The organism is Pseudomonas marginalis (assembly GCF_900105325.1).
Classification (GTDB): domain Bacteria; phylum Pseudomonadota; class Gammaproteobacteria; order Pseudomonadales; family Pseudomonadaceae; genus Aquipseudomonas; species Aquipseudomonas marginalis.
The window spans coordinates 3,464,057-4,364,157 of the sequence record NZ_FNSU01000003.1 but is presented as its reverse complement, the minus strand read 5'-3'; the positions used below and the strand labels follow the sequence as shown (position 1 = coordinate 4,364,157).

Here is a 900,101-nt window from a genome sequence, read left to right as displayed (position 1 = left end):
GCTGTTGCTGGGGCAGGAACGACAGGCCACCTCGGCGTGGAACATCCACGGTCACTTTGCCCGCCAACGGTTTTTGCAGGCCGGCGATGACTTTGAGCAGGCTGCTTTTGCCGCAGCCGTTGGGGCCGATCACGCCGGTGAGGCTGCCTTTTTCCAGGGTGAAATCCACGGCGGGTGTCAGCGGTTGGCCAGGGGCGCCCCAGCGCAAAGCAGTGCAGGTGATCATGCAGGGTTTCTCGTCCAGCGGCTTTCAGCCACGGCATCGTGCGCGTGCAGGCTTTCGGCGTGGATCACTTTGAGGTGGAAGGCTTTGACCGCATCCGAGCGTTTCAAGGCGAGGTTAAGGCGGCGGGCGGCGTCTTCGCAGAACATCAGGTTCTGCCCGTTGGCCAAGGCAAAGGCTTGTTCGTCCGCGCGTTTTACGGCGGTTTGTACGGCGGTGCCGAGGGCGGCTTCGGCAGCGTTGATCAGCTCCGTCAGCGCCAGATGCTCCCCTTGCAGGTGCACGTGCAACTGCGCGCTGCTGCGCTGGCTGTGGGGCGTGGCGACGATACCGTTAGCGCTGCCGAGCCAGGTCAGCACGTCTTCATGCTGCAACGGCGTGTTGCCGAAGTCTTGGAGAAATTGCTGCTGAATCAACTGCCTGGCGAGGGCAGCGGAACAGGGGCAGGTTGAAGAATAGGTAACGTCAATTTTTAGTTCCACGTGGAACATCTGGTTTTCCAGGCGCGCTTCGATGCTCACCGGGTAGCCCTTCCAGCCGGCCAATGGGCTGACCAGCGCCGGGCGTTTCAGCAGTAAATTCGTGTGCAGACGCAGGTAGGCGTTCTTAGATAAATCTTCATGACTGTCGAGAAACCGCTGCAGTACATTGCGCAGAAGTGCAGGCGTAACGGGCAGCTGTTCGAGCATCTCCAGTGTCAGGTACAGGCGTGACATATGAATGCCACGAGCGGTGCCATCGTCCAGGCTGACGCCGGCATCGGCGCTGGCGCTCAGGCGTTGGCCGTCAATGAGGATCGGCAGGGCGATGCCGCACATGCCCACCCAGTCGAGTGGTAAGGCTTGGCGTGAAGCCTGCGCGGCAATATCCGGCAGAGTCAGCGCATTCATAAGCAGGTCCATCGTTGGAAATAATTCGACATGTTATAGTATAACAATAGAGTCGACGATGAATTTTCTGCCCCGGCCTTTTTTCACTCATGTGGAGTACGGACACTCCTCCATTTGCGGTATTTGTCATGCACAGACGTCAGCTCCTCAACCTGCTCCTGGCCAGCCCTTTGTTTGCTTTGCCGTTCGCCGCCCACGCGACCCAGATCCGCAATGCACGCCTATGGCGTTCGGACGACAAGCTGCGCCTGGTGTTCGACCTTAGCGGCCCAGTGCAATACAAGACCTTCTCCCTGACTGCTCCGGAACGCCTGATCATCGACCTGAGCGGCGCGGGTCTCAGTGGTGACTTTTCTCAACTTGAGCTGAAGAACAGCGGGATCACCTCGATTCGCTCGGGGCATTTCGGCAAGGCGGATACGCGCATCGTGCTCGACCTGGCCGCGCCGATGCAGCTCAACAGCTTTGTATTGCCGCCTCAGGACGGGCAGGGCCATCGCCTGGTGCTGGACCTGACCAGCGCCACCCGTGCACCGCGTCAAATCGCGGCTGAGGCGGTGCCCTTGGTGGCCGCGGTGAACAAGGCGCACCCCAAGCGCGACATTATCGTGGTGGTCGACCCCGGCCACGGCGGCAAAGACCCCGGCGCTGTCGGGTCCAAGGGCCAGCGCGAAAAAGACGTGGTGTTGTCTATCGCCCAACTGCTGGCCAAGCGTTTGAAGCGCGAAAAGGGTTTTGACGTGAAACTGGTGCGTAACGACGACTTCTTTGTGCCGCTGCGCAAGCGCGTGGACATCGCCCGTCAGCACAAGGCCGATATGTTCATCTCGGTGCATGCCGATGCCGCGCCACGGCTCACTGCCTCGGGCGCCTCGGTGTATGCGCTGTCGGAGGGCGGCGCGACCTCGGCCACGGCGCGCTTTATGGCCCAGCGTGAAAACGGCGCGGATTTGCTGGGCGCCACCACGTTGCTCAATCTCAAGGATAAGGACCCGATGCTGGCCGGGGTGATTCTTGATATGTCGATGAACGCCACCATCGCCTCCAGCCTGCAACTGGGCAGCTCGGTGCTGGGGAGCCTGCAAAGCATCACCAGCCTGCATCAGAAGCGTGTGGAACAGGCGGGGTTCGCGGTGCTCAAGTCACCGGATGTGCCGTCGATCCTGGTGGAGACCGGGTTTATCTCCAATGCCCAGGACGCCCAGCGCCTGGTGACGGCGCGCCATCAACAGGCGGTTGCGGATGGCTTGTTCGAAGGCCTGAAAAATTACTTCCAGAAGAACCCGCCGATGAACAGCTACATGGCCTGGGTTCAGGAACAGAAGAATGCCCAGGCCTAACAGCCGGTAATTCGGCTGCACGTGAATTTGGCAGTGGCGCCCCCGGAGCTGGAAAACCGGTTGATCGTGGTCCAGCCCACGCGCCGCGTGTAGCCAACCCATGCTTCTCCATCCGACGCCAAACCGGTAAAGAACGTCAGTTGCCCGTAGCGGCTGTTGGTTTGTGCCCAATAACGTTTCCCGATCACCTCGAAACCACGCAAATACGTGGTGGTGCCCACCGTCGCCACGCTGTAGGCATTGCCCAGGGGGTCCACACAGGCCAACAGGTTGGCGCTGCGCGTGCACTTGGCCAGCAAGCTTGGCGCTTCGGCACAGGCAGGCCCCGCGACTGCCAGTAACAGGGCGCACACCAGGTATTTCATAGGGTGTCTCGGGACTGGGAAGTGTTCAAGCATTGCGCCCTTCGTCGTAACGAGCAAGGGGGATTGGCTTATCTGCATTGTTATACTATAACATAAAAACACAGCCTGGCCCGTGAACCGATCCCCATGACCGAACAAGACCTGCTGGCCCAACCGCCCGCCGACTACATGAATGAAGCCCAGCAGGGCTTTTTCCGCGAACTGTTGCTGACTCAGCGCCATGAACTGCAAGCGCGCATCGAGGGCGAATTCCTGGTGCTGCGCGAGCAGGAGCCCAACAGCGACCCGGCCGATGTGGGCAGCGCCGAAGAACAGCGCCAGTGGCAACTGCGCCTGCTGGAGCGGGAAAAGAAGCTCCTCGACAAAATCGACGACGCCCTCGAACTGCTGGCCCGCGGCGAATACGGCTGGTGCCGCGAAACGGGCGAGCCCATCGGCCTGCAACGCCTGCTGCTGCGCCCCACCGCCACCCTGTGTATCGAAGCCAAAGAACGTGAAGAGCTGCGCGAACGCCATAAACGGGCGATTTGACCGGCCAACCCTGATGAGGATTACCTGATGCCCAATCGTCTCCCCGTTACCGTGTTGTCCGGCTTTCTCGGCGCCGGTAAAAGCACGCTGCTCAACTACGTCCTGCGCAACCGCGAAAACCTGCGCGTGGCGGTGATCGTCAACGACATGAGCGAAATCAACATCGACGGCAGCGAGGTGCAGCGTGACGTCACCCTCAACCGTTCCGAAGAAAAACTGGTGGAGATGAGCAACGGCTGTATCTGCTGCACCTTGCGTGAAGACTTGCTCGAAGAAGTCGGAAAACTCGCCAAGGAAGGTCGCTTCGATTACCTGCTGATCGAATCCACCGGGATCTCCGAGCCGTTGCCGGTGGCTGAAACCTTCACCTTCCGTGATGAAAACGAGCAAAGCCTGGCCGATATCGCGCGCCTGGACACCATGGTCACCGTGGTCGACGGCATGAACTTCCTGCTCGACTACCAGGCTGCCGAAAGCCTCGCCTCACGGGGCGAAACCCTGGGAGAGGAGGACGAACGCTCGATCACCGACCTGTTGATCGAGCAGATCGAATTCGCCGACGTGATCCTGATCAGCAAGATCGACCTGATCAGCAGCCATGAGCGCGAGGAACTGATGGCGATCCTTGAACGTCTCAACGCCCAGGCGGAAATCATCCCGATGGTCATGGGCGAAGTGCCGCTGCACAAGATCCTCAACACCGGCCGCTTCGACTTCGAACGCGCCGCGCAGGCGCCGGGCTGGTTGCAGGAGTTGCGGGGTGAACACGTGCCGGAAACCGAAGAGTACGGCATCGCTTCCACGGCCTATCGCGCACGTCGCCCCTTCCACCCGCAACGCTTCTTCGACTTTATCGACCGGCCTTGGGTCAACGGCAAATTGCTGCGTTCCAAGGGCTTTTTCTGGCTGGCCAGCAAGCATCAGGATGCGGGCAGTTGGTCCCAGGCCGGTGGCTTGATGCGCCATGGGTTTGCCGGACGCTGGTGGCGCTTTGTGCCGAAAAGCCAATGGCCCCAGGACGAAGAAAGCGTCGCCGCCATCATGGGCAACTGGCAGCTCAGTACTGGCGACTGCCGTCAGGAACTGGTGTTTATCGGACAAAACATCGACTTCGCGCGGATGCGTGCCGAGTTGGACGCGTGCTTGCTCACCGATGAAGAACTGGCCCTGGGTGTCGAAGGTTGGCGCCTGCTGGCTGATCCGTTTGGTCCCTGGTATGAAGAGGCCGCCTGATGCTGGAACCGCTTATCCCTTTGCGCCAGGTGGTTCGCCAGACCCGTGGTGAAACCCCGCTGGCGCTGTCCGATATTCTCGAAGACGGCGTGAACCTGGCGCTGTGGCAGCGCCAATTGCCGTTGCATATCGCCGAGTTCGGCGCCTTGCTGGTTGCGCTCAATGAGCCGTTGGCCGAGTCCTTGGTGATCGAACTCAACAACGAAGACGCCGAGCCGAACCTGTGCGGTCTGGCGTCCAGCTGCCGCGATCTTGAAGGCTACGAAGGTTTTATCGCCGATGTGTCGTGGCTGGTCAGCGCCTTTGCGTGCCTGCTCGGCGCCAAGCGCATCGGTGTGCGCCTGCGGCTGCTGGATAAAGCCATGTGCCCGCGTTTCCACGTTGACCATGTGCCGGTACGGCTGATCACCACCTATGCCGGCATCGGTAGCCAGTGGTTGCGCGAAGGGGTGATGGACCGACGCAAGCTCAGCCAACCGGACGCCGAACCGCGCCAGCGCATCGAACAGATCCAGTGCGGTGAAGTGGCCCTGCTCAAAGGCACCAAATGGCACGGCAACGAAAACCACGGCCTCATCCATCGCTCCCCGGCGTTGAAAGCGAATGAGCGCCGATTGATTCTGACGCTGGATTGGCTCGCGTAACCGCGTAGGATCAAACCCTCTACACGGTCCGAACGATGGCACCCATGCTGCAGAACATTCCCACCCACGTGATTGCCGGGCCCTTGGGCGCCGGCAAGACCAGCCTGATCAAGCACCTGCTTGCCCAACGTCCGGCCAACGAGCGCTGGGCGGTGTTGATCAACGAGTTCGGCCAGATCGGCCTGGACGCTGCATTGCTGACCCTGGATGACGATGGCATTGCCCTGGGTGAAGTCGCCGGTGGCTGCCTTTGTTGTGTGAATGGCGCACCGTTCCAGGTAGGCCTGGGCCGGTTGCTGCGTAAGGCCAAGCCGGATCGGTTGTTTATCGAACCCTCGGGCCTGGGGCATCCTGCGCAGTTGCTCAAGCAGTTGCGCGAAGCGCCGTGGCAGCAGGTGCTGGCGGTTCAGCCCTGTGTGTTGGTACTGGATGCCCAGGCGCTGGCAGCGGGCAAACCCTTGCCGCCAGCGCAGCAGGAAGCGTTGGCCAGTTCCGGGCTGTTGGTGTTGAACAAGGATGAGGGGTTGGATGCTGCGCAACGCGAGGCCGTCGAACGACAGCTACCCGATCGGAACATTTATTGGACGCAGCAGGCGTACGTGCCACTCGGCAAACTGCCAGGCTTGAATGCGCAGGCTGAAGCGGCTGTGGATAACTTCGTGGTGCCCAAGGGGCTGGCTCAATTGCCGGCTATCTGGAGTGATCCGAGCGTGCCGATTTGCCTGAGCCAGGCCCAGGAGGGCGGTTGGAGTATCGGTTGGCGCTGGCACCCGAGCCAGCAATTCGATTCCGAGCGTCTGCATCTGTGGCTGACATCCCTTGAGTGGCGCCGCGCCAAACTGGTTATCCACAGCGGTGATGGGTGGATCTCGGCCAACGCTGTGGATAACAGCCGGTTCGCCTGGCAACCCAGCGAATGGCGTCGCGACTCACGTATCGAACTGATCTTCAGCGCACCACAGGACGTGGCCGCGTTGCAGATCGCACTGGCCGCCTGCCGTTACTGACGGTTCTTGGTGGCGTGGTCCTGGCGCCATTGGCTCAGCTCGATCACATTGGCGCTGGGCAGTGCTTCCTTGACCTCGAACGGGTAGGGCGCCAGTTCGATCTGCGCACTGTGGGCGCCGAATTGCGTGATGGTCCCGCTGTGACGGGTCTCGCCCGTGACGGTGAACTCGAAATTGTAGATACGCGCCAGACGCCGCCGACCGTTGGCATCCTTCACAAAACCGATGCGCTTCAACGCCACGGCGCCGTCGAGCAATTCGATATCGAGCTTGGCGCAATGCTGCTTGACCCGCGCCAACGCCCGCTCTCGCAGGCCGTGGTTGTGCCATACCCAGGCGGCGCCGGTCGCCAGCAGCATCAACACGAAGATGTTTCCCAGGGTCAGCATGCGAAAAACTCCAACAAAGTGAGAGCAGCTTAACTGTGTCGTCGGTCTGTCGTACAGGCTGCGTTTAGTCGCATACTGCGCGGCCAGAATTTCAATGGCTTTACGGAAATCTCCTGCATGAAACGCACACCTCATCTGCTTGCGATCCAGTCTCATGTGGTCTTTGGCCACGCCGGAAACAGCGCCGCCGTGTTCCCCATGCAGAGGGTCGGGGTGAACGTCTGGCCGCTGAACACGGTGCAGTTCTCCAACCATACCCAGTATGGTCAGTGGGCGGGCGAAGTGCTGGCGCCGCAGCAGATTCCTGCGCTGGTGGAAGGCATTGCCGCCATCGGCGAGCTGGGCAACTGCGATGCGATTCTGTCTGGCTACCTGGGCAGTGCGGATCAGGGCCGCGCGATTCTTACCGGTGTGGCGCGCATCAAGGCCATCAACCCCAAGGCCCTGTACCTGTGCGACCCGGTGATGGGCCATCCGGAAAAGGGCTGCATCGTGCCGCAGGACGTCAGCGATTTCCTGCTGGATGAAGCGGCGGCCATGGCCGACTTCCTGTGCCCCAACCAACTGGAACTGGACAGCTTTGCCGGGCGCAAGCCGCAATCGCTGTTCGACTGCCTGGGCATGGCCAAGGCATTGCTGGCCCGTGGCCCGAAGGCGGTGCTGGTCAAGCACCTGGATTACCCGGGCAAGTTGCCGGATGGTTTCGAGATGCTGCTGGTAACTGCCGAGGGCAGCTGGCACCTGCGTCGGCCGCTGCTGGCGTTCCCGCGCCAGCCGGTGGGCGTGGGCGACCTGACGTCGGGGCTGTTCCTGGCGCGGGTGTTGCTGGGCGACAGCCTGTTGGCGGCTTTTGAGTTCACGGCCGCGGCGGTGCACGAAGTGCTGCTGGAAACCCAGGCCTGCGCCAGTTACGAGCTGGAACTGGTCCGCGCCCAGGACCGCATCGCCCATCCTCGCGTACGTTTCGAGGCGACGCCGATCAGCCTGTAAGTACACAGAACCCAATGTGAGAGGGGGGCAAACCTCCCACATTTTTTGGTTGGACTTACAGCGCGTCAGCCTTGATTTCCTGGTAGCGCTTCTCAAGCTCCTGGCGGATCTGCCGGCGCTGCTGGGCCTGCACGAACCGGCGCTTGTCTTCACTGTTATGGGGTTGCAGCGGTGGCACGGCAGCGGGTTTACGCTGGTCGTCCACGGCCACCATGGTGAAGAAGCAGCTGTTGGTATGACGCACCGAGCGCTCGCGGATGTTCTCGGTCACCACCTTGATGCCCACTTCCATCGACGTATTGCCGGTGTAGTTGACCGACGCAAGGAATGTCACCAGCTCGCCGACATGGATCGGTTCGCGAAAAATCACCTGATCCACCGACAGCGTCACCACATAGCGACCGGCATAACGGCTCGCGCAGGCGTAGGCCACTTCATCGAGGTACTTGAGCAAGGTGCCGCCGTGGACATTGCCTGAGAAGTTGGCCATGTCAGGGGTCATCAATACCGTCATCGACAGCTGGGCGTTTCCGGGTTCCATAGCACACTCACGGGTTGTAGGCATTGGTTGGGTGGCACCTCTGCGGGTGCTGGGATCTTTGCAGCGCCATCCCTTACGGGACGCCGGTGGGCGGCTTGCCGTCACGCGTTCACCGATCTGTTTCCATATATTGCACCGGCTTTCCGGCGGAAGTCGCGGTGTTAACCTTCAAAAGCCCATCTCAGGGCATTTCTTACGATAAAGGCAGACTTTTCCTTCCGCATTTTGCGATTTTTCAAAGGCGCGTGCGGAAGTGGGAAAAGCGCCAGTACCCTCAAGGAGCCCCTCGCCATGCACGCCATCAGCTTTATCCAGGACTTGGCTGTGATCATGCTGGTGGCAGGGGTGGTCACCGTCCTGTTTCACCGCCTCAAGCAACCCGTGGTGCTGGGGTACATCGTCGCCGGCTTCATCATTGGCCCGCACACCCCGCCGTTCGGACTGATCCACGACGAAGACACCATCAAGACCCTCGCCGAACTGGGGGTGATCTTCCTGATGTTCTGCCTGGGCCTGGAGTTCAGCCTGCGCAAGCTGTTCAAGGTGGGGGCCACGGCGTTTATCGCGGCCTTCCTGGAAATCATCCTGATGATCTGGATCGGCTACGAGATTGGCCGCTGGTTCGACTGGAACACCATGGACTCGCTGTTCCTCGGCGCGATCCTGGCGATTTCCTCCACCACCATCATCGTGAAGGCACTCAATGACCTGAAGATGAAAAACCAGCGCTTCGCCCAACTTATTTTTGGCGTGCTGATTGTGGAAGACATCCTTGGCATCGGCATCATCGCCTTGCTCTCGAGCATCGCCGTCAGCGGTACGGTGAGCTCCGGCGAGGTGTTCTCCACGGTCGGCAAGCTCTCGCTGTTCATGATCGTCGCGTTGGTCATCGGTATTTTGCTGGTGCCGCGCCTGTTGGCCTACGTGGCCAAATTCGAAAGCAACGAAATGCTGCTGATCACCGTACTGGGCCTGTGTTTCGGTTTCTGCCTGCTGGTGGTCAAGCTGGAGTACAGCATGGTGCTGGGGGCGTTTCTGATCGGCGCGATCATGGCCGAATCCCGGCAATTGGTTAAGATCGAGCGCCTGATCGAGCCGGTTCGCGACATGTTCAGCGCGATCTTCTTCGTGGCGATCGGCTTGATGATCGACCCGCAGATCCTCCTGCAATACGCCTGGCCGATCGCGGTGATCACCGTGGCCGTGGTGCTGGGCAAGATGCTGTCCTGCGGCCTGGGTGCCTTTATCGCCGGCAATGATGGTCGTACCTCACTGCGGGTAGGCATGGGGCTGTCACAAATTGGCGAGTTTTCCTTCATTATCGCCGCGCTGGGCATGACCTTGCAGGTGACCAGCGACTTCCTGTATCCGGTGGCGGTGGCCGTTTCGGCGATCACTACGCTGCTCACGCCGTACCTGATTCGCGGCGCCGACCCTTTGTCATTGAAGATCGCCGCCGTGATGCCCAAGCGTATGAGCCGGGTGTTTGGCATGTACGGCGAATGGTTACGCAGTATTCAGCCGCAAGGCGAGGGCGCCATGCTGGCGTCGATGATCCGCAAGATCATCCTGCAGGTGGGCGTGAACCTGGCGCTGGTGATCGCGATTTTCTTCGCCGGAAGCTTTTTCGCGGTGCGCATTGGTGGGTACCTGGAAGGTTGGATCAGTGATCCAAGCTGGCAGAAGGCGTTGATCTGGGGTGGGGCATTGCTGTTGTCGCTGCCGTTCCTGATTGCGGCGTACCGCAAGCTCAAGGCGCTGTCGATGTTGCTGGCGGAGATGAGCGTGAAGCCGGAAATGGCCGGGCGACATACCCAGCGTGTGCGACGGGTGATTGCGGAGCTGATCCCGATTTTGTCGCTGCTGGTGATCTTTGTGCTATTGGCAGCCTTGTCGGCCAGTATTCTGCCGACCAACAAGTTGCTGGTACTGATTGCCGTGGTCACGGCGGCGGTGGCGGCCGTGCTCTGGCGATGGTTCATCCGTGTGCATACGCGGATGCAGGTCGCCTTGCTGGAGACGCTGGATAACCATAAGGATACGCCGGAACACTAGTGGGGGCCGCTATGCGGCCCGGCGCGGGACAAGCCCGCTCACCACCGCAAGCCCGTTCGCCACGGGGGTCAGGTCTCAGCTTTCCAGCCAGACGTCCCGCGCCCAGTGCCACACCGATTCCCAGGTCTCTTCGGTGACGAGTTCTTCTTCGCCGGACCACAGCACCACGGTGCCGTCTTCTTCGACGCAGTAGTAATCGTCACCGTCCTGGCAGATCGGGATCATGCTGCGGTCAACACCGGCATCCCAGGCGTTGGCAGCCACGTCCGGCAGGTAGGTGTGGGATTGCGGGTCGGTGACGGTCACCGGCTCCAGGCTGCCGTACACCACATCGCTGACGGTCAGCAGGAATTCACGAAAGACAAACGGGATGTCGATGAACAGCTGTTCCTCGATTTCCACCAATTGATCTTCGTCAGGCAACTCCAGAGGAACCGGAACCGGTTCATTGGCTTCACGCAATTGTTCGATGATTTCTTCCACGGCCGGGATCCTCTTGCTGATGGCGCGGTTTATAGGGGCGTTTTATACAGTAGCTCGCCATAAGTGCAACCGTGAAATAGAAAACCCCGGACAGGTCCGGGGTTTTGTTACGGCTTGCTCAAGCGCGTGGGTATCAGCCGTTCTGGCGGATACCGGCGACCAGCCATGGCTGGTTGTCGCCTTGGGCACGTTCCATGTTCCAGCTTTCGCTGAACACTTCACCCTGGTCGAAACGCGAAGTCTTCGACACGCCACTGAAGGTCAACGTTGCGATGGTCTTGTCGGCGCGATCATCCACACCTTCCAGTTGCACGTGCAGGTCGTCGATATAGGTCGACTGGAAGCCGTCGCCCAGGTCGGCGCGTTCGCGCTTGAGGAACTCCAGCAGTTGCGGGGTCACGAACTCGGAGATCTTGTCCATTTCGTTGGCGTCCCAGTGCTGCTGCAGGGACTGGAAGTGGCTGCGGGCCGCTTCGACGAAACGCTCTTCGTTGAACCACGCCGGTGCGTTGATCACCGGGCGGGCTGCGGCAGGCGCTGCCGAACCACCGAAGATCGAACCCATGGCTGGCTTCTGCTCGAACACTTCACGCTGCATCGGCGCGCCGGCCGGAGCCATTTGCTCCTGCTGCTTGCGGCGACGGGCGGCGATGAAACGGAAGACCAGGAAGGCGATGACCGCCATGATCAGGATGTCGAAGATCTGCATGCCCTGGAAGCCGCCGCCCATGAACATGGAAGCGAGCAGGCCACCGGCCGCGATACCGGCCAGAGGGCCCAACCAGCGCGAAGCACCGCCGGCCTTGGCAGCGGCGCCGGCAGCACCGGCTGCGCCTGCGGTAGCGGCAGCACCGCCGGCACCGGCGGATGGAGCCATTTGGCTGGTCTGGTGAGTCGGCGCCGCGCCCGAGCTTTTGCCGCCACCGAAGCGTTTGGCGTTGGCGTCGAGGCTCATCGTCAGGCCGATGCACAACGCCATGGCGATGCTAAGAAAACGTTTCATAAAGGGAATTCCCATTTGTGGATTGCACGCGCGCCATGTTGCACAGGTGTAGTGACAGTGGCTAGCGACATAATGTTTCGGGCTTTTGCGTAAGACCGAATCAGAATGGTCTGTAGGACGTATTACAGATATTGGCCCGCGCTCGTTAAAAACAAGGGCGGGCCAATAACCTTCATGTTGGCAAATGTTTCAGACCGCTTCGAGCTTCGCGTAGCCCATCATCAGCCATTTGCTGCCTTCGGCGAAGTTCACCTGCACCCGTGCCTGGGCTCCGGCGCCTTCGAAGTTGAGGATCACGCCTTCGCCGAAGATCGCATGCCTGACCTGCTGGCCCAGGCTGAATGGGGTTTCCGGAATCTCGGAACCGGCGAACATGTTGCTGGAGTTCTGCTGCTGGCCCCCGCCGAACGGGCGGCTGACGCTGTTGGACAGGCGCACTTCCTGGATCAGTCCCTTCGGCACTTCACGTACGAAGCGCGATACCTTGTTGTAGGTCTCGCTGCCGTACAGGCGTCGGGTCTCGGCGTAGGTCATCACCAGGTTCTGCATTGCGCGGGTGATGCCCACATAGGCCAGGCGGCGTTCCTCTTCAAGACGGCCGGGCTCTTCCAGGCTCATCTTGTGGGGGAACAGGCCTTCTTCCATGCCCACCAGGAACACATACGGAAACTCCAGGCCCTTGGCGCTGTGCAAGGTCATCAACTGGATGCTGTCTTCATGCTCATCGGCCTGAGTATCGCCGGCCTCCAGGGACGCATGGCCGAGGAAGGCGGCGAGCGGAGTCAGCTCTTCGTCTTCCTCGGTGTTTTCGAACGCGCGGGCGGCGCTGACCAGTTCCTCGAGGTTTTCTACCCGGGCCTGGCCTTTCTCGCCTTTTTCCGCTTCGTGATAGGCAATCAGCCCGGATTGCTCGATCACCGTCTGGGTCATCAGGTGCAGGGGCATTTCCGAACACTTGGCCGCGAGGTTCTCGATCAACTCGACAAACACCCCCAGCGCCCCGGCAGCACGGCCGGTCAGGCCTTTATTGGCGATGAGCAGGCGCATGGACTCCCACATCGACACATCGGCATGGCGCGCGTGGTCGCGAATCGCCTCGACGGTTTTCTCGCCGATGCCACGGGCCGGGATATTGATCACCCGCTCCAGTGCCGCGTCGTTGCCACGGCCTTCGAGCAAACGCAGGTATGCCATGGCGTTCTTGATTTCCGCACGCTCGAAGAAGCGCTGGCCGCCATAAATGCGGTACGGGATGCGCTCGCGCAGCAAGGCTTCTTCCAGCACCCGCGATTGGGCGTTGGAACGGTACAGAATCGCAATATCGCTACGGGCAAGGCCGGTTTTCAGCGCGCTTTCGATGGTTTCCACCACGTAGCGCGCTTCATCGTGCTCGTTGAACGCGGCATACAGGTTGATCGCCTCGCCTTCGCCGCCGTCGGTCCACAGCTCTTTGCCCAGGCGCCCGGTGTTGTTGGCGATCAAGGCGTTGGCGGCCTTGAGGATGCCGGCGGTGGAGCGGTAGTTCTGCTCCAGGCGGATGGTGACCGCGTCCGGGAAGTCCTCGGAATACTGGTAGATGTTCTCGATTTTCGCGCCACGCCAGCCGTAGATCGACTGGTCGTCGTCGCCCACCACCATCAGGCTGTCGCCGCCCTTGGCCAGCAGACGCAACCAGGCGTACTGCACGGCGTTGGTGTCCTGGAACTCGTCCACCAGAATGTGACGGAAGCGTTTCTGGTAATGGGCCAGCAAACCCGGATTGTCGCGCCACAGGTCGAGGGCGCGCAGCAGCAGCTCGGAGAAGTCGATAACGCCAGCGCGGGCGCAGGCCGCCTCGTAGGCTTCATAAATGCTGCGCATGGTGGCCAGGAACAAATCGCCGCTGGCCTGGATGTGCTGCGGGCGCAGGCCTTCGTCTTTCTGGCCGTTGATAAACCACTGGGCCTGGCGCGCCGGCCAGCGCTGCTCGTCGAGGCCCAGCTCACGGATCACGCGCTTGACCAGGCGTTGCTGGTCATCGCTGTCGAGGATCTGGAAGGTCTGGGCCAGGCCCGCTTCCTGCCAGTGTGCCCGCAACAGGCGGTGCGCCAGGCCGTGGAAGGTGCCCACCCACATACCGGCCGGGCTGATGCCCATCAACTGCTCGATGCGGTGGCGCATCTCGGCAGCGGCCTTGTTGGTGAAAGTCACCGACAGGATCGAATGCGGGGAAGCGTTCTCGACCTGGATCAACCAGGCGATACGGTGCACCAGCACTCGGGTTTTACCGGAGCCAGCACCGGCCAGGACTAACTGACGGCCAACGGGGGCCGCTACGGCCTGGCGTTGGGCATCGTTGAGGGAGTTCAGCAAAAGAGAGAGATCATCGCGCATCGGCGCATTCTATGGGCCTAAGGGGGCTCGGGCAAATCCCAATGCCGGGTGGTCGACGCAAAACGTCTCGCGTGGTCCCGGCCGGGCAAACATTCTGGCAGGGCTGATGACCGGTAAGTCATGGGCCACAGCCCGCGCCGTGCCTCGCTCAAGGGGTCTGGCCCCAAGGTTTGCGGCTGTTCACAGGGTGACTTTTATGATCTGGAGCAGTTTGGCCCAAGCGCTTGCTTGTGTATGCTCCGTCGACGTTTCGGGCTCACCATTATAAGAACACTGCCTATGACTCTCAGCACCGACCTGCTCGGCCCCTCGGCGGCGCCCGCGCAGGTTATCCGCAAACATTACGCTACCGAGATGGCGGTCGAGCGCACACGCCTGCTCTATCAGGGCTCGTTGCTGCCCACCTTATTAATGCTGGTCAACGGCCTGGTCTGCGCCTGGCTGCTGTGGAACCCCAGGCAATACCTGCTCGACAGCGTCTGGCTGGTGTGGCTGCTGGCCCTGGTGGCGATGCGTGTGATCCAGGTGGCGGCCTTTGATTCGGCCATGCCCAGCCGTCAGGCCCAACCCATCTGGCGGCGCATGTTCATGCTGGGTTCGGCGGTCAGCGGACTGACCCTGGCCACCGCAGCCATCGCCCTGGTGCCGGTGGACAGCTTCATGCAGCAGGCCTGGGTGTTCGGCCTGATCGGTGCGGCGACGCTGTCAGCCAGCGTCGCCTATGCAGTGAGCTTTCCGGCGTTCCTGTCCTTTGCCTTGCCGTGCCTGGTGCCGGCGATTGTCTATCTGTTCTGGAATGGCGCCCCGCAGCAACAGGGCTGGGGTGTGCTCGGCCTGATCCTGCTGGCGTCCCTGAGCGTGGTGGCGTGGCAGGTCAACCGCCTGATCCAGCGCGGGCTGCTGCGGCGTTTCCAGAACCAGGCATTGATCGAGCATCTGCAGCAGGCGCAGCAGCGCAGCGAGCAGCTGAATCAGGATCTGGTGCGCGAAGTCGAGCAGCGGCGTCAGGTTGAGCAGGAACTACGTGAGGCGCAGATCGGCCTGCAGGACCGCGTGGCACAACGCAGCCAGGAACTGGACGCCGCCAGCCTGGCCCTGAATAAAAGCGAGGCGCGCCTGGCCATGGCCCTGCAAGCCAGTGAGCTGGGCCTGTGGGACTGGAACCTGCAAACCGATGAGGTTCATCACACCCAGCTCAAAGAGCTGTTCGGCCTCGAGCCCGAGTACGTCACGGCCATGCTCGGCCACCTCAAGCCGCGCCTGCACCCCGACGACCTGCCGCTGCTCAAGCGGGCGCTGGTGGAGCACCTTAAAGGGCGCACTGAGGATTACCAGGTGGAATACCGCGTGCGCCATGGCGATGGTCACTGGGTATGGATCGAAGACCGTGGTCGCGCCGTAGAGCGCGCGCCGAGCGGGCGAGTGATTCGAATGCTCGGCACACGCCGCGACGTCAGCGCCGGCAAAGCCCTGGAGGAGCAACAGCGACTGGCCTCGACCGTGTTCGAGGCGGCCAGCGAAGGCATTGTGATCCTTGATCCGGACTACAAATTAATCGCCGTCAATCAGGCTTTCAGCCGTGTCACTGGCTTTGAGATCGATGACATGCTCGGTCGCAACGTCGTCGAGCTGCCCAGCAGTCGTGATGCGCGGCGCCACTTCCCGGTGATCCGCCAAGCGCTGCTCACGCATGGGACCTGGCAGGGCGAATTGGTAGAAACGCGTAAGAATGGCGAACTGTACCCGCAATGGCTGCAACTGAACGTGGTGCGCGATGTTCGCGGAAAAGTCAGTCATATCGTGGGCTTCTTCGCCGATCTATCGGCGCGGCGCGAATCCGAGGAGCGCATGCGCTACCTCACCCACTACGATGAGTTGACCGGCCTGGCCAACCGCTCGCTGTTCCGCGAACGGCTGCGCGAGGCCCATCAGCGTGTACGCCAGGGCGGGCGCAGCCTGGCGTTGCTGCATATCAACCTCGACCGCTTCAAGTTGCTCAATGACAGCCTGGGCCATGAAGTGGCCGACCAGTTGCTGCAAAAAATGGCCCGTCGGTTGATCAATGCCTTGCCCGAGGCTGACACCATCGCGCGTTTGTCCGGCGATGAGTTCGCCGTGCTGTTCGACGCCTACGGCAACCTGTCGAGCCTGGCGCGGGTGGCCACACGGCTGCTGGCCAAACTGCGGGTGCCGGTGACGGTGGAAGGGCATGAGTTGGTGGTGAGTGCGTCGATGGGTATCAGCCTGTTGCCGGATAACGCGCGGGAAATTTCCGCGCTGGTCAGTCAATCGAACATGGCCATGCAGCACGCCAAGCACTTGGGCGGCAATAACTTCCAGTTCTACACCGACAGCCTGCAAGCCAGCACCCTGGAGCGTTTGCAGCTGGAAAACCATCTGCGCAAAGCCATCGATGAGCGCCAGCTCACGGTGTTCTACCAGCCGAAACTGTGCCTGGCCACCGGCAAGCTGAACGCTGCCGAAGCGTTGATCCGCTGGGAACATCCGCAATGGGGCATGGTGCCGCCAGGCGACTTTATCGGCCTGGCCGAAGAAACGGGCCTGATCGTACCGCTGGGCGAATTCGTGCTGCGCGAGGCCTGCTGGCAAGCCTGTGAGTGGCAGCGCCAGGGGCTGGCACCGATCCGCGTGTCGGTGAACCTCTCGGTGCACCAGTTGCGCCAGGGCAAGCTGGTCAGCCTGGTGCGCCAGGTACTGGAAGAAACCGGCCTTGACCCGCAATACCTCGAACTGGAACTGACCGAGAGCCAGTTGCTCGACAGTGTTGAACACATCATCGCGACCTTCCAGCAACTGCGCGACCTGGGCGTGAAGCTGGCCATCGACGACTTTGGCACCGGCTATTCATCCCTCAGTTACCTCAAGCGTATCCCTGTGGATTACGTAAAGATCGACCAGACCTTTATCCGCGGCCTCGGTCAGGGGCGGGAAGACGCCGCCATTACCCGAGCGATCATTGCGATGGCGCACGGACTGGCGCTCAAAGTGGTGGCCGAAGGCGTGGAAGATCAGCAGCAGCTGGATTTCCTGCGTACAGAACGATGCGATGAGGTGCAGGGCTACCTGATCAGTCGGCCGATGGAGGCCGAAGGGCTGGCAGATTTGTTACGCAACAATGCAGATTTTCCCTGAAGACAGTCCGCACGCCCCTATGGCTACAAGGCAGCTGCCCGCTGATTCAAAGGGCATCAGGGCGATTTAGTGATGCATCGGGCGGGCAAAACGGCAATTCTTGTAGTATAACTACAAGCTTGCTACATCCCTGGCCCTGCCAATAACAAGAGTCCTGCCCTTTGAACCTGTTGCAACATATCGCCCAGTCGCGCCACCTGTTACGCAAATCGGAACTCAAGGTTGCCGATCACGTGCTGCTTGACCCTGCGGCCGTGATGCACAGTTCCATGGCCGACCTTGCCCACAGCGTGGGCATCAGCGAGCCGACTATCGTGCGCTTCTGCCGCGCCATCGGTTGCTCCGGGTTCCAGGACTTGAAGCTCAAGCTGGCCCAGAGCCTGGCCGCCGGCGCGAGCTTCGGCCAGTTTGCGATTCACGAAGACGATTCCGTCGCCGACTACAGCCTGAAAATCTTCGACACCACCTTGCACACGCTCATGGAGGTGCGCGAGAAGCTTGACCCGGTAGAGCTGCAAAAGGCCGTGACCGCCATGTCCCAGGCCCAGCGTGTGGAGTTCTATGGTTTCGGCGCGTCCGGTGCGGTGGCGGCAGACGCCCAGCACAAATTTTTCCGCCTGCTGCTGACCGCAGCGGCCTACAGCGACCCGCACATGCAGGCGATGTCGGCGGTGACCTTGAAACCGACCGACGTGGCGATCTGCATTTCCCAGTCGGGCCGCTCCAAAGACCTGCTGATCACCGCCAACCTGGTGCGTGAAAGCGGTGCGACATTGATTACCTTGTGCCCGAGCCAGACGCCGTTGGCGGAGCTGTCCACGGTCAACCTGGCGATCGATGTGCACGAAGACACCGAGATCTACACCCCGCTGACGTCGCGTATCGCTCACCTGGTGGTGATCGACGTGCTGGCGATGGGCGTTGCCATGGCGCGGGGCCCGAGCCTGGTCAACCACCTCAAGAGCGTCAAGCGCAGCTTGCGCAGCCTGCGGTTGTCGCCCAAGTCCGTCAAAGCCCTCGACGACTGATCCAGGGCCATACACGCTCAAAATGTGGGAGGGGGCTTGCTCCCGATAGCAGTGGGTCAGTCAAAGAGAAATCGGCTGATGTACCGTAATCGGGAGCAAGCCCCCTCCCACATTTGGATTGTTTATCTATTCGGAAGATTCATCGTCCTGTAACCCCCGCGCCGTTAAACCGTCATCGCTACAACCCATCCTGTACTCCCCGTACTCGCATTGGGAGACTCCAAATGGCCCGGCCCTACGAAGACAGCAACAGCTCCGTCAAGACCCGTCGTCAACAGGAAGACCAGCGCCGCATGGCGTTCCGTCGCGCAATCGAAGACCGCTGCGACCAGCGCCAGCTGCAGCAGAGCATCAGTGACTACCCGGAACTCCACTGGCAGGCACCCGCGGCTGCCCAGCGAAACGTTCAGCCAACGCGCTGATCTGCACCCGTTCGCTGCGGATAAAGCCCAGGAACGCATGGGCCACCGGTGACAGGCGCTTGGCCTTGGCCTGCACCAGGCACCAGCTGCGGTACAGCGGCAGTTCTTCCACCGGCAGCTCCTTGAGCCCGCCGGTGGCCAGTTCCATATTGACCGCATGGCGCGTCAGCAAGGCCACGCCCAGGCCGGCGCATACGCATTCACGTTGCGCCTCGGCCGAGGCCACTTCCACCGTCTGGGTGAAGTGCACGCGTTTCTCCTTGAAATACTCCTCGCAGGCCAGTCGCGTGCCGGAGCCCGGTTCGCGCAGCAACAGCGTGTAGGGTTCCAGGTCCTGCAAACGCAACGGCCCTTGCAGGCTCAAGGGGTGATCAGGTGGCGCCACGGCCACGATCGGATTGTTGAGGAACGGCAGGAATTCCAGGCCCATGTCCTGGGGCACCATGGACATGATCACCAGGTCGTCGCGGTTGTCGGAGAGGCGGCGGATCACCTGGGCGCGGTTGACCACGGTCAGGTGCAGTTGCACCTCGGGATGCTGGCGTTTGAACGCGGCAAACAGGTGCGGCACGAAGTACTTGGCGCTGGATTCAATCGCGAGCTTTAGCTGGCCCTGCAACGAACCCTGCATGTCCGACAGCTGCATATCGAGGTTTTCCAGGCGCCCGAAAATATCCCGGCTGGCCCGTTGCAGGGCTTCGGCAGCCTCGGTCATGTAGAGCTTCTTGCCGACATAATCGAACAGCGGCTGGCCGACCAGCTCTTCGAGCTGGCGAATTTGCAGGCTCACGGCCGGTTGGGTGAGAGACATTTCCTCGGCCGCGCGGCTGTAAGAGCGCAAGTCGCACACTTCATTGAAGATCTGCAATTGACGCAATGTCATACGCATCAGCGACTTACGCATTATTTAAATCCTCTCGTCCCAGGTCGACCGGCCAACTATAAGTCTTTACTTATGAGCGACCCAATAATTATTGATTTTTGTTAATCCCTCCACGGGCTTAGTGTGTGGCTGCGACTGGCTTGAAACATTTAGTCACGCGCCGACCCGGCTCCAGCGGGTCGAAGAACGCAGCAATCGGCTCAAGGGAATTTCCAAGTGATAAAAAAGATCCTGATCGCCAACCGTGGTGAAATTGCCGTACGAATCGTGCGTGCCTGCGCCGAGATGGGCATTCGCTCGGTCGCGGTTTACTCGGACGCCGACCGCCATGCGTTGCACGTCAAGCGTGCCGACGAAGCCCACAGCATTGGTGCCGAGCCGCTGGCCGGCTACCTGAACCCGCGCAAGCTGGTGAACCTGGCGGTGGAAACCGGTTGCGATGCGCTGCACCCCGGCTACGGCTTCCTGTCGGAAAACGCCGAGTTGGCAGACATCTGCGCCGAACGGGGAATCAAATTCATCGGCCCTTCGGCTGAAGTGATTCGCCGCATGGGCGACAAGACCGAAGCCCGCCGCAGCATGATCAAGGCCGGTGTGCCGGTCACGCCCGGCACCGAAGGCAACGTCGCCGACATCACCGAGGCCCTCACCGAAGGCGACCGCATTGGTTACCCGGTGATGCTCAAGGCCACCTCCGGTGGTGGCGGTCGCGGTATCCGCCGTTGCAACAGCCGTGAAGAACTCGAACAAGCCTTCCCCCGCGTGATCTCCGAAGCTACCAAGGCGTTCGGTTCGGCGGAAGTGTTCCTGGAAAAATGCATCGTCAATCCCAAGCACATCGAGGCGCAGATCCTCGGTGACAGCTTCGGCAACGTGGTGCATCTGTTCGAGCGCGACTGTTCGATCCAGCGCCGTAACCAGAAGCTCATCGAAATCGCCCCGAGCCCGCAGCTCACCCCGGAACAGCGCGCCTACATCGGCGACCTGTCGGTGCGCGCGGCCAAGGCCGTGGGCTACGAGAACGCCGGCACCGTGGAGTTCCTGCTCGCCGAGGGCGAGGTGTACTTCATGGAGATGAACACCCGGGTGCAGGTGGAGCACACCATCACCGAAGAAATCACCGGGATCGACATTGTCCGCGAGCAGATCCGAATCGCCTCGGGCCTGCCGTTGTCGGTCAAACAGGAAGACATCCAGCACCGTGGCTTTGCGTTGCAGTTCCGCATCAACGCCGAAGACCCGAAGAACAACTTCCTCCCAAGCTTCGGCAAGATCACCCGTTACTACGCGCCCGGCGGCCCCGGCGTGCGTACCGACACGGCGATCTACACCGGCTACACCATCCCGCCGTTCTACGACTCCATGTGCCTGAAGCTGGTGGTCTGGGCGTTGACCTGGGAAGAAGCCATGGACCGCGGCCTGCGTGCCCTGGACGACATGCGCCTGCAAGGCGTGAAGACCACGGCCGCCTACTACCAGGAAATCCTGCGTAACCCGGAATTCCGCAGCGGCCAGTTCAACACCAGTTTTGTGGAAAGCCACCCTGAGCTGACCAACTACTCGATCAAGCGCAAACCCGAAGAGCTGGCCCTGGCCATCGCCGCCGCCATCGCCGCCCACGCAGGCCTGTGAGGAACATTCCAATGACTAAAAAAATCTTCGTAACCGACACCATCCTGCGCGACGCCCACCAATCGTTGCTGGCGACCCGCATGCGCACCGACGACATGCTGCCGATCTGCGACAAGCTCGATAAAGTCGGCTACTGGTCCCTGGAAGTCTGGGGCGGCGCGACCTTCGACGCCTGCGTACGCTTCCTCAAGGAAGACCCGTGGGAGCGCCTGCGCAAACTGCGTGCCGCGTTGCCTAACACGCGCCTGCAAATGCTCCTGCGCGGCCAGAACCTGCTGGGCTACCGCCATTACAGCGACGACGTGGTCAAGGCCTTCGTGGCCAAGGCTGCCGTCAACGGTATCGACGTATTCCGCATCTTCGACGCCATGAACGACGTGCGTAACCTGCGTGTGGCCATCGAAGCGGTCAAAGCCGCCGGCAAGCATGCCCAGGGCACCATCGCCTACACCACCAGCCCGGTGCACACCGTCGAGGCCTTCGTGGCCCAGGCCAAGCAGCTGGAATCCATGGGGTGCGACTCGATCGCGATCAAGGACATGGCCGGCCTGCTGACGCCGTACGCCACCGGTGAACTGGTCAAGGCGCTGAAAGCCGAGCAGAGCCTGCCGATCTTTATCCACTCCCACGACACCGCCGGTTTGGCCGCGATGTGCCAACTCAAGGCGATCGAAAACGGTGCCGATCATATCGACACCGCGATCTCCAGCTTCGCCTGGGGCACCAGCCACCCGGGCACCGAGTCTATGGTCGCCGCCCTTAAAGGCAGCGAATTCGATACCGGTCTCGACCTGGAGCTGCTGCAAGAGATCGGCCTGTACTTCTATGCCGTGCGCAAGAAGTACCACCAGTTCGAAAGCGAATTCACCGCCGTCGACACCCGTGTGCAAGTCAACCAGGTGCCGGGCGGGATGATTTCCAACCTGGCCAACCAGTTGAAAGAGCAGGGCGCTCTGAACCGCATGAGCGAAGTGCTGGCTGAAATTCCACGCGTGCGTGAAGACCTCGGCTTCCCGCCGCTGGTGACCCCGACTTCGCAGATCGTCGGCACCCAGGCGTTCTTCAACGTGCTGGCCGGTGAGCGCTACAAGACCATCACCAACGAAGTGAAGCTGTACCTGCAAGGCGGCTACGGCAAGGCGCCGGGCACGGTGAACGAGAAGTTGCGTCGCCAGGCCATCGGCAGCGAAGAAGTGATCGACGTGCGCCCGGCCGACCTGCTCAAGCCGGAGATGACCAAGCTGCGCGGCGAAATCGGCGCACTGGCCAAGTCCGAAGAAGACGTGCTGACCTACGCCATGTTCCCGGACATCGGGCGCAAGTTCCTCGAAGAACGCGACGCCGGCACCCTGACGCCTGAGGTGCTGCTGCCTATCCCTGAAGCCGGCGGCGTGGCCCGTGCCGGTGGTGAAGGCGTGCCGACCGAGTTCGTCATCGACGTGCACGGCGAAAGCTACCGTGTGGACATCACCGGTGTCGGTGTGAAAGCCGAAGGCAAGCGCCATTTCTACCTGTCCATCGATGGCATGCCGGAAGAAGTGGTGTTCGAACCGCTCAACGAATTCGTCGGCGGTGGCGGCAGCAAGCGCAAGCAGGCCAGCGAGCCGGGGCATGTCAGCACGGCGATGCCAGGCAATATCGTCGATGTGCTGGTCAAGGAAGGCGATGTGGTCAAGGCCGGCCAGGCCGTGCTGATCACCGAAGCGATGAAGATGGAAACCGAAGTGCAGGCTGCGATTGCCGGCAAGGTGTCCGCCGTTCACGTGGCCAAGGGCGACCGGGTGAACCCTGGCGAAATCCTGATTGAAATCGAAGGCTGATCCAGCCTTCGACACTACCGTTTAATCCTCGGGGGGGCAGGTGCCCCCCTTTTTTTTGGTTCATCACGGATTACCGGGAAAGACGCTCTTGATCTTCATGAAGAAGAATTCGCTATCCCGGTAACCGTACGCCATCCGTTTGATGACCTTTATTCGATTGTTTATTCCTTCCAACTGACCGGTGTGCATCGGCCAGCGAACCCGACTGACGATGCCCCGCCAATAACCCTTTAGCCGTTTGGCAAACTGGATCAGAGCCGGTATTTCGCTTTCATATGCATGGCGCAGCCATTGCTTCCAGGCCGATCTCCAGGTCCAGGCAGTGCTCGGTGTCCAGAGCGTTTTGAGTTCAGCCTTCATCAAATAAACTGTCATCAGCGATTGGTTGGCCTCCAATAAATCCTGCAAATGGACCTGTTGTTCCGGCGTTTTCAGGTTCTGTGGGTTACGCAGCAACAGCCATCGTGCCTGCTTGATGACCTTGCGAGCCGGCTTGTTATGACGCAGCCGATTAGCTTCGTCGACGCGGACCCGATCAATCACCTCTCGGCCATATTTGGCCACCACATGGAAAAGGTCGTAGACCACTCGCGCTTTCGGGCAATGCTGGCGAACCTCCAGATCAAAAGCAGTATTCATGTCCATCGCCACCGCTTCGATTCGAGCGCAGCCCTCCGGCCCCAGTTCCTCGAAGAACGGCCTGACTGCCGCTCGGCTACGGCCTTCACCGATCCACAGCACTCGTCGTGTATCGGCATCCAGCACAACGCTGGCGTAACGATGACCTTTGAATAACGCGAACTCGTCCATGATCAGGCGTCGTGGTTGCGCCTTCGGCAACTCACTCAACACCGCCTGCAAGGCTCGACGCTCCAGCAACCGAACAGTGTCCCAATGCAGTCCAAACATCTGGGCCACGTGCAGGGTGGGAAGGCGCTCGCAGGCCTGAATGACCGCCTCGGCCAAGCGGCGCGTCATGCGGGCATAGCGATCCAGCCAACTGACGGCCTCCATGCGTTTTCCACAGTCGCGGCAGCCAACACGCCTGAGCAAAATGCTGAGGCACACCGCGCGACCGAGAATGGGCAGATCACGAACGGTTCGCTCGCAATACTCATGAGTGGTTGAACAAGGTTTTTGGCAGCCGCCGCAGGAAGGGAATCGGGTGGCGTGGGGAATCAGATCGATCTTTAGAGCGTCACCATCGGGCTTGATCGTGACGACAGAAAAGCCCTCCCAAAAAGGAAGGAAAGTATTAATATCACGCATAAGAACGCCGGTTTTTTAGATGTGTTTGCTCGCACGAACATCATCAATCAAATCGGCGTTCTTGTTTCTGTGTTTCCCGGGATTCCGTGATGAACCTTTTTTTTGGTTCATCACGGATTACCGGGAAAGACGCTCTTGATCTTCATGAAGAAGAATTCGCTATCCCGGTAACCGTACGCCATCCGTTTGATGACCTTTATTCGATTGTTTATTCCTTCCAACTGACCGGTGTGCATCGGCCAGCGAACCCGACTGACGATGCCCCGCCAATAACCCTTTAGCCGTTTGGCAAACTGGATCAGAGCCGGTATTTCGCTTTCATATGCATGGCGCAGCCATTGCTTCCAGGCCGATCTCCAGGTCCAGGCAGTGCTCGGTGTCCAGAGCGTTTTGAGTTCAGCCTTCATCAAATAAACTGTCATCAGCGATTGGTTGGCCTCCAATAAATCCTGCAAATGGACCTGTTGTTCCGGCGTTTTCAGGTTCTGTGGGTTACGCAGCAACAGCCATCGTGCCTGCTTGATGACCTTGCGAGCCGGCTTGTTATGACGCAGCCGATTAGCTTCGTCGACGCGGACCCGATCAATCACCTCTCGGCCATATTTGGCCACCACATGGAAAAGGTCGTAGACCACTCGCGCTTTCGGGCAATGCTGGCGAACCTCCAGATCAAAAGCAGTATTCATGTCCATCGCCACCGCTTCGATTCGAGCGCAGCCCTCCGGCCCCAGTTCCTCGAAGAACGGCCTGACTGCCGCTCGGCTACGGCCTTCACCGATCCACAGCACTCGTCGTGTATCGGCATCCAGCACAACGCTGGCGTAACGATGACCTTTGAATAACGCGAACTCGTCCATGATCAGGCGTCGTGGTTGCGCCTTCGGCAACTCACTCAACACCGCCTGCAAGGCTCGACGCTCCAGCAACCGAACAGTGTCCCAATGCAGTCCAAACATCTGGGCCACGTGCAGGGTGGGAAGGCGCTCGCAGGCCTGAATGACCGCCTCGGCCAAGCGGCGCGTCATGCGGGCATAGCGATCCAGCCAACTGACGGCCTCCATGCGTTTTCCACAGTCGCGGCAGCCAACACGCCTGAGCAAAATGCTGAGGCGCACCGCGCGACCGAGAATGGGCAGATCACGAACGGTTCGCTCACAATACTCATGAGTGGTTGAACAAGGTTTTTGGCAGCCGCCGCAGGAAGGGAATCGGGTGGCGTGGGGAATCAGATCGATCTTTAGAGCGTCACCATCGGGCTTGATCGTGACGACAGAAAAGCCCTCCCAAAAAGGAAGGAAAGTATTAATATCACGCATAAGAACGCCGGTTTTTTAGATGTGTTTGCTCGCACGAACATCATCAATCAAATCGGCGTTCTTGTTTCTGTGTTTCCCGGGATTCCGTGATGAACCTTTTTTTTGCCAATTTTTTAATGGTCAGCGGAGGGTGCGGCGCTCTGCTTGCGCTTGAAGCCGACAAAAATACCCTCAGGTTTGTAGAGCAGTTCAGGTTCCAGGGTGGTCAGGTTGCTGGTAACGGCGCTGAATGTTCCCTTGATGGATGCCGCATCCGCGATACGTAGCTGGCGCGTGAGCAGTGCTTCACTTTCCGGCTGTACATCAAGTTTCAGGGTGGCGTTATCCAGCGTTAACGTATTGCCGACTTTCAGCGTGGAGTGGGCTTGGTCTGCGCCCACTTTGAACGCCATGGTCGATCCTGGTTTGAGGTGCAGATCCTTCCAGATCCGGGTCCGTGGTGTATTTTCAGGATCGAGCAGCAGAGTACCCGCGACATTAAGGGAGTCGACGGTGCCGCCGGAGTAGCTGCCGCCCGCATCAATATCCAGGGTCCCCTTGATAACGCTGCGGTTGGTCAAGGCAGCATCGCCGTACACCTTGCCGTGCCGATTGTCGTGCAGTGCACCGGTCAGTTCCCAGGCGCCCTTGCCGACCCACAGGTGTTGCATTCGGGTCGCACCTTCGAACGTGCCGCCTTTGGTGTCATCGAGAACCACCTGGTTGGTACCGCTGCCGCCATCGACTTCGCCTTTGAAGCGGCTGCCATTTTTGACAACCAACAGGTCGTCACCGCCGCCCATGTCCAGAGCGACTCCATTGCCACCTGCAATCAGGCCATGGTTGATCACCTCATCGGCCTTTTCTCCCTTCAGGGCCATACCCGTGCCGGATTGGGCCGTGATGCTTCCTCGATTCTCCAGCCAGACAGAGGTGAGCCCGGAGCTGCTCAGGCCATGACCCGGTGAGTTGATGTGCACGCCCGGGCTGTTGACGATGTCGACGGCTTTGATGATGTGTGACTTATCAAGGTTGGACGGGGTTTGGGTGAGGCGCGCGATCTCGTCGATATTCATCCCGTCGCGGCGCGGGGAGTTAGGCGTGGTGATGACTTTGACAATATTGGTGCCGAGCTGGCCATTTGAGGCCTGGCGGGCGGGGTGCCCGAACGAGCGCGGAGTGGTTGGAGGCGCGGTGTGTGGCTCGGGTGCTGCGGCGGGCGGAGTGGCAGCCTCGGCCAAGGCGTTGGCGCTTTGTGCGAAGAGTGCACCAAGGGGAGGGAAAAACGAGAGTGTCGATATCATGATTTCCGGCCTCGTTTGTATAGGAGACCGGAGTGTAGCGAGCAAAAAGTGGTGCTTAATGTCAGCCTTCAAGACCTGTGTGAGTGTGAAGGTTCTTCAGTTTCTGTCTTAAAACGCGCTTTGCCATTGGCCCATTAGTCCATGGTTGCGGCTGTTGTCGCCCACTTCGGCGGTGTACGCGATGCTCAGGGTCTGGTGCTCCGAAAGACGCATGTCCAGCCCCGTGCGCAAGGCCAGATTATCTCGGTCCAGCGAGGTACCGCCGATGCTGAACGCGCTGTTGAAGTCCTCGCGGGTTTCCCTGGCAAAGGATTGACGTACGCGGCTGTTGGTGTCGCCATACAAGTGTTTCCAATGGGCGCTCAGGTGCGGCTTGAGGGTGATCCGGTCGGCCACTGCGATGTCGCGGCTCAAGCGCAGGCCGAAGGTGCTGCTGAGGTTTTGCTGGGTTTGGGTGCCCACGTTCAACGCGCTATGGCCACCTTTCTCGGAGAAGCGGTCACGGTGATACCGTTGGAAGCCGATTCCGGCAAACGGTTCGGCATGCAAGCCGTCGGTGACGAACCGATGGCCCAGTTCGGCGAATGCGTTCTGGCTCTGGGCCTTGTACTTGCCCGTGAGGCGTTCGCGGTAATCGATGAAGTCGAAGTCCACACTGCGCGTGTTCTGCCCGGAATGGCTGCTGTACAGCGCGCCCAGGCGTAAAGCCCATGGACCGTCCTGGCGCACCGCATAGGCGCCCAGGTGCCAGCTGTCCACTTCACCGTTGAAATGCCGGGCGCTCAGGTCGCTGCCAGACTTGCCGCCCACCACGCCGACCCGCCAGGCGTCATCGATTGCTCCATCTGCACCCAGCAACAGGCCCTGGCTGCTTTGTTTCAAGCCGGCGCTGCCGTGTTGGGCATCGAGGGCACCGCTGCTGGCCAGGCCTTGGAGCCAGACACGGCCGTCCTCACCGGTGTGGTTATCCAATTGGCGTATGGCTGTCAGCAGGCTGGCGTGCAAGCGTTTCATGCTGTTTTGAGTGGCCGTGCCCAGGTTGGCGTTCTGGCTGCCGGCCAATTGCTCCAGCAGCGTACCCAAGCGACCTGGCTCCAGGCTGCTCAAGTACAGCCCGTAGTTTTCAAGCTGGTACTTTTCCCAGTCACTCAACTCCTCCGATGCCAGCGCGGCATCCACTGCGGAGTCCAGCACGCGGGCAACGCTCAGGCCGTTACGACTGTTGGCTCGGTCGATGAAATAGAAATCTTCGGGGGTGGGAGTGGCCGGGTCGAAATGAGTTTTCTGGTGATGTTTCGCAATCTGTTCGAACCACTCGCTGTCGGGTTCCATGTCGTCACGGGCCTGTGCGTACTGAGCACAGGTGGCCCCCAGCGCGAGCGTGATGGCGAGTACGAGTTGTTTCTGAATGAGTGGCATGTAAACCCACCTCCTGATGTATGAGGCGGGGAATTTAGCGGGGCACCCGGGGGATAACTGTCAGGCCAAGCACCGCGTGTTTGCGGGAGATGTCTCTAGTCCGATGCGATAAAAGTTCAGCTCGATTGGTGCAGTAAGCCTGAGGGCGATAGTGACTTCAATGACCTCACTCTCGCCTCGCATATCCCTTGCCATAGTGCCGCTCCATGCGTGCCTGGATCAGTTCCAGGCCGAGGGACATCACCCAGTAAATGATCGCAGCGGTGGTGAGCATCTCGATATAACGGTAGCTGGAGCGCCCGTAGGATTGCGCCAGGAACATCACTTCCCACACGCCCATCACCGAGATCAGCGACGAGTCCTTGAGCATGGAGATGAACTGGTTGGTCGCCGGCGGGACGATGGTGCGCATGGCCTGGGGCAGGGTGACGTGCCAGAAGATCGCACTGTCGCGCATGCCCAGGGCCAATGCGGCTTCCCGTTGCCCCTGAGGGACGCCCAGGATGCCGGCGCGGAAGATCTCGCTCAGGTACGCGCCGTAGTTCAGCGACAGCGCGATGATCCCCGCGACGATGGCGCCCGGAACCAGGCCCAGCTGCGGCAGGCCCAGATAGATCAGCAGGATCTGGATCAGCAACGGCGTGCCACGGAAAAACGACGCGTAGAAGCTGGCGATACCAAAGGCCACGGCACTTTTGGACAAGCGCCCGAGCGCGGTGACGAAGCCTAGCACCGACGAGGCGGCAATCGAACACAGGCACAGGAACAGCGTCAGCGCTGCGCCTTGCAGGAAGCCATTGGGTGCCAGGTGCAGGCCGACCAGGTTGGGCAGCTTGTCGAGAATGATCGAGAACTTCAGGTCAAAGCTCAGGAAGAAACTGGCAAACAGGGCGAACAGCGCCGCCCAGGTCAGGTAAAGCCGCGTGCGAAAGCCCAGCAGGGCGCGCGCAGGTTTTGGGGGAACACTCATTGGCTGATATCGGCACCGATCCATTTTTGCGACAGTTTGCTCAGGGTGCCGTCCTGTTTCAACTGGGCAAACACCTCACGCACCTTGGCGTCCCACTGGGCGTCGCCTTTTTCGATGGCCACCGAGTTGGGTTCGGCATACAGCGCTGCGCCGGCGAGTTTGAAGCGTTTGTCCTGGTCCAGGCGCGGTTGGGCCGTGACCAGGTTGGTCAGGATCGCATCCAGGCGCACTCCTGCGCCCAGGCCGAGGTCCTGGAAGGCGACGTTATCGGTGTCGTACGGGGCGATCTGCACGTTCTCGAACGGGTACTGCAACTGGGTGTCCTCGGCGCCTTCGATCACCAGGTTCTTGTTCAGGTAGCTCTCGTAGCTGGAGGCGCTGGTGAGGCCGACTTTCTTGCCGCTCAGGTCCTTGGCGCCGTGGATGCTGTCATCCTTGGCATTGACCACGATCACGGCAGGGGAGGCGTAATACTCCACCGGGAAGTCGAAGACTTCGGCGCGGGCCTTGCTCGGGGTCATCGAGCAGATGCAGATGTCATAGCGCCCGCTCCAGCGGCCGGCGGCGATCACGTCCCACGACGGCGTTTCCAGGCGTAGTTTCACACCGAGCTTTTGCGCGACAGCCTTGGCCACATCGACATCGAAGCCGTCGAGCTGGTTTTGCTCGTTGAGGAACGAGAACGGCGGGTAGCTTTCCATCAGCACGCCCACCAGTTCTTTTTTCTTCTCAACCCGGTCCAGGGTCGCGCCGCCAAAGGCTTGGGTGGAGGCAGCAAGCATCGTCAGGCCCAAGGCCAATAGCAGTTTAAGTTTCAAGGAGGCACCTGAATAAAAAAGAGGTTGTTATGAACCGAACGGAACGTATTAAATAGTTATAAGAACGACTCTCATAGTGAGTTATTTTCATAAGCTTATGAGTAAAAAGCATATGGGCGCAGTAAGCACAGTAATTCTGGACGGCGGCATGGGCCGTGAACTGCAACGCCGCGGTGCGCCCTTCAGGCAGCCGGAGTGGTCGGCGCTGGCATTGAGCGAAGCACCGCAGGCGGTGGAGGCGGTGCATGCGGCCTATATCGACAGTGGCGCCAACGTGATTACCAGCAACAGCTATGCGGTGGTGCCGTTCCATATCGGCGAGGCGCGCTTTGCTGCCGAAGGCCAGGCCCTGGCGGCGCTGGCGGGTGAATTGGCCAGACGGGCGGTGCAGGCTTCGGGCAAGGCCGTGCGCGTGGCCGGCTCGTTGCCGCCGTTGTTTGGTTCGTATCGGCCTGATCTGTTCGAGCCGCAGCGCGTGTCTGAGCTGTTGACGCCACTGGTACAGGGCCTGGCACCCCATGTCGATCTGTGGCTGGCGGAGACCCAGAGCTCAATCGTCGAAGCGCGGGCGATTCATGCGGGCCTGCCGAAGGATGGCAAGCCGTTCTGGCTGTCGTTTACCTTGAAAGACGAAGACACCGACGAAGTACCGCGCCTGCGTTCCGGCGAACCGGTGGCGGACGCGGCCGAAGCGGCGGCGCAGTTGGGTGTGCAAGTGTTACTGTTCAATTGCAGCCAGCCGGAAGTAATCGGCGCGGCGATCGATGCCGCACGCCAAACCTTCGAACGGTTGGGCGTGGCGATTCAGATCGGTGCCTACGCCAACGCCTTCCCGCCACAGCCCAAGGAAGCCACGGCCAACGACGGCCTGGACCCCTTGCGCGAGGATCTCGACCCACCGGGCTACCTGCAGTGGGCGGCGGACTGGAAAAAGCGCGGTGCCAGCCACTTGGGCGGGTGCTGCGGGATCGGGCCGGAGCACATTGCGGTGCTGGCCCAGAAGCTGGGGTAAGCCTTAAAGCGCCTGGCGGCGACACTCCGCCAGGCCCTTCAACTGCCCGGAACCTGCCTGGTTCGCCTCCGACAACCACGCCTCAAACCCCGCACCCACCGTCGGCCATTCCGAATCCAGGATCGAATACCACGCCGTATCGCGGTTCTGCCCCTTCACCACCATATGCTGGCGGAACACCCCTTCAAAACTGAACCCCAACCGCTCAGCCGCATACTTGGAGCGGGCATTGCCGTTGTTGCACTTCCACTCCAGGCGGCGGTAGCCCTGTTCGAACGCGTATTTGGCCAAGAGATACACCGCCTCGGTGCTTTTGGGTGAGCGCTGCATCGGCGCGCCGAAGGTGACATGGCCGATTTCGATACGGCCCTGGGCCGGGACGATGGACATCAGGCTGAGGATGCCCTGCACCTGGCCGGACGCACGGTCGACCACGCTGAAGAAATACGGGTCGCTGTTCGCCGCATGGTTGTTCAACCACGCATCAAACGCGGCGCGCTCGGCAAACGGGCCGTAAGGCAGGTAATCCCACAACTTGGGGTCGGCACCGGGGCCTTCGAGGGCTTGCCACAATTGAGCGGCGTGGCGGGCCGGGTCGAGTTTTTCCAGGCGGATAAAGCGCCCTTCAAGCAGTTGCGCGGTGGGCGCCGGGGCGCCCTTCCAGTCGGCGAGAGAAGTGGACATGCTGCGCTCCTTAAAGACCTTTGCGAAATTGAATGAAGCCAGGGCGTTCGGCGATGCGCTCGTAGAGCTGGATCGCGGTGGTATTGGTCTCGTGGGTCAGCCAGTGCACCTTGCAACAGCCGTCGGCCTTGGCAGTGGCGTAGACGAACTCGATCAGTTTACGGCCGACACCGGTGCCGCGCTGGACCGGGTCCACCAGCAGGTCCTGCAGGTAGCAGGAGTTCTCGATGCTCCAGTTGGAACGATGGTAGATGAAGTTGACCATGCCCACCGCCTTGCCATCCTGCCAGGCCAGCGCGGAGTGGGTCGGCTCATGGGCATCGATCAGACGCTGCCAGGTGCTTTGGCTGACGGCGTCCGGCAGTTCGGTGTTGTAGAACGTCAAGTACGCTTGCCACAGCGGAAGCCAGGCGGCGTGGTCGGTTGCGGTGACCGGGCGGATCTCGATCTGGCTCATTCTGAAACTCCTTGGGGAATAAAGCGCGCGAGGGTCTGGTCGCGTATATCGGCGCTGGCGGCCAGGCCGTCGCGCACGCCGGCGATGTCCGCCGCGCTGCGGTTCTGGCTGAGTTTGCGTTTGCCGATCAGGCGTTCGATCGGCAGGCTGAAGCCGACGATGGCCTTGAGCATGCCGTCAATGTAATCAGCCGGGGCGTCGCTGACTTTCCAGGGCTGGGCGCGATTGCCCTCGTGGCGGTCAGTGAGTGCGCTGACCACGCCTAGCAGGCGCTCGGCATCGGTAAACACCTCGGCCTTGCCATAGGCATGCACCGCGATGTAATTCCAGGTGGGCACCACTTTGCCGTGCTCAGCCTTGGCCGGGTAAAACCCCGGGCTGACATAGGCCTCGGCGCCGGCAAAGATCACCAAAGCCTCGCTGCCGTCTTGCAGGTCTTGCCACTGCCGATTGGCCTTGGCCAGGTGCCCGTACAGCGTGCCGTTGGGGCCTTCGTCGGGATTGAGCAGCAGCGGCAAGTGGCTGGCCTGCAGGCCTTGCTTGCCAAAGGTGACCAACTGCGCCAGGCGTGTGTGCTGGATCAGTTGCTGTATTTCGGGCAAGTCGTCGAGGGCAAAAGCGCGTGGTGTGTACATGAATATTTTCCTTGGCGAATGCCTGCATCCTAGGCAGGCTAATGGTTCGTTGTAAGAGCCATCTTCGGCCAATTTCATAGGTCCAATATGATGTCGCCCATTTCGCCGCCGCTGTCCTTCAACCCTGCCGGTATCGAGCTGGATCGTCGCCAAGGCCTGACGCGCCAGCTTTATGAAGCCCTGCGTCAGCGCGTGCTGGATGGGCGCCTGGCCAGCGGTACGCGCCTGCCCGCCAGCCGTGACCTGGCCGCTGCGCTGTTGATTTCCCGCAACAGCGTCGTGCGCGCCTACGATCAGTTGTACGCCGAGGGGTTTGTCGAAGGCCGTGTGGGTGATGGCACCTATGTCGCCCAATTGCCCACGGCAAAAAAACTATCCACAAAAGTATCCACAGGCTTATCAACAAGGTTATCCCCAGTCTTATCCACAAAGTGGATGGATTTGCCGCAAGATCTCGACGGCGAAGTTATCCACAGGCCGGCCTTGGGGCGCGTGCAAAGTAACCATTTGCCACAGCCGCCGTCGGGGCCGCCCAAGGCATTTCGCGTGGGCGTGCCAGCCTTCGATCTGTTCCCTTTCGAGGTCTGGGCCAAGCTCAACGGGGCGTTCTGGCGCAAGCCGGACCTGGCGCAGCTGTGCTATGGCGACCCGGCGGGTGACAGCCGCCTGCGCGGCCTGATCGCCGCTTACCTGCGCAGCTCACGGGGCATGCAATGTACGGCTGAGCAAATAGTGATCACCAGCGGTGCACAACAGGCAATCAGCCTTTGTGCACAGCTGCTGGTAGAGCCAGGCGATGGGGTAGCGGTGGAAAACCCGGGCTATCGGGCCGCCGGGCACGCGTTCGCACTGGCCGGTGCCAACCTGCAGGGCGTGCCGGTGGACAGCGACGGCATCGATTGCCAGGTCCTGAATACCTTGGGTGATTGCCGCCTGGCCTATGTCACGCCCTCCCACCAATATCCGCTGGGCGTGGTGATGAGCCTGGCGCGGCGCCTGGAGTTGCTGGCCTGGGCCGAGCGCACCGGCGGTTGGATCGTGGAGGACGACTATGACGGCGAATACCGCTACAGCGGCGCACCCCTGGCGCCGCTGGCCGCGCTGGACCGCAGCGGCCGCGTGCTGTACGTCGGTACCTTCGGCAAAGTCGCATTCCCGGCCTTGCGCCTGGGCTATCTGGTATTGCCGCCAGGCCTGGTTGATGCTTTCTCACGGCGCCGTGCGGTGGATATGCGCCACTCGGAAGTCAGTACCCAGGCGGTGATGGCCGAGTTTATGGCGGCCGGGCACTTCCAGCGGCATATCCGCCGGATGCGGCGCGCGGCATTGAGCCGGCGCAATGCCTTGCTCGCCGGGTGGCCGCGTGGTCTGCCGGGGGTGGGCGAGTTGCCCGTTATCGCTGCAGGGCTGCACATGACCGTGCGCGTGGACAGCCTGGCCCGCGAGCAACAGCTGCTTGAGCAGGCCCGTGCCGTGGGCGTCGAAGTCAATGGTTTAAGCAGTTACTGGCTGGCGCACTCCACCACTCCGGCAGACCAGCGCGCCGGCCTGGTGCTGGGGTTTGCCGCCGTACCCGAGACGGCTGTTGCCGAGGCCCTGGCAACGTTGCGCAGGGCCTGGCATCACGATTGACGGTCAGGCCTGGAAAAACAACGAGCGGGCCAGGATCGGGCTGATTTCACTGCGATAAATCGCGATCTGGTCACGGTCGCTCAAGCCCGTGCGGTGTACAGCACCCCCCAGCTTCTGCTGGTCGCGGGTCTTGAGGTGGCCGGCGGTGTAGTGCTCCAGCGCCGTCTGGGGAGACTCATAGTGAAAGTGCGCATACCAGAGCACCGCATGGGTCTGGTGATCACGCACCTCGTATTCGTCCAGGTAGTTTTTGCCGGGGCCCTTGAGCCGCCGCCGCGTGACCACTTTGGCGATTTTCACCAGGCCTTGGCTGTGCAGCCACTCCACCCGTGCCGCCGTGGGTGGTTGTTGTTTGGTCATGCTGATGCGGGTGCTTGTGCCCAGTTCGTATAGCCGTTGTGCGGCGTCATTGAGCCGGCGGTTCAGGGCTGCGGCGGGCGGACGGTCGCTTTCCGTGAGGTTGAGCCGGGTGAGCGCCTCTTCGATCGTGGCCATTGCGTGTTCAAGGCGTGCGGCGTACTGGTGGAACATCTCTTCGATTTCCACCGGAATACGCCCGGCTTTCTTCGCGTGGTCCAGGGTGCGCACGGTGGCGGCGGGCTCTTCATCCAGCAGGCTCTGGGCGGCGTCGATGCTGCTACCCAGGTCGATCACCTGGGGCTCACGCGGGCTTGAGGGTGTGCTCTGGCGTTCGACCCAGACCCCAGGGGTTTTTTCGTGAAAGGTCGCGATGAGTTTGCCCGTCACTGGGGCCTTGACGTCCACCAGGCCGCTTTCGGCTTCACGGGGCTCGCCCACCACCACCCCGTTAAAGCGTGTCTTGATGACTTTGCGCTTGGGTGTCGGGGGGGCTTTTGATGGGCCAGGCTTGGGCTCCAGGGCTTTTCGTTGCCTGATCAAGAGCGCCAGTTCATGCACCGCCTGTTGGTTGAATTCATCGATGCGTTGGCGCAGGTGTTCCAGGGGTTCTCGCTGCACCTGTTCCGGGTGTTCGGCGTGCAGGTCCAGCAGGCGTTGGTCGACAATCGCGAACTGGTCGACCAGGCTGTTGAGCACGTCAATACGCTCGTGCAGGTCGCTGATGCTGGTTTCCACCAGGGTCTCGATCCACGTTTGCACCGTGAGATCGGCGGTATCCACGATGTCATTGAGTTGTACCCGGGCGTCGGTGAAGGCCTCCCCGCTGCCTTCGCCAATACACAGGTAGCGGCTGAGGGTGAGTTGCATGGCCTTGAGGTCGTGCAGCTTGAAGTCGGGCAGGGCCTGCACGCTGGTGTGGATGACCTTGGCACCCTCTATGCCCAGGCTTTCCAATTGGCGATAGCGCGATTGCGCATACTCCATGCGGTTGATCATATCCAGGTTCAGCTTCGCCATCGTCTGTGCGATCTCGTTACGCTGCTTGATGTCCAGGGCGGTGACGGCTTCCATGTCTTCCACCGACACCAGCAACTTGTCGCGAAAGACCGGCAAGCGTTCCGAGATGGCCGAGCGGGTCAGCAGCAGTTGTTTGTTCAGGTAGTCGATCATCGAACTCTGGTAGTTGGGTACCGAATCGATGACATTCAGCGAACGTAACTGGCGAATGGGCACGTCATAGTCGGCCAGGCGGCTGTCGACCTTGTCGAGGAACGCCTGGCGCTGGCGATCGGAGGAGGGCCCGGGCACCGGGTCTATCGCGGCGTGGGCCTGGGCGACTTCAGCTTGCCCGCGCCGTTCGTCAGCATCGAATTGGTTGAGTTTCTGCCGGAGGTCGGTGATCCGCGAAGGTGCCTTGCCGCGAGCCGATTGCCGGCGATTCCTGAAACCGGCACCGCGCAGGCGCAGGCGAGTGTCGACAAACCATTGCCCGGCCAGGTTGCTCACCAGCAGCGGGCCGACGTGAGTGGGGCGGCCCGGATCGACGATCATGACATTGTCGTTTTCATCCACCGCCACCTCGAACCAGCGTGCGCCCACCGGCGCGTACCATTTATCGGCAAGCGCACAGAGATGCAGGTGCGGCCCTGTTTCCTTGACGGCTTCCCCCAGCCCGTCGGGCCTGGCCACTTTGAAGCGATCCAACGTGGCCCCCAGGCTTGTCGGAGAGCGTTGGAGTGCGCCGCTGTTGTACAGCGGGCCTTGATGGCGAGCGGGCGGTTCGGCGTCGGGCAAGTCGGGGCGGCGCATCACGGGGATCCGGCGCTCCGGCGGCAGTCTGGTTTCAGGCGCTTGGGTCGGGGTGGCTTCATGTTTCGGCAACGTGGCCTTGGGCGTCTTTCGCAGCGGCGGATGGCGCAGGGCGACGTGCAGCACCAGGGCCATGCCCAGGTTGAGCAGCAGATCCACCTGGGCTGTCCAGGACACCTGCCCGTCAGGCTCCGGCTCCGCCTGGGCGGTCGCCTGCAGGTCGTCCATGATTTGCCAGATCCAGGCCGCGATGCCCACGGTGCGGCCTATGAATGGCAACGCCGCGCTGAAAATCAGCCAGCCGGCTTCTCGATAGCTTGCCCAGCGTTTCTGGGCGTTGGACACCGATTGCCGCGTCGCCAATTCAACCATCGCGTTGGCGTTGTCCCTGAACAGCGTCGCCAGGCTGTCGTTGCCCATCACTTCGTTGCTCAAGGCCAGGGGGCCGCTCATTTGCACCACCACTTGCGGCTCCACCAACCCGCGCACCACGGTCCACGGCGAAGGTAATGCGGCAGGGAAGACATACTGCTCGTAGTTGAAGCGCACATCTTCGGCCAGCCAGGCCAGTACCGAGTCGCGCAGGGTGCGGTGATGCTTGATGGCGTACAACAGGTTTTGCCGTGACGGGTACTGGATCAGCACTGGCTCCAGCAGTGGGCGGTACAACAGGCACGGGCCTTGGGTGTGGTCGCGGGGGCCGATCACAAACATATTCGCCACCCCATCCTGCGCCTGGCTGGTGCGCAGGGTTGGAATGAACGCCAGGCGCCGGATGACGATCTCTTGTCCCTCGACCTGCCGTTCATGGACGTGTGCCTGCACCGCGGCAGCGATATAGCGATAACCGCGATCATCGATGCCGTGCAGGCCCTGGATCTTCCACTGCAAGGCCAGCAGTGGCAGTTGCACCCGCAAGTGCGAGGTGTAGAGGGTTTGCCGGCGCCTTGATTGAACGGGGTCGTCGAGCAAGGTGTGTTTGATCAGCGTCGGGTAGCGTTCACCGATGTCGAGGGTTTCGATCACGTCCTTGAGGTAGTTGTACGTCAGCCATTGCGGCCCCTCGCCGCCGTTGTAGTGCACGCTGGGCGTACCGGTGGGCAGCCCGGTGAGGTTTTCCAGGGCCAGGTCGATCAGGCTGCGCCGGGTGATGTCAGTGGTTCCGGGCAGCACGAAGGTGCCCCAGACCACCGGGCTCTCGATGCTGATCTCTATCTTGTCCAGGTTCAGGCTCGCGCCATTTGCATGGGCCTTGATCCGGTTTTGCAGTTGCTGCCTGGCGTAGTCGCGGATCGGCGGGATACCGTCCTGGAAAGACTGCCCGTGGTTGTGGGTATGCAGTTCGGCCAGCTCGATCACATAACGGCTGTAGGTCGATACGTCCAGATCCGAGGCATTGGCAAGCCAGTCGGGAAGTTGCTCGTGGATCTGGCGGATGCTCGACAATGAGTGATCGCTCAAGTCTTCAATCACCGGCAGGATGCGCGCGACGGCCTGGCCGGTGACGGCAGCCGTGGCGGGGGCTTCAAGGTCGGCGGAGCCAATTGATCCGATGGCCTGCAATTGCAGGGCGATCAGGTTGCACGCCAGGCTGTCGAAAAAATCCCCGGCGGGTTCGTACAATCGCCATTGCACGGTTACCTCCCCCTCCGCTTGAGTCAGTGCCGCGGGCAAGGCTTCGCCGAGCTTTTGCAGTGACTCGAATTTCTCGTAGCCGTTGATCAGCGAATACGTCAGGACCCGCTGGCGTTGCTCATGTACCCCGATCAGCACCGCGATATCCGACAGGCCGACGTGAGTGGAGCGGTTGTTTTTAAGTCCATCTATATCGATCAGGTAAGCGTGCGTCTGGAATGTGTCGAAGTTCCGACGCTTGGCCCGGTCCGGAAAGTGGAACAACGTCCTGGCCATGGCGCAATCGTGTTCATCCCAGCCGTCCTGCGCGGTGACGTTCCACACGTTGCGCAGGGAATGGGAAAGTGTTTGCCAGCGTGGGCCCGCCAGGCCGTTGGAAGCGTTCCAGTAGTCAAGTTGCTGCTCCTGGAAGGCGGTAAAGATCAGCGCCGCCAGCTCATTGATCAGCCGCGCAATGGCATCGATCTGCACCGGCAGGTGCACGGCGGGCTTGGCCTCGGGCTCCAGGGTGAGGAAGTGTTCGCCGTCGATATAGATCACCGGCTCGGGCGCCAGGGCCTGGTTGGCCAGCACCGAGGTCAGCGATTGCGCGGTGGCGGGTGCGGATTGGATGACATCGCCAACGATGCGCCAGTGCGGCGTGATGACCATGGCCAGGTCAGGGTCGATAGCGAGTGTCGGGTATTGCTCCATGAGGGACGAACGCAACAGGTTGGCGGCAACGTCGCGGATCGACGGGCCGACGCTCAGTTGCGTCAGCAGCTCATAGCTGCTGGGCGGGCGATTGTTGCTAGGGGGTGAATCGTTGGGCATCTGCAGCTCCTTGGCCTAGGTCGGCATGAAGAGCTGCAAGGTAATTGGCGCTGCGGCCGGGCGGTCGGTAGATAAGTCATCATGGCCGGGAAGCGCACTTCCCGGCCACATTTGCTCAGGTCCCGGACTTGATCCTGGACCAGGCGCGGGTCCTGGCGCGTTCGGCGTCACGTCCCAGAGGTTTCAAGGTATAGAGCGTGGCCATCGCGGCTTCGGTGGGGTACAGGTTGGGATTGTTGCGGATCGCCGGGTCCACCTGCCCGGTAGCGTCTTTGTTGGGATTGGGGTAGCCGACAAAATCACTGATCGGCGCAATGACGTGCGGTTGCAGCAGGTAGTTGATGAAGGTGTAGGCGTCCTGGGGGTTCTTCGCGCCCTTGGGAATGGCGAGCATGTCGAACCAGATCGGCGCGCCTTCCTTGGGCAGGCGCATGTCTACGATCACGCCGTTCCTGGCCTCCTTGGCGCGGTTGGCGGCCTGGGAGAAGCTGCCGGAGTAGCCGACGGCGACGCAGATGTCGCCGTTGGCGATATCGGCCATGTACTTGGAGGAGTGGAAGTAGGTGATGTACGGGCGGATCTTCAGCAGCAAGGCTTCGGCTTTTTCATAGTCCTTGGGGTTGTTGCTGTTGGGGTCCAGGCCCAGGTGCTGCAAGGCCAGGGGCAGGATCTCCGAGGGTGAATCCAGCAGTGCCACGCCGCATTGCTTGAGCTTGCTGATGTTCTCCTCCTTGAAGATCAGGTCCCAGCTGTCCACCGGTGCATCTGCGCCCAGCGCGGCCTTGACCTTGTCGGGATTGAAACCAATCAGGATGGTGCCGTACATGTAGGGCACGGCGAATTTGTTGCCCGGGTCGTTGGCCTCGATCAGCTTCATCAACTTGGGATCGAGGTGGTTCCAGTTCGGCAACTGGCTGCGGTCCAGGGCCTGGAACACACCGGCCTCGATCTGTTTGGCCAGGAACACGTTGGACGGCACCACCACGTCATAGCCGGAATTACCGGTGAGTAGCTTGGCTTCCAGGGCTTCGTTGGTGTCGAAGATGTCGTAGACCAGTTTGATCGACGGGTTTTGGGCCTTGAAGTCTTCCAGGGCCTTGGGGGTGATGTAGTCGAACCAGTTGTAGACCCGCAGGTTTTTTTCTTCAGCGTGCGCGGCGGTGCTTAATACGGCGGCGCAGAGCACAAGCGACTTGAACAGATTCATTCGACTGCCCCTTCAAAACCTTCGAGAACGTTGACGGCATTGATGCCGATTTCTTCCACCGCGTAACCGCCTTCCATCACGAACAGCGTCGGCTTGCCCAGGCGGGCGATACGCTTGCCCATGGCCAGGTAGTCGGGGCTGTCGAGCTTGAACTGCGAGATGGGGTCGTCCTTGAACGTATCGACGCCCAGGGACACCACAATGACGTCGGCGCCGTAGCCCTCAATCGCCTGGCAAGCCTGTTCCAGTGCGGCGCTCCAGGTGTCCCAGCCCGAACCGGCCGGCAACGGATAGTTAAAGTTGAAACCCTCTCCGGCCCCGTCGCCCCGCTCATCGGCATAGCCGAGAAAAAACGGAAACTCGGCTTCCGGGTGCCCGTGGATCGAGGTAAAGAGCACGTCACTGCGCTCATAGAAAATCGATTGGGTGCCGTTACCGTGGTGGTAATCCACGTCGAGGATCGCAACCTTCCTGTGGCCGTGATCGAGAAATGCCTGGGCGGCGATGGCGGCGTTATTGAGGTAGCAATAACCGCCCATCAAGTCGCTGGCGGCGTGGTGTCCCGGTGGCCGGCACAGCGCGAAGGCACTGTGGGCGCCTTGCTGGATCGCCCGTTGCGCGGTCAGCGCCACCTGCGCCGCACTGTAGGCTGCCTGCCAGGTGCCGGCGGTAATCGGCGCGCCGCCGTCGAAGCTGTAGTAACCCAACTGGCCGTGCAGGCTGGTGGGCATGACGGCGCGCAGGGTGCGGGCGGGCCAGGTATAGGGCAGCAGGTCGCCGTCTTGGCCGAACTCGAGCCAACGGGCCCAGGCACCTTTGAAAAAATCCAGGTACTCGCGGCTGTGGATGCGCTGCAAGGGGGCCAGGTCAAAGTCCTGCGGGGCTTGCACCGGGCCGAGCTGGCGGTCCTTGACCCGCTGCAGCACATGGTCGGCGCGGGCGGGCATTTCGAAGCAGGGCATCAATTGCCCGTCCATCAATTCACAACGGCCGTGGTGCAGATGATGATCGTCCGAATAGATCGTCAGCATTGTTGTTCTCCGCAGGCTGCTTGGGATGCCTTGCAGTGTTGCGGCGTGGGCAGGTTTGGAGAACGGCAGGAGCGGCCAAAAGGGGATAAATATGGCCAAAGCCTGTGTCCGTTATTCGCCCCATGTGGGGGCACGCGACTCAAGCGCGGAACTGACTCGGTGCCACGCCGCTCCAGCGTACGAAGGCGTGCCTGAAACTTGCGGTTTCACTGAAGCCTAACTGTTCGGCGATGCGATAGATCGGCAGTTGGTCCTCGCCCAGCAACTGCTTGGCCCGCTCGAAGCGTAACTCGTCCAGCAGTTCCTGATAGCTGCAACCCAGGTCATGCAGATGCCGGCGCAAGGTGCGCGGCGAACAGTTCATCTGCCCGGCCAGGCCATCGATGCCGGGGGCGGCGTTCAATTGGGCGGCCAGCAATTGGCGTACCCGGCCGAGCCAGGCCTGGCGCCCGGTGAATTCGGTGTTCTGTTTGCGGCAGCGCTCGGCCATGGCGCGGTGGGTGATGGGGTCGGCCAGCGGCAACGGCTGGTCGAGCCAGCGCCGGTCGAAAGCGAAGGCATTGGCGCTGGCAGCGAAGGCAAGAGGGCAATCGAAGTGCTCGGCATAGCGTGCGCGATAGTCGGGGGCGCGGTGTTCGAAACGCGCACCGAGCAACGGCAGGGCATGGCCCAGCAGATCGTCACAGATGACCTTCAACGACACCAGGCAGAACTCGACATTGAAGGTGGCCAGCGCCGGGTTTTCCCGATACCCGTCGGCGGTGAACCAGATGCGCTGGCCGTCGTCTTCCAGGCTCAGCTCGAAAAGTGTTCCCAACAGCGCCGGATAGCGCAGGGCCAGGCGCAAAGCGTCACCGAAGGTGGCACTGGTCAGCAGCGCGTAGCCGAGCATGCCGTAGGATGACACGTGCATGCGCCGGCCCAACTCCAGGCCGATATCGCGGCGCAGGGCCACGGCATTGGCACACACGCGCATCTCCTGGTTGGTGGTGATGCGCGTGTCGGCGCGGTTCAGGTCGGCGCCGCAGATACCGCTACCGGCCAGCAGCACGTCGCGGCTCACGCCCTCGGCCCTGAAGGTGTCGAGTACCAGGGAGACGGCGTTGAGCGTAGTCAGGTGCGAGTGCAGCATGGGGGAGTCCTGCCAGGGTTTGCCCAGAGGCAGCAAGGAGTGTGCCGCCTACTTGTGGTCAAAAAATAGCCGTTTGGCCGCCTCCAGGCTGATCTCGCTGCGGTAATAGTCGATTTGCTGCTGCTCGTTCAGGCCTTTGACCGAGTCGGCCGCCGAGCCTTGTCGATATTCATGGGTGGTTTTCAACCGTGCGCTGAGGTAGGCCTTGGCAGGCGTCCAGTCGGTCGAATAATGAAAGTGCGCGTACCAGAGCACTTGATGGGTCGCGCGCTCGGTGATGATGTATTCGTCCAGGTAGTCCGGCGTGCTGCTTTTGAGCCGGCGACGCCTCACGGATTTCTTGATGACGATCTCGTCGCGCTCGCTCAGCCATTCGACGCCTTTGGTGGTTGGGGGCTGATGCTTGATCATGCGCGTCATGCTTTCGGATGCGCGTCGGTACAGGTCCTGCGCGGCGTCGTTGAGCTGCTTGCCAAGGGCGGTTGCCGATTGGGTTTGATCGGCTGTGAGGGTGCTGTCGGCCAGGGCCTGCTCGATGTGCCGGTTGGTCTCTTCCAGCCGCAACGCGTGACGGTGGTACAGGTATTCGATGCCGACGGCGGTGCGCCCGGCTTGGCGTGTTTGCTCGATGGCCCGTTGCCTGAACGCGGGCAAACCGTCCAGCAGCGTGCGGCCCTGCCCGAGGCTGGCTTGAAGCTCGGGCACCGCCTGCTCGGTGTGTGCAGGGCTCAGCCGTTGCACCCAGACGTTGGGGCTTTTCTCATGGAAGGTGGCAATGACCTGCCGGGTCAGCGGTGACTTGATATCCACCAGGTCAGTTTCAAGGCCGACCGCCGTCAGGCGGGGCTCGCCGATCATCACGCCGTTGTAACGGGTATGGATGAATTTCTTCAAGGGCTTGGGGGGCGTCGGTGGAGGGGTGGGCCGGTTGCGCAGGATGTCCCGCTCAGCGTGCAGTTGGGACAGATGAGTCAAGGCCTGCCTGGAGAAATCCTTGACCTGTTTGCGCAGGCGTTCCAGCGGGGAGAGGTGGGTCAGGCTGGAAAACTCCTGGGAGAAGTCCTCCAGGCGCTCGTCAAGGACCTTGAATTGTTCGATCAGGCTGCTCAGGGATTCGATGCGTTCGTCCAGCCGCGCCTCGCTGCGTTCGTTGAGGGTGTCGCGCAGGGCCTGGACCGACAGATCGGCGTTGTCGACAATCTCATTGAGGTTGGCCCAGGCCTGGGGTGCACGGGTCGCGCTGTCCTCCGGCAGGCACAACCTGCGCGCCAGGGTTATCTGCAGGGCCTTGAGGTCGATGCTGGTGTAGGCCGGCAGTTTTTTCCTGGCGCTCTGGATCAACTGCACGCCCTCTCTGGCCAGGGTCTTGAGTTGAGTGAAGCGTGCATGGGTGTAGTCCAGGCGCGTGATCATGTCTTCACTCATCTCGGTCATTTGTCGCGCGTCTTCGACGTACCGCGCCGGGTGCCGGGTGTCGGGGTGTTCGAGCTGGTCAAGCACGACCCTGAGCTGGGGGGTGAAGGTGGTCTGGGCCTCCCTGATCGCTGCTTCGGTAAGCTCCAGTTGCGCTCTTATATAACCCAGGGCTTTTTGCTGGTAGTCGGGGACCGGGGTGAACACACTCAGGGTCTTGAGGTGTTGCAGTGCCGCTTCGTAATCCGCGCTTTGCTGGTCGAGGGTGTCCATGTAGTGCTGGCGTTTGACTTCTGCAGCGTTACCGGAGACGTCGGTCATGGCCTGGCGGGCCTGTTGCAGCGCTCTTTGTGCGGTCTTCTTGGCGTTTTCGAAGGCCTCGAGCTTGGCCCGTACTTCGGCGGCCTTGAGGGTCGCTTCCGCTTCGGCTTTGTTGAGCATGCGCTTGGGGCCGCCGCCGCGCAGGCGCAGGCGGGTGTCGACGAACCATTGGCCGGCGGCGTTGTGAATCAGCGGCGGTCCGGTTCGATCCGGCTGCCGAGGGTCGATGATGACCACGTTGCCCTCGTCGTCCGCGCTCACTTCAAACCAGCGCTCGCCGACCTGTGCGTAGAAACGCTCGGCGACGCGGGTAAGGTGGCGGGTCGGCCCCGGGCGGGTGTCGACGCTGCTCGCCGCGCCAGGCTGGCTGACTTTGAAACGGTCCAGCACCCGCCCCAGGGTGGCGGGCGAGTGATTGAGCGCGCCGCTGGTATGCAGCAGTGGAGTGTGGCCCGCTGGGCTTTCATTGCCGGCGATGGCGCCCAGCTGTTTGATCTCGACACGCTGCCCTGCCGAGGGCTCGGTCGGCCTGGATTCCCGCTCGGGCCGAGCGCCGCGGGGACGCAGGCGCGTGCTGATATGCAGGGTAATCGCCATCGACAGGTTCAGCAGCACGTCGGTGAAAGTGGTCCATTGGACCGCGGTGTCATCCTGCTCCGTGGCCCCGACAAACTGTTGCAACTGATCGACGACCTGCCAGATCCATAGGCCTGTCGCCACGCTGGGGCTGGTAAAGGGCAGCGCGGCATTGAGGAGCGTCCAGCCGGTTTGCTTGAGGGTCGCCCAGCGGTTTTCGGTATTGGAGGTCGACTGGCGGTCGGCCAGCTTGACCAGGGCCTGGGCGTTGGCTTCAAACAGGCCGGCGAGCAGGTCACCCTTGAGTGGGTCTTTGCCCAGGCCGATGGGGCCGCTCATGGTTTCCAGTGTCGAGGCGTCCACCAGAAAATCGGCGACGGCCCAGGGGGAAGGCAATGCTCCCGGGAACACATAGTTGGCGTAAGCATCGCGCGCGCTGTCCGGCAACCAGGCCAGCACCGAACGGCGCAGGTCGGGGGACTGGGCAATGGCGTACATCAGGTTGGCCGGGGACGGATATTGCACCAGGGCCGGGGTGAACAGAGGTCGATAGAGCAGGCAGGGGCCGGCGGCGGGATCTTGCGGGCCGATGACGTACATGTTTTCGACCTCATCGGCAGTGGCGTCGCCCCGCCGTTGCGGGATGAACGCCAGAGGCCGCATGACGATGGTCTGCCCGTCTACTGTGTGATCCGAGGCATCGGCTTGCATCAGGGTGGCGACGTATCGATAGCCGCAGTCATCGATGCCATCCTGTTGCTGAATCTTGCCTTGCAGGGCCAGTAACGGCAGCTGGATGCGCAGGTGCTGGATGTAGAGGTTCTTTCGCGATGAGGCCTCGCGGGGCATTTCCAGCAGCTTGCTTTTGATCAGCGCCGGGTAGTTCTGGCCGATGTCCACCCGGGAAACGAGGCTCTCGATGTACTCGACGGTCAGCCAGTCCGGCAGATTTTGGCCGTTATGCAGCTGCAAGGTCTTGTTGCCGACCGGGATGGCGATCAGGTTGTGCAGCGCCAGTTCGGCGAGGTTGAAGGTGGTGGTCTCGGTCATGCCGGGCACCGTGAAAGTCCCCCACACCACCGGCTGCTGGACTTTCAGGGTGAGCGTATCCAAGGCCAGGGCACCGGCTTGCGGGTGGTCGTTGAGGATTTCCGCCTTGAGGTGATTGAGCGCGTACTGCTCGATGGGCGGGATATCGTCCTGATACGACTTGCCGCCGGTGCTGCTGTTCAGGGACGCGAGGTCCTTGAGATGCCGCGCATAGAAGTTCAGGTCGGACGTCGACGCCTCCTGCAGCCAGCCCGGCAGCGCCTGCTGATACCACTCGCGGTCGGGGCCGGGGCCGGTGGCCAACTCGGTGGCACCGGGTGGCGCAGCCGTGTCCGGGTGGCGCAGGTCGGAGAAGTCCAGGCTGCCAATAGCCTCGACCTGCAAGGCAATCAGGCTGCAGGCCTGGTGATCGAAAAAATTGCCGTCAGGTTCGAACAGGCGCCATTGCAACTGTGTGCGGGGCGCCGAGGTGTCCAGGCGAGCGGGCAGGCTTCGGCCCAGCTGTGCCAGGGACGTGAACTTCTCATAGCCCTTGAGCAGCGAGTGGGTGAGGATAACGTCTCGCCCGGCCTGCTTGCCGATCAGGACCGACAGCGCGAGCCGGTTGAGGTGGGTCACCTGCGCGCCGTCGACCTGATCGATGTCGAGCAGGTAGGCGTGGCTGGTGTATGGGTCGTCGAGCCGTCGCACATCGTAGGTGGGCGCGTGAAACAACTGGCGCGCCATGGCGCAGTCGCTTTCGTTCCAGCCCGGTGCCTGCCGGACATTCCACACCCCGCGCAATGAGTTGGACAGCTGATGCCAATGGGGGCCGCTGCCGTTGCTTTTGTTCCAGAACGCCAGCTGTTGCTCCTGCCAGGCCGCCAGCATGACGGGGGCCAGGGTATTGAGCAGATGGGCGATGTCACCGATGCGCACCGGCAAATGGGTTGGCGGCTCGGTGAGCGGTTGCTGGGTCAGGAAGTGTTCGCCTTCGATGTACAGGGTCGGTTCGCCGAGCACGGCCTGATCGGTCAGGCTGTCGCTCAGTGTGCGGTAGGCGGTGGTAGTGGCGCAGGCCTGTTCGTCGATGATTTCCCAGCCGGGGGTGCCGATCAGGCAGATATCGGGGTCGATTGCCAGTGTGGGGTAGCGGGCCTGCAGCGCCTGGCGCAACAACACCGCCGCCACTTCCCTGAACGACGGGCCTGTTAACAGTTGGGTGAGCAATTCCAGTGGCTGTTGTGAAGCGATTGAGATGGGCGTGGTCATGGGGCATCCCTGTCTTGCCGGTTGATGGGAACGGCCCGAGGTGTTCGCTCGGGTGTTCCATGCTAGGGGCCGGCCAGCCAGGGAAGGGGGTGACTATCTACAGTGCGGCGGTGGGGTCAGCTCAGTTCGCCGCACAGGTCCAGCTCTACCAGTCGCCGGACTTCGGCGATGGACAGCCCGGCCCCGAGCAACGCGTTGAGCTTGCCGAATACCGCTTCACGGGTCATGCCGCCACCTGACAACACGCCCACGCCGCGCAGGCGGCTGCCGGCTTCGTACACATCCAGTTCCACGCCGCCTTCATGGCATTGGGTGATTGCCACGACCACGATGCCGTTTTCTTCGGCGCGCTGGAGGCTGGCAAGAAACTCAGGGTTATCGCTGGGCCCGGTGCCGCTGCCGAAGCATTCCAGCACCAGTGCCTGGATGCCACTGCCGAGCAGTGCGTCCAATTGTGCTGCGGCGATGCCCGGTACCAGCGGCAATACGCCGACATTGGCCAGGGCCTTCGGCTGGCGGTAATCCAGCGCGGCGGGCAGCGCTTCGGCTTGGGCCACACCGCCGTTGCGCTGCAGCGCGGCGAACGGATGGCGACCAAAGCTGCGGATCTTCGCGCAGCGGGTCGGGGCCATCAGCGCGCCGTGGAAGTACAGGTGCACGCCGGGCGCCAGGCCCTCGCCCAACGCCAGCAGGGCTCCGCTGACGTTTTCCCAGGCATCGCTGTCGGGGACGCCGGCAGGCAACATCGAGCCGGTGAACACCACCGGCGCCGGCAAGCCCAACAGCTGGAAGCTCATCGCCGCCGCGCTGTAGGCCAGGGTGTCGGTGCCGTGCAGGATCAGCACGGCATCGCAACCGTCATCCACGGCCTCGACCACGGCGGTGCGCAGGCGCTGCCAGTAGGCGGGGGTCATGTTGGCGCTGTCGATCAGCGGGGACATTTCCCGGAAGCGCCAGGCGGGTACTGACACGTTGGCGAGCTGTTCGCGCATGCGCGCTTCAAAACCGGATGCGGGCGCCAGGCCATTGGCGCTGGCCTGCATGCCGATGGTGCCACCGGTGTAGAGCACCATGAGGTTATTGGCTGGGGACATCGAAGATTCTCCTGAACGAAAAACGCCGCCGGGCCCAGAGCATGCCCAAGGCCGGGCGGCGTGTCATCTGTCTACGCTCAGCGTTGCACTTGAGCGTTCAGTTCTGCCGATGCGGCAACGTCCGGTTTTGCCGGGTTGGCCGGCCAGGCCTTGCGGTCCAGGTCCAGGTCTGGGAACTGGCTGGAGTCGAACACCGGGGTCTTGATGCCTGCCGCGCGCTGGTTGTCGTAGTCGTTCAGGATGCGCATGGCAATCTTGAACAGGAACGCCAGGGCGAACAGGTTGACGAACGCCAGCAGGGTCATGGTGATGTCGGCGAAGGCGAACACGGTGCTCAGGTTCTCGATCGAACCCCAGAAAATCAGCACCAGCACCAGCGCGCGATAACCCATCAGCACCTTGCGGTTGTTGCCCACCAGGAAGCGCAGGTTGCTCTCGCCCAGGTAGTAGTTGTACATGATCGAGGTAAACACGAACAACGCCAGGGCCACCGAGATAAACATGCGGCCCCAGTCACCCACCACAGCGGCCAGGGAGTTCTGGGTCAGGGCAATGCCGTCGCCTTCGAAGCCTGGGGTGTAGAAACCGGAGAGCAGGATCAGCAACGCGGTGCAGGTGCAGATCACGAAGGTGTCGAGGAACACGCTGAACGCCTGGACCACGCCTTGGGCGATCGGGTGTTCTACCGAAGCGACGGCCGCTACGTTGGGCGCACTGCCCAGGCCGGCTTCGTTGGCGAACACGCCGCGTTTCACACCCATGATGATCGCGCTGCCTACCAGGCCACCGAAGGCTTGGTCGAGGCCGAAGGCGCTTTTGACGATGGTCGCGAGCATGGCCGGTACGTGGTCGAATTGCAGCACGATCACATACAGGGTCACGGCGATGTAGACCAGGGTCTTGACCGGTACCAGCAGGTCGGCGATCGAGGCGATGCGCTTGATCCCGCCGATGAACACCAGGCCCAGCAATACCGCCAGGGCCAGGCCGGTGTAGGTGGTGTCCAGGCCAAACGCGTTGTTCAGCGAGTGGGTCACGGCGTGGGCTTGCAGGCCGTTGAAGGCAAAGCCGAAGGTCACCAGCAGCAGGAACGCCATGACCATCCCCAGCCAGCGCTTGTGCAGGCCGTGCTGGATGTAATAGGCCGGGCCGCCACGGTAGGTGCCTTCAGCGTCGGTGCGCTTATAGAGCTGGCCGAGGGAGCACTCGATAAAGCTCGAAGACATGCCCACCAGCGCGGTGACCCACATCCAGAACACGGCACCCGGGCCGCCCAGGGTCACGGCAATGCCGACACCCGCGATGTTACCGGCACCGACGCGACCGGCCAGGCTGAGCATCAGCGCCTGGAACGAGCTGAGTTGGTCGGAGCTGTTTTTCAGGCTGTCGCGAAACACCGAAAACATGTGGAAAAAGTGACGCAATTGAACGAAACGCGAGCGGATCGTGAAATAACCGCCGAGCCCGACAATGAGCACGATCAGTACTTTCCCTGAGAGGAAGTCGTTGATGACTTCGAGCATGGAGTGTTCCTCGCTGATTTTTCTAATGGCAAACGCAGGACGGTCCTACCCCTCGCATAGCACCAGGCAGTGCGCGACGGTTCGACCCCAATCCTTTTGCGGGTGTTGTTATTCATGCGCTATCGCGTGTATCCGGGCTCGTTACCGACGGCCGCAGACGCGAAGAGGGGCGGCACTATACCTAGGCGAACGTGATCCGTCTGCTCGGGCTGATTAAAGGTTTCAGCCAAGCCATTACAGGGGAGGTGGGTTTGCGGTGCGATATTGGATTTTTTATGGGCGTCATTTCACAACCTCGGAGCAAAAAAAAGGGCCTGAAGAACGAGCCTTCAGGCCCTCAAAAGGTGAGAGGTGTCTAGTCCCTCAACCTGGTGAGCGGTGCAACAAACGCTTAGGCCTTCAACGGGACCAGGCGTGGGGCAATCATGTTTTCGGGGCGCAGGATGTCGTCGAGCATGGCGTCGTCGAGCAAGCCTTCTTCGCGCACCAGTTCCAGCACGCCGCGGCCGCTTTCGAGGGCGATACGCGCAATGCGGGTGGCGTTTTCATAGCCGATGTACGGGTTCAGCGCGGTGACCAGGCCGATGGAGTGTTCCACCAGTTCGCGGCAGCGGGCTTCGTTGGCGGTGATGCCGACGATGCAGTGCTCGCGCAGCATGTCCATGGCGCGTTGCAGCAGGCGGATCGAGTCGAAGATCTTGAAGGCGATCAGCGGCTCCATCACGTTCAGTTGCAGCTGGCCGCCTTCGGCCGCCATCGTCAGGGCCAGGTCGTTACCGATGACTTGGAACGCGACTTGGTTGACGGCTTCCGGGATCACCGGGTTGACCTTGCCGGGCATGATCGAGCTGCCTGGCTGGCGCGCCGGCAGGTTGATCTCGTTGATGCCGGTACGTGGACCGCTGGACAGCAGGCGCAGGTCGTTGCAGATCTTCGACAGTTTCACCGCGGTACGCTTGAGCATGCCGGAGAACAGTACGAAGGCGCCCATGTCGGAGGTGGCTTCGATCAGGTCGGCAGCCGGGACCACTGGCTGGCCGCTGATAACGGCCAGGCGTTGTACGGCCAGGGCCTGGTAGCGCGGGTCGGCGTTGATGCCGGTACCGATGGCGGTGCCGCCCAGGTTCACTTCGGTCAGCAGTTCTGGCGCCAGGGTTTTCAGGCGGGCCAGGTCTTCACCGAGGGTGGTGGCGAAGGCGCGGAATTCCTGGCCGAGGGTCATCGGCACGGCGTCCTGCAATTGGGTGCGGCCCATTTTCAGCACGTGGCTGAATTCGACGCCCTTGGCGGCGAATGCCTGGATCAGACTGTCGAGGCTGGCCAGCAGCGCGTCGTGGCCCAACAGCAGGCCCAGGCGGATCGCGGTCGGGTAGGCGTCGTTGGTCGACTGCGCCATGTTCACGTCGTTGTTGGGGTGCAGGTACTGGTATTCGCCCTTGTTGTGGCCCATGGCCTCCAACGCGATGTTGGCGATGACTTCGTTGGCATTCATGTTGGTTGAAGTGCCGGCGCCGCCTTGAATCATGTCCACCACGAATTCTTCGTGGAAATCGCCGCGGATCAGGCGGGCACAGGCTTCGCTGATGGCCGCGTGCTTGGCTTCGCTGAGCTGGCCCAGCTCGCGGTTGGCGTCAGCCGCCGCTTGCTTGACCATTGCCAGGCCGACCACCAATTTCGGGTAATGCGAAATCGGAACGCCCGAGAGGCGGAAGTTATTCACCGCTCGCAGGGTCTGGATGCCGTAATACGCTTGGGCAGGTACTTCGAGTACGCCAAGCAGGTCTTTTTCTGTGCGGAATGATGCAGCGGAGGACATGACGGAAATCATCTCGATATGGACCCGGAACAGGCCGGAACGCTCCGAATGCTAGGCCTGTAGGAAATTTTGGGCCAATGCTGTTAAACACTGGCCTATGCATAAACGGCATAATGTGAGTGTGACCCGGCTATCATGGCGGGCGTGTGTGCCAAAATGGTGCGTATCCGTGGGAGGCAGTGATGAACCTTGAGAGCAAATGGCTGGAAGACTTCAGTGCCCTGGCGGCGACTCGCAGCTTTTCCCAGGCGGCCGAGCGGCGCTTTGTCACCCAGCCGGCGTTCAGCCGACGTATCCGCAGCCTTGAGGCCGCATTGGGCCTGACCCTGGTCAACCGCTCGCGCACGCCGGTTGAGCTGACGGCGGCGGGACAGTTGTTCCTGGTCACCGCGCGTACCGTGGTCGAGCAGCTCGGCGAAGTGCTGCGCCATTTGCATCACCTGGAAGGCGGGCAGGGCGAAGTCATGCAGGTGGCCGCGGCCCACTCCCTGGCGTTGGGTTTCTTTCCGCGCTGGATCGCGCAATTGCGCAACGACGGCCTGAACATCGCCACGCGGCTGGTGGCCACCAATGTCGGCGATGCGGTGCATGCCCTGCGTGAAGGCGGCTGCGACCTGATGCTGGCGTTCTACGACCCGGATGCGGCGATGCAAATGGACGCCGAAATCTTCCCCTCACTGCACCTGGGCAACACCGAAATGCTCCCGGTATGCGCGGCCGACGCCGACGGCAAGCCGCTGTTCGACCTCGAAGGCGAGGGCAGTGTGCCGCTGCTGGCCTACAGCGCCGGGGCGTTCCTCGGCCGTTCGGTGCACCTGTTGCTGCGCCAGCGCGCGCTGCGCTTTACCACGGTGTACGAAACCGCCATGGCCGACAGCCTCAAAAGCATGGCCCTGGAAGGCCTGGGCATCGCCTGGGTGCCGCAACTGAGCGTGCGTGCCGAACTGGCCCGCGGTGAATTGGTGGTCTGCGGCGGGCCGCAATGGCATGTGCCGCTGGAAATTCGTCTGTATCGCTGCGCGCTGGTGCGCAAGGCGAATGTGCGGTTGTTGTGGCGCAAGTTGGAAGGTGGCGCGGCGCAAAGTACCTGAATGCGATCCCTGTAGGAGCGAGCGTGCTCGCGAAAAACCTGAGAGCGCCGCATCCATTCAGAACGCCCGCGTCATCGTTGGCGATCTTCGCGAGCAAGCTCGCTCCTACAGGGTCAATAAAACCGCCACTTTGCCCCGCTAGACAGATGGTCATCCCAGGGGCTGTTTATCTGGATTATTACGGTATACTGCGCGGCCTTCGGCCGGTCCAACCGGCCACATTTCGTACAACAAGCCACGCCGGATTTCCCGCGTGGCTTGTTGTTTTTTGACGCGCCTGCGGGCGCCCAGAGAGAAGAGGCACGACGATGAGTGCATTGGTTGGCGTGATCATGGGCTCCAAGTCCGATTGGTCCACCCTTAGCCACACCGCCGATATGCTGGAAAAACTCGGCATTCCGTATGAAGTGAAAGTGGTCTCTGCCCACCGCACCCCGGATTTGCTGTTCCAGTATGCCGATGAAGCAGAATCCCGTGGCATCGAGGTGATCATCGCCGGTGCCGGCGGTGCGGCACACCTGCCGGGCATGTGTGCGGCCAAGACCCACCTGCCGGTGCTTGGCGTACCCGTGCAGTCGGCAATGCTCTCGGGCGTGGATTCGCTGTTGTCCATCGTGCAGATGCCGGCCGGTATCCCGGTGGCCACCCTGGCGATCGGAAAGGCCGGCGCGATCAACGCAGCCCTGCTGTCCGCCAGCATCCTGGGCGCCAAGCACCCGCAGTTCCACGCGGTGCTGAAGAAATTCCGCGCCGAGCAGACAGACAGCGTGCTGGACAATCCAGACCCACGTATCGCCTGAGGGTGTTGACGATGAAAATCGGTGTAATCGGTGGCGGCCAACTGGGCCGTATGCTGGCCTTGGCGGGCACCCCGCTGGGGATGAACTTCGCTTTCCTGGATCCTGCGCCGGACGCCTGTGCGGCAGCCTTGGGTGAACACCTGCGCGCTGACTACAGCGACCCGGACCACCTGCGCCAACTGGCCGACGAAGTCGACCTGGTGACGTTCGAGTTTGAAAGCGTCCCGGCCGAAACCGTGGCCTTCCTGTCGCAGTTCGTACCGGTGTACCCGAGCGCCGAAGCCTTGCGCATTGCCCGTGACCGCTGGTTCGAGAAGAGCATGTTCAAGGACCTCGGCATTCCGACCCCAGCCTTCGCCGATATCCAGTCCCAGGCGGACCTGGACGCCGCCGTCGCCAGCATTGGCCTGCCAGCCGTGCTCAAAACCCGCACCCTGGGCTACGACGGCAAGGGCCAGAAAGTCCTGCGCACCGCCGCCGATGTGGTCGGCACCTTCGCCGAACTGGGCAGCGTCGCCTGCCTGCTGGAAGGCTTCGTGCCGTTCACCGGCGAAGTCTCGTTGATCGCCGTGCGTGCCCGGGATGGTGAGACCCGCTTCTACCCGTTGGTGCACAACACCCACGACAGCGGCATCCTCAAGCTGTCCGTGGCCAGCACCGATCACCCGTTGCAGGCCCTGGCCGAAGACTATTCCAGCCGCGTGCTCAAGCAGCTGGATTACGTCGGTGTGATGGCGTTCGAGTTCTTTGAAGTCGACGGCGGCCTCAAGGCCAACGAAATCGCCCCGCGTGTGCATAACTCCGGGCACTGGACCACCGAAGGCGCCGAGTGCAGCCAGTTCGAAAACCACCTGCGCGCTGTCGCGGGCTTGCCATTGGGCTCCACGGCCAAGGTCGGTGAGAGCGCGATGCTCAACTTTATCGGCGTGGTACCGCCGGTGGAGCGCGTGATCGCCATCCAAGACTGCCACCTGCATCACTACGGCAAGGCCTTCAAGGCCGGGCGCAAGGTCGGCCACGCCAACCTGCGCTGCAAGGACCGCGCAACGCTGCAAGCGCAGATCCTCAAGGTCGAAGCGCTGATCGCCGAGCAATAACCCGGGGATCGGCGGGAACCATTGGTTATCGCCGTCCTCTGATTGCAGGATGCCAAAGCCTGTCTAGGCTTTGGCATAGCTCACTTCATTCAGAGGGAAATGCCATGGGTATCATCGGAACCATCTTTATCGGCTTGATCGTCGGCCTGTTGGCGCGTTTCCTCAAGCCCGGCGACGACAGCATGGGCTGGATCATGACCATCCTGCTGGGTATCGCCGGTTCCCTGGCCGCGACCTACGGTGGCCAGGCACTGGGTATCTACCAGGCGGGTCAAGGCGCAGGCTTTATCGGCGCACTGGTCGGCGCCATTGTGCTGCTGGTGCTCTACGGCCTGATCAAAAAGAAGTAATCAGCCGACAAAGTCCTCTGCGCTGCGCAGGCGCAGAGGGCTAGAATGCTCGCCACTTGTACTTGCCGAGCCTCTCCATGCGCCGTCTCCTGTTGACTCTCCTTCTGCTGGGCTCTGGCCTGGCCCACGCCGGTGAATTGCCGGAAACCGACTGGCTCGACCTGATGCCGCTGTCGGACCAGAAGGCCCTCGAGGCCATGCCCGAGATCGACCACAACTCCCCCGAAGCCCAAGGCACGTTCACCGACAAAGGTGGCCTGAAGCAGAGCAAAGGCTTGCCGGCGGTGATGTATTCGACCAAGACCGTGGCTGCCATGAACGGCAGGAACATCCGCATCGGCGGCTACCCGGTGCCGTTGGAAACCGACGCCAAAGGCCGCAGCACCCTGTTCTTCCTGGTGCCATACCCGGGCGCCTGCATCCACGTGCCGCCACCGCCGCCTAACCAGTTGGTGCTGGTGCGTTATCCCAAGGGTTTGAAGCTGGATGATATCTACACGCCGCTGTGGGTGACCGGCACGTTGAAGGTGGAGACGGTGAATAACGATTTGGCCGACGCCGCCTATGCGCTGGATGCGGGCAAGGTGCGGGTCGTAAAGGAATCCGATCTATAAGCTTACGCTGAACCCAATGTGGGGGGCGGTGTGCCCCTCCCACATTTTCGATTGGGTTTACAGGGCGATAGCGGTGATGCTCACGCCCAGCGTGTGGCTTTCACCTGGGGCCAGGCTCACCACATCATCCAGCACATTCGCCGTCTCGATGCACAGCATGCCCTGCCAGCCATCATCGGCCATGTCGTCGAAGGCTTTGGCGCGTTCGGTCCAGGGGTTCCAGATCACGGTGGATTTCGAGCCTTGGCTGGTGAGCTGGATGCGACGCTGCCAGTCCTGATCGAGGATGCTCAGCGACGGGGGCGTATCGAGGTAGATGCGGTCGGTCTCGGCAGTGAAGTGCAGCAGGCCGGACTGGGTTTTCTCGCTCCAGCCATCGGCGGTATCGATGTATACCGAGCCGTCCAGGCCTTCGACCTGCACGTTGCGTACGTCGCTCACGGCGAAATAGGTGTGCAGCGCCTGGCTGAGCGTGACAGTGTCGTTGCCACGGTTGTGGCTGGTCAGGCGGATGTGCAGTTGGTTGTCCAGCAGCAGGCTCAGGCTCAGGTCGACCTGATGGGGCCAGCCGGGGAAGCCGCCTGCAGGAACCGGTAGTTGCAGGTCCACCCGCAGCGCTTCACGTTCAAGGGTGGTCCCGGCCAATGCCCAGGTCGCGGTACGCACGAAACCGTGAGCGCCCGCAGGCTGATCACTTTGGCGCATCGCCTTTACGCTGGGCCGGTTGCGGTCGAACACCCCAAACCAGGGCCAGCACACCGGGACGCCGGTACGAATGCCCTTGCCCTTCTTGAACACCGCCTCAGGGTTCGGCCAGATCAGCGGCTGCTCGCCTTCGCGGCCGTAACTGAAGATATGCGCGCCCTGCTGGGCGATCATCAGTTCGGCGCCGTTATGGCGGATGCGCCAGCAGTCCAGTTCGTCGACTTTCACGGTCTCAACGTGGGGCGTAGGCATAACAGGCACTCTCAATGGCAGGCAATGGGGCAATTGACCGTCAAAACCCCGCGAGGTTTAACGCGCGCGCGATGGCACCGAGCGTGTGCGGCCGCTGCCATCGATAGCGACGAACACAAACACCGCCTCGGTGACCTTGCGCCATTCGCTGGACAGCGGGTCGTCGCTCCACACTTCGACCATCATCTGGATCGAGCTGCGGCCGATTTCCAGGGCCTGGGTATAGAAGGACAATTGCGCGCCCACTGCCACCGGCACCAGGAACGCCATGCGGTCAATGGCCACGGTGGCCACACGCCCGCCCGCGACCTTGCTGGCCATGGCGGTACCGGCGAGGTCCATCTGCGCGACCAGCCAGCCGCCGAAAATATCGCCAAAACCGTTGGTTTCACGCGGGAGCGCGGTGATTTGCAGGGCGAGATCGCCTTGCGGGATAGGATCTTCTTGTTCGAGTTCGATCATGCCGGGGGGCCTCTGACCCGTGACGCTTTTATAGGTGGAGCAAGGTGGATAGCCGACTGTTAGAAAAACGTTTCAGCACAAACATACTCCGTTCGATACGTTTCTCGTAAGGCGTGCTAAAGGGAAACTCTGCCAAATCGGCTGGATGGCACCCAACGGCGTTTTGGCGCAGCAGCCCCTCAAGCCTGGGGTTCTTGCGCTTGCAAGGGCCGAGTATATCGAGACCCTGGCGCCACGACGACCTCCCGACGCTCATTTGGTCGGTAAATAGCCGCTGTATCGCGGCTTTTGCGCGCAACTGTTCTCCTGGCGCTGTGCTTTTACAAGCGATTTGCTATCTTGCCAGACCCGCCGCCAGTCCCGGGCGTGCCGTCCTTATCAAGCTGACTACTATAAGAGAAGCCTTGCCATGTCCTCCGTGCCCGCAAGCAGTGCGCAACCGTCGCGCCCGCTGACCCGCAACGACTACAAAACCCTGTCGCTGTCTGCCTTGGGCGGGGCGCTGGAGTTTTATGACTTCATCATTTTCGTGTTTTTCGCCACCGTGGTCGGAAAACTGTTCTTCCCTGTCGATATGCCCGAATGGCTGCGCATGATGCAGACCTTCGGCATCTTCGCCGCCGGTTACCTGGCACGCCCGCTGGGCGGCATCATCATGGCGCACTTCGGTGACCTGCTGGGCCGCAAGAAGATGTTCACCCTGAGCATCTTCATGATGGCGGTGCCGACCCTGATCATGGGCCTGCTGCCGACCTACGCGCAGATCGGCCTGTGGGCGCCGGTCCTGTTGCTGTTGATGCGCATCATCCAGGGCGCAGCGATTGGCGGCGAAGTCCCGGGCGCCTGGGTGTTCGTGTCCGAACACGTACCGCCGCGCCACATTGGTTACGCCTGCGGCACCCTGACCAGCGGCCTGACCGCCGGTATCCTGCTGGGTTCGCTGGTGGCCACTGCCATCAACACTATTTACAGCCCGGAGCAGGTCTCGGATTACGCCTGGCGCATTCCTTTCCTGCTCGGTGGCGTGTTCGGCCTGCTGTCGGTGTACCTGCGCCGCTGGCTGCATGAAACGCCGATCTTCGCCGAGATGCAGCAACGCAAGACCCTGGCCGCCGAGCTGCCATTGCGTGCCGTGCTGCGCGACCACCGTGGTGCCATCGTATTGTCGATGCTGCTGACCTGGCTGTTGTCGGCCGGCGTCGTGGTGGTCATCCTGATGACCCCGACCGTGTTGCAGACCATCTACCACTTCAGCCCGACTGTTGCGCTGCAAGCCAATAGCCTGGCCATCGTGACTTTGAGCCTTGGCTGCATTGCCTCCGGCGCCCTGGCTGACCGTTTTGGTGCCGGGCGTGTACTGGTAAGCGGTTGCGCATTGCTGCTGGCGACCTCCTGGACGCTGTACCACAGCCTCATGACCCACCCGGACTGGCTGTTCCCGCTGTACGCCTTGACCGGCCTGTTCGTCGGCACCATTGGCGTGGTGCCTTACGTGATGGTGAAAGCCTTCCCGCCCGTGGTGCGCTTCAGTGGCCTGTCGTTTTCCTACAACGTGGCCTACGCCGTGTTCGGCGGGCTGACGCCGCTGGCGGTGTCGCTGCTGATGAAGGAAAGCCCGATGGGCCCGGCTTACTACGTGGCTGTCCTGTGTGTGATGGGGATGGTGGTGGGTGGGTATCTGTGGAAGCGCGGGCGGTAACCCCGTTTAGCGCTTTTACCGGTAACCATGTGGCGAGGGAGCAAGCTCCCTCGCCACATGCCTTGCGTTTTATAACAATTACAGCTTGTTTCCAAGAAGTCGCTTAGTCGCTCTAACCTCCTCGTACGTCCCGACCTTCTCTCCTTTTGTTGTGTGATCTCCAATGCTGGCCTTTCATCCAATTGTCATATTTCAGACATAGAGTGTTCACACGGCCTCTCGATACTTGGCCCCGATCCAACTATCCCTATCTGCTAGGAGCAAGGCATGAAACTGAAACGTTTGATGGCGGCAATGACTTTTGTCGCTGCTGGCGTTGCGACCGCCAACGCGGTGGCCGCAGGTGTTGATCCGGCAATCCCGGCTTACGTCAAGACCACTGGTGTGTCGGGCAACTTGTCCAGCGTCGGTTCCGATACCCTGGCCAACCTGATGACCCTGTGGGCCGAGGGTTACAAAAAGGAATACCCGAACGTCAACATCCAGATTCAAGCTGCCGGCTCCGCCACCGCGCCACCTGCGCTGACTGAAGGCACCTCCAACCTGGGCCCGATGAGCCGCAAGATGAAGGACACCGAACTGGCGGCCTTCGAGCAGAAGTACGGCTACAAGCCAACCGCTATCCCGGTTGCCGTGGATGCCCTGGCCGTGTTCGTGCACAAGGACAACCCGATCCAGCACCTGACCATGGAACAAGTCGACGCGATCTTCTCCTCGACTCGCCTGTGTGGTGGCAAAGCCGATGTGAAAACCTGGGGTGACCTGGGTGTGACCGGCGACCTGGCCAACAAGCCAGTGCAACTGTTCGGCCGTAACTCGGTATCCGGCACCTACGGCTACTTCAAGGAAGAAGCCCTGTGCAAAGGCGACTACAAGCCTAACGTGAACGAACAACCCGGCTCGGCTTCGGTCGTGCAGTCGATCAGCTCTTCGCTGAACGGCATCGGTTACTCGGGCATCGGCTACAAGACCGCCAGTGTGAAGACCGTGGCCCTGGCCAAGAAAGGCAGCACTGACTTCATCGAAGACAGCGAAGAAAACGCCCTGAACGGCAAATACCCGCTGTCGCGTTTCCTCTACGTTTACGTCAACAAAGCCCCGAACAAGCCTCTGGCCCCGCTGGAAGCCGAGTTCGTGAAACTGGTTCTGTCCAAACAGGGCCAGGAAGTTGTCGTCAAGGACGGCTACATCCCACTGCCAGCCAAGGTTGCCGCCAAGGCCCTGGCTGACCTGGGTCTGAAAGAAGGCAACTGATTGCCTCTGCGGGGCCGGAATACCGGCCCCGCATCCGAATTTTCTAGTCCGCTGCCAGCCCTGCTTCGCGGCGGATTTGTTGCGTCACTGCACTGTCATCTTTCTGTCATACAGGATCGCTAGGGTGTGCGCATGAATGATCTGGCCAATTCCACCATGACGACAACTTCTCCCCCCAAGCGCATTGATTTCAATACGCCTGAGCTGCAACGCAAGCGCCGTATTCGCGCGCTCAAGGATCGCCTGACCCGTTGGTATGTGCTGGTGGGCGGCCTCGCCGTTCTGGGTGCGATCACCCTGATTTTCTTTTTCCTCGCCTACGTGGTCGCGCCACTGTTCCAAGGCGCCTCGCTGACCAAGGAAGACGCACTGACGCCCGCCTGGATGCAGGACGCCGGCAAGCCGTTGTTGATCTCCCTGGAAGAGCAGAACCAGGTCGCCATGCGGGTTTCCGACAAGGGCCAGGCGCTGTTCTTTGACGTCACGAGCGGTGCCGAACTCAAGCGTGTCGACCTGCCGCTTGCGCCCGGCGTGAGCGTGGCTTCCATCGGTGAAGACCAGCCGGGCAGCCCGCTGGTGATCCTCGGTTTGTCCAATGGCCAGTCCCTGGTGTTCCGTCACACCTATAAGGTGTCGTACCCGGACGGCAAGAAAACCATCACGCCTGCGATTGAATACCCCTACGGTGAAACGCCGATCGTGCTCGACGATGCCGGCCGCCCGTTGGAGCATGTTGCCCTCAACGCCACCGATTCGTCGCTGGTGGTGGCAGGCTCGGCCGGTTCGCACTTGAACGTGCTGACCCTGAGCCGCGAAGAAAACATGATGACCGGTGAAGTCACCAGCGAGCAGAAGCGTGTCGAGCTGCCGCAAATGACCGAGCCGGTGAAGGCGATCTTCATCGATCCGCGCCAGCAATGGCTGTACGTGATCAACGGCCGCGCCCTGGCGGATGTGTTCAGCCTGCGCGACAAGAGCCTCAACGGTCGCTACAAATTACTGGAAGATGGCACTGCCGAAGTCACCGCCAGCACCCAGTTGGTGGGCGGCATCTCGCTGATCGTCGGTAACTCCAAAGGCGGCCTGGCCCAGTGGTTCATGGCCCGTGACCCGGATGGCGAGCAGCGCTTCAAGCAGATCCGTACCTTCCAGATGGGCACCGCGCCCATCGTGGAAATCACCGCCGAAGAGCGGCGCAAAGGCTTTACCGCCCTCGACGCTTCCGGCAAGTTCGGCGTGTTCCACAGCACCGCCCACCGCACCCTGCTGGTGGATCCGGTGGTCGACGGCCAGGGCGTGTTTGGTATGTCGCCGCGCGCCAACCGCGTGATCGTCGAAGCCGGCGGCAAGCTGCAGCCGCTGCTGCTGGACAACCCGCACCCGGAAGTGTCCTGGAGCGCGTTGTGGAGCAAGGTCTGGTACGAAAACTACGACGAACCTAAGTACGTCTGGCAATCGACCGCCGCCAACACCGACTTCGAACCCAAGATGAGCCTGGCGCCATTGACCTTCGGTACCCTGAAGGCGGCGTTCTACGCCATGCTGCTGGCGGCGCCACTGGCCGTTGCCGCGGCGATCTACACCGCTTACTTCATGGCCCCGAGCCTGCGCCGCAAGGTCAAGCCGGTGATCGAACTGATGGAAGCCATGCCGACGGTGATCCTCGGCTTCTTCGCCGGCCTGTTCCTGGCGCCGTATGTCGAAGGGCATCTGCCGGGGATCTTCAGCCTGCTGATGCTGTTGCCGATTGGCATCCTGGTGGCCGGGTTTGTCTTCAGTCGCCTGCCCGAGTCGATTCGCCTGCGGGTTCCCGACGGTTGGGAAAGCGCAATCCTGATCCCGGTGATCCTGTTCGTGGGCTGGCTCTCGCTGTACATGAGCCCGTACCTGGAAACCTGGTTCTTCGGCGGCGACATGCGCATGTGGATCTCCCACGACCTGGGCATTACCTACGACCAGCGCAACGCCCTGGTGGTCGGCCTGGCCATGGGCTTTGCAGTGATCCCGAACATCTATTCCATCGCCGAAGACGCCGTGTTCAGCGTACCGCGCGGCCTGACCCTGGGTTCCCTGGCCCTGGGCGCTACGCCGTGGCAGACCATGACCCGCGTGGTGATCCTGACCGCCAGCCCGGGCATCTTCTCGGCGCTGATGATCGGCATGGGCCGCGCCGTGGGCGAGACCATGATCGTGCTGATGGCCACCGGTAACACGCCGGTGATGGAGATGAACCTGTTCGAAGGCCTGCGCACCCTGGCGGCCAACGTCGCGGTGGAAATGCCCGAGTCGGAAGTCGGCGGCAGTCACTACCGCGTGTTGTTCCTCTCGGCGCTGGTGCTGCTGCTGTTCACCTTCATCATGAACACCCTCGCCGAGCTGATTCGTCAGCGTCTGCGCAAGAAATACTCGTCGCTTTAAGAAAGGTAGAAGTCTGTGAAACAGAACTCCCTGAATGGATGGTTCAAGAGCGGCGCTCCGGGCGTCTGGATCAGCGGTGGCGCGGTGTCCATCGCGGTCATCATGACCATTGGTTTGCTGGCCGTGATTGCCGTGCGTGGCCTGGGCCACTTCTGGCCGGCCGACCTGATCCAGGCCAACTACAACGTGCCGGGCCAGGAAAACCATATCGTCATCGGCGAAGTGGTGCAGAAAGAGGAAGTGCCGCGCGAGCGCCTGAAAAGCGCGGGCCTGCCGGTGCCCGATGCGGGCCCTGAATTCATGACCCGCGAGCTGATCAAGGTCGGCAACCGCGATCTGAACGGCAACGACTTCACCTGGATTGTCGGCGAATGGTTGAAGGACCAGAGCACGCCGAAGAACCTGATGACCATCGAACGTCGTGAGTGGGGCAACTTCTACGGCACTCTGGTCAACGTCAAGCAGGATGGCAAGGTCATCGCTGAAGGCGAGGCCGCGTGGCCGGAGCTGCAAGCCCGCGTGGACCGCGTGAACAAGCTAGCGGCCCAGCTCAAGACCCTGGAGAAGTCCGACATCGGCGCGATCAACGCCGGCCTCGAGCGCATCCGCCTGCATGGCCGCAAACTGGAGCTGGAAGGCAAGCTCGACGCGGCCGCCCAGGCCGACATGGAGGCCGACCGCGCCGAGCTGAACGCTCGCTACCAGGACATCGAAGCGCGCCTGGCCGACCTGCACGCCCAGTTCAACCGTGACGCCTTGACCGCTCGCGATGGCAACGGCAAGGAAATTGAAATCGGCATCGGCAAGGTGGTGCACGCCTACCAGCCGAACGCCATGGGGACCGTGACCAAGATCGGTTTCTATGTCAGCAAGGTGTGGGAATTCCTCAGTGATGACCCGCGGGAGGCCAACACCGAAGGCGGGATCTTCCCGGCGATCTTCGGCACCGTGATGATGACCCTGATCATGGCGATGATCGTGACCCCGTTCGGCGTGCTGGCGGCGGTGTACCTGCGTGAATACGCCAAGCAGAACACCCTGACGCGCATCATCCGCATCGCCGTGAACAACCTGGCGGGTGTACCGGCCATCGTCTACGGCGTGTTCGGCCTGGGTTTCTTCGTGTATGTATTGGGTGGCTCGGTCGACCGTCTGTTCTTCGCCGAAGCGCTGCCGGCACCGACCTTCGGTACACCGGGCCTGCTCTGGGCCTCGCTGACCCTGGCGCTGCTGGCGGTACCGGTGGTGATCGTGGCCACCGAAGAAGGCCTGGCACGGATTCCGCGTACGGTGCGTGAAGGCTCCCTGGCGCTGGGCGCGACCAAGGCGGAAACGCTGTGGAAGATCGTGCTGCCGATGGCCAGCCCGGCGATGATGACCGGCATGATCCTCGCCGTGGCCCGCGCCGCCGGTGAAGTGGCGCCGCTGATGCTGGTCGGCGTGGTGAAACTCGCCCCGTCGCTGCCGCTGGACGGCAACTACCCGTACCTGCACCTGGACCAGAAGATCATGCACCTGGGCTTCCATATCTATGACGTCGGCTTTCAGAGCCCTAACGTTGAGGCCGCACGGCCGCTGGTGTACGCCACCGCCTTGCTGCTGGTGCTGGTGATCGCCACGCTCAACCTGTCGGCGGTGTGGATTCGTAACCACCTGCGCGAGAAGTACAAGGCGCTGGACAGCTAAAGCTATTCGCCACAAGCGGCAAGCTACAAGCCGCTTTTGCTCAAATCTTGCGGCTTGCAGCTAAAAGCGTGCAGCTACGAACGGAGTGAGACCATGCAACACGACACCCATTCCCACGGCATCAACATGTCTGCCCTGGGTCGCGACAAACAGAGCCTGAGCCTGGCCCAGGAAACCGTGGCCATCGAAGTACCGGGCCTGAGCCTGTATTACGGTGACAAGCAAGCGCTGTTCGACGTCAGCATGAACATCCCCAAGCAGCGCGTGACCGCCTTTATCGGCCCGTCGGGCTGCGGCAAGTCCACGCTGCTGCGTACCTTCAACCGCATGAACGACCTGGTGGACGGTTGCCGCGTGGACGGGGCCATCAACCTCTACGGCACCAACATCTACCGCAAGGGCGAAGACGTGGCCGAACTGCGTCGCCGTGTGGGCATGGTGTTCCAGAAGCCTAACCCGTTCCCCAAGACCATCTACGAAAACGTGGTCTACGGCCTGCGCATCCAGGGCATCAACAAGAAGCGCATCCTCGACGAAGCCGTTGAGTGGGCCCTTAAAGGCGCGGCGCTGTGGGACGAGGTCAAGGACCGCCTGCACGAATCGGCACTCGGCCTGTCCGGCGGCCAGCAGCAACGTCTGGTGATCGCGCGCACCATCGCCGTGGAGCCGGAAGTGCTGCTGCTCGACGAACCCTGCTCGGCACTCGACCCGATCTCGACGCTGAAAGTCGAAGAACTGATCTACGAGCTCAAGTCCAAGTTCACCATCGTTATCGTGACCCACAACATGCAACAGGCGGCGCGGGTTTCCGACTACACCGCGTTCATGTACATGGGCAAGCTGGTGGAGTTCGGCGATACCGACACCCTGTTCACCAATCCGGCGAAGAAGCAGACCGAAGACTACATCACCGGTCGCTACGGCTAGGAAGCTGTGGTTCTGATTGCACTGACGCTGCGGTTCTCCGCACCTTACCGGACGCTCCAAGGACGCCAACATGATTAGCAAAGAAGGCCTTACCCACCACATCTCCGCGCAGTTCAACGCCGAGCTCGAGGAGGTGCGCAGCCACCTCCTGGCGATGGGCGGGCTGGTGGAGAAGCAAGTCAACGATGCCGTGACCGCGCTGATCGAGGCCGACTCGGGCCTGGCCCAGCAAGTGCGCGAGATCGACGACCAGATCAACCAGATGGAACGCAACATCGACGAAGAATGCCTGCGCATTCTCGCCCGTCGCCAGCCGGCAGCATCCGACCTGCGCCTGATCATCAGCATTTCCAAGTCGGTGATCGACCTCGAGCGGATCGGCGACGAAGCCACCAAGATTGCCCGCCGTGCCATCCAGCTGTGCGAAGAGGGTGAAGCGCCGCGCGGTTATGTCGAAGTGCGTCATATCGGCGACCAGGTGCGCAACATGGTACGGGATGCCCTGGATGCCTTTGCGCGCTTTGACGCCGAGCTGGCATTGTCGGTAGCGCAGTACGACAAGGTCATCGACCGAGAATACAAGACCGCCCTGCGTGAGCTGGCCACCTACATGATGGAAGACCCGCGCTCTATCTCGCGGGTCTTGAGCATCATCTGGGTGTTGCGCTCCCTGGAGCGGATCGGTGATCACGCGCGCAATATCTCGGAACTGGTGATCTATCTGGTGCGCGGTACCGACGTACGGCACATGGGTCTCAAGCGCATGAAGGCCGAAGTTGAGGGTTCAGCCGATCAAATCCCTAATGTTCCGGGCGAACCTGACGATAAGTAAGGTTGCCCGAGAAATTAACGCCCGGCCTCTGGTCGGGCGTTTTCGTTTGTGGCGCCTGAATTTTTTGCGAATCGGGTAAAAGAAAGTCCGAACGTGACTACAGAGTTTTGGCAAAATGCCATTAGTCAGGCGTTTTGCGTGCCGAAGTTTTTATAGGATGAAGGGTCGATGAGTAAAGTCAGTGTATTGGTGGTGGATGACGCCTCGTTTATCCGCGACCTGGTGAAGAAGTGCCTGCGCAACTACTTCCCCGGGATCAAGCTTGAAGATGCGGTAAACGGCAAGAAGGCCCAGACCATCCTGATGCGCGAGAGCTTCGACCTGGTGCTGTGCGACTGGGAAATGCCGGAGATGTCCGGCCTGGAGCTGTTGACCTGGTGCCGTGAGCAACCGCACCTCAAGGCCATGCCGTTTGTGATGGTGACCAGCCGTGGCGACAAAGAGAACGTGGTCCAGGCGATCCAGGCCGGGGTTTCCGGTTACGTCAGCAAACCGTTCACCAACGAGCAACTGCTGAACAAGGTCAAGCAAGCCCTGCACAAGGTCGGTCGCCTCGACGCCCTGGTCGCCAGCGCGCCGACCAAGATGAACTCGGCCTTCGGCAATGATTCCCTGAGTGCCCTGACCGGTGGCAAGCCTGAAGCCGTACGTGCAGCCCCCGTTGCGGCGGCTGCGTCTGCGCCAAGCAAAGGCCTGCTTAACAACGCCCCGCCGGTCCAAGCGCCAGGCGCTGCACCCACTGGCGGCCGTGGCCAGGGCCAGTTGCGCCTGTCCAGCGGCACTCAGCAATGCGTGATCAAGGCGCTGAGCATCAAGGAGGCGCTGCTGGTGGTGCGTCGCGGTGAGGTCCTGCCTCAGGTACTGGAAAGTGCCGTGCTCGACCTGGAACAGGGCGACAACGCCGAGGTGGCGCGTCTCAACGGCTACCTGCACGCCATCGTCGCCTTCGAACCCAAGCCGGACAGTGACTGGCTGCAACTGACCTTCCGCTTTATCGACCAGGATGCGCAGAAGCTCGACTACATCTCCCGCCTGATTGCGCGCGGTACGGCGCAGAAGCATTTTGTGCCGGGGGCCTGACTTTCAGTCCGAAGGGGCGTGCCCCGGGATTGTCATGATCCCTTGCTAGCTTGCTGTTCATTCACTCCGGCAGGTTCGCGCCATGCTCCTTCGCCTTTTGCTGTCCTGCATGTTGGCCTTGGTCGCCAATTCGACCCAGGCCATGACCCTGTACAAATCCACCGATGCCAACGGCATGGTGTTTTTCAGCGATCGGCAAACCCCCGGCGCCCAGGCGTTCGTGATCCAGGAACGTAGGGTCGAGCGCGTACAGCCGCCGGTACTCTACAGGCCAAAACCCGTTTACCCGCAACAAGCCTACCGTTACCCCTTGCCCTGGCGTGGCGGTCCGTTCCGCCTGACCCAAGGTCCCAACGGCAGCTTCAGCCACACCGACGCCAAAAGCCGCTACGCCATGGACATCGCCATGCCCGAAGGCACGCCGATCATCGCGGCACGCAGCGGTGTGGTGGTGAAAATCGAGAATAGCCAGATCGGACGCGGCAACGATGCGTCAGGCAATTTCGTGCGCGTGCAGCACGATGACGGCACCCAGGGTGTGTACCTGCACCTCAAGCAAGGCTCGGTGAGTGTCAGGCCGGGGCAGCGTGTGGCGGTGGGCAGCGCGCTGGGGTTGTCGGGCAATACCGGCAACAGCAGCGGGCCGCACCTGCACTTTGTGGTGCAACAGAGTACCGCGGCCGGGCTGGTGTCGATTCCTTACGAATTCAACCAGCCGGTCGGGACATTGCCCAATTTTGCATTGGGCAATTGAGGGTCAATCCAGCAGCAGGACCTTGGCCAGCACGATCTTCGGCCCTTTCATCTTCTTGATGATGATCCGCAAGCCTTCAACCTCCAGCACTTCTTCCTCTTCCGGCACGCGCTTGAGGGTGTCGTAGATCAGCCCTGCCAGGGTTTCGGCCTCGATGTGGTCCAGGTCGACGCCCAGCAGGCGTTCCACCTTGAACAGCGGCGTATCGCCCCGTACCAGCAATTTGCCAGGCTGGTAGGCGAGGATGCCGCGCTCGGCCTTGCGGTGTTCGTCCTGGATATCGCCCACCAGCACTTCCAGCACGTCTTCCATGGTCAGGTAGCCGATGATCTTGCCGTCGGCTTCTTCCACCAGGGCAAAGTGCGCGCCGCCTTTGCGGAACTGCTCCAGCAACTGCGACAACGGCATGTGCCGCGACACACGTTCCAGCGGGCGGGTCAGCTCGGCCAGGTTGAACGATTCGGGGATGTGGTCCAGGGCCGCCAGTTCCAGCAGCAGGTCCTTGATGTGCAAAAGCCCGACGAACTCGTTGCGCACCGCGTCATACACCGGATAGCGGCTGAATTTATGGCGACGGAACAGCGCGAGGATTTCCTTGAGCGGGGCGTTGAAGTCCAGGGTCACCAGGTCTTCACGGGAGTTGGCCCAATCCACCACTTCCAGCTCGCCCATCTCCACGGCCGAGGCCAGTACGCGCATGCCTTGGTCGCTCGGGTCCTGGCCACGGCTGGAGTGCAGGATCAGCTTGAGCTCTTCGCGGCTGTAATGGTGCTCGTGGTGCGGGCCGGGCTCGCCTTGGCCGGCGATGCGCAGGATCGCGTTGGCGCTGGCGTTGAGCAGGTAGATCGCCGGGTACATGGCCCAGTAGAACAGGTACAGCGGCACCGCCGTCCACAGTGACAGCAGTTCGGGCTTGCGAATGGCCCAGGACTTGGGCGCCAGTTCACCGACCACGATGTGCAGGTAGGAAATCACGAAGAACGCGGCAAAGAACGACACGCCCTTGATCACTTCCGGCGATTCGACGCCTGCGGCGCCCAGCAGCGGTTCGAGGATGTGCGCGAACGCCGGCTCACCGACCCAGCCCAGGCCCAGGGAGGCCAGGGTGATACCCAGCTGGCAGGCCGACAGGTAGGCGTCGAGCTGGCTGTGCACGGTACGCAGGATCTGCCCGCGCCAGCCGTTGGTGTGGGCGATGGCCTCGACCCGGGTCGAGCGCAGCTTGACCATGGCAAATTCCGCCGCAACGAAAAAACCGTTGAGCAGTACCAGGATCAGAGCAAAAAGAATCATGCCGAAATCGGCGAAGAGTGTGGCGAGGGTGATACCAGGGGAAGGGTCCATGATTGGGTTTTGCAGGTTCCGTGTGTTCAATAAGGGGTGACAGAAGGGCCTGAAAGGCAGGCGCAAGTCGGCCAATGTAGCGGCTGACGGGGCGCTTGCCTAGTGGTTGCTGCCGGGTGGGGCCTGGAATGCCTTATTCGAAACAGCACAATTCCAATTGTGGGAGGGGCCTTGCTCCCGAGAGCAGTGTGTCAGTCTGCATATCTGATACTGATGCACCGCCATCGGGAGCAAGCCCCCTCCCACATTTAGTTTTGTGCTGTGTTTGAGTTATTCGTCATTTCCGACGAGCCGCGAACGGGTCATCTGCGCAGGTGGAAAATGGCAGGTGAATGTACTGCCATGTCCCAGCACGCTGCTGATTTCCAGGCGTGCACGGTGGCGCAGCAGCACATGCTTGACAATGGCCAGGCCCAGCCCGGTGCCGCCGGTGTTGGAGTTGCGGCTGGAATCGACGCGGTAGAAACGCTCGGTCAGGCGCGGCAGATGCTTGGCGTCGATGCCGATGCCAGAGTCCTGCACGCTCAGGTGTGCGCCTTGCTCGTCGGCCCACCAGCGAATGCGGATAGTGCCCTTGTCCTGGGTGTACTTCACCGCGTTGAACACCAGGTTGGAGAACGCGCTGCGCAATTCGCCCTCGCTGCCTTTGAGCAACACCTGCGGGTCGGCATCCAGGCTGATCTGCTGCCCGCGCTCGCCCGACAGGGCCTTGGCGTCATTCTTGATGGTCTGCAACAGGCTCTGGACGGCTACCGGTTGGTTGTCCGACGGATAATCCGTGGCCTCGAGCTTGGCCAGCAACAGCAAGTCGTTGAGCAGGGTCTGCATGCGTGAACCCTGCTGCTGCATTTGCTGCAGGGCACGGCTCCAGCGCGGGTTGATCTCCTCGACGTTGTCCAGCAGCGTCTCCAGGTAGCCGCAGATCACCGTCAAGGGCGTGCGCAGTTCGTGGGAGACGTTGGCAACGAAGTCTTTGCGCATCTGCTCCAGCTGATGGATGCGGGTTACGTCGCGCACCAGCATCAGGTGTTCGTTGTTGCCGTAGCGGGTCAGGTACAACTGGATACGCACACGGTCGTTGGTGGGCGAGGGGATTTCCAGGGCTTCTTCGTAGTTGTCCTGCTCGAAGTATTCCTTGAAGCGCGGGTGACGCACCAGGTTGGTTACCGGCTGGCCGCTGTCCTGGGGCGTCTTGAGGCCCAGCAGGGTCTCGGCGGCGCGGTTCCACCACTCCAGGTTGCCGTCGCTGTCGAGCATGATCACCGCGTCCTTGAGCGCAGCGGTGGACTCCTGCACCCGGTCGATCACGGCTTGCAGGCGCCCGCGTACCCGTTGGTCGCGGCGTTGCAGGTGGTAGATGCTGTCGAACACCTCACCCCACAGGCCGTAGCCATCGGGCGGTGCTTCGTCGGGTTTGTGCTGGCGCAGCCATTCATGCAGGCGCAGCAATTGCTTGAGGGTCCAGCCCAGGTACAGGCCGATACCGATGGCCAGGCTCCAGCCGTAATAGCCGCTGACCAGGCCCACCAACAGGCAGGCGGTGATCAACAGGAGCATGTGGCGGATCAGGGTGCCATGCCAGTTCTGGTTCACTTAAACATGCGTCCTTGTCAGCTGTTAAGGAAGGAAAGTGACTGGCTCAGCCCTTGGTGGAGAACCGGTAGCCGGTGCCGCGCACGGTTTGTACCAGATTCTCGTAGGCATCACCCAAGGCTTTGCGCAGGCGACGGATATGCACGTCGACGGTGCGTTCCTCGACATACACGTTGCCGCCCCACACCTGGTCCAGCAACTGGCCACGGGTATAGGCACGCTCCTGATGGGTCATGAAGAATTGCAGCAGGCGGTATTCGGTCGGGCCCATCTCGGCCGGCTTGCCGTCGATGGTTACGCGGTGGCTGATCGGGTCCAGCAGCAGGCCACCGACTTCGATAGGTGCTTCGCCATCGGTCGGGCCGGCACGGCGCAGCACGGCTTTCAGGCGCGCTACCAGTTCCCGTGGGGAAAACGGCTTGGTGATGTAGTCATCGGCGCCGACTTCCAGGCCCTGGATCTTGTTGTCTTCTTCGCCCTTGGCGGTGAGCATGATGATCGGGATATCCCCGGTCAGCTCATCGCGCTTGAGGCGGCGGGCCAGTTCGATGCCGGAGGTGCCGGGCAGCATCCAGTCCAGCAGGATCAGGTCCGGCTTGCGGTCGACGATAATGGCATGGGCCTGCTGGGAGTTCTCCGCCTCCAGGCAGTCATAGCCGGCCATTTCCAACGCAACGGCGATCATCTCGCGGATGGGCGCTTCGTCGTCAACAATCAGAATGCTCCTGCCAACCATGCTCGAAAATCCTCTTGTCATTTAACTGTCTTGCGCCGCATTAGATAACGGAATTATTGCAGTCGTGTGACAGTAATTTAGTCGCTTGGGCAATTCGGGGCACTCTGGACTACGCTTTGGGTCCGAATCCTGACAACCACAAAAGGAAGGTTCCGATGACTCACAGTACTTTTTCTTGGAAGGCCCTGCTGGTCACGGCGGCGTTGACGCTCCCGACACTGGCATTCGCGGCGGAGCCGGCGATGACCCAGAACGGTCTGTTAGTGGATCACAGTGGGAAGACCCTTTACACCTTCGACAAGGACGCCGATGGCAAGTCAGTGTGCAAGGACCAGTGCGCGACCAACTGGCCGCCGCTGAAAGCAGAGTCTACCGACAAATCAATGGGCGATTGGACCGTGATCACCCGTGATGACCAGACCAGTCAATGGGCCTACAAGGGCAAACCTGTCTACACCTACAAGGATGACCACAAGGCCGGTGACAAGAGCGGTGATGGCAAGGGTGGGGCATGGCATGTGATCAAGCCCTGATTTCGCGGCGCTGCTGAAACCATCGGGGGCAAGCCCCCTCCCACCTTTTGATGTGTGAACACATTCAAATGTGGGAGGAGGCTTGCCCCCGATGAGGCCCGACCAGGCACTGCAAAAACCTCAGCGAAACGCGTAATCCGCCACAATCCCGACAAAAATCGCCAACCCGGCCCAGTGGTTGTGCAAAAACGCCTTGAAGCATTTCATCCGGTCCCGGTCGCGGGTGTACCAGAACTCCCAGGCAAAGCAGCCTGCCGCCGCCAGCAGCCCCAGGTGGAACCAACTCCCCAGCTCAAACCGTGCGCCGGCCAGCAACAGGCACAGCAGCGCCAGGCCTTGCAGGGTCAGGATGATCACCCGGTCGGCATCGCCGAACAGGATGGCAGTGGATTTGACGCCGATCTTCAAGTCGTCGTCGCGGTCGGTCATCGCGTAATAGGTGTCGTAGGCCACTGTCCACAACAGGTTGGCTATATAGAGCAGCCAGGCGGTAGCGGGCAGGTGGCCGGTTTCGGCGGTGAACGCCATCGGCATGCCCCAGGAAAACGCCGCGCCCAACACCACCTGGGGGTAATAGGTGTAGCGCTTCATGAACGGGTAGCTGACCGCCAGTGCCAGGCCGCCCAGCGATAACCAGATGGTGGTGGCGTTGGTCAGCAGTACCAGCAGGAAGCTGATCAGCATCAGTACCGCAAAGAACACCAAGGCCTCTTTCGAACGGATCCTGCCGCTGGCCAGCGGGCGTTGCGCGGTGCGCTTCACATGGCCGTCGACCTTGCGGTCCGCCCAGTCATTGATGACGCAACCGGCAGCGCGAGTCAGCGTAACGCCCAACACAAAAATCACGATATTGGCCAGGGACGGCGAGCCCTTGCCGGCGATCCACAGCGCCCACAGCGTCGGCCACAGCAGCAGGTAGATGCCGATGGGCTTGTCCATGCGGGTCAACTGAATGAAATCCCAGGCCCGGGGGTGCAGGCGGTTCAAGGATTTGAGCAGACGTTGATACATCAGCAGTTCTCCGGATGGTCATGCAGCGCGTGCCAGAAAGCCGGCAGGAAGACTTCCGCCACCAGCACGCTCAGCGGCCCGCGATCGAAGCGTGAGCGGCGCGCCCACAGCCCGTCGGCCTGGTCCGTGGTGGGCAGCCATTGGCGAGGGTAATGGCACACCTCGATGGCCTGGCGGGTGAACGCGCGATCGCAAAACAGCAATTCGCCCAAGGAACGGCTGCCCAATTCATCCATATGCAAGCCGTCGCCCTGCAATGCACTGCGCGCCGCCACACTGCGGGCAAACACCCACGGTTGGCCATGCCCGCGCAAATACACCTCGCGCACCCAACCGATACTGGCCGGTGGCATGCGCAGCGCCGCGCATTCATCATCGCGTAGCGGCTGCCAGCCTTCGAACAGCGGCGTCACGCTGAAGCCATCGTGGGACAGCCATGTCAGCCGGCGGGTCAGCGAGCCTTCGTCGAACAGCCAGTTCAGGGTCAAGGGCGCGGGCGCAGGGCTCAGGAGGCTCTGGGTCAACCATTGGCAAGCATCGGGAAGGGCGATTGAGTGCGGCACGGTGCGTCAGTATTGGCAGCAAAAGAGGCGGCGAGCTTACCATGGCGTCCTGATCTTTTGCCGGGCCGGCCCGGCGCCTTGCGTCGATCAAGCTTGCATCTGTCGGCCCCGATCAGTACAAAACGCCCTGAGCCGCGCGGCAACGCTGGATCCATCGACCGCCGGCCAACCTGCCTGGACCCTGAGGAAGCAAGTAAATGAAGAAGTGGCAATGTGTAGTCTGCGGCCTGATCTATGACGAAAAAGACGGCTGGCCGGATGATGGTATCGCTCCGGGCACCCTGTGGCAGGACGTACCCGAAGACTGGCTGTGCCCGGACTGCGGCGTGGGCAAGATGGATTTCGAAATGATCGAAATCGGCTAATTTTCAGTTTCAGAGACGTACTACAAGGAGAAAGGAATGAACACACCTGTCGTGATCATCGGCACAGGATTGGCCGGTTACAACGTGGCCCGGGAGTTTCGCAAGCTCGACAGCGAGACCCCATTGCTGCTGATCACCGCGGATGACGGGCGCTCCTACTCCAAGCCCATGCTCTCCACCGGCTTTGGCAAGAACAAGGAAGCCGATGGCCTGAGCATGGCCGAACCCGGCGCCATGGCCGAGCAACTCAAGGCCGAAGTGCGCACCCACACCCGTGTCAGCGGCATCGACCCCGGCCACAAGCGCCTGTGGATCGGTGAAGAAGCGGTGGTCTATCGTGATCTGGTCCTGGCCTGGGGCGCGGAGACCGTGCGGGTACCGGTTGAAGGCGACGCCGCTGAGCTGGTTTTCCCGATCAATGACCTCGAAGATTACGCCCGCTTTCGCGCCGCCGCGGCCGGCAAGCGCCGCGTGCTGCTGCTCGGCGCCGGCCTGATCGGCTGTGAATTCGCCAACGACCTGATCCTCGGCGGTTATGAAATCGACCTGGTGGCGCCGTGCGAGCAAGTCATGCCGACCCTGCTGCACCCAGCAGCGGCCGCAGCGGTACAGGCCGGCCTGGAAGGGCTGGGCGCGCGTTTCCACCTGGGCCCGGTGCTCAATCGCCTGCAACGCAGCGCTGACGGCCTGGAAGCGCATCTGTCGGACGGTGAAGTGGTGCACTGCGATCTGGTGGTCTCGGCCATCGGCCTGCGTCCGCGTGTCGACCTGGCTGCGGCGGCCGGCCTGCAGACCAACCGTGGGATCATGGTGGATCGCCACCTCAAGACCTCCCACGCCAATATCTACGCCCTGGGCGACTGCGCCGAGGTTGATGGCCTCAACCTGCTGTACGTCATGCCGCTGATGAGCTGCGCCCGTGCCCTGGCCCAGACCCTGGCCGGTAACGCCACGGCCGTCAGCTACGGTCCGATGCCGGTCACCGTGAAAACCCCGGTCTGCCCGCTGGTGGTATCCCCGCCGCCACGGGGCACCGAAGGGGTGTGGAGCGTCGAAGGCCAGGGTGCCGACATCAAGGCCCTGTGCCGCGACGCCAACGGTCGTCTGCTGGGTTACGCGCTGACCGGCAACGCCGTGATGGAAAAACTTGCCCTCAACAAAGAACTTCCGCCGTTGCTGGCGTAAATACCGGTCGTTCTGTCGGAATAAGCACGTTTTTCCCCCGAGAAAGGTCGCCGCGAGACTGGCGGAGCGTGCGAGGGCATGCCATCCTCACTCCCGTCTGCCGCAGAGTAGAGCCTGCGGCGCTTTGGGCGCTGCTCCACAGACGAGCAGCACGGACATAACAACAAAAAACCGTCAAAGAGGCTTCACATATGCGTAAACCAGAACTCGCAGCCGCCATCGCTGAAAAAGCGGATCTCACCAAAGAACAGGCCAACCGCGTCCTCAACGCCGTTCTCGAAGAAATCACCGGCGCCCTGCACCGCAAGGACAGCGTCACCCTGGTGGGCTTCGGCACCTTCCTGCAACGCCACCGTGGCGCCCGCACCGGCAAAAACCCGCAAACCGGTGAGCCTGTGAAGATCAAGGCGAGCAACACCGTTGCGTTCAAGCCGGGCAAGTCGCTCAAAGACAGCGTCAACCCGTAATTGCGGTACCGTCTCGAAGGGAGGCGGGGCGGTAAGAAGAATGGGCACGCCGACTGGGTTGGGTGCCCATTTTTTAATGCTTCAAATCACCTAAACACTGCTTGTTTATCTCAACGGCAAAGGCAGTCGTCGGGTCAAAGGCCTGAGGCTTTCACGATCGTTCCAGAGTCCCGGAAAGACTTCAAATTTCAAATCATCCCGGTTAACACCGGTATCGAAGTAGCGACACAGTCTGTCGGTGAGGTCCTCGTCTCCCCACATGTTGGTCAACTCATACTTTTCGATAATGTCGCGACTGTCAGAAAGTTGCAGATCTTCCTTTAGTGCAGGTACCAGGCTGTAGTCAGCATCGCAGCCGATGCCGAGGTCAACAAGATCAGCATCTCGAAACGGAAAGCCGCCCTCAAAGCTGACGTGGGGCCTGAGCCAATAACGCTCATGATCCGAAAGGCTAAATGGTGTGACGGAAATTAGTTTTTCCGTTGCCAATCTCTGGGTCACCACCTTGCCGACAAAACCACTGAACAGGATCATACTGTTGTCCAGCGCAAGCTCGGTCCAGGCGCCGTCCACACTTCTCACATCGTAGAAGCGCATGACGGAGTTTTTGATCATCTGGCCTACGGTGTATAAGTCATCTCGCAATTTGAGGCTGACTAGATCGCCTTCCTTCCAGAGGATGCGCTTGGCCATGGGCTCACTCCATTTTCAATAGTCATTGATGATATTCACGAGCAGCGGCCTGCTCGCGCACCCCTGCTTTTGCCGGCGACTTTGGCAGGGGCTTTGCCCTTGGTTTTATTCGCGGCTTTTATGCGTTTATCCAGTGCTTTGCCTGAGTCAGTCTGAGACAAATGTTTATCCGCCGCAGCTAGGTATTCTTTCCTTCGGCCATTTCCTTTGCCGACCGGATTTTGTGCGTTGGCGGTTCCATCTTTTCCTCCCAAACCTTCATACACTCGTTGTTCCAGCCCTCGTGTGGTGTCCTTGCCATCCTGTCCATAGGCGGTATGCAGGACTTGAGGTGCCTGGCCGCCAAAGCGATCGAAATTTGACCCGTAGCGATAGTTCAACACGTCTGAACCTACCTGCTTGCCTTGCATGCTGGCATAACCCACATAAGGTTTGCCGGTCGCTTTGTCGACGCCCAGGTAGGTGATATGAGTCGCTGTGGTTGGACTGCCTGCCAGCCCCCACGCATCACACCAGCCCATCGGATTAGGCCCGTACTGATAGAGGTTCAAGCCACCGGCGAGTCCTATGGGGTCCGGTGTGATAAACCGACCTATATCGGGGTCGTAAAACCTGAACGTGTTGTAGTGCAAACCGGTTTCCCGGTCCAAGTATTGCCCCTGAAACCTCAAGTTCTGCTCTTCGATGTAAGAAGATTCTCTGGTTTCCTCGGCGGTATTACCCCAAGCGTAATAACTGGCCTGCCATACACGGTGCCCATCGTGGTCCGTCAATTCGTGCGGCAGTCCGTTAGGGTCGTTGTGGTAGTACCTGATTCTTTGCAGTGGGCCCAGGCCATCAACACGTGCCAGCGCTTCATAGCTCCCATCTTCATAAAGATAAAGGCTGGTCTGGTTATTACGATGCTCTTGTATCAGTTGCAACCCGTCCCAGACAAAACGAGTGGTACCAAGCGTATTACCGTTGCTGTTTTGTTCGGTTTTTGTAATCCGACGACCTAAAGGGTCGTAGGTCATTGTGATGACGGTTTCATTGGCGGCGTGCTGATTTCGTATTTCGACCACTCTGCTTTCAGCGTCGTACTTGAATAGTTGAACGGCGCGACGAGCACTACGTTTTTCAACCAGCCGACCGAAACTGTCATACCGGTAACGCTTGTCTTGGTAGGTCATTAATTTGTTATGTACCACCAGGCCTACACCCGGCAGGGGACCATCCAGAAGGTTGGCCGCTGCGTCATAAGCAAAGCTTTCCTGCGTCCCATGTATTGGATTCTGGCTGGCAATGATGCGATCAGTGGCGTCGTAGTGAAACGACTGTTGGTGTGCAATTCCTGCTTTTTGTTCGTGGCGGGCGATCAGGTTGTCGCTGGGATCAAAGTCGAAGTATGTCGGGCTCATTCCCGTCAGTGGTCGCGGCAGGGTACTTGGATACCGTACACGAGCGCGCAACCGCCCGCCTCGATCATATTCAGTGCGGGTGCTGATCTGACCTTGTGTGCGAAGTACTTCACGATGCAGGCGGTCACGCTCGAAGTCACTGATGACTTGGCCATCGAGGTTGATCTGGTGCAAATGACCGCTGCCGTAGTACAGACGGTTGATCCAGCGACCATCGGGTAATTGGGTCTGGGTCAGATTGCCCAATTCGTCATAGCGATGTTTCAAACTGCCGGCCGAGCTTTGCTCTTCAAGTGGCTGGCCGAGGGCGTCATAGCGATAACTCAATTTTTGTTCGTTGCCCTGGGCGTCCTTGAATGTGATTGCGATCAATTGATCCAGGAGATCGTATAAATAATCCGTGCGGCCATCGTCGGTGATTTTGACAACCAGGCGCCCGGCAGCATCACGCTCCAAATAGTGAACAATAGGCTGTTCAGGGATACCTGGCGCATTGCTGTCGTGAGCTGGTAAAGCAGTGACGCTGGTGATGCTGTTCAATGCATCGTAGTCATAGTGATGGGCGCTGCCATCTAGGTCGCGCTGCTCGACCAGGCGATCATTGGCATTCCACGTGAAACGATAACATTCGCCATTCTCATTGGTCAGTGCTTGCAGCCGTGCGTAGCTGTCATAGCTGAATTGCACTTTGCGGCCGTGCGCATCCGTGCGCTGGCGAATGCGCCCGCGAGGGTTGTACTGATAATGAGTCGAGTGGCCTGACGGGTCGGTATGGACCGTCAATTGTCCGCAGGCGTTGCGTTGAAAATACTCGATGCGACCATCTGGCAACTGCTGGCTGAGCATCCTGCCCGTCGTGTCGTATGTGAAGGTTGTTCGTTCCCCTAGCGGGTCGGAAATGACCTGCAAATAACCGCGCTCGTCGTAACTGAAACGCGTCGGGTAACCCGAACAATCGATATGCTCGACCAACTGCCCAAAAGGATTCCAGCGCAGCTTCTTGCTTTTGCCGGTGGCGTCGATGATCTCCACGACCTGGCCGTGATCGTCATAACGGTAGCGGGTGACGTAGCCCAGCGGGTCGGTTTCGGCGATGCAGTTGCCGCGCTGATCGTAGCGATACGCCCAGCTATTGTCGGCGGCGTCGGTCTCCACCAGCGGCAGTGCCCAATGCTCAAGCCACAAGGTCGAGTCACTGCGGCCCAGCGGGTCGGTCTCGCCGATCAGGTTGCCGGCGTCGTCGTAGCTGTACGTATAGCGCCCGCCCAGTGGATCGGTGGCGCTGAGCAATTGGCGCTCGTCGTTCCACTCGAACAGCCAGGTTTGCCCGAGGTTGTCGCAGTAGCGAACGATCTGGTGCTGGGTGTTCCAGTGGCGAGTACTGACGCGTTGCAAGCCGTCGGTAATCCGCGTGATACCGGCCTGCAAGTCATAGTCGAACTGGTAGGCGTCGCCTTCGTCGGTCCAGTGCCGGACCACGCGCCATTCCACGTCTTCAACCAAGGCCCATTCGTAGAAACAGCGCAGACCGGTCGGCAACTGGTGCTCGACCATGCGCTGGCCGGCATCATAGCTGAAGCGTCGCTGTACCTGGCCAGTGGCATCGCGGACCTCAGCCAGGTTGCCGATAGCGTCGTAGCCATAGCTTACGAGTACTTCGCGACGCTGATCGGGGTACAGTCGTTCGAGCCGCACCACGTGGCCTTGATCGCGGATCAACTCCACTTGCACCAGGTCGAACGTATCGCGCAGCCGGATCAGCCGCCCGGCTTCGTCGTAATCAACATGGATGCGGTTGTCGTTGCGGTCGCCGAGCTGGCTGAGGCGCAGCAACGCCGGGTTGGCGGAAGGCTCAAATAAGCGATACAGCCCGTCATCGCTTTCGATCAGCAACTGCCCATTGAGGTGTCGGCGCACGGCCAGCCCTTCACCGGCGCTGAACACCGCGCCGCCCAGGGGAATACTGCCCATGTCGATAGGCCGGCCCTGTTCATCGGTGTAGACCAGCGTTTCGCCGCCGTCGGGGTGAGGCTGGATGTCGACGCACACTTCATACGGCAGGCTCCAGCCTGCGCCGAACAGGCTGCCCGAGCGTTCGTCGCGGCTGTTGTAGAAGCGTTGCCAATCAATCGGCAGGATGCCGGGCAGTACGAAATCCAGCTCATCATCGCCGCCCAGCACCTTGGCGCCGGTGGCCGCATGCACCGGGTTCGACGAGCCCATGGCCGCATTGGCCATAGCCCCCATCGCGCTGCTCACGGCCATCGAGGTCGCGCCGCCGATCAACATGCACGGCAGCTTGCTGAAGAACTTGCCCTTGCCGCCCTTGAGCATCAACAACGCTGTCACCGCCAGCCCGACGCCCGGCGTCTTGCCGCTGCGGATCTCGCGCACCACCACCGAACCGCCGCCAATGGTCACGTTGGAGGAAATCAGCCCCGACGACACCACCGTTGCATCGCAGGTGCTGCGGTCACCGCTGCGCACTGCCGGCTGGCCATTGATGGTGACTTTTTCCGAACCCTCGGCCAGAAACTGCGGCGGCATCGGCGGATGCTTCATGCACGTGACCAAATCCAGCGGCTTGGGTTCGGCGCCGGGCGCAGGTGTGGCAACCGTGGGGCGCCACATCTGCGAGAAGAAACTCTCGGCCATGTCCAGGTAGCTGGCTTCCGGCTCGGGCGCGGGTTCTTCCTGCTCAGTGCCGGCGGGTGCGACGTGAGAACTGATCGCGCCAGCGGCGCGAGCGGCCGGAATACTGTTGGTCAGGGTATTGGTGGAACCGGTGAGAATGTTCGCCTGTACCGTAGGCGGGAACAGGGCGTTGCTGAAGCTCTCGCATAAATTCGATAAGCCTTTGTCCGCCCCGGTCTTGCTCATGGCCAGGCCGACAATCGTGCCCACCACGGCGCCCAGCAGGAAGCAACCCAGCCCGCCGGTGGCCACGGTAATCCCGGTGGCGGCAACCACCGCCGCAGTCGCCACGGCGGTGATCGCAATATTGGCCGCCACCTCCAGCACACCGCCGAGGATGTCGGCCATCATCGAAGTGTGGGAGAGCGCATCGCCCATCCGGGCCGCCCATAACGCGTCAGACATACAAGCAACTCATCAGGAAATAGCGTCGAACGACAGCGAGTTTTTGATCAAGGCCCAGTGCGCCGCCTCGGCATCCCCCAGCGTGTCCGCCTTCACATAACTCAACGCGAGCATCTTGCGCGTGCCCGGTATCACCAAGGCCAGCTGGTACTGGAACACCTTGTCATTGCCCTTGTTGAATTGGCTGCGCAGCTCGATGCCTTCCACCTCCTGCGCGGCGCCCAAACGCACGTCCACACCCGGTTGATAGCGCAAATCCTGCACTTGTTTTTCCAGGCGCTGGAGTTGGTCGTTGAAGTTGCTGTGCAGGGTTTCGCCGTCGGCCAACAGGCTGCGGCTGACGATCAGGGATGTGCCCAACTCCGGGAACTTGAGGATATTGATCGTCGCGTCCTGCAACTCACTGGCGGGCAATTGAAACTGGAATTCGTTGATTCGGTACGTCATGGCAAACGGGTCTCGTCAGGAGCTTTTAGGCGCGGGGAAGGCGGCTTTGATATTGGCGTCGATGGCGCCTTTCTGGCCCTGGCCGTCGGGCGTGGCGCCAGGGCCGCCGCCGTTGTTCAGGTGCAGCACGCCGCCGGTATTGAACTCGGCATCGCCGCTGGCGTAGAAGCTGATTTGCACGCCGGTCAGGTTGATCTGCCCACTGGCGTTGAGCTCCAGGATGCTTTCACCGCAGACCAGGCGCAGGTTTTCGCCCACTTCGATGACGTAGCTCTGGCTGATGCTGTCGGTCTTTCTCTGGCCCACCGAGAGGATGTCTTCCTGCTTGACGATGCGCAGGCGGTTGTTGCCGATGGTCACCGTCTCGTTATGGCCGATACTTTTATTGCGGTCGTGCCCGACGGAATGACTCTCGTCCACCTCGACAACAATGTCCTGGTTACGCTCTGCATGGATATACAACTGCTCCAACCCCTTCTTGTCCTCCATGCGGATTTCATTGAAATTGGCCGGCGTGCCGCCCTTGCTCGAGCGACTCTTCATGCCGCTCTGGGTCGCGTTCTCCGGCAGGTCGTAGGGCACGGTCTGCTCGGCGTTGTATACCCGCCCGGTGATGATCGGGCGGTCCGGATCACCTTCGAGAAAGCTGACAATCACTTCCTGGCCGATCCGTGGAATCTGCATCGAGCCCCAGTTCTTGCCGGCCCAGGACTGCGACACGCGGATCCAGCACGAGCTGTTTTCGTTGGATTGGTCGTGGCGGTCCCAGTAGAAGTGCACCTTCACGCGGCCGTACTGGTCGGTCCAGATTTCCTCGCCTTTGGGGCCAACCACCAATGCCGTCTGCGGGCCTTTGACGATGGGGCGGTGGGTGGTGGCCAGCGGGCGGAAGCTTTGCTGGGCGTCGATGCAGGTCAGGCTGCTTTCGAACTGCGCCGAACCCGAACCGCCGCCGCTTTCCAGGCTTTCCTGGACGATGTAGTAGCGGCAGCCGACGATCAGGTATTCGCGGTTCTGGTCCTGGCGGCTGAAGCCGGTGAGGCTGAACAGGTGGCCGGAACCCAGGCCACGGGCATTGCCGGCGAACTCGACCTGTTCATGCAGGGTTTGCAGGGCTTCGATGCGGGTGCGCGCGTAGTGTTCGCCGTCGGCGCTTTGCACGTAGGTGCCGGGGTAGTCGTACAGCGGGTAGTCGCCGGCGGTATGCGGGCGCGGCATGGCCGAGCGCACGTCGATGCTGGCGCTGGGGCGTTGGAAGTCGTAGTCGTTGAGCTCCAGCGAGCCCGGCTGAACCTCCTGCGCCAGGTGCCAGTTGTGCATGTGGTCGCGTTCGCGCTGCTGCTCGTCCTTGGGGTAATACGGGATCGACGCATAGCCCGGCACCGTGGTGTGGGCGCCATAGGCGTCGGCCAGCACCAGCACATGGCGGTCCTGCTCGTGGCGGAAGAAGTAGTAGATGCCTTCCTGTTCCATCAGGCGGCTGACGAAATCGAAGCTGGTCTCGCGGTACTGCACGCAGTATTCCCACTCGCGGTACGGCCGGCTCAGGGCGTCTTCGAAGTCGGAAAACCCCAGGTCGCGGAACACCTGCTTGATGATCTGCGGGATGCTCAGGTTCTGGAAAATCCGGCAGTCCGAGGTGCGCGTCAGCAGCCAGAACCACGGGCGCAGCGTCACCTGGTAACTGGCGAACTGGCCCTGGTCTATGTTCTGGCTGCAGCGCGCGACGATGCCGTGGAAGTGCCGCTCGCCGCCGTCCGCCAGTTGCACGCCCACGCTCATGGGCTTGCCGAGCAACTGGTTGAGGTCGATGTTGGCGTCCAGGGACGTCAGTTGCAGTTCATAGTTGAACAGGCGGCCCAGCTCTTCGCCGCCGCCCATTTCATTGAGCAGCAGCACATCCGGCCCGAGAGGGCTGGTGATCTTGGCCAGGCGTGAGGCTTGGTTGAATAGCATCGGTTAACCTGTAAATGACTAAATAACTGACGGAACCGGTTCGAAATATGGGAGGGGGCAAGCCCCCTCCCACATTTGCATTGCATTCCAACAGTCGTTATTCGGCGTCGCTGAAGTCGTAATGCAGCTCGTTATCCCGGCTGCTGATGCGCACACCCGCCAATGCCTTGCCTTCGAGCATGCGCGTGAGGAATTCACGGCTCATGTCCGGCAGCAGGCTGTTGGTGAGGATGGTGTCGATCATGCGCCCGCCGCTTTCGGTCTCGGTGCAGCGCGAGACGATCAGGTCGACCACCGCGTCGTCGTAGTCGAAGGCGACCTTGTGGGTCGTCTCCACGCGCTTCTTGATGCGGTTGAGTTGCAGGCGTGTGATCGCCTTGAGCATCTCGTCGCTCAGCGGGTAGTACGGGATCGTCACCAGGCGGCCGAGCAAGGCGGGCGGGAAGATCTCCAGCAGCGGCTGGCGCAGGGCCTTGGCGATTTCTTCCGGTTCGGGGATGTTCGCCGGGTCCTTGCAGACCTGGGAAATCAGCTCGGTACCGGCGTTGGTGGTCAGCAGGATCAGGGTGTTCTTGAAGTCGATCACCCGGCCTTCGCCGTCTTCCATCACGCCCTTGTCGAACACCTGGAAGAAGATCTCATGCACGTCCGGGTGGGCTTTTTCCACCTCGTCCAGCAGCACCACGCTGTAGGGCTTGCGCCGCACCGCTTCGGTCAGCACGCCGCCTTCGCCGTAGCCGATATAGCCCGGAGGCGCGCCCTTGAGGGTCGACACCGTGTGGGCTTCCTGGAACTCGCTCATGTTGATGGTGATTACATTCTGCTCACCGCCATACATGGCTTCGGCCAGGGCCAGGGCGGTTTCGGTCTTGCCCACGCCGGAGGTGCCGGCCAGCATGAACACGCCAATCGGCTTGCTCGGGTTGTCGAGGCCGGCGCGGGAGGTCTGGATGCGCTTGGCGATCATCTGCAGGGCGTGGTCCTGGCCGATGATGCGTTTTTTCAGGTGCTGGTCGAGGTTGAGCACGGTTTCCAGTTCGTTGCGGGCCATGCGGCCCACCGGGATACCGGTCCAGTCGGCGACCACCGAGGCCACGGCCTGGTAATCTACGGTCGGCAGGATCAACGGGGTTTCGCCTTGCAGCGCGGTGAGGCGCTGTTGCAGGTCGACCAGTTGCGCACGCAATTCATCGTTGCCGCTGTCCACGACGCCGGCCTTTTCGCGCAGGGTTGCACGGGTGGCGAGCAGCTCATCCACCAGGGTTTTCTCTTCGGCCCAGCGGCTTTCCAGGGTCGCCAGGCGCTCACGCTCGGCGCTTAACAGGGCTTCGCTGTTGCTCTGGCGCGCACCAATGGCAATGCCGATGGCATGCTCGCGGGCGATGATTTGCAGCTCGGTTTCCAGGGCTTCGATGCGGCGGCGACTGTCGTCCACTTCGGCCGGCACCGCGTGCAGGCTGATGGCGACGCGGGCGCAGGCGGTGTCCAGCAGGCTCACGGATTTGTCCGGCAACTGGCGCGCCGGGATATAGCGATGGGACAGCTTCACCGAGGCTTCCAGGGCTTCGTCGAGGATCTGCACCTGGTGGTGTTTCTCCATGGTCGAGGCCACGCCCCGCATCATCAGCAGCGCCTTGTCTTCCGATGGCTCGGCCACTTGTACCACCTGGAAGCGGCGGGTCAGGGCCGGGTCTTTCTCGATGTGTTTTTTGTACTCGGCCCAGGTAGTCGCGGCCACGGTGCGCAGGGTGCCACGGGCCAGGGCGGGTTTGAGCAGGTTGGCCGCATCACCGGTCCCGGCGGCGCCACCGGCACCTACCAGGGTGTGGGCTTCGTCGATAAACAGAATGATCGGTTTGGGCGAGGCCTGGACGTCTTCGATGACCTGGCGCAGACGCTGTTCGAACTCGCCTTTCATGCTCGCGCCGGCTTGCAGCAGGCCGACGTCGAGGCTGCGCAGTTCCACGTCTTTCAAGGCGGGCGGCACGTCACCGGCGACGATGCGCAGGGCAAAACCTTCGACCACAGCGGTCTTGCCCACACCGGCCTCACCGGTGAGGATCGGGTTGTTCTGGCGGCGGCGCATGAGGATGTCCACCAGTTGGCGGATCTCTTCGTCACGGCCCACGATCGGATCGAGCTTGCCGCTGCGCGCTTGTTCGGTGAGGTCAACGGTGAAGCGCTTGAGCGCCTCCTGCTTGCCCATCGCACTCGGTGCCATGGCGCCGCTGGCCTCGCCCGGCACGGCGCCGGCATTGAAACCGTCGCTGGCAGTCAGGGCGTTTTCCGGCGAATCACCGACGTATTCGTCAAAACGCTCGCTCAGGGCTTCGGCCTTGATCTTGTCGAACTCCGAGGACAAGCCCAGCAGCGCATGGCGCAGGCTTGGCGTCTTGAGGATGCCCAGCACCAGGTAGCCGGTGCGCACCTGGCTTTCGCCGAACATCAGGCTGCCGTACACCCAGCCGCGTTCCACCGCCTCTTCCACGTGGGACGACAAGTCGGTGATCGACGTCGAGCCACGCGGCAGGCGGTCCAGGGCTTCGGTGAGGTCACGGGCCAGGCGCGCCGGCTCGAGGTTGAACTGGCGGATGATGCGGTGCAGGTCCGAGTCCTGCAGTTGCAGCAACTGGTGGAACCAGTGGGCCAGTTCCACGTACGGGTTGCCCCGCAGCTTGCAGAACACGGTGGCGGCTTCGATGGCCTTGTAGGCCACGCTGTTGAGTTTGCCGAACAGTGCGGCGCGACTGATTTCACCCATGCTCTGGATTCCTTGAGGTGGTGGCTTGATCGGCGTAATGCCGGGCCAGGATTAGGTCGTTGGCATCAACCGCAGGGCAGCCGAGCCAGGTGTTGAAGCCCAGGCGGAACTGGCCATTGAGTTGCAGCGCCGGTACTTCGGGTTGTTGCAGAATCAGGTTCAAGTCCCAGTCCAATTCATGGCCCAGGTACTCGGCCACCCACGCCACCAGCTCGTTGAACGGCTGGCTGCCGGGCAGCATGCCCATGTAGTCGTCCAACTTGAGCGGGCCCAGGCGGATGCGGAATTTATGCTGGCGGTCCCACACGTGGCTGCCCAGGCAGAAGTCCACCCCCAGCTGGTTGGCGCTCACGCCTACGCGGCTGCGCTCGGGCAGTTCCAGCCATTGGCCGACGTATTCTTCGATCTCCACCGGCAGGCCGAAATACTCGCCGAGGATCGCCTTCAAACCGTCCGGGTAGCGGGTTTGTGCCGACAGGTGGCCGCTGTAGTGCAGCTTCGCCGTGTCGGGGATCAATCCCTGGTTAAGCAGGCTCGGCATGCCCCGGCCACTCAAGGCCGCGAGGCGTGCGGACCAGTAGTCATCGTCCGGGCGGTCGTGGCTGACCGTCGGCCGCGCCTCGGCCCAGGCTCGGTAAAACAGGCTCAGCAGGCGGTGGTGGAAGACGTCCAGGAACTGCTTGCTGGTGCTGTCGGCGTTGTTGCGCTGACGCTCGCGTACGTACTCGGTGATATGCAGCGGCAACGGGCCGTTGGGGCCACCCAGGCCGAAGAAGAACTGTTCCAGCCGTGCCGGTTTGCCGTCGCCGCCGGGATCGACCGAGGCCAGGGTGGCCGGGGCGAAGGTGCAGTCGGCCTGTTGCCCCAGGCGCAACGGGTCATCCGCCAGGCGCAGGGAATGGCCCAGGCGCGGCAGCTCGGGCGATTCGCACTCGATACGCCGCAACGCCTGGAAGAAATCGTATTCCCAGGGCTCCTGATGCATCGCATCCAACGTACTCACAGGGTCGGACGACGCCCGGGCTTGGCTTTCCATCGCATGATCTCGCCGCGTTCGGTGGTACGGATCACCGTCTCGGTAAAACTGTTGATCGACACGTAGCGTGCCAGGAAGCGTTCCAGCACCGCACCGAGCAGGAACACGCCGGTGCCGCGAAACGCGTTTTCATCGAACTCCAAGGTAATTTCCAGGCCGCGACCAAACACAATCGGGCCGGGCATCGGCAGGCGCCGGGTGACGGCCTTGCTGCTGACGTCGCGCAAGCCTTCGATCTGCAATTGCAGCGCCGCGTCGTTGCTGTCGCCATACAGGCGCAGCAGTTCGCGCAACGCCGCCGCGCCCTGGCCTTGCTCGCTCAGGGACAAATAGTTGAGCGACAACTGGCTGATCAGGCGCCAGGCCTTGGCGTCATGGGCATGGCTGGCGCGTGGACGGCTTGGCCCGGCGACGCAACGCACGGATAACACCGGCGCGCTGTCGGCCAGGGTGAAGTCGGTCTTGCCGTTGCCCACGCTCATGAACAACGGCAGGTCGCGGTTGGTGCACAGCGCGGTCACGCCGAGTTGGCGCAGGTCGTGGCGATACGGCGCCTGGCGGCTGTCGACCAGGCTGACAAAGGTTTCGCTGCCCACATAGGTGGAGCGCGGGCCGTTGCGGCGCTGGTCGCTGGACAACACCCGTGGCTCGCGGCGCACGGTGTAGTACGCCTGGTCGCGGCCATAACGGGATGGATCGCGGACCGCATAGAACGGTAAAAAGGGCTGCTCTGGCCCGGTGCCGTGGCCGGTGATGCCGCTCAACGAATGAATCTCGAAATCCATCGGCCGTGTGCGGTCGGCGATCACGTGGTGCTCGTTGACTCGGTCGGACAAGTGGATGCGGTCCACGCGTTTCGGGAACAGGTTGATCGCCGGAGTGCAGAACGGCAGGAACTGCGCCGCGCCGACGCTGCCTTCCAGGCTTGGCTCGTGACGGTCGAACAGCACGATCAGTTCCAGCTCCTGGCCGTCGCAACGCTTGACCGCGCGGCTCAGCTCGGCGAATTCGACGAACAGGAAGCGGTGGGGCAGGGCGAAGTATTCCTGCAACAGGCGATAGCCCTGGAATGCGCGCGCGACGACCGGCATGGCCGCATCGGCGTCGTCGAAACCCCGCGAGCGCAGCGCGTCCTGGGGCAGGCGCTCGACCCAATCGCCACCGGGCTTGCGTGCAAACACTGCGCAGGCATTGCCCAGCAGTTGTTCATAAAGGCGGAACGGTTGCTCGTCGGCACCGCTGAGGTACAGCGGCAGGTTGTCCAGGTCGAGGCTGTTGAACGGCAATTCGGCGCCGGTGCGCAGGGTCAGGCGCAAGCCGGCCTTGGCTTTCGGCTCGCTGGCGGCCAGGCGCCCGAGCACGGCGGCGGGGTTGCCGAAGTACTCGGCGTTGCTGACCTGTAACGGCCACAACGTCACCGGGTGCGCGGTGCGGTACTCGCAGCAGGTCTGGGTTTCGCGGCCCAATGCGGCGCGCAACACGGTGTCGCGCGGCAGCGGGAAGCCGCTGGCCAGGGAGCCTTCATCGGGGTCGGTGTGCAATTGCACCACGGTCATCGACGGTGTCGGCGCCAGGTAGTGCGGGTAGGCGATTTCCAGCAGGTTGTGGGTGAAGGTCGGGTACTCGGCGTCGAGTTTGAGCTGTACGCGGGCAGTGAGGTAGGCAAAGCCCTCAAGCAGGCGTTCGACGTACGGGTCGGCGCAGTCCATACCGGACAAGGTCAGCCGACTGGCGATCTTCGGGTATTCCTTGGCGAACTCCGCCGCGCTTTCACGCACGTGGTGCAGTTCCTGGTTGTACAGCTCCAGCAGGCGCGGGTTCATGGGCGTCTCCGCTGGTCGGCATTCACTACGCGCACATGGCCGGATTCCAGGTCGAGGTCGGTTTGCAGCAACAGGCGCAAGGGCACCGGCTGCGCCCACAGGTCGCCTTCGATCTCGAAACTCAGGGCGTTGTGATTCATCTCGCCATGGCCGACGCGGGCCTTCACCCGCAGTGTATGGCGCAGGATGCGCGGTTCAAAGGTGGCAATCGCCTGGTAGATCAGGGCTTCCAGGGCCTTGATGTCGACGCTGGAAACGCTGTTGCCCGCCAGCGCCGGCAGGCCGTAATTGACCACCGAGGTGCCTGCCTGTGTGTGCAGCGTGGCATCGGCATCGAGCAACGACGTGGTATTGAGCAGCCACGCCAGGTCGCGCAGCACCGAGGCTTTCAGTTGGGTCAGGGACAGCACGCGTTTATCGGCGCTTTCCTTGGGATTGGTTGGGTCGTCGTCGGTCAACCGGTCCAGCAGGGACGGTTGCAGACGGTCGCGGGAAGCGATTTCAGTTACCACCAAAGCAGCTCCACGGACAATATCGAAAATGAAAGACCCGCCGTAGCAGCTGCCGAGCGAAGCAAGGCTGCGTCCGACTGCGAAGCAGTCGTAGAGCAGGCACTGAGTTTCATCAGGTAAACCTCAGTGCCTGGTGTGCGAGGACTTCGTCCTCGAACGCAGCCTCGCTTCGCTCGGCAGCTGCTACGGCGGAGCGAGGCAGGCGTATCAGCGCTTGGTGTTGGAACGGATGTTCCAGCCAAACTTGATCGCGCCGCCGTCTTTGGTGCCGTCGGCTTTCTGCGGCTGGTAGTCGACCATCACTTGGGCGAAGTTCAAGGTGACGTTTTCAGTCAGGCGGTCATCGCCGCCCGAGCCGCCGGTGCTCAGGGACGTTACCAGCACTTCTTCCAGATTGATCACCATGTACTCGACCTGGCTTTCGCCACCGGCCTTGCGCACGGTCAGCTTGACCTTGTCGATGTGCTTGCCGCTGGCGCAGTGCATCATCAGGTTCGGCGAGGCCTTGTCGACGTACTTGGTCAGCGACAGGTCTTGGATGTTCACCTTGCCCGCGCCGCCGCCACCGCCAACGTGCATGTTGCCGGACTGGGCCATGCCCCAGCTCCAGTTCAGCACGTCGATTTCGTCCTTGTGGGCCTTGTCCATGGACTCGCCCTTGATGTCGCCGATCTTGATGAAAATATCAACAGCCATGTTTTCTCCCTCTGTGGCCTCAGCCACTGTATTTGTTAACGCCGCCGACCTCTGTAGGAGCGAGCTTGCTCGCGAAGGTCGTCAACGGTGACGCGGGCATCCTGGATGAACGCAGCGCCTTCAAGTTTTTCGCGAGCAAGCTCGCTCCTACAGGGAGCGAGCCAGTCCCGATTTTTTACGCGCTTTTCGCCGAAGGCAGCTTCGATACCAGGCGCAACGACACGGTCAGCCCTTCGAGCTGGTAGTGCGGGCGCAGGTAGAACTTGGAGTTGTAGTACCCCGGGTTGCCCTCGACGTCTTCCACGATCACCTCGGCGGCGGCCAACGGGTGCTGGGCCTTGGTGGTCTCGGTGGAGTGCGCCGGGTCACCGTCGACGTAGTTGAGGATCCAGTCCTGCAACCAGCGCTGCATCTCGTCCTTCTCTTTGAAGGAACCGATCTTGTCGCGCACGATGCACTTCAAGTAGTGCGCGAAACGGCAAGTGGCGAACAGGTACGGCAGGCGCGCGGCCAGGTTGGCGTTGGCGGTGGCGTCCGGGTCGTCGTATTCGGCCGGCTTCTGCAACGACTGGGCGCCGATGAACGCGGCGAAGTCAGTGTTTTTCTTGTGCAGCAGCGGCATGAAACCGTTCTTCGCCAGTTCCGCTTCACGGCGGTCGCTGATGGCGATTTCGGTCGGGCACTTCATGTCCACGCCACCGTCATCGGTAGGGAACGTGTGGGCCGGCAGGTTTTCCACTTCACCGCCGGACTCCACGCCACGGATGCGCGAGCACCAGCCGTAGTGCTTGAACGAACGGTTGATGTTCACCGCCATCGCGTAGGCGGCGTTGGCCCAGGTGTACTTGGAGCTGTCGGCGCCGTCGGTGTTTTCTTCGAAGGCGAAGGCTTCCACCGGGTCGGTCTTGGCGCCATACGGCAGGCGCGCCAGGAAGCGCGGCATGGTCAGGCCGATGTAGCGCGAGTCTTCCGATTCACGCAGCGAGCGCCAGCCGGCGTATTCCGGGGTGGTGAAGATCTTGGTCAGGTCGCGCGGGTTCGACAGTTCCTGCCACGAGCCCATGCCCATCACGGTCGGCGATGCCGCAGCAATGAACGGGGCGTGCATGGCGGCGCAGACTTTCGACAGCTCGCCCAGCAGTTCCACGTCCGGTGGCGACTGGTCGAAGTAGTAGTCGCCTACCAGGCAGCCGTACGGTTCGCCGCCGAACTGGCCGTACTCTTCTTCGTACATCTTCTTGAAGAGCGGGCTCTGGTCCCACGCGGTGCCCTTGAATTTCTTCAGGGTCTTGTGCAGGTCCGGCTTGGAGATGTTGAGCACGCGAATCTTCAGTTGCTCATCGCTCTCGGTGTTATTGACCAGGTAGTGCAGGCCACGCCAGGCGCTTTCCAGCTGCTGGAAATCCTGGTGGTGGATGATCTGGTTGACCTGGGCGGTGAGCTTGGCGTCGATGGCGGCGATGATCGATTCGATCGATTTGATCGCGTCGTTGGACACCAGGTCGGTTTGCGCCAGGGCCTGTTCGGCCAGGGTGCGCACGGCGGTTTCCACAGCTTCGCGGGCACGCTCGGTCTTGGGCTTGAATTCCTGCATCAACAAGGATGCGAACTCGCTGGTTTCCTCGGTTGCACCCAGGCTCTGGGCGCCTTCGCGGGCGGTATTGTCAGTCATGATTACTGGTCCCCTGCAGGCTTAGGCGCACTGGCAAGTGCCTGGAGCAGTGCCGGGTCCTTGATCGCCTTCATGATGATTTCTTCAGCGCCAGTCTTGCCGTCCATGTAGGTCAGCAGGTTGGCCAGCTGGGTGCGGGCTTCGAGCAGTTGCTTGAGCGAGTCGACCTTGCGGGCCACGGCGGCCGGGCTGAAGTCGTCCATGCTTTCGAAGGTGATGTCCAGGCTCAGGTTGCCTTCGCCGGTCAGCTCGTTGGGTACGTGGAACGCCACGCGCGGCTGCATGGCCTTGAGGCGCGAGTCGAAGTTGTCGACGTCCACTTCAAGGAACTTGCGGTCGGCCACAGGCAGAAGAGGCTCGGCAGGCTTGCCGGCGAGGTCGGCCATCACACCCATCACGAAGGGCAGCTGGACCTTTTTCTCGGCGCCGTAGAGCTCGACGTCGTACTCGATCTGCACTCGAGGCGCGCGGTTGCGCGCGATGAATTTCTGAGAACTTTGCTTCGCCACGTTGCTGCTCCTGGTCGCTTGAGCGACGGTGTTGTTACTGCGCAGTCGAGCGGCTTACTCGCCGTCCGGGCCGCGCAGGTTTTCAAATTGGGACATCCCATCGGGAATCAGATTGCGCACGATGGCCGCGAAGTCGGCGTGCACAAGGTGCTTGGCCCGGTTCAACAACACCGGCAGCGGGCTCGAAGGCTCGTGCCGGGTGTAGTACGCAAGGATCTTGTCGAGGCTGCGCAGCACGTCATCACGGTTGCTGATGTCGCCGCTGGGGCGAGGTGCGGCGGGGGCAGCGGCGAAGTCCATCGAGGGGGCATTGTCGTCACTGACGGCCTCGGGCTCGCTGCTGGCAGCGCCGTTCGGAACAAACTGGTTAAGGACCTGCAGCGCCTGCTTGAGCGGTTGCTTCAACAGGCTGAGGTCCACGCCTTGGGCGGAGCCTACCTGGTCGCTGACCTGCTGCTCGATGGCTTCGCAGGCGGCGCGTGCGGTGCTCAAGGCGTCGCGGGTGGCTTGCAGGTGTTCGGGGTCGCTGTCGAGAAACGCGGCGTTGAGCTGCTGGGCGCCGAGCTGTTCGTCGGGGAAACTCATCAGGCCGCTGGCATTCAACGCGGCGCGCAGGCTCACCGGACCGAAGGTGCGCGAGCGCGTGAGAATGCTCTCGCGCAGCAGACGAATGGTTGCGTCGCTGGTCAGGCCGGAGAGGGCGTTGATGCGTACGGTGGGGTCGTTATCGTCGTCGGCATCCAGGCGCGGGTGCAGGTCGGCCCAGTATTCGCGCAGCAGCGCATTGATCAACGTAAGGACTTCAGCCAGCCCGGCCGCACCCTGGAGGGCGAGGGAGCTTTGCAACAGGAAATGGGTGATGCGCAGGTCTTTGCTGCGCTGCAGCAAGTCGAGGCTCTGCTGCTGGATGCTGCGCCATTCCGGCGGCTCGGCGGGCAGGATCGAATCGCCCATGCTGCGCTCGGGTTGGCCCTTGGCATCACGCTCCAGCTGGAGAAAATCCGCGTCATATTCCATGTCTTCGCCACAGGGCGAAGTCGCGGAAACGGCGGTGAGCAGCAACGGCACATCCACTGAAATTGATCTCCCTATCAGCCCGTTACATGGCGGGCAATGCATGCATTAGTTGCGCAAGGAACTTTGCATGTTTTCTTGGTCATATAAGAAGATGCCACTAATGTGCCATCACCGGTATTCAAGAAGTTGTGCATTTTTGGTGTAGTACTTATGCCTTGTCAAGGTAAGCTATTCGCCCTCTGTGACAGATGTGCGGTGCTTAACAACCTGCGCGACTGGTGGGTCGAACGACGCACCGGCATAGGATTTTTGTCATGGAGCCCAGTTAAGATCAGCGATCATGCTGGCATCAGCAGGTTTTGAACGGTCGATTGCACGACCTGATGGGGATCTCCCGGGCGTCGCTGTCCCTGGGGTCGACTGCGCGCGAAGTATCAGCAAGGAGGCAAGATGTCGCTGTGTTTGACTATCACTAGTTATCACAAGATTACCCCCGGGCAATGCTCGGAAAAGTCCATGAACCAGGGCTCGATGGCTATCGGCCGCAGCTCGGATAATGACTGGGTATTGCCTGATCCCGAGCGCCTGGTGTCTTCGCAGCACTGCGTTATTCAATACAAAGATGGTCGTTATTATTTAACCGATAACAGTACAAACGGTGTGGAGTTGGTTAACGCCGGCATCCGTTTGCGCAGGGGTAACAGCGAGCTGTTGCAGGATGGCGAGTTGATCCGCATCGGCGATTACGAGATCCAGGCGCGGATCGACTTCAACGTGCAGGCCATCGACAGCCAGCCATTCGCCGGTGATTCGCCGAACAGCTTTGAGGCCCTGATGGGCGCCGTGGCGAACAAGCCCGCGCCGACACCGGTGATTGCCCCGCAATTCCAGGGCGCTTCGTCGATGGACACGCTGCCGGACCTGTTCGACTTCCTCAGCCCCACCGCCGTGCCGCCGCCCACCGTGGCCGATCATGTCCCCAGCGAACAACACGACTTCCGCCCGCCGACCCCGGTGGCGGTACCCGTGGTCGAGACGCCTGTGGTCTCGGGCTCGGTGATTCCCGAAGACTGGGACCTGTTTGGCGACACGCCGGCGCCGTCGGCCAGTGCGCCGCCACCTCCGCCACCGCCACCCACACCGATCATCCAGCCGCCACCCGTGGTCGAGCCAGTGCTCCCCGTGGCCGCCACCCAGCCGCCCGATCTCTTGCAAGCCTTCCTGCGCGGTGCCGGCCTGGACCAGTTGCGCCTGGACAAGGCCCAGGCGGAGGCGCAGATGGAAAACATCGGCCGCAGCTACCGCCTGATGGTCGAAGGCCTGATCGACGTATTGCGTGCCCGCGCCAGCCTCAAGGGCGAGTTCCGCATGCAGCAGACCATGATCCAGCCTGCCGAAAACAATCCGTTGAAATTCGCACCGAATGCCGACGAAGCTTTACTGCTTTTGCTTCGCCACGGCAACCAGGCGTTTATGGCGCCGGACATTGCCGTGCGCGACAGTTTTGATGACCTGCGCGCCCACCAACTGGCGGTGATGGCCGGGGTGGAAGCAGCGATCAAGCACTTGCTCACGCGCTTTGAACCGGCGCAACTGGAAGAGCGCATGGGCAAGCCCGGCGGGCTGTCGAACCTGTTCGCCGGCTCGCGCCAGGCCCAGTACTGGCAGCAGTTCACCGAGCTCTACAGCAATATTTCCCGCGAGGCCCAGGAAGATTTCCAGGACCTGTTCGGCCGTGAATTCAGCCGGGCCTACGAAGAACACAGCGCGCGACAGCGTCGGTAAAACCGCGCCGCAACCTACGGATTAACGGATAGCTAAGTACGTCATTGAGGACGCAGGATGATTCCCAGGTTTTTACTCGCAGTCGCCACCGCGCTGCTGCTGACCGCGTGTAGCAAGGATGCGGTCAAACCCGAAACGGCTGCTGAGGCTGAAGTGAACACCGCCGCCGTCGAGCTGCACTTCCACGCGATTGCCGGGCTTAACCCCGGCGCCAACGGCCAGGCCGCGCCGGTGCGGGTGCGCATTTTCGAACTGAAGAACGCCGCCACCTTCGCCCGCTCCGATTACTTCGCCCTGGCCGACCGTGCGCAATCGACCCTCGGCCTGGACCTGCTGGACCAGGACGAAGTCATGGTGCAACCCGGCCAGCAACTGAGCATCCAGCGCGACCTCGACCCCTCCACGCGCCAGATCGGCTTGCTGGTGGGTTATCGCGAGTTGGACCGCGCGCAATGGCGCACGGTGATCAACGTACCGGCGCGCCAATACACCGAATACCAGATCAGCCTCGATGTGCGTGCCGTGCGCGCCGACGTCGTGGTCACCCCATCCAGCCCTGCCCAATAAGAAGCAATCGGAGCTCCCCATGTCCTGGAACAATCGCGTGGTCTGGTCGGAAGGCATGTTCATCGGAACGCAGCACTTCCAGCAGCATGACCGTTACCTGGAAAACCTGATCGACGCCCGCAGCCGCCCGTTGTCCGCCGGCGCCTGGGGGTTTTCCGAATTGCTGATCGACCAGGGCCTGCTGGCCCAGGGCAAGCTGGCCATCGTCTCGGCGCGCGGCCTGTTGCCCGACGGCACGCCGTTCAACATTCCCCAGGATGACCTGGCGCCCAGCCCGCTGAATATCGACGACAACCTGCGCGATGGCCTGGTCTACCTAGCCTTGCCACTCAAGCGTGCGGGGGCACGCGACACCGTGGATGAGGGCGAAGCCCTGGAAGCCGCGCGCTACGTGAGCCAGGTGCGCGAAGTGCGCGATGACAACGCACCGTTCGAAAACCGCGCGCCTGTGGCCGTGGGCTCCCGGGCCCTGCGCTTGCTGACCGCCCAGGACGGCATCAGTGACTACGCCGCCGTGGGCCTGGTGCGCATCAAGGAAAAACGCGCCGACCGTGCGCTGGTCCTCGACGACAGCTACATCCCGCCCGTGCTGGACGTGGCCGCGAGCAAGCCATTGAGCGCGTTTCGCAGCGAACTGCTGGGCCTGTTGCACCAGCGCGGCGAAGCCCTGGCGGGCCGCGTGGTTGCCTCGGGGGCAGGCGGTGCGTCGGAGATCGCCGACTTCATGCTGCTGCAACTGGTCAACCGCGCCCAGCCGCTGATCCAGCATTTCAGCCAGTTGAGCCCGCTGCACCCGGAGCGCTTTTTCAGCGCACTGGTCAGCCTGGCCGGTGAGTTCTCGACCTTTTCCACTTCAGGCCGTCGTCCCCAGGAATACCCGCAATACCAGCACGACGACCTGGCCCTGAGCTTCGCCCCAGTCATGGCGGCCCTGCGCGAAGCCCTGTCGATGCTGATCGACAGCAAGGCCACGCCGATCCCGATTGTCGAGAAAGCCTACGGCGTCCACGTGGCCATGCTGGCCGACAAAACCTTGCTCGACAGCGCCAGCTTCATCCTCGTGGTCCGTGCCGATGTGCCCGGCGAAACCCTGCGTGCGCGCTTCGGCCAGCAGAGCAAGGTCGGCTCGGTGGAGCACATCCGCGACCTGGTCAACCTGCAACTGCCGGGCATCACCTTGCTGCCGTTGCCGGTGGCGCCGCGCCAACTGCCGTACCACGCAGGCTCGACCTACTACGAGCTGGACCGTGGCAGCGAGCATTGGCAGCAACTGGGCAATTCCGGTGGTTTTGCCTTCCATATCGCCGGGCAGTTCCCGGGCTTGAACCTGGCCTTCTGGGCGATCCGAGGATAATCCGCGATGCATCCCAATGATGACGACCGCACCCAGTTCATGCCGCGCCCGGGTGGCCGCGCGCCGGAACCCGCGCGTGCCGAGCCGGCCCCGCTGTCGATGCCGGCCGCGCCGATCCTCACCGGCAAAAGCCAGGGCCTGAACCCGCTGGAAAGCGCCGCCGGCCCGCTGTTGGCGCTGTTGACGCGCCTGCGCAACACCATCGCGCACCCGGCGCCGGCCAGCCTGCGCGCGCAGTTGCTGGCGTACCTGCGCCAGTTCGAAGAACGCGCCGAAGCCGCTGGCGTGGCCCGCAACGAGGTGCTGCTGGCGCGCTACGCGCTGTGCACCGCCCTCGATGAAGCGGTGTTGAGCACGCCGTGGGGCAGCACCAGCGATTGGGGCAAGCAGAGCCTGTTGATCACGGTGCACAACGAAGCATGGGGGGGCGAAAAAGTCTTCCAGTTGCTCGACCACTGCCTGCAAAGTCCACGGGAGCGCCTGTACCTGCTGGAGCTGTTGTACCTGTGCATGTGCCTGGGGTTCGAAGGCCGTTACCGCGTGATGAACGACGGTCGCAGCCAATTGGAAGCCTTGCGTGAGCGCACGGCGGCGGCGATTCGCAGTGCTCGCGGTGACCACGAGCGCGAGCTGTCGCCCCATTGGCGCGGCGTCACCGTCGCGCGTGATCGGCTGGCGCAGTTCATGCCGCCGTGGATCGCCGTGGCGATTGGCCTGGCGTTGTTGCTGGCCTTGCTGTTCACCTTGCGCCTGCTGCTCGCGGCGCAGGCTGAACCGGTGTTCAAGAACATCCATGCCCTGGGCGAGATCCCGGTGCAGGCCATAGACCGTCCCGTGGCGCAACCAAAAGTGATCGAGCGTCCGCGTCTGGCCGGCTTCCTGGCGGAAGACATCAAGGCCGGTCGCGTCGCGGTGGAAGACAAGGTCGACCGCTCCGTGGTCACCATTCGTGGCGATGAGCTGTTTGCGTCCGCCAGTTCCAGCATCGTCGATGACTACCAGCCGCTGATGCTGCGCATCGCCGACGCCATCCGCAAGGTCAAGGGCCAGGTGCGCGTCACCGGGCACAGCGACAACCGCCCGATTGCCACGCTGCGTTTCCCATCCAACTGGGCCTTGTCCGAAGCGCGGGCCAAGTCGGTATTGGAGATCCTCGCGGCCAAGACCGGCCAAGCTGATCGCTTCAGTGCCGAGGGCCGCAGCGACACCGAGCCGTTGGCGACCAACGCAACTGCCGAAGGCCGTGCCCGCAATCGTCGGGTTGAAATCACCGTATTGGCGGAGGGCGTCGAGTGAAGGCGTTTTTCAGTTTCATGATTCGCTGGGTGATCCCCGTGCTGGGCCTGATCGCCCTGAGCCTGATCATCTGGTTTGTGGGGCCGTTGCTCGACGTGCTGGTGCCGGAAGGGCGCCGTTGGGCGCTGATCATCCTGGTGTTTGCGGTGTGGATCGCCTACCGCGTGTTCCGCATCATCCAGGCGCGGCGCCAAGCGGCCGAAGTGATGCGCAGCCTGGCGGCCGAAACCCCGGCCGACCCCAACAGCGTGGCGACCGCCGAAGAGCTCACCACCCTGCGCCAGCGCATGGACGAAGCCCTGGCGCTGCTGAAAAAGGCCAAGCTCGGTGGCGACGAACGCCGCAACCTCTACGAGCTGCCGTGGTACGTGATTATCGGCCCGCCGGGTTCGGGCAAGACCACGGCGCTGGTCAACTCCGGGCTGCACTTTCCGCTGGCGGCCCAGTTGGGCGCCGGGGCGGTGCGCGGTGTTGGCGGTACGCGTCACTGTGACTGGTGGTTTACCGACCAGGCGGTATTGCTCGACACCGCCGGCCGCTACACCACCCAGGACAGCAATTCCACGGTGGACAAAGCCGCCTGGCTGGGCTTTCTCGACCTGCTGAAAAAGCAGCGCTCGCGCCGCCCGATCGATGGCGCCTTTATCGCCATCAGCCTGTCGGACCTGCTGCTGGGCACCGATGCCGAACGCGCGGCCCACGCGGCGGCGATCCGCCTGCGTATCCAGGAGCTGTACACCCAATTGGGCGTGCGTTTCCCGATCTACCTGATGCTGACCAAGCTCGACCTGGTGCCGGGCTTCATGGAGTTCTTCGACAACCTGAGCAAGGAAGAACGCGCCCAGGTCTGGGGCATGACCTTTGCCTTGGACGACGGCAAGAACAGCGACAGCCCCCTGGCGCACCTGCAAAGCGAATTCGCCGGCCTCGAGCAGCGCCTCAACGAACGCCTGGTGGAGCGCCTGCAACAGGAGCGCGACCCGGCGCGGCGCGACCTGATCTACGGTTTTCCGCAGCAGTTCGGCGCATTGAAGGACTGCCTGCAAAGCTTCCTCGAAGGCGTGTTCAAGCCCAATGCCTTTGAAGAGCGCGTGTTGCTGCGCGGCGTGTACTTCACCAGCGGCACCCAGGAAGGCAGCCCGATCGATCGCCTGATCGGCGCCATGGCCCAGAGCATGAACCTGGACCGCCAGCACCTGGCGCGCCAGAGCGGCACCGGGCGCAGTTACTTCATCGAAAAACTCTTCACCGCCGTGGCCTTTGCCGAACGAGGACTGGTGGGCGTTAACCCGAAAGTCGAGCGTCGGCGCACGTGGATCGCACGCGGTGTACTCGCGGCCACCGTGGCCTTGGTGATCGTGGTCAGCAGCCTGTGGTGGGTGAGTTATCGCGCCAACCAGGCGTATATCGCCCAGGTCGACCAAAGGGTCGCGCCACTGGGCCAGACCGTCCAGAACCTCAGCCCGGCGCAGCGTGAAGTGCTCGCGGTGCTGCCGCTGCTCAATGCGGTGAAGAACCTCGCGGGGAATTCGCCGAGCTGGTCCGAAGGCCTGGGGCTGTATCAGGGCGATATGCTCGAAGCCGAGTCCGCCAGCGTCTATCGCAAGCTGTTGATCGCCGTGTTCGCGCCGCGCCTGGTGACGCGCATCGAGGAGCAACTGCACGGCGGCGGCAACTCCGACTTCCTCTACGAAGGCCTCAAGGCCTACCTGATGCTCGCCGACAGCGAGCATTACGATCCGGACTTCATCAAGGCCTGGATCGCCCTCGACTGGGACCGCAACCTGCCGCGCGATCTGCCGGCCGATCAGCGCCAGGCGTTGACCGGGCACTTGCAGGCGCTGTTCGAGCGCCATCCGCCGAATGCGCGCCTTGACCCGCGCTTGATCGACGATCTGCGTCGCCAGTTGCAACAGCTGCCGGTGGCCCAGCGCGTCTACGACCGGGTCAAACGCCAGAAACTGCCTGAAGGTATCCCGGACTTCCGTATCAACGAAGCCGCTGGCCGCGATGCCGCGCTGGTGTTCAGCCGTAAAAGCGGCAAGCCGCTGGGCGAGCCGTTGAGTGGCTTTTTCACCGCCAAGGGCTATCGCCAGGCGTTTTTGCTCAGCAGCCTGAACCAGACCGGCACCCTGGCTGAAGAGCAATGGGTGCTGGGCCATGAGCAGGCCGATCAGCAGAACGTGGTCAGCCTGGCCGCCGATGTGCGTCGCCTGTATTTCCAGGACTATCAGCGCCAATGGGATGCGTTGCTCGCCGATATCGACTTTGTGCCCATCACCAGCGTGGCCCAGGCAGCCGATGTGCTGCGGGTGATTTCCGGGCCGAGTTCGCCGCTGAAAAAACTGCTGGTGGCCGTGGCCAAGGAAACCGATCTGCAAGCCGAAGAGCGCCAATTGGCCGCTAAAGGCGTGCCGGTGGAAGGTGGCGTCGACAAGCTCAAGGAGCGCCTCGGCAGCCTGCTCGGCCAGGAGCAACCGACGGCCAATGCGCCGGCTGCAGCGGATGATCCGGTGACCGCGCACTTTGCCGAACTCAACAGTATCGTCAGCAAGAACGAAGGCGAACCGGCGGCCATCGACGGCCTGTTGTCGGACATGAACGCGCTGTATGTGCAGGTCAGCGCCATGGTCGGGGCCAGCGGCGATGCCTTGCTTGGCGAGGCGAAGAACCAGGCGGCGGCTGCAGCCACACGGGTCAGCCTGAACGCCGAGCGCCAACCGCCGCTGGTGCAGGGCATGGTCAAGTCGGTGGTCAACTCCACCACCAACAGCATGATGGGCGGGGTGCGTAACCAACTGAACGCGGCGTGGGTCAGCGAAGTGGTCAACGTGTACCGCCAGTCCCTGGCCGGTCGTTACCCGATGTCGCCGGGCAGTGCGCGGGATGTGACCCTGGATGACTTCGGCCAGTTCTTCGGCGTGGGCGGGGTGATGGACAACTACTTCCGCAAATACCTGCAGCCGTACGTGGACACCTCGGCACAGACCTGGCGCTGGCAGCCGGGCGCGGCACAGAAACTCGGGATTGCGCCGGGCGTGCTGCAAACCTTCCAGCGCGCGGCGACGATCCGCGATGCGTTTTTCCGCTCCGGTGGCACCCAACCGATCGTGCGTTTTGAACTCAAACCGGTGTCGATGGACCCGACGATCACCCAGTTCCTGCTCGACCTCGACGGCCAGCAATTGAGCTACGACCACGGCCCCAGCCGCCCGGTGGCGATGCAATGGCCGAACCCCGGCAGCATTGGCGTGGTGCGTATCTCGATCATGCCGCCGTCGGCCAGTGGTCGCTCGGGCGTGACCCTCGACGGGCCGTGGGCCTGGTTCCGCCTGCTGGAGCAATCGGACCTCACCGCCGGCAACTCGCCGGACCGCTTCAACCTGCGCCTGCGGGTCGACGGTGCCAGCATCGCCTACGAGTTGCGTGCCAACAGCGCCTTCAACCCGTTCAAGAGCCGTGTGCTCAGTGGCTTCAGCCTGCCGGAGCGGCTATGACGACGCTGGGTTTCTACGGCAAGCTGGCCAGTCGCGGAGACTTCGTCAGCCGTGCCTTGCCCCAGAGCTTTATCGGCCCGTGGGACAGCTGGCTGGCGGCGGGGTTGCTCGCCAGCCAGAACAGCCTCGGCGCCGACTGGCTCAATGCGTACCTGGTCAGCCCTCTATGGCGCTTTGTGCTGGCGCCCGGCGTGTGCGGGCCGGACGCGGCGGCGGGCGTGGTGATGCCGAGCATTGACCGGGTCGGGCGCTATTTCCCGTTGGCGGTGGTCACCTTGCTCGATCACGACATCAACCCGGCGTCCCTGGTGGGCGGGCCGGACAGCTGGTTTGAGCAGGCCGAAGAGCTGTTGCTCAGCACCCTGGATGCCGGCGCCACGTTTGAACGCTTCAACGCTGGCCTCGATGACCTGGGCTTACCGGCGACCGAGCCGCGTGCGGTGGACAGCCGTTTCGCCGGCCTGCAGCGCGTGGCGGCCAGCGTGCCGCACCAGCGCATGACCGCGCTCGCCGAACAGGCCTGCGACGGTGCGAGCCTGTGGTGGGGGCGTGGTTCGCAGACGATTTCCCCTGGTTTATTGCGGTGTCAGGGCCTGCCTGCCGCCGGCGATTTTGCGCAGTTTCTGCTCGGACAAGAAGGTGTGGTGTAGATGGGGTCGACGTACAAATCCGCGAGCAAAAGCCATGTGGGCATGGTTCGCCAGGTCAACGAAGACGCGTGCCTGGACCTGCCGGAAAACCGCCTGTGGGTGGTGGCCGACGGCATGGGCGGGCACGCGGCGGGGGATTATGTCAGCAGCCTGATCGTCGACAGCCTGCGCAGCGTGCCGATGGGCCGTTCCCTCGACGAGTACTCGGCAGCCCTGCGCAATGACCTGACCCGCATCAACGCCGCCGTGCGTGAAGAAACCGCCAACCGTGGCGTGACCATGATGGGCAGCACGGTGGTGGTGCTCGCCGCGCGCGGTTTGCGCGGTGTGTGCCTGTGGGCCGGCGACAGCCGCCTGTACCGCCTGCGCGACGGCGTGCTCGAAGGCATCTCCCGCGACCACAGCTACGTCCAGGACCTGCAGGACAGCGGCCTGCTCAGCGAAGCCGATGCCCGCGTGCACCCGCGCGCCAACATCGTCACCCGCGCCATTGGCGTGGAAGCCCAGCTGGAACTGGCGGTGGTCGACCTGCTGATCGCCCCCGGCGACAGCTACCTGCTGTGCAGCGATGGCCTGAACAAGACCGTCGACGACCATGAGATCCGCGAAGTGCTCAGCCACGACGCGCCGGATGAAATCGTGCGCAGCCTGGTGCACCTGGGGCTCAACCGTGGCGCGCCGGACAACATCACCGCCATCGTCGTGAAGGTATCGGCATGAACATTGTGATTCCGGGCTATGACATCGACGGCGAGATCGGCGAAGGCGCCATGGCCAGCGTGTACCTGGCGACCCAGCGCTCCCTGGAGCGCAAGGTGGCGCTGAAGGTGATGGCGGCGGCGCTGGCGGCCGACCCGAGCTTCTGCGAACGTTTCCTGCGCGAGGGCAAGACCCTGGCGCGGCTGTCCCACCCGCACACGGTGACCATCCATGACATCGGCAATGTCGGTGAGCTGTACTACATGGCCATGGAATACCTGCCCAACGGCACGCTCAAGGAGCGCATCGCCGCCGGCCTGACGCCGGAGCAGGGCATTACGCTGATCCGCCAGATCGCCTCGGCGCTGGGCTATGCCCATGCCCAGGGGCTGGTGCACCGCGACGTCAAGCCGGCAAACATCCTGTTCCGCGCCGATGGCACGGCGGTGCTGTCGGACTTTGGCATTGCCAAGTCCCTGGACGACCGCACCCAATTCACCCAGGCCGGCTTTGCCGTGGGCACGCCGAGCTACATGAGCCCGGAGCAGGCGCGGGGCCAGGAGATCGATGGCCGTGCCGACCTCTACGCGCTGGGCGTGGTGCTGTATGAAATCCTCGTCGGCAAGCTGCCGTACAACGGCAACGACGCGCTGTCCACCGCGCTGGCGCACCTGACCGAACCCTTGCCGGAATTGCCGGTGCACCACGGGCGGTATCAGGGCGTGCTGCGCAAGCTGTTGGCCAAGGACCCGGCGGAGCGTTTCCCGGATGCGGCGGCGTTGCTGCAGGCGCTGGATAACCTGCCTGCGGAGTCGCCGGAGGCCACGCTGGTGCGGCCGTTGCCGATCCCGCTGAGTTTTGATCTGGCGGGCATGACCCCGGTCACCATCGACATCCCGACCGACAGACCCCAGCCGCAACCGGTGCGCCAGCCGGTGGTGACGCCGACCCAGCATAACGCCGTGTCCGAGCAGCGTCGTGGGCCGGTGCTGGCACTGGCCGCCGTGGCGGTGGCCGTCGCATTGGCCATTGGTGGCGGCAGTTACTGGTGGTTGAGCGGCAGTGATGAGCCGGCCAAGCCGCCGGCTGCCGTCGTGCCTCAGGCCAAGCCTCCAGCGGCGGTCGCCGACGTGCCCCCGGCAACGCCCACTGCGTCCGCCGAAGTGGACGGCGGCCAACGGCCGTTGTTGATGGCCGGTAAGAAGACTTTGTTCCAGCGCGTGCTCAGCAAGCCCGGCGCCAAGCTGTCGGATGACGCCGGCAGCGCGCCTGGCAAGGCCCTGCCGGCGTTCTCCGTGCTTTATGTGTACCAGCGCAAAGACGTCGACGGCAGCCCGTGGGTGCGCGTCGGTGCCGCCACCGATGGCCGCAGCGACGGCTGGTTGCCGGCCGCCCAGGTCAGCGACTGGAAGCAAAGCCTCGTGCTCAAGTTCACCGAACGCTCCGGCCGGGCGCCGGTGATGTTCCTGCGCCAATCCGGCGAAGTGGAAAAGTTGCTCGCCGATCCAGCCGCCGCCAAAGGCGTGCTGGCCAAGGCGCAGAAGAACAGCGACGACAACGGCCAGGTCCTGGCCCTGGAGCCGGCCGCCAGCGCGGTGCCGCAGAACCAGTTCTACCTGTTGCCGATCTTCGACGCCAAGGAGAGCTTCGACGAAAACGGCCAGCCGGTGCAGTTGCTTAACGTCGCCTCCATCGACCCAGGCAGTAACGCGACGGCCAAGCCATCGACCCCGGTGATCAACGCCAATGCCGACGCCTTCCGCACTGCCGTGGTGCTGGTGGTGGACACCACGGTTTCCATGCAGCCCTACATCGACCAGATCCGCGATGTGGTGCACGAGCTGCAAACCCGTATCGCCGAGCGTGGCGAGCTGGACAGTGTCAGCTTCGGCATGGTCGGTTTCCGGAGCAGCATCAAGAAAACCCCAGGCCTGGAATACGTGGCCAAGACCCTGATCAGCCTCGACCAGGGCCGCGACCCGCAACGCTTCCTCGACATGGCGCGCCAGGTCAAGGCGTCCACCGTGTCCAGCCACTCCTTCAACGAGGACGCGTTTGCCGGGGTGATGCAGGCCGTGGACGGCATGGACTGGTCCGGCTACGGCGGTCGGATCATCCTGCTGGTCACCGATGCGGGCGCGCTGCGCAAGAACGACCCGTTTGCCGCCACCCAGATGAACGAAGCCGAAGTGCGCCAGGCCGCACTGGGCAAGCAGATCAAGATCTACGCGCTGCACCTGCGCACCGACGCCGGCAAGAAAACCCACGCCGGCGCCGAGAGCCAATACCGCACCCTCACCGCCGACGCCAACCCGCAGATCGGCGACCTGTACACGCCGGTGCCGGGTGGCGATGTGCGCAAGCTGGGCGAGCGTGTCGACGAGATCGGCAGCGTGTTCGCCAACCTCGTGCACCAGGTGCGCAGCAATACGCCGCAAGCGGTGCCGCTGCTGAGTGCCGCGCCGAGCCTGGCGGACAAATCTGCCGCGGTCGGCTATGCCATGCACATGGACTTCCTCGGTCGCCGGAACGCCAGCCAGGCGCCGCAACTGGTCAGTGCCTGGACCGCCGACCGCGACCTGACCAATCCCGCGCTGCCGGCGTTCCAGGTGTGCGTGATGCTGACCAAATTGCAGCTCAACGACCTGCAACAGTCGCTGAAACTGATCGTCGATGCGGCGCGCAAGACCCAGACCTCGCCCAAGGATTTCTTCCAGGAAATCGCCAGCGCCTCGGCCTATATGAGCCGCGACCCCCAAGCCCTGCGCAAGGGCGGCAACCTGGCCGACGGCGGCATTCTCGGCGAATACCTGGAAGGCCTGCCGTACCGCAGCAAGTCGCTGAACATGACCCAGGACCTGTGGTTGTCGTTGAGCGTGGCCGAGCAGGAAGACTTTATCGACGAGCTGGATTCGAAAATCCGCCTCTACGAAACCTTCCACAATGACCTGGCCAACTGGGTCCGTTTCGGCGATGCCGAACCGGGTGATGCGTTGTACCGCGTGCCGTTGTCGACACTGCCGTAATGCTGAACTTGAGCGCGGTGCACAAAAGCCGGGGTGTCGGCAGCCAGCGTTACAGCCTGGTGATCCCGGCGCTGCACCTGCGTGCCGGCGAGCAATTGGCAATTGTCGGGCCGAGCGGGTGCGGCAAGAGCACCTTGCTGGATCTGTTGGCGCTGGTACTGGCGCCGGATCAGGTGGGCCGGTTCGAATTCAACCGGCAGGACATTGGTGGACTGTGGCGCGCCGATCAGCAATCCACCCTGGCCGGGCTGCGCAGCCAGCACTTGGGCTATGTGCTGCAAACCGGCGGGCTGCTGGGCTTTCTGGATGTGCGCAGCAATATCGCGCTGTCCCGGCAACTGCTGGGGTTGAAAGACGATGGCAGCGTGACGCGCCTGGCGGAACAGCTGGAGATCAGCGACCAGTTGGCCAAGAAGCCGGCTGCGTTGTCGGTGGGCCAGCGCCAGCGTGTGAGCTGCGCCCGCGCCCTGGCCCATGCACCGCAACTGGTGCTGGCCGATGAACCGACGGCGTCCCTTGACCCGCTGAATGCCGAGCGCGTAATGCAGGCCCTGCTGGCCCAGGCCCGCGAGCACCGCGCCGCCTGTGTGATCGCCACCCATGACGAACCCTTGGCCCGTGCCAGTGGCTTGCAGGTGCGGCGCATCAGTTGCCGTCGCGATACCGATGGCGGCGTCACCGCGACCCTTGGGGAGGCGTGCTGATGCGCATCCCTTTGGTGGCGTCCCTGGCCTTTCAGGATTACCGCAACGATGCCTGGCTGTCGGCCTGTTCGGTGTTGGCGCTGGTGGCGGTGATTGCGCCGTTGCTGGTGTTGTTCGGCCTGAAATTTGGACTGGTTAGCAGTTTGACCGAACGTTTGGAGACCGATCCGGCCACCCGTGAAATTATTCCGCTGGGCGGTGGTCGATTCAGCAGCGCATTTGTCGAACAGCTTGGCCAGCGCAGCGATGTGGCGTTCGCCTTACCGCGCACGCGGCAGATTGCGGCGACGGCGCAGGTGGGCACGCTGACCCTGGAAATGCTGCCGACCGCTGCGGGTGATCCGCTGCTGAACGGCCTGCCGATGCCCAGGGGCCTGGACCGGATCGTGCTGAGCCACACCGCTGCCGAGAAGCTTGCGGCGCGGCCTGGGGATTGGCTGGAGACCCGCTTTGCGCGGCAAGTGGCGGGGCGTGTAGAAGCCCAGCGCACGCGCTTGCAGGTACTGGGGGTGCTGCCGCTGGAAGCCTTCGCCCGGGATGGGTTGTTTGCCGATTTGAGATTGCTGGAAGCGGCGGAAGATTACCGCGATGGCCGTGCGGTACCGGCGTTGGGTTGGGCCGGTGACGAGGTGGGTGTGAGCGAGCAGCGGGTGTATCCGGCGTTTCGCTTGTATGCGCGCAGCCTGGCCGATGTGGAGCCGCTGCGGGTATTTTTCGCCGGGCAGAATCTGTTGGTATCGACCCAGGCACAGACGATCGCCCAGGTGCAGTCGCTGAGCCGCAACCTGTCGATCGTCTTCTGGATCATCGCCGGGCTGGCCTTGGCGGGCGCGTTTGCGGCGATCTTCGCCGGGGCGTTGGCCGCTGTGGCACGCAAGCGCCGGGAATTGTCGGTGTTGCGTCTGTTGGGGTTTTCCACCGGCGCGCTGTTGCTGTTTGTGGTGCTGCAGGCGCTGTACAGCGCAGGGTTTGCCGCTTTACTCAGCGTTGGGCTGTATGGCCTGGCCGAGGCCGCGTTGAACAAGTTATTCGTGCAGGTGCCGGGCGAACACGCCAGCCACCTGCTGGCGCGTCACTATGGCCTGGCCCTGGTTGCAGTCCTTGGCGTCAGCGCCGTGGCGGCAGCCTGTGGTGGTTGGCGAGTGGCGCGTATCCAGGCTTCTGAAGGAATCAGAGATGTATAAGTTACTGGGCGCCGTTGTGGCGCTGAGCCTGGCCTCGCTGGCCATGGCCGATGAAGCGAGCGACAAGCTCGACAACCCCAAGCCGTTGCCCGACGACGTCAGCCTGCCGCTGCCGTGCGAAGGCACTATGGTGTTCCGCTATGCCTACGTGCTGGCCCAAGGGACCTTGGATGACCGCGAGATCAGTCTCGGCTACCCCTTCGCCGAAGGCGAGGCGGGTTACCAGCAGTCATTTATCTCCGGCTACCGCCGCGACTTTATCAACGGCCAGTTCACCCTCAAGGACTTGCCGAAAGACTGGAGCAAAGTCATCGCGCCGTTGATGCCGAAGACCGACGCCAAGACCCCGCTCAAGCCCATGCTGTACTTCATCGGCAAGTACGAAGTGACCGCCCGCCAGTACGCCCAGGTGATGGCCCAGGCGCAATCCCTGGCCAGTGGCGAACCGGCACCGGCGTGCGATGCGCCCACCGGCATGGCCGGGCGTTTGCCCAAGGTGAAGCTGTCGCGCTTTGAGGCTGAGCGCTTCTCGGCGGTGTACAGCGCCTGGCTGATGAAATACCACCGCGATTTGCTGCCGGTGAGCGGTCGTGGGTCGTCGGCGGAAGACGGCGGCCTGGGTTTCGTGCGCCTGCCCACTGAAGTGGAGTGGGAGTTCGCCGCACGCGGTGGCCAGGCTGTGAGTCGCCAGGACTTGGAAGGGCGCCTGTTTCCACGCCGCACCGAAGGCAGTGAAAGCGATGGCCCGCTGGGTGATTACGCGGTGTTCAACCAGGTCGCCGGCGGTACTGGCCAGGCCGCACGCTTGATGCCTATCGGTACCAAGCTGCCCAACCCCATCGGCATGTTCGACGTGATCGGCAACGCCGCGGAAATGGTCCAGGAGTCCTTCCAGCTGGTGCACGCCGGTCGTCGCCAGGGCACCTACGGCGGCTTTGTGGTCAAGGGCGGCAACTACCTCGAAGGCGAGGGCACGCTGTTTACCGGCATGCGCCGCGAATACCCGCTGTTCGCCGCCGACGGCACCGAGCAAAGCAACGAGACCACGGGATTCCGCGTGGCAATCGGGGCGTTGTCGGCGCCGCGCTCGCGTTACAAGGAGTTGTTTGCGCAGTGGCAGAAAGAAGGCCGCCTGGCCTCGCTGACCGACGCCATCGACGACGCCCAGGACCCGACCAAGCGCCTGGACAGCATCATCGCCGCCAGCGCCGACCCCAAGCTGCAGGCCGAGTTGGGGCTGGTCAATGAAGAACTCAAGCGCAATGTCTCGCTGATCGCCCAGCAACGCGAAGAAGCGGCGGGCAACCTGATTCAGTCGGCCGCGCTGGTGGCCGAGACCATCAGCAACTACAACATCCGCCTGGCCAACCTGCAGAAGAGTCGCCAGCAGGCCCTGGACAACAAGGAAGAGGCCAGCGCGGCACTGTTTGCCACGGCTATCGAGAACGGACGCAGCGCCCTCGATGGCGCGGTGGCGATCTATATCGACAACCTGGCCACCGGCACGCGTTACACCGATGCGGTGATCCAGGCGCAGTTTCAACGGATCAAGGAAGAGTTGGATCGCAAGCCCGTGCTCGGCAAGAGCCTGGTGACGCGCGCAACACTGTTCGTTCGCCATGTCGGCAACTACCGCAAGCAACAGCGGGCCGACCCGGCGACGATCTTGAAGGAATTGCTCGCAGCGAGCGGTCAGCGCTGATCGCTGGCTGTATGGCGAGCTTGGAAGGGACTCAGGCGGCAGTGGCCGCACTGGGCAAGTCAAACTTAGAAGAGAACACAACCTATGCTTTTTTCCCGTAAGGCGGTTTCCAAGCGTCACTTGCTGCTGATCGCGGCCGGTTTCAGCACTGTGCTGACCGGCTGCGCCACGTCGCCGGCCTCCAAGGTCGCGTCGAGCACCAAGGTCGAGTACTACCCCAACTGCTACGAGCCGGTGCAGCACTTGCGCGCCACCGATTCGAACATGACCAAGTCGGTGGTGACCGGTGCGGCCATCGGCGCGGCCGGCGGTGCCCTGCTCGGCGCCCTGACCGGCGACAAGGAAAAACGTGGCCGTAACGCCGCCATCGGCGCAGCGGGCGGGGCCCTGGCCGGCGGCGCAGCGGGGTACTACACCGAGCGTCAGAAGCAGATCGCCGACGACAACCAGCGCATTGCCTCGTATGCGGCTGACGTGAACAAAAGCGCCTCCGACATCGACCGCAGTACCGCGTACGCCAGGGCGTCCCAGCAGTGCTACCAGAGCGCATTCACCAAGTTGGTGGCTGATCGCAAAGCCAAGACCGTCAACGACACCGAAGGCCGCAAGCGCCTGGCGGAAATCGTCTCGGGCCTGAAGGAATCCAATGACCTGATCGTGGCGGTCAACGGCAAAGCCGCCGAAGACCTGAACAACTACACCCAGGCCTACGAGAAAGACCTGCAGCAGGTCGGCGTACAGCGTGCCGACGTGGTCACCGTGGCCAAGGCCGATGTAACGCCCGTTGTGACGCCGGGCAAGAAGAAAGGTACCGGCACCAAGCCACCGAAAAAGCCACCGCTTCCAACCGTACCAACAGAAGCCGTGAGCACCGAGAAAACCTTCCAGACCGCCCAGACCAAGCAGGATGAAAGCAAGAAGGTCGCCAGCGCCGGTAAAGCGCAGATCGAAGGCACTTGCCGCGATCCTAACCTGGTCGACTGGGCACCGGTGCCTTGCCCTAACGTTTAAGTAACATGCTGCTATAAGCGTCAAACGCCAGCCGATCTTCCGCTAATGCGCAAGATCGGTAGCGTTCTTTTTGCAATTGGTTAAACTGCTGCGGCCACTCAATAATTACACCGAGGCCGTGTGCATGAAATTTCGTCTTCTCCTGTGGGTGCTGGGCCTGATGATGGGCAAAGCCAGCCGCACCAATCCTGCCTTCCAGCAACAGCTGGGTGACAAAGACCTCGCGTTCCAGTTGCAGACCCTCGACGGCAAGGTTGCCCGTCACTTCATCGTCAAAGACCAACGCATCACCAGCCGCTCGGGCGTTCACCCGGCGCCGGCGTTCGCCATCGCGTTCAAGGATGCCGCCTACGGCTTCGCCACGATGCAGGCGAAGAACAAGCAACTGGCGTTCATGACGGGGATTCAGGACAAGTCGATCCAGATCAAGGGCAACCCGGCGCTGGTGATCTGGTTCCAGGGGTTGACCAAGTATTTGGGGCGTAAGCGCAGCTCCAAGCGATGAGCCACAAGCTGCAAGCTTGAAGCTGACTACTTGAAGCTTGCAGCTGCTGTTAAGCCTGGCTGAACTGCGAGGCCAATTCGCGCAGCAGCACCTCGGCATCCAGCACCTTGGCCACGACTTCATCCGCTTTGTCACGGCTCAAGCCCAAACGCTCAAGCAGTTCGTCCGGGATGGTCTCGTCCGGCCCGGACCCAATCCCCCGGCTGCGCAGCAGGCGCACGGCCAGGCACACCAGGTTCGGGTATTCGGCGTATTGCCCATCGTAGGTCGGGTCGTGCTGGAAGCGCAGGGCAGTGGACAGCTCGTCCGGCATGTCCCAGTAGCGCATCAGCCAGGCGCCGATCTGCTCGCGGCTGATGCCCAGCAGGTGTTGCTCCACATAGCTGTGGCACAGGTGCGGGTTGACCTCCAGGTGGCGGCAGATCAGCGAGAAGTGCGGCGGGAACACATGGGCCAGCAACAGGTAGCCGAAGTTGTGCAGCAGGCCGGCGAGGTAGGTCAGGCCGGCTTCCGGGCGCTGAGCACGGGGCATGGCGCGGGTCAGGCCTTCGATCACGGCGGCGGTGTAGATGGACTGGTGCCAGTACGGTGTGGCCTGGTGCGGGTGGTCCTTGGGCAGGCTCAAGGTCTTGCCCAGGGCCAGGCCCAAGGCGAGGTTGATCACCAGGTCAAAACCCAGCACGCGCACGATGGCGTCTTCCACCGAGCGGATCTTGCCCGGCGATGCGTAGTACGGCGATGCGGCCCAGCTCACCACTTGGGCGGCCAGTGCCGGGTCGGTTTCGACCACGCCGGTGATGTCGTCGATGGTGGCATTGGGGTCGACGCGCAGCTTGATGATCTTCTGGGCGGTGTCGGCCAGCGGTGGAATCTCGATGGTCGCTTCCAGGCGTTGCTGGATGCGACGGGCGGTAAACGCCTGCATCGCCTGGGTGATTTCCTCACGGTCATCATTGGGGCGGTCGAGGTTCGGGCGGATGTTGCTCAGCGGTTCACCGAACTGGGCCGCGCTGGCCTTGGTGAGCATGGTCTTGAACGCGTCGCTGGCGATTTCCAGCAGCAGCCCGGCTTCGCCCGAATGCACTAGCAGGCTCGGCTCGTCGAGCAGGCTGCCTTCGTACAGGCACGGCGAACTGGTGAGTGCCGGCAGGCCCGGCAGCAGGCTCAGGTCGTGCTTGCCCAGCATGCGCGCGACGCGGTCCGGCGACACGGCCGTAAGGCGGCGACCCGTGAGTTCGGTAAGGCGGTTGAGGTCCAGCAGCTGGTTCTGCGGGAACAGCACCATCAGGGCGCCCACCGCGTCTTCCAGCAAGACGGCCTGGACTTTTTGCGCAGGATTCAGGCCCGGATGTTCGGTGACTTCCGTGTAGCTGATGGCGAGTTTTGCGAGCAAAGCCCGAATGACCGGTGGGGCGGTCAGTGGGGCTGTGGCGTGGGCAACTTCTGACATGGCCTGATCCAATTTCTTACAGTCACCGAAGTATAACCAGCTTGATACACCTGTAGGTCGGATAAGTGCGTCAGGCGTCACACTTGGCCGTATTGCTGCCCATGGCGCAGCCAGCGATCCAGCAGCGGGCTGACGTGATCCGGCCAGCGTTCCAGCAACGCCTGCGCCGCATCGCGTACGGCAGGCAGCAGGTCGGCGTCGCGCATCAGGTCGGCGACCTTGAACTGCAGCAGGCCGGTCTGGCGGGTGCCGAGCATTTCGCCGGGGCCGCGCAGTTCGAGGTCTTTCTCGGCGATGACAAAACCGTCGTTGGTCTCGCGCATGATGCCCAGGCGCTGGCGGCCGATCTGCGACAACGGAGGGTGGTAGAGCAGCACGCAGTGACTGGCGGCGCTGCCTCGGCCCACACGGCCGCGCAATTGGTGCAGTTGCGCCAGGCCCAGGCGCTCGGGGTTTTCGATGATCATCAGGCTGGCGTTGGGCACGTCCACGCCCACTTCAATCACGGTGGTAGCGACCAGCAGCTGCAGGTTACCGGCCTTGAATTCAGCCATCACCGCGGCCTTTTCCGCGGGCTTCATGCGCCCATGGATCAGCCCGACCTTGAGTTCGCCCAGGGCGCTGGTGAGGTCTTCATAGGTGGTCTCGGCGGCCTGGCAGGTCAGCTCCTCGGACTCTTCGATCAGTGTGCACACCCAGTACGCCTGGCGGCCTTCGGCACAGGCGCCGCGCACACGCTCGATCACTTCGACGCGCCGGGTGTCGGTGACCAGCACGGTGTTGACCGGTGTGCGGCCGGGGGGCAGTTCGTCGAGGATCGAAGTGTCGAGGTCGGCGTAGGCGCTCATGGCCAGGGTGCGCGGGATCGGGGTGGCGGTCATGATCAACTGGTGCGGGTTCATGCGCCCGCCCACGCCTTTCTGGCGCAGGGCCAGGCGCTGTTGCACGCCGAAGCGGTGCTGTTCGTCGATGATCACCAGGGCCAGGTTCTTGAACTGCACTTCGTCCTGGAACAGCGCATGGGTACCCACCACCATCGGTGCGCCGCCGGCGATCTGTTCCAGCGCGGCCGCGCGCGTCTTGCCCTTGAGCTTGCCGGCCAGCCACGCGACTTCCAGGCCCAGGGGCTCGAGCCAGCGCTTGAACGTGATGAAGTGCTGCTCGGCGAGGATCTCGGTGGGCGCCATCAGCGCCACCTGGTAACCGGCTTCCAGGGCTTGCAGGGCGGCGAGGGCGGCGACCACGGTCTTGCCCGCGCCCACGTCGCCCTGGATCAAGCGCAGCATCGGCTCGTGCTGGCTGAGGTCGTAGGCGATTTCATTGCCCACGCGCTGCTGGGCGCCGGTCGGCGCAAAGCCGAGGTTGGCCAGGTATTGCGCAGGCAAGCGCGTGGCCTTGGGCATGGCCGGCGCACGCAGGGAGCGCATGCTTTCGCGCAGGCGTTGCTGGGACAGTTGGTGAGTCAGCAGTTCTTCGAACGCCAGGCGGTGCTGGGCCCAGTGATGACCGAGGGCCAGTTCGTCGACATCGGCGTCCGCAGGGGGGTGATGCAGGTAGCGGATCGCATCGGCCAGTGGCGCCAGTTGGTAGTCGCGGGCCAGTTCCAGGGGCAGCCAGTCGGGCAGGCTCTGCGGGCCAAGCATGCTCAGGGTCTGCATGCACAATTGGCGCAGGCGCTGTTGGGTCAGGCCTTCGGTGAGCGGGTAGATCGGCGTGAGGGTGGTGTCCACCGGCGGCGGTTCGTCACCGGTAATGGCGCGGTATTCCGGGTGGTAGATCTCCAGGCCGGAGGCGCCGGGGCGCGCTTCGCCGTAGCAGCGCACGCGGGTGCCGCGCTTGAGGCCTTCTTTCTGTGCGTTACTGAAATGGTAGAAGCGCAGGCTCAGGCCGCCGGTGCCATCCTGCAGGCGCACCACCAGACTGCGGCGCTTGCCCATCACCACGTCGGCACCGCTGACGGTGCCTTCGACCACCGCATCCTGCCCAGGACGCAGTTGGCCGATGGGCACCACGCGAGTGCGATCCTGATAGCGCAGGGGCAGGTGGAACAGCACGTCCTGGAGGTTTTCCAGGCCGACCTTGGCCAGCTTCTCGGCCATGGCCTCGCCGACACCCTTGAGTGCCGTCACCGACACCTGCGACAGCTCAGTCATACGTTTACTTAGCTCGCAGCAGGCGGCTTGGCCACCGAACACAGGCGGATCGAATCGGCGAGGATCTCAATGGCTTTGGGCCGTGGGAAGCTGGCGCGCCAGGCAATCGCCACGGTACGGAACGGCACCGGTGGCGTGAGTGGGCGCACTTCGATCACGCCGGGGGCGTAGTGATGGCTGTCCACTGCCGACAGCGGCAGGATCGAGATGCCCAGGCCGGACGCGACCATATGCCGGATGGTTTCCAGGGAGCTGGATTCCACAGTGGTGTGCTTGGCGCCGTCGTTGCCTTTGGTCAGGGTCGGGCAGGCTTCCAGCACCTGGTCGCGGAAGCAGTGGCCTTCGCCGAGCAGCAGCAGGCTCTTGTCGTTGAGCAGGCCGGCGTCGATGGTGTCTTTTTGCGTCCACGGATGGGAGGCGGGCATCAGCACGTAGAACGGCTCGTCGTAGAGCGGCAGGGTCAACACATCCGCTTCGTTGAACGGCAGCGCGATGATGATCGCGTCCAGCTCGCCGTTGCGCAGTTTGTCGCGCAGCACGTGGGTAAAGTTTTCTTCGATATACAGCGGCATCTGCGGCGCGACGCGGTGCAGTTGCGGGATCAGGTGCGGGAACAGGTACGGGCCGACGGTATAGATGGCGCCGACTTTCAGCGGTGCGGTCAGCTGGTTCTTGCCGGCCTGGGCCAGTTCGCGAATGCTTTGCGCCTGTTCCAGCACCTTCTGGGCCTGGGCCACGATGCCTTCGCCCACCGGGGTGAGGCGCACGGCGCTTTTGCTGCGCTCGAAAATCAGCACACCGAGTTCGTCTTCAAGCTTCTTCACGCCCACCGACAGCGTCGGCTGGCTGACGTGGCAACGCTCGGCCGCGTGGCCAAAGTGTTGCTCTTGGGCGAGGGTGACGATGTAGCGTAATTCTGTAAGAGTCATAGCGGGCGTCCATGAGGTTGCGGGCCAAGCATACCGGCTGCAATCGATAGACGCACGTTATCAGAACTTTGCTGGGGATTGAGGGGGGAATGCGCGGGATTTTGCTGAGAGTGGCGAGGGGTGTCCCTCGCCATCATCATTTTCAGCGACGACGCTTCTCGATGTTGTACACGAACGGTGCAACGATCTCGATGCTGCCGCCCTTGAGCATATCGGCTGGCGGCTTGGGCAGCGGCTGGGCACGACGGATCATGTCCAGGGTGGCGCGGTCCAGGTCGGCGTTGCCGGAACGCCCCACCAACTCGTAGGACAGCACGTTACCGTCGCCATCCACCACGAACTTCAGGCGGTTCAGGCCTTCCTTGCCACGGGCCTGGGCACCTGGCGGGTACTTCTTGTACTTCTGCAAGTGTGCCAGCAGGGTGCCTTCCCAGGACGCTTTGGCGGCGATCTGTTGCGGCGACGGGCCAGGTACGGGCTGGGCCGATTTTTCAGCCGGTGCCTTGGTGGGCGGAGCGTCGCTCGGCGGGTCCTCGGAGGGTTTCTCCTTGGGCGGCTCGATCTTTTTCTCCACCGGCTTGGGCGGCTGCGGTTTAGGCTTGGGCTTGACCGGCTTGGGCACCTGGATCGTTGGCTTGGGCGCCTCGGCCAGTTTCGGCAGGGGCAGCTCTTCCACCGGTGCAGGCGGTTGCGGCGGCGTTACCACTTTCGGCGGCGCCGGAGGCGGCGGTGCAGGCATCGGGGCCAGGTCGATGACCATGGCTGCCGGCGGCAACTGCACCGTGCGCGGCGCTGACCAGTGGAGCGCGATGGCAATCGCGACGGCATGCACGCCCAGCACGACGGCGAGGCTGGTGCCATAACGCGTCAGTTTGTGGCGCGTCGTGATCATTTCTTGGCTGCCGTCTCAAGTCCGACCAGGCCTACCTTGAGGTAGCCGGCTGCCCGCAGGGCATCCATCACGCTCATCAGGTCGCCGTAGTCCACGCCCTTGTCGGCCTGGAAGAAGATCGTCGTGTCCTTCTTGCCTTGGGTCTTGGCATCGAGCACCGGCCCCAGGGTTTCGGTCTTGACCTCTTCTTCGCCCAGGAACAGGCGTTGGTCCGCCTTGACGCTGAGGAAGATCGGTTTCTCCGGCCGCGGCGCAGGCTTGGCGCTGGAGGCGGGCAGGTCAACCTTGATGTCCACGGTGGCCAATGGAGCGGCCACCATGAAGATGATCAGCAGCACGAGCATCACGTCGATAAACGGCGTGACGTTGATTTCGTGGTTCTCGACGAGTTCGTCGTCGCCTTGATTCAAATGCAGGCCCATGGCCGATTACCCCACTTTCACCATGTGCGGTTGCGAGCTGCGCTCGGTAGGCAGGTGATCGAGGTCGCGGCTGACCAGCAGCAGGACTTCTGCCGACGCGTCCGATACCTGGGCCTTGTAGCCGGCAATCGAACGGGCGAAGACGTTGTAGATCACTACCGCAGGAATCGCGGCGACCAGGCCCAGGGCGGTTGCCAGCAGGGCTTCGGCGATGCCGGGGGCGACGACGGCGAGGTTGGTGGTCTGGGTTTTGGCGATGCCGATGAAGCTGTTCATGATGCCCCAGACGGTACCGAACAGGCCGACGAACGGCGCGGTGGAGCCGATGGTCGCGAGCACGCCGGTGCCGCTGCTCATGTTACGGCCGCAGGCTGCAACCAGGCGTTCCAGGCGGAACGCCACGCGCTCCTTGATGCCTTCTTTTTCACGGGTGTTGGCCGACAGGCGCATTTCTTCCAGTGCGTCGTGCACCAGGGTGTTGGCCAGGGTGCCTTTCTTGGTCGCGCTTTCGCTGGCTTCCTTGAGGGTGGTGGCCTTCTTCAGGTGGACGATTTCAGTGCGCAGACGGCGCTTGGCACCCAGCAGCTCGAAGCCTTTGGCGATCCAGATGGTCCAGGTAATGATCGACGCGATGGCCAGGCCGATCATCACGGCTTTCACCACCACGTCAGCATTCTGGTACATGCCCCATGGCGACAGGTCGTGGGCCATGCCCAGGGTGTTGTCTTCTTCCAGCACGACACCGGTTTCGTCGGCGGCGGCTGGGACTGCAGCCTGGGCCGGGTCGGTGGCCGCAGCGGGTGCGGTTGGAGCCGCAGCATTGTGCTCGGCGGCGGCCGGGGTAGCCGGGGCGGTGGCATCAGCGAATGCGGCGGTCGGCGCCAGCAGTACGCTGAACAGCATCGCAGCAATCGCACGCCAGGCGCGGGATGGGCTGTGAAGCTTGGTTGGCGAAGCGGGGGTTGTATTACGTGTCATGCTGGCCGGACCTGAGAGAAGAAAATGACTGATCGTCCTTCCAGACCCAAAGGGGTCGAGGACAAATGGGCGGTTATTATTGCAAGTAATTCTTGTTAACAGAAGTAATACAGTAACTTTATTTGCCCTTTTTCTGGCCGCCGGTCTGCTGCGAGGGCTAATCTAGACCTTTAAGAACGGAGTTTTATGATGTCTGTGCCTTCGGTTGTGATTGCCGGATGTGGCGATGTGGGTAGTCGGCTGGCTAGCCAATTGCTGGCCTCGGAATGGGAGGTTCATGGCCTGCGGCGCGATATTTCACGCCTGCCCGACGGGGTGATCGGCATTGCCGGCGACCTGTTCAACAAGGATTGCCCTGACACCTGGCCGATCGGCGGGGTGGATTACCTGGTGTACTGCGCCGCCGCCACCGACCACGATGAGGCCGGTTATCGCGCCGCTTACGTGCAAGGGTTGCAGCATGTGCTGGAGTGGCTGAAGGATTATGGCCAGGAGCCCAGGCACCTGCTGTTTGTGTCCAGCAGCAGCGTATACGGACAGCAGAATGGCGAGTGGGTCGACGAAACCTCCGAAACCCAGGCCAAGGGTTATTCCGGGCAAGTCATGCTGGAGGCCGAGCAGGTGGCACTTAACAGTGGCATTCCTGCGAGCGTCGTGCGGTTGACCGGCATTTACGGTCCTGGTCGCGAATGGCTGCTGACCCAGGTGCGCCAGGGGTACCGTGTAGCGCTTGATCCGCCTTTATACGGCAACCGTATACACGCCGATGATGCGGCGGGCTTGCTGGCATTTTTGCTACGCCACGTGGAGCAGGGCGGTTCGCTGGATAAGGTCTATATCGGCGTCGACGATGCACCGGCGCCCTTGGCCGAGGTGGTGGCCTGGCTGCGTGACTACCTGGGCGTCACTGAGTGGTCCGAGGACGCGAGTGTGCGGCGTGCGGGCAGCAAGCAATGCAGCAATGCCCGGATAAAGGCGCTGGGGTGGACGCCCACGTATGCGAGCTACCGCGAAGGGTACGCAGCCATTCTTAAAGGCTGAAATGCGGTTAAAGATGTGGGAGGGGGTAAGTCCCTCTCCCACATTTGGAGCTGGGTGATGACTGCTATTGTTTTTCAAGCAGCCATTGGCGCGGCCCGGGAGTGAACTGAGGCACTTCATCCGCTTGAGCGGTGTTGACCGCCTGGAAGATCTCCAACTGCTTGCCCTTGCGCACGAAGATCCACGGGTTACCCACGCCGTTGAGCTGCAGCCACATGCTGTCGTAGCCGCCGCTCATGGAGGCACAGTCACCGGCCAGGCACAGAGAGTACCGATCAACATTGGGCAAACCGGCGACCTTGCCGTCAGGCTGGAACTGGACAGTGGCACCGTTGCCGAAGCCGTCGGTGATCTTCCAGTCGCCGCCCATATAGGCTGCGTACAGGGCGCGTTCGAAGTTGGCACCCAGCGGCGCACCTTCCGGTGCAGGTTCCTTGGCGCGGGCAAAGAGCTGCTCGGGCTCGTTGTCGTTGGCCACTTGCAGCAGTTGCCTGCCTTTGCGCTTGAGTTCAGTGGCGGAGCTGCCGTAGAAGTCGACGCTCCAGGCGCCGGACTGTTCGCCGAGCAACTTGCCTTCCGCGACTTCAAAACCGTTGTAGTAACGTGCCTGCGAAGCCTTGGGGTTGACCTCCCATTCGAGGTTCGGGCCATAGCTTTGCAGCGCTTCACGCAAAGGGCCGCCCTTGGCTGCCGCATCGATGGCGACCTGGTTGATCCAGGTGCCGCTCACATCCTGGTTGGCAGGGTTGCTGGCGCAGCCGCCGAGCAACAGGGCGAGCAACGAAGAGGCTACAAGCGCTTTGCGCATCATGAAATCCTTTTAAAACGAAGTCGGCGCAGCCTATGGAGGCTGCGCCGGGTGTTTTACTCGATGACCAGAATTGCGTCCATCTCAACCTGTGCGCCCTTTGGCAGGGCGGCAACACCAATGGCGGCGCGGGCTGGGTAAGGTTGTTCGAAGTACTTGCCCATGATCTCGTTGACCTTGGCGAAGTGGCTCAGGTCGGTGAGGAAGATGTTCAGCTTGACGATGTCCTTGAACGAGCCGCCGGCAGCTTCGGCCACGGACTTTAGGTTTTCGAAGACCTGTACGGTCTGGGCTTCGAAGCCTTCCACCAGTTCCATGGTCTTTGGGTCCAGCGGGATCTGGCCGGACATGTAGACGGTGTTGCCCGCCTTGATGGCCTGGGAGTAAGTACCGATGGCGGCTGGGGCCTTGTCGCTGGTGATAACGGTCTTGGTCATGAATGACTCCTTGTAATGGATGGGCTACGCACGCATGCGGGTGATGCGGATCACACCGGTCAAGGCGCGCAGTTTCTTGATCACGCGGGCCAGGTGCACGCGGTCATGCACGCTGACCACCAGCTGGACCACGCTGATGCGACCATCGCGCTCGTCCATGCTGATTTTCTCGATATTGCCGTCGGCCGCGTTGACGCTGCTGGCCAGCAGGGCGATCAGGCCGCGCTGGTGTTCCAGCTCCACGCGCAGCTCGACGTTGAATTCGCCGGTGACATCCTTGGCCCACGAGAGCTGGATGCATTTTTCCGGGTTGTGACGGATCTCGGTGATGTTGCGGCAGTTGTCGAGGTGAACAACCATGCCCTTGCCAGCCGACAGGTGGCCGACAATCGGGTCGCCAGGGATCGGCGTGCAGCATTTGGCGTAGCTGAGCACCAGGCCCTCTGTGCCGCGAATCGCCAGCGGGCCTTCGGGGCTTGGCAACTGTTCGCCTTCGCCCAGCAGGCGGCGTGCGACCACGTAGGCCATGCGGTTGCCCAGGCCGATATCTTCCAGCAGGTCTTCGATGGTTTCCTGGCGGTACTCGTGGAGCATCGCTTGCACGCGCTCCTGCGCAATCTTGTCCAAGGCGCTGTCGAAGCCGTTGAGCACTTTGTTCAGCAGGCGTTCGCCCAGGCTGATGGACTCGGAGCGGCGCTGCAGTTTCAGCGCGTGGCGGATGTGTGTGCGGGCCTTGCCGGTGACCACGAAGTTGAGCCACGCCGGATTCGGGCGGGCTCCGGGTGCACTGACGATCTCGACCGTGGAGCCGCTTTGCAGCGGTTCGGACAGCGGCGCGAGACGGCGGTTGATCCGGCAGGCAATGCAGCTGTTGCCGACGTCGGTGTGCACCGCGTAGGCAAAGTCGACCGCAGTGGAGCCTTTGGGCAGCTCCATGATGCGGCCTTTGGGCGTGAATACGTAGACCTCGTCCGGGAACAGGTCGATTTTCACGCTTTCGATAAATTCCAGGGAGTTGCCGGCACGTTGCTGCATTTCCAGCACGCCCTTGACCCACTGGCGGGCGCGGGCATGGGTGCCTTTGGGCTGCTCGTCGCCGCTGGATTTGTACAGCCAATGGGCGGCGATGCCGTTGTTGGCCATCTCTTCCATTTCGCGGGTGCGGATCTGGATCTCGATCGGCACCCCGTGCATACCGAACAGTGTGGTATGCAGCGATTGATAGCCGTTGGCCTTGGGAATGGCGATGTAGTCCTTGAAGCGCCCCGGCAGGGGTTTGTACAAATTATGTACAGCACCGAGGACGCGGTAGCAGGTATCGACCTTGTCCACGATGATGCGGAACGCGTACACGTCCATGATCTCGTTGAAGGCCCGGCGCTTGCCGCGCATCTTCTTGTAGATGCCATAGATGTGCTTCTGCCGGCCGCTGACCTCGCCCTCGATCTCGTCGATCGCCAGGCAATGGCTCAGGGATTCTTCGATCTTGTTGACGATTTCCTTGCGGTTGCCCCGGGCGCGCTTGACGGCCTGGTAGATGCGCGCCGAACGCATCGGGTGCATGGCCTTGAAGCCGAGGTCTTCGAACTCGATACGAATGGCGTGCATACCCAGCCGGTTGGCAATGGGCGCGTAGATTTCCAGGGTTTCCTTGGCGATGCGCCGGCGTTTTTCGCCGGACAGCACTTCCAGCGTGCGCATGTTGTGCAGCCGGTCGGCCAGCTTGACCAGGATCACCCGGATGTCCCGGGCCATGGCCATGGCCATTTTCTGGAAGTTTTCCGCCTGGGCTTCGGCCTTGGTCTCGAAGTTCATCTGGGTCAGTTTGCTGACCCCGTCGACCAGTTCGGCCACGGTTTCGCCAAATTGCGCACTGAGCGCTTCCTTGGCAATGCCGGTGTCTTCGATCACGTCATGCAGCATCGCGGCCATCAGGCTCTGATGGTCCATGTGCATGTCGGCCAGGATATTCGCCACCGCAAGAGGATGGGTGACGTACGCCTCACCGCTTCGGCGGCGTTGCCCGTCGTGGGCCTGTTCGGCGTAGAAATACGCTCGGCGGACCAGGTTGACCTGGTCGGGGCCGAGGTAGGCCGATAAGCGATCGGCGAGGGCGTCTATGCTCGGCAAAGTGTGAACTCCTGCCGAAGGCTGTGACCCCGCGCCGTGCTACGTCGACCAGGCATAGGCTTAGACGGCCTCGTTGGACTCGTCCTCGAACGCTGCAAACAACGGTTCGTCTTCAACGATTTCAGCGTTGGCGATGAACTCGTAGCTCATCAGGCCTTCAGCGATTTCACGCAGGGCTACAACGGTAGGCTTGTCGTTTTCCCACTGGACCAGGGGCTCTTTGCCGCCAGTGGCCAGTTGACGGGCACGCTTGGTAGAGAGCATGACCAGCTCAAAGCGGTTTGCCACGTGGTCTAGGCAGTCTTCAACGGTTACGCGGGCCATGATATTCCTCGGAGCGAATGCAAGATGCGCGCTGCCCGGTTGGGCGAGCGGACTGAGCAGTTTAAAAAATCACCAGCGTTTAGGGAAGCGCTGATTTTTCGCAGGCTCTCGCAAAACCGCTGCAAGCGCCAATGTAAAGCCCTTGCAGCGGTTTTGGGAAGGGCCAATCAGCCGAGCAGTTCGGCGAGTAATTTGCCGAAACGCTGCTGTTGACGCTTTTGCTGGAGCTGATTGGCGCGGAAAATCGCCTTCAGGTCATCCAGCGCGTGGGAAAAATCGTCGTTAATGATCAGGTAGTCGTAGTCGACATAGTGGCTCATTTCGCTGACAGCTTCCCGCATGCGGCCTTCGATGATCTCGTCGCTGTCCTGGCCACGGTTGGTCAGGCGCTGGTGCAAGGCTTCGAGCGACGGCGGCAGGATAAAGATCGAGCGTGCCTTGGGCATCAGCTGGCGCACTTGCTCGGCGCCCTGCCAGTCGATTTCCAGGATCAGGTCGTGGCCTTCGTCCAGGGTCTGCTGCAGGTGGCTCTGCGAGGTGCCGTAGAGGTTGCCGAACACCTCGGCGCGCTCGAGGAAGTCGCCATGCTCGATCATCTTGACGAACTCGGTGCGCTCGACGAAGTGATAGTGCACGCCGTTCACCTCGCCCGGACGCATGGCGCGGGTGGTGTGGGAGATCGAGATGCGAATCTGCTCGTCAGCGTCGGTCAGGGCCTTGACCAGGCTGCTCTTGCCCGCGCCCGAAGGGGCGGAAATGATGTACAGGGTGCCGGTGCTATGGGTCATGGAGGTTGCCTTACTCAATATTCTGTACTTGTTCGCGCATCTGCTCGATCAACACCTTGAGGTTGACCGCCGCCGTGGTGCTGCGCGGATCGAAAGCCTTGGAGCCCAGTGTATTGGCTTCGCGGTTGAGTTCCTGCATCAGGAAGTCCAGGCGCCGACCAGCGGCGCCGCCGGACTTGAGCACGCGGTGCACTTCGAGGATGTGGGTGCTCAGGCGATCCAGTTCTTCGGCGACATCGCTCTTCTGCGCGAGCAGCACCATTTCCTGCTCCAGGCGCACGGGGTCGAGGTCGGCCTTCATGTCGGTGAAGCGGTCGAGGACCTTCTGGCGTTGGGTGGCGAGCATCTGCGGTACCAGCTCGCGCAAGGTGACCACGTCTGCTTCGATCGACGTCAGGCGCTCGTTGATCAGTCGGGCCAGTTCGGCGCCTTCACGCTCGCGGCCAGCCTTGAGTTCCTTCAATCCCTGGGTGAACAGGGCGAGGGCTTCGGCGTTGAGGGCTTGCGGATCGGAGGCGTCGGCCACCAGCACACCGGGCCAGGCCAGTACTTCCAGAGGGTTCAGTGCGGCGGGCTGCTTGATCAGGCCGGCGACGGTTTCGGCCGCGGCGACCAGTTGCGCAGCGCGCTCGCGGTCTACCTGCAGCGGCTTGCCGGTGGTTTCTTCGGTAAAGCGCAGGGTGCATTCCAGCTTGCCGCGGGAGATGCCCTGGCGCAGTGCCTCACGCACGGCGCCTTCGAGGTCGCGGAAGGATTCCGGCAGGCGCAGGTGCGGCTCCAGGTAGCGGCTGTTGACCGAGCGCAGTTCCCAGCTCAGGGTGCCTTGGGCGCCGGCTTTTTCGACGCGGGCAAAGGCGGTCATGCTGTGCACCATGGAGGTACCTCGCGATGCAGTCCCGCGAAAGCGGGCTGATGGGTAAATTGAAGCCGACAGGCTGCGAAGGCGCGGGATTGTAGCGCAGTGGGGCGGGCGCGCCCAAACCCTGGGCATTCGTAACCAGATTTTTAGCAGTGCCCCGAATCGGCTCGCGGCTCTATAATGCTCGGCAGTTTTTCGTCCTCAGTACAGGTATCCCCTATGAAACGTCCAAGTGGTCGCGTTGCCGATCAGCTCCGCTCGATCCGCATCACCCGCAACTACACCAAACACGCCGAGGGATCCGTACTGGTCGAGTTTGGCGATACCAAGGTTATCTGCACCGTCAGCGTTGAAAATGGCGTGCCGCGCTTCCTCAAGGGCCAGGGCCAGGGTTGGCTGACCGCCGAATATGGCATGCTGCCACGCGCCACCGGCGAGCGTAACCAGCGTGAAGCCAGCCGTGGCAAGCAAGGCGGCCGTACCCTGGAAATCCAGCGCCTGATCGGGCGCTCCCTGCGCGCGGCCCTGGATATGACCAAGCTGGGCGACGTGACTCTCTACGTCGACTGCGACGTGATCCAGGCCGATGGCGGTACGCGCACCGCCTCCATCACCGGCGCCATGGTGGCGCTGGTCGACGCGCTTAAAGTCATCAAGAAGCGCGGCGGCCTGAAAGGCGGCGACCCACTGAAGCAGATGATCGCCGCCGTATCGGTGGGCATGTACCAGGGCGAGCCGGTGCTGGACCTGGATTACCTGGAAGACTCGGCTGCCGAGACCGATCTGAACGTAGTGATGACCAGCACCGGTGGTTTCATCGAAGTGCAGGGCACCGCCGAAGGTGCGCCATTCCAGCCGGCCGAGCTGAACGCCATGCTGGCCCTGGCCCAGAAAGGCATGACTGAGATCTTCGAACTGCAGAACGCCGCACTGGCTGACTGAGTACGCCTCAAGGAGAAGCGCCATGAATGACAGCCAAATGCCGGTGCCTACGCCTTCCTACGAGGTGCGTCAGGGGGCAATGTTGTGCCATCTTGCTGCGTTCCTGGGGTTTGTATTCCCCTTCGGCAGCGTCGTGGGGCCGCTGATCCTGTGGCAGATGAAAAAAGAAGTGGATCCGTTCATTGACGACCAGGGCAAGGAGGCACTGAATTTCCAGATCACCGTAGCCATCGCCTGGATCATTTGCATCGTGCTGGCCTTCGCGGTCATTGGGTTTTTCCTGATGACGGCCTTGGTCATCGCAAGCGTGGTGCTGACGATCATCGGCGCAATCAAAGCCAACAAAGGGATCGCCTATCGCTATCCCTTGACCTGGCGCCTGGTCAAATAATCGACACCCACAAAAAAACCGACAGCGATGTCGGTTTTTTTGTGCCTGGATAAAGACCCTAGATGGTCAGTGTCCAGTCATAGTCCACGATCAGCGGCGCGTGCTGCGAGAAGCGCGGCTGGCGCGGCAGGCGTGCACTGCGAACGAACCGGCGCAGACCCGGGGTCAGCAACTGGTAGTCGAAGCGCCAGCCCAGGTTGAGCATCTCAGCCTGTTCATTGTCTGGCCACCAGCTGTACTGGTCACCTTCGCGGCTGACTTCGCGCAGCGCATCCACATAGCCCATGTTGCCGACAATCTCGTCCATCCAGGCCCGTTCCGGCGCCAGGAAGCCCGGGGATTGCTGGCTGTCACGCCAGTTCTTGATATCCAGCTTCTGTTGCGCCACGTACAGCGAGCCACAGTAAATGTACTCGCGACGCTTGCGTCGCTGTTTATCCAGGTAACGGGCGAAATCGTCCATTAGCTTGAACTTCTGGTTCAAGTCTTCATCGCCGTTCTGCCCCGAAGGAAGCAGCAAGGTCGCGATGCTGACCTTGTCGAAATCGGCTTGCAGGTAGCGCCCGTAGCGGTCGGCTGTCTCGAAGCCGAGGCCGCTGATGACCGCCTTGGGTTGCAACCGCGAGTACAAAGCCACGCCACCTTGGGTGGGCACTTCGGCATCGCAGGCATAAAGGAAGTAGCCATCCAGTTGGAAGGCTGGGTCGTCCAGTTCAAAGGCGGAGGCGCGGGTGTCCTGCAGGCAGATGACGTCGGCATTCTGAGCTTGCAGCCAACTGAGCAAACCACGCTCGACTGCAGCCTGAATACCATTAACGTTCACACTGATGATCCGCATAAATGGCCCCAAAAATCGCGTGCGTGTATGATACACGCCGTCTACCTAATTAGCTAAATCCGTGGTATCTGAGGCTTTTTTCATGCAGGCGTATCAACGCGATTTCATTCGTTTTGCCATCGATCGCGGGGTTTTGCGCTTCGGTGAGTTCACCCTCAAGTCCGGGCGCACCAGCCCGTATTTCTTCAATGCAGGCTTGTTCAACTCGGGTTCGGCCCTGGCTCAGTTGGGGCGCTTCTACGCGGCAGCCATCGTTGAAAGCGATATTTCCTTCGACGTGCTGTTTGGCCCGGCCTACAAGGGCATCCCCCTGGCCGCTGCAACAGCCGTGGCCCTGGCGGAACATCATGGGCGCGATCTGCCATGGTGCTTCAACCGCAAGGAAGCCAAGGCCCATGGCGAAGGCGGCAGCCTGGTGGGCGCGCCGCTTACCGGCGATGTATTGATCATCGATGACGTGATCACGGCCGGTACGGCTATCCGTGAAGTGATGCAGATCATCGCGTCCCAGGACGGCGCCAAGGCCGCCGGTGTGCTGATCGCGCTGAACCGTCAGGAGCGTGGCAACGGTGAGTTGTCGGCGATCCAGGAAGTGGAGCGTGATTTCGGTATTCCAGTGGTCAGCATCGTGTCGTTGAACCAGGTGCTGCAGTTCCTGGAAGACGACCCGCAGCTCAAGCAGCACTTGCCGGCAGTTAAGGCGTATCGCGAGCAGTTCGGCGTTCAGTAATCGCCGAACCATAAAAAAGCCCCGCTCAACCAGGTTGAGCGGGGCTTTTTGTTTTCAGCGTTTTAAGGGCGCTTGCGATTACTGATCAGCGTGCCCACACCCGTATCGGTGAAGATTTCCAGCAGGATTGCATTCGGTACACGGCCATCCAGGATCAGCGAGCTGCCGACGCCGCCTTGCACCGCTTCCAGCGCGCAACGGATCTTCGGCAGCATGCCGCCGTAGATGGTGCCGTCGGCGATCAGTTCGTCCACTTGTTGAGTGGTCAAACCGGTCAGCACCTTGCCTTCCTTGTCCATCAGGCCGGCAATGTTGGTCAGCAGCATCAGCTTTTCAGCCTTCAATGCTTCGGCCACCTTGCCCGCCACCAGGTCGGCGTTGATGTTGTAGGACTCACCGTTGGCACCCACGCCGATCGGCGCGATCACCGGGATGAAGTCGCCCTTGACCAGCAGGTTCAGCAGGTCGGTGTTGATGCCGATCACTTCGCCTACCTGGCCGATATCGATGATTTCCGGCTGGGTCATTTCCGGCGTCTGACGGGTAACGGTCAGTTTTTTCGCGCGGATCAGCTCGGCGTCCTTGCCGGTCAGGCCAATGGCGCTGCCGCCATGACGGTTGATCAGGTTGACGATGTCTTTGTTCACCTGGCCGCCGAGGACCATCTCCACCACGTCCATGGTCTGCGCGTCAGTGACGCGCATGCCATCGATGAAGTGACTCTCGATCGACAAGCGCTTGAGCAGGTCGCCGATCTGCGGGCCGCCGCCGTGGACCACCACGGGGTTGATTCCCACGGCTTTCATCAACACGATGTCGCGGGCAAAGCCGGTTTTCAGCTCGTCGCTTTCCATGGCATTGCCGCCGTACTTGATCACCAGCGTCTTGCCGACGTAGCGTCGAATATAAGGCAACGCTTCGGACAGGACCTTGGCGGTGTTGGCAGCGGCTTCGCGTTCGAGGGTCATTCAGGGCTCCGGTAAAAATCAGAACGGTAATTGGAGATCAGGGGCAACACGTTTCAACTGGGCGTGGAACACGTCCTTGATGCGCTGCAACTCAGCCTCGGTATCCGCCTCGAAACGCAGCACCAGCACCGGTGTGGTGTTGGACGCGCGAACCAGGCCCCAGCCCTTGGCGTAATCGACTCGCACACCATCAATGGTGGTCAGGTGGGCGCCTTCACCCCATTGCGCATCGTGCAGTGCGTCAATGATGCTGAATTTGCTCTCCTCGGTCACATGGATATTGATCTCTGGCGTAGAAATATCATTCGGGAAGGTCTGAAACAGCGAATCGCAGGTGGATTTTTCCTTGCTGAGGATCTCCAGCAGACGGGCGGCGCTGTAAATGCCGTCGTCAAACCCGAACCAGCGCTCCTTGAAGAACACGTGGCCGCTCATTTCGCCGGCCAACAGCGCGCCGGTTTCCTTCATTTTCTTTTTGATCAACGAGTGACCGGTCTTCCACATTAGCGGACGGCCACCATATTCCTTGATCAGCGGGGTGAGGCGGCGGGTGCACTTCACGTCGAAAATGATCTCGGCACCCGGGTTGCGCGCCACCACATCGCGGGCGAACAGCATCAGCAGGCGGTCCGGGAATACGATCTCGCCGGTTTCGGTCACTACGCCTACACGGTCGCCGTCGCCGTCAAAGGCCAGGCCGACGTCAGCACCGGTTTCCTTGACCTTGGCGATCAGGTCCACCAGGTTTTCCGGTTTGCCTGGGTCCGGGTGGTGGTTGGGGAAGTTGCCATCGACTTCGCAGAACAGCGGGATCACTTCGCAGTTCAAGGCTTCGAGCAGCTGCGGGGCGATCACGCCGGCCGCGCCGTTGCCGCAGTCCACCACCACTTTGAGGCGGCGTGCGAGTTTGACGTCGCCGGTGATTTCATCAGAGTAGCGCTGCAGGATGTCAACTTTGGTGATGCTGCCTTTGCCGCTGGTCAGGTCGTTGGTCTTCAGGCGGGTGTGCAGGGCCTGGATCTGTTCGTTGGCCAGGGTGTCGCCGGCGATGACGATCTTGAAGCCGTTGTAGTCCGACGGGTTATGACTGCCGGTCAGCATTACCCCGGATTTGCCGGCCAGTACATTGGCGGCGTAGTACAGCGCGGGAGTGGGCACCAGGCCCACATCGCTGACATGGCAGCCGCTGTCGGCCAGGCCCTGGATCAGTTGTTCCACCAGTTCCGGACCGGACAGGCGACCGTCACGACCGACCGAGACGTTCGGCTCGTCCTGGGCCAGGCTCTGGGAACCAATGGCGCGGCCAATCCAGTAGGCGGTTTCGGCGGTCAGGGTCTTGGGGACTACGCCACGAATGTCATAGGCGCGAAAGATGCTGTCGGGGAATGTCGGGGCTACTCGGGCTGCGGTACTCATCGCGGGGGGAAACTCCATCTCAAGGGGGGCAAGGCTGGCCTTAATGTGGCTGACCGGCAGGCTCAAACTGAAGGGTATGACGGTGTTTTCGGCAGAGAGTTCGTGGTGCAAAAGTGCCATCGGAGCTTGGCCCCTGTCTTTATTCCTGCGTAATGCATTGATTTAAAATGGGAAATCTCGCTGATAAAGTCCGCGCATTCTTCATCCTGAAAAGCCTTGCGGGGGCATCGAGCCGGGCAAAAGCGCCCGGCCAGGTTCAGCGTAGTCAGTGACTGCCGGAATGCCCAAAACCGCCTGCGCCGCGTTGGGTTTCGTCGAAATCCTGCACCAGTTCGAAGCGCGCCTGCACCACCGGCACCAATACAAGCTGGGCAATGCGCTCGCCGACAACGATGTTGAACGCCGTCTGGCCACGATTCCAGCACGACACCATCAACTCGCCTTGGTAGTCCGAGTCGATCAGGCCTACCAGGTTACCCAGCACGATACCGTGTTTGTGGCCCAGGCCGGAGCGCGGCAGGATCAGCGCGGCCAGGCCCGGGTCGCCGACGTAGATCGACAGGCCGGTGGGAATCAGGACGGTCTGGCCCGGTTCAAGGACGGTGTCTTGCTTGAGCATGGCGCGCAGGTCCAGGCCGGCGGAACCTGGGGTGGCGTAGGCCGGCAGCGGGAATTCGGTGCCGATGCGGGGGTCGAGGATCTTGGCTTGCAAAGCGTGCATGGAAATTAAACCTGGTTCAGCCGTTGGGCGATAAAAGAGATCAGTTGGCGGGCAATCTTGCCTTTGCTGGTCTGGGCGAAAAGAGTGGCGTGCAGCTCGCGGTCGATCACGCTGCAGGCGTTTTCCTCGCTGTTGAAGCCGATGCTCGGGTTGGCGACATCATTGGCAACGATCAGGTCGAGGTTTTTGTCTTTCAGTTTGCGTGCGGCGTAGTCCAGCAGGTGCTCGGTCTCGGCGGCAAAGCCGACACTGAACGGGCGGTCCGGACGCGTGGCGATTGTGGCCAGGATGTCCGGGTTGCGCACCATTTGCAGGAGCAGCCCGTCACCGCTCGTAGGGTCTTTCTTGAGCTTTTGCGGGGCGACGACTTCAGGGCGGTAGTCTGCAACCGCTGCCGAAGCGATAAACAGGTCACAGGGAATGGCGGCCTCACAGGCGGCCAACATGTCCCGGGCGCTGACTACGTCGATTCGCGTGACGCGATCGGGGGTCGGCAAGTGCACCGGACCGGTGATCAGGGTAACGCGTGCGCCTGCCTCGACCGCGGCTTCCGCCAAGGCAAAGCCCATTTTTCCTGAGCTATGGTTGGTGATGTAGCGTACCGGGTCGATGTTTTCCTGGGTCGGGCCGGCCGTAATCAGCACGTGCCGGCCGGTCAGGGCCAGGTGCTGGAAGCATTCGGCGGCGCACAATGCCAGGTCGGTGGCTTCGAGCATGCGGCCCATGCCGACATCGCCGCAGGCCTGGCTGCCGGAGGCCGGGCCGAACACCTTGAGGCCACGACTTTGCAGGAGCTGGGTGTTGGCCTGGGTCGCCGGGTCGCGCCACATGGCCTGATTCATGGCCGGGGCGATGGCGACGGTGGCGTCGGTGGCCAGTACCAGGGTGGTCAGCAGGTCATCGGCAATGCCTTGCGCCAGGCGCGCAATCAGGTCGGCGGTGGCTGGGGCGATCAGTACCAGGTCGGCCCACTTGGCAAGTTCGATATGACCCATGGCGGCTTCGGCTGCCGGGTCCAGCAGGTCCAGGTGAACCGGGTGTCCGGACAAGGCCTGCATGGTCAGCGGAGTAATGAACTCACTGCCGCCGCGGGTCATGACCACGCGCACTTCAGCGCCCTGGTCGAGAAGCCTGCGGACCAGCTCTGCGCTCTTGTAGGCGGCAATGCCGCCGCCGACGCCGAGAACGATGCGTTTCCGATACAGACGCTGCATTGGTTTGCCTTTCCAGTTCAGTGAAGCCAGTTCAGTGACGCCTGCGATGCCCCCTCCCCAGGTGAAATCGCACGCAAAAAAGAGGGCCTACGATAACACAGCGCCCGCCCCGCAACAGCGGCGCACATGCACAGGGAGGTGGAATGAGTATTCGTGATTGGCCGGCGGCAGAGCGGCCGCGAGAGAAGCTTTTGGAGTGGGGTGCTGCGAGTCTGTCCGATGCTGAATTGCTGGCGATCTTCCTGCGCACCGGGGTAACCGGCAGGAGCGCGGTGGACCTGGCGCGCCATCTGCTGGCGCAATTTGGCGGTTTGCGCCCGCTGCTGGAAGCCAGCCAGGCGGTGTTCAGCCAGCAATTGGGCTTGGGGCCGGCGAAGTTTGCGCAGTTGCAGGCGGTACTGGAAATGTCCCGGCGCCATATGGCCGAACGCCTGCGCAGCGATTCGGTGCTGGAAAGCCCGGTGGCCGTGCGCAATTACCTCAAGTCGCTGTTGCGCCATGAGCCCCATGAAGTTTTCGGCTGCCTGTTTCTCGATTCAAAGCATCGGGTGCTGGGGTTCGAAGTGTTGTCCGAGGGGACCATCGACGCTGCCGTGGTCTACCCGCGGCAAGTGGTCAAGCGCGCCCTGGCCTATAACGCGGCGGCGTTGATTCTGTGTCACAACCATCCTTCCGGGAGCGTGGAGCCCAGCGCGGCTGATCGAAAATTGACCAAGCTGCTGCAAAAGGCCCTGGAAGTGGTGGATGTGCGGGTACTGGATCACATCATCGTGGGGGACGGTGATCCGTTGTCGATGGCGGAATATGGGTGGATGTAGGACGGAACAGCTGCAAGCCTCAAACGGGCTTGCAGCTTGCAGCTTGCAGCTTGCAGCTTAGGGCTTGACGCTGACCTTCGAGAAATCCTGGCGCCCGAATGGGCTCACCTGGTAGCCCTCGACGCTCTTGCGCGCCAGGGCGAACGCCGTCGGGTGCGCCAGCGGCAACCACAGCGCCTGTTGCTGGATCTGCGCCTGGGCCTGCTGGTACAGCTTGCTGCGTACACCTTGTTCGCTGGTGGTCTTGCCGGCGCTGATCAGCTTGTCCAGCGTCGGGTCACAGTAGCGGGCGAAGTTGGTGCCGGATTTAACCGCCGCGCAGGAAAACTGTGGGGTCAGGAAGTTATCCGGGTCGCCGTTGTCGCCGGCCCAGCCCATGAACAGCAGGTCGTGTTCACCCGCTTTGGCGCGGCGAATCAGCTCGCCCCATTCGATCACGCGGATCTCGGCCTGGATGCCCACCTTGGCCAGGTCCGCCTGCAGCAGTTGCGCGCCGAGGTTCGGGTTAGGGTTCAGCAGGCTGCCGGTGGGGCGCGTCCAGAGGGTGGTCTTGAAGCCGTCCTTGAGGCCGGCACGGTCCAGCAAGGCCTTGGCCTTGGCGAGGTCCTGTGGATAACCCGGCAAGTCTTTGGCGTAGCTCCAGGTATTGGGCGGGTACGGGCCGTTGGCGGCTTCGGCGGTGCCTTCAAACACCGCCTTGAGGTAGCTGCCCTTGTCGAAGGCCAGGTTAATGGCCTGGCGCACCTCGGGCTTGTCCAACGGTGGGTGCTGGCTGTTGATGGCCACGAATGCGGTCATGAATGCTGCGGTTTTTTCTACCTTGAGTGCGGGGTCCTTTTCGGCCTCGCCCACATCCAGGGGCTTGGGCGACAGGGCGATCTGGCATTCGTTGCGATGCAGTTTCTGCAGGCGCACGTTGGCGTCCGGGGTAATGGCGAAGATCAAGTTATCCACAGCCGGTTTGCCGGCAAAATAGTCCGGGTTGGCCTTGTAGCGCACCACGGCATCTTTCTGGAAACGGCTGAAGATGAACGGCCCGGTGCCGATCGGCTGGCTGTTGAGCTTCTCCGGCGTGCCGGCCTTGAGCAGTTTGTCGGCGTATTCCGCCGGGTAGATCGAGGCAAAGCCCATGCTCAGGGCCGCGAGGAAGGTGGAGTCGGCGTGATCGAGGGTAAAGCGCACGGTCAGCGGGTCGAGGGCATCGATCTTCTTGACCAGCGTTGGCAATTGCAGGGACTGGGCGTGGGGGAAGCCGCTCTGGGCGATCTTGTGCCACGGGTTGGCCGGGTCGAGCATGCGTTCGAAGCTGAAGCGCACGTCTTCGGCGGTCAGGGTGCGGCTTGGGGTGAAATACTCGGTGCGATGGAATTTCACGTCCGGGTGCAGCTTGAAGGTATAGGTCAGGCCATCCGGCGAGACGTCCCAGCTGTCCGCCAGGCTGGGCACCAGTTTGCCGCTGGCCGCGTCGTAGTCCACCAGGCGATTCATCAGCACATCGGCCGAGGCGTTGGTGGTGGTCAGCGAGTTGTATTGCACCACATCGAACCCTTCGGGGCTGGCCTCGGTGCAGACGCTCAAGTTGCTGGCGGCAGAGGCCAGCGGCGCGATAAATAGAGGGGCTAGCAATAGCGGTAGGGCAGCGAGGCGCATGTTCGGTTTCCTTTGCAGATCGAAGGCCCATCTGCGAGTGCAGTCTGGAAAAGCCCTACCGTAGTGGTCTGGTTGATAAATGACTAGCCCATTTTTGCCTGTGCTTTTGCTTCAAATACTGTTTTGATGGCACCCCAGCGCGTTTCGCTGTGCGCTTTGCTGCGCGCGCGAGCGCTGTAAATCATTCTGTGCGACGAGCGGTCGGTTGTTACAGCGGCCCCTCCTGGCAACGGTTCGGGCGTCTGTCGCCGAGATTTACGCCGGTAAAAATACACGGGCTGTTGTTGCACATGGGTCTTTCTGGTATAAAGCAGCGCTCTTTTCTAGGGGCCCGGTTCCTTCGCTTGTAGGTGTAGCCGGTAAGACCCTAAAGAAACGCGGCGCCTGGCGCCAAATGACTGAGAGATTAAGCGGCCAACCCATGCCGGGTTGGGCATGTGGTTTTAGAGGGCTGAGGCATGTCGAGAGTCTGTCAAGTTACCGGTAAGGGTCCGGTGACTGGGAATAACATTTCCCACGCAAATAACAAAACCCGTCGTCGTTTCCTGCCGAACCTGCAGCATCACCGCTTCTGGGTTGAAGAAGAGAAACGTTTTGTTCGCCTGCGTGTATCTGCCAAAGGCATGCGTATTATCGACAAGCGTGGCATCACTGTCGTGCTGGCCGAAATCCGCGCCGCTGGCAAGATCTAAGGAGCTCTATCATGCGTGAATTGATTCGAATGATCTCTAGCGCCGGTACTGGTCACTTCTACACTACCGACAAGAACAAGCGTACTACCCCGGACAAGCTCGAAAAGAAAATGTTCGACCCGCGCGTTCGCAAGCACGTGATCTACAAAGAAGGCAAAATCAAGTAATTGATTTTCCTCCTTGTGAAAAAAGCCCGTATCTCACGATACGGGCTTTTTTTTGCGTCGGATTTACTGATCAGGCTTTCTGCTCGAACACCACGTAGATCTTGCGGCACGGCTCCAGCACTTCCCAGGTGCCGCTGAAGCCGGCGGGGATCACGAAGCGGTCGCCGGCACGCAAGGTCTTCGCATTGCCCTCGGCGTCGCGCAATACAGAGACGCCCTGCACGATCTCGCAATACTCATGCTCGCTGTAGTTGACCTGCCACTGCCCGACCTCACCTTCCCAGACACCGGCGTTCATCTGGCCGCACGGGCTGTTGTAATGGTTGTACACCGTTTGTTCGGGATCGCCCTTGAGGATTTTTTCTGCGGCAGGGCGGTAGCGGTCTGGGGCGGTGTTGGCCTGGCTGAAGTCGACGATGTCCTGGATGCTCATGTGCGTGTCCCGTCTGGCCTGCGGTTGGAGAGCCCAAAGTCTATGTTTATTAAAATGAACATCGCAAGGGCGTTTACCGCGGTTATGTCAAATATATTGAAACATCCCTGGCCGCTGGTTTAGGGTGGCAGCTGCCTTTGAGCCGAACAGCTGGCTGGCGGGCAAGCATTCTTTGAGGCTGCCGGGGGACATCGCCTGGCCCTTGTATTCAATAAGAGGAGGACACTCGCATGACCACCCTGACCCGTGCCGACTGGGAACAACGCGCCAAGGATCTGAAGATCGAAGGCCGCGCCTACATCAATGGCGAATACACCGCTGCTGTTTCCGGCGACACCTTCGAATGCATCAGCCCGGTCGATGGTCGCCTGCTGACCAGTGTTGCCAGTTGTGACGCCGCCGATGCCCAGCGCGCCGTAGAAAATGCCCGCGCCACCTTCAATTCCGGTGTCTGGTCGCGCCTCGCGCCGGCCAAACGCAAAGCCACCATGATCCGTTTCGCCGCGCTGCTCAAGGCCAATGCCGAAGAACTGGCGCTGCTCGAAACCCTGGACATGGGCAAGCCGATCAGTGACTCCCTGAACATTGACGTACCCGGCGCGGCAAATGCCCTGAGCTGGAGCGGCGAGGCAATCGACAAGATCTACGACGAAGTCGCAGCCACCCCGCACGATCAGTTGGGTCTGGTGACCCGCGAGCCGGTCGGCGTGGTGGGTGCCATCGTGCCGTGGAACTTCCCGCTGATGATGGCCTGCTGGAAACTCGGCCCGGCGCTGTCCACCGGTAACTCGGTGATCCTCAAGCCGTCCGAAAAATCTCCACTCACCGCCATCCGCATCGCGGCCCTGGCCGTTGAAGCCGGTATTCCGAAAGGCGTGTTCAACGTGCTGCCGGGCTACGGCCACACCGTCGGCAATGCGCTGGCGCTGCACATGGACGTCGACACACTGGTGTTCACCGGTTCGACCAAGATCGCCAAGCAACTGTTGATCCGCTCCGGCGAATCGAACATGAAGCGTGTATGGCTGGAAGCCGGCGGCAAGAGCCCGAACATCGTTTTTGCCGATGCTCCGAACCTGCAAGCCGCTGCCGAATCCGCTGCCAGCGCCATCGCCTTCAACCAGGGTGAAGTCTGCACTGCCGGTTCGCGCCTGCTGGTGGAACGTTCGATCAAGGACACCTTCCTGCCGCTGGTGATCGAGGCCCTCAAGGGCTGGAAGCCCGGCAACCCGCTGGACCCGGCGACCAACGTCGGTGCCCTGGTGGACACCCAGCAGATGAACACCGTGCTGTCGTACATCGAAGCCGGCCACACTGACGGCGCCAAGTTGGTGGCGGGTGGCAAGCGCATCCTGGAAGAGACGGGCGGCACCTACGTCGAGCCGACGATTTTCGACGGTGTAACCAACGCCATGAGAATCGCCCAGGAAGAGATCTTCGGCCCGGTGCTGTCGGTGATCACCTTTGACGGCGCCGAGGAAGCGATCAAGATCGCCAACGACACCCAATACGGCCTCGCCGCTGCGGTGTGGACGTCGGACATTTCCAAGGCGCACCTCACCGCCAAGGCCCTGCGTGCCGGTAGCGTGTGGGTCAACCAATACGACGGCGGCGACATGACCGCACCGTTTGGCGGCTTCAAGCAGTCGGGTAATGGTCGCGACAAGTCGCTGCATGCGTTCGACAAGTACACCGAGCTGAAGGCGACCTGGATCAAGCTGTAAGCAACACCGCAGGCAAATGTGGGAGGGGGCTTGCCCCGATAGCAGTGTGTCAGGCACTAACAGTGCTCAATGATCCACTGCAATCGGGAGCAAGCCCCCTCCCACACTGTTTTGTGTGAACCCATGATTATCCACAGGAGCGTGGCAATGCGTTGGGCGACCTATTTCGCCGTCCTGGCCTCGGTGCTCAGTGTCGGCCTGGCCCTGGGCGTCAGCATGCCGCTGGTCTCCCTGCGCCTGGAGGGCTGGGGCTACGGCAGTTTCGCGATTGGCGTAATGGCCGCCATGCCGGCCTTTGGCGTATTGCTCGGCGCCAAGGTCTCCAGCCGTCTGGCCGCCTGGCTCGGCACCGCGAATCTCATGCGTCTGTGCCTGTGGGCTGGCGCGGTGTCCATCGGTTTGCTGGCCATTCTGCCCAGCTACCCGATATGGCTGGTGTTGCGCCTGATGATCGGGGTGATCCTGACCATCGTGTTTATCCTCGGTGAAAGCTGGATCAACCAGTTGGTGGTGGAGCAGTGGCGTGGCCGGCTGGTGGCGCTGTATGGCTGCAGTTATGCCTTGAGCCAGCTCTCGGGCCCGTTGCTGCTGGGCCTGATCGGCACCGGCCATGACTATGGCTTCTGGGTCGGCGTTGGCCTGCTGGTGGTGGCTCCGCTGGCATTGCTGGGTCGCTCTGGTGCGCCCAGTGCCGAATCGTTCAGCGTGACCTTCGCGGATTTGTGGCGCTTCTGCCTGAGCCTGCCGGCGATTGCCTGGGCGGTGGCGCTGTTCGCCGCGTTTGAGGCGATGATCCTGACGCTGCTGCCGGTGTATTGCCTGCAACAGGGCTTCACTGCCGAAATTGCCTTGACGATGGTCAGCACGGTGGTGGTCGGGGACGCGCTGCTGCAGCTGCCCATCGGGGCACTGGCGGATTATCTGCCACGACGCACGCTGTTTTTGAGTTGCGCACTGCTGTTGCTGGCATCGAGCCTGGCGGTTCCGTTGCTGATGCACACGCTGCTGATCTGGCCAATATGGGTGCTGTTCGGCGCCAGTGCCGGCGGGTTGTTCACGTTGTCGCTGATCCTGATCGGCGAGCGTTATCGTGACGATGCGCTGGTGCGTGCCAATGCCCACATCGCGCAGTTATGGGGTATCGGTTGCCTGATCGGCCCGCTGGTGGCCGGCGCCGGCAGCCAATGGATCAGCGGGCACGCGCTGCCGTGGCTGATGGCGGGCGGGGCCTTGGGTTTGGTGGTGCTGTTGCTGCGCCAAGGCGCATTCGGTGCTGCTCAGCCGGCTTGATCCTCGCTGTTCCTAGAGCATGCGTTCCAGGCCGACCGAGGTGGCGAACCAGGCATTGAACCGTCGCCACCAACTGCCCGGTTCACGGGTCAGGGTGTGCAGTTGGCCGTTGTCTTCGGTCACCCATACCACGTTGCCGTCCTGCAGTTTCGCCTCGTAGCTCAGGGCCGGCGCCATGCCTTGCAGGGCGAGATTGCGCACGTGTTCCGCCAGTTCGGGGCTGTCCACCAGCACGCCGACCTCGGTGTTCCACAGCACGGAGCGCGGGTCGAAATTGAAAGAGCCGACAAACGATTTTTGCCGATCAAAGATCATCGCCTTGCTGTGCAGGCTCGAGTCCGAGCCGCGGAACGTGCCTCGACGAAACAGGTGCGGGCCGCTGCCGCCGCCGTCACCCGGTTGGCGGCGTAGCTCGTAGAGTTTTACCCCGTGCTCCAGCAGCGCCTTGCGGTACGGTGCATAGCCGCCATGTACGGCAGGCACGTCGGTGGCTTCAAGGGAGTTGGTCAACAAGCTCACCGATACGCCCGCGTCGGCGCGCCCCGTCAGGTACACCAGCCCGGGCTGTCCCGGCACGAAGTACGCCGAGATCATCATCAGTTCATGGTTGACGCCTTCCAGCTCCGGGGCCAGTTGCGTGGTCAGCAGCAGGTGCGGGTCCGGGTCGGCCTTGGACAGCACCTTGCTGGGTGCGTCCCACAACGCCTGGTTCCAGGCCCAGATCAGTTCGCGGCGCCAGATGTCCATGCGCGGCTGGGTCTGGTAGGTGCGCAGGCGCGCGTACAGCGCGTGCTTCTGCTGGCGCGATTCGGCCAGCGACGCCTCCAGGCTCAGGCGCGCGGCGGCCAGGTCACCTTTGGAGGGCGTATTGGAGACGAAATCATCAATGGGTTTGCTCAGGGCGCTGTTCCAGTACTGATCGAAACTGTGCCCGAGTTGCTCGGCCACCGGCCCCACGCTGAGCATGTCGATATCGGTGAAGTTCAGGTTGGGCTCGGCGTCGAAATACTCATCCCCCAGGTTGCGCCCACCGACGATGGCCACGCTGTTGTCCGCCAGCCACAGCTTGTTGTGCATGCGCCGGTGTTGCAGCGACAGGTTGAACAGGCGGCCCATGGCGCGCGTCACACCGGTGCTGCGTCCCAGGTGCAGGGGGTTGAACAGGCGAATCTCGATCTTGGGGTGGGCGGCGAGGGTGGCGATGATCTGGTCGAGGCCGTCGCTGGTGGTGTCATCCAGCAGGATGCGCACGCGCACGCCACGGTCGGCGGCCTTGAGCAGTTCATCCACCAGCATCCGCGTGCTGATGCCGTCGTGGACGATGTAGTACTGCAGGTCAAGGCTGGTCTGGGCATTGCGGATCAGCTCGGCGCGGGCCATGAAGGCTTCGCTGCTGTTGGGCAGCAGGCGAAAACCTGAACGGCCCTGGTAAGGCGCGGCCTGGGCCTGGATCGAGCGGCCGAACGACGATTGGGCGGCCGGCAGGGCATCGCTGGGTATGCGCGGGGTACTCACCGTGGCGCAGCCGCTCAAGGCCAGGGCTCCCAGCAGGAAAAACGGTAAAAGCCGTCGAATCATCAAGGGAGTCGTGTCCAGGTCAGGGCGGTTGTCGACATATGACGGCGGTTTCTTGCGAAAGGTCAGTCCACCGTTTCGGCCAGCATCTTGATCGCGGCAGCGCCGACTTTGCGCACGGCCTCTTCAATCTGGGCGGTAGGCTTGGCAGCGTAGTTCATGCGCAGGCAGTTACGGTACTTGCCCGACGCGGAAAAGATGCTTCCCACAGCCACCTGTACGCCTTGTTCCACCAGTGCGCGGTTGAGCTTGAGGGTGTCGAAGCCTTCCGGCAGTTCTATCCACAGCATGAAGCTGCCTTGTGGGCGGCTGGCGCGGGTGCCGGCAGGGAAGTAGCGGCTGACCCAGTCGAGCATCAGGTCGCGATTACGCTGGTATTGTGTGCGCATCCGTCGCAAATGCGGTTCGAAATGACCCCCTTTGAGAAACTCGGCAATTGCGATCTGCGGCTGCGTGGCGGTGGAGCCGGTGCTGATGTACTTCATGTGCAGTACCCGCTCCAGGTACCGGCCCGGAGCGACCCAACCAATGCGCAGGCCTGGCGCCAGGGTCTTGGAGAACGAACTGCACAGCAGCACACGACCGTCTTCGTCGAAGGATTTGATGGTGCGCGGGCGTGGGTAGCTGTAGGCCAGTTCGCCATACACATCGTCTTCGATGATCGCGACGTCAAAGCGCTGGGCCAGGGTCAGCAATGCGCGTTTGCGCGCTTCCGGCATGATGTAGCCCAGCGGGTTATTGCAGTTGGGGGTCAGCTGGATGACCTTGATCGGCCACTGTTCCAGTGCCAGTTCCAGGGCTTCGAGGCTGATGCCGGTGATCGGGTCGGTGGGGATTTCCAGGGCTTTCATGCCCAGGCCCTTGAGGGTCTGCATGGCCCCGTGGAAGCTGGGCGAGTCCACCGCGACGATATCGCCCGGCTCGCAGATGGCGTGGATGCTGGCGGACAGCGCCTCGTGGCAGCCGGTGGTAATCACGATGTCCTCGGCCGTCAGTTGGCAGCCAGAATCCAATGACAGCCGGGCGATTTGCTCGCGTAGTTCCATACAGCCGAGAATATTGTCGTAATACAGCCCCGGCAGATCCTGGCGCCGGCTGACGCGGGCCAGGCTGCGCAGCAGGGGTTTGAGGGTGGGTGACAATACGTCCGGCATGCCGCGGCCCATCTGTATGACGTCTTTGCGCGGAACGGCGCGAATCAGTTCCAGCACCAGATCCCACTGGGAGATTTCCACCGGGCGCTGGGCCGGGCGGCCGACCTCGGGCAGCGCCGGCAACTCCCGGCCCACCGGTACAAAGTACCCAGACTTGGGCTTGGGCATCGCCAGGCCATTGTCTTCCAGCAACCGATACGCCTGCTGCACGGTGCTCAGGCTGACCCCGTGCTCCACGCTCAAGGCGCGTACGGACGGCAGTCGATCACCAGGGCGATAGAACCCCTGTTCGATGCGTGTGCCCAGCAATTCGGCGAGGTTGACGTAAAGCGTCATGGCGGTCGCTCCCAGGGGACCAGTACAGATAGGGGGAAAATACAGGATTCAGCCGCGCATAGGCAGTGTCTGTATGGATTTAATAAAGGTTGGTTGAATCTGTAATGGTTTTGTCTGCTCGCCCATTCTAGCCACTCATGGCAACAGGCAAATGAGGGGCAGCAAAATGAACGGCATGAGTGATGTGCGGCTGACGTTACACAGTCAGGAATTGCAGGCTGGGCAAGAGCGGGCGACGTCGCCGCGCGAGATCAGCCGCTGGAGCTTGTTCTGGCACCGCCGCCATACGCGCAAGGCCTTGCTGCACTTGACTCGCGAGCAATTGCGCGACGTTGGGTTGACCCTGGAGCAAGCCCGCCAGGAAGGCTTGAAACCCTTCTGGCGCGATTGATCAGACCAGCTCTTTGAGACGGTGCCAGAGCATTCCCAAGGCCAGCAGCGGCGAGCGCAGGTGCTTGCCGCCGGGGAAGGTGATGTGTGGCACCCGGGCGAACAGGTCGAAACGCCCCTGCTGCTGGCCGCTGATGGCTTCGGCCAGCAGTTTGCCCGCCAGGTGTGTGGCGTTGAGGCCGTGGCCTGCGTAGGCCTGGGCGTAATACACGTTGGGCTGATCCGCCAGGCGGCCGATCTGCGGCAGGCGGTTGGCGCCGATGCCGATCATGCCGCCCCATTGGTAATCGATCTTCACGTCGGCCAGCTGTGGGAACACCTGCAGCATCTTTGGCCGCATGTAGGCGCCGATGTCCTTGGGGTCGCGTCCGGAGTAGTGACAGGCGCCGCCGAATAACAGGCGACGGTCGGCGGACAGCCGGAAGTAATCCACCGTCACGCGCTGGTCACACACCGCCATGTTCTGCGGCAGCAGGTTGGCGGCTTGTGCTTCGCTCAACGGTTCGGTGGCGATGATGTAGCTGCCGGCGGGCAGCACCTTGCCGCTCAATTGCGGGTTCAGCCCATTCAGGTAGGCATTGCAGGCCAGCACCAGGGTCTTGGCGCGCACATGGCCCTGGGCGGTGTGCACCTTGACCTCGGGGCCGTAGTCGATACGCGTGACTTCGGACTGTTCGAACAAACGCACGCCTAACTGCTGCGCCGCAGCTGCTTCACCCAGCGCCAGGTTCAGCGGGTGAAGATGGCCCGAGCCCATGTCGATCATGCCGCCCACATAGCGGTCGGAGCCGATGACGCTGCCCATGTCGCTCGCTTGCAGCAAGCGTACTTCGTGGCGATAGCCAAGGCTGCGCAGTTCTTCGGCGTCTTCGGCAAGGCCTTGCAGGTCGCGAGGCTTGTTGGCCAGGTCGCAGTAGCCCCAGGTCAGGTCGCAGGGGATCTGGTAGCGTTCGACACGTTCACGCACGATCTCCACGGCTTCCAGGCCCATCAGCTTCATCTGGCGCACGCCATCGGTGCCGATCACGTTGGTGAACTGCTCCAGGCCATGACCGACGCCGCGAATCAACTGGCCGCCATTGCGCCCGCTGGCGCCCCAGGCGATCTTGCGCGCCTCCAGCAGAACCACGCTGAAGCCGCGCTCAGCCAGCTCCAGGGCCGTGTTGAGCCCGGAGAAACCGCCGCCGATCACGCACACATCAGCGCCCACCTCGCCCGTCAACGCCGGGTAGTCGGGTTGCGGTACGCTGCTGGCGGCGTAGTAGGAAGAGGTGTGCCGGGCGCTGGCGGTCATGGGGAGCATCCCTGTTTGGAAAATTTGACGCAGGATACAGCGGTCGGACGAAGCTGTCTGCGCGGGGCGTTTTGCTTCAGAATCCACCTCTATTCGCCGTTCGGTACCTGTTTCGATGAGTTGCAACAGTCAGAAAATCAGCGCGCTGCGCCGTCAGATTCCTTCGTTCGAGTGCGTCCCCGGCTGCCACGACTGCTGTGGGCCGGTCACCACTTCGCCCGAGGAGATGTCGCGCCTGCCACGCAAGACCGCTGCCGAGCAGGACGCCGCAATGGACGAGCTGAACTGTGTGCACCTGGGCCCCCACGGCTGCACCGTGTATGACGAGCGGCCGCTGATCTGTCGGCTGTTCGGTACCACGAAGACCTTGCCATGCCCCAATGGGCGGGGGCCGGTGGAGCTGATTCATCCACGGGTGGAAAAGCAGATCCATGAATACATGGCGAGCACCCGGCAGGTGCTGGTTTAATCGGGAATAGGCAGGTTGAGGCTCTCCTTGACCTCTTCCATCACGATATAGCTCTTCGATTCCCGCACATGGGGCAACTTGAGCAGGATGTCGCCGAGCAATTTGCGGTACGAGGCCATCTCGGAAATCCGCGCTTTCACCAAGTAGTCGAAGTCTCCCGAGACCAGGTGGCACTCCAAGACATGGGGCAGTTTCAGCACGGCGCGGCGGAACTCTTCAAAGGTGTCGCCGGATTTGTAATCGAGGCTGATCTCGACAAATACCAGCAAACTTCCCTTCAAATGCTGTGGGTTTAGACGCGCGTTGTAGCCCATGATGATCCCCTCGCGCTCCAGTCGCCGTACCCGCTCGGTACACGGCGTGGTGGAGAGCCCGACCTTTTCCCCCAGCTCGGTGAACGAAATTCGCCCATCGGTTTGCAGGATGCGCAGGATGTTGCGGTCGATCTTGTCCAGCTCCCGCTTGGTCTGGGTGTTGGTACGCATAGGGGATACGCCTCTGTGAAAAGGGTTTTTGCCGAGAATTGTCGCCAAATATAGGCATTTATATAGTGAAATGCACTGGTGATTGCTTTTTATACTGCGCCCATCATTGCTCGAATAACACACGTCAGCGGCTAAGCCCGTGATGAGGATATAAAAATGCGCGTTCTGGTCTTAGGTAGCGGCGTCATTGGTGTGACCAGTGCCTACTATTTGGCGCGGGCCGGCTTTGAAGTCGTTGTAGTCGACCGTCAGCCTGCGGCTGCCATGGAAACCAGTTTCGCCAACGCCGGCCAGGTGTCCCCAGGCTATGCATCGCCATGGGCCGCGCCGGGCGTGCCGCTCAAGGCCATCAAGTGGCTGCTGCAACGCCACGCGCCGCTGGCGATCAAGGCCACTGCCGATATCGACCAATACCTGTGGATGGCGCAGATGCTGCGCAACTGCACCGCCAGCCGTTATGCGGTGAACAAGGAGCGCATGGTGCGCCTGTCCGAGTACAGCCGTGACTGCCTCGACGAATTACGTGCGCAAACCGGCATCGCCTACGAAGGCCGCAGCCTCGGGACTACCCAGTTGTTCCGTACCCAGGCCCAGTTGGATGGCGCCGCCAAGGACATTGCCGTTTTGAAAGAGTCCGGTGTGCCGTTCGAGCTGCTCGACCGCGCCGGTATCGCCCGTGTTGAGCCGGCCCTGGCCAGCGTCACCGATATTCTCGCCGGTGCCCTGCGCCTGCCCAACGACCAGACCGGCGACTGCCAGATGTTCACCACCCGCCTTGCCGAGATGTGCAAGCAGTTGGGTGTGGAGTTTCGCTTCGAACAGGACATCCAGCGCCTCGACTCCGCCGGCGACCGCATCAACGGCGTATGGATCGACGGCAAGTTGGAAACCGCCGACCGCTACGTGCTGGCCCTCGGCAGCTACTCGCCGAAGCTGCTCAAGCCGCTGGGGATCAAGGCGCCGGTGTACCCGCTCAAGGGCTACTCGCTGACCGTGCCGATTACCAACTCGGCGATGGCGCCGACGTCGACCATTCTCGACGAGACCTACAAGGTCGCCATCACCCGTTTCGACAACCGCATCCGCGTCGGCGGCATGGCTGAAATAGCCGGTTTTGACCTGTCGCTTAACCCGCGTCGGCGTGAAACCCTGGAGATGATCGTCAACGACCTTTATCCTCAGGGCGGCGATCTGGCCGAAGCCACGTTCTGGACCGGCCTGCGCCCGACCACACCCGACGGCACGCCGATTGTCGGTGCCACGCCGTTCAAGAACCTGTTCCTCAACACCGGCCATGGCACTCTCGGTTGGACCATGGCGTGCGGCTCCGGTCGCCTGTTGGCCGACCTGATGGCGAAGAAAACGCCGCAGATCAGCGCCGAAGGCCTCGATATTTCCCGTTATGGCAACCACCAGGAGTCCGCAAAACATGTCAATCCAGCGCCAGCTCACCAATGAGCGCATGAGCCAGATCGTTGTTCACAGCGGTACCGTGTATCTGGCCGGGCAAGTCGGTGACGACATGAACGCCGGGATCGAACAGCAGACCCGTGAAACCCTGGCCAATATCGAACGTTTGCTGGACTTGGCCGGCACCGACAAAACCAAGCTGCTGTCGGTGACGATCTACCTGAAGGACATCGACGCCGATTTCGCCGGTATGAACGCGGTGTGGGACAAGTGGCTGCCCAAAGGCGTCGCCCCGGCCCGCGCCACGGTTGAAGCCAGGCTGTGCGAACCGGAAATCCTGGTAGAGCTGTCCGTCATGGCCGCGCTGCCTTAAACAACGCTCCCTCTCCCGGTGCTGACGCTGTTGGTCGGCGCCGGTTTTTCTTCACTTTGCCGCCTAGAAGCCTGCCGCCATGCGTCCTGCCCGTGCCCTGATCGACCTCCAAGCCTTGCGCCATAACTACCAACTGGCCCGTGAAGTCACGGGGGCCAAGGCCCTCGCCGTGGTCAAGGCCGACGCCTACGGCCATGGTGCCGTACGCGTTGCCCAGGCGCTGGAAGCCGAGGCCGACGGGTTTGCCGTGGCGTGCATCGAGGAGGCGCTGGAGTTGCGCGCCGCTGGTATTCGCGCGCCAGTGCTGCTGCTGGAAGGCTTTTTCGAAGCCGACGAGTTGCCGCTGATCGTCGAGCATGATTTCTGGTGCGTGGTGCATTCGCTGTGGCAACTGGAGGCCATCGAACAGGCCCGGTTGAGCGCGCCGCTGACCATCTGGCTCAAGCTCGATTCGGGGATGCACCGCGTTGGCCTGCACCCCAAGGATTACCACGAGGCTTACCAGCGCCTGCTGGCCAGCGGCAAAGTCGCAAAGATTGTGTTGATGAGCCATTTTGCCCGTGCCGATGAACTCGATTGCGTCAGCAGCAACGAGCAAGTGGCGGTATTCGATGCGGCGCGCCAGGGCCTGGTGGCGGAGGTCAGCCTGCGCAACTCGCCGTCGGTCCTGGGCTGGCCGAGCGTATCCAGCGACTGGGTGCGTCCTGGCATTATGCTTTATGGCGCCACACCGTTTGGTGAGGACCAGGCCTTGGCCGCGCGTTTGCAGCCGGTGATGACCCTGGAATCGAAAGTGATCTGCGTGCGTGAACTGCCAGCCGGCGAGCCGGTGGGCTACGGCGCCCGGTTCATCACACCTAAACCGATGCGTATCGGCGTGGTTGCCACGGGCTATGCCGACGGCTACCCGCGCCATGCGCCCACCGGCACGCCGGTGCTGGTGGCGGGGCAGCGCAGCCAATTGCTGGGTCGCGTGTCCATGGACATGCTGTGTATCGACCTGACGGACGTCCCCGAGGCGGGTCTTGGTTCCACGGTGGAGCTGTGGGGCAAAAATATCCTCGCCAGTGACGTCGCCGCCGCTGCCGAGACCATCCCGTACCAGATCTTCTGCAACCTGCGTCGTGTGCCAAGGCTCTATTCCGGCGCTTGAGCGACAGGGACGAACACAGCTCCCTGGGATTTAGGCCCAAGTGTTGTAAATACTGAACGCTGTCGCCATGATAACGCTCAATTACAACAACGCCTGAATCCTAGGAGGCTCCCGCATTGGACGTCGGTGAACGACTGCAATCCATCCGTAAGCTGAAGGGTCTTTCCCAGCGTGAGCTCGCCAAGCGCGCGGGTGTCACCAACAGCACCATTTCGATGATCGAAAAAAACAGCGTCAGCCCCTCGATCAGTTCCTTGCGCAAGGTGCTGGGCGGCATCCCCATGTCCATGGTCGAGTTCTTTTCCGAGGAGATCCTCCAGGAAATACCGACGCAGATCGTCTATAAAGCCAATGAGCTGATCGACATCTCCGACGGCGCCGTCACCATGAAGCTGGTGGGCCGTGCGCACCCGAGCCGGGCAATTGCGTTTCTCAATGAAATCTACCCGCCTGGCGCCGATACAGGCGAAGAAATGCTCACCCACGAGGGCGAGGAAACCGGGATTCTGGTGGAAGGCCGTCTGGAGTTGGTGGTCGGTCTTGAAACTTTTGTGCTCGAAGCCGGCGATAGCTACTACTTTGAAAGCACCAAGCCTCATCGTTTCCGTAATCCGTTCGATGTGCCGGCGCGACTAATCAGCGCAGCCACACCCGCGAACTTTTAACAAAAGAGGCGTCCTGCCAGCGTTGCAGAGACCCCGAGCTGTATTCCGTGAGACCGAATCTCCCTTTATTTAATAGGGTTGTTTCGGCCAGGCGGGCTAACCGTTATACTTTCGCCGCCTGCGAAACCGTGGCCGCAGGCGTGAATAGCCACCATTGAGGGTGAACGCGTGAACCTAATTATGAAAATGCTGGCTGCACCAGCAACCGTACTGGCCCTATGGGCTGTCAGCGCTCAAGCTGCGACCAACGATGACATTGCCAAGCGCCTGGAGCCGGTTGGCCAAGTCTGCGTCCAGGGCCAGGAGTGCAAGGGCATGGAAGTGGCGGTAGCTGCGGGCGGGGGCGCTGCGAAGACGCCCGACGACATCATCGCCAAGCACTGCAACGCATGCCACGGTACCGGGCTGCTGGGCGCGCCGAAAATCGGCGACACCGCTGCCTGGAAAGAACGCGCCGACCACCAGGGCGGCCTTGATGGCATCCTGGCTAAGGCCATTACCGGTATCAACGCCATGCCGCCTAAAGGCACCTGTGCGGATTGCTCGGATGATGACCTGAAGGGCGCGATCAAGAAGATGTCCGGCCTGTAACCGTCGATCTTCGTCAAAAATGCCGCTTACGAGCGGCTTTTTTGTGGGTGTGATGTGTGTTTCGAGGCTGTTCTTTGCAGCAAAGACCCGCCATTCTCTGTCCAACCCCTAATCATGGAATGTTCAGGAGGGTCGGATGGTGCAGTTGTGTTCAATCGAGCAAGCAGTTGACGATGTACTCGCGCGGCTACCGGCGCATATCCACATGGGCATGCCCCTGGGGCTGGGCAAGCCCAACCTGTTTGCCAATGCACTGTACCGGCGTATCGCCAAGCTGCCGGAGCGGGCGCTGACGATTTACACCGCGTTGAGCCTGGGCCGCCCGACCTTGGGCGATGGCTTGCAGAAACGCTTTCTCGAACCCTTTATCGAGCGGGTGTTTGGTGATTACCCAGAGTTGGAGTTTCTCGCCGCGCTGCATTCAGACAGCCTGCCGAAGAATATCCATGTGCAGCAGTTCTTCATGCAGCCCGGCAGCCTGCTTCATAGCACTTCGGCCCAGCAGGACTATGTCAGCAGCAACTACAGCCATGCCGCCCGCGACATCAACGCCGCCGGCTTGAACCTGGTGGCGCAGTTGGTCGCGAGCAGCGCCGAACACCCGGATCGCCTGAGCCTGAGCTGCAACCCCGACATCACCCTCGACCTGCTGCCCATGATCGCCAAGCGCCGTGAAGCGGGCGAAACCGTCTTGATCGTTGGCCAGGTTCACACCGAGTTGCCCTACATGCCGGGCGACTCGGAGTTGGGCATGGACGCGTTCGACTACCTGATCGATGCAAAGGACAGCACCACACTGTTCTCCACACCGAACATGCCGGTGGGGTTCCAGGACCATTTCATCGGCTTGCATGCCAGCACCCTGGTGCGCGACGGGGGCACCTTGCAGATCGGCATCGGCTCCATGGGGGATGCGCTGACCGCCGCGTTGCTGGCACGCCAGGCAGACAATGAAGCCTATCGACTGCTGCTGACGGACATCGATGTGTACCAGTGGGCCCCGCTGATCAGCCGGGAAGGCGGTGTCGAGCCCTTCGCCCGTGGCCTCTACGGTTGCAGCGAAATGTTCGTCAACGGCCTGTTGGTGCTGGCGGATGCGGGGATTATCCGGCGCAAGGTCTATCCGGATGTGGCTACCCAGGAGCAAGCCAACGCCGGTTTGCTGGACGATGCGGCGCAGCCCGACGGCGTTTCGATCCACGGCGGTTTCTTCCTGGGGCCGCGCAGTTTTTACCAGCGCCTGCAGGAGATGACCCACGCCAAGCGCCTGGAATTCAACATGACCCGCATCAGCTACATTAACGAGCTGTACGGCCAGGAAGAACTCAAGCGCCTGCAGCGCCAGGATGCACGGTTTATCAACAGCGCGATCACGGTGACGTTGCTGGGCGCAGGCGTGGCCGACCAGTTGGAGGACGGTCGCGTGCTCAGCGGCGTGGGCGGGCAATACAACTTTGTGGCTCAGGGGCATGCGCTGGAGGGCGCGCGCTCGATCCTGATCCTGCGCAGTTGGCGTGAGTCGGCGGGTGAGGTCAGTTCCACTATCGTCTGGGAGTATGGGCATTGCACCATTCCTCGGCACCTGCGGGACATCGTCATCACTGAGTACGGCATTGCCGACCTGCGTGGGCAGACGGATGCCAAGGTGATCGAGGCGTTGCTCAACATCACCGACTCACGCTTCCAGGCCGACTTGATCGAACAGGCGCAAAAGGCCGGCAAGTTGCCCAAGGATTTCCAGCTCGATCCGCGCTTCAGCGACAACACGCCGGAGCGGCTCCAGGGTATCCAGGCGCGGCATCGACGTTTGTTCCCGGAGTATCCGCTGGGCAGCGATTTCACGGACGAAGAGCGGGATCTGTTGCGCGCCTTGAACTGGCTCAAGAGCAAATTCAAGCTGACGGAGATTCTGGAGTTGGGCAAGGCGGCGCTGGATGCCCCGGAGCCCCAGGCGTTTCCCGAGCATCTGAAGCGGATGGGGTTGGATTCGCCGGAGGGTTTGAAGGAGGATCTCTATCAGCGTCTATTGCTCGCTGGCTTACAAGCAACCGCACACTAAAAACCAACACAGATCAAAATGTGGGAGGGGGCTTGCCCCGATAGCGGTGTATCAGTCCCAAATGTGTTGGCTGACCCGCTGCTATCGGGGTGTAGAACCGTAGACATCGTTTACATCTGAAACCGGGGACATCGTTTACACATTTGAGGCCTGGACGCGGGTCATACCTCGTCCAAGCCTCCCCAAGGGATAATCACACAGGTACAAATCCCAAGCTTCATCTTCAGCTTCTTTGAGCCCTATCCTTTCCCCGGACAGCGCCTCGCTGATAAATACCAACTTGCCGTTCCACTTGATCGATCCGTCCTGCCTGACGCTTCGAACTTTCATTTCTGCCGGATATTCCACATCGGGCAAGCATCCTGGATAAATTCGGGTGGACGGCACATACAAGTCTCCCGGACGTTTCATGCCGAGCGCTTCGTGAGGGCGTACGTAATTAAACTCATGCCTGAAATGCTCCAGCAAAAGCTGCTGCTCGACTAAGTTTTTCCCTAAGGGCAACTCAAGTTTCAAGCTACGGTGCATTCGTTCATGGCGACCATTCTGGGCGGGTCTTCCCGGCATGGTTCGCTCGGGATAAATACCCAGCCGAATCCACCAAACTGCCAGTGTGGATATTCTTGCCAGGCCAGGAGAGGCGAACGGTACCCCGTTGTCCGAACGGATAACTTCCGGCATGCCGTACTCCTGAAAAAGCCTCTCAAAGGCCTGTTTTACAGGCTGGGTCATGATCTTGGGATGGGCCCTGCACGCTAAAATCAGCCGCGACGCATGGTCTGTGACGGTCAAAGGGAAGCACATCTGAGCATTAAGCATCTTGAACTGCCCTTTGTAGTCAGCACACCACGTCTTGTTAGGTTCGTCGGCCTTTCGCATTTGTGCGTGGGAAATGCTGTGTCGGCGTTTGAAGCGCCGCTTTTTGACGAGCCCAAGTCGGTCAAGCCATTGACCGGCCGTACTTGGAGAGGGCCAGGTGACGGAGGGATCTTCCAGCCGTAATAGCTCGAGAAGCTTTTTCGGCCCCCATTTATCGTGAGCCTCCTTCATCGCGACTACACGGGCCAAAATCTCGTCGTCGGTTTTATTTGGGCTGTTGTGAGGTCGCCGGGACAGTTCGGATAAAGACCTCAAATCGCCGTCGTGCCGGGCAATCCACTTATCGACGGTAGGTCGGCTAACGTCAAAGCGGCGTGCCAACTGGCTTTTGGTGAAGTTGCCAGAAAGCCAATCAGCTACCAGCTTGATTCTTTGATTCATGGGGGACTCTTGGTTCCAGGGCATGATCAGTTACCTCCTGATCATGCGTATTAGCCTGTAAACCATGTCCCCGGTTAGAAATGTAAACGATGTCCCCGGTTTGTACCGGGGCAAGCCCCCTCCCACCTGTTTAACCGCGTGCAGGCAACGATTATTCGATGAAGGTGACGACGCCACCGGCCAGCGACTTCACCCGCGCCAGCGACTCAACCCGATAACCCTGCGCATCCAACTCCGCACGGCCACCTTGGAACGACTTCTCGATCACAATCCCCAAGCCGGCAACGGTCGCACCGGCCTGCTTGATGATCGAAATCAGCGCTTGGGATGCCTTGCCGTTGGCCAGGAAGTCATCGATCACCAGTACGCGGTCGCTGCTGGTCAGGTGGCGCGGCGAGATCGCCACGGTGCTTTCGACTTTCTTGGTGAAGGAATACACCGTCGCCGACAGCAGGTTTTCGGTCAGGGTCAGGGACTGCTGCTTGCGGGCGAAAATCACCGGCACGCCCAGGTTCAGGCCCGTCATGATCGCCGGTGCGATGCCCGACGCTTCAATGGTGACGATCTTGGTGACGCCCGAGTCCTTGAACCGCGCGGCGAATTCGTCGCCGATCAGTTTCATCAGCGCCGGGTCGATCTGGTGATTCAGAAAGGCGTCGACCTTGAGTACCTGATCGGAAAGCACGATGCCTTCTTCGCGAATTTTCTTGTGCAGTGCTTCCACGGAAAGCTTCCTCTAATGGCGGGTTGTGCGCCGAAAGTAGATTGAAAAGTAGTCGATTCTAGCGCTTTAACATCGCGCGTATATCCGCCAGGGCGGTGTTGCCGCGAACGGCCTTCACCTCGGTCGGGGTGTCGTCATTGCCTTCCCAGGCCAGGTCATCCGGCGGCAATTCGTCCAGGAACCGGCTGGGGGCACAATCGATGATTTCGCCGTATTGCTTGCGCTTGGCGGCAAAGGTGAAGGCCAGTGTCTGACGTGCGCGGGTAATGCCCACGTAGGCCAGGCGCCGTTCTTCCTCAATAGTGTCGGCTTCGATGCTGGAGCGGTGCGGGAGGATTTCCTCTTCCATGCCCATGATGAACACGTAGGGAAATTCCAGGCCCTTGGACGCATGCAAGGTCATCATCTGTACACCTTCGGCGCCGTCTTCCTCTTCCTGCTGACGCTCGAGCATGTCGCGCAGCACCAGCTTGCCGATGGCGTCCTCGACAGTCATTTCGCCGTCTTCGTCTTTTTCCAGGGTGTTCTTCAACGCTTCGATCAGGAACCAGACGTTGCCCATGCGGTAATCCGCGGCCTTGTCGCTGGAACTGTTGGTGCGCAGCCAGTTTTCATAGTCGATGTCCATGACCATGCTGCGCAGGGCGCTGATCGGGTCTTCGCCGGCGCACTGCTCACGTACCTTGTCCATGAAGCGCTTGAAGCGCGACAGGCGATCGGTGAAGCGCGTGTCCAGGTGTTCGCCCAGGCCGATTTCATCGGTGGCGGCGTACATCGAGATCTTGCGTTCGGTGGCGTAGTTGCCGAGCTTTTCCAGGGTGGTGGAACCAATCTCGCGGCGCGGCACGTTGATCACGCGCAGGAAGGCGTTGTCGTCGTCCGGGTTCACGATCAGGCGGAAGTAGGCCATCAGGTCCTTCACTTCCTGGCGTCCGAAAAAGCTGTTGCCGCCTGACAGCCGATACGGGACCTGGTGGTGCTGCAATTTCAGCTCGATCAGCTTGGCTTGGTAGTTGCCGCGATAAAGGATCGCGAAGTCGCTGTAGGGGCGGTCGGTGCGCAGGTGCAGGCTGAGGATTTCCACCGCCACGCGCTCGGCTTCGGCGTCTTCGTTGCGGCAGCGGATCACGCGGATCTCATCGCCGTGGCCCATCTCGCTCCACAGTTGTTTTTCAAACTCGTGGGGGTTGTTCGAGATCAGCACGTTGGCGCAACGCAGGATGCGGCTGGTGGAGCGGTAGTTCTGCTCCAGCATCACCACTTTCAGGGACGGGTAGTCGTCCTTGAGCAGCATCAGGTTTTCCGGGCGGGCGCCGCGCCAGGCGTAGATCGACTGGTCGTCGTCGCCCACCACGGTGAACTGGTTGCGCGTACCGATCAGCAACTTCACCAGCAGGTATTGGCTGGCGTTGGTGTCCTGGTATTCGTCCACCAGCAGGTAGCGCACCTTGTTCTGCCACTTTTCGAGGATGTCGGCGTGTTCCTGGAACAGCTTCACCGGCAGCAGGATCAGGTCGTCGAAGTCCACCGCGTTGAACGCCTTGAGCGTGCGCTGGTAGTGGGTGTAGACGATGGCGGCGGTCTGTTCCTTGGGGTTGCGCGCGTTTTCCAGGGCTTCGGGCGGCAGGATCAGGTCGTTTTTCCAGGCGCCGATCATGTTCTTGATCTCGTCGACGCCGTCGTCGCCTGCGTATTCCTTCTGCATGATGTCGGTCATCAGGGCCTTGACGTCGGTCTCGTCGAAGATCGAGAAGCCCGGCTTGTAGCCCAGCCGCACATGCTCCTTGCGGATGATGTTCAGGCCCAGGTTGTGGAAGGTACATACCGTGAGACCACGGCCTTCGCCACCCTTGAGCAGGGTGCCGACACGCTCTTTCATTTCCCGCGCGGCCTTGTTGGTAAAGGTCATGGCGACGATGTATTGGGCGCGGATGCCACAGTTCTGGATCAGGTGCGCGATCTTGCGGGTGATCACACTGGTCTTGCCGGAGCCTGCGCCGGCGAGCACCAATAGAGGGCCGCCGACGTAGTTCACGGCTTCTTGCTGCCGGGGATTGAGTCGGGACATACGGAATTCAGGGAGTCGTTGTTCAAAAGGGCGGGCATTTTAACAGGCTGGCAAGATTCTGCTGCCCTGGATCGACGGTGTGACGTACCACTCGATCTAAATTTGCCGGTTTTGCTACTTTGCCGCAGGATGTCTGGGTTTTTAAGACAATTGCTTACAGCCTGCGTATTTGATAACCACGATCATTGGTGATTATCAGGCCGCACGTCATAATGCCCGCCGCCAACGAATTTTTGCAGAGTCTAGGGAGCTAGCTTGTCTACGCCTGTCGAACCCTTGCGTTTGCTGCTACTGGCCGATACGCCTGAGTGGGCAGCGTTGTTGCGCGAGTGCCTGGCGCCGATGGGCGATGGGGCTGTGCTGATCAGCGCGCCAAACTGGGACTCGGTGAGTCGTCTGTTCGATGACGACGACAGCGCAGTGCTGTTGACCATGCCCAGCCTGCAACCCGGCCCTGGCCGTTGCAGCTTGCCGTGCGTGTTGTTGTTGGAGCAGGAGCCGCTGGTTCCGCCACTGGGCGTCAGTGACTGGCTGATCCGCAATGCGCTGGACGCCGACACGTTGCGTCGTTGCCTGCGCCATGTGCGTGAGCGGGGGGTGCTGGAAAACACCCTGCAACGCCTGGCCGAGCAGGACCCGCTCACCGGCATCGCCAACCGCCAGGGCTTCCAGACCCTGCTGGCCGCACGGTTGGCCGAGAACGAAGGTCGCGGCCTGGCCCTCGGTCACCTGGACCTCGATAATTTCCGCCATGCCAACGATGCCCTCGGCCACCAGGCCGGCGACCGCCTGATCCTGCAAGTGGTCTCGCGGCTCAAGAGCCAGCTGGAAGCCGGCGATCAACTGGCGCGCCTGGGCAGCGACGAATTCGCCCTGCTGATCGATACGCGCCGCGCGCCCCAGCGTGCGGAGTGGATGGCCGAGCGCATCACCGAAGCCATGGCCGAGCCGTATTGGGTGGATGGCGAAAGCCTGCTGATCGGCTGCAGCCTGGGCGTGGCCCATGCCCGCGCCCGTGCCGGCGCCGACCCGCTGATGTGGCACGCCCATATCGCCATGCAGCAAGCCAAGAGCACCCAGGGCTGTACCTTTCATATCTTCAACGAACGCATCAACCGCAACGCGCGCAGCCTGGCCGACCTGGAAAGCGAGCTGCGCCGTGCCTTGCGCCGTGATGAGCTGGAGCTGCATTACCAGCCGCGCCTCGACCTCGACGACGGGCATATCGTCGGCCTGGAAGCCCTGGTGCGCTGGCGCCACGGCGAGCGCGGCCTGTTGCCGCCGAGTGAATTCGTGCCCCTGGCCGAACAGAGCGGCCTGATTGTACCGTTGGGTTACTGGGTGATTTCCCGGGCCCTGCGTGACATGCAAGACCTGCGCGAACGCGGCCTGCCGCCGCTGCATATGGCGGTCAACCTGTCGTTTCGCCAGTTCCAGGACAGCCAGCTGCTTTCTACACTGAGCCGGCTGATCAGCGAGCGCGGCGTGGAAGCGCAATGGTTGGAGTTCGAACTGACCGAAACCGCCGTGATGCGCCGCAGTGACCTGGTCAAGCAGACCATGGACGCCCTTGGTCGCCTGGGTGTGCGGTTTTCCCTGGATGACTTCGGTACCGGTTTCTCGTCGTTTGTGCACCTCAACAGCCTGCCGATTGCCTTGTTGAAGATCGACAAAAGCTTTGTCGGCGGCATGGAGGAGCGCGAAGAGAACCGCAAACTGGTGCACGCGATGATCAACCTGGCGCACAACCTCAATCTGGAAGTGGTGGCCGAAGGTGTGGAAACCCCCGAGCAACTGGCGCTATTGCGGCTGTTCGGCTGCGACCAGGCCCAGGGTTACCTGATCAGCAAGCCGCTGCCGTTGCCGGAGCTGGTGGAATACCTGACCTTCGGCGACGGCAAGCACACCCGCGTGAGCGAGGGTCTCTAGTCGGCCTGTACCGCCTGAAAGCCGGTGTCGGCTTCGGGCGCCGGGCCTTCCCGGCGAATCATCCGCTTCATCTTCGCTTCAAACGCCCAGGTCAGGCTTATCGCGGCGCAGGCCAGTCCCAGTGCCAGGCCCCACCACACGCCGGTTGGCCCCCAGCCCAACGTGAAAGCCATCAGCCAGGCCGAGGGTGCGCCAATCAACCAGTAGCAGCCCGCACCGATCAGGAACGTGGTCTTGGCGTCCTTGAGCCCGCGAATGCAACCCATGGCGATGGTTTGCACGCCGTCGAACAGCTCGAACCACGCGGCGACGGCCAGCAGGCTCACGGCCAGGACGATCACGTCGTGGAACGCCGGGTTGTCGTGGTCGATCAGCAGTCCTATGAGCGGCTCGGAAAACAGCCACAGCACCGCCGCGAATCCCAGCATTATCGCCGCGCCAAAGCCTATGCCGACACGCCCGGCCATGCGTGCGTGCACCAACTGTCCGGCGCCATAATGCTGGCCGATGCGCATGGTCACCGCGTAGGACATCCCCGCCGGCACCATAAAGGCCACCGATACGATTTGCAGGGCGATCTGGTGCGCTGCCAACTGCGTGCTGCCCATGGTGCCCATGCACAGGGCTGCAAAGGCAAACAGCCCGACCTCCACCGCATAGGTGCCGCCGATCGGCAGGCCCAGGCGCCACAACTCGCGCAGATATTGGGTGTTGAGGTGCAGCAGCCCTGTACTCAGCGGGTAGGCGGCATAGGCCCGGTTGCTGCGGATGTACCACATCAACGCCAGCGCCATGCTGTTGGCGACAATCGCCGTGACCAGGCCGATGCCCATCAAGCCGAGCTTGGGCAGGCCGAACATGCCTTCGATCAGTGCGTGGTTGAGCAGGTAGTTGACCACTGTACCGCCGAGGCTGATCACCATCACCGGAGTGGCTTTGCCGATGGCGCTGGTAAAGCCGCGCAGGGCCATGAAGCTCAGGTAGCCGGGCAGGGCAAACGGCAGCATGGTCAGAAATTGCCCGGCCGAATGTACGTTGGTCTCGGTCTGGCCGAACATCAGCAGCACCGGCTTGAGGTTCCACAGCAGCAGGGCCGCCGCCAGGGCCATCAGCCAGGCCAGCCACAGCCCGGCCTGGGTCAGGCGGGTGGCACCTTCGATATCGCCCGCGCCGTGGCGGATCGCAACCAAGGTGCCCACGGCGGCAATCACGCCGATACAGAAAATCGCGACGAACGAATAGCTTGCGGCACCCAGGCCGCCACCGGCCAGGGCTTCGGGGCTCAGGCGCGCCATCATCAGGGTGTCGGTCAACACCATCAGCATGTGCGCCAACTGCGAGGCAATCAACGGCCCTGACAGCCGCAGAATGGCCCAGAGTTCGGTACGTGCCGGATGCTGCATGATCATCACGCTCAAAAAGTCAGAGGGTTGGGGAAGGGCTGATTCTCGGCGCTCTCAGCCCATTGCACAAAGGGATAAATGCGATCGTTTGCATGATTAAAACTCATGCTTGATTGATTCTGGTAGGGTTTCAGTATTGCGCTGTCGGAGCTTTCCTCATGTCTCGTCGTCTTCCTCCTCTTTATGCCTTGCGCGCGTTTGAAGCGGCCTCCCGACACAGCTCTTTCACCCGCGCGGCCGAGGAGTTGTCGATCACCCAAAGTGCGGTGAGCCGACATATCCGCACGCTTGAAGAGCATTTCGCCTGCCGGCTGTTCCAGCGCAATGGCCGCACCTTGCAGCTCACTGAAGCGGCGCGTCTGTTGTTGCCCGGTGTGCGCGAAGGGTTCGCGGCGCTGGAGCGCGCCTGCCATACCTTGAATGCCGAAGATGACATCCTGCGCATGAAGGCCCCCTCCACATTGACCATGCGCTGGCTGCTGGCGCGACTCAGCCGCTTCCGGGCGCTGCAGCCGGGCAATGAGGTGCAACTGACCAGCGCCTGGATGAGCGTGGACGAGGTGGACTTCAACCAGGAGCCGTTCGATTGCGCGGTGTTATTGAGCTACGGGCATTTTCCAGCGGATTGGGAAGCCAGCTATCTGTTCCCCGAGCTGTTGATACCGGTGGGTGCACCGAACCTGTTGAACGACGGTCCTTGGGACGTGACCCGCCTAGCCGGCGCCGAGTTACTGCACCCCACACCCGACCGCCGGGACTGGCGCAATTGGCTGGAGCGCATGGGGCTATCGTCCCAGGTGTCGCTCAAAGGCGGGCAGGTGTTCGATACCTTGGAGCTGGGCATGATCGCCGCCGCCCGCGGTTATGGCGTGTCGATGGGCGACCTGCTGATGGTGGCCGAGGATGTGGCGCAGGGACGCTTGAGCTTGCCGTGGCCGACTGCGGTAGCGAGTGGGGAAAATTACTATTTGGTGTGGCCGAAAACCCGTCCAGGGGGTGAGCGCTTGCGGCGTCTGGCGGATTTCCTCCAGAGCGAGGTGCAGGCCATGGTTTTACCCGACGTCGAACGGCTCAATTGAGGGGTTTTGACTCAGCGACGCAACCGTTTGCGTGATACCCCTGCGATTCGCTCAAGTATTGCAAAACGCCGCCGAAGTAGGTGTGTTGGAACCATCGTGCACCAACGTTTCCCACCAGATAATTTGCCGAGCAGCGCTATGAGATCAGGATGATCCTGGCCTCGGCCAGGAGCTGTCATGTCTCAACCTCGCGCCCGGATTGCCTCCCAGTTAGGTCTCGCGTTAGCCGTGATTTTGGCTGTCGTCATCAGCGGCAGTACTGTTTTCGCCTTGCGTTCCCTCGATTCCGCCAACCTCGATACCCGCGAGGAGCACCTGGCCAGCGAGGCGCGCTTGCTTGCCGACCAACTCAATACCTTCCACAGCACGTTGCGCGAGAGCACCCAGCGTTTGAGCGGGCTGTTTGAAAAACGTTTCGGTGCCGGGTTGAGCGTGCATGTGGACCAACCCGTGAGCGTGGCCGGTGTTCAGACGCCCAGCCTGTACCTGGGCAACGAGGTGTTGAACAACAACTTTGATGAGGTGGACGAGTTCAAGCAAATGTCTGGCGGCGTGGCCACCGTATTTGTGCGCAGTGGCGACGACTTCATCCGTATCAGCACGTCCCTGACCAAGCAGGATGGCAACCGCGCCATCGGCACCGTCCTCGACCGTCAGGGCCCGGCCTACCAGCGCGTTGTGGGTGGGCAGACCTACATCGGCAGGGCGGTGTTGTTCGATCGTTCCTACATGACCCAGTACAGCCCGGTGCGTGACAGCGGCGGTAAGGTTATCGCCGTGCTGTTCATCGGTTTTGACTACACCGATGCGCAGAATGCCCAATTCGAAAACCTCAAGCGCTTCCGAATTGGCCAGACCGGCTCCCTTGCACTGCTGGATGAGCAAAAGCACTGGCTAGTGGCACCCGCCGGCGTGCAGGCGTTGGATCAATCGGTGCCGGTGATGCTGGACCTGGCCAAGACCCCGGGCAAAGGTCGCTTCTGGAGCGACAAGAACGAAGATTTCTATAGCGTTTCGGTACCGTTCGAAGGCGGCCCGTGGGCCGTGGTTGCGAGCATGCCGAAAGCTGAAATCCGCGCGGTGACCTGGGCCGTGGGGATTCGCCTGGTGATCGGCAGCGTGCTGGCGATGTTGCTGGCGGTGGGCGCCACGGTCTGGCTGCTGCGCAGCAAGCTGCAACCGCTGAGTGACTTGGTACACCAGGCCGAAGCCTTGGGTGCGGGCGACTTGAGCGCACGCCTCAACGTATCCAGCCATGACGAAATCGGCCAACTGGCGCGCAGCTTCAATCAGATGGGTGAAGCGCTGTCGACGATGGTTTCCCATATCCGCAAGGCGGCCGAGGAGGTCAATAGTCGGGCCCAGGCGTTGTCCGGTCTGTCCGGTGGGGCCTATGACGGCATGGAGCAGCAGTCCGGCGAAATCACCAGCATGGCCGGCGCGGTGGAAGAGTTCAGTGCCACCTCGCTGAACATTGCCGACAACATGGGCAACACCGAGCGCCTGGCCCAAGAAAATGCCCAGCAAACCCGCATTGGTCGCAATTCGATGCAGGAGGCGTCGTCGTCGCTGGAACATATCGCGACCGCGCTGAACAGCACGGCCACAGTGATCAATACCCTGGGCCAGCGCTCCCAGGAAATCGGCGGCATCGTCGGTGTGATCACGTCCATCGCCGAACAGACCAACCTGTTGGCGCTCAACGCGGCCATCGAGGCTGCACGCGCCGGTGAACAGGGCCGTGGGTTTGCCGTGGTGGCTGATGAAGTACGCAACCTGGCATCGCGCACCCGCGAAGCCACCGATGAAATTTCCGGGATGATCCAGAGCATCCAGCGGGAAACCGGTAACGCCATCAGCACTATGGAACACGGCAACACGCTGATGCAGGAAGGCTTGTCGCGCAACGCCGACGTGGCCTCGGCCCTGGCGCGCATTGATGAGCAGAGCCGCTCGGCCGGCCAGCAATTCGCCGCGATCACCACCGCCACCCAAGAGCAGAGCAGCACCGCGACCTTGCTCAGCAGCAACTTGCAGAGCATTGCGCTGGCCAACAGCGAGCAACGTGAAGTGGTGTCCAACCTGGCGATTACTGCCAAGGAACTGGAGACGTTGGCGGCGAGCCTGCGCCATGAGGTGGATCGCTTTCGCTGAGCCACCGTTTTCCAAGATGTGGGAGGCTTGCCCCCTTCCACATTTGGCGCTGCGCCAAGCTTAAGTGATCGCCGCCGGGCGGTATTGCAGGGCCTCTTTCAGGTGGTCGCGGGTGATGGTCTCTACCTGATCCAGATCCGCCAGGGTGCGCGCCACCTTGAGCAGTCGATGGGCCGCGCGCAGCGATAGGGTCAGTCGTTCACAGGCCGTTTCCAGCCAGTTTTCATCCACCTTCGTGAGCTTGCAGTGCTCGCGCAGCCCCGGCAGATCAAGAAAGGCATTCGCACAGCCCTGGCGCTTTTGCTGATGCTCGCGAGCCTGGGCGACCCGCGCTGAGGCATGGGCGGTATCCTCGCCCGCCTGTTGGATCGGGTTCAGTGCCGTCGTTTCCCTCGCCACGGTCAGGTGCAAGTCAATCCGGTCCAGCAGCGGCCCCGAGAGCTTGTTGCGATACCGCTGAATCTGCTCCGGCGTACAACGACAGCGCCCGCTGGGTTCGCCCATATAGCCGCAAGGGCAGGGGTTCATCGCCGCCACCAGTTGAAAGCGTGCCGGGAAACTTACGCGGTCGCGGGCGCGGGAAATCACGATATGCCCCGACTCCAGCGGTTCGCGCAAAACCTCCAGCACCTTGCGATCAAACTCCGGCAGCTCATCGAGAAACAGCACGCCATGGTGAGCCAGGGTGATTTCCCCAGGCTGTGGTTTCGAGCCGCCGCCCACCAGCGCCGGCCCTGACGCAGAGTGGTGTGGCTGGCGAAACGGCCGGTGTGGCCAATGGCTCAGCGGCGCGAGGCTGACGACGGACTGGATCGCCGCCACCTCAAGAGCTTCTTGTTCGCTCAAGGGGGGCAACAGGCCGGGCAGGCGACTGGCGAGCAAGGTCTTGCCGGTGCCCGGTGGGCCGCTGAACAACAGGTTATGCGCACCCGCTGCGGCGATCAGCAGGGCGCGCTTTGCCGACAGTTGGCCCTGCACTTCGCTTAAGTCTGGGTAGGGTTTGTTCAGGTACAGCAAACCATCGGACTTGTAGGGCTCAATCGGCACGTGCCCATTGAGGTGCGCCACCACTTGCAACAAGTGGTCTACCGCAATCACCTTCAACCCCGACGCCAGGCACGCCTCCTCGGCATTCGCCCGAGGCACTATCACGGTGCGCCCGGCCTTGCGGGCCGCCAAAGCCGCCGGTAGCACGCCTTTCACCGCACGCACTTCACCGGACAACGCCAACTCACCCAGGCATTCAATGTCATCGAGCATCAACGCTGGCACCTGCACGCTGGCGGCGAGGATCCCCAGGGCAATCGCCAGGTCAAAACGCCCGCCGTCCTTGGGCAGGTCGGCGGGCGCGAGGTTGAGGGTGATGCGGCGCGCAGGGTATTGCAGGGCCGAGTTGAGGATGGCGCTGCGCACGCGGTCTTTGCTTTCCTTGACGGCGGTTTCGGGCAAACCCACCAGTGTGAGGGACGGCAAGCCATTGGCCATATGCACTTCGACGGTGACGGCAGGGGCTTCGACGCCGATCTGGGCGCGGCTGTGGACGATGGCGAGGGACATGCTCGTTCCTTGAAATGGGCGGCCGCTTCCTGCGGTTTTTCAAGGGTAGATGAGGTGGGGAAGTGCAGCGTGGAGGAGGTTTTACAGAACGTATCCGAGGTGCAGCGCAAAACAAATGTGGGAGCGGGCTTGCTCGCGAATGCGCTGGATCAGTCAGCATCTTCGTGTCTGACAGACTGCATTCGCGAGCAAGCCCGCTCCCACATTTTGACCGAGTTGCCTCAGTTACTCGGCAGTGTTGGTCAACCGAGCTTCCAACTCCGCCACCTTCGCCTCCAGGCTCTCCAGCCGTGCACGGGTGCGGGCGAGCACCACCATCTGGCTATCAAACTCTTCCCGGCTCACCAGGTCGAGCTTGCTGAAACCGCTTTGCAGCAAGGCCTTGAACTGGCTTTCGATTTCATTGCGGGGCAGCGGGGTGTCGCCGCTGAACAGGCGAGAGGCGTGGCCGCTCAGGGCGTCGAGGAGGTCTTTGGGCGCGAGCATGGGAAATATTCCGGAAAACTGTTGGCGGGCAGTGTATCACGCAGCGTCTATAGTCTTTTTCACGGCCTGGGTCGCACGCTTTTCGCGCATCAGGCTGGGCGGCTATGCACCGTTTTCGTGCGCATTGCAGGCGCCGGATGGCCCCGTTGGTGGGCCTAGGTGAGCAAAGGACTGATTTCAGTGATTTTTACGGAGCTGGCAAGGTTTCTGCTTAGACGATCATGACCCATGCACTGATGCAGTCGCTGTGACGAATGCAGTGCGCCGACGGATCAGGGGTACAGGTTTCGTCACCAGTGGTTCGCTGGCGTCGCAATGGCAACTGCCCTTGCGACGATGCGTTACAAAGCCAGGCACTGCGCTTAGACTTGAGACGGGTTTGTTTTCCTGGGGCAAGTCCACCAATTCGGGAGAGAGTTTTCATGAAGCTAGTCACTGCCATCATCAAGCCGTTCAAGTTGGACGATGTACGCGAGTCGTTGTCCGAGATCGGCGTGCAGGGCATTACCGTTACTGAGGTCAAGGGCTTCGGTCGGCAGAAGGGTCACACCGAGCTGTATCGCGGCGCGGAATATGTAGTGGATTTCCTGCCGAAGGTGAAGATTGATGTCGCCATTGACGACAAGGATCTTGACCGGGTTATCGAGGCGATAACCAAGGCCGCCAACACCGGCAAGATCGGTGACGGCAAGATCTTCGTGGTCAATCTGGAACAGGCTATTCGCATCCGTACCGGCGAAACCGATACCGACGCAATCTAAGCCGCCAAACCCCAACGCCCCAGGAGAAAACAATATGACTCTGCGTAAATTCGCAGGGCTCGGAGCCCTGTTGTCCATCGTAATGCCAAGCCTGGCCATGGCGGCAGACGAAGTGGCTGCTCCAGTCCTCAACTCCGGTGACACCGCCTGGATGCTCACATCCACCGCGCTGGTGCTGTTCATGACCATTCCAGGCCTGGCGCTGTTCTACGGCGGCATGGTGCGCTCCAAAAATATTCTGTCGGTGATGATGCAGTGCTTCGCCATCACCGGCCTGATCAGCATCCTGTGGGTTGTCTACGGCTACAGCATCGCGTTCGATACCACCGGTATGGAACAGGGTGTGGTCAACTTCAACTCCTTCTTCGGCGGCATGGGCAAGGCGTTCCTGGCGGGTGTGACCCCGGCCAGCATCACCGGGCCGGCTGCGCTGTTCCCGGAAGCCGTGTTCATCACCTTCCAGATGACCTTCGCCATCATCACCCCGGCGCTGATCGTCGGTGCGTTCGCCGAACGCATGAAGTTCTCCGCCATGCTGATCTTCATGGCTATCTGGTTCACTCTGGTCTATGCGCCAATCGCCCACATGGTGTGGAGCGGCAACGGTGGCCTGCTGTGGGACTGGGGCGTGCTGGACTTCGCCGGCGGCACCGTGGTGCACATCAATGCCGGTGTCGCTGGCCTGGTGGCGTGCATCGTGCTCGGCAAGCGTAAAGGCTTCCCGACCACTCCAATGGCGCCTCACAACCTGGGTTACACCCTGGTGGGTGCGGCCATGCTGTGGGTCGGCTGGTTCGGCTTCAACGCCGGCTCTGCGGCTGCGGCCAACGGCACCGCCGGCATGGCGATGCTGGTGACTCAGATTGCTACCGCTGCTGCAGCCCTGGGCTGGATGTTCGCCGAGTGGATTACTCACGGTAAGCCAAGCGCACTGGGCATCGCCTCGGGTGTAGTGGCTGGCCTGGTCGCCGTTACACCGGCCGCCGGCACTGTTGGTCCGATGGGCGCCCTGGTGATCGGCCTGGTGGCCGGTGTGATCTGCTTCTTCTGCGCCACCAGCCTCAAGCGCAAGCTGGGCTACGACGACTCCCTGGACGCATTCGGCGTGCACGGTATCGGCGGTATCGTCGGTGCGATCCTCACCGGTGTGTTTGCAGCCCCTGCATTGGGCGGCTTCGGCACCGTGACTGACATCGCAGCTCAAGTCTGGATCCAGTGCAAAGGTGTCGGCTTCACCGTGATCTATACCGCCATCGTCACCTTCATCATCCTCAAGGTGCTGGACGCGGTCATGGGCCTGCGGGTTACCGAAGAGGAAGAGGCTGTCGGCCTCGACCTGGCGCAACACAACGAACGCGGCTACAACCTGTAAGTACGCGAAAAAAAGATGCCCGGCTTGCCGGGCATTTTTTTGCCTGGCGTTTGTCAGTCATAACAAGCTGTGCCGGTTTTTGCGCAGAGTTTGTCATGCACTTTCCAGCGTGCGAATGTCTTACAGGCACGTAGGCGTATTCGGCACTTTGTTTTTTCCCAGAGCGCGCTAGAATGCGCGCCGATGGGCGGAGAACTGTATGTGGCAACAGACCCTGATTACCCTGCGGGCCAAGCCCCGGGGCTTTCACCTGGTGACTGACGAGTTGCTTGCCGGCTTGCCTGAGCTGAAGGCCTGCCGCGTGGGCCTGTTGCACCTGTGGCTGCAGCACACCTCGGCCTCGTTGACGGTCAACGAGAATGCCGATCCGGCGGTTCGTCGTGACTTCGAGCGTTTTTTCAACTCGCTGGTGCCGCAAGGTTACGCCGGGTTCGAACACAACGACGAAGGTCCGGATGATCTGCCGGCGCACTTCAAGGCCAGTCTCCTGGGCTGCCAGCTGAGTTTGCCGGTCAAGGCCGGCCGCTTGGCGATGGGGACCTGGCAAGGTGTTTATCTGGGCGAGCACCGTGATCATGGCGGTGCTCGTAAAGTCCTCGCCACCTTGCACGGTGATGGGGCATAAGCCACTGGTTATCCGGTGGATGTGATTTTTTTCCGGCAACCTCGACAGAGGGCGAAGCTGGGCTATAACTAATCTGCTTTTCGCAAGTCATGAGGTAGAACATGAGCGACGATGATCTGGAAAACGACGAACTCGAAGTAGGTGACGAAGACGACACCGAAGAAGGTCTTGAAGCGGCGGCGGAAGACGTTGCTGAGGACGACGGTGGTGATGACGCTCCTGTTCCAGCTGCCAAGGGCAAAGCCAAGGCTGCTGTTTCGGTAGATGAATTGCCGAGCGTTGAGGCCAAGAACAAAGAGCGCGATGCCCTGGCCCGTGCGATGGAAGAGTTTCTTGCCAAAGGCGGCAAAGTGGTCGAAGTCGAGCCCAATGTGGTTGCTGACCCGCCCAAGAAGCCGGATAACAAGTACGGCAGCCGACCTATCTAAGGTCAGCCACCTGCTTGTAAGAAAAAGCCCGCCGTCGCTGCGGGTTTTTTCATGCCTGTAATAACCGGCTACAGGTTACCCCCAATCAAGTGTGGGAGGGGGCTTGCTCCCGATTACAGTAGGTCAGTCAATACATCTGGAGACTGATACACCGCTATCGGGAGCAAGCCCCCTCCCACATTTTTCTCACCCGTGTTACTGCCAGCTGCGAAGTAACTCCGGCAACTCCGTCAGGCTGCGAATCTGTGCATCCGGGAGTTTATCCCCTTCCCACACCTTGCCCGACGGGTTGAACCACACTGCCCGCAGCCCCGCCTGCTGAGCCCCGGCAATGTCGTCCCCGGGGTGGTCGCCAACATGCACCGCCGCACTGGCATCTACTCCGCCGCGCTGCAGCGCTTCCTGGAACAGCCGCGCATCCGGCTTGGCGATGCCAATATCTTCAGCGCGTAGCGCAAAGTGAAAGTAGTCCGCCAGGCCAACACGCTGCACATCGGCATTGCCATTGGTGATCACACCCAGCAGAAAGTGCTGGCGCAGCGCTTGCAGCATCGGCTCGGCCTCAGGGAAAGGCGTGAGCTGATGGCGGGCGTGAATGAACGCTTCGAAACACACATCGGCCATTTCCGTGGCCTCAGGCTGTGGATAACCGGCCTCTTCAAACGCATGTATCAACACCCGATGGCGCAGGATACTGATGCGGTGTTTGAGTTCGGGATGCCGTTGCAGCACCTGTTGGCGCAGGCTGGCGAAATGCTCCAGGGGCAGGTCGCCCACCTTGGCGGCATGGGTGGCCAGCCATTCGCGCATCGACGCTTCGGCGCTGATGATGACGGGTACGTTGTCCCAGAGCGTGTCGTCCAGGTCGAAGGTGATCAGCTTGATGTTCATGAGTCGCCGTCCTTGATGCGTTTGGCCCGTGGATGGGCGCTGTCGTAGACCGTTGCCAGGTGCTGGAAGTCCAGATGGGTATAGATCTGCGTGGTCTTGATGTCGGAATGGCCAAGCAGTTCCTGCACGGCGCGCAGGTCCTGGGACGATTCCAGCATATGGCTGGCAAAGGAGTGCCGCAGCATATGTGGATGCAGGTTCTGCCCCAGCTCGCGCTCGCCGGCAGCCTTGACCCGTACCTGGATGGCGCGCGGCCCCAGGCGCCGCCCTTGCTGGCTGATAAACACCGCGTCGTCCACCGGGTTGGCCAGGGCGCGCAGCGGCAGCCACAGTTGCAGGGCTTCGCGGGCTTTCCTGCCTACCGGCAGCACCCGAGTCTTGCTGCCTTTGCCGAGCACTTGCACCAGGCCGTCGGCCAGGTCCAGTTGATCGAGGTTCAGGCCCGTCAGCTCCGATAGGCGCAGGCCTGAAGAGTAGAACAGTTCGAGGATCGCCTGGTCGCGATGGGCGAGGAAATCGTCCTCCACGGCGCCATCGAGCAATTGCAGGGCACGGTCGGTGTCCAGGGTCTTGGGCAGGCGTCGTTCGCCTTTCGGCGGGGACAGGCCGCTGGCCGGGTCGTGGTCGCAGAGGCCTTCGCGATTGAGGTAGTGATACAGGCCACGCACCGCCGACAGCAGGCGCGACAGACTGCGCGAGGACTGGCCCGCCTGGTGCAGCCGTGCGATCAGGCTGCGCAGGCCCTGGATATCCAGGGTCTTCCAGCTGGTGACCTGCTGTTTTTCGCAATACGCCAGGACCTTGTTCAAGTCCCGTCGGTAAGCCTCCAGGGTATGGGGTGACACCTGGCGCTCGTTACGCAGGTGAGCGCAGTAAGCGTCCAGTTGCCGTTCCATGGCTAGCGCACCGCGCGCAGGGCGGTGGTGTGGCGCGGAAGGACGCGGCCCAGTACTTCGGCGATATAGGTGAGGAACAAAGTGCCCACCGAGCTCTTGTAGTGCGCGGGATCGCGGCTGGCGATGGCCAGGACGCCGTGCAGGCCTTGATGGCTGAGAGCGACGACGGCGGTAGAGCCGATCTGCTTGCGCTGTTCGGCGCCGAACAGGAAGTCCAGCTCGTGCTCGCGCAGAGTGCCGCTGATGGTCTTGCCTTCGGAAAGCAGGCCGCCGATCGCGGTTTGCGCGTCGCCGCCACTGACCCAGCGACCCACCGGCATCGGGTTGTCGCTGAACAGGATCAGGCTGACAAACGGCACCTGGAAGTCCTGGCGCAGGCTGTCTTCCACGGCGATGACCGTTTCTTCCAGGCTGGTGGCGTCCATCAGGGTAAGAATCAGACGGCGGGTTTTCTCGAATAGACGGTCGTTGTCGCGGGCGACATCCATCAGGTGCGAGAGCTTGTGGCGCATTTCGATATTGCGCTCGCGCAGGATCTTCATCTGTCGCTCCACCAACGACACGGTGTCGCCGCGCTGGTGGGGGATGCGCAGGGCCGGGAGCAGTTCTTCGTGTTCGACGAAGAAGTCCGGATTAGCCTCAAGGTACGCCGCGACGGCAGCGGCCTCCAGACTTTCGCTCGGGGTAGTTGCTTGTGCGGGTACTTGAGGCTTATCGGTCATTGGCTTGGCTCACTCATAGACGGACCTGTCCTTCGTATACGCGCGAGGCCGGCCCGGTCATCATCACCGGGTGGCCAGGGCCTGCCCACTCGATGGACAGGCGTCCACCGGGCAGGTCGATCAACAGGGGCGAATCCATCCACCCCTGGCTGATCGCGGCCACGGCAGCGGCGCAAGCACCGGTACCGCAGGCCTGGGTTTCGCCGGCGCCGCGTTCCCACACGCGCAATTGCGCGCGGGAACGGTCGATCACCTGCAGGAAACCCACATTGACCCGCGCCGGAAAGCGCGGGTGGTGTTCGATCTTCGGCCCCAGTTCATGCACGGGGGCAGTGTTGATGTCGTTGACCCGTAGCACCGCATGGGGGTTGCCCATGGACACGGCAGCGATGTCGACGGTCTGGCCGTCAACGTCCAGCGGGTAGCTGGCGGCCTGCTCGGTCGCCTGGAACGGAATATCCGCCGGCACCAGGCGCGGCGCGCCCATGTTGACGCTGATCTGGCCGTCGCTGCGGATATCCAGCTCGATCACGCCGCTCTTGGTCTCGACGCGAATCTGCCGCTTGGCGGTCAGGCGCTTGTCCAGCACAAAGCGTGCAAAGCAGCGCGCACCGTTGCCGCACTGTTCCACTTCGGAGCCGTCGGAGTTGAAGATCCGATAACGGAAATCCACCTCCGGGTTGCTTGGCGCCTCGACGATCAGCAATTGGTCGAAGCCAATCCCGGTATGCCGGTCGCCCCACTGTTTAGCGTGCTTGGGCAGGATGTGCGCGTGCTGGCTGACCAGGTCGAGGACCATGAAATCATTGCCCAGCCCGTGCATCTTGGTAAAACGCAGCAGCATGGCTTACTCCGGCAGCAGGCTTTCGCCAGCATACAACTCGGCTACCGTCTCGCGGCGACGCACTTCCAACGCTTGATCACCGTCCACCAACACCTCGGCGGTACGTCCGCGGGTGTTGTAGTTGGAACTCATGACAAACCCGTAGGCACCGGCCGAATGCACGGCCAGCAGGTCGCCTTCTTCCAGGGCCAGTTGACGATCCTTGGCCAGGAAGTCGCCGGTCTCGCAGATCGGGCCGACGATGTCATAGGCGCGTGCTTCGCTGTTGCGAGGCGTCACCGCGGTGACATTCATCCAGGCCTGGTACAGCGCCGGGCGGATCAGGTCGTTCATCGCCGCATCGACGATGGCGAAGTCCTTGTGCTCGGTGTGCTTGAGGTACTCGACCTGGGTCAGCAGCACGCCGGCGTTGGCGACGATATAGCGCCCCGGCTCGAACATCAGCGTCAGGTCGCGGCCTTCGATGCGCTCGCGCACGGCCTGGATATAGTCGGCGATCGCCGGTGGCTCTTCATCGCGATAACGCACGCCCACGCCACCACCGAGGTCGATGTGGTGCAGGTAGATGCCGCATTCGCCCAGGCGGTCGATCAATGCCAGCAGGCGGTCGAGGGCATCCAGGAACGGCGGCAGTGTGGTCAGTTGCGAGCCGATATGGCAGTCGACACCCAGCACTTCCAGGTTCGGCAGCTGGGCGGCACGGATGTACACGTCTTCGGCGTCGGCAATGGCGATGCCGAACTTGTTCTCTTTGAGACCGGTGGAAATGTACGGGTGGGTGCCGGCATCGACGTCCGGGTTGACGCGCAAGGAGATCGGCGCACGAACACCCATCTCGGCCGCGACGACTTGCAGGCGTTCCAGCTCGTCGGTGGACTCTACGTTGAAGCAATGTACGCCGACTTCCAGGGCCCGGCGCATGTCTTCGCGGCTCTTGCCGACGCCGGAGAACACGATCTTGTCAGCCTGGCCGCCGGCGGCCAGTACCCGTTCCAGCTCGCCACGGGAGACGATGTCGAAACCGGCGCCCAGACGCGCCAGGACATTCAGTACACCCAGGTTGGAGTTGGCCTTGACTGCGTAGCACACCAGGTGCGGTACGCCATCGAGAGGGTCGGTGAACGAGCGGTATTGGGCTTCGATATGCGCACGGGAGTACACGTAGGTCGGGGTACCAAAGCGCTGGGCAATCGCGGACAACGCCACGCCTTCCGCGAACAGCTCGCCGTCCCGGTAGTTAAAAGCGTCCATGGAGCTCCCTTATTCGTAGGTGTCGTGCTTATGCGCTTTGGAGGGCTTTTGCGACGATTGCGCCTGTTCATTCGGGTCTTTGCTGTCATCGGGCAGGTACAGCGGGCCTTTTTGACCACAGGCACTAACGAGGCAAGCGACCGCGACGAGCGCAGCAAGGGAAGAGATCAGGCGCTTCATGGCGAAATCCTTGAATATGCATTAATTGCGCCCGAGTATACCGACCACCCGCCAGCTTGCCTATGCGCTGAAATACCCGTCCGGCGGGGGTTTGCCGAGATGGTCGGGAAGCGGACTACGCTGGTTGAGGATATTTCACGCCGTCAATCGTGTTGAAATCGGTATCCTTTGCAATCGGCGGGGCTCGCCCGTATCGTGCGGCGCTTGAGCAAAACCAGACACTTTCGAGGTTGCCACAATGAGTTTGACCGAAGCCCGTTTTCACGACCTGGTGGATGCCACCCAAGAGAAGCTGGAAGATATTTTCGACGACAGCGACCTGGATGTGGATCTGGAAAACTCGGCCGGTGTGCTGACCGTCAAGTTCGAGAGTGGCCAGCAACTGATCTTCAGCCGCCAGGAGCCGCTGCGTCAGCTGTGGCTGGCGGCGCGCTCCGGTGGCGTCCACTTCGACTACGACGAAGAAAGCGGCAAATGGCAGTGTGACAAGAGTGAAGAGTTGCTGGGCGAGATGCTCGCGCGCCTGGTCCACGAATATACCGGCGCCGAGCTGGATTTCGACGAGATCTGACCGTGACCCAGCCTGCGCCTGTACGCCCGCCCAAGCCGCTGTTCAGTAATGTCAGCCCGGCGGTGCCGTCACCTTGTATCAGTTTGTGTCGCCTGGACGAGCAAAAAGTCTGCCTCGGCTGCTTCCGCCATGTGGAAGACATCCGTGAATGGCGCTCCGCCGATGATCAGCGGCGCCGAGTGATCGTGGCCCAGGCCGAGCAACGCAAGGCCGCGCCTTGAGCCCGTCTTGTTTATTTACGGTGCTGTGGTAGTGTCCGGATACGCCTCAACTCATCGAGGCCCGTGAGAACCCCGCCTTTTCCTGGCGGGGTTTTGCTTTTTTGTGCAGAAAAAAGGAGTCTGCCTGAATCATGACCGCACCTTCCATCATCCTCACCCGTCTTGATGTGCAGCGTCTTGAGCAATTGATCGACCGTATGGACGAGACGCAGCCGGGCGTTATTGCACTGCAAGCCGAACTCGACCGCGCCGAAGAAGTGGTTGGCCACGATGAAGTGCCTGCAACGGTCGTGACCATGAACTCCAGTGTGCATTGCCGTGAGCAAGGCAGCGGCAAGGACTACCACCTGACCCTGGTCTACCCGAAAGATGCGAATGCCGATGAAGGCAAGATTTCGGTCCTGGCCCCGGTGGGCAGTGCCTTGCTTGGCCTGCAGGTAGGGCAGCACATCGATTGGCCGGCACCGGGCGGCAAGACCCTCAAGCTTGAGCTGCTCAGTGTTGAGGGTCAGCCCAAGGATGGCGGCGCCTTCCCTCTCTAGACCTGGCTCAGCGCCTCATTCAGCGCGAGCTCCAGCTCGGCCTTGTAGCGCAGGTACAAATTGCTTGGGCTTTGCACATCACCGAGCAGCCCCGACAGGTCGAGGTCGGTGATGTAGCAGCGGTAGCGCTCGGTTTCCCGGCGTTGCCCGACGATTTCCTGGGCGACCACCGCAAACAGTTGGTGGCCAAACTCCAGCTCGGAAAACTCCCGCTGATTGCAGTACAGGGTAATGCCCACCTGGCCCGGCGCCGCCTTGCCGATAATCGCCTGCACGTCATAAAACGGTTTGTTCGCGGGGTTCTGCGGGGCTGGCCGCGGCTCCACCCCACGCGCGCGCGTGCTGCCTGACGGCAGCAGTTGGTAGTACAAGATTTGCACCTCACCCAACGGTTGTTGCGTGTCCAGGGGCGACAGTGCTTCCCGGCGATAGATGATCGACTGCAAAAAGCGCTGCAACGGCGCCAACAGGCTCTGCTCATCATGAAACGGCAAGCGTTGCTGCCAGAGCGCGTTGAATTCATCCAGCACATACAGCTCGGCGAAGCCTTCGTTGACCCGGTAGAACACTTGCACGCAATCGGCCATGCCCATGGGCAGCAACAGCGCCAGGTCGTGGTCTTCCAGGGCCATGGCATCCAGGTGCAGCGGGCTGTAGCTGGCCAATTCTTCGCTGAGGTAGGCGACCAGCGCATCCTGGGTCGCCAGTGATACGTGGGAGGCCTGGCCGGGCATCAACTCCATCACGTGATAGTGCTGCTGTACCTGGAGCAAGTAGCGGTGATTGCCCTGACCCAGCAGCAGGTTCTGTGCGGTGTCGAAGATTTCTTCCACTCGCTGGGCAATGAACTGCGCGCGGTTGTGACAGAAGCAGCGCACCCGCAGCCGAGGCAGATGATCCGACGGCAGTTGATTGAGGTAGTCGCGCAGGCAATCGAGCAGGGCGTGGGGGCCGTCGTAGCGGCTGACCATCACCTCGTTCCAGCTGTTGAGCGTGACCTGATCGAGGGTCAGTACCAGGTTGTCTCGCACACCGGCATAGCTCAGGGAATCGGTGCGCTCGGTGGTCATCAGGATATTCAGGTCGCGATGATGCTTGAGCGGGTCGACGCCGACGTTGATCAGCAGCAACACTTCCTCGGGCACAGCCGAGCGCAGCAGGCGCGCTTCATCAACGCTGGCCAGGGGCAGGGCGATAGCCTGCTGCAGGCTGCCCAGCAGGTTGAACAGCTCGAATTCGGTCATGTCGCTGGTGCCGGGGTGCAGCGCCAGGCGCGTGCTGCTGTCGATGACGCCGTTGCGGTGGCACCAGGTGAGCATTTCCAACAGGTCGCGGCTGCGCTTGATCGGCGCGAAGTGCTCCCATTCCAGGGCCGTGAGATTACCGTTGTACAGGCCCCAGTGGTGCTGGCCGGGCTCCTTGCGGTTGGGCGATTGCACCAGGGTCAGGGTGTCTTCGGCCAGGTCCGGGGCGATGCCGGGGTTGATGAATTCAACCTTGCCGGCCTTGCGTTCAAAGGCGGCATACAGGCGCCGTCCCAGCACATTGAGGTCGCGCTTGTTGATCAGGCTGACGGTCTGTTCGGTACGAGCGAACTGGGTCAGGAAGCGATAGCTGTAGTTCAGCTCGCTGACCAGGGCGCGGCGCTCGGAGGCCACCTGGCGCACTTTCCACTGGCTGCGGCTGTCCAGCAGCGCCAGTTGGCGTTGGTCCCAGCCCCACTCGTGGGCCAGGCGCTCCAGCAACAGCCGCTGCCAACTGGTGCTGCGCTGACCGGCGCTGAGCTTGCGGTTGACCTTCAGGTACAGGGCGCGACGCACCAGCTCCAGGCGCTCCGGCTCGTTGCGTGCCTTGAGATATTCCTCGATACGGCGGTACACCACGATGTACGGGTCCAGCTCATCCAGGTCCATCTGGTTGGCGAACACCGCGCGCTTGAAGCGCAGGCTCAGGCAGTGCACGTTCGGGTGCTCGCTGGCGTAGACCTCGGTCAATAGCAGCTTGAGCACCGACTTGTAGGGCGACTCGATGCCCTTGAACAGTTGCCACAGCCCGGCACCGATGAATTCACCGGGAGGGATACGCGCCAGGTGGCCGAGGTCGAGGGTTTCATCGGCGCGGATAAAACGCTTGGAGATCAGCGTGTGGGTGAATTCCGCATAGCGGGCCTCTTCATACACCGGCACCAGCCACCAGATCGGCGTACGCCCGGCCAGCCAGATGGCTGTGCGGTAAAACTCGTCCAGCAACAGGTAATGCTGGGTCGTGCCGCAGTCGTCGGAGCTGAGTTGGGTGTCGCGCTCGCCGAGTACAAAGCGCGTCGGCTCAATCAGGAAGAAGTGCGCTTCTGCGCCCATGCCCAGGGCCCAGGCTTCCAGCAGTTGGCATTTTTTACGCAGCTCCGCGAGCTCGTTTTCGCCCAGGTCGGGTGCGTGGCACACCCACACATCCATGTCGCTCTGGTCGGCCTGGGCGAGGGTGCCGAGGCTGCCCATCAGGAACAGACCGTGGATCGGTTTGGGTTGATTGACCGGACGCGGCTTGTAAGAGAACGAGCGGGTCAGGCGCTGGGCTTCCGTGAGTGCCTGGGCGTCGGGCTCGAAGTTCGACAGCCCGGCCGGCGTGCTGCCTGAGACATACCCCGGCAACAGTGGGTGATTGACGTGAAAAAACAGCGGCAGCAGGGTCAGCACGCTTTGCTGGCGCGGCGTCAGCCCTTCGACGGCACGAGCCATGCGACCTTCATTGAGGGCCATGAAGCGCGCACGCAATTGGGCCAGCACCTTGCGGTCGATGCCTTCGTCCAGGTCAGGGCGGATTTCATGGGTGCGGGTCATGTCGAACTCGGTGGCTCGCAGGGCCCGACGCGGGCGGCCATGTAGGAGTTTACAGCCAGTCGCGTAGGAGGTTTAGAGGGAAATGGTTTTTGACGTCAAAAAGCGGGCCGTTGCACAGCAGTGCCCTCGGAGTCCGCAAGAGCCGGACTCCATGGGCGGTATACGGATCAGGCGGCTTCTTTGGTGTTGGCGGTGCTCAGGATGGTCAGCAGGGTTTGGGCCTGCTCTGCAGCGTCCCGGCCAAGGCTGGTCAGGTAGCCTCCGTCCGGTTGATCGATAAGTCCTTTCGCATGGAGGCGCTTGGCAGCGGCGATGGCAGAGGGAGCGGCGGTCTGATGGACTTTCAGACCTTCCTTGGTGCTGTCCAAGGGGAAGAGTACAAGGATTTCCAGTTCGGCAACCAACTCAGGGGTATACGACATAAGGACTCCAGACTTTCTAAAATTTATTAGAGGCTAGCAGGCCATAAGGTGAACGCACTTTGCCGAACTGTCCAGCGTGTTGCGGTGTGCCGGGATTATTCCTTTTCGGGCGGCAGCTCAGGCAGTGCCCGCAGCGCTGTTTCATACCATTCGGTATTGAATGCGCGGTCATCATCCAGCATCGCGTCGATCTCGAAAGCCAACACATGAGCCATGAGATTCAGGATCTCTTCACGTTCATAGCCCACCAGGGTCAGTTTATTGAAAGTGGCCTTGGCTGCGGGCGGATTGTCGCTTTCGATCTGGTTTTCGATCGCTTCGATCAAGGTGTTTTCGGTGAACTCTTCTTCGTCGCTGTCGATATCGGTCGGCTCGCTCATGGCAGGCTCCTCAAGGAAAGGGCGCCAGTCTACCCCCATTCAGGCAGGTGATGCTGCTGGTCAGGACCGGCCCTGGGATCTATAACTCCTGCAGCCAACCCCGCACACGGCCTGGAGGCTTTGCGATGCTCAAGCTTTACGGATTCCCGGTCAGCAACTACTACAACATGGTGAAACTGGCACTGCTGGAGAAAGGCCTGGCTTTTGAGGAGGTGCCCTTTTATGCCGGGCAAACCCCTGAAGCCCTGGCGGTCAGCCCGCGTGGCAAGGTGCCGGTGCTGGGCGTGAAGCAGGGGTTTATCAACGAAACCAGTGTGATCCTCGAATACATCGAGCACTCCCAGGAAGGCCCGTCGCTGTTGCCGGCCGACCCGTTCCAGCGTGCCCAAGTGCTGGCGTTGTGCAGGGAAATCGAGCTGTACATCGAATTGCCCGCCCGCGCGTGTTTTGCCGAGGCGTTTTTCGGTATGCCGGTGCCGGAGGCGATCAAGGCGAAATCCAGGGCTGAGTTGCTGCTGGGGATCGGCTCTTTAGGCCGTCACGGCAAGTTCGCGCCTTTTGTGGCGGGGGAGGGCTTTACGATTGCGGATCTGTATTTCATGTACAGCGTGAACCTCGCCTGTGCGGTGAGCGAGAAGCTGTTTGGCCTGGACCTGTTGGCTGAATTGCCGGCGGCCAGAGCGTTGCTGGAGCGACTGCATGCCATGCCTAATGCGCAGAAGGTGGCGGCGGACAGGGAGGCCGCGATGCCGGCGTTCATGGCGATGGTTGCGGCCAAAAAATGATCAAATGTGGGAGGGGGTTGCCCCCTCCCACCTTTTTCAGCGGCTGGCGAGCAGGGCCTGGCCGCGAGCGACTGCAGCCTTCACCTGTGCCGGCGCGGTACCGCCCACGTGGTTACGGGCATTCACCGAGCCTTCCAGGGTCAACACGGCAAACACGTCCTGTTCGATCTGGTCACTGAACTGGCGCAGCTCTTCCAGGCTCATTTCCGCCAGGTCCTTGCCGGTGTCGACGCCGTATTTCACCGCATGGCCAACGATCTCGTGACAGTCGCGGAACGGCAGGCCACGGCGTACCAGGTAGTCCGCCAGGTCAGTCGCCGTGGAGAAACCGCGCAGGGCCGCTTCACGCATGATCGCGTGCTTGGGCTTGATCGCCGGGATCATGTCGGCAAACGCGCGCAGCGAGTCGCGCAGGGTGTCGGCGGCATCGAACAGCGGTTCCTTGTCTTCCTGGTTGTCCTTGTTGTAGGCCAAAGGCTGGCCTTTCATCAGGGTCAGCAGGCCCATCAGTGCGCCGAATACACGGCCGCTCTTGCCACGCACCAGTTCGGGCACGTCGGGGTTTTTCTTTTGCGGCATGATCGAGCTGCCGGTGCAGAAGCGATCCGGCAGGTCGATGAACTGGAATTGCGCACTGGTCCACAGCACCAGCTCTTCGGAGAACCGCGACAGGTGCATCATCGCGATGCTGGCGGCGGCGCAGAATTCGATGGCGAAGTCGCGGTCGGACACGCCGTCCAGGGAATTGCCGCCGACGGCGTCGAAACCCAGCAGTTGTGCGGTGTACTCACGGTCGATCGGGTAGGTGGTGCCGGCCAGGGCTGCGCTGCCGAGCGGCATGCGGTTGGCGCGCTTGCGGCAATCCACCAGGCGCTCGTAGTCGCGGCTGAGCATCTCGAACCAGGCCAGCAGGTGGTGGCCGAAGGTCACGGGTTGTGCGGTTTGCAGGTGGGTGAAGCCAGGCATGATGGTGTCCGCCTCACGCTCGGCCTGCTCCAGCAAGCCTTTCTGCAAGCGGGTGATTTCGGCCAGGATCAGGTCGATTTCATCGCGCAGCCACAGGCGGATGTCGGTGGCCACCTGGTCGTTACGGCTACGACCGGTGTGCAGTTTCTTGCCGGTCACACCGATACGGTCGGTGAGACGGGCCTCGATGTTCATGTGCACGTCTTCCAGGTCGACACGCCAGTCGAACGTACCGGCTTCGATCTCACCACGGATGGTGGTCAGGCCATCGATGATGCTGTCGCGCTCTGCGTCGGTCAGCACGCCGACCTTGGCCAGCATCGTCGCGTGGGCTATGGAGCCCATGATGTCGTGGCGGTACAGGCGCTGGTCAAAGGTGACGGAGGCGGTGAAGCGGGCGACGAAGGCGTCGACGGGTTCACTGAAGCGGCCGCCCCAGGACTGGTTGGTCTTGTCGGTGCTCATGGGTTCGCTCGTGGTCTGCTTATTAAGAGGCATGAAAGTGTGCCGGCGATAATAACAGGGTTGCCCTTGGAGGCGGTGCCGCGGGTCGTCGGCATTTTTATTTGTGCAAAGGATGGCTAAGTGCCTTGCCGCCGACCGCGTCCGGGACGAGACTGGAGACAGGTGCTTATTGATACGATATTTGACGATTGAGCAATATCGTCTCGGCGAGCGTCTACAGTTGGACTGATAGTGTGTGAATGCACCAAAGTCGGGTAATGCGGTCAGAGCCTGACTATCCATTTAAAAGGGGGGTATTCGGATTGTGTATCAGCAAACCCTACGACGATGCCCGAAGGCAGCAGGTCTTGGGCGCTATTGAACAGGTCCGGGTAAATATGGGTGCCGCTGTCAGGGCACTTTTTGCCGCTCGCGCTAGTCTTAGCGTGGATCGCTGTGACGCAAGTCACCGCACCTGTCTACGCTATCCTTGTGCGAGACTCACGCAGGAATCCAGCGCTATATGAATGTCCTGATCGTTGATGACGAACCCCAAGCCCGCGAGCGACTGAGCCGTTTGGTCAGTGAACTCGAGGGTTATACAGTCCTTGAACCGAGTGCCACCAGCGGCGAGGAGGCGTTGACGTTGATCGACAGCCTCAAGCCGGACGTGGTGTTGCTCGATATCCGCATGCCGGGCCTCGATGGCCTGCAAGTGGCTGCCCGCCTGAGTGAGCGCGAATCGCCACCTGCCGTGGTGTTGTGTGCCGCGCAAGAAGAGTTTGCCGCGCAGACACTGGAAGCCAGTGGTGTCAGCTTCGTAGTCAAGCCAGTGACTGCCGAGGCCTTGCTCAGGGCCCTGAAGAAAGCCGAACGTCCCAACCGCGCCCAACTCGCTGCCCTGACCCAGCCGGCCGCCCAAAGCGGCAACGGGCCGCGCAGCCATATCAGCGCCCGCACACGCAAAGGCATCGAGTTGATCCCCTTGGACCAGGTGGTCTACTTCATTGCCGATCACAAGTACGTGACCCTGCGGCATGAGGCTGGCGAAGTGTTGCTCGATGAGCCGCTCAAGGCCCTTGAGGATGAGTTCGGTGACCGCTTCGTGCGAATCCACCGGAACGCGCTGGTGGCCCGTGAGCGAATCGAGCGCCTGCAGCGCACGCCCCTCGGGCACTTTCAGTTATTCCTCAAAGGGCTTAACGGGGATGCGTTGATCGTCAGCCGGCGCCATGTCGCCGGCGTGCGCAAGATGATGCAGCAGCTTTAGCCCGAGGGTTTTGGCAAGCCTGCATTCATTATCCCGGTGCGACGTGGCCAGGGAGGCCCCGCACTTGCTGATTCAAATCAAAGCGTATTTGCCTGAGCTGTTATTATCTGCCGTATCTATTCAGTACGGATTGATCCATGTCCTCTCGCGAAATCCGCATCGCCACCCGTAAAAGCGCCCTGGCCTTGTGGCAGGCCGAATACGTCAAAGCACGCCTTGAGCAGGCCCATCCCGGCCTCAAGGTGACCCTGGTGCCCATGGTCAGTCGCGGCGACAAGCTGCTCGACTCGCCGCTGTCGAAGATCGGCGGCAAGGGCCTGTTCGTCAAGGAACTGGAAACCGCGCTGCTGGAAAACGAAGCCGACATCGCTGTGCACTCAATGAAAGACGTGCCCATGGACTTCCCCGAAGGCCTGGGCCTGTTTTGCATCTGTGAGCGTGAAGACCCGCGTGACGCCTTCGTTTCCAATACCTTTGCGTCTTTGGATGACCTGCCCCTGGGCAGCATTGTCGGTACCTCCAGCCTGCGTCGCCAGGCACAGCTGTTGACCCGTCGTCCGGACCTGCAGATTCGCTTCCTGCGCGGCAACGTCAACACCCGCCTGGCCAAGCTCGATGCCGGTGAGTATGACGCGATCATCCTCGCCGCCGCCGGCCTGATCCGTTTGGGCTTCGAAGACCGCATCACCTCGGCCATCAGCGTCGAAGACAGCCTGCCTGCTGGCGGGCAAGGCGCCGTGGGCATCGAATGCCGCACTGCCGACCGTGAAATCCACGCGTTGCTCAACCCCCTGGATCACTACGAGACCGAAGTGCGTGTCACGGCCGAACGCGCCCTGAACAAGCACCTCAACGGTGGCTGCCAGGTGCCGATCGCCTGCTACGCCGTGCTCGAAGGTGAAAACCTGTGGCTGCGTGGCCTGGTTGGGGATCCGGATGGGGGCACTCTGCTGACTGCTGAAATCCGTGGTCCGCAGCGTGACGCCATCGCCCTGGGTGTCCAGGTGGCTGAAGAGCTGCTGGACAAGGGCGCTGGCGCCATTCTGCAAAAAGTCTACGGCGAGGCCGGCCCGCAGTGACCGGTTGGCGCGTGCTGCTGACACGGCCTGCCGAGGAGTCGGCGGCCCTGGCGGCGGCGTTGTCCGAAGCCGGTATCTTCAGCAGCAGCTTGCCTTTGCTGGACATCGAACCGTTACCCGTTACCCCCGAACAACAGGCCGTCTTCGGTGATCTTGGCCGCTACTGTGCAGTGATCGTGGTGAGCAAACCGGCCGCGCGGCTTGCCGTGCAGCAGTTGGATCAAGCCTGGCCGCAACTGCCGTGGTTCAGCGTCGGTGCGGCCACCGCGCAGGTCCTGGCTGATCACGGCCTTCCCGTTCACTATCCCCAAACCGGCGACGACAGCGAGGCCTTGCTTCAATTGCCTGCGTTGCGCGAGGCTATCGCACGGCCCGGTGCGCGGGTGTTGATCCTGCGCGGCGAGGGGGGGCGGGAACTGCTGGCTGAGCGTTTGCGCGAGCAAGGTGCTAGTGTCGACTACTTGGAGTTGTATCGTCGTTTCCTTCCGGCCTACGACACCGGTGTACTGACCCGGCACATCCAGTTGGAACGCTTGAACGGCCTGGTGGTCAGCAGTGGGCAGGGTTTTTTGCACCTGCAGGTCCTGGCCGGATCCGATTGGCCACAGGTGGCGCAGCTGCCGTTGTTCGTGCCCAGCCCGCGAGTCGCCGAGATGGCGCGGGCCGCTGGCGCAGAAAAAGTTGTGGATTGTCGCGGCGCGAGTGCCGCGGCTTTGTTAGTGGCGTTACGGCGTCATGCCGTTCCCACTCTCTGATACGCAAAGGACGGATACGTGAGCGAAACAGCCTTGCCTAAAGATGAAACCCAACCCGCACTTGATGCGCCGGTTGAGTCACCGGTCACCGCGCCGCGCCGCGGCAATGGCCTGGCAGTTGTCGCCCTGCTGCTTGGCGCTGCGGGTGTTGCCGCCGGCGGTTGGGGTCTCTGGCAGGTTCGTGCCCTGCAAGCCAGCAGCCAGCACCAACTGGGTCAAGTGCAGACCCTGGATGACCAATCCCAGGCCCTCAAGCAAAGCCAGCAACAACTGGCTGCACGCCTGGCGCAACTGCCGGGTGCGGATGAGCTTGAGGAGCGCCGTCGGCTGGTGGCCCAGTTGCAGGGTGACCAGCAGCGCTTGAGCCAGCGCCTGGAAACCGTGCTGGGTGCCAGCCGCAAGGATTGGCGCCTGGCTGAGGCCGAGCACCTGATTCGCCTGGCGAGTTTGCGCTTGTCTGCCTTGCAAGACATCAACAGCGCCCAGGCCCTCGTCCAGGGCGCCGACGAGATTCTTCGCGAGCAAAGCGATCCGGGCTCCTACGCTGCCCGCGAGCAGCTGGCCAAGAGCCTTGCCGCGTTGCGCAGTACTGAGCAGCCGGATCGCACCGGGCTGTATCTGCAATTGGCGGCCTTGCGTGATCAGGTCGTGCAACTGGCGGCCATTGCCCCTGAGTATCAACTGACCGAGCCCGCATCCCAGGGGCGTCCGAGCACCGATACGGACAGCCGTTGGAGCCAGTGGTGGGAGCAGATTTCCCGTTACTTCCGCATCGACTTCAACCCCGACGACAACATTCGTCCACTGCTCGCCGGTCAAGGCCTGAACCAGGTACGCCTGGCCCTCAGCCTGGCCCTGGAGCAAGCACAATGGGCGGCGCTCAATGGTGAATCGGCGGTGTACAGCCGCTCCCTGGGTGAGGCTCGCAGCGTGTTGCAGGACAACTTCAACCAGGACAACCCGCAGAGCAAGGCGATGCTGGCGCGTATCGCCGAGCTTGAGCCCAAGGCTGTCTCGGTGGTGACCCCGGACCTGGCGGCGAGCCTGGCTGCGGTGCAGGCGTACCTCGAACGTCGTCATCTGTCTGCTGACGAAGCCAAGGCGGCATCCACGCCGGCGGCCACGTCGGCGAAGCAGGAGTAGAGCCGATGAAGCGTTTCTATGTGATCCTGGTGCTGGCGATTGCAATCGCCCTGGCACTGGCCGTGGGCATTTCGAAACACACCGGCTACGTGCTGATTACCTATCCTCATGTGCTGCACTACGAGTCGAGCCTATGGGCTACCGTGGTGGCGGTGTTTGTCTTCGCCCTGGCTATCTACTTGATCCGCGTATTGCTGAGCCTGGTCACCACCTCGGGTGGCGTGGTCAACCCGTGGTCACGACGTAACCGCAGTCGCCGCGTGCAGATCGCCATTGAGCAGGGCCAGATGGACCTCGCCGAAGGCCGTTGGGCCAGTGCCGAACGTCACCTGCACCGTGCCGCCGAAGCCGAGCGCCAGCCATTGCTGTACTACCTGGGCGCGGCCCGGGCGGCGAATGAGCAGGGCCGTTATGAAGAGTCGGACGGTTTGCTCGAGCGCGCCCTGGAGCGTCAGCCCCAGGCCGAGCTGGCGGTTGCCTTGAGCCATGCGCAGTTGCAATTGGACCGTGGCGATACTGACGGCGCGCTCACCACCTTGCAGGCCATGCACGAGCGTCATCCCCACAACGGCCAAGTGCTGCGCCAATTGCAGCGTCTGCACCAGCAGCGTGGCGACTGGTCGTCGGTAATCCGCCTGTTGCCGGAGCTGCGCAAGGATAAGGTACTGCCCGCCGGCGAATTGGCCGAATTGGAGCGGCGTGCCTGGGGGGAGAACCTGAGCCTGGCGGCCCAGCGCGAAGAGCAGGGCGAAGCCGGCCTGCAGTCTCTTGAGCGGGCCTGGCAACAGCTCACTTCCGCCCAGCGCCAGGAGCCGCAACTGGTCCTGGCCTATGCCGAGCAACTGCGTCAATTGGGCGCCGATGCCAAGGCGGAGGAGGCGTTGCGCGGTGCCATCAAGCGCGGCTACGACAGCCACCTGATTCGTCTCTACGGCCTGCTGCGCGGCAGTGATCCTGCCCGGCAATTGAAGTTTGCCGAGGGCTGGCTAAAGGACCACCCGGGCGATGCCAGCCTGTTGTTGACATTGGGTCGTCTGTGCCTGCAAAACAGCCTGTGGGGCAAGGCGCGTGATTACCTGGAAAGCAGCCTGCAGGTGCAACGTAATCCCGAGGCCTGTGCCGAACTGGCGCGGCTGTTGGCGCAGTTGGGCGACACCGAGCGCAGCAACCAGTTGTTCCAGGAAGGCCTGGGCTTATTGGATAACCGCTTGCTGGCGTCTCCGCTGCCAGTTCCTGCCCGAGTTTGATGCAGGAAGAAGTCTAGGGTTGGCTCAGATATTTCTGATGACCAGCCCTTCAATGCTGCGCATATGCCGGCCCTGAGGGGCTTTGAAGCAAACTCCTACGTTCATGCGCTTCAAGTCTTCCATTCTCTGACGGGATGTCCCTACGTTCTCACGGAATCGTCTGCTCTGGCGCGTATTGAAAGGGGTCAGGCCTTTCCTCTAACGTAACGACCTATCTCTCGCGATGCGGATAAAGCATGTCTTTGGCCCCTTCACGCTCCTTGTTTTTCCTTGCGTTCATGGCGGGTGCGCTGACGTTGGGTGCGTCCTTCTATCTTGAGTTCGGTGCCTCGTTACGCCCTTGTTTCCTGTGCCAGATGCAACGGGCCTTTCTGGCTGCCTTCACGCTGATCAATCTGGTCGCCGCTATCCACAACCCCAGGCGTTCCACTTTTTACTTGTACGGGTTTACGAGCATGGTCTGTGCGTTGCTGGGTGCCATCACCGCCGTACGCCAGGTGCTGCTGCAAAATGCCGCAGCGGATCAGGCCGCCGATTGCTGGCCCAGTCTCAGTCACATGCTCGAGAACCTGTCGCTGTGGCAGGCGTTGCAATTGACGGTCGAAGGCACGGTCGATTGTATGGAAATAAGCTGGACGCTATTTGACCTGAGCCTTCCCGAGTGGAGCCTGTTGTTCTTCCTGGGCATGTTGATCCTCGGTGTCATGCAATTTTCCCGACTGTTCTTGAGCCGTCCGTTGCGCTCAGCGGGCCACTGATCGGAGGCCGCAGTTTGTAGGACGGGATTAAACACTTGTATGAACTTTCTCTCCTGCGTACCTTGAAGCCATAGTCATGGGGGCATAATCTGGCCCGCACGCGTTATTGAAACCGTTTGTCAGACGCGGCCTTGTCCCGCTGCTGTTTTATCCTTGAAGTGTTGCGCGGGCATCAGGCGGCAGCGCCCCTATAGGGAAGAGAGATCATCATGCTGGAAAGTTGTCAGAATGCTCAGGAACGCTGGGGTGGGGTGCACAAGCTGATCGACAGCTGGTTGAAGGCACGTCACGAACTGGTTCGGGCCTTTGATGCTCTTGGCGCCAAGCCCGAGGCCCTGGCTGAGAATCGCAAGCCGTTGCAGGAGTTCTGTGAAGTGTTGGTGGACTATGTGTCTGCTGGCCATTTCGGTGTCTACGAGCAGTTGACCAAAGAGGCGGAAGCCTTCGATGATAAGCGTGGTCTGGAACTGGCCGAGACCCTTTACCCGCGTATCGATGTCATCACTGAGAAACTGCTGGCGTTCACCGACCTGTGTGATGCCGGCCAGTGCGTTGCTGAGAAATTCAAGGAGTTGGGTGGCCTGCTCCATGAGCGTTTCGAACTGGAAGATTGCCTGATCGAAGTGCTCCACAACGCCCATAAGGAAGAAGCTGTCCCCCAGGCCTGACCTTTGCGGGCGAGATAAGAACGGTGCGCATGGCGCACCGTTTTTTATTGGCTCAATGACGGGTGCCGAGTAATTCGATCTCGAATACCAGTGGCGTATACGGCGGGATCAGCTCGCCGGCACCGTCGCCTCCATAGGCTTGGGCCGATGGGATCACGAGGCGCCATTTGGCCCCGACCGGCATCTGCTGCAACGCGCTGCTCCAGCCGCTGATCACACTGTCCAGGCGAAACCACTGGGGTTGTGTGCTCTGATCGAAGACCGTGCCATCGGGCAATCGTCCAACGTAGTTCACCTGGACCTGATCATTCGCGCCAGGCTTGTTACCAGTGCCGGGTGTCAGTTCCGTGAGCAGGATGCCATCGGCCAACTCGCGCACCCCTTTCACGGCTTTTTCCCTGGTTAAAAACTGCTGCTCGGCGGCGAGCGCCTTTTCGCTTTTAGGCGCTTGGGCGTCGGCTTCGGCCTGCGCTTCGTGCTCGGCAAGAATCTGTTCGATGCGCGTGTTATCCAACGCCAGCGGCTTGCCTTGATAGGCTTGCTTGAGGCCGTCGATCAAGGCCTGGATCTGCAGGTCCGGGACTTCCTGGCGCAGGCGCTCACCGAGGCTGGCGCCCAGGCTGTAGGCGAGGTCGTGCTGGTCTTGGGGCGTGGTTTTTGACGGTGATTGCTCGCTCGCATTGGCCGTGGAAATCGCCAGGCCCAGCACAAGGAAAAGGTAACGCAACATGGGCATTCTCCTGCCGAAAGTGCGACGGATTATGCCAGTGCGAGTGCGTAAAAAGTGCCGCGTGTTTTCGTTATATCGATAAGAATTTTCGCACGTTGCAACGCAACGCAAACGATACTGTCAACATGCCCTAGCGGCGGTAAGAGCAGAGGGCTAGTATGAGCCGCACCCACGTCAGCCAGGAGGTAAACCATGTCGGCCAAACAGAAGCCTGTAAATACCCCGTTGCATTTACTCCAACAATTGTCGGGCAGCTTGCTCGAACATCTGGAAAGCGCATGTTCCCAAGCGTTGGCCGATGCAGAAAAACTGCTCGCCAAGCTGGAAAAACAACGCGGTAAAGCGCAAGAAAAGCTGCACAAATCCCGCACCAAACTGCAAGACGCCGCCACTGCCGGCAAGGCCAAGGCACAAGCCAAAGCCAAAGACGCGGTAAAAGAACTCGAAGACCTGCTGGATGCTCTCAAGGATCGTCAAGCTGAAACCCGCACCTACATTTCCCAACTCAAAAAAGATGCTCAAGAAAGCCTGAAACTGGCCCAGGGCGTTGGTCGTGTGAAGGAAGCCGTAGCTAAAGTGCTGGGTGCCCGTGCTCCGGCTAAAGCGCCAGCCAAGCCAGCGGCTAAAACCGCTGTTGCAAAACCAGCCGTGAAGCCAGCGACCAAAACTGCTGCTGCAAAGCCAGCCGTGAAGCCAGCGACCAAAACTGCTGCTGCAAAGCCAGCCGCGAAGCCAGTTGCTAAAACCGCTGCTGCGAAACCAGCCGCGAAGCCAGTTGCTAAAACCGCTGCTGCGAAACCAGCCGCGAAGCCAGTTGCTAAAACCGCTGCTGCGAAACCAGCCGCGAAGCCAGTTGCTAAAACCGCTGCTGCGAAACCAGCCGCGAAGCCAGCGGCTAAAACCGCTGCTGCGAAACCAGCCGCGAAGCCAGTTGCTAAAACCGCTGCTGCGAAACCAGCCGCGAAGCCAGCGGCTAAAACCGCTACTGCGAAACCAGCCGCGAAGCCAGTTGCTAAAACCGCTGCTGCAAAGCCGGCCGCGAAGCCAGTTGCTAAAACCACTGCCGCCAAACCAGCCGCCAAACCTACTGCTGCAAAACCGGCTGCAAAGCCAGCCGCCAAGCCAACTGCAAAGCCTGCTGCTGCAAAGCCAGCCGCCAAGCCAGTTGCAAAGCCTGCTGCTGCGAAACCAGCACCGGCCAAGCCAGCAGCACCTGCTGCTACCCCGGCAGCGACCACCGCTCCAACCGCATCGGCCAGCAGCACCCCTGCACCGGTAGCGCCAAGCACCACCCCAACCAGCGCCTCCTAAGTGCCGGTGATCATGACGCGCAGCTGCTGCAGCGCGTCATGGTCAAGGTTGGCGGCATCCTCAGCCGCCAGTCCTTCCAACCACCGCGGTTGAGTCATCTCCCCTTTCGGCCATGCCTGCGTCAACGCTTCCAGGCGCGTCAGCAATTGCCGTTCGGCATCCAGTTCCAGGGCTTTGACCCGCTCGCGCAGCGCCGCCAGTTGCTCATCCTGCTGCACCTTGGCACGCCATTGCACACGCAACTGCCGCAAGGGTTCGATCACCTGCGCCTGCCACGGCCGGGCCAGCTGTTGCAGGGTGCGCATACGCTCCGGCTCAAGTGCCACGCCCCGCTGTTCCAGCCACGCGCCGCAGAGCAACAGGCACACGTCCGCCCCTTGCTCCTGCAAGCGCAGGCAGGCGGCTTCGACGCCCGGGCGGGCGTAAGTCGAGAGAGCAAAGCTCCACAGGTCAGCGTTCATATTCACACCCAAGCCAGCGGCCAACGAAGCTGGTAGACTCCGCCGCCATTATGATCCGACTTCAAAGCCTAACATTACAGCGTGGCCCGCAACGTCTTCTCGAAGACGCCGAGCTGACCCTGCACGCCGGTCACAAAGCCGGCCTGATCGGTGCCAACGGCGCCGGCAAATCCACGTTGTTCGCCCTGTTGCTGGGTGAGCTGACCCCGGATTCCGGGGACTGCTTGCTGCCGGCCGACTGGCGCATCGCCCATATGCGCCAGGAGATCGACACCCTGGACCGCATCGCGATCGACTACGTGCTCGATGGCGACCTGCGCCTGCGCCAGGTGCAGCACGACCTGGCCGAGGCCGAGAAAGCCCAGGACGGCGCCGCCCAGGCCCGCCTGCACGCGGAACTCGACAGCGCCGACGGCTACACCGCCGACGCCCGCGCCCGCAAGATGCTTGCCGGTCTTGGCTTCACCAACGAACAGATGGATCGTCCGGTCGCCGACTTCTCCGGTGGCTGGCGCATGCGCCTTAATCTGGCCCAGGCGCTGATGTGCCCCTCGGACCTGCTGCTGCTCGACGAACCGACCAACCACTTGGACCTCGATGCGATCCTGTGGCTGGAGGACTTCCTCAAGAGCTATCAGGGCACCTTGCTGCTGATTTCCCACGACCGGGACTTCCTCGACGCCGTGGTCGACAACATTGCCCACGTCGAACAGAAGAAGATCACGCTCTACCGTGGCGGCTACACCGCGTTCGAACGGGCGCGTGCCGAGCGCCTGGCCCAGCAGCAGCAGGCGTTCGAGAAGCAGCAGGCGCAGCGCGCGCACATGGAAAGCTACATCGCCCGGTTCAAGGCCCAGGCCACCAAGGCCCGCCAGGCCCAGAGCCGGATCAAGGCCCTGGAGCGCATGGAAGAACTGTCGGCGGCCCACGTCGATTCGCCGTTCGACTTTGTGTTCCGCGAATCGGTGAAAATCTCCAGCCCGTTGCTGGACCTCTCGGATGCCCGCCTGGGGTATGGCGAGAAAACCATCCTGGAGAAGGTCAAGCTGCAGCTCACCCCAGGTGCGCGCATCGGTTTGCTCGGCCCGAACGGCGCGGGCAAGTCGACGCTGATCAAGAACCTGTCGGGCGAGCTGCAACCCCTGGCCGGTCGTTTGACCCGTGGCGAGAACCTGGTGGTGGGCTACTTCGCCCAGCATCAGTTGGACTCCCTCGACGCCAAGGCCAGCCCGTTGCTGCACCTGCAACGCCTGGCGCCGACCGAGCGCGAGCAAACCCTGCGCGACTTCCTCGGTGGCTTTGACTTCCGTGGCGCGCGCATCGATGAGCCGGTGCTGAACTTCTCCGGCGGCGAAAAAGCCCGCCTGGCCCTGGCGTTGATTGCCTGGGACCGCCCGAACCTGCTGCTGCTCGACGAACCGACCAACCACCTCGACCTGGAAATGCGCCTGGCGCTGACCATGGCCTTGCAGGAGTTCAGCGGTGCGGTCCTGGTGGTGTCTCACGATCGCCACTTGCTCAAGAGCACCACCGACAACTTCCTGCTGGTAGCGGATGGCAAGGTCGAAGAGTTCGACGGCGACCTGGACGACTACGCCCGTTGGCTCACGGACTACCGCCTGCGCAATGCGCCGGTCAGCAACACCCCGGTCAACCCGGACAAGACCGATAAGAAAGCCCAGCGCCAGGCCGCTGCCGCACTGCGCCAGCAGTTGGCGCCGCACAAGCGCGAAGCCGACAAGCTTGAGGCCGAGTTGGGCAAAGTGCACGAGCGCCTGGCCAAGATCGAAGCCAGCCTGGGCGACAGCGCCGTGTACGAGGCTGCGCGCAAGGATGAGCTGCGCGACCTGCTGGCCGAACAGGCCAGGCTCAAGGTGCGCGAAGGGCAATTGGAGGAAACCTGGATGGAAGCCCTCGAACTGCTGGAAACCCTGCAAGCGGAGCTGGAGGCGCTGTCCTGATGGAAGCCTTGCAACTGCCGTTGCCTGCGCAATGGATCGAGCCTGTATGGATCGGCGTGCAAATCCTGCTGATCCTGCTGGCCGGCTACCTCGCCCAGCGGTTTGTCGCCAAGGGCCTGACGCGCCTGGGTGAGCGCTACCCGTTTCCGCCACAACTGCTGATGCCCCTGCGTGGCGGATTGCGCTGGCTGATCATGGGCAGTGCGTTGATCTTTGTGCTGGGCCGGCTGGGTGTGTCCGCCACGGTGTTGTGGACCGCGCTGTCGGGGTTTGTCGCAGTGGCGGCAGTGGCGTTCTTCGCCATGTGGTCGGTGTTGTCCAACCTGCTGTGTGCGATCCTGATCTTTACCGTCGGACCGTTTCGCCTCGGTGACATCGTCGAGTTGGTGGATACCGTCGACAAGCCCGGCGTGAAGGGCAGGGTAGTGGCGATCAACTTGCTCTACACCACACTGATCGAAGTGGAAGCGGCAGGCACCGACAGCGCCATCGTACAGGTGCCTAACAGCCTGTTCTTCCAGCGCTCGGTGCGGCGTTGGCCCGGCACCCATGTGTTCCCTGGCGACCGCTAGCATTTACCGCGTGTAAAAATCTATAGCCAGCCTCTGCTCGGCGGAGTTAGCTTAAGGCCCGACAATCGCTGACTCTTCCCCGAGGTGTGCTATGGCACTCGACACGTGGCTGGCCTTTTTCCTGGCCAGTTGGATCATCTCCCTTTCCCCTGGCGCCGGCGCCATCGCTTCGATGTCCAGCGGCCTGCAATACGGCTTCCTGCGCGGTTACTGGAACGCCATTGGCCTGCAACTGGGCCTGGCCATGCAGATTGCCGTGGTAGCGGGCGGTTTGGGTGCCATTCTGGCGGCGTCGTCGACCGCGTTCTATGCGATCAAGTGGTTTGGCGTGGCGTACCTGGTGTACCTGGCCGTCAAGCAATGGCGTGCCTTGCCCATGGACATGGCCGATGACGCGGCGATACGCCCGCTCGGCAAGCCGATGGCGATGATGTTCCGTGGTTTCCTGGTCAACGCCAGCAACCCCAAGGCCCTGGTGTTCATGCTGGCGGTGCTGCCGCAGTTCGTGAATCCCCAGGCGCCGTTGCTGGTCCAGTACCTGATCATCGGTGCGACGATGATCAGCGTCGATATGATCGTGATGGCGGGGTACACGGGGTTGGCGTCGAAAGTCTTGCGCCTGTTGCGCACGCCTAAGCAGCAGAAGCGTGTGAACCGCACGTTTGCCGGCTTGTTCGTGGGGGCTGCGGGTTTCCTGGCCAGCTTGCATCGCGCAACGGCGTAAACCTCGGTACCTCTGAAGAAACCGAGTTAAAAGTGTGGGAGGGGGCTTGCTCCCGATGGCGGTGTCTCAGTTACAGCTAAGCTGACTGACACCCTGCTATCGGGAGCAAGCCCCCTCCCACATGGGTTGTGTGTTTCCAAAGGATTACCCTTCAGCGCAGGATCTTCGGCGCTTCATCCCTTGGCAGGTTATTGCGCAACACCGGCTGGCCAGGCTCTTGATAGCCGCCGCCCAACTGTTCCGCCAGTTGCCGTGCCACGTCCTCACCCAGCGCCTTCGACACTTCCTTCACCACCCGCGGCCGGTTCAGGCTCACGCGTATGTCGCGGCTGTTCACCAGCTTGGTGTCCTGGCCTTCGCCCATGGCGGTAAACGCCGAGGTGATTTCGTAGGTGCGGGTGTTGATCAGGCTGAAATCCGCCACCAGCGTCAGGCCCAGCACCGCCGAGTAGCTGTTGGTGTGGTCCAGGGCGTTGATGTCCTGGGTGAAGTCGATGTCTGACAGCGTACCGAACAGCACATAGTCCGCGCCCTTGAAGTGACCGGCCTTTATGCGCTTGATCACGTCATAGACGTCACCCTTGGCATCGGCGGTGTAGGGCGTGCCCTGCACCAGCTGGAACTGGCGGGACTTGAGAATCTCCCCCTTGATATCACCGCTGAACTTGCGCAGCTCGGTTTGTTCGATGTAGCTGCTACGGCTCTCGTACTCGCTGTAGTTCGATGCACCGCTGGCGTTGTAGCTGCTTGCCTGGAAGTTGTTGCTGGCCGAAACCTGGTGGATGTACTCCTCGACCTGCGCCTGGTAGGCCAGGTCGGTCACCGCGATCTTGGGTGCAGCCGAGGCGCCAAAGGCGCACAACAGGCCGATCAAACCGATCCATGCACGCATTGCCTAGCGCTCCGTGGTCTTGCGGATTTCTTTTTCGTCCATCCATTCGGCCAGGCCGCTCTCGACGTCGATCAGCTGCAGGCTGAACTTGTAGAACACGTCCTTGTAGTCCGAGCTGCGCTTGACGATGGAACTGATGGAGCCTTCCAGGCGGTACTTGGCGGCGACCATGTTGCCGGTCTTGCTGACGCTGGACTTCTTATACAAGCCGCTCTGGTTCTGCAGCTTGAGCTGGTCGACCTGGCTTTGCATGTCGGTGTTGTCACTGGCGAAGCGTGCGGTGCCGGTCTTCATCAGCTGGGTCTTGATCGACGTGGTGATCTCACGGGTGTCGATGTACTCGCTGGTCTTGTTCTTCACGTCATACACCTGCACCACCGGGCGGCCTTGCAGGATGCCGGACTGGGCGAGGGAGCGGGTCATGCTTTCGGCGATCATCTGCAGGTCGGTGGAGCCGAACTCGTTGGTCACCAGTTCCACGGCCTTGGTGTCGCCGTAGCTGATGTTTTTACCACCCAGTACCGGGGAGGTATTCGCGCAGCCGCTGGCCAGGACGGCAACCACGGCGAGAATCGAGAAGCGTGCAAGCATGGGGAAATCTCTCAGCAGCAAAAAGAATGAACGGCTCAAGGGGTTTTGACTTCAAGGCGGAAGTCCGCGGCCTGGGGCACATTGGCAATGGCGGGCAGGAAGGTCGCCTGGTTGGCGTACAGGTTCAGCACTTTCCAGGTCTCTTCATCGCCCACCGGGAAACCATCGGCGCCCAGCCAGGCGAAGCGGTAATACATCATCTGGTTACTGCTGGTGATATTGCTCAGTTGCACCTTGGCGGTGAGGAAGCCGTTCTCGCGGGCCACACGAATGGCGCCGACCGCGATGCCCTTGAACTTGCCCATCACCACGATCTTGCTCGCGGCGCTGCCAGGCTCCGGTGGTGGCGGGGTGGCGCAGCCGGCAAGCAGGACCAGCGCCAGTGCGCCGAGGATAAAGTGACGCATAGGGTGCTCCTTAAGGTTGTTTGAGGGCGATGGCCTGGGTTGTCGTGCCGGGCAGCACATGGGCGGCGAGGCCACCGGCGAACACTTGGTTGCCGACCACGCGCAGGGTGATCACCTGGTAGCGCTGGTCGGCCTTGATCGTTACCAGCGTGCCACCCAGGGCGTTGGGCAGGCTGACCTGGTGTTCACCACGCTTGAGGCGCAGACGCGTGACTTGGGTCATGTCCGGCAGGGTGCGCCAGGTGCGGGTGTCGGCGCCTTCGGTCACGGCCGAGGCGATACCCAGTACCAGGCCTGCCATGGGGTTGGTCTTGTTCAGGTTGTTCTGCGCCACACCACGGCTTACCGCACGCACGGTAGTGCGCAGGATGATGCCTGGCATGTCGTCACGCAGGGCGCGGCGGGACATGGCCGTGGTGCTGTTGAGCGCCGTGAGGTTCTGTTGCTGGCCGTCGACACCGATCTGGGCAAAGGTCGCTGTGGAGGTGTCGGCCTTGATCACCGGGAACGACAGCGGGGTGATCACCAGATTGCCATTGATCGGGATCGGCAGCGGCAGGCGGATCGAGTCGCGGGCGGGTGCGAGGCCGCTCTGCACTACGATCAGCACGTCGGTTTCGTCACTGCCGACCTTGGATTTGTCCAGGTCGAGCAGCGCTTTTTCCAGCAGTGGTGTGTTAGGGCGCAGCTCGACGGCCTTGCGATAACCGGGGGCTGCCAGGTCTTTTTCGCCCAGGGCTTCGTAGACGAAGCCGGCCAGGTAATGGCTGAACGCACTCTGGTAGCTGTTCTTCAGGCCGACCACCTCCGGCGCGTCGAGGGCCTGCACCGGGTAGCCGTGCAGGTCCTTGATCTGGGTGGTCACGCCCTGTTGCTCGGCTTCGTCTTCGCGCTTGAGGTATTCCTTGTCGCGCAGGTCGGCGATCACCGCTTCGCGTTCGTGGGTCTTCTTGATTTCGGTGCGTGCACCGTCGAAGTCGTTCAAGGCCAGCAGGTTCAGGGCCATCTGCGTGGTCAGCATGACTTTTTCGTAGTCATAGCCTTCGTAGCGACGCACCTTGTCATTGGCCAGGAAGCTGCCGAACTGGGAAAGGTATTTTGCGCTGTCGAACTTGACCGACTCTTCCCACTTGTAGACTTGCAGGTCGGCGCTGCGCCAGGCGGTCTGGCTGCCGGTCAGGTCGCCCTTGGCCCGCAGCAACTCGCCCTTTTCGAAGAAATACAGCAGGTCTTTGTCTTCGCCGGTGTTGTTCTTTTCCAGCAGGGTCAGGGCGGCGTCAACATTGCCGGTGGCGAGTTGCTGGTTGGTGGCTTGCAGCTCGGCGTCGTAGCTGCGGAACATTGAACAGCCGCTGAGCAAAGTGACTGCCGCGAGCGCGAGCGGAGGTAAGGCGCGAAAAACCATGTCACTTCTTCCCTGAAAGTAGTCAACCAATATGGTTATTCCTCATAAAACCGAGGAACGAAATTCCCTTTCGCACTAACAGGGCGCGGCATTATAAGCATCGTTACTGGCAAAACAATGGCTTTTTGCCTCGATTGAGCTGACAGCGATGCCAGTAACCCATCTCCAAAATGCCCCGTCCGCCCACACGACAAATCACTAACGCCTTGAGTCAAACCCTTTAACGCTTAACAATGTGTTACTTCGTATTTCCACTTGAGATTCATTCATGACTGGCCCCTTCCGTTTTCTCGCCTGGCTGCTGTTGCCGGCATTGATGTCGTGCAGCTTCAACCTGCTGGCCGCGACTGCCGAGGGCGCTCCACAAGCCCTGCATCTGCTGGACTACATTGGCGCCGACTACCCACCGACGGTAGAGGCGGGCAAGGTGGTGGATGATTCGGAATACCGCGAGCAGGTGGAGTTTCTTGGGGTCTTGCAGGGGTTGGTGGCGGATTTGCCGCAAAAGCCTGAGCGCGCGGAACTGGTGAAGGGGGTCGAGGAACTGCTGGCGGCTGTCACCGCTCATGCAGACGGCGCGACCGTCGCTCGCCAGGCCCGCCAGTTGGGCGCCAAGCTGGCAGTCGCGTATGAAGTCAGCCAAGCCCCGGCCATCACGCCCGACCCGACGCGCGGCGCACCGCTCTACGCCCAGCACTGTTCGGTGTGCCACGGCACTGCCGGTGCCGGCGATGGTCCGGCCGGCGTGGGGATGACGCCGCCTCCGGCCAACTTGACGGATGCTGCGCGCCTGGATCGCCTGAGCCTTTACGCGATCTACAACACCCTGGGCCTGGGTGTCGAAGGCACTGACATGCCGTCCTTTGCTGACCAACTGGACGACCGCCAGCGTTGGGACCTGGCCACCTACATCGCCGGCTTCACCGCCGACCCGGCTGCGGCGAAAAGCGAGCAGCCCTTCAACCTCGCCGACCTGGCCCGCCAGACGCCTAATGAAGTGCTGGCCGCAAACGGCCCAACCGCTGCCGCGACCTTCCGCGCCCAGCGTGCGCAACCGCCGCAGGTCAAGCGTGGCCCGGCGCAGTTGCTCGATTACACCGCCAGCACCCTGGACAAGAGCCTCGCAGCGTTCCGTAACGGTGACCACGAGCAAGCCTATGATTTGTCGGTGGCGGCGTACCTGGAAGGCTTTGAGCTGGTGGAAAGCTCACTGGATAACGTCGATGCCAACGTGCGTAAGGACACCGAGAAGGCCCTGATGGCTTACCGGCAGTCGTTACAGGACGGTCTGCCGATCGAGCAGGTGCAGCAGCGTCTGGACGTGGCCAAGGGCAAGCTCACCGAGTCCGCAGGCTTGCTGGGCAGCGATGGCTTGAGCTGGTCGTTGAGCTACATTTCCGGTCTGCTGATCCTGCTGCGTGAAGGCCTGGAAGCCATCCTGGTGCTGGCGGCGATCCTGGCGTTCCTGCGCAACACCGGCCAGCAATCGGCGGTGCGCAGCGTCAACGTCGGCTGGGGCCTGGCACTATTGGCCGGCTTGGCCACCTGGGCATTGGCGGCGTATGTGATTGATGTCAGCGGCGCCCAGCGCGAATTGCTCGAAGGCTGCACGGCGCTGTTCGCCAGTGTGATGGTGCTGTGGCTTGGCGTGTGGATGCACGACCGCCGCCATGCCGCGGCGTGGCAGGACTACATCAAGAGCAGCCTGGTGGGCGGCGGTGGGCGTTTCGGTTTTGCGATATTGGCGTTCTTCTCGGTCTACCGCGAGCTGTTCGAAGTGATCCTGTTCTACGAAACCCTGTGGCTGCAAGCGGGCCCGGCCGGGCACAACGCGGTGCTGGCGGGTGGTGCCACGGCGTTGGTGCTGCTGGTGGGCCTGGCCTGGGTGATCCTGCGCGGTTCGGCGAAACTGCCGCTGGCGCTGTTTTTCGGCATCAATGCGGGGCTGTTGTGCGCGTTGTCGGTGGTGTTCGCCGGGCATGGCGTCAAGGCGTTGCAGGAAGCCGGCATCTTCGGCACGCGGCCAGTGGCGTTCTTTGACTTCGACTGGCTGGGCATCCACGCCGATGCGTACTCGTTGAGCGCACAGGCCGTGGCGATCCTGGCCATTGTGGTGCTCTATGGCCGCAGCCGGCTGGCAGAAAAGCAGCGAGTGGCGGCATAACATGCGCGTATGGATCGATGCAGACGCCTGCCCCCGGGCCGCCAAGGAGCAGGTGGTGAAGTTCGCCCTCAAGCGCCAGTTCGAGGTCGTCCTGGTGGCCGGCCAAAGCCAGATCAAGCCGAGCTTCTCGTGCGTGAAGTTGATCGTGGTGCCCAGCGGCCCGGACGCAGCAGATGACTATCTGGTGGAGCACGCAGTGCCCGGCGAACTGGTGATCTGCAGCGATGTGCCCCTGGCCGACCGCCTGGTGAAGAAGGGCGTCACGGCCCTCGACCCTCGGGGCAAGGAGTTCAGCCCGGCGAACATGAGTGAGCGATTGGCGGTGCGCAACCTGTTTACCGACCTGCGCGAGCAGGGCCAGATGGGCGGTGGACCACCGCCCCATGGGGAGAAGGACAAGCAGGCATTTGCCAACTCACTCGACAGGATACTGACGCGGTTAATGCGCCAGTCCTGATCCGTTGGAGAGGGAGCCCGGCATCCCCACTAATCGTTCTCGTGGGTCAGCTCCAGCACCCGGTCCACCAGCTTGTTGATGCCTGAGGCCACTTCACTGATGCTCTTGCCGAGCATATAGGCGGGCGTACTGACCAACTTGCGTGCGGTGTCCTCGACAATGTCTTCCACGCTGCATTCCTGGTGGGTGGCGCCCATCTTGTCCAGGGCCGCGGCAGTGTCGGTGTCGTTGCCGATGGTGCAGGTCACGCCCGGGCCGTAGATCTTCGCGGCCAGGGCCGGCGAGATGCAGATCAGCCCCACCGGCTTGCCCGCTTCGGCAAAGGCTTCGGCCAGTTCCAGCACTTGCGGGTTGACGCTGCAACCCGCGCCCTCGACGGCAAAGTTGGACAAGTTCTTCGCCGCACCGAACCCACCGGGTACGATCAGCGCATCGAACTCGTCGGCGTTGGCGTCTCGAATATCCTTGATCTCGCCCCGGGCAATGCGGGCCGACTCCACGAGCACGTTGCGCGACTCGGGCATTTCCTCGCCGGTCAGATGGTTGATCACATGCAACTGGGCGATATCGGGTGCAAAACACTGGACCTGAGCACCGCGCTGATCCAGGCGCAGCAGGGTGATCACGCTTTCGTGGATCTCTGCGCCGTCGTACACGCCGCAGCCGGAAAGGATCACTGCAATCTTTTTGCTCATGGGCATTTCTCCTGGAGTCTTGGCGTTAAATGTCTACTAATTTGTCACCTGTTGCCAATGGGATCTCGCGCTGCTGCACCTAATCTTGATGTAACAAAAATAGACCGGACCAGACCATGGACTTCGTGCCTTACGCGGTACCGTTTTTCATTGCCTTGATTGTGGTGGAGCTGCTCGCCGACCGTTGGCGTGGCCAGCGCAACTACCGGGTGGCGGACGCCATCAACAGCCTCAGCACCGGCGTGCTGTCCACCACCACCGGGCTGTTGACCAAGGGTATGGGGCTGCTGACCTACGCGTTCGCCCTCAAGCACCTGGCGTTGATCGAACTGCCTGCCCACAGCGTCTGGACCTGGGTATTCGCCTTTGTGTTCTACGACTTCTGCTACTACTGGCTGCACCGGATGGGGCACGAGCGCAATATCCTGTGGGCCGCGCACTCGGTGCATCACCAGAGCGAGGACTACAACCTCAGCACCGCCCTGCGCCAGACCAGCACCGGCTTCCTGCTGAGCTGGATCTTCTACCTGCCCCTGGCCGTGCTTGGCGTACCGCTGGTGGTGTTTATCAGCGTGGCGTCCCTCAACCTGTTGTATCAATTCTGGGTGCATACCCGGCACGTGCCCAAGCTTGGCTGGTTCGAGTGGTTTTTCGTCACGCCCTCCAATCATCGGGCCCACCATGCACAGAACGCTCTCTACATGGATCGCAACTACGGCGGTGTGTTCATTCTTTGGGACCGGCTGTTCGGCACCTTCCAGGAAGAAGACGACAACGAGCCGGTGATTTTCGGCGTGACCACACCCTTGGCCAGCTGGAATCCGTTATGGGCCAACCTGCAGTTTTATGCACAGCTTTGGCGTGATGCACGGCGTACCGAAAGTAAGTGGGACAAGCTGCGCATCTGGTTCATGCGCACCGGTTGGCGCCCGGCGGACGTGAAGGCCAAATACCCCGTGGCCAAGCCGGATTTGAGCCAGTTCCGCAAATTCGACGTGCCACTGGACGCGCGCCAACAGGTCTACATCGCCCTGCAGTTCGCGGCGTATGTGGGGTTTGGCAGCTATTTGATGAATGTCGGCGAGGGTCTGCCCAGCGCAGCGCTGATTGTCGGCTGGGGGGCGATGGCGCTTGGATTGTTCACCCTGGGGGTAGCCCTGGAGAACCGCCCGTGGGCGTTAAAGGCAGAGCTGATACGCCTGGCGCTGAATGTGCCGTTGGTGTGGCTGGCGCCGGTGGTCGGGCTGTGGCCGGCCAGCAACCTGGGCTGGCTGGGCCTGGTGAGCTACAGCCTGCTCAGCGTGATTGGCCTCTACTGTTGCAGGGGCCGGCTTACTCGACTGGTGTCTTAGGCGCTTCTACCGGGACGGGCTCGGTGGCGGCGAGCCGCGCCTTGGCATCGGCACAGGCCTGGCGGGCGATACGGGCGTTCTTGAAGCGGCGGCGCAGCCACAGGCCAAAGCCCAGCAGCAGCAAGGCGCCCAGTACCCATAGCTCGTATTTCTTGACGCTGCCCAGCATGCCTTCCAGTACCGCGCCGAAATGATAAGCCGCAGCGCCCAGGGCCGCCGCCCAGATTGCAGCACCTATACCGTTGAGGATCAGGTAGCGCAGTGGCGGGTAGCCTGACAGGCCGATCGCAACAGGCATTACCGTGCGTAAGCCGTAGACAAAGCGGAAGCTCAGCACCCAGATATCCGGGTGCTTGCGGATATGTTCCAGGGCCTTGTCGCCCATCAATTGCCAGCGCGGCTTGCGCGCCAACAGTTTGCGGCCGTGCTTGCGCCCCATGTAATACCAAAGCTGGTCGCCGGCGTAGCTGCCGAAGAAGGCAACGACCACCACCAGGTTGATATCCATGTACCCACGGAACGCCAGGAAGCCTGCGAGAACCAGGATGGTTTCGCCTTCGAAGAACGTGCCTAGGAAGAGGGCAAAGTAGCCGAAGTCATGCAGAAATTGTTGAAGCATGGTCTGGGTGCTGGCGAAATGAACGCGCAGCCTACGCCTTCGTGAACATTCATGAAAGTATCGAGATGTGTCACGAAGTGAACAATTCCTACATTAACCGACGAATGCGACTACAGGTCGCATCGTTAAGCACAACTGTCATACCTTCGTCATAATGCCCGCTTATAACTGCAACGCTCGCCCGTGAACCCGGGCTCAGGAGTCTGTCGTGAGCTTTACCCCTGCCAATCGCCTGTTCCCTGCTACCCGCCTGCGCCGTAATCGCCGTGATGATTTTTCTCGCCGCCTGGTTCGTGAAAACGTACTGACGACGGATGATCTGATCCTGCCGGTGTTTGTACTCGACGGTGAAAATCGCCGGGAATCGGTAGCGTCGATGCCGGGTGTAGAGCGTCTGACCATTGATCTGCTGCTTGAAGAGGCAGCGGACTGGGTCGACCTGGGGATTCCGGCGTTGGCGTTGTTTCCGGTCACGCCGTCTGAACTCAAGTCCCTTGATGCTGCCGAAGCCTGGAACCCGGACGGTATCGCCCAGCGCGCCACCCGCGCCCTGCGCGAGCGTTTCCCGGAGCTGGGGGTGATCACCGACGTGGCGTTGGACCCGTTCACCACCCACGGGCAGGATGGCATTCTTGACGAAGACGGCTATGTTCAGAACGACATTACCGTCGACGCGCTGGTCAAGCAGGCCTTGTCCCATGCGGCAGCAGGCGCCCAGGTGGTTGCGCCGTCGGACATGATGGATGGCCGCATCCAGGCGATTCGCGAAGCCCTGGAACTGGCCGGCCACGTCAATGTGCGGATCATGGCCTACTCGGCCAAGTACGCCAGCGCCTACTACGGCCCGTTTCGCGATGCGGTGGGCTCGGCGCTGAACCTGGGCAAGGCCAACAAGGCTTCGTACCAGATGGACCCGGCCAACAGCCATGAAGCCTTGCACGAAGTGGCGGCGGATTTGGCCGAAGGTGCCGACATGGTGATGGTCAAGCCGGGGATGCCGTACCTGGACATCCTTTACCGAGTCAAAGAGGAATTCAAAGTGCCGACCTTTGTGTATCAGGTCAGTGGCGAATACGCCATGCACATGGCTGCAATCCAAAATGGCTGGTTGAGTGAAGGGGTAATCCTAGAATCCTTGACGGCCTTTAAACGTGCCGGGGCTGATGGCATCCTGACCTATTTCGCCGCCCGCGCCGCCCAATTGCTTAGAGAGCAACAATAGCCCTCACAGGAACATTCGATGAATACCGAAGGACTCTCCGAAGTTGCCGTAAAAGACGCTCACCCGGTGGTGGAACAAGTCACCGAGACCCCGCCGGAGCACGAGCCGGCCGCGCCTGTGGTGGTAGCCGAAGCGCCAGCCCCGGCCCCGGTGGCCGCCGTAGTGACCAATCTGGATGACAGCAGCCTGTACATCCACCGCGAGCTGTCACAACTGCAATTCAACATCCGCGTGCTTGAACAGGCACTGGATGAGTCCTACCCGTTGCTGGAACGCCTGAAGTTCCTGCTGATTTTCTCCAGCAACCTGGATGAATTCTTCGAGATCCGCGTCGCCGGCCTCAAGAAACAGATCACCTTCGCCCGTGAACAAGCTGGCGCGGACGGCCTGCAGCCGCACCAGGCGCTGGCGCGCATCAGCGAGCTGGTGCACGGTCATGTGGATCGCCAGTACGCGATCCTCAATGACATCCTGTTGCCGGAACTGGAAAAGCATCAGGTTCGCTTCATCCGTCGCCGCCACTGGACTACCAAGATCAAGACCTGGGTGCGTCGCTACTTCCGCGACGAAATCGCGCCGATCATCACCCCGATCGGCCTGGACCCGACGCACCCGTTCCCACTGCTGGTGAACAAGAGCCTGAACTTTATCGTCGAGCTGGAAGGTATCGACGCTTTCGGTCGCGATTCGGGCCTGGCGATCATCCCGGCGCCGCGCTTGCTGCCACGGATCATCAAGGTACCCGAAGAGGTGGGGGGCGCTGGCGACAACTATGTATTCCTGTCGTCGATGATCCATGCCCACGCCGATGACCTGTTCCAAGGCATGAAGGTCAAGGGCTGCTACCAGTTCCGCCTGACCCGTAACGCCGATCTGGCGCTGGATTCCGAAGACGTCGAAGACTTGGCCCGCGCCCTGCGCGGCGAGCTGTTCTCGCGGCGCTACGGTGATGCGGTGCGCCTGGAAGTGGCCGACACCTGCCCGAAACACCTGTCGGACTACCTGCTCAAGCAGTTCAACCTGGGCGAGACCGAGCTGTACCAGGTCAATGGCCCGGTGAACCTCACGCGCCTGTTCAGCATCACTGGCCTGGACAGCCATCCGGAGCTGCAATACACCCCGTTCACCCCGCAGATCCCGAAACTGCTGCAAAACAGCGAGAACATCTTCAGCGTCGTGAGCAAGCAGGACATCCTGCTGCTGCACCCGTTCGAGTCCTTCACCCCGGTGGTCGACCTGCTGCGCCAGGCTGCCAAGGACCCGCACGTGTTGGCCGTGCGCCAGACCCTGTACCGTTCCGGTGCCAACTCGGAAATCGTCGACGCGCTGGTAGACGCCGCGCGCAACGGCAAGGAAGTCACTGCGGTGATCGAGTTGCGCGCGCGCTTTGACGAAGAGTCGAACCTGCAATTGGCCAGCCGCCTGCAAGCGGCCGGCGCGGTAGTGATCTACGGCGTGGTGGGCTTCAAGACCCACGCCAAGATGATGCTGATCCTGCGCCGTGAAGCCGGTGAAATCGTGCGTTACGCCCACCTGGGCACCGGCAACTACCACGCCGGCAACGCCAAGCTCTATACCGACTACAGCCTGCTGACTTCCGACGACGCCTTGTGTGAAGACGTCGGCAAGTTGTTCAGCCAGTTGATCGGCATGGGCAAGACGTTGCGCATGAAGAAGCTGCTGCACGCGCCGTTCACCCTCAAGAAGGGCATGCTCGACATGATTGCCCGCGAGACCCAGTTCGCCCTCGAGGGCAAACCGGCGCACATCATCGCCAAGTTCAACTCGCTGACCGATCCGAAGATCATCCGCGCGCTGTACAAGGCCAGCCAGTCCGGCGTGCGTATCGACCTGGTGGTGCGTGGCATGTGCTGCCTGCGTCCGGGCATTGTCGGCGTGTCGCATAACATCCATGTGCGCTCGATCATCGGCCGCTTCCTGGAACACACGCGGGTGTTCTACTTCCTTAACGGCGGCGAGGAGCAGATGTTCCTCTCCAGTGCCGACTGGATGGAGCGCAACCTCGACAAGCGCGTGGAGACCTGCTTCCCGGTCGAGGGCAAGAAGCTGATCATGCGGGTCAAGAAGGAGCTGGAAAGCTACCTCACCGATAACACCCACAGCTGGAGCCTGCAGTCGGATGGCCGTTACGTGCGTAACACGCCGACCGGCAACCAGAATCCGCGCAGCGCCCAGGCGACGTTGCTGGAAAAGTTGGGTAGCCCGATTCTGTCGGTGAACTAACAGACAACACGCTCTGAAAATGTGGGAGGGGCGGTGCGACGACTCGACTTGCTCCCGATTGCGGTGGTTCAGTCAAAGTATTCGCGACTGACACACCGTAATCGGGAGCAAGTCGAGTCGTCGCACCGCCCCTCCCACATTTGTTTTTGCAGTGTTCATGAGATCGGGTTAGCGCAGGTTCAGGCTGAACCCCACCCGCGTCAGCCACTCCGCTTCCTGGGCGAAGTCCGCCTGGGTCAGCTGGTTCTCATCCAGCCAGCCTTTGGGGAATACGACATCCAGGCTGTCGCCATTGGCACGCAGGGTTACCTGGGGCATCTGCTGGGTGCCACGAATGTGGTGGAACAGGATCGCGAAGCGCAGCAGCACGCACAGGCGGATCAGCTTGATGCCTTCATCGCCGAACTCGGCAAACTTGTCCTTGGGAATATTGCGACGATGGCCGCGCACCAGCAGCGCGAGCATCTGCTGGTCTTCCCGGGAGAAACCCGCCAGGTCGGAGTGCTCGATCAGGTAGGCGCCGTGCTTGTGGTAGTGGTAGTGGGCGATATCCAGGCCCACTTCATGCACCTTGGCCGCCCAGCCGAGCAGTTCGCGCCATACGCCGTCTTCCAGGTCCCAGTCTTCGGCGACCTGATCGAACGCATGCAGGGCTTTACGCTCCACGCGGGCTGCCTGCTCCTGATCGACGTGATAGCGCTCCATCAGCGAAGTGAGCGTGCGCTCTCGTACGTCTTCATGATGATGGCGGCCCAGCAGGTCATACAGCACGCCTTCGCGCAGGGCGCCGTCACAGTGGTCCATGCGTTGCAGTTCGAGGGCGTCGAAGATCGCCTCGAGAATCGCCAGGCCGGCCGGGAAGATGGTGCGACGGTCGGGCTTGATGCCGTCGAAGTCGATCTTCTCGGCATCCCCCAGCTTGAACAGCTTGCGCTTGAGCCAGGCCAGGCCTTCGGCGTTGACCTCGCCGGTGCCGTGGCCGCCGGCCTTGAGCGCCAGGCCGATGGCACGGATGGTGCCGGACGAGCCGATGGCTTCATCCCAGGTCAAGCGGTGCAGGGCGTGCTCGATGCTCATGATCTCCAAACGCGCTGCCGTGTAGGCCTGGGCGTAGCGCGCCGGGGTGATCTTGCCGTCCTTGAAATAGCGTTGGGTATAACTGACACAGCCCATCTGCAGGCTTTCGCGCAGCAGCGGTTCGAAGCGCTGGCCGATGATGAACTCGGTACTGCCGCCGCCGATGTCCGCCACCAGGCGCTTGCCGGGGGTATCTGCGAGTGTATGGGACACGCCGAGGTAGATCAGGCGTGCTTCTTCGCGGCCGGAGATGACTTCTACGGGGTGGCCGAGGATTTCCTCGGCGCGACGGATGAATTCGCCCCGGTTACGGGCTTCGCGCAGGGCGTTGGTGCCGACGATTCGCACGGCGCCCAGGGGCATGCCGTTGATCAGCTGTGCAAAACGCTTGAGGCAGTCGAGCCCGCGTTGCATGGATTCTTCATTGAGCTGGCGCTCATCGTCGATCCCGGCAGCCAGTTGCACTTTCTCTCCGAGCCGCTCAAGGATGCGGATTTCGCCGTTCTGGGCCTTGGCCACGACCATGTGAAAGCTGTTGGAGCCCAGGTCGATGGCGGCGATCAGGGACAGATTCTTGGCTTGGGATTGCGGCATGGTTTGGGGGTCTCGGTCGATAACCTTGCCATCGTGCCACGATCGATCGCTGGAGCCAACGCGTAGTAACAGAGGATTTTTCCTCGTATACCTATAAGTGCTTTCTGCGTGGCACGTAGGACCGGCCCACAAATGATGTATTACAAAGCCAGAAAGCACTGGATTTTGTACTGGCTATTCTTGGTTTTATTGAGTGTGTCGATAAGTCTTACGCCGTTTTATGTTTGTCCTAACTTGCTGTGTCCCTGTTCGTATACATGGGGTTGTTTTTTAGAGTGGAGATAGGGATCACTCTTACATGAGGTGTCATTTTTTCCGGTTTTATTATTCTCTTGGAATATGAATACTCACGTTCGGCACCTGTCCCGGGTGGTGTTTATAGGTCGGAGCTTCAAGGACGAGATATTCATATGCGCACCAGGCGTGACGCAGGGGAGGTGTTCTGATCATTCAATAACTGGCCAGCCTATGGTCATTGCTATGGATGGAAGTTAGATGAAGAAGAATTACCCAGTAGTGGCGGGCCTATGCCTCGTCGTTGCGAGCCTGACTGTCCAGGCTGCCGATGTACGTGTAAAAGGCGCGATCGCTCCAGCCAGTTGCAGTTTTACACTCACCCGCTCGGTCATTGACTATGGAACTATTCACCCGAGCAGCCTGAGTCCGACAAGTTATACCAAGCTGGATAAGAAGAGTGTTCCCTATACGGTGAGGTGCAGTGGTCAGTCTAAAATAAAAGTGGGTATCAAGAGCGTTGATAATCGAGCTGGCTCGAGAATACCAGGCATGATGCTGGGGCAGTTTGGCGGGAACTACAAGGACCTCTACAATTTTGGTCTGGGGGCCACTTCCAGGGGGCAGAAAATTGGAGGTTATGTAGTGCACCTTCGAAATTCTGTAGCTGACGGCAAGTCGGTAGGGATTGTTAGCTCGGAAAATAACGGCGTACGATGGGAACCAAACAGTACCCAAGCAGTAGGCCACACTGCCAATATAGCCAGTTGGCGTGCGGGGAATGTGTATGCGCCGATATTGGTTAATGCTGTTTCCGGCAATGTTGAAGTTCAAGCCGTCATAAACAAGACGTCCGAACTTGATATGAGCAACCAGATCAACCTGGACGGCCATTTCACCCTGGAGTTGCGCTACCTCTAGGCTTCTCCACACAGGTATCCATGGCGTGCTGACTATGAAGTGTCAATCAGCACGTGTCTCTTTGGCTATTGTCGATGATTGCTATGAAGAAGATTATTTCGTTATCAGGTATGTTTCTCGCTATGCTGGGTTTGAGTGCGCAAGCTGCGGACTTACGAGTGAGAGGCTCCATTGCGCCTGCCAGTTGCAGTTTTACTATTGTTAATTCAACGATAGATTACGGTCGGATTGATCCTAGGTCACTGAGTGCTACTAACTACACCAAACTGGCCAAAAAGGGGACGCCTTACACCGTCAGGTGTGCATCGCCCACGTTTGTTGGTATTAAGGCACAGGATAACCGCGCGTCCAGCAAGGTGCGCGGCATGATGGTGAGTCAGTACAATATTACTTATAACGATGATTTCAATTATGGTCTTGGGTTTACCTCGAAGAATGAAAAAATCGGCGGCTACGTGGTTTTCATGGAAAACAACATTGCCGATGGTAAAGCTGTACTGGTTGCGCGGTCTAATAATAATGGCGCGAGTTGGGGGATCACCGATCCTGTCTTGGGGCAGTCAGGCAAGGTTGGAAGTTGGCGTACGAACGCCAGCTATTCGCCGATTAAAATAACCGTCGTCTCGGGGAATTTGAATGTCCAGCCAGTGATCAATAAAACATCTGCGCTGAGCATGAATAACGAAATAAAACTTGATGGCCATACAACCCTGGAATTGGTCTATCTCTAAAAGCTTCCAGGCGATTCAGGTCGGCTTGCAGTCTCTTTGGCGGCAGCCAACCTGATTCGGCGTGTTTCGTTATTGCTGTGAAGGAAGTGTTGATGCTTGTTTCTACAAGAAAAAAATCTATTCTGGCCGGTTGTTTGTGTCTGGGTTTTGTTTTCTGCCGTGCCGCGTATGCAGACGGCATGGAGCCGGAAACAACAGTTGTCATTCTCAATGAGGCGGATGGTGAAGTCAGCATCAATGTCACCAATACGGACCCAAGTCCTGCCTTGCTTCATTCAGTTATCGAAGATATACCGGAAGACCCGGAGCCTTTAGCCGTCATTACTCAGCCCGTTGCGCGTGTCGATAGCGGTGAGCGGCAAATGGTCAGGGTTATGGCAATCAATAAGGAGCCTCTCAAAACCCAACGTTTGAAGCGCATTACGTTTGAAGGTATTCCCCAGGCACAACCCGGCTCGGGCGCGACAATTGGTATCAGCCTACGGCAAAACCTGCCGCTCATTCTCCACCCCAAAGGTTTACCCCAACATCATGCACCGTGGGAACTGCTGACCTGGAGCCTTCACGGCAATACCTTGAGCGCACGCAACAACAGCCCCTATGTGGTGCGCCTGGCGGCTGAGGTGGTCTTGAACCCGCAGAAGGTGAATGCGCTTTTGCCGCGTACCTATATCTTGCCGGGCGAAACCCTCAGCGTTGCCGTGGAAAAACGTTCTGCAGCCACGTCGGTCACCCTTATGCCGGCCACGCTCTATGGGTTTTCCGTCGATAGCTACGAGGCTTTGCTCGTAGCGAATCAGCCGTGACCTGCCATGGGAAAAAAAGCCAGCAGGTTTTGTAGCGCCGTACGTGGGCAGCCATCCCGGGCGCCAATAAAACCTGAGGAGGCTTTCAGGCGAAGCGGAATCAGCCTTTCGGTTTGGGCGGTGGTGGTGTCGGGAATGGCCGCTGACGTTTACGCCGCGCCGGCGGCGGTGCTCGGATTTGACCTTGCCACCTTGCAGGCGCGTGGTATCGACCCTTCAGTTGCGCGCTACTTTCAGCAAGCCCCTCGGTTCAGCGAGGGCACGCGCGTCGTCGATTTGACGGTCAACGGTAATCCCATCGGGTTGACTGACGCGCGGTTTAACCATGAAGGCGCGCTGTGTTTCAACCGTGGGCTATTGGATCGGGCGGGACTGCAGATTCCCGCCACGGTGATCGATAAGCAAGTCTCTGCCGCCCAGGCCTGTCATGACTTTATTGCCGAGTATCCGAAAACGGTAGTGACCTTGCGCCCAGGGCGTGAGGAGGTTGTGCTGGTCGTCCCGACCCAGGCGCTGCGCGACATGCAACAAAGCACTGGTCATTACGCCCGGGGAGGTGCAGCGGCGCTGGTCAACTACGATGTCCAAGGCGTCAATGCCCACTCGCGGGGGGATCGAGGGCGCTTTTTATCCGCTTCAACGGAAATGGGTTTCAATGTGGGCAATTGGATCGTCCGCAGTCGTCAGCTCTATCTCTCCAACGATGAGCGTTCGGCGACTGAGCATCTGTATGCATACGCGCAGCGCGATATCGCTCCCTTGGCTTCGACATTTCAGGCAGGCCAGATATCGGCTGATAGCCCCGTGTTCGGTGGTGTTCAACTGATCGGTGCACAGCTGTTTCCTGACGGAATGGAAAACCGCACCAGCAGCAATGGCGTTTTGGTTGAAGGGCGGGCGCGGAGTCAGTCGCGGGTGGAGGTCCGGCAGTCCGGCGCATTGATTTATACCACTCTCGTCCCGGAAGGGCCGTTCACCTTGCGCAATTTGCCACTGCTCAATGGCACCAGCGACCTCGACGTCAGGGTTATCGAAATCAAGGGGGGGCAACACAGTTTTATCGTGCCGGCCGCCTCGTTCCGTGGATCGGTTCCGATTAAATCGGGATATACCGCTGCAATAGGAAAGGTGCGTGATGTGGATCGAAGGGGCGCCGCCGAACCTCTGTTGGCCATGGCCAGCGGAACGTGGGCGTTAGGGGAGGATACGGCCCTCAGTTCGGGAGTTCAGGGCACGGACAACTACCACTCGGTGGGCCTGGCGTTGGACAGTAGCTTTGACCAGCGGTTTTCACTGGGATTGCGCAATAACCTTTCCCATGACCGTAAGCAAAAGGCACGCGGTTCGCGTAGCGGCGTTTCGTTTGGCAGTACGCTGCCGGGCAACGTCCAGATGAACTTGAGCGCCACTCGCCAGACGTCGGGTTACCGGGATGTGCTCGAAGCTGTTGGCGGCGAGCCCGGCGAGGTACAGGGCGCGCGCGCCAGGCACCAGTACACGGCAGGCTTCAGTTGGTCAGACCCTCAATTGGGTGGCTTCGCTGTCGGTTATTCCCGTTCGGCTCATTTCGACAATCGTACTTCCCAGCATATCTACGGCGCGTGGAACAAAAACTTCAGGCACGCCAATGTTGCGGTGAGCATTGACTCCCAGATAGGTGCGTCAGGCGACTCCAGAGACAAAAATGATGGCTTGGGCATGCGCTTGCAGATCACTGTTCCACTGGGCAGTGACCGCTCCGTGACCTCGACGGTTCGACGCCAAGGGCGTCATGCCGGTATCGGTACAGCCTACAGCGAGCGCGTGAATGACACCCTGAACTACGAGTTAAGGGGCGAACGCGACCTGAGAGGTACCAGCGATCAGTCGGTGGGTGGAACGCTCAACGCGACGTCTCGTTATACCCAGCTCGGCCTGGGGCTCAATCGAGACTCGTCCAGCACGATCTATAGCGGGCAGCTACAAGGCGCCGTGGTTGCTCACGAGCGAGGCCTGACACTGTCTCCCTACCGTGTAGAGGACACTTTCGGTGTGGCGTCGGTGGGGAATATTCCGGGTGCTCGCATCAGTACCCCTCAGGGGCCCGTCTGGACCGACCGCTGGGGAATGGCCGTGATTCCCGGCTTACCCGCTTATCAGGGCAGCCTTGTCGAGGTGGACGGTAAAAGCTTGCCACGCCAGGTTGATCTCAATAATGGCACGAAGATGCTGGAGGTCGGGCGAGGCTCGTTCAGTACGGTCGAGTTTGAGGTCTCGAAGGTTCGCCGGATGCTGGTGCGTGTCAGCGACCCAAGCGGGCAGCCGTTGCCCAAGGGGACGTCGGTGCTTGCCGCCGATAACACGTTCCTGACCACGGTGGTGGGGGACGGAATGATCTTCCTCAACAATATTGAGCATTCCCAGGTACTGACCTTGTCGTCGCCGAATGCGACTCCCTGCAAACTGCAACTCGATCTGGCGGAGCCCAGCTATGACGGCCAACTGTATGAAACCTCCTCGGCAGTCTGTCGTTAAGGCTGCCCTTGCCTCGGGACGCTTTCCAGGCGGGGTGGGATTACTGGCGGGTCTCTTGATGATTGCTGACGTTTCGGCGTCGGAATGCCACCTGTCATTGAGCCGGCCGCAGATCGACTACGGGCCGTTGCGCGTCGACACACAGCCCGGACCCCACGGTGTTTCCATCGGTAGACGCACGGTGCACCTCAGCGTGGTTTGCCCTGAGGCGGCGGTGATTGCGCTGCGTTTCCGCGGTGCGCCAGCCGATGCGCAGGGTTTCAGTTTTGGCCATCACGGGCGCTTTGATCTGAGCCTTCGGCAGGCATTGCTGGATGGCCAGGCCGTCGAACTGGTGTCGATGCACAACCGCACTGAACGAGACGGGCAGCTGCGCCCCGGCGGTGTGCTGGTGCCACTGAGGGCCGGGCAGCCAATCGCCGGTCGAGTCTTTTCGGCTCAGGTGCAGGTCGATACCTATCTAGCGGGCACCCACCCCGCCGTGCGCGATAAAACCCTGCTGGAGGGGGGAGGCCGTTTCGAAATGGTGCCCGATGGCTGGGCGATCAGGCGTGCGCTTCGGTAGTGCCGATGAAGTTCGCCAACTCAGCAGTCTGCGGGTTGGCAAACAATACCTTCGGATCGCCGACTTCATGCACCTTGCCCTGGTGCATGAACACCAGCTTGTCGCCGACTTCCCGGGCGAAGCGCATTTCGTGCGTCACCATGATCAAGGTCATGCCGTCCTTGGCCAGTTGGCGCACCACGCTGAGTACTTCATTGACCAGCTCCGGGTCCAGGGCCGAGGTGATTTCATCGCACAGCAGCACCTTGGGCGACATGGCCAGGGCGCGGGCGATGGCAACGCGTTGCTGCTGGCCGCCGGACAGGCGATCGGGGAACGCGTCGAATTTTTCACCCAGGCCCACGCGTTCCAGCATTTGCCTGGCCAGTTGTGCTGCCTTGGCCTTAGGCACTTTCTGCACCACTTGCGGTGCGAGCATGACGTTTTCGCCCACGGTCAGGTGCGGGAACAGGTTGAACTGCTGGAACACCATGCCGACTTTCTGCCGCAGGCTGCGCAGGTCGGCGCGGGCGGCGTCGAGGTATTCGCCATCCACCTCGATCACGCCGTCGTTGATCGATTCCAGGCCATTGAGGGTCCGTAGCAAGGTGGACTTGCCCGAGCCGCTGCGGCCGATGATTGCCACGACTTGGCCTTCTTCAACGGTCAGGTCGATGCCCTTGAGGACGTGGTGATCGCCGTAATACTTATGCAGGGCGGAAATTCTAAGCAGAGGCATGCAGTCTCCTTTCCAGGTAGCGCGCACTGAGGGACAAGGGGTAGCAGAGCAGGAAGTAACCGAGGGCCACCAGGCCGTAGACCATGAAGGGCTCGAAGGTGGCGTTGGCTAGCATGCCGCCGGTCTTGGTCAGTTCGGTAAAGCCGATGATTGAAGTGACGGCGGTGCCTTTGACCACCTGCACCGAGAAGCCCACGGTAGGCGCCACGGCGATCCGCAGGGCCTGGGGCAGGATCACGTAGCGCAGTTGTTCAAGCGGGTTCAACGCCAGGCTGGCCGATGCTTCCCACTGGCCATGGGCGATGGAGTCGACGCAGCCGCGCCAGATTTCGGCGAGGTAGGCGCTGGTAAACAGCGTCAAGGCGATCGCGGCCGCCAGCCAGGGCGAAATATCCACGCCGAGCAGGGCAATGCCGAAAAAAACCAGGAACAGCTGCATCAACAACGGGGTGCCCTGGAACAGTTCGATATAGGTGCGCGCAACATTGCGCGCGAATGCCTTGCGGCTGATGCGCATGGTCATCACCAGCAAACCGATCAGGCCGCCGCCGATAAACGCCACGATCGACAGCAACAGCGTCCACTGCAGGCCCGTAAGCAGGTTGCGCACGATGTCCCAGAAGGAAAAATCACTCATCGGCTATTCCTCATCACAAAGCGGCGGCCGATCCAGTTGAGCAACTGGCGAATCATCAACGCCATGCACAGGTACACCAGGGTGGTCAGGGCATAGGTTTCGAACGCGCGGAAATTGCGCGACTGGATAAAGTTGGCGGCAAAGCTCAGCTCCTCGGTGGCGATCTGCGAACACACCGCCGAACCGAGCATCACGATGATGATCTGGCTGCTCAGGGCAGGCCACACCTTGCCCAGCGCCGGCAGCAGCACCACATGGCGAAACGCTTCGAAACGCGTCATCGCCAGCGCGGCGGCGGCTTCCAGTTGCCCGCGCGGGATGGCCTGGATGCCGGCGCGGATGATCTCCGTGGAGTAGGCCCCCAGGTTGATCACCATCGCCAATACGGCTGCTTGCCACTCGGTGATTTTCAATCCCAGGGAGGGCAGGCCGAAGAAGATGAAGAACAACTGCACCAGGAACGGCGTGTTGCGGATCAACTCGACATACACACCGAAGAACCAGGCAAAGGGCTGGATCTTCCACGCCCGCACCACGGCGCCGACAGTGCCCAGGGCGACGCCCAGGATTGCGCCGATGGCCGTCAGCTCAAGGGTGAACAGCGCGCCGCGCAACAGCAGATCGGTATTGGCCAGCACCGGCACAAAGTCGAATTGATAGGCCATCAATCAGCTCCGCTTCAGAGATCAGCAGGCAATGGCTCTTTGAGCCACTGCATCGCGTTCTTTTCCAGGCTGCCATCGGCCTTGGCCGCGACCAGAATCTGGTTGACCTTCTCCAGAAGCGCCGGCTCGTTCTTGTTCACGCCCACGTACACCGGCGAGTCCTTGAGCTTCACTTTCAGCGCCGGCACGCGTTTCGGGCTGCGTTCGCTGATCGCCACCATGACCACGTTGCCGCTGGCGATCAGGTCGACCTGGCCGGCCAGGTAGGCCGCGATGGTGGAGTTGTTGTCTTCGAAGCGCTTGATGGTGGCTTCCTTCGGCGCTACGGCGGTCAGCTCGATGTCTTCGATGGCGCCACGGGTCACGCTGATGGTCTTGCCCTTGAGGTCGTCGGTGCTGCTGATGGCGGCATCAGGCGGGCCGAATACGGCCAGGTAGAACGGTGCGTAGGCCTTGGAGAAGTCGATGACCTTTTCGCGCTCGGGGTTCTTGCCCAGGCTGGAGATCACCAGGTCGACCTTGCCGGTGGTGAGGAACGGGATGCGGTTGGTGCTGTTGACCGGGGTCAGCTCCAGCTTGACCTTGAGTTGGTCGGCCAGCAGTTTGGCGGTGTCGATGTCCAGGCCACGGGGCTTCATGTCGGGGCCCACCGAGCCGAACGGCGGGAAGTCCTGGGGCACGGCGACCTTGAGGGTGCCACGGGCGACGATATCGTCCAGACCGTTGGCCTGGGCGGGTGCCTGGCTCAGCATCAGGCTGGCAAACAGGGCAGTGAGCAGGGCGCTGCAGCGCTTGGTCATGGCAACTCTCCGAGAAGGGCGAAGGAATTTTCTGGATTTGCTCAGTGCACAGCCCATGCCAGTACGGTGCAGATCGTCTGCGAGGCGCGAGTTTGTTGAGCTTTGGTGGTCTTACTGGTCTGAACAGTTGTGCGCGTTTTCGCACCCTTTTCGAGCGTCGGTAAAACTGCGCGAGCCCCTTTGGGGCGTGGCTTGCCGTGGTCCACGAATAGCTTTACAACTAGCCGTTCTGTTGACAAAAACCTCGAGTTTTTTATGAATTCCATCGCCCAAGCCGTACCGGAAGCGGCCCTGCAGGCCATCCGCAAACTGATCAAGGAGCAAGGCTTCGGGCCGGGCGATGCACTGCCGTCCCAGCGCGACCTGGCGGTGCAATTGGGCGTCAGCCGGGCGTCGCTGCGCGAGGCGCTGTCGTCCTTGAGCGCCTTGGGTGTGGTCAGTGTGCAGCCGGGCAAAGGTGTGTTCGTGCAGGCGGTGGAGGATGCGCCGGGCTTTGCCTGGCCTTTTGCAGCCCAGGCCACGCCGCTCGATATCTTCCAGTTGCGCTATGCGCTGGAAGGGTTTGCGGCGGGTTTGGCGGCGGTCACGTTGACGATCGATGAGCTGGACAGCCTGGAAGACAACGTCGAGGCCATGCGCAAGGTGCTCAAGGCCGGCGACTTCGAGGCGGCCGCACGGCTGGACTTCGAATTCCACCAGCGCATCCTGCTGGCCAGCGGCAACCAGGCGATGGTGAGCATCCTGAGTGCCAGTGCCGAGGTGTTTCTGGAAAGCCAGAAACTACCGTTCATCCGGCCGGAGCGGGCCATGGAAACCTGGCAGGAACATCGCAAAATCCTGCGCGCCCTGGCCCGGCGGGCCAGTGCGTCGGCGCAGAAAACCATGCAGGAGCACGTACGCAACGCGGCGTTGCGCACGGGGATTGCCTTCGTGACTCCCGTGACGCCCTGAGTTGGGCTATGCGCAAACTCATGCGCCATCATAGGAAGACTCAATCAGAGGCGGCTTCCTGAACGGGGGAAGGGCGGCTATGATGGGCAACGTTTTTTTTGCTTACAATCCGGAGACATCCATGAGCAACGATCTTATCAAGCACGTCACCGACGCGACCTTTGAGGCCGAAGTACTCAAGGCTGCTGGCCCGGTGCTGGTTGACTACTGGGCTGAATGGTGCGGCCCTTGCAAAATGATCGCTCCGGTCCTGGACGACATTGCAACCACCTACGAAGGCAAGCTGACCATTGCCAAGCTGAACATCGACGACAACCAGGAAACCCCGGCCAAGCATGGCGTGCGCGGTATTCCTACGCTGATGCTGTTCAAGAACGGCAACGTCGAGGCCACCAAGGTGGGTGCGCTGTCGAAGTCCCAGCTGCAAGCTTTCCTCGACGCCAACATCTAAGCGTCGTCAAAAAGCCCCGCAAATAGCGGGGCTTTTTCGTGAAACAGGGCTAGACGCTCCGAAACTCAGGTGGTACATTCGGCCCCGCACTGGTTTCTCCACTGCCCCCTGCAAGCCGTCGCCGACGCATTCCTTTCGATTAGTACGCGATCCTGTCGCCTTCTCCGCGGCGCGGCCTCATTAAGCCAAAAGCTTAATTTCCCCCCTCCATAAATGATTACGTCATTCCTATATGAATCTGACTGAACTCAAGCAAAAGCCGATTACCGACCTGCTCCAACTGGCCGAAGAAATGGGCATAGAAAATATGGCCCGTTCGCGCAAGCAGGACGTGATTTTCTCCCTGCTGAAAAAGCACGCGAAAAGCGGCGAGGAAATCTCCGGTGATGGCGTGCTGGAGATTCTCCAGGACGGCTTCGGCTTCCTCCGCTCTGCAGACGCCTCCTATCTCGCCGGCCCAGACGACATCTATGTCTCGCCGAGCCAGATCCGTCGCTTCAACTTGCGCACCGGTGACACCATCGTTGGCAAGATCCGCCCACCGAAGGAAGGCGAGCGTTACTTCGCCCTGCTCAAGGTCGACACGATCAACTTCGATCGTCCCGAGAACGCGAAAAACAAGATTCTCTTCGAGAACCTGACGCCGCTGTTCCCGACCGTGCGCATGAAGATGGAAGCCGGTAACGGTTCCACCGAAGACCTGACCGGTCGCGTGATCGACCTGTGCGCCCCGATCGGCAAAGGCCAGCGTGGCCTGATCGTCGCACCGCCGAAAGCCGGTAAGACGATCATGCTGCAGAACATTGCAGCGAACATCGCACGTAACAATCCTGAAGTTCACCTGATCGTATTGCTGATCGATGAGCGTCCGGAAGAAGTCACCGAAATGCAGCGCACCGTGCGCGGCGAAGTGGTTGCCTCGACGTTCGATGAGCCGCCGACCCGCCACGTGCAGGTTGCCGAAATGGTGATCGAGAAGGCCAAGCGCCTGGTCGAACACAAGAAGGACGTGGTGATCCTGCTCGACTCCATCACCCGTCTGGCCCGTGCCTACAACACCGTGATCCCGAGCTCCGGCAAGGTCCTCACCGGTGGTGTCGATGCCCACGCCCTGGAGAAACCGAAGCGTTTCTTCGGCGCCGCGCGGAACATCGAAGAAGGCGGCTCGCTGACCATTATCGCCACCGCACTGGTTGAAACCGGTTCGAAGATGGACGAAGTGATCTACGAAGAGTTCAAGGGTACCGGCAACATGGAACTGCCCCTGGACCGTCGCATCGCGGAAAAACGCGTGTTCCCGGCGATCAACATCAACCGCTCCGGCACCCGCCGCGAAGAGTTGCTGACCGCCGACGACGAACTGCAGCGCATGTGGATCCTGCGCAAGCTGCTGCACCCGATGGACGAAGTGGCAGCCATCGAGTTCCTGATCGACAAGTTGAAAACCACCAAGACCAACGACGAGTTCTTCCTGTCGATGAAACGTAAGTAATCACGACGTTTCAGGTCCGAAAAAATGGCGCCCCCAGGGGCGCCATTTTTTTTGTGTCGGTTTTTCGGTCCCTGCAACGGCCAAATGCACCTCGATAAGCTGCCAGCCGCCCTCAGAGCAGGTAGGATGTACGCCTATTTTACGGGTGGCATGGTTAATGAAATTCAAGGATCTTCGGGATTTCGTGCAGCAACTTGAGCAGCGCGGAGAGTTGAAACGTATCCAGATGCCGATTTCACCGGTGCTGGAAATGACTGAGATTTGCGACCGCACCTTGCGTAACAAGGGCCCGGCGCTGCTGTTCGAGAACCCGACCGGTTTTGACATACCGGTGCTCGGCAACCTGTTCGGTACTCCCGAGCGTGTGGCCTTTGGCATGGGCGCCGAGGCGGTCAGCGAATTGCGCGAGATCGGCAAGCTGCTGGCGTTCCTCAAGGAACCCGAGCCGCCCAAGGGCTTGAAGGATGCCTGGTCGAAGCTGCCGATCTTCCGCAAGATCATTGCCATGGCACCCAAGGTGGTCAAGGACGCGGTGTGCCAGGAAGTGGTCATCGAAGGGGATGACGTCGACCTCGCCATGCTCCCCGTGCAAACCTGCTGGCCCGGCGACGTCGGCCCGCTGATCACCTGGGGCCTGACCGTCACCAAAGGCCCGAACAAAGACCGCCAGAACCTGGGGATCTACCGCCAGCAAGTGATCGGCCGCAACAAGGTGATCATGCGTTGGCTGAGCCACCGTGGCGGTGCCTTGGACTTCCGTGAATGGTGCGAGAAGCACCCCGGCAAGCCGTTCCCGGTGTCTGTGGCCCTGGGCGCCGACCCTGCGACCATCCTCGGCGCCGTGACCCCGGTGCCCGACAGCCTGTCCGAATACGCCTTCGCCGGCCTGTTGCGTGGCAACCGCACCGAACTGGTGAAGTGCCGTGGCAATGACCTGCAAGTGCCGGCCACCGCTGAAATCATCCTCGAAGGCGTGATTCACCCCGGCGAGATGGCCGATGAAGGCCCGTACGGCGACCACACCGGCTATTACAACGAAGTCGACAGCTTCCCGGTGTTCACCGTCGAGCGCATCACCCATCGGATCAAGCCGATCTACCACAGCACCTACACCGGCCGTCCGCCAGATGAGCCGGCGATTCTGGGGGTGGCGCTGAACGAAGTGTTCGTGCCGATCCTGCAGAAGCAATTCCCGGAAATCACCGACTTCTACCTGCCGCCGGAAGGCTGTTCGTATCGCATGGCCATCGTGACCATGAAGAAGTCGTATCCCGGCCATGCCAAGCGGGTCATGCTGGGTGTGTGGTCGTTTTTGCGACAGTTCATGTACACCAAGTTCGTTATCGTCACCGACGACGACATCAATGCCCGGGACTGGAACGATGTGATCTGGGCCATCACCACGCGCATGGACCCCAAGCGCGACACGGTGATGATCGATAACACGCCGATCGACTACCTCGACTTCGCGTCGCCGGTGTCGGGGCTGGGCTCGAAGATGGGCCTGGACGCTACCCACAAATGGCCGGGTGAAACGACCCGCGAGTGGGGCCGGGTGATCGTCAAGGATGAGGCCGTCACGGCACGTGTCGATGCGATTTGGAAAGAATTGGGAATAGATTGATGCGTGTAACCCTGCAACCTTCCGGCGCCGTGCTGGAGCTGGTCCCCGGCGAGCGAATCCTCGAAGGCGCGCGCCGCCTGGGCTACGAATGCCCCCAGGCGTGTCGCAATGGCGTGTGCCACGTGTGCGCCGCACTGCTGGTGGAGGGCCGGGTGCAGCAAGCCGGTGAAGTGCGCGACCATGGCGAGTTCTACACCTGCATCGCCGAGCCGCTGGAAGATTGCATTGTGTTGTGGGATGGCGTGCTGGCGCCGGGAGAGTTGCCGTTGCGCAAGTTGTCGTGCCAATTGAGCGAGTGCGTGGAAGTGGGCGGCGATGTGTGGCGCGTGCGCCTGCGGGCCCCGGCGGGCAAGGCGGTGCGTTACCACGCCGGGCAATACCTGATGATCGAGCGGGAGAATGGCGAGAAGTCGGCATTTTCCCTGGCGTCGGCGCCCCACGCCGGTCGCGAGCTGGAACTGCATGTACTGGCCCGCGAGGACAGCGCACGCAACTTGCTGGAGCAATTGCAGCGCAACCAGATGGCGCGCATCGAGCTGCCCTTTGGCGACACCCACCTGGCCGAGCTGCCGGACGGGCCATTGGTGCTGATCGCCGCCGGGACCGGCATGGCGCAGATGCACAGCCTGATCGAGCATTGCCGCGCGTCCGGCTTCAAGCACCCGGTGCACCTGTACTGGGGCGTGCGTCGCCCGGAAGATTTCTACGAGATCGAGCACTGGGACCAATGGTTGCAACTGCCCAACCTGTTCCTGCACAAGGTGGTCAGCGACCTGTGTGGCTGGGAAGGGCGCTGCGGCCTGCTGCATGAAGCGGTGTGCGAAGACATTGCCGACCTCAAGGCGGTGCATGTCTACGCCAGCGGTTCACCGGCGATGATCTACGGCACGCTGGATGCACTGGTCGATGCCGGCATGGATGCGCACCAGATGCGCGCCGACGTATTCGCCTACGCCCCGCGGCCCTGACGCAACCGAACTGTGGAGCGGGGCTTGCGCTCGCTCAGAATCGCACTCCGGTCGTGACCATTGCCGCATTGAACCCCAGCAGCACCAGTTCCGCTGCCACCGGCCCGTAATGGGTGCCTACCGACGGGATGATCACCGGCGCCACGCCGAAACGGTTCAGGGGGATCTTGTCACGGTATTTGCCGCGATAGCCCTGGATCGCCCCGCCTGTGACCTTCAGGTACACCGCAGAGTCGGTCATCTCATAGCGCTTACCTGCATAGGCGTAGTAAGAGCGCTGGCTGAACGAGTTGCGAAACGTCGCCCCGCCATACACCAATCCTGATGCCTCATTGCGCTCCAGGCCGATCAGGTCCTGGTTGTTGTTGTGGTCTTTGTCCGGCGCGAAGTGCCGGGTATAGACGCTGGTCTGCGCGTACCAGAAGTCTTTGTCGTCCTCGGCAGGCGGTGTTTCGCCAGCCAGTGCGGTGGTGGCCTGGGCCAGGAACAGCAGGCCAGGCAGTCGAAATTTCTTCATGGGTGCGACCTCGATAGGCGGTTTGATGGGCGGCTAGGTGGGTCGTGAACGTGCGCGCCAGTTTGACGGCTTGGCGTGCTCCCAGGCTGAACCGGGGCTGAAAGTAGCCGGATTGCCCTGTGCAATCCTGACGAAAGGGCGTCGGGCTTATGCATTCGCTTATGCTTTAAAGGTATTTAATTTGTTACATAAATATCTTTAAGCTATATCTCAACGGACTACCGATTTTCTTCCAATAACCATTAACTGACCGCCACCGCCCGCCAGCCGGATCGATCTTGCGAACTCAGAACACTGACGTTCTGATTCTTGATTCAAAGGGGAGCGGTATGGGGAGCTACACGCAACACGCGCTGTACACAGCGATTTTGTCGGCTAATTTGCTGGCCGCTGTGGGCTTCAATCCTGTCCTGGCGGCCGAAGCGCCCGCCACCGATGCACCCAAACTCGACACCGTGATCGTCACCGGCACCCGCGCCCAGGAGCGTACCGCCAGTGCTTCGCTGTCTCCGATCGATGTGATTTCCGGCGATAGCCTGCGCAGCACGGGCTCTGATGAGTTGGGGGCGGTGCTGGCGCGCCTGATTCCGTCGATCAACTTCCCGCGCCCAAGCCTGGTGGATGGTGCCGAACTGGTGCGCCCTGCGCAGTTGCGCGGCCTGTCACCCGATCAGGTGCTGGTGCTGGTCAACGGCAAGCGCCGCCACACCAGTGCCTTCGTCAACCTGGGCGGTGCGGTGGGCCGTGGGTCGGCACCGGCGGACCTGAATGCGATCCCGCTGTCGGCGGTGGACCATATCGAAGTGCTGCGCGACGGTGCGTCCGCCCGCTACGGCTCGGATGCGATTGCCGGGGTGATCAACGTGATCCTCAAGCACGCCGACCATGGCGGTTCGATCTCCACCAAATTCGGCGAATACAAGAAGGGCGACGGCATCCAGCGCAATGTCAGCGGCAACACCGGCCTGGCATTGGGCGACAACGGCTTTATCAACCTGTCGGCCGAAGGGTCTGACAATGACTACACCAACCGCGCCGGGGATGACTACCGCACGGGCAGCGTCGGCTCTACCACCTATGGCCAGCGCGTGTTCCGCCAGGGTGAGCCGGCCACCAATGAAGGCAAGTTCCAGTTCAACTCCGAATATTCCTTCAACGATGCGGCCGAGTTCTACACCTTCGGCGGCTACAGCAAGCGGCGCGGCGAGACGGCGGCGTTCTACCGGGCGAGTAATGCGTCCAACAACATCCCGGCGCTCAACCCCAACGGTTACCTGCCGCTGATCAAGGGCAACCTTGAAGACACCTCATTGGTGGTGGGCCTGCGCGGTTTGCTGGCCTACGACTGGCATTACGACCTGTCGGCCAACTATGGCAAGAACGAGTACGCACTCAGCACCGAAACCATCAACACCTCCCTGGGCCTGGCCACGCCGCGCAAGTTCGACAATGGCACCCTGAGCAACGACCAGAAGCAAGTCAGCCTGGACCTGTCCCGCGAGTTCGACGTGGGCTGGCTGCCTTACCCGGTGTCCGTGGCGTTTGGCGGTGAATACCTGCACCAGGGTTATGAAATCGAGGCGGGCGAGCCGGCCTCCTACTTCCAGACCGGCAGTTCCGGACTGGGTGGTTTCCGTGATGCCGACGCGGGCACCAGCACGCGCCACAACTGGGCCCAGTACCTGGACCTGGAAACCAACTTCACCGAAAAACTCAGTGCCTCGGCGGCGGTGCGCCATGAGGACTACAGCGATTTTGGCTCGAATGTCAGCGGCTCGCTGTCGGCCCGTTATGACTTCACCCCGCAGGTGGCCGTGCGCGGCAGTGTTTCCAACGGTTTCCGCGCGCCGTCCCTGGCCCAGCAGAACTTTGCCTACACTTCATCGCAGTTGATCGGCAGCACCATCCAGGAAGCCGGCACCTTCCCGGCCAACAGCCAGGTGGCGCGTTTACTCGGCGCCGAAGACCTCAAGGCCGAGAAGTCGCGCAACTACAGCCTTGGGCTGGTGCTGGAGCCGGCCGATGACCTGACGGTGACGGTGGATGTGTACCGCATCGACATCCGTGACCGTATCAGCCTGTCGTCCAACCTCGGCATAAACGCGGCGACCCGCGCCTATTTGCAGGCCAACGGTGTCGGCAATATCGACTACACCACCGCCCGCTACTTCACTAACGCCACCGACACCAGCACCGACGGCGTCGACCTGGTCGCCAACTATCGCTATCAGTTCGACAGCGGCATCCGCTGGAACAGCACCGTGGGCTACAACTACAACCACACCAAGGTGACGGATGTGAAGGCCAACCCGGCCATCCTCGACAGCCTGGGCGCGAACCTGGTGCGCGTGGACCGCCGCGAGCGCATCGGTTTGCTGGGGGATACCACGCCGCAGCACAAGCTGAGCCTGGGTAACGACTTCACTTACGGCCATTGGGCCCTGCACAGCAACCTGGTGCGCTATGGTGAATTCACCAGCTACCAGGCGGACAAGGTCAACGACCAGACCTTCAAGGCGGCCTGGGTGCTGGACCTGTCGGCGGACTACAGGCTGAAGAATTGGACCTTCACCCTGGGCGGCGACAACGTCACCGATAAATACCCGGAGAAGGTCAACGCCTTCGCCAGCAGTGGTGGCAATCTGGCCTATAGCACTTTTTCGCCGTACGGTTACAGCGGCGCGTTTTATTACGGTAAAGTTGCTTACAACTGGTAACACACAGGAGGCGTACCGCTTTTCGCCATGACCGCCATTGAATCCGATCTTCTGCAATTGGCTTACCCTCCGCGGCTCGATCTGGGGCCGCAACTCACTCACGAACAGTTAATGAGCTCGATGCAGGCCACCATGGGCCGGCACAAGGGTGGGCCGGTCTGGCTATTTGCGTATGGTTCGCTGATTTGGCGCCCGGAATGTTCGTCGACTGAGCGGGTGCGGGCACGGGTCCACGGTTATCACCGGGGCCTGTACCTGTGGTCCCACGAGCATCGGGGTACGCCGGAATTGCCGGGCCTGGTCTTTGGCCTGGATCGCGGAGGTTCGTGCAGCGGGTTCGCCTATCGCTTGCCGGAAGATCAACTGGAGGCCTCGCTTTACGCCTTGTGGCAGCGCGAGATGCCTTACCCGTCCTACCGGCCGCACTGGCTCAGTTGCCGTCTTGAAGATGGCAGTCAGGTACAGGCGTTGGGGTTTGTGTTGGAGCGGCACTTGCCCAGCTACGCCGGCAACTTGCCGGATATCGTGCTGAACCATGTGCTGCAAAGCGCTTGCGGGCGTTACGGCACTACTCGCGATTACGTCGAGCAGACCGTCAACGCCCTGCGTAGCCACGCCATGCCAGACAAGAATCTGGAGGCGCGGCTCAAGCGTTGTGCCAAGGATTGCTCAGGCGATTAACGCGCCGAGCTGACGCTGTTGGTGTGCCACAGCGTTGGGATCAGGAACGCGATGGCCAGCAGGCATGCGCCGATCAGCAGCACGAAACCACCGTCCCAGCCGAAATGGTCCACGGTGTAGCCCATGGCCGCACTGGCTGCCACCGAACCGCCCAGGTAGCCGAACAGACCGGTGAAGCCCGCAGCCGTACCGGCGGCTTTCTTCGGTGCCAGTTCCAGCGCCTGCAGGCCGATCAGCATCACCGGGCCGTAGATCAAAAAGCCGATCGAGAACAGCGCGATCATGTCGACCATCGGGTTTCCCGGCGGGTTGAGCCAGTACACCAGGGTCGCCACGGTCACCAGCGCCATGAACACGATGCCGGTCAGGCCACGGTTGCCACGGAAGATCTTGTCCGACATCCAGCCGCACAACAGCGTGCCCGGAATACCTGCCCACTCGTAGAAGAAGTACGCCCAGGACGATTTATCCACCGTGAAGTGCTTGGCTTCCTTGAGGTAGGTCGGTGCCCAATCCAATACGCCGTAACGCAGCAGGTAGACGAACACGTTGGCGAAGGCGATGTACCAGAGCATTTTGTTGCGCAGCACGTACTTGACGAAGATTTCCTTGGCGCTGAATTCGTCTTCGTGGCTGGCGTCGTAGCCTTCCGGGTAATCATTCTTGTACTGCTCAATCGGCGGCAGGCCCACCGATTGCGGGGTGTCGCGCATGGTGATGAAGGCAAACGCCGCCACCGCCAAGGCCACCGTGGCCGGTACATAGAACGCCGCATGCCAGTCGTTGAACCAGGCCATACCCAGCAGGAACAACGGGCCGATCAGGCCGCCGCCGACGTTGTGCGCCACGTTCCACACCGACACCACGCCGCCGCGTTCTTTCTGCGACCACCAGTGCACCATGGTCCGGCCGCTGGGCGGCCAGCCCATGCCCTGGGCCCAGCCGTTGATGAACAGCAAAATGAACATCATGGTCACGCTGGACGTCGCCCAAGGCGCGAAACCGAAAATGAACATCACCCCCGCTGAAACCAGCAGGCCGAAGGGCAGGAAGTAGCGCGGGTTGGAACGGTCGGACACCAGGCCCATGAGGAACTTGGACAGGCCGTAGGCGATCGCGATCGCCGACATCGCCAGGCCCAGCTCACCGCGGGTGTAACCCTCGTCGATCAGGTAGGGCATGGCCAGGGAGAAGTTTTTGCGCAGCAGGTAGTACCCGGCATAACCGAAGAAAATACCGGCGAAGATCTGCCAGCGCAGCCGTCGATAGGTACTGTCGATTTTTTCTTCAGGCAGGGGCACCTGGTGTGCGGCAGGACGAAAGAAAGCAAACATTCAAGAGCTCCAGATTTCTTGTTTTGACTGCGGATGCGAATGTTACAGTTTCGTTACCGAAAATAGCATTGCCTCTTATGCGCAAACACAGGAAATGAGAGCAATTGCATGTTCTCTTATGAACATGTCGTAAATGGATACGTGTGGGTCGTTATCGATTTTAAGACCGCAGGAGATCAAATGTGGGAGGGGACAAGCCCCCTCCCACATTTGATTGCATTTCAGGTCGGTTAGCGGGTCTGGACGACGACCTTGCCGACGGCCTTGCGCTGGCCGAGGTCATTGATCGCCTGGGCAGCCTGCTCCAGCGGATACACCTGCGACACCAACGGCTTGAGCTTGCCCTCACCGAACCAAGTGAACAGTTGCTGGAAGTTCGCCGCATTGTCCTGGGGCTGGCGCTGGGCGAACGAGCCCCAGAACACCCCGACCACCGCTGCGCCCTTGAGCAGCGCCAGGTTCACCGGCAGTTCCGGGATGCGCCCGCTGGCAAAACCCACCACCAGCAGGCGGCCGTTCCAGGCAATCGCGCGAATGGCTTGGTCAAACAGGTCGCCGCCCACCGGGTCGTAGATCACATCGGCGCCGTTGCCGTCGGTCAGGCGCTTGATCTCGTCCTTGAGGTTGGCTTCGTTGTAGTTGATCAACTCATCGGCGCCGGCGGCCTTGGCCACGGCGAGTTTGTCGGCGCTGCTCGCGGCGGCGATCACCCGCGCGCCCATGGCCTTGCCGATTTCCACGGCGGCCAGGCCCACGCCGCCGGAAGCGCCGAGGACCAGCAGGGTTTCGCCGGGTTGCAGGTTGGCGCGTTGTTTGAGCGCGTGCATCGAGGTGCCGTAGGTCATGCTGAAGGCGGCGGCGGTGTTGAAGTCCATGCTCGGCGGGATCGGCAGCACGTTGTAGCCTGGCACCGCGACCTGTTCGGCGAAGCTGCCCCAGCCAGTGAGCGCCATGACCCGGTCGCCGACTTTCAGGTGGCTGACCTTTTCCCCCACTTCGCTGACCACCCCCGACGCCTCGCCACCCGGCGAGAACGGGAAGGGTGGCTTGAACTGGTATTTGCCCTCGATGATCAGGGTGTCGGGGAAGTTGACCCCGGCGGCATGCACGTCGAGCAGGATTTCGTTCTTCTTGATCGTGGGGCTCGCGACGTCTTCCAGCACCAGGGTTTCGGCGGGGCCGAAGGCTTTGCACAGCACAGCTTTCATCGGGCTATTCCTTTTGGTGTCGTGGCCGATAAGTGTAGGAGGGTAGGCCTGTGGGTCAACGAGCATGCTCGGCCCTGATAAGTCGCCATAAGCTTGTGCTCTGCCTTGCTAGCGTTATGCTACCCGGCAACCGAATGTGAGGAATGAACTGTGAAAGCGTGGATCCTATTGATGCTGGCCCTGACCTTGCCGATGGCAGCCCAGGCCGAAGAAGCCAAAGAAGGCGAGGCGCCGAAGGTCAGCTATATCAGCCTGAGCCCGCCGTTCGTGGGTAACTACGGCCTGGATGGCACAGCCAAGCTCAAAGTGTTCAAGGCCGACATCGCCCTGCGCGTGACCGGCGAGGAAGCAGCCAAAGCGGTCAAGGCCAACGACGCATTGATCCGTAACCAGTTGGTCGCGCTGTTCACCCAGCAGACCAACGAGGCCATGAGCACGGTCGACGGTAAGGAGAAGCTGCGCCAGGAAGCCCTCAAGCAAACCCAGCAAGTGATGAACGACGAGACGGGCAAGCCCATGGTGGAAGATCTGCTGTTCAATAACCTGATCATTCAGTAACGCGCTGCCCCGTAGATACCGCCTTATCCAAAACCGCGCAAACCCCGTAGCAGCTGCCTCGCTTGCGCTCGGCAGCTGCTACGGGGGCTTCGTCAGGAAGCCAGGCTCTTCCTGAACCGCGCCAACGCCACCGCAAAAAACAACAGCCCGATCCCCGCCAGCGCCAGCAAGTCCGGCCACACCACACTCACCCCCGCGTCGCGAAACAAAATCGCTGCGCTCAGGCTCACAAAGTGCGTCGACGGCGAGCCCTGCATCACCCACTGCAACCACTCGGGCATGCTGTCCAGCGGCGTGCTGCCGCCTGACAGCAGCAGCATCGGGATAATCACCGGGATCGCCAGCAAGCCGAACTGCGGCGTCGAGCGGGCGAGGGTGGCGAGGAAGATCCCCAGTGCCGTACTGGCAAACAGATACAGGGCAGTCACAAACAGGAACAACCCCAGCGACCCGGCCAGCGGCACGCCGAGCAGCCCTTTGACCACCACCTCCAGCGACAGCCAGGTGCACAGCACCACCACCAGCATATTGCTCCAGATTTTCGCCAGCATGATTTCCAGTGCGGTCAGCGGCAGTACCAGCAGGTGGTCGAGGGTGCCGTGCTCGCGCTCGCGCAACAGCGCGGTGCCGGTGAGCACGATGGCCAGGATGGTGATGTTGTTGACGATCTGGATCACGGCCAGGAACCAGCCGCCCTCCAGGTTGGTGTTGAACAGTGCTCGGGTCGTGAGCAGCGCGGGCGCCTGGCGGGTGGCGTCGGTTTGCCCGCTGTAGTTGAGCAATTCGCGCTGGAAGATCCGTCCGATATAGCCGGCGCCCATGAACGCCTGGCTCATCGCCGTGGCATCGACGTTCACCTGCACGCCAGGCTGGCGACCGGCCAACAGGTCGGCCTGGAAGTTGGCCGGTACGTTGATCACGAAGGTGTACTGGCCGCTGTCCATCACCTTGTCCAACTGGTCATAGGCCAACGGTGCCGGTGCTTGGAACTCGGGCGGTTGCAGCGCCTCGGCCATCTGCCGTGAGAGCGCGCTGTGGTCTTCATCGACAAACGCTACGCTGGCGTTGTGCACGCCGATCACCGAGCCGGCGGCTGGCATGTAGATGGCGACGGTGAAGGCGTAGAACAAAAACAGCAGCAAGACGCTGTCGTGACGCAGGCTGGTGAGTTCCTTGATGCCCAGCCGGAAGATGTGTGCGAGCTTGTGCATCAGGCCTCCTGCTTCTTGAGCATGACCAGGCTCAACCCGGTGAACCCGATAAAGAAGCCGAACAGCGCCAGGCATTGTGGCCACAACTGGCGCAGATCCAGGGCCTTGGTGAAGGTGCCCACGGCAATATCCAAAAAGTGCCCGGCCGGAAACAGTGCGCCCATCAAGGCGGCGGCGCCCTCCAGGGACGAGCGCGGCACGATCAGCCCGGAAAACTGGATGGTTGGCAGGCTGGTGATGATCATGGTGCCGAGGATCGCCGCGATCTGGGTGCGGGTGAACGCGGAAATCAGCAGGCCCATGCTGGTGGTGGCCAGCACATACAGCAGCCCGCCAAACGCCAGCGTCAGGCCGCTGCCCTTGAACGGCACGCCGAACAGCCAGCGATTCATCGCCACCAGCAGCGCCAGGTTGACCAGGCTCACGGCCAGGTAAGGCGCCTGTTTACCGAGCAGGAATTCCAGGCGCGTCAGGGGTGTGGCGTAGAAGTTGGTGATCGAACCCAGTTCTTTCTCGCGCACGATGCCCAGGGCGGTGAGCATCGCCGGGATAAACGCCAGGATCAGTGCCATCACGCCGGGGCCGATGGCATTCACGCTGACCACGTCCTGGTTATAGCGAAAACGGGTTTCCAGTTTGGCGACTGCCTGGGTGCTGCGCGGCAGGCTGCTCAGTTCGGCCAGTTGCTGCAGGTTGCCTTGGTGCACGGCTTCGACATAGTTGCGGCTGGTTTCCGCACGAAACGGCATGCCGCCATCGAGCCACGCGGCCACGGTGGGTTGGCGCCCGGCATAGAGATCGCGACCAAAGCCGGGTGGGATCTCCAGGGCCAGTTTGATTTCCGAGCGTTGCAGGCGTCGGTGTAATTCATTGGCATCCTGGATCGGCGCCTGCTCGGCGAAGTAGCGCGAGCTGCGGAAGGCTTCCAGATAGGCGCGGCTTTGTGGCGTCTGGTCCTGGTCGTAGACGGCGAAGGCGAGGTTTTCCACGTCCAGGGAAATGCCGTAGCCGAAGATCACCATCATGAACATCGCACCGAGCAGGGCGAAGGCCATGCGCACTTTGTCGCGCAGCAATTCCTTGCCTTCGCGGCTGGCCACGGCCAGCAGGCGAGACAGGCTGAAACCACGCTTGCTGATGGGCGGCGCATGGGTTTCGCTGACGGTTTTGGCCGACGTGGCGGGTTCGGCATCGCCTTGGGCTTGCTCAAGGCAGGTGACGAACGCGGCTTCCAGGGTGTCGCCGTTGAATTGCCGTTGCAGTGCGCCCGGTGTGTCGCAGGCCAGTACCTTGCCGGCATGCATCAAGGAGATACGGTCGCAGCGCTGGGCTTCATTCATGAAGTGGGTGGAGAGGAAGATCGTCACCCCTTGTTCGCGGGACAACTCGATCAACAGCCGCCAGAAATCATCCCGGGCCGCCGGGTCGACGCCCGAGGTGGGCTCATCAAGGATCAATACTTCCGGGCGATGCAGCACCGCCACGGCCAATGACAAGCGTTGGCGCAGGCCGAGGGGCAGCTCTCCGGAGGGCTGCTCGGCCACCTCACCGAGGTCGAAACGCTTGATCAGCTCATCGATGCGCGGGCCGCTGTCGGCCTTGGGCAAATCGAACAGTTGCGCGTGCAACACCAGGTTCTGGCGCACGCTCAGCTCGCCATACAGCGAGAAGCTTTGCGACATGAACCCTACGCGCTTGCGGGTGGCCAGGTCCTTGGCGTTTACCGGGTTGCCCAGCAGCGTGGCGCTGCCTTCGGTGGCCGGCATCAGCCCGGTGAGGACTTTCATGGTGGTGGTCTTGCCGCAGCCGTTGGAGCCGAGGAAGCCGAAGATCTCGCCACGGCCGATGGCAAAGCTGACCTTGTTCACCGCCGTGAAGTCGCCGAAGCGCAGGGTCAGGTCGTGGGCTTCGATGGCGATATCGGTGTTGGCGTTTTCCCTGGGCGGGATCACCAGCGGTTGGTTGTCATGGGCGCTGTCGCCCTGGAAGTGGGTGAAGGCCTCATCCAGTTTGCCGCTGGGGGTCGCTGCCGCCAGTTCGCTGCTGAGCCCGTCGGCGATCAGCTTGCCACGGTCGAGCATCAGGCAATGTTCGAATTGCTCGGCTTCTTCCATGTAGGCGGTGGCTACCAGCAGCGTCAGTTGCGGGCGCTCGCTGCGTACGGTCTCGACCAGTTCCCAGAAGCGCCGCCGCGACAGCGGGTCGACGCCGGTGGTGGGTTCGTCGAGGATCAACAAGTCCGGGTCGTGGATCAGCGCGCAGCACAGGCCGAGCTTCTGCTTCATGCCGCCGGAGAGCTTGCCGGCCGGCCGCTCGGCGAAGCGCGCGAGGTCGGTGGCCAGCAGCAGGTTGTGCATGCGCTGGTCGCAGTCGGCTTTGGACAGGCCGAACAGCGTGGCGAAGAAGCGGATGTTTTCGCTGATGGACAGTTCGGGGTACAGGTTGCCGCCCAGGCCCTGGGGCATGAAGGCGATGCGCGGGTACAGGCTGTTGCGGTGACGACGGTCGGCGATGGAGCCGCCGAGCACCTCCAGTTGGCCGTCCTGGAGCCTTTTAACCCCGGCGATCAACCCCAACAGGCTCGACTTGCCCGCTCCATCCGGGCCGATCAGTCCGCAGCGGGTGCCGGTGGGCAGGCTGAAGGCGATGTCGATCAAGGCCTGCTGCTTGCCGTAACGGTGGTTGATGGCGGTGGCGTGCAGCGCCAGGCCGGTCATTGCAGGTTGGCCGGCCAGTCGATGTCAGCCATGCGCACGTAGCCGGCGCCGGGCATCCCCGGTTTGGCCTGGGGCACGGCGCTGGGTTGGGTCAGGCGCAGCTTGACGCGAAACACCAGTTTCTGGCGTTCGTCGCGGGTTTCCACTTCCTTGGGGGTGAACTGCGACTTGGCGGCAACAAAGCTGATCTTGGCCGGCAACGGTTGCTGGGGCAGGGCATCGAGCAGGATGCGTGCGTCGCTGCCAACCGTCAGGCGGCCGGTGACGGAGGCGGGCAGGTAGAGGTTCATGTACTGATCCTCGGGATCGATCAGCAACAGCACGCGTCCGCCGGCACCGAGGACCTCGCCGGGCTCGGCCAGGCGCAGCTGGATAATGCCGTCGATGGGCGCGCGCAAGCTGCTGTCATCGATTTCGCTGGTCAACTGGGCGACCTGGGCCTGGGCGGCACCGATGGCGGCCTTGACCGAATTGACCTGGGCTTGCGCGGCGATCACGGCGGCGTTGCCGGTGTTCTGGCGGGCCTGTTGCTGGTCGATCAACTGGCTGCTGGCAAAGCCGCGCTTGTACAGTTCCTGGGTACGCTTGAGTTCCTGGTTGGCCAGCAGTTGCTCGCTTTGACGCAGTTGCACATTGGCCTCGGCGGCGGCGAAGTTTTCCCTGGCGCGCAGCACTTCGGCTTCGGCCTGGGCGCGCTGGGCTTCCAGGGTGCGGGTGTCCATGCGCGCCAGCAACTGGCCCTTGAGCACCTTGTCACCTTCATCCACCCGCACCTCGGCCAGGCGACCGGGGATCTTGGCGGCGATCTGCACTTCGGTGGACTCCAGGCGACCGTTGCCCATGCCCAAGCCTTCGGGCAGGCGATCCTGGGTGGACTTCCAGTAACCGAAGCCGCCGGCGGCGAGCAACAAGGCAATCAACAAAGCGGCAAACAGGTGGGAGGAGCGGGGCGTGATCGACATGGGTGCATCCTGCGGCGTTAGCGTCCTAGTTTGACCGAGGCAGCCCGAGGGGCGTTGATGCCGGTCAAATGAAGCGCAAGCCTAACCCGGTTCAGGTGCAGATGCATGCGCCGGGAGCGTGACCGCAGGGTTCTGGTCAGCGCAGTGCCAGCACCGCCGCCCATTGCTCTGCCGTGACCGGCATCACGGACAAGCGACTGCCTTTTTGTACCAGGGGCAATTCGGCGAGGGCGGTTTGCTGTTTCAGGTAGCCCAGGCCCAGCACCTTGGGAAAGGTCTGGACGTGCGCGACATTGATCGCGCTCCACGGGTTTTTCTCCGGGGTGGCCTTGGCGTCGAAGTAGTGGCTGTCCGGCTCCAGTGCGGTAGGGTCCGGATAGGCGGCCGCGATGATCTTGCCGATGCCGGCAATGCCGGGCTCGGGGCAACTGGAGTGGTAGAAGAAAAATTGGTCACCCACCGCCATCGCCCGTAGGAAGTTGCGCGCCTGGTAGTTGCGCACCCCGTCCCAGCGCGCTTCGCCAAGCTTTTCCAGGCCGTTGATGGAGAGTTCGTCGGGCTCGGATTTCATCAGCCAGTAGGCCATTTTTGCGCTCCTGAAAAAGGCATTGGGCAAGTTGTCAGGCAATTTGATGACAAACCGACAGTCGGTTGGCGCCAAGGTTTGCGTGTTGGTTCACGTTACCGCAAAATGCCGGCCTTTAAGCTTGACGCAGCTGCAACGGACTACTTGGAACGTTGTTGTCATCGTGTACGAGATGCCTGAAGGGGGGCAATCGATGCAACGTAAACCGGATTTACTATGGATATTGGTGATTTTGTTTGGTCTGGGCGTCGTGACCACCGGGTATGCGCAAAGCTTGTGGTCGAACAAGACCGATGCGCCAGTTGAACTGACTCAGCAGCAGCCGCAACCCTTCAAGCGCTGACCCTTCTTCAAGGCGCCGTAGCTTCCTGCGGCGTTTCTGCGACATACCACTGCCTGTCGGTAACGGTGCCAGCCAACGGCACATCCCAGCTGGCCTGTGCCAATCGATCGACCTTCTGACATTCATGGGCCAGGCCCAGCAGTGTCGGCTTGCGCCAGCCCTGGCGACGCGCCAGGTAGGCGAGGCTGCGGTCGTAGAAACCGCCGCCCATGCCCAGGCGGCCACCGGCATCATCGAATCCCACCAACGGCAGCAACACCAGATCCAGCGCCCACACCTTGCGCTGGCGCCTGGCATTGACCCGTGGCTCCAGAATGCGAAAGCGATTGGGCAGCAGCGTTTCCCCAGGCTTCACGCGCTGGAACACCATCTTGGTCCGTGGCCAGGCGCTGAGCACCGGCAGGTAAGTGACCTTGCCCCGGCGCTGGGCGGCGCGCAGCAGCAGGCGCGGATCGATTTCACCGTCCGTCGGTAGATACAGGGAAATATGTTTGGCCCGGCGAAACAGCGGGTGCTGTGCCAGTTGCCGATACAGGCCATGGGCGGCCTGGCGCTGCTCGCTCGGCGTGAGGGCGCGGCGGGCTTTGCGCAACATGCGTCGAAGGTGCGGACGGGAAAGCGGCGCAGGTTCGTTCATGGTTTTTCGGCTCATAAAACAATGCCAGTCCGGGGACTGGCATTGAGTTCTGGAATTCAGGCTCCCCGACAGAGCCGCTGTCGACTCAGCCCTTGAACCCGAAAGTTCAAGGTGGAAGAAGCAGTAGGCTTTAAGGCTTTCCGTCTAGCGGACATGCACACCAGCCCAACGTGCAACTTCCAGGGTAGTGCGAATCGGCTCCGGGACATCGCCGACTGGCAAGCACGCCAGGGAGTGGGGCGAGTATACCTTAAACAGTCGCGGCAATCAGCCCTTGGGTTGCTCTGTGTCGCTGGAAAGCACCAGGTCCACGCGTTCGAGCAGGTCGCGCACCTGCTCACGTGTCGAGCCGCTGGCCTGTACGTCAGGGCGCTCCTGCTTATGCAGCAGGTCGTGGGTAATGTTCAGGGCGGCCATTACGGCGATGCGGTCGGCACCAATGACTTTGCCGCTGCTGCGGATTTCGCGCATCTTGCCGTCCAGGTAGCGGGCGGCGCTCACCAGGTTGTTGCGCTCTTCCTGGGGACAGATGATCGAATATTCTTTGTCGAGGATCTGCACGGTGACGCTATTGCTTGAACTCATGAGTCTTGCTCCAGGGCCTTCAGGCGCGAAATCATCGATTCGACCTTACGCCGGGCGATTTCGTTTTTTTCAATGAGGTGAGCGCGTTCCTCGCGCCAGGTCTTTTCCTGAGCTAATAGGAGTCCGTTTTGACTCTTAAGTTGCTCGACCCGAGTAATTAGCAATTCGAGTCTGGCCATCAGCGCTTGCAGGTCGGTGTCTTCCATTGGGTTCCACTGGATTTTGTCTGATGAATGGCAACTGCAGGATAAACGATCTGACGCCCTCGATAGTCTTGGTGCGTCTGCCGGTGCTAGGATACAGCGCTCCATTCTAGACATTGCGCCGTCTGGCGCCTAGCTCACCATGCCCATTCAGAACTCCCCGTACGATGCTTTTTCCAAACTGCTGAGCACCAGCGGCCATCCTTGCTCGCCCGCCGAGCTGCATGGCGTGCTGCTCGGCCGCAGTTGCACCGGTGTTGGCTTTGATGCCGACAACTGGCTGGCCGATGTGGCCGAGCTGCTGGAAACCGAACCGACCGATAACGTGCGTAACGCGCTGATCGGCCTGCAAGAGATGGTCAAGGGCGAACTGACCGGTGATGACGTCACCGTGGTCCTGCTGCTGCCGACCGACGATGCACCGCTCCCCGAACGCGCCGCCGCACTGGGCCAATGGTGCCAGGGCTTCCTCCACGGTTTCGGCGTGAACGCCGGCGGCCTGGAACTGAGCACCGACGCCAAGGAAGTGCTGCAGGACCTGGCGGCCATCTCCCAGGTGCAAGATGCCCTGGAAGAGTCCGAAGACGGCGAAGGCGACTACATGGAAGTCATGGAATACCTGCGCGTCGCGCCGTTGCTGCTGTTCACCGAGACCAGGAAGTCCGCTGAGCCTGCTGCACCCAAGCCTTCGCTGCACTAAAAGAGAAAGGAAGCCAATCTGCCCATGATCCATATCCCCAAAGCGGAATACACCCGGCGTCGCAAGGCGCTCATGGCGCAGATGGAACCCAACAGCATCGCGATCCTGCCGGCTGCCGCCGTGGCGATCCGCAATCGCGATGTGGAGCACGTCTATCGCCAGGACAGCGACTTCCAGTACCTGAGCGGTTTCCCCGAGCCGGAAGCGGTGATCGTGCTGATGCCCGGTCGCCAGCATGGCGAGTACGTGCTGTTCTGCCGCGAACGCAATGCCGAGCGCGAATTGTGGGACGGCCTGCGTGCCGGTACCGAAGGCGCCATCCGTGACTTTGGCGCCGACGATGCCTTCCCCATCACCGATATCGACGACATCCTGCCCGGCCTGATCGAAGGCCGCGACCGGGTGTATTCGGCCATGGGCAGCAACGCCGAATTCGATCGGCACCTGATGGAGTGGATCAACGTCATCCGCTCCAAAGCGCACCTTGGCGCCCAGCCACCGAACGAGTTTGTTGCCCTGGATCATCTGCTCCACGACATGCGCCTGTATAAATCGGCGGCGGAAGTGAAGGTGATGCGCGAGGCAGCGCGCATTTCCTGCGCGGCCCATGTGAAGGCCATGCAGGCCAGTCGCGCCGGCTTGCATGAGTTCAGCCTGGAAGCCGAGCTGGATTACGAATTCCGCAAGGGCGGCGCGAAGATGCCGGCCTATGGCTCCATCGTCGCCACCGGGCGCAACAGCTGCATCCTGCATTACCAGCAGAATGACGCCGTGCTCAAGGATGGTGACCTGGTGCTGATCGATGCCGGTTGCGAAATCGACTGCTACGCCAGCGACATCACGCGCACCTGGCCGGTCAATGGCAAATTTTCGCCGGAACAGAAGGCGATCTATGAAATCGTGCTGGCTTCCCAGGAGGCCGCCTTTGCCGAGATCGCGCCGAACAAGCATTGGAACCAGGCCCACGAGGCGACGGTGCAGGTCATCACTGCCGGGCTGGTGAGTCTGGGGTTGCTGAAGGGCGACGTCGACGAACTGATCGCCAGTGAAGCCTACAAACCCTTTTATATGCATCGCGCTGGCCATTGGCTGGGGATGGATGTGCATGACGTCGGCGAGTACAAGGTGGGTGGCGAATGGCGAGTGCTGGAAGTCGGCATGGCACTGACCGTGGAGCCAGGCATCTACATCTCGCCGGATAACCAGACCGTAGCGAAGAAATGGCGTGGCATTGGCGTGCGCATCGAGGACGACGTGGTGGTGACCAAGCAAGGCTGTGAAATCCTGACCGGCGGCGCCCCCAAGAGCGTCGTTGAAATCGAAGCCCTGATGGCGGCCGCCCGATGAGCCGGGTCAACCTGGCGATTATCGGCGGCGGCCTGGTGGGCGCGAGCCTGGCGCTTGCGTTGCAGGCCGGTGCCAAGGCGCGTGGCTGGAAGATCGTGCTGATCGAACCCTTCGCGCCCGGCGACAGCTACCAGCCGAGCTACGATGCGCGGTCTTCGGCGCTGTCCTACGGCGCCCGGCAGATTTATCAGCGCCTGGGCCTGTGGCAGCAGATCTCGCGCCGCGCCGAGCCGATCAAGCAGATCCATGTGTCGGACCGTGGGCGCTTCTCCACCGCGCGACTGTCCGCCATGGAGGAGGGCGTGCCAGCCCTCGGTTACGTGGTGGAAAACGCCTGGCTCGGTCAATGCCTGTGGCAAGGCCTGGACAAGGACGTGGTGAGTTGGCGCTGCCCGGCGGAAGTCACACGCATGGAGCCGCTGCCCGATGGCTACCGCCTGACCCTCAACGATGAAACCGTGCTGGAATGCGACCTCGCGGTGCTCGCCGACGGCGGCCGCTCCGGCCTGCGCGAGCAACTGGGCATTGGCGTGAAAACCCGTCCGTACAACCAGAGCGCGCTGATCGCCAACATCACCCCGAGCGAAGCCCACAACGGCGAAGCGTTCGAGCGTTTCACCGATGAAGGCCCGATGGCCCTGCTGCCGCTGCCGGACAACCGTTGCGCACTGGTATGGACCCGTATCGGCATGGACGCACAGCGCCTGGCCAGTCTCGATGAACGCAGCTTCCTGAACGAGTTGCAGGGCGTGTTCGGCTACCGCCTGGGCACCCTCAAGCAAGTCGGCGCCCGTCATCTGTATCCGTTGACCCTGGTGGAAGCCGAAGAGCAAGTGCGCTCGCACCTGGCGATCCTCGGCAATGCCGCCCACAGCCTGCACCCGATTGCCGGGCAGGGGTTCAACCTGTCCCTGCGTGATGCGCACGCCTTGGCCGAGGCCTTGCTGGCCGGGCCGGCGGTGCCGGGCGACCTGGCGACGTTGCAGGCTTATCGCGAGCGTCAGCGCATGGATCAGAAGTTGACCGTGGGTTTCTCCGACCAGGTCACGCGGCTGTTTGGCAGCGCGCAACCGCTGGTCGCCCTGGGCCGCAATATGGGCCTGCTGGGCCTGGACCTGCTGCCACCGGCCAAGCGTTGGTTCGCCCGTCAGGCCATGGGCCTGGGTACCCGTCCCGATGCGTGAGACTTATCAATCCTTTTACGTGCGGTGCAAGCCGCCAGCGAGACAGGCTTAAAGCATGGACATGCGCGCAGATGTGCTGATTGTCGGGGCCGGAATGGTCGGAAGCGCCCTGGCGCTGGCATTGCAAGGCAGCGGCCTGCAAGTGTTGCTGCTCGACGGCAGCCCGCTGAGCGTCAAGCCGTTCGACCGCGCGGCGGCCTTCGAACCCCGTGTGAGTGCCTTGTCGGCGGCCAGCCAGCGCATCCTCGAGCGCCTCGGTGTGTGGGATGGCATCGTTGAACGACGCGCCAGCCCGTACGGCGAGATGCAGGTGTGGGACGGCAGCGGCACCGGGCAGATTCACTTTTCGGCGGCCAGTGTGCATGCCGAAGTGCTCGGGCATATTGTCGAGAACCGTGTGGTCCAGGATGCCTTGCTCGAGCGTCTGCACGACTGCGACCTGGGCCTGCTGGCGAATGCGCGCCTGGAGCAGATGCGCCGTTCCGGCGATGACTGGCTGCTGACCCTGGCCGATGGCCGCACATTGCGCGCGCCGCTGGTGGTGGCCGCCGATGGCGCCAACTCCGCCGTGCGCCGCCTGACCGGCACCGCGACCCGTGAATGGGACTACCTGCATAACGCCATCGTTACCAGCGTGCGCAGCAGCCAGCCGCACCAGCGCACGGCCTGGCAACGCTTTACCGACACCGGCCCGCTGGCGTTTTTGCCGCTGGAGCGGGACGGGCAGCAAGATTGGTGCTCGATCGTCTGGTCGACTACGCCGGTTGAATCCGAACGCCTGATGGCGCTGGATGATGAAAGCTTCTGCCGTGAACTGGAGCGCGCCTTTGAAGGGCGCCTCGGTAGCGTGGTCAGCGCCGATCCGCGTGTGTGCGTACCCTTGCGTCAGCGCCACGCCAAACGCTATGTGGCCGAGGGCGTGGCATTGATCGGCGACGCCGCCCATGTCATCCATCCATTGGCCGGGCAGGGCGTCAACCTGGGTTTCCTCGATGCGGCGGTGCTGGCCGAAGTGTTGTTGTCGGCCACCGAGCGCGGTGAACGTCTGGCCGATGTGAAGGTGCTCAGCCGTTACGAGCGCCGACGAATGCCCCATAACCTGGCCCTGATGGCGGCGATGGAAGGCTTTGAGCGCCTGTTCCAGGCCGATCAACTGCCGCTGCGCTGGTTGCGTAATGCCGGGTTGAAGATGGTCGACCAGATGCCCGAAGCCAAGGCCGTGTTTGTGCGCCAGGCCCTCGGGTTGAGCGGGGATCTGCCGGACCTGGCCAAGCCCTGACAGGTTTGTGCAACATTTGGTAACGGCTCCGCCGAGCGTTACCAAATGTGAGTCCCTATCATTTGCGCTTATTTTGCAAATGAGAGACCGCCCCCATGTTGGCACCCAAGCGCCTCCTGACTGCCCTGGCACTCACCCTGATCGGCAGCACCACCGTGCAGGCAGCCGACGAAGTGGTGGTCTACTCCTCGCGTATCGACGAACTGATCAAACCGGTGTTCGACGCCTACACCCAAAAGACCGGTGTCCAGGTGAAGTTCATCACCGACAAGGAAGCCCCGCTGATGCAGCGCATCAAGGCCGAGGGCGAAAACGCCACCGCCGACCTGCTGCTCACCGTGGATGCCGGCAACCTCTGGCAGGCCGAGCAAATGGGCATTCTGCAACCGTTCACCTCGCCGGTAATCGACAAGAACATTCCCCTGCAATACCGCTCTTCGGCGCATGCCTGGACCGGTTTGAGCCTGCGCGCGCGGACCATCGCGTACTCCACCGACCGGGTCAAACCGGGTGACCTGACCACCTACGAGGCCCTGGCCGACAAACAGTGGGAAGGCCGCCTGTGCCTGCGCACGGCGAAAAAGGTCTACAACCAATCGCTGACCGCCACCCTGATCGAAACCCACGGCGCGGCCAAGACCGAAGAAATCGTCAAGGGCTGGGTGAATAACCTGTCCACCGACGTGTTCTCGGATGACATTGCGGTGCTGGAGGCAATCAACGCCGGGCAATGCGACGTGGGTATCGTCAATACCTACTACTACGGTCGTCTGCACAAGCAGAAGCCGGACCTGGCGGTGAAGCTGTTCTGGCCGAACCAGGGCGACCGTGGCGTGCATGTGAACCTGTCGGGCATCGGCTTGACCAAGCACGCACCACACCCGGAAGCCGCCAAGGCATTGGTGGAGTGGATGACCACGCCTGAGGCGCAGAAGATCTTTGCCGACGTGAACCAGGAATTCCCGGCCAACCCGGCGGTACCGCCGTCGGCTGAAGTGGCGACTTGGGGCAAGTTCGTGGCGGATACATTGCCGGTGGAAGTGGCGGGCAAGCGCCAGGCTGAAGCCATTCGCCTGATGGATCGGGCGGGCTGGAACTAAGTACAATTTGTAGGACGCCGCAGATCCAAATGTGGAGGGGCTTGCCCCCGATGTCGGAGTGTCAGTCTACTCATCGTGGACTGACACTCCGACATCGGGGGCAAGCCCCTCCCACATTGAATTGTGGTGATTTGAAGATATTCATTATTGAGAACCCACCCTTGGCCCACCCCGCACAACGCCGCTGGTACCTGCCGGTCTTCAGCGTCGCCGCCCTGGTGCTACTGCCGCTGAGCGTGCTGTTGCTGTCCTGGCAAAGCATCGACGCGCAAATCTGGTCCCACCTGTGGGAAACCCAGATGCCGCGGTTGCTGGGCAACACCCTGACCCTGGTGCTGGGGGTCGGCGTCGGTGTAACCCTGTTGGGGGTCAGCCTCGCCTGGCTCACCAGCCTCTGCGAATTCCCCGGCCGGCGTTGGCTCGACTGGGCGTTGATGCTGCCCTTTGCCATTCCCGCCTATGTGCTGGCTTTCGTGTTTGTCGGCCTGCTGGATTTTTCAGGCCCCGTGCAGACCCTGCTGCGCGAAGGGTTCGGCACCGGCTTGCGTCTGCCACGGGTGCGCTCCACCAGCGGCGTGATCATTGTGCTGGTGCTGGTGTTCTATCCCTACGTGTACCTGTTGGCGCGCAGCGCATTCCTCGCCCAGGGCAAGGGCCTGATGGAGGCGGCACGGGTGCTGGGACAGTCGCCCTTGCAGGCATTCTGGCATGTGGCCCTGCCCATGGCGCGGCCGGCGATAGGGGCCGGGGTGGCGTTGGCACTGATGGAGACCCTGGCGGATTTCGGTGCGGTGTCGGTGTTCAACTTCGATACCTTCACCACCGCTATCTACAAGACCTGGTACGGCTTTTTCAGTCTGTCCAGCGCGGCCCAACTGGCCAGCCTGTTGCTGTTGGTGGTGATGCTGGTGCTGTATGGCGAACGGCGTGCCCGGGGCGCCAGTCGGGCTAGCAATGAACGGCCACGGGGCAAGGCGCTGTACCACTTGCGCGGGTTCAAGGCGGCGGCTGCCACTGCCTGGTGTGGATTGGTGTTTGCCTGTGCCTTTGTCATCCCGATGCTGCAATTGGTCGCCTGGTTCTGGCAGCGCGGCCGGTTCGACCTGGATGAGCGCTATTCGGGCCTGATCGTCCATACCCTTTACCTGGGCGGCATTGCCGCGCTGATCACGGTCAGCGTGGCGCTGGTACTGGCCTTCGCCAACCGCCTGGCGCCGACCCGGGCGATTCGCTCCGGTATCAGCCTGGCCAATGTCGGCTATGCCTTGCCGGGCTCGGTGCTGGCGGTGTCGATCATGCTGGCGTTCAGTTACCTGGACCGTGAGCTGGTGGTACCGCTGTCCGGCTGGCTCGGCGGGGCGGGCAAGCCATTGTTGCTGGGCAGTCTGTCGGCGCTGGTGCTGGCGTATCTGGTGCGCTTTCTGGCCGTGGCCTACGGGCCGCTGGAAAACAGCCTGGCGCGCATCCGGCCTTCGTTGCCGGAAGCAGCGCGTAGTTTGGGCGTGAGTGGGCCGCGACTGTTTTGCAAAGTGTATCTGCCGCTGTTGCTGCCCGGCACCCTGAGTGCAGCACTGCTGGTGTTCGTAGACGTGCTCAAGGAAATGCCCGCAACCCTGCTGATGCGCCCGTTCGGCTGGGACACCCTGGCGGTGCGGATCTTTGAAATGACCAGCGAAGGCGAGTGGGCGCGGGCTTCTCTGCCAGCGTTGACGCTGGTGCTGGTGGGGCTGCTGCCGGTCATCGGGCTGATCCGACGCTCCGCCCGACCAATCGGTTAGGTGCCAGTCCTACGGCTTGCGGCTACAATGCGCGGCATTCGGTGCGGTCCGTCCTTCGGATCGAGTCGCTGTACGTGGCTGCAGGCCTTGTCATTCAAGGTGTCCGGCACGGGCAACGACGCTGCGCACCTTCGCCAAGCCCGGAAGGAGAAACCCATGGGACAGCGTACGCCTCTGTATGACCTGCATCTCGCCCTCGGCGCGAAAATGGTCGATTTTGGCGGTTGGGATATGCCTTTGCACTACGGCTCGCAAGTTGAGGAGCACCATCAGGTGCGGCGCGACTGCGGGGTGTTCGATGTATCTCATATGACCGTGATCGATGTCACCGGCCCCCAGGCCAAGGATTGGCTCCAGCACCTGCTGGCCAATGATGTCGAGCGTTTGCACGGCTGTGGCCGTGCGTTGTACAGCGCCATGCTCAACGAGCAGGGCGGCGTGGTGGACGACATGATCGTCTACCGCACCGAGACCGGATACCGGCTGGTGGTCAACGCCGCCACCCGAGACCAGGACATGGCCTGGATCCAGGCGCAACTTGGCAGCTATCAGGTGCACCTGCATGAGCGGCCCGAGTTGGCCATGCTCGCCATTCAAGGTCCCCACGCCCGGCAGAAGATTGCCGAGTTGGTCACCCAGTCTCGCGGTACCCTGATCCACCAGCTCAAGCCCTTTGAAGGGCATGCCGACGGCGATTGGTTTATCGCCCGCACGGGTTACACCGGCGAAGACGGCCTGGAAATTGTCCTGCCTGCCGATCAGGCGCCGGGGTTTTTCAACGATCTGGTCGGTGCGGGGATTTCCCCCATAGGCCTCGGCGCGCGGGACACCCTGCGGCTGGAAGCCGGCATGAACCTGTACGGCCAGGATATTCACCAGGACGTTTCGCCCCTGGCGGCCAACATGGCCTGGAGCATTGCCTGGGAACCTGCCGAGCGCAATTTCATCGGGCGTGCGGCGCTGGAAGCAGAGTTGGCCGCCGGTGTGCAGTTCAAACTGGTCGGGCTGGTACTGGAAGAACGTGGGGTTTTACGTGCTCACCAGGTGGTTCGCATCGCCAATGTTGGCGAAGGGGAGATCACCAGTGGTAGTTTCTCACCTACGCTGAGCAAATCCATTGCCCTGGCGCGTGTACCGACGGCGACTGCCGATCGGGCCGAAGTGGAAATCCGCGGCAAGTGGTACCCGGTTCGAGTGGTCAAACCGACCTTCGTGCGCCATGGCAAAACCTTGATCTAACTATTTCCGGCAGGCCAATGGCTGCTGACATTTCTTCTTGAGGACACAGACTATGAGCGATATCCCTGCCGACCTGCGTTTTGCCGAAAGTCACGAATGGGCCCGTCTGGAAGCTGACGGTACGGTGACCGTCGGGATCTCCGACCATGCTCAGGAAGCTTTGGGTGATGTGGTGTTTGTTGAGTTGGCCGAAGTCGGCGCTACGTTTGAAGCCGAAGGCCAGGCGGGTGTGGTTGAGTCGGTGAAGGCTGCTTCGGATATCTACGCCCCGGTTGCCGGTGAAGTGATTGCCGTCAACGAGGAGCTGGGTGGCAGCCCTGAGCTGCTGAACTCCGACCCTTACGGCGCGTGGATCTTCAAGCTCAAGCCAAGCAACCCGGCTGATCTGGAAAAACTGCTGGATGCGGCTGGCTACAAAGCCGCCATCGGCGAGTAACCGCAAGACCCATGTGGGAGGGAGCAAGCTCCCTCCCACATTCAATCGTCGTGAGCCGTGAGTGTTCAGTTCGCTTTCAGGACTGCCTTTACCGCCGCCACCGACCGCTCCACATCTGCCTCTGTCATCGCCGTGAACATCGGCAACGACACGATCAAACGTCCAACCTTTTCCGCTACCGGGAACATCCCTTCCTTGAACCCCTGTGCCCGATAAAGGCTCAGCAGGTGAATCGGCGGGTAGTGATAGCCAATGCCAACACCCTGTGCCTGCATTTTCTCCATGAAGGTTGCGCGGGCCGGCAGGCCATCGTGACGCTCCGGCAGCACCAACTGGAACAGGTGCCAGTTGCTGTTTTCGAAGTCAGCCGGCGGCAGTTGCGCGCCGTACTTTTCTTCGAAATCACTGCCGAAACATTTGAAGTAGTGCTGTGCCAGGTGCTGGCGATGGGCGGTGATCTTCTCGATGTGGGCAAACTGCCCCAGGCCGATGGCCGCAGCGATGTCGGTCATGTTGAACTTGCCGCCCAGTACATCCACGTCCAGGCCGTCGAAGCCGGTGCGGGTGACGCCCTGCAGGCGGTATTTTTCCGCCAGGCGGGCTTCTTCGGCATTGTTCAACACCAGGCAACCGCCCTCGGAAGAGGTGATGTTCTTGTTGGCCTGGAAGCTGAACGATACAAAGTCCCCGGTGGAGCCGATGCGCTCGCCATCCCAGCTGGAGCCCAGGGCCTGGGCGGCGTCTTCGACAATGCGCAGGTTGTACTTGTTGGCCAGTGCGTACAGCATCGGCATGTCCAAGGGCAGGCCGGCCAGGTACACCGGGATGATCGCCTTGGTGCGCGGGGTGATTGCGGCTTCCACCTGGGCCAGGTCGATATTGCGGGTGACCGGGTCGATGTCGGCGAACACCGGCGTGGCACCTACTTCCAGGATCACGTTGGCTGTTGCGACCCAGGAGATTGGTGTGGTGATGACTTCATCGCCGGGCCCGATACCGGCGATACGCAAGGCGATCTCCATGGTGCAAGTGCCCGAGTTGAAGGTGCGCACCGGCCGGCCGCCAAAGTATTCCGACAGCTGTGCTTCGAACGCCTGCACTTTCGGCCCGCTGGTGATCCAGCCCGAGCGCAGTACATCGCCGACCGCCGAGATGGTGGCTTCATCGATGGTAGGTTTGGAGAACGGCAGAAAGGGCTGTTGGCTCATGACGACGAAGGCATCCGTTTCAGATTGGCGATGAGTAAGCGAGGGTTCAGTCCCGGCATGGTGGCACGGTTAGACTGAATATAGCCTGTCGCCTGTGAATGAATCGTCATGCACGGACACGGAAGTGCCGCTTGAACGGCGGCATTTCCTGTTGCCGGTCAGAAGTACACACGGGTTTCAAAGAACACACTCTGCTCCTTGAGCTTGCCCTTGAGCTGTTCATCACGAGCGTTTATCCGGTTGGTGAAGGTGTTGTAGCCGGTCTCGATACGGCCCATGTCCACGTAGCGCCAACCTGTGCCAAAGGAAATGCGGTCGTTGACCTTGGCATCCAGGCCCAAGCCTACGCTGTAGGCAAAATTATATTGGCGGTGGCTGGCAAAGCGACGGGTGTCATTGCTCTGAAAACCCTCGGCATCAATTTGTGCGACGCCCATCCCCGCCATGCCGTAGAACGACAGCCAATGGGTGAGCGGTATGTTTTTATAGCCGTTGACCATCACGCGCTGACTGTCCGCTTCAAGACGGTTGACGTTGGCATTGAAGGGCGACCAGAAGGAGTCGAAGGTCGAGCTGCCGGAGAGGGTGTATTCCCCTTCCGCGCGCCAGCCATTGGCGAAGGCATAACCTACTGCGTAGGATCCGGTGAATGTTTTAGTGCTATCAGGCGCTTCCACTCGTTCGGTGACGCGCGGGCTGGTCAACAGTGCACTGGATAGATTCTGGCGTGCACTGTTAAATTTTGCCGAGCCGTACCAGGCCTCTGCCTGTGCATAAGGCGTTGCAATAGCAGTGAGGAACAGAAAGGAAGATAGTTTTCGCATGGTTATCGATTCACTGAGGGGAAGGGTGGAATCGATAGCTTGTCGCCGGGTGAGCGCAGTGATCGAGAGGACTTCTCCTGTTCAATCGTCAACTCATCAGTCTTTGCTGTAGGAAGAAAAGCGGCACAAAAAAGCCGCTCCCAGGGAGCGGCTGTTTTAACCGGCGGTTTTACTCGGCGGCGATAGCGTTTTTCGCCAGGATAGCGTTGGCCAGCTCCATATCCGTGGCCTGCAGGCCAGGGTTATCGGCGCGGACTTTTTGCATGGCGGCTTCCAGGTACGGGCCGCGGATACCGCCGTCGCTGGCAACGAAGCTGCCTGCGTCGTCTTGTGCGGCAACCACCAGCTTGTGGTCCTTGAAGGTCAGGTAGGTCGAGCCGGTAGTGGCGCCCGACGAGATGACATTGCGCCAGAAACTGTCGGCCATGGCTGAACCGACAGGAAGGGAAAGCACAGCGAGGGTAGCGACAGCATATTTAAGACGCATGATGGGTGACTCCGGGTGGGTGATCTGTACCGTTTGATTGCAGTTAGCCCAGCCGAGTTCCATCACAGACTAAACAGTTTCTACCTTCAAGATCACGCCATCGAGGCCCACCACACGCACTTGAGCGCCTACTGGGCTGTCAGGCCCGGTCACCATCCAGACGCCATCACCGACTTTTACCTTGCCCCGACCCTCCACAATCGCCTGATGCACCACGAACACGCGGCCGATCAGCTCCGAGCCACGCTCGTTGAGCCCCGGCTGGTCACTGGCTTTGGCACTGCTGCGCTGGCGTCTCCACCAGTACACCGCCGTCAATATCGACAGCACAGCGAACAGCAACAGTTGCCACTCCAGCCCGAGCGGCGGCACCAGAAACTTGATCACGCCCACGGCTGCCGCAGCTATGCCCATCCACAGCAGGTAGCCACCGGCGCCGAATACTTCAAGAATCAATAGCACTGTACCCAGTGCGAGCCAATCCCAGAACGAAAGATGCTGCAGGAAATCCCACATGGCGATCGCCTCAGGCTTTCTTGTTGTCGAAGGTTGCCTTGACGATTTCGCCGATGCCGCCGACAGCGCCGATCACCTGGCTGGCTTCCAGCGGCATCAGGATCACTTTGCTGTTATTGGCCGACGCCAATTTGCCAAGGGCATCGATGTATTTCTGCGCGACGAAGTAGTTGATGGCCTGTACGTTGCCGGTGGCAATCGCTTCGGAAACCACCTGGGTCGCGCGGGCCTCAGCCTCTGCCTGACGCTCACGGGCTTCAGACTCCAGGAACGCGGCCTGGCGTCCACCTTCGGCTTCAAGAATCTGTGCCTGCTTCTTGCCTTCGGCCGTCAGGATCGCCGACGCCCGCAGACCTTCGGCTTCCAGGATCTGTGCGCGCTTGATCCGCTCGGCTTTCATCTGGCCGGACATGGCGGCCATCAGGTCGGCGGGCGGGCTGATGTCCTTGATTTCGATCCGGGTGATCTTGATGCCCCACGGCGCCGTGGCTTCATCGACGGTGCGCAGCAGTTTTTCGTTGATGCCGTCGCGCTGGCTGAGCATGGCATCCAGCTCCATGGAGCCGAGCACGGTACGGATATTGGTTTGCAGCAGGTTGCGGATAGCGTGTTCGAGGTTGTTGACCTCGTAGGCGGCCTGGGCGGTATTGACCACCTGGAAGAAGCACACGGCGTCGATCTGCACGGTGGCGTTGTCGGCGGTGATGACTTCCTGGGGCGGGATATCCAGCACGCTTTCCATCACGTTGATCTTGCGGCCGATGCGGTCCATGACCGGGATGATGATGTTCAGACCCGGCTTGAGGGTGTTGGTGTACCGGCCGAAGCGCTCGACGGTCCACTGATAGCCCTGGGGTACCACCTTGAAGCCCATGAACAGGATGGCGATGGCCAGGCCCACGAAAAGAAGCAGTACGGTTCCGATCTGCATAGCGATTCCCTATCTGTTGGTGTCAGTTAAACGACGTTCGGCGGATTGTAACGGTCTTGTCACCGATAAGGACGGTTTCAGCACGGGGTAATCAACGCATTTGTTACCGAATCCCCAGGCGTCACTCGCAATACCTCGGCCATTGTGGTCAGCCCCGCCTTGACTTTACCCACGCCGGCCATGCGCAGGCCGCACATGCCTTGCGCCACCGCCTCCCTGCGCAGGGACTGCGCGTCGGCGCCTGGCGTGATCAGCGCCTTGAGCGAGTCATTCAGCACCATGATCTCGTAGACCCCGGCGCGCCCGCGAAACCCGCTGTTTCGGCATTCTGCACACCCTACCGCTTCGTGAGCATCGCCCGCCACCCGCTTGCAATGAGGGCACAGCAAGCGCACCAAGCGCTGCGCCATTACGCCCAATAACGTCGCCTTGATCAAATAATGAGCAATGCCCAGTTCCTGCAAGCGGCTGATGGCGCTGGGCGCATCGTTGGTGTGCAGCGTCGAGAGCACCAAATGCCCGGTCAATGCGGCCTGGATCGCCATCTCGGCGGTTTCCTGGTCGCGGATCTCGCCGATCATGATGATGTCCGGGTCCTGGCGAAGCAGGGCTCGGATGCCGTTGGCGAACGTCAGGTCGATATTGGGCTGTACCTGCATTTGATTAAACGCCGGCTCGACCATCTCGATCGGGTCTTCCACGGTGCAAAGATTGACCTCCCGGGTCGCCAAGTGTTTGAGCGTGGTGTAGAGGGTGCTGGTCTTGCCTGAACCGGTAGGCCCCGTGACCAGGATGATGCCGTTGGTGTGGCGCGTCATGTCGTGCCATCGCTGCTGGTCCTCGGCCGACAAGCCCAGCTCGTCAAAGTCCTTGAGCAGCACCTGCGGGTCGAAAATCCGCATCACCAGTTTCTCGCCAAAGGCAGTGGGCAAGGTCGACAGCCGCAACTCGACTTCTGTGCCGGCAGGGCTTTTGGTCTTGACCCGACCGTCCTGGGGTTTGCGTTTTTCCGCCACGTTCATCCGCCCGAGGCTTTTCAGGCGGCTGACCACCGCCATCGTCACTTGGGGTGGAAATTGATAGACGTCGTGCAGCAGCCCATCAATGCGAAAGCGCACGCGTCCTTGCTCACGGCACGGCTCGATATGAATATCACTGGCCCGCTGGGCGAACGCGTATTGCAACAGCCAGTCGACGATATTGACGATATGCGCGTCGTTGGCGTCCGGCTCCTGGTCGCTGGCGCCGAGGTTGAGCAACTCGACGTTGCCAGGCCCCGCCACCTTTTGATCCGCACCGCTGACGGACTTCGCCAGCCGGTAGAATTCGCTGATACAACGCTGAATGTCCTGGGGGTTGGCAACCACGCGCCTGATCGAGCGCTGGAGCACTTGTGCCAGTCCCGATTCCCAGCTGGTGATATGGGGCTGGGCGCTGGCAACGGTGACGGTCTGCGCGTCCACGGCTACCGCAAGGATGGCGTGGCATTGGGCAAACGCGTGGGACATCAGCGGCACGACCGTTGCGACATCGATCTTCAGCGGGTCGATACGCCAATAAGGTTGCCCCACATGTTGGGCAAGCCACTGGGTCAGGGTTTCCAGGGAAGGCCCATGGGCGGCGATGCACTCCAACGGATGCTGGGCGTTGCCGGCGGGCAGCGCTGATAAGCGCTGCGCGATGTCGGGAGCAATCACCCCTTCCTCGACCAGCGCCGGGAGCAACTGATGCAGTTCCAATCGGTGATCAGCAGACATGAAGGTGTTCCTGGGTAGCCTCGGACGACATTTCAGGCTAGCCAGCCGCCGAATATCTTCCTCCCAGCGTATGTTGCAGGCCTTTACCGAGCTGCTGCCGCCACGGCCGCAGGCCCCACTGAATCAGCGCGCCACACATGCAGCGTGCACACGCTGATCAGGTTTCGAATCTTTTCGGCGATCACTTGGGCGCGATGCCAGCTCAGGCTATCCATCACGATATCGATGTTCAGCAGGTCTTCCTGGCGGCTCACGTTGACCTGGCTCGGTGTCAGGAACTGCAACGCAAAATAGTTGAGTACCCGACACAACACATCGGGCTCCGCCTCGGCGACGATCCGGTAATGCGCCTGGCAATGGGCGCTGCTGGCAGCCCACACATCGACACGGGTCAGGGGGTGAGTGGTTTCGACGGCATGCATGCTGATTCTCCAGATTCGACTGGAGAAATTTTTACATTCGCGTCGGGAGATTTCTTATCTAAGATGAGCCTGATTTGCGTTTTATTGAATCAATCAATTCATAAAGTCCATACATAAAGGTATTTTTATGCACAGCGAATTGGACGCCTACGACCGCCGCATCCTGGCCCTGCTGCAAGAGGACGCCTCGCTGTCCAGCGCGCAGATCGCCGAACAGGTCGGACTGTCCCAGTCGCCGTGCTGGCGACGCATCCAGCGGCTCAAGGAGGAAGGAGTGATTCGCGGCCAGGTCACTCTGCTGGATCGCAAGAAGATCGGCCTGAATACGCAGATCTTTGCCGAGGTCAAACTCAACGCCCACGGCCGATCCAACTTCACCGAGTTCACCGACGCGATTCGTGGGTTTCCGGAAGTGCTGGAGTGCTATGTGCTGATGGGGGCGGTGGATTTTCTGCTGCGCATCGTGACGTCGGACATTGAGGCGTACGAGCGGTTTTTCTTCGAGAAGTTATCGATGGTGCCGGGGATTCAGGAGGTCAACTCGATCGTGGCGCTGTCCGAGATCAAGTCGACCACCAGCCTGCCAGTATTGCGCTGACAGGATCGGCCTCATCGGGGGCTAGGCCCCCGATGGCGATATTACAGGCGCAGCAGGGTCTTCCAGGCACGGTTCTGATACACCGCAATCGCCTGATGCATGCGCGCATCCAGCGACTCGTCGGTGATCGGCTGGTTGGCCAGTTGCGCCAGCTTGTTCAGCTCGCCGTACAAACGATCCAGTTCCGCAATGTCCACCACGTTACGCGCATGGTGCAGCCAGGCCTGGATGCGTTCGATGCGCGGCAGTTGCTCGGCCAGGTCTTCCGGTTGCTGCTGGTAGCGCGGCAGTTGCAGGGCGACGGCATCGTCGGCCAGCAGGCGCGGCAGCCAGTTGGTGATTTGCGCGGCGCCCTGGCGGTTGCCGCGCACGTTGCGGTCGGCAGTCCAGGTGCGGGCCATCAGCCAGCGTGACATGTTCAGCGAGAACAAGCCCCAGCGCACGTCGTCCAATTCTTCGGCAAACTGCTCGGGTGCGGCTTTGCGGATGTCTTCGTCGTCGTCACCGGCCTGGACCAGTGGGCGCCAGTCTTCCAGCAGTGCATCGAGTGCGCTGCGCAGTTCGCTGGTGGATTGACGCGGTGCGGCCTGGCCTAGGCTGCCGATCAGGGCGCGCAGTTCGCCGAGGTTGTCGACCCAGTCCTGCAGCAGACGCCAGTGGCCATTGAAGCGGTATTGCTCGGCCAGGCGCTGGCTGCTGCCGAGCAGGTGCCACATGATTGCGGCGAAGGCGTCGTCCAGCGGCATTTCGGCGTGGATCTGCGGCGCCGGCAGGCTCAGGGAGTAGCTGCTGGCTTCGTACAGGCGGTAGCCGCGCTCGGCCTTGCTGATGTCACACGGCATCAGTGCGAGGGTGGCGGCCAGCTCGGCGGCCAACTCCAGCAGCGCAGCCGGCTCGCCTTCGCGCAGTTCCAGTTCCAGCTCGCAGATTTCTTCTTTCTGCTTACCCACGACCACATGGCCCAGGTCCAGGGCGGCTTCGATCACCACCTTGGCCTTGCCACGGCCCCAGGCGATTTCGGCGCGCTCGCGCACGAAGTCGGTGGTGAAGATCGGCTTGAGGGTCTTTTTGTCCAGATCGGCCAGTTGCTCGGGCCAGCAGTCGCCGTCGAGTTTCTTCACGTCGAGCTTGGCCTTGGGCAGGTCCCAGTTGTACTCATTGCGTTCCGATAGGCCGGCGACGCTTTGGCCACGGGTCTTGAGGGTCTGGATAATCTCGTCACCGTCCTTGCGCAGGCGCAGGGCGACTTTGGCCTGGGCCAGGTCACGCTCGGGGGTGTCGAAGTACTGGTTCATCAACTCACGGCGTTCCCAGCCACTTTTGTTGCGTTTTTTCAGTAGCGGGTGCTCACGCAGCGCGGCGAGTGTTTCGCGGCTGACGCGGAGCTTGATTTCGGTTTCTTTCTGCATGGCCGGAAAATCCAGGATCGGGAGCGCAGCCGGGGAAAAGAGTGGCTGCCAAGGTCGTGCAGTGTACAGGACTGAGCCCGGCAACGCGCCGCAACGGTTTATTGTCTCGTGCAGATGCCTCTATAGTGGGGCTCATCCGGGAAGTAGGGAGACCGCGTATGCCGTTACCGTCCATGAAAGAGCAGTTCGCCGCGCTGATTGCCGCGCCTTCGGTGAGTTGCACCCAAGTGTCTCTCGACCAGACCAACCGCCCGGTGATCGATTTGCTCGCCGGTTGGTTGGGCGACCTGGGGTTCTCCATTGACATCCAACCGGTCAGCCCCGGCAAATTCAACCTGCTGGCCAGCTTTGGCACAGGCCCCGGCGGCCTGGTATTGGCCGGCCATAGCGACACCGTTCCTTATGACGCTGCGTTGTGGAAGACCGATCCGCTCAAGCTGACGGAAGTCGACGGCCGCTGGGTAGGATTGGGCAGTTGCGACATGAAGGGTTTTTTCGCGCTGGCGATTGAAGCGGTGTTGCCGCTGCTGGACCAACCGTTCAAGCAACCGTTGCTGATCCTCGCCACCTGCGATGAAGAAAGCTCCATGTCCGGTGCCCGGGCATTGGCCGAAGCCGGGCGCCCGTTGGGCCGCGCGGCGGTGATCGGTGAACCGACCGGCCTCAAGCCGATCCGCCTGCACAAAGGCGTGATGATGGAGCGTATCGACATTCTGGGCCAAAGCGGCCATTCGTCGGACCCAAGCCTGGGACACAGCGCCCTGGAAGCCATGCATGACGCCATCGGCGAGCTGCGCGGCCTGCGCCTGGCCTGGCAGCGCGAGTACCGCAATCCACAATTCAGCGTGCCGCAACCGACCATGAACTTCGGCTGTATCCATGGTGGCGACAACCCCAACCGTATCTGCGGCCAGTGCTCCCTGGAATTCGACCTGCGGCCCTTGCCGGGCATGGATCCCGAAGTGCTGCGTGCGGCTATCCGGCAAAAGCTCGAACCCCTGGCCGAGCGCCATAAGGTCAAGATCGACTACGCGCCGTTATTCCCCGCAGTGCCGCCGTTCGAGCAGGTCGAAGACGCCGAGTTGGTGCGGGTCGCGGAACGATTGACCGGGCATCGTGCCGAAGCAGTAGCGTTCGGCACCGAAGCGCCTTATCTTCAGCGCCTTGGTTGTGACACCCTGGTGCTCGGCCCTGGCGACATCGCCTGTGCCCATCAACCGGGCGAGTACCTCGAAATGTCACGCTTGACGCCTACAGTGCGTCTATTGCGGGAACTGATCGAACATTACTGCCTGAAACCTGCGTAAATTAACCCCTGTCCATTCGTACATAAGGAGAGCGAGCGTGTCGCCAAGCCTGTTCCGACGATAACCATCAGCCCGCTGTGCGTTTTCACGACTCATCCTTTTTCGGCTGCTTTTTATTACAGGCCCAGGTTCCATGCCCGACTACGTTAATTGGCTTCGTCACGCTTCGCCCTACATCAATGCCCACCGCGACTGCACCTTTGTGGTCATGTTGCCCGGCGACGGTGTGGATCATCCGAATTTCGGCAATATCGTCCACGACCTGGTGCTGCTCCACAGCCTGGGCGTGCGTCTGGTGCTGGTGCACGGTTCGCGCCCACAGATCGAAGCGCGCCTTGAAGCGCGCGGCCTGGTCCCGACTTACCATGAAGGCATGCGCATCACCGATGCCGCGACGCTGGAGTGTGTGATCGACGCGGTCGGCCACCTGCGTATCGCCATCGAAGCGCGCCTGTCGATGGACATGGCCTCGTCGCCGATGCAGGGCTCGCGCCTGCGGGTGGCCAGCGGCAACCTGGTGACGGCGCGGCCTATCGGTGTGCTTGACGGCGTGGATTACCACCACACCGGCGAAGTGCGCCGGGTCGATCGCAAGGGCATCAATCGCCTGCTGGATGAGCGCTCCATTGTGCTGCTGTCGCCCCTGGGCTATTCGCCGACGGGGGAGATCTTCAACCTGGCCTGCGAAGACGTCGCCACCCGCGCCGCCATCGACCTGGGGGCGGACAAGCTGCTGCTGTTCGGCGCTGATCTCGGCCTGATCGATGAAAATGGCCGCCTCGTCCGCGAACTGCGCCCGCAACAAGTACCGGCACACCTGCAACGCCTGGGCAGCAGCAACTACCAGTCCGAATTGCTCGATGCGGCGGCCGAGGCCTGTCGTGGCGGGGTAGGGCGCAGCCACATCGTCAGCTACGCCGAAGACGGCGCCTTGCTCACCGAACTGTTCACCCGCGATGGCGGCGGCACGCTGGTAGCCCAGGAGCAATTCGAACGGGTGCGCGAGGCGGCGATTGAAGACGTCGGCGGCTTGCTCGACCTGATCAGCCCCCTGGAAGAACAGGGCATCCTGGTGCGCCGTTCGCGGGAAGTGCTCGAGCGTGAGATCGAGCAGTTCAGCGTGGTGGAGCGCGAAGGCATGATCATCGCGTGTGCGGCGTTGTATCAGATCGCCGATTCGGACGCGGGTGAACTGGCTTGCCTGGCGGTGAACCCGGAGTACCGCCACGGCGGGCGGGGTGACGAGCTGCTGGAGCGTATCGAAACCCGTGCCCGGGCCCAGGGGTTGAAGACGCTGTTCGTACTTACCACGCGGACTGCCCACTGGTTCCGTGAGCGTGGCTTTGTGCCGAGCAGCGTGGATCGCCTGCCATCGGCACGGGCCTCGCTGTACAACTACCAGCGCAACTCGAAGATTTTCGAGAAGGCCTTGTAGAGCCCTACCCCCAAGTCACCGGGCAGGCTCGTGCAAGAGCCTGCCGTCACGCACGACTAAAGTTTAAGCATTCTTGATCTGACGCCGATAACAGGTGGACGGCTATGGATAGAGTGTGGACGCTCGCAACACCTGAACCTTCGAATGGGCGGCTTGGACAGCAAAAGAAACGATTAGTGACACAAAAACTGTAACAAATTGACGGGAGGATGTGCCTTTGGCCATGATGGCGTCGCCTTTTTGATCGTGGGTGACGTATGCAACAGCGCGGCCACACTAATCGATCTAAAAAAGCTCTAACAAATACCCTTTAGGAATTAGCTTGTGTGGCGAGTGGTCTATGCTGGCCTGCCCACGTCACGGAAAGTCTTATTCCTGAATCGTATGAAAAAGAATGAAATAATTCTTTTTGGGTGTATGAAAAACTCATTACCCTGCAGGGACCAAATCAACGGTGGTTAGACGAAGGTAGTAGACACACAAGGTTACGATTGACTTGTCAGTCACTATCCGGTGCTAATCGCGCATCTGTGGATCGAGGGCGTCAGACCCGAGACCAAAGAAATACAAAAATTAGAAACGAGAGGAGCGGTACATGAAGAAGTCCACCTTGGCACTGTCTGTAGCTTTGGGCGTAATCGCTCAGCAAGCAGGCGCTGCCGGTTTCATCGAAGACAGCAAGGCCACACTGGGTCTGCGTAACTTCTACATCAACACTGATAACCGTGATGGCGCCCCTGGTGCCACCACCCGCAGCAAGAACGCCGAGTGGGGCCAAGGCTTCGATCTGCGTTTCATCTCGGGTTACACCCAAGGTACTGTTCAGTTCGGCGTTGATGCAATTGGCCTGTATGGCGTGCGTCTGGATTCAAGCCGTGCAGAACATGGTAACTACAGTGGCACCGCTTCCGGTGGCACCGTGTTCCCAAGTGACGGCAATACCGCTGTCAACGATTACGCCAGCCTGGGCGTGACCGGCAAGGTCAAGATCTCCCAAACCGAGCTGAAGCTGGGCACCCTGCAGCCTAAGCTGCCCGTTATCGTGACCAACGATGGTCGTCTGCTGCCGCAAACCTTCCAAGGTGGCCAGATCACTACCAACGACATCAAGGATTTGACCTTGGTTGCTGGTCAGATCGAGCATGCCAAGGGCCGTAACTCCAGCAACAACGAAGGCTTGTCGCTGGGCGGCGCCAACGGTAGCTCCAACTACAACACAGGCACTTTCGTTAACAAGTTCTACTATGCGGGTGGTGACTACAAAATCACCAAAGACCTGACTGCCCAGTACTACTACGGCAACCTGGAAGACTTCTACAAGCAGCACTTCCTCGGCCTGACGCACAACTGGGCAATCGGCCCGGGCGTTTTGAAGTCTGACCTGCGTTATTTCAACAGCTCTGACGATGGTAAAAACGGCAACACCCCTGCTTACTACACCAACGGTAACTACAACGGCTTCAACGCCGGCAAGGGTAAGGTCGACAACAACCTGTACAGCGGCCTGTTCCTGTACACCGTTGCCGGTCACACCTTCGGTGGTGGTTATCAGGTCAGCAACGGCAGCAGCGACTTCCCTTGGCTGAACCAGGGTGACGGTTCGTCGGCTTACCTGACGACCGACATGCAGATCCAAAAGTTCGCCCGTGCCGGCGAACGTACCTGGCAAGCTCGCTACGCGTATGACTTCGCCAAAGTTGGCGTACCTGGCCTGACGGCGGGTGTTGTTTACCTGAAAGGTAGCGACATCGACACTATCGCCAACAACAACGGTCGTGCTGAAACCACCGGCCAGTCCGAGTGGGAACGCGACATCACCGTTGCCTACGTGATTCCAGAAGGTCCGCTGAAAAACCTCGGCGTTGCCTGGAAAAACGCTATGTGGCGCACCGACCTGGCGAACACCCGTTCCCAGGACGAAAACCGCCTGATCGTCAGCTACTCGCTGCCACTGTTCTAGTAGCGTAAAGCTGTTGTAAGACTGTAAACCTTGCCCGGCGCACGCCGGGCAAGGTGTCTTGCTTTTCAAGTCGGGCTAAACCCCCGCAAGCCCTTCCTGAACCCCTCTTTGTACAGCGTCTCAAGGCCTTCTCGAACCTTGGAAACGATGTTGCGCCTCGCCCTTTCCCGCGTCCAATGAACAGATTTTTAATATTCCTTTATCGTCTAGATAAATCGATATTTATTCTTTTTAAATAATCCGCAATCCATGCACAGTGGGCTCCATAAGCACTCACCAGGAGCCACACCATGAGCCTAAGACTGGGCGATATCGCCCCCGACTTCGAACAGGATTCCAGCGCCGGCAAGATTCGTTTCCACGAATGGCTGGGCGACAGCTGGGGTGTGTTGTTTTCCCACCCGGCGGACTTCACCCCGGTGTGCACCACTGAGCTGGGCTTCACCGCCAAGCTCAAGGACGAGTTCGCCAAGCGCGGCGTCAAGGCCATCGCCCTGTCGGTGGACCCGGTGGATTCGCACCACAAGTGGATCGAGGACATCAACGAAACCCAGGACACGGTCGTCAACTTCCCGATCCTGGCTGACGCGGACCGCAAGGTTTCGGACCTCTACGACCTGATCCACCCGAATGCCAGTGACACCCTCACCGTGCGTTCCTTGTTCGTGATCGACCCGCACAAGAAGATCCGCCTGACCATCACCTACCCGGCCAGCACCGGCCGTAACTTCCATGAAATCCTGCGGGTCATCGACTCGCTGCAACTGACCGACAACTACAAAGTCGCCACCCCCGCCAACTGGCAGGACGGTGATGAAGTGGTGATCGTGCCGTCGCTCAAGGATGAGGAAGAGATCAAGAAGCGCTTTCCGAAGGGGTATCGGGCGGTGAAGCCGTATTTGCGGCTTACTCCACAGCCCAATCGTTGAAACTGAATCACAGCAGGGGTTTTCAGGCCGTTTCGACGGCCTTTTTTTTCGCCTGGCGGTTTATAAATCTTATATGCATTTAAAGAATAAACAAATGAAAAAATAAGATTTATAGATATATAAATCTGCTGATAAGGTCTGTTCCATCTTGGCGCCATCGCCACACAGCGAACCGCCGGCACTTGCTCAAGGAATTCCTGCATGTTGGTCGTAACACTTGGAGGCAGTCCCAGCCAGCGTTCCCGCTCCGGGGTCTTGCTGGAAAAAACCCGTCAGTGGTTGCAAGACAAAGGCGTTGAAGTGGTGAGTTACCAGATACGGGACTTCCCGGCTGAAGACTTGCTGCATGCACGCTTCGACAGCCCCAAGGTCATTGACCTGCTGCAACAGGTGGCTAACGCGGATGGCCTGGTGATCGCCACGCCGGTGTACAAGGCTTCGTTCTCCGGGGCGTTGAAAACCGTGCTCGACCTGCTGCCCGAGCGCGCCCTGGCCCACAAGGTTGTGCTGCCGATGGCGACCGGCGGCAGCATCGCCCACATGCTGGCGGTGGATTACGCCCTGAAGCCGGTATTGTCGGCCCTCAAAGCCCAGGAGCTGCTCCACGGCATCTTTGCCGAAGACAGCCAGATCGCCTACGGCGAAGGCAGTGCCCAGGCACAACTGGTACCGGTCCTCGAACACCGTTTGCACGAGGCCCTGGAGACGCTTTATGGCGCCATGGCCCGTCGTCCGAAACCGTTGGACCCGCATGTGTTGAATGAACGTTTGTTGAGTGCTCGCTGGAGCATTTAAGTCAGCCTCACCGCTATATAGATGTACTCACCTTACTCAGCCGCCAACGGCCAAGCAGGTGCAGCCAACCCCCTCATCGCATTATTTGGAGAGAGCGCCATGCGCACTGTCATCTTGCGTCGTGGTCTGGTCGCACTGTTTGCTGCGGCTGTGTCCTTCGGCGCCATTGTTCAGGCTCAAGCTGCCGAGACCCTGCGGATCGGTTACCAGAAATACGGCACCCTGGTGCTGCTCAAGGCCAAGGGTACCCTGGAAAAACGCCTGGCCGCTCAAGGTGTGCAGGTGCAATGGACCGAGTTTCCCGGCGGTCCGCAACTGCTCGAAGGCCTGAACGTGGGTTCCATCGACTTCGGTGTCACCGGCGAAACCCCGCCGGTCTTCGCCCAGGCCGCCGGTGCCGACCTGCTCTACGTGGCCTACGAGCCGCCAGCGCCAACCAGTGAAGCGATCCTGGTGCCGAAAGACTCGACGATCAAATCGGTGGCCGAGCTCAAGGGCAAGAAAGTCGTGCTCAACAAAGGCTCCAACGTGCACTACCTGCTGGTGCGTGCCCTGGAAGACGCCGGCCTGAAATACACCGACGTGCAGACCGTGTTCCTGCCGCCCGCCGATGCCCGTGCCGCCTTCGAGCGTGGCAGCGTGGATGCGTGGGTGATCTGGGACCCGTACCAGGCCGCCGCCGAGAAGCAACTGCAAGCGCGCACCCTGCGTGACGGCACCGGCATCGCCGACAACCACCAGTTCTACCTGGCCACCAAGCCATACGCCGAAAAGCATCCGGAAGTGGTCAAGGCGCTGATCGAAGAAGTGCGCGCGGTGGGCGAGTGGTCCAAGGCCAACCCCCAGGAAGTCACCGAGCAAGTCGCGCCGCTGCTGGGCCTGCCGGCAGACATCACCCTGACCTCGGTGAAACGCCAGGGCTATGGCGCGCTGTTCCTGACCCCGGAAGTGGTGGCGGCCCAGCAGAAAATCGCCGATAGCTTCTACCAACTCAAATTGATCCCCAAGCCCTTGAACATCAAGGACGTGATCTGGACGCCACCGGCTGCCGTGGCTAAAGCGCCGTAATCCGATTTCTTCAGGAGACAACTCCATGAGCCTCACTATTTTCTGGTTCCTGCCTACCCACGGCGACGGCCATTACCTTGGCACCGCCGAAGGCGCTCGCGCCGTTGATCACGGTTATCTGCAGCAAGTGGCCCAGGCCGCTGACCGCCTGGGATTCGGCGGGGTACTGATCCCCACCGGTCGCTCCTGCGAAGACTCGTGGCTGGTGGCCGCCTCGCTGATCCCGGTGACCCAGCGTTTGAAATTCCTTGTCGCGCTGCGCCCCGGGATCATTTCCCCGACGGTGGCCGCGCGCCAGGCCGCGACCCTGGACCGCCTGTCCGGCGGCCGTGCGTTGTTCAACCTGGTAACCGGTGGTGACCCGGAAGAGCTGGCCGGCGATGGCTTGTTCCTCAGTCACGAGGAGCGTTATCAGGCTTCGGTGGAATTCACCCGCATCTGGCGTCGTGTGCTGGAAGGCGAAACCGTGGATTACGACGGCGAGCACATCAGCGTCAAAGGCGCCAAGTTGCTCTACCCGCCGATCCAGCAACCGCGCCCGCCGCTGTACTTCGGCGGTTCCTCCGAAGCGGCCCAGGACCTCGCCGCCGAACAAGTGGAGATGGTGCTGACCTGGGGCGAGCCACCGGCCGCGGTCGCCGAGAAGATCGAGCAGGTGCGGGCCAAGGCGGCGAAACTCGGGCGCACCGTGCGCTTCGGCATTCGTCTGCATGTGATCGTGCGCGAAACCAACGAAGAAGCCTGGAAAGCCGCCGACAAACTGATCTCCCATCTCGACGACGACACCATCGCCCGTGCCCAGGCTTCCCTGGCGCGCTTCGATTCCGTCGGCCAGCAGCGCATGGCGGCCTTGCATGGCGGCAACCGCGACAACCTGGAAGTCAGCCCCAACCTGTGGGCCGGCGTCGGCCTGGTGCGTGGCGGTGCGGGCACCGCGCTGGTGGGCGATGGCCCGACGGTTGCAGAACGGGTCAAGGAGTACGCCGCGCTGGGCATCGACACCTTTATCTTCTCCGGTTATCCACACCTGGAAGAGTCCTATCGGGTCGCCGAGCTGCTGTTCCCGCACCTGGATATCGAACGTCCGGAGTTGCCGAAAAGCGCCGGTTACGTGAGCCCGTTCGGTGAGATGGTCGCCAACGACATCCTTCCCAAAGCTGCGTCACAGAGCTGAGGCGGCGCCATGACTTTTGAAAAATTGAGCCATCGCGTGGCGCCCTGGGTGCTGCCGATTCTATTGCTGGCGGTGTGGCAGTTGTCGGTGTCGGCGGGCTGGTTGTCGACACGCATCCTGCCGGCGCCCAGTGCGGTGATTGAGGCTGGGGTCAACCTGGTGCGCAGCGGCGAAATCTGGACGCACCTGGCCATCAGTGGCTGGCGTGCCGGCCTGGGCTTTGTGATCGGTGGCAGCATCGGCCTGGCGCTGGGGTTTATCACCGGCCTGTCGACGTGGGGCGAACGCCTGCTGGACAGCTCGGTGCAGATGATCCGCAACGTGCCGCACCTGGCGCTGATTCCGCTGGTGATCCTATGGTTTGGCATCGACGAGACCGCGAAGATTTTCCTGGTCGCCCTCGGCACGCTGTTCCCGATCTACCTCAACACCTACCACGGCATCCGCAACGTCGACCCGGCGCTGGTAGAAATGTCGCGCAGCTATGGCTTGTCCGGTTTCAGCCTGTTCTGGCAAGTGATCCTGCCGGGCGCGCTGCCATCGATCCTGGTGGGCGTGCGCTTTGCCCTGGGCTTTATGTGGCTGACGCTGATCGTGGCGGAAACCATCTCTGCCAGCTCCGGCATTGGTTACCTGGCGATGAACGCCCGCGAATTCCTGCAAACCGACGTGGTGGTGTTGGCCATCGTGATGTACGCGATTCTCGGCAAACTGGCCGACCTGGCTGCGCGTGGCCTGGAGCGGGTTTGGCTGCGCTGGCATCCGGCGTATCAAGTGAATAAAGGCGGTGCGGCATGACGGCTCAACAACCTCCGCGCCTGCTCAAGGGGATCCCCCTGGCGGTGCGCAAATTGCGCAAATCCTTTGGCGCACGGGAAGTGCTCAAAGAGATTGACCTGCACATTCCGGCGGGCCAGTTCGTCGCCGTGGTGGGTCGCAGCGGTTGCGGCAAAAGTACCTTGCTGCGTCTGCTGGCCGGTCTGGACAAGGCCAGCGGCGGCGAGCTGCTGGCCGGTTCCGCACCGCTGAGCGAAGCGATTGAAGACACGCGGCTGATGTTCCAGGAAGCACGTTTGCTGCCCTGGAAAAAGATCATCGACAACGTGGGCCTGGGCCTTAAAGGCAACTGGCGTCCCAAGGCGCTGGAGGCCCTGGAAGCGGTCGGCCTGGCCGAGCGTGCCAATGAGTGGCCGGCGGCATTGTCCGGTGGCCAGAAGCAGCGTGTGGCCCTGGCCCGCGCCTTGATCCACCAGCCGCGCCTGCTGCTGCTCGACGAACCGCTGGGCGCCCTGGACGCCCTCACCCGTATCGAGATGCAGCAACTGATCGAAAACCTCTGGCAAAAACACGGCTTCACCGTGTTGCTGGTAACCCATGACGTCAGCGAAGCCGTGGCCATTGCCGACCGGGTGATCCTGATCGAAGACGGTGAAATCGGCCTCGACCTGATCGTCGATCTGCCGCGCCCACGGGCCCGAGGCTCACATCGCCTGGCCGCACTGGAAGCGCAAGTACTCAACCGTGTGCTGTCGTTGCCCGGCACACCGCCGGAACCCGAACCTGTTTCACCGCTGCCTACGCAACTGCGTTGGGCTCAATAACTCATAGAGGAACACCATCATGACTATCAAAGCCATCAACGTGCGTAACCAGTTCAAAGGCACCATCAAGGAAATCGTGGTCGGCGACGTGCTGTCGGAAATCGATGTGCAGACCGCCTCCGGTATCGTCACTTCCGTGATCACCACGCGCTCCGTCAAAGAGCTGGAGCTGGTGATTGGCAGTGAAGTGATTGCCTTTGTGAAGTCGACTGAGGTGTCGATCGCCAAGTTGTGATTTGCGTCGCTCTTGAGGCCGTCATCGGGGGCTTGCCCCCGATGAGGCCAGTCCGGCCAGCACAAAACTCAGCGCTTGGGCAGGTAAGCCGGCAAATACAGCCCCACATACGCATCAAAAACCCGCATCCCTTCCTCCGCCATACGCGGCGTAATCAGCCCATGCTGATGCACCGAACGCGCATACACGCGATCACTCAATTCCAACGCCAGCGCAAACACATCCACATCGGTTGGCAAACTCGGCACTTCAAAGTGGCGGTCGAACACCTCCAGCATCAAATCCCCCAACTCCAGATCATGCTGGCGGTCCGCCTGGGTCACTTCGGTCAGCCCGTGCTGGGCCAGGATCAACTGGCGCGCGGCGGCGTCGTTGCTGTAGATGGTCAGCATGCGCTGTTCGACGATGTAGGACAGGTCGCGCCAATGCTTGAGTGAAACATGCTCGATGGGGGCCTGGATGGCGCAGCGGAAGGCTGCATGTATATCGGCGGTCAGTGCCTCCAGCAGCGCCGGCACACTGGCGAAAAAGTGATACACCGACGACGGCGGAATCTGCGCGCGCTCGGCCACGCTGTAGATCGACAAACTCGCCACGCCTTCGGCGGCCAGCAAGGTGCGGGCGGCATCGAGAATCGCGTCGATCCGTGCCTGGCTGCGGGCGCGGGGTTTGCGAGGGGCGGCGGGGCGGGTGGGCATGGAAGTCTCCTACAAGGCAGCGGGCATTGTACGCAGAGCCTGGGGATGATCCATACCGCTTGTTGTGGTGAGCGGGCTTGCCCCGCGCTGGGCTGCGAAGCGGCCCCAATAAAAACGCCGCATTCTGACAGGCAGAATGCGGCGTCTGGTTTTAGGGCGGCTTCGCCACCCAGCGCGGGACAAGCCCGCTCACCACAGCAAGCCCGCTCACCACATTTAATGCAGCCGGTTAAACGGTATGCAGGTACCAGTTGTACTCAAGGTCGGAGATGGAGTGTTCGAACTCTTCCAGCTCACTTTCCTTACAGGCGACGAAGATATCGATGTATTTAGGATCGATGTACTTGGCCATCACCTCGCTGTCGTCCAACTCGCGCAGGGCATCGCGCAGGTTGTTCGGCAGGCTCTGTTCGTTCTGCTCGTAGCTGTTGCCTTCCACGGGTGCGCCCGGTTCGATCTTGTTGGTCAGGCCGTGGTGCACGCCTGCCAGGACCGAAGCCATCAGCAGGTAAGGGTTGGCGTCGGCACCGGCCACACGGTGTTCGATACGTACGGCGTCGGACGAGCCGGTCGGTACGCGAATCGCCACGGTGCGGTTGTCCAGGCCCCAGCACGGCGAGTTCGGCACGTAGAACTGTGCGCCGAAACGACGGTAGGAGTTGACGTTAGGGCACAGGAACGCCATTTGGGCGGGTAGGGTCTCGAGCACACCGCCGATCGCGTGACGCAATGCGGCGTTCTGCTCGGGATCCTCGCTGGCAAAGATGTTCTTGCCGTCCTTGTCCAGGATCGAGATGTGTACGTGCAAACCGTTGCCAGCCTGGCCTGGGTAAGGCTTGGCCATGAAGGTGGTGTCCATCTCATGGTCGTAGGCGATGTTCTTGATCAGGCGCTTGAGCAACACTGCGTAGTCGCAGGCCTTGATCGGGTCGGCCACGTGGTGCAGGTTCACTTCGAACTGCGCCGGGGCACTTTCCTTGACGATGGCGTCGGCCGGGATGCCTTGCTCTTTGGCACCTTCAAGGATGTCCTGGAGGCAGTCGACGTATTCGTCGAGGTCGTCGATCAGGTAAACCTGTGTCGAGTGCGGGCGTTTGCCGGAGATCGGCGAGCGGGGCGGTTGTGGGCGGCCGTTCACATTCTCCTGGTCGATCAGGTAGAACTCAAGCTCGAAGGCGGCGCAGATGGTCAGACCGAGGTCGTCAAACTTGCTTACAACTTGGCGGAGCACTTCGCGCGGATCGGCGAAGAAAGGTTCACCTTCAAGTTCGTGCATGGTCATCAGCAATTGCGCGGTAGGGCGCTTTTGCCAAGGTTCATTGCACAGGGTGTCAGGGATCGGATAACAGATTCGGTCAGCATCACCGATGTCCAGGCCCAGGCCGGTGCTTTCCACCGTCGAGCCATTGATATCCAGGGCAAATAAAGAGGCAGGCAGGTTAATGCCCTTCTCGTAAACCTTGTGGAGGCTGGTGCGTTCGATGCGCTTACCGCGCACCACACCATTCATATCCGCAATTAGAAGGTCTACGTACAGAACCTCAGGATGATCCTTAAGGAACGCGTTCGCTTCGTTAAGCTGAACGGCACGCGGGGGTACCGACATGATGCAACACCTTTGTTGTTAAAAATATCAATCATTGATCTTTTCTGGTTTCAGTCAACCCGAACGGCATGCCGAAGTCAAGCGAGGCCTTTTTTGCCCTAAAAAAGCGCCGTGACCGCACTTTTGGGGCTTTTTGGGGCGGTTTTTTCGGTTTGACCGGCTTGGGACTCGCAGGCTTGAGCGGGCCGTGTTGTATTTTTTACGGGGGTGTTGTGTAAAAAAATGAACAAGGCTAAGCTCGATTCAAACCCATAACAGCAATAATACCGGGGTGCTTCATGTCTCGCCTGCCGCCAATTGGCGTCTCAGCCTGCTTCAGCCAGGCTTTGTCCGCAGTCCGTTCGTCCCGCGTGAATGCCCACGCACCGGCCAATATTCTTGACGGCCCATCCGCTCTCTTTTTTGCCTCCTCGACTGCCACTGACCGGCTGCCATCCGCGCGACCGCTCATGATTCTGCACGACTTTGGCTTGAGGAATGCAACGCTGCAGCAAATGGCAGGTAAGCTCCTACCCTGAACGAAAAAACGACGCGGATGCTGCGTCAACCAACGCCTGGCCTTTAATGGATGCCAGGAAACCCAGCCCAGAGGCATTTATGAGTAACAACCTCGACCAGCTCACCGATTGGTTGAAAGACCACAAGATCACAGAAGTCGAATGCATGATTGGCGACCTGACCGGTATCACCCGGGGCAAGATCTCGCCGACCAACAAGTTCATCGCCGAAAAAGGCATGCGCCTGCCCGAGAGCGTTCTGTTGCAGACCGTGACCGGCGACTATGTCGAAGACGACATCTATTACGAATTGCTCGACCCGGCAGACATCGACATGATCTGCCGCCCCGACCAGAACGCGGTGTTCCTGGTGCCCTGGGCCATCGAGCCGACCGCCCAGGTGATCCACGACACCTACGACAAGCAAGGCAACCCGATCGAGCTGTCGCCGCGCAACGTGCTCAAGAAAGTCCTCAAGCTCTATGCCGACAAAGGCTGGCAGCCCATCGTGGCGCCGGAGATGGAGTTCTACCTGACCAAACGCTGCGAAGACCCGGACTTCCCGCTGCAACCGCCGATCGGTCGGTCCGGGCGCCCGGAGACCGGCCGCCAATCCTTCTCTATAGAAGCCGCCAACGAATTCGACCCGCTGTTCGAAGACGTCTACGACTGGTGCGAGCTGCAGGAGCTGGACCTCGACACCCTGATCCATGAAGACGGCACGGCGCAGATGGAAATCAACTTCCGTCACGGCGATGCCCTGTCCCTGGCCGACCAGATCCTGGTATTCAAGCGCACCATGCGTGAAGCCGCGCTCAAGCACGACGTGGCGGCCACCTTCATGGCCAAGCCGATGACCGGCGAGCCCGGCAGCGCCATGCACCTGCACCAGAGCATCATCGACATCGCCACCGGCAAGAACGTCTTCTCCAATGAAGACGGGACCATGAGCCAGCTGTTCCTCAACCACATTGGCGGCCTGCAGAAGTTCATCCCTGAGTTGCTGCCGCTGTTTGCCCCCAACGTGAACTCGTTCCGTCGCTTCCTGCCGGACACCTCGGCGCCGGTGAACGTGGAGTGGGGCGAAGAAAACCGCACCGTCGGCCTGCGCGTACCGGATGCCGGCCCGCAGAACCGTCGCGTGGAAAACCGCCTGCCGGGCGCCGACGCCAACCCGTACTTGGCGATTGCCGCCAGCCTGCTGTGTGGCTACATCGGCATGGTCGAAGGCCATAACCCCAGCGCCCCGGTAGTGGGTCGTGGTTACGAGCGCCGCAACCTGCGCCTGCCGTTGACCATCGAAGACGCCCTGGAACGCATGGAAAACAGCAAGACCATCGAAAAATACCTGGGTCAGAAATTCATCACAGGGTATGTCGCGGTCAAGCGGGCCGAGCATGAAAACTTCAAGCGCGTGATCAGTTCGTGGGAGCGGGAATTCCTGCTCTTCGCCGTCTGATGCGCCGGGCGCGCCCGTCACACGGCGCGCCCCTCACTGAAAAGTCTAGGAGATTGGTATGTCCAGCAACAACCCGCAAACCCGCGAATGGCAAGCCTTGAGCAGTGATCACCACCTGGCGCCGTTCAGCGACTTCAAGCAATTGAAAGAGAAAGGCCCACGGATCATCACCAAAGCCCACGGCGTGTACTTGTGGGACAGCGAAGGCAACAAGATCCTCGACGGCATGGCCGGCCTGTGGTGCGTGGCGATCGGTTACGGTCGCGATGAACTGGCCGACGCCGCCGCCAGGCAAATGAAAGAACTGCCGTACTACAACCTGTTCTTCCAGACCGCTCACCCGCCGGTGCTGGAGCTGGCCAAGGCGATTTCCGACATCGCGCCTGCCGGCATGAACCACGTGTTCTTCACCGGCTCCGGCTCCGAAGGCAACGACACTATGTTGCGCATGGTCCGCCACTATTGGGCGATCAAGGGCCAGCCGAACAAGAAAACCATCATCAGCCGCAAGAATGGCTACCACGGCTCCACCGTGGCTGGTGCCAGCCTGGGCGGCATGACCTATATGCATGAACAGGGCGACTTGCCGATCCCGGGCATCGTCCATATCGCCCAGCCGTACTGGTTCGGCGAAGGCGGCGACATGAGCCCCGAAGAGTTCGGGGTCTGGGCCGCCAACCAACTGGAAGAGAAGATCCTCGAGCTGGGCGTGGACAACGTCGGTGCCTTTATTGCCGAGCCGATCCAGGGCGCCGGTGGCGTGATCGTGCCGCCGGACAGCTACTGGCCGCGCATCAAGGAAATCCTCGCCAAGTACGACATCCTGTTTGTGGCCGACGAAGTGATTTGCGGTTTCGGCCGTACCGGTGAGTGGTTCGGTAGCGATTTCTACGACCTCAAGCCCCACATGATGACCATCGCCAAGGGCCTGACCTCGGGCTACATCCCCATGGGTGGCCTGATCGTGCGCGACGACGTGGTGGCCGTGCTCAACGAAGGCGGTGATTTCAACCACGGTTTCACCTACTCCGGTCACCCGGTGGCCGCGGCCGTGGCCCTGGAAAACATCCGCATCATGCGCGATGAAACAATTGTTAACCGCGTCCACGACGAAACGGCACCGTATTTGCAGAAACGTCTGCGGGAGCTGGCGGATCACCCGTTGGTGGGTGAGGTGCGCGGTGTCGGCATGCTCGGTGCAATTGAGCTGGTTCAGGACAAGGCGACGCGCAAGCGTTACGAGGGCCGTGGTGTCGGCATGATCTGCCGAACCTTCTGCTTCGAGAATGGCCTGATCATGCGCGCCGTGGGCGACACCATGATCATTTCGCCGCCTCTGGTGATCAGCAAGGCTGAAATCGACGAGCTGGTGACCAAGGCTCGTCATTGCCTGGACCTGACTTTGGCGGCATTGCAGGGCTAAGTGCTAGGCTCAGTGCGCAGCGCACCGGGCAGTTATAAATGCAGGGGCTTTGGTTGAAAGCCGGCCCCTGAACTTGCCAGACTGTCGCCCTGTTTTGCTGCCCTCTGGAAGGGTCGCTGAACATAAAAGAACGTGGCCCAAAAAAGAAAAATTGGAGCATCACCAAATGAAGGCATTAGGTTTGAAGAACGCTGGCAAGACCCTCCTCGCCTTGTCCCTGATGGGCGCAATGGCGGGCGCGGTCCAGGCCGACGATAAAGTGCTGCACGTCTACAACTGGTCCGACTACATTGCACCGGACACCATCGCCAACTTTGAAAAAGAGTCGGGCATTAAAGTGGTGTACGACGTTTTTGACAGCAACGAGACACTCGAAGCCAAGTTGCTGGCAGGCAAGTCCGGCTACGACATCGTCGTACCGTCGAACAACTTCCTCGCCAAGCAGATCAAGGCCGGTGTCTACCAGGAGCTGGACAAGTCCAAGCTGTCCAACTATGGCAACCTGAACACCTCCCTGCTTAAAGCCGTGTCGGTCAGCGACCCGGACAACAAGCACGCTTTCCCGTACATGTGGGGTTCGATCGGCATCGGCTACAACCCGGACAAGGTCAAGGCCGCGCTGGGCGTGGACAAGATCGATTCGTGGGACGTGCTGCTCAAGCCTGAAAACATCGCCAAGCTCAAAAGCTGCGGCGTGAGCTTCCTCGACTCGCCGACCGAAATGCTGCCGATCGCGCTGCATTACCTGGGCCTGCCAACCGACAGCCAGAAGAAGGCCGACCTCAAGCAAGCCGAAGACCTGTTCCTGAAAATCCGTCCTTCGATTGGCTACTTCCACTCGTCCAAGTACATCTCCGACCTGGCCAACGGCAACATCTGCGTAGCCGTGGGTTACTCGGGTGACATCCAGCAGGCCAAGTCCCGTGCGGCTGAAGCCGGTGGCAAGGTCAAGGTGGCCTACGACATTCCGAAAGAAGGTGCCGGTAGCTTCTTCGACATGGTCGCCATCCCTAAAGATGCCGAAAACGTCGACGCCGCTTATAAGTTCATGAACTACCTGCTCAAGCCGGAAGTCATGGCTTCGATCACCAACAGCGTGCGTTTCCCGAACGGTAACGAGAAGGCCACCGCACTGGTCGACAAAGACATCACCAATGACCCGGGCATCTACCCGCCAGCGGATGTGCAAGCCAAGCTCTACGCCATTGCGGACTTGCCGGCTGCCACCCAGCGTGAAATGACACGCAGCTGGACCAAGATCAAATCCGGTAAATAAACCGGCCTTCATTAACCACCGCGCGCCCCGCGGTGGTTAATGAAACAAATAAATGACAGAAAGTTTTGCCGGATCGGTTTATCGAGGGTAAGTTGCGCGCCGGTTTTGTTGCCGGGCAACAACTTTGGGCCCAACTATTTAAGAGGACCTCCACTTGCCAATTTCTTTGTTTCGCCAAGCCTTGCTGGTAGGTGCAGGTCTCACGCTGGCTGTCAGCGTGCAGGCCGCACCGACCGTGCATATTTATAACTGGTCGGATTACATCGGTCCCGACACCCTGGCCAACTTCGAAAAGGCCACCGGCATCAAACCCGTGTATGACGTGTTTGATTCCAACGAAACCCTGGAAGGCAAGTTACTGGCCGGGCGTACCGGCTATGATGTGGTAGTGCCGTCCAACCACTTCCTTGGCAAGCAGATCAAGGCCGGGGCGTTCCAGAAACTCGATAAGTCGCTGCTGACTCATTACGCCAACCTGGACCCTGTGCTGCTCAAGCGCCTGGAGAAGAACGACCCGGGTAACCAGTACGCCGTGCCGTACCTGTGGGGTACCAACGGCATCGGTTACAACGTCGACAAAGTGAAGGAAGTGCTGGGTGTCGACAAGATCGACTCCTGGGCCGTGCTGTTCGAACCGGAAAACATGAAGAAGCTGGCCACCTGTGGTGTGTCGTTCATGGACTCGGCGGATGAAATGCTGCCGGCGGTGCTCAACTACATGGGCCTGGACCCTAACAGCACCAACCCTGAAGACTACAAGAAGGCCGAGGAAAAGCTGCTCAAAGTGCGGCCCTACGTGACCTATTTCCATTCTTCCAAATACATCTCGGACCTGGCCAACGGCAACATCTGCGTGGCCGCCGGGTTCTCCGGCGACGTGTTCCAGGCCAAGGCTCGCGCAAGCGAAGCGGGCAAAGGCGTGAACATCGCCTACGCAATTCCGAAGGAAGGCGGCAACCTGTGGTTTGACGTGCTGGCGATTCCCAAGGACGCCACCAACATCAAGGAAGCCCACGCCTTCATCAACTATTTACTGCAATCTGAGGTGATCGCCCAGGTCAGTGACACCGTCGGTTACGCCAACCCTAACCCAGGGGCGGACAAACTGATGGAGCAATCGATACGCACCGACGAAGCGGTTTACCCACCGCAGGCGGTTCTCGACCGGACATTCGTCAACTTCGAGCTACCCCCGAAAGTGCAACGTTTAATGACCCGTAGTTGGACCAAGGTCAAGACGGGCAAGTAAGGCTCAAACTATCCAAGGTTCGCCCGCCTCGGGCGAACTGCACTCTTTTTTTTGGGAGTTTCGTAAATGGCAGTTGCCTCCGGCGCCTATAAGAAAGCCCTCGAGGGCGACCAGACACCGAAAAAGGTGCTGGTCAAAATCGACCGGGTCACGAAGAAGTTCGACGAGACGATTGCCGTGGACGATGTGTCCCTGGAAATCAAGAAAGGCGAGATCTTCGCCTTGCTCGGCGGTTCGGGTTCGGGCAAGTCCACCCTGCTGCGCATGCTCGCAGGCTTCGAGCGCCCGACAGAAGGTCGGATTTACCTCGACGGCGTGGACATCACCGATATGCCGCCCTACGAGCGGCCGATCAACATGATGTTCCAGTCCTACGCCTTGTTCCCACACATGACCGTGGCGCAGAACATTGCGTTCGGCCTGCAACAGGACAAGATCCCCAAGGCCGAAGTCGATGCCCGCGTGGCCGAAATGCTCAAGCTGGTCCAGATGAGCCAGTACGCCAAGCGCAAGCCGCACCAGTTGTCCGGTGGCCAGCGTCAGCGGGTGGCGCTGGCCCGCTCCCTGGCCAAGCGCCCGAAACTGCTGCTGCTCGATGAGCCCATGGGCGCCCTCGACAAGAAGCTGCGTTCGCAGATGCAACTGGAACTGGTGGAGATCATCGAGCGCGTCGGCGTGACCTGCGTGATGGTGACGCACGACCAGGAAGAGGCCATGACCATGGCCGAGCGCATCGCGATCATGCACCTGGGCTGGATCGCCCAGATCGGCAGCCCGATCGACATCTACGAGACGCCGACCAGCCGCCTGGTGTGCGAATTCATCGGTAACGTCAACATCTTCGACACCCAGGTGGTGGATGACGCCGAAGGTCACGCGGTGCTCAAGTGCCCGGACCTGGACCGTGACATCTACGTGGGCTACGGCATCGCCACCTCGGTGGAAGACAAGTCGGTGACCTACGCCATCCGCCCGGAAAAACTGCTGGTCACCACCGAAATGCCGACCTGCGAACACAACTGGTCCAGCGGCAAGGTGCACGACATCGCCTACCTGGGCGGCCACTCGGTGTTCTACGTCGAGCTGCCAAGCGGCAAGCTGGTGCAGTCCTTCGTCGCCAACGCCGAACGCCGTGGCCAGCGCCCAACCTGGGGTGACCAGGTGTACGTGTGGTGGGAAGACGATAGCGGCGTGGTACTGCGCACATGAACATGAAGAAGCTCAAGCGGCGCTTGCACCGCATCGTCCCCAGCGGCAAGCAGGTGGTCATCGGGATTCCGTTCCTGTGGCTGTTCCTGTTTTTCGCCCTGCCGTTTTTCATCGTCCTGAAAATCAGCTTCGCCGAAGCCGACGTGGCGATCCCGCCGTACACCGAGATCTACACCTACGTCGAGCAGAAGCTGCAGGTGGTGCTGAACCTGGCCAACTACAGTTTGCTGGCAGGTGATGAGCTGTACATCGCGGCTTACCTGGGCTCGCTGAAGATGGCGTTCTTCAGCACACTGTTGTGCCTGCTGATCGGCTATCCGATGGCCTATGCCATTGCCACCGCGCGCAAAGAGATGCAGACCGTGCTGGTGCTGCTGATCATGATGCCGACCTGGACCGCGATCCTGATCCGCGTGTATGCGTGGATGGGCATCCTCAGCAACAACGGCCTGCTCAATGGCTTCCTGATGTCCATGGGGCTGATCAACGAACCGCTGCAGATCCTCAACACCAACATCGCGGTGTATATCGGCGTGGTCTATTCGTACCTGCCGTTCATGATCCTGCCGCTGTACGCCAACCTGGTGAAGCATGACCAGAGCCTGCTGGAAGCCGCATCGGACCTGGGTTCGAGCACCTTCAACAGCTTCTGGAAAATCACCGTGCCGCTGTCCAAGAACGGCATCATCGCCGGCTGCATGCTGGTGTTTATCCCGGTGGTGGGCGAGTTCGTGATCCCGGAACTGCTCGGCGGCCCGGAAACCCTGATGATCGGTAAAGTGTTGTGGCAAGAATTCTTCAACAACCGTGACTGGCCGGTGGCGTCTGCCCTGGCGGTGGTGATGCTGGCGATCCTGATCGTGCCCATCATTCTGTTTAACCGCAGCCAAGCCAAAGAGATGGAGGGCAAGATATGAAGCGCGTCAGTTTCTCAAGCTTCATGCTGGTGGCGGGGTTGTTGTTCATCTACCTGCCGATGCTGATCCTGGTGATCTACTCGTTCAACGAATCCAAGCTGGTGACGGTGTGGGGCGGTTGGTCGATCAAGTGGTACGTGGGCCTGCTGGACAACACCCAGTTGATGGGCTCGGTGGCACGTTCCCTGGAAATCGCCTGCTACACGGCGGTGGCCGCCGTGGCGCTGGGTACGTTGGCGGCGTTTGTGCTGACGCGCATCAGCCAGTTCAAGGGCCGCACGCTGTTCGGCGGCCTGGTGACCGCGCCGTTGGTGATGCCGGAAGTGATCACCGGTCTGTCGCTGCTGCTGCTGTTCGTGGCCATGGCGCAGATGATCGGCTGGCCCCAGGAGCGTGGCATCGTCACCATCTGGATCGCCCACACCACGTTCTGTGCCGCTTATGTGGCGGTGGTGGTATCGGCGCGCCTGCGTGAGCTGGACCTGTCGATCGAAGAAGCGGCGATGGACCTGGGTGCACGGCCGTGGAAGGTGTTCTTCCTGATCACCATCCCGATGATCGCGCCGTCGCTGGCGGCGGGCGGCATGATGTCGTTCGCACTGTCCCTGGATGACCTGGTACTGGCCAGCTTCGTCTCGGGACCGGGTTCGACCACCTTACCGATGGAAGTGTTCTCGGCGGTACGCCTGGGGGTTAAACCCGAGATCAACGCCGTGGCGAGCCTGATTCTGCTGGCAGTGTCGCTGGTGACCTTCCTGGTGTGGTTCTTCAGCCGGCGTGCCGAAGAGATGCGCAAGAAGGCCATCCAGCAGGCGATTGAAGAAGCCGCCGCCGATGGCTGGCAGCAGCCGGACAAGCGTCGGGCTCCAGCGCCGGTCTAAATGTGGGAGGGGGCTTGCTCCCGATGGCGGTGGGTCAGTCAATAGATGCAGTGACTGACACTCAGCTATCGGGGGCAAGCCCTTCCCACATTTGATCGCATTTCAACTCCGCTACGCCAACCACGGCGACTTGCGAATCACCTCGACAAAATTCATTGGCTTGAACCCCGGTTCCTGATCCACCAGCACATCGGTCTTCACGTTGCCGAACGTGGTCTGCGGGCGATGGCGCAAGCCGTCGGCAAACGCGCAGATGATGCACTCCTTGAACCCTTCACCGCGTGGATGCGCATGCACCACGGCTTCGCGCTGCACGCTGCTGAACGCGGCGTAGTCCATGCCCAGCACGTCCATTTCCACACCGGCGGTCACCAGTGCCACGGTCGGGCGCAGGTGTTGCGGCACGCCCGGCGTGGTGTGCAGGGCGATGGACAGCCACACCTGTTCGATATCGTCGTCGCTCAGCCCGTAAGGCTTGAGGAAGGCCGCGGCGGCGTTGGCGCCGTCCACTTCGAAGCGCTGGTCATCACTGCGATGGCCTGCCACCAGGCCCAGGTCATGGAACATGGCGCCGACGTAGAGCAGCTCCGGGTTGTAGGCCAGTTGCTTGCGCTCACCGCTCAATGCGCCGAACAGGAACACCCGGCGGGAGTGGTGGTAGAGCAGGTCGGATTCGATGTCGCGGATGTAGTCGGTGGTGGCTTTGGCCAGGGCGCTGTCCGGGATCTTGATACCGGCGATGGTGGTGGTCATGGTGGTTCTCCTCTGGAAAGCAGTCAGTTTGGTCGCTGGTCGGTGCAGCGAACATCGCGGTGAGGGCGCGATCCCGGCCAATGTGCCGACACATCGTGCCAAGCAGAAATCGACTAGGGTGTAGCGGGCGATATCACTCTGGAAGCCTGCGAAAATCCCAGTGTGGGAGGGGGCTTGCTCCCGATTGCTGAGTACCAGGCACTGCATCTGCTGACTGATACAGCGCCATCGGGAGCAAACCCCCTCCCACAGGGTTTGCATTTTATTCCGCTAGAAAAAGGTGTCTGTGAGCATGCACAAGACCGTCGCGATCCTGATCTTCCCCGGCGTCCAGTCACTGGATGTGACCGGTCCCATGGACGTGTTCTACGAGGCCAACCGCTTTCTGGTGCCCGAAGATCATTACCAGTTGGAAGTGATAGGTTTAGGCCACGGCACGATGGCGGCTTCCAATGGCCTGTCACTCCAGGCCCATAATCATTACAGCGAAGCCCTGCAGGCCTATGACCTGCTGCTGGTCGCGGGCGGCCCGCAGTTACCCTTCGAGGACTTCGGCGCTCCGTTCGATGATTGGCTGCGTGGCGCCACCGCCCGGGCGCGACGGTTTGGCTCAATCTGCAACGGGGCCTTCATGCTGGCGCGCGCCGGATTGCTGGACGGAAAAACCGTCACCACCCATTGGAACGACGCCGCCGACCTGGCGCGTCTGTGCCCCTCGGCCCAGATCGAAGCCGACCGCCTCTACGTACAGGATGGCAATCTCTACACCTCGGCGGGCGTCACGGCAGGCATCGACCTGTCGCTGTACCTGCTGGCCCAGGACCACGGCCCGGAAGTGGCGTTGAGCGTGGCCAAGCGCCTGGTGGTGTTCACCCAGCGCTCGGGTGGGCAGTCGCAGTTCAGCCCGTTCCTCACGCCCCACGCCGAAACCAACTCGGCGGTGGCGCTGGTGCAGTTATACGTATTGGCGAACCTGACGGGCGACCTGACCATCGCCGACCTGGCCAAGGCCGCCAACATGAGCGCGCGCAACTTCTCCCGGGTGTTTGCCCGTGAGGCGAGGATTACGCCAGCGGAGTTTGTCGAACGGGCGCGGGTGGATGCGGCGCGGGTGATGCTCGAAAGCACGCATGCGCCGCTGAAGACCGTGGCCTACCAATGCGGGTTTCGCGATGCCCAGCACATGCGCAGCGTGTTCAATCGCCGGCTGGGCGTGACGCCGCAACAGTTCCGGCTCAATTTTGCGGCACCGGTCTAAGCCCCTTCCACAGGTTGACCGATTTCCAAGGGGCTATCGCGCCGGCAGCAGTTTCAGCGTGCTGCGGGTATTGGCCGTGACTTCCTCATCACTGAAATGCGCCTGCTCATAACCCCCTTCGATATAGGTCTCGGCCTGGTCGCCATAGTGCTTGTCGAACGGCACGCCGCTTTGCCCCACCGGATTGATGGTGAGGGCGTGGGCCACGTCGGCAAAGTCGATCAGGCGGCGAGTGGACGGGCCGTAGGTCACTGGCCATGGCGCGGGGCCGATGACGGCCGACTGGTTGTTCGGCACTTCGTGGGTGCCGGGTGCCGGGAACGGGCCGACGTTGACGATCAGGTCCAAGGGTTTCTGTGAGCCCAGCGGATGACCGTGGGTCAGGGTATGAGCCTTGCCCCACTGCCATTGCGTCGGGTCATCGCCGAAGGTGGTCTTGAGGTGCGCGAGGCTGTTGTCCCAGGCCCGCTTGACGGTGTCGGCGCGCTTGCCGTCCCACCAGGGCGAGGCCGGGTCGGCAGCCAGGCGGGGCAGGGCGGCGTCGATCACGCGGGTGGTGAGTAGGGTCTTGAACATCCCGTCACCCAGCTTCGGGTGGAAGGCCGCGTCGGCGAGGTTGAACAGGAACTGGTTGAACAGCGTGGCGCTGGTGGAATCCAGCGGGTAGTCACCCTTCCAGCCGGCAAGCTGTTCCACCAGCTTCAACTGCGCCGGGTCTGTGACCACCTCGTGCAGCACCGGCAACAGCGGCGCCAGCAGGCGCGGGCCGAAGGCGGTGGTGGTGCCCAGTTGCAGGGCCTGGCTGTTGGTCACATCCCACTTCACGCTCTTGTCGCTCAACTGCGCGTTCAACTGCTGGCCCCGGTCGGCGAGGTTGTAATAGCCGGGGATTTCCATGCCGGTGGGCGACGCCGGCTGGGCATTGGCCGAGACCACATAGCCACGCGCCGGGTTTTCTTCCTGGGGGTTGGCGCTGAAGGGGTAGAAGCCCAGCTTGTCGGCCTCGGCGGTGCTGCCGTCGAGGATAAACCCTGGGTTGGCACCTGCCGGGCGAATCGGCAACTGTGCCGCCGCCCACCAGCCGATATCGCCCCTGGCATTGGCCCACACGATATTCAGCCCCGGTGCCGACACTTTGGACGCCGCCGTACGGGCCTTGGCCAACGTGTCGGCGCGGTTGAGCTGGTAGAAACCTTCGAGGATCGGGTTCTGGGTGTCGAGGAACGCCCACCACATGGCAATCGGCGTCTTGCCGCCGTTGTCGCCGAGCACGTCATTGACGATCGGGCCGTGGGGTGACTGGCGCAGGGTGAGGCTGACCGGTGCCTGGCCTTTTACGGCGATCTGTTGCTCGCTGCGGGTCATGTCGACCCACTGGCCGTGGTACCAGACCTGGTTGGCGTTGTCCGGGTTGACCTTTTCGGCGATCAGGTCGAGGTCGTCGTTCTGGAACATGGTCAGGCTCCAGCCGAAATCCAGGTTGTGCCCCAGGAACGCCACGGGTACCAGCGCGTTGTGATAGCCATACAGCTCGAAGCCCGGCGCCGACAGCTGCGCCTCGTACCACACCGACGGCACCGAGAAGCGAATATGCGGGTCACCCGCCAGCAGCGGTTTGCCGCTCTTGGTGCGACTGCCACTGATGGCCCAGGCGTTGCTGCCCTCGAATTGCGGCAAGCCGTTGTCGGCCAACGCCTGCTCGCTCAGGGCGGCGAGGGCGCCGAGGGTTTTCCAGTCACTGTCGGCCAGGTTGAGGGCGCCCTTGGGTTGCCAGTCGAGGTCGAAGACGTTCAGGTAGTCGCTGCCCAGTTGGTCGCGGACGTAAGTCAGCAAGGGCTCGGTACGAAACGCAGCGGCAAAGCTGTAGGCCATGTACCCGGCGACGCTGATGGTGTCCTCGGCGGTAAACGCGCGCCTGGGGATGCCCAGTACGTCGAACTCCATCGGGCGGGCGTGGCTGTCCTGATACTGGTTGATCCCGTCCAGATAGGCTTGCAGGGCCTTCCAGTGCGCCGACTCATGGTCCTGCTGGGCCACGTAGGTGGCGGCGCGGTCACGAATGCGCAGGCTGCGGAACAACTTGTCGGTCTCCAGCAGCTTCGGTCCGAGCACCTCGGCCAGTTCGCCACGGGCCAGGCGGCGCATGATCTCCATCTGGAACAGGCGGTCCTGGGCATGCACGTAGCCCAGGGCGCGATACAGGTCGGTCTCGTTCTCGGCGCGAATATGCGGCACGCCACGGTCGTCGTAGCGCACGGTGACCGAGCCTTGTAGGTTGGCCAGTTCAACCGTGCCCTGGCGGGTGGGTTGCTTGCTGTAGACGTACCAGCCCGCACCGAGGGCGATCAGCACCAGCAGAACCGCAAGAACCTGCAGGACGCGCTTCATGAACATTCCTTACCAAGAGTGGGGTGGCGGGCTACTCATCTTTCGACCACGAACAATAGCAGCCCACCGCCAGGGTGTGCGTGGCGTTCACGTCTCGGCCGGCTTCAAGGGCTTTCAGGATCGGCTCGATAAAACTGTTATTGGAATTACACGTCAGCCCTTCGCTGTAGGGCCCGAAATACGCGAGCTTGCCGGTTCGGTCCCAGATGCCCACGGCGGGGCTGGCCGGCACCTCGCCGGCGCCGGGCAGGGCGGTGAGGGTTTTCATCTTGCGCAGGTTATCGGGCAACTGGCCGTGGCTGCCGGCTTTTTGCAGGGCATAGAACTCGACGCCCTGGGGCGCGTATTGCTCGATCAACTCGCCCAGGTGCTGCTGGTTGCCGACGTTGCACGGGCAAGCGGGGTCCCAGAAGTGCACCAGGCGGATCGGCCCGGGGCCGCTGAGTTCGGCGGGCAGGCGCAGGGGGTCGCCGGAGAATACCGCCGTGTGTTCACTGAAGGCGCGCAGGTAGCGGCCCTGGAACCAGTCATAGGCCGCCCACAGCACACCGGCGCAGATGATGAGGATCAGGCTGGCGAACAGGGCGTTACGGTAAGGCTGTCGCATTCGGATCTATCCTCGCAGGTCGCGTAGCTTGCCATGCTTGTCCTGACAGATGAATATCGCAGCTCGATATTCATCTTCGCCGCAAGTCTGGAAGCCTTTATGCCTGTGACCTTTGACCCTGATCACCTTCGCGAAAGCCTGCGGCCCCTGGTGGATGCGCAACCGCTTTCAGCCGAAGCACGGGTCTACCAGCGTTTCTACGGACTGGACCTGAGTGCACGCAAAGTGCCGACAGTGAGTCGGCTGGGGCGTTTCGAGGTGGCTGGGTTCGAGGTGGTCGCCCAGGTGTGGTGGCCGCCCGTGCCGGTGGCGACGATGTTTATGTTCCACGGCTTCTACGACCATATGGGCCTGTATCGCCACGTGGTGGACTGGGCCCTGGACCAGGGCTTTGTGGTAATCGCCTGCGATTTGCCGGGCCATGGCTTATCCAGTGGCGCGCGCGCCAGCATCGATGATTTTGCCGTGTACCAGGATGTGGTGCAGGCACTGTTCGCCCAGGCCCAAGCGCTGCAATTGCCGCAGCCCTGGCACTTGTTCGGGCAAAGCACCGGCGGCGCGGTGGTGGTGGATCACTTGCTCAACCGGGGGGCCGACAGCCCCGCCCAGGGCAAAACCTTCCTGCTCTCACCGCTGGTGCGGCCGCGTGCGTGGGGATGGTCACAGGTCAGCTATTACCTGCTGCGCCCGTTCGTCAAAGGCATCGCCCGGCGTTTCAGCGAGAACACTCACGACCCGGCGTTCAAGCCGTTCCTGGAAGCCGACCCGCTGCAACCCCGCCAACTGCCCACCGCCTGGGTAGGTGCCCTGGCGCGCTGGATCAAACGCATCGAAGCCGCCCCGCGCAGCCCTCGGCGGCCGGTGATTGTGCAGGGTGAGGAAGACATGACGGTGGATTGGCAGCACAACTTGCAGGTGCTACGGGGCAAGTTCGACCAGCCCGAGGTGTTGATGCTGCCGCGCGGCCGGCATCACTTGGCGAATGAGATTCCGCAGATTCGCGAAGAGTACTTCCGGTATTTGACAGACCATCTGAAATAACGCAGTCCAAATGTGGGAGGGGACAAGCCCCCACATTTTATTACTGCGTCAGGCTTGAAGTGCTCTGGCCGACTGCCAGACCTGCGCGAATCGCCGCCAGCGCCGCCTGGTAATACGCCTTACCTTCCGGTGACTCCGCAAACGTCGCGAACTCTTCCAGCTCCGGGTCGGACAAATCCCGATAGACGTAGAGCAGAGTGTTGTTCAGGTCATTGCCAATCTGTTGCATCAGCCGCTCACGCTGGCCATTCAGCATGCCTTGGGCCTGGCCGCCACCCAGCAGGCCGGGGATCATCTGACTCAAGCTGTCGGCGGCCACGCCGGCGATCGCCAGGCTCACTTCCGCCCCGGCTTCGCGGGCGGGCAAGGCCTGGGCCAGGTGGCCGATGATCAGGCTGCGAGTGGCGTCAGCCTCGATGTGCGGCAGGCCTTGGGCGTTTTTTGCCAACTGGTCGCGGCGCGTGGCCAGCAACTCGGCCGCAACGACCTTGCGGCCCAGGGGCGATTGGAAAAACGCCAGGGCCGGCGCAGGGTCCGCCAGGTGCTTGCGTAACTGGGCTTCGGCGCGCTGGTCCATGGCCTGGGCGGCAAAGCGCTTGTTGCTGTTGTCCACCAGCGCCTGGTACACCGCCGGCGGCAGGCTGTTACGGTAGCGTTGCTGGGCAGCACTGAGGGCGTCATTGAAATGCGCACGTTGTTCGGCCCAGCCGGCGACCTTGTACAACTGGTCATGGCCGTCTGCCCAGGCGGGCAAAACGCAGAACATCAGCAAGGAAAAAAACAAACGACGCATATGGACTCCTGTCAGTCGGCCACTATTGTCCGTGTCGGGCGTAGGATTTGTCGAGAAGTCCTATCAGTCAGCTGACTAAAGTGTATTCAGACGCTCGGCGGCTCTGTCGGATTCACAGGCGTATGGATACTATGCGCGCCATGCAAATACCCCTCGATCACCCCCTGCTGCAACGCATCGTCGATGACCTGGCCGAAAAAGGCTGGTCGCAGCAGAACGGCTTCCTGCCCCAGGCTCTGACCCTGGAACTGGCGGCTGAGTGCCGTAAACGTGCGGCCGAGGGTGAACTGGCCCCGGCGGCAGTGGGGCGCGGGCCGGCCCAGGAGATTCGCGAGGGTATTCGCGGCGACCATATCCAGTGGCTGGAGGAGGGCGACGCGGCGGTCTGTGACAGCTATATGGCGTTGATGGACACGCTGCGCCTGGCGATGAACCGTGGTTTGTTCCTCGGCCTTGAGGATTTCGAAAGCCACTTCGCGATGTATCCCCCCGGCGCGTTTTACCTCAGGCACCTGGACCGGTTCCGCGACGATGATCGGCGCATGGTTTCGGCGGTGATCTACTTGAACGACGCCTGGTTGCCCGAGCACGGTGGCCAGTTGCGTATGTACCTCAAGGACGGCGTCGAATACGACGTGGTGCCCAGCGGTGGATGCCTGGTGGTGTTCCTGTCGGGCGAAGTGCCCCACGAAGTCATGCCGGCTACGCGCGAGCGCCTGTCTCTCACCGGCTGGTTTCGTCGGCGCGGCAACGAGCCGTTCTAACCATGCAAAAGATTCTGATCAGCCGCTGCCTGCTTGGCCACAAGGTGCGCTACGACGGTGGGGCCAGCGGGCCGTTCGATCAACTGGCGGCGTGGCAGGCTGAAGGGCGCGTGGTTGCGATCTGCCCGGAAGTGTCGGGCGGTCTGCCGACGCCCAGGCCCTCTGCCGAGATTCCAGGTGGGCAGGGCATCGATGTGTGGGAAGGCCGCGCCCAAGTGTTGACGGCCGAGGGCGAAGACTTCAGCGCCGCCTTCCTCGACGGCGCCCGGCAAGCCTTGGCGTTGGTGCAGCGCCATCACATCCGCATCGCCATTCTCAAGGCCAATAGCCCGTCCTGCGGCAACCTGCTGACTTATGACGGCACTTTCACCGGTGTCAAGGTCAGTGGCGAAGGTGTCACGGCGGCGCTGCTCAAGCGCCATGGCGTGCAGGTGTTCAGTGAGCTGGAGTTGCCTGCGGCGGCACTGGCGTTGGCGCGCCTGTAGGGGCCTGGTCCTCGAACCACTTCTGGGACAGTGCCTTTAATCGGCCATCGTCCTTCACCCGCTTCAACGCCCCGTCCAGGCTGGTCTTGAAGGCCGGGTTGCCCTTCTGGAACGGGATCGCCAGTTCAGGCTTGTCGTGATAAGCCTCGCTGAAATCGAACTGATCCTTAAGCTCGGCAGTCATAGCGACATGGTTGATGGCCACATCGTATTTGCCGGTTGAGACCCCCGGCAGCATGTCGGCATCGTCGGTGGTGATAAACGAGGGGCGCACGTCCATTTCCTTTGCCAGCAATTCACCCAGCTCGACTTCAAAGCCGGTGAGTTTGTCGCCTTCCTTGAAATTGTACGGTGGTGTGTTGGCTTCAAGGGCGATGCGGAGTTCGCCGCGATCGTTTACATCGTCGATCAGTTCGGCATGAGCCAGGGGGCTCAGAAGGGGCAGCAACAGTAACAGGCCAGGCGAAAAGCGCATGGTCACTCCTAAAGAATTCGAATGTGCGAGGCGCCGTTCAGCATCGCTTTGCTATGGTGGTGAGTGCCTTGGACAGCAATTTGTCGCGAAGTTGTCAGAACCCTACAGATTTCATGGAAAAACTGGAGAAGAGAATGAAAGCCCTATTGTCCCGTGCAACCATTGCCAGCCTGCTGCTGGGTGCCTCGATGTTGGCGAATGCCGCCGATGTTCCGCGTACCCCCGCGCCCAAGGGGGCTGAGGTGTTTATCGTCTCGCCCAAGGATGGCGCGACCGTCGACAAAACCTTCACCGTCAAATTCGGCGTCAAGGGCCTGGACCTTGAGCCGATCGACAAGCAAGTACCAAACGCCGGCCACCATCATCTGCTGGTAGACCAGGATGTACAGTCGCTGAAGGCTGATGAGGCCATCCCAGCCACCGCCACGTCGATTCACTTCGGTAAGGCGCAGACTGAAACCGAACTGACCCTGGCTCCAGGCAAGCACACCCTGCAACTGGTCGCAGGCGACAACGTGCATCGCCAATTCGAGCCCACTGTAGCCTCGAAAGTGATCACGGTTAACGTCAAGTAAGATTTGTTCAGACAAAAAAATGGGAGGCCCCTGCGGGTCTCCCATTTTTTGTGCAGCGTGTGCAGCGTTAGAACAACACGCGGCTACGGATAGTGCCGTTGATGTGCTGCAGCTTCTCTTGCGCCAGGTCCGAGTACTCGGCGTCGACGTCGATCACCACGTAGCCGACCTTCTCGTTGGTCTGCAGGAACTGACCGGAGATGTTGATGCCGTTTTCCGCGAACACCTTGTTGATCTCCATCATCACCCCAGGGATGTTCTGGTGGATGTGCAGCAGGCGGTGCTTGCCAGGGTGAGCCGGCAGGGCCACTTCCGGGAAGTTGACGGACGATACCGAGGTACCGTTGTCGCTGTACTTGACCAGTTTCTCCGACACTTCCAGGCCGATGTTGGCTTGGGCTTCGGCAGTGGAACCACCGATGTGCGGGGTCAGGATCACGTTGTCCAGGCCACGCAGCGGGCTTTCGAAGATGTCGTCGTTGGAGCGTGGCTCCACCGGGAACACGTCGATTGCGGCGCCGATCAGGTGCTTGTCCTTGATGGCGTCGGCCAGGGCGTCCAGCTCGACCACGGTGCCCCGTGCAGCGTTGATCAGGATGCCGCCTTTCTTGATGGCGCGGATTTCCTTCTCGCCGATCATCCACTGGGTCTCAGCGGTTTCCGGAACGTGCAGGGTGACGATGTCGGACATGCCCAGCAGTTCGGTCAGGCTCGACACCTGGGTGGCGTTGCCCAATGGCAGCTTGGTCAGGGTGTCGTAGAAGAACACCTGCATGCCCAGGCCTTCGGCCAGTACCGACAGTTGCGTGCCGATCGAACCGTAACCGACGATACCCAGCTTCTTGCCCCGGATTTCGAAGGAGTTGGCCGCGCTCTTGATCCAGCCGCCACGGTGGCAGGAGGCGTTCTTCTCAGGGATACCGCGCAACAGCAGGATGGCCTCGGCCAGCACCAGCTCCGCGACGGAACGGGTGTTGGAGTACGGGGCATTGAACACTGCGATGCCGCGCTCGCGCGCTGCATTGAGGTCGACCTGGTTGGTGCCGATGCAGAAACAGCCAACTGCCACGAGTTTCTTGGCGTGATCGAAGATCTCTTCGGTCAGTTGAGTGCGGGAGCGAATGCCGATGAAGTGTGCATCGGCGATCTTTTCCTTGAGCTGGGCTTCCGGCAGAGAACTGGTGATGTACTCAATGCTGGTGTACCCGGCAGCTTTCAGAACGTCGACAGCCGATGGGTGGACGCCTTCCAAAAGAAGGAACTTGATCTTGCTCTTATCGAGAGAAGTCTTGCTCATCTGCGTAAACCTGTATCCCGGAGAAAAATGGCAGGGAATCGAATAGCCGGATGTGCCCTGATTCACCAATACTGTTCCCGTTTGACGGCGTCTGTTGCCGTCATGCTGCGTTGCCGCTCCTCCCCATAGCCAGCTATGAGTCGTCGCGGCGTCTTGCCTGACGACAACAGCCACTCGTCAAACAGAAACGTATTGGTAAATCAGGGCACAGAGCTGACCCGGACGGCAGGAAAGCCGTCACCGCAGAAACGCCCTTGGGCTCTGTCCTGCGGGGGCGGTATGCTAGCATACGCGCCCCGCTAAACACCTATTCCTGCGACGTGAAGCGTTCTCAGGATGACCATGAATTGTTCGAGAGTTCTGTCGATGACCCATCCTGCCCTGATTGATGAGCTAAAGACCCTGGTTGAGCCCGGCAAAGTGCTGACCGACGCCGACTCCCTGGAGGCTTACGGCAAGGATTGGACCAAGCACTTCGCGCCCGCGCCCACCGCCATCGTGTTCCCCAAGACCACCGAGCAAGTGCAGGCCATCGTCCGTTGGGCCAATGCGCACAAGGTGGCGCTGGTGCCATCCGGTGGTCGTACCGGCCTGTCGGCTGCTGCCGTGGCGGCCAATGGCGAAGTGGTCGTCTCGTTCGATTATATGAACCAGATCCTCGACGTGAACCTCACCGACCGCACCGCCGTGTGCCAGCCGGGCGTGGTCACCAAGCAATTGCAGAACGTCGCCGAAGAAAAAGGCCTGTACTACCCGGTGGACTTCGCGTCGTCCGGTTCCAGCCAGATTGGCGGCAATATCGGCACCAATGCCGGCGGGATCAAGGTCATTCGCTACGGTATGACCCGCAACTGGGTGGCTGGCATGAAGGTCGTCACCGGCAAGGGTGATGTGCTGGAGCTGAACCGCGATCTGATCAAGAACGCCACCGGCTATGACATGCGCCAACTGTTTATCGGCGCCGAAGGCACCCTGGGCTTTGTGGTCGAAGCCACCATGCGCCTGGACCGTGCGCCGAAAAACCTCACCGCGATGGTGCTCGGCACCACCGATTTCGACTCGATCATGCCGGTGCTGCACGCCTTCCAGGGCAAGCTGGACCTGACCGCCTTCGAGTTCTTCTCCGACAAGGCCTTGGCCAAAGTCCTCGGTCGTGGCGATGTGCCGGCGCCGTTCGAAACCGAGTGCCCGTTCTACGCGCTGCTGGAATTCGAAGCCACCACCGAAGAAGTCGCCAACCACGCCCTGGAAACCTTCGAGCACTGCGTCGAGCAGGGCTGGGTGCTGGACGGCGTGATGAGCCAGAGCGAAACCCAGTTGCATAACCTGTGGAAACTGCGCGAGTACATCTCCGAGACCATTTCCCACTGGACGCCGTACAAGAACGATATTTCGGTCACAGTCTCCAAAGTTCCGGCGTTCTTGAAGGAAATTGACGCTATCGTCGGCGAACACTACCCGGACTTCGAAATTGTCTGGTTCGGCCATATCGGCGACGGCAACCTGCACCTGAACATCCTCAAGCCGGAAAACCTGAGCAAGGATGAGTTCTTCGCCAAGTGCGCCACGGTGAACAAGTGGGTGTTCGAAACCGTTCAGAAGTACAACGGCTCGATCTCCGCCGAACACGGCGTGGGCATGACCAAGCGTGATTACCTGACCTACAGCCGTTCGCCGGTTGAGATCGAATACATGAAAGCAGTGAAGGCGGTGTTCGACCCGAACGGGATCATGAACCCTGGCAAGATTTTCGCGGTTTAACCGCCCCCGAAGGAGTCGTTTCATGAGCTACCAGCACAAGTATGTCGACGGCACCAATATCCACTTTCCTGTCGGTAAAGTGGTGTGTATTGGGCGTAACTACGCCGAACATGCCAAGGAACTGGACAACCCGGTGCCGACCGAGCCGTTGCTGTTCATCAAGCCGGGCAGTTGCGTCGTCCCGCTGGAAGGCGGTTTCAGCATTCCGACCGAGCGCGGTTCGGTGCACTACGAGGCGGAAATCGCGGTGCTGATCGGCAAGCCGCTGTCGAACAAGCCCAGCCGTGAAGAGGTACTGGACGCCATCTCCGGTTTCGCCCCGGCCCTGGATCTGACCCTGCGCGACAAGCAATCCGAGCTGAAAGCCAAGGGCCTGCCGTGGGAAATCGCCAAGTCCTTCGACGGCGCGGCGGTGATTGCGCCGTTCGTGGTCGGCAGCACCTTCGCGGACGTGACCGATATTGGCATTCGCCTGACCATCAATGGCGAAGTGCGCCAGGACGGCAACAGCGCGAGCATGCTCAACCCGATCGTGCCGATGATCCAGTACATGGCCGGCTGCTTCTCGCTGCAGGCCGGCGACGTGATCCTCACCGGCACCCCGGCCGGCGTGGGCCCATTGAATGTGGGTGATGACCTGGTGTTGGAATTGACCGGCGTGAATCGTTTCGAAAGCAGCGTTCGATAAGCACCTGATGTGGAAGGGGGCAAGCCCTAATGCCAGTCAGTTAAGGCTTTTTGTAGGAGCGAGCTTGCTCGCGAAAAACTCACAGGCGCCGCGTTCATTCAGGAAGCACGCGTTATCGTTGACGTTTTTCGCGAGCAAGCTCGCTCCTACAGGAGGCGATGTACGCTTAACTGACTGGCATTAGGGCTTGCCCCCTTCCACATTGGGTCCGAATCCATCTCGTGCATCGGCTTTTGCATTTTTTTCACACCCCATCCGGATAATCCTCAGCCTCCTGCGCGCGGGTCCATTGATCCTGTGCTATCACCTACCGCTGACTTTCCGGAAAAGCACCCAATGGCCGTGTCCCTGCCTTCCGCCACACCCAAGCCGCGCTCTCGCTTTGCCTTGCGCTGGTATTCCTGGCTATTTCTGGCGGGTGCCATCGTGTACGGCATTTCCTGGGCCATGCATTGGGACGATCGCGGCGTGCTGTGGCTGTTGGAGGGCTTTGAAACGCCCGCCGAGCGCAGCGAAAGTGTGTGGTTGCCTGACTATCACGTTGTCATCGACGCCAAGGTTTTGCCGGGCATGGAGAAAGACGAAGCCTCGGACGTCTCCTATAACCCGCAGACCAAAACCCTGTTTTCCGTCATGGGTAAAAACCCGTTCCTTGTCGAGCTGAGCCTGCAAGGCGATGTATTGCGCAAGATGCCGCTCAATGGCTGGGACAACCCGGAAGGCGTGACTGTGATGGAAAATGGCCTGATGGCCGTGGTCGACGAACGCCAGCACAACCTGACCATCGTCAAGATCGACGCTGCCACCCAGCAATTGAACAAGGCCGACTTCCCGAGCTATGACCTGGGCCCGTCCAAGGATCAGAACAAAGCGTTCGAGGGGCTTACCTGGGACAAGCGCAATCAGCAATTTGTGCTGGGAGAAGAGCGGCCGCCGGCGTTGTTCACCTGGAAAAGCGACGGCAGCCAGACCCTTGTCGGCGATAAACAGAAACTGGCCAGCAAAGAGCTGGACATGCGCAACCTTTCGGCCCTGGCCATCGACCCGCGCACCGGCCATCTGCTGGTGTTATCGGCCGACTCCCACTTGTTGCTGGAGTTGGATGAGAAGGGTGAACAAGTCAGCTTCATGACCCTGCTCGGTGGCTTCAACGGCCTCAAGAACACCATCCCCCGTGCGGAGGGGGTAACGATGGATGAGGACGGCACGCTCTATATGGTCAGTGAGCCAAACCTGTTCTATCGTTTCGAAAAGCAGAAATAACAGGCGAATCACGTCGGATATTTCTCTATTAGCGGCATTCGCCAGACACCGGGGCGCGTTTAAGTTTAAATTCAGACAGGCGTGATATTCATTCGCCACTTTTGACTTTGAGCACCGCCCGATGCGTCGATTTGCCCGCCCCAAACCCATTCTTTTTATGCTGGTGTTGATCGCCCTGGTCAGCGCCGGGGCTGTTGCGCAGCATTTTCGCCTGTTCGAGCGCGCCTGGTTCAACTGGCAGGCCTGGCGTCAGCCGGCGGACGAGCGCTCCATCGGCCTGGCGGATTACCGAGTGACCCTTGAAGCCCAGGTTATCGAAGGGCTCGACGACGATGTCTCGGCCCTCACCTATGATCCGGTACGAAAGAGCCTGTTTACCGTCACCAATAAAAACGCCGAGCTGATCGAGCTGTCCCTTGAGGGCAAGATCCTGCGACGCATCCCGTTGGTGGGGTTTGGTGATGCCGAGGCGGTGGAATTTATCAGCGACAACATCTATGTCATCACCGACGAGCGCCAGCAGCGGCTGATCAAGGTGCATGTGGACGACGATACCCAATTCCTCGACGCCGCCGATGCGGAACAGATGACCCTGGGCCTGCATGTCGGGGGCAACAAGGGGTTTGAGGGGTTGGCCTATGACTCGGTGGGCAAGCGCCTGTTCGTGGCCAAGGAACGCGACCCGATGCTGATCTACGAGGTCCACGGCTTTCCCCATTTCAAACCGGAAAAAACCTACTCGGTGCACGTGATCAACAACCCCAAGCGCGATGCCGGGTTGTTTGTACGCGACCTGTCGAGCCTGCAATACGACGAGCGCAGCGGTCATTTGCTGGCGCTGTCGGATGAGTCGTTCCTGGTGCTGGAGCTGGACATCGACGGTCGCCCATTGAGCAGCCTGTCTCTGCTCAATGGGCGCCATGGCCTGAAAAAACGGGTGCCCCAGGCCGAAGGAATCGCCATGGATGACGAGGGTACGTTGTACCTGGTCAGCGAGCCGAACCTGTTTTATGTGTTCAAGAAACCCAATCCCTGAGACACATTGGGTTTTGCATCAGGCTTTAAGGGTTTTCACGCCTTCGGAAGTGCCCAGCAGCAGCACATCCGCCGGACGCGCCGCGAACAGGCCGTTGGTGACCACGCCGACGATGGCGTTGATCTGGGTCTCAAGCTCCACCGGGTGGGTGATCTGCATATTGAACACGTCGAGGATAATGTTGCCGTTGTCGGTCAACACGCCTTCGCGGTACACCGGATCGCCACCGAGCTTTACCAGTTCGCGGGCTACGTGGCTGCGAGCCATCGGGATGACTTCCACCGGTAGCGGGAACGCGCCGAGCACCGGTACCAGCTTGCTGGCGTCGGCGATGCAGATAAAGGTCTTGGCCACCGCCGCGACGATCTTCTCGCGGGTCAGGGCTGCACCGCCGCCCTTGATCAGGTTCAGGTGTTCGTCGCTTTCATCGGCGCCGTCGACGTAGAACTCCAGGTCGCTCACGGTGTTGAGTTCGTACACCGGAATGCCATGGCCCTTGAGACGCGCGGCGGTGGCTTCGGAACTGGCCACGGCGCCGTCGAATGCGCCTTTGTGCCGGGCCAGCGCATCGATAAAGCAGTTGGCGGTGGAGCCGGTGCCGACACCGACGATGCTCTTGTCGTCGAGTTTGGGAAGGATTAAATCGACGGCGGCCTGGGCCACTGCCTGTTTGAGTTGATCCTGGGTCATGCGGGCTCCGGAACGGGCGGGGAGTTATCGAGGCGCGCGAGTATAACCCAACAAAACCTCCGGATTCGTGTGGTCGCCCGGCCAAACGCTGGGTTAGACTCCTTGGCCCTGCCCAACCCGCCCAGTGATTTCCGCCGATGCTTGAACAGTACGTCAAAAAGATCCTCACCTCGCGCGTCTATGACGTTGCCGTAGAAACCCCGCTACAGACCGCCCGCCAGCTCTCCGAGCGGTTGGGCAACAAGGTCTGGCTCAAGCGTGAAGACCTGCAGCCGGTGTTCTCGTTCAAGATTCGCGGCGCGTACAACAAGCTGACTCAATTGACGGCTGAAGAGCGTGCACGCGGCGTGGTCACGGCCTCGGCGGGCAACCATGCCCAGGGCCTGGCCCTGGCGGCCAAGGTGCTGGGGGTCAAGGCCACGATCGTGATGCCCAAGACCACTCCGGAGATCAAGGTCGAAGGCGTGCGCTCCCGTGGCGGTAAAGTGGTGCTGCACGGCGATTCCTTCCCGGAAGCCCTGGCCTACTCGCTGAAGCTGGTCGACGAAAAAGGCTACGTCTACATTCACCCCTACGACGATCCGCACACCATTGCCGGGCAGGGCACCGTGGCGATGGAGATCCTGCGCCAGCACCCGGGGCCCCTGGACGCGATTTTCGTACCGGTGGGCGGCGGCGGGCTGATCGCGGGCATTGCGGCGTACGTGAAATACCTGCGCCCGGAGATCAGGATCATCGGCGTCGAGCCGGACGACTCCAACTGCCTGCAAGCTGCCATGGCCGCCGGCGAGCGTGTGGTGCTGCCCACCGTGGGCATTTTTGCCGATGGCGTGGCGGTGGCGCAGATCGGCCAGCACACCTTCGACATCTGCAAACACTATGTGGATGAAGTGATCACCGTCAGCACCGATGAAATCTGTGCCGCGATCAAGGACATCTACGACGACACCCGTTCCATCACCGAGCCGGCCGGCGCGCTCGGCGTAGCAGGCATCAAGAAATACGTGGAGACCCGTGGCGTCACCGGCCAGACCCTGGTGGCCATCGACTCCGGCGCCAACGTCAACTTCGACCGCCTGCGCCATGTGGCCGAGCGCGCCGAGCTGGGTGAAGGTCGCGAAGCCATTATTGCCGTGACCATCCCTGAGAAACCGGGCAGCTTCAAGGCGTTCTGCGAGGCGGTGGGCAAGCGCCAGATCACCGAGTTCAACTACCGCTACCACTCCGGCAGCGAAGCGCACATCTTTGTCGGCGTGCAGACCCACCCGGAAAACGACCCGCGCAGTGCGCTGATCGCCAGCCTCACCAGCCAGGGTTTCCCGGTGCTGGACCTGACCGAGAACGAACTGGCCAAGTTGCACATCCGCCATATGGTGGGTGGGCATGCGGCCCAGGTCAGTGATGAAGTGGTGTTCCGTTTCGAATTCCCGGAACGTCCGGGGGCGCTGTTCAACTTTCTTAATAAATTGGGCGGACGCTGGAACATCTCGATGTTCCACTATCGCAACCACGGTGCCGCTGACGGCCGTGTGGTCGCCGGCCTGCAAGTGCCGGCGAACGAGCGCCATCTGGTACCGGCGGCCCTGGAGGCCATTGGCTACCCGTATTGGGATGAAAGCGATAACCCGGCCTACAAACTGTTTCTCGGTTGAGCGACTACGCTGATTGGGGCGGCCTTTAAGGAAAACGACATATGGAAACCCTGACCACCCTCAAAGTTATCCACATCGCCGCCACGGTGTTGCTGCTGCTCAGCGGCCTCGGCCTGGCGCTGTTGGCCTGGCGCAAGCGCAGCGACGGCCCGGCCGTGACTGTGCAGCGCCCGTGGGCGTTCGTGTGGTTGCTGATGGGCGTTTGCATGGTCAGCATGCCGTTTACCGGCTGGTGGCTGGTGCACCTGGTCGGCTGGCCGCTGGGGCAGACCTGGATCCTGGGTTCCAGCATCCTCTACACCGTGGCCGCGCTGGCCTGGTTCTGGCTGGTGGCACGGCTTAACCGGCTGCGCAAAGGCGAGGGCGGCAGCCTGAATTTCACCTTGGTGCTGGCGGTGGTAAGCCTGGCGGGGTTTGTGGCGATTGCCGGGCTCATGGGCGCCAAGCCGGTGTGGTGAGCGGGGCAAGCCCGCTCACCACGGTTACTTGCTACGCAGCGTAATCACCGGCCAACCCCGCTTCTCGGCTTCAGCGCGCAGATTCGGATCCGGATCCACCGCCACCGGATGCGTCACCTGCTCCAACAGCGGCAGGTCATTCATCGAGTCGCTGTAGAAGTAACTGTCTTCCAGGCTGTAGCCAGTCTCTTCCAACCACCGATTCAAGCGCGTCACCTTGCCTTCACGAAAACACGGCACATCAGTGCTGCGCCCGGTGTAGCGGCCATTTTCCATCTCGCACTCGGTGGCGATCAGCGTCTCGACGCCCAGGCGTGCGGCAATTGGCGCGGTGACGAAACGGTTGGTGGCGGTGATGATCACCAGCTTGTCGCCAGCGGCGCGGTGCTTGGCCAGCAGTTCAGCAGCCAGGGGCAGCATGATCGGCTCGATGCAGTCGCGCATATAGTCGTTATGCCATTCGTCCAGCTGGGCCATCTCGGTGCGGCCGAGGATGTCCAGGCAGAAGTTCAGGTAGGCGGCGTTGTCCAGCTTGCCGGCCAGGTAGTCCTGGTAGAACTCGTCGTTGCGGGCTTTGTAGGCGACCGCGTCGAGAATCCCCCGTTCGCAGAGGTAATCGCCCCACGCGTGGTCGCTGTCACCGCCGAGAAGGGTGTTGTCCAAGTCGAATAAAGCCAGGCGCATTGCAGTTACTCGCTGAAAAGTCTGTAAAAAGGCGTCCAGAATACGGTCTTTTCACAAGAGTGCACATAAGGTAAGAAGCCTCGTTGCCGCTGGAACAACCTTTGTGGAACAATGCGGCGACATGCGTTTGCGAGGTTGTTGCCGTGATCGACCCCGATGGTTTCCGTCCTAATGTCGGGATTATTCTTACGAATGATGCCGGACAGGTGCTATGGGCTCGCCGAATCAACCAAGATGCCTGGCAGTTTCCTCAAGGCGGAATCAACCCCGACGAAACCCCTGAAGACGCCTTGTACCGTGAGTTGAACGAAGAAGTCGGCCTTGAGCGTGAAGATGTGCAGATTCTGGCCTGTACCCGGGGCTGGTTGCGCTATCGTTTGCCGCAACGCCTGGTGCGTACCCACAGCCAACCGCTGTGCATCGGCCAGAAGCAGAAATGGTTTCTCCTGCGCCTGATCTCCAACGAGCAGCGGGTGCGGATGGATTTGACCGGTAAGCCGGAGTTCGATGGCTGGCGTTGGGTCAGTTATTGGTACCCGCTGGGCCAGGTGGTGACATTCAAGCGCGAGGTTTATCGTCGCGCTCTCAAAGAGCTTGCCCCGCGCCTTTTAGCGCGCGACTGACGACGGAGTTCGACCCCGAGCCATGCTCAATACGCTGCGCAAGATCGTCCAGGAAGTTAACTCCGCCAAGGATCTCAAGGCGGCGTTGGGGATTATTGTGTTGCGCGTCAAGGAAGCCATGGGCAGCCAGGTCTGCTCGGTTTACCTGCTGGACCCAGAGACCAACCGTTTTGTGCTGATGGCCACCGAGGGCTTGAACAAGCGCTCCATCGGCAAGGTCAGCATGGCGCCCAATGAAGGTCTGGTGGGCTTGGTGGGGACGCGTGAAGAACCCCTGAACCTTGAAAACGCGGCCGATCACCCGCGTTATCGCTACTTTGCCGAAACCGGCGAAGAGCGCTACGCCTCGTTCCTCGGCGCACCGATCATTCACCACCGCCGCGTCGTCGGCGTATTGGTCATCCAGCAAAAAGAACGTCGCCAGTTCGACGAGGGCGAAGAAGCCTTCCTCGTGACCATGAGCGCGCAGCTCGCCGGGGTTATCGCCCACGCCGAAGCCACCGGCTCGATTCGCGGCCTGGGCGGCCAGGGCAAGGGTATCCAGGAAGCCAAGTTCGTCGGTGTACCGGGTTCGCCGGGTGCGGCGGTCGGTACTGCCGTGGTCATGTTGCCGCCGGCCGACCTCGATGTGGTGCCGGACAAGCACGTCGACGACATCGACGCTGAAATCAAACTGTTCAAGACGGCCCTGGAAGGCGTGCGCGCCGACATGCGCAACCTGTCGACCAAGCTGGCCACCCAGTTGCGCCCCGAAGAGCGCGCGCTGTTTGACGTGTACCAGATGATGCTCGACGACGCGTCCCTCGGGAACGAAGTCAAGACCGTGATCAAGACCGGCCAGTGGGCCCAGGGCGCGCTGCGTCAGGTGGTCACCGATCACGTCAACCGTTTCGAATTGATGGACGACGCCTACCTGCGCGAGCGGGCCTCGGATGTGCGCGACCTCGGCCGCCGCCTGCTGGCCTACCTGCAGGAAGACCGCAGCACCAACCTGGTCTACCCCGACAACACCATCCTGATCAGTGAAGAACTGACCGCCACCATGCTCGGCGAAGTGCCCGAAGGCAAGTTGGTGGGCCTGGTCTCGGTCCTGGGTTCGGGTAACTCCCACGTCGCGATCCTGGCCCGGGCCATGGGCATTCCGACGGTGATGGGCCTGGTGGACCTGCCGTACTCCAAGGTCGACGGTATCGACATGATCGTCGATGGGCATCGCGGCGAGGTGTTTACCAACCCCAGCGAAGTCCTGCGCAAGCAATACGCCGAGGTGGTGGAAGAAGAGAAGCAACTGGCGCTCGGGCTCGATTCCTTGCGCGAACTGCCGTGCGTGACCCTCGACGGTCACCGTGTACCGCTGCTGGTCAACACCGGCCTGCTGGCCGATGTGGCGCGCGCGCAACAGCGCGGCGCCGAAGGCGTGGGGCTGTACCGCACCGAAGTGCCGTTCATGATCAACCAGCGTTTCCCGAGTGAGAAGGAGCAGCTGGCGATTTATCGCGAGCAACTGTCCGCCTTCCACCCGTTGCCGGTGACCATGCGCAGCCTGGACATCGGTGGCGACAAGTCACTGTCGTATTTCCCGATCAAGGAAGACAACCCCTTCCTCGGCTGGCGCGGTATTCGCGTTACCCTCGACCACCCTGAAATCTTCCTGGTGCAGACCCGAGCCATGCTCAAGGCCAGCGAAGGCCTGAACAACCTGCGCATCCTGCTGCCGATGATCTCCGGCACCCATGAGCTGGAAGAAGCCTTGCACCTGATCCACCGTGCCTGGGGCGAAGTGCGCGACGAAGGCGCCGACGTACCGATGCCGCCGATTGGCGTGATGATCGAAATCCCGGCGGCGGTGTACCAGGCCAAGGAACTGGCGCGGCAGGTGGACTTCCTGTCCGTGGGCTCCAACGACCTGACCCAGTACCTGCTGGCCGTGGACCGTAACAACCCACGGGTGGCCGACCTCTACGACTACCTGCACCCGGCGGTGCTGCAAGCCCTGCAACACGTGGTGCGCGACGCCCATGCCGAAGGCAAGCCGGTGAGCATCTGCGGTGAAATGGCCGGTGACCCGGCGGCAGCGGTGCTGTTGATGGCGATGGGCTTTGATAGCCTGTCGATGAACGCCACCAACCTGCCGAAGGTGAAGTGGATGCTGCGCCAGGTTGAACTGAGCATGGCCAAGGATCTGCTGGCGGAGTTGATGACCATCGACAACCCGCAGGTTATCCACAGCTCGCTGCAATTGGCGCTGAAAAACCTGGGGCTGACGCGGATGATCAACCCGGCGTCTGCCAAGACCCTTTAATGGCGATACGCAGCCCCGCCCGTAGCAGCTGTCGAGCGCGCGAGGCTGCGTAGGGCGCGCTGCTGGGTAAGACGGCATCAGCGTCAGAACTTGAGTTCTACCTCTCCGAGCCGTCCACCATGCGGTCCAAAGCTGCGCTCCACCATCCGCCGCGTGCCATCGGCATTCACAATCAACGCCGTGCTCGCCCGTGTCCCATAACTGGGGCTGGCGATAAACACACTCGACAGCAAACTCTCCGTCGCCAACCCCACGCCGGTATCCGGCAGCTCGGCAAACGGTGCAATCTGCGGATCGCTCAGAATCTCCAGTAGCGCTTCGGGCCGGGGATCGTTCAGCAACTCACTCAGCGCGGCTTTGGCCTTAAGCAGTTTTGGCCAAGGTGTATCCAGCCCTGCATTGGATAACCCATACACGCCCGCTTTCAACTGCGTCGGCTCGGTGTGATTGGCGTTGTAATGCCACAACTCTTCCCGCGTCCCCACCAGCAGGTTAAACCCGGCATATTCAATCGAACGGCCATTAACCTCGGCCAAATACTGGTCAATCGGCAGCGAACCACTGAGAAACCGTGCCACCAGCTCCCCGCGGGACTTGCGTGCCGGCGGCTGGTGCGGATCACGGATATTGGTCAGGGCAGCAAAACGCCCATCGGCATTCACGCCCAGCCAGGTGCCGCCCGCTTGCTGATCGCGGCCGGCGTAGACTTTGGGCGCATCCGGCCACTGCGCCAGCGGCAGGCTGGGGCGGGCGTAGAACTCATCACGGTTGGCCGCGACGATCAGCGGCTGGGCATGGCCCGGCCGCCAGGCAAAAACAATCAGGCACATCAGGCGATTCCCGTTTGTGTTTTTTGCCACTCTACCCACACCGGCAGCGGTGTTCCATCGTATCCAGTTGGGTCGCATGCCTTCCATCCGTTAACATGCCGGACCTGGTTTGGGGGCTCCCATGGAATTTCTGCTGTATTTGCTGCTGGGCGCGTGCGCGGGCGTACTCGCCGGGCTGTTTGGCGTGGGCGGCGGGATCATTATCGTGCCGGTGCTGGTGTTCAGCTTCACCTTGCAGGGCTTCGACCCGCAGGTGCTGACCCACCTGGCCGTGGGCACCTCCCTGGCGACGATCATCTTTACCTCGGTCAATGCCGTGCGTGAGCACCACCGACGTGGCGCGGTGCGTTGGCCGATCTTTGTCTGGATGACCGTGGGCATCCTGCTCGGCGCCGGTTTTGGTGCGCTGACCGCCGAGGCGATTTCCGGCCCCCACTTGCAGAAGATCATCGGCGTATTCGCCCTGATCATCGCCGTGCAACTGGCCCTGGAGGTCAAGCCCAAGGCCAGCCGCACGGTGCCGGGCAAGCTCGGCCTGACTGTGGCCGGTACCCTGATTGGCTGGGCTTCGGCGATTTTCGGCATCGGCGGCGGCTCGCTGACCGTGCCGTTTTTGACCTGGCGCAGCGTGCCGATGCAACAAGCGGTGGCCACCTCGTCCGCCTGTGGCCTGCCGATTGCCTTGGCCAGTGCGTTAAGTTTCATGATTCTGGGCTGGCATGACCCGCTGTTGCCCGCTCATAGTCTAGGGTTCGTGTATTTGCCGGCGCTGCTGGGCATTGCCCTGACCAGCATGGTGTTTGCCCGTTTCGGCGCACGCCTGGCGCACCGGTTGTCGCCGCGCGTGCTCAAGCGGTTGTTCGCCGGCTTGCTGTTTTGTGTCGGTTTGAATTTTTTGCTGTAACGCAGGCTTAATCGCGCCCGGGCATGGTCCGGTTGCCATAACGAATGATTTAACGAGGAGTCGCAATGCTGCCTTACCCGCAGATCGACCCGGTGGCCCTGGCCATCGGTCCGCTGAAAATCCACTGGTACGGGTTGATGTACCTGATCGGCATCGGCGGTGCATGGCTGCTGGCCTCCCGGCGCCTGAACCGTTTCGACCCGACCTGGACCAAGGAGAAGCTCTCCGACATGGTGTTCTGGTTGTCGATGGGGGTGATCGTCGGCGGGCGCCTGGGGTATGTGCTGTTTTACGATCTCTCGGCCTACATCGCCAACCCGACGCTGATCTTCGAAGTGTGGAAAGGCGGCATGGCATTCCACGGTGGCTTTATCGGCGTAATGATCGCGGCCTGGTGGTTTGGCCGGCGCAACGGCAAGTCGTTCTTCCAACTGATGGACTTCGTCGCGCCGCTGGTACCGATCGGCCTGGGCGCCGGGCGCATCGGCAACTTCATCAACGCCGAGTTGTGGGGCAAGCCGACCGACGTGCCGTGGGCCATGGTGTTCCCGCCGTTCAGCGACCCGGCGCAACTGCCGCGCCATCCGTCGCAGCTGTACCAGTTCGCGTTGGAAGGCGTGGCCCTGTTCCTTATCCTGTACCTCTTTTCGCGCAAACCACGCCCGACCATGGCCGTTTCCGGCATGTTCGCGCTGTTCTACGGGATCTTCCGTTTCATCGTCGAGTTCGTGCGCGTGCCGGATGCCCAACTGGGGTACCTGGCGTGGGGCTGGCTGACCATGGGACAAGTGCTCAGCATTCCGATGATCCTGGTCGGCCTGGGCCTGCTGTGGTGGGCGTACAATCGCCCGCAACCGCTGAAGCACACCGCGCTTTAAATTCGAATGCCGAGGCCCGCGAGGTCTCGGCTTCAACGATACGGGTAATGACATGAAGCAATATCTCGAACTACTGAACGACGTCGTGACCAATGGCCTGACCAAAGGCGACCGTACCGGCACCGGCACCAAGGCCGTGTTTGCCCGTCAGTATCGGCATAACTTGGCCGACGGTTTCCCGCTGCTGACCACCAAGAAGCTTCACTTCAAAAGCATCGCCAATGAGCTGATCTGGATGTTGAGCGGCAACACCAACATCAAGTGGTTGAACGAAAACGGTGTGAAAATCTGGGACGAGTGGGCCACCGAAGACGGTGACCTGGGCCCGGTGTATGGCGAGCAGTGGACCGCCTGGCCGACCAAGGATGGCGGCACGATCAACCAGATCGACTACATGGTGCACACGCTCAAGACCAACCCCAACAGCCGTCGCATCCTGTTCCACGGCTGGAACGTCGAATACCTGCCGGACGAAACCAGGAGCCCGCAGGAAAACGCGCGCAACGGCAAGCAAGCCCTGCCACCGTGCCACCTGCTGTACCAGGCGTTCGTGCATGACGGCCATCTGTCGATGCAGTTGTACATCCGCAGTTCCGACGTATTCCTTTTATGCCCCCGAGAAGAAACTGCACAGTACGTAATGACTGCGTAACCCAGTAAGCCTTCCAAGCCTGTTTATTGTGCCCCCTATAAAAATGCACATTGTGTATAGTACGGGCCGCTTTGAAAAGGAAGGAAGAAGTGAAGGTAATCGCGGTACGGGGCAAACCCCTAGATCTCAGTGAGTCCCCGACCAGGCGGGACGACACCCTTGATGAGCATCAAGCTCAAGAAACCTTGAAGGTCACAGGAGCAGCCGTCTTTGATGACGATGAGCGCCTGATGCCTCTAATGTCCGGCTTCCTCTCCCAGCAACTCCAAGCTGCGCTGATAGCTGAGCAGACCGCCATGACCTTTGGCCGGAACCTTGGTTATGTCCATGAGTACCTGAGCAGCCGCCGTGAGTTCGCTAGCTGTGAGCGGGATTCCGCTTACCTGGAGATCCGTACCCACGTTATCCAAGAATACTTTGCGCACCTGCGCGAGGTTGAGGGGATCTCGAAGAAGACTGTCCGCAATCGAGATTCATCGCTCATGGCCTTCTTCAACAAGTCGCTTTGTAATTGGGTGGACGATGTCCCTCCTCCTCGAAAAGAAGCGAACCCGTATGCGGGTGGGCTGCTGTCTCCGCGTCCAAACAAGAATCTGGTGGTGGCCTGTTCCCTGGACGACCTCTTACAGCTAATCCTTGCCACCCAGAGCGAGCGTGAGCGGTGCCTTCTTCAGTTCATGTATGACGCAGGCATTCGCCGCTCGGAAGTCCCTCGCGTGACCCTGAGGGCGATTGATGACGCTCTTCGCTTCCAAGACACCATGTTCATTTCACCCGGTGCCTCTGTCGCGGTGAATGCCGACTATTGTCCCCTTCGTATCGATGGGAGTAAGGGGCCCGCTGATTCCTTCAAGCCTCGCGATACCTTGGTGAGCAGGGCAACGTTGCTTCGCATAAAGAAGTACCACGCCTCTCCGCTGTACAAGATGCACAAGCGCCAGTTCGGCAGCTCCGAGACCACTCCTGCATTCCTGAATGCTGAGGGTGGCGAGTTCACAGCGCGCTCCGTCTCCAAGCTCCTTGAGCGCACCTCGAAGCGTGCCTTGAATCTTATGAAGATCAACAGAATGATCTCCCCGCATAAGCTGCGTCATGGGAATGCTTATGCCCTGCTCCGCACGCCGGATATTGGCACGAGCTACCTTGACCGGCTGGTAGCCGTACAAAAAACGTTGGGGCATTCCCGGCTCAAGACAGCTGAAACTTACACACAGATTCCTCACGACATCTATCAGAAGCTTGTTCGCCCTGGGACTGAGACCAAAACAAAGGCCGGCGAGATGGCAGAACTCGCCGACCGGACGCGCCTGAGAATTGATGCGGGAGATATGAAATGAGTAGTCGGTTAACGGGCTCGCAGGTAGACGCGACCATTGAGTCCTTTGTAGCCCGAGCAACTGATGATCGAGAGTCGTTGCTTCAGATCTGCTTGAGCAAAAATGCCGAATTGGCGGTGTCTGCTGGGTATGTGATCGAACAAACCGGCTTGAGTGCCTCGACGGTCAAGAATAAAGCTTCGCTTTTTCAGCCCATCCTGGATGCGATGGCAGATGAGGGGATCATTGTCTCAGGTCACCCTTCGGGCGCTTGCGAATGGCGCCGCAGGCTTCTTGCCTGGTATGAGGGTATGCCTAAAGAACAGAAGCTAGCGATTCCGGTGGCGGCGAACACCATTCGATATCGAGGTTATTTGAGTGATGTTCCTGAATTGGTAGGCTTCCCCTCTGCCAGGGTGAAATATGAGTTGGTGCGGTCTACGTTCGAGGAGATCCTTAAAGACCTCAGAGCGCTGGGAGTTCTAGATAGGGACTATCAAACAGTCGTCGAGCGCGTTGCGTCGAAAAAGCCCGTCGAGCTAACGGAAGCGGGGAAGCTGAAGGCAGCCTTCAAGTCACTTCGTTCGGTCTCCATTTATGGGCTATCTGATGTCATGTCAGTAGAGCCGGAGCGTCCATTTATTCACCTGCTCCATGTGTTCAGCGCTGCGTCGATGAACGCCAGCAGTGAATCGGGTCAGGCAAACTTTATCGAAGCGTTTAAGTACTTTCGAGACTATCTGAAGGTGGCGGAATTCACAGGGCTGGAAGATCTTCGTGAGCTGGTAAGCGTCTATGCTTTGCCCAAGTTTCGGGTATATCTTCAAGAAAAAATTATTGAGCGCGTGTTGTCGACAAACCATTGCAACACGCTGATGAGCTCGGCCCGGAAAATGATGGAGCGTGCACTTCAGATTAATGGACTAGGGCTAACGACCTTCATGGCTGCCCAAGGCTTCGACCCAGAGCGAGAAACTGATCAATACAAGCCTTACTCTGCTCCAGTACGTGCTCGCATTGCCGAAGCCATCCTTGAAGAGATTGCGGAGACTAACCGTCTGGCACAGCCGTATGTTCTGAGCCATGTAGGGGAGGATCCCGTTGCGCCTAATGGCAAGATTCGGCGTGGGTGTGCCACTATTGAAAACGCCCGCTGGATCTTTGAGAACAAACTCGATTGCAAGCCTTTGGGTTTCAAGTCGGCCAATCGTGAAGATGCTTATGAAAAGGCTTTCATTACAATTATCCAAAGTTCCGAATTGTCGATCTTTGATATCTATAAAGAATGGGGGGTTCTCTATCAGATTGACAGCCGGGTGCTAGCACCCTATGTGATCCGGCTCGCCCAGGTTACTGGCATGAACGCTGATTCGTTGTTGGGTCTCGATCTCGATGACTTTATCGAACGTCACGATCTAACCGATCGGCCTTGCTTGCTGTATTGGAAAGAGCGATCAGATGGCGAGAAGATGTACCATCTTGATTTGTTTCATGCCGAGATTTCGTGGCTTACAACTTCTCAGGGGCGCGCAGTAAAACAGGTGTTTGATGACATTAAATTCTTGACCCGTAATCTTCGCGCTGAAGCTCAGCCTGAAGTTGAGAATAAGTTATTCATCTATCGCTCAAGCTCTCCCAGAAAGTTCGGGGTGGTTGACTCCATTGAGAATTCTTCCGGCAATATGATTAATAAGATCATGAAGGGTTTCTCTGAAGATCGGGGGTTGCTTGATGAAGAGGGCAACCCATTGCCATTGTCGGCCTCTCGGTTTCGACCAAGTTTTGTGAGTGAGTTGATTGAGCGCGGTGTGTCTCCTCGGGAGATTCAAGTGATGTTAGGGCATAAGAACATTAGCACCACTATGGCGTACCTTGATCAAATGGATTTTAACCCGATGGCGCGGAAGATGTTGAATAAAGTGCTCCATGAGATGCACCAAGAAACGATGGACGAGTCGGTGACGATCATCCCAACGAAAACCATCGAGTCGACCCCAAAAGGCATGCCCATGGAAACTGGTACGGTCACATGCATGAACGTGTACGACCCGCCAGACTTCATCAAAAATCTGAGGGACTACGACCCCAGCAAGCCGTGCACGCTGTTCAACAAGTGCCTCTCGTGCAGTAACAGCATAATCACGGTTTCGCACCTGCCGGAGCTCTTTGCTCGCCGTCGCGATTACCAGCGGATGATTGAGGTAAACCGGGTGCTCGATACGCCCTACGGCACCGTCATCCTGGATAACCTGGACGTGCTCAACAGCATCCTTGACCCGGAGACATCTGATTTTTCAGCAAATGAGCTGGCTAAAGCCGAGCGTCTTTCTGAAAACCTGCAGGTCGATATCCTGACAGAGGGGGTAACTCTGTGAGCGAATCCATCATTCCTGAATTTGCAGCCTTCAAAAAATGGCGTATGGCCGCTCATGGTCTGCTGCTGGGCCTGCAGAAAGATGTTGGCGAGTCTAGCGCTGTGCCAGTTGAGGCGCTGTCTTGGTACAACGCGCTCTTGGCGCTACCGGTCAGCAAAACGTCAGATTTGGGTGATCCCATTTGGGACTTCAACGAGGACTACCCGAACGCAGCCAGGAACATCCAGGGTGCCAAGCTGAGGCTTGATTTCGGGAGTTTCCCATTGGTCAACCAGTCAGCAGTCCTTGAGGTAAAGGTGGCGATGTACTGCTGGCTGAAGATGCCGGCCAGCCTGCAATCGCTGACAAGCTCCGCAAGGAACATCAAGGCCAATACTGCCATCTCCTGCTTCAAGGCGGGGCTCAGCTTTGTTAACACAATGTCAGGACAGGCGCGGGAAATCCTGACGGATGAGTTTTTCGAGGTCGGTTACCATGGCCTCTCGTACTTTGATGCAGGGATGTATTGTACCGCCGCTCTCGTACACCCCCACGTTTTCGGCCCTGAGCTTCAGAGATTTTTCACAGCGATTAGGTCGCCATTCCTCTTGGAACAGATTTTTGATAAGCCTCTGCCCTACGTTGAGCTTGACTCGTTGCCTTGGGCGAAGGTGCTTAAGCGGGTAGACGAGTCTCAAAAAACGTATCGGATTCTTCCCAACGATGTATTCGAGAAGGCCTCTCGCGAAGCCTCATTTGCCGTCGTCGACTTCCTGAGCGTACTGGGCGAGCCGGTGAACGACCTGATCGCTCTAACGCGTCAGAACGCTAAAGGTTACTCATCGGCCAAGAGCCAGAGATTGACGCCTTACAATTACGACCTTTACGTGGCCCTACGGCTTCGACGCAAGGGTTATGACTCCAGCGCCATGGGGGCGGCGATTGGTGCTGTTCGCCCAGACTTTCTATCGGGAAACAGGCAGCACGACTTCAAAGCGCCAGAGACCTTGCTTAAGCTTACCCAAGTGCCCCTGGATGATGAGTTTCGTCGGTACATCAACTTTATTTCTTACAGTGCGTGCTATCTCGTGGCGCAGTACACGGGAATGCGACCCTCCGAGCTCTCTGAGATCTTGGTGGAGTCCTGCATGGAAAAAGAGAATGACTACTGGCTGCTCATCAGCAACGTGGTAAAACACCGTCAAGGACTTGCCAAGTTGTTTGATGACAAATGGGTCGCAATTCCTATCGTGCGCGACGCCATTCGTGCGGCCTGCCTGATCGCCAAGGTCAAACAGAACCCGTATCTGTTTTCAAATGTGGACACGGTCGCTCAGGGAGCGGAGCCGGCCTCTATGAGCTCAGTTGGGATCTCAGTTCAGTTCAGTTCCTTCTTTAAGGAGATCCTGACGGGCGAAGAGTTTGAGTCTCTTGAGTTTTCGCCCTACACCTTACGGCACACATTGGCTTACCAAATGGCAAGGGCTGAGCTTGGCCTCCCGTTCATTTCACACCAGTTGAAGCATTTTGGTGACCTTATCGGTGGAGCAGGACAAAACCAATCGTTCAGCGCCGTTTCGCTCGGGTACGGCGCAATTGCGGAGATCCTTTCAAAGGGTGGCCGATCTGGTGGCAAGACGCCTAGTCAGGTAGCTGAGGAGGAGTACATCACAAGCTACTGCGATCCTGATGGCAACTACGCCGGGCCTAATGCCGAGAGCCATAAAGCTCGGATGAAAAAGGTATTCGACGGCTACATGGCCGCTGGGTACACGAAAGAACAGGTCATTGCTCAAATGGCAAAGAAACGCTTGGCGATCATCAACGTTGGGCAAGGGTTTTGCTATGGCGGTCAGCGGGAGGCTCACGACGACTCCCTGCCTTGCATCGGGACTTTGCGCTGCAACCCTAATCGCTGTAAGAACGCTGTCGTCACCAAAGTGCATGCGCCTAAGTGGCGAGAAATCTATGTCTCGAACAGCCTTGCATTGAGCTCCCCGTCGTCCGCGAGCACGGAAGAGGAGCTTCGTGCTGCGATGGAGGAAGCTAAAGGAGTCCTGGAGTATCTGGGAGAAGAGGTTGAGCTATGACCACCCAGGCTTTTGATTCTCGGAATAAGCTCGACTTCGAGAAAAATACCGAGCAGCTAGCCGAAGGCATACTCCAGATTGCCTCCGATAAATCGCTGAAGCCTACGGTTGCTGAGCTTAGTCGCATCACAGGGATCCATCGCAATACCATCAGGATGCGGGGGTGGCCGATGGAGAAGCTTGAGGCCATCAAGGAAAGCCGCCTCGTTGAGGTGATGGTTCAGAAGGTCAAAGCTGAGAAGAAGCAAGATCCCAAGACCATTCTGATGCAACGGCTTGAAAAGAGCCGACTGGAAGTGCTTTATTGGTTCAATAGGTATCAGGATGTTGAAAGCTCGTATGCGACCCTTGATAAGCGACTGACCGGTGTCATTGAGTCCAGGGCTTACTACGTGGATCAAAATGCCGAGCTCACGGCCAAGCTAAAACAGCGGGATACTGAAATTCAGAAATTGCGTGATGCGCTGCATATGGTCAGCGCAAATCTAGAGGATCCGAAATGAAGATGTACCACGATTTGCTGGCCGACGTGCTGGAGAACGGCGTCGAGAAAGGCGATCGCACAGGGACAGGCACGCTGAGCGTGTTTGGTCGTCAATTCCGCCACAACCTGGAAGATGGCTTCCCACTGCTGACCACGAAGAAACTGCATTTCAAGAGCATCATCAATGAGATGATCTGGTTCTTGAATGGTGATACCAACACCAAATGGCTCAAGGAGAATGGTGTCAAAATCTGGGATGAATGGGCAACCGAGGATGGCGATCTTGGGCCGGTCTATGGCAAGCAGTGGACTGCGTGGCCGACTAAGGATGGCAAAACCATCAACCAGATCGATTACGTTGTTAACACGCTTAAAACGAACCCGAACAGCCGTCGCATTCTGTTCCATGGATGGAATGTCGAGTACCTGCCAGATGAGTCTGTCAGCCCTCAAGAAAATGCGCGTAACGGAAAGATGGCATTACCGCCGTGCCATCTGCTTTACCAGTTTTATGTGGCTAACAATAAGTTGTCGACACACCTCTATATTCGGTCGAGTGATCTGCTGCTTGGGAATCCGTACAACTTAGCCGGAGCGAGTTTTCTAACTCATATGCTTGCTCAACAGTGTGATATGGGTGTCGGCGAAATTGTCGTTACTATGGGTGATGCGCATATTTACTTGAATCATATTGAGCAAGTAAAGTTGCAGCTAACTCGCGAGCCGCGCCCTCTGCCTAAGTTGCAGCTCAAGCGTAAGCCAGACAGCATCTACGACTACAAGTTTGAGGACTTTGAGATTGTAGGCTATGATCCACATCCTCATATTCCTGCTCCTGTATCGATCTAACGGAGTCGATGCCTGGTTAGCCAAATCTTGGTTGGCCAGGATGGGGTATCGGTGGGCAAGACCAGGCCTAGCCTCATCGTTTTAGACGTCGCTCCTGCAAGCGTCTGCCTAATACATCTTGCACCAGCCCGTTGAGGGTAAGCGGACGTTCAACTCAGCTCGTCGGGACTTCCACATTCTTTGCGTTCTATGGCGGCTTGCTTCCCCCATGATCCTTGACCCGCCTGAGAGCAGCAACCAGAGCGAGCCCCAGCAGCGGGTTCGAACAGTGACTCAACAATCGTACAGTCTGGAGTCTTCGAGCCTAGGCATGTTGACTCACACGTGCCTGCCATTGAGAGCAGCTCTGTCCGGATCTGCTGGAGCTTAGCTACCTTCGATTCCACTTCTGCCAAGTGCTTCTTGACCACCGACAACGCATCAGCACACGGACGATCAGCATCTGCCGCGAGCGCAATGAGTTCGCGGATATCGTCGAGTGGAAAGCCCAGTTCACGATTCTGCCGGATGAAGATGAGTCGTGACCGATGCTTTTCGGTATAGATTCGATGCCCCCCTGTCGACCGTAGGGCCGGAGGGAGAAGGCCTATTTTCTCGTAGTAGCGAATCGTTTCAATGTGGCAACCCGTTGATTTCGACAGCGCTCCGATTCCTGACATCTAAACTCCCCAAGCATTTTCTTGAACCTGTAGTAGCTACAGATATTAACCTGCTCAATCGAAAAATGATTTCACGCGTTTTAAGGGCATTCCGTGGACAGAGAACAGCTAGAGAAGAACCAGATTCCCGTTTACTTCGTCGCGGTCATTGTCGCGGCTATCGGAGGCCTGCTCGCACCTGATGCCTCTCAAGCGTTAGGTGCGTTGGTGACACCAGCTATCGCTGTGCTGATGTACGCCATGTTTCTACAGATCCCATTCCTGGATCTCCGCGAAGGGCTTGCAAACAAGCGTTTCATGACCGCGCTGCTGACCGCCAATTTCGTCGCCATCCCCCTGTTGGTTTGGGCGTTGACGATGGGCCTAGCCGACCACCCGGCGATTTTGGTGGGCGCACTATTGGTCTTGCTGACGCCTTGTATCGATTATGTGGTGGTGTTTACCCATATCGGTAAGGGCGACTCCAAACTGACTCTGGCGGCAACGCCATTACTACTCTTGCTTCAGCTTGTGCTACTGCCCCTCTATCTAGCCTTCATGGTGGGTAATGACTCGGCGGTGGTTATATCGGTCGGCCCATTTGTTGAGGCCTTCGTAGTGCTGATCGCTTTACCCTTGGTCTTGGCAGTAGCAACAGCTGCCGGGGCAAAGAGGTCACGCGTCGTTGAGGGCTGGAACAATGCATGGGCTTGGATGCCTGTGCCAGCTATGGCGGCTGTGTTGGTCGTAGTGGTCGGCTCTCAGATCTCAGCAGTGGTCAGGGACATGGACAAGCTACTGCCCGTTATTCCCGTCTACCTCGGTTTCATGCTCTTGGCACCACTGGTCGGTGCGCTGGTTGCGCGGGCATTTAAATTGCCGGCCATCACTGCAAGATCAGTGGCGTTCAGTAGCTCGACACGAAATTCATTGGTGGTTCTGCCCCTGGCACTGGCTTTGCCCGAAGAAATCAGAGGGCTCGCTGCGGCAGCAGTTATCACTCAAACGCTGATTGAGTTGGTCAGCGAGCTAATTTACATCCGAGCAATTCCTGCTTTGGTCTGGCGCAAAATGTAGAAGCTTGGTAAGCACAAGTCCAAGACACCCTGCGTGATTAAACGGTCACCCACCTGTGTGGTAACAGCTCGGCAATCTCACTAGCTCGCTGCGTAGGCAGGCGCGTCAACACATCCTTCAGGTAGGCATAGCCGGGCAGGCCTGCTCCAGGTGAATACTTCGATCTTGATATACCAGTGAGCGGCTATCTCTCGGGCGACCTCCAGCGTAGGCTTCAGGTTATGCAGGACGCAATCAGGCACCAAGGAGTTCACATGTACCTCACGATCATGAAGCCACAATCGCTTCAGCAAATCGCTGTATTAGCCCGTGGATTATGGATCGTTGAAGGCCCTGAGGGCTCCGTGCTGGTAATCAAGGCAGGGAAAGAGCTGATCCTGGCGGCTCAGCAAAGGCGTGAACTGAAGCTTTACCTCGCGCCATACAAGGCAGACGAAACGACGGGGCTTACGCTTCTCACAGCCTGCTTTGATGACCCACAAAGCCCGCTATTGATCAAAACCCCACTCATCCCTGGTGACCCTCTCACCGAGGCACTGCAGAGCTTCCCTGACGAGTTCAGTGTGTGCTTTTTCGACGAGCACAACCGTGAGCTGTTCAGTTGTAAGGCCCAGGCGAAGCTTGGTCAGCTCCGCAAGGAGCTCGGTACACTCAGCCCCATTGGAGCAGATCACTGGCCCAAGATGTATGAGCAGGCGGACAGATGGTTCAGCCTCACGACCTATGCGGACGACGCTCGTGCCATAACGGTGTTCCTACAAGAGGATCTGTTCCCTTCGGACTATTTGATCACCGACCTTACCCGCCAGGACTTTCGAGGCTCCAAAGGCTTTTCCAATACACAGTTGGAGCGCACTGAGCCGGGTACGTTTCAGGAACTGGATATCATCTATCTGCTCCAGCGGGCATATACCTCCGAGCGGATCATCCATGGCCCCTTGAAGGTCTCCGATGGCGAGGAGCTGGCTGACGTAGTGGTAATGGGCGATGAAGTGACTTTACTGCTGCAGGCGAAGGACAGTCCCAATACCCCAGCGACGTTGAACACAACGCTTGAGAGAAAGCGAAAGAAGGCTACAAGTCAGTTGAAGAACGGTCTTCAGCAACTACGTGGCGCTATTTCAACGATCAAGCGAGAAGGCAATCCAGCCTTGGCGCTTGTGGGCGGCACGCCCTTGGACATTGATCTTGCTGCACGCCCCCTAGTGGGAGTTGTCGTGGTCAGAGAGTTTTTTATCGACAACTACGATGAATACAGCACCATGATTTTGAAGTTCATGGATGAGGTCGGTGTCCGCGTCCTAGCCTTCGATTACAATGAGTTCGAGGTCATGACCCGCCACTGCCCTTCGGAAGATGCACTGCTGTCAGCGTTCTTCCAGATTTCCAAATGCGCTGAGGAAAGGCGGATCTATCCCAGGCTGCGCTTCACGGATCTGCCGCCGCGCTAAATCGAATCGGACAAGTGGAGAGCTTCTTTGCTCGTGCCCCACGACTCCCTTTCTAACCAGGCAGTTCTTTGAGCCAGTAACGCCTGACAGTCGCTTCAGGTAAATCCAGCGCCCGGCTCACCTCCGCCTTCGACATGCCGCTGGCCTTGAGCTCTAGCACAGCTCGGATTCGATCTGGGCTGCTGGGTTTGCCTCGCGTGCGCTTTACCAGCCCTTCACCTGCGTCCCAGTGCTTCTTCAGGCCCTGCAAGCCTCCCAGGGCTATGAAGCCCTCCAAATCCTGCGAAGCCTTCGCCATGACATCGATAGGTGATGACCCATCCTGGAGGGCCTGACACAGCGCGACGAGAGCCACGAGGTCGAAATCTAGGGTGCGCGCGATCTTGCTCAGCTTGACCAAAGAGACCTGCGTTTTCCCTTGCTCCAATCGCGACAGATTGGCTTGGGAACTGATCTCGGCGAGCTCCTCCTGGGCCGATCCTCTAAGGTCGCGCAGAGCTCGGACTATTGCTGCTATCTCGTTCTGCATGCTGAGCGCTCAAAACGAAGAATAGGGCCACAGCGCCACGCGTCGATAAATATCGAAAACTGGTAATAATGGCGGCCATCGTTTATCGTGGGCCTACAGATGACAGCCTCGCCGCGTCCGGGCGACCGGGCCAGGGAATGATCAATTTATTAGAAAGTCGACGTCAGCAGGTTGGGATGAAGCTTCATATACTGTCTGATCTACATTGTGAGTTCGCCGATTTCGTCCCCCCTGTGGTGGACTGTGACGTGGTCGTATTAGCCGGCGACATCCACGTGAAGTCCAGGGGGGCCAGATGGGCCAGCCTGACCTTCAGCACGCCTGTCGTATATGCCATGGGCAATCATGAGCACTACAGCGGGAATATAGATCGAACCCACAGCAAGCTGCTTGACGCTGCTGAGGAGCACGTCCACGTCTTGGAAAATCAGGTTTTAGAGTACGGTGATGTGCAGTTTCTCTGCGCTACGGCTTGGACAAGCCTGGCCGCAACCGGAGACCCAGTAGCTGCTTCTTGGTGTGCTCGTGACTCACTGAATGACTTTCGCGCCATCCGTGTCGGTGAACAGTATCGGCGTTTGCGCCCTGATGACCTGATCGCGAGAAATCGAGAGACGAAGGAGTGGTTAGAGGCTCAGCTGTCGCTGCCATTCAACGGTAAGCGTGTAGTTGTGACTCACCATCCGCCCCTTATGAAGTTCGTGAGTGACCAAGGAGCCGATCCTCACTTGCGAGCAGCCTATGGCAACAATTGGGATGGCCTGATGAATTTTAAGATCGATCTATGGATCTTTGGCCATACCCACGAAGCCGTGGATGAGGTGGTTAACGGCATCCGGTTTGTGAGTAATCCTCGTGGTTATCCCAATGAAGAAACTGGCTTTCGGCCAGACCTAGTTGTCAGTGTATGAAGACTGACAGGGCTGCCGGCGTTTAGCTTTTTTCAGTAAGTGAGTAGGTTTCAAATTCGAACGTGATGGAGAATCCATGAGTTGTCTGAATTCCCAGGACTGGACGGCTGAGGGCGGAATACGACTGCCCAGTCTGGTGTCAGCTAAGTTGGCGATTGCGCAGGCCCATGATTGGGGTGCACTAGTGGACGCGTACCTGGTAGATGCAGCTGAAGTTGGCGATCGTTTCGTTGCGTATGTGTATGGCGATCTTTCAGGGCAACTGGTTGATGGGATGACAATTGTCACACCCCCTAGTGAGGTGATAGCGGAGGTCGAAGGCATGGCGTTATTGCGGACAGTGTCAGGCAACGATCATTACGTCATGGTCAGCCGATTGCCTGCCGCCGCTTGAGTGCCCCCGCGTCGTCGAGGCCGCTGTCTCAGCCTGCTTCATTAGGCCCCACCGTCATCTAATCCATTAATAGTTAATGTGTGTTTAAAGGAAGAAGCATGTCCGAGTTAAAGAAGCTGACATTGACTGTTAAGAACTATGATGTTCAAGCGAGCGGTGATCTAGACGCTCTCTATCGACGTGTTAGATATGAGGATGAGCACGACGCTACTCTCTATTTCAAAGAGGTTGTGATGCTGAAGTACCTTGTGAAGCATGGTGCTTTGGCGACTGATGTTCCGCGAACTTGGTACTATAAGCATGCCTCAAAGAAATCGATAATTGTTGTCGCTTTTGAGAAGGCTGGTGGGAAAGTTGAGTGCGACTTGGATGATCTGCGAATTATTGCAAGGTCGGCTTTGGTAAAGGGTGTGGTTATTTCGCTAGCAGCGGTTCCAGCTGGGATTATTGCTGCAACGGCAACCTTTGGAGTTGGGCTTGTCATTATTCCTATGTTTTTGTGGTATGGGTACAGGAACGTCTTCAAGCTTCCGAAAATGCTGGGTCGAAAAACGCTGGTGGATGAATTTTCAAAATTTGGCGTTACTCTTCGGTAGCTTGGTTTTTTGGTTGTTGAACTTGATTCTCGTTAGAGTGGCTGGCTGTCTTGCGGACGGTGACCAGCGAAGGAAACTCAGATGAAGACCAGTGCCGTAATCTTTGACGCCTTCGGAACGCTGGTAGAGATACAGCAGCCGACACATCCGTTTCGACAGTTGCTTCGAGAGGGGCGACGCCAAGGCCGCTTGCCTCGCGCTGATGACATCCGAACGATCATGACCCATTGCCTTTCTCTAAGCGAGGCTGCGCTGGCCTTTGGTATCAAGATCTCGCCCTCCCAACTCGCATTTCTTGATCAATGCTTGGAGGAAGAGCTGGCAAGCATTCAGCCTTATCCAGACGCGGTTGAGGCCGTTGGGCTACTGCAAGCTGCAGGGGTGAGACTGGCCGTATGTTCAAACCTGGCAATGGCCTACGGCCCCGTAGTGGAAAGGATTTTCCCGCACCTTGGGGCCTATGGTTTCAGCTATCGCATTGGTGTTATGAAACCGCAAGCCGGCATCTATCAGCACACCTGCGATCTGCTTAATGTCCGGCCAGAAAATGAGCTCAGTGGTCAGAGGCGGATCGTCATGATTGGCGACTCAGAAAGGTGTGATCGGGATGGGCCTGGCCAGGTTGGTATCAAGGGCTACCTGTTGCGCAGGAATGGAGGCGGGGCTTCCAATCTTTCCCATTTTGCACAATCAGTGCTGAGTGATAGGTAGCTGGGAGCAGATCTTCAATTCGATGGAAGCGTTGCGTCTGAGCTAAAGGGCCGCGCCACGAGGTGGCCCTGTCGGGATGCAGCCTGCACAGAGTACGAGCGGCGACCAGACCAGTATCACCAGAGGGTGAAGCATGAATGAGCTTAGGATTGTCGGGCGATGCGTTCGCTCCCCGATCGGCTGCTGGAGTGCTAGGCATCGCTGTTTTCAGACGCGTTACGAGCAGGTCTTCTCAATCGCGCTGGAAGTGTTTGGAAGCCGAAAGAAGGCGCAGCGATGGCTAGTAAGATCTATAGTAGGTGTAGGCCGTCAGACACCCTGCAGGGTGCTGTGCACACCTATGGGATTCACAATTATCCATGACGAGATTATGCGGCTTGATCACGGCATACGTGCCTAATCCCATTTAGCCTGTCGTTGCGTTCTATCGAGTGAGGGCCGCCGCACCAGAGACTGTGCGATTCGTGGTCTTGTGTGCTGAGCCTCACTGCCACATTTTTCCGATCTGGCTTTTCAGACTATCGGGTGGGCAGACTATAAGCCATTGACGAATGGTAACGCCTTGCACATGTAGCAAGCCGAGCCAGGGCAAAGCCCCCTGAACTGCTCCGTCTGTGAGATCAGATGCGTAATTGCATGGACTTGACCACCTGTTGCACTCGACTTGACCAGTTGTTTGCATCGAATTTGACCGGCGCACGGGTACGCCTTGACGGGCAGAAGTCGGCCAAAAGCGTACGTAGCTAATAGGCCACTGCTTTCGGTCAGTGTGCGGTCATGAAAGCAAGTAGCTGGTCGCAGGCACTCCGGTTAAGACCATCAGCGTCCTTCGATTAACTCGCCGAACAACTCCCTAACCTTCACCTTGGCATCTGCCAGCGCGGCTCGGCCTTCATCGGTAATCTCATACATGCGTCGCTCGCGGCGCCCAGTGCGTTCATGGTGCGAGCACAGATAACCCTTCTTCTCCAAACCGTGCAGCATCGGATACAGCGTGCCCGCGCTGAGCTTGTAACCGTGGTGGCTCAGCTCCTCTATGACGGCCAGCCCGAAGATGGGAGCCTCGGCAGCGTGGTGCAGGATATGCAGGCGGATCAACCCGCCGTAGAGGTCTTTGTCGGTCACTCGATGTATCTCACAGTGCAATGCTCAACAGCCCGCCCAGGACACCGCTGCCCAGCACGACCAGCCACGGCGGCAGCTTCCAGAACATCAACGCCACCAGTGCCACGAGGGCCAGGCCAAAGTCTTGCGGGCCATGAATCGCACTCGTCCATACCGGCTGGTAGAGAGCAGCAAGCAGCAGGCCGACCACGGCCGCATTGATGCCCAGCAGTGCTGCCTGCGTACGCAGGTTACGGCGCAGGTGCTCCCAGAATGGCAAGGCCCCCACCACCAGCAGGAAAGACGGCGCAAAGATCGCCAGCAGGCAAATCAGCCCGCCAAGCCAGCCAGTTGGTGCTTGGATCATCGAGGCACCGAGAAATGCTGCAAAGGTGAATAGAGGCCCCGGCACGGCCTGCGCCGCACCATAGCCCGCGAGGAATGCTTCGTTGTCGACCCAGCCTGTTGGTACGACCTCAGCTTGCAACAGCGGCAGCACCACATGCCCGCCACCGAATACCAGCGAGCCGGCGCGGTAGAAGGCATCCATCATCGCCAGTGTCTGGCTCGGAAACACAGCTGTCAGCAACGGCAGCCCAAGCAGCAGGGCAAAGAACAGGGCCAGCCAGAACAAGCCAACGCGACGCCGCACGCTGATCGGTAGTGGATCATGGGCCTCGCCCTGCTGTGGTTTGAATAGCAGCAGGCCGACGATGGCTGCAAGGATGATGACACTCACTTGCCCCCAGGCAGAGGGTACGAGCAGCACGAAGCAGGTCGCCGCTGCCATGATGGAAATACGCGGCGCATCGGGACAAAGATTGCGCGCCATGCCCCAGACAGCCTGGGCGACCACCGCCACGGCCACCACCTTCAGACCGTGCAGCACGCCAGCAGGCATGGCATCACCATAACTGGCGATGCCGAGTGCGAAGAGGATCAAGGCGATTGCGGAGGGCAAGGTGAATCCCATCCACGCGGCTAGTGCCCCGGCGTAGCCGGATCGAGACAACCCGAGCGCAATCCCGACCTGGCTACTGGCTGGCCCCGGTAAGAACTGGCAAAGGGCGACAAGATCCGCATAGCTGCGCTCGCTCAACCATTGTCGACGCACCACGAACTCATCGCGGAAATAGCCCAGGTGTGCGATTGGGCCGCCGAAGGAGGTGAACCCCAAGCGGAGGAAGATCAAAAAAACAGCCCAAGGGCTACGGTCAGTCTTGGTGATTTCAGTCATGGTCAATACCTGATCTCTGACAAGGCTGGATGAAATTATCGATATACGATAGCGTAAATCGATAATTGAGGTCGACCATCATGGAACTCGTTCTGATCGGCTTACGCCGTGCTTCAAGTGGTCAGATCCAATGCAATTGGCTGGTCAAGTCCGATGCAAACAGGTGGTCAAGTGCAATGCAAACGATTGGTCAAGTGAGGTGCAATTCCCAATCAGAGGCGGCTCAGAGTCTCGCTGGTTTAGTGCGTATCCCTGCTGTTCAAAAAAGCCTGATGCAATTGTTGTCAGCAAATGAAATCGAGCGATTCCCTGCTTCGCAGCTATTGCTTCAACGACTCGAAGCATTTCAGCTCCAACCCCTGTCGATCTGTATGCCGGCTCCACGACCAGGGAACGCAGCAATCCATCTGCCCCATGCGTTTCAAACCCTCCCCACCCAACAGTCTCACCATCCCGCGTGAATTCGAAAAAGGTTCGGTTCGGAAGATCCACATCGTCTGATGGAAGGTAAGCAGACTCCAAGGCGTCGCGAAAGCGCTGCCATTGCCCTCCGGCTATTTGCATTGTCTGGATCATCATCTCCGTCTCCACCCTGTCATTCCCTATGCCTTGCTTTGCATGACCGCTATGGCTCAAGCCTGAGCAGCGGTCATCATATTCGCTTTACCGAATATATGCCAAAGCGTATATTCGATTTTCCATATGCATCGAGTCCAGTCATGACCCCTGCTATCAAAGTTCTTTTCGTGTGCGTTGCCAACTCAGTCCGCTCCCAGCTTGCAGAGGCGTTACTGCGGCACACCGACCCGCGCTTCGAGGCCTTCAGCGCAGGATCCCAACCGTCTGAGATTGATCCGCGCACGATTCAGGCATTGGAGGCAGTTGGAGTCGATACAGCGGGCCTGCGAAGCAAGTCCATCAGCGAGTTTCAAGCTGATCGATTCGATTACGTCATCACTCTTTGCGATAAGTCCGCCAGCGAGTGCCTACCAATGCCCAGTGCAGGTGAAGTCATTGCCTGGGATTTTTCTGACCCAGTAACGAGCGATGATCCCGGCGCATTTCGCCACACGCTCCACGACATCCATGAGCGCATCAAGCTCTTCGTTTTGGTCAAGACCAAACACCTGGAGGATCTGTGACAGAACCCATGAACCCCACCACGTTATTCAAGTGCTTGGCGGATGACACCCGAGCCAAAATTTCCCTGCTTGTCGTGAGCGAAGGCGAGCTGTGTGTCTGCGAGCTGACGGCGGCACTCGACCTGAGCCAGCCGAAGATTTCTCGTCATTTGGCCCTGCTGCGTTCTGCTGGTTTGTTGATGGATCGTCGGCAAGGTCAGTGGGTGTACTACCGCCTGAACCCCGACTTGCCTGCGTGGGTAACTGCGGTTTTGAAAGAAGTCGTAGACGCCAATCAGCATTGGCTGGAAACCGAGGCTAAACGCCTGTGCGGTATGAACGACCGCCCTATCAATCAGGGCGTGTGCAGCTGATTCACGCCCCAACCGGATTACTGAAATGCTGATTGCCGTATTGATCTTTATCGCCACTATCGTGCTCGTCATCTGGCAACCCAAGGGGCTCGGGGTAGGTTGGAGCGCGACGTTGGGTGCCATCGTGGCGCTGCTGGCAGGCGTCGTTACCCTGGCTGACATACCAGAGGTTTGGCGCATTGTCTGGAATGCCACCGGGACGTTTATCGCAGTCATCATCATTAGCCTGCTGCTTGATGAAGCAGGCTTTTTCAAGTGGGCTGCGTTGCATGTAGCGCGGTGGGGTGCTGGAAGCACTCGTAAGTTGTTTGCGTTCATCGTCTTGCTGGGCGCAGCTGTGTCGGCACTGTTCGCCAATGACGGAGCAGCGTTAATCCTCACACCCATTGTGATCGCGATGTTGCTGGCGTTGCGCTTTTCTCCTGCTGCTACGTTGGCATTCGTCATGGCAGCCGGTTTTATCGCCGATACGGCGAGCTTACCGCTGGTGGTTTCCAACCTGGTCAACATCGTTTCTGCCGACTACTTCGATATCGGCTTCAACGAATATGCTTCGATCATGGTGCCGGTAAACATCGTCAGCGTGGCAGCGACATTAGCCATGCTGCTGTGGTTTTTCCGCAAAGATTTACCAAAGACCTATGACCTCGACCAACTGGACAACCCGGACGAGGCAATTCACGACCGCGCTACTTTCGTAGCCGGCTGGTGGGTGCTGGCACTACTCCTGATCGGATTCTTTGTCATTGAGCCGCTGGGTGTGCCAATCAGCGCCATTGCTACGGTCTGCGCATTCGTCCTCTATGTCATCGCGGCTCGTGGTCATGCCATCAACACAAGCAAGGTGCTCAAGGAGGCTCCATGGCAAGTGGTGATTTTTTCCCTGGGTATGTATCTGGTCGTTTATGGCCTTAAGAACGCGGGCCTGACTGATCACATCGCCCAGATTCTGAACGTATTCGCCGGTTATGGCGTCTGGGGGGCATCCCTGGGTACTGGGATGCTAACGGCATTGCTGTCGTCGATCATGAACAACATGCCCACGGTTCTGGTGGGTGCCTTATCCATTCATGCCGCCGAAGTGGATGGCGTCGTTCAGCAAGCGATGGTGTACGCCAATATCATTGGCTGCGACCTAGGCCCGAAGATCACCCCAATTGGCAGTTTGGCCACGCTGTTGTGGCTACATGTGCTGGCCAAGAAGGACATCAAGATCAGTTGGGGTTACTACTTCAAGACTGGGATCGTGCTGACCTTGCCTATCCTCGTCGCCACCTTGTCTGCCCTGGCATTGCGCCTCAGTTTCTGAATCAAGGAATCTTCTGATGAAAGTCTTGTTCATGTGCACCCACAACAGCTGCCGCAGCATTCTGTCCGAGGCGCTTTTCAACCACTTGGCGCCCGAGGGCGTAGAAGCTGTCAGCTCAGGAAGCTTTCCCAGTGGCCGGGTGAATCAAAGGGCACTGCAAACACTGGAGGCGGCGGGTATCTCTACTGCCGGCTTAAGCAGCAAGGCTTCGGACGCTTTTGAAGGCTCGCCGCCAGACATCGTGATCACTGTCTGTGACCGGGCTGCAGGTGAGGCATGCCCAATCTTCTTCGGGCCAGCTTTGAAGGCGCATTGGGGGCTGGCCGACCCGTCTGAGGCTAGCGGGTCGGAAGCCGAGATCACAGCAGCGTTTGAAACCACACTGGCCAAAATTCACGAACGCGTGAGCGCATTTCTTGCGCTGCCACTGAAGACCATCAGCACTGACCAGTTGAAAGCTGAACTGAACCGCATCGGTTCGCTTTAAAGATCAACCGAGGCGGCACCCAACCAGGTGCCGCCGTAGGAGTTTATATGCAAGACACATTGCCGAACGTCCACGCCGACCTGATCGACATTCCTTCGTTGGAGCAACTGGCACCTCGTACGCCTTCGCTCCATAAGCCTCGAATTCTGCTTTTGTACGGTTCGACGCGAGAGCGCTCTTTCAGCCGGCTGGTGACTCAAGAAGCAGCCCGCTTGTTGGAAGAGTTTGGCGCCGAAACCAAGATCTTTGACCCATCAGGTCTCCCGCTGCCGGATGACGCCCCCGATACACATCCCAAGGTCGCTGAGTTGCGCGAGTTGATGCAATGGTCTGAGGGGCAGGTGTGGTGCTCCCCTGAGCGTCACGGCTCCATGAGTGCAGTATTCAAAGCCCAAATTGACTGGGTACCGCTGGCGATGGGCGCTGTACGACCTACGCAAGGGAAGACCCTTGCAGTGATGCAGGTCTGCGGTGGCTCGCAATCTTTCAACGTGGTCAATCAGCTGCGCGTACTGGGCCGATGGATGCGGATGTTCACCATCCCAAACCAATCTTCGGTGGCCAAGGCATTTACCGAGTTCGACGAGGCAGGTCGTATGAAGCCGTCCTCGTACTACGACCGACTCGTGGACGTGATGGAAGAGCTGATGAAGTTCACCCTGCTGTTGCGGGATCGCCAGGATTATTTGGTTGATCGGTACTCCGAGCGTAAAGAGTCCGCCGAAGAGCTTTCCAAACGCGTCAGCCAGCGCTCCATCTAACGTCAGTACGAGGAAGCGATATGAGTCAGATCACGAGTCAACATCGCTCCTTCATTCCCAGCATATTTTTCCCCGGATATTTGATGATCGGAGCAACTGAGGCCCAGCATAATGCAAGAACCTCAGCGCGATCCTCCGACACAGGCATTTGAATCTGGCGTAAGTCTATTTGGGGATATACGCAGCTACCGACTTGCGAATCTCTTCCCGCGCTTCATCGGCGCTGCCCCAGCGGCCCATCTTCACCCACTTACCCGGTTCCAATGCTTTGTAGTTTTCGAAGAAGTGCTGGATCTGTGCGAGGAGTAACGCAGGGAGGTCTGAGCACTCCTTTACGTCGATGTACATGGAGCTGAGTTTTTCATGAGGCACTGCGATCACCTTGGCATCGGCTCCGGCTTCGTCAGTCATGTACATCACACCAACCGGGCGACTGCGGATGACAACTCCAGGTGAGACGGGATATGGACAAACCACCAGGACGTCCAGCGGATCGCCATCGTCGCTCAGCGTGTTCGGGATAAACCCGTAGTTGGCCGGATAGAACATCGGTGTACTGAGAAAGCGGTCAACGAAAATTTGTCCGCTCGACTTGTCCACCTCGTACTTGATCGGCGAGTGGTTTGCAGGAATCTCGATAACGGTGAAAAAGTCATCGGGGAGGGCGTTGCCAGCTGGGATGTCCGCGTAGCTCATGTTCATAGCTCCGAAGTTGTGGAGGGTGTTGAGCTGGAGGGCGTTTTTCCAAGGGTGCCCATCTCGATTGGCGTCTTGGTGAAAAACACCGATATTTCCTCAGAGTCCAATCGTTTGAACAATCGTTCTGCCTCATCTTCCGTGATGGCCAAGCGAATCTCCGTGGGTTGATCCGCCAGCTCAAAAAAGTGCGATGAATGCAGTTTTCCTGTGTGCCCAAACCCTTCGATTCCGGTGCAGAGCGTGGCGCCTCGCAACCCCATTTCTTTAGCCACGTCGACGATCCAATCGCCTAGCATCTTTCCCTGATAACGACGGTTTTGTTGGGTGAAGAAAACGACCATATAGCCTTTCATTTCTATCTCCTCAGCGAGTACCAATCATTTGGTAGGACAGAAGCCCGGCAGCGGTCATCGCTAACGAGCCTGCAACGTGCAACGAAATTGAGCCAAGCGCCCAGACCAGTCTGCCCTCCTGAATCAAGGCAACCGTTTCGGCTGAAAATGTAGAGAAGGTGGTAAGCCCACCACAGAAACCCGTGATGATCAGGAGACGCCACTCTGGACTGAGGGTAGGAGAAGCGGCCAAGAAGGCGATGGCCAGGCCGATGATGTAGCCCCCAACCATGTTCGCGACCACAGTACCTGGGGGAATCGTAGGAAACAGAGCATTCAGTTTCATGCCCAATATCCAGCGCAACCAGGCTCCAAGTGAAGCACCAACGGCGATGACCATTAATGACTTCAGCATGGCGAGCCCACCTCATCAGACCTGAGTGGACTAACTCGCAAGCGGCTCGCGCCGAAAGAAAAGGGAAACTCGGAGGGTAAGATCATAGCCTGTCCTAAAATGGAGGACAGGGAGGCGCACCTACGCACCCTGTCCAGGGTTCACGTAGGCATCATCAGCACGAAGGCGGTTAAAGGAGGAATGCCATCTCCTGATCTGATCCTATAGCATCAGCGCCAATGGTATCAATAGGCATCAAGAGCAGCTGCATGCAAGCGATCTGAAGGCCCTTTTGGCTAGGCAAGATGTTTGATTGTTGGCGCTGATTGAAAACTGACCCATCCTGTCGATTGAAAATTGACCCAGGGAGGATTGCTGATTTTTGTCCCAGCAATTGTGGATAGGAAGGTGAGTTGGCCGGACGGTTACAAATGATCGACATGGCCACTGTATCTGCTACTGGGCGCGGTCGTAGGCGATCAAAATTCGCACTTGGTGAATCGAAATTTCATAAATGTTAGCGTTTTCGCCTGCTTTAAAGCCTTTTTTATAGTTTTTCGAGGATGTTTGAGTGAAAATTCAGATTGACAAATAGGCAATTTATTTACCGTTCGTCGGCAATGTCCATTTTATTTTCACCCCCCCCTCTTGAAAATTTTTAAGCGAGACGGAGTTCTTATATTTGAGAGCAAGAGAAAAGCTGCAGTGGCCCAGGCACCGCTTTTCTCACAGGATTTCGCCGGCTTTTACATCTGATATTTACGGCTTCTAGATCACACGGTTTTGAGGACTGAAGGTGAATTTGAGGTTGGAATAGTGGGGCTGGGGGCGGAGGAGGAATCGCTTTACTTTGCAGCCGCAGGCTGCTGCTTACGCTTTGACATCAAACCAACAAGGCTTTTTTACTAGGATCAGTCCGTCTGAAATTCCACCCGTTTCGGACAATAGGCTCGGCTGGCGTCAGTCGCCTTCAATGTTCCAGCAAGACGCACTCGGTGACCTACTAGGCGCTTCGAAAATTCGGATCTGTAAATTAAATTTTTGATCTGTAAACCTCGGCGGTTAACACGTCAAAAAATTGGTTTACAGGTGGATATGTATTCTGGCCGCGCTTGGGGCTATTTTGCCAATTTATTGATAAGGCGAGCCCGATGACCATACTGTCTGATGGTCAGCTCTGGTCTCTTGCTTGCAAAGCTTATGGGGATGATCTTCCTGGAATCCTTGGGTCGATTGTGAGCGCCTACGAGCGTCGTCCGGGGCTGAACAATCCTATCCGTGCTCACAGGTCGGTCATCGGTGTTGCTGGCTTTACAGCGCTTCGAGAGGCCCTTACTACGCATCGCTCCAGTGGCTTCCATCAGCTCGAAGGTTGCTTGGAGATCCGCGAGCCTCTGGCGTGGCATCTCGTACGCTATCTGCAGCATAAGCTGATAATCGATGGGCATGCTTCTGCTTCAATCCGTGATCAGCGTTTTGCGGGAGACCTAGGGCTTTGACCTTATCCCATTGAAACACTTATCAGTGCCGAGATGCTCGCGTTGTATCTACGGATACAGCATGAAAGCGCTGCCTTCATGCCACTGGGTAGGATCGATTTCCGTGATGTCCAGCCCATAGGTGCGTAGGAGCCAACGTGTTTGCTCGCCGTATTCACTTCCAGGCTCACTGCGACCATGTAGCGCAATGCGATTGTTGACCAAGGCGATATCGCCTGGCTGCAGAGCCACAGGTATCGCACAGTCAGCACATGCATGCTTCAAGGCGTCCATTGCCTCCTGAGCAGATGTTTGTCCGATATCAGCAATCTGCGTGGTGCGGTGGCTGAATCGAATCCACCAGTTCCCATTCACTTGGAAGAGCAGCTGCGCATCATCGACATCAAGCTCGTCACCAAGGATGGCTGCCATTCCATCGCGGAAGGTCTCCTGTGAACCGATGATGTACTGGGGCTTCTGGAGCTCATCGATATGCTCTTGGCTCAGTCGCGCCATGAGATGGTCGAGTGGCATCACCGTGGTCGGCACTTGCTTCGGGTTACGCAATGCCGACAAGCACACGAAATCCGGAGAAGGTGCAATGCGGTCATTGAGGGGGTCGCGATACCCGCGCAGTGGGAAGGTCACGCCATCGGTATGCCCGCTCATCTTTTCCGTCGATTTGACTGTGAATTTACCTCGGCCAGGCGGGAATACCACTAGGTTCACGAACAGATCGCCTCCGTTCTCGGAGCCGTAGGAAACTGTGGCGGAATTGATAGCCGCAAGGCACGCGATCGCAGTTACTCGGGCAAGGACTGTGCCTTCTGCTTCAGGCACCGGGCAAAAATCAATGGGGGTGTCGGGTAGGTCATCTGGCTGGAAGATACCCTCCAGGGTCAGGCAAGGCTGCGCCCACGCAAAGGCTTGCACCTCTGCACAGCTACTACCCCGGCTATTGAGCTCGCGTTCGATCGCAGGCTGCAGCTCACGTCCCAGATCGCTAGGGCGCTCCAAGTACTCAAGCACTTGCTCAAAGGTCATGTTCGCTCGCCATTCGCTGACTGCGACACGCACTGATTCTGAAAAGATTGCCTGGATCAATTGTGTCCCTACACGCGCGAGTGATATAAAAGTGATGTACGCCAGCGTGATTCTCACGCACGATCCCACCAGCGACCAAATCTGTCTATGAAAATGCCTAAGCTTCAGCCTGCCGATTATCTCCAAGGGTGCGCTAGTTTCCTAGCCTGCCTTAAGCCATTCATGCACCTGCGGGAGACCTCTCAGGGGATTGAGTGCGAGATGACCCTGGCTAATGGCCAGCCTGTGGTGGTCATTGGTAAGGACGAGCCGCATCTGCTGCTTGGCTTGATGTCCGTGCTCGTAGAACTGATTCCTCAAGTTCCTGCTGACGAACGGTCAGCGATGCCACCTGTCTCACGCACAGCGCCTGCGGTTAAGCAGGCTTTGGAGACGACCATGCAACCTACCGCTACTACCAAAAATACCGATGAACGAACCCAAGCCCGCTTGCAAATTGGTTTAACAACCAAGGTCTCGCTTCACGCGTTGGTAAGAGACGTAGCAAAACGCCGTGGGGTATCGCTGTCGATCGCTGCGCGAGATCTGGTGCAGGACGGGCTGACTCGGTTCGATAAGGAATCAAGGACAGTAGACCCTTCGCAGCTGCTGACTGATTACGAGCGCACTGCCAATGATTATGCAGGTGCCGACTCGGAGAGTTGGATCATTCGGGCTGACAGGCGTCTGGTGATGAGAACGCGTTTACGCGCAGGCGAATATGAGCGCTCGTTGTCATCATTTACCAACTTCCTTCTCGCCAACGCGTTGAGCCATTGCCCTCACGCTGCCGCTGTGCGTGAGGAGATGGCTAGTTCGATTACCAGTGATGAGGCTGTCGAAGAGGCTATCAAGGCGATCGAGCAGGTCAGTGGGATTAAAGCTCGTGCTCTCGCCCCTCAGATCGATCTAGGTGATCAACGCGGCCTGACCAACATGATCCTCGGTGGTTCGGTACTCGCGCCTACGCGTGTCTTGGCGAAGCTGGCGGTCGTTTTGAAGAAGCCGTTGGACGTTGTGTCGGTAGCCTTGGAGCGTCGGTTCGCCACCCAATGCGTTCCAGCTTTCAAAGCGACTGATGGAAAACCCACCGTGCAAGCGGAACGCAAGGCGTGGAGTGTCGCAGTCAAAGAGCTTCAGCTGCCGGCTGAGGAACAAGAGCGTCTCCTGAACCTAGAGGGCTAAGTGTGAATCCATTCGACCGGGCACGTCGGCAAGCATTCGAAACCCGAGAAGCCCTGGTCGGATTGGCCGCCTCTCTTGGTGGTGTCAGCTCATCTGAGCTCCTAGCTCATGTTGAGGACACGCTCGAAATCGCAATTGAGCGCTTACCTTACGGGCATCCAGAGTTGGGTGGCGGCAGCGGGGTGCTCAAGCGAGAAATCCAAACCATCTACATCCGCAACGACGTGTCTCCTGGAGAAACGGCCTATCTCATCGCTCATGAGTTGGGTCACTGGTACCTCGACGGCGATCGCCCTGCACAGACGGTCGCTCATCTGACCAGCATGACGGATTCCTATGGGAGTCAGGCAACGGTCGCGGTGGAAGCATACGGTGCTCGTGAGCGCTTGGAGCTTCAAGCCAACGTGTTTGCCCGTGAGCTTCTGCTACCCCGTGGTGTCGCAAACCAACTGTTCCATGGCGGTAGTGGTGCCACGGTCATCGCGGCCACTTTGGAGGTACCGCTGGAGATCGTTCGCCTTCAGCTCTTCGATGGCATTTTGCTCCCCATATTGCCTCCTGCTCCACCTCCTCCTCTGCCGCTTATGACGCAGGGACAGCACGATGCTGCTACCGCGCCGGAAACCTTCGTCAACGTTGTTGCCGGGCCAGGTACTGGTAAAACGACGACACTGATTCATCGCATCAAACACCTGGTCGAGCGGGGTATCCCTCCCAGCCAAATATTGGTGCTGACCTTCACGAACAAGGCGGCTCATGAATTGGTGGAGCGCCTGAAGGTATCTGGTATCGCCGGAGCCGCCGACGTGTGGGCCGGTACTTTCCATGCATTCGGGCTCGAATTCCTTCGCAAATATCATCAGATTTTTGGCCTGGAGTCCGACGTTCGGCTCGCAGATCCGCTGATGCAAGTTCGCCTGATGGTGAGCACGCTGCCCAAGGTGCGGCTCAAGTATTATCTGCGGCTTCAGAACCCCTACGATTGGCTACCTGGCGTTCTGGGCCATATCAAGCGACTCAAGGAAGAATGCCTTACTGTTGCTGACTACCGAGCACGCCTGGCTGCACTGCCGGCCTGCGAGCCGGATGTAGCCAATGAACGCGAAGACATCGCCACCCTGTTTGAAGCCTATGAAACCGCAATGCGGGCTGAGCATTTGGTCGACTACGTTGACCTTATTGCCCTCCCTGCATCCCAGGCCAAGCGGGATCGAACGAGCGTTGCTCAGTACATCGACCATTTCTCGCACGTGCTAGTGGACGAGTATCAGGATGTCACCGAGGTCATGGTCGACCTCCTTCGGCAATTGGCTCTCAATGCTCAGTCATTCTGGGTCGTTGGTGACGTGCGCCAGGCCATCCACCACTGGCGAGGCGCATCGATCCGTAGCTTGATGAACTTCGGCGCCACCTTCCTGAGCACCATTCCCGGAGCCACGGTGCGCCGTTACGCTCTCGACCTGAACAGGCGAAGCACCCCTGAGATCCTGGAGCTATTCTCCTGCGCTGGCATCCATCATGCACTCAACGACCGGATGCCTCTGGAGCCAGTCGCAGCGTTTCGTCCCTCGATCGGGGTCATACCAACCCTGTATGAATGCGACTCGAAGCCCTCCCAAGCCGTCACGATCGCTCAGCGCATTGATGGGCTGGTGCAGAGGGGTGTCCCGTACAGGGATCAAGTCGTGATCAGCCGTAAATCGGCAAACGTTGAGCAAATTGTTGAAGCACTTGAAAACCTGAATGTGCCAGTGCTGCACATCGGCGATGTCTGTCAGCGCCCTGAGATCAAGAAGCTGCTGTGCCTGATGGAATTGCTGTGTATGCGACAGCCGCGCTCCTTGGTCGGGCTGATCTCTGAACCAGCATTTCGGATGCCACCCCAAGACATCGAGCACCTCATATTCCTGACCCGTAAAGGCGCGGGATTGAGCATGCAGCGAGGCCGTTGGCTATGGCTGCCTACGCCAGGCCTCTCGCCCGCTGGCCAACAAGCCAAGTCAAATCTGGCATTGTTGTTAAGAGGTCTCAAGCGGAATTCAAGGCCTTGGGATTTTGTCTCCAAAGTACTGCTCGATCAGCGCTACGGGCTTCCAAACCCTGCGGATCAGACCATACAAGCCCATACTCAGCGCTTGGCAACATGGCTGTTCGTCTACGCCGTACGCAATGGTGATGGCGATATCCGCCAGGCGCGGCTTTCCCAGTTCCTGCTTCGTGAGGAGCTACGCCGCAGGATCGGAGAAAAGCTGGGGGATCGTGGCTTACCGCCTGAAGCGCGAGTCCTGGATGCTGTGAGCGTAATGACTGTGCACTCCAGCAAGGGGCTTGAGTACCCTGCGGTTCACGTCACCGACGTTGACGAGGCGTCATACGGCTCCAATCGGCCCTTTGCATACGATGTCCGGGGGCTGGATCTAATCCCTCCCGAAGTTTTGAACAGCACTGGGTCAGAGTTCATGTTCGAAGAGCGGGTAGAGCGCAATAACCTGCTCTACGTCGCTTTGTCTCGGGCCCGTGATTACCTGTATCTCTATGAGACCAGCGGGTGGCCACGTCCAGTTCCGCTCAATCACGCTGCTGCCACGAGTCTGGTGAAGCGCCCAGGGGTCAAGGTACCGCCCGCACCCATCATACCGCTGCCATTGGCCAGCAGCACCGTGGTACCTACTGTGAGCTATGAGGCGTTTCAGGCCTACATGAGCTGTCCCCTCCAGTACCACTATCGCTATGAGCTCGCGCTCACTGCCGAGCAGGAAATCGACGTCTCCATCCGTGCCCGCTGGGCGATTATGGACATGTTGTTGGCCGTGGCGAGGGACGGCACTGACCCCAACACGGCATTCCAAGCCGCATGGGCGTTACACGGACTTCCAGATAGGACAGAAGACCCTGGCTTGATGGATGATGCGATTGCCGCCGCCAAGCGTGGGCTGGTGGTGGTTAACAGCGTCGGCGGTGCCGTCGAAGAAGGGATGGTTTCTGAAGTCAACGGTGTGCGCATTGAGCTCCCTTGGATGCTCGTAGATAAAGGGCAGCTTCACTGGATTCGAGCTCAGACGGGGATCCAGTACACCCTCAGTCATCTACGGCCTATGATGCTGGATATCAATGGGTCTAGAAGGCCGAGTGCGAAAATCTATTCCATTATTACTGACCAGTACGTGATGGATGGCCCTTCCAGGCAGGTCGCAAGCACGTCCGTATACAAGATGGCTCAACGTTTTGCTGCAGGTGATCGATCTGCTTCCAGAGGTCGGCATTGTGGGCGCTGCGCGTATCTGAGCATCTGTGCCAGCGTCCCCTGATCAACCTCAAGCTCCAGCGCTGTATCACCATGGGCTATCTCTCAGCGGTGCGGAAAGCTGTGCGCTGAGATGAGGAGGTAGCTTGGCCGCCATTACACAAGGACAGTTTTGGATATGACCTGCATTAACCTGCCGAGTAATCAGCAAGCTGCAATCAGCGACGTGGACGAAACGGTGCTTCGGGCAGCGGTACGCAAGTGCCTGGATGAAGAGCGCATAGGGCCGATTCATGGCCTCGGTCTTAGTAACTGTGGCCCCTATGTGGCTAACAAGCTCCATGGGTTCCAGCAAGCGATTACTGAGTACAGCAAGGCCAAGGCCCATTCCAAGCGCGAACGCACTCGGCAGGATGCGCTGTATGCCGGCAATGACCTCATTCACGCTGTGCAGCAGATGAAAGGGCGGCTCGAAACTGAGCGTAAAGAGGGTGAGCTGTTCTTCATTGATGATCAGATCAGGCCGCCTTTCCATCTCAATAAGCGACTGTCAGTGCAAGTGTCGTTTCGCTGGCGAGCATCGCCGTCTGCGGACTGGAAGCACGGGAATCTGACGTTCGTCTACGACTTCTCTCCTCAGCCCAGCTACACCTTCCCAGTGCCTAAGCGCAAACCCAGCGCCGCTCAGGTAGAGAGGGAACTAGAAGACAGTCGTTACCGAGAATGGGAGCGCTTGAAGGCCCAGGCGCTCTTTTCTATGAGAGAGTTCTTCCGCGATGGCGGCGATGGGGATGCTGTACCAGAAGTGTTCGCGGTGAGGCCTAGTCCCTACGGCGATGGCTTGAATAACTTCAGCTGCAATTTTTGGCAGCCCGAGAAGCCGGCACCATAAATTCGAGCAAGCAGCAGCCTCAGTAACGGGGGCTTGCGTAGTTCTCCATCAAGCTAAGAACGGAAGTGAGTATGTGACCCGAAATCGAGTAGAGCTCGCCTTGATTGCGAGAGGTGTAGACAGTGCATTGGCCGAGAAGCTCAGGAAGGAGAAGTGGACGCTTGCGAAGCTTCAATCGCTAGCCCCGGAGAAACTGTTGGATCTGGGCATTGGTGAAGTCGCCGTGCCCGTAATCCTTAGGAGTGGAAGGCCACCGATCCCACCTGAGCACTTAATCCGGACGCTTTATGACAATCGCTGGCTTTGCTGTGTTTGTCGAGATGCTAACCGTCCCATCATCGTTCATCACATCAAACCATGGGCGGAAAGTCGCGACCACTCTCAAGCTAACCTAGCCGTCCTCTGCTCAATCCATCACGGCGAGGCCCACTCCACGCACGCATTGGAGCTTACGCTTACGCCTGACCGGCTTAAGGCTGCAAAAGCCACCTGGGAGCAAGAGGTCAGCCGATTAGACCCTCTTGCCATACTCCAGGCCACTCAGCTGATCAGTTGTCAGTGGTGGTATTTTAACCACCTCAGGGTTTTTGAAATCGCGGAACAGCTTGGGGTGAACGTCTCCGAGCTTGAGGGTTTTCAGGACGCCCTGCTCAATGGCGCTTGTGACGAACAAGGCCAGCTTCGCCCCAGGAAAGGCCCTCTGTACGTCGGTTATGCGCTGTCGCATGCTTTGAAGCGATACATGAGCAGCATGCTTGAGGCCGCTATGGAGCATGCCTCTGTGAGGAATATCTCAGATGATTTGGATCGAGGAACACTCGACCGTCTGATCATTGAGGGTGACTTAGTGTTCGTCCAGGGATTGTACAGTTTCACCAATTTGGCTCCTGACGGCTCGGGGGCAGATTTAGTCAGGGGGCGACGGCGAGTCAACAAAGTCGAGGTCACGTTCGTCTTCGATAGGAACGAAGGAACATCTGGCTCAGCACGTTACGAATGGCTTCTTCGCACGCGCGCCTTGGGCGGTCTCCTGCGCGTGAACGGGCTACGGAAAGATGGAAAGGGGTTTTTGCGCATCGAGGCCACAGTCCTGGCAATTCGTAGCGCTAATCAAGAGCTAAAGCTGAGGAGTTACGAGGCTCGGCTGCAGAAAAGCGGTCTGCTTGCGGAGGAGTATGAAGATGAAGATGAAGAGTTCGACGTCGGTGATTACGACGACGATGTGAGTAATGAGTCGGGTGAGAGGTCTGGAACGTTTCGTAGGCTTTTCTTGAAGAGCCAGGGAATCTGGCGAAAGCTAATAGCGCGGTCTTGATCAATCTGAAGAACCGTCGAGCTCTCCCGATGGGTAGGTGAATGTTCGTCCGCTCACTATGTATGCGCGGACGTCGCTTACCTTGCGTATTAACCACCGTTAGGAGCTGAGGTCGGCCAGGAATGACCAGGCCCCCGCATGCCTTGCGTCATCAGCTCCACCCGTGCCGGACAGGTATCACACACATGCTGGCCCTGTGGTGATCGACGACCGGGCGCTTTTTTAGCGTGAGAAGCCTCAACTGTCTGTCTATAATCCGCGCATGTTGAATCCAACCGAAATCCGCCCAATCCTCAAGCAGTGGGTGGCGAAAGCGATGTCCCATGATGAGAGTGACGTCTTCATCGAGGAGCTGTGCTTCATCGATAAGGCCAGACGCGCCGATCTCGTTCACGCCAATGGGAAGCTGACCGCTTTCGAAATCAAGTCCCATGCTGACACTTTGACACGCTGGGAGGGCCAGCAGCAGGCCTATATGGCGTGCTTTGACGAAGTCTGGCTATGCTGCCATTCAAAGCACTTGGTGAAGGCTCTTGAGTCATGTCTTCCGCATGTTGGCGTACTCGTCGTCGATGACTATTCCGGCATGGCGATGATTCGAAAGGCGAAGCCCAACAAGCTCCAGGATAAATTCCACCTAACGGGATTTTTGTGGCGTAGTGAATTGGATGCGCTCGCTAGCCAGCATGGGGTGCCAACGAAAAGTCGCGACCTCATAAAAGAAGTGCGCCGCCAGCTCAGCGACGCCCTTCCCATGGATGTGATCCGGTCACATGTATTGGTCAGCCTGAAACAACGTTATCGTTAGAGTAAGTCATCGGCGTCGAGGTCATCGAAGCCCTCAGTATCTACGATGGACTGGATCATGGCGCAGATATGCTGATTGATCCTGTATCCATTCCATGTTCCGTTGTTCCCGTAGCCGGTAGATGTGGCGACAATTCTGCTGTACTCACGAGTGGCCCAGCAGAAGTCGTCGCCGTGATAACCCGGTAAGCCTCTAATCTCCTGGGCGATTTCGATGTAGCGCACAAATTCCTTGTCCGAACCTTTGCGTCGTTGCCACCATTCCGTCGGCGTGTAATAGCAGGCAAAAGGAAGCACAGGCATGCCTCGTATGTATTCCATCGAGGCGGTCGGATTGGTGGCGGCGTAATCCCCGTAGAGAATGTCCGATTCAATGCCACTGGTATCGACCCTTGCCTGCCACGCAACGTCGTAACAGGCGGAGGAACGTGAGGTGTTTGAGGCCGGCTTATCGATAGGGAAGGAGGTGCTCATCAGAACCAGATTTCGTATCTGATAGCTGTTGAGTTGACGCAGGGATACATTGAAATCCGACCCCGAGGCAGTGTTGGCTGGAGCTGTGGCACCGAAGTCCAAAATCACCGTCGCGGTATCCGGGCGTTCAAGAGCATCCAGGATTGATAGCAATCTGTTCCACGAGGTCGCGGTGGGGTTTTCCGGACAGGTAACCCTGATGGCTATATGAGGGAAATCGCCCTGAAGAGCGAGAGCACTTTGGATGACTGCTCGTTGAGGGTCGTCATCAACCCAGGATACCACTGGTATAACGTTCTGGTTGATGCCTGCCACATCGGAGAAGAATCGACGTTTGTTCTCAAACGCGCCATGAGGATTGTGCAGGTCATTGGTAGTAATGAATTCCTCACCAACGTCCTTCGTTATTCTTGAAACGTCTAGGAAAAAAGGATGCTCAGTCCAACTTGCTAGGAATGTTTGAAGGTGTCTGTCGTCGTCACCTCGCATGTCCAACAGCGGAGCCACGACTTCCCGCCTGTGGTCTTCCAGATTTATCAGCGCCTTAACGTCATTCTGACCAACTCGTAAACAAGCCACGTACTGCATCTTGCGCTCCTTGCATGCTGTGAAAAGCGGTTTCGCCGTAATGCTGAAGGCATGGGACGCACAGGCCTCGGCGATCAGCAAGCGTCGACATTCCGAACATAACGGTTTCGCTCACTGTCACTGGCCGACGTCATGCTCCCAGCGAGACGGCAGGTCGAGACTGGTAACATAGCACTTGGCCACTCAATAGAAGCCTTAATGCACTGTTTTCTGGGATGCGTTGTTTTTTTGGGGACATGGGGGGCGCCTATGTCCGATTAGTCGGTGGGTCACTCATAGTGGAGTTCACCAAACAGTCCGATCATGAGGTCACCATCCAGGATCTCGAAAGGGAGGGTGACGTACTGGTCAGGATGCCGAGGCAGCGCCTTTCCATCGTGCGGTGCATTCTTCGTGTGTCCTTGAACCTTTTCCCCGCTCTCCTTGATGTAAGGAAGCACGACGATGCGGCCATGGTTCTTGGATAGGATCGTGCCCTCGTGCCACAAAGTGTTCCCTTCTTCGCTGCTGGAGTCGCCACCCGTGTTTTTCAGCACCCAGCGCGGCACCCCGTCGTCCTCATACCAGAACACGAAGCCACCGCAGACCAGTACCCTCTGGCCGCGCATCCTCGCCTCGGCGAGCATTTGCTTGACGCTCGCTAACTGCAACAACTGGTTGGCTCGGGGGAGTAAAAGTGCGCGTATCTGCGCTTTGGTTCTTCCCCAGTGGTCGGCTCCCGAAAGACCAAACCCTTTGGCTGTCACTTCGCGCAGACAGATCTGCGAGCGTTTGGGAGACAGGGCTCCGATATGTTCCCATGTCTGGTCATCGACACGGCGAAGGCACGTGTTGAATCTCGGCAAGGCAACTATTTCTAGGTAAGGCGCACGCTCAAGCTCCTCGTGGAGCGGTTGCCGCAAGCTCTCCATCGTATTGTGCAGTTTCAGCTCTTGCACCGAGAGCCGGGGAAGATGGGCGTTCCGCTTGATCGCCTCGCGCTCCATGAGCTCTTCTTCTCCCTGGATACGGCGCGCCGCTGTCAGTGCTTTCTCGACCTTCAGGGTGGTCGAACTCTGAAGCACAGGATCTGGTACCGCCTGGACGACCAGTTCACTGGTGCGGCTGTTGAATTCGTCTGCAGCTTCCATGGCCTCCTCGTAAGAGGTGAAAACAGCTGCCCTCGCATGTCCGCTGCCGTTGTCATAGAAGTAACGCTTCCAGGACAGCTGGGACTCGGGGAAGAGCTTGAGCGCCCGCAGCTGCCACGTCCATCCGATGCGGAATTGCCTAAACGGAAGCACGGCCAGGGTGGGCATTGAGTGATAAGGCATCTGATCTAGGCGCATCGTTTCTCCCTGGTGTTTGCGTCTGAGCGTCTGAGGAGGCGTGGGGCTGATTCCGAGGTGATTTGATTCCCCCGACACCATGGATAGCACATTGCCAGGATGAGTCAATTTTTTGGCTGAAGGCCTTGTATTTCGGGGGTTTCAGGAGAAGATGAGCTTTGGAAAGGGCTTCAGAAAGCTGGTGGTTTATCCAGTATTAGGGGTTGCGCAGGTAATGTGCAAAAGCTATAATGCACATATACCAAGTTGCTTGGAAGGCATTACAAGTCAGCGTAATGTGCAGTAAAGATGGGGGGTGAAAATGCTCGGCCTGCCGTACAACACCGCCGCCCTGGCGCTGCTGACCCATATGCTGGCCCAGCAATGCGACCTGATTCCCCACGAGATCATCGTCACCACCGGCGACACCCACGCCTACAGCAACCATATGGAGCAGATCCGCACCCAGCTGGCGCGCACGCCGAAGAAGCTGCCGGAACTGGTGATCAAGCGTAAGCCGGCGTCGATCTACGATTACAAGTTCGAAGACTTTGAAATCGTGGGCTATGACGCTGATCCAAGCATCAAGGCCGACGTGGCTATCTAAAGGCTGCCTCAGTCTAAGGGTGTGGGCTTGTGTGGGAGGGGGCAAGTCGAATCGTCGCACCGCCCCTCCCACATTTGGTCCGGTTAATGCCCGTGGCTTCTGCCTACGTGTGAGGGCTCGGCCTCGCTGGCGGCTACACCGCCGTTGACCTCCAGTCGCTGCAAAATCCCGCAGTGGTCCCCACCGCCACAGCGTTGGCGCAGGTCCAGCAACTGCTCCTGCAACGCCAGCAGCCCGTCAATCCGCGCTTTTACATGGTGGATATGCTCGTCGATCAACGCATTCACGTTTTCACACTGGTCCTGGGGGCTGTCCCGTAGCCCGAGCAGGCTGCGGATCTCTTCCAGGGTCATGTCGAGGCTGCGGCAGTTGCGGATAAAGATCAGTCGCTCGGTGTGCGCCTGGGTGTACACGCGGTAGTTGGCCTCGGTGCGTGCCGGGGGTGGCAGCAGGCCTTCCTTCTCGTAATAACGGATGGTTTCCACCGGACAATCGGTCAGTTTGGCCAGTTCGCCGATCTTCATGCAGCAATCTCCAAATGGGTGCTTGACCCTATAGTGGCTACAGGGTCTTTACTTGGCAACAGGCACCTTACGGACGCGAACCTGATGAGCGACTCCATTCACACCCCGCACAAACACGACCATGACCATGATCATGGGCCAAAGAAACTCACCCCCGTGCACGATCACGGCCATGGCGGTTCCTGCTGTTCCGGCACGCCTGCGCCTGCGCTGGTGCAGTTGAGCGAGGCGCCCACCGCCGGCTCGCGCCTGAGTACCTTCCGCATCGAAGCCATGGACTGCCCCACCGAGCAGACGCTGATCCAGAACAAACTGGGCAAGCTGGCCGGTGTGCAGCAGCTGGAATTCAACCTGATCAACCGCATCCTCGGCGTCACCCATGACCTGCCGAGTACCGCGCCGATCATCGATGCGATCAAATCCCTGGGTATGCAGGCCGATCCGATCGTGGAGGGCACCCCGGCCGCCGAGCCGCCCGCCAAGAAGCATTGGTGGCCGCTGGCGTTGTCCGGTGTGGGGGCGTTGGGCGCCGAAGTACTGCACTTCACCAACGCCGCGCCCACTTGGGTGATTGCGCTGGTAGCGCTGGTGTCGATCCTCAGCGGCGGCCTCACCACCTACAAGAAGGGCTGGATTGCCCTGAAAAACCTCAACCTGAACATCAACGCGTTGATGAGTATCGCGGTCACTGGCGCGGTCCTGATCGGCCAGTGGCCGGAAGCGGCCATGGTGATGTTCCTGTTTACCGTGGCCGAGCTGATCGAAGCCAAGTCCCTGGACCGTGCGCGCAATGCCATCAGTGGCTTGATGCAGATGACACCGGAACAGGCCACGGTTCGGCAGGCTGATGGAAGCTGGGTTGAAATGGAGGTCAAAAGCATTGAGCTGGACGCAATCGTGCGGGTAAAACCCGGCGAGCGTATCGGCCTTGACGGTGAAGTCACCGCCGGCCAGTCCACCATCGACCAGGCGCCGATCACCGGTGAAAGCCTGCCGATTGAAAAGACCGTCGGCGATAAAGTCTTCGCCGGCACCATCAACCAGGCCGGTTCCCTGGAGTACAAGGTCACGGCGGCTGCCAACAACTCCACCCTGGCCCGCATCATCCATGCGGTGGAGCAGGCTCAGGGTGCGCGGGCACCGACCCAGCGGTTCGTCGACAGCTTCTCGAAAATCTACACCCCGGCCGTATTCCTGTTCGCCCTGGGTGTGGCGCTGATCCCGCCGCTGTTCATGGCCGGCGCCTGGTTCGACTGGATCTACCGCGCCCTGGTGCTGCTGGTAGTGGCGTGCCCGTGCGCGCTGGTGATCTCCACCCCGGTGACCATTGTCAGCGGCCTGGCGGCTGCGGCGCGCAAAGGCATCCTGATCAAGGGCGGTGTGTACCTGGAGGGCGGTTACAAGCTTGACTACCTGGCCCTCGACAAGACCGGCACCATCACCCACGGCAAGCCGGTGCAAACCGATTACCTGGCGCTGTTCCCCACTGTCGAAAACAGCGCCCCGGCCCTAGCCGCCAGTTTGGCCGGGCGCTCCGATCACCCGGTGTCCCTGGCGATTGCCAATGCGGCTGTGGATAAAAACCTGCCGGTGCACGTTGTGGATAACTTCGAAGCCCTGGCCGGTCGCGGCGTGCGCGGCGATATTAATGGCCAGACCTATCACTTGGGCAACCACCGCCTGGTGGAAGACCTCGGCCTGTGTTCGCCGGAGTTGGAAGAAAAGCTGTTCGCCCTGGAAAAACAGGGCAAGTCCGTGGTGCTGTTGCTCGACAAGTCCGGCCCGCTGGCGCTGTTCGCCGTGGCCGACACAGTCAAGGACAGCAGCCGCGAAGCCATCCAGCAATTGCATGAGCTGGGCATCAAGACCCTGATGCTCACCGGCGACAACACCCACACCGCCCAGGCGATTGCGGCCCAGGTCGGCATCGATCAGGCCCAGGGCGACCTGTTGCCCACCGACAAGCTGCACGCCATCGAAACCCTCTACGGCCAAGGCCACCGGGTGGGCATGGTCGGCGATGGCATCAACGACGCCCCGGCCCTGGCGCGCGCCGAGATTGGCTTTGCCATGGCCGCAGCAGGTACCGACACCGCTATCGAGACGGCCGATGTGGCCTTGATGGACGATGATTTGCGCAAGATTCCGGCATTCATTCGTTTGTCGCGGCAAACGTCGAGTATCCTCAAGCAGAACATCACCCTGGCCCTGGTGATCAAGGCGATCTTCCTGGTGGTCACGTTCCTGGGCATGGCGACCATGTGGATGGCAGTGTTCGCCGACATGGGCGTGGCCCTGCTGGTGGTGTTCAATGGCCTGCGCCTGTTGCGCAAATAGAGGATGAGAGGGTGGTGTGCTGAGTGCCGAGTTGAAGGCGTTTTTTATGGTCGCCCGCCTGGGCAGCATCACCCAGGCGGCGAAAAAACTCGGCCTGAGCCAGCCCACCGTTACCACCCAGATTCGCAACCTGGAAAGCCAGTACGGCGTCGAGCTGTTCTACCGTGGCGGGCGCCGCCTCACCGTCAGCGACGAGGGCGCGCGCCTGCTGCCGATGGTCAAGACGCTGCTGCAGCAGGAAGCGGACATCGAGTTTTTCCTGCGCAACAGCGGCCAGGTCCAGGGCGCACTGAGGATTGCCGCGACGGCGCCGTACTACATCCTCGACCTGGTCAAAGCCTTTCGCGAACGCCTGCCGCAGGTCGAGGTATCGGTGGAAATCGGCAACTCCCAGCAGGTACTCGAAGCGCTGGACGATTACCGCGTCGATGTCGCTGCATCCTCGCAGTTGCTCGAAGACCCGCGCCTGATCCGCCGTGTATTGGGCACCGACCCGTTGGTGCTGGCGGTACACCGCAACCATCCACTGGCCAAGCTCGACCATGTACCCCTCAGTGCGTTGGCGGGGCATACGCTGTTGATGCGTGAAGCCGGCTCCACCACGCGGCGGCTTACGGAAGAGATGCTGCAAGGTGCGGGCGTCAGTTACGGGCCGCTGCTGGAAATCGGCAGCCGTGAATCTATCCGCGAAGCGGTGCTGCGCAATATCGGCATCAGCATCATCGCCCGCCAGGAAGTGCCCCATGACCCGCAGCTGAAGGTGCTGACCCTCGAGCATGCGCCGCAGATTCCCGAGTACCTGTACTGCCTCAAGGAAAGAAAAGGCGCTCGTCTGCCGGCGGCGTTTCTGGGGTTGGCGCAGGAAATGTCGCCGATCTAAAGCCTTGTAGTGGCTTTGGGGACCAATCGGGGTAAGCCCCCTCCCACAGGTGCCCGCATTTCCATGTTGGAACTCGGTCAAGTGTGGGAGGGGGCTTGCTCCCGATTGCGGTAGACCAGGCAGCTCACCGCTAAGCGTCCTACACAAATCTGCGAATACCACTATCGCCGCCTTTTGCCTTCCTGCCATAAGAGCGACGCATTGCCTGCCTAGCATGGCCTTCATCAGTTTGATGAGGTGCCACCATGAACACAGTCCTGACCCAACCCGGCGCGCCGATGAAAGTGCGCGGTATCCAGAAACGCTTCGGCGCCTTTACGGCGTTGGACAATGTGTCACTGGACGTGGCTGCCGGCGAGCTGGTGTGCCTGCTCGGCCCTTCCGGCTGCGGCAAGACCACGTTGCTGCGCTGCATTGCCGGCCTGGAACGCCAGGACAGCGGCGAACTTTACCTGGGTGACCGCGATGTTTCCCTGCTGCCGCCCCAGGCTCGCGACTACGGCATTCTGTTCCAGTCCTACGCGCTGTTTCCCAATCTCACCGTCGAAGCGAACATCGGCTACGGCCTCACCGGCAGCGGTCGTGATGAAGTGCGCCAGCGCGTCGGCCAGATGCTTGAACTGGTGGGGCTGCTTGGCAGTGAAAAGAAGTACCCCGGCCAACTCTCCGGCGGCCAACAGCAGCGGGTCGCCCTGGCCCGTGCGCTGGCACCGGCGCCGTCATTGCTGTTGCTGGATGAGCCGATGTCGGCCCTCGACGCCCGCGTGCGCGAACACCTGTGCACCGAGCTGCGCCAGCTGCAACGGCGCCTGGGTATCACCACCCTGATGGTCACCCACAACCAGGACGAAGCCATGTTGATGGCCGACCGCATTGCCGTGATGAACAACGGCAAGGTCGAGCAATACGCTACGCCCCAGGAAATCTACGACCGCCCGGCCACGCCGTTTGTGGCGGAGTTTGTCGGCCAGGGCAATTGGCTGCCGTTCAGCCGCAACAGTGCCAGCCATGCCCAGGTCGGCGGGATGAACATGCGCCTGGCCGAGGATGCCGGCGTGGCCAGGTCCGGCCGGCTGTTCTGCCGCCCGGAAGCGATCAGCGTCAACCCGTCGGTGCATGAGGAGAACCTGTTCCCGGCCAAGGTCCGCGAGATCACTTTCCTCGGCAACCGCTGCCGCATGAGCTTTGAGTTGGAGCAACTGCCCGGCCATCCGCTGCTTGCCGAACTGGCCCCGGAAGCCATGCCGCGCCTGGGCGCCCAGGACATCTGGGTAGCCTTGCCGCCGCGCAGCCTGCAGGTGTTTGCCTGAGATGGCCGCTGTCATGACTCTGGCGCGTCAAGCGTCACGCGCCGAAACCGGCGACCGTATTTTCGTGGTCGGCGGCAAACTGCTCTGGCTGGTGCTGCTGGGCATCGCCGTATTGCTGCCACTGCTGGCGATCTTCTGGCGCGGTTTCAGCAGCGAGGCCGGGCAGGGCGGTGGCCTGGTCGCCGCACGGGAGTTGCTCACCAGCGCCAACTTCCACTGGCTGCTGGGCAATAGCCTGAAAGTCTCCCTCAGCGTGGCGGCCATTGTCGTACCGCTGGCCTACCTGTTTGCCTACGCCCTGCAACGCACGTTGATTCCCGGCAAGGCCCTCTGGCGCGGTATGTCGCTGCTGCCATTGATGGCGCCGTCGATGCTGCCGGGGATTGCACTGGTCTACCTGTTCGGTAACCAGGGCCTGTTGCGCGGGCTGTTCTCGGACAACATCTACGGCTTCTGGGGCATTGTCCTCGGTGAAGTGATCTACACCTTCCCACATGCCCTGATGATTTTGCTGTCGGCGTTGTCGTTGGCCGATGCGCGTTTGTTCGACGCGGCCTCGAGCATGGGCGCCAGCCCTGCGCGGGCGTTCCGCAGCATCACCTGGCCGGCCACGCGCCAGGCGGTGTTTGCCGCGTTCTGCCTGGTGTTCACCTTGACCATTACGGATTTCGGCGTGCCCGTGGTGGTGGGCGGGGATTACCAGGTGCTGGCGCTGGAAGCCTACAAGGCGGTGGTCGGCCAGCAACAGTTCGGTCGCGGTGCGTTGATCGGCATGGTGTTGCTGCTGCCGGCGCTGTTCAGCTTTGGCGTCGACGCCTGGTTGCGTCGCCGCCAAGGTGACGGCATGAGTGGCCGCGCCCAGGTCTTCCAGCCGGCGCCGTCACGCCTGAGGGATAGCGCCTATCTGCTTATCGTGCTGCTCATCAGTGCCGTGTTGCTGCTGGTGTTCGGCATGGCGGTGTACTCCTCGCTGGTGAAGTTCTGGCCGTACAACCTGTCGCTGTCGCTCAGCCACTACCAGTTCGAAGACACGGCCGGCGGCGGTTGGCTGGCCTATCGCAACAGCTTGACCCTGGCGTTGTGCACGGCGTTGATCGGCAGCGTATTGATCTTCACCGGCGCCTACCTGATGGAAAAGACCAAGGGCCAGAAGGGCCTGAACCTGGCGCTGCGCATGCTCAGCTTTGTGCCGATGGCCGTGCCTGGGTTGGTGTTGGGCCTGGGCTACGTGTTCTTTTTCAACCTGAGTGGCAACCCGCTGCATGTGTTCTACGGCACCATGACCCTGCTGGTGGTGTGCACCATTGCTCACTACCTGACCACCGCACAGATGACCGCCACCACCGCGCTGCGCCAGCTGGACGCCGAGTTCGAAGCGGCGGCGCTGTCGCTCAAGGCGCCGCTGTATCGCCATTACTTGAAAGTCACGGTACCGATTTGCCTGCCGGCACTGCTGGACATCGTGCGCTACCTGTTTGTGTCGGCGATGACCACCGTGTCCGCCGCGATCTTCCTCTACAGCCCCGACACCATCCTCGCCGCCGTCGCCGTGTTGAACATGGACGACGCCGGCAATGTGGGCGGCGCGGCGGCCATGTCGACCCTGATCCTGTTCACCTCAGGCAGCGTTTCGCTGCTGCTGGCGTGGGCTTCACGTGGCGCCTTGCGCCGCTCCCAAGCCTGGCGCCAGACCGCGCCCGGCCAATAACCATCCCTGAAGGAGGTGCTCCATGTTCAAACCCCTGGCGCTGGTCGCTGCCGTACTCACTGCATTCAGCCTGAATGCCTTCGCCAAGACCGAGTTGACCGTGTACACGGCCCTTGAAGCCGAGCAGTTGAAGACCTACAAAAAAGCCTTCGAGCAGGCCAACCCTGACGTCGAGATCAAATGGGTCCGTGACTCCACCGGCATCATCACCGCCAAGCTGCTGGCCGAAAAAGACCGCCCGCAGGCCGATGTGGTCTGGGGACTGGCCGCGTCGAGCCTGGCGATCCTCGATCAGCAGGGCATGCTGGACAATTACGCCCCCAAGGACCTGGACAAGATCGGCAAGAATTACCGTGACGCCGCCAACCCACCGGCCTGGGTCGGCATGGATGTGTGGGCCGCGACCATTTGCTTCAACACGGTCGAAGCCGAGAAACAGGGCCTGACCAAGCCGGTGAGCTGGCAAGACCTGACCAAGCCCGAGTACAAGGGCAAGATCGTGATGCCCAACCCGGCCTCGTCCGGCACCGGCTTCCTGGATGTGAGCGCGTGGCTGCAAACCTTCGGCGAGAAGCAGGGCTGGCAGTACATGGACGACTTGCACCAGAACATCGGCCAGTACGTTCACTCCGGTTCCAAGCCGTGCAAGCTGGCGGCTTCCGGTGAGTTCCCGATTGGTATTTCCTTTGAGTATCCGGCCGTGCAGTTGAAGCGCCAGGGCGCACCGCTGGACATCATCCTGCCGAAGGAAGGCCTGGGCTGGGACATCGAAGCCACCGCCGTGATCAAGGGTACCGCCCATGCGGACGCCGCCAGAAAGCTCGCTGACTTCTCCGCCAGTACAGCGGCAATGGACCTGTACAAGGACAACTTCGCCGTGCTCGCCCAGCCGGGGATCGCCAAGCCGCAGACCGAATTGCCGGCCGACTACGAGCAGCGGTTGATCAAGAACGACTTCGGCTGGGCCTCGAAAAACCGCGACAGCATCCTGGCTGAGTGGCGCAAGCGCTATGACGGCAAGTCGGAGAAACAATAATTTTCACCTCTACCTGTAGGAGCGAGCTTGCTCGCGAAGCACGAATAGACGGCGCGGATAACCTGAAGCGCTGCCTTATCGTTGACGTTCTTCGCGAGCAAGCTCGCTCCTACAGAGGGTTGCATATTCCATGACAGATTTACTGATCATCGGTGCCGGCATCCTCGGCCTGTCCCACGCCTACGCCGCCGCCAGGCGCGGGCTCAAGGTCAAGGTGTTCGAGCGCAGCGCCACGCCCCTGGGCGCCTCGGTACGCAACTTCGGCCAGGCCCTGGTCACCGGGCAGCCGCCGGGGCCGATGCTTGACCTGGCACGGCAAAGCCGTGATATCTGGGGGCAATGGGCTCGGGTTGCCGGCCTGCAGCTCAAGCGCAACGGCTCGTACCTGTTCGCCCGTACCGAAGCCGAAGAACATCTGCTGGAAGCCTTCTGCGCCGGCCGCGCGCGTGAACACGGCTATAACGTCGACCTGTTGCAAGGCGCGGCGTTGAAGGATCTGTATGGCGGCCAGTTCCGCCATCACCGCGCCGCGCTGCATGGCCGGGACGACCAGCAACTGTATTCGCGCGAGGCGATACCGGCACTGATCCACTACCTGAGCCAGCAACTGGGTGTGGAATTTTACTTCTCCACCCTGGTGCGCGATGTCGAACCGGGCCAGGTGCACAGCACGGCAGGCAGTTTTCGTGGCGAGCAGGTTATCGTCTGTTCCGGCCACGATTATCAAACCCTGTTGGCCGAGGCCATCGCCGAACTCAACCCGCAGATCTGCCGCCTGCAAATGCTGCGCGCCCGGCCTGCACTCAACCTCAACCTGCAACACGCCTTGCTCACCGGCCTCAGTTGCGTGCACTACGGCGCTTTTGCCGACCTGCCTGAAGCCGCGCCGGTACAGGCGCAGATCCTGCGCGAGGCGCCGCACCTGCATGCACACGGGATTCACCTGCTGATCAGCCCGACGCCCCATGGCGAACTGATCATCGGCGACTCCCACGACTACGGCAGCGATGCCTCGCCGTTCAATGCCGAGCAGGTGGATGACTGGATGATCGAGTTGGCCGAACAGACCTTGGGTTGCAAGATCCAGGTGATGGAACGCTGGCAGGGCGTCTACGGCGCCAGGGGCCCGGCGCCGTTTTCATTTGTGCAGGCCGCACCTGGCGTGAGCGCTGCCTTGATGCACACCGGTGTGGGCATGAGCGTGGGGCCGGCGATGGCCGAGCGCAATATCACAACCCTGTGGGGGCCGGCGTGATGAGCCCGGAACAGGCGATTGCCACAATCTTCGCTTTGTACGAGCAGCACGGCGCGGCGGATTACATCGGCGAGCCGGTGTCGCAGATCGAGCACATGTCCCAGGCCGCGCAGTTGGCCATGGCCGAAGGCTTCGATGATGAAGTGGTGCTGGCGGCGTTTTTCCACGATATCGGCCATCTCTGTGGCCAGAGTGGCGAGAACATGGGCGGTTATGGCGTGGCCAGCCATGAACGGTTGGGCGCGGATTATTTGCGTCGCGCAGGCTTCAGTGAGCGCCTGGCCAGGCTGGTGGAGTACCACGTCCAGGCCAAGCGCTACCTGACGTTCAGCCAGCCGGACTACTACGCACGCTTGAGCGAAGCCAGCCGCCGCACCCTGGGTTACCAGGGCGGCGTGATGACGGCCGAGGAGGCTCGGGCGTTTGAGCAAGACCCGCTGTGTCAGGTCAGCCTGCGCCTGCGCCACTGGGACGAACAGGCCAAGGCAATGCACGTGCCGGTGCTCGACCTGGAAGTGCTCAAGGCCAAGGCCCGGCAGATGCTGGCGGCTTAAGTCTCGTCGAGGCGCTGGGCCAGGGCTTCGACCTGTTCCTGGCGTTCGGCCTGGCTCAGTCTGGCCTGGAGGTTGAGGGACGACCATTGCGGGTGGGCGCGGGCCTTGTGCAACGCGTCCGGCAATTTGCCTTCGCGCCAGGTCTTGTCCTGGGGCGTATCGACCTTGATGCTGTGCATCGCCGCATGGCCGCGCAGGTTCAGGGCCTTGAGCAACTGGCGCTGGCGCAGGGCGAGCAGGCGCAGCACGCTGTCGTCCACGGTCAGCTCGCGTTGGCCCTTGATCTTGCCCAGCAGGCGGCTGCCGTAGCTGCGGGCGGTCTGCAACGCGCCACCGGCGATGGCGCCCGCCAGGGCGGCGGCGCCGAGGGTCAGCCCGCCGACCAGCAGGTCCACCCCGGCTCCGGCCGCTGCGCCTGCAGCGATGCCACCGCCGACGCGCACGCCGAGTTGCTTGAGGGTTTCCGGGTTGAACAGGTCATCACCCCAGCGGCCGTCGAGCAACGGCAAATCGCTGGCGGCGGCGTCCTGGGGGCGGAAGCCGAACAGCTTGAGCAAGGCCTCCACGCATTTTTGTTCGCGCTGACGCACCGCCTTGCGCAAATCGCTGATGGCTTGTTGCTCATCTTCAGTCACCACGCTGCGTCGGCACGCGGCGCAGTCGATCAGCAATTCGGCAATCAACCGCGCGGCGCTCTGTTGACGGGCCTGGCGTTGGGCTTCCTGGTCGAGGATCAGGCGCTGCAACTGCGGCCGGGCGTTTTCCAGCAGCAGGGCGAGGCTTTCATACAAGCGACGTTCGCCGTCTTCCGGCGGCGCGACGCTGTCGAAACGCACCAGCGCATGCAGGCCCAGGCGTGCCAGGGCTTCGCGCCAGTCCGGCTCGCGGTGGTCGCTGCTGCTGACGAAGTTGAGCACCGGCAGCAACGGTTTACCGCAACTGGCCAGCACTTGCAGCTCATCACGGTACTTGGCCAGCACCGGTTCGCGAGCGTCGATCACATACAGGCCGGCGTCCGAGGCCAGCAGTTGGCGCAGCACCTTGGCTTCCTGTTCGAAACGCTGGCGGGCTTCGCTGCCTTCCAGGAACCGCGCCAGGCGGGCTGGGCCGTCCAAGCGTTCGCCGGGGCGATCCAGGCGTTCCAGGTAGTCGAGCAGGGCGATGGCATCTTCCAGGCCGGGTGTGTCGTACAGCTCCAGCAAGGCTTCGCCGTCGACCGACAAGCGCGCGCCTTCGACATGCCGCGTGGTGCTGGGGCGATGGGAGACTTCACCGAACCCGACGTCACGGGTGAGGGTGCGCAGCAACGAGGTCTTGCCGACGTTGGTGTGGCCGACCACGGCGAGTTTCAGTGGCTTAGTCATGACCGGTCTCCAGCCAGTTCAACGGCGCACAGTCGGCGAACGGCAGCTCCAGTTGTTGCAGCGCGCTGTGCCAGTCGCCCAGGCGCTCGGCATCCAGCGCCTGGCCGGGCGGGGCTTGCAGCAGCCAGATACGGGTAGCGGCGGCGCTGCGTGCGAGTTCGGCGATCAGTGCCAGGCTGCCGCGGTCCGGCGAGCGGCGCGGGTCGCAGGCGATGGCCAAGCGCGCGGGCGGGAAGCGGCTGAGTTGCTCCAGGAGCTTGTTGCGCGATTCGCGGCTGTCGAGGATGCCGGCGTGCTTCACATTAGCCGGCAGCTTGGGTGGCCAGGGGTGCTGATCGTCCAGTTCGATGGCGACGAGCAAGGCGCCGTCGCTGTCCAGCTCACTGACGCCGCCGGTGACGGGGTGCAGTTGTTCCGGCGCGGCGTCGTTGACGCCAAGGCGCTCGCTGCTGGGCATCAGGCGTTCGCGCAGTGGGCTGTAGCCGGGCAGGTTGAGGTCCAGGCGCAAGGCGGCGCGCCCGCGTTTCCAGCGCCACAGGCACAGCAGTGCGAGGATCAATCTTGGCAGCAGGCCGTAGACCAGCAATACCCCGACCAACCAGGCGGCCCACGCCTGGCGGGCGCTTTCGATGTTCAGGGCGGAATCGCCGCTGGCGCGGATCATCTCGACGGTCGGTACGTTGAAGCCCAGCAGGGCGGGCAGGGTGCCGAGGGCCTGGGTCACGGCGACGAAGGTGTCGGCGCCGAGGATAGTGGTTTCCCACACAAAGCCGTAACGGCGGGTGGCGAGCAGCGTCAGCAGAATCACCAGCGCACTGAGCAGCGCCAGCAACCACAGGCTGTTGACCAGCACACCGACCGCCCAGCGATTGAGTTTCTGCCGTTGCAGCAACAGCAGCAACGCCGGGGCCAGTTGGGCGGCCTTGGCATCGCGCGCAAGTTTTTCACTGAGCCACAACCACAAGCGCCCGAGGCTGGCGCTGTGCTCGCCGGCAAACAACAGCCCCAACGCCCAGCTCAACAGCAGGATCAGGTTCAGGCCGAGCAGGCTGCCCAGGGCCCAGAACACATTCACCGGGGTCAAGCCGTTGCCCAGCGCAGCAAAGGCCAGCCCCGCGCCGCTGATGACGGCCACCACCGCCAGCAGCACCAGCGCCAGGCGTGCGCCTTGCAGCCAGCGCGTGAGGGCGGCGGTCAGGCCATCGCGCTCGGCCAGGTGCAGGGCGCGCTGCTGGATGCGCGTCGGCAGGTCGCCGCCCGCCGTGCGCGCGAGGCGATTGGCTTCCTGGTCTTCCAGGGGGCCGGCGTGTTCTTCACGCAGGCGCACGGTTTCCGTCAGCCAGAGTTTGTGCAGGGGGGTCAGTGCGGTCACGCGTCTTCCTGTCGTGCAAGTGAGCTTGGAGCATAACCGCTGGTTCGTGGCTCTGGTATTCTCGTCGCCATGAAAAAAACTCTCCCTTTAAGCCTGATCGCAGCCCTCGGTGAAAACCGCGTGATCGGCGTCGACAACAGCATGCCCTGGCATTTGCCGGGGGATTTCAAATATTTCAAGGCCACCACGCTCGGCAAGCCGATCATCATGGGGCGCAAGACCTGGGACTCCCTGGGCCGACCGCTGCCGGGGCGCTTGAACATTGTGGTCAGCCGTCAGACCGACCTGGCGCTGGAAGGTGCGGAAGTTTTTCCGTCACTCGATGCCGCCGTGGCGCGGGCTGAAGCCTGGGCGCTGGAGCAGGGCGCGGATGAGCTGATGCTGATCGGCGGTGCGCAGTTGTATGCGCAGGGGCTGGAACAGGCGGATCGCCTGTACCTGACGCGCGTGGCGCTGAGCCCGGAAGGGGATGCGTGGTTTCCGGCGTTTGATGCGAGCCAGTGGAAGTTGGTGTCGAACGTCGAGAGTCCGGCGGAAGGGGACAAGCCGGCGTACAGCTTTGAGGTTTGGGAAAAGGCCTGACTGGCACCAGATTAGTCAGACTTGCAAAAGAAGCCTCGATGCGACACTGTAATGACCAATGTCTTTACAGTGAGGGCTGCCCCATGGCTTCTATCAACGTACGTATCGACGACGACCTTAAGGCTCGTGCTTATCACGAGTTGGAAAAGCTCGGCGTCACCCCATCGGAATTAATGCGGCAAGCCTTGCAGTACGTGGCAGAGCGCGGCCAGTTACCTTTCAAGCCTGTCCTCATGACTGAAGATGATGAGGCATTGTTGGCAACCGTTCGGGAGCGGCTGGCTGCGCCTCAGCGGGTGAAGGTCTCACTGGATGACCTATGAGCTGGATTTCGATACACGGGCTTTGAAGGAATGGCACAAACTGGGCGATACCGTTCGTCAACAGTTTAAAAAGAAGCTGGTTGAGATCCTGATCAATCCACGTATTGAAGCCAGCCGTCTGCATGGCTTGCCCGATTGCTACAAAATCAAGCTGCGCAGCAGTGGCTATCGGTTGGTGTATCAAGTCATTGACCAGGAGATCACGGTGCTTGTCGTGGCTGTCAATAAGCGTGAGCGTGATGAGGTTTACCGAAAGGCTGCTGATCGTTCGAGCTAGCAGGGACTGAGGTCCCTGCTAGCTTATTCCGTCAGGCCTGCGCCAACGCCCCATGCTCATCCGCATCCAACAACGCTTTATCCGTCTGCCCCATGATCTGGCTGGTAATTGCCCCCGCCGTCATCGAACCATTCACGTTCAGCGCCGTACGGCCCATGTCGATCAGCGGCTCCACGGAAATCAGCAGCGCCACCAGTGACACCGGCAAGCCCATGGCCGGGAGCACGATCAACGCGGCAAAGGTCGCGCCGCCGCCCACGCCCGCCACACCGGCCGAACTCAGGGTCACAATCGCTACCAGAGTCGCGATCCACAGCGGGTCCAGCGGGTTGATGCCCACGGTCGGCGCCACCATCACCGCCAACATGGCAGGGTAGAGGCCGGCGCAGCCGTTCTGGCCGATGGTCGCGCCAAACGAGGCGGCGAAGCCGGCGATGGATTGCGGGATGCCCAGGCGGCGGGTCTGCGCTTCAATGCTCAGCGGGATGGCCGCCGCGCTGGAGCGGCTGGTGAAGGCAAAGGTCAGTACCGGCCAGACCTTGCGGAAGAAGCGCAGCGGGTTGATCCCGGCCAACGACAGCAACAGGCCGTGCACCACGAACATCAGGCCCAGGGCCAGGTACGACACCACCACAAAACTGCCGAGCTTGATGATGTCCTGCAGGTTGGAACCGGCGACCACCTTGGTCATCAGCGCCAGCACACCGTACGGCGTCAGCTTCATCACCAGGCGCACCAGGCGCATCACCCAGGCTTGCAGGGTGTCGATGGCGTTGAGCACCTTCTGGCCTTTTTCCACGTCATCCTTGAGCAGTTGCAACGCGGCAACCCCGAGGAAGGCGGCGAAAATCACCACGCTGATGATCGACGTCGGCTTGGCCCGGGCCAGGTCGGCGAACGGGTTGGCCGGCACGAACGAGAGCAGCAACTGCGGGATATTCAGGTCGGCGACCTTGCCGGCGTAATCGCTCTGGATCACTTGCAGGCGTGCCATTTCCTGGGTACCGGCCACCAGGCCTTCGGCGGTGAGGCCGAACAGGTTCGTCAGGCCGATACCGATCAGCGCTGCAATCGCGGTGGTGAACAGCAGCGTACCGATGGTCAGGAAGCTGATCTTGCCCAGGGACGAGGCGTTATGCAGGCGCGCCACGGCACTGAGGATCGAAGCGAATACCAGCGGTATCACGATCATTTGCAACAGTTGCACGTAGCCGTTGCCGACCAGGTCGAACCAGCCGATGGAGGCTTTGAGCACGGGGTTGCCGTCGCCGTAAATGGCGTGCAAGGCCGTACCGAACGCTACGCCGAGGACCAGGGCGAACAGGACCTTCTTGGCGAGGCTCCAGTGGGTGCGACGGGTTTGTGCCAGGCCCAGCAACAGGGCCACGAACACCAGCAAGTTGAGAATCAGGGGCAGATTCATTGAAGCTCCGTTGAGAAGGCAGCCAATCGCGTGAGCCCGCGATTGCGAACCGGAAATCCTAACAGCTTGAAATATATTGATTTAATACCGATATGGAATGGCAGCTGTCGTTTTCGGAATAAGGCTTTGACGCTCTGGCGTATGCCCGTGACGGAATCAGGACGCACACCGTCGTGCTCGCGTTGGGAACTGTCACAGGGATTTGTTAGCGTCCATGTCTTTCACTCAGGGAGACAACGCCTATGAAGCTCGCGCCGAAATTACTAGCCGCCGCATTCTGCCTCGGACTCGCCAGCCAGGCGTTCGCCGCAACCGAGTTGAAACATTGGCCGGCACCCGCCGCCAAACAACTGAACGAGATGATCGCCGCCAACGCCAACAAGGGTAACTTTGCGGTGTTCGACATGGACAACACCAGCTACCGCTACGACCTCGAAGAATCCCTGCTGCCCTACATGGAAAACAAGGGCCTGATCACCCGCGACAGCCTCGACCCGTCGCTCAAGCTGATGCCGTTCAAAGACACCGCCGACCATAAGGAAAGTCTGTTCAGTTACTACTACCGCCTTTGCGAAGTCGACGACATGGTTTGCTACCCGTGGGTTGCGCAGGTGTTTTCCGGCTTTACCCTCAAGGAACTCAAGGTCCAGGTGGATGAACTGATGGCCTCCGGCAAAGCGGTGCCGGTCAGCTATTTTGAAGGCGACGTGGTCAAGCAGTCCGAGGTACAACCGCCGAAGGTCTTCACCGGCCAGGCCGAGCTGTACAACAAGCTGATGGAAAACGGCATCGAGGTGTACGTGATGACCGCCGCGTCGGAAGAACTGGTGCGCATGGTCGCCGCCGATCCGAAGTACGGCTACAACGTCAAACCCGAGAATGTCATCGGCGTGACGACCTTGCTCAAGGACCGCAACACCGGCGAACTGACCACCGCACGTAAACAGATCGCCGCCGGCAAATACGACGAAAAAGCCAACCTCGGCCTGGAACTGACCCCCTACCTGTGGACCCCGGCGACCTGGATGGCCGGCAAGCACGCGGCGATCCTCACCTACATCGACGAATGGAAAAAACCGGTGATCGTCGGCGGCGATACGCCGACCAGCGACGGCTACATGCTGTTCCACGATGTGGACGTGGCCAAGGGCGGCATCCACCTGTGGATCAACCGCAAGGACAAATACATGACCCAACTCAACGGCATGATCGCCAAGCATGCAGCGGCGCAAGCCAAGGAAGGGTTGCCGGTGACGGCGGACAAGAACTGGGTGATCGTCAAGCCTGACGAGATTCAGTAACACCGAGTCGCCTGCATTCCAGGCAAGCCAGCTCCCACATTTTTAAGGTGTTCACACATCAAAAGGTGGGAGGGGGCTTGCCCCCGATGGCTGTCTGAATAGCACTACAAAACCCAGCCTAAAATAGATATCAATTGCGAACCAATCTCATCCTCTGCTAGCGTGCGCACTTCCTGAACCCTCCGTTCTTCTCAAGGTAGTGCTGTGCCCTCCTGGAATTCGCAGATCGCGCGCCTGTTCGCGGAGCAGAAGAAAGCCCTCGAAGCCTTTGTCACTCGCCGCACCGGCAGCGCCCAGGTGGCCGCCGACCTGACTCAGGAGTCGTTCCTGCGCCTGGCTCGCATGGACTGCGGCGAAAAGATCGACAACCTCCCAGCCTTCCTCTTCACCATCGCCAGCAACCTGGTGCGCGATCACCAGCGCCAGGCCATCCGCCGTGAGCGCCTGGACGCCGGCGAGCCCAGCGAAGAGCTGCCGTGCAGCAATCCGGGTGCCGACGAGCAATTAGCCGCTTACCAACAGGAACAACTGATGCAGGATGCGATCCTGGCGTTGCCCCCAGCGACTCGGCAGATCTTCCTGCTTTATCATGTCGACGAACTTTCCTATCGCGAGATCGGCGAACGTCTATCGATCACGGCACGCAGTGTGGAATACCAACTGCGTCGCGCCTTGATTGAATGCCGCGCGTACATCAAGACGCGGCTTGCCTGCGATGAACAAGGATGTCGCTCATGACCGCCACCTCCACTGCCGACGTGTTGTTCGACGAAGCGTCCGGCTGGTATTTCCGCCTGCAGGCCGAGGACGTGACGCCGGCCGACATGGACGCCTTTGCCGCCTGGCTGGGGCAAGGTCCGGCCCAGGATGACGCCTGGCGGGAAGTGCAGGCGATGCTCGGCGGCCTGCGCGAACCTGCGCGGGTGATTCGCCGCGCCGAACAGGCCGCCTGGCGCAAACCGGCGCGAGCCTGGCAGCGCTGGGCGTGTGCTGCGGCGGTGTTGTTGGCCGTGGGGCTTACCGTGCAGAACACGCCATGGCTCGATCGCCTGCGCGCGGACTACGCCACCGGCACCGGCGAGTCGCGCAGCATCGAACTGGCCGACGGCTCGCACCTGCAACTCAACACCGACAGCGCGGTGCAGATCCGCTTGAGCGGGGGCGAACGGCAAATCCGTTTGCTGCGTGGCGAAGGCTTTTTCGACGTCACCAAGGATCCGACACGGCCCTTCGTGGTGCAGTCCGGCGACGGCTGGGTGAAGGTGGTCGGGACACAGTTCAGCGTTGCGCGGCGCGATGCGCAGACGCGGGTGCAGGTGGCGCAGGGCAAGGTGCAGGTCAGTGCCGGCAGCGGTGAACCGGTGTACCTGGAGCCAGGGCGGGCCGTGGAATATCAAGGCCAGCGCCTGGCCGAGGTGCATGCTTTCGACCCGGCCAGCGGCTTTGCCTGGCGCCAACGGCAACTGGTGTTCCGCCAGCAGCCGCTGTCGGAAGTGGTGAGCGAGTTGAATCGCTATTGGCCCGGCAAGACTCTGGTGCTAGGTGATGCGCTGCGCAACCGCGTGGTGTCGGGTGTGTTTGAAATCGACAAACCCGAAGCCGTGATCAAAGCGCTGGAGTACACCCTCAACCTGCGTGCCGAGCACTACACCCCGTATTTACTGGTGTTGCGCGAAGGCAAGGCATCGTAATCGCAACTTTTTGAAAAAACTTTCAGGGTTTCTCCCCAGGCACTCGTCCTTGATCACTGAGGCGTAAATAGTAAGCACTCTCAAGTAGTGCGGCGCCGATCACAGACTTTTTGCACCGGGGAGCACCATCCATGGCACATCGATTCGCCGCACGGTCCTTGTTGGCACTGGCCATTTCCATGGCCTGTGGCACTGCGCCGCTGTATTTGCAGGCCGCCGAAACCACCCAGACCCAGACCTACCGTTTCGATATTGCAGGGCAAAGCCTGGACGGTGCGCTGGCGGCGTTTTCGGCGGTGACGCGAGTTCAGGTGCTGGTGTCGGGTGAGTTGACCCAGGGCGTGCTGTCGCCGGGTGTCAAAGGCAACCTCGGCCAGCGCGAAGCCTTGGGGCAACTGCTCGGCGGTACCGGGCTGAGTGCGGCGTTTATCAACGCGGACACCGTGACCCTGGAAAAGCGCATGGACACAGGCTCTGCCATCGAAGTCGGCGCCACCACCATCAGCGCCGAACACCTGGGCGTGACCACTGAAGGCAGCGGTTCCTACACCACGGGCGCCGTGACCCTGGGCAAGGGCGAGCAAAAGCTCAAGGACATCCCGCAATCGGTCAGCGTCATGACCCGCAAGCAGATGGATGACCAGAACACCACCAAGCTCTCCGAGGTGGTCAAGCGCACGCCCGGCCTGACCGCGACCAAATCTCCCGGCCCCGGCATGTTCATCTTCTCCCGTGGTTTTGAAGTCGGCACCCTGCAATACGACGGTGTGGGCATCCCGCGTAATACCTACACGCTGGGCAGCTACCTCACCGAGAACATGGCGATCTACGACCGCGTCGAAACCCTGCGCGGCCCGGCCGCCTTGCTGCAAGGCGCCAACAGCCCCGGCGGCACGATGAACCTGGTGCGCAAGCGCGGTCAGCAGGCGCCGACCGTGACCATCACCGCCAAGGCGGGCTCATGGGACCATTACGGTACCCAAGTGGATGCTGGCGGCCCGCTGAACGCCGAAGGCACGTTGCGCGGCCGTTTTGTGGCTGACTACGACACTACGGATTCGTTTGTCGATTACGTCGGTGGCTGGAATCAGACAGTCTACGGCGCCGTGGACTACGACTTCAGCCCCGATACCACCGTCGGCGTCGGCATCAGCAACCAGAAAGGCCACTCGCGCCCCAACTTCATGTCGCTGCCGCGTTACGCCGATGGCAGCGATATCGGTCTGTCGCGCTCGACCTTCGTTGGCGCCAGTTGGAACCGTAATGTCAACAACCAGACCCAGGTGTTTGCCGATATCGAGCATCGCTTCAACGAGGACTGGAAGGTGAAAGCGGCGCTGGTGGCAATGGACGAGCACAACGACGCAACCTACCAGGCGACATGGGACACCGTCCCTGTAGGCGGCGGCACTGTGCCCTACGTGGACTGGATCACCGACTTCAATACCAAGAGCCGCGGCGCCGATGTGTATGTAAACGGCAAGTTCGAGGGGCTGGGTTTGCAGCAGGAGATGGTGCTGGGTGCCAACTATTCCAAACTCACCACCAATGACCAGTGGGCTCGGGCGTCAAATCCCGGTGCGGATATCTTCAACATCGACCACAACCGCCCGCAGCGCGACGCATCGCAATTGTTCAGGGACGGCGCTGCCTCCAAGAGCTGGTATGACATCCGTCAGAAGGGCATCTATGGCACCTGGCGCGTAAAAGTCCTGGACCCGCTGACCCTGATCGTCGGTGCACGCACCAGTTGGTATGACTATTCATACATAGGCCAGGGCGGGTTTGGCGGTGTGTATAACGCAGCCGAGAAAAGCACCACGCAAACCACCGGCAAGGTCACGCCGTATGCAGGCCTGGTCTACGCCCTGAATGATCAATGGTCGGCCTATGCCAGCTATGCCGATGCCTTTGAGCCGCAAACCAACCTGACCACCTCCGGCTCGTTGCTCAAACCTATCGAAGGCAAAAACTACGAACTGGGCATCAAGGGCGAGTTGGCCGAGGGTCGCCTCAACACCTCGTTTGCCATCTTCCGTTACGACCAGGAAAACCGTGGCGTCCAGGACCTGCAAGGGCCGATGAACTGCAATGGTTGGTACTGCTCGGTCGCCTCGGGCAAAGTCCGCAGCCAAGGCTTTGAAGCTACCTTGAGCGGTGAAGTGCTGCCAGGCCTGCAACTGGCCTCCAGTTACACCTACAACACCACAAAATTCCTCAAGGACGACACCTACGAAGGCAAGATCTTCAGCACCTGGACCCCCAAGCACCTGCTCAAGGTCTGGGGCGATTACCAACTGCCGGGTGACTGGCAGAAGTTCAGTGTCGGCGCCGGCGTGACCGCGCAAAGCAGCACCGAAGCCTACGACCGCACCTTCTGCGTGCCGGGCAATGCGCTGTGGGATTCACGGGTGGCTTACAAGATCAATCAGGAATTCACCGTGGCGGCGAACCTGTACAACCTGTTCGACAAGAAGTATTACATCCCGGCCTACAACGCGAACTGGGGCAGCAACTACTACGGCGATCCGCGTAATGTGATGTTTACGATGACCTACACACCGCAGTTCTGATTACATCCGGATATAAAAATGCCCCGCATTTAGCGGGGCATTTTCATGTGTGGCGGTTAGCCCTTACAGCCCATCCAGCATCGCCTTGTTACGTACCGCACCCTTGTCGGCACTGGTCGCCAACAGGGCATAGGCCTTCAACGCGGTCGTGACCTTGCGCGGACGCTTCTCCACCGGCTTCCAACCTTTCTTGTCCTGCTCGACCCGGCGTGCCGCCAGCTCTTCGTCACTGATCAACAGGTTGATCGAGCGGTTCGGAATGTCGATCAGGACCTTGTCTCCATCCTGCACCAGGCCAATCGCACCGCCGGCAGCGGCTTCAGGTGACGCGTGGCCGATGGACAGGCCCGAGGTGCCGCCGGAGAAACGGCCGTCGGTGAGCAGGGCGCAGGCTTTGCCCAGGCCCTTGGACTTCAGGTACGACGTCGGGTAGAGCATCTCTTGCATACCCGGGCCGCCTTTCGGGCCTTCGTAGCGGATGATCACGATGTCGCCTTCTTTCACTTCGTCGGCGAGGATGCCGCGAACCGAGCTGTCCTGGCTTTCGTAGATCTTGGCGCGGCCTTCGAAGACGTGGATGGATTCATCCACGCCGGCGGTTTTCACCACGCACCCGTCGAGGGCGATGTTGCCGTACAGCACGGCCAGGCCGCCTTCCTTGGAGTAGGCGTGCTCGACACTGCGGATGCAGCCGTTTTCACGGTCGGCGTCCAGGGTGTCCCAACGGGTCGACTGGCTGAACGCGGTCTGGGTCGGGATACCGGCCGGGCCAGCCTTGAAGAAGGTGTGCACGGCTTCATCGTCAGTCAGGGTGATGTCCCACTTGGCGATGCCTTCGGCCAGGGATTTGCTGTGCACGGTCGGCAGGTCGGTGTGCAGCAGGCCGCCACGGGCCAGGGAGCCTAAGATCGAGAAGATCCCGCCGGCGCGGTGCACGTCTTCCATGTGGTACTTCTGGATGTTTGGCGCGACCTTGCACAGTTGCGGCACATGGCGGGACAGACGGTCGATGTCGCGCAGGTCGAAATCGATCTCGGCTTCCTGGGCCGCAGCCAGCAAGTGCAGGATGGTGTTGGTGGAACCGCCCATGGCGATGTCCAGGGTCATGGCGTTTTCGAACGCCTTGAAGTTGGCGATATTGCGCGGCAATACCGACTCATCGTTCTCGCCGTAGTAGCGCTTGCACAGCTCGACGATGGTGCGGCCGGCCTGCAGGAACAGCTGTTCGCGGTCGCTGTGGGTGGCCAGGGTCGAACCGTTGCCCGGTAATGCCAGGCCGAGGGCTTCGACCAGGCAGTTCATCGAGTTGGCGGTGAACATGCCGGAGCACGACCCGCAGGTCGGACAGGCGCTGCGCTCGTATTCCGCGACCTTCTCGTCAGAAGCGCTGGAATCGGCGGCGATGACCATGGCGTCGACCAGGTCCAGGCCATGGGAGGCGAGCTTGGTCTTGCCGGCTTCCATCGGGCCGCCGGAGACGAAGATCACCGGGATGTTCAGGCGCAGGGCGGCCATCAGCATGCCGGGGGTGATCTTGTCGCAGTTCGAGATGCACACGATGGCGTCGGCGCAGTGGGCGTTGACCATGTACTCCACGGAGTCGGCGATGATCTCGCGGCTCGGCAGCGAGTACAGCATGCCGTCATGGCCCATGGCGATGCCGTCGTCCACGGCGATGGTGTTGAATTCCTTGGCTACACCGCCAGCGCGCTCGATCTCGCGGGCGACCAGTTGGCCCAGGTCCTTGAGGTGCACGTGGCCCGGTACGAACTGGGTGAACGAGTTGGCAATGGCAATGATCGGCTTCTTGAAGTCGTCATCTTTCATCCCTGTGGCACGCCACAGTGCGCGGGCGCCGGCCATGTTGCGGCCGTGGGTGGATGTTTTCGAGCGGTAATCAGGCATTGGAGCACTCCGGGCGGCTAATCGGTATCAAAGGGGAGTGAGCTTCTATTGACGTCTGGAACACCCGAAAAATGGCACTGGTGTCCGGAAGTTGCCGCAAACGTGACGGGATCGCCGTGCGCATTGGCCTTGAGCTCATAAACCCGCCGGGGGATGACTGGCGATGAATAGGGCCGATTCTACACCGTCTTCCTGTAGGAGCGAGGGGGACGCCTAGTTCTTGCTCGCGAAAAACGTAAACGATAACGCAGCGCTATCAGGTAGTTCGTGTCGCCGATGAGTTTTTCGCGAGCAAGAACTAGGCGTCCCCCTCGCTACTACACAGGCAAGACATATTCAGAACCACTGTTTAAAGGCCTTTGGATGTTGTGCCTCCTACCGTTTCTCTTCCAATCACAGAAGAGGACGACGGAATGTCCACGCAACAAAATGCCTATCGGCTACGCATCGGGCGCTATTCAGAATCGGGCCGCGTGTACCTGATCACGGCTGTTACCTACCAACGACAATCAATTTTTCAGGACTGGCGCACGGGTCGCCTGCTCGTCAGCGAATTCAGGAAAGCTCAGGAAGACGGTGAGGCTACCTCGCTGGCCTGGGTCGTGATGCCTGACCATTTTCATTGGCTGGTCGAACTGCACAATGGCGACTTGCCAAGGTTGATGCGAATAACCAAGTCGCGAAGTGCCCGCGCGATAAACAGTGCGAGGGGTTCCTACGGGACGCTTTGGCAAAAAGGCTATTTCGATCGGGCACTGCGTCGTGAGGAGGACTTGAAAGCAATGGCCCGCTATATCGTCGCGAATCCTTTGCGTGCTGGTCTGGTCGAGCACATTGGTCAGTACCCGCTATGGGATGCCATCTGGATATGACGCACCTTCACTTGTAGGAGCGAGCTTGCTCGCGAAGAACGTCAACGATAACGCAGCGCTATCAGGTAGCCCGCGTCGTGTATGAGTTTTTCGCGAGCAAGCTCGCTCCTACAGGGGAAAGCGTGAGTGCCCGCTCCGTAAATTAGTCAACCAGCCCCAGAGGCTGAACACGATGAAGCTGACCGCGATGGTCAGCAGCAGATGCGTTCCGGTTTGTGCCAAGGCCGCACTGCTGATGGCGGCCGTGAGGAACATGATGCTGTTCCCGGCCGATGCAGCGGTGCCCGCGCTCCTTGAGAACAGCCGCATCGCCGCCGAAATCGCCGCCGGACGAACCAGGGTGACGGCCAGGGCGCTGATCAGTATCGGGATCAGCAGAGTCAAGGTGGTGATGGCTTCAAAAATAATGATCAACGTCAGCAACACACCCGCGACGAGCAATAGTCCAAGACCGATATTGATTTGCCGGGACAGCGCCATGCGTTTTTGCAGGTACGAGGCAGCAACGCCGCCGAGCAGGTAGGCCAGGCCGTACACCACCAGCACCAGCGCATATTGGTATTCGGACAGCTTCAGCGCATCCATGAAAATCAGCGGCGTCACGCTGATCAAGGCGAAGTAGCAGGCAAATACCAGGGCGGCGATCCACCAATAGCGCAGGAAGTCCCGATTGCGCGCCACGGCCTTGAGTGTGCCGATGATGGATACCGGTTCGCGGTGTGGGCTGGAGGACTTCGACGGCAGGATACAGAGCGCATGGATCAACATGCCCGATGCCATCAGCGCAAACCCATAGAAGCTCCCTTGCCAGTCGAAGGTGGTTTGCAGCCAGGAGCCGATCAGCGGTGACAGCGCGACAAACGAGCCGCTCAGGGTCATGTAATAGAGGCGCACCCGGGCTCGGTCCTGTTCGTCGAACAGGTCTTCCACCAGTGCATGGCCCAGTACGAAGAAGCCGCAGCCCATGGCCTGGACCGTGCGAAACAGCAGGAAGGTCAGGTAATCCGGCGCCATGGCGCAACCTATCGCCCCGAGGATCGACAGCGTGATACAGCCGAGCAGGACTTCCTTGCGCCCCCATTTATCCGAAAGCGGACCGGCGAGCAGTTGGGAGATGGAAAAGACCAGGGTGAACAGGCTGATGGACAGTGCGATGTCTGCGCTGGGCGTGTCGAACCGGGCGGACAGGGCGGGGAACGACGGGAGCAGGATATTGATCGGGAAAAAGCTGATCAGTGAGATGCAGGTGATGAGGATGAAGCGGGAGAGGGTGTGCCCAGACATTGTTTTTGTTTTCCGGAGTAAAACCAGAAACCGATACTAGTCTGCGAAAAGTGGAATTCAATCAAAACTACTGTGGGAGGCTTCCCGTAGCAATGTAGGAGCGAGCTTGCTCGCGAAGAACGTCAACGATAACGCAGCGCTATCAGGTAGCCCGCGTTGTATATGCGTTTTTCGCGAGCAAGCTCGCTCCTACAGAGGGTTCACGTCTTAGCTATTGGGCAACAACCGGCACGTAATGCTCTTGATATACCGCGTCTCGGCAATCGCCGGATGCACCGGATGATCCGGGCCCTGGCCGCCACGTTCCAGCATCTGGATATTGCGGTCCAGATGGCGGGCGCTGGTCAGCAGGATGTTCTGCAGGTCGTCTTCCGGCAGGTGCATGGAGCACGAGGCGCTGACCAGGATGCCGTCCTTGCTGAGCAGGCGCATGGCTTGCTCGTTCAGGCGGCGGTAGGCGCCTTCGCCGTTTTTCATGTCTTTCTTGCGTTTGATGAAGGCCGGTGGGTCGGCGACGATCACGTCGAAGCGTTCTTCGCTGGCTTTCAATTCCTTGAGGGCTTCAAAGACGTCGCCTTCGATGCAGGTCATCTTCTCGGCGACGCCGTTCAGCGCGGCGTTGCGCTCCACGCCATCGAGGGCGAAGGCCGAGGCGTCGACGCAGAACACTTCACTGGCGCCGAAGGCCGCGGCTTGCACGCCCCAGCCGCCGATGTAGCTGTACAGGTCGAGTACGCGTTTGCCTTTGGCGTATGGGGCCAGGCGCGCGCGGTTCATGCGGTGGTCGTAGAACCAGCCGGTTTTCTGGCCCTGGATCACCGGGGCTTCGAATTTCACGCCGTTTTCTTCCAGCGCCACCCACTCCGGCACCAGGCCGAACACGGTTTCGACGTAGCGGTTGAGGCCTTCGGCGTCGCGCGCGGCGGAGTCGTTCTTGAACAGGATGCCGCTCGGCTTGAGCACTTGGGTCAGGGCGGCGATCACGTCGTCTTTATGGGCTTCCATGGTCGCCGAGGCGATCTGAACTACCAGGATATCGCCGAAACGGTCGACCACCAGGCCCGGCAGCAGGTCGGAATCGCCGTAGACCAGGCGGTAGAACGGCTTGTCGAACAGGCGATCACGCAGGGACAGGGCGACGTTGATGCGGTGCACCAGCAGCGACTTGTCCAGTGGCAACTTGATGTCGCGCGACAGCAGGCGTGCGCAGATCAGGTTGTTCGGGCTCATGGCCACGATGCCCAGGGTCTTGCCGCCGGCCGCTTCCAGGATGGCCTGGTCGCCCGCCTGGAAGCCGTGCAGAGGGGTGGCGGCCACGTCGATTTCGTTGCTGTAGACCCACAGGTGGCCGTTGCGCAAACGACGATCGGCGTTGGCTTTGAGACGCAGGCTTGGCAGGGACATGACTGTCGCTCCGGAAAAAAGAGCGGGAGTATACCTTGTTATGTAGGAAATGGCCGGGCTGCCGGATGTGCGGGGAGGTGTCAGCCGGGGGGAGATAAGGGTTAGAATCCCCACCTAGCCCAGAGTGTGTACTTATGTCCCAAGAGCTTTCCGCCGAACAGATCCAGCAGGCCCTCCAAGGCATCAGCGTGCCGCCCCAGCCGCAAATCATGGTGGATTTGCAGATGGAGCAGTACATGCCCGACCCGGACCTGGAAGTGATCGCGCGGTTGATCTCCCAGGACCCGGGCCTCTCCGGCGCGCTGCTGAAGATCGTCAACTCGTCCTATTACGGCCTGAGCAACAAGATCGCCTCGATCCAGCGCGCGGTGAACCTGCTGGGCAGCCGCTCGATCATCAACCTGATCAACGCCCTGTCGATCAGGGGCGAGATGAGCGACGACACCATCGTCACCCTCAACCGCTTCTGGGACACCGCCCAGGACGTGGCCATGACCTGCCTCACCCTGGCCAAGCGCACCGGCGCCCAGGCGGTGGACGAGGCCTATGCCCTGGGGCTGTTCCACGACTGCGGCGTGCCGCTGATGCTCAAGCGTTTCCCCAACTACATGACGGTGCTCGAAGAGGCTTACGCCAACGCCGGCCCCGACTGCCGCGTGGTCGACACCGAAAACAATGCGTTCAACACCAACCATGCCGTGGTCGGCTACTACACCGCCAAGTCCTGGCGCCTGCCGGAGCATGTGACCGACGCCATCGCCAACCACCACAATGCCCTGGCGATCTTCAGCGATGAGACGTCGCGCAATCCGCAGCTGAAAAACCTGCTGGCGATCCTGAAGATGGCCGAGCACATCTGCTCGTCCTGCCGCGTGCTGGGCAACCAGTCGGTGGACCATGAGTGGAATGCCATCGGCCACCTGGTGCTGGACTACGTGGGCCTGTCGGACTACGACTTCGAAAGCCTGAAGTTGTCGATCCGCGAACTGGGCGCGCACTGATCCCCCCTTCACGAGGTACACATGCCCGAGTTACCAGAAGTCGAAACCACCCGGCGTGGGATTGCGCCGCACCTGGAAGGCCAGCGGGTCAGTCGCGTGGTGGTGCGTGAGCGGCGCCTGCGCTGGCCGATCCCGGAAGACCTGGATGTGCGCCTGTCCGGCCAGCGCATCGTGCTGGTGGAGCGGCGCGCCAAGTACCTGTTGATCAATGCCGAAGTGGGCACCTTGATCAGCCACCTGGGCATGTCGGGCAACTTGCGCCTGGTCGAAGTCGGCATGCCGGCGGCCAAGCATGAACATGTGGATATCGAGTTGGAGTCCGGCCTGGCCCTGCGCTACACCGACCCTCGGCGTTTCGGCGCGATGCTCTGGAGCCAGGACCCGCACAACCATGAACTGCTGATTCGCCTGGGGCCGGAGCCGTTGACCGAGCTGTTTGACGGTGAGCGGTTGTTCCAGCTGTCCCGCGGCAAGTCGATGGCGGTGAAGCCGTTCATCATGGACAACGCGGTGGTGGTGGGCGTGGGCAATATCTATGCGACTGAAGCGTTGTTTGCGGCGGGGATTGATCCGCGCCGCGCGGCCGGCGGTATTTCACGCGGGCGTTATGTGAAGCTGGCGATCGAGATCAAGCGCATTCTGGCGGCGGCGATCGAGCGTGGCGGCACCACGTTGCGCGACTTTATCGGGGGGGATGGGCAGCCAGGGTATTTCCAGCAGGAATTGTTCGTCTACGGCCGCGGTGGCGAGGCGTGCAAGGTCTGCGGGACTGAGCTGCGCAATGTGGTGCTGGGGCAGCGGGCGAGTGTGTTTTGCCCTAGATGCCAGAGCTGATTGCTGGGTGATGACTGATATGGCCATCGGGGGCTTGCCCCCGATGAGCATAAGTATCTACACAACTTCAGTAGGATAACGCGTAGCAGCTGTCGAGCCTTGGCGAGGCTGCGTTTGCGGCGTGTCTGACACACCGCCGACGCAGCCTCGCCAGGGCTCGACAGCTGCTACGCAGGGGGCTCGGCTCAAGATGTGTAGATACTTATGCCCCGATGAGGCCCTGATAGGCGCTGAAGAACCTCAAGCCTTACCGGTAATCTTCCGGTACTTCTCCATCAACTGCTCTTCCGTCTCCGGATGGGCTTCATCCAGCGGAATGCAATCCACCGGGCACACTTGCTGGCACTGTGGCTCGTCGTAGTGACCGACGCACTGGGTGCACAGGTTGGGGTCGATCACGTAGATCTCTTCGCCCTGGGAGATGGCGGCGTTCGGGCACTCGGGTTCGCAGACGTCGCAATTGATGCAATCGTCGGTGATGATCAAGGACATGGAAACTCCTGCCAGGGCTGTCAGCCAAGGCATCTGAAAACTAATGCGCGCAATTGTGCCGCATTGGCGCCCGCAGTGCGAGCCGTGGTGAGCGAGGCAAGCCCGCTCACCACATTACTTCTTGAAGCGCAGCGTCAGCGCATCAGCCACGGCCGGGTGCACGAACTTGGTGATATCCCCGCCCAAAGCGGCAATTTCACGCACCAACGTCGAGGAAATGAACGAATAACGCTCCGACGGCGTGAGGAACAGGCTTTCCACGTCCGGCGCCAGTTGGCGGTTCATGTTGGCCAACTGGAATTCGTATTCGAAGTCCGACACCGCGCGCAGGCCACGCAGGAACACATTGGCGTTCTGCTCTTTGGCGAAATGCGCGAGCAACGTGGAAAAGCCCACCACTTCCACGTTGGGCAGGTGCTTGGTGACCTCACGCGCCAGCTCCACGCGCTGTTCCAGGGGGAACAGCGGGTTTTTCTTGGGGCTGGCCGCGACTGCGATGATCACATGGTCGAACAAACGAGAGGCGCGTTCGACCAGATCGCCATGGCCTTTGGTAATCGGGTCGAAGGTACCTGGGTACAACACTCGGTTCATCGCGTCGTCCTGGCGGAGTCCGTTGGGGAACCGGATGGTATCGCAGCCATCCCGGTCGGCCAAGTCAACTTATGCATAAGAAAGCCGTATAGACACCGTGAATAGCGTGTTTTTTCACGCTGTTTTCAGACGTTCGGCCAAGGCTGTCGCCAGTTGAGCGGTTAATCCGTACACCGATAATTGCGGGTTGGCCCCAATACTGGTGGGGAATAACGAACCGTCGTGGATCGACAGGTTGCGCAATTGGTGATGCCGGCCAAGGCTGTCAGCCACCGCGTTTTTGGGATCTTCGCCCATGGCACAGCCGCCCATCACATGGGCGCTGCCCAGGGTTGTCCGGTGCAATTCCAGATTCAAACCCTCAATGACGCTGCGTGCCTCGGCCAAGGTGTTCACGAACCGTGCGTCATGGTGCATGGGCTTGACCGATTTGGCGCCCGCCGCGAACTGGATTTCGGCCATGCTGTGGAAGGCCCGGCGCAGGCCGTCCCAGGCATAGGGTGAGACCTGATAGTCGAGCACCGGCGTACCGTCACCGCGTAAGTCCACGCTGCCGCCCTGGCTGTCGGGGTGAAAGCCGTCACGCAACAGCGCGAGCATGGCGTGGGTATGGGGCAATTGGCCCATGTCCAGGGCGTTCTGCGTGCCATAGCCGCCGAACAAGGTGCTGGCTAAGCCTGGGTGCAGGGGCGGTGCTTCCAGCTTGTAGGACATTTTGCCGGTGGTGCCGTCCTGCCATTGGAAGTGGTCGGAATAGATCGACTGCGGCGCGCCGTAGAACGGGTTGATCACCTCATCGAACAGCCCGGCGGAGAAATTCACCAGGTGCAAAAAGGTTCGCTTGCCCAGCCGCGAATGCGGGTCGGGGGCGCCCGAGCGCAGCAACAGTGCCGGGCTATTGATGCCGCCGCCCGACAGCACGTAATGCTTGGCCTTTACGGTGATCTTGCGCCCGGTAGGCGCCACGCAACGCTCGTCCATCGCCACACATTCCAGGCTGCTGATGGTGTCGCCGCTGTATTTGAGGTGCTCGGCGCGCGCCAGGTAGAGCAGTTCACCGCCTTTTTCCAGGGTGGACGGAATGGTGGTCACCAGCATCGACTGCTTGGCGTTGACCGGGCAGCCCATGCCGCAATAACCCAGGTTGAAGCAGCCACGGACGTTGCGCGGGATCACATGCCAGCTGTAGCCGAGCTTTTCGCAGCCTTTGCGGATCACATCATTGTTGGCATTCGGGGGGATGGCCCACGGTGCGATGCCCAGGCGCTGCTCCATCTTTTCGAACCACGGTGCCATCTCTGCACTGCTGTGGCCTTTTACCGCGTACTCGCTGGCCCAATGGCTGAGGGTGGCGTCCGGGGTGCGGAAGCTGGAGGTCCAGTTGATCAGCGTGGTACCGCCCACCGCGCGGCCTTGCAGGATGGTGATGGCGCCGTCCTTGCTCATGCGGCCGATACCTTCCTGATACAGGCTGGCGTAGGCCTCGTCCTCCAGCAGCTTGAAGTCGCTGCTGGTCTTGAGCGGGCCTTCTTCGATCAACAGCACTTTGTAGCCGGCGGCGCTGAGGATCTCGGCAGTGGTGCCGCCACCGGCGCCGCTGCCGATGATGGCCACGTCGGCCTCCAGGGTCAGGTCGCTGTCGAGGGCGGCGCCATTGTGGGTTTTCCAGCCGCGGGCCAGGCCGTCGCGGAACAGATCGGGTACGGGCATCAGGGTCGTCTCTTGTTTTTATTGTGAGGGATGCAAATCAGATCTTCGGCGGGCCGGGGTAGCCGCAATGCGCCCAGGCGGCGGGCCGGAAGTACCAGGCCATGATCACCAGCTTGAGCAGCGAGCCCTGGCCCATGCGCAGCAGGTTCAGGTAGCTGTTTTCCCAGCGGTGCAGGAAGTTGCGGATCTGCTCCGCGCTGGCGTTTTCCCAGCTGCCCCAGATGCCGGTCAACGGGCCACGCGTAATGCCCATGCCGAGCACATCGAACAGCTGCTGGGTGAGCTTGAACATCTCCGGCGACAGGTGCTGCAGGCTGTAGTCGAGTTTTTTCAGCGTGTCTTCAATCCCGGCGACCACGTCCTGGGCGCTGGCCACGCCTTCGAGCAGCACCGGGATCACCGCGCGCAGAAACGGCAGGTCACTGCTGCGCAACATGGCAAAGCCGCTGGCCGGGGTGCTGCTGGAGCAGCCGCTGAGGCTGGCGCCCAATCCGGCCGTGGCCAGGAAGGCGCTGGCACACAGACCGATTTTCAAGACGCCGCGCCGTGATAGCGCGGGTGAATCCGTGAGGCTAGGGTTCATTGTTATTGTTATCCCGTGGGTGGCGGTGTCAGCGGACAAACAACTTCTGGATCAGTTTCTGGATCGATTTGCCGTAGGGCGGGTAGATCAATTTCGCCGCGTTCAGGCGCTGTTTCACCAGCACGCCCTTGGCCTTGCTGAACGTCAGGAACCCTTCATGGCCGTGGTAGTGGCCCATGCCCGACGGGCCGATGCCGCCAAAGGGCATGTCGTCCTGGGCCACGTGCAGGAGGGTGTCGTTCAGGCAGACACCGCCGGAATGGGTCTCATGGAGGACCCGGTCCTGCTCGCGCTTGTTGTAGCCGAAGTAATACAGGGCCAGCGGGCGAGGGCGCTGGTTGATGTAGGCAAAGGCTTGGTCGATGCCGCGATAAGGCACGATCGGCAGCACCGGGCCGAAGATTTCGTCCTGCATCACGGTCATGTCATCGCTGACATTCAGCAGCAGGCTATGGGCCATGCGCCGTGCCTGGCCCTGGTCGTACAGCCGGATCAGGGTGGCGCCCTTGTCGGTGGCGTCCTTGACGTAGGCATTGAGCCGGGCCAATTGACGCTCATTGATGATGGCGGTGTAGTCCGGGTTGTCGGCCAGCGTCGGATAAAACCCGCGAACCGCCTTGCTGTAGGCCTCGACGAAACCCTCCACGCGGTCCTCCGGCACCAGCACGTAGTCCGGGGCCACGCAGGTTTGCCCGGCGTTCAAGGCTTTACCGAAGGCGATGCGTTCGGCGGCGTCCTTGAGCGGTACGTCGGCGGAGACAATGGCCGGCGACTTGCCGCCCAGTTCCAGGGTGACTGGCGTGAGGTGTTCGGCAGCGGCGCGCATCACGTGCTTGCCAATACTGGTCGCGCCGGTAAACAGCAGGTGATCGAAGCGCAGCTTGGAAAACGCCATGCCCACCTCGGCCTCGCCGAGCACCACGCACACCAGGTCCTCGGGGAAAACCCTCGCCAGTAACGCCTTGAGCAGTTCGCCGGTAGCGGGCGTGGATTCGCTGAGCTTGAGCATCACCCGGTTGCCTGCCGCCAACGCACCGACCAGTGGGCCGATGGCCAGGTACAGCGGGTAGTTCCACGGCACGATCACGCCGACCACGCCCAGGGGTTGGTAAATGACTTTGGCTGACGCGGGTTGGAAGGCCAGGCCTACAGCGCGGCGGGAAGGTTTCATCCAGCCTTTTAGGTGTTTGCTGGCGTAGTGAATGCCATGCAGGCTGGGCATCAGTTCGGCGAACAGGGTTTCGTCGGCGCTGCGCTGGCTGAAATCCTGGCTGATCGCATGGATCAGTGCCTGGCGCTCGTCACTGAGCACATCCCGCAAGGCCTTGAGCCACTGCTGGCGCTGTGCAGCTGGCGGCATCGGGTTGGCGGCGTAGGCGCGGCGTTGGGCGTCGAACAGGTCCTGGAGTTGATCCAGCGCCTGGGCATCTTGCAGGTAGGCAACGTTGGCAGACATGGCGCAGCACCGATTGTTATTGGTCTGCGTGGATTTTTAGAGTCATTACTCTAAGTTGTCAAATAACATTGCAGCAACATGCAGATTTATCCTGGCAAGGATAGGCCGTAAGATGCCCTATCACGTGTACAGAAGCTGATTCCCCTATGGCACCACGAGTAAAGACCAGCGAGCGTATTGTGCAAACCAGCCTGGAGCTTTTTAACCAGCAGGGCGAGCGCAGTATCAGCACCAACCATATCGCCGCCCATATGGAAATTTCGCCGGGCAACCTGTACTACCACTTCCCCAACAAGCAAGCGATCATCTCCGTGCTGTTTCGCGAATATGAAGCGTTGGTGGACAGTTTCCTGCGTCCGCCCCAGGGGCGTGCAATGGTCGTGGAGGACAAGCGCTTTTATCTCCAGGCCGTACTGGCCGGCATGTGGCGCTACCGTTTTCTGCACCGCGACCTTGAACACCTGCTGGAGAGCGACCCGGACCTGGCCACCGGCTATCGGCGTTTTTCCCAGCGTTGCCTGATCCAGGGCGGCGCCATCTACCAGGGGTTTGTCGATGCAGGCATCCTGAACATGGACCCGGTGCAAACCGAAGCCCTGACCCTCAATGCCTGGATCATCCTCACCTCCTGGGTGCGTTTCCTGTGCACCACCAATGAAAATTCCGCCCACCTGAGCGCCGAAGCCATCAAGCGCGGGGTGTATCAGGTGCTGGTGCTGGAGGCGGGCTTTGTCACGCCCCAGGCAAAAGAGGCGGTGGATGCATTGTTCAAAGAATTTTACGTGCCGTTGAACCAGGCACTGGAAGAAGTGAAGTAGGACCTTTCCCGAATCTGTTCACAGGAGTCCATCATGCCGCTTGCCCAACTGATCAGCCCCCAGCAATTGGCCGAGCGCCAGACGTCGGCGGGGATGGTGATCCTGGATTGCCGTTTTGCCTTGGAAGACCCGGATTACGGGCGTTGCAGCTACGCTGAAGGGCATATCGACGGTGCGCAATATGCCGACCTGGAGCGCCATCTCAGCGGGCCGGTGATCAAAGGTGTGACCGGTCGTCACCCGTTACCGGCGGCGGGCACCTTCGCCGAGCAACTGCGGGCATGGGGTATCCATGCTGACACCGATATCGTGCTGTATGACGACGGCCCTGGCGCTTATGCGGCTCGTGCCTGGTGGCTGCTGGCCTGGCTGGGCAAGCGTGACGGTGTGTTTATCCTGGACGGCGGCCTCAAGGCCTGGCATGCCGCGGGTTTCCCGTTGAGCCTGGATGCGCCGGTAATCGAGCGTGGGACTTTCGATGGCACGCCGGACAATCACTTGCTGCTGGATGCCGAACATCTGCAAAAACGCCTGGGCCAACCCGGCCTGACCCTGATCGATGCCCGCGCCCAAGCGCGTTTTCGCGGAGAGGTGGAGCCTATCGACCCCATTGCCGGGCATATCCCCGGTGCGCAATGTGCGGCGTTCAACGAAAACCTGGGCAGTGACGGGCGTTTCCTCCCGGCCGAGCAACTCAAGCAGCGCTTCGCCGCGCAGTTGCAGGGGCGCTCGCCGGAGGAACTGGTGGCGTATTGCGGCTCGGGCGTGACGGCCTGCCACAACCTGTTCGCCCTGAGCCTGGCGGGTTACCCGTTGGGCAAGTTGTATGCGGGGTCGTGGAGCGAGTGGATTACCGATCCGACGCGGGCAATCGCTACGGGGGACTGAGTTCCCGGTCGTGTAAACCCAATCCGAATGTGGGAGGGGCCTGCCCCTCTCACATGTTTAACCGTGTCGTGCCAGTAACCATTGCGGTATGCGCCGCTCCAGGTAGTAGCCTGGGCGTTTCAGCGAGCCATCGACGAAGCCCACGTGCCCGCCCTTGGCCGTCAGCTCAAACTCGGTGCACGCCGATAGCTCACTGGCCTCGGGCAAGCTGTGGGCAAACACGAACGGGTCGTCGGCCGCCTGGATAATCAGCGTCGGTGTGCGGATCGCGCCCAGGTAGTAGCGACTCGACGCGCGACGGTAATAGTCCTCGGCACTCAAGAACCCATGCAGCGGCGCGGTGACCCGGCCGTCGAAGTCCCAGAAGGTGCGCATCTTCTCCAGCGAGCCAAGCGCTTCCAGGGTTTTCAGCCCGTCCGCGCGGCCATCCTGTAAAAAACGGCTTTGTTTGACGCGGATATACGCGAGCATTTCACTCATGAAGTGCTTTTGATAAATCCGCGAGAAACCTATCCCGATCCGGTCTGCACACTGGTCCAGGCGAAATGGCACCGACACCGCCGCTGCGCCTTGCAGCCCGGACGCCTCGCCGGTTTCCCCCAGGTGCTTGAGCAGCACATTGCCCCCCAGCGAATAACCCACCGCATACAGCGGCGCCAACGGCCGCTTGGCGCGCAGATGCGCAATCGCGGCGGCGAGGTCTTCGCTGGCGCCGGAGTGATAGCTGCGCGCCAGCAGGTTGGGCTCGCCCGAACAGCCGCGCCAGTTCAAGGCCGCACTGGCCCAGCCGTGGGCGCCGAGGACTTTTTGCAGGCCGGCCACATAGGGGGAATTGGATGAGCCGGTCAGCCCATGCAGCACCAGCACCAACGGCGCCTGCGCGTCATGCGGGCCATGCCAGTCGAGGTCGAGAAAGTCGCCGTCTTCCAGCCACAGGCGTTCGCGTTGGCGTTCGATATGGGTAGTCGGGCGCCACAGCGGCCCCCACAGGGTTTGCAGGTGAGGGTTGCCGAGGCCGAAGGCGGGGGTGAACAGGTCGGAGGACGGTGTCATGACACTCTCAGTTTTGAGCTGACTCACTGTCTGTGGTGAGCGGGCTTGCTCACCACAGATTTTAAGCGACGCTTTCGACCAATCGATGCCACAACGCGTAATACACACGACCGGATTTCTGCTCCCGGTGCAGGCGCCAGGCGCCCGGCAAGCCCAGGGTAGACGGCGCGGTCTCGCTTTCAGTGTAGATCCACGCGTCCGGTGCCAGCCATTGGCGCTCTTCGAGCAAGGCGCACACGGTTGGCAACAGGTTCTGGTTGAACGGTGGGTCGAGGAACACCACGTCGTAGGCACTGGGCGCCTGGGTTTCCAGGTAGCGCAGGGCGTCGGCGGTCTGCACCTGGCCATTGGTGCAGCGCAGGGTGCCCAGGTGTTCCTTGAGGCTGGACACCGCGACATTGCTGGCATCCAGCGCCTGGGCCTGGGCCGCGCCACGGGACAGCGCCTCCAGGAACAGCGCGCCACTGCCGGCGAACGGGTCCAGCACCTTGGCGCCGGCAATGTACGGCGCCAGCCAGTTGAACAGGGTTTCACGTACGCGGTCCGGCGTCGGGCGCAGGCCCACGACGTCGGGGAAGCTCAGCTTGCGGCTGCCCCATTCGCCGCCAATGATGCGCAGCTGGCCCACACCGTTATGCACGTTGTGGACAGGTTTTTTCGGGCGAGATGAACTGGCCATTAATGCTCCGGAACCCCGAGCGGCTGCTCGGCAGGTTTATCAGTGGGGGGCGGTAGTGGCTTTTGCGCAGTCGTTGGGCCGGCGGTCACGATGACCATCTTGTCGGCGCTCAAGTGTTTGTTCAAGGCCGCCTTGACCTGCTCTACGGTCAGGGCCTGGGATTGTTTCATGAAATCTTCCAGATAGCTCAGCGGCAGGTTGTAGAAACCCATGGCGCCCAGCTGCCCGACGATATCGGCGTTGCTGGCGGTGGACAGCGGGAAGCTGCCGGCCAGCTCGCGCTTGGCGTCATCCAGTTCCTTTTGCGTCGGGCCGGTCTTGAGGTAGTCGGCGAGCACGTCTTCGACCAGGCGCAGGGTGCCGCCGCTCATTTCGGCGCGGGTCTGCAGGTTGATCATGAACGGGCCACGCACTTGCATCGGCGAGAAACCGGAGTAAACACCGTAGGTCAGGCCGCGTTTTTCGCGCACTTCGCTCATCAAACGGGTGCCGAAGCCGCCGCCGCCGAGGATCTGGTTGCCCAGGGACAGGGCTGCGTAGTCCGGGTCGGCGCGGTCGATACCCAATTGGGCGAACAGCAGGTGAGTCTGTTTGGACGGGAACTCGATATGGCTCAGGCCGGCCTTGGGCTCGGTTGGCTGGGTGATTTTCGCCATGGCCGGGCCCTTGGGCAGCGAAGCGGACACTTTGGCCGTCATCGCTTCGGCTTCGGCGCGGGTCAAGTCACCGACCACGGCAATCACCGCATTACCCGCCGCATAAGCCTTGGCGTGGAACGCCTGCAGCTGCGCGAGGGTAATCTTCGGAACGCTTTGCGGCGTGCCTTCGCTCGGGTGAGCGTAGGGGTGATCGCCGTACAGGCGCTTGAACAGCTCCAGGCTCGCCAGCTTGCCGGGGTTCTGCTTCTGGTATTCAAAGCCGGCGAGGATCTGGTTCTTGATCCGCGCCAGGGAGTCGGCGGGGAAGGTCGGCTTGCCGATCACCTCGTCAAACAGCGCCAGGGCGGCGTCGCGTTTAGCGCTGTCGCTCAGGCTGCGCAGGGACACCAGCGCCATATCGCGATAAGCGCCATTGCCAAAGTCGGCGCCCAGGCCTTCAAAACCACTGGCAATCTGGCTCACATCCTTGCCCGGTACACCTTCGTTGAGCATGGCGTTGGTCATCAGCGCCAGGCCCGGCACGTTGCCGTCCTGGCTGCTGCCGGCGGCGAACAGGATGCGCATGTCGAACATCGGCAGTTCATGGGCTTCGACAAACAGCACCTTGGCGCCTTCGGCGGTGGTCCAGGTTTGCACGTCGAGCTTGCGATTGGTCGGCGCCTTGCCGTCCAGCTCCGCCAGGGATTGCAGTTTGTTGGCCGATTGAGCCTTATCCAGCGCCTGGCTGGCAACGGACTCACTCGGGCGCAGGAAATACACGGCGCTCGCCGCGACCAGGGTCACGGCGATCAGGCCCGGCAGGATCAGGCGGCTGCTTTTGCGATCACTCATGAGCGGTCTCCTCAGGCAAAACATGGGCGACGCTCAGACGTTCGCGGGTGAAATAGGTGCGCGCGGCCTTCTGGATATCTTCCGGGGTCACGCTTTGCAGGTCGGCCAGTTCGGTGTCCATGAGTTTCCAGGACAGGCCCACGGTTTCCAGGGAGCCAATGGCCGTGGCCTGGCTGGTGATGGAATCGCGTTGGTACACCAGGCCGGCGATGACCTGGGCACGGATGCGTTCCAGTTCTTCGGCGGTCGGTGGCTTGGCCTTCAGCTCTTCCAGCAGGCGCCACAGGCCGGCTTCGGCTTGGGCAACGGTCTTTTTCTTCTGCTGGTTCGGGGTGGCCGAAAGGGTGAACAGGCTGTCGCCCCGGGTGTAGGCGTCGTAGTTGGTGGACGCGGCGGATACCAGCTCTTCGCCACGCTCCAGTTGCTCGGAGATCCGTGCGCTGTAGCCACCGTCCAGCAGGGCCGAGATCAGGCGCAGGGCCTGGACCGAACGCTTGTCTTCGGCGGTGGCCAGGCCAGGTACGTTGAAGCCCAGGATCACGCTCGGCAATTGGGTCTGCACATGCATCGTCAGCAGGCGCTCGCCGGGCTCGGCCAGCTCCATCGGAATCTTGGCGGGCGGTACGTCACGCTTGGGGATCGGGCCGAAGTAGCGCTGGGCGAGGTTTTTTACCTCGTCCGGGGTGACGTCGCCGACCACCACCAACGTGGCGTTGTTCGGTACATACCAGGACTGGTACCAGTGGCGCAGCTCCTCGACCTTCATGCGGTCGAGGTCGGCCATCCAGCCGATGGTCGGGGTGTGATAGCCGCTGGCCGGGAAGGCCATCGCCTTGAAGCGCTCGAAGGCCTTGGACATGGGATTGTCGTCGGTGCGCAGGCGGCGTTCTTCCTTGATCACCTCGATTTCGCGGCTGAACTCGTCGGCCGGCAGGCGCAGGCTGGCCATGCGGTCGGCTTCCAGCTCAAAGGCAACGCCCAGGCGGTCACGGGCCAGCACCTGGTAGTAGGCGGTGTAGTCATCACTGGTGAAGGCGTTTTCTTCGGCGCCCAGGTCACGCAGGATCAGCGAGGCTTCGCCGGGGCCGACCTTGGCGCTGCCCTTGAACATCATGTGCTCCAGGGCGTGGGACAAACCGGTCTGGCCCGGGGTTTCGTAGCTCGAACCGACCTTGTACCAGACCTGGGAAACCACCACCGGCGCGCGATGGTCTTCGCGCACGACCACCTTGAGGCCGTTATCCAGGGTGAATTCATGGGTGGGTTGTGGGTCGGCAGCCAAGGCTGAAAGGGGCAGACAAACTGTGCTGAACAGCAGGCCTGCGGCGTGGCGGGCTAGAGCATTCATTCGTTTTTAAACCTGTTGGGCTGCCCGCTTGGTCTTAGCGTCGGCGGGCGAGGAGGTGCTAGGATACTGATCCGACTAAGGGACGGCCACTGCGGCTGTCTTGTTGAGGCCCTATTTAGGCCTTACAAAATGTTGCGCATGAACGAGCTGGCTAAAAAACAGTCTGTTACGCATCGAATTTTATTTACCGATGTGCCCCTTGGCGCGTCGCTACCTTGAGATAGCCGTCTCCATGTTTGGTTCCAACGACGACAAGAAGACCCCAGCTGCGGCTGGCGAGAAGAAAGGCCTGTTCGGATGGCTGCGCAAAAAGCCGCAGGAAACCGTCGCTGAACAGCCACAGGTTCAAGCTGAGCCGATCCCCGAGCCTATAGTAGAAGCCGAGCCCGTTGCCGAAGCGCCGGCGCCGGTGGTGTTGCCGATGGCTGAGCCGGTGTTGCAGCCGGTGGCCGAGGTGGAGCCTGAGCCCGAACACAAGCCGTGGCCTGAGCTGCCGGTGCCCGAAGAGGCTGTGGCGCTGGTTGAAGATGTGCAGGCCGAGCATGTGGTGCCGCCGATTCCGGTGACCGTTGAGCCGCAGCCGGTCGTTGTCGAAGCGCCCGCCCCCGTGCCTGCGCTAGTGGAGCCGGTGGTTGCCGCTCCCGCCGTCATCGAACCGCCCGTCGCCTCCACCGAAACCAGCAAGACCGGCTTCTTCGCCCGCCTCAAGCAAGGCCTGAGCAAGACCAGCGCCAGCATCGGCGAAGGCATGGCCAGCCTGTTCCTCGGCAAGAAAGTCATCGACGATGAGCTGCTGGAAGACATCGAAACCCGCCTGCTGACCGCTGACGTTGGCGTCGAAGCCACCGCTGTGATCATCCAGAGCCTGACTCAGAAAGTCGCACGCAAGCAGCTGACCGATGCCGACGCCCTCTACAAATCCTTGCAGGCCGAGCTGGCTGCGATGCTCAAACCCGTGGAAGCACCGTTGGTGATCACCCCGAACAAGCCGTTCGTGATCCTGGTCGTGGGTGTCAACGGCGCCGGCAAGACCACCACCATCGGCAAACTGGCCAAGAAGCTGCAGTCGGAAGGCAAGAAAGTCATGCTCGCCGCCGGTGACACCTTCCGCGCCGCTGCCGTCGAGCAATTGCAGGTCTGGGGGGAGCGCAACAAGATCCCGGTCATCGCCCAGCACACCGGTGCCGATTCCGCCTCGGTGATCTTCGACGCCGTGCAAGCCGCCAAGGCTCGTAACATCGACGTGCTGATCGCGGATACCGCCGGTCGCCTGCACACCAAAGACAACCTGATGGAAGAGCTGAAGAAAGTCCGCCGCGTGATCGGCAAGCTCGACGCAGACGCCCCGCACGAGGTGTTGCTGGTGCTGGACGCCGGTACCGGCCAGAACGCTATCAGCCAGGCCAAGCAATTCAACCAGACGGTCCAACTGACCGGCCTGGCCTTGACTAAGCTCGACGGCACGGCCAAGGGTGGCGTGATCTTCGCCCTGGCCAAGCAGTTCGGGTTGCCGATTCGTTATATCGGCGTCGGTGAAGGCATCGACGACCTGCGCACCTTTGAAGCCGAACCCTTTGTCCAGGCACTGTTTGCCGAGCGGGAGCGTTCATGATTCGATTCGAACAGGTCGGTAAACGCTATGCCAACGGGCATGTGGGCTTGCATGAGCTGAGCTTTCGAGTGCGTCGCGGCGAGTTCTTGTTTGTCACCGGTCACTCGGGGGCCGGCAAGAGTACGCTGTTGCGCCTGCTGCTGGCCATGGAACGCCCGACCACGGGCAAGTTGCTGCTGGCGGGCCAGGACCTGGCCACCATCAGCAATGCGCAGATCCCGTTCCTGCGCCGCCAGATCGGCGTGGTGTTCCAGAACCACCAGTTGCTGTTCGATCGCACGGTGTTCAACAACATTGCCCTGCCGTTGCAGATTCTTGGGTTGTCCAAGGCCGAAATCGTCAAGCGCGTGGATTCGGCTCTGGAGCGCGTGGCGCTGTCGGACAAGACCGACCTCTACCCCGGCGACCTGTCCACCGGCCAGCAACAGCGCGTCGGCATTGCCCGCGCCATCGTCCATCGCCCGGCCTTGCTGCTGGCGGACGAACCCACCGGTAACCTCGACCCGCGCCTGGCGGCCGAGATCATGGGCGTATTCGAAGACATCAACCGTCTGGGCACCAGCGTACTGATCGCCAGCCATGACCTGGCGCTGATCGCCCGCATGCGCCATCGCATGCTGACCCTGCAACGCGGTCGCCTGATCGGTGACGGGGAGGCTGGCGTATGAGTGCAACACGTAGCCCCAAGGTTTCCGAGCGCGTGGCGCCGAAACCGGCCGATCCGCAGCCGAAAAAGAAAAAACACGACGACGATGACGGCCCGGACTTCAGTACCCTGCTGCGCGCCTGGATCGAAAGCCATCGCGCCAGCCTGCTGGACAGCCTGCGTCGCCTGGGCAAGCAGCCGATCGGCAGCTTTTTTACCTGCCTGGTGATGGCCGTGGCCCTGAGCCTGCCGATGGGCTTGTCGCTGCTGCTTAATAATGTCGAGCGCCTGGGCGGTTCCTGGCAGCGTGCGGCACAGATTTCCCTGTACCTGAACCTGGATGCCAGCACCAAGGAAGGCGAAGCACTACGGGACGATATCAAGAACATGCCGGGCGTCGCGGACGCCGAGTACGTCAGCCGCGACCAGGCCCTTGAGGAGTTCCAGCAACAGTCCGGCCTGGGCGAGGCGCTGAAAGAGCTGCCGCAGAACCCGCTGCCGGGCGTGGTGCTGGTGACGCCGAATGAAGTCGACAAGGCGGGCCTTGAAGCCCTGCGACAAAAACTCGCAGAGATGCCGAAGGTGCAACAGGCGCAACTTGATCTAGTCTGGGTGGAGCGCCTGGCGGCGATCCTCAAGCTGGGCGACCGCTTTGTATTCGGCCTGACGGTGCTGTTGGTGTCTGCATTACTTTTGGTGATAGGTAATACCATTCGTCTTCATATTGAAAACCGTCGCACCGAGATAGAAGTGATTAAACTGGTCGGCGGCACGGACAGCTATGTGCGTCGGCCTTTTCTGTACATGGGCGCGCTTTATGGCCTGGGTGCGGGGATTTTGTCCTGGGGCGTGCTGGCATTCGGCCTGAACTGGCTGAACGACGCGGTTGTCGGGCTTGCCGGCTTGTACGGCAGCGATTTTGCCCTGGCGGGGGTGCCGGTTGCCGATGGTCTGTCGCTCTTGCTTGGCGCGGTATTGTTGGGTTATATCGGTGCCTGGATTGCGGTCGCACGGCATTTACGCGAGCTGGCACCGAAGTAGTTAATGTCAGGGTAATGTGGTTTCGTTTGTATTGACCGTATCAGTGGTTTAGGGAACTTGTCCTACGGTTCCCGGTCAATTTTCGCAGTGCTGAACTGCACGAGTTATGTGAGTCGGAGGTTTTTTCGTATGACCACTTCTTTGCAACCTGCTTATGCCTTGGTCCCGGGTGCGAACCTGGAAGCCTATGTGCACACGGTCAACAGCATTCCATTGCTGACGCCCGAGCAGGAGCGTGAACTGGCCGAGAGTCTCTACTATGAGCAGGATTTGGGGGCGGCTCGGCAGATGGTGCTCGCCCACCTGCGTTTTGTCGTACATATCGCCCGTAGCTATAGCGGCTACGGCCTGGCCCAGGCTGACCTGATCCAGGAAGGCAACGTCGGCCTGATGAAGGCTGTAAAGCGCTTCAACCCTGAGATGGGCGTGCGCCTGGTGTCGTTTGCCGTGCACTGGATCAAGGCGGAAATCCACGAGTTCATCCTGCGCAACTGGCGCATCGTGAAAGTCGCGACCACCAAGGCCCAGCGCAAGCTGTTCTTCAACCTGCGCAGCCAGAAAAAACGCCTGGCGTGGCTGAACAACGAGGAGGTCCACCGCGTGGCCGAAAGCCTCGGCGTTGAGCCCCGTGAAGTGCGCGAGATGGAAAGCCGCCTGACCGGCCATGACATGGCCTTCGACCCGGCCGCCGAAGCGGACGACGACAGCGCTTTCCAATCGCCGGCCAATTACCTGGAAGACCACCGGTACGACCCGGCGCGTCAACTGGAAGACGCCGACTGGAGCGACAACTCCAACCACAACCTGCACGAAGCGCTGGAAGTGCTGGACGACCGCAGCCGTGACATCCTCTACCAGCGCTGGCTGGCGGAAGAAAAAGCCACGCTGCACGACCTGGCGCAGAAGTACAACGTGTCGGCCGAGCGCATTCGCCAGCTTGAGAAAAGCGCGATGAACAAGCTGAAGTTGTCGATCGCCGCCTGAACATGTGGGAGGGGGTAAGCCCCTCCCACATTTGTTTTGTGTTGTATCAGTCGGACCAAGGCGCTTTGCGGGAATTGTTCAGTTCCACCAAGTAACCCTCTCCGCCCAGCTGGCTCATCTGCTGGCGAATCCAGGCTGCCCGTCGCGCCACATACGCGGTCGGATGGCTGGCACTCCACACCCGTGGATTAGGCAACACCGCCGCCAGGTAGCTGGCCTGCTGCCGTGATAACCCCTTGGCACTTACGCCAAAGTGATGTCGCGCCGCCGCTTGCGCGCCAAACACGCCTTCATCCCATTCCACGCTGTTGAGGTACACCTCAAGAATCCGCTGCTTGGGCCACAACACCTCGATCAGCCCGGTAAACCAGGCTTCCAGGCCTTTGCGCAAATAACTGCGACCCGCCCACAGGAACAGGTTTTTCGACACCTGCTGGCTCAGAGTGCTCGCGCCCCGGATCGAACCGCCGCGCTCGTTGTGCAGGAGCGCTGCCTGGATCGCGCCGAAATCAAAGCCCCAATGCTGCGGGAAGCGTTGGTCTTCACCGGCCATCACCGCCACTTTCAGGTCGTCGGAGAGCTCGTCCCACGGCACCCAGGTGCGTTGCAGGTCAATGGGTTCGCCGTCGAACCAGGATTCGACCTTTCGCTCCACCATCAGCGCGGTGAAGGGCGGCGGTACGACACGGAACAGCAGCACCAGCAGAACACTGCCGATGGCAAACCATTTCACGACGTTGAGAAGGCGTTTGAAGAGGACACGCAGCATAGAGATGGCTTGGCCGAACCCGTTGAGCGGGCCATTATACAGACCCTGTCCAATGAGTCTGACTGGAGTTCCTCATGCTGCGTAGCTTTCTGATGCTGGCTGCCTTTTTCGGCTTCACCGGTGTCGCCCTCGGTGCGTTCGCCGCCCATGGCCTGAAAAGCCGCCTCAGCGCCGAGTACCTGGCGATCTTTCACACCGGCGTGACTTATCAGTTGGTGCACACCCTGGCGCTGTTCGGCGTGGCGTTGCTGGCCGCGCACCTGCCGGGCCGGCTGGTAACGTGGGCTGGCATCTCGTTCGTAGTCGGGATCCTGTTGTTCTCCGGCAGCTTGTATGTGCTGACCATGACCGGCATCAGCAAGCTCGGCATCATCACGCCGTTCGGGGGCCTGGCCTTCCTGTCTGGCTGGTTCCTGTTGGGGCTGGCAGCATGGCGCTTGCCACTGTGACCGCTTGACGCTTGAAGCTGACCTTCAGGTCCCAATCGCGCTAGAATGCTGGCCCCTAAAAACGATGGCGGCCCCTGGCATGCGCATTCAGTTGAACGGCGAATCCCTTGAACTGCCCGACGGTGAAACCGTTGCGGCCCTGCTGACCCGCCTGGACCTGACCGGGCGTCGCGTCGCAGTGGAACTCAACCTGGATATCGTCCCGCGTAGCCAGCACGCCGAGACCACGCTCACCGAGGGTGACCAGGTCGAGGTGGTCCACGCCATCGGCGGCGGCTAGTCCCGCGCGTTTATGTAGCCCCGGATTCTGCAGAACCTCACCCCATTTCGAGGATTTCCCATGAGCATCGTTCGCAACGACAAGCCCTTCGTCCTGGCCGGTCGTACCTACCAGTCCCGTCTGCTGGTCGGCACCGGCAAGTACCGCGACATGGAAGAAACCCGCCAGGCCATCGAAGCCTCGGGCGCCGAGATCGTGACCTTCGCCGTGCGCCGCACCAACCTCGGCCAGATCGAGGGCGAGCCGAACCTGCTCGACGTGCTGTCGCCGGATCGCTACACCTTCCTGCCGAACACCGCCGGTTGCTACGACGCTATCGAAGCCGTGCGTACCTGCCGCCTGGCCCGTGAACTGCTCGACGGCCACAACCTGGTCAAGCTGGAAGTGCTGGCTGACCAGAAAACCCTGTTCCCCAACGTGATCGAAACCCTCAAGGCCGCAGAAACCCTGGTCAAGGAAGGTTTTGACGTGATGGTCTACACCAGCGATGACCCGATCATCGCCCGCCAACTGGCCGAAATCGGCTGTATCGCCGTGATGCCGCTGGCCGGCCTGATCGGTTCCGGGCTGGGTATCTGCAATCCGTACAACCTGCAGATAATCCTCGAAGAAGCCAAGATCCCGGTCTTGGTGGACGCCGGTGTCGGTACCGCCTCCGACGCCACCATCGCCATGGAACTGGGCTGTGACGCGGTGCTGATGAACTCGGCCATCGCTCACGCCCAGCACCCGGTGCTGATGGCCGAAGCCATGAAACACGCCATCGTCGCCGGCCGCCTGGCCTACCTTGCCGGGCGCATGCCAAAAAAACTCTACGCCAGCGCCTCTTCGCCGCTGGATGGTCTGATCAAGTAAGAGCCATTGATGACTGAATCAAACGAAACGCCGAACACCGTGGAAGAAGGCGACGAGTCCAAGCACCGCCGCATCAAGAGTTTTGTGATGCGCGCCGGCCGCATGACCGAGGGCCAGCAAAAGGGCCTGGAGCAAGGTACGCCGCTGTTCGTCCTGCCCCTGGCCGATGCGCCGGTGGACTATGACCAGGTGTTCGGCCGTTCGGCCCCGCGTTCCCTGGAAATCGGTTTCGGCATGGGCCACTCCCTGCTGGAAATGGCCGCGGCCTCGCCGGAACAGGATTTCATCGGCGTGGAAGTCCACCGCCCAGGTGTCGGTGCGCTGCTTAATGGCGTGCTGACTCAAGGCCTGACCAACCTGCGGGTCTATGACTGCGACGCGATCGAAGTGCTCAACCGCTGCATCGCCGACAACAGCCTCGACCGCCTGATGCTGTTCTTCCCCGACCCATGGCACAAGAGCCGTCACCACAAGCGCCGCATCGTCCAGGCCTCCTTCGCGGAGCTGGTGCGCAGCAAGCTGAAAGTCGGCGGTGTCCTGCATATGGCTACCGACTGGGAACCCTATGCCGAATACATGCTGGAAGTGATGGACGTTGCCCCTGGCTACCGCAACCTGGCGCAAGACGGCAAATGCGTACCACGCCCGGCCGAACGCCCGATCACCAAGTTCGAGCGGCGTGGTGAGCGGCTGGGGCATGGGGTTTGGGATTTGAAGTTCGAGAAAGTCGACTGACAAGTCCCTGGCTTGGAATGCAGTAAAAAATGTGGGAGCGGGCTTGCCCCCTCCCACAGTTGTTTTGTGTTGGATTTGAGGTCAGCGGCGATCGGCGACGACGCCAATCAACACCAGCACCACCACCAGCACCGGCGCCAGGCTGTAGTTATTGAACTGGCTCAATCCCCGCACAATCCACGGCGTCGCATAGATCAGCGCCGCACCGCTGCCGATCATGCACAGCAGGGCCATCAACGGTACGCGCAACGCGCCGGCAACGCTGCCCAGGCGTGCTTCGACCCAGCCCTTGATGTCGGCGCCAAACAGCACCAGCAAACAGCCCACAAGGGCCAGGGAGATTTCCGACAGGTTGCTGCGGCTCCAGCGGGATACCGTGGCGAGCAGGTCGAGTACCAGATCCATTCGATTTCCTTAGAGCGATCAGCTCAAAAACTTCTGCAACAGGTCATTGAGAAAGAGTTGCCCGCGATCGGTGGCCGCCAGGCGTGACGGTTCGACCTGCATTAAGCCACTTTGTTCTGCCTCGCGCCGCGCCTCGTCGAGGCTCGCCAGGTCGAGGCCGGTGCGTTCGGCGTAGAGCGTGGCGTCGACGCCCTCGGTGAGGCGCAGGGCGTTCATCAGGAACTCGAACGGCAACTCTTCGTTGGTCAGCTCCTTCGCCCCGGCCTGGAAGCTTTTGGCCGGGTTGAGGTAGTCCTTCGGCGCGCGGGTCTTCCAGGTGCGCACAATGCGCCCGTCCGGATGGCTGAGCTTGCCGTGGGCGCCGGCGCCGATGCCGATAAAGTCGCCGAAGCTCCAGTAGTTGAGGTTATGTCGCGCCGGGCGCCCGGGCTGGGCGTAGGCCGACACTTCGTATTGTGCGTAACCGTGTTCGGCCAGCAGCGCCTGGCCGGCTTCCTGGATGTCCCACAGGGTGTCGTCTTCCGGCAGCGCGGGCGGCTGGTTCCAGAACACGGTGTTGGGTTCCAGGGTCAACTGGTACCAGGACAGGTGTGTGGGTTTGAGCGCGATGGCCTGGCGCAGGTCGCTCAACGCATCGTCCAGGGACTGGTCTGGCAAGCCGTGCATCAGGTCCAGGTTGAAGTTGTCGAACCCGGCCTGGCGCGCCATCCCGGCGGCGCGTACGGCTTCGTCGCCGTTGTGGATGCGGCCCAGGGCCTCAAGCTTTTCCTGCTGGAAGCTCTGGATGCCGATGGACAGCCGGTTGATCCCCAGCGCGCGGTAGGCGACGAACTTCTCTTGCTCGAACGTGCCGGGGTTGGCTTCCAGGGTGATCTCGATGTCGCCGGCAAACGGGATGCGTGCTTCCACGCCTTTGAGCAATCGGCCCAGCGCCGCAGCGCTGAACAGGCTTGGCGTGCCGCCGCCGAAGAAGATCGAACTCAGTTCGCGCCCATACACCGCGTGCAGGTCCTGATCGAGGTCGGCCAGCAAGGCGTCCACATACTCTTCTTCCGGCAGCACCTTGCTGGCGGTGTGGGAGTTGAAGTCGCAGTAAGGGCATTTGCGCACGCACCACGGGATGTGGATGTACAGCGCCAGGGGCGGCAGCACCGGCAGCGCCGCCCGAGGTGTTTGCGCGCCACCGTGGATCAGCGGCTGCGCGGAGGTGTTCCGGGTCATTTCAAGCCCAGGCGCTGGCGCAGCAAATCCATTGCGCGGGCACGGTGGCTGATCTGGTTCTTGTCGGCCGGGCTCAATTCGGCACTGGAGACATTGCGCTCCGGCACCCAGAACAGCGGGTCATAGCCAAAACCGTGCTCACCGCTGGCCGCGTGCAGGATGCGCCCGTGCCACAGGCCTTCGCAGAGGATCGGCAGCGGGTCATCGGCATGCCGCACCAAAGCCAGCACACAGACGAACTGCGCGTCGCGCATCGCGTCCGGCACGTCCTTGAGCGCGTCCAGCAGCTTGGCGTTGTTGGCCGCATCGCCCTTGCCATCGGCATAACGCGCCGAGTAGATACCCGGCGCGCCGCCGAGGAAGTCCACCGCCAGGCCAGAGTCGTCCGCCAGCGCCGGAAGGCCCGAGATGCGTGCGGCATTGCGCGCCTTGAGGATGGCGTTCTCGACGAACGACAGGCCGGTCTCTTCCGGCTCCACCTGGCTGAACTCGCCGATGGAGCGCAGCTGCACGGATTCGCCGAGCATGGCCTGGAGTTCTTTGAGCTTGCCGGCGTTATGGCTGGCCAATACGAGTTGAGTAAGGTTCATCATTCCGCCGGAAACAGTTCCTGGTTGAATTGGAAGCTATGGGCTTTGCCGCCGGTTTCCACATTGATGGTAAACGTCTTGTATTCCCGCTGCGTCACGGAGTACGGCGCGAGGTAATTGATCCCGCCTTTCTCGTCGATTTGCTTGAACGTCAGGATCTCGCTCTTGCCGCCCAGGTCCTTGATGGTGCCTGTCACTTGCGCTGCCACCGGGGTTACGCCCTTGATCACGGTCACATTGATCAAGCCCTTCTCCTTGCTGCGCACCACGCCGACTTTCTGGGCGGTTTCCGGCTGCAGGAAGCTGGAGGTGAAGGTGTTGTAATGAACGGTGATATCACCGAAGTCTTTCTTGCGATTAGCGTCGATAGTGTCCGCCGCCATGGCGCTGGCGCCCAGGCATGCAGTCAGTAGAAAAATAGCCAAGCGACTCATGATCGTCCCTCTTGAAAATGATTAGACGGCAATCTTGTGATCCGTCAGGCCAGGGCTGCTGACCCGATAGATACCAATTTCGCCCAACAGATTGGGCCATAGCTTGCTTGCCCAGCCGTGACGATGCTGTTGATCGACGGCCAGGCGGTTGATCACCTTGGCTTCACGCTCGCCACACAGGGCTTCGAAGTCTTCGAAGGTGCAGAAGTGGATGTTCGGCGTGTTGTACCAGGTGTACGGCAGGAAATCCGAGACTGGCATGCGGCCCTTGGTCGCCAGGTACCAGCGGCAGCGCCAGTGCCCGAAGTTGGGGAAGGTGATGATGCACTGGCGACCCACGCGCAGCATTTCGTCGAGGATGCGGTCCGGGTAGTGCACCGCTTGCAGGGCCTGGGTCATCACCACGATATCGAAGCTGTTGCTGGCGAAGTTGCCCAGGCCCTTGTCCAGGTCCTGCTCGATCACGTTGATGCCCTTGGCCACGCACTGGGCGATGTTGTCCGGGTCGTTTTCCAGGCCGTAGCCGGTGACTTGCTTGTTGTCGCGCAGCCAGCTCAGCAGTTCGCCATCGCCGCAGCCCAGGTCGAGCACGCGGCTGCCGGCGGGGATCCAGTCTTGGATGATGTCCAGGTCGGCTCTCATGGCGTTCTCACAAAGTAATGCGGTTCATGTAGTTGCTGAAAGCCTGGAGGTAGCGCGGGATCGGAATCAGGAAGGCGTCATGGCCTTGCGGTGCATCGATCTCCAGGTAGCAGACGTCTTTCTTGGCCGCCATCAGCGCATCCACCAGCTCTCGGGAGCGAGCCGGCGAGAAGCGCCAGTCGGTGGTGAACGACATGACGCAGAACTTGGCGGTGGCGCCCTCGAAGGTTTTCGCCAGGTCGTCGTCGTGGTTGGCTGCCGGGTCGAAGTAGTCCAGGGCCTTGGTCATCAGCAGGTAGGTGTTGGCGTCGAAACGCCCGGAGAACTCCTCGCCCTGATAACGCAGGTAGCTTTCCACCTGGAACTCGACGCTGTGAAAGTCGTAGTTGAGCTTCTCGCTCTTGAGGCCACGGCCGAATTTCTCGCCCATGGAGTCATCGGACAGGTAGGTGATGTGCCCGACCATTCGCGCCAGCATCAAGCCGCGCTTGGGGATCACACCGGCTTCCTGGAACGAACCGCCGTGGAACTCGGGATCGGTGAGGATGGCCTGGCGCGCCACTTCGTTGAAGGCGATGTTCTGCGCCGACAATTTGGGCGCCGAGGCGATGGCCAGGCAATGGCGCACGCGATCCGGATACGTGATGGTCCATTGCAGGGCCTGCATGCCGCCCAGGCTGCCGCCGATCACCGCGGCCCATTGCCGGATACCCAGCAGGTCGGCGAGGCGCGCCTGGCTGTGCACCCAGTCTTCCACGGTGAGTACGGGGAAGTCGGCGCCGAACGGCCTGCCGGTTTCCGGGTTGAGGCTGCTGGGGCCGGTGGAGCCATTGCAGCCGCCGAGGTTGTTCAGGCTGACGACAAAGAACTTGTTGGTGTCGATGGGCTTGCCGGGGCCGATGCAACTGTCCCACCAGCCAGGCTTGCGCTCGTCAACGCTGTGGAAACCAGCGGCGTGATGATGACCGGAGAGGGCGTGGCAGATCAGCACGGCATTGCTCGCCGTGGCGTTCAGTTGGCCGTAGGTTTCATAAATCAGGTCATAGGCAGGCAGCGAACGACCACAGGCCAGGGCCAGTGGTTCGCTGAAGTGCGCCACTTGGGGCACGACCAGTCCAACAGAATCGGGGGGGAAGGCAGTTGGCATCGACCCTGCTCTCGTTTAAATGAGGCGTAAGTCTAAAGACCGATGCACCCAGCGGCAAGCAAAGGCCAAATGTGGGAGGGAGCAAGTCGAATCGTCGCCCCGCCCCTCCTGCATTTGCTCCGCCTGTCAGATCAGTCCGAACAGTTCCTTGGGCATGTTCGCGAAGTCAGCCAGGTACGGGATGCCCCAGCCTTGTATCAGTTGGATCGCGATAAACGCGAAGATCGGCGAAATATCCAGGCCGCCCAGGTTGGGCACCCAGCGGCGGAACGGCGCGAGCACCGGCTCGGTGATCTGAGACACCAGCTCGGCACCTGGGCTGCGGCTACCCGGCGCGACCCAGGACAGGATCACGCTGATGATCATCGACCAGAAGATGATCTTCAAAAACAACGAGAAGATCCCGATCAGTGCCCATGGCAACAGCAGCACGGTGTAAGGCAGGTAGCCCTTGAGCATCAAGACCAGCACGAACAGCAGGATCTGCAGCAGCAGCGCCAGCACCAGCGACGACATGTCCAGGCCGAACATGCTCGGGACCACTCGACGCAGGGGCTTGAGCAGCGGTTGGGTGGCCTTCACTACGAATTGGCACAGCGGGTTGTAGAAGTTCGCCCGCACCAGTTGCAGGATAAAACGCATCAGCACGATCAGCAGGTACAGGCTGCCCAAGGTCTGGATGATGAAGATGACGGCGTCATTGAGTCCAAGCATCATTTATTCCTTTGTAGGGGGACGACTATTTGCCCAGCTGCTCGGCCATTTCAGCCGAACGATGTGCTGCGGCACCCAGTGCTTTTTCCACCAGGGCTTCAAAGCCCCCGGCCTGGAACGATTCGATGGCAGCCTGCGTGGTGCCGCCGGGGGAGGTGACGCGACGGCGCAACTCGGCAGCGTCCACTTCACTGGAGACAGCCATTTTCGCGGCGCCCAGGGCGGTTTGCTCGGCCAGTTGCTCGGCGACTTGCTGTGGCAGGCCCAGTTTCACGCCGGCGGCGGTCATGGCCTCGATCAGCAGGAAGAAGTAAGCCGGGCCGCTGCCCGACACGGCGGTGACCGCGTCCAGTTGCTGCTCCTGTTCCAGCCACAGGGCGATGCCCACGGCGGACAGCAGTTCCTGGGCCTGGTCACGTTGCTCGGCGGTCACCTCGTGGGTGGCGTACAAACCGCTCACACCCTGGCGCAGCAGCGCCGGGGTGTTGGGCATGCAACGCACGATCGGTTGCGCGCCGAGCCAGTTGTTCATGCTGGCGCAGGTGATACCGGCGGCGATCGACACCACCAGTTGGTGTGGCTGAAGGCTTGGGCGCAGGCTTTCGCACACGGCCTTCATGGCCTGTGGCTTGACCGCCAGCACGATCACATCGACACCTTGGATGGCTTCGGCGTTATCGGCGAAGGTTTCGATACCGTGCTCGGCGCTGACGCGGGCACGGGTCTCGGCGCCCGGATCGCTGGCGCGGATCTGCGCCGCTTCCAGGCCCTTGGCCCGCAGGCCGCCGATCAGGCTGGCCGCCATGTTGCCGGCGCCGATAAAGGCAATACGCGTGTTGCTCATGACAGGTCCTTACTTAGATGGATGTCAGCCATTTCATGGCTGGCCGTAGTCGCGGGCGCCAAACAGGGCGGTACCGATCCGCACCCAGGTGGCGCCTTGGGCGATGGCCGACTCAAGGTCGTGGCTCATGCCCATGGAAAGTGTGTCGAGCGGCAGGTTCAGGTTGTTTTGCAGGTCGCGCACGCTGGAAAACGCGGCGTCTTGTTCGGCCCGATCGTCCGTCGGCTCGGGAATCGCCATCAAGCCCCGCAGCTTCAAGCGCGGCAGGGCGCTGATGGCGTTGGCCAGGGCCGGCAGGTCGGCGGGGGTGCAGCCGGACTTGCTGGCCTCGCCACTGACATTGACCTGGATGCAGATATTCAGCGCAGGCAGGTCCACCGGGCGTTGCTCGGACAGGCGTTGTGCAATTTTGAGACGGTCCACGGAATGCACCCAAGCGAAATTCTCGGCGATGGCGCGAGTCTTGTTCGATTGAATGGGGCCGATGAAGTGCCAACTCAAGGGCAGGTCGGTTAATTCGGCCTGCTTGCCCAGGGCCTCCTGCAGATAGTTTTCGCCAAAATCACGCATCCCGGCGGCATAGGCTTCACGCACGGCTTGGGCGGGTTTGGTCTTGCTCACGGCCAGCAGGTGGATGCTGTTTGCGTCACGTTGCACGGCGTCGGCTGCGGCGCGGATGCGCTGGCTAACCTGGCCGATGTTGTCTGCTATCGTCGACATTCAAGATGCGCCCGTGGATATGGAGTCCGCGGCATTCTACTGGAAATGGAAAGCCCTATGGATATCACTGAATTACTGCAGGCCGGCGTGCGTCGCGGCGCTTCCGACCTGCATCTGTCGGCCGGTATGGCGCCTATGCTGCGTATTGATGGTGAGGTCTGGCCGTTGGATTGGCCGGTGCTTTCACCCCCGCAAGTAGCGGATTTATTGAGCCCGTTGCTCAACCGCTACCAACAAAAGGATTTCGAAACATCTCTTGAAACGGATTTTGCCTTCGAGTTGCCGGGCGTGGCGCGGTTCCGGGCGAACGTATTCCAGCAGGATCGCGGCATGGGCGCGGTGTTTCGCACCATCCCGGCCGAGGTCCAGAGCCTGGAAAACCTCGGCCTGGGGGAAGTGTTCCAGCGTATCGCCCAGCTTGCGCGCGGCCTGGTGCTGGTGACGGGCCCCACCGGCTCCGGCAAGTCCACTACCCTGGCGGCGATGATCGATTACCTCAACCAGCATCGGCGCCAGCACATCCTCACGCTGGAAGACCCCATCGAGTTTATCCACACGCCGAAAACCGCCCTGATCAACCAGCGCCAGGTGCATCGAGATACCCATAGTTTCTCGCTGGCCTTGCGTTCGGCGCTGCGCGAAGACCCCGACGTGATCCTGGTGGGCGAACTGCGCGACCTGGAAACCATCCGCCTGGCCCTGACGGCGGCGGAGACCGGGCATCTGGTATTTGGCACCCTGCACACCACCTCGGCGGCAAAGACCGTGGACAGGCTGGTGGACGTGTTCCCGGCGGGGGAAAAGGCCATGGTCCGCTCGATGCTGTCGGAGTCGTTGCAGGCGGTGGTGTCCCAGGTGCTGGTCAAGAAGGTTGGCGGCGGGCGGGTGGCGGCCCATGAAATCATGCTGGGCACGCCGGCTATTCGTAACTTGATCCGCGAAGACAAGGTGGCGCAGATGGTCTCGGCGATTCAGACCGGCGGCGCGTTGGGCATGAAGACGTTGGATATGAGCTTGAAGGCGTTGGTCACGGAAGGCGTGATCAGCCGGGAAGAGGCGCGGGAGAAGGCGAGGGTGCCTGGGGATATCTGAGGGGTGTGGACGACACACATCAAATGTGGGAGGGGGCTTGCTCCCCTCCCACATGTACTACTGCATTCCAGCTTCAGATCAGCGTTGTACTACCCGCAAGGTATTCTGCTCTTTCGGCAGAACCCGCTTGGCAATCACGTAGTTCTTGTCCCAGAACGGCTTTTTCAGCGTGTCGATGCTGACCGACTTGCCACGGCGCGGTGCGTGGATGAAGCGGTCGTTGCCCAGGTAGATGGCTACGTGGTTCACCTGGCGGCTCTTCAGTTTGAAGAACAACAGGTCACCCGGTTTCAGGTCCTTGCGCTCAACCTTCTGCCCATGACCGGCGGCCATGGCGTTGGAGGTGCGCGGCAGATCCACGGCCGCTACGTCGTTAAACGCATATTTCACCAGGCCGCTGCAGTCGAACCCTTTACTTGGGCTGCTGCCGCCCCAACGATAAGGAGTACCGAGCACGTTTACGGCGCGGCTGAGGACGGTGCTGCTTTGCCTGGTGTTGACTGCCATCAGGCCTGGAACTGCTTTACCGTGGGCCTTGCTCAGTTGAGTCGGGCGGCTGACGGTCGGCTTTGCCGATTTGGCAGTGCTGGGCGCGCTGTGGACTTTAGGGGTGAAACCGTTGACGTTCGGAAGTCGTTGCTCACGATTGGTGGCGTGGGCGGCCAGTGGCATTAATAGGCAAATGGTTAGCCATGTCTTTAAAAATGGTCGCATTAGGCGTGGCTCTTATGGGTTTGCGCGCAACTTTATAACAGCTTTTTGTGTCGTTCTCAGGCCGTTTGTCGACTGAACCTTGGGGTCAAACTCAGGAAAAACGCGACGATTCGCCGCGATTGTCCTACACAAGTCAGGTGGCATAAGGCTTTCAGGGGAGGGAAGATACCATTTGCCGTACGTCGGGCGCCTGTAAAAAAGTCACAAAGAAAGTGAAAAAATTTATCTATCGAAGCAAAAGAGGTACTCCATGAACACCTATCAACAGGTTGGTCCGCAGCAAGACACCCACAGCAAGGTGATCGGTTACCTGCTCTGGATTTTCGGGTTTACCGGGGCCCATCGTTTCTATTACGGCAAACCGGTCACTGGAACGATCTGGTTTTTCACCCTCGGCTTGCTGGGGATCGGCTGGCTGATCGACCTGTTCCTGATTCCGGCCATGGACCGTGAAGCGGACCTGCGTTTTACCGCTGGGCCTATCGAATACAACGTGGCGTGGATTCTGTTGGCGTTTCTGGGGGTGTTCGGCGTGCACCGCATGTACCAGGGCAAATGGATCACCGGCCTGATCTACCTGCTGACCGGCGGCTTGTTCCTGGTGGGAGTGCTGTATGACTTCTGGACCTTGAATACCCAGGTTTCGATCCGCAATGCCGAGCGCAACGGCGGCCGGTAGATCATAAATAACCTGTAGGAGCGAGCTTGCTCGCGAAGAACGTTAACGATAACGCAGCGCTATCAGGTAGCCCGCATTGTCTATTCGTTCTTCGCGAGCAAGCTCGCTCCTACAGGTTTTAGTGGCTCAAGCCTGATAGCTGATGCGCCCGTCCACCAAGGTGTAGCGCACGCTCGCCGGCAGGCTATGGCCGATGAACGGGCAGTTTTCACCCTTGGACAGCCAGTGCTCGCCCGCAACCGTGGAGCCGGCCGGATCAAACAGCACGAGATCTGCCGCCGCCCCCACCGCCAGCTTGCCCGCCGGCAGGCGCAAGGCCTCGGCCGGGCCTGCGCTCAGGCGCGCCAGCAGTGTCGGCAGGTCCAGCAAACCGTCTTCCACCAACGTCATCGCCAGCGGCAGCAACAGCTCCACGCTGCTGATGCCCGGCTCCGTCGCGCCGAACGGCGCCAGCTTGGCATCGCGCTCATGGGGCTGGTGGTGGCTGGAAATCGCCGAGATCACCCCCGATTTCACTGCCGCACGCAAACCGTCACGATCGGCCAGTGTGCGCAGCGGCGGTTGCACGTGGTAAAGGCTGGAGAAGTCGATCAGCGCCTCATCCGTCAGCAGCAACTGATACAACGCCACGTCTGCCGTCACCGGCAGGCCACGGGCCTGGGCCTGGGCGATCAGGGCCACGCCCCGGGCGCTGGTCAGTTGGCTGAAGTGCGCACGCACGCCGCTTTGTTCCACCAGCAGCAGGTCACGGGCCAGGGCTACGGTTTCAGCGGTTTCCGGAATGCCCGGCAAGCCGAGGAAGCTGGCGACCGCACCTTCATGGGCCAGGCCGCCTTCGGCCAGGTCGCGGTCCTGGGAGTGGAAGATCACCGTCAAGTCGAAGGTGGCCGCGTATTCCAGGGCGCGGCACAGGGTGCGGGTGCTGCGGAAACTCTCCAGGCCGTTGCCGAACGCCACGCAACCGGCATCGCGCAGGGCGATCAGTTCGGCGAGTTGTTCGCCTTCCAGGCCTTTGCTCAGGGCGCCGATGGGGAACACTTTGCAATTGCCGGCCTCACGGGCACGGTCGAGGATCAGCTCGGTCACGGCCGACGTGTCGAGCACCGGCTTGGTGTGCGGTGGGCAGCACAGGCTGGTGACGCCACCGGCTGCGGCCGCGCGGGTCTCGCTGGTGATATTGCCTTTGCGGCTGAAGCCCGGCTCGCGCAGGGCGACGTTCAGGTCCACCAGGCCGGGCGCGGCCACCAGGCCTTTGGCATCGATGGTCTCGCTGGGGCTGAAAGCACCGGGCGCGGCGCCGATGGCGATGATCCGGCCGGCCTCCAGGTGCAGATCGGTAACCTGATCCAGGCCACTGGCCGGATCGATGACTCGGGCGCCGAGAATGCTGAGCTTCACTGGGCCTTCTCCTGCTCGAATTGACGTTGCGCGGTTTGCCCGCTCATGGCCATGGACAACACCGCCATGCGCACGGCGATGCCATACGTGACCTGGTTGAGAATCACCGACTGGCTGCCGTCGGCCACCGCCGACTCAATCTCCACGCCTCGGTTGATCGGCCCCGGGTGCATCACGATGGCGTCCGGCTTGGCGCCGGCCAGGCGTGCGGTGGTCAGGCCGAACAGGCGGTAGAACTCGCCTTCGCTCGGCAGCAGGCCACCCGACATGCGTTCGCGTTGCAGGCGCAGCATGATTACCACGTCCACATCCTTGAGGCCTTCGGTCATGTCGGTGTAGACCTTCACGCCGTATTGCTCGATGCCGATGGGCAAGAGGGTTTTCGGTGCGATCACGCGGATGTCCGGGCAACCCAGGGTTTTCAGGGCCAGCATGTTCGAGCGTGCCACCCGTGAGTGCAGGATGTCGCCGACGATGGCCACCGAGAGGTTTTCGAAGCTGCCCTTGTGCCGACGTATGGTGAGCATGTCGAGCATGCCCTGGGTCGGGTGGGCGTGACGGCCGTCGCCGCCGTTGATGATCGCCACCTGCGGGCACACGTGCTCGGCAATGAAGTGGGCGGCACCGGAGTCGCCGTGGCGCACCACGAACATGTCGGCGGCCATCGCTTCCAGGTTGCGCAGGGTGTCGAGCAGGGTCTCGCCCTTGCTCGCCGACGAGGTGGACACGTTCAGCGTGATCACGTCGGCCGACAGCCGTTGGGCCGCCAGTTCAAAGGTGGTCCGTGTACGGGTGGAGTTCTCGAAGAACACGTTGCAGATGGTCTTGCCGCGCAGCAACGGGACTTTCTTCACCGCCCGGCCGCCAACCTCGAGGAACGAGTCGGCGGTGTCGAGGATTTCGGTGAGCAGTTCGCGGGGCAAACCGTCGAGGGACAAGAAGTGTTGCAACTGGCCCTGAGCATTGAGCTGCAGCGGGCGCTTGGCATCTAGAGGCGTCATCGCGGGGACTCTTTACAAGGCGGTTTAAAGGGCAAGGTCTTGCAGTTCGAGTTCGAGCGGCGTGGGACCGGACAATTTTACTCGCTGGCTGGCCTCAAGGGACAGCGTGGCGCCAACCACGTCCGGGCTGATGGGCAGTTCGCCTGCGTCCAGGTCCAGCAGGCAGACCAGGGTGATGCTGGCCGGGCGCCCGTAATCGAACAATTCATTCATGGCGGCGCGGATGGTACGGCCGCTCATCAGCACATCGTCGATCAGCACCAGGTGCTGGCCTTCAATCTCGAACGGCAGGGCAGACGGGCGCACTTGCGGGTGCAGGCCGTTCTGGCTGAAGTCGTCGCGGTAGAAGGACACGTCCAGGGTACCCAAGGGTGAGTCGCTGCCCAGTTCGTCCAGCAACGCTTGGGCGACCCACACACCGCCGGTGCGAATACCGATAAAGCGCGGTTCGCTGATGCCACGGTGTTCCAGGTGCGTCTTGAGGCTAACCGCCATCTGGCGGATCAGTTCGGCGGGGTTTGGCAGGCTCATGGTGGCTCCTTCAAGGCAGGCGATAGTGTGTAGGAGCGAGCTTGCTCGCGAAGAACTCACAGGCACCGTGTTCATCCAGGTTTCATGCGTTATCGTTGACGTTTTTCGCGAGCAAGCTCGCTCCTACAAAAAGCGACAGGCAGGCCGCGTCAGTCAGGATTCAAATAAAGCAGTGTTTTCGTCCAGCCAGCCCTGTAACAACAAGGCGGCGGCGATGGCGTCCACCGGGTTATCGCGGTAGCTGCCTTTCTGGCCGCCACGGTCGCGGCGTTCGCCCTTGGCTTCAAAGGTGGTCAGGCGTTCATCGTGGGTATAGAAGGGCAGGTTGTAGCGGCCGTTAAGACGGCGGGCGAACTTTTCGGCGCGCAGGCACATGTCGCTGGGGGTGCCGTCCATGTTCAGGGGCAGGCCGACCACTACGGCATCGGGCTTCCACTCTTTGATCAGGGCTTCGACCTGGTTCCAGTCCGGTATGCCGTTCTGGGCCTTGAGGGTGCACAGCTCGCGGGCCTGGCCGGTGATGACCTGGCCGACCGCTACGCCGATCTGCTTGGTGCCGTAGTCAAAGCCGAGGATCAAACGCAAGGCCATCAGGCGTGCCCCGCCTGGCTGGTCAGCAGGCTGAGGTTGACCCGCAGCTTGGCCGCGGCGGCTTCCAGGCGCAGTTCGCTTGCGGTGTTGAACAGGATGTCGGCATCGAACGGGCAGGTCAGCCAGGCATTGCTGGCCAGTTCGGCTTCCAGCTGCCCGGCTTCCCAGCCGGCGTAACCCAGGGTGATTACACTTTGCTCAGGGCCCACGCCGTCGGCGATGGCGAACAGCACGTCCTGGGAGGTGGACAGCGAGACTCCGTCCAGGTCCACCGTGGCCTGGAACTTCGGCCCGGTGGGGTGCAGCACAAAGCCGCGATCGGTCTGCACCGGCCCGCCGATGTAGATCGGCACGCCCTGGCAACGGGCCGGCGGGTCGACCTCCGGACGCAGCTGTTCAAGGATATCGGCCAGGTTCAGCGCCTGCGGGCGGTTCACCACCAACCCCATGGCACCATTGGCCGTGTGCTCGACGATGTAGGTCAAGGTCTGCGCAAAGTTCGGGTCGGCCATATGGGGCATGGCGATCAGGAATTGGTGCTTGAGGTAGGTCGGGCTGACATTTTTCATGTCCGCTAGTGTGGCGTTGGAGGGGCGAACTGACAAGCTGGACGTGACCCGAATACAGTGCTGTCGGCTTTTCTGTAGGACGGCGCGTTCAGTTGCTGGAAAGGCGATCACCCTTGGCAAACTTCCAGGTGCGGATGATTTCCAGGCGGTCCACATCGTTCAAGTCCCCGGTAAACGGGGCAAAGGGCGCGGCCAGGCGCACGATGCGTTGGGCGGCCTGGTCCAGCAGCGGCTGACCGGACGATTCCAGCACCTGCACTTCATATAAGGTGCCGTCGCGGTTGATCGACACCAAAAGACGCAAATTGCCGTAGATCTGCTGGCGCCGTGCCTCTTCCGGGTAGTTCAGGTTACCGATGCGCTCGACCTTCTTACGCCACTCGTCCTTATACCAGGCGCCCTTGTCGCGCATGGTCGAGGCGGCGTTCAGGCGGTAAATGCGTGGGCGCTTGGCGTAAAGCTGTTGTTCATGGGCCAGTTCGGCTTCCAGGCTGGAGATTTCGTCGGACAGTGTCGAGCTGTCGAACGTCGGTGCCGGCTTCACGGGCTCGGGTTGCGGCTCGGTCTTGGTTTTCTCGCGCTGGACCGGGGCTTTTTGCGGCTTGGGTGCGACGGTGGTCACCGTGGGCTTGGGCGTGGCCTGTTTGACTTCAGGCTTGGGCGCCGGCGGCGGTGTGACCTTATTGACCTTGTTGTCCTGGAAGGGCGCCACTTCGGTGGTCTTGGGGATCGCCTTCTTGTCCAGGGTGCCACTGCCCTGCTGGTTGTCCTGGGCGATAAAGTCCGCCTTCTCGGGCTTCTTTTCGCTCTTGAACGTGGCGAGAGTGATTTCCAGGGTCTTGGTGATCTGCTTGGGCTCGACCATGGTGAAACCCACGCCGAGGATCAAGGCCAGGTGAATCAATGCCGCAAGAAACAGGGTAAATCCGAGCCGATCAGCCGGGCGCACGCCGCTGTGGGAGAGTTCGGAGGGCAGATCGGACGGGAGTGTCATGACAAGAAAACCAACATCGCGCGTTTCACAGGTCGGGCATGATAGCGCAATGTTGGTGTGTGTCCGGCTGTTCTATATCACTTGGCCTGCAGCTTGCGTTCGATGGCGGCCATCAACATTTCGCCGATGTTCGTGCCAAATGCGTTGTCGATCTCGCGAATGCAGGTCGGGCTGGTGACATTGATTTCGGTGAGGTTTTCCCCAATTACGTCAAGGCCTACAAACAGCAAACCCTTTTCCCGCAGGGTCGGGCCAACTTGGCTGGCGATCCAGCGGTCTTTGTCGGACAACGGCCGCGCTTCGCCTCGACCGCCTGCCGCCAGGTTGCCACGGGTCTCGCCTGCCGCCGGAATACGCGCCAGGCAGTAATCCACCGGCTCGCCGTCGATCATCAGGATGCGTTTGTCGCCGTCCTTGATCGCCGGCAGGTAGGCCTGGCCCATGATTTGCTGGGTGCCCAGGGCGGTCAGGGTTTCGAGGATCACCGACAGGTTGGGGTCGCCGGCGCGGTGACGGAAGATCGAGGTGCCACCCATGCCGTCCAGCGGCTTGAGGATCACATCGCCGTGCTTGGCGGCAAATTCACGCAGCACGTCGGCACGACGGCTGACCACGGTGGGCGGTGTGCACTGCGGGAACAACGTGGCGAACAGCTTTTCATTGCAGTCACGCAGGCTTTGCGGCTTGTTGACGATCAGCACGCCGGCACGTTCGGCCTGCTCCAGCAGGTAGGTGGAGTAGACGAACTCCATGTCGAACGGCGGGTCCTTGCGCATCAGGATCACGTCGAGGTCGCTCAGGGGGCTGTCGATTTCGTCCTGCAGTTCGAACCACTTCTCGGGGTTGGCAAACACCTGCAGCGGGCGCATGCGTGCACGGGCCTCGCCGGCGCCCTGGTAAAGGTCGCGCTGCTCCATATAGAACAGGCTCCAGCCGCGGGCCTGGGCGGCCAGGAGCATGGCCAGCGAGCTGTCCTTTTTATAGGAAATGCTGGCGATAGGGTCCATGACAATGCCGACGCGAACGCTCATGGGGGATTTCCTCTAGCAAAATTGGGGCGCATAAAAGTGACGTCAGAGTGGCGCTGCGGCTGTTGTGGGTCAAGGAAAAACCACCGGGCGGGTGCCTCGATAGATTGCTCCCCGAGACTGTGCTAAAAAGACTGCCACGGCGCAGCAGCCCTTGAATTCCAAGGCCTGCGGCGCTCATCCTGTGCAACATCAGGCAGTACACACCGAAAACCGATTCGCTGTGGCGATGGTAGAGCAGATATGGAACAGCATTCCAACGCCTTGAGAGTGATGGTGATCGACGATTCGAAGACGATCCGCCGCACCGCCGAGACGCTGTTGAAGAACGTGGGCTGCGATGTCATCACGGCCATCGACGGTTTCGATGCCCTGGCCCGGATTGTGGATCATCACCCGCACATTATCTTTGTCGACATCATGATGCCGCGCCTGGATGGCTATCAGACCTGCGCCCTGGTGAAGAACAACCCGGTGTTCAAGTCGATCCCGGTGATCATGCTGTCCTCCAAGGACGGTCTGTTCGACAAGGCCAAGGGGCGCATCGTGGGTGTCGATCAGTTTTTGACCAAGCCTTTCAGCAAGGAAGAACTGCTGAGTGCGATCAAGGCCTATGTGCCCGGGTTCGCCGCAGTGGAACAAGCACACTGACGCCGCCTCACAAGGGCCGGCGCCGACCAATGTAGTGGGGAAAACCATGGCACGTGTTCTGATCGTCGACGATTCGCCGACCGAAATGTACAAACTGACCGGCATGCTGGAAAAGCACGGCCACCAGGTCCTCAAGGCCGAGAACGGCGCCGACGGCGTGGCCCTGGCCCGCCAGGAAAAGCCTGACGCCGTGCTGATGGACATCGTGATGCCGGGCCTCAATGGCTTCCAGGCCACCCGCCAGCTGTCCAAGGAGCCGGAAACCAACGGCATCCCGATCATCATCATTACCACCAAGGATCAGGAGACCGACAAGATCTGGGGCGCACGCCAGGGTGCCAAGGATTACCTGACCAAGCCTGTGGACGAGGAAACCCTGATCGCCACCCTGAACAAGGTGCTGGCCGGCTGACGGCACGCCATCATGACCGAGTCGCAAACCGCCTTCGAGTTGTTGCTGGACATCGACCGCCGCTGCCGCCTGCTGGCCGCCGACCTGCCATCCCAGGAAACCCGCCTGCAACGCTGGAGCGGGATTGGCTTTCGCCTGGGGCAGCATTGGTATGTCGCGCCCATGGGCGAAGTCGCCGAAGTCCTGCATGAGCCGCGTTGCACTTTAATGCCCGGGGTCAAGGCCTGGGTCAGGGGTGTTGCTAACCTGCGCGGGCGTTTGCTGCCGGTGATGGACCTCGGCGGCTTCCTTGGCCTTGAGCTGTCCAAGGCGCGCAAGCAACGGCGGGTGCTGGTGGTGGAATACAACGATCTGTTTGTCGGGCTGTTGGTAGACGAGGTGGTGGGGATGCAGCATTTTGCACAAGACGCCTTGCTGGCGAGCCCCAGCCCCGGCGCGCCATTTATCCAGGGCCAATTCGACGGCGAGCCGCTGTGGCAGGTCTTCAGCCCCTTCGCCCTGGCCCAGGCCCCTGGCTTCATGGATGTCGCCGCATGACCACCGCTACTACGCCCAAACCCCAGGCCGGCTCGCGCAGCCGTTCACAGATCATCGTGCTGTTTATCGCGCTGATCGTATTCATCATGCTGCTGTTCGCCAACTTTGCTTACCTCAACACCCAGTCCACCTACGACAAGCAGTACATCGGCCACGCCGGTGAACTGCGCGTGCTGTCTCAACGCATCGCCAAGAACGCTACCGAGGCCGCCGCCGGCAAGGCCGCCGCATTCAAGCTGTTGGGCGACGCGCGCAACGATTTTGCCCAGCGCTGGGGTTACCTGAAAAAAGGCGACCCGGAAACCGGCCTGCCCGCTGCGCCCAGTGCGGTCCGCGCCGAAATGCGCGCGGTGCAGACGGACTGGGAAGCGCTGTTGAAAAACACCGACGCGATCCTCGCCAGCGAACAGACCGTGCTGTCCCTGCACCAAGTGGCCGCGACCCTCGCCGAAACCGTACCGCAATTGCAGATGGAGTCGGAAAAGGTCGTCGACATCCTGCTGCAACGCGGCGCGCCGGCCAGCCAGGTGGCCTTGGCCCAGCGCCAGTCGCTGCTGGCCGAACGTATCCTGGGCGCGGTCAACACGGTGCTGGCCGGTGACGAAACCGCCGTCCAGGCCGCCGACACCTTTGGCCGCGACGCCAATCGCTTCGGGCAGGTGCTCAATGGCATGCTCAACGGCAACCCCGGGCTGCGCATCACTCAGGTAGAAGACCGCGATGCCCGCGCGCGGCTGGCGGAAATCGCCGAGTTGTTCGAGTTTGTCTCCGGCTCCGTGGATGAAATCCTCGAAACCTCGCCGCAGCTGTTCCAGGTCCGCGCCTCGGCGAGCAATATTTTCAACCTGTCGCAAACCCTGCTCGATGAAGCCTCGCACCTGGCCACCGGTTTTGAAAACCTCGCCAGCGGACGCAGCTTCGACACCATCGGCGGCTATGTGCTGGGCCTGTTGGCGCTGGCCTCGATCATCCTGATCGGCCTGGTGATGGTGCGCGAAACCAACCGCCAACTGCACGAGACCGCCGAGAAGAACGAGCGCAACCAGAACGCGATCATGCGCCTGCTCGATGAAATCGAAGACCTGGCCGACGGCGACCTCACTGTGACCGCCTCGGTGACTGAAGACTTCACCGGCACCATCGCCGACTCCATCAACTATTCCGTGGACCAGCTGCGCGACCTGGTGGCCACCATCAACCTCACCGCCGGGCAAGTGGCGGGTGCCGTGCAAGAGACCCAGGCCACCGCCATGCACCTGGCCCAGGCCTCCGAGCATCAGGCCCAGCAGATCGCCGAAGCCTCCACCGCGATCAACCAGATGGCCCAGTCCATCGACCAGGTGTCGGCCAACGCCGCCGAATCATCGGCGGTGGCGGAACGTTCGGTGGAAATCGCCAACAAAGGCAACGAGGTGGTGCACAACACCATCCACGGCATGGACAACATCCGCGAACAGATCCAGGACACCGCCAAGCGCATCAAGCGCCTGGGCGAGTCGTCCCAGGAGATTGGCGACATCGTCAGCCTGATCGACGACATTGCCGACCAGACCAACATCCTCGCCCTCAACGCCGCGATCCAGGCGAGCATGGCCGGGGATGCCGGGCGCGGCTTTGCGGTGGTGGCCGATGAAGTGCAACGGCTGGCCGAGCGTTCGTCGGCGGCCACCCGGCAGATTGAAACCCTGGTGCGCGCGATCCAGGCCGACACCAACGAAGCCGTCATTTCCATGGAACAGACCACCACCGAAGTGGTGCGCGGTGCACGGCTGGCCCAGGACGCCGGGGTGGCGCTGGAAGAGATCGAAGGCGTATCGAAAACCCTGGCCGCGCTGATCCAGAGCATCTCCAACGCGGCGCAGCAACAGACCTCATCGGCGGGACAGATCTCCCTGACCATGAACGTGATCCAGCAGATCACCACGCAGACGTCATCGGGCTCCACCGCTACCGCCGAAAGCATCGGCAACTTAGCGAAGATGGCCAGCCAGTTGCGCAGGTCGGTGTCGGGTTTCACCCTGCCAGCGGCCAAACAGGCTGATGATTGAAATGCGATCCAAATGTGGGGGGGCTTGCCACCTCCCACACTCGATCTCCATTGGCTTTGAGATCCAGGCAACCCACGAATTCTAAGCGGAGCAGTTATGGTTGATCGGCACGACTACGTGGCCCTCGAATGGGTCAAGGGCGACATTGCCGAAACCCTGAAACAGGCCCGTTCGGCGCTGGATGCATTTGTCGAGACCCACGACGATGGCGTGATCAGCCAGTGCCTGGACGCTATCCACCAGGTACATGGTGCGCTGCAAATGGTCGAGTTCTACGGCGCGGCGCTGCTGGCCGAAGAGATCGAAGAACTGGCCCTGGCGCTCCAGGCCGGGCATGTCGGCCAGCGCGAGGAAAGTATCCGCCTGCTGCAACAGGCCCTGGGCCAACTGCCGTTGTACCTTGACCGGGTGCACAGCGCTCGCCGTGATTTACCGCTGGTGGTGCTGCCGCTGCTCAACGACCTGCGCAGTGCCCACGGCGAAAGCCTGCTGTCGGAAACCAGCTTGTTCAGCCCGCAACTGCTGTCGATTGCGCCGCTTGCCGATGACGCCCTGGCTCAACGCGCGCCGGCCGACCTCCAGGCGCAACTGCGCCAGTGGCATCAACTGTTGCAGCAAGCCCTCGCCGGGCTGCTGCGTGAAGACCACGGGCCGAGCAACCTGGAAGATATGGCGCGGGTGTTCGCGCGCCTTGAGGCGCTGTGCCAGGGCGCGCCGCTGTTGCCGCTGTGGCAAGTGGCGTCGGCGCTGGTCGAGGGCATGCTCACCGGCGTAGTCGCCAACAGCCCGGCGCTGCGCAGCCTGCTCAAGGCCAGCGACAAGCAGCTCAAGCGCCTGCTGGCACAGGGCATCGGCGGGATCAACCAACCCGCACCGGATGAACTGCTCAAGAGCCTGTTGTTTTACGTCGCCAAAGTCACCCGACCGACCCCGCGCATGCAGAGTCTGAAAGAGCGCTACAGCCTGGATGAGGCCTTGCCCGACAGCACGGTGGTGGACGCCGAACGCGCGCGCCTTGCCGGGCCGGATCGCAACGCCATGGGCTCGGTGCTCGGTGCGTTGTGTGAAGAGTTGGTCCGGGTCAAAGAGCGCCTCGACCTGTTCGTGCGCAGCGACCGCCAGCACACGAGCGACCTCGACGCGCTGCTGGCGCCCCTGCGACAGATTGCCGATACCCTCGCGGTGCTGGGGTTTGGCCAGCCGCGCAAAGTCATCATCGACCAGCTGGCCGTGGTATTGAGCCTGGCCCAGGGGCATCGCGAGCCCAACGATGCGGTGTTGATGGACGTCGCCGGCGCGCTGCTCTATGTGGAAGCCACGCTGGCGGGAATGGTCGGCACCGTCGAGCCGGAAGGCCATGAAGAGAGCCGCCTGCCCACCACCGACCTGACCCAGATCCACCAGTTGGTCATCCGCGAATCCTGCCAGTGCCTGCAGCAAGCCAAGGAGCTGGTGATCGACTGTATCGAAGCCGATTGGGACCGCCAGCGCCTGGAATCCCTGCCGGAACTGCTGAGCCAGGTGCGCGGCGCGCTGGCGATGATCCCCTTGCCCCGCGCGGCAAGCCTGATGCGCGGTTGCACCGATTATGTCGACGAACAGTTGATGGTCAACGACAACCCGCCGTCGGAGGTACAACTGGGGCATTTCGCTGACGTGATCAGCAGCCTGGAGTATTACCTCGAGCGCATGCTCCAAGACCCGGACGCCGCCGGTGAACGGGTGTTGGAAATGGCCACCCAAAGCCTGGCTGCGCTGGGCTACCTGCCTGCCGAAAAACCCTGGCGCCAGGCGCTGGCAGCACCCGATGGCGCGCTGTCGAGCGAGGTTGCGCCCAGCCAGTCGCAGTTCGACGCACTGGCCAACCCCACTTCGGGCCTCAATCCGCCGGCCTTGCAACGCCCCGGTAGCCTGCTGCCGCCGCCGGCCGATGAAGCGCCCATCGACGATGAACTGCGCGATGTCTTCCTCGAAGAAACCGAGGAAGTCCTTGAGGTGCTGCACCGTCACCTGCCCAACAGCGCGGACAAAACCGCCCAGGGCGAAATGCGCCGCGCTTTCCACACCCTGAAAGGCAGCGGCCGCATGGTACGCGCCCTGGTGCTGGCGGAGCTGGCCTGGGCCGTGGAAAACCTGCTGAACCGTGTGCTCGAGCGCAGTGTGGCCCTCGGCCCCGAGATCCAACAGGTGCTGGATGACGCCGTGGCCCTGCTGCCGGCATTGATCGCCGACTTCGCGACGGGCGAACAACACCAGCGCGATGAGGTCGACGCCCTGGCCGCCCGCGCCCACGCCTGGGCCAACGGCGCAGGGTCAGGCGCCGAACCCCACGATCCGATGTTGCTGGAGATCTTCCGCAACGAAGCCCAGAGCCATCTGGACAGCCTCAACCACTTCCTGCAACAGGCCGCCGAGCATGTGCCGCTGCAAGTCAGCGATGAACTGCAACGGGCCCTGCACACCCTCAAGGGCAGCGCCTACATGGCTGGCGTGTTGCCCATCGCCGAGCTGGTGCGCCCACTGGATCACCTGACCCGCGAATACAAGGCCCATCGCCTGCCGCTGGACCTGGACGAAGTCGAGTTGCTGCTGGAAGCCGAAGGCCTGTTCCAGCGCGGGTTGCGTCAACTGGACCGCGATCCCCTGGTGCCGATCAAGGGCGCGGATGACTTGATCCGCCGTACCCAGGCCCTGCTCGACCATCAACTGGCCGCGCTGCTCGACGCCCCCAACACGGGGTTGCGGATCAAGCGCGACCCGCAACTGATTGCCAACTTCCTGGCCCAGGGCATGGACATTCTGCTCGACGCCGAAAACCTGCTGCGCCGCTGGCAGCAACACCCCGGCGAACGCCAGGAACTCACCGCGCTGCTGGATGAATTGACCACGTTGGGGGAGGGCGCGCATGTTGCTGACCTGCACGCCATCGATGAACTCTGCGAAGCCTTGCTCGACCTCTACGGCGCCGTGGAAGAAAGCAGCCTGGCGGTCAGCGAACGGTTTTTCCATGAGGCCGAACAGGCCCATGAGGCGCTGATCAGCATGCTCGATCAATTGGCCGCCGGCCAGGAAATCATCCCGGCTCCGGCACGTGTACACGCCCTGCGCGAACTGCTGGACGATGCGCTGGACCCTTCTGCCACCGGCCTGATCAAAAGCGACGGCAGCCGTACCCTGAGCATCTCCGAACTGGGCGCCGCCACCGCGCAACTGCAGGATGAAACGTGGATCGACGATGAACTCGTGGAGATCTTCCTCGAAGAAGCCGTGGATATCCTCGACAGTGCGGGGCAGTCGCTCAAGCGCTGGCTGCTGGAGCCGGACAGTGCCGCGCCGTTGTCGTCCCTGCAGCGCGACCTGCACACCCTCAAGGGCGGCGCGCGCATGGCCGACATCGGACCGGTGGCCGACCTTGCCCATGAATTGGAGTGCGTGTACGAAGGCCTGGTGGATCGGCGCTACAGCTACTCCAGCGAGCTGTCGCAGGTGCTGATGGCCAGCCATGAGCGACTGGCCTTGCAACTGGAGGAACTGCAGCACCATCAACCCTTGAGCGACAGCGCCGAACTGGTCGCCAGGTTGCGCGCGCTACGCCAGGGCGGCATGCCGGCTGCACAGGCCGCTCCACCTGCGGAAACGCCGGGCACCGACCCCGAGTTGCTGGACATCTTCCTCGAAGAAGCCGCCGACATTCTCGACAGCTCCGGCAGCGCCTTGCTGCGCTGGCAGGCCGAGCCGAACAATCGCCAGGAAGTCGAAACCCTGCTGCGCGACCTGCACACCCTCAAGGGCGGCGCGCGCATGGTCGAGATCGGGCCGATCGGTGACCTGGCCCATGAGCTGGAATTTCTCTACGAAGGGCTGTCCGCCGGTTTGCTCGCGCCGTCCGCCGAACTGTTCGCGTTGCTGCAGGGCTGCCACGACCGCCTGGCGCAGATGATCGACGCCGTGGCGGATGGGCTGCCGGTGGGTTCGGTGGACAAGCTCATCGAACGTATCAAAAGCCTGGTGCACCCCAGCGATGAGCCCGTGACGCCCGTGGCGCTGCCCGCAGGCAAGGTCGAAGCGGTGGTTGATCCCGGCGCCGACATGGTGAAGATTTCCGCTGACCTGCTGGACGACCTGGTCAACCTGGCCGGCGAGACCTCGATCTTCCGTGGCCGTATCGAGCAGCAAGTCAACGACGCGCGCATTGCCCTGCATGAGGTGGAAACCACTATCGAACGCATGCGCGACCAACTGCGCCGCCTCGACACCGAAACCCAGGGGCGCATCCTCAGTCGTCAACAGGCCGAGGCCGAGCGCCTGGGCTATGAAGAATTCGACCCGCTGGAAATGGACCGTCATTCGCAGTTGCAGCAACTGTCCCGGGCGCTGTCGGAATCGGCCTCCGACCTGCTCGACCTCAAGGACACCCTCGACCGCCGCAACGAGGACGCCCATGGCCTGTTGCAGCAACAGGCGCGCATCAACACCGAGTTGCAGGAAGGCCTGATGCGCACGCGCATGGTGCCCTTCGAACGCATGCTGCCGCGCCTCAAACGCATCGTGCGCCAGGTGGCGGGCGAGTTGGGCAAGGACGTGGAATTCATCGTCGGCAATGCCGAGGGCGAGATGGACCGCAATGTGCTGGAGCGCATGGCGGCACCGCTGGAACACATGCTGCGCAACGCCGTCGACCATGGCCTGGAGTCCCGCGATGCGCGGCTGTTGGCCGGCAAGCCGGAGAAGGGCCGCATCACCCTGGACCTGACCCACGAAGGCGGCGATATCGTTTTCGACATGCGCGACGACGGTGCCGGCGTGCCCCTGGAAGCGGTGCGGCGCAAGGCGATCAAGCGCGGTTTGCTCGCCCCTCATCAAGAGATGAGCGACCGTGATGTGTTGCAGTTCATCCTGCAGCCGGGGTTCTCCACGGCGGAAAAGATCACGCAGATTTCCGGGCGCGGCGTGGGCATGGACGTGGTGCACGAAGAAGTGCGCCAGCTCGGCGGCTCGATGTTCATTGACTCGACACCGGGGGAGGGCGTGCACTTTCGCATCCGCCTGCCGTTTACCGTGTCGGTCAATCGGGCGTTGATGGTGCACTGCGCGGACGATCAATACGCGATCCCGCTCAACACCATCGAAGGGCTGGTGCGGGTGCTGCCCCATGAGCTGGCGGGGCACTACCAGCAGGATCCGCCGTGTTATGAATATGCCGGCCAACGCTACGAGCTGTTTTACCTGGGTGACCTGCTGCACACCGTCGGTCGCCCGAAATTACTGGGCCAGTATCAACCCGTGCCGGTGTTGCTGGTGCAGTGCAACGAGCGCCGTGTGGCGGTGCATGTGGACGCCATGGCCGGCACCCGGGAGATTGTGGTCAAGGGCCTGGGCCCGCAGTTTTCCGGGGTGCAGGGGTTATCCGGCGCGACCATCCTGGGGGATGGGCGCGTGGTGTTGATCATCGACCTGCTCGCGCACATCCGCGCCCGGCAACCGGCCTTGCCGGCCCAGGCGGTGGATGCTCCGTTGATCCTCAACGACCCGCTGAAAAAGCGCCCGCTGCTGGTGCTGGTGGTGGACGACTCGGTCACCGTGCGCAAAGTCACCAGCCGCCTGTTGGAGCGCAACGGCATGAACGTACTCACCGCCAAGGATGGCATCGACGCCCTTGCCGTGCTCGAGGAACATACCCCCGACCTGATGCTGCTCGACATCGAAATGCCGCGCATGGACGGCTTCGAAGTCGCCATCCAGGTGCGCAACGACCCCCGGCTGATGCGCCTGCCGATCATCATGATCACCTCCCGCACCGGCCAGAAACACCGCGACCGCGCCATGGCCATCGGCGTCAACGACTACCTGGGCAAGCCGTACCAGGAATCGGTGCTGCTCGAAAGCATCGCCTACTGGAGCAAATCCCGTGCTTGACCACCGCACCAGCCAACTCACCGGCCTGCTCCTGCCCCTGGCCGACCGCCACCTGATACTGCCCAACGTCGCCATCGCCGAGTTGATCGACTTCCAACGCGGCGAACCGGCCAGCGATGCGCCGCCGTGGTATTTGCGGCAAGTGACGTGGCGGGATCGGCAAATCCCGTTGATCAGCTTTGAAGCGGCGTGCGGCGAGGCCGGCGTGACCGGCGAACGCTCGCGGATCGTGGTGTTGAATGCACTGGGCGGCCGACCGACGTTGAAGTTTATTGCGCTGGTGATCCAGGGGATTCCACGGTCGTACAAGCTCGATAGCGAATTGAGCTACGTGGACGTGCCGCTGTGCCCGCTGGAACTGGCGGCGGTGCAGGTGGGGGAACATGTGGCTAAGGTGCCGGATTTGATGGGGCTCGAGGCGTTGCTGGTGGAGTCCGGGTTGGCGTGAATCTAAGTCATGTGAGGATCCCCTGTGGGAGGGGCATCTGAATGTGATATTGCGTAGCAGCTGTCGAGCCCCGGCGAGGCTGCGCTTGCGGCCCGTCTGACACACCGCTGACGCAGCCTCGCCAGGGCTCGACAGCTGCTACGCAGGGAGACTTGCTCAAGCTCAATCAATCCGCGCAAACCGCTCAATCAACGGCTGCTCCCGATGCTCGGCCTGCCACAAGTCGTAGGCACTTTGCATCGATAGCCATAGTTGTGCAGTACTTACGCCGGCTCGCTCCAACCGGACGGCAAGGTCCGGGCTGACGGGAGCGTGGCCATGCAAGATCCTTGAAAAAGTTTCGCGGGCAAAGCCAAGACGTTTAGCCATTTCGGTGATGGTGATGCCCAAGGCTGGGACCACGTCCTCAAGCAGAATTTCACCTGGGTGAGGTGGGTTGTGCATACCCATATCGATACCTCTACTCAGTGGTAATCAAGATAATCAACCAGTTCGACCTGATCGTCGAACATCCGAAAAATGATGCGCCAGTTACCACTTATGCTGACTGACCAGTAGTCGATCAGGTCGCCCTTCAAACGGTGGAAGCGCCAGCCGGGCAGATCCAGTGCATCTGGGTGCTCGGCCTTGTCCAGAATGAGCAGCATGCGGCGCAAGCGCTTTGCATGATTTGCGTTGATGCCTCTGGTTGAACCGGTCTCATAGAACGCCCTGAGTCCTTTATGTTTCCAGCTGACGATCATGGCGCGATTGTGATGTGATACATCACGCTCTGCAATGGCCTTGCATCGGGATTAACGATCGGGTTCATGATGCCTGCCCGTAGCTATTCGGAGCGAAAAGGCTAGGGACAACGGTTCCGAGCAACAACCTGAAAAGTCTGTCAGATAATTCTCTTCTGAGTGTCGATGATCGTTCCCACGCTCCGCGTCACCCTATTGCAGGGCTTTGGTCTTGCGCTGGCTGGCGGCTGCGGCTGGGGCTTCGGATTTTTCCTGCAAGATTTTGGGTTATGCATGAACTTGTCGCGTGCAGTCAGCGCGCCTAGTCTTCGTCCCGTCATCGCAAAAAACGGTGACACGGACGTGCAAGTCCGGTTACATGTCGGCGCACCAACGCCCATAGCCATTCAACGGGCGTTTTTTATGCCTGCTGTATTTGTTATGGCGGCTGTGCGTGGGAGATCCTTCGGGGTCTGCCGGGGTCCGATATGCCCGGTCTTGCACACCTGCGCACAGCTGCCACCTTAATTCGCGTGCAAGCGGAAAAGGGCAGTCTCCATCACATATCGGAGTTGTAAATCATGGTTAAACCTACCCCCAATCCGCCCGCAAGCCTCTTCACCGTAAACCCCCCACCAAAACACCGAAACCCTGCTGGTCAACGCCAGCGAAACCCTGTCCTCCCTCAACGCACTCACCTGCAACCTGGCCTTCGACCTGGACACTTCCCAGCGCGCCATCATGCTCGGGATCCAGCAAATGACCGAGTTGGGGCAGTTGCTGGTGGATCGGGCGCTGGAGCAGGTCAGCCCTTCGCTGGAAAAGGTCCCAAACAGGGACTGATCAGCCCCTGTTTGGGACCGCTATCTAACAGGCATCACTGAACAAATGTGGGAGGGGCGGTGCGACGATTCGACTTGCCCCCGATGGCTGAGTGTCAGTTGATACATCACTTAGCTGACCCACCGCCATCGGGGGCAAGTCGAATCGTCGCACCGCCCCTCCCACATTTAGATCATCTTTTGGCTCGGGTCAGCATTTGCTGATGCTCCATTACTCCAACCGTAACGATCCGCCGCCCAGCTTGATTGATGGCCCCCTGAATCACTCCTAAGGTACAGCCCACGACAGCAAACCCGTGGAGCGACCATGACAACAACAATAAACCCCGACTCGCGCTGGACGCGGCGGCGCGACGAGAAGCAGCGGCGGCTGGGGCTGGTCAAAAAAATCGCAGACGGGGCCGTGTTGCCCAGTGACAGGATTGTCGAGGCGCTTGAGGCGCTGATCCTCCCCGGCGACCGCGTGGTGCTGGAAGGCAACAACCAGAAGCAGGCCGACTTCCTCTCGCGCTCCCTGGCCCAGACTGACCCGGCCAAACTCCACGATTTGCACATGATCATGCCCAGCGTCGGGCGGTCCGAGCACCTGGACCTGTTTGAAAAGGGCATCGCGCGCAAGCTGGACTTTTCCTTCGCCGGCACCCAATCCCTGCGCATCAGCCAACTGCTCGAAGACGGCCTGCTGGAAATCGGCGCGATCCACACCTACATCGAGCTCTATGCACGGCTGGTGGTGGACCTGATCCCCAACGTCGTACTGTCCGCCGGTTTCATGGCCGACCGCGCCGGCAATATCTACACCGGCGCCAGCACCGAAGACACCCCGGCGCTGATCGAGCCCGCCGCGTTCAGCGATGGCATCGTGATCGTGCAGGTCAACCAGTTGGTGGATGACGTCAGCGACTTGCCCCGCGTCGACATCCCCGCCAGTTGGGTGGATTTTGTGGTGGTGGCCGACAAGCCGTTCTACATCGAGCCGCTGTTCACCCGCGACCCGCGCCATATCAAGCCGGTGCATGTGTTGATGGCGATGATGGCGATCCGCGGCATCTACGAAAAACACAATGTGCAGTCCCTCAACCACGGCATCGGCTTCAACACCGCCGCCATCGAATTGATCCTGCCCACCTACGGTGAATCCCTGGGCTTGAAGGGCAAGATCTGCCGCAACTGGACCCTCAACCCGCACCCCACGCTGATCCCCGCCATCGAAAGCGGCTGGGTGGAAAGCGTGCATTGCTTCGGCACCGAACTGGGCATGGAGAACTACATCGCCGCGCGCCCGGATGTGTTCTTCACCGGCCGCGACGGTTCGATGCGCTCCAACCGAATGTTCTGCCAGCTGGCCGGCCAATACGCGGTGGACCTGTTTATCGGCGCTACCCTGCAAGTCGACGGCGACGGCCATTCCAGCACCGTGACCCGTGGCCGCCTCGCCGGCTTTGGCGGGGCGCCGAACATGGGCCACGACCCGCGTGGCCGTCGTCACGGTACGCCGGCATGGCTGGACATGCGCCACGGCGACGCGCCGGAAGCGCTGCTGGAGCGCGGCAAAAAGCTTGTGGTGCAGATGGTCGAGACCTTCCAGGAAGGCGGCAAGCCCACCTTCGTCAACACCCTGGATGCGGTCGAAGTGGCGCGCAAAAGCGGCATGCCCCTGGCGCCGATCATGATCTACGGTGACGACGTCACCCACCTGCTCACCGAAGAAGGCATCGCCTACCTGTACAAGGCGCGGTCCCTGGAAGAGCGCCAGGCGATGATCGCCGCCGTCGCCGGGGTCACCGCCATCGGCATGCGCCACAACCCCAAGGACACCGCGCGCATGCGCCGCGAAGGCCTGATCGCCTTGCCCGAAGATTTGGGCATCCGCCGCACCGACGCCACCCGCGAGCTGTTGGCCGCCAAGAGTGTGGCCGACCTGGTGGAGTGGTCCGGTGGCCTGTACAACCCGCCCGCCAAATTCAGGAGCTGGTAAATGCGCGCCCTTAAACTGCACGAACTCAGCCTCGCGGATCGCCTGGCGGATATGGCCGTCGATGCGCTGATCGATGAAGCCGACCTGTCGCCCAAGCCCGCCCTGGTGGACCGTCGCGGCAACGGCGCCCACAGTGATTTGCACCTGGGGCTGATGCACGCCTCGGCGCTGTCGCTGTGGCCGATGTTCAAGGCAATGGCCGAGGCGGCGCTTGAACTCGGTGAAGTCGGCTTGCCCCTGCGCGAAGCCCTCGGCCGTATCGGGCGCGAAGGCGAACAGGCGATGCTCGTCACCACCCACGGCGTGAACACCCATCGCGGTGCGATCTGGGCCCTTGGCCTGCTGACCGCAGCGGCTGCCCTGGAACCGCGAGCCATAACGCTGAACGCCGCCAGACTGGCCCTGCTCAACGACCGTTACGCGCCCCAATCGATGAGCCACGGCGCCCAGGTCGCGCAACGCTACGGCGCACGTGGTGCCCGTGAAGAAGCGCAACTGGGCTTCCCCGCCGTGACCCAACGCGGTCTGCCGCAACTGCGCCAGAGCCGCCGCCAGAACGTCGGTGAACAGAACGCGCGTCTTGACGCCTTGCTCGCGATCATGACCGACCTGGCCGACACCTGCGTGCTCTATCGCGCCGGCCTGGAAGGCCTGCATGCCATGCAGCGCGGTGCCCAGGCCGTGCTCGACGCCGGCGGCAGCGCAAGCCTCGCCGGGCGCCGCCAACTGCATGAGCTGGACCATCAACTGCTGGCCCTGAATGCCTCCCCCGGTGGCGCCGCCGACCTGTTGGCCGCCTGCCTGTTTATCGACCGCCTCGACGGAGCGTTGTGATGGAAACCTTATCCTTTGAATTCCCCGCCGGGCAGCCGCCAACAGGCCGTGCGCTGGTGGGTTGCGTCGGCTCGGGCGACCTGGAAGTGCTGCTGGAGCCGGGCACGGCCGGCACGTTGACCATCCAGGTACAGACCTCGGTGAATGGCGCCGAACAACGCTGGCAGCACCTGTTCGAACGCATTTTCCAAGAGCAGACGCCACCCGCCCTGAACATTGATATCCACGATTTCGGCGCCACCCCAGGCGTGGTGCGTTTGCGCCTGGAACAGGGATTCGAGGAGATCGGCCATGACTGACTTGCTGGCTAAACACAGCTTCGTGGAACTGGGTGCGCGGCAGCGGGCCAAGGCCTTGTTGGATGCCGGCACCTTTCGCGAACTGATCGACCCGTTCCAGAGGGTCATGTCGCCCTGGCTCAGCCGCCAAGGGGTGGTGCCCCAGGCCGATGACGGCGTGGTGATCGCCAAGGGCAGCATCGGCGACTTGCCCGTAGTGATTGCGGCCATTGAAGGTAACTTCCAGGGCGGCAGCCTCGGTGAAGTGGGCGGCGCGAAAATCGCCGGCGCCCTGGAACTGGCCGCCGAAGACAACCGCAAGGGCATCCCGACCCGCGCCGTGCTGCTGCTGGAAACCGGCGGCGTGCGCTTGCAGGAAGCCAACCTCGGCCTGGCCGCGATTGCCGACATACACGCGGCGATTGTCGACCTGCGCCAGTACCAGCCGGTGATCGGCGTGGTGGCGGGCAGCGTTGGCTGTTTCGGTGGCATGTCCATCGCCGCCGGGCTGTGCAGCTACCTCGTCGTCACCCGCGAAGCGCGCCTGGGCCTGAATGGTCCGCAGGTGATCGAACAGGAAGCCGGGTTGGAAGAGTACGACTCCCGCGACCGTCCTTTTATCTGGAGCCTCACGGGCGGCGAACAGCGTTTCAACAGCGGCCTGGCCGACCGTTACGTGGCCGACGATGCGGCGCAGATCCAGCAGACGGTCAGCGCGTTGTTGCAGCAAGGCGTGCCCGCCCAACAACGCAGTCGCCAGGCTGATTATTACCTCACACGCTTGGCCGAGTTGGACGCCGTAGCGCAAATCGACCCGGCGACGGTGCGCGAGCTGTATCAGGGAGAACGCTCATGAGAGGCTTGCAGTGGTTCAACGCATTGAGCGCCGGCGCTCCAGTTGTAGACGATTTGCCGGCGTCGCTGAGGGTGGCCGACGGTGTATTGGGTGAGCAACAGGTGCGCTTTGTCGCCGTGGTGACCGACGCGCAAAACCGCTTCTCTCGGGCGCGCAATGGCGAAGTCGGCCTGCTCGAAGGCTGGGGCCTGGCCAAGGCCGTCGATGAGGCCATCGCCCGCGGCGACAAGCGGCCCATCATCGCCATCGTCGATGTGCCCAGCCAAGCCTATGGCCGTCGCGAAGAAGCCCTCGGCATCCACCAGGCCCTGGCCGCTGCGGCCGACAGCTATGCCCGCGCGCGCCTCGCCGGCCACCCAGTGATTGCGCTGCTGGTGGGCAAGGCCATGTCCGGTGCGTTCCTGGCCCATGGCTACCAGGCCAACCGCCTGATTGCCCTGCGCGACCCCGGCGTAATGGTGCACGCCATGGGCAAGGCCTCGGCCGCGCGGGTGACCCTGCGCAGCGTCGAAGAGCTGGAAGCCCTGGCCGCCAGTGTGCCGCCCATGGCCTATGACATCGACAGCTATGCCAGCCTCGGCTTGCTGTGGGAGACCTTGTCGGTCAGCCAGATTGAACAGCCCACGGCGGACGATGTAGCGCGGGTCAGTGATTGCCTGGTGAATGCGATCAAGGACATCGGCAGCGCCGATCTGCGCGGACGCCTCGGCGCGACTAATCGGGCAGCCTCCAGCCAGGTTCGCCAACTGCTGCGGGAACAATGGTGAACGCCCACGACTTGCTCTGGGGCATGACCCCAGCGCATGCGCCCGCCGATGCACCGGCCTGGGTGCTCGAAGCGCTCGGCGCCGGCCATCCGGTGGTGGTGCGCCGCGCCATTGCCGCGCCGGGGCATGTGGCGGTCGGCGTGCGCGGGCGTTTGCGTGAGCAGCGGTTCGCCGCCGAGATGCCGCTGGCGGCGGTGCAGCGGCGTGTTGCACCGGAAGCCCTGCGCGACGTGGTTTCGTCACGGGATTTACCCGCGCTGCACGCGCTTGCTCAATTGCGTTCGGTGCTGGTGCACGAGGCATGGGGCGTCAGCGGTAGCGCAGGCTTTGAATTGGCCACCGGCATCGAAGCACTGCATGCCCAGAGTGATCTGGATTTGATCCTGCGTACGCCCAAGCGCCTTGAACGCGCCGCTGCCGAGGACCTGCTGGCGAGCCTGGACACGACGGTGTGCCCTGTGGACCTGCAACTGCAAACCCCGTTTGGCGCCGTCGCCTTGCGCGAATGGGCCAGCGGCTCACGCCGTGTGCTGCTGAAAACCACCAGCGGCGCGCATCTTGTGCTCGACCCTTGGCAGGCCGTGGCATGAGCAGCCTGCTGGTGTTTCCAGGGCAGGGCGCTCAGCGACCAGGCATGCTGAAGTCGTTGCCCGAACCTGTGCTGGCAGAAGCCAGCGATGCCCTGGGCGAAGACGTGCGCGTGCTCGATTCCGCGCAAGCCCTGGCCAGTACTCGCGCCGTGCAACTGTGCCTGTTGATCGCCGGCGTCGCCCACGCCCGCCTGTTGGAGCGCACCCCGGATTACGTGGCGGGCCTGTCCATCGGCGCCTACCCGGCTGCGGTCATCGCCGGGGCCCTGGATTTTGCCGATGCGGTAAAGCTTGTGAGCCTGCGCGGCCAACTGATGCAAAACGCTTATCCACACGGCTACGGCATGACCGCGATCATCGGCGTGGAGTTATCCACCGTCGAAACACTCCTCGCCGACATCCACAGCCCTGAAACCCCGGTGTACCTGGCCAATATCAACGCCGATAACCAAAGCGTGATCGCCGGCAGCGACGAGGCCATGAAGCGTGTTGCCGCGCGCATCAAGGGCAACGGCATCGCCAAACGCCTGGCCGTCAGTGTGCCGTCCCATTGCGCGCTGCTGGAGCAGCCGGCCGAGGTCCTGGCCCAGGCATTTGTCCCGCTCAAGGCGCCGCGCATCACCTACCTGAGCAGCACTCGCGCGCGGCCGATCCACAACCCCGAACATCTGCGCGACGACCTGGCCTTCAACATGTGCCGCGTCGTTGACTGGCGCGGCACCGTGCAAAGCGCCTACGAGCGCGGTGTGCGCCTGCAAATCGAACTGCCCCCGGGCGCCGTGCTCACCGGCCTGTCACGCCGCGTGTTCGAACAAGGCACCGTGATCGCCTGCGAAGGCGCACGCCTGGATACCTTGCAGGCCCTGCTGGAAGAGGAGGAGCGCCGCCACCGATAAAGCACCACCCAAGGCTGTCGAAGCACAAAAACAACAATTTCGATCGAGCACTTCGAGGACAACAACAATGATTATTTACGGTGTGGCATTGCTGGCGATCTGCACGCTTGCAGGTGTGATCATGGGCGACATGCTCGGCGTGTTGCTGGGCGTCAAATCCAACGTGGGCGGGGTGGGTATCGCCATGATCCTGCTGATCTGCGCTCGCCTGTGGATGCAAAAACGCGGCGGCATGACCAAGGAGTGCGAGATGGGCGTGGGCTTTTGGGGCGCCATGTATATCCCCGTGGTGGTGGCGATGGCCGCGCAGCAGAACGTCGTAACCGCCCTGCACGGCGGCCCGGTCGCGGTGCTGGCGGCGATTGGTTCGGTGGTGGTCTGTGGTTGCACCATTGCGTTGATCAGCCGTACTCACAAGGGCGAGCCTCTGCCCGCCGAAGAGCCGCTGATCGTGCCTGCGGGAGGTCGCTGATATGTGGGATCTCATCGAAAAAGGCCTGGAACATAACGGCCTGATCACCGCGTTTGCGTTTGTTGGCGTGGTGATGTGGATTTCCGTGGTGCTGTCCAAGCGCCTGACGTTCGGGCGCATCCACGGCTCGGCGATTGCCATCGTCATCGGCCTGGTCCTGGCCTGGGTCGGCGGCACCCTTACCGGCGGGCAAAAAGGCTTGGCCGACCTGGCACTGTTCTCTGGTATTGGCCTGATGGGCGGCGCGATGCTGCGCGACTTCGCCATCGTTGCCACGGCGTTCGAGGTGCAGGCCACCGAGGCGCGCAAGGCCGGGATGATCGGTGTGATTGCGCTGCTGCTGGGCACGATCCTGCCGTTTATCGTCGGCGCCAGCATGGCCTGGGTGTTTGGCTATCGCGACGCGATCAGCATGACCACCATCGGCGCGGGTGCGGTGACCTACATCGTCGGCCCGGTGACCGGTGCGGCGATTGGCGCGACTTCGGATGTGATGGCACTGTCGATTGCGACCGGGTTGATCAAGGCGATCCTGGTGATGGTCGGCACCCCGGTGGCGGCGCGTTGGATGGGCTTGGACAATCCGCGTTCAGCGATGGTGTTCGGTGGCTTGGCCGGCACCGTGAGCGGCGTGACGGCAGGGCTGGCGGCGACGGATCGGCGCTTGGTGCCGTATGGCGCGTTGACGGCGACGTTCCATACCGGGCTTGGGTGTTTGCTGGGGCCTTCGTTGCTGTACTTCATTGTGCGTGGGTTGGTGGGCTGACCTTGAGGGTTGCGGAGTGTCAGGCTGTTCCCTGCCGATTGGCATACATCCGACACTCCGCCAACAACGCGAGTAAATTCGGATCACGCTCCTTGGCCTTCAGGAACACCACCCCGATATGCTGCTGCAACCGATACCTGGGTTGCAGCGGTATCAGCTTCACGCGGTTCTCGTACACCGCCGCGATCCTTCCTGGCAGCAACGCATAACCCACCCCCGAACTGACCATGCTCAGCAGTGTGAAGATGTCATTGACCTGCATCGCCACCTTCGGCTCGAACCCCGCCTGCTTGAATACCCGGTTGCCATCCTGGTGGGTGGCGAAGCCTTGGGTGAGGGTGATGAAGGTGGCGTCGCGGACGTCGGCCAGGTCGATTTCCTGGGCGCGGTCGAAGGGTGAGTCGGCGGGGGTGGCGAGGAAGATGTCGTCGCAGAACAGCTCGATCTGTTCGCAGTCGGGGTCGTTGGCGTGTTCGTCGAGGGAGATGAGGATTGCGTCGACTTCCATGTTCTTGAGCTTGTACAGCAGGTCGAAATTGGAGCCGAGGATCAGGTCGATATTGAGTTCGCTGCGCCTGATCTTCAGGCCCATGATCAATTGCGGCACGGTCTTGACCGTCAGCGAATACAGCGAGCCTAGCTTGAAGCGTTCGGCGGAGAAGCCGGCGGCTTCGCGGGTCAGGCGTACGCTGTCGACCACATCGGCGATGAGTTTCTGTGCGCGTTCTTCCAGCACGTAGGCGCTTTCCAGCGGGGTGAGGTTGCGGCCCTCGTGTTTGAACAGCGGGCAGCGCAAGGCATTTTCCAGCGAGTGGATGGCGCGGTGCACGCTGACATTGCTGGTTTGCAGCTCGGCGGCGGCGCGGGCCAGGTTGCCGGTGCGCATGAATGCCAGGAAGATTTCCAGTTTCTTGAGGGTGAATTCTTCGTCGATCAGCATGGCCGTGGGCTCTTGTTCGAATGCGTCCGATTGTGCCCGCAAAACCCGGCGGCGTCCTCGGAACGTCACAAGTCGCTTGCACTCTTATGCGCAAGGCTGGACGCTTGCCAGCCAGTTCCAGCGGCTACAGGAGGTCAGTGACAGATGTATCACGGGGAACGATTCAACGCCTGGAGCCATTTGCTCGGTGCGGTCGCGGCGTGTATTGGCGCCGTGTGGATGTTGGTGGTGGCGAGCCTGGACGGCAGCCCCTGGAAAATCGTCAGCGTGGCGATTTATGGCTTTACGCTGATGGTGCTGTACAGCGCGTCGACCGTGTACCACAGCGTGCAGGGGCGGCGAAAAGAGATCATGCAGAAGGTCGATCACTTTTCGATCTACTTGCTGATCGCCGGCAGCTACACGCCGTTTTGCCTGGTGACGTTGAGAGGCCCGTGGGGCTGGACGCTGTTCGGCATCGTGTGGGGGCTGGCGGTGATCGGCATCCTGCAGGAGATCAAGCCGCGTTCCGAGGCGCGCATCCTGTCCATCGTGATCTACGCGGTGATGGGCTGGATCGTGCTGGTGGCGGTCAAGCCGCTGATCGCCGCGCTGGGCACCGCCGGGTTTATCTGGCTGGCGGCGGGCGGGGTGCTGTACACCGTCGGCATCATCTTCTTTGCCCTGGAGGATCGCCTGCGGCATTCCCATGGGATCTGGCATTTGTTTGTGATCGGCGGCAGCCTGCTGCATTTCGTGGCGATCATGCACTACGTGTTATAGGCGCTCCAGCAGCTCCTGAGCCCGGTTGCCGAGGATCTGTAGCAGGTTGGCCAGCATATGCGGCGGTGGTTCATTGGCACGGGTCAAGGCGTAGAGGGTGATCGGCAGCGGCGGTGTAAGTGTGCGGATGCAGGTGGTCGCCGTCGATGCGCCGAGGGCGGTAAAGGGGTCGATGACCGTCAAGCCTGCGCCGGACTCCACCATTGCCCGCGCCAGGGAATAGGTTTGCACCGAGATCGTCACCCGAGGCGGCGGGTCGACGCTCTCCAGGTAGTTGTCGAGCTTTGCCGCCAGTGGGTCGGCGCTGGACAGGCCAATCAACGGTGCCCCCGCGAGGTCTGCCAGGGGCAGGGCCTGATGCAGCTCAGCGTCCGGCCAGTAGTTTTTCGACGCCAGGGCCACCAACACACCGTTGGCCAGCACTTGTGTGGTCAACCCGGGATGGCCGGAGAAGCTGAGGGTCAGTGCCAGGTCGATTTCGCGCATCAACAGTTTTTGCACCAGCTCGCGGCTATGGTCGCTGGACAGCTCGCAGGCGATGTCCGGGTAGTCGCGCTTCCATTCCTGAATCGCCGGGGGCAGCAGCGACAGCGCCAATGCCGGGATTGCACCAATCCGCACACTTTGCCCCGGGGCGCGGCGCAGGCTCTTGGCCAGGCGCCGCACGCCTTGCAGGCTCGCGGTGACTTTTTCGACTTCGCTTTCCAGCGCCAGGGCTTCGGGCGTGGGCTGCAATTTGCCGCGTACCCGCAAAAACAGCGGGAAACCCAATTGTAACTCGGCATGTTGCAACACCTTGGTCACCGCCGGTTGGGAGACATGCAGCAACTGCGCGGCGGCGCTGATGGAGCCGGTCTGGCGGATGGCCTGGAAGATTTCGATATGACGCAAGCGCATGGCAGGTCCATAACCTTTGTTTATAGGTGCCCCATCTTTATTCATTGTCGGCGGCCTGTCACCTGCACCTACCCTGGGGCTTTCTTGGATCAAGGGCTGGGGGTGTTGAATGGCCAGGCAGGTTTGCATCATTGGCGGTGGCGTTATCGGCCTGGCGAGTGCCTACGCGTTGGTACGTGCAGGTCATGAAGTGACGGTGATCGACGCGCGTGACACCGTGGGCAGCGAAACCAGCTTCGCCAATGGCGGGCAATTGTCCTACCGCTACGTCGCACCGCTGGCGGATGCGGGAGTGCCGCTACAGGCGATTGGCTGGTTGCTGCGCGGTGACTCGCCACTGAAGCTGCGCCCACGCCTGGACCCCCGACAATGGCGCTGGATGGCTGCGTTCATCGGCGCTTGCCGTGGCTCGGTGAACAAGCGCAACGCCGCCCACTTGCTGCGCCTGGCGAGCCTGAGCCAAAACACCTTGCAGCAATGGCGCGTCGACGATCGCCTGGACACGTTCAATTGGCGGCGTAACGGCAAGCTGGTGACCTTTCGCAATGCCGATACCTTTGAGCGTGCGCGCAGCAAGGTCACCGACATCCTGCAACAACAGGTGCTGTCGGCGCTGGATTGTGCGCGCCTGGAACCGGCGCTGGCGCAGGTGGCGGGTGAGTTTGTCGGTGGTATCTATACGCCCAATGAAGAAGTGGCGGACTGTCATGCCTTCTGCCAACAGCTGGCGGCACGCCTTGAAGCGTCGGGGCGCTGCACCTTTCTGCTGGGGCGCAAGGTCACCAGGATTCGCCATGCCGACGGCGCGGTACAGGCCATCGAGCTGGGCGGCGAAGTGATGCCGGTGGAACACCTGGTGCTGGCGGCCGGTCATCGCGCCGCCGAGTTGGCATTGCCCGGCGTGTCACTGCCACTGTATCCACTCAAGGGCTATAGCCTCAGCGTACCGATTGGCGCACAGCACCAGGCGCCGAATGTGAGCATCACCGACTACGACCGCAAGATGGTCTACGCGCGTATCGGCGAACAGCTGCGGGTGGCGGCCATGGTGGATATCGTCGGCTTTGACGCCAGCCTTGAGCCCAAGCGCCTGGCGCTGATGAAACGCCAGGCGGTCGAGACATTTCCTACCGCTGGCGACTATGCCAATGCTGTGGAATGGGCCGGTATGCGTCCCGCCACCCCGACCGGTGTGCCGCTGATTGGCCCCAGCGTGTATCGCAACCTGTGGCTGAACCTGGGCCACGGCGCCCTCGGCTTTACCCTGGCGTGCGGCAGCGGCCAATTGCTGGCCGAGCTGATCGGCCACCACCTACCTTCCATAGATATGCAGGGCCTGGCGCCCCGCGCCGCGTGAGGATTGACCCATGACCATCAACCGAATCAGCAGCAACGACCGACTGTCCGGCGCCGTCACGTTCAAGGATCTGGTATTCCTTTCGGGCCAGGTGCCCGGCGAAGGCCTGGATGTGGCGACGCAAACCCATGAAGTGCTGGCCAGGATCGATGCGCTGCTGGCCCAGGCCGGCAGTGACAAGGATCATTTGCTCAATGCGACCATTTACTTGAAAGACATCGGCAGCGGTTTCGCGCCGATGAATGAGGTGTGGGCCGCCTGGCTATCGCCCGGGATGGCGCCGACGCGCACTACCCTGCAGGCGGAACTGGCGCGGCCGAGCGTGCTGGTGGAAATCAGCGTGATTGCGGTACGAAAATAACGTCAAAGACCAACGGAGAATAACAATGAAAAAAATCCTGTTGACCGGCTGCACCCTGGGCCTTTTGCTGGGAGTACACGCCCATGCCAACCAGGCGCCGCTGGACGGTACGCTGGGCAAGATCGCCAGTACCAAGTCCATCACCCTGGGTTATCGCGATGCGTCGGTGCCGTTTTCCTACGTGGGGGATCACAGCGGCAAGCCGATGGGCTATTCGGTGGACCTGGCCAGTAAGATCGTCGAGCGTATCCAGCAGAAAACCGGGGTGGCCGACCTTAAGGTGAAGTACAACCTGGTGACCTCTCAAACGCGGATTCCGCTGGTGCAGAACGGCACCGTCGACCTGGAATGCGGCTCCACTGGCGTCACGGCCGAGCGGCAGAAGCAGGTGGCATTTTCCTACGGGTTTATTTACGTGAAAGGCCAGTTGTTGACGGCTAAGGACAGCGGTATCAAGGGCTTCGCCGACCTGGGGGGCAAGAACGTGGTGACTACCGCCGGCACCACCAACGAGCGTTTTCTAAAGAGCTACAACGCCGAGCACAAGAGCAATATGTTCGTGATCAGCGCCAAGGACCACGGCGAGGCGTTCAAGATGCTCGAGACGGGCCGAGCGGCCGCGTTCTATATGGACGATGCATTGCTCTACGGCGAACGTGCCAAGGCCAAGGACCCACACAACTGGGTGGTGGTGGGCGAGGAGCAGTCGCGGGAGATCTACAGCTGCATGGTGCGCAAGGATGATCCGCAGTTTCTCGCGGTGGTCAACGAGACCCTCGGCGACCTGTACCGTTCGGGGGAGATCAACGGGATTTACCAGCGCTGGTTTGAACAGCCGATTCCGCCCAAGGGCTTGAACCTGGAATTCCCGATGACCAGTGAGTTGAAGGCGATCATTGCCAAGCCGATCAGCGATCCGGTGGAGTAAGAAGGGGTAACCCCATCCAAATGTGGGAGGGTTTGCAAAGTGGGTTAGAAGTCGCCCCACAGCTGCTGGGCGACCGCCAATGCCACCACCGGCGCAGTCTCGGTGCGCAACACACGCGGGCCGAGGCGGGCGGCGTGGAAGCCGGCGCCTTGGGCCACTTCGACTTCCCCATCCGTCAATCCACCCTCGGGCCCGATCAGGAACGCCAGGCTCGCAGGTTTGGCATGGCTGACCAGCGGCTCGGCCACCGGGTGCAGCACCAGTTTCAGGTCCGCCTCGACCTGCTTCAACCAGTCCGCCAGCAGCAACGGCGGGTGAATCACCGGTACCGTCGAACGCCCGCACTGCTCGCACGCGCTGATCGCCACCTGGCGCCAGTGCAGCAGGCGTTTGTCGGCGCGTTCGTCCTTCAGGCGCACTTCGCAGCGGTCGCTGAAGATCGGCGTGATGGCGTTGACGCCCAGCTCGGTGGCTTTCTGGATCGCCCAGTCCATGCGTTCGCCCCGGGACAGGCCCTGGCCGAGGTGGATGTGCAGCGGCGATTCGGCCTGGCCGGCGAAGCTTTCGGTCAGTTGCACAGTGACGCGTTTTTTCCCGACTTCCAGCAGGCTGCCCAGGAACTCCTGGCCGGAGCCGTCGAACAATTGCACGGCGTCACCTTCGCCCATGCGCAGCACGCGGCTGATGTAGTGCGCCTGGGCTTCGGGCAGTTCGTGATCGCCGAGGCTCAGCGGGGTGTCGGTGAAAAAGCGGGACAGTCTCATTTTGGTTCTCTGGAAAAAGGTGTAGGTGTGCCGGCAATCAACCCGGATCGCGGAAACCAGGGTGGAAATCCTTCGGCACCGCCACGCTGACTTTGCTGTTGGTGGCGATGTCGATGCCTTCGCTGGCGACTTCGGCGAGGAAGTCGATCTGCTCCGGTGTAATCACATAGGGCGGCAGGAAATACACCACGCTGCCCAACGGCCGCAACAACGCGCCGCGTTCCAGGGCGTGTTCGAACACCTTGAGACCACGGCGCTCCTGCCACGGGTAAGCGGTCTTGGTGGCCTTGTCCTGGACCATCTCGATGGCCAGCACCATGCCGGTCTGGCGTACTTCCGAGACATGCGGATGGTCGACCAGGTGCGCCGTTGCCGTGGCCATGCGCCGCGCCAGGGCCTTGTTGTTTTCGATGACGTTGTCTTCTTCGAAAATATCCAGGGTTGCCAGGGCCGCTGCGCACGCCAGTGGGTTGCCGGTGTAGCTGTGGGAGTGCAGGAAGGCGCGCAGGGTCGGGTAGTCGTCGTAGAACGCGTCATAGACGTCATCGGTGGTGACCACGGCGGCCAACGGCAGGTAGCCGCCGGTCAGGGCCTTGGACAAGCACAGGAAGTCCGGGCGGATGCCGGCCTGTTCACAGGCGAACAGGGTCCCGGTGCGGCCGAAGCCCACGGCGATTTCATCGTGGATCAGGTGCACGCCATAGCGGTCGCAGGCCTCGCGCAGCAGCTTGAGGTACACCGGGTGGTACATGCGCATGCCGCCGGCGCCCTGGATCAGCGGTTCGACGATCACGGCGGCGACGCTGTCGTGGTGCTCGGCCAGGGTCTGTTCCATGGCCAGGAACATCGTGCGCGAGTGTTCTTCCCAGCTCATGCCCTCGGGGCGCAGGTAACAATCCGGGCTCGGCACCTTGATAGTGTCCAGCAGCAGCGCCTTGTAGGTCTCGGTAAACAGCGGCACGTCGCCCACCGACATCGCGGCGATGGTTTCGCCGTGGTAGCTGTTGGTGAGGGTGACGAAGCGTTTTTTGTCCGGCAGGCCACGGTTGAGCCAATAGTGGAAGCTCATCTTCAGCGCGACTTCGATGCACGACGAACCGTTATCGGCATAGAAGCAGCGGGTCAGGCCCTCGGGGGTCATCTTGACCAGGCGCTCGGACAGCTCGATCACCGGCTGGTGGCTGAAACCGGCGAGGATCACGTGTTCCAACTGGTCGACCTGGTCCTTGATGCGCTGGTTGATGCGCGGGTTGGCGTGGCCGAACACGTTGACCCACCAGGAGCTGACGGCGTCGAGGTAGCGCTTGCCTTCGAAGTCTTCCAGCCAGACGCCTTCACCGCGTTTGATCGGGATCAGCGGCAGTTGCTGGTGGTCTTTCATCTGGGTGCAGGGATGCCACAGCACCGCGAGGTCGCGTTGCATCCACTGGTTGTTCAAGCCCATCGGTGATCTCCTCGAAGCGGTCCTGCGAGCGGCGCAGGTGAAACAATCGCGCAAGCCTATGCAATGGTGGCCCCGGTCACAAGCCATTGTGGGGAATTCGGAGTAAACGTAGGACGGACTGTCACGTTTCTTAGGAATAGTCCTTAATCCTTGGTTAACTTATTGTGCATACGCTCTTGATCGTATTTCTCGATATTTCAAAGCAAAATTTTCCGCTTTAATTCGATAGGTAAATCGCTAGTCTTGGGCGCAGCTCTTACGGGATTAAGTACATGCAGCTACGTAACTCACCGGCCCGTTATGGCTGGGTCAGTATGGTTTTGCACTGGGGCGTGGCCCTGGTGGTGTTCGGCCTGTTCGCCCTGGGCTTGTGGATGGTGGGCCTGGACTACTACAGCGCCTGGCGCAAGGAAGCACCGGACCTGCACAAGAGCATCGGCATCACGCTGTTCGCCATCATGCTGGTGCGTATTGTCTGGCGCCTGATCAGCCCACCGCCTCCGCCGCTGGCCAGTTACAGTCGCTTGACCCGTATCGGTGCCGCGTTCGGCCACGCGTTCCTTTATCTCGGGCTGTTTGCCGTGATGATCGCCGGTTACCTGATTTCCACCGCAGACGGTGTCGGTATCCCGGTGTTTGGCCTGTTTGAAATTCCTGCCGTGGTTTCCGGTCTACCGGACCAGGCAGACACCGCTGGCGTGGTGCACCTGTACCTCGCCTGGGTGTTGGTAGTCTTCGCCGGCTTGCACGGCGTGGCTGCGTTGAAACACCACTTTATCGATCGTGATGCGACCCTCTCGCGAATGCTGGGGCGCAAAGCCTGATGTTCAACCTCGACTCACAAGGAATAGAAAGCATGTTGAAAAAGACCCTCGCGGCTCTGGCAATCGGTACAGCGCTGCTGTCTGCAGGTCAGGTGATGGCTGCCGACTACAAGATCGACAAGGAAGGCCAGCACGCCTTCATCGACTGGAAAATCAGCCACCTGGGCTACAGCTACATCCACGGTACCTTCAAGGACTGGGATGGTACGTTCAGCTGGGATGCCGCCAAGCCTGAAGCCAGCAAAATCGCGGTCGACGTGAAAACCGCCAGCCTGTGGTCCAACCACGCCGAACGTGACAAGCACATCGCCAGCAAGGACTTCCTGGATGTCGGCAAGTTCGCCGATGCCAAGTTTGTCTCCACTGCGGTTAAATCCACCGGCGAGAAAACCGCTGATGTGACCGGCGACCTGACCTTCCACGGCGTGACCAAGCCTGTGACCTTCAAGGCCACGTTCAACGGTGAAGGCAAGGATCCATGGGGCGGCGAACGTGCCGGCTTCAACGCCAAGACCACGCTGAACCTGAACGACTTCGGCATCAAGGGCCCAGGCCCGACTTCCCAGACTGTCGACCTGGACATCTCGCTGGAAGGCGTCAAGCAGAAGTAATTTCTGTCCGCACACAAAAAACCGGATCTCAGCATCCGGTTTTTTTGTGCCTGCGTTTATTTCCTGTAGTGAGCGAGCTTGCTCGCGCTGGGGCGCGAAGCGGCCCTAATCAGATACACCATGATTCTTCTGGCAGAACACGGTGACAGGTGTTGGGGCTGCTGCGCAGCCCAGCGCGAGCAAGCTCGCTCACCACAGCAAGCTCGCTCATATCAGGGAACGTGTGGGGAGGAGATAAAAAACGCCCCGCATCTTTCGATGCGGGGCATTTTTCAAGGCGCTTTGAAACTCAGCGGTTGCGGGTCAGCAATGCCGGTTTTTCACCACGAGGACGGCCTGGCAGTTGATCCAACTGCTCGGGTGTCGGGAAGCGGTCGGCTTTCGACTCCTTGTGGATGATCTTCGGCGCCGGGCCACCGCGCGGGTTCTGCACGGCGGGCTCGGACAAACGTGGCTGGTCGTCACGGGCCGGGCGGCGGTTGTTGTTGCGCGAATCTTCGCGACGCGCCTGGCCGTCACGCGGTGCACCGTTACGCGGGCCGCTGCGCTTGGCCGGCGGGGTGCCGGTCGTGCCGCCGCTGCTGTTGCGCGGGCCGTTCTGACGACCGCCCTGAGGCTGGCCACCACGTGGAGCACCAGTGCCGGCAGCTGCGCCCGGCGCCGGAGCACCTGGACGACGGCCACGGCCTTGGGCCGGTTTGGCCTGGGGCACGTAGTCAACGCGGTTACCGAAGTTATCCACGTCGTCGTCGAGGAATTCGTCCGGGGCGCGGTCGGCTGCGGCACGTGGGGGCTGGCTCGGCTGGCGCTGTTCGCGGGCCGGGGTGCCTTCACGGGGCTTCTGCTCACGGGCCGGGCGTTCGCCACGGCCGTTGGTTGGCGCTTTTTCCTTGCCGCCCTTGTCCTTGCCCTTGTCGCGACGACCACCGCCACCACCGCCGCCGTTCGGGCCATCGCCCTTCGGACCGCGTGGGTTGCGTGGGTTACGCACGTCCGGACGTTCGCGCACTTCAGGCTTTTCGGCCTCAACGGCGCTGGCATCGAAGCCCATCAGGTCGCCATCGGCGATTTTCTGCTTGGTCATGCGTTCGATGCTTTTCAGCAGTTTCTCTTCGTCCGGGGCAACCAGGGAAATGGCTTCACCCGAACGCCCGGCACGGCCGGTACGGCCGATACGGTGCACGTAGTCCTCGTCGACGTTTGGCAGCTCGAAGTTGACCACGTGTGGCAACTGGTCGATGTCCAGGCCGCGGGCGGCGATATCGGTGGCGACCAGGATGCGCACTTCACCGGCCTTGAAGTCGGCCAGGGCCTTGGTGCGGGCGTTCTGGCTCTTGTTGCCGTGGATGGCGACGGCGGTGAGGCCGTGCTTGTCCAGGTACTCGGCCAGGCGGTTGGCGCCGTGTTTGGTGCGGGTGAACACCAGCACCTGTTCCCAGGCGCCGGCGGTGATCAGGTGCGCCAGCAATGAACGCTTGTGGCTGGCGGCCAGGCGGAATACGCGTTGCTCGATACGCTCGACCGTGGTGTTCGGCGGCGTGACTTCGATGCGTTCCGGGTTGTGCAGCAGCTTGCCGGCCAGGGCGGTGATGTCGTTGGAGAACGTTGCCGAGAACAGCAGGTTCTGACGTTTGGCCGGCAGGCGGGCGAGGACCTTCTTCACGTCATGGACAAAGCCCATGTCGAGCATGCGGTCGGCTTCGTCCAGCACGAGGATTTCCACGTGGGACAAATCAACGCTGCCTTGGCCGCACAGGTCGAGCAAACGACCGGGGCACGCCACCAGCACGTCAACACCACGGGACATGGCCTGAACCTGTGGGTTCATGCCGACGCCGCCGAAGATGCAGGCGCTGACGAACTTCAGGTCGCGGGCATACAGCTTGAAGCTGTCGTGCACCTGGGCGGCGAGTTCGCGGGTAGGGGTCAGGACCAGTACGCGCGGTTGGCGCGGGCCGTGACGCTGGGATTTGTCCGGATGACCGTTGGGGAACAACCGCTCCAGAATCGGGAGGGCGAAGCCGCCGGTTTTACCCGTACCTGTCTGAGCCGCAACCATCAGGTCGCGACCTTGCAACACGGCGGGAATAGCCCGCTGTTGCACCGGAGTAGGCTCGGTATAGCCCGCTGCCTCGATGGCGCGGACTAAAGCCTCGGAGAGACCGAGGGAAGCAAAGGACATGAGTAATCCTGTTTTAGTTAGGGCTTGGCCCAGAGGGATAATCTTGCCGGGCGCGAATGGCGCTTAGGGGAGCGCAATCCCGTCCGGTCCTGCTGCGTCTGGCGGGCACTCCACCGGCTCGCGCGGGCTGAAAGCTGCGCAGTAGCGGGGTTGGGTGCCTTTTTCAGGACCTCAGCGGCCGGGCGTAAGCCTGGCGGAAAGGCCGGAGTATAACAGAGCAATCACTGTGCGCCGCTTTCCTGCTGCTCAACGGTGTGTCCGGACGCTGTTTTGGCTTGGGTTCCACCATATTTGGCGCTTAAGACGGCGTAGGCCGGCTCCTGTTTGAAACGCTTGAGTTCGGCGGCAAAGCGTTGCACCAGCAGGTCCATCCCCGCGCCACGGCGTACGGCGAGGTACTGCTGCTGGCGGCTGACCACGACGGGGGCCTGGCTGACCTTGCCTTCCAGGCCCAGGGCCTTGATCACATGCTGGCCGACCCGGCGGTCGGTGATCAGCAGGTCGATGCGTCCCAACAGCAATTTACCGAAGTTGGCCTCGTGGCTGGGGGCCGGCTCGCGGCTGAACCGGGTGGAGTCGCTGAATGGCGCGCCGTACAGATAGCCTGGCGACGTGCCGACAGTGAGGCCGTCCAGCTCGTCGAGGCCTTGGACCGGGTGAGGGCGTGCGTTGGCGTAGAACATCACGAATTCCACTTCCGACAACGGTTCGCTGGGGTACAGCAGCAGTGCGTCGCGTTCGTGGCTGTGGAAAATATCCAGTGCGCCATCGGCATGGCCCTGATCGAGCATGGCCAGGCAGCGCTTCCAGGGCAGGAACTGCCATTGCACATCGACCCCCAGGCGCTGGAACACGATCACCGTGGTTTCGTAGTCCAGCCCGCGCATGGCGCCGTGTTCCTCATACACGTAAGGCGCCCAGGGCTCGGTGACAATGCGCAATTTCTCGCCATAAGCGGCCAGGCTCAAGCAAGTAAAAAGCGCAACGGTCAACAGCTTCAGAATGACGGGCATGCCCCGAGGTTACGACGCCCGTGCGCTAAAGAGAAGCGCTGGCACACCCATCTGCGGGCGACGCTATTTTGTCGGTGAGGTCATCAGGTGTTCATAGATGGCTGCACGTCGCTCGCCCAGAATCAGGCGCACCACTGGGTTGGCGAACCAATGTTCGAGCTGGTGCGCATCGACCGGGCTTTTTTGCCGCTCTTCCTGATTCTGCAGGGCCTTTTCCCACCAAATCGGGCCACAGGCCTGGTCGAATTCATTTTCGTGCTCGTAGCAGCCGTAGAGGATTTCGCGGATGAACTGCTGCTTGCGTTTGGGCAAGGCCAGGGTGATCAGCTTGTACATCAAGCGTTGCAGTCGGGGCGGGCGGGGCAGGTGGGCAGACACATTGCGGGTGTCGGCCAGGGCTTTGGCGCAGATAGGGTCTGCGGCGTGCTTGGTGACCCACGCCTTGACCTTGGCCCGGAACAACTGCTTGCGGCTCCAGTAGTGGTGGATCAGGTCGGGGCACTGGCGCACATTGAGCGTACGGTAAGCGGCCACCGACAGGCAGAACTCTTCCAGGGTGTAGGCACCGTGGGCCATCGGGAACAGCTCGTCCATCAACTCGATCGAGCGATCAAGGATGTGCGCATCTTGCCGGGTCAGGCCCATGACGCCGGAGTTGAGCAGCCACATGTCGTCGTCGGCCAGGCCTTTGTCTGCAAGGTGCCTGGCCAGTGCTTCATACAGCACGCTTTCGCGGTTGTCGCCGTACTTGGCGTGGAAGGCATTGCACAGCACGGTGTCGGGCGCGACACGTTCGAACAGCGCCATGGGCGAGTCGTGAAAAAAGGTGTCGGTGTCGATCAACAGCGCCCGTTCCGCTGTTTCCAGCACCTGGCGCAACAGCACGTGCTTGGTGCGGAAATGGTAGCCGTGGGGCTCGCTCCAGCGTTTGCGCGTGGCGTCGTCCAGGGTGTGAACCTGTACCGGCAAGCCGCGATAGGGGGCCGGATTGTCGCTGAACACCTGGATGTCCAATGGCATGTCCTGGGGGCCGCCCAGGTGGGCCAGGGCACTGGCGATGCTGAATACGGCTTCCTGATGATAGGTCTCGGCGCCGAATACCAGGTACACCAGTTGCGGGCGGGGAGTCGGGGACGCTGTATTCATGTACTGCAGGCTTCCTTTCCAGGGGGTATGTAGACGAAAAAAGCCCCCGTGATAACGAGGGCTGGGTACAGCGATTAAACCGGCCTAGCGTGGCAGTTTAAGGTTGTTCCAGATCGCGAGGCTTGGTTCAGCCTGGTTCAGGGTATAGAAGTGCAGGCCTGGCGCGCCACCTTGCAACAATTCTTCACACATATTGCTGATCACCTGTTCGCCGAACGCCTGGATGCTCTTGACGTCGTCGCCATAGGCTTCCAGTTGCTTGCGCACCCAACGTGGGATTTCAGCACCGCAGGCGTCGGAGAAGCGCGCCAGCTTGCTGTAGTTGGTGATCGGCATGATGCCCGGCACGATCGGGATGTTCACGCCCATGGCGCGTACACGCTCGACGAAGTAGAAATAGCTGTCGGCGTTGAAGAAGTACTGGGTGATCGCACTATTGGCGCCGGCGTTGGCCTTGCGCACGAAGTTCTGCAGATCGTCTTCGAAATTACGCGCCTGGGGGTGCATCTCCGGGTAGGCGGCCACTTCGATATGGAAGTGATCGCCGCTTTCTTCGCGAATGAAGCTCACCAGGTCATTGGCGTAGCGCAGCTCACCGCTGGCCATGCCCATGCCGGACGGCAAGTCGCCACGCAGGGCAACGATGCGCTTGATGCCGGCGGCCTTGTATTGGGTCAGCAGGCCGCGCAGGTCGGCCTTGCTGTCGCCCACGCAGGACAAATGCGGAGCGGCGGGAATTTTGACTTCGCTTTCAAGCTGCAACACGGTGTTGATCGTACGATCACGCGTCGAACCGCCGGCGCCGTAGGTGCAGGAGAAGAAGTCGGGGTTGTAGCTGGCCAACTGCTTGGCAGTCGCCATCAGTTTTTCATGCCCAGCATCGGTCTTGGTGGGGAAGAACTCGAAGCTGTAGCGACGGTCTTGGGACATGGTCATACCCTTTGAAACTCAGAAGCCGACTGTGCAACCCATCTGCACTGTAGGAGCGAGCTTGCTCGCGAAGAACGTCAACGATAACGCGTAGAAACAGGATGTACGCGGTGTCCTTGAGTTTTTCGCGAGCAAGCTCGCTCCCACAGGTAGAGCAGGTTGGGCTGATTACTTAGTAGCGGTAAGCGTGCGGCTTGAACGGACCTTCGACGGTCACGCCGATGTAGTCGGCCTGGGTCTTGGTCAGCTGAGTTACCACGCCACCGAAGCCGCGGACCATTTCCAGGGCCACTTCTTCGTCGAGTTTCTTCGGCAGTACTTCCACGGTCAGGCGCTCGGCTTTCTGGGCTGGCGACAGGTCGGCGTATTTCTGGCCGAACAGGAAGATCTGGGCCAGTACCTGGTTGGCGAACGAGCCGTCCATGATGCGGCTTGGGTGGCCGGTGGCGTTGCCCAGGTTAACCAGGCGGCCTTCGGCCAGCAGGATCAGGTAGTCGTCGTTCTGTGGGTCGAAAGCGCCAGCGCCGGTACGGTGAACCTTGTGTACCTGCGGCTTCACTTCTTCCCACGCCCAGTTCTTGCGCATGAAAGCGGTGTCGATCTCGTTGTCGAAGTGACCGATGTTGCACACCACGGCGCGCTTCTTCAGGGCCTTGAGCATGTTGGCATCGCAGACGTTGACGTTACCGGTGGTGGTCACGATCAGGTCGATCTTGCCCAGCAGGGCCTTGTCGATGCTGGCTTCGGTGCCGTCATTGACGCCATCGATGAACGGCGAAACCACTTCGAAACCGTCCATGCAGGCTTGCATGGCGCAGATCGGGTCGACTTCGGAGACTTTGACGATCATGCCTTCCTGGCGCAGGGATTGGGAAGAACCCTTGCCCACGTCGCCGTAGCCGATCACCAGGGCTTGCTTGCCCGACAGCAGGTGGTCGGTGCCGCGCTTGATGGCATCGTTCAGGCTGTGACGGCAGCCGTACTTGTTGTCGTTCTTGCTCTTGGTCACCGAGTCGTTGACGTTGATGGCCGGGATTTTCAGCTCGCCCTTGGCCAGCATGTCCAGCAGGCGGTGCACGCCGGTGGTGGTTTCTTCGGTCACGCCGTGGACGCGGTCGAGGATCTGTGGGTACTTCTTGTGCAGCAGCTCGGTCAGGTCGCCGCCGTCGTCGAGGATCATGTTGGCATCCCAAGGCGCGCCATCTTTAAGGATGGTTTGCTCCAGGCACCACTCGTACTCTTCTTCGGTCTCGCCTTTCCAGGCGAATACCGGGATACCGGCAGCGGCGATGGCGGCAGCGGCCTGGTCTTGCGTCGAGAAGATGTTGCAGGACGACCAACGCACTTCGGCACCCAGGGCAACCAGGGTTTCGATCAGCACGGCAGTCTGGATGGTCATGTGGATGCAGCCGAGAATCTTCGCGCCCTTGAGCGGTTGCTCAGCGGCATACTTGCGACGCAGGCCCATCAGGGCTGGCATTTCGGATTCGGCGATAAAGGTTTCGCGACGGCCCCAGGCAGCGAGGGACATGTCGGCGACTTTGTAGTCGTTGAAATCTGCAGGCGTAATTACAGCGCTCATTAAGAGCCTCCATTCGTAGTGTGCGAATGGGCGCCGTTGTGCGTTTAGTATCAGGCCAGGGCAACCAGGCCGGACAACGCCCCATCCGAGCCTGACAGGTTGAACCTGCTGCAGCGCCCCTCGGACAGGTGGCGGGAGAAACGGTATCAACTGAAGATGACCGTTTTGAAGCGGGGCGATTATAGCCGTGTACGCGGCACTTCCCAAGCCTTTCTGTCGGCCATATGAAGATCGCACATGGGGTTGATAGGCAATGGCGCATAGAGCTTGGGGGCGGGCTCTGCCATGATGTTGCCCATCATTCGGCAAGACGCTTTGGAGTGACCATGAACTTCCACACCCGCAAATGGGTAAAACCTGAAGACCTCAACCCCAACGGCACCCTGTTCGGTGGCAGCCTGCTGCGCTGGATCGACGAAGAAGCGGCCATCTATGCCATCGTCCAACTGGGCAACCAGCGCGTGGTGACCAAGTACATCTCCGAAATCAACTTTGTCAGCGCCTCGCGCCAGGGCGACATCATCGAACTCGGGATCACTGCTACCGAGTTTGGCCGCACCTCCATCACCCTGACCTGTGAAGTGCGCAACAAGATCACCCGCAAAAGCATCCTCACCGTGGAAAAAATGGTCTTCGTCAACCTTGGCGAGGACGGTTTGCCCGCACCTCATGGGCGCACCGAGATCAAGTACGTCAAGGACCAGTTCCAGGAAGATGGCATCCGCGAGTAAACCTGCGCCGGGCCAGTGAACGCTCTTGATCAACCATAGGTCGTACCTGAACATCGCCCCCCGTTCAGGTACCACCATGGCCACGCAAGAAGACGGCAAGACCCCGAACCTGTCCCAGGAAGAGCAGCAGGACGTCGACAAGAACCAGCCGCCCCGCGCGGCGGTGCTGCATGAAATTATCCGCACCCAGGGCGATCAGGAGTTGGAGCGCAGCGTCGCCGCCTTGTGGTGGTCGGCATTGGCAGCCGGCCTGACCATGGGCCTGTCATTGATGGCCATGGGGCTGCTCAATTCACGCCTTCCGGACGGAGAGGCCTTCAAGGTGATCGCCAGCTTCGGCTACTGCGCAGGCTTTCTCGCGGTGATCCTGGCGCGCCAGCAACTGTTCACCGAAAACACCCTGACCGCCGTGCTGCCGGTGATGAGCAAGCCAACCCTGGCAAATGCCGGGCGCCTGTTGCGGCTGTGGTCGGTGGTGCTGGTGGGCAACCTCTGCGGCACGCTGTTGGTGGCGTATGTGATGCTGCATCTGCCGATCTTCGACACCAAGACCGACCTGGCCTTCCTCGAAATCGGGCGCAAGATCATGGAAAACGACGCCAGCCAGATGTTCGCCAAGGGCATCGTCTCCGGCTGGATGATCGCCACCATGGTGTGGATGATCCCGTCGATGGAAAGCGCCAAGATGTGGATCATCATTCTGATCACCTACCTGATGGCCCTGGGGGATTTCACCCATATCGTGGTGGGTTCGGCGGAAGTGTCGTACCTGGTGTTTGCCGGCGAGCTGCCGTGGAAGGATTTCTGGCTGGTGTTTGCCGGCCCCACACTGGCCGGCAATATCATCGGTGGCAGCTTTATCTTTGCGTTGATCAGTCATGCGCAGATTCGCAGCGAAAGCAAGGCACCTTCTGCTACTCACTCCGGCGCACGGGAGCAGCTTTCCCAGAGTAAGAAAAAGGCCTGATCTCGCCCCGCAAAGACTCAAACGGGTTCTTTGCGAGGCACCTGGACCAGGACTTTCAGACTTTGAGCGACGCGCTGGCAGACTCGGTGGCAATTGTGCGGTCAGGTGCATTCAGCCGACCCTCCCACCGGGCAATAACCAATGGCGCCAGCGCGTTGCCCAGCACATTCAATGCTGTGACCGGCATATCCATCAGGCGATACACGCCTGCAATGATCGCCACTCCTTCCACGGGCAGACCCGCGGCGGTCAAGGTCGCGGTAAGGATGATAAACATGAAGCCCGGTACGCCCGCCGCGCCCTTTGATGTCAACACCATGATCAATACCAGCATTCCCTGATCAGCCAGGCTCAAGTCAATGCCATACGCCTGGGCGATGAACAACGTGCCCAACGCAGCAAAAAGCGAAGCGCCATCCAGGTTGAACGAGTAGCCCAGCGGGATAACCATGCTGGTAATAGGGCGCGGGGCGCCGTAGCGCTCCATTTTTTCGATCAATTGAGGCATGACTGTTGCTGACGCAGCGCTGCTATAGGCCAGCAATAATTCACTGCGTATCTCCCGCACCAAGTGGAAAAAGCCGACCCCCGCCAATCGTGCAACTGCTCCCAATACGCACAATGCAAATAACAGCACTGCGACATAAGTCGTGCCGATCAGTTTGGCCAGCGGCAGCAAGGCACTGAGGCCAAAGCTGGCGACGGTGACTGCGATCAGCCCGAAAATGCCGATTGGTGAGTAATGCATGACCAGATGGGTGACTTTGAACATGGTGTCGGAGATGGCCTGCATCACACCGATCAGGGGGGCCTTGCGCTGCTCGGGCAGCATAGACAAGGCGCAGCCGAACAGGATGGCGAAAAACAGCACGGAGAGCAGCTTGCCCTGCGACATGGCCAAGACGATGTTATCCGGCACAATCGCCAATAGCGTTTGCCCCAGATTCTGCGTTTTGCCGTAGGCGGCCAGTTCTGTTACTGGCGTCTGCAACGTACTGCCAAATTCGGCACCTGAGCCGGGCTCGACGACGTTTCCAACGATCAGACCAAAGACGATTGCAACACTGGTGATCGTGAAGAAGTAAACGAAGGTCTTCACGCCGACGCGTCCCAAGGCGGCAGGATTTCCCATGCCGGCAATGCCGACTGTCATGCAAGCGAAGACCAGAGGCACGACGATCATCTTCATCAGCTTGATAAACAAGTCGCCTGCCGGTTGCAGCAGATTGTCGATGAACCAGATCTTGTGTTCGGGAAACTGGTTGAGAAGGATGCCGACGATTATCCCGGCGGCCAGACCGATCATGATACGGGTGACAAGGCTGGATGGTTTTTTGGTGGTCATGTGGGTGCCCCTTATTGTTGTAGATATCAGGGATTTATTGAGCGAACAGCCCGGCGAAGTCCTTGAACCCTTTCACCTCGATGGGGTTGCCGCTGGGGTCAAGGAAAAACATCGTGCGTTGCTCGCCTGGCTCGCCAGCGAAGCGGATCACGGGCGGAATCTCGAAACATGTGCCCAGGTGGGCAAGCCGTTCGGCAAGCGTCAACCATTCCTCAAGCGGTAACACCACGCCGAGATGCGGCATCAGGACATGATGCTCACCGACCAGCCCGGTACGCGTGGTGGGAAACGGCGTCCCCAGGTGCAGTGAAAGCTGGTTCCCGAAAAAATCGAAGTCGATCCAGGTCTCGCTGCTACGGCCTTCCGTGCAGCCCAAAACATCTCGATAAAAAATGCGCGCCTGATTTAGGTCGTAAACATGATATGCAGCGTGGAAAGGTCTGTTCATGGGAGGGATCTCTGTGTGGGAGAGCCCTCAAATTAAACAGGCCGTGTACCCGGGTAAAACGGGTTCGCCTTGGTCTGAGCGAAAGGAAAACTTATGGATGTTCGATTCCTGAGAAGTCTGGTCGCCGTCATTGAAGCCGGCTCCATTGCAGCGGCCGCGCGACGTGAAAACCGTACCGCAGCGGCGATCAGCCAGCGGGTCAAGGCGCTTGAGCGGACGCTGGGGTGCACGCTGCTTATGCGCACTGCGCATGCCGCGTGGCCCTCGGACCAATGCCTATTGTTGTTACCAAAAATTCAAGCAGTCATTGAGCAGGCGCGCGAGTTGCAGGAGGACCTGAGCCAGGATGGCTTGTCGGGAGAGATCAAGATCGGTGCCATTTCGACGGCATTGACCGGCGTCTTGCCGGGGGCGATAGAGCGACTGGCGTTGTCGGCACCTGGGCTGAGGCTGAAGATCACACCGGGAGACTCCAGAAGCCTCTATGAGAGATTGCTGGCCCAGGAGCTGGACGCGGCGATTCTTGTCAGGCCACCCTTTCAGCCACCCAAGGCTTTGGCGACGACCTTGTTGCGGGCTGAACCTCTGATTCTGATTGCCCCCGCTGAGTGGGGCACGCAAACGTTAGAAGCATTGCTGCGCGAGCGATCATTCATTCGCTACGACGCTCGCTCGTGGGGTGGGCAGATTGCCCAGCGTTTCCTCGATGAACAGTCCTTTGATCCGCAGGTGTTGTGTGAGCTGGATGCCTTGGAAACCATCGTCATGTTGGTCGCCCAAGGCATGGGTGTATCACTGGTACCGCAGTGGGCAGGGATGTCTCGCAATGGCCTGTGTGTCTTGCCGGTCGACGACGCGCCGCGCTATGCGCGGGATCTGGTCGTCATGCATAGCTCGACGCCGCGCCGCCCACTGGCGATGCGGCACTTGCTTGAACACCTGTGCAATTGCAGTGCACCCGTAGGCAAACGTGTGGTGTAGCGAGGTAAATCCTCACCGCTTCACTGAGGCTCGGCTACGCGCTTTACGACTCGGCCAATGGTCAAGCCCTGCACCAGGATCGACGACAGCACCACGATGTAGGTGATGCTCAGCAGCAGATCGCGCTCCGGGCCCAGCGGCAGGGCCAGCGCTAGAGCCACCGAGACCCCGCCGCGCAGGCCGCCCCAGGTCAGGATACGGATGGTGCCGCGCGGCACCGTACGCCAGCGGCGCAGCAACAGGATCGCCGGCGCCACGGTCAGCAGGCGCGACAGCAGGATCGCCACCGCCAGCAAACCGGCCGCGAACACGTGCAGCCAGTTGAACGGCAACAGCAGCAGCTCCATGCCGATCAGCGCAAACAGCAGCGCGTTGAGCATGTCGTCCAGCAATTCCCAGAAGCCGTCCAGGTAGCGCCGGGTCATGTCGTTCATCGCCAGCTTGCGTCCCAGGTTGCCGATGATCAGCCCGGCCACCACCATCGCGATCGGTGCGGAGACGTGCAGTTCGGTGGCCATCGCCGAGCCGCCGATGACCAGGGCGAGGGTCAGCATCACTTCGATCTGGTGCTGTTCGATGCTCTTGATCATCAGGTACACCAGATAGCCGATCAGCCCGCCGAAGACCACGCCGCCAATTGCCTCATGGGCGAACAGCAAGGCCGTGGCGCCCACGGTAGGCGTCTCGCCCAACTGCGCGATGCCCAGCAATACGGTAAACACCACCACCGCCGTGCCGTCGTTGAACAGGCTCTCGCCCACAATCGTGGTCTTCAGCGGTTTCGACGCATTGGCGGTTCGCAGCACGCCCAGTACCGCAATGGGGTCGGTGGGCGAGATCAGTGCGCCGAACAACAGGCAGTACAGGAAGCTCACGTGCCAGCCAAACAGGGCGAAGATGTAATACGCCAGGCTGCCGATCACCACGGTGGCGATCAACACACCGAAGGTTGCCAGCAGGCCGATGGGCCAGCGGTAGCTGCGCAGGTCGTTCAAGTTGACGTGCAAGGCGCCGGCGAACAGCAGGAACGACAGCATCCAGTTCATCAGCAGGTCGCCGAAGTCGATCTGGCCGATCAATTGCTGGATGCGCTCCTCAAGGCCTGGGTAGCCGAGCAGGCTCAGGCCTTGCAGGATCAGGGAGAACAGCAGGGCCGTGACCATCACGCCGATGGTGGGCGGCAGGCCGATAAAGCGGAAGTTCACATAGGTGAGCAGGGTAGTGAGGCAAATGAAGGCGGCGACAAGTTCAAGCATCCGGGGTCCTTGGAAGGTGGGGGGTTGTTAGTGGGGGATGGACCGCAGTGGCGGCGTGAGGTTGCAAGGTCTTGGGTGAAAGTGCGGTAGAACCTTTCGGTAGCGCGCGGCTCATAGCGGTTAGGTGCGATATTGAGTTTTTAGTGCTAGAACTCTAATCGCTGCATAAAACGACAAAAGGACTGAGTGATGACGGCTGCTTTCTGGTGTGTGTTGATCGCGATTTTTCTGCCTTACCTGTGCACGGGCGTGGCCAAGTTCAGTGGCGGCAAGTTCGGGCCGCGGCAGAACCACGACCCGCGTGCTTTCCTGGATACCCTTGAAGGGTTTGCCAAGCGCGCCCACAGTGCGCAGCTCAACAGCTTTGAAGTGACGCCCGCATTTGCCGCCGCGGTGATTATCGCCCACCTGGCCGGCACGGCCGAACTGGTGACCATCAATGTGCTGGCCGTGCTGTTTATCACCAGCCGCCTGCTGTACATCATTTGCTACCTCGCCGACTGGGCGATACTGCGCTCGCTGGTGTGGGCGGTGGGCATGGTGTTGATTGCGAGCTTCTTCTTCGTGTCGATCTGAACCGGTTTCTGTAGGAGCGAGCTTGCTCGCGAAGAACGAACAGACGACGCGGGCTGCCAGAAAGCGCTGCGTTATCGTTGACGTTTTTCGCGAGCAAGCTCGCTCCTACGGTGTGTTTTCGGCGAGTGTCAGGTTCCGGTGGGTACATCCGGCACCTGCGGCAACGCCGCGCCCTTGGGCCATAGCATCCAGATCTGCCCTTGCTGCTTCATATTTCCCGCCAGCTCTCCGGCAGCGTCACCCGTGCCCCAGAACAAATCCGCGCGCACTTCTCCGGTGATTGCACCGCCGGTGTCCTGCGCGGCGACGGGGCGTGCCAATGGCGAGCCGTCGGGCTTGGTAGTCGACAGCCACAACAGGCTGCCCAACGGAATCACCTTGCGATCCACTGCTACGCTGTAGCCAGCGGTCAACGGCACATTCAGCGAACCGCGCGGGCCTTCATTACTGTCGGGGCGAGCGCTGAAGAAGACGTAGCTGGGGTTGCTCGCCAGCAGTTCCGGGATGCGCTCCGGGTGCGCCTTGGCCCAAGCGCTGATGGCGCCCATGGTCACGTCTTCTTTCTTCAACTCGCCTTGCTCCACCAGCCAACGGCCGATAGGGCGATAGGGGTAGCCGTTCTGGTCGCCGTAACCGACGCGCAGCTGGCGCCCGTCCTTGAGTTGAATGCGCCCCGAGCCCTGGATCTGCAGGAATTGCAGGTCCATCGGGTTGGTCAGCCAGGCAATCGGCTTGGCGGTGGAGCCTTGACCGTTGATGGCGCTGGCATCGTCATAGGGTTTGAGCACGCGGCCTTCGAGGCGGCCGCGCAGGCGCTTGCCCTTGAGCTCCGGGTAGATGCTTTCCAGATTGACGGTGATCAGGTCATCCGGCACGCCATACACGGGTACGTGAGCGGCGGCGGTCTTGGTCAGGCTGCCGGGGTAGACCGGTTCGTAGTAGCCGGTGATCAAGCCGTTGGGGGTGTTGTCAGCCGAACGCAGGCCGAACACATCCAGGCGCTCCTTGAGAAAACCGCGCACCGCCACGGCATCGGCTGGCACGGGACCCGCTGCTGCGCAGGTGGCCCCCCATATAGGGTCGGCCTTGAGGCGTTGGCAGGCGCTGCGCCAGGATTCGAAGCCGGCCAGCAGGTCGCTGTCGGACACGGCGGGCAACGCCTCCCAGGGAGCGCTTACATAGGTGGCGACGGCGTGGGGCTTGGCAGCTTCTTCTTTAGCCGTGTCTTTACCGCTGTCCTTGCCCGCGTCACAGCCTGCCAGCAGTGCAATCATCGGCAGAGCCCATGCCAGGCGGCGGCTCCAGTGTTTCAATGTGAGATTCATACAAACGGTTCCTGAAGCGATTGCCCGCGCCGTAGCGCCTGTGGGCAACCCTTATTATTAATAGGGCTATTGGTCTTTACGGGCAGGGCGAGGATACTGGCCGCCGTTTCCCGTGACCTGAGCCACCATGACTTTTAAAAAAATTACGCTTGTGCTGTTGGCCTGCCTGGCACTGTCCGCCTGCGGCGGCGTCGATCCGAATTCGCCCCTGGGCCAGCGCAAGGCGATCTTCAAGCAAATGCTCAAGACCGCTGAAGACCTGGGCGGCATGTTGCGCGGGCGCATTGCCTTCGATGGCGCGAAATTCGCCGAAGGCGCGGTCAAGCTCGATGCGTTGTCCCATGAACCGTGGAAACATTTTCCGAGCGTACGCGAAGAGGATCACACCAGCGCCAAGGACGACGTGTGGCAAAAACAGGCGCAGTTCCAGCAACTGGCCCGCGATCTGGAAGCGGCCACCGGTGAGTTGGTGAGCGCCAGCCAGGTGCAGCCCTACAAGGCCAGCAACCTTACGCCTGCCGTACAGAAAGTCGAAGATGCCTGCAGTGCCTGCCATAAACAATTTCGCGACCACTGACCGGTTTTACTGGTCGAGTTCTTCCACGGCGTCCTGCAGTTCCTTGCGTGACTCGGCGAGCTTGTCCTTGCGCTTGTTGATCTTGTCCGCGTCGCCTTTTTTCATCGCCTTGTCGAGGTCGGCCTGACGGCGGCTGACGTCGTGCTTGGCGTCGAGTACCTTGTTTTCGCGCTCCTTCCTCAAGGCGGCATCCGTGCAGTTGGCGGTGACTTCGCTCAGGGCTTTTTCCAGGCCGGCTTGCTGGTCGCTGTTGCCGTGGGCCTTGGCTTGTTCGATCTGGGTGCTGATGGCCTGGCGCTTGGCGGCGCAGCCGGTGAGTGGGGTGGCTTCTTCGGCGGCCAGCAGTGGCGTAGTCATGAAGCTTGCGACGGTCAGCAGGGCAAAAGGGGCGAGGAATTTCATGTGGAGCTCCGGGGTCGCAAATAGCAGGGTGAATTCTGCTGTGATTTAAAGGTGGCTGGGTCGGGTTCAAAACCCGTCTATTCCGGCCACACGTAATGTTTCAGCCAATGTCTGTACGTGTGGGTCGCGAAAAAAAGCGCTCAGTTGCGCTGCGCGACCCGGGCCGATGCCATCGATGGCCAGCCAGGCCTGTGTGTCTCTGGCGACCAGCGTCTGCCAGTTGCCCTCCAGGTTGCCGCGTGCCGCAGGCGGTACACCCAAGGCCTTGAGCCATTGTGCGAAGGGGCGTTGCCGAGCGCTGTGAAGGCTGTCGAGCAGCCGCGTGCGGCTGCGCTCACCGAAGCCATCAATGTTAGCAAGCTCTGCCGCATCCAGGGTTAACCAATCGAGAAAGCCTGCGATTAGACCGGCCTGGATCAATATGTTCCACGTCTCGTGGCCTATGTGCGGCAATGCCAGGCCCTGGTTGCCGCTCAGCCAGGTAAGGCGTGCGAGCAGCTGTTCTTCGCAGCCGGGGTCCAGCTGCCAGCAACTCAAGGCGTGAAAGTCCCGAGGGTCGGGCACTGGCAGGTCGACCCTGGTGGTATTGCGCAGGATCACCTGGTCCAGCCGAGGGATCACTTGGCCCGCCAGGCTGATGGACACGTGGTCGCCCGGGCGAATATCCAGGGCCTGCCAGCGCTTCAAGGAGCCGGCGCTGACCCGGCTGATCCGGCGGTCGTCCAGGCGCACCGGCTCCAGTTCCAGAATGGGGGTGATGCGTCCGGTGCGGCCGATCTTGAATTGCACCTGGCGTACCAGGGCCAGGGCTTTGGAGGCGGGGTACTTCCAGGCGACCGCCCAATAAGGCGCACTGGCCTGCCAGCGTTCAGCGGGTGCGCGCTGCGCCTGGTGCAGCACCACGCCGTCGCTGGCAAAGGGCAGGGGGTGGTTGTACCAATAGGTGCGCCAATGTGCTGCTTCGATGATGTCCTGGACGGGCTGGCTGTAGCGCTGGCTGTCGGTGAAACCCCAGCGAGCCAGGGTGGCCAGGCGTTCGGTAAAGGCTGCGGGGCCATTCGGCCAGGCCCAGACAAACAGGCCGATGCCGGCGGCGTCGGTGTCGCGCAGCTGTCGGCGATTCATCAGCCCGGCCACCTTGCTGCGCGCGTTGAGCCCGCCGCGTGCCGATTGCACATGCTCGTCGAGGCGCCAATAAAGTTCGCCTTGCAGCACCAGGTCGATGGGTTCCGGCAGTTGCTGGACAATGCCGGGGATCTTGCGCGCGGAGGCCGACCAGTCCTGGCCCAGCTTGCCATCGCCACGGCTGATCACCTGTTTCAACCGCCCCTGGCGGTACACCAGGGTCACTGCAACGCCGTCCACCTTGGGTTGGATCCATACATCCTGGCGCGTGCCCAGCCAGGCGCCCACGGCTTGCTCATCCAGGCGCTTTTCGAGGCCGGTATGGGCGACCGGGTGCGGCAAGGTGCCCCGTGAACTGGCCAGCGGATCATCAGGCGCCGTGGGGGTGGGCACGCATTGGCGCCAGTGGGCCAGACGCTGGCGGGCCTGGTCGTAGAGTTCATCACTGACGGGGGATTGGCCGAGGCGGTGGTAACTGTCGTCCCACAGGCGGATTTGTTCGGCCAGGGTGTCGACCTGGGTCCCGGCCTCATCGGGGCAGTTTTCAGTCCAGGCCGAAAAGGGTAGAGCGCTGAGGAGCAGAGCAATCAGTAAACGCATCATGAGCATCCTTGCTCGAAAGGGGCGCCCAGCCTAAATGATCCGTTCACCCACAAAAAAGCCCCGACGCTGCGGGGCTTTTTACCGGGTGTTTCGGCTTACTTGAACAGGCCGCCCAGCGCTTTCACGGCATCAGGCTTATCAGCCTTGGCTTCCTGGGTTTGCTGCTTGGCATCGGCTTTGGCCTGGGCTTCGGAGAGTTTGTCACAACCTTTGTTGATCTGGTCTTGCGCTGCTTTGAAGGCCTTCACTTTCAAGCTGTCTTTGCTGGCTTCGGCCGCATCGATCTTGGTTTGCAGGTCTGCGGATTGCTTTTGGCAGTCGCCGGAATTGCCGACACCCAGCTGGGAGCCCAGGGCGCCGCTCAATGCGCTCAGGTCGGCGGCGTGGGCCGGCAGGGCGAACAGGCTGATCAGAAGGGCGGCAGGGGCGAGCGTGGAGATGCGCATGAAAAACCTCAATGTTCGATTGCCTGCGCACTTATGAGTCCCGGGCGGGTGCAGGGCAATATCCAAAATAAGGTGAAGGCCCGAGAGGGCGCGGATTCTAGAGGGCCATTATTGTGCCTGCAAGCTTTGGATCCAAAAAATGTGAAGGCGGTCCCGCAGGCAAGAAAAAGCCCCGCCGGGCAAACCCGGCTAGGCTTTATGTACCGTGGGCGATTACAGGCCGGCGGCAGTGCGCAGGTCGTTGGCGCGGTCGGTTTTTTCCCAGGTGAAGGTGGTGAAGGTGTCGTCGCCGACGGTCTTCTGCGCAGGGGTACGACCGAAGTGGCCGTAGGCTGCGGTTTCCTGGTACATCGGGTGCAGCAGGTCGAGCATGGTGGTGATCGCGTAAGGGCGCAGGTCGAAGATCTCGCGCACCAGCTTGATGATCTTGTCATCGCTGATCTTGCCGGTGCCGAAGGTATTCAGCGAGATCGACGTAGGCTGGGCCACGCCGATGGCGTAGGACACCTGAATCTCGCAACGCTCGGCGAGGCCGGCAGCAACGATGTTCTTGGCCACGTAGCGACCGGCGTAGGCGGCCGAACGGTCAACCTTGGATGGGTCTTTACCGGAGAAAGCGCCACCGCCGTGACGAGCCATGCCGCCGTAGCTGTCGACGATGATCTTGCGACCGGTCAGGCCGCAGTCACCTACCGGGCCGCCAATGATGAACTGGCCGGTCGGGTTGATGTGGAACTGGGTGTCCTTGCTCAGCAGTTCGGCCGGCAGCACGTGCTTGACGATCAGCTCCATCACGCCTTCGCGCAGGTCAGCGTAGGAAACGTCCGGGTTGTGCTGGGTCGACAGTACGACGGCGTCAATGCCGACCACCTTGCCGCCTTCGTAGCGGCAGGTCACCTGGGACTTGGCGTCCGGGCGCAGCCAAGGCAGCACGCCGGATTTACGCGCTTCGGCCTGGCGTTGCACGAGCTGGTGCGAGAAGGTGATCGGGGCTGGCATCAGCACCTCGGTTTCGTTGCTGGCGTAGCCGAACATCAGGCCCTGGTCGCCGGCGCCCTGGTCTTCCGGCTTGGCACGGTCGACGCCCTGGTTGATGTCGGGCGACTGCTTGCCGATGATGTTCATCACGCCGCAGGTCGCACCGTCGAAACCGACGTCGGAGCTGTTGTAGCCGATGTCGGTGATCACGTCACGAACGATCTGCTCCAGGTCAACCCAGGCGGTAGTGGTCACTTCGCCGGCGATGATCGCTACACCGGTTTTCACCAGGGTCTCGCACGCCACACGGGCGAACTTGTCTTCAGCGATGATGGCATCCAGCACCGCATCAGAAATCTGGTCGGCGATTTTGTCCGGATGCCCTTCAGACACGGACTCGGAGGTGAAAAGGGAGTATTCGCTCATCTCGATGTTTTCCTGATATTTACCGATGGTGAGTGTCGCCAGTCGGTCGCTGAAAGTGGCGGACCTGGATCTGGAAACCATTACGTAAACCTACATAGAGGCTTTCCCCGGGAACGAGTCCCGCAGCGGTGGCCCAACGGGCCAGATCGTCCTGTTCAAAACCCAACCAGAGATCACCGCAGGCCTCCCTGGCCCAATTCTGGTTGTGGCTGCATAAATCCGTAACCAACAGGCTACCGCCGGGGTGCAGCAACCCGGCCATTTGCTTTAAAGCGTCGGCGGGGGCGGCGAAATGGTGCAAGACCATGTTCAGCACCACGCAATCGGCCTTGATCGTTGTGCTGCTCAGGGCATCAGCCAACTGCAGGCTGACATTGCCCAACGCCTCGCGCTCACAGAGCTGGCGTGCCAGTTCGAGCATCGCCGGGCTGTTGTCCAGCGCCGTGACCTGCCGAAAGCGGCGTGCCAGTTCCGGCAGGAAGCCGCCATCTCCAGGCCCGACTTCCAGCGCCGTCGCTTCTTCACTGAAGCTCAGCTTGTCCAGCAGCGCCAGTACGCTGTCGCGGTATTGGGCCAGGCCTGCGATCAAGTCCTGCTGGGCGCGAAATTTCTCGGCAACCCGTGCGAAAAAGTCCTGGCTCGCGGCGGCACGTTGCCCGTGGACCTGGCCGATGCGTGACTGCACGTCATGGGGCAGGCTCAGGCTGTCCACTTCCTCAAGCAGGGCCGCGTGCAACTTGCCGCCGAGCAGGTCGGCGTGGGGCAGGGCGCGGCGGTAGAAAATCGCATTGCCTTCGCGGCGGGTGGCGACCAGGTCGGCCTGGGCCAGCACCTTCAGGTGGTGGCTCATGCCCGACTGGCCGATGGCGAAGATCTGTGCCAGTTCCAGTACGCCGAATGAGTCGTTGGTCAGTGCGCGCAATACGTTCAGACGCAATGGGTCGCCAGCGGCCTTGCACAAGGCTGCCAGCTCTTCGCCGTCGTCAGGACGCAGGGTGGGCACGGGTAGGTTCATAAGGCCAGCAGTCTAGTGACGGGTGAGTATCCCCGCAAGGTCAATATCAAAAAGTTTTGATATTGATCGATAAGTGGCGGTTATAAGCAGCCGCTATAACCTTTAGACGAAGCGGTTAAAGGTTTCTGCAAGCGATTGCTGCCCAAAGCACAGGAAAAACACCTGCAAGTGACTATCTGTCATTGCCCGCAGGCGGTGGCTGAGGGAAAATGCCGATCCTTTTTTCCGTTTCTTTTAATCATTCACTCTTCAAAATCCTCAGGAGAACAGCGATGCCCAGCCGTCGTGAGCGTGCCAACGCCATTCGTGCCCTCAGCATGGATGCCGTGCAAAAAGCCAACAGCGGCCATCCCGGTGCCCCGATGGGCATGGCGGATATCGCCGAGGTACTTTGGCGTGATTACCTGAAGCACAACCCGAGCAACCCGTCGTTCGCCGACCGTGACCGCTTCGTACTGTCCAACGGCCACGGCTCGATGCTGATCTACTCGCTGCTGCACCTGACCGGCTACGACGTCACCATCGATGACCTCAAGAGCTTCCGCCAGCTGCACAGCCGCACCCCGGGTCACCCGGAATTCGGCTACACCCCGGGCGTCGAGACCACCACCGGTCCCCTGGGCCAAGGCCTGGCCAACGCCGTGGGCTTCGCGCTGGCCGAAAAAGTCCTGGGCGCGCAGTTCAACCGCCCTGGCCACGACATCGTCGATCACCACACCTATGTGTTCCTGGGTGATGGCTGCATGATGGAAGGCATTTCCCACGAAGTCGCGTCCCTGGCCGGTACCCTGGGCCTGGGCAAGCTGATCGCCTTCTACGATGACAACGGTATCTCCATCGACGGCGAAGTCGAAGGCTGGTTCACCGATGACACCCCCAAGCGTTTCGAAGCCTACAACTGGCAGGTAATCCGCAATGTCGACGGCCACGATCCGGAAGAGATCAAGACCGCCATCGACACCGCCCGCAAGAGCGCGCAGCCGACCCTGATCTGCTGCAAGACCACCATCGGCTTCGGCTCGCCGAACAAGCAAGGCAAGGAAGATTGCCACGGTGCCCCATTGGGTGACGCGGAAATCGCCCTGACTCGCGCCGCGCTGAAGTGGAACCACGGCCCGTTCGAAATCCCGGCCGACATCTACGCCGAATGGGATGCCAAGGAGAAAGGCCTGGCCACCGAAGCCGAATGGGACCAGCGTTTCGCCGCCTACTCCGCCGAATTCCCGGAATTGGCCAACGAGCTGGTGCGTCGCCTGGCCGGTGACCTGCCTGCCGATTTCTCGGAAAAAGCCTCGGCCTACATTGCTGAAGTCGCGGCCAAGGGCGAGACCATCGCCAGCCGTAAAGCCAGCCAGAACACCCTGAACGCCTTTGGCCCGCTGCTGCCTGAGTTCCTCGGCGGTTCGGCCGACCTGGCCGGTTCCAACCTGACCCTGTGGAAAGGCTGCAAAGGTGTCTCGGCCGAAGACGCCAGCGGCAACTACATGTACTACGGCGTGCGCGAATTCGGCATGAGCGCCATCATGAACGGCGTGTCCCTGCACGGCGGCCTGGTGCCTTACGGCGCGACCTTCCTGATGTTCATGGAGTACGCGCGCAATGCCGTACGTATGGCCGCGCTGATGAAGAAGCGCGTGATCCATGTGTACACCCACGACTCCATCGGCCTCGGCGAAGACGGCCCGACGCACCAGCCGGTCGAGCAACTGACCAGCCTGCGCACCACGCCGAACCTGGATTGCTGGCGCCCAGCCGACGCGGTGGAATCCGCGGTGGCCTGGAAGCACGCGATCGAGCGCAAGGACGGCCCTTCGGCGCTGATCTTCTCCCGTCAGAACCTGCAACACCAGGTGCGTACCGACGCGCAGATCGCCGACATCAGCCGTGGCGGCTACGTGCTCAAGGACTGCATCGGCGAGCCCGAGCTGATCCTGATCTCCACCGGTTCCGAAGTGGGCCTGACCGTTCAGGCGTACGACAAGCTGACTGCCCAAGGCCGGAACGTGCGCGTTGTGTCCATGCCGTGCACCAGCGTGTTCGAAGCCCAGGACGCCGGCTACAAGCAATCGGTCCTGCCGTTGCAGGTCAGCGCGCGTATCGCCATCGAAGCGGCTCACGCCGACTACTGGTACAAGTACGTGGGCCTGGAAGGCCGCGTGATCGGCATGACCACCTACGGTGAGTCGGCGCCGGCGCCAGCGTTGTTCGAAGAGTTCGGTTTCACCCTGGAAAATATCCTGGGTCAGGCTGAAGAGCTGCTGGAAGACTAAAGCGCTAACGCGGTGGCCTACTGGTCACCGCCTCTACTGTAGGAGCGAGCTTGCTCGCGAAGATCGTTAACGATAACGCAGCGTTTCTGGTTTAACGCGGCGCTCTCAGGTTCTTCGCGAGCAAGCTCGCTCCTACAGTGGTTTGTGTCGCCCACAATGCGAGAACCCCATGCCCCAAACGCGTCCCTACAAAGTTGCACTCAACGGCTACGGCCGCATTGGTCGTTGCGTCTTGCGTGCTCTGTTCGAGCGAGGGGCGGCAGCCGGGTTTGAAATTGTCGCGATCAACGACCTGGCCGACATGGCCAGCATCGAATACCTGACACGCTTTGACTCCACCCACGGCCGCTTTCCCGGCGAAGTGCGGGTCGAAGGCGATTGTCTGCATATCAACGGCGACTGCGTGAAAGTGTTACGCAGCGCCACCCCCGAGGGCATCGACTGGGCGGCGCTGGGCGTCGACCTGGTGTTGGAATGCTCCGGTGCCTATCACACCCGTGCCGATGGCCAGCGTTTCCTCGACGCCGGTGCTCCGCGTGTGCTGTTTTCCCAGCCGATGGCCAGCGAGGCGGATGTCGACGCCACCATCGTCTTCGGCATCAACCAGGATTGCCTGACCGGCAATGAGCTGCTGGTGTCCAATGCCTCCTGCACCACCAACTGCAGCGTGCCGCTGTTGCGCCTGCTGGATCAGGCGATCGGCCTGGACTACGTGTCGATCACCACCATCCACTCGGCGATGAACGACCAGCCGGTGATCGACGCCTATCACCATGAAGACTTGCGCCGCACGCGCTCGGCGTTCCAGTCGGTGATTCCGGTGTCCACAGGCCTTGCCCGCGGCATTGAACGCCTGCTGCCGGAACTTGCCGGGCGAATCCAGGCCAAAGCCGTACGGGTGCCGACGGTGAACGTGTCCTGCCTGGACATCACCATGCAAACCGTCAGCGACACGGATGCGACGGAGGTCAACCGGATCCTGCGCGACGCCGCCACCAGCGGCCCGCTCAAAGGCTTGCTGGCCTACACCGAGTTGCCCCACGCCAGTTGTGATTTCAACCATGACCCGCATTCGGCGATTGTCGATGCCAGCCAGACCCGCGTTTCCGGTCCGAGGCTGGTGAACATCCTGGCCTGGTTCGACAACGAATGGGGCTTTGCCAACCGAATGCTCGACGTTGCGGAACATTATCTGCATATCGCCTCTAAACAACCTCAACAGTAATTCAGGAACTGCCACCCATGACCGTGTTGAAGATGACCGACCTCGATCTGCAAGGTAAGCGCGTACTGATTCGCGAAGACCTCAACGTCCCCGTCAAGGACGGTGTTGTCACCAGCGATGCGCGAATCCTGGCCTCGCTGCCGACCATCAAGCTGGCCCTGGAAAAAGGCGCGGCCGTGATGGTCTGCTCCCACCTGGGTCGCCCGACCGAAGGTGAGTTCTCCGCCGAAAACAGCCTCAAGCCGGTAGCCGACTACCTGAGCAAGGCCCTGGGCCGTGACGTGCCGTTGGTGGCTGACTACCTGGGCGGCGTCGACGTTAAGCCTGGCGACATCGTGCTGTTCGAAAACGTGCGCTTCAACAAAGGCGAGAAAAAGAACAGCGACGAACTGGCCCAGCAATACGCCGCCCTGTGCGACGTGTTCGTGATGGACGCTTTTGGTACCGCCCACCGTGCCGAGGGTTCGACCCACGGCGTGGCCAAGTTCGCCAAGGTGGCGGCTGCCGGCCCATTGCTGGCGGCTGAACTGGAGGCACTGGGCAAGGCCCTGGGCGCTCCGGCCCAACCGATGGCTGCCATCGTTGCCGGCTCCAAGGTGTCCACCAAGTTGGACGTGCTCAACAGCCTGAGCCAGATCTGCAACCAGTTGATCGTTGGTGGCGGCATTGCCAATACCTTCCTGGCGGCAGCAGGCCACCCGGTGGGCAAGTCCCTGTATGAGCCGGACCTGCTCGACACCGCCCGCGCCATCGCCGCCAAGGTCAGCGTGCCGTTGCCGGTGGACGTGGTGGTTGCCAAGGAGTTCGCTGAAACCGCCGAAGCCACCGTCAAGCTCATCGCCGACGTGGCCGCCGACGACATGATCCTGGACATCGGCCCGCAAACTGCAGCCAACTTTGCAGAACTGCTGAAAGCCTCCCAGACCATCCTGTGGAACGGTCCGGTCGGCGTGTTCGAGTTCGACCAGTTCGGCAACGGCACCAAAGTGCTGGCCAAGGCCATCGCAGACAGCTCGGCATTCTCAATCGCCGGCGGCGGCGACACCCTGGCGGCCATCGATAAATATGGCGTTGCCGACCAGATCTCCTACATTTCTACCGGTGGCGGCGCATTCCTCGAATTCGTCGAAGGCAAAGTCCTGCCCGCCGTGGAAGTGCTGGAAACCCGAGCCAAAGGCTAAGGCTCGTGATCCGGAAAAGGAGTATTCCCATGATCAAGTCGTTGGCAATGGTGATCGCAGCGGGCCTGTTGGCCGGCTGCGGCAGCACGCCAAGCGCAGCGCCGGCGGCAGGCAAACCTGCCACGGAGCAGAAAAAAAGCTGCTATCAGGCTGACTGGCAAGCCGAGACCATGCCGGTAATCAACAAGCGCATCGGCAACGAACGGCTGGAGAAATACGACTCCGCGCCCAACGGTCAGGAACAGGGTTGCCCTTGACGGGTCTGATCAACTAACCGACGGCATCGGCGGCCTTTGGCCCCGCTGCGAGGATTGGCAATGAAAGGCGTTTTCGCCCTGGCAGCCCTGGCCCTATTGGCCGGTTGCAGCAGCATGAACATGTTCAACAAGGCAGAGCCGGAAGGTAAGTGGACCACTTGGACCTGCGACAGCAAGGCCGAGGTCAACTGGCGCTTCGCCAACCAGGCCCGCAGTGAGGTGGATGTACGCCTCGGCGGTTCCGACCAGGTTTATCGCCTCAAACAGGATGTGGCGGCTTCGGGCGTGCTGTACAGCAACGACCAGTTGGCGTTTCACACAAAAGGTGAGGAAGGCCTGGTTTACTGGGTTGCCACCGACGATTTGATCGGGCGCGGCTGCAAGGCCCAGTAAATAGAACGCGGTCTCAACATCGATGAGACCAAAATGTGGGAGGGGCGGTGCGACGATTCGACTTGCCCCCGATAGCGGTGGATCAGCCAACAGAGTCATCACTGACAGGCTGTCATCGGGGGCAAGCCCCCCTCCCACATCAGCAATAACGATTCAGCACGCCAGGCATGCAAAGCCTGACCTGCAATAACTTGAATAGCAGCCGCCGCTACGGCAGGCTTGCACGATTAACGACCCTCGACCGGGAGAGACAACACAATGGCACTTATCAGCATGCGTCAAATGCTGGACCACGCAGCCGAGTTCGGCTACGGCGTCCCAGCCTTTAACGTCAACAACCTTGAGCAGATGCGCGCCATCATGGAAGCCGCTGACAAGACCGACTCCCCAGTGATCGTCCAGGCTTCGGCCGGTGCGCGCAAATACGCCGGTGCCCCGTTCCTGCGTCACCTGATCCTCGCCGCGATCGAGGAATTCCCACACATCCCGGTGTGCATGCACCAGGACCACGGCACCAGCCCTGACGTGTGCCAGCGCTCCATCCAGCTGGGCTTCAGCTCGGTGATGATGGACGGCTCCCTCGGCGAAGACGGCAAGACCCCGACCGACTACGAGTACAACGTACGCGTAACCCAACAAACCGTGGCCATGGCCCACGCCTGCGGCGTTTCGGTTGAAGGCGAACTGGGTTGCCTGGGTTCCCTGGAAACCGGCATGGCCGGTGAAGAAGACGGCATCGGCGCCGAAGGCGTGCTGGATCACAGCCAGATGCTGACCGACCCGGAAGAAGCTGCCGACTTCGTCAAGAAGACCCAAGTGGACGCCCTGGCGATCGCTATCGGCACCAGCCACGGCGCCTACAAGTTCACCAAGCCACCGACTGGCGACGTACTGGCGATCGACCGCATCAAGGAAATCCACAAGCGCATCCCTAACACCCACCTGGTGATGCACGGTTCTTCCTCGGTACCGCAAGAATGGCTGGCGATCATCAACCAGTACGGCGGCGACATCAAAGAAACCTACGGCGTACCGGTTGAAGAAATCGTCGAAGGCATCAAGTACGGCGTGCGCAAGGTCAACATCGACACCGACCTGCGCCTGGCGTCCACCGGCGCGATGCGTCGCCTGATGGCCACCAACCCGAGTGAGTTCGACCCGCGCAAGTTCTTCGGTGCGACTGTGACCGCGATGCGTGATGTGTGTATCGCTCGTTATGAAGCGTTCGGTACTGCCGGTAATGCTTCGAAGATCAAGCCGATCTCGTTGGAAGCGATGTACCAGCGGTATTTGAAAGGTGAGTTGAACGCTAAGGTGAACTAAGCCTGAGGCGTTAAAAAGAAGCCCGCAGCGATGCGGGCTTTTTTTTGGCCGGAAATCAGTCTTGCGCCCATCGGGCATTGCCTGCTCGAATCGAGGCCGATCCGTTCACTCGTGATCAATATCCAACTTGGCAAACGTCACCTTGGCGCCTTCCTTGCTGTCCCCGCTGTTGTCCTGCACATAAGCGCCTGCCTTGAAGTACAGCGGCTTGGCGGCCCACGCGGCACCGATACGCTCGTTCCACTCACTGTCGGCGGCGTACACGCTGAGCAGGCCGGCCTTGTTGAGGTTGATCACGTAGGTGAAGCTTTTCTCCAGCGGCACATTGGACGCGACGATGATCACGCGGCTTTCATCTTCGTCCGGGCGCATGCGCACCTTGGCGACGATGTTGCCGGTCTGGGTCTTTTCCTTGAACTGGTATTCGAGCTTGATCAGCGGTTTCTGGCTGTCATAGGCGTGGATCTGGCCGATGACGATCTTGCCGCTGGAGGGCACCTGGTTGACCGCCAGGGTGGCGCGCAGGAAGTTGTCGGCTTCGGGGTAGGTCCAATTGCGCAGGCGGCCGTCGGCGTAGGTTTCGCGCAGTTCGCTGCGCGGGTACACGGCGTTTTCGGTGCGGGTGCCGGTGACGGGGGTCCAGAATTGCACGTTGCTGCCTTCGGCCTGGAAGTATTGGTCGTTGAAGCCGCTGAGCAGCCTGGGCGTGTCGATCGTCGCGGGGGGCGAGCCGACCGGAATGCTCAGGTTCCAAGTGGAGAGGTCGATCATGGCATTGGCCTTTTACAGGGGGTGAAGGCTTTGGCCCGGGGGCCTGACAGGTTCTTTATAGGCGGTGGCCGGCCAGTTGTTAAACGTTTGCTGGCAATTTATTGGCGCCAAGGGAATGCCAAAAAGCCATGTTTCCCATGAACCGTGGGCTGTAGAGGTTGACCGTTAGTCGGCTGACTGAACTTTGGCGCAATGATGGCGTCCACGTCACTTCTGATTTTCAGGATCCGGGGCTAGAGTGAGGCCTCAATGTTTGTCCGGGTTTTCTCTCAGAAGTGACCGGAGTAGACCCAAGGAAGAGACCTAGCATGGAATGCGCTCCACCTCATGGCGATGGCAGTTCGGTTCTTCTGGTGGTCGATGACTACCCGGAAAATCTGATCAGCATGCGTGCGCTTCTGCAGCGTGATGATTGGGTGGTGATCACCGCCGCGTCCGGGGTGGAAGCCCTCGAGTTACTGCTGCAGCATGAGGTCGACCTGGTGCTGCTGGATGTGATGATGCCCGGCATGGACGGTTTCGAAGTCGCTCGCTTGATGCGCGGCAGCCAGCGCACGCGCATGACCCCGATCATTTTTCTGAGTGCCAACGCCCAATCCCCCGCCGCCGTGCTGGAAGGCTACGCCAGCGGCGCCATCGACTACCTGTTCAAGCCCTTCGACCCGCACATCCTCAAGCCCAAGGTCCAGGCGTTGCTGGAGCATCAGCGCAACCGCCGGGCCTTGCAGCGCCTGAGCCATGACCTGGAGTCCGCCCGGGCGTTCAATGCCTCGGTATTGGATAACGCCGCCGAGGGCATCCTGGTGGTGAGTGAAGAGGGCGTGATCGAATACGCCAACCCGGCGATTTCGCGCCTGCTCAATGCCACGATCCAGGAACTGCAAGGCCAGGACTTCCTGAGTTTCCTGCAAAAGCCCCATGTGCCCACTTGGCCGGATTCGCAAATGTACGCCGACTACCGCCGCGGTGAAACCTGGCGCCTGCACGATGCGCTCCTGCGCACCAGCCGTGGCCAGCAAGTGCCGGTGGCGTTGTCCTGCGCGCCGCTGCCCGCAGAGCAGAAGGCCATGGTGGTGACGGTGCTGGATATGTCCGAAGTGCGCCACCTGCACCAGCAGCTGGAATTCCAGGCCGTGACGGATCCGCTGACCGGGCTGTTGAACCGGCGTGGTTTCTACCAGGCGGTGGAAAACACCTTATCCCGCAGTGAGCGGACAGAGCAGTCCCTGGTGTTGCTGTACCTGGACCTGGACGGTTTCAAGCGGGTCAACGACTCCCTGGGCCATGATGCCGGCGACCGTGTATTGCGCTGGGTCTCGGAGCAATTGCAGGGCTGTCTGCGCTCCTACGACATTATTGGCCGCATGGGCGGCGATGAATTCACGGCGCTTCTGGAGCTGGAGTTCCCGGAGCAGGCGGCAAAGATCTCGGAAAAGCTGATCGAGCGAGTGTCGGTGTGCCAGCAGGTCGACGGTTTGGATGTCATGCTCGGCGTCAGCATCGGCATTGCCACCTTCCCGGATTGCGGCGCGGATTTGAGTGGTTTGCTGCGCGCGGCCGACATCGCCATGTACGAAGCCAAGCGCGCCGGCCGCCAGCAATATCGCTATTACGACCAGGAAATGAACGGTCGCGCCCGCTCGCGGCTGATGCTTGAAGACAGCGTGCGTACGGCGATTCAAAACAAGGATTTCACCCTGGTCTATCAGCCCCAGGTTTCGCTGGTGGATGGGCGTTTGCGTGGCGTTGAGGTGTTGTTGCGCTGGCGGCACCCCAGCGTCGGCGATGTGCCGCCGGGGCTGTTTTTACCGTTGCTGGAAGAGGCGCGGCTGATCAGTCAACTGAGCACGTGGATCTATCAGCAGATCGCCGCCCAGCGCCAGGCGTGGCAAGCCGCGTTCGACGATGAATTGGTGCTGAGCGTGAGCCTGAGCAGCAGTCAGTTCAATATGCCTAACCTGGTTAACCAACTGCAGCAGATGCTCGAGCGCTATGGGCTGGAGGGGTATCAGTTGGAGGTGGAAATCAGCGAGGACTGCCTGATGAGTAACCTGGAAGAGGCCGCCAAGCAGCTCAAGTTGCTGCGCCGTATCGGGGTGCGTATCGCCCTGGATGACTTCGGTTCGGGCCAGTGTTCCCTGGCGCATTTGCGCGACCTGGCCTTCGATACACTCAAGCTTGATCCGCAATTGGTTGCGCGGCTGCCGGGCTCGGTGCGGGACGCGGCGATGGCGCGCAGCATTATCGAGCTGTGCAGGCATTTTGAGGTGGTCGTGGTGGCCGAGGGCGTGGAAACCCAGGAGCAGGCCCAGTGGCTCAAGGCCCAGGGTTGCCCGTTTATCCAGGGGCCGTGGGCGGCGCAGCCCCTGATGGCTGAAGAAGTGGTCGACTGGTCACGCGCCCGCGTGCGCTGAATTCGCTACACTGGCGCCCATCCGAATCCTGTTGCAGACCCCAATGACCGCGCTGAAATACCTCCAGGCCTACCCCGCTGCCCTCCAGGAGCAAGTGCGCCAACTGATCGCCAAGGACCAGTTGGGCGCCTACCTGGAGCAGCGTTACCCCGATCGCCATGGGGTGCAGAGCGACAAAGCCCTGTACGCCTATGCCCAGGCCTTGAAGCAGGAACACCTGCGCAACGCGCCGGCCATCGACAAAGTGCTGTTCGATAACCGCCTGGACCTGACCCACCGCGCCCTGGGCCTGCACACCACGATTTCGCGGGTGCAGGGCGGTAATCTCAAAGCCAAGAAAGAGATCCGCATTGCCTCGCTGTTCAAAGAGGCCGCGCCGCAATTCCTGCGCATGATCGTGGTTCATGAGCTGGCGCACTTCAAGGAATCGGACCACAACAAAGCGTTCTACAAACTCTGCGACTACATGATGCCCGGCTACCACCAGGTGGAATTCGACCTGCGGGTATACCTCACGTATCGCGACCTGCAGGGCAAGCCCTGACCGCACAAGGCGACCAACCATGGATGTGAGCAAGACCAAAAGCAGCTTCTACCGCCGGCTGTACGTGGCGTACCTGATCGACAGTGGGCTGGCCAGCAGCGTCCCGGCGCTGACCGATGTCACCGGCATGCCCCGGCGCACCGCGCAGGACACGATTGCGGCGCTGGCGGACCTGGATATTGTGTGTGAGTTCGAGCAGGAGGATGGGGCCCGCAACCATGCCGGGCATTATCGGATTCGCGATTGGGGCGCGATTGATCGGGGGTGGATCGAGGTGAATCTCAGCCAGATCAAGCGGGTTCTGGGTTACCCCTGAGTTCAGTGGTGGCTGGGCGGCCTCAAGCGCGCCGCATCCCGATATGCGGAATGTCATCCTCCAGGTATTCCTCACCCGCCACCACAAACCCATACCGCCCGTAATACCCCTGCAGATGGGCCTGGGCTGACAGGAAGATCGGCATCTCAGGCCAGATCTCGTCAATCTGCCTGAGGGTTTCTTCCATCATCTGGTGCCCCAGCCCGGTGCCCCGTGCAACCGGCGCCACGATTACACGGCCGATCACCACGTCGCCGCCCTGGGACTCCGGGTCCAGCAGGCGCAGGTAGGCCACCAGCTCGTCGTCTTTCCACGCCATCAGGTGGTGGGTATCGCCCGCCAGGTCTTGCCCGTCGATATCCTGGTAGACGCACTTCTGCTCGACAACGAAGACCTCGCCGCGCAAACGCAAAATGGCGTACAGCTGCTCCTTGCCCAGGTCGGTGTGATGTTTACAGACCCAATCGACTGTCATGGTGTGTTCTCACTTGAATGTCTGTTCTGGATAGTAAGCGCGACGGACGACTCTGTCTAAATCGACTATTTTTTGTGAATGAAATCAATTTGCCATCATTGAGTGCTCTCGACGTCCGTTTCTTTGTGTAATCTGAGCTAATGTTAGAACCTCAGGCCCTGCCTGAGCCAAGGCCACCGCCCGCCGCCAAGGATTTTGAGCATGCCGCGATTGTCTCGTGCCGTTGCTTTGATTGGAGTGTTGTTGCTGGCGACACCTGTGTTCGCACAGCGTCTGCGCCTGGTCGCGGATGCCTGGCCACCGTTTACCGATGCCACCTTGATCAACGGTGGCCTGGCCACCGATATAGTCACCACGGCCTTGGCCCGTGCGGGCTATGCCAGCGACTTCCAACAGGTGCCCTGGGCGCGGGCGCTGATGGGGGTGGGCGATGGGCGCTATGACGTGCTGGTCAACGCCTGGTACGACGAGGCCCGTACACAATTGGGGCAGTTTTCCGGCGAATACCTGCTCAATCGCGTGCGTTTCATCAAGCGCCGTGACGATCCCATCGAGTTTCAGAACCTGGAGCAGTTGCACGACTATCCCATTGCCGTGGTGCGCGGTTATGCCTATTCAGCGGCGTTCGATGGGGATGGGCAGTTGCAGAAAGTGCCGGTGCATAACTTCGCCATGGCGGTGCGGATGCTGGCGGCGCAGCGGGTGCGGTTGACCGTGGAGGATGAGTATGTGGCGCGCTATTACCTGTCGCGCGAGTCGGCGCGGGTGCGCAATGCGGTGGAGTTTCTGCCCACGCCACTGAGCGAAAACAGCCTGCATATCCTGGTCAGCCTGAAGAACCCCGAGCATGCGCAGATTGTGGCGAGCTTTGACCGCGAGATTGCCAGGATGAAGGCGGATGGCAGTTATGAGCGGTTGATGAAGGCCCATGGCATGTAGTGCCTGTGCGGGCCCCCGATAGCGACCTAAGCCGCGCTGGTGTCCTTGATCAAATGCGCCGCCAAGGTGCGCAACGGCCCCAATTGCCGGCATATCAATGCCAACTGCGTCTGCACCAGCCTCTGCCCTTCATCAATCTCATCCGGCATCTGCTCCAGGTCCGCCGCCAAGGCCTCCTCGGCATCGCTCTGAATCGCAATCGGCTGCTTGTTCGCCAGCCCGGTGGCGATTTCGTCAATGCTCGCCGCCAGGCTATTGCCGGCGCCATCGATCAAGTGCGCGCGCACCTCGGCCGGCAGTTGGGTTTCGCGGTGTGCCCCGAGCCCCGACAGGTAGCTGAGCAAGGTGTGCGACAGCACCAGGAAGCGAAAGCCCACGTCCGCTTCCTTACGGAAATGCCCAGGCTCCATCAGCATATTGGCCAAGGTGGTGGACAGCGCCGCATCGGCGTTGTGGGCATTGCGCCGGGCCAGGCGGTAGGCCAGGTCGTCGCTCTTGCCAGCGGCGTATTGCTGCATGATCTGGCGCAGGTAGATGCTGTTGCAGGTCAGGGTGTTGGCCAGCACTTTGTTCAGGCGCCGGCCTTGCCAGTCCGGGAGGAACAGGAACACCGCCAGGCCCGCGATCAGGCTGCCAAGCAGGGTATCGAACAGGCGTGGCAGGAACAGTCCGTAGCCATCGCCCACCTGGTTGAAGCAGAACAGCACCATCAGGGTGATCGCCGCCGTGGCCAGGGTGTAGCGGGTGGTGCGGTTGATAAAGAACACCAGGCCGGCGGCGATGGCGAACATCGATTGCACCAGCGGGCTCGGGAACAGGTCGAACAGCGCCCACGCCACGGTGAGGCCGATGGCTGTGCCGATGATCCGCTGGCCGAGCTTGCGCCGCGTGGCACCATAGTTCGGTTGGCAAACAAACAGCGTGGTGAGGATGATCCAGTAACCCTGGGAGGCGTGGATCGCATGCAGCATGCCGTAGCCGACGGTCAGCGCCAGGGACAGGCGCAGTGCATGGCGGAACAGCAGCGATGTCGGCGTGAGCTGGGTGCGCAGGCGCGTCCACATTTCCTTCAGGTTACGCGGGGCGCGGTCCAGCAGGTTGCTGTCGGTGGCGTCGGCCAGGGCGTCGGGGTTGCTGGCGTCGCCGAGCAGGCGGTCGAGGGTGGACAGGTTGGCCGCCAGGGCGCGCAAGGAACGCAGCAGGCCGCGCCAGGCCGGGTTGCTCTGGATGCGCAGGTGTTCCAGGGAGGCATTCAGGTCGCTGAGGGCTTCGGCGAAGCTGTCGTCATAGATGAACGGCTGGCGCAGCTGGATCGACTCGGCCAGGGCCTGGCAGGCCTTGCCTTGCTGACGCAGCAGGCGTTGGCAGCGGAACAGTACATCGCTGTGGAAAAACGCATCGGCCAGGGCGTTGTAAGGATAGTGGGACGAGCTGGCGCGTTCGTGGATGTCCTGGGCCAGGAAGTACAGCTTGAGGTAGCGACTGACCTTCGACCCCGGCCGGCCATTGCCGACACGGTGCAGGATGATTTCCTTCGCCGCATTCAGCGCCGCCACCACCCGGCCGTTTTGCTGGGCCAGTTCCAGGCGGCGGGCTTCCACGTCCAGTTGGCGAATCGGTTCGAACAACGATGATTTGAGCTTCAGGTAACGCCCCAGCTCGCGGAACAACCGCGCCAGGCTCTGCTGCACCGGCTGGTTGGAGAACAGCGCCTGCCACAGCACCGATAACGCGCCGTACCAGGCGGCGCCGGCCACCAGCAGCAACGGCTCGTGCCAGAAATCACTGACGGCGCCGCCGCGCTGGTCCACGCCGATCATGGTGTAGACCGACAGGATCAAGGTGGCCGAAGCAATCGCGCCATAGCGTTCGCCCAAGGCGCCGAGCATGGTCAGGCAGAACGTGGCCAGGGCCAGGGAGATGGCGAAAATCCAGGGGTAGGGGAACAGCAGCTCCACCGACAGCGCGGCAATGCTGAAACACACCAGCGTCACCGCCAGGGCGTTGAGGCGGCCTTGCCAGCTGTCGTCGGTCTCGGCCAGGGCGCTGGCGATAATCCCCAGGAACAGCGGGATCAGCAGGGCCATTTCATCCTGATACCAGCACAGCGCCATGCTGCCGGTGAGGGCGATAAACACCCGGATGCTGTAGCTGAATTTATCCAGCGCCCACAGGCGCCGCATGGACTGCTTGAACGAGGTCGATGACATGAAGTCTGGAGTCTTCCGGGACGATGCCGCTAAATTGAGCCATCAGTGACGCCACGGCAAGGGTGGTGATCACATCTGGCAGCACATTATTCCCAGGCATACCGCAAATCAAATGTGGAAGGGAGCCAGCCCCCTCCCACATTCATCAGGCGTACTGCGCTGCGGCGTAACCCGAGGCCCAGGCCCACTGGAAGTTAAACCCGCCCAGATGCCCGGTCACATCCAGCACTTCCCCAATAAAGTACAGGCCCGGGCTTTTCAGCGATTCCATGGTCTTGGACGAGACTTCCCGCGTATCCACCCCGCCCAAGGTCACCTCGGCCGTGCGGTAGCCCTCGGTGCCCGCCGGCACCAGTTGCCAGCTCGAGAGTTTTTGCGCGATATCGGCCACTTCAGCGTGGGTGTACTGCTTCATCGGCTTGGACGCGAACCAGGTGTCCGCCAGCAGGTTGGCCATCTTCTTGGTGAAGATTTCACCCAGCAGGGTTTTCAGCTCGCTGTTGGGGCGCTCCACCTGCTGCTGTTGCAGCCAGGTGTGGGCGTCGTGGTCGGGCAGCAGGTTGATCTCCAGCGTGTCGCCGGACTCCCAGTAGGAGGAAATCTGCAGAATCGCCGGGCCGCTGAGGCCGCGATGGGTAAACAGGAGGTTCTCGCGAAAGCTCTGGCCGTTGCAGCTGACCAGGCAATCCACCGAGGTCCCGGACAGCTCGCCACACAAGTCCTTGAGCTGGTCGGTGATGGTGAACGGCACCAGCCCGGCGCGGGTCGGCAGCAGTTCGTGGCCGAACTGCCTGGCGACTTGATAGCCAAAACCGCTGGCGCCCAGGGTCGGGATCGACAGGCCGCCGGTGGCGATCACCAGGGATTCGCAGCGCAGTTCACCCAGGGTGGTCTGCAACTGGTAGCCGCTGTCGACCTTGGCGATTTCTTCAATCGAGGTGTCCAGGTGCAGGCTCACGCCGGTCTGGATGCACTCGTCCAGCAGCATGCCGAGGATGTCACTGGATTTGTTATCGCAGAACAGCTGGCCGAGTTTCTTCTCGTGGTAGGGCACACCGTGCTTGGCCACCAGCCCGATAAAGTCCCACTGGGTATAGCGGGCCAGGGCGGACTTGCAGAAGTGCGCGTTGTGCGAGAGGAAGTTGGCCGGCTCGGTGTACATATTGGTGAAATTGCAGCGGCCGCCGCCTGACATCAGGATCTTCTTGCCGGCCTTGTTCGCATGGTCGAGCAACATCACCTTGCGCCCACGCCCGGCGGCGGTCAGTGCGCACATCAAGCCTGCGGCGCCGGCGCCAATGATCACAACTTCGGTCGAGCGCACAGCAATGTCCTCACAAAAATAGGGGGCTGAAATGCAATCAAAACTGGGGGAGGGGGCTTGCGCCCCGATTCAGTGGGGCTGCTTCGCAGCCCAGCGCGGGGCAAGCCCGCTCACCACAGCAAGCGCCCTCCCACATTGGATCTCCATATAGGTCGGAGACCGTGTTACAGGATCCGAACGCGCAACGAACGGCCTTTGATCTTGCCGTCGTTCAAGCGCTGCAACGCCTGCTTGGCGATGCCGCGTTCCACGGCCACGAAGGCCTGGAAGTCGAAGATCGCGATCTTGCCGACCTGGGCACCCGGGATGCCGGCTTCGCCGGTCAATGCGCCGAGGATGTCGCCCGGGCGCACCTTGTCTTTGCGCCCGGCGGCGATGCACAGGGTGCTCATCACCGGCAGCAGCGGACCACCGCTTTGCGGCTTGAGGTTGTCGAGTTGGTCCCAGTTCAGCGGCGACTTCTGCAGTTGCTCGATGGCCTGGGCGCGATGCGCTTCGGACGGCGCCACCAGGCTGATGGCGATGCCGGTCTCACCGGCACGACCGGTACGGCCTACGCGGTGGATGTGGATTTCCGAGTCGCGGGCCAGTTCGACGTTGATGACCATGTCCAGCGCGTCGATGTCCAGGCCGCGGGCGGCGACGTCGGTGGCCACCAGGACCGAAGTACTGCGGTTGGCGAACATCGCCAATACCTGGTCACGGTCGCGCTGTTCCAGGTCGCCATGCAGGCCGACGGCGGAAATGCCCTTGGCCGTCAGGTGATCGACGGTTTCCTGCACTTGCTGCTTGGTGAAGCAGAACGCCACGCAGGAGGCCGGGCGGAAATGCGCCAGTACCTTGGTCACGGCGTCCATGCGTTCTTCCGGGGAGATCTCGTAGAAACGCTGCTCGATCTGGTCGTCGGAGTGGAACGCTTCGGCTTTCACTTGCTGCGGCGCGCGCATGAATTTCGACGCCAGTTGCTTGATGCTCACCGGGTAGGTGGCCGAGAACAGCAGGGTCTGGCGGCGCGGCGGGGTCTTGCTGATGATGTCTTCGATGGCGTCGTAGAAGCCCATGTCGAGCATGCGGTCGGCTTCGTCGAGGATCAGGGTGTTCAAGCCGTCCAGCACCAGCGAACCCTTGCGCAGGTGTTGCTGGATACGGCCCGGGGTGCCGACGATCACGTGGGCGCCGTGCTCCAGGGAGGCGATCTGCGGGCCGAGGGACACGCCGCCGCACAGGGTCAGGACCTTGATGTTGTCTTCGGCGCGGGCCAGGCGGCGGATTTCCTTGGCGACCTGGTCGGCCAGCTCACGGGTCGGGCACATCACCAGGGCCTGGCAGCCGAAGTAGCGCGGGTTGATCGGGTTCAGCAGGCCAATGCCGAACGCCGCGGTCTTGCCGCTGCCGGTCTTGGCCTGGGCAATCAGGTCCAGCCCCTTGAGGATCACCGGCAAGCTTTGCGCCTGGATCTGCGTCATCTCGACATAACCCAGTGAGTCGAGGTTAGCCAGCATGGCGGCGGACAGGGGCAAAGTATTAAAAGCGGTGGCGATGGTAGTCACGGGACTGGCTCTGCAAAACAAAATGTCGCGCAGTGTACCAGCCCTGTGGGAATTTCCCCGCAAGTTCTAGACGAGACGCTGGTTAATGCTCGATATGCTGTTCCGGGCTGGCCGCCCGTTTACCGTCTTTGGGCGACAATTGCAGGAAGATCGCCGCCGCCAGCATCGCCATGATGCCCACGGTGAGGAAGGTCAGCTGGAAGGCGCCGAGCACGCTTTCCACGCCATCGTTGCCGGACTCGGCAGTAAAGCCGCCAAGCAACGCACCGGCGCATGCTACCCCAAGGCTCAGGGACAATTGCGCCACCACTGACAGCAAGCTGTTGCCGCTGCTGGCCTGGGCGTCGTCAAGGTCGATGAGGGTGACGGTGTTCATCGCGGTAAATTGCAGCGAGTTGATTGCCCCCAGCACCGCCAGCATGGCCAGCAGCAGCGGGTAGGGCGTCTGTTCGCTGACCAGGCCCATGCTCGCCAGCATGATGCCCAGGGCCAGGGTGTTGCCGGTCAGCACCACGCGATAACCCAGGCGCTCGATCAACGGGCGCGCCACCGACTTGGCGAACATCGCCGCCGCCGCCAGGGGCAGCATGCTCATGCCGGCCTGGGACGGCGAATACCCCAGGGCCACTTGCAGCAGCAACGGCACCAGGAACGGCAAGGCACCGCTGCCCAGGCGCGCGAACAGGTTGCCGAGGATGCCCACCGCAAACGTGCGGGTCTTGAACAGCGCCGGTGAAAACAACGGGTTATCGATATGCCCGGCGCGCAGCCAGTACGCCGCCAGGCACGCCAACCCGCCGAACAGCAACAGCATCACCCGCAGGTGGGGCAGATGCAGCTCGCCCAGACCTTCCATGGCAATGGTGATCAGCACCATCGCCGCGCCGAACAGCAGGAAACCGAGGCCATCGAAGCGCGTGCGCTCGCTGCCGCGCAGGTCGGGGATGAATTTCCACACGGCGTAGCAACCGATCATGCCCACCGGCAGGTTGATCAGGAAGATCCAGTGCCAGGTCAGGTATTGCACCATCCAGCCGCCCATGGTCGGGCCGAGCAAGGGCCCGAGCAGGCCGGGGATAGTAATGAAACCCATGATCCGCACCAGCTCGGAGCGGGGGTAGGCGCGTAGCACCACGAGCCGCCCGACCGGCAGCATCAGCGCACCGCCGAGGCCCTGGATGACCCGCGCGCCCACCAGCATGGTCAGGCTGCTGGACAGGGCGCACAGCAAGGAGCCGATGCTGAACAGCATGATCGCACCGAAGAAAATCTTCTTGGTGCCGAAGCGGTCGGCGATCCAGCCCGAGGCCGGGATCAGCAAGGCGACGGTGAGCATGTAGGCGATCACCACCCCTTGCATGCGCAGCGGGTTTTCCGCCAGGTCCCGGGCCATGGCCGGCAGTGCCGTGTTGAGAATCGTCCCATCCAGCGATTGCATGAAGAAGGCAATCGCGACCACCCAGGGGAGCCAGCGGGCGGTCTTGGCATCGAGAGGGGCACGATCTGGCATGGGGTACCTTTTTGTTAGCCGGCTATGTGTCGGCGATTATGCGCCATTCGTCGCTCCTTTTCCCACTGGCGGTTCGTCTAAGTCCGACAAGTTCGCGTGCTCTCCCACCAGGAAATCCAACAACGCCCGGTGCACCGCCAAAGCGGCCTCGCGGGACTCCAGGTCGAGTAAATGCCCAGTGTGTTCGGCCACCGCAAAGCTGCTGTGGCCCACGTACTGTTTGAACAGTCGGGCCTCGGCGGCGGGGGTGTATTCGTCCAGCGCACCATTGAGAAAGTGCACCGGGGTTTCGATCTGCCGCAGCGCCGGCAGGTAGTTGCCATCACCCAATGCCAGCACCTGGTGGATATGAAAGCGCGCCTGGCGGTACTCGGTGGTGGCCATGTTCGACAGGTGCCGATGGTTGTTGCGCTTGAGGCGTGGCGACAGGTATTTGCCGACGGTCTCGTTCAGCAGGTGGCCGACGGCGGATTTGTCATCGGCCTCGATCAGCACCCGCACGCGCTCCACATAGTCGAGCATGGCCTGGTTGAGGTTGGGCGCCAGGGCCATCACCACCGAGCTTTCGATCGACGGCGGGTTGTGCGCCAGGGTCAGCAGCGTGGAGATGCCGCCCCAGGAGGCCGAGACCAGATGGTTGACCTGGAAGCGTTCGACCAGGGCGCGCAGGATTTGCACCTCGTCATCCTTGGTCACCAGGTCGAGGTCGGTGTTGTGTTCGCGGGAATAGCCCGAGAAGGGCAGGTCAAACAACAACACATTGAAATGCTCGGCCAGGCATTTGCTGGTACGGGCGAATGAGCGTGTGGTGGACAGTGCGCCATTGACCATCAGAATGGTGTTCTTTTCCGAATCGTTTCCCAGTTGCTCAACATGAACGTTGTAGTGCTTGAACAGCTTTTCTATGACAAAACTTCCATGGTTCATGTCAACGCTCCAGCTTGCCCTTCCCGGGCAAGGTCGTGCTCTCGTGGGTGGGGGTGGCGGGGTGCCACTAACCGTTATAACGAGGTTTTTCGCAGGCGACAACAGGCTGCCCGTGCAGACTGGGAGGAAGAGAATTTACGGTAGGAAGGGCTGAAACCGGGATGTCTGAAATCAGCACAGGACAAGGTGGGAGAGGGCAAGCCCGCTCCCACAGGGGGGGGTATCTACAGGGTCAGGGTCAGGCGTTTAATCAGGGCACCCGGCAACAGGTTGGACGCGGTATTGCGCTGGCTATAAGTGCTGGCCGACAGCAGCAGTTCCCGCTCGGCGGTCAGCGCTTCCAGTTGCGAACCGAGCAACTGGTAGACGCTGTCATCAAAACGCATGGTGCTGACCGGCGCCTTGATCTCGCCGTCTTCCACCCAGAACGTGGCGAAGCGCGTCATGCCGGTCAGGCGTGCGGCGGGCAGGTCGGAGTAGTTCAGGTACCACAGGTTGCTGATGTAGAGCCCGGTGCCCAGTTGCTTGAGGATCTCGGCCTGGGCCAGGTTGCCTGCCGCGATCTGCAAGGCGCTGGGGGATTCGTCGCCGCTGGCGCCGTTGGCGCTGAGGCCATATTCGGCGGCGCTGCGCGAGTTCACCAGTTGGCCGTCGGCCTGGCCGGCATTGATCAGCGTGACGTCACTGCGCGGGTAGCCTTCGCTGGAGAACGCCTGGCTCAGGGAGTCGGTGATGTGTTCTTTCACCGTCACCAGCGGGCTCAAGGACTGCTCGCCGGCATACAGCCGTTGCAATGAGCTGCCTTTGCTGGCGATGGCCTGGGCGGAAAAACCACCCCAGGTGATGATGCTGATGATTTCTTCCAGCGCCGCCGGCGCGAGGTAGGCGCGGTATTGTCCGGGCGCCAACGGGTGCAGCGGGCGGCCGAGGAATTCCAGCTGTTCACGCGCCAGTTGGAAGCGCCGGGCGAACTCGGCGCTGTCCCAGGCGTCGCCGGCGTAGCTGGCTTTTACCGCCTCGCCATTGGCGTGGAACAGGCTGAAATCGAAGTTGAAGCTATTGGCCTGATGCCAGCCAAACGCACCGTCCGAACTGGCGAAGCCCCGGCTGATCGGGCCGGCGGCATAGAAGCCGACCAGGTCGAGGCCATCGGCAGCCTGGCTGATTTCTTTCAGTACCTGGGCCAGGTCGGGCAGGGGGCGGGCCTGTTCGTTGTGGCTTTGCCAGGCGTTGTGGTTGAGCAGCAGGTACGGGTCATGGGGCAGCAGCGGCAGGGTTTCGCGCAATTGGCGCAGGCCGTCGGCGAGGCGCTGGCGATCCAGCTCGGGCTCGCCGGCCAGGGTGATGCCGAGGTCGGCATGGCGGCCATCGCTGATCAGCTTGAGGTTGAGGCTGGCCTGCTGCACGTGCCCGGCCTGACGCACCTTGGCGTGGTTGAAGCGCACGAACTCGGACGATTCTGCCGCGTAGCCCAGGTGGAATTGTTCCTTGTCGGTGATGGCCTGCTTGAGCCACTGCACCAATGCCTTGAAGGTGTTCATCAGGCATCTCCTCCAAATACGTCAACGTTGCTGAACACACAGGCCGGCGACGCATGGCCGACGCGGATCACCTGGTTGGGCTCGCCCTTGCCGCAGTTCGGCGTGCCCAGCACCTTGAAGGTGCTGGCGTCGCCCACGGCGCTGAGGTTGCGCCAGAACTGCGCGGAAATCGCCCGGTAGTTGGGGTTCTTTACCACGCCCTTGAGCTCGCCGTTTTCAATCAACTGGCCCCACTCGCAGCCGAACTGGAACTTGTTGCGTGCATCGTCGATGGACCACGAACGGTTGGTCGACATCAGGATGCCGCTTTCGATGCCGCCAATCAGTTGCGCCAGGTTCTTATCGCCGGCTTCGATATTCAGGTTGGCCATGCGGTCGATCGGCGGGCGGTTCCAGCTGCTGGCGCGGCTGTTGGCCACGCCGCCCATGCCCGAGCGGAACTGCGACAACGCCCCACCCAGGGGCTTGAGCAGCAGCCCTTCGCGGATCAGGAATTGCTTGCTGGCGGCGGTGCCGTCGTCGTCATGGCCGTAGCTGGCCAGTTGCTCGGGAATGTCCGGGTCGAACGTCACGTTCAACAGCTTGGAACCGTATTGCAGCTGGCCGAAGTCGCTGGCCTTCACAAAACTGGTGCCGGCGTAATTGCGCTCGTCGCCGAGGATGCGGTCGAGTTCCAGTGGGTGGCCGATGGACTCGTGGATCTGCAGGATCATCTGGTCGGGCATCAGCAGCAGGTCGCGCGGGCCCTGGGGCGTGTTTGGCGCCAGCAGCAGTTGCAGGGCTTCGTCGGCAATGCGCGGCGCGGCGCCCACCAGGCCGAAGCGGCTGATCACGTCAAACCCGCCTTGCTGGCCGAAGTTGCTGCCGCCGAGGGTGCGCGACTGGCTGTCGTTGCCGTCGTAGGCGGTGACGTTGACGCCGGGGAACACAAACCGCTGGGCCTGGCGCAGTTCGGCGCCGGCACTGTTGAGGTAGATCTGCTCGACGTGGGTCAGGCCGAGGCTGACTTCCCAGTTCACCAGGCGCTCGTCCTGGGGCACTGCCGAGGACTCATCGCCGAGCAGTTGGTAGCAGTCGCTCAAGGACGGGAAGGCGTGCTCGAGGTGCGGCGACAGGTAGTCGGCGACGTCGCTGGACACCGGTTGGTCGCGCAGGTCGAGCAGGGCGTGAGGTTTTATCAGGCGGGCTTGCTGTTCGGCGCGCTCGAGGGCGGCTTGCAGGCCAGGCAGGGAAATATCGTGGGTCGCGGCGTAGGTTTCCACACCGTTCAAACGCACGGTGAGCATGGCGCCTTCGTCGTGGTTCAGGTGCGGCGGTTCGGCGACGTTCTTGCGCACCGACAGGTACTGGCCGGACTCGCGCACGTAACGCAGGGAGAAAAATTCGGCGGTGGTGCGCAGGGCACTGAAGTGCTGCTTGAGTGTGGCGTGGTGGTCGAACATGGGGCCTTCCTTGTGGGCGGCTCAGCGCGGGCAGGCACACAGAGTAGGCCTGGGCTGGGGAGCGATCAAGGAGAGGTGATTCTTTGTGGCAAGTGCCCCTGTGGCGAGCGGGCTTGCCCCGCATTGGCTGCGCAGCGGCCCCAAAAATATTGGGAGCGCTGCGCACTCCAGCGCGGGGCAAGCCCGCTCACCACAGGGTTTAGCGTTATTGCGCCAATGGCCCCACTTCACGCAACGGCTTGCCACGCACCGGCGCGTCGCCGGCCACGTAGTAGTCGGCAGTGCTGCGCGGCAGCGGCTGGCGGCCACGGATCTTGTCGGCGATTTTCTCGGCGATCATGATCGTCGGCGCGTTCAGGTTGCCGGTGGTGATGATCGGCATGATCGACGCATCGACTACGCGCAGGCCCTGCATGCCATGCACGCGGCCTTCGCCATCGACCACGGCCATCTCGTCGTCGCCCATCTTGCATGAGCAGGACGGGTGGAACGCGGTTTCGGCGTGCTCGCGGATGAACTTGTCCAACTGCTCATCGGTTTGCACCTCGATACCCGGGCTGATTTCGCGGCCACGGTACGGGTCCAGTGCCGGCTGCTGCATGATTTCGCGGGTCAGGCGGATGCCGTCGCGGAATTCCTGCCAGTCCTGCTCGGTGGCCATGTAGTTGAAGAGGATGCTCGGGTAGTCCCGTGGGTTCTTCGACTTCAGTTGCACGCGACCACGGCTCGGCGAGCGCATGGAGCCCATGTGCGCCTGGAAACCGTGCTCTTTCACACCGTTGCTGCCGTTGTAGTTAATCGCGACCGGCAGGAAGTGGTACTGGATGTTCGGCCATTCGAATTCTTCACGGGTACGGATGAAACCGCCCGCTTCGAACTGGTTGCTGGCGCCGATGCCGGTGCCGTTGAACAGCCACTCGGCACCGATGGCCGGCTGGTTGTACCAGAGCAGCGACGGGTACAGCGACACCGGCTGGGTGCACGCATATTGCAGGTACAGCTCAAGGTGGTCCTGCAGGTTTTCGCCGACGCCAGGCAGGTCGTGGACCACCGGGATGTCGAGGCTTTCCAGCAGCTTGGCCGGGCCGACGCCGGAGCGTTGCAGCAGTTGCGGCGAAGCGATTGCGCCGCTGCACACCAGCACTTCTTTACGCGCACGGGCTTCAACGCGCTCTTCGGCGGCACCGATCAGGTAACGCACGCCAACGGCACGCTTGCCTTCGAACAACACCTTGTCGGTGAGGGCGTGGGTGACGATGGTCAGAGTCGAACGCTTCTTGGCCGTGTCCAGGTAACCGCGCGCGGTGCTGGCGCGACGGCCGTTAGGCGTGACGGTGCGGTCCATCGGGCCGAAGCCTTCCTGCTGGTAGCCGTTCAAGTCCTCGGTGCGCGGGTAACCGGCCTGCACGCCCGCTTCAACCATGGCGTGGAACAGCGGGTTGTTGCCGGCTTTAGGTGTGGTCACGCTGACCGGGCCATCGCCGCCGTGCCAGTCGTTGGGGCCGATGTCGCGGGTTTCGGCCTTGCGGAAATACGGCAGGCAGTCGAGGTAGCTCCAGTCTTCCAGGCCCGGCAGCTTCGACCAGTTGTCGTAGTCCATGGCGTTGCCACGGATGTAGCACATGCCGTTGATCAGCGAAGAGCCACCCAGGCCCTTGCCGCGTCCGCATTCCATCCGGCGGCCGTCCATGTGTGGCTCCGGATCGGTCTCGTACGCCCAGTTGTAGCGGCGGCCTTGCAGCGGGAAGGCCAGGGCGGCGGGCATCTGGGTGCGGAAATCGAGGCGGTAGTCGGGGCCGCCGGCTTCCAGCAGCAGGACGGTGACGCCTTCGTCTTCGGTCAGGCGGGTCGCCAGGGTGTTACCGGCAGAGCCGGCACCCACAATGATGTAGTCGTATTCTTGGGACATAAATGCACCCTCTTAAAAGTTTGGCCGCCCGTAGCAGCTGCCGAGGAACGAGGCTGCGTTGGGCTGCGTAGCAGACCCCAAGATCGCTACGCAGCCTCGCTTGCGCTCGTCAGCTGCTACGGCGGACCTTGGGATCGATACGCGCTGAGTTGAGTGGGGTTGCTTAGAACACCGAGGCGTAGTCGCCCAGCTCAACCTGTACCGATTTGATGCGGGTGAAGTTGTTCAGCGAGCTGATGCCGTTTTCACGGCCCACACCGGATTGCTTGTAGCCACCCACCGGCATTTTCGCGTCGGATTCGCCCCAGGCGTTGATCCAGCAGATGCCCGCTTCCAGCTGGTGAATCACGCGGTGGGCGCGGTTCAGGTCCTTGGTCACAAGGCCCGCAGCCAGGCCGAAGTCGGTGTCGTTGGCGCGGCGGATCACTTCTTCTTCGGTTTCGTAGGTGAGGATGCTCATCACCGGGCCGAAGATTTCTTCACGGACGATGGTCATCTCGTCGGTGCAGTCGGTGAACACGGTCGGGGCCACAAAGGCGCCTTTGGCCAGGTCGCCGTCGGTCAGGCGGTCGCCGCCGCACAGCACGCGGGCGCCTTCTTCCTTGCCTTTGGCGATGTAGCCCAGCACGCTTTCCATGTGGGCGAAGCTGACCAGCGGACCGAAATTGGTGTTGGCGTCCTGGGGGTCGCCAACGCGGATGCGCGCAACACGCTCAACGATCTTGGCTTCGAATGCCTCTTGCAGGTGCTTGGGCACGAACACGCGGGTGCCGTTGGTGCAGACCTGGCCGGAGCTGTAGAAGTTGGCCATCATCGCGATGTCGGCCGCACGATCCAGGTCGGCGTCTTCGAACACGATCAGCGGCGACTTGCCGCCCAGTTCCATGGTCACTTCCTTGAGCGACGAGCTCGAAGCGCTGGCCATGACTTTCTTGCCGGTGTCGGTGCCGCCGGTGAACGAGACTTTCTCGATGCGCGGGTGCTCGGTCAGCCAGGTGCCGACTTCACGGCCGCTGCCGGTCAAGACGTTGAACACGCCTGCTGGAACGCCGGCTTCGGTGTAGATCTCGGCCAGTTTCAGGGTGGTCAGCGAGGTGACTTCGCTTGGCTTGAAGATCATCGCGTTACCGGCGGCCAGGGCCGGTGCGGATTTCCACAGGGCGATCTGGATCGGGTAGTTCCAGGCGCCGATACCGGCGACCACGCCCAGGGGCTCGCGGCGGGTGTAGACGAACGAGGTGTCGCGCAGAGGGATCTGCTCGCCTTCGATGGCCGGTACCAGGCCTGCGTAGTATTCCAGCACGTCGGCGCCGGTGACGATGTCGACGTACTGGGTTTCGGAGAAGGCTTTACCGGTGTCCAGGGTTTCCAGGGCGGCCAGTTCGTCGTTGCGCTCGCGCAGGATGTCGACGGCACGACGCAGGATGCGCGAACGCTCCATGGCGGTCATGGCGGCCCAGATTTTCTGGCCTTTTTCCGCGCTGACCACGGCACGTTCAACGTCGTCGAACGTTGCGCGTTGCACTTGGGCGAGAACTTCACCGTTAGCCGGGTTGATGGCGTCGAAGGTGGCATCGCTGCCAGCGTCGCTGTAGCCGCCGTCAATGTAGAGTTTTTGCAGGTCGAAACGGGCCATAAAGTCCTCGCAAGTGCATAAGTGGTTGGCGTTACCCGCCGCAAAGTGGGCCATGAGGGTGTGGCAACACTGGGCGGCGGACGTTCAGGGGTTGAGCGTTTATAAGGGCTCTAACTCACCTGCTTGGCCAATTGGAAATCCATGTATTCGTAAGCGATCCGTTGCGCCTGCGCCGTGTCGAAAGCGTCTCCCGACAGGGCACCGCGCAACCACAAACCGTCGATCAGGGCCGCCAGGCCTCTGGCTGCTTTGCGTGCGTGCGGCAGCGGCAGCACTCGGCGGAACTGGCAGCACAGGTTGGAATACAGACGTTGATCGTTGATCCGCTGCAACCTGTGCAATGACGGGTGATGCATGCTGGTGGCCCAGAAGGCCAGCCAGGTTTTCATTGCCGGGCCATTGACCTGGCTGGCGTCGAAGTTGCCCTCGATGATCACCCGAAGGTGCGCCCGTGGGCTGTCGTCCTTCAGCGCAAGCCTGCGTTCGTGGACGTTCTCGATCAGCACGTTCATCAGGTAGCGCATCGTCGCGGCGATCAGGCCGTTCTTGTCCTGAAAGTAGTGACTGATGATGCCGTTCGAGACCCCGGCCAAACGGGCGATCAGCGCGATGCTGGCATCTCCCATTCCGACCTGGTCGATGGCCGTCAATGTGGCTTCGATCAACTGTTGGCGGCGTATGGGTTGCATACCGACCTTGGGCATGTAGCACCTCTCCTTAGGCCTGCCGACGGGCGATGAACGTTCGTCGACTTGAAGGCCAGTCTATTTTGTTTTGATTGAACGTTCAATCAACAAAGAATAAGCTCTGCGACAAATGGTCGCTGCCTACAGGTATTTCCTACGTGAAGGCCGCGACATCCGGCACCTGCAAAAACCTTTGAAACAGGCGGTATCAAGGCCTGCCCACTGCCTGGTGGGGCTCAAGGATTTTCGGGGTGTCTTTATAACACCCGTCCGTCGACTGCCGAAAAATCGATAGGCCGGGATAACCGTTGCCTTGTGTTTCTCTCTCGCACTGCCTGGAGCATCTGCGCCATGAGTTCTGCCTCTCTTATAAAGACCCCGCCGGAAAAGGTCCGGGTCAACGGTTGGGTGTTCTACACCTCCACCGCGCTGATTCTGTTGTTGACCGCCATTCTGATCATCGCTCCGCAGGAGGCCGGGCGCATGCTCGGCGTAGCCCAGGCCTGGCTTTCCAAAAGCTTCGGCTGGTACTACATGGTGGTCATCGCCGCTTACCTGGTGTTTGTGGTCGGCCTGGCGTTTTCGTCCTACGGCAAGTTGAAACTGGGCAGCAAGGACGACACCCCGGACTTCAGCTACGGCGCCTGGGCCGGCATGTTGTTCTCGTCGGGCATCGGTATCTCGTTGCTGTACTTCGGTGCCTCCGAGCCGCTGGATCACTACTTCAACCCGCCCGAAGGCGCCGCCGCCAGCAACGGCGCGGCACGCCAGGCGTTGCAGTTGACCTTTTTGCACTGGGGCCTGCATGGCTGGGCGATCTATGCGCTGGTCGGCCTGGCGGTGGCGTACTTCGCCTACCGGCATAACCAGCCGCTGGCCTTGCGTTCGGCGCTGTACCCGCTGGTGGGTGAGCGTTGGGTGAAGGGCGCGGCCGGTCACGCGGTGGATGGTTTCGGCATGTTCGTGACCCTGTTGGGCCTGGTGACCAACCTGGGCATCGGTTCGATGCAGGTGTCGTCCGGCCTGGAAAACCTGTTCGGCATGGCGCACAGCAACACCAACCTGCTGATCGTGATCATCGTGATGAGCACCGTGGCGACCATCGCCGCCGTGTCGGGCGTGGAGAACGGCATCCGCCGCCTGTCCAACCTCAATATCGTGCTGTTCAGCGGCTTGCTGATCTTTGTGCTGCTGTTCGGCCCGACCCTGCACCTGCTCAATGGCCTGGTGCAGAACACCGGCGACTACCTCAACGGCATCGTGCTGAAAACCTTCGACCTCTATGTGTACGAAGGCGACGGTGACAAGACCGAACGCTGGATGGGCCTGTGGACCCTGTTCTACTGGGCCTGGTGGATTTCCTGGGCACCGTTCGTGGGCATGTTCATCGCGCGGATTTCCCGTGGCCGCACGGTGCGTGAACTGGTGGCCGGCGTGTTGCTGATTCCCCTGGGCTTTACCCTGGCGTGGCTGTCGATCTTCGGTAACTCGGCGCTGGACCTGGTGTTGAACCATGGTGCGGTGGAGTTGGGCAAGACGGCGCTGGAACAACCGTCCATGGCCATCTACCAACTGCTGGAGCATTACCCGGCGTCGAAAATCGTCATCGGCGTGTCGATCTTCGTGGGCTTTGTGCTGTTCCTGACCCCGGCGGATTCCGGTGCGGTGATGATGGCCAACCTTTCCTGCAAAGGCGGCAATGTGGATGAAGATGCGCCGCACTGGCTGCGCATCTTCTGGTCGGCGGTGATCACCCTGGTGACCATCGGCCTGCTGTTTGCCGGCAACTTCGAAGCCATGCAAACCATGGTGGTGCTGGCGGGGCTGCCGTTCTCGGTGGTGCTGATTTTCTTTATGTTCGGTTTGCACAAGGCGATGCGCCAGGACGTGGCGATCGAACAGGAGCAGGCGCAACTGGCTGAACGCGGGCGTCGTGGCTTCAGCGAGCGCTTGACGGCACTCGACCTGCAACCGAGCCAGGGCACTGTGCAGCGCTTTATGGACAAGCACGTCACGCCGGCGCTGGAAGAAGCGGCGACGGCGTTGCGTGAACAAGGTTTGGAAGTGCAGACGCTGCTGGGTAAATCCAAGCGCTGCATCGGTGTGCGCATCGAGATGGAAGAGGGCAACCCCTTCGTTTATGAAGTGAGCCTGGATGCTTACTCGTCGGCACCGAGCGACCTGCCCGAAGAAGAACGCACCCGCTATTACCGGGCCGAGGTGTACCTGCACAACGGGCCTCAGGAATACGACCTGATGGGCTTCGCCCAGGAACAGATCACCCGGGACGTGCTCGATCAGTTTGAAAGCCATCGGCAGCTCCTTGGCCGTGTCTATAGCTGATGCGTTGAAAGCCCGGTGGTGTCACTGACATCACTGGGGCAAAAAATGTGGGGGGCAAGCCCCCTCCCACATGTTTGACCCGGTTTCTGCACTGGCGTTTGCGGTGTTTGCTAGCCCAGGTTTTTGCCCAGCAGGGCGTGGTAGAGCTCACTGTCGCCAAGGATCCCCACCACCTGGTTGTTGTCATGCAACACCAGCTTGTTCCCCGTCTGGTAACGAATCTGCAGCGCATCACGCATGCCGATATTCGAATCCACCAGGGTCGGTACCCGGCCCAAACCTTCCACCGGTTGCCCCGGCGCCCAGTTCTGCAGGTTCATCACCATGCCATTCTGGCGGGCGCCCTGGATGGTGTTGCCTTCGGACAGGTCCAGCCACGAATCGCCGCCCGGGTCGAGGCACACCGAGCCGTTGACGCGTTTGCAGTTGTCCAGTGTGCGCATCAGGCTGCGGCCGCACAGTACGTTCAGCGGGTTGGTGTGGGCGACGAAGGTGCGTACGTAGTCGTCCGCCGGGTTCAGCACGATCTCTTCCGGCACGCTGTACTGGATGATCTTGCCGTCTTTCATGATCGCGATGCGGCTGCCCAGCTTGAGCGCCTCGTCGAGGTCGTGGCTGACGAACACGATGGTCTTGCTCAGCTTGCTTTGCAGTTCCAGCAACTCGTCCTGCAGGCCCTGGCGGATCAGCGGGTCGAGGGCGGAGAAGGGCTCGTCCATCAGCAGGATGTCGGCGTCCATCGCTAACGCGCGGGCCAGGCCGACGCGTTGTTGCATGCCGCCGGACAGCTCATCGGGCTTCTTGTTGCGCCACTGGGTCAGGCCCACCAGCTCGAGTTTCTCGTCCACCAGCTTGCGCCGTTCTTTTTCCGGGCGGCCCTGCATTTCCAGACCAAAGCTGATGTTCTCGCGCACCGTCAGCCAGGGCATCAGGGCAAACTTCTGGAACACCATGGCGATGCGCTTGGTGCGCATCATTTTCAGCTCGGCGGGGCTGCAGGAGGCGATGTCGATCTGGCGACCTTCATGCTCGACGAACAGTTGGCCACGGCTGACGGTGTTGAGGCCGTTGATGCAGCGCAGCAGGCTCGACTTGCCGGAGCCCGACAGGCCCATCAGCACGCAGATCTCGCCTTTTTCCACATCCAGGCTGGCTTTTTCAACGCCGACAATCTGCCCGGTTTTTTTCAGGATCTCGTTACGGCTCATGCCCTGGTCCAGCAGCTTGAGCGCTTCGCGTGGGTCTTTGGAGAAGATCACGTCGACATTGTCGAATCGGATAATGCTCATGCATCACCCCCTACTTTGGCGTCGGGTTGTTTGCAGATGCGGTCGAGCATGATGGCCAGCAGCACAATCGCCAGGCCGGCTTCAAAGCCCAGGGCGATATCGGCGGTGTTCAGCGCGTTGACCACCGGCTTACCGAGGCCGTCGGCGCCCACCAGGGCCGCGATCACCACCATCGACAACGACAGCATGATGCATTGGGTAATACCGGCAGCGATGCTCGGCATGGCGTGGGGCAGTTCAATGCGCGAGAGCAACTGACGGCGCGAGCAGCCAAAGGCCTTGCCGGCGTCCATCAACTCTTGCGGTACATCACGGATACCCAGGTAGGTCAGGCGGATCGGCGCGGCAATCGCGAACACCACCGTGGAAATCAGCCCGGGCACCACACCCAGCCCGAAGAGGGTCAGGGTAGGGATGAGGTAGACGAAGGTCGGCACGGTCTGCATCAGATCGAGCACCGGCCGCATCATGGTGTAAAACAGCGGTTTGTGCGCGGCAACAATGCCCAGCGGCACACCGATGACCACGCAGACCAGGGTGGCGAACAGCACCTGCGCGAGGGTCTCCATGGTTTCCTGCCAGTACCCCAGGTTGAGGATCAGCAGGAAAGAGACGATGACAAAAACAGTCAGTCCCCATTTACGTTGAATAAAGTGAGCCAGCAGCGCAATCAGACCGATCAATGCCAGCGGATTGAACCAGGTCAGCGCGAACGTCACGCCGTGGATCATCGTTTCCAGTGTCGATGCGATTGCGTCGAAGTAGTTGGCGCCGTGTTGGGTCAACCATTCGACGAAGGCAGCGATGTACTGGCCTAGTGGGATTTTCTGTTCAGTCAGCATGGTAGTGAATGTCCACATGCGAAGAGGGAAAACATCCCGGGGCAGCGCACCGCCCCGGGGTCAGCGGGATTACTTGGCGAGATACGCTTTGACGGCCTCCAGGCCTGGTTTGCCATCGACGGTATTGACTCCGGCGAGCCAGGTGTCGAGGACTTGCGGGTTCTTTTTCAGCCAGGCCTTGGCGGCGGCATCGGGCTTCATCTTGTCGTCCAGAACGTTACCCATCAGGGTGCTTTCCATGTTCAAGGTGAACACCAGGTTCTTCAGCAACTGACCGACGTTGCTGCATTCCTCGGTGTAGCCCTTGCGGGTGTTGGTATAGATGGTGGCCTGGCCGTAGTTGGGGCCGAACGAATCGTCACCCCCGGTCAGGTACTTCATCTTGAAGCGGGTGTTCATCGGGTGCGGTTCCCAGCCGAGGAACACGATGGCCTGGTCACGCTTGGTGGCGCGCTCAACCTGGGAAAGCATCCCGGCTTCGCTGGATTCGACCACTTTGAAGCCGGCGGTCTTGAGGCCGAAGGCGTCTTTGTCGATCAGCGTCTGGATGGTGCGGTTGCCGTCGTTACCCGGCTCGATGCCGTAGATCTTTCCGCCCAGCTCATCCTTGAATTTGGCGATATCGGCGAAGTCTTTCAGGCCCTTGTTGTACAGCGCCTCGGGTACCGCCAGGGTGTACTTGGCGTTTTCCAGGTTGGCGCGCACGGTTTCCACGGTGCCGGCATCACGGTACTGCTTGATGTCGTTTTCCATGGTCGGCATCCAGTTGCCGAGGAACACGTCCATGTTCTTGCCGTCGGCCAGGGACTTGTAGGTCACAGGAACGGAAATCATCGTGGTCTTGGTCTTGTAGCCCAGGCCCTTGAGGATTTCGCTGGTGGTCGCGGTCGTGACGGTGATGTCGGTCCAGCCGACATCGGAGAAGTTGACGGTCTTGCACTGTTCCGGTTCTGCGGCGTGCGCCATGACTGGCAGACTCAGCATGGCGGCCAACAACAACGAGGGTGAACCTTTCATCTGGGTAGACTCCTGTGTTTTTTCTGGCGGCATTCGCCGCGCTTTATAAGTGTTGCGGTTGGAGCGTGCGGCAACAGCTCTGCCACGGTGCCTTGCAAACGAGTCGAGACTGATCATGTACCAGTGAAAATCTGACGCCTACAGGGGGCGTCGTATCCAGTACAGGGAGGGTCGTATCCAGTGTCGGTGACGTCGCTTACAGGTTTTTCCCAAGGTAAAACCGCTGTTTTTGCCCATCTGCACCGCTAAAAACGGCTGAAACAGGCGATCGCACGGGAGCGACGCTGGTGAGCATGGGTGCGTCGGTGTGAGACGCCGTGAGCGACAGCAAAAGCTTGATGATGCCGCCATCTGGGCGATCTGAGCGTAGCACCTCGTTCAAGCCTGGCCGTGCTTATCGAGGAGTTCTACCGTAATGGCTATCAGTGTTTTCGACCTGTTCAAGATCGGCATCGGGCCTTCCAGTTCTCACACCGTCGGCCCCATGCGCGCCGCGGCGTTGTTCGTCCAGGGGTTACGTGAACGTGAACTGTTGGAACAAGTCAGGCGTGTCGAAGTTCAGCTGTACGGTTCGCTGTCCGCCACCGGCATCGGCCACGGCAGCGACACCGCCACCATCATGGGCCTGATGGGCGAGTGGCCGGACGCGATCGATCCGTCGCAGATCGGCCTGCGTATCCACACCCTGCGTGAGACCGACACACTCCTGCTCGACGGGCGTTTGCCCGTGCCGTTCGTGTGGGCCCGGGACATGCGCCTGCTCGACGAAAACCTGCCGTTCCACCCCAACGCCATGACCCTGGTGGTGTACGGCGATGAAGGCGAGCTGCACCGCGACACCTACTACTCAGTGGGCGGTGGTTTTGTGGTGGATGAAGCCCAGGCGCAGAGTGGTGTGGCGGACATGGACCGCACCGAGTTGCCCTATGATTTCTCCAGCGCGGTGGAGTTGCTGCAGCTGTGCAAGACCCACAACCTGCGCGTTGCCGAGTTGATGCTGGCCAATGAAAAAGTCTGGCGCTCCGAAGACGAAATCCGCAGTGGCCTGATGAAGCTCTGGCGCGCCATGCAGGCGTGCGTGGAGGAGGGCCTCAAGCACGAAGGCATCCTGCCCGGCGGCCTCAATGTGCGCCGTCGTGCCGCCAAGTTGCACCGCAGTCTGCAGGAGTTGAACAAGCCGAATGTGATCGGCTCGACCTTGAGTGCGATGGAGTGGGTCAACCTGTTCGCCCTGGCGGTGAATGAAGAAAACGCCGCCGGTGGGCGCATGGTCACGGCGCCCACCAACGGTGCGGCGGGGATCATTCCGGCGGTGCTGCACTACTTCATGAAGTTCAGCGACGAAGTCACCGAAGCCAACGTGGTCGACTACCTGCTCAGTGCAGCGGCGGTGGGGATCCTGTGCAAGAAGAACGCCTCGATCTCCGGGGCCGAAGTCGGTTGCCAGGGTGAAGTGGGTTCGGCCTGCGCCATGGCCGCTGCCGGGCTGGCAGAGATCCTCGGCGCAACCCCGGAGCAACTGTGCAACGCCGCCGAAATCGGCCTGGAGCACAACCTCGGCCTGACCTGCGACCCGGTGGGCGGGCTGGTGCAAGTGCCGTGCATCGAGCGCAATGCGATTGCCGCGGTGAAGGCGATCAACGCGGCGCAGATGGCCCTGCGCGGTGATGGCCAGCACTTTATCTCCCTGGACCGCGTGATCCGCACTATGCGCGATACCGGGGCGGATATGCATGACAAGTACAAGGAGACGTCCCGGGGCGGGTTGGCGGTCAGCGCGGTGGAGTGCTGATGAGCTTGTTGTGATGAGTGGGGCCTTTGTGGTGAGCGGGCTTGCCCCGCGCTGGGTGGCGAAGCCACCCCAATAAAGGCGCCACATCGCTTCAGATAAACCCCGGTCGCCTGATTTTGGGGCGGCTTCGCCACCCAGCGCGGGGCAAGCCCGCTCACTACAAGTGAACACTCCAACCAAAATCGCCACCTTTTAGCGCGTCGCAAACAGATAAGTAGCTTCCAAACGATTTCCCCCTCGACCACCCGTCACCTGTGCGTGCGGTGACAGACTTTTCCTACGCGCTGAAAGCGCCTTCCCACAAGTGATACCGAACTGCTCACACACCTTGAGCAGGGCCGCTCCGACGTCTATTTCAGCCATATCCCGTACTCCTCGCGCGGGCTTATTTAGACGCGTCATCAGGTCGTTTTCAGGATTTGTTGAATGGCCATTCAAATTTAGGCATGGCATTTGCTCTACCAATTCAAAGCCTCTCGCCTTGCCGGATGAAGAGCGCAATAACAAGAGCCTCGCCTGAGGCCATCACCTGCTTTGTGTGAGGAGATACCGCCATGACGTCGTTCAACTCCGGGGCCCAACCCCAGAACCGTGCGCCTCAATCCATCGGCTTTTTGCTGCTGGACAATTTCACGCTGATTTCCCTGGCCTCGGCCGTGGAACCGCTGCGCATGGCCAACCAGCTGTCCGGCCGCGAGCTGTATCGCTGGACAACCCTGAGTGTCGACGGCAACCAGGTATGGGCCAGCGACGGTCTGCAAATCACCCCCGATGCCTCCATGCACAAAGCCCCGGCCCTGGACACTGTGATTGTGTGCGGCGGCGTGGGTATCCAGCGTACCGTGACCCGTGAGCATGTGTCGTGGCTGCAAAGCCAGGCGCGCCAGTCCCGTCGCCTTGGCGCGGTGTGCACCGGCAGCTGGGCCCTGGCCTGTGCCGGTCTGCTCGACGGTTTTGATTGCAGCGTGCACTGGGAATGCCTGGCGTCGATGCAGGAAGCCTTCCCGCGTGTGTCGATGAGCACCCGTTTGTTCACCCTCGACCGCAACCGCTTCACCAGTTCGGGCGGCACCGCGCCGTTGGACATGATGCTGCACCTGATCAGCCGCGACCATGGCCGTGAACTGTCGGCGGCGATCTCCGAGATGTTCGTGTACGAGCGCATCCGCAACGAACAGGATCACCAGCGTGTGCCGCTCAAGCACATGCTTGGCACCAACCAGCCGAAGCTGCAGGAAATCGTCGCGCTGATGGAAGCCAACCTCGAAGAGCCGATCGACCTCGACGAACTGGCGGTGTACGTCGCCGTGTCGCGTCGCCAGCTGGAGCGGCTGTTCCAGAAATACCTGCACTGCTCGCCGTCGCGCTATTACCTCAAGCTGCGCCTGATTCGCGCGCGGCAGTTGCTCAAGCAAACGCCGATGTCGATCATCGAAGTGGCCTCGGTGTGCGGGTTTGTCTCCACGCCGCACTTCTCCAAGTGCTACCGCGAATACTTCGGCATTCCGCCACGGGATGAGCGCGTAGGCTCCAACACCACCCAGCAGGTGGCGATGATGCCGATTCCGCAGGCGCTGGTGTTGTCACCGCTGTCGGGACCGATGGCGGCGTTGAGCCAGGCGCGCAATGAGTCGACTTTCGCGAGTGTACGGCTCTAAACCGAGTTGACTGCATCGGGGGCTTGCCCCCGATAGCGGTCTGTCAGGCGCCGGAGTTCTGCTTGAACTGCATCAGCGCCGGCAACAGTTGCTTATCGATCGCCTGGCGCACCGCCGGCAAAATCGTCGCACTGCCGGTGTACATCTGCTCAACCATACCCTTGAGCGCCTTGGCCCGTGCTTCGCTCAAACCGCGTACGGCACATTCGCAGGCCTGCTCGGCAGTAGAGCCGCTGGAGACTTCGAAACCCAGCGAGCGCAGTTGGCTCAGCAGGTCATCCTGGTCAATCAAATCCGCATGCATCATGACGTTTATCCTGGTGAGGGGAGCGGGGTTCGACCTCGATTCTGGTAGCCACCCAAGCGGTCGGCAAGGGCAGAATGCGCGAATGCCTCAGATGGCTATGGGCATGTCGTTTTCGGGCCATTTGCCGAAGGCACTTACCGGCACACTGAACCCAGGCACACAGCTTGATGGTTTGGTCACCCTCGGGATGTAACGCTCTCACAAGGCACCTCTGCCCCGATCCAGTCACGGCTGGATCGGGGCTTTTTTTGCCTGGGTTTTTTCGGTGTCTGTGCCGGCCTCATCGGGGCACAAGTATCTACACAACTTCAGTAGGATAACGCGTAGCAGCTGTCGAGCCTTGGCGAGGCTGCGTTTGCGGCGCGTCTGACACACCGCCGACGCAGCCTCGCCAAGGCTCGACAGCTGCTACGCAGGGGGCTCGGCTCAAGATGTGTAGATGCCTATGCTCATCGGGGGCACCACGGTTTACCGCTGTAACACCAATATCCTTGAGAGCAACTCGTCGCGATCGATATAGCATCCCTGGAAATGCCGCGCCCCCGAAGTGGGATCAAACGCATTGCGCGCATGCAACGTGCGGCGGTTATCGAAGCACCACAGCTCGCCCGGGTTCAGGCGCTTGACCAGCCGAAAGCGCGCCTCGCGCGTCATCGCGATAAAGCGTCGATAAGCCTGATACAGCAACGGCATCTGCGCCACCGACGTCTCGAACGGCCCACGCAAAAAGTTGGCCATGCGAATCTCTGCCACATCCCCCAGTGCGTCCAATGCGATGATCGGCGCGAGGCGACGATAGTCGCTGTGGCGGTCTTTGTTGCGAAACTCCACGGGTATTTCACACAAGGCACGAAACGCTTCGGGATCTTCCTCGCGCAGGGCATTGGCGATGGCAAACCCATCGACAAAAATACTTTCGCCCCCGTCGGCATCGTTGACCAGGCAATGCAGGAATTGCAGCCCCGGTTGCAGCTCCCGGGTCGGCAAATCACTGTGCAAGGGCAGGTTGAAAGCGGTGTAGGCATTGCTGTCGGCATCGGCCTTGGATTGCACGTTGAACAGCACGCCGAAATTGCTCTCGCGGATAAATGAAATACGCTGGGCAACACCCGCCAGGGAGCCGGGTTCGGTGGGTACGCCGCGCATTTGCGTCAGGCCCGCGTCACGCAAGGCCAGCAGCCATTGCAGCAGCGCCGCAGGGTCTTGCATGACCGCCGCGTAGTCGAATATAGGCAGTTCGAAGGTGTTGTCCCAGAGCCGCGATTTTGGTTTCGCCGCCCGGCGTTCGGCGCGGGATTCATCGTCGTAGGCATGGGCCCGCAGCCAGCCGGGATCGTACCGGCTGCGATGACCGCCGTGCCATTCCACGCTGAGGAAGCCCTGGTCGATACGCACGCTGATGGCGCTGAGGTTTTCATCCACATCGACAATTTCCAGCACTTGCTCGCGGGTCACGCTGTACACGCATTGCGTGCACGGGCAGTTGTCCCGCAGCCACTGATGGTGAAACGGGCTGACCCGGCCATCGGCCCATGTCACGCGAACCTGATCGTCCAGCACCTGTGCATCGGCGAGGTCGAAGCGTTTCGGGTAAATACGGAAATCGGCAACAGCGGCGGCGGTTTGCATGATGGCTCCTTATTTTTTCGGGGGCAGTCCAATCACCCGGCCGAGGAGGGCGGGCCTTGGCAGGTCGGCTTGCTCAGCGCTGATCGCAATGAGTTTCTCCAATGTCGCCTCGGCAAACGGGGCCGAATGCGGACCCGCCAGGTCGACGTGCAGCAGCATCTGTTCGTTGCCGGCCAATGCTTTCTCATCGCCCACTAAATGCAGGCTGTGATAAAGGTGCAGGCGCTTGGCGTCGTGGGCGATCAGTTGCGTGTGCACCTCCACTTCGGCACCGAGTTTCACTTCGTGCAGGTAGTTCAGGTGCAGTTCCAGGGTGAACAGCGAATGGCCGCTGGCTTCGCGGTTTTCACTGTCCAGGCCGAGGGTGTCCATCAGCGCGTCGGTGGCGTAGCTGAAGATCAGCAGGTAGAACGCGTCGCGCAGGTGGCCGTTGTAGTCCACCCAGTCGGCAAGGACTGGGGTGGTGTAGGTGGTCAGTGCAGGCATGGTGAGGGTTCCGTTATTCGGCGAAGGTCATGCCGTGCTTGGCTTTGGTGGTTTTCACCGCTTCCAGCACCGCCAGCAGGCAATCATCACGATAGCGTTCCAGCGCCGAAATGCTGTGTTTGCCCAGTTGCTCGCTGGTGCCATCGACCACATCGTCGATCAACTTGTCGGTCAGCTCCGGAGCCGGCAGGTAGGTCCACGGCAATTGCAACGCCGGGCCGAACTGCGCCATGAAGTGGCGCATGCCCGCATCGCCACCCGCCAGGGTGTAGGTGAGGAATGTGCCCATGAACGACCAGCGCAGGCCGGCGCCAAAGCGGATGGCATCGTCGATCTCGCCGGTGGTGGCCACGCCGTCATTCACCAGGTGCAACGCCTCGCGCCACAGCGCTTCGAGCAAGCGGTCGGCGATAAACCCGGGGACCTCCTTGCGCACATGCAGCGGGCGCATGCCGAGGGATTCATACACCTTGATCGCGGCCTGGATCGCTTGCGGCGCGGTGTGCTTGCCGCCGACCACTTCCACCAGCGGCAGCAGATAGACCGGGTTGAACGGATGGCCGACCACACAGCGTTCCGGGTGGGTCGAGCCCTCGTAGAACTCACTCGGCAACAACCCTGAGGTACTCGAACCGATCAGTGCATTGGGCTTGGCCGCGGCGCTGATCCTGCTGTGCAATTCCAGCTTCAGCTCCAGGCGTTCGGGGGCGCTTTCCTGGATGAAGTCGGCGTCTTTCACACATTCTTCGATGGTGGCCACAAAGCGCAGGCGGTCTTGCGCTGCGCCGGGTGCCAGGCCCTGTTTTTCCAGGGCGCCCCAGGCATTGGCGACGCGTTTGCGCAACGTCGCTTCGGCACCCGGTGCGGGGTCCCAGGCGACCACGTCGAGGCCGTGGGCCAGGGCACGGGACACCCAGCCGCTGCCGATGACACCGCTGCCGAGGGCGGCGAAGGTTTTGATCTCAGTGATAAAGCGCATGGCGACGATCCTGAAGTATTCACACATTCTGTTTTGGGAACCGGCTCAAACTGTGGGAGGGAGCAAGCCCCCTCCCACATTTTTTAGCCGCGCTTGGTCAGGCCCATCTTGATGCGGCCTTCCGCCGGGGTCATGACCCGTGCGCCCAGGCGGCTGAGAATTTCACTGGCGCGTTCCACCAGTTGGCCATTGGTGGCGAGTACGCCCTTGTCCAGCCACAGGTTGTCTTCCAGGCCGACCCGTACGTTGCCGCCCAGCAGCACCGCTTGCGCAGCCATGGGCATTTGCATGCGGCCGATCCCGAACCCGGCCCACACCGCGTCGGCGGGGAGGTTGTCGACCATGGCCTTCATGGTGGTGGTGTCGGCCGGCGCGCCCCATGGAATGCCCAGGCACAGTTGGAACAGCGGGTTGTCGAGCAGGCCTTCCTTGATCATCTGCTTGGCGAACCACAGGTGGCCGGTGTCGAAGATTTCCAGCTCGGCCTTCACGCCCAGTTCCTGGATGCGCTTGGCGCCCGCACGCAACTGCGCCGGGGTGGAGACGTAAATCGTGTCGCCGTCACCGAAGTTCAGGGTGCCGCAGTCCAGGGTGCAGATTTCCGGCAGCAGCTCTTCCACATGGGCCAGGCGGGTCAGCGGGCCGACCAGGTCGGTATTGGGACCGAATTCCATCGGGTGCTCGCCGCCGCCGATCTCCAGGTCGCCGCCCATGCCGGCGGTGAGGTTGACGATGATGTCGATGTCGGCCTCACGGATGCGCTCCATCACTTCGCGATACAGGGCAACGTCGCGGCTGAACTTGCCGGTCTCGGGGTCGCGCACATGGCAGTGCACCACGGTGGCGCCCGCCTTGGCGGCTTCCACCGCAGCGGCGGCGATTTGCTTGGGGGTGACCGGCACGTGTGGGCTTCTGGCGGTCGTGTCGCCAGCACCGGTGAGTGCGCAGGTGATGATGACGTCGTGGTTCATGGGGCGGTTCCTTACGGGCGTGTGATTTCAAGGCGTACGGTGCCGTTCGCAGCCAGGAGCGGCTGCGACACGGTGGTTCAAGTCAGGTTATTTGCTGGTGAGTTGCAGGTTGGCTGCAGCCGGTTTGCCATCGAAGGTGGTCACGCCTTCCAGCCAGCGCGCCTGGTCCTGGGGATGATCCTTGAGCCACTGCCTGGCGGACTCGAGGGCGTCCTTGTGATCCAGCAACGGCTGCATCATCCGGCTCTCGTCGGCGGCGGTGAAGGTCAGGTTGGTCAGCAGCTTGTGCACGTTGGGGCACTGTTCGGCGTAGGTCGGCGCGGTGACCGTCCACACGCTGGCCATGCCTTCGTTCGGGCCCAGGGCGTCATCGCTGCCGGTGAGGTAGGTCATCGCGATATTGACGTTCATCGGGTGCGGCGCCCAGCCGAAGAACACCACGGCTTCCTTGCGGCGTACCGCACGGTCCACGGCGGCAAGCATGCCGGCCTCGCTGGATTCCACCAGTTGGAATTTGCCCAGGCCGAACTGGTTCTTGGCGATCATCGCCTTGATCTGGGTGTTGGCCCCCGAACCCGGCTCGATGCCGTAGATCTTGCCGCCCAGCTCCTTCTCGAATTTGGCGATGTCGGCAAAGGTCTTCAGGCCTTTGTCCGCCAGGTAAGTCGGCACCGCGAGGGTCGCGCGGGCGTCTTCCAGGCTGGGTTTGTCGAGGACTTTGATTTGCTTGGCGTCGACGAACGGCGTGATGGTCTGGGTCATCAGCGGGTTCCAGTAGCCGAGGAACAGATCCAGGCGTTGGTCACGGATGCCGGCGAAGATGATTTGCTGGGAGGCGCTGGTTTGTTTGGTCTTGTAGCCGAGGCCGTCGAGCAACACTTGGGTCATGGCACTGGTGGCGATGACGTCGGTCCAGTTCACCACGCCCATGCGCACGTTCTGGCAGGATGCCGCGTCGGCAGCCCATACGTTCGTGCTCAAGATGGCGCTGGCGCTGAGTGCAAGCACGCAGCGGCGAATCAGTCGGTTCATGGTGGATCCCTCGGCAGGTCGTTATTGTGGGGGCCGGCGTCTTTGTGCGCCGTGAGGCCAAGTTACGTAGCTTTGGAGGCGACAAAACGCACGGCGGCGACCAGCTCTTGCACTGCAGCGACCTGCCCCCTTGAATCCACCCGAGAACGGGAGTATCACAGTGCCACGCTGCCCGTCCTACGAGAGCGCCACCATGTCCCAGGATTTCTACTTTCTGCTGATGCCGGGGTTCTCGGCCATCGGCTTTATTTCTGCACTGGAGCCTTTGCGCGTGGCCAACCGCTTTCGTGGCGAGTTGTACCGCTGGCATGTGCTGAGCGCCGATGGCGGCGCGGTGCTGGCGAGCAATGGCATGTCGGTCAACGCCGACGCCGCGCTGGAACCGCTGAAAAAGGGCGCGACGCTGTTGGTGGTGGCCGGCTTCGAACCGCTGCAGTTCGCCACGCCGGCGCTGGAGCACTGGCTGCGTCGCCTGGACCATGACGGCGTGACCCTCGGCGCCATCGACACCGGCGCCTGCGTGCTCGCCGAAGCCGGCCTGCTCGACGGCCACCGCCTGACCCTGCACTGGGAAGCCATCGATGCCTTCAAGGAGTCGTACCCGCACCTGAGCGTGACCCAGGAACTGTTCGAAATCGACCGTCGCCGCATCACCTGCGCCGGCGGCACCGCCTCCATCGACCTGATGCTCGACCTGATCGCCCAGGCCCACGGCGCCGACCTGGCGATCCAGGTCTCCGAACAGTTCGTACTCGGCCGCATCCGCCCGCGCAAGGACCACCAGCGCATGCAGATCGCCACGCGCTACGGCATCAACAACAAAAAGCTGGTGCAAGTGATCGGCGAGATGGAGCAGCACACCGAACCGCCCCTGAGCACCTTGGCGTTGGCCGACGCGATCAAAGTTACCCGGCGCCAGTTGGAGCGTCTGTTTCGCCTGCATTTGAACGATACCCCGAGCAACTTCTACCTTGGCCTGCGCCTGGAAAAAGCCCGGCAGCTGCTGCGCCAGAGCGATATGAGCGTGCTGGAGGTGAGCATTGCCTGCGGGTTCGAGTCGCCGTCGTATTTCACCCGGAGTTATCGGGCGAGGTTTGCCAAGTGTCCGAGGGAGGATCGGCGACGGGAGGTGGTTTGACGGGCAATTATAGTGAATTATACTCATCACTATAATTTATAGTTGTTTTCATAATTGAGTATAAATCCATGTCCAAACACAGCGGCTTCGTGTTCCGTCGCCCCGCCCTGGCAAGCAGTATTGCCGATGGCCTGGTGGGCGCCGGTATTCAGGATTTCACCTCTGGCCTGTTTCTCGCGGCGCCCCGTCGCACCGGCAAAAGCACTTTCCTGCGCGAAGACCTGATTCCGGAATGTCAGCTCCGGGGCTGGCTGGCGGTGTATGTGGATCTCTGGGCTGACAAGGAGAAAGATCCTGCGGAGTTGATTGCCAGTGCTATTGCGGCTGCCCTGGTTCCCTATGAAAAGGGCATCCGCAAACTGGCCAAGAATATTGGCATCGAGAAACTGAGCTTTCTGCGGACGCTCTCCTGGGACTTTACCAAGCCACAATTGCCTGTCGGTGCGACGCTGACCCAAGCCCTGGAATTGCTCCACAGTGCTGCAGAAAAACCCGTTGTGCTGGTGATTGACGAAGCGCAGCACGCCTTGACCACCGAGTCGGGTATCAATGCGATGTTCGCGCTAAAGGCTGCCCGGGATCAGCTCAACCAGGGCCGTGACGAAGAGGGCAGCGGCTTGCGCCTGGTGTTTACCGGCTCCAATCGCGACAAACTCGCCCATTTGGTATTGGGTAAAAGCCAGCCGTTCTTCGGTTCCAGCATCACGCCGTTTCCGCTGCTGGGTAAAGAGTTCACCCAAGCCTACACCGTGCACCTCAACGCGCACCTGGCCGAGACCAACCAGTTCAGCGCGGCTGATATTGATGAGGCGTTTGAGCTGGTAGGTCGGCGTCCCGAGATGTTGCGCACGATCATCGGTGAAGTCGCGTTGGAGCTGGGCGAGGCGAGCAATCTGGGCCAATTGCTGCACAGTCGCGCCGAACTGCTGCGCGCGGGTGTATGGACCGAGTTCGAAAGCGCCTGGAACGCCCTGACCATCCCGCAGCGCGCCGTGCTGGAGGTGATGGTGGAGCGTTCCCAGAACAACGAACCCTTCGCGCCCTTCACCGACAGCACCCTCACGGCTGTCAGCAAGGCGCTGGAAGCCATGGGCAGTGACGTGGTGCCGGGCACCCAGACCGTCCAGGCCTGCATCGATGCCTTGCGCGACAAGGAGTTGGTGTGGAAGTCGGGCCGCGGTGGTTATGCCCTGGAAGACAAGTCGTTCGGGGATTGGCTCAAGGTGCGCAAGGCACGCCAGTGATTTCCTCAGCCGTACTGCAGATGGCGCGTGGCAGGGAAATGTGTGGGGTAGTCGATGTGGGAAATATCTTTTTCTATGTTGCTGGCTATGTCTTGCGCAAGTGCGCTGTTACCGTCCAGTGGCCGCTGATTAAGCTGCTAGTTGGGCCGTATATAAATAAGAACGCTTGTACTTGATCAGCTCGGCATCCGCACTTGTAGCCCCATTACTTGATCGATAAGAGGTCCCGTATGCTCAAAAGAATTGTTGCCGTCATCGCGTTCGCGTCCGCTCCCGCCTGGGCAGCCAAAACCCCGGCGCCCTTCACCGGGACCGATTACAGCGGGCGTTATGAGTGTACTGGCAAGGACCGTCATATTGGTGACTTCACCGGTGTTGTCGATATGAAAATCAACACCAGCCAAAGTACCGGCAAGTACGGTGCCTACACGTTCACCCTGACCCTGGAAGATAAATCCCGTTATGACGGGTTTGCCGCTGCCACCGCAGATACGCTGGCGGTTTATTTCGCCCATACCGATCCCGCCTTGAAAGACTACGGCGTCGGTATTGCGCAACTTGTTCCAACGCCGGAAGGCAAAGTGTCCTTCGTCAAATATTATTACGGGCCTGAATACGAAGGCGGCGGCCACGGGGTCGAACACTGCGTCAGAAGTTAACGTGCGTTACTTCTTCATCAGGCTCGAACAGGCAGCCTTATAAGCTTCATGCTGATACTTGTTCAGCGTCGCCGGCAGATCAAAGTTGTGCTTCTTGTTCTGCGCATTGATGGTCTGCGGCGACAGCAGCGTCACCTCAACCCCCTCCAGCAACTGAAACACCCCTTCGATCTTGAAGGTTGTCGGGCCCCCGGCGAATTCACCTTTCTTGCTGCGTTTCTTGATGGCGATGCGCTGGATGGCGTTTTCCTGCACGAACGCCCTCACCTGGGCGGCGAAGGCTTTGACGTTAACGGCTTCATCGTCGTCATCAAGGGCGATTTTCTTGATGGCCAGGGCGACATGGCTCAACGTCTGGTTGTCCAGGGAGGCGAGGGCGATGATGGCTTCGCTGCCTTTGATTTCGATGCCGCAGATAGTCATGAATGGCCTTGGTTCAAAGAGAAAGTGGCGGCGATTGTCGCTTATTCCTGCCCAATCGACTCCAGAAACTCCGACCGCTCATCACTCATCCGCGCCAGGCAATCATTCTGCTCAATGGCGTAGGCCTTGGTGCCGGTCACCGCCGGGAAGGTGTCCACCGCGCAATCGGCGTCACGCAGTTTTTCCCACTTCTGCTGGGCATCCTTCAGACGAGCGGTAATGTCGGCGAGCTTGGTCTTGTCGCTGCCATAGGTGGAATGCATGCGTTCCAGCAGACCCTGATAATTATCCTTGAGCAATTGCTCGGCAGTGGTTTTGTTGTAAGTGGCGCATTCCAGGGTTTGCTTGTCGTTTTCGATGCCATCGCACGGCGTGCTGTCGGTGTCTTCGGCCGCGTGGACGCCGGTTGCGATGAGTGCCAAAGCCAGGAAAATCGATTTCATTGCGCCGTCTCATATCAGTTGATGCGGGAATTCTGGCTCAAGCGTAAGACAAATAACAGCCGCCAGTCAGACCACTCATAACAGCCTTTGTCGTGGATTGACGCTTTCGGCAATTCCCCTGTCGTTTTTGCACCCGGCTCGGTCGGCCCCTGGGCATATGCTGGCCCCAAAGCGCCGGCAGACGATTCGGCGCATGAATCGCCAAAATAAGGGGACGCCTGATGAGCCCAGCCGAATTGCACGCCGACAGCATCGTTATCGACGGGCTGATCATTGCCAAGTGGAACCGCGACCTGTTCGAGGACATGCGCAAAGGTGGCCTCACCGCCGCGAATTGCACCGTGTCGGTGTGGGAAGGGTTCCAGGCCACGATCAACAACATCGTCGCCAGCCAGACCCTGATCCGCGAGAACAGCGACCTGGTGATCCCGGTGAAAACCACCGCCGACATCCGCAAGGCCAAGGAACAGGGCAAGACCGGCATCATCTTCGGCTTCCAGAACGCCCACGCATTTGAAGACCAGCTCGGCTATGTGGAGATCTTCAAGCAGCTCGGCGTCGGTGTGGTGCAGATGTGCTACAACACCCAGAACCTGGTCGGCACCGGTTGCTACGAGCGCGACGGCGGCCTGTCGGGCTTCGGGCGCGAGATCGTCGCCGAGATGAACCGCGTCGGCATCATGTGCGACCTGTCCCACGTCGGCTCCAAGACCAGCGAAGAAGTCATCCTCGAATCGAAAAAGCCGGTGTGCTACTCCCACTGCCTGCCGTCCGGCCTTAAAGAGCACCCGCGCAACAAGTCCGATGAAGAACTGAAGTTCATCGCTGACCACGGCGGCTTTGTCGGCGTGACCATGTTCGCGCCGTTCCTGGCCAAGGGCATCGATTCGACCATCGACGACTACGCCGAAGCCATCGAATACACCATGAATATCGTCGGCGAAGACGCCATCGGCATCGGCACCGACTTCACCCAGGGCCATGGCCAGGATTTCTTTGAAATGCTGACCCATGACAAGGGCTACGCCCGCCGCCTGACCAGCTTCGGCAAGATCATCAACCCGCTGGGCATCCGCACCGTCGGCGAGTTTCCCAACCTGACAGAGACCCTGCTCAAGCGCGGCCATCCCGAGCGTGTGGTGCGCAAGATCATGGGCGAGAACTGGGTCAACGTCTTGAAGGACGTTTGGGGCGAATAAGCCAAGCACCCACGGGCAACATCACAACGAATTTTTCTGGAGTTAAGTTTCCATGGCCAAGATCGCCCCGCAATTGCCTATTGAAGTCGACAGCGAAACCGGTGTCTGGACGTCCGACGCCCTGCCGATGCTGTACGTGCCGCGCCATTTCTTCGTCAACAACCACATGGGCATCGAAGAGGTGCTGGGCGCCGACGCCTATGCCGAAATCCTCTACAAGGCCGGCTACAAGTCCGCCTGGCACTGGTGTGAAAAAGAAGCCGAATGCCACGGCCTGGAAGGCGTCGCGGTGTTCGAGCACTACATGAAGCGCTTGTCGCAACGCGGCTGGGGCCTGTTCAAGATCCAGGACATCGATCTGGATAAAGGCACCGCCAGCGTCAAGCTCGAACACTCGGCATTCGTCTATGTGTACGGCAAGGTCGGGCGCAAAGTCGACTACATGTTCACCGGCTGGTTTGCCGGTGCCATGGACCAGATTCTGCAAGCCCGTGGCAGCCAGATCCGCACCGTGGCCGAACAAGTCTACGGAGGCTCCGAAGAGGGCTTTGACTCCGGCTTGTTCACCGTCAAGCCGTTGTAAGCCGAGGACCGTGCCATGGCTTTCGAAGCAATGTTCCAGCCGATCCAGATCGGCAAACTGACCATCCGCAACCGCGTGCTCAGTACCGCCCACGCCGAGGTGTATGCCACCGACGGCGGCATGACCACCGACCGCTATGTGAAGTACTACGAAGAAAAAGCCAAGGGCGGTATCGGCCTGGCGATCTGCGGCGGTTCCTCGGTGGTCGCCATCGACAGCCCCCAGGAATGGTGGAGCTCGGTGAACCTGTCCACCGACCGCATCATCCCGCACTTCCAGAACCTGGCGGATGCCATGCACAAGCATGGCGCCAAGATCATGATCCAGATTACCCACATGGGCCGTCGCTCCCGTTGGGATGGCTTTAACTGGCCGACCCTGATGTCGCCGTCCGGCGTGCGTGAGCCGGTGCACCGTGCCACCTGCAAGACCATCGAGCCGGAAGAAATCTGGCGCGTGATCGGCAACTATGCCAGCGCCGCCAAGCGCGCCAAGGCTGGTGGCCTGGACGGTGTGGAACTGTCCGCCGTGCACCAGCACATGATCGACCAGTTCTGGAGCCCACGGGTCAACAAGCGTACCGACGAGTGGGGCGGCACCTTCGAAGGCCGCATGAAATTCGGCCTGGAAGTGTTGAAAGCCGTGCGTGCCGAAGTCGGTGACGACTTCTGCGTGGGCATGCGCCTGTGCGGTGACGAGTTCCACCCGGACGGCCTGTCCCACGAAGACATGAAGCAGATCGCCAAGTACTACGACGACACCGGCATGCTCGATTTCATCGGCGTCGTCGGCTCGGGTTGCGACACCCACAACACCCTGGCCAACGTGATCCCCAACATGAGCTATCCGCCGGAGCCGTTCCTGCACCTGGCGGCCGGTATCAAGGAAGTGGTCAAGGTCCCGGTGCTGCACGCACAGAACATCAAGGACCCGAACCAGGCCACGCGCATCCTCGAAGGCGGCTATGTGGACATGGTGGGCATGACCCGTGCGCACATCGCCGACCCGCACTTGATTGCCAAGATCAAGATGGGCCAGATCGACCAGATCAAACAGTGCGTCGGCGCCAACTATTGCATCGACCGCCAGTACCAGGGCCTGGACGTGCTGTGCATCCAGAATGCCGCGACCTCCCGTGAATACATGGGCGTGCCGCATATCATCGAGAAGTCCACCGGGCCGAAACGCAAGGTGGTGGTGGTCGGTGCCGGCCCTGCCGGGATGGAAGCCGCGCGGGTGGCCGCCGAACGTGGCCACGACGTGACCCTGTTCGAGAAGAAAGAATTTATCGGCGGGCAAATCACCACCGCCTCCAAGGCGCCGCAACGCGACCAGATCGCCGGTATCACCCGCTGGTTCCAGCTGGAGCTGGCACGCTTGAAAGTCGACCTGCGCCTGGGCGTGGCCGCCGATGCCGAGACCATCCTGGACCTGCGTCCGGACGTGGTGGTGCTGGCGGTCGGCGGGCATCCGTTTATCGAGCAGAACGAACACTGGGGCGCCGCCGAAGGCCTGGTGGTGAGCAGCTGGGACGTGCTCGACGGCAAGGTCGCACCGGGCAAGAACGTGCTGGTGTACGACACCATTTGCGAATTCACCGGCATGTCGGTGGCGGACTTCCTGGCCGACAAAGGCTGCCAGGTGGAAATCGTCACCGACGACATCAAGCCGGGCGTGGCGATTGGCGGTACGTCGTTCCCCACCTACTACCGCAGCATGTACCCCAAAGAAGTGATCATGACCGGCGACATGATGCTGGAAAAGGTCTACCGCGAAGGCGACAAGCTGGTGGCGGTGCTGGAGAACGAATACACCGGCGCCAAAGAAGAGCGGGTAGTGGACCAGGTGGTGGTCGAGAACGGCGTGCGTCCGGACGAAGCGATCTACTACGGGCTCAAGGAAGGTTCGCGCAACAAGGGCCAGATCGACGTCGAAGCCCTGTTCGCGATCAAGCCGCAGCCGTGCTTGAGCGAGGCGGGCGAGGGGTACTTGCTGTTCCGTATCGGTGACTGTGTGGCGCAGCGAAATACCCATGCCGCCATCTATGACGCCCTGCGCCTGTGCAAAGACTTTTGATGAGGTGAACGCGGTCAAATGTGGGAGGGGGCTTGCTCCCGATAGCGGTGGTTCAGCGACAACTGTACCAACTGACAGTCCGCCATCGGGAGCAAGCCCCCTCCCACATTCGGGCCAGTTTCACAGTAGACCTGTGCGGTCTGTGGGAGCTTCACCATGTTGAACACCTTGCTGCCTATTCTCTTATTTACCGCCCTGGGCCTTGCCGTCCTTGGCGTCCTGCGCCGGGTGAACATGTGGCGTCGCGGGCGTGCCTCCAAGGTCGACCTGCTGGGCGGTCTGTTGGCCATGCCCAAGCGCTACATGGTCGACCTGCACCACGTGGTCGCCCGCGACAAATACATCGCCAACACCCACGTCGCCACTGCCCTGGGCTTTGTGCTGTCGGCGCTGCTGGCGATTCTGGTGCATGGCTTCGGCCTGCATAACCGTATCCTCGGCTACGCCTTGCTGCTGGCGTCGGTGTTGATGTTTGTCGGCGCCACCTTCGTTTACCTGCGGCGGCGCAATCCGCCGTCGCGCCTGTCGAAAGGCCCGTGGATGCGCCTGCCGAAAAGCCTGATGGCGTTCTCGGTGAGTTTCTTCCTGGTGACGCTGCCAGTGGCGGGGATCCTGCCCGCCGACTTCGGCGGCTGGCTGCTGGCCGCGCTGTTGAGCGTGGGGGTGCTGTGGGGCGTGTCCGAAATGTTCTTCGGCATGACCTGGGGCGGCCCGATGAAGCACGCCTTCGCCGGTGCCCTGCACCTGGCCTGGCACCGTCGCGCCGAACGCTTTGGCGGTGGTCGTTCCACGGGTTTGAAACCCCTGGACCTGAGCGACAAAAGCGCGCCCCTGGGCGTGGAAAAACCCAAGGATTTCACCTGGAACCAACTGCTTGGCTTCGACGCCTGCGTACAGTGCGGCAAATGCGAAGCGGCGTGCCCGGCCTTCGCCGCCGGCCAGCCGCTGAACCCGAAAAAACTCATCCAGGACATGGTGGTCGGCCTGGCCGGCGGCACCGATGCCAAGTTCGCCGGCAGCCCTTATCCGGGTAAAGCCATTGGCGAACACAGCGGCAACCCGCACCAGCCGATCGTCAACGGCCTGGTGGACGCCGAGACCCTGTGGTCGTGCACCACCTGCCGTGCCTGTGTGGAAGAGTGCCCGATGATGATCGAGCACGTGGACGCCATCGTCGACATGCGCCGCCACCTCACCCTGGAAAAAGGCGCCACGCCGAACAAGGGCGCCGAAGTCCTGGAAAACCTGATCGCCACCGACAACCCCGGCGGTTTCGCACCGGGCGGTCGCCTCAACTGGGCGGCGGATTTGAACCTGCCGTTGCTCAGCGACAAAGGCAGCGTTGACGTGCTGTTCTGGGTCGGCGACGGCGCCTTCGACATGCGCAACCAACGCACCCTGCGCGCATTCGTCAAAGTGCTCAAGGCGGCCAAGGTCGACTTCGCCGTGCTCGGCCTGGAAGAGCGCGACAGCGGCGACGTCGCGCGGCGCCTGGGCGATGAAGCGACCTTCCAGATGCTCGCCACGCGCAATATCCAGACGTTGGCCAAGTACAGCTTCAAGCGCATCGTCACCTGCGACCCCCACAGCTTCCATGTGCTGAAAAACGAGTACGGCGCCTTCAACGGCAACTACCGCGTGCAGCACCACAGCACCTTTATGGCCGAGCTGATCGGCGAGGGCGCGCTGAACCTGGGCCAGCACAAAGGCAACAGCGTGACCTACCACGACCCGTGCTACCTGGGCCGCTACAACGGCGAATACGAGGCGCCGCGCCAAGTGCTGCGGGCGCTGGGCATCGAGGTCAAGGAGATGCAACGCTCGGGTTTCCGCTCGCGCTGCTGCGGCGGTGGCGGCGGCGCGCCGATCACCGATATTCCCGGCAAGCAACGTATCCCCGATATGCGCATGGAAGACATCCGCGAGACCGGTGCCGAACTGGTGGCGGTGGGGTGCCCGCAGTGCACGGCGATGCTCGAAGGTGTGGTTGAACCGCGACCGTTGATCAAGGACATCGCCGAGCTGGTGGCCGATGCTTTGCTGGAAGACGTCGCACCGGCCAAAGCTCCCAACAAGCGTGAACCTGCGGAGGTGCACTGATGAGCGACATTATCCGCCGCGACCCACGGGCCGAATGGATCGCCCGTAACCGTCTGCACCCGCTGCATGCGGCGATGCAGCCGGTGCAACACAGCTGGATGGGGCCTAACGGCATCCTCCGCAAGAACGTGCATGGCGTCGGTTTTATCGGCCCCAACGGCATCAAGCGCATCGACCGCAGCGGTGCCCAGCAGGGCGGTGCGGCCAAGCGTACGGCGGCGATTGAAGTGCAGTTGCCGCTGCATCAGGTGCCTGCGCCTGCGTTCTACATCAACGTAGTGCCGGACATGGTCGGTGGCCGCTTGAGCAGCCACGACCGCGACCTGCTCGGCCTGGCGCGGCAACTCGCCGGCAACGACGGCGCGGTGCTGGCAGTGGTGTTTGGCGAGCACAAGGAAAGCGCGTTTGCCACGGCCGGTGTTGATCGCCTGCTGGTGCTCGACGGCCACGAATTTGACGGTTATTCACCGGAGCAACGCGTGCAGGGTTTGCGCGCTGTGGATAACCAGTTCAACCCGCGCCACTGGTTGCTGCCCGACAGCCGCAGTGGTGGTGGCGAGTTGGGTCGGCGCTTTGCCGCCAGTCTCAAGGAGCGCCCGGCCACTCGCGTCTGGCAGATCAAGGGCGATGAGTGCATCGGCCGCGCCGGTGCGGGCCGGGAAGACTTGGCGCGGCCGCTGCCACGCCTGATTCTGGCCGCCGCCGAATGCGCCGATCCGGTCAGCGACACACGCCATGAAGTGCTGCCCGTGGAGTTATCCACAAGCCTGGCGCGCAGCCTGCCGCGTATCGAGGATCTCGGTGCGGTGGCGGTGGACCCGGCGGCGATTCCCATGGCCGAGGCCGAGTTTATTTTCTCCGGCGGCAACGGCGTGAAGGACTGGGCGCTGTTCCACCAGACCGCCGCGGCATTGGGGGCCACCGAAGGCGCCTCGCGGGTGGCGGTGGACGATGGATTCATGGCCCGTGATCGCCAGGTCGGCGCCAGCGGTACCTGGGTGACGGCGCGGGTGTATGTGGCCGTGGGGATTTCCGGGGCGATCCAGCACCTGCAAGGCATTGGCGCCTGCGACAAGGTGGTGGCGATCAACCTCGACCCGGGCTGCGACATGATCAAGCGTGCCGACCTGTCGGTGATCGGCGAAAGCGCCGCGATTCTGCAAGCCTTGATCGCTGCGGTCGAGGCCTACCGCAACGGCGCCAAGCGCGATGCGGCTTGAGGACATGACCATGACCACGAATGTAATCAGCCTGGTGTCCATCGGCGCCCACCCCACCTCCGGCCGGCCACGCCGCGCCGAACAGGATGCGCGCGCCGTCGAACTGGGTCTGCAGATGGCTGGGGATAAGCTGCAGGTGCTGCACGCCGGCAACATCGCCGAACCGACCCTGCGCAGCTACCTGGGCATGGGCCTGCCACAGTTGCACGTGCTGGAACAACCGGAGGGCAGCGATGCGTTGCCGGTGCTCGGCGAGTACCTGCGCGACGCCGGTGCCCAGGTGGTGCTTGCCGGCAGCCAGGCCGAAACCGGTGAAGGCTCGGGCATGTTGCCGTTCCTGTTGGCCGAGCAATTGGGCTGGCCGCTGATTGTCGGGCTGGCCGAGGTGGAGTCCATCGACGGCGGTGTGGCCCATGTGCTGCAAGCCTTGCCCCGTGGGCAGCGCAGGCGCTTGAAGGTGCGCCTGCCGTTTCTGGCGACGGTGGATAACGCCGCGCCAAAACCTCGGCAAAGCGCCTACGGTCCGGCACAACGCGGTGAATTGGCGGCCCACGAAGTGGAAGTCGAGCAGGACGCGTTATTCACAGGCGCCGTGCTGCAACCGGCCAAGCCCCGGCCCAAGCGCCTCAAGGTGATCAAGGCCAAGAGCGGCGCCGACCGCATGAAAGCCGCCACCGCCAAGGCCAGTGGTGGCGGTGGGCAGGTGCTCAAGGGTGTGAGCGCCGAGGAAGGTGCCCAGGCAATCCTCAAGTTGCTCATAGAAGAAGGCGTCGTGCGCTAACCCACCAACACTGCAAAACAAATGTGGGAGGGGGCTTGCCCCGATAGCGGTGGACCAGTCAAGGATACTGAGACTGACACATTGCAATCGGGGGCAAGCCCCCTCCCACATTGGATCTTCATTGGGGCGCAGGTTCGGGCGCAGGCTTGGGCACCAGATCCGGCAGCAGTGGCGGCAGGGGTTGCCAGGTGGCATCCGGCTGTTGCATCGGCGGTGGCAGCGCCGGCGTGGGGTCGCCGCCAATCGGCTTGAGGATCATTTTGTCGGTGGTGTCGCGCAGGATCATGCCCTGGGTCGAACTGCGCGCCTCGGTGCCGCTGTGGAAGGTGCTGATCTGGGCAATCGGCAGGTCCAGGTTGCGTTCGATCCTCGGGGTCAGCAGCAGGATGATCTCGGTTTTCTGCTGGGTATTCTGGTTGGTGCCGAACAGCTTCTTGCCGATCCACGGGATCTGGCTCAACCATGGCAGCCCCGAGCCCTCGTCGACGTCCGCCGTGCGGATCAGCCCCGAGACGATCTGGGTTTCATTGTTGCGCGCGGTCAGCAGGGTCTTGGTGGCCCGTGAGCCGAGTTCGAAGGTGGCCGGTACGTTTTCCGAGCCGGGAATACGCTTGGTGATATGGCTCATTTCCACGTTCAGCTCCAGGTTCACCTCATCGCTCAGGCTGATGTTCGGCTTGACCGTGATCTGCAGTCCCACGTCCTGGTAGGACACCGACGAGGTGGTGATCTGGTTGGCGGTGGTGGTGGTCACCACGGGGATCTTGTCGCCGATGTTCACCTGGGCTTCTTCGCGGTTGCGCACCCGCACCCTGGGGTTGGCCAGGGTCACGGTGTTGCCGCTGCGTTGCAGCATATTGATGCGCGCCGAGGTACTGCCCGCGTCGAGCAGGATGTTGTCGCCGTTGATCCCGCGCAATGCGCTGAGTGGGATACCCGCCAGCCCGGCAGGCACGTTGGCCAGGTTGCCCACGGACAGGCCGATGCTCTCCGGGTACTGGATGCCCAGGTTCAACTCGTCGGTCAGGCTGACCTCCAGCACCTGGATGTCGATGGTCACTTCCGATTGTGCGATATCAATGGCTTCCACCAGTTTTTCCACGGCGCTCAGGGTATCCAGGCCATCGCGCACGATCACCGCGTTCAGGCGTTCGTCCACCAGCACCTCTTTGGGCTTGAGGACCTGTTTGATCTCGGCGGCGATGACCTTGGGGTCGCCATGGCTGAGGTAGAAGGTACGCACGGCCAACTCGCGATATTCCCGTTCCTTGTCCGGGCGGCGGGGGTAAACCAGGAGGGTGTTGGCGTTGAGGACCTTCTTGTCCAGTCCCTGGGTGGTCAGCAGCAGGTTCAGCGCGTCTTCGGCGGTGGTTCGGCTCGCGGTCATGCTCGCCGAGGCACTGGGATTGACGTCCTTGTCGATGACGAAGTTGACCCCCGACAGGCGCGCAATGGTCTCGAAAATCGTGGTCAGGCTTTGGGCGCTGAACTCCAGGCTCAAGGGTTTGCGCATGGCCTCGGAGAGGTCGGCGCTGAGGTAGTCGGCGCTCACCAGTTCACGGGTCAGGGCATTGCGAAAGTCCAGGGCCTCTCGGTAGTTGGGCTTTTGCGCGATGATCCGGCGCACCAGGTTGAGGGCTTCCACCGGGTTGGAGCGCTTCATTTCGTAGGCCTGGGCCAGTTGCGGGCGCAGTTGTTTCATCGCCTGGATGCTCTGGATTTCCTGGCGCGCGCCGAGGTTGCTGGGGTCGTATTTGAGGATGGTTTCCAGGGCGCGGATGGCAGCGGCATCGTCGCCACGCATCAGCGCGGTGCTGGCTTCGCGGCTGTATTGGGCCACCAGCAATTCCAGCTTGCTGAAGTTGGCGGTGCGCAGTTGCACATCGTCGGGGGCCTGTCTGGCTTCGGCTTGCAGCACTTCGACCGAACGGATGATGTCGCCCTTCTGGCGCAACTCGTCGCTCTCCTTGATCGCCCGCTGGGTCTGGCAGGCGCTGAGCAGGGCCACGGCCAGGCTCAAGGGTATCCACGTGCGTATGGCCATGATCGTGTCCTGCGCCGGTCAGTGAGTGTCCAGCCGCAAGGTGCTGACATGCTTGAGGGGCATGTAGGTCAGCACCACGGCGGTGTCGGTAAGTTTGTCCAGCCGGTAATGGGCGTCGAGCATCTTGCCGGGCACGATGCGCCCGGGTACCGAGCAACGGTTGCACAGGGTGTACTGGCTGCCATTGCCGCTGAGTACGACGATTTTCGCCTGGTTCTCGTAGCGCCATTGCGCGCTCACGGTGAAGGGCAGGGGCGGCGGCTTGGGCGCTGAGGTGTCGACCGGTATGGGCGGCGGTGCAGGTGTCCAGGTCTGGGCGGGAAACAGGTCGATGGCTTCGGCCACCGCCGGTGCAGGTGCGGCAACCGGTGCCGAGGGCACCTGTACAGGGCGGGCGATCACTGGCACCGGCGAGGGTGCGGGGTTGTCCGCAGTGTCCTGCCAGAACAGCCAGCCGCAGCCGATCAAGGTCAGCAGCAACAGCACGCGCAGATACAGCGGCAGCGTCATTCCACCACCCCCAGCACACTCACCTTGAGGCTGATGTTCAACATGCCGCTGGTGATTTCCTTGCGCTCCAGGGCCAGGCGTTCGATGCGCACGGCCGGCTCATTGGCGACGTCGACCAGGGCATCGCGCAGCAAGGCGTAGGGGCCGACGAGGGGAATGTCCACGTCCAGCCGTTGCAGCCCGGTGTCGCCGGGCGCGGAGTAGGCCAGGGTGGTCTGTTCGATGATAAAGCCGCGCCGGGTGAGGACGTCCAGCAGCTTTTCCAGGCGTGGGGCGAAGTCCTGTGCACTGGGCAGGCGTTCGACCACGGCCGGTTCGGTCACCTGCACATCCTGGGGCTGCTCGGCGATACCGGCCTCCAGTTCCTGGCGCCGCAGGCTGTCGGCAATGCCTGCCGGATGTATCACTGTGACTTCGATCAGCAACGTTGCCGCCATCAGCCCCAACGCCAGCAGCCCCCAAAAGCCCAGGCGCTGCTGCCATTGCATCAGGTGCCAGCGCACGCGCGGGAGGTGGCGGGTCAGTGCGTCCATGGGCGACTACCCTGCACCAACCGCAAGTTTGACCTGCACCGGGTGTTGCGGGTCATTGGCCTTGCGTGCGCTTTGTTGCAGGTTCACGTGCACACCTGGCTGGGCCTTGAGCCGTTCGACAAAGCGAAAGGCATCGCCCAGCACCTTGGCTTCCAACTCCAAGTGAATCAGTCGGGCCTGGGTGTCGACCTCCACGCGCGTCAGCGCGACTTCCGCGGACCAGGCCCGGGCCACGGCGTCCATCAGCGCGAAGGGCGTGTCCTGCTGTCGGGAAAAGGCGGCCAGTTGTTGTTTCTGCTGGGGTGACAAGCGAATGGCGGCCTGGATCAATTGCTCCTGGCGACGTGTCAATTCGATAAAGCGCTGCTCCAGTGCGTCGGTCTGTTGTTGCTGATGCTCCATGCGCTGCCAGTGTTGCCAGGTCACGAAGACAAGCCCGGCGGCGACCAGCCACAACACACTCACCAGCGGCCGATAGACGGCATTGGGGTGCAGGAAGTCGATGCCCGGCGCCTGCCGCTGTCGCCAGGCACCGGCGAGTTGTGATTTCAGCTGAGCGATCATGCCAGCGGCTCTCCGAGCCAGGGATGCAGTGGCCCCAGCCAATGTTCAGTGGGGTGATTGGCGACGACCCATGTGGCCGCCGCGTGCCGTTGCGCCAGCAGGTCGGCGGTGAACAGGTTGTCGCTCAAGTGGCTGCCGGGTGGGGTTTGCAGCACGCAGACTTGTTGAGCCACACCCTGTTGCCGGTAAAGGCAACTGAGACCTCGCGCCTCAGGTACCGCCAGCACGCAATCGTCAGGCAATTGCTGCCAGTACCGTTGGGCCACGGCCGTCAACAATGGCGTGCATCTCACCAGCGGCAGGTGCTGTCGCTTGAACAACTCCCGCAGGTCTTGCAGCAAATTCCGTGACGTCGCGACCGCCAGGCGTTCATCTCCAAAGGTGCTGTTGGCGACTTGCACTTGCCACTGTCCGGGGTCGATGCCTGCCTGTTGGTTGAAGGTCACTTCGGCCAAGCCTTGCCAGTCGGCCTGGCTGTACACGCCGGTTTGCCACGCCAGCATCAGGTAGTGCACATGGGGGAAGCCCAGCAGCACCGTGGCCCGGTCCAGAAACCCGACGCGGCCGCGCGGCGCCTGTTCCAGCAGTTCGGCACAGGCGCCCAATGGCTCGCCAGCCTGTTGCGCACGCCATACTGCCGCACCGCGCCAGCGCGGTCGTGCGGCCCATTCGGCGCCGTCGCTGTGCAGCCACACCACATGCTCAATAAAGGGAAATGACACGGTGGATCTCCTTGAGCGTGGTGTCGCCCTGGGCGGCGTGGGCCAGGGCGATGTCGCGGATAAACACGTGGCCGGCTTCACGGGCCAGTTCGCGCAGGGTGGCGGCCGAACTGCGGTTGAGCAGGCCCTCCTTGATGCTGTCGGTCAGTGTCAGCACTTCGGCCAGGGCGAGCCGGCCGCGATAGCCGGTGTGACGGCAGGCCTCGCAGCCTTTGCCCACGCGATAGTGACCCTGTTGGAGTTGAGCCTCGGCGAGTTGGGCGAGGTGGGTGATCTCGGGGTCGGGGGCGGCATCCGTGCCGCAGTCCGGGCAGATGCGCCGCACCAGGCGCTGGGCGACCACGCCGTTAAGGGCTTCGACAAAGCTGGCCGGGTCCACGTCCATGTAGGTAAAGCGCTCCAGCACACTGAACGCGCTGTTGGCGTGCACCGACGACAACACCAGGTGCCCGGTCAACGCCGCTTGCACCGCAATGCCGGCCGTTTCACCGTCGCGTATTTCCCCCACCAGGATGGTGTCCGGGTCGTGGCGCAGGATCGAGCGCAGGCCGCGGGCGAAGGTCAGGCCCTTCTTGTCGTTCACCGGGATTTGCAGGACCCCGGGCAGTTCGTATTCCACCGGGTCTTCGATGGTGATGATCTTTTTCTCGCCGGTATTGGTCTCCGACAGGGCGGCATACAGCGTGGTGGATTTGCCGCTGCCGGTGGGGCCGGTCACCAGCAACATGCCATAGGGTTCGCCGGCCAATACACGGATGCGCGCGATGGTCTCGGCGTTCAACCCCAGGGTTTCCAGGCTCAGGGACTCACCGCGCTGGGACTTGTCGAGAATCCGCAGCACCGCATCTTCACCGTGGATGCTGGGCATGATCGACACGCGAAAGTCCACTTCGCGACCCTGGATTTTCATCTTGAAACGCCCGTCCTGGGGCACCCGCCGCTCGCCGATATCCAGCTCCGACAACACCTTGATCCGCGACAGTGCCTGCTCGGCCATGTCCAGGCCGCTGGCCTGGCCCATCTGCTGCAACACACCGTCGATGCGGTACTTGATCACCAGGCCCTGGGGCGTGGTTTCCACATGCACATCGCTGGCACGGCTTTGCAGGGCATCGAACAGCATGGAGTTGACCAGGCGCACCACCGGGTTGTCGTCGCGGGCGATGCTGCTCAGGGAAATTTCCTGGGCGGCCTGGCTGACGCGGGCATTCTCGTCGTCCTCACCGAAAGGTTGCATCACCCGTTGGCTGGCTTCGGCCAGGCTCAACTGGGCCTTGACCGCGCCGGGCAGGCTCATGGCCAGGGGCAGTTGACGCAAGGTTTTCGAGGATTGCAGCCAGTGCCGGCTGGCCAGGGTGAAAGGGTCTCCCAGTACCAGGCACGGCTGGCCGTGGTTATCCACCGGCAGCACGTTATGGATCAGCGCCTGGGGCAGTGCCAGCAGATCGAAGCGCCAGTGTTCACTGAGGTTTTCCGGGGCGATGGCAAGCAGGCCCAGGGGCTGGGCGATGGTGCTTAATTGGTCGGGCGCTTTCTCCAGCACCTCCAGCAGGTAATTGGACAAGCTCAGCCCGCGTTGCTCTGCAAGGGCCTGCCATTGCCGTGTCTGTTCGCTCATCGCACTACCCCTGGATGGAGCCTGCCAGTTCGAAAATCGGCATGTACAACATGAATACGATCAGGCCGATCAGCCCGCCCACCACCAGCATCAACAACGGCTCGAAGACTTTGCTGAACAGCTCGATGGCACGCTCCAGCGCTTCATCGTGGAACTGCGCGATGCGCTCGCACATCGCCGCCAGCTCACCGCTTTGTTCACCCACGCGTAGCAGGCGTTCGGCGACGGCGGTGGTCAATCGATGGCGGGCGAGGGCAGTGGACAGTGGCTGGCCGGCCTGGATGTCGGTCATGGCCTGGCGCAGGTCCGCCTGGCGTTCCACGGGCAGCAGCGCACCGGACAGCTCCACCGCAGTGACCACCGGCATGCCGCCCATCAGCAACATGCCGGCGGTGCGATAAAAGCGCGCGAGGATAAACAGCGTGCGTTGGGCGCCCAGGCTGGGGATCTTCCAGAACAGCTGGGCGATGCGGCGCTTGAACCCGGCGCTGCGCAACAACAGCATCAGCGCGGCAATCGCCAGCACCAGGCCAAGCAGCAACTCCATGCCACGCGCGTCTACCAGTGCGCCCCACCACACCATAAAGCGTGCGGTGGCCGGCAGATCGGCCACGGCGTCGAACACCGAGGCAAAGCGCGGGATCACGAAGAACAGCAGGAACAGCAGGATCAACGCGCCGACGCTGAGTACCACCAAGGGGTACATCAGGGCGCCGCTGACGCGCTTCTTCACGGTTGCCAGGTGGGCTTCAAAATGATGGTAGCGGCGCAGGGCCACGGCCAATTGGCCGCTGTGTTCCGAGGACGCCACGGTGGCAATTAACAGTGACGGGAAAGTCTGCGGCTTGAGCAGCATCGCCTTGGACAGCGAATTGCCTTCGTACATAGACGCGAGCAGATCGCTCATGACTTGCCGGTTAATCCCTGCTGGCGCCTTGTCGCGCAGGGTCTCCACGGCTTCCACCAGCACCAGGCCGGCATCGAGCAGTACCACCAGCTCCTGGATAAACAGGCCCAAGGCGAACGTGCTACGACGGCTGGGCAGTTTGAGTGGGCGGCGGGCTTTCAGCGAGATGACCTGGGCGCCGTCGGCCTGCAGTTGCTGGCGCGCCTGGGCGACGTCGAGGGCTTGCAGGCGCAGGGTCTGCAAATGGCCGTCGCGGATGATGCGCACGTCAAAGTCGATCATGGCGTTTGCCCCGCCCGTTGTTGGCGCTGTTGCAACAACAACGCGTAGTAACGCCACACCGCCAGGGCGTAGCGTGAGCGCCGTGCTTCCCGGTCCGGCTTGGCCCCGGCGTTATAGGCGCCCACGGCCTGCCAGCCATAACCCTGCTCGCGGATAAACCCGGCAAGAATCCACGCGCCCACCATGACGCTGGTGCAGGGCTGGGTGATCAAGTGCTGCTCGGTGATGCCGACCCGGGCCAGTGCGGGCAAGTGGCGGCTGTTGATTTGCATCAGGCCGATGTCCTGGCTGCCATCGCTGTTGAGGTTGCGTGCGCTGGGGTTGAGGCCGGATTCGACCTTGGCGATCGCATAAAGCAACAGCGGGTCGACGTGGTAGCGGCTGGCTGCCAGTTGCCAGCAGTTGGCCTGTGCGGTACCCGTGAGGCACAGCAGTATCAGGACCCGCCGCAGCGTGTGCATGTCACAGGCCGTACACAATGTCGGCGTAGGTATTCACCCCGCCGGCCTTGCCGTCACGACCCAGGCAGATGATCTCCGCATCGTTGGGTGGTGTGCCGGGGTTCTTGTAGAGATACGGGTTACCCCAAGGGTCTGGCGGCAGCGTCTTCACATAGGGGCCCTGCCAATGGCTGGCGTTGGCGGGCCGGGTGGTGAGGGCGTCGAGGCCAAGGGTTTCGTCGGGGTAGTTGCCGTTGTCCAGGCGGTACTGGTTCAAGGCATCGGCAAGGGCTTTCATCTGGCCCTGGGCGGTTTGTACCTTGGCCAGTTCCAGGCGGTCGAACATCTTCGGGCCGACGTAGCCGGCGAGCAGGGCGATGATCAGCAGGACGACCAGCAGCTCCAGCAAGGTGAAGGCACGCTGGGGGCTGTGGATAAATGAGTGAATACGCATGGAAATACCCTGTTGGGAGTGCCAAGGTACGGCGGTTGTGTATAACTCTCCCGGCCCGCTGTGAAGCGGGCACCGCCGGTAGGACTGCGTTAGAACCTTTTCAATTCAAGTACATCTTCAACTGTAGCGTTGCTCGATATAAGGCGCCGTGAGGCGCCCTATAACGTTTGGCTCTTATGCTTATCCAGTAACTGAATATGCGTTCGAGCGGGTCATCGAACTTCGTCCCAGGCCTGGTCCCACGCTGTGCCCGTGCCGGGGGCATACGCCCAGGCGGCGCCTGCGCACCACGCGGTGTAGGGGTGAGGTTTGCACTTATAGTTTTTGCCGTTATTGCTCACGATGTCGCCGGCGTTGTACGCAGTGCCTTCTTTGTAGGCCGGATAGTCCCCGCCGCCACTGGAAGGGGTCACGGTAAAGGTCTGCCGCGCCAGGCCGGTCTTGCCATTCTGCTCGTCCCGTACCAGCAATCGCACCTCGTGCTGCGTCGGCTGAGGAACGTTAACCGCCACACCGCTTACAGTCATCTGGTTGTAGGGCCGGTTCATTCCGATAACAGTCCAGCTGTAGAGCAATGGACCGTTGTGCCCCACGGACTGACTGGCGCTGAAGGTAAACGGCCGGCCGGATTGCATGGTGGTGGGCCCGGTTATTTTCGCGACAGGCGCCGTAGGGTTTGTCGGGGTTTCGCTGCCAGGGATGATCGCCATTGCACGGCTGTAACCCTTCGCCAATGTGTAAACCGAGTTGGCGCTGGCATCGCTGGTATTGAATACAATATTGCCGGTTTTTTTCTCTCCTACCTTGGCAATGCTTGGGTTGATCTGATTCGCCAATTGCTGGCCCCATATGTTCGGGTCGAGGTTGCTCGCGGTAATGGGCAGGGTAATGTCCACCACTTCCCTGGCCGCCGGTGTGTTGTCGAGGATGCGGAAGTGGACTGAGTCACCCGGTTTGAGGGTCTCCATGACCTGATCGATGAATTGGCCGATATCGACCCACTGCTCCGGGATTCCGGCACCGACGATGTTGATGTCACTGCAGTTATAGAACCCTTCACCCGCTGGATCGATACGCTGCCACTGCACGAACAGCGTGGCGTTGCCCGTTTGCCCCGATGGGATAGGTACAGCGAACTTGAAGTACCCCGAGGCTCCCGACATGATGGGTGGATTATTGCCCCAGTCGGTTTGCGCGCGCTCGAACTGCTGGGTGTGGATGAGCGTCAGGTCATTCCAGGTCAGCGGCGACCTGGTCGGGTCAAAGCCCGGTTTTGTGAGAAAGACCTTCGCGAAACTGGGCACGTGTGGCGCAGTGCCGATGATGCGCACATCCATCATGCCATTGGTGGGCGTAACGTCGGTGCGATGCCACTGGTCCGACACAATGTTCAGGCCATCTTTCTTGCTGTCAGCCGCCGAACAAAGTTTGCCATCGGGCACTTCTCGTTTGACGATTTCAGGGTCGTTGTAACCCGGTTGCCTGATCAAATGGGCCACTTCATTCCATTGCTGGCCTGGATACTGCTTACTCACTTTAGACAGGGCCGCGCACCCTGCATCACTGGGGCTGCCTGACCAGAAATCCGGGAGTGCCCTGCAATAGACCTGTCGTGCGACGGGCGTGTCCACCGCACCGTGGGCCATGACCAGCGTCGGTGCCAACAAGACCGCCGCCAACAACCATTTCATTAAGCGCTGTAAGTTACTCATGCTTGATCCACCTCAATTCAGATAAACAAGTTCCGAACGGCTGGAACGATCAGTGTGCTTATTCAATCGGCATCATTTGCTCAGTTGATCTCCCTTGGGAGCGATGCGGGTTGCAGGGTTGTTCTGCCCAGGACCAAACAGAAACACCCACCCTTGATAACTGCCTTGTCCTGTAAAACTCTGATTGATGGCTGAAAAATTGCCTTGTTTGAACGGCGTGCCCTGGGCGGTGCTGAACACGCCCATGAACGTTTCGCCTGGGCCCGCGACTACGCCCCATTCGGCGCTGCCAGTCAGCGGATCGGTGTAGGCACGGCGCAGATAGCGCTGGGTGGTGGGTTGGCGACGGTCGAGCACCAGGTCGTCGAGGGACTTGGGGTAGGTGTTGCCGGCGGCGTAGTACAGCCCGATCGCCCGGCGGATTTCATTGCCCCGCGCCAGCAGTTCCAGCTCGCGTTCGCGCTGCAGCACGCTGGACCACAGGGTGCCGACTTCCATCAGCATCACGGCCACCACGGCCACTGTCACCAACATGCCCATGAACACCGAGCCCTGCTGGTTGTGCCTACCAATCTGCATAGGCGCTCCCGTTCGTGTCGGCACCTGTGGCACCGCTGCGTACATCGCCCAGGCCTTGTTCGTCCGAAGGTTGCAGTTGCCAGGTGTCACGCCTGCCGGTCAGCGGGTCCATGGGGATCTCGCGCAGGTAGCGACGGTCCACCAGGGCTTGCAGGGACTCGGGATTGGCGCTGTGGTCCTCGCGGTATTGGTCCAGGGCCTGGCGAATGGAAGACAGGTTGTGGCGCAGCACGGTTTCCTGGGCCTTGGTGTGCTGGCGGAAGTACTGCGGGGTGACCAGGGTCATGAGGGTGGCGATGATCGCCATGACCACCAGCAACTCAATCAGGGTAAAACCCCGATCACCATTGGCTGTATGACGTTCCATTCAAGCTCTCCCGGGTGCTTCGGGATGAAACGTCGAATACATCTTCTCCCTCTTGTGGGTTGTCGGCGCTGCTCTTGTAACTGCGCAATTGCCAGGTTTTGTCAGCCGCCAGCTCGGGACACTCGCAGAATGGGTCCCGGGGAATACGTCGCAGGAAATAGAGTTTGTTGCCTTGCAGATGGGTGTTGTCCGTTACGCCTTCGACCAATACCTGCAGGGAAGGTGGATAACCGCTGTCGGTGATGCTCTTTTCAATGCGGCCATCGTCACTGGCGTCTTTGTAGGCATCGATCGCACGCCGGATTTCCCGCAACGAACGTTGCAGGTCCAGTTCTCGATCACGTTTACCCATCAATGCTGTCAGCGGATAAGCCACTGTCGCAAGCGTGGCCAGCAGGGCCAGCGTCAGTAGTAATTCAATCAGCGTAAAACCTTTGGCGCAGTGATGGCTGGGCTTGCCCTGCCACATCACCGTTCTTCCTCCCGATCAGGCTGCCAAGGACTTCCGCGTTAACCCAGGCCATGGAATTGACTGCAAGGGTGAGTGTAGATGCTGGGTGTTTTTTGTACAGGTTGTGCGGTTACCCACAAACGCTGTGAGCCTGGCTGTGGATAAGGTGTTGGTGGTTATCCACACGCCCCGTAAATCAAGGCCTGCAAGCTCCTGTACGAAAAACGACCAAGCTAAGTTACGGTTTTCTGGTGCTTTTTTGTGTGGATAAGGAGGAAGCAGCGGTTTGAGTTGCCCCCAAAGTCTGTTGGCGCTTCTGTGGATAAGATGTTTGCTATCCGCTACAGGCCTTATGAATAGAGGCTTTCCGTCGTCTGGTTGTTTATTGATCAAATTGCCGCTAAACCCCAGGAATATAGCTGAAACCCTTGGTATATGAAGGTTTGACGCGGTTTTCCACAGCGCTGCCGAAGTTGCCCCCAAAGTCTGTTGGCGGTTCTGTGGATAAGGTGTTTGCGTACCGCTACAGGTCACGTTCTACGTAGCTTGTAGGGTTTTGATCAATAAATGATCAGTGTGCCGTTAGAACCGTCAACTTGAATAAGTCACGGATTTTCTTCAATTAATTTTGGTTGGATAGCGCAGTTGCCCACAATTGCTGTGGGTGGCTTTGTGGATAAGTTGTTGGGTAAAGGCTGGAGGGCAGGCTGCCAGTGGTCTGCGAGAGAGTTGATCAAATATTAAGCAGTGTGAGGTTCAAATGTGGGAGGGGCCCTAATGCCGGTCGCGTACATCGCTTCTTGTAGGAGCGAGCTTGCTCGCGAAAAACGTCAACGATAACGCGTGCTTCCTGAATGAACGCGGCGCTTGTGAGTTTTTCGCGAGCAAGCTCGCTCCTACAAAAAGCCTTAAGCCCCCTCCCACAGTTTTGAGTTGTGGGTATCGGTTATTCGTGTGCAGCCACACCCTTGAGGTAAGGCGCCGGGGCTGCGCCGAGGTTGTTCAACATGCGCTCGCTGTACCAGTCCACGAAGTTCACCACGCCGAACTCATAGGTCTTGGAGTACGGGCCAGGCTGGTAGGCGGTGGAGTTGATCCCGCGCTGGTTCTCTTCGGCCAGGCGACGGTCCTGGTCGTTGGTGGCGTCCCACACCTGGCGCATGCGCTCCACGTCGTAGTCCACGCCTTCCACGGCGTCCTTGTGCACCAGCCACTTGGTGGTCACCATGGTTTCCTGGGCGCTGATCGGCCACACCGTGAACACGATGATGTGGTCGCCCATGCAGTGGTTCCAGGAATGCGGCAGGTGCAGGATGCGCATCGAGCCGAGGTCGGGGTTCTTGATGCGGCCCATCAGCTTGGCGCAGCCCTGCTTGCCGTCCAGGGTCATCGACACGGTGCCCTTGAGCAGCGGCATGCGCACGATACGGTTACGCAGGCCGAAGCTGGCGTGGGCGTAAGGGATCTTCTCGGCATCCCAGGCAGCGGCCGAAGCGGCGACATGGTCCTTGAAGGCCTGGTCGGCGCGTGGGTCGGTGACGTCGTCCCATTCCAGCAGGGTTTTCAACAGCTCGGGGTGCGACGCATTGCAGTGGTAGCACTCGCGGTTGTTTTCCAGCACCAGCTTCCAGTTGGCCTTTTCCATCAAGGTGGTTTGCACCGCCACCTTGGTGTTCTCCATGTCGTAGGGTTCCATGTAGTGGTTCAGCGTCGACAGGAAATCATCGATGGCCGGCGGGTTCTCGGCCAGGCTGATGAAGATGTAGCCGCCGGCGGTCTTCACGTTCACCGGCTTGAGGCCGTATTGCTTCATGTCGAAATCGGCGCCCATCTCGGTGCCGGCGAACAGCAGGCGACCGTCCAGCTCGTAGGTCCACTGGTGGTAGTGGCACACCAGCTTGGCAACCTTGCCCTTGTCGCTGGTGCACAGGCGCGAACCCCGGTGGCGGCAGACGTTGTGGAACGCATGCACCACGCCTTCGGCGCCACGGATCACGATGATCGGGTTCTTGCCCACTTGCAGGGTCAGGTAGTTGCCCTTGCTGGGGATCTCGCAGGTCATGCCGGCGATCAACCACTCTTTCTGGAAGATCTCCTGCATGTCGATATCAAACAGCCGCTCATCAGAGTAGAACGGCTGCGGCAGCGAAAACGTGCGCTCGCGCTCTTGCAGCATTTGCGCGGTGGCCTTGCGTGCGGGTTCCAGCGGATCGCCCAAGCTTAAGGTTGCGGTGACGTCCATCGTGTGTGTCCTCATGGCCATTCTGTGTGGCCGACGAATAGTGGCTGATCAGGTTTGCAGCAAGGCGTAAAGAAAACGTCGTTGTTGGGAGCGAGTGTGGGGCTGCTGATGCGCCGAACCTTATCCATGAGCGACATGGCCCACTCTGTTCCCGACGCGCAACCCCCGTGGCATGGGGGCTGGTCGCGATAAGTATGTGAATGTCGCAGATAGGTAAATGGGCGGTTCCCGCGTTACGCAGAATCGCCACCATAAGGCCGACGTCGGCGGTGGAGAACAACATGTCCAATAATTTCCTGAATCCGGTAACCACCCAGACCTGGGCCAATGGTCGGCACATCGTCCGTTGCGTCAAAGTCATCCAGGAAACCTGGGATGTGCGCACCTTCTGCTTTATGGCCGACCAGCCGATCCTGTTCTTTTTCAAGCCGGGGCAGTTCGTCACCCTGGAGCTGGAAATCGACGGCCAGCCGATCATGCGCTCGTACACCATTTCCAGTTCGCCGTCGGTGCCCTACAGCTTCTCGGTGACCATCAAGCGTGTGCCGGGCGGCAAGGTGTCCAACTGGCTGCACGACACCCTGCATGAAGGCCAGGAATTGGCGGTGCACGGGCCGGTCGGGTTGTTCAATGCCATCGACTTCCCCAGCCCGAAAGTGCTGTACCTCAGTGGCGGCGTGGGGATCACGCCGGTGATGTCCATGGCGCGCTGGTTCTACGACACCAACGCCAACGTCGACATGACGTTTATCCACAGTGCCCGCTCGCCCAAGGACATCATCTACCACCGCGAGCTGGAGCATATGGCGTCGCGGATCGACAACTTCAGCCTGCACCTGATCTGCGAAAAGCATGGCCTGGGCGAGCCCTGGGCCGGTTATCGCGGCTACTTGAATCACAAGATGCTCGAACTGATGGTGCCCGACTTCCTTGAGCGCGAAGTGTTCTGCTGCGGCCCGACGCCCTACATGAATGCGGTGAAACGCCTGTTGGAAGTCGCCGGTTTCGACATGGCGCGCTACCACGAGGAATCCTTCGGCGCTACGCCGCCGGAAGCCCGCGCCGACGCGGTGGAGCAGGCCGAGCAAGCGGCGGATGCCCCGGAAATCGACCTGGCGGATCTGCATCAGGTGGAGTTCATCGCCTCGGGCAAGAGCATTCGCGTCGCCCCTGGCGAGACCGTCCACGCAGCGGCGGCCAAGCTTGGTCTGTTGATTCCAAAGGCCTGCGGCATGGGGATTTGCGGGACGTGCAAGGTGATGAAGCTGGGCGGTGAGGTGGAGATGGACCACAACGGCGGGATTACCGAGGAAGACGAAGCCGAAGGCTACATCCTGTCGTGCTGCAGCGTACCGAAGGGCGATGTGCGCATCGAGTTCTGATTGCTCGAGCAGGCACAACACAATCCAAATGTGGGAGGGGGCTTGCTCCCTCCCACATTTGTTTTATGCACATCAGTGAGTCATTGTCAGGCGCCCATGACTTCGCGGATGTCTGCGGCCAATTCTCTTACTCGCTCTTCGTCGGTATCCCACGCGCACATGAACCGCGCACCGCCTTTGCCGATGAAGGTATAGAAGCGCCAGCCCTTGGCCGTCAGCGCGGCAATCGCCGGTTCCGACAGTTGCAGGAACACACCGTTGGCCTGCACCGGGAACATCAACTCCACACCGGGAATATCCGCCACCAGGCTACTGAGCAATTGCGCGCAGTGGTTGGCGTGGCGCGCATGTTTGAGCCAGGCGTCGTTTTCCAGCAGTCCCACCCAAGGGGCGGACAGGAAGCGCATTTTCGAGGCCAGCTGGCCGGCCTGTTTGCAGCGGTAGTCGAAGTCTTCCGCCAGTTTGTGGTTGAAGAACAGGATGGCTTCACCCACGGCCATGCCGTTCTTGGTGCCGCCAAAGCACAACACGTCCACTCCGGCTTTCCAGGTCAGGTCGGCGGGTGAGCAGCCGAGGAAAGCACAGGCGTTGGAAAAGCGTGCGCCGTCCATGTGCAGGTTCAGCCCCAGTTCCTTGCAGGTAGCACTGATGGCGCGGATTTCTTCCGGGGTGTAGACGCTGCCGACTTCGGTGGCCTGGGTCAGGGTCACTACGCGGGGTTTGGGGTAGTGGATGTCCTGGCGCTTGAGGGCGATCTCGCGGATCGATTCCGGGGTCAGCTTGCCGTTTTCGGTGCGGGCTGTGAGCAGCTTGGAGCCGTTTGAGAAAAACTCCGGCGCGCCGCATTCGTCGGTTTCGACGTGGGCGGTTTCCGAGCAAATCACGCTATGGTAGCTCTGGCACAAGGAGGACAGCGCCAGGGAGTTGGCGGCCGTACCGTTGAAGGCGAAGAACACTTCGCAGTCGGTTTCGAACAGGTTGCGGAAACCGTCGGCGGCGCGGTGGGTCCATTCATCATCACCGTAGGCACGTTGATGACCCTGGTTGGCTTGTTCCATGGCGGCCCAGGCTTCGGGGCAAATGCCCGAATAGTTGTCACTGGCGAATTGTTGGCTCTTGTCGGTCATGGCCCATTCCTGTGGTCGATGTTGGTGCGCACTGTAACCAAGATGGTTGGCGCTGCGCACGCACTGTAAATGCAAAGTCACTGGGGAATTATGCACGGTTCTGAAACGATGCCTGTCGGACGCGTCCGTGATGGCGCTTTGGATTTGCTCAAGTGGCTGGCGCTGCTGAGCATGGTGCTGGACCACCTGCGTTATGTCGGTCTGAGCCTCGATGGCCTGTATGTGCCGGGGCGCCTGGCGTTTCCGTGGTTTTGCCTGGCGATTGCGGCGAACCTGCACCGGGCCCGAAATGCGCCGGTGACCGGCCAGTGGCGCTACCTGGGCTGGCTGCTGCTGTTCAGCGTGATCAGCGAAGTGCCGTATCGGCTGTTTATCGAGGACGCCGATACGTTGAACGTGCTGCCCACCTTGGCGTTGGGGCTGCTGGTTGCCCGAGGATGGCAGCAGAAGGCGTTTTTTGATCGAGGATTGGCGTTGATCGCCGTCACGATAGCGGCGGTATTTTCGTCGCACTTAATGTTCGGTTTCTTTGGTGTGTTGCTGCCACTGGCGATGTTGCTGGTGTTTCGTCGGCCTTGGTACTTCAGTGTGTTGCCAGGATGGGTCTGCGTGGCCGCCAACCAATGGCAGATCCTGCTCAATAGCGCCACGCCAGTGGCGCTCCTGGGATTGGTCGCGTGTCTGATCGCGCCGTTGGCGGGCTTGGTCTTATTGCGACATGCCAAAAATGTCTCGCCACCGCCTATGCGCCGCTGGGCGTATGCCTTATATCCAGTGCATTTCCTCCTGCTGCTACTGGTCCGTCAGATCATCGCCTGACCGCTGTGGGAGGGGGCTTGCTCCCGATGCTGAGTGTCAGCCACTGCATAGGCAAGCTGACCCACCGCTATCGGGAGCAAGCCCCCTCCCACACAAGCCCTATTCCACATTTATTTCGTGGCGCTCCTCTAATGTCGTAAACGCACCTTTGCGTGGCGTGCGCAGGCATTTGGCCTGTCTGCGCCAGCCCTACCATCGCATCAAAGGGCCCTGCACGGGCCTCAACAATACGAAAGGCTGGGAGAGACGCGATGTTCAGCAAACAAGACCAGATTCAGGGATATGACGACGCACTGCTGGCGGCCATGAACGCCGAGGAGCAGCGTCAGGAAGATCATATCGAGCTGATCGCGTCGGAGAACTACACCAGCAAGCGTGTGATGCAGGCCCAGGGCAGCGGCCTCACCAACAAATACGCCGAAGGCTACCCGGGCAAGCGCTACTACGGTGGCTGCGAGCACGTGGACAAGGTCGAGGCCCTGGCCATCGAGCGCGCCAAGCAGTTGTTCGGCGCCGATTACGCCAACGTGCAACCGCACTCCGGTTCGTCCGCCAACAGCGCCGTGTACCTGGCGCTGATCAATGCGGGCGACACCATCCTGGGCATGAGCCTGGCCCACGGCGGTCACTTGACCCACGGTGCCAAGGTGTCGTCCTCGGGCAAGCTGTACAACGCGGTGCAGTACGGCATCAACACCGACACCGGCCTGATCGACTACGACGAAGTCGAGCGCCTGGCGGTGGAGCACAAGCCGAAAATGGTCGTGGCCGGTTTCTCCGCCTACTCCAAGACCCTGGATTTCCCACGCTTCCGCGCTATCGCTGACAAAGTAGGCGCGCTGCTGTTTGTCGACATGGCCCACGTCGCCGGCCTGGTCGCCGCCGGCCTGTACCCGAACCCGCTGCCGTACGCCGATGTGGTCACCACCACCACCCACAAGACCCTGCGCGGTCCCCGTGGCGGTCTGATCCTGGCCAAGGCCAACGAAGAGATTGAAAAGAAACTCAACGCCGCCGTCTTCCCCGGCGCCCAGGGCGGCCCGCTGATGCACGTCATCGCCGGCAAAGCCGTGTGCTTCAAGGAAGCGCTGGAGCCCGGTTTCAAGGCCTACCAGCAGCAAGTGATCGACAACGCCCAGGCCATGGCCAGCGTGTTTATCAAACGCGGCTACGATGTAGTGTCCGGCGGCACCGATAACCACCTGTTCCTGGTCAGCCTGATCCGTCAGGGCCTCACCGGCAAAGAGGCGGATGCCGCCCTCGGTCGCGCCCACATCACCGTCAACAAGAACGCCGTGCCGAATGACCCGCAGTCGCCGTTCGTGACCTCGGGCCTGCGCATCGGCACCCCGGCGGTGACCACGCGCGGTTTCAAGGTGCCGCAGTGCATCGAGCTGGCTGGCTGGATCTGCGACATCCTCGACAACCTCGGCGACGCCGACGTCGAGGCCAACGTGGCCAAGCACGTGTCTGCCCTGTGCGCTGATTTCCCGGTTTATCGCTGAGCGCGGTTTTGGAGTAATGACTATGCAACGCTACTCGGGCTTCGGCCTCTTCAAGCACTCCCTCAGCCACCACGAAAACTGGCAGAAGATGTGGCGCACGCCGACCCCGAAAAAGGTCTACGACGTGGTCATCGTCGGCGGCGGCGGGCATGGTCTGGCGACGGCTTACTACCTGGCGAAAGAGCACGGCATCACCAACGTGGCCGTGGTCGAGAAAGGCTGGTTGGGCGGCGGTAACACAGCGCGCAACACCACCATCGTGCGTTCCAACTACCTGTGGGACGAGTCGGCGCACCTGTACGAACACGCGATGAAATTGTGGGAAGGCCTGTCCCAGGACCTGAACTACAACGTGATGTTCTCCCAGCGTGGCGTCTACAACCTGTGCCACACCCTGCAGGACATCCGTGATTCCGAGCGTCGCGTCAGCGCCAACCGCCTGAATGGCGTGGATGGCGAGCTGCTGAATGCCAAGCAAGTGGCCGACGAGATTCCGTATCTGGATTGCTCGAAAAACACCCGTTACCCGGTACTCGGTGCCACCGTGCAACGTCGCGGCGGCGTGGCTCGTCACGATGCCGTGGCCTGGGGCTTTGCCCGCGCCGCCGACGCACTCGGCGTGGACCTGATCCAGCAGACCGAAGTGATCGGCTTCCGCAAGGAAAACGGCGTGTGCATCGGTGTGGAAACCAACAAGGGCTTTATCGGCGCCAAGCGCGTCGGCGTGGTGACCGCCGGTAACTCCGGGCACATGGCCTCGCTGGCGGGCTTCCGCCTGCCGATCGAATCCCACCCGCTGCAAGCGTTGGTGTCGGAGCCGATCAAACCAATTATCGACAGCGTGATCATGTCCAACGCCGTGCACGGCTACATCAGCCAGTCCGACAAGGGCGACCTGGTGATCGGAGCCGGTATCGACGGCTACAACGGCTACGGCCAGCGCGGCTCGTACCCGGTGATCGAACACACCATCCAGGCCATCGTCGAGATGTTCCCGGTGCTGTCGCGGGTGCGCATGAACCGTCAGTGGGGCGGCATCGTCGACACCACGCCGGATGCGTGCCCGATCATCTCCAAGACCCCGGTACCGAACATGTTCTTCAACTGCGGTTGGGGCACCGGTGGCTTCAAGGCCACGCCGGGCTCAGGCAACGTATTTGCCGCCAGCCTCGCGAAGGGTGAAATGCACCCATTGGCGGCGCCTTTCTCCATCGACCGTTTCCACAACGGTGCGTTGATCGACGAACACGGCGCTGCGGCCGTCGCCCACTAACAGGAGAAATTCCCTATGTTGCATATCTTCTGTCCTCACTGTGGCGAACTGCGCTCCGAAGAGGAATTCCACGCGTCCGGCCAAGCGCACATCCCGCGCCCGCTGGACCCGAATGCCTGCACCGACGAGCAGTGGGGCGACTACATGTTCTTCCGCGATAACCCCCGTGGCCTGCACCACGAACTGTGGATTCACGCCGCCGGTTGCCGCCAGTACTTCAACGCGACCCGCGACACCGTGACCTACGAAATTCTTGAAACCTACAAGATTGGCACCCAGCCGCAATTCACCGCCAAGGCTTCTGGAGAGAAGGTATGAGCCAGATCAATCGCCTGTCCAACGGTGGCCGGATCGACCGTAACAAAGTCCTGACCTTCAGTTTTAATGGCCAGAGCTACAAAGGCTTCGAGGGCGACACCCTGGCCGCTGCTTTGCTGGCCAACGGCGTCGATATCATCGGCCGCAGCTTCAAGTACTCGCGCCCGCGGGGCATCTTTGCCGCCGGTGCCGAAGAGCCGAACGCCGTGCTGCAGATCGGCGCTACCGAAGCCACGCAAATCCCTAACGTGCGCGCCACGCAACAGGCGCTGTACCAGGGCTTGGTCGCCACCAGCACCAACGGCTGGCCGAGCGTCAACAACGACATGATGGGCATCCTCGGCAAGGTCGGCGGCAAGCTGATGCCGCCGGGCTTCTACTACAAAACCTTCATGTACCCGCAATCGTTCTGGATGACCTACGAGAAGTACATCCGCAAGGCCGCCGGCCTGGGGCGCTCGCCGACCGAGAACGATCCGGACACCTACGACAACTTCAACCGTCATTCCGACGTGCTGGTGGTCGGCGCCGGCCCTGCCGGCCTCGCCGCTGCACTGGCTGCAGCACGCAGTGGTGCGCGGGTGATCATTGCCGATGAGCAGGAAGAGTTCGGTGGTTCGCTGCTCGACTCCCGCGAAAGCCTCGACGGCAAGCCGGCCACCGAGTGGGTCGCCAGTGTCATCGCCGAACTGAAAGCCCTGCCGGACGTGGTGCTGCTGCCCCGCGCCACCGTCAACGGCTACCACGACCATAACTTCCTGACCATCCACGAGCGCCTTACCGACCACCTCGGTGACCGTGCGCCGATTGGCGTGGTGCGCCAGCGTATCCACCGTGTACGTGCCAAGCGCGTGGTGTTGGCCACCGGTGCGTGCGAGCGTCCGCTGGTGTACGGCAACAACGATGTGCCGGGCAACATGCTGGCCGGTGCGGTCTCCACTTACGTGCGCCGCTACGGCGTGGCACCGGGCAAGAAACTGGTGCTGTCGACCAACAACGACCATGCCTACCGCGTTGCATTGGACTGGCTGGATGCGGGCCTGCAAGTGGTGGCAGTGGCCGATGTGCGCCACAACCCACGCGGTGCATTGGTTGAAGAAGCCCGCGCCAAAGGTATTCGTATCCTCACCGGCAGCGCCGTGATCGAGGCCCGTGGCACCAAGCGCGTGACCGCTGCGCGTATCGCCGCGATCGACGTCAAGGCGCATAAAGTCACCAGCCCCGGCGAATGGCTGGACTGCGACCTGGTGGCCAGCTCCGGCGGCTACAGCCCGGTGGTCCACTTGGCCTCGCACCTGGGCGGCAAGCCGACCTGGCGCGAAGACATCCTCGGGTTTGTACCGGGCGAAGCCCCGCAGAAACGTGTGTGCGTCGGTGGCATCAACGGCGTCTACGGCCTTGGCGATTCCCTGGCCGATGGTTTTGAAGGCGGCGTGCGCGCCGCCAGCGACGCCGGTTTTGCCCCGGTGGAAGGTACGCTGCCAAAAGCCTTGAGCCGTCTGGAAGAGCCGACCCTGGCGCTGTTCCAGGTGCCTCACGAGAAAGCGACCGCACGGGCGCCGAAGCAATTTGTCGACCTGCAAAACGACGTCACCGCCGCCGCCATCGAACTGGCCACCCGCGAAGGTTTCGAGTCGGTGGAACACGTCAAGCGCTACACCGCGCTGGGCTTCGGCACCGACCAGGGCAAGCTCGGTAACGTCAACGGCCTGGCGATTGCCGCGCGCTCGCTGAACGTGACCATCCCGCAGATGGGCACCACCATGTTCCGCCCCAACTACACGCCGGTGACCTTCGGCGCGGTGGCGGGCCGGCACTGTGGGCACATCTTCGAGCCGGTGCGCTACACCGCCCTGCAAGCCTGGCACGTGAAAAACGGCGCCGAGTTCGAAGACGTCGGCCAATGGAAACGCCCATGGTACTTCCCACGCAACGGTGAAGACCTGCACGCTGCGGTAAAACGCGAATGCCTGGCCGTGCGCGACAGCGTCGGCCTGCTGGATGCGTCCACCCTCGGCAAGATCGATATCCAGGGCCCGGATGCCCGTGAGTTCCTCAACCGCATCTACACCAACGCCTGGACCAAGCTCGACGTGGGCAAGGCGCGCTACGGCCTGATGTGCAAGGAAGACGGCATGGTCTTCGACGACGGCGTTACCGCCTGCCTCGCCGACAACCACTTCCTGATGACCACCACCACCGGCGGCGCCGCCCGTGTGCTGCAGTGGCTGGAAATCTACCAACAGACCGAATGGCCGGACCTCAAGGTGTACTTCACCTCGGTCACCGACCATTGGGCGACCATGACCCTGTCCGGCCCCAACAGCCGCAAGCTGCTGGCGGAAGTCACCGACATCGACCTGGACAAGGACGGCTTCCCGTTCATGACCTGGAAAGAAGGCCTGGTGGGTGGCGTACCGGCGCGGGTGTTCCGTATCTCGTTTACCGGTGAGCTGTCGTACGAAGTCAACGTGCAGGCCGACTACGCCATGGGCGTGCTGGAACAGATCGTCGCGGCCGGCAAGAAGTACAACCTGACCCCGTACGGCACTGAAACCATGCACGTACTGCGGGCCGAGAAGGGCTTCATCATCGTCGGCCAGGACACTGACGGCTCGATGACCCCGGACGACCTGAACATGGGCTGGTGTGTCGGTCGCACCAAGCCGTTCTCGTGGATCGGCTGGCGCGGCATGAACCGGGAAGACTGTGTGCGTGAAGAGCGCAAGCAACTGGTGGGCTTGAAGCCGATCGACCCGAACGTGTGGCTGCCGGAAGGCGCGCAACTGGTGTTCGATCCGAAGCAGACGATCCCGATGAAGATGGTCGGTCACGTCACCTCCAGCTACGCGCACAACTCCCTGGGTTATTCGTTTGCCATGGGCGTGGTCAAGGGTGGCTTGAAGCGCATCGGTGAGCGGGTGTTCTCGCCCCAGGCGGATGGCAGCGTGATCGAGGCGGAGATTGTGTCTTCGGTGTTCTTTGATCCTAAGGGTGATCGGCAGAACATCTGATAGACCGCGGCGCGGCCATCGGGAGCAAGTCGAATCGTCGCACCGCCCCTCCCACATTTTGATGTGTGAATACTTTCAAATGTGGGAGGGGGCTTGCTCCCGATGAGGCCATCAGCCTCACAACAGAATTCAGGAAAGGTGCTCCATGACAGCAGCCAATGTTTACCAGCAACGCCCCACCTCCGGTGCCAAGGCCGAGTCGTCGCTGCACCATGCCGACCTCGCCAGCCTGGTCGGCAAGGGCCGCAAGAACGCCGGCGTGACCGTGCGCGAAAAGAAATTGCTTGGTCATCTCACGATCCGTGGCGACGGCCATGACGCGGCCTTCGCCGCCGGTGTGCACAAGGCCCTGGGCATCGAACTGCCTGGCGCCCTGCAGGTCATCGTCAAAGGTGAAACCAGCCTGCAATGGCTCGGCCCGGATGAGTGGTTGCTGATCGTGCCAGGCGGTGAGGAATTCGCCGCCGAACAAAACCTGCGCGCCGCCCTGGGTGACCTGCATATCCAAGTCGTCAACGTCAGCGGCGGCCAGCAGATCCTCGAACTCAGCGGCCCGAACGTGCGCGATGTGCTGATGAAGTCCACCAGCTATGACGTGCACCCCAACAACTTCCCGGTGGGCAAGGCGGTGGGCACGGTGTTCGCCAAGTCGCAGCTGGTGATTCGCCATACCGCTGAAGACACCTGGGAGCTGGTGATTCGTCGCAGCTTCTCGGATTACTGGTGGTTGTGGTTGCAGGACGCCTCGGCCGAATTTGGCCTGAGCGTTCAAGCCTGATATGACCCTGTAGGAGCGAGCTTGCTCGCGAAAAACGTCAACGATAACGCGCGCATCCTGAATGAACGCGGCGCCCTTGGATTTTTCGCGAGCAAGCTCGCTCCTACAGTAAGCAGCATCGCTGTATGAGGAGTTAACTGTAATGAGCCGCGCACCCGATACATGGATTTTGACCGCCGACTGCCCCAGCGTGCTCGGCACGGTGGACGCGGTTACCCGCTACCTGTTTGAGCAGGGCTGTTACGTCACCGAGCACCATTCGTTCGATGACCGCCTCTCGGGCCGGTTTTTTATTCGCGTGGAATTCCGTCAGCCGGATGGCTTCGACGAACAGGCGTTCCGCGACGGCCTGGCCTCGCGGGGTGAAGCCTTTGGCATGATCTTCGAGCTGACGGCGCCGAACTACCGGCCAAAAGTGGTGATCATGGTCTCCAAGGCCGATCACTGCCTCAACGACCTGCTGTACCGCCAGCGTATCGGGCAACTGTCGATGGACGTGGTCGCGGTGGTGTCCAACCATCCCGATCTCAAACCTTTGGCCGACTGGCATCAAATTCCCTACTACCATTTCCCCCTCGACCCTAACGACAAACCGTCCCAGGAGCGTCAGGTGTGGCAAGTGGTGGAAGAGACCGGCGCCGAACTGGTGATCCTTGCGCGTTACATGCAAGTGCTGTCGCCGGAGCTGTGCCGCAAGCTGGACGGCAAGGCCATCAATATCCACCACTCGTTGCTGCCGGGGTTCAAGGGCGCCAAGCCGTATCACCAGGCGTACAACAAGGGGGTGAAACTGGTCGGTGCCACGGCGCATTACATTAACAACGACCTGGACGAAGGCCCGATCATCGCCCAAGGTGTGGAGGTGGTGGATCACAGTCACTATCCCGAGGATTTGATTGCGAAGGGGCGGGACATCGAAGGGTTGACCTTGGCCCGGGCCGTTGGGTATCACATTGAGCGACGGGTGTTTTTGAACGCCAATAGGACTGTGGTGCTCTGACTGCCCCCGATGAGGCCCTGACAAACAACACAAGCAACAGCATCTGTACCCGAGCACTCAACGCGCTGCCCACCCAAAAGGGCAACGCAGTTCCATAAAAACAACAGCGAGGTGAAAGCATGTCTGGTAATCGTGGTGTCGTGTATCTCGGCAACGGCCAGGTCGAAGTACAGAAAATCGACTATCCCAAAATGCAGGATCCCCGTGGCAGGAAGATTGAGCACGGCGTCATCCTGCGCGTGGTGTCCACCAACATCTGCGGCTCCGACCAACACATGGTGCGCGGCCGCACTACTGCCCAGACCGGACTGGTGCTCGGTCACGAGATCACCGGTGAAGTGATCGAGAAGGGCAGCGACGTCGAAAACCTGAAGATCGGCGACCTGGTTTCCGTGCCCTTCAACGTCGCCTGCGGGCGCTGCCGCTCGTGCAAAGAGCAACACACCGGCGTGTGCCTGACCGTCAACCCTGCGCGTGCCGGTGGTGCCTACGGCTACGTCGACATGGGCGACTGGACCGGCGGCCAGGCCGAGTACGTGCTGGTGCCGTACGCCGACTTCAACCTGCTGAAACTGCCGGACCGTGACAAGGCCATGGAGAAAATCCGTGACCTGACCTGCCTCTCCGACATTCTCCCGACCGGCTACCACGGCGCCGTCACTGCCGGCGTTGGCCCTGGCAGCACCGTCTACATCGCCGGTGCAGGTCCTGTCGGCCTGGCGGCGGCGGCGTCTGCACGCCTGCTCGGCGCTGCGGTGGTGATCATCGGCGACGTCAACCCGATCCGCCTGGCCCACGCCAAGGCCCAGGGTTTTGAAATTGCCGACCTGTCCACCGACACCCCCCTGCACGAACAAATCGCCGCGCTGCTCGGCGAGCCCGAAGTGGACAGCGCCGTCGACTGCGTAGGCTTTGAAGCCCGCGGCCACGGCCACGACGGCGTCAAGGCCGAAGCCCCGGCCACAGTGCTCAACTCACTGATGGGCGTGGTGCGCGTGGCGGGCAAGATCGGTATCCCTGGCCTGTACGTCACCGAAGATCCGGGTGCCGTGGATGCCGCCGCAAAAATGGGCAGCCTGAGCATTCGCTTCGGCCTGGGCTGGGCCAAATCCCACAGCTTCCACACCGGCCAGACGCCGGTGATGAAGTACAACCGCCAACTGATGCAGGCGATCATGTGGGACCGTATCAACATTGCCGAGATCGTCGGCGTGCAGGTGATCAGCCTGGATGACGCGCCACGTGGGTATGGCGAGTTCGATGCGGGCGTGCCGAAGAAGTTTGTGATTGATCCGCATAAGTTGTTTAGTGCGGCGTAAATCCCAGGCATACGAAAACCCAAATGTGGGAGGGGGCTTGCTCCCGATAGCGTTCAGTCAGTTACCTATTTGCTGGCTGACTCAACGCCATCGGGAGCAAGCCCCCTCCCACAGTGGGTTGTGGTGTTTGGAACATCAGCGGTTGGCCAAAGCCCCCTGATAGACGGTCGGTCCCGTCGGTTGCTTGCTCACCGAGCCGCCCTTGCTCTCGGCACTCACCATCAATTCCACCGGCTTGCTGATCGAGGCCTGCTGCCTTGGGTTCAAGCCGATGATGCCTTCGCCATCCTCCGATATCAGTCCAAGTGACACGGGCTTGCCGCCGTCGGGTATTGCCCACAGTTCCAGGCTCTGGTCCGGTGCGGGTGCGGTGATGGCGATAGGTTGCACTTCCAGGTAATCCTTGTGCGCCATGATCTGCGCCGCCGGCTGTTGGGTGGTGGTGATCAGGGTGGCGGCGGACTTGACGTTGTCCTGGGTGTAAAACGCGCCGCCGAGGCCGGCGACTATGGCCACGTACACACCGATAAACAGACGGGGGCGGCTCCAGAAGGGGGGCTTGGGCTCAATCACTTGGGGACGGGTCGCGCTCATAGGGCTGTTTCCTGGCAAGTTTTTGACGTTGTTTCATGGACTCTGACCTGGCCATTGGGTTCCTGGGCCGCCCGGAACAATGCGCCGGATACCCAGTCAAACGCCTGCTTTCACCCCCTACACCCAGAGGTTGTCTCGATGAAGATTTCACGCGGTTTCGCCTTTTCCTGCCTGATGAGCCTGGCCGCCACCCCGGTGTTCGCCGCAGGGTTCAGCCTTGGCGACGCGGCCAATGCCATCTCCGGCATGCAAGGGGGCAACAACAAGGCCGCAGCTGCCGCACCGTCGTCCGAAACGGCCGGCCTGCTCAGCGCCCTGACCTCGCAACTGAACATCACCCCCGAGCAGGCCGTTGGCGGTACCGGCGCGATGCTGGGCCTGGCCAAGAACAAACTCAGCGGCAACGACTATTCGCAGCTGGGCAACAGCGTGCCGGGCCTCGACCAACTGTCGGGTAACAATGCATTGGGCAGCCTCGGGGCCTTGAGCGGGATGCTCGGCCAGGCCGGCGGCAGCAAGACCAGCGGCCTGGACGGCCTGCTGGGTAACGTGAAGAACACCAGCGACCTGAACACCGCTTTCAGCGCACTGGGCATGGACAGCGGGATGGTCAGCCAGTTTGCTCCGGTGATCCTGCAATACCTGGGCGGGCAGGGCGCCAACAGCTCGCTGCTGGGTAAACTGGCCCAGGCCTGGGGCACCGGTAGCTAAATACGCTCCGCGCGCAGTTGTTCGATGCGCGCATCCTTCTGCGTCCAGAGCTGGTTGACCCAGTTCTGGACGGTCTGGCGAAACGCCGGATCATTCTCGTAATCCCCCTGCCACAACGCCGGGTCCAGCTCACGGGTCTGGATGTCGATGATCACCTTGGGCACCGCGCCGCTGATCAAATCCCAGAACCCCGGAATCTTTTGCTGCGGATAGACCACGGTCACGTCGAGCACGGCGTCCAGCTGTTCGCCCATTGCCGCCAGCACAAACGCCACGCCGCCCGCCTTGGGCTTGAGCAAGTGAGTGAATGGCGAAGCCTGCTGCTTGCGCTTGGCCTCGCTGAACCGCGTGCCTTCGAGGTAATTGACCACGGTCACCGGCTGGCGCTTGAACAGCTCGCACGCCTCCTTGGTGATCTTTAAATCCTGCCCTGCCAGCTCCGGGTGTTTGGCCAGGAACACCTTGGTGTAGCGTTTCATGAATGGGTAATCCAGTGCCCACCAGGCCAGGCCCAGGAAGGGCACCCAGATCAGTTCTTTTTTCAGGAAGAATTTGAAGAACGGTGTGCGGCGGTTGAGGGCCTGGATCAGCGCCGGGATGTCCACCCAGGATTGGTGGTTGCTGATCACCAGGTAGCTGGTGTCGCCGCGCAGCTCGTCGCCGCCGCGAATGTCCCATTGGGTGGGGATGCACAAGGCGAAAATAAGCTTGTCGATCTCGGCCCAGGTCTCGGCAATCCACATCACCGCCCATGAGGCGTAGTCCCGATAGCGCCCGGGCGCCACCAGTTTGAGCAGGGCAAACACCAGCAGCGGCCCGATCAAGACCAGGGTGTTGAGCAACAGCAGCAGTGAAACCAAACAGCCGGTGAGCAGGCGGCGCATAAGTAACTCTTGGAATCTTGTGGGCGGGCCATCATAAGCAAGCTGAGTCTAGAGGCCAAATCGCAAATGGCCGTACGAATGTTTCACAATGTGCCAGTTATGGTGGGCGTGACTAACTAAGTGCTGTCTTTGCGGTCTAGAATCCGCCTACTTCTTTCCGAGGAAATCACTTCGTGAAACTGCTTCTTGCCTCCCTCGCCCTGGTTGCCCTGCCTGTCATGGCCGCCGAGCCGACCCTTTACGGTCGCTACGAATACATCCAGTTGCCGGAGATCGGCGAAACCTTCAAGGCCAAAATGGACACCGGCGCGCTGACCGCCTCGCTGTCGGCCCGTGACATCGAGACCTTCACCCGTGACGGTGACGACTGGGTGCGCTTCCGCCTCGGCGGCAAGGACGCTACCAACAAGGTCTACGAGCACAAGGTCTCGCGCATCAGCAAGATCAAGAGCCGCGCCGACGAAGACGACGAAAAAGACGAAGCCTCTGTGACCAAGCGCCCGGTGATCGACCTGGAAATGTGCCTGGGCAACGTCAAGCGTACCGTCGAGGTCAACCTCACCGACCGCAGCAGCTTCAATTACCCGTTGCTGATCGGCGCCAAGGCCTTGCGTGAATTTGGCGCAGCAGTAAACCCGGCCCGTCGCTACACTGCCGACAAACCGGACTGCTGATTTGAACCCATGCCCCACATCCTGATTGTCGAAGACGAAGCGGCGATAGCCGACACGCTGATATTCGCCCTGCAAGGCGAGGGCTTTACCACCACTTGGCTGAGCCTCGGCCAGGAGGCGTTGGCCCATCAGCGCCAGACCCCGGCCGACCTGATCATCCTCGACATCGGCCTGCCGGACATCAGCGGTTTTGAAACCTGCAAGCAATTGCGCCGTTTCAGTGAAGTGCCGGTGATGTTCCTCAGCGCGCGGGATGGCGAGATCGACCGCGTGGTGGGGCTGGAGATCGGCGCCGACGATTATGTGGTCAAGCCGTTCAGCCCACGGGAAGTGGCGGCGCGGGTGCGGGCGATCCTCAAGCGCGTCGGCCCTGGTGTGGCGCCGGCGCTGTTCCAGGTCGATCTGGAGCGCATGCAAATCAGCTATCGCGGCCAACCCCTGAGCCTGACCCGGCATGAATTCCGCCTGCTGCAAAGCCTGCTGGAGCAACCCGAGCGGGTGTTCAGCCGCGAGCAGTTGCTGGACGCGGTGGGCGTGGCGGCCGACGCCGGTTACGAGCGCAATATCGACAGCCACATCAAGAGCCTGCGCAGCAAGTTACGCAGCGTGGCCGCCGATGCCGAGCCGATCCAGACCCATCGCGGCCTCGGCTACAGCTACAGCCCGAGCAACAGCTGATGCGCCTGGGGCTGCGGATTTTCCTGGTGTATGCGCTGTTTATCGGCCTCACCGGTTACTTCGTGCTCAGCACCGTGATGAAGGAAATCCGCCCCGGCGTGCGCCAGTCCACTGAAGAAACCCTGGTGGACACCGCCAACCTGCTGGCCGAAATCCTGCGCGATGACGTGAAGCACGGCACCCTCGGCCAGAGCCACTGGCCCGAATTACTCAAGGCCTATGGCAACCGCCAGCCCGGCGCGACCATCTGGGGGCTGGCGAAAAACCAGGTCAACCACCGTATCTACGTGACCGACGCCAAAGGCACCGTGCTGCTCGACTCCACGGGCGAAGCCGTGGGCCAGGACTACTCGAAGTGGAACGACGTCTACCTGACCCTGCGCGGCGAATACGGCGCGCGCTCCACCCGTAGCGCAGCGGATGACCCCACCTCATCGGTGATGCACGTCGGCGCACCGATCCGTGATAACGGGCAGATCATCGGCGTGGTCACCGTGGCCAAGCCCAACAGCTCGTTGCAGCCGTATGTCGACCGCACTGAGCGCCGCCTGCTGTGGTACGGCGCGGGCCTGGTCATCCTCGGCCTGTTGCTCGGTGCGTTGCTGTCGTGGTGGCTGAGCGTTGCACTGCGTCGCCTGACCGCCTACGCCGAAGCCGTCAGTGAAGGCCGAAGGGCAGAGCTGCCGCATTATCGCGGCGGCGAGCTGAAGCAGCTGTCCACCGCCGTCGAGCACATGCGCACGCAACTGGAGGGCAAGGCCTACGTCGAACATTACGTGCACACCCTGACCCATGAATTGAAAAGCCCGCTGGCAGCGATTCGCGGCGCGGCCGAGCTGTTGCAGGGCGAGATGAGCCGCGAACAGCAGCAGCGCTTCGTCGGCAATATCGACAGCGAAAGCGCGCGCCTGCAGCAGTTGATCGAACGTCTGCTGAACCTGGCGCAGGTGGAGCAACGCCAGGGGTTGGAGGCGCAGGCGAGTATCCCGCTGGCGGCCTTGGTCGATGACGTACTCAACGCCCAATGTGCGCGAATCGAAGGCGCCGGGCTGCACGTCGAGCAAGGGATTGCGGCGGATGTGAAGGTGTTTGGCGAGCCCTTCCTGTTGCGCCAGGCACTGGGCAACTTGCTGGACAACGCGCTGGACTTCACACCGCCCGGTGGCGTGTTGAGATTCAGCGCACAGACGCTGCACAACGACGTGCAGGTGAGCCTGTTCAATCAGGCCGCGCCTATCCCCGACTATGCCCTGCCGCGCCTCAGCGAGCGCTTCTATTCCTTGCCGCGTCCCGTAAGCGGACGCAAGAGCACCGGCCTGGGCCTCAACTTTGTCGAGGAAGTCATGAAGCTGCACGGCGGCACCTTGCAGATCGGCAATGTGCCGGGCGGTGTGCACGTGGTGCTGCATCTCCACACAGTCTCCACATTGCCCACATAAATCCCCCACACAGGCTGTCCAGACTCTCCCCATCAAAACAGGGAGAGACCCATGAACCGCAGCCTGCTTTTCAAACTTGGCGCGATTGCGCTGCTGATCCTGCTGTTGCTGATTCCATTGCTGATGATCAACGGCATCATCAGTGACCGCCAGCAACTGCGCGACGGCGTCCTGATGGACATCGCCCGAAGTTCCAGCTACGCCCAGCGCCTCACCGGCCCGGTGATGGTGGTGCCGTATCGCAAGACCGTGCGCGAGTGGAAGCTCAATGAAAAGCTCAACAAGCGCTACGAGGTCACCCGTGAAGAGCGGGGGCGCCTGTATTTCCTGCCGGACCGTTTTGAACTCGACGGCAAGGTGCAGACCGAACTGCGCGCACGGGGGATTTACCAGGCGCGGCTGTTCCATGCCGACAACCGTATCAGCGGGCGTTTCGAGCTGCCTGCGCAGTTGGGCATCACCGAAGACTTTGCCGATTACCGCTTTGAACCGGCGTTTCTGGCGGTGGGTATCAGCGATATTCGCGGCATCGAAAATGCGCTGAAGCTGGAGCTGGGCAGCCAGCGCCTGGAGTTCGAGCCGGGCTCCCAAGTGGACTGGCTGGGGGAGGGCGTGCATGTGGCATTGCCGGAGCAGGACAGCAAGAAACCGGCTGTAGTGGACTTCGCCTTCGACCTGCGCCTGCAAGGCACCGAGCAACTGCAAGTGGTGCCGGTGGGCAAGACCAGTCAGGTGTCCCTGGCCTCCAACTGGCCGCACCCCAGTTTTATCGGCAACTTCCTGCCGGCCCAGCGCGAAGTGACTGACAACGGCTTCACGGCCAACTGGCAGACCTCATTCTTTTCCACCAACCTCGAACAGGCCCTGCAAACGTGCCTGGACGGCCAGGGCTGCAACGACTTCAACAACCGCAGCTTCGGCGTGAACTTCATCGATCCGGTGGACCAGTACCTCAAGAGCGACCGCGCGATCAAATACGCGCTGCTGTTTATCGCCCTGACCTTTGCCGGTTTCTTCCTGTTCGAAGTGCTCAAGAGCCTGGCGGTGCACCCCGTCCAGTACGCATTGGTGGGCGTTGCCTTGGCGTTCTTCTACCTGCTGTTGTTGTCGTTGTCCGAGCACCTGGGCTTTGCCTTGGCCTACCTGATTTCGGCGAGTGCCTGCGTGCTGTTGATCGGGTTCTACGTGTGCCACGTGCTGCGCAGCGTTGCCCATGGCCTGGGGTTTTCGGCGGGGCTGGCGGCGCTGTATGGCTTGCTGTACGGGCTGTTGAGTGCCGAGGACTACGCGCTGCTGATGGGCTCGCTGCTGCTGTTCGGGCTGCTGGGGACGGTGATGGTGCTGACGCGTAAGCTGGATTGGTACGGCGTGGGCAAGCGCAAGGCGGCCGAGCCCCTGCAGTTCGACCTGGAGGCAGTGCAATGATCGGGTTGCGCGAGGATCAGCAGGCGCGGGTGCTGTTGGTGGGCAAAATCAATGCGCTATTTCCAGTGTGGCGAAGTGCTGTTGTGGTGAGCGGGCTTGCCCCGCGCTGGGGCGCGAAGCGGCCCCATTCCAGGCAATGAGTTTCTCCAGATGGACCGCCATTGCAGGTTTTGGGGCGGCTTCGCCACCCAGCGCGGGGCAAGCCCGCTCACTACAACAGGCCCGCTAGGCCGGCGGCTGGGTCTGCTGCATCGAAGGCCGCTGGCTGACCTCGAGGTACCAGGCGGCAAGCTTGGGGTTATCCAAGCGCCATTGCATGTCCGGATGGCGGAAGTCGAGGTAACCCAGGGCGCAGGCCACGCTGATCGAAGCGATATCGAAGTGGCTGGTCAGTTCGGCAATGGCGTCCTGTTCCAGCTCGGCGAGGGCGCGGCGGATCTTGTTGCGCTGTTCGTCGAGCCACTGCGCCCAGTGTTTTTCCACCGGGCGCAGGGCGGTCTCGTAGCGCACCAGCACGGCGGCATCCATGATGCCGTCGGCCATCGAAGCCAGGGTCAGGCGGCGCCAGCGGGCCGAGCCATCGCGGGGGATCAGCGGGTTGCCGACGTGCTGGTGGTCGAAGTAATCGAGGATCACCCGGCTGTCGTGCAGCACGCTGCCGTCGGCCAGGCGCAGGGCCGGGATCTTGCCCACGGGGTTGTCTTGCACCAGCTGCGCATCGGGGTTGACCGGGGTCGGCATGCAGCCATGCAGGGCGACGCGGTCCTGCTGGCCGGTCTCGGCCAGCAGCACGCGGACTTTACGCACGAACGGTGACGCGGGGTTGTGGAACAAGGTCATGCTGGGCGCAGACATGGGCTTTCCTCTGTAGGAGCGAGCTTGCTCGCGAAGAACGTTAACGATAACGCAGCGCGTCTGCTTTGACGCGGTGCTCTCTGGTTTTTCGCCGGCAAGCCGGCTCCTACAGGAGGGCCCATGCGCCGATCAACGCGGGGATGCCCAACCCCACCCAACTCAACGAATCCCACAGCCCATCCCCCAGCAACGCCGCAAACAACCCGGCGGCGCTGAGCAGGCCAATCCCCAGGGGAATGCCAAATACCCTCCAGAAACTCGACTGCCTTGGCTTCATGCCTTGCCCGCCTTGCGCCGCACGATCCACAAGTAAATCCCGCTCACCAGCACGATGATGGTCAGCACATCCAGCGCCGCCCAGAGGATCTTCATCGGCATGCCGCCGTAGTCGCCGAAGTGCAGTGGTTGCGACATGCCCATGGCGTCCATGTACCACGGCCGTTCGGCGATGGCGGTGACGGCCAGGGTGCCGGCGTCGATCAGGACCGGCGTGAGCAGGTGCGAGGTCAGGTGTGTGCTGCCCTTCATGAACACTGCGTAATGGTGCTCGCTGGAAAAGCGTGTGCCGGGGAAGGCGATAAAGTCCGGCTGCATGCCGGGCGCGGCCTTGGCGGCGATGCTCAGCAGCTCGCTCGCGGGGGCGCGTTGGGTCAGGGGCGGGGCGTTTTTGTAGGGTTCGATCATTGCGCTGAGGCTGTCTGTGCGCCAGGCGGCGATGATCAAATCGGCACAGGCGCTGATCACGCCGGTCACGCCCACCACCAGCGCCCAGGTCAGGGTGACCACGCCGATCAGGTTATGCAGGTCGAGCCAGCGCAGGCGCCTGGACTTGTCCTGGCGCACCGTGGCGAACTTCAAGCGGCGCATGAATGGCAGGTACAGCACCGTGCCCGAGACAATCGCGAGCACAAACAGAATGCCCATGAACGCCAGCAGCAACTTGCCCGGCAGGCCGGCGAACATATCCACATGCAGGCGCAGCAGGAACAGGGTGAAGCCGCCATTGGCCGAAGGCATCTCGACCGCGTCGCCGGTGCGCGCATCGAGCATGAAGGTGTGGGACGAGTTGGGCTCGGTGCCCGCTGTGGCGGCCATGATCGCGATCACGCCGTTCTTGTCATCTTCATCCCACGCCAGGTATTGCATGGCCTCGCCCGGGCGATGGGTCTTAGCCTTGCTCACCAGTTGCTCGAGGTCGAGTTGTGGCGTATCGGCAGGCATCTGCGCCAGATCGGGATCGTTGCCCAGCAGGTGGTCGATCTCGTGGTGAAACACCAGCGGCAGGCCGGTGAGGGCGAGCAGCAGCAGGAACACCGTGCAGATCAGGCTGGTCCAGGTGTGGATGAAGGACCAGCGGCGGATGGTTTTGCTTTTCATTTTCTAGCCTTGTAGCAGCTGACGAGCGCAAGCGAGGCTGCGTTTGCGTTATGCCTGACACACCGCAAACGCAGCCTCGCCAAGGCTCGACAGCTGCTACGCATTAGCCTATTGAAGTTGTGTAGAGACTCATGCTTCAAACACGCCAAAGCCGCCCACATAAGCGGTCGATTACCACTGGTAGGTGGCGCTGGCGACGACGCTGCGCTGGTCGCCGAAGTAGCAGTAGTTGCCATCACAGGTCGACAGGTAGTCCTTGTTGAACAGGTTGGTGGCGTTCAACTTGACCGATGCACCCTTGAGGCTGTTGTCCAGGCGGCCCAGGTCGTAATGCACCGCACCGTCAAACACGGTATAGGCGTTGGCCTTTCCCAGCCAGGTGTTGGCCTGGTCGCCATAGGTGTTGCCGGTGTAACGGGCGCCAAAGCCGATGCCGAAACCGTCAAGCACACCGGTGTGCCAGGTGTAGTCGGTCCACAGCGAGGCTTGCTGGTTGGGCATCAGTGTCAGGCGGTTGCCTTTGTAGATGCCTTTCTGCACTTCGGATTTTGCCAAGGTATAGGCGGCGATGACCTTAAGGTTCTCGGTCACATCGGACACGGCTTCCAACTCCAGGCCCTTGACCTTCACTTCGCCGGTCTGGCTGTTGATCTGCTGGCCCCCAGCGCCGAGGGTGGTCACCTGCACATTCTTCTGGGTCAGGTCGTAGACCGCTGCACTGAGCAACGTATTGGAGCCGGGCGGCTGATACTTGACCCCCATTTCCCACTGCTTGCCTTCGGTGGGCTTGAACGTCTTGAGCGCGTTTGTATCGGCGTTGCTCGCCGGTTGAAACGACTCGGCGTAGGACAAGTAGGGTACGAAGCCCGAGTCGAATACATAGCTCAGCGCCGCGTTGCCGCTGAAGTGTTTGATGCGGTCAGTGTTGGTCGCATCGCTGTCGTTGAAGTAGGTGGTGCCCTGATGCACCCAATCTTCACGCCCGCCCAGGGTCAGGCGCCACTTGTCCAGGGCCATCTGGTCCTGCACGTAGAGACCGGTCTGCACGGTTTTCTGGTTGTAGTCGTAAAAAGGTCGGACATCGGTCGGGCGCAGGGTTGGCTGGGTATTGATCGGGTTGAAAATATTGGTGCCCGAGGCCGTCCCGAATATCGCGCGATAGGAGGTATCGGTGCGCTGGTGGTCCAGGCCGAGCAGCAGGGTGTGGATGACATCGCCAGTGACAAAGTCTGCCTGGAAGTTGTTATCCACTGCGAACTGGCCGATGTCCTCGTCGACGTTGGTGGTCGAGCGGCTGATATTGCCCGCTGCATCCGCGGGGGAGAACGCGTAGGAACCCACGGTCAGTTGCTGGAACGACAGATCCGACTTGGTGTAGCGCAGGTTTTGCTTGAACTGCCAGGTGTCGTTGAAACGATGCTCGAAGGCATAGCCCAGCGCGTAGTAGGTGCGATCATAGAACTCGTAGTCCGGGTCGCCCAGATTCTTGTGGTGGGAGACCTCGCCCAGCGGCGATTTGATCTTGGTGCCCTGGATCGGCATGAACTGGCTGGTGGTCCCGGTATCGTCACGGGTGAACTGCGAGAGCAGGGTCAGCTTGGTGTCGGTATCGATGTTCCAGGTCAGGCTCGGCGCAATGTTGTAGCGCTTGTTGTCGATGTGATCGACCTGGGTGCCGGCATCGCGTACCACGCCGCTGAGGCCATAGAGGAATTGGCCTTCATCATCGATCTTGCCGGTGCTGGCGAAGTTGATCTGGCGGTAGTTGTCGCTGCCGTATTGCACTTGGATGGCGTTGCTCGACTCTGCGCTGGGGCGTCGGCTGACCATGTCCAGCAGGCCGCCCGGTGGGGTCTGGCCGTACACCGACGAGGCCGGGCCACGCAGCAGCGCGAGGCGGTCGAGGTTCCAGGTTTCCGCTTTGGGGTTGGCGTACACACCGCGCGGCAGTGGCAGACCATCGAGGAATTGGGTGGGCTCGAAGCCGCGCACGCGCATCCAGTCGTAGCGGGTGTCGCTGCCATAACTGGCGGACACGATGCCGGGCATGTATTTGACTGCGTCGTCCAGGTTCTGCACGTTGCGATCCTGCATCTGCTCGCGGGTGGCCACGGAGATCGAACGCGGGGCTTCCACCAGGGCGGTGTCGGTCTTGGTGCCGGCGGCGGTGCGTGTGGCCAGGTAGCCTTGGACCGGACCCCAGGCACTCTCCTGGTTGCCATCTTGTCCTGTGATGTTAGTCACCGGCAGCGCCATCACCCCCTCCGGAACCGCCACCAGCGTATACGTCCCGGCGCTGCTCTGCTCCAGCTGCAGCCCGGTGCCACGCAAGGCTTCACGCAGTGCACCCGGTGCATCGAACTGGCCCTGGACCGGGGCCGAGGTCTTGCCCGAGGCCAACGCTGGGTTGAGGGTCAGTGCCAGGCCGGCCTGGCTGGCGATCTGGTTCAGGGTGCTGGTCAAGGGCGCGGCCGGCAGGTTGTAGGCGCGCACGCTGGAGGCTTGTTCGGCGGCAATCAGCGCAGTGCTGGCCAGCGGGGTGCTGAGGGCAATGGCCACGGCTAACAGGCTGGGGCGCAACAAGGTGTCTAGCGTGCGGGACATAGGGCGGCTCCTGAATGGAAGTAATTCGCAATTGCCTATGTGCCGAGCGAGATTTCAAAAGTGATAGGCCCGGTGGAAAATATTTTTTATTTGGCCTCAGGTGTCTTGGCGACCACTGTCACCCACCACGGCGTGTGCTGTTCGATCTGCACCGGCAGGGTCGGCAGCAGCGCGTTGAGCGCCAGGGTGGTGTCGTGCAGCGGGAAGCTGCCGGTGATGCGCAGGTCGGCCACGTCTTTATCCACCCCGAGATGGCCTGTACGGTAGCGGCTGAGTTCCTGCACCACATCGCCCAGGCGGACGTTGTCGACCACCAGCATGCCGCGCGTCCAGGCATCGGTGGCGGGCGTGACGGCCAGGGCAGGGCCGAGGCCGTCGCTGCGCATCAGCACTTGCTGGCCTGCCTTGAACACCTGTTCCTGCGCCAGCGCTTCGGGCTGGGCGCCCACCGCCGATTGCAGCACGCTCAGGCGCGTGGCGTCGTCTTCGCGCTTGACGATAAACCGCGTGCCCAGCGCGCGCAGGCTGCCGTCGCGGGTTTGCACATAAAACGGGCGCGCATCGTTGTGGCCGGTTTCGACGAGGATTTCGCCTTCCTGCAACACGATCAGCCGGCGCTTCTCATCGAAGCGCACGTCGATGGCGCTGTGGGTGTTGAGGTTGATCAACGTACCGTCCGCCAGTTTCAGCGTGCGCTGCTCGCCGGTGGCGGTGCGCTGGTCGGCGAGCCAATAGTGGATCGGCACGTAGCGCTCGCCGGCAAACAACGCCAGGCCGCACACCAGCGCAATGCTCGCCAGGCCGCTGCCGAGCTTGCGCACGCGCTGGCGAATGCCCTCGCGCGACTGTAACAACGCCGCCCGCGCCGGGCCCGAGGCCACGCTGAAACGCTGGTCGAGCATGCCCAGTTGGCGCCAGGCACGGGCGTGCTCTTCATCGCTGGCCAGCCATTTGCTGAATTCTTCGCGCTCCACCGCGCTGCCATCACCCGAATCGAGGGACAACTGCCAGGCAATCGCCGCATCCAGGACACGGGCCGACACGGGCTTGGAGCTGATCACGTTCACAGCGGCTCGCCATACAGGGCGATGTAGCACTGGCGAATGCCCTGGGCCAGGTACTGGCGCACACGCGGCACCGACACGCCCAGGCGCTGGGCGATTTCGGCGTGGCCCAGGCCGTCGAGGCGGTTATAGAGGAAGGCGGCGCGGGCCTTGCTCGACAGCTTGCCGAGCAGGCGGTCGATGGCCTTGAGGTCTTCGAGGATCAGTTGCTGTTCTTCCGGCGACGGGTGTTCGCTTTCCGGGATCAGCATCAGTTCGCTGAGGTAGGCCTGTTCGAGGGCCGCGCGGCGGAAGTAGTCGAACAGCAAGCCCTTGGCGATGGCCACCAGAAACGCCCGTGGCTCGCGGGGCTCGCGCAACTCGTCACGGCCGAGCAGGCGCATGAAGGTGTCCTGGCTCAGGTCTTCGGCACGGCTCGGGCAGGCCACATTGCGCCGCAGCCAGGCCAGCAGCCAGCCACGATGGTCGCGGTACAACGCGCCAACAAGCTCACTGTGTGGGTTCTGGACCGACGACAAGGCATCACCGAATAAACAAGAGGTTTAAACTAACGAGAATTATTCGCGATTGTGTCAGAGGCGTGGGGCGGGCGCAATTGGCGTCTGTCGGGAGATCACATTAAAACGATGGCGCGTGTTTACGCCGTTTCCATTGGCTCAAGCGCTCTTGCAGCGCCTGAGGCGTATCGATCTGCTGCTGACGCGCGCGGCTGAACAGGATCAGCATCAGCTCCGCCGTGGCCAGGGCGTCGGCGCTGGCGTGATGGCGTTCGCCCACGTGCAGGTTGAAGTGGTTGACCCAGTCGTCCAACCCGGCTTCGCGGATATGTGCCTCGGGGCACAACAGCGGGGCGATGTCGGCCACATCGAGGAAAGTGTGGGCCAGTCGATACCCCAGGCTGTCCTTGAGCGCGCGGCCCAGCATGTGTTGATCGAATGGGGCGTGGAAGGCGAGCAGCGGGCTGTCGCCGACGAACTCCATGAAGTCCAGCAGGGCCTCGGCCGGGTCGCTGCCCGCCGCGATGGCGCTGGGGCCGAGGCCGTGGATCAGCACACTGGGGCTGAGTTTGGTGTCGGCGCGGTGCAGGGTGCGCTCGAACAGTTGGGAAAAATCCACCGCGCCGTCCTCGATCACCACCGCGCCGATGGACAGCACCTGGTCACGGTTGAGATTCAGGCCGCTGGTCTCCAGGTCCACCACTACCCAGCGTTGGCTGCGCAACGTGCTGTCGCCCAACACCGCGGGCTTGGAGAGTTGTTCCAGGCGCTGTTGTTGCGCGGTATCCAGTCTGGGCTTGGCTGTGCGCAGCCAGTCAAACAAGCTCACAGCTGATACCGCAAGGTCAGGCTGCTTTGCAGGCGCTGGGCCTGGCGCAGGGATTCGCGCAGGATGCGGCGGTCCAGGTGGTTGAGGCTGTCGGGGTCGACGCGGTTGGAGTACGGCTGGTTCTCGCGGGTCTGCAACTGATGCTGTTGCATGCGGGTTTGCTGGATAAAGTGATAGGCCTCTTCATAGGCGGCGCCGTCCAGGGGCTCGATCACTTCCTTGACCACCAGTTGGCGCAGGCGCTCCAGGGTGTTATTGGCGTGGATGCCGTTGGCCAGGGCCAGCAGGCGTGCGCCGTCGACAAAGGGGGTAAGCCCCTGCACCTTGAGGTCGAGGGTGGCCTTTTCCCCGCCTTTACGCGTCAGCACAAAATCGCGAAAGCGTCCTACGGGCGGGCGCTGGCGCAAGGCGTTCTCGGCCAGCATGCGCTGGAACAGCCGGTTATCCCCGACCTGGTCGAGAATGCCCTGGCGCAGTTGCTCGCAGCCGCGCTCATCGCCCCACACCACGCGCAGGTCAAAATAGATACTCGAGCCCAGCAGGTTTTCCGGCGTCGCCTCGCGAATAAACGCCGCAAACCGCCGCGCCCATTCCGCCCGCGAGAGGCACAGCTCGGGATTACCGGCCATGATGTTGCCCTTGCACAGGCTGAACCCGCACAGTGCCAGGCTCTGGTTGATCTGCTGCGCCACGGGCAGCAGCCGCCCGCGAATCTCGGCGGCCTCCACGGCGTCCCTGGCCTCGAACAGGATGCCGTTGTCCTGGTCGGTGTACAGCGTCTGCTCGCGCCGGCCTTCGCTGCCGAAACACAGCCAACTGAACGGTACGCCGGGATCGCCTTTTTCGGCCAGGGTCAACTCGATCACCCGGCACACGGTGTGATCGTTGAGCAGGGTAATGATGTGGGTGATCTGGGTAGACGACGCCCCATGGGCGAGCATGCGCTCCACCAGTTGGCCGATCTCGCCGCGCAGCGCTACCAGGTTCTCCACCCGTGGCGCATTGCGGATGGTGCGGGCCAGGTGCACCAGGTCGACCCGTTGCAGGGAAAACAGGTCGCGCTCGGACACCACCCCGCACAGGCGCTGGTCCTTGACCAGGCAGACGTGGGCGATATGCCGCTCGGTCATGGCGATGGCCGCGTCGAAGGCGCTGTGGTCCGGCGTTAAAAAGAACGGCGCCTGGGTCATATGGCCTTCAATGCCCTGGCTGAAGTCACCGGTGCCGTCGGCCACCACCTGGCGCAGGTCGCGCAGGGTGAAAATGCCCAGGGGCGCCTTGTGTTCATCGACAATCACAATGCTGCCCACCTGCTGCTCATGCATCAGCGTTACCGCTTCGCGCAACGGTGTCTGCGGGCTGCAGGTGACCGGATGGCGCATGGCCAATTCGCCCAGGCGGGTATTCAGGGAATATTGGGTACCGAGGGTTTCCACGGCTTTTTGCTGCACTTGCTGGTTGACCTGGTCGAGCAGGCTGCTGACACCGCGCAGGGCGAAGTCGCGGAAGGGGCTGGACAGCGCGAACAGCTTGATAAAGGCCGGTTTGTTCAGTTGCAGGCAGAAGGTGTCTTCAGCGGCCTTGTGTTCGGTGCGGGTGGCGCGCTCACCTAACAGCGCCGCGAGGGGGAAACACTCGCCGGTGGTGATTTCGAAGGTGGCTTGCGTGGCGTCCGGCCGTTCACCCACGACGCGGCCCTGCTTGACGATGTAGAAGTGTTCCACCGGCCCGCCCGACGGCTTGAGGATGCTCTCGCCGGGGCCGAAGAAGCGCAGTTGGCACTGTTCCACCAGAAACGCCAGGTGCGCGTTTTCCATCTGGTTGAACGGTGGGAAGCGTTGCAGGAACTGCAGGGTGCCGTGGATGTTCTGCAATACAGCAGTTTTTCCCGCCTGGGCGAAGGCATCAGCTTTACTCATAACCATGACCGCAATTTTTTTGTCGTTATCGTCCTGCATGGTCGACTCCTGAGCGGCGGGTGCCCATTGGACGTAAGTCTAGGTCGATGAAAACGCCGCAGAACTAGGGAAAAACCTTACACGACTATCGTCCAAACCCCGTAGAACACCCACTAGGCAAACTTTCCGACGAAGTGCACATTGAACGCCCTTCCGCAGATGTCTGACGAGTGTGCTGGAAGATTGTCGAAAACCGCTGAGAAACGTATGTCCGACCACGATATTTTGAGTGATGCCGAGCGCGAGGCGCTGAGCGCCGTGATGCTGGAGCCTGATTTACCGCCACAACGCGTGTTGATTGTTGATGACGACAAGGACGCGCGTGAACTGTTGGCGGAGATCCTGGGCTTGGACGGTATTCGCTGCATGACGGCCGACAGTGGCGAGGCCGCGTGGGATTTATTGAAGTCCAGCAGTTCCATCGGCTTGCTGATCACCGATCTGCGCATGAAACCCAGCAATGGTCTGGAGTTGATCAAGCAAGTGCGCGAATCCACCCGCGCGGCGTTGCCGATCATCATCATGTCGGGGGATGCCGAAGCGCCGGATGTGATTGATGCGATGCATTTGAGCGTGGTGGATTTTTTGCTCAAGCCGATCGACAGCGTGAAGTTGGCGAAGCTGGTAAAGCGCGAGTTGGGGATGGCTTCCTGATTTTTGCAGTGTCTGTACGGGCCTCATCGGGACATGGGTATCTACACAACTTCCAGTGAATACGGAATCTATGGCAATTAGGCTTCTGTGGTGAGCGGGCTTGTCGAATCGTCGCACCGCCCGCGCTGGGTTGCGAAGCAGCCCCAAAACCTTCACCTCGATTGATTCTGGCACTCTGCGGTGACCTTATTGGGGCCGCTTCGCAACCCAGCGCGGGGCAAGCCCGCTCACCACAGAGTTATGTGTCAGCCTTTAAGAGTTGTGTAGATACCTATGCTCATCGGGAGCAAGTCCCCTCCCACAGTTGACCGGGTACATCCACACCACAGCCCCAAAGAAAAAGCCCTGATCTCACGATCAGGGCTTTTTCATTTACAGGCCGTTTTTAGCCTTGAACTCCCGACGCCTGCGGTGCAACACCGGCTCGGTATAGCCATTGGGCTGTTTGGTCCCTTCAATCACCAACTCCACCGCTGCCTGGAACGCGATATTGCTGTCGAAATCCGGCGCCAGCGGACGGTACAGCGCATCCCCGGCATTCTGGCGGTCCACCACCGGCGCCATGCGCTTGAGGCTTTCCATCACCTGGGCTTCGTTGACGATGCCGTGGCGCAGCCAGTTGGCAATGTGCTGGCTGGAGATGCGCAGGGTGGCGCGGTCTTCCATCAGGCCGACGTCGTTGATGTCCGGCACTTTCGAGCAGCCCACGCCCTGGTCGATCCAGCGGACCACATAGCCGAGGATGCCCTGGGCGTTGTTGTCCAGTTCGTTGCGGATTTCTTCGTCGGACCAATCGGTATTGCTGGCCAGGGGAATGGTGAGGATGTCGTCCACCGACGCGCGTTCGCGCTTGGCCAGTTCGGCCTGGCGTGCGAACACGTCGACCTTGTGGTAGTGCAGCGCGTGCAGTGCGGCGGCCGTCGGCGATGGCACCCAGGCGGTGTTGGCGCCGGCCAGTGGGTGGGCGATTTTCTGTTCGAGCATCGCCGCCATCAGGTCGGGCATCGCCCACATGCCTTTACCGATCTGCGCACGGCCTTGCAGGCCGGTGCTCAAGCCGATATCGACGTTCCAGTTCTCGTAGGCGCCGATCCATTTTTCCGCCTTCATCGCCGCCTTACGCACCATCGCGCCGGCTTCCATGGAGGTGTGGATCTCGTCGCCGGTGCGGTCGAGGAAGCCGGTGTTGATAAACACCACGCGCTCGCTGGCGGCCTTGATGCAGGCCTTGAGGTTGACCGTGGTGCGGCGCTCCTCGTCCATGATCCCGACCTTGAGGGTGTTGCGCGGCAGGTTCAGCACGTCTTCGATGCGGCCGAACAGCTCGTTGGTGAACGCGGCTTCTTCAGGGCCGTGCATCTTCGGCTTCACGATGTAGACCGAACCGGTGCGGCTGTTCTTGCGCGTGTTGTTGCCGTTGAGGCTGTGGACCGCCGCCAGGCTGGTGAGCAGGCCGTCGAGGATGCCTTCCGGTACTTCGTTGCCGTGTTTGTCGAGGATCGCGTCGATGGTCATCAGGTGGCCAACGTTGCGCACGAACAGCAGCGAACGGCCGTGCAGCGTCACGTCCTGGCCGTCGACGCCAGTGTAGACGCGGTCGGCATTCATGGTGCGGGTGAAGGTCTTGCCGCCCTTGGCCACTTCTTCGGCCAGGTCGCCCTTCATCAGGCCGAGCCAGTTGCGGTAGATCACCACCTTGTCATCGGCATCGACGGCGGCGACGGAGTCTTCGCAGTCCATGATGGTGGTGAGTGCGGCTTCCATCAGCACGTCTTTGACACCGGCGGCATCGGTCTGGCCAACCGGGGTGCTGGCGTCGATCTGGATTTCGAAGTGCAGGCCGTTGTGTTTCAGCAGGATCGCGATCGGCTCGGCCGCAGGGCCCTGGAAACCAATCAACTGGGCGTCGTCACGCAGGCCGCTGTTGCTGCCGCCCTTGAGGCTGACGATCAGCTTGCCGTCGACGATCTTGTAGCCGGTGGAATCGACGTGGCTGCCGGCGCTCAGCGGCGCGGCTTCGTCGAGGAAGGCGCGGGCGAAGGCAATCACCTTGTCGCCACGCACTTTGTTGTAGCCCTTGCCCTTTTCGGCGCCGTCGGCTTCGCTGATGGCGTCGGTGCCATACAGGGCGTCGTACAGCGAGCCCCAACGCGCGTTGGACGCGTTGAGGGCGAAGCGGGCGTTCATCACCGGCACCACCAGCTGCGGGCCGGCCATGCGGGCGATCTCGTCATCGACGTTTTGGGTCGAGGCCTGGAAGTCTGCGGCTTCTGGCAGCAGGTATCCGATGTCTTGCAGGAAGGCTTTGTAGGCCACCGGGTCGTGGGCCTGGCCGGCGTGAGTCTGGTGCCAGGTATCGATCCGCGCCTGGAAATCGTCGCGTTTGGCGAGCAGGGCTTTGTTCTTCGGTGCCAGGTCGTGGATGACCTTGTCGGCACCGGCCCAGAACTGGTCGGCAGTGATGCCGGTACCGGGAATGGCTTCGTTGTTCACGAAGTCGAACAGGACTTTGGCGACCTGCAGGCCACCGACTTGAACGTGTTCAGTCATTGCTTGCCTCACTCTGCGGAGCTAATGCGCTGTTTCGGATTTTCATTATGTAGTGCACGGGAGGGCATACTACATGATGACTTGCGGTTGTGAAAATTAGACTAAATACGTCGTTTAGCGACCCACTTTGGTCGTACGGTCACAGCGGAGAACCGGATGTTCTCAAAAAACTATTGGATTGTTCCAGATAAAAATAAAAATGGTACACGATTTGTTTTCGCGGGCCCCCGGGTCCACCTTGTAGATTGAATTCAGAGGGCTTCGCCATGGACCATCTTGTACTCACTATTATCGCCGCCGACAAACCCGGCCTGGTGGAACGCATCGCGCAGAACATTGCGGCCCACGGCGGCAATTGGCTGGAAAGCCGAATGGCGCATATGGCCGGGCAGTTCGCCGGGATCCTGCGGGTCAGCGTGCCTGCCGAGAGTCGTCAGGCCTTGGTGGGGGCTTTGGATGATTTATCCACACACGGTATTCGCGTGCTGGTGGGCGAGGGCAGCAGTGGCCAGGCATCGGCGTCCAAGTCGATTGTGATGACGCTGCTGGGCAACGACCGTTCGGGCATCGTGCGCGAGATCACGGCGCTGTTGAGCAAACAGGGTGTCAACCTGGAGCGCTTGAGCACCGATGTACGCCCGGCACCGATGAGCGGTGATCCGCTGTTCAGCGCCGAGGCGTTGTTGCAGGTGCCATCGAGCTTGTCCTTGGAGGCGTTGCAGGAATCCCTGGAAACCCTGGCGGATGATCTGATGGTGGAACTGCACAGCGAGGAATAACCACCCTCAAGGTTATGCATGGAAATCTTGCATGGACCTGTGGATAACCTGTAGAGACCCGGCGCCAGGCCACGTCCACCGGGCTTCTCCGCCAGCTGAGCAAAAAACGAGCAGTTTCAAGGGCTTGTGCACAAATGACGGGGACCAGGTTGTGGGTAACCTTGGGATGGATCTCTGCAAGCCAGGCCGACTGGGGCTTGCAGAGGTTTGTACGTTATCTGATCAGCGTTTGCGCACGCTCAACCAGGCATCGACGCTGTAGACCACCAGCCCGGCCCAGATAAAGGCAAAGGCGATCAGCGTGCTCGATGCCAGGTGCTCACCGAACAGCAGCACCGCTTCCAGCAACACCAGGGTCGGTGCCACATACTGTAAAAAGCCCAAGGCGGTGTAAGGCAAATGCCGTGCGGCGGCGTTGAAGCACACCAGCGGGATCAACGTCACCGGACCGGCCGCCACCAGCCACCAGGCTTCGGATGTGCTCCAGAACGCCAGTTGCGCACTGTGGGCCGACGGGTTGAACAACAACCAGGCCACCGCAATCGGCACCAGCATCCAGGTCTCCACCACCAGCCCCGGCAGCGCCTTGACCGGCGCCTGCTTGCGGATCAGGCCGTAGAAACCGAAGGTCAGCGCCAGTACCAACGATACCCACGGCAAGCTGCCCACCTGCCAGACCTGTTGCGCCACACCCACTGCGGCCAGCCCCACGGCCACCCATTGCAGGCGACGCAGGCGCTCGCCGAGGAGCAGCATGCCCAGCAGCACATTCACCAGTGGGTTGATGTAGTAACCCAGGCTGGCTTCAAGCATTCGCCCGCTGTTCACCGACCACACATAGGTCAGCCAGTTACCGGCGATCAACGAACCGCTGAGGGCCAGGATTGCCAGGCGCTGGGGGTTGTCGCGCAGTTCGCGAAACCAGCCGGGGTGCTTCCACACCATCAACAGCAAACCACCGAACAGTGCCGACCAGAGCACCCGGTGCACGATGATTTCGGCGGCGGGCACACTGGCGATGGCTTTGAAGTAGAGCGGGAACAGACCCCAGATGACATAGGCGCTCAGGCCCAGGATGTACCCCTTGCGGGGGTTGGCGGCTTGCATGCGTAATCCTTGCTTAGGCAGCTAACAAAGCGCGATTGTAAGGATATTTGTCAACCAATGGGATTACCCTTCTGTAGGAGCGAGCTTGCTCGCGAAGATCGTTAACGATAACGCGGGCATCCTGACTGCACGCGGCGCCCTCAGGGTTTTCGCGAGCAAGCTCGCTCCTACAGGAGCGAGCGGCGATTTCAGAAGAGTTTGAGGGGTTCTTCGTTGAGCGCTGAGAGTTGCTCGCGCAGCGCCAGCACCTGGTCGCCCCAATACCGCTCGCTGCCGAACCACGGGAAGCTGTGGGGGAACGCCGGGTCATCCCAGCGCCGTGCCAGCCACGCGCTGTAGTGCATCAGGCGCAACGCGCGCAGCGGCTCGATCAGCGCCAGTTCACGCGGGTCGAAGTCGTGGAATTCCTGGTAGCCGTCCATCAGTTCCGACAGCTGGCCCAGGCATTCCTGGCGATCACCGGCGAGCATCATCCATAAGTCCTGCACCGCCGGGCCCATGCGGCAGTCGTCGAGGTCGACGATGTGGAACATCTCATCGCGGCACATCATGTTGCCGGGGTGGCAATCGCCGTGCATGCGGATGTTCTTGTGCGGCGTGGTTTTGTACACCTCTTCCACGCGCTTGAGCAGGTCGCGGGCCACGGACTCGTAGGCTGGCAGCAGGCTCTTGGGAATGAAATTGCCTTCGAGCAGGGTAGTGAGGGAGTCGTGGCCGAAGTTCTTCACACCCAAGGCTTCGCGGTGTTCGAACGGGCGGGTAGACCCCACGGCGTGCAAACGGCCGAGTAGCTGACCCAGACGATACAGCTGGTCAAGGTTGCCCGGCTCCGGCGCACGGCCGCCACGGCGGGGGAACAGGGTGAAGCGGAAACCTTCGTGTTCGAACAGGCTTTTGCCGTTATGAATCATCGGCGCGACGACCGGCACTTCGCATTCGGCCAGTTCGAAGGTGAAGCGGTGTTCTTCAAGGATCGCGTCGTTGGTCCAGCGCTGGGGGCGATAGAACTTGGCGATCAGCGGCTCGGAGTCTTCGATGCCCACCTGATACACGCGGTTTTCGTAGCTGTTGAGCGCCAGGACGCGAGCATCGCTGAGGAAACCGATGCTTTCGACGGCATCGAGCACCAGATCAGGGGTGAGGGTTTCAAACGGATGGGCCATGGGAACTCCTGCGGGCAGCAGGGCGCCGCTTCCGGCCGGGTATGGTACCGCTGTAGGAGCGAGCTTGCTCGCGAAAAACCTGAGCGCGCAGTGGAGTGTCAGGTTCCGCTGCGTTATCGTTGACGATCTTCGCGGGCAAGCCCGCTCCTACAGTGGGGCGGTCTATCAGGCACCGACAATCCCGCCATCATCCCGCCGAATCGCCATCACCGAGGAGCGCGGCTTGCCGTTCGGCAGATGCTCCGGCCAGGTCGAACCCCCGGTTTCACCCGGGTGCTGGATCCCCACAAACAGGGTTTTCTGATCCGGCGAAAAGCTGATCCCCGTCACTTCACAGGCCACCGGCCCAACCATGAAGCGGCGGATTTCGCCGGTCGCCGGGTCGGCGCAGAGCATCTGGTTGTTGCCCATGCCGGCGAAGTCGCCCGCGTTGCTGTAGTCGCCGTCGGTGAGGATCCACAGGCGCCCGGCCTTGTCGAAACCCAGGCCATCGGGGCTGTTGAACATGTTCTGCGGGTTGATGTTGGACGATCCGCCCTTGGGCTTGCCGGCGTGCACGCCAGGGTTGCCGGCCACTACAAACAGGTCCCAGCTGAAGTCCGCGGCGCCATGGTCATCGGCGTTGGCCTTCCAGCGCAGGATCTGGCCGTAGACGTTTTTCTCACGCGGGTTGGGCCCGCCCACCGGTTGGCCGTCTTCGCCGCGCTTGGCGTTGTTGGTCAGGGTGCAGTAGACCTGGCCGTCGGTGGGGCTGACCACGATCCATTCCGGGCGGTCCATGCGCGTGGCTTTGACCACACTGGCGGCCAGGCGCGCGTGGATCAGCACTTCGGCCTGGCTGGCGAAGCCGGTGCTGGCGTCGATGCCGTTTTTGCCATGGGTCAGCTCGACCCATTGCCCTTTGCCCTTCGGATGATCGGCGTTGCCATCGCCCGCATCGAAGATAGCCACGTACAAGGTGCCGTGGTCGAGCAGGTCTTTGTTGGCCTTGGGGCTCTTGTGGTTGATCTTGTCGCGACTGACGAACTTGTAGATGAACTCGCCGCGCTCGTCGTCGCCCATGTACACCACGGCGCGGCCGTCACGCGTTTGCGCCAGGGCGGCGTTCTCGTGCTTGAAGCGGCCCAGGGCGGTGCGTTTTGCCGGGGTGGATTGCGGGTCGAACGGGTCGATTTCCACGACCCAGCCGTGGCGGTTGAGTTCATTGGGGTTCTTGGCCAGGTCGAAGCGCGGGTCGTGCAGGTGCCAGTTGATCTCTTTGCTGGCGGCCACCACGCCGTAGCGTTTCTGCCCGGCATCGAACGCTTGCTGGGGGTTGCTGCTGCCAAAGCAGTCGGTGAAGTTCTCTTCGCAGGTCAGGTAAGTGCCCCATGGGGTCTGGCCGTTGGCGCAGTTCTGGAAGGTGCCGAGGGCTTTTTTGCCGGACTTGTCGGCGCTGGTTTTCAACCATTCGTGGCCGGCGGCGGGGCCGCTCAGGCGGATCGGCGAGTTGCCGTGGATGCGCCGGTTGTAGCGCGAGTCCTGGACGAACTGCCAGGTATCGCCCTTGCGCCGCACTTCGATCACCGACACACCTTCACTGGCCTGGGCCTTGTGCACGTCTTCGGCCGATTGCGGCGCGCCGCCGTGGGCGAAGAGGTAGCGGTAGTTGGTGTATTCGTTGTTGATTGCCATCAGCGCGCGGTTGTCGTCGCCGGGGAAGGCGAACAGGCTCATGCCGTCGTTGTTGTCGCCGAACTGTTGTTCCTGGGCTTTGGCGGTGCCGTTGCCGGACGGGTCGAAGGCCGGCGCGCTCTTGTGCAGCGGCTGGCCCCAGCTGATCAGCACCGAAGCGCTGTAGCCCGGCGGCAGGGTGATGGTGTCGCTGGTGGCCGCAGCGATGCTGGTAAAGCCCAGCAGCGGGCTGGCGGAGGCGGCGTTGACGGCCAGGGCGCTGCGGCTCAGCAGGTTGCCACCGAGGAACATCGCCGCACCGCACAGGGCGCCGGCACCGATGAAGCGGCGGCGGGTAAGGCCGACCATCTGTTCGAGGTCGGTGGCTTGGTTTTCTTCTAATAGGTTCATGTCAGGCTCCCTGCGGTTTTTGCAGACACCATAAGGAGCGGGCGTGACGAAATTGTTGCAGTTTGAAGAGCTACTCGGCTCAGACCGGCGTGCCGAGCAGCACATTGCTGGCGGCAAATTGCACTTGGAGCGTCCTGCCAGCGGCGGCGCCCAGGGCCTCGAGCGCGGCGGGCTGCGCCAAGGCGCATAAAACCTGGCCATTGGGCAGGGCGATGCGCACTTCGCTGGGGCCGTCCTCGGCGGCGAGAATCGCGTCTACGGTCCCGCTCATGCAATTGTGTCCAGGTGTTGCAGGTTTGTCGGGCGCCAGCAATTCCAGCCAGCCGGCCTTGATCAGCGCAACGACTTCCACGCCGACTTCCAGCTCCAGCCGTTGCGTACTGTCATGGGTGATTTGCGCCGCCAGGGTCAGCCCTCCGGCGAGCTGCAAGTGAATCAGGTCGTTGCGGCCACGCTGTTCAATCGCAATGACCTGACCATGCAACTGGTTACGGGCGCTGGTGCGCAGCATCAAGCGGCCGAGCAGGTTGAAGTCGCTGGCGGCCTCGTCCGAGCCGAGCACTTCGGCCTGCAACACTTGCAGGCGCTGGTAGAGGCGCAACACCCGTTCACCCTCGGCCGTGAGTTTGGCGCCGCCGCCGCCCTTGCCGCCGACACTGCGTTCGACCAAGGGTTTTTGCGCCAGGTTGTTCAGCTCGTCGATGGCGTCCCAGGCGGCCTTGTAGCTCAAGCCCGCACTTTTGGCGGCGCGGGTGATGGAGCCCTGCTCGGCGATATGCCCCAGCAGGGCGATACGCTGGGGGCGGCGGACAATATGTTGGCTGAGCAGCGTCGGTAGGGACATGGGCATTCGCTGTGGTGGGATGAGCGGACGTTGCGGCCGCGAGGCATGAGAGTCAAGTGCCAGGCTTTGGCGTGCGGGCCAGGCAGTACACGTCTACCTGTCGCGCGCCGGCGTTGATCAATAACCGCGCCAGGCTGTGGGCGGTGGCGCCGGTGGTGAGCACGTCGTCCACCAGTGCCAGGTGGCGGCCGCGCACCTCGGCACCCGGGGCCAGGGCGAAGGCGTTGAGCAGGTTGCGCTTGCGCGTCTTGGCGTCGAGGGCTTGCTGCGCGACGGTTTCATAAGGGCGTAGCAATAGATGTTCATCGTGGGGAAGGTCGAGGTCGACGCTGAGCCAGCGCGCCAGCATCAGCGCCTGGTTATAGCCCCGTTCACGCAGGCGCCTGCGGGCCATGGGCACTGGCAGCAGCATGTCCGGGCGGGTGAGTGAGTGGTTGTCGAAGCGATGTTGCAAGTAGTGCCCCAGCAAGCGCCCCAGCATATGCCCGAGGGGCCAGCGTGCCTGGTGCTTGAAGCGACTGATCAGGGTGTCCACCGGAAAGCTGTAGGTCCAGGGGGCGATCACGTGTTTAAAGGCGGGCGGTTGTCTCAGGCACTGGCCGCAGACCAGGCCGTCCATCGCCAAAGGCAGGGCGCAGATTTCGCAATGCTCCATCAGCCAGGGCAGCTCGGTTTCGCAGACGTTGCAGACACAGTCGGCGGTTTCAGTCGTCTCGTCGCAGATTAAACATGTCTGTATGTTTTTTGACCAGATGTAAACTTCGTGTTTGTAGCTTGGTTGACAGTGCATGAATCTTCCTTAAATATGCCGAGCATCCGTGTCGTGTCTGTGGGTATTGCCCCTTCCCGCAGCGCTTGCCAAAGCATAATCAAGGAATCGCCCATGAGCGCCAGCACCACCGCCACCTTGCGTCACGATTGGTCCTTAGCCGAAGTCAAAGCGTTGTTCGTGCAGCCGTTCAATGACCTGTTGTTCCAGGCGCAGACCGTGCACCGCGCGCATTTCGATGCCAACCGTGTACAGGTGTCGACCCTGCTGTCGATCAAGACCGGTGCCTGCCCGGAAGATTGCAAATATTGTCCGCAGTCGGGCCACTACAACACGGGCCTGGAAAAAGAAAAGCTGATGGAGGTGCAGAAGGTCCTCGAAGAGGCCGCTCGCGCCAAGGCCATCGGTTCGACCCGTTTCTGCATGGGCGCCGCCTGGAAACACCCGTCGGCCAAAGACATGCCTTATGTGCTGCAGATGGTCAAAGGCGTGAAGGCCATGGGCCTGGAAACCTGCATGACCCTCGGCCGTCTCGACCAGGACCAGACGGCAGCCCTGGCCCAGGCCGGCCTGGATTACTACAACCACAACCTGGATACGTCGCCGGAGTTCTACGGCAGTATCATCACCACCCGTACCTACAGCGAGCGCCTGCAAACCCTGGCCTATGTGCGTGAGTCGGGGATGAAGATCTGCTCCGGCGGCATCCTTGGCATGGGCGAGTCCCTTGATGACCGCGCCAACCTGCTGATCCAGTTGGCCAACCTGCCGGAGCATCCGGAGTCGGTGCCGATCAACATGCTGGTGAAAGTCGCCGGCACACCGTTGGAAAATGCCGAGGACATCGACCCGTTCGATTTCATCCGCATGCTGGCCGTGGCGCGCATCCTGATGCCGCAATCCCATGTGCGCCTGTCGGCGGGGCGCGAAGCGATGAACGAGCAGATGCAGGCCCTGGCGTTCTTTGCCGGTGCCAACTCGATCTTCTACGGCGACAAACTGCTGACCACCGCCAACCCTCAGGCCGACAAGGACATGCAACTGTTCTCGCGCCTGGGCATCCTGCCGGAAGCCCGTGAAGAGCATGCGGATGAAGTGCACCAGGCGGCCATCGAACAGGCGTTGGTGGAGCAGAAGAGCAGCGAGCAGTTCTATAACGCCGTTGTTTGATTCCCATATGTTTTGACCGAGTTGCACCTGCCACCCCGAGGCCTGCATGTCTTTTGATCTCTCCGCGCGCCTCGCTGCCCGCCGTGCCGAACACCTTTACCGTCAACGCCCGCTGCTCCAGAGCCCCCAAGGCCCGGCGGTGGTGGTTGACGGTCAACCCCTCCTGGCATTCTGCAATAACGATTACCTGGGCCTGGCCAATCACCCGCAAGTGATCGAGGCCTGGCGCGCCGGGGCGTCCCATTGGGGCGTGGGCGGCGGTGCCTCGCACTTGGTGGTGGGCCATTCCACGCCGCACCATGAACTGGAGGAGGCGCTGGCCGATCTCACTGGCCGCCCGCGTGCGCTGCTGTTTACCACCGGCTACATGGCCAACCTCGGTGCGGTCACGGCGTTGGTGGGGCAGGGCGATACGGTGCTGGAAGACCGTCTCAACCATGCCTCGCTGCTGGATGCCGGCTTGCTGTCCGGTGCGCGCTTCAATCGCTACCTGCACAACGACGCGATCAGCCTGGCCAAGCGCCTGGAGAAAGCCACCGGTAATACGCTGGTGGTCACCGATGGTGTGTTCAGCATGGACGGCGACCTGGCCGACCTGCCGGCACTGGCCCGTGCAGCCAGGGCCAAAGGCGCCTGGTTGATGGTGGATGATGCCCATGGCTTTGGTCCGCTCGGCGCCAATGGCGGCGGGATCGTCGAGCATTTCGGCTTGAGCCAGGACGACGTGCCGGTATTGGTCGGCACCCTGGGCAAAGCGTTCGGCACGGCGGGCGCGTTTGTCGCGGGCAGTGAGGACCTGATCGAAAGCCTGATCCAGTTTGCCCGGCCGTATATCTACACCACCAGCCAACCGCCGGCGCTGGCCTGCGCCACCCTGAAAAGCCTGGAGCTGCTACGCACCGAACATTGGCGGCGCGAGCACCTCGACCGCCTGATTCGTCAGTTTCGCCAGGGCGCCGAGCAGCTTGGCCTGGACTTGATGGACAGCTTTACACCGATCCAGCCGATCCTGATCGGCGACAGTGCCAAGGCCGTGCGCCTGTCGCAGATGCTGCGTGAGCGGGGCCTGATGGTCACTGCGATCCGCCCGCCCACCGTACCCGCCGGCAGCGCGCGTTTGCGCGTGACCTTGACCGCAGCCCACAGCGAGGCGCAGGTACAGCTATTGTTAAACGCATTGGAAGAGTGTTTCCGCTTGTCTGGTGCCACGGAGCCCGACCATGCGTGATCGACTGATCCTGCTGCCCGGCTGGGGTCTCGGCGTATCGCCGCTGGAGCCTTTGGCCGCCGCCTTGCGTGGCCTGGACGCACACCTGCAGGTGCAGGTCGAGCCATTGCCGGCGCTTGCTTCCAGCGACCTCGATGAATGGCTCGACGAACTCGACGCTACCCTGCCCGACAACGCCTGGCTGGGCGGCTGGTCCCTGGGCGGCATGCTCGCTGCCGAACTGGCGGCGCGGCGCGGCGAGCGTTGCTGCGGCTTGCTGACCCTGGCGAGCAACCCGTGCTTCGTCGCACACGACGGCTGGCCCCATGGGATGCCCGCCGCGACGTTCGATGCGTTCCTGGCCGGCTGTCACGCCGATTCCCAAGTCACCCTCAAACGCTTCGGCCTGTTGTGCGCCAAAGGCGCCGAAGACCCGCGCGGGCTGTCGCGCCTGCTGGTCAGTGGCGCGCCGCATTCAGCGTCCAGCGTGTTGATGCCCGGCCTGGAACTGTTGGCCCAACTGGATACTCGCGACGCCTTGCTGGCCTATCGCGGCCCACAGTTGCACCTGTTCGCCGGTATGGATGGATTGGTGCCCGCCGAAGCCGCCAGCGACCTGCTGGCGCTGCTGCCGGATGTGGAAATCGGCCTGATTGAACAGGCTGGTCACGCTTTTCTTCTGGAAGACCCCCACGGTGTGGCGGGGGCCATCCAGGCTTTTTTGCATGAGTGCGTCGATGACTGATTTATCCCATCCCTCCCTGCCGGGCGCCTTGCCGGACAAACGTCAGGTGGCGGCGTCGTTTTCCCGTGCGGCGGCCAGTTACGACAGCGTCGCCGAGTTGCAGCGCGCCGTAGGGCATGGGCTGCTGGCCCGGCTGCCATCAGCGTGTGCGCCACGGCACTGGCTGGATATGGGCTGCGGCACGGGTTATTTCAGCCGTGTGCTGGGCGAGTTGTTGCCCGCCAGCCAAGGTGTGGCGCTGGATATTGCCGAGGGCATGCTTAACCATGCGCGGCCTTTGGGTGGCGCACATCATTTTGTCGCGGGTGATGCAGAACGCTTGCCGCTGAAAGCCGAGAGCTTCGAGCTGCTCTTCTCCAGCCTGGCGGTGCAGTGGTGTGCGAACTTCGAGGCGGTGCTCAGCGAGGCCTATCGCGTGCTGCAGCCGGGTGGCGTGCTGGCGTTCGCCAGTTTGTGCGTCGGGACGCTGGATGAGTTGCGCGAAAGCTGGCGGGCGGCGGATGGCCTGGTGCACGTCAATCGCTTCCGCACTTTCGAGGCGTACCAGCAGTTGTGCGCGGCCAGCGGTTTGCGCGTGGTCAGCCTGGAGCGACGTGCCCATGTGCTGCATTATCCGGATGTGCGCAGCCTGACCCATGAGCTCAAGGCGCTCGGTGCGCACAATCTCAATCCGGGCCGCCCGGGAGGGTTGACGGGCCGTGCGCGGATTGTTGCACTGGTAGACGCCTACGAGCAGTTCCGTCAGGCCGAGGGACTGCCGGCCACTTATCAAGTGGTGTACGCCGTCCTGGAGAAGCCCCTATGAGCGCCGCCTATTTCATCACCGGCACCGATACGGATGTCGGCAAGACCACTATCGCCGCCGGCCTGTTGCACGCCGCTCGGCTAGCCGGCAAAAGTACTGCGGCGGGAAAACCCGTGGCTTCCGGCTGCCAGGTCACGGCCAAGGGCTTGCGCAACGCCGATGCCCTGGCGCTGCTGGCCGAATGTTCATTGCCGTTGAGTTATGCCGAGGTCAACCCGGTGGCGTTCGAACCCGCCATCGCGCCCCATCTGGCCGCGCGGGAGGCCGGCGTCGCGCTGACGGTGCAGTCGTTGTTGAAACCCATGCAGCAGATTCTGGCGCGTCAGGCGGATTTCACCCTCATCGAAGGCGCAGGCGGTTGGCGTGTGCCGTTGGCTGACCAGGACAACCTGTCGGACCTGGCCATGGCGCTGCAACTGCCGGTGATCCTGGTGGTGGGCGTGCGCCTGGGATGCATCAGCCATGCCTTGCTCACCGCCGAAGCCATCGCCCGGGACGGTTTGCCCTTGGCCGGTTGGGTGGCGAATATCATCGACCCCAAGACCTCTCGTCTGGAAGAAAACCTCGCCACCCTGGCCGAGCGTTTGCCCGCGCCATGCCTTGGACGAGTGCCCAAGCTCAAGCACGCCGGCGCCGAGGCGGTAGCTGAGTACCTGCAACTGGACCTGCTTGACTGATTCTGGCTATCGGCAAGGCATTATGCCATTAGTGTTTTTAACGGGCTTTTTGCCAGTATGTCTGCTTCAATTCAACTTCACGATTCTCTAAAGGCAGGTTGAAGCCATGGACATCTCTGGCAGCAGCGCGTTTTACTCGGGGCTGAGCACCATTCAGGCCGGGCAGAGCCGTGTCGACCAGGCCGCCGGCAGGATTGCCAGCGCCGCGACCACCCAGCCGTCGGACGCACAGCGCGACCGGTTGCAAGCCAATGACCGCGCCCAGCCGACGAACTCGGCGAGCAATATGGTTGAAATGGCCCAAGGCAAGTTTCAAGTGGAGTTGGGCGCCAAGGTCGCCAAGGCTTCAGACGAAATGCTCGGTACCCTGATCGACACCTTCGCTTAACCCCTCTTTCGTACGACCGGCTTCTTCCTGGGGCTGGTCGCCTTTGCGCAATCCTCCATTTTCTTCTGAACACCTTGTGGCATCCCGCCGCAGGCCTCGCCATGCCTGCCATTGACCCGCGTCATGACAAACGGTGTCTGGACGACGCTTGACATCCCCAGGTCGTAAACGTATGTTTCAAACACCTGTTTGACCGCCATAACAAATCCACGCGGTTGTTCATTCCAGATACATCAGCAGAGGTTTATCGCTATGCCTGACTACAAGGCCCCCTTGCGTGATATTCGCTTCGTTCGTGACGAACTGCTCGGCTATGAAGCGCACTATCAAAGCCTGCCGGCTTGCCAGGACGCTACCCCGGACATGGTTGACGCCATTCTCGAAGAAGGCGCCAAGTTTTGTGAGCAAGTGCTGGCACCGTTGAACCGCGTGGGTGACATCGAAGGGTGCACCTGGAGTGAGTCTGGCGTAAAAACCCCTGCTGGTTTCAAAGAAGCCTACAAACAATTTGTCGAAGGCGGCTGGCCAAGCCTGGCCCACGACGTGGAGCACGGTGGCCAAGGCCTGCCGGAATCCCTGGGCCTGGCCGTGAGCGAAATGGTCGGCGAAGCCAACTGGTCGTGGGGCATGTACCCGGGCCTGTCCCATGGTGCGATGAACACCATTTCCGAGCATGGCACCCCCGAGCAGCAAGAGGCTTACCTGACCAAGCTGGTGTCGGGCGAGTGGACCGGCACCATGTGCCTGACCGAGCCACACTGCGGTACCGACCTGGGCATGCTGCGCACCAAGGCCGAGCCTCAGGCCGATGGTTCCTACAAAGTCTCCGGTACCAAGATCTTCATCTCGGCCGGTGAACACGACATGGCCGACAACATCGTCCACATCGTGCTGGCCCGCCTGCCGGACGCACCGGCGGGTACCAAAGGCATCTCGCTGTTCATCGTGCCCAAGTTCCTGCCCAACGCCGACGGCTCGATCGGTGCGCGCAACGCCGTGAGCTGTGGTTCCCTGGAACACAAGATGGGTATCCACGGTAACGCCACCTGTGTGATGAACTTCGACGCGGCCACCGGTTTCCTGATCGGCCCGGCGAACAAAGGCCTGAACTGCATGTTCACCTTTATGAACACCGCTCGCCTGGGCACCGCGCTGCAAGGCCTGGCCCACGCCGAGATCGGCTTCCAGGGCGGCCTGAAATACGCCCGCGATCGCTTGCAGATGCGTTCCCTGACTGGCCCGAAAGCGCCGGAAAAGGCCGCTGACCCGATCATCGTGCACCCTGACGTGCGCCGCATGCTGCTGACCATGAAAGCCTTCGCCGAAGGTAACCGTGCGATGGTGTACTTCACCGCCAAGCAAGTGGACATCGTCAAGTACGGCACCGACGACGAGGCCAAGAAACAGGCCGACGGCCTGCTGGCATTCATGACCCCGATTGCCAAGGCGTTCATGACCGAAGTCGGTTTTGAATCCGCCAACCACGGCGTGCAGATCTATGGCGGCCACGGCTTTATCGCCGAGTGGGGCATGGAGCAGAACGTTCGCGACAGCCGTATCTCCATGCTGTACGAAGGCACCACTGGCATCCAGGCACTGGACCTGCTCGGCCGTAAAGTGCTGATGACCCAGGGCGAAGCGCTCAAGGGCTTCACCAAGATCGTGCACAAGTTCTGCCAGGCCAACGAAGGCAACGACGCGGTCAAGGAATTCGTGGCACCGCTGGCTGCGCTGAACAAAGAGTGGGGCGAGTTGACCATGAAGGTCGGCATGGCCGCGATGAAAGACCGCGAAGAGGTGGGGGCCGCTTCGGTGGATTACCTGATGTACTCCGGTTACGCGTGCCTGGCTTACTTCTGGGCCGACATGGCGCGCCTGGCTGCCGAAAAACTCGCCGCCGGTACCAGCGAAGAAGCGTTCTACACCGCCAAGCTGCAAACCGCGCGCTTCTACTTCCAGCGCATCCTGCCGCGGACCCGTACCCACGTGGCCACCATGCTGTCGGGCGCCAGTAACCTGATGGACATGAAAGAAGAAGACTTCGGCCTGGCTTACTAAGCCTTACCGGGTTCATTTGAAACCGTCGCTTCCCTTGGGAGCGGCGGTTTTTTCATTGGGGGATAAAAAACACAGTGCAGCGCTCAGGGATTTTCTCCGGCTGCCGTTACAGTGATGGCAATGTGATACATGACGGGCAGGGTGTGCTTAACTGTTCGCATCAAGGCACAGTGCCACTACTTTTTGCGGGTCGGAGTTTTACCCTTGTCACGCGTGTCTGCTTTACGTTTCAGTCACTTTCTTCCTTCGTTGCTGCTGTTGCTGGCCGGGCTCTCGGCTGCGTACGTCAAGGACCTCAGCGTCTTCTTCACCTCGCTGTTCAATGTGTTGCCGACCCTGGTGCTGTTGCTGGGCGGTTCGTACTGCGCGGTTTATCGCCGTCAGCGTGAATTGTTCCTGATGATCACGGTGTACATCGCCTACTTCCTGCTCGATACCCAGACCGATTTCTATCGCGACAATGGCCGCGTGCGCGAAGACGCGGCCGTGGTGTTTCACCTGTGTTGCCTGTTATTGCCGTTGCTGTTCAGCATCTACGCGCTGTGGCAGGAGAAGACCCACCTGTTTCGCGACTTCGTTGCCCGTTGTGCGGTGCTGCTGGCAATCGGCAGCGTGGCGCTGGCCCTGGAGCAAAGTTATCCCCAGGCACTGCTGAACTGGCTGGCGGAGATCCGCTGGCCCGCTCTGCATGGGACCTGGATGAGCCTGATCCAGTTGTCTTACCCGATGTTCCTGGTCGGCTTCCTCGCCCTGGCGGCGCAATACTGGTACCAGCCGCGCCCGCTGCATGCAGCGCAACTGGTGGGCTTGCTGGGGATGTTCTGGATGTTGCCGCAGACCTTCATCCTGCCGTTCACGCTGAATATCATGTGCAGCCAGGTCATGCTGATGATCGCCGCCGGCGTGGCCCACGAGGCTTATCAAATGGCGTTCCGCGACGAACTGACCGGCCTGCCGGGGCGCCGTGCCCTGAACGAACGCATGCAGCGGCTGGGGCGCAACTATGTGCTGGCGATGACCGACGTCGATCACTTCAAGCGCTTCAATGACACCCATGGTCACGATGTGGGCGACCAGGTGCTGCGCCTGGTCGCGAGCAAGTTGTCCAAGGTCAATGGGGGTGGGCGTGCCTACCGCTACGGCGGTGAAGAGTTCGCCGTGGTGTTCGCCGGCAAGACCCTGGATGAGTGCATGCCGCACCTGGAGGAAATCCGCGAGATCGTCGCCAACTATGACATCAAGCTGCGTAATTCGGACCGGCCCCAGGATGATCAACAAGGCCGTCAACGCCGGGCGGGCAGCGGCGCGTCGAGTGTGTCTGTGACGGTCAGCATCGGCGTGGCCGAACGCCAGATCGACCAGCGCACGGCGGAAGAAGTGCTCAAGTCCGCCGACCAGGCGCTGTACGCCGCCAAGGGCGCGGGGCGTAACTGTGTGGTTGCGGCCGGGCAGACCCGCCGTGGCGCGGTGCGCATGCAGAGCGCTGCCGGTTGAGTGATGGCGCTGTATTCAGCGGTTCTACAATGATTGTCCGAGGCGCTGGCCGGCAGTAGGTTGAAAGGATCTGCTGCCGGAGACATCGCCATGCCTGAGTACAAAGCTCCCCTGCGCGACATGCGCTTTCTGATCGACAACGTGTTTGATTTCCACGGCCACTACGCTGCCCTGGGCGCCACGGACGCCAGTCCGGACATGGTCAGTGCAATCCTGGAAGAAGGTGCCAAATTCTGCGAGAACGTGCTTTCGCCACTCAACCGCAGTGGTGATGAGGAGGGCTGCCATTTCGACAACGGCGTGGTGACGACGCCCAAGGGCTTCAAGGAAGCCTTCGCCCAGTACGTCGAGGGCGGCTGGCACGGTGTGGCGGCAGACCCGGCCTACGGCGGCCAGGGCCTGCCGCAATCGTTGGGCCTGGTGCTCAGCGAGATGATCGGCTCCAGCAACACCTCGTGGGGCATGTATCCGGGCCTGACCCACGGCGCGATGTCGGCGATCCACGCCCACGGCACCGAAGAGCAGAAGGCCACGTTCCTGAGCAAACTCACCGCAGGCGAATGGACCGGCACCATGTGCCTGACCGAAGCCCATTGCGGCACCGACCTGGGCCTGATCAAGACCCGTGCCGTGCCCCAGGCGGATGGCAGCTACGCGATCACCGGGAGCAAGATCTTCATCTCGGCCGGTGAGCACGACATGAGCGCCAATATCATCCATCTGGTGCTGGCCAAGCTGCCGGATGCGCCGGCGGGCACCAAGGGTATCTCGTTGTTTATCGTGCCCAAGTTCCATGTGGATTCGGCTGAGCGCAATGCGGTGCACTGCGGCTCTATCGAGCACAAGATGGGCATCAAGGCCTCGGCCACGTGCGTGCTCAACTTCGACGGCGCCAAGGGCTTTTTGATTGGCGAGGCGAACAAGGGCCTCAACTGCATGTTCACCATGATGAACCACGCCCGCCTGGGCACCGGCATGCAGGGCCTGTGCAATGGCGAGGCGAGCTTCCAGGGCGCGATCAAGTACGCCAACGACCGCCTGCAAATGCGCGCGCTGACCGGCGCCAAGGCCCCGGAGAAAGCCGCCGACCCGATCATCGTGCATCCCGATGTGCGCCGTATGCTGCTGACCATGAAAGCCTTCAACGAAGGCAACCGCGCACTGACCTATTTCACCGCGCAGTTGCTCGACACCGCGCACCTTTGCAGCGACGCCGGCCAGCGCCAGGAGGCCGAAGACCTGTTGGCGTTCCTCACCCCCATCTGCAAAGCCTTTATGACCGACACCGGGCTGGAGGTGACCAACCACGGCATGCAGATATTCGGCGGCCATGGCTACATTCGTGAGTGGGGCATGGAACAACTGGCGCGCGATGCGCGGATTGCGCCGATCTACGAAGGCACCAACGGCATCCAGGCCCTCGACCTGCTGGGGCGCAAGGTGTTGGGCAGCCAGGGCAAGCTGCTGCGCGGCTTTACCAAAATCGTGCATAAGTTTTGCGCGGCGAATGCCGAACATGCGCAGCTCAAGGGCTATGTGGTGCAGCTTAATCAACTGAATCAGGAATGGGGCGAGCTGACTACCCAGGTCGGTATGGCCGCGATGAAAAACCCGGATGAGGTGGGCGCAGCGGCGGTGGATTACTTGATGTACAGCGGTTACATCATCCTCGCCTACCTGTGGCTTCGGATGGCCATTGCAGCGCTTGCGCACGATGACACTGACTTCGCCAAGGCCAAGCTGGCGACCTGCGACTTTTACTTCAAGCGCCTGTTGCCACGTACCGCAACCCACCGCGCCGCCGTGGAAGCGGGCAGCGAATGCCTGATGAGTCTGCCTGCGGAGTCGTTTGCGCTGTGATGACTTAAAAATACCAGTCAGTCACAAGTGGACCCTATGTGTCTGAAAAGTTGTTCGGGTACACTCGGAGCCTGTAAAACCGATCCTATCGAATCACTTTTCACGTTCTCACGAGGTTTGCCATGGCTGATTACAAAGCGCCGCTGCGTGATATGCGCTTCGTCCTCAACGAAGTCTTTGAGGTCGCCACCACTTGGGCCCAATTGCCGGCATTGGCAGACAGCGTTGACGCCGAAACCGTAGAGGCCATCCTCGAAGAAGCCGGCAAGGTCACCGCCAAATCCATCGCCCCGCTCAGCCGTGGCGGCGATGAACAGGGCTGCCGCTGGGATAACACGGCGGTGTTTACTCCGGATGGTTATCCACAGGCCTACAAGACCTACGCTGAAGGTGGCTGGGTCGGCGTAGGCGGCGACCCCGTGTTTGGCGGCATGGGCATGCCCAAGGCGGTATCGGCCCAGGTCGAGGAGATGATCAACTCGTCAAGCCTGGCGTTCGGCCTGTACCCGATGCTGACCTCCGGCGCCTGCGTGTCGATCAACACCCATGCCAGCGAGGAACTCAAGGCCATCTACCTGCCGAAGATGTATTCCGGCGAGTGGGCAGGCTCCATGTGCCTGACGGAAGCACACGCGGGTACCGACCTGGGGATTATCCGCACCAAGGCCGAGCCGCAGGCAGACGGTTCCTACAGGATCAGCGGAACCAAGATCTTTATCACTGGCGGTGAACACGACCTCACCGAGAACATCATTCACCTGGTGCTGGCCAAACTGCCGGACGCACCGGCCGGTCCCAAGGGGATTTCGCTGTTCCTGGTGCCGAAGTTCATGGTCAACGCCGACGGCAGCCTGGGCGCGCGCAACCCGGTGAGCTGCGGCTCCATCGAACACAAGATGGGTATCCAGGCATCCGCCACCTGCGTGATGAACTTCGACGAAGCCGTTGGCTACCTGGTGGGCGAACCCAACCGTGGGTTGGCGGCGATGTTCACCATGATGAACTATGAGCGCCTTGGCGTGGGTATCCAGGGCCTGGCGTCCGGCGAGCGCTCCTACCAGAACGCGATTGAATATGCGCGGGACCGCCTGCAAAGCCGTGCGCCGACCGGTGCCCAGGCCAAAGACAAAGTGGCCGACCCGATCATCGTCCACCCCGACGTGCGCCGTATGCTGTTGACCATGAAAGCCTCCAACGAAGGCGGACGCGCGTTTTCCACCTATGTGGCGACGCAGCTGGACATCGCCAAGTTCAGTGAAGATGCCGCTGCCCGCGAGCGGGCCGATAACCTGGTGGCCTTGTTGACGCCGGTCGCCAAGGCGTTCCTCAGCGACCTGGGCCTGGAAACCACCGTGCTCGGCCAGCAAGTGTTTGGTGGCCACGGTTACATTCGTGAGTGGGGCCAGGAGCAACTGGTGCGTGATGTACGTATCACCCAGATCTACGAAGGCACCAACGGCATCCAGGCACTGGATTTGATGGGGCGCAAGATCGTCGGCAGCGGCGGTGCGTTCTACACCTTGTTCGCCGACGAGATTCGCCAGTTCATCGCCTCGGCGGGGCCCGAATTGGCGGAGTTCACCCAGCCACTGGGCGCAGCGGTGGATAACCTGGACGAATTGACCGCCTGGGTGCTGGATCGTGCCAGGACCAATCCGAACGAGATCGGCGCAGCCTCGGTGGAGTATTTGCATGCATTTGGTTACATGGCCTACGCCTATATGTGGGCGCGCATGGCCAAGGCCGCGTTGGGCAAAGAGACTGAGGAAGACTTCTACGCCAGCAAGCTGGGCACCGCGCGCTTCTACTTTGCGCGTCTGTTGCCACGTATTCACTCGCTGAGTGCGTCGGTAAAAGCCGGTAGCGAATCACTGTTTTTGCTGGATGAGGCACTGTTCTAACGGCTTGGAGGGCGTGTAAGCATTCTCTTACATGACGTACTGCTAATCGTCCTCTATCGCCAAATTGGATCCACGGATAATCTACTTCACATGGACGTCGCGCAGGAAGCGCAAAGCAACAACACGGACACGTAGGATTCTGCCAGGATGGCGGAGTGAAATGGATGTCAGGGAAACAGTCTGCAAAGCCCCGCTTCGGCGGGGTTTTCTTTTGCCCGCGAAAAAGTCAGGCGCCGAATTTCAGGGCAGGGCCTGCGGCGCATTCATCACGTCTTCCAGCAAGGTGCGCAGCAGCGCCATGGTTGCCTGCTGGCGCTGTACATCGCGACACACCAAACCTACCTTTAACGGCACCCTGGGTTCACTCAAGGGTTTCCAGAGCAGCGACTGGCTGTTGTGTTCGTCCTGGGAGCGTCCCGGCAGCACCGTGGCCAATTTGGTGTTAGGCAAGCTGTCGAGAATCCCCACCATGGTATTCAACTCCGCCTGTACCTGCGGCCGGCGTCCGAGGTTGGATAACTGACCCTGCCAGATCTGTCGAACCTGGAACTCTTCCCCCAGCAACAACATCGGCAGTTCGGCGGCCTGTTTCAGCGAGACTTTCTTGAATTCGCGCAGGGGATGGCCCTCGGGGATGACTATCTTCAATTCATCTTCGTACAACAACACACCGTGCAGCCCCGGCTGGCGTGGTGGCAGATAGCTGATGCCGATGTCCAGCGAGCCGTTAAGCAACCGCCGTTCAATCTCGATCCCGGTCAATTCGTAGATCTGCACCACCAGGTGCGGCTGGGCCTTGCGCACGCGCTCGAGCATTTGCGGGACCAGGCTGGTGTGCACGGTTTGCAGCACGCCGATGGCCAGGGTGCGCATGGCCTGGCCCTTGAAGTTACGCAAGGCTTCGACGGCTTGCTGCATGCCATCGATCAGCGGCAAGGCATGGTTGTACAGCGTATGGGCGGCCAGGGTGGGCAGCAGGCGTTTGCTGCTGCGTTCGAACAGGCTCACATCGAGGTTGCGCTCCAACTGGCGGATCTGTTGTGAGAGCGCTGGCTGTGAGATCGACAGGCGTTCAGCGGCACGGCCCACATGGCCTTCTTCATACACCGCGACGAAATAACGCAGTTGCTTAAAATCCATAAGGTTTGCTTATCGAAAAAGCTGGAAAAACGAAATGGCCGGTGGCCCCCGAGGCGCCTAGTCTAGCGCCTATTCGCAGGGCTTACAGGGCCGGATCGGGCAATGAACAGCGTTTATGTTGATGGCGTTTACATAGGCAAGGCAACACACCCGCAGACAGTGATTGCAGGGAAAACCGACCAAGGCCCGGTTGCCACTGGGGGCAAGCTGTGAATCTCTTCAATATGCGTCGCCCCGTGCCCAGCCTGGACGACCTGCTGCTGGAGGCTTCACCCGATACGCTGTCCAGCGAGGCGCTGATGCCCACCGTGGCGAGGCCGCCTCAGGTTTTCGTTCGTGGCCAGGGCTCGTGGCTGTGGGACAGCGACGAGCGTGCCTACCTGGATTTCAGCCAGGGCAACGCTGCCAACAGCCTCGGCCACAGCCCGCAGGTCTTGATCAAAGCCCTTGCCGACCAGACCCAGGCCCTGATCAATCCAGGCCTGGGGCTGCATAACCGCGCTCAACTCAATCTTGTCGACCGCCTGTGCCATCGTACCGGCAGCGACCAGGCCTACCTGCTCAACAGTGGCGCCGAGGCCTGCGAAGCGGCGATCAAGCTGGCGCGCAAGTGGGGCCAACTGCATCGCGGCGGGGCCTATCGCATTATCAGTGCGAGCAATGGTTGCCATGGTCGCAGTTTCGCGGCACTGGCGGCGTCGGGGGGAGCGCTGGAAAACCGCTTTGAACCGCAATTGCCCGGCTTCAGCCATGTGCCGTTCAACGATCTGCCGGCCCTGCATGCAGCGGTCGATGCACAGACAGTCGCCATCATGCTGGAGCCGGTCCAGAGCGAGGCCGGTGTGATCCCCGCGACGGAGCATTACCTCAAGGGGGTTGAACGGCTGTGCCGCGAACTGGGGATCTTGCTGATCCTCGACGAAGTACAAACCGGCCTTGGCCGTTGCGGCACCTTGCTTGCCGAACAGCAATACGGCGTGCGAGCCGACATCATCACCCTCGGCAAAGGCCTGGGCGGCGGCGTGCCATTGGCTGCGCTGCTGGCGCGCGGCAACGCCTGTTGCTTCGACGTGGGTGAGCTGGAAGGTACCCATCATGGCAACGCATTGATGGCATCGGCCGGGCAGGCGGTACTCGATACGGTGCTGGAGCACGGCTTCCTGGAACACGTACGTGAATCCGGCCTTTACCTGGGCGAAGGCCTTGCCCGACTGGCCTACCGCTACGACCAGGGCCAATTGCGCGGCCACGGCCTGATGTGGGGCCTGACGTTGGCGGATGATTCTGCAGATGCAGTGGTAAAAGCCGCCCTGCACGAAGGCCTGATCCTCAACGCCCCGCAACCTGACTGCCTGCGCTTCACCCCGGCGCTTACGGTGAGCAAAAGCAACATCGACGAAATGCTCCTGCGCCTGGCCCGCGCTTTTTCCCGGGTGCGCACCGCCCAGTTGCAATGCCGCAAGGGCATCGCTGTTTAACCCACATTCCTGAACCGTCTCGCGGTATACGCGGCGCCTCCAGCCTGATTCTTTCGGCTGGGGGCGTTTTTTTGCGTGTGAAATTTTTGGATTGAAAGCGTTGATTGATCGCCTGTGAAAACAATGGCTTTTTAGCGTGCGTCGATAAGGACTGTCGACGGAGCACGGGTTGCTCCACTTCTAATCTATACCACTGGGTGGTATGTTTATGGGAAGGGATATCCATGAGGCTTAGGTTGTTTAAAACCAGGAATTTTGCTGAGGCGGCCAGAAAGGCGTGGATCTGTGATTCGGAGTTGAGGGAGGCGTTCGGCCAATTGCTCAGGGGGCAAGCTGACAATTTGGGAGGTGGTGTCTGGAAGAAACGCCTCAAAGAGAACCGACATCGATCTATTGTCTTGGCCAAGGGCAGGCATTACTGGGTTTATAACTCTCTTTTTGACAAGCAGAGGCGAAGCAATATCAGCCATAAGGAACTCAGCGCGTTGCGAGCACTGGCTAAGGTTTATGAAGGGTTAAACGAGGTACAGGTTCAACACCTTCTGGATAGTGGGGAATTTGTGGAGATGCACCATGACCAAAAAATATGAAAGCGAAATTCTTGAGTCTGTTCACCAATCTGCCAAAGCGCTTTATGCAATTGGCGCCATCAACAAAACTACTCTTCGTGAGTTCGACGAGGCATGCCTTGCAAAGATCCCGGCGCAAATCCCTGCCGAACAGATCAAGCAGCTACGTGAAAGTAGCCATGTCAGCCAACCGGTGTTTGCTCGTTACCTGAATACCAGCGCCTCCACGGTGAAGAAATGGGAATCTGGCGAGAAGCAACCCAGCGGCATGGCGCTCAAACTTCTTAGCATCGTGCAAAAGCATGGGTTAGAAATTCTGGCCTGAAGGATGGCCCGGTGCCAGATCCCACTGAACCCTCACGAACGCCCAAGGTCGATTAGCTACACGGCTCACACGAGCCGATTTTCTGGAGCTGACCCATGGACATCATTCGTATCATCATCGCCATTCTGCTGCCGCCACTGGGTGTGTTCCTGCAAGTGGGTTTCGCTGGCGCGTTCTGGCTGAATATTCTGCTGACCTTGTGCGGTTACTTCCCAGGCATCATTCACGCCGTATACATCATCGCCAAGCGCTGAGCCCGTCAGCCTTTTGCGATGAGCCGTGAATTGCGCTCATTGCGAAAGGCCAGTTGCTCGATGGTCTGGGTAGCGTGCTCGGCTTCTTCCCGAGCCTTGAGGATGATGCCGTGCTGCTCGGACTTGCTGCACACCGGGTCGGCATTGCTCGCATCCCCCGTGAGCATGAAGGCCTGGCAACGGCAGCCACCGAAATCCTTTTCCTTTTCATCGCACGAACGACACGGCTCGGGCATCCAGTCGTAGCCGCGAAAGCGGTTGAACCCGAAAGAGTCGTACCAGATGTGCTGCATGCTGTGGTCGCGCACATTGGGAAACTGCACCGGCATCTGTCGGGCGCCGTGGCAGGGCAGGGCGGTGCCGTCCGGCGTCACGGTCAGAAAGATACTGCCCCAGCCGTTCATACAGGCCTTCGGGCGCTCCTCGTAGTAGTCCGGTGTCACGAAGATCAGCTTGCACGGATGGCCTTCGGCTTCGAGCTTGGCACGGTATTCGTTGGTGATGCGTTCGGCGCGCACCAGTTGTTCCTTCGTCGGCAATAAACCCACGCGATTGAGTTGTGCCCAGCCATAGAACTGGCAGGTGGCAAGCTCGACAAAATCCGCCTCCAGCGCAATACACAGCTCGATGATGCGGTCGATCTTGTCGATATTGTGCCGATGGGTGACGAAGTTCAGCACCATCGGGTAGCCATGCGCCTTCACGGCGCGGGCCATTTCCAGTTTTTGCGCAAAGGCTTTTTTCGAACCGGCCAGCAGGTTGTTCACCTGTTCGTCGCTGGCCTGGAAGCTGATCTGGATATGGTCCAGGCCGGCTTTCTTGAAGTCGCTGATCTTCTGCTCGGTCAGGCCGATGCCTGAGGTGATCAGGTTGGTGTAGAACCCCAGCTTGCGCGCCTCGGCGATCAACTCGGCGAGGTCCTGGCGCACCAGCGGCTCACCGCCGGAAAACCCCAACTGCGCCGCGCCCATCTCGCGGGCCTCGCGAAATACCTTGATCCACTGCTCGGTGCTCAGCTCCTTGCCCTGCTCGGCAAAGTCCAGCGGGTTGGAGCAATACGGGCATTGCAGCGGGCAGCGATAGGTCAGCTCGGCGAGCAACCACAGCGGCAGGCCGATGGCGGGTTTTTCAGGCAAGGGTGATCCAGTGCTCAGCACGGGCGACCTCCATGAATTGCTCGATGTCGTCACCCAGCTCAGGTACGCCGGGGAACTGTTCTTCGAGGGCGGTAATGATCGCCGCCACGTCGCGCTCACCGTCAATCAGGCCACCAATCAGCGCGGCGCTGTCGTTGAGCTTGATCATGCCTTCGGGGTAGAGCAACACATGGCCTTTTTGCGCGGGTTCGTACTGGTAGCGGTAGCCCTGGCGCCAGGTCGGTTTTCTGCTGCGATCAAAGCTCATAGGGTGATCCCTTTATGCCACACCCGCTGCTCGGTCACGCTGTGATACGGCGGGCGTTTCAGTTCGTAGGCCATGCTCATGGCATCCAGCATGCTCCACAGGATGTCGAGTTTGAACTGGAGGATTTCCAGCATGCGCTCCTGGCCTTCTCGGGTGGTGTAGTGCTGCAAGGTGATTGCCAGCCCATGCTCCACGTCGCGCCGCGCCTGGCCCAGGCGGGTGCGGAAATATTCGTAGCCGGTGGGGTCGATCCACGGGTAGTGCTGCGGCCAGCTGTCGAGGCGCGACTGGTGGATCTGCGGCGCGAACAGCTCGGTGAGCGAGCTGCTGGCGGCTTCCTGCCAGCTGGCGCGGCGCGCAAAGTTGACGTAGGCGTCTACCGCAAAGCGTACGCCGGGCAATACCAGTTCCTGGGAGCGCAACTGGTCGGGGTCGAGGCCGACCGCTTGGCCCAAACGCAGCCAGGCTTCGATACCGCCGTCCTCACCCGGTGCGCCATCGTGGTCGAGCAGGCGCTGAATCCACTCGCGACGGATCTCGCGGTCCGGGCAGTTGGCCAGGATCGCCGCGTCTTTCAGCGGGATGTTCACCTGGTAATAGAAACGGTTGGCGACCCAGCCCTGGATCTGCTCGCGGGTGGCACGGCCTTCATACATCGCCACGTGGTACGGGTGATGGATATGGTAGAAGGCGCCTTTGGCCCGCAAGGCGGCTTCGAATTCGGCGGTGTTCATCGGTCTATCAGTCATAAGAGGTCTCCTGTAGGAGCGAGCTTGCTCGCGAAGGTCGTTAACGATGACGTGGGCGTTCTGAATGAGCACGGTGCCCTTGGGTTTTTCGCGGGCAAGCCCGCTCCTACAGTTCGATGCTCATGCCGTCGTAAGCGACTTCGACATTGCGCCGCACCAGTTCCGCGCGCTCTGGAGAATCTTCATCGAGGATCGGGTTGGTGTTGTTGATGTGGATAAGCACCTTGCGCTGCTTGGGCAACTGCTCCAGCACTTCGAGCATGCCGCCGGGGCCATTTTGCGCCAGGTGGCCCATCTCGCGGCCGGTGCGGGTGCCGACGCCACGGCGCTGCATTTCATCGTCGTCCCACATCGTACCGTCCACCAGCAGGCAATCGCTGCCGGCCATGATCTCCAGCAACGGCGCGTCGACCTTGCCCAGGCCCGGGGCGTAGAACAGTTTGCCGCCGGTGCGCAGGTCTTCGACGATCAGGCCGATGTTATCGCCTGGGTGCGGGTCGAAGCGGTGCGGCGAGTACGGTGGGGCGGCGCTACGCAGGGGCAACGGGGTGAAGCGCAGGTTGGGGCAGGCCGGGATGGTGAAGCTGGCATCCAGCTCGATGCGGTTCCAGGCCAGGCCGCCGTTCCAGTGGGTGAGCATGGTGAACAGCGGGAAGCCGGTGCTCAGGTCTTCATGGACCATGTCGGTGCACCACACCTGGTGCGGGCAACCTTCGCGCAGGCTCAACAGGCCGGTGGTGTGGTCGATCTGGCTGTCCATCAGGATGATGGCACTGATGCCGGTGTCGCGCAGTGCGCGGCCGGGCTGCATCGGCGCAAAACCCTGGAGTTGCGCGCGGATATCCGGTGAGGCATTGCACAGTACCCAGTTCACGCCATCGTCGGAAATGGCGATGGACGACTGGGTCCGCGCCTGCGTCCGCAGGCTGCCGTCACGAAAACCTGCGCAGTTCACGCAGTTGCAGTTCCACTGCGGGAAGCCGCCGCCAGCGGCGGAACCTAGAATCTGGACAAACATGGCCGCTCCATCAAGCAAAGCTCAAAACAAAAACGCCCCGGGCGAACCGAGGCGTTGTATTACCCAGCGGCTTAGCGGCTGGCGAAGTACATGGTGACTTCGAAGCCGATACGCAGATCAGTGTAAGCAGGTTTGGACCAGGTCATATTCTTACTCCTACGAAGGGATGGGACGTTTACTACCAAGTAATACATATAGTCCACCTCCAGTCGGAGATGTTCAGATGTGTGCGTGGGAATGTTACGCAATTCTTCTCAAGTTAGCGCTGTCTTGGTGGAAAAAGCCTGTTGCAGGGTTGGCAATGATCAGCTCGCCGGTTGCCAGCTCTCGTCGACAGGTGGGCCGTTGGCGATGCAGCGCCAGCCGCCGGTCGCGTCCTGCAGCTGTTGGGCCGCGTGTTGCAGGTCCTCCCGTGTGCGGGCCTGGATCAGCTGTTGAAGCCGGTACAGATAATCCGACGGATGGCCCGCCAGGCGCGCGTGCCAAAGCAGTTCGGCGCTTTGGGTGATCGGTAACGTCGCGGCGCAGAACTGCTGTGCCAAGGCGTGATTGCCCACGTCAACGCTGCCGTCGATCAACACCGGTAGGTGTTTCAGGAAGGTTTGCAGGTGATCGACGATACCTGCCAGTGAAACGCTGGGTGATTGCACACCCAACAGTAGGCCGGTTTGCCCGTTGACCTGTCGGACACCGCTGAATACGGCGTAGCCCAATTGCAACTCGACCCTCAGGCGTTGGTAGAACGGCCCTTGGAGCAGGTGCCCAAGCAGCCGCCATGAGGCTTCATCGGCCAGGGATTGGCTGGGTGCCGGGCAAAACAGCAGCACGGCGGCTTCGGTTGAGTGGGTTTTAACCGTATGCCACACACGTTGACCACCGAGGTGTTGAAGAGACGGTTCGAAGTGTGCAGGTTGCCCAGGCAGACGGGCGGCGGCGGCCTTTATCAACGTTTCACATGCGGCGGGCAGGCTCAGCCCCAGGCCGTGCCAGCGGGCAGTGGCCCAGGATCCAGGCTGTTCGCTGGCGTCGGCATGGCCGGTGGCGCAGCACGTGGGCAGGGCCTGGAGCAGTTCCCGGATAGCGATCATGGGCGCAGGTGCCGGGGCAGTTTCCTGCGGCAGGTTGAGGTGTTGCGCCAACGCCTCCAGCACGGCCGGCATCGGCTCGTGCAGCCCGGTCATCTTCACCAGCCAATCATGGCCGGTGGCTTCGAGAGATAATTCGACGCCCGCTTGGCGCGCATGTTCACGCAACGGCTGCAAGGTGTTTTCCAGCCCGGCAGGCGCTGGCGCGTCGAAGCGCCACTGCACGTACAGCGCGCCTTCATCGCCGTCATCCGCCAAGGCCTGGCTGAAGGTCAGCGGCGATACGTCCCTTCGCCCCCGTGAACGATCCTGGGCAAACGTGCGCAAGCCTCGGTGAGCGCTGGTTTGGCCACGGATCAGGCCGGCGCGTTCTTCTTTGGCCGGTGGGCGCAGGAACGGGTTGTTCGGCGGCAGTTGCCAACGGTGTTCGGCGGGCGGCAAGTGCAGTGAATCAAGCAGGGCCTTGAGCGCGGCGACGCCCTGTTCACTGAGGTCTTCGCTGTCGTTTCGAGCCAATGCCAGGGCGCCCTGGACCTGTTGTTGGCGAGCGTTCAGCAGGGCGAACTCTTCGCGCAGTGGCGTCCAATCGCTGTGGGCGAAAAAACTCAGCCAGTCGTGCAGCAGCGTCTCAATGTGTGTGGGCGGTTCGTCCTTGCTGTCGAGTGTAAAGTCGATGTCCAGCACGGCTTGACCGGCGAAGTGGTACAGCACCGATGCCTGCAGGACGCTGGCCAAGTGTCGGGTTTTCAACTCGGCGAGCAGCCCGCCCGGCGCAGAGGCATTGAGCCAGGTGCAGAGGAAATCCAGGGCTTCACGGGGCGCGTCACAGGTGATGACGTGGTGCAAGTGGTTGTTGTCGATGTGTTGATAGCGCCGAGCCTGGCCTTGCATCAAGGCCGGTGGTGAGGCCTGCGGATGCAAGGGGCCAGCGATCAGTTGCGCGCTGAAACGCTGCGCCAGGGCTTCCAGTTCTTGCAGCGGCTCCGGGCCGGCGAGGCTCAGCGTCATCTGTCCGCTTTGATAGAAATGCGTGTGGAATTCCCGCAGTGCTTGCTGAAACGCCTCGCGCTCCACCGGCAGGCTGTCGCGGTTGCCCGCGTGAAAGCCGCGCAGTGGATGATCCGCTGCCAAGCCTTCTAGCAGCGCCACCTGCTGCTGTGCCTTGGCATCCTGGGACCAGGCGACGTACTCGGCGTGCAGCACTTCGCGCTCGCGCCGTTGATCTTCCAGGGTCAGGCGCGGATGGGTCAGCATGTCCGCCAGTCGCTCCAGCCCGTGCGCATAGACTGAAACCGGTAGTTCAAAGAAGAAGTCCGTGGTGCGTTCGCGGGTGCTTGCATTCACTTGGCCGCCGTGGCGCTGTACGTAGGCCATCAGCCCTTCGCCTGCAGGAAATCGCTCGGTTCCCAGAAACAACAAATGCTCAAGAAAATGCGCCAGCCCCGGCCAGGCCAACGGCACGTCGTGGCTACCGGCAGCCACCCGCAGCGCCGCCGCGCAACGTTTTAAGCGCGGTGCATGGCGCAGGGAAACCCGCAGGCCATTGGCCAGGGTCAGGTGAACGGGATAAAGGTGGGCCGGGGCGGGCATGGGCACTTCCAGAACGGGCAAGTGCCTATGCTAACAAACCCATTCAGTCAGGGCTTGTACAGCGGGCCGTAAAGCTCGGGACGCCGGTCTTGCAGGTAATGGTTGGCGGCGCGGGCGTCGAGGATCGATTGCCGGTCCACTGTCCCGACAATCAAGGCTTCATCCAGGCCGGCCTGGGCGATTCGCTGGCCATCTGGTGCGGCAATGCTGCTTTGCCCGCAGTACTGGATATCGCCTTCGTGCCCGCAGTAATTGGCGTAGGCCACGTAGCACTGGTTCTCGAAGGCCCGCGCCCGCACGGTGACATCGGCGACGAAGTCGAACGGCACCATATTGGCGGTGGGCACCAGGATCAGCTCGGCACCGGCCAGGGCCAGGCGTCGGGTGTTTTCCGGGAACTCCAGGTCATAGCAGATCAGGAACCCCAACTTCCATCCGTTGAGTTCCACCAGCGGGAAATCATCGTCGCCGGCACTGAACATCGAGTGATCCAGATCGCCGAACAGATGGGTCTTGCGGTAGTTGCACAGGCGCTGGCCGTGGGCGTCGATCAACTGCACGGCGTTGTAGATCTGCCCGTCTTCGGCCCGCTCCGGATAGCCGTACAGAATCGCCAGCCCGGCGCTCTGCGCGATTTCGGCAACGGCTTGGGCAGACTCCCCGTCCTGGGCTTCGGCCAAGGCACCCACGGCTTCGGCACCGATGTTGTAACCGGTGAGGAACATCTCCGGCAGCACCAGCACATCGGCACCGGACGCTTCATGCGCCAGTTGGTGCAGACGCTTGAGGTTGCCTGCGACATCCAGCGGCAGCGGTGGGCATTGGTACAGGGCGACGCGCATGTTCAACTCCTTAGTCAGCCAGGGCAATCGGCCCGATCTCATCGAACACATCACCCGGCCCCGGGTTCTCGGGGTGAGTGCTGCCACCAAAGTGGGTCATGATGCCCCACACCGCGTTCAATGAGGTTTGTACCGCGCCCTCCACCCATGCTGGAGTCCAGGACACGTCGTCACCGGCGATAAAAATCCCACGCTGTTCAGCGGGCATGTCCTTCTGCATGAAGTGCGCATACATACGTTGGTTGTAGCGGTAGTGACCCGGCAGCGCGCCTTTGAAGGCCCCGAGGAAATGCGGGTCGGCTTCCCAGGACACGGTGATCGGGTCGCCGATGATGCGCGCCTTGATGTCGACTTTCGGGTAGATCTTGTTCAAGGCGTCCAGCGCCAGTTTCACCCGTTTGTCGATGGGCTGCGGGAGCATTTTCAGCGCGTCGCTCATCCACGAGTACGACAGGCAGATCACCCCTGGCTTGTCGTCGCCGTTGTCGAAAAGGTAAGTGCCGCGCGTGAGGCGATCGGTGAGGGTCATGCTCATCAGGTCGCGGCCGGTCTCCGGGTCTTTGTCTTTCCAGAACGGGCGGTCGACCATCACGAAGGTCTTTGACGATTGCATGTAGCGCGTGCGGTCGAGGGCCATCCACATCTTTTGCGAGAACAGTGTTTCATCGCACTCGATCTGGGTGGTCAGCAGCCAGCTTTGGCAGGTGGTGAGCACGGCCGCGTATTCGCGGGTATCGCCGTAGTTGTCGGTCACCGCGAAACGGCCATCGGCAGCATGGGCGATGCGTTTTACCCCGGCCCGTGGTGCACCGCGGTGCAGCGAGCTCAGGCTGGTACCGGCGGGCCAATGGGCGCAACGCTCCGGCACATGGCGCCAGATGCCCATCGGCACCTGGGCTACGCCGCCGACCACCAGGTGCTGGTGATCGTCACAGTTGGTCATGACCACGCGGAATATTTCCAGCATGGAGTTGGGGAAATCCGAGTCCCAGCCACCGGTGCCGAAACCTACCTGGCCAAACACTTCGCGGTGGTGGAACGACAACTTGGCGAAGGCCTTGGAGGTGGCTACGAAGTCGTAGAAGGTGCGGTCGTCCCACAAGGGCACCAACTTGTTCCACAGCGCTTTGAGGCGCGGCACATCACGGTCGCGGATGGCTTGCTGGATATCGCCGAACTGCGAGCCGGCTTCCAGGGCGTCGGCCCAGGCGTCAGCCACTTCCTGGAACAGCGCAGGCAGATCGGACAGCTTTTGTGCGTAGTGGGTCTGGCCTTCGAGATCGATCACCGTACTGCCGGAAGCCGGCGTCAGCGGGTTGGGGAAGGGTTTGGTTTCCAGACCCAGCTTGTCGACGTAGTGATAGAACGCGGTAGAGGACACCGGAAAACGCATGCCGCCCAACTCGGCGATGATACCTTCGGCGCCTTCGAAGGCCTGGGAACGCAAACGGCCGCCCATCTTCGAGGCCTCATACACCACGGGCTTGAGGCCCAGCTTCATCAGCTCGTAGGCGGCGACCAGCCCGGCGATACCGGCGCCGACGATGGCCACTTCGGCGCCATGATTGGCGGCGGGGATACTGCCGAGTCCGGCGGGGTGTTCGATCCAGTCATCGAAGGCGAACGGGAAATCCGGGCCAAAGATGGTGATGGGTTTTTTACCGTCGGCAGGGTGGCGATGGGTCTTGCTGATAGTGCTGGACGGAATGCTCATGGCGGGCCCTTGCTGACGACTCGGCGGGAAGTGACCCGCTGAGTATAGGAAAAGATGGCAGCCAGTTTAGGGAGCGTTGCGTTCGTTAATAAGACGCAAAGTGTCGTCGGAATGAATTGTTTTTAGTCATAGTGACGAATTAGGTGGTCAGATTGGTTGGCCGCGATCCAATTTGTTACTGAGGATGATCGATGTGGTGGTTTTCTCCACGCCATCGACACTGCCGATCTGGTCCAATAATTGATCGAGCTGTTCCGGCGAATCGGTGCGCAACCAGGCCACGTAATCGAACTCGCCGCTGACCGCGCACAATTGTTGAACCTGGGCCATGGCGCTCAGCCTGCGCAGCACTTCTTTGCCCGAGCGCGGTTGCACGGTGATCCCCACATAGGCCTGCAAGCCGCCATCTGCCACGCGTTGACCCAGGCGCACACCATAACCGGTGATCACCTGGGTTTTCTCCAGGCGCGCAAGGCGCGACGTCACAGTGGTGCGCGCAATGCCCAACTGCCGGGCAAGCATGGCCACGCTTTCGCGGGCGTTGATCTGCAAGGTGGCGATCAACTGGCGATCGATTTCATCTAGAACAGGCACGTGGGGCTCCGTGACGGGCGGCAATGGGAACGCATGTTACAGGCTTGGATCGGCCAGCAGGCAGCGGGCAAACAGTTGTGGTACCGGCAGGTGACGTTGGCTGTAGCGGCCCAGCAGGATGATCTCGCGGAAAAAAGTCAGCTTGCCCAGCGGGATTATTCTTACTTGGGGCGAGCGCTCCAGCCACAAGCCTGCCTTTGGAATCAACGATACGCCCAGGCCACACTCCACCATCCTGACGATGGCTTCGAGTTCATCCAGCTCCAGCGCCACTTGCACCTCAAGCTTCTGCTCGCGCAGAAACCGGCTTACGAGTCGGCCGCCAAACGAAGCACGGTCATAGCGCACATGGGGCTGGGTGTTGAGTAGGTGCAAAGGGTCGTCGCCCACCAATGTGTTCGGCACGACCAACACGAACGGCTCCTTGCGCAGCACCTGCACATACAACTCCTTGGGCAGGTCGAAGGGCGGTCGAATGATGATTGCCGAATCCAACTCTCCAGCGTCGACCTGGTTCAACAGCTCCAGGGAGACACCAGGCACCAACTTGCACTCAACCGTTGGCGCGGCCTGGCGCAAGCGCACCAGCGCCTGGGGCAGCAAACCGGTTTGAGCCGTAGTGATAGCACCGACTTTCAACTCACCCCGGTATTCATTGGTATTCACCGGCACCGCCATGCGGTTGAAGGTCTCCAGAATCTCCTTGGCCAAGGGTAATGCGCGCAAACCGGCGGCATTCAGGGTGGCCTGGCGGCCGGTGCGGTCGAACAGCTGCACGCCCAGCGCTTGCTCCAACTGACGAATCTGGGCACTCACCGCTGACTGCGTCAGCCCGATATGCATGCCCGCTGACGCAAACGTCCCGTGGCGCGTTACCGCAATAAAGGTCTTCAATTCACGCAGCATCGATGTCTCGATTCATCAAAAATTTTTGAGCTCGACGCAAAAACTATCGTCTTTTCATCGTTGGGAGCAAGGCTAAACTCGGGTTACTAACGCCCATAGAGGTTTGAACTGATGACACTCGCGCCCTTTCACCTGGCAATTCCGGTATTCGATCTCGCCGCTGCACGGCACTTCTACGGCGACGTCTTTGGGTTGGAGGAGGGCCGCTCCAGCGAACACTGGGTCGACTTCAACTTCTTCGGCCATCAACTGGTGATCCACGAACACCCGAAAACCGCCTCCCAGGAAGCCGCCCACACCAACGCCGTCGACGGCCACGACGTGCCCGTGCCGCATTTTGGCGTGGTGCTGGGCTGGGAAGATTGGCACGCCCTGGCAGACCGTTTACAGGCGCGGCAGACGACGTTTGTGTTGGAACCGCATATTCGGTTCAAGGGACAGGTGGGTGAGCAGGCGACCTTGTTCCTGTTCGACCCGTGCGGCAATGCGTTGGAGTTCAAGGCATTCAGGGATATTGGGCAGTTGTTTGCGAAGTGAGGTTGTAGGCCGCCCCCCACGCAAAACGTCTGGGCCAGACACACAAAAGCCGCGCAATGCGCGGCTTTCTTGTTTGGTGGGCCCACACGGACTTGAACCGTGGACCAAAGGATTATGAGTCCTCTGCTCTGACCAACTGAGCTATAGGCCCTCAGTAGGTCGCGGATTATAACGATGGTTTCTCCACTGTGCTATCCGAAAAATCCTCAATGCTCCTGCGAAGGAAGGTAGCCGCAAAAAGCTCGGGCGGTAGCGGCAGGCTGACAATGTAGCCCTGCATCTGTTCGCAGCCTTCAGCGGCCAGGAAGGCTTGCTGCGCGGGGTTCTCCACGCCTTCTGCGATGATGGTGAATTGCATGCTGTGGCCCAGGGCGATGATGGCGCGCACGATGGCGACGTCGTGGGGGTCGTCAGGCAGGCCGCGGACGAAGGACTGGTCGATCTTCAGGAAATCCAGGGGCAGGCGCTTGAGATAGCTGAGGGACGAATAGCCGGTGCCGAAATCGTCGATCGCCAGCTGTACGCCCAGGCGCTTGAGTTGGTGCAGGACTGCCAGCGCTTCTTCGGCCTGGCTCATGATGAAGTTTTCAGTGATCTCCAGTTGCAGGCAGCCCGGTTCGAGGCTGTAGTCGCGCAGTAGCTGTTCGATACGAGCCAGTAAACCAGGGTGGCGCAGTTGCGCGCCGGCGAGGTTGACCGATAGCGGGCCAAAACCATCGAAAGTGCTTTGCCAGGTGTGCATTTGCAGGCAGGCGTGCTCCAGCACCCAGTCGCCAATCTGCAGGATCATGCCGTTCTCTTCGGCCAGGGCAATGAAGTGTTCGGGCGAGACGTCGCCAAAGGTGGGGTGGTGCCAGCGGATCAAGGCTTCGGCGCCGATCAATTCTTGTGTCAGCAGGCTCAGTTTTGGCTGGTAATACAGGACCAACTCATCACGTTCGATGGCTCGCCGCAGTTCGTGCTCCAGTGCCACGCGCTCGTTGGCCTGGGCTGTCAGGTCGCGGGTGTAACTTTCGACCCGGTTACGCCCCTTGGCCTTGGAGCGGTACATCGCGGCGTCGGCGTTCTTGACCAGGGTGGCCACGTCGGTGCCGTCCTGGGGGTACAGGCTGGTGCCGATGCTGGCGCTGATGAAGAACTCGTGTTCGCCGGCCTGGAACGGTGGGGTGAAGCAGGCCAGCAGCTTATTGGCCAGTTGCTCGGCGTCGCTGGCGTGTTGCAGGCCGGGCAGCAGGATGATGAATTCATCGCCGCCCAGGCGCGCGACGGTGTCGATGTCACGCAGTTGCTCCTTGAGGCGTACGGCGATGTCTTTGAGCAGCAGGTCGCCGATCGGGTGGCCGAGGCTGTCATTGATGTGTTTGAAACGATCCAGGTCGAGAAACAGCACCGCGCCTTGTTTGCCGGTTTCCTGATGGCCGTTGAGGGCCGCCTGCAGCCGACTTTCAAACAGTGTGCGGTTCGGCAGGCCGGTCAGCGGGTCGTGGTGCGCCTGATAGTCGAGGCGCGCCTGGGCCAGCTTGAGGCTGGAGATGTCGGCAAACACCGCGACAAAATGCGTGATCAACTGGTCGCGGTTGCGCACGGCGCTGATGGTCAGCCAGCTGGGGTACAACTCGCCGTTCTTGCGGCGGTTGGAGATTTCGCCCTGCCAATGACCTTGGGCCGTCAACTGGTGCCACATGGCGGCGTAGAAGGCACTGTCATGCAGGCCGGAGGCGAGCAGGCGCGGTGTCTGGCCAAGGGCTTCGGCTTCGCTGTAGCCGGTGATCTCGCTGAAGGCGCGGTTGACGGCGCTGATGTTCTGGCGCGTGTCGGTGATCAATACGCCCTCGGCGGTACTCTCGAATACCGTGGCGGCCTGTTGCAGTTTTTCCTGCATCAGCTGGCGCTCGGTGATGTCCCGGGCGATGGTGAGCATGCAGTCTTCACCGGCAATTGGCAGTGGTCGGCTGGAGACTTCGCACAGCCGGATCTGCCCGTCGCTGCGGCGTATATGGCAGATGAAGTCACGCACGTATCCATCTTGATGCATCAACTCCAGCATGTGCTTGCGTTCGTTAAGATCGACCCAGATGCCCAGGTCAAGGGTCGATTGGTCGAGGGATGTCGTGCTGTTGAAGCCGGTGATGCGACTGAAACCATCGTTCACTTCAATCAGCAGGCCATCCCGCTGGCGGCTCAGCAGCAAGCCATCGGGAGAGGCGTGGAAGGCCTTGGCGAATTTCTCTTCGGAGATTTGCAGTTGTTGCTGGGTTTCCTTGAGCTGGGTGATGTCGCGGACCACCACCACAATGGCTTCAGTGGTGTCGAGTTGAAACGGCTCGGCGGAAATCAGCCCGATAAAGGCCTGGCCATTGCTGCGCAGAAAGGGCATTTCCAGGTTGCGAATGCTGGTGGTTTGCACGCGTTTCAACAGATCGGGGCCGATACCGGGGATGCCCCAGATATTCAGGGCGGTCGCGGTTTTTCCGATCACCTGCGCGGCTTTCAGGCCCACTTGGTCCTCAAATGCTTTGTTGACCTCAAGCAGGCAGCCATCGGACAGTCGCGCGATCACCAGGATGTCCGGGCATTGCTGAAACACGGAAGCAAATTTTTGCTCGGAAAGCTGCAGCGCCTCTTCAGTACGTTTGGCTTCGCTGATGTCGATCATCAAGCCCCGCAACACTGGCTCATGGCCGTGTTCGATCAGGCTCACAATGTCGCGCACCCAAAGGCAGCGGCCGTCCGCCGTGATCACCCGATAGTCGATGCTGTGGTCGCGGTTGGCGCGGGTTTCCCGGTAGCAATAGGCTTCGGCGCGGATGAGGTCGGCGGGGTGAATGATATTGCGCCAGAAGCCCGGAATCAGCCAATGGGCGCGCGGGTAACCGAGCAGATCCTCGGCGTGGGGTGACACATAGCTGTAGGTGAAATCGCTAACGCTGGCTTCCCAGGCGATGGCAGACAGGCTCTCCACCAGGCCGCGATAGTGGTATTCGCTGCTGCGCAGTTCCTGTTCGAGGGCGACGCGGCGGGAAATTTCCGAACTCAGCCGGCGATTGATCCGAATGACGATGGCCAATACGGTGCTCAACAACAGCACGGTGGGCAGGCCGTACATCAGCAGGTCGGTCCAGAACGTACGGTGGTCGGTGAGGCTGCCCACCCAGTGTTGCTGGATGGCTTCGGTTTCGGCCGGGCTGAGGTCAGCGAGAACCTTGTCCAGGATGCCTACCAGTATTTTGTTGTCCCGTGGTACACCCATCGCCAATTGATAGCGGTACGGCGTTTCACCACTTACGTACAGGCCATCGAGCTTGAGCTGGCGCAGACTCCAGACGCTTGACGCGAGGTCGCCCACCACGGCGTCGACTTCGTCGGTGGCCAACGCCTGCAGCGTCGAACTGACATTGGGCAGGGCCACCAGGTTGAGGTCTGGATGGTGGGTGCGTAGCAGTTCATGGGGGGCATAATTTTCCACCACGGCAATCTTCAGCCCATAAAGGTCATTGAGGTTGCGTGGTCGGGCGCCGCCTTCATGGGCAAGGATGACAATGGGAAAGTCCAGGTAAGGGCGTGTGAATGCCATGAAGTCCTGGCGCTCGGGGGTAGACATGATGCCCGGCAGCAGGTCGAGTTGGTTGTGGCGTGCCCGCTCCAGCAAGGCACTCCAATTGACCGGCTCAATCAGTTTGATCCTGACCCCCAGGCGTTCCTGGATCAGGCGTACGTAGTCCGCCGCCAGGCCTTGGTAGCGGCCCTCTTCATCACGGTATTCGAAAGGTGGCCAGGAGGCGTCCACCCCCACGCGCAACTCCTGATGGTCCGCCAGCCAGCCACGCTCATCATCGCTAAGAGTCAACGCGCCAGCCGTTGCGGTCCAGGTCAGCAGCGACAGCAGCAACACAGTCGGCAATCTGGGCATAACGGTCTCGTTATGGCACGGGGAATGTTTCGAGTGTAGACGGGCATTGCGGGGGAGGGGATTTGCGCGGGATTTTATCTGTACAAAGCAAAACCCCCGGCCTGGGCCGGGGGTTCTGGTGTCACTCGTCGAGGAAGGAGCGCAGATGCTCGCTCCGCGTCGGGTGGCGCAACTTGCGCAACGCCTTGGCTTCGATCTGGCGGATCCGCTCGCGGGTCACGTCAAACTGCTTACCGACTTCCTCAAGGGTGTGGTCGGTATTCATGTCGATGCCGAAACGCATGCGCAGTACCTTGGCTTCACGGGCAGTGAGGCCGGACAGTACGTCGCGGGTCGCTTCTTTAAGGCTCTCAACAGTGGCGACATCGATTGGCGACTGCATGGTCGAGTCTTCGATGAAGTCACCCAGGTGGGAGTCTTCGTCATCACCGATCGGGGTTTCCATGGAGATCGGCTCTTTAGCGATCTTCAATACCTTGCGGATTTTATCCTCAGGCATTTCCATGCGTTCGCCCAGCTCTTCCGGGGTCGGTTCGCGACCCATTTCCTGCAACATCTGCCGGGAAATACGGTTGAGCTTGTTGATCGTCTCGATCATGTGCACCGGAATACGGATGGTGCGGGCCTGGTCGGCGATCGAGCGAGTGATCGCCTGACGGATCCACCAGGTGGCATAAGTCGAGAACTTGTAGCCGCGACGGTATTCGAACTTGTCCACAGCCTTCATCAAGCCGATGTTGCCTTCCTGGATCAGATCGAGGAATTGCAGGCCACGGTTGGTGTACTTCTTGGCGATGGAGATCACCAGGCGCAAGTTCGCTTCAACCATCTCTTTCTTCGCGCGGCGGGCCTTGGCCTCACCGATCGACATGCGACGGTTGATGTCCTTGATCTCGGCAATCGTCAGACCGGTTTCGGTCTCAAGCGCGGTCAGCTTCTGCTGGCAACGGATGATGTCCGGCTGCAGGCGACCAATGGCTTCAGCGTACTTCGCCTTGCCTTTGGCCAGGGCGTCGCTCCAGCTTTCGTCAACTTCGTGGCCCGGGAACTGGCGCAGGAAGTCGGTACGCGGCATGCGCGCATCACGGACACAGAGCTGCATGATCGCACGCTCTTGTGCACGCAGACGCTCAAGGGCGCTACGAACGCGTTCAACCAGGCCTTCGAATTGCTTCGGGACCAGCTTGATCGGCATGAACAGCTCAGCCAGCGCCAGCAGCTCGGCAATTGCCAGCTTGTTGGAGCGACCGTGCTTTTTCAGGGCCTTGCGGGTGATTTCCATTTGATCGGAAACCGCGCCGAAACGCTGGGCAGCAATGATCGGGTCTGGGCCGCTTTCGACTTCGTCTTCGTCGTCGGTGCTGGCTTCAGCCTCGTCGTCTTCGGTGTCATCGTCCGCTTTCGCGGCTTTGGCATCGACAGGCGGCGGTACTTCGGCAGCAGGCGGCGCGATGCCGTCGTCCGGGTCGATATAACCGCTCAGGACGTCGGACAGGCGGCCACCTTCGGTGGTGACGCGAGTGTACTCGGAGAGAATGTGGTCAACCGTGCCAGGGAAGTGCGCGATTGCGCCCATCACTTCACGGATACCCTCTTCGATACGCTTGGCGATTTCGATCTCGCCTTCGCGCGTCAGCAACTCGACGGTACCCATTTCACGCATATACATGCGCACAGGGTCAGTCGTGCGACCGATGTCGGTCTCCACCGCGGCCAACGCGGCAGCGGCTTCTTCAGCGGCTGCCTCGTCGGTATCGGCGTCGGCCAACATAAGGGCGTCCGCATCCGGAGCACTCTCGTGTACGGGGATCCCCATGTCATTAATCATGCGGATGATGTCTTCCACCTGCTCTGGATCTGAAATATCCTCAGGCAGGTGATCGTTGACCTCTGCGTAAGTCAGATACTTCTGCTCACGACCAAGGGTGATCAACTCTTTGATACGAGACTGCTGTTGCGCTTTTCCGGACATAACACCCTATCCACTGAAGGTCTTGGCGGGCAAAAAACAAGCCGAGGATTATACCCGAGCTATGACCTCACACGCCAGCTGAGGTCGGGTTTGATGCGGAAACATTCTGTTTTAAGAGGTCGCGCATCTGTTTTGCTATCTGAATTTGCTCTTCAGCCGATAATCCCGGCTGTCTTGCTCTCTTGATGAGTTCATCGAGGGTCTGCGTGTGCTGACCCGCGGATAACCTAGTAATGGTGTCTAAAAACTGTTGTTCAAGGTTATCGCCGTCAATTAGCCACTCCTTTTCCGCGAGTGCCTTCAACAAACGACCCTGTTCCGTGCCATGCCAGCGAGCCATCAGCTGAATGGAGTTTAGCTTAGGATTTTTCTGCACGGCCTCGATCAGTGCGATCAGCACCTGAGCGTAGGTATTGCTCGCGTTGGCAAAATGGTCGGCGCTTTCAACCTTGCTCGCTAATTGCGGGTGGTGGATAAGCGTGCGCAGGGCAATCAATGTGGGCGCTTCTACGGCGACCGGCGTGCGAGGTGCGTAGGCTTCATCGCGATCGCCGCGCTTGCCGTTTTTGCTCCAGGGTTTCTTGTCCCATTTCTTGCCGCCGGCACCGGGCTTCTTCGGCGTCCATTCCTGCTGGGGGGCATACGCCTCCTGGGGTTGATGGAAGTCGGCATAGTCCGGCATGGCGTCATAATCCATGCCTGGGTCGTAGGCAGGCGGCGCGTCCTGCGGCGCGCTGTGCACCAGCTGGCTGACGGCCTCGCCACTCAGTCCTGTAATTTCCAGCAGGCGTTGGCGCATCAGGGTGCGCAGGTTCGCCCCTGGAACCTTGTCGATCAAGGGTGCTGCGAGGGTGGCCATATGGGCCTTGCCTTCGAGGGAGCGTGGGTCGGCTTCTTCGGTCAGTTGCTGGAAGAAATAATCCGCCAACGGCTGCGCATGTTGATTGATGCGGGCGCGGAATGCGTCGGTGCCTTCGGAGCGCACCAGGGTATCCGGGTCTTCCCCTTCGGGCAGGAACAGGAAGCGCGCGCGGCGCCCATCCTGCAGGCTCGACAGGGTGGCTTCGAGCGCGCGCCAGGCGGCGTTGCGGCCGGCCTGGTCGCCGTCGAAGCAGAACAGCACGCTTGGCACGACGCGAAACAGGCGCTTCAAGTGTTCTTCGCTGGTGGCGGTGCCGAGGGTGGCCACGGCGTTGCGCAAACCTTGCTGGGCCAGGGCGATCACGTCCATATAGCCTTCGACCACGATGATTTCATCGAGGTTTCGATTGTTCTTGCGGGCTTCGAACAGGCCGTAGAGTTCCTGGCCCTTGTGGAATACCGGGGTTTCCGGGGAGTTCAGGTACTTGGGCTTGTCATCCCCCAGCACTCGGCCGCCGAAGGCGATGATGCGGCCACGGCTGTCGCGGATCGGGAACATTACGCGGTCGCGGAAGCGGTCGTAGCGCTTGCCGGTCTCGGCGTTCTCAACCAGAAGGCCGGCGTCGATCATGGCTTTTTGCTGCAGGGTATCGCTGCTCAGGTGTTTGTACAGGTTGTCCCAGCCAGGTGGAGCAAAGCCGAGGCCGAAGTCGCGGGCGATTTCGCCGGTCAGGCCGCGTCCCTTCAGGTAGTCGACGGCGGCCTTGCGCTGTGGATGGCTTTTAAGGGCCTGACGATAGAAGTCGGCAGCGGCAGTCAGCAGCGGGTACAGCGGCGAGTCGGTGGGTTGCCGTGGTTTATGCGGGCGGCCACTTTCTTCGCGGGGGACTTCCATGCCGGCGGCTTTCGCCAGGTCCTCGATCGCCTGGGGGAAGTCCAGGTTGTCGTGGTCCATCAGGAAGCCGAGGGCGTTGCCGCCTGCGCCGCAGCCGAAGCAGTAGTAGAACTGCTTGTCGGGGCTGACGCTGAATGACGGGGTTTTTTCCTTGTGGAACGGGCAGCAGGCCGTGTAGTTTTTGCCGGCCTTCTTCAATTGCAGGCGCGAGCTGACAACATCGACAATGTCGGTGCGGTTCAGAAGGTCGTCAATAAAGCTCTGGGGAATCAGCCCGGCCATGGCGTTCTCGTCATCACTGCGTGTAAATGAGTGCCCGTGAAGTGCTCAAGCGCACGTATCGAATGGCTTGACCATCAATCGTCTGCTTGGGCTGTCAGGAAGTGTATCTGCCGAACATTCACTGACGTTAGTTTCAATCAGTGTGTCGGCCTGGAAATGTTGCCCTCGAGTCCGGTGCCGGCCAATCGTGGCCTCGGATGCTCGTCGCTGGGCACAGCCGATACAGTTGATCGCCTGCTTATAAAATGAGTGTGCTCGTCAGTAGCCTTGTTAGGCTCGTCAGAAGAGACGTGCACCGCTGGCAAAAGAGCCAGTCCTGACGTTTGAAGCAGGTGTATCAGTCGCGTGTGCGGCGTCAACGATGAAGCATCAAGCGATATCCGCAAATGCCAACAGCCCGGCTGAGGGCCGGGCTTGGCAGAAGCTTGCTACGAACGTCTGTGTATTAGTACAGACGAACGGCGCGGCGCTGTTCGCGCTGAACTTTCTTGGCGTGACGCTTAACAGCGGCTGCTGCTTTACGCTTACGCTCAGAAGTTGGCTTCTCATAAAATTCGCGGCTACGAACTTCAGCCAGAACACCGGCTTTTTCGCAGGAGCGCTTGAAACGACGCAGAGCTACGTCGAAGGGTTCGTTCTCTTTTACTTTGACGGCTGGCATCCAGAGCTACCTTCTTTCATTACCGGGAATCAACGTTCTCGTCGCAAAAAATTCGCGGCTGAGGTCGTCGGTTTTTAAGGGTTGCGGATGTTAACCCCTCATTGGCAGGAATGCAAAGCCTCTGATCGAAAACCGCTAGTCGGGAGGGGGAGTGGCGACTATTATGCGCGCCTTCGAATTCAGCCTCTACAAGGCGCAAACCCATGCTAGTACTGGGACTTGAAACCTCCTGCGACGAAACCGGTGTCGCACTTTACGACAGTGAACGCGGGCTCTTGGCCGATGCACTGTTCAGTCAGATCGACTTGCATCGGGCCTATGGCGGCGTTGTGCCGGAGCTGGCCAGTCGTGATCACGTCAAACGTATGCTGCCGTTGATTCGCCAGGTGTTGGACGAGGCCGGTTGCGTGCCGACCGAGATCGATGCGATTGCCTATACGGCGGGCCCTGGATTGGTCGGAGCCCTTCTGGTTGGCGCCTCTTGTGCCCAGGCGCTGGCTTTTGCCTGGGGCATTCCGGCCCTCGGCGTGCACCATATGGAAGGCCATTTACTGGCGCCGATGCTGGAAGAAAACCCGCCGCAGTTCCCGTTCGTCGCTTTGTTGGTTTCGGGCGGGCATACGCAGCTGGTCCAGGTCGACGGAATCGGTCAATACACGCTGTTGGGCGAGTCCTTGGACGACGCCGCCGGCGAAGCTTTCGACAAGACCGCGAAGATGATGGGCCTCAATTACCCGGGTGGGCCGGAAATCGCCCGCCTGGCCGAAAAAGGCGTTGTCGGTCGCTACACCTTCCCGCGCCCGATGTGCGATCGCCCTGGTCTGATGTTCAGCTTCAGCGGCTTGAAAACCTCCGCGTTGAATACCTGGCAGCACAGTGTCAGCGCCGGGGACGACAGTGAGCAAGCCCGTTGCGACATCGCGCTGGCGTTCCAGCAGGCCGTGGTGGAGACTTTGACCATCAAGTGCAAGCGTGCCCTGAAACAGACCGGCATGAAGCGCCTGGTGATCGCCGGTGGCGTCAGCGCCAACAAGGCGTTGCGCAGTTCATTGGAAAAGATGCTTGGTGATATGAAGGGTGATGTGTTCTACGCCCGCCCTGAGTTCTGCACCGACAACGGCGCGATGATCGCCTATGCCGGTTGTCAGCGCCTGCAGGCGGGGCAGCACGAAAGCCTGGCGATCAGCGTGCAGGCGCGCTGGCCGATGGAGCAGCTGCCGCCCTTGTAAGAGTGCAACGTGAGTCGGGCTCATTGGCGGTATTTAAAAATGCCGTTCGCGCCCGGCAAACAGGTCGCGTAGATTGCCCCGGTGTCGCCAGACGATCAGCAGTGTCAGCACGCTCATCGGCAGCAGCGCCGCCGGTTCCTGCCAGGCCAGCAACGGCAGGGTGAGCGGTGTGGCGATCAGAGCTGCCAGCGAGCTGGTGCGGGTCAGGTAGAACGTCAGCAGCCAGGCGAGCACGGCCAGCAACGCCGCCGGCGGGTAGATCCCCAGCAGCATGCCGGCTGCCGTGGCGACACCTTTACCACCGCGAAAACGGAAGTACAGGGGAAACAGATGGCCGAGGACGGCGCACACGCCCACCCAGGCCTGCTGCTGTAGGGTCAGGCCGGCGAGGCTGGCGATCAGTACGGGCAACAGGCCCTTGCATACGTCGCCCAGCAGCGTCAGTACGGCGAGCTTCTTGCCGGCCAGGCGCAACATATTGGTGGCGCCGGCATTGCCTGAACCACTCATTCGCGGGTCGGGATTTCCCGTCAGGCGGCTGAGCAAAATGGCGAAGGACAGCGAGCCGAGCAGGTAGGCGAGAATCGCCAGTGACCAAAACATGCTAACTATTCCGGGCGAGGATGCCCTGATTCTAACGGGGCATCGCGCCCTTGTCGTGCTGCGGAGAAGAGCTTGGACAGAGTGTTTATCGAAGGCCTGGAAGTCGACACCGTGATCGGGGCCTACGACTGGGAGCGCGGGATCCGCCAATGCCTGCGCCTGGACCTGAGCTTCGCTTGGGATAACCGCCCGGCTGCGGCTGGCGACGACCTGGCCCTGGCACTGGATTACGCCAGTGTGTCCGCGCGGATCCAGGCCTTTGCCGAGCAGTCCCAGTACCAGCTGGTCGAGACCTTTGCCGAACGCCTGGCCGAAGTGCTGATGAGCGAGTTCCAGATTCCCTGGCTGCACCTCAAGCTGACCAAGCCCGGCGCAGTGCCGGCTGCCAAGGGTGTAGGCGTGGAGATTGAGCGCGGATGTCGCTGACTCAGGTTTACCTTGGCCTCGGTAGTAATATCGAGCGCGAGCCCCACCTGCGCGCCGGTCTCGACGCGTTGGCGAGTTTCCTTACGGATATGCGCTGCTCGGCGGTGTTCGAGAGCCAGCCGGTGGGCATCAAAAGCGGGCCATTCTTCAATCTGGTGGTGTCGGCCTATACCGACCTGTCATTGATGGAGTTGGATCGTCGGTTGAAATCCATCGAGGCTGACAATGGCCGCTATGCGCCGGATCGCAAAGGCCTGCCGCTGGATATCGACGTGCTGCTGTACGGCGAGTTGGTGGGTGACTTCGATGGTTTGATCCTGCCGCGGGCGGAGATCCTGAAAAATGCCTTTGTGCTGTGGCCGCTGTCGATGATGGCGCCGGACCGGGTGCACCCTGAAGCGGGCAAGACGATGGCTGCGTTGTGGCGTGATGCTCAGATTGATCAGGTGCTGGCGCCTGTCGGGTTTGAATGGCAGGGCCAGCAACTCACCCCGGACTCGCTCCTACAAGGGTTTGTGTAGTTCCTTGTAGGCTTTGAGTGCCCTGAGTCGTTCACGCTTGAGCGCCTCGCCCAACTCCGGCCCCTTGAATCCCCGCTCAAGCAGTGGCGAAACAGCAACCTCGCGCGCTGCTTTCGCCGCGCCGCGTAAGTAATCCGCCTGTGGATAACTTCTTCGCTCCAGCCCCTTGCGGCCCCGGGCATCCATTTCGCAGGCGACCACAAACTCCTCAAAGCGCTGTGGCCTGCGGTATACGTCAAAACTTTGCAGCAACTCCAGCAACGTCGAGGCTTTCAGCTCCAGCGCGCGATGACCGTGGGTGTGATACTGGCCCACCAACAGCGCCAATTCCTGGCAATCCCTTGGCACTTTGAAGCGCTCATTGACGGCCTTGATCAGCTTCAAGCCTCGATGCTCATGAGCGATGTGCTGCGGTAACTTATCCACAGGCGTCAGGCCCTTGCCCAGGTCATGCAGCAGGCAGGCCCAGCGTACGGTCAGGGGCTGTTTGTGCAACGCAGCTTGTTCCAGCACGCCCAAGGTGTGCACGCCAGTATCTATCTCGGGGTGATGGGCTTCGGGCTGTGGCACGCCGAACAATGCATCGACTTCCGGCATCAAGGTTTTCAGCGCATTACAGTCCCGAAGTATCTGGATAAACACCTGGGGCTGATCTTCCATCAACGCCCTGGAGATTTCTTTCCAGCTGCGCTCCGGGGTCAGGGCTTCCAATTCACCGGACTCGCTGAGTTGACGCATCAGCTCCAGTGTCTCCGGTGCTACCGTAAAACCCAGGTGTGCGTAGCGCGCGGCAAAACGGGCGACACGCAGAACTCTGAGTGGATCTTCGGCGAATGCGGGGGAAACGTGACGAAGTATGCGGGACTCAAGGTCGCGCTGGCCGTGATACGGATCAGTCAAGTTACCGTCGTCGTCTTCGGCCATGGCGTTGATGGTCAGGTCGCGACGGATCAGGTCTTCTTCCAGCGTCACCTCGGGGCTGGCGTGAAACACAAAACCACCGTAACCCCGACCACTCTTGCGCTCGGTGCGGGCCAGGGCGTACTCATCGCCGTTTTTCGGGTCCAGGAACACCGGGAAGTCCGAACCCACTGGCTTGAAGCCCTTGGCGAGCATCTCTTCGGTGCTCGCGCCGACGACCACGCGGTCGACATCGGTGACCTTGATGCCCAGCAGGCGGTCACGCACGGCGCCGCCGACTTTGTAGATTTTCATGAAAAAGCCTCCATTAGCGGCACAGGATACCGCCTGTGCCTGGCCAATGGAGGCTTTGCTGTTTCAGAGATGAACGACGGCCAGGTCCAGGCGGCCGTAGTCGTTGTCGTTGTGATCGTTGCGCGGTGGTACATGGTGGGTCTTCATCACTTGGTCGCCCTGCAGGGTTTCCAGGTGGATGTCGAAGCCCCAGAGCCGATGCAGGTGCTTGAGCACTTCTTCGGTGGATTCGCCCAGGGGTTTGCGGTCGTGCTGCTGGTGGCGCAGGGTCAGCGAGCGGTCGCCGCGCACATCGATGCTGTAGATCTGCACGTTGGGCTCACGGTTGCCCAGGTTGTATTGCGCCGCCAGGGTTTCACGGATGGTGCGGTAGCCGGGTTCATCGTGGATGGCCGGCACCACCAGGTCATCCTTGAGGTCATCATCCAGGATGCTGAACAGTTTGAGGTCGCGGATCACCTGGGGTGAGAGGTACTGCAGGATAAAGCTCTCATCCTTGAAGCTGCTCATGGCGAACTTGATCGTCGACAGCCAGTCACTGCCGGCGATTTCCGGGAACCAGCGGCGGTCCTCATCGGTGGGGTGTTCGCACATGCGCCGAATATCGCGGTACATGGCAAAACCCAGCGCGTAAGGGTTGATCCCGCTGTAATACGGGCTGTCGAAGCCGGGTTGGAACACCACGCTGGTGTGGGACGTCAGGAACTCCATCATGAAGCCGTCGGTGACCAGGCCTTCGTCGTACAGGTCGTTCATCAGCGTGTAGTGCCAGAACGTCGCCCAACCTTCGTTCATCACCTGGGTCTGGCGCTGTGGGTAAAAGTACTGGGCGATCTTGCGTACGATACGCACGATTTCCCGTTGCCACGGCTCCAGCAGCGGTGCGTGCTTTTCCAGGAAGTACAGGATGTTTTCCTGTGGTTCGGAGGGGAATCGCGCGTTGTCCTTGTCGCTGTTCTTGCCGGCGCGTTTGGGAATGGTGCGCCACAGGTCGTTGATCTGCTTCTGCAGGTGCTCTTCGCGCTCCTTCTGGCGCAGGCGCTCTTCCTCGGCAGAAATAGGGTACGGGCGCTTGTAGCGGTCGACGCCATAGTTCATCAGGGCATGGCAGGAGTCGAGCAAGTCCTCCACGGCGTCGATACCGTGGCGCTCCTCGCACTGCATGATGTACTGCTTGGCAAACACCAGGTAATCGATGATCGAGCTGGCGTCGGTCCAGGTGCGGAACAGATAGTTGCCCTTGAAGAAGCTGTTGTGCCCATAGCAGGCATGGGCCACCACCAGCGCCTGCATGCAGATGGTGTTTTCTTCCATCAGGTAGGCGATGCACGGGTCGGAGTTGATCACGATCTCGTAGGCCAGCCCCATCTGCCCCCGGGTGTACGACTTTTCGGTACTGAGGAAGTGTTTGCCGTACGACCAGTGGTGGTAACCCAGGGGCATGCCGACGGAAGCATAGGCATCCATCATCTGTTCGGCCGTGATCACTTCGATCTGGTTGGGGTAGGTGTCCAGGGCATAACCCGCCGCGATGCGGCTGATTTCCCGGTCATAGGCCTGGATCAGTTCAAAGGTCCACTCGGAGCCGGTGGAAATGGGTTGGCGCTTAGTCTCTTTTTTGGCGGTCATGTCACTAACCTGCGCTGGAAGAGTTCACGGAAGACCGGATAGATATCGCCGGCCGAGACCAGTTGCTGCTGGGCGAACGTGTCGGCAAAGGCTTCGCCGATGCGCTCGTATTCAAACCACAGGGCCTGGTGCTCACGGGGGGTGATTTCGACGTAAGTGTAGTACTGCACAAACGGCATGATGTGGTTGATCAGGATGTCGCGACAGATCGGCGAATCGTCGTTCCAGTTGTCGCCGTCGGAGGCCTGGGCCGCGTAGATATTCCACTCGTTGGCCGGGTAGCGCTCGGCCATGATCTCCTGCATCAGCTTCAAGGCGCTGGACACGATGGTGCCGCCGGTTTCCCTCGAGTAGAAGAACTCCTCCTCATCCACTTCCCGTGCGCTGGTGTGATGGCGGATGAACACCACGTCGATCTTGTCGTAGTTCCGCTTCAGGAACAGGTACAGCAGGATAAAGAAACGCTTGGCGATGTCCTTGGTCGCCTGGGTCATTGAGCCTGACACGTCCATCAGGCAGAACATCACGGCTTTTGAGCTGGGGTTGGGCTGCTTGACCAGCAGGTTGTACTTGAGGTCAAAGGTATCGAGGAACGGCACGCGGTGGATACGCGCGCTGAGTTTCTCTATTTCCGCCTCGATTTCCTGGATATCGCCGAAGTTGTCTGGCTCTTCGCGCTTTAAACGCGCCAACTCTTCCTTTGCCGTCCTCAATTTGGCGCGGCTGCTGCCCGACAGGGCGATACGCCGTGCATGGGCCGAGCGCAGCGTGCGGATGATGTTGATTCGAGAGGGGTTGCCTTCGTTGCTGATCCCGGCGCGTACGGTCTTGAAGGTATCGGTGCCGGTCAGGTTACGCTTCACCAGGTTGGGCAGTTCCAGGTCTTCGAACATGAACTCGAGGAATTCTTCCTGGGTGATCTGGAACACGAACTCGTCCATGCCTTCGCCGGAGTTACCGGCCTTGCCCGGGCCTTTGCCACCGCCACCGCCCTGCGGGCGCTGGATATGCTCGCCGGTGGTGAACTCTTTATTGCCGGGGTGTACGACGGTCTGCTTGCCGCCCCGGCCGTGGTGCAGCACCGGTTCGTCGATGTCGCGTCCGGGAATGCTGATTTGTTCGCCATGCTCCATGTCTGTAATGGAGCGGCGGCTGACGGCCTCTTCAACGGCCTTTTTGATGTGGTCACGGTAACGCCGCAGGAAACGCTGGCGGTTTACCGTGCTCTTGTTCTTGCCATTAAGGCGTCGGTCGATCACATAGCTCATGAGGAGCCCTCCGGGCAGCTTCACGTTACAAGCTTCAAGCGGCGAGCTGGAAGCTTAGAGACAAGCGGTCAACTGCCAGGCCCATGACCTGGCAGTTGACGCCCATCGCTGCCTTACTGCGATTTGCGTACCCGCAGGTACCACTCGGAGAGCAGTCGTACCTGTTTGTCGGTGTAGCCGCGCTCGACCATTCGTGTGACGAAGTCGTTGTGTTTTTGCTGGTCCTCCTTGCTGGCCTTGGCATTGAAGCTGATGACCGGCAGCAGATCCTCGGTGTTGGAGAACATTTTCTTCTCGATGACCACCCGCAGCTTCTCGTAGCTGAGCCAGGTAGGGTTCTTGCCGTTGTTGTTAGCGCGGGCACGCAGTACGAAGTTGACGATTTCGTTGCGGAAATCCTTCGGATTGCTGATGCCGGCGGGTTTCTCGATCTTCTCCAATTCTTCGTTGAGGGCTACGCGGTTGAGGATTTCGCCGGTTTCCGGGTCGCGGTATTCCTGGTCCTGGATCCAGAAGTCCGCATACAGCACGTAGCGGTCGAAGATGTTCTGGCCGTACTCGCTGTAGGACTCCAGGTACGCGGTCTGAATTTCCTTGCCGATAAACTCGATGTAGCGCGGCGCGAGGTATTCCTTGAGGAAGCGCAGGTAGCGTTCGCGGGTTTCGGCCTGGAATTGTTCCTGTTCGATCTGCTGCTCCAGCACATACAGCAGGTGCACCGGGTTGGCGGCGATCTCATGGGGGTCGAAATTGAAGACCTTGGACAGGATCTTGAACGCAAAGCGCGTCGACAGGCCGTTCATGCCTTCATCCACGCCCGCTGTGTCGCGATATTCCTGGATCGACTTGGCCTTGGGATCGGTGTCCTTGAGGTTCTCGCCGTCGTACACGCGCATCTTCGAATAGATATTCGAGTTTTCCGGCTCCTTGAGACGCGACAGCACGGTGAACTGGGCGAGCATCTTCAGTGTGTCGGGTGCGCAGTGGGCCTTGGCCAGGGAGCTGTTGAACAGCAGCTTGTCGTAGATCTTGATTTCATCGCTGACCCGCAGGCAGTACGGCACCTTGACGATGTAGATCCGGTCGATGAAGGCTTCATTGTTCTTGTTGTTGCGGAAGGTGTGCCATTCCGATTCGTTGGAGTGGGCCAGCAGGATCCCGGTGAACGGAATCGCGCCCAGGCCTTCGGTACTGTTGTAGTTGCCTTCCTGGGTGGCGGTGAGCAGTGGGTGCAGCACCTTGATCGGCGCCTTGAACATTTCCACGAATTCCATCAGGCCCTGGTTGGCCCGGCACAACGCGCCCGAGTAGCTGTAGGCGTCGGCGTCGTTCTGCGGGAATTCCTCCAGCTTGCGGATATCGACCTTGCCCACCAGCGCCGAGATGTCCTGGTTGTTCTCATCGCCCGGTTCGGTCTTGGCCACGCCGATCTGATTGAGGATCGACGGGTAGAGTTTCACCACGCGGAACTGGCTGATGTCGCCGCCGAACTCGGCCAGGCGCTTGGTGGCCCAGGGCGACATGATGGTGTTGAGGTAGCGTCGTGGGATACCGAAGTCTTCTTCGAGGATCGCGCCATCTTCCGTGGCGTTGAACAGGCCCAGGGGCGATTCGAAGACCGGCGAGCCCTTGATGGCGTAGAAGGGCACCTTCTCGATCAGTTGCTTGAGTTTTTCGGCGAGGGACGATTTACCACCGCCAACGGGGCCGAGCAGGTAGAGGATCTGTTTCTTCTCTTCCAGGCCTTGGGCGGCGTGGCGGAAGTAGGAGACGATCTGGTCGATGCATTCTTCCATCCCATGGAAGTCTTCAAAGGCCGGATAGCGGCGGATCACCTTGTTGGAAAATATTCGCGACAGGCGCGAATTATTGGCGGTTTCCACCAGCTCCGGCTCGCCGATCGCCAATAACAGGCGTTCGGCGGCAGATGCGTAGGTGCTGCGGTCCTGCTTGCACAGCTCGAGATACTCTTGCAGCGTGAGTTCTTCCTGCTGTGTGGACGCGAAGCGTTGTTGGAAGTGGCTGAAAATACTCATGACGTCGTCACCTCGCTCGATACGTGGAGCCGACGCCGGATCTATCAGTCGATGCTGGCAGTCATTGGCGAACGCCAATGGCTGTTTTCCCCCCAGAACACCCTGAAACGCTACCGATGACCCGTACGCCGGTGTACCGGCTCTCCCCTGATTCGGATGGCCTGCGCTTAAGGATAGTCGGAATCGGAGAGGGCAAGGGATGATGAGCAATTAGTTTGGCTGCGCCGTTCGTCAGAAACGGCGCGAGCCCAAGCGTCACGCGGGGTAGCGGGGTGTGAAAAAAATTATTGCGAATCGCCGGAGGCAATTTCTGCAGGATACGTCGTACGCCACAGCTCAAAGCCGCCGTCCAGGCTGTAGACGTCGGAGAAGCCCTGGCTGACCAGATAGGCGGCTGCGCTCTGGCTGGAATTGCCGTGGTAGCAGGCCACGATCAGCGGTGCATCAAGGTCGGCGGCACGGATGAAATCAGCGATGTTGACGTTGTCCAGATGCTGGGCGCCAGCGATATGGGCGGCGGCGTAAGTAGGCTGGTCGCGGATATCGACCACCACTGCACCTTGCTCGCGCAGGGCCTGGGCTTGTTCGGGAGGGATACGTTTGAATTCGCTCATGGCGGGCTCCTATGGCTTGGCTGCAGCCGGCAGGGTAACGGGAGGAGTGGGTTGGCACTGGCAGCCGTGGCGCTCGCCGGTGTCGATGTTCATCAGGGTCATGGCGCCGCCCCACACGCAGCCGGTGTCGAGGGCAAACACGCCAGGTTCGTCGCACTTGCCTTCAAGGGCGGCCCAGTGACCAAAGATGATCCTGGTGTCGCGGGTCTTGCGTTCCTTGTGGGCAAACCATGGTTTGTAGCCGGGCAGTGCCGTGTCGGCGCCTTCCTTGCTCTTGAGGTCCAGCTTGCCCTCGGCGGTGCAGAAGCGCATGCGTGTGAAATAGTTGGTAATCACCCGCAGGCGGGCGACGCCGGTAAGGTCGTTGTCCCACTTCACTGGCTCGTTGCCATACATGCCGTCGAGGTAGGCGGTGTACAGGCTGTCATCGGCCAGGGCGTTTTCGACTTCGGCGGCGCACTTGAGGGCTTTTTTCAGCGTCCACTGCGGCGGGATACCGGCATGGACCAAGGCCATATTGCGGCTTTCGTCGTAATGCATGATCTTTTGCCGACGCAGCCAGTCAAGCAGTTGTGCGCGATCTGGCGCTTCGAGGATTTCGCGCAGGGTATCGCCCTTTTTCAGGCGCTCGATGTTATTGCCGGCCGCCAGCAGGTGCAGGTCATGGTTGCCCAGTACGCACACCAGGGAATCCCGCAGGCTATACAGGTAACGTAGCGTTTCCAGGGACTCGGGGCCGCGATTGACCAGGTCGCCGACCAGCCACAGGCGATCGTTGGCCGGGTCGAAGGCCACCCGTTCAAGCAGGCACTTGAGAGGCTCCAGACAGCCTTGCAGGTCGCCGACCGCGTACGTTGCCATCAGTGCAGGGCGCCTGGTACGGCGAGGCGGAAAGGCTTGATGATGGCGTCGAACAGTTTGCCATCAGTGGCTTTCATCTGATACGAGCCTTGCATGGTGCCGACCTTGGAGGTCATTACCGTGCCGCTGCTGTAAGTGTGGCTGGCGCCAATGTCGATCAACGGTTGCTGGCCGACAACGCCTGCGCCGCGAACTTCCTCGACCTGACCGTCACCGTCGGTGATCACCCAGTGGCGTGACAGCAGCTTGGCCGGCACCTGCCCGTTGTTTTTCACCGTGATGGTGTAGGCAAAGGCGAAGCGGTTCTGTTCAGGTTGCGATTGGTCCGCGAGGAAGCGGGTGACGACGCTGACGTCGATCTGGTAGCGAGGATCGGACATGCAAGAGGCCTTAAAAGCAAAAGCGGAGGACAGCAGATGCGGATCAGTCTAGGCCAAGAGGTGGGCACTAGGCCAGACATGTGTCTGGCCATGCCTGGGGGGTTCAGTCGGCGACTGGCGCAGGCTGGATGGCAAGTTGGTCGGCCAGGCGCACGAACGCGGCGAGGTCCAGTTGCTCGGGACGCAGGCTGCCGTCGACGCCGGCTGCTTCGATCTCGGCGTTGCTCAGCAGGGCCTTGAGTGTGTTGCGCAGGGTCTTGCGGCGCTGGTTGAACGCCTCACGCACCACGCGTTCCAGCAATTTGTGATCCTTGGCCGGGTGTGGCAGCACGGCGTGAGGCACCAGGCGCACGATGGCCGAATCGACCTTCGGCGGCGGGTTGAATGCGCCCGGGCCGACATTGAACAGGTGTTCGACGCGGCAGTGGTACTGAACCATGATCGACAATCGGCCCCAATCACCACCACCAGGGCCGGCAGCCAGGCGTTCCACCACTTCTTTTTGCAGCATGAAGTGCATGTCGCGGATGATCCCGGCGTTGTTCAGCAGGTGGAAAATCAGCGGTGTGGAGATGTTGTACGGCAGGTTACCCACCACACGCAGGCTATTAGGCGCGGCGTTGAGGGTATTGAAGTCGAACTTCAGTGCATCGCCCTGATGCAGGTTGAAGTTGGGCTTGCCGGCGAACTGCTGGTTGAGGATCGGGATCAGGTCCTTGTCCAGTTCCACCACGTCCAGTTGGCCGCCACTGGCGAGCAAGCCTTGGGTCAGCGCGCCCTGGCCCGGGCCGATTTCCAGCAGGCGGTCTTCTGGCTTGGCATGGATGGAGCGCAGGATACGGTCGATCACGCCTGCGTCGTGCAGGAAGTTTTGCCCGAAGCGCTTGCGCGCCCGGTGTTGGTAATGCTCGGTCATATACGGGTCTCGGCCATCTGATAGGCGGTTTCCAGGGCCACGTGCAGGCTGCCGGTATCGATCTTGCCGCTGCCTGCCAGGTCCAGGGCGGTGCCATGGTCGACGGAGGTGCGGATGATCGGCAGGCCCAGTGTCACGTTGACTGCGGCGCCGAAGCCTTTGTACTTCAGCACGGGCAGCCCCTGGTCATGGTACATCGCCAGCACTGCGTCGCAGTGCTCCAGATATTTGGGGGTAAACAGAGTGTCTGCTGGCAGTGGGCCACGCAGGTCCATGCCTTCCAGGCGCAGACGCTCCAGGGTTGGTTCAATGATGTCGATTTCTTCATGGCCCAAGTGTCCGCCTTCGCCGGCGTGGGGGTTGAGCCCGCAGACCAGGATGCGCGGTTGGGCGATGCCGAATTTTTGTTGCAGGTCGGCATGCAGGATGCGCGTAACGCGCTCCACACGCTCGGCGGTGATGGCGTCGGCAATGTCGCGCAATGGCAGGTGCGTGGTCACCAGGGCGACCCGCAGGCCGCGTGTGGCCAGCATCATGACGACTTGAGCGGTGTTGGTCAGCTCGGCCAGGAACTCGGTGTGGCCGGAAAACGCAATGCCCGATTCGTTGATCACGCCCTTGTGGACCGGCGCGGTGATCATGCCGGCGAAGTCGCCGTCGATGCAGCCTTGCCCCGCGCGGGTCAGGGTTTCCAGGACGAACGCCGCATTGGCCTTGTCGAGTTGACCGGCAACGACCTTGGCTTGCAGCGGGGTGTCCCACACATACAAGCTGCCGGCGGGCGCCGGCAGGTCGGGCCAGTTGCCCGGTGCCACGTCCAGCAGACTGACGACCACACCCAGCTGCGCGGCCCGCTCAAGGAGCAGGTCGCGGCTGGTAATGGCAATCAGGGGGTGCGGCTGGGGGTGCGAGGCGAGCAGCAGGCACAGGTCTGGACCAATGCCGGCCGGCTCGCCGGGTGTCACGGCGAAACGCTGGGGTTTCACGGAGCTGCCTGGTCGGTGCCTGTTTGCTCGGCGCCTGGCAGCTTGTTTTCCACGTAGGCTTCGTCACGGATCTGACGCAGCCAGGTTTGCAGCTCTTCGTCGTATTTGCGGTTACGCAGTACGTTCAGCGCCTGCTGCTCGCGGGCCTGGCTGGTGTTGTCGGTGGCACGACGACCAAGGACTTCCAGTACATGCCAGCCATATTGGGTCTTGAACGGCTTGGACAGTACGCCTTGCGGAGTATCGGCCATTACCTGCTGGAACTCAGGCACCAGGGCTTTCGGGTCGATCCAGTTCAGGTCGCCGCCGTTGAGGGCGGAACCCGGGTCTTCCGAGAAGCTCTTGGCCAGGGTGGCGAAGTCTTCACCGCTTTCGATGCGGTCATAGATCTTCTGGGCCAGTTCCTTGGTTTGGGCCTCGGTGCGGATTTCGCTTGGTTTGACCAGGATATGACGAACATGCACTTCGTCTTTCAGCGAGGTCTCGCCACCGCGACGTTCCAGCAACTTCAGGATGATGAAGCCGCCTGGGGTGCGGGCTGGCTGGGTGATGCCACCCACTTCCATGGCACTCAGTTCACGGTCGAACGGAGGTGGCAGTTGAGCAGCTTTACGCCAGCCCATATCACCACCTTCAAGGGCGTTGTCGCTGCCGGACTGGGCAATGGCCATCTGGGCAAAGTCAGCGCCGGCTTTCAGGCGATCATAGATAGCCTGGGTTTTCGCCGCCGCCGCATTCAGTTGCTCGGAGTTGGCACTGTCCGGCGTCGGAATCAGGATATTGGCCAGGTGCAGTTCTTCGGAAAGCTGCATCTTGCCCAGGTCCGAGGCCAGGAAGTTCTTCACTTCCTGCTCGGATACCTGGACCCGCTCGGCAACGCGACGCTGGCGCACACGGCTGATGATCATTTCGCGGCGGATCTGGTCACGGGCGTCTTCATACGAAAGACCATCGTGGGCCAGGGCCGCGCGGAATTGATCAATGCTCATGTTGTTGCGCTGAGCGATGGTGCCGACCGCCTGGTTCAGTTCTTCGTCCGAAATGCGGATGCCGGAACGCTCGCCGATCTGCAGTTGCAGGTTTTCGACGATCAGGCGTTCCAGTACCTGCTGGTCCAGCACGCTGGTCGGTGGCACGCCACCGCCACGCTTGGCGATGGTTTGCTGCACTTCCTTGACGCGCTGGTCCAGTTGGCTTTGCATGATCACGTCGTTATCGACGATGGCCACTACTTTATCCAGTTGCTGAACCGCAGCGTGAGCCGATACGGTGCCCAGGAACAGCGCGCCCAGCACTAGCGGGCGCAGACAATCAGAAAGCTTGGTCTTCACGTTCACGATAACCTTCAATGCCTTTGTCGAGGAAGCTCTCTACCTTGGCGCCGGTCAGGCCGCCGAGTCCTTTGAGGACGATCTGCAGGAAGAGCCCGTGGTCACCCTTTTCGTTAAGCGGGGCGATCTGGCTGTATTCGTCGTTGGAAACCCAGTAACGGTTGATGACGCGCAGTTTCCAGCAGCAGTTGTCGTACTCGAAACCACCGAAGGCTTCCAGGGTACGGTTGCGAGCGTAGTCATACTGCCAGCGGGTGATCAGGTTCCACTGGGGAATGATCGGCCACATCATCGAGAAGTCGTGTTGTTGGATTTTGTAGTAATCCTTCACGTAGTTCGGATCGCCTGGTTGACCGTAGTCGCCACCGAACTGCCATTTGCCGGTCAACTGGTTGTAGACGACCTGGTCGTTACGATAGCGATAACCGACGTTGATGATCTTGTTCGGGTTGTCTTCCGGCTGGTAGTGAAGCATCGCGCTACCGGAACGAGGGCTGTGCTCCTCGGTGTCCCAGTTGTAGTCGGCAGTGGCGCGCCAGTCGCGGTTGAAGCGGAACTCGTAGTCCAGGGCAACGGGCGATACGTCGGACTGTGCATCGGCACGGTCGGCCGCCAGGATACCAGGCAGTTGTACTTCACGATCCTTGAAGTACAAAGCCTGTCCCACGGATACGCGTTGACGCTCGAAACCGTTTTCTTCGATCCACCGGCTGGTCAAGCCCAGGGACAGCTTGTTCTCGTCGCCGATACGGTCGGAGCCGCTGAAGCGGTTGTCGCGGAACAGTGACGCGTAGCTGAACGAGTATTCGCTGGTGTCGAAGACCGGGATATCGGCCTGGTCCTTGTTCGGCACGTACAGGTAGAACGCGCGCGGCTCGAGGGTCTGGCGATAATCCTTGCCGAACCAGTTGGTGTTGCGATCGAAATACAGGCCGCTGTCGACGCTGGCCACCGGAACCGCACGGTCCTGGGAGCTCTTGAAGGTGCCGCCCGCGTACTGGGTACCGGCTGCCACTGCTGCAGCCTGATCAACAAGGATCTGGTTCTTGCCGATGTTATCCAGGTCCAGGTCGTACTTGGTGTACACGTACTTGAGCTTCGGCGTTACAAAGCCGTAGGTCCAGTTCATCGGGTACTCGACAGCCGGCGCTACGTTCAGGCGCGTGCCATTGGCACGGGTAAGACCGCGGACATAAGTGTCGAGGCGGCGCTCGATGTCCCCGTTCTCATTGCTGAAATTGCCGTTTTCCAGGTCGCGATCAAAGCGTACGGCTTCGGTCTCATAACTGAAGTTCAAGCCACCCGGATGATAAGGCAGGGTACCGTTGAAGGTGATCTGCGGCAGGCGGTTATACGGCGTGACCTGGGAGATCGTTGCCAACTGGTAAGCCTGCAGGTTCAGGCGTGCCTGGAAGGTGTCACCGCGATAAGCCACGGAGCCCTGCTGGTTGACGTAGTCGCGGCTCTCGACACCTTCCTGGTAGGACTTGAGGTCCTGGAAGTAGTAAGGGTCACTGATCGTGGTGTAGTCGACCTGGGTCAGTACACGCGAATCCAGCCCGCCCTTGTGCTGCCAATTGAGCATGTAGCGGGTTTTTTCGTAGTCGGTCTGCTTCTTGCGTTCGTCGTTGTCGTCGTTCAGGTACGCGCCGCCGAACTGGCCTTCGCTGGACTTGGTGAGGTAGCGGAATTCGCCTTCCATCATCATGCCGCGCTTGGTCATGTATTGCGGGTACAACGTGGCGTCGTAGTTTGGCGCCAGGTTGAAGTAGTACGGCGTGACCAGGGTAAAGCCGGTTTCGCCGCCGGTGCTGAAGCTCGGAGGCAGGAAGCCGGACTGACGACGGTCGTCGATCGGGAAGTAGATGTAAGGGGTGTACAGGATCGGAATGTTCTTGATCCGCAGCGTCGCGTTGGTGGCCGTACCGAAACCGGTGGCCGGGTTCAACGTGATGTTGTTGCCCCTGAGCTGCCAGGCATTGCTGTCCGGCTCGCAGGTGGTGTACGTACCGTCCTTGAGGCGGATGATCGCGTTTTCGGCGCGTTTGGCATACAGCGCGTTACCGCGGATACGCGACTTGTGCAGCACGTATTCGGCGTTGTCGATCTGCGCCGCGCCGGTATCCAGTTGAACCTGGGCGTGGTCGCCGACGATCAATGCACCGTTGTCGCGCAGTCGCACGTTACCGTTCAGCTCGCCACGGTTCTCGGCCTGGTACAGGCTGGCTTCTTCCGACTCCAACTGCATGCTGCCCTGGCGCATGACGACGTCACCGGCCAGGGTTGCGACTTGTTGTTCCTGCTCGTAACGAGAGGCCTTGGCACCGATGAAGGTGGGCGCATCGCTCTTGTTCGTCTTGTCGTTCATGCCAGGACGAGTTGGCTCGATGTACGCGCCGCCGCAGTAAGGACCGGTTTCCGCCAGCTGGGCTGCGGTCAACTTTTCGCGAGGCACCCAGTCCAAGTGGCTGTAGTCGGCGCTGCGCGAACGCAGGCCACGGCCCTTGGACTCGGTGACCAGTGCGGTCTTCGGCTCGGCTTCGGCACTGCCGCCAGCGTCGGCCTGCGCCGTGCTGTTGGCCGAGCTGACGGCTGCGCCGTCATGCACCGGGCGCGGTGGCAATGGGGCTGCGGCGGTCTTCGGCGCGCAGTCCCAGGCACCCGAAGCAGAGACTGAGCAGTCATACTGTTCCGCGGCGACCACGAATGAGGTGGCGAAGGGTTGCATCACCAGCAGACTGCCGGTTACCAGCAACGGAAATTTTCTACGAAACGCGGGGGATTTCAATGCCATCTTATTAGTCCGGGCTTCCTGCGTGCCATCTGCCCGCGGTTTGGGCCGCACGCCTCTCGATGGTCTGAAAGTTGGGTAGGAACAGACCATTTCTGGTCTGCTCCCCCCTAAAAACCGTACGTGCGCCTTTCAGCGCATACGGCTCAAGTCTTTACGAAGCCCCCCTTGGGGGAGCCGGTTTGTACACTGTTAGTCCACGAGCGTGAAGCTGCTGGTGGCAAATGGGATGCAATAGTACCCGGTTGTCCAGCGAGTCACCACCGCCTTGTGAGCGATAAATGATGTGGTGGTCGTGCCACCCAGTCTCCCTAGATATTGGGCTTTTGCATAGTACGCACAGTCCTTTTTGGGATTGAAATAGATGAAGAATTTGTTTGCGGTACTTCAATTTCCCGAGCATCCGGGACATCCGCAATGCCTCTCCCATTTCCTCCATAGAGGGATCAAACGGATTAAAATCCCCGCTGATCTTCCTGTGCCTCTCAATCGGCGTGGCCTCTAGGGCGTATAACCGAATTGCCTCTTTGCCTCCTGACTCCGTTATGACCGTGGTGGCGAACACCCAGCTTCGACTTTCATAGGTTTGGAAATACTTCTCCCTTACCCAGTCGAGACTTTTGTTTGGATGCCGCCTTTTCGCCCAACGCCAAAGCGCTTGGAATATTTGGTGGTCCATGCGGCTGTACGCTTTCTTGGCGACCACAGGCTGGTGATACAGCGCCCAGCCTCGCAGTATCGGATTAAGCAGGCGGATCAACTCCTCCTGTTTCACCGCTTTGTTAGTACTGATGACTTCTTTTACCTTCCTATAGAACGCTTTCACGTTCTTTTTGGCAGGTTTGATCAGGAGTTTCCCTCCGTATTTGCGGAAATTCCAACCAAGGAAGTCGAAACCTTCATCTATGTGGACGACGTGGGTTTTCTCAAGCGACAGCTGCAATCCTCGCACCGCGAGAAACCGCTCAACCCAAGGTTTGATCTCATTTTCGAGCATCTCTTTCGAGCTACCGGTAATCACAAAATCATCCGCATATCGCACCACGTTAATTTTCAGCTTCTTCGCCTTCGTCACGCCCAGGTGTTGCTTGAGCTGTGATTCCAGTCCATCCAGCACCAAATTCGCCAAGGTGGGCGAGATAATCCCGCCCTGTGGTGTACCGGCATTCGTTGCCTGTAGCTGGCCTTTGTGAATCACTCCAGCTTTCAACCATTTTCGGAGGATTTCTTTGTCCGTTGGGACATTTTCGATCAGCCAGTCATGGTTGATGTGGTCAAAGCAGCCTTTAATGTCCGCTTCCAAGACCCATTGGGCCGAGGCCTTCTTGGATAGACAAACGAACAGCTGTCCCATCGCATCAGCCGTGGAGCGCTCGATCCGAAAGCCGTAGCTGTTTGGATCGCCGGTGGTTTCAGCGATAGGCGCCAGGGCTAGCAGGTATAGCGCCTGCATGGCTCTGTCCGTCATGGTTGGAATGCCCAGAGGGCGTTCCTTTCCGTTCGGCTTCGGGATAAACACACGCCGTAGCGGCCGTGGTTTATACCCGTGGCGCTTCAACCCATTTGCCGCTTTCCATTTGGCATCAGGTGTATCCCAAAGCACGCGGTCGACTCCCGCCGTGCGCTTGCCCTGGTTTTCAGTGACTCGCCGTATGGCCAAGTATCTGGCCGAACGAGAACGGGTCAACATCCGTTGCAGGGCTTTCACCCGGCGCCAGTTGCCTTCCCGACAAGCCTTCGCAATCCGTATCTGCATCGCCCGTACGTTCCGCTGCACACGACACCAATCGATATCATGCCAATGCTGCGGAGCGCCGGAAGGCGCAGACCCGGCCAGTTGGCTAGGTACTAACATGCTGCCTTCCTCTCAAGTTTCCCCGAGCAGAAGACGTACGCATCCCCTGACGGGAATGGACGCTCCCGTCAGGAGTGGATGAATAAGAAGTCCATTACTGCCGGACTTCGAAGATGATTGAGACAGGTTTACTCAGCGTTCATGCGATAAAAGACCACGCAGAAGTCTGCCCGGTTTCCCGTGGGGTAATGTTCCAACCCCTATCCGCGCCATTACAGCCCGGCGTTCGCTTTTTCTGCGATCCCATACCCGCACAGCCAATAGATCCCCTTGCGGTTCACCTGCCCGAAGGCAGCCATACGGGCTTACCACGTTCCCTGCCTGTCACACGATTGGTTTAGGGTCTGCCTTTTCACCGGAGGCCTTGTAGCGACGTATTCCCACATCCCACAGGAATATCTGGCCCCATACCTTTTGGTCCATGCCTAACAGCAGTTTTGGCATGTTTATCATTACGGCGTTTATCAGCAGTTCACGTACGTTACCCATGCCAACCAGCCTAGCGTCTCGACCCGGTACTGCTCCGAGCGTCTGTACTTTGCCTCACGGCAAAAGCACACCCTGATGGGGACTACATTGTCGGAAAAGCTTCACACCCCACCGTTACCAGTGACGCATGTTTTCCTAGGCTATCGTTGGTCGCACAACGAGTCCGCTGCTATCTCAGAGCAAGATAGTTGGACAATGACAGACAGAGTTTTCGCTCGTGTCTCCGGTTTGATATGAGCGGGGGACTGCAAGGCAGCACGCTCAAAGAGTATTTCCTCCTGTTTAAGGCAGGAGGAATCCCTGCGGGGATTCTTCCCGCATGGGTAGGTCGTGAGACCTATGTGGATGCACTATCTGATTAGGAACATGGCAGTAACCATGACGATGGTTGAAACCAGCGTCATCAAGCCGAAGTTCCAGGTCATTCTGTTCAGAGTATCTGAAATGAATTTCCGCATTTCTACCTGAACTGCAGATACATCTGCTTTTTGAGCCAGACGTTTATGCATAACGACCTCATCAATAGTGAAGTAGGCACTCCCAGTCCGAAAATCGGACCATAGCCGCGCTTCTGAGTGCTAAGCGGCTTTGGGGTTCGCTATTGTCGCCGCAGCGACAACGAGTCCTTCTAAGCAGTGGGACCCCTGGGCTGTTTTGTTTCCCGGATTGGCTACCGGGCTATCGGTTTCCTTGCGGAAAACCCTTGACGATGACGTCTCACCGCCAACCTGGAGACACGCTACGCGTGTCGCACAAGATGCGTGATAATAAAGCATGACCCGCTTGACGGCTAGCGCCGTCGGAGACCCTTGTAATGCCCGAGCAAGATCTACGTTTACAGCAGCTGGAAGTCTGGCTGGATGAGCAGTTGCCGATCCTTTTCAACGCTCAAGGCTGGGGTGCCGTACCCCCGGCCACATTGACCGCGGCCAGCAGCGACGCGAGTTTCAGGCGCTATTTCCGTTGGGAAGGCGGCGGTCGGACTTTCGTGGTAATGGACGCGCCGCCGCCTCAGGAAAACTGCAAGCCTTTCGTCGATATCGCTTATTTGTTGTCGACGTCGGGAATAAATGTTCCAAAAATTTATGCACAAGACTTGCCGCGAGGCTTTCTTTTGCTCAATGACCTGGGCAGAAAAACCTACCTGGACGTGATAAACGACGAAAACGCCGATCAATTGTTTGCCGATGCCATTGACGCCTTGCTGGCTTATCAGCAGTTGCCGATGGACGCACCACTGCCCAGCTATGACGTCGCCTTGCTGCGCCGTGAACTCGAATTGTTTCCCGAATGGTACGTGCGCCGACACTTGGGTCTCGAGCTGGATACCCGGCAGCATGCACTTTGGCAGCGTGTCAGCGATCACTTGATCGACAGCGCCCTGGCGCAACCCAAAGTGCTGGTGCACCGCGACTATATGCCACGCAACCTGATGATCAGCGAGCCTAACCCTGGCGTGCTGGATTTCCAGGACGCGGTGTATGGTCCGGTCACCTACGACATCACCTGCCTGTTCAAGGACGCCTTTCTCAGTTGGCCCCAGGCCCGTGTGCGGGAATGGCAGCGCGACTACTGGGAGCGTGCGGGCCAGGCCGGCATTCCGGTACAACCGGATTTCGAAGACTTCCTGCGCGCCAGCGACCTGATGGGCGTGCAGCGCCACCTCAAGGTTATCGGCATCTTTGCGCGCATCTGCCATCGCGACGGCAAGCCACGCTACCTGGCCGACGTACCGCGCTTCTTTGCTTATATAGAGGCGGTGCTGGACGATCGCCCGGAGTTGAGCGAACTGGCTGAGTTACTGACCAGCCTGCGCCAGCCCGCAGAGGCCGGCGTATGAAGGCCATGATCCTGGCCGCCGGCAAAGGCGAGCGGATGCGTCCGCTCACCTTGCACACCCCCAAGCCGCTGGTACAGGCCGGCGGCAAGCGCCTGATCGAGTACCATCTGGAGGCGCTGGCCAAGGCCGGCTTTACCGATGTGGTGATCAACCATGCCTGGCTCGGCCAGCAGATCGAGCGCTACCTGGGGGATGGCGCGCAGTTCGGCTTGCGTATCCGCTACTCCCCGGAGGGCGAACCGCTGGAAACCGGCGGCGGGATTTTCCAGGCGCTGCCGTTGCTGGGGGATGAGCCATTCCTGGTGGTCAACGGCGATATCTGGACCGACTACGACTTCACCCGACTCAAGCAGCCGCTTAAGGGCCTGGCTCATCTGGTGATGGTCGACAACCCGGCACATCACCCCTCGGGCGGTGATTTCTACCTTGATCAGGGCTTGCTTCATGATGCGGCGCCCGGTGCCGATAACCTGACCTTCAGTGGCATTTCAGTGCTCGACCCCCGGCTGTTCGAGGGTTGCAACGCCGGTGCCTTCAAGCTGGCGCCGCTGCTGCGTGCGGCCATGGCGAAAGGTTTGGTAACGGGGGAACACATGGCGGGACGCTGGATTGATGTCGGCACGCTGGAGCGCCTGGCGCACGTCGAAACCCTGCTGACAGCGGGGCAGTAGCATGTTGTGGCCAGGGACGCTGATCGGCGCCGGGGCTGGCTTTGCCATTGCCAGTATTCCGGGGGCCTTGTTGGGTGCGCTGTTGGGGCAGGCGCTGGATCGCCGCCTGCAACTGCACAGTTGGGCACAGTTGCGCGAGCGCTTGGGCGGGCGTCCGGCGTTACGCAATGACGAGTTATTGTTTGTGTTGCTCGGGCGCCTGGCCAAAAGCAACGGGCGTGTGGTGGACGGGCATATCCAGCAGGCGCGGCAGGAAATGCGCTCACTGGACATGACCGAATCGGCCCAGCGCCGCGCGATTGCGGCGTTCAACCGCGGCAAATCCGGTTCCGACCGGGTACGCCGCTACCTGCGTGTGCTCAAGGCCCAGCCCCATGCGGCGGAAGGGGTGTTGCGGGCGTGCTGGCGGATGGTCTGGGCGGACGGCAAGGCGGATGCCGCCGAGCGCGACTTGATCGACCTGTGGGGGAAGTGGTTGGGCTGGACACCGCAACAGCTCCAGGCGCTGGCGGCCGACTACACACCTGAGCGCAAGCCGCTGGTCAATCGTGGCACGACCTACCAGGAAGCGTTGCGCTTGCTCGGCGTGACAGCTACCACCGAGCCGTCGGTCATCAAGCGTGCCTATCGCCGCCTGCTGAGCCGTCACCACCCGGACAAGGTGGCCGGCAGTGGCGCCAGCCCTGCGCAAGTGCGTGAGGCGACCGAGCGCACCCGTGAATTGCACAATGCCTATTCGTTGATTCGCGAGCGCCGGGATTTTCGTTAGAGGCCACTATTTCACGGATAACCACATTGGTTCTGTGCTGATCCTCAGTCGGCGCTGGCCTGCGTGCTCAACCAGCCGCGAACCCGGCGATACAACTGTTCCTGCTCGGCGGCGCTGTTGCCGGGCAGGGTCTTCAATGACACCTGCTTATAGCCGTCATTTTTCAAGCGCTTCGCAGCCTGGGCGCGTGCCAGGGCGTTATTGCGTGCTTGAGCGTTGTCTTGATAGAAGACGTCGGCCGTCGGCAGCTTCAGCGCCGGCGCCAGTTGCTGCACGTCGGGATGACGCCCGGCAGGCGTCTGGGCGGCAACCATCACGAGCTTCTGCACCTGGGAGGGTTGTTTTTCAGTCAGGTAACGCGCCGCCCACCAGGCGCCAGTGCCATGGCCCACCAGCACCACCGTGCGTGCGCTCTGGGTCTGGGCAAAAGCCACGGCGGCATCGATGCGCGCAAAGATGCGCGAGGCGTCGGTCTTGTCCTGTTCGTCTGCACCCGGGACCACCGCCGGGTCGGTGCCTTCCGCCTCGGCGCTGGCGGCTTGCTCGATCGGCTTGTCGGCGGTGCTCGCGTCTTTACTGCTGGTGTCGACGGTGGCGTTGGGGGCTTCCATGACGCGCGGTGGCAGGGTGTCCATGCTCACGTCCGGTAACGACAGGCTGAGGCTGCCCCAATTGGCATCCGGCAATTTACGTCGCAACGGGCCGATTGCTTGCGGCCAGTCAGCATTTTCGCCGGCGCCCGGTACGATAATCACCACGCCTTCGGGTTCGGCGCTGTTGGCCGGTTTCCACAGGGCAAGGAATGAATCACTGCCGGCCTGCAACTGTTGCTGTTCCTGCTGCGGGATTTTGCGTTCCAGGGCGCTGGCCTCTTCCTGGCTACGCTCGGGCAGGGGTTGGCGTTCGACGGGTTTTTCGGCAGCCGGTGCCGGTGCGTCTTCAGCCTGCACAGAAAAGGCACTGGTAAACAGCAGTGACAGGCACAATGCTGGCAGTGCCGAACGGTTTCGATAGGACATCGTTGATTTCCGGCCAGAAGTGATTCCAGCAGCCTAATGGGTTGGTCAGTATTTGTCAGTGATGTGAGACGTGGATCATGGGTTTTCGCTGTCTGCTGGTTATCGGCTGTTTGTGCCTTGCCTTGATGGCAAACGCTTCCCCCGCGCCCGCCACACCGCAGGCGCAGCTGAATGCGCCGCAGCGCGAATGGCTGGCCCGGCACCCTGAGCTGCGGGTGGGCGTGGTCTTGCAGGCGCCTTACGCGCAATACGACCGACGCCTGCAGCGCTTGTCCGGGGCGAATGTCGAGTTGATGCAGTGGCTGGCCAAGGCACTGAATATCGAGCTGACCTGGCGCAACTTCCCTGATCAGGAGCAGTTGGAGGCGGCCGTACGCGACGACGAGGTGGACATTGCCCCTGGCCTGCAGCAAACCCCGGCCGGTTTGCGCCTGTGGCAGTTCACCGACCCGTATATGCGTGTGCCTCAACACATTGTCGGCATCCGCGAGGGTGGTGGTGCCGTGGAGTTGGAGAAGCTCGACGATCAATCCCGTGTTGCCGTGCGCATGCCCAGTGCTGTGGCCGATTACCTGCGTAGTACCTATCCCGGCCTCAACCTGCAAGGCGTGCCCATGGAGCGCCAGGCCTTGCAGTTGTTGGTCAGCCAGCAGGCGCGTTATGCCGTGGTGGATGAAGCGCAATTAAGCCGCTTGTCTGCAGAGGCGGAGTTCAGCGGGCTGGCGGTGGTCGGGGACATCGGCCTGCCGCAATTGCTGCGGGTCGCCACGCGGCGGGACTGGCCGGAACTGGCCGGCATCATGGAAAGTGCCCTGAGCGCGATCCCGGCCCGCGACCTGGATCAACTGCACAGTCGCTGGCTGCAACCCAAATACCCACGTTTATCCGAATCCAAAGGCCTTTGGCAGAACCTCAGCCTGCTGCTCGGCCTGTTGCTGCTCGCCAGCCTGGCCGTGGTGTTCTGGCAGCGCCGCCAGCAACGCGTGCTGGAGCACGACCTGCTGGCCGCCCGCGAAGAAAGCGCCGCCCGTGCCGCCGGTGCCGAAGCGTTGCGCTTGACGCAGTTTTCCATCGACCAGAGCACCGTCGGCATCCTCTGGGTCAACTGGGACAGCCACGTGCGCTACGCCAATCGTGCGGCCGAGAGCATGCTGGGTTACGAGCCCGGTGCACTGATCGAACGGCCGCTGGTCGACCTCGACCCGACCCTGGATATGGACCGCTGGCTCAACCTGTGGAAGCGCGCACGGGCCAGCGAAGAGGGGCCGCAGAACTTCGCCACCGATTGTTTGCGCGCCGATGGCAGCATCCTGCCGGCCAACGTGTCCTTGAGCTTTCTGCGATTTGCCGAGGCGGAATACCTGGTTGTCTACCTGAACGATGTCACCGAACTGCGCCGCACCCTGGCCGCCTTGATGCAGAGTGAAGCGCAACTGCGCGAGTTGTCCGCCCACCTGGAAACCGTGCGCGAAGAAGAAAAGGCCCGCATCGCCCGGGAAGTGCACGACGAACTCGGGCAAATGCTCACGGTGCTCAAGCTGGAAACCTCCATGTGCGAGCTGTCCTACGCGCAACTGGATCCTGGCCTGCATGAGCGCTTGAACAGCATGAAGCGCCTGATCGCCCAACTGTTCCAGTTGGTGCGGGACGTGGCGACGGCGCTGCGCCCGCCGATTCTCGATGCCGGGATTGCCTCGGCCATCGAATGGCAGGCGCGGCGTTTCGAAGCGCGCACGCAGATTCCCTGCCTGGTGCAAGTGCCGGATAACCTGCCGGCCTTGAGCGATGCCAAGGCCATCGGCCTGTTCCGTATCCTGCAAGAGGCGCTGACCAATGTGATGCGCCATGCCCAGGCGCATACTGTCGAACTGACCCTGGCGGTGGAAGGCACCGATCTGCGACTGACCATCAGCGACGATGGCGTCGGTTTCGTCCAGGCCCAGGGGCGCCCGGTGTCGTTTGGCCTGGTGGGGATGCGCGAGCGGGTGCTGATCATGGGCGGGCAACTGAGCCTGGACAGTCAATTGGGCGAGGGCACCACCCTGAGTGTCACGGTGCCTTTGGATGCATAACGATAAGAGGAAGCCCTTGTGATCCGTGTACTGGTAGCCGAAGACCACACCATCGTTCGTGAAGGCATCAAGCAATTGATCGGCCTGGCCAAGGACCTGCTGGTGGTGGGGGAGGCGAGTAATGGCGAGCAGTTGCTCGAGACCTTGCGCCATGTGCCTTGCGAGGTGGTGTTGCTGGACATCTCGATGCCAGGCGTGAATGGCCTGGAAGCGATTGCGCGCATTCGTGCGCTGAGCAATCCGCCGGCGATCCTGGTGCTGTCGATGCACGATGAGGCGCAAATGGCCGCTCGCGCCCTCAAGGTGGGTGCTGCGGGTTACGCCACCAAGGACAGCGACCCGGCGCTGCTGCTGATGGCGATTCGCAAGGTCGCGGCCGGCGGGCGCTACATCGACCCGGACCTGGCGGACCGCATGGTCTTCGAGGTCGGCCTGACTGACTCGAGGCCCTTGCATTCGCTGCTGTCCGAGCGTGAATTCTCAGTGTTCGAGCGCCTGGCCCAGGGCGCCAATGTCAATGACATCGCCCAGCAACTGGCGTTGAGCAGCAAGACCATCAGCACTCACAAGGCACGGCTGATGCAAAAGCTGAATATCACCTCCCTGGCCGAGCTGGTGAAGTACGCCATGGAGCACAAGCTCCTCTAACCACATATCCAATAACGACAACCCCAAAACACCGCCGAACCCATTCTTGCCGCTTGCAGCTCGCCTCTTGCCGCTGCCCTGTCCCATCCCCGCCATCCGTGTAGGGCGATCCCTACCCCAAACCTTCCATCCGGCTGATGCCATTCTCTCCTGGCCCCCGATTTCCGGGGTCTCGCGCCTGGACTACGCTTGTGCCACAGCAGTCCAAAACACAAAGGTGCGGGTATGAGCGAGGTGGATTCAAATGATGTGCTGGTCAGCTTTCGTGGCGTGCAGAAGAGCTACGACGGCGAGAACCTGATCGTCAAAGACCTCAACCTGGAGATTCGCAAGGGCGAGTTCCTCACCCTGCTCGGGCCTTCCGGTTCGGGCAAGACCACCAGCCTGATGATGCTGGCCGGCTTCGAAACGCCGACCGCCGGCGAAATCCAGCTGGCCGGGCGCTCGATCAACAACGTGCCGCCGCACAAGCGCGACATTGGCATGGTGTTCCAGAACTACGCGCTGTTCCCGCACATGACCGTTGCGGAGAACCTCGCGTTCCCGCTGTCGGTGCGGGGCTTGAGCAAGACCGATATCAGCGAGCGGGTCAAACGCGTGCTGAGCATGGTCCAGCTCGATGCCTTTGCCCAGCGTTACCCGGCGCAACTGTCCGGCGGCCAGCAACAGCGTGTGGCCTTGGCCCGGGCGTTGGTGTTTGAACCGCAACTGGTGTTGATGGACGAACCCCTCGGTGCCCTCGACAAGCAACTGCGCGAACACATGCAGATGGAGATCAAGCACCTGCACCAGCGCCTCGGCGTGACCGTGGTGTACGTGACCCACGACCAGGGCGAAGCCTTGACCATGTCCGACCGCGTGGCGGTGTTCCACCAGGGCGAGATCCAGCAGATCGCTGCGCCACGCACCTTGTATGAAGAGCCGAAGAACACCTTCGTCGCCAACTTCATCGGTGAAAACAACCGCCTCAATGGTCGCCTGCACAGCCATACCGGCGAGCGTTGCGTGGTGGAGCTGGCGCGCGGCGAGAAGGTCGAGGCGCTGGCGGTGAACGTCGGCCAGATCGGCGGTCCGGTGACCCTGTCGGTGCGCCCTGAGCGTGTCAGCCTCAATGGCTCCAGCGAAAGCTGCGTCAACCGTTTCTCCGGGCGGGTGGCGGAATTCATCTACCTGGGCGACCACGTGCGCGTGCGCCTGGAAGTCTGCGGCAAGGCCGATTTTTTTGTGAAACAACCGATCGCCGAGCTGGACCCGGCGTTGGCGGTCGGCGACGTGGTACCGATTGGCTGGCAAGTCGAGCACGTTCGCGCACTCGACCCACTTCTAGAGGCGAATTGATCGCCCCATGGCTTCACCAACCCTGCACGTGGAGAGAACAACAATGTTGAGATCCCTGAAATATTCCGTCCTGGCCCTGAGCTTGATGGGCGCGACACAGGCCATGGCTGGCCCGGACCTGACCGTCGTGTCCTTTGGCGGTGCGAACAAGGCTGCACAGGTCAAGGCTTTCTATGCGCCTTGGGAAAGCGCGGGCAACGGCAAGATCGTCGCCGGCGAGTACAACGGTGAGATGGCCAAGGTGAAAGCCATGGTCGACACCAAGAGCGTGTCCTGGGACCTGGTGGAGGTGGAGTCGCCGGAGTTGTCCCGTGGCTGTGACGAAGACATGTTCGAGCCGCTGGACCCGAAACTGTTTGGCAACAGCGCCGACTACGTGAAGGGCGCGATCCAGCCGTGCGGCGTGGGCTTCTTCGTATGGTCGACCGTTCTGGCCTACAACGCGGACAAACTGGCTTCTGCGCCAACCAGTTGGGCGGATTTCTGGGACACCAAGAAATTCCCGGGCAAGCGCGGCCTGCGCAAGGGCGCCAAGTACACCCTGGAATTCGCCTTGATGGCCGACGGTGTTGCACCGAAGGACGTGTACAAAGTGCTGGCCGGCAAAGATGGCCAGGACCGTGCGTTCAAGAAACTCGACGAACTCAAGCCGTCGATCCAGTGGTGGGAAGCCGGCGCACAACCGCCGCAATACCTGGCCTCGGGTGACGTGGTGATGAGCTCGGCCTACAACGGCCGCATCGCCGCGGTGCAAAAAGAAAGCAACCTGAAAGTGGTGTGGAACGGCGGCATCTACGACTTCGACGCTTGGGCCATCCCTAAAGGCCTGTCCAAGGAGCGTGCCGAAGCGGCGAAGAAATTCATCGCCTTCTCGGTGCAGCCGCAGCAGCAGAAGACCTACTCGGAAAACATCGCCTACGGCCCGGCCAACACCCAAGCCGTACCGTTGCTGGCCAAGGACATCCTCAAGGATATGCCGACTACGCCGGAAAACATCGCCAACCAGGTGCAGATCGACGTGAGCTTCTGGGCGGATAACGGTGAACAGCTCGAGCAGCGCTTCAACTCCTGGGCTGCTAAATAACACCGCCTAACCCTTGTGGGAGGGGGCTTGCTCCCGATGACGGTGTGTCAGGCGACACATGTGCTGACTGACCCACCGTCATCGGGAGCAAGCCCCCTCCCACAGGTTATTGCATTCATTTTCTGAATCGGAGTTTGCCATGGATATCGCCATTCCTGGCCCCACCCTCAAGCAGCGCCTGGCGCGTGCCGAGCGGCTCAATCGCTGGAAGGCCCAGGCCTTGATTGCGCCGCTGGTGCTGTTTTTGCTGCTGGTGTTCCTGGTGCCGATTGTTGCGCTGCTGTTTAAAAGCGTCGGCAACCCGGAAGTGGTGGGCGGTCTGCCGCGTACCGTAGTGGCGGTGACGGCCTGGGACGGTCGTGGTCTGCCGGGTGAGCCGGTGTACCAGGCCCTCAGTGAGGACTTGGGCGAGGCACGCAAAAACCAGACCCTGGGCGACCTGTCCAAACGCTTGAACATGGAACTGGCCGGCTATCGCAGCCTGCTGACCAAAACCGCGCGGGCGCTGCCGTTTACCGAAGCGCCTGGCTCTTATAAAGAAGCGCTGGAAAACCTCGACGAACGCTGGGGCGACCCGGCGTACTGGCAGGCGATCCGGCGTAATACCAGCAGCCTGACACCGTTTTACCTGCTGGCGGCCGTCGATCATCGCATCGACGACCTTGGCGAAGTGGCCCCGGCCACCCCGGACCAGGCGATCTACTTGGACATCTTCGCGCGCACCTTCTGGATGGGCCTGGTGATCACCGCCATCTGCCTGCTGCTGGCTTATCCGCTGGCGTATTTGCTGGCCAACCTGCCGGCGCGCAAAAGCAACCTGCTGATGATTCTGGTGTTGCTGCCGTTCTGGACCTCGATCCTGGTGCGGGTGGCGGCATGGATCGTGTTGCTGCAATCCGGCGGGCTGATCAACAGTGCGCTGATGGGCATGGGCCTGATCGACAAACCCCTGGAGCTGGTGTTCAACCGCACCGGGGTCTACATCTCCATGGTGCATATCCTGCTGCCGTTCATGATTTTGCCGATCTACAGCGTGATGAAAGGCATCTCGCCCACCTACATGCGTGCGGCGATCTCCCTGGGCTGTCACCCGTTCGCCAGCTTCTGGCGCGTGTACTTCCCACAGACGTATGCCGGTGTCGGCGCCGGCTGCCTGCTGGTGTTCATCCTGGCGATTGGTTACTACATCACCCCGGCACTGCTGGGCAGCCCGAACGACCAGATGGTCAGCTACTTCGTGGCCTTCTACACCAACACCAGCATCAACTGGGGCATGGCGACGGCGTTGGGCGGCTTGCTGCTGCTGGCGACCGTGGTGCTGTACCTGATCTACAACCGGCTGGTGGGCGCCAGCCGCCTGCGCCTGAGCTGAGGAGACCTTGCGATGCTGAGCCCTTATATGTCACCGGTGGAACGGGTGTGGTTCTACAGCTTGCGGATCCTCTGCGGCTTGATCCTGTTGTTCCTGATCTTGCCTGTGCTGGTGATCATCCCGCTGTCGTTCAACAGCGGCAGTTTCCTGGTGTATCCGCTGCAAGGCTTCTCGCTGCATTGGTACCAGGATTTCTTCGCCTCGGCGGAATGGATGCGTGCGCTGAAGAACAGCATCATTGTGGCCCCGGCCGCCACGGTATTGGCCATGGTGTTCGGCACCCTGGCGGCGATCGGCCTGACCCGTGGGAATTTCCCCGGCAAGGCGTTGGTGATGGCCCTGGTGATTTCGCCGATGGTGGTGCCGGTGGTGATTATCGGTGTGGCCAGCTACCTGTTTTTTGCGCCACTGGGCCTGGGCAACAGTTTCTTCTCGCTGATCGTGGTGCATGCGGTGCTTGGGGTGCCGTTTGTGATCATCACCGTGTCGGCGACCTTGCAGGGTTTCAACCATAACCTGGTACGGGCCGCGGCCAGCCTGGGTGCCTCGCCTTTGACGGCGTTTCGCCGGGTAACCTTGCCGTTGATTGCACCGGGGGTGATCTCCGGCGCGCTGTTTGCCTTCGCGACCTCGTTCGATGAGGTGGTGGTGACCCTGTTTCTCGCCGGCCCCGAGCAAGCGACCCTGCCGCGCCAGATGTTCAGCGGCATCCGCGAAAACCTCAGCCCGACGATTGCGGCGGCGGCGACCTTGCTGATTGCCTTCTCGGTGTTGCTGTTGCTGACCCTGGAGTGGCTGCGTGGGCGTAGCGAGAAACTGCGCACGGCCCAGGTCTAAAGCCCACACAGCCCCCTCCCACAGGGGGGCTGTGACCATTCAGCGCCTGAATGGAAGACAACCCGATCCAGTCAGCTACTCTTGTGCCAGCCCATCACCGATAAGAGGCCGCGCACATGAATACTTCCTCATTCAAGATCGCCCACAAACTGCTGACTGGCGCTGGCGCCATTGAGCAACTCGCCGCCGAGCTGACGCGCCTGGATGTGGATAACCCGTTGATTGTCACCGACGCGGCGCTGGTCAAGTCAGGCACGGTGGCGCTGGCACTTGAGCATCTGGGCGAGCGCTCTTATGAGATCTTTGATCGCGTGCTGCCCGACCCGGAAATCTCCATCGTCGAAGACTGCATGCAGGCGTACCGCGACGGTGGCCACGACGGCCTGATCGGCCTGGGCGGCGGCAGTGCCATCGATATTGCCAAGAGCGTTGCCGCCTATGCCGGTTACCACGGCGCCCTGGCGGACTTATTTGGCGTCGACCAGGTGCCGCGCAAGGGCCCGCCGCTGATCGCCATCCCGACCACGGCCGGCACCGGCTCGGAAGTGACCAATGTGGCGATCCTCTCCGACAAGGTCGCGCAGTTGAAGAAGGGCATCGTCAGCGACTACCTGCTGCCGGACGTCGCGCTGATCAGCCCGCAAATGACCCTGACCTGCCCGCGCAGTGTCACCGCCGCCAGTGGCGTGGATGCGCTGGTGCATGCCATTGAGTCCTACCTTTCCCTGAATGCCTCGCCGATCACGGATGCCTTGGCCATCGGTGCGATCAAGCTGATCGCCAAGGCGCTGCCCAAGGCCTACGCCAACCCGGCCAACCTGCAGGCCCGCGACGATATGGCCACCGCCAGCCTGATGGCCGGCATGGCCTTCGGTAATGCCGGGGTGGGCGCAGTGCATGCGTTGGCCTACCCGCTGGGCGGGCGGTTCAATATCGCCCATGGCGTCAGCAATGCGCTGTTGCTGCCCTATGTGATGCACTGGAACAAACTGGCCTGTGTCGAGCGCATGCAGGACATTGCCCAGGCCATGGGCGTGAATGTCAGCGGCCTGAGCGTCAACGATGCCGCCGACCAGGCCGTCGAAGCGATGACAAGATTGTGTGCCGCCGTGGAGATTCCTTCCGGCCTGCGCAGTTTCGGGGTTCCCGAGGACGCCATCCCGGCCATGGCCACGGAAGCGGCGGGTATCGAGCGCCTGATGCGTAACAACCCGCGCAAGCTCAGCGCGGCCGATATCGAGAAAATCTATCGGGCGGCGTACTAGCCGTTGAGTTAGGTCACGGTGCGCAGGGCAAAGCATGAGGTATACAATGCGCGCCATCGTGATTTAGCTCAAAAAAGGTGCGTCATGCAGCCCTTCGTTATTGCTCCATCGATTCTCTCCGCCGATTTCGCCCGCCTGGGTGAGGAAGTGGACAAGGTGTTGGCCGCCGGTGCCGACTTCGTGCACTTCGATGTCATGGACAACCACTACGTGCCCAACCTGACCATCGGTCCGATGGTCTGTGCGGCGCTGCGCAAGTACGGCATCACCGCGCCGATCGATGCGCACCTGATGGTCAGCCCGGTGGATCGCATCATCGGTGACTTCGTTGACGCCGGCGCGACCTATATCACCTTCCACCCGGAAGCCTCTCTGCACGTCGACCGCACCTTGCAACTGATCCGCGAGGGCGGTTGCAAAGCCGGCCTGGTGTTCAACCCGGCCACCCCGCTGGACGTGCTCAAGTACGTGATGGACAAGGTCGACATGGTGCTGCTGATGAGCGTCAACCCGGGCTTCGGCGGGCAGAAGTTCATCCCCGGTACCCTCGACAAGCTGCGCGAAGCCCGTGCGCTGATCGATGCGTCGGGCCGCGACATCCGCCTGGAAATCGACGGTGGGGTCAACGTCAACAATATCCGTGAAATCGCGGCCGCCGGCGCCGACACCTTCGTGGCCGGCTCGGCGATCTTCAACGCCCCGGACTATCAGGAAGTCATCGCCAAGATGCGCGCCGAACTGGCGCTGGCGCGTTCATGAGCGGCTTTGAGCAGCTGTTCCCCGGCAAACTGCCACGGCTGGTGATGTTCGATCTGGACGGTACCTTGATCGACTCGGTGCCAGACCTGGCGGCGGCTGTGGACGAAATGCTGCTCAAGCTGGGGCGCAAGCCGGCGGGGCTTGCGTCGGTACGCGAGTGGGTCGGCAATGGCGCACCGATGCTGGTGCGCCGGGCCCTGGCCAATCACATCGATGCCGAAGGTGTCGATGAGGTTGAGGCCGAGCACGCCCTGGAACTGTTCAACGCAGCCTATGAACGCAGCCACGAACTGACCGTGGTCTACCCCGGCGTACGCGACACCCTCAAATGGCTGAGCAAGCAGGGCGTGGAAATGGCCCTGATCACCAACAAGCCGGAGCGCTTTGTCGCGCCGCTGTTGGACCAGATGAAAATTGGCCGTTATTTCCGCTGGATCATTGGTGGCGATACCTTGCCGCAGAAGAAACCCGACCCGGCGGCGCTGTTTTTCGTGATGAAAATGGCCAATATTCCGGCGTCCCAGTCGCTGTTTGTCGGCGATTCACGCAGTGACGTGCTGGCGGCGAAAGCGGCCGGCGTGCAGTGCGTGGCCCTGAGTTACGGCTACAACCATGGTCGTCCGATCGCCGAAGAGTCGCCGTCGCTGGTGATTGATGATCTGAGACTGCTAATCCCCGGTTGCTTGGGAGCTGGCGCTGAGATAACGTTGCCCGACATCGATCCGTCCCCTTCTGGAAATTCCATCGTGGTGGTCACTCGCAAACTCTGGATGAAAGTCATCAAGGCCCTGGCCCGCTGGCGTTGGCGCGCCTGACTGATCCTGGCCGCGCCATGCGGCACGTTTGCATACCTGACTGTTAGACCCTCACGCCACGAGGCACCTCATGATCCGCGAAGAATTCCTGCGTTTGGCCGCTGCCGGCTATAACCGTATCCCCCTGGCCTGCGAAACCCTGGCCGACTTCGACACGCCACTGTCGATCTACCTGAAGCTGGCCGACCAGCCCAACTCCTACCTGCTGGAGTCGGTACAGGGCGGCGAGAAATGGGGCCGTTACTCGATCATCGGCCTGCCATGCCGCACTGTGCTGCGGGTGCACGACCATCATGTGAGCATCACCCATGATGGTGTCGAGATCGAAAGTCATGAGGTCGAAGACCCGCTGGCCTTCGTCGAAGCCTTCAAGGCGCGCTACAACGTGCCGACCATCCCTGGCCTGCCGCGCTTCAACGGCGGCCTGGTGGGGTACTTCGGCTATGACTGCGTGCGCTATGTGGAAAAACGCCTGGGCAAATGCCCGAACCCGGACCCGCTGGGCGTGCCGGACATTCTGCTGATGGTCTCCGACGCGGTGGTGGTGTTCGACAACCTCGCCGGCAAGATGCACGCGATCGTGCTCGCCGACCCGTCCCAGGCCGACGCCTTCGAGCAAGGCCAGGCCAGCCTCGAAGCGCTGCTGGAAAAGCTGCGCCAGCCGATCACCCCGCGTCGCGGCCTGGACCTCAGCCGTCCGCCGGCGGCTGATCCGGTGTTCCGCTCCAGCTTTACCCAGGATGACTATGAGCGCGCGGTCGATACCATCAAGGAATACATCCTCGCCGGTGACTGCATGCAGGTGGTGCCGTCGCAACGCATGTCCATCGACTTCAAGGCGGCGCCCATCGACCTGTACCGGGCGCTGCGCTGCTTCAACCCGACGCCGTACATGTACTTCTTCAACTTTGGCGACTTCCACGTAGTGGGCAGCTCGCCGGAGGTGCTGGTGCGTGTCGAGGACAACCTGATCACCGTGCGCCCGATTGCCGGCACACGCCCGCGTGGCGCGACCGAAGAAGCGGATCTGGCGCTCGAAGAAGACCTGCTCAGCGACGACAAGGAAATCGCCGAACACCTGATGCTGATCGACCTGGGTCGTAACGACACCGGGCGTGTCTCGGAAATCGGCTCGGTGAAGTTGACCGAGAAGATGGTCATTGAGCGTTATTCCAACGTGATGCACATCGTGTCCAACGTCACCGGCGAGTTAAAAGCCGGGCTGACTGCGATGGACGCGTTGCGGGCGATTCTGCCGGCGGGCACCTTGTCGGGGGCGCCGAAGATCCGCGCGATGGAAATCATCGACGAACTGGAACCGGTCAAGCGCGGTGTCTATGGCGGCGCCGTGGGGTATTTCGCCTGGAACGGCAACATGGACACCGCCATTGCGATTCGCACGGCGGTGATCAAGGACGGGGAGCTGCACGTGCAGGCCGGTGGCGGGATTGTCGCCGACTCGGTGCCGGCCCTCGAATGGGAAGAAACCCTGAACAAGCGCCGCGCGATGTTCCGCGCTGTAGCGCTGGCTGAACAGACCCCCAATTCTTGAGGTTTCCCCCATGTTGCTGATGATTGATAACTACGATTCCTTTACCTACAACGTTGTGCAGTACCTGGGGGAGCTGGGCGCCGAGGTCAAGGTGGTTCGCAATGACGAACTGACCGTGGCCGAAATCGCTGCCCTGAACCCGGAGCGCATCGTGGTTTCTCCGGGCCCCTGCACGCCGACCGAGGCGGGTGTCTCCCTCGAGGCCATCAAGTACTTCGCCGGCAAGCTGCCGATCCTGGGCGTTTGCCTGGGCCATCAATCCATCGGCCAGGCCTTTGGCGGTGATGTGGTGCGCGCGCGCCAGGTGATGCACGGCAAGACCAGCCCGGTATTCCATAAAGACCTGGGCGTATTCCAGGCACTCAACAACCCGGTGACCGTGACCCGCTACCACTCGCTGGTGGTCAAGCGCGAAACCCTGCCGGAATGCCTGGAGCTGACCGCCTGGACCCAGCTGGAAGACGGCTCCGTCGACGAGATCATGGGCCTGCGTCACAAGACACTGAATATCGAAGGGGTGCAGTTTCATCCTGAATCGATCCTGACCGAGCAGGGCTACGAGCTGTTCGCCAACTTTCTCAAGCAGAGCGGCGGCACGCGCTAAGGACTTTCCATGGATATCAAGACTGCCCTGAGCCGTATCGTCGGCCATCTGGACCTGAGCACCGCTGAAATGAGCGATGTGATGCGCGAAATCATGACCGGTCAATGCACCGATGCGCAGATTGGCGCCTTCATGATGGCGATGCGCATGAAGAGCGAAAGCATCGACGAGATCGTCGGCGCTGTATCGGTGATGCGTGAGCTGGCGGACAAGGTCGAGCTCAAGACCCTCGACGGCGTGGTCGACGTGGTCGGCACCGGCGGTGACGGTGCGAACATCTTCAACGTGTCGACGGCCTCTTCCTTTGTGGTGGCGGCGGCGGGTTGCACCGTGGCCAAGCACGGTAACCGCGCGGTGTCCGGCAAGAGCGGCAGTGCCGACCTGCTGGAAGCGGCCGGCATCTACCTGAACCTCACGCCGGTACAAGTGGCGCGCTGCATCGACAACGTCGGCATCGGCTTTATGTTTGCCCAGTCCCATCATGGTGCAATGAAGCACGCCGCCGGCCCACGCAAAGACCTGGGCCTGCGTACCCTGTTCAACATGCTCGGCCCGCTTACGAATCCGGCCGGTGTGAAGCACCAAGTGGTGGGCGTGTTCAGCCAGGCACTGTGCCGGCCATTGGCTGAAGTGCTGCAACGCATGGGCAGCAAGCATGTGCTGGTGGTGCACTCCAAAGACGGCCTGGACGAGTTCAGCCTGGCCGCGCCAACGTTTGTGGCGGAGCTGAAGGATGACCAAATCACCGAATACTGGGTCGAACCGGAAGACTTGGGCATGAAGAGCCAGAGCCTGCACGGCCTGGCGGTGGAAAGCCCGGCGGCGTCCCTGGAGCTGATTCGCGATGCCCTGGGGCGTCGTAAGACCGAGAACGGTCAAAAAGCTGCGGAAATGATTGTTCTGAATGCTGGCGCGGCACTTTACGCAGCCGATCATGCCTATAGTCTTAAGGAAGGTGTCGAATTGGCCCACGATGCGCTGCACACCGGTCTGGCTCGTGAAAAGCTCGAAGAGCTGGGAGCATTCACCGCTGTATTCAAGATGGAGAATGAAGGATGAGTGTGCCGACCGTTCTGGAAAAAATCCTGGCCCGCAAGGCTGAAGAAGTCGCCGAACGCCGTTCCCGTGTGAGCCTGGCCGAGTTGGAGGCCCAAGCGAAAGCCGCTGATGCGCCACGTGGATTTGCCAAGGCACTGATTGCCCAGGCCAAGCTCAAGCAGCCGGCCGTGATCGCCGAGATCAAGAAAGCTTCGCCGAGCAAGGGCGTGATTCGCGAAAACTTTGTACCGGCGGAAATCGCCGTCAGCTACGAGAAGGGTGGGGCGACTTGCCTGTCGGTACTCACTGACATCGATTTTTTCCAGGGTTCCGACCTGTTCCTGCAGCAGGCCCGCGCGGCCTGCAAGTTGCCGGTGATCCGCAAGGATTTCATGGTCGATCCGTACCAGATCGTTGAAGCCCGTGCCTTGGGCGCCGACTGTGTGTTGTTGATCGTCTCCGCATTGGATGACGTGAAGATGGCCGAGCTGGCGGCCGTGGCCAAAAGCGTTGGCCTGGATGTGCTGGTGGAAGTGCACGACGGCGATGAGCTGGAGCGCGCGCTGAAAACCCTCGACACACCGCTGGTGGGGGTCAACAACCGTAACCTGCACACCTTCGAAGTCAGCCTGGAAAACACCCTCGACCTGCTGCCGCGTATTCCGCGCGATCGCCTGGTGATTACCGAAAGTGGCATCGTCAACCGTGCCGATGTGGAGCTGATGGAAATCAGTGACGTTTATTCGTTCCTGGTGGGTGAGACCTTCATGCGTGCCGAGAACCCGGGGGCGGAACTGCAGCGTCTGTTCTTCCCGGAGCGTGGCGTGGCGGTCAGTGGTTCCACTCTCGATTGATTTGAAATGCGATCAACGTGTGGGAGGGGGCTTGCCCCGATGGCGGCGATTCAGTTGGAGCATCCTTGACTGACATACCGCTATCGGGGCAAGCCCCCTCCCACATTTGGGTTTGTATTTATTCAGATAGGTAGGTGCCCATTGATCCAGCCAGTGTCGATGCGTGTTGAAGCAGGCCTTGCCGCCGAGCAAGCCTTGCTGGCCGCCGTTTGCGCGGGTGAGCAGGCGTTTGGGTTGTTGTTCTGGCAGCCCAGCGATCAGGCATTGGTGATGCCACGCCGCTTGAGCCGATTGCCTGCTTTCGATGTCGCCAGCCGCGTGTCTGCGGATGCCGGTTGGCCGGTGCTCTTGCGCGAAACCGGCGGCGAACCGGTGCCGCAGTCCAGCGCCACGGTCAATATCGCCCTGGTCTACGCTCCGCCGCGCAGTGAGGGTGATCAAGGTCGCATCGAAACCGGTTACCAGCGTCTATGCCAGCCGATCTGCGATTTACTTATCGAGTTGGGCGGCGATGCCTCCGTCGGGGAAATCGATGGTGCATTCTGCGACGGTCGTTACAACGTCAACCTCAACGGGCGCAAAATGGTCGGCACTGCCCAGCGCTGGCGGCAAGGCGGGGGCCGCCCGGTGGGGTTGGTGCACGGTGCGTTGTTGCTGGATAACGATCGTGAAGAACTCATCGCGGCGGTCAACCGCTTCAACCAAGCCTGCGGCCTGGAGCAACGGGTTCGCGCCGACAGCCATATTGCCCTGCACGAAGCCTTCCCCGCGCCGGACGCAATCAGCCGGCTGGACAGCTTGTACCGTCAAATGCTGGCCAGTTTCCTGCCGGCTTAACGGGTACCGAACACCACCATCGTCTTGCCTTTGACGTGCACCAGGTTGCGCTCTTCAAGATCCTTGAGCACGCGGCCGACCATCTCCCGTGAACAACCGACAATGCGCCCGATTTCCTGGCGGGTGATCTTGATCTGCATGCCGTCGGGGTGAGTCATTGCATCGGGCTGCTTGCACAGTTCCAGCAGGCAACGGGCCACACGCCCGGTGACATCGAAGAACGCCAGGTCGCCAACCTTACGCGTAGTGTCTCGCAGGCGCTGGGCGATCTGACCACTGAGGGCGTAGAGAATATCGGGGTCCTGCTGGGCGAGTTCGCGAAACTTTGTGTAACTGATCTCGGCCACTTCGCACTCGACCTTGGTCCGCACCCAGGCGCTGCGCTCCTGCTCCTTGCCTGCTTGTTCAAACAGCCCCAGCTCGCCGAAAAAATCCCCTGTGTTCAGGTAGGCGATGATCATTTCGCGGCCGTCTTCATCCTCGATCAGGATGGTGACTGAGCCCTTGATAATGAAAAACAGGGTTTCGGAGCGCTCACCGGCGCAGATGATGTTGTGCTTGGCGGGGTGGCGCCGGCGCTGGCAGTGCATCAGCAACTTGTCGAGATTCTTGATCTTGGGTATGGGCGTAAGAGCAACCATGGTTGTATCCCGAAAGGCAGCGCGAGGTGGTTGGAGTTGTTGTACTCAGCGGTATCGGCATTGATACACGTTGTATGAAGGGTGGCAATACGCCACTCCTTTGGCGCCAGCTTAACAGACACATTCTGACTCGATTAGCGAATTTTCCGAGTCAGCTCCGTTATTGATCGCTTTGATGGGAAGCGCGGTTGCGCCCGGGCCCTGTGCTAAGCTGGCGACCCTTTTTTAGCAGTGGAGTCTGGGCGATGAAGGCACGCATCCAATGGGCGGGCGAAGCCATCTTCCTCGGTGAGTCGGGCAGTGGCCATGTGGTGGTCATGGATGGCCCGCCGGAAGCCGGTGGCCGTAACCTGGGCGTACGCCCGATGGAAATGCTCCTGCTTGGCGTGGGCGGTTGCAGCAATTTCGACGTGGTCAGCATCCTGAAAAAATCTCGCCAGGCCGTGGAAAGCTGCGAAGCCTTCCTGGAAGCCGAGCGCGCCACTGAAGATCCCAAGGTGTTTACCAAGATCCACATGCATTTCGTGGTGAAGGGCCGGGCGTTGAAAGAAGCTCAGGTCAAGCGGGCTATCGAGTTGTCGGCCGAGAAATACTGCTCGGCGTCCATCATGCTCGGCGCGGCGGGTGTGGCCATCACCCATGATTACGAGATCATCGAGTTGGGTTGACCGCCAATCTGCAAAAGAAAAGGGCGCTTCGATAGCGCCCTTTTTTGCAGCCGCAGGTTTCGTCAGATGCGGTAAGTGCTTTTGGTCATGACCTTGGCCAGCAGGCTCATGCCGAATCGCACTGGCGCCGGGAAGCGGAAACCGCCGGCATCCAATGCACTTTCGGCGTGGTGCGCTTCATCGATACGCATCTGCTCAAGAATTGCGCGGGACTTTTCGTCGTCGGCCGGCAATTGTTCCAGGTGTTCATCCAGGTGCTTGCACACTTGATGCTCAGTCGCGGCGACAAAACCGAGGCTGACCTTGTCGCTGATCAGGCCGGCAGCCGCGCCGATGCCGAATGACAAACCGTAAAACAGCGGGTTGAGCACGCTGGGATGGCTCCCCAACTGGCGAATACGTTGCTCGCACCAGGCCAGGTGATCGATTTCTTCCTCGGCCGCATGCTCCATGGCTGCGCGCACCTGCGGCAGCTTGGCGGTCAGGGCCTGGCCCTGGTACAGCGCCTGGGCGCAGACCTCGCCGGTATGGTTGATGCGCATCAGGCCGGCCACATGACGGGTTTCGGTCTCGCTCATCTGCGCATCAGGCTGCACGATGGCGGGCGACGGGCGGTAAGGTTGGCCGCTGAAGGGCAGCAACGTGCGCATGGCCGTGTCGGCTTGCAGCAACAGACGGTCTATCGGCGAGTAGTGACGTTGGGTAGTCATGCTGACCTCCGGGAGGAATCTCGGCGGCCAGTTTACCGCAAGAGAGAGGAACGCGTTTGCCCTGAGTCAAGGGCGTGGGGTCGCAGCCTCGGACTGCGCCCCTTGTTGCGGGCTGGTTCAGCCCGGTGGCCAATTCATCTGGCGCTGACCCAGTACATGCATATGGATATGGTAAACAGTCTGCCCGCCGTCTTCATTGCAGTTCATCACCACACGGAAACCTTTCTCACAGCCTTGTTCCACCGCCAAACGCTGGGCAGTGAACAGAATATGGCCGGCCAGGGCCTTATCGTCCTCGGTCAAGTCATTCAATGTGCGGATAGGCTTCTTCGGGATAACCAGAAAATGTACCGGCGCCTGTGGGGCAATATCGTGGAAGGCGAGGACTTGATCATCTTCGTAGATAATCTTCGCGGGTATTTCTCTGTTGATGATCTTGGTGAACAGAGTATCCACAGCTGTTTCTCCATTATGAAAGTGCAAGGTGAGTGTACTCAGGCGATCAGCGTGGGCAATAGGCCTTGTTGATGGCGCCGGCGATCTTGCGGGTCAGCCAGCGCGGGCTGAAACGCGGGCTGAAGGCCAGCCAGCGATTACGTCGACCAGGAATGATGATGGCTTTGTTTTTTTCCAATGCGCGCACGGTATAGAGCGCCACTTCTTCCGGGCTCATCAATTGCTCGCTGCGGTCGAGTCTGGCGGTGTCCATATGCGCTGTACCGAAGAATGCGGTGCGCGTAGGACCGGGGCAAAGCACCGAGACCTTAATGCCACAGGTCTTGAGTTCTTCGCGCAAGCCTTCGGAGAAATGCAGCACATAGGCCTTGCTGGCGTAGTAGCTGCTCATCCACGGGCCGGGTTGGAACGCGGCGACCGAGGCAACGTTGAGAATCTGCCCGCCACCGTGCAGCGCCATGCTATTGCCCAGGGCGTGACACATGCGTGTGAGGGCAAGGATGTTGACTTCGATGAGGTCTTGTTCGGTCATCCAGTCCTGGGCCAGGAATGGCCCGCTGGTGCCAATGCCGGCGCAGTTCACCAGCAAATCGATCTGCCGCTCGCCTTCTTCCAGCTCCAGCAGGAACCCGGACAAGCGCAATGGCTCGCCCAGGTCGCATGCCCGAAACAGCACCTCGACGCCGAAGCGTTGGGTCAATTCGATTGCAATGCTTTCCAACTGATCACGCTGGCGGGCCACCAGAATCAAGCTGCGGCCGCGACGGGCCAGGGCTTCGGCCAAAGCCAGGCCGATGCCGCTGGAGGCACCGGTGATCAGAGCGTAACGGGTCATGCCTTTCTCCATCGCAACGCGCCGCGCCTGGGATGGAGGCATCACAGGCGCGGCGCGTTTCTTTACTGTTCTGGAGAGTCTACAGGTTCGGCTGCGTCGTCAGCACTTTGCGCATCTTCTTCATCGACGATCACGCTTTGATCGGCGTCTTCATCGGAGGTGATGGAGCTGCTTTCGTAGCTGCTGTCCACGTTGGTTTCGAGTTGATCCAGGTAGCCGTTCATGCCCAGCGACACCACGATGATGAGCATCAGCGGGATGAATGCCAGCCACAGTGAGGCCAGGACCTTCACCGCGGTGGAGTTGCGCGGTGGCGGTGCGCCGTACTGGTTGGCGCCGGTGTTACCTGGCATTACCAACAGCAGCAGCGGGAAAATACTGTTCACCAGCGGTACCAGGTTCAGCAGGTACAACCAGCCGGACCAGCCCAGATCGTGCAGGCGCTGCACGCCGATCTGCACGCTCACGACCACAACCGCGACGAACAGCGCGAAGCCCAGCAGCGAGCCGAGGATAATGGCTATGGTCGGTGACGCGGTCGCGATGGCAAAGCCCACAGTACTGAGGATGCCGGCTGCGACGAGCATGGCGACGGTCAGTACCAGCGTCCATGCCAGGTACCGCAGACGACCAATACGGCCATTGATGGTGAAGACCTTGAGGGTGGCGTATTCCGGCAGGCTTTCACCTACGGCGGCACGCGGTGGTGCGTACGGCGAAGCCGCAGGACGGGAGAAGTCCGCTGCGCCGGAATCTGTTTCGTGGGTTTCGGCAAGGCTGAAGGCTACGGGCTGTTCGGCCTCGATACGCGCGTCCACCCCGGCGTTTTTCAGCGCGGTGAGGTAGGTTTCGGCGTCGGGGCGGGACAGGTCGCGTTTCAGTGCAACAACGCGGCCGGTGAAGAGTTTCTCGATGTCCTCGACCGTGCTCTTGAACAGTTCAGCCAGGTTCAGCTTGGCTGTGGTGCTTTCGACACCCGGGAGCAAGGCCCCATCAAACACAATCTTGAAACGGTTATCGCTCATGCGGGCATCCTTGTCACTGAATCAGTGGAGTAGTGCAGGCCTGCTCGATCGGCAGGCCTTGCGGTTGGGTCAGCGTGGCCAGCGCAACTGTGTCGCCTGTTCGCGCGCCTTGCGGTATTCGGCATCCAGGCGGGCAACGAGTTCATCGACGCCGGGTAAATCATTAATCTCACCGACACCTTGGCCTGCAGACCATACGGTCTTCCAGGCCTTGGCTTCGTCGCTCAGCGGCTTGAGCTTGGAGCCGAAGTTTACTTCGCCTTTGCCCTGCAGGGCAGCGAGGTCGAAACCGGCATTTTCCAGGCTCTGGCGCATAAAGCTTGCGGGCACGCCGGAGACCGCGGGAGTGTGCACGATGTCGGCGGCGCGTGATGTGAGCAGCATCTCTTTATACGCATCCGGGGCGTGGCTTTCGGTGGTACCGATAAAACGTGTGCCGAAATACGCCAGGTCTGCCCCCAGTAACTGGGCGGCGAGTATCTCATGGCCGTGGTTCAGGCAGCCGGCCAGCAGCAGGGTCTTGTCGAAGAATTGGCGAATTTCTGCGATCAGCGAAAACGGGCTCCAGGTACCGGCATGGCCACCGGCGCCTGCGGCCACGGCGATCAGGCCGTCGACACCGGCTTCAGCGGCCTTTTCGGCATGGCGCCGGGTAGTGACGTCATGAAACACCAGGCCGCCGTAGCTGTGCACGGCATCTACCAGTTCTTTCACTGCGCCCAGGCTGGTGATCACGATTGGCACCTTGTGCTCGACGCAGATCGCCAGGTCCGCCTGCAGGCGAGGGTTGCTGTTATGCACGATCAGATTGACGGCGTAGGGCGCAGGATTGTCCAACTGCGCCAGGCCCGCTTCGATTTCCTCCAGCCAGGCCTTGAAGCCACTGCTCTCGCGCTGGTTGAGCGCCGGGAAACTGCCGACTACCCCATTGCGGCAGCAGGCCAGCACCAATTGCGGATTGGAAATCAGGAACATCGGCGCAGCCACCACTGGCAGGCGCAGACGTTGTTCAAGCAGAGCGGGCAGCGACATTGGAGGTACCCCGAGTAATTGAAGTTAGAACGGTTTGACCACGACCAAAATTACGATAGCCAGCAATATCAGAACCGGGACTTCATTGAACCAGCGATAAAAGACATGGCTGCGGGTGTTTTCGCCACGGGCGAAACGTTTTACCTGCGCGCCGCACATATGGTGGTAGCCAATCAGGAACACTACCAAGGTCAACTTGGCGTGGATCCAGGCGCCCGATTGAAAGATGCCGGGGTTAAGGGCTATCAGCCAGATACCGAACACCAGGCTGGCCAGCATCGCCGGGCCCATGATGCCGCGGTAGAGCTTGCGCTCCATGACGCTGAAGCGTTCCTTGCTGACAGTGTCCTCGCTTTGAGCGTGGTAGACGAACAGGCGCGGCAGGTAGAACAGCCCGGCAAACCAGCAGACGATGCTGACGATATGGAAGGCTTTGACCCATAGATAAAGCATTTTTAGTTATTCCCAGGTTCACGGTAGCGCAGATAGTAGTGGCTCATGCGCCCATACGTCACGTTGACGGTTGTCGCAGGACGATACGGCCCCTATTATCGACGGCTTTCCAGTGGGTTCGTTGAGGGCAGGTTTATGGTCAAGGTCGGTATCGTCGGCGGCACGGGTTACACCGGTGTCGAATTGCTGCGTCTGTTGGCTCAGCATCCGCAAGCTGAGGTGGTGGTCATTACCTCTCGATCCGAGGCCGGTCTGGCCGTGGCCGATATGTACCCGAACCTGCGAGGCCACTACGACGGCCTGGCGTTCAGCGTTCCGGACATCAACACCCTTGGCGCCTGCGATGTGGTGTTCTTTGCCACTCCCCATGGCGTTGCCCATGCGTTGGCTGGCGAACTGCTGGCCGCTGGCACCAAGGTCATCGACCTGTCGGCGGACTTCCGCCTGCAAGACGCCGACGAATGGGCCAAGTGGTACGGCCAGCCTCACGGTGCACCGGAACTGTTGGAAGAGGCGGTGTACGGCCTGCCGGAAGTCAATCGGGAGCAGATCAAGCAGGCGCGCCTGATCGCTGTGCCGGGTTGCTATCCGACGGCGACGCAACTGGGCTTTCTGCCGTTGCTCGAGGCCGGGCTGGCGGATGCTTCGCGCCTGATCGCAGACTGTAAGTCGGGTGTCAGCGGCGCCGGTCGTGGAGCAGCGGTAGGTTCCCTGTACTCCGAGACGTCGGAAAGCATGAAGGCTTACGCAGTAAAAGGGCATCGCCATCTGCCAGAGATTCGTCAGGGGCTGCGTCGCGCCGCTAGCAAAGACGTGGGCCTGACCTTCGTGCCACACCTGACGCCGATGATTCGTGGCATTCATTCCACGTTGTACGCCACAGTGGTCGATCGTTCGGTAGACCTGCAGGCGCTGTTTGAAAAGCGTTATGCCAACGAGCCGTTCGTCGATGTAATGCCTGCTGGCAGCCATCCGGAAACCCGCAGCGTGCGAGGCGCTAATGTGTGCCGGATTGCAGTGCATCGTCCGCAGGATGGTGACCTGGTGGTGGTGTTGTCGGTGATCGATAACCTCGTCAAGGGCGCGTCGGGCCAGGCGGTGCAGAACATGAACATCCTGTTTGGCCTGGATGAAAAGCTGGGTCTGTCCCACGCCGGCATGCTGCCTTAAAACGATTTATGGACTGCGCAAAAGGCCCGTTGATCGGGCCTTTTGTGTTTCTAATGGCGGCGATGCAGATTGATATACCGTAACAATAGTTGACCGCTTTTCTAGGAGAAGCGGATAATGCCTGCCATTACGCATATGGCGGCGCTACGCCGGGAGATTATCAGCATGAGCGTTGAATCCTTCACCCCCACGGCTTTGCAATTTACCCACGGTGCTGCGCACAAGGTAAAGAGCCTGGTCGATGAAGAGGGTAATGATCGCTTGAAGCTGCGCGTATTCGTTACGGGCGGCGGTTGTTCAGGGTTTCAGTACGGTTTCACCTTCGATGAAGATGTGGCTGACGATGACACCATCGTTGAGCGCGAGGGCGTTAGCCTGGTCGTGGACCCGATGAGCTTCCAATACTTGGCAGGCGCCGAGGTGGATTACCAGGAGGGTTTGGAGGGTTCGCGTTTCGTGATCAAGAACCCTAACGCGACCACCACCTGTGGTTGCGGCTCTTCGTTCTCGATCTGATCTACAACGAATAAAAACGCCGCTTGGCTTTGATCGGCCAAGCGGCGTTTTGCTGTCTGCGGTTCTGGCGAGGTGTTCGTCAGGCGGGGTAGATCGCGCCAAGTACCCTTAGCCCGCGTGCGCCGGTGACACTGGGCCGGTTGGCGGCAATGCCTTCCAGGCAGCAGTGAGCCAGCCACGCGAAAGCCATGGCTTCGACCCAGTCCGGGTCTACGCCGTAGGTGGCGGTGCTACTGACTTGAGTGGATGGCAACAACGCGGCCAGACGATTCATCATTGTGGTGTTATGGGCGCCGCCGCCACAGACGAGTAACGTTTCTGTCTCGGGCTGCGCGGTTTGCAGGGCCTCGACGATGGTCAGGACGCTCAGTTCCAGCAGGCTGGCCTGTACGTCCTGGGGGGCAAAGGCGGGCAGACGGCCAAGATGCCGGTGCAGCCACTCGAGGTTGAACACTTCACGGCCGGTGCTTTTCGGGCCTTTGGTCAGGAAGAATGGATCGCTGAGTAGGGCCGTGAGTAGTTGAGGTTCGACCTTGCCACTACCCGCCCACAGCCCATCACGGTCAAAATGTTCGCCGCGCTGCTGTTGAATCCAGGCGTCCAGCAGCACATTGCCTGGGCCGCAGTCGAAGCCGGCTACGGGCCTCCCGGTTTCGATCAGGCTGAGATTGCTGAAGCCCCCAATATTCAATACTGCACGGCTGCCAGTGCTTTCGCCAAACAACGCTTCATGAAAGGCGGGCACCAGAGGCGCGCCCTGGCCGCCAGCGGCAACGTCGCGGCTGCGGAAGTCGCTGACTACGCTGATGCCCGTCAGCTCCGCAAGCAATGCCGGGTTGCCGATCTGCACGGTAAAGCCTCGGGCGGGTTCATGACGGATGGTCTGGCCATGGCTGCCGATCGCGCGTATGTCTTGAGGCTTGAGGTTGTGCTGGTCGAGCACCGTGTGAATGCCGTGGGCGGCGAGTGTGACCCAATGCTGCTGGGCTATCGCTGAGCGGGCAATCTCATCCGGGCCGCTGGCGCACAGGCTTAACAGCTCTGCGCGCAGGGTGTCCGGCATAGGTGTGTAGTGGGTGGCGATCAGATTGACCGCCGAATCTTGTTCGATCAGGGCGATATCCAGGCCATCGAGGCTGGTCCCGGACATTACACCTATATAGAGCGGCATACCCTAACGCTTCGCCGAAGCAAGCAGGGTGGAGCGCTCCTGGTCCATGCGCGCCATCAGCGGCTGGCTCTGTTGCATAAAGCGTGCGCGCTCGGCCTTGGCAATCGGGTCGGCCATCGGCAGTTTCTGGCCCAATGGGTCAACGTGCACACCATTGACCTGGAACTCATAGTGCAAGTGCGGGCCGGTGGACAGGCCGGTGGTGCCGATATAACCGATTACTTGGCCTTGCTTCACATTGCCGCCGGTTTTCACGCCCTTGGCGAAACCTTGCATATGGCCATACAGGGTGCGGTAGGTGTTGCCGTGCTGGATGATCACCGTGTTGCCGTAGCCACCGCGGCGCCCTGCGAGCAGGACCTTGCCATCGCCGGCCGCCTTGATAGGCGTACCGCGTGGGGCGGCATAGTCGACGCCTTTGTGGGCGCGGATTTTGTTCAGAATTGGATGCTTGCGACCCATGGAGAAACGCGAGCTAATACGAGCGAAATCCACCGGAGTTCGGATGAAGGCCTTGCGCATGCTGTTGCCGTCGGCGGTGTAGTAGCTGCTGTTGCCTTGCTTGTTGGTGTAACGCACTGCGGTGTAGGTCTTGCCACGGTTGGTGAAGCGTGCGGAGAGAATGTTGCCGGTGCCGACCACTTTGCCGTTGGCGACTTTCTGCTCGTAGATCACGTCGAATTCATCACCCTGGCGGATGTCCTGGGCGAAGTCGATGTCGTAGCCAAACACGCTGGCCATGTCCATGGTCATGCTATGGGACAAGCCAGCGCGCGCGGCAGATTGCGACAGTGAGCTGTTGATCACGCCGTGAACGTAGGCAGAGCGCATGACTGGCTTGGTGGTAATGCGGTTGAAGGCAAAGCCTTTGGCGCCCTTGGTCAGGGAGATGCTCTCGAGGTCACTGACGCTGGTGTGCAGGTTGTTCAACTGACCGTCTGGTGTCAGTTCGAATTCCAGTTTCTGGCCGTGTTTGAGCTGGGTGAATTGCTTGGCTTGCTTATCGCTGGCCAGTACATCGTTAACGGTGGCTGCGGGAAGGCCTACCTTCTCGAACAGGGTCGAAAGCGTATCGCCTTTCGCCACGATCACTTCGCGGTGTTGAGGGTTCTTAGCAGCGTCTACTACGGTTTTTTTCTGTTCTTGAACGGCTTGCTGGGTATCTTCCGGCGTGTTTTCGATCTGGGCAAACGGCGATTCAGTGGGAGCATTTGTGGCTTGTTGGGCGTCGGAAGCGTCTTGATCTTGTGTCAGTTGTTCAACTGGACTCTCCAAGTCAAGGCTCAGGGATGTTCGTTTGGCTTCTACGTCACTGGAAGGGAATACCAGGAGTGCCAGGCTGAGAAGGGCGGCGATACCACTTGCTGCAAGCAGGTGGGTCTTCGGGTAAAGCGGCGGCGCTTTAGACGGTTCAGTGGTCATAGGTAATTTTGACTTTGAAGATGAAATGGAAAAGATGAATGACATGATGAAGATGAAATAACTGTATAAAATATAACCAAATCATCTGTGGCGCAAGCTCGCGAACGCTGGGCTTGCTGAACGGTGTCCGTGCGCAGGGCAAAACTTGTAATTAGTCCCTGATCTTGTATGGTTGGTTCCCTTTTGAATCTGAGCCTTGCGGGTCTGTTATGAAGTCGGTTGAAGAACAGCTAGCGCTGATAAAACGTGGTGCGGAAGAACTGTTGGTCGAGGCCGAGCTGATCGAAAAGCTCAAGCGTGGCCAACCCCTGCGTATTAAGGCTGGCTTCGATCCGACGGCGCCGGACCTGCACCTGGGTCATACCGTGCTTATTAATAAGCTGCGTCAGTTCCAGGAGCTGGGGCATCAGGTGATCTTCCTTATAGGTGATTTCACCGGGATGATCGGCGATCCGAGCGGTAAGAGTGCAACACGCCCGCCGCTGACCCGTGAGCAGGTTCTCGATAATGCCGAGACCTATAAGACCCAGGTATTCAAGATTCTTGATCCGGCCAAGACCGAGGTGGCGTTTAACTCCACCTGGATGGATCAGATGGGGCCGGCGGACTTCATTCGCCTCACTTCCCAGTACACCGTGGCGCGCATGCTTGAGCGCGATGACTTCGACAAGCGCTATTCAACCAATCAACCGATCGCGATTCATGAGTTCCTGTATCCGCTGGTTCAGGGTTATGACTCGGTAGCGCTGCGCGCGGATGTTGAATTGGGTGGTACCGATCAGAAATTCAACCTGCTGATGGGGCGTGAGTTGCAGCGTGCTTATGGTCAGGAGGCTCAGTGCATCCTGACCATGCCGTTGTTGGAAGGGTTGGATGGCGTCAAGAAAATGTCCAAGTCCCTGGGCAACTATGTAGGCATCCAGGAGGCTCCGGGTGTGATGTACGGCAAGCTGGTCTCTATCCCGGATGCCTTGATGTGGCGCTACTTCGAACTGTTGAGCTTCCGCTCGATGGATGAGATCGATGCGCTGCGTGCGGATGTAGAGGCGGGCGCTAATCCGCGTGACGTGAAGATCAAGCTGGCGGAAGAGATCGTTGCGCGTTTCCATGGTGAAGAGGCTGCGGCCAGTGCTCACCGTGCGGCGGGTAACCGCATGAGAGACGGCGAGCTGCCGGATGATCTACCTGAGATTGAATTGACGGCTACTGAGGCCATGCCGATTGCTGCAGTCCTTAATAAGGCGGGTTTGGTGAAGAACTCGGCGGTCGCGCGTGACCTTCTGGGGTCTGGCGGTGTGCGTATAGATGGTGAGGTGGTGGATCGCACCTTTATATATGAACTGGGTGCTACCCACGTTTGTCAGGCGGGGAAGAAGGCATTTGCGCGTATTACGCTCAAATCCGAATAAACCTGAAATTAAGTGTTGACGGCGAATTGTATCTGTCTATAATTCGCCCCACTTCCGGCGCAGTCGAAACGCAAAACTCCTTGGTAAACAAAGAGTTATGCAGAATAAGGCAGCGGATTGCTTCAGTTTATCGAGGCCCAGAAGAAGTTGGTAGGGTCGTGTTGTTTGACGCTATTAACGATTCGATCTTCTCGGTCGAAAGCGGAGAAAAAGAGGTGTTGACAGCAGCGTGTAACGCTGTAGAATTCGCCTCCCGCTAACGAGAGATCGGAGGCGCAAGTGGTTGAAGTTGTTGAAGAAATCTTCGAAAGCTTCTGAAAATAATCACTTGACAGCAAATGAGGCTGCTGTAGAATGCGCGCCTCGGTTGAGACGAAAGCTCTTAACCAACCGCTCTTTAACAACTGAATCAAGCAATTCGTGTGGGTGCTTGTGGAGTCAGACTGATAGTCAACAAGATTATCAGCATCACAAGTTACTCCGCGAGAAATCAAAGAATAACCAACGATTGTTGAGCCAAGTTTAGGGTTTCTTAAAAACCCAAAGATGTTTGAACTGAAGAGTTTGATCATGGCTCAGATTGAACGCTGGCGGCAGGCCTAACACATGCAAGTCGAGCGGTAGAGAGAAGCTTGCTTCTCTTGAGAGCGGCGGACGGGTGAGTAATGCCTAGGAATCTGCCTGGTAGTGGGGGATAACGTTCGGAAACGGACGCTAATACCGCATACGTCCTACGGGAGAAAGCAGGGGACCTTCGGGCCTTGCGCTATCAGATGAGCCTAGGTCGGATTAGCTAGTTGGTGGGGTAATGGCTCACCAAGGCGACGATCCGTAACTGGTCTGAGAGGATGATCAGTCACACTGGAACTGAGACACGGTCCAGACTCCTACGGGAGGCAGCAGTGGGGAATATTGGACAATGGGCGAAAGCCTGATCCAGCCATGCCGCGTGTGTGAAGAAGGTCTTCGGATTGTAAAGCACTTTAAGTTGGGAGGAAGGGCCATTACCTAATACGTGATGGTTTTGACGTTACCGACAGAATAAGCACCGGCTAACTCTGTGCCAGCAGCCGCGGTAATACAGAGGGTGCAAGCGTTAATCGGAATTACTGGGCGTAAAGCGCGCGTAGGTGGTTTGTTAAGTTGGATGTGAAATCCCCGGGCTCAACCTGGGAACTGCATTCAAAACTGACTGACTAGAGTATGGTAGAGGGTGGTGGAATTTCCTGTGTAGCGGTGAAATGCGTAGATATAGGAAGGAACACCAGTGGCGAAGGCGACCACCTGGACTGATACTGACACTGAGGTGCGAAAGCGTGGGGAGCAAACAGGATTAGATACCCTGGTAGTCCACGCCGTAAACGATGTCAACTAGCCGTTGGGAGCCTTGAGCTCTTAGTGGCGCAGCTAACGCATTAAGTTGACCGCCTGGGGAGTACGGCCGCAAGGTTAAAACTCAAATGAATTGACGGGGGCCCGCACAAGCGGTGGAGCATGTGGTTTAATTCGAAGCAACGCGAAGAACCTTACCAGGCCTTGACATCCAATGAACTTTCCAGAGATGGATTGGTGCCTTCGGGAACATTGAGACAGGTGCTGCATGGCTGTCGTCAGCTCGTGTCGTGAGATGTTGGGTTAAGTCCCGTAACGAGCGCAACCCTTGTCCTTAGTTACCAGCACGTGATGGTGGGCACTCTAAGGAGACTGCCGGTGACAAACCGGAGGAAGGTGGGGATGACGTCAAGTCATCATGGCCCTTACGGCCTGGGCTACACACGTGCTACAATGGTCGGTACAGAGGGTTGCCAAGCCGCGAGGTGGAGCTAATCCCAGAAAACCGATCGTAGTCCGGATCGCAGTCTGCAACTCGACTGCGTGAAGTCGGAATCGCTAGTAATCGCGAATCAGAATGTCGCGGTGAATACGTTCCCGGGCCTTGTACACACCGCCCGTCACACCATGGGAGTGGGTTGCACCAGAAGTAGCTAGTCTAACCTTCGGGAGGACGGTTACCACGGTGTGATTCATGACTGGGGTGAAGTCGTAACAAGGTAGCCGTAGGGGAACCTGCGGCTGGATCACCTCCTTAATCGACGACATCAGCTGCTCCATAAGTTCCCACACGAATTGCTTGATTCATTGAAGAAGACGATAAAGAAGCAGCCCGAAATTGGGTCTGTAGCTCAGTTGGTTAGAGCGCACCCCTGATAAGGGTGAGGTCGGCAGTTCGAATCTGCCCAGACCCACCAATTTTGTGTGGGAAACGCCTGTAGAAATACGGGGCCATAGCTCAGCTGGGAGAGCGCCTGCCTTGCACGCAGGAGGTCAACGGTTCGATCCCGTTTGGCTCCACCACTACTGCTTCTGCGTTATGAAAGCTTAGAAATGAGCATTCCATCAGTATGATGGTGAATGTTGATTTCTAGTCTTTGATTAGATCGTTCTTTAAAAATTTGGGTATGTGATAGAAAGATAGACTGAACGTTACTTTCACTGGTAACGGCTCAGGCTAAGGTAAAATTTGTGAGTGGCTCTTAATTGAGTATGATCGAATTTTCGGCGAATGTCGTCTTCACAGTATAACCAGATTGCTTGGGGTTATATGGTCAAGTGAAGAAGCGCATACGGTGGATGCCTTGGCAGTCAGAGGCGATGAAAGACGTGGTAGCCTGCGAAAAGCTTCGGGGAGTCGGCAAACAGACTTTGATCCGGAGATGTCTGAATGGGGGAACCCAGCCATCATAAGATGGTTATCTTACGCTGAATACATAGGCGTAAGAGGCGAACCAGGGGAACTGAAACATCTAAGTACCCTGAGGAAAAGAAATCAACCGAGATTCCCTTAGTAGTGGCGAGCGAACGGGGACTAGCCCTTAAGTGGCTTTGAGATTAGCGGAACGCTCTGGAAAGTGCGGCCATAGTGGGTGATAGCCCTGTACGCGAAAATCTCTTAGTCATGAAATCGAGTAGGACGGAGCACGAGAAACTTTGTCTGAATATGGGGGGACCATCCTCCAAGGCTAAATACTACTGACTGACCGATAGTGAACTAGTACCGTGAGGGAAAGGCGAAAAGAACCCCGGAGAGGGGAGTGAAATAGATCCTGAAACCGTATGCGTACAAGCAGTGGGAGCCCACTTTGTTGGGTGACTGCGTACCTTTTGTATAATGGGTCAGCGACTTATTTTCAGTGGCGAGCTTAACCGAATAGGGGAGGCGTAGCGAAAGCGAGTCTTAATAGGGCGTCTAGTCGCTGGGAATAGACCCGAAACCGGGCGATCTATCCATGGGCAGGTTGAAGGTTGGGTAACACTAACTGGAGGACCGAACCGACTACCGTTGAAAAGTTAGCGGATGACCTGTGGATCGGAGTGAAAGGCTAATCAAGCTCGGAGATAGCTGGTTCTCCTCGAAAGCTATTTAGGTAGCGCCTCATGTATCACTGTAGGGGGTAGAGCACTGTTTCGGCTAGGGGGTCATCCCGACTTACCAAACCGATGCAAACTCCGAATACCTACAAGTGCCGAGCATGGGAGACACACGGCGGGTGCTAACGTCCGTCGTGAAAAGGGAAACAACCCAGACCGTCAGCTAAGGTCCCAAAGTTATGGTTAAGTGGGAAACGATGTGGGAAGGCTTAGACAGCTAGGAGGTTGGCTTAGAAGCAGCCACCCTTTAAAGAAAGCGTAATAGCTCACTAGTCGAGTCGGCCTGCGCGGAAGATGTAACGGGGCTCAAACCATACACCGAAGCTACGGGTATCACGTAAGTGATGCGGTAGAGGAGCGTTCTGTAAGCCTGTGAAGGTGAGTTGAGAAGCTTGCTGGAGGTATCAGAAGTGCGAATGCTGACATGAGTAACGATAATGGGTGTGAAAAACACCCACGCCGAAAGACCAAGGTTTCCTGCGCAACGTTAATCGACGCAGGGTTAGTCGGTCCCTAAGGCGAGGCTGAAAAGCGTAGTCGATGGAAAACAGGTTAATATTCCTGTACTTCTGGTTATTGCGATGGAGGGACGGAGAAGGCTAGGCCAGCTTGGCGTTGGTTGTCCAAGTTTAAGGTGGTAGGCTGGAATCTTAGGTAAATCCGGGATTCTAAGGCCGAGAGCTGATGACGAGTTAACTTTTAGTTAACGAAGTGGTTGATGCCATGCTTCCAAGAAAAGCTTCTAAGCTTCAGGTAACCAGGAACCGTACCCCAAACCGACACAGGTGGTTGGGTAGAGAATACCAAGGCGCTTGAGAGAACTCGGGTGAAGGAACTAGGCAAAATGGCACCGTAACTTCGGGAGAAGGTGCGCCGGTGAGGGTGAAGGACTTGCTCCGTAAGCTCATGCCGGTCGAAGATACCAGGCCGCTGCGACTGTTTATTAAAAACACAGCACTCTGCAAACACGAAAGTGGACGTATAGGGTGTGACGCCTGCCCGGTGCCGGAAGGTTAATTGATGGGGTTAGCTAACGCGAAGCTCTTGATCGAAGCCCCGGTAAACGGCGGCCGTAACTATAACGGTCCTAAGGTAGCGAAATTCCTTGTCGGGTAAGTTCCGACCTGCACGAATGGCGTAACGATGGCGGCGCTGTCTCCACCCGAGACTCAGTGAAATTGAAATCGCTGTGAAGATGCAGTGTATCCGCGGCTAGACGGAAAGACCCCGTGAACCTTTACTATAGCTTTGCACTGGACTTTGAATTTGCTTGTGTAGGATAGGTGGGAGGCTTTGAAGCGTGGACGCCAGTCTGCGTGGAGCCAACCTTGAAATACCACCCTGGCAACTTTGAGGTTCTAACTCAGGTCCGTTATCCGGATCGAGGACAGTGTATGGTGGGTAGTTTGACTGGGGCGGTCTCCTCCTAAAGAGTAACGGAGGAGTACGAAGGTGCGCTCAGACCGGTCGGAAATCGGTCGTAGAGTATAAAGGCAAAAGCGCGCTTGACTGCGAGACAGACACGTCGAGCAGGTACGAAAGTAGGTCTTAGTGATCCGGTGGTTCTGTATGGAAGGGCCATCGCTCAACGGATAAAAGGTACTCCGGGGATAACAGGCTGATACCGCCCAAGAGTTCATATCGACGGCGGTGTTTGGCACCTCGATGTCGGCTCATCACATCCTGGGGCTGAAGCCGGTCCCAAGGGTATGGCTGTTCGCCATTTAAAGTGGTACGCGAGCTGGGTTTAGAACGTCGTGAGACAGTTCGGTCCCTATCTGCCGTGGACGTTTGAGATTTGAGAGGGGCTGCTCCTAGTACGAGAGGACCGGAGTGGACGAACCTCTGGTGTTCCGGTTGTCACGCCAGTGGCATTGCCGGGTAGCTATGTTCGGAATAGATAACCGCTGAAAGCATCTAAGCGGGAAACTAGCCTCAAGATGAGATCTCACTGGGACCTTGAGTCCCCTGAAGGGCCGTCGAAGACTACGACGTTGATAGGTTGGGTGTGTAAGCGCTGTGAGGCGTTGAGCTAACCAATACTAATTGCCCGTGAGGCTTGACCATATAACACCCAAGCAATTTGCGTCGAAAGGCCAGATTGCGGTGTGTGAAGACGCAATGAACCGAAAGTTCGAGATCTTACAAAACACCGACAGCTGTCACATACCCAATTTGCTGAAGCGAGGCCAGCCGGCCACGACTCAGTACCCGAATTTCTTGACGACCATAGAGCATTGGAACCACCTGATCCCATCCCGAACTCAGCAGTGAAACGATGCATCGCCGATGGTAGTGTGGGGTTTCCCCATGTGAGAGTAGGTCATCGTCAAGATTAAATTCCGAAACCCCATTTGCGAAAGCAGGTGGGGTTTTGTTTTGGGCGGTCGGAAAGTGCGAAGAGGCGCCTCGGGAGGGTCTTCAATGCTAAAGTCCGGCCTTTCTATGCAATGACCCTGCGCATGGCTATCATGCGTGCCTCATTGTGAGGCGATACTTGCATGCTGACGTTGTTAGAACTTCTAAAAGATGGCCGATTCCATTCCGGAGAAGCACTTGGCGCAGCCCTGGGCGTTAGTCGCAGTGCAGTCTGGAAGCAGCTCCAGCATCTTGAGGCCGAATTGAATCTGCCGGTCCACAAGGTTCGTGGGAGGGGATATCAATTAGCTTCGCCGCTGGTTTTCTTGAGTTCCGAGCAGATTGCACTGCATACGTCTTCCCTCGCGTGGCCTATCCATATCTACGACTCCATCGACTCGACAAATGCCGAGGCTCTGCGCCTTGTTGAGGTTGAGCGTGCGACGCCGTACCTGGTGCTTGCGGAGCAGCAAACGGCGGGAAGAGGGCGACGTGGTCGAAAGTGGGTCAGCCCATTCGCTCAGAATGTGTATTACAGCCTCTTATTGCGTATCGAGAATGGTCCGCGACAGCTGGAAGGCCTGAGCCTTGTGGTTGGCTTGGCGGTAATGCAGGCGCTGCGTGAGTCTGGAGTGCGGGGGGCGGCTCTGAAGTGGCCAAACGACGTCCTGGTGGGGCAGAAGAAGATTGCCGGGATTTTACTGGAGCTCGTAGGGGATCCTGCGGATATTTGCCACGTTGTCCTCGGCATCGGTATTAACGTGAATATGCAGAAGGCTGAAGAGGTTGATCAGCAATGGACGTCAGTGCAGTTGGAGACGGGGTCTCCAGTTGATCGTAACTCTCTGGTGGCACGCCTGTGCTTGCAGTTGCAAAGCTACTTGGATCGACACAGGGCGCAAGGTTTTTCATCGCTTCGGGATGAGTGGGAAAAAGGTCATGCCTGGCAGGGAAAGGCAGTGTCACTCATAGCGGGTGCCAACCGTGTCGATGGGGTGGTGCTGGGTATCGACGGTCAGGGGGCATTACGTTTAAGTGTCGGTGGTGTTGAGAAAACATACAGTGGTGGTGAGTTAAGCCTGAGGTTGCGTGATGATTCTTGAGCTCGACTGTGGGAATAGCTTCATCAAGTGGCGCGTACTTGATTCGGATCGGGCGACGGCATCTGCAGAAGGTGTCGCTAGTTCGGATGTTGCATTGATTGAAAGCCTGTCAGTGCTGCCTGGTGTGTTATTGACACATTGCCGGTTGGTGAGTGTTCGTGCTCTGGACGAAACAAAAAATCTGGTTGAGGCGCTGGTGGAGGCCTTTGGCGTTGCGGTTTCCTGCGCTGTTTCTGCGCGAGAAATGGCTGGGGTGCGCAACGGTTACGAAGATTTCGAGCGTCTTGGCCTTGATCGCTGGTTAGCAATGCTGGGCGGCTTCAAATTGGCGTCGGGCGCATGCCTGGTGCTTGATTTCGGTACGGCTGCTACTGCAGATTTTGTTGCTGGCGATGGTGAGCATTTAGGTGGCTTCATCTGTCCTGGTATGCCCCTCATGCGTAATCAGCTGCGCACGCATACGCGCAAGATACGTTACGACGATGCAGCTGCTGAAAGAGCCTTGGAGCGTCTATCGCCAGGGCATACGACCGTAGAGGCTGTAGAGCGTGGCTGTACGTTGATGCTCAGAGGGTTTGTGCTGACCCAGCTTGAGCTGGCCCGAAGTTATTGGGGTGATAACTTCACTGTATTCCTGACGGGTGGCGATGCTGATTTGGTGAGGGATGCCGTGCCTCAGGCTCGACTCGTTCCTGATTTGATTTTCGTAGGTCTGGCAATGGCGTGCCCTTTATCTTGAGGTGTTTATGCGTTGGCTGTTTTTGCTTTTATTGATCCTGAACGCCTTCTACTACATATGGCATCAGCAAGAGGCGCCGTTGCGTGCTAAAGACGTGACCCCTCTGAGCCTCTATCGGAATACGCAGCAGGATATTCGCCTGCTGAGCGAGTCTTCCGACGCTGTGGTGCGCAAGGATCGGGCTAAGGCATCTGATGCGCAAAATACTTGCTTATACATTGGTGGCTTTGCCGACCAGCGACAGGCGCAATTCCTTGAGCAGCGCCTCACTAGCCTGGATATAAAGGTTAAGGTGCAGCTGCTGAGTGCTCCTGATGCGCAAGGTTACTGGCTTCGAGTTGCCCCGGAAAGCCGACGCCTGGCTGACGACCTACCCTTTGAAAACCTTGCTAAGGAATTCAATGAGTTAAAACATAAAATAATGCTGTGCGAAGGCATTGCAACTCTCGAATAGTTTGCATAGAATGGCGCCCGCTTCGCAGTGAAGACCTTTAAGGTCTAAGGTGCGAAGCGAAGGTCAATGCAGCTAACCTCATATTTTTAATGAGAAAATGCTTGACAGAAGGCCGGCGTGATGTAGAATGCCGGCTCGCTTAGGAGGGGTTCCCGAGCGGCCAAAGGGATCAGACTGTAAATCTGACGTCTACGACTTCGAAGGTTCGAATCCTTCCCCCTCCACCATTTTAGCGTGAGCTGCAAGCTCCGCGGGTATAGTTTAGTGGTAGAACCTCAGCCTTCCAAGCTGATGATGCGGGTTCGATTCCCGCTACCCGCTCCAAGTTTGCAGGTTGTGCATTGTGTTTCGCTCTTGTAGCTCAGTTGGTAGAGCACACCCTTGGTAAGGGTGAGGTCAGCGGTTCAAATCCGCTCAAGAGCTCCATATAACAAGGCAGATATGAAAATATCTGCCTTTGTTTTAACGGCTGGCTCGGCTTGATGGTGTTTAGATTGCTTGTTGTTGAGTGATTTCAAGTCTTTGGGGGTTGGTTGTTGTAAAGTCTTTTTCGGGTCTGCATAATGGTCGGCCTGATTTTGTTTTAGGTCAGTAGCTCAATTGGCAGAGCGACGGTCTCCAAAACCGTAGGTTGGGGGTTCGATTCCCTCCTGACCTGCCAGATTCGCATGGTGTGTCTGGCTTTCTTTTCACAGGATCTTCATAGATGACTCCTAAGGCTGAAGCTCAAAGCTCTCGTTTCGATCTCGTCAAGTGGCTCGCTGTTGTCGCTTTGGTGGTCGTGGGCGTTGTTGGCAACCAGTACTATTCTGCTTCGCCGATCCTGTACCGCGTTCTCGTTTTGCTCGCCCTTGCTGCTGTAGCTGCCTTTGTAGGCCTGCAGACTGCCAAAGGCAAGTCTTTCGCGGTCCTGGTGAAGGAAGCTCGCACCGAAATTCGTAAAGTCGTTTGGCCAACTCGCCAAGAAACCACGCAGACCACGTTGATTGTTGTGGCTGTTGTTCTGGTTATGGCGTTGCTGTTGTGGGGTCTTGATTCCCTGCTCGGCTGGCTTGTTTCCTTGATTGTTGGCTAAGGGTGTCCCGTGGCTAAGCGTTGGTACGTTGTGCATGCTTACTCGGGTTACGAGAAGCATGTTATGCGCTCTTTGCTGGAGCGCGTAAAGCTGGCAGGCATGGAAGATGGCTTCGGCGAAATTCTGGTTCCCACTGAAGAAGTGGTTGAAATGCGGAATGGTCAGAAGCGCAAGAGTGAGCGCAAGTTCTTTCCTGGCTACGTGCTGGTGCAGATGGACATGAATGAGGGTACTTGGCACTTGGTCAAGGACACTCCTCGTGTTATGGGCTTCATCGGCGGTACTGCTGATAAGCCTGCTCCGATCACTGACAAAGAGGCAGAAGCAATTCTGCGTCGTGTCGCCGACGGTAGCGACAAGCCCAAGCCGAAGACATTGTTCGAACCGGGTGAGGTTGTTCGTGTCACGGATGGTCCGTTTGCTGATTTCAACGGGACTGTCGAAGAGGTTAACTACGAAAAGAGCCGGATCCAGGTCGCGGTGCTCATTTTCGGTCGCTCTACTCCGGTAGAGTTGGAATTCAGCCAGGTCGAGAAGGTCTAGCTGAGTAAGCATCCCAACCCCGCAGCCTTAGGCTGTGGGGTTTTGTCGTCACTGGGATAAACGCGCAAGTAACCGGGGAGCCTTTCGAGGCGCTTGAACCCGTAATTGGAGTGCCTCATGGCCAAGAAGATTACCGCTTACATCAAGCTGCAAGTGAAGGCCGCTCAGGCCAACCCAAGCCCACCTGTTGGTCCAGCCCTGGGTCAGCATGGCGTGAACATCATGGAATTCTGCAAGGCTTTCAACGCCCGTACTCAGGGTCTTGAGCCAGGTCTGCCGACTCCAGTGATCATCACTGTATACAGCGACCGTAGCTTCACTTTCGAAACCAAGTCGACCCCGGCTTCGGTTTTGCTGAAGAAGGCTGCTGGTCTGACTAGCGGTTCCGCTCGTCCTAACACCGTTAAGGTTGGCACCGTAACTCGTGCTCAGCTGGAAGAAATCGCGAAAACCAAAAACGCGGATCTGACTGCAGCTGATATGGATGCAGCCGTGCGTACCATCGCCGGTTCTGCTCGTAGCATGGGCCTTAACGTGGAGGGTGTGTAATGGCTAAGCTGACCAAGCGCCAAAAGGCTATCGCCGGCAAAATCGAAGCGGGCAAGTCCTACAATTTTGTAGACGCTGCTGCTCTGCTGACCGAGCTGTCGACTGTCAAGTTCAGCGAGTCCGTTGACGTTGCTGTAAACCTGGGTGTAGACCCACGTAAATCTGACCAGGTCGTTCGTAGCGCTACTGTGCTGCCACACGGTACTGGTAAGACTGTTCGTGTAGCTGTCTTTACTCAAGGCCCTGCAGCTGAAGCTGCTCTGGCCGCCGGCGCTGACCGCGTTGGTATGGACGACCTGGCTGCCGAAATGAAAGGCGGCGACCTGAACTACGACGTAGTTATTGCTTCCCCGGACGCAATGCGTGTTGTGGGTCAATTGGGTCAGATCCTGGGTCCACGTGGCCTGATGCCTAACCCTAAGGTCGGCACCGTAACGCCAGACGTAGCTACCGCGGTTAAAAACGCCAAGGCTGGTCAGGTTCGTTATCGTACCGACAAAAACGGCATCATTCACACCTCCGTTGGCAAGGTCGGCTTCGACGCCGTCAAGCTGAAGGAAAACGTTGAAGCCCTGATCGCCGATCTGAAGCGTATCAAGCCAGCTTCCTCGAAAGGTATCTACGTCAAGCGCGTTACCCTGAGCACCACCATGGGCCCAGGTCTGGTCATCGACCAAGGCTCGCTGGACGTATAAGACACAAATTGGCGTAAGCGATTGCGCCAATTGAAAGATTGGGGTCCCTGCCTGGCGGGGGCTATCCAAGACCGTAGGCGACGCAAGTCTTAAACCAACAAGCCTACGCAGATGGTGCTCCCGGTTCCTTACCGAATCAGACACCAAAACGACATCCGGCTCCGGCCAGATGAAACGGTAACAAGCAGGAGTTAAACCCGTGGCAATTAATCTCGAAGACAAGAAGGCCATCGTCGCTGAAGTCAACGAGGCTGCCAAAGCTGCTCTGTCCGCTGTCGTGGCTGATGCCCGTGGTGTGACAGTAGGCGCTATGACCGGACTCCGTAAAGAGGCTCGTGAAGCTGGCGTGTACGTACGTGTTGTACGTAACACCCTGCTCAAGCGCGCTGTTGCTGACACTGAATACAGTGTCCTCAATGACGTGTTCACCGGCCCGACTCTGATTGCGTTCTCCAAGGATCATCCAGGCGCTGCTGCCCGTTTGTTCAAAGAGTTCGCTAAGAGTCAGGATAAGTTCGAGATCAAGGCAGCTGCGTTCGAGGGCAAGTTCCTCGCAGCTAACCAAATCGACGTACTGGCAACACTGCCGACCCGTAACGAAGCCATTTCGCAGCTGATGAGCGTGATTCAAGGCGCTACCAGCAAGCTGGCTCGTACTCTGGCTGCAGTTCGCGAGCAAAAAGAAGCTGCCGCAGCCTAAGGCTGAGCAACTTCTCTCGCGTATTTTTGTTTATTTCGATGGCCGCGTAGGCCGTCCCCCAATTCAGGAAATACAGCAATGTCTATCTCCCAAGACGATATCCTCAACGCCGTAGCTGAAATGTCGGTTCTGCAGGTTGTTGAGCTGATCAAAGCTTTCGAAGAAAAATTCGGCGTTTCCGCTGCCGCTGCTTCCGCTGGCCCAGCGGCTGCTGCTGCCGTTGTTGAAGAGCAAACCGAATTCAACGTCATGCTGCTGGAAGCTGGCGAGAAGAAAGTTAACGTCATCAAGGCAGTACGTGAACTGACCGGCCTGGGCCTGAAAGAAGCCAAGGCTGTAGTTGACGGCGCTCCTGCTATGGTTCTGGAAGCAGTGACCAAAGACGCAGGCGACAAAGCTAAAGCAACTCTGGAAGAAGCAGGCGCTAAAGTCGAGCTGAAGTAAGCATCGACCTTGCGTCTCCAGCCCAAGCGTTAAGCTGAAGGCTGATGGCTGGTGGCTCTTGCCACCGGCCTTTTTCCGTTCTTGGCTGTCGACTCGGTCGCCGCCATTAACGTGCTGTAGCCACCCGATGCGGTGGTGCAAACCATGGGGTTTGCAAGATTTTCTGGCTGCTCCCGTCGGGAGGGCCAAACAAGCAGGTGACCAAGCTGGGGAACGCTGATGGCTTACTCATATACTGAGAAAAAACGTATCCGCAAGGACTTTAGCAAGTTGCCGGACGTCATGGATGTCCCGTACCTTCTGGCTATCCAGCTGGATTCGTATCGTGAATTCTTGCAGGCGGGAGCGACCAAAGATCAGTTCCGCGACGTGGGCCTGCATGCGGCCTTCAAATCCGTTTTCCCGATCATCAGCTACTCCGGCAATGCTGCGCTGGAGTACGTCGGTTATCGCCTGGGCGAACCGGCATTTGATGTCAAAGAATGCGTGTTGCGCGGTGTTACGTACGCCGTACCTTTGCGGGTAAAAGTCCGTCTGATCATTTTCGACAAAGAGTCGTCGAACAAAGCGATCAAGGACATCAAAGAGCAAGAAGTCTACATGGGCGAAATCCCATTGATGACTGAGAACGGTACCTTCGTTATCAATGGTACCGAGCGTGTTATCGTTTCCCAGCTGCACCGTTCCCCGGGCGTGTTCTTCGACCACGACCGCGGCAAGACGCACAGCTCCGGCAAGCTCCTGTACTCCGCGCGGATCATTCCGTACCGCGGTTCGTGGTTGGACTTCGAGTTCGATCCGAAAGACTGCGTGTTCGTGCGTATCGACCGTCGTCGCAAGCTGCCGGCCTCGGTACTGCTGCGCGCGCTCGGCTACACCACTGAGCAAGTCCTGGATGCGTTCTACACCACCAACGTATTCAGCCTGAAGGATGAAACCCTCAAGCTGGAGCTGATCGCTTCGCGTCTGCGTGGTGAAATTGCTGTCCTGGACATTCAGGATGAAAAGGGCAAAGTCATCGTTGAGGCTGGCCGTCGTATCACTGCGCGCCACATCAACCAGATCGAAAAAGCGGGTATCAAAGAGCTGGAAGTTCCCCTGGACTATGTCCTGGGCCGTACTACCGCGAAGGTCATCGTTCACCCGGCTACAGGCGAAATCCTGGCTGAGTGCAACACCGAGCTGAACACCGAGATCCTGGCCAAAATCGCCAAGGCGCAGGTTGTTCGCATCGAGACCCTGTACACCAACGATATCGACTGTGGTCCGTTCGTCTCCGACACCCTGAAGATCGACTCCACCAGCAACCAATTGGAAGCGCTGGTAGAAATCTATCGCATGATGCGTCCTGGCGAGCCACCAACCAAAGACGCCGCAGAAACCCTGTTCAACAACCTGTTCTTCAGCCCTGAGCGCTACGACCTGTCTGCGGTCGGCCGGATGAAGTTCAACCGTCGTATCGGTCGCACCGAGATCGAAGGTTCGGGTGTGCTGTGCAAGGAAGACATCGTTGCGGTCTTGAAGACTCTGGTCGACATCCGTAACGGCAAAGGCATCGTCGATGACATCGACCACCTGGGTAACCGTCGTGTTCGCTGCGTAGGCGAAATGGCCGAGAACCAGTTCCGCGTTGGCCTGGTGCGTGTTGAGCGTGCGGTCAAAGAGCGTCTGTCGATGGCTGAAAGCGAAGGCCTGATGCCGCAAGACCTGATCAACGCCAAGCCAGTGGCTGCGGCGGTGAAAGAGTTCTTCGGTTCCAGCCAGCTCTCGCAGTTCATGGACCAGAACAACCCGCTTTCCGAGATCACCCACAAGCGCCGTGTTTCCGCACTGGGCCCGGGCGGTCTGACCCGTGAGCGTGCTGGCTTTGAAGTGCGTGACGTACACCCGACTCACTACGGTCGTGTATGCCCAATCGAAACGCCGGAAGGCCCGAACATCGGTCTGATCAACTCCCTGGCCGCCTATGCGCGCACCAACCAGTACGGCTTCCTTGAGAGCCCGTACCGTGTGGTGAAAGACGCCCTGGTCACCGACGAGATCGTGTTCCTGTCCGCCATCGAAGAAGCTGATCACGTGATCGCTCAGGCTTCGGCCACGATGAACGACAAGAAGGTCCTGATCGACGAGCTGGTAGCTGTTCGTCACCTGAACGAGTTCACCGTCAAGGCGCCGGAAGACGTCACCTTGATGGACGTATCGCCGAAGCAGGTAGTTTCGGTCGCAGCGTCGCTGATCCCGTTCCTGGAACACGATGACGCCAACCGTGCGTTGATGGGTTCCAACATGCAGCGTCAAGCTGTACCGACCCTGCGTGCCGACAAGCCGCTGGTAGGTACCGGCATGGAGCGTAACGTAGCCCGTGACTCCGGCGTTTGTGTCGTGGCTCGTCGTGGCGGCGTGATCGATTCCGTTGATGCCAGCCGTATCGTGGTTCGTGTTGCTGATGACGAAGTTGAAACGGGTGAAGCCGGTGTCGACATCTACAACCTGACCAAATACACCCGCTCGAACCAGAACACTTGCATCAACCAGCGTCCGCTGGTGCGCAAGGGTGATCGCGTTCAGCGTAGCGACATCATGGCTGACGGTCCGTCCACCGATATGGGTGAATTGGCTCTGGGTCAGAACATGCGCATCGCGTTCATGGCATGGAACGGCTTCAACTTCGAAGACTCCATCTGCCTGTCCGAGCGTGTGGTTCAAGAAGATCGCTTCACCACGATCCACATTCAGGAACTGACCTGTGTGGCGCGTGACACCAAGCTTGGGCCAGAGGAAATCACTGCAGACATCCCGAACGTGGGTGAAGCTGCACTGAACAAGCTGGACGAAGCCGGTATCGTTTACGTAGGTGCTGAAGTGGGTGCGGGCGACATCCTGGTTGGTAAGGTCACTCCGAAAGGCGAGACCCAACTGACTCCGGAAGAGAAGCTGCTGCGTGCCATCTTCGGTGAAAAAGCCAGCGACGTTAAAGACACCTCCCTGCGTGTACCTACCGGTACCAAGGGTACTGTCATCGACGTGCAGGTCTTCACCCGTGACGGCGTCGAGCGTGATGCTCGTGCACTGTCCATCGAGAAGACCCAGCTCGACGAGATCCGCAAGGACCTCAACGAAGAGTTCCGTATCGTTGAAGGCGCGACCTTCGAACGTCTGCGTTCCGCCCTGGTAGGCCACAAGGCTGAAGGCGGCGCAGGTCTGAAGAAAGGTCAGGACATCACCGACGAAATCCTCGACGGTCTTGAGCACGGCCAGTGGTTCAAACTGCGCATGGCTGAAGATGCTCTTAACGAGCAGCTCGAGAAGGCCCAGGCCTATATCGTTGATCGTCGCCGTCTGCTGGACGACAAGTTCGAAGACAAGAAGCGCAAACTGCAGCAGGGCGATGACCTGGCTCCAGGCGTGCTGAAAATCGTCAAGGTTTACCTGGCAATCCGTCGCCGCATCCAGCCGGGCGACAAGATGGCCGGTCGTCACGGTAACAAAGGTGTGGTCTCCGTGATCATGCCGGTTGAAGACATGCCGCACGATGCCAATGGCACCCCGGTCGACGTCGTCCTCAACCCGTTGGGCGTACCTTCGCGTATGAACGTTGGTCAGATCCTTGAAACCCACCTGGGCCTAGCGGCTAAAGGTCTGGGCGAGAAGATCAATCGTATGATCGAAGAGCAGCGCAAGGTTGCTGACCTGCGTAAGTTCCTGCACGAGATCTACAACGAGATCGGCGGTCGCAAGGAAGAGCTGGATACCTTCTCCGACCAGGAAATCCTGGATCTGGCGAAGAACCTGCGCGGTGGCGTTCCAATGGCTACCCCGGTGTTCGACGGTGCCAAGGAAAGCGAAATCAAGGCCATGCTGAAACTGGCAGACCTGCCAGAAAGCGGCCAGATGCAGCTGTTCGACGGCCGTACCGGCAACAAGTTCGAGCGTCCGGTTACTGTTGGCTACATGTACATGCTGAAGCTGAACCACTTGGTAGACGACAAGATGCACGCTCGTTCTACCGGTTCGTACAGCCTGGTTACCCAGCAGCCGCTGGGTGGTAAGGCTCAGTTCGGTGGTCAGCGTTTCGGGGAGATGGAGGTCTGGGCACTGGAAGCATACGGTGCCGCTTACACTCTGCAAGAAATGCTCACAGTGAAGTCGGACGATGTGAACGGTCGTACCAAGATGTACAAAAACATCGTGGATGGCGATCACCGTATGGAGCCGGGCATGCCCGAGTCCTTCAACGTGTTGATCAAAGAAATTCGTTCCCTCGGCATCGATATCGATCTGGAAACCGAATAACACGTGACGCGAATCGAGAGCGGGGCTGTTTAGCCCGCTCTCTGCTCCGCCAGGAGGAAAGGCCTTGAAAGACCTACTGAATTTGCTGAAAAACCAGGGTCAAGTCGAAGAGTTCGACGCCATCCGTATTGGATTGGCATCGCCTGAGATGATCCGTTCGTGGTCGTTCGGTGAAGTTAAAAAGCCGGAAACCATCAACTACCGTACGTTCAAACCTGAGCGTGACGGCCTGTTCTGCGCCAAGATCTTTGGCCCGGTAAAGGATTACGAGTGCCTGTGCGGTAAGTACAAGCGCTTGAAGCACCGTGGTGTGATCTGCGAGAAGTGTGGCGTTGAAGTTGCACTGGCCAAGGTTCGTCGTGAGCGCATGGCGCACATCGAGCTGGCTTCGCCGGTTGCCCACATCTGGTTCCTGAAATCGCTGCCGTCCCGTATCGGCTTGCTGATGGACATGACCCTGCGTGATATCGAACGCGTTCTCTACTTCGAGAGCTATGTCGTTATCGATCCAGGCATGACTACCCTTGAAAAAGGTCAGCTGCTGAACGACGAGCAGTACTTCGAGGCGTTGGAAGAGTTCGGTGATGATTTCGATGCCCGCATGGGTGCCGAAGCTGTCCGCGAACTGCTGCACGCTATCGACCTGGAGCACGAGATTGGTCGTCTGCGCGAAGAGATTCCGCAAACCAACTCCGAAACCAAGATCAAGAAGCTGTCCAAGCGTCTGAAGTTGATGGAAGCCTTCCAGGGTTCCGGCAACCTGCCAGAGTGGATGGTGCTGACCGTTCTGCCGGTTCTGCCGCCGGATCTGCGTCCGCTGGTGCCGTTGGATGGTGGTCGTTTCGCGACTTCCGACCTCAACGACCTGTACCGCCGTGTGATCAACCGTAACAACCGCTTGAAGCGCCTGCTCGATCTGTCCGCTCCGGACATCATCGTGCGCAACGAAAAGCGTATGTTGCAGGAAGCTGTCGATGCCCTGCTCGACAACGGTCGTCGTGGCCGCGCTATCACCGGTTCCAACAAGCGTCCTCTGAAATCCTTGGCTGACATGATCAAGGGTAAGCAAGGTCGTTTCCGTCAGAACTTGCTCGGTAAGCGTGTTGACTACTCTGGTCGTTCGGTAATTACCGTAGGCCCGACCCTGCGTCTGCACCAGTGCGGTCTGCCTAAGAAGATGGCACTTGAGCTGTTCAAGCCATTCATCTTCGGCAAGCTGGAAATGCGCGGTCTCGCGACCACCATCAAAGCGGCCAAGAAAATGGTCGAGCGCGAGCTGCCAGAGGTTTGGGACGTTCTCGCTGAAGTGATTCGCGAACACCCGGTTCTCCTCAACCGTGCACCGACCCTTCACCGTCTGGGTATCCAGGCGTTTGAACCGGTACTGATCGAAGGTAAGGCTATCCAGCTGCACCCTCTGGTCTGTGCTGCGTACAACGCCGACTTCGACGGCGACCAAATGGCCGTGCACGTGCCGCTGACACTGGAAGCCCAGTTGGAAGCGCGTGCGTTGATGATGTCGACCAACAACATTCTGTCGCCAGCCAACGGTGAGCCAATCATCGTTCCGTCGCAGGACGTTGTATTGGGTCTGTACTACATGACCCGTGAGGCGATCAACGCCAAAGGCGAAGGTCGTGTGTTCGCTGACCTGCAGGAAGTTGACCGGGTGTTCCGTGCCGGCGAAGCCGCACTGCACGCCAAGGTCAAAGTGCGCATCAACGAAACTGTCAACGACCGTGATGGCGGCAGCGTGAGCGGCACCCGTATTGTCGACACCACCGTTGGCCGTGCGCTGTTGTACCAGGTTGTGCCAAAAGGCCTGTCGTACGACGTCGTCAACCTGCCGATGAAGAAAAAGGCGATCTCCAAGCTGATCAACCAATGCTATCGCGTGGTTGGTCTGAAAGAGACCGTGATCTTCGCTGACCAGTTGATGTACACCGGTTTTGCCTATTCGACCATTTCCGGCGTTTCCATCGGTGTTAACGACTTCGTTATTCCTGATGAAAAAGCCCGCATCATCAGTGCTGCTACTGATGAAGTGAAAGAGATCGAAAGCCAGTACGCCTCGGGCCTGGTAACACAGGGCGAGAAGTACAACAAAGTGATCGACCTTTGGTCCAAGGCCAACGACGAAGTGTCCAAGGCGATGATGGCCAACCTCTCGAAAGAGAAGGTCATCGACCGTCACGGCGACGAAGTTGACCAAGAGTCCTTCAACTCGATGTACATGATGGCCGACTCGGGCGCACGGGGTTCTGCTGCGCAGATCCGTCAGCTCGCCGGTATGCGTGGCCTGATGGCCAAGCCGGACGGCTCCATCATCGAAACGCCGATTACTGCGAACTTCCGTGAAGGTTTGAGCGTACTCCAGTACTTCATCTCTACTCACGGTGCTCGGAAAGGTCTGGCGGATACCGCGTTGAAAACCGCTAACTCCGGTTACCTGACGCGTCGTCTGGTAGACGTTGCGCAAGATCTGGTTGTCACCGAGATCGACTGCGGCACCGAGCACGGCCTGCTGATGACTCCGCACATTGAAGGCGGTGACGTTGTAGAGCCGCTGGGTGAGCGCGTACTGGGTCGTGTTATTGCCCGTGACGTATTCAAGCCAGGTACCGAGGAAGTTATCGTTCCTGCCGGCACTCTGGTTGACGAGAAGTGGGTCGAGTTCATCGAACTCAACAGCATCGACGAAGTAATCGTTCGCTCGCCGATCAGCTGCGAAACCCGCTACGGCATTTGCGCCAAGTGCTACGGCCGTGACTTGGCTCGTGGTCACCAGGTGAACATCGGTGAAGCGGTCGGCGTTATTGCTGCCCAGTCCATCGGTGAGCCGGGTACCCAGCTGACCATGCGTACGTTCCACATTGGTGGTGCGGCAAGCCGGACCTCCGCAGCCGACAGCGTTCAGGTGAAGAATGGCGGTACTGTCCGCCTGCACAACCTGAAGCACGTTGAGCGAGTGGATGGTCACCTGGTTGCTGTGTCGCGTTCCGGTGAGCTGGCAATCGCTGATGACTACGGTCGTGAGCGTGAGCGCTACAAGCTGCCGTACGGTGCTGTGATTTCGGTTAAAGAGGGTGACAAGGTCGACGCTGGTGCAATCGTGGCCAAGTGGGATCCGCACACTCACCCAATCGTTACCGAAATGAAAGGTACCGTGACCTACGTGGGCATGGAAGAAGGCATCACGATCAAGCGTCAGACTGACGAATTGACCGGTATGACCAACATTGAAGTACTCGACGCGAAAGATCGTCCAGCTGCCGGTAAGGACATCCGTCCTGCCGTGAAAATGGTCGATGACAACGGCAAGGATCTGTTGCTGCCAGGCACTGACGTAATCGCTCAGTACTTCCTGCCAGCCAACGCCCTGGTCGGTGTAGCGGATGGTGCGAAGATCGCGATCGGTGATGTTATCGCGCGTATCCCGCAAGAAACTTCGAAGACCCGTGACATCACCGGTGGTTTGCCGCGTGTTGCCGACTTGTTCGAAGCTCGTCGTCCGAAAGAAGCGTCGATTCTGGCTGAAGTCAGTGGCACTATCGCGTTCGGTAAAGAAACCAAGGGCAAGCGCCGTCTGGTTATTACCCCGAACGACGGTACCGATCCGTACGAAGAGCTGATTCCAAAGTGGCGTCACCTGAACGTGTTCGAAGGCGAACAGGTAAACCGCGGCGAAGTGATCTCCGACGGCCCGAGCGATCCACACGACATCCTGCGTCTGCTGGGTGTGAGTGCGCTGGCCAAGTACATCGTTAACGAGATCCAGGACGTTTACCGCCTGCAAGGCGTGAAGATCAACGATAAGCACATCGAGACCATCCTGCGTCAGATGCTGCGTAAAGTTGAGATCGCTGAATCCGGCGATTCCAGTTTCATCAAGGGCGACCAGATGGAACTGACTCACGTGCTGGTGGAAAACGAGCGTCTGGCTGGCGACGAGAAATTCGTTTCCAAGTTCACTCGCGTACTGCTGGGTATCACCAAGGCGTCGTTGTCCACTGAGTCGTTCATCTCGGCGGCCTCCTTCCAGGAGACCACTCGCGTACTGACCGAAGCAGCGGTAACCGGCAAGCGCGATTACCTGCGCGGCCTGAAAGAGAACGTGGTCGTGGGTCGTCTGATCCCGGCTGGTACCGGTTTGGCCTATCACAGCGAGCGTAAGCGTCGCCGTGATGCTGACAAGCCGTTGCGCGTAAGCGCCAGTGAAGTGGAAGCCGCACTGACCGAAGCGCTGAACTCAAGCGGTAACTGAGTTCTGCGGTAAATAAGTCTGGGCCCTGGCAGCCCCCATTCGTCGGATCAAGGCAGATTTGCCCGGCTTCGACGGGAGGGGAGGTCGGGGCCTTGCCTTGACTGGGGGCAAGATCCTCTTTAGACTCTTGTACCCCTAAATTTGGCGGGAATTCGTTCCTGCCATTTTGCTTTTCTTGCAAGACAATAGCGTCGCAAGACAACAGTGGAGCTAGTAGATGGCAACTATCAACCAGCTGGTACGTCAGCCGCGTAAGCGTATCGTCGAGAAATCCGACGTGCCTGCGCTGCAGAACTGCCCGCAACGTCGTGGCGTATGCACTCGTGTGTATACCACCACGCCGAAAAAACCTAACTCGGCACTGCGTAAAGTATGCCGTGTGCGCCTGACCAACGGTTTCGAGGTTTCCTCGTACATCGGCGGTGAAGGCCACAACCTGCAAGAGCACAGCGTGGTACTGATCCGTGGCGGTCGTGTAAAAGACTTGCCAGGTGTTCGTTATCACACCGTACGCGGCTCCTTGGATACTTCCGGCGTTAAAGGTCGTAACCAGGGTCGTTCGAAGTACGGTACCAAGAAGCCTAAGTAGTAGCGGCTTTTTGTAAAACTGAATCATCTTATTTTCTGAGTCGATAAGAGTAAGGTCGGAGGCGTCCCGAAAGGGCACCGATTCCGAGCGAACCTGAAGACCGTTTGAGGGCTTATCCATGCCAAGAAGACGCGTAGCAGCCAAGCGCGAAGTGCTTGACGATCCAAAATACGGAAGCCAAATTCTGGCCAAGTTCATGAACCACGTGATGGAAAGCGGCAAGAAAGCCGTTGCCGAGCGTATCGTTTATGGCGCGCTGGAAAAGGTTAAAGAACGCAAGAACAGCGACCCCCTGGAAATCTTCGAGAAAGCTCTCGACGCCATCGCTCCGCTGGTCGAAGTGAAGTCGCGCCGTGTAGGCGGTGCTACTTACCAGGTTCCGGTCGAAGTTCGTCCGTCCCGTCGTAACGCTCTGGCAATGCGCTGGTTGGTAGACTTCGCCCGTAAGCGCGGCGAGAAGTCTATGGCTCTGCGTTTGGCCGGCGAACTGTTGGACGCTGCTGAAGGTAAAGGTGCTGCTGTTAAGAAGCGTGAAGACGTGCACCGTATGGCTGAAGCTAACAAAGCTTTCTCGCACTACCGCTTCTAATCTTAGCTTCACTAATTTTGCGAGGGCTTTATGGCTCGTACTACTCCGATTAGCCGCTACCGTAACATCGGTATCGTTGCTCACGTGGATGCTGGTAAAACCACCACGACCGAGCGCGTACTGTTTTACACCGGCAAAAGTCACAAAATGGGCGAGGTGCATGATGGCGCCGCGACCACAGACTGGATGGTTCAGGAGCAGGAGCGTGGTATTACCATTACTTCTGCTGCTATTACCGCCTTCTGGAAAGGTTCCGAGAAGCAGTACAAAGATGAGCACCGCTTCAACGTTATCGATACCCCAGGCCACGTAGACTTCACTATTGAAGTTGAACGTTCCCTGCGCGTACTCGACGGCGCTGTCGTTGTGTTCTGCGGTACCTCGGGTGTCGAGCCTCAGTCGGAAACCGTATGGCGTCAAGCCAACAAATACGGCGTTCCACGTCTTGTTTATGTAAACAAGATGGACCGTGCTGGTGCCAACTTCCTGCGCGTGATCGGTCAGATCAAGCAGCGTCTGGGTCATACTCCGGTGCCAATCCAATTGGCAATCGGTTCCGAAGACAACTTCCAGGGTCAGATCGATCTGATCAACATGGAAGCGGTCTACTGGAATGACGCTGACAAAGGTATGGTTCCTGTTCGCAAGCCTATCCCTGCAGAATTGCAGGAACTGGCTGACGAGTGGCGCAACAACATGGTTGAGGCTGCCGCCGAAGCCAGCGAAGAGCTGATGAACAAGTACCTCGAAGGTGAAGAGCTCACCAACGTGGAAATCAAGGCCGCTCTGCGTCAGCGTACTATCGCTGGTGAGATCGTCTTGGCTGTTTGCGGTTCTTCCTTCAAGAACAAGGGTGTTCCCCTGGTTCTCGACGCCGTGATCGACTATCTGCCTGCTCCAACCGACATTCCTGCTATCAAGGGTACCAACCCTGATAACGAGGAAGAAGAGATGGAGCGTCATGCTGACGACAGCGAGCCGTTCTCGGCTCTGGCCTTCAAGATTGCTACCGACCCATTCGTGGGTACTCTGACCTTCGTCCGTGTTTACTCGGGCGTGTTGGCCTCCGGCGACGGCGTGATCAACTCGGTCAAAGGCAAGAAAGAGCGTGTGGGTCGTATGGTGCAAATGCACGCAAACGCCCGTGAAGAGATCAAGGAAGTGCGCGCTGGTGACATCGCGGCCTTGATCGGCATGAAGGACGTCACCACTGGTGAGACTTTGTGCGACGCTGCCAAGCCAATCATCCTGGTTCGCATGGACTTCCCGGAGCCGGTTATTTCGGTTGCCGTAGAGCCTAAGACCAAGGATGACCAGGAAAAAATGGGTATCGCTCTGGGCAAGCTTGCTCAGGAAGATCCATCTTTCCGCGTCAAAACTGATGAAGAGACTGGTCAAACGATCATCTCTGGTATGGGCGAGTTGCACCTGGACATCCTGGTTGACCGGATGCGCCGTGAGTTCAACGTCGAAGCCAACATCGGTAAGCCTCAGGTTTCCTATCGTGAGCGCATCACGAAGAACTGCGAAATCGAAGGCAAGTTCGTTCGTCAGTCCGGCGGTCGTGGTCAGTTCGGTCACTGCTGGATCCGTTTTGCTCCTGCTGACGAAGGTCAGGAAGGTCTGCAATTCGTGAACGAAGTAGTAGGTGGTGTTGTTCCTAAGGAATACATCCCTGCTATCCAGAAGGGTATCGAAGAGCAGATGAAGAACGGTGTTGTTGCCGGCTATCCGCTGATCGGCCTGAAAGCAACCGTTTTTGACGGTTCTTACCACGACGTCGACTCCAACGAGATGGCGTTTAAGGTGGCTGCTTCCATGGCAACCAAGCAACTGGCCCAGAAGGGCGGTGGTGAGTTGCTTGAGCCAATCATGGCGGTAGAAGTTGTTACACCTGAAGACTATATGGGTGATGTCATGGGCGACCTTAACCGTCGTCGCGGCATGATCTTGGGTATGGAAGACACGGTTTCCGGCAAAGTGATTCGCGCCGAGGTTCCGTTGGGTGAGATGTTCGGTTATGCGACCGACGTTCGCTCCATGTCCCAGGGTCGCGCAAGCTACTCTATGGAATTCAAAAAATACAACACAGCTCCGGCGCACATCGCTGAAACTGTATCCAAAAAACAAGGCTGATTCAGTCCTTTAGGCAAGGAGTTAATTGTCGTGGCTAAAGAAAAATTTGATCGTTCCCTACCGCACGTCAACGTTGGCACTATCGGTCACGTTGACCACGGTAAAACCACTCTGACCGCAGCTCTGACTCGCGTCTGCTCCGAGGTTTTCGGTTCTGCAGTCGTTGATTTCGATAAAATCGACAGCGCTCCAGAAGAAAAAGCTCGTGGTATCACCATCAACACCGCGCACGTCGAGTACAACTCGAAGATCCGTCACTACGCTCACGTTGACTGCCCAGGTCACGCTGACTATGTGAAGAACATGATCACTGGTGCTGCCCAGATGGACGGCGCGATCCTGGTTTGCTCGGCCGCTGATGGTCCGATGCCACAAACCCGTGAGCACATCCTGCTGTCCCGTCAGGTAGGCGTTCCGTACATCGTGGTTTTCCTGAACAAGGCTGACCTGGTAGACGACGCTGAGCTGCTGGAGCTGGTTGAGATGGAAGTGCGCGATCTGCTGAGCACTTACGACTTCCCAGGCGACGACACTCCGATCATCATCGGTTCCGCTCGTATGGCGCTGGAAGGCAAAGACGATAACGAAATGGGCACCACTGCCGTTCGTAAACTGGTTGAAACCCTGGACAGCTACATCCCAGAACCAGTTCGTCTGACCGACAAGCCGTTCCTGATGCCAATCGAAGACGTATTCTCGATCTCCGGTCGTGGTACTGTTGTGACTGGTCGTATCGAGCGCGGTATCGTTCGCGTTCAAGATGCGCTGGAAATCGTTGGTCTGCGTGACACTACCAACACTGTCTGCACTGGTGTTGAAATGTTCCGCAAGCTGCTCGACGAAGGTCGTGCTGGCGAGAACTGCGGCGTTCTGCTGCGTGGTACCAAGCGTGACGACGTTGAGCGTGGCCAGGTTCTGGTTAAGCCAGGTTCGGTTAAGCCGCACACCAAGTTCACCGCAGAAGTTTACGTTCTGAGCAAGGAAGAAGGCGGTCGTCACACTCCGTTCTTCAAAGGCTACCGTCCACAGTTCTACTTCCGTACTACTGACGTGACTGGTAACTGCCAGCTGCCAGAAGGCGTTGAAATGGTAATGCCAGGCGATAACATCCAAATGGAAGTTACCCTGATCAAGACCATCGCAATGGAAGACGGTCTGCGCTTCGCTATCCGTGAAGGCGGCCGTACCGTTGGTGCTGGTGTTGTAGCTAAAATCATCGAGTAAGCGTCTCTTCTGAGATAGCTTCGATGCTTTGAAAAGCCCCCGCTCAGCGGGGGCTTTTTTATTGGGTTGACACCTATCTAGGGCGTCTATAGAATTGCGCCTCCTTTTAACGGGCGTATTGCGCTCGCTGGGAATAGCAGCCGGAGTCTGAAATCCAATGCAAAATCAGCAAATCCGTATCAGGTTGAAGGCTTTTGACCATCGCCTGATCGACCAATCCACCCAGGAAATCGTGGAAACCGCGAAACGTACTGGTGCTCAAGTGCGTGGTCCAATTCCACTGCCTACCCGTAAAGAGCGGTTCACCGTTCTGGTCTCCCCGCACGTCAACAAAGACGCGCGTGACCAGTACGAGATCCGTACTCATAAGCGCGTACTGGACATCGTCCAGCCAACGGATAAAACCGTTGATGCTCTTATGAAGCTCGATCTGGCGGCCGGTGTGGAAGTACAGATCAGCCTCGGCTAAGACTTGGGTCTTAGTCGTGTAACGCTCTGAAATGGGCGGCCATAGCGGGTGAAAGCCCCGTACACTCATGAGGTTTACAACATGACTATTGGTGTAGTCGGTCGTAAATGCGGTATGACCCGTATTTTCACCGAAGAAGGTGTCTCCATTCCGGTTACGGTCATTGAGATCGAGCCGAATCGCGTCACCCAGTTCAAAACTGAAGAAACCGATGGCTATCGTGCAGTGCAAGTCACTGTCGGCGAGCGTCGCGCTTCGCGTGTGACTGCTGCTCAAGCAGGTCACTTCGCTAAAGCAAACGTTGCAGCTGGTCGTACTGTCATGGAGTTCCGTCTTGAAGAAGGCGACTACCAGGCTGGCGATCTGATCAACGCTGAAATCTTCGCCGCTGGTCAACTGGTTGATGTAACCGGTCAGTCCAAGGGTAAAGGCTTCCAGGGTACGATCAAGCGTTGGAATTTCCGTGGTCAAGACAACACTCACGGTAACTCCGTTTCCCACCGCGTCCCGGGCTCTATTGGCCAGTGCCAGACTCCTGGTCGTGTATTCAAGGGCAAAAAAATGTCCGGTCATATGGGCGCTGAGCGCGTGACCGTGCAGTCCCTCGAAGTAGTGCGCGTCGACGCTGAACGCAATCTGTTGTTGGTCAAGGGTGCTGTTCCTGGCGCTACTGGCGGCAACCTGGTTGTACGTCCAGCGGCCAAGGCTCGCGGTTAAGGGGAAGCTGACATGCAATTAAATGTAAATGACGCTCAAGCGATCGAAGTTTCCGAACTGACATTTGGCGGCGAATTCAACGAGACGCTGGTTCACCAAGCAGTCGTGGCCTACATGGCCGGCGGCCGTCAAGGTAGCAAGCAGCAAAAGACCCGTTCCGACGTTCGTGGTGGCGGTAAGCGCCCTTGGCGTCAGAAAGGTACTGGCCGTGCTCGTGCCGGTACTATCCGTAGCCCAATCTGGCGCGGCGGCGGTACCACTTTCGCAGCTCGTCCGCAGGATCACTCTCAGAAGCTCAACAAGAAGATGTATCGCGCAGCACTGCGCTCCATCCTTGCTGAACTCGTGCGTACTGATCGCCTAGTCGTGGTTCAGGACTTCGCTGTTGAAAGTCCAAAAACCAAAGATCTGCTGGGCAAACTGAACAACATGAGCCTGACCGACGTTTTGATCGTGTCTGAAGCTGTTGATCAGAACCTGTACCTGGCTGCTCGTAACCTGCCACACGTTGATGTACGTGACGTGCAAGGTTCCGATCCAGTTAGTCTGATCGCATACGACAAGGTGTTGATCACCGTGTCGGCCGTGAAGAAATTCGAGGAGCTGCTGGGATGAACCAGGAACGCGTATTTAAAGTTCTGCTTGGCCCGCACGTTTCCGAAAAGGCTACGGTTCTGGCTGACAAGAAAGGCCAGTTCGTTTTCAAGGTTGCAACTGACGCAACCAAGCTGGAAATCAAGAAGGCCGTCGAAAGCCTGTTCAGCGTGAAAGTTGAGCGTGTTACTACCCTGAATGTTCTGGGTAAGAGCAAGCGCACTGCTCGCGGTCTGGGCAAGCGTAATGACTGGAAGAAGGCAGTTATCTCCCTTCAGCCAGGCCAAGATCTCGATTTCAGCAGCAGTGCTGAGTAAGGAAGGGGTGCATCATGGCAATCGTTAAATGCAAACCGACTTCCCCTGGCCGCCGTTTTGTGGTCAAGGTGGTCAACCAGGAGCTGCATAAAGGCGCTCCTCACGCACCGCTGCTCGAGAAGAAATCGAAGACTGGTGGTCGTAACAACAATGGTCGTATTACCACTCGTCACATTGGTGGTGGCCATAAGCAGCATTATCGTCTGGTCGACTTCCGTCGCAACGACAAAGATGGCATCGCTGCCACTGTCGAGCGTATCGAATACGATCCAAACCGTACTGCTCACATCGCTCTGCTGCTGTACGCAGATGGCGAGCGCCGCTACATCATCGCGCCTAAAGGCGTGAGTGCTGGCGACCAGCTGATCGCAGGTGCCCTGGCACCGATCAAGCCGGGCAACGCTCTGCAACTGCGTAACATTCCAGTTGGTAGCACCGTACACGGCATCGAATTGAAGCCAGGTAAAGGCGCGCAAATCGCTCGTTCCGCTGGTGCTTCGGCTCAGCTGATCGCTCGTGAAGGTGTCTACGTGACCCTGCGTCTGCGTTCTGGTGAGATGCGTAAAGTGCTGGCTGAATGCCGTGCGACCCTGGGTGAAGTCTCGAACTCCGAGCACAGCCTGCGTTCGCTGGGTAAAGCTGGTGCCAAACGCTGGCGTGGCGTTCGCCCAACCGTTCGTGGTGTTGCCATGAACCCGGTTGACCACCCACACGGTGGTGGTGAAGGTCGTACCTCTGGTGGTCGTCATCCGGTATCGCCATGGGGCTTCCCGACTAAGGGCGCGAAGACTCGTGGTAATAAGCGTACCGACAAAATGATCGTCCGTCGTCGCAAGTAAATAGAGGGATACGACAGTGCCACGTTCTCTGAAAAAAGGTCCTTTTATTGATCTTCACCTACTGAAGAAGATCGAAGTGGCGGCGGAAAAGAACGATCGCAAACCAGTTAAGACCTGGTCGCGTCGTTCGATGATCCTGCCACAAATGGTCGGTCTGACCATCGCTGTACACAACGGTCGTCTGCACGTCCCAGTTCTCGTTAACGAAGACATGGTCGGCCACAAACTAGGCGAGTTTGCCGGTACCCGCACTTATCGTGGGCACGTGGCAGACAAGAAAGCCAAGCGTTAAGGGGTAAGGAAATGGAAGTAGCCGCTAAGTTGTCGGGCGCTCGAATCTCCGCCCAGAAAGCCCGCTTGGTCGCCGACCAGATCCGCGGGAAGAAGGTGGGCGAAGCGCTCAACCTGTTGGCTTTCAGCAGTAAGAAAGCCGCCGAGATCATGAAGAAAGTGCTGGAGTCGGCCGTAGCCAACGCCGAGCATAACGAAGGCGCAGACGTTGATGACCTGAAGGTCAGCACCGTTTTCGTCAACGAAGGGCGTTCGCTGAAGCGCATCATGCCGCGTGCCAAAGGCCGTGCTGATCGCATCGTCAAGCGGTCTTGCCATATCACTGTCAAGGTTGCTGACAAGTAACGGAGTCGAAGAGATGGGTCAGAAAGTACATCCCATTGGCATTCGCCTGGGAATCGTCAAGGAGCACACCTCCGTCTGGTACGCAGACGGTCGGACTTATGCGGACTATTTGTTCGCTGATCTGAAGGTGCGTGAGTATCTCCAAGACAAACTAAAAAGCGCGTCCGTAAGCCGTATCGATATCCATCGTCCGGCGCAAACTGCACGTATCACCATCCACACCGCTCGTCCAGGTATCGTTATCGGGAAGAAAGGTGAAGATGTTGAGAAACTGCGTCAGGACCTGACCAAGCAAATGGGTGTGCCTGTGCACATCAATATCGAAGAGATCCGCAAGCCGGAGCTCGACGGTATGCTGGTTGCGCAGAGCGTAGCTCAGCAGCTGGAGCGTCGCGTAATGTTCCGTCGCGCTATGAAGCGCGCTGTACAGAACGCCATGCGCATTGGTGCCAAAGGCATCAAAATCCAAGTGAGCGGTCGTCTCGGCGGTGCTGAAATCGCACGTACTGAATGGTATCGCGAAGGTCGTGTGCCACTGCACACCCTGCGTGCCGACATCGACTATGCCAACTACGAAGCTCACACCACTTACGGTGTGATCGGTGTAAAGGTTTGGATCTTCAAAGGCGAAGTAATTGGTGGTCGCCAAGAAGAACTGAAACCACAAGCACCAGCGCCTCGTAAAAAAGCTGCTAAGTAAGGGGTACGCCAAATGTTGCAACCAAAGCGTACGAAGTTCCGCAAGCAGATGACAGGCCACAACCGTGGTCTGGCTCAGCGCGGTAGCAAAGTCAGCTTCGGCGAGTTCGCGCTGAAGTCTGTAGCTCGTGGTCGTCTCACCGCTCGTCAGATCGAGTCAGCGCGTCGTGCACTGACCCGTCACGTAAAACGTGGCGGCAAGATCTGGATCCGTGTATTCCCGGACAAGCCGATCTCCAAAAAACCTCTCGAGGTTCGGATGGGTAAAGGTAAGGGTAACGTGGAATACTGGGTAGCCCAGATTCAGCCAGGCAAAGTCCTGTATGAAATCGAGGGTGTAACTGAAGAGCTGGCGCGTGAGGCTTTTGCCCTGGCTGCTGCAAAGCTGCCGCTCGCCACCGCCTTTGTTAAACGGACGGTGATGTGATGAAAGCGAATGAACTTCGTGAAAAATCCGCACAGCAGCTGAACGAGCAACTGCTCGGCCTGCTGCGCGACCAGTTCAATCTGCGCATGCAGAAAGCAACTGGCCAGTTGGGGCAGTCTCATCTGCTCTCGCAAGTTAAGCGTGACATTGCTCGCGTGAAGACTGTGCTCAACCAGCAGGCAGGTAAGTGATCATGGCTGAAGCCGAAAAGACTGTCCGTACGCTGACTGGCCGTGTTGTCAGCGACAAGATGGACAAAACCATCACCGTTTTGATCGAGCGTCGCGTTAAGCACCCGATCTACGGTAAATATGTTAAGCGTTCGACTAAGCTGCACGCGCACGACGAAACCAACCAGTGCCACATCGGCGACAAAGTCACTATTCGTGAAACTCGTCCGCTGGCCAAGACTAAGTCTTGGGCATTGGTTGATGTTCTCGAACGCGCTGTGGAAGTCTAAGGACTAGGGGTCGGAGAAATTATATGATTCAGACTCAATCCATGCTCGATGTGGCCGATAACAGCGGCGCTCGCCGTGTTATGTGCATCAAGGTGCTGGGTGGCTCCCATCGTCGTTACGCTGGTATCGGTGACATCATCAAAGTTACCGTCAAGGAAGCAATTCCTCGCGGTAAGGTGAAAAAAGGCCAGGTGATGACTGCTGTTGTAGTCCGCACTCGTCATGGCGTACGCCGTGCAGATGGCTCCATTATCCGCTTTGATGGCAACGCTGCTGTTCTTCTGAACAACAAGCAAGAGCCGATCGGCACCCGTATCTTTGGGCCAGTGACCCGTGAACTTCGTACTGAGAAGTTCATGAAGATCGTCTCGCTCGCCCCAGAAGTGCTGTAAGGAGATCCGACATGCAAAAGATTCGTCGTGACGACGAGATCATCGTGATCGCCGGCAAAGACAAAGGTAAGCGCGGTAAGGTGCTTAAGGTTCTCGCTAATAACCGTCTGGTTATCGGTGGTCTGAACCTGGTCAAGCGTCATACCAAGCCTAACCCGATGTCGGGCGTGCAGGGCGGTATCGTCGAGAAAGAAGCTCCGCTGGACGCTTCTAACGTCGCCATCTTCAACGGCGAAACCAACAAGGCTGACCGCGTTGGTTTCAAAGTAGAAGACGGTAAGAAAATTCGTGTCTTCAAGTCGACCCAAAAAGCGGTTGATGCTTGAACACTGCTAGGTAGATTAGACCATGGCACGACTACAAGAGATTTACCGGAAGGAAATCGCCCCTAAGCTTAAGGAAGAACTTAAGCTTGGGAACGTGATGGAAGTTCCGCGCGTTACCAAAATCACCCTGAACATGGGTCTGGGCGAAGCGATCGGTGACAAAAAAGTCATCGAGCACGCTGTTGCTGACCTGGAAAAGATCACCGGCCAGAAAGTCGTTGTGACCTACGCTCGCAAATCCATCGCTGGCTTTAAAGTCCGTGAAGGTTGGCCGATCGGCGTCAAAGTGACTCTGCGCCGTGAGCGTATGTACGAATTCCTGGATCGTCTGCTGTCGATCTCCCTGCCTCGGGTTCGCGACTTCCGCGGCCTGAATGCCAAGTCCTTCGATGGTCGTGGTAACTACAGCATGGGCGTGAAAGAGCAGATCATCTTCCCGGAAATCGACTACGACAAGATCGATGCTCTCCGCGGTCTGGACATCACCCTGACCACCACTGCCAAGAACGATGATGAAGGTCGCGCCCTGTTGCGTGCTTTCAAATTCCCGTTCCGCAACTGATTGGAGTAGGACCATGGCCAAGATGAGCATGAAAAACCGCGAGCTGAAGCGTCAGCTCACGGTTGCCAAGTACGCCAAGAAGCGTGCAGCACTGAAAGCAATCATCGTTGATCTGAACGCAAGTCCAGAAGCGCGTTGGGAAGCTACAGTTGCCCTGCAGAAGCAGCCACGTGACGCAAGCGCTTCGCGCATGCGTAACCGCTGCCGCCTGACCGGTCGTCCACACGGCGTTTACCGCAAGTTCGGCCTCGGCCGTAACAAACTGCGTGAAGCGGCAATGCGTGGTGACGTACCAGGTCTGGTTAAAGCCAGCTGGTAAGTACTTTCAGCGTCCAGGTGGTCCGAATCGAAAGATACTGACCGCCGGTGACCCTGAATCTGGAACAAGCCCCTTTTGGGGCTTGTTTCATTTCCGGAGTGTGTCTAAAATACGCGGCTCGCCTGAGCCCGTGTTTTTTACCCGGAGATTCTCAGCGACATATGTAGCCGCAAGGCTAATTTTTTTGTATTAGGAGCGTCTAGCCCATGAGTATGCAGGACCCGTTAGCGGACATGCTAACTCGTATCCGTAATGCCCAGATGGCTGAAAAGTCCGTCGTAAGCATGCCATCTTCCAAGTTGAAGGTTGCTGTTGCCAAAGTCCTGAAAGACGAAGGCTACATTGCGGGTTATCAGATCAGCAGCGAAATCAAACCACTGCTGTCCATCGAGCTGAAGTACTTCGAAGGCCGTTCGGTCATAGAGGAAGTGAAGCGCGTTAGCCGTCCAGGCCTGCGTCAGTACAAGTCCGCTGAAGATCTGCCGAAAGTTCGTGGCGGTCTGGGCGTGTCTATCGTCTCCACCAACAAAGGTGTGATGACGGATCGTGCTGCGCGCGCTGCCGGTGTCGGCGGCGAAGTTCTTTGCACTGTGTTCTAAGGGGGGATAAGCATGTCTCGCGTCGCTAAGAACCCCGTTAAGCTGCCAGCCGGTGTCGAAGTCAAATTCGCAGGCCAACAGCTTTCGGTGAAGGGTGCCAAGGGCACTCTTGAACTGAATATCCATTCGTCCGTTGAGATCGTTGAAGAAGCTGGTGAGCTGCGTTTCGCTGCTCGCAATGGCGATCAACAAACTCGCGCAATGGCTGGTACCACGCGTGCGTTGGTAAACAACATGGTCCAAGGCGTAAGCCAAGGCTTCGAGCGTAAGCTCCAGCTGGTCGGTGTTGGTTACAAAGCGCAAGCAAAAGGCACGGTTTTGAACCTGGCCCTTGGCTTCTCGCACCCAGTGGATTACGAACTGCCGGAAGGCATCACCGCTGAGACTCCTAGCCAGACCGATATCCTGATCAAGGGCATCGATAAGCAACTGGTAGGTCAAGTGGCTGCTGAGATCCGCGACTTCCGTCCACCAGAGCCGTACAAAGGCAAAGGTGTGCGCTACGCGGACGAAGTCGTCCGTCGTAAAGAAGCCAAGAAGAAGTAGGGCATAGCAAATGACCGACAAAAAAGTTACTCGACTGCGTCGCGCTCGCAAAGCACGCCTGAAAATGCACGAACTCGAAGTCGTGCGTCTCTGCGTGTTCCGCTCGTCGCAGCACATCTACGCCCAGGTCATCTCGGCCGACGGCAACAAAGTCCTGGCCAGCGCCTCGACTTTGGATAAAGAACTGCGTGATGGTGCCACTGGCAACATCGACGCGGCCACAAAGGTTGGCCAGCTGGTCGCTACGCGTGCTAAGGCCGCTGGCGTCTCGCAAGTGGCTTTCGACCGCTCTGGCTTCAAGTACCACGGCCGCGTTAAAGCGCTGGCTGATGCTGCTCGTGAAGCTGGGCTGGAGTTCTAAGTTATGTCAAATAACGACCAAAAGCGCGACGAAGGCTACATTGAGAAGCTGGTTCAAGTTAACCGCGTAGCCAAAACCGTTAAAGGCGGCCGTATCTTCACTTTCACCGCGTTGACCGTGGTGGGTGATGGTAAAGGGCGTGTTGGCTTCGGCCGTGGCAAGTCACGTGAAGTGCCTGCTGCGATCCAGAAGGCAATGGAAGCTGCTCGTCGCAACATGATCCAAGTTGATCTGAACGGCACCACGCTGCAGTACGCAATGAAGTCCGCTCATGGCGCTTCGAAGGTATACATGCAGCCTGCTTCTGAAGGTACCGGTATCATCGCTGGCGGCGCTATGCGTGCTGTCCTCGAGGTTGCTGGTGTTCAGAACGTTCTGGCCAAGTGCTATGGCTCGACTAACCCGGTAAACGTGGTTCACGCCACTTTCAAGGGTTTGAAAGCTATGCAATCTCCTGAATCCATTGCCGCCAAGCGTGGCAAAAGCGTCAAGGAGATCTTCTGATCATGGCTACCGTTAAAGTAACGCTGATCAAAAGCATGACCGGCCGCATCCCTAACCACAAATTGTGCGTTAAGGGTTTGGGTCTGCGTCGCATCGGTCACACTGTAGAAGTCCAGGATACTCCCGAGAATCGCGGGATGATCAACAAGGCTTACTACATGCTGCGTGTCGAGGGTTAATCGATGAAACTCAATGATCTGAGTCCAGCGCCGGGTTCCCGTCGCGAAAAGCATCGTCCGGGCCGTGGTATCGGTAGCGGTTTGGGTAAGACTGGTGGCCGCGGCCACAAAGGTCAAACCTCCCGCTCCGGTGGCACCATTGCTCCAGGCTTTGAAGGCGGTCAACAGCCGCTGCATCGTCGCCTGCCTAAGTTCGGCTTCGTTTCCCTGAAGGCCATGGACCGCGCAGAAGTGCGTCTGTCCGAGCTGGCTAAAGTGGAAGGCGACATCGTTACTGTGCAGACCCTGAAAGATGCCAACGTGATCAACGTCAACGTACAGCGTGTGAAAATCATGCTGTCCGGTGAAGTGACTCGCGCTGTCACTATCGGCAAGGGAATCGGCGCCACCAAAGGTGCGCGTTCGGCTATCGAAGCAGCTGGCGGCAAGTTCGAGGAATAAATGGCTAAGCAAGGTGCTCTCTCAGCGCTCGGCAAAGGCGGTATGTCTGAACTTTGGGCTCGTCTGCGTTTTCTGTTCCTGGCGATTATCGTCTACCGAATAGGCGCACACATCCCGGTTCCAGGTATCAACCCGGACCGACTCGCAGACCTGTTTCGACAGAATGAGGGGACCATTCTTAGCTTGTTCAACATGTTTTCTGGCGGCGCGCTGGAACGGATGAGCATTTTTGCACTGGGGATCATGCCGTACATCTCGGCATCGATCATCATGCAACTGATGACCGCCGTCAGCCCTCAGCTGGAGCAGTTGAAGAAGGAAGGTGAAGCTGGCCGTCGCAAGATTAGCCAGTACACCCGCTACGGCACTGTCATCCTCGCCCTGGTTCAGGCTATCGGCATGTCCGTTGGCCTGGCGGGGCAGGGTGTTGCGTTCACTGGTGACTTTGGCTTCCATTTCGTCGCGGTATCCACTTTTGTGGCTGGTGCGATGTTCATGATGTGGCTGGGTGAGCAGATTACTGAGCGTGGTGTTGGTAACGGTATCTCGATGTTGATTTTCGCAGGTATCGTCGCCGGTCTTCCGAGAGCAATCGGGCAGTCTTTCGAGTCTGCGCGTCAGGGTGATATCAATATCTTTGCCCTGGTTGCCATCGGTTTGCTGGCAGTAGCGATTATCGGTTTTGTGGTGTTCATTGAGCGTGGCCAGCGTCGTATTGCTGTTCACTACGCCAAGCGTCAGCAGGGCCGTAAGGTTTTTGCTGCGCAGACCAGCCACTTGCCGCTGAAAGTGAATATGGCCGGTGTTATTCCGGCAATTTTCGCGAGCAGCATTTTGCTGTTTCCGGCTTCGTTGGGTACCTGGTTTGGTCAGTCTGAAAATATGGGCTGGCTGCAGGACCTCTCTCAGTCGATCGCTCCTGGTCAGCCGTTGAATATTCTGCTGTTTAGTGCAGGGATTATTTTCTTCTGCTTCTTCTATACGGCGTTGATGTTCAATCCGAAAGACGTAGCGGAAAACCTGAAGAAGTCCGGTGCCTTTATTCCGGGTATTCGTCCAGGTGAGCAGTCTGCACGCTACATTGATGGCGTTCTGACTCGTTTGACCCTGTTCGGTGCTCTATATATGACGGCCGTGTGCTTGTTGCCCCAGTTCCTGGTGGTTGCAGCAAACGTTCCGTTCTACCTTGGCGGGACCTCGTTGCTGATCGTGGTCGTGGTTGTGATGGACTTCATGTCCCAAGTACAATCGCACCTCGTTTCGCACCAGTACGAATCCCTGATGAAGAAAGCCAACCTGAAGGGTTACGGCAGCGGCATGTTGCGCTGAGTACCCATAAGGTTCGAGGAGTTGGTGATGAAAGTTCGTGCATCGGTGAAAAAGCTGTGCCGTAACTGCAAGATTATTCGCCGCGAAGGTGTTGTTCGAGTAATTTGCAGCGCGGAACCGCGTCACAAACAGCGCCAAGGCTGAGTGTGATCCGCTTGAAGCCCGGCAGCTAGTGCGCTGCCGGGTTGATTATTTGTTATTACAGCGATATTATCTCGCGCCCTATTTCTTGGCTTCCGGGGCGTAGGTAGCTGTCAATTGGAGTCCCACTGAATGGCCCGTATTGCAGGCGTTAACATTCCAGATAACAAGCACACTGTTATCTCGCTGACCTACATCTATGGTGTTGGTCGCACTACTGCGCAGAAAATTTGCGCAGTTGCTGGGGTAAACCCAGCCGCTAAGATCAAGGATCTGAGCGACGAGCAGATTGAATTGCTGCGTGGCGAAGTGGCGAAGTTCACCACTGAAGGTGACCTGCGTCGCGAAATCAACATGAAAATCAAGCGTTTGATGGACCTCGGTTGCTATCGCGGTCTGCGTCATCGTCGTGGTCTTCCAGTACGCGGTCAGCGTACCAAGACTAACGCGCGTACCCGTAAAGGTCCGCGTAAGCCGATCCGCAAGTAATCGCCCCAGCGAATCGACAGGAAAATTATCATGGCAAAACCTGCTGCTCGTCCTCGTAAAAAAGTTAAAAAGACAGTGGTTGATGGCATCGCCCACATCCATGCATCTTTTAACAACACCATCGTGACCATCACCGACCGTCAAGGTAACGCGCTTTCTTGGGCTACCTCCGGTGGTTCGGGTTTCCGCGGTTCCCGCAAGTCCACCCCGTTTGCTGCTCAAGTAGCTGCTGAACGTGCTGGTCAAGCTGCGCTGGAATATGGCCTGAAAAACCTCGACGTTAACGTCAAAGGTCCAGGTCCAGGTCGTGAGTCTGCTGTCCGTGCTTTGAACGGCTGTGGCTATAAGATCGCCAGCATCACCGACGTGACGCCAATCCCGCACAACGGGTGCCGTCCGCCGAAGAAGCGCCGCGTGTAATCCAGGAGATTGTAAAGAATGGCTCGTTACATTGGTCCAAAATGCAAACTCGCTCGTCGCGAAGGCACCGATCTCTTCCTGAAGAGCGGCGTGCGCGCGATCGAATCGAAGTGCAACATTGAAGCAGCACCTGGTATCCACGGCCAACGCCGCGGTCGCCAGTCCGATTACGGCACCCAACTGCGTGAAAAGCAGAAGGTCCGCCGTATCTACGGCGTTCTCGAGCGTCAGTTCAGCGGCTACTACAAAGAAGCTGCTGGCAAGAAAGGTGCAACCGGTGAAAACCTGCTGCAACTGCTCGAATGCCGTCTGGACAACGTTGTATACCGTATGGGCTTTGGTTCGACTCGTGCCGAATCCCGTCAGCTGGTATCGCACAAGTCGATCAGCGTTAACGGTCAGACCGTAAACGTTCCGTCCTACCAGGTTCGTGCTGGTGACGTGGTCGCAGTTCGCGAGAAAGCAAAAAACCAACTTCGCATTGTCCAAGCTCTCGATCTGTGTGCCCAACGTGGCCGCGTAGAATGGGTAGAAGTAGACACTGAGAAGAAGTCGGGCGTTTTCAAGAACGTTCCTGCTCGCAGTGATCTGTCCGCCGACATCAACGAAAGCCTGATTGTCGAGCTCTACTCCAAGTAAGGGCTAGAAAATAGGTGCATCCATGCAGATTTCGGTAAATGAGTTCCTGACACCCCGCCACATTGATGTGCAGGTTGTCAGTCCAACCCGCGCCAAGATCACTCTCGAGCCTCTCGAGCGTGGTTTTGGCCACACCCTGGGCAACGCGCTGCGCCGCATCCTGTTGTCCTCAATGCCCGGCTGTGCAGTAGTCGAGGCCGAGATTGACGGTGTGCTCCACGAGTACAGCGCCATCGAAGGTGTACAGGAAGACGTAATTGAAATCCTGTTGAACCTTAAAGGTCTGGCTATCAAGCTGCACGGCCGTGACGAAGTTACGCTGACCTTGTCGAAGAAGGGTTCGGGGGTGGTTACCGCTGCCGATATTCAGCTGGATCATGATGTCGAGATCGTTAACCCCGATCACGTAATCGCTAACCTGGCGTCTAACGGCGCCCTGAACATGAAGCTCACCGTAGCTCGTGGTCGTGGTTATGAACCGGCCGACTCGCGTCAGAGCGATGAAGACGAAAGCCGCAGCATTGGTCGCTTGCAGCTTGACTCTTCGTTCAGCCCGGTTCGCCGTATCGCATACGTGGTGGAAAACGCCCGTGTCGAGCAGCGTACTAACCTGGACAAGCTGGTTATTGATCTGGAAACCAACGGTACTCTGGATCCTGAAGAGGCTATCCGCCGCGCTGCAACCATTCTGCAACAGCAGTTGGCTGCGTTCGTCGACCTCAAAGGTGACAGTGAACCAGTGGTAATCGAGCAGGAAGACGAGATCGATCCGATCCTGCTTCGCCCGGTTGACGATCTGGAACTGACTGTACGTTCGGCTAACTGCCTTAAGGCGGAAAACATTTACTACATCGGCGACCTGATTCAGCGTACCGAAGTAGAACTGTTGAAGACTCCGAACCTGGGCAAGAAATCCTTGACTGAAATCAAGGACGTTCTGGCCTCCCGCGGTCTGTCCCTCGGCATGCGCCTCGACAACTGGCCGCCTGCAAGTCTTAAGAAGGACGACAAGGCGACTGCCTGATCGTCGTAATCACCGAACGTGAGTTTGGTAAGGAATGAACCATGCGTCATCGTAAAAGTGGTCGTCACCTGAGCCGTACCAGCTCGCACCGCAAGGCCATGTTTCAAAACATGGCGGTGTCGCTGTTCGAGCACGAGCTGATCAAAACTACACTGCCGAAAGCTAAAGAACTGCGTCGCGTTGCTGAGCCGCTGATCACTTTGGCCAAGACAGACAGCCTGGCTAACCGCCGTCTGGCTTTCGACCGTACTCGTTCGAAAGCTATCGTTGGTAAGCTCTTCAACGACCTGGGCAAGCGTTACGCTACCCGTGAGGGTGGCTACCTGCGCATCCTCAAGTGCGGTTTCCGCGCTGGCGACAACGCGCCTATGGCGTACGTCGAGTTGGTTGATCGTGCTACTGCCGGCGAAGCTGTAAGCGCCGAGTAAGACGACAAGCTGTAACGAAGAACCGGGCCTAGTGCCCGGTTTTTTGTGCGCGTAACAAAAGCGCGATTTGTACAAGCTTCCTCAGATAGCGCTCAGCACTATGTGCGCGGGGGTATTGTTAGTTATTTTCTATTGAAGCTTACAATTTAATGAATTTGTAGGTGTCATGTTGATGGTCAATACTCCCTCCAAGCCGATTAGCCGGCAGTTCCAAGTCCGACCTGAGGAAAATTGAGCATGAGCCAGAATAAAATCCTTACCACCGCCAGCGGCGCTCCCGTTGCGGATAACCAGAATTCCCGTTCAGCCGGCCCGCGCGGCCCGCTGCTTCTTGACGATTTTCACCTGATCGAGAAACTTGCCCATTTCAACCGTGAAAACATCCCTGAGCGTCGCGTACACGCCAAGGGGTCGGGTGCCTACGGGACCTTCACGGTCACCCGGGACATCACCCAGTACACCAGCGCCAAATTGTTCGAATCCGTTGGTAAGCAAACTCCAACGTTCCTGCGTTTCTCCACTGTGGGGGGGGAGCGTGGGTCGGCGGACACAGAGCGCGACCCTCGTGGTTTCGCCTTGAAGTTCTACACCGAAGAAGGTAATTGGGACATCGTGGGTAACAACACACCGGTGTTCTTCATACGCGATCCGCTGAAATTCCCAGATTTCATCCACACTCAGAAGCGGTTGCCGCAAAGCAACCTGAAAAGCGCGCAAATGATGTGGGACTTCTGGTCGCACTCTCCAGAGGCGCTGCACCAGGTCACCATTCTGTTTTCGGACCGTGGTATTCCCGATGGCTACCGTCATATGCACGGCTTTGGCAGCCACACCTACAGCTTGATTAACGCCAGCGGCGAGCGGCACTGGGTGAAGTGGCACTACAAAACCAAGCAAGGCATCAAGAACCTGGCACCGGCTGACGCGGCCCGTCTGGCCGGTACTGATCCTGATTACGCCCAGCGGGATCTGTTTGGTGCGATCGAGCGCGGTGACTTCCCGAAATGGCGGGTCTGTATCCAGATCATGACCGAGGCCCAGGCGAACGCCCATTACGAGAATCCGTTTGATGTGACCAAAACCTGGTCGCAGAAAGAATTCCCGTTGATTGAAGTGGGTGAGCTGGAACTTAACCGCAACCCGCAGAACTACTTCGCTGAAGTAGAGCAGGCTGCATTTGGCCCAAGCAACATGGTTCCAGGCGTTGGCCTGTCGCCAGACCGTATGCTCCAAGGTCGGGTTTTCGCTTACGCAGATGCTCACCGCTACCGTGTGGGTACCAACCACCAGCAATTGCCGGTGAATGCTCCGCGCAGCCCGGTCAACAGCTACCAGCGTGATGGCTCAATGGCATTTGGCAGCAATGGTGGTGCGACTCCGAACTACGAACCGAACAGCTACGCCGAAGCACCCAAGCAAGCGCCTCAGTACGCCGAGCCAGCGTTGGCTTTGAGCGGTGCAGCTGATCGTTACGATCATCGCGAAGACACCGATTACTACAGCCACGCAGGTGCGCTGTTCCGCCTGATGAATGATGAGCAGAAAGCACTGCTCACCAATAACATCGCCGGCGCAATGAGCGGTGTCTCCAGTGATGTGGTCCAGCGTCAGCTGCAGCACTTCTATAAGGCAGATCCTGCTTATGGAGAAGCAATCGCAAAGGCACTGGGTGTATCGCTTAACTGACTCTAAACGATAAGCAGAACCGCCCTCATTTGGGCGGTTTTTGCGTTATTTCAGCTACTTTTCTGCGGAAATCTTCACTTTTCTGCCGTTAGTCCCGTGACCTCCGAGTCAGCATGGTTCAAACTACAGACTTTCAAGCAGGGAGATGTAGGGCGATGCAAGGTCACCCCGACGTAATCGATTACCTCAACACGTTGCTGACGGGCGAACTGGCAGCTCGTGATCAATATTTCATCCACTCGCGCATGTACGAAGACTGGGGTTTTACCGAACTCTACGAGCGTATCAACCACGAAATGGAAGAAGAGGCACAGCACGCCGATGCACTGATGCGTCGTATCCTGATGCTCGAAGGTACGCCACGTATGCGTCCCGACGATCTGGATGTGGGTACCAGCGTACCTGACATGCTTGCAGCCGATCTTCGTCTTGAATACAAGGTGCGTGCCGCTCTCTGCAAGGGCATCGAGCTCTGCGAGCAGCACAGCGACTTCGTCACGCGGGAAATCCTGCGCGTGCAGTTGAACGATACCGAAGAAGATCACACCTACTGGCTGGAAAAGCAGTTGGGCTTGATCAAGCTGATTGGCCTGGAAAACTACCTGCAATCGCAGTTCTGATTTCCTACAAAAAAGCCCCTGTCACTTCAGCAGTGACAGGGGCTTTTTATTGGGCCTGATAAATCAGGCCCGGTCGCGCGCCAGCAATGGCTTCAAGTAGTAACCCGTATGCGATTGTGGCATCTCGGAGACCTGCTCCGGCGTACCCACCGCGATGATCTGGCCGCCCTTGGATCCGCCTTCCGGCCCTAGATCCACCAGCCAGTCGGCCGTCTTGATCACATCCAGGTTGTGCTCGATCACCACCACGGTGTTGCCGTGATCACGCAAGCGGTGCAACACATCCAGCAATTGCTGAATATCCGCAAAGTGCAGGCCAGTTGTCGGCTCATCCAGGATATACAAGGTCTTGCCCGTATCGCGTTTGGACAGCTCGCGAGACAGCTTCACCCGCTGCGCTTCACCACCGGACAACGTCGTCGCCGACTGCCCCAACTTGATATACGACAGGCCCACATCCATCAGCGTTTGCAGCTTGCGCGCCAACGCCGGAACGGCATCGAAGAACACACGGGCTTCCTCGATGGTCATCTCCAGGGTTTCGTGGATGCTCTTGCCTTTGTACTTGATCTCCAGGGTTTCGCGGTTATAACGCTTGCTCTTGCACACATCGCACGGCACGTAGATGTCCGGGAGGAAGTGCATCTCCACCTTGATCAGGCCATCGCCCTGGCACGCTTCACAGCGACCACCCTTGACGTTGAACGAGAAGCGGCCTGGCCCGTAGCCCCGTGAACGGGATTCCGGCACGCCAGCAAACAGCTCACGAATAGGCGTGAACAACCCGGTGTAGGTCGCGGGGTTGGAGCGCGGTGTGCGGCCAATCGGGCTTTGGTCGATATCGACCACCTTGTCCAGGTGTTCCAGACCCTTGATGCTGTCGTGCGCGGCGGCTTCCAGGGTGGTAGCGCCGTTCAAGGCGGTGGCACTCAAGGGGAACAGCGTGTTGTTGATCAGCGTCGACTTACCTGAGCCGGAAACGCCGGTCACGCAGGTCAGCAGGCCCAGTGGTATTTCCAGGTCAACATTGCGCAAGTTGTTGCCGCGCGCGCCCTTGAGGTGCAACGCCATCTTCTTGTTGCGCGGTGTACGCTTGGCTGGCACTGCGATCTTCACGCGGCCGGACAGGTACTTGCCGGTCAACGAGTCGGGATGTGCCATTACCTCGGCAGGCGTGCCCTCGGCGACAATATGTCCTCCATGTACGCCGGCGCCTGGGCCAATATCGACCACGTAGTCCGCCAGGCGAATCGCATCTTCATCGTGCTCGACCACGATCACCGTATTGCCGATATCCCGCAGGTGTTTCAGCGTGCCCAGCAGGCGATCGTTGTCCCGCTGGTGCAAACCAATCGAAGGCTCATCGAGGATGTACAACACCCCCACCAGGCCGGCACCAATCTGGCTGGCCAGGCGAATTCGCTGCGCTTCACCGCCGGACAACGTATCTGCGCTGCGATCCAGCGACAGATAGTCCAGGCCAACGTTAACCAGGAACTGCAGGCGCTCGCGGATCTCCTTGAGGATCTTGTCGGCAATTTCCCCACGGCGCCCGGTGAGCTTTAGCACACCAAAGTATTCACAGGCATCGCCGATCGGCAGGTTGGTCACCGCCGGCAGCGTCTTCTCACCCACCCATACATGCCGCGCCTCACGACGCAGGCGAGTGCCCCGGCAATCCGGGCAAGGTTGGGTGCTGAGGAATTTCGCCAGCTCTTCGCGCACACTCGCCGATTCAGTCTCGCGGTAGCGGCGTTCCAGGTTGGGGACAATGCCTTCGAACGGGTGGGAGCGCTTGACGATGTCGCCACGGTCGTTCAGGTACTTGAAGTCGACGTTCTGCGAGCCGCTGCCATTGAGGATGACTTTCTGCTGGTCTGCCGGCAGTTGGTTGAAAGGTACTTCAAGGCTGAACTTGTAATGGGACGCCAACGACCCGAGCATCTGGAAGTAGTAGACGTTACGCCTGTCCCAGCCGCGTATCGCGCCCTCCGCCAATGTCAGGTCGCCGTTGACCAGGCGCTTGATGTCGAAGAATTGCTTCACGCCCAGGCCATCGCAGGTCGGGCAGGCCCCGGCCGGGTTGTTGAAGGAGAACAGCTTGGGCTCCAGCTCGCTGATGGCGTGGCCACAGATCGGGCAGGCAAAGCGCGCGGAGAAGATGATCTCTTCACCCGGCTCATCATCCATCGGTGCCACCAGGGCAATGCCATCCGCCAGCTTCAACGCGGTCTCGAACGATTCGGCCAGACGCTGCTGCAGGTCGGCCCGCACCTTGAAGCGATCGACCACGACATCAATCGAGTGCTTCTTCTGCTTGTCGAGTTTCGGCGCTTCGTCCAGCTCATAGAGCTTGCCGTTGATACGCGCACGTACGAAACCTTGAGCACGCAGCTCTTCGAATACAGAGAGGTGTTCGCCCTTGCGCTCGCGAATCACCGGCGCCAGCAGCATCAGCTTGGCACCTTCCGGTTGGGCCAGTACCAGGTCGACCATCTGGCTGACGGTCTGGGCTTCCAGCGGAATGTCGTGGTCCGGGCAACGGGGGATACCCACCCGCGCGTACAGCAGGCGCAGGTAGTCGTAGATTTCGGTGATGGTGCCCACGGTGGAACGCGGATTGTGGGAGGTCGACTTCTGCTCAATGGAAATCGCCGGCGACAGGCCTTCAATGGTGTCGACGTCCGGCTTTTCCATCATCGACAGGAACTGACGGGCATAGGCCGACAGCGATTCCACATAGCGCCGCTGACCTTCGGCATACAGCGTGTCGAACGCCAGGGACGATTTGCCGGAGCCGGACAAGCCGGTGATGACGATCAGTTTGTCCCGGGGCAGGGTCAGGTCGATGTTCTTCAGGTTGTGGGTTCTAGCCCCACGAATCAGGATCTTGTCCAAGATGGCCTCGCACGGCGGGCGTAAATAATGCAGGAGTATACGGCTAAAGACTGGATGAATATACACTGTCAAAGTGCCGGGTGCAGCCTTACATGAAAGCTGCGCGGCAAAGCGCCGCATATACCCTCTCAATCGATGGGACTGGTAGAATCGCCGCCGGTTCACACGAGGTTTTTCCATGCACGATCCCCACAGCGAACGCATGAGTAGCGGCGAGACCCGAGCAGCAAGCGGTCTGGCCCTGGTGTTCGCGTTCCGTATGCTTGGCATGTTCATGGTGTTGCCGGTACTGGCGACCTATGGAATGGATCTGGCAGGCGCGACCCCCGCACTGATCGGCCTGGCGATTGGCGCCTATGGCCTGACCCAGGCGATTTTTCAGATCCCGTTCGGAATCATTTCCGACCGGATTGGCCGGCGCCCGGTGATTTACCTCGGGCTGATTGTCTTCGCCCTCGGCAGCGTGCTCGCGGCACAATCCGATTCGATCTGGGGCGTGATCGCCGGACGCATACTGCAAGGTGCCGGGGCGATTTCCGCTGCCGTCATGGCGCTGCTGTCCGACCTGACCCGTGAGCAACACCGCACCAAGGCCATGGCCATGATCGGCATGACCATCGGTCTGTCGTTCGCCGTGGCCATGGTCGTGGGCCCATTGCTGACGCGTGCCTTTGGCTTGCACGGCCTGTTCCTTGCCACCGGCGGCATGGCGTTGTTCGGGATCGTGATCGTGGCCTTCATGGTGCCGCGCTCCACTGGCACGTTGCAGCACCGTGAGTCGGGCGTCGCACGCAAGGCCCTGTTGCCGACGCTCAAGCACCCGGATCTGTTGCGCCTGGATTTAGGTATCTTCGTCTTACACGCAATGCTGATGTGCAGCTTCGTCGCCTTGCCCCTGGCGCTGGTGGAAAAAGCCGGGCTGCCCAAGGAACAGCACTGGTGGGTCTACCTCACCGCACTGCTGATTTCGTTCTTCGCCATGATCCCGTTCATCATCTATGGCGAGAAGAAACGCAAAATGAAACGAGTTTTGCTCGGTGCCGTCGCGACATTAATGCTCACTGAACTATTCTTCTGGCAGTTCGGCGACAGCCTACGGGCGCTGGTTATTGGCACGGTGGTGTTCTTCACCGCGTTCAACCTGCTGGAGGCTTCATTGCCTTCGCTGATCAGTAAAGTTTCACCGGCCGGCGGCAAAGGCACGGCGATGGGGGTGTATTCCACCAGCCAGTTCCTTGGCTCGGCGCTGGGCGGCATCATGGGCGGCTGGATGTTCCAGCATGGCGGTTTGTCGGTTGTGTTCCTCGGATGCGCCGGGCTGGCTGCACTTTGGTTGGCCTTTGCTGTTACCATGCGCGAACCTCCCTACGTCACAAGCCTGCGTTTGCCGCTATCGCCTGAGGCGATCCGTGAAAGCGGTCTGGTAGAGCGCCTGAAGGCAGTCGTAGGGGTAACAGATGCAGTCGTGGTCGCTGAAGAGGCGGCCATTTACATCAAATTGGACACCGAATTATTGGATCGCGCGACGCTCGAGCAACTGGTCAACCCAGTGCCGACAGCGCGCCCAGCATAGGAGAACGTTATGGCCCGTGGGGTTAACAAAGTCATATTGGTCGGTACATGCGGCCAGGATCCCGAAGTTCGCTACTTGCCTAACGGTAACGCCGTGACCAACCTGAGTCTGGCGACCAGCGAACAATGGACCGACAAGCAGACCGGCCAGAAGGTCGAGAAAACCGAATGGCACCGTGTGTCGATGTTCGGCAAGGTCGCAGAGATCGCCGGTGAATACCTGCGCAAAGGTTCGCAGGTCTACATCGAAGGCAAGCTGCAAACCCGCGAGTGGGAAAAAGACGGCATCAAGCGTTACACCACTGAAATCGTGGTCGACATGCAAGGCACCATGCAACTGCTGGGCGGCCGTCCACAGGGCGACCAACAAGGCCAGGGCGGTATGTCCAACTCGGCACCGCGTCCACAGCAGACGCGTCCGCAGCCAAGCCAGCAGCCACAGCGTGAGTCGCGTCCAGCACCGCAACAGGCCGCTCCGCAACCGGCTCCGGATTTCGACAGCTTTGATGACGATATTCCGTTCTAGGATATCGCTCGGCGCAATCCGTATAGCTTTCCCAAAAAGCCCCGTGAGCCCTGCTCTCGGGGCTTTTTTGTAATTTCGTGATGCATGAAGCTGCACCCGCAACGGATTAAATGACGGGATGGAACGATCGCCGGCCCTGGCATTTGTCTCCGGGGGCCACTCGATTTAGGCTGTAACCCACTTCCACAGAACAAGGAGAGCCGCGATGACCTGGTCTGCCAAGCAATACACGATGTTTGAACAACAACGCACTCGTCCGGTCCGTGACCTGGTCGCGGCCATTCCGAATACCGTGGTGCACACAGCGGTGGACCTGGGTTGCGGCCCCGGCAACTCCACCCAGGTATTGGCCGAGCGTTTCCCGCAGGCGCAGGTGACGGGCCTGGACAGTTCCGACGACATGCTGGTCGACGCCCGCAAGCGCCTGCCCGCGCTGAACTTTGAGCTGGCGGACATCGGTGCCTGGAGTCCGTCGCAGACATTCGACGTGATCCTCGCCAACGCCTCGCTGCAATGGCTGCCAAACCACGCCACGCTCTATCCGCATCTGGTCGACCAGTTGGCGCCTGGCGGCACGCTCGCCGTACAAACCCCAGACAACCTCAATGAACCCGCCCACCGGCTGGCACGCGAAGTGGCGGCAGATGGCCCATGGGCGGCAAAGATCGGCGCGTTCCAACACAATGAGCGCCACTCGGTGAGCTACTACTACGAGTTGCTGAGCCAACACTGCAGTACCGTGGATGTGTGGCACACCACGTACCAGCACCCGCTGGCGGATCATGCCGCTGTGGTGGAGTGGTTCAAGGGCTCGGGCTTGCGACCCTTTCTCGCGCCACTGACCGATAGCGAAAAAGCCGCTTTCCTACAGGAATACCAGGCGCGGATTACACAGGCTTATCCAGCACTAGGCGATGGCACCGTATTACTGCCCTTCCCGCGCCTGTTTATCATCGCGACCCGCTGACGGCACAGAAGCAAGCAGCGCTTACGCCGCTGCTGCCTGCGCCTTCAAATACTCATCCGCTGACACTACGCCCGCGTAGCCAAATGCCAACGACGCCATATACGCGCCATGCACCTGCGCCGCCGGAATCACCTGCCCATTGAACTCCAGATCGCGGGTGGCACATGCGTCATGAATCACCGTGACCTTGTAGCCCAGGTCCGCTGCGGCCCGCACCACCGCATCGATGCACATATGGCTCATGCTGCCGACCACCACCAGTTCGGTGATGCTGCGCTGTTCCAGAAGGGCGCGTAGAGGGGTTTCGCGGAACGCATTCACGAAATGTTTAAGCACCACCGGCTCGCTGCCCTCGTTCAGCACCTTGGGGTGCAAATAGGCACCCTCAGAGTTCGGCGTGAAAAACGGTGCATCCTCGGACGTGAACTCATGGCGCACATGAATCACTGCATCCCCGTTCTGGCGAAACGCCTGGAGCACCTGCGCAGCCTTGTCCGCGGCGGCGTCCACGCCATCGAGCGGCCACTTGCCTTGAGGGAAGTAGTCGTTCTGGATATCGATTAGGATGAGCGCTTGCTTGGTCATGGGTATTGCCTCGTGATGGGTTGATGGGGCCAGTATGTTAGCTGGCGCCGGAGCGGGGGATTGGCTGCACCGACAATAACAGGGGGAAAACTGACAATGGCGGTTGTTGAGCTGGGCGTGTTGATCTACCAGGGGGCGCAGTTGGCAGCGGTGCATGGGCTGACCGATCTGTTCGGTGTCGCCAACCGGATCGCCGCCGAGCATCAATCCGCACAGCTGCCGTTGCTGCGGGTGAGCCACTGGCAGGTAGATGGCCATGGCACACCCACGCGGGTATTCGACAGCTACCCAGGGCCTGAGCAACCGATGATGGCGGTGCTGGTGCCGCCTTCAATCGGCGAGTTCACCGAAGACCAGGCGCCGCCCGCACTGCTCGAGTGGATTCGCCAGCAACACGCTGCAGGCACCGTGCTCGGTGGCGTGTGCATCGGTTCGATCCTGCTGGCGCGCAGCGGTCTGTTGGACGGGCGCAGCGCCACCACCCATTGGTCCTCAGCCAAATCCTTCGCGACCCGTTATCCGGCTGTACGCCTTGAGGCGGATAAACCGATCGTCGATGACGGCGACCTGATCACCACCGCCGGGCTGATGGCCTGGTCCGAGCTGGGCCTGCGCCTGGTCGACCGCCTGATGGGCCCCAGCGTCGCTGCCGATACCGCGCGTTTCCTGGTGATCGAGCACAGCGACAGTGCCAGCCAGTGCGGCAGCAACTTTGCGCCGATCCTCAGCCATGGCGATGCGGCCATCCTCAAGGTCCAGCATTGGTTGCAAGCCAGTGGCGCGGTGGATGTGTCCGTGGCCGCCATGGCGCAAGAGGCGGGGTTGGAAGAGCGCACCTTCCTACGGCGTTTTCGCAGTGCCACGGGATTGAAGCCCACCGAATACTGCCAGCATTTACGTGTCGGCAAGGCGCGGCAAATGCTGGAGTTCACCACCGCCACCATCGACCACATCGCCTGGACCGTGGGGTATCAGGACCCTGGTGCGTTTCGCGCCACCTTCAAGAAGATCACCGGTTTGGCACCCAGTGATTACCGCAGCCGTTTTGGCGTGTGAATCGTGCAGAACGCCCCACGGTCAAGGGGGTGTCGTGCAGAATAATACAGGCCAACTGCTATCGCTTTTTGCGCAAGCGATTGATTTCAAAGGCATCACTTTTGAACCTGCCTTGGCCTGATCCCTGCAACCTTCCACCCACACACATGGCGGGATGGCCAAGGGGGATGCATGACCCCGACTCAACGCAAGAAATGGGTAGTCGCTCACTCCACGCGAGAGGGCGCTCCCCGGCATGAAGTCGAAACCAACCGAGCCCTTGCGCGCTGGCTGGCGCAAATCCTTGGGCTCAAGTACGGCGGTGATTACGATCCACGCAAACACGCCGGCCGTGAACGCTACCTGCTTCCCACGCAAACGCTGATTGGCCCTGCACAGGCGCGGGCCCTTGATATCAAGGGCCCCGAAGACCTGTGGGGCGGTTATGTGGAGCATGATTTCATCGGCACCAAAGCCATCAGTCACGGCCTGCTGGGCCCGGACGCTGCAGCCCCCGAAGGCTGGTCGCCCTTGTTCTGCGAGCGCGTGCGCGACGTTGTGCTGGACGGCCTGAGCGTATTTGCGCTCAACGATGCACAGGAAGCCGCCAAACGCTTGCTCTACAGCGGGCCGATCCGCCTGAAACCGGTGCATGCCTGCGCCGGGCGCGGCCAGGAAGTTATCCACAGCCTGGATGAGTTCGAGGCCGTGCTGGCGCGCCCCGAAGCGGCCCGGATGTTCAGCGAAGGCGTCGTGCTGGAACAAGACCTGCACGATGTGGTCACCCATAGTGTGGGCCAGAGTTTTATCGGCGATCACGTCATCAGCTACTGCGGCGAGCAATACCTGACCCAGGACGGACAGGGCGAGGAGGTCTACGGTGGCTCCAACCTGCTGGTGGTGCCTGGCGGTTATGACGATTTGCTCAAGCTCGAGCTGCCCGGCGACGTGCGCCAAGCCATCGAGCAAGCCCAGGTCTTCGACGCGGCCGCCGATGAGGCTTACCCGGGTTTCTACGCGTCCCGGCGCAACTACGATATCGCCCAGGGCCTGGACAGCGACGGCCAGCGGCGCAGTGGTGTGCTTGAACAATCCTGGCGCATGGGGGGCGCCAGCAGCGCGGAAGTCGCGGCGCTGCAGAGCTTTATCAACCACCCGGGCCTCAAGGCCATTCAGGTGTCTTCGGTAGAAACCTACGTGGACCAGGCGCTGCCCGCGGATGCTATCGAGGTGTACCGAGGCCCGGCGGAACACAGCGACTTTCTTCTCAAGTACGTGACGGTTAAATCTTATGACGGCTAGAAGCGAAAGCATTGCGATCGACATCGACGACGAACAGATGAGCGGCACGTTCCTCAGCCCCAAATCGAAGGTGCCGGGGGTGTTATTCGTGCACGGCTGGGGCGGTAGCCAGGAGCGGGACCTGGAGCGCGCCAAAGGTATCGCCGGGCTGGGATGCGTGTGCCTGACGTTCGATCTGCGTGGCCACGCGGGCACAGGTATCCCGTTGTCCCGCGTCACCCGTGAAGACAACCTGCGCGATCTTCTGGCGGCCTACGACCGACTGCTCTCGCACCCGGCCATCGACACCTCGGCGGTGGCGGTGGTGGGCACCAGCTATGGCGGCTACCTGGCGGCGATTCTCACCTCATTGCGCCCGGTGCGCTGGCTGGCGCTGCGCGTGCCTGCGTTGTACCGCGACCAGGAATGGCTCAAGCCCAAGCGTGACCTCGATAAGGCCGACCTGATGGATTACCGCAGCACGCTGGTGCACGCCGAAACCAACCGCGCACTGCAGGCCTGCGCGCAATTTACCGGTGATGTGCTGATTGTCGAATCGGAAACCGATGACCATGTGCCCCACGCCACCATCATGAGCTACCGCGCGGCGTGCCAGCACACGCACTCCCTGACGCACCGCATCATCGATGGTGCCGACCACTCCCTGAGCGATCCAGTGTCACAACAGGCCTACACCTCGATCCTGGTGGACTGGATCACCGAGATGGTAGTGGGGGAACGGTTGAGCATCATCCAGTCCCAGTAACGCGATCATGCTGGTGTTTTCTTCACCCGTAGTGCCTTGGCTTTGGCCTCGACACCGAGGTACATCACCAGGGCGATCAGTAGCGGCAGGATAAAGTAAATGGCCCGATAGGCGATCAGCCCGGCCAGCAAACTGCCGCGCGACGCTTCATGTTGCAGCAGTGCGATAAACACCGCTTCCAGCACCCCGAGCCCGGCGGGGATATGGGTGATGACACCGGCGATCGCGCTGATCAGCAGCACGCCCAACACCAGCGGGTAGTCCAGCTTGGCGGGCAACAAGGTGAAAATCACCGCGGCCATCAGCGACCAGTTCAACGCGCCCAATGCCAACTGCAGGCACGCCATGCGCAGCGACGGCAGGTTGATCTCGATGCCGCGAATCGACCATGCACGCTTTGTCGAGAATTGGCACGCCGCCAGATAGCCCAGGCTGGCCAGCACCAACAGCACACCCACGCCCTGCAGGGCGCCGCTGCTGAGCTTCCAGCCCGGCGGCATGGTCACCAGGCCGCTGCTGAACACCACCCCGGCCAATGCCATATAGCCGAACCAATTGGTGGCCAGGCTCAGCCCGAGAATCTTGGCGATATTGCCGGTGCTCACCCCCAGCCGCGAATACAGCCGATAGCGCATGGCGATTCCGCCGACCCAGGCACTCAGGTTCAGATTGAACGCATAGCTGATGATGCCGACCGGCAGGATCTGCTTCCAGCGCAGCGGTTGGCGAATGTAGGTGCGGCCGATCAAGTCGAAGCAGGCGTAGACGATAAAGCTGCTCAACGTCAGCGTGCCCGCGATCAGCAGGGTGCGCAGCTTGAAATCGCCCAGGGTCTGAAACACTTCGCTCCAGTCGATACGCCTTGCGAGCAGGGTGAACAGCACGATCAGCAACAGGAAGAACGCCACGGTCAGCGGTTTCTTCCAGCGCTTGAAGCGTGAATCGCTGGCTTCAGATGTCATGGGTGCGAGCCTCGAAGGGTTTCAACCGTGGCTTGTGCGCCGGCAACCAGCCGGTCAGCGCGGGGAAGTGGCGCATCACATGGAACACCAGGAAACCGACGGTCAGTCGCCATAGCCACAGGCGCGGCTTGCGGTTTTCCGGCATGGTCTGGCAATGCTCCTTGGCGAGTACGTCCAGGCGTTCGTACAGTTGCTGATTGAACGCCCGGTCACGAATCAGCACGTTGGCCTCCAGGTTCAGCGACAGGCTCAACGGGTCGAGGTTGCTCGAACCCACGGTGCTCCACTCGTCATCCACCAGCGCGACCTTGCCGTGCAGCGGGCGCTGGCAATATTCATGAATCACCACGCCATCCTTGAGCAGGTAGTCGTAGAGCATGCGCGCGGCCAGCTTGGCCAGCAGCACATCGGGCTGGCCCTGCATGATCAATTGCACCTTCACGCCACGGCGCGCCGCATTGCGGATCTCGCGCAGCAGGCGGTAACCGGGGAAGAAGTAGGCATTGGCAATCACCGCGCGTTCCCGGGCTTTGCTCAAGGCATGGATGTAGGCCTCTTCAATGTCGTCGCGGTGTTGCAGATTGTCGCGGTAAATCAGGCGCACCAGGCCGTCGCCTGTATCGGTCGGCCAAGGCGATGGCCGTTGCTGGCGCCGTCGCCAACCGCGCCGCGTGCGCACCTGGCGACCGCTTTGGGCGAGGGCGAAATGATGCAGGTCGGCCACCGCCGGGCCTATCACCTGCACCGCGTAATCCTGCTTGGCCTCGGGGCCGAAATCCCCCAGGTGATCGGCAGAAAAATTGATCCCGCCGATAAACGCCACGGTGGCATCCACCACCACGATCTTGCGGTGCAGGCGGCGAAACCAGTTGGTGCGAATACCCAGGGTCTTGGACGCCGGGTCAAACATCTGCACGGCCACCCCGGCCTGGGCCAATTCGCCGAGAAAAGCGCGGCTCAGTTCGCCGCAGCCAAAGCCATCCAGGCTGACCACCACCTTGACTCCACGCTGCGCTGCGTCGATCAAGATGCGTTGCAGCTCATGGCCGACCTTGTCTTCGAAGAGGATAAAGGTCTCCAGCAGGATCTCCCGCTGCGCCCCGCGCAAGGCGTCGAATACTTTGGGAAAGTACGCCTCGCCGTTCTCCAGCAACTCGAGCCGGTTGTCAGGCTGCCAGCCGTAATCGAGGTCGCGAGCCTTGGCTTCATCCGGCGGCTGGTCGGTAGAAATGTGCTCAACGGCAATGTTCATAGTTCAATCTCCACCGACAGGGGCACGTGGTCTGACAGATGGGACCAGGGGCGGGTGGTCAGCACCTTGGGGTGATGAATCTTTAGATTGCGCACATAGATGCGGTCCAGTGCCAGCAGCGGCAGGCGTGCCGGAAAGGTGCGTGCGGGTTTACCGTGGGCCTGCATGAAGACTTCCTGCAGGCCGCTTTGGCTGAGGTCGGCGCGTTGGCGCCAGTCATTGAAATCGCCGGCAACCACCAACGGCGCATCCGCCGGGATCTCGCTGATACGCTGCTCCAGCAAGCGCAATTGCTGCTGGCGATGCACCTCGCGCAAGCCCAGGTGGATGCAGATCGCATGCACTTCCTGTCCGGTGCCAGGCAAGCGCAGCACGCAATGCAACAGGCCACGGTTTTCATGGCCGCTTTGGGAGATGTCGAGGTTGTCGTAACTCACGATCTGGAATTTCGACAGCAACGCATTGCCGTGGTCGCCATGGGGGTAGACCGCGTTGCGCCCGTAGGCGAACTGCGGCCAGATGCTGTCGGCGAGGAACTCGTACTGCGGCATGTTCGGCCAGTCGCTGTAGCGCTGGGGATGGCGCTCGTGGGTGCCGTGGATTTCCTGCAGGAACACCATATCAGCGCCCACACTGCGTACCGCTTCACGCAGCTCGGGCAGGATGAAGCGTCGGTTCAAGGCGGTGAAGCCCTTGTGGATATTGACCGTCAGCACCGTGAAGCGAGTGATGGCGACGGTGGGCGTAATGGGGACCCATTCCGGATGCGTCATGGCAACACCCCCGGTTCAGGCAACTTGCCGGGCTCGGTGGAAAGCTGCCTGTCCAGCCCGAAACGCTGCAGCAAGTGGCGTGCATCGAAGGGCGCACGCACTTTGATGTCATTGTCGAAAAAGCAAAACACATCCCGCTGTTTGCGGGCGCGCGGTTTGTGCTGCGGGGCGGCCAGGTGCGCATCGGCCGGTTGCTTGCCGTGGGCCCAACGTTCGATGCGATCGCCCCAGCGCTTGAGGGCTTCATCGGTATAACCGCTGGCGTACAGCTGCTTGTCGCCGTGCAAACGCAAGTACATGAAGTTGGCGGTAACATCTTCGAGATACGGCCACTTGCCGGCGGTGTCTGCCACCACCAACGCCACGCCGTGCTTATCCAGCATCTGCACAAACTCCGGCACCGCAAAACTGTTATGACGAATCTCCACCGCGTGGCGCAGGGCGCGCTTGCCGTGGGCCTGCAGGCTGGCCTTGCCGTTCAGGCGCGGCTCATGCTGGTGGGCGAGGGTGGCGGCCTGCCGGGTGTCGGTGGGCAATTCGGCGAGGAAGGCTTCGAACAGCAGCGGATCGAATTTAAAGCTGGGCGGAAACTGCCACAGGATCGGGCCGAGTTTGTCTTTCAACTCCAGCACTCCGGAGGCGAAGAAGTTCGCCATCGGCTTGTGCACATCCTGCAGGCGCAGGATATGCGTGATGTAGCGCGGTGCCTTGACACTGAACATGAAGTCTTCAGGCGTCTGGGCATACCACTCGGCGTAACGCTTGGGAGTTTGCAGCGCGTAGAACGAACCGTTGATCTCGATGCTGTTGACGGCCCGTGACGCAAACTGCAGCTCGCGTTTCTGGGTCAGCCCCTCGGGGTAGAAATCCCCCCGCCAAGGCGTGTAGCGCCAGCCGGAAATGCCGATATGAATCGCCGCCATGGTTACTCCCGTCGATGTGGGTCGATTGACCTCCGTTTTGGGATGACCGTGCAATTTGCGCGAAAGTTTCCACCGTCCTACAGACGGTGCAGGTTCAAAACTGTGCCGAAGGCCACCACGCCTCACCCCGGCATGCAGGCCGCATTTGATAGTTGCCTAAGCGGCAAAGATGCTGAAACAGGGGAACGATCAGTGCTCAAATTCGTCAGTTCCTTACAGACCCTTCTGAAGGAGCCCGGTGTTTTGCTGAATCTAAAGACTGCATTACTGCTCGGCGCGCTGCTGTTCTGCGGCAGCGGCGCACTGTACGCCGCTGCCACCGCGCCGGAAGCCGAAGCACCGGCCAAACCGGAGTTGCTGGTAGAGGGCGGATTGCTCGGTGCCATCAGTTCCAGCATCGATGATGTGCAGAACAAGCTCGACCTCAATCAGAACCTTGTTGATGCCTGGCGCCTGCGCGCGGACCGCGCGGCAGATGAGGTCGGCCGGTTGGTTGACCAGACGTCGGAGCGTTCGCCGTGGAGCGTGGCCGGCGACTTCCTGCTGCTGTCCGGGGTGTGGGTCGGTGCCTTCGTTGGGTTGACGCTGCTGGGGCGGTTTATCGTGCTGCGCCTGAGTCGTCGTCCTTTCATCGAACGGCGGGGGCGCCTGCAAGGCGTGCTGGGTTACGTGGTGCCCTACACGATCCCGGCGCTGATCTGCCTGCCGCTGACGCTCTATGTCAGTCACTTCCTGCCCACGTCCATAGGTCGCGCACTGGCGCTGTGCTTTGCCTATGCGACCAGCAGCGGCATCTTCTCCACGTCGATGCTGCTGTGCGTGATTGTGATGTTCAACGTCGGCCATAAGCGGCCGGCGGTGCAGATCATTCGCGACTACTGCCCCAAGCCGCTGTTCCTGATCGGCTTCCTCGCCGCCCTCAGCGACGCCCTGACCAGTCCGCAGATCGCCCGCCAGCTCGGGGGCAATATCACCAGCAGTATCGCGGTGTTTACCGGCCTGTTCGCGGCGGTGATCTTTGGCGTGCTGGTGGTGCGCCTGCGCCGCCCGGTGGCCCACCTGATCCGTAATCGACCGCTGGCCCAGCGCCTGAAACACCCGGCGTTGCAGCAGTCGCTGCGGATATTTTCCGGCCTTTGGTACTGGCCGATCCTGTTGATGGTGCTGGTCTCGGCGATCAACCTGATCGGCGCCGGCGACGACAACCAGAAAGCCCTGCGCTGCGCGCTGTTCACCACGATTCTGTTGATCGGCACGGTATTCCTGAGCACGGTGCTGCAGCACCTGTTCAAGTCCCGCAGCCAGGTGGCTATCCAGCGCAGCAGTGCCTACAAGGAGCGTTTTCTCAGCCTGTTGCACGCGATCCTGCGCATTGTCATGGCCATCGCCTTTATCGAAATACTCGGGCGGATCTGGGGCGTGTCGCTGTTCGAATTCGCCCAGCGCAACTCGGTGGGACGCGCGATCAGCGATTCCCTCAGCAGCATCGGCCTGATCCTGCTGATGACCTGGTTGTTCTGGGTGGTGCTCGACACGGCGATCCAGGAAGCGCTGAAACCGCCGGTGAACAAACGCTCCAATCGCCAGCCCAGCACAAGGGTGAAGACCATCCTGCCGCTGCTGCGCAATGCGGTGAAAATCATCCTGGTGGTGATCTGCGCAATCACCACCATGGCCAACCTGGGCATCAACGTCGCGCCGTTGCTGGCAGGGGCCGGTGTGGTCGGCCTGGCGATTGGTTTCGGCTCCCAGCAATTGGTGCAGGACGTGATTACCGGCCTGTTCATCATCATCGAAGACACCTTGTCCATCGGCGACTGGGTGGTGCTTGATTCCGGCCACGCCGGCACCGTCGAAGGCCTGACCATCCGTACCCTGCGCCTGCGCGACGGCAAGGGCTTTGTGCATTCGGTGCCGTTCGGGCAGATCAAGGCGGTCACCAACCAGTCGCGGCAATTTGCCTATGCGTTCTTCTCGGTGCAGTTCACCTACGACACCGATGTGGACAAGGCCGTGGAACTGATCCGCGAGGCCGGGCAGTCGATCCGCGACGATGTGTTCCTCAAGTACAACCTGCAAGGGCCGCTGGAGGTGTTTGGCGTCGACAAGATGGACCTTAATGGCGTGGTGCTCACGGCGCAGTTCCGTACCGTGTCGGGTGGGCAATATGCGGTGAGCCGTGCGTTCAACCAGCGTTTGAAAAAGCTTGTGGATAACTGTGATGAGGTGCACTTCGCGCAGACTTATCCACAGCAGGTTTTGTTGCCCAAGCGTACACCCCAGGTGGATGAGCCGGATGAAGAGGTGCCGGCGTCGGTGGTGTTGACGGAGCAGCCGCGTACTCAATAATCCTCCACCCCGTAGCAGCTGCCGAGCGCCAGCGAGGCTGCGTCAGGCGCGCTGCCGATTCAGAATCGAGTCGCGGCCGACGCAGCCTCGCCGGGGCTCGACAGCTGCTACGGATTTGCGCGGTGCTGGATCAGCTTGTCCCGTATTGACTGCTGATCCACATCCAGCAATATCTGTTGCTTGCCCCCCACCATCACCGCCGCCGGCAACCCATCCCGATACACAACACGATTCCCACTCACCGCCGGCACCTTGCTGCCCGGCAACAGTGTGCCCACCAGGTTCAGCGGGTCAGCCCCGCACACGGCGATCAAACTCCCGTCATGGGGGCGGCGCCGCACCTCGCGCAGCAATGGGATCGCCTCCGGCAGCGCAAACTGCTCACCCGCCAGCCCGCTGACAAACCGCCCGCCGCGAATCTCACCCCGGGCTTCCAGCCGATGGAATGTGCGTAGCAGTTCGCGCCAACTCGGCAACCAATCCGCCTCGCGCTCCAGCAAACGCCAGAACACCACGCCATAACGGCGCAGCAAGGTCATCGCCACATGTTCCAGGGTTTCGGCCGAGTGCGGGCCGGCGGCGGTCGATGGGCGGCGAATCAGCGCCCAGCGTCCGGCATCGTCCATGCCGCCGATAAACGCCCCACGCCCGCGCCGACTGCTGCGCGCCTGGCGCTTGCTGGCCGGGGTGGTCAGTGCGCGCAACCCGGCAAAACTGTCGGCATTCACCAGGCCGGCGCCGACCAGTTCCTGCAAGGCGGTTTCCAGTTCGCTGCGCAACAGATGGGCTTCGTGCACCAGCTCATCGAAAAACAGCGCGCCGTGTTCGCGCAAGGCCAGGTGGACTTTCTGCGCCTTGGGCGACAGCGTCGTGCTATCGGTGGGTTCGGTGAGCCCGCTCCACAATGCCACCTGGCTGCGCGGCAACAGCACCACCGGCGTGCTGCGCAGGGCGATGGCGCCGGACTTGTTGCTCAAGCGCGTCCACACCAGCTTGCCGCTGCGGCACAGCTCGTCGAGCCAGGTCGATGAGTAATCCTTGAGCCGCGCACTGAGCAGGTCACTGTCCCAGGCCGACGTGGCGGCGGCGTAGCCTTCGAACTGGCCGACAATCTGCGGCAGCATCGCGCTGCCCTGGCCACGTGTGCTATCGGACAGATGCTGCCAATCGAACAGGAAGCGCATGAAATCCTGCAGCGCCACCGGCTCGATTTCCCGGCGCAGGCGCTTGACCGTGTAGCGATGAATGCGTGCGAGCAGATGCCGTTCGCACCATTGTTCCTCGAGTGCGCCGGGGCTGAAGCGACCGCGCAGCACGTAGCCTTCCTGCTCCAGGCGGGCCAGTGCCTGGGTGATGTCGGCCAGCGGCAAGGCCAGTGGCGCGGCGATCTCGATAATGCTCTGCGGGCCGAAGCCACCGAGGCGCGCACGCAGCAGTTCCACCAGCGCGTCGTCAAAGGTCCAGGGCTCATTGAAGCCGGGGAGCAACGGCAAGCTGTTGGGGTAGATCGCCTGCAAACACCCCAGGCGCTCCACCGCGACCCACAGGCCATTGGACAACTGAAAGGCGCGGCCAGCCTTGGCCAAGGCGTTCAGCCACTCGGCCCATTGCGCCGTGACTTCGTGGCTGGCGATGCACGCCAGGCTCATCAGTGCCTCATGCATTTCATCCACGCCATGGGGCGCCGGCCAGGCCTCTTCGCGCACGCCGGCGATGGCGTCCGCATCCAGTGCGCCCAGGTCGTCGGTGCTCTGTGGGTCGCTCCAACGACGGTTGAGCACGGCCTGGGTGCGGCGTTCTTCCAGAGGTGCATCGTCGAGAAAGGTGTAGGGGCGCGCGCTGAGGATTTCGGCGGCCATGGGCGAGGGCGCCGGCAGGTCGCGGCTGATCAAGCGCACTTCGCCGCGCTCCATGCGCCGCAGTAAGGCAAGCCAGGCGTCGCTGTCCATGGCTTCGTGCAGGCAGTCATCGAGGGTTTGTTCCACCAGCGGGTGCTCGGGTACTTCGCGTTCACCGGCGAGGTTTTCCAGGCAGGCGATCTGGTCGGGGAACACACTGGCGATCAGGTCTTCGCTCTTCATGCGCTGGATCTGCGGCGCCACCTTGCGCCCACCGGTAAAGCGCGGCAGCGCCAGGGCCACGCCGGCGTTCCAGCGCCAGCGCACGCCGAACAGCGGCGCATCCAGCACCGCCTGGATCAGCAGGTGTTCGGCACTGTTGCTGTTGAGGTAACGCCACACCTCATCCAGCTCGAAACTGTGGCTGGTGGACAGCGACAGCACGATCGCATTTTCGCTGGCTGCCGCCTGCAATTCGAAATTGAAGGTGCGGCAAAAACGCTTGCGCAAGGCCAGGCCCCAGGCCCGGTTGACGCGGCTGCCGAACGGCGTGTGGATGATCAACTGGGTGCCGCCGGATTCGTCGAAAAACCGCTCCATGATCAACGTGTCCTGGGACGGCAACGCGCCGAGGGCCAGGCGCGCGCGGGCCAGGTAGTCGAGGATCTGTTCGGCGCTGGCGCGGTTCAGGCCAAGGGTGCCGGTGAGCCACTCTTGCGCCGGTTGCAGGTCGCCGGGGCTGGCGCTGAGCAGGGTGTCGAGTTGCCCCTGCAAACGCGCGACAGCGGCGGATAACTCATTGCTGCGCCCCGGCGCTTCGCCGAGCCAGAACGGAATGGTCGGCGGCTGGCCGTGGGCGTCTTCGACCCGCACTTTGCCGGCCTCGACCCGCTGGATGCGGTAGGAGGTATTGCCGAGCTGGAAGATATCCCCGGCGATGCTTTCCACCGCGAAGTCTTCGTTGACGCTGCCGATGTTCAGGCTTTGGGGTTCGAGCAACACGCTGTAGTCGGCGTTGTCGGGGATGGTGCCGCCGCTGGTCACGGCGGTCAGCTTGGCGCCACGGCGACCGCGCAGGGTGCGGGTCAGGGCATCGCGGTGCAGGTACGCGCTGCGGATACCCTGGCGCCCGTTGTAGCCCTCGGCGAGCATCTGCAGCAGCGCCTGATAGTGGCGTTCATCCAGGGTGGCGTAGGGCGCGGCGCGGTGGATCAGGTCAAGCAGGGCCTGCTCCGGCCACTCCTGGGCACTGACCTCGGCGATGATCTGCTGGGCCAGCACGTCCAGGGGCGCCACCGGGATCTGCAAGGTGTCTAGTTCTCCCCGCCGCACACAATCGAGCAGGGCGGCGCATTCGATCAGATCGTCGCGGGTGGTGGCGAACAGGCGCCCCTTGGGCGTGCCGCCGACCTGATGCCCGGAGCGGCCCACCCGTTGCAGAAAGCCGTTGATGGAGCCCGGCGAACCGATCTGGCACACCAAATCGACATCGCCGATATCAATCCCCAGTTCCAGGGACGCTGTGGCGATCAGCACTTGCAGCTCGCCGGCCTTGAGCCGTTGCTCGGCGTCCAGGCGCATCTCCTTGGCCAGGCTGCCGTGGTGGGCGGCGACGGCGCTCTTGCCCAGGCGCTCGCTCAAGTGCCGGGCCAGGCGTTCGGCCAGGCGCCGGGTGTTGACGAAGATCAGCGTGGTGCGGTGCTCACGGGCAAGGGCGGAGAGGCGGTCGTAGACCAGCTCCCAGACATCGTTGGCCATCACCGCCGACAGCGGCACCGGGGGCACTTCGATATCCAGGTCACGGGGGCGGGCATGGCCGATGTCGACGATGTCGCACGTTCGCTCAGTGCCCACCAGAAAGCGCGACACCGCTTCGATGGGTTTTTGCGTGGCCGACAGACCGATGCGGGTCAGCGGCTCGGCGCACAAGCCTTGCAGGCGCTCCAGGCTCAAGGCCAGGTGGCTGCCGCGTTTGCTGGCGGCGATGGCGTGGATTTCATCGACGATCACCGTGCGCGTGCTGGCCAGCGTCTGCCGGCCGGAGTCCGAGCCCAGCAGCACGTAGAGCGATTCCGGCGTGGTCACCAGGATATGCGGCGGGCGCTTGCGCATCTGTGCGCGGTCTTTCTGCGGGGTATCGCCGGTGCGCACGGCGGTGCGGATCACCAGTGGCGGCAGGCCCAGGCGCTGCAAATGCTCGGTGATCCCGGCCAGCGGGGTTTGCAGGTTGATCTGGATGTCATTGGACAGCGCCTTGAGCGGCGACACATACACCACCAGCGTCTCGTCCGGCAGTTGCCCGCCGTTGGCCAGGCCATGGTTAACCAGGTCATCGAGCACCGCGAGGAACGCCGTCAGCGTCTTGCCGGAGCCGGTGGGCGCTGCGATCAGCGTCGAGCGGCGCTGGCGGATCAGCGGCCACGCCTGGGCCTGGGCGCTGGTCACCGAAGGGAAGGTGTGGCGGAACCAGGTGCTGACGGCGGGGTGGAAGCCGTTCAAGACCGTGTCGGTTGATTCAGGAAGGTTCATGCCTAAGTTATGCAGCCCACTCCAACAAGTTGCAACCCCGCACTTTATCCGTGACGGTTGCGCTACAAACCCGCAAAATGCAACGATTCTGGAATAAACCTACGGCACGCCTCACGGGCTTGCCGACCATAACCATCGTTCCAAACAGACCGGGCCTGCTCAATCTATGCGAATGCGCCTTATGTTACTGGGCGGCGGGAATGCCCTCGGGCAGGCGCTGATTCGCCTCGGTGCAGAGGAAGACATTGGTTTCCTCGCACCCAAACCGCCCCAAGACGGCTGGGATGCCGCAAGCCTCACCCAATTGCTCGACGACACCCGTCCCGATGCGTTGATCAACCTCGCCTACTATTTCGACTGGTTCCAGGCCGAAGCCGTCAGCGAAACCCGCCTGGCCGCCCAGGAGTTCGCCATCGAGCGCCTGGCTGAACTGTGCCAGCACCACAACATTACCCTGCTGCAACCGTCCAGCTACCGCGTGTTCGATGGCTCCCGCGCCACCGCCTACAGCGAAAAGGACGAGCCGGTGCCCCTGGGCCTGCGCGGCCAGGCGTTATGGCGGATCGAACAGAGCGTGCGCGCGACGTGTCCGCAACATGTGCTGTTGCGTTTTGGCTGGCTGTTGGATGACAGCGTCGACGGCACCCTCGGGCGCTTCCTGGCCCGGGCCGAGAAACCGGATGAGTTGTTGATGGCGGACGACCGCCGCGGTAACCCGACGCCGGTGGACGATGCCGCACGGGTGATCATCTCGGTGCTCAAGCAACTCGATTGCGCGGCGCCGCTGTGGGGCACTTACCACTACGCCGGGCATGAGGCGACCACGCCGCTGGCGCTGGGCCAGGCGATCCTCACCGAAGCGCGCAGCTACCATGCGCTGGCCATCGAAGCGCCCACCGCCCAGGCCCACGCGGCACGGCCGGATGCAGCAGACGAACCGCAGCATGCGGTGCTGGCCTGCAAGAAAATCCTCCACACCTTCGGCATCAAGCCGCGGGCGTGGCGGGCGGGGCTACCGGCATTGCTGGACCGGTTCTACCGCCACAGCTGACTCAATACAAAACCAAATGTGGGAGGGGGATTGCTGTAGTGAGCGGGCTTGCCCCGCGCCGGACTGCGCAGCAGTCCCATTGGACCGCGGTGCACCCAGCGCGGGACAAGCCCCCTCACTACAGCAGCCCCCTCCCACATTGGTTATGCAGTGTTGCTTAGAACTTGTAGCCGATACCCACCATGTAAACCATCGGGTCCACGTCCACATTGACCTTGGCCCGAGTGCCAGGCGCCACGGCGTTGTTTTCCACGGTGGCCTTGGTGCTGATGTCGATGTAACGCGCCTGGGCGTTGATCATCCACTTGTCGTTGATCATGTAGTCCGCGCCGATCTGCGCAGCCCAGCCCCAGGAGTTCTCGGCCTTGAAGTTGCTGAAACCGGCTTCGGAGGCGCGGCTGCCGACGTGTTCGTCGTAGATCCAGGTGTAGTTGATACCGGCGCCTACGTACGGCTGGAACGGGGATTTATTGTCCAGTGGGTAGTACACGACGCTCAGGGTCGGCGGCAGGTGTTTCAGCGTACCGAGCTTGCCGTTGGCGGCGCCGAGGGCGGTGTTCTTAAGCTTCACGTCATGCTCGAACGGCGTGGCCGCCAGCAGTTCGATACCGACATGGCTGGTGAGCATGTAGGCGAAGTTCAAACCCAGCTGGGTGTCGCTGCTCATGGTCGCCTTGCCGCCCAGGTTGGCGCCGGCCAGTGGACCCTGGTCAACTTTGACGGTGCCGCTGTCTGCCTTCGGGTTCACGGTGATTGCACCGGCACGAATCAGAATGTCGCCCGCTTCGTGAGCGTGGACGGCAGGGGCGGCGAGTGCGAGGGCGAAGAGGGACGCGCCGAGCAGAGACTTGTTCATGGGAGCTCCAGAGGACGTTTAGAAGTTGTACGTCCAATGGTAAAGATCGTTCCGTCCGGTCTGTTGACTCAGCTCAATGAAAGGGCGATCAGCGTTATTCCGGCAGTTCGTAGATATAAATTTTCTCGGCATCCATTTGGTAGCCGGCGTCGGCCAGTTCACTGGTGGACGGTTTGACCTGCATCGCACCCTCGATCCAGTACGGCTGGTAGAGCTCATCGAGCTTCACGCCGAGTTCGCTTTTCACGTGCACGATCTGATTCGATGGCGGCGGCGGCACATGGATGCACGCGCCGAAGTACGGCACCAGCAGGAACTCGGTGGTGCGCCCTTCTTCACTGACTTCCAGCGGCACGATATACCCGGGCAGGCGGATGTGCTGGCCATCGAGACTCTGCACCACGGGCGCATTGGGCAGATCCTGCTTGGCTGCTGGCGCCGCTTCGACGGACAAGGCATCGGCCATGTTCGACAGGTCGTGCAGCGGTTTCATGTTGGGGATTTCCGGTGGCGCGTCCGGCGGGATCATCTCCTGCCAGGACAAATCCCTGGGCTGGTCCTCCGCCCAGGCCGGCACGGCCACCAGCAGCAATAACGCAAACAGAGCGCGACGCATCGAAGCCTTCCTCATAAACGTATGGACAGCCCATCGGCCAGGGATTGTCGGTAGGCGCGCCAGGCGGGCACGCTGCCCATCAATAGCGCTGCCGCCAGGATACCGGCGAGCAGGGTCCATTCATATTCGCTGGGCCACGACATCGGCAGGTCGAGGCCGTAATTGGCCTGCAAATACCCGCGCGATGCGGCGATGCACACATACAGCAAGCCCACGCCTGCGATCACCCCGGACAGGGCAAGGGCGAAGGCTTCGAAAATCAGCAAGGTTGCGATATGCCACGGCCGCGCGCCCACCGAGCGCAGGATCGCCATTTCGCGGCGGCGTTCGTTGAGGCTGGTGAGGATCGCGGTGAGCATGCCGATCAAACCGGTCAGCACCACGAACAGCGAGATCACGAACAAGGCTTTTTCGGCGGTGCCCATCATGCTCCACAGCTCTTGCAGCGCCACGCCGGGCAGGATCGCCAGCATCGGTTCGCCACGGAATTCGTTGATCTCCCGCTGCAGGGCGAAGGTGGAAATCTTGTTGTTCAGGCCGAGCATAAAAGCCGTGATGGCTTGCGGGGTGAGGTCCATGTTGCGCGCCTGGTCGGCACTGATGCGGCCTTTGCCCTGGGCCGGTACGCCGTTGTGCCAGTCGATATGGATCGCCTCCATGCCGCCGAGGCTGATATGCAGCGTGCGGTCCACCGGCGTGCCGGTGCGCTTGAGAATACCGACCACGGTGAACGGTTTGTCATCGTGTTTTACCAGGCTGACCACCGCCACGCCGTGGGCCAGCACCAGCTTGTCGCCGAGCTTGTAGTGCAGGGCATCGGCGACTTCGGCGCCGAGCACCACTTCGAACGGGTCGGTGGCGAAGGCGCGGCCGCTGGCCAGTTCCAGGTTCTGTTTGCGCCCGTACTGGTAGTGCTCGAAGTACGACTCGTTGGTGCCCATGACGCGGTAACCGCGATGGGAGTCGCCGAGGGAAATCGGGATGGCCCATTTCACCTGGGGGCTGGCGGCGAAGTGCTCGTAGCTGTCCCACCGAATGTTGTTGGTGGCGTTGCCGATGCGGAACACCGAGTACAGCAGCAGGTTGACCGAACCGGAGCGGGCGCCGACGATCAGGTCGGTGCCGCTGATGGTGCTGGCGAAACTGTTGCGCGCCTCAACGCGCACGCGTTCCACCGCCAGCAGCAGGCACACCGACAAGGCGATGGCGAAGGCGGTGAGGATCGCGGTAAAGCGGCGGTTAGCCAGGCTGGCCATGGCTAGACGAAACAGATACATCTCAAACCTCTGCGGGCGTGGCGGCGCGATTGAGTTCGGCCAGCGACAGGTTGCGGTCGAACAGCGGCGCCAGGCTCTGGTCATGGCTGACAAACAACAGGCTGGCGCCGGCTTCGCGGCATTCGGCGAACAGCAGTCGAATGAAGGCTTCGCGGGCGTCGTAGTCCAGGGCCGAGGTGGGCTCGTCGGCGATCACCAACTCCGGTTGGCCGATCAGCGCACGGGCGGCGGCCACCCGTTGCTGTTGGCCGATGGACAGCGAGTCGGCGCGGCGCTCCAGCAAGTCCTTATCCTTCAGGCCCAGGTGCGCCAGCAATGTGGCGGCGGCTGTGTCGACACTGCCGTGGCGCAGCTTTGCCCGTTGCGCGCGCAGCTTGGAAAAGTGACAGGGCAGCTCGACGTTCTCGCGCACCGACAGGAACGGCAGCAGGTTGAACTGCTGGAAGATATAGCCGGTGTGGTCAACGCGAAAGCGGTCCCGGGCGCCGGCCGAAAGTTCGGTCAGCTCCTGGCCGAGCAGGCGGATACTGCCCAGGCTGGGCTTCTGCACACCGCCGAGCAGGCCGAGCAAGGTGGTTTTGCCACTGCCGCTCGGCCCCTTGAGAAACAGGGTTTCCCCCGCTTCCAGGCGGAACGCGGGGATGTCCAGCAACTGTGGGTGACCGGGCCAGTTAAAGCCCAGGTCAGACAGTTCGATCAATGGGTGGGTCATGGGCACTCAGAACTTCAGGGTGGCTGCTGTGGCCGTCGCTTCAACACCTTGCTGGCCGCTCGGGCCGATCAGTTGTACCTGAATTTTCTGGGTGGCGGGGAAGGTCTTGAACACCTGGGTCAGGTCCAGGTTGCCCAGGGCGGTCGGCGTGGCGCAGGTGAATTGGTAGTGGGCGTGGATTTCACTGTGATCGTGATGATGCTCGTGGGCGCCGTCTTTGGCGTCGTGGTCATCATCATCGTCGTCGTGGTCGGCTTCCGGTTTGTCGCCGAACAGCGGGCTGTTGAGTTCCTGGGAGCTGATCACGCAACCCGCGGCCTTGGGCAGGTTGAACAGGGCCAGTGGGGTCTCCAGCTGTTTGCGGGCGGCGGCGACCTTGGCTTTGTCGGCTGCGCTGGTGGCGAGGTGTTCGAAGCCCACCAGGTTCATCGCCGGGCTGTCCAGTTCAAGCTCCATGGCCTGGCCGTCGAGTACCGCGTTAAGGCGGCCTACGCCATGCTCGTGGGCGCCGAGGCTGCCGTGTTCGTGATCGTGGTCATGCTCGTCGGCGGCATGAGCGATGGCGAGCGGCAACAGGGCAAACGGCAAAGCAAGCAACAGACGGCGCATGGGAAAGCTCCAGGAGATGAAAGTTTTGTTATGTGATCTTATAACAATAGTGCCGAGAGTTTGCCCTCCCGCTTGGCGTTGCGCAAGCCGCATGGGAGCATGCTCGTCAGAAAAATGCAGGAGTAAGGACGATGTTGCGAATTCGTGGAACCATCGGCGACCTGCCGGTGGACTTGACCCTGGAGCTGGACGACGGCGATTGGGCACGACTCGGCGCGCAGCTGCAGGCGAGGCCAGTGGCAAGCGCGACCGCCGCGCCGGCAGCGCCGGTCAAGCCGAACGATGATCTGTGGCAGAACGCCCAGGACCTGTTGCGCAACGCCGGGCAACTCAGCGGCCTGGAACTGCTTGATCGACTGGAAGGTTTGGCGGGGGATGCCGCGGCGGGCAAGCGCCTGTTGGTGCGCCTGCGCCATAGCGCCAAGGTCAAGGTGGCCAGCGGCGGGGATACGCCGCTGTACAGTTGGATCGGCGATTAGTACAGCGCGGCGAACAACTTGCGGCGGTACACGGTCACCAGCGGGTGATCATTGCCCAACAGCTCGAACACCTGCAGCAAGATCTTGTGCGGCAGGCCTTCGCTGTAGCTGCGGTTGCGGATAAACAGCTTGAGCAAGCCTTCCAGCGCCGCGTCGTACTGCTGGCGCGCCAGCTGCTGGATGGCCAGTTGATAGGCGGCTTCGTCGTCCTGCGGGTTTTGCGCCAGGCGGCTTTTCAGCTCGGCGGTGTCCGGCAGGTCGGCGGCCTGGCGCAGGAAGGTGATTTGCGCCTTGGCGCCGGCGAGGGCGGCTTTGTGGTCATCGCTCTTCACTGCATCGAGCACGGTTTGGGCTTCACCCAACTCACCGCGTTCGGCCAGGCAGCGCGCGTACAGAATCAACGCGGCAGCGTTGGTGTTGTCTTCACCCAGCAGCGCCACCAGCACGGCCTCGGCGTCGCTGATGCGGCCATCGGTAAACAGCGCCTGGGCCTGCTCCAGCGGGTCAGCCGCCGCCGGTGGTGGCATCTTCACATGCGGCTCCAGCATCGCCCGCACCGCCGACTCCGGCTGCGCCCCGGCAAATCCATCCACCGGCTGGCCATCCTTGAACAGCACCACCGTCGGCAGGCTTTGAATACCAAACCGCGCGACGATGTCCTGCTCGGCCTCGCAATCGACCTTGGCGAGCAGTAACTCGCCCTGATAACTCTGGGCAATCTGCGCCAGCATCGGCATCAACGCCTTGCACGGCGCGCACCACTCGGCCCAGAAATCCACGAGCACGGGTTTTTCGAAGGAGTTCTGGATCACGGCCTGGTCGAAATTGGCGCTGGTGACGTCGAAGATGTACGGCGTGGGCTCACTCATGGGGCGTCTCGAATAAAGCGGGAATGGGGCAACTATAAGGGCTGGCGAAGGCTACCGGAAGCAGCGGGGTGTTCTGTTTCCAAGCGCATGCCAAAAAGGGTCCTGATACCAATCGAGAGGGAAGCCCATCGCTTTCAGGCTAACTTCCGGAAATTCGTAAATAAGGCGATGCAGGCGTTGATCCCAGTGACTGTGGGGGCTCACCTGATGCATCAAGTGATTCAGAATGCAGAGTGCTGCAAAAATGCGGGTGTGTGGCCCTGGCTGAAAGAGCTGTCCCGGCCATAAGAAGTTGGCTTTCCTTGGCAGTTCGGGACGAATGCCTAACTCTCGGTTCCACAGTCGTGAATGATGGGCGCACATGTTTCGAATGGTGGTCAGGGTGTGCAGCCAGGACTGCATGAGGGGGGCCGCAAGTCCCAGGCGCTTGGCAATGGCCTTTTTATCCGCGTCTTTCGCCAAGCCCTTATATAAGTGGGATAAATCACCCAGCGTCAGTTCCTCCAACATGGCCCAGCCTGGCATAAGAGGTGGGTGGACGTAGGTTGCTGGGTAGTAACGGGCGTAGCTTTCTTTAGCTCTTTGGCGTTTAAGGAGGCGTTTTCTCATGTCGTCCGCGCGCAATCGATCGATGCTCTCGCATTCGCGCTGGAAGTGACGCATGGCTGTGGATTGTTTGAGGGACAGCGTCGTAAGCAGCCGCTGATGATCGAACATCTGATGGAACATCTGCGAGTTTATATACCAGTGACTGCCATGGGCGGGCCCCATGTGGTTGCTTATGGCCGAGCGCGATGCTATTTCGACTCTCTCGATGGCATCCATGGTCAGCAAGCGAAGCTGTCGGTCGAAGTCGTAGAGACGAGTTAACTGTTCAAACTGGCTACCGTCACGAAAACGATGGTTGACATCCTCCGGCTGCTGAAACGGCCGCATATAGGGGGTGAGCCGAAAGAAGCTGACCGATTGCAAAAAAGACGCGGCGCCAACCTCGTCCTGAACATTCAATCCGCGGTGCTTGAGCAGCTCAAGCTGGGCAGGAACGTCAATGGCGGGTTTGCTGAATGTCCTCATACCCAAAAAATACCGGGCATAAAAAACCCGCACAATTTGTGCTTGGCTACTGACGCAACCAGAGGCATGGCGGGTGTATTGCCGCAAAGATTAGTGAGCTGCCCGTTTTTTTGCAAGCGGGTTGCGTGGTCAGCAATGAGTGAAACTGTTTGGAAAAGCATACAGGTCGATTGTCCAAGCCGCGTGCGAAAGGAGGGCATTTTCCATGCGCCTCTTTTCGTTGTCTTAACCAATCTATTGCTGAACATTTGTAAGGTGCAGCTTTAACGCCGCGAATGGTACAGGCTCACCTTGCGAAACTCCCAAGGCTCGGCCAGGTCCGGCAACGTCAGTGCATCGAGTATCTCCAGCCGCCGATAAGCCGGGTGCTGGAAGTCCCGCACGCGCGAGTCCGCCACCAGCGCTTCGCGGCCTCGGCTGAGGAAGTGGTCGAGCAACGGCAGGTTGGCGCGGTCGTAGAGCACGTCGGCGACCAGGATCAGGTCGAAGCGGTCGGCTTCGGCGAAAAAGTCCGGCGAGTAACTCAGTTCCACACCGTTGAGTTCGGCATTCGCCCGGCAGGACGCTAACGCCAGCGGATCCAGGTCGCAGGCCACCACTTCCAGCGCGCCGGCTTTAACCGCCGCAATCCCGGCCACACCGGAGCCCGCGCCGAAATCCAGCACGCGCTTGCCTTTCACCCATTGTGGGTTCGCCGCCAGATACCGCGCCAGCGCCAAGCCGCTGGCCCAGCAAAAACTCCAGTAGGGCGGTTCATGCAGGATGCGCCGGGTTTCCTCGGGGCTGAAGGCGCGGTCCATGTTGTCCGCATCCAGCAGCCACAATGAAAGCGTGGTATCCGGCAGCGGGCAGGGCAGCAGTTGGGCGTCGCCGATCAGCGCGCTCAGGGCGCGCTGCAAGTCCAGCGGCGGCGTCATGGTGCCTTGACGAGTTCCAGGGGGCCGGTGGTCTGGGTGATCGCCTGGGTGATGCGTACGGCAGGCAGGTGCAGGATCAACTGGCCGGATTGGCTGGCACGGCCACGCAATTCAACCCGCGCACCGGCTGGGAACGCCTCGGGGTTGTAGCGCAGGCGGAAGGCCAGGGGCTTGCCATTGCCGGTCAAGACGCTGCTCGCCAACAGTTGTTGCGGGCGCGAACGGTCATCGATCACCAGCAGCGCCATCTCGACTTCGGCGCCGGCCGGCACGTTGGTGAGGCTGCCGCTGATTTCGCGTTGATAGGCGGGCAGGGGACCGAGGTCTTCAATGCCGGGGACTTTTTTCTCTTGTGCGGGCGTCGGTTGAGGGGCGGCCGGCTTGGGGGCTTCGCTGCTGCAGGCGACCAGGACACTGAACACGGTGAGCAAAACAAGTGGTCGTAACTGCATGTACGGCTCCAGAAAAGGACAAAATCCGTGGCTTGAAATATAAGAAACATATAGGCCTGCCTATATACCGTAAAGGCTATGGCTTGTCTTGCCACAGGGATGCGCTACCATGGCCCTCCCTTTTTTTGTTGCCTGCCACCATGCACTGTCCCTTCTGCGGTGCCAACGACACCAAGGTCATTGACTCGCGTCTGGTCGCCGAGGGCGATCAAGTGCGTCGCCGGCGCGAATGCCTGGCCTCTGGCTGCGGTGAACGTTTCACCACCTTCGAAACCGCCGAACTGGTATTGCCGCGCCTGATCAAGTCCGACGGCAGCCGCCAGCCTTTCGACGAAGAAAAACTGCGCGCCGGTATGCAGCGCGCCCTGGAAAAACGCCCGGTGAGTGTCGAGCGGCTGGAGGCGGCGCTGGCGCATATCAAGCACAAGCTGCGCGCCACCGGCGAACGCGAGGTCAAGAGCCTGGTGGTGGGAGAGCTGGTGATGGGCGAGCTGCAAAAGCTCGACGAAGTCGCCTATATCCGTTTCGCCTCGGTGTATCGACGCTTCCAGGACCTCAACGAGTTCCGCGAAGAGATCGACCGCCTGGCCCGTGAGCCGGTCAAAGAATGAACCCACTTTCTGCTGAACAGGCTGTGCTGGACGCCCATTACATGGCCCGCGCCCTCGAACTGGCGCGCAACGGCCTGTACACCACCCACCCCAACCCGCGTGTGGGCTGCGTGATTGTCCGCGCTGGGCAGATTGTCGGCGAAGGCTGGCATGTGCGCACCGGCGAGCCCCATGCGGAAGTGCATGCCTTGCGGGCTGCCGGTGACAAGGCGCGCGGCGCCACGGCGTACGTAACCCTCGAGCCCTGCAGCCACTACGGCCACACCCCGCCGTGCGCCGATGCGCTGGTGAGTGCCGGGCTGGCGCGGGTGGTCGCAGCGATGCAGGACCCCAACCCGGAAGTCGCCGGGCGCGGCATGCAGCGCCTGGCCCAGGCCGGGATCGTGGTGCGCAGCGGCGTGCTGGAAGGTGAAGCAAGGGCCCTGAATAAGGGCTTCCTCAAGCGTATGGAGCATGGCCTGCCGTTTGTGCGGGTCAAGCTGGCGATGAGTTTGGACGGCCGCACTGCCATGGCCAGCGGCGAAAGCCAATGGATCACCGGCCCCGCCGCCCGCGCCGCCGTGCAGCGCCTGCGTGCCGAGGCCAGCGTGGTGCTGACCGGTGCCGACACCGTATTGGCCGACGGCGCACGCCTGACCGTACGCGCCGCCGAACTCGGCCTGGACGACGCCACCACGGCCCTGGCCATGTCGCGCCCGCCGCTGCGTGTGCTGATCGACGGCCGTTTGCGCGTGCCGCTCAACGCACCGTTCTTTAAAGCCGGCCCGGCGCTGGTCATCACCTGTGTCACTGCGGAAAACCAGTTCCCCCGTGGCCCCGAGTGCCTGGTGGTGCCGGGCGTGGACGGCCAGGTCGACCTGCGCTCGGCGCTGGTGGCGCTGGCCGCCCGTGGCGTCAACGACGTACTGGTGGAAGCCGGCCCAAGCCTGGCGGGCGCGTTTGCCCAGCAGGGCCTGGTGGACGAATACGTGATTTTCGTCGCCGGCAAGTTCCTCGGCTCCGCTGCCCGGCCTTTGCTGGACTGGCCACTTGAGAAGCTGGCCGACGCTCCCCAACTCAAGATCACTGAAATGCGCGCTGTAGGCGACGACTGGCGAGTCACTGCCATCCCTGTGCCAGCAGCGAGCGTATAATTCTGACCGGGCGCTCAAGTGCCCGCACCGTTTTCCAGGAGAAGGCCATGTTCACCGGCATTATCGAATCCATCGGCAGCATCCGCGCCATGACCCCCAAGGGCGGCGACGTGCGCCTGCTGGTTGAAACCGGCAAGCTCGACCTCGGCGACGTCAAGCTGGGCGACAGCATCGCCGTCAGCGGCGTGTGCCTGACCGTCGTCGAACTGCCGGGCAACGGCTTTGCCGCCGACGTCAGCCGGGAAACCCTGGACTGCACCGCGATGAACGACCTCAAGGCCGGCAGCCCGGTCAACCTGGAAAAAGCCCTGACCCCGACCACCCGCCTGGGCGGCCACCTGGTCAGTGGCCACGTCGACGGCGTCGGCGAAGTGGTGGCCCGCAGCGAAAATGCGCGTGCCGTGGAATTCCGCATCCGCGCGCCCAAAGAGCTGGCCAAGTACATTGCCCACAAAGGTTCGATCACCGTCGACGGCACCAGCCTGACCGTGAACGCCGTGAATGGCGCCGAATTCGAACTGACCATCATTCCCCACACCCTGAGCGAGACCATCATGGCGTCGTACCAGCCTGGTCGCCGGGTGAACCTGGAAGTCGACTTGCTTGCCCGTTACCTGGAGCGCCTGCTTATGGGCGATAAGGCCGCAGAGCCTGCCGCCGGTAACATCACTGAAAGTTTTCTGGCCGCTAACGGCTACCTGAAATCCTGACCAAGGGGGTGCCCTGTGGCGCTCAATAGCATCGAAGAACTGGTTGAAGACATCCGCCAAGGCAAGATGGTCATCCTGATGGATGACGAAGACCGCGAAAACGAAGGCGATATCATCATGGCCGCCGAGGCCTGCAAGCCTGAGCACATCAACTTCATGGCCAAGCACGCCCGTGGGTTGATCTGCATGCCCATGAGCCGCGAGCGCTGCGAGCTGCTCAAGCTGCCGTTGATGGCGCCGCGCAATGGTTCAGGGTTTGGTACCAAGTTCACCGTATCGATTGAAGCGACCACCGGCGTCACCACCGGCATTTCCGCCGCCGACCGTGCCCGTACCGTGCAAGCCGCTGCCGCCAAGGACGCCAAGGCCGAAGACATCGTCAGCCCCGGCCACATCTTCCCGTTGATGGCTCAACCGGGCGGCACCCTCGCTCGCGCCGGCCACACCGAAGCCGCCTGCGACCTGGCGCGCATGGCCGGTTTCGAGCCCTGCGGCGTGATCTGCGAAGTGATGAACGACGACGGCACCATGGCCCGCCGCGCCGAACTCGAAGCCTTTGCCGCCGAACACAACATCAAGGTCGGCACCATTGCCGACCTGATTCACTACCGGATGATCCACGAACGTACCGTTCAGCGGATTGCCGAGCAGCCACTGGACAGCGAACTGGGCCAATTCAATTTGGTGACCTACCGTGATTCGGTGGAAGGCGACGTGCACATGGCCCTGACCCTGGGCAGCATCTGCGCCGACGAGCCGACCCTGGTGCGCGTGCACAACATGGACCCGTTGCGCGACCTGCTGATGGTCAAGCAACCGGGCCGCTGGAGCCTGCGCGCCGCCATGGCTGCGGTGTCCGAGGCCGGCAGCGGTGTGGTGCTGCTGCTGGGTAACCCGGTGGATGGCGACGTGTTGCTCGCACATATTCGCGAAACCGCCGAGCAGACCCAGGTGAAAACGCCGACCACCTACAGCATCGTCGGCGCCGGTTCGCAGATCCTGCGTGACCTCGGTGTGCGCAAAATGCGCCTGATGAGCGCACCGATGAAATTTAATGCGATATCCGGATTCGATCTGGAAGTTGTAGAATACGTGCCCTCCGAATAAAGGCCGGCGCTTTTTGCCCCTTGTTCGCGGTTAAATCATCACTGAGGGACGCATTTTTCGCGTCCCGGCTCTTTAAGAGATTTGTCGAATGACCCTGAAGACCATCGAAGGTACCTTCATCGCCCCCAAAGGCCGCTATGCCCTGGTGGTTGGCCGCTTCAACAGCTTCGTGGTTGAAAGCCTGGTAAGCGGTGCCGTGGATGCCCTGGTTCGCCACGGTGTGAGCGAGAGCGACATCACTATCATCCGCGCCCCTGGCGCCTTCGAAATTCCACTGGTTGCGCAAAAAGTTGCTCAGCAGGGTGAATACGCGGCGATCATCGCCCTGGGCGCGGTCATTCGTGGCGGTACTCCGCACTTCGAATACGTGGCCGGCGAATGCACCAAGGGCCTGGCCCAGGTGTCCATGGAGTTCGGCGTGCCAGTCGCTTTCGGCGTACTGACCGTGGACTCCATCGAGCAAGCCATCGAGCGTTCCGGCACCAAGGCCGGCAACAAAGGCGCTGAAGCTGCCCTGTCCGCCCTGGAAATGGTCAGCCTGCTGTCGCAGTTGGAGGCCAAGTGATTTCCGACGAGAGCGATTGCTTCAACCCACGCGACGAGCGCCCAGCGGACGCCGGCAAGCCGTCGAAAAGCGAAAAGCGCCGTGCTGCCCGCCAGCTCGCCACCCAGGCGCTGTACCAGCGTCACATGGCTGGTACCTCGCTGAACGAGATCGAAGCGCAGTTTCGCGTCGATAACGACTTCACGTTTGCCGACCAGAGCTACTTCCACGACATCCTGCACGGCGTTCCGGCCAACCTGGCCGAGATCGATGCGGCATTGACGCCGTGCCTGGACCTGACCCTCGAAGAACTGGACCCGGTTGAACTGGCTGTACTGCGCCTGTCCACCTGGGAGCTGCTCAAGCGCGTCGACGTGCCGTACCGCGTGGTGATCAACGAAGGCATCGAACTGGCGAAAGTCTACGGTTCGACCGACGGTCACAAGTTCGTCAACGGCGTGCTCGACAAGCTGGCCCCGCGCCTGCGTGAAGCCGAAGTGAAGGCGTACAAGCGCTAACCTGCGCTTGAGTCCTGAATGGGCGAGTTCGAGCTGATCCACCAGTACTTCGCCGCCGCGCCGTGCGCACAGGGCGGCGAGGGCATTGCCCTGGGGATCGGCGACGACTGTGCCCTGCTGGCGCTCCCCGCCGGGGAGCAACTGGCAATTTCCACCGATACCTTAGTGGCCGGCGTGCACTTTGCCGACCCCTGCGACCCGTTCCTGCTCGGCCAGCGCTCGCTGGCCGTGGCGGTCAGCGACCTGGCCGCCATGGGCGCCCACCCCCTCGCGTTTACCCTCGCACTCACTACGCCGACCGTCGATGCCGATTGGCTGCAACGCTATGCCCAGGGGTTGAACGCCATGGCGCAAAACTGCGGTGTGGGCCTGGTGGGCGGCGACACCACGCGCGGTCCGCTGAGCCTGACCCTAACCGTGTTTGGTCGTGTCCCGGCCGGTCAAGCGTTGACCCGCAGCGGCGCACAGCCGGGCGACCTCTTGTGTGTCGGCGGCAAGTTGGGTAATGCCGCCGGTGCCTTGCCGCTGGTATTGGGGCAGCGCAGCGCCGATGCCGCGATTGCCGACCCGCTGCTGGCCCATTACTGGTCGCCACAACCGCAGTTGGCCTTGGGCCTGGCTCTACGGGGCAAGGCCACATCGGCGATGGATATTTCTGACGGTCTTCTGGCCGATTGCGGGCATATCGCCAAGGCCTCGGCTGTCAGCCTGTTGATCGAGCGCCAGAAGCTACCGCTGTCCCACGCGTTGCTGGCGTTTGTCGGTGATGACGAGGCGCGGGTCGCCGCATTGAGCGGCGGCGATGACTACGTGCTGGTGTTCACCCTGCCGCCCGTCGAGTTGGCGCCGTTGCTGGCTGACGGTTGGCCGGTGCATGTTATCGGCCAGGTCCAGGCGGGGCAGGGCGTAACGCTGCTTGACGCTCTCGGGCAAGACATCACCCCGGCCATCCGGGGCTATCAACATTTTTGCCCGGCACCTTGAATCGCGTGCTGCGCTACGCTCTATTACGTCGTTCTGGATGCTGGATTTGCAGGAGATCATCGCCATGGATGTACGCCGCTGGCTGCTGATGCTGCTGTGTGCCCTTCCGGCATGGTCCCAGGCGCAGGAGGTGCCGGTGGTGCCCGGCAAGGTCATGCTGGCCAGCGAGGCCTGGGACGACTACACCAATGCCGACGGCAGCGGCCTGGCCTGGGATGTGTTGCGGCACGTCTTCGAACCGGTCGGGATCACCCTGCAAACCCGCATTGAGCCCTATACCCGCTCGGTCGGCCTGGCCCAGCGCGGTGAAGTGGATGGCTGGGTCGGTTCCTACCGCGATGAAGTCAAGGGTGTGCTCTACCCGCACTGGAACTTCGATTCCGACCCCATCTACGCCCTTGGGCTGGCGACCTCGCCGATACCGAGCGCCGCGACGCTGGGGGATTATCGCCTGGCCTGGGTGCGGGGCTACAAGTACGAGGCGTATTTGCCCCATGTGCGCCGTTTCAATCAGATCCAGCGGCGCGATGGTATCTTGCCGATGCTGCAGCACGGTCGTGTCGACTTCTACATTGATGCGCTCACCGAAGCCCGATACATCCTCAGTCAGGCGGATGTCCAGTCCCAGTTCCGACTTACCCACATCATTGACCTGCCGCTCTACGTGGGTTTTGCCGATACCGAGCGTGGGCGGGCATTACGCACCGTGTTTGACCAGCGCATGGCGGTCCTGGTGAACAGCGGCGAGCTGAAGCCGATTTTCCTGCGCTGGAAACTGCCTTATCCGTTCTGACCTGCATAGAACCGGGACGAAGGCCAATCAAACCGATTGATCTTTATCAGCGATAATTCAGCTTAAGCGTCTGTAGGAACCTGCTGTTACAATGCCCGCCTCTGTGAAATCTGAAATCAGGAGCACACGGTGCCCGTCGTTTTCGTCGCTGCTTCCAAGCTGCCTACCCCTTTTGCCACGTTCACCATGAGCGGCTTTCTCGAAGAAGCCACCGGGCGCGAGCACGTTGTGCTCAGCCTCGGCGATATCGCCGATGGCGCACCGGTTCTCGGTCGCGTGCACTCCGAGTGCCTGACCGGCGATGCGCTGTTCAGCCAGCGCTGTGACTGCGGCTCGCAACTTGAAGCGGCGATGCGCGCCATTGCCCGTGAAGGCCGTGGGGTGCTGTTGTACTTGCGTCAGGAAGGCCGTGGCATTGGCCTGCTGAACAAGATTCGCGCCTACGAGCTGCAAGACGGCGGCGCCGATACCGTCGAGGCCAACGAGCGCCTGGGCTTCGCCGCCGACCAGCGTGACTACGCGATCTGCCTGCCGATGCTGGAGCACCTGGGCGTGAAGTCCCTGCGCCTGATGACCAACAACCCGCGCAAGGTCAAAGCCTTGACCGAGATGGGCATCACCGTGGCCGAGCGCGTACCGCTGCACACCGGGCACAACCCGCACAACAAGCTCTACCTGGCGACCAAGGCCAGCAAGCTCGACCACATGATGGGCAACGAGCATCAAGGCGAGGTCGACCGCGCGTGACCCGTGGCCAGGTGAAACGGCGACTGTCCTTCAACTGGTGGCAGTACCTGGCCCTGGCGCTGCTCCCGCTGTTCGTGATCAACCTGGTGTTTGGCCAGGCCGAGCCCTTGTTGCCGGTGCTGGCCATGCCGTTCTTCATCGCCGGCGTGGCGTCGATGTTTCTCAGCCTGCGCTACTTCAACGGCTATAAACACGCCCTGATCGCCACCTCCAAAGCCCTCGATACCGCTGAAGAACCGGCTGCCTGGATCACCCTGGCGGCCCGTCGGCGCACGGCCTTGATGGTGGCGGCCGTGCCGGCGTGGGTGGGCGCACTGGCGGTGTTCGTCGGCCTGGAGGCGGTGCCGCTTTTCCTGTTGGCGCTGTCGACGACGGTGCTGTTTTACCTCTACCGCATCCCGCGTCAGTTGGGATGATGCGCCGCTGGCTGGCGATTCTGCTGCTGGCATTCAGTGCCCAGGGCCTGGCGGTCGAACGGGTCGTGAGCCTGGCGCCCTCCCTGTCTGAAATCGTGGTTGAGCTGGGTGCTACCGACCTGCTGGTGGGCGTGCTCGATGGCGGTGAGCGGCCAGCGGCGCTGGCGAACGTGCCGTCGGTTGGGCGTTATGGGCAGTTGGACATGGAGCGCCTGCTGAGCCTCAAGCCCGACCTGATCCTGCTCTGGCCCGGCAGCGTCGGCCCCGCCCAGCGCGAGCAACTGCAGCGCCTGAATATCCCGGTGTATGTCGCCGAACCCCATAGCCTTGAACAAATGACCACCCAGGTCCAGGCCATCGCCGAGCAATTGGGCCGTGCCGACGCCGGCCGGCAATTGGCCGCGCACCTGCGCCAGCGCCTGGCGCAGTTGCGTCAGCGTTATCAGCGGGCCGAACCGTTGCGGGTGTTCTACCAGGTGTGGAACCAGCCGCTGTACACCGTGGGCGGCGGCCAGATCATCAGCGACGCGCTGAGCGTGTGCGGTGCGCGCAATGTGTTTGACGACCTGAAGCTGCCCGCGCCGCAGGTCAGCATCGAGTCGGTATTGCAGCGCAATCCTGAGATGATCCTGGTGGGCGATCAGGCTCAGAGGGAAGCCTGGAAGATCTGGCCAGCGATGGCGGCGCGGGTGCGGCTGGTTCCGGATAAAGGCCTGGAACGGCCCAGCGGGCAGATGCTGGAAGCGCTGGCGCGGCTGTGTCAGGTGATCGCTCCGAGCCGTTGAGACCAGTCCAGGCGACAATCAGATTTCAGGTGTCCAGGTCACGCCAAACATCCACGTCCGGCCTTCTTCACGGTAATCGTGATTGTTGACGAATGCCGGATCGTTGTAGCTGTAGCGCGCCCGCGCATAAGACTTGTCCAGCAGGTTGTCGACCTTCAGCGACAGCCCCACTTCCCGCGTCACCGCCCAACTGCCGCGCAGCCCGAGCAACCCATAGCCGCCCAGGCGCTGGGTGTTGGCTTCATCGTCATAGCTGTGGCTGATCGCCTGCCAACTGGCGCCCACGCCCACCTGGTCGAATTGCCGGTCCAGGTCCAGGCTCAACGTACGCCGCGCCCGGCGGGCCAGGGTGTGGCCACTGTCGCGGTCGCGCGGGTCGATGATCGACAGTCCGAGGTTGCCTTGCCAGCCGAACAGGTCCTGCTTGAGCGCCGCCTCAACACCGTTGATGCGTGCCGACGCCACATTCTGCGGCTTGCCGGTTTGGTCGAGAATGATCGCATCGCTCAAATCGGTGCGGTACAGGGACGCTTCCAGGCGCGTGCTGTCACTCAACTGGCTGCGCCACTGCAGTTCGTAGCTCTTTGATGTTTCGGGCTGCAGGTGGGGGTTGCTGTACTTCGTGTCCGGATAATAGAGGTCGTTGAAGGTCGGCGCGCGGAAGCCTTCGCTGTAGCTCAGCAGCACGTCATTGTCGGGGTTGACCGGCAAGGTCAGGGTGCCGCTCCAGCTGTTCTGCCCGCCGAACTGCTGGTTCTGGTCGTGACGCAGGCCCAGTTCGGTGGAAAACCACGCGCTGTGAAAGCGATGCTGCATAAAGGCGGCGCGGTTCCAGCGGCTGTTTTCGGTAAAGGTGGTGGAGCCGTGGAAGCGGTCTTCGTACCAGTCGCCGCCGAGGATCAGGCTGTTCTGCTCATCCAGCCTCAGGTCGTTCTGCCAGTTGACCGAATCACGGTAGGTGTTGAATACGCTGAAATCCTCGCTGAGGGTGTCGCGCTTGGTGTCGCGGTTCTCGCTGTGGCCCAGCTCCAGGCGCGATTGCCAGTGCTCATTGAGCGTGGCGTCGACATAGCCGCTGGCGCTGCTCACGGCGTAGTCGGTGTAGGGTTTCTGGCTAACGGTTTGCCCGGTGGCGGCGTCGTAGCGGCCGAAGCTGTTGTCGTACTCCGATTTGCCGCGGTTATCCAACAGATTGAAGCCCACCTCCAGTTCATCGCTGAAGGAGTGGCTGAGGTTCAGGCTCACGGACTGGTTGCGATAAGCATCATGGTCACCGTCGCTGGGGAACGACTGGCGGGTTGAGTTGATGCCGGCAGTGTCATCCAGGCTCGCGCTCAGGTTGAAGCGCGTCTGTTTGTCACCGCCCGAAAGGCCAAGGCTGCGCTCCCAGGTGTTGTGGCTGCCGAACCCGAGTTTCACGCGCGGTTGCACGCCTTGCTCGGCATTGCGCCGGGTGAATACCTGGATCACGCCGCCAATCGCGTCGCTGCCGTAGATCACCGAGCGCGAGCCGCGCAGCACTTCCACCCGCTCAATCTGGTCGACGTTGAGGTATTGCAGGCCGCTGTCGCCGGAGGTGGTGTTGGCGATGCGCTGGCCGTCTACCAGCACCAGGCTTTGGGCGGACTTGGTGCCCCGCAGGTAGATGCCCGGCAAACTGCCACGGCCGCCGGAGGGTGCGACTTGTACACCGGGCACACGGCTGAGCAGGTCGGTGAGGCTGGTGGGTTGCAGGCGGTCGATGTCGTCGCGGGTGAACACGGTGTTGGCGGCGCTGCTGTCGTTGCGTGCCTGGACCTGGCGGTTGGCGCTGATGACGACGTCGGGGAGTTTCAGGGCGTTGTCGCGGGTGTCGGCGAGCAATTCAGGGGAGGGCAGAAGCAGCAGGGCAAGGTACAGGTGTTTCATGGGCTGTCCATAGCGCTTGAGGATGGCACCAATCAAATGTGGGAGGGGGCAAGTCGAATCGTCGCACCGCCCCTCCCACATTGGGTCCCGGTTTCTACTGGGCCAGCAGCGCCAGGCGCTCGCGCACCGAAGCCTCGATCCCTGCTTCATCCAGCCCGCACTCAGCCAGCATCTGCGCCGGCTTGGCATGTTCGACGTAGGTATCCGGCAAGCCCAGGTGCAGCACCGACCTGAGGATGTTTTCCCGCGCCAGGAACTCACTGACCGCCGCACCGGCACCGCCCATGATGGCGTTCTCCTCGACGGTCACCAGCAGCTCATGACTGCCGGCGATGTCGCGCACCAGGGCTTCATCCAGCGGCTTGACGAAGCGCATGTCGACCACGGTGGCGTCGATCTTCTCGGCCACCTTGAGCGCTTCGGCCAATTGCACGCCAAACACCAGGAACGCGGTCCTGCTGCCCTGGCGACGCACAATGCCCTTGCCGATTTCGATCGGCTCCAGGTCTTTCTCGATCAGCGCGTTGGGGCCGTTGCCCCGTGGGTAACGCACGGCGGCCGGGCCGTTATACAGGTGGCCGGTGCTGAGCATCTTGCGCAGTTCGTTTTCGTCGCTCGGCGTCATCACCAGCATGCCGGGGATGCAGCGCAAGTAGGACAGGTCGAAGCTGCCCGCGTGAGTCGGGCCGTCTTCGCCGACTAGACCGGCGCGGTCGATGGCAAACAGCACGTCGAGGTTCTGCACGGCGACGTCATGCACCAACTGGTCATAACCGCGCTGCAGGAACGTTGAGTAGATCGCCACGACAGGCTTTGCGCCTTCGCAGGCCATGCCAGCGGCGAACGTGACAGCGTGCTGCTCGGCAATGGCCACGTCGAAATAGCGCAGCGGGAAACGCTCGCTGAACGCCACCAGGTCGGAGCCTTCCTTCATCGCCGGGGTAATGCCCACCAGGCGTGGGTCGACGGCGGCCATGTCACACAACCATTCGCCGAACACACCGGAGTACTTCGGCCCGCTGGCTTTTTTCGGCGCAGCGGCGGGGGCGTCCAGGGGTTCCAGCTTGGTGATCGCGTGGTAGCCGATCGGGTCGACTTCCGCCGGGGCGAAGCCTTTGCCTTTCTTGGTGACGATGTGCAGGAACTGCGGGCCCTTGAGGTCGCGCATGTTGCGCAGCGTTGCAATCAGGGTCGGCAGGTCATGGCCGTCGATGGGGCCGATGTAGTTCCAGCCCAGCTCTTCGAACAGCGTGCCGGGGACCAGCATGCCCTTGGCATATTCTTCGGTACGCCGGGCAATTTCCCAGGCGCCGGGCAGACGCGAGAGCACCTTCTTGCTGCCTTCGCGCATGCTGGCATAGGTGCGGCTGGAGAGAATCTTGGCCAGGTAATTGGACAGGCCACCGACATTGCGCGAGATCGACATGTCGTTGTCGTTGAGGATCACCAGCATGTTGGCGTTCACTTCCGGCGCATGGTTCAGCGCTTCGAAAGCCATGCCGGCAGTCAGCGCGCCATCACCGATCACGGCGATTGCCTTGCGGTCGCTGCCTTGCAGCCGGGCGGCAATCGCCATGCCCAGCGCTGCGCTGATCGAGGTGCTGGAGTGGCCGACGCCAAAGGTGTCGTACTCGCTTTCGGCGCGGCGCGGGAAGGCGGCAACGCCGTCCTTCTGGCGCAACGTGCCCATGCGCTCGCGGCGGCCCGTGAGGATCTTGTGCGGATACGCCTGATGGCCCACGTCCCACACCAGCCGGTCATCCGGGGTGTCGAACACGTAGTGCAACGCGATGGTCAGCTCGATGACGCCCAGGCCGGCACCGAAATGCCCACCGGTCTGGCCGACCGTGTAGAGCAATTCCAGGCGCAACTCATCGGCCAGGGTTTCCAGCTCGGCTTCACCCAGACGACGCAGGCCGTCCGGCGTGGCAGCACGGTCGAGCAGGGGCGTGGACGGGCGCTTGCGGGGAATCTCTTGAAACGTCGTGGGCATCAGGCGAATCGTTATAGGTATAGAAGAGGCGGCAGTTTACCTCAAGCATCGCAAACTGCCCACGCAGAGCGCCGAACTTGGCCGATATGCGGCTGCAATGGCCGCCGTAATCAGTGGCGGCGTTCGACGATATACCGCGCCAGGTCACGCAGTGGCTCGGCCGCCGCGTCGAAAGGTCGCAGGGCGTCCAGCGCCTGGTCGCGTAGTTCCACGGCGTAGGCCTTGGCGGCTTGCAGCCCGAGCAGCGCAGGATAAGTCGGTTTGTCCCGTGCGATATCGGCGCCCTGTCGTTTGCCCAGGGTGGCGGTATCGCTTTCCACGTCGAGAATGTCGTCCTGCACCTGAAACGCCAGGCCAATGGCCCGGGAATAGGTCTGCAGCGCCGCCAATTGCGTGGCTTCGGCATGTCCGCTGGCCAGGGCGCCCAAGTGCACGGCGGCTTCGATCAGTGCGCCGGTCTTGTGGCGGTGCATGTGCTCAAGGGCTTTTTGATCCAGCTTGACGCTGACTGAACCCATGTCGATCGCCTGCCCGCCCACCATGCCCGCAGGGCCGGCAGCCAGGGCCAGTGCGGTGACCATGCGCAGGCGGATCTCGGCGTTGACGCTGCTCAGGCGTGGGTCCAGCAACGCGCTGAACGCCAGGCTCTGCAAGCCATCACCGGCGAGGATCGCATAGGCTTCATCAAAGGCTTTATGGGTGGTGGGCTGGCCGCGACGCAGATCGTCATCGTCCATCGCCGGCAAATCGTCGTGTACCAGGGAATAGGCGTGAATCAGCTCGACCGCACAGGCGGCACCGTTGGCCTGTTCGGCCGGCGCGCCCAGCGCTTCACAGGCCGCATACGCCAGCAACGGGCGCACGCGCTTGCCGCCATTCATCACGCTGTAGCGCATGGCTTCATACAGACGCTTCATTTCCGGGCTTGGCGCAACAAACAAGGGCTCCAGCGCCGCATTCACCCGGGCTTGGCTACTGGCCTGATACGCGTCGATCATTCCGGCTGTTCCGCGTCGAAAGGTTCTTCGGCCAACTCTCCGTCACGCTCCAGCAATACCTGGACCTTCTGCTCCGCCTGCGCCAACGCGCTCTGGCAGTCACGGGTCAGGCCGATGCCTTGCTCAAACGCCGTCAGCGAGTCCTCCAGCGACAACTCGCCGTTCTCCAGACGCTCGACCAATGTTTGCAGGTCGGCGAGGGATTGTTCGAAATCGAGTGCAACTTTTTTGCGGGCCATGGCGGCTATTCCGGTAGACGGTAAACCGGCGCGACACTAGCAGACATGGGGATTCTGGGCAAATGAGTGGGGCGTCACTCGCCCCCTGTATTGACCTGATAACGCGTGCTGCGGCCGCCTCCGGGGAGACGGACCAGGCAGTTTTTTTCCAGCAGGTCCGCCAGGTGTCGCGTCGCTGTCGCCTTGGAGACCTTGGCCACCGCCTGGTACTGCGCCGCGCTGATGCCGTGTTCGAAGCCCTTCTCACCACCGTCGAGCAGTCGATTGAGGACCTTGATCTGTTCAGCCGACAAAGGGAGGTCGCGGTGTTGCTGCCAGAACCGACTCTTTTCCAGCACCCGGTCAATCCGCCCCATGGCCTGCTGCACGCTGCGTAACAGGGTTTTAAGGAACCACTCCAGCCAGGCAGTGATATCCAGGGAGGCCTTCTGGCTGGATTCCAGCGCGTTGTAGTAGCCGGTGCGGTCTTCGAGGATGCTGGCTGACATGGCATAGAAACGGATGGCCTGGTGTTCACCCTGGGCCAGTGCCAAATCGGTGATAGCGCGTGTCAGGCGACCATTGCCGTCATCGAAGGGGTGCAGTGTGACAAACCAGAAGTGCGCGACGCCGGCGCGTACCAATGGGTCCAGTTCCGGCTGATCGCGGCTGGTTTCGAACCACTCCAGGAAATCCGCCAGTGCCTGCTCCAGTCCCAGACGTGGCGGGGCCTCGAAATGCACGGTCGGCCGATCAAGCCGGCCCGACACCACTTGCATCGGCTCATCTCCCCTCAAGGATCCAATATTGAGCGCTCGAGCGGCATAGCCCGCTTCCGGGGCCGGGAACAATAAGTGATGCCAGTTCAATAGGCGGGCGAGGGTAAACGGCTGGGTGAATTGTTGAGTGGCATCCATCATCAACTCGGCGAGGCCTTCGCTGCGGCGGCTTACCTGACCGTCTTCCATCGCTTCCAGGCCCATCCGCCTTGCCAGGGACGAGCGCACCGAGCCGACATTCAACTGCTCACCCTCAATCGCCGAGGACGTCAGGATATTTTGCAGCAGCGCATCCAGTTCATTCTGTGCGCTGACTGCCTGGCTGACGGAGCCGAGCATGCCCAACAACTTGCCCTGGGCTTGTCCGCACTCGCGCAGCAAAGCCGCGAGGCGACCGGGTTGCCAGTGGAAGTGAGGCCAGTCGGCGCGTTGCCAGATCCAGTGCGGATGAGCCATGGTGGGATGCCTGGGGTGCGTGAGCCGAATAAAGAGGTTATTCGGCTCATTTGGTGAGCCGATTGTGCTGCGGATTTGGCTCAGGGTCTAGTCTGGTGGTGGATGTTGTCGTAAGCACGCCATAAAACCAACCTTCCAAGCCGAAATTTAATGACTGATGCTGTGCCCCGATTTTTTCAGGAACCAGCCTCCATGATGCGTCCCGACGTCAAAGTCGAAGAAGTGTGCCTTTATACCAAGTCCGTTGGTGACGTTCTGCTCAGATAGTTGTTGGGTAAAGAAAAATATCAGTTGATATCACTTCGGAAAAAGCTGGAGTAGCGAGTGATTAGCTTATCAAACTCAATTTTTTAGTTGCGCTATTGAGAATGGTGGAAAATGATCATTTACCAAGTGCATGCATTAAACTAAAAGAAGAAAAATAGCCCTGTGTGGCTCTTGATTGCGATTGTGTTCAGCTGGATCAGTTTTTTATTGCTGAAGAGTTTTCAGGCGTCAAGTGATCTTTAAATATCGCTAGCGCCTTGCTGAGGTCCTTTAGTGTTGATAATCTCGTCTTCGTAGTCGTCAATCATTTTTCCCAGGGTTTTATTTATAGTTTCCACTGCGCCAGAGGTCAGAAATTTTTATACTCTTCATCGGTGAAGTGAATGGTTTCAAGCAGAGAGTCTGGGTAATCATTTATATCTAATAATCTCATGGCGTCCAGTGTAAGAGGGGCGCAAATAATCTTCATTTTTTCGGGTCGATAAGTTTTTGTTAGTTGAAGTGCTTTGGTTTTAGATGGTTGGCTATCTATTGATGTGATCGTATACATAATTTTTTATGTTCTCAATGCGTGGTTTTTTTCTAGAAAGCTTGGGGGTAGTGATTTTAGATTCTTCCCAAAGGATATTGGTTTGACTGCGTGGCCAGCGACTGAAGGATACTGATTTAATTTTAGCATCTCATTGATATTCCGCTGACCGCTCCCGTCAGTCAATGTCATATCTCTTGTGCGCTATAGCTACCAGCAACTACAAGAAGAATTGTTTCTCCGCCATTACTCGATGTAAAGCAGTAAGTTATTCCATTCGCTGTGTGTCATGCCTTGTCGTAGAAACTTTTGGCGCTACTCCTAGCACGTCTGTTAAATCATTAGGGTCGCTTGGAAAATGAGAGTGGGCAGTGGGTAGGGTTGGCTGTCCATCATTGTGTTGTGGTACAGGCTCGTCAACACTCAACGATGGTTTACATTCGTTATTCCCTGGGCATGTACTCAGTCCCAGCGGATCCACCCATCTCGTAGGATTGGGCACGTACTGGTACGCGTTGATCCCACCCGCCAACTTCACCGGATCAGGCGTCAGGTAACATCCAATATCCGGATTGTAGTAGCGATGGCGGTTGTAGTGCAGCCCGCTTTCCTGCGATGGCGATCCGCATGGTGTTCGGCAATCAGCCTGTCGCCTTGCCAGAAAAACTCCGTCGTTAGGCCGTCCACGGTTTTGCTGATGCGTTGCCCAAACGGGTCGTAGCGGTAGCTGGCGGTTTGGCCGTTGGGTTGGGTGATTCCAATCAGGCGGTGCAGGCAGTCGTAGCGATATTCGGTAATCAGCGCGTGCCCACGGCCCCGCCGTTCACGGATCAGGTTGCCGAAGGCGTCATAGTCGTAGTGGCGGTCGCCCTGGATCATCAGGCGGTTGCCGGCGACGATGTCGGGGCCGGGGCGGTCTTGCATCAGCAGGTTGCCGGCGCGGGTGTGGCCGAAGCGTTCCTGCAGGTCTTGGGAGTGGTCGGCGCGGGTGAGGCGGCCTAGTGGGTCGTAGTGGTAGCGGTGTTCGCCTTTGCGGGTGTCGAGCAGGCGGGTGAGGTTGCCGGTTTTGTCATAGTCGTATTGGCGTTGGTAGAGGTGGTCCTGTTGCTGGGTGGTTGCGTGGGCGTGCAGGCGGTGTTGGTCGTCGTAGTGGTAGTGGCTGAGGAGTTGGCCTTGTTGGCGCTGATGTTCCTGGCCGGCCTTGAACAGATGAGACGTCAGCAGCGCGCCGTTTAATTCGATGGTGGCGAGGTGGCCGCCTTTCGCATGGTTAAAAACCAGTCGGTTGTTATCGGGTAGGCGCAGGTGTTGAAGCTGGCCGCAGGCGTCGTAGCCGTAGCGCAAGGTGCCCCAGCCCTGGTGTTCGGCGGTGAGGCGGTTTTGGCTATCGTATTCGTAGGCGAGCGCCCAGTGGCCGTCGTCGACGCTGAGGAGGTTGCCCTGGCGGTCGTAGGCATATTCAACAAGGCTACCGTCGGGCAGGGTTTTTCTGACGAGGCGTCCGGCGTGGTCTCGCTCGTAACGGGTAACGAGCTGACTACCATCGTCACCGTGTTCGGTCTTTTCCTGCAGGTTGCCGTTGAGGTCGTAGACGTAGGCCGTACGCTGCCCGTCAAAGCCGGTTTCCTGCTGGATCAGGCCATTGGGGTGATAAGCAAGTCGGTAGGTCTCGCCGACTTCGTTTTCGATCTCGGTCAGCAATAACCGCACGTTGTCGTAGCGGTAGTTGACCTGAGTGCCATCAGCGTTGATGCGCCGACTGATCAGGTGCAACCCGTCGGCGTATTCGTAGCGGGTGACATGCCCCAGCTCATCGCGTTCGGCGGTGATTTTTCCGTAGGGGTTGTAGCTGTATTCCCGACACGCTCCACCCGGCAGCACCACGCGAACCAAGCGACCCACGCTGTCCCACTGATACTGGGTCAGCGCGCCATGCTCATCCTCGCGCGCCACCTGACGGCCAAGATCGTCATAGCGATAACGCTTGATCCCGCCGTTGGGCAACTGCTCCTCAACCAGTTGCCCCCGCTCATTCCACACCAGCCGCTGACAACTGTGATCCGGGTACCAAACCCCAACCAGTTGCCCGTATTTGTCGTAGCTGTAATCCGTAACATGTCCGTCGGGATCGATCTTACGAATGACATCGCCCTGGTCGTTACGCTCGTACTTCCAGACCGCCAGACCCCGCCTTACAACCCGTACGAAGCCATTGTCATGCTCGTAGGACGTCGGCTCATCATCCCCGGGAAACAACGCCACCAAGTGTCCGGCGTCGTCGTACTGATACGCCGTCACCGCCCCCAGCGGATCCTGCTCAACCGTCAGCCGGCCTTTAGCGTCGTAGGATTTGAAATGCTGCGCACCGTCCGGATCAATCCGCTGCACCAGCCGTGCCCGGTCGTCATGGACATACACTTCCTGACTGCCATCGGCGTTATGCACCGTGACACGGCCGTCGTCCCCCCAGGCATACCGCGTATCCATCTGGGAAAAACTGGCCCAATGCCGAACACATCGCGCCGTTTTGCCGGACCGTTCCCACTCCCAGAAGAAACTCGCCCCTCCGGCCAAACCACGCTCAAGAATCACGTGCTGATCGTCGTAGCGATAACGCTCGCTTTCACCTACCGCATTGGTCGCCGAGACCAGTCGGCCAGCGTCGTCGTACGCGTAGGAAACGACGGTCTGCTCGGTAATCCAGACATACGGGCCACGGCCTTCGGCCCGCTGCACCTGGTAGTCCACCGCGACGATGCGGCCCGCCGCATAGCGCAGGAACAGCGCACACCCCGCACCGTTATCAAGCCGCTCAATCCGCCCCAGAAAATCCCGAGCAATCCGCAACCGGTTGTCGTAGGCATCACTGTTCGCGAAGCCACCGCTCCAGATCCGCCATCAGCCCGGCGTAGGCGGCGAAGAGCGCATCCACCTGCTCCTCGGAAACTCCGCCTTGCACCCGCACCTGATAGCGCCCGCCAGCGGCGCAGTGGTGTGAGCCCTTGCCATGCTCATCCAGCATGACCCGCGTGAAGCTGCCGTCATCCAGCCCGATCACCTCGACCGAGATGTTGCCAATCGGCACGTCATACACCGACTCGAACTTGCTCTCGATTTTCAGTTCGCCGCCCGAGGGGCAGTGGGAGACGGTCGAAAAATCCGCATCGGAAAGGCTCACCGAACGCTGTGAATCCCCCACGGGCAACACCCGATCCATCCCCAGCAACGAGGGCATATCCGCCGCATGACTCACCGAATCCAGCACCTGCGAATACCAGGCGCCCATCTGCTGGCGATAAGTCACCAGGCTCTGATGAAAGCCATCCAGCTCATGTTCGATAGCGGCAATGTGGGAAGCGTGGGTCATCCGTGACGTCTCGGCAGAGGGCAAGGCGTCGGAGTCTGCCGCAGCACAAATCGGTTGGATGAACGGTTTTGAAAATCAGAATGGGCTTACGAAGGGGCTGTAAAAGTCAGCGTTGAGTCACGGTCGAGGGCTACGTGAAATGGCGACCTTGCTCATTGACGAGCAGTGCCGTTGTGCACCTTTAAGCTGGCTTTCAAACTCAATCAGTACTGTCTTCATCCTTTGCGACGCGGCAATTTGCGTGGCCTGCTCCTGCTTTCCATTAGGGAGAGCTTGGTCCGCCCGGTCTCAAGGCAAGGAATCGCCGTGATGATCCTGCAGAATCTCCTGCAACCCAGCGGAGGCCGCAGTGTGCCGATTTGTAATTGCCAGCAGGACGGTTCTGTAACCTTTGCGAGTTCTTTCCCGGCGTACTTGCAGCCTCTTGTGACCGCAGAGCCCGCTGATTAGCCTTGCTCAAACTCAAGAGTGAAGTGACATGAGCGAAGTCTCTATTGGCTTGACCGACCCGCCTGCGGGCTACAGCGACTGGCTGAGCGATCTGAAAGTCCGCATCCACACGGCCCAGCAACGCGCGACGCTGGCGGTAAACCAAGAGCTGGTACTTCTTTATTGGCAGGTCGGTCACGATATTCTGACTCGCCAGGCCAAGCAGGGTTGGGGCAGCAAGGTTATTGAACGTCTTTCCCAGGATTTACGCGCAGCCTTCCCGAACATGAAGGGTTTTTCTCCACGTAATTTGAAGTACATGCGTGCTTTTGCCGAAGCTTGGCCGGATTCGGAATTTGTGCAAGAGGTGCTTGCACAATTGCCTTGGTATCACCAACTGGCGCTGCTGGACAAACTCCCTGGCCCCAAAACCCGTCGCTGGTACGTCGGCCAGGCAATTGAACACAACTGGTCGCGCAACACGCTGGTCATGCACATCGAAAACCGTTTGCTGGAGCGCAGTGGTAAAGCTGTCAGCAACTTCGAAATCCATCTGCCCAAACCTCAATCCGATCTGGCGCGTGAATCGCTGAAAGACCCTTACCGCTTTGACTTCCTCAGTCTGACCTTGGGTGCGCAGGAGCGCGATATTGAAAACGCCTTGATCAAGCACGTCACCGACTTTTTATTAGAGCTGGGTGCGGGTTTCGCTTTCGTTGGTCAGCAGGTGTTGCTGGATGTCGGCGGTGACGAGGTCTTCGTTGACCTGCTGTTCTATCACTTGAAGCTGCGCTGCTACGTCGTGATCGAGCTCAAGGCCGGCAAGTTCAAGCCCGAGCATCTGGGCGAGTTGAGTTTCTATCTCGCCGCCGTGGATGCCCAACTTAAGCATCCACAGGATGGCCCGACAATTGGTCTGCTGCTGTGCAAGAGCAAGAACGAAGTGGTAGCCGAATATGCGCTTCGCGATAACAACCGGCCCATAGGTGTGGCGCAGTATCAGTTGGTGGAGTCCTTGCCAGCGGAGCTGCAAACCAGTTTGCCGAGCATAGAGCAGATAGAGCGCGAGCTTGCCAAATAACAACAAAGCCTGCTTTTGAAGGCAGGCTTATCGCGAATCTCGGCTCACTTACTTCTGATGCGCCGTCAACGCCGCATACCCATTCATCAGGTTGCGATAGTTGGGAATGCGCTGGGACAACAGATTGCCCAGGCCTTCGATATCGTTGCGCCAGTCGCGGTGCAGCTCACAGGCTACCGAGAACCAATTCATCAACTGTGCACCGGCCTGGGTCATCCGGCTCCACGCCGCCTGCTGCACCGTGGTATTGAACGTGCCGGAGGCATCGGTCACCACAAACACCTCAAACCCTTCCGCCAGTGCCGACAAGGTCGGGAACGCTACGCATACATCCGTGACCACGCCGGCGATGATGATCTGCTTGCGGCCGGTGGCTTTGATTGCCTTGACGAAGTCTTCGTTGTCCCAGGCATTGATCTGGCCGGGGCGGGCGATGTACGGCGCGTCCGGGAACATCTCTTTCAACTCCGGTACCAGCGGGCCGTTGGGGCCTTGTTCGAAGCTGGTGGTGAGGATGGTCGGCAGGTTGAAGAACTTGGCCAAGTCGGCCAGGGCCAGCACGTTGTTCTTGAACTCGTTGGGCGAGAAGTCCTGCACCAGGGAAATCAGGCCGGTCTGGTGGTCGACCAGCAGGACTACGGCGTCGTCTTTGTTCAAGCGGTTGTAGGTTGGAGTGCTCATGGTTGAATCCTTTTTTGTTCAGGTTGGTTGGGCGTTGCGTTCAACATGGGCACAGATTAATGGGTGGATGCTGGGGGATAAATCGGCTGGAATGGGTAATACCGTCAACTCAAAGGCGACAATTCATGGATTGTCAGTAGGACTGATCCTTTTAGCGGTCGGGAAGGTAAGTCAAAAAATCTCACGCGTGAGCTATTGAGTGTGGCAAAAAATGCCTGTAGATTTTCTCACGCGTGAGTTTTTCACAGCGAGGTCAGTACCATGGAAAGCAGCTCTCCATCGAGTCCGCCTAAAGGGCCCGATACCGATTCAGCAAGCCTCAAGGGAGAGCGCTTGAAGCCGTCCGCCAAAAAGCCATCGAGCTTTTACATGAAGCAGATGCGTGCAGGCCTGGCGGCCGCCGGCTACGTGAAACACGAGACTTGGGTGCTTCCCGAAAACCGAAGCCTGCTCAAGCAGATGGAGAAACAGCTTCGCCAGCCGATTCTGGCTGGCTCATTCATGTCGGAGAATTTCATGAGCGCAGGTACCAACTGGAATATCGATCGCCTCTTCACCGCTCTTCAGGCCCTGGACGACGTGGTGTCCAAGGACATTACGCTTTCTCTGGTTCAAGGCTCCGAGTCCAGCATCAAGCTGGAAATGAACGACTTCGGTGGCCTGCCGATTTACATCGCGGTGGTGGGCGAGCAGATCATCGTTGACACCGTGCTGGTCGATGTCGAGTCCATCAACGATGTCGCTAAATTCAATGACGCGGTGTTGCGCAGCCGGGAAATGTTCCCGCTGTCCTCCATCGGCATCGAGTCCATGCCTAACGGGCAAGTGGTCTACAACATGTTCGGTGCATTGAGCTCCGACTCCAGCCTGACCAATATCGTCACCGAGGTGAAAACCCTGGTCGACAACGTGCAGCGCGCCAGCGAAGCCTTCGAACGTTTCTTCAATTAAGTATTCGGGAGTATCCAATGACTCAGTCCATCTGGAGCAAATTGTTCACCGCGCTGCGTGGCGGTGCCAACGAAGTCGGCGAATCGATCGTCGACCAACAGGCCCTGCGCATCCTCGATCAGGAAATCCGCGATGCCGACACCGCGCTGGCCAACGCCAAGCGTGAGCTGGTGAGCATCATGGCCAAGCACAAATTGGCGACTGATCGCGTCAATGAGTACGACGCCAAGATCAAGGACCTGGAGTCCAAGGCCGTAGCTGCCCTGCAGGCCAATCGTGAAGACCTCGCCCTGGAAGTGGCCGAAGCCATCTCGACCCTGACCAACGAGCGGGATGTCGAGCATAAGCAAGCCACCGAGTTCGGTGGCTATGCGGAAGGCATGCGCAAGGACATCACCAAGGCCGAAAGCCGGATCAAAAGCCTGCGTCAGCAAGTGGACATGGCCAAGGCGCGCGACAGCGTACAGAAGGCCCAGGTCAGCGCCTCCATCGCCAGCGGCGGTGCCAACGGCAAGCTGGAAACCGCCGTCGGTACGCTGAATCGTTTGCAGGCCAAGCAGCAGCAACGCGCCGCTGAACTGCAAGCCCAGGATGAACTGGCAGATGCATCGACCGGGACCGACCTGGAGCGCAAGCTGCGCGACGCCGGCATCACGCCGAACGAAGGCAGCGCCAATGCGATTCTGGAGCGTTTGAAGCAAAAATCGGCCGAGTAAGCAACGTCGCCGCAGGAAGGGCAGTGTCTGCCCTTCTTTTTTTACGTCGAGGTCAGGATGGGCGCCCTGAAGGGTTTCAAGACAATCGCAGGCCTGGCGCTGTTCATGGTCGCGCTGCAACTGCTCAATGCAGCGACCGGTTACAGCCTGATGGCGTTCGGCCTGATCCCGAGAACGCTGCAGGGGCTGCCGGGCATCCTCATCTCACCGTTTTTGCACGGCTCGTTCGCCCACCTGAGCGCGAACCTGGTTGCCTTTTTGATCCTGGGCACCCTGGTGATTATCGAAGGGCTCAATCGGTTTGTGACCGTCAGCGCGATCATCATCCTGCTGGGCGGTTCGCTGGTCTGGCTGTTCGGTTTTGCGGGTGTGCACGTGGGGGCCAGCGGCTGGGTGTTCGGGTTGTGGGCCTACCTGTTGTCTCGCGCCTGGTTCCGCAGGAGCTGGAGCAACCTGATCACTGCCGGAGTGGTGGCGGTACTGTATGGCGGACTGGTCCTTGGCTTCCTGCCTCGCCAAGGCGTTTCCTTCGAAGGGCATCTGTTTGGTGCCTTCGCCGGATTTATTGCCGCCAAGGTACTTCTCTCTCAACCACGCAGCAGGTTTAATGCCGGCTGAACGCACTTGAGCACCCAGGGAGTCAGGGACGCAATGCCGATTTTTCTTTTGTTGCGCAGGTACGCCGCTTCCCTCTTTCACCGCTTCGGCTGGGCAGGCCTGGTCATCGCCTTGGGGGTACACCTGAGCACGGCTTATCTGGGCCTGGTGGTTCTGGGCGAACAACACCTCACCGCGCCCGCCACGTTCGTTTACTTCTATCTCACCACCACGCTGACCGTCGGCTATGGCGATCTATCGCCGCAGACCTCTTTGGGACGCTTGTTCGTGGCGACCTGGGTCATGCTCGGAGGCATTGCGCTGCTGACGGCAGCCATCGGCAAAACCACCAGCACTGTCATCGATGCATGGAGAAAAGGCATGAAGGGCAAAGGCGATCTCACCGGCAAAATCGGCCATACCGTGCTCATTGGCTGGGAGGGCGCGTCCAGTGAACGAGTCATCGAGTTGTTGCTGCAAGACGAAACCTCGAACGACAACCTGATCGTCATCTGCGATTGCACCCTCGAAGAAAACCCGATGCCGGGCAAGGCGGCCTTTATCCGGGGTGAGAGCTTGTCCTCCACAGCGCTGTTGCTGCGTGCCGGTGTGCCCGGTGCCGAGCGTGTGCTGGTGCGAACCCTGTCTGACGATCTGACGCTGGCCACCGTGCTGGCGGTGAATCAATTGAATCCGGTCGGGCATGTGGTCGCCCACTTCAATGCAAGTGAGATCGCCGCACTGGCCAGTTCCTACGCCCCCAGCCTGGAATGCACCTCAAGCATGGCTATCGAAATGCTGGTGCGCGCCTCTCAGGACCCGGGCTCGTCGGTGGTCATTAATGAGCTACTGTGCGTGGGGCAGGGGGCCACCCAATACTTGATGAGATTGCCCGAGGCGTTTGAAGCCACGTTCGGCGATCTGTACACCCAGATGAAAGAACGCCACAACGCCACCCTCATCGGCTATCGCGCCAAAGGTGCCCCGCAACCGTCGATCAACCCGCCCAGTGCCACGCGCGTTGAAGGCGGCGAGCTCTTCTACATTGCCTCCACCCGCCTCAAGGAAATCTCCAATGGGATGGTTTAAACAGTTGATGGGGCTTGAGGCCCCGCAAGCGAATACACACTCGAAAGGCGCTGCCGAACCGCTGCCGACCACCGGGCCGCTTGGCCTGGCGCCGGGCAAAGGCGTGATATTCGACACGACCCTGAAGTTGTTGCTCGAAGGGAAGACCACGGTGGTTATCCCCGGCTCCCAGGAAATCTGGAGTAACGGCACCGTTGACCTCGGGCAGTCGACCTGGCTGTCGCGCTACTACATGAACGACGAAGATTACTGGCTGCAGGTGCACACCACGGGCGACATCGCCGGGCAGGTCGAGTCTGTGATCCTGTTCAACTACCTGAGCTACGTCACTATCAGCAGCGAAGCTGAATTGCGCCGGCTGGCGGGGCCGCAGAGTCCGATCGGGTTGCCGACCTACACCCATAACGGCATCGAATACGCGCGCGTGTGGGGCAGCGAGGCTGGCCAGACAGAATTGGTGGCCATGAGCGAGCAGGTGATAAACCCCGAGGACTCCTACAGCGTCGAACACCGCTCGATGCTATATGCCCGTGACACCGGCCTGACCGATCGACGGGAGTTTCTGCTGTTCTCTGTCGAAGAAGACGCTGAAGGCACTGTCAGCCTGAGCACCTCCCTGGGCATTTCACTGTACACAACCGACCTGAATGCGCTCTAAAAAAGGAAGAAATCCATGCTAGAAGCTCTCTCCATCTCCCTGAACAAAGCCGCCGTGCTCGGGTTTGTCACCTACATCCTGGGGGCTGCCGTGCTGTTTGCGCTGTTCCAGTTCATCTATACCCGCGTCACCCCGCACAAGGAATTCGAGCTGATCCGGGCGGGCAACGTTTCCGCAGCGGTCGCCCTGGGCGGTGCCATCGTCGGTTTCGCCATTCCGGCCAGCAACGTGATTGCCTATTCGATCAGCATCCTCGACTTCGTCGTCTGGGCGGTGATCGCAGCCGTCGTCCAACTGTTGGCGTTTCTGCTCACCAGTCTCGTGCTCAAGGGCACTTCCGAGCGCATCAAGAGAGGCGAGCTCGCAGCGGGCATCTATGTGGCGGCGGTGGCCATCAGCGTCGGCATGTTGAATGCCGCCTGCATGACACCTACCCAGAACTGATTGCGCACGGAGCTCCCGATGAAACGAAGCAAGTACGTCCAGCTTTCGCTGGCAGCGTCGGTCGCCATGGCGATATCCGGTTGTGGGCCGACGGAAAAAACCTACGATTTGCAGAAGAAGTACAACTTCCAGTCGGTGCAGCAATGCGCCGATGAAAAACTGCCGGTGGACGTCTGTTCGGACGCCTACATGACGGCCCTGGCCGAGCATCGCCGCATCGCCCCGGTATACGCCAGCCAGGCCGATTGCGATGCCGACTTTGTCGCCGGCTGGTGCCAGCTGGACTCCAATGGCCAGTTCATTCCCAAGCTGGGCGGTTTCGAACTGACCGCCGAAGGCCAGGTGACACAATCCCAGGTAGACGCGGCCAACGCCCAGGCGGGTAACGCTCAGGCAAGCGGCGGCTCCGGCTTCTCCACTAGCAGCCTGCTGACCGGTCTGCTGATCGGCAACATGCTGAGCAGCAATCGCAACAGCTACCGCTCTGAGCCGGTGTACCGCTATCGCGATGATCGCGGTGAGTACGGCAACTCGACGCTCAACCAGCGCGTCTCCAATGGCGCGACGTTTGGCCGCTCGAATCAAGCCCGGTACGGCAGCAGCAATTACACCAACACGCTGCGCACCTCCAGCCAGTCGAGCTCCGTGGCGTCGGCCACCTCCCGTGGCGGCTTCGGCAGCAAGGCCAGCGCACGCAGCGGCTGGGGCGGTGGCGGGTCGAGCAGTTAAGGAAACCGGGCCATGAAGAAAATCCATTGTGCAGAACGTCATGACTGGAAACAGACGGCTGAAAACCTCGGCTTTCTGTTCCATACCATCGACAACGAACCCTACTGGGACGAGCGCGCGTATTACCAGTTCACGCTCAAGCAAATCGAGCACGACCTCGAAGACCCGACCACCGAGATCCACGACATGTGCATGGACCTCGTCGCCCGCGTGGTCCAGAGCGAAGAGCTGCTCGAACGCCTGAGCATTCCCGCGCCCTTCTTCGACATGATCAAAACCTCATGGCTCGAAGGCCACCCGCACCTGTACGGGCGCATGGACTTCTCCTACAACGGCACCGGGCCCGCCAAGCTGCTGGAACTCAACTACGACACACCGACCAGCCTCTACGAGGCCGCGGCGTTCCAATGGGGTTGGCTCGAGCAATGCATCGAACGCGGCCTGCTGCCCAAGCATGCCGACCAGTTCAACAGCATCGACACCAAACTGCACCAGGCCTTCGCCCAACTGCAAATCAACCAGCCGTTCTACTTCGCCTCGATGAAAGACTCGGTCGAAGACAAAGGCACCACCGACTACCTGCGCCTCGTCGCGGAAAAAGTCGGCATCGAATCACGCCACATCGACATCGAAGACATCGGCCTGACCAGCGAAGGCCGCTTCGTCGACCTCCAGGACCGCTGGATTCCCCACCTGTTCAAACTGCACGCCTGGGAATTCATCTTCCACGAACCCTTCGGCGCCGCGATTGCCGAGAGCGACACCCAGTTTTTCGAGCCTGCGTGGAAATCCATCATTTCCAACAAAGGCATCCTGCCGCTGCTGTGGGAATTCAACAAAGGCCACCCGAATCTGCTCGCGGCCCACCTGGATACCGAACCGGGTAAAGCTGTGCCGAAGGGCTGGGTGCGCAAGCCATTCTTCTCGCGGGAAGGGGCGAACATCGAGCTGCAAACGGCCGATGGGCTGATTGTTAAGGAGGACGGGCCCTATACGGATGCGCCGTTTATTCTCCAGGAGTTTGCGCCGTTGCCGCGGTTTGGGGACAGCTACACGTTGATTGGGTCTTGGGTGATTGGGGACCAGGCGGCGGGGATTGGGGTGCGGGAGGATAATAGTTTGATTACCAAGGATTCGAGCCGGTTTTTGCCGCATTTGATATTGGATTGAAACAGCCTGCTGGGCTTCTCAGTCAGTACTGGCCCGACACGCCTCAACCGATTGGCTAAATGCCCGCGTCAGCGGGCAAATTTCTAATTCTCAGCAGGTAGCCATCTGAGCATTTGAGTGGTTATGCGTAAGTCGTTTGAGTGCAATCTCAAGCGCTTGGTCGTCGAACAGTTTGTTCTTGCGAGCTCCAGCACCGGCTCCGCCCTCCCATTGCTTCAATGCCTCGCGCACAGCAGGGACGCTAGGGGAGATATTTTTCTGGCTCAGCAACCAATCGACTGTCGCCAGCAACTCCATACCAAACGGTGACTCAAAGCCGTCAATCAATTCGGCAGTGCACTCCAGGGCTTCGGAGTATTCCTTGGCTTCTGTTTTAAGATAGGTTTGTAGAAAGGCTTTGCGGTCTTGGTCGAACCAGATCACATCACTGTTTTCCGCATCACCGATGCGCTTATCGCAATGCAGATAACTACCGTCCAGGTTGTTAAGCAGATGTTCCAACCGATTGGCGTACGGCCCGTACTTATGAGCAACGAACTTAAGGCCCAGCGGGTTCTTGAGGTCTGGCCGCTTCTCAATAGCACGCTCCAGGAACCAGGCCAGCTTTTGAATCTCAAGCAGGCTGCATTCCATTCCTAACACCCAGTATCGCCGAACCAGTTCCGCAATAAGTGCGCGGGCTGGTGTGAGCTTCTCCACGCCGCTCCGTTTGGCGACATTCAGGTACTGATTGGAAGGCTCAAACACAAGTACATCAACATCCAGATCACTCAAGACATCAACGATCTGTTCGCGAACGTCTGGCCATTTCAGGCCGCCGTTACCTGCTCCTAGGGGGGGGACCGCCACAGACTTCACATGGTTTTCGATCAAAAAACGACGTAGATCGTGTAGACCCTCCGTTATCCATGCCATCTGTGATGGTGATCGCCAGTGACGTTTGGTCGGGAAGTTGACGATCCAGCGAGGACCGTCCAATTCGTTGACCTCAGTCACGTGAACTTTTCCGGTCTCTACCTCGCCAGCCTTACAGGCTGCCGCGTACAAGCGATAGTTTTCTGCAAAGCGCTCTTTGAACATCAGCGCGATGCCCTTGCCCATCACGCCCACAGTATTCACCGTGTTGACGAGGGCTTCGGTGTTGGCTTCCAGAAGGTTGCCTTGGGTGAATCTGATCATTGGAAATACCATCCCGGACGCGCATGCACAGACAACGTCAGGCCTCTGGCGGCAACGTCCTGCTCTATGCGTTCTTTCATCGCATCGGTGTAACACATGATGCCAAGGAGTCCTGTAATCGGTAGGTGGTGGTGAATCAGCGCTTCAGCCTGATAACGCTCCATTTTGCGAGGGTCATCGGGGTCACGTTTGAAGTCACGCCGTTGAAGGATAGACCAATCGATCTCGTGGAGATTCGTCAGATCGCTGTAATAGTCTGTCCAATCCGGGTACGCATGTGCGTTTGTGAAGACGAACGGTAGGCCAAGCTCGGCGACGCGTGGCAGGCTGGAGACCAGAATCACAATCTCGTCATTGCTGCGCTGCTGAACGCTCCATCCCGACTGAATGTTTTTCATCATCACAGAGAAAGGCGTGAAGTAGAAGGGCACGTAGTCGGCCAACACGCCTGCAGGTGCGATAGGAACGCAGCGAGTGCGGCGTTTGTCGATTAAGTCAGCATTGCCGATGTTCACGTACTGCGGTGCCTGCACCTCGGAGCTGGCGCAGTGCATGCCGTTGTCCAGAATCCAGGGCAGATTGTCGCGATGAACGATCCGCCAGATCAGAGCCTTTTCTGGATTCAGGTTGCTATAAATCATCTAAGAAACATTCCTCGATTCACTCCGATTTGTACATTAACGCCTGCCTCGCGCATTTTAGACTCGCAGAGGGCTTCTACTTCTGCATTAGAAACAAAAACCTTGAAGAAATCGTTAGGAGAAACTACATCGGGCGATAGGCATTCAGCCATGCAGATGCTCTTGCATTGTGGGTCATGGTAGTCCCTGGCATTCATGAGCTCCCAATTGATCGCCTCGAAGCCCTCAGCATAATTGAGCAACTGAATGGCATCGTTAGCCAATGGATGGCGGGGAATGACTTTCCATTGCTTTCTAATTGCCAGGTTTCGATGAACCGTAATCACGACAAATTGAGCGTCAGGCCTTCTGCGTTGAACGCTTCCATCGAACGGGTTTGCGGCAAACCAGTGGAAAGGTACGTACTGCTCTAGTGCGAGACCTTGTCGTTTTTTCAGAATCTCGGCATCAGCCACATCTTCGAACGCCTTGAGCTGCGCTCGCGGTTTAAGTCCGCTCTGAAAAATACTGCTCAGGTTTTCCAGCGAAGTGAGGTGATAGAGGAGTTTTTATTCCTTGATATCCGGCATATCGGTCTCCTTGACCTGTGTATGAGCTGAAGTCGTTTCATTCCTGCTCGCTCATCAGTTGGCAGGATGAGATAAGTGATTCTATTGTGGCATCACTTTGATATGCAATGGCCGTCCGTATCATGGAGGACTGCTGAAAAATCATAGGAGTCAGCAGCCCCACAGTGTTCTCGAATTCGTTGTGCCAGCAGGTTAGATCCCTTTCATTTGCGGGACATTTCCTAGAAAATCCCAGCCGCTTGCGCTAGCGAAAATGCACGACTAGGCTGCGAATCGTCGCTGCACATTCAGCGATCGGGTTTAGTCGCCCGGATCGATTGGCGCATAAGCAACTCATGAGTCAGGCCCCCTTCGCCTGCATCTTATGGTGGCTGTGCGCAGGGCACCTCCGGGTGCGCCGGGTTTCCAATCGACCGGTCGACTAACCTGCGTACAGCTGCCACCTTTCGTTTAGTCGCGGTTAGTGGCAGCTCCAAATTATCGATTGGAGGTTTGCTATGGATAACGTTGTTGCGGATTCGCCGTCATCGGGTGCGATCTACCCATTTGTTGTCAATGAAGAGCTGAACTTTGAGGATGCCTGGGTGCGTGTGGCTGAGTTGCTGCAGTGTGCGGTGGCTACGTCGCGAGTGCTCGGTGAGCCATTGGGTGCGCCGCAGAGAGCGGTGATGCATTTGGTGGAGATGGCGAAGATGGTGGCGGATCGGGCTGTGGAGTGTATGCAGTCCGCGTGAGGCGACTGAGAGAAGGGCAGGGTATAGCAACCCGCTTTTGATTACTCAATTGTCCAACAGCTTTTGGACAATTGAGTCGCGATACTTATCAGGCATTAAAAAGCCGGCTTGTGGCCGGCTTCTCTGTGATCGCCTCAGCTTGTTTTTGACAAACCTCAGCAGTCTTCAAATCGCTCAGCCCACATTGCGTCGGGCTGAATAGTAGGGGCATCTGCGGGAAATCCTCCGCATCGCCGAGCAGGGTGGATAGCGCAAAGCCACCCCCTGCCAAATGTGCGGCGCATGATACCCACATTCACTTCAGTTGCCCACCTCCGGATCCGATTTAGAGCCTTCCCAGCCCAATAAATGCTCATCCAGCGGCACCGGCGGCCTACGGTTATTCAACGTGGACCACCAGAACACCCACCCCACAATCTGGAAGTTCTGCTCAAACCGTTGCTCGTGGGTCAGGTATTCGTCCGGATGTTCACCGGCATTGTGGCTGCGCATGCGCAACCCACCTCCAGGGCGGTTGTAGAGGTATTTGATGCGGAGCATTCCGTCGTGTTCGACCGCGTAGATTTCACCGTCGATGATTTGGGTGCGGCCTTTGTCGATGGCGAGGGTGGCGCCTTGTTGGATGATGTCGATCATGCTGTTGTCGACCATGTAGGCGCCCAGCGCGCGGTCGGGGTTGACGTTGAGGGTTTCGAGGGTGTGCAGGGAGACGCGGATGCGTTCGGTTGAGGTGAAGGTGGGGTGGAGGGGGATTTCCACGTCGATTTTTTCCGGGCGGCAGGCGGGGCCTGTGAGGTATTTGCCAGTTTCTTCGCGGGCGGGGAGTCCTTTCCTGGTGCCGGGGCCTTCCAGCAGGAAGTTGGCCGGTGGGTGTTTGGGGCCTTCGCCGGTGCGTAGCCAACGGCTGGAGATGCACAGCAGTTCTGCGATCTCGTTGAGTCGGCCCATGGGTACACCGCGTTTGAACCAGTTGTTCACGTGTTGAGGCGTGACACCACGGTTCTTGGCGAAGTCGGAGGCGGAAAGATGAACTTCCCGTAATAGCGCTTTTAAGCGATCACCTGATGTATTCATAAACGCAGAGTTTACTGGCCGAGAAAACACATCAAATAAACCATGCGTTGAGTTAGGCCTGTAGGTTTTTGCTTAGTTGTGGCTTATTACTTCGGAATTCACAGATGATTAAACTAAGTTTATAAGATGTTGAACTTGTCGTTTAATTTTTCCCACAAAAAAAGCCCCAAGTAATCGGGGCTTTTTCAATTGCCGAGGCAATGAGTAGCCGGTATCAGCCTTTGTAGGCAGCGACCGACTTCATGATTTCGGCGCGGGCGGCGTCTGCGTTGCCCCAACCGTCGATCTTCACCCATTTGCCTTTTTCGAGGTCTTTGTAGTTCTCGAAGAAGTGCTTGATCTGTTCCAGCAGCAGTGGCGGCAGGTCGGTGTATTCCTTCACGTCCACGTACAGCTGGGACAGCTTGTCGTGTGGCACGGCGATCACTTTGGCATCGCCACCGCCGTCGTCGGTCATGTGCAGGATGCCGACCGGGCGAGCGCGGATGACCGAGCCTGGGGTAACCGGGTAAGGGGTTACGACCAGCACGTCGAGGGGGTCACCGTCGTCGGCCAGGGTGTTCGGGATAAAACCGTAGTTGGCCGGGTAGAACATCGGGGTGGCCATGAAACGGTCAACGAACAGGCAGTCGCTGTCTTTGTCGATTTCGTATTTGATCGGCGCGTGGTTGGCCGGAATCTCGATGGCGACGTAGATGTCGTTCGGCAGGTCTTTGCCAGCCGGAATCTTGCTGTAGCTCATTGGGCTTTGCCCCCGTAGTTGGCCATATGACATGGCCGGATTGGCCTAAAAGTGGCGGCGATTATAGGCATATTCTGACGGCGATGCCATGCGCCAGACGTCGTACGGTCATTCGCCTTGTGGCTGATAACGCGGGTCGTGCGCTTGCAGTTGGGTCAGGCGGGCCAAGGGATCCTGGCGGTAAAAGCGGCTGAGTTGGGCGTACACCTGTGGATAACTATTGACGAGTAAATCCGGGGCGCTGAAAAAATATTCGCTGGTGACCGCAAAGAACTCCGCCGGGTTTTCCGCCGCGTACGGGTCTATCTCCGTCTCGGCGTCGGGGTTGGCGTCCAGCTGGCGATTGAGGTCGTCATAAGCGCCCTGCATTACGCTGGCCCACTCCTGCACGCGCATGTCGTGGTGCAGTGGCGGCAGGCCATTGGCGTCGCCGTTGAGCATGTCGAGTTTGTGGGCCAGTTCGTGGATCACCAGGTTGTAGCCTTCCCACTGACCGCTGGCCAGTACGCCGGGCCAGGCAAGAATCACCGGGCCTTGCTGCCAGGCTTCGCCGCTGTGTTCGCCGTCCCACTCGTGTTCGATGCCGCTGCTGTCGCGATGGCGCTGGGGGCTGAGGAAGTCGTCGGGGTACAGCACGATTTCATGGAAACCCTGGTACCAGTCGAGGTCGCCCAGGTTCATCAGCGGCAGTTGCGCCTGGGCGGCGAGCAGCAGGCGTTGTTCCTGGTGCAGCTCGACGCCGGGCAGGGCGGTGAGGTGTTTTTCGGCGAGGAACACCACGCAGGCTTCGCGCAGCCACTGGTCCTGCTCGGCACTGATGCCGTCGAGGAAGGTCAGGTGGTGGCGCACCCGCTGCCAGGTGTCATCGGCAATCGGGTGCTTGGCCAGCAGGCGTCGGCGCCGCCAGGCGCTGAGGGACCACATGCCGGGTTACTGCGATTTGGCTTCTGAAGACGTGCGACCAAAGCGGCTGCGGAACACGCCAATGATCATCGGCACCAGCGACAGCAGGATGATGAACACCACCAGCAGCGAAAGGTTTTTCTTGATAAATGGCACGTTGCCGAAGAAGTAGCCCAGGGTCACCAGGCCGCCGACCCAGAGAATGGTGCCCAGCACGCTGAAACCGAAGAAGCGTGCATAGGGCATTTTCGCGATGCCGGCAACGAACGGCGCAAAGGTGCGCAGGATCGGCAGGAAACGCGCGAGGGTCACGGTTTTGCCGCCGTGCCTGTCGTAGAAATCGTGGGTCTTTTGCAGGTAGTCGCGGCGGAAGATTTTCGAGTTCGGGTTGCTGAACAGGCGTTCTCCCGCCGTTCGCCCGATCACATAATTGGTACTGTCGCCGAGGATTGCCGCCAGCATCAGCAGCCCGCCCAGCAATACCGGGTCCATGCCACCGCCTGCTGCCACGGCGCCGGCGATAAACAGCAACGAATCACCTGGTAGGAACGGCATGACCACCAGGCCGGTTTCGCAAAAGATGACCAGGAACAGAATGGCGTATATCCACGGACCATAATTGGTTACCAGCATGTCGAGGTACACGTCGAGATGCAGGATAAGGTCGAGCGGGTTGAAATCCATGGATGGCACCTGTGTGAACGGCCCGACTCGGCAGGCCTGTGCGGAAGCTCGGGTAATAAGGCTACACGTGTATGTAGTGTTTCTTACAACCCTGAAAGGTCCGCATTATACGGATTGAGAGGTGAAAAGCGTGTTGGTTTTGTAGCGGGGGATGTCGCGGGGGGACGGTCCACAGATCGCCAGAAAGGCACTGTGGGAGCGAGTTTGCTCGCGAAAGCATTCGGTCAGTTATAAATAGTCTGACTGAACAGCCGCCATCGGGGTAGCCCCCTCCCACAAGGTGTCCATGGTGTCAGGGCGTCAGTCTTCGCTGATCGGCAAGGTGTAGTTCTTGAACTCGGTGTCTTCACGAAACCCGATGGACTCGTACGTCTTCTGCGCCACCTGGTTATCACTGCTGGTCGATACCCGCAGCCGCACTGCGTGGGTTTCCTTGGCCATTTTCTTCGCCGTGCGCATCAGGTTATCCGCCACCAGTTGCCGGCGCGCGTCTTCGGCCACATAGATGTCGTTGAGGATCCACACGCGTTTAAGCGACAGCGAGGAAAAGCTCGGGTAAAGCTGGCAAAACCCGAGCACGCGTTTGTCGTCGTCATCGGCTAGGGCCAGGTAGATCACCGACTCCTTGCGGCGCAGGCGCTTTTCCAGGAAGGCCCGTGACGAATCCGGAAAGGGCAGGGCCCCGTAGAACTCGCGGTACTTGACGAACAACGGGGTCAACAGGTCCAGGTGTTCCAGGGTCGCTTGAGTAATCCGCATGCCAGGCCTCAACTTCCAAATGGGGTATGACCACACGAGCGGCCGTGACTTGATGCTGCCTAAAGGCGCGAAAAAGCGCAATCGTGCCGGGATCAGTCGGTGGGTGGGCTGAGCAGGAAATTGCCCTTCATCAGGTCCGGGTCGTCGGATTCAAGGGTCTGAACCTGCGCCTCGTCCTTCAGGTTGACCCCCGACAGCTGCCGGCGACACGCCTCTCGCATCAAGTACAGCAGGCGATGGGCCGCCATGCCATAGCTCAGGCCTTCCAAGCGCACATTGGAGATGCAGTTGCGATAGGCATCGGTGAGGCCGACCTTGGGGTTGTAGGTGAAGTACAGCCCCAAACTGTCCGGCGAACTGAGCCCCGGCCGTTCGCCGATGAGGATCACCACCATCTTGGCGCCGAGCAGTTGCCCGATTTCATCCGCGACCGCCACGCGGCCCTGTTCCACCAGGATCACCGGCGACAAGGACCACCCTTCAGCGTGGGTCTGCTCTTCCATGCGCGTCAGAAACGGCAACGTATGTTTATGTACTGCCAGCGCCGACAGACCGTCCGCCACCACGACCGCCAGGTCCATGCCGCCCGGATGCTCAGCCGCGTAATCCCGCAGGCTTTGGGCCGATTCGTCACTCAAGCGCCGCCCCAAATCCGGGCGTTGCAGGTAGCTGTGCCGGTCGGTTGCCGCGCTGTGCAGCAACAGGCTATCGCGCCCACGCTCGGCCAACTGACTGCTCAGGCCTGCATGGTCGAAGGGCAGGTGCACCGCGTCCCGTGCCTGGGCGTGGGCAAATTGGAAATCAAGTTGGGCGTTGGTGGGAATGCTGGTGCCGGTGCGGCCCAGGGCAATTCGCGCCGGGGTCAGGCGGCGCAGTTCCAGCCATGGGTTTTCAGGCAGGTCGAGTTGCACGGGCGGCTCCTTCATCCCAATTGCGCCAGGGCGTGGCGAAACGCCGGTGGCAGGCTGTTGCCGAAGCGCACCTTGCCGTCGGCTTGCGTAAAGATGCCCATTTTGGCCAGCCACTGTTCAAACTCCGGCGCCGGTTTTAAACCCAATGTCTGGCGAGCGTACAAGGCGTCGTGGAACGAGGTGGTCTGGTAGTTGAGCATGATGTCGTCGGAGCCGGGGATGCCCATGATGAAGTTGATCCCGGCGACGCCCAGCAGGGTCAGCAGGGTGTCCATGTCGTCCTGGTCGGCTTCGGCGTGGTTGGTGTAGCAGATGTCGCAGCCCATGGGCACGCCCAGCAGCTTGCCGCAGAAGTGGTCTTCAAGGCCGGCGCGGATGATCTGCTTGCCGTTGTACAGGTACTCGGGGCCGATAAAACCGACCACGGTGTTGACCAGAAACGGCTTGAAATGCCGGGCCACCGCATAGGCGCGGGTTTCGCAGGTTTGCTGGTCGACGCCAAAATGCGCGTTGGCCGACAAGGCACTGCCCTGGCCGGTTTCGAAATACATCAGGTTCTGGCCCAAGGTGCCCCGGTTCAGGCTCAAGCCCGCCTCGTAACCTTCCTGCAGCACGCTCAGGCTGATGCCGAAACTGGCATTGGCCGCCTCGGTGCCGGCAATCGACTGGAACACCAGGTCCAGCGGCACGCCGCGGTTGATGGCTTCGATGGAAGTGGTGACGTGGGTCAGCACACAGGCCTGGGTGGGGATTTCGTAGCGCTGGATGATTGCGTCGAGCATCTCCAGCATGGCGCAGATCGAGGCGATGCTGTCGGTGGCCGGGTTGATGCCGATCATGGCGTCGCCGTTGCCGTAGAGCAGGCCGTCGAGAATGCTCGCGGCGATACCCGCCGGCTCGTCGGTCGGGTGGTTGGGTTGCAGGCGGGTCGACAGGCGTCCGCGCAGGCCCATGGTGCCGCGAAACCGGGTGACCACACGGATCTTCTGAGCCACCAGTACCAGGTCCTGCACGCGCATGATCTTCGACACCGCCGCTGCCATTTCCGGTGTCAGCCCCGGCGCCAATGCGCGTAGGGATTGTTCATCGGCGGCGTCGCTGAGCAGCCAGTCGCGCAGGCCGCCGACGGTCAGGTGGCTGACCACGGCGAAAGCCTGCTTGTCGTGGGTGTCGATGATCAGCCGCGTGACTTCATCGCTTTCATAGGGGATCAGCGCTTCTTCGAGGAAGTGTTTCAGCGGGATATTTGCCAGCGCCATTTGCGCCGCCACCCGCTCACCGTCGTTCTGCGCGGCGACGCCGGCCAGAAAGTCCCCGGAACGCGCGGGACTGGCCTTGGCCATCACGTCCTTGAGGCTGTCGAAGCGGTAGGTCTGTGCACCGACCGCGTGGGAAAAGCTTGCCATACAGTGTCTCCTTGACGACGCGGGCAGGAGAGGAACCCGCGTCGAGGTTTACGGCAGTTAGTGCAAGGCGGCCTCTGCGGCCTGGATCGCGGCGAATTCTTCTTCGGGCGTGCCTGCTACCAAGTGATGCCGGCTGTAGAAAGCAAAGTAAGCAATTAATACTCCATAGATGATCGCGGCGCCAATCACCACCCGTGGATCCACCAGAAAGCCCGCAACGACGGCCACGCAGGCCAGTACCAAGGCGACGCCGGACGTGAAGATGCCGCCCGGCGTGCGATAAGGACGGTCCATTTTGGGGCGACGGATACGCAGGGTGATGTGCGCGGCCATCATCAGCACGTAGGAAATGGTCGCGCCAAACACCGCCACCAGGATCAACAGATCCCCCTGGCCGGTCAGCGACAGGCCGAAGCCGATAATCCCGGGGATCACCAGGGCCAGTACCGGGGCCTTGCTCTTGTTGGTCAGGGACAGTTTGCGCGGCAGGTAGCCGGCACGGGACAAGGCAAAGATCTGCCGCGAATAGGCGTAGATAATCGAGAAAAAGCTCGCGATCAAGCCTGCCAGACCGACCAGGTTGACGAAGCTGCCCATCCAGGTCGAACCGCCATAGGACAGCGCCAGCGCTTCCACCAGCGGGTTACCGGATTTGACCAGTGCGTAGGTGCCCGCGCCGCCCGGTGCGATCACCAGGATCAACAGGGCAAAGCTGGTCAGCACCACAATGGCGCCGATCAGGCCCCGGGGCAGGTCGCGCTTGGGGTTCTTGGTTTCTTCGGCGGCCAGGGGCACGCCCTCTACGGCGAGGAAAAACCAGATCGCATAGGGGATCGCCGCCCACACGCCGACATAGCCGAATGGCAGGAAGGTGCTGGCGCCCTTGGCCTCGGTCACCGGAATATCCAGCAGGTTGGCGACATTGAAGTGCGGCACCATCGACACCAGGAACACGCCCAGCGCAATCGCGGCGATGGCGGTGATCACGAACATCAGCTTCAAGGCTTCGCCGACGCCAAAGATATGGATGCCGATAAAGATGATGTAGAACGCCAGGTAAATCATCCAGCCGCCGATGCCGAACAGCGACTCGCAATAGGCGCCGATAAACACCGCGATGGCGGCGGGGGCGATGGCGTATTCGATCAGGATGGCGGTGCCCGTCAGGAACCCGCCCCAGGGCCCGAAGGCACTGCGGGCAAAACCGTAGCCACCGCCGGCGGTGGGGATCATGGAAGACAGTTCGGCCAGGGAAAAGCACATGCACAGGTACATGGTGGCCATCAGCAATGTGGCGAGGAACATCCCGCCCCAGCCACCCTGGGCCAGGCCGAAGTTCCAGCCGGCGTAGTCGCCGGAGATGACGTAGGCAACGCCAAGACCAACCAGCAGGACCCAGCCGGCGGCGCCTTTTTTCAGTTCGCGTTGTTGGAAGTATTGGGAGTCGACTTTTTCGAAGTCGACAGAAGATCCAGTCGGTTCGCTAGGCATGGGAAAGTACCTTTCATTGTTATTGTTTTTTAACTCGGCCTCTGTGTGCCGAATGCAATTGGCAAGTACTTGTGGAGAGCTAAGTGTGGGAGAGGGCAAGCCCCTCCCACATTTGAGTGCATTTCAACTGTGGGAGGGGTTAGTTAGAAGAAGCCCAACGGATTAATGTCGTAGCTCACCAGCAGGTTCTTGGTCTGCTGGTAGTGATCCAACATCATCTTGTGGGTCTCACGGCCCACGCCGGACTTCTTGTAACCGCCAAACGCGGCATGCGCCGGGTACAGGTGGTAGCAGTTGGTCCACACGCGGCCCGCCTTGATCGCGCGGCCCATGCGGTAGGCGCGGTTGATGTCGCGGGTCCACACACCGGCGCCCAGGCCGAACTCGGTGTCGTTGGCAATCGCCAGGGCTTCGGCTTCGTCCTTGAAGGTGGTGATGCTCACTACCGGGCCGAAGATTTCTTCCTGGAACACGCGCATTTCATTGGTGCCCTTGAGCAGGGTCGGCTGGATGTAATAGCCGCCGGCCATATCGCCGGTGAGCTGCTCGACCTTGCCGCCGGTGAGCAATTGCGCGCCTTCGCCCTTGGCAATTTCCAGGTAGGACAGGATCTTGTCGAACTGCTGCTCGGACGCCTGGGCGCCGACCATGGTGTCGGTGTCCAGCGGGTCGCCGCGCTTGATCTGCTCGACCTTCTTCATCACCACTTTCATGAAGTCGTCGTAGATCGACTCTTCCACCAGCGCGCGGGATGGGCAGGTGCACACTTCGCCCTGGTTGAAGAACGCCAGCACCAGGCCTTCGGCGGCTTTCTCGATGAACGACGGTTCGGCTTTCATGATGTCGGCGAAGAAGATGTTCGGCGACTTGCCGCCCAGCTCGACGGTGGACGGAATGATGTTCTCGGCCGCCGCATGCATGATGTGCGAGCCCACCGGGGTGGAGCCGGTGAAGGCGATCTTGGCGATGCGCTTGCTGGTGGCCAGGGCTTCGCCGGCCTCCTTGCCGAAGCCGTGCACCACGTTCAGCACGCCCGGTGGCAGCAGGTCGCCGATGACTTCCAGCAGCACGTTGATGCCCAGCGGTGTTTGCTCGGCAGGCTTGAGCACCACGCAGTTGCCGGCGGCCAGGGCCGGGGCGAGTTTCCACGCGGCCATCAGCAGCGGGAAGTTCCACGGGATGATCTGGCCGACCACGCCCAGTGGCTCGTGGAAGTGATAGGACGCGGTGTGTTCGTTGATCTCGGCGCTGGTGCCTTCCTGGGCGCGGATGCAACCGGCGAAGTAGCGGAAGTGGTCGGCGGCCAGCGGGATGTCGGCGTTGAGGGTTTCACGCACCGCCTTGCCGTTGTCCCAGGTTTCGGTGATGGCCAGCAGTTCGAGATTCTGTTCGATGCGGTCGGCGATTTTCAGCAGCACCAGCGAGCGGTCCTGGGCCGAGGTCTTGCCCCAGGCGTCAGCGGCAGCGTGGGCGGCGTCCAGCGCCTTGTCGATGTCTTTGGCAGTGGAGCGCGGGAATTCGGCGATAGGCTTGCCGTTGACCGGCGAGGTGTTGGTGAAATAGTTGCCATCGACCGGGGCAACGAATTCGCCACCAATGTAGTTGCCGTACTTGGCCTTGAACGAAACGATCGCGCCTTCAGTACCGGGGTGTGCGTAACGCATGGTGGGTATCTCCTGGCTTTTATGTTTATTGGAGTGCAGCGCGCAAGCGCTTGATAAAGCGTAGAGCAAAGGTTGGGCCACTGCTTTGCAGGCCAGGAAAATCAAGGGCTTGGGGTTTGTTGCAAGGCGTTGCTGTGACACGGGTGGTACAGGCGCTGTGACAGTTTGTGCCATAAACGGTACAGGCCGTGACCGGCGAGTCGGTCCGGGATTGCATTGGCTGGGTGCCTGGGGGATGCTGGTGGCTCTCACGCAGGGAGAATAATAAGAACATGCACAACGATCATTTCAGTCGCCATGCCCAGCAAGTCCTTACTGTGGCGCGTGGGCGCGACCCGTCGAGCGACCCGTCCATCGCCCGCTCCTGGCTGCGCTGCCTGGAGGACTACCACCTCGATCCTGCCCAGACCATCGCCCCTACGGTGCTTGAGCACGGCCGCCTGCTGGAAAGCCGCGAGCGCCTGCAACAGGTGCTGCATATCGCCGGCAGCGAGATGAACAGCCTGCACCAGCAGCTGTCGGGCGCTGGCCACGCGGTGCTGCTGACCGATGCCCGTGGGGTGATCCTCAACTGTGTCACAGCACCGTCCGAGCGCAAGATTTTCGAACGCGCCGGGCTGTGGCTCGGTGCCGATTGGAGCGAAGCGTGCGAGGGCACCAATGGCATCGGCACCTGCCTGGTGGAGCGCCAGTCGTTGACCATTCATCGCGATGAACATTTTCGTGGGCGCCACACCGGGCTGACCTGTTCGGCGAGCCCGGTGTTCGACCCCCACGGCGACCTGTTGGCGGTGCTGGACGTGTCGTCGGCCCGGGAGGAGGTGTCGCGGCAGAGCCAGTTCCACACCATGGCGCTGGTTAACCTGTCGGCGAAGATGATCGAGAGTTGCTACTTCCTGCGTCACTTCGAAAACCATTGGCTGCTGCGCTTTCACCTGCAGGCCGAGTCGGTGGGCCTGTTCAGCGAAGGGTTGTTGGCGTTTGACGGCGAAGGGCGGATATGTGCCGTCAACCAGAGCGCACTCAACCTGCTGGGGCAGGTGCGTGGTGGGTTGCTGGGGCAACCGGTGGAGGCGTTGTTCGAGTGTTCCCTGGACCAACTGCTCGGTCGCGCCAGCGCCAATGCCACCGCCAGTTGGCCATTGCGCACGCGGGATGGTCGGCACTTGTTCGCGGCCTTGCGTGGTCAATCGCGCAGTGTACCTGCGCCCATCGCCAAGCCTGAACCCGTGCGCCTGGCCGGTATCTGCCTGGGCGACCCGGCGCTGCAGATTGACTTCCGTAAAGCGCTGCGGGTATTCGAGCGCGATGTGCCCTTGCTGATCAACGGCGAAACCGGCTCCGGCAAAGAGGCTTTCGCCAAGGCGGTGCATCACGCCAGCCAGCGTGCCGACAAGGCGTTCGTTGCCCTCAACTGCGCCGCCATCCCGGAAAGCCTGATCGAAAGCGAACTGTTCGGCTATCGCGGCGGCAGCTTTACCGGCGCGCGCAAGGACGGCATGCAGGGCAAGTTGCAACAGGCCGACGGCGGTACGCTGTTCCTCGATGAAATCGGCGATATGCCGTTGGCGCTGCAGACGCGCCTGTTAAGGGTGCTGGAGGACCGCATGGTGGTGCCCATCGGCGGTGAGCCCCAGGCGGTTGATGTCAGAATTATCAGCGCAACTCACCGGAATTTGCTGGAGCGCGTGCAGGACGGAAGTTTTCGGGAAGACCTGTATTACCGCCTCAACGGCCTGGAAGTCGTTTTGCCAGCGTTGCGTGAACGCAGCGATAAGCCTCAGTTGCTGGATTTCCTGCTGGCGCAGGAGGCGGGCGGCCAGAGCATAAGGCTCGACCCGGCGGCGCGTTCGGCGCTGCTGTCCTACCCCTGGCCGGGCAACGTTCGGCAACTGCGCACGGTGTTGCGAACGCTGGCGGCGCTGTGTGACGACGGGCGGGTCGGCCTTGAGGATTTGCCAGCGTTGATTCGCCAGGCACGGCCGCAAGCAGTGGCCGAGGCCAGGCTTGCAGAGTCGCCCCTGGGCGACGCCGAGCGACTCGCCCTGCTCACGGCCCTGGAGCAACAACGCTGGCACATGACCCATACGGCGGAGCAGCTGGGTGTCAGCCGTAACACGCTGTATAGAAAGCTGCGCCGGCACGGTATTGCACGGGCTGCGCCATAGATCGGTCCTACAGCTAAAGAGTGCGATTTTCGCCCCCCTGCGCTAACCTGCCTCGATGTTTACGAGGTCGACTATGCACATTCATATTCTTGGTATCTGCGGCACCTTCATGGGTTCGATGGCGGTTCTGGCCAAAGAACTGGGCCATCACGTAACGGGCTCCGATGCCAATGTTTACCCACCCATGAGCACGCAACTCGAGGCCCAGGGCATTGAACTGACCCAGGGTTACGATCCGGCGCAATTCGACCCGGTACCGGACCTGGTGGTGATCGGCAATGCCATGTCCCGGGGCAATCCGGCAGTCGAATACGTCCTCAACAAAGGCTTGCCTTACGTGTCCGGCCCGCAATGGCTGGCCGACCATGTGCTGCAAGGTCGCTGGGTATTGGCCGTTGCCGGCACCCACGGCAAGACCACCACCGGCAGCATGCTCGCCTGGGTGCTGGAACACGCGGGCATGAGCCCGGGCTTCCTGATCGGCGGCGTGCCGCAGAACTTCTCGGTGTCGGCGCGCCTGGGCGATACGCCGTTCTTTGTGATCGAAGCCGACGAGTACGACAGTGCGTTCTTCGACAAGCGCTCCAAGTTCGTCCACTACCGTCCACGCACCGCGATCCTCAACAACCTTGAGTTCGATCACGCCGACATCTTCCCCGACCTGGCGGCGATCGAGCGGCAGTTCCACCATTTGGTGCGCACCATTGCGAGCGAAGGCCTGGTCATCCACCCGACCACCGAGCCGGCCTTGCAGCGCGTGATCCAGATGGGCTGCTGGACCCCGGTGCAAACCACCGGTGCGGGTGGGCAATGGCAGGTCAAGTTGCTCAGTGAAGACGGTTCCCGGTTTGAAGTGCTGTTTGAAGGCGAGGCCCAAGGCATCGTCGAGTGGGACATGACTGGCCAGCACAACGTCGCCAATGCCTTGGTCACCTTGGCGGCCGCGCGGCATGTGGGCGTGGTGCCGTCCATGGGCATTGCTGCGTTGAGCGCATTCAAGAGCGTGAAGCGCCGTATGGAAAAGGTCGCCGACGTGAATGGGATTACCATCTACGACGACTTTGCCCACCACCCAACGGCCATTGCCACCACCCTCGACGGCCTGCGCAAACGTGTTGGCGATGCCCCGATCATTGCGATTGTCGAGCCGCGCTCAAACTCCATGAAGCTCGGCGCACACCGCGACGGCCTGCCGGAAAGCGTTAACGATGCCGACCAGGTGGTGTGGTATGCCCCGGCCAATCTCGGCTGGGACCTGCCGGCGATTGCGGCGCAATGCACGGTGCCGTCGAAAGTCTGTGATTCCATCGAGGGCATCATTGAGTTCGTCAAGCACCAGGCCAAGCCTGGCACCCATGTGGTGGTGATGAGCAACGGCGGCTTCGGCGGCTTGCACGGCAAACTGGCCGAGGCCTTGAAATGAGTGGCCCGGAGCGCGTCACCCTGGCGATGACCGGCGCATCCGGCGCGCCCTATGGCTTGCGCCTGCTCGATTGCCTGGTGCGTGAAGACCGTGAGGTGCACTTTCTGATCTCCAAGGCCGCGCAGTTGGTGATGGCCACCGAGACTGATGTCGCGCTGCCAGCCAAGGTGCAGATGATGCAAGCCTTCCTCACCGAGTACACCGGTGCGGCGGCGGGACAGATCAAGGTCTACGGCAAGGAAGACTGGATGTCGCCGGTGGCTTCGGGCTCCGGTGCGCCGGCGGCAATGGTCGTGGTGCCGTGCTCCACGGGAACGTTGTCGGCGATTGCCACCGGCGCTTGCAATAACCTGATCGAGCGCGCCGCCGACGTGACGTTGAAGGAGCGCCGCCAGTTGATCCTGGTGCCGCGTGAGGCGCCGTACTCGAGCATTCATCTGGAGCACATGCTCAAGCTGTCGAACCTGGGGGTGACCATCCTGCCGGCGTCGCCCGGCTTCTATCACCAGCCGCAGACCATCGATGACCTGGTGGATTTCGTGGTGGCGCGCATTCTCAACCTGTTGAATATCCCCCAGGACATGCTGCCGCGTTGGGGCGAACACCATTTGAGCAGCGATGAATAAGGCGCTGTTGGTGATACTGGCGCTGCAATTGGCCGGCTGCGCCACCGCGCGTACCCTGGACGCCGCGCAGCCCGGCGCGCCGGTGGTGTATGCCGGCACGCGATTGGATTTGTATGCAATGAACGGAGGTTGCTGCGCCAAGGACCGGTTCGGTGCCGAGGCGCCCAGCTACCCCGGTGTCGACCTGCCGGCCAGCGCGTTGCTCGACACGCTTTTATTGCCGCTGTCAGTGTTGACGGTGCTCGGTGTGGGATTTAACGCCACGGGCGGGCTCTAGCCTGGATTTTAAAAGCACCACAAAACCAATGTGGGTGGGCAAGCCCCTCCCACATTCTGCTTTGTGTTCGGCTTTATTTACCGAGCTTGCGCAGTTCATCCGACTCCACCACCCGCACCCCGTCCTGCTCTTCCAGCGCCAGGCGCCACATGGCCCGGGCCAGTTCGCAGACTTCAATGCCGTGGTATTTCCCCGGAATCAACCGTGACAGCGGCCCGGCCAGTTGCTCGGCCAAACGGGGCTCCAGCCGTTCCCCCAGCAGCAACGAAGGCCGCACGATGGTCAGTTGCGGCCAGTCCTGGGCCTTGAGTGCCTGTTCCATTTCCCCTTTGACCCGGTTGTAGAACACCGAGGATTTCGGGTCGGCGCCAATCGCGCTGATCACGATCAGGTGCCGCGCGCCCATCTCCCGCGCGCGCTTGGCAAAGGCTACGACCATATCCAGGTCGACGGCACGAAAAGCTTCTTCCGAACCGGCTTTCTTGATGGTGGTACCCAGGCAGCAGAAGGCAATATCTACCTGGCCGCTCAGTTGCGGCAGGAACACCGCCGGGTCGCCCACCGGGTTTTCCAGGTGCGGATGCTCGGCCAGCGGCTTGCGGCTGGGTGCCAGCACACGGGTCACGGTAGGTTCGTTGAGCAGGCGGTCGAGCAGGTGTTCGCCGGTCAGGCCAGAGGCGCCAGCGAGCAGGATATGCTGAGGTGTCAGGTACATGGTGTTTCCCCCTTGTTACACGTTACAGCTTAGTTGCCTTTGGCTTCCTTGCTATTCATTGAGACGCTTTCCAGCGCCTTTCGTGCCTGCTGCTTGCGTAATAATTGCCAGTGGGCGATCACGCCTTTGGGGGCCCAGATCTGCGGTTCGGACGCTTCGAAGTTGTCTGCCTGTTCGCGTTCGCTCACATGCAGCTGCGCCAGCTTGAAGGCTTGCTGCAGATCGTCGGTCTGGTTGAAGGCTTGGGCGAAGAGGGCATCGCCGAAGTAGGTGAAGTCGGCCTCTTCGGAACAGCCGAAGGACACGCGGTCGGCGCGTGAGGCGGTCATGATCAGGGTGCGTTCGTCTTTGAGCGCCGGGATGAATCCACCGGAGTAGCAGGCTGAAATCACCACGATCTTGTCGCGGTTTTTCAGCGGCGCGAGCACGGCGGCCAGTTCATCGGCGGGCAGGTCGGCCAGTTCCATGCGCGGTTGGTCCAGCACCAGTTCGTGTTCGTGGGTGCCGTGGCTGGTCATGTAGATAAACACCAGGTCTTCCGGTCCGGTGCGCTCGGCCAGGGTTTGCACGGCCCGGCGCAGGCTTTCGCGGGTGGCCAGTGGTCGGTCAGCGATATGGTCGCGGTGGTTGACCAGGCGGATCTGCCCCCGTGCGCCGAAGCGAGTGGTGAGCATATTGCTGACGTAATCGGCTTCGCGCAGGAACACGCTTTGTTTGCCGTCGCCGGCCACGGCCAGGGTGTACAGCTCCACTGCGGGGGTGGACGCAGGCACGGCAGCGAGGGCGGCATCGAGCAAATGGCCCTGGGCCAGTACGCCGATCTCCAGTGGGTCGGGCAACAATGCGCCGTCAGCATCACGCACGCGCATGCCGTTGACCCAGGTACCGGCCTGCACGGTGCCGTCGGTGAGTACCAGGGTGCCGCGGCCTTGATAGTTGTCGCTGTCAAAGCCGCCGATATAGAAGCTGCCGTCGGTCAGGTTCAGGCGGCCTTCGCCGGTAAAGCGCCAGTCGCTGAACTGGCCGACGTAGTGGCTGCCATCCACGCCGATCAGTTCGCCCTTGCCGCTGAGTGCGCCTTCCTTGAACTGGCCGATCCACACGTCGCCATCGGCGTTTTCATAGCGGCCCTTGCCGTTGAGCTGGTTCTGCTTGAACTGGCCGACATAGATGTCGCCGTCGGCGCTGTTGAACGTACCGTTGCCCTCCAGCTGGCCGTCGACGAAGTGGCCGCTGAACTGGTTGCCGCTGTCGTCATTGCGCTGGCCTTCGCCGTTCGGCTTGCCGTGGGCGAACTGGCCCTGATACTGGCTGCCGTCGGCCAGTTCCAGGCGGCCAAGGCCGGAATACTGGTCGTCCTTGAATTCGCCGCGATAGGTCATCTGCCCTTCTTTGAGGGTGCCTTCGCCGTTGCGCCGACCGTTCTTGAACCCGCCCACATAGTGGCTGCCGGCCGTGGTGAGGCTGCCCTGTCCATCGAACAGGCCTTGCTGGAACTGGCCTTTATAGACTTCGCCGTTGCTGCCATGCCATTCGCCCTGGCCGTGCCACTGGCCTTTGTCGAACTGCCCGGCGTACCAGCTGCCGTTGGGATAATCCACGCGGCCCTGGCCTTGCAGCAGACCATTGACCACATCGCCCCGGTAACGGCCGCCATCGGGCAGGCGCGCATCGGGCGGCAACAGCGATTCGCCGTCTCCGCAAGCGGTGAGCAACAGGGCAAGGGCAAGGGGAGCGAGTGGGCGCATAGCGGGATCCGGATAATTGAGCGCCGAGTATGCCGCAGCTGCGAGATTCATACATAAATTTACATACCCTGTGGCGAGTTTCAGTGGCTCGCCACAGGGATGGGCTTACACGAAGTACAGCGACAACGACTCGGCGACGTAAGCGGGTTTTTCCTGGCCATCGATTTCCAGGGTGGCGGTGGCCTTGAGTAGCCATTGGCCGGGCTTTTTCTCGGTGACGTCGGTGAGGGTCACGTTCAGGCGCACCTTGGAATTGACTTTCACCGGCTGGATAAAGCGCACGCTGTCCAGGCCATAGTTGACGGCCATCTTCAGGCCTTCGGGCACGATCAGGATGTCTTCCATCAGCTTGGGCATCAGCGACAGCGACAGGAAGCCGTGGGCGATGGTGCTGCCGAACGGGGTTTGTGCGGCCTTGACCGGATCGACGTGGATGAACTGATGATCGCCAGTGGCCTCGGCGAACAGGTTGATACGTGCCTGGTCGATGGTGAGCCATTCGGAACGTCCCAGTTCCTTGCCGACATAATCTTTGAGCTGCGCTACGGGTACATAGGGCATTGCGTCTCTCCTTGGTTCATCGGTGCTGTTGTTATGGGTTACAGAGAACCAATGTAGATCATCATGGCCAACCAGCCCGGTCAACCCACCATGCTTTTGGCGAATGCCGGAGCATAGGGCGGGCATGCTTATAATGCGGGCGGGTCTTGAGGGGGAAAAAACGGATGCTGTTACGCGGTCTGACATGGCTGGTGCTGTTTCAATTGATCGGCACGGCGATCAATCATTTGCTGGTGCCGGTACTGCCGGGGCCGATCATCGGCCTGCTGTTGATGCTCGGGTTCCTGATCTGGCGTGGCGAAGTCGGCGAGCCCCTGAGCCTGGCGGCCAGCAGCCTGCTGCGCTACTTGCCGTTGCTGCTGGTGCCGCCGGCGGTGGGGGTGATGGTGTATGCCAGGGATATTGCCGCCGATTTCTGGGCTATCGTCGGTGCACTGGTGTTGTCGCTGGTGATCGCCATGGGCTTTGTCGGGCTGTTGATGGAACGCATGGTCAAGCGCAAGGAGCAGGATCAATGATCTTCGACTGGCACGGCGCATGGACGGCGGTGATTCATCACCCGCTGTTCGGTATCGGGATCACCCTGGGCGCCTATCAGTTGGTGCTGGCGGGTTTCGAGAAAACCCGCTGGATTTTCCTGCAGCCGGTGCTGGTCTCCATGCTGCTGGTGATCTGCGTGTTGCTCACGTGCGGCCTGAGCTATGCCGAGTACCGCAAGAGCACGGAGATCATGGGGATCCTGCTGGGCCCGGCGACGGTGGCCCTGGCGGTGCCGCTCTATCTGAACCTGCGGCGGATTCGGCAATTGTTCTGGCCGATTTTTACTACGCTGGTGATAGGCGGCGTGTTGGCCACCGGCCTGTGCGTGCTGCTGGGCTGGTGGTTCGGCGCTGAACACAGGATGTTGATGACCATGGCGCCGAAGTCGGTGACATCGCCGATTGCCATGCTGGTGGCCGAGCAGATCGGCGGCGTGGCGGCGTTGGCGGCGGTGTTTGTGCTGATTACCGGGGTGGTGGGCGCGATGGTTGGCCCGGCGTTACTCTCGCGTCTTGGGGTGCACAGCCCCGAGGCGCGCGGCATGGCCTTGGGCATGACCGCCCACGCCGTCGGCACCTCGGTGGCCCTGCAGGAAAGCGAAGAGTGTGGCGCCTTTGCGGCGCTGGCCATGAGTCTGATGGGCGTAGCCACAGCGGTATTCCTGCCGCTGGCCGTGTCAGTGATTGTTTAAACCGGGTTTAAGGAAGCCTTTATGAGTCTGGCGCTGTTCCCCCTCAATACCGTGCTGTTCCCTGGCTGCATCCTCGACCTGCAACTGTTCGAGGCGCGCTACCTGGACATGATCAGCCGCTGCATGAAAAAGGGCGAAAGCTTCGGCGTGGTGTGCATCCTCGATGGCAAGGAGGTGGGCATGGCTCCGGATGGCTATGCCTTGATCGGCTGTGAAGCGTTGATTCGCGACTTCAAGCAGCAGGACAACGGCCTGCTGGGGATTCGCGTCGAAGGCGGGCGGCGCTTCCGCGTGCGAGACGCCGGTGTGCAGAAGGACCAGTTGCTGGTGGCCGAGGTGCAATGGCTGGAAGAACTGCCGGACCAGGCGCTGGAAGAAGAGGATGCCGACCTGCTGGCCTTGCTCCAGGCCCTGGCCGAACACCCGATGGTCGCGTCGCTGGACATGGACACTCACGCCGATGGCCAGCGAGCCTTGGGCAATCAACTGGCTTATCTCTTGCCGTTCACTGAGGCCGACAAGATCGACCTGCTGCAACTCGACGACCCGCAGGAGCGGCTGGATGCGATCCAGATGCTGCTCGATGAGCTTCAGGGTGAGTTGTTTGCCTGAGCCTCGGATCTGTCCTGCGCGGTTTTCAGAGGTTTCCTCGTTGTTCCCTGTGCGTCGCCTGAAATAGTCACCGATCACACAACAATGATTGGGGGTGAACATGATTCGGCTAGCGCCATCGGAACAGGCTGCCTGGGACGTTTTTTTTGTCAGTATTGCCGTGCAGCTGCTGCCGCTGGATGCCAAGCGGGGCCCGGAATACATCGCTGAACGCGCCGCGGAAATCGCCGATGAGATGATGCTGGAGCGACGTGAGCGTTGTGTTGAACGCCGCGCCGCGCCAATCCATTGGCTCGGCCCGACCCAGGGTCAGTAGGCATACCTGAGCAGCGCGTGTGGGGTGCCGGTAAAGGCAATGAAGCCGAGCACCGCCACCACAGCGGGTAATACCAGCCACCAGGCCTTCTGCGGCATCGGCGGCAAAGGGCTGCGGTACTGGCAGACGGTGAGGCTGAATGCACACACGGTCATTGCCAGCAGCGTGCCAGCCAGGATGTCGGTGGGCCAATGGGCGCCAAGGTAGACCCGTGACAGCGCGATGAAGGCCGCAGGAATACAGCCCAGCAACATCCAGGTCAGGCGCAGGCGCGTGGGTTGTCCGCGACCGGCCAGCACCGACAACGCCAGGAAAAACGCAAACGCACCGGAGGCGTGGCCGCTGGGCATGCTGAAGCTGGTCAATGGGTCGGTGAGGATTTCCGGGCGGCCACGGGCGAAAAACAGTTTGGTCCCGGTATTGATCACCGCCGCCCCGGCCAGTGTTGCACCGACAAACACGGCATGACGCCATTGCCGCGCCAGTAGCAGCAGCGCGGTGAATACGGCGCTGGCGAAGAACATCTTCTTGAACTCACCCAGTTGGGTCACCATCACCATGGTGTGGTCCAGCCAGGGGCTGCGATGTTCCTGTACCAGCGCGCTCAGGCCCTGGTCAAAGTCATCCAGGTGCGGATAGCCGATAAACAGGGCGATCAACAACGCCAGGCTGGCACACCCTATCCATAGGGTCGCGCGACGATGGCCACGCAGGCTGGTGTTCAGGCTCAGTCCCAGCACGACCGCCAGGCACGCTGTGACAACCCCCGCCTCAGGCCAGAACCCCTCCGGCAATGGCAGGCGGAACGCGGCGCCGGTGGCCCAGCCCGGCAGCAGGTAGGCCAACGACCAACCGGCTGCCGCCAGAAGGCTGACCAGGGCGAAACGCGGGAACGGCATGTCGCACATTCCGGCCACCATCGGCAGCATCGGCCGCAATGGCCCGATGAAACGTCCCACCAGCAGACTGGCGATGCCGTATTTGTGGAAGTAGGTTTCCGCGCCATTCATCCATTCCGGATGGTGGCGCAGGCCGGGCAGGCGGCGGATATTCTGATGGAAGTGTCGGCCGAGGAAGTAGGAAATCCCGTCGCCCAGCAAGCCTCCCAGGAACCCCATCAGCAGGGTTTCACTCAGGGACAAGGCGCCGCTGCCAGCCAGTGCCGCAATGGCAAACAGCAGCACCGTGCCTGGCACGATCAGCCCGGCAATGGCCAGGCATTCCACGCACGCGACGATAAACACCGCCGCCGCCAGCCATTGCGGGTTGAGGGTCAGCCAGCCGGTAATGCCATCGAGCCATTGGCCCATAAATCGTTACTCCATCGCCACAGATTCAAATCAGGAAATAGTCGCGGCCTTCGACCTGGCCCCGGCGCAGCGGGTTCCGCGTGCAGTAGGGCGCATAGCCGGCATCGACGAAGCGGTACATCAAGTGCTCGTCACGGCCGCTGGGGATGCCCAGGCGGGTGGTCTGGATGATCTGTATCGGTGTCTGGCCGACGTCTTCGACAAAGAGCAATTCTTGATCAAAGCGCTTGGCATCCCACATCGGCACCTTCAGGCCCAGCGCCTTGCACAGCAACGTCTGGCCGGCACACAGCTTTTGCGACGCGCGCGGGCTGCCGTCGGCATTCGGGTTGTTCAGCAGCATCTGCGCCAGGCTGGCGGGCCCGGAGGTTTCATCGACCCAGGGATAGGCTGATTTGATCAGCACGGCATTGCCCGGCCCCTGCGCGCTGAAGTTCAGCGAATCGCCGCCACGGGCGTAGTACATATAGATATGTCCGCCATCCAGAAACAAAGCCTTACGCTTTTCTGTGTACCCGAGTGAGGCGTGGCTGCCTTTTTCGGCCACGTAATAGGCTTCGGTTTCAATAATTCGCGCCGAAAGCCAGCTATCGCCGACGCGATGGCGGATGACTTTTCCAAGCAAATCCCGCGCAAGTATTTGCGCGTCACGGTCGAAGAAGCTGTCGGGCAGCGCGCTGGCGGGGAGTTGGGGTGAAGAACTGGGCATGGTGGTCTGGGGTTAATACGGCTAAATGTGACGGAATAATAACAACTCCCACCTTAATTACGGCTGAACCCCAGGTTTTTACAGTTCATTTCGACCATCCGCCCCTCACCGCTGTCAGTCGGGCGGCGTCACAGCTATAATCTGCCGCTTTCCTCTTTGCCAAGACTCCCTGACCATGACTGAGTCCGTTCTTGACTACATGACCCGCCTGGGTCGCGCTGCCCGTCAGGCCTCGCGGTTGATCGCCCGTGCGAGCACTGCGCAGAAGAACCGTGCCCTGCTGGCCGCCGCCGATGCTCTGGACGCTTCGCGCTCCGAGCTGACTGCCGCCAACGAACTGGACCTGGCCAACGGCCGCGCCAATGGCCTTGAGCCCGCCTTGCTGGACCGCCTGGCGCTGACGCCGACACGTATCGACGACATGATCGAAGGGTTGCGTCAGGTGGCCAAGCTGCCTGACCCCATCGGTGAAATTCGCGATATGCGTTACCTGCCGTCCGGCATCCAGGTCGGCAAGATGCGCGTGCCCCTGGGCGTGATCGGCATCATCTATGAGTCGCGCCCGAACGTGACCATCGACGCCGCGAGCCTGTGCCTCAAGTCGGGCAACGCCACCATCCTGCGTGGCGGTTCCGAGGCGATCAATTCCAACCGCGCCATCGCCGCCTGCATCCAGCAGGGCCTGGCCGTGGCCGAGTTGCCGGCCGAAGTGGTGCAAGTGGTGGAAACCACCGACCGCGCCGCTGTCGGCGCGCTGATCACCATGCCGGAATTCATCGACGTGATCGTGCCGCGCGGTGGCAAGAGCCTGATCGAGCGCGTCAGCCGCGATGCCAAGGTGCCAGTGATCAAGCACCTGGACGGCGTGTGCCACGTGTATATCGACATCGCCGCCGACATCGACAAGGCGATCCGCATCGCCGACAACGCCAAGACCCACCGCTACGCGCCGTGCAACACCATGGAAACCCTGCTGGTGCACGTCGGCATTGCCGAGCGCGTGCTGCCGCCGCTGGCTGCCATCTACCGTGACAAGGGCGTGGAGCTGCGCGGTTGCGAACGCACCCGTGCGCTGTTGGGCGCGGACGTGATCGAAGCCACCGAGCAGGACTGGTACACCGAGTACACGGCGCCGATCCTGTCGATCCGCATCGTCGACGACCTGGACCAGGCCATCGAACACATCAACACGTACGGCTCCAAGCACACCGACGCCATTGTCTCCGAGCATTTCAGCGATGCCCGGCGTTTCCTCACCGAAGTGGACTCCGCTTCGGTGATGATCAACGCCTCGACGCGCTTTGCCGACGGCTTCGAGTACGGCCTGGGGGCGGAGATCGGCATCTCCACCGACAAGCTCCACGCACGCGGCCCGGTTGGCCTGGAAGGCCTGACCAGCGAGAAGTACGTGGTGTTCGGCGACGGTCACGTGCGCACTTGATGGCTAAACGCATCGGGCTGCTCGGCGGTACCTTCGACCCCGTGCACATCGGCCATTTGCGCAGTGCCCTGGAAGTCGCGGATGCCTTGGCGCTGGATGAGCTGCGCCTGATCCCTAATTTCCGGCCGCCCCATCGCGATACCCCGCAGGTGTCGCCGCAGCAGCGCCTGGAAATGGTGCGCCTGGCCGTAGAAGGCATACCGCCGCTGGTGGTGGACGATCGTGAGCTCAAGCGCGATAAACCGTCCTACACTGTCGACACCCTGGAGCTGATGCGCGCCGAGTTGGCCGCGGATGACCAGTTGTTTCTGCTTTTGGGCTGGGACGCATTTTGCGGCCTGCCCTCTTGGCATCGCTGGGAGGAACTCCTCCAGCACTGCCACATCCTGGTTTTGCAACGCCCGGATGCCGACAGCGAACCGCCGGATGCCTTGCGCAACCTGCTGGCCGCGCGGTCGGTAAGTGACCCCTTGGCCCTGACCGGGCCGAACGGGAATATTGCATTCGTCTGGCAGACCCCGCTCGCGGTGTCTGCCACCCAGATCCGTCAACTGCTGGCCAGCGGGAAGTCGGTACGTTTCCTGGTGCCTGACGCGGTCCTGGCCTACATCGATGCGCACGGGCTTTACCGTGCGTCGAACTGAAAAGGCGCGCTTGAACGCACGAACACTCGTGCAGCGAGCGCCCGAACATACGAGCAAAACGAGTTTTTTATGACGAACAAAGACGTAAGCAAAGTAAAACGCAAAGGCACGTTCAAAAGCGCCCCGCTGCCGGTTGAAGCCCACGTTGGCCCGGAACTGGCTGGCGAAGCGCTGGTGAAAGTCGCCGTTGCCGCCCTGGAAGACGTGAAGGCCCAGGACATCCAGGTCCTGGACGTACGCGACAAGCAGAGCATCACCGACTTCATGATCATCGCCACCGGTACCTCCAACCGCCAGATCGGCGCGATGCTGGACAAGGTTCGCGAAGCCGTCAAAGCCCAGGGCGTGAAGCCGCTGGGTGAAGAAGGCAAGGGCGACAGCGACTGGGTGCTGCTGGATATGGACGACGTGATCGTTCACATGATGACCAGCAATGCCCGTCAGTTCTACGACCTGGAGCGTCTGTGGAAAGGCGCCGAGCAGAGCCGTGCCGCCGATGGCAAGCACCACAGCCCGGAAGTGGGCCACGCGCACTTCGACAAGCTCAACAAAGACCAGGAATAAGGAACGGCTGTGCGCCTGCGTCTGATTGCTGTCGGTTCACGCATGCCCAAGTGGGTGGAAGAAGGCTGGCACGAGTATGCCAAGCGTCTGCCCGCCGAGCTGTCGCTGGAACTGGTGGAGATACCGCTCAACACCCGGGGCAAGAATGCCGACGTGGCGCGCTTTATCCGTCAGGAAGGCGAAGCGATGCTGGCCAAGGTCGGCCCCAACGAGCGCATCGTCACCCTCGAAGTGCACGGCAAACCCTGGAGCACCGAGCAATTGGCGGTGGAACTGGATCGCTGGCGCCTGGACTCGCGCACCGTCAACTTCATGGTCGGCGGCCCCGAAGGGCTGGCGCCGGAAGTCTGCGCGCGGGCGGACCAGCGCTGGTCGCTGTCGGCGCTGACGCTGCCGCACCCGTTGGTAAGGATCCTGATCGGTGAACAGCTGTATCGCGCCTGGACAGTTCTGTCCGGGCACCCTTATCACAAATAATCTGCGCCCCTCCCGATGACCCAGCCGATCCGCATCAAGGACCACGAGAAAGACGCACGTCTGGTACGCGCGCGGGTGGTGTTTGGCGCGATCATGGTGGTGGCGCTGATCGGGGTGCTGATTGCGCGCCTGTATTTCCTGCAGGTGATCCAGTACGACTACCACTCCACGTTGTCGGAAAACAACCGCGTGCATGTGCAACCGATTCCGCCGACCCGTGGGCTGATCTTCGACCGCAATGGCGTGGTGGTGGCGGATAACCGGCCCAGTTTCAGCCTGAGCATGACCCGCGAGCGTTCCGGCGACTGGCAACAGGTCCTCGATGTCATCGTCGAGGTGCTGCAGTTGACCCCGGAAGACCGGGTGATCTTCGAGAAACGCATGAAACAGGGGCGCCGGCCGTTCGAACCGGTGCCGATCCTGTTCGAGCTGACCGAAGAGCAGATTGCGCGGATTGCGGTGAACCAGTTCCGCCTGCCGGGTGTGGAAGTGGTGGCGCAGTTGGTGCGCCACTATCCCCAAGGGCCGCACTTTGCTCACTCCGTCGGCTATATGGGGCGGATCAACGAGAAAGAGCTGAAAAGCCTCGATCCCGTCAATTACAGCGGCACCCACCATATCGGCAAGACCGGCATCGAGCGTTTCTACGAGCCCGAGCTGCACGGCCAGGTGGGTTACGAAGAAGTCGAGACCAACGCTCGCGGCCGCGTGCTGCGGGTGCTCAAGCGTACCGACCCGGTACCGGGCAAGGACATTGTGCTGAGCCTGGACATCAAGCTGCAGGAAGCGGCCGAGATGGCCCTCGGTGGCCGGCGTGGCGCGGTGGTGGCGCTGGACCCGAAGACCGGCGAAGTGCTGGCCATGGTCAGCCAGCCGAGCTTCGACCCCAACCTGTTCGTGACCGGGATCAGCTTCAAGGCCTACGCCGAGTTGCGCGACTCCATCGACCGGCCGCTGTTCAACCGTGTGTTGCGCGGCCTGTACCCGCCGGGTTCGACCATCAAGCCGGCGGTGGCGATTGCCGGTTTAGACGCGGGCGTGGTCACGGCTTCCAGCCGGGTATTCGACCCGGGCTACTACATGCTGCCGAACTACGACCACAAATACCGCAACTGGAACCGTACCGGTGACGGCTATGTCGATCTGGATACCGCGATCATGCGTTCCAACGACACCTATTTTTACGACCTGGCCCACAAGCTGGGGATCGACCGCTTGTCCGCCTACATGGGCAAGTTCGGCCTCGGTCAGAAAGTCTCCCTGGATATGTTCGAAGAATCCCCTGGCCTGATGCCATCGCGGGAGTGGAAGCGTGCGACCCGCCGCCAGGCATGGTTCCCGGGCGAAACCCTGATCCTCGGCATCGGCCAGGGCTATATGCAGGCCACGCCTTTGCAACTGGCCCAGGCCACGGCGCTGGTGGCCAACAAAGGCATCTGGAACCGCCCGCACCTGGCCCGGACCATCGAAGGCGAAAAGCCTGTGGATGAAAACCCGATCCCCGACATCGTACTGCGCGACCCGTCCGACTGGACCAAGGTCAACCACGGCATGCAGCAGGTGATGCACGGTGCACGCGGGACCGCGCGCAAGGCGGCGATCGGTGCGCAATACCGTATCGCCGGCAAGAGTGGTACCGCCCAGGTGGTGGCGATCAAGCAGGGCGAGAAATACGACCGTTCCAAGGTCCAGGAGCGCCACCGCGACCACGCCTTGTTTGTGGGCTTTGCCCCGGCCGACGACCCGAAAATCGTGGTGGCGGTGATGGTCGAGAACGGCGAGTCCGGCTCCGGTGTGGCGGCGCCTGTGGTGCGCCAGGTGATGGACGCCTGGTTGCTGGCCGACGACGGCAGGCTCAAGCCCGAATATGGCGGCCCCCCTTCAACCCCCGAGGTTACGGCCAGTGAAGAGTAATTTTGACCGCATCCTCTCCAGCGAGGATGTGATGCGTCGCCGCGCGACTTTGTTGCAGCGCATGCACATTGACGGCCCGTTGCTGATCCTGCTGCTGACCCTGGCGGCCGGCAGCCTGTTCGTGCTGTATTCGGCCAGCGGCAAGAACTGGGACTTGCTGATCAAGCAGGCTTCGTCGTTTGGCCTGGGCCTGCTGTCCATGGTGGTGATCGCCCAGCTGGAGCCGCGTTTCATGGCGCGCTGGGTGCCGCTCGGTTATGTGGCCGGGGTGTTGCTGCTGGTGGTGGTGGACGTCATGGGCCACAACGCCATGGGCGCGACCCGCTGGATCAACATTCCGGGGGTGATTCGCTTCCAACCGTCGGAATTCATGAAGATCCTGATGCCGGCGACGATCGCCTGGTACCTGTCAAAGCGCACCTTGCCGCCGCAGCTCAAGCATGTGGGTATCAGCCTGATCCTGATCGGCATCCCCTTCGTGCTGATCGTGCGCCAGCCGGACCTCGGCACCTCGCTGCTGATCCTGGCCGGCGGTGCGTTCGTGCTGTTCATGGGCGGGTTGCGCTGGCGCTGGATCCTTAGCGTGCTGGCGGCGGCAGTGCCGGTGGCCGTGGCCATGTGGTTCTTCTTTATGCACGACTACCAGAAGCAGCGGATCCTGACGTTCCTCGATCCCGAAAGCGACCCGCTCGGCACCGGCTGGAACATTATCCAGTCGAAGGCGGCCATCGGTTCCGGCGGTGTATTTGGCAAGGGCTGGCTGCTCGGCACCCAGTCGCATTTGGACTTTCTGCCCGAGAGCCACACCGACTTCATTATTGCGGTGATGGGCGAAGAGTTCGGCCTGGTGGGCATTTGCGCGCTGTTGCTGATCTATTTGCTATTGATTGGTCGTGGCCTGGTGATTACCGCACAGGCGCAGACGCTGTTCGGCAAATTGCTCGCCGGCAGCCTGACCATGACTTTTTTTGTTTACGTTTTCGTCAACATCGGTATGGTCAGTGGCCTGCTGCCGGTGGTTGGGGTGCCTTTGCCGTTCATTAGCTACGGCGGAACTTCGCTGGTGACATTGCTGTCAGCGTTTGGGGTTTTGATGTCGATTCATACGCATCGCAAGTGGATCGCACAGGTTTGAATAAGGTGAAGATGTCAATGCAAGTAATGCGCGGCTGGGCGACTCGGCATGCGTCCTGGATGGGCCTGATCGGGCTGCTGGGGGCAACGCACGAGGCGCAGGCCGGTGACTACGATGGCTCACCCCAGGTCGCCGAATTCGTCGGTGAAATGACCCGCGACTACGGCTTCGCCGGTGAACAACTGATGGGCGTGTTCCGCGAAGCCCAGCGCAAGCAGGCGATCCTCGACGCTATCTCTCGCCCCGCCGAGCGCGTGAAACAGTGGAAGGAATACCGTCCGATGTTCCTCACCGACGCCCGGGTGGCCCGGGGGGTGGACTTCTGGCGCCAGCACGAGGCCGTGTTGGCCCGCGCCGAGCAGGAATACGGCGTGCCGGCCCAGGTCATCGTTGCGATCATTGGCATTGAAACCTTCTACGGGCGCAATACCGGCAGTTACCGGGTGATCGACGCCTTGTCGACCCTGGGCTTCGATTACCCGCCGCGCGCCGACTTCTTCCGCAAGGAACTGCGTGAGTTCCTGCTGCTGGCCCGCGAAGAGCAGGTCGACCCGCTGACCCTCAAGGGCTCCTACGCCGGGGCGATGGGCTTGCCGCAGTTCATGCCGAGCAGCTTTCGCGCCTACGCGGTGGATTTTGATGGCGACGGTCATATCAATATCTGGAGCAACCCGGACGATGCCATCGGCAGTGTGGCCAGTTACTTCAAGCGCCATGGCTGGGTCGGTGGCGAGCCGGTGGTGATCCGTGCCGATGTCAGCGGGGAGCGTGCCGATGAAGGCCTGACCCAGGGCATCGAGCCGGCCAAGACCGTCGGGGAGTTGCGGGCGCTGGGCTGGTCGAGTCAGAATGCGCCACGCGACGATATGCCGGTGACGGCATTCCGCCTCGAAGGTGAAAACGGCCCTGAATACTGGATGGGCCTGAAGAATTTCTACGCAATCACGCGTTATAACCGCAGTGTGATGTACGCCATGGCCGTGCATCAGCTGTCAGACATGCTGGTCCAAGCACGGGGCAACAAGTAATGCGGGCATCGCCGTTCAATCAACCGCTCAAGCTGGTGGCGTTCGCCGCGTTGTCCCTGCTCGTCGTCAGTTGTTCCACCAGCCGTGGCCCGGTACCGAAGTCCGGCGGCACCGCGGTGCGTTCACAGCCAGGCCTGGACATCAACCGCGCACACAAAGATGGCGCCCCGTGGTGGGATGTCGACGTGTCGAAGATCCCGGATGCCACGCCGACCCTGCACACCGGCCCGTACAAGGCCAACCCCTATACCGTGCTGGGCAAGTCCTACTTCCCGTTGCAGGACTCCAAGACCTACGTGCAATCGGGCACGGCGTCCTGGTATGGCACCAAGTTCCACGGCCAGAACACCGCCAACGGCGAAGTCTATGACCTGTACGGCATGAGCGCGGCCCACAAGACCCTGCCGCTGCCCAGCTATGTCCGCGTGACCAACCTGGACAACAACCGCACGGTGATCCTGCGGGTCAACGACCGTGGGCCGTTCTATTCGGATCGCATCATCGACTTGTCCTACGCCGCCGCGAAAAAACTCGGCTATGCCGAAACCGGTACCGCGCGGGTCAAGGTCGAAGGCATCGATCCCGCGCAGTACTGGGCCCAGCGTGGCAAGCCCGCGCCGTTGATGCTCAACGAGCCGCAGAGTGCGCAGCCGCAAGTGACGGCATCCACCGGCAAGATCGAACAATGGACACCGCCACCGCAGCAGCACGCACCGGATACGGTGGTCGTGCCCCATGCGGCACCGGGCGCCGCGGTCGCGGGCGGGCAATACCTGCAAGTGGGCGCTTTCGCCAACCCGGATGCGGCAGAACTGTTAAGGTCCAAGCTCAGCAGCATGGTCAGCGCGCCGGTATTCATCAGCTCCATCGTGCGTAACCAGCAAACGTTGCACCGTGTGCGCATGGGCCCGATCGGTTCGCCGAGCGAGGTTGCGCAAGTGCAGAACAGCGTGCGCCTGGCCAACCTGGGGCAACCCAGCGTGGTCACTGCCGAATAATAAATTGATGGTTGAGGCTCGCATGCGGGCCTGGACCCTGGTTGTTGGCTCGTTGAACAATAAAACCCAGGGGCAAGGGGTGAGCGGGCAACCGAACACGTGACAGTCTGGTAGCGGGCTGTCTGAATAAGTTTTGCCCGCGAGGGCAAGTTTCCATAAGCAATTTCGAGAGACGGATGAACATCACCACCTTAGCCAAACGCACGTGCCTGCTTCTTTCGCTGATCATCACCCCGGCCGCCTGGGCGGTTGAAATGGTACCGGCTTCACCGCAACTGGCCGCCAAGTCCTGGGTCCTCATGGATGCCGCCAGTGGCAACGTGCTGGTCGAGAGCAACGGTGATCAGCGCCTGCCACCGGCCAGCCTGACCAAGCTGATGACCGCCTACATCGCGACCCTGGAAATCCGTCGCGGCCAGATCGGCGAAAACGACCCGGTGACCGTCAGCGAAAACGCCTGGCGTACCGGCGGTTCGCGGATGTTCATCAAGGTGGGCTCGCAAGTCACTGTGAGCGACCTACTGCATGGCATCATCATCCAGTCCGGTAACGATGCCAGCGTCGCCCTGGCCGAGCACATCGCCGGCAGCGAAGACGCATTCGCCGACATGATGAACAAAACCGTGGCCGACCTGGGCATGACCAACAGCCACTTCATGAACCCGACCGGCCTGCCAAACCCTGAGCACTACTCGTCGGCTCACGACATGGCGATCCTGGCGCGCGCGATCATTCGTGTCGACCCGGTGCACTACGCGATCTACTCCCAGAAGGAATTCTTCTGGAACAACATCAAGCAGCCTAACCGCAACCTGCTGCTGTGGCGCGACAAGACTGTCGATGGCCTGAAAACCGGCCACACCGACGAAGCCGGCTACTGCATGGTGTCGTCCGCGGTACGTGATGGCCAGCGCCTGATCGCGGTGGTCTTCGGCACCAACAGCGAGCAGGCCCGTGCGGCCGAGACGCAAAAACTGCTGACCTACGGTTTCCGCTTCTTCGAAACCCAGACCTTCTACCAGAAGGGTGCTGAACTGGCGACCGCGCCGGTATGGAAAGGCGCGACCTCGCAAGTCAAGGCCGGCCTGGCTGAAGACCTGACCCTGACCATGCCTAAAGGCCAGCTGAAAAAGCTCGCCGCCAGCATGACCATGAACCCGCAATTGGTTGCGCCAATCGCCAAGGGCGACGTGATCGGTAAAGTCGAAGTGAAGCTGGACGACAAGGTGGTGCACAGCGCCGACCTGATCGCGCTGGACGCCGTCGACGAAGGTGGTATCTTCCGCCGCGTGTGGGATAGCATCCGTCTATTCTTCTACGGCTTGTTCAACTGATTGTGTGCACCTGCAAAGCCCCGCGTTGATCCGACGCGGGGCTTTGCCGTCGCCACGGCTTACCGCTTACGAGGCCGTTCTGCCATGACCGATAAAGAAGTAAAGGCGCCAAAGATCGAATTCCCGGTGACGGATTATCCCGTCAAGGTGATCAGCGATACCGGTGTAGGCAACAAAGACAGAATCCTGGATATCGTGCGTAAACACGCGACGATCAATGACAACCGGGTGGACGAGCGTTCGAGCACCAACGGTAAGTACACCACGATCCAGTTGCACATCGTTGCGACCGGTCAAGACCAGCTCTACGACATCAATAGCGAACTGCGGGCCACCGGCTTCGTGCACATGGTGCTGTGATGTCACAGGTCCTGGGCTTTCGCGAGCTCGGCCGGATGGACTACGAGCCCGTCTGGCACGCCATGCAGCGGTTCACGAATGAACGCGGCACTTCGGCGCCCGACGAAATCTGGTTGGTGGAACATCCACCGGTGTTCACCCAGGGCCAGGCCGGCAAGGCCGAACATCTGCTGCTGCCGGGGGATATTCCGGTGGTGCAGGTCGACCGAGGTGGCCAAGTGACTTACCATGGGCCCGGTCAACTGGTGGCGTACCTGCTGCTGGACGTGCGCAAGCTGGGTTTTGGCGTGCGCGACCTGGTGAGCCGCATGGAGGCTTGCCTGATCGAGCTGTTGGCCAGTTATGGCGTGAGCGCCGCGGCCAAGCCCGATGCACCCGGTGTGTATGTGGACGGCGCGAAAATCGCCTCCCTCGGTTTGCGCATTCGCCACGGTTGTTCCTTTCATGGCCTGGCCCTGAACGTGGACATGGACCTGGCACCGTTCCGGCGCATCAACCCGTGTGGCTATGCCGGGCTGGCGATGACCCAACTGAGCGACCACGCCACACCGATTAAATTTGCCGAGGTAAGTGCCCGGCTGCGTGCGCAGCTCGTCAAACACCTCGACTATGCTGAGCAGACGACCCTCACGGGCGGAATCGACTGATTATGACTACTGATGCAGTGCAAACCATGATCCCGACGCTGGACATCACCGAGCGTCCGGCCCCGGCCCCGCGTGCCAAGGTGGAAGCCGGCGTCAAGCTGCGCGGCGCCGAGAAGGTTGCACGCATCCCGGTCAAGATCATCCCGACCACCGAGTTGCCGAAAAAGCCTGACTGGATCCGCGTGCGCATCCCGGTTTCGCCGGAAGTCGACCGTATCAAGGCCCTGCTGCGCAAGCACAAGCTGCACAGCGTGTGCGAAGAAGCGTCCTGCCCGAACCTGGGCGAATGCTTCTCCGGCGGCACCGCCACCTTCATGATCATGGGTGACATCTGCACCCGTCGTTGCCCGTTCTGCGACGTCGGCCATGGCCGGCCGAAGCCACTGGACGTCAACGAACCGGAAAGCCTGGCCATCGCCATCGCCGACCTGAAACTCAAATACGTGGTCATCACCTCGGTTGACCGTGACGACCTGCGCGACGGCGGTGCCCAGCACTTTGCCGACTGCATCCGCGAAATCCGCAAACTGTCGCCGAACGTGATGCTCGAGACCCTGGTGCCGGACTACCGTGGCCGCATGGACGTCGCGCTGGAAATCACCGCTGCCGAGCCGCCGGATGTGTTCAACCACAACCTGGAAACCGTGCCTCGCCTGTACAAGGCCGCGCGTCCAGGTTCGGACTACCAGTGGTCGCTGACCCTGCTGCAGAAATTCAAGCAGATGATGCCGCACATCCCGACCAAATCCGGCTTGATGCTCGGCCTGGGCGAGACCGATGAAGAAGTCATCGAAGTCATGAAGCGCATGCGCGAACACGACATCGACATGCTGACCCTGGGCCAATACCTGCAACCGTCGCGCAGCCACTTGCCGGTGCAGCGTTTCGTGCACCCGGACACCTTCGCCTGGTTCGCCGAGGAAGGTTACAAGATGGGCTTCAAGAACGTCGCCTCGGGCCCGCTGGTACGCTCTTCGTACCACGCCGACGAACAGGCCAAGCTGGTCAAGGCTAGCCTGGTTTCCTGATCGGGGTTCAGACCCGGTGTGGGAGTGGGCTTATGTGGGAGGGGGCTTGCCCCCGATTGCGGTATGTCAGTCGCTACATGTGCTGGCTGATCCACCGCTATCGGGGGCAAGCCCCCTCCCACATTGGTTTCAGCGTTAGATAGGGAGATTCTCAGATGACCGCCGCCGTTCCAGCCCTTCGTTCTGAAGGCACCATCGCCCTGATCGCCCCCGCCGGCCCCGCCGTGCTGGACGTTGAAAAGGCTGGCCAATGGATGCGTACGCGCGGCTACGATCTGCGGATTTCCCCCGGTGTCTATGAACGCGACGGCTACCTCGCCGGCAGCGATGCAGTGCGCCTGCGTGACCTGCATGCCGCCTTCGCCGATCCGCACATCGACGCTATCTTCTGTCTGCGCGGTGGTTACGGCACACCGCGGCTGCTCGACGCGCTGGACTTTGACCTGCTGCGTGCCAATCCCAAGCCGTTCGTCGGCTATAGCGACATCAGCGCCCTGCACCTGGCGATCAACCGTTACGCCGGTTTCGTGACCTTCCACGGCCCGATGCTCAATGCCGACCTGCTCGGCGACAAGCAACAACCTACCGAGTCGTCATTGTTCAGCCTTCTGCGCGGCCAGTTGGGCGCTGGCAGTGTGCTTGCGCACCCGGTAGCGTACCCGCTGACCACGATCGAGCCTGGCATTGCCTGTGGGCGCTTGCTGGGGGGTAACCTGTCGATGATTGCGGCGGTCATGGGCACGCCTTACGAAATCGACGCTGAAGGCATCATCCTGTTTATTGAAGACGTCAACGAACCGATCTACCGCATCGACCGCCTGTTGACCCATCTGCGTCTGGCGGGCAAGTTGGCCCAGGTCGCCGGTGTACTGGTCGGGGATGTGGCGGGTGTGGATAACGTGGCGCTGGCGCGCTTGCTGACGCAGACGTTCGAGCCATTGCGCATACCGGTGCTGGCCGGCTGGCGCAGCGGGCATTGCGATCCGAACCTGACGCTGCCCATGGGCGCCTTGGTACGGTTGGATGCGGGGGAGCAGCGGGTGGTGTTGGAGCAGGAAGTGGTCTTCAGGTCTTGAATCTGCTGGCGTTTGCTAAACCGCAATCGGGGGCTTGCCCCCGATTGCGGTAGTCGCCATACGCGGATCTATCGGTTTTGCAGCGACTCCAGCAACTTCACCGTCGGATACCCGTCCGCCGGCCAGCCCAGCGCCTGCTGTGCCGCCCGAATCGCCTTGCGCGTGTTGGCGCCGATAATCCCATCCGGGTTGCCCGCGTCATAACCGTTGGCGCTCAACGCCGTCTGCAGATCAATGCGCTGGGAGCGACTCAGCGGCAGCTCATCCTTGGGCCAGTCACCACGGATCACACCGCCGCCGCCAAAGCGCTCCGACAACAGGCCCACCGCCAGTGCGTAGGACGACGAGTTGTTGTACTTGAGGATCGCGCGGAAGTTATCCAGCACCAGGAACGCCGGGCCACGGTAGCCTGCCGGCAGCAGCAGGGCGGCGGACAGTTGGTCGACATTCGGCGGCATGCTCGCGCCCGGTGGCAGTTGAATGCCCAGTTTCATCCACTCGGCAATGCTCTTGCGCACGCCGCCGTCAGCCAGGGCGTAGTCGAAGTTCGCCGGCAATTGCTTGACTTCAAAGCCCCACGGCTGGCCTTTCTGCCAGCCGGAGCTTTGCAGGTAGTGCGCGGTTGATGCGAGGGCGTCGGCCGGGCTGTTCCAGATGTCGCGGCGACCGTCGCCATCGAAGTCCACCGCGTGGGTGTTGTAAGTGGTTGGAATGAACTGGGTCTGGCCCATGGCCCCGGCCCAGGAGCCCTTCATCTGGTCGGCGGCGATGTCGCCGTGCTGGATGATCTGCAATGCCGCCAGCAATTGCGCCTGGGCAAAGGCCGGGCGACGGCCTTCATAGGCCAGGGTCGCCAGGGAGCGGATCACCGAGTTGTTGCCTTGGAACTGGCCGAAGTTGCTCTCCATGCCCCACACCGAGACCAGTGCCTGACGGTCGACGCCATAACGCTGCTCGATGCTTTGCAGGATGTCGGCGTACTTGATCAGCAACGCCTGGCCATTGCGTACGCGTACGGGTGACAGGGCGCCGTCGAGGTATTCCCATACAGGGCGGGAAAACTCCGGCTGGCTGCGGTCGGCGCGGATCACCGCCATATCGGGGGTGACATTGGCGAATGCGGTGTCGAAAACGTCGGCCGTGATGCCGGCTTGGAGGGCTTGCGCGCGAAAGCCGGCCTGCCATTCAGCAAAGGTCTGGGTTGGTTGGATGTCGAGATTGTCCACGGCCAGCGGGGCCACGACGGCAGGGGCCACTACGGGTGCGGTCTGGAGCTTCGGCAAGGGTTGGGCATCGGCGGCGGTGGGTTTTTCCGCGCAGGCGACAAGCAGAATGAGGCTGGAGGCAGCGATCAATTGGCGAAGGTGCCAACGACGGGAAAGACAAGAGGGCATGCACAGGTCCAGGAATTACAAATCAGGTACAGACCTTATCATGCCAGAGGGGCGCTTGCCTTCAGGCAGCCAGAAAGTAAGAAGCCTCCCAGCTATTAGACTGGAAGGCTTCGCGGCGGTAGCTGCCTTTGCCCTTGCCGGCGCGTTCCTGACGGCTGCGGAACAGTGGCTGGGCGATGATGGATTTGGCCTTGTTGGGGCCATGCTTGGATGGCTTTTTGCTCATGGTCGATGCTCTTGATGGGGGGAGATGCGGTGCAAATAATCTGCCGAAGTCAGGCCGCTGTAAAGCCCATGAATTGTAAACGCAATCAAAAATGTGGAAGGGGCGGTGCGACGATTCGACTTGCCCCTCCCACATTGGTTCTGTGGTGTTTGGAAACCAGGGTTATTCCGCTGGTAATGTCAGGCGCTGACCGGCCATCAACAGCGATAAACGGCTCAGGCTCATCCACGGCGAACCCGCCGCCTGGCCCTTGATCTGTGCATCAATGCGCTGCGCTTCCAGCAACAGCTGCGCCCAGCGTTGCGCCGAGTGCCGTTGCAGGGCTTTGCTCATCAGGGGTTTGCGCTTGTCCCACACCGGTGGCCGCGCCTGGCTGAAGCACTTGTCCAGCGGCGTGCCCTGGCTGTATTGCAGGGCAATATTGGCCAATACCCGTAGTTCCCGGGCCAGGGCCCAGAGAATCACCGGCGGCTCCACCCCTTCGCCACGCAGGCCTTCGAGCATGCGCAGGGCATGGGCGGGCTCGCCGTTGAGGATCGCATCCACCAGCCCGAACACGTCAAAACGTGCACTGTCTGCCACTGCGCCCTGGACGGTCTCGACGGTAATCTGCCCGTCTTCGGCCATCAGCTTGAGCTTTTCGATCTCCTGGGCGGCGGCAAGCAAGTTGCCTTCGACCCGCGCGGCGATCAGCTCCACTGCATCCTGTGTCGCGGATAGCCCTGCCTGGGACAGGCGCTGGCGAATCCATTGCGGCAACTGATTGCTGTCCACTGGCCAGATCTGGATGAACTGGGTCTGCGCCCCTTCCACCAGGGCCTTGCCCCACTTGGTCTTCTGCGCGCTGCCGTCGAGCTTGGGCAAGCTGATCAGCAACACCGTGTCTTCGGCGGGCCGCGAGCAGTATTCCATCAGTGCAGCCGCGCCCTTATCACCGGGCTTGCCCGACGGCAGGCGCAGCTCCAGCAGGCGTTTTTCGGCGAACAGCGACATGCTTGCACCGGCTTGCAGCAGCGTGCCCCAGTCGAAACTGGCGTCGGCGCTGAATACCTGGCGTTCATCGAAGCCCTGCTGGCGTGCGGCGCTGCGGATGGCGTCGGCGGCTTCCTGGCACAACAGCGGGTCATCACCGCTGACGATGTAGACAGGCGCGAGGCCACCTTGCAGGTGTTTGGCGAGTTGGGCGGGTGCGAGTTTCATAGGCAGGGCGAACGGGGCGCCAGGGGCGCCCCGTCTGGCTTACTCGACAGGGACTTCAACAGGCGATTGTTTCGGCGTGTTGTCTTCGTACTCTTTCGCGGCTTTCAGCGCGTCGGCATCGGCCTTGGCCTTGTCGTCAGCACGTTGCTGCAAGGTTTCGAGCTGTTGTGGGGTGAGCAGCGACAGGCGCAGGACCATGCGTTGCACCAGCTCGCGACGCATCTCCTTGCGCACCTGGATGATTTCGGAGTCCGAACCCACCAGGTTGTTACCATCGTGGCTGACAATCTTCTGCACCTGGATGTTGTCATTCATCAACGGCAGGTGATCGCGGCCCTGGATTTCAAAGCTGAGCACGGTGCTCAGTTCGATATCGGACGCACGTCCGGCGCTGGCGTAGCTCAGGTTGCGCTGGGTTTCTTTCTCGTTAGCCAGGAACAGTTTGTAGGTCGCGCCGGTGTAGACGTGCACGCCGCTGTTTTCCAGGACCTGGCGCAGCTGGGTCACTGTCTCGCTGTAGGCGTCGCGAGCGCTGACGTCCAGTTCCTTGATCGTCAGGTCATTGGTGCCGGTGCCGCGCAGCTGGAAGCCGCAAGCGCTCAGCAGTACGGCAAGGCCCATAACCAGCAGATTGCGTTTGATCATTTTGTTGCTCCCCTTGAAACCATGTGGGCCTTATCGAGGCCTTGAAGGCTTTGTTCGGCGCAGGGCTCGAGCCCCACGCCCGATCCGATTAGCTAGCGACGATATTGACCAGTTTGCCAGGCACCACGATCACTTTGCGGATCGTCAGGCCTTCGGTAAAGCGCAGCACGTTCTCGTTGACCCGTGCGGCCGCTTCGACTTCTTCACGGCTGGCACTGGCGGGCATGTCGATCTGGCCGCGCAGTTTACCGTTGACCTGGATCACCAGTTGCAGCGTGTCCTGTACCAGGGCGCTGTCATCCTGTACCGGCCAGCGCGCATCGATGACCGCGTCGCTATGGCCCAGGCGGCTCCACAGTTCGTGGCTGATGTGCGGTGTAATCGGCGCCAGCAGCAGGGTGACCGTCTCCAGGCCTTCCTGTACCAGTGCGCGATCCTGTGCGGTGGCTTGCGGGGCTTTTTCCAGCACGTTCATCAGCGTCATCACCTGGGCGATGGCGGTGTTGAACTTGTGGTTCTGGCCCACGTCCTGGCTGGCCTGCTTGATGGCCAGGTGGGTGCTGCGACGAATGAGTTTCTGCTCGTCGCTCAACGACGCCACGTCCAGCTTGGCCGGCAGGCCCTGGCTGACATGGGCGTGCGCCAGGCGCCAGACGCGCTTGAGGAAACGGTGCGACCCTTCGACACCGGAGTCGGACCATTCGGCGCTCATGTCAGGCGGCGAGGCGAACATCATGAACAGGCGGCAGGTGTCGGCGCCGAACTGGTCGATCATCGACTGAGGGTCGACGCCGTTGTTCTTCGACTTGGCCATCTTCTCGGTGCCGCCGATTTCCACCGGCAGGCCGTCGGCGATCAGTCTGGCGCTGATGACCTTGGCTTTGCTGTCGCGCTCGAGCTCGACGTCCGCCGGGTTGAACCAGGTGTAGGCGCCATTGGCTTCGCGACGATAGTAGGTCTCGGCGATCACCATGCCCTGGGTCAGCAGGTTCTTGAACGGTTCGTTGGAACTCACCAGGCCTTCGTCGCGCATCAGCTTGTGGAAGAAGCGCGCGTACAGCAGGTGAAGGATGGCGTGTTCGATACCGCCGATGTACTGATCCACCGGCAACCAGTGGTCGGCTGCGGATTTCTCTACCAGGCCGCCCTCGTAGTGCGGCGAGGCGTAGCGGGCGTAGTACCACGAGGACTCGACGAAGGTGTCCATGGTGTCGGTTTCACGCTTGGCCGGCTGGCCGCATTTCGGGCAGCTGCATTCGTAGAACTCGGGCATGCGCGCCAATGGCGAACCGGCACCGTCCGGCACCACGTCTTCCGGCAGGACGACCGGCAACTGGTCTTCCGGAACCGGTACGTCACCGCAGGTCTGGCAGTGGATGATCGGGATCGGGCAGCCCCAGTAGCGCTGGCGGCTGATGCCCCAGTCGCGCAGGCGGAACTGGGTGCGCGAGGCGCCGAGGTTCTTCTTGATCAGTGCGACTTCGATGGCGTCGAAGGCGCCGGCGAAGTCCAGGCCGTCGAACTCACCGGAGTTGATCAGCGTACCGTGCTCGCCATAGGCGTCTTGCCACGGGGCCGGGTTGGTGTCGCCGGAACTGGTGCGCACCACTGACTTGATCGGCAGGTTGTATTGGGTGGCGAATTCGAAATCGCGCTCGTCGTGGGCCGGCACAGCCATTACTGCGCCATCGCCGTAGTGCATCAGCACGTAGTTGGCGACCCATACCGGCAACTTCTCGCCGGTCAGCGGGTGCTCGACGAACAGGCCGGTCGGCAGGCCTTTTTTCTCCTGGGTGGCGACGTCGGCTTCGGCCACGCTGCCGCCTTTGCATTCGGCGATGAACGCCTGCAGCTCAGGATTGTTCTGTGCGGCCTGGGTGGCCAGCGGGTGCTCGGCGGCCACGGCGACGTAGGTCGCGCCCATCAAGGTGTCCGGACGGGTGGTGAAGACTTTGAGTGCGCCAGCTTCGCCGATGGAGTCGACGTTGTAGGGGAACTGCACTTCCATGCCCTTGGACTTGCCGATCCAGTTGCGCTGCATGGTCTTGACCTGTTCAGGCCAGCCCGGCAAATCGTCGAGGCTCGACAACAGTTCATCCGCGTAGGCGGTGATCTTGAAGTAGTACATCGGGATTTCGCGCTTTTCGATCAGCGCGCCGGAGCGCCAGCCGCGACCGTCGATCACCTGTTCGTTGGCGAGGACGGTCTGGTCGACAGGGTCCCAGTTCACGGTGCCGCTTTTTTTGTAGATCACCCCTTTTTCGAACAGGCGGGTGAACAGCCATTGTTCCCAACGGTAGTAATCCGGCTTGCAGGTGGTGACTTCGCGGGACCAGTCCACCGCCAGGCCCAGGCTGCGCAGCTGGGTCTTCATGTAGGCGATGTTTTCGTAGGTCCACTTGGCGGGGGCCACGTTGTTTTTCATCGCGGCGTTTTCCGCCGGCATGCCGAAGGCGTCCCAACCCATGGGTTGCAGGACGTTCTTGCCTTGCATGCGCTGGTAGCGGGAGATGACGTCGCCGATGGTGTAGTTGCGCACATGCCCCATGTGTAGCTTGCCGCTGGGGTAAGGGAACATCGACAGGCAATAGAATGTCTCCTTGCCTGGCTGTTCACTGACTTCAAAGGACTTTTGCTCGTCCCAGAAGGTTTGGGCGGCATTTTCTATTTCACGGGGCTGATATTGTTCGTGCATGGCTACTTTTGAACTGAATAGGGGTGGCCTAATCCTCTTCGGTGCAACGTTCAGGTTGTTCGACACCAAAAAGCGGCGCGTCCGTGCCCAAACCCTGCGGGAAGTGGAGTTACAGGAAGCGCCGTAGCATACATGACCCCACTCTATCGAGGGAAACCCTGATTGCGCGGCGAGGGCCGTCTGTCGCGGCGCCGGGCAGGCGCAGCCATGGGGACTACGCTGTTTATTGGGGAGCAAGTCTTTCTTCAATGAGGTGAGGGGATGGTCGAATCGCAGCGAATCGCAACGAAACCGGAAATCTACGAAGGACTGATCGACCGATTGGGTCGCGCATTGGATGCAGCGAGGACCGCGGGCCGATTGCGTGATGAACGGCCCGTAGAGTTGGAACTGCGCGGTTTGAGCCGTGCGGAGCTGGAACTGATCAAAGCTTACCTGGAACGTAATAAGCGCAGTGCGCCTTCTTGGGTGGCAACCCCGCCAGCCAAAGAGCCTACGCACTCAGCCAAGGTGGTGTGGCTCAAGGACTTGTCGGCCGGTCGTGGCCCGGAAAGGCTCCGGTCCGCCCGCTTCAAGTAGTTCACTCCCCTGAATCACGTCATCGTGCCATGTCACTGTAAAGATTGTCGCTAAACCCCGTTACACCTTAGGCTTCGGGCATCTATGGAGATGCCCGATGCCTATTCGTTATTTCATCAAACAGCTGCTCCTGCCACCCGGCATTCTCTTGCTGCTGCTGGCCCTTGCCTGGTGGTTTCGTCGCAGCCGCCCCCGTTTGGCCGGCTGCTGCTTTGCCCTCGGATTTGGCGGCATGTGGTTGATCAGCCTGCCGGTGGCGGTGGAGTGGGGCGCACGTGCCCTGGAGACCGAGCCACCGTTGGCCCGTGAAGACTGGTCGACCCTGGCCCAGCGCGCCGATGCCATTGTGGTGCTGGGCTCGGGACGCGAGCGCGGCGACCCGGCTTGGGGTTCTGATCAGCCGACCGGCATCGGCCTGGAGCGCCAGCGGTATGCCGCGCGACTGGCCAAGGCCTCAGGGCTGCCGGTGCTGACCACCGGTGGCCTGCATTACGGCACGCCGCCCAGCGAGGCGCAGTTGATGGCGGTATCGATGCAGGATGACTTCGGCGTTGCTGTGCGCTGGAAGGAAGAACGCAGCCGCACCACCTGGGAAAACGCGCAGATGAGTGCCGGGATTCTATTGCCCGAGGGCATCAAGCGTGTGGTGGTCGTGACCCAGGCCTGGCACATGCCGCGTTCGGTGTGGAGTTTTGAAAAGGCCGGCTTCACCGTGGTACCGGCGCCGGTGGGGTTCCTCGGCGTGGACAACGCCCGGCCGCTGGGCGGCTGGATGCCAGAGTTCAAGTCGGTGTGGCAGAGCGGGCAGTTGATCAATGAAGCGGTGGGGCAGCTAGGCTACCGGTTGTTCTATCGATAACCCTGCTGATTAAAATGCAGATCAAAGTGTGGGAGGGGGCTTGCCCCCTCCCACACTTTGTTCGCGTTGGCTCTTAAACGGTTTTGGCCATCCGGCCTGCCAGCAACGCCCAACCAAACAGCACCAGGCACACGATGATCAGCGGCCACGAGCGCCATTGCAGGTACGGCGTCAGGTTGTGCATCGGCACCACTTCGCCGTAGAGGATACCGCGTTCGAACTGCGGTATCTGCACGGTGATCTGCCCAAATGGGTTGATCAACCCGGTCACGCCATTATTGGTGGCGCGGATCATCCAGCGGCCAGCCTCCAACGCACGCATCTGCGCCATTTGCAGGTGCTGCAACGGGCCGATGGAGCGGCCGAACCAGGTGTCATTGCTGATGGTCAGCAGCAGGTCGCTCTGGGCGGAAAGGCCGGCTGCGAACTCCGGGTACACCACTTCGTAGCAAATGAACGGCGCGATCTGATAGCCCTTGGCTTGCAGCATCGGCTGGTCGGCAGGGCCACGGGCGAAGTCCGACATGGGCAGGTCAAAGAAGGCAATCAGGCCGCGCAGCATATCCTGCAACGGCACGTACTCGCCAAACGGCACCAGCTTCTGCTTGAGATAGGTACCGTCACCTTCACCCACCACCGTGATACCGTTGAAGTAGCGCTTCTGGTGATGCACTTCCTGGCGAATCGGCACGCCGGTGATCAGCGCGGTGTGCCGGTCAGCCGCAAACTTACCCATCATTCCCAGGTAGCCCTCGACGGACTCCTTGAGCACCGGCACGGCCGTTTCCGGCCACACCAGCAGGTCGACCGGCTTGGAGCTGAAGCTCATGTCGCGGTACAGCGCGAGCTGCGCATTCAACTGCTCGGGGTCCCACTTCATGCTTTGTTCGACGTTGCCCTGGATCGCGGCGACGGTCAGTGGCGCGCCCGAGGGCGTGGTCCAGGCATGATGCTTGAGTGCCAGGCCGATGGCCCAGGGCGCTACCAGTAACACCAGGCCAGCGCCGATAAACCCATTGCGTTTGCCGGCCAGCAGGCGTGGCAGGTTGCACAGCAGGGCCGCCGTCAGCGCCAGGGCAAAGGAAATCAGCCACATCCCGCCCACTGGCGCCAGGCCGGTGAGGGGGCCGTCGAGCTGGCTGTAACCGGAGTACAACCACGGGAATCCGGTGAGGAACCAGCCGCGAAAGGCCTCCTGGCCGACCCATAACGCGGCAAACGTGAGCGCATCCGCCAACGGCGCTTCATTGCGACGCAGCCAGCGCGCCCATAACCACGCGGGCAGGGCGAAGAACCAGGCAATGGCGGCGGTAAACAACAGCATCAGAAACCCCGCCAGCAGCACCGAAGCGCCGCCGAAGTGGTGGATGCTGTAGTAGATCCAGCTGGTGCCGGCGCCAAACAGGCCGAACCCGAAGCACCAGCCACGGCCCAGGGCCTGGCGCGGCGTCAGCTCCCGCAGCCCGACATAGAACAATCCGACCGCAACCAATGCAAACGGCCACAGGTCGAATGGCGCCAACGCCAGGGTGGTGATGGCGCCGGCCACCACGGCCAGCAGATTACCGGGCCAGCCGGGGCGGGTTAGGCGCTGCATATCAATCCTTAGCGGGCAATAGGTGTCAGGCGAATCAAGTGGATGCGGCGGCTGTCGGCATTCAGGATGCGGAAGCGATAGGCGCCGATCTCGGTGGTTTCGTTACGCTTTGGCAGGTGCCCGAACGCACTCATCACCAGGCCACCGACGGTGTCGAACTCGTCGTCGGAGAATTCGCTGTCGAAGAACTCGTTGAAGTTCTCGATCGGCGTCAGCGCCTTGACCAGGAAGTCACCGCTGGGCAGCGGCTTGATGTAGCTGTCTTCTTCGACGTCGTGCTCATCCTCGATGTCGCCGACGATCTGTTCCAGCACGTCTTCGATGGTCACCAGGCCCGCCACGCCGCCGTATTCGTCGATCACAATGGCCATGTGATTGTGGTTGGCGCGAAATTCGCGCAGCAGCACATTCAGGCGCTTGGATTCGGGCACGAAGGTGGCCGGGCGCAGCAGGTCCTTGATGTTGAAGCTGTCACCGTTCTCCTTGAGGATCAGCGGCAGCAGGTCCTTGGCCAGCAGGACACCCATGACGTCGTCATGGCTTTCGCCGATCACCGGGTAGCGCGAGTGCGCCGAGTCGATCACGGCCGGGAGGAATTCCCGTGGGGTCTGGGTCGCCTTGATGCTGATCATCTGCGAGCGCGGGACCATGATGTCCCGAACCTGCAGGTCAGCCACCTGGATGGCGCCTTCGACGATGGCCAGCGCTTCGCTGTCCAGCAACTTATTCTGGTGGGCCTCGCGCAGCAGCTCCAGCAGCTCCTGGCGGTTTTTCGGCTCGTGGGCAAAAGCCTGGGTCAGTTTACCCAGCCATGACTTTTGCCCGTTGCTCGATCGGTCTTCGCTCATAGCGATTACTCTAAATCCTTTGATGTGACAGTTGAGTGTTGATCAGTTTTCGTCGTCTGCATATGGATCAGGGTGACCCAATTCTGCAAGCAACGTTCGTTCCAGTGCTTCCATTTCCTCGGCTTCTTCATCGTCTATATGGTCGTAACCCAAGAGATGCAAGCAGCCGTGGATGACTAGATGGGCCCAGTGAGCCTCAAGTTCCTTGCCTTGTTCCTTCGCTTCACGCTCGACCACCTCGACGCAGATCACCAGGTCGCCCAGCAGGGGGATATCCAGCAACTCATCGGGTACATCGGCGGGAAACGACAGCACGTTGGTCGCGTAGTCCTTCTGGCGCCAGGTGTGGTTCAGCTCGCGGCCCTCGGGCTCGTCCACCAGGCGGATGGTCAGTTCCGAGTCGGCGCTGCGCTGGCGCAGGGCCAGGGCGCACCATTGACGGAACTGTTCTTCGCTGGGGGCGGGCGCTTCGGTGGCCAGCTGCAGGTCAAGCTCAAGCATCGCGGCGAACGTCCTTGGCCGGTGTGTCATCGCGGTGGTCGAAGCGCTCGTAGGCTTCGACAATGCGCTGCACCAGCGGGTGGCGGACCACGTCCTTGGGCATGAAGTGCGTGAAGCTGATACCCGGCACATCCTTGAGCACCTCGATCACCTGGGCCAGGCCGGACTTGGTGCCTTTGGGCAGGTCGACCTGGGTGACGTCACCGGTGATCACGGCGGTGGAGCCGAAACCGATCCGGGTGAGGAACATCTTCATCTGCTCGACGGTGGTGTTCTGGCTTTCGTCGAGGATGATGAAGCTGTTGTTCAAGGTGCGGCCGCGCATGTAGGCCAGCGGGGCGATCTCGATCACCTGGCGCTCGATCAGCTTGGCCACGTATTCAAAGCCGAGCATCTCGTACAGTGCGTCGTAGAGCGGGCGCAGGTACGGGTCGATCTTCTGGGCCAGGTCGCCGGGCAGGAAGCCGAGTTTTTCACCGGCCTCGACCGCTGGGCGCACCAGCAGGATACGGCGTACTTGCTCACGCTCGAGGGCGTCGACCGCACAGGCCACGGCCAGGTAGGTCTTGCCGGTACCGGCCGGGCCGATGCCGAAGTTGATGTCGTTGCCGAGGATTTCCTTGACGTAGCGCTGCTGATTCAAGCCGCGGGGGCGAATCATGCCTTTTTTGGTGCGCAGGGCCACGCTGGCTTCGGCCACCGGGTTGTTGGCCAGGTCTTCCACGGCAGATTCCTGCAGGTACAGGTGCACCGTTTCCGGCGACAGCTCGCTACCCTTGGTTTCACGGTAGAGACGGCGCAGCAGGTTTTCTGCAGACGTGGTGTGTTGGGGTTCACCAATGAGCTCGAACTGATTGCCGCGATTGCGGATCTCGATGCTCAGGCGTTGTTCGATCAGGCGCAGGTGCTCGTCGAACTGTCCGCACAGGTTGGCGAAACGGCGAGCCTCAAAGGGCTCGAGGAGAAAACGATGGGGTTCTGCTATGGGTGCGTTCAAGGTTGCTTTTAGCCGCCCTTTGGCTGTTTAAGTGAAAGAGAGGATAACGCCAGCACGCCGGGTGCGAAAGCACTTAAACGGAGCATATTGGCTGACGGCGATTCTGTAGGAGAGAGCTTGCTCGCGAAAAACGTCAACGGTAACGCGTGCAGCCTGAATATACGCGGTGCCCTCAGGTTTTTCGCGAGCAAGCTCGCTCCTACAGAAACTTGGTTTATTGCACCAGCGACCCGCGCAGCGAGTGCGGTTGCGCCGCATCGATGTGCACGTCGGCAAACTGACCGATCAATGTCGGATTATCGCAACGGAAGTTGACGATCCGGTTGTTCTCGGTGCGGCCCTGCAATTCGCCAGGGTCTTTTTTCGAGTAGTCGGTGACCAGGATGCGCTGGATGGAGCCGACCATTTGTCGGCTGATCTCGAAACCCTGCTGGTTAAGGCGATGTTGCAGCGCGTTCAAGCGCTCTTTTTTCAGCGCTTCCGGCGTTTCATCCAACAGGTCCGCCGCCGGGGTGCCGGGGCGCTGGCTGTAGACGAACGAGTAGGAGAAGTCGAAACCGACGTCTTCGATCAGCTTCATGGTCTGCTGGAAGTCTTTCTCGGTTTCGCCGGGGAAGCCGACGATAAAGTCCGAGCTGATGCAGATGCCTGGCACCGCCGCGCGCAATTTACGCAGTTTGGATTTGTATTCCAGGGCGGTGTGGTTGCGTTTCATCGCCGAGAGGATGCGGTCCGAGCCCGATTGCACCGGCAAATGCAGGTGCTTGACCAGTTCCGGCACGTCGGCATGGGCCTGGATCAGGCTATCGGAGAACTCCAGCGGGTGCGAGGTGGTGTAGCGAATGCGTTCGATGCCATCCACCGCAGCGACCACGCGGATCAACTCCGCCAGGTCAGCCAGGCGCCCGTCGTGGGTCAGGCCGCGATAGCCGTTGACGTTCTGGCCCAGCAGGGTCACTTCGCGCACGCCGTTTTCGGCCAGATGGATGATTTCTGCGAGCACGTCGTCAAACGGCCGGCTGACCTCTTCACCACGGGTGTAGGGCACCACACAGAAGGTGCAGTACTTGCTGCAGCCTTCCATCACCGACACGTAGGCGCTCGGCCCGTCGATACGCGGCTCGGGCAAGTGGTCGAATTTTTCGATTTCCGGGAACGAGACGTCGACCTGGGGCAGCTTGGTGACGCGTGCGGCGTCGATCATTTCCGGCAGGCGGTGCAGGGTCTGTGGGCCGAAGACCACGTCGACATACGGCGCACGGTCGCGGATCGCGGCGCCTTCCTGGCTGGCCACGCAACCGCCGACGGCGATCACCATGTCCGGGTTGGCCAGTTTCAATTCGCGCCAGCGGCCCAGCTGCGAGTACACACGGTCCTGGGCCCGCTCGCGGATCGAGCAGGTATTGAGCAGGATCACGTCGGCATCTTCGGCGCGGGCGGTGACTTCCAGGGCCTGGTGTTCACCCAGCAGGTCGACCATGCGCGAGCTGTCGTACTCGTTCATCTGGCAACCGTGGGTTTCGATATAAAGCTTCTTGGCCATGGGAATCGTCAACTGGTTGTAAAGAACCGCGCATTATAGGGGTCATGCCCATCGGTTCCTAGCACTGTGCATCGGGTGCCATGCTATAGTTCGCGCCCTCTTTTATATCCCCCATGTGTTCCTCACCCACCATGACCAAACGTGAAGCTCCAATCTATAAGGTGATTTTCCTCAACCAGGGCCAGGTGTTCGAAATGTACGCCAAGCAGATCTATCAAAGTGATCTGTGGGGTTTCCTGGAAGTGGAAGAGTTCGTCTTTGGCGAGCGCACACAGCTGGTCGTCGACCCGGGCGAGGAAAAGCTCAAGGCCCAGTTCGAAGGCGTGGTGCGCAGTTTTGTGCCGATGCATTCGATCGTGCGCATCGACGAAGTCGAGCGCCTGGGCACGCCGAAGATCAGCGAAGCCCGGGGCATGAGCAATGTCATGCCGTTTCCGATGCCGATGCCTGAGAAATAGGCTGGGTGTCAGGGCAGGGGTGAGAAGGGCGAGCGCCCATCGGCACTCTGCAGTTCCAGCAGGTAGTTGCGGAAAATCTGCCCCAGTACTTGGGTGGCCACTTCCAATTCATCGCGTTGCATGTGCTCGGCGACTTCGTCGGCGGTGTCCAGCGCGTCTTCGGCGCCGTTGACCGCGGCCATTTTCAGCACGATATAGGCCTGGACGTTATTGGCCGGCACGCCTTCGCCTTTGAAGAACATGGTGCCGAGCTGGAACTGCGCCTGCGCGTGGCCCTGCAGCGAGGCTTTCTCGAAGTAGCTCAAGGCTTTGTTGAGGTCACGGGCGGGGTTTTTGCTGTCGTGGTAGTACTCGCCCAACTCGTATTGCGCCTGCGCATCCCCACCGTCGGCCTGTTTCTGACACGCGCTCAGGGCTTCGGCCTGGCTGTCTGGCTGGGTATTGAGGGTGCAACGACCCATCGCTGGGATTAACAACGAGTTGCCGCCTGCCTGGGCATGTGCCAGCAGCGGCTGAAGGAGCAACAGGCAGCCCAGTACCAGGGTGCGGCCGGTGCGTTTCATGGGAATCGACTTACCTCTGACGGGGCGCGCGGACCCTCTCGGGATCCAATAAGCGCGCATTATGAAATAAGCAGGCCTCTGCTTACAAAGTCTTTACTCGTTTTTCTGCTGCTTGGGCAAGTTATCTGCCGGATTGCAGGTAAATTCTCGGAAAAATAAGGAAATCCCTGTAGGCAAAGTAGCAAATCTGACGCCGCCCACAGCGACGTCAGGTTTTTGCTCCGGCTTATTTCAGTGCGGCGAAGGCGCGTTCGGCGGCATCCAGTGTCAGTTTCAGCTCGGCATCGCCATGGGCGATCGAGGTGAAGCCGGCTTCGAAGGCACTCGGTGCCAGGTACACGCCGCCCTCCAGCATCAGGTGGAAGAAGCGCTTGAATAGGTCGGCATCGCTGCCCATCACATCATCAAAGGTGACGATGTCATCGGCACCACTGAAGTACAGGCCAAACATGCCGCCCGCTTGCGTGGTCACGAACGGGATACCGGCGGCGTCGGCGCGCTGTTGCAGGCCGTCCAGCAGGCGGGTGGTGTAGTCGGTCAGCTCGGCGTGGAAGCCCGGGCGGCTGATCAGGCGCAGGGTGGTCAGGCCGGCCGCCATGGCCAGCGGGTTACCCGAGAGTGTGCCGGCCTGGTACACGGGGCCCAGCGGCGCGATGTGCTGCATGATCTCGCGCTTGCCGCCGAAGCAGCCCACGGGCATGCCGCCACCGATGATCTTGCCGAACGTGCTCAGGTCCGGCGTGACGCCGTAGTGCGCCTGGGCACCGCCGAGGGCAACGCGGAAGCCGGTCATCACTTCGTCGAAAATCAGCACCACGCCGTGCTTGTCGCACTGTTCGCGCAGGCCTTGCAGAAAGCCCGGGGCGGGCGGCACGCAGTTCATGTTGCCGGCCACTGGCTCGACGATGATGCACGCTACGTCCTGGCCGACTTCGCTGAGCATCTGCTCGACGGCGCCGATGTCGTTGAACGGCAGGGTCAGGGTGTGTTTGGCGAACGCTGCCGGTACGCCGGCCGAGCTGGGTACGCCTTGGGTCAGCGCGCCGGAACCGGCTTTGACCAGCAGGCTATCGGAATGGCCGTGGTAGCAGCCTTCGAACTTGATGATGCTGTCGCGGCCGGTGAAACCACGGGCCAGGCGAATCGCACTCATGGTGGCTTCGGTGCCGGAGCTGACCATGCGCACCATCTCCATCGACGGCACGATGCTGCAGACCAGATCGGCCATCTCGGTTTCCATGGCGGTCGGTGCGCCGTAGGACAGGCCGTGTTCCAGTTGCCTGCGCACTGCGTCCAGCACGTCGGGGTGGCTGTGGCCGAGGATCATCGGGCCCCAGGAGCCGACGTAATCCACGTAGCGCTTGTCATCTTCGTCGGTGACGTAGGCGCCTTCGGCATGCTTGAAGAACAACGGCGTGCCGCCCACGCTTTTGAACGCACGCACGGGGGAGTTCACACCGCCGGGGATGTGTTTCTGGGCATCGGCAAACAGGGTTTCGGAACGAGACATGATCGGGCTCTCTAAACTGAAATTTTAAGAAGGTCGTTGAAGGCGCGGGCGCGGCGCGTGACTTCCTGGGTACTGTCGGCACCGAACAGGCCGTGGACCACGGCCAGCAGGTCGGCACCATGGGCCACCAGCGGTCCGGCGTTTTCCAGGGTGATGCCGCCGATCACGCAGATCGGCACATGCAGGCGCTTGCGGGCCTCGGCGAGCATTTCAACGGTGGCGGCCGGAGCGCCCGGCTTGGTGTTGGAATTGAAGAAGCGGCCGAAGGCGACATAGCTGGCGCCTTCTTTTGCCGCCTGTTCGGCCAGTTCGATCTGGCCGTGGCAGGTGGCGCCGATGATCGCCTTGGAACCGAGCAACGCACGGGCCGGCGTCAGTGGGCCATCGGTCTGGCCCAGGTGCACGCCGACGCCCAGGCGCGCGGCCAGGTCGAAGTCATCATTGATAGTAAGCTGGGTCTTGTAGCGCGAGCACAGCTCCCGCAGTTTTTCCGCTTCGCGCAGGCGCCGGGCTTCGTCGCTGCTTTTGTCGCGGTACTGCAGCAGGGTCACGCCACCGTCCAATGCCGCTTCGACATAGGCGAGGAACTTGCCGGCCAACAGTTGGCTGTCGGTAATGGCGTAAAGGCCACGTAGTTTCATCGGGCAGGCCTCTTGCTGTTAAGAGCAGATAGTTACGAGCAGAAATCCAGCGGCAGCCGGCGCGGTACGAACTGGCCCTGGCCGAGTTGTTCGGCGTCACGCAGGGTGCGCCAAGTGTAGTTAAGTGCCGACTGCACCGCACTCACCAGCCCTTCGCCTTGGGCGATCCGTCCGGCCAGGGCGCTGGCCAGGGTGCAGCCCGAACCGTGATAGCTGCCGGGCAGGCGCTGGCAGGTAAAGGTCTGGCGCGTGCCATCACGGCTGTAGAGGCGGTTGTGCACTTCGTGCTCATCGCCATGGCCGCCGGTGATCAACAGGTGCTTGATGAACGGCAACAGCTTCTCGGCGCATTCGTCGGCGGTGCCCTCGGGCAGTTCGGCGAGGATACGGGCTTCAGGCAGGTTCGGCGTGGCGATCAGCGACAGCGGCAGCAGCCGCTCGCGCATGGCATAGCCGACTTCGTCCTTGCCCAGGCTGCCGCCGCCGCCGGCGCGCAGCACCGGGTCGCACACGACCGGCAGGTGCGGGTGCGCCTGCAGCAGTTCGACCACGGTGTCGACCATTGCGGTGGAGCCGAGCATGCCCAGCTTGACCGCCGCCACGTCGGAGTCACCGAGTACGGCATTGGCCTGGGCCAGTACCCACTCACGGTCCAGTACACGGAAATCGCTGACATTGACGGTGTTCTGCACGGTCAGGGCAGTGACGGCCGGGGCCGCATGGCAGCCTTGGGCGAGCAGGGCTTCGATATCTGCCTGCAAGCCGGCGCCACCACTGGGATCATGGCCGGAGAGACAGAGGACAACGGGGCGAGAGCTGTAGATATTCATGGTGCGCGAGCTTACCACCAAACGCTTTTGGCGGGGCCTTCGGGCGATGGTTGAATGTTGTCGCGAAAACGCCGCTTTTTTTGGTGTTTTCTCGTCGATGAAACGCGCTGAAAGCCTTGTTCTAGAGCCTTTCAAAAAATCATTTCAATGGTGTCCAATGGCCTTTAGCGGCTATGCTAAAGTGGATTCAAACAACTTAACTGTACCGCCGGTGTACGTCTTCTCAAAAGGAATGGGGGCTTTTGACATAACCGGACAGGCCACGCTGGGGCTCTATGCGCTATTTGCTGATCTTATTGTTGTGCGGGCTGCCGATGCTCGCCAGCGCCATCGAGTTCAACCAGGACACCCGAAGCCTGCCGCTGGGCCGAGCCATGCAAGTGCTCGAAGACCCGACCGATGCCCTCACCATCGCCGAAGTAAGCTCCCCCGCCTACGCTGCTCAATTCAAGCACCATGACAACGCCACCCTCAACGCCGGCTATTCGCGCTCAGTGTTCTGGCTCAAGGTCGACCTGCATTACGTGGCCAAGGACCCCCGTGCCCCCCGTACCTGGTTTCTGGAGTTGGCTTACCCGCCGCTGAATCATCTGGACCTGTACCAGAACGATGGCACCGGTAACTATCGGCTGGCCAGCCGCACCGGCAGTGCGCTGCCTTTTTCCAGTCGTGAAGTCAGCCAGAGCAACTACCTGTTCAAGCTCAATTTCGTGCCCGACCAGCAGCAAACGCTCTACCTGCGCCTGCAAAGCGAGGGCTCGATCCAGGCGCCGTTGACGCTCTGGGCCGGCACCGCTTACCTGGAGCAACAACCGCTGCGCCTGTCTGTGCTGGGGGTGATCTATGGCGTCCTGCTGGGGATGCTGGTCTACAACCTGTTCATCTACCTGAGCGTGCGCGACACCAGCTACCTGTATTACATCCTCTATATCGCCTCGTTTGGCCTGTACCAACTGTCGGTCAATGGCGTGGCCGTGCAGTACTTCTGGCCGAACAACCCGTGGTGGGCGAATGCGGCGGTGCCGTTGCTGATCGGTTCGGCGGCGCTGTTCGGCAGCCTGTTCGCCCGCAGCTTCCTGCATACCGCGCAGCACAGCCGCTGGCTCAACCGGCTCTTGCTGGCACTGGCGGTATGCGGCGGCGTAGTGATGGCGCTGGCGCTGCTGACCAGCTACGCCCTGGCCTTGCGCCTGGCGACCGGCCTGGCGCTGGTATTCACCGTGACCATCTTCGTCGCCGCCATCAAGGCCTGGTACTGCGGCCAGCGGGTGGCGCGGTATTTCATCATCGCGTGGTCGGCGTTCCTGCTGGGCGGGGTGGTGAACACGCTGATGGTACTGGGCTACCTGCCCAATGTGTTCCTCACCATGTACGCCAGCCAGATCGGCTCGGCGATTGAAGTGGCGCTGCTATCCCTGGCCCTCGCCGACCGTATCAATGCCATGCGTGAGCAGCAGGCGCAGATCCTGTTCGATGCCAGCCAGAAGCTCGAAGTGCTCAACCAGCAACTGGCCCGCAGCAACCGTCTCAAGGATGAATTCCTCGCGACGCTGACCCACGAACTGCGCACGCCCATGAACGGTGTGATCGGCTCCCTTGAGCTGATGCAAACGGTGTCGCTGGACGACGACCTGGCGCAGTACCAGCAAACGGCCGCCGGTTCGGCACGGGACATGATGCGCATGGTCAACGGCATCCTCACCCTCACCGAATTGCAGGCCGGGCGCCTGAGTGCCCAGCCTCGGGTGTTCAGCCTGCGCGGCGTGCTCGACACCTTGCGCCAGCAATTTACCACCAGTGCCCAAGGCAAAGGCCTGGCATTTTCCATCGATGTGGCCGATGAGCTGCCGGACCGTGTGGTGGGTGACGCCGACAAACTGCTCCAGTGCCTGGATTGCCTGTTGGACAATGCGTTCAAGTTCACCCGCGAAGGCTCCGTGCGCCTGCGGGTGGTGGGTGTACCTCACAGTGATGGCGGCGTGCGCCTGAGCTTCATTGTGACCGACACCGGTATCGGCTTCGCCTTCCTTGACGAGGCGACCTTGTACCAGCGCTTTTTCCAACTCGATGGCTCCATGACCCGCGAATATGGCGGCCTGGGCATCGGCCTGGCCATCTGCCGGCAATTGATCGAGCTGTTGGGCGGGCGCCTTACCCATCATTCCGAGCCGCACAAGGGCAGCCGCTTCCAGCTGGACGTGAACGTCAGCCCGGTGCCGCCCGAGGCAAAACCGGCGCCCGGCCGGCAACGCGCGCCCCAGGATTGCGCGGTATTGCTGGTGGATGACAACAGCGTCGGCCAGTTGGTGGTGCGCGGCATGTTGCTCAAGCTGGGTTACCGGGTGAAAACCGTGGACAGCGGCCCGGCGGCGTTGGCGGCCTTGCAGGGGCAAAGCTTTGACGCGGTCTTGCTGGATGTGCCCGAAGGCGGCTTCTCGTTGTGTTGTCAGATTCGTGCACTGCCGGGCTGCGGTGAATTGCCCGTGATCGCCTTGAGTACGTCGCTGAATACGTCCGAGCGCGAGCGCGGTCATGGCATCGGCATCACCGACCGCCTGGCCAAGCCGGTGCGCTTCGAGGCGCTGCAGGCGGTACTGGAGCGCCACTTGTTGAGCGCGCTCGAGGGCGAAAGCGCCGGGCATTCGGCGGGTATGCCACTTTTTTAACCCGGATGACGGTGCTTAACTGAAAAAACCGGCCTCAATCGATCTGCGCCTTTCTTTCTGGGTAGGTGTGCATTCGACAGGGCCTTTTTCCAGGAGGCCCGTCATGAACCTGCATCAGTTCGCCGAAACCCACGACGTCACCAACCAGCCGCCCTCCCTGGACGGCACCAACCTGTACCGCATCGACGTGCCCCTGCAAGACTGGTCGCGGCGCTTTGGCGCCGGCTGGGCGCAGGCGCGCATCGATGCCTACGGGGCGTTGGCCGGCGGGCCGCTGATGGCGGCCGGGTTCCTGGCCAACCAGAACAAACCGGTGTTCAGCAGCCATGACCGGTATGGGCATCGCATCGACCTGGTGGAGTTTCACCCGGCCTACCACGAGCTGATGCGCTCCGCGGTCGAGCATGGCCTGCCGTCGTTGCCGTGGGCCCATCCACAGTCCGGTGCCCATGTGGCGCGTGCGGCCATGACCTACCTGCACAGCCAGGCTGAGGCCGGCACCGGCTGCCCGCTGACCATGACCTTCGCTTGCGTCCCGGCCCTGCGCTTGCAACCGGACCTGGCGCAGACCTGGCTGCCGAAAATCCTCAGCACCCACTATGACCCGCGCAATGTCGGCATTGCCCACAAGGCCGGTGCAACCATCGGCATGGCGATGACCGAGAAGCAGGGCGGCACCGACGTGCGCGCCAACACCACCCGCGCCTATCCGGTGGGCGCCGGCGGGCCCGGGCAAGCCTATGAACTGGTCGGTCACAAGTGGTTCTGCTCCGCGCCGATGTGCGATGCCTTCCTGACCCTGGCCCAGACCGACAAAGGCCTGACCTGTTTCCTGCTGCCCCGGCACCGCCCGGATGACACCCGCAACGAGTTCTATATCCAGCGCCTGAAAAACAAATTGGGCAACTGCTCCAATGCGTCCAGTGAAGTGGAGTTTCGTGGGGCCCTGGCCTGGATGATCGGTGAAGAGGGGCGTGGCGTGCCGACCATCATCGAGATGGTCGCCATGACCCGCTTCGATTGCATGGTCGGTTCCAGTGCGTTGATGCGCCAGGCGCTGACCCAGGCCAGCCATCACTGTGCTCATCGCCGGGTCGGTGGCCGTGTGCTCAGCGAGCAACCGCTGATGCAAAACGTGCTGGCCGACCTCGCTCTGGAAAGCGAAGCCTCGCTCGCCTTGAGCATGCGCATGGGCTGCGCCCTGGACAATCTGGGCGATGAGCGGGAAGCCAAGTTCGCTCGGCTGGTGACGGCGGTGGGCAAGTATTGGATCTGCAAGCGCGCCCCGGCAATGATCAACGAAGCCGCCGAATGCATGGGCGGCGCGGGCTACGTGGAGGACAGCATCCTGCCGCGCTTGTACCGTGAGGCACCGGTGAATTCGACATGGGAAGGTTCCGGCAATGTGCAATGCCTGGACGTGCTGCGCGCACTCTCCAAGGAGCCCGGTGTGCTGGAAGCGCTGTTTGTCGAACTCGGTGACGGGCATGGAGATAAGCAGCTGGCACGGCATATCGAACACCTGAAGTCGGCGTTCATGGACACCCAGGACATCCAGTATCGCGCGCGGCAGTTGACCGAGGATATTGCCGTTGCGCTACAGGCCAAGTTGCTGCTGGAGGCCGGTCATGCGGCGGTCAGCGATGGTTTTATCGCCAGCCGTTTGGGCCAGTCGTCTGGCCGCGTCTACGGCACCTTGCCGCGTGGCGTCGATGTCGGGGCCATCGTCGCGCGCTCAAGCCCCAATGTATCTGAATAAACACGGTCCAAATGTGGGAGGGGGCTTGCAGCCATCTTGAGAGGACACTCCAATTCAAGGTTTGCGTCTGACAGGGATACAGGCAAGATAAAGGCCTGCAAGTCAGAACACAGGATGCTTACCGTGACCGAAGCTTTTGTTGTCGTTCAAACCGCCGAAGAGGCCGTGGATCGGCTGGCGGCCCTGCATGAGCGGGCTACCGGCGCGCTCAATCAAGCCCTCAAGCAATACCTCAAGGACCGCGTCGAACCCGACGCCGAACAACGCGCGCTGTTTCGCTATCCGGAACTGCGCCTGACTTACCACTGCCACGGCGAAGTCCCACAGACTACCCGGGCGTATGCCAAGGTCCAGTTACCTGGGACCTACAGCGTAACCGTCACGCATCCGGCGGCGTTCCGTAAGTATTTGCTGGAACAACTGGTGCCGCTGATGCACGACTTCACCGTGACGGTGGAAGTGGGCGTCAGCCAGCAAAACATTCCATACCCTTACGTAGTGGAGCAGGGCGACGAACTGGCCGGCTCCGGTGTGACCGCCGCGACCTTGGCGCGCGTGTTCCCCAGCACCGACCTGTCGGCCGCCACTGACGGCATCGCCGATGGCCTGTATGACTGGGAAAACACCGACCCGCTGCCCCTGGCGCTGTTCGATGCGGCGCGCGTGGACTTTTCCCTGCGTCGGCTGGTGCATTACACCGGCAGCGACTGGCGCCATGTGCAGCCGTGGATCCTGCTGACCAACTACCACCGCTATGTCGACCAGTTCATCCTGCATGGCCTGGAACAATTGCGCAGCGACCCGCGTTTTATCCGCATGGTGCTGCCGGGCAACGTCATCATCGACAAGAGCATGGACCACGGCGAAGCCTCGGCGATTGCCGCCGGCGTAGTGTGGCACCGCTACCAGATGCCGGCCTATCACCTGCAGGCCAGCGATGGCCACGGCGTGACCCTGGTGAACATCGGTGTCGGCCCGTCCAACGCCAAGAACATCACCGACCACCTGGCGGTGCTGCGTCCGCATTGCTGGCTGATGATTGGCCACTGTGGCGGCCTGCGCCAATCCCAGACCATCGGCGACTACGTACTGGCCCACGCTTATATGCGCCGCGATGGGATTCTCGACCGGGTGGTACCGCCGAACATCCCGATCCCGGCCCTGGCCGAAGTGCAGATGGCCTTGCAGCAGGCGGCGGCGAATGTCACCGGTGAGAAAGGCGAAGAGCTGAAAAAACGCCTGCGGACCGGCACCGTGCTGACCTATGACGACCGCAACTGGGAACTGCGCTGGGCCCAGGAACGGCCGTTGATCAACCTGTCCCGCGCCGTGGCGGTGGACATGGAAAGCGGCACCATCGCTGCCCAGGGCTACCGCTTGCGCGTACCGTACGGCACGTTGTTGTGTGTGTCGGACAAGCCGCTGCACAGCGAGATCAAGCTGCCAGGTTCGGCCAACGCGTTCTACGAACGTGCGGTCAGCCAGCACTTGAAGATCGGCATCGAGGCGGTGGACCTGTTGCGTACCGAACTCAACTCGCTGCACTCGCGCAAACTGCGCAGCTTCGACGAGCCGCCGTTCCGCTAAGCGGTTGGGATGGTCATTTAGCGGTCAGGCCACTAGCATTGTCGGTCCTGACCGTTAGATGTTCCTTTGCCATGTCCCGTCCCACCCGTCCCGATTCGCGCCGCCCTGGCGTGAAACCTCCGTATTCTGCCGCGCGCCGTGTTGCCAAGGCGCCACCGGCCGAGCCGAAGTTGGTGCTGTTCAATAAACCCTTCGATGTGCTGACCCAGTTCAGCGACGAAGGCGGGCGCGCGACGCTCAAGGACTTTATCGACATCCCCGGCATCTACCCGGCAGGCCGCCTGGACCGTGACAGCGAAGGTCTGTTGTTGCTGACCAACGACGGCCAGTTGCAGGCGCGTATTGCCGACCCCAAGCACAAGCTGGCGAAAACCTACTGGGTGCAGGTGGAAGGCGAACCCACCGAAGCATTGCTGCAACGCCTGCGCGACGGGGTGGAACTCAACGACGGCAAAACCTTGCCCGCCGAGGCCCGGCGTCTGGATGAACCGGCGTTATGGCCGCGCAACCCGCCGGTGCGCTTTCGCAAAAACCTACCGACGTACTGGCTTGAGCTGGTGATTCGAGAGGGGCGTAATCGCCAGGTTCGGCGCATGACCGCCGCCGTGGGCCTGCCGACCTTGCGCCTGGTGCGGGTGCGTATTGGCGATTGGACAATCGACGGCCTGGACCAAGGCCAATGGAAGGAAGTACCTGCGCGTTTATAAAGCGCCAGACTCGATGAGGCCGATCACCACGCTCTTGATGATGAACGCGGCCACGCCCAGGCCCAATACGAAAAACAGGATGAACGAACCAAAGCGCCCGGCCTTGGATTTCTTCGCCAGGTCCCAGACGATAAAGCCCATGAAAATGATCAGGATAGTGACCAGGCCGGTCATCATCCATTCTTCGAACAGGGCGGGGTCGATGTTGTTCATGGGCTCTTCCAACGGGGCAGGCGGCAAGTATACGGCAGCGTCACAGGCGCAACATTGACCTGCGTCGGTGCGTCGCACGCAGACTTCACTGTTGAAACACAGGCCAAATGTGGGAGGGGGCTTGCCCCCGATAGCGGTGTGTCAGGCTGTGTATCTGGTGACTGATACTCCATCGGGGGCAAGCCCCCTCCCACATTTGATCTTCATTGTTCATGGGATCAGGTGCGCAGGTGGGTCAGCGGCAGCTCGGTGCTGTTGAGCACCTGGTTCAGCACAAAGCTCGAGCGCACGCTGGTCACGCCTTCGATCCGAGTGAGGTGGCCCAGCAGCAGTTTCTGATAGTGGTCCATGTCCGGCACCACCACTTTCAACTGATAGTCAGCATCCATCCCCGTCACCAAACTGCATTCCAGCACCTGGGGCAGGGTGCGGATGGCTGCTTCGAAGTTCTCGAAACGCTCGGGGGTGTGGCGGTCCATGCCGATCAGCACATAGGCCGTGAGGCTCAGGCCGAGCATCTTGCGGTCGAGCAGGGCGACCTGGCGCGCGATGTAGCCGTCGTCCTCCAACTGCTTGACCCGGCGTGAGCAGGGCGAAGGCGACAGGCCGATACGCTCGGCCAACTCCTGGTTGGAGATCCTCGCGTCGCGCTGCAATTCCGCCAAAATACTCAGGTCGTATCGGTCAAGCTTGCTCATCGGGTTGGCCTTTGTTGTAACTATTGCGGTGAATTATCCATGAAGGGTTAAAAATTGCGCAAGCACTGTTTATTGACGCAATCTTCGCAATCATCTGTCCGGCGCTGGCCTGTATCTTTATCAACAGAATCACCGCCTGGACAACAGTCCACAGCAGCTCGCCCAATCAGGCGTGCTGCGGCCGCCACCCCAGCAGGGTCGAGCCGGCCTCCAGGCTGCACACTGTCCACAAGACGGCGTGAGGTGAGCCAACGTCAAAAGCGTTGAGCATGGACGAAGTTCTCAAGGGGTGGCCGACGGGTCACCCCTTTTCTTTTGCCTTAAGAAAATTGTTCTTGTGACTGATAACCTGTCTCAGAACCGGGTGAGGCTTTTCCAGTCTTATCTATGAGGCCGGACCTTCCAGGCCCTTATCCGCAGTGAGGAATAGCATGAAGCGCATCTGGCGTATGGCAGGTGTAGGTTTGCTGATAGTCACCGTCGGCACGCAAGTGATGGCCGACGAGCCGCGCCCTGAGGGGGGCGGCCAGCATGAAAGAGGGCCGGAGGGTAACGAACAGCCGCGCCCGCAGAATAACCAGCCGCGTCCACAGAACAATCAACCCCGGCCGGAAAACAATCAGCCCCGTCCACAGAACCCGCATTTTGATCGTGCCGAGCAACCGCCCCACGGCGGGCAATGGCAAGGTCGCCCGCCAGGTGCCGAACAGCCTCGGCCAGCCCCGCAGCCTGCGAATAACCTGCCGATCCAGAGTCGCCCCGATACCGTGCGCCAGACCCAGGAGCCGCGTCAGGGTTACTACCGTGACATTCCTCGACGCAACGACGACAACCGCAATTGGGAGGCCGGCGGCCCAGGTTCGCGGCCGGGCTACAACGGGCATCCCAACGATAACCGCTGGCCAGGTCGCCCCGATGGCCATGGCAACGGCTGGGGCCCTGGCCCGCAATATCGTCCCGGTTATACCGTCGACCGCTTCCCCGACCGCAATTACCGCGTGCCGTACCGTGGCCAGGATTACTTCTTCTCCGGCGGCTACTGGTACCGCCCCCAAGGCCCGCGCTATGTGGTCGTGGCGCCGCCGTATGGCATCCGCGTGCATTACTTGCCCGACTACGCGCGTGAAGTGTGGGTGGGTGGTTCGCTGCTGTTCCTGGCCGCCGGCGCCTATTACGCCTACGAACAAAGCACCCAGCAATACGTAGTGGTACAACCGCCGACGCAAGTGCTGGCACCGCAGCCAGCACCCCAAGGCAATGGTTATGATGTGGTGGCCTATCCCGCCAACGGGCAGTCACCGGCGCAAGTGCAGCAGGACGGCTACGACTGTTATCGCTGGGCAGTGCAACAAAGCGGCTTCGACCCGCAGGCCGTCACCTACGCGCCTGACCCGGCGGTGGTGCAAACCTACCGCCAGGCCCAGGGCAACTGCCTGAGCAGTCGCGGGTATCAGGTGCAATAGGGGCAGCTGCAAGCTTCAAGCTTCAAGCTTCAAGCTTGCGGCTTATAGCTTGCAGCTTGTACCTGATCCGCAGGATCCGCATGCACCAGCACTTCGGCGCGCGGGTAGGCTGCGTGAATGGCATCGGCGGCCTGGTCGCTGATGCCGTGGGCCACTGACAGCGTCAGCTCCCCCGGTAGTTCCAGGTGCAACTGCACGAACCAGTGGTTGCCGGAGATGCGCGTGCGCAGGTCATGGGCACCCAACACCCCCGGTACGCTTCGCGCCAGTTCCAGCATGTGCTGGCTGACGTCCGGCGGCAGTTCCTCGTCCATCAACACCGCAAAGCTTTCCCTGGCGATCTGGATTGCGCTCCACAAAATGTAGGCGGCGATGCCCAGGCCGAACCAGGCGTCGACTTGATGAAAGCCTATGCCCGCCAGCACCAGCGCCACCAGGATGCTGCCGTTGAGCAGCAGGTCCGAGCGGTAGTGCAACGAGTCCGCTCGCACGGCATTGGAGCCGGTTTCGCGCACAACCCGGTGTTGCAGCATCAGCAGCGCCACGGTCAGTACCAGGGAAAACACGATCACCCCAATGCTCAGCCACGGCGCGCCAACCGGTTCCGGATGCTGCAGGCGCTCGTAGGCCTGCAAGGCGATCAACACCGCACTGCCACCAATGAACAACGCCTGGGCCATGCCCGCCAGCGACTCCGCCTTGCCATGGCCGTAACGGTGATCGTCATCGGCCGGGCGCAGGGCGTAATGCACGGCCAGCAGGTTCAGCAGAGAGGTCACGCCATCGAGCAGTGAGTCGGTCAACCCGGCGAGCATGCTCACCGAGCCGCTGAGCCACCAGGCAATCGCCTTGGTGACGATCAACGCACAGGCCACGCCCACCGAGGCGCGGGTGGCCAGGCGTAATAGCCGGGCGTGTTCGGGACTGCTGGTCATAAACGATCCTTAGGCGGCGGGTTGCAGGCCCAGGAGCGCAAGTTGTTGCACGCTGCCCTTGAACTGGATCATGCGTGGATCGTCCAGCGGCAGGGTGCGACCGGTTTCCTTCTGGATGATGCTTTGCAGCTTGGCGTTGTCGACCTTTCCGTCGGCGCCGATGGCTTCGTGGAGTTTTTCCGGGTCAACCTGGGCAGTCTTGCCGGGTTCGAAATAGATCGCGCCCGTGGCGAAGTCGACGCCGAATGCGATCAGGCCAGGGATCACGTAGAACAACAGGCCCACGGCATCGAGCACGGCAATGGTCGGGTCGATCTTGCCATCGATCTGGCCACGGCGGTCGGGGTAGAAAATCGACCCGCAGGCGGTGAGTTGGCTCAGCAGGGTGACGGCGAGGACACCGCCGATGACACGGGAAGCGATACGCATGGAAAATCTCCTGTAAGAGCGAGCTTGCTCGCAAAAGAGGCTAAAAATAACGCTTGGGCTTGAATGTGCGTGGTGCTCTTGGACTTATGCCGTCGGCATCAACATCTGATACTTGGAACGCCGTAAACAATCTGAAACGTCACAAATAATTATATGCAGTAGCAATCTACTGCTTGCTTGTTATGCAGGCCGTGACATATATTGCCGCAACATTACAGAAGAGCTCTACAGCGTTGACCTTATGAAGCTTACCAAAATTCGCACGGCAGTGGTTTTTAGAAGCAACCCACCTCAGGAAAATCCAGACGGCAATGTGCGTGCGGTAGCGATCAGAGACCTGGTATCAAGCAAGCCACTGCATTGGCATGAACTCCCTCGCGTGTGGCTGGATGAAAAATATCTGTCCCATTGCCTGCGTCCAGGCGACGTTGTCCTGCCCTCACGCGGAGACTATTACAAAGCCTGGTTTTTTGAGGGCGCTGAAGAGCCTGTGTTTCCAATGGGGCAGTTGAACGTAATTACCCCCGAAGCCAACTTGAATGGTCGTTTCCTTGCCTGGTATCTCAATCAGCCCGCAACGCAGGTAAAGATAAGTGTGATGTTGACGGGTACCGGCATTAAGGCACTCACCAAATCGGCCCTGCTTTCCTTGGAAATCGAAGTTCCGGCGATGGACAGGCAAAAGCAAATTGCTGAAATGGACGAGACCACGGAAAAGATGGCCGCTATCAGGCACCGTTTGAGCGAGCTTGATCGATTGGAAACGACATTTCTCACTAACCTCATTTTGCGAGAGGGGGTTCGCCATGCTTGATCAAGACAGGAAAGGTGAAATTGACGAGGCTGTTTTGCGAAGTGCCGATGTCTTTCGCGGGTACGGTGATCCGATTGAAAGCGTCAGCTTCACCATGGCGCTGCTCTTGCTCAAGTACTTGTCCGATGTGCTTCTTGACGAGCCTCGCAAAGAACATAAAGCGATGGAGGACGCGCGCTTTATTGTGCCTGAGAAAGCGGACTTCTATCGATTACTGAGCAATGCTCGCGAGCCGGGAAATGGCAATCGTCTGAACCAGGCTCTTGCTGCATTGCAGAGTGCTAATTACGAATTGAAAGATGCCTTTCTGGGCATAGATTTCGACTCCATCGTACTGGGTAATGAGACGCCAAAAGACCGTGCCCTGGGTAGCCTGCTTCACGCATTAAATTGTGACGCGCTGGATTTTCGCCCTGTTCGAGATGGCGCGAAAGAGGCTGCAGCTTGGGCGTGTGACGCGGTTTTGACGCATGCCTCAAGCAACAGTGGTAAGCGAGGTGGTGAGTTTTTCACGACGCCGCAGATTTCCAGGTTGATGGCTCGTTTGATGCGGCCCGTAGGGGGTGAACGCATAAGTGATCCGTTTTGTGGCGTGGCTTCCACACTGATTGCCTGCAACGAATATGCTCTGAAATCGCCTTGCACGTGGGGGTGTTCACTCTATGGGCAAGAAGCTAACGGCAGTACTTTATCGTTGGCGCGGATGAGTATGATCCTTCACGGTGAAACCCATTTTCGGCTGGAGTGGGGAGATACGCTACGCAATCCAAAGTTGGTGGAGGCGAACGGCGATCTGATTAAGTTTCAGGTGGTGGTCTCTCATCCTCCCTTTTCCGTTCGGGACTGGGGCCATGAAGATGCTGAGAGAGATGGATATCGGCGTTTTTGGCGAGGTGTTCCTCCGCGCACTTCGGGTGACTACGCGTACATAAGCCACATGGTTGAAACGCTCGCATCTGAAGTTGGACGCATGGCTGTGCTCGTGCCTCTGGGGGTGCTTTTCAGAGGCGCCGCAGAGCTGCAAATCAGAAAGCAATTTATCGAAGAGAATTTGGTTGATGCAGTGATTGGTCTGCCGGCCAAAATGCTGTCGTACACATCAATCCCGTTGGCAATTCTGATTCTGCGTAAGAACAAGTCGGGTGATGATGTGCTCTTTATAGATGCCAGTCGTGATTTCCAGCCAGGAAAGATTTGGAACTCGCTGCGCGATGCTGATCTGGATCGAATTGAGCAGACTTACGATAACCGCCAAAGTGTAGAGCGTTATGCAACGCTGGTTTCACGCACGGAAATTGAAGCGAATGAGTACAACCTCAATGTGGCCCGCTATGTCGAGATAGCCGAGGATGAAGAGCAAATTGATTTAGCGATCTTGCGGGCGGAGCGTGCTCAACTCAAAACAGAACTTGAAACACTTGAGGCGAGGTTGACACAGCTTCGTGAGTGGGTCGGTCATGTCTGATCATTAACGGATCGGTGAAAATCATCAGAAACAAAAAAGCCCACCGAAGGGTGGGCCTTTTTTTGAATCACTTTCGTACGTCCGTGGGGGGAGGCTTTCGCCAACAAGTCCCTCGGCTAGTGAGTCGACTATAGGGAAGTACTGGGATGTCGTCAATGTCATTGTCATCGACAGCTACGTGCGCCGTCCAGCCAGAGATGGCTGCGGCGGCGCAGATTGCGGGCTTGGAGCCTATTCTCTTTATGGGAGCTGTACCCGAGATGCGCCACCTTCAAGCCTTGCGAGCGTCTCTTTCAGAGGCAAGAATTGCGACGTATGAGTCGGCCACTGTGGGTGCGGGTTTGCCAATAGAGCGTGCAGTAGAGCTTTATGCATGGAATGCGCAAGTATCCGGTGTCTTTCTGATCCCCTTACATATCTGCGAAGTGGTTGTACGAAATGCTGTCTCCGAGGCGCTGATTCTTAGATACGGGTCTGAATGGCCGTGGAGTGTTGGCCTGTTGCGCAGCCTTCCTACTGGCGCAGGGGCGAGATACGACGCGAAGATGGACCTGGGTCGAACCCGTGAAAAGCACCGAACAACGGGTGGCGTTGTTACAGAGCTCAAAAATGTATTTTGGGAAAAACAATTCACCAAGCGAAATGATCAGCGGCTATGGGAGCCCTATCTTTTCCAATTGTTTCCCAACCTTGATCCCAGTGGATCAGTGAAACTCCATCGACAGCGAATTGCTTGCGACTTGGAGACGATACGCCACCTGCGAAATCGAATTGCCCATCACGAGCCTATTTTCAATCGCAATCTCCACAGCGATTTACAGAAAATTTGTGAGCTGGTCGAGTTCCGTTGTTCTGATACGGCATCCATGATGCTCCAGGCTCAGCGTGTAATGGAGGTTCTAAAAGCGCGACCGTTTTGAGTCGTGCATTAGAAAGGGCATTGTTATCATTCCCGACCTATTCGGGAGCCAGTATGAATTCGTTGCCCATTGATGATGTTTTACCCGCCCTGCGTGACGCCTTGGCGAATCGCCATGAAGCCGTGCTGGAAGCGCCGCCCGGCGCCGGTAAAACCACCCGCGTGCCCTTGGCCTTGTTGAATGAGCCTTGGCTGGCGGGGCAGACCATCCTGATGCTCGAACCCCGGCGCCTGGCCGCCCGTGCCGCCGCGGAACGCCTGGCCAGCGAACTGGGGGAGAAAGTCGGTGAAACCGTCGGCTATCGCATCCGTCTCGACAGCAAGGTCGGGCCCAACACGCGCATCGAAGTGGTCACCGAAGGCATCCTCACCCGTCGTTTGCAGGACGATCCGGCACTGGACGGTGTCGGTCTGCTGATCTTCGACGAATTCCACGAGCGCAGCCTCGACGCCGACCTGGCACTGGCCTTGAGCCTGAACGGCCGCGACCTGTTTCGCGACGAGCAACCGCTGAAAATCCTGCTGATGTCCGCCACCCTTGAAGGCGAGCGCCTGGCCAGCCTGCTGGACGATGCGCCGATCCTGCGCAGCGAGGGGCGCATGTTCCCGGTGCAGATGCGTTGGGGGCGGCCGTACCAGGCCGGTGAATTTATCGAGCCGCGCGTGGTGCAAACCATCCTCGAAGCCCTGCACGATGAAACCGGCAGCGTGCTGGTGTTCCTGCCGGGCCAGGCGGAAATTCGCCGGGTCAACCAGAAACTGGCCGACGCCCTGGGGAATAGCCCTGACGTGTTGCTCTGCCCGCTGCATGGCGAGCTGGACCTCAACGCCCAGCGCGCGGCCATCGATCCGGCACCGGCCGGTAAACGCAAAGTGGTGCTCGCCACCAACATCGCCGAGACCAGCCTGACCATCAACGGCGTGCGTGTGGTGATCGATGCCGGGTTGGCGCGGGTGCCGCGTTTCGACCCCGGCAGCGGCATGACCCGCCTCGACACCCAGCGCATCTCCCGCGCCAGCGCCACCCAGCGCGCGGGCCGGGCCGGGCGGTTGGAGCCGGGGGTGTGTTATCGGTTGTGGTCCGAAGACCAGCATGAAGGGCTGGCCGCGTATGGCAGTGCGGAAATCCTCGCCGCCGACCTCGCTGGCCTGGCCTTGCAGCTGGCGCGCTGGGGCGTCACGCCCCCACAGCTCGTGTGGCTCGATGTGCCACCCACCGCCGCCTATGCCCAGGCCCAGGATTTGCTGGTACGCCTCGGGGCCTTGAATGACGAAAAACTCACGGCACATGGCCAGAAGATGGCCGAGCTGCCGGCCCATCCACGCATCGCCCATTTGTTGCTGCGCGGGCAGGACCTGGGGCTGGCGGCCACGGCCTGTGATGTCGCGGCACTGTTGGGCGAGCGCGATATTTTGCGTGGTGGCGGCGCGGATTTGCACAGCCGCCTGGCGCTGATGTCCGGTGAAGAGCGTGCGCGCGGTACTCAAGGCGGCGTGCAACGCGCCAAGCAACTGGCGCGGCAATACCGTGGCCATTTGAGAGGCCAGGCGACCCGGCCGGTGGCCGACCCCGACCACCCGCGCTGGCTCGGCGCCTTGCTGGCGCTGGCCTACCCGGACCGTGTCGCCCAGCAACGTCGCCCCGGCGGTGCCGAATATCGCCTGGCCAATGGCCGCGCGGCATTATTCGCCGAGGCCGACAGCCTGATGAAACAACCTTGGCTGGTGATCGCCGACCTCGGCAGCCGCCAGGGCCAGCGTGAAGAGCGTATTTATCTGGCGGCGGACTTCGATCCGGCGCTGTTCGACACGGTGCTCGCGGAACAAGTGCGCAACGTCGATCAACTGGACTGGGACGAGCGCGAAGGCGTGCTGCGCGCCGAACGCCAGCGCAAAGTCGGTGAACTGGTGCTCAGCCGCGAACCGCTCACCGGCCTCGACGAAGCCGCGCGCAGCCAGGCGCTGGTCAACCTGGTGCGGCGCAAAGGCCTGGAGCTGCTGCCCTGGACCCCGGAACTGCGCCAATGGCAATCCCGCGTCCTGCTGTTGCGCCAGTTGGACGCCGGCAAAACCAGCGAATGGCCCGACGTCAGCGACAGCGCCCTGCTCGCCGGCCTGGAGCACTGGCTGATGCCCTACCTGGGCAAAGTCTCGCGCCTGAGTCACTTCGCCAACCTGGATATCTCCAGCTACCTGCACAACCTGCTGCCCTGGCCGCTGCCCCAGCGCCTGGACGAACTGGCACCGCAGCATGTGAAGGTGCCATCGGGTTCATCGGTGCGGTTGGACTACAGCGAACAGCCGCCGATCCTGGCGGTGCGCTTGCAGGAACTGTTCGGCCTGGCCGACACCCCGCGCATTGCCGGCGGGCGCCAAGTGGTGAAGTTGCACCTGCTGTCCCCGGCGCGGCGGCCGGTGCAGGTGACCCAGGATCTGGCGAACTTCTGGCGCAGTACCTACGCCGAAGTGAAGAAGGATCTGAAGGGCAGGTATCCCAAGCATTACTGGCCGGATGATCCGCTGATAGCCGAGCCGACCGCGCGGATCAAACCCCGAAAGTAAGCGTGGCAGAGATTCAAATGTGGGAGGGGGCAAGTCGAATCGTTGCACCGGCCCTCCCACATTAATCTTGTTGTGTGGGTTATTGCGCGGCGGGCAACAGGAACCGCGCAATCACCGGCAGATGGTTGGAAATACGCAACGTATCCTCCTGCCGCACCTTGGCCTCCACCCGCTTGATCCGCGGGCTGTAGAACAGGTAATCGACGGTGCGATCCGGGCCATCGATGCTCGGGTCATTGGGAAAGTACGTCAGCCATTTCTCACGATCAATCCCACTGGATTGGCTGTTGCTCGGGATCATCGGGTACTTGTCCCACAGTAAATGCAGCTCGCTGTCCGGCGAATACTGCCCGCGCTTACCCGCCTCCAATCGCAGGAACTGCCCCAGGGGCAGCAGGTTGAAATCGCCGCCGATCAGCCAGGGCGTGCCACGGCCTTCGAATTTATCCAACAGCTTGACCGTGCTGATGACCTGTTCCTGCACCGCATTGCGCCCCGGCGCGTCGCCATCCAGGCGTGTGTTGAGCACCGCCAGTTGGCCGCCATCGCTCAGCGGCAGGTAGGTCAGCAGCAAGGCCGGCTTGGGTTGGAACTGGCGGCTGATGATATTGGCCTCGGGCGCCGGCAATTGCAGGCGTTCGGCGTGTTCGATCTGGTAGCGGCTCAGGGTGGCCAGCTTGCGGCCGACGCTGCCGAAGATATGCCGGTCGGGCACGAAGTCGGCTTTCCAGTCGAAGGCCTGGGCACTGCACGGGTAGAGGTCGACCAGGCGCTCCTGCAAAAGCGCCAGTTGGTCCTGATAGTGGGAAGGCTTGGCGTTTTCGTCGAGTTCCTGCAACAGCAGGATGTCGGGTTGTTCATCGCGAACCACCCGCGCCACTTCGTCGAGGCTGGCGGCCATGTCCTCTACGGTGGGGCGGTCGTCCGGGCCGCTGCCGTCGGCAGTGTCGTACCAGAACACGTAGTTCTTGCCGGCCAGGTATTGCACGTTCCAGGTCATGACCTTGAGCGCCTGCCCGGGCAACAGGGTTGGCGCACGGGGCGCGACGCAACTGACGGGCAGGGTCTCCTTGGCGGCGGGGCGCCAGGTCAGGCTGTAGATCAGGGCCGTCAGCAGGCCTGCGACGATCAGCAGGCCCAGCAGGGTGATGCGCAATAAACGGGTCATCGGCTCGGCTTATGGCGTTTCAGGAGTGGCGTGGAGCATATCACCGCGCGTCGGCATCGCCACCGATCAGCATGAATAAACGGAACAGCACCACGCTGGTGAACAGTTGCAGGAAGCTGTGGGCGCTGTCCATCAACAGCCCCAGCAACGGCGCGGGGTTGGGATAGGCCGCGACGCTGGCGCCCTTGAGCAGCCACAGGGGCGTCATGACACACAGCAGGCACACCAGGATTCGCCAGAAATGCCCACGGGTCAGGCGCAGACTTTCCTTCATCGCCTCCAGCGCCGGCATGCCGCGCAATACCAGCAGGTACTCGGCGAACGCCAACACCACCATCAGCCACAGGCCCGGCAGGAAATACAGCGACAGGCCTAGCAGAATCAGGAGGGTACTCATGGCGGTCAGCAGGGCGAAGCGCGGCCACAGGGTCAGGGCCATGGCCCAGATGTCCTTGGTGCGCGGCGACTCGCCACGGGTGCGGGCGTCGAGAAACAGGATCAAGGCACCGGTGTACAGCGGGTACACCAGCAAGCCCACCACCACGCTGTAGCCGGGGAACGCATCCGCGCCGAGCGTGTGGTCGAGCAGCTGTTGCAACAGGGCTTCGAGGATCACCAATGGCAGGCACAGTTGGACGATTGCGCCCAGGTTACCTCGGGTAAAACGGAAGGAGTCACGCAATACGTCTAACGGATTCATCGGGTTCATCGCAGGCCTGAAAGCAAGGGCAACACTTTAACCGATCATGGCCAGCGGTAAGCAAATGTAAACCTTGAGTAAAGACCATTGAAACAACTCGTAACACCCCCATAACGGTTAAGCACCTGGCCTGATCACAGGCAAGGCCACGATTTCTACCGGCAATCTAACGAGGTCGCCATGAACAGCGAAGAGCAAACCCTGATCGATGGACTGTTTTCACGGTTGCAGCAAGCCGAAACGGACTCAGCCCCCCGCGACGCCCAGGCCGAAGCGCGGATCAAGGAGCATATGACTCGCCAACCGGCCGCCGGGTACTACATGACCCAGTCGATCCTTGTTCAGGAACACGCGCTCAAGAGTCTCGACGCGCAGAACAAGCAACAGGCGCAGCAGATCCAGCAATTGCAGGATGAGTTGCAGCGGGCCAAGTCCGCACAAGCGGCCCCGGCGAGCGGCGGTGGTTTCCTGTCGAGCATCTTTGGCGGCGGTTCCCGTGATCCGCAACCGGCCCAGACCGCTCCGGCCTCTTCCGGCGGCGGCTGGCGTGAACCGGCGCGGCCGTCCTTTGGCCAGCCAGCGCCGCAACAGAACTATCAGCAGCCGCAGCAACCTGCCGCCGCGCCCATTGGCAGCGGATTCCTCGGTGGCGCGATGAAAACCGCCGCGGGCGTGGCCGGTGGTGTGTTGCTGGCCGAAGGCATCAGCAGCCTGTTCAACCACAACTCGCAACAGCCGCAGGTGGTGGAAGAGATCATCCGTGAAGAGCCGGCGCCCGCCAGTGACAACGGCAACTGGGGCAACGATGACCAGAAGTTCGCCGGCAATGACAGCTGGGGCAGCGACAATGCCTCGGACAGCTTTGCCGACAGCGACTATTCCGACGATTCCTCTTCCTTCGGCGACGACGATTCCTTTGTCTGACCCTTCCGGCCCGGGGCGCTGAGCCGCCCCGGTCTGATTTTTCCCGGCAACCTTCTCGCGGCTGGCATACTGGCACCCTTTCCGGGCCCTGGCGCCTGGCTGTCATGGGGAAGTGCGGTGAAGAAAATTGCAGTGTTCGCCGATGTACAAAACCTCTACTACACCGTCCGCCAGGCCTATGGTTGCCATTTCAACTACGCCGCCCTGTGGGCTGATATCAGTTCGCGTGGGCAGATCGTCGAGGCCTATGCGTATGCCATCGACCGCGGTGACAGCAAGCAGCAGCAGTTCCAGCAGATCCTGCGCAACCTGGGGTTCACGGTAAAGCTCAAGCCGTATATCCAGCGCAGCGACGGTTCGGCCAAGGGTGACTGGGACGTGGGCATCACCATCGACATCATGGACGCCGCCGACCACGTCGACGAAATTGTGCTGGCCTCCGGTGACGGCGATTTCGACATGCTGCTCGACCGCATCATCCACAAGCACGGCGTCGAAGCCGTGGCCTACGGTGTACCGGGGCTGACGGCCAACTCATTGATACGTGCCGCCAGCCGCTACGTGCCGATCGAAGGCGCGTTGCTGCTCAAATAAGCACAGCGGCTTAATAAATAAAGGGTTAGACGGAGTTGGAACAGGTTTGGAACGTATAGCGGTCATCGACTTTGAAACCACCGGCATCACCCCGAGCAGCCACTGCCGGGCCACGGAAATCGCGGTGGTTATCCTCGAGCGCGGCCAGATCGTGGACCGCTACCAGAGCCTGATGAACGCCGGTGTGCGCGTGCCCGGTTTTATCGAGCAACTCACCGGCATCAGCAACGCCATGCTGCGCAGCGCCCCGCCGGCCGAGCGGGTGATGAACGAAGTCAACGAATTCGTCGGCACCACGCCGCTGATGGCGCACAACGCCGCGTTCGACCAGAAGTTCTGGGATTTCGAACTGGGCTTGATCCGCCGCACCCGCCTGCAAAAATTCGCCTGCTCCCTGCTGCTGGCCCGCCGCCTGATGCCGGCTGCGCCCAACCACAAGCTCGGCACCCTCAACGCCTACGCGAAACTGCCCCACACTGGCCAGGCCCACCGCGCGCTGGCGGATGCGGAAATGGCCGCCAACCTCACGGCGCACCTGGCCCAGGAACTGCGGCGTACCCATGGCTTGCGCGAACTGTCCCACGACCTGCTGTGCACCTTGCAGAAAGTGCCGGCGGCGAAGATCAATGAGCATCTTAAGAAGCATCGCGGGTTCTGACAGAACAACGCCGTTCAAAAAAATGTGGGAGGGGGCTTGCTCCCGATGGACATAGGTATCTAAACAACTTTGGCTCAACGCTCAACGCCCGGCAGATAGAGCTGTTGTGGTGAGCGGGCTTGTCCCGCGTTGGGCTGCGTAGCAGCCCCAGTAGAGAAGAACGCGGTGTATCAGACACTCTGTAGAGGCTGGTTTTGGGGCTGCTTCGCAGCCCAACGCGGGACAAGCCCGCTCGCCACAGGGAGATTTGTCAGGGTCTGGAAGGTTGTGTAGATACCCATGCCCCGATGGCGGTAGATCAGGCAACCGTTTTGCCATTGACCTCCAACTGCCCCAACGGCACCCGCCGCTCGATCGCGCTCGACAAAATGATCGAGGTCTTGCTGAACCCGAATTTCGCCAGCCGATTGATCAAGTTCTCCAACTCCGGCATCGAGCCCACCGCCGCTTGCATGATCACGCACGGATCGCCCGTTACCCGGTGGCATTCGGTCAACTCCGGGATTTCGGCCAGTGCGTCATAGACCTTCTGGTTGCCGTGGTTGGTCAGCCGCAGTTCGATCACGCACTGAATCGGCAAGCCCACTTTCGAAAAATCCACCTTGGCCTGGTACCCGGTGATCACCCCGCTGGCTTCCAGCTTGGCCACGCGTTCGGCCACGGCGGGGGCGGAGAGGTTTACCGTGCGGGCCAGTTGCGCGTAGGAGGCGCGGCCGTCTTCGAGCAGGGCGCTGAGGAGCATGCGGTCGTATTTGTCCATCGGAAGGCTCCAGTTGCGCGTGGCTTTCGAAAGCATGGTTTATAGCCCTCATAACCATGTTTTGAAAAGTGTATGGGCGGTTTAAACAGGTTTTGTAACTTATGTTTAACAACCTGCCTTTTTAGAATAAGCCTCTCTTATCTCTGCCTTCGAGCCGCCCAATGCCTGGCACACGTCGCTTTCCCTTACCGTTGATCGCCGCCTTTTTTGCACTGTATGTGATTTGGGGTTCCACCTACCTGGTTATTCGCATCGGCGTTGAATACTGGCCACCGCTGATGCTGGGCGGCATTCGCTTTTTGCTGGCGGGTGCGGCGATGTATGGCTTTTTGCGTTGGCGTGGGGCGCCGGCGCCGACCTGGGAGCAGTGGAAGGCCGCTGCCAAGATCGGTATTTTGCTGCTGACCTTCGGCAATGGCGCGGTGAGTGTGGCCGAGCACACTGGAGTGTCGTCCGGCGTGGCGGCGCTGGCGGTGGCGACCGTGCCGTTGTTCACCTTGCTGTGTGGGTATTTCTGGGGCGCGCGCAATACCCGGCTGGAATGGGCCGGGGTGATCCTGGGCATGATCGGTATCGCCATGCTCAACATGGGCAGCACATTGCAGTCGAGCCCCATGGGCGCTGCTTTGTTGTTGTTTGCAGCAGCGTCGTGGGCGTTTGGTTCGGTGTGGAGTCGGCGCCTGCCGTTGCCGCCGGGCGCTATGGCCAGTGCCGCAGAAATGCTGGTGGCCGGGGTGACACTGTTGATCGCCAGCGCGCTGACCGGTGAGCGCCTGCAAGCCATGCCGCCGCTGGAAGGCTGGCTGGCCCTGGCTTACCTGGCCGTGTTCGGCTCGATCATCGCCTTCAACGCCTATATGTACCTGCTCAAGCACGTACGCCCGGCAGCCGCGACCAGCTATGCCTACGTCAACCCCGCCGTCGCAGTGTTGCTGGGGATTGTGTTCATCGGCGAGACCATCGGTCTGGAAGAGGCCCTGGCCATGCTGGTGATTATCAGCGCCGTGCTGTTGATCAGCCTGCCCCAGTGGCGAAAGCCCAAGCCGGAAATAAGGTAAACTGCCGCGCATTACGCCCTTGCGCTGAATTTTTCCTACGGTAACTACATGACTTTCGCCACACTTGGCCTGATCGAACCCTTGCTGCGCGCCCTTGAGACGCTCGGCTACCAGACCCCGACGCCGGTGCAGGCGCAAGCCATTCCGGCGGTGCTCGCCGGTCGCGACCTGATGGCCGCGGCCCAGACCGGCACCGGCAAGACCGCCGGTTTCGCCGTGCCGCTGCTGCAACTGCTGACCATGGAAGGGCCGAAAGTCGCCGCCAACTCGGCGCGCGCGCTGATCCTGTGCCCGACCCGTGAGCTGGCCGAGCAGGTTCACGCCAGCGTTGCCGAATACGCCCAGCACCTGCCGCTCACCACCTACGCGGTGTACGGCGGAGTGAGCATCAACCCGCAGATGATGAAGCTGCGCAAGGGCGTCGACATACTGGTCGCCACGCCGGGCCGCCTGATCGACCTGTTCCGCCAGAACGCGCTGAAACTCAACCAGCTGCAAACCCTGGTGCTGGACGAAGCCGACCGCATGCTCGACCTGGGCTTCTCCGAAGAACTGGCGAACATCTACCGCATGCTGCCGAAAAAGCGCCAGACGTTACTGTTCTCCGCGACCTTCTCCGATGACATTCGCCTGCTGGCCGGGCAGATGCTCAACGACCCGCTGACCATCGAAGTCAGCCCGCGTAACGTCGCCGCCAACACCGTCAAGCAATGGGTAGTGCCGGTGGACAAGAAGCGCAAGGCGGAGCTGTTTGTGCACCTGATGCGCAAAGGCCGCTGGAAGCAGGTGCTGGTGTTTGCCAAGACCCGTAACGGCGTGGATGCGCTGGTGGATAAGTTGCAGGGCCTGGGCATCAACGCCGATGGCATCCATGGCGACAAGCCGCAAGCCACGCGCCAGCGCGCGCTGGACCGTTTCAAATCGAGCGAAGTGCAGATCCTGGTCGCCACCGATGTAGCGGCCCGTGGCCTGGATATCGAAGACCTGCCGCTGGTGGTCAACTTCGACCTGCCGATCGTGGCGGAGGACTACATCCACCGCATCGGCCGGACCGGTCGCGCGGGTAACACCGGTGAGGCGATTTCCCTGGTGTGCGCCGATGAAGTCAACATGCTGTCGGCCATCGAGATGCTGACCCGCCAGACCTTGACCCGCAAGATGGAACAGGATTTCGAGCCGGAACACCGCGTGCCGGATACCGATGCCAGCGGTCAGGTGGTGAAGAAGCCGAAAAAACCGAAGAAGCCCAAGGCGTCCGGTGGTGGCGGTGGTAAACGCAACCTCGGCAAGTGGGTGGACAGTGGTGAAGTGGCGCCGTCGGAGCCTTCGATCAAGCCGGTGCGTAAGGTGCCGGTGTTTAATACCGGGCCGCGTAAGAAGAAGTGATTTTGCGGGGTGGCTGATGGCCTCATCGGGGGCAAGCCCCTCCCACATTTTGAATGTATTCACAAATCAAACTGTGGGGGCTTGCCCCCGATGGCGGCTTTGAATCCACCGCAGATCTCAGCGGTTGAGCCACTCCAACATCCCCCGCCCAGCCGCTCTGCCACTGGCAAAACACCCCGTCAGCAAATACCCCCCGGTCGGCGCTTCCCAGTCCAGCATCTCCCCCGCACAAAACACCCCCGGCAATTGCTTGAGCATCAGCCGCTCATCCAACGCCTCAAAGGGCACACCGCCTGCGGTGCTGATGGCTTCATCCATCGGCCGTGTCTTCACTACTGTCAGCGGCAACGCCTTGATAGCCCCCGCCAACTGCGCCGGGTCGTTGAAGTGTTCGGCGGGTGCCAACTCGCGCAGCAGCGCCGCCTTGACCCCATCGAGGCCCAATTGACTGTGCAAATGCTTGCTCATCGAGCGTGAGCCACGCGGCTTGGTCAAGGCGGCCTGGACCTTGTCCAATGGCTTGCTCGGCAGCAAATCGATATGCACCGTCGCCGAGCCATTACGGTTGATCGCCTCACGAATCGGCGCCGACAGCGCGTAGATCAAACTGCCCTCGATACCGGTGGCGGTGATCACGCATTCGCCGAGTCGCGGCTTGTCATCCCCCAGGCCAATGGCGACGTTTTTCAACGGTGCGCCGGCGAATTTGCTGACCATCAATTCACTCCAGGCCGACACCTCGAAGCCGCAATTGCTGGGTTGCAGTGCCACGTAAGGCACGCCTTTATCCTCCAGCAGCTTGAGCCAGGCGCCGTCGGAACCCAGGCGCGACCAACTGCCGCCGCCCAAGGCCAACAGCACAGCATCGCTGTGAACAACTTTTTCGCCGTCCGGGCTGTGGATAAGTAAATCACCCTCGGCATTCCAGCCCACCCAACGGTGCCGGGTGTGGATAACCACACCCTGGTCGCGCAGGCGTTTGAGCCAGGCACGTAATAGCGGGGCGGCTTTCATATCGGTAGGAAATACACGACCGGAGGTGCCGACAAAGGTTTGAATACCCAGACCATGAATCCACTCGCACAACGCCTCGGCCCCAAACCCGCGCAGCATCGGCGCCATATTCGCGGCACGCTCGGCGTAGCGCGACAGGAACGCGGGGTACGCTTCGGAGTGGGTGATGTTCATGCCGCCCACGCCCGCCAGCAGGAATTTGCGCCCCACCGAGGGCATGCCGTCGTACAGGTCTACTCGCACCCCGGCCAGGCTCAAGACTTCGGCGGCCATCAGCCCGGCAGGGCCACCGCCGATGATGGTGACGTGTCGAGAGGAAATATCGGGCATGGGCAGGGCTACGATCGCGGAAATAGGCCGAGCATTCTACCCGAGGCGCGCGGCGCTGCCTGATCAAAAAACGTACAGCTTCCTACAGGCTATACGGATGCAGGCTTTCAGACGCTTACGCTCAAGTTATCCACAGGCCGTTCCACAGGCATTGTGGGTAACGCCCACACTTCAATGACACCCTGATGACGTCCACACCCGCTGCGCGCTGTGGTGCAGGATCCCGTGGCGGCGGGCCAGGGCCGGGCGATCCTTGCTGTAGCCGCCACCGATCACGCCCATCACCGGGATGTCGCGGCCCAGGCAATGGCGCATCACGCTTTCATCGCGGGCGGCCACGCCTGCGTCTGTCAGCTTGAGGTAACCGAGGGCGTCATCCTTGTGCACATCGACGCCGGCGTCGTAGAGCACCAGGTCCGGCTGGTAGAGCGGCAGCAGGTAGTTGAGGGCGTCGTCCACCACCGTGAGGTAGTCGGCATCGCCCATGCCCATGGGCAGCGGGATGTCCCAATCGCTCTGGGCTTTGCGCGCAGGGAAGTTCTTTTCGCAGTGCAGGGACACGGTGATTGCATCCGGCATGTCGTGGAGGATGCGCGCGGTGCCGTCGCCCTGGTGCACGTCGCAGTCGAAGATCAGCACGCGGTTGACCCGGCCGCTGGCCAGCAGGTAATGGCTGATCACCGCCAGGTCATTGAAGATGCAAAAGCCCGCCGGGTAGTCGTAGTGGGCGTGGTGGGTACCGCCCGCCAGGTGGCAGGCCAGGCCATGTTCCAGCGCCTGCTCCGCCGCCAGGATCGAGCCGCCGACCGCGCGCACGGTGCGCCGGGCCAGGGCTTCGCTCCAGGGCAGGCCAAGGCGCCGTTGGTCTTCGCGGGACAACTCGCCGCTCATGTAGCGTTCGATATACCCAGGTTCATGGGCGAGGGCCAGAATCTCCGGTGGGCACAACGATGGGCGCAGCAATTGGCTGTCCTCGGTCAGGCCGCTGGCCACCAGGTGGTCACGCAGCAGGCGGAACTTGTCCATGGGGAACCGGTGGTCTGCCGGGAACTCAGGGCTGTAGTCATCGTGGTAGATCAATGGCAAAGGCATGGGATTTTCTGACGGGGATCTGCGAAGGATCTTAACAGCGCTGTACACTCACGCACATGGCAAGGGGAGGGGACCCATGGAGGAGATATTGCAATTGGAAAGCGCGCGCCTGGTCATGCGCCAGTGGCGCGATGCAGACCTGACGGAATTCGCGCGCATGTGTGCCGACCCGCAGGTGATGCGCTATTTCCCGGCCAGATTGAGCCACCTGGAAAGCGCCGCCCTGATCGGCCGGATTCGCGGCCACTTCGCCGAATACGGTTTTGGCCTGTGGGCCCTGCAACGCAAGGACACGGGTGAGTTCATCGGCCTGACCGGGTTGCAGAACGTCAGTTTCGAAGCGGGCTTTACCCCCGCAGTGGAAATCGGCTGGCGCCTGGCCCGTGAGCATTGGGGCCTGGGTTATGCCAGTGAGGCGGCCTGGACCGCGCTGCGCTGTGGTTTCGACCGTTTGCAGTTGGACGAAATCGTCGCCTTCACCACTCAAGCCAATCTGCCATCACAAAAAGTCATGCAGGCCATCGGTATGCATTACGATCCCCAGGCAGATTTTGCACACCCCAAGGTCGCAGCCGATGACCCGCTGCGCCCCCACGTTTTGTACCGCATCACCCGCGCCCAATGGTTGGACACGCTGCACGGATAAGCAGCCCGGAATGCCCTATCGATTGTTGTAGGAGTTGCTCTATGAGCCAAGTATTGGAAGATCTGGTGGACTTGCTGACCCTGGAGCCGATCGAGGAAAACCTCTTTCGCGGCCGCAGCCAGGACCTGGGTTTTCGCCAACTGTTCGGTGGCCAGGTGCTCGGCCAGTCGCTGTCGGCCGCCAGCCAGACCGTCGAAGAAGCGCGGCATGTGCATTCCCTGCATGGCTATTTCCTGCGCCCCGGCGATGCGAAGTTGCCGGTGGTGTACTCGGTGGACCGTGTACGCGATGGCGGCAGTTTCAGCACCCGCCGCGTGACGGCGATCCAGAAGGGCCACCCGATCTTCACCTGCAGCGCTTCGTTCCAGTACGACGAGGCCGGCTTCGAGCACCAGACCACCATGCCCGTGGTGGTCGGCCCGGAAAACCTGCCGTCGGAGCTGGAGCTGACCCAGCAGCGCGCGCACCTGATCCCCGAGCATATGCGCGACAAGCTGCTGTGCCCCAAGCCCATCGAAGTGCGCCCGGTCACCGAAAAAGACCCGTTCAACCCGCAGCCGTCCGACCCGGTCAAATACGTGTGGTTTCGCGCCGATGGTGCCCTGGCGGATACGCCGGCGCTGCACAAATACCTGCTGGCCTACGCCTCCGACTTCGGCCTGCTGACCACCTCGTTGCTGCCCCACGGCAAGACTGTTTGGCAGAAAGACATGCAGGTCGCCAGCCTCGACCACGCGTTGTGGTTCCACGCCGACCTGCGTGCCGATGACTGGTTGCTGTACGCCATGGACAGCCCATGGGCCGGCAATTCCCGTGGGTTCTCCCGCGGCAGCGTGTACAACCGCGCCGGGCAACTGGTGGCGTCGGTGACCCAGGAAGGTTTGATCCGCCATCGCAAGGATTGGGCATGAGCCTGACGGACGTTAAGCACTGGGTGTTCGACATGGACGGCACCCTGACGGTGGCGGTGCATGACTTTGCGGCGATTCGCGTGGCCCTGGACATTCCCCCCGAGGACGACATCCTCACTCACCTTGCCGCATTACCGGCGGACATCGCAGCGGCCAAGCACGCCTGGTTGCTGGAACATGAGCGCGAGCTGGCGCTGGGCTCCGTCGCGGCGGACGGTGCGGTGGAACTGGTGCGCGAGCTGGCCGGGCGCGGTTATCGCCTGGGCATTTTGACCCGCAATGCGCGGGAGTTGGCGCATATCACCCTGGAGGCGATTGGCCTGGCGGACTGCTTTGCCGTGGACGATGTGCTGGGGCGCGACGATGCGCCGCCCAAGCCCGATCCGGGTGGGTTGTTGAAATTGGCGGCGGCGTGGGATGTATCGCCGAGCGAGATGGTGATGGTCGGCGATTACCGTTTTGACCTGGACTGCGGCCGGGCGGCAGGGGCGCGGACGGTGTTGGTCAACCTGCCGGAGAACCCGTGGCCGGAGCTGGCGGATTGGCATGCTGCAGATTGCGCGGTACTGCGCCGGATGATTTAGGCCAGGCAATAGAGATCAAATGTGGGAGGTGCGGTTTCTTCAGTTAATGCTGGGAAAACAGTACCTTCTGGCCCTCGGGCGACGTAAACATCCCATCCCCGTCATGCCCCACCCCCGGCACTTCCACCAGCGTCTGGCGCAACTGCGGATGGCGCTGCTTGAGGTAGTCAAAGTAGTTGTGCCCGCGAATCAGCCGATACGCGCCCTGGGTCTCGGCTTCGCAGCTTTTATCCAGTGCCGGGTGGTTTGGGTCGGTGTCCTGTTGGCCCAGCAGGTAAGTGATGGTGCGTGATACGTAGGCCTGTTCCAGCTGCTCGGCGCTTTGGCCGTTGGCGTAGGCCGGCAGGTGCTGCATGCCGTACTTCCAGGCGTTGAAGCTTGGGCAACTGGCGGTCTCGAACTTCACCGGCCGCTGTGGGCTGAAGTAGGCATAGGACGAGGGGTTGGCCACCACATAACGCAGGCGGATGCCCTCGGTTTGCAGGGTCGGGTGCGCGTGGCCAGTGAGGGCGAAGCGCTGCACCACCTGGCCGCCGCCGGAATGGCCGGCGACCACGATTTCCTTCAGCGCCGGGAACAGCGTGCGGTTGCCCAGGTGCTTGATGATCTGGTCGAGGGCGCCGAAAGAGCTGATCTGGCCCGGGCCGGTCGAGGCGTCGCCGGCCATCCAGTCATTGCCTTTCCAGCGCAGCACTTGGTTGTCCAGGTGGTTGCGCTGCATGTCGGACCCGTTCAGAAACTGCGGCGCGATTACCAGGGTGTTGGCGGCGACGCCGGCGTGTTCGGCGGCATCCATTCCGCTTTGCAGGTAGGTCTGCGCATTACGCAGGCGCCCGTGCACGATGATCAACGCGCGGGTGACGTCGGGCAGTGGCTGGCGCCAGTCCTGGCTCAGGCCGAGGCTGAGATCGCCGGCCTCCAGATGAAAACGCTCGGGGCTGACCACCTTGACGCCATGCTCGGCGGCCCAGGCGGATGATGAGATGAGCAACAGGCCCAACAGCAGTCCCAATCGTTGATTCATTTATAGGCTCTTGGCAGAGAACGTGTCGCATTGAGTGATCTGGCCCTGGGCGAAGCCGGTCTTGAACCAGCGCACCCGCTGTGCCGAGGTGCCGTGGGTAAACGAGTCCGGCACCACGCGCCCCTGGCCCTGTTGCTGCAAACGGTCATCGCCGATGGCGTTGGCGGCGTTCAGTGCTTCTTCAATATCGCCAGGCTCCAGCCAGTTCAGGCGCTTTTGCGCACGGTTGGCCCACACACCGGCGAAGCAGTCGGCTTGCAGCTCCTGGCGCACCAGCAGGCCACCGTCGCCTTGCATCTGCCGGCCTTGCTGGCGTGCGGCCTGGATCTTCGACGAAATGCCCAGCAACGTTTGTACGTGGTGCCCGACTTCGTGGGCGATCACATAGGCCTGGGCGAAATCGCCGGCCGCCTGGAAGCGTTGGGACATTTCCCGGAAGAAATCCAGGTCCAGATAGACCTGCTGATCAGCCGGGCAATAGAACGGACCGCTGGCCGAGGTGGCGCCACCACAGGCGGAATTGACCCGGCCACGGAACAGGATCAGTTTCGGGTTTTTGTAGACCAGGCCGTTTTCCTTGAACACCTGGCCCCAGGTGTCTTCGGTATCGCCCAGCACGGCGCGTACGAAGTCGGCCTGCTCATCGTTGGCCGGCGGCGCCTGGCGTGACTGCGTACTCACCGAGGGCGCCTGTTCCATCTGGCCGGTCAACTGGCCGAGGATCTGCATCGGGTCCTGGCCGGTCAGCCAGCCGATGCCGACGATCAGCACAATCGCGGTCAGGCTCAGGCCCTTGCCGCCGCCAAAGCGCATCCCGCCACCGCCGCCGCCACTGTCATCGCGGGCATCCACCACGTTGTCGCTGCGTCGGCCTTTTTTCCATAGCATGGGGCAATCCTCTTGATCAGCCTTCTGTAGGAGCGAGGGGGACGCCTAGTCCTTGCTCGCGAAAAACGCACAAACACCGCGTTTAACCCGATTGCCCGCGTTATCGTTAACGATTTTCGCGAGCAAGCTCGCTCCTACACTAATTTTAGTGTCTGAGTATGGTCGGTATTAACGGCAATAGCCTTCGCCGGTGGCGACGATCAGGCAGTCTTTTTTGTCCGCCAGCCATTTCAGCCCGGTCGCTTCTCCGTCGCCGGCGCGTAGGAGTTGCGGGCCGTCCGGACGGGTGAAGGCGATGCCGTCTTCGGCCGCTTCACCCTTGAAGGTGCCCGAGTCGTCGGCGTCGAGGCCGTATTGCATGGTCAGGAGGTAATGGCCACGGCCGACGCTGTCGTCCTTGGCGATGGTCAGGTACAGGCCTTCGACGCCGATCCATTTGCCGACCCATTTATCCGTGGGCGGGGTTTCGGGCACCAGGGTGGCCTGCACGGAAGGCGGCGCAGGTTTGGGCGCTGGCGTGGACGCCTGGTCGCAGGCGGTCAGCAGGGCAAGGGCAGAAAGAACAAAAAGAATTTTTTTCATCGCGGCAAGGCCTTGGTTAAAAAGTATGCAATGCGCAGGCTAAGGTGCTGCGTTGGACTCGAATCCAGTGATTTAGTGCGCTGTTCGCCCGGTGTTTGGTTATGCTCTTGGGGCAGGCTCCAGCCCGGCTGCTAGATTACCGGGTTGAGCGCTGTTTCGTTCAGTGCTCAGCGTTCCGCTCGCCACGCAAGAGAATTCCATGACTGTCAGCACCCCCCTTTCCGGCGTCAACCATCCTTTCAAAGGCATTTTGCTGATCGTGTTGGCGACATTCCTGTTCTCCAGCCACGATGCCTTGTCCAAATACCTGGCCGGGTTCTACCCGATCGTGATGGTGGTGTGGGTGCGCTACGTGGTGCACACCTTGCTGATGGCCGGGATTTTCCTGCCGCAATCAGGGCTGCGCGTGCTGCGCAGTAAACGCCCGGGGATGCAGGTGGTGCGGGCCTTGTGCCTGTTGGGCACCAGCCTGTTTTTCACCACGGCGCTGCATTACATCCCGTTGGCGGAAGCCACGGCGGTGAACTTCCTCGCGCCGATCCTGGTGACGGCACTGTCGGTGCCGCTGCTTGGCGAACACGTGACACGCGGCCAATGGCTGGCGGTGATCTGCGGTTTCGTCGGCGTGCTGGTGATCATTCACCCAGGCGGTGAGTTGTTTACGCCGGCGGTGTTGCTGCCGCTGTGTTCGGCGCTGTTCTTCTGCTTCTACCAACTGCTCACGCGCATCCTCAGCCAATACGACACGCCCACCACCAGCAACTTCTTCGCCGGGCTGTGCAATACCTTGGTGATGAGTGCGATGGTGCCGTTCTTCTGGCAGGTTCCCACGCTGTGGCATGGCGTGTTGATGCTGGCGCTGGGCACCTGTGGGATGACCGCGCACTTGATGCTGACCCAGGCGTTTCGCTTCGCGGCACCGGCCTTGCTGGCGCCGTTCGGCTATTGCCAGATCGTCTTCGCGGGGTTGTTGGGCTGGCTGGTGTTCAACCATACCCCCGATGTGACCACGGTGGTCGGCATCGGGGTGATCTGCATGAGCGGTCTGGCCGCTGCCTGGCAGCAGCGGCGCAGGTGATCAGGCGTCTACGGTCGGAATCTTGCGCGGTGCCATGAAGTACATCCAGGTCAGCGCAATGAAGTACATCGCCGGGATCAGGGTGAACAACACGGTGTAGTTGTTGTTGGTGACGGTGAGGATGTGACCGACGATCTGGGTCATGAACATGCCGCCGATGGCTGCACACATGCCGCCGAAACCGAACACCGTGCTCATCATGTGCTTGGGCGTGTAGTCCATCACCAGGCTCCAGATGTTGGCGGTCCACGCCTGGTGCGCACCGATGGCCAGGGAAATGGCAAACACCGCGACCCACAGCTGGCTGGAACCGGCCGCCATGATCACGCCGACGATGCAGCAGGCAAACAGCAGCATTGACAGCAACCGCGCCTTGATCGAGTTCATCCCCCGACCGATCAGGAACGAAGACAGAATCCCCCCGCCCACACTGCCGAAGTCGGCGGTCAGATAGATGATGATCAGCGGGATACCCATCTGGGTCACGTTGATGCCCAGGTTGTATTGCTGGTTCAGGAACGGCGGCAGCCAATACAGGTAGAACCAGAACACCGGTGCGGTGAGTGCATAAGCGATGGCAAAGGCCCAGGTGCCGCGCATGCGCAGGATGCGGCTGAACGGTACGCCGGGTTGTTCCGGTTCGACTTCCCGTTGCACGTAGTCCAGTTCGGATTGTTTAACGCTCGGGTGGTCTTCCGGGTTGTAGTACTTCAAGCCCCAGAACACCAGCCAGATCGCGCCCAGCGACGCCATGCACAGGAACGCCGCCTGCCAGCCCCACACGTGCAGGATCAGCGGCAGCAGCATCGGCGTCATCATCGCGCCGACGTTGGTACCGGCGTTGAAGATACCGGTGGCCACCGCACGCTCACCGGCGGGGAACCACAGGCGCGTGGTCTTCACGCAGGCCGGGTAGTTGGCGGCTTCGGTCAGCCCGAGGATAAAGCGGCAGACCATAAAACCGACCGCCGAAGTGGCCAGACCATGGGCACCGGTGGCCAGGCTCCACAGCAGTACTGCGCAGAAGAACACGCGCTTGACGCCCACGCGGTCGATCAGGCGGCCTTGCAGCACGAAGCCGATGGCGTAGCCGACCTGGAACCAGAAGTTGATGTTGGCGTAGTCCATCGCCGTCCAGCTCATTTCCTTGGCCAGGATCGGTTGCATCACGCCCAGGGCGGCGCGGTCGATGTAGTTGAGGGTGGTGGCGAAGAACACCAGGGCCAGCATGCCCCAGCGGGTTTTACCCACGGCCATGGCGCCGCGGATCTTGTTGCCGATGCTGGCGTGCGGGGTGCCCGGGCGCGCGGCCAGGGCGGAATTTTGCGAAGGCATGTGGTTGTACCCGTTTTTTGAAATTTTTATGAGGTGTTGTGGGTCTTCTTTTGGGTGTCGCTGCGTGATTGATGGTGCGCAGTGGCTAAAAAATCGTCAATTCGCCAAAGAGGCTTAGTGTTCGATAATCGCACCAAAAACTAACCGGTTCGTACATTTTAATTGCTGCGGGTAGTCTGGGGGCGAATAATTTGCCATAAACAACAATTGCCGGGAGTCACCCATGCAACGTTCCATCGCCACCGTGTCTTTGAGCGGTACCCTGCCGGAGAAGCTCGAAGCCATTGCCGCCGCCGGGTTCGATGGGGTTGAGATCTTCGAGAACGACCTGTTGTATTACGACGGCAGCCCTCGGGAAGTTAGGCAGATGTGCGCCGACCTCGGCATTGCCATCACCTTGTTCCAGCCGTTTCGCGACTTTGAAGGCTGCCGCCGCGATCGCTTGGCGCGCAACCTGGAGCGCGCCGAGCGCAAGTTCGACCTGATGCAGGAACTGGGCACCGACCTGGTGCTGGTGTGCAGTAACGCTTCGGCCGATTGCGTCGGGGATGAACGCATCCTGCTCGACGACCTCGGCCTGTTGGCCGAACACGCCGGCCGTCGCGGCCTGCGCATTGGTTATGAAGCGTTGGCCTGGGGCAAGCATGTGAACACCTGGCAGCAGGTGTGGAACCTGGTGCGCCAGGTCGATCACCCGAGCCTTGGGGTGTTGCTCGACAGCTTCCACACGCTGTCGCTCAAGGGCGACCCGAGTGCCATCGCGCAGATCCCCGGCGACAAGATCTTCTTTGTGCAAATGGCCGACGCGCCGATCCTGGCCATGGATGTGCTGGAGTGGAGCCGGCATTTTCGCTGCTTCCCCGGCCAGGGTGAATTCGACTTGGCGGGGTTCCTCGCGCCGATCATCAAGAGCGGCTACACCGGGCCGTTGTCCCTGGAAATTTTCAACGATGGCTTTCGCGCCGCCCCAACCCGCGCGAATGCGGCGGATGGCCTGCGCTCCCTGCTGTACCTGGAAGAGAAAACCCGCGAGCGCCTGCAACAGGAGGCCCCCGCGCAACCTGTCGAGATTCTGTTTGATACCCCGGCGGCCAGCGAATACGACGGTATTGAGTTCCTTGAGTTCGCCGTGGATGAAAACCTCGGCGCCAAGCTCACCCATTGGCTGGAACGCCTGGGTTTCGTCAAGGCCGGCCAGCACCGCTCCAAGAGCGTGAGCCTGCTGCGCCAGGGCGACATCAACCTGATCCTCAACTGCGAACCCTATTCCTTCGCGCATAACTTTTTCGAGGCCCATGGGCCGTCGTTGTGCGCCACGGCGATTCGGGTCAAGGACAGCGCCAAGGCCCTGGAACGGGCGGTGGCCTACAAGGGCCAGCCCTATCGCGGCCTGGTCGGGCCCAACGAGTTGGAGCTGGCGGCAGTACGTGCGCCGGACGGTAGCCTGATTTACCTGGTGGATCAGAGTGAGGGGGGGATCTACGACACCGACTTCAATCTGCAAGCGTCCAGCGCTGCCGGCGGTGGTTTGCTGCGCATCGACCATATGGCCATGGCCTTGCCGGCCGACAGCCTCGACAGCTGGGTGCTGTTCTACAAGAGCCTGCTGGATTTCGAAGCCGATGACGAAGTGGTGCTGCCCGACCCTTACGGCCTGGTGAAGAGCCGTGCGCTGCGCAGCCGTTGCAGCTCGATTCGCTTGCCGCTGAATATTTCCGAGAACCGCAACACCGCGATTTCCCACGCGCTGTCGAGCTATCGCGGCTCGGGTGTGCATCACATTGCCTTTGACTGCGCGGATATTTTTGCCGAAGTGCGCCGTGCCAAGGAGGCCGGGGTGCCGCTGCTGGATATTCCGCTCAACTACTACGATGACCTGGCCGCGCGCTTTGATTTCGATGATGAGTTCCTCAGCGAACTGGCGTACTACAACGTGTTGTACGACCGTGACGCCCAGGGCGGTGAGTTGTTTCATGTGTACACCGAGCCCTTCGAAGGACGGTTTTTCTTCGAGATCATCCAACGCAAGAACGGTTACGCCGGCTACGGCGCGGCCAACGTAGCGGTGCGCCTGGCGGCGATGGCCAAATCCCGCAGCGGCGCGGTGCGCCAGGCGCGTTTATAACGGTGGGCCAGGTGCTTCCTTCGTAAGACGCCTCGGCCCATAATCGCGGCCTGCACAATAAAAATGGCCGTGAGCGCACCATGACCTCAAGTCCCGAACTCCCCGCGGTGTCAGACGCACCGCGCAAGAGTCGTAAGAACAACCCGGAAAAGACCCGCGAGAACATTCTCCAGGAAGCCATCGTCGAGTTTGTTCAGCAGGGCCTGTCCGGCGCTCGCGTGGATGCCATCGCCGAGCGCATCCATACCTCCAAACGCATGATCTATTACTACTTCGGCAGCAAGGAGCAGTTGTACGTCGAGGTGCTGGAGAAGCTCTACGGCGATATTCGCAACACCGAAACGCGGATGAACCTCACCGCCCTGGAACCGCGTGAGGCGATCCGGCGGCTGGTGGAGTTCACCTTCGATCACCACGATCAGAACGTCGATTTCGTGCGAATCGTCAGCATCGAAAATATCCACAATGCCGAGTACGTGAAACGCACCGAAACCATCAAGGCGATGAACAGCAAAATCCTCGAGGGGCTAGGGGTGACGTTGCGCCGGGGCGCCGAGATGGGGCTGTTTCGCGAAGGGCTGGAACCGTTGGACGTGCACCTGCTGATCAACTCATTCAGCTTTTACCGGGTGTCCAACCGCCATACGTTCAGTGAGATCTTTCAGATCGACCTGTCGGATGAGGCGGTTAAACAACGGCATCGCGAGATGATTTGCGAATCGGTGCTGCGCTACCTGCAGGCCTGAGTACACCGCCTGACCCAATGGGGGAGGGCGCTTGCCCTCCCACATTTCAGCTGTTCATGCTCTTGAAGTGCGCGAGCATCCGCTGCGCATCCGGCACCTCGCCACTGAACAGTTCAAACGCCTTCACCGCCTGGAACACCGCCATGTTGCCGCCATCCAGGGTGCGGCAGCCCAAGGCGCGGGCATCGCGCAGCAGTTCGGTTTCCAGCGGGAAGTACACAATTTCAGCCACCCACAGTTCGGCTCTCAGCAGGGCCGCGGGCACCGGTGTGCCGGGCAGCTTGGCCATGCCCATGGGCGTGGTGTTGACCAAGCCATCGGCCTCGGCCATGGCGTTTTCAAGGTGGGTGCCGACCTGGGCGCGGCCGGCGCCGAAACGCTGGGCGAGGTTATCCACAAGGTCGCGGGCGCGGCTGGCGTCCACGTCGAAAATACTCAAGTGTTCCACATCTTCTGCCAATAGCGCATGTGCCACCGCTGCGCCGGCACCGCCCGCGCCCATCTGCACCACGCGTTGGCGCGGCACATCGTTGAGGTTGCGGCGAAAGCCTTCGGCAAATCCCAGGCAGTCGGTGTTATGGCCGATGCGCTTGCCGTCCTTGAACACCACGGTGTTCACTGCTCCGATGCCTCGGGCCTCGTCGGACAAATCATCGAGCAACGGCAGGATTGCCTGCTTGCACGGGTAGGTAATGTTCAACCCGGTGAAGTGCATCAACTCGGCAGCCTCCAGCAGGTCGGGCAGGGCGTTGATGTCCAGGTGCAGGGGCTCAAGGTCAATCAGGCGATACAGGTAGCGCAAGCCTTGGGCGTCGCCTTCCTGCTCATGCAGCGCAGGGGTGCGGGAAGCCTGGATGCCGGCGCCGATCAGGCCGGCGAGGATGCGCGGTTTCATCGGGCCGACCCCTTCAACAACTGGCTGAAATGTTCCAGGGCCAAGTGGTAGCCATGGCTGCCAAAGCCCGCGAGCACCGCCTTGGCGATGGGCGACACAAACGAGTGATGCCGAAACGCCTCGCGCGCATGCACATTGGATAAGTGCACCTCGATCACCGGCACTTCACTGGCCACCAGGGCATCGCGAATCGCCACCGAGGTGTGGGTCCAGGCTGCCGGGTTGATCACGATACCGGCGCAGCGGGCGCGGGCGCCGTGGATCCAGTCCAGCAGTTCGCCTTCGTGGTTGGTCTGGCGGAATTCGATTTTGAGCCCCAGTTGTTCGGCGCTGCGGCCGCACAGGGCAGCGACGTCGGCCAGGGTTTCGTGGCCGTAGGTCGCAGGCTCGCGGGTGCCGAGCAGGTTGAGGTTGGGGCCGTTGAGCACCAGCACGATGGGCGGCATACGGGGGATCTCCACAGTTCTTGTTGGTTGTGGGGATAAAATGTACTGGTTAGTTAATTTGGTCAATTGATGACGGCAGATGTGTTCGATTACCGAACCGTTAATCAGACGTGTCCGGCGCTCGAATCGGATTAGATATCAATTGAAAATCATTCTCGACAACGCTTAAGATGCCCGCCTGTTTCCTTTACATTCCAGGGAGTCGGTTTGTCGGACGTGGATCTCAAAGGCCTGTTTCTCAAGCACGCCGATACCCTGCGCGGGTATCTGGCGCGCAAGGTACGGGACCCGCAGTTGGCGGCCGACCTGGTGCAGGAGAGCTTCCTGCGCCTGGCGGAAAAACCCGCCGGCGAGCGTATCGACAACTCCCAGGGCTATCTCTATCGAACGGCGAGCAATCTGCTGATCGACCATATTCGCCAGGAAGCGCGGCGCAAGACAGACTCCGTGCCCCATGAGGCGCTGGCCGAGATTGAAGATGAAGTGGCCGGGTTGGAGGCTCAGGCAATGGCGCAGCAACAGCGACAGGCATTGAAGCAGGCGTTGGCGCAATTGCCGGAACGCACCCAGCAGATCTTCCGTCTGAACCGTATAGAGGGCATGACCCACGCCCAGGTCGCCCGGCATTTGGATATCTCCGACAGCTCCGTGCAAAAGCACCTGGCCAAGGCGCTGGCATATGTGATGCAGCGCTTGCAGGACGGCGAGGTGGAGCCAGCCGACGAATGAATTACGGAAAAACCTCAGCTCAGACGTCACAGCGTCATATAACGAAAAATTCGAGATTCACACGTGAATAGCCAGGGTCCGCAACAGCACAGCATTACCGAGGAGGCCGCCGAGTGGGCGGTGCGCCTGCACGCCGGTGCCCTGACCGACCAGGAGCAGGCCGAGCTGCGCCAGTGGATCGCCTGCGACAGCCGCCACGAAGCGGCGCTGCGCTTTGCCGAACAGACCTGGGCGGCGTTGGGCGAGGTGCATAAGGACGAGACCGTTCACCGCCAGCGCCCCGCGACCGCAGCGCTGCCTGTGCGTCGCTCCCTGCGGCGCAGGCCCTGGCAGCGTGCGGCGGCGGTCGCGCTGGTCGTGGTGGTGGCCGGCGTCGGCTGGCTGCGCGGGCCGGACACCTGGCTGCGCATGCAGGCCGACTATGTCACCCAAAAGGGCGAGGTACGCACCGTGCACTTGGCCGATGGCAGCACGGTGGAGCTGGATTCCGCCAGTGCCATCCGCCTGGATTACGACGGCGTGCAGCGGCGTATCAGCCTGATCCAGGGCTCGGCGATTTTTGATGTGGCGCCGATGGTGGGTCAGGAGACCCGTCCGTTCGTGGTACAGAGCGCCGGCGGGCAGACGCGGGCGCTGGGCACGCGGTTTGTGGTGGAGCGCGAGGCCGACCGCCGTGCTTGGGTGGGCGTGTTGCAGCACAGCGTCGAGGTGTCTTTGCACGCTTCGCCGAAAAAAGGCCCGAGCGATCGGGTGCTCCAGGAGGGCCAGGCTGCTAGCTACAACGCCCAGGAGGGGGTGGTGCCCCTGGATCAATTCGATGTAGACCGTGCCACCAGTTGGCGACGCGGCGTGCTGATCTTTGATCGCCAGCCCCTGGCCAAGGTTATTGAGCAGCTCAATCGCTACCGTCCGGGGCGGGTGGTGTTGACCCATTCCGATTTGGGCGAGCGCGAAGTCAGCGGCGTCTTCCGTCTCGACATGCTCGACAGCGCCCTCGGAACGCTCACCCAGGAACTCCAAGTGCAACGCTTGGACCTGGCAGGCCTCAGCCTGATCTATTGATGACCCGGTGGGAGGCCTGCTCTCACCCGCTTAAAACCCCCTGCGCAAAAACTTTTTAAAAAACCTTACTGACTTCCTGCGCCTCGTACGTCTTGCTAGGTGAGAAACATTCGCATAAACAAACATACGATCAGCGCAGGGAAACCAGAAATGTCAGCACTCACCAAGGGGCGTATCACCGGTAGCCGGTTAGCCCTGGCCATCCACTTGGGGCTGTTCGCCGCGGCCGCTCCCGTGTATGCGGTGCAGCCTCAGGTGGACGCTTCCCAGTCGGCGGTGCGGGTGTTCGATGTCCCGGCGCAATCCTTGGGCAGTGCCGTATTGGCCTTTGCCGACCAGGCCGGTCTGCAGGTGCTGTTCGACAGCCCGCGCCTGCAAGGCTTGAGCAGCACCGCGCTCAAAGGCAGCTTCAGCGTGCAGGAAGGGCTTGGCCGTTTGCTCGGTGCCACGCCGGTGGAATATCGCTTTACCGGTGAGCGCCAGGTCACCCTCAACCGTGTCAGCGACGACCACGACGGCGCCATGACCGTGGGCACCACCACCATCACCGGCAACACCAACGGCCAGGCCAGCGACTGGGTGTACCAGACCCCAAAGTCCGTGGCGGTGATCAGCCGCGACATGATCGATAAACGTCCGCCCCGTCATGCCGCCGACATGCTCGAAGAAACCGCCGGCGTCTACACCGCCGTCAACCAGCGCGACCCTGGTCTGTCGGTGAATATTCGCGGTGTGCAGGACTATGGCCGGGTGAACATGAACATCGACGGCATGCGCCAGAACTTCAACGTCAACGGCCACCAGCAGCGCAACGGCACCATGCTGATCGACCCGGAGTTCATCTCCAGCATCGAGATCGACAAGGGCAGCCAGTCGGGGCAAGGCGGTGCGGCCGTGCTGGGCGGCATTGCTTCGTTCAAGACCCTGGATGCCAGTGAGTTCCTCAAGGACGGCAAGGACTACGGCGGCCGCCTTCGCGCCGGCAGCGGCATCGGTGAGCTGGGTAACGGCACCGACTTCAACGGCAGTGGCGTGTTTGCCTTTGGTGATGAGCGCGGCGATGTCGTGCTGGGCTACAGCGAGCGGCATTTCGGTAACTACCGCGCCGGCAGGCACAACGACGACAACCTGGGCACCAACCTGCGCGCCAGGTCATCTGCCCCTGCGGCCTTCGACGACTGGTTGAACAGCGAAGTCGGCGACACCGGCAGCGTGACCCGCTCGCAGATCGTCAAGTTCGGCCTGAACCTGCCCAACGACCAGCGCGTGCAGTTGAGCTACCTGGAAACCGACACCGACAGTAACGATGCCTGGGGCTATATCGCCAACGACCTTCAGAGCACCTACTACGTACGCACCAGCAAAAACAACCTCAACGCCAAAAACGTCGCGCTGGACTACAGCTATAGCCCGGACAACCCGCTGATCGATCTCAAGGCCAAGCTCTATTACGTCACCACCCAGATGGATCGCAGCAACGCCCCCAACCTGTCGTCGCCAGGTACCGGTAACTACGTCGGCGCCTACACCGATCACTTTCAGACCGACACCTGGGGCCTGCAGGGTGACAACACCTCGCGGTTTGATTTCGGCGAACAGGGGCATGTCACCTGGAACTACGGGGTGGAGCTGTATCAGGACGAGTTCAAGCCCCGCACCAACAAAGTTGAAGCCACCAACAACCTGGGCTTGTTGCCTTACGCAGAGGGCAGCACGCCAGGGGGCAAACGCACCATCGCCAGCCTGTTCAACAACGCGCAGTACGAATATGGCGGCTGGCTGGCCCTGGATGCGGGCTTGCGTTATGACCGCTATCGGCTCGAAGGCGAAACCGGCATGACCCTGTACCGGCGTGATCGCTTCTACAACAGCCTTGTCGGCGCCAGGCGTGTCTCGGAAGTGATGGAGGTCGACCGTGAAGAAGGCCAGTTTTCCCCCACCTTCGGTCTCGCGGTGAAACCGGGCGTGGACTGGCTGCAGCTCTATACCCGGTGGGGCAAGGGCTGGCGGCCACCGGCGGTGACCGAAACCTTCATGACCGGCCGACCCCACGGTGGCGGTTCGGGAGAGCGCGTATTTCCCAACCCCTACCTCAAGCCTGAAGAGTCACGGGATTGGGAAGTGGGCATGAATGTTTTCAAGGAAGGCTTGTTTTTCAGTGACGATCGCCTCGGCATGAAGGTGGCGTACTTCGATACCCGGATCGAAAACTTCTCTTTCCTCAACACCAGCGTCAGCTTGCCGGAAACCCAGGTGGGTGGATTCCTCGGGACCATGGCTTACGTCAATAACACCAAGCCGACACGTTTTCGCGGGGTTGAATACCAGCTCAATTACGACATGGGCCGCGCGTACGCCAACCTCAGCTACACCCACATGATCGGCAGCAATGAGTTCTGCTCGAAGAACTATTACATGGGCGGTGCCAAGACCACCGGGCCAAGGACTACTCGCCTGGAGCGTTTCACCCTGCCGGATGGGCGCATCGGCATACGGCCGGTCACCACCTATGAGGTGTTGGATGACGACGTCGCCAACAACAAGGAAAGCTGCGGGCGAATCATGGGTAACGCCACGTACATGCCGGCCGATCGCGGCTCGCTGACCCTGGGTACGCGCTTCCTGGAAAAACGCCTGGATACGGGTGTGCGTGTGCGCTACAGCTCGGGCAACGGCGAAAACCTCAATCAGCAGGGCTACGAGCTGATGGATCAGGCGATGTGGCCCAAGTACACGCTCTATGACCTGTACGCCAGTTACTGGATGACGGATCAACTGAACATTGCACTGGCGTTGGAAAACGCCACCGATGAAGCCTATTTCGTCGCCATGGGCGACGCCAACAACCTCAGCCTGGCGCGCGGGCGAACCCTGAGCGGCATGTTGGAATACAAATTCTGATCAGCGTGCACAGGCACCTGATCAACGGTTTTGCCCATGGGTGGGCAAAAAGGCGCGCCGCACCGGCGTGCTCATCAACAACGTTGTTTAACGAGGTTTAGCGATGACTATTTCTGTTAGCTACGATTCGGGCCTGGGTTCTCTGTCGGTATCGGACTACCTGAGCTCCTGGGCAGTGGGGTTCAACACTGCAGGGCACGGCACCAGCAACACCGGCGGTTTCAGCAACGGCACCCTCAGCGGCGACCAGTATTCGACCCACGGCGCCAACAACTCCGAGTACGCGTTCATCGCCGACAGCGACACCGGCAATGGCCTGCACTATGTGTTCAACCCGTCGTTGCCCGCCAGCAGCAACCTGAACCACTACCTGTGGGGCGACCTGGATAACGTGCAACTGGGTACAGGCCTGGGCGGCGGCAGTGGCGGCGACTTCTCCCTGAGCGACTTCAAGGTCGCGTTCAACGGCCTCGACCTGAGCGCCGCCGAGGGCGCCGGCCGGGCTGGCAACGACGTACAGAGCGTGATCTACGGTTTGATGCAGGGCAACACCGCCGCGCTGGAAACCGTGCTCAACAACCTGCTCGACGACTTCGGCCTGTCCACTGCCAGCACCTTCGACGAAGTGTCTGCGGGCCTGGCGGCACACGCCAGCGCAGTGTCCACCGATGTTGCCCTGGTGGGCGTGCAGGACGTGGCACAGGACTGGGCACTCGCCGCCTGAACCTGCTGCTGCATGAAAAAAGCGAATGGAAGATCGCTCTCCCATTCGCTGCATTACACCGCCGTCGCCCAAGCCTTCTAACTCTTCCGGCGACGGCGGTGCCGAATTCTGCGCAGCGTCGTATCGGCTGTCAACGCGGCGACGCTGCACGTTCAACCCCACGAGAATCCCCAGATGCGCCACGCCGGCAACGAAACCCTGGCCGCCCTCACGGCCTATAAAAGTGGCTTCTTCAACATCGGCCTGTTCTCGGCGGTGATCAACCTGCTGATGCTGGCCCCGGCGTTGTACATGCTGCAGGTGTACGACCGGGTGCTGGCCTCGGGCAATCAGATGACCCTGCTCATGCTGACGTTGATGATCCTCGGCCTGTTCGGCCTGATGGGCGCGCTGGAGTGGGTGCGCAGCCAGGTGGTGATCCGCCTCGGCACGCAGATGGACATGCGCCTGAACCAGCGGGTCTACGACGCCGCGTTCGAAGCGCAACTCAAGGGCGGCACCCAGGCGGCGGGCCAGGCGTTGCATGACCTGACCACCTTGCGCCAGTTCGCCACCGGCCAGGCGCTGTTCGCGTTTTTCGATGCGCCGTGGTTTCCGGTGTACCTGCTGGTGATCTTCATGTTCCACCCCTGGCTTGGCCTGCTGGCGCTGGGCGGCGCGGTGATGCTGATCGCGTTGGCGTGGATCAACCACCATGTCAGCCAGGCGCCGATGGCCGAGGCCAGCCAACTGTCCATCCACGCCAGCCAGCAGGCCACGGCCAACCTGCGCAATGCCGACAGCATCGAAGCCATGGGCATGCTCGCCACCTTGCGCGGGCGTTGGTTCCACCAGCACCAGGCGTTCCTCGCCGAGCAAAACCTGGCCAGTGAAAAGACCGCCGCCGTCACCGCCTGGTCCAAGGGCGTGCGCCTGGCCTTGCAATCGCTGGTACTCGGCCTGGGCGCGTTGCTGGCGGTGCAGGGCGATATCACGCCGGGGATGATGATTGCCGGCTCGATCCTGATGGGGCGGGTGCTGAGCCCCATCGACCAATTGATCGGCGTCTGGAAACAATGGGGCTCGGCGCGCCTGGCCTACGAGCGCTTGTCGCAGCTGCTGGCGGCCAACCCGGCGCGACCGCCGCGCATGAGCCTGCCGGTGCCCAAGGGCCAGTTGAGCGTCGAGCACATCAGCGCCTGCGCCCCCGGCAGCCGTCGGCCGGCGCTGGTGAACCTGGGGTTCAACCTGCCAGCGGGTGAAGTGCTCGGCGTGATCGGACCTTCCGGATGCGGCAAATCCACCCTGGCGCGGGTGCTGGTGGGCGCCTGGGCACCGCTGGCCGGCAAGGTGCGGCTGGACGGCGCCGACCTGGCCCAGTGGGACAAACAGCAACTCGGCCCGCACATCGGCTACCTGCCCCAGGACATTCAATTGTTCGCCGGCAGCATCGCCGACAACATCGCACGGTTTGCCGAACTGGATACCGACAACGTCCTGGCCGCCGCGCAAATGGCCTGCGTACATGACCTGATCCTGCAACTGCCCCAAGGCTATGACACGCAATTGGGGGAGGGCGGTGCGGGGTTGTCCGGTGGGCAAAAGCAACGCGTGGCCCTGGCCCGTGCGCTGTACGGCCTGCCGGCGTTGATCGTGCTGGATGAGCCCAACGCCAACCTTGACGAAGTGGGCGAGCAGGCGCTGCTCCAGGCCATCACCCAGCTTAAGCAGCAGCGCCGCACGGTGATCCTGATTACCCACAAAGCCAATGTACTGAGCCTGACCGACCAGTTGCTGATCCTCAAGGACGGCCAGTTGCAGGCCTTTGGTCCGACGGCGCGGGTGCTGGAGGCGCGGCAGAAACCGGCAGCCTCCAAACCGGTGTCGACCCTGAGCATGAGCTACCGCCTCGGTGAAGGAAAACAGGCATGAGTATGAGTAAGCCGGTGCTGGCCAGCGACCGCCCTCACACGGTGTTGGCGCTGGATGACAAAAACTATTCACGCCTGGGCTGGTGGCTGGTGCTCGGCGGCTTTGCCGGATTTATCGGCTGGGCCGCGTTGGCGCCGCTGGACAAGGGCGTGGCGGTGTCGGGCAAGGTCATGGTCTCTGGCCATCGCAAGACCGTGCAGCATCCTGCCGGGGGCATCGTCGAGCGTATCGAGGTGCGTGACGGTGATGTGGTCAACGCCGGCCAGGTGCTGTTGCGCTTGAAGGAGACGCCCTTGCGCGGGCAGATGCAGTCGCTGCGCAGCCAGTACCTGGCGTCCCTGGCCAGTGAGGCGCGCTTGAGTGCGGAAAGCGAAGGTCTGCCCGCCATCACCTTCGGTCCTGAATTGCTCAACGAGCCGGAGGCCGCCAACACCCTGAATCTGCAACGGCAACTGTTCACCAGCCGCGCCCAGGCGCTGGCCACCGAGCAGCAAGGCCTGCGCGAAACCATCGCCGGCGCCGAGGCGCAGTTGCGTGGCACGCGGGATTCCCAAGCGAGCAAGCTGCAGCAACGCGCGGCATTGAATGAACAACTGCAAGGCCTGCGCGAGCTGGCGCGTGATGGCTATATCCCGCGCAATCGCCTGCTCGACAGCGAGCGCCTGTACGCCCAGGTCGACGGCGCGATTGCCGAAGACTACGGACGCATCGGCCAGTTGCAGCGCCAGGTTCTGGAACTGCGCCTGCGCATCCGCCAGCTCGGCGAAGACTTCCAGAAAGACCTGCGCGGTCAGTTGGCCGAGACCCGCACCCGCAGCGACGACCTGCGCAACCGCCTGGCCTCGGCCGAGTTCGAACTGGCCAACAGCCTGGTGCGGGCGCCGGCCTCGGGGGTGGTGGTGGGGTTGGAGGTGTACACCGAAGGCGGGGTGATCAAGCCCGGCCAGGCGCTGATGGACATCGTGCCCCAGGGCGAAGCGTTGTGGGTGGAAGCGCGGGTGCCGGTGCAAATGATCGACAAAGTGCATCCGGGCCTACCGGTGGAGTTGCTGTTCTCGGCCTTCAACCAGGCCACCACCCCACGGGTGGCCGGTGAGGTGACGCTGGTCTCCGCCGACCGCCAGGTCGATGAGCGCACCGACGAGCCTTATTACACCGTGCGCGCCCAGGTCAGTGCGGCGGGCATGCAACAACTGGACGGCGTGCGGATTCGTCCGGGCATGCCGGTGGAAACCTTCATCAAGACCGGTGAGCGTTCGATGCTCAACTACCTGTTCAAACCCTTGCTGGACCGTACCCACATGGCCTTGGTGGAAGAATGAAGGCACTGTTTTTTACCCTGTGCCTGAGCGTTACACCGGCGGCACATGCCTTGGGTTTGCTCGACGCCTACGACCTCGCCCTGCGCAATGACCCGACCTTCCAGGCCGCCATCCAGGAGCGCGAGGCCGGTGAAGAGAACCGCGTGATCGGCCGTGCAGCGTTATTGCCGAACCTGTCCTGGAGCTATAACAACTCGCGCAACGAATCCGAAGTTACCCAAAGCACCGCCGTCGGCGATGTCACCAGCGACCGTGATTACCGCAGCTATGCCTCGACCCTGACCTTGCAGCAACCGTTGCTGGACTACGAAGCCTATGCGCGCTTTCGTCAAGGCACGGCTCAGGCGCTGATGGCCGATGAGCGTTTTCGCGGCAAGAGCCAGGAACTGGCCGTGCGCGTGCTCAGCGCCTACAGCCAGGCGCTGCTGGCGCAGGAACGCATCGAGTTGAGCCGTGCGCAGAAACGTGCGTATGCCGAACGCCTGCAACTCAATGATCGTCTGCTCAAAGGCGGTGAAGGCACGCGCACCGATGTACTGGAAACCCAGGCGCGCTTGAGCCTGGCCCAGGCAGAGGAAATCGAGTCGCTGGACGCCCAGGACAGCGCCTTGCGCGAGCTGGAAGCGATTGTCGGCCAACCGTTGCAGATCGAAGCGCTGGCACCCCTGGCCCGTCCATTCGACATCCCGCCCCTGGAGCCCAACCGCTTCGAAACCTGGCGCGAACTGGCCATGGCCAATAATCCAGAACTCAAGTCCCAGCACCACGCGCTGGACGTGGCCTCTTACGAAGTCGAGCGCAAACGCGCCGGGCACATGCCCAAGGTCAGCCTGTACGCCAGCAGCCGCCAGACCAGCTCCGATTCGGAAAGCAGCTACAACCAGAAGTACGACACCAACAGCGTCGGTATCCAGGTCAGCCTGCCGTTGTTTGCCGGCGGGTCGGTATCGGCCTCTACGCGCCAGGCGGCCAATCAACTGTCCCAGGCCCAATACGAGCTGGACGCACATACCTCGGCGACGCTGGTGGAGCTGCGCAAGCAGTTCAACCTCAACACCAGTGGCGCGGCGAAAGTGCGTGCCTACGAGATGGCTGTCAGCTCCGCCACCGCGCTGGTCACTGCGACCAAAAAGAGCGTCAGCGGCGGTGAGCGGGTCAACCTCGACGTGCTCGACGCCGAGCAACAACTGTTCACCGCCCGCCGCGACCTGGCGAATGCGCGACATGCGTATCTGCTGGCCAGGATTCAGTTGAAGTATTACGCGGGGTTGCTGAGTGAGCAGGACTTGCGGGCGTTGGCGGGGTATTTCCAGCCTTCGGCATGAGTGGTTACAACCCGGCATTCGCCGGGTTTTTTGTGGTTACTAATCTGTGAAACAGCTTCGAGACGATGGAGCCGGTTGTCGGGTGGCAGGAGGGAAATTGTTACCTGGCGGAAAATAACCTAACGGATGGGTTACGATGAAAGTAGGGGCCTACAAGGGATATGTCATCTCGGTGTTTATCAGGGGCGAGCATTGCCCGCCTCATGTGCATGTCAGGGGCAAGGGGTGGGATGCGCGGTTTCGTTTCAGTTTTTTGGATGGGGACGTTGAGTTGTGGGATGTAGAGCCTGAACGGAGGCGGCCACCCACTGCGGTTCTGAAGGAAATACGCGAGGTAATCATGCAGCGACATTATCTGGCACGGGCGCGCAGGATTTGGTGGGAAAAACTGCAAACGGTTTGCCTGGAGAACCATTCCTGGAACTGGGACACCAGTGAATTGGTTCCAGGGTTAGTCATTCGACGTGGTGTCTACGTTATCGCAAGCGCCTGGCACGATGCCTTAGCGCAGCGGACCATTTTGAATCTGGTAAGAGCGCCAGATTGCGTAGGGATTAATTTATGAAAATCGTAAAAGCCAAAGTCATACCTTATGTACCTCTCACTGACGCCGACGTCGACAAGGCAATCGCCCGTGGCCGCAGGCTAAAGCGCCTGTACGCCAACGCCAGCAATGTGCGTTACGAAAACGATTGCATCTCCATCGGCTTCAGCGACGGCAGCCGCGTCATGTTGCCGGTGGCCGGCCTGCCGGAGTTCGAAGGGTTTTCAGAGGAAGATTTCCAGCAGTTGGAAGTCAGTTTCGGTGGCAAGGCCATTAGCTGTGAGGCCCAGGATCTGGATGTTTCGATCACGGGCCTGATCGCCACAAGCCAGCCGCTGATGGACCTGGCTACCAGCCTGGTAGCATCACGCAACGGTCGCAAGAGCAGCGCTGCCAAATCCGCCGCCGCCCGCGCCAATGGCAAGAAGGGCGGCCGGCCACGCAAGAAGGAACCTGAGGACGCTGAATTACCGCCGGGTCAATAACACCCCGGATTCCATATGGTGCGTCCACGGGAACTGGTCAAACATCGCACACTGGGTAATGCGGTGGGTGTCATGCAGTTGCGCAATATTGGCTGCCAGCGTCTCCGGGTTACAGGAGATGTACAGGATGTTGTCGAAGCGCCGGGTCAGTTCGCAGGTGTCCGGGTCCATGCCGGCGCGGGGCGGGTCGACGAACACGCTACCGAATTCGTAGCTTTTGAGGTCGATGCCGTGCAGGCGGCGGAATGGGCGCACTTCGTTCAGCGCTTCGGTGAGCTCTTCGGCGGAGAGGCGCACCAGGGTGACGTTACCCACCGCGTTTTCATCGAGGTTGCTCAGGGCCGCATTTACCGAGGTCTTGCTGATCTCGGTAGCCAGCACTTTACGCACACGGGTGGCCAGGGGCAGGGTGAAGTTGCCGTTGCCGCAATACAGCTCCAGCAAGTCATCCGGGCGATCGCCCAAGGCTTCGTATGCCCAGTTGAGCATCTTCTGGTTCACCGTGCCGTTGGGCTGGGTGAACGCGCCTTCGGGTTGACGGTAGCTGAAGGTGCGGCCGCCGACGTCGAGTTTTTCCACCACGTAGTCGTGGCCGATCACATCGCGCTTGCCCTTGGAGCGGCCGATGATGCTCACATTCAAATCAGCCGCCAGCTTATTCGCCGCGGTGTGCCAGTGATCGTCCAGCGGGCGGTGATAACACAGGGTGATCATCGCGTCGCCGGCCAGGGTGGTGAGGAACTCCACCTGGAACAGCTTGTGGCTCAGGGCGGCGCTGGCTTGCCAGGCGGCCTTGAGCTGCGGCATCAACTGGTTGATGCGCTGGCTGGCGATGGGGAATTCTTCGATCAGGATCGGCGTGCGCTTGTCGTCCTGGGAAAACATCGCGTAGTGGCGTTCACCGCCTTCGCGCCACAAGCGGAACTCCGCCCGCAGGCGGAAGTTCTGCAGAGGCGACTCGAAGACCTGCGGCTCGGGTGCGTCGAACGGTGCCAACAGGTCACGCAAGCGCGTGACCTTGTCTTGCAGTTGAGCGGTGTAGCGTGTGGCGTCAAAAGTCATGCGTTGAACCAGCCCAGCTTGATCACGAACAGAATCGACAGAATCACCAGTGCCGGGTTGAGCTCACGGTAGCGGCCCGAAAGCAGCTTGATGGCGGTCCAGGCGATGAAACCGAAGGCAATGCCGTTGGCGATGGAGTAAGTGAAGGGCATCGCCAGGGCGGTGATCACCACCGGCGCTGCAACGGTAATGTCATCCCAGTCGATTTCGGCCAGGCCTGAGGTCATCAATACGGCGACGAACAGCAGCGCCGGCGCGGTAGCAAAGGCCGGTACGCTGGCGGCCAGCGGCGAGAAGAACAGCGCCAGCAGGAACAGGATCGCCACCACGATGGCGGTCAAGCCGGTACGGCCACCGGCGCTTACGCCCGCAGCGGATTCGATGTAGCTGGTGGTGGTCGACGTACCCAGCAGGGAACCGGCCATGGCGGCGGTACTGTCGGCGATCAGCGCACGGCCCATTTTCGGCATGTGGCCGTCCTTGCCCATCAGCCCGGCGCGCTTGGCCACGCCGATCAGGGTGCCGGAGTTGTCGAACAGGTCGACGAACAGGAAGGCGAAGATCACGCTGACCAGGCCGATGTCCAGCGCGCCCTTGATATCCAACTGCAGGAAAGTCGGGGCCAGGGACGGCGGCATCGACATCACGCCACCAAACGCGGTGACGCCCAGCAGAATGGAGACGATGGTCACCGCCAGGATGCCGATCAGCACCGCGCCGCGTACGGCCAGGGCTTCCAGCGCAACGATCAGCATGAAGCCGAGGATGGCCAGGATAGGCGCCGGCTTGGTCAGGTCGCCCATGCCCACCAGGGTGTTGGGGTTGCCGACCACGATCCCGGCGTTGTGCAGGGCGATCAGTGCCAGGAACAGGCCGATACCGGCGGCAATCGCCGAACGCAGGGGCAGGGGAATGCTGTTGATGATCCACTCACGGATACGGAAGATCGACAGCAGGAAGAACAGCACCGCCGAAATGAATACCGCACCCAGCGCAACCTGCCAGGTGTGGCCCATGTGCAACACCACGGTGTAGGTAAAGAAGGCGTTGAGGCCCATGCCCGGTGCCAGCGCGATCGGGTAGTTGGCGATCAGGCCCATCACGGTCGAACCGATGGCCGCCGCCAGGCAGGTCGCGACAAATACCGCGCCCTTGTCCATGCCGGTCTCGCCGAGGATGCTCGGGTTCACGAACAGGATGTAGGCCATGGCCAGGAATGTCGTGATGCCCGCGAGGATCTCGGTGCGCACGTTGGTGTTGTGTGCCTTGAGTTGAAACAGCTTTTCCAGCATGCCTGCTCCCTGTGACGCTATGTTGCGTCGTTATTTGTTGACCTCTAAGTCAAAGCACAAACTGCGCCAAGCGCCTGTGGTTCCAGAGAGGATCGGAAAAAGCGGCGCATCATACCAGCAGCCGAGGCTGTGTGGCGCATGGCCTTGAGGCATACTGCGGCGACGTTCAACAGCAGGTCATCGACAGCATGAAAAAAGCCAACGCGTGGAGTCTAGCCCTGATCCCTTGTCTCGGCCTGTGGTTGGGTGCGGCACCGGTGTGGGGCGCGACTGCACCGCCCTTGAGCGAGGTGCGCGTGTTCAAGGTCGAATCGGCGCGCTGCACGGAAACCATCCCGGAGCGCGCGCAAAGCACCCAGATGTGCACGCACCGTGGGCCCACCCAAGTGTCGGTGATGGAAGTCGGCCTGGGTAACAACCCGGTGGGTCGCTTCAATGGTGCCGAACTGAACGGGCAACGTACGCCCGTGTGCCAGGTCGGCAGCATCAGCGAAGCCTGCAGCGGGACGGGCACGCTGATGGGCTACATCTATGTATTTGACCTGAATGTCCAGGCCCAAGGCTGGTTCGAATACAGCAACTCGTCGATCAACGGCCCGCGGAATACCTTGAAGACCCTGCTCAATATCCGCTGATCAATCACCTTGAACGCTCAAAAAACCGGGAAGTCGTACCCCTGAGACGGCGACTTTCCTGAACGCCGCGGATGTACACCAACCCGTGAGGTGTTTATGAGCGCGATCCCCAATGGCGCGGCGGCCCAACCGTTCGTCGCCCACTCCATACGCTTGACCCTCAATGGTCAGGACCGCCAACTCGATGTATTGCCCTGGACCACGTTGCTGGACCTGCTGCGCGAGCAACTGGACCTGGTCGGCAGCAAAAAAGGCTGCGACCACGGCCAATGCGGTGCGTGCACAGTATTGCGCGACGGCAAACGCATCAACGCCTGCCTGACCCTGGCGGTGATGTGCGACGGTGCCGAGCTGACCACCATCGAAGGCCTGGCCGACGGCGACCAACTGCACCCGATGCAGCAAGCCTTCATCAAGCACGACGCCTTCCAGTGCGGCTACTGCACGCCCGGGCAGATTTGCTCCGCCGTCGGCCTGGTCAATGAAGGCCGTGCCCACGACAGTGCACAGATCCAGGAGCTGATGAGCGGCAACCTGTGCCGCTGCGGCGCCTACAGCAATATCCGCGATGCCATCGAAGAGGCTTTGCCGGCGTGCCGCGCCCAGGGAGGTGAGCAATGAATCCCTTCCAGTACAGCAAACCGGCGGATGTCCACGCAGCCGTGCACCTGAGCAGCGCCGCGTCGCGCTTTATTGCCGGCGGCACCAACCTGCTGGACTTGATGAAAGAAAACATCAGCCGCCCCGAGCACCTGATCGATATCACCGGCCTGCCGCTCAATGAGATTGAACAAACCGCCGAGGGTGGCCTGCGCATCGGCGCGCTGGTGAGCAATGCCGACCTGGCCTGGCACCCGCTGATCGAACAGCGTTACCCGTTGCTGTCCCAGGCGATCCTTGCCGGTGCTTCGCCGCAACTGCGCAATATGGCCAGTACCGGCGGCAACCTGTTGCAGCGCACCCGTTGCTACTACTTCTATGACGCTACCGTGCCCTGCAACAAGCGTGAGCCCGGCAGCGGCTGCCCGGCGCGCACTGGGTTGAACCGTATCCATGCGATCCTTGGCGCCAGCGAACAGTGCGTGGCCACTCACCCTTCGGACATGTGCGTGGCCCTGGCGGCGCTGGAGGCGCGGGTGCATGTCGAAGGCCGAGGCGGCGCGCGGATTATCGAGTTTGCCGACTTCCACCGCCTGCCCGGTGATGCGCCGCAACGCGACAACCAACTGGCCGACGATGAGCTGATCACCGCCATCGAATTGCCCGCCGACCACCTGGCCCGTCACAGCCATTACCTGAAAATCCGCGACCGCGCGTCTTACGCGTTTGCCTTGGTTTCGGTGGCCGCCGCTCTCGAGTTGGACGGCGATCGAATCGTCGACGCGCGCCTGGCCCTCGGCGGCGTGGCCCATAAACCCTGGCGTGACCGTGCGGTGGAAGCCTCGTTGATCGGCCAAGTGGTCAGCCGCGAAACCTTCAGCAATGCCGCCGACGCGATGCTGCAAGATGCCGAGCCGCTGGAACACAACGGCTTCAAGATCAAGCTGGCGCGCCGCGCAATCATCCGTGCCCTGAGCGACGCCGCCGTCGCAGGAGATCGCCCATGACCGCTATTGGCAAACCCCTGGACCGTGTCGACGGTCTGCTCAAGGTCACCGGCCAGGCGCGTTATGCCGGTGAGTTTCCCGAGGACGGCCTGCTCCACGGCAGTGTGGTGTCCAGCACCATCGCCAAGGGCCGTGTGCTGGCGATCGATGCGTCCAGGGCACTGGCCCTGCCGGGCGTGGTGGCGGTTATCCATCACCTCAACCGGCCGACAATCGCCCGTTACGACGATGCCTTCCAGGATGACGATGCGGCGGACGGCTCACCGTTTCGCCCGCTGTATAACGACCGTGTGCTGTACAGCGGCCAGCCCCTGGCCCTGGTGATCGCCGACAACCTTGAACTGGCGCGACATGCCGGCTCGCTGGTAGCGATCGACTACGCACGGGAAGACTTCGAGACCGACCTGCTCGCCCAGCAGGAACAGGCCCATGCTTCACCGCAGGCGCCGCCCAAGCCGCGTGGCAATTTCCAGGCCGAGTGGGCCGCTGCCGCCGTCAGCCTCGACCTGCACTACAGCACCCCCATCGAACACCACAACCCCATGGAACCCCACGCCAGCACCGTGCTGTATCAGCCGGACGGCACCTTGCATATTCATGACAAGACCCAGGGCCCGCAGAACTGCCAGGCCTATGTGCAAGACGTGTTCGGCCTGGATAAAAGCCAGGTGCGGATCTTCGCCGCATTCGTCGGCGGCGCGTTCGGCTCGGGCTTGCGCCCGCAGTATCAATTGCCGCTGGCGGTGATGGCGTCCCTGGCGCTCAAGCGCTCGGTGCGCGTCACCCTGACCCGCCAGCAGATGTTCACCTTCGGCTACCGCCCGCGCACCTTGCAGCGTTTGCAGATGGGCGCCGCCGCCAATGGTCGCCTGCTGGCATTGGGGCATACGGCGATTGGCCAGACCTCGCGCTTCGAAGACTTCAGCGAGCACGTGGTGGAGTGGGGCGGCATGCTCTATCACTGCGACAACGTGCAACTGACCTACAAACTGGTGCCGCTGGATGTATTCACGCCCCTGGACATGCGCGCGCCCGGCGCTGCCTTGGGCGTGATCGGCGTGGAGTGCGCCATGGACGAATTGGCCAGCGCCTTGGGCATGGACCCGGTGCAACTGCGGCTGGTCAACTACGCCGAGCGCAACCAGAACGAAGACAAACCCTGGTCGAGCAAGGCCCTGCGCGAGTGTTACAGCGAAGGTGCCGAGCGCTTCGGCTGGAGCCAGCGCAACCCGGAACCGCGCAGCATGCGCGACGGCTGCCAGTTGATCGGCTGGGGCATGGCCGGTGGCGTGTGGGAGGCCATGCAGATGAAGGCCAGCGCCAAGGCGCGCATCGACGCCGAGGGCAAGCTGACCGTCAGCAGTGCGACCACGGACATCGGCACCGGCACCTACACGGTGATGACCCAGATCGCGGCGCAGGCCAGTGGCGTGGCGGTTGAGGACGTGGTGTTCCTGCTCGGCGACTCTTCATTGCCCACCGCGCCGCTGCAAGGCGGCTCGTTCACTGTGTCGTCCGTCGGCACCGCCGTGCAGCAAGCCTGCGAAGCGTTGAGCGCCAGGCTGCTGACCATCGCCCGGCAGACTTACCCGGTGTTCAAGGATGCCGAGTCCGTGCGTTTTGAAGACGGCCAACTGCACACCGGCGACGTGAGCGTGTCGTTGGCACAGCTGGTCAAGGACAGCGGTGACGAGAGCGTGGAAGTCCAGGTCGACAGCGAGCCGGACAAAAAGCGCGAGGGCTACGCCACCGCGACCCATTCGGCGGTGTTCGTCGAAGTGCGGGTGGATGAAGACTTGGGCACGATCAAGGTCAGCCGCGTGGTCAGCGCCATTGCGGCCGGGCGGGTGGTCAACCCGAAGATGGCCCGCAGCCAGATCCTCGGCGGGGTGGTGTGGGGCATTGGCATGGCCCTGCATGAGGAGACCCAGATCGACCATCAGTTGGGTCGCTACATGAACCACAGCCTGGCCGAGTACCACATCCCGGTAAATGCCGATATCGGCGAGATTGACGTAGTGTTTGTCGAGGAACATGACGAGATCGTCAACGCCCTTGGGTCCAAGGGCGTGGGAGAGATCGGCATTGTCGGGGTGGCGGCGGCGGTGGCGAATGCGGTCTACCATGCCACCGGCAAGCGGGTGCGAGAGTTTCCGATCACCCTGGATAAGGTGCTCTAGAGCACCTTATCCAACGGTTTACAGGTCAATGTAGAGTTCTGTCTTGTCTCGGGATTGAATAAGCGAGGGGCCCTTGCCGGGGATTGCATCGTCGACACTAACCCCGGTGGCGCCTGTCAACTGAGATATGCCTCGAATCGCAGGTTCGCCGTCATAGGTGAACACATGGTCGCTGCCGACTCTTGCAACCCATTTGGACTGCGGGTTCGCGGCTTGGTCGTGCTCGATCAGTTTGGTTGCGTAGTAGTTCATGTTTTTGAGACGTGTGGACTTCGGTTCTACTGAAGGCACATCAATCGCTTTGACTCGAACACCATGCGCTCGCATGGTCAACAGAAGCTCTCGATTGGTGTATGCCCCGTGTGTACTGTGGGCGCGGTCAATCAATCGCAAATTCGATCTTAGCGCGGCTGAAAATTCACCGGTTTCGAAAAACCTGTCCAGATCGGGCTGCAACGAATGCTCGAACCCTTCCGAGTACAGTGTGGAGACATTGTTTCTCTCAAACTCGGCTGCATTATCGATCAGCAGTCGCAGACCGGCAGATTGGGAATGGTCTTCGCCAATAATCATGCCGAGGGATTTCTGGTAGACGGTATTGACGACCTCTGACATTGACGCATTGCCCGGGATATCCGAGTGAGCGGGGCGCTCCTTGGTCTTGGCCTTTTTATGGAAGGTGTCAGCGTCCTGCTTCATTCGCTTGTCGATTTTCTCGTTTGTCCTCGACGTTGATGCTTCTCCCTGTGCAGGGTAGTCGTACGCGGCGGGGTCAAAACTTTGCTCCGCCGAACCTCTTGACCACCATGGCCACCTTATTCCTCCCGGTCCGTTGATCGGCTCCCAGGCGCCGTCCTGGGTGGAGTGCACCGTCATCACAGGCTTTCTCGTCTCGGGATCAATAATGCGGGCATACCCGTCACTGAGTTTGAACCTACCGTCGATCTCATAGATACGGCTGATGTCTTCAGCATCGGTCAAACGGATAAACCACCTGTCTGCACCATCACGTCCTTTTACTTGATACATGCCTTTGACGTTGGCATGAGCCCCCGAGATCAGTTGTTCTCCCTCCACGACGGCGTGGTTGCTGATATCGAGCCACTGTGACGGGCGCAGACGATTGACTTCGTCGGCAGTGGGCCCCGGACCGGGTACGGCGCTGACGGGTTCTTTTATTGGCTGGGTCGCAGGCGTTGCTGACGTGGGGCTGTTCGACTTGAGTGACGGTTTAGACTCGGGCAGGTTTTTCCTCGCGGGGCTGTTCGGTTTCAACGCAAGCCCATCTGCCAGGTCCCTTGTCTCCTGAACAGACAGCGCCTCATTTCGAAGCGCTTTGGCCAGCAGCGAAGACAGCATTCTGGCTTGGCCATAGGCAGGGATGAATCCCTGTGCGAAATCACCGACGTTTTTGAGCTCTGCGTCCAGCGTCGACTTGTCGAGACCGAATACCTTGCCAAGCTGATTGTTTGTATTCAAGTCAACCAACAGAGCACTGAATGGGTTGTCCAGGTAGCGCTCTACGGTGTCTGCGGTGGTTTTATTCACACCGAATACTTGCAAGGCATCCGCGATACCTGCAGAGGGATGCTCAAGGTGTTTGAGAAACTCCTCGTAGAATCCCCGGAGATCGTTTGCTCCGACATTTTCAGCCGCTTCGTTCTGGACTTTGTACTTGAACTCGCCGAATGTGATTGGCACCAGTGGCTTGTGACTGTTCAAGCCATCTTTCACAAAATAGAAGTTGTGCTGTTTGTCTTGGCCCAGAAGGTTTCCGTAGGCGTCATAGGTAAACAAGACTGTTTCTCCGTCGGGTCGCTGCCCGGAATAAAGCAGTCGTCCGCTCGGTGAAGAGCTTTCCTCTTTAATATTCGTCAAGCCATTGACCGCAGTGGGCGGCGCAGTGGGGCCTTTATCCAGACGCCCGAAGATATTGTCGCCTTCATTGGCATAGGGGCCGACGATGGCGTTGATATCATTGTTTCTGAACCGAATCAGTGTATCGATAACCCGTGTTTTTTTTTCGGATGACTCACCGCCCGCAAAATGCTGGCTGAAGGACTCCAGTCGCTTGGGCTCGTTGGCCTGGGTTTTCACCCATGCGTTCATTTCTTCGGTGGTTGTGAATGAGTGAAGTGAACGACCTTCCTTTTCTGGAACAAATAGCACGATATTCGGCTCGTCAGGCACAGCCGGAACACGCTGAATAAATATGATGTCCCTGGCTTGGATGCCATCCACGGCAAAGGTCTTGACTTGCACTTGAGGGCTGTTTTTTTTACCCGGCCACATCACGGCATCGGCTATTTGGCTGACCTCTGGACTCATGTATCCGCTGTTCAGATCCTTTGCGACGCTTGTCGTGAACCGATCCTTGGCGTTCATCAGGATGTAGTTGTCGTTGGGTGTGTTCCAGGAGGCAGTCGGGAATAGGTGGGGGGTCGTCATCCCGATGGGGACGCTGGCATTATTCACGTTGTTCATCAACTGAGGGCCCGTCGAAAGGTATTTGGTTAGCACCGGATTATTCCAGTAATGTTGTAACCCTTACGTGACCCCAACTTAAGAACGCGTTCCATCTTCGGCCTGCATCCGTGCCTAAGTGCTTTTCTCTTCCACCGGCACATGCATACGATCCCGATTCGCCAGGGTCGGGAACAGTTTGATCCACACCCCGGTCACCACCAGCGTACCGATCCCGCCCATGACCACGGCGGGCACGGTGCCGAACCAATGGGCGGTAATCCCCGATTCGAACTCGCCCAATTGGTTGGACGCGCCGATAAACAGACCATTGACCGCACTGACCCGCCCGCGCATTTCATCCGGCGTCTCCAACTGCACGAAGGACGCACGGATCACCATGCTGATCATGTCCGCCGCGCCCAGCACCACCAGCACCGCCAGGGAAAACCAGAACGAGGTGGACAGGCCGAAGGCGATGGTTGCCACGCCGAATACGCCGACGGCGGTGAACATCACCCGGCCCACCTGCCGATCTACCGAAAAGCGCGCCAGCCACAACGACATCAACAACGCGCCCACCGCCGGCGCCGAGCGCAACAGGCCCAGGCCCCAGGCGCCGGTCAGCAGGATGTCCTTGGCGAACACCGGCAGCAACGCGGTGGCGCCGCCCAGCAGCACGGCGAACAGGTCGAGGGAAATCGCCCCGAGGATGTCCGGGCGACTGCGGATAAAGCGGATGCCGGCCAGCAGTGAATCGAGGGTGGCCTTGCCTTTGTTGAGCGGGGTCTGGCGGGCGGGCAGGTTGAGGGTCAGCACACAGGCAATGAGGTACAGCGCCACCGTGGGCCCATACACCCAGACGCTGCCGAAGGCGTATAGCAAACCACCGAGGGCCGGGGCGACAATGGTTGCCAGTTGCTGGGCCGACTGCGACGAGGCCACCGCACGCGGGAACAGCGCACTGGGCACGATGCTCGGCAGCAGGGCCTGGGTGGTGGGCATTTCAAACGAGCGCGCGGCGCCGAGCAGGAAGGCGAGGATAAAGATCATCTCGCGGGTCACGTTGCCGGTGAGGCCGCCGATGGCCAGGGAAAGGGCAATCAGCGCCTGCACGGTCTGGCAGATGGCCGCGACTTTGCGTCGCTCATAGCGGTCGGCCACATGCCCGGTGTGCAGCATGAACAGCACGCGCGGCACGAACTCCACCAGACCGACCAGCCCCAGGTCGAGCACGTTGCCGGTGAGTTGGTAGAGGTTCCAACCAATGGCCACGGTAAGCATCTGGAAGCCGCTGGCGGTGAAGATCCGTGCCAGCCAGAACGCAATGAAAGGGCGGTGGTGACGTAACAGCAACGTGGGTTCACTGGGCATCGGAAATTCAGGTCAAGGCCGGAGGGAAGGGGCAGATTAGCATCAAGCTGTAACAATTAGTTGCGAGAAGAAGACTGAGGCAAGCTGTCACGCGGCAAAAGACCACACAGGCCAGCCGTGAAAATGGGACTACTCTTTTCACTGTGATTGACCCAGATCAAAGTCATTTCAGAATTTGTTCTGGTGGCCGCAAGGCCCGATTCCCTGCGTGGCTGGTTAAAAAAAGAAACGAATTGAAATTCGCCAGACTCCATATCCGTGGGGGCAGTGGGTGCAGGCTCCCGCCAGCAGCCGGTATTACCTGACAGAGGAAGACTTATGTTCGGTTTGGAGGCGCTAGATCTCGCCCGAATTCAGTTCGCGTTCACCATCTCATTCCACATCCTGTTCCCGGCGATCACCATCGGCCTGGCCAGTTACCTCGCGGTGCTGGAAGGCTTGTGGCTCAAGACCCATAACGATACCTACCGTGACCTCTACCATTTCTGGTCGAAGATCTTTGCCGTCAACTTCGGCATGGGCGTGGTCTCCGGTCTGGTCATGGCCTACCAGTTCGGCACCAACTGGAGCCGCTTCTCGGACTTCGCCGGCGCCGTGACCGGGCCGCTCCTGACGTACGAAGTGCTTACGGCCTTCTTCCTGGAAGCCGGTTTCCTCGGCGTGATGCTGTTCGGCTGGAACAAGGTGGGGCGCAAGCTGCACTTCTTCTCTACCGTGATGGTGGCCGTCGGTACGTTGATCTCGACCTTCTGGATCCTGGCGTCTAACAGCTGGATGCAGACGCCGCAAGGCTTTGAAATCATCGACGGCCGCGTGATTCCTACCGATTGGCTGGCGGTGATCTTCAACCCGTCGTTCCCTTACCGCCTGATGCACATGGCGACGGCGGCGTTCGTGGCCACCGCGTTCTTTGTCGGCTCCTCGGCGGCCTGGCACTTGCTGCGCGGCAAGGACAACCCGGCGATCCGCAAAATGTTGTCGATGGCGATGTGGATGGCCCTGATCGTGGCGCCTATCCAGGCGGTGATCGGCGACTTCCATGGCCTCAACACCCTCGAGCACCAGCCGGCGAAAATTGCCGCGATTGAAGGCCACTGGGAAAACAAAGGCAATGAGCCAACGCCGCTGATCCTGTTTGGCTGGCCGGACATGAAGGCCGAAAAAACCAAGTATGCGGTGGAGATTCCGTACCTGGGCAGCCTGATCCTGACCCACTCCCTGGACAAACAGGTGCCAGCGCTCAAGGAATTCCCGCCGGAAGACCGGCCGAATTCGACCATCGTATTCTGGTCGTTCCGGGTCATGGTCGGCCTGGGTTTCCTGATGATCTTCACCGGCCTGTTCAGCCTCTGGCTGCGCCGGGGCGACAAGATGTACACGTCCAGGCCGTTCCTGTACCTGGCGCTGTGGATGGGGCCGTCTGGCCTGATCGCGATTCTCGCCGGTTGGTTCACCACTGAAATCGGCCGCCAGCCGTGGGTGGTCTACGGGTTGATGCGCACGGCGGATGCTTCTTCCGGGCATAGCCTGGCGCAGATGACGATCACCCTGGTGTTGTTCGTGGTGGTGTACTTCGCGCTGTTCGGCGCCGGCCTGGGCTACATGATGCGCCTGGTGCGCAAAGGCCCGGTGACCCACGAAGGCACGGAACCGACCCACGGTGGCCCTGGCCAGAAACGCACACCGGCCCGTCCGTTGTCCGCCGCCGATGATGGCAGCGATGACGACCACGCCCACATCCAGCACAAGGGGAATTGAGATGGGTATTGATCTTCCGCTGATCTGGGCCGTGATCATCATCTTCGGCATCATGATGTACGTGGTCATGGACGGCTTCGACCTGGGCATCGGCATCCTCTTCCCGTTTATCCCGGGCAAGACCGACCGTGACGTGATGATGAACACCGTGGCCCCGGTCTGGGACGGTAACGAAACCTGGCTGGTGCTGGGCGGCGCGGCGTTGTTCGGCGCGTTCCCGCTGGCCTATTCGGTGGTGTTGTCGGCCCTGTACCTGCCGCTGATCCTGATGCTGGTGGGGCTGATCTTTCGTGGCGTGGCCTTCGAGTTCCGCTTCAAAGCCAAGGACCACAAGCGTCACCTGTGGGACAAGGCGTTTATCGGTGGTTCGCTGGCGGCCACGTTCTTTCAGGGCGTGGCGCTGGGGGCGTTTATCGACGGGATCCCGGTGGTCAATCGCCAGTTTGCCGGCGGCTCGCTGGACTGGCTCACGCCGTTCACGATGTTCTGCGGCGTGGCGCTGATCGTGGCCTATGCCTTGCTGGGTTGCACCTGGCTGATCATGAAAACCGAAGGCCCGTTGCAGGAGAAGATGCACAACCTGGCGCGGCCATTGGCCTTCGTGGTGTTGGCCGTGATCGGCATCGTGAGTCTCTGGACGCCGCTGTCGCACCCGGAAATCGCCTCGCGCTGGTTCACCCTGCCGAACCTGTTCTGGTTCCTGCCGGTACCGATCCTGGTGCTGGTGACCATGTACGGGTTGATCCGCGCCGTGGCGCGGAATGCCCACTACACGCCGTTCCTGCTGACGCTGGTGCTGATCTTCCTCGGCTACAGCGGCCTGGGGATCAGCCTGTGGCCGAACATCATCCCGCCATCCGTGTCGATCTGGGATGCCGCTGCGCCGCCGCAGAGCCAAGGCTTCATGCTGGTGGGCACCTTGTTCATCATTCCGTTCATCCTGGGCTACACCTTCTGGAGCTACTACGTGTTCCGCGGCAAGGTCACCCACGAAGACGGCTATCACTAGGAGGGTCGTTGCATGTCCGGCAAACCTACGTTGCACGAGATCGAACAGGCCGAGAAACAGCCGCTGTGGCGGCGCCTCGGCTGGTTGGCGATGATCTGGACCGGCAGTGTGCTGGCCCTGTTCGTGGTGGCCAGCCTGATGCGCATGTTCATGAATGCGGCCGGCCTGACCACCCACTGACATCCCGATCCGGGCTTCGCGGCCCGCTGCCTGTTAACTTGAGGGCAAGCCCTGCTCTTCTTTTGGAAGGGCAGGGCTTTTTTTATTTGCGCGCTTTGAGAATCACGAACTTGGGCGTGGCAGCGACCTGCTCTACGCCACGGAACAAGCGCGCCAACTTGCTGTGATAACCCAGGTGACGGTTGCCGACGATATACAGGGCGCCGCCGACCACCAATGCCTCCCGCGCCTGCTGGAACATGCGCCAGGCGAGGAAGTCGCCGACCACCTGCTGCTGGTGGAACGGCGGGTTGCACAGCACAACGTCGAGGGAGTCCGGCTCCTGGCCGGCCAGGCCGTCGCCGGCGCGTACTGTCACCTCCCGATCGCCGAGGGCGGCGTGCCAGTTCTCAAGGGCCGATTGCACGGCCATATAGGACTCGTCCACCAAGGTGTACTGGGCGTCGGGGTTTTGCAGGGCGCTGGCAATCGCCAATACCCCGTTGCCGCAACCCAGGTCCGCCACGCGGGCACTGCCCAGGTTGTCGGGCAGGTGCGGCAGGAAGGCGCGGGTGCCGATGTCCAGGCCTTCACGGCAGAACACGTTGGCATGGTTGAGCAGTTCGATAGCCGGCGCGTCCAGGGTGTAGCGCGTCGGGTAGGGCGAGACCGCCGTGGGGCGGTCGGCCAATGTCGCGATCAGCAACCGCGCCTTCTTCACCGCCAGGGAGGCGTGCATCGGCCCGATATAGCGCTCCAGCAACTCACCGGCCGCCCGGGGCAGGTGCTTGACCATCGCTGCGGCGATCACTTCGGCACCCGGCGCCAGTTGGCCTTGCAGGCGGATCAGTTGTTCTTCCAGCAATGCCAGGGTCTTGGGGACGCGGATCAGCACCCGGTCGAACGGCCCGCTGGGCACCTCGCTGGCGGGGATGAACGGCACGGCGTCAAAGGCCTTGCCATTGCGCACCAGGTTTTTATCCAGGCCCAGGGCGGCCAGGAACGAGTCGCCGCTGGAGGTCACCTGCACCCGGCCTTCCAGGCTCGCAGCCAGGGCGCCGAAGCTGTCATTGAGCACCAGCACGCGGGTCGCAGCGCTCGGTTGCTGTTCAGCCAGGTAGCTGAGCAGGTACTCGTCGGCGGCGTCGAAGGCTTGCAGCGGATCGTTATGTTGCTCTGGCTGGCGGATCAGATCGAGCTGGGCGAAGGGGCTGTCGAGCAGGGGCATGGCGAGGGAGGCTCTGGGTCATCGATGGGTGTTCGGCAGTCGGCTGCGGAACCGTCTGAGTGAACAGCGGGCGGCACCCCGTGGGGACAGCCCAGCACTCAGAATGGGTCGTAAATGTTACTTTTTTTCCTGAGGGATTACATGCGGTGTTTCAACGCTGATTAAAACAACCCCGCTTTCGAAGCGCAGAGCACGGCGGCGATCTTGTTGTTGACTCCCAGCTTTTTGAAGCAACTGCAGATATGAAAGCCCACCGTACGTTCGGACAGGCACAGGATGGCGGCAATGTCCGCGGCGGTCTTGCCCATGGCTGACCACTTGAGGATTTCGGTTTCGCGCGGGGTTAATTTGCTTGCAGGGTTGTTAATGCTGGGCTTGTGTGCGTAAGTCTTCGCGACGACCGCATGCATCGCATGGCACAGCCACAGCACCTGGCCGGCTTTTTCATAAAGCTCCTGCGGGGTCACTTCACCTGCACTACGACCAAGGGTCAGCATGCTGAACACACCCTGGAAATCATGCACGGCTTGGGTCCATCCCAAATGCACACCAAAAGATTGGGCTAAAGACCATAAACTTGGTGAGTCTTTAAAGGTTTTTTCCTCCCAGACAAGGGGCAGTACACAACGTTTGCAATGTTCCACCACGGGATCAGCTTCAAAGAAGTGGGCCTGGTTATACAGTTTGTTCCACTCATCGGGATAGTTGTTGAGGCGAATAGGCTTCGTTTGGTTGTTAGGTAGTTGAGAACTCATCGTAAAAGAACAGTATTGGAAGCCAAGTGCGTAGGTGTGGTTGACAGCCATCTCGAAAAGAGTCGTAACCTCGCTCTCGCCTTCCAGTTTGGGAAGTCGGGTATTGCGCCAGTTGACCATTGGTAACTCTCCATGGGTTTCCGCATGACATGGGATACGTCCTGAACTCCCACTGCACGGAAATTAGTGTAGGACATGAGCTACATCGCGAAACAAAATTTTCGCTCTTGCAGGGCAGCGTTTAAGAAATTTTCTCTAAGGTCGCGGCGGGCTTAGCTAAGAGGCTTAGTGGTTTTTTTCGATTTTTTAGTCAGTTGAAGCACCTGTAGCGGATCAACTTAGAGCGTGCTTGTAGCGCGGATAAAGGAGCTAATAGCAAATTGATCAGAGTTGATATTAGGTTGCCATTATTTTGTGCCTATATAATGCCACTACCAACCATAGGTGTTTCCGGGCTCGAGTTTGAGGGACACTAGGGCACCTGTAGAACGGAGTCCCCCATGACGGCCAGTGCTGAGAAATTTACCCGCCAGACCTTGCTCGATGTGCAATCCCTGACCCCCAGCCTGTTTACCCTGCGAACCACCCGTGACCCAGGGTTCCGGTTTACCGCCGGCCAGTTCGTGCGCCTGGGGGTCAGCAAGGCGGATGGCAGCACGGTGTGGCGCGCGTATTCCGTGGTGTCCTCGCCGTTTGATGAATACTTGGACTTCTTCTCGATTGTTGTCCCAGGCGGCGAATTCACCAGTGAGCTCAGCCGATTGCGGGTGGGCGATACCTTGATGGTGGAGCGCCAGGCTACCGGGTTCCTGACCCTGAACCGTTTCGTCGATGGCCGTGACTTGTGGATGTTAGGCACCGGCACCGGGGTGGCACCGTTTTTGTCGATCCTGCAGGACTTCGAAGTCTGGGAGAAATTCGAGCGCATCCTCCTGGTATACAGCGCGCGGGAAGCCCGGGAGCTGGCGTACCAGTCGCTGATCAAGGGGTTGGGCGAGCGGGAGTACCTGGCAGAATATGCGCACAAACTGACCTACATCCCCATCGTGACCCGAGAGGATTATCCGGGCGCGTTGAGTGGGCGTATTACCACCTCGATCGAAAACGGAGAATTGGAGCGTGCTGCCGGCGTCGAGCTGACCCCGGAACATTCCCGCGTGCTGATTTGCGGCAACCCGCAGATGGTGGATGACACTCGCCAGTTGCTCAAGCAGCGCGACATGCAACTGAGCCTTAGCCGCCGGCCAGGGCAGGTGGCAGTGGAAAACTACTGGTAATGAAAAGGCGCCTCAAGGAGGCGCCTTTTTTCCAAGCCGGTCCGGGTTAAAGCGGCTTGTCGTTCTGCGCCTTGAGCAGGTCGCGAATCTCGCCCAGCAGCACTTCTTCCTTGCTCGGTGTCGGTGGCAGGCTAGGCGCCACGGCTTCTTCGCGCTTGAGGCGGTTGATGGCCTTGACGCCCATGAAGATCGCGAACGCGACGATCACAAAGTCGATCACGCTCTGGATGAACTTGCCGTACGCCAGCACCACGGCAGGCACATCGCCCTGTGCCGCCTTGAGCGTAATCGCCAGGTCACCAAAGTCCACGCCACCGATCAACAGACCAATGGGCGGCATCACCACATCGCCTACAAACGAGGAAACAATTTTGCCGAAGGCGGCGCCGATGATGATACCGACGGCCATGTCGACCACATTACCTTTGACCGCGAAGGCCTTGAACTCACTGATCACGCCCATAGGTTATTCCTTGTTACAGATGAGAAGGGTGCCGCTCAGTGTAAGTCAGTCGTAACCGGCTTGCCTGATACAGCTGCTAACACTGTCAGTTTTTATCGACACATTAAATCGCAAATAGTTTGCAAAGTGCCACCAATCGCGCGCGAAATACCCGCTATTTCAGCGGCTTACCACATTATTTTCTCAATCGACCTGGTGGTGTTTTTCTATTTATCTTCTGACTCGCGGGTCACTAGCCTCTGGCAAGCACAACTGAATGTGCATTAAAAAAACCAGAGGAAACCTTGATGAAGAATCCAATCAATCGCGGCCCGGTATTGGCGCGTCATGTGCTGGTACTGGCGACCGCCAGCCTGCTTTCCCTCTCTTTACAAGCCGCCAACCTGACCCGTGACAACGGTGCCGCCGTCGGCGACAACCAGAACTCGCAAACCGCCGGCGCCAATGGCCCGGTGCTGCTTCAGGACGTGCAACTGATCCAGAAGCTGCAGCGCTTCGACCGTGAGCGCATCCCTGAGCGCGTGGTGCATGCCCGTGGCACCGGCGCCCATGGTACCTTCACCGTCACCGATAACCTCAGTGACCTGACCAAGGCCAAGGTCTTCGCTGCTGGCGAAACCACCCCGGTGTTCGTGCGCTTCTCCGCCGTGGTGCACGGCAATCATTCCCCGGAAACCCTGCGTGACCCGCGCGGCTTCGCCACCAAGTTCTATACCGCCGATGGCAACTGGGACTTGGTGGGTAATAACTTCCCGACGTTCTTTATCCGCGATGCCATCAAGTTCCCCGATATGGTCCACGCCTTCAAGCCGGACCCGCGCACTAACCTGGATGATGACTCCCGTCGCTTCGACTTCTTCTCCCATGTTCCCGAGGCCACTCGCACACTTACCGAGTTGTATTCCGACTCCGGTACTCCGGCCAGTTATCGGGAAATGGACGGCAATGGCGTACATGCCTACAAGTTGATCAACGCCAAGGGTGAAGTGCACTACGTCAAGTTCCACTGGAAGAGCCTGCAAGGCATCAAGAACCTCGATCCCAAGCAAGTTAGCGAAGTGCAGGGGCGTGACTACAGCCATATGACCAACGACTTGGTCACCCATATCAACAAGGGCGATTTCCCCAAGTGGGACCTGTATGTGCAGGTACTCAAGCCAGAAGACTTGGCCAAGTTTGATTTCGACCCGCTGGACGCCACCAAGATCTGGCCGAATGTGCCCGAGCGCAAAGTCGGGCAGATGGTGCTGAACCGCAACCCGGCAAATGTCTTCCAGGAAACCGAGCAAGTGGCCATGGCCCCGGCCAACCTGGTACCGGGTATCGAGCCGTCGGAAGACCGCCTGCTGCAAGGCCGGGTGTTCTCGTATGCCGACACGCAGATGTATCGCCTGGGCGCCAATGCCCTGCAACTGCCGATCAACGCCCCTCGGGTCACCGTCAACAACGGTAACCAGGACGGCGCGCTGAACTTCGGCAAGACCACCAGCGGCGTGAACTACCAGCCAAGCCGCCTGGAAAACCGTGAAGAGCCGCAAACCGCGCGCTACAGCCAGACGGCACTGTCGGGCAGCACCCAGCAGGCGAAGATCCAGCGTGAGCAGAACTTCAAGCAGGCCGGCGATCTGTATCGCTCCTACAACAAGAAAGAGCGTCAGGACTTGATCGACAACTTCGGCGGCTCCCTGGCCACGACCGATGACGAGAGCAAGCACATCATCCTGTCGTTCCTCTACAAGGCTGATCCGGAGTACGGCACCGGCGTGGCCAAGGTCGCCAAGGGTGATCTGGCGCGCGTGAAGGCGCTGGCCGAAAAACTCACTGACTGATGTTGGTTTTGGTCGATGCCCATGCGGGCGTCGACCTCTGGCAGGAGAGCACCCATGCGTATTTCTATCGGCTTACTGATGGCCATGCTGGCTTTTGTCGCCCATGCCGAGTCGCCCGACCCGGTCGCACTCAAGGCGCAGCTCCAGGATTATTACTTCGACGCCGCCCGCCGTGGCGACCTCGACATGCTCAACACCTTTATCGACGCCGGCTTCCCCCTCAACACCCAGGACGACAAGGGCTACACCGCGCTGATCCTCGCTGCTTACCATGGCGAAAGTACCTACGTGGAGCGTTTGCTCGCCGCCGGCGCCGACGCCTGTGTGCAGGACAAGCGCGGCAACACCGCGTTGATGGGCGCGATCTTCAAGGGCGAATTGAAAATCGCCCAGCGCCTGCTGGCCACCGACTGCAACCCCGACCAGCGTAACGGTGCCGGTCAGACGGCGGCCATGTATGCCGGGCTGTTCAAGCGCATCGAGTTGCTCGACGAACTCAAGGCCAAGGGCGCCGATCTCAACGCCGAAGACCCGGTCGGCAATAGTGCTTCACGATTGGCCAGCGGTGAAATCCGGACCCCGGCGTCGCGCTGAGCTATCATCGCGGTTTTTCGGTTGGAGGTTCTCAAATGGCGAAGGCCAAGCGCATGTACGGCTGCACGGAGTGCGGCGCGACCTTTCCCAAGTGGGCCGGCCAATGCACCGAGTGTGGTGCGTGGAATACCCTGACTGAAACCATGATCGAAAGCGGCGGCGCCGCTGCCCCTACCGGGCGTGCCGGTTGGACCGGGCAGCAGGCGCAGATCAAGACCCTGGCCGAAGTCAGCGTCGAAGAGATCCCGCGTTTCTCGACGGCTTCCGGCGAGCTGGATCGGGTTCTGGGTGGCGGCCTGGTGGACGGCTCGGTGGTGTTGATCGGCGGCGACCCCGGCATCGGCAAGTCGACGATCCTGCTGCAAACCCTGTGCAGCATCGCCAGCCGCATGCCGGCGCTGTACGTCACCGGCGAAGAATCCCAGCAACAGGTGGCCATGCGCGCGCGCCGCCTGGGCCTGCCCCAGGACCAACTGCGGGTCATGACCGAAACCTGCATCGAAAGCATCATCGCCACAGCCCGGATCGAAAAACCCAAGGTCATGGTGATCGACTCGATCCAGACGATTTTCACCGAGCAATTGCAGTCGGCGCCGGGCGGCGTGTCCCAGGTGCGCGAAAGTGCGGCGTTGCTGGTGCGCTACGCCAAGCAGAGCGGCACGGCGATCTTCCTGGTCGGCCACGTCACCAAAGAGGGCGCGCTGGCCGGGCCACGGGTGTTGGAGCATATGGTCGACACCGTGCTGTATTTCGAAGGCGAGTCCGATGGTCGTTTGCGCTTGCTGCGGGCGGTGAAGAACCGCTTCGGCGCGGTGAACGAACTGGGTGTGTTCGCCATGACTGACCGAGGGCTGAAAGAAGTCTCCAACCCATCGGCGATTTTCCTGACCCGTGCCCAGGAAGAAGTCCCAGGCAGTGTGGTCATGGCGACGTGGGAAGGCACCCGGCCGATGCTGGTGGAAGTCCAGGCGCTGGTGGATGACAGCCATCTGGCCAACCCGCGCCGCGTTACGCTGGGCCTGGATCAGAACCGCCTGGCGATGCTGCTGGCGGTGCTGCACCGTCACGGCGGCATCCCGACCCACGACCAGGACGTGTTCCTCAACGTGGTCGGCGGGGTCAAGGTGCTGGAAACCGCGTCCGACCTGGCGTTGATGGCGGCAGTGATGTCCAGCCTGCGCAACCGGCCATTGCCCCACGACCTGCTGGTGTTCGGTGAGGTGGGCCTGTCGGGCGAAGTGCGCCCGGTGCCCAGCGGCCAGGAACGCTTGAAGGAAGCGGCCAAGCATGGCTTCAAACGCGCGATCGTGCCCAAGGGCAATGCGCCGAAGGAAATGCCGCCAGGATTGCAGGTAATTGGAGTCACGCGCCTGGAGCAGGCGTTGGATGCACTTTTCGAATAATTCAGGGATGGACGCCATGCAACGATCGAATCGCTGGGGTGTAGTCGCCCTGTTTGTCGCCTTGGCCGGCTTGCCCGCCATGGCCTGGGCTGAGCTGCCAACGGGCTATCGCCTGGCGCAAACGCTGGTGACGCCAGATGGCAGTGTGCTGCAGGTGCTCGAAGACCAGCGCATCAGCCCCCAACTGCACAAGGACAGTTGGGGCAGCGGGCTGGATGAAGACTCGTTCGACGAGCCCGGCGACTTGGTCGACAACCCGCTGCTCGAAGCCCAGGTGCGCTGGGTGTCGGCCTCTGGCGAGGTGATAGCCCACGAAGACCTCGGCTACCCGTTGGCCGAGGTCGAGAAAGCCCCGATCAAAGGGCTGCCCGAACCTGTGTATTTTTTGACCATCGACCAGACCGCCCCCATGGGCAGCTACAGCGGGCCTGCCACGCAGCTGTTGCTGCCTGGCAAGCAGCAACTCAACCCGCTGGGTTACCAGGGCGCCGACGGCAAAGTCCAGGCGCTGACCCTGGCGCATACGGGCAAGGCGGCGTGGACGATCGCGACGCCAACCAGTGGCGGCGCGGATGAACTGCTGCAGGTGTCGTCATTTATGGACGGCGACGGTGAGGATGACTTTGCCACCCGTTATCAGACTTATCGGTTTGTCGACGGGCAGTGGCACGGCGCCTCAAGTCAGAAGAAGGGCTACTGGGACATGGAAAGCGAGTTTCCCGCACGTACGGCGTTTCCCTGAGCCGTTACACCTCCAGCAACGCGCCCAACTCCCGCTCCAGCTCTTCCTGGTCGCCCAGGTTCAACTCGATCAGCCGCCGCAAGTGGCTGATCGAGTCCAGGTCGATGTCTGTGCACACAAATCCCAGTTGGCCATCAGCTTCGTGGGTCAACCGTACTTGCATCTTTATATGCGCCTTGGGATCCAGGCGTATGTCGACCGCAAACGGCAGCGCCTTATTTCCCTTCCACTCTTCAGGCCGTTGCGCCAACAGGCCCTTGAGCGACAAATCCACCAATTGCACCGGCCATTCGTTGCCGTTTTGCCGAAGTTCGGTCTTGGCATCAAAGGCGATCCGGCGAAAACGACGGCGATCAGACGCTTGCTCGGTCATGGTGAAACCCTCTGTGGATAAAAGGATTGTAGCCCTGCGCCATCATCGGGTGGTTTTTTCTGCTTTTTTTGCCTCTGCAAGGCTCTAGACCAACGTAGGGGGGTGGCCTTTAAGGCCAGTAGCGCTAAACTCCGGATGGCTGTCCTTTCTGTCCACCCTGGCTGGAATATAAAAATGAAAAATAATAATAGCCTGCTACGCCACCTACCCTGGCTGGTGCTGGCAATCGTAGGAGCGTGCGCCCTGGGCGTAGTGGCCTTGCGCCGAGGCGAGGCGATCAACGCCTTGTGGATCGTGGTCGCTGCCGTGGCCATCTATCTGGTCGCTTATCGCTACTACAGCTTGTTCATCGCTAATAATGTGATGCAACTCGATCCACGGCGGGCCACCCCCGCAGTGGTCAACAATGACGGTCTGGACTATGTGCCGACCAACAAACACATCCTTTTCGGTCACCACTTTGCGGCGATTGCCGGTGCAGGCCCCCTGGTCGGCCCGGTACTGGCGGCGCAAATGGGCTACCTGCCCGGCACGCTCTGGCTGATTGCCGGCGTGGTGCTGGCCGGTGCGGTGCAGGACTTCATGGTCCTGTTCCTGTCCACGCGTCGTAATGGCCGTTCCCTGGGCGACATGGTGCGCGAAGAGATGGGGCGTATCCCGGGGACCATCGCGCTGTTCGGCTGCTTCCTGATCATGATCATCATCCTCGCGGTGCTGGCGCTGATCGTGGTCAAGGCCCTGGCCGAGAGCCCATGGGGCATCTTCACGGTGATGGCGACCATCCCGATTGCGATGTTCATGGGCATCTACATGCGCTACATCCGCCCGGGCCGCATTGGTGAAATCTCCATCATCGGCGTGCTGTTGCTGCTTGGTTCGATCTGGCTGGGCGGGCAGATCGCCGCTGATCCGGTCTGGGCCAAGGCCTTCACATTCACCGGGATCCAGATCACCTGGATGCTGATCGGCTACGGTTTCGTAGCGGCGGTACTGCCGGTGTGGCTGATCCTCGCGCCACGTGACTACCTCTCTACCTTCTTGAAAATCGGCACCATCATCGCCCTGGCGATCGGCATCCTGGTGACCATGCCCGACCTGAAAATGCCGGCGCTGACCCAGTTCATCGACGGTACCGGCCCGGTATGGAAGGGCGGCCTGTTCCCGTTCCTGTTCATCACCATTGCCTGTGGCGCGGTCTCGGGCTTCCACGCGCTGATTTCCTCGGGCACCACGCCCAAGCTGCTGGCCAGTGAAAGCCACGCCCGTTACATCGGTTACGGCGGCATGCTGATGGAGTCCTTCGTGGCGATCATGGCGATGGTTGCCGCTTCGGTGATTGAGCCAGGCGTGTACTTCGCCATGAACAGCCCGGCGGCAATCGTCGGCACTGACGTGGTGACCGTGGCACAAACCGTCAGCAGCTGGGGTTTTGCAATTACCCCCGAGGCGCTGTCGGCCGTGGCCCATGACATCGGTGAAACCACCATCCTCGCGCGTGCCGGTGGTGCGCCGACGTTGGCGGTGGGTATCGCGCAGATCCTGCACAGTGTGCTGCCGGGTGAAAACACCATGGCGTTCTGGTACCACTTTGCGATCCTGTTCGAAGCGCTGTTTATCCTGACTGCCGTCGACGCGGGCACCCGTGCCGGTCGCTTCATGCTTCAGGACTTGCTCGGCTCCTTCGTACCGGCGCTCAAGCGCACCGAGTCCTGGACCGCCAACCTGATCGCGACCGCCGGTTGCGTGGCCATGTGGGGTTACCTGCTGTACCAGGGCGTGATCGATCCACTGGGCGGTATCAATACCTTGTGGCCGCTGTTCGGTATCTCCAACCAGATGCTCGCCGGTATCGCGCTGATGCTCGCTACGGTTGTGCTGATCAAAATGAAGCGCCAGCGCTACATCTGGGTGACCATGCTGCCGGCGGTCTGGCTGCTGATCTGCACCACCACCGCGGGCTTCATCAAGCTGTTCGACGCCAACCCGGCGATCGGCTTCCTGTCCCTGGCGAAGAAGTACAGTGATGCCCTGGCGAACGGCCAGATCCTGGCCCCGGCCAAGAGCGTGGACCAGATGCAACATGTGATCTGGAACGCCTACACCAACGCAACGTTGACGGTGCTGTTCCTGTTCGTGGTGTTCAGCATCCTGTTCTATGCGCTCAAGGTCGGCGTCGCCGCCTGGGGCAACAAAGAGCGTACGGATAAAGAAGCCCCGTTCCAGGCAGTACCGGACGCCTAACCGAGGATTGCAAGCATGTTCAATGACATCAGTCGCCTCGGTAAATACCTCGGTCAGGCCGCGCGCCTGATGGTCGGCATGCCCGACTACGACACGTACGTCGAGCATATGCAAACCAAGCACCCGGACAAGCCGATGATGGACTACAAGGCGTTCTTCCGGGAACGCCAGGAGGCCCGTTACGGCGGCAAGGGTGGGCCCAAGTGCTGTTGATTTAACGCAACTCCCTGTGGGAGGGGGCTTGCCCCGATAGCGGCGTGTCAGTGACAGATCAGTGCCTGACACACTGCTATCGGATGCAAGCCCCCTCCCACATTTGTTTCTGTGTTCCTTTAAGGAGAATTTCTTTTGTCCTCTCCCATTCCAGTCACCGTTCTCAGCGGCTTTCTCGGCGCGGGCAAGACCACCTTGCTGCGCCATCTGCTCAAGGCCGAGCACGGGCTGAAAATTGCCGTGATCGAAAACGAATTCAGCGACGCCGGTATCGACACCCAATTGCTGGGCGAAGAACCGGTGCAAGTCATGACCCTGTCCAACGGCTGCGTGTGCTGCACCATCCACACCGACCTGACCAAGGCCCTGTATCTGCTGCTCGAGCGTCTGGACAGCGGTGAGATCGCCTTCGACCGCCTGGTGATCGAGTGCACCGGCCTGGCCGACCCGGCGCCGGTGGCCCAGACCTTTTTCATCGATGAGGAACTGCGCGAACGCTACATCCTTGACGGCATCATTACCCTGGTGGACGCCGCCCACGCCGAGCATCACCTGACCCAGACCATCGCCCAGGCACAGATCGGTTTCGCCGACCGGCTGCTGGTGAGCAAGCGTGACCTGGTGGATGACGCTACCTTCGAAGCACTCAGTGAACGCCTCACACGCATCAACCGCCGCGCGCCGATTCGCGTGGTCGAGCACGGCAAGATTGATCTGGCCGAACTGCTCGATGTGCGCGGCTTCAATCTCAACGCCGGCATGAGCCTGCGCCCGGTGAGCAAGGCGCCGTCCATCGACCGTATATCCAGCCTGGTGCTGCGCACCGACCAGCCACTGGATATCGACCGGCTCAGTGAGTTCATGAACGAACTGCTGGAAGACCATGGCAAGCAGCTGCTGCGCTACAAGGGCGTGCTCAATATTGCCGGCGAAGACCGCCGCATGGTGTTCCAGGGCGTGCTCAAGCTCTATGGTTTCGACTGGGATACCGAGTGGGCCGAGGGTGAGGCGCGGGAGAGTGTGATCGTGTTTATTGCCGATGAGTTGCCGGAGGACAAGATCCGAGAAGGCTTTGAGCGGGTCTATCAGGCATAAAAAAGCCCACCTGTAGGAGCGAGCTTGCTCGCGAAGAACTCACAGGCAACGCGTGCACCCAAGATGCACGCGTTATCGTTGACGTTTTTCGCGAGCAAGCTCGCTCCTACAGTGGGCTTCTTTGTATTACGCGCCGTATACCGGCAGTTTTTTGCAGATGGCCTTGACCTTCTCACGCACCGCGTCGATCACGGCTTCGTTGTTCAGGTCCGCCAGGATGTCGCAGATCCAGCCGGCCAGTTCCTTGCACTCTGCTTCCTTGAAGCCACGAGTGGTCACAGCCGGGGTGCCGAAGCGCAGGCCGGAAGTCACGAACGGCGAACGTGGGTCGTTCGGCACGGAGTTTTTGTTCACGGTGATGAAAGCTTTGCCCAGGGCAGCGTCAGCATCTTTACCGGAAATGTCCTGCTTGATCAGGGACAGCAGGAACAGGTGGTTTTCAGTACCGCCGGACACTACGTCAAAACCGCGCTCGATGAACACGCCGGCCATGGCCTTGGCGTTTTTCACCACTTGTTGCTGGTAGGTCTTGAACTCAGGCTGCAGGGCTTCCTTGAAGCAGATCGCCTTGGCAGCGATCACGTGCTCCAGTGGGCCGCCCTGGGCGCCCGGGAATACGGCGGAGTTCAGCTTTTTCTCGATCTCGGCGTTGGCGCGCGCCAGGATCAGGCCGCCACGTGGACCGCGCAGGGTCTTGTGGGTGGTGGTGGTCACCACGTCAGCGAAAGGCACAGGGTTCGGGTAGACGCCAGCGGCGACCAGACCGGCTACGTGAGCCATGTCGACGAACAGGTAGGCGCCCACCTTGTCGGCGATGGCGCGGAAGCGTGGGAAGTCGAGGATCTGCGAGTAGGCAGAGAAACCGGCCACGATCATTTTTGGCTTGTGCTCGACCGCCAGGCGCTCGACTTCGTCGTAGTCGATCAGGCCGTTGGCATCGATACCGTATTGAACGGCGTTGTACAGCTTGCCGGAGGAGGAAACGCTGGCGCCGTGGGTCAGGTGACCACCGTGGGCCAGGCTCATGCCCAGGATGGTGTCGCCGCCTTGCAGCAGGGCCAGGTACACGGCGCTGTTGGCTTGGGAGCCGGCGTGTGGCTGGACGTTGGCGTAATCGGCGCCGAACAGTTCTTTTGCACGGTCGATGGCCAGTTGCTCAACCACGTCGACGTACTCGCAGCCACCGTAGTAGCGCTTGCCTGGGTAGCCTTCGGCGTACTTGTTGGTCAGAACCGAACCTTGAGCCTCCATCACCGCAGGGCTGGTGTAGTTTTCCGAAGCGATCAGCTCAATGTGCTCTTCCTGGCGCACGGCTTCTTGCTCCATGGCGGCGAAGAGATCGGCGTCGTACTTGGCAATAGTCAAATCACGGCTGAACATGGCGGTCCTCAAGGATCGGGGGCAGAAAAGGAGGGCATTCTAACCCAATGGGTTTTAGATGGCATATGAAAGGACATCATGTCGCGGACAAGCGGGGCTCATCTCGGGATGGGTGGTGACTGTGCCGGCCTCATCACACCGCTCAATCGAACATGAACAGCGCATCATTGCTGAACTGCGCCTCGAACCGATGTGCCGGCATCGGCCGCCCGAACAGATACCCCTGCACCTCGTCGCAACCATGCTCGCGCAGGAAGTCCAGCTGCTCATGGGTTTCCACACCTTCGGCAATCACCGCCAGGTTGAGGCTGTGGGCCATGGCGATAATGGCGCGGGCGATTTGTGCATCCTGCTCGCCGGAGGGCAGGCCATCGACGAAGGTGCGGTCGATTTTCAGCACGTCGATGGGGAATTGCTTGAGGTAGTTGAGGGACGAATAACCGGTGCCGAAGTCGTCCACCGCGATGCTCAGGCCCAGGTTTTTCAGGCTGTCGAGGATGTGCATGGCTTCGTTGACTTCGCGCATCAGGATACTTTCGGTCAGCTCCAGCTCCAGGCACGCCGGCGGCAGGCCGGTGTCCTTGAGGATGGTGGCGATGCGCGTACCCAGTTGGCCGTCGGAGAACTGCCGCGCGGAGATGTTCACCGAGACTTTCGGCACCCGCACCTTGTTCTGGTGCCAGGTCTTGAGCTGGCGACAGGCTTCGCTGATCACCCAGTCGCCCACGTCCACCACCAGGCCCAGCTCTTCAAGCACCGGAATGAAGTCCCCCGGCGGCACCAGGCCACGGCGTGGGTGGCGCCAGCGCAGCAACGCCTCGGCGCCGGTCAGGCGTTTGCCGTCGCCGCTGAACTGCGGCTGGTAATAGAGCACGAATTCGTCCTGCTCCAGGGCGTGGCGCAGGTCGCTCTCCAGTTCCAGGCGTTCCAGGGCGCTGGCGTTCATATCGGCCTGGTAGAACTGGAAGTTGTTCTTGCCGCGTTCCTTGGCGTGATACATCGCGGTGTCGGCGTTTTTCATCAACTGGCTCAGCTCGTTGCCGTCCTGGGGGCTGAGTGCGATGCCGATACTGGCGGTTACAAAGAACTCGCGACCCTCCAGCACGAAGGGCTTCACCAGGCTGGCGAGGATCTGCTCGGCCACATGGATCGCGCGGTTCAGCGCCATTTCGCGGTTGACCCGCGGTTGCAGCAGCAACGTGAACTCGTCGCCGCCCATGCGTGCCACGGTGTCGTCTTCGGCCACGCAGCCGAGCAGGCGGGTCGCCATTTCCTTGAGCATGCGGTCGCCGGCCGCGTGGCCCAGGGAGTCGTTGATCGGCTTGAAACGGTCAAGGTCAAGGAACATCAGCACCACCCACGACTTCTGCCGTTCGGCTGATTGCAGCGCGGTGTGCAGGCGGTCCTGGAACAGCGTGCGGTTGGGCAGGTGGGTCAGGGCGTCGTAATAGGCCAGGCGGTGGATGCGCTGTTCGCTGGCCTTGCGTTCGCTGATATCACTGAAGAAACACACATAACTGGCCAGGTCGCCTTCGTCGTCGAACACCGCCGTAATGCCGACCCAGGCCGGGTAGTGCTCGCCGTTACGGCGCTTGAGCCACACTTCGCCTTCCCAGGTGCTGTGCTGGTGCAATTGCTTGAGCACATAGCGCAGGTGGGCTTCCTGTTGTTCGTCGAGGGTGAGCATGTTCGGCAACTGGTCGAGTACATCGCTTACCGCATAACCGCTGACCCGGCTGAACGCCTCGTTGGCCTGCACGATATAACCGGCCGGGTCGGTGATCAGGATCGCCGACGTGGAGTGTTCGAATACGGTGGCGGCCATGCGCAGGTCTTTTTCCGCGCGGCGTTGCTGGCTGATATCGCGGCCCACGCCGAGGACGCCTTCGAAGGCGCCGTGCTCATCCCATACCAGCACCAGGCGCAGCTCGATCGGCACCTTGCGGCCGTCGGCGCGCAGGCAGTCGAACAGGAACAATTGGGTCTGCACTTGATCGCGGAGTCTGTTCAGCGCGTCGGGATCGCCCAGCGCCCGGCTGACCTGTTCCAGCAAGCTATAGATGCCGGTCAGTTGCTGGGGGTTGGCGATGATCGACTGCCAGCCGTTCTTGAATACCCAGTCCACGTCGTAACCCAGCACGGCGTTGACCGACGGGCTGATGTAGTTGAGGGCCAGTTGGCTGTCGGTGGAGCAGATCACGTCGCTGATGCTTTCGGCCAGCATGCGGTAGCGCTTTTCGCTGTCGCGCAGGGACTCGCTGGCTTCGATCTGGTCGGTGATGTCCTTGGCCACACCGATGATGCGCGTGACTTGCGCCGACTTGTCCCGCGCCAGGGCCTGCTCGCGGATATCAAAGCGCCGCCATTGGTTGTTGCGATGGCGAAAGCGCAACTGGCAGTGCAACTGCGTCGCGTAGCCGGCCTGGCGTTGCTGCTGGCGCAAATCGTGGTAATGCTCGGCGTCTTCGGGGTGCAGCAGGATTTCCCAGAAATACTCGCCCATTTGCTGCAGTTCGGCCTTGGTATAGCCGAGGGTGTGGCCCAGATGGTGGTTGCTGAAGATCATGCGCTGGCTGATCACGTCCTGCACATACAAGTGGTCGGGCACGGTGCGCACCACGTCCGACCAGAAGCTTTCACGTTCCACCAACGACAGTTCGATCAGCTTGCGGCTGGTGATGTCGCTGATGCTGAGGATCACCGCCTTGAAGTCGTCCTGCTGTTCCGGCAGGCGCATCACCATCCAAAGGTATTGTTCGTTGCCGGCTACATCCTTGAGCTGGATTTCCAACTCAAGCTGATTCTGTTGGGTCAGGACCGCTTCGAGTATCTGATGTCCGATGGACGTGGTGTTGCGCGGGCAATCATCGATCAGCCGCTCCCACGCTTCCTCGCAGGAGCCCACTCTGAGCAGGCTCACCGCCACCTGGTTGATCTCGGTGATGCGCAGTTCGGTGAGCAACTGCCGGCATTCCTCGGGGGAGCTTTGCAGCCAGGCGTGCAGTTGCTCGCGGGTCTGCAAGTTCACCTTGCCAAAGAATGCATTCAGGCCCGACAGGTCAAGTACGCACAGGGCGACGCCGGTGCCTTCGAAAATATCCTGATACCGACGCCGGCCTTCATGCACCTGGCGCTGGCGGCGACGCATATTCAGCAACACGATCACGGGGATCAGCGAGAAGGCCAGGCCCAGCAGGCATTTACCGATAAACGCCGGCAGCAGTTGTTCCAGCACGGCTGCGCGGTCGAACATCCCGCGCAACTGCCAGTCGCTTTTGCTCAGGGGCGTGACCAGCACGCTTTTATTCAGGTCATCCGGGGTCAGGGCGTCGCCCCATTGCGCCGGCATGCCGCTGTCGCGGCTGACCACACGGTGGTTCAGGCGGTTCTCGATGGCCCACATCGGCCGTTGGCCCTGGCTGTCCTGGCGGGTCAGGTTGACCAGGGACTCGGGTGCCAGGCGCAGCGCCCAGTACATCCTTGAGCCGCCGCTGGGCTGGTGCAGCAGCAGATAGATGAGGGTGCCGTCGTTGTTATTGCTCAGGTAGTAGGGTTGGCCGTGGCTGCGCTGCACCAACTCTTCCAGCCAGGCGCTGTCCTGGCTGTCATTGGCGCTGTCGCTGATCATCGCGCCGCTGGGCGCCAGCAGGGCGATACTGCGAAGTTCCGGCAGCGAGCGCTGCAACGTGCGCGTCAAGGCCTGTTGCTGTTCGATGTCGCGCGGCGGCTCGACCATCGGTAGCAGGTTCAGGGCAATTTTTGCGCTCAGGGCCATGCTCAGGCTGATCTGTTCAGCCAGGTCGGCGCTGTAGTCGATGGTGTATTGCTGTTGGTTTTTCTGGTTTTGCTGCAACTGGTCCAGCAGTTGCCAGAACAATAACGCGAGCAGCAGGAGGACAAGCGTCGCCAATGCGCCTTTGAGGGTGCCGTGCAGGGGCGTTCCCGGCGCTACATGAGCGGCGCGCAAGGGCGTTGGCGGCGTGACTTTGGACAAGCTGTGATCCTGCGGTTTGGCTGGACTGGCGCGCGACGTGCACTATAAGCCGGACGCCCGAAGGGCGGCTAGCATGCCTTGACTTGTGGCAAAGTGCCAGCCCCGCTTGGCTGGACTGACCAAGCGCATTCAGGTAGCTTTGCCGGTTACGCGGGGGCGTTCCAGCCCCAGACATTCAGGCTTTTTCCGCTCGCTGGCATTGATGATAGTCAACGGCCCGCGCGGCGCATGGCCTGGCACGGGCTTCGCCCGCTTAATTCATCAGTCACTGACGCTAGGTTCACCATGGCTCAATACGTCTTCACCATGCATCGGCTGGGAAAAGTTGTCCCTCCGAAGCGGGAAATCCTGAAAAACATTTCGCTGTCCTTCTTCCCCGGCGCCAAGATCGGCGTGCTCGGCCTCAACGGTTCGGGTAAGTCCACGCTGCTGAAAATCATGGCCGGCGTCGACACCGAGTTCGAAGGCGAAGCCCGCCCGATGCCGGAACTGAACATCGGTTACCTGCCCCAGGAGCCGATCCTGGACCCGACCAAGACCGTGCGTGAAGTGGTCGAAGAGGCCGTCAGCGTGATCAAGGACGCCCAGGCCCGCCTGGACGAGGTCTACGCCGCCTACGCTGAACCGGACGCCGACTTCGACAAGCTGGCCGCTGAACAAGCCAAGCTCGAAGCCATCCTGCAGGCCGGCGACGGTCACAACCTGGAGCGCCAGCTGGAAGTCGCCGCCGATGCGCTGCGCCTGCCGGCCTGGGACGCCAAGGTCGAATTCCTGTCCGGTGGTGAAAAACGTCGTGTGGCCCTGTGCCGCCTGCTGCTGTCCGCTCCCGACATGCTGCTGCTCGACGAACCGACCAACCACCTGGACGCCGACTCCGTCGCCTGGCTGGAGCACTTCCTGCACGATTTCCCGGGCACCGTGGTTGCGATCACGCACGACCGCTACTTCCTCGACAACGTTGCCGGCTGGATCCTCGAGCTCGACCGTGGCGCCGGTATCCCTTACGAGGGCAACTACTCCGGTTGGCTCGAAGCCAAGTCCGACCGTCTGGCCGCCGAATCCAAGCAGCAATCGGCCCACGAAAAAGCCATGAAGGAAGAACTGGAGTGGGTGCGCAAAGGCGCCAAGGCCCGCCAGTCCAAATCCAAGGCCCGTCTGCAACGCTTCGAAGAAATGCAGTCGCAGGAATTCCAGAAGCGCAGCGAAACCAACGAGATCTATATTCCGGCCGGCCCGCGCCTGGGTGACAAGGTCATCGAGTTCAAGAACGTGTGCAAAGGCTATGGCGACCGCGTGCTGATCGACAACCTGTCGTTCTCCATGCCAAAAGGCGCGATCGTCGGCGTAATTGGTGGTAACGGTGCGGGTAAATCCACCCTGTTCCGCATGCTGATGGGCAAGGAAACGCCGGATTCGGGCAGCATCGAAATCGGCGAAACCGTGCAACTGGCCTGCGTGGACCAGAGCCGCGAAGACCTGGATGGCAGCAAGACTGTGTTCCAGCAAATTTCCGACGGTTCCGACCAGATCCGCATCGGCAACTATGAAATCCCGTCGCGCACCTACGTCGGCCGTTTCAACTTCAAGGGCGGCGACCAGCAGAAGTTCGTCAAGGACCTGTCCGGTGGTGAGCGCGGTCGCTTACACCTGGCCCTGACCCTGAAAGAGGGCGGCAACGTCCTGCTGCTCGACGAACCGTCCAACGACCTCGACGTTGAAACCCTGCGTTCCCTGGAAGAAGCCCTGCTGGACTTCCCGGGCGCCGCCATTGTGATCTCTCACGATCGGTGGTTCCTTGACCGCGTCGCGACCCACATCCTGGCGTACGAAGACGACTCGCAAGCGGTGTTCTTCGAAGGCAACTACACCGAGTACGAAGCGGACCGTAAAAAGCGCCTGGGCGAAGCGGCTGCCCAGCCGCACCGTGTACGGCACAAAAAACTGGCCTGATCCGGCTGGTGTGAAAAAAGCGGAGTCCTCGGACTCCGTTTTTTTTTGGGGCTGGGGTTTTGCAGTGTTTTTGACGGCCCTATCGGGTTCAAGCCCCCTCCCACATTTTTGAATGTGTTCACAACTCAAATGTGGGAGGGGGCTTGCTCCCGATAGCTGTTTCCTTGTTGGTGCATGCCGTGGGTGGGTAATCACTTTTTAAGTGCGATAAATCCCTATTTCCTGGGTTTATTTATATCTAATGCACCATTTAAATTCACAAAAGCGACATTTTGCCCTGTCGCGGTGCGACATGAATTGATAAAGTCCGGCTCAATCTCATTTAAAAACAATCAATTTGCCGAGACTTCTCATGATCGAATCCGTCGAATCCTTCCTCGCCCGCCTGAAAAAACGCGACCCCGACCAGCCGGAATTCCACCAGGCCGTAGAAGAAGTCCTACGCAGCCTGTGGCCGTTTCTTGAAGCCAATCCCCATTACCTGGCCTCGGGCATCCTGGAGCGCATCTGCGAGCCGGAGCGCGCGATTACCTTTCGGGTGTCGTGGGTGGATGATCACGGCAAGGTCCAGGTCAACCGCGGCTTTCGTATCCAGATGAACAGCGCCATCGGCCCCTACAAGGGCGGCCTGCGTTTCCACCCGTCGGTAAACCTGGGGGTGCTGAAATTCCTCGCCTTCGAGCAGACCTTCAAGAATTCCCTGACTTCGCTGCCCATGGGCGGCGGCAAGGGCGGCTCGGATTTTGATCCCAAAGGCAAGAGCGATGCCGAAGTCATGCGCTTCTGCCAGGCGTTCATGAGCGAGCTGTACCGCCATATCGGCGCAGACGTGGACGTGCCGGCCGGCGACATCGGTGTGGGCGCCCGTGAGATTGGCTTCCTGTTCGGCCAGTACAAGCGCCTGAGCAACCAATTCACCTCGGTGCTGACCGGCAAGGGCATGACCTACGGCGGCAGCCTGATCCGCCCGGAAGCCACCGGGTTCGGGTGTGTGTACTTCGCCGAAGAAATGCTCAAGCGCGACGGCCTGCGAGTGGAAGGCAAGCGTGTCGCGGTCTCCGGCTCCGGCAACGTTGCCCAATACGCGGCGCGCAAGGTCATGGACCTGGGCGGCAAGGTGATTTCCCTGTCTGACTCCGAAGGCACGCTCTACGCCGAAAGCGGCTTGACCGAGGAACAATGGTTGGCGCTGCTGGAGCTGAAAAACGTGCAGCGCGGGCGCATCAGCGAACTGGCCGGCCGTTACGGCCTGGAGTTCCGCGCCGGCAAAACCCCTTGGGAGCTGGCCTGCGACATTGCCCTGCCATGCGCTACCCAGAACGAACTCGACGCCGAAGCGGCCCGCACGCTGCTGCGCAACGGCTGCATCTGCGTGGCCGAAGGCGCCAACATGCCGACCACCCTTGAGGCTGTGGATATCTTTATCGAGGCGGGCATCCTGTTTGCGCCGGGCAAGGCATCGAATGCCGGCGGCGTCGCCGTAAGCGGCCTGGAGATGTCGCAGAACGCCATGCGCCTGTTGTGGACCGCCGGTGAAGTGGACAGCAAGCTGCACAACATCATGCAGTCGATCCACCATGCCTGTGTGCACTACGGCGAAGAGAACGGTCGGATCAACTACGTGAAGGGCGCGAACATTGCGGGCTTCGTCAAGGTTGCCGACGCGATGCTGGCCCAAGGCATCGTCTAGGCCTTGGCCTCGATGCGCAGCACTTCGATCAACTGGTCGCCGACGGGGCGCTTCCACAGTACCTCGTCCCCCACCTGGGCGCCCAGCAAGGCACGGCCCAGGGGCGAGCCCCAGTTGATCAGGCCGGCGCCGGCATCGGCCTGGTCTTCCCCGACCAATTGAATGCGCTGCTGCTCGTCATGCTCATTGGCGAACGTCACCCAGCTGCCGATCTGCACCTTGTCGGTAGACGTAGCGGGCGCCACCACCTGGGCGCTTTGCACGCGCTGGTTGAAGTAGCGCAAATCTCGCTCAAGGTCGGCCTGGCGCTGCTTATCGGCCTGTTCGCCCTTGGCGGACTCGGCGCTGTGCGCGGCTTGTAGCTGCGTAACCTTGGCCTGCAATTGCGCCAACCCTTGCGCGGTCAGGCGATTGGGCTGCTCACTGACCTGGCGCTCCACCGGCTGATCGGCCTGGGCGGCGGCGTTGTCCTCATTTACAAAAGCTCGGCTCATGACGTTCTCCCTCTATGGAGCTTGGGCCATGTTCGCCGCGCTTTAGTTTCGATGAATGTCTGAAAGCGACCTATTGCGAGCGATAGGCCCGCGCAGCATCCCGGTTCTTCTCCTGTTGCCAGGCGCGTTCACGGTCATCCCAGTGATTGTCCTTGTAGTCGCGCAGCTCCTCTTTCTCGCGCATGGCCTTGCACTGGCGAAAACCATCCTCCCAGCCTTCGGCGTAGACCCGGTCTTTCAGGTAACGCGGCACGTTTTTGCGAAACACCCCGGTGATCACCCCCGCCGCCTGGCGACCGCTGCTGCACCCATCGTCAAAACCATCGGCAAAGGCGGGCGGATAGCCCCGAGCCAGCAATTCCTGATGGGTTGACTGGCAACCCGATAGCCACACCACCGCACACAGCATTACTGCATACCGCCACATTGCTTGCTCCCTGGCCGTTTCACGGCTGATAGGGGAAGTCTAGATAGGGATTTGTCGGGGAGGCGTGAAAGGGGTGTGAGAAAGGTGTGGAGCACGATGAGATCGAGCGGTGGGCACTGAAACTGTGGCGAGGGCGCTGGCTTCCGTAGGACCGCAAAGCTGCCCCAATGCTGACGGTGGATATTTTTTCGGTAGGAACGCTTCGCTTGGTTCGGTGGCTGCTGCGCAGCCCAGCGGAAGCAAGCTCTTATCAAACTTAAAATAACTCACTGATTTTAAAGAGTTAAAGTTTCACACTAAAGTCTTGAGTCTTGCATAAATAATTTCAGGCAAGCGCATTTTTGTGGTGAGCGGGCTTGTCCCGCGTTGGGCTGCGCAGCAGCCCCAAAACCAGGCGCAGAGGAGTGTCTGATACACCACATTTGTCTTCATCAGGGGCGCTTCGCACCCCAACGCGGGACAAGCCCGCTCGCCACAGATTTCACTCGTATTGAATAAGTGTTGCTCGATCTAATCTAGCCTTCAGGCGTAATAGCCCACGGTCCTTTTCAACTGATCGGCGTACTCATAAATCTCATCAATGGATGAGATAGCATGCCGAGTCTCATTTTTCTCCTCGTCGAATATTCCGAGGTATTTCTGACTTCTGTTGAAGTGAAGGCGACAAATCGGTTTACGATTGTTGTCGTCCAGCAGGATGCCAAAATAACTTTGAGTGTCTCGTTGAACGATTCTTTTGGCATCGACAACGGAGCGGACGACAGCCCGAACGATGTGATAGCCCTCAAGCTCTTCAAGCGTTGTCAGGATTTTATCTTCTGACTCGTCTCGATCCTGAATGTCGACATTTGTGCTGTTCGCCATGGTCAGTGACGCTACCGTCGGCTGAATGGCGCCGCTCATAGCTGACTTGAGCCGGTCATTGATTTGGTCATTCAGAAACTGAGCTAACGCTTTTCGTGTCAGTTCGAAAAATTGCTCACGGACTTTCTGCGTGATTGCTCCCTCGTAAACGCGGGATGCGAAAAATTTCACGAAGTCGTCTTCAGGTTTATTGACTTGGGCGCCAATAAGCTTCTTTAGCTGGCTGACGTATTTCAACTCCCCCGCAGCATTGATGATTGAGTCGACATCAAAGGCCGACTTTGTAAGCTTTATCAGCTCCGGTACGGAGTACTCATCAATGTCCAGCAAATCTAATTCTAAAAATGGTTTTTCGTCCATTTTATTAGGTGCATCCAGGTCGGTGAAAAACCTGTAGACCTGGCCGTTCGTGAGAATTGAGATTCTTGCGCTTGTGACGTGAAAGTATCGAAACAGCTGTGATGCGTGATTAATGCTCAATGACTCGCCGATTTTTTTGCATTCGATGAGTATTTGAACCTCTCCGTTTTTCATAATCGCGTAGTCGATTTTTTCGCCTTTTTTTGTCCCTATGTCGCAGACAAACTCAGGCGTTACCTCCTGTGGATCAAACACGTCGTAACCCAAAACCGTGTTGATAAAAGGCATTACGAAAGCGTTTTTTGTTGCTTCTTCTGTTTGGATGGCGGGGCCTTGCAACCGAACTTTTGCTGCCAGATTGGTGAGCTTTTCAAAAAATTCCATATAAGCCTCTTACCCTATTCGAATCCGTGTATAGATGTGATGGCAAATTGACTGCCATTCGATACTAGACACAAATCCTCACAAAGAAAATGGAGTGAGAGACAGTTTGTTTCGACTGAAAAAAGCTAAAAAATTGTCGGAAATTTCCTGCCTATTTATCAATAGGTTGGAAGCCGAATAGTAATTTGTACTTGCAGGCAAAAGTTTGAAAATTCTGAGCAGGTCAGTTTTATGAATTAGGTTTGTGGCTTTCCTGCTTTCGTCAGGACTGAATGTTCCGCCAATTCCTGCTGGATAAACGCCGCGATCATTGCGCGATAGACCTGCTCGGTCACCTCGGGGTTGGCGCCCACGGTCTGCGCCAGATCCCGCACCTTGGCGATCACCTGCTCGACCCGCTGCGGGGCCTTGACGCCATCGGTATCTTTTTTGAAGCGTGCCGCCTGGGAGACGTAGCGGCCGCGTTCGGACAGCAGGGTGACGATTTGCTGGTCGAGGCGGTCGATGTTGTTTCGAACTTCTTCAAGGGTGGTGCAGGTAACGGCCATGTCGAGTGAACTCCTGATTGTGCGGGCAATGCTGACAAAAGGTGTTAGTCAGTAGTGATACCACTTCACCTCAAGCATCACTTCATTCACCGGCGTCGACAAGTGGCTGTACTCGCGCTGTGCACTCAGGCGCAGGCCGAGGTTGCGGGACAGTTCCCACTGCTGGTTCAGGCTGAGGCTGCGACGTACCTCGCCATTGGTGAAGAAGTCTCCTTTAGCCTCCAGGCTCAAGTTGCCCAGGGGGTTTTTCCACAGCACGCCGGTATTGAACCCGGCAGCGGGGGAGATGGCTTCGTTGAAGTCGTTGTTGTGTTCCACACGCACGGTGCCGAGGGCGAAGCCGAGCATGTCGTCGCGCAGTTGCCAGGTGCCGCCGGCGCCGCCGTTGACGTGGGCGACCAGGGTTTCGTCGTCGTGTTTACCGGGCACGCGCTCCAGGCCACCGGTGACTTGCCAGGACCACGGCTGCAGCAAGGCGTTGCGCGGGGTCAGGGAGCGGATGGTGGCCAGGTCCAGTTGCTGCAGTTGCCAGTGGTTGCCTTCGTACTGGCGCAGTTTCATCTGCAGGATTTCGATCTGGGCGCCGAGGGGGAAGCCTTCGGCGTTGTCGTTGAGGTCGTGGTAGGCCATGCGCAGGCCGTATTCGCCGAAGGCCTTGTCGCCACGGGTGCCGATGCCGGCTTGCCAGGTGCGGGACTCATGGCCGTTTTCGGGCAGGCCGGGGGGCGTGATCGTCAGGTCGGGCGCGGGGTTCTGGTTGATCGCGCGCAGCAGTTCGAAGCTGCGTTGGGAGCGCGCGGTGTCGCGCTCGAGGCCATTGGCACGGTAGCGGCCCAGGCGGTAGGCGGCGTCGATGATCAGGGCCTGGCGGTCGCGAGGCAACGCTTTAAAGGCCGGTTCCTGCAGTTGTTGCTGGTCGTCGCTGACCTTCAGTACCCATTGTTGCTCGTCGCTGTTCAGCGGCTTGGCACGCTCCAGCAACTCGCGCTCGCGGGAGGGGCGGTAGTCGATCTTTTCCACCAGTCCCGCATCCTTCACGGCCTTGACCGTGTCGGTGGGGATCGCGGTAAGCGGGAATTGCTCGGTCAGGCGCAGGCCGGGGCGCGCCACTTGCAGCAGTTCCAGCAGGCGATAGGAGCAGTTTTCATCGAAGAAAAAGTAGTCGAACTGGATCTGCTTGAGCTCCCACACGTGCTCGACCATGCGCTCGGTCTCGACCTGGGTGAGGTTGAGGCGGTATTCCCACAGGTCGCGGTTTTCGAGGCTGCGGTATTCGGAGAGTTTTTCCTGGTAGGGCACCAGGGCGAACAGGCCGGGGTAGCCGCCCATCAGGCCTTTCCATGCGTAGAGGATGCTGTTGTCCGAGCCTTCGATGTAGGCGCCGAAGTTGATCGCGTAGCTGAGCAGCGCAGTCTTGTTGCTCTGCACGTCGGCCTGGTCGATACGCAGCAGGGTATGGCCGAACATCGACGACGGACTGTTGAGGTAGGCCGCCGGGAAGATCATCACCGCGCTATGGGGGGCGACGTCCTTGAACCATTGCTTGAATTCCTTGCAGTCCACGGCGGGCAGGTCAGTGAGGTGCAACTGATCCTTGAGCCAGCGGGTACGTGCGGGGTAAACGCATTGGGCGTGTTTTTCACCCAGGCTGGCCGGAGCGTAAAGCGCTTCAACGGTGGCCTTGAGTTCTGCATCCGGGTGGTGGGCGCCATCGGCGGCGAGGAAGAATTTCTTTTCACTGACATAGCTGCGCCAGCCACTGACTTTGCCGGCTTCGTAATGGCCCAGAGAAAGCCAGAACGGATCATTGGCCAGTTGCTGCAAACGTTGATCATCAAGATGCGGTGCCGCGTACAGCGGGGCGCAGGCAAAGAGTGCCATCCAGGCAAAGCGTTTGAGCATAGGGGCAACTTAAGTCGGAAATTAGAGAGACCCAAGGAGAGGCGGGTCCAAAAAATAAAACCCGCGCCTGGGTAGGCGCGGGCAGGACGAGCTTAAGCCTGGGTAGCGTATTTCGCCAGACGGGCATCGCCTTTCAGTACAGCCAGGGTGTTGTTGTGCACGTCTTCAGCGGTCACATCGGCCTTGCTGAAGATTTGCTGGAAGTGTTCGTGAGCCACGGCAGCGAAGTGCTCGCGATCTTCCGGAGCAACGCCCAGTACCACGGCGTAGGTGGTCAGTGCTTCGCCATTACCCTTGGCCATGTCTTCGGACAGCTCGTTCATCATGCCATTCATGGCAATCCAGGACTTGCCGCCGTAGGTCAGCGCGCTGTTGGTGCTGCAACCGTTGGTGCCCGAGGTCATGCCGAAGGTGGCGTTACCCGAAGTACCGTTGGTGGTGGAAGCCAGGAAGTGAGCTGGAGTACCGCGCTGGCCTTCGAACAACATGTTGCCCCAACCGCAGTTCGGGCCACCTGGTGCTTCAGCCATTGCATTGAGGGAGACGACGGTGAAGAGAGTACCGAGAAGGATCCGTTTCATAGCTTTGTTCTCTTTGTGTGCAAACCAATGGACAAGGGTTCAGGCACTTCATAGCGCCCTCGGGATCGGTTATTAGTCCAACCCGCGCAGTTTGGAGTTTAGGCACGTTCCAAGGGTTCCGTGTGTTTTTATAAAACAATCAGCAATGTCGCGATTTTTTTTGCAGGGCGCCTCCCGTGTCCAGGGTTTCCCAACGGCGCGCCTTGCCAGAGCGCGCAACAGGGAGCCAGAATGCCGTCATCTGCCCCGCCTGATGTAAGGAAGCCCGATGCCTGATCCTGTTGCTGCCAGCTTGCGTCTAGCGCCCGAAGCGCTGACTCGCCCTTTCTCCGCTGAACAGTTCAGCTTCTCGACCACCAATGATTTGGAGCCCTTTCGCGGTGTGCTTGGCCAGGAACGTGCGGTTGAAGCGTTGCAGTTCGGCGTGGCCATGCCGCGCCCCGGCTACAACGTATTTGTCATGGGCGAGCCGGGTACCGGCCGCTTTTCGTTCGTCAAACGCTACCTGAAAGCCGAGGGCAAGCGCCTGCAGACCCCGGCGGATTGGGTCTATGTGAATAATTTTGACGAGCCTCGCGAACCCCGCGCCCTGGAATTGCCAGGCGGCGGTGCGGCGGCGTTCATTGCCGATATCAATGGCCTGGTCGACAACCTCGTCGCGACCTTCCCGGCGGTGTTCGAACACCCGACTTATCAACAGCGCAAGAGTGCCATCGACCGCGCTTTCAACCAGCGCTATGACAAGGCCCTGGACGTGATCGAGCGCCTGGCCCTGGAAAAGGACGTGGCGCTGTACCGCGACAGTTCCAACATCGCCTTCACCCCGATGCTCGACGGCAAGGCCCTGGATGAGGCCGAGTTCTCCCAGCTGCCGGAAGTGGATCGCGAGCGTTTCCACACGGATATTTCCGAGCTGGAAGAACGCCTCAACGAGGAGTTGGCCAGCCTGCCCCAGTGGAAGCGCGAGTCCAATAACCAACTGCGTCAGTTCAACGAAGAAACCATCACCCTGGCCTTGCAGCCTTTGCTCGCACCGCTGTCGGAAAAGTACGCGGAGAACGCCGGTGTCTGCGGTTACCTGCAGGCCATGCAGGTGTACCTGCTGAAAACCGTGGTCGAGCAACTGGTGGACGACGCCAAGACCGACGCCCAGGCCCGCAAGCTGCTCGAAGAGCAATACTGCCCGAGCCTGGTGGTGGGCCATCCGGTCAACGGTGGCGCGCCGGTGGTGTTTGAACCGCACCCGACCTACGACAACCTGTTCGGCCGTATCGAATACAGCACCGACCAGGGCGCGCTGTACACCACCTATCGCCAGTTGCGCCCGGGCGCTTTGCACCGTGCCAACGGCGGGTTCCTGATTCTTGAAGCCGAGAAGATGCTCAGCGAGCCGTTTGTGTGGGACGCCCTCAAGCGTTCCTTGCAGTCGCGCAAGCTGAAGATGGAATCGCCCCTGGGCGAACTGGGCCGCCTGGCCACCGTGACCCTTAACCCGCAGATGATCCCATTGCAGGTCAAGGTCATCATCATCGGTTCGCGCCAGTTGTATTACGCGCTGCAGGACGCCGATCCGGACTTCCAGGAGATGTTCCGGGTGCTGGTGGATTTCGACGAAGATATTCCGATGGTGGACGAGAGCCTGGAGCAGTTCGCCCAGTTGCTCAAGACCCGCACTTCGGAAGAAGGCATGGCGCCGCTGACTTCGGACGCGGTGGCGCGGCTGGCCACCTACAGCGCACGGCTGGCGGAGCACCAGGGCCGTTTGTCGGCGCGTATTGGGGATTTGTTCCAGCTGGTCAGCGAAGCGGACTTTATCCGGCACCTGGCGGGCGATGAGATGACCGATGCCGGCCATATCGAGCGCGCGCTGAAGGCCAAGGCCACGCGCACCGGGCGTGTGTCGGCGCGGATTCTCGACGATATGCTCGCCGGGGTGATCCTGATCGACACCGCCGGCGCGGCGGTCGGCAAGTGCAACGGGCTGACGGTGCTGGAGGTCGGCGACTCGGCGTTCGGTGTGCCGGCGCGGATTTCCGCCACGGTGTACCCGGGCGGCAGCGGAATCGTCGACATCGAGCGTGAAGTTAACCTCGGGCAGCCGATTCACTCCAAAGGCGTGATGATTCTCACCGGTTACCTGGGCAGCCGCTATGCCCAGGAATTTCCGCTGGCGATCTCGGCGAGTATCGCGCTGGAACAGTCCTACGGTTACGTGGACGGTGACAGCGCGTCCCTGGGCGAGGCCTGCACGTTGATCTCGGCCTTGTCGAAGACGCCGCTCAAGCAGTGCTTTGCGATCACCGGTTCGATCAACCAGTTTGGTGAAGTGCAGGCCGTGGGCGGGGTCAACGAGAAGATCGAAGGCTTCTTCCGCCTGTGCGAAGCCCGCGGTCTGACCGGCGAGCAAGGGGCGATCATTCCCCAGGCCAACGTGGCCACGTTGATGCTGGATGAAAAGGTGCTGCAGGCCGTGCGCGCCGGGCAATTCCACATCTATGCGGTGCGTCAGGCCGACGAGGCATTGAGCCTGCTGGTGGGCGAGGATGCCGGTGAGCCGGACGCCGAGGGGCAGTTCCCGGAAGGCACGGTCAATGCCCGCGTGGTCGAGCGCTTGCGCGCGATTGCCGAGATGATCAGCGAGGAAGACCTGAAGGAAGCGGAGAAGGAGCTGGCGCAGCAGGCGCTGGCCGAAGCCAAGCCCACCTGAGTTCTGAGGCCAGGCCGGATCAAACATGTGGGAGGGGGCTTGCTCCCGATTGCGATAGGTCAGTCATGTAGATGTCGACTGGCACACTGCATCGGGAGCAAGCCCCCTCCCACATTTGGATCTGGTTGCGTCACTAAATTGACGTCCTTCCGAGGGGCCAACGCCCGTTGGTCCCTACAGCCTTGGTTTGTCGTGTTTTTATTCTATTCTGAGCCTTAGGGATATCCACAGGAGTCGCTGGATAGAAACAGTCTCGCCATAGGTTGAGGCTGAACACCGATCTACCGAGGGTCGCCGCCATGCCGCGCAACCTTTGCCTTACCCGCCAGTGCTTCGGCCTGGTTACCCGAATCGAATGTTCCGTTCGCCCGCTCGCGGGGGATAACGGAATGTGGACCTTGTTGTTTGCCGCCGGAATGACGGGTGAGCAGCCTTCCACAATCAAGTCCCAGGGCCCGTTTCATGGGCCCTTCGTGGCAGAAAGCATGCTGCAATCGATCGTCGACAGCCTGACCCTGCACGGCTATGAGCTGGCGGGTGACCCGCAGATCTGGTGCCTGCACATGCAGGCCCATCTGCGGCAGCTCAATGGCAGCCATGAGCAACTGGCGCTGTAGGCGCGGTTATTTGCTCTCGGGTTTGTCCAGCTTGACCTCAAAGCCGTATTGCACGGTACTCAGGTCGGTGCGCTGGTAGCTTTCCAGTGCCGTCGGCTGGCCGTAGAAGTAATGCACGTCAAACAAGGCCGTGCCGTATTCCTCGGCGCGATGGCTGACGCCGAGGATTTCCTTGAGGTAGTTGCCGCTGGCGTCCTTGGCATAGAAGCGCCAGCTGTCGGCCGGGAACTCCTTTTGGTCGACGATCAGTGCGTTGTCTTTGAGCGACAACCCCTTGGGCAGCTTGGCCGCATCGATGTCGCCTTTCTCGATAGTCGCCAGGAACAGTGGGATCGAACCCACCACAAACGCCGGGTTTTCCGGGAACAGGTTGAGGTCGTAGGTGAGGGTGCCGCGGGCCGGGTTCAATTCATACGCCTCGGTCGGCAATTCGATGGGCTCGCCGCGTTCACCTTTCTCATCGGCAGTGAAGAACGTCACCGGTGATTCGCTGCTGTTGCGCTCGCTGCCCACCAAGTCGTCATTGAAGGTGAATGGGTGGTCGAACACGATATGGGCGGCGCTGGCGTCTTCGACGGACTGGCTGATGGTGACGCTGTTCTTCAGTTGTTCCTCGGTCAACGAGGCGTCCTTGAGCCAGCTGGCGGCGCCGTCGTCGTACACGGTGACCGGCATGGGCAAGGCTTGTACGGTTTTTTCCAGGCTGTTCTTGTCGAAGCGCAGGACCGGCAGGTCGAGGTCCTTGCGGGTGACCGTGGCCGTGGAGAAATCCAGCACATTGATCTGCAGGGTGTCGATCAGGCCATTGAAATAGACCTTGGCGTAATGGCTGCTCTGCTTGTGTTCGAAGGCTTTCTGCTCATCGACCAGTTGCTTTTCAAACCCATCGGACCAGGCCTTCTGTTTTTGCATCTCGGCCAACTGCTTCTGGTAGAACTCGACTTGTGCGCTGCTTTCGTTGATCGAACCCGAGCGTGTGAGGAATTGCCCGGTGCTGTCCCGCGCCTGTACCAGCAAGGGGTTAGGCGATTCGTCACCCACCTCAGGTGCCAGTGGTTGGCTGTTGGTCAGTTCGATTTCGGCGTAGTTCTTTTCCAGGAGCAGCAGGTTGACGGTGATATTGCCTTCGGTGCGTTTGTGGCCCACGTCCTTTTTCGACAAGTCGAAGGTCAGCACTTTGCCCGGTGCGATCACTTCCACTGCGCCTTTGAGGCGAACGGGTTGCGGCTGGCTTTTGTTTTCCGTCTCGATGCCATCGATAAACGGGTAGGTGACCGTCAGGTCATCCGGGTTGGTCAGGTTGGAGCTGCTGGGGCTCAACTGGATACCGGGATCGGTTTCGGACCATTCCGGCTGGAACGGCACGACCTTGTTGTTGCTCAAGGTGACGGACTGCCATTCCAGGCCGTGGGGGAAGGGGAACTGGTCCGGCACATTGAAGTTGAATGGGAAGACCGGCTGCAGATCGGTCAGGTAGTCGGAATGTGAGGCTTTGCGCAGTACGAACAAGCCATTGATGTAGGTGTCCACCAGCCCTTGCGGCGTGGGGTAGTGCTTGAGCAGCGCGAGGGTGTCCTCGCCGTATTCGGCCTCGATGGGCTTGGTGGCGAGCTTGACCCGCGCCCGTTCCAGCAGCAGCAGCGAGCCGCCGAGGTCGGCAATGGCGTCGCGCAGTTTCGGATCCTGGATGCTGTCGAGGGACTGCTCGAACTTCGCGGTTTTCTCTTCGAGGGTGGCCTGTTTCTGCTCATCGCTTGGGGAACAGCCGCCGGCCAGCAACAAGGCGGCGCACAGGCCAACGCTGGCCAAAGGGGATCGCACATCCATCATCTGAGTTTTTTCCTGTCCGACGTCATCGAGCCGAGTTATTGGGCTCGACACTAGCAGAAAAATTCTCTTACAGATGCCGCCCAGGTCAGTTTTCTCGTGGTTACAGGTGTCTTATAGCGGCTGGTATACTCGCCGCCATTTCTAGCCATGCTGTGTGAGATCCAATGGAACGCTTTATCGAAAATGCTATGTACGCCTCGCGCTGGCTGCTGGCGCCTATCTATTTCGGCCTGTCCCTCGGGTTGCTGGCGCTGGCGTTGAAATTCTTCCAGGAAGTGATTCACCTGCTGCCGAGCGTGTTCTCGATGGCCGAGTCCGAGCTGATCCTGGTGCTGCTGTCGTTGATCGACATGGCCCTGGTCGGCGGCTTGCTGGTGATGGTGATGATTTCCGGCTACGAGAACTTTGTCTCGCAGCTGGACATCGATGAAAACAAGGAAAAGCTCAACTGGCTGGGCACCATGGACTCTTCGTCGCTGAAGATGAAAGTGGCGGCCTCCATCGTGGCGATTTCCTCCATCCACTTGTTGCGCATCTTCATGGACGCCAAGAACGTCGATCCGCAACACCTGATGTGGTACGTGATCATTCACATGACCTTCGTGATCTCGGCGTTCGCCATGGGTTACCTGGACAAGGTCACTAAGCACTGATGCCCCGCGCTGGCCTTACTGCTCGATGAAGTAGTAGGGCTGGCGGTTGATGGCCATCTCCTTGATTACCGTGACCTTGGTGGTCAAGTCGTTGGTATGGTCCAGCAGCGCAACGTTGCCGGGCTGGGCCGCAAGGTAGCTGTGCAGTTCGGGTTCCGTCTGCAGGATCCTCAGGTAACTCTTCATATAGAACACGCCGGCCCCCGCGATCCGCTCGTTGGGCTGGAACAGCGCGACTTCCTTGCCTTGCGCCTGCAGTGCCTGGACCTGACTGATCACCGGTACGAATGACTGGCGCGCGTCAGCTTTTGGCGCGAACCAGAATGCGGTCACCAGATAGCAGGCGATGAGCAGGCTGAAGACGCCGCCGATCACATGCCGGTGGTAGCGGTACAGCGCCGGCTTGTGGTCCTTGAGCCATTCCAGCAACACCCGGGCGTATTCGGCGGCCAGTACGGCGGCGGCCGGTGTCAGGGCCATCAAGTAAACCGTGCGCTTGCTTGAGGCCAGCGTCAGCAGGGTGAATTGCGCCACCAGCCATACGCTGAAAAACAGGCGGTAGCGGTTACGCACCAGGCTTTTCCGGAAGTGCCACAGGCCCAGGTACACCAGGATGTTCCACGGCAGGAAGGCCTCGGGCAGCTTGGCGATGTAGTAGTAGAACGGCTCGTAATGCCCGGCCTCTACGAACGAGCCGCTGAAGCGCCCGACGCTGTTGGTCCACAGTACTTCGCCCACGGCCTGCATCCCGCCGCGCTGGAACAGGAAGCACAACCAGATCACCAGCGGCACCAATGCCAACAGGGTGAACAGCGCCGGCTTGAGCCAGTCGGCGAGGCGCAGGCGCTTGTCCATCAGGCTGGTGCTGGCCAGGTACACGAAAATCACGATGCCCGGCATCGCCAGGCCCAGTACGCCTTTGCTCAAGGTGGCGATCACCATGCCGGCGGTAAACAGCGCCCAGGCCCAGGTCGTCGAGCCTTGGCGCTCGGACTCAGGCCGCATCGCCTGGTAGAACGCCAGCAGCGCGGTGGTCACGCCGAGGCTGAGCAGTGAGTCTTCCCCCACGCCACGCACATTGCTCCAGTAGCTGGCCATGGTCGCCAGGATCAGCGCCGCACTGAGGGCCAATGTTTTCGGGCGCCCGAACCGGCGCAGCATGGCATAGAACAGCATCACGCTGAACAGACCGGCAAATGCCGAGGCCAGGCGGACCGCCCCAGGCGTGCCGCCGAACAGGCGAATCGCTCCGGCGTCCAGCCACAGGCTCAGGGGCGGTTTTTCCAGGAAGGGTTCACGAAACAGTTGCGGCACGACCCAGTCATTGTCCAGGTGCATGGCCATGGCGATCCCCGCGACACGGGCCTCGGTGGAGCCTTGCAGTTCGTGGTTACCCAGGGCAAAGAAGAACAACAGAGCAGCAAGCAGGAGCAGCAGGGGAGCGGGGCGCGTCATGGAGTCTGGCTACCGAGGCAGAAGGCCGTTCGGGGGAACGGCTCGCAATCGGTGAGTATAGGGAGGCGATTCTTAATATTTCATGAATGGGAGTGGGTTTATATCGCTGGGCCAGGAGGTTGATGTTCCCCCTGGCTTCGCGTGAGGCATTACGAGGCTTTGACTTTGAAGCGGCTCAGGCCCTGTTGCATGGAACTGGCCCGTTCCGACAGGTTCTTGGCCGCCACCGCGCATTGTTGGGAGTTGACCTGATTCTGCTGGGTGACTTCGTCGATCTGCTCCAGGCCGATGCTCGCCTGCTGCAGGCCGGAAGCCTGTTCACTGGAGGCTTGGTAGATCAACGACACCAGGCTGGACACCGTGCTGGTGCCGGTAACGATATTTCTCAACGAGTCGGCTGTGCGGCCGGCGATGATCATGCCGCGCTGGGTCTTGGTCGAGGAATCTGCAATCAGCGCGGCGGTTTGCTGGGCGGCTTCGGCGCTGCGGGCGGCGAGGCTCCTGACCTCATCGGCGACCACCGCAAAGCCACGGCCCAGTTCGCCGGCACGGGCGGCCTCGATGGCCGCGTTCAGCGCCAGCAGATTGGTTTGAGCGGCGATGTTGTCGATGGTGGTGATAATGGCCGTGATGTCTTTGCCCGAGTTGTCGATCTCCGCCATGGCGGCGATCAATTCACTCATCAACTTGTCACTTTCCCCGGCGTCGGCGCGGGAAGCCTGGGATTGCTCGTCGGCCTTTTTCGCATTGGCGGCGTTGTCGGTGGTTTGCGCTGCCATCTGGGTCATCACCGCACTGATTTCAGTGATGGACGAGGCAGAATTGGACGCGCCGTCGGACAGCGACTGGCTCAACTCGGTGACCTGCGCGGAACTGCCGGTGATTTGCGTGGCGCTGGCCTGCACCTGGGAAATCAAGGTGTTCAGGTTGCCGACCATTTTTTCCAACGACTTGCCCAGGGTGTCATTGGGCGAGGACAGGCGCACTTCCAGATCCAGGTCCCCTTCGGAAATTCGCTCGGCTACGCGCACCTGGCGTTGCAGGCTTTCCGACATATCGTTCAAGGCAAAGGACAACTGGCCCACTTCATCTTCAGATTTTTGCACCAGCCGACGCGAGAAATCACCCAGGCTGATGTTGGCGGCCAGGGCGGCGGCTTCACGAATCGGACCGACGATTTTCGCCGTGGCGAACCACAGCGCCAGCAATGCCAGCAAGGAGATACCCACGCCGACCGAGACCTGCCAGATGCTGCTCTTGACGCCGCGTGACTGCAGTTCCTGCTCCAGGGCAATGGCCTGGCTCATGACCACCGCCTTGGGCAGATGGATCACGATCGCCCAGGGCTTGCCGGTGCGGCCCAGGTTGATCGGCATCTGCACTTCGATTTCCTGGGAATCCGGGTTGAACCGGCTGTCTCCCTGACCCTTCTGTACATTGCTCAACACGTTCTCCCAAGAGCCGGGCAACAACGCTTTCAATGACTGGCCAATGAGTTCCGGGCGTTTACTGTCGGCCACCACCAACCCTTGATTGCTCAGGATCGACACGGAGCCTTTGCCGCCATACAGGTCGGCGGACATTTGCTCGCTGAGTTTCTGGATAAACGAAATGTCGAAGTCTGCACCGACCACGCCGTAGAACTTGCCATTGGCGGTGATAGGTACCGACAGCGTGGTCAACCACACATTTTTGCCTTGCACCACGTAGGGAAGTGGGTCCAGCACGCTTTCTTTCTGGGTGTCCCGCGGGCCGGAATACCAGCCACCCTTCAGCACACCATTGGGGTGGCGGGCATCGGAATCGTACTCAACCAGCGGTTGCACGGCGATATGGCCGTCTGAACTGCGTGTCCAGTAAGGTGTGAAGCGGCCCGTCAACGGGTTGTTACCGCCTTCATTGATACGAAAGGCTTGGTCCTGGCCGTCCAGCGCGTCCGGCTCCCAGCATGAATACGTGCCGTTGAAGTCGGGGTTGTCCTTGAGCACGCTGAGCAGCATCGTATTGATCTGCTCGCGGCCCAGGCTCAGCGGGCTCTGGGCACTTTTACTCGCTCCCAGGGTATTGGCCAATGTGCGTGCCGAGTCCAAGGCGTTCTGCAGTTTTGCCTGGATGGCATTGGCACGCGACTCAGCCAGGTTTTGCACTTCGCGGATGGTGGCGCTTTCAATCAGGGTTGAAACTTCAGCACCCACAAAAGCCTGGTTGGCATTCGAGGAATACAGGCCATATAACACCAGGCTCGCGCAAGAGATAAACAGGCAGAGCCCGGCGGTGAAACAGATTCGAGTCTGCAATGAGTTGAATTTCATGATGTTTCCTGCCCATGCTAATAGTTGCCAACATCATCGAATGTCGACATTCCGGTACTTTCTTGGCGCAAGGCATAGTGTTCTATCATTGGCTGCTTAGGCATATGCATGCGGTACAGCGCTGAGTTTGCTTAATGCTCTTTTGGCATCTCTTCATCGAGCCATAAATGCTCGGTGTTTTTAAAACCGTAACGCTGGGGCGGTACTCTCGCGACAATTCGATCGGATTGTGCGGGATCACTCAGGTCTATTATTTTCGGCGTTACATAGATATTTAGAACGGGCAGGAAAAACACTTTGATTTTTGGCATCAATAAAGAGTCGGGATGTTGCTCTATGACGACACCGATACTGCCACTTTTCAATTGAACAATAGAACCGACCGGGTAAATACCCACGGACTTCAAAAATGCACGAAATACTTCGTCATCAAAGTGTCCGTCCCATGTGGACATTTGCTGGATGGCGACGGCGGGGTCCCAGCCCTGGTTGTAGGAACGGTCCGAGGTGATTGCATCGTAGACATCGCATACCGCAGCCATCCGGGCCACCAGGCTGATCTGGTCACCCGCCAATTGATGGGGGTAGCCGCTACCGTCGAACTTTTCGTGGTGATGCAGGCACACATCCACGACCATTTCGCACATCTGCGAGGCCGCCAGCAGGGTTTTCTCCCCCTCCCGTGGATGGGTGCGCACCAACTGCAATTCGTCACTGCTCAACCGGCCAGGCTTGTTGAGGATGGCACCTGGTATGGCCATTTTGCCGATGTCGTGCAGCAACCCGGCCATCCCGACCCGACGAATCAGTGCGGAGGACAGGCCCAATTGATTGCCCAGGGCAATCATCAACGCACACACGGCGACCGAATGCATGTAGGTGTAGTCGTCGATGCTTTTAAGGCGTGCCAGGCTGATAAAGGCGTTGGGATGGCGGGCGATCGAGCTCGAAATGTCGTCCACCAGTGCACTGACGTCTTCAAGCTCCAGGGCCCGGCCCATGCGGGCATGGCCGAACATTTCGACAACGGCGGTCTTGGCGCGGCTACAGATTTCCTGTGCGGCGACCAACTCGTCTTGCATGGATCTGGGGACGACGGGAACGGCTGGCGCAGCTGTCGGGGCCTGGGTGGCAGGCTGGGTGCCGCAGCCCAGGGCGCACGGCCCCTCTGAGGGTGCACCGTCCCGCCAGAAGGGCTTTGCCTCGCCGTCAGGCGCCTGCAGATTGAGTTCATTGCACTTCAACATGGTATGCCCTCTGTTGATGTTCTTCTTATACGTGTCTCATCAGCCTCCCTGGCTTGAGCAGTGTTGTCTTGCCTTTCAGATCGGGCTCGCGGCCTTGATACGCGCGACTACGCGGCCTGCCAGGTCATCCGGGCGAAACTTCGCCAGGAAGTCATCGGCCCCGACTTTCTTGACCATGGCCTGGTTGAAACCGCCCGACAGGGAGGTGTGCAGCACGATATGCAACTTGGCCATGCGCGGGTCGCCGCGGATTTCGGCGGTCAGGGTATAACCGTCCATTTCCGGCATTTCGATGTCTGAAATCATCATCAGGAACTCCTCGTGCGGGTTGCGCCCCTCGTCGAGCATGGCCCGAAGGTAATCCAGCGCCTGGCGCCCATCGTTCAAGGCGACCACCTCGACGCCTACCGTCTCCAGGCAGCGGGTCACCTGTTTACGCGCTACCATCGAGTCGTCCACGGTCAGCACACGCAGGTGTCGAGCCTGCTGGGTGACCGCGTCATCCACCACGCCGATGGATATTTCTTCGGACGAGGGCGAGATTTCCGTCAGCACCTTTTCTACATCGATGATTTCGACCAGACGATCATCGGCACGGGTAACGGCCGTCAGGTAATTGTTGTCACCGCTGCCCTTGGGGGGCGGATGAATGTCTTCCCAGTTCAAATTGACGATGTGCTCAACCGCATAGACCAGGAAACCTTGAACGCGGTTGTTGTACTCCGTAAGTATAATAAACGCGCTTTCTTTATCCGTGATGCCGGGCAGCCCTGTTGCCATCGCAAGGTCTAGAATAGGGATGCAAGCGCCGCGTATATTGGCAACACCGCAAATATTGTTATTAGACTTTGGTAGTAGGGATAACTTGGGGCAACGGATAACTTCCCTGACTTTAAAGACGTTGATCCCGTACAGCTGTTGGTCGTTGAAGCGGAATAGCAATAATTCCAGCCTGTTCTGGCCGACCAATTGTGTACGGCTGTTAACGGATGCCATTACACCTGCCATACACACCCCTTGATTCTGGTTGGAACAGCGTTGATGTCTTAATGACATTAGCATATGTGGGGGAATGTAAAATATATGTGAAGGAGAAATAATTTTCGGGTTTATCGTTAAAGCGATGGCGGCGCGGATGATTAACTATTCAGGTGGGTGTTTGAAAATAGTTAGTTGGCTAACTTGCTAGTTTGAGTGTTGAGAATGATTAAGATTGGAAACCTGTTTGCTGGTGCTCGAAGCACTCGATGCGGTCGGCCACGCTGATCGGCTTCTATGACTCGGCGTATTACGGTGAATGACAATAAAATGGCCGAGACGCTGAAAGCGCCTCGGCCATTTTTGTTACTGGAATGTTTGCGCGTCCTGGGTGGGTACCAGCACTCGCTCGACCAACAGTTCACCCAGTACGATCAATTGTTGGGTGGCCAGTAGTTTGTGACGGTTGGCGCCTTCGAGCTCGAAGGCCAGGTCGGTGGTCATGGCGTTGAGTGAGGCGAGGGTTTCGCTGGCCTGGATCAGCAGGGTTTCGGGGGAGATGTCCTGGGCAAGGGTGAAGAGGGGGGCTGAGGGGGGATTGGGGGCTCAGGGCGTCAATCTGTGAACGCACATTCAATCATGCATGAGCCACGGCCGTAGCTCCTTGATATTGCTGACTACGATCTGCTGGGCCTCCGGGTTGGTCGCCTGGTTTCTCGGGTCGACCTGATAGCGGCGCAATACATACTTCACCAGTGCTTTGCGGCTGGCGACCACCAGTTGCCCATCCGTCATGCCGAAGTCGGTTTCGATGATTGCCTGCTGCGCGGCGTTTAAGCGGCCATCGGGGGTAAAGATGATCGGTACTTCGGTATTCCAGTCCTCGTCCAGCTCCCGGGTGTTCTGTGACGCGTCAAGCAGGTCGGGCTCACCTCGCAGGCGACTCAACACAAAATCCCGGTACTGGCGGTTCTTCTCGCAATAGGCGCGTACATGCCAGCGCATGCCGGTGTACACCAGGGTGTGCGGGGCAATCAGGCGGATTTCCACGTTTGGGGTGTTGAGCGAAACGTACTCGGTTTCCAGGCGCAAACCGTCGCGACAGGCCGCGAGCAATGGGCGCAGGACTTCGGGCCGAATGGGCCGGTCCGGCACTTCGAGCACCTTGGTATGCGCATAGGCCAGGGCGAGCCCGTCGATGTGCGGCGCCCGTTCGTTGTTCTGGTAAAGCAGGTGCAGGTAGGCGCTGGCGCTGTCATCGATGAACAGCGGTTTGAACTGTTTGCTGGGTACGTAGCCTTTGCGCTGCTTGTCATATGTCAAGTTTCGGGGCGCATGTTCGTTTATGTAGGTGTTGATGTCCTTGGAGGCTTGCTGGCGGCTGATGCCGAAGCTCTGGATCAAGTGGCCCGTGGTCAGCCGGCCTTCCCACCAGGCGACTGTCTCGATCAAGCGATAGCGAAGTGCCAGATCCCAGCGCACTTGTTCGATGGATTGCTTGCGTTTCATACCCGCTCCATGTGTGTGAATACTTTACCTGTATAAGTCTACATTCTAGACCTGTCGTGAATCACTACATATCGTTTGTCTGTCAGCGGCATTTATCGAAGACAGGAAAGGACGTAAACATGAGTATGTCGGAAGTGGTTTCGACGGGGGCACTGGTGGCGATGGGAGTCATCCTGCTGGTGCTGATACAGCACTGTTTGAAGTTGAGCGAGCTTTGGAAAATGGTTGCCCATTATCAGAAGGATTTGCGTTGGGCACAGATCTGGGAAGTGGAAAACCGCGAGCTGCGGTCGGCGTTGCGGGCGGAGCGAGAGCATGTCGCGCAGTTGCAGCGAAAGCTGGAATTGCTGCAAGCGCTGATTCCGGTCACAGAATAGTTCGCGGCATTATTATCAGGAGAACCTATCCATACCGATAAAACCCAGGCCCTTCACGTTTGTCTGCGCAATCTGGGTTTCCAGCAATCCTCATAGTGGTCATGTAGAGGTCGTATACCGTTATGCGTGCGTGGCCGTGGGCTAAAGTTTTCCCACGCGCTGCGGATAAGCTAGGGATAAATCGGCCGCTGATTGCGGCTTGCATGAACGGACTCCAGGGGATGGTTGATGGAAAGCGAGATTGATATCAATGGGGACAGTGATCTGCTGCAGATGCTTATCGATGCAGATCCAGTCGATGTAATCGTGCTGGTCGATTTCCTGACCGACTCTGGCAAGGGGCGGCTGGCGATGGCCAGCGAGGTACGCGAAGCGCTGGAGTCGGCAAAGAAGAAGAACAAGTTCTCCAGGGGTGTGTTGCTCCTGCTGATTCGCGAGCTGCAACATTTTGGCGGTAATAGCTTCGTCAACCTGTTCCGCCGCAACGGTGTTCCCTATGCCGAGATCGTCGCCGATGTGCTCAGTCATGTGGGCGGTACTGGCGGCAAGAATGAACCGGTTGCGAGCATGGAGCTCAAGGTGTTGGAGAAGCTGCTGTCCGATGCCTGGGAGAAAATGTCGGCGCAGGAACAGGCCGACTTTTCCAAGGGCTTTCAAAATGAAACGGGCCCCTTGGGCGTTTCATACGCTGCTATTCAGGCCGCGATACGGCGCGGTGGCCCTGCTGCCATACAGGCCGCTCTTCTGGCCACCGGCGCGTTTGCACGGTTGGCAATGGGTGGTGCGTTGGCCGCCGGCACCACCTTGGTAGCGGGTCGTGCTGCGGGGCTGGCCTTCGGTCCGATTGGCGTAGCGTTGTCGGGTATTGCCGGCGCTCAAACACTGACGAGTCAGGCCTATCGAGTGACGGTGCCTTGTGTTGTGCAGATCGCCTACATTCGGCAAAAAAGCGCGTTGGTCACTTGCCCGTCCTGTGAGGTTCCCACCCCTAAAACCAGTAAATTCTGCAGCGAATGCGGGGCAGGCCTGGCGCAATGAACCCTCTCATTTGAATCTGGAGCCTGTCATGGAAAACAACCTCACGCAGCCAAACACTGGAGGCAACGACCTGCCAACCTGGCTGATCGGTAAGTCCGCCGAAAAGCCGTTGATGAGCGTTACGTTGGCCGCGCAGCAGGTCATTCCCGCCGGCGTTGAAAAGGTTGATGCGGCCCGTTTGGGCATCGATCGTTTGGGTCCATTGCTGCAAACACTCCCCAATCTGATTGTCGCGAACGATGTTGCCCAGTCTCGATACATGCAAGTGGTGATCGACGGTCCTCTCGCGGCGGCTGCGGATGGCAACGGCTTCCGAGCCTTCTCGAGACAAGGCGGAGATATCAAGGAACATGCGAGGTTGTTTGAGCCTGAAAAGCTTCAGCAACTGGTCAGTTCTGCGGCAATGTTCCAGATCGCGTCCGCCGTGGTGGCTCAAAAGCACCTGGCCGACATTAGCGCCAAGTTGAGTGAGATTCAGGCGGGCGTCGAGGGTATCTCGACGTTCTTGGTCGAGGGACGCAAGTCCATTGTCAAAGGCGCTTTGAATTACCTGACGCAGGTTGCACCGCTGGTTCTGGCCGGTGAGTTGAGCCCGGCGATCAGGCAGAAGCTGGAAGACATCGAGTTGGACCTGGGCTCGATCCACAATCAGTTGGAAGGCGAACTGGTCACACTGGCCAAGGAAGCGGCGGAGCACAAAGCGCCCGGCATGTTTGAAACCACGGCTGGATTGACTGCTGCATTGAAAGTGATGCAGAGCAAATCAGACGCCCGCGCAGAAGAGTGGAAACTGTGTATGGGAACCCGGTTAGCGGCGTGCCGACTGCTGGCCTCATTTCCTGGCGAAAGCGCTCTGGTTCAGCGACGTCAAACGACGCTGAGCCGTGTGACGAGTCAGTTTCTGGGAGAGAACGGGCACTTGTCTGGCTTCAAAGACGCCGTAGAGACGCGGGCGAAAAATCTCTCCTCTTACCTGGATTCTCAATCCACGATCCAGGCGAATCGCCTGTCGTTAAGAGAGTGGGAGGAGGAGACGCTACCGTTGTTTATGGCGGGCGCAATCAGCGAGATCGGGCAGATGCAGCAATTGCTGGTTGAACAGCAATCGCCGGTCGTGTTGACGGTAGAGATGCGGGGCAATGAGTTTATCGGCGCCTACCAGGCCCGCACCGCTTAGCTTTCCTGATCAGCGGTGTGCCGCGTCGCCAACAGAGAGTGTCTGTCAGCGGCGCGGCGGCCGATTCAAATGCGCTTGTTCGAATCCCGGCGATTCACAAACTGCACTTCTACGCGCCGATTGTGTTCGTCCGCCGGATCAAGTTCTGGCAGCGGCTGCGAATCCCCGTAGCCGGCAACGATGACGCGCTTGGCCTGCCCTGGTTCAAGGAGTTCGATGATCAACTTGCGTGCCTCTCTGGCCCTTGCGGCAGACAGTGTGAAGTTGTCGTCGTAGACCGTGCAGAACTTGACGAAGTCAGTCACCGGGCGTGCGACCTGTGTATTGTCGGTATGCCCCTCCACCAGTATCTGGGCGTCACCCGAACTGCCAAAGAAGGTGGCGATGCGTGGGCTGACGAGGCGAAGTTCGCGCTTGGCCTCATCCGTCAGGCACGCGCTGCCTCGGGCGAACATCTTGTCCCCCAGGGTCATCTTGTTGCCGGCGAGGTCGAACGAAACCAACCCGGAGTCGCCCTGTGCGTCCAGGGCGGCTTTCATCTCCTGCAATAGACCGGTGACCTTTTCCTGCTCAGTCACCCCCGCTTGGTTTTGCTCTTCCTGGCGCTTGAGTTCGGCAAATTGATTCTGCAATACCGACATCACCAGTAGCAGCATTACCACTGCCATTACGCCAGCCATCAGGTCAGAGATGGATACCCACTCGCTTGGTTTCTCTTTCATGAGGGGGCTCAGGCTTTCACGGCTTTCACGGCTTTTCGGGCCGTGACTGATTTATTGATGTTGTTGGCAACCCCCGTCAATTGATTCACGGATTGCAGCAGGGGTTGCAGGTCAACGGGTGGGCGCGTGACAACGCTCGCCAGAGCGTCGAGGGACTCGGGGACTTTGATCAGCATTTCCGAGACTTTGCCGTAACGTTGATCCAGCGAGACCATGCGCTGGCCGCTTTCGGATACGGCTTTAAGGCCGCTTAGAATGTCCTTGGACAGTTTCTCCACCACGCCCTGGATCGCCAGGATGTTCGTATTCAGGTTATCACTGACCATCTCGAACTCCCGCGTGGTCTTTTCCTGCGCGATGGCAGTTTTCTGCATGTTGGTGGCGACTTCTTCCATGGCCTGGCTGACGGTGCCGGACATGCTGTCGATAGCCTTGGAAATATTCCCGGTCGCCTGTCCCAGGCTGGTGGTCATGTTGACCAGGTTGGTGCCGAAGTCGTGGTTCATGGTCTTGATGTTCGAACCCAGGTCAGTCTTGACGGCTTCCATCACGTCGCCCAGTTTTGTGGTGGCGCTTTCCAGTTGCGTGCCCATGCCGTGCAGGTTGTCGCTGAAGTCCTTGTTCATGGTGGCCAGCGTGCCGTTCAAATCAGCTTTGACGCCATTCATGACCTCTGCCATCTGACCCTGCAAGGCACTCACCACGACTTGCAGTTCAGCAGCGGACTGGCCCACCTTGCCGGCCGCGTCCCCCATCGTTTCACCTGCGGTTTGTAGGGCTTGCAGGTTGTCGCGGCTGTTGTCGGTGAACGCGGTCATCGCCTGTTCAGTACGGTTGCCTGAAGTGGCTATCTGGCTGAGAACGTCTTGCGTGTCGCGATGCACCTGCAGACTCTCGGTGTGGCGTTGCAGCAACGTACCGATGCCCTCGGTGACACTGGCAATACGGGTGTCGAGGCCCGCAAAGCCCGTTTGCAGATGTTGCTTGTTGCTGTCGGCCAAAGCGCCCAGGGCCTGTTCGGTGCGTTGAGCGGTGTCTGCGGCTTCGCGGACGATCGCCTGCCCTTCGCGGGCGATCTGCTGGCTGTTGCTCTCACTTTGCAGTAAGGCGCTGATGCCGTTCGCCAGACCACTGATGTGGGTACTGACGCTGTCGAAGCCGGTTTGCAATAACTGCCGTTGTTCGGCGTCAGTGCCGTGGCGTCGATTGGCCTGTTGCTGCATCAGTTCATTGAAGGTGTCGGCCTGTTTGCCGAGCGCGCCGGTCATGTACTTGGCCGCACTGGATATGCAGTTTTGAAGGAAGGCGTCGTGAGCGGCACGGGCGTTTTCGCGTTGTTGCTCAGAGGCCGACATTTGTGTCTTGACCTGCGTGATGCACCAAGCCAGGCGGCGGCCCTCATAGCCCAGGAGCAAGTCCCATACCTTCAATAAAATGAAGGCCATGATGCCCCAGGTGGAGGTTTTGAACTTGGTCCCCAACCCTTGCATCATCGCGGTCATGTCCTGCATCGCGCCGCCCATGGCGCCCACAGAAGCATTGCCGCTTTTCTGCAAAATAGTCGATGCGTGATCGAGTGCCATGCCCAGGCCTAGGAAGGTGCCCAGCAAGCCGACCACCAAGAGCATCCCGGGCATGATGCCGGCGATTTTCTCGGCAGTGGTCGAGACGGCTTCACTCAGGTCGTGGATCGACCCATGATCCGCGCGCAGCCCCGAGGCGCCCAACTTGCCCCCTTGCCACTTCTTTTCCCAATGATGCGCGTTCGCTCGCAGAGCCACCATCAATCCCGTCAGGAGGGTTGCACCGGTAATGAACAGGAAGAAGAACATCTGCAAGGGTTCAAGCCGAGGCAGCAAAAAACTCACTAATTCGTTGTTCACACGCCTACCTCAACTTCCTGGAGAGCGGCTTCGGTCCGAGCAAGGCAGTCATTTTCGAAAATGTTACCGAAGTCGATCAGCAGGGCTTGCTCACTCTCGCTCAGGGAGGCCCACTTCAAGTTTTGTTGAGCGCAGCGAGCGATCAGTGAACCGACTTCCTCGCTGCGGTCGAGCAGATATTCCTGGTCGTCGGCAATCAACTGTTGCTCATCTTTTTCCAGCAACTGGAGAAAACCTTCCGACGCGTATACGTAGTAGCGTTTTTCTCGAATGCTGACGTCGAGGTTTTCAAGCCGCTGGGTATCTCGACTCAAATTGCGCTCAAGGTCGTTGAGCACGACTTGTTCTTCTGCGCTCAATGCTTCGGTGCGGCTGGCCATGGACATCCGTTTGGCCAGCACCTTGTCGCGGGCCAGGTCCCGGTTGAGTTTTTGCCACTGGACCTCAAGGCGGCGCAGATCTGCGCCCCATGCGAGGGTCATCTCCTCGAAGACGAACGGCACGACTGGCTTGCCGAAGTGCAGGGTGGTGAGTTCGTTGAGGGTTTGAGTTTGTTCGAGGGTGAGGGTCGGTGTCTCATCGAGCAAACTGGTAGAGATGTCCATCAGCGCGATCATGTCGGCATCGACGTCGGTCAGGTTTTCGATGGATGTCATGCGCCTTTCGTAGAAATTCAGCAGCTTTTGGGCGGCACGCACACGCAGGTAGTGGTTGAAGTCAGCAAACTGCTCGCTGTTGACCACACGCTGGATCTTGGCCTTGGTTAATATGTAAGCGTTGATGAGCTCGGCGATTTTCAGTACGCCGCGTTCGGCAGCGGGCACCTGCTGGGCGCCCTCCTTGAATACTTGCGCACGGGCTTCGGCTTCTTTGATCTCCATATCGTTCAGCACCTTCTCCCGGACATTCCTGGCGGATTTTATGACCCAGTCGATGGCTTGTTTGAGCTTGGCCATCAACGGATGGCTTTCAATATTTTCGAGGAAGCCCAGGACCTTCTCCAGGCCCAGCGCCATCCGCTTGACGATGGGCCATGGCGCGAGGTTCGCCAGCGTCGTCAGGGCAACACGTGCATGCGCCAGATAAGGCTTTACCGATTGCCAGATGTTCTTCACATCGCCGACAAACGTCTCCGCCTTGTCCGCCAGCCAATTGACCGTAGCAACGGCTTTCTCCTTCACCGTTTCGTAAATAGAGGACGCGGTTGATTTTACCCAGTTCCATAGACCCATGATTCGCTCCTCAGCGCACGCCCAATAATGTGCGGGCTGCTTCCAATGTTGGTGTGTTGGTTTTGCCGCCATGTGCCTGCATCTGTGCCATGGCACTGGCGACCTGTTCGATGGCGTCCTGTAAATGTGCTTGTGCCAACGCAGGCTGATCCGGGATACGGACTGCCTTGGCCAGCGCCAGGCGCATGCAGGTACGCATTTCGCGTCCTGACAGCCCCGCCGACAGTTGCGTTGCTGAACGCAGTAGCGTCTCCCGCGCGTCAGCCAGCGGAATACCGGGCACCAACAGCTTCGCCCAGATAGCCTGCCGCTCCGGCTCGCCCGGAAGTTCGAAACCAACGTGTTGAGAGATACGGCTGACGAAGGCTGCGTCGTAATTTTTCGCAAAGTTAGTCGCAAAGATGACCACGCCTTCATGCCGCTCCAACTCAATCAGCAAGGTCGAGCGCATGGCGTTCACTTCGTTATCGATACCTTGGGTGACAGAGGACAAACGCTTGCCCAGCAAAGTGTCGGCCTCATCAAAAAACAACACCGCGTCTTCGGCCTGGGCACTGCGGAACACGCTTGCGATGTTCTTGGCGGTATCGCCCATGAACTTGCTTTCCAGGTCGGCGATGCTCACCAGCATGATCTTCTTGCCCAGACTGCCGGCAAACGCCTCGGCGGTGAGGGTTTTCCCTGTGCCGGGAGGACCATAGAAATTGAGGATCGTCCCCTTGCCGGCCGGATCTGCGGTGGCGAAACCCCACTCGATATAAATCGTGCGGTAGTGCTCGATCTTTGCAACGGCCTCCGCCAACTGCTGCTTGAGCTCGGCGGACATCACAACATCGCGCTCCAGCGTAAAGCGCGGTTCGACACACCGAAATTCCGCCTTAGCGGGCGTAGCAGGCTCCGGCGCCGGCTCGGCATCCAGGCCTTCAAGAAAGCTGGGGCGTATCTTGTTGCGCAGATAATCATTCGCTGACATAGGTTCGAGCCTTTGATCGATCAAGAAGATTGGGGGCGGTTAAGTGTTCCAGACGTGGAAGGCGTGTCGAACAAGCGAGCGACATAATGCGTCGCAACCAGCTGTGCGTGAGAGCTGAAGGGCGGGGAAGGGCGCTTGGCTAAGGGCAAGAGACACGTCCGTGTGTGAGAGAGGGGGTTGCACTCTGTTATCGGCGTGAGGGGGGTAAGCTTTAGCAAGGCCACTGGGGGAGGGTGGGGGGATGGAGGGGCAGATTTCTTGGAGGTAAGGGGGATTTAAAAATAGGAGGGGAAGCGTTTGAGTTTCTGGATTTCAGGCACAAAAAAAGACGTCCGTGGACGTCTTTAGATGATGAAATGGTGGGCCGGGGGGATTTGAACCCGCATCTGAATCTTGTTTTATAAGGCTTTCAGCGTTAAGGCTGTCTTTTTGCTGTCATTCGGAGCTCGGTCGTCACAAGTAGCCATTTCAACTCGCCGCTCGGCCGAAAAAAGTACTGTCTGAATATACAGTTTTTGTTATGATTTGCACAGGAACGAGCCATGCCGGTGGTGTCAAGGAAAAATTGACATTCGCTCTTGACTTCGGCAGACTCGCGCCTCATTTTGATATGTATTGGTTAACAAGGAGGGCAAAACGATGAGTAGAGATGCGCGTGCAGTTGCCCAGCAAATCCTTAACGAGTGCCGCGAGGTTGGGGATCCTGCTGTAACGCCTATGCAGCTACTGAAGCTTGTTTATATTGCGCACGGATACATGCTGGCAAAGCATGGCGTTCCGTTGATAAGCGAGCCTGTACAGGCTTGGCAATATGGCCCAGTAGTACGCAGTGTTTATCAGGCGGTTAGGGATTTTCGCTCCTCCCCAGTCACGCATGTTCCTTCAGCTCCGGTGGAAAACTTCGATCCATCAGAGCGTGCAGTGATGAGGGAAGTGGCTAGTATCTATGGTCGAGCAGACGGCGTGACATTGTCGGCTGCCACTCATAAGCCAGGTACACCCTGGAGCGTGACGTGGAGTAATCAAGGTCAAAATGCAGTAATATCCAACGATATGATCGAAGGATTTTATCGCTGGATTCTGGCTCAGCCTACTCACTCCATGCTATGAGTTCTGATGATAAGGGCGGGAATTCGCCGGAAGTACCACCAAGCGAATTTCAGCCCCCTTCTACCGGATCAAAATCGCCTCTTCTGGATGCAGATGTAGCTGCTGAAATTCGAGCTTTTACAGAAAACGAAGATCAAGCTAAAAGCGAATTTTTGCCGTCTTCTACCGCGTCCCAATCTCCATTGCTTGATCCCATCATCGCTGGCGAAGTCCAAGCGTTTGTTAATAACGAAGACCAGGCTCAGAAGCGAAAGCATGATGATGACATTCATGGAATGCGGATGTCTCATTCGCGATTCCTCCTCGGACTCGCGCTTGTGTGGATCTTCGTTATATTGGCGGTAGTCCTACTACAGGGGTTTGGACAGTGGTTTACGCCGCTTTATGATGGCTATAAATATATACCATTTAAGCTTTCTGATACTGTCGTTATTGCTTTTATTACTTCTACCACGGCGACAGTGTTGGGGTTGTATGGCATAGCTGCTTACTGGCTTTATGGTAAACCTAAGCAGGAAGTTAAAGTTGAGCCAAAAGCAGAGAAGAAACCCGGCGGTTAAGGCCGGGCTCTCTGGTGTGTGTAAGATTAGTTAATAGTCAAACAGGCCAATAGACCACAGGTTGTCTATGTTGGTTAGGTATGTTTTGATTTGATCATTCGACGTTTGAATAATCATACCTGTATCGTTTTCTATTGTTTCTATACTAAACGCCCAAGAGTCAGAATCAACGCTATTGCAAATGCTTTCCCATGTTTGCCGGAAAGCGGGGTGCCTAGCTTGTGCATTATTTTTGTCAACAATAATCGTTACGCCGCCCTTCCGCTCGCCAATGAATCGTACCGGAGAGAGGATACCCTTAACTAGCGCGCGCTCCAAAACTTCTATTATTCGATCATCATGATCTTCATCCCAAATTAATCCAATTCGCTGGATTTTGGATTCGCTCATGAAGTTAAGATGCTCGTCACGCTGCTGCAAAGTGCTTAACACTGAGTAGTGGGCGCCTCGACCGATTTTTCCGATGGGAGATTGTTCATCGTATTCAGTGTGAAAAAATTTTGAATAGTTCATTGAAAGGCTCTTTATGCAGTTTCATTGCAGTAGACAATCTTTTCGGGATCGCCATGTTCGGACACTTAACTTATCTCATTTTTCACAATCGTCAACCTCAGTAGATCTTCAGCGCCACTCCACAACAGTTCGGCTTTGCTTCCTGCGGCAAGGTCTGCGGACGGCATCCACCTGCCATACACCCTGGCAATCATAGTCCAGTCGGTGTGGCCCATCTGTTTAGCAACCCACATAGGGTGCTCACCTGCAGATAGCATCATTGAGGCGAAGGTGTGGCGGGTCTGATAGGGGCGGCGGTAACGGACATCAGACTTCGTCATCGCCGGCACCCACACGGTCTTACGAATCGGTCCATCGCCCGCCCACCGCTTCAACGTGCGCGGGTTTTGGAATACCTCTGCATTTGCTAAAAACGTGTGCGTTTTCTGAGCATTCAACGCTTCGAGCGCAGGCCTGAGGAGCTTCACGCTTCGGCGTCCGGCGGCGGTCTTTGTAGTTTCTGCTTTTCCCTTGCTGGCCTGAGTTATCGCGCGGCTAACCATGATTTCTTCGCGCTGCCAGTCAATATCGCCCCAATCTAATGCTACCAACTCGCTTGTACGCAGCCCTGTCCACAGAGCGAACTGAATCATATTACGAGCCTGGCCGGAGAGTACGCTCAGGATTTTTTGCTGTTCGTCTGGATTGAAAGGATCAATGTCATCTTCTTTTGGCGGCCCCGCCTTGCGTGAGTAAGTCCAGCCTGCCAACGGGTTCAGTTCTATCAGCTCTTCTTCAACCGCATCGGATAGCGCCGATCGCAGGCAGCTCTGGATATTGCTAAGCGTTTTGTTGCTGACTTCGAGTGAGTCGAGCCAGTCTCGAACGGCCTTTCGCTTTAAGTCCACAAGCATTGTGTCACCCAGAGCTGGTATCAAACGCAAGGTGACTAGCTTTCGGTAGCCGTCGAAGGTGCTGCTGGCGACGTGCTTTTCCTTAGCATTAAGCCACCTAGTCAAGAAACCACTTACCGTCTCTCTTGAAGCCTCAGGTGCAAACTTTGCCGCGCGGGCCGATCTTGGAAATGTCACCGAGTAGTCGAAGGTGCCAATCGATATCGCATGTTCGATCGCAGCCTTATGTTGCTCGGCTTTCTTCAGGTTAGTGGCGGTGGGCTTGAGCGTGATCCGCTCGCGGCACCTGATGCCCCGATACATGAACGTGATTTCGATACTCGAATCGGAGACTGCCCGAACTCCCCGCCCACCTCTACCCATGATTCATACCCCTCCACGTCAATCAGCGTCCGGCCATCCGGCGCCCTGGTCCAAATTTCACCGAGCCGCCAGATCCCATCGCGGATTTTTGAGCGAATTGCGTCTTCTGTGTAGCCAGACTCGCTGGCGAACTTCCTGATGGTCACGTAGCGCATAAGCCTCATCGCTCCACGGGTAACCGCGTGGCATTGCAATCTAAAAGTTCTGAAACGTGCGTATACCCCATAAAAGGCTGCGCGGGCGGGTGGCCCGAAGCGGTAAGCGTTGCATCACTGACCGCTGCCCTGCGCAGCTTTTCGTGGGGTATACGTGCCTCGGTAGTGGCGCTGGAAGGAGCAGTAATGCCTGCTGCTACGCAGCAGAGACTGTTTGTTACTGGCGTGTCGACACCACTGGTGCTGCGGAGCAAAGCGGCACCAGCGCTGATGTTTTCCTGTTGGTTTTTCATGCCGCTTTCCTCCGATGTTCGATAGCGAGTTGGTCCATCAGACGCTGGTGATAGGCGAGTCGGGCTTCTGCGGCTGGCCATGGACGGATGGTTTCAGCCATGGGTTGTATGCCGACCAAGCAATCCCAGATAGCCGGATCGGTTGGCATGAGGTCGCGGCGTTCGGTGGCCAGCGCAATCAAGTCGGCCTGGTGGACGCACGCAGGAAGTTCGGCAGCGATGTCGAAGCGCTGGCACACGCGTTGCCATATCCAGTCTTCAAAGTCCTGGTATGCATGTATCCACTGCTTAAGTGGCTTGGTCATGTCGCCCAGGTATGCCTCTGGCGCGTCATGGAGCAAGGCAGCTAGCTTGTGTTCTTCCGGCACCAGCTCGGCGACGATGCAACTGTGTTGCGCCACGCTGTAGAACTCGCGGGTATGCCCGTTGAAGCGGCAGAGGTGTGCCAGTGAGTGGGAGATGTCCCGGGGATCGATCATGTCGGCGTCAGGTTCGAACAGGTCAAAACGTTTGCCGGTGTGGGTGAGGATCCAGTTCATGCGGCCTCCTTCACGAGGTCGGTCAGCAGCAGAGCGTTGTCAGTTGCCTTGTGCAATTCACGCAGGGCGTCGTAACCGATCAGCGATTTCAACTGCCGGTCGAACTCTTTGTTATGGCGAGTCACTGCGCTCAGTTCCTTCATGGCCTTGGTGTACTGCTGTTGCAGTGTTCCGGCAGCCTGGGGCGTCAGACGCAGCATTGGGATTGGGCGGCTCATGCTGGATCCTCCTGGTGAAAGGAGCCCAACTCTTCGGCCATGCTCAAAGCGTGGTCGCGCAAAACCAGTGCTTGAGTTGCATGGCCTTCCGATTTGATTGCGTGGAAGAAATCGGCGGCGAGTTTGAGTTTTCCCGCTATGGCCAGAAGGATCTGACGGTCCTGGGGTTCCCTGATCAAAATCAGTTCCAGGCGTTCGCATCGGCGCGTGGCCTTTTCAAGAGCGGTAGCACTCGACGACTCGCCCTCCTCAATGCCCTCGATATAGCCCCTGCCGTGGCCGTCGTCGTAGCCTTCGCTCCAGCCATCCTTTAATCCTCCTCGATACCCGACCCAGTACAGAATGGCGAGTGCAATCACGAAACTGATCAATGCGAGAACTTCAAATGCTGTCATGTGGTTTGCTCCTACTATTGTGTTCCGCTTGGCTGGTGGTGCAGCGGTTGCGGTGGTTTAGCTGTTGTTGGGCGTATCGGTTAACGTGTGAGATTGAGTGTTTGCCATCTCCTCGTCTGCGGCATCCGCCTGTGTATCAATGAAGATGGCCAGATGGCGGATGTCGATGAAGCGGGAACGCTTGGCGCTGGTATCCAGGGTGGTGATGGGTAGCGCCACACGGCCACTCGTTAGTGCGCGAGTGAAGTTGTCCTGGTTGAGATTGCTGAAATAGCGTTCGCGTACCTGTTCGAAGGGGACGAGCAGATCCCCAAAAATTCGGTACAGCAGCTCAACCGTTTGACTTCTGGGCGCTTTCGGCAGGCGCAGTTCGCGCTGTACGGAGGCCGTCATGCTGCGTTGGCCTTATCTACTTGCGCTTGGAGACTGCCGAGCGTCAATTTTCCGGTTTTACGTTGCGGCGCTGCTTTGGTATGAGGTTGGTGGCTTTCTCGAATGTCGCGGTTGATGGCTGCCAGCGCTGTGCGTGCTGTGCTACCAAAGGCCACGAAACGCGGCAGTGGGGAGGTGCTGTCGAGTGGTTCGAGCACGGCACCTAGTTCAACTCCCTCAATGCCGTAGCCAAGGCGCAGCATGGCGCGAGCACGGTAGTTGGGGCCGAGATCGATGACGAGCTGGTCGAGAGCAGCCGCCAGTTGTAGGTGCTCGATTTGCAGTGGTGCGCCAGTGATGGTGAGGGAAACGTCGGCGGCGGTGGCCGCTAATGTCAGGTTGGCCAGAATTTTCTCAGGGGTACGGCGTTCTTCGGGCAGGTTCAGCAGCTCGATCAGTAGGGTGTCAATCAGTTTGCGGTCCATATGTGTTACCTCGGGGGTGGTTCCAGGCGATCTCGACGTGAGTGCGCACCAGCTCGCGTAGGTGCTCCGGTACTTCTGCCAGCGCGGCGATGCGTTCCTCACGGGTTCGCATCGCCGTGATCTGGCGGGCGTACTGGCGCGGCCATGCTTCGGGCTGTCTCATTACGCGACTTCTCGCGGGTCGGGCACGGCGGGTGGGGCTGGGCGCTCAATACCAATTTGCTTGGCCAGCCAGGAGATGCCGATATCGGTCACGCGCGTGGTGCGCTGGTATTGCATGCCGTACTTCTCGTGAAACCAGCGGCCCTCACGGGTGACCAAGAAGTCTTTGGTTGCGGCTGGGTTAGCTGGCAGATTTTTTTTATCCAGCAGACCTTTGTCGCGCATGCGTTGCATCAGCTCGCGGTGACCCAGACCTAGGCGTTCGGCTACGCGCTTGAGGGAGAGGCTCATGGCGGCACCTCACGCGGCGGATGCGAGGCTATTGCGGTAGCCCTGCAGGAACTGGTTGAGGTTTTCAGCCAAGATTGCGTAGGCGCGCTGGTTGTCGGCGGGCAGGGTGAGCACGCAGCCGGCGTTGTCGAGCTCGATCTTGGCCGTACTGCCGCCGTGACGGTTGCGCTGGATCTGGATCGAGGGCTCCAGTTCGTCAGCGATCAGATGGTAAATGCCGCGCCCACGTCGGATTGCCAGACGTAGGGTGGCTTCGATATCACTGACAGCCTCATGCTCATCTACGTCGGGCACGCCGGTAGGGCTGCGGCCATTGGCGATACCTTCGATAAAGCTCGCTACGCGCGTGGCGTTGTTTTTGCGGTGCTTATCGAGGGTGACTGAGGTATTGCGCGTTCCGCAGATGCGCACCATTACCGTGATGCCAGCAGTGCATTGCTCGATCTCGACCTGGGCCGGTACGGAATGGCGATCATCACGCGTGTGCAGGGTGTGATTGAAGGTTCCGCTTAGGTGCACCTGAGCCTGGAGGCGAATATAGGCGGCGGCGTTGAGAGATAGTCTGCTCATGCTGCTGTCTCCTGCGCCAAGTCCAGTTTTTTGAGTACGTAGACATAAGCGCGTGGGGCGTTGTGCAATGTGCTGCCCATACGGGTGCGCTTGTAACCGAGCAGTTGTAGGCAGTGGCCCACGGCCATTTGAGTACCCTTGTCAAAGGATAGGTTCATGGCCTCTATCACCTGCTGATTGGTGATGCCTTGCGGCCAGTTGTTGGCAACAAGGTGTGCGCGAAGGTTTTGCTGCAGCTCGTAGTGTTTGCGATGTGGTGCTGGCAGGTCTGTGCCCTCCAGCCAGTCGGATGCGCCCAGCTCGCCGGCCAGGTCTACCCCAGTGGCTCTTTCGGCTGCCTGATTGGCACGAGTGGCGGCTAGGCGGCGGGCCATGCCCAGGCTGCGCGCGGTGGTGAATAGGGCGCGAAACACACGTCCAGCACTGACGATCTGGTCGGCCTCGACATGGGCCGCCATTGGCGCGTCTGTTGGGTCGTTGGCCGGCTTGGCGGTGGGCATTACATAGGCCCCATGTTTACGTAGGGAGGGCAGTACGTCATGGGTTACCCAGCGTTTGAAGCGTTTTGCTTCTGCTTTTCGGCTGCCAAGCACCAAGCTGTACAGGCCCGGTTCGTTGATGACCGTCATTTCTTGGTTGCCACCAGGGGTGTGAATTGAATTCACTCCCTTTTCATCGACGTCGAGTCGTTCGAGTGCTTTACGGTCAAGCTGGAGAGCACTGAGCACGTCAGTTGCAACGAACCAAGGTTCGCCGTTGACCATCAGTGCGCGGACTTCGTGGCTCTCGAAGACGTATTGGATAGGCAACGTCATCAGGCAGCCCTCCCGCCATCGTTGGGATCGAGCGGTGCCGGTTTGGTGCTAGTGGTGGCTTTGCGTTTGGTGGTGGCGAATGCGCAGCCGTAGGTTACGGCTAGCCGGCGCACCTCGAAAACGCGGCTTTCTGGGCACGTTGGGAGTACGTGCAAGGTTGCGGTTTGCATGGGTATTGCCTCGCTCTGTGGTGTGAGAGTGAGGCAAAATTAGCAACAGCTAAATTTTTATGCAATAGCAAATGCTAAATTTAAATGTCGATGTATTTTGACGACTTCAAGATTGCGGCTACGTAGTGGACTTTTTCGACGAGATGCTCATCCAAAAAGATCGGAGGATAGCCGTCGCTAATGCTGTCGAATCTATATTGTCCGTCTCGGAGGTAAATGAACTCCTTGACCATAGACCTGCCATCCATTGTTTTTACGAGCACCTCGTCGCCGGTCTGATAGCGATGATTTGGTTCAATAAGAACAAACTCCCCGCTTTTGATGCGTGGGTGCATGCTGCTACCCACCATTTTGAGGCCATAGGCGTCGGGGTCGGAGCTGACTATATCTATGTAGCCATCACCATGTCCGGCTGGGTAGTCAAGGGCGTCAAAGTAACCATCAGATCCCAGCATAGCTTTACCTACTACGGGCACCGGTGCTGCCTGGCGGTTCTTAGCGGACCACTCCCTTTCCTCGGCAGCACGTTGGGCGGTTTCGTTGATCGCCGCGTTGAAAAACGCGGGATGGGGAAGTGTTGGCGGTTTGAGATCAAGTGCTAGCCATTTTGCCGTTATGCGGTTCTGGTCTGCTGCAGAGTAATTGCCTGTCGTGAGGAGTTCTGCCGGAACAGCTAATTTTTTAGCAAGATTCATCGCAGCGCGATCCCCTAGCGTCCGATGACCGTTAAGGATCTGCGAAAGATAGGAGGCGTCAACATCGGTATGAGCTCCTGCAAAATCCTTCAGCTGGTTTTCACCAATGAGGGCCTTGAGGATGGTTAAGCGTTTTTCGTAAATATCCATATGCAAATCATGTATCTACCGTTAGCAGCTTGTAAATTACACTCTGCTATTGCGTGGTGGATTAGCGTTTGCTAATCTCGGGCTGTTCTGGAGGTGAACATGACTCTACTCGACTACTTAAAGGGTTTGGATGCGGCGCAGCTCGAAGCATTTGCCGCTTGCTGTGGCACATCGGCAGGACAGCTTAAGCAAATTGC

The 900,101-nt window shown here is 60.7% G+C and carries 842 protein-coding genes, 7 tRNA genes, 3 rRNA genes, 1 other RNA gene, 10 pseudogenes and 2 riboswitches (2 of these 865 running past the window's edge); of the genes and pseudogenes, 466 read left to right on the top strand and 397 right to left on the bottom strand.

Annotated features, from left to right (window positions below):
• On the bottom strand, positions 1–226 hold the 5' end (the start) of the coding sequence (locus BLW22_RS29670; RefSeq protein WP_065926779.1) for a metal ABC transporter ATP-binding protein. Its footprint begins 443 nt before the window's first position; the window shows 226 of its 669 coding nt (coding positions 1–226); the start codon lies at positions 224–226; the stop codon falls past the left edge of the window.
• The gene (folE2, locus tag BLW22_RS29665; RefSeq protein ID WP_074848019.1) at positions 223–1,113 is read right to left on the bottom strand and encodes a GTP cyclohydrolase FolE2; all 891 of its coding nucleotides are present in this window, start codon (positions 1,111–1,113) and stop codon (positions 223–225) included. Before folE2 ends, BLW22_RS29670 begins: the two co-directional genes overlap by 4 nt.
• A 128-nt stretch (positions 1,114–1,241) precedes the next feature.
• On the opposite strand from folE2, the gene BLW22_RS29660 reads away from it, so the two are divergent.
• Positions 1,242–2,453, top strand: a complete 1,212-nt coding sequence (locus BLW22_RS29660) for an N-acetylmuramoyl-L-alanine amidase (RefSeq protein ID WP_027608208.1) — start codon at positions 1,242–1,244, stop codon at positions 2,451–2,453.
• On the opposite strand, the gene BLW22_RS29655 is transcribed toward BLW22_RS29660, so the two are convergent.
• A complete protein-coding gene (locus BLW22_RS29655; RefSeq protein WP_065926777.1) occupies positions 2,450–2,818 on the bottom strand; it encodes a glutamine synthetase in 369 nt (122 codons plus the stop codon). The genes BLW22_RS29660 and BLW22_RS29655 overlap by 4 nt on opposite strands.
• A gap of 126 nt (positions 2,819–2,944) precedes the next feature.
• Here BLW22_RS29655 and dksA point away from each other — a divergent pair, with 126 nt between their 5' ends.
• The 4 genes from dksA to BLW22_RS29635 are packed head-to-tail and all read left to right on the top strand — an operon-like array spanning position 2,945 to position 6,233.
• Complete coding sequence (gene dksA / locus BLW22_RS29650) at positions 2,945–3,349, top strand: RNA polymerase-binding protein DksA (RefSeq protein ID WP_065926776.1); 405 nt, start codon at positions 2,945–2,947, stop codon at positions 3,347–3,349.
• Positions 3,350–3,376: 27 nt separating this feature from the next.
• Positions 3,377–4,582: a zinc metallochaperone GTPase ZigA gene (gene zigA / locus BLW22_RS29645; protein ID WP_065926775.1), complete on the top strand. Its 1,206-nt coding sequence runs from the start codon at positions 3,377–3,379 to the stop codon at positions 4,580–4,582.
• Positions 4,582–5,226, top strand: a complete 645-nt coding sequence (locus tag BLW22_RS29640; protein ID WP_065946436.1) for a DUF1826 domain-containing protein — start codon at positions 4,582–4,584, stop codon at positions 5,224–5,226. The genes zigA and BLW22_RS29640 overlap by 1 nt, the downstream gene beginning before the upstream one ends.
• A gap of 44 nt (positions 5,227–5,270) precedes the next feature.
• Entirely contained in the window at positions 5,271–6,233 is a 963-nt protein-coding gene (locus BLW22_RS29635; protein WP_074848017.1) for a CobW family GTP-binding protein, read from the top strand.
• Here the strand turns inward: BLW22_RS29635 and BLW22_RS29630 are convergent.
• A complete protein-coding gene (locus BLW22_RS29630; RefSeq protein WP_065926772.1) occupies positions 6,227–6,622 on the bottom strand; it encodes a DUF3301 domain-containing protein in 396 nt (131 codons plus the stop codon). The genes BLW22_RS29635 and BLW22_RS29630 overlap by 7 nt on opposite strands.
• Before the next feature lie 117 nt (positions 6,623–6,739).
• Here BLW22_RS29630 and pdxY point away from each other — a divergent pair, with 117 nt between their 5' ends.
• Positions 6,740–7,612 carry a pyridoxal kinase PdxY gene (gene pdxY / locus BLW22_RS29625; protein WP_065926771.1) on the top strand — a complete coding sequence of 291 codons (873 nt, stop codon included), beginning with the start codon at positions 6,740–6,742 and terminating at the stop codon, positions 7,610–7,612.
• Positions 7,613–7,667: 55 nt separating this feature from the next.
• On the opposite strand, the gene BLW22_RS29620 is transcribed toward pdxY, so the two are convergent.
• Complete coding sequence (locus tag BLW22_RS29620; RefSeq protein ID WP_003177014.1) at positions 7,668–8,153, bottom strand: acyl-CoA thioesterase; 486 nt, start codon at positions 8,151–8,153, stop codon at positions 7,668–7,670.
• Positions 8,154–8,444: 291 nt separating this feature from the next.
• Here BLW22_RS29620 and BLW22_RS29615 point away from each other — a divergent pair, with 291 nt between their 5' ends.
• Positions 8,445–10,208 carry a cation:proton antiporter gene (locus tag BLW22_RS29615; protein ID WP_053127534.1) on the top strand — a complete coding sequence of 588 codons (1,764 nt, stop codon included), beginning with the start codon at positions 8,445–8,447 and terminating at the stop codon, positions 10,206–10,208.
• A 75-nt stretch (positions 10,209–10,283) separates the two neighbouring features.
• On the opposite strand, the gene BLW22_RS29610 is transcribed toward BLW22_RS29615, so the two are convergent.
• From BLW22_RS29610 to uvrD, 3 genes are all read right to left on the bottom strand, one after another.
• The gene (locus tag BLW22_RS29610) at positions 10,284–10,691 is read right to left on the bottom strand and encodes an SMI1/KNR4 family protein (protein WP_017739032.1); all 408 of its coding nucleotides are present in this window, start codon (positions 10,689–10,691) and stop codon (positions 10,284–10,286) included.
• Between the two features lie 133 nt (positions 10,692–10,824).
• Complete coding sequence (locus BLW22_RS29605) at positions 10,825–11,694, bottom strand: Tim44 domain-containing protein (protein WP_074848015.1); 870 nt, start codon at positions 11,692–11,694, stop codon at positions 10,825–10,827.
• A 189-nt stretch (positions 11,695–11,883) separates the two neighbouring features.
• Positions 11,884–14,067 carry a DNA helicase II gene (gene uvrD, locus BLW22_RS29600; RefSeq protein WP_065926768.1) on the bottom strand — a complete coding sequence of 728 codons (2,184 nt, stop codon included), beginning with the start codon at positions 14,065–14,067 and terminating at the stop codon, positions 11,884–11,886.
• A gap of 279 nt (positions 14,068–14,346) precedes the next feature.
• On the opposite strand from uvrD, the gene BLW22_RS29595 reads away from it, so the two are divergent.
• From BLW22_RS29595 to BLW22_RS35510, 3 genes are all read left to right on the top strand, one after another.
• On the top strand, positions 14,347–17,220 hold the full coding sequence (locus tag BLW22_RS29595) for an EAL domain-containing protein (RefSeq protein WP_065946480.1): 2,874 nt from the start codon (positions 14,347–14,349) through the stop codon (positions 17,218–17,220).
• Between the two features lie 161 nt (positions 17,221–17,381).
• The gene (gene hexR / locus BLW22_RS29590) at positions 17,382–18,248 is read left to right on the top strand and encodes a transcriptional regulator HexR (RefSeq protein ID WP_010168370.1); all 867 of its coding nucleotides are present in this window, start codon (positions 17,382–17,384) and stop codon (positions 18,246–18,248) included.
• A 224-nt stretch (positions 18,249–18,472) separates the two neighbouring features.
• Positions 18,473–18,670: a PA3496 family putative envelope integrity protein gene (locus tag BLW22_RS35510; protein ID WP_074848013.1), complete on the top strand. Its 198-nt coding sequence runs from the start codon at positions 18,473–18,475 to the stop codon at positions 18,668–18,670.
• Here BLW22_RS35510 and BLW22_RS29580 read toward each other — a convergent pair.
• Positions 18,600–19,574, bottom strand: a complete 975-nt coding sequence (locus tag BLW22_RS29580; protein ID WP_027608220.1) for a LysR family transcriptional regulator — start codon at positions 19,572–19,574, stop codon at positions 18,600–18,602. The genes BLW22_RS35510 and BLW22_RS29580 overlap by 71 nt on opposite strands.
• A gap of 195 nt (positions 19,575–19,769) precedes the next feature.
• On the opposite strand from BLW22_RS29580, the gene BLW22_RS29575 reads away from it, so the two are divergent.
• Positions 19,770–21,185, top strand: a complete 1,416-nt coding sequence (locus BLW22_RS29575) for an acetyl-CoA carboxylase biotin carboxylase subunit (protein ID WP_027608221.1) — start codon at positions 19,770–19,772, stop codon at positions 21,183–21,185.
• Between the two features lie 11 nt (positions 21,186–21,196).
• Complete coding sequence (oadA, locus tag BLW22_RS29570) at positions 21,197–23,005, top strand: sodium-extruding oxaloacetate decarboxylase subunit alpha (RefSeq protein WP_065926766.1); 1,809 nt, start codon at positions 21,197–21,199, stop codon at positions 23,003–23,005.
• Positions 23,006–23,068: 63 nt separating this feature from the next.
• Here the strand turns inward: oadA and BLW22_RS29565 are convergent, their stop codons facing one another.
• The 6 genes from BLW22_RS29565 to BLW22_RS29530 form a co-directional block, all read right to left on the bottom strand.
• Positions 23,069–24,274: an ISL3 family transposase gene (locus BLW22_RS29565; RefSeq protein WP_083381310.1), complete on the bottom strand. Its 1,206-nt coding sequence runs from the start codon at positions 24,272–24,274 to the stop codon at positions 23,069–23,071.
• Between the two features lie 110 nt (positions 24,275–24,384).
• Positions 24,385–25,590, bottom strand: a complete 1,206-nt coding sequence (locus BLW22_RS29555; RefSeq protein WP_065924368.1) for an ISL3 family transposase — start codon at positions 25,588–25,590, stop codon at positions 24,385–24,387.
• A gap of 113 nt (positions 25,591–25,703) precedes the next feature.
• Positions 25,704–26,873, bottom strand: coding sequence for a hypothetical protein (locus BLW22_RS29545; RefSeq protein ID WP_065946481.1), 1,170 nt, complete (start codon positions 26,871–26,873; stop codon positions 25,704–25,706).
• Between the two features lie 108 nt (positions 26,874–26,981).
• A complete protein-coding gene (locus BLW22_RS29540) occupies positions 26,982–28,292 on the bottom strand; it encodes an autotransporter outer membrane beta-barrel domain-containing protein (RefSeq protein WP_065926764.1) in 1,311 nt (436 codons plus the stop codon).
• A 166-nt stretch (positions 28,293–28,458) separates the two neighbouring features.
• The gene (locus tag BLW22_RS29535) at positions 28,459–29,229 is read right to left on the bottom strand and encodes an amino acid ABC transporter permease (protein WP_074848264.1); all 771 of its coding nucleotides are present in this window, start codon (positions 29,227–29,229) and stop codon (positions 28,459–28,461) included.
• Positions 29,230–29,258: 29 nt separating this feature from the next.
• A complete protein-coding gene (locus BLW22_RS29530) occupies positions 29,259–30,080 on the bottom strand; it encodes an ABC transporter substrate-binding protein (RefSeq protein ID WP_074848011.1) in 822 nt (273 codons plus the stop codon).
• A gap of 112 nt (positions 30,081–30,192) precedes the next feature.
• Between BLW22_RS29530 and BLW22_RS29525 the strand changes: the two genes are divergently transcribed.
• Positions 30,193–31,092 (top strand): homocysteine S-methyltransferase family protein, encoded by a 900-nt coding sequence (locus tag BLW22_RS29525; protein ID WP_027608227.1) that lies wholly within the window; start codon positions 30,193–30,195, stop codon positions 31,090–31,092.
• A 3-nt stretch (positions 31,093–31,095) separates the two neighbouring features.
• Here the strand turns inward: BLW22_RS29525 and BLW22_RS29520 are convergent, their stop codons facing one another.
• Genes BLW22_RS29520 through BLW22_RS29510 form a run of 3 tightly spaced genes read right to left on the bottom strand, consistent with a single transcriptional unit; the run spans position 31,096 to position 32,868 of the window.
• Positions 31,096–31,776, bottom strand: a complete 681-nt coding sequence (locus BLW22_RS29520) for a GNAT family N-acetyltransferase (protein ID WP_065926761.1) — start codon at positions 31,774–31,776, stop codon at positions 31,096–31,098.
• A 10-nt stretch (positions 31,777–31,786) separates the two neighbouring features.
• Positions 31,787–32,233, bottom strand: a complete 447-nt coding sequence (locus tag BLW22_RS29515; RefSeq protein WP_065926760.1) for a GNAT family N-acetyltransferase — start codon at positions 32,231–32,233, stop codon at positions 31,787–31,789.
• Complete coding sequence (locus BLW22_RS29510) at positions 32,230–32,868, bottom strand: FMN-binding negative transcriptional regulator (protein WP_065926759.1); 639 nt, start codon at positions 32,866–32,868, stop codon at positions 32,230–32,232. Before BLW22_RS29510 ends, BLW22_RS29515 begins: the two co-directional genes overlap by 4 nt.
• A 90-nt stretch (positions 32,869–32,958) precedes the next feature.
• Here BLW22_RS29510 and pdxR point away from each other — a divergent pair, with 90 nt between their 5' ends.
• On the top strand, positions 32,959–34,500 hold the full coding sequence (pdxR, locus tag BLW22_RS29505; protein WP_074848262.1) for a MocR-like pyridoxine biosynthesis transcription factor PdxR: 1,542 nt from the start codon (positions 32,959–32,961) through the stop codon (positions 34,498–34,500).
• A gap of 3 nt (positions 34,501–34,503) precedes the next feature.
• Here pdxR and BLW22_RS29500 read toward each other — a convergent pair whose 3' ends face one another.
• The 8 genes from BLW22_RS29500 to aspA form a co-directional block, all read right to left on the bottom strand.
• The gene (locus BLW22_RS29500) at positions 34,504–39,117 is read right to left on the bottom strand and encodes a dermonecrotic toxin domain-containing protein (protein WP_074848009.1); all 4,614 of its coding nucleotides are present in this window, start codon (positions 39,115–39,117) and stop codon (positions 34,504–34,506) included.
• 115 nt (positions 39,118–39,232) lie between these two features.
• Complete coding sequence (locus BLW22_RS29495; RefSeq protein ID WP_065926758.1) at positions 39,233–40,324, bottom strand: polyamine ABC transporter substrate-binding protein; 1,092 nt, start codon at positions 40,322–40,324, stop codon at positions 39,233–39,235.
• Positions 40,321–41,355 carry a histone deacetylase family protein gene (locus BLW22_RS29490; protein WP_065926757.1) on the bottom strand — a complete coding sequence of 345 codons (1,035 nt, stop codon included), beginning with the start codon at positions 41,353–41,355 and terminating at the stop codon, positions 40,321–40,323. The genes BLW22_RS29495 and BLW22_RS29490 overlap by 4 nt, the downstream gene beginning before the upstream one ends.
• Before the next feature lie 139 nt (positions 41,356–41,494).
• Entirely contained in the window at positions 41,495–42,487 is a 993-nt protein-coding gene (locus BLW22_RS29485; RefSeq protein WP_065946485.1) for an AraC family transcriptional regulator, read from the bottom strand.
• 48 nt (positions 42,488–42,535) lie between these two features.
• Complete coding sequence (locus BLW22_RS29480; protein ID WP_074848007.1) at positions 42,536–47,098, bottom strand: coiled-coil domain-containing protein; 4,563 nt, start codon at positions 47,096–47,098, stop codon at positions 42,536–42,538.
• A 116-nt stretch (positions 47,099–47,214) separates the two neighbouring features.
• Positions 47,215–48,192, bottom strand: coding sequence for an asparaginase (locus BLW22_RS29475; protein WP_065946487.1), 978 nt, complete (start codon positions 48,190–48,192; stop codon positions 47,215–47,217).
• Between the two features lie 77 nt (positions 48,193–48,269).
• Positions 48,270–49,715, bottom strand: a complete 1,446-nt coding sequence (locus BLW22_RS29470; protein WP_065926754.1) for an alanine/glycine:cation symporter family protein — start codon at positions 49,713–49,715, stop codon at positions 48,270–48,272.
• Positions 49,716–50,106: 391 nt separating this feature from the next.
• Positions 50,107–51,531: an aspartate ammonia-lyase gene (gene aspA / locus BLW22_RS29465; protein WP_025854459.1), complete on the bottom strand. Its 1,425-nt coding sequence runs from the start codon at positions 51,529–51,531 to the stop codon at positions 50,107–50,109.
• Between the two features lie 182 nt (positions 51,532–51,713).
• On the opposite strand from aspA, the gene BLW22_RS29460 reads away from it, so the two are divergent.
• From BLW22_RS29460 to BLW22_RS29440, 5 genes are all read left to right on the top strand, one after another.
• Positions 51,714–52,622, top strand: coding sequence for a LysR substrate-binding domain-containing protein (locus BLW22_RS29460; protein ID WP_065926753.1), 909 nt, complete (start codon positions 51,714–51,716; stop codon positions 52,620–52,622).
• Between the two features lie 308 nt (positions 52,623–52,930).
• Entirely contained in the window at positions 52,931–53,422 is a 492-nt protein-coding gene (purE, locus tag BLW22_RS29455; protein ID WP_003176980.1) for a 5-(carboxyamino)imidazole ribonucleotide mutase, read from the top strand.
• An 11-nt stretch (positions 53,423–53,433) separates the two neighbouring features.
• Positions 53,434–54,519, top strand: a complete 1,086-nt coding sequence (locus BLW22_RS29450) for a 5-(carboxyamino)imidazole ribonucleotide synthase (RefSeq protein WP_065926752.1) — start codon at positions 53,434–53,436, stop codon at positions 54,517–54,519.
• Positions 54,520–54,623: 104 nt separating this feature from the next.
• Positions 54,624–54,869: a GlsB/YeaQ/YmgE family stress response membrane protein gene (locus BLW22_RS29445; RefSeq protein WP_065926751.1), complete on the top strand. Its 246-nt coding sequence runs from the start codon at positions 54,624–54,626 to the stop codon at positions 54,867–54,869.
• A gap of 77 nt (positions 54,870–54,946) precedes the next feature.
• A complete protein-coding gene (locus BLW22_RS29440; RefSeq protein ID WP_027608241.1) occupies positions 54,947–55,483 on the top strand; it encodes a DUF3299 domain-containing protein in 537 nt (178 codons plus the stop codon).
• Between the two features lie 57 nt (positions 55,484–55,540).
• On the opposite strand, the gene BLW22_RS29435 is transcribed toward BLW22_RS29440, so the two are convergent.
• On the bottom strand, positions 55,541–56,440 hold the full coding sequence (locus BLW22_RS29435) for a D-hexose-6-phosphate mutarotase (RefSeq protein WP_074848003.1): 900 nt from the start codon (positions 56,438–56,440) through the stop codon (positions 55,541–55,543).
• A gap of 57 nt (positions 56,441–56,497) precedes the next feature.
• Positions 56,498–56,902 (bottom strand): acyl-CoA thioesterase, encoded by a 405-nt coding sequence (locus tag BLW22_RS29430; RefSeq protein WP_003176975.1) that lies wholly within the window; start codon positions 56,900–56,902, stop codon positions 56,498–56,500.
• Between the two features lie 409 nt (positions 56,903–57,311).
• Here BLW22_RS29430 and BLW22_RS29420 point away from each other — a divergent pair, with 409 nt between their 5' ends.
• The 8 genes from BLW22_RS29420 (at position 57,312) to BLW22_RS29385 (ending at position 67,552) form a co-directional block, all read left to right on the top strand.
• On the top strand, positions 57,312–58,601 hold the full coding sequence (locus tag BLW22_RS29420; protein ID WP_027608244.1) for an MFS transporter: 1,290 nt from the start codon (positions 57,312–57,314) through the stop codon (positions 58,599–58,601).
• A gap of 267 nt (positions 58,602–58,868) precedes the next feature.
• Complete coding sequence (locus BLW22_RS29415; RefSeq protein WP_016978637.1) at positions 58,869–59,855, top strand: phosphate ABC transporter substrate-binding protein PstS; 987 nt, start codon at positions 58,869–58,871, stop codon at positions 59,853–59,855.
• Between the two features lie 384 nt (positions 59,856–60,239).
• Positions 60,240–62,273 (top strand): ABC transporter permease subunit, encoded by a 2,034-nt coding sequence (locus BLW22_RS29410; protein WP_174562752.1) that lies wholly within the window; start codon positions 60,240–60,242, stop codon positions 62,271–62,273.
• 15 nt (positions 62,274–62,288) lie between these two features.
• Positions 62,289–63,959, top strand: coding sequence for a phosphate ABC transporter permease PstA (gene pstA, locus BLW22_RS29405; RefSeq protein ID WP_027608246.1), 1,671 nt, complete (start codon positions 62,289–62,291; stop codon positions 63,957–63,959).
• Positions 63,960–64,052: 93 nt separating this feature from the next.
• Positions 64,053–64,886, top strand: coding sequence for a phosphate ABC transporter ATP-binding protein PstB (pstB, locus tag BLW22_RS29400; RefSeq protein ID WP_027608247.1), 834 nt, complete (start codon positions 64,053–64,055; stop codon positions 64,884–64,886).
• A gap of 70 nt (positions 64,887–64,956) precedes the next feature.
• A complete protein-coding gene (phoU, locus tag BLW22_RS29395) occupies positions 64,957–65,718 on the top strand; it encodes a phosphate signaling complex protein PhoU (RefSeq protein ID WP_027608248.1) in 762 nt (253 codons plus the stop codon).
• A 168-nt stretch (positions 65,719–65,886) separates the two neighbouring features.
• Positions 65,887–66,798: a response regulator gene (locus tag BLW22_RS29390; RefSeq protein ID WP_027608249.1), complete on the top strand. Its 912-nt coding sequence runs from the start codon at positions 65,887–65,889 to the stop codon at positions 66,796–66,798.
• 82 nt (positions 66,799–66,880) lie between these two features.
• Positions 66,881–67,552, top strand: a complete 672-nt coding sequence (locus BLW22_RS29385; protein ID WP_065926746.1) for a peptidoglycan DD-metalloendopeptidase family protein — start codon at positions 66,881–66,883, stop codon at positions 67,550–67,552.
• Between the two features lie 3 nt (positions 67,553–67,555).
• Here BLW22_RS29385 and BLW22_RS29380 read toward each other — a convergent pair whose 3' ends face one another.
• The 3 genes from BLW22_RS29380 to phoB form a co-directional block, all read right to left on the bottom strand.
• Positions 67,556–68,896 carry a hemolysin family protein gene (locus tag BLW22_RS29380; protein ID WP_027608251.1) on the bottom strand — a complete coding sequence of 447 codons (1,341 nt, stop codon included), beginning with the start codon at positions 68,894–68,896 and terminating at the stop codon, positions 67,556–67,558.
• 270 nt (positions 68,897–69,166) lie between these two features.
• A complete protein-coding gene (gene phoR / locus BLW22_RS29375) occupies positions 69,167–70,453 on the bottom strand; it encodes a phosphate regulon sensor histidine kinase PhoR (protein WP_235865632.1) in 1,287 nt (428 codons plus the stop codon).
• An 82-nt stretch (positions 70,454–70,535) separates the two neighbouring features.
• Positions 70,536–71,225 (bottom strand): phosphate regulon transcriptional regulator PhoB, encoded by a 690-nt coding sequence (gene phoB / locus BLW22_RS29370; protein WP_003176964.1) that lies wholly within the window; start codon positions 71,223–71,225, stop codon positions 70,536–70,538.
• A 155-nt stretch (positions 71,226–71,380) separates the two neighbouring features.
• Between phoB and BLW22_RS29365 the strand changes: the two genes are divergently transcribed.
• Positions 71,381–71,758 (top strand): COG4315 family predicted lipoprotein, encoded by a 378-nt coding sequence (locus BLW22_RS29365; RefSeq protein WP_027608253.1) that lies wholly within the window; start codon positions 71,381–71,383, stop codon positions 71,756–71,758.
• A gap of 120 nt (positions 71,759–71,878) precedes the next feature.
• Here BLW22_RS29365 and ubiA read toward each other — a convergent pair whose 3' ends face one another.
• Positions 71,879–72,769 (bottom strand): 4-hydroxybenzoate octaprenyltransferase, encoded by an 891-nt coding sequence (gene ubiA / locus BLW22_RS29360; RefSeq protein ID WP_065926743.1) that lies wholly within the window; start codon positions 72,767–72,769, stop codon positions 71,879–71,881.
• A complete protein-coding gene (locus tag BLW22_RS29355; protein ID WP_065926742.1) occupies positions 72,769–73,332 on the bottom strand; it encodes a chorismate--pyruvate lyase family protein in 564 nt (187 codons plus the stop codon). Before BLW22_RS29355 ends, ubiA begins: the two co-directional genes overlap by 1 nt.
• Positions 73,333–73,529: 197 nt before the next feature.
• Between BLW22_RS29355 and BLW22_RS29350 the strand changes: the two genes are divergently transcribed.
• From BLW22_RS29350 to BLW22_RS29340, 3 genes are all read left to right on the top strand, one after another.
• Positions 73,530–73,697: a rubredoxin gene (locus tag BLW22_RS29350; RefSeq protein WP_003213373.1), complete on the top strand. Its 168-nt coding sequence runs from the start codon at positions 73,530–73,532 to the stop codon at positions 73,695–73,697.
• A 36-nt stretch (positions 73,698–73,733) separates the two neighbouring features.
• Positions 73,734–74,882 (top strand): NAD(P)/FAD-dependent oxidoreductase, encoded by a 1,149-nt coding sequence (locus BLW22_RS29345; protein WP_074848000.1) that lies wholly within the window; start codon positions 73,734–73,736, stop codon positions 74,880–74,882.
• Positions 74,883–75,073: 191 nt separating this feature from the next.
• A complete protein-coding gene (locus BLW22_RS29340) occupies positions 75,074–75,349 on the top strand; it encodes an HU family DNA-binding protein (RefSeq protein ID WP_003213368.1) in 276 nt (91 codons plus the stop codon).
• A gap of 105 nt (positions 75,350–75,454) precedes the next feature.
• On the opposite strand, the gene BLW22_RS29335 is transcribed toward BLW22_RS29340, so the two are convergent.
• The 12 genes from BLW22_RS29335 to tssA all read right to left on the bottom strand — a co-directional run bounded on the left by BLW22_RS29335 (position 75,455) and on the right by tssA (position 93,027).
• On the bottom strand, positions 75,455–76,042 hold the full coding sequence (locus BLW22_RS29335; RefSeq protein ID WP_065926740.1) for a hypothetical protein: 588 nt from the start codon (positions 76,040–76,042) through the stop codon (positions 75,455–75,457).
• Positions 76,043–76,077: 35 nt separating this feature from the next.
• Positions 76,078–80,541 carry an RHS repeat-associated core domain-containing protein gene (locus BLW22_RS29330; RefSeq protein WP_074847998.1) on the bottom strand — a complete coding sequence of 1,488 codons (4,464 nt, stop codon included), beginning with the start codon at positions 80,539–80,541 and terminating at the stop codon, positions 76,078–76,080.
• Positions 80,542–80,553: 12 nt separating this feature from the next.
• Complete coding sequence (locus tag BLW22_RS29325) at positions 80,554–80,988, bottom strand: DcrB-related protein (protein WP_065946491.1); 435 nt, start codon at positions 80,986–80,988, stop codon at positions 80,554–80,556.
• 15 nt (positions 80,989–81,003) lie between these two features.
• Positions 81,004–82,944 carry a type VI secretion system Vgr family protein gene (locus tag BLW22_RS29320; protein WP_065946492.1) on the bottom strand — a complete coding sequence of 647 codons (1,941 nt, stop codon included), beginning with the start codon at positions 82,942–82,944 and terminating at the stop codon, positions 81,004–81,006.
• Between the two features lie 97 nt (positions 82,945–83,041).
• Positions 83,042–85,705 carry a type VI secretion system ATPase TssH gene (gene tssH, locus BLW22_RS29315; RefSeq protein ID WP_074847996.1) on the bottom strand — a complete coding sequence of 888 codons (2,664 nt, stop codon included), beginning with the start codon at positions 85,703–85,705 and terminating at the stop codon, positions 83,042–83,044.
• Entirely contained in the window at positions 85,698–86,741 is a 1,044-nt protein-coding gene (gene tssG / locus BLW22_RS29310) for a type VI secretion system baseplate subunit TssG (protein WP_065926735.1), read from the bottom strand. The genes tssH and tssG overlap by 8 nt, the downstream gene beginning before the upstream one ends.
• Positions 86,705–88,564: a type VI secretion system baseplate subunit TssF gene (gene tssF, locus BLW22_RS29305; RefSeq protein WP_065937972.1), complete on the bottom strand. Its 1,860-nt coding sequence runs from the start codon at positions 88,562–88,564 to the stop codon at positions 86,705–86,707. The genes tssG and tssF overlap by 37 nt, the downstream gene beginning before the upstream one ends.
• Positions 88,561–89,076: a type VI secretion system baseplate subunit TssE gene (tssE, locus tag BLW22_RS29300; protein ID WP_027608263.1), complete on the bottom strand. Its 516-nt coding sequence runs from the start codon at positions 89,074–89,076 to the stop codon at positions 88,561–88,563. Before tssE ends, tssF begins: the two co-directional genes overlap by 4 nt.
• Positions 89,077–89,283: 207 nt before the next feature.
• Complete coding sequence (locus tag BLW22_RS29295; protein WP_015886558.1) at positions 89,284–89,772, bottom strand: Hcp family type VI secretion system effector; 489 nt, start codon at positions 89,770–89,772, stop codon at positions 89,284–89,286.
• A gap of 175 nt (positions 89,773–89,947) precedes the next feature.
• Positions 89,948–91,444: a type VI secretion system contractile sheath large subunit gene (gene tssC, locus BLW22_RS29290; protein WP_065926733.1), complete on the bottom strand. Its 1,497-nt coding sequence runs from the start codon at positions 91,442–91,444 to the stop codon at positions 89,948–89,950.
• Positions 91,445–91,446: 2 nt separating this feature from the next.
• Positions 91,447–91,953, bottom strand: a complete 507-nt coding sequence (gene tssB, locus BLW22_RS29285; protein ID WP_065926732.1) for a type VI secretion system contractile sheath small subunit — start codon at positions 91,951–91,953, stop codon at positions 91,447–91,449.
• A gap of 54 nt (positions 91,954–92,007) precedes the next feature.
• On the bottom strand, positions 92,008–93,027 hold the full coding sequence (tssA, locus tag BLW22_RS29280; protein WP_074847994.1) for a type VI secretion system protein TssA: 1,020 nt from the start codon (positions 93,025–93,027) through the stop codon (positions 92,008–92,010).
• 393 nt (positions 93,028–93,420) lie between these two features.
• Between tssA and tagH the strand changes: the two genes are divergently transcribed.
• The 13 genes from tagH (at position 93,421) to BLW22_RS29215 (ending at position 110,950) form a co-directional block, all read left to right on the top strand.
• Entirely contained in the window at positions 93,421–94,755 is a 1,335-nt protein-coding gene (gene tagH, locus BLW22_RS29275) for a type VI secretion system-associated FHA domain protein TagH (protein ID WP_065926730.1), read from the top strand.
• Positions 94,756–94,812: 57 nt separating this feature from the next.
• On the top strand, positions 94,813–95,322 hold the full coding sequence (gene tssJ, locus BLW22_RS29270) for a type VI secretion system lipoprotein TssJ (RefSeq protein ID WP_065926729.1): 510 nt from the start codon (positions 94,813–94,815) through the stop codon (positions 95,320–95,322).
• 19 nt (positions 95,323–95,341) lie between these two features.
• Positions 95,342–96,676 carry a type VI secretion system baseplate subunit TssK gene (gene tssK / locus BLW22_RS29265; RefSeq protein ID WP_065926728.1) on the top strand — a complete coding sequence of 445 codons (1,335 nt, stop codon included), beginning with the start codon at positions 95,342–95,344 and terminating at the stop codon, positions 96,674–96,676.
• Positions 96,677–96,682: 6 nt separating this feature from the next.
• The gene (locus BLW22_RS29260; protein ID WP_027608269.1) at positions 96,683–97,972 is read left to right on the top strand and encodes a DotU family type VI secretion system protein; all 1,290 of its coding nucleotides are present in this window, start codon (positions 96,683–96,685) and stop codon (positions 97,970–97,972) included.
• A complete protein-coding gene (gene tssM, locus BLW22_RS29255) occupies positions 97,969–101,469 on the top strand; it encodes a type VI secretion system membrane subunit TssM (protein WP_074847992.1) in 3,501 nt (1,166 codons plus the stop codon). Before BLW22_RS29260 ends, tssM begins: the two co-directional genes overlap by 4 nt.
• Entirely contained in the window at positions 101,466–102,119 is a 654-nt protein-coding gene (gene tagF / locus BLW22_RS29250) for a type VI secretion system-associated protein TagF (RefSeq protein ID WP_065926726.1), read from the top strand. The genes tssM and tagF overlap by 4 nt, the downstream gene beginning before the upstream one ends.
• Positions 102,120–102,839: a PP2C family protein-serine/threonine phosphatase gene (locus BLW22_RS29245; protein ID WP_065926725.1), complete on the top strand. Its 720-nt coding sequence runs from the start codon at positions 102,120–102,122 to the stop codon at positions 102,837–102,839.
• Positions 102,836–105,844: a serine/threonine-protein kinase gene (locus BLW22_RS29240; RefSeq protein ID WP_074847990.1), complete on the top strand. Its 3,009-nt coding sequence runs from the start codon at positions 102,836–102,838 to the stop codon at positions 105,842–105,844. The genes BLW22_RS29245 and BLW22_RS29240 overlap by 4 nt, the downstream gene beginning before the upstream one ends.
• A complete protein-coding gene (locus BLW22_RS29235; RefSeq protein ID WP_074847988.1) occupies positions 105,844–106,548 on the top strand; it encodes an ABC transporter ATP-binding protein in 705 nt (234 codons plus the stop codon). Before BLW22_RS29240 ends, BLW22_RS29235 begins: the two co-directional genes overlap by 1 nt.
• Complete coding sequence (locus BLW22_RS29230; protein ID WP_065948732.1) at positions 106,548–107,732, top strand: FtsX-like permease family protein; 1,185 nt, start codon at positions 106,548–106,550, stop codon at positions 107,730–107,732. The genes BLW22_RS29235 and BLW22_RS29230 overlap by 1 nt, the downstream gene beginning before the upstream one ends.
• 43 nt (positions 107,733–107,775) lie before the next feature.
• Complete coding sequence (locus BLW22_RS29225; RefSeq protein ID WP_235865631.1) at positions 107,776–109,434, top strand: SUMF1/EgtB/PvdO family nonheme iron enzyme; 1,659 nt, start codon at positions 107,776–107,778, stop codon at positions 109,432–109,434.
• A gap of 84 nt (positions 109,435–109,518) precedes the next feature.
• The gene (gene tagQ, locus BLW22_RS29220) at positions 109,519–110,445 is read left to right on the top strand and encodes a type VI secretion system-associated lipoprotein TagQ (RefSeq protein WP_027608277.1); all 927 of its coding nucleotides are present in this window, start codon (positions 109,519–109,521) and stop codon (positions 110,443–110,445) included.
• A gap of 124 nt (positions 110,446–110,569) precedes the next feature.
• Positions 110,570–110,950: a helicase gene (locus BLW22_RS29215; protein ID WP_065948786.1), complete on the top strand. Its 381-nt coding sequence runs from the start codon at positions 110,570–110,572 to the stop codon at positions 110,948–110,950.
• Between the two features lie 49 nt (positions 110,951–110,999).
• Here the strand turns inward: BLW22_RS29215 and BLW22_RS29210 are convergent, their stop codons facing one another.
• From BLW22_RS29210 to exbB, 6 genes are all read right to left on the bottom strand, one after another.
• Positions 111,000–112,400, bottom strand: coding sequence for an aminoacyl-tRNA deacylase and HDOD domain-containing protein (locus BLW22_RS29210; RefSeq protein ID WP_065926720.1), 1,401 nt, complete (start codon positions 112,398–112,400; stop codon positions 111,000–111,002).
• Positions 112,401–112,477: 77 nt separating this feature from the next.
• Positions 112,478–114,553 carry an ATP-dependent DNA helicase RecG gene (recG, locus tag BLW22_RS29205; protein ID WP_065926719.1) on the bottom strand — a complete coding sequence of 692 codons (2,076 nt, stop codon included), beginning with the start codon at positions 114,551–114,553 and terminating at the stop codon, positions 112,478–112,480.
• Positions 114,554–114,561: 8 nt separating this feature from the next.
• Positions 114,562–115,482: a hydrogen peroxide-inducible genes activator gene (locus BLW22_RS29200; RefSeq protein WP_015886540.1), complete on the bottom strand. Its 921-nt coding sequence runs from the start codon at positions 115,480–115,482 to the stop codon at positions 114,562–114,564.
• A gap of 142 nt (positions 115,483–115,624) precedes the next feature.
• A complete protein-coding gene (locus tag BLW22_RS29195; protein ID WP_027608280.1) occupies positions 115,625–116,374 on the bottom strand; it encodes a TonB family protein in 750 nt (249 codons plus the stop codon).
• On the bottom strand, positions 116,371–116,796 hold the full coding sequence (exbD, locus tag BLW22_RS29190; protein WP_017526806.1) for a TonB system transport protein ExbD: 426 nt from the start codon (positions 116,794–116,796) through the stop codon (positions 116,371–116,373). Before exbD ends, BLW22_RS29195 begins: the two co-directional genes overlap by 4 nt.
• A gap of 6 nt (positions 116,797–116,802) precedes the next feature.
• Entirely contained in the window at positions 116,803–117,774 is a 972-nt protein-coding gene (gene exbB / locus BLW22_RS29185; RefSeq protein WP_065926717.1) for a tonB-system energizer ExbB, read from the bottom strand.
• A 189-nt stretch (positions 117,775–117,963) separates the two neighbouring features.
• Between exbB and BLW22_RS29180 the strand changes: the two genes are divergently transcribed.
• Positions 117,964–118,815 (top strand): SDR family oxidoreductase, encoded by an 852-nt coding sequence (locus BLW22_RS29180; RefSeq protein ID WP_065926716.1) that lies wholly within the window; start codon positions 117,964–117,966, stop codon positions 118,813–118,815.
• Between the two features lie 64 nt (positions 118,816–118,879).
• On the opposite strand, the gene BLW22_RS29175 is transcribed toward BLW22_RS29180, so the two are convergent.
• The 6 genes from BLW22_RS29175 to BLW22_RS29150 form a co-directional block, all read right to left on the bottom strand.
• Positions 118,880–119,623 carry a hypothetical protein gene (locus BLW22_RS29175; RefSeq protein ID WP_065926715.1) on the bottom strand — a complete coding sequence of 248 codons (744 nt, stop codon included), beginning with the start codon at positions 119,621–119,623 and terminating at the stop codon, positions 118,880–118,882.
• Between the two features lie 56 nt (positions 119,624–119,679).
• Positions 119,680–120,060 (bottom strand): RidA family protein, encoded by a 381-nt coding sequence (locus BLW22_RS29170; RefSeq protein ID WP_003176922.1) that lies wholly within the window; start codon positions 120,058–120,060, stop codon positions 119,680–119,682.
• 24 nt (positions 120,061–120,084) lie between these two features.
• Positions 120,085–122,190 carry a bifunctional GTP diphosphokinase/guanosine-3',5'-bis pyrophosphate 3'-pyrophosphohydrolase gene (gene spoT / locus BLW22_RS29165; RefSeq protein ID WP_005792489.1) on the bottom strand — a complete coding sequence of 702 codons (2,106 nt, stop codon included), beginning with the start codon at positions 122,188–122,190 and terminating at the stop codon, positions 120,085–120,087.
• A 60-nt stretch (positions 122,191–122,250) separates the two neighbouring features.
• Positions 122,251–122,514 (bottom strand): DNA-directed RNA polymerase subunit omega, encoded by a 264-nt coding sequence (rpoZ, locus tag BLW22_RS29160; RefSeq protein ID WP_017735757.1) that lies wholly within the window; start codon positions 122,512–122,514, stop codon positions 122,251–122,253.
• Between the two features lie 167 nt (positions 122,515–122,681).
• Positions 122,682–123,302, bottom strand: coding sequence for a guanylate kinase (gene gmk / locus BLW22_RS29155; protein ID WP_027608284.1), 621 nt, complete (start codon positions 123,300–123,302; stop codon positions 122,682–122,684).
• Between the two features lie 10 nt (positions 123,303–123,312).
• Positions 123,313–124,176: a YicC/YloC family endoribonuclease gene (locus BLW22_RS29150; RefSeq protein ID WP_074847984.1), complete on the bottom strand. Its 864-nt coding sequence runs from the start codon at positions 124,174–124,176 to the stop codon at positions 123,313–123,315.
• A gap of 204 nt (positions 124,177–124,380) precedes the next feature.
• Here BLW22_RS29150 and rph point away from each other — a divergent pair, with 204 nt between their 5' ends.
• Positions 124,381–125,103: a ribonuclease PH gene (gene rph / locus BLW22_RS29145; RefSeq protein WP_027608286.1), complete on the top strand. Its 723-nt coding sequence runs from the start codon at positions 124,381–124,383 to the stop codon at positions 125,101–125,103.
• A gap of 22 nt (positions 125,104–125,125) precedes the next feature.
• A complete protein-coding gene (locus BLW22_RS29140; RefSeq protein WP_027608287.1) occupies positions 125,126–125,494 on the top strand; it encodes a DUF4870 domain-containing protein in 369 nt (122 codons plus the stop codon).
• 58 nt (positions 125,495–125,552) lie between these two features.
• Here the strand turns inward: BLW22_RS29140 and BLW22_RS29135 are convergent, their stop codons facing one another.
• Complete coding sequence (locus tag BLW22_RS29135) at positions 125,553–126,332, bottom strand: exodeoxyribonuclease III (protein WP_003195493.1); 780 nt, start codon at positions 126,330–126,332, stop codon at positions 125,553–125,555.
• An 82-nt stretch (positions 126,333–126,414) separates the two neighbouring features.
• Here BLW22_RS29135 and pyrE point away from each other — a divergent pair, with 82 nt between their 5' ends.
• Positions 126,415–127,062, top strand: a complete 648-nt coding sequence (gene pyrE / locus BLW22_RS29130; protein ID WP_074847982.1) for an orotate phosphoribosyltransferase — start codon at positions 126,415–126,417, stop codon at positions 127,060–127,062.
• Positions 127,063–127,124: 62 nt separating this feature from the next.
• Here pyrE and argB read toward each other — a convergent pair whose 3' ends face one another.
• The 4 genes and pseudogenes from argB to coaBC form a co-directional block, all read right to left on the bottom strand.
• Positions 127,125–128,030 (bottom strand): acetylglutamate kinase, encoded by a 906-nt coding sequence (argB, locus tag BLW22_RS29125; protein WP_015886532.1) that lies wholly within the window; start codon positions 128,028–128,030, stop codon positions 127,125–127,127.
• 18 nt (positions 128,031–128,048) lie between these two features.
• A pseudogene (locus BLW22_RS29120) lies at positions 128,049–129,470 on the bottom strand (phosphomannomutase/phosphoglucomutase); the annotation flags it as partial.
• Between the two features lie 241 nt (positions 129,471–129,711).
• Positions 129,712–130,167, bottom strand: a complete 456-nt coding sequence (dut, locus tag BLW22_RS29115; protein ID WP_065926712.1) for a dUTP diphosphatase — start codon at positions 130,165–130,167, stop codon at positions 129,712–129,714.
• A gap of 5 nt (positions 130,168–130,172) precedes the next feature.
• Entirely contained in the window at positions 130,173–131,381 is a 1,209-nt protein-coding gene (gene coaBC, locus BLW22_RS29110) for a bifunctional phosphopantothenoylcysteine decarboxylase/phosphopantothenate--cysteine ligase CoaBC (RefSeq protein WP_027608291.1), read from the bottom strand.
• A gap of 143 nt (positions 131,382–131,524) precedes the next feature.
• Between coaBC and radC the strand changes: the two genes are divergently transcribed.
• A complete protein-coding gene (radC, locus tag BLW22_RS29105; protein WP_065926711.1) occupies positions 131,525–132,199 on the top strand; it encodes a RadC family protein in 675 nt (224 codons plus the stop codon).
• Positions 132,200–132,256: 57 nt separating this feature from the next.
• Here radC and BLW22_RS29100 read toward each other — a convergent pair whose 3' ends face one another.
• Complete coding sequence (locus BLW22_RS29100) at positions 132,257–133,849, bottom strand: ABC transporter substrate-binding protein (RefSeq protein ID WP_065926710.1); 1,593 nt, start codon at positions 133,847–133,849, stop codon at positions 132,257–132,259.
• A gap of 458 nt (positions 133,850–134,307) precedes the next feature.
• On the opposite strand from BLW22_RS29100, the gene rpmB reads away from it, so the two are divergent.
• Together rpmB and rpmG are read left to right on the top strand one after the other, a co-directional pair.
• Entirely contained in the window at positions 134,308–134,541 is a 234-nt protein-coding gene (gene rpmB, locus BLW22_RS29095; RefSeq protein ID WP_003176907.1) for a 50S ribosomal protein L28, read from the top strand.
• A gap of 11 nt (positions 134,542–134,552) precedes the next feature.
• Entirely contained in the window at positions 134,553–134,708 is a 156-nt protein-coding gene (rpmG, locus tag BLW22_RS29090) for a 50S ribosomal protein L33 (RefSeq protein WP_003176906.1), read from the top strand.
• Between the two features lie 70 nt (positions 134,709–134,778).
• Here rpmG and BLW22_RS29085 read toward each other — a convergent pair whose 3' ends face one another.
• Positions 134,779–135,141 (bottom strand): cupin domain-containing protein, encoded by a 363-nt coding sequence (locus tag BLW22_RS29085; RefSeq protein WP_027608294.1) that lies wholly within the window; start codon positions 135,139–135,141, stop codon positions 134,779–134,781.
• A 230-nt stretch (positions 135,142–135,371) separates the two neighbouring features.
• On the opposite strand from BLW22_RS29085, the gene BLW22_RS29080 reads away from it, so the two are divergent.
• Entirely contained in the window at positions 135,372–136,865 is a 1,494-nt protein-coding gene (locus tag BLW22_RS29080) for an aldehyde dehydrogenase (RefSeq protein ID WP_027608295.1), read from the top strand.
• A gap of 147 nt (positions 136,866–137,012) precedes the next feature.
• The gene (locus tag BLW22_RS29075; protein ID WP_074847980.1) at positions 137,013–138,155 is read left to right on the top strand and encodes an MFS transporter; all 1,143 of its coding nucleotides are present in this window, start codon (positions 137,013–137,015) and stop codon (positions 138,153–138,155) included.
• Positions 138,156–138,167: 12 nt separating this feature from the next.
• Here BLW22_RS29075 and BLW22_RS29070 read toward each other — a convergent pair whose 3' ends face one another.
• Complete coding sequence (locus tag BLW22_RS29070) at positions 138,168–139,733, bottom strand: phospholipase D family protein (RefSeq protein ID WP_065926708.1); 1,566 nt, start codon at positions 139,731–139,733, stop codon at positions 138,168–138,170.
• 62 nt (positions 139,734–139,795) lie between these two features.
• A complete protein-coding gene (locus BLW22_RS29065; RefSeq protein WP_065926707.1) occupies positions 139,796–141,220 on the bottom strand; it encodes an aminotransferase-like domain-containing protein in 1,425 nt (474 codons plus the stop codon).
• A 166-nt stretch (positions 141,221–141,386) separates the two neighbouring features.
• Here BLW22_RS29065 and BLW22_RS29060 point away from each other — a divergent pair, with 166 nt between their 5' ends.
• On the top strand, positions 141,387–141,611 hold the full coding sequence (locus BLW22_RS29060; protein WP_065926706.1) for a DUF1127 domain-containing protein: 225 nt from the start codon (positions 141,387–141,389) through the stop codon (positions 141,609–141,611).
• Here the strand turns inward: BLW22_RS29060 and BLW22_RS29055 are convergent, their stop codons facing one another.
• Entirely contained in the window at positions 141,612–142,904 is a 1,293-nt protein-coding gene (locus BLW22_RS29055; RefSeq protein ID WP_074847978.1) for an NAD(P)/FAD-dependent oxidoreductase, read from the bottom strand. It abuts the gene before it with no gap.
• Between the two features lie 115 nt (positions 142,905–143,019).
• Between BLW22_RS29055 and BLW22_RS29050 the strand changes: the two genes are divergently transcribed.
• A complete protein-coding gene (locus BLW22_RS29050) occupies positions 143,020–143,373 on the top strand; it encodes a YkgJ family cysteine cluster protein (protein WP_065926704.1) in 354 nt (117 codons plus the stop codon).
• On the opposite strand, the gene BLW22_RS29045 is transcribed toward BLW22_RS29050, so the two are convergent.
• Positions 143,370–143,858: an Lrp/AsnC ligand binding domain-containing protein gene (locus BLW22_RS29045; protein WP_003176896.1), complete on the bottom strand. Its 489-nt coding sequence runs from the start codon at positions 143,856–143,858 to the stop codon at positions 143,370–143,372. The two genes, BLW22_RS29050 and BLW22_RS29045, sit on opposite strands and share 4 nt — an antisense overlap.
• 156 nt (positions 143,859–144,014) lie before the next feature.
• Between BLW22_RS29045 and dadA the strand changes: the two genes are divergently transcribed.
• From dadA to BLW22_RS29015, 6 genes are all read left to right on the top strand, one after another.
• Positions 144,015–145,316, top strand: a complete 1,302-nt coding sequence (gene dadA / locus BLW22_RS29040) for a D-amino acid dehydrogenase (RefSeq protein ID WP_074847975.1) — start codon at positions 144,015–144,017, stop codon at positions 145,314–145,316.
• Positions 145,288–145,641, top strand: coding sequence for a RidA family protein (locus BLW22_RS29035; RefSeq protein WP_074847973.1), 354 nt, complete (start codon positions 145,288–145,290; stop codon positions 145,639–145,641). Before dadA ends, BLW22_RS29035 begins: the two co-directional genes overlap by 29 nt.
• Positions 145,642–145,720: 79 nt before the next feature.
• Entirely contained in the window at positions 145,721–146,794 is a 1,074-nt protein-coding gene (alr, locus tag BLW22_RS29030) for an alanine racemase (protein WP_065948739.1), read from the top strand.
• A gap of 116 nt (positions 146,795–146,910) precedes the next feature.
• Entirely contained in the window at positions 146,911–147,459 is a 549-nt protein-coding gene (locus BLW22_RS29025) for a cupin domain-containing protein (RefSeq protein WP_003176893.1), read from the top strand.
• A gap of 180 nt (positions 147,460–147,639) precedes the next feature.
• A complete protein-coding gene (locus tag BLW22_RS29020) occupies positions 147,640–148,050 on the top strand; it encodes a c-type cytochrome (protein WP_043293857.1) in 411 nt (136 codons plus the stop codon).
• 136 nt (positions 148,051–148,186) lie between these two features.
• Positions 148,187–150,109: an acetyl-CoA hydrolase/transferase C-terminal domain-containing protein gene (locus BLW22_RS29015; protein ID WP_074847971.1), complete on the top strand. Its 1,923-nt coding sequence runs from the start codon at positions 148,187–148,189 to the stop codon at positions 150,107–150,109.
• A 135-nt stretch (positions 150,110–150,244) separates the two neighbouring features.
• Here the strand turns inward: BLW22_RS29015 and BLW22_RS29010 are convergent, their stop codons facing one another.
• The 3 genes from BLW22_RS29010 to rep all read right to left on the bottom strand — a co-directional run bounded on the left by BLW22_RS29010 (position 150,245) and on the right by rep (position 154,161).
• Entirely contained in the window at positions 150,245–151,393 is a 1,149-nt protein-coding gene (locus tag BLW22_RS29010; RefSeq protein ID WP_065924691.1) for an integrase core domain-containing protein, read from the bottom strand.
• 127 nt (positions 151,394–151,520) lie between these two features.
• Positions 151,521–152,093: a xanthine phosphoribosyltransferase gene (locus BLW22_RS29005; RefSeq protein WP_074847969.1), complete on the bottom strand. Its 573-nt coding sequence runs from the start codon at positions 152,091–152,093 to the stop codon at positions 151,521–151,523.
• A 58-nt stretch (positions 152,094–152,151) separates the two neighbouring features.
• A complete protein-coding gene (gene rep, locus BLW22_RS29000; RefSeq protein WP_027608306.1) occupies positions 152,152–154,161 on the bottom strand; it encodes a DNA helicase Rep in 2,010 nt (669 codons plus the stop codon).
• A gap of 255 nt (positions 154,162–154,416) precedes the next feature.
• Between rep and BLW22_RS28995 the strand changes: the two genes are divergently transcribed.
• The gene (locus BLW22_RS28995; RefSeq protein ID WP_065926694.1) at positions 154,417–156,090 is read left to right on the top strand and encodes a putative bifunctional diguanylate cyclase/phosphodiesterase; all 1,674 of its coding nucleotides are present in this window, start codon (positions 154,417–154,419) and stop codon (positions 156,088–156,090) included.
• Here BLW22_RS28995 and BLW22_RS28990 read toward each other — a convergent pair.
• A complete protein-coding gene (locus BLW22_RS28990) occupies positions 156,087–157,499 on the bottom strand; it encodes a NorM family multidrug efflux MATE transporter (RefSeq protein WP_065926693.1) in 1,413 nt (470 codons plus the stop codon). The genes BLW22_RS28995 and BLW22_RS28990 overlap by 4 nt on opposite strands.
• 152 nt (positions 157,500–157,651) lie before the next feature.
• Between BLW22_RS28990 and BLW22_RS28985 the strand changes: the two genes are divergently transcribed.
• Together BLW22_RS28985 and BLW22_RS28980 are read left to right on the top strand one after the other, a co-directional pair.
• Entirely contained in the window at positions 157,652–158,572 is a 921-nt protein-coding gene (locus BLW22_RS28985) for a LysR substrate-binding domain-containing protein (protein ID WP_065926692.1), read from the top strand.
• Positions 158,573–158,749: 177 nt separating this feature from the next.
• Positions 158,750–160,726 carry a methyl-accepting chemotaxis protein gene (locus BLW22_RS28980; RefSeq protein ID WP_065926691.1) on the top strand — a complete coding sequence of 659 codons (1,977 nt, stop codon included), beginning with the start codon at positions 158,750–158,752 and terminating at the stop codon, positions 160,724–160,726.
• Between the two features lie 60 nt (positions 160,727–160,786).
• Here BLW22_RS28980 and BLW22_RS28975 read toward each other — a convergent pair whose 3' ends face one another.
• Positions 160,787–162,283, bottom strand: coding sequence for a YifB family Mg chelatase-like AAA ATPase (locus BLW22_RS28975; protein ID WP_074847967.1), 1,497 nt, complete (start codon positions 162,281–162,283; stop codon positions 160,787–160,789).
• A 225-nt stretch (positions 162,284–162,508) separates the two neighbouring features.
• Positions 162,509–162,769 (bottom strand): accessory factor UbiK family protein, encoded by a 261-nt coding sequence (locus tag BLW22_RS28970; protein ID WP_065926689.1) that lies wholly within the window; start codon positions 162,767–162,769, stop codon positions 162,509–162,511.
• A 422-nt stretch (positions 162,770–163,191) separates the two neighbouring features.
• Between BLW22_RS28970 and glnK the strand changes: the two genes are divergently transcribed.
• From glnK to sutA, 4 genes are all read left to right on the top strand, one after another.
• The gene (gene glnK / locus BLW22_RS28965; protein ID WP_002555808.1) at positions 163,192–163,530 is read left to right on the top strand and encodes a P-II family nitrogen regulator; all 339 of its coding nucleotides are present in this window, start codon (positions 163,192–163,194) and stop codon (positions 163,528–163,530) included.
• Positions 163,531–163,564: 34 nt separating this feature from the next.
• Positions 163,565–164,902 (top strand): ammonium transporter, encoded by a 1,338-nt coding sequence (locus BLW22_RS28960; RefSeq protein ID WP_027608313.1) that lies wholly within the window; start codon positions 163,565–163,567, stop codon positions 164,900–164,902.
• A gap of 199 nt (positions 164,903–165,101) precedes the next feature.
• Positions 165,102–165,527 carry a secondary thiamine-phosphate synthase enzyme YjbQ gene (locus BLW22_RS28955; RefSeq protein WP_065926688.1) on the top strand — a complete coding sequence of 142 codons (426 nt, stop codon included), beginning with the start codon at positions 165,102–165,104 and terminating at the stop codon, positions 165,525–165,527.
• Between the two features lie 101 nt (positions 165,528–165,628).
• Positions 165,629–165,955: a transcriptional regulator SutA gene (sutA, locus tag BLW22_RS28950; protein WP_027608315.1), complete on the top strand. Its 327-nt coding sequence runs from the start codon at positions 165,629–165,631 to the stop codon at positions 165,953–165,955.
• Positions 165,956–166,150: 195 nt separating this feature from the next.
• Here the strand turns inward: sutA and BLW22_RS28945 are convergent, their stop codons facing one another.
• From BLW22_RS28945 to lptM, 6 genes are read right to left on the bottom strand one after another with little or no spacing between them, the layout of a single operon-like run.
• Entirely contained in the window at positions 166,151–166,846 is a 696-nt protein-coding gene (locus BLW22_RS28945) for an HAD family hydrolase (RefSeq protein WP_074847965.1), read from the bottom strand.
• Positions 166,843–167,742 carry a tyrosine recombinase XerC gene (gene xerC / locus BLW22_RS28940; protein ID WP_065926686.1) on the bottom strand — a complete coding sequence of 300 codons (900 nt, stop codon included), beginning with the start codon at positions 167,740–167,742 and terminating at the stop codon, positions 166,843–166,845. Before xerC ends, BLW22_RS28945 begins: the two co-directional genes overlap by 4 nt.
• 2 nt (positions 167,743–167,744) lie before the next feature.
• Complete coding sequence (locus BLW22_RS28935; RefSeq protein ID WP_027608318.1) at positions 167,745–168,464, bottom strand: DUF484 family protein; 720 nt, start codon at positions 168,462–168,464, stop codon at positions 167,745–167,747.
• Positions 168,465–168,477: 13 nt separating this feature from the next.
• Positions 168,478–169,308 (bottom strand): diaminopimelate epimerase, encoded by an 831-nt coding sequence (dapF, locus tag BLW22_RS28930; RefSeq protein ID WP_065926685.1) that lies wholly within the window; start codon positions 169,306–169,308, stop codon positions 168,478–168,480.
• Between the two features lie 3 nt (positions 169,309–169,311).
• A complete protein-coding gene (lysA, locus tag BLW22_RS28925) occupies positions 169,312–170,559 on the bottom strand; it encodes a diaminopimelate decarboxylase (RefSeq protein ID WP_065926684.1) in 1,248 nt (415 codons plus the stop codon).
• A gap of 9 nt (positions 170,560–170,568) precedes the next feature.
• The gene (gene lptM, locus BLW22_RS28920) at positions 170,569–170,739 is read right to left on the bottom strand and encodes an LPS translocon maturation chaperone LptM (RefSeq protein ID WP_010207449.1); all 171 of its coding nucleotides are present in this window, start codon (positions 170,737–170,739) and stop codon (positions 170,569–170,571) included.
• 238 nt (positions 170,740–170,977) lie between these two features.
• Between lptM and cyaY the strand changes: the two genes are divergently transcribed.
• The 3 genes from cyaY to rnk all read left to right on the top strand — a co-directional run bounded on the left by cyaY (position 170,978) and on the right by rnk (position 172,073).
• Positions 170,978–171,310, top strand: a complete 333-nt coding sequence (cyaY, locus tag BLW22_RS28910; RefSeq protein ID WP_065926683.1) for an iron donor protein CyaY — start codon at positions 170,978–170,980, stop codon at positions 171,308–171,310.
• A gap of 2 nt (positions 171,311–171,312) precedes the next feature.
• Positions 171,313–171,531 (top strand): DUF1289 domain-containing protein, encoded by a 219-nt coding sequence (locus BLW22_RS28905; protein WP_027608322.1) that lies wholly within the window; start codon positions 171,313–171,315, stop codon positions 171,529–171,531.
• A 131-nt stretch (positions 171,532–171,662) separates the two neighbouring features.
• Complete coding sequence (gene rnk / locus BLW22_RS28900) at positions 171,663–172,073, top strand: nucleoside diphosphate kinase regulator (RefSeq protein ID WP_065948746.1); 411 nt, start codon at positions 171,663–171,665, stop codon at positions 172,071–172,073.
• On the opposite strand, the gene BLW22_RS28895 is transcribed toward rnk, so the two are convergent.
• The 3 genes from BLW22_RS28895 to BLW22_RS28885 form a co-directional block, all read right to left on the bottom strand.
• The gene (locus tag BLW22_RS28895; protein WP_074847963.1) at positions 172,070–174,910 is read right to left on the bottom strand and encodes a class I adenylate cyclase; all 2,841 of its coding nucleotides are present in this window, start codon (positions 174,908–174,910) and stop codon (positions 172,070–172,072) included. The two genes, rnk and BLW22_RS28895, sit on opposite strands and share 4 nt — an antisense overlap.
• 167 nt (positions 174,911–175,077) lie before the next feature.
• Positions 175,078–175,332 carry a TIGR02647 family protein gene (locus BLW22_RS28890; RefSeq protein WP_027608325.1) on the bottom strand — a complete coding sequence of 85 codons (255 nt, stop codon included), beginning with the start codon at positions 175,330–175,332 and terminating at the stop codon, positions 175,078–175,080.
• Between the two features lie 95 nt (positions 175,333–175,427).
• Positions 175,428–175,712 carry a hypothetical protein gene (locus tag BLW22_RS28885; RefSeq protein WP_065926681.1) on the bottom strand — a complete coding sequence of 95 codons (285 nt, stop codon included), beginning with the start codon at positions 175,710–175,712 and terminating at the stop codon, positions 175,428–175,430.
• A 125-nt stretch (positions 175,713–175,837) separates the two neighbouring features.
• On the opposite strand from BLW22_RS28885, the gene BLW22_RS28880 reads away from it, so the two are divergent.
• Positions 175,838–176,497 carry a glutathione S-transferase family protein gene (locus BLW22_RS28880; protein ID WP_074847961.1) on the top strand — a complete coding sequence of 220 codons (660 nt, stop codon included), beginning with the start codon at positions 175,838–175,840 and terminating at the stop codon, positions 176,495–176,497.
• 36 nt (positions 176,498–176,533) lie between these two features.
• Here the strand turns inward: BLW22_RS28880 and argH are convergent, their stop codons facing one another.
• The gene (gene argH / locus BLW22_RS28875) at positions 176,534–177,928 is read right to left on the bottom strand and encodes an argininosuccinate lyase (protein ID WP_065926679.1); all 1,395 of its coding nucleotides are present in this window, start codon (positions 177,926–177,928) and stop codon (positions 176,534–176,536) included.
• 389 nt (positions 177,929–178,317) lie between these two features.
• Between argH and BLW22_RS36100 the strand changes: the two are divergent.
• From BLW22_RS36100 to BLW22_RS28845, 8 genes and pseudogenes are all read left to right on the top strand, one after another.
• Positions 178,318–178,434, top strand: a pseudogene (locus BLW22_RS36100) (sensor histidine kinase); the annotation flags it as partial.
• On the top strand, positions 178,431–179,177 hold the full coding sequence (locus BLW22_RS28870; protein ID WP_065926678.1) for a LytR/AlgR family response regulator transcription factor: 747 nt from the start codon (positions 178,431–178,433) through the stop codon (positions 179,175–179,177). The pseudogene BLW22_RS36100 and the gene BLW22_RS28870, both read left to right, overlap by 4 nt.
• 137 nt (positions 179,178–179,314) lie before the next feature.
• On the top strand, positions 179,315–180,256 hold the full coding sequence (gene hemC / locus BLW22_RS28865) for a hydroxymethylbilane synthase (protein ID WP_065926677.1): 942 nt from the start codon (positions 179,315–179,317) through the stop codon (positions 180,254–180,256).
• On the top strand, positions 180,253–181,011 hold the full coding sequence (locus tag BLW22_RS35505; protein WP_146484823.1) for a uroporphyrinogen-III synthase: 759 nt from the start codon (positions 180,253–180,255) through the stop codon (positions 181,009–181,011). The genes hemC and BLW22_RS35505 overlap by 4 nt, the downstream gene beginning before the upstream one ends.
• Before the next feature lie 18 nt (positions 181,012–181,029).
• A complete protein-coding gene (locus BLW22_RS35500) occupies positions 181,030–182,154 on the top strand; it encodes a uroporphyrinogen-III C-methyltransferase (RefSeq protein WP_065948751.1) in 1,125 nt (374 codons plus the stop codon).
• 5 nt (positions 182,155–182,159) lie between these two features.
• Complete coding sequence (locus BLW22_RS28855; protein ID WP_065926674.1) at positions 182,160–183,401, top strand: heme biosynthesis protein HemY; 1,242 nt, start codon at positions 182,160–182,162, stop codon at positions 183,399–183,401.
• Positions 183,402–183,637: 236 nt separating this feature from the next.
• Positions 183,638–184,159, top strand: a complete 522-nt coding sequence (locus BLW22_RS28850; protein WP_065926673.1) for a disulfide bond formation protein B — start codon at positions 183,638–183,640, stop codon at positions 184,157–184,159.
• Positions 184,160–184,368: 209 nt separating this feature from the next.
• On the top strand, positions 184,369–184,827 hold the full coding sequence (locus tag BLW22_RS28845) for an Rsd/AlgQ family anti-sigma factor (RefSeq protein ID WP_027608335.1): 459 nt from the start codon (positions 184,369–184,371) through the stop codon (positions 184,825–184,827).
• A gap of 52 nt (positions 184,828–184,879) precedes the next feature.
• On the opposite strand, the gene BLW22_RS28840 is transcribed toward BLW22_RS28845, so the two are convergent.
• Entirely contained in the window at positions 184,880–185,557 is a 678-nt protein-coding gene (locus BLW22_RS28840; RefSeq protein ID WP_074847959.1) for an FKBP-type peptidyl-prolyl cis-trans isomerase, read from the bottom strand.
• Positions 185,558–185,749: 192 nt separating this feature from the next.
• Between BLW22_RS28840 and BLW22_RS28835 the strand changes: the two genes are divergently transcribed.
• Positions 185,750–186,868, top strand: coding sequence for an AlgP family protein (locus BLW22_RS28835; RefSeq protein ID WP_074847957.1), 1,119 nt, complete (start codon positions 185,750–185,752; stop codon positions 186,866–186,868).
• On the opposite strand, the gene BLW22_RS28830 is transcribed toward BLW22_RS28835, so the two are convergent.
• Positions 186,865–187,329 carry a TIGR02444 family protein gene (locus tag BLW22_RS28830; RefSeq protein ID WP_065926671.1) on the bottom strand — a complete coding sequence of 155 codons (465 nt, stop codon included), beginning with the start codon at positions 187,327–187,329 and terminating at the stop codon, positions 186,865–186,867. The two genes, BLW22_RS28835 and BLW22_RS28830, sit on opposite strands and share 4 nt — an antisense overlap.
• Positions 187,330–187,379: 50 nt before the next feature.
• Between BLW22_RS28830 and BLW22_RS28825 the strand changes: the two genes are divergently transcribed.
• The 3 genes from BLW22_RS28825 to BLW22_RS28815 all read left to right on the top strand — a co-directional run bounded on the left by BLW22_RS28825 (position 187,380) and on the right by BLW22_RS28815 (position 190,586).
• Entirely contained in the window at positions 187,380–189,290 is a 1,911-nt protein-coding gene (locus BLW22_RS28825) for an ATP-binding cassette domain-containing protein (protein WP_065926670.1), read from the top strand.
• On the top strand, positions 189,290–189,862 hold the full coding sequence (locus BLW22_RS28820; RefSeq protein WP_003176850.1) for a mechanosensitive ion channel family protein: 573 nt from the start codon (positions 189,290–189,292) through the stop codon (positions 189,860–189,862). The genes BLW22_RS28825 and BLW22_RS28820 overlap by 1 nt, the downstream gene beginning before the upstream one ends.
• A 91-nt stretch (positions 189,863–189,953) precedes the next feature.
• Entirely contained in the window at positions 189,954–190,586 is a 633-nt protein-coding gene (locus BLW22_RS28815; protein WP_027608340.1) for a LysE family transporter, read from the top strand.
• A gap of 151 nt (positions 190,587–190,737) precedes the next feature.
• Here the strand turns inward: BLW22_RS28815 and BLW22_RS28810 are convergent, their stop codons facing one another.
• From BLW22_RS28810 to BLW22_RS28795, 4 genes are read right to left on the bottom strand one after another with little or no spacing between them, the layout of a single operon-like run.
• A complete protein-coding gene (locus BLW22_RS28810; protein WP_065926669.1) occupies positions 190,738–191,478 on the bottom strand; it encodes a penicillin-binding protein activator LpoB in 741 nt (246 codons plus the stop codon).
• Between the two features lie 3 nt (positions 191,479–191,481).
• Positions 191,482–192,069 carry a penicillin-binding protein activator LpoB gene (gene lpoB / locus BLW22_RS28805; protein WP_027608342.1) on the bottom strand — a complete coding sequence of 196 codons (588 nt, stop codon included), beginning with the start codon at positions 192,067–192,069 and terminating at the stop codon, positions 191,482–191,484.
• Between the two features lie 35 nt (positions 192,070–192,104).
• Positions 192,105–192,476 carry a YcfL family putative periplasmic lipoprotein gene (locus tag BLW22_RS28800; protein ID WP_015886478.1) on the bottom strand — a complete coding sequence of 124 codons (372 nt, stop codon included), beginning with the start codon at positions 192,474–192,476 and terminating at the stop codon, positions 192,105–192,107.
• A 10-nt stretch (positions 192,477–192,486) separates the two neighbouring features.
• On the bottom strand, positions 192,487–193,881 hold the full coding sequence (locus BLW22_RS28795; protein WP_065926668.1) for a COG3014 family protein: 1,395 nt from the start codon (positions 193,879–193,881) through the stop codon (positions 192,487–192,489).
• Positions 193,882–194,149: 268 nt separating this feature from the next.
• On the opposite strand from BLW22_RS28795, the gene BLW22_RS28790 reads away from it, so the two are divergent.
• Together BLW22_RS28790 and BLW22_RS28785 are read left to right on the top strand one after the other, a co-directional pair.
• Entirely contained in the window at positions 194,150–196,045 is a 1,896-nt protein-coding gene (locus tag BLW22_RS28790) for a cytochrome c/FTR1 family iron permease (RefSeq protein WP_074847955.1), read from the top strand.
• A gap of 1 nt (position 196,046) precedes the next feature.
• The gene (locus BLW22_RS28785; RefSeq protein ID WP_065926879.1) at positions 196,047–196,502 is read left to right on the top strand and encodes a YaiI/YqxD family protein; all 456 of its coding nucleotides are present in this window, start codon (positions 196,047–196,049) and stop codon (positions 196,500–196,502) included.
• 29 nt (positions 196,503–196,531) lie between these two features.
• On the opposite strand, the gene elbB is transcribed toward BLW22_RS28785, so the two are convergent.
• Positions 196,532–197,197: an isoprenoid biosynthesis glyoxalase ElbB gene (elbB, locus tag BLW22_RS28780; RefSeq protein WP_065926666.1), complete on the bottom strand. Its 666-nt coding sequence runs from the start codon at positions 197,195–197,197 to the stop codon at positions 196,532–196,534.
• A 116-nt stretch (positions 197,198–197,313) separates the two neighbouring features.
• Here elbB and BLW22_RS28775 point away from each other — a divergent pair, with 116 nt between their 5' ends.
• On the top strand, positions 197,314–198,549 hold the full coding sequence (locus BLW22_RS28775; protein WP_065926665.1) for a sterol desaturase family protein: 1,236 nt from the start codon (positions 197,314–197,316) through the stop codon (positions 198,547–198,549).
• Here the strand turns inward: BLW22_RS28775 and BLW22_RS28770 are convergent.
• A complete protein-coding gene (locus BLW22_RS28770) occupies positions 198,530–199,168 on the bottom strand; it encodes a DedA family protein (RefSeq protein ID WP_065926664.1) in 639 nt (212 codons plus the stop codon). The two genes, BLW22_RS28775 and BLW22_RS28770, sit on opposite strands and share 20 nt — an antisense overlap.
• A 208-nt stretch (positions 199,169–199,376) precedes the next feature.
• Between BLW22_RS28770 and hemB the strand changes: the two genes are divergently transcribed.
• Both hemB and ppk1 read left to right on the top strand, forming a co-directional pair.
• A complete protein-coding gene (gene hemB / locus BLW22_RS28765; protein WP_065926663.1) occupies positions 199,377–200,390 on the top strand; it encodes a porphobilinogen synthase in 1,014 nt (337 codons plus the stop codon).
• 18 nt (positions 200,391–200,408) lie between these two features.
• Complete coding sequence (gene ppk1 / locus BLW22_RS28760) at positions 200,409–202,634, top strand: polyphosphate kinase 1 (RefSeq protein ID WP_027608351.1); 2,226 nt, start codon at positions 200,409–200,411, stop codon at positions 202,632–202,634.
• Positions 202,635–202,802: 168 nt separating this feature from the next.
• Here ppk1 and ppx read toward each other — a convergent pair whose 3' ends face one another.
• The gene (ppx, locus tag BLW22_RS28755; RefSeq protein WP_027608352.1) at positions 202,803–204,305 is read right to left on the bottom strand and encodes an exopolyphosphatase; all 1,503 of its coding nucleotides are present in this window, start codon (positions 204,303–204,305) and stop codon (positions 202,803–202,805) included.
• Between the two features lie 495 nt (positions 204,306–204,800).
• Here ppx and BLW22_RS28750 point away from each other — a divergent pair, with 495 nt between their 5' ends.
• From BLW22_RS28750 to BLW22_RS28730, 5 genes are all read left to right on the top strand, one after another.
• Positions 204,801–205,460 (top strand): DUF1120 domain-containing protein, encoded by a 660-nt coding sequence (locus BLW22_RS28750; RefSeq protein WP_065926662.1) that lies wholly within the window; start codon positions 204,801–204,803, stop codon positions 205,458–205,460.
• An 83-nt stretch (positions 205,461–205,543) separates the two neighbouring features.
• Positions 205,544–206,191 (top strand): DUF1120 domain-containing protein, encoded by a 648-nt coding sequence (locus BLW22_RS28745; RefSeq protein ID WP_159440259.1) that lies wholly within the window; start codon positions 205,544–205,546, stop codon positions 206,189–206,191.
• Positions 206,192–206,283: 92 nt separating this feature from the next.
• Complete coding sequence (locus tag BLW22_RS28740) at positions 206,284–206,997, top strand: fimbria/pilus chaperone family protein (RefSeq protein WP_074847951.1); 714 nt, start codon at positions 206,284–206,286, stop codon at positions 206,995–206,997.
• A gap of 135 nt (positions 206,998–207,132) precedes the next feature.
• Positions 207,133–209,511, top strand: a complete 2,379-nt coding sequence (locus BLW22_RS28735; protein WP_074847948.1) for a fimbria/pilus outer membrane usher protein — start codon at positions 207,133–207,135, stop codon at positions 209,509–209,511.
• 58 nt (positions 209,512–209,569) lie between these two features.
• Positions 209,570–210,076, top strand: a complete 507-nt coding sequence (locus BLW22_RS28730; RefSeq protein WP_083221267.1) for a DUF1120 domain-containing protein — start codon at positions 209,570–209,572, stop codon at positions 210,074–210,076.
• Here the strand turns inward: BLW22_RS28730 and BLW22_RS28725 are convergent.
• From BLW22_RS28725 to BLW22_RS28710, 4 genes are read right to left on the bottom strand one after another with little or no spacing between them, the layout of a single operon-like run.
• Positions 210,057–210,794, bottom strand: coding sequence for an amino acid ABC transporter ATP-binding protein (locus tag BLW22_RS28725; RefSeq protein WP_027608358.1), 738 nt, complete (start codon positions 210,792–210,794; stop codon positions 210,057–210,059). The genes BLW22_RS28730 and BLW22_RS28725 overlap by 20 nt on opposite strands.
• On the bottom strand, positions 210,781–211,431 hold the full coding sequence (locus BLW22_RS28720; protein ID WP_065926657.1) for an amino acid ABC transporter permease: 651 nt from the start codon (positions 211,429–211,431) through the stop codon (positions 210,781–210,783). Before BLW22_RS28720 ends, BLW22_RS28725 begins: the two co-directional genes overlap by 14 nt.
• Positions 211,428–212,096, bottom strand: a complete 669-nt coding sequence (locus tag BLW22_RS28715) for an amino acid ABC transporter permease (RefSeq protein WP_017736949.1) — start codon at positions 212,094–212,096, stop codon at positions 211,428–211,430. Before BLW22_RS28715 ends, BLW22_RS28720 begins: the two co-directional genes overlap by 4 nt.
• Before the next feature lie 14 nt (positions 212,097–212,110).
• The gene (locus BLW22_RS28710; RefSeq protein ID WP_027608360.1) at positions 212,111–212,896 is read right to left on the bottom strand and encodes a transporter substrate-binding domain-containing protein; all 786 of its coding nucleotides are present in this window, start codon (positions 212,894–212,896) and stop codon (positions 212,111–212,113) included.
• 255 nt (positions 212,897–213,151) lie between these two features.
• Here BLW22_RS28710 and BLW22_RS28705 point away from each other — a divergent pair, with 255 nt between their 5' ends.
• The 5 genes from BLW22_RS28705 to BLW22_RS28685 all read left to right on the top strand — a co-directional run bounded on the left by BLW22_RS28705 (position 213,152) and on the right by BLW22_RS28685 (position 218,382).
• Complete coding sequence (locus BLW22_RS28705) at positions 213,152–213,847, top strand: FadR/GntR family transcriptional regulator (RefSeq protein WP_074847946.1); 696 nt, start codon at positions 213,152–213,154, stop codon at positions 213,845–213,847.
• Between the two features lie 121 nt (positions 213,848–213,968).
• The gene (gene trxA, locus BLW22_RS28700; RefSeq protein WP_015886460.1) at positions 213,969–214,298 is read left to right on the top strand and encodes a thioredoxin TrxA; all 330 of its coding nucleotides are present in this window, start codon (positions 213,969–213,971) and stop codon (positions 214,296–214,298) included.
• Between the two features lie 232 nt (positions 214,299–214,530).
• Positions 214,531–215,790, top strand: coding sequence for a transcription termination factor Rho (gene rho / locus BLW22_RS28695; RefSeq protein ID WP_003176825.1), 1,260 nt, complete (start codon positions 214,531–214,533; stop codon positions 215,788–215,790).
• A 157-nt stretch (positions 215,791–215,947) separates the two neighbouring features.
• A complete protein-coding gene (gene ubiD / locus BLW22_RS28690; protein ID WP_027608362.1) occupies positions 215,948–217,414 on the top strand; it encodes a 4-hydroxy-3-polyprenylbenzoate decarboxylase in 1,467 nt (488 codons plus the stop codon).
• Positions 217,414–218,382, top strand: coding sequence for a CDP-6-deoxy-delta-3,4-glucoseen reductase (locus tag BLW22_RS28685; RefSeq protein ID WP_074847944.1), 969 nt, complete (start codon positions 217,414–217,416; stop codon positions 218,380–218,382). The genes ubiD and BLW22_RS28685 overlap by 1 nt, the downstream gene beginning before the upstream one ends.
• Before the next feature lie 34 nt (positions 218,383–218,416).
• Here the strand turns inward: BLW22_RS28685 and BLW22_RS28680 are convergent, their stop codons facing one another.
• Positions 218,417–218,899, bottom strand: coding sequence for a sn-glycerol-3-phosphate transporter (locus tag BLW22_RS28680; protein WP_074847942.1), 483 nt, complete (start codon positions 218,897–218,899; stop codon positions 218,417–218,419).
• Between the two features lie 329 nt (positions 218,900–219,228).
• Between BLW22_RS28680 and BLW22_RS28675 the strand changes: the two genes are divergently transcribed.
• Entirely contained in the window at positions 219,229–221,616 is a 2,388-nt protein-coding gene (locus BLW22_RS28675; protein WP_074847940.1) for a TonB-dependent receptor plug domain-containing protein, read from the top strand.
• A gap of 27 nt (positions 221,617–221,643) precedes the next feature.
• Positions 221,644–222,297, top strand: a complete 654-nt coding sequence (locus BLW22_RS28670) for a gamma-glutamylcyclotransferase (RefSeq protein WP_065926652.1) — start codon at positions 221,644–221,646, stop codon at positions 222,295–222,297.
• Here the strand turns inward: BLW22_RS28670 and glpT are convergent.
• Positions 222,294–223,631: a glycerol-3-phosphate transporter gene (glpT, locus tag BLW22_RS28665; protein WP_074847938.1), complete on the bottom strand. Its 1,338-nt coding sequence runs from the start codon at positions 223,629–223,631 to the stop codon at positions 222,294–222,296. The genes BLW22_RS28670 and glpT overlap by 4 nt on opposite strands.
• 230 nt (positions 223,632–223,861) lie before the next feature.
• Positions 223,862–224,839 (bottom strand): NADPH:quinone oxidoreductase family protein, encoded by a 978-nt coding sequence (locus BLW22_RS28660; RefSeq protein WP_074847936.1) that lies wholly within the window; start codon positions 224,837–224,839, stop codon positions 223,862–223,864.
• A 150-nt stretch (positions 224,840–224,989) separates the two neighbouring features.
• On the opposite strand from BLW22_RS28660, the gene BLW22_RS28655 reads away from it, so the two are divergent.
• The gene (locus BLW22_RS28655; protein ID WP_027608369.1) at positions 224,990–225,397 is read left to right on the top strand and encodes a flagellar basal body-associated protein FliL; all 408 of its coding nucleotides are present in this window, start codon (positions 224,990–224,992) and stop codon (positions 225,395–225,397) included.
• Positions 225,398–225,489: 92 nt separating this feature from the next.
• Here the strand turns inward: BLW22_RS28655 and BLW22_RS28650 are convergent, their stop codons facing one another.
• The 4 genes from BLW22_RS28650 to BLW22_RS28635 all read right to left on the bottom strand — a co-directional run bounded on the left by BLW22_RS28650 (position 225,490) and on the right by BLW22_RS28635 (position 230,873).
• Complete coding sequence (locus tag BLW22_RS28650) at positions 225,490–226,608, bottom strand: ABC transporter permease (protein WP_065926649.1); 1,119 nt, start codon at positions 226,606–226,608, stop codon at positions 225,490–225,492.
• Entirely contained in the window at positions 226,608–229,325 is a 2,718-nt protein-coding gene (rbbA, locus tag BLW22_RS28645) for a ribosome-associated ATPase/putative transporter RbbA (protein WP_074847934.1), read from the bottom strand. The genes BLW22_RS28650 and rbbA overlap by 1 nt, the downstream gene beginning before the upstream one ends.
• Entirely contained in the window at positions 229,322–230,287 is a 966-nt protein-coding gene (locus tag BLW22_RS28640; RefSeq protein WP_027608372.1) for an HlyD family secretion protein, read from the bottom strand. The genes rbbA and BLW22_RS28640 overlap by 4 nt, the downstream gene beginning before the upstream one ends.
• 136 nt (positions 230,288–230,423) lie before the next feature.
• Complete coding sequence (locus tag BLW22_RS28635; protein ID WP_074847932.1) at positions 230,424–230,873, bottom strand: EVE domain-containing protein; 450 nt, start codon at positions 230,871–230,873, stop codon at positions 230,424–230,426.
• Between the two features lie 193 nt (positions 230,874–231,066).
• Between BLW22_RS28635 and BLW22_RS35045 the strand changes: the two genes are divergently transcribed.
• On the top strand, positions 231,067–231,216 hold the full coding sequence (locus BLW22_RS35045; protein WP_092355790.1) for a hypothetical protein: 150 nt from the start codon (positions 231,067–231,069) through the stop codon (positions 231,214–231,216).
• Between the two features lie 7 nt (positions 231,217–231,223).
• On the opposite strand, the gene BLW22_RS28625 is transcribed toward BLW22_RS35045, so the two are convergent.
• The 4 genes from BLW22_RS28625 to BLW22_RS28610 all read right to left on the bottom strand — a co-directional run bounded on the left by BLW22_RS28625 (position 231,224) and on the right by BLW22_RS28610 (position 232,644).
• Positions 231,224–231,853 (bottom strand): 5-formyltetrahydrofolate cyclo-ligase, encoded by a 630-nt coding sequence (locus tag BLW22_RS28625; RefSeq protein ID WP_065948759.1) that lies wholly within the window; start codon positions 231,851–231,853, stop codon positions 231,224–231,226.
• A 58-nt stretch (positions 231,854–231,911) separates the two neighbouring features.
• A non-coding RNA gene (gene ssrS, locus BLW22_RS28620) (6S RNA) lies at positions 231,912–232,090 on the bottom strand.
• Positions 232,091–232,120: 30 nt separating this feature from the next.
• The gene (locus BLW22_RS28615) at positions 232,121–232,438 is read right to left on the bottom strand and encodes a cell division protein ZapA (RefSeq protein ID WP_027608375.1); all 318 of its coding nucleotides are present in this window, start codon (positions 232,436–232,438) and stop codon (positions 232,121–232,123) included.
• Positions 232,435–232,644 (bottom strand): TIGR02449 family protein, encoded by a 210-nt coding sequence (locus BLW22_RS28610; protein WP_007982902.1) that lies wholly within the window; start codon positions 232,642–232,644, stop codon positions 232,435–232,437. Before BLW22_RS28610 ends, BLW22_RS28615 begins: the two co-directional genes overlap by 4 nt.
• A 139-nt stretch (positions 232,645–232,783) precedes the next feature.
• Between BLW22_RS28610 and BLW22_RS28605 the strand changes: the two genes are divergently transcribed.
• The 8 genes from BLW22_RS28605 to gcvH all read left to right on the top strand — a co-directional run bounded on the left by BLW22_RS28605 (position 232,784) and on the right by gcvH (position 241,704).
• Entirely contained in the window at positions 232,784–233,341 is a 558-nt protein-coding gene (locus BLW22_RS28605) for a YecA/YgfB family protein (protein WP_065938043.1), read from the top strand.
• A gap of 24 nt (positions 233,342–233,365) precedes the next feature.
• Positions 233,366–234,688 carry a Xaa-Pro aminopeptidase gene (gene pepP, locus BLW22_RS28600; protein ID WP_065926645.1) on the top strand — a complete coding sequence of 441 codons (1,323 nt, stop codon included), beginning with the start codon at positions 233,366–233,368 and terminating at the stop codon, positions 234,686–234,688.
• Positions 234,685–235,872, top strand: a complete 1,188-nt coding sequence (gene ubiH / locus BLW22_RS28595) for a 2-octaprenyl-6-methoxyphenyl hydroxylase (RefSeq protein WP_074847928.1) — start codon at positions 234,685–234,687, stop codon at positions 235,870–235,872. Before pepP ends, ubiH begins: the two co-directional genes overlap by 4 nt.
• A 61-nt stretch (positions 235,873–235,933) precedes the next feature.
• Positions 235,934–237,151, top strand: coding sequence for a 2-octaprenyl-3-methyl-6-methoxy-1,4-benzoquinol hydroxylase (locus BLW22_RS28590; RefSeq protein WP_162844279.1), 1,218 nt, complete (start codon positions 235,934–235,936; stop codon positions 237,149–237,151).
• 95 nt (positions 237,152–237,246) lie between these two features.
• On the top strand, positions 237,247–238,251 hold the full coding sequence (locus BLW22_RS28585; RefSeq protein WP_053127831.1) for an extracellular solute-binding protein: 1,005 nt from the start codon (positions 237,247–237,249) through the stop codon (positions 238,249–238,251).
• A gap of 161 nt (positions 238,252–238,412) precedes the next feature.
• Positions 238,413–240,029: an ABC transporter permease gene (locus BLW22_RS28580; protein ID WP_065926642.1), complete on the top strand. Its 1,617-nt coding sequence runs from the start codon at positions 238,413–238,415 to the stop codon at positions 240,027–240,029.
• A gap of 156 nt (positions 240,030–240,185) precedes the next feature.
• Positions 240,186–241,268 (top strand): glycine cleavage system aminomethyltransferase GcvT, encoded by a 1,083-nt coding sequence (gene gcvT / locus BLW22_RS28575; RefSeq protein ID WP_074847924.1) that lies wholly within the window; start codon positions 240,186–240,188, stop codon positions 241,266–241,268.
• A gap of 52 nt (positions 241,269–241,320) precedes the next feature.
• Entirely contained in the window at positions 241,321–241,704 is a 384-nt protein-coding gene (gene gcvH, locus BLW22_RS28570; protein WP_065926640.1) for a glycine cleavage system protein GcvH, read from the top strand.
• A 65-nt stretch (positions 241,705–241,769) separates the two neighbouring features.
• On the opposite strand, the gene BLW22_RS28565 is transcribed toward gcvH, so the two are convergent.
• The 7 genes from BLW22_RS28565 to BLW22_RS28535 form a co-directional block, all read right to left on the bottom strand.
• On the bottom strand, positions 241,770–242,912 hold the full coding sequence (locus BLW22_RS28565; RefSeq protein WP_065926639.1) for a DegT/DnrJ/EryC1/StrS family aminotransferase: 1,143 nt from the start codon (positions 242,910–242,912) through the stop codon (positions 241,770–241,772).
• Between the two features lie 158 nt (positions 242,913–243,070).
• Positions 243,071–243,742: an outer membrane protein gene (locus BLW22_RS28560; protein WP_083381389.1), complete on the bottom strand. Its 672-nt coding sequence runs from the start codon at positions 243,740–243,742 to the stop codon at positions 243,071–243,073.
• Between the two features lie 163 nt (positions 243,743–243,905).
• Entirely contained in the window at positions 243,906–244,223 is a 318-nt protein-coding gene (locus tag BLW22_RS28555) for a DUF2388 domain-containing protein (RefSeq protein ID WP_027608386.1), read from the bottom strand.
• A gap of 69 nt (positions 244,224–244,292) precedes the next feature.
• Positions 244,293–244,739 carry an NfeD family protein gene (locus BLW22_RS28550; protein ID WP_074847920.1) on the bottom strand — a complete coding sequence of 149 codons (447 nt, stop codon included), beginning with the start codon at positions 244,737–244,739 and terminating at the stop codon, positions 244,293–244,295.
• Between the two features lie 10 nt (positions 244,740–244,749).
• Positions 244,750–245,670 carry an SPFH domain-containing protein gene (locus BLW22_RS28545; protein ID WP_027608388.1) on the bottom strand — a complete coding sequence of 307 codons (921 nt, stop codon included), beginning with the start codon at positions 245,668–245,670 and terminating at the stop codon, positions 244,750–244,752.
• Between the two features lie 77 nt (positions 245,671–245,747).
• Positions 245,748–247,427: a GspE/PulE family protein gene (locus tag BLW22_RS28540; RefSeq protein WP_065926637.1), complete on the bottom strand. Its 1,680-nt coding sequence runs from the start codon at positions 247,425–247,427 to the stop codon at positions 245,748–245,750.
• A gap of 83 nt (positions 247,428–247,510) precedes the next feature.
• Positions 247,511–247,849, bottom strand: coding sequence for a hypothetical protein (locus tag BLW22_RS28535; RefSeq protein WP_065926636.1), 339 nt, complete (start codon positions 247,847–247,849; stop codon positions 247,511–247,513).
• A gap of 127 nt (positions 247,850–247,976) precedes the next feature.
• Here BLW22_RS28535 and BLW22_RS28530 point away from each other — a divergent pair, with 127 nt between their 5' ends.
• Positions 247,977–248,447 (top strand): Lrp/AsnC family transcriptional regulator, encoded by a 471-nt coding sequence (locus BLW22_RS28530; RefSeq protein ID WP_010207358.1) that lies wholly within the window; start codon positions 247,977–247,979, stop codon positions 248,445–248,447.
• Positions 248,448–248,488: 41 nt separating this feature from the next.
• Here the strand turns inward: BLW22_RS28530 and BLW22_RS28525 are convergent, their stop codons facing one another.
• Entirely contained in the window at positions 248,489–249,856 is a 1,368-nt protein-coding gene (locus BLW22_RS28525) for a CYTH domain-containing protein (RefSeq protein ID WP_074847918.1), read from the bottom strand.
• 158 nt (positions 249,857–250,014) lie between these two features.
• Between BLW22_RS28525 and argE the strand changes: the two genes are divergently transcribed.
• The 10 genes from argE to BLW22_RS28475 all read left to right on the top strand — a co-directional run bounded on the left by argE (position 250,015) and on the right by BLW22_RS28475 (position 260,360).
• Positions 250,015–251,163 (top strand): acetylornithine deacetylase, encoded by a 1,149-nt coding sequence (argE, locus tag BLW22_RS28520; RefSeq protein ID WP_074847916.1) that lies wholly within the window; start codon positions 250,015–250,017, stop codon positions 251,161–251,163.
• A gap of 133 nt (positions 251,164–251,296) precedes the next feature.
• Complete coding sequence (argA, locus tag BLW22_RS28515) at positions 251,297–252,598, top strand: amino-acid N-acetyltransferase (protein WP_065926633.1); 1,302 nt, start codon at positions 251,297–251,299, stop codon at positions 252,596–252,598.
• 595 nt (positions 252,599–253,193) lie between these two features.
• Positions 253,194–254,558, top strand: a complete 1,365-nt coding sequence (locus BLW22_RS28510) for an OprD family porin (protein WP_065948767.1) — start codon at positions 253,194–253,196, stop codon at positions 254,556–254,558.
• Between the two features lie 290 nt (positions 254,559–254,848).
• Positions 254,849–255,487, top strand: coding sequence for a peroxiredoxin (locus tag BLW22_RS28505; protein WP_074847914.1), 639 nt, complete (start codon positions 254,849–254,851; stop codon positions 255,485–255,487).
• A gap of 201 nt (positions 255,488–255,688) precedes the next feature.
• Positions 255,689–256,282 carry an NADPH-dependent FMN reductase gene (ssuE, locus tag BLW22_RS28500; protein WP_027608396.1) on the top strand — a complete coding sequence of 198 codons (594 nt, stop codon included), beginning with the start codon at positions 255,689–255,691 and terminating at the stop codon, positions 256,280–256,282.
• A gap of 99 nt (positions 256,283–256,381) precedes the next feature.
• The gene (locus BLW22_RS28495) at positions 256,382–257,350 is read left to right on the top strand and encodes a sulfonate ABC transporter substrate-binding protein (RefSeq protein WP_065924367.1); all 969 of its coding nucleotides are present in this window, start codon (positions 256,382–256,384) and stop codon (positions 257,348–257,350) included.
• 25 nt (positions 257,351–257,375) lie between these two features.
• Positions 257,376–258,524, top strand: coding sequence for an FMNH2-dependent alkanesulfonate monooxygenase (ssuD, locus tag BLW22_RS28490; RefSeq protein WP_027608398.1), 1,149 nt, complete (start codon positions 257,376–257,378; stop codon positions 258,522–258,524).
• 9 nt (positions 258,525–258,533) lie between these two features.
• Entirely contained in the window at positions 258,534–259,322 is a 789-nt protein-coding gene (gene ssuC, locus BLW22_RS28485) for an aliphatic sulfonate ABC transporter permease SsuC (RefSeq protein WP_065924365.1), read from the top strand.
• A complete protein-coding gene (ssuB, locus tag BLW22_RS28480; RefSeq protein ID WP_074847912.1) occupies positions 259,319–260,125 on the top strand; it encodes an aliphatic sulfonates ABC transporter ATP-binding protein in 807 nt (268 codons plus the stop codon). The genes ssuC and ssuB overlap by 4 nt, the downstream gene beginning before the upstream one ends.
• A 19-nt stretch (positions 260,126–260,144) precedes the next feature.
• Positions 260,145–260,360, top strand: coding sequence for a TOBE domain-containing protein (locus BLW22_RS28475; protein WP_003176783.1), 216 nt, complete (start codon positions 260,145–260,147; stop codon positions 260,358–260,360).
• A 68-nt stretch (positions 260,361–260,428) separates the two neighbouring features.
• On the opposite strand, the gene BLW22_RS28470 is transcribed toward BLW22_RS28475, so the two are convergent.
• The gene (locus BLW22_RS28470) at positions 260,429–261,058 is read right to left on the bottom strand and encodes a TetR/AcrR family transcriptional regulator (protein WP_074847910.1); all 630 of its coding nucleotides are present in this window, start codon (positions 261,056–261,058) and stop codon (positions 260,429–260,431) included.
• 229 nt (positions 261,059–261,287) lie between these two features.
• The gene (locus BLW22_RS28465) at positions 261,288–262,664 is read right to left on the bottom strand and encodes a glutamine synthetase family protein (protein WP_003213894.1); all 1,377 of its coding nucleotides are present in this window, start codon (positions 262,662–262,664) and stop codon (positions 261,288–261,290) included.
• Between the two features lie 597 nt (positions 262,665–263,261).
• Between BLW22_RS28465 and BLW22_RS28455 the strand changes: the two genes are divergently transcribed.
• The 7 genes from BLW22_RS28455 to BLW22_RS28425 all read left to right on the top strand — a co-directional run bounded on the left by BLW22_RS28455 (position 263,262) and on the right by BLW22_RS28425 (position 271,575).
• Positions 263,262–264,620, top strand: a complete 1,359-nt coding sequence (locus tag BLW22_RS28455) for a glutamine synthetase family protein (protein WP_003176780.1) — start codon at positions 263,262–263,264, stop codon at positions 264,618–264,620.
• A 58-nt stretch (positions 264,621–264,678) separates the two neighbouring features.
• Positions 264,679–266,043: an aspartate aminotransferase family protein gene (locus BLW22_RS28450; protein ID WP_065924362.1), complete on the top strand. Its 1,365-nt coding sequence runs from the start codon at positions 264,679–264,681 to the stop codon at positions 266,041–266,043.
• Positions 266,044–266,224: 181 nt separating this feature from the next.
• Positions 266,225–267,319, top strand: a complete 1,095-nt coding sequence (locus BLW22_RS28445) for a polyamine ABC transporter substrate-binding protein (RefSeq protein ID WP_065924369.1) — start codon at positions 266,225–266,227, stop codon at positions 267,317–267,319.
• 154 nt (positions 267,320–267,473) lie between these two features.
• Positions 267,474–268,568, top strand: a complete 1,095-nt coding sequence (locus BLW22_RS28440; protein ID WP_027608404.1) for a polyamine ABC transporter substrate-binding protein — start codon at positions 267,474–267,476, stop codon at positions 268,566–268,568.
• Between the two features lie 66 nt (positions 268,569–268,634).
• A complete protein-coding gene (locus tag BLW22_RS28435; RefSeq protein ID WP_027608405.1) occupies positions 268,635–269,777 on the top strand; it encodes an ABC transporter ATP-binding protein in 1,143 nt (380 codons plus the stop codon).
• The gene (locus BLW22_RS28430; RefSeq protein WP_027608406.1) at positions 269,774–270,694 is read left to right on the top strand and encodes an ABC transporter permease subunit; all 921 of its coding nucleotides are present in this window, start codon (positions 269,774–269,776) and stop codon (positions 270,692–270,694) included. Before BLW22_RS28435 ends, BLW22_RS28430 begins: the two co-directional genes overlap by 4 nt.
• Positions 270,691–271,575, top strand: a complete 885-nt coding sequence (locus BLW22_RS28425; protein ID WP_015886412.1) for an ABC transporter permease subunit — start codon at positions 270,691–270,693, stop codon at positions 271,573–271,575. Before BLW22_RS28430 ends, BLW22_RS28425 begins: the two co-directional genes overlap by 4 nt.
• Before the next feature lie 111 nt (positions 271,576–271,686).
• Here BLW22_RS28425 and BLW22_RS28420 read toward each other — a convergent pair whose 3' ends face one another.
• Entirely contained in the window at positions 271,687–272,328 is a 642-nt protein-coding gene (locus BLW22_RS28420; RefSeq protein WP_065924361.1) for an HD domain-containing protein, read from the bottom strand.
• 292 nt (positions 272,329–272,620) lie between these two features.
• Here BLW22_RS28420 and BLW22_RS28415 point away from each other — a divergent pair, with 292 nt between their 5' ends.
• Positions 272,621–273,586, top strand: a complete 966-nt coding sequence (locus BLW22_RS28415; protein ID WP_065924360.1) for a GlxA family transcriptional regulator — start codon at positions 272,621–272,623, stop codon at positions 273,584–273,586.
• A gap of 33 nt (positions 273,587–273,619) precedes the next feature.
• Here the strand turns inward: BLW22_RS28415 and BLW22_RS28410 are convergent, their stop codons facing one another.
• On the bottom strand, positions 273,620–275,974 hold the full coding sequence (locus tag BLW22_RS28410) for a penicillin acylase family protein (RefSeq protein WP_074847906.1): 2,355 nt from the start codon (positions 275,972–275,974) through the stop codon (positions 273,620–273,622).
• A 31-nt stretch (positions 275,975–276,005) separates the two neighbouring features.
• A complete protein-coding gene (locus BLW22_RS28405) occupies positions 276,006–276,581 on the bottom strand; it encodes a DUF6436 domain-containing protein (protein ID WP_074847904.1) in 576 nt (191 codons plus the stop codon).
• 99 nt (positions 276,582–276,680) lie between these two features.
• On the opposite strand from BLW22_RS28405, the gene bipL reads away from it, so the two are divergent.
• On the top strand, positions 276,681–277,622 hold the full coding sequence (bipL, locus tag BLW22_RS28400) for a phospholipase BipL (protein ID WP_074847902.1): 942 nt from the start codon (positions 276,681–276,683) through the stop codon (positions 277,620–277,622).
• A gap of 40 nt (positions 277,623–277,662) precedes the next feature.
• Here the strand turns inward: bipL and BLW22_RS28395 are convergent, their stop codons facing one another.
• Positions 277,663–278,415 (bottom strand): DUF2059 domain-containing protein, encoded by a 753-nt coding sequence (locus BLW22_RS28395; protein ID WP_027608412.1) that lies wholly within the window; start codon positions 278,413–278,415, stop codon positions 277,663–277,665.
• 131 nt (positions 278,416–278,546) lie between these two features.
• On the opposite strand from BLW22_RS28395, the gene BLW22_RS28390 reads away from it, so the two are divergent.
• Complete coding sequence (locus BLW22_RS28390; protein WP_065924356.1) at positions 278,547–279,179, top strand: 2OG-Fe(II) oxygenase; 633 nt, start codon at positions 278,547–278,549, stop codon at positions 279,177–279,179.
• 2 nt (positions 279,180–279,181) lie between these two features.
• The gene (locus BLW22_RS28385) at positions 279,182–279,664 is read left to right on the top strand and encodes a 2-thiouracil desulfurase family protein (protein WP_027608414.1); all 483 of its coding nucleotides are present in this window, start codon (positions 279,182–279,184) and stop codon (positions 279,662–279,664) included.
• On the opposite strand, the gene BLW22_RS28380 is transcribed toward BLW22_RS28385, so the two are convergent.
• On the bottom strand, positions 279,615–280,139 hold the full coding sequence (locus tag BLW22_RS28380; RefSeq protein ID WP_051429424.1) for a transporter substrate-binding domain-containing protein: 525 nt from the start codon (positions 280,137–280,139) through the stop codon (positions 279,615–279,617). The two genes, BLW22_RS28385 and BLW22_RS28380, sit on opposite strands and share 50 nt — an antisense overlap.
• A gap of 134 nt (positions 280,140–280,273) precedes the next feature.
• Here BLW22_RS28380 and BLW22_RS28375 point away from each other — a divergent pair, with 134 nt between their 5' ends.
• The gene (locus BLW22_RS28375; RefSeq protein ID WP_027608415.1) at positions 280,274–280,714 is read left to right on the top strand and encodes a DUF4399 domain-containing protein; all 441 of its coding nucleotides are present in this window, start codon (positions 280,274–280,276) and stop codon (positions 280,712–280,714) included.
• A 67-nt stretch (positions 280,715–280,781) separates the two neighbouring features.
• Here the strand turns inward: BLW22_RS28375 and serA are convergent, their stop codons facing one another.
• The gene (gene serA / locus BLW22_RS28370) at positions 280,782–282,011 is read right to left on the bottom strand and encodes a phosphoglycerate dehydrogenase (RefSeq protein ID WP_003176761.1); all 1,230 of its coding nucleotides are present in this window, start codon (positions 282,009–282,011) and stop codon (positions 280,782–280,784) included.
• A 366-nt stretch (positions 282,012–282,377) separates the two neighbouring features.
• On the opposite strand from serA, the gene BLW22_RS28360 reads away from it, so the two are divergent.
• The 4 genes from BLW22_RS28360 to BLW22_RS28345 all read left to right on the top strand — a co-directional run bounded on the left by BLW22_RS28360 (position 282,378) and on the right by BLW22_RS28345 (position 286,759).
• Positions 282,378–283,772, top strand: a complete 1,395-nt coding sequence (locus tag BLW22_RS28360; protein ID WP_065948776.1) for an FAD-binding oxidoreductase — start codon at positions 282,378–282,380, stop codon at positions 283,770–283,772.
• A gap of 22 nt (positions 283,773–283,794) precedes the next feature.
• Positions 283,795–284,460, top strand: a complete 666-nt coding sequence (locus BLW22_RS28355) for a fumarylacetoacetate hydrolase family protein (RefSeq protein WP_027608418.1) — start codon at positions 283,795–283,797, stop codon at positions 284,458–284,460.
• 336 nt (positions 284,461–284,796) lie between these two features.
• Positions 284,797–285,723, top strand: a complete 927-nt coding sequence (locus BLW22_RS28350; RefSeq protein ID WP_065938078.1) for an SdiA-regulated domain-containing protein — start codon at positions 284,797–284,799, stop codon at positions 285,721–285,723.
• A 121-nt stretch (positions 285,724–285,844) separates the two neighbouring features.
• Positions 285,845–286,759: an SdiA-regulated domain-containing protein gene (locus tag BLW22_RS28345; protein ID WP_027608420.1), complete on the top strand. Its 915-nt coding sequence runs from the start codon at positions 285,845–285,847 to the stop codon at positions 286,757–286,759.
• Between the two features lie 18 nt (positions 286,760–286,777).
• On the opposite strand, the gene rpiA is transcribed toward BLW22_RS28345, so the two are convergent.
• Positions 286,778–287,449, bottom strand: a complete 672-nt coding sequence (rpiA, locus tag BLW22_RS28340; RefSeq protein ID WP_065924352.1) for a ribose-5-phosphate isomerase RpiA — start codon at positions 287,447–287,449, stop codon at positions 286,778–286,780.
• Positions 287,450–287,586: 137 nt separating this feature from the next.
• Between rpiA and ilvA the strand changes: the two genes are divergently transcribed.
• Entirely contained in the window at positions 287,587–289,101 is a 1,515-nt protein-coding gene (ilvA, locus tag BLW22_RS28335; RefSeq protein WP_027608422.1) for a threonine ammonia-lyase, biosynthetic, read from the top strand.
• Positions 289,102–289,142: 41 nt separating this feature from the next.
• Entirely contained in the window at positions 289,143–289,559 is a 417-nt protein-coding gene (locus BLW22_RS28330) for a DUF2269 family protein (RefSeq protein WP_074847898.1), read from the top strand.
• A 24-nt stretch (positions 289,560–289,583) separates the two neighbouring features.
• On the opposite strand, the gene BLW22_RS28325 is transcribed toward BLW22_RS28330, so the two are convergent.
• Positions 289,584–290,243, bottom strand: coding sequence for a histidinol-phosphatase (locus BLW22_RS28325; protein WP_074847896.1), 660 nt, complete (start codon positions 290,241–290,243; stop codon positions 289,584–289,586).
• A gap of 143 nt (positions 290,244–290,386) precedes the next feature.
• Here BLW22_RS28325 and BLW22_RS28320 point away from each other — a divergent pair, with 143 nt between their 5' ends.
• Positions 290,387–290,866 carry an RNA pyrophosphohydrolase gene (locus tag BLW22_RS28320; protein ID WP_003176750.1) on the top strand — a complete coding sequence of 160 codons (480 nt, stop codon included), beginning with the start codon at positions 290,387–290,389 and terminating at the stop codon, positions 290,864–290,866.
• A 22-nt stretch (positions 290,867–290,888) separates the two neighbouring features.
• A complete protein-coding gene (gene ptsP / locus BLW22_RS28315; RefSeq protein ID WP_027608425.1) occupies positions 290,889–293,168 on the top strand; it encodes a phosphoenolpyruvate--protein phosphotransferase in 2,280 nt (759 codons plus the stop codon).
• Positions 293,169–293,251: 83 nt separating this feature from the next.
• On the opposite strand, the gene BLW22_RS28310 is transcribed toward ptsP, so the two are convergent.
• Positions 293,252–293,998, bottom strand: a complete 747-nt coding sequence (locus BLW22_RS28310; RefSeq protein ID WP_074847894.1) for an NRDE family protein — start codon at positions 293,996–293,998, stop codon at positions 293,252–293,254.
• Between the two features lie 121 nt (positions 293,999–294,119).
• On the opposite strand from BLW22_RS28310, the gene BLW22_RS28305 reads away from it, so the two are divergent.
• The 8 genes and pseudogenes from BLW22_RS28305 to BLW22_RS28270 all read left to right on the top strand — a co-directional run bounded on the left by BLW22_RS28305 (position 294,120) and on the right by BLW22_RS28270 (position 303,525).
• On the top strand, positions 294,120–294,902 hold the full coding sequence (locus BLW22_RS28305; protein WP_074847890.1) for a sulfite exporter TauE/SafE family protein: 783 nt from the start codon (positions 294,120–294,122) through the stop codon (positions 294,900–294,902).
• A gap of 65 nt (positions 294,903–294,967) precedes the next feature.
• The gene (lgt, locus tag BLW22_RS28300; RefSeq protein WP_065924346.1) at positions 294,968–295,780 is read left to right on the top strand and encodes a prolipoprotein diacylglyceryl transferase; all 813 of its coding nucleotides are present in this window, start codon (positions 294,968–294,970) and stop codon (positions 295,778–295,780) included.
• 52 nt (positions 295,781–295,832) lie between these two features.
• Positions 295,833–296,426 (top strand): annotated as a pseudogene (gene thyA / locus BLW22_RS28295) (thymidylate synthase); the annotation flags it as partial.
• Between the two features lie 95 nt (positions 296,427–296,521).
• On the top strand, positions 296,522–297,769 hold the full coding sequence (locus BLW22_RS28290; protein ID WP_058410118.1) for a tyrosine-type recombinase/integrase: 1,248 nt from the start codon (positions 296,522–296,524) through the stop codon (positions 297,767–297,769).
• Complete coding sequence (locus BLW22_RS28285) at positions 297,766–300,123, top strand: site-specific integrase (protein ID WP_074847886.1); 2,358 nt, start codon at positions 297,766–297,768, stop codon at positions 300,121–300,123. The genes BLW22_RS28290 and BLW22_RS28285 overlap by 4 nt, the downstream gene beginning before the upstream one ends.
• Positions 300,120–302,192 (top strand): tyrosine-type recombinase/integrase, encoded by a 2,073-nt coding sequence (locus BLW22_RS28280; RefSeq protein WP_074847884.1) that lies wholly within the window; start codon positions 300,120–300,122, stop codon positions 302,190–302,192. The genes BLW22_RS28285 and BLW22_RS28280 overlap by 4 nt, the downstream gene beginning before the upstream one ends.
• Positions 302,189–302,695: a hypothetical protein gene (locus tag BLW22_RS28275; protein ID WP_055137222.1), complete on the top strand. Its 507-nt coding sequence runs from the start codon at positions 302,189–302,191 to the stop codon at positions 302,693–302,695. The genes BLW22_RS28280 and BLW22_RS28275 overlap by 4 nt, the downstream gene beginning before the upstream one ends.
• Positions 302,692–303,525 carry a thymidylate synthase gene (locus tag BLW22_RS28270; protein WP_055137223.1) on the top strand — a complete coding sequence of 278 codons (834 nt, stop codon included), beginning with the start codon at positions 302,692–302,694 and terminating at the stop codon, positions 303,523–303,525. Before BLW22_RS28275 ends, BLW22_RS28270 begins: the two co-directional genes overlap by 4 nt.
• Positions 303,526–303,674: 149 nt before the next feature.
• Here the strand turns inward: BLW22_RS28270 and BLW22_RS35630 are convergent, their stop codons facing one another.
• Positions 303,675–304,184 carry a MerR family transcriptional regulator gene (locus BLW22_RS35630; protein ID WP_170252181.1) on the bottom strand — a complete coding sequence of 170 codons (510 nt, stop codon included), beginning with the start codon at positions 304,182–304,184 and terminating at the stop codon, positions 303,675–303,677.
• 93 nt (positions 304,185–304,277) lie between these two features.
• Here BLW22_RS35630 and BLW22_RS28260 point away from each other — a divergent pair, with 93 nt between their 5' ends.
• The gene (locus tag BLW22_RS28260; RefSeq protein ID WP_033901842.1) at positions 304,278–305,240 is read left to right on the top strand and encodes an arsenic resistance protein; all 963 of its coding nucleotides are present in this window, start codon (positions 304,278–304,280) and stop codon (positions 305,238–305,240) included.
• 37 nt (positions 305,241–305,277) lie between these two features.
• Here the strand turns inward: BLW22_RS28260 and BLW22_RS28255 are convergent.
• Positions 305,278–305,370, bottom strand: a pseudogene (locus BLW22_RS28255) (transposase domain-containing protein); the annotation flags it as partial.
• Between the two features lie 124 nt (positions 305,371–305,494).
• Here BLW22_RS28255 and BLW22_RS35495 point away from each other — a divergent pair.
• Positions 305,495–306,691, top strand: a complete 1,197-nt coding sequence (locus BLW22_RS35495) for a hypothetical protein (protein ID WP_235865615.1) — start codon at positions 305,495–305,497, stop codon at positions 306,689–306,691.
• Positions 306,692–306,743: 52 nt separating this feature from the next.
• Here BLW22_RS35495 and BLW22_RS28245 read toward each other — a convergent pair whose 3' ends face one another.
• Positions 306,744–307,220 (bottom strand): helix-turn-helix domain-containing protein, encoded by a 477-nt coding sequence (locus tag BLW22_RS28245; protein ID WP_065893936.1) that lies wholly within the window; start codon positions 307,218–307,220, stop codon positions 306,744–306,746.
• 176 nt (positions 307,221–307,396) lie between these two features.
• Here BLW22_RS28245 and BLW22_RS28240 point away from each other — a divergent pair, with 176 nt between their 5' ends.
• The 5 genes from BLW22_RS28240 (at position 307,397) to BLW22_RS36095 (ending at position 310,232) form a co-directional block, all read left to right on the top strand.
• A complete protein-coding gene (locus BLW22_RS28240; protein ID WP_032856874.1) occupies positions 307,397–308,131 on the top strand; it encodes a metallophosphoesterase in 735 nt (244 codons plus the stop codon).
• Positions 308,132–308,207: 76 nt separating this feature from the next.
• The gene (locus BLW22_RS28235) at positions 308,208–308,525 is read left to right on the top strand and encodes a hypothetical protein (protein ID WP_033901845.1); all 318 of its coding nucleotides are present in this window, start codon (positions 308,208–308,210) and stop codon (positions 308,523–308,525) included.
• Between the two features lie 98 nt (positions 308,526–308,623).
• Entirely contained in the window at positions 308,624–309,121 is a 498-nt protein-coding gene (locus tag BLW22_RS28230; RefSeq protein ID WP_074847882.1) for a hypothetical protein, read from the top strand.
• A gap of 81 nt (positions 309,122–309,202) precedes the next feature.
• Positions 309,203–309,832: an HAD family hydrolase gene (locus BLW22_RS28225; RefSeq protein ID WP_065893938.1), complete on the top strand. Its 630-nt coding sequence runs from the start codon at positions 309,203–309,205 to the stop codon at positions 309,830–309,832.
• Between the two features lie 133 nt (positions 309,833–309,965).
• Positions 309,966–310,232, top strand: coding sequence for an antitoxin Xre/MbcA/ParS toxin-binding domain-containing protein (locus BLW22_RS36095; RefSeq protein WP_074847880.1), 267 nt, complete (start codon positions 309,966–309,968; stop codon positions 310,230–310,232).
• Between the two features lie 419 nt (positions 310,233–310,651).
• Here the strand turns inward: BLW22_RS36095 and BLW22_RS28215 are convergent, their stop codons facing one another.
• From BLW22_RS28215 to BLW22_RS28205, 3 genes are all read right to left on the bottom strand, one after another.
• A complete protein-coding gene (locus BLW22_RS28215) occupies positions 310,652–310,957 on the bottom strand; it encodes a PadR family transcriptional regulator (RefSeq protein ID WP_020192026.1) in 306 nt (101 codons plus the stop codon).
• A 10-nt stretch (positions 310,958–310,967) separates the two neighbouring features.
• Complete coding sequence (chrA, locus tag BLW22_RS28210) at positions 310,968–312,173, bottom strand: chromate efflux transporter (protein WP_074847878.1); 1,206 nt, start codon at positions 312,171–312,173, stop codon at positions 310,968–310,970.
• A 144-nt stretch (positions 312,174–312,317) separates the two neighbouring features.
• Positions 312,318–312,737 (bottom strand): GNAT family N-acetyltransferase, encoded by a 420-nt coding sequence (locus BLW22_RS28205; RefSeq protein ID WP_235865630.1) that lies wholly within the window; start codon positions 312,735–312,737, stop codon positions 312,318–312,320.
• A 155-nt stretch (positions 312,738–312,892) separates the two neighbouring features.
• On the opposite strand from BLW22_RS28205, the gene BLW22_RS28200 reads away from it, so the two are divergent.
• From BLW22_RS28200 to arsH, 5 genes are read left to right on the top strand one after another with little or no spacing between them, the layout of a single operon-like run.
• Positions 312,893–313,315: an arsenate reductase ArsC gene (locus BLW22_RS28200; protein WP_074847876.1), complete on the top strand. Its 423-nt coding sequence runs from the start codon at positions 312,893–312,895 to the stop codon at positions 313,313–313,315.
• An 8-nt stretch (positions 313,316–313,323) separates the two neighbouring features.
• Positions 313,324–313,668, top strand: coding sequence for a metalloregulator ArsR/SmtB family transcription factor (locus BLW22_RS28195; RefSeq protein ID WP_174562742.1), 345 nt, complete (start codon positions 313,324–313,326; stop codon positions 313,666–313,668).
• A 25-nt stretch (positions 313,669–313,693) separates the two neighbouring features.
• The gene (locus BLW22_RS28190; RefSeq protein ID WP_020192021.1) at positions 313,694–314,977 is read left to right on the top strand and encodes an arsenic transporter; all 1,284 of its coding nucleotides are present in this window, start codon (positions 313,694–313,696) and stop codon (positions 314,975–314,977) included.
• Between the two features lie 16 nt (positions 314,978–314,993).
• Positions 314,994–315,464, top strand: a complete 471-nt coding sequence (locus tag BLW22_RS28185; RefSeq protein ID WP_033902850.1) for an arsenate reductase ArsC — start codon at positions 314,994–314,996, stop codon at positions 315,462–315,464.
• Between the two features lie 47 nt (positions 315,465–315,511).
• On the top strand, positions 315,512–316,225 hold the full coding sequence (gene arsH, locus BLW22_RS28180; protein WP_065893944.1) for an arsenical resistance protein ArsH: 714 nt from the start codon (positions 315,512–315,514) through the stop codon (positions 316,223–316,225).
• 165 nt (positions 316,226–316,390) lie between these two features.
• On the opposite strand, the gene ppa (BLW22_RS28175) is transcribed toward arsH, so the two are convergent.
• The 4 genes from ppa (BLW22_RS28175) to BLW22_RS28155 all read right to left on the bottom strand — a co-directional run bounded on the left by ppa (BLW22_RS28175) (position 316,391) and on the right by BLW22_RS28155 (position 320,289).
• Positions 316,391–316,921, bottom strand: coding sequence for an inorganic diphosphatase (gene ppa / locus BLW22_RS28175; protein ID WP_058410837.1), 531 nt, complete (start codon positions 316,919–316,921; stop codon positions 316,391–316,393).
• A 2-nt stretch (positions 316,922–316,923) separates the two neighbouring features.
• Positions 316,924–317,277 (bottom strand): DUF190 domain-containing protein, encoded by a 354-nt coding sequence (locus BLW22_RS28170; RefSeq protein WP_058410836.1) that lies wholly within the window; start codon positions 317,275–317,277, stop codon positions 316,924–316,926.
• A gap of 10 nt (positions 317,278–317,287) precedes the next feature.
• Positions 317,288–317,671: a fluoride efflux transporter CrcB gene (crcB, locus tag BLW22_RS28165; RefSeq protein ID WP_017337059.1), complete on the bottom strand. Its 384-nt coding sequence runs from the start codon at positions 317,669–317,671 to the stop codon at positions 317,288–317,290.
• Between the two features lie 138 nt (positions 317,672–317,809).
• Positions 317,810–317,871: riboswitch (Fluoride riboswitch) on the bottom strand.
• 1,326 nt (positions 317,872–319,197) lie between these two features.
• Positions 319,198–320,289: a TauD/TfdA family dioxygenase gene (locus BLW22_RS28155; RefSeq protein WP_143045167.1), complete on the bottom strand. Its 1,092-nt coding sequence runs from the start codon at positions 320,287–320,289 to the stop codon at positions 319,198–319,200.
• Positions 320,290–320,433: 144 nt separating this feature from the next.
• On the opposite strand from BLW22_RS28155, the gene BLW22_RS28150 reads away from it, so the two are divergent.
• The 5 genes from BLW22_RS28150 (at position 320,434) to BLW22_RS28130 (ending at position 327,655) form a co-directional block, all read left to right on the top strand.
• A complete protein-coding gene (locus BLW22_RS28150) occupies positions 320,434–321,396 on the top strand; it encodes a hypothetical protein (RefSeq protein WP_143045166.1) in 963 nt (320 codons plus the stop codon).
• A 2-nt stretch (positions 321,397–321,398) separates the two neighbouring features.
• Positions 321,399–324,704 (top strand): UvrD-helicase domain-containing protein, encoded by a 3,306-nt coding sequence (locus tag BLW22_RS28145; protein WP_074847872.1) that lies wholly within the window; start codon positions 321,399–321,401, stop codon positions 324,702–324,704.
• Positions 324,705–324,818: 114 nt separating this feature from the next.
• Complete coding sequence (locus BLW22_RS28140) at positions 324,819–325,532, top strand: hypothetical protein (protein ID WP_074847870.1); 714 nt, start codon at positions 324,819–324,821, stop codon at positions 325,530–325,532.
• 73 nt (positions 325,533–325,605) lie between these two features.
• Positions 325,606–326,847: an HNH endonuclease signature motif containing protein gene (locus BLW22_RS28135; RefSeq protein ID WP_074847869.1), complete on the top strand. Its 1,242-nt coding sequence runs from the start codon at positions 325,606–325,608 to the stop codon at positions 326,845–326,847.
• 262 nt (positions 326,848–327,109) lie between these two features.
• Positions 327,110–327,655, top strand: coding sequence for a sce7726 family protein (locus BLW22_RS28130; protein ID WP_074847867.1), 546 nt, complete (start codon positions 327,110–327,112; stop codon positions 327,653–327,655).
• Here the strand turns inward: BLW22_RS28130 and BLW22_RS28125 are convergent.
• Both BLW22_RS28125 and BLW22_RS28120 read right to left on the bottom strand, forming a co-directional pair.
• Complete coding sequence (locus BLW22_RS28125; protein ID WP_074847865.1) at positions 327,652–328,716, bottom strand: beta family protein; 1,065 nt, start codon at positions 328,714–328,716, stop codon at positions 327,652–327,654. The genes BLW22_RS28130 and BLW22_RS28125 overlap by 4 nt on opposite strands.
• A gap of 269 nt (positions 328,717–328,985) precedes the next feature.
• Positions 328,986–330,044 (bottom strand): hypothetical protein, encoded by a 1,059-nt coding sequence (locus tag BLW22_RS28120; RefSeq protein ID WP_074847863.1) that lies wholly within the window; start codon positions 330,042–330,044, stop codon positions 328,986–328,988.
• Between the two features lie 304 nt (positions 330,045–330,348).
• On the opposite strand from BLW22_RS28120, the pseudogene thyA (BLW22_RS28115) reads away from it, so the two are divergent.
• Positions 330,349–330,630, top strand: a pseudogene (thyA, locus tag BLW22_RS28115) (thymidylate synthase); the annotation flags it as partial.
• A gap of 83 nt (positions 330,631–330,713) precedes the next feature.
• Here the strand turns inward: thyA (BLW22_RS28115) and cadR are convergent.
• Positions 330,714–331,154 carry a Cd(II)/Pb(II)-responsive transcriptional regulator gene (cadR, locus tag BLW22_RS28110; RefSeq protein WP_027606134.1) on the bottom strand — a complete coding sequence of 147 codons (441 nt, stop codon included), beginning with the start codon at positions 331,152–331,154 and terminating at the stop codon, positions 330,714–330,716.
• An 84-nt stretch (positions 331,155–331,238) separates the two neighbouring features.
• Here cadR and BLW22_RS28105 point away from each other — a divergent pair, with 84 nt between their 5' ends.
• The 7 genes from BLW22_RS28105 (at position 331,239) to BLW22_RS28075 (ending at position 340,234) form a co-directional block, all read left to right on the top strand.
• Complete coding sequence (locus tag BLW22_RS28105) at positions 331,239–333,491, top strand: heavy metal translocating P-type ATPase (RefSeq protein ID WP_074847859.1); 2,253 nt, start codon at positions 331,239–331,241, stop codon at positions 333,489–333,491.
• Between the two features lie 16 nt (positions 333,492–333,507).
• On the top strand, positions 333,508–334,371 hold the full coding sequence (locus BLW22_RS28100; protein WP_027606132.1) for a LysR family transcriptional regulator: 864 nt from the start codon (positions 333,508–333,510) through the stop codon (positions 334,369–334,371).
• A 245-nt stretch (positions 334,372–334,616) separates the two neighbouring features.
• Positions 334,617–335,681, top strand: coding sequence for a putative 2-aminoethylphosphonate ABC transporter ATP-binding protein (locus tag BLW22_RS28095; protein WP_065948783.1), 1,065 nt, complete (start codon positions 334,617–334,619; stop codon positions 335,679–335,681).
• A 1-nt stretch (position 335,682) separates the two neighbouring features.
• Entirely contained in the window at positions 335,683–337,389 is a 1,707-nt protein-coding gene (locus BLW22_RS28090) for a putative 2-aminoethylphosphonate ABC transporter permease subunit (RefSeq protein ID WP_074847857.1), read from the top strand.
• Positions 337,390–337,411: 22 nt separating this feature from the next.
• Positions 337,412–338,425: a putative 2-aminoethylphosphonate ABC transporter substrate-binding protein gene (locus BLW22_RS28085; RefSeq protein ID WP_074847855.1), complete on the top strand. Its 1,014-nt coding sequence runs from the start codon at positions 337,412–337,414 to the stop codon at positions 338,423–338,425.
• 130 nt (positions 338,426–338,555) lie between these two features.
• Positions 338,556–339,680: a TIGR03364 family FAD-dependent oxidoreductase gene (locus tag BLW22_RS28080; RefSeq protein ID WP_065948785.1), complete on the top strand. Its 1,125-nt coding sequence runs from the start codon at positions 338,556–338,558 to the stop codon at positions 339,678–339,680.
• Positions 339,680–340,234: a phosphonate degradation HD-domain oxygenase gene (locus tag BLW22_RS28075; protein WP_074847853.1), complete on the top strand. Its 555-nt coding sequence runs from the start codon at positions 339,680–339,682 to the stop codon at positions 340,232–340,234. The genes BLW22_RS28080 and BLW22_RS28075 overlap by 1 nt, the downstream gene beginning before the upstream one ends.
• Here the strand turns inward: BLW22_RS28075 and BLW22_RS28070 are convergent.
• Positions 340,231–341,598 carry a DUF3482 domain-containing protein gene (locus BLW22_RS28070; RefSeq protein WP_074847851.1) on the bottom strand — a complete coding sequence of 456 codons (1,368 nt, stop codon included), beginning with the start codon at positions 341,596–341,598 and terminating at the stop codon, positions 340,231–340,233. The two genes, BLW22_RS28075 and BLW22_RS28070, sit on opposite strands and share 4 nt — an antisense overlap.
• Positions 341,591–342,970, bottom strand: coding sequence for a DUF2868 domain-containing protein (locus tag BLW22_RS28065; protein WP_074847848.1), 1,380 nt, complete (start codon positions 342,968–342,970; stop codon positions 341,591–341,593). The genes BLW22_RS28070 and BLW22_RS28065 overlap by 8 nt, the downstream gene beginning before the upstream one ends.
• A gap of 69 nt (positions 342,971–343,039) precedes the next feature.
• On the opposite strand from BLW22_RS28065, the gene BLW22_RS28060 reads away from it, so the two are divergent.
• From BLW22_RS28060 to BLW22_RS28050, 3 genes are all read left to right on the top strand, one after another.
• The gene (locus tag BLW22_RS28060) at positions 343,040–343,552 is read left to right on the top strand and encodes a dihydrofolate reductase (protein ID WP_074847846.1); all 513 of its coding nucleotides are present in this window, start codon (positions 343,040–343,042) and stop codon (positions 343,550–343,552) included.
• A gap of 83 nt (positions 343,553–343,635) precedes the next feature.
• Positions 343,636–343,875: a type II toxin-antitoxin system RelB/DinJ family antitoxin gene (locus tag BLW22_RS28055; protein ID WP_033897026.1), complete on the top strand. Its 240-nt coding sequence runs from the start codon at positions 343,636–343,638 to the stop codon at positions 343,873–343,875.
• Positions 343,865–344,152, top strand: a complete 288-nt coding sequence (locus BLW22_RS28050) for a type II toxin-antitoxin system RelE family toxin (protein WP_065923875.1) — start codon at positions 343,865–343,867, stop codon at positions 344,150–344,152. Before BLW22_RS28055 ends, BLW22_RS28050 begins: the two co-directional genes overlap by 11 nt.
• Positions 344,153–344,183: 31 nt before the next feature.
• Here the strand turns inward: BLW22_RS28050 and BLW22_RS28045 are convergent, their stop codons facing one another.
• On the bottom strand, positions 344,184–345,575 hold the full coding sequence (locus BLW22_RS28045; protein ID WP_065923874.1) for an L-cystine transporter: 1,392 nt from the start codon (positions 345,573–345,575) through the stop codon (positions 344,184–344,186).
• 242 nt (positions 345,576–345,817) lie between these two features.
• Between BLW22_RS28045 and BLW22_RS28040 the strand changes: the two genes are divergently transcribed.
• The 4 genes from BLW22_RS28040 (at position 345,818) to BLW22_RS28025 (ending at position 351,140) form a co-directional block, all read left to right on the top strand.
• Positions 345,818–346,876, top strand: a complete 1,059-nt coding sequence (locus BLW22_RS28040; protein WP_065923873.1) for an HAD family hydrolase — start codon at positions 345,818–345,820, stop codon at positions 346,874–346,876.
• A 204-nt stretch (positions 346,877–347,080) separates the two neighbouring features.
• Entirely contained in the window at positions 347,081–347,614 is a 534-nt protein-coding gene (locus BLW22_RS28035) for an RNA polymerase sigma factor (protein ID WP_065923872.1), read from the top strand.
• Positions 347,611–348,567, top strand: a complete 957-nt coding sequence (locus tag BLW22_RS28030; RefSeq protein WP_065923871.1) for a FecR family protein — start codon at positions 347,611–347,613, stop codon at positions 348,565–348,567. Before BLW22_RS28035 ends, BLW22_RS28030 begins: the two co-directional genes overlap by 4 nt.
• Positions 348,568–348,698: 131 nt before the next feature.
• Positions 348,699–351,140 carry a TonB-dependent siderophore receptor gene (locus BLW22_RS28025; RefSeq protein WP_074847844.1) on the top strand — a complete coding sequence of 814 codons (2,442 nt, stop codon included), beginning with the start codon at positions 348,699–348,701 and terminating at the stop codon, positions 351,138–351,140.
• Positions 351,141–351,203: 63 nt separating this feature from the next.
• On the opposite strand, the gene ilvD is transcribed toward BLW22_RS28025, so the two are convergent.
• Positions 351,204–353,045 carry a dihydroxy-acid dehydratase gene (gene ilvD, locus BLW22_RS28020; RefSeq protein ID WP_027606118.1) on the bottom strand — a complete coding sequence of 614 codons (1,842 nt, stop codon included), beginning with the start codon at positions 353,043–353,045 and terminating at the stop codon, positions 351,204–351,206.
• A 413-nt stretch (positions 353,046–353,458) separates the two neighbouring features.
• On the opposite strand from ilvD, the gene BLW22_RS28015 reads away from it, so the two are divergent.
• Positions 353,459–353,917 (top strand): REP-associated tyrosine transposase, encoded by a 459-nt coding sequence (locus BLW22_RS28015; protein WP_065923869.1) that lies wholly within the window; start codon positions 353,459–353,461, stop codon positions 353,915–353,917.
• Between the two features lie 108 nt (positions 353,918–354,025).
• Here BLW22_RS28015 and BLW22_RS28010 read toward each other — a convergent pair whose 3' ends face one another.
• Together BLW22_RS28010 and BLW22_RS28005 are read right to left on the bottom strand one after the other, a co-directional pair.
• Positions 354,026–355,201, bottom strand: coding sequence for an MFS transporter (locus BLW22_RS28010; RefSeq protein WP_074847842.1), 1,176 nt, complete (start codon positions 355,199–355,201; stop codon positions 354,026–354,028).
• 207 nt (positions 355,202–355,408) lie between these two features.
• Complete coding sequence (locus BLW22_RS28005; RefSeq protein ID WP_074847840.1) at positions 355,409–356,605, bottom strand: class I SAM-dependent rRNA methyltransferase; 1,197 nt, start codon at positions 356,603–356,605, stop codon at positions 355,409–355,411.
• Positions 356,606–356,793: 188 nt separating this feature from the next.
• On the opposite strand from BLW22_RS28005, the gene BLW22_RS28000 reads away from it, so the two are divergent.
• Positions 356,794–357,606 (top strand): HDOD domain-containing protein, encoded by an 813-nt coding sequence (locus BLW22_RS28000; protein WP_169898796.1) that lies wholly within the window; start codon positions 356,794–356,796, stop codon positions 357,604–357,606.
• A gap of 21 nt (positions 357,607–357,627) precedes the next feature.
• Positions 357,628–358,440: a bifunctional DNA-formamidopyrimidine glycosylase/DNA-(apurinic or apyrimidinic site) lyase gene (gene mutM, locus BLW22_RS27995; RefSeq protein WP_074847838.1), complete on the top strand. Its 813-nt coding sequence runs from the start codon at positions 357,628–357,630 to the stop codon at positions 358,438–358,440.
• Between the two features lie 240 nt (positions 358,441–358,680).
• Here mutM and BLW22_RS27990 read toward each other — a convergent pair whose 3' ends face one another.
• The 5 genes from BLW22_RS27990 to BLW22_RS27970 form a co-directional block, all read right to left on the bottom strand.
• The gene (locus BLW22_RS27990; RefSeq protein ID WP_003195146.1) at positions 358,681–358,932 is read right to left on the bottom strand and encodes a YfhL family 4Fe-4S dicluster ferredoxin; all 252 of its coding nucleotides are present in this window, start codon (positions 358,930–358,932) and stop codon (positions 358,681–358,683) included.
• Between the two features lie 114 nt (positions 358,933–359,046).
• The gene (gene coaD, locus BLW22_RS27985) at positions 359,047–359,526 is read right to left on the bottom strand and encodes a pantetheine-phosphate adenylyltransferase (RefSeq protein ID WP_003176711.1); all 480 of its coding nucleotides are present in this window, start codon (positions 359,524–359,526) and stop codon (positions 359,047–359,049) included.
• Positions 359,527–359,640: 114 nt separating this feature from the next.
• Positions 359,641–361,236 (bottom strand): GMC family oxidoreductase, encoded by a 1,596-nt coding sequence (locus BLW22_RS27980; protein ID WP_074847836.1) that lies wholly within the window; start codon positions 361,234–361,236, stop codon positions 359,641–359,643.
• Between the two features lie 37 nt (positions 361,237–361,273).
• Positions 361,274–361,819 carry a twin-arginine translocation pathway signal protein gene (locus BLW22_RS27975; protein WP_065923864.1) on the bottom strand — a complete coding sequence of 182 codons (546 nt, stop codon included), beginning with the start codon at positions 361,817–361,819 and terminating at the stop codon, positions 361,274–361,276.
• A gap of 28 nt (positions 361,820–361,847) precedes the next feature.
• Complete coding sequence (locus BLW22_RS27970) at positions 361,848–363,275, bottom strand: coniferyl aldehyde dehydrogenase (RefSeq protein ID WP_065923863.1); 1,428 nt, start codon at positions 363,273–363,275, stop codon at positions 361,848–361,850.
• A gap of 146 nt (positions 363,276–363,421) precedes the next feature.
• Between BLW22_RS27970 and BLW22_RS27965 the strand changes: the two genes are divergently transcribed.
• The gene (locus BLW22_RS27965) at positions 363,422–364,093 is read left to right on the top strand and encodes a TetR/AcrR family transcriptional regulator (protein ID WP_074847834.1); all 672 of its coding nucleotides are present in this window, start codon (positions 363,422–363,424) and stop codon (positions 364,091–364,093) included.
• A 33-nt stretch (positions 364,094–364,126) separates the two neighbouring features.
• Complete coding sequence (locus BLW22_RS27960; RefSeq protein WP_074847832.1) at positions 364,127–364,981, top strand: sulfurtransferase; 855 nt, start codon at positions 364,127–364,129, stop codon at positions 364,979–364,981.
• Positions 364,982–365,038: 57 nt separating this feature from the next.
• Here BLW22_RS27960 and BLW22_RS27955 read toward each other — a convergent pair whose 3' ends face one another.
• From BLW22_RS27955 to BLW22_RS27940, 4 genes are all read right to left on the bottom strand, one after another.
• Positions 365,039–366,034, bottom strand: coding sequence for a hydrolase (locus BLW22_RS27955; protein WP_065946521.1), 996 nt, complete (start codon positions 366,032–366,034; stop codon positions 365,039–365,041).
• Positions 366,035–366,095: 61 nt separating this feature from the next.
• A complete protein-coding gene (rsmD, locus tag BLW22_RS27950; RefSeq protein ID WP_027606107.1) occupies positions 366,096–366,713 on the bottom strand; it encodes a 16S rRNA (guanine(966)-N(2))-methyltransferase RsmD in 618 nt (205 codons plus the stop codon).
• Positions 366,713–368,203, bottom strand: a complete 1,491-nt coding sequence (locus BLW22_RS27945; protein WP_074847830.1) for a M16 family metallopeptidase — start codon at positions 368,201–368,203, stop codon at positions 366,713–366,715. Before BLW22_RS27945 ends, rsmD begins: the two co-directional genes overlap by 1 nt.
• Entirely contained in the window at positions 368,196–369,551 is a 1,356-nt protein-coding gene (locus BLW22_RS27940) for a M16 family metallopeptidase (protein WP_065923859.1), read from the bottom strand. Before BLW22_RS27940 ends, BLW22_RS27945 begins: the two co-directional genes overlap by 8 nt.
• A gap of 232 nt (positions 369,552–369,783) precedes the next feature.
• Here BLW22_RS27940 and ftsY point away from each other — a divergent pair, with 232 nt between their 5' ends.
• The 4 genes from ftsY to rpoH all read left to right on the top strand — a co-directional run bounded on the left by ftsY (position 369,784) and on the right by rpoH (position 373,834).
• On the top strand, positions 369,784–371,163 hold the full coding sequence (ftsY, locus tag BLW22_RS27935) for a signal recognition particle-docking protein FtsY (RefSeq protein WP_065923858.1): 1,380 nt from the start codon (positions 369,784–369,786) through the stop codon (positions 371,161–371,163).
• Complete coding sequence (ftsE, locus tag BLW22_RS27930) at positions 371,160–371,831, top strand: cell division ATP-binding protein FtsE (RefSeq protein WP_003213784.1); 672 nt, start codon at positions 371,160–371,162, stop codon at positions 371,829–371,831. Before ftsY ends, ftsE begins: the two co-directional genes overlap by 4 nt.
• On the top strand, positions 371,828–372,850 hold the full coding sequence (gene ftsX, locus BLW22_RS27925; RefSeq protein ID WP_065923857.1) for a permease-like cell division protein FtsX: 1,023 nt from the start codon (positions 371,828–371,830) through the stop codon (positions 372,848–372,850). Before ftsE ends, ftsX begins: the two co-directional genes overlap by 4 nt.
• A 129-nt stretch (positions 372,851–372,979) precedes the next feature.
• Positions 372,980–373,834 (top strand): RNA polymerase sigma factor RpoH, encoded by an 855-nt coding sequence (gene rpoH, locus BLW22_RS27920; protein ID WP_003176698.1) that lies wholly within the window; start codon positions 372,980–372,982, stop codon positions 373,832–373,834.
• 46 nt (positions 373,835–373,880) lie between these two features.
• On the opposite strand, the gene mtgA is transcribed toward rpoH, so the two are convergent.
• Positions 373,881–374,603 (bottom strand): monofunctional biosynthetic peptidoglycan transglycosylase, encoded by a 723-nt coding sequence (gene mtgA / locus BLW22_RS27915; RefSeq protein ID WP_065923856.1) that lies wholly within the window; start codon positions 374,601–374,603, stop codon positions 373,881–373,883.
• Positions 374,604–374,677: 74 nt separating this feature from the next.
• Between mtgA and BLW22_RS27910 the strand changes: the two genes are divergently transcribed.
• The 4 genes from BLW22_RS27910 (at position 374,678) to trmB (ending at position 376,922) form a co-directional block, all read left to right on the top strand.
• Entirely contained in the window at positions 374,678–375,052 is a 375-nt protein-coding gene (locus BLW22_RS27910) for a DUF423 domain-containing protein (protein WP_074847828.1), read from the top strand.
• Between the two features lie 79 nt (positions 375,053–375,131).
• Positions 375,132–375,332, top strand: a complete 201-nt coding sequence (thiS, locus tag BLW22_RS27905) for a sulfur carrier protein ThiS (RefSeq protein ID WP_049711100.1) — start codon at positions 375,132–375,134, stop codon at positions 375,330–375,332.
• A 60-nt stretch (positions 375,333–375,392) separates the two neighbouring features.
• Positions 375,393–376,187: a thiazole synthase gene (locus BLW22_RS27900; protein ID WP_065946518.1), complete on the top strand. Its 795-nt coding sequence runs from the start codon at positions 375,393–375,395 to the stop codon at positions 376,185–376,187.
• Between the two features lie 9 nt (positions 376,188–376,196).
• Positions 376,197–376,922, top strand: a complete 726-nt coding sequence (trmB, locus tag BLW22_RS27895; RefSeq protein WP_065946517.1) for a tRNA (guanosine(46)-N7)-methyltransferase TrmB — start codon at positions 376,197–376,199, stop codon at positions 376,920–376,922.
• A gap of 81 nt (positions 376,923–377,003) precedes the next feature.
• Here trmB and BLW22_RS27890 read toward each other — a convergent pair whose 3' ends face one another.
• The 9 genes from BLW22_RS27890 to BLW22_RS27850 form a co-directional block, all read right to left on the bottom strand.
• A complete protein-coding gene (locus BLW22_RS27890; protein WP_010207241.1) occupies positions 377,004–377,327 on the bottom strand; it encodes a DUF3392 domain-containing protein in 324 nt (107 codons plus the stop codon).
• Between the two features lie 18 nt (positions 377,328–377,345).
• Positions 377,346–378,548 carry a radical SAM family heme chaperone HemW gene (hemW, locus tag BLW22_RS27885; RefSeq protein WP_074847824.1) on the bottom strand — a complete coding sequence of 401 codons (1,203 nt, stop codon included), beginning with the start codon at positions 378,546–378,548 and terminating at the stop codon, positions 377,346–377,348.
• Positions 378,545–379,141: an RdgB/HAM1 family non-canonical purine NTP pyrophosphatase gene (gene rdgB, locus BLW22_RS27880; protein ID WP_074847822.1), complete on the bottom strand. Its 597-nt coding sequence runs from the start codon at positions 379,139–379,141 to the stop codon at positions 378,545–378,547. The genes hemW and rdgB overlap by 4 nt, the downstream gene beginning before the upstream one ends.
• Positions 379,138–379,572 carry a DUF4426 domain-containing protein gene (locus BLW22_RS27875; protein ID WP_027606095.1) on the bottom strand — a complete coding sequence of 145 codons (435 nt, stop codon included), beginning with the start codon at positions 379,570–379,572 and terminating at the stop codon, positions 379,138–379,140. The genes rdgB and BLW22_RS27875 overlap by 4 nt, the downstream gene beginning before the upstream one ends.
• 21 nt (positions 379,573–379,593) lie before the next feature.
• Entirely contained in the window at positions 379,594–380,214 is a 621-nt protein-coding gene (gene metW / locus BLW22_RS27870) for a methionine biosynthesis protein MetW (protein ID WP_017735309.1), read from the bottom strand.
• Between the two features lie 7 nt (positions 380,215–380,221).
• The gene (metX, locus tag BLW22_RS27865; protein ID WP_027606094.1) at positions 380,222–381,361 is read right to left on the bottom strand and encodes a homoserine O-succinyltransferase MetX; all 1,140 of its coding nucleotides are present in this window, start codon (positions 381,359–381,361) and stop codon (positions 380,222–380,224) included.
• A 126-nt stretch (positions 381,362–381,487) separates the two neighbouring features.
• Positions 381,488–382,075 carry a YggT family protein gene (locus BLW22_RS27860; RefSeq protein ID WP_065923851.1) on the bottom strand — a complete coding sequence of 196 codons (588 nt, stop codon included), beginning with the start codon at positions 382,073–382,075 and terminating at the stop codon, positions 381,488–381,490.
• A gap of 25 nt (positions 382,076–382,100) precedes the next feature.
• Entirely contained in the window at positions 382,101–382,919 is an 819-nt protein-coding gene (gene proC / locus BLW22_RS27855) for a pyrroline-5-carboxylate reductase (RefSeq protein ID WP_027606092.1), read from the bottom strand.
• A 33-nt stretch (positions 382,920–382,952) separates the two neighbouring features.
• Positions 382,953–383,639, bottom strand: coding sequence for a YggS family pyridoxal phosphate-dependent enzyme (locus tag BLW22_RS27850; RefSeq protein ID WP_065923850.1), 687 nt, complete (start codon positions 383,637–383,639; stop codon positions 382,953–382,955).
• Positions 383,640–383,696: 57 nt separating this feature from the next.
• Between BLW22_RS27850 and BLW22_RS27845 the strand changes: the two genes are divergently transcribed.
• Positions 383,697–384,731 (top strand): type IV pilus twitching motility protein PilT, encoded by a 1,035-nt coding sequence (locus BLW22_RS27845; protein ID WP_065923849.1) that lies wholly within the window; start codon positions 383,697–383,699, stop codon positions 384,729–384,731.
• A gap of 78 nt (positions 384,732–384,809) precedes the next feature.
• Here BLW22_RS27845 and BLW22_RS27840 read toward each other — a convergent pair whose 3' ends face one another.
• Positions 384,810–385,445, bottom strand: coding sequence for a C40 family peptidase (locus BLW22_RS27840; RefSeq protein WP_027606089.1), 636 nt, complete (start codon positions 385,443–385,445; stop codon positions 384,810–384,812).
• Positions 385,446–385,695: 250 nt separating this feature from the next.
• On the opposite strand from BLW22_RS27840, the gene BLW22_RS27835 reads away from it, so the two are divergent.
• A complete protein-coding gene (locus BLW22_RS27835) occupies positions 385,696–386,124 on the top strand; it encodes an NINE protein (RefSeq protein ID WP_027606088.1) in 429 nt (142 codons plus the stop codon).
• Positions 386,125–386,250: 126 nt separating this feature from the next.
• Here BLW22_RS27835 and BLW22_RS27830 read toward each other — a convergent pair whose 3' ends face one another.
• From BLW22_RS27830 to gshB, 7 genes are all read right to left on the bottom strand, one after another.
• Positions 386,251–387,522 carry a dihydroorotase gene (locus tag BLW22_RS27830; RefSeq protein WP_065923848.1) on the bottom strand — a complete coding sequence of 424 codons (1,272 nt, stop codon included), beginning with the start codon at positions 387,520–387,522 and terminating at the stop codon, positions 386,251–386,253.
• Positions 387,519–388,523 (bottom strand): aspartate carbamoyltransferase catalytic subunit, encoded by a 1,005-nt coding sequence (locus BLW22_RS27825; RefSeq protein ID WP_027606086.1) that lies wholly within the window; start codon positions 388,521–388,523, stop codon positions 387,519–387,521. The genes BLW22_RS27830 and BLW22_RS27825 overlap by 4 nt, the downstream gene beginning before the upstream one ends.
• A 24-nt stretch (positions 388,524–388,547) precedes the next feature.
• Positions 388,548–389,054 carry a bifunctional pyr operon transcriptional regulator/uracil phosphoribosyltransferase PyrR gene (pyrR, locus tag BLW22_RS27820; protein WP_065923847.1) on the bottom strand — a complete coding sequence of 169 codons (507 nt, stop codon included), beginning with the start codon at positions 389,052–389,054 and terminating at the stop codon, positions 388,548–388,550.
• Between the two features lie 153 nt (positions 389,055–389,207).
• Positions 389,208–389,645: a Holliday junction resolvase RuvX gene (gene ruvX, locus BLW22_RS27815; RefSeq protein ID WP_005792259.1), complete on the bottom strand. Its 438-nt coding sequence runs from the start codon at positions 389,643–389,645 to the stop codon at positions 389,208–389,210.
• Positions 389,645–390,214 carry a YqgE/AlgH family protein gene (locus BLW22_RS27810; protein ID WP_027606084.1) on the bottom strand — a complete coding sequence of 190 codons (570 nt, stop codon included), beginning with the start codon at positions 390,212–390,214 and terminating at the stop codon, positions 389,645–389,647. The genes ruvX and BLW22_RS27810 overlap by 1 nt, the downstream gene beginning before the upstream one ends.
• An 88-nt stretch (positions 390,215–390,302) precedes the next feature.
• On the bottom strand, positions 390,303–391,208 hold the full coding sequence (locus BLW22_RS27805; RefSeq protein ID WP_065923846.1) for an energy transducer TonB: 906 nt from the start codon (positions 391,206–391,208) through the stop codon (positions 390,303–390,305).
• A 77-nt stretch (positions 391,209–391,285) separates the two neighbouring features.
• Complete coding sequence (gene gshB, locus BLW22_RS27800; RefSeq protein ID WP_074847820.1) at positions 391,286–392,239, bottom strand: glutathione synthase; 954 nt, start codon at positions 392,237–392,239, stop codon at positions 391,286–391,288.
• A 240-nt stretch (positions 392,240–392,479) separates the two neighbouring features.
• Here gshB and pilG point away from each other — a divergent pair, with 240 nt between their 5' ends.
• From pilG to BLW22_RS27770, 6 genes are all read left to right on the top strand, one after another.
• Positions 392,480–392,887, top strand: coding sequence for a twitching motility response regulator PilG (gene pilG, locus BLW22_RS27795; RefSeq protein WP_027606081.1), 408 nt, complete (start codon positions 392,480–392,482; stop codon positions 392,885–392,887).
• A 46-nt stretch (positions 392,888–392,933) separates the two neighbouring features.
• Positions 392,934–393,299: a twitching motility response regulator PilH gene (gene pilH / locus BLW22_RS27790; protein WP_014720320.1), complete on the top strand. Its 366-nt coding sequence runs from the start codon at positions 392,934–392,936 to the stop codon at positions 393,297–393,299.
• Between the two features lie 12 nt (positions 393,300–393,311).
• Positions 393,312–393,836 carry a chemotaxis protein CheW gene (locus BLW22_RS27785; RefSeq protein ID WP_065923844.1) on the top strand — a complete coding sequence of 175 codons (525 nt, stop codon included), beginning with the start codon at positions 393,312–393,314 and terminating at the stop codon, positions 393,834–393,836.
• On the top strand, positions 393,833–395,884 hold the full coding sequence (locus BLW22_RS27780; RefSeq protein WP_065923843.1) for a methyl-accepting chemotaxis protein: 2,052 nt from the start codon (positions 393,833–393,835) through the stop codon (positions 395,882–395,884). Before BLW22_RS27785 ends, BLW22_RS27780 begins: the two co-directional genes overlap by 4 nt.
• A 96-nt stretch (positions 395,885–395,980) precedes the next feature.
• Positions 395,981–401,800, top strand: coding sequence for an Hpt domain-containing protein (locus BLW22_RS27775; protein WP_074847818.1), 5,820 nt, complete (start codon positions 395,981–395,983; stop codon positions 401,798–401,800).
• Positions 401,793–402,248, top strand: coding sequence for a chemotaxis protein CheW (locus BLW22_RS27770; RefSeq protein ID WP_027606077.1), 456 nt, complete (start codon positions 401,793–401,795; stop codon positions 402,246–402,248). The genes BLW22_RS27775 and BLW22_RS27770 overlap by 8 nt, the downstream gene beginning before the upstream one ends.
• Before the next feature lie 162 nt (positions 402,249–402,410).
• Here BLW22_RS27770 and BLW22_RS27765 read toward each other — a convergent pair whose 3' ends face one another.
• Together BLW22_RS27765 and BLW22_RS27760 are read right to left on the bottom strand one after the other, a co-directional pair.
• Positions 402,411–402,698, bottom strand: coding sequence for a HigA family addiction module antitoxin (locus BLW22_RS27765; RefSeq protein WP_065923840.1), 288 nt, complete (start codon positions 402,696–402,698; stop codon positions 402,411–402,413).
• Positions 402,699–402,712: 14 nt separating this feature from the next.
• Positions 402,713–402,991, bottom strand: coding sequence for a type II toxin-antitoxin system RelE/ParE family toxin (locus BLW22_RS27760; RefSeq protein WP_065923839.1), 279 nt, complete (start codon positions 402,989–402,991; stop codon positions 402,713–402,715).
• A 560-nt stretch (positions 402,992–403,551) separates the two neighbouring features.
• Between BLW22_RS27760 and BLW22_RS27755 the strand changes: the two are divergent.
• The 10 genes and pseudogenes from BLW22_RS27755 (at position 403,552) to madM (ending at position 411,249) form a co-directional block, all read left to right on the top strand.
• Positions 403,552–403,813, top strand: a pseudogene (locus tag BLW22_RS27755) (DUF6124 family protein).
• A gap of 306 nt (positions 403,814–404,119) precedes the next feature.
• Entirely contained in the window at positions 404,120–405,790 is a 1,671-nt protein-coding gene (mdcA, locus tag BLW22_RS27750; RefSeq protein ID WP_065946510.1) for a malonate decarboxylase subunit alpha, read from the top strand.
• Entirely contained in the window at positions 405,791–406,624 is an 834-nt protein-coding gene (locus tag BLW22_RS27745) for a triphosphoribosyl-dephospho-CoA synthase (RefSeq protein ID WP_065923836.1), read from the top strand. It begins immediately after the preceding gene.
• Positions 406,624–406,923 (top strand): malonate decarboxylase subunit delta, encoded by a 300-nt coding sequence (locus BLW22_RS27740; RefSeq protein ID WP_065923835.1) that lies wholly within the window; start codon positions 406,624–406,626, stop codon positions 406,921–406,923. Before BLW22_RS27745 ends, BLW22_RS27740 begins: the two co-directional genes overlap by 1 nt.
• Positions 406,916–407,758 carry a biotin-independent malonate decarboxylase subunit beta gene (locus tag BLW22_RS27735; protein ID WP_065923834.1) on the top strand — a complete coding sequence of 281 codons (843 nt, stop codon included), beginning with the start codon at positions 406,916–406,918 and terminating at the stop codon, positions 407,756–407,758. The genes BLW22_RS27740 and BLW22_RS27735 overlap by 8 nt, the downstream gene beginning before the upstream one ends.
• Positions 407,755–408,525, top strand: a complete 771-nt coding sequence (gene mdcE, locus BLW22_RS27730; RefSeq protein WP_074847816.1) for a biotin-independent malonate decarboxylase subunit gamma — start codon at positions 407,755–407,757, stop codon at positions 408,523–408,525. The genes BLW22_RS27735 and mdcE overlap by 4 nt, the downstream gene beginning before the upstream one ends.
• Complete coding sequence (locus tag BLW22_RS27725) at positions 408,519–409,115, top strand: malonate decarboxylase holo-ACP synthase (RefSeq protein ID WP_074847814.1); 597 nt, start codon at positions 408,519–408,521, stop codon at positions 409,113–409,115. The genes mdcE and BLW22_RS27725 overlap by 7 nt, the downstream gene beginning before the upstream one ends.
• Positions 409,112–410,011: a malonate decarboxylase subunit epsilon gene (mdcH, locus tag BLW22_RS27720; protein WP_065923831.1), complete on the top strand. Its 900-nt coding sequence runs from the start codon at positions 409,112–409,114 to the stop codon at positions 410,009–410,011. The genes BLW22_RS27725 and mdcH overlap by 4 nt, the downstream gene beginning before the upstream one ends.
• Before the next feature lie 67 nt (positions 410,012–410,078).
• Positions 410,079–410,483: a malonate transporter subunit MadL gene (gene madL / locus BLW22_RS27715; protein WP_027606068.1), complete on the top strand. Its 405-nt coding sequence runs from the start codon at positions 410,079–410,081 to the stop codon at positions 410,481–410,483.
• A gap of 1 nt (position 410,484) precedes the next feature.
• A complete protein-coding gene (gene madM / locus BLW22_RS27710; protein WP_027606067.1) occupies positions 410,485–411,249 on the top strand; it encodes a malonate transporter subunit MadM in 765 nt (254 codons plus the stop codon).
• Between the two features lie 19 nt (positions 411,250–411,268).
• Here madM and BLW22_RS27705 read toward each other — a convergent pair whose 3' ends face one another.
• On the bottom strand, positions 411,269–412,189 hold the full coding sequence (locus tag BLW22_RS27705; protein WP_065923829.1) for a LysR family transcriptional regulator: 921 nt from the start codon (positions 412,187–412,189) through the stop codon (positions 411,269–411,271).
• A gap of 144 nt (positions 412,190–412,333) precedes the next feature.
• Here BLW22_RS27705 and trhA point away from each other — a divergent pair, with 144 nt between their 5' ends.
• Positions 412,334–412,951, top strand: coding sequence for a PAQR family membrane homeostasis protein TrhA (gene trhA / locus BLW22_RS27700; RefSeq protein WP_027606065.1), 618 nt, complete (start codon positions 412,334–412,336; stop codon positions 412,949–412,951).
• On the opposite strand, the gene BLW22_RS27695 is transcribed toward trhA, so the two are convergent.
• Complete coding sequence (locus BLW22_RS27695; RefSeq protein WP_074847812.1) at positions 412,946–413,848, bottom strand: LysR family transcriptional regulator; 903 nt, start codon at positions 413,846–413,848, stop codon at positions 412,946–412,948. The two genes, trhA and BLW22_RS27695, sit on opposite strands and share 6 nt — an antisense overlap.
• A gap of 109 nt (positions 413,849–413,957) precedes the next feature.
• Between BLW22_RS27695 and BLW22_RS27690 the strand changes: the two genes are divergently transcribed.
• The 3 genes from BLW22_RS27690 to BLW22_RS27680 are packed head-to-tail and all read left to right on the top strand — an operon-like array spanning position 413,958 to position 416,494.
• On the top strand, positions 413,958–415,205 hold the full coding sequence (locus BLW22_RS27690) for a D-amino acid dehydrogenase (RefSeq protein ID WP_065947839.1): 1,248 nt from the start codon (positions 413,958–413,960) through the stop codon (positions 415,203–415,205).
• A 10-nt stretch (positions 415,206–415,215) separates the two neighbouring features.
• Entirely contained in the window at positions 415,216–415,566 is a 351-nt protein-coding gene (locus BLW22_RS27685) for a RidA family protein (RefSeq protein ID WP_074847810.1), read from the top strand.
• Positions 415,567–415,591: 25 nt separating this feature from the next.
• Positions 415,592–416,494: a transporter substrate-binding domain-containing protein gene (locus BLW22_RS27680; protein ID WP_065947837.1), complete on the top strand. Its 903-nt coding sequence runs from the start codon at positions 415,592–415,594 to the stop codon at positions 416,492–416,494.
• A gap of 44 nt (positions 416,495–416,538) precedes the next feature.
• On the opposite strand, the gene BLW22_RS27675 is transcribed toward BLW22_RS27680, so the two are convergent.
• Both BLW22_RS27675 and BLW22_RS27670 read right to left on the bottom strand, forming a co-directional pair.
• Positions 416,539–417,258, bottom strand: a complete 720-nt coding sequence (locus BLW22_RS27675; protein ID WP_065923824.1) for a 16S rRNA (uracil(1498)-N(3))-methyltransferase — start codon at positions 417,256–417,258, stop codon at positions 416,539–416,541.
• A 37-nt stretch (positions 417,259–417,295) separates the two neighbouring features.
• Positions 417,296–418,702, bottom strand: a complete 1,407-nt coding sequence (locus BLW22_RS27670) for an adenosylmethionine--8-amino-7-oxononanoate transaminase (RefSeq protein ID WP_074847808.1) — start codon at positions 418,700–418,702, stop codon at positions 417,296–417,298.
• Positions 418,703–418,974: 272 nt separating this feature from the next.
• Here BLW22_RS27670 and BLW22_RS27665 point away from each other — a divergent pair, with 272 nt between their 5' ends.
• The gene (locus BLW22_RS27665) at positions 418,975–419,526 is read left to right on the top strand and encodes a cytochrome b (RefSeq protein ID WP_065923822.1); all 552 of its coding nucleotides are present in this window, start codon (positions 418,975–418,977) and stop codon (positions 419,524–419,526) included.
• 32 nt (positions 419,527–419,558) lie between these two features.
• Complete coding sequence (locus tag BLW22_RS27660) at positions 419,559–420,137, top strand: YceI family protein (protein WP_027606057.1); 579 nt, start codon at positions 419,559–419,561, stop codon at positions 420,135–420,137.
• Positions 420,138–420,426: 289 nt separating this feature from the next.
• Here the strand turns inward: BLW22_RS27660 and BLW22_RS27655 are convergent, their stop codons facing one another.
• The 5 genes from BLW22_RS27655 to ahcY form a co-directional block, all read right to left on the bottom strand.
• Entirely contained in the window at positions 420,427–422,319 is a 1,893-nt protein-coding gene (locus BLW22_RS27655) for an RNA helicase RhlE2 (protein WP_074847806.1), read from the bottom strand.
• A 221-nt stretch (positions 422,320–422,540) separates the two neighbouring features.
• On the bottom strand, positions 422,541–423,332 hold the full coding sequence (locus BLW22_RS27650) for a substrate-binding periplasmic protein (RefSeq protein WP_074847804.1): 792 nt from the start codon (positions 423,330–423,332) through the stop codon (positions 422,541–422,543).
• 63 nt (positions 423,333–423,395) lie between these two features.
• Positions 423,396–424,478, bottom strand: coding sequence for a hypothetical protein (locus BLW22_RS27645; RefSeq protein ID WP_065925502.1), 1,083 nt, complete (start codon positions 424,476–424,478; stop codon positions 423,396–423,398).
• Positions 424,479–424,562: 84 nt separating this feature from the next.
• The gene (metF, locus tag BLW22_RS27640; protein WP_065925508.1) at positions 424,563–425,408 is read right to left on the bottom strand and encodes a methylenetetrahydrofolate reductase [NAD(P)H]; all 846 of its coding nucleotides are present in this window, start codon (positions 425,406–425,408) and stop codon (positions 424,563–424,565) included.
• Between the two features lie 172 nt (positions 425,409–425,580).
• Positions 425,581–426,990 carry an adenosylhomocysteinase gene (gene ahcY, locus BLW22_RS27635; RefSeq protein WP_053128057.1) on the bottom strand — a complete coding sequence of 470 codons (1,410 nt, stop codon included), beginning with the start codon at positions 426,988–426,990 and terminating at the stop codon, positions 425,581–425,583.
• A 21-nt stretch (positions 426,991–427,011) separates the two neighbouring features.
• A riboswitch (S-adenosyl-L-homocysteine riboswitch) is annotated at positions 427,012–427,118 on the bottom strand.
• 198 nt (positions 427,119–427,316) lie between these two features.
• Here ahcY and BLW22_RS27630 point away from each other — a divergent pair.
• Positions 427,317–427,721, top strand: coding sequence for an acyl-CoA thioesterase (locus BLW22_RS27630; protein WP_065925501.1), 405 nt, complete (start codon positions 427,317–427,319; stop codon positions 427,719–427,721).
• Positions 427,722–427,797: 76 nt separating this feature from the next.
• A complete protein-coding gene (locus BLW22_RS27625) occupies positions 427,798–428,688 on the top strand; it encodes a formate/nitrite transporter family protein (RefSeq protein ID WP_065925500.1) in 891 nt (296 codons plus the stop codon).
• A 55-nt stretch (positions 428,689–428,743) separates the two neighbouring features.
• Here the strand turns inward: BLW22_RS27625 and BLW22_RS27620 are convergent, their stop codons facing one another.
• On the bottom strand, positions 428,744–430,033 hold the full coding sequence (locus tag BLW22_RS27620) for a cation:dicarboxylate symporter family transporter (RefSeq protein ID WP_235865614.1): 1,290 nt from the start codon (positions 430,031–430,033) through the stop codon (positions 428,744–428,746).
• 34 nt (positions 430,034–430,067) lie between these two features.
• Entirely contained in the window at positions 430,068–430,481 is a 414-nt protein-coding gene (locus BLW22_RS27615) for a VOC family protein (protein WP_065925499.1), read from the bottom strand.
• A gap of 93 nt (positions 430,482–430,574) precedes the next feature.
• Here BLW22_RS27615 and BLW22_RS27610 point away from each other — a divergent pair, with 93 nt between their 5' ends.
• Entirely contained in the window at positions 430,575–431,462 is an 888-nt protein-coding gene (locus BLW22_RS27610; protein WP_065925498.1) for a LysR family transcriptional regulator, read from the top strand.
• A gap of 20 nt (positions 431,463–431,482) precedes the next feature.
• Here the strand turns inward: BLW22_RS27610 and BLW22_RS27605 are convergent, their stop codons facing one another.
• Entirely contained in the window at positions 431,483–432,718 is a 1,236-nt protein-coding gene (locus BLW22_RS27605; RefSeq protein ID WP_065925497.1) for a cation:proton antiporter, read from the bottom strand.
• A 189-nt stretch (positions 432,719–432,907) separates the two neighbouring features.
• Here BLW22_RS27605 and BLW22_RS27600 point away from each other — a divergent pair, with 189 nt between their 5' ends.
• On the top strand, positions 432,908–433,294 hold the full coding sequence (locus tag BLW22_RS27600) for an MAPEG family protein (protein WP_065925496.1): 387 nt from the start codon (positions 432,908–432,910) through the stop codon (positions 433,292–433,294).
• A 128-nt stretch (positions 433,295–433,422) separates the two neighbouring features.
• On the opposite strand, the gene mltA is transcribed toward BLW22_RS27600, so the two are convergent.
• Positions 433,423–434,619 carry a murein transglycosylase A gene (gene mltA, locus BLW22_RS27595; RefSeq protein ID WP_074847802.1) on the bottom strand — a complete coding sequence of 399 codons (1,197 nt, stop codon included), beginning with the start codon at positions 434,617–434,619 and terminating at the stop codon, positions 433,423–433,425.
• Between the two features lie 127 nt (positions 434,620–434,746).
• On the opposite strand from mltA, the gene BLW22_RS27590 reads away from it, so the two are divergent.
• A complete protein-coding gene (locus BLW22_RS27590) occupies positions 434,747–435,196 on the top strand; it encodes a c-type cytochrome (protein WP_074847801.1) in 450 nt (149 codons plus the stop codon).
• A 6-nt stretch (positions 435,197–435,202) separates the two neighbouring features.
• Here BLW22_RS27590 and BLW22_RS27585 read toward each other — a convergent pair whose 3' ends face one another.
• The 5 genes from BLW22_RS27585 to BLW22_RS27565 all read right to left on the bottom strand — a co-directional run bounded on the left by BLW22_RS27585 (position 435,203) and on the right by BLW22_RS27565 (position 440,191).
• Positions 435,203–435,598, bottom strand: coding sequence for a DUF1090 domain-containing protein (locus BLW22_RS27585; RefSeq protein WP_065947512.1), 396 nt, complete (start codon positions 435,596–435,598; stop codon positions 435,203–435,205).
• A gap of 66 nt (positions 435,599–435,664) precedes the next feature.
• Positions 435,665–437,326 carry an NAD-dependent DNA ligase LigB gene (gene ligB / locus BLW22_RS27580; RefSeq protein WP_074847800.1) on the bottom strand — a complete coding sequence of 554 codons (1,662 nt, stop codon included), beginning with the start codon at positions 437,324–437,326 and terminating at the stop codon, positions 435,665–435,667.
• Between the two features lie 95 nt (positions 437,327–437,421).
• On the bottom strand, positions 437,422–437,772 hold the full coding sequence (locus BLW22_RS27575) for a hypothetical protein (protein WP_065925491.1): 351 nt from the start codon (positions 437,770–437,772) through the stop codon (positions 437,422–437,424).
• Positions 437,773–437,985: 213 nt separating this feature from the next.
• A complete protein-coding gene (gene metK, locus BLW22_RS27570) occupies positions 437,986–439,176 on the bottom strand; it encodes a methionine adenosyltransferase (protein ID WP_065925490.1) in 1,191 nt (396 codons plus the stop codon).
• A 19-nt stretch (positions 439,177–439,195) separates the two neighbouring features.
• Positions 439,196–440,191 carry an ArsR/SmtB family transcription factor gene (locus tag BLW22_RS27565; RefSeq protein ID WP_027606041.1) on the bottom strand — a complete coding sequence of 332 codons (996 nt, stop codon included), beginning with the start codon at positions 440,189–440,191 and terminating at the stop codon, positions 439,196–439,198.
• A gap of 272 nt (positions 440,192–440,463) precedes the next feature.
• Here BLW22_RS27565 and tkt point away from each other — a divergent pair, with 272 nt between their 5' ends.
• The 6 genes from tkt to fba all read left to right on the top strand — a co-directional run bounded on the left by tkt (position 440,464) and on the right by fba (position 446,840).
• A complete protein-coding gene (gene tkt / locus BLW22_RS27560; protein ID WP_065947509.1) occupies positions 440,464–442,461 on the top strand; it encodes a transketolase in 1,998 nt (665 codons plus the stop codon).
• Positions 442,462–442,630: 169 nt separating this feature from the next.
• On the top strand, positions 442,631–443,686 hold the full coding sequence (gene epd / locus BLW22_RS27555) for an erythrose-4-phosphate dehydrogenase (RefSeq protein ID WP_065947508.1): 1,056 nt from the start codon (positions 442,631–442,633) through the stop codon (positions 443,684–443,686).
• A gap of 17 nt (positions 443,687–443,703) precedes the next feature.
• Complete coding sequence (locus BLW22_RS27550) at positions 443,704–444,867, top strand: phosphoglycerate kinase (RefSeq protein ID WP_027606038.1); 1,164 nt, start codon at positions 443,704–443,706, stop codon at positions 444,865–444,867.
• A gap of 29 nt (positions 444,868–444,896) precedes the next feature.
• Positions 444,897–445,124 carry a hypothetical protein gene (locus BLW22_RS27545; RefSeq protein WP_027606037.1) on the top strand — a complete coding sequence of 76 codons (228 nt, stop codon included), beginning with the start codon at positions 444,897–444,899 and terminating at the stop codon, positions 445,122–445,124.
• 60 nt (positions 445,125–445,184) lie between these two features.
• Positions 445,185–445,517 (top strand): MliC family protein, encoded by a 333-nt coding sequence (locus tag BLW22_RS27540; RefSeq protein WP_027606036.1) that lies wholly within the window; start codon positions 445,185–445,187, stop codon positions 445,515–445,517.
• Positions 445,518–445,775: 258 nt separating this feature from the next.
• The gene (gene fba / locus BLW22_RS27535; RefSeq protein WP_003177554.1) at positions 445,776–446,840 is read left to right on the top strand and encodes a class II fructose-bisphosphate aldolase; all 1,065 of its coding nucleotides are present in this window, start codon (positions 445,776–445,778) and stop codon (positions 446,838–446,840) included.
• Between the two features lie 105 nt (positions 446,841–446,945).
• Here fba and BLW22_RS27530 read toward each other — a convergent pair whose 3' ends face one another.
• Positions 446,946–447,611, bottom strand: a complete 666-nt coding sequence (locus tag BLW22_RS27530) for a polysaccharide lyase family 7 protein (protein ID WP_065925486.1) — start codon at positions 447,609–447,611, stop codon at positions 446,946–446,948.
• Positions 447,612–447,919: 308 nt separating this feature from the next.
• On the opposite strand from BLW22_RS27530, the gene BLW22_RS27525 reads away from it, so the two are divergent.
• The 3 genes from BLW22_RS27525 to BLW22_RS27515 are packed head-to-tail and all read left to right on the top strand — an operon-like array spanning position 447,920 to position 450,885.
• Complete coding sequence (locus BLW22_RS27525; protein WP_065925485.1) at positions 447,920–450,025, top strand: putative bifunctional diguanylate cyclase/phosphodiesterase; 2,106 nt, start codon at positions 447,920–447,922, stop codon at positions 450,023–450,025.
• Positions 450,026–450,068: 43 nt separating this feature from the next.
• Complete coding sequence (locus tag BLW22_RS27520) at positions 450,069–450,569, top strand: M48 metallopeptidase family protein (protein WP_065925484.1); 501 nt, start codon at positions 450,069–450,071, stop codon at positions 450,567–450,569.
• A 19-nt stretch (positions 450,570–450,588) separates the two neighbouring features.
• Complete coding sequence (locus BLW22_RS27515; protein ID WP_065925483.1) at positions 450,589–450,885, top strand: winged helix-turn-helix domain-containing protein; 297 nt, start codon at positions 450,589–450,591, stop codon at positions 450,883–450,885.
• A 22-nt stretch (positions 450,886–450,907) separates the two neighbouring features.
• Here BLW22_RS27515 and BLW22_RS27510 read toward each other — a convergent pair whose 3' ends face one another.
• Positions 450,908–451,360, bottom strand: a complete 453-nt coding sequence (locus BLW22_RS27510) for a GNAT family N-acetyltransferase (RefSeq protein ID WP_065925482.1) — start codon at positions 451,358–451,360, stop codon at positions 450,908–450,910.
• A gap of 201 nt (positions 451,361–451,561) precedes the next feature.
• On the opposite strand from BLW22_RS27510, the gene BLW22_RS27505 reads away from it, so the two are divergent.
• The gene (locus BLW22_RS27505) at positions 451,562–452,299 is read left to right on the top strand and encodes a substrate-binding periplasmic protein (protein WP_065947505.1); all 738 of its coding nucleotides are present in this window, start codon (positions 451,562–451,564) and stop codon (positions 452,297–452,299) included.
• A 26-nt stretch (positions 452,300–452,325) separates the two neighbouring features.
• On the opposite strand, the gene yccS is transcribed toward BLW22_RS27505, so the two are convergent.
• The 10 genes from yccS to betI form a co-directional block, all read right to left on the bottom strand.
• Entirely contained in the window at positions 452,326–454,509 is a 2,184-nt protein-coding gene (yccS, locus tag BLW22_RS27500; protein WP_065947504.1) for a YccS family putative transporter, read from the bottom strand.
• Positions 454,510–454,654: 145 nt separating this feature from the next.
• Positions 454,655–455,833 (bottom strand): BaiN/RdsA family NAD(P)/FAD-dependent oxidoreductase, encoded by a 1,179-nt coding sequence (locus tag BLW22_RS27495; RefSeq protein WP_065925479.1) that lies wholly within the window; start codon positions 455,831–455,833, stop codon positions 454,655–454,657.
• Positions 455,834–455,997: 164 nt separating this feature from the next.
• Positions 455,998–457,335: an ATP-dependent RNA helicase DbpA gene (gene dbpA / locus BLW22_RS27490; protein WP_235865629.1), complete on the bottom strand. Its 1,338-nt coding sequence runs from the start codon at positions 457,333–457,335 to the stop codon at positions 455,998–456,000.
• A gap of 130 nt (positions 457,336–457,465) precedes the next feature.
• A complete protein-coding gene (gene mdtD, locus BLW22_RS27485) occupies positions 457,466–458,893 on the bottom strand; it encodes a multidrug transporter subunit MdtD (protein WP_065925478.1) in 1,428 nt (475 codons plus the stop codon).
• Between the two features lie 36 nt (positions 458,894–458,929).
• Positions 458,930–459,820 (bottom strand): alpha/beta fold hydrolase, encoded by an 891-nt coding sequence (locus BLW22_RS27480; protein ID WP_065925477.1) that lies wholly within the window; start codon positions 459,818–459,820, stop codon positions 458,930–458,932.
• Positions 459,821–460,044: 224 nt separating this feature from the next.
• Positions 460,045–461,361 carry a TldD/PmbA family protein gene (locus BLW22_RS27475; RefSeq protein ID WP_074847799.1) on the bottom strand — a complete coding sequence of 439 codons (1,317 nt, stop codon included), beginning with the start codon at positions 461,359–461,361 and terminating at the stop codon, positions 460,045–460,047.
• On the bottom strand, positions 461,361–462,803 hold the full coding sequence (locus BLW22_RS27470; RefSeq protein ID WP_065925475.1) for a TldD/PmbA family protein: 1,443 nt from the start codon (positions 462,801–462,803) through the stop codon (positions 461,361–461,363). Before BLW22_RS27470 ends, BLW22_RS27475 begins: the two co-directional genes overlap by 1 nt.
• Before the next feature lie 205 nt (positions 462,804–463,008).
• Entirely contained in the window at positions 463,009–464,712 is a 1,704-nt protein-coding gene (betA, locus tag BLW22_RS27465) for a choline dehydrogenase (protein ID WP_065925474.1), read from the bottom strand.
• A gap of 163 nt (positions 464,713–464,875) precedes the next feature.
• Positions 464,876–466,348, bottom strand: coding sequence for a betaine-aldehyde dehydrogenase (betB, locus tag BLW22_RS27460; RefSeq protein ID WP_065925473.1), 1,473 nt, complete (start codon positions 466,346–466,348; stop codon positions 464,876–464,878).
• Between the two features lie 110 nt (positions 466,349–466,458).
• Entirely contained in the window at positions 466,459–467,052 is a 594-nt protein-coding gene (betI, locus tag BLW22_RS27455; protein ID WP_053128113.1) for a transcriptional regulator BetI, read from the bottom strand.
• Between the two features lie 390 nt (positions 467,053–467,442).
• Here betI and BLW22_RS27450 point away from each other — a divergent pair, with 390 nt between their 5' ends.
• Positions 467,443–469,377: a BCCT family transporter gene (locus tag BLW22_RS27450; protein ID WP_223841653.1), complete on the top strand. Its 1,935-nt coding sequence runs from the start codon at positions 467,443–467,445 to the stop codon at positions 469,375–469,377.
• A 110-nt stretch (positions 469,378–469,487) separates the two neighbouring features.
• Here BLW22_RS27450 and choV read toward each other — a convergent pair whose 3' ends face one another.
• The 3 genes from choV to BLW22_RS27435 all read right to left on the bottom strand — a co-directional run bounded on the left by choV (position 469,488) and on the right by BLW22_RS27435 (position 472,525).
• Positions 469,488–470,666: a choline ABC transporter ATP-binding protein gene (choV, locus tag BLW22_RS27445; protein ID WP_065925471.1), complete on the bottom strand. Its 1,179-nt coding sequence runs from the start codon at positions 470,664–470,666 to the stop codon at positions 469,488–469,490.
• Positions 470,663–471,508, bottom strand: a complete 846-nt coding sequence (gene choW, locus BLW22_RS27440; RefSeq protein ID WP_065925470.1) for a choline ABC transporter permease subunit — start codon at positions 471,506–471,508, stop codon at positions 470,663–470,665. Before choW ends, choV begins: the two co-directional genes overlap by 4 nt.
• A gap of 69 nt (positions 471,509–471,577) precedes the next feature.
• On the bottom strand, positions 471,578–472,525 hold the full coding sequence (locus BLW22_RS27435; RefSeq protein WP_027606017.1) for a choline ABC transporter substrate-binding protein: 948 nt from the start codon (positions 472,523–472,525) through the stop codon (positions 471,578–471,580).
• 415 nt (positions 472,526–472,940) lie between these two features.
• Here BLW22_RS27435 and BLW22_RS27430 point away from each other — a divergent pair, with 415 nt between their 5' ends.
• Together BLW22_RS27430 and gbdR are read left to right on the top strand one after the other, a co-directional pair.
• Positions 472,941–474,317 (top strand): L-serine ammonia-lyase, encoded by a 1,377-nt coding sequence (locus tag BLW22_RS27430; RefSeq protein ID WP_065925469.1) that lies wholly within the window; start codon positions 472,941–472,943, stop codon positions 474,315–474,317.
• A 554-nt stretch (positions 474,318–474,871) separates the two neighbouring features.
• Positions 474,872–475,975, top strand: a complete 1,104-nt coding sequence (gene gbdR / locus BLW22_RS27425; RefSeq protein ID WP_065925468.1) for a choline metabolism transcriptional regulator GbdR — start codon at positions 474,872–474,874, stop codon at positions 475,973–475,975.
• 43 nt (positions 475,976–476,018) lie between these two features.
• Here gbdR and BLW22_RS27420 read toward each other — a convergent pair whose 3' ends face one another.
• The 6 genes from BLW22_RS27420 to BLW22_RS27390 form a co-directional block, all read right to left on the bottom strand.
• Entirely contained in the window at positions 476,019–476,282 is a 264-nt protein-coding gene (locus tag BLW22_RS27420) for a hypothetical protein (RefSeq protein ID WP_065925467.1), read from the bottom strand.
• 468 nt (positions 476,283–476,750) lie between these two features.
• Positions 476,751–477,911 (bottom strand): gamma-butyrobetaine dioxygenase, encoded by a 1,161-nt coding sequence (locus BLW22_RS27410; RefSeq protein WP_074847798.1) that lies wholly within the window; start codon positions 477,909–477,911, stop codon positions 476,751–476,753.
• Positions 477,912–477,920: 9 nt separating this feature from the next.
• Entirely contained in the window at positions 477,921–478,397 is a 477-nt protein-coding gene (locus tag BLW22_RS27405) for a thioesterase family protein (protein WP_065925465.1), read from the bottom strand.
• 13 nt (positions 478,398–478,410) lie between these two features.
• Positions 478,411–479,376 (bottom strand): L-carnitine dehydrogenase, encoded by a 966-nt coding sequence (locus tag BLW22_RS27400; RefSeq protein WP_074847797.1) that lies wholly within the window; start codon positions 479,374–479,376, stop codon positions 478,411–478,413.
• Between the two features lie 83 nt (positions 479,377–479,459).
• Positions 479,460–480,347, bottom strand: a complete 888-nt coding sequence (locus tag BLW22_RS27395; protein ID WP_065925463.1) for a 3-dehydrocarnitine:acetyl-CoA trimethylamine transferase CdhC — start codon at positions 480,345–480,347, stop codon at positions 479,460–479,462.
• Positions 480,348–480,434: 87 nt separating this feature from the next.
• Complete coding sequence (locus tag BLW22_RS27390; RefSeq protein ID WP_027606008.1) at positions 480,435–481,379, bottom strand: choline ABC transporter substrate-binding protein; 945 nt, start codon at positions 481,377–481,379, stop codon at positions 480,435–480,437.
• A 193-nt stretch (positions 481,380–481,572) separates the two neighbouring features.
• On the opposite strand from BLW22_RS27390, the gene BLW22_RS27385 reads away from it, so the two are divergent.
• The 3 genes from BLW22_RS27385 (at position 481,573) to BLW22_RS27375 (ending at position 484,420) form a co-directional block, all read left to right on the top strand.
• Entirely contained in the window at positions 481,573–482,517 is a 945-nt protein-coding gene (locus tag BLW22_RS27385) for a GlxA family transcriptional regulator (RefSeq protein WP_027606007.1), read from the top strand.
• A 68-nt stretch (positions 482,518–482,585) separates the two neighbouring features.
• Entirely contained in the window at positions 482,586–483,761 is a 1,176-nt protein-coding gene (locus BLW22_RS27380) for an AAA family ATPase (RefSeq protein ID WP_065925462.1), read from the top strand.
• A gap of 230 nt (positions 483,762–483,991) precedes the next feature.
• Positions 483,992–484,420 carry a hypothetical protein gene (locus tag BLW22_RS27375; protein WP_065925461.1) on the top strand — a complete coding sequence of 143 codons (429 nt, stop codon included), beginning with the start codon at positions 483,992–483,994 and terminating at the stop codon, positions 484,418–484,420.
• Positions 484,421–484,426: 6 nt separating this feature from the next.
• On the opposite strand, the gene BLW22_RS27370 is transcribed toward BLW22_RS27375, so the two are convergent.
• Together BLW22_RS27370 and BLW22_RS27365 are read right to left on the bottom strand one after the other, a co-directional pair.
• Positions 484,427–484,843, bottom strand: a complete 417-nt coding sequence (locus BLW22_RS27370; protein ID WP_065947493.1) for a DUF3010 family protein — start codon at positions 484,841–484,843, stop codon at positions 484,427–484,429.
• A gap of 41 nt (positions 484,844–484,884) precedes the next feature.
• Positions 484,885–485,286, bottom strand: a complete 402-nt coding sequence (locus BLW22_RS27365; protein ID WP_074847796.1) for a lysozyme inhibitor LprI family protein — start codon at positions 485,284–485,286, stop codon at positions 484,885–484,887.
• A 221-nt stretch (positions 485,287–485,507) separates the two neighbouring features.
• Here BLW22_RS27365 and BLW22_RS27360 point away from each other — a divergent pair, with 221 nt between their 5' ends.
• From BLW22_RS27360 to etfB, 6 genes are all read left to right on the top strand, one after another.
• Entirely contained in the window at positions 485,508–486,485 is a 978-nt protein-coding gene (locus BLW22_RS27360) for a dipeptidase (RefSeq protein ID WP_010207105.1), read from the top strand.
• A gap of 52 nt (positions 486,486–486,537) precedes the next feature.
• Entirely contained in the window at positions 486,538–487,068 is a 531-nt protein-coding gene (locus BLW22_RS27355; RefSeq protein WP_074847795.1) for a DUF5943 domain-containing protein, read from the top strand.
• 15 nt (positions 487,069–487,083) lie between these two features.
• Positions 487,084–489,144: a dimethylglycine demethylation protein DgcA gene (gene dgcA / locus BLW22_RS27350; RefSeq protein ID WP_065925458.1), complete on the top strand. Its 2,061-nt coding sequence runs from the start codon at positions 487,084–487,086 to the stop codon at positions 489,142–489,144.
• A gap of 156 nt (positions 489,145–489,300) precedes the next feature.
• Positions 489,301–491,244, top strand: coding sequence for a dimethylglycine demethylation protein DgcB (gene dgcB / locus BLW22_RS27345; protein ID WP_074847794.1), 1,944 nt, complete (start codon positions 489,301–489,303; stop codon positions 491,242–491,244).
• Positions 491,244–492,464, top strand: a complete 1,221-nt coding sequence (gene etfA / locus BLW22_RS27340; RefSeq protein WP_074847793.1) for an electron transfer flavoprotein subunit alpha — start codon at positions 491,244–491,246, stop codon at positions 492,462–492,464. Before dgcB ends, etfA begins: the two co-directional genes overlap by 1 nt.
• Before the next feature lie 10 nt (positions 492,465–492,474).
• Positions 492,475–493,245, top strand: a complete 771-nt coding sequence (etfB, locus tag BLW22_RS27335) for an electron transfer flavoprotein subunit beta (protein WP_065947490.1) — start codon at positions 492,475–492,477, stop codon at positions 493,243–493,245.
• Positions 493,246–493,363: 118 nt separating this feature from the next.
• On the opposite strand, the gene BLW22_RS27330 is transcribed toward etfB, so the two are convergent.
• The 14 genes from BLW22_RS27330 to gbcA form a co-directional block, all read right to left on the bottom strand.
• On the bottom strand, positions 493,364–495,289 hold the full coding sequence (locus BLW22_RS27330; RefSeq protein WP_065925454.1) for a secretin N-terminal domain-containing protein: 1,926 nt from the start codon (positions 495,287–495,289) through the stop codon (positions 493,364–493,366).
• Positions 495,290–495,307: 18 nt separating this feature from the next.
• Positions 495,308–495,799, bottom strand: coding sequence for a hypothetical protein (locus BLW22_RS27325; protein WP_065947488.1), 492 nt, complete (start codon positions 495,797–495,799; stop codon positions 495,308–495,310).
• Positions 495,796–496,332 carry a hypothetical protein gene (locus BLW22_RS27320; protein ID WP_027605995.1) on the bottom strand — a complete coding sequence of 179 codons (537 nt, stop codon included), beginning with the start codon at positions 496,330–496,332 and terminating at the stop codon, positions 495,796–495,798. Before BLW22_RS27320 ends, BLW22_RS27325 begins: the two co-directional genes overlap by 4 nt.
• 6 nt (positions 496,333–496,338) lie before the next feature.
• Positions 496,339–496,896, bottom strand: a complete 558-nt coding sequence (locus BLW22_RS27315) for a hypothetical protein (protein WP_065925452.1) — start codon at positions 496,894–496,896, stop codon at positions 496,339–496,341.
• The gene (locus BLW22_RS27310; RefSeq protein ID WP_235865613.1) at positions 496,893–497,618 is read right to left on the bottom strand and encodes a hypothetical protein; all 726 of its coding nucleotides are present in this window, start codon (positions 497,616–497,618) and stop codon (positions 496,893–496,895) included. Before BLW22_RS27310 ends, BLW22_RS27315 begins: the two co-directional genes overlap by 4 nt.
• Positions 497,599–499,236, bottom strand: coding sequence for a GspE/PulE family protein (locus tag BLW22_RS27305; RefSeq protein ID WP_074847791.1), 1,638 nt, complete (start codon positions 499,234–499,236; stop codon positions 497,599–497,601). Before BLW22_RS27305 ends, BLW22_RS27310 begins: the two co-directional genes overlap by 20 nt.
• 4 nt (positions 499,237–499,240) lie before the next feature.
• Positions 499,241–500,425: a type II secretion system F family protein gene (locus tag BLW22_RS27300; protein WP_074847790.1), complete on the bottom strand. Its 1,185-nt coding sequence runs from the start codon at positions 500,423–500,425 to the stop codon at positions 499,241–499,243.
• A complete protein-coding gene (locus BLW22_RS27295) occupies positions 500,422–500,886 on the bottom strand; it encodes a transglycosylase SLT domain-containing protein (RefSeq protein WP_074847789.1) in 465 nt (154 codons plus the stop codon). The genes BLW22_RS27300 and BLW22_RS27295 overlap by 4 nt, the downstream gene beginning before the upstream one ends.
• 1 nt (position 500,887) lies before the next feature.
• Complete coding sequence (gene gspG, locus BLW22_RS27290) at positions 500,888–501,319, bottom strand: type II secretion system major pseudopilin GspG (RefSeq protein ID WP_074847788.1); 432 nt, start codon at positions 501,317–501,319, stop codon at positions 500,888–500,890.
• A gap of 212 nt (positions 501,320–501,531) precedes the next feature.
• The gene (locus BLW22_RS27285; protein ID WP_074847787.1) at positions 501,532–503,031 is read right to left on the bottom strand and encodes a lytic polysaccharide monooxygenase; all 1,500 of its coding nucleotides are present in this window, start codon (positions 503,029–503,031) and stop codon (positions 501,532–501,534) included.
• Between the two features lie 72 nt (positions 503,032–503,103).
• Complete coding sequence (locus BLW22_RS27280) at positions 503,104–503,610, bottom strand: type II secretion system protein (RefSeq protein WP_235865612.1); 507 nt, start codon at positions 503,608–503,610, stop codon at positions 503,104–503,106.
• Positions 503,597–503,977: a type II secretion system protein gene (locus BLW22_RS27275; RefSeq protein WP_065925445.1), complete on the bottom strand. Its 381-nt coding sequence runs from the start codon at positions 503,975–503,977 to the stop codon at positions 503,597–503,599. Before BLW22_RS27275 ends, BLW22_RS27280 begins: the two co-directional genes overlap by 14 nt.
• The gene (locus BLW22_RS27270; RefSeq protein ID WP_074847786.1) at positions 503,952–504,446 is read right to left on the bottom strand and encodes a type II secretion system protein; all 495 of its coding nucleotides are present in this window, start codon (positions 504,444–504,446) and stop codon (positions 503,952–503,954) included. The genes BLW22_RS27275 and BLW22_RS27270 overlap by 26 nt, the downstream gene beginning before the upstream one ends.
• A 928-nt stretch (positions 504,447–505,374) precedes the next feature.
• Positions 505,375–506,670, bottom strand: coding sequence for a glycine-betaine demethylase subunit GbcA (gene gbcA / locus BLW22_RS27265; protein WP_027605984.1), 1,296 nt, complete (start codon positions 506,668–506,670; stop codon positions 505,375–505,377).
• Between the two features lie 281 nt (positions 506,671–506,951).
• On the opposite strand from gbcA, the gene gbcB reads away from it, so the two are divergent.
• Positions 506,952–508,052, top strand: coding sequence for a glycine-betaine demethylase subunit GbcB (gbcB, locus tag BLW22_RS27255; RefSeq protein ID WP_027605983.1), 1,101 nt, complete (start codon positions 506,952–506,954; stop codon positions 508,050–508,052).
• 86 nt (positions 508,053–508,138) lie between these two features.
• Here gbcB and BLW22_RS27250 read toward each other — a convergent pair whose 3' ends face one another.
• Entirely contained in the window at positions 508,139–509,179 is a 1,041-nt protein-coding gene (locus tag BLW22_RS27250) for a threonine aldolase family protein (RefSeq protein WP_027605982.1), read from the bottom strand.
• A gap of 90 nt (positions 509,180–509,269) precedes the next feature.
• On the opposite strand from BLW22_RS27250, the gene BLW22_RS27245 reads away from it, so the two are divergent.
• The 8 genes from BLW22_RS27245 to fdhA all read left to right on the top strand — a co-directional run bounded on the left by BLW22_RS27245 (position 509,270) and on the right by fdhA (position 519,205).
• Positions 509,270–509,998 (top strand): TraX family protein, encoded by a 729-nt coding sequence (locus BLW22_RS27245; protein ID WP_065925441.1) that lies wholly within the window; start codon positions 509,270–509,272, stop codon positions 509,996–509,998.
• 251 nt (positions 509,999–510,249) lie between these two features.
• Positions 510,250–511,503 (top strand): serine hydroxymethyltransferase, encoded by a 1,254-nt coding sequence (gene glyA / locus BLW22_RS27240; protein WP_065947481.1) that lies wholly within the window; start codon positions 510,250–510,252, stop codon positions 511,501–511,503.
• Between the two features lie 22 nt (positions 511,504–511,525).
• Positions 511,526–512,776, top strand: a complete 1,251-nt coding sequence (locus tag BLW22_RS27235; RefSeq protein ID WP_010207084.1) for a sarcosine oxidase subunit beta — start codon at positions 511,526–511,528, stop codon at positions 512,774–512,776.
• A 15-nt stretch (positions 512,777–512,791) separates the two neighbouring features.
• Entirely contained in the window at positions 512,792–513,094 is a 303-nt protein-coding gene (locus BLW22_RS27230; RefSeq protein WP_074847785.1) for a sarcosine oxidase subunit delta, read from the top strand.
• A complete protein-coding gene (locus tag BLW22_RS27225) occupies positions 513,091–516,108 on the top strand; it encodes a sarcosine oxidase subunit alpha (RefSeq protein WP_074847784.1) in 3,018 nt (1,005 codons plus the stop codon). Before BLW22_RS27230 ends, BLW22_RS27225 begins: the two co-directional genes overlap by 4 nt.
• 145 nt (positions 516,109–516,253) lie before the next feature.
• Positions 516,254–516,886, top strand: coding sequence for a sarcosine oxidase subunit gamma (locus BLW22_RS27220; protein WP_027605977.1), 633 nt, complete (start codon positions 516,254–516,256; stop codon positions 516,884–516,886).
• A gap of 142 nt (positions 516,887–517,028) precedes the next feature.
• Positions 517,029–517,886, top strand: a complete 858-nt coding sequence (gene purU / locus BLW22_RS27215; RefSeq protein ID WP_065925438.1) for a formyltetrahydrofolate deformylase — start codon at positions 517,029–517,031, stop codon at positions 517,884–517,886.
• A gap of 119 nt (positions 517,887–518,005) precedes the next feature.
• Positions 518,006–519,205 carry a formaldehyde dehydrogenase, glutathione-independent gene (fdhA, locus tag BLW22_RS27210; protein WP_053130983.1) on the top strand — a complete coding sequence of 400 codons (1,200 nt, stop codon included), beginning with the start codon at positions 518,006–518,008 and terminating at the stop codon, positions 519,203–519,205.
• A gap of 135 nt (positions 519,206–519,340) precedes the next feature.
• Here the strand turns inward: fdhA and BLW22_RS27205 are convergent, their stop codons facing one another.
• Positions 519,341–519,799 carry an anti-sigma factor gene (locus BLW22_RS27205; protein ID WP_074847783.1) on the bottom strand — a complete coding sequence of 153 codons (459 nt, stop codon included), beginning with the start codon at positions 519,797–519,799 and terminating at the stop codon, positions 519,341–519,343.
• A 138-nt stretch (positions 519,800–519,937) separates the two neighbouring features.
• Here BLW22_RS27205 and BLW22_RS27200 point away from each other — a divergent pair, with 138 nt between their 5' ends.
• Positions 519,938–520,510 (top strand): DUF2780 domain-containing protein, encoded by a 573-nt coding sequence (locus tag BLW22_RS27200; protein WP_074847782.1) that lies wholly within the window; start codon positions 519,938–519,940, stop codon positions 520,508–520,510.
• Here BLW22_RS27200 and BLW22_RS27195 read toward each other — a convergent pair.
• Entirely contained in the window at positions 520,507–521,394 is an 888-nt protein-coding gene (locus tag BLW22_RS27195; RefSeq protein WP_065925435.1) for an acyltransferase, read from the bottom strand. The two genes, BLW22_RS27200 and BLW22_RS27195, sit on opposite strands and share 4 nt — an antisense overlap.
• A gap of 173 nt (positions 521,395–521,567) precedes the next feature.
• Between BLW22_RS27195 and rloA2 the strand changes: the two genes are divergently transcribed.
• Genes rloA2 through BLW22_RS34895 form a run of 5 tightly spaced genes read left to right on the top strand, consistent with a single transcriptional unit; the run spans position 521,568 to position 525,750 of the window.
• On the top strand, positions 521,568–522,068 hold the full coding sequence (gene rloA2 / locus BLW22_RS27190) for a retropepsin-like aspartic peptidase RloA2 (protein WP_065925434.1): 501 nt from the start codon (positions 521,568–521,570) through the stop codon (positions 522,066–522,068).
• Between the two features lie 9 nt (positions 522,069–522,077).
• Positions 522,078–522,746 (top strand): two-component system response regulator CreB, encoded by a 669-nt coding sequence (gene creB, locus BLW22_RS27185; RefSeq protein WP_027605971.1) that lies wholly within the window; start codon positions 522,078–522,080, stop codon positions 522,744–522,746.
• Positions 522,746–524,185, top strand: a complete 1,440-nt coding sequence (gene creC / locus BLW22_RS27180) for a two-component system sensor histidine kinase CreC (protein ID WP_065947478.1) — start codon at positions 522,746–522,748, stop codon at positions 524,183–524,185. The genes creB and creC overlap by 1 nt, the downstream gene beginning before the upstream one ends.
• Positions 524,186–524,236: 51 nt before the next feature.
• Entirely contained in the window at positions 524,237–525,610 is a 1,374-nt protein-coding gene (gene creD, locus BLW22_RS27175) for a cell envelope integrity protein CreD (protein ID WP_065925432.1), read from the top strand.
• On the top strand, positions 525,607–525,750 hold the full coding sequence (locus BLW22_RS34895) for a hypothetical protein (RefSeq protein ID WP_159440258.1): 144 nt from the start codon (positions 525,607–525,609) through the stop codon (positions 525,748–525,750). The genes creD and BLW22_RS34895 overlap by 4 nt, the downstream gene beginning before the upstream one ends.
• Positions 525,751–525,835: 85 nt before the next feature.
• On the opposite strand, the gene BLW22_RS27170 is transcribed toward BLW22_RS34895, so the two are convergent.
• The 8 genes from BLW22_RS27170 to BLW22_RS27140 form a co-directional block, all read right to left on the bottom strand.
• The gene (locus BLW22_RS27170; protein ID WP_065947477.1) at positions 525,836–526,465 is read right to left on the bottom strand and encodes a glutathione S-transferase; all 630 of its coding nucleotides are present in this window, start codon (positions 526,463–526,465) and stop codon (positions 525,836–525,838) included.
• A 106-nt stretch (positions 526,466–526,571) separates the two neighbouring features.
• The gene (locus tag BLW22_RS34930) at positions 526,572–526,742 is read right to left on the bottom strand and encodes a DUF4175 domain-containing protein (RefSeq protein ID WP_137212390.1); all 171 of its coding nucleotides are present in this window, start codon (positions 526,740–526,742) and stop codon (positions 526,572–526,574) included.
• Positions 526,739–527,842 carry a PepSY-associated TM helix domain-containing protein gene (locus tag BLW22_RS27165; protein WP_074847781.1) on the bottom strand — a complete coding sequence of 368 codons (1,104 nt, stop codon included), beginning with the start codon at positions 527,840–527,842 and terminating at the stop codon, positions 526,739–526,741. The genes BLW22_RS34930 and BLW22_RS27165 overlap by 4 nt, the downstream gene beginning before the upstream one ends.
• Positions 527,843–528,013: 171 nt before the next feature.
• A complete protein-coding gene (locus BLW22_RS27160) occupies positions 528,014–530,446 on the bottom strand; it encodes a TonB-dependent siderophore receptor (RefSeq protein ID WP_065925429.1) in 2,433 nt (810 codons plus the stop codon).
• An 86-nt stretch (positions 530,447–530,532) separates the two neighbouring features.
• Positions 530,533–531,513: a FecR domain-containing protein gene (locus BLW22_RS27155; protein WP_065947474.1), complete on the bottom strand. Its 981-nt coding sequence runs from the start codon at positions 531,511–531,513 to the stop codon at positions 530,533–530,535.
• Positions 531,510–532,028, bottom strand: a complete 519-nt coding sequence (locus BLW22_RS27150) for an RNA polymerase sigma factor (protein WP_027605963.1) — start codon at positions 532,026–532,028, stop codon at positions 531,510–531,512. The genes BLW22_RS27155 and BLW22_RS27150 overlap by 4 nt, the downstream gene beginning before the upstream one ends.
• Before the next feature lie 100 nt (positions 532,029–532,128).
• Positions 532,129–532,836, bottom strand: coding sequence for a 3'-5' exonuclease (locus BLW22_RS27145; protein WP_065925427.1), 708 nt, complete (start codon positions 532,834–532,836; stop codon positions 532,129–532,131).
• Positions 532,833–534,755, bottom strand: a complete 1,923-nt coding sequence (locus tag BLW22_RS27140; RefSeq protein ID WP_174562751.1) for a putative nucleotidyltransferase substrate binding domain-containing protein — start codon at positions 534,753–534,755, stop codon at positions 532,833–532,835. Before BLW22_RS27140 ends, BLW22_RS27145 begins: the two co-directional genes overlap by 4 nt.
• Before the next feature lie 246 nt (positions 534,756–535,001).
• On the opposite strand from BLW22_RS27140, the gene BLW22_RS27135 reads away from it, so the two are divergent.
• Complete coding sequence (locus BLW22_RS27135) at positions 535,002–535,448, top strand: response regulator (RefSeq protein WP_065925425.1); 447 nt, start codon at positions 535,002–535,004, stop codon at positions 535,446–535,448.
• 372 nt (positions 535,449–535,820) lie between these two features.
• On the opposite strand, the gene BLW22_RS27130 is transcribed toward BLW22_RS27135, so the two are convergent.
• Positions 535,821–537,998: a malate synthase G gene (locus tag BLW22_RS27130; RefSeq protein WP_065947472.1), complete on the bottom strand. Its 2,178-nt coding sequence runs from the start codon at positions 537,996–537,998 to the stop codon at positions 535,821–535,823.
• 266 nt (positions 537,999–538,264) lie between these two features.
• Between BLW22_RS27130 and BLW22_RS27125 the strand changes: the two genes are divergently transcribed.
• A complete protein-coding gene (locus BLW22_RS27125; protein WP_065925423.1) occupies positions 538,265–538,777 on the top strand; it encodes a glycine cleavage system transcriptional repressor in 513 nt (170 codons plus the stop codon).
• A 222-nt stretch (positions 538,778–538,999) separates the two neighbouring features.
• Here BLW22_RS27125 and rarD read toward each other — a convergent pair whose 3' ends face one another.
• The 5 genes from rarD to BLW22_RS27100 all read right to left on the bottom strand — a co-directional run bounded on the left by rarD (position 539,000) and on the right by BLW22_RS27100 (position 544,745).
• Positions 539,000–539,884 carry an EamA family transporter RarD gene (rarD, locus tag BLW22_RS27120; protein WP_065925422.1) on the bottom strand — a complete coding sequence of 295 codons (885 nt, stop codon included), beginning with the start codon at positions 539,882–539,884 and terminating at the stop codon, positions 539,000–539,002.
• Between the two features lie 188 nt (positions 539,885–540,072).
• Entirely contained in the window at positions 540,073–541,047 is a 975-nt protein-coding gene (locus tag BLW22_RS27115; protein ID WP_074847779.1) for a serine/threonine protein kinase, read from the bottom strand.
• 165 nt (positions 541,048–541,212) lie between these two features.
• A complete protein-coding gene (locus tag BLW22_RS27110; RefSeq protein ID WP_065947470.1) occupies positions 541,213–543,111 on the bottom strand; it encodes a PhoX family protein in 1,899 nt (632 codons plus the stop codon).
• Positions 543,112–543,190: 79 nt separating this feature from the next.
• On the bottom strand, positions 543,191–543,955 hold the full coding sequence (locus BLW22_RS27105) for a TOBE domain-containing protein (RefSeq protein ID WP_065925419.1): 765 nt from the start codon (positions 543,953–543,955) through the stop codon (positions 543,191–543,193).
• 52 nt (positions 543,956–544,007) lie between these two features.
• The gene (locus tag BLW22_RS27100) at positions 544,008–544,745 is read right to left on the bottom strand and encodes a ComF family protein (RefSeq protein ID WP_065925418.1); all 738 of its coding nucleotides are present in this window, start codon (positions 544,743–544,745) and stop codon (positions 544,008–544,010) included.
• A gap of 93 nt (positions 544,746–544,838) precedes the next feature.
• Here BLW22_RS27100 and bioB point away from each other — a divergent pair, with 93 nt between their 5' ends.
• The 10 genes from bioB (at position 544,839) to BLW22_RS27045 (ending at position 557,029) form a co-directional block, all read left to right on the top strand.
• Positions 544,839–545,894 carry a biotin synthase BioB gene (bioB, locus tag BLW22_RS27095; protein ID WP_065925417.1) on the top strand — a complete coding sequence of 352 codons (1,056 nt, stop codon included), beginning with the start codon at positions 544,839–544,841 and terminating at the stop codon, positions 545,892–545,894.
• Positions 545,895–545,940: 46 nt separating this feature from the next.
• Entirely contained in the window at positions 545,941–547,122 is a 1,182-nt protein-coding gene (gene bioF / locus BLW22_RS27090; protein ID WP_065925416.1) for an 8-amino-7-oxononanoate synthase, read from the top strand.
• Positions 547,115–547,846 (top strand): alpha/beta fold hydrolase, encoded by a 732-nt coding sequence (locus tag BLW22_RS27085; RefSeq protein ID WP_074847778.1) that lies wholly within the window; start codon positions 547,115–547,117, stop codon positions 547,844–547,846. Before bioF ends, BLW22_RS27085 begins: the two co-directional genes overlap by 8 nt.
• Positions 547,839–548,651 carry a malonyl-ACP O-methyltransferase BioC gene (bioC, locus tag BLW22_RS27080; RefSeq protein WP_065925414.1) on the top strand — a complete coding sequence of 271 codons (813 nt, stop codon included), beginning with the start codon at positions 547,839–547,841 and terminating at the stop codon, positions 548,649–548,651. The genes BLW22_RS27085 and bioC overlap by 8 nt, the downstream gene beginning before the upstream one ends.
• Positions 548,648–549,328 carry a dethiobiotin synthase gene (bioD, locus tag BLW22_RS27075; protein WP_065925413.1) on the top strand — a complete coding sequence of 227 codons (681 nt, stop codon included), beginning with the start codon at positions 548,648–548,650 and terminating at the stop codon, positions 549,326–549,328. Before bioC ends, bioD begins: the two co-directional genes overlap by 4 nt.
• Before the next feature lie 106 nt (positions 549,329–549,434).
• Complete coding sequence (locus BLW22_RS27070; RefSeq protein WP_065925412.1) at positions 549,435–549,716, top strand: pyrroloquinoline quinone biosynthesis protein PqqE; 282 nt, start codon at positions 549,435–549,437, stop codon at positions 549,714–549,716.
• A 252-nt stretch (positions 549,717–549,968) separates the two neighbouring features.
• Positions 549,969–551,774 (top strand): phenylacyl-CoA dehydrogenase, encoded by a 1,806-nt coding sequence (locus BLW22_RS27060; protein WP_027605944.1) that lies wholly within the window; start codon positions 549,969–549,971, stop codon positions 551,772–551,774.
• 204 nt (positions 551,775–551,978) lie between these two features.
• On the top strand, positions 551,979–553,268 hold the full coding sequence (locus tag BLW22_RS27055; protein ID WP_065925411.1) for a GGDEF domain-containing protein: 1,290 nt from the start codon (positions 551,979–551,981) through the stop codon (positions 553,266–553,268).
• A gap of 90 nt (positions 553,269–553,358) precedes the next feature.
• A complete protein-coding gene (locus BLW22_RS27050; RefSeq protein ID WP_065947467.1) occupies positions 553,359–555,128 on the top strand; it encodes an acyl-CoA dehydrogenase C-terminal domain-containing protein in 1,770 nt (589 codons plus the stop codon).
• Between the two features lie 122 nt (positions 555,129–555,250).
• Positions 555,251–557,029 (top strand): acyl-CoA dehydrogenase C-terminal domain-containing protein, encoded by a 1,779-nt coding sequence (locus BLW22_RS27045; protein WP_065925409.1) that lies wholly within the window; start codon positions 555,251–555,253, stop codon positions 557,027–557,029.
• Positions 557,030–557,269: 240 nt separating this feature from the next.
• On the opposite strand, the gene BLW22_RS27040 is transcribed toward BLW22_RS27045, so the two are convergent.
• On the bottom strand, positions 557,270–558,169 hold the full coding sequence (locus BLW22_RS27040; RefSeq protein ID WP_065947466.1) for a LysR family transcriptional regulator: 900 nt from the start codon (positions 558,167–558,169) through the stop codon (positions 557,270–557,272).
• A 209-nt stretch (positions 558,170–558,378) separates the two neighbouring features.
• Here BLW22_RS27040 and BLW22_RS27035 point away from each other — a divergent pair, with 209 nt between their 5' ends.
• The 4 genes from BLW22_RS27035 (at position 558,379) to BLW22_RS27020 (ending at position 560,795) form a co-directional block, all read left to right on the top strand.
• Positions 558,379–559,647: an aspartate aminotransferase family protein gene (locus BLW22_RS27035; protein WP_074847777.1), complete on the top strand. Its 1,269-nt coding sequence runs from the start codon at positions 558,379–558,381 to the stop codon at positions 559,645–559,647.
• A gap of 224 nt (positions 559,648–559,871) precedes the next feature.
• The gene (locus BLW22_RS27030) at positions 559,872–560,237 is read left to right on the top strand and encodes a type II toxin-antitoxin system RelE/ParE family toxin (RefSeq protein ID WP_074847776.1); all 366 of its coding nucleotides are present in this window, start codon (positions 559,872–559,874) and stop codon (positions 560,235–560,237) included.
• A complete protein-coding gene (locus BLW22_RS27025; protein WP_065925406.1) occupies positions 560,221–560,541 on the top strand; it encodes a helix-turn-helix domain-containing protein in 321 nt (106 codons plus the stop codon). Before BLW22_RS27030 ends, BLW22_RS27025 begins: the two co-directional genes overlap by 17 nt.
• A gap of 95 nt (positions 560,542–560,636) precedes the next feature.
• Positions 560,637–560,795, top strand: a complete 159-nt coding sequence (locus BLW22_RS27020) for a YqaE/Pmp3 family membrane protein (RefSeq protein WP_010207008.1) — start codon at positions 560,637–560,639, stop codon at positions 560,793–560,795.
• 5 nt (positions 560,796–560,800) lie between these two features.
• On the opposite strand, the gene pqqE is transcribed toward BLW22_RS27020, so the two are convergent.
• From pqqE to BLW22_RS26965, 10 genes are all read right to left on the bottom strand, one after another.
• Positions 560,801–561,931: a pyrroloquinoline quinone biosynthesis protein PqqE gene (gene pqqE, locus BLW22_RS27015; RefSeq protein WP_065938222.1), complete on the bottom strand. Its 1,131-nt coding sequence runs from the start codon at positions 561,929–561,931 to the stop codon at positions 560,801–560,803.
• Positions 561,924–562,199 carry a pyrroloquinoline quinone biosynthesis peptide chaperone PqqD gene (pqqD, locus tag BLW22_RS27010; RefSeq protein WP_065925404.1) on the bottom strand — a complete coding sequence of 92 codons (276 nt, stop codon included), beginning with the start codon at positions 562,197–562,199 and terminating at the stop codon, positions 561,924–561,926. Before pqqD ends, pqqE begins: the two co-directional genes overlap by 8 nt.
• The gene (gene pqqC / locus BLW22_RS27005) at positions 562,196–562,948 is read right to left on the bottom strand and encodes a pyrroloquinoline-quinone synthase PqqC (RefSeq protein ID WP_065925403.1); all 753 of its coding nucleotides are present in this window, start codon (positions 562,946–562,948) and stop codon (positions 562,196–562,198) included. Before pqqC ends, pqqD begins: the two co-directional genes overlap by 4 nt.
• A 106-nt stretch (positions 562,949–563,054) precedes the next feature.
• Positions 563,055–563,966: a pyrroloquinoline quinone biosynthesis protein PqqB gene (gene pqqB, locus BLW22_RS26995; RefSeq protein ID WP_027605933.1), complete on the bottom strand. Its 912-nt coding sequence runs from the start codon at positions 563,964–563,966 to the stop codon at positions 563,055–563,057.
• A 71-nt stretch (positions 563,967–564,037) separates the two neighbouring features.
• Entirely contained in the window at positions 564,038–564,112 is a 75-nt protein-coding gene (gene pqqA, locus BLW22_RS26990) for a pyrroloquinoline quinone precursor peptide PqqA (protein WP_003194766.1), read from the bottom strand.
• 159 nt (positions 564,113–564,271) lie between these two features.
• On the bottom strand, positions 564,272–566,641 hold the full coding sequence (gene pqqF, locus BLW22_RS26985) for a pyrroloquinoline quinone biosynthesis protein PqqF (protein ID WP_074847774.1): 2,370 nt from the start codon (positions 566,639–566,641) through the stop codon (positions 564,272–564,274).
• A 47-nt stretch (positions 566,642–566,688) separates the two neighbouring features.
• Complete coding sequence (locus BLW22_RS26980; RefSeq protein ID WP_065947461.1) at positions 566,689–567,483, bottom strand: carbon-nitrogen hydrolase family protein; 795 nt, start codon at positions 567,481–567,483, stop codon at positions 566,689–566,691.
• A 10-nt stretch (positions 567,484–567,493) separates the two neighbouring features.
• Positions 567,494–569,176, bottom strand: a complete 1,683-nt coding sequence (locus BLW22_RS26975) for a flavin monoamine oxidase family protein (RefSeq protein ID WP_065925505.1) — start codon at positions 569,174–569,176, stop codon at positions 567,494–567,496.
• A 168-nt stretch (positions 569,177–569,344) separates the two neighbouring features.
• Positions 569,345–569,791: an Lrp/AsnC family transcriptional regulator gene (locus tag BLW22_RS26970; protein WP_074847773.1), complete on the bottom strand. Its 447-nt coding sequence runs from the start codon at positions 569,789–569,791 to the stop codon at positions 569,345–569,347.
• Between the two features lie 36 nt (positions 569,792–569,827).
• Complete coding sequence (locus BLW22_RS26965; protein WP_065925400.1) at positions 569,828–570,697, bottom strand: LysR family transcriptional regulator; 870 nt, start codon at positions 570,695–570,697, stop codon at positions 569,828–569,830.
• 111 nt (positions 570,698–570,808) lie between these two features.
• Here BLW22_RS26965 and BLW22_RS26960 point away from each other — a divergent pair, with 111 nt between their 5' ends.
• The gene (locus BLW22_RS26960) at positions 570,809–571,234 is read left to right on the top strand and encodes a VOC family protein (RefSeq protein ID WP_027605927.1); all 426 of its coding nucleotides are present in this window, start codon (positions 570,809–570,811) and stop codon (positions 571,232–571,234) included.
• Between the two features lie 74 nt (positions 571,235–571,308).
• On the opposite strand, the gene BLW22_RS26955 is transcribed toward BLW22_RS26960, so the two are convergent.
• The 5 genes from BLW22_RS26955 to rpsU form a co-directional block, all read right to left on the bottom strand.
• Positions 571,309–571,385, bottom strand: a tRNA-Ile gene (locus tag BLW22_RS26955).
• Positions 571,386–571,400: 15 nt separating this feature from the next.
• On the bottom strand, positions 571,401–575,144 hold the full coding sequence (locus tag BLW22_RS26950) for a bifunctional diguanylate cyclase/phosphodiesterase (protein ID WP_074847772.1): 3,744 nt from the start codon (positions 575,142–575,144) through the stop codon (positions 571,401–571,403).
• A gap of 121 nt (positions 575,145–575,265) precedes the next feature.
• Complete coding sequence (rpoD, locus tag BLW22_RS26945) at positions 575,266–577,116, bottom strand: RNA polymerase sigma factor RpoD (protein WP_065925398.1); 1,851 nt, start codon at positions 577,114–577,116, stop codon at positions 575,266–575,268.
• Positions 577,117–577,183: 67 nt separating this feature from the next.
• Positions 577,184–579,154, bottom strand: a complete 1,971-nt coding sequence (gene dnaG, locus BLW22_RS26940) for a DNA primase (RefSeq protein ID WP_027605924.1) — start codon at positions 579,152–579,154, stop codon at positions 577,184–577,186.
• 445 nt (positions 579,155–579,599) lie between these two features.
• Positions 579,600–579,815 carry a 30S ribosomal protein S21 gene (gene rpsU, locus BLW22_RS26935; RefSeq protein ID WP_002551877.1) on the bottom strand — a complete coding sequence of 72 codons (216 nt, stop codon included), beginning with the start codon at positions 579,813–579,815 and terminating at the stop codon, positions 579,600–579,602.
• Between the two features lie 203 nt (positions 579,816–580,018).
• Here rpsU and tsaD point away from each other — a divergent pair, with 203 nt between their 5' ends.
• A complete protein-coding gene (tsaD, locus tag BLW22_RS26930) occupies positions 580,019–581,044 on the top strand; it encodes a tRNA (adenosine(37)-N6)-threonylcarbamoyltransferase complex transferase subunit TsaD (protein ID WP_074847771.1) in 1,026 nt (341 codons plus the stop codon).
• A 33-nt stretch (positions 581,045–581,077) separates the two neighbouring features.
• Here the strand turns inward: tsaD and plsY are convergent, their stop codons facing one another.
• Positions 581,078–581,647 (bottom strand): glycerol-3-phosphate 1-O-acyltransferase PlsY, encoded by a 570-nt coding sequence (gene plsY / locus BLW22_RS26925; RefSeq protein WP_065925396.1) that lies wholly within the window; start codon positions 581,645–581,647, stop codon positions 581,078–581,080.
• 72 nt (positions 581,648–581,719) lie between these two features.
• Between plsY and folB the strand changes: the two genes are divergently transcribed.
• Positions 581,720–582,073: a dihydroneopterin aldolase gene (gene folB, locus BLW22_RS26920; RefSeq protein WP_046069798.1), complete on the top strand. Its 354-nt coding sequence runs from the start codon at positions 581,720–581,722 to the stop codon at positions 582,071–582,073.
• Positions 582,064–582,594 carry a 2-amino-4-hydroxy-6-hydroxymethyldihydropteridine diphosphokinase gene (folK, locus tag BLW22_RS26915; RefSeq protein ID WP_027605919.1) on the top strand — a complete coding sequence of 177 codons (531 nt, stop codon included), beginning with the start codon at positions 582,064–582,066 and terminating at the stop codon, positions 582,592–582,594. Before folB ends, folK begins: the two co-directional genes overlap by 10 nt.
• On the opposite strand, the gene BLW22_RS26910 is transcribed toward folK, so the two are convergent.
• From BLW22_RS26910 to BLW22_RS34890, 13 genes are all read right to left on the bottom strand, one after another.
• Positions 582,577–583,809 carry a multifunctional CCA addition/repair protein gene (locus tag BLW22_RS26910; RefSeq protein ID WP_074847770.1) on the bottom strand — a complete coding sequence of 411 codons (1,233 nt, stop codon included), beginning with the start codon at positions 583,807–583,809 and terminating at the stop codon, positions 582,577–582,579. The genes folK and BLW22_RS26910 overlap by 18 nt on opposite strands.
• A gap of 63 nt (positions 583,810–583,872) precedes the next feature.
• A complete protein-coding gene (locus BLW22_RS26905; RefSeq protein WP_065925393.1) occupies positions 583,873–585,438 on the bottom strand; it encodes a SpoVR family protein in 1,566 nt (521 codons plus the stop codon).
• On the bottom strand, positions 585,435–586,706 hold the full coding sequence (locus BLW22_RS26900) for a YeaH/YhbH family protein (RefSeq protein WP_065925392.1): 1,272 nt from the start codon (positions 586,704–586,706) through the stop codon (positions 585,435–585,437). The genes BLW22_RS26905 and BLW22_RS26900 overlap by 4 nt, the downstream gene beginning before the upstream one ends.
• Positions 586,707–586,819: 113 nt before the next feature.
• Positions 586,820–588,742, bottom strand: a complete 1,923-nt coding sequence (locus BLW22_RS26895) for a PrkA family serine protein kinase (protein ID WP_003194732.1) — start codon at positions 588,740–588,742, stop codon at positions 586,820–586,822.
• Between the two features lie 284 nt (positions 588,743–589,026).
• Complete coding sequence (gene glpE, locus BLW22_RS26890; RefSeq protein WP_065925391.1) at positions 589,027–589,356, bottom strand: thiosulfate sulfurtransferase GlpE; 330 nt, start codon at positions 589,354–589,356, stop codon at positions 589,027–589,029.
• A 9-nt stretch (positions 589,357–589,365) separates the two neighbouring features.
• Positions 589,366–590,217, bottom strand: coding sequence for a symmetrical bis(5'-nucleosyl)-tetraphosphatase (locus tag BLW22_RS26885; protein WP_074847769.1), 852 nt, complete (start codon positions 590,215–590,217; stop codon positions 589,366–589,368).
• Positions 590,217–590,597, bottom strand: a complete 381-nt coding sequence (apaG, locus tag BLW22_RS26880) for a Co2+/Mg2+ efflux protein ApaG (protein WP_027605913.1) — start codon at positions 590,595–590,597, stop codon at positions 590,217–590,219. Before apaG ends, BLW22_RS26885 begins: the two co-directional genes overlap by 1 nt.
• Positions 590,598–590,700: 103 nt before the next feature.
• On the bottom strand, positions 590,701–591,513 hold the full coding sequence (gene rsmA, locus BLW22_RS26875) for a 16S rRNA (adenine(1518)-N(6)/adenine(1519)-N(6))-dimethyltransferase RsmA (RefSeq protein ID WP_065925389.1): 813 nt from the start codon (positions 591,511–591,513) through the stop codon (positions 590,701–590,703).
• The gene (gene pdxA, locus BLW22_RS26870; protein ID WP_074847768.1) at positions 591,510–592,499 is read right to left on the bottom strand and encodes a 4-hydroxythreonine-4-phosphate dehydrogenase PdxA; all 990 of its coding nucleotides are present in this window, start codon (positions 592,497–592,499) and stop codon (positions 591,510–591,512) included. The genes rsmA and pdxA overlap by 4 nt, the downstream gene beginning before the upstream one ends.
• Entirely contained in the window at positions 592,496–593,836 is a 1,341-nt protein-coding gene (locus tag BLW22_RS26865) for a peptidylprolyl isomerase (protein WP_027605910.1), read from the bottom strand. The genes pdxA and BLW22_RS26865 overlap by 4 nt, the downstream gene beginning before the upstream one ends.
• Positions 593,811–596,624: an LPS-assembly protein LptD gene (locus tag BLW22_RS26860; protein ID WP_065925387.1), complete on the bottom strand. Its 2,814-nt coding sequence runs from the start codon at positions 596,622–596,624 to the stop codon at positions 593,811–593,813. The genes BLW22_RS26865 and BLW22_RS26860 overlap by 26 nt, the downstream gene beginning before the upstream one ends.
• Before the next feature lie 151 nt (positions 596,625–596,775).
• Complete coding sequence (ltrA, locus tag BLW22_RS26855; RefSeq protein ID WP_074847767.1) at positions 596,776–598,476, bottom strand: group II intron reverse transcriptase/maturase; 1,701 nt, start codon at positions 598,474–598,476, stop codon at positions 596,776–596,778.
• 839 nt (positions 598,477–599,315) lie between these two features.
• Positions 599,316–599,474, bottom strand: coding sequence for a hypothetical protein (locus BLW22_RS34890; protein ID WP_159440257.1), 159 nt, complete (start codon positions 599,472–599,474; stop codon positions 599,316–599,318).
• A gap of 305 nt (positions 599,475–599,779) precedes the next feature.
• Between BLW22_RS34890 and BLW22_RS26850 the strand changes: the two genes are divergently transcribed.
• The 3 genes from BLW22_RS26850 to BLW22_RS26840 are packed head-to-tail and all read left to right on the top strand — an operon-like array spanning position 599,780 to position 602,245.
• A complete protein-coding gene (locus BLW22_RS26850) occupies positions 599,780–600,805 on the top strand; it encodes an aminoglycoside phosphotransferase family protein (protein ID WP_074847766.1) in 1,026 nt (341 codons plus the stop codon).
• Positions 600,802–601,476: an N-acetylmuramate alpha-1-phosphate uridylyltransferase MurU gene (gene murU / locus BLW22_RS26845; protein ID WP_065925385.1), complete on the top strand. Its 675-nt coding sequence runs from the start codon at positions 600,802–600,804 to the stop codon at positions 601,474–601,476. The genes BLW22_RS26850 and murU overlap by 4 nt, the downstream gene beginning before the upstream one ends.
• Position 601,477: 1 nt before the next feature.
• Positions 601,478–602,245: a TerB family tellurite resistance protein gene (locus BLW22_RS26840; protein WP_027605906.1), complete on the top strand. Its 768-nt coding sequence runs from the start codon at positions 601,478–601,480 to the stop codon at positions 602,243–602,245.
• A gap of 44 nt (positions 602,246–602,289) precedes the next feature.
• On the opposite strand, the gene BLW22_RS26835 is transcribed toward BLW22_RS26840, so the two are convergent.
• Positions 602,290–603,264: an alpha/beta hydrolase family protein gene (locus BLW22_RS26835; protein WP_074847765.1), complete on the bottom strand. Its 975-nt coding sequence runs from the start codon at positions 603,262–603,264 to the stop codon at positions 602,290–602,292.
• A gap of 77 nt (positions 603,265–603,341) precedes the next feature.
• On the opposite strand from BLW22_RS26835, the gene BLW22_RS26830 reads away from it, so the two are divergent.
• The 14 genes from BLW22_RS26830 to BLW22_RS26765 all read left to right on the top strand — a co-directional run bounded on the left by BLW22_RS26830 (position 603,342) and on the right by BLW22_RS26765 (position 618,339).
• Positions 603,342–605,336, top strand: coding sequence for a PAS domain-containing sensor histidine kinase (locus BLW22_RS26830; RefSeq protein WP_074847764.1), 1,995 nt, complete (start codon positions 603,342–603,344; stop codon positions 605,334–605,336).
• An 18-nt stretch (positions 605,337–605,354) separates the two neighbouring features.
• The gene (locus BLW22_RS26825) at positions 605,355–605,984 is read left to right on the top strand and encodes a response regulator (protein WP_027605903.1); all 630 of its coding nucleotides are present in this window, start codon (positions 605,355–605,357) and stop codon (positions 605,982–605,984) included.
• 225 nt (positions 605,985–606,209) lie between these two features.
• Positions 606,210–607,322: an ABC transporter ATP-binding protein gene (locus BLW22_RS26820; protein WP_065871779.1), complete on the top strand. Its 1,113-nt coding sequence runs from the start codon at positions 606,210–606,212 to the stop codon at positions 607,320–607,322.
• A 43-nt stretch (positions 607,323–607,365) separates the two neighbouring features.
• Positions 607,366–608,406: an ABC transporter substrate-binding protein gene (locus BLW22_RS26815; protein ID WP_065925381.1), complete on the top strand. Its 1,041-nt coding sequence runs from the start codon at positions 607,366–607,368 to the stop codon at positions 608,404–608,406.
• A gap of 139 nt (positions 608,407–608,545) precedes the next feature.
• On the top strand, positions 608,546–609,778 hold the full coding sequence (locus BLW22_RS26810; protein ID WP_065925380.1) for an ABC transporter permease: 1,233 nt from the start codon (positions 608,546–608,548) through the stop codon (positions 609,776–609,778).
• A 12-nt stretch (positions 609,779–609,790) separates the two neighbouring features.
• Entirely contained in the window at positions 609,791–610,615 is an 825-nt protein-coding gene (locus BLW22_RS26805; protein ID WP_017739612.1) for an ABC transporter permease, read from the top strand.
• A 116-nt stretch (positions 610,616–610,731) separates the two neighbouring features.
• Positions 610,732–611,880, top strand: a complete 1,149-nt coding sequence (locus BLW22_RS26800; protein WP_074847763.1) for an iron-containing alcohol dehydrogenase — start codon at positions 610,732–610,734, stop codon at positions 611,878–611,880.
• An 84-nt stretch (positions 611,881–611,964) separates the two neighbouring features.
• Positions 611,965–612,639, top strand: coding sequence for a ribulose-phosphate 3-epimerase (rpe, locus tag BLW22_RS26795; protein ID WP_065925378.1), 675 nt, complete (start codon positions 611,965–611,967; stop codon positions 612,637–612,639).
• Positions 612,636–613,454: a phosphoglycolate phosphatase gene (locus BLW22_RS26790; RefSeq protein WP_065925377.1), complete on the top strand. Its 819-nt coding sequence runs from the start codon at positions 612,636–612,638 to the stop codon at positions 613,452–613,454. Before rpe ends, BLW22_RS26790 begins: the two co-directional genes overlap by 4 nt.
• 70 nt (positions 613,455–613,524) lie before the next feature.
• Positions 613,525–615,006 carry an anthranilate synthase component I gene (trpE, locus tag BLW22_RS26785; RefSeq protein WP_027605896.1) on the top strand — a complete coding sequence of 494 codons (1,482 nt, stop codon included), beginning with the start codon at positions 613,525–613,527 and terminating at the stop codon, positions 615,004–615,006.
• A gap of 10 nt (positions 615,007–615,016) precedes the next feature.
• On the top strand, positions 615,017–615,610 hold the full coding sequence (locus BLW22_RS26780; RefSeq protein ID WP_065925376.1) for an aminodeoxychorismate/anthranilate synthase component II: 594 nt from the start codon (positions 615,017–615,019) through the stop codon (positions 615,608–615,610).
• A gap of 9 nt (positions 615,611–615,619) precedes the next feature.
• Entirely contained in the window at positions 615,620–616,669 is a 1,050-nt protein-coding gene (gene trpD, locus BLW22_RS26775; protein ID WP_065925375.1) for an anthranilate phosphoribosyltransferase, read from the top strand.
• The gene (gene trpC, locus BLW22_RS26770) at positions 616,666–617,502 is read left to right on the top strand and encodes an indole-3-glycerol phosphate synthase TrpC (protein WP_065925374.1); all 837 of its coding nucleotides are present in this window, start codon (positions 616,666–616,668) and stop codon (positions 617,500–617,502) included. The genes trpD and trpC overlap by 4 nt, the downstream gene beginning before the upstream one ends.
• Before the next feature lie 141 nt (positions 617,503–617,643).
• Positions 617,644–618,339, top strand: coding sequence for a lipoate--protein ligase family protein (locus BLW22_RS26765; RefSeq protein WP_065925373.1), 696 nt, complete (start codon positions 617,644–617,646; stop codon positions 618,337–618,339).
• On the opposite strand, the gene crp is transcribed toward BLW22_RS26765, so the two are convergent.
• Positions 618,336–618,980: a cAMP-activated global transcriptional regulator CRP gene (crp, locus tag BLW22_RS26760; RefSeq protein WP_065925372.1), complete on the bottom strand. Its 645-nt coding sequence runs from the start codon at positions 618,978–618,980 to the stop codon at positions 618,336–618,338. The genes BLW22_RS26765 and crp overlap by 4 nt on opposite strands.
• A 245-nt stretch (positions 618,981–619,225) precedes the next feature.
• Here crp and BLW22_RS26755 point away from each other — a divergent pair, with 245 nt between their 5' ends.
• On the top strand, positions 619,226–619,648 hold the full coding sequence (locus BLW22_RS26755; protein WP_074847762.1) for an OsmC family protein: 423 nt from the start codon (positions 619,226–619,228) through the stop codon (positions 619,646–619,648).
• 62 nt (positions 619,649–619,710) lie between these two features.
• Here BLW22_RS26755 and coq7 read toward each other — a convergent pair whose 3' ends face one another.
• From coq7 to hemJ, 6 genes are all read right to left on the bottom strand, one after another.
• Complete coding sequence (coq7, locus tag BLW22_RS26750; RefSeq protein ID WP_065925371.1) at positions 619,711–620,358, bottom strand: 2-polyprenyl-3-methyl-6-methoxy-1,4-benzoquinone monooxygenase; 648 nt, start codon at positions 620,356–620,358, stop codon at positions 619,711–619,713.
• 117 nt (positions 620,359–620,475) lie between these two features.
• Positions 620,476–620,814: a histidine triad nucleotide-binding protein gene (locus BLW22_RS26745; RefSeq protein WP_003194682.1), complete on the bottom strand. Its 339-nt coding sequence runs from the start codon at positions 620,812–620,814 to the stop codon at positions 620,476–620,478.
• A gap of 46 nt (positions 620,815–620,860) precedes the next feature.
• Positions 620,861–621,649 carry an SDR family NAD(P)-dependent oxidoreductase gene (locus BLW22_RS26740; RefSeq protein WP_074847761.1) on the bottom strand — a complete coding sequence of 263 codons (789 nt, stop codon included), beginning with the start codon at positions 621,647–621,649 and terminating at the stop codon, positions 620,861–620,863.
• A gap of 62 nt (positions 621,650–621,711) precedes the next feature.
• On the bottom strand, positions 621,712–622,674 hold the full coding sequence (locus tag BLW22_RS26735; protein WP_065925369.1) for a DUF805 domain-containing protein: 963 nt from the start codon (positions 622,672–622,674) through the stop codon (positions 621,712–621,714).
• Positions 622,675–622,743: 69 nt separating this feature from the next.
• Positions 622,744–623,706, bottom strand: coding sequence for an NAD(P)H-dependent flavin oxidoreductase (locus BLW22_RS26730; RefSeq protein ID WP_065925368.1), 963 nt, complete (start codon positions 623,704–623,706; stop codon positions 622,744–622,746).
• Positions 623,707–623,730: 24 nt separating this feature from the next.
• Positions 623,731–624,159, bottom strand: coding sequence for a protoporphyrinogen oxidase HemJ (gene hemJ / locus BLW22_RS26725; protein WP_027605887.1), 429 nt, complete (start codon positions 624,157–624,159; stop codon positions 623,731–623,733).
• 135 nt (positions 624,160–624,294) lie between these two features.
• Here hemJ and argC point away from each other — a divergent pair, with 135 nt between their 5' ends.
• Together argC and erpA are read left to right on the top strand one after the other, a co-directional pair.
• Positions 624,295–625,329 carry an N-acetyl-gamma-glutamyl-phosphate reductase gene (gene argC / locus BLW22_RS26720; protein WP_074847760.1) on the top strand — a complete coding sequence of 345 codons (1,035 nt, stop codon included), beginning with the start codon at positions 624,295–624,297 and terminating at the stop codon, positions 625,327–625,329.
• 165 nt (positions 625,330–625,494) lie between these two features.
• Positions 625,495–625,845 (top strand): iron-sulfur cluster insertion protein ErpA, encoded by a 351-nt coding sequence (gene erpA / locus BLW22_RS26715; RefSeq protein WP_003176443.1) that lies wholly within the window; start codon positions 625,495–625,497, stop codon positions 625,843–625,845.
• Between the two features lie 79 nt (positions 625,846–625,924).
• Here the strand turns inward: erpA and BLW22_RS26710 are convergent, their stop codons facing one another.
• The gene (locus BLW22_RS26710) at positions 625,925–627,016 is read right to left on the bottom strand and encodes an anhydro-N-acetylmuramic acid kinase (protein WP_065925366.1); all 1,092 of its coding nucleotides are present in this window, start codon (positions 627,014–627,016) and stop codon (positions 625,925–625,927) included.
• 3 nt (positions 627,017–627,019) lie between these two features.
• Positions 627,020–628,438 carry a peptidoglycan DD-metalloendopeptidase family protein gene (locus tag BLW22_RS26705; protein WP_065925365.1) on the bottom strand — a complete coding sequence of 473 codons (1,419 nt, stop codon included), beginning with the start codon at positions 628,436–628,438 and terminating at the stop codon, positions 627,020–627,022.
• Positions 628,439–628,647: 209 nt separating this feature from the next.
• Between BLW22_RS26705 and tyrS the strand changes: the two genes are divergently transcribed.
• The 55 genes from tyrS to bfr all read left to right on the top strand — a co-directional run bounded on the left by tyrS (position 628,648) and on the right by bfr (position 671,194).
• Positions 628,648–629,847 (top strand): tyrosine--tRNA ligase, encoded by a 1,200-nt coding sequence (gene tyrS, locus BLW22_RS26700; RefSeq protein WP_027605883.1) that lies wholly within the window; start codon positions 628,648–628,650, stop codon positions 629,845–629,847.
• Between the two features lie 552 nt (positions 629,848–630,399).
• Positions 630,400–631,936 (top strand): 16S ribosomal RNA (locus tag BLW22_RS26690).
• A gap of 83 nt (positions 631,937–632,019) precedes the next feature.
• A tRNA-Ile gene (locus tag BLW22_RS26685) sits at positions 632,020–632,096 on the top strand.
• 30 nt (positions 632,097–632,126) lie between these two features.
• Positions 632,127–632,202: transfer RNA gene (locus BLW22_RS26680), tRNA-Ala, on the top strand.
• A gap of 249 nt (positions 632,203–632,451) precedes the next feature.
• Positions 632,452–635,343 (top strand): 23S ribosomal RNA (locus tag BLW22_RS26675).
• Positions 635,344–635,495: 152 nt separating this feature from the next.
• A 5S ribosomal RNA gene (rrf, locus tag BLW22_RS26670) occupies positions 635,496–635,611 on the top strand.
• The 16S, 23S and 5S rRNA genes sit together here with 2 tRNA genes alongside, the layout of an rRNA operon.
• A gap of 166 nt (positions 635,612–635,777) precedes the next feature.
• The gene (gene birA, locus BLW22_RS26665; RefSeq protein WP_065924110.1) at positions 635,778–636,737 is read left to right on the top strand and encodes a bifunctional biotin--[acetyl-CoA-carboxylase] ligase/biotin operon repressor BirA; all 960 of its coding nucleotides are present in this window, start codon (positions 635,778–635,780) and stop codon (positions 636,735–636,737) included.
• A complete protein-coding gene (locus tag BLW22_RS26660) occupies positions 636,727–637,476 on the top strand; it encodes a pantothenate kinase (protein WP_065924111.1) in 750 nt (249 codons plus the stop codon). The genes birA and BLW22_RS26660 overlap by 11 nt, the downstream gene beginning before the upstream one ends.
• Positions 637,477–637,483: 7 nt before the next feature.
• Positions 637,484–637,930, top strand: coding sequence for a hypothetical protein (locus BLW22_RS26655; RefSeq protein WP_027605161.1), 447 nt, complete (start codon positions 637,484–637,486; stop codon positions 637,928–637,930).
• A 142-nt stretch (positions 637,931–638,072) separates the two neighbouring features.
• Positions 638,073–638,157 (top strand) — tRNA-Tyr (locus BLW22_RS26650).
• Between the two features lie 23 nt (positions 638,158–638,180).
• Positions 638,181–638,254: transfer RNA gene (locus BLW22_RS26645), tRNA-Gly, on the top strand.
• A 26-nt stretch (positions 638,255–638,280) separates the two neighbouring features.
• Positions 638,281–638,356 (top strand) — tRNA-Thr (locus BLW22_RS26640).
• 159 nt (positions 638,357–638,515) lie between these two features.
• Positions 638,516–638,591 (top strand) — tRNA-Trp (locus BLW22_RS26635).
• Between the two features lie 45 nt (positions 638,592–638,636).
• Positions 638,637–639,005, top strand: a complete 369-nt coding sequence (gene secE / locus BLW22_RS26630) for a preprotein translocase subunit SecE (RefSeq protein ID WP_027605162.1) — start codon at positions 638,637–638,639, stop codon at positions 639,003–639,005.
• A gap of 9 nt (positions 639,006–639,014) precedes the next feature.
• On the top strand, positions 639,015–639,548 hold the full coding sequence (nusG, locus tag BLW22_RS26625) for a transcription termination/antitermination protein NusG (RefSeq protein ID WP_003176436.1): 534 nt from the start codon (positions 639,015–639,017) through the stop codon (positions 639,546–639,548).
• Positions 639,549–639,665: 117 nt separating this feature from the next.
• Positions 639,666–640,097: a 50S ribosomal protein L11 gene (gene rplK / locus BLW22_RS26620; protein WP_003176435.1), complete on the top strand. Its 432-nt coding sequence runs from the start codon at positions 639,666–639,668 to the stop codon at positions 640,095–640,097.
• A complete protein-coding gene (gene rplA / locus BLW22_RS26615) occupies positions 640,097–640,792 on the top strand; it encodes a 50S ribosomal protein L1 (protein WP_003176434.1) in 696 nt (231 codons plus the stop codon). The genes rplK and rplA overlap by 1 nt, the downstream gene beginning before the upstream one ends.
• Before the next feature lie 199 nt (positions 640,793–640,991).
• Positions 640,992–641,492: a 50S ribosomal protein L10 gene (gene rplJ / locus BLW22_RS26610; RefSeq protein ID WP_003176433.1), complete on the top strand. Its 501-nt coding sequence runs from the start codon at positions 640,992–640,994 to the stop codon at positions 641,490–641,492.
• 78 nt (positions 641,493–641,570) lie between these two features.
• Entirely contained in the window at positions 641,571–641,936 is a 366-nt protein-coding gene (gene rplL / locus BLW22_RS26605) for a 50S ribosomal protein L7/L12 (RefSeq protein ID WP_053138313.1), read from the top strand.
• 219 nt (positions 641,937–642,155) lie between these two features.
• A complete protein-coding gene (gene rpoB / locus BLW22_RS26600) occupies positions 642,156–646,229 on the top strand; it encodes a DNA-directed RNA polymerase subunit beta (protein WP_027605164.1) in 4,074 nt (1,357 codons plus the stop codon).
• A 64-nt stretch (positions 646,230–646,293) separates the two neighbouring features.
• A complete protein-coding gene (rpoC, locus tag BLW22_RS26595; RefSeq protein WP_065924112.1) occupies positions 646,294–650,493 on the top strand; it encodes a DNA-directed RNA polymerase subunit beta' in 4,200 nt (1,399 codons plus the stop codon).
• 217 nt (positions 650,494–650,710) lie between these two features.
• Positions 650,711–651,082, top strand: a complete 372-nt coding sequence (gene rpsL / locus BLW22_RS26590) for a 30S ribosomal protein S12 (RefSeq protein ID WP_002555494.1) — start codon at positions 650,711–650,713, stop codon at positions 651,080–651,082.
• 118 nt (positions 651,083–651,200) lie between these two features.
• Positions 651,201–651,671, top strand: coding sequence for a 30S ribosomal protein S7 (gene rpsG / locus BLW22_RS26585; protein WP_002555493.1), 471 nt, complete (start codon positions 651,201–651,203; stop codon positions 651,669–651,671).
• A gap of 30 nt (positions 651,672–651,701) precedes the next feature.
• The gene (gene fusA / locus BLW22_RS26580; RefSeq protein ID WP_003210087.1) at positions 651,702–653,807 is read left to right on the top strand and encodes an elongation factor G; all 2,106 of its coding nucleotides are present in this window, start codon (positions 651,702–651,704) and stop codon (positions 653,805–653,807) included.
• A gap of 30 nt (positions 653,808–653,837) precedes the next feature.
• A complete protein-coding gene (gene tuf / locus BLW22_RS26575; RefSeq protein WP_027605166.1) occupies positions 653,838–655,031 on the top strand; it encodes an elongation factor Tu in 1,194 nt (397 codons plus the stop codon).
• 157 nt (positions 655,032–655,188) lie between these two features.
• Entirely contained in the window at positions 655,189–655,500 is a 312-nt protein-coding gene (gene rpsJ, locus BLW22_RS26570) for a 30S ribosomal protein S10 (RefSeq protein ID WP_003186070.1), read from the top strand.
• An 81-nt stretch (positions 655,501–655,581) separates the two neighbouring features.
• A complete protein-coding gene (gene rplC, locus BLW22_RS26565) occupies positions 655,582–656,217 on the top strand; it encodes a 50S ribosomal protein L3 (protein ID WP_007253310.1) in 636 nt (211 codons plus the stop codon).
• Positions 656,218–656,229: 12 nt separating this feature from the next.
• Positions 656,230–656,832, top strand: a complete 603-nt coding sequence (rplD, locus tag BLW22_RS26560; RefSeq protein ID WP_003176424.1) for a 50S ribosomal protein L4 — start codon at positions 656,230–656,232, stop codon at positions 656,830–656,832.
• Positions 656,829–657,128 (top strand): 50S ribosomal protein L23, encoded by a 300-nt coding sequence (gene rplW / locus BLW22_RS26555; RefSeq protein WP_002555488.1) that lies wholly within the window; start codon positions 656,829–656,831, stop codon positions 657,126–657,128. Before rplD ends, rplW begins: the two co-directional genes overlap by 4 nt.
• 14 nt (positions 657,129–657,142) lie before the next feature.
• A complete protein-coding gene (gene rplB, locus BLW22_RS26550; protein ID WP_003210080.1) occupies positions 657,143–657,967 on the top strand; it encodes a 50S ribosomal protein L2 in 825 nt (274 codons plus the stop codon).
• 16 nt (positions 657,968–657,983) lie between these two features.
• Positions 657,984–658,259 (top strand): 30S ribosomal protein S19, encoded by a 276-nt coding sequence (rpsS, locus tag BLW22_RS26545; RefSeq protein WP_003232420.1) that lies wholly within the window; start codon positions 657,984–657,986, stop codon positions 658,257–658,259.
• Positions 658,260–658,270: 11 nt separating this feature from the next.
• The gene (rplV, locus tag BLW22_RS26540) at positions 658,271–658,603 is read left to right on the top strand and encodes a 50S ribosomal protein L22 (RefSeq protein ID WP_003103908.1); all 333 of its coding nucleotides are present in this window, start codon (positions 658,271–658,273) and stop codon (positions 658,601–658,603) included.
• A gap of 13 nt (positions 658,604–658,616) precedes the next feature.
• Positions 658,617–659,303 (top strand): 30S ribosomal protein S3, encoded by a 687-nt coding sequence (gene rpsC / locus BLW22_RS26535; RefSeq protein ID WP_003176422.1) that lies wholly within the window; start codon positions 658,617–658,619, stop codon positions 659,301–659,303.
• Between the two features lie 12 nt (positions 659,304–659,315).
• Positions 659,316–659,729: a 50S ribosomal protein L16 gene (rplP, locus tag BLW22_RS26530; RefSeq protein ID WP_003232424.1), complete on the top strand. Its 414-nt coding sequence runs from the start codon at positions 659,316–659,318 to the stop codon at positions 659,727–659,729.
• The gene (rpmC, locus tag BLW22_RS26525; RefSeq protein ID WP_002555481.1) at positions 659,729–659,920 is read left to right on the top strand and encodes a 50S ribosomal protein L29; all 192 of its coding nucleotides are present in this window, start codon (positions 659,729–659,731) and stop codon (positions 659,918–659,920) included. Before rplP ends, rpmC begins: the two co-directional genes overlap by 1 nt.
• Before the next feature lie 2 nt (positions 659,921–659,922).
• Positions 659,923–660,189 carry a 30S ribosomal protein S17 gene (rpsQ, locus tag BLW22_RS26520; protein WP_003176419.1) on the top strand — a complete coding sequence of 89 codons (267 nt, stop codon included), beginning with the start codon at positions 659,923–659,925 and terminating at the stop codon, positions 660,187–660,189.
• A 23-nt stretch (positions 660,190–660,212) separates the two neighbouring features.
• The gene (gene rplN, locus BLW22_RS26515) at positions 660,213–660,581 is read left to right on the top strand and encodes a 50S ribosomal protein L14 (RefSeq protein ID WP_002555479.1); all 369 of its coding nucleotides are present in this window, start codon (positions 660,213–660,215) and stop codon (positions 660,579–660,581) included.
• Positions 660,582–660,592: 11 nt separating this feature from the next.
• Positions 660,593–660,907 (top strand): 50S ribosomal protein L24, encoded by a 315-nt coding sequence (gene rplX, locus BLW22_RS26510; protein WP_003176416.1) that lies wholly within the window; start codon positions 660,593–660,595, stop codon positions 660,905–660,907.
• Positions 660,908–660,929: 22 nt separating this feature from the next.
• The gene (gene rplE, locus BLW22_RS26505; RefSeq protein WP_003194642.1) at positions 660,930–661,469 is read left to right on the top strand and encodes a 50S ribosomal protein L5; all 540 of its coding nucleotides are present in this window, start codon (positions 660,930–660,932) and stop codon (positions 661,467–661,469) included.
• Between the two features lie 13 nt (positions 661,470–661,482).
• Positions 661,483–661,788, top strand: coding sequence for a 30S ribosomal protein S14 (gene rpsN / locus BLW22_RS26500; RefSeq protein WP_003176414.1), 306 nt, complete (start codon positions 661,483–661,485; stop codon positions 661,786–661,788).
• 206 nt (positions 661,789–661,994) lie between these two features.
• Positions 661,995–662,387, top strand: coding sequence for a 30S ribosomal protein S8 (gene rpsH, locus BLW22_RS26495; protein WP_003176413.1), 393 nt, complete (start codon positions 661,995–661,997; stop codon positions 662,385–662,387).
• A gap of 12 nt (positions 662,388–662,399) precedes the next feature.
• Entirely contained in the window at positions 662,400–662,933 is a 534-nt protein-coding gene (gene rplF, locus BLW22_RS26490) for a 50S ribosomal protein L6 (protein ID WP_003176412.1), read from the top strand.
• Between the two features lie 10 nt (positions 662,934–662,943).
• Positions 662,944–663,294, top strand: a complete 351-nt coding sequence (gene rplR / locus BLW22_RS26485) for a 50S ribosomal protein L18 (protein WP_003186037.1) — start codon at positions 662,944–662,946, stop codon at positions 663,292–663,294.
• 3 nt (positions 663,295–663,297) lie between these two features.
• Positions 663,298–663,798 carry a 30S ribosomal protein S5 gene (gene rpsE, locus BLW22_RS26480; RefSeq protein WP_003186035.1) on the top strand — a complete coding sequence of 167 codons (501 nt, stop codon included), beginning with the start codon at positions 663,298–663,300 and terminating at the stop codon, positions 663,796–663,798.
• A 2-nt stretch (positions 663,799–663,800) separates the two neighbouring features.
• Positions 663,801–663,977, top strand: coding sequence for a 50S ribosomal protein L30 (gene rpmD, locus BLW22_RS26475; RefSeq protein WP_003176408.1), 177 nt, complete (start codon positions 663,801–663,803; stop codon positions 663,975–663,977).
• A gap of 3 nt (positions 663,978–663,980) precedes the next feature.
• Positions 663,981–664,418 carry a 50S ribosomal protein L15 gene (gene rplO / locus BLW22_RS26470; protein ID WP_003176407.1) on the top strand — a complete coding sequence of 146 codons (438 nt, stop codon included), beginning with the start codon at positions 663,981–663,983 and terminating at the stop codon, positions 664,416–664,418.
• Positions 664,419–665,747, top strand: coding sequence for a preprotein translocase subunit SecY (secY, locus tag BLW22_RS26465; protein WP_003176406.1), 1,329 nt, complete (start codon positions 664,419–664,421; stop codon positions 665,745–665,747).
• 27 nt (positions 665,748–665,774) lie between these two features.
• Positions 665,775–665,891: a 50S ribosomal protein L36 gene (rpmJ, locus tag BLW22_RS26460; protein ID WP_002555468.1), complete on the top strand. Its 117-nt coding sequence runs from the start codon at positions 665,775–665,777 to the stop codon at positions 665,889–665,891.
• Positions 665,892–666,020: 129 nt separating this feature from the next.
• A complete protein-coding gene (rpsM, locus tag BLW22_RS26455; protein WP_024077676.1) occupies positions 666,021–666,377 on the top strand; it encodes a 30S ribosomal protein S13 in 357 nt (118 codons plus the stop codon).
• Positions 666,378–666,407: 30 nt separating this feature from the next.
• A complete protein-coding gene (gene rpsK / locus BLW22_RS26450; RefSeq protein WP_002555466.1) occupies positions 666,408–666,797 on the top strand; it encodes a 30S ribosomal protein S11 in 390 nt (129 codons plus the stop codon).
• 18 nt (positions 666,798–666,815) lie between these two features.
• Positions 666,816–667,436: a 30S ribosomal protein S4 gene (rpsD, locus tag BLW22_RS26445; protein ID WP_003176404.1), complete on the top strand. Its 621-nt coding sequence runs from the start codon at positions 666,816–666,818 to the stop codon at positions 667,434–667,436.
• Between the two features lie 22 nt (positions 667,437–667,458).
• Positions 667,459–668,460 carry a DNA-directed RNA polymerase subunit alpha gene (locus tag BLW22_RS26440; protein ID WP_003176403.1) on the top strand — a complete coding sequence of 334 codons (1,002 nt, stop codon included), beginning with the start codon at positions 667,459–667,461 and terminating at the stop codon, positions 668,458–668,460.
• A 41-nt stretch (positions 668,461–668,501) separates the two neighbouring features.
• Positions 668,502–668,888 (top strand): 50S ribosomal protein L17, encoded by a 387-nt coding sequence (gene rplQ, locus BLW22_RS26435; protein ID WP_003176402.1) that lies wholly within the window; start codon positions 668,502–668,504, stop codon positions 668,886–668,888.
• 237 nt (positions 668,889–669,125) lie between these two features.
• Entirely contained in the window at positions 669,126–670,574 is a 1,449-nt protein-coding gene (locus BLW22_RS26430) for a catalase (protein WP_074847758.1), read from the top strand.
• Between the two features lie 155 nt (positions 670,575–670,729).
• On the top strand, positions 670,730–671,194 hold the full coding sequence (gene bfr, locus BLW22_RS26425) for a bacterioferritin (RefSeq protein ID WP_017525959.1): 465 nt from the start codon (positions 670,730–670,732) through the stop codon (positions 671,192–671,194).
• Between the two features lie 63 nt (positions 671,195–671,257).
• Here the strand turns inward: bfr and uvrA are convergent, their stop codons facing one another.
• The gene (gene uvrA / locus BLW22_RS26420) at positions 671,258–674,092 is read right to left on the bottom strand and encodes an excinuclease ABC subunit UvrA (RefSeq protein ID WP_065925355.1); all 2,835 of its coding nucleotides are present in this window, start codon (positions 674,090–674,092) and stop codon (positions 671,258–671,260) included.
• A gap of 178 nt (positions 674,093–674,270) precedes the next feature.
• On the opposite strand from uvrA, the gene BLW22_RS26415 reads away from it, so the two are divergent.
• From BLW22_RS26415 to tam, 3 genes are all read left to right on the top strand, one after another.
• Positions 674,271–675,665, top strand: coding sequence for an MFS transporter (locus BLW22_RS26415; RefSeq protein WP_015886131.1), 1,395 nt, complete (start codon positions 674,271–674,273; stop codon positions 675,663–675,665).
• 9 nt (positions 675,666–675,674) lie between these two features.
• The gene (locus BLW22_RS26410; RefSeq protein ID WP_065925356.1) at positions 675,675–676,190 is read left to right on the top strand and encodes a single-stranded DNA-binding protein; all 516 of its coding nucleotides are present in this window, start codon (positions 675,675–675,677) and stop codon (positions 676,188–676,190) included.
• A gap of 205 nt (positions 676,191–676,395) precedes the next feature.
• Positions 676,396–677,157 (top strand): trans-aconitate 2-methyltransferase, encoded by a 762-nt coding sequence (tam, locus tag BLW22_RS26405; RefSeq protein ID WP_074847757.1) that lies wholly within the window; start codon positions 676,396–676,398, stop codon positions 677,155–677,157.
• A gap of 21 nt (positions 677,158–677,178) precedes the next feature.
• Here tam and BLW22_RS26400 read toward each other — a convergent pair whose 3' ends face one another.
• Positions 677,179–677,742, bottom strand: a complete 564-nt coding sequence (locus tag BLW22_RS26400) for a cysteine hydrolase family protein (RefSeq protein ID WP_074847756.1) — start codon at positions 677,740–677,742, stop codon at positions 677,179–677,181.
• 96 nt (positions 677,743–677,838) lie between these two features.
• Here BLW22_RS26400 and BLW22_RS26395 point away from each other — a divergent pair, with 96 nt between their 5' ends.
• From BLW22_RS26395 to BLW22_RS26385, 3 genes are all read left to right on the top strand, one after another.
• Positions 677,839–678,798: a GlxA family transcriptional regulator gene (locus BLW22_RS26395; protein ID WP_065925359.1), complete on the top strand. Its 960-nt coding sequence runs from the start codon at positions 677,839–677,841 to the stop codon at positions 678,796–678,798.
• Between the two features lie 171 nt (positions 678,799–678,969).
• On the top strand, positions 678,970–680,079 hold the full coding sequence (locus BLW22_RS26390; RefSeq protein ID WP_074847755.1) for a DUF3182 family protein: 1,110 nt from the start codon (positions 678,970–678,972) through the stop codon (positions 680,077–680,079).
• Entirely contained in the window at positions 680,069–680,824 is a 756-nt protein-coding gene (locus BLW22_RS26385) for an alpha/beta hydrolase family protein (protein ID WP_027605173.1), read from the top strand. The genes BLW22_RS26390 and BLW22_RS26385 overlap by 11 nt, the downstream gene beginning before the upstream one ends.
• Before the next feature lie 5 nt (positions 680,825–680,829).
• Here the strand turns inward: BLW22_RS26385 and BLW22_RS26380 are convergent, their stop codons facing one another.
• From BLW22_RS26380 to BLW22_RS26365, 4 genes are read right to left on the bottom strand one after another with little or no spacing between them, the layout of a single operon-like run.
• On the bottom strand, positions 680,830–681,786 hold the full coding sequence (locus tag BLW22_RS26380) for a lysylphosphatidylglycerol synthase domain-containing protein (RefSeq protein ID WP_074847754.1): 957 nt from the start codon (positions 681,784–681,786) through the stop codon (positions 680,830–680,832).
• Positions 681,776–683,038: a cardiolipin synthase ClsB gene (gene clsB, locus BLW22_RS26375; RefSeq protein WP_074847753.1), complete on the bottom strand. Its 1,263-nt coding sequence runs from the start codon at positions 683,036–683,038 to the stop codon at positions 681,776–681,778. Before clsB ends, BLW22_RS26380 begins: the two co-directional genes overlap by 11 nt.
• Positions 683,035–683,811 carry an endonuclease/exonuclease/phosphatase family protein gene (locus BLW22_RS26370; RefSeq protein ID WP_065925127.1) on the bottom strand — a complete coding sequence of 259 codons (777 nt, stop codon included), beginning with the start codon at positions 683,809–683,811 and terminating at the stop codon, positions 683,035–683,037. Before BLW22_RS26370 ends, clsB begins: the two co-directional genes overlap by 4 nt.
• Entirely contained in the window at positions 683,808–684,734 is a 927-nt protein-coding gene (locus BLW22_RS26365) for a DUF72 domain-containing protein (protein WP_065925128.1), read from the bottom strand. Before BLW22_RS26365 ends, BLW22_RS26370 begins: the two co-directional genes overlap by 4 nt.
• Positions 684,735–684,977: 243 nt before the next feature.
• Between BLW22_RS26365 and BLW22_RS26360 the strand changes: the two genes are divergently transcribed.
• Positions 684,978–687,083: a mechanosensitive ion channel family protein gene (locus tag BLW22_RS26360; RefSeq protein ID WP_065925129.1), complete on the top strand. Its 2,106-nt coding sequence runs from the start codon at positions 684,978–684,980 to the stop codon at positions 687,081–687,083.
• A 107-nt stretch (positions 687,084–687,190) separates the two neighbouring features.
• Here BLW22_RS26360 and BLW22_RS26355 read toward each other — a convergent pair whose 3' ends face one another.
• Complete coding sequence (locus tag BLW22_RS26355) at positions 687,191–691,450, bottom strand: DEAD/DEAH box helicase (RefSeq protein ID WP_074847752.1); 4,260 nt, start codon at positions 691,448–691,450, stop codon at positions 687,191–687,193.
• 166 nt (positions 691,451–691,616) lie between these two features.
• Between BLW22_RS26355 and BLW22_RS26350 the strand changes: the two genes are divergently transcribed.
• Complete coding sequence (locus tag BLW22_RS26350; RefSeq protein WP_027605180.1) at positions 691,617–692,501, top strand: sugar nucleotide-binding protein; 885 nt, start codon at positions 691,617–691,619, stop codon at positions 692,499–692,501.
• A 157-nt stretch (positions 692,502–692,658) separates the two neighbouring features.
• Here the strand turns inward: BLW22_RS26350 and BLW22_RS26345 are convergent, their stop codons facing one another.
• The 5 genes from BLW22_RS26345 to BLW22_RS26325 all read right to left on the bottom strand — a co-directional run bounded on the left by BLW22_RS26345 (position 692,659) and on the right by BLW22_RS26325 (position 696,571).
• A complete protein-coding gene (locus BLW22_RS26345; protein WP_065925131.1) occupies positions 692,659–693,357 on the bottom strand; it encodes an OmpW/AlkL family protein in 699 nt (232 codons plus the stop codon).
• Between the two features lie 94 nt (positions 693,358–693,451).
• Positions 693,452–693,973 carry a DUF3299 domain-containing protein gene (locus tag BLW22_RS26340; RefSeq protein WP_074847751.1) on the bottom strand — a complete coding sequence of 174 codons (522 nt, stop codon included), beginning with the start codon at positions 693,971–693,973 and terminating at the stop codon, positions 693,452–693,454.
• Positions 693,974–693,984: 11 nt separating this feature from the next.
• On the bottom strand, positions 693,985–695,250 hold the full coding sequence (locus tag BLW22_RS26335) for an ABC transporter permease (protein WP_027605183.1): 1,266 nt from the start codon (positions 695,248–695,250) through the stop codon (positions 693,985–693,987).
• Between the two features lies 1 nt (position 695,251).
• A complete protein-coding gene (locus BLW22_RS26330) occupies positions 695,252–695,962 on the bottom strand; it encodes an ABC transporter ATP-binding protein (RefSeq protein WP_065925133.1) in 711 nt (236 codons plus the stop codon).
• A gap of 6 nt (positions 695,963–695,968) precedes the next feature.
• The gene (locus BLW22_RS26325; protein ID WP_074847750.1) at positions 695,969–696,571 is read right to left on the bottom strand and encodes a DUF2796 domain-containing protein; all 603 of its coding nucleotides are present in this window, start codon (positions 696,569–696,571) and stop codon (positions 695,969–695,971) included.
• A gap of 131 nt (positions 696,572–696,702) precedes the next feature.
• Between BLW22_RS26325 and BLW22_RS26320 the strand changes: the two genes are divergently transcribed.
• On the top strand, positions 696,703–697,050 hold the full coding sequence (locus BLW22_RS26320; RefSeq protein WP_074847749.1) for a hypothetical protein: 348 nt from the start codon (positions 696,703–696,705) through the stop codon (positions 697,048–697,050).
• Here BLW22_RS26320 and trxA (BLW22_RS26315) read toward each other — a convergent pair.
• The 4 genes from trxA (BLW22_RS26315) to BLW22_RS26300 all read right to left on the bottom strand — a co-directional run bounded on the left by trxA (BLW22_RS26315) (position 697,047) and on the right by BLW22_RS26300 (position 700,362).
• On the bottom strand, positions 697,047–697,919 hold the full coding sequence (gene trxA, locus BLW22_RS26315) for a thioredoxin (RefSeq protein WP_074847748.1): 873 nt from the start codon (positions 697,917–697,919) through the stop codon (positions 697,047–697,049). The two genes, BLW22_RS26320 and trxA (BLW22_RS26315), sit on opposite strands and share 4 nt — an antisense overlap.
• A gap of 51 nt (positions 697,920–697,970) precedes the next feature.
• Positions 697,971–698,993, bottom strand: a complete 1,023-nt coding sequence (locus BLW22_RS26310) for an Abi family protein (protein WP_074847747.1) — start codon at positions 698,991–698,993, stop codon at positions 697,971–697,973.
• Between the two features lie 263 nt (positions 698,994–699,256).
• Entirely contained in the window at positions 699,257–699,910 is a 654-nt protein-coding gene (locus BLW22_RS26305) for a class I SAM-dependent methyltransferase (protein WP_065924910.1), read from the bottom strand.
• Complete coding sequence (locus tag BLW22_RS26300) at positions 699,907–700,362, bottom strand: YbaY family lipoprotein (protein WP_027605189.1); 456 nt, start codon at positions 700,360–700,362, stop codon at positions 699,907–699,909. The genes BLW22_RS26305 and BLW22_RS26300 overlap by 4 nt, the downstream gene beginning before the upstream one ends.
• Positions 700,363–700,502: 140 nt before the next feature.
• Between BLW22_RS26300 and nrdR the strand changes: the two genes are divergently transcribed.
• The 11 genes from nrdR to BLW22_RS26245 all read left to right on the top strand — a co-directional run bounded on the left by nrdR (position 700,503) and on the right by BLW22_RS26245 (position 708,710).
• Positions 700,503–700,973 (top strand): transcriptional regulator NrdR, encoded by a 471-nt coding sequence (gene nrdR / locus BLW22_RS26295; protein ID WP_027605190.1) that lies wholly within the window; start codon positions 700,503–700,505, stop codon positions 700,971–700,973.
• On the top strand, positions 700,970–702,106 hold the full coding sequence (ribD, locus tag BLW22_RS26290) for a bifunctional diaminohydroxyphosphoribosylaminopyrimidine deaminase/5-amino-6-(5-phosphoribosylamino)uracil reductase RibD (RefSeq protein ID WP_065924909.1): 1,137 nt from the start codon (positions 700,970–700,972) through the stop codon (positions 702,104–702,106). The genes nrdR and ribD overlap by 4 nt, the downstream gene beginning before the upstream one ends.
• A 47-nt stretch (positions 702,107–702,153) precedes the next feature.
• Positions 702,154–702,816 (top strand): riboflavin synthase, encoded by a 663-nt coding sequence (locus BLW22_RS26285; RefSeq protein WP_065946586.1) that lies wholly within the window; start codon positions 702,154–702,156, stop codon positions 702,814–702,816.
• 15 nt (positions 702,817–702,831) lie between these two features.
• Positions 702,832–703,923: a bifunctional 3,4-dihydroxy-2-butanone-4-phosphate synthase/GTP cyclohydrolase II gene (ribBA, locus tag BLW22_RS26280; RefSeq protein WP_065924907.1), complete on the top strand. Its 1,092-nt coding sequence runs from the start codon at positions 702,832–702,834 to the stop codon at positions 703,921–703,923.
• Positions 703,924–704,011: 88 nt separating this feature from the next.
• Positions 704,012–704,488 carry a 6,7-dimethyl-8-ribityllumazine synthase gene (gene ribH, locus BLW22_RS26275; RefSeq protein ID WP_003176356.1) on the top strand — a complete coding sequence of 159 codons (477 nt, stop codon included), beginning with the start codon at positions 704,012–704,014 and terminating at the stop codon, positions 704,486–704,488.
• Positions 704,485–704,985 carry a transcription antitermination factor NusB gene (gene nusB, locus BLW22_RS26270; protein ID WP_027605194.1) on the top strand — a complete coding sequence of 167 codons (501 nt, stop codon included), beginning with the start codon at positions 704,485–704,487 and terminating at the stop codon, positions 704,983–704,985. The genes ribH and nusB overlap by 4 nt, the downstream gene beginning before the upstream one ends.
• A gap of 18 nt (positions 704,986–705,003) precedes the next feature.
• The gene (gene thiL, locus BLW22_RS26265; RefSeq protein ID WP_074847746.1) at positions 705,004–705,969 is read left to right on the top strand and encodes a thiamine-phosphate kinase; all 966 of its coding nucleotides are present in this window, start codon (positions 705,004–705,006) and stop codon (positions 705,967–705,969) included.
• Between the two features lie 64 nt (positions 705,970–706,033).
• Complete coding sequence (locus BLW22_RS26260) at positions 706,034–706,762, top strand: substrate-binding periplasmic protein (RefSeq protein WP_074848255.1); 729 nt, start codon at positions 706,034–706,036, stop codon at positions 706,760–706,762.
• A gap of 129 nt (positions 706,763–706,891) precedes the next feature.
• Positions 706,892–707,509, top strand: a complete 618-nt coding sequence (gene ribA / locus BLW22_RS26255) for a GTP cyclohydrolase II (protein ID WP_065924905.1) — start codon at positions 706,892–706,894, stop codon at positions 707,507–707,509.
• Positions 707,506–707,925 carry an MFS transporter gene (locus BLW22_RS26250; RefSeq protein WP_074847745.1) on the top strand — a complete coding sequence of 140 codons (420 nt, stop codon included), beginning with the start codon at positions 707,506–707,508 and terminating at the stop codon, positions 707,923–707,925. The genes ribA and BLW22_RS26250 overlap by 4 nt, the downstream gene beginning before the upstream one ends.
• The gene (locus BLW22_RS26245) at positions 707,922–708,710 is read left to right on the top strand and encodes a cobalamin-binding protein (RefSeq protein WP_065924903.1); all 789 of its coding nucleotides are present in this window, start codon (positions 707,922–707,924) and stop codon (positions 708,708–708,710) included. The genes BLW22_RS26250 and BLW22_RS26245 overlap by 4 nt, the downstream gene beginning before the upstream one ends.
• 18 nt (positions 708,711–708,728) lie before the next feature.
• Here BLW22_RS26245 and BLW22_RS26240 read toward each other — a convergent pair whose 3' ends face one another.
• The 7 genes and pseudogenes from BLW22_RS26240 to BLW22_RS35745 all read right to left on the bottom strand — a co-directional run bounded on the left by BLW22_RS26240 (position 708,729) and on the right by BLW22_RS35745 (position 719,225).
• On the bottom strand, positions 708,729–710,618 hold the full coding sequence (locus BLW22_RS26240; RefSeq protein ID WP_074847744.1) for a TonB-dependent receptor domain-containing protein: 1,890 nt from the start codon (positions 710,616–710,618) through the stop codon (positions 708,729–708,731).
• Between the two features lie 94 nt (positions 710,619–710,712).
• A complete protein-coding gene (gene dxs / locus BLW22_RS26235) occupies positions 710,713–712,611 on the bottom strand; it encodes a 1-deoxy-D-xylulose-5-phosphate synthase (protein WP_065924901.1) in 1,899 nt (632 codons plus the stop codon).
• A gap of 110 nt (positions 712,612–712,721) precedes the next feature.
• The gene (gene ispA, locus BLW22_RS26230) at positions 712,722–713,609 is read right to left on the bottom strand and encodes a (2E,6E)-farnesyl diphosphate synthase (RefSeq protein ID WP_065924900.1); all 888 of its coding nucleotides are present in this window, start codon (positions 713,607–713,609) and stop codon (positions 712,722–712,724) included.
• Positions 713,606–713,848: an exodeoxyribonuclease VII small subunit gene (locus BLW22_RS26225; RefSeq protein WP_003176346.1), complete on the bottom strand. Its 243-nt coding sequence runs from the start codon at positions 713,846–713,848 to the stop codon at positions 713,606–713,608. The genes ispA and BLW22_RS26225 overlap by 4 nt, the downstream gene beginning before the upstream one ends.
• Positions 713,849–713,922: 74 nt before the next feature.
• Positions 713,923–715,062: a Fic family protein gene (locus BLW22_RS26220; RefSeq protein ID WP_065924899.1), complete on the bottom strand. Its 1,140-nt coding sequence runs from the start codon at positions 715,060–715,062 to the stop codon at positions 713,923–713,925.
• Between the two features lie 1,319 nt (positions 715,063–716,381).
• Positions 716,382–718,732 (bottom strand): annotated as a pseudogene (locus BLW22_RS26215) (RHS repeat-associated core domain-containing protein); the annotation flags it as partial.
• The gene (locus BLW22_RS35745) at positions 718,722–719,225 is read right to left on the bottom strand and encodes a hypothetical protein (RefSeq protein WP_074847743.1); all 504 of its coding nucleotides are present in this window, start codon (positions 719,223–719,225) and stop codon (positions 718,722–718,724) included. The pseudogene BLW22_RS26215 and the gene BLW22_RS35745, both read right to left, overlap by 11 nt.
• Positions 719,226–719,703: 478 nt before the next feature.
• On the opposite strand from BLW22_RS35745, the gene BLW22_RS26205 reads away from it, so the two are divergent.
• Positions 719,704–720,735, top strand: coding sequence for a PDDEXK nuclease domain-containing protein (locus BLW22_RS26205; protein WP_074847742.1), 1,032 nt, complete (start codon positions 719,704–719,706; stop codon positions 720,733–720,735).
• A gap of 48 nt (positions 720,736–720,783) precedes the next feature.
• Here BLW22_RS26205 and ycaC read toward each other — a convergent pair whose 3' ends face one another.
• Complete coding sequence (ycaC, locus tag BLW22_RS26200; protein ID WP_027605204.1) at positions 720,784–721,416, bottom strand: isochorismate family cysteine hydrolase YcaC; 633 nt, start codon at positions 721,414–721,416, stop codon at positions 720,784–720,786.
• On the opposite strand from ycaC, the gene BLW22_RS34705 reads away from it, so the two are divergent.
• From BLW22_RS34705 to BLW22_RS26160, 9 genes are all read left to right on the top strand, one after another.
• Positions 721,415–721,615: a hypothetical protein gene (locus BLW22_RS34705; RefSeq protein ID WP_137211982.1), complete on the top strand. Its 201-nt coding sequence runs from the start codon at positions 721,415–721,417 to the stop codon at positions 721,613–721,615. The two genes, ycaC and BLW22_RS34705, sit on opposite strands and share 2 nt — an antisense overlap.
• 170 nt (positions 721,616–721,785) lie before the next feature.
• Positions 721,786–722,367, top strand: coding sequence for a YjfI family protein (locus tag BLW22_RS26195; RefSeq protein ID WP_027605205.1), 582 nt, complete (start codon positions 721,786–721,788; stop codon positions 722,365–722,367).
• 17 nt (positions 722,368–722,384) lie between these two features.
• Positions 722,385–723,083 (top strand): PspA/IM30 family protein, encoded by a 699-nt coding sequence (locus BLW22_RS26190; RefSeq protein WP_027605206.1) that lies wholly within the window; start codon positions 722,385–722,387, stop codon positions 723,081–723,083.
• A gap of 57 nt (positions 723,084–723,140) precedes the next feature.
• Entirely contained in the window at positions 723,141–723,701 is a 561-nt protein-coding gene (locus BLW22_RS26185; protein WP_074847740.1) for a rhomboid family intramembrane serine protease, read from the top strand.
• Between the two features lie 33 nt (positions 723,702–723,734).
• Positions 723,735–724,769 carry an ion channel gene (locus BLW22_RS26180; RefSeq protein ID WP_074847739.1) on the top strand — a complete coding sequence of 345 codons (1,035 nt, stop codon included), beginning with the start codon at positions 723,735–723,737 and terminating at the stop codon, positions 724,767–724,769.
• Positions 724,756–725,427, top strand: a complete 672-nt coding sequence (locus BLW22_RS26175; protein WP_074847738.1) for a DUF2491 family protein — start codon at positions 724,756–724,758, stop codon at positions 725,425–725,427. The genes BLW22_RS26180 and BLW22_RS26175 overlap by 14 nt, the downstream gene beginning before the upstream one ends.
• Positions 725,428–725,442: 15 nt before the next feature.
• Entirely contained in the window at positions 725,443–725,871 is a 429-nt protein-coding gene (locus BLW22_RS26170; RefSeq protein WP_027605210.1) for a DUF350 domain-containing protein, read from the top strand.
• Positions 725,872–725,889: 18 nt separating this feature from the next.
• Positions 725,890–726,600, top strand: a complete 711-nt coding sequence (locus tag BLW22_RS26165; RefSeq protein WP_065924895.1) for a DUF1190 domain-containing protein — start codon at positions 725,890–725,892, stop codon at positions 726,598–726,600.
• Positions 726,601–726,612: 12 nt separating this feature from the next.
• The gene (locus BLW22_RS26160) at positions 726,613–727,770 is read left to right on the top strand and encodes a glutathionylspermidine synthase family protein (RefSeq protein WP_065924894.1); all 1,158 of its coding nucleotides are present in this window, start codon (positions 726,613–726,615) and stop codon (positions 727,768–727,770) included.
• 90 nt (positions 727,771–727,860) lie between these two features.
• On the opposite strand, the gene darG is transcribed toward BLW22_RS26160, so the two are convergent.
• The 3 genes and pseudogenes from darG to BLW22_RS26145 form a co-directional block, all read right to left on the bottom strand.
• Positions 727,861–728,949: a type II toxin-antitoxin system antitoxin DNA ADP-ribosyl glycohydrolase DarG gene (gene darG, locus BLW22_RS26155; RefSeq protein WP_074847737.1), complete on the bottom strand. Its 1,089-nt coding sequence runs from the start codon at positions 728,947–728,949 to the stop codon at positions 727,861–727,863.
• Entirely contained in the window at positions 728,946–729,590 is a 645-nt protein-coding gene (darT, locus tag BLW22_RS26150) for a type II toxin-antitoxin system toxin DNA ADP-ribosyl transferase DarT (protein ID WP_074847736.1), read from the bottom strand. Before darT ends, darG begins: the two co-directional genes overlap by 4 nt.
• Positions 729,587–730,159, bottom strand: a pseudogene (locus tag BLW22_RS26145) (DarT ssDNA thymidine ADP-ribosyltransferase family protein). Before BLW22_RS26145 ends, darT begins: the two are co-directional and overlap by 4 nt.
• A 497-nt stretch (positions 730,160–730,656) precedes the next feature.
• Here BLW22_RS26145 and BLW22_RS26140 point away from each other — a divergent pair.
• Positions 730,657–730,893 (top strand): hypothetical protein, encoded by a 237-nt coding sequence (locus BLW22_RS26140; protein ID WP_074847735.1) that lies wholly within the window; start codon positions 730,657–730,659, stop codon positions 730,891–730,893.
• Between the two features lie 300 nt (positions 730,894–731,193).
• Here the strand turns inward: BLW22_RS26140 and BLW22_RS26130 are convergent, their stop codons facing one another.
• The 9 genes from BLW22_RS26130 to exaC form a co-directional block, all read right to left on the bottom strand.
• Positions 731,194–731,967: a LexA family transcriptional regulator gene (locus tag BLW22_RS26130; protein ID WP_027605213.1), complete on the bottom strand. Its 774-nt coding sequence runs from the start codon at positions 731,965–731,967 to the stop codon at positions 731,194–731,196.
• Between the two features lie 214 nt (positions 731,968–732,181).
• Positions 732,182–732,709: an inorganic diphosphatase gene (gene ppa, locus BLW22_RS26125; protein ID WP_065924892.1), complete on the bottom strand. Its 528-nt coding sequence runs from the start codon at positions 732,707–732,709 to the stop codon at positions 732,182–732,184.
• Between the two features lie 108 nt (positions 732,710–732,817).
• A complete protein-coding gene (locus BLW22_RS26120; protein WP_065924891.1) occupies positions 732,818–733,633 on the bottom strand; it encodes a M90 family metallopeptidase in 816 nt (271 codons plus the stop codon).
• A 6-nt stretch (positions 733,634–733,639) separates the two neighbouring features.
• Positions 733,640–734,296 (bottom strand): DedA family protein, encoded by a 657-nt coding sequence (locus BLW22_RS26115; RefSeq protein ID WP_027605215.1) that lies wholly within the window; start codon positions 734,294–734,296, stop codon positions 733,640–733,642.
• Positions 734,297–734,596: 300 nt separating this feature from the next.
• A complete protein-coding gene (locus tag BLW22_RS26110; RefSeq protein ID WP_027605216.1) occupies positions 734,597–735,055 on the bottom strand; it encodes a GNAT family N-acetyltransferase in 459 nt (152 codons plus the stop codon).
• A 92-nt stretch (positions 735,056–735,147) separates the two neighbouring features.
• Entirely contained in the window at positions 735,148–735,981 is an 834-nt protein-coding gene (gene eutC, locus BLW22_RS26105) for an ethanolamine ammonia-lyase subunit EutC (protein ID WP_074847733.1), read from the bottom strand.
• Complete coding sequence (locus tag BLW22_RS26100) at positions 735,978–737,372, bottom strand: ethanolamine ammonia-lyase subunit EutB (RefSeq protein WP_065924889.1); 1,395 nt, start codon at positions 737,370–737,372, stop codon at positions 735,978–735,980. The genes eutC and BLW22_RS26100 overlap by 4 nt, the downstream gene beginning before the upstream one ends.
• 57 nt (positions 737,373–737,429) lie before the next feature.
• Positions 737,430–738,863 carry an ethanolamine permease gene (gene eat, locus BLW22_RS26095; protein ID WP_074847732.1) on the bottom strand — a complete coding sequence of 478 codons (1,434 nt, stop codon included), beginning with the start codon at positions 738,861–738,863 and terminating at the stop codon, positions 737,430–737,432.
• Between the two features lie 143 nt (positions 738,864–739,006).
• The gene (exaC, locus tag BLW22_RS26090; RefSeq protein WP_027605219.1) at positions 739,007–740,527 is read right to left on the bottom strand and encodes an acetaldehyde dehydrogenase ExaC; all 1,521 of its coding nucleotides are present in this window, start codon (positions 740,525–740,527) and stop codon (positions 739,007–739,009) included.
• A 272-nt stretch (positions 740,528–740,799) separates the two neighbouring features.
• Between exaC and BLW22_RS26085 the strand changes: the two genes are divergently transcribed.
• The 4 genes from BLW22_RS26085 (at position 740,800) to BLW22_RS26070 (ending at position 745,021) form a co-directional block, all read left to right on the top strand.
• Positions 740,800–742,695 carry a sigma-54-dependent Fis family transcriptional regulator gene (locus BLW22_RS26085; RefSeq protein ID WP_065946576.1) on the top strand — a complete coding sequence of 632 codons (1,896 nt, stop codon included), beginning with the start codon at positions 740,800–740,802 and terminating at the stop codon, positions 742,693–742,695.
• Positions 742,696–742,768: 73 nt separating this feature from the next.
• Entirely contained in the window at positions 742,769–744,118 is a 1,350-nt protein-coding gene (gene mpl / locus BLW22_RS26080; RefSeq protein ID WP_074847731.1) for a UDP-N-acetylmuramate:L-alanyl-gamma-D-glutamyl-meso-diaminopimelate ligase, read from the top strand.
• Complete coding sequence (ubiX, locus tag BLW22_RS26075; protein ID WP_027605222.1) at positions 744,115–744,744, top strand: flavin prenyltransferase UbiX; 630 nt, start codon at positions 744,115–744,117, stop codon at positions 744,742–744,744. The genes mpl and ubiX overlap by 4 nt, the downstream gene beginning before the upstream one ends.
• Positions 744,737–745,021: a YceK/YidQ family lipoprotein gene (locus BLW22_RS26070; protein WP_027605223.1), complete on the top strand. Its 285-nt coding sequence runs from the start codon at positions 744,737–744,739 to the stop codon at positions 745,019–745,021. The genes ubiX and BLW22_RS26070 overlap by 8 nt, the downstream gene beginning before the upstream one ends.
• A gap of 73 nt (positions 745,022–745,094) precedes the next feature.
• Here the strand turns inward: BLW22_RS26070 and BLW22_RS26065 are convergent, their stop codons facing one another.
• The 3 genes from BLW22_RS26065 to BLW22_RS26055 all read right to left on the bottom strand — a co-directional run bounded on the left by BLW22_RS26065 (position 745,095) and on the right by BLW22_RS26055 (position 748,045).
• On the bottom strand, positions 745,095–745,736 hold the full coding sequence (locus BLW22_RS26065) for an oxidoreductase (RefSeq protein ID WP_027605224.1): 642 nt from the start codon (positions 745,734–745,736) through the stop codon (positions 745,095–745,097).
• Between the two features lie 29 nt (positions 745,737–745,765).
• Complete coding sequence (locus BLW22_RS26060) at positions 745,766–747,484, bottom strand: C13 family peptidase (RefSeq protein ID WP_065924886.1); 1,719 nt, start codon at positions 747,482–747,484, stop codon at positions 745,766–745,768.
• A 105-nt stretch (positions 747,485–747,589) separates the two neighbouring features.
• Positions 747,590–748,045: a MaoC family dehydratase gene (locus BLW22_RS26055; RefSeq protein WP_027605226.1), complete on the bottom strand. Its 456-nt coding sequence runs from the start codon at positions 748,043–748,045 to the stop codon at positions 747,590–747,592.
• Positions 748,046–748,209: 164 nt separating this feature from the next.
• Between BLW22_RS26055 and BLW22_RS26050 the strand changes: the two genes are divergently transcribed.
• The 4 genes from BLW22_RS26050 to BLW22_RS26035 all read left to right on the top strand — a co-directional run bounded on the left by BLW22_RS26050 (position 748,210) and on the right by BLW22_RS26035 (position 750,204).
• On the top strand, positions 748,210–748,563 hold the full coding sequence (locus tag BLW22_RS26050; RefSeq protein ID WP_065924885.1) for a CidA/LrgA family protein: 354 nt from the start codon (positions 748,210–748,212) through the stop codon (positions 748,561–748,563).
• Positions 748,560–749,276 (top strand): LrgB family protein, encoded by a 717-nt coding sequence (locus BLW22_RS26045; RefSeq protein ID WP_074847730.1) that lies wholly within the window; start codon positions 748,560–748,562, stop codon positions 749,274–749,276. The genes BLW22_RS26050 and BLW22_RS26045 overlap by 4 nt, the downstream gene beginning before the upstream one ends.
• 21 nt (positions 749,277–749,297) lie before the next feature.
• Positions 749,298–749,888 (top strand): LON peptidase substrate-binding domain-containing protein, encoded by a 591-nt coding sequence (locus BLW22_RS26040; protein WP_074847729.1) that lies wholly within the window; start codon positions 749,298–749,300, stop codon positions 749,886–749,888.
• A gap of 100 nt (positions 749,889–749,988) precedes the next feature.
• Positions 749,989–750,204, top strand: coding sequence for a hypothetical protein (locus BLW22_RS26035; protein WP_074847728.1), 216 nt, complete (start codon positions 749,989–749,991; stop codon positions 750,202–750,204).
• Here BLW22_RS26035 and BLW22_RS26030 read toward each other — a convergent pair.
• Together BLW22_RS26030 and BLW22_RS26025 are read right to left on the bottom strand one after the other, a co-directional pair.
• Positions 750,198–751,514 (bottom strand): bifunctional DedA family/phosphatase PAP2 family protein, encoded by a 1,317-nt coding sequence (locus BLW22_RS26030; protein WP_065924881.1) that lies wholly within the window; start codon positions 751,512–751,514, stop codon positions 750,198–750,200. The genes BLW22_RS26035 and BLW22_RS26030 overlap by 7 nt on opposite strands.
• A gap of 25 nt (positions 751,515–751,539) precedes the next feature.
• On the bottom strand, positions 751,540–752,223 hold the full coding sequence (locus BLW22_RS26025) for a DNA-3-methyladenine glycosylase (protein WP_065946574.1): 684 nt from the start codon (positions 752,221–752,223) through the stop codon (positions 751,540–751,542).
• A 175-nt stretch (positions 752,224–752,398) separates the two neighbouring features.
• On the opposite strand from BLW22_RS26025, the gene BLW22_RS26020 reads away from it, so the two are divergent.
• The 13 genes from BLW22_RS26020 (at position 752,399) to BLW22_RS25960 (ending at position 764,869) form a co-directional block, all read left to right on the top strand.
• Entirely contained in the window at positions 752,399–753,664 is a 1,266-nt protein-coding gene (locus BLW22_RS26020) for a glutamate-5-semialdehyde dehydrogenase (RefSeq protein ID WP_065924879.1), read from the top strand.
• Positions 753,664–754,308: a nicotinate-nucleotide adenylyltransferase gene (gene nadD / locus BLW22_RS26015; RefSeq protein ID WP_065910068.1), complete on the top strand. Its 645-nt coding sequence runs from the start codon at positions 753,664–753,666 to the stop codon at positions 754,306–754,308. Before BLW22_RS26020 ends, nadD begins: the two co-directional genes overlap by 1 nt.
• Positions 754,309–754,377: 69 nt before the next feature.
• The gene (rsfS, locus tag BLW22_RS26010) at positions 754,378–754,872 is read left to right on the top strand and encodes a ribosome silencing factor (RefSeq protein ID WP_065924878.1); all 495 of its coding nucleotides are present in this window, start codon (positions 754,378–754,380) and stop codon (positions 754,870–754,872) included.
• 9 nt (positions 754,873–754,881) lie between these two features.
• The gene (rlmH, locus tag BLW22_RS26005; RefSeq protein ID WP_003176297.1) at positions 754,882–755,349 is read left to right on the top strand and encodes a 23S rRNA (pseudouridine(1915)-N(3))-methyltransferase RlmH; all 468 of its coding nucleotides are present in this window, start codon (positions 754,882–754,884) and stop codon (positions 755,347–755,349) included.
• 15 nt (positions 755,350–755,364) lie between these two features.
• A complete protein-coding gene (gene mrdA, locus BLW22_RS26000; protein WP_027605235.1) occupies positions 755,365–757,263 on the top strand; it encodes a penicillin-binding protein 2 in 1,899 nt (632 codons plus the stop codon).
• Between the two features lie 31 nt (positions 757,264–757,294).
• Positions 757,295–758,398 (top strand): rod shape-determining protein RodA, encoded by a 1,104-nt coding sequence (gene rodA, locus BLW22_RS25995; RefSeq protein ID WP_051429342.1) that lies wholly within the window; start codon positions 757,295–757,297, stop codon positions 758,396–758,398.
• Between the two features lie 17 nt (positions 758,399–758,415).
• A complete protein-coding gene (mltB, locus tag BLW22_RS25990; protein ID WP_027605237.1) occupies positions 758,416–759,426 on the top strand; it encodes a lytic murein transglycosylase B in 1,011 nt (336 codons plus the stop codon).
• A complete protein-coding gene (locus tag BLW22_RS25985; RefSeq protein ID WP_027605238.1) occupies positions 759,426–760,424 on the top strand; it encodes a septal ring lytic transglycosylase RlpA family protein in 999 nt (332 codons plus the stop codon). Before mltB ends, BLW22_RS25985 begins: the two co-directional genes overlap by 1 nt.
• A gap of 176 nt (positions 760,425–760,600) precedes the next feature.
• Positions 760,601–761,758, top strand: a complete 1,158-nt coding sequence (locus BLW22_RS25980) for a D-alanyl-D-alanine carboxypeptidase family protein (protein WP_027605239.1) — start codon at positions 760,601–760,603, stop codon at positions 761,756–761,758.
• A gap of 84 nt (positions 761,759–761,842) precedes the next feature.
• Positions 761,843–762,118, top strand: coding sequence for a DUF493 domain-containing protein (locus tag BLW22_RS25975; RefSeq protein ID WP_027605240.1), 276 nt, complete (start codon positions 761,843–761,845; stop codon positions 762,116–762,118).
• On the top strand, positions 762,118–762,765 hold the full coding sequence (lipB, locus tag BLW22_RS25970; protein ID WP_027605241.1) for a lipoyl(octanoyl) transferase LipB: 648 nt from the start codon (positions 762,118–762,120) through the stop codon (positions 762,763–762,765). Before BLW22_RS25975 ends, lipB begins: the two co-directional genes overlap by 1 nt.
• Before the next feature lie 26 nt (positions 762,766–762,791).
• Complete coding sequence (gene lipA, locus BLW22_RS25965; RefSeq protein ID WP_057444888.1) at positions 762,792–763,793, top strand: lipoyl synthase; 1,002 nt, start codon at positions 762,792–762,794, stop codon at positions 763,791–763,793.
• Between the two features lie 155 nt (positions 763,794–763,948).
• Positions 763,949–764,869, top strand: coding sequence for a S66 peptidase family protein (locus BLW22_RS25960; RefSeq protein ID WP_065946571.1), 921 nt, complete (start codon positions 763,949–763,951; stop codon positions 764,867–764,869).
• Positions 764,870–764,937: 68 nt separating this feature from the next.
• On the opposite strand, the gene BLW22_RS25955 is transcribed toward BLW22_RS25960, so the two are convergent.
• From BLW22_RS25955 to leuS, 5 genes are all read right to left on the bottom strand, one after another.
• A complete protein-coding gene (locus BLW22_RS25955) occupies positions 764,938–766,263 on the bottom strand; it encodes a lytic murein transglycosylase (protein WP_027605243.1) in 1,326 nt (441 codons plus the stop codon).
• Positions 766,264–766,324: 61 nt separating this feature from the next.
• Positions 766,325–766,489 (bottom strand): alternative ribosome rescue factor ArfA, encoded by a 165-nt coding sequence (gene arfA / locus BLW22_RS25950; protein WP_003176285.1) that lies wholly within the window; start codon positions 766,487–766,489, stop codon positions 766,325–766,327.
• 162 nt (positions 766,490–766,651) lie between these two features.
• Positions 766,652–767,689 (bottom strand): DNA polymerase III subunit delta, encoded by a 1,038-nt coding sequence (gene holA / locus BLW22_RS25945; RefSeq protein WP_065924876.1) that lies wholly within the window; start codon positions 767,687–767,689, stop codon positions 766,652–766,654.
• Between the two features lie 39 nt (positions 767,690–767,728).
• On the bottom strand, positions 767,729–768,334 hold the full coding sequence (locus BLW22_RS25940) for an LPS-assembly lipoprotein LptE (protein WP_027605245.1): 606 nt from the start codon (positions 768,332–768,334) through the stop codon (positions 767,729–767,731).
• Between the two features lie 88 nt (positions 768,335–768,422).
• A complete protein-coding gene (leuS, locus tag BLW22_RS25935) occupies positions 768,423–771,029 on the bottom strand; it encodes a leucine--tRNA ligase (protein ID WP_065946570.1) in 2,607 nt (868 codons plus the stop codon).
• 261 nt (positions 771,030–771,290) lie between these two features.
• On the opposite strand from leuS, the gene BLW22_RS25930 reads away from it, so the two are divergent.
• On the top strand, positions 771,291–771,608 hold the full coding sequence (locus BLW22_RS25930; RefSeq protein WP_065924874.1) for a hypothetical protein: 318 nt from the start codon (positions 771,291–771,293) through the stop codon (positions 771,606–771,608).
• Positions 771,609–771,705: 97 nt separating this feature from the next.
• Positions 771,706–772,467, top strand: coding sequence for a YdcF family protein (locus tag BLW22_RS25925; protein WP_027605248.1), 762 nt, complete (start codon positions 771,706–771,708; stop codon positions 772,465–772,467).
• 73 nt (positions 772,468–772,540) lie between these two features.
• Here BLW22_RS25925 and lnt read toward each other — a convergent pair whose 3' ends face one another.
• The 5 genes from lnt to miaB form a co-directional block, all read right to left on the bottom strand.
• Positions 772,541–774,064 carry an apolipoprotein N-acyltransferase gene (lnt, locus tag BLW22_RS25920; protein WP_065924976.1) on the bottom strand — a complete coding sequence of 508 codons (1,524 nt, stop codon included), beginning with the start codon at positions 774,062–774,064 and terminating at the stop codon, positions 772,541–772,543.
• A gap of 8 nt (positions 774,065–774,072) precedes the next feature.
• A complete protein-coding gene (locus BLW22_RS25915; RefSeq protein WP_005791724.1) occupies positions 774,073–774,912 on the bottom strand; it encodes an HlyC/CorC family transporter in 840 nt (279 codons plus the stop codon).
• Positions 774,913–774,954: 42 nt separating this feature from the next.
• Entirely contained in the window at positions 774,955–775,413 is a 459-nt protein-coding gene (gene ybeY / locus BLW22_RS25910; RefSeq protein WP_027605250.1) for an rRNA maturation RNase YbeY, read from the bottom strand.
• Positions 775,406–776,410 (bottom strand): PhoH family protein, encoded by a 1,005-nt coding sequence (locus BLW22_RS25905; protein WP_065924977.1) that lies wholly within the window; start codon positions 776,408–776,410, stop codon positions 775,406–775,408. Before BLW22_RS25905 ends, ybeY begins: the two co-directional genes overlap by 8 nt.
• Positions 776,411–776,624: 214 nt before the next feature.
• Positions 776,625–777,953, bottom strand: a complete 1,329-nt coding sequence (miaB, locus tag BLW22_RS25900; RefSeq protein ID WP_065924978.1) for a tRNA (N6-isopentenyl adenosine(37)-C2)-methylthiotransferase MiaB — start codon at positions 777,951–777,953, stop codon at positions 776,625–776,627.
• Between the two features lie 131 nt (positions 777,954–778,084).
• On the opposite strand from miaB, the gene BLW22_RS25895 reads away from it, so the two are divergent.
• Positions 778,085–778,411 (top strand): DUF1820 family protein, encoded by a 327-nt coding sequence (locus tag BLW22_RS25895; protein WP_003215457.1) that lies wholly within the window; start codon positions 778,085–778,087, stop codon positions 778,409–778,411.
• An 8-nt stretch (positions 778,412–778,419) separates the two neighbouring features.
• Here the strand turns inward: BLW22_RS25895 and BLW22_RS25890 are convergent, their stop codons facing one another.
• The 4 genes from BLW22_RS25890 to BLW22_RS25875 all read right to left on the bottom strand — a co-directional run bounded on the left by BLW22_RS25890 (position 778,420) and on the right by BLW22_RS25875 (position 781,955).
• Complete coding sequence (locus BLW22_RS25890) at positions 778,420–778,974, bottom strand: tetratricopeptide repeat protein (RefSeq protein WP_065924979.1); 555 nt, start codon at positions 778,972–778,974, stop codon at positions 778,420–778,422.
• 226 nt (positions 778,975–779,200) lie between these two features.
• Positions 779,201–780,484, bottom strand: coding sequence for a glutamate-1-semialdehyde 2,1-aminomutase (gene hemL, locus BLW22_RS25885; RefSeq protein WP_065924980.1), 1,284 nt, complete (start codon positions 780,482–780,484; stop codon positions 779,201–779,203).
• An 11-nt stretch (positions 780,485–780,495) separates the two neighbouring features.
• Positions 780,496–781,125: a thiamine phosphate synthase gene (thiE, locus tag BLW22_RS25880; protein WP_074847727.1), complete on the bottom strand. Its 630-nt coding sequence runs from the start codon at positions 781,123–781,125 to the stop codon at positions 780,496–780,498.
• Between the two features lie 32 nt (positions 781,126–781,157).
• Positions 781,158–781,955: a hydroxymethylpyrimidine/phosphomethylpyrimidine kinase gene (locus BLW22_RS25875; protein WP_065924982.1), complete on the bottom strand. Its 798-nt coding sequence runs from the start codon at positions 781,953–781,955 to the stop codon at positions 781,158–781,160.
• A 275-nt stretch (positions 781,956–782,230) separates the two neighbouring features.
• Between BLW22_RS25875 and BLW22_RS25870 the strand changes: the two genes are divergently transcribed.
• The 4 genes from BLW22_RS25870 to BLW22_RS25855 all read left to right on the top strand — a co-directional run bounded on the left by BLW22_RS25870 (position 782,231) and on the right by BLW22_RS25855 (position 788,674).
• On the top strand, positions 782,231–784,621 hold the full coding sequence (locus BLW22_RS25870) for a hybrid sensor histidine kinase/response regulator (RefSeq protein ID WP_065924983.1): 2,391 nt from the start codon (positions 782,231–782,233) through the stop codon (positions 784,619–784,621).
• Positions 784,622–784,724: 103 nt separating this feature from the next.
• Positions 784,725–786,380 (top strand): acyl-CoA dehydrogenase family protein, encoded by a 1,656-nt coding sequence (locus BLW22_RS25865; protein WP_065946568.1) that lies wholly within the window; start codon positions 784,725–784,727, stop codon positions 786,378–786,380.
• A 114-nt stretch (positions 786,381–786,494) separates the two neighbouring features.
• Positions 786,495–787,967, top strand: a complete 1,473-nt coding sequence (gene amn / locus BLW22_RS25860) for an AMP nucleosidase (RefSeq protein WP_024077553.1) — start codon at positions 786,495–786,497, stop codon at positions 787,965–787,967.
• A 71-nt stretch (positions 787,968–788,038) separates the two neighbouring features.
• A complete protein-coding gene (locus BLW22_RS25855) occupies positions 788,039–788,674 on the top strand; it encodes a pseudouridine synthase (RefSeq protein WP_027605265.1) in 636 nt (211 codons plus the stop codon).
• Here the strand turns inward: BLW22_RS25855 and BLW22_RS25850 are convergent.
• The gene (locus BLW22_RS25850; protein ID WP_025999909.1) at positions 788,669–788,878 is read right to left on the bottom strand and encodes a DUF2788 domain-containing protein; all 210 of its coding nucleotides are present in this window, start codon (positions 788,876–788,878) and stop codon (positions 788,669–788,671) included. The genes BLW22_RS25855 and BLW22_RS25850 overlap by 6 nt on opposite strands.
• A gap of 227 nt (positions 788,879–789,105) precedes the next feature.
• Complete coding sequence (locus tag BLW22_RS25845; protein ID WP_003194418.1) at positions 789,106–789,585, bottom strand: Lrp/AsnC family transcriptional regulator; 480 nt, start codon at positions 789,583–789,585, stop codon at positions 789,106–789,108.
• Between the two features lie 431 nt (positions 789,586–790,016).
• Here BLW22_RS25845 and BLW22_RS25840 point away from each other — a divergent pair, with 431 nt between their 5' ends.
• Entirely contained in the window at positions 790,017–791,048 is a 1,032-nt protein-coding gene (locus BLW22_RS25840) for a DUF6515 family protein (protein ID WP_065924985.1), read from the top strand.
• 29 nt (positions 791,049–791,077) lie between these two features.
• Here BLW22_RS25840 and BLW22_RS25835 read toward each other — a convergent pair whose 3' ends face one another.
• Both BLW22_RS25835 and BLW22_RS25830 read right to left on the bottom strand, forming a co-directional pair.
• Positions 791,078–791,983, bottom strand: a complete 906-nt coding sequence (locus BLW22_RS25835; protein WP_065924986.1) for a cation diffusion facilitator family transporter — start codon at positions 791,981–791,983, stop codon at positions 791,078–791,080.
• A 9-nt stretch (positions 791,984–791,992) separates the two neighbouring features.
• Positions 791,993–792,412: a hypothetical protein gene (locus BLW22_RS25830; RefSeq protein ID WP_027605268.1), complete on the bottom strand. Its 420-nt coding sequence runs from the start codon at positions 792,410–792,412 to the stop codon at positions 791,993–791,995.
• A 241-nt stretch (positions 792,413–792,653) separates the two neighbouring features.
• Between BLW22_RS25830 and BLW22_RS25825 the strand changes: the two genes are divergently transcribed.
• The 4 genes from BLW22_RS25825 to hrpB all read left to right on the top strand — a co-directional run bounded on the left by BLW22_RS25825 (position 792,654) and on the right by hrpB (position 798,172).
• Positions 792,654–793,226: a restriction endonuclease subunit S gene (locus BLW22_RS25825; protein ID WP_065946567.1), complete on the top strand. Its 573-nt coding sequence runs from the start codon at positions 792,654–792,656 to the stop codon at positions 793,224–793,226.
• Positions 793,219–794,691 carry an N-6 DNA methylase gene (locus BLW22_RS25820; RefSeq protein WP_074847726.1) on the top strand — a complete coding sequence of 491 codons (1,473 nt, stop codon included), beginning with the start codon at positions 793,219–793,221 and terminating at the stop codon, positions 794,689–794,691. The genes BLW22_RS25825 and BLW22_RS25820 overlap by 8 nt, the downstream gene beginning before the upstream one ends.
• A gap of 155 nt (positions 794,692–794,846) precedes the next feature.
• A complete protein-coding gene (locus tag BLW22_RS25815; protein ID WP_235865611.1) occupies positions 794,847–795,611 on the top strand; it encodes a hypothetical protein in 765 nt (254 codons plus the stop codon).
• 53 nt (positions 795,612–795,664) lie between these two features.
• Positions 795,665–798,172, top strand: a complete 2,508-nt coding sequence (gene hrpB / locus BLW22_RS25810) for an ATP-dependent helicase HrpB (RefSeq protein ID WP_074847725.1) — start codon at positions 795,665–795,667, stop codon at positions 798,170–798,172.
• A gap of 79 nt (positions 798,173–798,251) precedes the next feature.
• On the opposite strand, the gene BLW22_RS25805 is transcribed toward hrpB, so the two are convergent.
• Together BLW22_RS25805 and BLW22_RS25800 are read right to left on the bottom strand one after the other, a co-directional pair.
• Complete coding sequence (locus BLW22_RS25805) at positions 798,252–799,340, bottom strand: endonuclease/exonuclease/phosphatase family protein (RefSeq protein ID WP_074847724.1); 1,089 nt, start codon at positions 799,338–799,340, stop codon at positions 798,252–798,254.
• Between the two features lie 40 nt (positions 799,341–799,380).
• Entirely contained in the window at positions 799,381–800,040 is a 660-nt protein-coding gene (locus BLW22_RS25800) for a YciC family protein (RefSeq protein WP_065925008.1), read from the bottom strand.
• Between the two features lie 180 nt (positions 800,041–800,220).
• On the opposite strand from BLW22_RS25800, the gene BLW22_RS25795 reads away from it, so the two are divergent.
• The 3 genes from BLW22_RS25795 (at position 800,221) to BLW22_RS25785 (ending at position 802,216) form a co-directional block, all read left to right on the top strand.
• A complete protein-coding gene (locus BLW22_RS25795) occupies positions 800,221–800,964 on the top strand; it encodes a DUF2076 domain-containing protein (RefSeq protein WP_074847723.1) in 744 nt (247 codons plus the stop codon).
• 117 nt (positions 800,965–801,081) lie between these two features.
• Positions 801,082–801,558 (top strand): NYN domain-containing protein, encoded by a 477-nt coding sequence (locus tag BLW22_RS25790; protein WP_024077544.1) that lies wholly within the window; start codon positions 801,082–801,084, stop codon positions 801,556–801,558.
• 46 nt (positions 801,559–801,604) lie between these two features.
• The gene (locus BLW22_RS25785) at positions 801,605–802,216 is read left to right on the top strand and encodes a 3'-5' exonuclease (protein WP_065924992.1); all 612 of its coding nucleotides are present in this window, start codon (positions 801,605–801,607) and stop codon (positions 802,214–802,216) included.
• Positions 802,217–802,514: 298 nt separating this feature from the next.
• Here the strand turns inward: BLW22_RS25785 and BLW22_RS25780 are convergent, their stop codons facing one another.
• Positions 802,515–802,976, bottom strand: a complete 462-nt coding sequence (locus BLW22_RS25780) for an Lrp/AsnC family transcriptional regulator (RefSeq protein ID WP_065924993.1) — start codon at positions 802,974–802,976, stop codon at positions 802,515–802,517.
• 161 nt (positions 802,977–803,137) lie between these two features.
• Between BLW22_RS25780 and yedA the strand changes: the two genes are divergently transcribed.
• Complete coding sequence (gene yedA, locus BLW22_RS25775; RefSeq protein WP_065924994.1) at positions 803,138–804,034, top strand: drug/metabolite exporter YedA; 897 nt, start codon at positions 803,138–803,140, stop codon at positions 804,032–804,034.
• 48 nt (positions 804,035–804,082) lie between these two features.
• Positions 804,083–805,420 (top strand): RNA helicase RhlE1, encoded by a 1,338-nt coding sequence (locus BLW22_RS25770; protein ID WP_065924995.1) that lies wholly within the window; start codon positions 804,083–804,085, stop codon positions 805,418–805,420.
• 117 nt (positions 805,421–805,537) lie between these two features.
• Here the strand turns inward: BLW22_RS25770 and BLW22_RS25765 are convergent, their stop codons facing one another.
• Complete coding sequence (locus BLW22_RS25765; protein ID WP_074847722.1) at positions 805,538–806,764, bottom strand: TIGR03862 family flavoprotein; 1,227 nt, start codon at positions 806,762–806,764, stop codon at positions 805,538–805,540.
• Positions 806,765–806,935: 171 nt separating this feature from the next.
• Complete coding sequence (locus BLW22_RS25760; protein WP_065924997.1) at positions 806,936–807,856, bottom strand: histone deacetylase family protein; 921 nt, start codon at positions 807,854–807,856, stop codon at positions 806,936–806,938.
• Positions 807,857–807,932: 76 nt separating this feature from the next.
• Here BLW22_RS25760 and BLW22_RS25755 point away from each other — a divergent pair, with 76 nt between their 5' ends.
• Genes BLW22_RS25755 through BLW22_RS25745 form a run of 3 tightly spaced genes read left to right on the top strand, consistent with a single transcriptional unit; the run spans position 807,933 to position 809,997 of the window.
• A complete protein-coding gene (locus tag BLW22_RS25755; RefSeq protein WP_065924998.1) occupies positions 807,933–808,502 on the top strand; it encodes a GNAT family N-acetyltransferase in 570 nt (189 codons plus the stop codon).
• A 41-nt stretch (positions 808,503–808,543) separates the two neighbouring features.
• Entirely contained in the window at positions 808,544–809,413 is an 870-nt protein-coding gene (gene tesB, locus BLW22_RS25750; RefSeq protein ID WP_027605282.1) for an acyl-CoA thioesterase II, read from the top strand.
• Positions 809,410–809,997, top strand: coding sequence for an HAD family hydrolase (locus BLW22_RS25745; protein ID WP_065924999.1), 588 nt, complete (start codon positions 809,410–809,412; stop codon positions 809,995–809,997). Before tesB ends, BLW22_RS25745 begins: the two co-directional genes overlap by 4 nt.
• A 43-nt stretch (positions 809,998–810,040) precedes the next feature.
• Here BLW22_RS25745 and BLW22_RS25740 read toward each other — a convergent pair whose 3' ends face one another.
• The 3 genes from BLW22_RS25740 to BLW22_RS25730 all read right to left on the bottom strand — a co-directional run bounded on the left by BLW22_RS25740 (position 810,041) and on the right by BLW22_RS25730 (position 812,491).
• Positions 810,041–811,021, bottom strand: coding sequence for a hypothetical protein (locus BLW22_RS25740; RefSeq protein ID WP_074847721.1), 981 nt, complete (start codon positions 811,019–811,021; stop codon positions 810,041–810,043).
• A complete protein-coding gene (gene ypfJ, locus BLW22_RS25735; RefSeq protein WP_074847720.1) occupies positions 811,022–811,909 on the bottom strand; it encodes a KPN_02809 family neutral zinc metallopeptidase in 888 nt (295 codons plus the stop codon).
• A 168-nt stretch (positions 811,910–812,077) separates the two neighbouring features.
• Positions 812,078–812,491, bottom strand: a complete 414-nt coding sequence (locus BLW22_RS25730; protein WP_074847719.1) for a membrane lipoprotein lipid attachment site-containing protein — start codon at positions 812,489–812,491, stop codon at positions 812,078–812,080.
• A 199-nt stretch (positions 812,492–812,690) separates the two neighbouring features.
• Here BLW22_RS25730 and BLW22_RS25725 point away from each other — a divergent pair, with 199 nt between their 5' ends.
• The gene (locus tag BLW22_RS25725) at positions 812,691–813,569 is read left to right on the top strand and encodes a DMT family transporter (protein WP_065925003.1); all 879 of its coding nucleotides are present in this window, start codon (positions 812,691–812,693) and stop codon (positions 813,567–813,569) included.
• Here the strand turns inward: BLW22_RS25725 and BLW22_RS25720 are convergent, their stop codons facing one another.
• Positions 813,570–814,904: an MFS transporter gene (locus BLW22_RS25720; protein WP_074847718.1), complete on the bottom strand. Its 1,335-nt coding sequence runs from the start codon at positions 814,902–814,904 to the stop codon at positions 813,570–813,572.
• Positions 814,905–815,127: 223 nt separating this feature from the next.
• Here BLW22_RS25720 and quiC point away from each other — a divergent pair, with 223 nt between their 5' ends.
• Both quiC and BLW22_RS25710 read left to right on the top strand, forming a co-directional pair.
• Positions 815,128–817,029, top strand: coding sequence for a 3-dehydroshikimate dehydratase QuiC (gene quiC, locus BLW22_RS25715; RefSeq protein ID WP_027605288.1), 1,902 nt, complete (start codon positions 815,128–815,130; stop codon positions 817,027–817,029).
• 80 nt (positions 817,030–817,109) lie between these two features.
• Positions 817,110–817,775 carry a TetR/AcrR family transcriptional regulator gene (locus tag BLW22_RS25710; protein ID WP_027605289.1) on the top strand — a complete coding sequence of 222 codons (666 nt, stop codon included), beginning with the start codon at positions 817,110–817,112 and terminating at the stop codon, positions 817,773–817,775.
• Positions 817,776–817,821: 46 nt separating this feature from the next.
• Here BLW22_RS25710 and BLW22_RS25705 read toward each other — a convergent pair whose 3' ends face one another.
• On the bottom strand, positions 817,822–818,670 hold the full coding sequence (locus BLW22_RS25705) for a shikimate dehydrogenase (RefSeq protein WP_074847717.1): 849 nt from the start codon (positions 818,668–818,670) through the stop codon (positions 817,822–817,824).
• A complete protein-coding gene (gene aroQ / locus BLW22_RS25700; RefSeq protein ID WP_010206717.1) occupies positions 818,667–819,116 on the bottom strand; it encodes a type II 3-dehydroquinate dehydratase in 450 nt (149 codons plus the stop codon). Before aroQ ends, BLW22_RS25705 begins: the two co-directional genes overlap by 4 nt.
• 207 nt (positions 819,117–819,323) lie before the next feature.
• Between aroQ and BLW22_RS25695 the strand changes: the two genes are divergently transcribed.
• From BLW22_RS25695 to BLW22_RS25655, 9 genes are all read left to right on the top strand, one after another.
• Positions 819,324–819,845, top strand: a complete 522-nt coding sequence (locus tag BLW22_RS25695) for an RNA polymerase sigma factor (RefSeq protein WP_065946560.1) — start codon at positions 819,324–819,326, stop codon at positions 819,843–819,845.
• Between the two features lie 63 nt (positions 819,846–819,908).
• Positions 819,909–820,907, top strand: a complete 999-nt coding sequence (locus tag BLW22_RS25690; protein ID WP_074847716.1) for a FecR family protein — start codon at positions 819,909–819,911, stop codon at positions 820,905–820,907.
• Positions 820,908–821,057: 150 nt separating this feature from the next.
• Positions 821,058–823,808, top strand: coding sequence for a TonB-dependent receptor (locus BLW22_RS25685; protein ID WP_074847715.1), 2,751 nt, complete (start codon positions 821,058–821,060; stop codon positions 823,806–823,808).
• A gap of 103 nt (positions 823,809–823,911) precedes the next feature.
• Complete coding sequence (locus tag BLW22_RS25680; RefSeq protein ID WP_074847714.1) at positions 823,912–824,532, top strand: heme acquisition protein HasA; 621 nt, start codon at positions 823,912–823,914, stop codon at positions 824,530–824,532.
• Between the two features lie 174 nt (positions 824,533–824,706).
• On the top strand, positions 824,707–826,443 hold the full coding sequence (locus tag BLW22_RS25675; protein WP_074847713.1) for a type I secretion system permease/ATPase: 1,737 nt from the start codon (positions 824,707–824,709) through the stop codon (positions 826,441–826,443).
• Positions 826,444–826,445: 2 nt separating this feature from the next.
• Positions 826,446–827,765, top strand: a complete 1,320-nt coding sequence (locus BLW22_RS25670) for an HlyD family type I secretion periplasmic adaptor subunit (protein WP_143045176.1) — start codon at positions 826,446–826,448, stop codon at positions 827,763–827,765.
• Entirely contained in the window at positions 827,762–829,090 is a 1,329-nt protein-coding gene (locus BLW22_RS25665) for a TolC family outer membrane protein (protein WP_074847711.1), read from the top strand. The genes BLW22_RS25670 and BLW22_RS25665 overlap by 4 nt, the downstream gene beginning before the upstream one ends.
• A 136-nt stretch (positions 829,091–829,226) precedes the next feature.
• The gene (locus tag BLW22_RS25660) at positions 829,227–829,655 is read left to right on the top strand and encodes a DUF4160 domain-containing protein (RefSeq protein WP_074847710.1); all 429 of its coding nucleotides are present in this window, start codon (positions 829,227–829,229) and stop codon (positions 829,653–829,655) included.
• Positions 829,652–830,119, top strand: a complete 468-nt coding sequence (locus tag BLW22_RS25655) for a DUF2442 domain-containing protein (protein ID WP_065924162.1) — start codon at positions 829,652–829,654, stop codon at positions 830,117–830,119. The genes BLW22_RS25660 and BLW22_RS25655 overlap by 4 nt, the downstream gene beginning before the upstream one ends.
• Here the strand turns inward: BLW22_RS25655 and trmA are convergent.
• Positions 830,102–831,181 (bottom strand): tRNA (uridine(54)-C5)-methyltransferase TrmA, encoded by a 1,080-nt coding sequence (gene trmA, locus BLW22_RS25650; protein ID WP_074847709.1) that lies wholly within the window; start codon positions 831,179–831,181, stop codon positions 830,102–830,104. The genes BLW22_RS25655 and trmA overlap by 18 nt on opposite strands.
• Positions 831,178–832,473, bottom strand: a complete 1,296-nt coding sequence (locus BLW22_RS25645) for an NCS2 family permease (RefSeq protein ID WP_053137959.1) — start codon at positions 832,471–832,473, stop codon at positions 831,178–831,180. The genes trmA and BLW22_RS25645 overlap by 4 nt, the downstream gene beginning before the upstream one ends.
• A gap of 188 nt (positions 832,474–832,661) precedes the next feature.
• On the opposite strand from BLW22_RS25645, the gene BLW22_RS25640 reads away from it, so the two are divergent.
• From BLW22_RS25640 to BLW22_RS25625, 4 genes are all read left to right on the top strand, one after another.
• Positions 832,662–833,108, top strand: coding sequence for a DUF4879 domain-containing protein (locus BLW22_RS25640; protein ID WP_074848253.1), 447 nt, complete (start codon positions 832,662–832,664; stop codon positions 833,106–833,108).
• A gap of 96 nt (positions 833,109–833,204) precedes the next feature.
• A complete protein-coding gene (locus tag BLW22_RS25635) occupies positions 833,205–833,729 on the top strand; it encodes a (2Fe-2S)-binding protein (protein WP_065947664.1) in 525 nt (174 codons plus the stop codon).
• Positions 833,726–834,715: an FAD binding domain-containing protein gene (locus tag BLW22_RS25630; protein WP_074847708.1), complete on the top strand. Its 990-nt coding sequence runs from the start codon at positions 833,726–833,728 to the stop codon at positions 834,713–834,715. Before BLW22_RS25635 ends, BLW22_RS25630 begins: the two co-directional genes overlap by 4 nt.
• Entirely contained in the window at positions 834,712–836,895 is a 2,184-nt protein-coding gene (locus BLW22_RS25625) for a xanthine dehydrogenase family protein molybdopterin-binding subunit (protein WP_074847707.1), read from the top strand. The genes BLW22_RS25630 and BLW22_RS25625 overlap by 4 nt, the downstream gene beginning before the upstream one ends.
• An 18-nt stretch (positions 836,896–836,913) precedes the next feature.
• Here BLW22_RS25625 and BLW22_RS25620 read toward each other — a convergent pair whose 3' ends face one another.
• Both BLW22_RS25620 and BLW22_RS25615 read right to left on the bottom strand, forming a co-directional pair.
• On the bottom strand, positions 836,914–839,379 hold the full coding sequence (locus BLW22_RS25620) for a membrane-targeted effector domain-containing toxin (RefSeq protein ID WP_235865610.1): 2,466 nt from the start codon (positions 839,377–839,379) through the stop codon (positions 836,914–836,916).
• 114 nt (positions 839,380–839,493) lie between these two features.
• A complete protein-coding gene (locus BLW22_RS25615; RefSeq protein ID WP_065924168.1) occupies positions 839,494–840,732 on the bottom strand; it encodes an MFS transporter in 1,239 nt (412 codons plus the stop codon).
• A 318-nt stretch (positions 840,733–841,050) separates the two neighbouring features.
• Between BLW22_RS25615 and BLW22_RS25610 the strand changes: the two genes are divergently transcribed.
• Genes BLW22_RS25610 through BLW22_RS25600 form a run of 3 tightly spaced genes read left to right on the top strand, consistent with a single transcriptional unit; the run spans position 841,051 to position 843,679 of the window.
• Positions 841,051–842,490: a cytochrome ubiquinol oxidase subunit I gene (locus BLW22_RS25610; protein ID WP_027605306.1), complete on the top strand. Its 1,440-nt coding sequence runs from the start codon at positions 841,051–841,053 to the stop codon at positions 842,488–842,490.
• A gap of 1 nt (position 842,491) precedes the next feature.
• Positions 842,492–843,499, top strand: coding sequence for a cytochrome d ubiquinol oxidase subunit II (gene cydB / locus BLW22_RS25605; RefSeq protein ID WP_027605307.1), 1,008 nt, complete (start codon positions 842,492–842,494; stop codon positions 843,497–843,499).
• A gap of 12 nt (positions 843,500–843,511) precedes the next feature.
• Positions 843,512–843,679 (top strand): DUF2474 domain-containing protein, encoded by a 168-nt coding sequence (locus BLW22_RS25600; RefSeq protein WP_010562540.1) that lies wholly within the window; start codon positions 843,512–843,514, stop codon positions 843,677–843,679.
• Between the two features lie 82 nt (positions 843,680–843,761).
• Here BLW22_RS25600 and BLW22_RS25595 read toward each other — a convergent pair whose 3' ends face one another.
• Positions 843,762–844,886 (bottom strand): methyltransferase, encoded by a 1,125-nt coding sequence (locus tag BLW22_RS25595; protein WP_065924169.1) that lies wholly within the window; start codon positions 844,884–844,886, stop codon positions 843,762–843,764.
• Positions 844,887–845,047: 161 nt separating this feature from the next.
• A complete protein-coding gene (locus tag BLW22_RS25590; protein ID WP_074847706.1) occupies positions 845,048–845,761 on the bottom strand; it encodes a helix-turn-helix transcriptional regulator in 714 nt (237 codons plus the stop codon).
• Positions 845,762–846,141: 380 nt separating this feature from the next.
• Here BLW22_RS25590 and BLW22_RS25585 point away from each other — a divergent pair, with 380 nt between their 5' ends.
• The gene (locus tag BLW22_RS25585) at positions 846,142–846,918 is read left to right on the top strand and encodes a ferredoxin--NADP reductase (RefSeq protein ID WP_065924171.1); all 777 of its coding nucleotides are present in this window, start codon (positions 846,142–846,144) and stop codon (positions 846,916–846,918) included.
• Positions 846,919–846,964: 46 nt separating this feature from the next.
• Here BLW22_RS25585 and mscL read toward each other — a convergent pair whose 3' ends face one another.
• On the bottom strand, positions 846,965–847,381 hold the full coding sequence (gene mscL / locus BLW22_RS25580) for a large-conductance mechanosensitive channel protein MscL (RefSeq protein ID WP_053137928.1): 417 nt from the start codon (positions 847,379–847,381) through the stop codon (positions 846,965–846,967).
• Positions 847,382–847,668: 287 nt separating this feature from the next.
• On the opposite strand from mscL, the gene katB reads away from it, so the two are divergent.
• From katB to BLW22_RS25560, 4 genes are read left to right on the top strand one after another with little or no spacing between them, the layout of a single operon-like run.
• On the top strand, positions 847,669–849,210 hold the full coding sequence (katB, locus tag BLW22_RS25575) for a catalase KatB (protein WP_074847705.1): 1,542 nt from the start codon (positions 847,669–847,671) through the stop codon (positions 849,208–849,210).
• Positions 849,211–849,264: 54 nt separating this feature from the next.
• The gene (locus tag BLW22_RS25570) at positions 849,265–849,804 is read left to right on the top strand and encodes an ankyrin repeat domain-containing protein (RefSeq protein WP_065947670.1); all 540 of its coding nucleotides are present in this window, start codon (positions 849,265–849,267) and stop codon (positions 849,802–849,804) included.
• 35 nt (positions 849,805–849,839) lie between these two features.
• The gene (gene radA / locus BLW22_RS25565) at positions 849,840–851,207 is read left to right on the top strand and encodes a DNA repair protein RadA (protein WP_053137919.1); all 1,368 of its coding nucleotides are present in this window, start codon (positions 849,840–849,842) and stop codon (positions 851,205–851,207) included.
• A gap of 16 nt (positions 851,208–851,223) precedes the next feature.
• Positions 851,224–851,949: a hypothetical protein gene (locus BLW22_RS25560; protein ID WP_065924178.1), complete on the top strand. Its 726-nt coding sequence runs from the start codon at positions 851,224–851,226 to the stop codon at positions 851,947–851,949.
• A gap of 4 nt (positions 851,950–851,953) precedes the next feature.
• Here BLW22_RS25560 and BLW22_RS25555 read toward each other — a convergent pair whose 3' ends face one another.
• Complete coding sequence (locus tag BLW22_RS25555) at positions 851,954–852,322, bottom strand: PilZ domain-containing protein (RefSeq protein ID WP_074847704.1); 369 nt, start codon at positions 852,320–852,322, stop codon at positions 851,954–851,956.
• 174 nt (positions 852,323–852,496) lie between these two features.
• Between BLW22_RS25555 and BLW22_RS25550 the strand changes: the two genes are divergently transcribed.
• From BLW22_RS25550 to yjiA, 3 genes are all read left to right on the top strand, one after another.
• Positions 852,497–854,563: a carbon starvation CstA family protein gene (locus BLW22_RS25550; RefSeq protein WP_053137912.1), complete on the top strand. Its 2,067-nt coding sequence runs from the start codon at positions 852,497–852,499 to the stop codon at positions 854,561–854,563.
• A gap of 15 nt (positions 854,564–854,578) precedes the next feature.
• Positions 854,579–854,776 (top strand): YbdD/YjiX family protein, encoded by a 198-nt coding sequence (locus BLW22_RS25545; protein WP_003176208.1) that lies wholly within the window; start codon positions 854,579–854,581, stop codon positions 854,774–854,776.
• A 135-nt stretch (positions 854,777–854,911) separates the two neighbouring features.
• Positions 854,912–855,871, top strand: a complete 960-nt coding sequence (yjiA, locus tag BLW22_RS25540) for a GTPase (RefSeq protein WP_065924175.1) — start codon at positions 854,912–854,914, stop codon at positions 855,869–855,871.
• Positions 855,872–855,997: 126 nt separating this feature from the next.
• On the opposite strand, the gene glyA (BLW22_RS25535) is transcribed toward yjiA, so the two are convergent.
• Together glyA (BLW22_RS25535) and BLW22_RS25530 are read right to left on the bottom strand one after the other, a co-directional pair.
• Entirely contained in the window at positions 855,998–857,251 is a 1,254-nt protein-coding gene (glyA, locus tag BLW22_RS25535) for a serine hydroxymethyltransferase (protein ID WP_017528864.1), read from the bottom strand.
• 142 nt (positions 857,252–857,393) lie between these two features.
• The gene (locus BLW22_RS25530; protein WP_074847703.1) at positions 857,394–861,245 is read right to left on the bottom strand and encodes a bifunctional diguanylate cyclase/phosphodiesterase; all 3,852 of its coding nucleotides are present in this window, start codon (positions 861,243–861,245) and stop codon (positions 857,394–857,396) included.
• A 285-nt stretch (positions 861,246–861,530) separates the two neighbouring features.
• On the opposite strand from BLW22_RS25530, the gene ettA reads away from it, so the two are divergent.
• Together ettA and gdhA are read left to right on the top strand one after the other, a co-directional pair.
• On the top strand, positions 861,531–863,195 hold the full coding sequence (ettA, locus tag BLW22_RS25525; RefSeq protein WP_065925348.1) for an energy-dependent translational throttle protein EttA: 1,665 nt from the start codon (positions 861,531–861,533) through the stop codon (positions 863,193–863,195).
• 352 nt (positions 863,196–863,547) lie between these two features.
• Complete coding sequence (gene gdhA, locus BLW22_RS25520; protein WP_074847702.1) at positions 863,548–864,885, top strand: NADP-specific glutamate dehydrogenase; 1,338 nt, start codon at positions 863,548–863,550, stop codon at positions 864,883–864,885.
• On the opposite strand, the gene BLW22_RS25515 is transcribed toward gdhA, so the two are convergent.
• From BLW22_RS25515 to BLW22_RS25490, 6 genes are all read right to left on the bottom strand, one after another.
• Positions 864,882–865,379 (bottom strand): GreA/GreB family elongation factor, encoded by a 498-nt coding sequence (locus BLW22_RS25515; RefSeq protein WP_074847701.1) that lies wholly within the window; start codon positions 865,377–865,379, stop codon positions 864,882–864,884. The two genes, gdhA and BLW22_RS25515, sit on opposite strands and share 4 nt — an antisense overlap.
• 70 nt (positions 865,380–865,449) lie before the next feature.
• Positions 865,450–865,806, bottom strand: coding sequence for a hypothetical protein (locus BLW22_RS25510; RefSeq protein WP_074847700.1), 357 nt, complete (start codon positions 865,804–865,806; stop codon positions 865,450–865,452).
• Between the two features lie 522 nt (positions 865,807–866,328).
• Entirely contained in the window at positions 866,329–867,414 is a 1,086-nt protein-coding gene (locus tag BLW22_RS25505) for a type I restriction endonuclease (protein WP_074847699.1), read from the bottom strand.
• A gap of 236 nt (positions 867,415–867,650) precedes the next feature.
• A complete protein-coding gene (locus BLW22_RS25500; protein ID WP_074847698.1) occupies positions 867,651–867,962 on the bottom strand; it encodes a chorismate mutase in 312 nt (103 codons plus the stop codon).
• A 48-nt stretch (positions 867,963–868,010) separates the two neighbouring features.
• On the bottom strand, positions 868,011–869,864 hold the full coding sequence (locus BLW22_RS25495; protein WP_074847697.1) for an Lnb N-terminal periplasmic domain-containing protein: 1,854 nt from the start codon (positions 869,862–869,864) through the stop codon (positions 868,011–868,013).
• A 92-nt stretch (positions 869,865–869,956) separates the two neighbouring features.
• Positions 869,957–870,445, bottom strand: coding sequence for a DUF3015 domain-containing protein (locus BLW22_RS25490; protein ID WP_027605327.1), 489 nt, complete (start codon positions 870,443–870,445; stop codon positions 869,957–869,959).
• A gap of 268 nt (positions 870,446–870,713) precedes the next feature.
• Here BLW22_RS25490 and BLW22_RS25485 point away from each other — a divergent pair, with 268 nt between their 5' ends.
• Together BLW22_RS25485 and BLW22_RS25480 are read left to right on the top strand one after the other, a co-directional pair.
• Complete coding sequence (locus BLW22_RS25485) at positions 870,714–873,152, top strand: Lon protease family protein (protein WP_065925342.1); 2,439 nt, start codon at positions 870,714–870,716, stop codon at positions 873,150–873,152.
• Positions 873,153–873,451: 299 nt separating this feature from the next.
• Complete coding sequence (locus BLW22_RS25480; RefSeq protein WP_027605329.1) at positions 873,452–873,769, top strand: PA4575 family protein; 318 nt, start codon at positions 873,452–873,454, stop codon at positions 873,767–873,769.
• 6 nt (positions 873,770–873,775) lie between these two features.
• Here the strand turns inward: BLW22_RS25480 and BLW22_RS25475 are convergent, their stop codons facing one another.
• On the bottom strand, positions 873,776–875,599 hold the full coding sequence (locus tag BLW22_RS25475) for a hypothetical protein (RefSeq protein ID WP_083221199.1): 1,824 nt from the start codon (positions 875,597–875,599) through the stop codon (positions 873,776–873,778).
• A 164-nt stretch (positions 875,600–875,763) separates the two neighbouring features.
• Here BLW22_RS25475 and BLW22_RS25470 point away from each other — a divergent pair, with 164 nt between their 5' ends.
• Positions 875,764–876,252, top strand: a complete 489-nt coding sequence (locus BLW22_RS25470; protein WP_017253710.1) for a TIGR00645 family protein — start codon at positions 875,764–875,766, stop codon at positions 876,250–876,252.
• A 15-nt stretch (positions 876,253–876,267) separates the two neighbouring features.
• On the opposite strand, the gene BLW22_RS25465 is transcribed toward BLW22_RS25470, so the two are convergent.
• The 7 genes and pseudogenes from BLW22_RS25465 to BLW22_RS25440 form a co-directional block, all read right to left on the bottom strand.
• Positions 876,268–877,707, bottom strand: coding sequence for an ArnT family glycosyltransferase (locus BLW22_RS25465; protein WP_065925341.1), 1,440 nt, complete (start codon positions 877,705–877,707; stop codon positions 876,268–876,270).
• Between the two features lie 149 nt (positions 877,708–877,856).
• Positions 877,857–878,645 carry a methyl-accepting chemotaxis protein gene (locus tag BLW22_RS36175; RefSeq protein ID WP_442094012.1) on the bottom strand — a complete coding sequence of 263 codons (789 nt, stop codon included), beginning with the start codon at positions 878,643–878,645 and terminating at the stop codon, positions 877,857–877,859.
• Between the two features lie 111 nt (positions 878,646–878,756).
• A pseudogene (locus BLW22_RS36170) lies at positions 878,757–879,707 on the bottom strand (PDC sensor domain-containing protein); the annotation flags it as partial.
• Positions 879,708–880,150: 443 nt separating this feature from the next.
• On the bottom strand, positions 880,151–881,101 hold the full coding sequence (locus BLW22_RS25455; RefSeq protein WP_065925339.1) for an HD-GYP domain-containing protein: 951 nt from the start codon (positions 881,099–881,101) through the stop codon (positions 880,151–880,153).
• 240 nt (positions 881,102–881,341) lie between these two features.
• On the bottom strand, positions 881,342–882,274 hold the full coding sequence (locus tag BLW22_RS25450) for a chemotaxis protein CheV (RefSeq protein WP_074847695.1): 933 nt from the start codon (positions 882,272–882,274) through the stop codon (positions 881,342–881,344).
• Between the two features lie 336 nt (positions 882,275–882,610).
• Positions 882,611–882,847, bottom strand: a pseudogene (locus BLW22_RS25445) (DUF6124 family protein); the annotation flags it as partial.
• A gap of 30 nt (positions 882,848–882,877) precedes the next feature.
• Complete coding sequence (locus tag BLW22_RS25440) at positions 882,878–883,753, bottom strand: BrxR family helix-turn-helix transcriptional regulator (protein WP_074847693.1); 876 nt, start codon at positions 883,751–883,753, stop codon at positions 882,878–882,880.
• Positions 883,754–883,872: 119 nt separating this feature from the next.
• On the opposite strand from BLW22_RS25440, the gene BLW22_RS25435 reads away from it, so the two are divergent.
• The 3 genes from BLW22_RS25435 (at position 883,873) to BLW22_RS25425 (ending at position 886,345) form a co-directional block, all read left to right on the top strand.
• Positions 883,873–884,130 carry a hypothetical protein gene (locus tag BLW22_RS25435; RefSeq protein ID WP_074847692.1) on the top strand — a complete coding sequence of 86 codons (258 nt, stop codon included), beginning with the start codon at positions 883,873–883,875 and terminating at the stop codon, positions 884,128–884,130.
• A 228-nt stretch (positions 884,131–884,358) separates the two neighbouring features.
• Positions 884,359–885,168, top strand: coding sequence for a ubiquinol-cytochrome C chaperone family protein (locus BLW22_RS25430; RefSeq protein WP_074847691.1), 810 nt, complete (start codon positions 884,359–884,361; stop codon positions 885,166–885,168).
• 28 nt (positions 885,169–885,196) lie between these two features.
• Positions 885,197–886,345, top strand: coding sequence for a hypothetical protein (locus BLW22_RS25425; protein ID WP_074847690.1), 1,149 nt, complete (start codon positions 885,197–885,199; stop codon positions 886,343–886,345).
• A 65-nt stretch (positions 886,346–886,410) separates the two neighbouring features.
• On the opposite strand, the gene BLW22_RS25420 is transcribed toward BLW22_RS25425, so the two are convergent.
• From BLW22_RS25420 to BLW22_RS25405, 4 genes are read right to left on the bottom strand one after another with little or no spacing between them, the layout of a single operon-like run.
• Positions 886,411–887,067, bottom strand: coding sequence for an OmpA/MotB family protein (locus BLW22_RS25420; RefSeq protein WP_074847689.1), 657 nt, complete (start codon positions 887,065–887,067; stop codon positions 886,411–886,413).
• Between the two features lie 8 nt (positions 887,068–887,075).
• Positions 887,076–888,950: a methyl-accepting chemotaxis protein gene (locus tag BLW22_RS25415; RefSeq protein ID WP_074847688.1), complete on the bottom strand. Its 1,875-nt coding sequence runs from the start codon at positions 888,948–888,950 to the stop codon at positions 887,076–887,078.
• Positions 888,947–890,182: a hypothetical protein gene (locus BLW22_RS25410; protein WP_074847687.1), complete on the bottom strand. Its 1,236-nt coding sequence runs from the start codon at positions 890,180–890,182 to the stop codon at positions 888,947–888,949. The genes BLW22_RS25415 and BLW22_RS25410 overlap by 4 nt, the downstream gene beginning before the upstream one ends.
• A 10-nt stretch (positions 890,183–890,192) precedes the next feature.
• The gene (locus BLW22_RS25405; protein ID WP_235865609.1) at positions 890,193–891,179 is read right to left on the bottom strand and encodes an ATP-binding protein; all 987 of its coding nucleotides are present in this window, start codon (positions 891,177–891,179) and stop codon (positions 890,193–890,195) included.
• 615 nt (positions 891,180–891,794) lie between these two features.
• On the opposite strand from BLW22_RS25405, the gene BLW22_RS25400 reads away from it, so the two are divergent.
• Together BLW22_RS25400 and BLW22_RS34690 are read left to right on the top strand one after the other, a co-directional pair.
• On the top strand, positions 891,795–892,265 hold the full coding sequence (locus BLW22_RS25400) for a Panacea domain-containing protein (protein WP_074847685.1): 471 nt from the start codon (positions 891,795–891,797) through the stop codon (positions 892,263–892,265).
• Positions 892,262–892,825, top strand: a complete 564-nt coding sequence (locus BLW22_RS34690; RefSeq protein ID WP_143045164.1) for an ABC transporter permease subunit — start codon at positions 892,262–892,264, stop codon at positions 892,823–892,825. The genes BLW22_RS25400 and BLW22_RS34690 overlap by 4 nt, the downstream gene beginning before the upstream one ends.
• Positions 892,826–892,855: 30 nt before the next feature.
• Here the strand turns inward: BLW22_RS34690 and BLW22_RS25385 are convergent, their stop codons facing one another.
• The 12 genes from BLW22_RS25385 to BLW22_RS34155 all read right to left on the bottom strand — a co-directional run bounded on the left by BLW22_RS25385 (position 892,856) and on the right by BLW22_RS34155 (position 899,904).
• On the bottom strand, positions 892,856–893,338 hold the full coding sequence (locus BLW22_RS25385; protein ID WP_074847682.1) for a hypothetical protein: 483 nt from the start codon (positions 893,336–893,338) through the stop codon (positions 892,856–892,858).
• Between the two features lie 65 nt (positions 893,339–893,403).
• On the bottom strand, positions 893,404–894,594 hold the full coding sequence (locus BLW22_RS25380; protein ID WP_074847681.1) for an Arm DNA-binding domain-containing protein: 1,191 nt from the start codon (positions 894,592–894,594) through the stop codon (positions 893,404–893,406).
• A gap of 160 nt (positions 894,595–894,754) precedes the next feature.
• A complete protein-coding gene (locus BLW22_RS25375) occupies positions 894,755–895,042 on the bottom strand; it encodes a hypothetical protein (RefSeq protein ID WP_074847680.1) in 288 nt (95 codons plus the stop codon).
• Positions 895,039–895,581: a phosphohydrolase gene (locus BLW22_RS25370; RefSeq protein WP_074847679.1), complete on the bottom strand. Its 543-nt coding sequence runs from the start codon at positions 895,579–895,581 to the stop codon at positions 895,039–895,041. The genes BLW22_RS25375 and BLW22_RS25370 overlap by 4 nt, the downstream gene beginning before the upstream one ends.
• Entirely contained in the window at positions 895,578–895,799 is a 222-nt protein-coding gene (locus BLW22_RS25365; protein WP_074847678.1) for a hypothetical protein, read from the bottom strand. The genes BLW22_RS25370 and BLW22_RS25365 overlap by 4 nt, the downstream gene beginning before the upstream one ends.
• The gene (locus BLW22_RS25360) at positions 895,796–896,194 is read right to left on the bottom strand and encodes a hypothetical protein (protein WP_074847677.1); all 399 of its coding nucleotides are present in this window, start codon (positions 896,192–896,194) and stop codon (positions 895,796–895,798) included. The genes BLW22_RS25365 and BLW22_RS25360 overlap by 4 nt, the downstream gene beginning before the upstream one ends.
• Before the next feature lie 57 nt (positions 896,195–896,251).
• The gene (locus tag BLW22_RS25355) at positions 896,252–896,587 is read right to left on the bottom strand and encodes a pyocin activator PrtN family protein (protein WP_074847676.1); all 336 of its coding nucleotides are present in this window, start codon (positions 896,585–896,587) and stop codon (positions 896,252–896,254) included.
• Positions 896,584–897,051, bottom strand: coding sequence for a hypothetical protein (locus tag BLW22_RS25350; RefSeq protein WP_074847675.1), 468 nt, complete (start codon positions 897,049–897,051; stop codon positions 896,584–896,586). The genes BLW22_RS25355 and BLW22_RS25350 overlap by 4 nt, the downstream gene beginning before the upstream one ends.
• Positions 897,052–897,213: 162 nt before the next feature.
• Positions 897,214–897,504, bottom strand: coding sequence for a phage antirepressor KilAC domain-containing protein (locus BLW22_RS25340; protein WP_074847673.1), 291 nt, complete (start codon positions 897,502–897,504; stop codon positions 897,214–897,216).
• Between the two features lie 9 nt (positions 897,505–897,513).
• Positions 897,514–898,074 carry a hypothetical protein gene (locus BLW22_RS25335; protein WP_074847672.1) on the bottom strand — a complete coding sequence of 187 codons (561 nt, stop codon included), beginning with the start codon at positions 898,072–898,074 and terminating at the stop codon, positions 897,514–897,516.
• Entirely contained in the window at positions 898,071–898,889 is an 819-nt protein-coding gene (locus tag BLW22_RS25330) for a BRO-N domain-containing protein (RefSeq protein ID WP_074847671.1), read from the bottom strand. Before BLW22_RS25330 ends, BLW22_RS25335 begins: the two co-directional genes overlap by 4 nt.
• Positions 898,890–899,139: 250 nt before the next feature.
• Complete coding sequence (locus BLW22_RS34155; RefSeq protein ID WP_235865607.1) at positions 899,140–899,904, bottom strand: S24 family peptidase; 765 nt, start codon at positions 899,902–899,904, stop codon at positions 899,140–899,142.
• A gap of 99 nt (positions 899,905–900,003) precedes the next feature.
• Between BLW22_RS34155 and BLW22_RS25320 the strand changes: the two genes are divergently transcribed.
• Positions 900,004–900,101, top strand: the start of a protein-coding gene (locus tag BLW22_RS25320) for a transcriptional regulator (RefSeq protein WP_074847670.1). The gene runs 163 nt beyond the window's last position; the window shows 98 of its 261 coding nt (coding positions 1–98); its start codon is at positions 900,004–900,006; its stop codon lies off the right edge, out of view.

What these genes read in the sequence shown, in the direction of transcription:
- folE2 (WP_074848019.1), bottom strand. Translation starts at nt 1,113, where the DNA reads ATGAATGCGCTGACTCTGCCGGATATTGCCGCGCAGGCTTCACGCCAA.
- BLW22_RS29660 (WP_027608208.1), top strand. Translation starts at nt 1,242, where the DNA reads ATGCACAGACGTCAGCTCCTCAACCTGCTCCTGGCCAGCCCTTTGTTT.
- BLW22_RS29655 (WP_065926777.1), bottom strand. Translation starts at nt 2,818, where the DNA reads ATGAAATACCTGGTGTGCGCCCTGTTACTGGCAGTCGCGGGGCCTGCC.
- dksA (WP_065926776.1), top strand. Translation starts at nt 2,945, where the DNA reads ATGACCGAACAAGACCTGCTGGCCCAACCGCCCGCCGACTACATGAAT.
- zigA (WP_065926775.1), top strand. Translation starts at nt 3,377, where the DNA reads ATGCCCAATCGTCTCCCCGTTACCGTGTTGTCCGGCTTTCTCGGCGCC.
- BLW22_RS29640 (WP_065946436.1), top strand. Translation starts at nt 4,582, where the DNA reads ATGCTGGAACCGCTTATCCCTTTGCGCCAGGTGGTTCGCCAGACCCGT.
- BLW22_RS29635 (WP_074848017.1), top strand. Translation starts at nt 5,271, where the DNA reads ATGCTGCAGAACATTCCCACCCACGTGATTGCCGGGCCCTTGGGCGCC.
- BLW22_RS29630 (WP_065926772.1), bottom strand. Translation starts at nt 6,622, where the DNA reads ATGCTGACCCTGGGAAACATCTTCGTGTTGATGCTGCTGGCGACCGGC.
- pdxY (WP_065926771.1), top strand. Translation starts at nt 6,740, where the DNA reads ATGAAACGCACACCTCATCTGCTTGCGATCCAGTCTCATGTGGTCTTT.
- BLW22_RS29620 (WP_003177014.1), bottom strand. Translation starts at nt 8,153, where the DNA reads ATGGAACCCGGAAACGCCCAGCTGTCGATGACGGTATTGATGACCCCT.
- BLW22_RS29615 (WP_053127534.1), top strand. Translation starts at nt 8,445, where the DNA reads ATGCACGCCATCAGCTTTATCCAGGACTTGGCTGTGATCATGCTGGTG.
- BLW22_RS29605 (WP_074848015.1), bottom strand. Translation starts at nt 11,694, where the DNA reads ATGAAACGTTTTCTTAGCATCGCCATGGCGTTGTGCATCGGCCTGACG.
- uvrD (WP_065926768.1), bottom strand. Translation starts at nt 14,067, where the DNA reads ATGCGCGATGATCTCTCTCTTTTGCTGAACTCCCTCAACGATGCCCAA.
- BLW22_RS29595 (WP_065946480.1), top strand. Translation starts at nt 14,347, where the DNA reads ATGACTCTCAGCACCGACCTGCTCGGCCCCTCGGCGGCGCCCGCGCAG.
- BLW22_RS35510 (WP_074848013.1), top strand. Translation starts at nt 18,473, where the DNA reads ATGGCCCGGCCCTACGAAGACAGCAACAGCTCCGTCAAGACCCGTCGT.
- BLW22_RS29580 (WP_027608220.1), bottom strand. Translation starts at nt 19,574, where the DNA reads ATGCGTAAGTCGCTGATGCGTATGACATTGCGTCAATTGCAGATCTTC.
- oadA (WP_065926766.1), top strand. Translation starts at nt 21,197, where the DNA reads ATGACTAAAAAAATCTTCGTAACCGACACCATCCTGCGCGACGCCCAC.
- BLW22_RS29565 (WP_083381310.1), bottom strand. Translation starts at nt 24,274, where the DNA reads ATGCGTGATATTAATACTTTCCTTCCTTTTTGGGAGGGCTTTTCTGTC.
- BLW22_RS29555 (WP_065924368.1), bottom strand. Translation starts at nt 25,590, where the DNA reads ATGCGTGATATTAATACTTTCCTTCCTTTTTGGGAGGGCTTTTCTGTC.
- BLW22_RS29545 (WP_065946481.1), bottom strand. Translation starts at nt 26,873, where the DNA reads ATGATATCGACACTCTCGTTTTTCCCTCCCCTTGGTGCACTCTTCGCA.
- BLW22_RS29540 (WP_065926764.1), bottom strand. Translation starts at nt 28,292, where the DNA reads ATGCCACTCATTCAGAAACAACTCGTACTCGCCATCACGCTCGCGCTG.
- BLW22_RS29525 (WP_027608227.1), top strand. Translation starts at nt 30,193, where the DNA reads ATGGGCGCAGTAAGCACAGTAATTCTGGACGGCGGCATGGGCCGTGAA.
- BLW22_RS29520 (WP_065926761.1), bottom strand. Translation starts at nt 31,776, where the DNA reads ATGTCCACTTCTCTCGCCGACTGGAAGGGCGCCCCGGCGCCCACCGCG.
- BLW22_RS29515 (WP_065926760.1), bottom strand. Translation starts at nt 32,233, where the DNA reads ATGAGCCAGATCGAGATCCGCCCGGTCACCGCAACCGACCACGCCGCC.
- BLW22_RS29510 (WP_065926759.1), bottom strand. Translation starts at nt 32,868, where the DNA reads ATGTACACACCACGCGCTTTTGCCCTCGACGACTTGCCCGAAATACAG.
- pdxR (WP_074848262.1), top strand. Translation starts at nt 32,959, where the DNA reads ATGTCGCCCATTTCGCCGCCGCTGTCCTTCAACCCTGCCGGTATCGAG.
- BLW22_RS29500 (WP_074848009.1), bottom strand. Translation starts at nt 39,117, where the DNA reads ATGCCCAACGATTCACCCCCTAGCAACAATCGCCCGCCCAGCAGCTAT.
- BLW22_RS29495 (WP_065926758.1), bottom strand. Translation starts at nt 40,324, where the DNA reads ATGAATCTGTTCAAGTCGCTTGTGCTCTGCGCCGCCGTATTAAGCACC.
- BLW22_RS29490 (WP_065926757.1), bottom strand. Translation starts at nt 41,355, where the DNA reads ATGCTGACGATCTATTCGGACGATCATCATCTGCACCACGGCCGTTGT.
- BLW22_RS29485 (WP_065946485.1), bottom strand. Translation starts at nt 42,487, where the DNA reads ATGCTGCACTCGCACCTGACTACGCTCAACGCCGTCTCCCTGGTACTC.
- BLW22_RS29480 (WP_074848007.1), bottom strand. Translation starts at nt 47,098, where the DNA reads ATGACCACGCCCATCTCAATCGCTTCACAACAGCCACTGGAATTGCTC.
- BLW22_RS29475 (WP_065946487.1), bottom strand. Translation starts at nt 48,192, where the DNA reads ATGTCCCCAGCCAATAACCTCATGGTGCTCTACACCGGTGGCACCATC.
- BLW22_RS29470 (WP_065926754.1), bottom strand. Translation starts at nt 49,715, where the DNA reads ATGCTCGAAGTCATCAACGACTTCCTCTCAGGGAAAGTACTGATCGTG.
- aspA (WP_025854459.1), bottom strand. Translation starts at nt 51,531, where the DNA reads ATGTCCTCCGCTGCATCATTCCGCACAGAAAAAGACCTGCTTGGCGTA.
- BLW22_RS29460 (WP_065926753.1), top strand. Translation starts at nt 51,714, where the DNA reads ATGAACCTTGAGAGCAAATGGCTGGAAGACTTCAGTGCCCTGGCGGCG.
- purE (WP_003176980.1), top strand. Translation starts at nt 52,931, where the DNA reads ATGAGTGCATTGGTTGGCGTGATCATGGGCTCCAAGTCCGATTGGTCC.
- BLW22_RS29450 (WP_065926752.1), top strand. Translation starts at nt 53,434, where the DNA reads ATGAAAATCGGTGTAATCGGTGGCGGCCAACTGGGCCGTATGCTGGCC.
- BLW22_RS29445 (WP_065926751.1), top strand. Translation starts at nt 54,624, where the DNA reads ATGGGTATCATCGGAACCATCTTTATCGGCTTGATCGTCGGCCTGTTG.
- BLW22_RS29440 (WP_027608241.1), top strand. Translation starts at nt 54,947, where the DNA reads ATGCGCCGTCTCCTGTTGACTCTCCTTCTGCTGGGCTCTGGCCTGGCC.
- BLW22_RS29435 (WP_074848003.1), bottom strand. Translation starts at nt 56,440, where the DNA reads ATGCCTACGCCCCACGTTGAGACCGTGAAAGTCGACGAACTGGACTGC.
- BLW22_RS29430 (WP_003176975.1), bottom strand. Translation starts at nt 56,902, where the DNA reads ATGATCGAACTCGAACAAGAAGATCCTATCCCGCAAGGCGATCTCGCC.
- BLW22_RS29420 (WP_027608244.1), top strand. Translation starts at nt 57,312, where the DNA reads ATGTCCTCCGTGCCCGCAAGCAGTGCGCAACCGTCGCGCCCGCTGACC.
- BLW22_RS29415 (WP_016978637.1), top strand. Translation starts at nt 58,869, where the DNA reads ATGAAACTGAAACGTTTGATGGCGGCAATGACTTTTGTCGCTGCTGGC.
- BLW22_RS29410 (WP_174562752.1), top strand. Translation starts at nt 60,240, where the DNA reads ATGCAGGACGCCGGCAAGCCGTTGTTGATCTCCCTGGAAGAGCAGAAC.
- pstB (WP_027608247.1), top strand. Translation starts at nt 64,053, where the DNA reads ATGCAACACGACACCCATTCCCACGGCATCAACATGTCTGCCCTGGGT.
- phoU (WP_027608248.1), top strand. Translation starts at nt 64,957, where the DNA reads ATGATTAGCAAAGAAGGCCTTACCCACCACATCTCCGCGCAGTTCAAC.
- BLW22_RS29390 (WP_027608249.1), top strand. Translation starts at nt 65,887, where the DNA reads ATGAGTAAAGTCAGTGTATTGGTGGTGGATGACGCCTCGTTTATCCGC.
- BLW22_RS29385 (WP_065926746.1), top strand. Translation starts at nt 66,881, where the DNA reads ATGCTCCTTCGCCTTTTGCTGTCCTGCATGTTGGCCTTGGTCGCCAAT.
- BLW22_RS29380 (WP_027608251.1), bottom strand. Translation starts at nt 68,896, where the DNA reads ATGGACCCTTCCCCTGGTATCACCCTCGCCACACTCTTCGCCGATTTC.
- phoR (WP_235865632.1), bottom strand. Translation starts at nt 70,453, where the DNA reads ATGCTCCTGTTGATCACCGCCTGCCTGTTGGTGGGCCTGGTCAGCGGC.
- phoB (WP_003176964.1), bottom strand. Translation starts at nt 71,225, where the DNA reads ATGGTTGGCAGGAGCATTCTGATTGTTGACGACGAAGCGCCCATCCGC.
- BLW22_RS29365 (WP_027608253.1), top strand. Translation starts at nt 71,381, where the DNA reads ATGACTCACAGTACTTTTTCTTGGAAGGCCCTGCTGGTCACGGCGGCG.
- ubiA (WP_065926743.1), bottom strand. Translation starts at nt 72,769, where the DNA reads ATGTATCAACGTCTGCTCAAATCCTTGAACCGCCTGCACCCCCGGGCC.
- BLW22_RS29350 (WP_003213373.1), top strand. Translation starts at nt 73,530, where the DNA reads ATGAAGAAGTGGCAATGTGTAGTCTGCGGCCTGATCTATGACGAAAAA.
- BLW22_RS29345 (WP_074848000.1), top strand. Translation starts at nt 73,734, where the DNA reads ATGAACACACCTGTCGTGATCATCGGCACAGGATTGGCCGGTTACAAC.
- BLW22_RS29340 (WP_003213368.1), top strand. Translation starts at nt 75,074, where the DNA reads ATGCGTAAACCAGAACTCGCAGCCGCCATCGCTGAAAAAGCGGATCTC.
- BLW22_RS29335 (WP_065926740.1), bottom strand. Translation starts at nt 76,042, where the DNA reads ATGGCCAAGCGCATCCTCTGGAAGGAAGGCGATCTAGTCAGCCTCAAA.
- BLW22_RS29330 (WP_074847998.1), bottom strand. Translation starts at nt 80,541, where the DNA reads ATGTCTGACGCGTTATGGGCGGCCCGGATGGGCGATGCGCTCTCCCAC.
- BLW22_RS29325 (WP_065946491.1), bottom strand. Translation starts at nt 80,988, where the DNA reads ATGACGTACCGAATCAACGAATTCCAGTTTCAATTGCCCGCCAGTGAG.
- BLW22_RS29320 (WP_065946492.1), bottom strand. Translation starts at nt 82,944, where the DNA reads ATGCTATTCAACCAAGCCTCACGCCTGGCCAAGATCACCAGCCCTCTC.
- tssH (WP_074847996.1), bottom strand. Translation starts at nt 85,705, where the DNA reads ATGGGTGAAATCAGTCGCGCCGCACTGTTCGGCAAACTCAACAGCGTG.
- tssG (WP_065926735.1), bottom strand. Translation starts at nt 86,741, where the DNA reads ATGGAAAGCCAAGCCCGGGCGTCGTCCGACCCTGTGAGTACGTTGGAT.
- tssF (WP_065937972.1), bottom strand. Translation starts at nt 88,564, where the DNA reads ATGAACCCGCGCCTGCTGGAGCTGTACAACCAGGAACTGCACCACGTG.
- BLW22_RS29295 (WP_015886558.1), bottom strand. Translation starts at nt 89,772, where the DNA reads ATGGCTGTTGATATTTTCATCAAGATCGGCGACATCAAGGGCGAGTCC.
- tssC (WP_065926733.1), bottom strand. Translation starts at nt 91,444, where the DNA reads ATGACTGACAATACCGCCCGCGAAGGCGCCCAGAGCCTGGGTGCAACC.
- tagH (WP_065926730.1), top strand. Translation starts at nt 93,421, where the DNA reads ATGTCGCTGTGTTTGACTATCACTAGTTATCACAAGATTACCCCCGGG.
- tssJ (WP_065926729.1), top strand. Translation starts at nt 94,813, where the DNA reads ATGATTCCCAGGTTTTTACTCGCAGTCGCCACCGCGCTGCTGCTGACC.
- tssK (WP_065926728.1), top strand. Translation starts at nt 95,342, where the DNA reads ATGTCCTGGAACAATCGCGTGGTCTGGTCGGAAGGCATGTTCATCGGA.
- BLW22_RS29260 (WP_027608269.1), top strand. Translation starts at nt 96,683, where the DNA reads ATGCATCCCAATGATGACGACCGCACCCAGTTCATGCCGCGCCCGGGT.
- tagF (WP_065926726.1), top strand. Translation starts at nt 101,466, where the DNA reads ATGACGACGCTGGGTTTCTACGGCAAGCTGGCCAGTCGCGGAGACTTC.
- BLW22_RS29245 (WP_065926725.1), top strand. Translation starts at nt 102,120, where the DNA reads ATGGGGTCGACGTACAAATCCGCGAGCAAAAGCCATGTGGGCATGGTT.
- BLW22_RS29240 (WP_074847990.1), top strand. Translation starts at nt 102,836, where the DNA reads ATGAACATTGTGATTCCGGGCTATGACATCGACGGCGAGATCGGCGAA.
- BLW22_RS29235 (WP_074847988.1), top strand. Translation starts at nt 105,844, where the DNA reads ATGCTGAACTTGAGCGCGGTGCACAAAAGCCGGGGTGTCGGCAGCCAG.
- BLW22_RS29230 (WP_065948732.1), top strand. Translation starts at nt 106,548, where the DNA reads ATGCGCATCCCTTTGGTGGCGTCCCTGGCCTTTCAGGATTACCGCAAC.
- BLW22_RS29225 (WP_235865631.1), top strand. Translation starts at nt 107,776, where the DNA reads ATGGCCGATGAAGCGAGCGACAAGCTCGACAACCCCAAGCCGTTGCCC.
- tagQ (WP_027608277.1), top strand. Translation starts at nt 109,519, where the DNA reads ATGCTTTTTTCCCGTAAGGCGGTTTCCAAGCGTCACTTGCTGCTGATC.
- BLW22_RS29215 (WP_065948786.1), top strand. Translation starts at nt 110,570, where the DNA reads ATGAAATTTCGTCTTCTCCTGTGGGTGCTGGGCCTGATGATGGGCAAA.
- BLW22_RS29210 (WP_065926720.1), bottom strand. Translation starts at nt 112,400, where the DNA reads ATGTCAGAAGTTGCCCACGCCACAGCCCCACTGACCGCCCCACCGGTC.
- recG (WP_065926719.1), bottom strand. Translation starts at nt 114,553, where the DNA reads ATGACTGAGCTGTCGCAGGTGTCGGTGACGGCACTCAAGGGTGTCGGC.
- BLW22_RS29200 (WP_015886540.1), bottom strand. Translation starts at nt 115,482, where the DNA reads ATGACTCTTACAGAATTACGCTACATCGTCACCCTCGCCCAAGAGCAA.
- BLW22_RS29195 (WP_027608280.1), bottom strand. Translation starts at nt 116,374, where the DNA reads ATGATCACGACGCGCCACAAACTGACGCGTTATGGCACCAGCCTCGCC.
- exbD (WP_017526806.1), bottom strand. Translation starts at nt 116,796, where the DNA reads ATGGGCCTGCATTTGAATCAAGGCGACGACGAACTCGTCGAGAACCAC.
- exbB (WP_065926717.1), bottom strand. Translation starts at nt 117,774, where the DNA reads ATGACACGTAATACAACCCCCGCTTCGCCAACCAAGCTTCACAGCCCA.
- BLW22_RS29180 (WP_065926716.1), top strand. Translation starts at nt 117,964, where the DNA reads ATGTCTGTGCCTTCGGTTGTGATTGCCGGATGTGGCGATGTGGGTAGT.
- BLW22_RS29175 (WP_065926715.1), bottom strand. Translation starts at nt 119,623, where the DNA reads ATGCGCAAAGCGCTTGTAGCCTCTTCGTTGCTCGCCCTGTTGCTCGGC.
- BLW22_RS29170 (WP_003176922.1), bottom strand. Translation starts at nt 120,060, where the DNA reads ATGACCAAGACCGTTATCACCAGCGACAAGGCCCCAGCCGCCATCGGT.
- rpoZ (WP_017735757.1), bottom strand. Translation starts at nt 122,514, where the DNA reads ATGGCCCGCGTAACCGTTGAAGACTGCCTAGACCACGTGGCAAACCGC.
- gmk (WP_027608284.1), bottom strand. Translation starts at nt 123,302, where the DNA reads ATGACCCATAGCACCGGCACCCTGTACATCATTTCCGCCCCTTCGGGC.
- BLW22_RS29150 (WP_074847984.1), bottom strand. Translation starts at nt 124,176, where the DNA reads ATGGTGCACAGCATGACCGCCTTTGCCCGCGTCGAAAAAGCCGGCGCC.
- rph (WP_027608286.1), top strand. Translation starts at nt 124,381, where the DNA reads ATGAAACGTCCAAGTGGTCGCGTTGCCGATCAGCTCCGCTCGATCCGC.
- BLW22_RS29140 (WP_027608287.1), top strand. Translation starts at nt 125,126, where the DNA reads ATGAATGACAGCCAAATGCCGGTGCCTACGCCTTCCTACGAGGTGCGT.
- BLW22_RS29135 (WP_003195493.1), bottom strand. Translation starts at nt 126,332, where the DNA reads ATGCGGATCATCAGTGTGAACGTTAATGGTATTCAGGCTGCAGTCGAG.
- pyrE (WP_074847982.1), top strand. Translation starts at nt 126,415, where the DNA reads ATGCAGGCGTATCAACGCGATTTCATTCGTTTTGCCATCGATCGCGGG.
- argB (WP_015886532.1), bottom strand. Translation starts at nt 128,030, where the DNA reads ATGACCCTCGAACGCGAAGCCGCTGCCAACACCGCCAAGGTCCTGTCC.
- dut (WP_065926712.1), bottom strand. Translation starts at nt 130,167, where the DNA reads ATGCACGCTTTGCAAGCCAAGATCCTCGACCCCCGCATCGGCACCGAA.
- coaBC (WP_027608291.1), bottom strand. Translation starts at nt 131,381, where the DNA reads ATGCAGCGTCTGTATCGGAAACGCATCGTTCTCGGCGTCGGCGGCGGC.
- radC (WP_065926711.1), top strand. Translation starts at nt 131,525, where the DNA reads ATGAGTATTCGTGATTGGCCGGCGGCAGAGCGGCCGCGAGAGAAGCTT.
- BLW22_RS29100 (WP_065926710.1), bottom strand. Translation starts at nt 133,849, where the DNA reads ATGCGCCTCGCTGCCCTACCGCTATTGCTAGCCCCTCTATTTATCGCG.
- rpmB (WP_003176907.1), top strand. Translation starts at nt 134,308, where the DNA reads ATGTCGAGAGTCTGTCAAGTTACCGGTAAGGGTCCGGTGACTGGGAAT.
- rpmG (WP_003176906.1), top strand. Translation starts at nt 134,553, where the DNA reads ATGCGTGAATTGATTCGAATGATCTCTAGCGCCGGTACTGGTCACTTC.
- BLW22_RS29085 (WP_027608294.1), bottom strand. Translation starts at nt 135,141, where the DNA reads ATGAGCATCCAGGACATCGTCGACTTCAGCCAGGCCAACACCGCCCCA.
- BLW22_RS29080 (WP_027608295.1), top strand. Translation starts at nt 135,372, where the DNA reads ATGACCACCCTGACCCGTGCCGACTGGGAACAACGCGCCAAGGATCTG.
- BLW22_RS29075 (WP_074847980.1), top strand. Translation starts at nt 137,013, where the DNA reads ATGCGTTGGGCGACCTATTTCGCCGTCCTGGCCTCGGTGCTCAGTGTC.
- BLW22_RS29070 (WP_065926708.1), bottom strand. Translation starts at nt 139,733, where the DNA reads ATGATTCGACGGCTTTTACCGTTTTTCCTGCTGGGAGCCCTGGCCTTG.
- BLW22_RS29065 (WP_065926707.1), bottom strand. Translation starts at nt 141,220, where the DNA reads ATGACGCTTTACGTCAACCTCGCCGAATTGCTGGGCACACGCATCGAA.
- BLW22_RS29060 (WP_065926706.1), top strand. Translation starts at nt 141,387, where the DNA reads ATGAACGGCATGAGTGATGTGCGGCTGACGTTACACAGTCAGGAATTG.
- BLW22_RS29055 (WP_074847978.1), bottom strand. Translation starts at nt 142,904, where the DNA reads ATGACCGCCAGCGCCCGGCACACCTCTTCCTACTACGCCGCCAGCAGC.
- BLW22_RS29050 (WP_065926704.1), top strand. Translation starts at nt 143,020, where the DNA reads ATGAGTTGCAACAGTCAGAAAATCAGCGCGCTGCGCCGTCAGATTCCT.
- BLW22_RS29045 (WP_003176896.1), bottom strand. Translation starts at nt 143,858, where the DNA reads ATGCGTACCAACACCCAGACCAAGCGGGAGCTGGACAAGATCGACCGC.
- dadA (WP_074847975.1), top strand. Translation starts at nt 144,015, where the DNA reads ATGCGCGTTCTGGTCTTAGGTAGCGGCGTCATTGGTGTGACCAGTGCC.
- BLW22_RS29035 (WP_074847973.1), top strand. Translation starts at nt 145,288, where the DNA reads ATGTCAATCCAGCGCCAGCTCACCAATGAGCGCATGAGCCAGATCGTT.
- alr (WP_065948739.1), top strand. Translation starts at nt 145,721, where the DNA reads ATGCGTCCTGCCCGTGCCCTGATCGACCTCCAAGCCTTGCGCCATAAC.
- BLW22_RS29020 (WP_043293857.1), top strand. Translation starts at nt 147,640, where the DNA reads ATGAAAATGCTGGCTGCACCAGCAACCGTACTGGCCCTATGGGCTGTC.
- BLW22_RS29015 (WP_074847971.1), top strand. Translation starts at nt 148,187, where the DNA reads ATGGTGCAGTTGTGTTCAATCGAGCAAGCAGTTGACGATGTACTCGCG.
- BLW22_RS29010 (WP_065924691.1), bottom strand. Translation starts at nt 151,393, where the DNA reads ATGCCCTGGAACCAAGAGTCCCCCATGAATCAAAGAATCAAGCTGGTA.
- rep (WP_027608306.1), bottom strand. Translation starts at nt 154,161, where the DNA reads ATGTCCCGACTCAATCCCCGGCAGCAAGAAGCCGTGAACTACGTCGGC.
- BLW22_RS28990 (WP_065926693.1), bottom strand. Translation starts at nt 157,499, where the DNA reads ATGATCATGCAGCATCCGGCACGTACCGAACTCTGGGCCATTCTGCGG.
- BLW22_RS28985 (WP_065926692.1), top strand. Translation starts at nt 157,652, where the DNA reads ATGTCTCGTCGTCTTCCTCCTCTTTATGCCTTGCGCGCGTTTGAAGCG.
- BLW22_RS28980 (WP_065926691.1), top strand. Translation starts at nt 158,750, where the DNA reads ATGTCTCAACCTCGCGCCCGGATTGCCTCCCAGTTAGGTCTCGCGTTA.
- BLW22_RS28975 (WP_074847967.1), bottom strand. Translation starts at nt 162,283, where the DNA reads ATGTCCCTCGCCATCGTCCACAGCCGCGCCCAGATCGGCGTCGAAGCC.
- BLW22_RS28970 (WP_065926689.1), bottom strand. Translation starts at nt 162,769, where the DNA reads ATGCTCGCGCCCAAAGACCTCCTCGACGCCCTGAGCGGCCACGCCTCT.
- glnK (WP_002555808.1), top strand. Translation starts at nt 163,192, where the DNA reads ATGAAGCTAGTCACTGCCATCATCAAGCCGTTCAAGTTGGACGATGTA.
- BLW22_RS28960 (WP_027608313.1), top strand. Translation starts at nt 163,565, where the DNA reads ATGACTCTGCGTAAATTCGCAGGGCTCGGAGCCCTGTTGTCCATCGTA.
- BLW22_RS28955 (WP_065926688.1), top strand. Translation starts at nt 165,102, where the DNA reads ATGTGGCAACAGACCCTGATTACCCTGCGGGCCAAGCCCCGGGGCTTT.
- sutA (WP_027608315.1), top strand. Translation starts at nt 165,629, where the DNA reads ATGAGCGACGATGATCTGGAAAACGACGAACTCGAAGTAGGTGACGAA.
- BLW22_RS28945 (WP_074847965.1), bottom strand. Translation starts at nt 166,846, where the DNA reads ATGAACATCAAGCTGATCACCTTCGACCTGGACGACACGCTCTGGGAC.
- xerC (WP_065926686.1), bottom strand. Translation starts at nt 167,742, where the DNA reads ATGGAACGGCAACTGGACGCTTACTGCGCTCACCTGCGTAACGAGCGC.
- BLW22_RS28935 (WP_027608318.1), bottom strand. Translation starts at nt 168,464, where the DNA reads ATGACCGATAAGCCTCAAGTACCCGCACAAGCAACTACCCCGAGCGAA.
- dapF (WP_065926685.1), bottom strand. Translation starts at nt 169,308, where the DNA reads ATGCTGCTGCGTTTTACCAAGATGCACGGGCTGGGCAATGATTTCATG.
- lysA (WP_065926684.1), bottom strand. Translation starts at nt 170,559, where the DNA reads ATGGACGCTTTTAACTACCGGGACGGCGAGCTGTTCGCGGAAGGCGTG.
- lptM (WP_010207449.1), bottom strand. Translation starts at nt 170,739, where the DNA reads ATGAAGCGCCTGATCTCTTCCCTTGCTGCGCTCGTCGCGGTCGCTTGC.
- cyaY (WP_065926683.1), top strand. Translation starts at nt 170,978, where the DNA reads ATGAGTTTGACCGAAGCCCGTTTTCACGACCTGGTGGATGCCACCCAA.
- rnk (WP_065948746.1), top strand. Translation starts at nt 171,663, where the DNA reads ATGACCGCACCTTCCATCATCCTCACCCGTCTTGATGTGCAGCGTCTT.
- BLW22_RS28895 (WP_074847963.1), bottom strand. Translation starts at nt 174,910, where the DNA reads ATGACCCGCACCCATGAAATCCGCCCTGACCTGGACGAAGGCATCGAC.
- BLW22_RS28890 (WP_027608325.1), bottom strand. Translation starts at nt 175,332, where the DNA reads ATGTCGTATACCCCTGAGTTGGTTGCCGAACTGGAAATCCTTGTACTC.
- BLW22_RS28885 (WP_065926681.1), bottom strand. Translation starts at nt 175,712, where the DNA reads ATGAGCGAGCCGACCGATATCGACAGCGACGAAGAAGAGTTCACCGAA.
- BLW22_RS28880 (WP_074847961.1), top strand. Translation starts at nt 175,838, where the DNA reads ATGCTCAAGCTTTACGGATTCCCGGTCAGCAACTACTACAACATGGTG.
- argH (WP_065926679.1), bottom strand. Translation starts at nt 177,928, where the DNA reads ATGAGCACCGACAAGACCAACCAGTCCTGGGGCGGCCGCTTCAGTGAA.
- BLW22_RS28870 (WP_065926678.1), top strand. Translation starts at nt 178,431, where the DNA reads ATGAATGTCCTGATCGTTGATGACGAACCCCAAGCCCGCGAGCGACTG.
- hemC (WP_065926677.1), top strand. Translation starts at nt 179,315, where the DNA reads ATGTCCTCTCGCGAAATCCGCATCGCCACCCGTAAAAGCGCCCTGGCC.
- BLW22_RS28855 (WP_065926674.1), top strand. Translation starts at nt 182,160, where the DNA reads ATGAAGCGTTTCTATGTGATCCTGGTGCTGGCGATTGCAATCGCCCTG.
- BLW22_RS28850 (WP_065926673.1), top strand. Translation starts at nt 183,638, where the DNA reads ATGTCTTTGGCCCCTTCACGCTCCTTGTTTTTCCTTGCGTTCATGGCG.
- BLW22_RS28845 (WP_027608335.1), top strand. Translation starts at nt 184,369, where the DNA reads ATGCTGGAAAGTTGTCAGAATGCTCAGGAACGCTGGGGTGGGGTGCAC.
- BLW22_RS28840 (WP_074847959.1), bottom strand. Translation starts at nt 185,557, where the DNA reads ATGTTGCGTTACCTTTTCCTTGTGCTGGGCCTGGCGATTTCCACGGCC.
- BLW22_RS28835 (WP_074847957.1), top strand. Translation starts at nt 185,750, where the DNA reads ATGTCGGCCAAACAGAAGCCTGTAAATACCCCGTTGCATTTACTCCAA.
- BLW22_RS28830 (WP_065926671.1), bottom strand. Translation starts at nt 187,329, where the DNA reads ATGAACGCTGACCTGTGGAGCTTTGCTCTCTCGACTTACGCCCGCCCG.
- BLW22_RS28825 (WP_065926670.1), top strand. Translation starts at nt 187,380, where the DNA reads ATGATCCGACTTCAAAGCCTAACATTACAGCGTGGCCCGCAACGTCTT.
- BLW22_RS28820 (WP_003176850.1), top strand. Translation starts at nt 189,290, where the DNA reads ATGGAAGCCTTGCAACTGCCGTTGCCTGCGCAATGGATCGAGCCTGTA.
- BLW22_RS28815 (WP_027608340.1), top strand. Translation starts at nt 189,954, where the DNA reads ATGGCACTCGACACGTGGCTGGCCTTTTTCCTGGCCAGTTGGATCATC.
- BLW22_RS28810 (WP_065926669.1), bottom strand. Translation starts at nt 191,478, where the DNA reads ATGCGTGCATGGATCGGTTTGATCGGCCTGTTGTGCGCCTTTGGCGCC.
- lpoB (WP_027608342.1), bottom strand. Translation starts at nt 192,069, where the DNA reads ATGCTTGCACGCTTCTCGATTCTCGCCGTGGTTGCCGTCCTGGCCAGC.
- BLW22_RS28800 (WP_015886478.1), bottom strand. Translation starts at nt 192,476, where the DNA reads ATGCGTCACTTTATCCTCGGCGCACTGGCGCTGGTCCTGCTTGCCGGC.
- BLW22_RS28795 (WP_065926668.1), bottom strand. Translation starts at nt 193,881, where the DNA reads ATGGTTTTTCGCGCCTTACCTCCGCTCGCGCTCGCGGCAGTCACTTTG.
- BLW22_RS28790 (WP_074847955.1), top strand. Translation starts at nt 194,150, where the DNA reads ATGACTGGCCCCTTCCGTTTTCTCGCCTGGCTGCTGTTGCCGGCATTG.
- BLW22_RS28785 (WP_065926879.1), top strand. Translation starts at nt 196,047, where the DNA reads ATGCGCGTATGGATCGATGCAGACGCCTGCCCCCGGGCCGCCAAGGAG.
- elbB (WP_065926666.1), bottom strand. Translation starts at nt 197,197, where the DNA reads ATGAGCAAAAAGATTGCAGTGATCCTTTCCGGCTGCGGCGTGTACGAC.
- BLW22_RS28775 (WP_065926665.1), top strand. Translation starts at nt 197,314, where the DNA reads ATGGACTTCGTGCCTTACGCGGTACCGTTTTTCATTGCCTTGATTGTG.
- BLW22_RS28770 (WP_065926664.1), bottom strand. Translation starts at nt 199,168, where the DNA reads ATGCTTCAACAATTTCTGCATGACTTCGGCTACTTTGCCCTCTTCCTA.
- ppk1 (WP_027608351.1), top strand. Translation starts at nt 200,409, where the DNA reads ATGAATACCGAAGGACTCTCCGAAGTTGCCGTAAAAGACGCTCACCCG.
- ppx (WP_027608352.1), bottom strand. Translation starts at nt 204,305, where the DNA reads ATGCCGCAATCCCAAGCCAAGAATCTGTCCCTGATCGCCGCCATCGAC.
- BLW22_RS28750 (WP_065926662.1), top strand. Translation starts at nt 204,801, where the DNA reads ATGAAGAAGAATTACCCAGTAGTGGCGGGCCTATGCCTCGTCGTTGCG.
- BLW22_RS28745 (WP_159440259.1), top strand. Translation starts at nt 205,544, where the DNA reads ATGAAGAAGATTATTTCGTTATCAGGTATGTTTCTCGCTATGCTGGGT.
- BLW22_RS28740 (WP_074847951.1), top strand. Translation starts at nt 206,284, where the DNA reads ATGCTTGTTTCTACAAGAAAAAAATCTATTCTGGCCGGTTGTTTGTGT.
- BLW22_RS28735 (WP_074847948.1), top strand. Translation starts at nt 207,133, where the DNA reads ATGGCCGCTGACGTTTACGCCGCGCCGGCGGCGGTGCTCGGATTTGAC.
- BLW22_RS28730 (WP_083221267.1), top strand. Translation starts at nt 209,570, where the DNA reads ATGATTGCTGACGTTTCGGCGTCGGAATGCCACCTGTCATTGAGCCGG.
- BLW22_RS28725 (WP_027608358.1), bottom strand. Translation starts at nt 210,794, where the DNA reads ATGCCTCTGCTTAGAATTTCCGCCCTGCATAAGTATTACGGCGATCAC.
- BLW22_RS28720 (WP_065926657.1), bottom strand. Translation starts at nt 211,431, where the DNA reads ATGAGTGATTTTTCCTTCTGGGACATCGTGCGCAACCTGCTTACGGGC.
- BLW22_RS28715 (WP_017736949.1), bottom strand. Translation starts at nt 212,096, where the DNA reads ATGGCCTATCAATTCGACTTTGTGCCGGTGCTGGCCAATACCGATCTG.
- BLW22_RS28710 (WP_027608360.1), bottom strand. Translation starts at nt 212,896, where the DNA reads ATGACCAAGCGCTGCAGCGCCCTGCTCACTGCCCTGTTTGCCAGCCTG.
- BLW22_RS28705 (WP_074847946.1), top strand. Translation starts at nt 213,152, where the DNA reads ATGAATTCCATCGCCCAAGCCGTACCGGAAGCGGCCCTGCAGGCCATC.
- trxA (WP_015886460.1), top strand. Translation starts at nt 213,969, where the DNA reads ATGAGCAACGATCTTATCAAGCACGTCACCGACGCGACCTTTGAGGCC.
- rho (WP_003176825.1), top strand. Translation starts at nt 214,531, where the DNA reads ATGAATCTGACTGAACTCAAGCAAAAGCCGATTACCGACCTGCTCCAA.
- ubiD (WP_027608362.1), top strand. Translation starts at nt 215,948, where the DNA reads ATGAAATTCAAGGATCTTCGGGATTTCGTGCAGCAACTTGAGCAGCGC.
- BLW22_RS28685 (WP_074847944.1), top strand. Translation starts at nt 217,414, where the DNA reads ATGCGTGTAACCCTGCAACCTTCCGGCGCCGTGCTGGAGCTGGTCCCC.
- BLW22_RS28680 (WP_074847942.1), bottom strand. Translation starts at nt 218,899, where the DNA reads ATGAAGAAATTTCGACTGCCTGGCCTGCTGTTCCTGGCCCAGGCCACC.
- BLW22_RS28675 (WP_074847940.1), top strand. Translation starts at nt 219,229, where the DNA reads ATGGGGAGCTACACGCAACACGCGCTGTACACAGCGATTTTGTCGGCT.
- BLW22_RS28670 (WP_065926652.1), top strand. Translation starts at nt 221,644, where the DNA reads ATGACCGCCATTGAATCCGATCTTCTGCAATTGGCTTACCCTCCGCGG.
- glpT (WP_074847938.1), bottom strand. Translation starts at nt 223,631, where the DNA reads ATGTTTGCTTTCTTTCGTCCTGCCGCACACCAGGTGCCCCTGCCTGAA.
- BLW22_RS28660 (WP_074847936.1), bottom strand. Translation starts at nt 224,839, where the DNA reads ATGAAAGCTGTGCTGTGCAAAGCCTTCGGCCCCGCCGAAACCCTGGTG.
- BLW22_RS28650 (WP_065926649.1), bottom strand. Translation starts at nt 226,608, where the DNA reads ATGCACAAGCTCGCACACATCTTCCGGCTGGGCATCAAGGAACTCACC.
- rbbA (WP_074847934.1), bottom strand. Translation starts at nt 229,325, where the DNA reads ATGACCGGCCTGGCGCTGCACGCCACCGCCATCAACCACCGTTACGGC.
- BLW22_RS28640 (WP_027608372.1), bottom strand. Translation starts at nt 230,287, where the DNA reads ATGTCGATCACGCCCCGCTCCTCCCACCTGTTTGCCGCTTTGTTGATT.
- BLW22_RS28635 (WP_074847932.1), bottom strand. Translation starts at nt 230,873, where the DNA reads ATGGCCTACTGGCTGATGAAATCCGAGCCCGACGAACTCTCCATCAAC.
- BLW22_RS35045 (WP_092355790.1), top strand. Translation starts at nt 231,067, where the DNA reads ATGCAACGTAAACCGGATTTACTATGGATATTGGTGATTTTGTTTGGT.
- BLW22_RS28625 (WP_065948759.1), bottom strand. Translation starts at nt 231,853, where the DNA reads ATGAACGAACCTGCGCCGCTTTCCCGTCCGCACCTTCGACGCATGTTG.
- BLW22_RS28615 (WP_027608375.1), bottom strand. Translation starts at nt 232,438, where the DNA reads ATGAGTTCAAGCAATAGCGTCACCGTGCAGATCCTCGACAAAGAATAT.
- BLW22_RS28610 (WP_007982902.1), bottom strand. Translation starts at nt 232,644, where the DNA reads ATGGAAGACACCGACCTGCAAGCGCTGATGGCCAGACTCGAATTGCTA.
- BLW22_RS28605 (WP_065938043.1), top strand. Translation starts at nt 232,784, where the DNA reads ATGCCCATTCAGAACTCCCCGTACGATGCTTTTTCCAAACTGCTGAGC.
- pepP (WP_065926645.1), top strand. Translation starts at nt 233,366, where the DNA reads ATGATCCATATCCCCAAAGCGGAATACACCCGGCGTCGCAAGGCGCTC.
- ubiH (WP_074847928.1), top strand. Translation starts at nt 234,685, where the DNA reads ATGAGCCGGGTCAACCTGGCGATTATCGGCGGCGGCCTGGTGGGCGCG.
- BLW22_RS28590 (WP_162844279.1), top strand. Translation starts at nt 235,934, where the DNA reads ATGCGCGCAGATGTGCTGATTGTCGGGGCCGGAATGGTCGGAAGCGCC.
- BLW22_RS28585 (WP_053127831.1), top strand. Translation starts at nt 237,247, where the DNA reads ATGTTGGCACCCAAGCGCCTCCTGACTGCCCTGGCACTCACCCTGATC.
- gcvT (WP_074847924.1), top strand. Translation starts at nt 240,186, where the DNA reads ATGGGACAGCGTACGCCTCTGTATGACCTGCATCTCGCCCTCGGCGCG.
- gcvH (WP_065926640.1), top strand. Translation starts at nt 241,321, where the DNA reads ATGAGCGATATCCCTGCCGACCTGCGTTTTGCCGAAAGTCACGAATGG.
- BLW22_RS28565 (WP_065926639.1), bottom strand. Translation starts at nt 242,912, where the DNA reads ATGAGCCAACAGCCCTTTCTGCCGTTCTCCAAACCTACCATCGATGAA.
- BLW22_RS28555 (WP_027608386.1), bottom strand. Translation starts at nt 244,223, where the DNA reads ATGCGTCTTAAATATGCTGTCGCTACCCTCGCTGTGCTTTCCCTTCCT.
- BLW22_RS28550 (WP_074847920.1), bottom strand. Translation starts at nt 244,739, where the DNA reads ATGTGGGATTTCCTGCAGCATCTTTCGTTCTGGGATTGGCTCGCACTG.
- BLW22_RS28545 (WP_027608388.1), bottom strand. Translation starts at nt 245,670, where the DNA reads ATGCAGATCGGAACCGTACTGCTTCTTTTCGTGGGCCTGGCCATCGCC.
- BLW22_RS28540 (WP_065926637.1), bottom strand. Translation starts at nt 247,427, where the DNA reads ATGTCTGCTGATCACCGATTGGAACTGCATCAGTTGCTCCCGGCGCTG.
- BLW22_RS28535 (WP_065926636.1), bottom strand. Translation starts at nt 247,849, where the DNA reads ATGCATGCCGTCGAAACCACTCACCCCCTGACCCGTGTCGATGTGTGG.
- BLW22_RS28530 (WP_010207358.1), top strand. Translation starts at nt 247,977, where the DNA reads ATGCACAGCGAATTGGACGCCTACGACCGCCGCATCCTGGCCCTGCTG.
- BLW22_RS28525 (WP_074847918.1), bottom strand. Translation starts at nt 249,856, where the DNA reads ATGCAGAAAGAAACCGAAATCAAGCTCCGCGTCAGCCGCGAAACACTC.
- argE (WP_074847916.1), top strand. Translation starts at nt 250,015, where the DNA reads ATGCCGTTACCGTCCATGAAAGAGCAGTTCGCCGCGCTGATTGCCGCG.
- argA (WP_065926633.1), top strand. Translation starts at nt 251,297, where the DNA reads ATGCCCGACTACGTTAATTGGCTTCGTCACGCTTCGCCCTACATCAAT.
- BLW22_RS28510 (WP_065948767.1), top strand. Translation starts at nt 253,194, where the DNA reads ATGAAGAAGTCCACCTTGGCACTGTCTGTAGCTTTGGGCGTAATCGCT.
- BLW22_RS28505 (WP_074847914.1), top strand. Translation starts at nt 254,849, where the DNA reads ATGAGCCTAAGACTGGGCGATATCGCCCCCGACTTCGAACAGGATTCC.
- ssuE (WP_027608396.1), top strand. Translation starts at nt 255,689, where the DNA reads ATGTTGGTCGTAACACTTGGAGGCAGTCCCAGCCAGCGTTCCCGCTCC.
- BLW22_RS28495 (WP_065924367.1), top strand. Translation starts at nt 256,382, where the DNA reads ATGCGCACTGTCATCTTGCGTCGTGGTCTGGTCGCACTGTTTGCTGCG.
- ssuD (WP_027608398.1), top strand. Translation starts at nt 257,376, where the DNA reads ATGAGCCTCACTATTTTCTGGTTCCTGCCTACCCACGGCGACGGCCAT.
- ssuC (WP_065924365.1), top strand. Translation starts at nt 258,534, where the DNA reads ATGACTTTTGAAAAATTGAGCCATCGCGTGGCGCCCTGGGTGCTGCCG.
- ssuB (WP_074847912.1), top strand. Translation starts at nt 259,319, where the DNA reads ATGACGGCTCAACAACCTCCGCGCCTGCTCAAGGGGATCCCCCTGGCG.
- BLW22_RS28475 (WP_003176783.1), top strand. Translation starts at nt 260,145, where the DNA reads ATGACTATCAAAGCCATCAACGTGCGTAACCAGTTCAAAGGCACCATC.
- BLW22_RS28470 (WP_074847910.1), bottom strand. Translation starts at nt 261,058, where the DNA reads ATGCCCACCCGCCCCGCCGCCCCTCGCAAACCCCGCGCCCGCAGCCAG.
- BLW22_RS28465 (WP_003213894.1), bottom strand. Translation starts at nt 262,664, where the DNA reads ATGTCGGTACCCCCGCGTGCCGTTCAGCTTAACGAAGCGAACGCGTTC.
- BLW22_RS28455 (WP_003176780.1), top strand. Translation starts at nt 263,262, where the DNA reads ATGAGTAACAACCTCGACCAGCTCACCGATTGGTTGAAAGACCACAAG.
- BLW22_RS28450 (WP_065924362.1), top strand. Translation starts at nt 264,679, where the DNA reads ATGTCCAGCAACAACCCGCAAACCCGCGAATGGCAAGCCTTGAGCAGT.
- BLW22_RS28435 (WP_027608405.1), top strand. Translation starts at nt 268,635, where the DNA reads ATGGCAGTTGCCTCCGGCGCCTATAAGAAAGCCCTCGAGGGCGACCAG.
- BLW22_RS28430 (WP_027608406.1), top strand. Translation starts at nt 269,774, where the DNA reads ATGAACATGAAGAAGCTCAAGCGGCGCTTGCACCGCATCGTCCCCAGC.
- BLW22_RS28425 (WP_015886412.1), top strand. Translation starts at nt 270,691, where the DNA reads ATGAAGCGCGTCAGTTTCTCAAGCTTCATGCTGGTGGCGGGGTTGTTG.
- BLW22_RS28420 (WP_065924361.1), bottom strand. Translation starts at nt 272,328, where the DNA reads ATGACCACCACCATCGCCGGTATCAAGATCCCGGACAGCGCCCTGGCC.
- BLW22_RS28415 (WP_065924360.1), top strand. Translation starts at nt 272,621, where the DNA reads ATGCACAAGACCGTCGCGATCCTGATCTTCCCCGGCGTCCAGTCACTG.
- BLW22_RS28410 (WP_074847906.1), bottom strand. Translation starts at nt 275,974, where the DNA reads ATGAAGCGCGTCCTGCAGGTTCTTGCGGTTCTGCTGGTGCTGATCGCC.
- BLW22_RS28405 (WP_074847904.1), bottom strand. Translation starts at nt 276,581, where the DNA reads ATGCGACAGCCTTACCGTAACGCCCTGTTCGCCAGCCTGATCCTCATC.
- bipL (WP_074847902.1), top strand. Translation starts at nt 276,681, where the DNA reads ATGCCTGTGACCTTTGACCCTGATCACCTTCGCGAAAGCCTGCGGCCC.
- BLW22_RS28395 (WP_027608412.1), bottom strand. Translation starts at nt 278,415, where the DNA reads ATGCGTCGTTTGTTTTTTTCCTTGCTGATGTTCTGCGTTTTGCCCGCC.
- BLW22_RS28390 (WP_065924356.1), top strand. Translation starts at nt 278,547, where the DNA reads ATGCGCGCCATGCAAATACCCCTCGATCACCCCCTGCTGCAACGCATC.
- BLW22_RS28385 (WP_027608414.1), top strand. Translation starts at nt 279,182, where the DNA reads ATGCAAAAGATTCTGATCAGCCGCTGCCTGCTTGGCCACAAGGTGCGC.
- BLW22_RS28380 (WP_051429424.1), bottom strand. Translation starts at nt 280,139, where the DNA reads ATGCGCTTTTCGCCTGGCCTGTTACTGTTGCTGCCCCTTCTGAGCCCC.
- BLW22_RS28375 (WP_027608415.1), top strand. Translation starts at nt 280,274, where the DNA reads ATGAAAGCCCTATTGTCCCGTGCAACCATTGCCAGCCTGCTGCTGGGT.
- serA (WP_003176761.1), bottom strand. Translation starts at nt 282,011, where the DNA reads ATGAGCAAGACTTCTCTCGATAAGAGCAAGATCAAGTTCCTTCTTTTG.
- BLW22_RS28360 (WP_065948776.1), top strand. Translation starts at nt 282,378, where the DNA reads ATGACCCATCCTGCCCTGATTGATGAGCTAAAGACCCTGGTTGAGCCC.
- BLW22_RS28355 (WP_027608418.1), top strand. Translation starts at nt 283,795, where the DNA reads ATGAGCTACCAGCACAAGTATGTCGACGGCACCAATATCCACTTTCCT.
- BLW22_RS28350 (WP_065938078.1), top strand. Translation starts at nt 284,797, where the DNA reads ATGGCCGTGTCCCTGCCTTCCGCCACACCCAAGCCGCGCTCTCGCTTT.
- BLW22_RS28345 (WP_027608420.1), top strand. Translation starts at nt 285,845, where the DNA reads ATGCGTCGATTTGCCCGCCCCAAACCCATTCTTTTTATGCTGGTGTTG.
- rpiA (WP_065924352.1), bottom strand. Translation starts at nt 287,449, where the DNA reads ATGACCCAGGATCAACTCAAACAGGCAGTGGCCCAGGCCGCCGTCGAT.
- ilvA (WP_027608422.1), top strand. Translation starts at nt 287,587, where the DNA reads ATGCTTGAACAGTACGTCAAAAAGATCCTCACCTCGCGCGTCTATGAC.
- BLW22_RS28330 (WP_074847898.1), top strand. Translation starts at nt 289,143, where the DNA reads ATGGAAACCCTGACCACCCTCAAAGTTATCCACATCGCCGCCACGGTG.
- BLW22_RS28325 (WP_074847896.1), bottom strand. Translation starts at nt 290,243, where the DNA reads ATGCGCCTGGCTTTATTCGACTTGGACAACACCCTTCTCGGCGGTGAC.
- ptsP (WP_027608425.1), top strand. Translation starts at nt 290,889, where the DNA reads ATGCTCAATACGCTGCGCAAGATCGTCCAGGAAGTTAACTCCGCCAAG.
- BLW22_RS28310 (WP_074847894.1), bottom strand. Translation starts at nt 293,998, where the DNA reads ATGTGCCTGATTGTTTTTGCCTGGCGGCCGGGCCATGCCCAGCCGCTG.
- BLW22_RS28305 (WP_074847890.1), top strand. Translation starts at nt 294,120, where the DNA reads ATGGAATTTCTGCTGTATTTGCTGCTGGGCGCGTGCGCGGGCGTACTC.
- lgt (WP_065924346.1), top strand. Translation starts at nt 294,968, where the DNA reads ATGCTGCCTTACCCGCAGATCGACCCGGTGGCCCTGGCCATCGGTCCG.
- BLW22_RS28285 (WP_074847886.1), top strand. Translation starts at nt 297,766, where the DNA reads ATGAGTAGTCGGTTAACGGGCTCGCAGGTAGACGCGACCATTGAGTCC.
- BLW22_RS28275 (WP_055137222.1), top strand. Translation starts at nt 302,189, where the DNA reads ATGACCACCCAGGCTTTTGATTCTCGGAATAAGCTCGACTTCGAGAAA.
- BLW22_RS28270 (WP_055137223.1), top strand. Translation starts at nt 302,692, where the DNA reads ATGAAGATGTACCACGATTTGCTGGCCGACGTGCTGGAGAACGGCGTC.
- BLW22_RS35630 (WP_170252181.1), bottom strand. Translation starts at nt 304,184, where the DNA reads ATGTCAGGAATCGGAGCGCTGTCGAAATCAACGGGTTGCCACATTGAA.
- BLW22_RS35495 (WP_235865615.1), top strand. Translation starts at nt 305,495, where the DNA reads ATGTACCTCACGATCATGAAGCCACAATCGCTTCAGCAAATCGCTGTA.
- BLW22_RS28245 (WP_065893936.1), bottom strand. Translation starts at nt 307,220, where the DNA reads ATGCAGAACGAGATAGCAGCAATAGTCCGAGCTCTGCGCGACCTTAGA.
- BLW22_RS28240 (WP_032856874.1), top strand. Translation starts at nt 307,397, where the DNA reads ATGAAGCTTCATATACTGTCTGATCTACATTGTGAGTTCGCCGATTTC.
- BLW22_RS28235 (WP_033901845.1), top strand. Translation starts at nt 308,208, where the DNA reads ATGAGTTGTCTGAATTCCCAGGACTGGACGGCTGAGGGCGGAATACGA.
- BLW22_RS28230 (WP_074847882.1), top strand. Translation starts at nt 308,624, where the DNA reads ATGTCCGAGTTAAAGAAGCTGACATTGACTGTTAAGAACTATGATGTT.
- BLW22_RS28225 (WP_065893938.1), top strand. Translation starts at nt 309,203, where the DNA reads ATGAAGACCAGTGCCGTAATCTTTGACGCCTTCGGAACGCTGGTAGAG.
- BLW22_RS36095 (WP_074847880.1), top strand. Translation starts at nt 309,966, where the DNA reads ATGAATGAGCTTAGGATTGTCGGGCGATGCGTTCGCTCCCCGATCGGC.
- chrA (WP_074847878.1), bottom strand. Translation starts at nt 312,173, where the DNA reads ATGACTGAAATCACCAAGACTGACCGTAGCCCTTGGGCTGTTTTTTTG.
- BLW22_RS28205 (WP_235865630.1), bottom strand. Translation starts at nt 312,737, where the DNA reads ATGCAAATAGCCGGAGGGCAATGGCAGCGCTTTCGCGACGCCTTGGAG.
- BLW22_RS28200 (WP_074847876.1), top strand. Translation starts at nt 312,893, where the DNA reads ATGACCCCTGCTATCAAAGTTCTTTTCGTGTGCGTTGCCAACTCAGTC.
- BLW22_RS28195 (WP_174562742.1), top strand. Translation starts at nt 313,324, where the DNA reads ATGAACCCCACCACGTTATTCAAGTGCTTGGCGGATGACACCCGAGCC.
- BLW22_RS28190 (WP_020192021.1), top strand. Translation starts at nt 313,694, where the DNA reads ATGCTGATTGCCGTATTGATCTTTATCGCCACTATCGTGCTCGTCATC.
- BLW22_RS28185 (WP_033902850.1), top strand. Translation starts at nt 314,994, where the DNA reads ATGAAAGTCTTGTTCATGTGCACCCACAACAGCTGCCGCAGCATTCTG.
- arsH (WP_065893944.1), top strand. Translation starts at nt 315,512, where the DNA reads ATGCAAGACACATTGCCGAACGTCCACGCCGACCTGATCGACATTCCT.
- ppa (WP_058410837.1), bottom strand. Translation starts at nt 316,921, where the DNA reads ATGAGCTACGCGGACATCCCAGCTGGCAACGCCCTCCCCGATGACTTT.
- BLW22_RS28170 (WP_058410836.1), bottom strand. Translation starts at nt 317,277, where the DNA reads ATGAAAGGCTATATGGTCGTTTTCTTCACCCAACAAAACCGTCGTTAT.
- crcB (WP_017337059.1), bottom strand. Translation starts at nt 317,671, where the DNA reads ATGCTGAAGTCATTAATGGTCATCGCCGTTGGTGCTTCACTTGGAGCC.
- BLW22_RS28150 (WP_143045166.1), top strand. Translation starts at nt 320,434, where the DNA reads ATGACCCTGGCTAATGGCCAGCCTGTGGTGGTCATTGGTAAGGACGAG.
- BLW22_RS28140 (WP_074847870.1), top strand. Translation starts at nt 324,819, where the DNA reads ATGACCTGCATTAACCTGCCGAGTAATCAGCAAGCTGCAATCAGCGAC.
- BLW22_RS28130 (WP_074847867.1), top strand. Translation starts at nt 327,110, where the DNA reads ATGTTGAATCCAACCGAAATCCGCCCAATCCTCAAGCAGTGGGTGGCG.
- BLW22_RS28125 (WP_074847865.1), bottom strand. Translation starts at nt 328,716, where the DNA reads ATGCAGTACGTGGCTTGTTTACGAGTTGGTCAGAATGACGTTAAGGCG.
- BLW22_RS28120 (WP_074847863.1), bottom strand. Translation starts at nt 330,044, where the DNA reads ATGCGCCTAGATCAGATGCCTTATCACTCAATGCCCACCCTGGCCGTG.
- cadR (WP_027606134.1), bottom strand. Translation starts at nt 331,154, where the DNA reads ATGAAGATCGGCGAACTGGCCAAACTGACCGATTGTCCGGTGGAAACC.
- BLW22_RS28105 (WP_074847859.1), top strand. Translation starts at nt 331,239, where the DNA reads ATGAGCGACTCCATTCACACCCCGCACAAACACGACCATGACCATGAT.
- BLW22_RS28095 (WP_065948783.1), top strand. Translation starts at nt 334,617, where the DNA reads ATGAACACAGTCCTGACCCAACCCGGCGCGCCGATGAAAGTGCGCGGT.
- BLW22_RS28090 (WP_074847857.1), top strand. Translation starts at nt 335,683, where the DNA reads ATGGCCGCTGTCATGACTCTGGCGCGTCAAGCGTCACGCGCCGAAACC.
- BLW22_RS28085 (WP_074847855.1), top strand. Translation starts at nt 337,412, where the DNA reads ATGTTCAAACCCCTGGCGCTGGTCGCTGCCGTACTCACTGCATTCAGC.
- BLW22_RS28080 (WP_065948785.1), top strand. Translation starts at nt 338,556, where the DNA reads ATGACAGATTTACTGATCATCGGTGCCGGCATCCTCGGCCTGTCCCAC.
- BLW22_RS28075 (WP_074847853.1), top strand. Translation starts at nt 339,680, where the DNA reads ATGAGCCCGGAACAGGCGATTGCCACAATCTTCGCTTTGTACGAGCAG.
- BLW22_RS28070 (WP_074847851.1), bottom strand. Translation starts at nt 341,598, where the DNA reads ATGACTAAGCCACTGAAACTCGCCGTGGTCGGCCACACCAACGTCGGC.
- BLW22_RS28060 (WP_074847846.1), top strand. Translation starts at nt 343,040, where the DNA reads ATGAAAAAAACTCTCCCTTTAAGCCTGATCGCAGCCCTCGGTGAAAAC.
- BLW22_RS28055 (WP_033897026.1), top strand. Translation starts at nt 343,636, where the DNA reads ATGGCTTCTATCAACGTACGTATCGACGACGACCTTAAGGCTCGTGCT.
- BLW22_RS28050 (WP_065923875.1), top strand. Translation starts at nt 343,865, where the DNA reads ATGACCTATGAGCTGGATTTCGATACACGGGCTTTGAAGGAATGGCAC.
- BLW22_RS28045 (WP_065923874.1), bottom strand. Translation starts at nt 345,575, where the DNA reads ATGAATCTGCCCCTGATTCTCAACTTGCTGGTGTTCGTGGCCCTGTTG.
- BLW22_RS28040 (WP_065923873.1), top strand. Translation starts at nt 345,818, where the DNA reads ATGAAGCTCGCGCCGAAATTACTAGCCGCCGCATTCTGCCTCGGACTC.
- BLW22_RS28030 (WP_065923871.1), top strand. Translation starts at nt 347,611, where the DNA reads ATGACCGCCACCTCCACTGCCGACGTGTTGTTCGACGAAGCGTCCGGC.
- BLW22_RS28025 (WP_074847844.1), top strand. Translation starts at nt 348,699, where the DNA reads ATGGCACATCGATTCGCCGCACGGTCCTTGTTGGCACTGGCCATTTCC.
- ilvD (WP_027606118.1), bottom strand. Translation starts at nt 353,045, where the DNA reads ATGCCTGATTACCGCTCGAAAACATCCACCCACGGCCGCAACATGGCC.
- BLW22_RS28015 (WP_065923869.1), top strand. Translation starts at nt 353,459, where the DNA reads ATGTCCACGCAACAAAATGCCTATCGGCTACGCATCGGGCGCTATTCA.
- BLW22_RS28010 (WP_074847842.1), bottom strand. Translation starts at nt 355,201, where the DNA reads ATGTCTGGGCACACCCTCTCCCGCTTCATCCTCATCACCTGCATCTCA.
- BLW22_RS28005 (WP_074847840.1), bottom strand. Translation starts at nt 356,605, where the DNA reads ATGTCCCTGCCAAGCCTGCGTCTCAAAGCCAACGCCGATCGTCGTTTG.
- mutM (WP_074847838.1), top strand. Translation starts at nt 357,628, where the DNA reads ATGCCCGAGTTACCAGAAGTCGAAACCACCCGGCGTGGGATTGCGCCG.
- BLW22_RS27990 (WP_003195146.1), bottom strand. Translation starts at nt 358,932, where the DNA reads ATGTCCTTGATCATCACCGACGATTGCATCAATTGCGACGTCTGCGAA.
- coaD (WP_003176711.1), bottom strand. Translation starts at nt 359,526, where the DNA reads ATGAACCGAGTGTTGTACCCAGGTACCTTCGACCCGATTACCAAAGGC.
- BLW22_RS27980 (WP_074847836.1), bottom strand. Translation starts at nt 361,236, where the DNA reads ATGCCCGTACCCGATCTGTTCCGCGACGGCCTGGCCCGCGGCTGGAAA.
- BLW22_RS27975 (WP_065923864.1), bottom strand. Translation starts at nt 361,819, where the DNA reads ATGAACCCTAGCCTCACGGATTCACCCGCGCTATCACGGCGCGGCGTC.
- BLW22_RS27970 (WP_065923863.1), bottom strand. Translation starts at nt 363,275, where the DNA reads ATGTCTGCCAACGTTGCCTACCTGCAAGATGCCCAGGCGCTGGATCAA.
- BLW22_RS27965 (WP_074847834.1), top strand. Translation starts at nt 363,422, where the DNA reads ATGGCACCACGAGTAAAGACCAGCGAGCGTATTGTGCAAACCAGCCTG.
- BLW22_RS27960 (WP_074847832.1), top strand. Translation starts at nt 364,127, where the DNA reads ATGCCGCTTGCCCAACTGATCAGCCCCCAGCAATTGGCCGAGCGCCAG.
- BLW22_RS27955 (WP_065946521.1), bottom strand. Translation starts at nt 366,034, where the DNA reads ATGACACCGTCCTCCGACCTGTTCACCCCCGCCTTCGGCCTCGGCAAC.
- rsmD (WP_027606107.1), bottom strand. Translation starts at nt 366,713, where the DNA reads ATGGCCAGTTCATCTCGCCCGAAAAAACCTGTCCACAACGTGCATAAC.
- BLW22_RS27945 (WP_074847830.1), bottom strand. Translation starts at nt 368,203, where the DNA reads ATGAGTGATCGCAAAAGCAGCCGCCTGATCCTGCCGGGCCTGATCGCC.
- BLW22_RS27940 (WP_065923859.1), bottom strand. Translation starts at nt 369,551, where the DNA reads ATGAATGCTCTAGCCCGCCACGCCGCAGGCCTGCTGTTCAGCACAGTT.
- ftsY (WP_065923858.1), top strand. Translation starts at nt 369,784, where the DNA reads ATGTTTGGTTCCAACGACGACAAGAAGACCCCAGCTGCGGCTGGCGAG.
- ftsE (WP_003213784.1), top strand. Translation starts at nt 371,160, where the DNA reads ATGATTCGATTCGAACAGGTCGGTAAACGCTATGCCAACGGGCATGTG.
- ftsX (WP_065923857.1), top strand. Translation starts at nt 371,828, where the DNA reads ATGAGTGCAACACGTAGCCCCAAGGTTTCCGAGCGCGTGGCGCCGAAA.
- rpoH (WP_003176698.1), top strand. Translation starts at nt 372,980, where the DNA reads ATGACCACTTCTTTGCAACCTGCTTATGCCTTGGTCCCGGGTGCGAAC.
- mtgA (WP_065923856.1), bottom strand. Translation starts at nt 374,603, where the DNA reads ATGCTGCGTGTCCTCTTCAAACGCCTTCTCAACGTCGTGAAATGGTTT.
- BLW22_RS27910 (WP_074847828.1), top strand. Translation starts at nt 374,678, where the DNA reads ATGCTGCGTAGCTTTCTGATGCTGGCTGCCTTTTTCGGCTTCACCGGT.
- thiS (WP_049711100.1), top strand. Translation starts at nt 375,132, where the DNA reads ATGCGCATTCAGTTGAACGGCGAATCCCTTGAACTGCCCGACGGTGAA.
- BLW22_RS27900 (WP_065946518.1), top strand. Translation starts at nt 375,393, where the DNA reads ATGAGCATCGTTCGCAACGACAAGCCCTTCGTCCTGGCCGGTCGTACC.
- trmB (WP_065946517.1), top strand. Translation starts at nt 376,197, where the DNA reads ATGACTGAATCAAACGAAACGCCGAACACCGTGGAAGAAGGCGACGAG.
- BLW22_RS27890 (WP_010207241.1), bottom strand. Translation starts at nt 377,327, where the DNA reads ATGGATCTGGTACTCGACCTGCTCGCCACGGTATCCCGCTGGAGCCGC.
- hemW (WP_074847824.1), bottom strand. Translation starts at nt 378,548, where the DNA reads ATGACCCGGAACACCTCCGCGCAGCCGCTGATCCACGGTGGCGCGCAA.
- rdgB (WP_074847822.1), bottom strand. Translation starts at nt 379,141, where the DNA reads ATGATGAACCTTACTCAACTCGTATTGGCCAGCCATAACGCCGGCAAG.
- BLW22_RS27875 (WP_027606095.1), bottom strand. Translation starts at nt 379,572, where the DNA reads ATGAGTCGCTTGGCTATTTTTCTACTGACTGCATGCCTGGGCGCCAGC.
- metW (WP_017735309.1), bottom strand. Translation starts at nt 380,214, where the DNA reads ATGAGAGCCGACCTGGACATCATCCAAGACTGGATCCCCGCCGGCAGC.
- metX (WP_027606094.1), bottom strand. Translation starts at nt 381,361, where the DNA reads ATGCCAACTGCCTTCCCCCCCGATTCTGTTGGACTGGTCGTGCCCCAA.
- BLW22_RS27860 (WP_065923851.1), bottom strand. Translation starts at nt 382,075, where the DNA reads ATGCTTGGACTCAATGACGCCGTCATCTTCATCATCCAGACCTTGGGC.
- proC (WP_027606092.1), bottom strand. Translation starts at nt 382,919, where the DNA reads ATGAGCAACACGCGTATTGCCTTTATCGGCGCCGGCAACATGGCGGCC.
- BLW22_RS27850 (WP_065923850.1), bottom strand. Translation starts at nt 383,639, where the DNA reads ATGTCGACGATAGCAGACAACATCGGCCAGGTTAGCCAGCGCATCCGC.
- BLW22_RS27845 (WP_065923849.1), top strand. Translation starts at nt 383,697, where the DNA reads ATGGATATCACTGAATTACTGCAGGCCGGCGTGCGTCGCGGCGCTTCC.
- BLW22_RS27840 (WP_027606089.1), bottom strand. Translation starts at nt 385,445, where the DNA reads ATGCGACCATTTTTAAAGACATGGCTAACCATTTGCCTATTAATGCCA.
- BLW22_RS27835 (WP_027606088.1), top strand. Translation starts at nt 385,696, where the DNA reads ATGAACACCTATCAACAGGTTGGTCCGCAGCAAGACACCCACAGCAAG.
- BLW22_RS27825 (WP_027606086.1), bottom strand. Translation starts at nt 388,523, where the DNA reads ATGACGCCTCTAGATGCCAAGCGCCCGCTGCAGCTCAATGCTCAGGGC.
- pyrR (WP_065923847.1), bottom strand. Translation starts at nt 389,054, where the DNA reads ATGAGCCTGCCAAACCCCGCCGAACTGATCCGCCAGATGGCGGTTAGC.
- ruvX (WP_005792259.1), bottom strand. Translation starts at nt 389,645, where the DNA reads ATGGCCTTGCGTTTGATCCTCGGCTTTGACTACGGCACCAAGCAGATC.
- BLW22_RS27810 (WP_027606084.1), bottom strand. Translation starts at nt 390,214, where the DNA reads ATGAAAAATGTCAGCCCGACCTACCTCAAGCACCAATTCCTGATCGCC.
- BLW22_RS27805 (WP_065923846.1), bottom strand. Translation starts at nt 391,208, where the DNA reads ATGACACTCCCGTCCGATCTGCCCTCCGAACTCTCCCACAGCGGCGTG.
- gshB (WP_074847820.1), bottom strand. Translation starts at nt 392,239, where the DNA reads ATGAGCGTTCGCGTCGGCATTGTCATGGACCCTATCGCCAGCATTTCC.
- pilG (WP_027606081.1), top strand. Translation starts at nt 392,480, where the DNA reads ATGGAACAGCATTCCAACGCCTTGAGAGTGATGGTGATCGACGATTCG.
- pilH (WP_014720320.1), top strand. Translation starts at nt 392,934, where the DNA reads ATGGCACGTGTTCTGATCGTCGACGATTCGCCGACCGAAATGTACAAA.
- BLW22_RS27785 (WP_065923844.1), top strand. Translation starts at nt 393,312, where the DNA reads ATGACCGAGTCGCAAACCGCCTTCGAGTTGTTGCTGGACATCGACCGC.
- BLW22_RS27780 (WP_065923843.1), top strand. Translation starts at nt 393,833, where the DNA reads ATGACCACCGCTACTACGCCCAAACCCCAGGCCGGCTCGCGCAGCCGT.
- BLW22_RS27775 (WP_074847818.1), top strand. Translation starts at nt 395,981, where the DNA reads ATGGTTGATCGGCACGACTACGTGGCCCTCGAATGGGTCAAGGGCGAC.
- BLW22_RS27765 (WP_065923840.1), bottom strand. Translation starts at nt 402,698, where the DNA reads ATGGGTATGCACAACCCACCTCACCCAGGTGAAATTCTGCTTGAGGAC.
- BLW22_RS27760 (WP_065923839.1), bottom strand. Translation starts at nt 402,991, where the DNA reads ATGATCGTCAGCTGGAAACATAAAGGACTCAGGGCGTTCTATGAGACC.
- mdcA (WP_065946510.1), top strand. Translation starts at nt 404,120, where the DNA reads ATGACAACAACAATAAACCCCGACTCGCGCTGGACGCGGCGGCGCGAC.
- BLW22_RS27745 (WP_065923836.1), top strand. Translation starts at nt 405,791, where the DNA reads ATGCGCGCCCTTAAACTGCACGAACTCAGCCTCGCGGATCGCCTGGCG.
- BLW22_RS27740 (WP_065923835.1), top strand. Translation starts at nt 406,624, where the DNA reads ATGGAAACCTTATCCTTTGAATTCCCCGCCGGGCAGCCGCCAACAGGC.
- BLW22_RS27735 (WP_065923834.1), top strand. Translation starts at nt 406,916, where the DNA reads ATGACTGACTTGCTGGCTAAACACAGCTTCGTGGAACTGGGTGCGCGG.
- mdcE (WP_074847816.1), top strand. Translation starts at nt 407,755, where the DNA reads ATGAGAGGCTTGCAGTGGTTCAACGCATTGAGCGCCGGCGCTCCAGTT.
- BLW22_RS27725 (WP_074847814.1), top strand. Translation starts at nt 408,519, where the DNA reads ATGGTGAACGCCCACGACTTGCTCTGGGGCATGACCCCAGCGCATGCG.
- mdcH (WP_065923831.1), top strand. Translation starts at nt 409,112, where the DNA reads ATGAGCAGCCTGCTGGTGTTTCCAGGGCAGGGCGCTCAGCGACCAGGC.
- madL (WP_027606068.1), top strand. Translation starts at nt 410,079, where the DNA reads ATGATTATTTACGGTGTGGCATTGCTGGCGATCTGCACGCTTGCAGGT.
- madM (WP_027606067.1), top strand. Translation starts at nt 410,485, where the DNA reads ATGTGGGATCTCATCGAAAAAGGCCTGGAACATAACGGCCTGATCACC.
- BLW22_RS27705 (WP_065923829.1), bottom strand. Translation starts at nt 412,189, where the DNA reads ATGCTGATCGACGAAGAATTCACCCTCAAGAAACTGGAAATCTTCCTG.
- trhA (WP_027606065.1), top strand. Translation starts at nt 412,334, where the DNA reads ATGTATCACGGGGAACGATTCAACGCCTGGAGCCATTTGCTCGGTGCG.
- BLW22_RS27695 (WP_074847812.1), bottom strand. Translation starts at nt 413,848, where the DNA reads ATGCGCTTGCGTCATATCGAAATCTTCCAGGCCATCCGCCAGACCGGC.
- BLW22_RS27690 (WP_065947839.1), top strand. Translation starts at nt 413,958, where the DNA reads ATGGCCAGGCAGGTTTGCATCATTGGCGGTGGCGTTATCGGCCTGGCG.
- BLW22_RS27685 (WP_074847810.1), top strand. Translation starts at nt 415,216, where the DNA reads ATGACCATCAACCGAATCAGCAGCAACGACCGACTGTCCGGCGCCGTC.
- BLW22_RS27680 (WP_065947837.1), top strand. Translation starts at nt 415,592, where the DNA reads ATGAAAAAAATCCTGTTGACCGGCTGCACCCTGGGCCTTTTGCTGGGA.
- BLW22_RS27675 (WP_065923824.1), bottom strand. Translation starts at nt 417,258, where the DNA reads ATGAGACTGTCCCGCTTTTTCACCGACACCCCGCTGAGCCTCGGCGAT.
- BLW22_RS27670 (WP_074847808.1), bottom strand. Translation starts at nt 418,702, where the DNA reads ATGGGCTTGAACAACCAGTGGATGCAACGCGACCTCGCGGTGCTGTGG.
- BLW22_RS27665 (WP_065923822.1), top strand. Translation starts at nt 418,975, where the DNA reads ATGCAGCTACGTAACTCACCGGCCCGTTATGGCTGGGTCAGTATGGTT.
- BLW22_RS27660 (WP_027606057.1), top strand. Translation starts at nt 419,559, where the DNA reads ATGTTGAAAAAGACCCTCGCGGCTCTGGCAATCGGTACAGCGCTGCTG.
- BLW22_RS27655 (WP_074847806.1), bottom strand. Translation starts at nt 422,319, where the DNA reads ATGTCCTTTGCTTCCCTCGGTCTCTCCGAGGCTTTAGTCCGCGCCATC.
- BLW22_RS27650 (WP_074847804.1), bottom strand. Translation starts at nt 423,332, where the DNA reads ATGCCCGTCATTCTGAAGCTGTTGACCGTTGCGCTTTTTACTTGCTTG.
- BLW22_RS27645 (WP_065925502.1), bottom strand. Translation starts at nt 424,478, where the DNA reads ATGAATACAGCGTCCCCGACTCCCCGCCCGCAACTGGTGTACCTGGTA.
- metF (WP_065925508.1), bottom strand. Translation starts at nt 425,408, where the DNA reads ATGTCCCAAGACCGTCGCTACAGCTTCGAGTTCTTCCCCACCAAGACC.
- ahcY (WP_053128057.1), bottom strand. Translation starts at nt 426,990, where the DNA reads ATGAGCGCTGTAATTACGCCTGCAGATTTCAACGACTACAAAGTCGCC.
- BLW22_RS27630 (WP_065925501.1), top strand. Translation starts at nt 427,317, where the DNA reads ATGAACTTCCACACCCGCAAATGGGTAAAACCTGAAGACCTCAACCCC.
- BLW22_RS27625 (WP_065925500.1), top strand. Translation starts at nt 427,798, where the DNA reads ATGGCCACGCAAGAAGACGGCAAGACCCCGAACCTGTCCCAGGAAGAG.
- BLW22_RS27620 (WP_235865614.1), bottom strand. Translation starts at nt 430,033, where the DNA reads ATGACCACCAAAAAACCATCCAGCCTTGTCACCCGTATCATGATCGGT.
- BLW22_RS27615 (WP_065925499.1), bottom strand. Translation starts at nt 430,481, where the DNA reads ATGAACAGACCTTTCCACGCTGCATATCATGTTTACGACCTAAATCAG.
- BLW22_RS27610 (WP_065925498.1), top strand. Translation starts at nt 430,575, where the DNA reads ATGGATGTTCGATTCCTGAGAAGTCTGGTCGCCGTCATTGAAGCCGGC.
- BLW22_RS27605 (WP_065925497.1), bottom strand. Translation starts at nt 432,718, where the DNA reads ATGCTTGAACTTGTCGCCGCCTTCATTTGCCTCACTACCCTGCTCACC.
- BLW22_RS27600 (WP_065925496.1), top strand. Translation starts at nt 432,908, where the DNA reads ATGACGGCTGCTTTCTGGTGTGTGTTGATCGCGATTTTTCTGCCTTAC.
- mltA (WP_074847802.1), bottom strand. Translation starts at nt 434,619, where the DNA reads ATGAATCTCACATTGAAACACTGGAGCCGCCGCCTGGCATGGGCTCTG.
- BLW22_RS27590 (WP_074847801.1), top strand. Translation starts at nt 434,747, where the DNA reads ATGACTTTTAAAAAAATTACGCTTGTGCTGTTGGCCTGCCTGGCACTG.
- BLW22_RS27585 (WP_065947512.1), bottom strand. Translation starts at nt 435,598, where the DNA reads ATGAAATTCCTCGCCCCTTTTGCCCTGCTGACCGTCGCAAGCTTCATG.
- ligB (WP_074847800.1), bottom strand. Translation starts at nt 437,326, where the DNA reads ATGATGCGTTTACTGATTGCTCTGCTCCTCAGCGCTCTACCCTTTTCG.
- BLW22_RS27575 (WP_065925491.1), bottom strand. Translation starts at nt 437,772, where the DNA reads ATGCGCATCTCCACGCTCGCCCCTGCCGCCCTTCTGATCAGCCTGTTC.
- metK (WP_065925490.1), bottom strand. Translation starts at nt 439,176, where the DNA reads ATGAGCGAATACTCCCTTTTCACCTCCGAGTCCGTGTCTGAAGGGCAT.
- BLW22_RS27565 (WP_027606041.1), bottom strand. Translation starts at nt 440,191, where the DNA reads ATGAACCTACCCGTGCCCACCCTGCGTCCTGACGACGGCGAAGAGCTG.
- tkt (WP_065947509.1), top strand. Translation starts at nt 440,464, where the DNA reads ATGCCCAGCCGTCGTGAGCGTGCCAACGCCATTCGTGCCCTCAGCATG.
- epd (WP_065947508.1), top strand. Translation starts at nt 442,631, where the DNA reads ATGCCCCAAACGCGTCCCTACAAAGTTGCACTCAACGGCTACGGCCGC.
- BLW22_RS27550 (WP_027606038.1), top strand. Translation starts at nt 443,704, where the DNA reads ATGACCGTGTTGAAGATGACCGACCTCGATCTGCAAGGTAAGCGCGTA.
- BLW22_RS27545 (WP_027606037.1), top strand. Translation starts at nt 444,897, where the DNA reads ATGATCAAGTCGTTGGCAATGGTGATCGCAGCGGGCCTGTTGGCCGGC.
- BLW22_RS27540 (WP_027606036.1), top strand. Translation starts at nt 445,185, where the DNA reads ATGAAAGGCGTTTTCGCCCTGGCAGCCCTGGCCCTATTGGCCGGTTGC.
- fba (WP_003177554.1), top strand. Translation starts at nt 445,776, where the DNA reads ATGGCACTTATCAGCATGCGTCAAATGCTGGACCACGCAGCCGAGTTC.
- BLW22_RS27530 (WP_065925486.1), bottom strand. Translation starts at nt 447,611, where the DNA reads ATGATCGACCTCTCCACTTGGAACCTGAGCATTCCGGTCGGCTCGCCC.
- BLW22_RS27525 (WP_065925485.1), top strand. Translation starts at nt 447,920, where the DNA reads ATGGAATGCGCTCCACCTCATGGCGATGGCAGTTCGGTTCTTCTGGTG.
- BLW22_RS27520 (WP_065925484.1), top strand. Translation starts at nt 450,069, where the DNA reads ATGACCGCGCTGAAATACCTCCAGGCCTACCCCGCTGCCCTCCAGGAG.
- BLW22_RS27515 (WP_065925483.1), top strand. Translation starts at nt 450,589, where the DNA reads ATGGATGTGAGCAAGACCAAAAGCAGCTTCTACCGCCGGCTGTACGTG.
- BLW22_RS27510 (WP_065925482.1), bottom strand. Translation starts at nt 451,360, where the DNA reads ATGACAGTCGATTGGGTCTGTAAACATCACACCGACCTGGGCAAGGAG.
- BLW22_RS27505 (WP_065947505.1), top strand. Translation starts at nt 451,562, where the DNA reads ATGCCGCGATTGTCTCGTGCCGTTGCTTTGATTGGAGTGTTGTTGCTG.
- yccS (WP_065947504.1), bottom strand. Translation starts at nt 454,509, where the DNA reads ATGTCATCGACCTCGTTCAAGCAGTCCATGCGGCGCCTGTGGGCGCTG.
- dbpA (WP_235865629.1), bottom strand. Translation starts at nt 457,335, where the DNA reads ATGCTGGCTAACCTCGACTCACTGGGTTATGTCGAGATGACGCAGATC.
- mdtD (WP_065925478.1), bottom strand. Translation starts at nt 458,893, where the DNA reads ATGCCAGATCGTGCCCCTCTCGATGCCAAGACCGCCCGCTGGCTCCCC.
- BLW22_RS27480 (WP_065925477.1), bottom strand. Translation starts at nt 459,820, where the DNA reads ATGAACCATGGAAGTTTTGTCATAGAAAAGCTGTTCAAGCACTACAAC.
- BLW22_RS27475 (WP_074847799.1), bottom strand. Translation starts at nt 461,361, where the DNA reads ATGAACACCTTCAAGGCATTGGTGCAGTGGCTCAAGCAGGCCATCACC.
- BLW22_RS27470 (WP_065925475.1), bottom strand. Translation starts at nt 462,803, where the DNA reads ATGTTCGACCACCACGCCACACTCAAGCAGCACTTCAGTGCCCTGCGC.
- betA (WP_065925474.1), bottom strand. Translation starts at nt 464,712, where the DNA reads ATGTCCCAAGAATACGACTACATCATTGTGGGTGCCGGCTCTGCCGGT.
- betB (WP_065925473.1), bottom strand. Translation starts at nt 466,348, where the DNA reads ATGGCCCGTTTCGACCTGCAAAAACTCTACATTGACGGCGGCTACAGC.
- betI (WP_053128113.1), bottom strand. Translation starts at nt 467,052, where the DNA reads ATGCCCAAGGTCGGTATGCAACCCATACGCCGCCAACAGTTGATCGAA.
- choV (WP_065925471.1), bottom strand. Translation starts at nt 470,666, where the DNA reads ATGAGCATTATCCGATTCGACAATGTCGACGTGATCTTCTCCAAAGAC.
- choW (WP_065925470.1), bottom strand. Translation starts at nt 471,508, where the DNA reads ATGCTGACTGAACAGAAAATCCCACTAGGCCAGTACATCGCTGCCTTC.
- BLW22_RS27435 (WP_027606017.1), bottom strand. Translation starts at nt 472,525, where the DNA reads ATGAAAGGTTCACCCTCGTTGTTGTTGGCCGCCATGCTGAGTCTGCCA.
- BLW22_RS27430 (WP_065925469.1), top strand. Translation starts at nt 472,941, where the DNA reads ATGGCTATCAGTGTTTTCGACCTGTTCAAGATCGGCATCGGGCCTTCC.
- gbdR (WP_065925468.1), top strand. Translation starts at nt 474,872, where the DNA reads ATGACGTCGTTCAACTCCGGGGCCCAACCCCAGAACCGTGCGCCTCAA.
- BLW22_RS27420 (WP_065925467.1), bottom strand. Translation starts at nt 476,282, where the DNA reads ATGATGCATGCGGATTTGATTGACCAGGATGACCTGCTGAGCCAACTG.
- BLW22_RS27410 (WP_074847798.1), bottom strand. Translation starts at nt 477,911, where the DNA reads ATGCAAACCGCCGCCGCTGTTGCCGATTTCCGTATTTACCCGAAACGC.
- BLW22_RS27405 (WP_065925465.1), bottom strand. Translation starts at nt 478,397, where the DNA reads ATGCCTGCACTGACCACCTACACCACCCCAGTCCTTGCCGACTGGGTG.
- BLW22_RS27400 (WP_074847797.1), bottom strand. Translation starts at nt 479,376, where the DNA reads ATGCGCTTTATCACTGAGATCAAAACCTTCGCCGCCCTCGGCAGCGGT.
- BLW22_RS27395 (WP_065925463.1), bottom strand. Translation starts at nt 480,347, where the DNA reads ATGAACCACGACGTCATCATCACCTGCGCACTCACCGGTGCTGGCGAC.
- BLW22_RS27390 (WP_027606008.1), bottom strand. Translation starts at nt 481,379, where the DNA reads ATGAACCGACTGATTCGCCGCTGCGTGCTTGCACTCAGCGCCAGCGCC.
- BLW22_RS27385 (WP_027606007.1), top strand. Translation starts at nt 481,573, where the DNA reads ATGTCCCAGGATTTCTACTTTCTGCTGATGCCGGGGTTCTCGGCCATC.
- BLW22_RS27380 (WP_065925462.1), top strand. Translation starts at nt 482,586, where the DNA reads ATGTCCAAACACAGCGGCTTCGTGTTCCGTCGCCCCGCCCTGGCAAGC.
- BLW22_RS27375 (WP_065925461.1), top strand. Translation starts at nt 483,992, where the DNA reads ATGCTCAAAAGAATTGTTGCCGTCATCGCGTTCGCGTCCGCTCCCGCC.
- BLW22_RS27370 (WP_065947493.1), bottom strand. Translation starts at nt 484,843, where the DNA reads ATGACTATCTGCGGCATCGAAATCAAAGGCAGCGAAGCCATCATCGCC.
- BLW22_RS27365 (WP_074847796.1), bottom strand. Translation starts at nt 485,286, where the DNA reads ATGAAATCGATTTTCCTGGCTTTGGCACTCATCGCAACCGGCGTCCAC.
- BLW22_RS27360 (WP_010207105.1), top strand. Translation starts at nt 485,508, where the DNA reads ATGAGCCCAGCCGAATTGCACGCCGACAGCATCGTTATCGACGGGCTG.
- BLW22_RS27355 (WP_074847795.1), top strand. Translation starts at nt 486,538, where the DNA reads ATGGCCAAGATCGCCCCGCAATTGCCTATTGAAGTCGACAGCGAAACC.
- dgcA (WP_065925458.1), top strand. Translation starts at nt 487,084, where the DNA reads ATGGCTTTCGAAGCAATGTTCCAGCCGATCCAGATCGGCAAACTGACC.
- dgcB (WP_074847794.1), top strand. Translation starts at nt 489,301, where the DNA reads ATGTTGAACACCTTGCTGCCTATTCTCTTATTTACCGCCCTGGGCCTT.
- etfA (WP_074847793.1), top strand. Translation starts at nt 491,244, where the DNA reads ATGAGCGACATTATCCGCCGCGACCCACGGGCCGAATGGATCGCCCGT.
- etfB (WP_065947490.1), top strand. Translation starts at nt 492,475, where the DNA reads ATGACCACGAATGTAATCAGCCTGGTGTCCATCGGCGCCCACCCCACC.
- BLW22_RS27330 (WP_065925454.1), bottom strand. Translation starts at nt 495,289, where the DNA reads ATGGCCATACGCACGTGGATACCCTTGAGCCTGGCCGTGGCCCTGCTC.
- BLW22_RS27325 (WP_065947488.1), bottom strand. Translation starts at nt 495,799, where the DNA reads ATGACGCTGCCGCTGTATCTGCGCGTGCTGTTGCTGCTGACCTTGATC.
- BLW22_RS27320 (WP_027605995.1), bottom strand. Translation starts at nt 496,332, where the DNA reads ATGGACGCACTGACCCGCCACCTCCCGCGCGTGCGCTGGCACCTGATG.
- BLW22_RS27315 (WP_065925452.1), bottom strand. Translation starts at nt 496,896, where the DNA reads ATGATCGCTCAGCTGAAATCACAACTCGCCGGTGCCTGGCGACAGCGG.
- BLW22_RS27305 (WP_074847791.1), bottom strand. Translation starts at nt 499,236, where the DNA reads ATGAGCGAACAGACACGGCAATGGCAGGCCCTTGCAGAGCAACGCGGG.
- BLW22_RS27300 (WP_074847790.1), bottom strand. Translation starts at nt 500,425, where the DNA reads ATGATCGACTTTGACGTGCGCATCATCCGCGACGGCCATTTGCAGACC.
- BLW22_RS27295 (WP_074847789.1), bottom strand. Translation starts at nt 500,886, where the DNA reads ATGCACACGCTGCGGCGGGTCCTGATACTGCTGTGCCTCACGGGTACC.
- gspG (WP_074847788.1), bottom strand. Translation starts at nt 501,319, where the DNA reads ATGCGTATTCACTCATTTATCCACAGCCCCCAGCGTGCCTTCACCTTG.
- BLW22_RS27285 (WP_074847787.1), bottom strand. Translation starts at nt 503,031, where the DNA reads ATGAGTAACTTACAGCGCTTAATGAAATGGTTGTTGGCGGCGGTCTTG.
- BLW22_RS27280 (WP_235865612.1), bottom strand. Translation starts at nt 503,610, where the DNA reads ATGCAGATTGGTAGGCACAACCAGCAGGGCTCGGTGTTCATGGGCATG.
- BLW22_RS27275 (WP_065925445.1), bottom strand. Translation starts at nt 503,977, where the DNA reads ATGGAACGTCATACAGCCAATGGTGATCGGGGTTTTACCCTGATTGAG.
- BLW22_RS27270 (WP_074847786.1), bottom strand. Translation starts at nt 504,446, where the DNA reads ATGTGGCAGGGCAAGCCCAGCCATCACTGCGCCAAAGGTTTTACGCTG.
- gbcA (WP_027605984.1), bottom strand. Translation starts at nt 506,670, where the DNA reads ATGGACGTCACCGCAACCTTAAGCTTGGGCGATCCGCTGGAACCCGCA.
- gbcB (WP_027605983.1), top strand. Translation starts at nt 506,952, where the DNA reads ATGTCCAATAATTTCCTGAATCCGGTAACCACCCAGACCTGGGCCAAT.
- BLW22_RS27250 (WP_027605982.1), bottom strand. Translation starts at nt 509,179, where the DNA reads ATGACCGACAAGAGCCAACAATTCGCCAGTGACAACTATTCGGGCATT.
- BLW22_RS27245 (WP_065925441.1), top strand. Translation starts at nt 509,270, where the DNA reads ATGCACGGTTCTGAAACGATGCCTGTCGGACGCGTCCGTGATGGCGCT.
- glyA (WP_065947481.1), top strand. Translation starts at nt 510,250, where the DNA reads ATGTTCAGCAAACAAGACCAGATTCAGGGATATGACGACGCACTGCTG.
- BLW22_RS27235 (WP_010207084.1), top strand. Translation starts at nt 511,526, where the DNA reads ATGCAACGCTACTCGGGCTTCGGCCTCTTCAAGCACTCCCTCAGCCAC.
- BLW22_RS27230 (WP_074847785.1), top strand. Translation starts at nt 512,792, where the DNA reads ATGTTGCATATCTTCTGTCCTCACTGTGGCGAACTGCGCTCCGAAGAG.
- BLW22_RS27225 (WP_074847784.1), top strand. Translation starts at nt 513,091, where the DNA reads ATGAGCCAGATCAATCGCCTGTCCAACGGTGGCCGGATCGACCGTAAC.
- BLW22_RS27220 (WP_027605977.1), top strand. Translation starts at nt 516,254, where the DNA reads ATGACAGCAGCCAATGTTTACCAGCAACGCCCCACCTCCGGTGCCAAG.
- purU (WP_065925438.1), top strand. Translation starts at nt 517,029, where the DNA reads ATGAGCCGCGCACCCGATACATGGATTTTGACCGCCGACTGCCCCAGC.
- fdhA (WP_053130983.1), top strand. Translation starts at nt 518,006, where the DNA reads ATGTCTGGTAATCGTGGTGTCGTGTATCTCGGCAACGGCCAGGTCGAA.
- BLW22_RS27205 (WP_074847783.1), bottom strand. Translation starts at nt 519,799, where the DNA reads ATGAGCGCGACCCGTCCCCAAGTGATTGAGCCCAAGCCCCCCTTCTGG.
- BLW22_RS27200 (WP_074847782.1), top strand. Translation starts at nt 519,938, where the DNA reads ATGAAGATTTCACGCGGTTTCGCCTTTTCCTGCCTGATGAGCCTGGCC.
- BLW22_RS27195 (WP_065925435.1), bottom strand. Translation starts at nt 521,394, where the DNA reads ATGCGCCGCCTGCTCACCGGCTGTTTGGTTTCACTGCTGCTGTTGCTC.
- creB (WP_027605971.1), top strand. Translation starts at nt 522,078, where the DNA reads ATGCCCCACATCCTGATTGTCGAAGACGAAGCGGCGATAGCCGACACG.
- creC (WP_065947478.1), top strand. Translation starts at nt 522,746, where the DNA reads ATGCGCCTGGGGCTGCGGATTTTCCTGGTGTATGCGCTGTTTATCGGC.
- creD (WP_065925432.1), top strand. Translation starts at nt 524,237, where the DNA reads ATGAACCGCAGCCTGCTTTTCAAACTTGGCGCGATTGCGCTGCTGATC.
- BLW22_RS34895 (WP_159440258.1), top strand. Translation starts at nt 525,607, where the DNA reads ATGATCGGGTTGCGCGAGGATCAGCAGGCGCGGGTGCTGTTGGTGGGC.
- BLW22_RS27170 (WP_065947477.1), bottom strand. Translation starts at nt 526,465, where the DNA reads ATGTCTGCGCCCAGCATGACCTTGTTCCACAACCCCGCGTCACCGTTC.
- BLW22_RS34930 (WP_137212390.1), bottom strand. Translation starts at nt 526,742, where the DNA reads ATGAAGCCAAGGCAGTCGAGTTTCTGGAGGGTATTTGGCATTCCCCTG.
- BLW22_RS27165 (WP_074847781.1), bottom strand. Translation starts at nt 527,842, where the DNA reads ATGAAAAGCAAAACCATCCGCCGCTGGTCCTTCATCCACACCTGGACC.
- BLW22_RS27160 (WP_065925429.1), bottom strand. Translation starts at nt 530,446, where the DNA reads ATGTCCCGCACGCTAGACACCTTGTTGCGCCCCAGCCTGTTAGCCGTG.
- BLW22_RS27140 (WP_174562751.1), bottom strand. Translation starts at nt 534,755, where the DNA reads ATGAGTAAAGCTGATGCCTTCGCCCAGGCGGGAAAAACTGCTGTATTG.
- BLW22_RS27135 (WP_065925425.1), top strand. Translation starts at nt 535,002, where the DNA reads ATGTCCGACCACGATATTTTGAGTGATGCCGAGCGCGAGGCGCTGAGC.
- BLW22_RS27130 (WP_065947472.1), bottom strand. Translation starts at nt 537,998, where the DNA reads ATGACTGAACACGTTCAAGTCGGTGGCCTGCAGGTCGCCAAAGTCCTG.
- BLW22_RS27125 (WP_065925423.1), top strand. Translation starts at nt 538,265, where the DNA reads ATGGACCATCTTGTACTCACTATTATCGCCGCCGACAAACCCGGCCTG.
- rarD (WP_065925422.1), bottom strand. Translation starts at nt 539,884, where the DNA reads ATGCAAGCCGCCAACCCCCGCAAGGGGTACATCCTGGGCCTGAGCGCC.
- BLW22_RS27115 (WP_074847779.1), bottom strand. Translation starts at nt 541,047, where the DNA reads ATGGCCCATCCGTTTGAAACCCTCACCCCTGATCTGGTGCTCGATGCC.
- BLW22_RS27110 (WP_065947470.1), bottom strand. Translation starts at nt 543,111, where the DNA reads ATGAACCTATTAGAAGAAAACCAAGCCACCGACCTCGAACAGATGGTC.
- BLW22_RS27105 (WP_065925419.1), bottom strand. Translation starts at nt 543,955, where the DNA reads ATGTCCCTACCGACGCTGCTCAGCCAACATATTGTCCGCCGCCCCCAG.
- BLW22_RS27100 (WP_065925418.1), bottom strand. Translation starts at nt 544,745, where the DNA reads ATGCACTGTCAACCAAGCTACAAACACGAAGTTTACATCTGGTCAAAA.
- bioB (WP_065925417.1), top strand. Translation starts at nt 544,839, where the DNA reads ATGAGCGCCAGCACCACCGCCACCTTGCGTCACGATTGGTCCTTAGCC.
- bioF (WP_065925416.1), top strand. Translation starts at nt 545,941, where the DNA reads ATGTCTTTTGATCTCTCCGCGCGCCTCGCTGCCCGCCGTGCCGAACAC.
- BLW22_RS27085 (WP_074847778.1), top strand. Translation starts at nt 547,115, where the DNA reads ATGCGTGATCGACTGATCCTGCTGCCCGGCTGGGGTCTCGGCGTATCG.
- bioC (WP_065925414.1), top strand. Translation starts at nt 547,839, where the DNA reads ATGACTGATTTATCCCATCCCTCCCTGCCGGGCGCCTTGCCGGACAAA.
- bioD (WP_065925413.1), top strand. Translation starts at nt 548,648, where the DNA reads ATGAGCGCCGCCTATTTCATCACCGGCACCGATACGGATGTCGGCAAG.
- BLW22_RS27070 (WP_065925412.1), top strand. Translation starts at nt 549,435, where the DNA reads ATGGACATCTCTGGCAGCAGCGCGTTTTACTCGGGGCTGAGCACCATT.
- BLW22_RS27060 (WP_027605944.1), top strand. Translation starts at nt 549,969, where the DNA reads ATGCCTGACTACAAGGCCCCCTTGCGTGATATTCGCTTCGTTCGTGAC.
- BLW22_RS27050 (WP_065947467.1), top strand. Translation starts at nt 553,359, where the DNA reads ATGCCTGAGTACAAAGCTCCCCTGCGCGACATGCGCTTTCTGATCGAC.
- BLW22_RS27045 (WP_065925409.1), top strand. Translation starts at nt 555,251, where the DNA reads ATGGCTGATTACAAAGCGCCGCTGCGTGATATGCGCTTCGTCCTCAAC.
- BLW22_RS27040 (WP_065947466.1), bottom strand. Translation starts at nt 558,169, where the DNA reads ATGGATTTTAAGCAACTGCGTTATTTCGTCGCGGTGTATGAAGAAGGC.
- BLW22_RS27030 (WP_074847776.1), top strand. Translation starts at nt 559,872, where the DNA reads ATGAGGCTTAGGTTGTTTAAAACCAGGAATTTTGCTGAGGCGGCCAGA.
- BLW22_RS27025 (WP_065925406.1), top strand. Translation starts at nt 560,221, where the DNA reads ATGACCAAAAAATATGAAAGCGAAATTCTTGAGTCTGTTCACCAATCT.
- BLW22_RS27020 (WP_010207008.1), top strand. Translation starts at nt 560,637, where the DNA reads ATGGACATCATTCGTATCATCATCGCCATTCTGCTGCCGCCACTGGGT.
- pqqD (WP_065925404.1), bottom strand. Translation starts at nt 562,199, where the DNA reads ATGAGCTTTGATCGCAGCAGAAAACCGACCTGGCGCCAGGGCTACCGC.
- pqqC (WP_065925403.1), bottom strand. Translation starts at nt 562,948, where the DNA reads ATGACTGATAGACCGATGAACACCGCCGAATTCGAAGCCGCCTTGCGG.
- pqqB (WP_027605933.1), bottom strand. Translation starts at nt 563,966, where the DNA reads ATGTTTGTCCAGATTCTAGGTTCCGCCGCTGGCGGCGGCTTCCCGCAG.
- pqqF (WP_074847774.1), bottom strand. Translation starts at nt 566,641, where the DNA reads ATGCCCGCCCCGGCCCACCTTTATCCCGTTCACCTGACCCTGGCCAAT.
- BLW22_RS26980 (WP_065947461.1), bottom strand. Translation starts at nt 567,483, where the DNA reads ATGCGCGTCGCCCTGTACCAATGCCCACCGCTGCCGCTGGATGTCGCA.
- BLW22_RS26965 (WP_065925400.1), bottom strand. Translation starts at nt 570,697, where the DNA reads ATGCTGCGTGAATTGAAGACCTTTATTGCGGTAACGCGCCACGGGACG.
- BLW22_RS26960 (WP_027605927.1), top strand. Translation starts at nt 570,809, where the DNA reads ATGACACTCGCGCCCTTTCACCTGGCAATTCCGGTATTCGATCTCGCC.
- BLW22_RS26950 (WP_074847772.1), bottom strand. Translation starts at nt 575,144, where the DNA reads ATGCCCAGATTGCCGACTGTGTTGCTGCTGTCGCTGCTGACCTGGACC.
- rpoD (WP_065925398.1), bottom strand. Translation starts at nt 577,116, where the DNA reads ATGTCCGGAAAAGCGCAACAGCAGTCTCGTATCAAAGAGTTGATCACC.
- dnaG (WP_027605924.1), bottom strand. Translation starts at nt 579,154, where the DNA reads ATGGCCGGGCTGATTCCCCAGAGCTTTATTGACGACCTTCTGAACCGC.
- rpsU (WP_002551877.1), bottom strand. Translation starts at nt 579,815, where the DNA reads ATGCCAGCCGTCAAAGTAAAAGAGAACGAACCCTTCGACGTAGCTCTG.
- tsaD (WP_074847771.1), top strand. Translation starts at nt 580,019, where the DNA reads ATGCTAGTACTGGGACTTGAAACCTCCTGCGACGAAACCGGTGTCGCA.
- plsY (WP_065925396.1), bottom strand. Translation starts at nt 581,647, where the DNA reads ATGTTTTGGTCACTGGCGATTCTCGCCTACCTGCTCGGCTCGCTGTCC.
- folK (WP_027605919.1), top strand. Translation starts at nt 582,064, where the DNA reads ATGTCGCTGACTCAGGTTTACCTTGGCCTCGGTAGTAATATCGAGCGC.
- BLW22_RS26910 (WP_074847770.1), bottom strand. Translation starts at nt 583,809, where the DNA reads ATGAAAATCTACAAAGTCGGCGGCGCCGTGCGTGACCGCCTGCTGGGC.
- BLW22_RS26905 (WP_065925393.1), bottom strand. Translation starts at nt 585,438, where the DNA reads ATGACCGCCAAAAAAGAGACTAAGCGCCAACCCATTTCCACCGGCTCC.
- BLW22_RS26900 (WP_065925392.1), bottom strand. Translation starts at nt 586,706, where the DNA reads ATGAGCTATGTGATCGACCGACGCCTTAATGGCAAGAACAAGAGCACG.
- BLW22_RS26895 (WP_003194732.1), bottom strand. Translation starts at nt 588,742, where the DNA reads ATGAGTATTTTCAGCCACTTCCAACAACGCTTCGCGTCCACACAGCAG.
- glpE (WP_065925391.1), bottom strand. Translation starts at nt 589,356, where the DNA reads ATGAGCGAATTCAAACGTATCCCTCCCGAACAAGCCCAGGCCCTGCGC.
- BLW22_RS26885 (WP_074847769.1), bottom strand. Translation starts at nt 590,217, where the DNA reads ATGGCAACGTACGCGGTCGGCGACCTGCAAGGCTGTCTGGAGCCTCTC.
- apaG (WP_027605913.1), bottom strand. Translation starts at nt 590,597, where the DNA reads ATGTCCGATCCTCGCTACCAGATCGACGTCAGCGTCGTCACCCGCTTC.
- rsmA (WP_065925389.1), bottom strand. Translation starts at nt 591,513, where the DNA reads ATGACCGAGCATTACCAACACCGGGCGCGCAAGCGCTTCGGGCAAAAC.
- BLW22_RS26860 (WP_065925387.1), bottom strand. Translation starts at nt 596,624, where the DNA reads ATGGCATTGAAATCCCCCGCGTTTCGTAGAAAATTTCCGTTGCTGGTA.
- ltrA (WP_074847767.1), bottom strand. Translation starts at nt 598,476, where the DNA reads ATGTTAGTACCTAGCCAACTGGCCGGGTCTGCGCCTTCCGGCGCTCCG.
- BLW22_RS34890 (WP_159440257.1), bottom strand. Translation starts at nt 599,474, where the DNA reads ATGCATAAACGTCTGGCTCAAAAAGCAGATGTATCTGCAGTTCAGGTA.
- BLW22_RS26850 (WP_074847766.1), top strand. Translation starts at nt 599,780, where the DNA reads ATGCCCGAGCAAGATCTACGTTTACAGCAGCTGGAAGTCTGGCTGGAT.
- murU (WP_065925385.1), top strand. Translation starts at nt 600,802, where the DNA reads ATGAAGGCCATGATCCTGGCCGCCGGCAAAGGCGAGCGGATGCGTCCG.
- BLW22_RS26840 (WP_027605906.1), top strand. Translation starts at nt 601,478, where the DNA reads ATGTTGTGGCCAGGGACGCTGATCGGCGCCGGGGCTGGCTTTGCCATT.
- BLW22_RS26835 (WP_074847765.1), bottom strand. Translation starts at nt 603,264, where the DNA reads ATGTCCTATCGAAACCGTTCGGCACTGCCAGCATTGTGCCTGTCACTG.
- BLW22_RS26830 (WP_074847764.1), top strand. Translation starts at nt 603,342, where the DNA reads ATGGGTTTTCGCTGTCTGCTGGTTATCGGCTGTTTGTGCCTTGCCTTG.
- BLW22_RS26820 (WP_065871779.1), top strand. Translation starts at nt 606,210, where the DNA reads ATGAGCGAGGTGGATTCAAATGATGTGCTGGTCAGCTTTCGTGGCGTG.
- BLW22_RS26815 (WP_065925381.1), top strand. Translation starts at nt 607,366, where the DNA reads ATGTTGAGATCCCTGAAATATTCCGTCCTGGCCCTGAGCTTGATGGGC.
- BLW22_RS26810 (WP_065925380.1), top strand. Translation starts at nt 608,546, where the DNA reads ATGGATATCGCCATTCCTGGCCCCACCCTCAAGCAGCGCCTGGCGCGT.
- BLW22_RS26805 (WP_017739612.1), top strand. Translation starts at nt 609,791, where the DNA reads ATGCTGAGCCCTTATATGTCACCGGTGGAACGGGTGTGGTTCTACAGC.
- BLW22_RS26800 (WP_074847763.1), top strand. Translation starts at nt 610,732, where the DNA reads ATGAATACTTCCTCATTCAAGATCGCCCACAAACTGCTGACTGGCGCT.
- rpe (WP_065925378.1), top strand. Translation starts at nt 611,965, where the DNA reads ATGCAGCCCTTCGTTATTGCTCCATCGATTCTCTCCGCCGATTTCGCC.
- BLW22_RS26790 (WP_065925377.1), top strand. Translation starts at nt 612,636, where the DNA reads ATGAGCGGCTTTGAGCAGCTGTTCCCCGGCAAACTGCCACGGCTGGTG.
- trpE (WP_027605896.1), top strand. Translation starts at nt 613,525, where the DNA reads ATGATCCGCGAAGAATTCCTGCGTTTGGCCGCTGCCGGCTATAACCGT.
- BLW22_RS26780 (WP_065925376.1), top strand. Translation starts at nt 615,017, where the DNA reads ATGTTGCTGATGATTGATAACTACGATTCCTTTACCTACAACGTTGTG.
- trpD (WP_065925375.1), top strand. Translation starts at nt 615,620, where the DNA reads ATGGATATCAAGACTGCCCTGAGCCGTATCGTCGGCCATCTGGACCTG.
- trpC (WP_065925374.1), top strand. Translation starts at nt 616,666, where the DNA reads ATGAGTGTGCCGACCGTTCTGGAAAAAATCCTGGCCCGCAAGGCTGAA.
- crp (WP_065925372.1), bottom strand. Translation starts at nt 618,980, where the DNA reads ATGGTTGCTCTTACGCCCATACCCAAGATCAAGAATCTCGACAAGTTG.
- BLW22_RS26755 (WP_074847762.1), top strand. Translation starts at nt 619,226, where the DNA reads ATGAAGGCACGCATCCAATGGGCGGGCGAAGCCATCTTCCTCGGTGAG.
- coq7 (WP_065925371.1), bottom strand. Translation starts at nt 620,358, where the DNA reads ATGACTACCCAACGTCACTACTCGCCGATAGACCGTCTGTTGCTGCAA.
- BLW22_RS26740 (WP_074847761.1), bottom strand. Translation starts at nt 621,649, where the DNA reads ATGACCCGTTACGCTCTGATCACCGGTGCCTCCAGCGGCATCGGCCTG.
- BLW22_RS26735 (WP_065925369.1), bottom strand. Translation starts at nt 622,674, where the DNA reads ATGAGCGATAACCGTTTCAAGATTGTGTTTGATGGGGCCTTGCTCCCG.
- BLW22_RS26730 (WP_065925368.1), bottom strand. Translation starts at nt 623,706, where the DNA reads ATGTCGCTGCCCGCTCTGCTTGAACAACGTCTGCGCCTGCCAGTGGTG.
- hemJ (WP_027605887.1), bottom strand. Translation starts at nt 624,159, where the DNA reads ATGCTTTATCTATGGGTCAAAGCCTTCCATATCGTCAGCATCGTCTGC.
- argC (WP_074847760.1), top strand. Translation starts at nt 624,295, where the DNA reads ATGGTCAAGGTCGGTATCGTCGGCGGCACGGGTTACACCGGTGTCGAA.
- erpA (WP_003176443.1), top strand. Translation starts at nt 625,495, where the DNA reads ATGAGCGTTGAATCCTTCACCCCCACGGCTTTGCAATTTACCCACGGT.
- BLW22_RS26710 (WP_065925366.1), bottom strand. Translation starts at nt 627,016, where the DNA reads ATGCCGCTCTATATAGGTGTAATGTCCGGGACCAGCCTCGATGGCCTG.
- BLW22_RS26705 (WP_065925365.1), bottom strand. Translation starts at nt 628,438, where the DNA reads ATGACCACTGAACCGTCTAAAGCGCCGCCGCTTTACCCGAAGACCCAC.
- tyrS (WP_027605883.1), top strand. Translation starts at nt 628,648, where the DNA reads ATGAAGTCGGTTGAAGAACAGCTAGCGCTGATAAAACGTGGTGCGGAA.
- birA (WP_065924110.1), top strand. Translation starts at nt 635,778, where the DNA reads ATGCTGACGTTGTTAGAACTTCTAAAAGATGGCCGATTCCATTCCGGA.
- BLW22_RS26660 (WP_065924111.1), top strand. Translation starts at nt 636,727, where the DNA reads ATGATTCTTGAGCTCGACTGTGGGAATAGCTTCATCAAGTGGCGCGTA.
- BLW22_RS26655 (WP_027605161.1), top strand. Translation starts at nt 637,484, where the DNA reads ATGCGTTGGCTGTTTTTGCTTTTATTGATCCTGAACGCCTTCTACTAC.
- secE (WP_027605162.1), top strand. Translation starts at nt 638,637, where the DNA reads ATGACTCCTAAGGCTGAAGCTCAAAGCTCTCGTTTCGATCTCGTCAAG.
- rplK (WP_003176435.1), top strand. Translation starts at nt 639,666, where the DNA reads ATGGCCAAGAAGATTACCGCTTACATCAAGCTGCAAGTGAAGGCCGCT.
- rplA (WP_003176434.1), top strand. Translation starts at nt 640,097, where the DNA reads ATGGCTAAGCTGACCAAGCGCCAAAAGGCTATCGCCGGCAAAATCGAA.
- rplL (WP_053138313.1), top strand. Translation starts at nt 641,571, where the DNA reads ATGTCTATCTCCCAAGACGATATCCTCAACGCCGTAGCTGAAATGTCG.
- rpoB (WP_027605164.1), top strand. Translation starts at nt 642,156, where the DNA reads ATGGCTTACTCATATACTGAGAAAAAACGTATCCGCAAGGACTTTAGC.
- rpsL (WP_002555494.1), top strand. Translation starts at nt 650,711, where the DNA reads ATGGCAACTATCAACCAGCTGGTACGTCAGCCGCGTAAGCGTATCGTC.
- rpsG (WP_002555493.1), top strand. Translation starts at nt 651,201, where the DNA reads ATGCCAAGAAGACGCGTAGCAGCCAAGCGCGAAGTGCTTGACGATCCA.
- fusA (WP_003210087.1), top strand. Translation starts at nt 651,702, where the DNA reads ATGGCTCGTACTACTCCGATTAGCCGCTACCGTAACATCGGTATCGTT.
- rpsJ (WP_003186070.1), top strand. Translation starts at nt 655,189, where the DNA reads ATGCAAAATCAGCAAATCCGTATCAGGTTGAAGGCTTTTGACCATCGC.
- rplC (WP_007253310.1), top strand. Translation starts at nt 655,582, where the DNA reads ATGACTATTGGTGTAGTCGGTCGTAAATGCGGTATGACCCGTATTTTC.
- rplD (WP_003176424.1), top strand. Translation starts at nt 656,230, where the DNA reads ATGCAATTAAATGTAAATGACGCTCAAGCGATCGAAGTTTCCGAACTG.
- rplW (WP_002555488.1), top strand. Translation starts at nt 656,829, where the DNA reads ATGAACCAGGAACGCGTATTTAAAGTTCTGCTTGGCCCGCACGTTTCC.
- rplB (WP_003210080.1), top strand. Translation starts at nt 657,143, where the DNA reads ATGGCAATCGTTAAATGCAAACCGACTTCCCCTGGCCGCCGTTTTGTG.
- rplV (WP_003103908.1), top strand. Translation starts at nt 658,271, where the DNA reads ATGGAAGTAGCCGCTAAGTTGTCGGGCGCTCGAATCTCCGCCCAGAAA.
- rpsC (WP_003176422.1), top strand. Translation starts at nt 658,617, where the DNA reads ATGGGTCAGAAAGTACATCCCATTGGCATTCGCCTGGGAATCGTCAAG.
- rplP (WP_003232424.1), top strand. Translation starts at nt 659,316, where the DNA reads ATGTTGCAACCAAAGCGTACGAAGTTCCGCAAGCAGATGACAGGCCAC.
- rpmC (WP_002555481.1), top strand. Translation starts at nt 659,729, where the DNA reads ATGAAAGCGAATGAACTTCGTGAAAAATCCGCACAGCAGCTGAACGAG.
- rpsQ (WP_003176419.1), top strand. Translation starts at nt 659,923, where the DNA reads ATGGCTGAAGCCGAAAAGACTGTCCGTACGCTGACTGGCCGTGTTGTC.
- rplN (WP_002555479.1), top strand. Translation starts at nt 660,213, where the DNA reads ATGATTCAGACTCAATCCATGCTCGATGTGGCCGATAACAGCGGCGCT.
- rplX (WP_003176416.1), top strand. Translation starts at nt 660,593, where the DNA reads ATGCAAAAGATTCGTCGTGACGACGAGATCATCGTGATCGCCGGCAAA.
- rplE (WP_003194642.1), top strand. Translation starts at nt 660,930, where the DNA reads ATGGCACGACTACAAGAGATTTACCGGAAGGAAATCGCCCCTAAGCTT.
- rpsN (WP_003176414.1), top strand. Translation starts at nt 661,483, where the DNA reads ATGGCCAAGATGAGCATGAAAAACCGCGAGCTGAAGCGTCAGCTCACG.
- rpsH (WP_003176413.1), top strand. Translation starts at nt 661,995, where the DNA reads ATGAGTATGCAGGACCCGTTAGCGGACATGCTAACTCGTATCCGTAAT.
- rplF (WP_003176412.1), top strand. Translation starts at nt 662,400, where the DNA reads ATGTCTCGCGTCGCTAAGAACCCCGTTAAGCTGCCAGCCGGTGTCGAA.
- rplR (WP_003186037.1), top strand. Translation starts at nt 662,944, where the DNA reads ATGACCGACAAAAAAGTTACTCGACTGCGTCGCGCTCGCAAAGCACGC.
- rpsE (WP_003186035.1), top strand. Translation starts at nt 663,298, where the DNA reads ATGTCAAATAACGACCAAAAGCGCGACGAAGGCTACATTGAGAAGCTG.
- rpmD (WP_003176408.1), top strand. Translation starts at nt 663,801, where the DNA reads ATGGCTACCGTTAAAGTAACGCTGATCAAAAGCATGACCGGCCGCATC.
- rplO (WP_003176407.1), top strand. Translation starts at nt 663,981, where the DNA reads ATGAAACTCAATGATCTGAGTCCAGCGCCGGGTTCCCGTCGCGAAAAG.
- secY (WP_003176406.1), top strand. Translation starts at nt 664,419, where the DNA reads ATGGCTAAGCAAGGTGCTCTCTCAGCGCTCGGCAAAGGCGGTATGTCT.
- rpmJ (WP_002555468.1), top strand. Translation starts at nt 665,775, where the DNA reads ATGAAAGTTCGTGCATCGGTGAAAAAGCTGTGCCGTAACTGCAAGATT.
- rpsM (WP_024077676.1), top strand. Translation starts at nt 666,021, where the DNA reads ATGGCCCGTATTGCAGGCGTTAACATTCCAGATAACAAGCACACTGTT.
- rpsK (WP_002555466.1), top strand. Translation starts at nt 666,408, where the DNA reads ATGGCAAAACCTGCTGCTCGTCCTCGTAAAAAAGTTAAAAAGACAGTG.
- rpsD (WP_003176404.1), top strand. Translation starts at nt 666,816, where the DNA reads ATGGCTCGTTACATTGGTCCAAAATGCAAACTCGCTCGTCGCGAAGGC.
- BLW22_RS26440 (WP_003176403.1), top strand. Translation starts at nt 667,459, where the DNA reads ATGCAGATTTCGGTAAATGAGTTCCTGACACCCCGCCACATTGATGTG.
- rplQ (WP_003176402.1), top strand. Translation starts at nt 668,502, where the DNA reads ATGCGTCATCGTAAAAGTGGTCGTCACCTGAGCCGTACCAGCTCGCAC.
- BLW22_RS26430 (WP_074847758.1), top strand. Translation starts at nt 669,126, where the DNA reads ATGAGCCAGAATAAAATCCTTACCACCGCCAGCGGCGCTCCCGTTGCG.
- bfr (WP_017525959.1), top strand. Translation starts at nt 670,730, where the DNA reads ATGCAAGGTCACCCCGACGTAATCGATTACCTCAACACGTTGCTGACG.
- BLW22_RS26415 (WP_015886131.1), top strand. Translation starts at nt 674,271, where the DNA reads ATGCACGATCCCCACAGCGAACGCATGAGTAGCGGCGAGACCCGAGCA.
- BLW22_RS26410 (WP_065925356.1), top strand. Translation starts at nt 675,675, where the DNA reads ATGGCCCGTGGGGTTAACAAAGTCATATTGGTCGGTACATGCGGCCAG.
- tam (WP_074847757.1), top strand. Translation starts at nt 676,396, where the DNA reads ATGACCTGGTCTGCCAAGCAATACACGATGTTTGAACAACAACGCACT.
- BLW22_RS26400 (WP_074847756.1), bottom strand. Translation starts at nt 677,742, where the DNA reads ATGACCAAGCAAGCGCTCATCCTAATCGATATCCAGAACGACTACTTC.
- BLW22_RS26395 (WP_065925359.1), top strand. Translation starts at nt 677,839, where the DNA reads ATGGCGGTTGTTGAGCTGGGCGTGTTGATCTACCAGGGGGCGCAGTTG.
- BLW22_RS26390 (WP_074847755.1), top strand. Translation starts at nt 678,970, where the DNA reads ATGACCCCGACTCAACGCAAGAAATGGGTAGTCGCTCACTCCACGCGA.
- BLW22_RS26385 (WP_027605173.1), top strand. Translation starts at nt 680,069, where the DNA reads ATGACGGCTAGAAGCGAAAGCATTGCGATCGACATCGACGACGAACAG.
- BLW22_RS26380 (WP_074847754.1), bottom strand. Translation starts at nt 681,786, where the DNA reads ATGACATCTGAAGCCAGCGATTCACGCTTCAAGCGCTGGAAGAAACCG.
- clsB (WP_074847753.1), bottom strand. Translation starts at nt 683,038, where the DNA reads ATGAACATTGCCGTTGAGCACATTTCTACCGACCAGCCGCCGGATGAA.
- BLW22_RS26370 (WP_065925127.1), bottom strand. Translation starts at nt 683,811, where the DNA reads ATGACGCATCCGGAATGGGTCCCCATTACGCCCACCGTCGCCATCACT.
- BLW22_RS26365 (WP_065925128.1), bottom strand. Translation starts at nt 684,734, where the DNA reads ATGGCGGCGATTCATATCGGCATTTCCGGCTGGCGCTACACGCCTTGG.
- BLW22_RS26355 (WP_074847752.1), bottom strand. Translation starts at nt 691,450, where the DNA reads ATGAACCTTCCTGAATCAACCGACACGGTCTTGAACGGCTTCCACCCC.
- BLW22_RS26350 (WP_027605180.1), top strand. Translation starts at nt 691,617, where the DNA reads ATGCGAATGCGCCTTATGTTACTGGGCGGCGGGAATGCCCTCGGGCAG.
- BLW22_RS26345 (WP_065925131.1), bottom strand. Translation starts at nt 693,357, where the DNA reads ATGAACAAGTCTCTGCTCGGCGCGTCCCTCTTCGCCCTCGCACTCGCC.
- BLW22_RS26340 (WP_074847751.1), bottom strand. Translation starts at nt 693,973, where the DNA reads ATGCGTCGCGCTCTGTTTGCGTTATTGCTGCTGGTGGCCGTGCCGGCC.
- BLW22_RS26335 (WP_027605183.1), bottom strand. Translation starts at nt 695,250, where the DNA reads ATGTATCTGTTTCGTCTAGCCATGGCCAGCCTGGCTAACCGCCGCTTT.
- BLW22_RS26330 (WP_065925133.1), bottom strand. Translation starts at nt 695,962, where the DNA reads ATGACCCACCCATTGATCGAACTGTCTGACCTGGGCTTTAACTGGCCC.
- BLW22_RS26325 (WP_074847750.1), bottom strand. Translation starts at nt 696,571, where the DNA reads ATGCGCCGTCTGTTGCTTGCTTTGCCGTTTGCCCTGTTGCCGCTCGCC.
- BLW22_RS26320 (WP_074847749.1), top strand. Translation starts at nt 696,703, where the DNA reads ATGTTGCGAATTCGTGGAACCATCGGCGACCTGCCGGTGGACTTGACC.
- trxA (WP_074847748.1), bottom strand. Translation starts at nt 697,919, where the DNA reads ATGAGTGAGCCCACGCCGTACATCTTCGACGTCACCAGCGCCAATTTC.
- BLW22_RS26310 (WP_074847747.1), bottom strand. Translation starts at nt 698,993, where the DNA reads ATGAGGACATTCAGCAAACCCGCCATTGACGTTCCTGCCCAGCTTGAG.
- BLW22_RS26305 (WP_065924910.1), bottom strand. Translation starts at nt 699,910, where the DNA reads ATGACGCCGCCGCTGGACTTGCAGCGCGCCCTGAGCGCGCTGATCGGC.
- BLW22_RS26300 (WP_027605189.1), bottom strand. Translation starts at nt 700,362, where the DNA reads ATGCAGTTACGACCACTTGTTTTGCTCACCGTGTTCAGTGTCCTGGTC.
- nrdR (WP_027605190.1), top strand. Translation starts at nt 700,503, where the DNA reads ATGCACTGTCCCTTCTGCGGTGCCAACGACACCAAGGTCATTGACTCG.
- ribD (WP_065924909.1), top strand. Translation starts at nt 700,970, where the DNA reads ATGAACCCACTTTCTGCTGAACAGGCTGTGCTGGACGCCCATTACATG.
- BLW22_RS26285 (WP_065946586.1), top strand. Translation starts at nt 702,154, where the DNA reads ATGTTCACCGGCATTATCGAATCCATCGGCAGCATCCGCGCCATGACC.
- ribH (WP_003176356.1), top strand. Translation starts at nt 704,012, where the DNA reads ATGACCCTGAAGACCATCGAAGGTACCTTCATCGCCCCCAAAGGCCGC.
- thiL (WP_074847746.1), top strand. Translation starts at nt 705,004, where the DNA reads ATGGGCGAGTTCGAGCTGATCCACCAGTACTTCGCCGCCGCGCCGTGC.
- BLW22_RS26260 (WP_074848255.1), top strand. Translation starts at nt 706,034, where the DNA reads ATGGATGTACGCCGCTGGCTGCTGATGCTGCTGTGTGCCCTTCCGGCA.
- BLW22_RS26245 (WP_065924903.1), top strand. Translation starts at nt 707,922, where the DNA reads ATGATGCGCCGCTGGCTGGCGATTCTGCTGCTGGCATTCAGTGCCCAG.
- BLW22_RS26240 (WP_074847744.1), bottom strand. Translation starts at nt 710,618, where the DNA reads ATGAAACACCTGTACCTTGCCCTGCTGCTTCTGCCCTCCCCTGAATTG.
- dxs (WP_065924901.1), bottom strand. Translation starts at nt 712,611, where the DNA reads ATGCCCACGACGTTTCAAGAGATTCCCCGCAAGCGCCCGTCCACGCCC.
- ispA (WP_065924900.1), bottom strand. Translation starts at nt 713,609, where the DNA reads ATGATCGACGCGTATCAGGCCAGTAGCCAAGCCCGGGTGAATGCGGCG.
- BLW22_RS26225 (WP_003176346.1), bottom strand. Translation starts at nt 713,848, where the DNA reads ATGGCCCGCAAAAAAGTTGCACTCGATTTCGAACAATCCCTCGCCGAC.
- BLW22_RS26220 (WP_065924899.1), bottom strand. Translation starts at nt 715,062, where the DNA reads ATGGCTCATCCGCACTGGATCTGGCAACGCGCCGACTGGCCTCACTTC.
- BLW22_RS35745 (WP_074847743.1), bottom strand. Translation starts at nt 719,225, where the DNA reads ATGACCCACGCTTCCCACATTGCCGCTATCGAACATGAGCTGGATGGC.
- BLW22_RS26205 (WP_074847742.1), top strand. Translation starts at nt 719,704, where the DNA reads ATGAGCGAAGTCTCTATTGGCTTGACCGACCCGCCTGCGGGCTACAGC.
- BLW22_RS34705 (WP_137211982.1), top strand. Translation starts at nt 721,415, where the DNA reads ATGGTTGAATCCTTTTTTGTTCAGGTTGGTTGGGCGTTGCGTTCAACA.
- ycaC (WP_027605204.1), bottom strand. Translation starts at nt 721,416, where the DNA reads ATGAGCACTCCAACCTACAACCGCTTGAACAAAGACGACGCCGTAGTC.
- BLW22_RS26195 (WP_027605205.1), top strand. Translation starts at nt 721,786, where the DNA reads ATGAAGCAGATGCGTGCAGGCCTGGCGGCCGCCGGCTACGTGAAACAC.
- BLW22_RS26190 (WP_027605206.1), top strand. Translation starts at nt 722,385, where the DNA reads ATGACTCAGTCCATCTGGAGCAAATTGTTCACCGCGCTGCGTGGCGGT.
- BLW22_RS26185 (WP_074847740.1), top strand. Translation starts at nt 723,141, where the DNA reads ATGGGCGCCCTGAAGGGTTTCAAGACAATCGCAGGCCTGGCGCTGTTC.
- BLW22_RS26180 (WP_074847739.1), top strand. Translation starts at nt 723,735, where the DNA reads ATGCCGATTTTTCTTTTGTTGCGCAGGTACGCCGCTTCCCTCTTTCAC.
- BLW22_RS26175 (WP_074847738.1), top strand. Translation starts at nt 724,756, where the DNA reads ATGGGATGGTTTAAACAGTTGATGGGGCTTGAGGCCCCGCAAGCGAAT.
- BLW22_RS26170 (WP_027605210.1), top strand. Translation starts at nt 725,443, where the DNA reads ATGCTAGAAGCTCTCTCCATCTCCCTGAACAAAGCCGCCGTGCTCGGG.
- BLW22_RS26165 (WP_065924895.1), top strand. Translation starts at nt 725,890, where the DNA reads ATGAAACGAAGCAAGTACGTCCAGCTTTCGCTGGCAGCGTCGGTCGCC.
- BLW22_RS26160 (WP_065924894.1), top strand. Translation starts at nt 726,613, where the DNA reads ATGAAGAAAATCCATTGTGCAGAACGTCATGACTGGAAACAGACGGCT.
- darG (WP_074847737.1), bottom strand. Translation starts at nt 728,949, where the DNA reads ATGATCAGATTCACCCAAGGCAACCTTCTGGAAGCCAACACCGAAGCC.
- darT (WP_074847736.1), bottom strand. Translation starts at nt 729,590, where the DNA reads ATGATTTATAGCAACCTGAATCCAGAAAAGGCTCTGATCTGGCGGATC.
- BLW22_RS26140 (WP_074847735.1), top strand. Translation starts at nt 730,657, where the DNA reads ATGGATAACGTTGTTGCGGATTCGCCGTCATCGGGTGCGATCTACCCA.
- BLW22_RS26130 (WP_027605213.1), bottom strand. Translation starts at nt 731,967, where the DNA reads ATGAATACATCAGGTGATCGCTTAAAAGCGCTATTACGGGAAGTTCAT.
- ppa (WP_065924892.1), bottom strand. Translation starts at nt 732,709, where the DNA reads ATGAGCTACAGCAAGATTCCGGCTGGCAAAGACCTGCCGAACGACATC.
- BLW22_RS26120 (WP_065924891.1), bottom strand. Translation starts at nt 733,633, where the DNA reads ATGTGGTCCCTCAGCGCCTGGCGGCGCCGACGCCTGCTGGCCAAGCAC.
- BLW22_RS26115 (WP_027605215.1), bottom strand. Translation starts at nt 734,296, where the DNA reads ATGGATTTCAACCCGCTCGACCTTATCCTGCATCTCGACGTGTACCTC.
- BLW22_RS26110 (WP_027605216.1), bottom strand. Translation starts at nt 735,055, where the DNA reads ATGCGGATTACTCAAGCGACCCTGGAACACCTGGACCTGTTGACCCCG.
- eutC (WP_074847733.1), bottom strand. Translation starts at nt 735,981, where the DNA reads ATGAAGGAGCCGCCCGTGCAACTCGACCTGCCTGAAAACCCATGGCTG.
- BLW22_RS26100 (WP_065924889.1), bottom strand. Translation starts at nt 737,372, where the DNA reads ATGGCAAGCTTTTCCCACGCGGTCGGTGCACAGACCTACCGCTTCGAC.
- eat (WP_074847732.1), bottom strand. Translation starts at nt 738,863, where the DNA reads ATGCCTAGCGAACCGACTGGATCTTCTGTCGACTTCGAAAAAGTCGAC.
- exaC (WP_027605219.1), bottom strand. Translation starts at nt 740,527, where the DNA reads ATGCGTTACGCACACCCCGGTACTGAAGGCGCGATCGTTTCGTTCAAG.
- BLW22_RS26085 (WP_065946576.1), top strand. Translation starts at nt 740,800, where the DNA reads ATGCACAACGATCATTTCAGTCGCCATGCCCAGCAAGTCCTTACTGTG.
- mpl (WP_074847731.1), top strand. Translation starts at nt 742,769, where the DNA reads ATGCACATTCATATTCTTGGTATCTGCGGCACCTTCATGGGTTCGATG.
- ubiX (WP_027605222.1), top strand. Translation starts at nt 744,115, where the DNA reads ATGAGTGGCCCGGAGCGCGTCACCCTGGCGATGACCGGCGCATCCGGC.
- BLW22_RS26070 (WP_027605223.1), top strand. Translation starts at nt 744,737, where the DNA reads ATGAATAAGGCGCTGTTGGTGATACTGGCGCTGCAATTGGCCGGCTGC.
- BLW22_RS26065 (WP_027605224.1), bottom strand. Translation starts at nt 745,736, where the DNA reads ATGTACCTGACACCTCAGCATATCCTGCTCGCTGGCGCCTCTGGCCTG.
- BLW22_RS26060 (WP_065924886.1), bottom strand. Translation starts at nt 747,484, where the DNA reads ATGCGCCCACTCGCTCCCCTTGCCCTTGCCCTGTTGCTCACCGCTTGC.
- BLW22_RS26055 (WP_027605226.1), bottom strand. Translation starts at nt 748,045, where the DNA reads ATGCCCTATGTACCCGTAGCGCAGCTCAAAGATTATGTCGGCAAGGAA.
- BLW22_RS26050 (WP_065924885.1), top strand. Translation starts at nt 748,210, where the DNA reads ATGCTGTTACGCGGTCTGACATGGCTGGTGCTGTTTCAATTGATCGGC.
- BLW22_RS26045 (WP_074847730.1), top strand. Translation starts at nt 748,560, where the DNA reads ATGATCTTCGACTGGCACGGCGCATGGACGGCGGTGATTCATCACCCG.
- BLW22_RS26040 (WP_074847729.1), top strand. Translation starts at nt 749,298, where the DNA reads ATGAGTCTGGCGCTGTTCCCCCTCAATACCGTGCTGTTCCCTGGCTGC.
- BLW22_RS26035 (WP_074847728.1), top strand. Translation starts at nt 749,989, where the DNA reads ATGATTCGGCTAGCGCCATCGGAACAGGCTGCCTGGGACGTTTTTTTT.
- BLW22_RS26030 (WP_065924881.1), bottom strand. Translation starts at nt 751,514, where the DNA reads ATGGGCCAATGGCTCGATGGCATTACCGGCTGGCTGACCCTCAACCCG.
- BLW22_RS26025 (WP_065946574.1), bottom strand. Translation starts at nt 752,223, where the DNA reads ATGCCCAGTTCTTCACCCCAACTCCCCGCCAGCGCGCTGCCCGACAGC.
- BLW22_RS26020 (WP_065924879.1), top strand. Translation starts at nt 752,399, where the DNA reads ATGACTGAGTCCGTTCTTGACTACATGACCCGCCTGGGTCGCGCTGCC.
- nadD (WP_065910068.1), top strand. Translation starts at nt 753,664, where the DNA reads ATGGCTAAACGCATCGGGCTGCTCGGCGGTACCTTCGACCCCGTGCAC.
- rsfS (WP_065924878.1), top strand. Translation starts at nt 754,378, where the DNA reads ATGACGAACAAAGACGTAAGCAAAGTAAAACGCAAAGGCACGTTCAAA.
- mrdA (WP_027605235.1), top strand. Translation starts at nt 755,365, where the DNA reads ATGACCCAGCCGATCCGCATCAAGGACCACGAGAAAGACGCACGTCTG.
- rodA (WP_051429342.1), top strand. Translation starts at nt 757,295, where the DNA reads ATGCGTCGCCGCGCGACTTTGTTGCAGCGCATGCACATTGACGGCCCG.
- mltB (WP_027605237.1), top strand. Translation starts at nt 758,416, where the DNA reads ATGCAAGTAATGCGCGGCTGGGCGACTCGGCATGCGTCCTGGATGGGC.
- BLW22_RS25985 (WP_027605238.1), top strand. Translation starts at nt 759,426, where the DNA reads ATGCGGGCATCGCCGTTCAATCAACCGCTCAAGCTGGTGGCGTTCGCC.
- BLW22_RS25980 (WP_027605239.1), top strand. Translation starts at nt 760,601, where the DNA reads ATGAACATCACCACCTTAGCCAAACGCACGTGCCTGCTTCTTTCGCTG.
- BLW22_RS25975 (WP_027605240.1), top strand. Translation starts at nt 761,843, where the DNA reads ATGACCGATAAAGAAGTAAAGGCGCCAAAGATCGAATTCCCGGTGACG.
- lipB (WP_027605241.1), top strand. Translation starts at nt 762,118, where the DNA reads ATGTCACAGGTCCTGGGCTTTCGCGAGCTCGGCCGGATGGACTACGAG.
- lipA (WP_057444888.1), top strand. Translation starts at nt 762,792, where the DNA reads ATGATCCCGACGCTGGACATCACCGAGCGTCCGGCCCCGGCCCCGCGT.
- BLW22_RS25960 (WP_065946571.1), top strand. Translation starts at nt 763,949, where the DNA reads ATGACCGCCGCCGTTCCAGCCCTTCGTTCTGAAGGCACCATCGCCCTG.
- BLW22_RS25955 (WP_027605243.1), bottom strand. Translation starts at nt 766,263, where the DNA reads ATGCCCTCTTGTCTTTCCCGTCGTTGGCACCTTCGCCAATTGATCGCT.
- arfA (WP_003176285.1), bottom strand. Translation starts at nt 766,489, where the DNA reads ATGAGCAAAAAGCCATCCAAGCATGGCCCCAACAAGGCCAAATCCATC.
- holA (WP_065924876.1), bottom strand. Translation starts at nt 767,689, where the DNA reads ATGAAACTCGCACCCGCCCAACTCGCCAAACACCTGCAAGGTGGCCTC.
- BLW22_RS25940 (WP_027605245.1), bottom strand. Translation starts at nt 768,334, where the DNA reads ATGATCAAACGCAATCTGCTGGTTATGGGCCTTGCCGTACTGCTGAGC.
- leuS (WP_065946570.1), bottom strand. Translation starts at nt 771,029, where the DNA reads ATGCACGAACAATATCAGCCCCGTGAAATAGAAAATGCCGCCCAAACC.
- BLW22_RS25930 (WP_065924874.1), top strand. Translation starts at nt 771,291, where the DNA reads ATGGTCGAATCGCAGCGAATCGCAACGAAACCGGAAATCTACGAAGGA.
- BLW22_RS25925 (WP_027605248.1), top strand. Translation starts at nt 771,706, where the DNA reads ATGCCTATTCGTTATTTCATCAAACAGCTGCTCCTGCCACCCGGCATT.
- lnt (WP_065924976.1), bottom strand. Translation starts at nt 774,064, where the DNA reads ATGCAGCGCCTAACCCGCCCCGGCTGGCCCGGTAATCTGCTGGCCGTG.
- BLW22_RS25915 (WP_005791724.1), bottom strand. Translation starts at nt 774,912, where the DNA reads ATGAGCGAAGACCGATCGAGCAACGGGCAAAAGTCATGGCTGGGTAAA.
- ybeY (WP_027605250.1), bottom strand. Translation starts at nt 775,413, where the DNA reads ATGCTTGAGCTTGACCTGCAGCTGGCCACCGAAGCGCCCGCCCCCAGC.
- miaB (WP_065924978.1), bottom strand. Translation starts at nt 777,953, where the DNA reads ATGGCCAAGAAGCTTTATATCGAAACCCACGGTTGCCAGATGAACGAG.
- BLW22_RS25895 (WP_003215457.1), top strand. Translation starts at nt 778,085, where the DNA reads ATGACCAAACGTGAAGCTCCAATCTATAAGGTGATTTTCCTCAACCAG.
- BLW22_RS25890 (WP_065924979.1), bottom strand. Translation starts at nt 778,974, where the DNA reads ATGAAACGCACCGGCCGCACCCTGGTACTGGGCTGCCTGTTGCTCCTT.
- hemL (WP_065924980.1), bottom strand. Translation starts at nt 780,484, where the DNA reads ATGTCTCGTTCCGAAACCCTGTTTGCCGATGCCCAGAAACACATCCCC.
- thiE (WP_074847727.1), bottom strand. Translation starts at nt 781,125, where the DNA reads ATGAAACTACGTGGCCTTTACGCCATTACCGACAGCCAACTGTTGGCC.
- BLW22_RS25875 (WP_065924982.1), bottom strand. Translation starts at nt 781,955, where the DNA reads ATGAATATCTACAGCTCTCGCCCCGTTGTCCTCTGTCTCTCCGGCCAT.
- BLW22_RS25870 (WP_065924983.1), top strand. Translation starts at nt 782,231, where the DNA reads ATGCGCTATTTGCTGATCTTATTGTTGTGCGGGCTGCCGATGCTCGCC.
- BLW22_RS25865 (WP_065946568.1), top strand. Translation starts at nt 784,725, where the DNA reads ATGAACCTGCATCAGTTCGCCGAAACCCACGACGTCACCAACCAGCCG.
- amn (WP_024077553.1), top strand. Translation starts at nt 786,495, where the DNA reads ATGCTTACCGTGACCGAAGCTTTTGTTGTCGTTCAAACCGCCGAAGAG.
- BLW22_RS25855 (WP_027605265.1), top strand. Translation starts at nt 788,039, where the DNA reads ATGTCCCGTCCCACCCGTCCCGATTCGCGCCGCCCTGGCGTGAAACCT.
- BLW22_RS25845 (WP_003194418.1), bottom strand. Translation starts at nt 789,585, where the DNA reads ATGAGCAAGCTTGACCGATACGACCTGAGTATTTTGGCGGAATTGCAG.
- BLW22_RS25840 (WP_065924985.1), top strand. Translation starts at nt 790,017, where the DNA reads ATGAAGCGCATCTGGCGTATGGCAGGTGTAGGTTTGCTGATAGTCACC.
- BLW22_RS25835 (WP_065924986.1), bottom strand. Translation starts at nt 791,983, where the DNA reads ATGACCAGCAGTCCCGAACACGCCCGGCTATTACGCCTGGCCACCCGC.
- BLW22_RS25830 (WP_027605268.1), bottom strand. Translation starts at nt 792,412, where the DNA reads ATGCGTATCGCTTCCCGTGTCATCGGCGGTGTCCTCGCCGTCACCCTG.
- BLW22_RS25825 (WP_065946567.1), top strand. Translation starts at nt 792,654, where the DNA reads ATGAAGCTTACCAAAATTCGCACGGCAGTGGTTTTTAGAAGCAACCCA.
- BLW22_RS25820 (WP_074847726.1), top strand. Translation starts at nt 793,219, where the DNA reads ATGCTTGATCAAGACAGGAAAGGTGAAATTGACGAGGCTGTTTTGCGA.
- BLW22_RS25815 (WP_235865611.1), top strand. Translation starts at nt 794,847, where the DNA reads ATGTCATTGTCATCGACAGCTACGTGCGCCGTCCAGCCAGAGATGGCT.
- hrpB (WP_074847725.1), top strand. Translation starts at nt 795,665, where the DNA reads ATGAATTCGTTGCCCATTGATGATGTTTTACCCGCCCTGCGTGACGCC.
- BLW22_RS25805 (WP_074847724.1), bottom strand. Translation starts at nt 799,340, where the DNA reads ATGACCCGTTTATTGCGCATCACCCTGCTGGGCCTGCTGATCGTCGCA.
- BLW22_RS25800 (WP_065925008.1), bottom strand. Translation starts at nt 800,040, where the DNA reads ATGAATCCGTTAGACGTATTGCGTGACTCCTTCCGTTTTACCCGAGGT.
- BLW22_RS25795 (WP_074847723.1), top strand. Translation starts at nt 800,221, where the DNA reads ATGAACAGCGAAGAGCAAACCCTGATCGATGGACTGTTTTCACGGTTG.
- BLW22_RS25780 (WP_065924993.1), bottom strand. Translation starts at nt 802,976, where the DNA reads ATGGACAAATACGACCGCATGCTCCTCAGCGCCCTGCTCGAAGACGGC.
- yedA (WP_065924994.1), top strand. Translation starts at nt 803,138, where the DNA reads ATGCCTGGCACACGTCGCTTTCCCTTACCGTTGATCGCCGCCTTTTTT.
- BLW22_RS25770 (WP_065924995.1), top strand. Translation starts at nt 804,083, where the DNA reads ATGACTTTCGCCACACTTGGCCTGATCGAACCCTTGCTGCGCGCCCTT.
- BLW22_RS25765 (WP_074847722.1), bottom strand. Translation starts at nt 806,764, where the DNA reads ATGCCCGATATTTCCTCTCGACACGTCACCATCATCGGCGGTGGCCCT.
- BLW22_RS25760 (WP_065924997.1), bottom strand. Translation starts at nt 807,856, where the DNA reads ATGCCTTTGCCATTGATCTACCACGATGACTACAGCCCTGAGTTCCCG.
- BLW22_RS25755 (WP_065924998.1), top strand. Translation starts at nt 807,933, where the DNA reads ATGGAGGAGATATTGCAATTGGAAAGCGCGCGCCTGGTCATGCGCCAG.
- tesB (WP_027605282.1), top strand. Translation starts at nt 808,544, where the DNA reads ATGAGCCAAGTATTGGAAGATCTGGTGGACTTGCTGACCCTGGAGCCG.
- BLW22_RS25745 (WP_065924999.1), top strand. Translation starts at nt 809,410, where the DNA reads ATGAGCCTGACGGACGTTAAGCACTGGGTGTTCGACATGGACGGCACC.
- BLW22_RS25740 (WP_074847721.1), bottom strand. Translation starts at nt 811,021, where the DNA reads ATGAATCAACGATTGGGACTGCTGTTGGGCCTGTTGCTCATCTCATCA.
- ypfJ (WP_074847720.1), bottom strand. Translation starts at nt 811,909, where the DNA reads ATGCTATGGAAAAAAGGCCGACGCAGCGACAACGTGGTGGATGCCCGC.
- BLW22_RS25730 (WP_074847719.1), bottom strand. Translation starts at nt 812,491, where the DNA reads ATGAAAAAAATTCTTTTTGTTCTTTCTGCCCTTGCCCTGCTGACCGCC.
- BLW22_RS25725 (WP_065925003.1), top strand. Translation starts at nt 812,691, where the DNA reads ATGACTGTCAGCACCCCCCTTTCCGGCGTCAACCATCCTTTCAAAGGC.
- BLW22_RS25720 (WP_074847718.1), bottom strand. Translation starts at nt 814,904, where the DNA reads ATGCCTTCGCAAAATTCCGCCCTGGCCGCGCGCCCGGGCACCCCGCAC.
- quiC (WP_027605288.1), top strand. Translation starts at nt 815,128, where the DNA reads ATGCAACGTTCCATCGCCACCGTGTCTTTGAGCGGTACCCTGCCGGAG.
- BLW22_RS25710 (WP_027605289.1), top strand. Translation starts at nt 817,110, where the DNA reads ATGACCTCAAGTCCCGAACTCCCCGCGGTGTCAGACGCACCGCGCAAG.
- BLW22_RS25705 (WP_074847717.1), bottom strand. Translation starts at nt 818,670, where the DNA reads ATGAAACCGCGCATCCTCGCCGGCCTGATCGGCGCCGGCATCCAGGCT.
- aroQ (WP_010206717.1), bottom strand. Translation starts at nt 819,116, where the DNA reads ATGCCGCCCATCGTGCTGGTGCTCAACGGCCCCAACCTCAACCTGCTC.
- BLW22_RS25685 (WP_074847715.1), top strand. Translation starts at nt 821,058, where the DNA reads ATGTCAGCACTCACCAAGGGGCGTATCACCGGTAGCCGGTTAGCCCTG.
- BLW22_RS25680 (WP_074847714.1), top strand. Translation starts at nt 823,912, where the DNA reads ATGACTATTTCTGTTAGCTACGATTCGGGCCTGGGTTCTCTGTCGGTA.
- BLW22_RS25675 (WP_074847713.1), top strand. Translation starts at nt 824,707, where the DNA reads ATGCGCCACGCCGGCAACGAAACCCTGGCCGCCCTCACGGCCTATAAA.
- BLW22_RS25670 (WP_143045176.1), top strand. Translation starts at nt 826,446, where the DNA reads ATGAGTAAGCCGGTGCTGGCCAGCGACCGCCCTCACACGGTGTTGGCG.
- BLW22_RS25665 (WP_074847711.1), top strand. Translation starts at nt 827,762, where the DNA reads ATGAAGGCACTGTTTTTTACCCTGTGCCTGAGCGTTACACCGGCGGCA.
- BLW22_RS25660 (WP_074847710.1), top strand. Translation starts at nt 829,227, where the DNA reads ATGAAAGTAGGGGCCTACAAGGGATATGTCATCTCGGTGTTTATCAGG.
- BLW22_RS25655 (WP_065924162.1), top strand. Translation starts at nt 829,652, where the DNA reads ATGAAAATCGTAAAAGCCAAAGTCATACCTTATGTACCTCTCACTGAC.
- trmA (WP_074847709.1), bottom strand. Translation starts at nt 831,181, where the DNA reads ATGACTTTTGACGCCACACGCTACACCGCTCAACTGCAAGACAAGGTC.
- BLW22_RS25645 (WP_053137959.1), bottom strand. Translation starts at nt 832,473, where the DNA reads ATGCTGGAAAAGCTGTTTCAACTCAAGGCACACAACACCAACGTGCGC.
- BLW22_RS25640 (WP_074848253.1), top strand. Translation starts at nt 832,662, where the DNA reads ATGAAAAAAGCCAACGCGTGGAGTCTAGCCCTGATCCCTTGTCTCGGC.
- BLW22_RS25635 (WP_065947664.1), top strand. Translation starts at nt 833,205, where the DNA reads ATGAGCGCGATCCCCAATGGCGCGGCGGCCCAACCGTTCGTCGCCCAC.
- BLW22_RS25630 (WP_074847708.1), top strand. Translation starts at nt 833,726, where the DNA reads ATGAATCCCTTCCAGTACAGCAAACCGGCGGATGTCCACGCAGCCGTG.
- BLW22_RS25625 (WP_074847707.1), top strand. Translation starts at nt 834,712, where the DNA reads ATGACCGCTATTGGCAAACCCCTGGACCGTGTCGACGGTCTGCTCAAG.
- BLW22_RS25620 (WP_235865610.1), bottom strand. Translation starts at nt 839,379, where the DNA reads ATGAACAACGTGAATAATGCCAGCGTCCCCATCGGGATGACGACCCCC.
- BLW22_RS25615 (WP_065924168.1), bottom strand. Translation starts at nt 840,732, where the DNA reads ATGCCCAGTGAACCCACGTTGCTGTTACGTCACCACCGCCCTTTCATT.
- BLW22_RS25610 (WP_027605306.1), top strand. Translation starts at nt 841,051, where the DNA reads ATGTTCGGTTTGGAGGCGCTAGATCTCGCCCGAATTCAGTTCGCGTTC.
- cydB (WP_027605307.1), top strand. Translation starts at nt 842,492, where the DNA reads ATGGGTATTGATCTTCCGCTGATCTGGGCCGTGATCATCATCTTCGGC.
- BLW22_RS25600 (WP_010562540.1), top strand. Translation starts at nt 843,512, where the DNA reads ATGTCCGGCAAACCTACGTTGCACGAGATCGAACAGGCCGAGAAACAG.
- BLW22_RS25595 (WP_065924169.1), bottom strand. Translation starts at nt 844,886, where the DNA reads ATGCCCCTGCTCGACAGCCCCTTCGCCCAGCTCGATCTGATCCGCCAG.
- BLW22_RS25590 (WP_074847706.1), bottom strand. Translation starts at nt 845,761, where the DNA reads ATGGTCAACTGGCGCAATACCCGACTTCCCAAACTGGAAGGCGAGAGC.
- BLW22_RS25585 (WP_065924171.1), top strand. Translation starts at nt 846,142, where the DNA reads ATGACGGCCAGTGCTGAGAAATTTACCCGCCAGACCTTGCTCGATGTG.
- mscL (WP_053137928.1), bottom strand. Translation starts at nt 847,381, where the DNA reads ATGGGCGTGATCAGTGAGTTCAAGGCCTTCGCGGTCAAAGGTAATGTG.
- katB (WP_074847705.1), top strand. Translation starts at nt 847,669, where the DNA reads ATGAAGAATCCAATCAATCGCGGCCCGGTATTGGCGCGTCATGTGCTG.
- BLW22_RS25570 (WP_065947670.1), top strand. Translation starts at nt 849,265, where the DNA reads ATGCGTATTTCTATCGGCTTACTGATGGCCATGCTGGCTTTTGTCGCC.
- radA (WP_053137919.1), top strand. Translation starts at nt 849,840, where the DNA reads ATGGCGAAGGCCAAGCGCATGTACGGCTGCACGGAGTGCGGCGCGACC.
- BLW22_RS25560 (WP_065924178.1), top strand. Translation starts at nt 851,224, where the DNA reads ATGCAACGATCGAATCGCTGGGGTGTAGTCGCCCTGTTTGTCGCCTTG.
- BLW22_RS25555 (WP_074847704.1), bottom strand. Translation starts at nt 852,322, where the DNA reads ATGACCGAGCAAGCGTCTGATCGCCGTCGTTTTCGCCGGATCGCCTTT.
- BLW22_RS25550 (WP_053137912.1), top strand. Translation starts at nt 852,497, where the DNA reads ATGAAAAATAATAATAGCCTGCTACGCCACCTACCCTGGCTGGTGCTG.
- BLW22_RS25545 (WP_003176208.1), top strand. Translation starts at nt 854,579, where the DNA reads ATGTTCAATGACATCAGTCGCCTCGGTAAATACCTCGGTCAGGCCGCG.
- glyA (WP_017528864.1), bottom strand. Translation starts at nt 857,251, where the DNA reads ATGTTCAGCCGTGATTTGACTATTGCCAAGTACGACGCCGATCTCTTC.
- ettA (WP_065925348.1), top strand. Translation starts at nt 861,531, where the DNA reads ATGGCTCAATACGTCTTCACCATGCATCGGCTGGGAAAAGTTGTCCCT.
- gdhA (WP_074847702.1), top strand. Translation starts at nt 863,548, where the DNA reads ATGATCGAATCCGTCGAATCCTTCCTCGCCCGCCTGAAAAAACGCGAC.
- BLW22_RS25515 (WP_074847701.1), bottom strand. Translation starts at nt 865,379, where the DNA reads ATGAGCCGAGCTTTTGTAAATGAGGACAACGCCGCCGCCCAGGCCGAT.
- BLW22_RS25510 (WP_074847700.1), bottom strand. Translation starts at nt 865,806, where the DNA reads ATGTGGCGGTATGCAGTAATGCTGTGTGCGGTGGTGTGGCTATCGGGT.
- BLW22_RS25505 (WP_074847699.1), bottom strand. Translation starts at nt 867,414, where the DNA reads ATGGAATTTTTTGAAAAGCTCACCAATCTGGCAGCAAAAGTTCGGTTG.
- BLW22_RS25500 (WP_074847698.1), bottom strand. Translation starts at nt 867,962, where the DNA reads ATGGCCGTTACCTGCACCACCCTTGAAGAAGTTCGAAACAACATCGAC.
- BLW22_RS25495 (WP_074847697.1), bottom strand. Translation starts at nt 869,864, where the DNA reads ATGCTCAAACGCTTTGCCTGGATGGCACTCTTTGCCTGCGCCCCGCTG.
- BLW22_RS25490 (WP_027605327.1), bottom strand. Translation starts at nt 870,445, where the DNA reads ATGAAACGGATCCTTCTCGGTACTCTCTTCACCGTCGTCTCCCTCAAT.
- BLW22_RS25485 (WP_065925342.1), top strand. Translation starts at nt 870,714, where the DNA reads ATGCCTGATCCTGTTGCTGCCAGCTTGCGTCTAGCGCCCGAAGCGCTG.
- BLW22_RS25480 (WP_027605329.1), top strand. Translation starts at nt 873,452, where the DNA reads ATGCCGCGCAACCTTTGCCTTACCCGCCAGTGCTTCGGCCTGGTTACC.
- BLW22_RS25475 (WP_083221199.1), bottom strand. Translation starts at nt 875,599, where the DNA reads ATGATGGATGTGCGATCCCCTTTGGCCAGCGTTGGCCTGTGCGCCGCC.
- BLW22_RS25470 (WP_017253710.1), top strand. Translation starts at nt 875,764, where the DNA reads ATGGAACGCTTTATCGAAAATGCTATGTACGCCTCGCGCTGGCTGCTG.
- BLW22_RS25465 (WP_065925341.1), bottom strand. Translation starts at nt 877,707, where the DNA reads ATGACGCGCCCCGCTCCCCTGCTGCTCCTGCTTGCTGCTCTGTTGTTC.
- BLW22_RS36175 (WP_442094012.1), bottom strand. Translation starts at nt 878,645, where the DNA reads ATGGTCGGCAACCTGAACACCTTGATTTCCCAGGTGCAGGCCAGCGCC.
- BLW22_RS25455 (WP_065925339.1), bottom strand. Translation starts at nt 881,101, where the DNA reads ATGCAAGACGAGTTGGTCGCCGCACAGGAAATCTGTAGCCGCGCCAAG.
- BLW22_RS25450 (WP_074847695.1), bottom strand. Translation starts at nt 882,274, where the DNA reads ATGGCAGGTGTAATGGCATCCGTTAACAGCCGTACACAATTGGTCGGC.
- BLW22_RS25440 (WP_074847693.1), bottom strand. Translation starts at nt 883,753, where the DNA reads ATGAAACGCAAGCAATCCATCGAACAAGTGCGCTGGGATCTGGCACTT.
- BLW22_RS25435 (WP_074847692.1), top strand. Translation starts at nt 883,873, where the DNA reads ATGAGTATGTCGGAAGTGGTTTCGACGGGGGCACTGGTGGCGATGGGA.
- BLW22_RS25430 (WP_074847691.1), top strand. Translation starts at nt 884,359, where the DNA reads ATGGAAAGCGAGATTGATATCAATGGGGACAGTGATCTGCTGCAGATG.
- BLW22_RS25425 (WP_074847690.1), top strand. Translation starts at nt 885,197, where the DNA reads ATGGAAAACAACCTCACGCAGCCAAACACTGGAGGCAACGACCTGCCA.
- BLW22_RS25420 (WP_074847689.1), bottom strand. Translation starts at nt 887,067, where the DNA reads ATGAAAGAGAAACCAAGCGAGTGGGTATCCATCTCTGACCTGATGGCT.
- BLW22_RS25410 (WP_074847687.1), bottom strand. Translation starts at nt 890,182, where the DNA reads ATGGGTCTATGGAACTGGGTAAAATCAACCGCGTCCTCTATTTACGAA.
- BLW22_RS25400 (WP_074847685.1), top strand. Translation starts at nt 891,795, where the DNA reads ATGAGTAGAGATGCGCGTGCAGTTGCCCAGCAAATCCTTAACGAGTGC.
- BLW22_RS34690 (WP_143045164.1), top strand. Translation starts at nt 892,262, where the DNA reads ATGAGTTCTGATGATAAGGGCGGGAATTCGCCGGAAGTACCACCAAGC.
- BLW22_RS25385 (WP_074847682.1), bottom strand. Translation starts at nt 893,338, where the DNA reads ATGAACTATTCAAAATTTTTTCACACTGAATACGATGAACAATCTCCC.
- BLW22_RS25380 (WP_074847681.1), bottom strand. Translation starts at nt 894,594, where the DNA reads ATGGGTAGAGGTGGGCGGGGAGTTCGGGCAGTCTCCGATTCGAGTATC.
- BLW22_RS25375 (WP_074847680.1), bottom strand. Translation starts at nt 895,042, where the DNA reads ATGAAAAACCAACAGGAAAACATCAGCGCTGGTGCCGCTTTGCTCCGC.
- BLW22_RS25370 (WP_074847679.1), bottom strand. Translation starts at nt 895,581, where the DNA reads ATGAACTGGATCCTCACCCACACCGGCAAACGTTTTGACCTGTTCGAA.
- BLW22_RS25365 (WP_074847678.1), bottom strand. Translation starts at nt 895,799, where the DNA reads ATGAGCCGCCCAATCCCAATGCTGCGTCTGACGCCCCAGGCTGCCGGA.
- BLW22_RS25360 (WP_074847677.1), bottom strand. Translation starts at nt 896,194, where the DNA reads ATGACAGCATTTGAAGTTCTCGCATTGATCAGTTTCGTGATTGCACTC.
- BLW22_RS25355 (WP_074847676.1), bottom strand. Translation starts at nt 896,587, where the DNA reads ATGACGGCCTCCGTACAGCGCGAACTGCGCCTGCCGAAAGCGCCCAGA.
- BLW22_RS25350 (WP_074847675.1), bottom strand. Translation starts at nt 897,051, where the DNA reads ATGGACCGCAAACTGATTGACACCCTACTGATCGAGCTGCTGAACCTG.
- BLW22_RS25340 (WP_074847673.1), bottom strand. Translation starts at nt 897,504, where the DNA reads ATGAGCCTCTCCCTCAAGCGCGTAGCCGAACGCCTAGGTCTGGGTCAC.
- BLW22_RS25335 (WP_074847672.1), bottom strand. Translation starts at nt 898,074, where the DNA reads ATGAGCAGACTATCTCTCAACGCCGCCGCCTATATTCGCCTCCAGGCT.
- BLW22_RS25330 (WP_074847671.1), bottom strand. Translation starts at nt 898,889, where the DNA reads ATGACGTTGCCTATCCAATACGTCTTCGAGAGCCACGAAGTCCGCGCA.
- BLW22_RS34155 (WP_235865607.1), bottom strand. Translation starts at nt 899,904, where the DNA reads ATGGATATTTACGAAAAACGCTTAACCATCCTCAAGGCCCTCATTGGT.